Below are 916053 nucleotides of genomic sequence, written 5' to 3' on the forward strand. Positions count from 1 at the left end.
GAACCGGATGGGCTTTGATGATTTTGCCGACAGTGCCGGGCAGGCCATAGGTAAACAGCACCAGAATCTTGGAGAAAAAGCCGCCGGCCAATCCGCCAATTACGCCCACGATGGGAACCGCTATCCAGCCCCAGCCGAATTGCAGCAGATCGTGGGAGGTGCCAAAATAGGTGTAGTTGCCGAAAATAGCCATGGATGTGAGACCGGCGAGAATCACCGTGCCCAGGATCATGCCACTGGTGCGCATCTCGAAAGAGCGGCTCATTTCCTCAATGGCAAAAACGATCCCTGCCAGAGGTGTGTTGAAAGCACCAGCAATACCGGCTGCAGCACCGGCGAGGATGAGGCCGACTTGGCGTTTGGGAGCGATGCGGCCTGTCAGGAACATGACAGCTGCGCCAACCTGAACGGTGGGGCCCTCACGGCCAGTCGATGCCCCGATCATCAAACCGAGCAATGTCATGATGACCTTGCCCACGGCCGAACGGATGCCGACGAGTCGGGCACGGCTTGTCGGGCGCTTGAGGCGTCGGGCTGCGATGGCTTGCGGGATACCGGACCCTTGCGTTCCGGGGAAATACCGGTTGGTGGCCCAGACAATGGCACCAAAGCCGAGCGGTGTTACGAAAAGGCCTGCATAGGGGTAGGCTTCGATCAGTTGACGATAAAGATCCTGGCTGGAATCGGCACCCATGGCCAACACCACTGCGGCGAGGCCAACCATAATACCGCCCAGTCCGAAAATGATCCGTCTTTGCCAGATCATGCGTTGGGCTCTGACACGCTTGCCATGCGGAAGATGCAGGTGAAATCGGTTGTTCATGGTTCTAGGCTGGCTTTTTGGTTTTGCTCGTGGAAATGAGTGTTTGAAATGCGATAATCAAAGCGAATTCTCATTCCGGCTGCCTCCTTTGAAAAGAAGGAAACCGGCTTCAATGGTCCAACAATAGCAAAGGCCGCAAGCGGGTCAACAGAGAGTGACCATGTATCACGTTGGCTTTAGGCTACCATTCGAAGGATTATGAGCGCTGATCAACGCAAAAAAGACCCCGCGAAAACAATGTTTTCGCTGGTATGACAATCTCATATCATTCGTTAAATGGGGGCAGAAGAGCGGAATCGAAAGAGGAGCTATGCATGGGACGATGAGGCCAGATTTCAAGCCATGATGCGATACAATGCTGAAAAAATTTATCGCCCTTTCTCCGGTGGGCGTCTGGCTGTGCGAATTCAGGGGCTCGGTCTGGCAATTTGCGCGTGAGTGTGCGTAATTGGATCAAAAAGCTCAAAGCCAATCTATCCGGAGTGTTCTATGTCTACTGCCGTTCAGCCCCATTTCAAACATCACAAAAACGAGGAGGCCATCAATACGGTCTGTTCGAAATTGTCGGAACGGTTCGGGGACCGATTCACGATGGGCAAGGCTCTGCGCGAGCAGCATGCCCATACCACGACGGGCCTGCAGAACGAAATGCCGGACGGGGTTGTCTTCGCGCAAAGCACTGAGGAGGTCTCCGAAATTGTTGCACTGTGCAATGAACAGTGCGTGCCAGTGATCGCCTTTGGCTCGGGCTCTTCGCTTGAGGGGCAGTTGAATGCGCCCTATGGCGGCATCTCTGTTGATCTTTCGGGCATGAACGCCATTCTGGAGGTTTGTGCCGAAGATCTCAACTGTACGGTTCAGGCAGGCGTGACCCGCAAGCAGCTGAATGATTATCTGCGCGATACGGGCTTGTTCTTTCCCATAGATCCGGGGGCAGATGCTTCTCTTGGTGGTATGGCCGCTACACGGGCCTCGGGCACCAATGCGGTGCGCTATGGCACCATGAAAGACAATGTGCTTTCGCTCAAAGCCGTCATGGCTGATGGCACCATCATTGAAACGGCCAGCAAGGCCAAGAAAAGCTCGGCCGGCTATGACTTGACCCGTCTTCTGGTGGGCTCCGAAGGCACATTGGGCATTATTACAGAGGTATCCCTTAAGCTTTCCGGCATTCCGCAGGCCATTTCGGGGGGCATTTGCGGCTTTCCCGATCTGGAGAGTGCGTGCAATGCCGTGATCATGACCATCCAGTGCGGTATTCCGGTGGCGCGCATTGAACTGCTCGACAGCCTTCAGGTCAAGGCCGTCAACCTGCATTCCAAGCTGGGGTTGGAAGAACGCCCGACATTGCTGGTGGAATTCCACGGCACGGACAGTGGCGTTGCAGAGCAGGCGGAATTGTTCGCCGATATCATTGAGGAATTCGGCGGCTCCGATTTCGAGTGGGCAACCAAGCCGGAAGATCGCACCCGCCTGTGGACGGCCCGTCATGAATCCTACTGGGCCACCTTCTCTCTAAGGCCCGGCGCCAAGAGCGTATCCAGCGATGCCTGTGTTCCCATTTCCCAACTTGCCGAATGTGTGCGGGAAACCCAGAAGGATATCGAGGCGACCGGTTTTCTGGCTCCCATTGTGGGTCATGTGGGCGATGGCAACTTCCATGTCCAGCTGCTGCTCGATCCTGAAAATCCGGAAGAGCATGCCAAGGCGGATGCGTTTCTTGGGCGGCTAGCCGAGCGCGCCATTGCCATGGGCGGCACCTGCACCGGTGAACATGGTGTAGGGCAGGGCAAGATGAAATATATGACCAAGGAATTCGGCCCAGCCCTGAGCTATATGATCGCGATCAAGGAAGCGTTCGATCCAAAAAATATCATGAATCCGGGCAAGATATTGCCTGAGCATGGCTAGATCGGGCATGATGGGCACTTTGATGCTGAATTTCTTTTGTCTTATCAATGCTTGTCCATCTGGTTTGTCCTTTTCAGATGGCGGTGCAAGTGTTATTTGGGAGTAAGAAATTTTTAAGACTTACCAACGGAATGAAGGGTCGGGTCATAAAATCGGCGGGGCGGTATGCATCCATGCTCTTGAGTTTGGCGTTTCCGGTCTGATCGGTTGGTTCTTGTGTGAGTGAACGGTTTTATTGCAAGCAAGTTTTGTGATTTTCAAAAGTTGAAACTGGCTTTGAAGGGCATTCACTTCTGAGGGATTTCTTGATCTGATCTTTGTCCGTTTGTTTTCCAGGGGGGCAGGGTCCTGAATAGTCTCTATTTTACGATTGGTGGGTCCATTTTGCTGGCGCTCGTCATAGCGCTGGTTGGACCGCTATTTGTTGATTGGACATCCTATCGTGCCGCTTTCGAGCGCGAGGCCACGATAGCGCTGGGGCAGCCTGTGCATGTCTTGGGCGCTGCCGACATGCAAATCCTGCCCATGCCCCGGCTGCATTTTGAAAGCGTGCATGTGGGGCCTGATGAGCAGAACCCCATTCTGACCGTTGATGCATTCGATATTGGCATTGAGCTGTTTCCCCTTGTTCAAGGCAAGATCGAAGTCGTTGACATGACTTTGAAAAGCCCGTCTCTCAAGCTTGAGGTGGACGAGCAGGGCCGGTTCGACTGGCGTCAGGATGGCGGTAAGCTCTGGGATCTGGATATGGAAAAGATCCGCCTCAATGATGTGCGGATCGACAATGGACAGATTGACTTTCTCGACAGAAGCTCCGGCCGCAGCAAGCGCCTGACGGGGCTCAATGGGGGGCTGGAAGCGCGCACGCTGGTCGGCCCTTACAAGATCGAAGCCGCCTTCCGGATGGATGGAAATCCTTATTCTCTGATGCTTTCAACCGGCACCGCAAGTGCCGAGGGCATGCGGGTCAAGAGCCTTTTGACGCCCGCCAATTTTGCTGTGTCCCTTGCCATGGATGGCAACATTCAGGAAGGGGCAGACGAGCGGCTCCATTATGTCGGCACCACGCGCATCACCAATGCCATTGAGGGGCTGGAAGGCTCGGTCACACCATGGACCTTGAGCGGGGATAGTGATCTTACGGCCTCATCGCTGGTCATGCCGCAATTCGAGTTTTCCCATGGTCCGGTGGATCAGGCCTATCGGCTGAATGGCGCAGGCACCATCGATTTTGGCGCGAAACCGCGATTTGACGTGGTGGTTTCTTCGCGTCAATTGGATTTCGACCGTGCTCTGGGCAATGGACCCAATGCGCCGATCAATTTGCAGGACGGTATCGAGACGTTGGCCAATTCTCTGGCCGAGATGCCTCTGCCCGGCATTCCAGGACATATCGGATTTGATGTCCCCGGTGTCATTCTCGGAGGCGGTGTGATCCGGAATTTGCAGTTGGACGCGGATCTGGTTGGCACGGCATGGAAGATTGATCAACTGACTGCAGACCTGCCGGGACAGACGATTGTTTCTCTTTCGGGACTGTTTTCCCGTCAGATGGACGACAATGGCAAACGCAACGGGTTCGAAGGGCAAGCGCGCATCCGATCGGATCAGCCGTTGGCCTTTTCCAAATGGTGGCTTGATGATGCGCCGACCAGTGGCCAATTGACGCCCTTTGACCTTAGCGGGCAAGTGCTGGTCAAATCGGACCATATTCAGGTGTCTGATCTGGATCTGTCCATGGAGGGCGATCGCGCCACGGGCTATATCGACTGGTATGCCGGCACTCAGGGGGACGAGAGCAAAGGCGATGCCCTGTCCATCAATCTGGACGCGGAGCGGATCGATCTGGATGCGGTGATGGGGGTTGGCTCCCTTTTGCTGAGCAATTCCTCCGGTTCAAGAGCGCCTTTGCAGGATATCGCGCTTGATATTGAAACCAATCGACTGGTGTCGGGCAGCTTTGAAGGCAATAGCCTGAGCGCCAAATTGCGGCTGGCCAAGGGCAGCATTGAGATCGACCAGTTGAGTGTCGACGATTTTGCGGGTGCCACGATCTCGGCACGAGGCCTGTTGCAGGATGTTTCGGGCACGCCCCATGGCCGAATCGAGGGCAAGATCAGCGCGGATGATCTGGAAGGGTTTTCTGCGCTTATTGAAAGGCTGGTTCCCGATCAGCCTGCTGCTGGCTGGTTTGCACGCAATCAGAGGGCCATGTCGCCTGCGGATCTTTCCTTCTCCCTTTCGGGGGGCAATGCCGAGCGTGGTTTAAGCGCCAAGCTGGACGGCACGCTTGGTGGCGGCAATGCCTCCCTTAAAGGCACTCTGGATGGTGCGCTGGCAGACTGGGCCAATGGCGATCTGGATCTTGCGGTCGACATGGATAATCCCGATGGGCGCAAGTTGCTATCTCTGATGGGGTTGGGCGACGGGCTCATCGACTTGCCTCGACTGTCCGCGTCTGCCTCTCTCAAAGGCGCACTGGCGGATGGCGCTGCCTTTACGGGCTCGCTCAAGGCTGATGACGGTGCATTGACCTATGATGGCGATGTGCAGTTTACCCCCGATGGCCGGGATGCTCTGAAAAGCGAGGGGCAGGTTACCTTCGAGACCTCTGATCTGGCGCCTTATTTGATGGCGGCTGGCGTATCTCTGACCAATCCGGGGGAAAGCCTACCGGTTTCATTGAAGGCCGGGCTGACCCTTGATGACAAGGCACTGGCTGTTGATGCGCTGGAAGGGCAGTGGAACGATCAGCCTGTGTCGGGCGCACTGAACCTGACGCATCGGGTTAACAATCGCCTGCTCAAGGGTGCTGTCGAGCTTGGGGATATGGATGGCATCTGGCTTGGTGAAACGGTGCTTGGCGCCGGGCGGCTGACAGCGATTGATCGCAATTGGCCTGATCTTGCCTTCATTGCGCCTGTGACCACAGGGGAGGATCTGCCCATCAAGGTGGATGTGTCGGTTAAGGCGCGCAGCCTTGAGCTTGCTGCGCCCTATATTTTCCAGCAACCATCTTTCTCTCTTGTCTGGCAGGATAGTGGCCTGTCTGTGCGCGACTTCAAGGCCTTGTTGCAGGGCGGAGAGGTGAGCGGCGGTCTGGATCTGGACAATGTGGAAGGGGAAGCCCTTCTTAAATCCCATATTCGGGTTAAAAATGCCGCTTTGGCGCCGCTCGTCTGGCAGCGTGACGGACGCTCTGTTGCCCGCGGGCAGCTTGATGTCAATCTCGATGTCGAAAGTCAGGGACGGTCCATGGCGGGGCTGGTGTCCGGCCTCTCCGGCACGGGGACCTTTACGCTTAAGGATGCAACGCTCAACTATCTCAATCCGTCGGCTTTTGCGCAGGTTATTCGCGCAGTCGATGCCGGTATGGAATTGAATGACGAAGATATCAGGAACACCTTTGTCTCCCATATGGATGCTGGTTCCACCGAGGTTTCCAGCGTTGAGGGCACCTTTGTCATCGCTGGCGGGGCCTTGCGCGCCAACAATATCGAAGCCGATGCGGACATCCTCCAATCGCGAGGCAATCTGGTGGTCGATTTGTCCAACCAGACACTTGATGGCGATTGGTCGATCAAGGTCGAGCCGGATGAGGAAGACGCTGTGACCGGCGCCCAGCCCGAGGTGGGGCTTGCTTTTTCCGGTCCGATGGAAGCGCCCGAGCGCGTGGTTGATGTTGCGCCCTTTACCGGCTATCTGACCATTCGCGCGTTCGAGCGGGAAGTGGACCGCGTTGAACGTTTGCAGGCCGATATTCTGGAGAAAGACCGCATGCGTCGATTACTGCGTCTTTATCGCGAGCGGGCCAAGCATCGCGAAGAGGAGCAGATAGCCAAGGAGAAGGAGGCGATGGCAGCCGAGCAGGCTGCTGCTGAGGCGGAGGCCAAAAAGGTGGACGAAGCACAAGCCGAGGCTGCAAGGCAGGAAGCACAACGCAAGGCTGAGCTAGAGGCAAAACGGAAAGCGGCAGACGCTGCTAAACGGGCAGAACAAAAAGCCCGGGAAGATGCCGCTGCTCAACAGCGCGCTCGAGCAGAAGCGGAACGCAAGGCTGTGGCAGAGCGGGAAGCTGCAAGAAGAACAGAAGAATCCCAAAGAGCCAAGGCTGAGGCGGATCTGCTTGAATCCCTGCGCCAGAAGGACCCTGTGCCAGCGCCTCAATCGGAGAAAACACCAGCTACGCCATCCTTTGACATCAATGCGGGAGACATCATTATGCGCCCGTTGGATGAACTGACGACGCAATCGGTTCCGTCCGGTACCCCACAGGGGCAGCCAGAGGAAGCGCTGCCGCCAGCGAACTACATTGATCTGCCCCAGCGGCTCAACACCTTGCCAAAGGATCGGGTCGTACCTTCTCTTGGGCGGGGGCTTTCATTCTCATTTTCAGATGATGATATGGCGTCGGACTATATAATCCAGAATTATTGATGCCCGCTATCGGGGATGGCATCGTCAAACTGCGCAGGGATGCGGGATTTGTAATAGTCCAGAACCGAGATGCGGATGGCTGAGGAGAGATTGTTTCTGCCGCGGTCCTTGTCGATCTGGCGGATGATGTCCGCCAGAGACTTGTTGCGGCTATCGGCCAAAGCCTTCAGGCCTTGCCAAAATTCATCTTCCAGAGAAATGGACGTGCGATGGCCAGCAATGGTAACGGAGTGCTTTTTCATCGCCTTGCCACTTATTCGCCCTTGTCGTCCATTTGAGACGCGTCGCCCAATGCCTCACGCTTGTGGCCATCAAGATGGCGTTCCAGCTTGTCCGTTTCAAAGCGCTGTTTGGTCTTCTGCGCTTTGGTCTGGCCAAAGCGGGCGCGGTTGGCTTCGGCCTTCTTCTCTTTCTCGGTGCGCGCCTTTGCTTTGCGCGCCTGTCTGAGATTTATGACGTTGCCCATAGCAACCTCACCCCGATTTGATGCTGGAAGGAATGGTGCGCGTTATTTCTTGCGGAAGGCATCCAGAGAGACGACTTCTGCGCCTTCTTTTTCCCTGTCTGCCTTGTCGGCTTCTTCGGTGCTGTCCTCGTCATCGGAGGCGCTTTCCTTTTCACCGTCCGAAGCAGCAGGTTCCGCTGGCATTGAGAATTCTTCGTCGTTGGGAGCCAGCACCGTCAAGATATCGTCATCACCGCCTTCACCCTGTTCATCGGCATTCTCGATTTCTTCTTCCATCTCGATTTCGAACTGGAGAGAGAAATGGACGCTAGGGTCAATGAAAGTGATGATCGCCGTATAGGGAATATAGAGCTTTTCGGGAATGCCATCAAAGGACAGTCCAATCTCAATGGCCTGATCGTTGGCCTGCAGATCCCAGAACTGGTGCTGCAAGACAATGGTCATGTCATCGGGATATTTTTCCAGGAGCCTTGGCGAAATGCGTACGCCGGGCGCTTGGGTGTTAAAGGTGATGTAGAAATGATGCTCGCCGGGCAGGCCTGTGCGTGCAACCTCTGTCAGGACCGTTTTAACCACGCCGCGCAACGCATCCTGTGCAAGGATGTCATACCGGATCAGGTCTTCGCTCATGAGGCCTCCAAAAATTGGACATAAATTTGCCGCCACAATGTCTGAGGCGCATCAAGAAAGTCAAGCAAACGACTGGGAAAACTCAGTTCGGATGGTCAGATATCAACCGTTGCTGTTGCCTTTCAGTCTTATACCCGAGGTCCTTAGTGAGGGCTTCTGTTGCCAGGTGCCCCCGAACCCCGCCTAGCCGAGCATACCGACTAGGGCTTTAGTGGCTAGTCGCACTGCTTAAGCAGCAGCGAGACGAGAGCCTGCATAGTTGTCATTTGCAACTACTCAATTAGCCCGATAACGGTGGTACAATGCCGGGCAAAAGCACGATCTTTACACCCTCGTCGATCCTAGTTCGCCCCCAGCAAAAACACCGTGTTTTGCAAAATGGTCAAAAGCGGTGCTTTTGGTGGAGGCGCCGGGTACCGCCCCCGGGTCCGATAGGCTTATTACAAAGGCCATTTATTGCCATAGTCACCTGCGTGACAACGCGAATATAGGGTGGCTTCCTGTAAATTTAAAGTGGGAAATCAGAACTATGCGCATATTGTGCAGTTCTGGTTGATGCAACGGGGCCTCTGCCTTCCTGCTTGGCCATATTCCGCGCGCCGAGAATCGTGTAACACCGTGGAAAAGAAAATTGGCTGAAAGGATCAAAATGCAGACCTATCTCGATTTGCTGGCCCATATTCTGGACAATGGTGCCGATAAGGGGGATCGCACCGGCACCGGTACGCGCTCTGTGTTTGGCTATCAGATGCGATTCGATCTGGCGAAGGGCTTCCCGCTCTTGACCACGAAGAAGTTGCATCTGCGCTCGATCATTCATGAGCTGTTGTGGTTCTTGGCCGGAGATACCAATATTGGCTATCTTAAGGAAAACAAGGTGCGCATCTGGGATGAATGGGCCGACGAGAATGGCGATCTGGGGCCTGTCTATGGTCACCAGTGGCGCTCTTGGCCTGCGCGCGATGGCGGCACGATAGATCAGATCAGCCAGCTCATCGAACAGATCAAGACCAATCCGGATAGTCGCCGCCTGATCGTTACGGCCTGGAACCCGGCGGACGTGGATCGCATGGCGCTGCCACCCTGTCATTGTCTGTTCCAGTTCTATGTCGCCAACGGGCGCCTTTCCTGCCAGCTGTATCAACGGTCTGCGGATGTTTTCCTAGGTGTGCCGTTCAATATTGCCTCCTATGCGCTGCTCACGATGATGGTGGCGCAGGTGTGCGATCTGGAGCCGGGGGATTTCGTGCACAGCCTTGGGGATGCGCACCTCTATTCCAACCATTTTGAACAGGCGCGCCTGCAGTTGACCCGCGAGCCGATGTCTCTGCCGATCATGACGATCAACCCGGACAAGCGCGATATCTTTGGTTTTGTCTTCGAGGATTTCGAACTGAGTGCCTATGATCCGCACCCGCATATCGCTGCGGCTGTTGCCGTTTAAGGGGAGGGGAGCATGGGCGGACGCACCGAACCGAGGATCGTTTTTCATTATGCGGTTGCCGACAACGGCGTGATTGGCAAGGATAATGCCATGCCCTGGCATGTGTCTTCCGATCTCAAGCGCTTCAAGGCGATGACCATGGGCAGACCGCTCATCATGGGCCGGCGAACCTTCCAGTCAATCGGCAGACCCTTGCCCGGTCGTACGAACATTGTCGTTTCACGTGATCCCGACTTCTACGCCGATGGCATCGAAATCGTGGCGTCTATTGACGCTGCTTTGGATCGTGCCAAAGCCATTATACTGGAAGATGGTGGTGACGAGATTGCGGTGATCGGTGGGGGCTCTATTTATAATGCCCTCTGGGATCGGGTGGATCGGCTCTATGTGACCCATGTTCATGCCGAGCCGGAAGGGGATACCTTTCTGCCTGCAATCGATGCGGATAGATGGTCTGAAGTCTCGCGTGAGCCGACTGTGCAGAATGAGAATGACAGCGCGGCGATGACCTTTGCCATATATGAAAAGGCCACCTCATAAAGTCGGCTTTCACGCTCTTTTGAGGGGATAAGCATGCTTCTCTTCCGTTTTGCCATGGAAATCGCACCGCCAAACAGGGGACTTGCATCCAAAAGTCCAGTTTGGTCTTGATTTTGTGTCTCGGGGTAACCACCTTGTCTCCAAAGTCGCGTTTGCACCCTGAATGTGGTGTCCTTTATAAGAGAGACGGGTGAGGAGCTGCTTTCCGGGTTGCCAACTGGCACGGATTGGCTCGCAGTATCTCAGCATCTATGTGGAAATGCGCTAAGACTTTAAAAACGGTCAACTTTTCTGTCTTAGGCTGCGCTCTGCCCGACAGAGGGCTGGTCGCAAGATAGATAACGGGTTCCTAACGTAAGGATTGATTATGCCTTGGAACAATCAGAATGGTGGTAACGGAGGCCCTTGGGGGGGCGGCGGCGGTGGCCGCAATGGTGGTCCTTGGGGGCAAGGTCCTCAGAATCAGGGTCCAAATCCGCCAGATCTAGAGGAAATGATCCGCAAAGGGCAGGAGCGCCTTAAGCAGGTATTCCCTGGTGGTGGTGGCGGTTCGGGCGGTGGATCGCTCGGCCTCAAGGGCATTGGCCTGTTGGCTCTGGGTGCTGTCGCAATCTGGATGGCGACCGGCTTCTATACCGTCAAGGAAGGGGAGCTGGGCGTTGAATTGCTGCTCGGTGAACCGATTGCCGTTTCGACCTCTGGTCTGAACTATAACTTGCCTTATCCGATCGGTCGCGCCGAGACGGTCAACGTTGACCAGATCCGTGATGTGACCATTGGTTCTCGCGAGTTTTCCAATCAGCGCGGTTCCGTCAGCAAGCGTGACGTGCCCGAAGAAAGCCTGATGCTGACCGGTGACGAAAACATCATCGATGTGGACTTCAAGGTTCAGTGGAACATCAAGGATCCCGAAGCCTATCTGTTCAATGTTGATAGCCCGGATATCGCGGTCAAGCAGGTTGTGGAATCTGCCATGCGCGAGATCGTTGGCCGCAACACCATGGACGAAGTACAGACCGGGGACCGTGTTGCCATTCAGGTGGCAGCTCGTGAACTGACCCAGAAAATGCTCGATAAATATGATGCGGGCGTCAACATCATTCAGGTTCAGTTGCAGGGCGTTGAGCCACCAGAACAGGTGATTGATGCGTTCCGAGATGTGCAAACGGCCAAAGCCGACAAAGTGCGCATGCAGAACGAAGCTCAGGCCTATGCCAACAAGGTTGTTCCGGAAGCAGAAGGTCAGGCAGCCAAGATTCTTGAAGCCGCCAACGCCTATCGCGAGCAGACCGTTGCGGACGCTCGTGGTCAGGCCCAGCGCTTTACCGAAATTCTTGGTGAATATGAAAAAGCACCAGCGATTACACGCAAGCGTCTCTATCTGGAGACCATGGAGCAAGTTTTGGGTAGTTCCGAAAAGATCATCCTTGATAGCAAGTCTGAAGGCGGTTCTGGCGTGGTTCCGTATTTGCCGCTCAATGAACTGACCAAGAAAGCGGGGAACTGATCATGTCTGTAAAATCTGTCTTTGCTCTGGTTATTGCCGCTGTCATCGCCGTTTTGTTGTATGGATCGGTGTTCCTGATCTATCCGCATGAACAGGCTGTTGTGACCCAGTTTGGCCGCATCGAGCGGGCTGTGCGTGAGCCGGGTCTGTATTTCAAGACGCCGTTCATTCAGAGCGTGGAATATCTGGACAAGCGTGCGCGCTATCTGGAACAGTCCGAGCGTGAGGTTATCGCCTCTGGTAAAAAGCGTCTTCTGGTAGACTCTTTCGCTCGTTATGAGATTTCCGATCCCATCGTGTTCAAGCGTCAGGCCAAGTTTCTGTCCAACTTCGAAAGTCAGTTGAACGGCTTTATGGAAGCATCGCTGCGTGACGTTGTTGCCGAATATACCTTCAAGGATATCGTGCGCGACAAACGTGACGAACTGGTCGAACTGATCCGCAAGAGCGTGGATGAGAAGACCCAGCGTCTTGGGGTGTCTTTGGTTGACTATCGCATTCGTCGAGCTGACCTGCCTCAGGAAAACTCCGAGGCTGTCTATCGTCAGATGCAGACTGAACGTCAGCAGGAAGCCAATGGTATTCGCGCCGATGGTGAAAAGCTCTCCCAGCAGATCCGCTCTGTGGCAGATCGTAATGCAACGGTTATTATCGCCAATGCAAAACGGGATGCAGAAATCCAGCGTGGTGTTGGTGATGCGCTTCGAAACAACATCTTCGCAGCTGCTTATGGCAAGAATGCGGACTTCTTCGAGTTCTACCGCACCATGAAGGCTTATGAAAACAGCCTGTCCAATGGGGATACGCGTCTGGTTCTGTCGCCGGATGGTGAGTTCTTCAGCTACTTCAATAATGCTGGTGACTCTCCTGCCGCGATTGAGCCGGCTGCTGACGCTTCTTCTGATGCAGCAGAGCCGGTAACTCCGGCCAGCAATGATGCCGCTGCCAATCCGGCTGTTGTAGAAGATCCTGCGGTCTCGACCAACTGAGACCTTCATTAGATATTGGCTTGCGCGGAACAGCTTAGGCGTGCCGCGCAACCCTTGCCACAGTCAGGCACCAAGAGGGCAATATGTCGGATTTTCTAGCTGCTATCGGTCTGGTCTTCGTGATTGAGGGCTTTTTATGGGCCGCTATGCCGCGCAGCATGAAGCGCATGATGCTCGAAGTCGCGACAATCCCCGGCGGCAATCTCAGAATCGGTGGGCTTGTTGCCATGGTGTTCGGGGTTCTGCTTGTCTGGATGATCCGCGGCTGAATGGTCTGCTCTTTACAATGCACCGAAACATCTGCTCGGTTGCCGCTAATTCCCACCCTCTTTCTCTTCTTTCTTGCGCCCTTGCCTGTCTTCTTTTAAGGCTTAAAGCCACCGGGTTTTTCGCTGGGAGGGGGCTTTGCCCACCAGTGCGCAAGGAAGAGAATCATGATCCGTTTTTTCATCGCCGCTTCGCTGTTTCTCGCCGGACCAGCTTTCGCAGAAACATGTGAGAATGGGGCCATTTTCGAGGCTCAGGACAATGACGGCAACCAGCATGTGCTAAAGACCAATGGTCTTGTCGATCCGTTCATTTTCGAAATGCATACCGCGGGCCATCTTGTCTGGACACTGGAAGCCGAACAGGGCTGCTCCAATGGTATATCCGTGTGCTGGATGAGCGTTCAGACCACCGAGGAAGAACCGATCGATATTCCTGTCGAGACTGTTCAGGAAGGGGATAGCATCAAATACTATGTATTCGCGCATTTGCGCCAGACATTGGCCAGTTTGAAAATGGATGATGAGCAGTTTGACACCATGGCGCAATGGAATATCGAGCGACCAGACGACTTGTTCGAGAGCTTGGCCATGCCTGTCAATGTGTATGCATTCAAGGGCTGCAGATAAGTCATGGTGCGAATCTCCGGGGTGAGATTGGGTGACCGGTAAGCCTCTTGCTTTGCTGGTGACTTGCTTGGCCGTTCAATGAGGCTTAATTTTTTCCTGATACTGTATGATGTCCTTCAAGGGATCTGGATTTGCAGGAGGCGGGGCTGATTTGCCTTGCATGGGAAGAAAAGGTCATGACTCTTTTGCACGTTGCTTCGAAGCTGCAGCATAAAGGCTGCGGAGGGTGGAGCTTGGCTTGCCTTTTGGCGTTTCTTTTGTCTTTGTTCCTTGCTGCTTCTGCTTCCGCCCAGCAAGCGACGCAGAGTGCATCCCATGAAACCCGGCGCGGACCAAGGAGTGTGGCTGATCTGGCGGAGCGCCTGACACCTGCCGTCGTCAATATTTCTACCATTTCGCTGGTCGCTGCCGAAGGGGCAGTGCCTATGCCCAAGGTGCCGGATGGGTCGCCCTTCAAGAAATTCTTCGATGACTATTTTGATGAAGACTCCCCCGAGCTGGACAGCAAGCGGAGCATGCAGTCTTTGGGGTCCGGCTTTGTGGTCGGTGCTGAAGGGTTGATCGTGACCAACTATCACGTCATCTCGGAAGCAGACCGGATCAATGTCAAATTTCACAATGGGGCAAATTATCGCGCCGAGCTGGTCGGGTATGACAGCAAGACGGATCTTGCTCTGCTCAAGGTCGATGCTGACAAACCGCTGCCGACCGTCTCTTTCGGTGGCGCGAAAGATTTGCGCGTTGGCGATTGGGTCATGGCGATCGGCAACCCCTTCGGGCTTGGCGGCTCGGTTTCCATCGGCATTGTTTCGGCGCGCAACCGGATCATCAATAACGGACCTTATGACGACTTCATCCAGACGGATGCGGCGATCAACCGTGGCAATTCGGGCGGGCCGCTGTTTGACATGTATGGCAATGTCGTCGGGGTGAATACGGCGATCATCTCGCCCACTGGCTCTTCCATTGGATTGGGCTTTGCCATTCCTTCCGATATCGCACAGAGGGTGGTGCAGCAGCTTCTTGATTATGGCGAGGCCCGGCGTGGCTGGCTTGGGGTTCGCATTCAGGAACTGTCTGTGGATCTGGCAGAGGGGCTGGGCGTCAGTGAAGTGCGCGGGGCGCTCATTACATGGGTAGACAAGGACGGCCCGGCTTTTGAAGCGGGGCTTAAATCCGGCGATGTCATTTTGGACTATGATGGCACTCGGATCGAGCGGGTGCGCGACTTGACGCGTCTGGTTGCCGATACGCCAGCTGGCAAGGAAGTGGATGTCGAGTTCGCCCGCAAAGGGCAAATTCTGAGCCGCAGGGTGATCGTTGCCCAACAATCGGAAAAAGAGCGCAAGACGGCGCAACAGCCTCATATGGCCCCCAATGGGGCAACGCTCTTTGGTATGTCTCTTTCACGGCTCAGCGCACATGTGCGGCGGCTGCATCATCTTGATGATGATGTGGAGGGCGTTGTGGTGTCCGATGTCGGGGCAGGGAGCCTCGCCGAGCGCAAGGGGATCGAGGCTGGAATGGTCATCGTCGAGATCAATCAGGAAATCGTCTCTTCGCCCGGCAACCTGATTGAGCGCCTTGATCGTCTGAAGGCCGAGGGCAAGAAGACGCTGCTGTTTCTCGTGGCCAAGCCTGATGGTGGAGAGCTGGAATTCGTCTCCATCAAGCTTGAGGATGTTGAAGGCGAAGGCCAGCTGCACTGAGAGGCGTGTTTTCCGCAAGCCGAGCGGTCAAGGGTGACAGAAATGAATAAGGGGCCGAATGGCCCCTTCATGCTGTTCGTGATTGTGTCATGCTCACTTTATGCTCATGCAAGCACAAAGTCTTCGGCCTTGTAGCCTTGCAGGAACAGAAGCCCGGTCAGGTCGCCATGGTTGATGACGAACTCGGCCTGCGCGGCCACTTTGGGCTTGGCATGAAGCGCAACGCCAGCACCCGCACTCATGATCATCGGCAGATCGTTGGCGCCGTCACCCACCGCCATGGTTTCTGAAGGGGCGAGCTTGTGTTCTTTGATGAGGGCGTTGAGGCGGGCTAGCTTGGCATCCTTGCCCAGAATGGGCATGCCGACTTCGCCTGTTAGCAGACCCTCTTTTTCAATCAGCAGATTGGCTCGATCTTCATCAAACCCGAGGATTTCGCGCACGCGCGACGTGAAATGGGTGAAACCACCCGAGACCAGCGCGCAATAGGCCCCGTTGGCCTTCATGGTGTGCACCAGCGCCTTGCCTCCGGGCGTGAAGGTAATGCGCTCGGCAAACAGCTTGTCCACGATATCAAGGCTGAGGCCCTTGAGCAGGCCAACGCGTTCCTTGAGTGCGGGTTCGAATTCGATCTCTCCGCGCATGGCGCGTGCGGTGATGTCGGAAACTTTTTCCTTCAGGCCTACTTCATCCGCCAGCTCGTCGATGCATTCCTGCTGGATCATGGTGGAATCCATATCGGCCAGCAGCAGCTTTTTCTTGCGGCCTTTGCTGGGCTGGAAGATTACATCGACAGGAGCCCCGCCGAGGGCGGCGAACAGCTCGGCGCGCAAATTCGCATAATCGGGGTGATGCGGGATAACAAAATCACAGGCGACCCCTTCCATCAGCCAGGTAAAATCTGTATCGACATGAATGATAGATTGAACTTCAGCCACAAGATCGGCGCTGACGGCTGGGTCAGCTGGCGCGCTAATGAGGGTCAGGGTGAAGGACATGACAGCTCCAAAAATGGGAACCTCTTATCGAGAGGCTACAGAACTCGCGTGATTGATAGCGGAACACAGATTGCAACGGCTCCGTCAGCGGTGTTGATAGCTGGGCCAACGGCCAGCGGCAAGTCTTCTCTTGCACTAAGGCTTGCACAAATCGTTGATGGCGTGATTATCAACGCCGATTCAATGCAGATTTATGACCAATTGTCCATTCTGTCAGCCCGTCCTACCGCCGAAGAGATGGGAGACGTGGAGCATCGGCTCTATGGCTATGTAGACCCGGCTGAACGATACTCCGTGGGCCGTTGGCTTGATGACGCAGTTGCGGCTATCACAGATGTCAGGGCAGGGGGGCAATGTCCTATTCTGGTTGGCGGGACCGGACTCTATTTCAAAGCCCTGCTTGAGGGGCTTAATGTGGTGCCTGATGTGCCCGAACCCATTAGGGCCCACTGGGAGAGCGAGCTTGACCGATTGCAGAGCCCTGAAGCGCTGTATGCAATCCTTGCCGAACGTGACCCGGACATGGCAGCCACCCTCAAACCCGCAGACGGGCAGCGCATCCTGCGGGCGCTGGAAATTCTCGATGCGACAGGCAAGTCCCTGCTGGAATGGCAAAGGAATCCTGTGCTGCGCCACGATCCGGCGATTGCGCAAGGGGCCATGAAGTTGGCGCTCTGTCCGCCGCGCGATCTGGTTTACAAGAAAATCGAGGCGCGTTTTGATCAGATGGTGGAGTTGGGCGGCATCCGGGAGGCGGTTCATATGGCCAGCCTCGGGCTTGATCCGGACCTTCCTGCCATGAAGGCGATCGGCGTTTCCTATCTGGCGGACTGTGACGCGGGGCATCTTGACTATGAAGAGGCCATCCGCCTGTGCAAACGGGATACACGTCGCTATGCAAAAAGACAGATGACCTGGATCCGCAATCAGATGTCAGATTGGCCCCTTTTTGACACCGCAGAGGATGCGATTGCCCATTTATTGATAGAAATGAAAAAATAGGGGGTGGGAAACTGGTCTAATATTGCGAGCATTCCCAAAAATTGTGGCAAAACGGGTTGACCTTGCCGGATTGAGAGACTAACGTGCCTCGCGAAACGAACGGAAAGCTTGTAGCGATTATGCGAAATATTCTTGTGATTCTAGTGGGTAGGCGCGCTGCTGTGATGATTGGGTAATCATTGCAAATGGTGGTGCGCGTCCAGGGCCTTTGAGGGGCCCTTTTTTATTGCCTGATTGGAAATGACATAGCGTGTTTCTTGGTGGATACAAGGTTTGCGGGCGGAAGGGCCAAGGCTGTCGGGAGGAGTGATCAGGCGTTCTGATCGATTTCTGACAGATGACTGATAAAATGGAGCCTCGTGCTGTGCGAAGGCTCGGGTTTAAGGAATGGATGAATGACACGGCAGATGACGGGTGCTGAGATGGTTATTCGTGCTCTGAAAGATCAGGGTGTGGACCATATTTTTGGCTATCCTGGGGGCGCAGTTCTCCCGATCTATGATGAAATCTTTCAGCAGGAAGATATTCGTCACATTCTCGTGCGCCACGAACAGGGCGCTGGCCATGCAGCAGAGGGCTATGCCCGTTCAACCGGCAAAGTTGGCGTGCTGCTCGTGACCTCTGGTCCGGGCGCCACCAATGCCGTGACCCCGCTGGCCGATGCGCTGATGGATTCCATTCCTCTGGTTTGCATTACCGGGCAGGTTCCAACCTCCCTGATCGGATCTGATGCCTTTCAGGAGTGCGATACCTCCGGCATCACGCGCCCTTGTACCAAGCATAACTATCTGGTTCGCTCCATTGAGGATCTGCCGCGCATTCTGCATGAGGCCTTCTATGTTGCACGTTCCGGTCGACCAGGGCCGGTTGTTGTTGATATTCCAAAGGATGTCCAGTTCGCGAGCGGCATGTATCATGGACCGAGCAATGTCAGCCACAAGACCTACCATCCGCAGATCAAGGGTGATCTGGATGCGGTTCGCAAAGCGGTTGAAATGCTGGTTTCTGCCAAGAAGCCGATGCTTTATACCGGCGGCGGCGTCATCAATTCAGGCGCAGAAGCCTGTCAGATGCTGCGCGAGCTGGTGAGCCTTACCGGTTTCCCTATCACGTCCACGCTGATGGGACTGGGTGCCTATCCGGCATCGGGCAAGGAATGGCTCGGAATGTTGGGCATGCACGGCACCTATGAAGCCAACATGGCCATGCATGAATGCGATGTGATGCTGTGCGTCGGGGCGCGGTTTGATGACCGCATCACCGGGCGGCTTGATGCCTTCTCGCCCAACTCCAAGAAGATCCACATCGATATCGATGCGTCCTCGATCAACAAGATTGTTCGGGTGGATTTGCCGATTGTTGGTGATGTCGGCCATGTTCTGGAAGATATGGTGCGTATCTGGCGGGCTAGCAGCAAGAAAACCGACAAGGAAGCCTTGGCGACCTGGTGGGAACAGATCAAGATCTGGCGCAAGCGCGACTGTCTGGCCTACCGGCCCAATGACGATGTCATCATGCCGCAATATGCCTTGCAGCGCTTGAATGAAAAGCTGAAGGGCAAGGACTATTATGTCACCACCGAGGTGGGGCAGCATCAGATGTGGGCCGCCCAGTTTCTGGGCTTTGAAGAGCCCCATCGCTGGATGACATCCGGTGGACTGGGCACCATGGGCTATGGCTTCCCGGCTGCTTTGGGTGTGCAGACTGCTCATCCGGAAAGTCTGGTTATCGACATTGCCGGTGATGGCTCCGTTCAGATGAATATTCAGGAGCTTTCGACCGCTATCCAGCATAACCTGCCGGTTAAGATCATGATCCTGAATAACGAGCATCTGGGCATGGTGCGCCAGTGGCAGCAGCTGTTGCATGGCAACCGGCTTTCGAACTCTTATGTCGAGGCTATGCCGGACTTTGTGAAGCTGGCCGAGGCCTATGGCGCCAAGGGCATTGTTTGCGACAAGCCGGATCAGCTGGATGCCGCGATTGATGAAATGATTGCCTATGACGGCCCTGTTATTTTCGATTGTCGTGTTGCCAAACTGGCAAACTGTTTCCCGATGATCCCATCGGGGCGAGCACACAACGATATGCTCTTCTCTGATGAAGCAGAGGACGCGAGCAAGATCGCAACGGCCATTGGGGACGCGGGCAAAAAGCTCGTCTGACCGGTAACGCAACACGCATTTCAAAAGAAGGAACGGCAAGATGCAGCAAGGATCTGCCTATTTCATTGAAGAAGTATCGACCGTTGAAGAAACGCACACGCTCTCTGTTCTGGTGGACAACGAACCGGGTGTGCTGGCGCGCGTAATCGGCCTTTTCTCCGGTCGGGGATACAATATTGACTCTCTCACGGTGTCGGAAACCTCTCATGAGGACCATATTTCGCGCATCACCATCGTAACGACTGCAACGCCACCTGTGCTGCAACAGATCCGCTCGCAGTTGGGCCGTCTGGTGCCTGTGCATGAAGTCGCTGATCTGTCGACATTCGAAGTGGCTCCGCTCGAAAGGGAGCTGGCCTTGATCAAAGTCGCGGGAACTGGTGATAAAAGAGTGGAAGCCCTCAGATTGGCTGATGCATTTCGTGCTACGGTGATTGATGCTACGGCCGAACATTTTGTTTTTGAGATGACTGGTCGGAAAAACAAGATCGAGCAGTTTATCACTATTATGCAGCCGCTTGGGCTGGTTGAGGTGTGCCGTACCGGTGTGGTGGCCCTGCGGCGCGGACAAGATAAAACCTGAGGATCCCCCTCCGGGTAGCGATTGGGAACCGATTGATCGGGCCTTCTGAAAAAAGCAGATGGCTCGATCAATCCTTCTTCTGCCAGGGTGGCTTTCGTTGGGTTACCGTTGGAAGGACTGAATTTCTATGAAAACACGATTGAGCGTGAATGTGAATGCAGTGGCCGTGTTGCGCAACAGGCGCGACCTGCCATGGCCCAGTGTCACGGGACTGGCCCGGATTGCTCTGGAAACCGGAGCAAAGGGCATCACGGTCCACCCACGCCCCGATGAGCGCCACATCCGCGGACAGGATGTGCGGGATCTGGCGGATTTGATCCGCTCTGATTTTACCGGCAAGGAACTCTGCCTTGAAGGCTATCCAGACAATCGCTTTTTGGCTCTATGCGAGGAAGCGCGGCCGGATCAGGTTCTTTTTGTGCCCGACGATCCCTCTCAGCAGACCTCTGACCATGGCTGGGATTTCGAGGCGAATGACGGTTTGCTGCGCCGCTCTGTCGACGTCATCAAAAACTCGGGTATGAAGGTGTCTCTGTTTGTGAACCCGGAACCGGATCAGCCAGCCAAGGCTGCTGCTGTCGGGGCTGACCGTATCGAAGTCTATACCGGCCCTTACGGGGCTTGCTATGCAGATGACGCCCTGGCTGTAACCCGACTTGCCGAAGTGGCTGCCACAGCAAATGCGGCGAAGGAAGCGGGCCTTGGTGTGAATGCTGGCCACGACCTGACACCGGAGAATCTCCCCGCTCTCATGAAGGAAGTGCCCTTCATTAGGGAAGTGTCCATCGGTCATGGCTTTATTGCAGAAGCTCTGATTTACGGATTTGAAGAGACAGTTCGCCGTTTTCAGCGGGCGATGGGCGAATTGTAAGCGGACAATAGCAATCCAGCTCCAATAAGGAGCAACCAGTTCATATTTGGGCTTGACCTTGATCGCGACATCTTTTAGGCCGAGTTCAAATCTTTCGGTTTCGACCAAATATCAGGCTGTTCGGGTAATTTTGTGATCCCACAGCGAGAAAAAAGGAAGAAATAATGCGCGTATATTATGATCGCGATGCAGATATCAATCTGATCAAGGGCAAGAATGTTGCCATTATCGGTTATGGCTCTCAGGGCCATGCTCATGCACTGAACCTGCGCGACTCTGGCGTGGCCAACCTTGCCATCGGTCTGCGCGAAGGCTCTTCTTCCGCGAAAAAAGCCGAAGGTCAGGGCCTGAAGGTTATGACCGTTGCTGACGCTTGCAAATGGGCTGACGTGGTCATGATGCTGACCCCTGATGAGCTGCAGGCTGACATCTACTATGGCAGCATGCATGAAAATCTCAAAGAAAACGCCATGCTGTTGTTTGCTCACGGTCTGAATGTTCACTTCAACCTGATCGAGCCACGCGCTGACCTTGATGTTGCCATGGTTGCTCCGAAGGGCCCGGGCCACACGGTTCGTGGTGAATATGTTCGCGGCGCTGGCGTGCCTACTTTGATCGCGATCGCTCAGGATGCGACCGGCAATGCCCATGATCTGGCTCTGTCTTATGCCTCTGCCAATGGTGGTGGCCGTGCGGGTGTCATCGAAACCACCTTCAAGGAAGAATGTGAAACCGACCTGTTCGGCGAGCAGGCTGTTCTTTGCGGCGGTGTTGTCGAGCTGATGCGTGCTGGCTTCGAAACCCTCGTGGAAGGCGGCTATGCCCCTGAAATGGCGTATTTCGAATGCGTTCATGAAATGAAGCTGATCGTGGATCTGATCTATGAAGGCGGCATCGCCAACATGAACTACTCCATTTCCAACACGGCTGAATATGGCGAATATGCTACCGGCCCTCGCCTGATCACACCTGAAACCAAGGCGGAAATGAAAAATGTTCTGACCGATATCCAGGACGGCACCTTCGTTCGCAACTGGATGCTGGAAAACAAGGTCAACCAGACCTCGTTCAAGGCGATCCGTGCGCGCAACGATGCGCACCAGGTCGAAGAAGTTGGCGCCAAACTGCGTGCTATGATGCCTTGGATCAAGGAAAAAGCCATGGTCGACAAAGAAAAGAACTAAGCGTTTTTTCTTCTGTAAATTCTACAAAAATCCCGGTCCTCGTGATCGGGATTTTTCTTTATTCTTTATTTAGGTTTACCGCGCTTTGATGTTGGTCCACCCAACGGGTTAAGCCTATACTGTCAAGCCCTGCGTCCTTTTGTCATCAAATTCGGAACGAGACCACATGTCCAATGCTGAGCATCGCTATTTCACTCTTGATGTGTTCACCAAAGATCTGTTTGCGGGCAATCCGCTGGCAGTGGTGCTCGATAGTGATGATTTGTCCGATGAACAGATGCAGAAGATCGCCAGAGAGTTCAATTTTTCCGAAACTGTGTTTGTCTGCAAACCCGAGAACAAGGCACATAGTGCCTTTTTGCGCATTTTTACACCGACCTTCGAGATGCCTTTTGCCGGTCACCCCACTGTGGGGGCGGCGGTGTTGCTTGGCTTCTTGCGTTTTCCCGATCTGGAGAGCGAGCAGAATTGCGTAATGCTGCTGGAAGAGAAGGTGGGGCGCATTCGTGCCAAGGTCAAACTGGCGTCAGACGGGATGGGCAAGGCCGTGTTCGAGGTGCCGCAACTGTCCAAGCCCATGGCATCGGTGCAGTTGGGCTCAAAAGACGAGATTGCCGCTGCGCTGGGATTGCACATCAAGGATATCGGCTTTGAGAATCACGTGCCGACGGCTTATTCGGCCGGCGTGCCTTTTGCGATGGTGCCCATTCGCAATCTGGAGGCCATGAAACGGGCGCGACCGGTGATGCCGAGCTGGAGTTCGGCCTTTGGTGCGCATGAGCATAACGATGCCTATCTTTATACGCGCGAAACCACCTGTCATGATTCCGGCTTTCACACGCGCATGTTTGCTCCGGGAACGGGTACTGTGGAAGATCCTGCAACAGGATCTGCTGCTGCAGCCTTTGCCGGCGTGATTTGCCAGTTCGACAAGCCCGGACAGGGAAGCCATAAATATCGCATCGAGCAGGGGTTTGAAATGGAGCGCCCGTCCATTATCGAACTGGGAATGGAAGTCGCCGAGGGACGGCTGACAAGTGAGACAATCGGAGGACGTGTCGTCCTTGTTTCTGAAGGAAAATTGTATATTTAACACTGGCGTTGGGTGAAATTTGGTCTTATTGTGCCACCAACAGGCCATCCGCTGACCTATTTGTTTCATTCAAGATTGTTCCAGGCGACCCTAATGTCTTTTTCTTTCCTACACAGCATCGAGAGTAACATTGCGCTTTTTTCCGAAGCGCTAGAAGGCACAAATCTGGTGCCTGAGCAGCATTTCGTGCGGAATGATTTGCTGCAGAAGGTGACCGAACTTGGATATATCGATGCGGACATCGGAGCGGAAATCGAGCGCGCCATTCTGGAATGCGCCCGCGGGGTCGATTTGTTGCTCGTCACCTGCTCGACGCTCAGCCCGATTGCGGATCGTCTGATGGTTGAAGGGGCGCCGGTTCTGAGGACCGACCGTCTGTTGGCCGATGATGTGTTCAAAAAGGCCATGTCCAATCCGGGACGTAGCGATATCGCCATTCTCGTTACCGCGCCTTCTACCATGGAAGCGACCGGCGGGCTGTTCAAGACCTGCCGCGATGTGCTTGGTGCTGAGTCGATTGGTGTCGAAACCATTCTGCTGCCCGAAGTGTGGGACATCTTCCTTGCCGGAGATCTGGAAGGCTATAAAAAGGCCTGCGTGACCGCGCTTGATACTTTCCTTGAGAATGATGACAAATACACCCATGTGGGTGTTGGCCAGGTATCGATTGCACCGTCGCTGGCCTATTGCAAATCACCGCGCGCTCAGAAGGTGATGTCCGCTTTGAGTGCAACGCGCGCCTACCTGCTCTCTCATTATCGCTAAGAGAGGAAAGGGCTGCGCCAGCGCGCAAGGCCAACTTCGTCAGAATAAAAAAAGCCACGGTGTCGGGTCTTCCGCACCGTGGCTTTTTTGTCTTTCTTGCTGCAAGGCATAGCGGCAAGGTCTGGAGAATGGGCTCCAGACCTTCTTCGTTTGCGTCAGGCTGCCTGAATATCCTTGAGGAAGCTCTCGATGCGGGAGCGCAGTTGCATCGCCTGTTCTGCGGCATTGCGTGAGGCTTCCAGTACATTCTCGGCGGATTGATGGGTATCGGCAACAGAACTGCTGACTGAAGCCATACGTTCGTTAACCTCGCTGGTACCCACGGAAGCCTGCTGAACGTTGGAGCTGATTTCCATTGTCGCAGAGCCCTGCTGTTCAACGGCGGCGGCGATGGAATTGGTATATTCATTCACCTCGGCCATGGTTTCAGAGATCTTGGAAATGGCAGATACCGCTTCCTGAGATGAGGTCTGGATGCCGGAAATCTGGTTGGAGATCTCCTCGGTGGCCTTGGACGTCTGGTTGGCCAGCTCCTTGACTTCGGCGGCCACGACGGCAAAGCCCTTGCCAGCTTCTCCGGCGCGTGCAGCCTCGATGGTGGCGTTGAGCGCCAGCAGGTTGGTCTGTTCGGCGATGGCCTGAATGAGGGTCACGACTTCGCCGATCTTCTGGGCCGCCATGTCAAGGCTCTCGACTTTCTCGTTGGTGGCAACCGACTCATCAGATGCGAGGGACACAACAGACCGTGTCTTGGTGAGCTGCTGTGAGATTTCGCCGATGGAGGCGGAGAGTTCCTCAGAGGCGGATGCAACCGTCTGGACATTGCTTGCTGCTTCGTTGGAAACAGAAGACGCGCTGTTGGACTGTTCTGCCGTGGTCTCGGCAATTTCCGTCAGGCGCTGAGCGGTGCCTTCCATGGTTCTTGAGTTGTCGGCGACTGCTTCCAGAATGGACTGAATGTCGTGATCGAACGCCGTTACGGTTTGCAGCATCTTCTGCTCGCGCAGTTCGCGTTCTTTGTCGGTTTCCGCTTTATGCTGTTCAAGCTCAAGGCGATGCACATTCTTTTCATTCAGTACGGCAACGGCCGCAGCCATATCGCCGATTTCGTCTCCGCGAGACTGGTAGGGAATTTCCGAAATCTTGTCATCGCGCGAGATCGCTGCCAACAGATTGGTCATGACGGGCAGAGGCTTCATCATGCGTTGGCTGGCAAAGAAGGCGAAGGCCACAATCAAGGCGCCAACAACCACCGCCGAGATCAACAGGCTCTGCAATACGTCACTCAGAATGGACTGGACGCGTTCTTTCTGGATGCCGACATAGAGAATGCCGTTGACTTCGTTCGAGGCAGAGAAGATCGGTTGATAGAGCGTGTAATAGGGAACGCCGAGGATCACGGCTTCACCCACGAATGCCTTGCCTTGCGTGACGACAGGATAAACAGCGCCATTTTGGCCCAAGGGGGTGCCGATGGCTCGTTTGCCGTCCGGCTTCTTGATGTTGGTTGTCTTGCGCCAGAAATCCCTGCTCTGGTCATCCCATGCAAACACGGTAGCGGTCTCGCCGGTAATGGAGCCAATGCGGTCAATCATGTCATGGTCGGAGAATGCGGGTATCTCTTTCATGACGAGGCGACTGATTCCACCAGATGCGTCTCTCGTGACGGTTACATCGGGAAGGCTGGCTTCAAAAACTTGCGAGGCTACGCGGATGCTGATGGACTGTTGTTGCAGCACATCGGATTTGATCTTGGTGCTGATCGTTGACCAGGTTGCCGTTGCGAGCGCGATCATACAGATCAACACCGAGCCGATGGTCAGAAATGTCACTTTCTGGGTGAGCTTCAGTTTCGAAAGCAGGTTCATATTTTTCGCCTTTCGACTGTATTTTTGTTTCCAGCAACTAATACTGGATATTTATTGGCCGACTTTTCCTTAATCTGTATATTTGAAAAAAGTTATTTAAAAAGCATTTATATATTCGCAATTTACAAATACTAAATATGATGTTCACTCAATTAATAGATAGTAATAATTCTAAACTATTGGACTGGACTTCTTTAACTAGCTTTATGCACTTTTTGGTTGTTATGAAGAGGGAAAATAATTTCTATCGTCGTTTAACTAATATCCTTGCTCGGAATGGTGCATGAAATTTCCTCTTGTTTCCGTGCGTTTAATCGGTTACAGATTTTCCTACTGAATGGCAGAGATGCAAAACAGGCTCTGCAAATGTGTGAGAGAGATTTCTATGGCCGCTCCAGAGAGCACAATTGGTCAGATCAAATTGGTTGAGCTATCCGCTCCCAACGCTCTCGCTCGCCTAAATTGCGAACTACTCCTCCTTATCTGCCCCTGAACATCGACAGGCGCTGATCTCATCGGCGGCGGATCTTCAGGGGATTACAAACTTTAAGGCAGCAGGAAATATTCCAGCCGCTTGTTGGCTTTGCATGTGAACAGACCCATGCGCCACAGTGGCAAAAAGCAGGATGAGTTCTATGAATAACGACATTGTAATTTTCGATACAACCTTGCGTGATGGTGAACAGTCTCCCGGTGCGTCCATGACGTTGGAAGAGAAGTTGCAGGTGGCGAAGGTTCTGGATGAATTGGGCGTCGACGTGATCGAGGCCGGTTTTCCCATCGCATCCAATGGCGACTTCGAGGCCGTCAGCGAGATTGCCAAGGTGGTCAAGAACGCTACCGTTTGCGGTTTGGCCCGCGCTGGCTCCAAGGATATCGACCGGGCCGGGGAAGCCATCAAACACGCTGAAAAGCGCCGTATTCATACCTTCATTTCCACCAGCCCGGTGCATATGAAATACAAGTTGCAGATGGAGCCGGACCGGGTTTATGAAAAAGTGATCGAGTCCGTTACGCGCGCCCGCAACTGGACCGATGATGTGGAATGGTCAGCCGAAGACGGCACCCGCACCGAATTCGACTTCCTGTGCAAATGCGTGGAAGCGGCCATCAATGCCGGTGCCACCACCATCAACATTCCCGATACGGTAGGCTATACCACCCCGCTCGAAATCGCCGATTTGTTCAAACGGGTCATCGAGACAGTTCCGAACTCTGACAAGGCGATTTTCTCGGCGCACTGCCACAACGATCTGGGTATGGCTGTGGCCAACTCGCTGGCCGCGGTGCGTGGCGGTGCCCGTCAGATCGAATGCACGATCAACGGTCTGGGTGAACGGGCCGGCAACGCAGCGCTGGAAGAGGTCATTATGGCCATCCGCACGCGCAATGATGTGTTTGCTTACAATACCGGCATCAATACCAAGCTGTTGACCCGTGCATCTAAGCTGGTATCCGCCGTTTCGGCTTTTCCTGTGCAGTATAACAAGGCGATTGTCGGCAAGAATGCCTTCGCGCATGAATCCGGTATCCATCAGGATGGCATGCTGAAGAATGCCGAAACTTACGAGATCATGAAGCCGGAAGATGTGGGCGTTGGTGGCACGGATCTGGTCATGGGCAAGCATTCGGGTCGTCACGCCTTCAAGCAGAAGCTGGATCAGTTGGGCTATAATCTGGGCGAGAATGCTTTTCAGGATGCCTTCAACCGCTTCAAGGATCTGGCGGACAAAAAGAAGAACATCTTTGATGAAGATATCGAAGCGCTGGTGGATGATGAAGTTGGCGCCGCTTCTGACAAGATCAAGGTAATCGCGATGACCGTGATTGCTGGCACCAGTGGCGTACAGAAAGCCATTGTAACGCTGGATATGAATGGCACGCATGTCACCAAGGAAGCCACCGGTGATGGTCCTGTCGACGCGATCTTCAACGCCATCAAGCAGATGATCCCGCACAAGGCCCGCCTGATGCTGTATCAAGTGAGCGCTGTGACCGCCGGTACGGACGCTCAGGCCGAAGTGTCCTGCCGCCTGCGCGAGGGTGATCACACGGTGACTGGCCGGTCTGCGGACACAGACACCATGGTTTCTTCCGCCAAGGCCTATGTATCTGCTCTCAACAAGCTGATCGTGCGCCGGGAGAAGGAAGTGCACAACGCGCAGACGAGTGCTGCAGAGTAATCAGACAGTCAAATCATTGACATATCAGGAGGGTAGACTTTGTCTTCCCTCCTTTTTTATGTTTGGTTATTCTTATCCCCCGTCCTCCAATCGCGAGAGAGAGGTTCTGCCTTGATTGAGAAGAATTTTGAAGGAACCGTTATCGCGGTCAGTCTTGATAAAGCACATGCATTTTCCAAGAAACAGAAATCCGCGATCCGGTTGCTTGCAGGCCTCGGCGTGGAAGGGGATGCGCATATGGGAGCGCTGGTCCAGCATCGCTCCCGCGTGCGGGCCAATCCAAACCAGCCTAATCTGCGGCAGGTTCATCTCATGCATCAGGAGCTTTTCGAAGAGGTTGCGCAAAAGGGCTTCACGGTGACTCCGGCCGATATGGGGGAGAATATCACCACAAGCGGCATTGATCTGCTCGCCCTACCAACGGGGGCTGTGCTTCATATTGGTGATGAAGCAGAAGTGGAAATCACGGGATTGCGCAATCCATGTTCCCAGATCGAGGCCTGGCAGCCGGGACTGCTCAAGGAGCTTGTCTATAAGGATGAAGCGGGCGATCTTGTGCGCAAGGCTGGCGTTATGGGTATCGTGCGCAAAGGGGGCATGGTGAAGCCTGATGACAGGATCACCGTGACATTGCCTGATGAACCTTGGCGCAAGCTGGAGCGGGTGTGAGGCGCTCGCTCTTCCTGATAGCTCTTGTTGTTGAGCTAGCCGAGTGGGCTCATAAAGAGGTGGCTCTCGCAGCTGGTGCAGTCTGAGCTGCCAAAGCCGGGCTGAGGAATTGAAAAGGCATCCTGGCTGGCAAGATGAGCCGCCAAAGCGCATTCGGAACCATCCAGCCACGCCCAGACATGCAGGGAACTGGCGCGGATCGTTAGCTGATCCACATGCCAGCGTACCGACTTCTCTTTTGCCAGATGGCGAGCAAGGCGCGCGCGCAACCCGCCGGGGCCATGGGCGCTGCCTACATAGACATAAAGACCGGGAGGCAGGATGGCTGGTGTTGGCCGCAGGATCTTCGTGCGGCGCGGCAGAATCATGGCCACAAGATAGACCCCGCCAGCATTGGGGCATTTGACGAGTGCGCGCCGGTTGCCCTTGAAAACAGGTACCGGAAGGGCTTCAAGGGCCGCAGCGAGGGGTTTGTGAGCAAGAATATGGCTTTGCGGCATCGGGCTTTAATATTTCGGTGGTTGCAGTTTGCGTTCTTTGCCCAGCTTGGCTTCGCGGCGCATGATATAGAAGGTGGACGCGAAGATGATGGCCGCGCCGATCCATGTGTAAACATCTGGCCACTCATTGAACATGTACCAGCCTAGGGCTGCCGAGAGGACAAGGCGCAGATAGTCGAAGGGCGCCAGTGCAGTTGCCTCAGCGCGCTTGAAGGAGTGAAGCATCAGCCATTGCGCGTAGCTCGCCAAAACGCCAATTAGAGCCATAAGGCCGAATTGGCCCAGGGTCATCGGCTTCCAGTTGATCCAGGCAAGGGGGACGAGCGCCAGCCCGATGATGATCGCCTGATAGGTCACAATGATGGTTGGCCGGTCATAGCGCAGATGAACCCGTACGATGGTCTGGTTGGCCGCCACAAGAGCCGCTCCTGCAAGAGCCAGAAGCAGGTTCTGGTCGATGCCACCAATGCCCGCTGCGAGTAATTCAGACGGGCGAGCGATAATCAATACGCCAATGAAGCCAACCACCAACGCTCCGATACGGCGCATGCCGACTGCTTCCTTGAGAAACAGCACAGCAAAAATGGTCAGAAAGAATGTCCGCGTGAAGCTCATCGTCGTGGCGGTTGCCAGAGGCAACTGGATGATCGCCGTGAAACCCGCCAAGATGCTCAGATAGGTGAAGAAAGCACGCCAGAGGAACAGATCCTTCCGATGGATCTTGAGGTCGCCACGGGCTGATTTAAGCATCGGGGGCAGCAGGAAGACGATCATCCAGGCTTGCCGGATGACGATGATCTGGCTGACATGCAGATCCTGCCCAAGCTCTTTTACGATGCCTGCCTGCAGCGTGAAGCCGATCATGGCGATAAACATGACCAGAACGGCTTGCAAGAAGCTCGGCATGCCGTCGAAGGCAGTCAGGGCCTTGCTAATGGTGTGCTTTACGGACGTCATTGAAGAGGAAACTCTGTCTTGGCTGTCCAGACCGGAGCGTTCTTCGCCGCCAAGGCTCAATATGCTTTCGGCTTTGTCCGGTATCGGATGGGACTTGTTGAGTAGCACAACAAATCAATGCTGTAAATCTTATAGCGTGATAGCTTCGACTATAGTGATGAATGCGCGATGGCTTCGACTTTTCCTGAGCGGCTTAGAAAAGTACGTAAGGGGGAGGCCCTTTGTTGTGGGGGGAAGCGCCAGTTTTTTCTTGATCTTTCTGGCAAAGCGTGACGAGAATGAGAGCCTCACCCTTGCGTGGTGCAGTTGCCCCTTGTCTCCTCCGTCTTCATGACCGTCAGGCAAAAGTCTTTTTGAGACTGGCCAATCCGTCATTATGCTAGCAGAACCGTCAGTCGGGAAGATCAGATATGAACGCCCTATATGGCATTGGACTCAAGATTGCTTCGACGATGTTTTTTGCGGTCATGCTTGCCATGATTAAATATACATCGACGTCCATGCCCATTGGGGAAGTCATCTTCGCGCGCTGCTTTTTCGCCTTGCCGCCGCTTTTGCTGGTAACCGCATGGCAGAGTGACTGGCGCGACTGTATCCGCACGAAGAATCCATGGGCGCATGTGAGGCGGTCTGCGGTGGGCACGACATCCATGTTTTGTTGGTTTACCTCGGTCTCGCTTTTGCCGTTGCCCGAAGCCACCGCGATTTCCTTCTTAAATCCTCTGATGATTGTGGCCATGGCGGCCCTGTTCCTCAAGGAGGTTGTCAAAGCATACCGCTGGACAGCAGTCGGTATCAGCCTTATCGGGGTGTTGATCATTTTGTCACCGCGTCTGAGTGGCTCGACGGGGGATGTCGGCCTGCTGGGCGCCATTCTCTGTCTGAGCTCAACCGTGCTCACCGGGCTAGCTGGAATCCTGATCCGACAGATGACGAAAACCGAGAATAATTCGGCGATCATCTTCTATTTCTTCGTGACGGCCTCCTGCTTCTCGCTCATCACCATTTACTGGGGCTGGGTCATTCCCGATTTGCGCACTTTCGGCTTGATGGTTCTGGCCGGGGTTTTCGGTGGCTTGGGGCAGATCCTCATGACCAAATCCTACAGCGTGGCCGAAGCGTCGCTTGTTGCTCCGTTCGACTATGTGAACGTGGTCTGGAATGTGGTGATCGGCATTGTGATTTTTGGCGAGTATCCGAGTCACGCTGTGGTCATCGGAGGGGGGATTGTCGTTCTGGCCGGCATGTTTGTTGTCTATCGCGAGCGGCAGCTGGGTGTTTCGCGCAAGGCGGAACGTCAGGCAAAGCCGCTCTGAGCGTGACTTCTCTTCTCTGAAACTCGCTTTCCTTGCTGAAATGGCCAGAAAACAGGCTCTTTGCCTCAGGATGGGGGAAAGGATCAGTCTTTTAGATGGCATTTGCCCTGACTGTCACAAAAGTGAGACAGCGCGTTCTTAAAAGTGGCCAAACACTTACGGAACGTGAATCAGAGCAGGCACATGAATCAGTCCAGCGATGAAGGGCTCTATAAACATCGGACCATGTTCATCTCCGATGTTCATTTGGGTAGCCGCGGGTGTCAGGCAGAAATGCTGCTTGATTTCCTCAAATATAACGATGCAGAGACGATTTATCTGGTCGGGGACATCGTCGATGGCTGGCGCCTGCAAGCGCGTTGGCATTGGCCGCAGTTGCATAATGATGTGGTGCAGAAGCTTCTGCGCAAGGCTCGCAAGGGGGCGCGCATCATTTATGTGCCGGGCAACCATGACGAATTTCTGCGCAGCTATTATGGTGCCCATTTCGGTGGTGTGGAGGTCAAGGAACATGACATTCACGAAACCGCAGATGGTCGCCGGTTGCTTGTGATCCATGGGGATCAGTATGACATGGTGGTGCGGCATGCCAAGTGGCTCGCCCATCTTGGCGACTGGGCCTACAGCTTTGCTCTGGGTCTGAACACCGTGCTCAACATTCTGCGCCGCAAGCTCGGCTTCAGCTATTGGTCTCTTTCGGCTTGGGCCAAGATGCGCGTAAAGAATGCGGTCAATTTCATTGGCACCTTCGAGGAAACTCTCTCGCAGGAAGCGCGCAAATTTGACGTTGATGGCGTGATTTGCGGCCATATTCATCATGCGGAAATGCATGAGAAGTTTGGTATCTCCTATTTGAATACCGGCGACTGGGTGGAAAGCTGCACCGCAATTGTCGAGCATCCGGACGGACGGTTCGAACTGATCCACTGGAGCGAAGGTGCAAAAACCGTTCCCCAACTTGAAAACCATACCCCAACCAAGGCACTTGCATGAGTGGACTCTTAATCGTAACGGATGCCTGGCATCCACAAGTCAATGGTGTTGTTCGCTCGCTCGATCGTTTGGGCCAGGAAGTCAAGAAGCAGGGAATGGAGGTGCATTATCTGACGCCTCTTGATTTCAAGACGGTTCCTTGCCCGACTTATCCGGAAATTCGCCTCTCTTTGACAATGCGGCGCGGCGTCGCCAGAAAGATCGAAGAGATCAATCCCGATTATGTGCATATTTCCACCGAGGGGCCTCTTGGTTTTTTGGCGCGGAGCTATTGCAGAAAGTCGAACAAGGCCTTCACGACTTCCTACCACACCCGCTTCCCTGAATATCTTGCCGCGCGTTTCCCCATTCCGCTGTCGCTTTCCTATGCGGCCTTGCGCTGGTTTCACAATCCGGGGCGATGCTGCATGGTGGCCACGCCAAGCCTGAAGCGCGACCTAGAGGCTCGCGGCTTTGATCAGCTTCATTATTGGGGGCGCGGTGTCGACCTTGAACAGTTCCATCCGCGCAAAGAGAAGGTGCTCGATTTTCCCGGTCCCTTGCTGCTCTATGTTGGCCGCGTTGCGGTAGAAAAGAATATCGAGGCCTTTCTTGATCTGAAGGTCGAGGGCACAAAGATCGTTGTAGGAGATGGCCCGCAAAAGGCTGCTCTGGAAGAGCGCTATCCGGATGTCAAATTTCTGGGGCTCAAGGAAGGCAAGGAGCTCGCCGATATCTACGCTTCATGCGATGTCTTCGTCTTCCCGTCCAAAACCGACACGTTCGGTATAGTGCTTCTGGAAGCTCTGGCTTCAGGATTGCCTGTGGCGGCTTATCCGGTTATGGGACCGCTGGATGTCATTGGAGACAGTGGTGTTGGGGCTTTGAAAGACGATCTGGAAGAGGCTGTGGTAGAAGCGTTGAAAATCGATCCGGAGGCTTGTCTGGCCTATGCACAGCAATATAGCTGGGAAGCGAGCGCCAACCAGTTTCTTTCCAATATTTCCAAGATTCATCCTGATTGATCCGACAAGGCTATGGGGTTCTGGAGCTTTGGGCGATCTATAACGGTATGACCACAGGCAAGGAGGACGCGTTAGGCGTCCTTATTGCGGGGGCAGGGCTCTTGCCTGCTTTGGATTAAATCGTCTTGAGGGTCCAGACGAGAATCTCGTTCAGTACGCTTTCAAGGGCGCTGTCAAGCGCAGCAACGCCCTTAGCCGGTGTCGCCGAACCGGCCGGTGCGGAGGCTTTAAACAGGCGTGAAGAGACCACGCGGCCATTGCGATCATTGATGATCTTCACCGAAAGCGCGATTTTGGCTACAGGCCGGTTCGCGTCATTCAGCTCAAAGCTACGGATGGATGTTGCGAGTTTATAGTCAACCACAACGCCATCACCCGGCTTGACCACGGAGCGCATGCGGCCGGAATTCTCGAAAGTCTGGATCAGCTTGTCCTGAAGGACATTGGGCAGGCTGTCGCTCCATTGTGCGTCACCAAAATAGGTAATTTCGGCATTATCGGGGCGCACAACGATCATCTCGCTATCAAGCGATTTGAGCGCTGTGGGGACTGAGATCAAAAGCTGCGCATTGCTGCGACCACGCAAATTGTCAAAGCTTGCTGGCGCGCTCAGGTCATAGGTCGTCAACTCTTTGCCCCCGCCTACTACAGAGCAGGAAGCAAGCCAGAGGGCGAGGCAAACAAACGAAAGGGCGCGCACAAATCGGGTCGCAGAAAACAAGGGTGTACCTCGGCAATAAACAAATATGGGCTTACCTTACCGTAGAAATAGCAACTGCCAACCGTTTTTTCCAGAACTGGACTTATTTTGGAGGAAATGCGCGCTTTTGAGCGCAGTCCATACTGTCAAAGTTTGCGGTTGGCGCCTCGTTTCCACAAGGGCCCGGTGTAACTGAGCAAGTCAATGTCATTTGGCAATCATGTTTTGTTTCAATGACATCGACTCATGATTTTGATCGGTTGGTGAGCAACCGACAATTAGTAGCGTTGGTCGAAGGTTTTCACCTTGTTGCCGCCGAATATCACGCTGGAAGGATCCTTCTCCAGTTTGTTTACAGCGCCTTCAACGCGTTTGATGGTTCGTCTTGCTTCTGAAACCATGGCTTCGACATTGCGCAGGCCACTGCCTGAGAAGCGCGCAAGGCCGTCCGAGATTTCATCTGCCCGGTTGTTGAATTTGTCTGCAACACTGCGAATGGAGCGTGCTGCGAGCGTCACTTCCTCGATCACACCCTTGCCGCCATCTTCATCGGAAAGAATACCGTCGACCTTGCCCAGAATGCCATCGATCCGTTCCGAGGCCTTGTTGAGGCGGGCAGCAAGTTGCTGTGCGTCTGTCACGATGGCGTTGAAATCATCGGTGCGGGCGGTGAGGGAGGAGGAAAAGCTGCTGATATCGCCTGAGGCCTGTTTGGCGTTGGCCAGAATGACATTGATATCGCCTGAGGACTCATCCAGCGTGGTTGCAAAATTCTGCAGGGATGCCACCGCAGAAGAAATTGCTTCCGGGTCCACACTTTCAACCAGACGGTCGACCTTGCCCAGAGACGTGTTCAGGTTGGACGAAAAATCATTGATGCCTTTGGCCGCTTCGGAGGCATCAGCGACAATTGAGTCGAAGCGGTTGGATGTGCCAACGAGATTTTCGCTGATTGTCTCGACATTGGCGATACTCGTCTTGATGCTCTCGGGGTCGACGGCAGCAAGCAGGGTGTCTGCTCTTTCGCTAAGGCCTTCCAATTTCCCCGATAGCGATGTGAGCCCCTTGGCGGCGTCAGACGCATCAGCCAGGAAGGTCTCGATATTGCCGGAATTGTTGTTGAGTGCGGTGGTGAAGCTCTCGATATTCTGAACCGTTTGGTTGATGCCGTCCTGATTGGTATCAACAACTGTCTCGATTTTTGAGAGCACCTTGTCAGCGCGGGACATGAGCTGGCGTGCGCCATTCATCAGATCTTCGAAAGACGAGCTCTGGGCGATCATTTCAGGAGTGCCAGGCTGATCAAGAAGATCGGGAAGATCTGGGCTGCCGCCCTTGATTTCGACGGTGCCTACTCCGGTCAGTCCCTGAAAAGAGAGGCTGACATCACTGTCTTCTTTGAGCGGAATGCCGGCATCAACCAGAAGATCTGCTTTGACATATTTGGGGTTGTCCGGATCATATTCGAGCTTTGCGACTTCGCCCACTTTGATGCCGTTGAACATCACTGCGCCACCGCGAATAAGGCCGGCAACAGAGCCTTCAAAGCGCACAATAACCTCTGTCGTCGGGCGGGTTTCATCATATCTGGCAATCCAGTAGATGAAGCCGAAGCCGACCGCCGTCAGAAGCAATGTGAACAGGCCTATGGCCACATAATTGGCTTTTGTTTCCATGTCTCAGTTCTTGTCCCATTGTCTGATGGCACGCTTGCCCGTGAAATAGCTTTTGATCCAGGGATGCGGGTTTTTCTGCAGATCGTTCATATTTCCTATGGCCAGAACGCGGCGCTCGGCCAGCACCGCGATGCGATCACAGGCTTGGCTGAGGCTATCCAAATCATGGGTTACCATAAAAACGGTGAGACCCAAAGTGTCTCGAAGGGTAGAAATCAAATCATCGAACTCTTCGGCGCTGATCGGATCAAGGCCGGAGGTTGGTTCGTCAAGGAACAGAAGCTGAGGGTCAAGCGCCAGCGCCCGAGCTAGTGCGGCGCGTTTGATCATGCCTCCTGAAAGTTCAGACGGGAATTTGTGGGCCGCATCCGGGGAGAGCCCCACAAGCTCAAGCTTGGAAATGGCCAGCTCGTCCATGAGGCGTTGAGGCAGCGTGTAATATTCACGCATGGGCACCTGAATATTCTGCAACACCGAAAGCGAGGAGAAGAGCGCTCCATGCTGGAAGAGAACCCCCAGTCGGCGTTCGATGGCCAGCCGCTCTTGGCGCGACAGTTTCTCGGTATTGTGTCCGAACATGATGAATTGGCCGGACTGGCGCTGTACAAGCCCCAGGACGCTGCGCAGCAACACGCTCTTGCCTGTGCCCGAAGCGCCAACGATGCCCAGAATCTCGCCGCGTTGGACATCCAGATCCAGATTTTCCAGCACAAGGCGAGAGGAAAAGCCAACCGTCAGACCTTTTACGGACAGGATGGGGCGCGCGCCGGTTTCTGAGGATGCCGTGTTTTGCGGTGTTTGAGGTGTGGCTGTCATGCTGCGCTCCCTAAAACCCGATTGCGGCGAAGAAAATGGCAAAGAGGCCATCGACCAGCACCATCAGAAAAATGGATTTCACCACAGCGGCCGTTGTTCTTCTGCCAAGGCTCTCTGCGCTGCCACCCACCTGCAGCCCTTCGCTGCATGAGATGAGCGCAATGATCAGGGCCATGAAGGGCGCTTTAATCACCCCAACGAGGAACGTGTTGATCGCCACGGCATCGCGCAACCACGTTATATAGGTGGATAGGGAAATATCCGAATAAGCCCAGAGCAGAACGCCTCCTCCGACCAGACCGGCCAGATTGGCCACAAGGCCAAGTAGGGGCAGGGCGATGATCAGCGCAATGACGCGCGGCGCGATAAGGACTTCGATGATATTGAGGCCCATGACGCGCATGGCATCGATTTCCTCGCGCATTTTCATTGAGCCGATTTCGGCAGTGAAAGCGCTGCCCGAGCGCCCGGCCACCAGAATCGCCGTTAGCAGAATGCCTACTTCACGTAAGACGAGAATGCCGACCAGATCGATGACGAAGGGCTCCGCGCCGAATTTGCGCAGCTGGAAAGCGCCTTGCTGGGCGACAATGGCGCCGACCAGAAAAGACATCATGGCAACGATCGGAACTGCCTTCAGCCCTGTATGCTCCATATGATGGACAATGGAGGTAATGCGCAGGCTGCGTGGGTGAATGAGCCCTTTGAGCAGGCAGGAGACGATTTCTCCTGCCAAATAGGCGAGAATCTTGATGTCCTTGTAGATTTCAACGACATCTTCTCCGGTTTTCTGAAACAGGGCGATAAAGAAATTCAGGTTCCTTTGGGTCGTTGGTGCGGTCAGGTTGGTCTCCGCCACCGCTTCAAACAGCGACACATGATCCGGATTGATCGGTGTTGCGCTGGAAAGCTCAAGGCCCAGTCCGCGCAGCAGGCGAATGATGACCCAAGCGCCTGAGGTGTCCAGGGAAGTCAGACCGGAAAGATCTAGCTGTTTGACGGAAGGGGTCTCTTTAAGGGTCTGATCAACCTGACTGTCGGCATCTTTCAGGGTTTCTATGGTCCAACTGCCAGAGACAAGCAGCACGCCGGACGCAGACGTGCCGTCGGCCTCCAAAACGGGGGGCTGCCCCGAGGCGGCTAAGTCTGATCCCTGTGGAGCCATATAACAGTTTGCCTTACTAGCTTTTGTGCTGCTTCAAAATCATCGACCAGCCAGACTATAGGGCTGGCCTTAAAAAGAATCGATAAAATCATACGCGATCCGGATATCGTCCTACCCGAGGCATGCCAGATTCCCTGTCTTTTATACAGGAAATTCATGCCTTTGCAGAGGGTAAATTGTGGTGTCCTCTCTGAGGGAGACTATTTGCTGGCGCCATTGACCCTTATATGAGTGAGTGGAACCCACCTGCTCAGCATCAACAGGCTCAAAGCCAGAAGGGCAATGAGGCTCATGGTCAGGAATGCGGCACCTTCAAATTCGGCATAAAGGAATCCCGAGGCGGTCGTTGCGATGGCTGATAGAAGGCCCGTGAGCATGGTATAGAGCCCCTGTGCTGTGCCTGAAAGTTCGTCGTCGACGGTTTCATTGATGAAGAACATGGCGCCCAGATGTGCACAGCCAAAGCTTCCCGCATGGAGCACCTGTAGCAGTAGATAACCGTATGTTGGCAGCTCCAGAGGGAAGGTGGCCCAGCGGACAATCGCGATCAGAGCTGCAATCTTCAACAGTGCTCGCCAGTCGAATATGGCAGATATCTTCTTGGAATAGCGAAACAGAATGATTTCGGACACGGAGGCCATGGACCACAAAAGGCCCGTCATGTTGGCCGAGACGCCGATCTTGGTCCAGTAGATCGCAGAAAAAGAATAGAGCATGCTGTGCGATGCCTGAAGGAGGGAGGCCGACACGAGGATGATCCAGAAGCAGCCTTGCCCGAATTGCTTCAATTGGGCCCAATCCAGCCGCGTGCCTTTCGCCAGCGCCTTGTTGTCGATCCGACGGGGATCTATGGGTAGGGAAACCGAGAAGATGATATGCAGCATATTGCCGATAACCAGCAACCAGATCAGCTTGTTGGCGCCAAAATGCTCCATGAAAAGGCCGCCTGCGAGATTGGCTGCCAGAAAGGCGAGGGTGCCCGAACTGCGCATGCGCCCATAATCAAGCCCGAAGCGGCGTGTACCAGCCAGCGCCAGAGAGTCTCCCACGGGGATGATGGCACTTTGGGCGATATGTGATAATGCCATAACTAACGCGATCCAGATAAGGCTGTCGTTAAGCATAATCAAGACAAAGGTCAGGCCATAAAAGCTGCAATAGATGCGCAGAGCCAGCCGCCGGTCGCCGATTTTGTCCGATATTGCCGCCATAAGGGGCGTAAAAACCACGCGTGCAATCATGGGTATGGTTAATACCAACCCGATCTCCTCTGGACTAAAGGCCAGACTCTTCAGCCAGATCCCGAAAAAGGGTACGTAAATACCAAAAGGAAAGAAAAACCCGGCATAAAAAAGCGACATGCGCAGCGCGTATTTTTGCTGAATTGGGGGGGGCATCGCGGATTTGCCTGCTGAAAAGTAAAATTGCGTTAAGACTTGGCCTGTAGCATCAGGCAGTGAGAATGCGTATACCGAGCGTGATTCGCGCCAATAATGATAGGAACTTGGTCTGAACCATGAGCAGCAAACCAATGCCACCTACACCACTGCGACAAGAGGACTATCTGGCGATCGAAGCCGCCGTGATGGAAACTGCGAGAGGTCGCTGGTTCTTGGCGGAATATGCCCGTAGAAATCGGAATGCAGATACTGATACTCTATTGACCGCGATCGATAAACTGGAAAAAACGGTCGTACGAGAAAGAGCTCCGTCCTCGCTGATGCATCAGGTTCGCATGGATCTGACGGATATGGCCAATGCCATTGAACGCACCAAAACGGAAATCGCTCAAATCAAACATGAAGACAATCAGGGTTCCGAGCGCTTCGAGCGCGCAACGGTTGAGCTTGATGCCATTGTTTCTCAAACAGAAAGTGCAACCGGAGATATTCTGGGTGCTGCTGAAAAAATTCAGGAATTCGCTTGGACGTTGCGCGAAATGGGCGCTGACAGCGACAAGTGCGACGAGCTGGATATGGAAGCAACCAACATTTATATGGCGTGCTCCTTCCAGGATCTGACCGGCCAGCGGATCAGAAAAATTGTGGATGCCATGCGCTATGTCGAAAGCCGCATCAATTCCATGATTGATATCTGGGGCTTCGAAGCCGAGGGCGTGGAAGTGGATCAGCATGATCACCGACGCCATGACAAACGTCCCGATGCCCATCTGCTCAATGGCCCCGCCCTTGAAGGCGAGGGGGTTGGACAAGACGACGTTGATGATCTGTTCAGTGCTCCGGATCTTTATGAAGAAGCCGACCAGAATGATGTTGATGCGTTGTTTGACAATAACGCACAGTCTGACCAGAGCGATGTCGACGCCCTGTTCGATACGGCAGGTTCTGATGAAGCCTCATCAAACGAAGCTATTGAGGAAGAGAGCGATCTTTCTGCCGAGATGAGCCAGGATGCAGCCGACGCGCTGTTTGCAACGGCGTCTGAAGGTGATGAGACAGATGAAGGTAGCTCAGCGGAAATGCCTTCGGACGAAATGGCCGAATGGACTGCCGATGAAGCGGCAGACGTAGTTGATGAAGTGGTTGATGTTGACACTGTTGATGCCGACGTCATGGATATGCAGGATCTTGATTGGGCGGCTGAAGCAGACGTTGATACCGATGCTGCCGATGATATGGAGGCTGTTGAGCCTGAGGCTGCTACGAGTGTTGAAGATCAGGAAGCCGATATCTTTGCTTCAACTGATGCAGAAGAGCCGTCCGTAGAGGCCTCCGCTGATACTGATGTAACCGCACAGGATGAAGCCGAAGCCATGCCCGCAGCCGAAGACGGCGAGCCGGATATTTTTGCTTCTGCTGATATCTTTGACAAGGCTTTGAATGAAGAGCTGGCTTCTTCCGAAGAGGAAGAAGAAGAACTTCTTGATCTGCGTGATCGTGTAGCTCAGTTCAGCTGACCGTTCCTGACAGCCCAGCAAGGCGTTGCCTCCGTTATATATGTCATGAAAAAGGGTGCCGTGCTGGCACCCTTTTTTTGTGTCTGAAAATCTATCTGCGGGAGGGAGAGAGGCAAGAGGATTGGTTCCTCTTGCCTGATCCTGCTATCCCAACCGGCCACTGGCATGGGCAAGCATGGTGTAGATCTTGCCGGTATCAGAGGTCAGATAGTTCATGGTCGAGCTTCCGTCTCTATCCTTTCTGGAGATGTCATCCAGAATGCGCTCGAAATCGCCGACATAGCGGTTCACCGTATTGCGGAAGTCTGTGTCACGCTGGTAGCGCATGCGCACATCTTCAAAGGTCTGCTGACCTTTCAGAGTGTAGAGCCGCCGTGTGAAGCTTCCGCCTTCGCCGCGGCGATAGCTTTCCCATGCTTCCGACTGGTTGTTGGTATCAATCCCGCGGATGATATCCTTGGAAATGGGAGCCAGTGCCTCGGCATCGCCCGGCTGAGGAATGTTGTCCTCTGGCTGGGAGGCCCGACGCAGCAGATCTGAGACCCAGCCGCCGGAGCGACCTTCGGGTTCTTCTCTAGTGCTCTGCGGCGCATAGTTGCTTGCCGTCTGCTGCGGTTGCTGCTGAGGCTGTGGCTGTGGTTCAGGCTGTCTGGCTGGCTGCTGAGCAGGTGGCAGCGGACGCTGCTGGTTGCTCGCTGCTGGTGCATTGTTGCGCTGCTGGTTGGAACGATCCGATGCGGGCACCGTATCGAACATGTTGCCATGGCGCTGTACCACGCGGGACAGTTCCTTGAGGGCGTCGATCTGCTCGGAGACCACACGACGCATGGCGCCGGTTGCCTCACGGGTTTCGGTTGGCAGTTCGCTGAGGCCCTGTTTGAGCTCGGAGCGGGTGACATCCAGGTCTCGCTTGATTTCTTGCGTGATGGTACGAATGTCCTGTGTGGCTTGCTCGAAGCGTGTGTTGGCATCGGACATGGACTGGGCCATTTCCTCGCTCATTTCACGCTGCACGGCACGAATGGATTCCGCTGCACGGCGCCCTTCGGACGCTGCATTGATACGCAGCTGTTCGAGCTGGTCCATGACCTCTTTGGAAACCCCTTCGGTGCTCTGGCTGAGCAGCATGCCCACATCCCGTGCGCGGCCTTCGGCTGTGCTCAGGGTGCTGGCAATGATCGAGGTGAAGTTGTTGAGCACATTCTCGATGGCTTCTGTCCGCTGGGAGAGGTCTTCAGTCATGCTGACAAGCATGGCGCGTCGTTCCTCGACCGAGCCTTCAAGGCGATCATTGGTGGATTCCATGATGCGGGTCGTGTTGACCAGAGCGGAGGCCTGCTCCTCGAACTTGTCGGTAAGAGAGGCCACCTGACCAAGGATGCTGTTGGAAACATCGCGAAGGTCATGCACATGGCCGGTAAGCTGATTGGTCGAGTTGCCTGCTTCGTTGACCACCGTTTCCACGACCGTGCGGAACTGGTTGGTCTGATCGGACAGGCTGGTCTCGATGGTCGACAGACTGTGACCGGCATTGAGCAGCAGCTCGGAGAGCGTGTCGTTGGCATGCTTGAGCCGCTCGACAATCTCTGTGCCATCCGCCCGCAGCAATTCGTTGGTGCTGCTCATGGACTGGCTGGCTTCGTCCGAGGCTATGCGCATTGCTTCCACCAGTCGCTTGTTGGACGTGTCGAGCTTGACAATAGCGTCGTGGCTGCTCTGGGCAATGGCCTTGACCAGATTGCTCGAAGAGGCTTCCAATGCGCTTCTTGCCTGATCGGAGCTGATGGTAAGCGCTTCCACAGTGCGCTTGGAGCTTTCGTCCATGGCAGTGAGGGTTTCATTGGATTTCTCGCCAATGGTCTCAACCGCCTGACGGGAGCTTTCAGAAAGCGCGGATACAGCGCGCCGTGAGCCTTCATCCAAGGCGGCAAGGGTGCCGTTGGAGCTTTGGCTGATGGCTTCGACTGCACGACGGGAGCCTTCTTCAAGGGCTTCCAGAGTGCCACTTGAGCTTTCCGTAATTGCGGTAACCGTGCGTCGCGAGGTGTTTTCAAAGGCCGCAAGGGTTTCGCTGGAATTCTCGGTGAGGGCCGATACAGCGCGTCTTGATGTATCCTCGAAGGCTGCAAGGGTCGTGCTTGAGCTTTCGTTGAGTGCCTTGGCTGCCATTTCCGCGCTGGCGGAAAGGGCCCTCTGCGTGCGCGATGTGCTTTCCTCGAGCGTCTGAACAGCCATCTGGGCGCTTTCGGACATGGTGTGCGCTGCGCGATCGGTGCTGTTGGTCAAAGAGCCAACGGATCGATCAGTGTTTTCGGTAATCGCCTGAACGGCACGGCTCGTGCTCTCGTTGAGCGTTTCCGTGGCGCGTGAGCTGTTGTCGTTGATGGCGCTGACCAGATGGTCGCCCGTTTCGGCGAGGGTCTGGGAGGCTCGTGCACTTTCCTGAGCAACGGCGCGTGCAATTTCGCCACCGCGGCTGGAGAGGCTGTGAATGATGCTTTCACCCGCTTTCTGGAAGGTTTCAGTGATGCTCTGGCTTCTGCTATCCAGAGCCTGAACCACGGAGTTGCCTTTTTCATCCAGAATGGAGGAAAGCTCAGCCGAACGCGACCCGAGGACAGCGTTGAAGTTCTCGGTCTTCTCGGTGATTTCGGCACTTGCCGTCGTCAGCGTGGAGGCGAGAGCGTCGCGAGCCTTGGCGCTTTCGGTTGCGAAGTTGGTGGAGATCGCATTCAGGCGATCATTGAGGATAGCCTCGATCTGTGCAGACCGGCTGTCGAGAGTTTCTGCAACCTCGAAGACCTTGCTGCCAAGGGAGACGTTGATCTCGGCAACACGATCCGACAGGGTTTCGGTAAGCTCGTGTGCCTGACGGGACAGGGTTTCGCCAACCAGAGTGAGACGCTTGTCCATGCTCTCGTTGATGTCATTCTGCCCTTGCGAGTAGGCCTGCGCGATATCGCGGGTGCGCTCAAGCAGCGTTTCGTTGATATTGCGTGCCCGGGAATCGAGGGTTTCGTCGAGCCTTGTGGTGCGCTCTTCCAGTGCGGTATTGAGCGTGTCGGCCTTGGTGGCGAAATTCATCGTCAGGCTGGAGACATTGTCTTCGAAGCCGCTCAGGCGTGTCGCAATTTCCTGCTCGAATGTTTCGGTGCGGCTGGTGAGTGCGTTGGCCACTTCTTCAGCACGCGCCGAAACGCTGACCGAGAAGCCTTCAAGGCGGTTATCCAGCATGCTTTCAATTTCACCGGCCCGTGCGAACAAGGTCTGGTCAAGCGAGTTGATGCGCTGATCCATGGACTGGCTGAGATTGTCGAGGCGATCGCCAAGATGGCTGACGAGATTGGTGCCACCGACGGTAATGACATCGTCGAACGCCTTGACGCGTTCTTCCATGGCGATGCGGATCTCTTCGCTCTGACCTTGCAGGGCGTTGGTGAGCTCGCCTCCGGCGCTTTCGAATAGGTCTTTGACCTTGTTGCCGCGCTGGGCAATGACCTTGGCGATCTCGGTGCCGACCATGGCGAGGCGTTCGGTGACTTCCATGGAGCGGGAATTGAGCGCGTCTGTTGCCTTGCCCGTGGCTTCTTCGAGATTTTCGGACATAGCCTTGGACTGGGTCTCAAGCACAATGCTCATGCTGCTTGTGCGTTCATCCAGCATGGAGCCCAGATTGGAGGCATGGGCTTCAAGCTGCTCGTTGAGCTCGCCGCCCTTGACGGTGACCGTCTGATGAATGCGCTCTGCTGTGGTGTCGAGCTTGATGGTGAACTGCTCGCCTTGCGTTGACAGGGTTTCGGAAATATGGGTTCCGGTCTGCGTCATGCGCTGGGTGAGCGTTTCGCCGGTTCTGGAAATGGTCTGGGCAATGTTGGTGCCCGTCTCGTCCAGCTTTTCGTTGATTTCCGTGCCGCGCAGCGACAGATCCACCAGGAGCGCATCGCCAGTGCCTTTGAGGGCCTGGGAAACTTCGGAGGAGCGTTCGGTGATGGCAGACACGATCTCTGTGCCCTGCGTACGGATATTTTCGGCCACTGTGGACCCTGTCTCGGACATAGAGAGGGTCATTGTGGAGCTGATTTCCGTCAGGCTGCCGGTGACAGACGTGCCGATTTCGCGCAGTTCGGACGTGATGGAACCGCCGGTGTCGGCGAGGTTCGTCGTAACTTCAGAACCGAAGCTTCTGAGATTGTCCGTCAAAGACTGGCCGGTGGTTGCGATATTCTCGGTAACCTCGGTGCCGATGGTTTTCAGCTCGCTGCTGAGAGAATTGCCGGTGTTGGCCAGATTTTCGGTGACTTCCGTACCGATGGTGCGCAGCTCGGTGCTGAGGGCGCCGCCGGTGGTGGAGAGGTTCGCGGTGACTTCCGCGCCGATGGTTCTGAACTCGCCGGTGAGGCTGTTGCCCGTGTCGGCCAGATTGGTCGTAACCTCGGTGCCGATGGATTTCAACTCGCTTGTCAGGGAACTGCCGGTGTAGGCAAGATTCTCGGTGACTTCCGAGCCAATGGACTTCAACTCGCTGGTGAGCGCGTTGCCGGTGGTTGACAGGTTGGCCGTTACGTCATTGCCGATGGACTGCAGATTGGTGTTCAGCCCCGCGCCGACTTCGGCGATATTCTGGGTTACCGTCTCGCCAGTCTGGGAGAGGGTGGAGGTCAGTTCCTGACCTGCGCCGATGAAGCGATCGGTTACTTCATGGCCGATGCTGGCGAGCTGGCTGGTCAGGTCACTACCGGTCATTTCCAGTTTCTGGGAAATGTCGGTGCCAGACATGCTGAGCTGATTGGTAATGGACTGACCGGCATCGGTCAGAGACTCGGTCACGTTGGCGCCTGTGGTGGAGAGGCGATCCACCAGATCGGAACCGCGGTTGGAAAGCACATTGACCATGGTCTCGCCAGCGTTGGCCAGCGCAATGGTGATCTGCTCGCCTTTTTCGGCCAGAGATAGGGTAACGCGAGAACCCGCATCGGAAACGCTTTTGGAGATCGACTCGCTGGTGGTGCTCAGCTCGTCGGAGAGGCTGGTATGGGCACCGGAAATGGAGGCGCGAACGCGTTCGGAGTTGGTCACGATGGCTTCGCGCTGGGTGATCAGTTCGTCAATCAGCGAGCGAATGCGCAGCTCGTTTTCAGTGTAGGCGCGTTCCAACGAAGATACTTCGTTATGCACCATCACTTCCAGCTCGGAAGCGCGGGCCAGAGCCCGTTCGATGCCGTCGCTCATGGAGGCCACTTCGCGGCGAATGGCCTGACCAACATTGACGACGGATTCCTTAGCCACATTTTCTGGCTCTACAAGACGCATAGCGACCTGCGTCATGGCGTTGGAGACCTGACGCATTTCATGCGCCCGAACAACAATGTAGGCCATCATGAAGAACAGGATCACCGGCAGGAAGATGCCGGCCATGGCAGCAAGAGCTGCAGGCGAATCCATCAGTGATGCAAAGCCGTCCTGAGCGATTTGCTCACCGCCAAAGCCCATGAAGAACAGGCCCCCGCCGATGGCAACCCAGAAGAGCGACAGGATCGAGGCAAACATGTAAGGCGCTGAGCTTGGTGGCTGCTGTAGGGAATGCAGCAGATGGCCGACCGATTGCTGATCGTCATTGGCTGGCCTTGGCTTGATCTTGTTGCCTCGCCCTTCGCCTTTGGCTGTTGCCTTATCGCCCGCGGCGTCTCTGGCCGTGTCAGCGTCGTCTTTCGGCTTGGATTCATTGGTCTCTTCGGAGACGTCGAAATCCATTTTCAAAGCATCTTCAACCGCTGACAGAGCCGCTTCTGTCGGATCCTGAATCTTTGGAGACTTCGTTACCATGTCTGCTCTAGCCTTGTTCTACTCAATACTTGCATCGGGCCTTTCACTCGTACTCCCGCCAAACCGGACGGAACTAGCCTCTTGCGAGTGACAAACCCCTAAAGGGTCAAACCTTATCGTCACTATTCCTATCCGGGGATCCTTGTATCCTGGTATCCGTGCGCACATAGCTCCCGGACGTCCGCAACCGATGCGCTGCGGGGGCAAGGTGGATAGAAAAGAGTGTCCAACATATTGGGACGCATCGTACAAGGAGAGGAAAGGCAAAGGAACTACTATTTTTCATGAGTCCTCTCAAGCTGTTAACCAAAATAGCATGATGTCGAGGGGTGTCTCAGGGAGAGGATTAGGACTCGCCTGTTAACTATATGTGTTTACTGTGTTTTTTATCTTTATGATTTTGTTTGCTCCTGTGCTGTCGAGACATGCAAAATTGCACAAAATATTTATGGCGAGTCGCTGCGAATCCGGCAAACATGGTTAACGCGTGGTAACCATTTTGGAAAATATTTTGATTCCTGTGAAGGCCACTCAAGGGGAGAGAAAAGTGGGCATGGATACACAAAATTGCGGCCTCGATCTGGATCATCTGGCCAGGCAGACCATGGGTGATGAGGAGCTGCAGAAGCAGGTTCTATCCCTTTTTGTGAGTCATATGAGCGAGACAATGCCCCGTTTGGTTTCTGCCTCTGAAGAGGCGAGCCAGATTGCCCATAGCATAAAGGGGTCGGCTCGTGGCATCGGTGCCTGGAGCGTAGCCTCTGCGGCGGAAGCTGTAGAGAAGGCATGCGGCGACCGGTCGAGTGAAATTCTGGTTCTAAAAGGAGCTGTTGACAGAACGATGCTCGAGATTGCCTCGTTACTTGAAAAAGAGTGACAGTGGATGGGCTGCGCAAAAATGCGCACATGAGTTACGCTTCGATACAATTCGCCCTCTTTGTAATCGCGGCAAAATTGTCTATATGCAGGGAACCTGACCAAAAATAGACCAGCGAGCTGAGTTCATGCCGAAGATTACTTATATTACATTTGATGAGACGCAGTATGACGTGGAGGCCAAGGAAGGCGCGACCGTGATGGAAACAGCCATCAAGAATGGCGTTCCTGGAATTGAAGCCGAGTGCGGCGGCGCCTGTTCTTGTGCGACTTGTCATGTCTATGTCGATGAGGCATGGGCCGAGAAGACTGGCGAACCGGGGGCCATGGAAGAGGACATGCTGGATTTTGCTCAGGATGCCGATGAGCGGAGCCGCCTTTCCTGTCAGATCAAGGTGACTGATGAACTGGATGGTCTCGTGGTGCGCATACCCGAGTCTCAAGCCTGACGGGTATTACTCTTAAGGGCAAAGACGTTATGACAAGCGAAGGTCTGGTGCAGGCCTTCGCTTTTTTATTGAAGCGTGCGAAGGGATCGGGCACATTGAGTTTGGTAGTTTTGTATATTCGATATTAACGAGATGGAGGCGGGGTGACAGACTGTTGCGCCAGCAAAAGCAAACGGGCGGGGTCTCTTCTGGGAGGCTTCATGTCGATTGGCGTGCATCTTGTATGCGGGTTGCCTGTGGTTACGCGTCAGCGCGCCAAGGTGGTTCCAATGGCACAAGGGGATGTGGTGGAAATCGGCTTTGGCTCCGGTTTGAACTTGCCCCACTATGACCGCAGCGCCGTGCGTAGCCTGATTGGTGTCAATCCCGATGACGGCCTGCCTCTTTTGGGTGAGAAGGCCATAGCCAAACAGGATTTGCCCGCCGAGTTGCTGGTGGAGAGCGCAGAAGCGATGTCTTTGTCGTCTGCTTCGGCGGACACTGTGGTTGTCACCTACAGTCTGTGCTCCATACCAAACGTGATGGCGGCTCTGGGTGAAGCGCATCGCATTTTACGTCCGCATGGACGTCTTCTATTCTGCGAACATGGCCGTTCACCCAAGTGGCATGTGGCGCGGCTTCAGGACCGGTTCAATGCGCCATGGCGCTGGATGGCGGCTGGCTGTCATCTCAACCGGGACACGGGTGTGCTCATTCAGCAGGCGGGCTTTGAAATGGAGCGCTACGATATCTATGACCTGGGGGTGGGCACCCGCATTCTGGGAACCCACCATGTCGGTGTGGCGCGTAAGCGCTGAGCGCTCTGACTCTGTCTTAAGCTTCTGCCTTTATTCGGCCGCTGGCTGTGGAACAGAAGGGGCCTTGCCAACCCACTCATGCCCTTCTTCCGGATGTCTTGGTACGAAGCGGGAAAGGATGAAGGAAATGATTGCCATGCAGGAGCCGAGCAGGAAAACGGCTGCTGGATTGATCAACCAGATCAGGCCGAAAGCCGCGGGAATGACGATGGCTGCGATATGGTTGATGGTAAAGGCCACTCCTGCCGTGGGGGCGATATCTGCTGGGTCAGCAATCTTCTGGAAATAGGTCTTCATCGCAATTGCCATGGCAAAGAAGGCATTGTCTGCCACATAGAGGGCGGCTGCCATCCATGGACTTGAGACGAAGGCATAAGAGGTGAAGATGATGAACAGGCCGACATACTCGATGCCCATCATGCGCCGCTCGCCAAAGCGTCCGATGAACTTGCCGATTTGTGGTGCAAAGATCATGTTGAAGAGGCAGTTGATGAAGAACAGGGCTGCAATCTCATCCACGCGATAGCCGAATTTTTCCACCATCATGAAGCCAGCGAAAACTGTAAAGATCTGACGGCGGGCGCCTCCCATGAAGGTTAGGGCATAATAGAGCCAGTAGCGCTGGCGTAGGACCAGCTTCTTGCGCTGCGGGTTCGGGGCTTCAAATTGTGGGAAGAGGAACCAGAGAACGGCAATCATGATGATCGTCATCGATCCGCCGATCAGAAAGACGGTCTCGTAAGACAGATGCATCGTTTTCCAAGTGATAAAAATCACGCCGTAGGCCACCAACTGTGCGGTCGCTGCAACTGCCAGGATGCGTCCCATCATGGCGGGAGCTTTGTCTTTGGGTAGCCACTGCAGCGAAAGGGACTGGTTCGCCGTTTCATAATAGTGGAAGCCGATGGACATGATGATGGTCGAGAAATAAAGGCCATAGATGGTCGGCAAAAAGCCTGTCATGGCCACGCCCACACCGAGAAAGGCCAGAGCCAGAAAGGCCATGGTCTGCTCGCGCATGATCAGCAACACGAAGATGGCGGTGAAGGCCAGAAAGCCCGGAATCTCACGAATGGACTGGGCTATGCCGATTTCCCGTCCGGTAAAGCCGACCTCATTGATTGCGAAATTGTTGAGCAGATTATTCCAGCTGGCAAAGCCGAGCTGGTTTGCGGCCGCCATAAGCATGAGCAAAACAAACGGGGTGCGCCAAGAACGGGCTGAAACGGCGGAAGCTTTCATGACGGAGCCTTTGAAAAAGCGAACTCGGAAGGGAACTGATATCTAGCAGGCGCTCCGCAACCCCGTCAAATCAAGAAAATTGATCGTCCTATTCGTCTGGCGCTCTTTGCGCATGGCTTGTCGCGTTTGCTCGCCTTGGTTCGGCTGGCAATAAGCCTAGCGTTTGGTGCCTTTGTTTTTGCCGCTCAGCTCCTCTTCTTCTTCCTTCTCCATCTCTTCGGATGTGGCCCTGAGGGTTTTTATGACAGCCCCCAACTGCGGCTGTGGTTCGGTGATGAAGGGCATGGGGCGACAAAGGGCGATGGTGGTCAGGCCAATGCGCGCGGTCAAGATGCCGTTGAGCAGACCCTCGCCGAGCTTGGCAGAGAGGCGGGCGGCAAGGCCATGGCCGACAATCTGCTGGAGCAGGCTTTCGCCTGCAGCCATGCCACCCGTTACTGCGAGGTGACTGGCGATGTGTCCGGTCAGGCGCAGCATGGCGACAAAGCCGGGGCGGTTGCCATAGCTCTCGGCAATGAAGCGGACCATGCGGATGGTCTCGACCAGCACCACCACGATATCGAATAGGGCGCGGGGGCTGAGGGCCGTGACCACGGCTACACGCTTGGCCGCCTGATGGACGCGATGGGTCACCAGACGGTCAATCGGAGGCATAAGAATCTGCTCTGTCTGGGCGAGAATATCTTCCCGATCGAAGAGGTGTGGCAGGTCCTGTTTGAGGGTCTGGCGGGCGCGGAATAAAGACGGCTGTTCCTTGTACAGATCGAGCAGATTGTTGGCGATCTGTTGTGCGTCCTTGCGGTCGCCTTCTTGATAAATATCTTCAACCTTGGCGCGTAGATGGTCCAGATGAGAGAGGCGACGCAGGGCCAGAAGCTCCCGAGCAACGAAGAAGAGAAGAGACAAAATCGCGATGGCAACAAGCGCCAGCCCTGCCCAGCCAAGATAATCCCAGCGGGCGAAAAGGTCGCGGATCAGGCGGTCGAGCCAAAGCCCGATGGCCAGCATCACAATGCCTGAAAAGGCACTCCAGAAGAAGGCGGAGAGAGACCATCCACGTTTGCGTACGGGCTTGTATCGGGTCTCGCTTGTCTCATTCACCTTATCGAAATAGTCCTCACTGTCTGGTGTGAAGTCCGATGTCATCGACAGGGTGGCGGCGGTGTCTGGCGAGGGGCGCGCAATGTCTTCGCCATAGGCTCCTCGGTCTAGCTTGACGGCTCGGGGTGCACGCTTGCGTGGGCTGGGTTGATCGTTTCCTGCGTTGTTGTTCTTGGTCATTTCAGAATATCTCCCAGCAAATAGTCGAGGGCCCTGTCAAGGCGAATATGGGGAAGCGAGCGAGCGACACCCTCGGCATCCTTGTCGAGCTCTGGCGGCCTGAAGCGGACAAAACAGAGCGGGTCTTCAAAATGCTCTGGCTGTTGAGAAAGTGATTCAACTTGGCCGGTTTTGTCTTCAAGTGTTGAATCCGCTTTTGGGGTGTAAGTGGGGTGAGAAACTGATTCAACTCGTTTGAAAACTGATTCAGGATCTTTGGGTAAGTCTCCGGGAAATAACGCGAATTCTGTTTCTCCATCAAATTCATTCTCACCCAGAGATTCACCTTGCATCGGAATGCCGATAAGAGAGGGCAATTCGTCTCCCTCAACGGTGAGGGTGGCTTCCCGTGTTGCCCTGACTGCCGCAATGGCCATGGTCTCATAGTCTGCACCGGAGGCTTCTACCCGCTTGGCTGCACGTTCAACAAGGCGACTGAGGATGCCTTCCAGCCGGTCATGCGAGGTGTGGTGCAAGTGGTCTGCCTTGGTTGCTGCAAAGAGGATTTTGTCGATGCGACGGGAGACGAGATTGCGCAGCCAGAAATGCGAGCCGGGACGGAAGGCACGCAGAATTTCTGTGATGGTATCTTCCAGCTCGGCCAGCGTGTCGGGGCCTTCGTTAAGGGCTGCAAGCAGGTCGATCAGAACGATCTGCCGGTCGAGGCGGGCGAAGTGATCACGATAGAAGGGCTGGACGATGGAGGTCTTGTAGGCCTCGAAGCGACGCTCCATGATCGCCCACAGGCTCTTGCGATCCTTGCTATAGAGCGCTTCGGGCAAGGGGGCGAATGTGAGGGCCGGACTATCCTGCAAATCGCCGGGCATGAGAAAGCGCCCCGGCGTGAGAAGAGCATAGGCCCCCCGCGCCTTTTTGGCTTTTAGAAGATACGCGGTAAAGTTGTTGGCTGTTTCGCGGGCGATGGTTTCCAGTACCGGTTCGTCGCCTTGTTCGTTCGCGTCAATCTTGCTCTGGATGCTGTTGGCATAGGCCATCCAAGCTTCGGAATAGGGCTTGTAGAGCGGTTGTCGAGCCTGCTGGAAGGAGCGCTTTGACCAGCTTTGGAAGCTGTGATCCATCAGGGTCAGATCGAGTAGCCACTCGCCCGGATAATCGACGATGTCAAGGGCGAGGCGATCAGATCGCAAGGTGCGTTTGAGGGTGTCGCGAGACTGGTAGCGCAGGGACAGGCGCACCTGACTGGTGCGGCTGGTGGAGGAGGGCCAGATGCGTTTGTCGGTCAAATCCGCGACATGATCTTCATAGCGAAAACGCGGAGTCAGGCTGTCTGGTTGGGGCGTGATTTCGGCGGTACCAATGCGCCCTGTGGCGTGGGCCTCGAAGCGGGGCAGGCGTCCGCGATGGATGATATTGTGCAGGCTGGAGGATATGAAGATGGTCTTGCCAGCTCGGGCGAGGCCTGTCACCCCGAGGCGAACCGATGGCTCTGTCATATCGCTCGCGAAGTCGGCCAGATTGGCCGTTGCGATGCGAAGCTCTTCAAGGATTTTCATATCTTCCGCCTCTTAAATGGATAAGGCGCGCCGGATGGGGAATGCGATTGGTGCCGGATTCCTTCTCTGAGGCTGCAGCCTGCCTGACGCTGAGCCGAAGGGGCTCATTCAGGCTTGTTTCTTTAGCATGTAGGCGAGGAGAGGGGAGATTGCAATCAATGCGGGGGATTTAGGGCAAGGCAAGGAGTGGCATTATAGGGCCTCTCCCTGCATCTAAGATGAACTGTGAGTCGCTGCTGTTTAGGTTAGGCTGCCTGTTGCTTTCCTAGCGGCGAAAGAAGGTCGGGGCAGGATTTTCGACAATCAGCTCTTCTTCGTTATGGGCGATGTCTTTTGGCTTGATGAAGTCCAGCAGATGGCCGGACTTTTGGGAAATGTCATTCCAGTCGCCGCAATTGAATTCCAGAATAGCAAGGGCGGCGGTGGGATATTTCACGCGCATCTGCATGATTAGCTCAGGATCTCCCGATCCGGCCAGCTCGACAGCAATGTCCTGAAGGCCGGTATTGTGACCCACGATCATCAGATTCTTGCTGTTTCTGGCATTCTCCTTGAGGAGGGAGAGATAATCGGGATTGTTGCCTTCGTACAGAGCATCCAGCAGCCTCAGGCTGACGTCGCCGGTGAGGCTAGGGATGATCCCTGCCATGGTTTCCTTGGTGCGCTGTGCCGAAGAGCATAGGATACGGTCCGGATTATAGTGGCGTGCTTTCATGACACGTCCGATCTTTGGGGCGTCTCTCTGGCCGCGTTTGTTCAGCGGGCGATCAAAGTCGTGCAGAGATGGGTCCGACCAGGATGATTTTGCGTGTCGCAGCAGAAAAAGCCTAAGCATCGGGTTTCTGTCTCCTGTTGTCGTTGTTTTCTGGTTCTTGCCTGACGGGGCGTGCCATTTGCCCGAAGTCGGCGCAGGCAGCTTTAAAGTCCGGGCGTTGTGGCCTTTCGCTACCGTGCTGTCAACCGTATGGCCAACTGTGCGGCCTGTGTGTCTGGTGCGTGCGGGCGAAGCCGGATGTCTTGGAGCTTTCTTGCTCAGCAAGGCTACAATTTCATGACAGGGGGGAGCTTTTGGCTTTTTATTCCGAAAATGCCGGGGAAAGGCACGCTGGCGGGCGGCATCAATCATATCCGCCAAACGCACTGCCAATCGGTGCTTAGACCGGTATTGCATGGACCGAGCGCCCATGTGGAGGTGTTTGCCTACCGTCGCAATTTTTGCCGATATGTGTCCGCTGTGGGAAAGAAATTGCCTACTTAACAAAGGGTTAAAAAAGTTAAGTGTCTGTATTTATAAAAATATTTCTATTTGTGAAAAATGGCCCGCTTTTTGCTAGCTCAATGGTAATCTGATTTGTATCTGGTCAAAGGGATGTCCCATGAGTCTTTATTCAGCGCTTACAACTTCGGTCGCCGGTTTGGCAGCGCAGTCCTCTGCTATGCAGAATATTTCTGGCAACATCGCCAACACATCGACCAATGGCTTCAAGCGCGTTGATACGGCGTTTGTCGATCTGGTTAGCGACTATAACGCAAACAGTCGCAATCAGACGTCCGGGTCAGTGCTTGCCAGCTCGCGCCAGACCAACACGGTGGCTGGTTCTGTTGATTCTTCGCAGACTGCGACGCATATGTCGATCAGTGGCGATGGCTATTTTGTTGTCTACGAGAAAATTGGCGAGACCGATGGTCAGCCCATTTTTGACGGGACGCCGCTCTATACGCGCCGCGGTGACTTTACTCAGGATGAAGACGGCTATTTTGTCAATGAAGCTGGCTATTATCTGGCTGTTATCGAGTTGGATGATGCGACTGGTAACCCGGTGAGCTCCGTGCCCCAGCCGACTACCTTTGAAGAAGGGTTTATGGCCGCAGAGGCAACAACCAAGCTGACTTATAACGGCAACCTGCCTTCCATTCCGACGACGACGGATCCGACTGGTTATCTGTTGACTGGTGGTGCCGGCTATGCGGTTGACCCGACTACTGCCGGTGCCGGCGTTGTTCAGGCTCAGGATGAGGTTCAGTTCCTTAGTCAGTCCATTTCTGGCGGCGCGATTACGGCCTATGTTGCCAATGGTGAGAATGCCAGCGTTCAGCTGCGTTGGGCCAAGATTGCAGAAGGTAACCCCTCTGCTGTTCCACCAACCGAAGATACCTGGAACCTGTTCTACAAGTCTGACTCGAGTGCAACCGGTGCCGCGACCAAATGGACAAACGTAGGGCAGGACTACACCTTTGATACCACAGGCAAGATGACGTCGCCTCTGGCCAATGTGACGGTTCCTGCTATGACCATTGATGGTGTTGCGCTTGGCAATATCATTCTTGATCACGGCGGCAATGGGGATGGTATCACCGCTTATGCAACGACCACTGGTATTGCCAACATGAATCTGTCACAGGATGGGGCAGCCGCCGGTGAACAGACCAGCATTTCCATCGATGATGCGGGCTATGTTGTGGCCAACTATTCTAACGGCAAGTCGAGCAATATGGCCTCGGTCATTCTGGCGTCCTTTGATGGCGACAACTATCTGGCGCGTGCTGGTGGCGGTGCGTTCCGGGCGACGGATGATTCCGGTTTGGCCATTCTTGGTGCAACAGGATCCATTCGCGGATCTTCTCTTGAATCATCCAACGTTGATATCGCGGATGAATTCTCCAAGATGATTATCTCGCAGCAGGCCTATTCGGCCAACACGCGTGTTTTGTCTACGGCGCGGGATATGCTGACAGAAGTCATGCAGGTCATTCGGTAGGCATTTGGTTCAGCCCCTTTGCTTCCTCGTCAATGGGTGGCGGGGAAGAGGGGCGGAGGATAGTATATGGCGTTGTCACAAGCATTATCGGTCGCATCATCCGGGTTGAAGGCTACCAGCCGAGACCTCGAGATTGTTTCGTCCAATATTACAAATGCCAACACGCCTGGTTACACCAGAAAGATTTCCAGCCGTCAGGACATGGTTCTGAACGGGCAGGTAACCAGTGTCATTCAGACTGATGCGCAGCGGACCCTTGATCTGGTGGCGCAAAGGCAGTTCTGGTCTGAAACCGGTGCGACGAGCTATTCAAAGACCATCAATGACTATCTCACGCAGGTTGATGCCATGTTTGGCCAGCCGGGGGATGGCAACTCTCTGGATTCGCTGGTCAACGCCTTTGCTACATCGCTACAGGCGTTGGAGACCAGCCCAGATGATGCAACGACCCGGCTTGAGGTGCTCAACAATGCGTCTGTGATGACGCGCGCCATGAATGATGCGTCAGAGACCTTGCAGGCTTTGCGTCAGGATGCCGAATTTGCGATTGAAACGGCGGTTCAGGATACAAACGAGATCCTGAAGCATATCGAGAAACTGGATCTGCAGATCCAGGAGCTGACCCTATCCTCGGGCGAGTCGGCTGTTGGCCTGATGGACCAGCGCGACGCCTATGTGTCGCAACTGGCCGAACTGATGCCGGTGCGCGTGACGCAGCGCGAGAATAACTCGATCCAGATTTCCACGACCAGCGGCATGACACTCTATGATGTGTCAGCATCGCAGTTCGAGTTTTCCGCTTATGGCACGGTAGGCCCTTATACCGAGTGGGATTCCGCCGCGACAGACAATCAGCTGGGCACGGTGTATCTGAAATCGAACAATAGTGATTTGCATGACGTCACCCTGTCTGGTGGATTTGGTGGCAGCAAGATCGGGGCGCTGCTGGAGCTGCGCGACGATATTCTGGTGGAAGCCCAGAACCAGCTCGATAGTCTGGCTGACGGTCTGGCCGACGCTTTCGGTAAGTTCGATGTGGAAGGTACGGCGGTTACCGCAGGCGCGCAGGCAGGCTTCGATCTTGATTTGACCGACCTGCAATCTGGCAACGAGTTCAGCTTCACCTATCAGGATGTGGGGACGGGGCAGACCAACACGGTCACTTTCGTGCGTGTCGATTCAGCGTCTTCCCTGCCTCTGGATGATGAGGTGACAGCGCGTAATGATGACACCGTGGTGGGGATCGATTTCTCTGGTGGCATGGCAAGTGTTGTCACTCAGGTGCAAACGGCGCTCGGTGGTGCCTTCAGTGTGAGCAATCCTGCGGGCAACACACTGCAGATCCTGGATGATGGTGCCGCCAACACGGTTTCCATCCAGTCGTTCGATGCCGAGGCGACGGCTACCGGCCTTCAGCAGACAGCAGGAGCCTTGCCGCTGTTCGTTGATGGAGGCGAGGGGCCGGGACTTTATACCGGCAGCGTAGACGGTATGGTGCAGCAGACCGGCTTTGCTGCGCGTATAACGGTAAACGAAGCGCTCTTCAATGATCCGACCCTGCTGGTGCAGCATAGCGCAAGTACAGGGATTGGCGATCAGACGCGTCCAGCGGCGCTTTATAACGCGCTGACAGAAAATGAACTGGCTTTCACCTATCAGCAGGGTGGGGCGCCAGTGTCCATGACGGTGGATGAATTTGCCCGCCAAGTTATCTCCTTCCAGTCCCAGCAGGCCGCTACTGCCCAAACGCGGCATGAAGGGCAGGAGATCGTCATGAACAATGTGATGTCGCGCCTTGAGCAGTCCTCCAGTGTTGATGTGGATGAAGAACTGGCGCGCCTGTTGGAGTTGCAGACAGCCTATTCGGCCAATGCGCGCGTCATGACTGCCGTTAAAGACATGATGGATGCCCTTATGCGGATTTAGCCGGCAAGTGCGGCGACTGGAAATGGAACCTGAAACATGATCGGTACTCTTAATGGATTTTCATCCTCTGTGATGATGAATGTGCTGAGAAACAATTCCAGCCTGATGCAGGATCTTACCATTCAGCTGAGCACTGGTAAGAAAGCGCAGACCTATGGCGGTTTGGGCCGTGATGCCGGCATGGCGCTAGATTACCGATCGCAGATCACCTCCGTTAAAGGCTACCAGAGCAGTATCGAGCAAGCGCAGGTGCAGATCTCGATGATGAATCTCGGGCTTGAGCGCGTTGTCGAAATAGGGGCGGAAATCAGTGGGTCAGCAACGGGCACTCAATATGATATCTCGTCCAACAATCAATCTGTTGCGCAGGTTACCGCTGCCACCCTGTCCAGGGAAATGATCGGTATTCTAAACACCGAAGTGGATGGGGACTTCGTCTTTTCGGGTACGACAACCGACGTTGAGCCTGCGATCAACTATGATCGCATCGTGTATGGCTATGGAGGCGAAGATGGCCTGCTAACGGTCACTGACGAGCGCATTCGGGCTGATGCAGGGGCTGATGGATTGGGGCGCCTCGACTTGTCCACGGTTGGTCCGACCATGACACTCAGTGAAGAGGTGACCGATTTTGGTTATAAGCTGAGTGCCGTAACGAGTACTCTTAGCAATGTGACTGTGGCCGGTCCTGCGGGGAGCCCTGCGAGCATCGATGTTACCGTGACGGGCGAGCCGGTCGCGGGGCAGGTGCTCAGCTTTACTTTTGATATGCCCGATGGGTCTTCTGAGATCATTCAGATGACCGGGCATCAGGGGGCCACGAGTCCTTCTGAGGGGAAATTCTCGGTCAGTGGTGCTCCGGGTACGATTGCTACTGCAATTCAGGACGTGCTGACCTATCAACTTGGTCAGAATGTCGCCTCCGCTGGTGAAGCAGCCTCCCGTATTCAGGGCTCGATGGATTTTTTCCTGACGTCAGGGGGGGGAGAGCCAAAGCGCGTTGTGGGGGTGCCAGAAACGGCGACAACACTGGATACGGCTACGGCGGCGGGCAAGCCGACCTTGAACTGGTATGTCGGTGATAATGATGCGCTGGTTTCTTCACGAGATACTGCCAAGGTGCAGATCGACAACAAGCTGGATGTGTCCTATGGCGCGCGAGCCAATGAAGACAGCATTGCGCGTCAGCTGGCTTATATGACCGCCTTTTCGTTGCCGACCTATGATCAGAATAGCGATGCCGATGAAGAACGTTATACCACCTTTGCCGATGCGATTTCGTCCGGTCTTTCCAGTGTCAATCAGGGAGATGTTGTCAAGACGACGCTGACGGAGATCGGCGTAGCCAGCAAGGTCATGGAGGATGCGAATCTGCGTCACCATACGAGCCTTAGTATGTTGCAGACGGCTTTGACGGACAAAGAAGGCATCAATGATGAAGAGGTGGCAGCCAAGATCATGACCATCCGCACGACGATTGAAGCGTCCTATCAGGCTGCTTCGATGATGTATAACCTGTCTCTGACCAAGTTCATCTAGGCCTTTTTGGGTCAAAGTCGGCCCTGCCTGTTAACCCTGAAACGAGAAAAGCAGCCTTTGAGGCTGCTTTTTTGCATTTTGCGATCAGGGCGTTGAAATTTTCAAAAGCCATAAAGCGAAAAAGCGTCGGACCGGAAAGGTACGACGCTTGAGCGTTTTTGGAAACCTTATGCCATAGTGCGACATCCGCTCTCGGTTCTAACCGTCAGCGCGCAGACCTTCAGCGATATTGCGGTTGATGTTGATCAGACTATCAACGGTCGCCGATTTGGGGTCCGTCATGATCCGCAGCGTATGGTTGAATGTGAAGATGCCGAGATTCACCAGATTCTGGCGCAATTCCTTAGGCATTTCATGATCTTCGCTCATGAGTTCGCCTACAAAAAGGGTCCAGATCTTGCGGTTGAATGTCAGAGCTTCATCCAGTTGCGCAGGGGTGGTGTCTGCAGATTTTGTTTTCTGCAACTTGGCAGCAGCCTTGATTAACAAAGCTGCTTCACGCTCCCTGGGGGACCCTGCATGAGAACTGGCGTCCTGATAAGCTCTAGCCGCTGAATGGTTGTACATTCCGAAGTAACTCCTCTTCGAACCTTATGAGAGCTTTTGCTTCTTTTAATGCAGGATAAAAGGAACCGGTTAATATTTTGTTATTTACGCTGTCAATTATCGTTAACGCGCTGGGGGCAGCGTGTAAAAAATCATTTACCAAAGTGAAGTACATGTCCTTATGCTCGGCTAGATCTTGCGCAAGATACATAAGTTGTATGCATAGATATATTCTTTTTGCAGGACTATTTGCCGTTTCGGACGTGAGGATGTCTTTTTCGCGTAATATTGGCGCCTGTCCATCGACAAAGAAGCGCGCACGGTGGTCACCGTTTGTAATGACACTGTTTCCGATAATAATACGCTCGCCTGGGCGCAGTTCTATTTTAAGAGACATCTTTATTCCTCTATTCACACAAGTGAATGTCTGCGTCTATTTGGTATTTTTGACAGGGTCAATAATAGCTGCGTTGTATTAATAAACCGCTCAGAGAAATTGTTTTGAGAATTCTCGAGACGTACAACCCAACCACTGGCTGCTTCTGTAATTTATTCTGATTGTCTTGCAAAGATCAAATAGAAGAAAAAGACGTTTCCCATAAAACAAAGAAAGGCGGAGTATTGCTCCGCCTTTCTTACGTGTCTTTTGAGCCGAATTAAGCTCGTAGGAAGCTGGTAACTGCCTGATCGGCCTGCGATGCCAGAGACAAAGCTGTGGTAGACAGCGTCTGACGGGTCTGCAGAGCCAACATGTTGGCGCCTTCCTCGTTCGAATCTGCCAGGACCAGGTTGTCTGCACCGGTTTGCAGGGTGTTGATCATTTCCTTGGTGTAATCCTTGCGGATCTGCACGGTGGAAAGGTTGGAACCGAAGGTTGATGCCTGTTTGCGCAGGGTAATCAAAGCGTCAGACAGGGCGTCAAGCTTGAGGTTGGACTCGTCGGTGTCCAGTGTCGTTGCATCGGTCAGAGCCAAACCGGAAGCGGTCAAGTCTGCGGACTGGATGGTCAGCTCGGACTTGGTCTCATCGCGTTTTTCGTTGAACGACACAGTAAGGTCATTGCTTGAACCGTCGATCAGGTTGATGCCGTTGTAGCTGGAGTCGCGCGCAAGCTCATCAATCTGATCCATAATGCCGTTATACTGATCAACCAGCTCGGTGTTGGAAGCATCCTGTGTACCAGCAAAGTTCTTGATGGTCAGAACGTCGTTGGTACCGGAAGCCGCGCCGGTGAAGGTTGCATCGGTACCACCGGGATCCGTTGCGGTTAAGGGACCTGCACCATCCGGGTCGATGTCGGCAAATTGGCCAAAGCCAAGGCCTGCCCAAACGGAGGTGTCCTGAGCACCAGCAGAGGCTGCTGCGCCATCATCATGGGAGATTGACAGGGTTAGTTCTGCGTTGCCGTTGGCACTGATATCCAGACGACCGTCTTCCGTGATCTTGGCAGTTGCAACACCAGAGGCGTTGATGTCATCGACCAGGTCTTTAATGGTGTAAGCCTGAGAACCCGTGGTGTCCAGATCACCATCTGTGAGGCTTTCCCCTGTATTGGAGAAATGTTCAACAAGATCGAAGGTTTTGGTTACGCCCGATTCAGACTTGGATTCAACGGTGAAGTTGGTGCCTGCGGCGAAGCCGATGTTTGCGCTGTTGAGGGCGATGCCTTCAGCACGTTCCTTGGCTGTTGATTCTGATGCGCCCGAGGTATTGATGCTTCGGTTGCCCTGAATGTTGGTGCCGGTGTTGGAATTGTTGTTTGACTGAGCCTGACGAACGGTTGCCTGTGCACTTTCCACCAGATCGGTAATCGCGGAGATACCATTGTCAGCAGCTTCGATCGTTTTGATCGAGTTTGAAATGCCGTCTAGCAGATTGCTAAGGTCGTTGGCGCGCGCGCCGAGGCTTTCAGAGGTAAAGAAGTTGGTTGGGTTATCCAACGCCGAGTTGACTTTTTTACCCGTTGCCAGGCGATTTTGCGTTGTTGACATCATGTCCGCGGTTTTTTGCAGGGACAAAAGGTTTGAACGCACGCCGGCTGAGAGAGTGATATCCGAAGACATTGGGTTACCTTTCTGGGTACTCACACACAGATATTGTTTATTCAGCCTCCTTCTGAGGCTTAAATAGATGTTCGCGCGTAAACCCTAATTTAAGGTTAACCAGACCTTTCGTATTAACCTAAACAAAGCGTTTCGTTTCCGGTTGTACAAAAAGAGTCGATTTCTGTGTCGGACCAGAAACTTGGAAATGATTGGAAATTTAATTTTGTCTAAAGGGGGGAGGGCGAAAGGTTAAAAAAACGGGGCCTTTGGGCCCCGTTTCGCGTTCGTATGGTGCTTTGAAATTAGCGCAGGAAGCTGAGAACTGCCTGGTCGGCCTGCGATGCCAGGGACAGAGCCGTGGTCGACAGAGACTGACGGGTCTGCAGTGCGAGCATGTTTGCACCTTCCTCGTTGGTGTCAGCAAGAACCAGATCATCTGCACCAGTCTGCAGGGTATTGATCATGTCCTTGGTGAATTCCTCGCGGATCGTCACCGTGTTCAACTGAGAACCAAAGCTGGAAGCCTGTGTACGCAGCGTAGAAAGAGCTTCGGACAAAGCATCGAGCTGATTGTTTGAGTCTTCGGTGTTCAACGAAGTTGCATCAGCCAAGCCGAGGCCGGAAGAGCTCAGGTCTGCGGACTCGATGGTCAGCTCGGACTTGGTCTCATCACGTTTTTCGTTGAAGGCAACCGTCAGATCGCTGCCTGTTCCGTTGATCAGGTTGATACCATTGAAGCTGGAGTCACGAGCGAGTTCATCGATCTGATCCATGATATCATTGAACTGTTCAACCAGCTCAGTATTGGAAGCATCCTGTGTACCAGCATAGTTCTTGATGGTCAGAACGTCGTCGGTACCAGAGGCGGCTCCAGTGAAGGTTGCGTCGGTGTCACCTGGATCGGTGGCGCCATCGCTACCCGGGTCGATGTCTGCGAAGGTGCCGAAGCCGAGGCCTGCCCAAACCGACGTATCCTGAGCACCAGCAGAAGCGGCGGCACCGTCATCGTGGGAGACGGTCAGGGTCAGTTCGGAGTTGCCGTTGGCGCTGATATCCAGACGACCGTCTTCCGTGATCTTGGCGGTTGCAACGCCAGAAGCGTTGATGTCGTCGACAAGATCTTTGACGGTGTAGGCTTGGGAACCAGCAGTGTCGAGGTCGCCGTCAGTAAGGCTTTCACCAGTGTTGGAGAAATGCTCAATCAGGTCGAAGGTCTTGGTTACACCAGATTCGGACTTGGATTCGACGGTAAAGTTGGTGCCTGCAGCAAAGCCGATATTTGCACTGTTGAGGGCGATGCCTTCAGCGCGTTCCTTGGCAGTTGATTCAGATGCACCAGAGGTGTTGATACCTGCTGTGCCCTGAATGTTGGTGCCAGAGTTGGAAGCATTGGCTGCAAGAGCCTGGTTCACCGTGGACTGCGCACTTTCAACCAGATCGGTAATCGCAGAGATACCGTTATCAGCAGCTTCGAGAACCTTGGTAGCGTTACCGATGGAGTCCATCAGGTTGTTCAGCTCGTTTGCACGGCTGTTCAGGTTTGCCGAAGTGAAGAAGTTGGTTGGGTTGTCAAGCGCGGAGTTGACTTTTTTACCCGTTGACAGGCGTCCCTGAGTGGTCTGCATCATGTCTGCAGTGTTCTGCAGGGAGAGCAGGTTTGCGCGTACGCCGGCGGAGAGAGTGATATCGGACATTTATCCATAACCTTTCTGGTTAGTACTCGTCAGCCCTTCGTGGGCTTCGTCCTTCGTGGACAACGACCTTTCGCGGTCATCCGAACAATGCGCGCCAAAACCAGAATCATTTGTAAAAATAGTTGGTTAACGGAAAGCAAGGTTAATAGAGAGTAAGCGTTTCTGTTCTATGGTTACTAAAATATGGATAGATAGAATTGCGGGTCGGGAAGCGCTTTGTGAACAATCAACTAGTGTTTTTCTGAATGTATCAAATTAGGAAATTTGGGAAGTCTCGTTGAAGGCCGGGTGAGGAAAACCGATGCATTTGGCACGTGAGTGTTTCAATTGCGCAGAGAAAATTTTTAAAAGTTATAATCGGCTGGTAATCTTTGGAAGAAAAGCGGCGTTGAAATGAGGGGATTTACGCGGCCCTGAGCATGATAGCCGAGGGGGAAAACGGGGTGGAAGGGCGCAAAAAACATGCCGCGTCATTCCTTCTCTTTTGAGCCTTCTTTATAAGGGCCATCGAAACTCGCTTCATATGAGGCTAGAGATTGAGAAAATTTGCTTTCCCCAGCTTGAGAATGCTTTGCAAGATTTCCTCTCTCACAACAGGTGCAGTGTCTCTCAAGGCCCGCTCGCTAGCGGCTTGAACTTTGCTCTGCCAATCCGCTTCCGTAGGAGATATGGGGGGCTCAAGCCCGAGCATTGAGCAGATGCCCTCTATTTTGGGGGTGTTTGAAGGCAGGCATACGAGCGGGGTTTGCAGGCTTGCGGCCGCAATCGTGTGGTGAAATCTCGCCGAAACCAGCAGGCTTGCGGAGCCGATCACATCTATCCACGTGTCAATGTCTTGCGCGTTCAGCAGTTCAAGCTTAGGAATCTCGCTTTTCATTTGCTCAAAATGCTTGAGGTCCTCAGGCGCAGGACTGCTCTTGGCTCCGGCCAGATAAACGGCTTTCCTATCGCCATCGACGAGAGGGTGAAGCGCTGCAGCCAATTCTCCTGCGAGCGCATTGTTAAGAGAGACACCACCGGACAATATGATCGGGCCATCTGGGCTGACGGTACGGTCATACCCATTGCGCGCGATAAAAAGGGGCAGGCAGTCAAAGCTTTGCACTGCATTGATACCCAGGCGTTTCAGGACTTGGGTGGAATGGACTTCACGGCTAGCTACCAGATCCAGATGCTTGAGGATTTCACCGTAAAACTGATCAACTTTTTCTGATGGCTCAAGGCTGCCGCTCGGATAGGCCGAATGATTGATGAGTGCGACTGTCTTGTTGGCATATTTTTTTGCGAAATACATCAGATAGAGCAGCTGCCATGGCCCCAGAGCATGCTCATGCAATGTTCCTTCGCCATTGCAGAGTACGAGATCTGCCTGTGTGATGGCCCGCACAATCGGCATATTGGCTGCGGTGAACCGTTTGGCGACCTCGCTGCTGTCAAAGTCCGGTATTTGTTGCGGCAACTCGGGAAGAGGTGTGTGTGTTTGCTCGACAGGCAGATAATTGACGTAGTAACCGCGCTCTACAAGAGTATCATAAATCTCGATTGACGTGCCAAAGCAGCCCCAGTGATATGAGTTGGCGGTGAAATTGAGTATTAAGCAGTTCTTTCGGAGCAAGATCGCCTCCGCTGTGTGTGACTATTCTAGATGCAGCCGTTTTATGCTGTTTCGAATCTTCTAACTTCCAAGCTTCTAAGCTCCAGAATCAGTTATAACCTGAATTACTATGGGATACAGCCCGCAATATCATTTCGTTGGTAGCAGAGAACGGGTTGGGAAGATCGCTCAGGCATGCCTGTGTCCGAGAGCTATTGGGGTGTTTCAAGTGGTCATTCGTGTCACTCGGCAACCGACCGCTCAGATGCTTGACAGGCGGTGCTTGTGTGCTTCATTCTTTTTTAACTTCGCAACTTTTTTGGCATTTGGACTGCGCTTTGGCTTCATGACGAAACTTTCCGTACGGCAAACCCTCTCGCGCGCGAAGTCATTTGCCCGCAAAGGTGAAATTGATAAGGCCAGAGCCTTATATCAATCTATTATTGATAGCTATCCTTCCAACATCAGTGCCAAACGTGAGCTTGAAAAGCTTTCCCAAGCGCATTCTCAAGTTAAGGGAGGCGCTACTCTTTCGAATATGCCTGCGGATCAGGTTCTTTCTCTTGAGACTGAAGCAGATGCGCGCAAGACGCGCGATTTTACCAGCGCTCTTGTCAAGAATGTTCCGACATCTTTGGTTGCCTGGAGCCTGTTGGGGGATGCAAGCCGCAAGCTCGGTTTGCTGGATGAGGCAGAAGGTGCCTATAGGATGGCGATCGAGCTCGATCCATCCAGCGCAGAGCTGCATAATAAGCTGGGAGTTGCCCTAAGAGAGCAGGGCAAGATTGAAGAGGGTGTTCATTGCTATCAAAAGGCCCTCAGCCTGGATAGTCGCAATGCCGAGGCCTATGTGAATCTGGGTGTTGTCTTCAGAAGCCTGGGGCGGCTTGAAGAAGCAGAGCTATTCTACCGTAAAGCAATCGAGTTTCAGCCCGATTTATCGAACGCTTTTAATAATCTGGGCAATGTGCTGCGCCTTCAGGGGCGAACGCAAGAGGCCGTGGTCGCGTTCGAACAAGCGCTACAGAATGATCCGCTCTCTACGCTTGCTCTGAATAATCTTGGGTCCACCTACCGCACGCAAATGATGTTCGATAAGGCAATCGAGGCTTTTGAACGGTCTTTGCAACTCAAGCCTGACCTTGCAGATACCCGAGCCGAGTTGATTTGGACTTGCGCCAATATTTGCGATTGGGATCGTTTGAAGCGATTGCTGCCGGATGTCGCCGATCTCGGTGTTGCTTCTGATCCCATTCAGCCATTCATGCTGATTTCTAACGATGGCAGTGCGGAGAACCAGTATCTGCGTGCGAAAAACTATGCGCGTAGCACCTTCAAACAGCAAACGGATCTGCGGCCACAGTGGGACGCCGGGGGCCGTATTCGGATCGGCTACTTTGGATCGGACTTTCACGATCATGCAACAATGCATCTGATGTCCGGTCTTCTGCGCTGCCATGACAGATCCCGGTTTGAGATTTTCGTTTACAGTTATGGCGTTCATTCCGGAGGTGAATGGCATGACTTTATTATCGAACATTGTGATCATTTTTTCGATATCAGCGCGCAAGCCGACCATGTCGTGCTGGAGCTGGTGCATTCCCATCAAATTGACATAGCTTTCGACCTCAAGGGATACACGAAAGATTCCAGGATCGATCTATTCCAATATGGGCTAGCGCCTATTCAGATTAGTTATCTTGGCTATCCCGGAACCGTTGCTGCTGACTTCATGGACTATGTTATTGCAGATGAGGTTGTCATTTCAGAGCGGCAAAGAGCATTCTTTAGTGAGAAGGTCATTTATTTGCCCAACTGCTATCAGCCCAACGACAATCGCCGGGTGATTGCGCCAGACACCATGTCGCGCAGCGAAGCGGGGCTGCCTGAAAGTGGATTTGTCTTTTGCTGTTTTAACAACAGCTACAAGATCTCGTCTTCCGAGTTTGATATCTGGATGCGCTTGCTTGGTGATGTCGAAGGCAGCGTTCTATGGCTGTTGAGCACGAATGACTTTGCAAAGACCAATCTCAGAGCTGAGGCGAAGAAGCGCAATATTGATCCTGAGCGTATCGTATTTGCAGATTGGGTTCCGCAAAATGAGCATCTGGCACGATTCCGGCTCGCAGACCTGTTTGTTGATACATTTATCTGCAACGCTCACACGACCGCCAGTGACGCGCTTTGGGCCGGTGTGCCTGTTGTAACCATGGTGGGAGACCAGTTCCCTGCAAGGGTTGCTGCGAGTTTGCTTCATGCGGTTGGACTAGAGGAATTGGTTACATCTTCTCAAGCTGACTATGAGCAACTGATCAAGACATTGTCTATTGAGCCCGACCGTCTGAGGGCTCTGCGAAAGCAATTGCAAGAGGATAGAATGACTTCGCCCCTGTTTGATACAGAGCGCTATACGCGCAATTTTGAAGAGGGGATTGCCCAAGCCTATGCCATCTACTCGAATGGAGAGAAAAGGCGCGATATTCGGGTGATCGAAGCAGAGCGTTGAGGTCTGCTGCTCTGTATCTCAGAAGCGTCCGCGCAGGGCGCATAGCCACGCACCCTGTCGAACAGGCGCGTATATTTGCACTTGGCGGGCAGGCGTATCTCTAGATATTTATTTCGAAATGAGGCAGGTCGTCCTCTTCGTTTTTTGGCTGAGTTTTGGCCTGATAGGCACGCACCTGCAAAAACTCTTCCGCTGACGTGTCCTCTTCCTGTTCGGTTTCCAAGGTGTTTGTCAGTTCCAGAAGGTCGTCGCCGGATAGCATCTGACGATTTTTGCGGCGCCCTTGTCTTTTGGGCTTATCCTTGGGCCGTGATTTTTCCTTGTCAGGATCAACGGCTTCATATCCGGTGTTACCGTGTTTGAAATCGATGGCCTGATCACGAGGAACATCCTCGACCGAGTCATCGCTCAAGTTATTACTGGTCTTCTTCGCCGCAGTTTTACCCAGCGTAGTGGCTGGCGGCTGCATCTTCTGAACAGAGAGATCCATTTACGTACCTCATACTCAATGCGCAGTCGTATGAAATAACTATATCTTAAAAAGCGGTCCTTGTCATTTCTTCTTCATTTTGGCAAATATTTTAATAAAAATGCTGGAAATTCATAAAGATATTGTTGGCTTTATAGGAAAGCGGTTTTGATTTTCTTCAGTTAGTCTGTCTAACGATGCTTCTATGGTCGCGATTCTGAAGCAGCCAATCAGACATGTCATCAAGATAGTCATGCACCGTTTTGCCCCACGGAATGGAACGACAAAACTGGTCTTCATACCAGGGTATGAATTGTTGCCCGAGATTCTCCGGCAGATGTACGAGATCCATCCGGTAGCTTTTTACGCCCATGGCGCCGGCCATATCTGCACTGCTGTTTGCCGGACCTGCAAACAGATCAAGGCAGGCTGTAAATGCTGCCGTGTTCAGTAGGTCGTCATTTATGTCCAAGCCGGGAATATGATAAATCGGCACATCGAACTCTTCGCGGAAGGCTTTGATTTCTTCTTCTGAGGCGGAATATTGCAAGTTGAAAAAATCGAAGCCAGGTAAGCGCAAGATCGGTAGTAAATCTTCTAGCGAGAGATAGTTTCGGTCGGTCAATTTGTTCTTCTTGATGCTAGACCATGCCAGACCGACTTTTGTATTGCCATTGTGCCGCATGAGCTCGTGCTCAAGGAAGGGCTTCATAATCTCATGCGGTAACCGAATTGCCATTGTTTTGTCGATAAATGACCGCAGATTGGGTCTGAACAAGGTATAAAGACAGGTGAGGGGGATTTGATAGTCATAGTTCCCGTCAACTTTCTCATATTTGTTCATCAGCCGCTTCTGTTGCTTGCCGGGGAAGAGGCCTATCGGTGCAGCAGCTTTGCCCGCTGCGTTGTCTCTACTGTCTTCCAGCTGAAAGGTTTCAACCTGCCTAGGCAGTTGCTGGATATTGACACCGGGCAAAATGACCCTGAGCAAGTCGAGGGTCTTCTTTCTGGACAAGAGGGTTGTTTGCACTTCTGAAGGGATTTCTTTCATCAGTTGGACATGCTTGAAAACATCTCCGATCCCCTGATCAGACCATACCAAAAGCCGTTTTCCTTCGATGGATTCTCCTTTCCAATGAGGAACATCAAGATCAAGGACCGGGTTTTGCGTCTGTATTTCGAAACGGGCATATTCGTCTTTTGCGGCCTGAGCAATGTTGCCAAGGTTTTTCTGTACGAGATTTCTCTCGTATTTCAGCCCGGCCTGCTCGGGTAACGCCCTGATGCTCTTGTTGAGATCCTCAAGGGCTTCTTCGAATTTTCCAAGAAACATGCGCGCTCTACCACGTCCTGCTCTGAGGTGAGCGTCCTCTGGGAATCTGGCTAAGGCCCTGCTTAGAAAAGTTTCCTCTCGATCAAAGAGTGCGAGATGATCAAGGCTTGCGCCTATCATTCGTCTGGCAGCAGGAATCTCCAGTGATGCATTTGCGTGCTTTTCAGAGTAGGCAACAATGTCCTCATAAGCCTGATTGCGCAGTCGGTCCTCAAGCCAGCGGATATGTGCTTCGGGGATGACCGGTGTCGCTTGCATGGCGCGCTTGAAACATAGGATTGCTGCATTTTCCAGACCTGCCGCAGAAAAAATGTCTCCAACCAGAGCACAGAGCTGCAGGTCTTCCGGAAAGGACTGAAGGGCGTTTTTTCCTAATGTTACGAGAGGGGTAAAGGCTGCCGGAGACGCATTTCCGGTTTGGCGGGATTCCTGTGCGGTCGCAGCGTACATGCAGGCGATCAAGTCCGCCCATTTTTGAGAATTGGTAGGAGCTTTGGTGACCGCATTCTGGAAAAATTCAACGGCGTCGTTGAACAGCTTGGCACGCTGAAGTGTCCGTCCGGTCTTGGACTGCAGCTCAATGTCTTCGGGATTCTTTACGGCCAGATCGACCATTGTTGCCGATGCTTCATGGGGTTTGCCGAGCGTAAAAAAGATTTCTGCCAACAATTCTCTTGCTGGCAGGAAATCCGGATAGGTTTGAATTTGGTTATGGCAGATTTCTGCTGCCTGACTATAGCTGGCAGCGTTAAAAAGCTTTTGTGCCGCTTTCAACTCTTTTTCGGCGCGCTTTTTATTCGCTCTATTCATGAACCAAAAAGACCTAGCTTATGAGCGTGTGTCGATGGAGATGCCCTGCTTCTGGCTTACTTGCACGGGGGCCTGACCTGCGTTGCCATACGTCTGGGCCTTGGCGCCCTTCTGGATCACCTCGTTGATGTCGCCTACCAGCTCGGAAGAGACTTCCTTGGCTGTCGCAATTACGGCCAGGTTGGTTTGCAGGGTGGACTGGAACATTTCATGGCGGCGTGCCAATAGTTCTGCATCCTGCGGGGCCAATTGCTTGACGAGCGAAGCGTTGGCGGCAATGGACTTCTGCAACAGCATATACTGAATGGAAAGCTGGTTCTTGGCTTCAACAAGATCCAGAGCTTCTTTGATTTCGCCGTTTCGCAGAAGAGCGGTTTCCTCAATCAAGACATTGTCGAGCGCATCCATGATCTGTTCGATGGCCCCAAGCAAGCGCTGTACGTCTTCGGGGCTGCCAATTGGGGCTTTGGCGAGCGCTGCGGCCTGGGTTACAGGATTCTGGGGGGCGTTCTGGTGCTCGGACATTTTATTGTTCCATTTCCTGCATGCTGATCAGCTCTCGCATTACGGAGTCCGCAATGCCGATGCCGCCAGCTTTTGTGATTTCATCTGCATAGGTTTCTGTCAGCAGACTGCGATAGGTGTTCTGCGCATAAGAGTCGCCGAATTCGTCTCCTCCCACGCCTCGAACATGCCCGAGAGCATTTGTGAGAGGAACACACTTTCAAATTCCTGAGCGGCCTGACGGGCCTGTTCTTCCCGGCTCAGGTTGGTTTGAAGGCCCTTGTTCTGGGCAATGGAAAAGGGGGTTGAAGTGACTGCGGTCATTACATCACCTCGATTTCTGCCTGAAGGGCGCCTGCGGCCTTGATGGCCTGAAGAATGGAAATCATGTCACGCGGGCCAACCCCCAGAGCATTGAGACCGGACACCAGATCGCGAAGGGGCACACTGCCTTGCAGCAGGGCCAGCTTTTTCTCGGTGTCCGTGTTGACGTCAACATTCGAGCGCGGAGCGGCGGCAGTCTGTCCGTTCGCAAATGCGTTGGGCTGGCTGATCTGTGGCGTTTCGCTGACGGTGACCGTCAGGTTGCCTTGAGCGATGGCGACGGTGCTGACGCGCACTTCCTGTCCCATCACGATAATGCCGGTGGTTTCATCGATAACGATCTTTGCGGGCAGATCCGGCTCCACATTCAGCTGTTCGATGTCCGTGATCAGGTCAACCATGTTGCCGTTGAAGTGTTTCGGCAGGGTAAGGCGGATGCCCGTCGGGTTCAGCGGCTCGGCAACCGGCTGGCCGATCAGGTCGTTGATTGTCTGTGCAATGCGGCGAGCGGTCGTGAGATCCGGGTTGCGCAGGGAAAGGCGCAGGGTCGTCATGCTTGCCAACTGGAAGGAAAGCTCGCGTTCAACCACGGCGCCGTTTGCGATGCGACCAGATGTCGGCACTCCTTGCGTCACGGTTGCCGCATCGCCTTCGGCGGTGAAACCGCCAATGGCAATCGGGCCTTGCGCAATTGCGTAGGTTTCACCGTCTGCACCCATCAGTGGGGTTACCATCAAGGTGCCGCCCTGCAGGCTACCTGCGTCACCAAGGGCACTGATTGTAGCGTCAATGCGCGAGCCCTGCACTGCAAAAGGAGGCAACGTTGCCGTTACGATGACGGCGGCGACATTCTTGGTGTTGAGGTTTGTGCCAGAGATGTTGACGCCCATACGTTCCAACATTGACTGCAAGCTCTGCTTGGTAAAAGGGGCGCTGTTGAGCGAGTCGCCGGTGCCATTCAGCCCCACGACAAGGCCATAGCCAATCAACTGGTTGTCTCTGATGCCTTCGAAGTCAACAATATCCTTGATCCGGGATGCGCTATGCGCCGGAAGAACGGCCATGCAGAGAAGTGCAAATACCGTCAGGATGAAAGAACGCAGTGACATTGTTGGTAAACCTTTTCAATCAGGCTGTTGGTGCTATGGGCTTTTCATTTTGCAAGAGTGTTCGCTATTCACTTTGCAAAGCATGTGCCAACAGGCGGGAGTGGCTGGTTTCTGCCAAGAAAGCGCAGAAAGGCACGCTTTTTAAAGGTATTTTAGAATGTTTCCGATAATGTTGAAATTAAGTCCACTGCAGAAATTGCCGAGTTGGTTAACGTTGCGTTAACTAATTGGGTTAATCTTTTCCTAAGGCGCCGGTTTCGGCGTCTTGCGGTTTTTTGTGCGGGATTGATTTGGTAGAGTTGGCGTGAGCCACAGATAAACGAAGGATTTGAAATGCGCGTTCAAGGTGGATCTGGAACAAAGCATATCGGAAAGACTGGCAAGGCCGGAGCGTCCAAGTCATCCTCTGGCAGTTTTTCTGTGCCTGAAGAGACGCAAAGCGCAACCCGCTCCCAGCAAACCGCCCAGAGCAGTGCTGTGCAGGACATGTCTTCGTTGCTGGCTCTGCAATCTGTCGATGATGCCCTTCAGGGTAAGCGTCGCAAGGCTGTGCGCAAGGGCAACAAGATGCTGGATTTGCTTGAGGAGCTGCGTATGGGGATTCTTTGTGGAACCCTATCGCTCGCCGTCTTGCAGCAACTGGAACGGCTGTCTAGCGATCATGAACAGACTGGAGATGAGCGAATCGATGCTCTTATTGAAGAAATAGCTTTAAGAGCTCAAGTTGAAGTCGCAAAACTTGAAGCTGTTTCCGCAAACTGAGTATCCGTTGCTAATTTAAGATCAGTTCCATGGGGTTACGCCCTAAAATTAATCTCTTTATACTTTTTTTATAATGAGTAGTTGTGCGCGAGCCTTGCTACCTCTATATAACTCTCGTCTTTTCCAGGGAACTAAGGGGTTAGCCCATGTCGATCGAGATAGATAGTGACTATCGTCCTTCGGACAGTGAGCCCTTCATGAACGAACGGCAAATTGAATATTTTCGTCTAAAACTACAACAGTGGAAAGACGATATTTTGAAAGAAAGCCGTGAGACTTTGCAGCATCTTCAGGATGAGAATTCTAATCATCCCGATCTTGTTGACAGGGCCTCTTCGGAAACTGACCGGGCGATCGAATTGCGCGCGCGCGACCGGCAGCGAAAACTCATATCCAAAATCGATGCAGCCTTGAAGCGGATTGAAGATGGATCCTACGGATATTGCGAAGATACCGGGGAGCCCATTTCTCTGAAGCGTCTGGATGCACGGCCAACGGCTACTTTGTCCATCGAGGCGCAAGAACGCCACGAGCGCAGAGAAAAAGTCTATCGGGACGATTGATCCCGATGGGTTGTCTGCTTTTTTAGTGAGCTGATACGAATTCAATAATAGAAGGCGCGGATCCTGGAGATGGATCCGCGCCTTTTATTTGTGATCAGGCCAAATTTGGGAGCATGGTTCTGATCACGGATCGGGAGGTCGGTTTGGGAGCGGACCTCGCCGGAAACCGGTCCTGGTGGTTATCAGAACCGATTGGGGAGCGTGGGAGCTGCGGGCTCAGGCCCGCAACGCGGTTAGAATGGCAGGATGACGTCCATGACCTGCTGGCCATAGCGTGGTTGCTGGACATCGGAGAGCTGGCCGCGGCCACCATAGGCAATGCGCGCTTCGGCAATTTTTTCCGATTCAATGGTGTTGTCAGACGCGATGTCTTCTGGCCGAACGATACCGGCGACGAGAATTTCACGAACCTCGAAATTGACACGGATCTCCTGACGGCCCTCGATCACGAGATTGCCGTTTGGCAAAACCTGAAGAACAACAGCCGCGACGGATGTTGTAATGGTTTCAGACCGATCAATGGCTCCCGTTCCTTCGGATGAAGAGGTGGATGACGCGTTGGCCAGATTGGTCGCGTCAATTTCATTGATGCCAGACAGGGCGCTGCCCAGAATGGAGCCGACAGAGCCTGTAAGGCCGACATTGTCGTTGCCGCTGCGGCTGCGAGAGGTCGTGTTGTCGATTTTTGCGCTGTCGGTGATACTGACCTGTACGGTGAGGATATCACCGACTTTGGCGGCACGCTGATCCTTGAAGAATTTGCGTGATCCGGTTTGCCAGAGCGAGTTCGGGCTATAGGCGGCCGGTTCTACGGTCGGCATCGGCATCTGCACAGGCTTGTAGCCTTTCTGGGTTGTCGGATTGTCGATGGCGGCCAGAGCAGGGGCCTTGCCGATATTTTTCAAACGTTCGCCAGCACCGCATGCGCTGAGCGCGGAAGCCATGAGGCAGATTGTCAAAATTTGTCTCGTTTTCATGATCAGTTGGCTCCAAGGGATGCGACGATACTGCCGGGTTGGCCGATTTCAAGCAGGCCATGTCCGATGACCTCGGCGCGGATAACGCGGCTGGTCTGGGAATTCTGTACAGGAATGACATCGCCCTTCGAGCCATCGGAGAGGGCCTTGCCCATGATGGACAGATTGAGGTTGCCTGCATTGAAGACGATGGTGACCATGTCAGACCGTTTCACCATGTCCGGCTCGGTGAAATAGGCCGCATTGGCGATGATGCCTGCGCGCAGAGACTGACGGGCAGCCTTGCCTATGACTTCGTTCAGAGTTGCCGCGCTTGCCACTTGCGCTTTCTGGCGTGGCATTGGCGTCAAGGTAACATCGGATTTCGAGATGATTTCGCCGCGTCGTATGGTGCGGCTCAGAACTGGCACCATGACGGTTTCCATCGCCTCGCCACCAAGGCGAATAACGCCAAGGTCGTCGCGCCCATAGATCTGCAGATTGGCAGAAAAGCGTCCGCTCATCCGGTCGTAGCGCAAGCTTCTGATTTCAAACGGGCTAAAGCCACCGGGGGCTGCGTGCTGGTCAGACAGGTGGTTCGTAAGCTCGATATCGAGCTTGGCTGTGTCATCGACATATCCCTTTGCCTTCAACTGGGCTTCCAGTTTGCTGAGAATGTCCATTTCGGTTACCAGCTCGGACAGGCGGGCGACGCGGACGACCGAAATATTGTTGGTCGTGATCCTGCTGAGACCTGCCTGCAGGGCGGCATCGATTACGCGGTCTGCCTGGATGGTGCCGCTTTGCCCCAGAGAAGGAGCGCGAAAAACGGCCTTGTTCGCGTAGGAACCAGCATTCTGGAACAGATCGCCAAGTGTTACCAGGCGGGTATCGACAGTGACATTCTTTTTCAGGATTGCGGTGTCGGCATTGAAAGTGGTCGCCCAAGCGCTCGGACCGGCAAGAAGAATGGCGCTGGTGGTCAGTGCGGTAAAAACGGCAGCCTTGATCCTGCGTCCCAAGTCGGCAGCCTTGCGTTCCCGATATGTGTTCAATGAAAATCTCATTTTATCTGGCCTAGCTTAGCTGTGAGGTTGCCGACAGCATGTCGTCTGCTGCCTGAATGACACGGGAGTTCATTTCATAAGCGCGCTGTGCTGCGATCAGGTCGGAGATCTCAGTAACCGAGTTGACGTTGGCACTTTCCAGATATTTTTGCAGCATGTTGCCGTAGCCATCTGCATTCGGAACCGCAACCTGAGGCGCGCCACTGGCGTTGGTTTCCAGAAAGAGGTTGTCGCCCATTGGTTCCAGACCGGCCTTGTTGATGAAGCGTGCCAGCGTCAATTGACCTAGTGTCGTGTTCTGCGTGCTGTTGCCGACGGTGACCTGGATCTCGCCATCGTTGCTGATGGTGATGTCGCGGGTGTCGTCGGGGAAGGTGATACCGGGCTGCACTTCGTAGCCATCAGCGGTCACCAGTCGACCTTCGCTATCAATCTCGAAAGACCCGTCGCGAGAATAGGCTGTTGTGCCGTCTGGCAGGGTAATCTGGAAGTAGCCTTCGCCACGAATTGCGACGTCCAGCTCCTTGCCGGTGCTTTCCAGTGATCCTTGCGACATGATGCGTGAGGTTGCGGCCAGTCTGACACCAGACCCGATCTGCACCCCGACTGGCACCTGATTGCCCTGTGCGGAGGTGTTGGAACCGGAGCGGCGCAGATCCTGGTAAAGCAGATCCTGAAACTGGGCGCGCTGCTTCTTGTAGCCAGTGGTCCGCATGTTGGCGATGTTGTTCGACGTGACCTCGACGTTGCGTTCCTGCGCCATCATGCCAGTGGATGCGATATGGAGGGCTCTCATTTTCGATCTCCTGTTCTAGTTGCGTCAGGCATTCAATCTGCCGAGTTTGTCAATTGCGTTCTCGCGTAGATCGTTGGTTGCCTTGAGCGCCTTGGCGAGAGAGCCATAGGAGCGCGAGACTTCGATCATGCGGGAAATTTCAACTACGCCATGCACGTTGGATTGTTCGACATGGCCACCCATGATGTTGGGATCTTCAACGGCAACAGCATTCTCTCCGATGAAGAGAGACTTGCCTTCCTTCTTCAGGGTTTGAAGATTGTCGAAGGTAACGACCTGCAGTTGCCCCAACTCGCCCTGATCTGATGTGATCAGGCCGTCGCGGGCAATTTCGAAGTTGGTGTCTTCGGGCGTTACCGTGATCGGGCCGTCAATGCCCTGAACCTGATAGCCTTCTGTTGTTACCAACTGGCCCTGGCCGTTGATTTCGAATTCGCCATTGCGCGTGTAGCGTTCCCCTTGCGGAGTGTTGACGACGAAGAAGGACGAGTCATCGTTGATGGCTGCGTTGGCCGGATTGCCGGTCGCGACGATCGAGCCGGGCTCGAACTGAAGCACGATGACGTCATCTTGTACATAGGACAGCTTTTTGTCCGAAGACCGAAAATCGTTCATTTCGGCCACGGGCATGACATATTCCTTGAACAGCAGGTTGTCTGATTTGTAGCCTGCCGTGTTGATGTTTGCCAAGTTGTTGGCGATTACATCCATTTTACGCCGCAGAACCATCTGCCGCGTCAGACCTATAAGTTGTAGGTTCTCCATAACCGTTAACCACTTTGCTCCCAAATGATGCGCATCTCTGCTCCCCAGCGTGATGCGTTCAATGTTTGTTAAGCATGATGCGTGCCAAATTGCGAAAGCTATATATTTCAATAGGTTGTTGATTTATAATTGGCGCTGCGGCAATGAATTCAGGGTGCAAAAATGCCCAGTGGGAAAAAGTTGCCTATTTGGCTGTGGTTAAGGTTTAGAAAGGTTTTGTTAACCTTTTCTGCGCTATTTATTAAGGGTTATTAACCATGATTGATGAATCGTTATCAGATTGGGTCCGATATGTCGGAAGAGAATGAAAATGGTGAAGAAGAGGGAGGCTCTGGCGGCGGCAAAAAGAAGCTGATTGTCATCGCAGCCCTTGCGCTCGTTCTGCTGATTGGCGGTGGCGCTGCAGCCTATTTCTTCCTGTTCTCCTCTTCTTCTTCCAACGAGTTGATAGAGCCGGAGAACGATCCGAATGCAGAGCCAGAGAGCAAGGCCTATTTCTACGATCTGCCTGAAATGACTGTGAATCTGAATTCCCAGAACCGTCGTGCGCAATATCTGCGTCTCAAGGTGTCTCTGGAGCTGATCAGTCAGGAACAGGCGCAGAAGATCGAGCCGTTCATGCCTCGGGTGCTGGATGCATTTCAGGTTTATCTGCGAGAGCTCAGAACGCGGGATCTGGAAGGATCTGCCGGTTTGTTCCGCCTCAAGAGAGAGCTGTTGAAACGGATCAATGATGCGATTTATCCGGTTAAAGTGAATGATATTCTGTTCAAGGAAATCCTGATTCAGTAGGACTTCAAATGGCTGACGATGATGACAGCGTAGACCTGATGGCCGATTGGGGCGCCGCTCTGGAAGAGCAGGGTGCCGGTAGTGCCGATGAAATGGCTGCGCAATGGGCTGCGATGATTGACGAGCCGATGGACGGGGACGAAAATTCCTCGCGCGGCGCTGATCGTGTGCTTAATCAGGAAGAAATCGACAACCTGCTTGGCTTCAGTCTGGATGATGGCTTTGCCGGCGAGCGCAGCGGTGTGCGTGCGCTGATCGACTCGGCCATCGTTTCTTACGAACGTCTTCCAATGCTGGAGATCGTGTTCGACCGCCTGGTTCGGATGACGACCACCAGCCTGCGCAATTTTACTTCGGACAACGTCGAGGTTTCTCTGGATTCCATCACGTCAATCCGGTTCGGGGATTATCTGAACTCTATTCCGCTGCCCGCCATTCTGACGGTGTTCAAGGCTGAAGAGTGGGATAACCTTGGATTGATTACGGTTGACTCAAGCCTCATCTATTCCATCATCGATGTTCTGCTTGGTGGCGGGCGGGGCACATCTGCGATCCGTGTCGAAGGGCGTCCTTATACGACGATCGAGCTGAACCTGGTGCGCCAGATGATCGACATCGTTCTTGAAGATGCCGAGGCTGCATTTGCGCCGCTGTCACCGGTCAATTTTACGCTGGAACGTCTTGAGACAAACCCGCGCTTTGCGGCGATCTCCCGCCCTGCCAATGCGGCCATTCTGGTTGAATTGCGCATCGATATGGAAGATCGCGGCGGCAAGATTGAAATGTTGCTGCCTTATGCGACCATCGAACCCATTCGTGATCTACTCTTGCAGATGTTCATGGGTGAGAAATTCGGGCGTGATCCCATTTGGGAAGGGCATCTGGCAACGGAAGTCTATCATTCGCAAATCAGCGTTGATGCGCTTCTGTTCGAGAAGAAAATGTCCCTTAATGACATCATGAAACTGGATGTCGGGCAGACCTTGATGCTGGACAGTGGCCCGGATGATCCGGTGCGTCTGAAATGCGGAAATGTCTATCTGACCAAGGGGGTCATGGGACAGCATAACGGGAATATTTCCGTTCAGGTATCCAATAAACTGGCTAAGCCGAAAATGACGCTTTCTGCGTTTGAAAAAGCCGCTCAGGGCGGATCTGGAAAGGGTGAGTAGATGTCTGCTGGAATGATGATTGAATTGCTTGTCGCCTTTTTGCTCGTTCTGACGATTGGCTATTGTATAACGCTGAACCGTCGACTGAAACGGTTACGCAATGATGAAGAAGCTTTGCGGGCGACCATCGCGGAATTGATTACGGCGACCGAAATTGCAGAGCGCGCCATTCTGGGCCTGAAGGCAACCGCAGGGGATTGCGACAAGAATTTGTCCCATCGTCTGATGGAAGCCGAGCGGTTGGCTTCTGAGCTGCAATATTACGTTTCCCAAGGGGAAGGTGTCGTTGGCCGGCTGGTCAAGATTTCCGACGCAGTGCGTGGCGGCGCTGTCGCTGCAGCCGCCGAGCCACAGAAGCTGGCCGCACACGCTGCTCTTGATCGCGATGTGGAGTATGACCGCGTCAATAGCGGGTATCGTGGTGTTTCTGCTCATGCGCATTATGAAGCCATGGAGCGCGAACAGTCTGCGCCGTTGGTGGAAGCAGTTGAAAAACCCCGTAATCTCAAGGATGTGGCTGCGGCGACGTCTGAACGTTTGATGGCCATTCGGCAAAAAAGAGGTGTTGCGGCATGACCCAAGTGCGTTTGCTTCCAACCGTTCTTATCGCGGTTGTCGGGCTATTGTTTATCAAGGTGGCTCATCTGGTGGTCTATAGTGACATGTCTGCCGTATCCACCACGCCCGCACTGGCTCAGGAAGCGCCTGCACCTGCTGCTGATGGTGGCGCTGCAGCGGGAGATACTGGCAATGCTCCAGCTCCGGCTGATATGCCCGCACCGAATATGGATGAAGAGCCACCCTCTCTGGTGGATGGCATGCGGATTGATCCGACCCAGAGTTCGCGCTCCGAGCTTGCCATTCTGGAGCGACTGGCCAATCGTCGCAAGGAACTGGACGAACGCGCCAGAAGTATCGAAATGCGTGAAGCCTTGCTGAAGGCGGCAGAGAAGCGTTTGCAACAGCGTGTGGATGAACTCAAGTCGCTTGAGCAGACCATTGCTCTGGCGACCAAGAAGCGCGACGAGGAACAGCAGGCGGACATCAATCGTCTGGTAGCCATGTATTCTTCGATGAAATCCAAGCAGGCTGCGCAAATCTTCGAAGTCATGGATCAGGACATTCTGCTTGATATTGTCAAATCCATGAAGTCACGCAAGCTGGCCGCAATCATGGGCCAGATGAAGGCGGAATCAGCCAGCTCATTGAGTGCTGCAATCGCCAATAGCAATTCGCTCGAGCAGAATGTGCAGTCGCTGGCGGCGGATGAATTGCCCCAGATCGGGAATTAGTCTGGTGATTGATGCAGACGTGTTTAACGGCTTTGGTAATTAGCCGGAAAGCATTTTCGTTTAGGTTGGTCTCCAGAGAAAAAGATGGGTGATGTTCGTATTTGCAGATCACCCGTTTTGCTTTGAGATCCGGAGAGCTTTTATGACGGAGACGGCGCGGCAGTTTGCGTTGAAATATGATCAGGTGTGCAGCCCGATCCGCTCCCTTGCGGGTGGACTGGGGCGTGGACTTGCATCTTTCATTCTGCTTTGCCTGCTGTTTGTCTCGGTCTTTGCAAGCCATAGTTTGGCGCAGCAAATTGACGGCGGCGCAGATGGCTCGCAGACCGGCGAGCTTGAGATCGTTACAACCCAGGAAGAGGGGTTCGGGCGGATCATTCTCAACTTCAAAGGGCGCAATCTGTTGCCGGGCTACTCAATCAAGCAGGAAAACAGCATTTTTGTTATCCGCTTCGATGAGTCTGTCAATTCCTCCCCGGTTATGTCTTTGCCAACAATCCTGCCGGATTATGTCACGGTTGCGCGACTGGATCCGGACGGGCAGGGCATCCGGATTGCGTTGAAGCCCAATGTGCGTATCAACACTATGGAAGCGGGCGAGCGGTTATATATCGATCTGTTGCCGACCAGTTGGACAGGCCTGCCGCCTTCCTTGCCGCCAGAAGTGGTGCGCGAGCTAGCCAAACGCGCTGAAGAAGCGTTGCGTCTTGCCAGATCTCTCGAGCAGGCCAAAAAAGGCTCGCAAGTACGCCCCAAACTCGATCTGCGGATCGGTGATCATCCGACCTTTACGCGTGCGGCTTTTATCTGGAACATTCCCTTTGACTCCACATTCGAGCGTCAGGGGCCGGAAGTCCGAGTGTTTTTCAACCACAAGGCGGATGCGGATCTATCCAAGCTGCGTGCAGAGCTGCCTCCTTTGGTGAGTGACATTCAGATGTCCCATGAAAATGGAGGCACGCTGTTCAGGATTTTTGTGGCGCCCACATCGGATGTACGTGCTTTTCGCGAAGATGATTCCTACATCGTCGACATAACTGGCGACAAGGTTCTGTTTCAGGCGCAGGGCGCTGAAGACAGTATCACACGTGCCGTCTCTAGTCCCGGCGACAGTGGAGTTCTTATCGCCAATGGGACGGGGGGGAGCGCAGATGCTGCAGCGCCTGCAGGCAACAACCGGTTAGCCGATGCCAACAATTGGCCTGCGGCAGATACGAATAATGCAGCTGACGAGGTCATTCTCGGGCCGGGGCCGAATGGTGAAAGTCAGGACAATGCGCTCTTTGCCAATTCGCAAGTGACCGAGCCAATCGCTCCGACCGTTGCTGGTGCAGCTGACCCGAATGCTCAGAATGCAGCGCTCAACGGGGCGCCCGATGAGCGCTATCTTGCCATACCACCGGCAGCTGCTGAAGCGGAGGCGGTCAATCCGCCCTCGATGTCTGGTGCGACCGCCAAGGTGGAAGCCCCTTCCGAGCTGGTGCCAGCGCCTGCGCAGGTTCCGACGCCAACTCCATCACCGGTGGTGATTGAGGAAACGACGGTACCTAATGTCGACGTTATGCCTGTCGCGCCGGAACAGCAGCAAGCTCAGATGCCAATTGCTCAGGCAGGTACGACCCAGGAGCAGGTTCTACCCGGTGAAGAGAGCATATCAGGTGCGGCCAATGCAGAACGTATGACTGGCGCTTTGCCGGATTTGACCGCGCAAATGCTGCCTGTCGAGGCCAAGGCCTTCGGGCGTTCGGTTCGCCTGTTCTTTCCATTCAAGAATCCCACTGCGTCTGCCGTTTTCAAGAAAAGTGGTGTCATCTGGGCCGTGTTCGATACGCCGCTAGGGCTTGATGTCTCTGCGGCGCGCGGGCAGCTGAATGCCATCGCGGATGATCTGGAAGTATGGCGCTCCGGTCGTATTGCCGTGTTGCGCATTCCGCTCAAAAACTCCCGTCTGGTCACATTTTCCCCTGAGGGATATGGCTGGCTTTTGACGATCGGAGATATGGTGGTCGAACCGACCAAACCGCTGCATATGGCGCGAACCAAGATCAGCGGCGGTCGCTCTGCCATGCGCGTTAAGTTCGAAGGTACAGGAAGTATCCTCAAACTGCGCGATCCGGGCACCGGCGAGAATATTCATGTGGTCACCGGGCTGGGGCCTGCGCGCGGCTTTGTCAAATCGCAGCAACTTGTTGATTTCGCCACTCTGGTTTCTGCGCACGGCATTGCGTTGACCGAAAGAGTGGATGATTTGCAGGTGGCGCGTGATGGCGGGTTCATTTATATCAGCTCGAGCAACGGCTTGACCCTGTCAAACTCGGGAGCAGCGAAGGTCGATCTGAGTGGGCTGACCTCCGGAAATGGTACTGTGAGGGAGACCTACCTTAATCTGGAGTCGCTGATTGCTCCGTCGCCGACGGTTTTTACCCGCGAAAGACAGGCGCTGGAAGCGAAGGTTTCCCAGTTTGATGACCAGATGGCCATTCAGAGCGAAATGGCACTCGCCAAGCTGCTGCTTGCCAATGGTTATGGCACGGAAGCGCTTGGCCATTTGCAGATCATTGAAGATACAGCCCCAGAATTTGCGCGCGGTCGCGGGTTTCGCACATTGTTTGCGGCTGCCGAACTGTTTTCTGGACGGCCGGATTCGGCTTTCCGTCGGCTAAACCATCCCGAATTTGACAATGACGCAGATGCTTCTGTTTGGCGTGGTCTGGCCGCTGCCCGTTCGGGGCGCTGGCGAGAAGCCGAGGACGCTCTGGATCTTGCCTCAACGGTGGCTCAGGATTACAGCATTCATGTGCGCAACATGATGTTGCTGGACGGCGTCGAAATTTCCTTGTTGGACCAGCAGTTTGGCAGCGCATCTGCTGCTTTGGCCGAAGTGAATCCTGCTTATCTGGATCAGGAAGGTGTTGCGCGCTACAATCTGCTACGGGGCAAGATTGCTGTTGCAAGAAATGAATCCGCCGAGGCGCTGGAAGCCTTCAAGACAGCGCGGGAGACCCGATATCTGCCGATTGCGACAGATGCGTGGTTGCAGGAAATCAAGCTCAAGAATCAGGAAAAGCAGCTCACCAATGACGAAGCCATTGATGAGCTTGAGGGACTGACGACCATCTGGCGCGGCGATGACGTGGAACTGAATGCTTTAAGGAGCCTTGCTCATCTTTATGTCGACAAGGGGGAATTCCGCAACGCCTTCGAAACCCTGAAGGCGGCGACCAGTTCGGACGCGGCTTCGGACGTGACACGCGTTTTGCAGGAAGAAATGAACGGCGTGTTTTCGTCGCTCTTTCTTGATGGCAAGGTGGATGAATTGTCGGCCATCAAGGCCTTGTCGCTCTATTACGACTTTCGCGAGCTGACGCCGGTTGGCCGTCGCGGCGATGAAATGGTCCGGCGCCTGGCCGACAAGCTGGTGGAAGTGGATCTGCTGGATCGTGCCGAAGAGCTGCTTAAACATCAGGTTGACAATCGCCTCAAGGGAGCCGCCCGCTCACAGATTGCTGCCGACCTGGCTGTGATCTATTTGCTCGACCGTAAACCCAACAAAGCGCTGGATGTATTGCGCAGGACGCGACAGTCGCAGTTGCCGCTTTCTCTGGAGCGTCAGCGCCGGTTGGTTGAAGCCAAGGCTCTGGCAGAGTTGAACAAGGTGGATCTGGCTCTTGATCTCATCAAACCCCTGCAAGGGGGAGATGTGGAGCAATTACGCGCCGATATTCTCTGGCGCTCCAAACGCTGGCAGGATACTGCCGAGCAAATCGAGCAGATGATGGGAGATCGATGGAGCGTGCCGGATCCGCTGGATCAGGATGAACAGACTAACATTTTGCGGGCGGGTATTGCCTACAGCCTTTCTGATGACCGGTTGGGGCTGGATCGTCTGCGCAGAAAATATGCCAAGATGATGTCGGATACGCCTGTTTCTGGCGCGTTTGATGTGGTGACGCTGCCCATTGAGCAACGCAGCGGTCAGGAGTTCCAGGCCATTGCACAGGAAATTGCGGGTATCAGTACCATGGAGCGGTTCCTCAAAGAATATCGCAGCCGCTATTTGCAGCCCAATGGCGGGGCTGGCAATGTTGCCGAGCAGGCCGTTCCAGCTGCTAATGCTGCAGGCAATGGCGAGACTGCACCGCAAGCCTGATTTCCTCCTGTTGACCATGAAGTCACGATCCCGGGCTTTGGTTGGCATGGTATCTGGGTGGCGCGAAAGGTAGATAGCAAAATAGCGGCGCACCCTGAAGGGCGCACCGCTTGGACTTCTTCTTTTATACTCGCGATAGAAAAGGGGAGGCTAGCTCCCCAGGAAACTACGCACGAGCGATCCTGTGATCAGGTTCCAGCCATCAATCAACACAAAGAAAATGAGCTTGAACGGCAGCGAGATCACGACTGGCGGCAACATCATCATGCCCATCGACATGAGAATGGAAGCGACCACCAGATCGATGATGATGAAGGGCAGATAGATCAAGAAGCCAATCTCGAAACCTCGTCTCAATTCACTGATCATGAAGGCCGGAACGAGAACGCGGAGGCTCAAATCTTCCGGTGTTTCCGGCGCTTCCTGATTGGCCATGTCGAGAAACAGAGCAAGGTCATTCTCGCGCACATGCTGTCGCATGAACAGGTGGAAGGGGCGAGATGTGAGATCAAACGCTTCGGCGGGTTCTATCGTGCCCTGCACCAGCGGTTCGATGCCGGTATTGTAGGCTTCCTCAAAGGTTGGGGCCATGATGAAGGCCGTCAGGAATAGCGCCAGTGATACCATCACCGTGTTGGGCGGCGATGTTTGCAGGCCAAGCGCCGAGCGCAGCAAAGACAGCACCACAACAATCCGGGTGAAGGATGTCACCATGATCAGGATCGATGGGGCAAGGGACAGAACCGTGATTAGGGCGACCAGTTGAACTGCCCGCTCTGTCAGGGTCAGGTCATCCCCGAAGCCAATGGAGAGCTGCTGGGCGAAGGCCGGGTTGGGATAGATCACCAAGCAGAAGGCCGCGATGGCAATGCAACTCATGACCCCTAGAAGCAGGAAACGGCCCCATGACCGGGGCCGAGTACCTTTATGCTTTTGGTCTCGTGCAGCTGACGTCTCTTTCGAGCTGAATAGGTTCATTTTTTAATTTCGCTCGAAAGCTCATTCAGGAGCCTGTTGATCTCGTCATCGTAGGAAGCAGATTTGGAGAGAGGCTCGATTTCGGGCTCTTGATCGGCCTTGTCTGACGAGGGGGCCTGCGGTTTGGGCTGTGCTTCGCCCGCAGGTGGGGTGGGCTGCGCCTGCTCATCACTGCGCTGTTCCGAAGGGGTTTGTTGCTGTTGTGGCATTGGACGGGGCCGCTGTGGCTGCGGGGTCGCCGCTGCCCGTTGATGCGCTTCAGCCTCATTGGCAGCGTCAGGATTTTGCCGAGGAGCCTGTGGCTTTCTTTCCTCTTGCGGCTCCGGGCCGCGAGATTCCGCAGCTTGTGGCCGAGGCCGCTGCGGCTGAGGACGTTGGGCCTGAGAAGGTTGAACCTGTGGAGCTGGCTTTGGATCTGCTCCCTGGTCTCCCCTTTGTGATGCCTCAACAGACGCCTGATCAGGCTGCTGAGTTGGCTGAGAGAGCGTTTCTGTTTCCTTGCCTGCAGCTTTGCTTCCCGCGTCAGCTGAGGCCGAATCCTGTGCATTGGTGGTCTGCTGTTCAGACGGCGTTCTGTTTGCTTCAGCGCGCTGCTTAGACGTCTCTGGCTCCCTCTTGGCGCTTTCAGGCTGATCAGGAGAAGACGGTTTAGGCGATTTCTGCGTTGCAGGAGCCTGCGCTTCAGAAGCGCGCGCTGCAGTGGGCAGTGCTTCGATAGGTTGGTTTTTGGAAGCGGAGGTCTCTCGTCCAGCGGGATGCGTAGGCTTGCTATCCTGCTCTTTGACAGCCTTGACATCATGTTCGCCGGACGACGGCTTTTCGCCATTATCTGGCTGTGCGATGGGCGAACGCTTTACAGGATCGACATGCTGTCCGTGATCCTGAGGAGCTGCGGGATGGATGGTACGTGGCGCTTCCGGTTTCGGTTGCGGCTGCGCGTCCTGCCTACTCTGCTCAGAGGCCGAGCCTTGATGAATGACAGGGGCTTGCTGTGGCCGTGGGTCTCTTGGTTGCAGGTTGTTCCGTTCGGCCGGATGGACCGGTGGCGCCATGCCGGGGCCACCGGTGCGGGCTGCTGGTCTTTGCAATTGGTCCTGTGGGCGCTGCATATGAGGAGCTGTCGGGGAGCCTGAAACCGGTTGGCCTGGCTGTTGTGCCGGGGCTGCCGGACGCTGAGCCTGCATGCGAGGAGCGGCCGTTGATGTTGGTTGGGATGTCTGCTGCTGGGCAGGCATCTGCTGTGCCGGGCTGGACGGTGCAGGAGCTGGCTGCGCTAATGGCGGTTGAACAACCGGTGCGGCCTGTTGTGGCTGCATCTGTGCATGTGATGGCTGCTTCTGCATTTGCTGGGCGGGGATGTGATGTTCGACCAACAGGTCGGATTCTCCGCCGATGAGCAACAGATGCTCGACATGATCGCGCTGCACCAGAAGCAGGCGACGCTTGTGATCCACCGCGATCACTTCCTTGATTGACAGCCTTGGATCTTCACCCTGTCTGGCAATGCGTGCCGATACTAGATTCAGCTTTTTCATGATCCATGTCAGTAGAAATATCAAAATCAGGATCACGCCAAAGCCGATCAGGACCTGAACAAGCACTCCGCTTTCAATGCTCAACATAGGGTTTCCAATCTTGTCTTTATTCAGTCGTTGTGAGTTCAGACTCGTGCTTTCCATTTCTGCGTACAGCGAAAAACATGCCTCGAGCGAATCTGAATCTATGATTGCATTTTAACAATCTTGAAATATTTTTGGCGGTTTTTATACGCAAAATGCAAATTTTACCCCTTGTAATTTTTTACAGAACAGTCCGGTTTCAGCCAATTTTTCTTGTGACTTCCAATTCGTTAATGACTTGTTAACCAATTGATAGGCAAAATTTGCCGCAAGAGCTGATGAAGGCATCGCCTTGCATTGCTGCGCACTCAAATTCACGAGGCAAACCTTTGGCAATTGGAGACCTGAAACTATTTTCGATGCTTCGTTCCAAGATGCATTGGCATCAAACGAGGCAACGCGTGTTGGCCGAGAATATCGCAAACGCGGATAGTCCCCAATATAACGCCAAGGATCTTGCTCCGGTCAATTTCGATAGTGTCCTGAATATCCCGCGCGAAAGCGGGCTGCAGACACGCAAGACCAACAGCCATCACTTGCAGGGAAAGGCGATCTTTCCGGATAACAAGCTGGTTGGCAAGGATGTGGACGGCTTCGAAGTGACACCCTCGGGTAATAACGTGAATCTCGAAGAGCAGATGATGAAAGTGACGGCCAACCAGATGGACTATCAGGCGGTTGCCAGCCTTTATTCCAAGGGCTTGGGGATGATCCGCACTGCTGTCAGAAAAGGTTAGAGGCTGAGCACGTGCCTTGGCGATAGTCCGGGGCCCTGGGCTCGGGATGAGGTTTGAAACGCGTACGGGATCAATGAGGGTTCGACGCCAATTGAAAGGAAGAAGACGAGATGGATTTCCTGAAATCGATCATGATTGCAGCTTCCGGCCTGCATGCGCAAAGCGGCCGCATGCGTGTGATTTCGGAAAACATTGCCAACTCTGATTCTACGGCCAGGGAGCCGGGCGGGGACCCTTATCGGCGTCAGATTCCGTCCTTCCGCTCGCGGTTTGACAAAGAGGTTGAGGCCAATCTTGTCGAATTGGGTCGTGTGTTGCCCGATCAATCGGACTTCCGCATGCAGTATGATCCGGGCAGCCCGGCAGCCAATGACGAAGGCTATGTGAAGCTTCCCAATGTCAATTCCCTGATGGAAGTGACCGACCTGCAACAGGCGCAGAGAAGCTATCAGGCCAATCTGAACGTCATTACCGCCACCCGCCAGATGGTCACCAAGACGCTTGATATTCTCAAGGCGTAATCCGTTCCTAATCGCCCCCAACCCCAATTGGCCGTGCTGGGCCTGACGAGTTAACCAATGATTAATACTTCCTTGAGTGCTGCGAACGCTTATAATCTAGCTCAACAGCTTACGAATCAGACTAACCCGGACCAGTCACTGCAGAAGGCCGCCGATACGAAACCCGATTTCGGAGCGATGGTCAAAGACGGTGTTCAGGGCGTGCTCGACAAAGGGGATGTTGCCGAGAAAACCGCAACATCCATGATTGATGGCAAGGCCGATGTTGTTGATGTCGTAACTGCGGTTGCTGAAACCGAAGTGGCGTTGGAAACGATGGTATCCATTCGGGATCGTGTGATCTCCTCCTATGAGTCGATCATGCAGATGCCAATCTAATGGAATGGGCGCGTTTTGCGCGCCTTTTCGTGCCGGATCGGTTTCTAGCCTCACCATCTGAAGGAGATTTGATATGACCGGTCCGGAAGTACTCGATATTGCGCGTGAAGGCGTATGGGTGCTAATCAAGATCGCTGCGCCGCCAATGGTTGTCGGGTTGGTGATCGGTGTGGTCATTGCTCTTTTCCAGGCGTTGACGCAGATTCAGGAAATGACCTTGGTGTTTGTGCCCAAGATCATTGCCATTTTCCTCACCATTCTCATTACAATGCCCTTTTTCGGGGCGACATTGAGCACTTATATGCGAATGTTGATGGAGCGTGCCATTTCAGGCTGACGGTTCTTACCCAGCGTCTGACGGTGCGAATGAAGCATGCTCATCGACCTCCTTCCTCAAACGGCCTACATCTTTGTTCTGATCTTTTCCCGGATCGGAACCTTGTTCATGTTGCTGCCAGCTTTTTCTGAGCAGGCGGTATCTGTGCGTTTGAGGCTGGTGATTGCCTTGATGACCTGTCTGGTGCTCTATCCCATGGTTTCGGGCAACTATGGGGCCGTGCCGGGCACCTTTACGGGTATTCTCGTTGCCATGGGGCGGGAGATGATTGTGGCCGCCTTGATCGGGCTTTCCGTAAAGCTGGTGATGGCGGCCTTGCAGATTGCCGCGACCACAATTGCTTTCCAGATGGGTTTGAGTTTTGCCATGGGGTCGGACCCGTCTTCTGGCCAGCAGACGGTGCAGATCGGCACCTTTCTGAGCATGCTGGCCGTGACGATGATCTTCATCACCAATCTGCATTACTTGATGATTGCCGCGATGTATGACAGCTATCAACTGTTTCCGGTCAATCAGCCGATTCCGATCGGAGATATTGCCCAATACGCAACGGATATTCTGGCAGAGTCTTTTGTTATCGGCATCAAACTGTCATCACCCTTTATCGTCTATGGGCTGATCTTCCAGTTTGCGTTGGGGCTGTTATCCAGACTTATGCCGCAGTTGCAGGTGTATTTTCTGGCGATGCCTGCCAACATCTTTGTTGGCCTGTTGTTGTTGATGGTGCTTCTGGTCACGATGATGACCTGGTATCTGGGGCATGTTGAAGAGGTGCTTGGCAATTTTATCGTGCGGTGACGAGCCGCGCATTAGGTGAGTGCATTTGGAAAGACAGGATGTAGGAGACTGTCATGGCCGATGAAAATGACGACTCAGAAAAGTCGGAAGAGCCCACGCAAAAGCGTCTTGATGACGCGATAAAGAAAGGCGATGTGGCCAAGAGTCAAGAAGTATCCGCCTGGTTCTCCATGATGGGGACCGGACTGGTGCTTGCTGTGCTTGGTGGCTATATTGCCAAGGGCGTTACCAACAATCTGAAGGGTTTCATCGAGCATTCCTGGGACTTGTCGATCAATGGCTCACTGCTGGCCCAGCTCTGGGCCAAAGTGAGCTATTCAATGCTCGGCATTCTTATTCTGCCCATGTTGGCGCTTGTGACAGTGGCTGTGATCGGCAATCTCATTCAACACAGATTCGTCTTTACCACCGAGCCCATTAAACCAAAGCTCTCCAAGGTCAGCCCGGCCAGTGGTTTCAAGCGCCTTTTTTCCAAAGAGAGCCTTGTTAATTTTGCCAAAGGACTGGTCAAGCTCGGTGTCGTTGGCGCCTTGTTCTGGTTTCTGCTTTATCCCGAGCGCGACAAGCTGGACGTGGTGATCGGGCTGGAGCCGCTTGCGCTGTTGCCGCTAGTGCAAAGTCTGGCGATCAAGCTTATTTTCGGGGTGATCCTCTTTATGGCGGTGGTTGCCGGTATCGACTATCTCTATCAGCGCAATCGCTGGCATGAGAAACAGAAGATGACCATGCGTGAGGTCAAAGAGGAATACAAGCAGCAGGAAGGTGACCCAATGGTCAAGGCCAAGCTGCGGCAGGTGCGCATGGAGCGCAGCCGCAAGCGCATGATGGCCGCTGTTCCCGAGGCCTCTGTGGTGCTGACCAACCCGACGCATTATTCGGTGGCGCTCAAATATGATGCCGGAGCCATGCAGGCGCCTGTCTGTATCGCCAAGGGGGTGGATGACACGGCCATGCGCATTCGCGAGATTGCTCGTGAGCATGAGATTCCGATTATCCAGAATCCTCCTTTGACCCGGGCGCTCTATGCCACCGTTGAAATCGACGATGAAGTTCCTGAAGAACACTATAAAGCTGTTGCTGAAGTGATCAGCTACATCATGAAACTGAAAAATCGGTCAAGTTGGTCTAGCCGCAACTGAAGTTTTCAGGCAACTTGAAGACCAACGATTCTAGAAGGCATAGCCGCTAAGCAAGGCAGGGACACACCAGATGGGCAAGCTGACAGGTCAGGAAAACATGGAGCCGGCCATGATCGATCACAGTGAAGGATCTGGAAGTATCAAGTGGCTGTTGTTGCTTGCTTTTCTTCTTGTTGGCGTGGCTGTTGCCCTGGTCGTTTTCAAAGGCGAGATCGGTGGCCAGATCCAACTGGTGTTTTTGAGCGTTCTGGCTGGCTTGGGGATTCTCTCCCTGCTGGGCTTCGCTGTGGGGCTGATACAGCTGGGTAATCCGGCGCCTGCACCGCATCTGACGCGACAATTTGTGGATAGTATGAATGAGGGGATCCTTGTCTGCGATGGCAAGGACAGGCTCGTTTATGCCAATACTGAATATGCCCGCTTAACGGGGGCCGAGGATGCTTCGGCCATTCGATCCATAGAGCGCAGCTTTGCTGGCGAACCCGACGCAGCTGAGGCGATCTATCGCCTGTCTGAGGCCGTGCGCTCCGGCCGTCCGGCGCTTGAGGAATTTCGCCTGTTCAAGGCACCCAGCGGTGGAGGCGATGATGAGCATGAAACGCAGGCGCGCTGGTTCCGTATCCGCGTGCGCAAAATGCAGGATATCGGGGTCAGCGGCAAGGTTGAGGATTTGTTTGTCTGGCAGGTCAGCGATATCACGCGCGACCGAGAGCGGCAGGAAAATATCTTTCAGGAACTGCAGCTTGCCATCAATTATCTCGACCATGCTCCGGCAGGCTTCTTCTCGGCTGAGCCGGATGGGCGTGTCATCTATATGAACGCAACGCTGGCGGATTGGCTGGGCTATGATCTGGCGCAGTTCGAGCCGCGGCAATTGAACCTCAATGAGTTGGTTCCCGGGGATGGAACAGCCCTTCTGGAAGCGGCCAACAGCGCGCCGGGAATGCCGAAAACCGAGATGATCGACCTGGATCTGGTCAAGAGCAACGGCCAGAGCTTGCCGGTGCGCCTGATGCATCGGGTGCCGATGGCGTCTGACGGTACGCCGGGTGCGTCTCGTACGCTGGTGCTGAACAGAAGTCCGGGCGAGGATATTTCCGAAGAGTTGCGGGTTGCCGAGGTGCGCTTTGCGCGCTTCTTCAACAACACCCCGATTGCCATTGCCGCGCTGACGGGCGACGGTCGCGTATTGCGCACCAATGCGCCTTTTGCGCGCATGTTCAAGGCTGAAGTGCCCACTGAAAAAGGGGTGCAAGAGGGAGAGAGCGAAGAAAAGACGCCGTCTATCCTCAATCTGGTCGCCGAGAAGGATCAGGAGAATCTCACCGCAGCAATTGAAATGGCTCTTCAGGGCCAGAGCAATATTCTGCCGGTGGAATGCCTGCTTGCCGAAGACAAGAACCGCACCGTGCGCTTCTTCCTCTCCGGAGTGGAAGATAGCGAAGGGGATGATGAGCAGATCATTGTCTATGCGCTTGAAACGACAGAACAGCGGGCGCTTGAGGAGCAATTTTCCCAGAGCCAGAAAATGCAGGCCGTTGGCCAGCTGGCCGGTGGTGTTGCCCATGACTTCAACAATGTGCTGACCGCGATTATCGGCTTTTCCGATCTGTTGCTGACCAGCCATCGTCCGAGTGATCCTGCCTTTCAGGATATCATGAATATCAAGCAGAATGCCAACCGCGCCGCATCGCTTGTGCGGCAGCTTCTGGCCTTCTCTCGCCGCCAGACGCTGCGCCCGCAGGTACTTGCGTTGGGGGATGTTCTGGCTGACCTCTCGATTCTGTTGGATCGTCTGCTCGGCGAAAAGGTCGATCTTGATCTGGTGCATGGACGCGATCTCTGGCCGGTCAAGGCAGACCTCAACCAGCTTGAGCAGGTGATTGTCAACCTTGCGGTGAATGCGCGCGATGCCATGCCGGATGGGGGCCATCTGACCATTCAGACGCGCAATATGGGCAAGGATGAAGCCGAGGAAATGCCCTACAAGCAGCTGGAAACGGCTGACTATGTGCTTTTGGAAGTGGTCGATAGTGGTACTGGTATTCCCGCCGATATTCGCGACAAGATTTTTGAGCCTTTCTTCTCGACCAAGGATGTGGGCAAGGGCACCGGCCTTGGCCTGTCGACCGTTTACGGCATTATCAAGCAGACGGGTGGCTTCATCTTCCTTGAGAGCGAGATGGGGCAGGGCACGACCTTCCGCATCTTCCTGCCGCGTTATGTGGAAGAGGCCAAGGCGACAACCATTGATGCGGCGGCAACAGATGATCCCGAGCAGCAGGCACTTGAAGTGGCTGCCGACGAAGCGGGCAAGGAAGTCGTCAGCGAGGCTCCTCCTGCTGTCACCGATTTGACTGGTAACGCCACGATCCTGCTGGTGGAAGACGAAGAGGCTGTGCGTGCCTTTGCCGCTCGTGCTCTGGCCTCGCGTGGCTATCAGGTTTATGAAGCTGGGTCCGGTGCCGAGGCGCTCGAATTGATCCATGAAATCGACGAGCCGATTGATCTGGTTGTATCCGATGTCGTCATGCCCGAGATGGACGGTCCGACTATGCTGGGCGAGTTGCGTAAGATCAGACCTGAGCTGAAGGTCATCTTCATGTCCGGTTACGCTGAGGAAGCCTTCCGCAAGAATTTGCCGGATAACGAAGAATTCGGTTTCCTGCCCAAGCCTTTCTCCTTGAAGCAGCTGGCTACCAAGATCAAGGAAATGCTCGACGACGCGTAAGCGTGCGCTTCGCTTCTCTAAGGGCGGGCGGAATGCTGCGCTTCGGTGATAAACGCGATAAAAGACAAAAAGAAAAACCCGCCGATCTCATGATCTGCGGGCTTTTGTTTATTGCGGTCTGATTGCGTGGCCTAGAGGGCCTTGGCAATCCGGGCTGCCAGACGAGCATTGTTCTTGACCAGAGCGATGTTGGTAACAAGGCTGTCGCCTTCGGTCAGATCCTTGATGCGCGAGAGCACGAAGGGTGTGACTTCCTTGCCTGAAACGCTGCGACGGTTTGCTTCGCTGATGGCTTCAAGGATGAAGGTTTCCATTTCGTTGCGCGGGATCTCGTCGGCTTCGGGCACAGGATTGGCAACAATCATGCCGCCTTCGAGGCCAAGGGCCTTGCGCATGGCATAGAGAGACGCGATATCCTTTGGGTCATCCAGGCGCAGCGGACAGGAAAAACCGCTTTCTCGGGACCAGAAGGCTGGAAATTCGTCAGTTCCAACGCCAACAACCGGCACCCCAAGAGTTTCAAGCACTTCAAGCGTCTTGGGAATGTCGAGAAGCGCCTTGACGCCAGCTGAGACCACCATGACAGGGGTTTTTGCCAGTTCCTGAAGGTCGGCAGAGATATCAAAGCTCTCTTCTGCGCCCCGATGGACACCGCCGATGCCGCCTGTGGCAAAGGTGGAGATGCCTGCCAACGATGCGCAGATCATGGTGGCCGCGACGGTGGTCGAGCCGCTCTTGCCTGCTACAAGGGCATAGGCGAGATCGGCGCGGGAAAGCTTCATGATGTCGTTGCGCTGTGCCAACTCTTCAACCTGTTCGGTTGTAAGACCCACATTGATCACACCATCCAGAATGGCGATGGTTGCCGGACAAGCGCCTTCTTTGCGGATGATGTCTTCCACTTCCAGTGCGGTGGACACATTCTCGGGATAGGGCATGCCATGGGTGATGATGGTTGATTCAAGGGCCACGATGGGCTTGCCTGCGGCGCGGGCAGTTGCCACTTCGTCGCTATAGATGATGGGCAAGGAGGAGGTTTCAATGCTCATGATGGTCGGCTTTCTTGTTCGCTCTTATCTAGAGGGCTTCTACCACTAGGGCAGGGAGCGCTTTAAGGCTAGCTTTGGGGGATGTCTGCAATGCAGGAATCCAGAACGGGGCGGTTTAGCATGTCCGGTACGGCTTGTTCACTCATCAGGCTGAGGCTTGCGCCTGCCATGCCATAGGTGAGTGCCTTTTCAAACGGAACCTTGAGCAACAGGGCATGCAATACGCAGGCCGTCAGGGTGTCGCCTGCTCCGTTGGAGGATTTGATCTTGACCGGAGGAGCGGGCAAGGTCCAGCTCTCGTCTCCGCGCCATGCGCTCAGCCCGGAATTGCCCTTGGTGATGATGCCGGACTTGACGCCAGCTTCCGAGAGGATCTCTGGTAATGCATCAAGCTCGGCAAATTCATCCGCCAGAATAGCTGCTTCTGCCTCGTTGCAGAAGAGCAGGTCAATATCGGGCAGAATATCCTTGGCGCGATTGGCCTTGGGACCGGACACCGCGCTTACGGCCAGTTTGTGACTGCCCTTGTTCTCGGCAAGGGCCTGAAGTACAGACGGGGAAAGATTGGTGTCGGCAACGATTTTTGAGGGCGTGGGGAAGATGTTTAGGCAGCCAATGACTTCCTCGACCGGATAGGTGTCATAGATTCCCATGTCGGCAATGGCTGCTACGAGAGCCCCATTGCTATCTTCAATCGCGGTGTAGGTCGCGCTTCTTTGCTTCACGCTGGTCAGAATGAGAGAGATGTCGATATTAGCTGCGAGCAGCTGCTGCTTGAGCAATTCGGCATCGTCATCCTGACCGGAAATGGTCGAAAGGGCGACATTCCAACTGAGCTTGGCCAGACAGCGGGCAATGTTGCCTGCCACGCCGCCGACATTTCGGGTGAGAGTGCCGGGGTTGGATTGTTCCGGCTCAAGGCGAGCGGTGGAACGGGCGATCCTGTCGATATGGGCACCGCCAATCACGAGGATATCCGGAGTGAAGGAAACAGGGGTCATGCTCTGCTCAAGCTCATTTCAAGTGGTGACAACACTATCAGACTTGTCGGGATGCGACGAGGAAAGAATGGTTTCTTTTCGCGCCTCATAGAAAAACCGCCGCTTGCAAGGGCGGCGGTCGATCTTCTGTGAGGCATATAGAGCCAATGGGGGCTGCTTGTAAAGAGCCCCATTGGTGCCTGATGTCAGTCCATGGCCTTGAAATTGAATTCGCCGCCTTCCTTGATGCCGGAAAACCAGCGGGCAGTGACTGTTTTGGTCTTGGTGTAGAAGCGGAAGGCATCGGGACCATATTGATTGAGGTCGCCGAAGGAGGATTTCTTCCAGCCGCCGAAGGTGAAATAGCTAAGGGGAACCGGGATCGGGAAGTTAATGCCAACCATGCCGACATTGACGCGGTGGGCAAAATCGCGCGCGGTGTCACCATCGGCGGTGTAGATAGCCGTGCCATTGCCATAGGCATTGTCCATGACCAGCTTCAGAGCCTCTTCATAGCTCTCTGCGCGCACCTGACAAAGAACCGGGCCGAAGATTTCCTCTTTGTAGATGGTCATGTCTGCTGTGACATTGTCAAACAGACATGGGCCAACGAAGAAACCATTCTCAAAGCCTTCAAGCGAGAAACCACGCCCATCTACGACCAGTTTGGCGCCTTGTTCTACGCCACTGTCGATGAGACCGAGAATGCGGCTCTTGGCGGCTGCGGTTATGACCGGGCCATAGTCGATATCCTCGCCCTCAGTGTAAGCGCCGACCTTGAGTTTTTCGATGCGGGCGACGAGTTTTTCTGTGAGGGTATCGGCGGTTTTCTGGCCGACTGGAACCGCCACAGATACGGCCATACAGCGTTCGCCTGCGGCGCCAAAGCCTGCGCCGATCAGGGCATCTGCTGCCTTGTCAAGATCCGCATCTGGCATGATGATCATGTGGTTCTTGGCCCCGCCGAAGCATTGGGCGCGTTTGCCATTGGAGGCCGCACGGCCATAGATATATTGTGCGATTGGGGTGGAGCCGACAAAGCCGATGGCCTGAATTGTGTCATTGTCCAGAATGGCGTCTACGGTTTCCTTGTCGCCGTTTACGACCTGTAGCACACCGTCCGGCAAACCGGCTTCCTTGAGCAGTTCGGCAAGACGGAAGGATGTGGAGGGCACTCGTTCGGATGGTTTCAGGATCATGGCGTTGCCGCAGACCAGCGCTGGTGCCATTTCCCAAAGCGGGATCATGGCAGGGAAGTTGAAGGGCGCAATGCCTGCGACCACCCCCAGAGGCTGACGCATGGAGTAAAGGTCGATGCCCGGTCCGCCATTGTCGGTAAATTCGCCCTTGAGCAGATGCGGCGCGCCCATGCAAACTTCAACCACTTCCAGACCGCGCTGCACATCACCGCGAGCATCTGGCAGGGTTTTGCCATGTTCCATACTTACCAACTCGGCCAGCTCGTCCATATGCTCATTGATCAGGGCTCCGAATTTCATCATGACGCGGGCGCGGCGCTGTGGGTTGGTCGCGGCCCATGCTGGCTGTGCCTTGGCGGCGGCATCCACAGCGGCATTCAGCTCGTCGATTGTTGCCAGTGCGACCTTGGCCTGGATTGCTCCTGTCGCAGGATTGTAAATGTCGGAAAAACGCCCCGATGTGCCGGCGACGAGAGCGCCGTTGATATAGTGGCCATATTCGCGGGTCATGTGGACCTCCCAAATGCATGTTTATTGTGGTTGGGTGCATAGTGTATCAACAAAAATCGAATAGCAACGCTCGTCAAAACTCATCCGTTGTGCAAATATTAAAGTTTGGGAAGCAGCCAGGAGAGCCGGAGAGACAGGATGAATTGGGATGATGTGCGCATTTTTCTGGCGGTGGCGCGGGCGGGGCAAATTTTGCAGGCCGCGCGGCGTCTGGGGCTTAATCATGCTACGGTTGCCCGACGTATTTCCTCGCTGGAGGAAGCTTTGCAGGCCAAATTGCTTAAACGGCATACGACGGGCTGTAGTCTGACACCTGAAGGGGAGAGCTTTCTGCTGGCCGCCGAGCGTATGGAAACGGAGATGCTCTCTGCGCGGGCCGACATCGGGGCGGCGGATACCTCCGTTTCTGGCGTTGTGCGCATCGGGGCGCCGGATGGCTTCGGGGTTGCCTTTCTGGCGCCTCGTCTTGCGCCGCTGCTTGAGCAATATCCTGATCTCACGGTCCAGTTGGTGCCGGTGCCGCGATCCTTTTCGCTGGACCGGAGGGAAGCGGATATCGTGATCACAGTCGAACGGCCGTCGCAGGGTCGATTGGTGGCGCGGAAACTGGTGGACTATAGTTTGGGATTTTACGCCTCAGAGGACTATGTGGAGCGGTTCGGCCACCCGGCGAGTCTGGACGATTTCAAGTGCCATCGTCTGATCGGGTTCGTGGAAGATCTCATCTATTCGCCCTCGCTGAATTACAAGGCCGAGATGATGCGCGGCTATCAGCCACAGTTTGAGTGCGCCAGCGCGCTGGGGCAGACAGAGGCCGTTCGGGCCGGACTGGGCATAGGCATTCTGCATGGCTTCATGGCGCGGGAAGACCCCAATTTGGTTGAGATCCTGCCCGAGCGCCGCATTCAGAGGGCTTATTGGGCGGTCTATCACGAAAGTACCCGGCAGTTGAGACGGATCAAGGCGGTTTCGGATTTTGTTTATAGGTTGGTCGAGCAAGAGCGCGCGATCTTCCGATAGACTTTTGAGCCGTATCTCCCAATCTTTCTCCATGCGGCAATTTGACTCCCCGGAAATGAGAAACACTCTTTAAAATGGTTGACAAACGAATAGTCTGGAAGACATATTTAGAATAATTCTAAATTAAGGTATCCGCCAATGGTTTTGAGTCTTTTTTCCAACAGCAAGCGCGCTTTCACGTCGCTTTCCGAAAAGGAAGTGCTTGCTTTGGCTATATCCTCAGAGGAGGATGATGCGCGCATCTACAGGGCCTATGCCGAGCATCTGCGCGCCGACTACCCGCAAACTGCGAAAATCTATGAAGATATGGCCGCTGTCGAAGATCAGCATCGCTGCAATCTGATTGAGATGTATAAAAGCCGGTTTGGCGATGTGATTCCGCTTATCCGGCGCGACCATGTTCGTGGCTTCTATGATCGCAAGCCCGATTGGTTGATGAAGACTCTGACGCTGGAGAAAATCCGCAATGAGACCATCGCCATGGAAGATCAATCTGCACGCTTCTATCGCGTTGCGATTGATCAGGTAACCGATGCCGATACGCGCAGGCTATTGGGTGATCTGGCTCTGGCTGAAGAGGGGCACGAGGATATTGCTCGCGAATTGCAAGATGAGCACACGCCCGATGCCGTCAAGGATGATGAGCAGAGCCATGAGCATAAGCAGTTTGTGCTGACATGGGTGCAACCCGGTCTGGCGGGGCTCATGGATGGGTCCGTTTCCACGCTCGCGCCGATTTTTGCCGCCGCTTTTGCAACGCAGGACACCTGGCAGACCTTCCTGATTGGTCTTTCGGCTGCGGTTGGTGCCGGTATTTCCATGGGCTTTACGGAAGCGGCCCATGATGATGGCAAAATCTCGGGGCGTGGCTCGCCCATCAAGCGCGGAATCGCCTCTGGTGTCATGACCATGGTCGGTGGCCTGGGGCATGCGCTGCCTTATCTTATCCCCTTCTTCTGGACGGCGACCGTGATTGCCGTGGTGATCGTCTTCTTTGAACTTTGGGCCATTGCCTGGATTCAGAATAAATATATGGAAACGCCATTCCTGCGGGCTGCTTTCCAGGTCGTGCTTGGCGGAGCACTGGTGCTGGCTGCCGGTATCCTGATCGGCAGTGGCTAAAGCGTCATCTCTATGTCCCGATATTAGGGCTCGCGCATGCGCTTGGGATGTGAAGCGCGGTGTGCGGGCCTTTTTCTTTGCCGGCCTCACGCGGCGTTCACTTTCAGTTGATCGACATAAAGCGAAGGGTTAATTGCCAGATTGTCGCAGCCTTTGATAGGCTACTGCAATAGAACCAAAATCCTCGCCTCGTTCTTTGCTAAAAAAGGGACGTGGGAAGGATGTTGCAGGAGAGATATTATGGCAGCCCCAAGTTCATACCAAGGCCCTCGCGCTGAACATAAAGGTCAGCAGAGCGTGTCGCAGGATGCTCATATTGCTTTCGAGAAGGCCTATTCTCAGACAACGGTAGGCGATATCCTCGAGGAAAAGGATGGTGCTTTATTTTCTGTGACTGTCAGCTCCAGTCTTGCTTCTGTAATCGCTGAACTCCACACCCACAAGATCGGTAACCTGCCGGTGATTGACCCTAATGCGGGATTGGTCGGTGTGATTTCCGAGCGCGATATCATCCGCGCAACCGGCGAATTCGGAGAAGAGGCGTTGTCTCGTCCGGTTCGCGATTTCATGACTGCCAATCCGCAAACCTGCTCTCAGGAAGACAAGGTCGGCGATGTCATGATCCGCATGACCGAAGGGCGCTTCCGGCATATGCCTGTTGTCGACAATGATGTGCTTGAAGGCGTCATCTCCATTCGTGATATCGTCATTCATCGCGTCAAGGAAGTGGAGTTCGAGACCCTGCGTCTTAAACAGCTCATGGTTGGCTGATCTATCATAACGCCAAGCATCTCTGGCGCCGATTGCGCCGGAGATGTGATCTGATCCTTGCGCCATTCCGTATCTCTGAGCAAAGGAGAATGATACGGCATGAGCAATCAGCTTGAAAACTACCAGCGGGTCTGGATCATCGGGGCTAGCTCTGGCATGGGCGCTGCTTTGGCAGAGATGCTGGCTCAGCGCGGCAAAGAGGTGATTGTCAGCGCGCGGCGCGCTGAGAAGCTCGAAGCGCTTGCCCAGCGCTCCAGCCTGATTACGCCTCTGCCTCTTGATGTGGAGGCCCCGGATGCGGTAGCTGAAGCGGTATCCAGCCTTCAGACTGCGGGCTCTCTTCCCGATCTTACCATCTATTGTGCTGCGATTTACGAGCCGGGCGGGATGGCCCAGCTTGATCCTGAAAAAGCAAGGCAGCATATTGGCGTCAATTATCTGGGCGCTGTGTCTGTTCTGTCGGCTCTTTTCCCGAAATTGAAGGAAAAAGGCTCAGGATCGATCGCCATTGTGTCGTCTCTCACCTCTTATTGTGGTTTGCCGATGGCTGCGCTTTATGGTCCGACGAAGGCGGCGCTTGCCAGCCTGTGCGAGACGATCAAGCCGGAGTTCGATCAGGCCGGACTGCAGCTTCAGCTTATCAATCCCGGCTTTGTCGATACGCCTCTTACGGAGAAAAACAGCTTTCCCATGCCGTTTATCCTCTCGCGAGAAGAGGCTGCTCAGCGTATTCTCAAGGGGCTTGAGCGCTCAGCCTTTGAAATTGCCTTTCCAACACGCATGGCGGTTGCGCTCGGTCTGTTGCGCAGGCTTCCCTATGGTTTGTATTTCCGCTTGATGAGGAGGATGCTTCGATGAGTGTTCCCACAGAACAAAGAGCAGAGGTGGCGCGCCTTTATGCGCAATATTTCGAGACCCTTAGCCCAGAATCCGCAAAGGATGCGCAGGCTCTGATCAGTGATGATGTGCATTTCATCGATCCGTTCAACGATGTCAAAGGCAGAGAGAATTTCCAGCGGGTTGTCGACAAGATGTTCGAGGATGTGAAAGATCCCTGTTTTCAGATTCTGGATCTGGCATGGTCGGATGCTGCGGATCTTTGCCTCATGCGCTGGGATTTCTCATGCACGGCGCCGGTGATCGGGTTCTGGACAGTGCGCGGAGTGAGTGAAATTCGGTTCAATGATCAAAACCAGATTTGTGCTCATTATGACTATTGGGATGCGAGCAGACACTTTTATGCGCGCTTGCCGGTGATTGGCTGGATGATCCGCAAAATCCAGAAGAAGGCCAGTATCTAGGGGGCAGGCAGGGCCGCCGCCTGATCCGATGACTGTTGCTGCATATGGAAAAAGGCATGTCCAATTGAGGGGCATGCCTTTTGTTTTTCGGGCCTTTTGTTTTCCCGTCGGTTTGCGACAGTGCAGCTTCTTCCGAAGAGGGCTTAATATTATGCGGGTCGTTCGTAGCAATAATGGCCCACATTGATGGTGTTATTGGCGAACCCTGCCTCACAATAGGCGAGATAGAACAGCCACATACGTTTGAAACGTTCGTCATAGCCGAGTTTGGAGATCTGCGGCCACTGCGCCAGAAATGCCTTGCTCCAGCGCGCCAGAGTCTTGGCATAATCCTGCGTGAATGTTTCCCTGAAGACCGGAATGAGGCCTGCCTTTTTGGCGTGGTCATCCAGATGAACTTCCGTGGGCAACATGCCCCCGGGGAAGATGAAGGTCTGGATAAAGTCTGCGCCGCTGCGATATTTTTCAAAACCATTTTCGTCGATGGTGATGGCTTGCAGCGCGGCTCTTCCGCCCGGACGCAGATTGTCGTGCAGATGCTTGAAATAGACCGGCCAGTGCTCTTCGCCGACGGCCTCGATCATTTCGATGGAGGCGATGGCGTCATATTGTCCGGTCTCGTGGCGATAGTCGCGCAAGTGGAAGCGGGCAAGGTTGTCAAAGCCTTTGGATTTGGCCCTGTTAATCGAATAGTCGAGTTGCTCGGTTGAGAGGGTCAAGCCTTCCACCTTGCAGCCGATAGTGGCTGCGCGTTCTGCAAATGCCCCCCAGCCACAGCCGATCTCGAGAATGGTGTCTCCGGGGCGAGCATTGCTCAATTGTAGCACCCGATCCAGTTTGCGCAGCTGGGCCTGTTCCAGCGCCTCATGCTCTTCGGTCTTGTAGGCAGAGGAATAGGTCATCGTGGGATCAAGCCACAATCGGTAGAAATCGTTGCCCAGATCATAGTGGAACGAGATATTCTTGCGGCTGCCCTTGATGCTGTTGGCTCGGGCCAGGTGTTTGAGATGGGCGATCCAGCGGGCGACCTTGCCATGGGAATAGAGTTTCTCATATGTGGCGCGGTTCCTCAGGCACAGATCAAACAATCTTGCCAGATTGTCGCAGCTCCAGTGAGCCGAAATGAAGCTTTCCGCGACCCCAAGCATGCCGCGAGTGACAATGCTCCAGAGCGTTCGATTGTTGTGAATCTGGACCTGTACGATTGGCTCTTTCTCATTGCCTGACCCGAATAGGAGCTTGCCGCCTGAAGGCAGGATAAACTCGACATGGCCATAGTGCAGGCCTGAAAAAATGGGACTGAGGAAGCGGTGCCAGAGGCGCCCTTGCATCGTAGGCACCACGGACCCTGCCATGGAGCCAGACCGATCAAATTCCGCATGCGTTAGATTCTTCTGCAAACTCATTGATGCAATCCTTTACCAAGTCTGGAGCGGTGAAGGCTTGAAACTTGCTCGGACGGCACGGGCGGTCGTTTGTGAAAAGGCGCGCCCTTGCGCCATAATTTCAAGGCTTCAAGATGTATGGCTGCGAGGATTTTCCATCCGCTCTGGATCAGCCTAACAAAAGTTAATGTTAGATTTCTAGTGGTGAAGGCCTTTTTTTGTGCGGTAAAGGAGGCCATCAGAGAAGAGGGTTGCTGGCCGCTCAATGTGATTTGGTAGGACAGTTTTTCGTGCGGTAAGCGAATTGAGAAATTGTACTTTCCTTCAATATCCAGAAAAGGTGATACGTAGAATATCTTTTTCCCCTCATGGCGCAGCCTTTGGCCTTGTGACAAATTGCGCTCCTCATTGGTGAGAGCATAGATATAGTGAAAGCGTTCTCCGAATGTATTGCTGACCTGATAGAGGATCGCCTTGAGGTTGTTTTCCTGATCGCAACAGAAAAAGAGTGTTAGTGGATTGAAGCTGCGTCCCAGAACTCTTGGAAAGGTCAGCGCAGTAAAGCGGGTGGGGCGGTTAGCTTCCTCTGAGAATTCGCCAGAAGCTTCCACCAGATGCTCAAGATAGTCTTGCAGACTGTCGAATCCGGGTGCGATATAGTCCGCCTCATGAAAGCTGATGAGGTTAAAGTGGTTGACGGAAAAGAGGCGCGAACGCTGGTTTATCTCGTCAAGCTTGTCGAGCGGCAGGAGCATCGAGGTCACCCTGTAGGCAAGGCGATGTTCCACTGCGCCGCTGCGCACATGGCTGACGATGCCTTCATAAAGACAGGCATCAGGGGCAAAGGTGAGGGCTTCGTTGTTCATCATTTTGCTAAAGCCAAAAGCTCTGCCTTGTCGCCTTTGCCAAGTGTCCGTGCTGTTCTTGCTTTTGGTGGAGCAACAAAGATCCGGTTTGAAGGATCTTCTAGCGTCCATGGTCGCGGTACGCCGCCGAGCTGCTCCGCAACCGCAAGGCCAGCCTGAATGCCATCCTCGTGGAAACCATAACCGAAATAGGCCCCGCAGAACCATGTCCGTCGAATGCCCTGAAGTGCCCAGAGTTTATTCTGGGCTTTAATTGCCTGCATTGAGAAGACAGGATGATGATAAAGCTGCGAACGCAGAACGGTGCCTTCTGCCGGTTGCTCAATCGGGTTGAGCGTAACAAACAGATCGTCCTTGCAGGCCAACGGCTGAAGCTTGTTCATCCAATAGGTCACACAGAGCCGCGGATCGCTTGCTTCGCCTTGCTCGCCAGCGCCGCTATCCTGAATATAGTTCCAGCTTGCCCAGGCCGCTCGGCGACGTGGCATCAAGGCTGGATCCTTGTGCAGGATCGCCAGATTTTTGTGATAGGGAATGGCCTCCAGCGTGGTGCGTTCGGCTTCATCCATATCGCCGCCACTGGCACCAAGGATCTGCAAGGCCTGATCGGCATGGCAGGCAAGCACCACATGGTCATAGCGCTTTTCAAGGCCCTGACGGGTGCGGATCGTCACGGAGCCGGGGCGTCGCTCCAGCGCGGTGATGGATTGATTGAGATGGATATCGCCTGATACAAGGCTGGCGATCTTCTCGACATAGCGTTTCGAGCCGCCGGGAATGGTGCGCCATTGCGGACGATTGCGGAATTGCACCAGCCCGTGGTTGATCGAAAAGCGCATGAAGGCTTCGAAGGGAAACTTCATCATTTCTTCTGACGGAATGCACCAGATGGCGGCGCCCATTGGCACCAGATGATCATGGATGAAGGCATCAGAGTAATTGTTGGCCTTTAGATAGTCTTCCAACGTCATGGATTGGGCCAGAGCGGTTTCGATATCACGAGGGGCCTCCATATAAAAGCGCCTGATATCTGTCAGCATTTTCAAGAAGCGCGGATTGAGAGCGTTGGAAGGTTTGGCGAAGAGGCCCTTTAAGCCCTGTCCGCTATATTCCTGATCGCTATCGCGCAAGGACGCGGAGAAGGACATGTCAGATAGCGCAGTGTCGACTTCGAGATGGTCAAACAGTCGGGTCAGGTTCGGATAGGTGCGCTCGTTATAAACGATAAAACCGGTATCCACATCAATCGGGCCAGTGGATGTTTCCACGGTCTGCGTATTGGCATGCCCACCCAGACGATCGTCTTTTTCAAAAATATCGACCCTATGATTCTTCGAGAGAAGCCAGGCTGCCGAAAGTCCTGAAATACCTGATCCGATAACTGCTATCTGCATTGTAAACTCCGCGGTTTTTCAACTTATTCGTTTCGTTCGGGGCAATGGATCACTTTCTAAAGTCAGAGTTTTTCTATCTTACAAAATTTTTTTTGCCTTCGGGCTCGCACTTTTTGTGATCCGCCTTTGTACTTACCCAGTAAAAGGTTATGAACGCATTTTGGGATGGATTTGATGATGACAATGGTGCAAGCTCTCTCGAAAAGATCGAAGGGAGGCGGGTGTATGACCGCTGGCCAACTCAGTGCCATGCTTGTTGCGTTGGGTGAACATCATGATCGCGTTGCTTTTCGGCAGCTGTTCGATCATTTTGCGCCGCGCTTGAAGAGTTTTTACCTTAAAGCGGGAACGAATCCGCAGATGGCTGAAGAGCTGGTGCAGGAGACCTTCACGCAGATCTGGCGTAAAGCGCATTTATATAGGCCTGATAAGGCCGCAGCTTCGACCTGGATCTTCACCATCGCCCGAAATCAGCGCATTGATCGCCTTCGCTCTGAAAAGAGCTTTGTTTACAAGGATGAGGATTTCTTTGCTTCCAAGCTGGTGTCTGATGAAGAGCAGACTACAGAGGTTCATCGCAATGAACTGGTGGAGCGGGTTTCCAAGGCCATGGCCCTGTTGCCCAGCAATCAGGCCGAGATTGTGAGCATGGCCTTTTATGACGAAGCGACCCATGCAGAAATTGCCCAGAAACTGTCATTGCCCTTGGGGACTGTCAAATCCCGCATGCGGCTGGCATTTGGGCGCTTGAGAAATATTTTGTCGGAGGTGGAAGCATGATTCACCATCATTTGAGCGACGAAATGATACTGGCCTATGCTGCAGGCAGCCTTTCTGCCGGGCAGGCAATGGTGGTGGCTTGTCATCTGGACATTTGCCCCGCCTGTGCTGCAAGGGTGGCAGAAGCTGAAGTGATCGGTGGCGCTCTGATCGCTGATGTCGAAGAGACCGCTGTATCTGATGACCTGTTTAACCAGATTTTGGTGGATGTGGATGAAGCTCAAAGCTTCCCTGAGCCCGAGCGCACTGGTGCTTCAACTTCAGATGATCTGTCTTCATCGTCCTATCTTGACGGGCGCTATGTGCCCCGCCTGCTGGCCAATATGATCGGTGATGACTTTGCTGCTGTGCGTTGGCGCACTGTGGGGCCGGGTATCAAACAATTCGTCTTGCCGGTGCCTTCATCGGAAGGGGAGAAGGTACGCCTTCTCAAACTCTCGCCGGGGTTTGTTACGCCCGATCACAGTCATCACGGCAGTGAATTGACCCTTGTGCTGAAGGGCTCCTTTTCTGACGATACGGGCCGGTATCGGGTTGGGGATATTCAGGATGCCGAAGAGGACATGCATCATCAGCCGATGGCCGATACTGAAGAGGACTGCATCTGTCTGGTTTGCACCGATGCGCCCTTGGAATTCAAGGGTGTGATCACGCGGCTGTTGCAGCCGATTATCGGTATCTGATGGCGGTCAACTCCGTGCCTGAGGCTCTCATGAAAGATAAGGTTGAGCGTATCGCCGTGATTGGTGCCACAGGTAGTATCGGGGCTGCTTTGTCGGATAATCTTATGGAACTTTTTCCTTCGGCGACGCTGCTTGCTGTCGGGCGCAGCGTGCCATCAAGAGAGAAGAATGCGGGCCAGAAGGCTCCGGTTTGCATCGGTGGCTTCGATCTTCTCGACGAAGAGAGCATCCATGATACCTGCTCTCTAATTGTCGCAGATGGAATGCCTGATCTTGTCTTTGTCGCAACGGGTATTCTGCATGACGGCGATGCCTTTCCCGAGCGATCGATCAAGGATCTCGATAGGCAAGCGATGGAGCATTTGCTGGCGGTCAATCTGGTCGGGCCAAGCCTCATCATGAAGCATCTTCTGCCTCATGTGCCGCGCAAGGGAGCGTTCCGCATGGGGCTTTTGAGCGCGCGGGTCGGCTCGATATCAGATAATCAGCTTGGTGGCTGGTATAGCTATCGCACGTCCAAGGCTGGCCTTAACATGATGATCAAGGGAGCGGCAATCGAGCTCAAGCGGCGCAATCGGGATGCCATTCTGGTTGGCCTGCATCCGGGCACGGTTGAGAGTGCCTTGTCCCAACCCTTTCAATGGAATGTTCCCCCACAAAAGCTTTTCACGCCAGAGCATGCGTCCCGCTGTCTGGTGAAGGTTTTGCTATCGCGAAGCCCTGATCAGTCCGGCCTGTGCTTTGACTGGGCGGGCAAGGAGATTGAACCGTGAGCGATATCGCCATTCATTGGTTCCGGCAGGATCTGCGCCTGTCGGATAATCCCGCACTTGCCAAAGCGGTTGAGAAGGGGGACCTGATCCCCGTTTATATTCTGGATGACGAGAATGCCGGAGCCGACGCCATGGGCGGGGCCAGCCGCTGGTGGCTGCATGAGGCGCTTCGGATTTTGAATGATCAGCTCGGTGGTCATTTGCGGCTCTATAAAGGTGATGCCAAGGAAATTCTTCCAAAGCTGGCTGCGCTTCACGATGCGCGCATGGTGAGTTGGACCCGCTGTTATGAGCCATGGCGGGTGACGCGCGACAAGGCCATAAAGGAAAAGCTGGATGCGCAAGGCTGCGAAACGATCCGGCTGAATGGTTCTTTGTTGTGGGAGCCCTGGGCCATCAAGAAGCAGGATGGTACGCCCTATAAGGTCTTCACTCCTTTCTTTCGCAAAGGATGCCTTCAGGCACCCCCACCCGCAGCGCCTATCGATGCACCTGAAGACATCCATTATGCCAAGCCGAAAGAGGGGGATGGTGCGGTCCGTCTCGATGGGCTTTCCCTTTTGCCAGCTATCGAATGGCACAAGCAGATGGAACCGCATTGGGAGATTGGCGAGGCCGGCGCTCAGGCGGCGCTTCGGTGCTTTCTGGATGAAGGGCTGAATGGCTACAAGTCGGGCAGGGACATCCCCTCCCAGCGGCATGTGTCGCGTCTTTCGCCCTATCTGCATTGGGGGCATATTTCACCCAACCAGATCTGGCATGCGCTGGATTGTCTGGAGGACGACGCGGTTCCTGATCGGGATGTCGATCATTTCCGCTCCGAGCTGGCGTGGCGGGAATTTTCCTACTCCTTGCTCTATTACAATCAAGAGCTCACGTCTGTGCCCTTGCAGCCCAAATTTGCCGGTTTTGAATGGCAGAATGATTCCGCTAAGCTGAGCGCTTGGCAAAAGGGTATGACGGGCATTCCCATCGTTGATGCTGGTATGCGGGAGCTGTGGCAGACCGGCTACATGCATAATCGTGTGCGGATGATCGTTGCCTCCTTCCTCATCAAGAATATGCGAACGGATTGGCGCAAGGGCGAAGCATGGTTCTGGGACACGTTGGTGGATGCTGATCTGGCCAACAATGCTGCCAGCTGGCAATGGGTGGCGGGCTGCGGCGCAGATGCGGCTCCCTATTTCCGGATTTTCAACCCCGTTTTGCAGGCCGAGAAGTTCGATGCTGATGGCGACTATATTCGCCTGTATGTCCCCGAGCTCGTAAAGCTGCCGAATAAATATCTGTTCAAGCCATGGACGACCCCCAAGGACATAATGGCTGAAGCTGGCGTTCGACTTGGGGAAACCTATCCGATGCCGGTTGTCGATCTCAAGGCAAGCCGCGAAGCTGCGCTTGATGCTTACAAGGCGCTGAGCTAGCCGCTGGCCAGCTTACCGGCTTTGGGCTATAAAAAAGGGATGTGTGTCCGCTCGATGGTTCCTCGCTATACGGGCTTTTGTCCTTTGTTTTCCCCTCGGGAGTATACCATGCCGCTATTTGATGATCGCCTCTGCACGCTTGGAGAAGGCCCCCTTTGGCATCCTCTGCGCAAACAGCTTTTCTGGTTTGATATCATGGGCAAGACCCTGTTGACCCGCACCGGGGACAGCGTGCAGTCATGGACATTTGATGAATATGTCAGCGCCGGAGGCTGGGTGGACAAGGAGCGTATTCTCATAGCGAGCTACAGCTCCCTGTTTGTCTTCAACGTGGAAACGGGCGCTCAGGAGAAGCTCTGCGATCTTGAAGCCGACAAGCCGGAAAATCGCTGCAATGATGGGCGGGCAGACCCCTATGGCGGTTTCTGGATCGGCACGATGGGGATCAAATCCGAGCCCGGGGCCGGTGCCTTTTATCGCTATTATCGCGGTGAGCTGCGCAAGCTCTACGCCAACATCACCATCACCAATGGCGCCTGTTTTTCAGCCGACCGGCAATGGGCCTGCTTTACCGATACGAAGAGTCGGCAAATGATGCGGGTTGCGCTGGATTCACAGGGCTGGCCCAAAGGGGAGCCTGAGGTGTATCTCGATTTTCGTGCAGATGATCTCAATATTGACGGAACGGTGTTTGATGTCGCTGGTAATGTCTGGATCGCTCATTGGGGAATTCATGCGGTGCGTGCCTATGGGCCAGATGGAAAGCAAGTGCATGAAGAGGTGTTTCCGGTGACGCGGGTTTCCTGTCCAGCATTCGGTGGGGATGACTTCAAGACGCTTTATGTAACCTCGGCCCGAAGTGGTGCGAAGGAAGAGGAGCTGGCGCGTGAGCCGTTGGCCGGTGCGACCTTTGCCTGTCGCCTCGCATTTGAAGGGCAAGCGGAAAACCAGATCCTGCTGGCTTGATCCGTTTTACATTATCTGGTGACATCCTCTAGAGGGCTCTCCGCAGCTTTGGCTCGTGTGCATAAGAAAGCCCGCAAGCTGCGGCTTGCGGGCTTCATGCCGATCAGGACATCCAAAGTAAGTGGGGTGGGACGCTGCCCTGATGTGTCTGCTAAGTCAACCGATCATGAGGCAATCGGGAGACGCAGTTTGGCAAGTTCAGCCGCTTCTTCTACAGAAACATTGTCGTGGATGACGGCGCGGCAGGCTTTCATCAGCGCAAGCGGATCGTCGGACTGGAAAATGGAACGGCCGAACAGAATACCGGCTGCGCCTGCATTGACGATGTCGGAGACGAGGCTCAGTGTGCCATAGTCGCTGTTGGTTTTCGGCCCGCCTGCCAGCATGATCGGAACCGGAAGCTGCGCAGTGATTTGCTTGAGGGCTTCTGCGCTGCCCGGCCAGTCGGTCTTGATGATGTCTGCCCCCATTTCGACGCCGATGCGTGCATGGAAGCCGACAAAATCTCCGTCATTGATGTCTTCAGCCAGAGCATGACGGGCGCCCATGGTTTCGATGATATGCACGATGCCGCGTTCACGGGCGGCTGTGTTGACATCGGAATTGGCGCGGAAGGCTGCCGTTTCCACATCCGGGTCGTTATGGCCAACAAACAGATAGGTGATGACGGCTTCAGCTCCCAGAGCAACCGCATCATCGACAGAAGCGATCAGGCGGGTATAGCCATCCTTATAGGCCAGCGGTGTGCCCTCGCGCCACATGGTGGTCTGGTCCAGACGCAGGATGAGGTCCGGTCCGCCATTTTCCACCAGCCGCGGGCCAAAGTGCAATGCCGACCCCAGAGGCAGAATAACGGCATCAACGCCTGCTTCTGCCATATTGTCGAGCATTTGTTCTGGTTGCTCCATACCCTTGCAGGTGCCCAGTTGCAACGAATGGTCAAAGGCGATGCAGAAGCCACGTTGCGTTTTCGGATTCAGGATGCGGGAGAGGCGCACTTTTTGGCCCAGTTTCTGAAGCATTGCTCTTGTCCTTGCTAAACGAGGTCGAAATCAATCCTCGAGTGATTAAGTCTCTGTTTCGTTGCTTCATCCAGTTGGCGATCGATAAACACCTTGTCGAATTCGGTGAGATCGGCAAATTGGGTGAGAGCGCGTGTTTTGAATTTTCGTGACGTCAATAAAAGGGCTTTTCGTTCGGAGGCCGCCATCAGCGCCCGTTTTACGCGGACAATCTCCTGATCCTGATGAAACAGGCGATTGTCGATGACCGAAGAGGCCGACATGAAGACCCAGTCCGAGCGCAATTGGCTGAGAGCCTGCTCGCAAATGAGGCCAGAGAAGCTTTTGTGCGTGTCGCTATAGTTGCCGCCGGTGACGATCAACTGGACATTGGAAGAGCCTCTGAGGCGCTCGCAGACGGCCAGAGAATTGGTGATGACCGTGATATTCTCGATCTGTTCAAGATGATCGCACATCATCAGGGTCGTGGTGCTGTCATCGAGCATGATGGCGCTGCCAGGTTCCACCAATTCAGCTGCAGCCTGGGCAAGTTCCTTCTTGATGCTCTCGTCGGTCTGGCTGCGGAAATGAAAGTTGCTTTCGAACAAAAGCGAGCTTTCTGCCGTTGCGCCGCCGCGTTCCTTGCGCAAAAGGCCTCTGCTTTCGAGCAGATCCAGATCCCGATGCACCGTCATGCGGCTAACGCCCAGTTCCTTTGCCAGATGGTCCAGTTGCACGGTCTTCTGGCTCTGCACCATCGACAGGATCTGCTGGCGCCGTTCTTCAGCCTTCATGGGCTGTTTTAAATCTGCGTCGGAATGCTCTTCTTCCAAGCTGGTTTTTGCTTTTGATTTGGCCATGGTTATTTCCCACTCATCACACGTCCGAAGAAGTTATCTTCTCCCACCTGGCCACCTTTAAGTGAAATCTCGGTCCCGTCGATAGCACTATCGACGGAATGCACACGACACAGCGGTGCGCCGGGGACAAGTGGACCCGCAACCTCGAGATTCTTGATGCCCATGGCCGAAACGGCGTGGCTGGAGCTGTCGCCGCCAGCGAGAATCGTTCGTGTCAGGCCGGTCGCCTTGATGGCGTGTTTGAGAATGCGGCCCGTGCTTGACCCCATGACAGGGGAACTGTCCGCAGCCGTGAGGCCCTTGCGCTCAAGAGCGGCGCGTGTGGCTGTAATCTGTGGGTCATTCGGGCCGCGCGCCGTATGCAGCACGATGCCCTTGTGTTCAGAACTGAGCTGAACCAGCTCTTCGGCCAGACGCTTTTCTTCTTCTTCGCCCTTTTCCACCAAAGCGACCGTATCGATGGCTTTGACGAGGAAGCCGTTGGCTTCGGCCCAAGCGATCTGTTTGTCGGTGGTGGGGGAACAGCTGCCGCAAATGGCGATGGTGCGATCGACCGCGCCGCGTGGTAGCGGGGGCTCTACCAGCGGCAGGGTGCCTTCTTTGGTCAGATAATCAGCCAATGCATATTCAACGCCCGATGAACCGACCACAAAGGTTGGCTTGATCTGGCTGCGTTCATGCAGCAACTGTCCGGTCTTGTAGGTTGTCGCATCATCGAAGGTGTCCAGAATGACAGCGTCATTCTCGTCGCACAGCTTTGCGAAGGCCTCGGAAGCATCCTCTGCTAGCATGCGCCGGAAATCGATGCCCTCGATCTTGCGGTTCGTCTGAAGGGTCAGATGGGCGCGCAAATCCGACTCGTTCATTGGGGTCGAGGGATGCTTGCTCATGGTTGGATGACGGTCGATGCGAAAGGCTTCGCTGTCTCCCGCTACGCTGGCTGCGGCAAACAGATTGGAAAAGACGACATAGCGCTTGAGGCGCGTGACGCCGACAATGACCGGCACCGTCGCGTCAAAAATATCGTGGCCAAGCTCGATAGCCTTACCGATATTGCCGATGGTTGGCGCTGAATCAAAGGTAGAGCAGGTCTTGTAGTGACAGATTGGTGCGCCAAGCACCTTCAATTTGGCAAAGCTCTCTGCAAGATGGGTTTCCATCCATGCGGGAGACTGGCTGCGGCTGGTACCGGCGACGCCAACGGCGCGGATATGCGGATAGGCTTTCAGATCGTCATGAGAAGGCGGTTCCAGAAAGAGCATGGCGGGGATGCCGGCCATGGTGACGGATTCCAGTGCATCTGTGGAACCGGTAAAGTCGTCTCCATAGAAGGAAAGAAGCAGATTTTGCTTTTTGCCTGTATCTGTCATGATCTGAATATGCCTCTTGGACTTCAATTTATCGGCGTTTTGTCGCCTTGGATAACTGATTTGTATCACAAAAATCTCGATAGACAACAGGCTTCGCGTAAAATATAACAGATATTATGTGATGTATCTCATCAAGAGGTGTGCATAAATTGGGTTTGGGCGTACCATTGGTGACTGACTGACTACTTTTTGGAGTTGAGAATATGAACAAGATTGGCCTGACTATGGGGGATCCTGCGGGGATCGGGCCCGAGGTCGTCTGCAAGGCCTTGCAGGATATGACGGCAGAGGAACGTGCCGGGGTGATTGTCATTGGTGATCGCTTGTTTATGGAACGCGCGCGCGACATGATTGGCGCGGATTTTCAGTTCGTGTCGGAAGGCGATGTGCCTGAGGGGGATGTGCCGCTGGTTCAGGTGGATGCGCCCAATGCTGAATCCATTCAGTCTGGCGAGATTCAGCCCGATGCCGGGGAGGCTGCTTGCCGCTGTGTGAAAAAGGCGGTGGATATGGCTCTGGCCGAGGAAATCGACGTGGTCTGCACCGCGTCCTTGCATAAAACGGCGTTGCGAGAAGCTGGTTATAATCTGAGCGGTCACGCTGGATTGCTTAAGCTTTTCACTGGTGTAAAGAAGAATTTCGCGGTGCTGGCCGGGCCAAAACTTTCCGTCATCCACGTCTCGACCCATGTGTCTCTGGCTGATGCTGTAACTCTGTGCACGACAGAGTCTGTGCTTGAAACCATCCGTATTGCGAATCAGCACGTGCTGACCACCGGGATTGCTGAGCCGCGGATCGGAGTGGCCGGAATCAATCCGCATTGCGGAGAAAACGGCCATTACGGCACCGAAGACGACACGCAGGTTATTCCTGCTATCAAGCTGGCAAGAGCTGAGGGGATGAATGTGTCTGATCCGATTCCGGGGGATCTGGTCTTTGAACAGGCGATTGACGGGAAGTTTGATATCGTTGTTGCCCAGTATCACGATCAGGGGCACATTCCTGCCAAGCTGATTGGTGGGCATGACTGTGTGAATATCACGGCAGGACTGCCGATTTTGCGCACTTCAGTGGATCACGGCACTGCTTTCGACATCGCCTGGAAGGGTGGCCTTGCTCGTCCGGATAATATGAAGGCCGCCATTGCCATGGCGCGCAAGATGAAGCCTGTGAAGTGATCTGTGGTCGCATGTTACGCGGCAAGTGATTTTGATATTTGTCACGCCTTATGTGTGATTTTAAGTAATTTTGACAAGGAAAAGCCCGCTCAAACGTCGTTTGAGCGGGCTTTCTTATTGCGGCTGGTGAAGGGCTTTTAGGCCCATACTATGCCGAAGTTTCAGATTGGAAAATCTTCAGGATCGGTCACCGGAAGGGTGGAAAGATCGGGGAAGGGGCGGATGGGGTCGGTTCCATCCCAATTGATGCTGGCGTCACGAATTGTCTTGAAAAGCGTGCCTTTTGGCCCGTTTACCTCTGATAATTCGATCACAGTGCCCGGATGGAATTCCGTTTCGAAGTAGCAATAGCGCCCGTCATCTCCCACGGCGCCGTTCATTCCAACAGTCAAACCTTGTGCTGTCAGGCGTGCCAGATCTTCTGTGTAGTTGCGGGTCCAATAGGCAAAATGCTGGGCGCCTGTGCGGCCAGCATTGAGAAAATCAAGATACATAGAGGGGGCATCATTCAATTGTTGCACAAGCTCCATTTGAATATACCCAGAATTTGCGAGGGCGACAGAGCGCTCGATCGGGGACAATTCTCCTTTATAGTAGAAGTCCTTATCAGCGATTTTTTCTGCGTAAAACCAAGGGCCTATGCCAAGTGTCTTGGACCAGAACTCCATTGCTTCTTCAATATTTTTGACGACATAGCCGATCTGGCGTACCTCACCGAAGAACCTACTCATTTTTTAACTCCCGAGAGAATAAAACATCTATGGACAAGGAACGTAACAGATATTATGTTACAAATCTAGAGGCGTCACGCAGTTGCGAACTGAACCCTTTTTTGATGCCTTTATTAGGGAGAAGAAATCATGGCAAACATTAGCAGACGAAATCTGTTGAAGTCCGCAGCCCTGGCCGTTCCGGCCACGTTGGCTATGCCGCACATCCGTGCAGAGGCAAAATCCAAATTCGTATATAAATATGGTAACAACCTTCCTCTGTCCCATCCGTTGAATGTGCGCGCTGCTGAAGCATCCAAGCGCATTAAAGAGGAAACCAACGGCGATCTTGATATCAAGATCTTCCCGAGTAACCAGCTCGGTGGTGACACCGACATGCTCAATCAGGTCCGCTTTGGCGCGATTGACTTTTTCACGCCGTCCGCTCTGGTGATCGCAACGCTCGTTCCTGTTGCTCCGATCAACGCTGTGGGCTTTGCCTTCCCTGACTATGATCATGTATGGGCGGCCATGGATGGCGACCTTGGTGGTTATGTCGGTGAGGAAATCGAAAAAGCCGGCCTGCATATGATGCGCACTGTCTGGGACAATGGCTTCCGCCAGTTGACCACGTCAGAAGCCGCTGTGGAATCTCCGGAAGATCTGCATGGCATCAAAATCCGTGTTCCGGTCAGTCAGCTTTCCATCAGCCTGTTTGAAGCGCTGGGGGCAGCTCCGACCAGTATGCAGTTCTCCGAGGTTTACACCTCTTTGCAGACGCACGTGATGGACGCTCAGGAAAACCCGCTGCCGATCATTCAGACCGCCAAGCTTTATGAAGTTCAGAAATATGCCATGCTGACCAACCACATCTGGGACGGCTATCTGTTCGTTGCCAGCGGTCTGACTTGGAAGCGCCTGCCGGAAGATATCCAGACTATTGCCGAAGGCATTCTGAATGATTGTGGTCTCAAGCAGCGTGATGACATTTCCAAGCTGAACGCTTCTGTTCAGGCTGATCTGGAAGCCAAGGGCATGACCATTACGCGCCCTGATCCGAAACCATTCGTTGAAGCTCTGAACAAGACTGACTTCTATTCCAAGTGGCAAGAGAAGTTTGGTGACAAGGCTTGGAGCCTTCTTGAAAAATACTCTGGCAAGCTCGGCTAAGGAATAATTATGTCGACTATCGTTGAAACGAATTCGGAAGATGGGCTGTCCTCTTTTCGTGACTTTTGCGCAAAACTTGAACAATGGATTGCGCTCGTTGTCGAAATCCCTGGAGCCATCTTTCTGGGGTTGGAGGTCGTGGTTCTATTTGCAGGCGTAGCGTTTCGCTACGCCCTGCATTCTCCACTGGTCTGGTCGGATGAATTGGCTACCATCCTGTTTTTGTGGCTGAGCATGTTCGGGGCCGTCGTGGCTCAACACAAGGGTGGCCACATGCATCTGACTGTGGTCGTCGGATTGGCGCCAAAACGCTGGCAATCCCGTATCAACACTTTGGCATCTATGTGTGTCATTCTGTTTCTCGGGTTGCTCATCCATCCTGCCCTTGAACATTCCATCGGTCAGATGATGATCACGACTCCTGCCTTGCAGTTGCCCGATACGGTGCGCTCGGGGGCCATGTTTGTCGGTCTTACGCTGATGATGATCGTAGCGGTTCTGCAGCTGATCCAGAAGGCCAAGGTGTCCGACTTCCTGTTCGGGGTTGCAGTGATCGCGGTTTGCGGAATTCTACTGAATGTCTTCCTGCCTCAGCTTGAGAATATGGAAAACTTCAACCTGATCATCTTCTTTGGTGTTGGTCTGGCAGCATTGGTCTTTGGCGGGGCACCCATAGCTGTTGCCTTTGGTCTGGCCACGGTCGTCTATCTCAAATTCATGACCTATATGCCGATGGTGATTGTGATCAGCCGCATGGACGAAGGCATGTCGGGCTTCGTATTGCTCTCCATTCCGCTGTTCGTGTTGCTTGGATTGCTCATCGAAGTGACGGGTCTGGCGGCTGCTCTGGTCAATGTGCTGGCGTCTCTGGTTGCCCACTTCAAGGGTGGACTGTCCTATGTGCTGGTTGGTGCCATGTATCTGGTTTCCGGTATTTCCGGCTCGAAGGCTGCGGATATGGCCGCTATCGCTCCGGTGTTGCTGCCTGAAATGCAGAAGCGCGGCAAGGAGCCGGGCGAGTTGATCGGTCTTTTGTCATCGTCAGCTGCCATGGGCGAAACCATTCCGCCATCCATCGTGCTGATTACCGTGGGCTCTGTGACTGGTGTTTCCATTGCGGCGCTGTTTACGGGTGGTCTCATTCCGGCAGCTCTGGGTGCTATCGGCCTGCTCATCGTTGCTTACTTCCGTTCACGCGATGAAGATGTCAGCGACGCCAAGCGGGCCAGCCGCAAGCAGATCCTGTTTGCAATTCTCAATGCTCTGCCAGCTTTCCTGCTGCTTGCTGTTATCCGTGTCGCGGTTGTGGCCGGTATTGCAACGGCAACCGAAGTGGCGACTGTTGGTATTGTCTATACTCTGCTGGTCTCGATCCTGCTTTATCGCAAGTTTCCGGTCAAACGCATGTGGAAGATGCTGTGCAATTCGCTGGCGCTTTCCGGTGCGATCATGATCATTCTGGGCACGGCAACGGCCATGGCGTGGGCTTTGACCCAGTCCGGTTTCTCCCATCAGCTGGCGGCAGCGATGGAACAGATGCCTGGTGGTGCCTTCGGCTTCATGGCTTTGTCCATCGTGGTCTTCGCGATCCTTGGCAGTGTGCTTGAAGGCATTCCGGCGGTTGTGGTGTTTGCGCCTCTGCTGTTCCCGATTGCTTTGGAGCTTGGCATTGGTGGTGTGCATTATGCCATCATGATGGTTCTGTCCATGAGCCTTGGCCTGTTCGTTCCGCCTCTCGGTATCGGCTTCTATCAGGCCTGCGCGATTGGTGGTATCGAGCCCGACAAGGCCATGAAGGCGATTTGGCCTTACATGTTCGCGATCCTCGTATCGGTGATCATCGTGGCCTGTGTGCCTTGGGTTACTGAACCTTACTTCTGATAAAGGCTTTTCTTCCAAAGCCGAATGCCCGCGCCTTTTCGATGAGGCGCGGGCATTCTTATTGGGGACTCTCCTTGACGCTACCGTTGGCATGAGCGCGTCATTATAGGCCTGCTAATGTGCAAAGTTAGCTGCACAATGTCGCCAAAAAGGCTTTATATTCGTTAGCGTGTGAGCCTTCAAAATTGTCCATGCCCGGTTTCGTTAGGGTGCCTTTGGGCTTGGTGTAGCTTTGGATAGTACGCCCGGGTTTTTCATGCCAGGTGATGTTGAAGGCGGCGAGTTTGGGAAAGAAGTAAAGATCGGTAGGGGGAAGATGGTCATGGATCCACCATGCCATGGCCTGCCAGTGGTGAGACTGCTCATAGTACCCGATGAAACTGTTTACAACGATTGTAGCCGTAGCGCCGCAGTAGCCATCAGCGTCGCGCCGATCAAATATATGTTTTGCGTAGTTTGCTTCATTGCGCGCGCATCCTAGATTATTTTCATTTCCAAACTGGTTTACCGCCGGTGCGCGATAGGCTGATCGAATGCTAATACGACCAAATTGCTTTTGCAGTGGCTCCAGCAATGTCTCGCATAGCTTTGAGGCAGCATAAATCGCCAAATCGGGATCGTCTGGAATGTTCGGAATGCCATTGAAGTTGGCGATTTCAGAATAGAGCATATCCCTCATGAAAAAGGATTTTGAAAGGCGCACGCGCCCGAGATCTTCAAGTGATTTGACAGAACCTGGCTTTTTCATACTCGTGTATCAATCCAAAAATGATGACTTTATCTAACTCCTTTATACAACCTATCGGTGCGGGTGTGTGGACATCAAGGTTGGTCATGGACTTGCGAGCGATCCTGAGTAAGCCAGATTGGGCGTCGGGGAGTGAGAGAGGCTGCGTACTTGACCGTAAATGAGTTTCTGTTCGCTGGAGATATGGGGAACGGCGCTGGATTCTGTGCAGAGGACGAATCATGCCCGGAATTCTCCACATGTTGTTTCATTGGGGAAGGTGCTGAAAAGGAAGAAGTTTTCCCTTGGGAACAAGGGTGGAACAAAAATTGAATATCTCTTTTTTCTCATAGTCTTGTCATGCTTCTTGTAAATGAGAACAAAGTGTGTACATTAATCTTGGTTGCACAAGCGTGTTCGCTATGAAGAATGGAACTCAAAATGGCACAAAATAGTCTCCGGTTGGTCGAAGGAAGCAGCATGGACAAGACAAAGGCATTGGAAGCCGCCCTATCGCAGATTGACCGCGCATTCGGCAAAGGCTCCGTGATGAAGCTGGGCCAGAGAGAAGTGGTCGAAATTGAGTCCATTCCGACTGGTTCTCTCGGGCTTGATATCGCTTTGGGTATCGGTGGTCTGCCCAAGGGGCGCATCGTCGAGGTATATGGTCCGGAATCGTCTGGTAAAACGACACTGGCACTGCATGTGGTTGCAGAATCGCAGAAGCGTGGCGGAATCTGCGCATTTGTGGATGCTGAACATGCGCTGGACCCGATTTATGCGCGCAAACTTGGCGTCGATATTGATAACCTGCTGATTTCTCAGCCTGACGCTGGTGAGCAGGCACTTGAAATTGCCGATACGTTGGTGCGTTCCGGTGCCGTGGATGTTCTGGTGGTCGACTCAGTCGCTGCCCTGACGCCGCGAGCCGAGCTGGAAGGCGAGATGGGGGATTCGCTTCCCGGTCTTCAGGCGCGTTTGATGAGTCAGGCCATGCGCAAGTTGGCAGGGTCCATCTCTCGTACTAACTGCATGGTTATCTTCATCAACCAGATCCGTATGAAGATCGGTGTGATGTTTGGTAGTCCGGAAACGACGACCGGTGGTAATGCTCTGAAATTCTACGCATCGGTCCGTTTGGATATTCGCCGGATCGGCTCCATCAAGGATCGCGACGAGGTCGTGGGCAACCAGACGCGCGTGAAAGTGGTCAAGAACAAGGTAGCGGCTCCGTTTAAGCAGGTCGAGTTCGATATCACTTACGGGGAAGGCATCTCCAAACTTGGCGAGCTTCTTGATCTTGGCGTAAAGGCCGGGATTGTCGAGAAGTCCGGGGCTTGGTTCTCCTACGATAGCCAGCGTTTGGGGCAAGGGCGCGAAAATTCGAAGAATTTCCTTAAGGAAAATCCTCAGATTGCCGATGAGATCGAAGTGGGTATTCGCCAAAGTGCAGGTCTTAATTCTGATCTGATTGATCTTGCTACCGCTGATGAAGGTGACGACGAATAACCGTGTGAGATGCCAATCGAAGGTTAGCTTTCTTCTTGATGGCTCTTTGAGATTTCATTCGTTCCGATTGTTGAGAGGGCCGCCTTGGGTGGCCCTTTTGTATTGTGGGCTGGAATAAGCAACGAAAAAGCCGGTAATTTTCGACAGAAGCTGATGATAGCTCTGGGGTTTCCGCGCAAAATGATAGACATGCGCTTTGTTGCTCGTTAAAACCGCCAAGAGACAAAGTTAGAAAATTGCCAAGAAGACAATTATCTTCCTTCAATCTTGGCATTCATCCCTGTCAGGCCTTCGAGCCCTTCTGTTATTTGAAAGAAGTTTGCTCGGCCACTTCATTTTTGAAGGTCTTGATTGCGGGCTAAGATATTGCTGCATCTGTTGATCGGATGGCAGAGTGTGAAATGAGCGAAAGGTTCTGAGCCTCATCCGGGGCAGGAGAAATTGGTGTGTCATGAGCGGTGTAAATGAAATTCGATCAACTTTCTTGAACTACTTCAACGAGCATGGTCACTCCATCGTGGATTCCGGGCCTCTGGTTCCGCGCAACGACCCGACGTTGATGTTTACCAACGCAGGCATGGTGCAGTTCAAGAATGTGTTTACGGGCCTTGAGCAGCGTGACTATAGCCGCGCGGTAACGTCGCAGAAATGCGTGCGCGCGGGCGGCAAGCATAACGATCTGGATAATGTCGGCTATACGGCGCGTCATCACACTTTCTTTGAAATGCTCGGTAACTTTTCTTTCGGTGACTATTTCAAGGAAAATGCCATCGAGCTTGCTTGGAACCTGATCACCAAGGAATTCGACCTTCCTGCGGACAAGCTGTTGGTGACCGTCTATCACGAAGATGACGAAGCTTTTGATCTCTGGAAAAAGATTGCAGGGCTTTCTGACAACAAGATCATTCGCATTCCGACCAGCGATAACTTCTGGTCTATGGGGGAAACCGGCCCGTGCGGTCCGTGCTCTGAAATTTTCTATGATCATGGTGATCACATTTGGGGTGGCCCTCCGGGTAGCCCGGAAGAAGATGGTGACCGGTTTATCGAAATCTGGAACCTCGTCTTCATGCAGTATGAGCAGCTCACCAAGGATGAGCGTGTGGACCTGCCTCGGCCTTCCATTGATACAGGCATGGGGCTTGAGCGTATTGCTGCGGTGCTGCAGGGGACCCATGACAACTATGAAACGGATTTGTTCCGCGCGCTGATCCAGAATAGTGTTGATCTGACCGGTGTTGACGAAGTTGGTGACGCCAAGGCCAGCCACCGTGTGATTGCTGACCATTTGCGCTCTACCAGCTTCCTGATTGCCGATGGCGTGCTGCCTTCTTCTGATGGCCGCGGCTATGTTCTGCGACGCATCATGCGTCGCGCCATGCGCCACGCGCGGTTGCTCGGTTCGCAGGATCCTATCATCTACAAGATGGTTCCGACGCTTGTGCGCGAAATGGGGCAGGCTTTCCCTGAGCTCGTGCGTGCAGAAGCCCTGATCACCGAAACCTTGAAGCTTGAAGAATCCCGCTTTGGCAAGACCTTGAGCCGTGGTCTGCAGTTGCTCGATGATGCAACGGACGGCATGGACAAAGGGGATAGTCTTGATGGGGAAACAGCCTTCAAGCTTTACGATACTTATGGCTTCCCGCTCGATCTGACGCAGGATGCCTTGCGCGCGCGTAGCATCGAGGTCGATGTCGACGGATTTGATACGGCCATGGCACGCCAGAAGGCTGAAGCCCGTGCCAACTGGGCCGGCTCCGGCGAAGCGGCAACCGATGCAATCTGGTTCGACGTGAGCGAGAAAGTCGGGGCAACTGACTTCCTGGGCTATGATCGTGAACGCACGGAAGGGGCTATTGTCGCTTTGGTCAAGGATGGCGCAGAAGTGGACAACCTGAAAGCCGGAGACGAAGCCAGCATCATTCTCAACCAGACACCATTCTATGGCGAATCTGGTGGTCAGATTGGTGATACGGGCGTTATGATTGCGGATGGCATTCGCTTCGAAGTGTCCGATACCGTCAAGAAGAACCACGGCATGTTTGTTCATATGGGCAAATTGATCGAAGGATCGGTGAAAATCGGCGACGCGCTGGAGCTGGTTGTGGATCACGAGCGTCGCTCTGCCATCCGGGCGAACCATTCCGCGACCCACCTTTTGCATGAAGCCCTGCGGGAAACCCTTGGCGATCATGTGGCACAGAAAGGCTCATTCGTAACGCCGGAGCGTCTGCGCTTTGACTTTTCGCACCAAAAACCGGTGACGGATGAAGAAGTGAGCCAGGTTGAAGAGATGGTCAACGAGATCGTCTTGCAGAATGGACCCGTCGAAACCCGCATTATGGCTGTTGATGATGCCATTGAAGCGGGCGCCATGGCGCTGTTTGGTGAGAAATATGGCGATGAGGTTCGCGTCGTTTCCATGGGCGAAGCCCTGCGTGGCGACAAGGCCGGCAAGACCTATTCGGTTGAGCTTTGTGGCGGTACCCATGTGAACCGCACCGGTGATGTTGGTCTGATGACCATCGTTTCCGAAAGCGCAGTCGCAGCCGGTGTGCGCCGTATTGAAGCCTTGACCGGTAAGGAAGCGCGTACCTATTTGCAGCAGCAGGATGAGCGCGTGCGCGAGGCCGCTGGCTTATTGAAAGTGGCACCAAATGATCTTGTCGAGCGTCTGGAAGCGCTGGTGGCGGATCGCCGCAAGCTCGAAAAAGAGCTTGCCGATGTACGCCGCAAGCTGGCTATGGGCGGCAGCGGTTCCGGTGGTGATGCTGTCAAAGAAGTCAATGGCGTCAAGTTCCTCGCACGTGTTGCTGAAGGCATTTCGCCCAAAGACCTTAAAGGCATGGTTGATCAGGGCAAGGAAAGCATTGGCTCTGGTGTCGTCGTGATGATTGCCGTTTCGGAAGACGGCAAGGTCGGGGTTGTTGTTGGTGTGACTGACGACCTGACAGATCGCTTCAATGCTGTGGACATGGTCAAGGTTGCCGCTGAAGCACTCGGCGGCCGCGGTGGCGGTGGACGTCCGGATATGGCTCAGGCTGGCGGCAAGGATGCTGACAAGGCCAATGACGCCATTGCTGCCATCGAAGCTCTGCTTTCCTAAATTTGCTTTTGGAGCATAGCTTCTCTACAGAAGCGCTGTTCCAACTGACAAGTTAAAATGGGATAAATGAGCAGTAATGCTTATATAGAATTGGATGCCACGGGCTTGAAAAAGCGCGTGGCATTTTTATAGCTCTTGACTTCAAATCGTGTGGTTGCTGCTTTTAGACATGTTCGTAATATGTTTATCACTTAATTTCTTGTCTATTTGTTTCTGATCGGGTTGATGCTTTTAATTCACACTTTATTTAGATATTTATTTTCTTTCAAATATTAAGTGAATAGTTCAGTAAAGGTAATCTATTGGCTATTTACCTCGGATTACTTTTTGGTTACAAATATTTTGGTCTTTCAGACCAGTGGCTACCTAATCACCCGCTTGCCCACCACCTTGATTGATTAGGTGGCCACACCTTTTCTCTCTCCTATTTTTTCTCTTGGATAATTGGTGCGCAATTTATCACTTATTCTACATGAAACATTTTCATCTGAAGCGTTTCTAATCATAGCTAATGTATTGGAGGGTAAGGAAAACGTTTTCGTCTTTCTATCTTCCAGTGTGGTTTGAGTGATGAAACAGGACGCAGGGCTTGCAATCGGCATGGCTTTGCGCCACTACTCGCCCTGTTTTCAAATGCAGAGTAGTAACGCTCGCCTGGTCAGTTAATTCCGGACAGAGTGTTTTTCGGACAATGGAAAGAAGAAGAAATGGATCCGGTCATCATTCTGGTCGAGCCACAGTTGGGAGAAAATATCGGCATGGCAGCACGTGCCATGGCCAATTTCGGTGTTACGGATTTGAGACTGGTGAGACCGCGTGATGGATGGCCCAGCGAAAAGGCGCGTAATGCAGCAAGCCGTGCGGACCATGTTATCGGCAAAACGTTGAAGTTTGAAACCGTAGAAGAGGCTGTTGCTGACCTGGACTTTGTTTACGCAACAACTGCTCGCCAGCGCGATATGCTCAAGACGGTGCGTCATCCGGTGGAAGCTGCGCAGATTTTGCGCACCACGGTGAATACTGGCGGTAAGGTAGGGATCATGTTCGGACGCGAACGTTGGGGGCTGAATAATGATGAAGTGGCCCTTGCGAACGAAATTCTGACGTTGCCCGTTGATCCTGATTTTTCCTCTCTCAACATTGCGCAGGCTGTTTTGATCATCTGCTATGAATGGCGCATGTCTGGCAGCGATCGTGAAGCGGCGTTGCCGTTTGAGACGCCGGATGTGCCACGCGCCAGCAAGGAAGACATGGTCCGGCTGTTCGATCATTTCGAGGAAGCTCTTGACGAAGCGGGTTTTTTCCGGCCGCCGGAAAAACGCCAGCATATGGTTCAGAATCTGCGCACGATCTTGCAGAAAGGCGATTGGGCTGAACAGGAAGTGCGTACCTTGCGCGGCGTTGTTGCAGCCTTGCAGCGCAGGCATGAGCGGCCCAAGCCGTAAAAACGGCTGCGGGTAAAGGTTCGTCTTTGACGAAAATGGGGCGTGAGTATGGTCAGGAAAAGAGATCCCAATATCCTTGTTTTCGATTCCGGTCTGGGTGGGCTTTCGGTTTTGTCTGCTCTTATGGCGACACTTCCCTACGCCAACTATCTGTTTCTGGCCGATGATGCGCGCTTTCCCTATGGGGATCTGAGTGATGACGCGCTTATCGATGGGCTGATCAACCTTATTGAAGACACCTGCAAGACCTATGTCCCGGATTTGTTGGTGGTCGCTTGCAATACGGCTTCCACAGTGGCTCTGGAGGCGTTGCGCGCGCGCTTTTCCTTTCCGATTGTCGGGATCGTTCCGGCTATCAAACCGGCGGCGCATGCGACCCGCTCAGGGCATTTTGCGGTGATTGCGACGCCGGGGACCATCCGACGCGCTTATACGCGTGATCTCATTCGCGATTATGCCGATGAATGCGTGGTAGACCTTATCGCCTGCAATCGGCTGGCGCGGTTGGCTGAATCCTATCTTCTGGAAGGAGAGAGGAATGAGGAGGCCGTTTATGCCGAGATACAGGGCGTCTTCGAGGGGCCTCAAAATGGCGATGTGGATGTGATTGTCCTGGGCTGTACGCACTATCCGCTTTTGCTGCCTGTGTTGGAAGCCATTGCGCCGAGCCCGGTGCTGTGGATCGATCCGGCCCATGCCGTTGCGCGCCGGGTGATGCATCTGCTTGAGCAGGAATGGCAGGACTGTATTGCTGGCAGGCAGGCTGATTTGCCCCAGCAGGAAAGGCGCATACGCTTTTCCGCAACAAGAGGCGATACGGAGAGGCTCACCGTCGCTTGGGCATCACTTGTTGAGAAAAAGGCACAAGCAGGCATGATTCTGTGAGGCAAACGCGGTTTGTAGGCAGAAACTGGCGGATTCAGTTTGACTTGCCAGGGTAAAGGCTCTAAACACCATCCAATCTCTGCGGGGCCTTTTGTTGGCCCCCTTTGATTTTAACGCACCCGCGAAGACAAAGGGGCGCATCCTTTGTGTTCTGTCGGATCTGGCTTTTGCCGATGATCCCAGGAGGGGCGCGTTTTCTTAAAAACTTGAAAGGAAACACGCGAATGTCCAAGCGCCATTCTCAGAAGTATAAAATTGACCGCCGTATGGGCGAAAATATCTGGGGTCGTCCGAAGTCCCCGGTAAACCGCCGCGAATATGCACCGGGCCAGCATGGCCAGCGTCGTAAAGGCAAACTGTCTGACTTCGGTCTGCAGCTGCGTGCAAAACAGAAGCTGAAAGGCTACTACGGCAACATCTCCGAGAAACACTTCCTGCGCATCTACAAGGAAGCAAACCGTCTGAAGGGCGATACCTCGGAACTGCTGATCGGTCTGCTGGAGTCCCGTCTGGACGCCATCGTCTACCGTGCGAAATTCGTTGCTACCGTGTTTGCTGCTCGTCAGTTCGTAAACCACGGCCACGTTAAAGTGAACGGCCAGCGCGTCAACATTCCTTCCTACCGTTGTAAGGTTGGTGATGTGATTGAAGTGCGCGATCGTTCCAAGCAGCTCGCTTTCGTTCTGGAAGCAACCCAGCTGGCTGAGCGCGATGTGCCTGATTACATCGAAGCAGACCACAACAAAATGACCGCTACCTACAAAGCTATGCCGCAGCTGGCCGACGTGCCATATCCTGTCGTCATGGAACCGAACCTCGTGGTCGAATTCTATTCCCGTTAAGGGAAATGGAATTACCGTCGAATTTGCAAAAGGCTGTCCCAAGTGGCAGCCTTTTGTCGTATTGGGCTTTGGCTCAAGAGAAATGCCAAATCATCGTTGAGCTTGCTGCTTGCTTTTGCTAATGCAGGTGCAAATGACTGACCGGGAAAGATCAATATGAGTGACTCTATGAGTGACGCTGTTTTGACTGCTGCTGAAGCGCCTGCCGTTCTGCCGGATGAGGATGACCTTTGTCACCCCATGTTTCGCAATGCGCCCAGCTCGGTGTCCTTCAAGAAGCTGCGCAAGCGGCTGCTGCGCAATGTGCGAGCGGCGATTGATGATTATAATATGCAGACCAAGGGCCGGAAATGGCTTGTGTGCCTATCTGGTGGCAAGGATTCCTATGGCCTTCTGGCACTTCTGCTCGATTTGAAATGGCGCGGTCTGCTGGATGTTGACCTTCTGGCCTGTAATCTCGATCAGGCGCAGCCGGGCTTCCCATCCGATGTGTTGCCGCGCTTCTTTGAGGAGCATGATATTCCTCACCATATCGAGCGGCAGGATACCTATTCCATCGTCAAGGAGAAGATCCCGGAGGGCAACACCTATTGTTCTTTGTGTTCGCGGCTCAGACGCGGCAATCTCTATCGCATCGCGCGTGAGCATGGCTGTGACGCTGTGCTGCTGGGGCACCACAGAGATGACATTCTGGAGACCTTCTTTCTCAATTTGCTGCATGGTGGGCGATTGGCAACCATGCCGCCCAAGCTCAAGAATGAAGAAGGCGATCTGATGCTGTTCCGGCCGCTGGCCTATTGCGAGGAAAAGGATCTGGCCAAATTTGCTGAACTGATGAAGTTCCCGATCATTCCGTGCGATCTGTGCGGGTCTCAGGATGGTTTGCAGCGGCAGGAAGTGAAGGCCATGTTGCAGGGCTTTGAAGCCCAGCATAAGGGCCGTACACAGGTAATGTTCCGGGCACTCTCAAACATCCGCCCGTCGCATATGCTGGATACCAAATTGTTTGATTTTCAGGGTCTGTCGCTGGAAGACGACCGGGCAGGGGATGACAGTGATGATGCGGAAGGCTGTGCAGCTGTTACCGCACTATCGCAGAATTTCCTTACCATGCATGACAAATAGCTGCATTGAATCGGTTTCTCAAGAATTGGAAACAAGGGATTCTGCGGCCTTGTGATTAGACAAAAAGAAAACCCGGATGCTGGCATCCGGGTTTTCTTGAATCAGATTGTGAGAAACTGCCGATAAGCGATTCTTTCGATTCACTATTCTTGAATATGTGAATGTTTTGAACACCTAGGCCCAGAAACACGTCAGGCGGTTGCCGGTTTTCCGAGCATTTCCTGCAGTTCCTGGCTCTGGAACATCTCGCGGATGATGTCACAGCCGCCAACGAATTCGCCTTTTACATAGAGCTGGGGAATCGTTGGCCAGTTGGAATAATCCTTGATGCCCTGACGCAGGTCGTCATTTTCCAGAACATTGATGCCCTTGTATGGCACATCGAGATAATCCAGAATCTGGACCACCTGACCGGAAAAGCCGCATTGCGGGAATGTGGGCGTGCCTTTCATGAAAAGCACGACTTCGTTGGATTTGACTTCGTTGTCGATCCAAGCCTGGATTTCGCTCATATGTCCGTCCTTCAAACTTTGCGGTTTACACATCCGGCAGACCAAGGATAGCCGTCAGCTGTGTGGAGGGGCCAGATGGTGGCGCTTGCTCAATCAGGCACTGAGGTTTGCAGTGCGAGAGCGTGCAATTCACCGCCCATATTGCCTTTCAGAGCTTCATATACCAGCTGATGCTGTTGTACGCGGGATTTCCCTCTGAAGCTCTCTGAGACGACTTCAGCGGCGAAATGATCGCCATCTCCAGCAAGGTCCCGGATGATCACCTTTGCATCCGGTAGTGACTGTCTGATCAGGGTTTCGATTTCGCTCGCTTCCATTGGCATGCTGGTCTCCTCGAGGGCATATTGTCAGAGAAGAAAGGAATACGCAATTGTTCGTATTCCTGCTTCGGGCAATTCTTTGGTTCATCCCGCTTTTTCAAGATCAAGGCGGGATGATACCTTCGCTTTAGCGTCCTCCGACAGACGGGGTCTGGTCAAGCTGAAAAATCGGACAATCACCAGTCTAATCTTTCAGCAAATGACCAGAGCTCAATCCTACTGAGCCATATAGGCCGGCAGCCAGTTTTCATGGGCTTCAGAGAGGCTGGAAACGGCAACAGAGCCATGTCCGGCAACGCTGAATTTATCGCCTTCGATCAAACCAATGACACCGGCTTGAACGCCAGCCTTTTCGGCCTGAGCGAGAAGCGCGTTGGCAGTATCCTTACAGCAGGTCACGACGTAGCGTGCCTGATCTTCTGCGTAGAATGCAATGTGGGGATCCTGCGCTGGCAATTCAATGGTGCAACCAAGGCCGGAACGGATGGCCATTTCGGCCACTGCGATGCCAAGCCCACCATCGGAGATGTCGTGGGCCGCGGTGATGGTTCCTGCGCGGATGGCTTCGCGCACGAAAGTGCCGTTCTTCTTTTCCAGCTCAAGGTCAACCGGAGGAGGTGCGCCCTCTTCACGACCAAACAGTTCGGCCAGATAGGTGCTCTGACCCATTTGCGTACCGTGGCCACCAATCAGGACGATGACTTCATGCTCTGCAACGAAGGCATTGCCGATGGCTACATCGACATCAGGCAGAAGGCCGACAGCACCGATGGCTGGGGTTGGCAGAATGGCTTCGCCGGAGGTTTCGTTGTAAAGGGACACGTTGCCCGAAACGATCGGCATATCGAGGGCTTCGCAGGCAGCGCCCACACCCTTGATGCAGCCAACGAACTGACCCATGATTTCCGGCTTTTCAGGGTTGCCGAAGTTGAGGTTGTCGGTGGTTGCCAGAGGTTCGGCGCCAACGGCGTTGAGGTTGCGCCAGCTTTCGGCCACAGCCTGCTTGCCGCCTTCAAACGGGTCTGCCTTGCAGTAGCGCGGAGTTACGTCAACGGTGAAGGCGAGGCCCTTCTTGGTGCCATCCACACGGATCACGCCAGCATCGCCACCCGGACGCTGCTTGGTGTTGCCCTGAATCATGGTGTCATACTGTTCCCAGACCCAGCGGCGGGAGCACAGATTCTTGGAGCCGATCAGGGCCACAAGGCTATCCATTAGATTCTTTGGCGCGTCTACCGTTGCGTTGTCCAGCTTCGGTGTCTTTGGTGTTTCGACCCATGGACGATCATATTCAGGGGCCTCGTCGCCCAGTTCCTTGATCGGCAGGTCAGCAACCATTTCGCCCTGATGGAAAATGCGGAAGCGCAGGGTGTCCGTGGTCAGGCCACATTCTGCGAAATCCAGTTCCCATTTGCGGAAGACGGCTTCTGCTGCTTCACGCTTTTCAGGATGCAGCACCATCAGCATGCGTTCTTGGGATTCAGAGAGCATCATCTCATATGGAGTCATGTTCTCTTCACGGTTTGGCACCTTGTCGAGATCAAGATCGATACCGAGGTTGCCCTTGGCGCCCATTTCAACGGCCGAACAGGTGAGGCCCGCAGCTCCCATATCCTGAATGGCGATCACGGCGCCGGTCTTCATCAGCTCGAGGGTGGCTTCCATCAGGCGTTTTTCGCTGAACGGGTCGCCAACCTGAACGGTAGGACGCTTCTCTTCGCTGTCATCGTCGAATTCGGCAGAGGCCATGGTGGCACCGCCAACACCGTCGCGGCCTGTCTTTGCGCCCAGATAGACGACCGGCATGCCGACGCCCTTGGCTTCAGAGAGGAAAATCTTGTCCGCATCGGCAAGGCCCGCCGCAAAGGCGTTCACAAGGCAGTTGCCATTGTAAGAGGCGTGGAAGCTGACTTCGCCGCCAACGGTTGGCACGCCGAAGCTGTTGCCATAGCCGCCGACACCGGCAACGACACCCGAAAGCACGTGGCGGGTGCGTTCATGGTCTGGCTCACCGAAGCGCAGGGAGTTCATGGCAGCAACGGGACGGGCACCCATGGTGAAGACGTCACGCAGAATGCCGCCAACACCGGTGGCTGCGCCCTGATAAGGCTCGATATAGGAGGGGTGGTTGTGGCTTTCCATCTTGAAGACAACCGTCTGGCCATCGTCAATATCCACCACGCCCGCATTTTCGCCTGGGCCCTGAAGCACACGCGGGCCTTTGGTCGGCAGGGTGCGGAGCCATTTCTTGGAAGATTTGTAGGAGCAATGCTCATTCCACATGGCCGAGAAAATACCAAACTCGGTGAAAGTCGGCTCGCGACCGATCAGTTCGAGAATATGGTTATATTCTTCGGGTTTCAGGCCATGAGCGGCGATCAGCTCCGGAGTGATCTGTGGTTCGTTCTTGCTCATGCTACCTTCTCCAACAGGCTTTCGAACAGGCCGCGACCGTCGAGGCCGCCATGCAGGTCTTCGATCAGGTTTTCAGGGTGTGGCATCATGCCAAGGATGGTGCCGCGCGCATTCATGATGCCCGCAATGTTGTTGCGTGAGCCATTGATGTTGGCTTCAGTGGAGGCTTCGCCTGCCGCATCGCAATAGCGGAACAGGACACGGCCTTCGTCTTCCAGCATCTTCAGGGTGTCATCATCGGCAAAGAAGTTGCCGTCATGATGAGCGACCGGGCAGCGCATGACCTGACCTTTTTTGTAGGAAGAGGTGAAGATGGTATCATCACGCTCAACGCGCAGCTTGGTTTCCTTGCAGATGAAGGTGAGGCCGGCATTGCGCATCAGGGCTCCGGGCAGAATGCCGGTTTCGGTGAGGATCTGGAAGCCATTGCAGACGCCGAGAATGCGAACGCCCTGTTTGGCCTTTTCCAAAAGATCGGCCACGATGGGTGAGCGGGCGGCGATGGCGCCGGAGCGCAAATAGTCACCATAGGAAAATCCGCCGGGCAGAATGATCAGATCGGCTTCAGGGATTTCGGTCTCGGCATGCCAGACCATCATGGGGTCTTTGCCGGAAACGGAGCGCACGGCGGCAGCCATGTCATGCTCACGGTTGGTTCCGGGGAATACGAGGATCGCAGTTTTCATATGTCCTGCTCCTTGACGAAAAAGGGATGCCTGGCGGCGTCCTGTTACAAGAGGATAAATATGGCTAGGGCTGAAGCGACGACCGGGATCAGGATGAAGACTGCTGCCTTGATGACCATGAAGCGGATGGCCTTGGCGGCTTCCTCTTTTTGGTCATAAGGTGCCCCGTCAAACTGGTCCTTGAGGGGCTGGCCTTGCGCGCCGGGAGCGGAAGGGGACATCTCAAGAGGCGATGCCTCGTCTGGTCCGTTTCTTTCACTCATGGGCGCCTGTGTCTCCCTGTGATTGTCTCTCTTCACGCCGGAGCCGTGCTACCGGTGCGAAGGATGCCCTGTTGACGCTTTCGTCAGAGAATGTCGATGTGGTAATTCTCGATGACGGTGTTTGCCAGCAGCTTTTCGCACATATCGGACAATTTTGCTTCGGCTGCGGCCTTGTCAGTTTCGCCCAGCTCGATGTCAATCACCTTGCCCTGACGAACGGAGCCGATGCCGTCAAATCCCAATGCACCAAGGGCGCCTTCAATGGCCTTGCCCTGAGGGTCCAGAACGCCGTTTTTCAGTGTGACGGTGACGCGTGCTTTCATCTTCATGCTATCCTTGTTTTCCGGTTTGCTTCTTTTGCCCACCGGGAAGAGACAATGGAAAAGGCAGGGCTCATCACCCTGCCTTGTCAATGATTATTTCACCAGAACCGGGCCGGAGCCCTTACGCTCGGGGGTGTTTTCGATCATGATGCCCAGACGCTTTGCAACATCCTGATAGGCTTCGATCAAGCCGCCCATTTCGCGGCGGAACCGGTCCTTGTCGAGCTTGTCGTTGGACTCGATGTCCCACAAGCGACAGGAATCAGGGGAAATCTCGTCGGCCAGAATGACCCGCATGGTGTCGCCTTCGAAATAGCGACCGCATTCGATCTTGAAGTCAACCAGACGAATGCCGACAGCGCGGAACATGCCTGAAAGGAAGTCGTTGATGCGAATGGCCAACGCCATGATGTCGTCGATTTCCTGCGGAGATGCCCAGCCAAATGCCGTGATATGCTCTTCGGAGACGAGCGGATCATCAAGGCTGTCATTCTTGTAGCAGAATTCGATGACAGAACGCGGCAGCTGGGTGCCTTCTTCAACACCGAGGCGCTTGGAGATTGAGCCAGCTGCGACGTTGCGCACAATGACTTCCAGAGGAATGATCTCGCATTCCTTGATCAGCTGTTCGCGCATGTTGATCCGCTTGATGAAGTGGGTCTGGATACCCAGATCGTTCAAAGCAGTGAAGATGAATTCGGAGATACGGTTGTTCAGAACGCCCTTGCCATCGATGACTTCGTGCTTCTTGTTGTTGAATGCAGTGGCATCGTCTTTGAAATGTTGGATCAAGGTTCCTGGTTCTGGACCTTCATAAAGGATTTTTGCCTTTCCTTCGTAGATCCTGCGACGACGATTCATGAGCGTATTACCATTCAGTTTTGCCCGCGAGGGGCGGTTTTAAGGGGTATAAAGCCCAACACAGAACGGTGTTCCAAATAGGGCTTTCTGAAAGTCTTCTTCCTGCGGCACGTGGTTCCCAAGGTGCAGTGCTTTCTCTGGGGAGGTGGCATCCTGCGCGATAAGAATCAGGCCCTCTGCTGGCCCACTATATCCTATTTGAAGAAGGACCGGGCCAAGCTTGGGATATTTACCGAATTTTCTAGCTGCGAAGTGTTTTCCTAAGGCTGCTGATTAGCGAATTCCTGCCGGTTACACAATCTTTGAAATGAGACTCTGGCAAGATTTTTCCCTTTCTTCGCTTATTCTTTTTGTTGTGCTGACTTCGTGGCATCAGTTGTTCTTGGGAAGAAAACCAAATGCGTCCATATGACGGCCTTGGGCTCAGAGGCTGAGTCTCGATTGTATTTTGGTCTTCTTTGTTTTGGTTCTATTTTATGGTAGAATATACCTACGAAAACGTCCTTATTTTATTGCGAGGGTCAACCGGCGGCGTCATGGCATGAATGGACCGCTCCAATTGTCAAAAAACTCATTGGTCTTAGTCAATTTTTCACGTTGGGAAGGATTAGAGGAGGGGTACCATGACCACGTTTGACAACAGAGAATTCGGCTATGAGGCAAAATTTGCTCATGACCAGGAGGTCATTTTCAGGGCGACGGCCCGCCGCAACAAGCTGATAGCGCATTGGGCTGCCGACAAGCTTGGCTTTGTCGAAGAAGAAGCCGGAAAATATGCTGATCTCATGATCCGCAACAGTTTGAAAGTTTCTGATGATGATGATGTCGTTCATCGCATTCTGGAGGATTTTCGCAACCATGGCATGCCTTGGTCCGAGCATCGCATCCGCCAGAAACTGAGCCACTTCATGTCCATTGCTCTTGGTGAGGTCACTGCAAGCGCCTGATATCGGGCGCAGATGTATGGGGCGGACATGGTGGTGTTCGTAGATACATTCGACCGATGAGTTGTCTTCGGGATAGCTGGAATAAAGGCAAACAGTCTGCATGTCTCATTGCGCTTAAGCCCGGTGTGGCGTAAGAGCAAATGATATCGAAAAGTGTTAACTGTTTGACTTATCATAATCATTCCGGAGAATTTCATGTCATCCACATTCGGCAGTCTGTCGTTGGCTCTGCAAAATGCCAAGCAGAGCGGTACTCCCGTTTATAGCGGCTGGAGCCTGTTTCCCGACCCGTTGGTGGCGAGGGCGGTTGCCTCTGGCCCCTTCGATGCACTGTTGATCGACTGCCAGCACGGTCTTATGGATTTCGCGCAATCTCAGGCTATGACCATCGCCATTGCCCAGGCTGGCAAGGCACCGCTTCTGCGCATTCCCGTCGCCGATTTTGCCTTTGTGTCGCGTGCGCTGGATTTCGGCGCGCAGGGCATTGTCGCACCCATGATCAACTCGGCAGACGAAGCCAAGGCGTTGGTTGATGCAGCGAAATACCCTCCTGTCGGACAACGGAGCTTTTCACCAGTCGGGGCCTGTGCTCTTTATGGCATGGATGCGCCGGACTATGTGAAAGAGGCCAATGAGGCGTGTGTTGTCTTTGCCATGATAGAAACCCAGCAGGCGCTGGATAATCTTGATGCAATTCTCGCAGTTGAAGGACTTGATGGGGTGTTTGTCGGTCCGGCGGATCTCTCTCTGACCCTTCTGAAGGGCGCACGGGTGGATATGGATTGCGATCTGGCGAACGCGGCCTATGAGATGGTCGCCCAGAAAGCCTTTGCAGCGGGCAAGCTTTCTGGCATCTATGCCTTCAATACTGATTATGCCAAACGCTATGCCAGATTTGGCTACAATCTTGTTGCTGTTGGCAGCGACAGCGGCTATCTCGCAGCAGGCATGCAGCAGGTGGCTGAGGCCTTGAGGGTCTAGGTTTCCTAGCCTTTGCAAACCGCACTGCAATAATGTTGGAGATCTGCAACAGGGCTGCAGATCTCTCTCTTCTACTTTAGAATCAAGCTAAATAAATACCACTTTATTGATCCAAATCATCGAATGTTTGAAGGTTTGAAATCATTCTGTCCTAAGGGTACGACCGATACAACAGCCGGAGGAGGCTGGTTTGTCGCACTTCTATTGGCCGGGGGATTTCAATGTTTAGACTTGTGGCACTCTTCTACATCATTATTGCGCCAACCCTTGCGGGGATCTTTGCGCTCGTTCCATTGACCATGTCCGGGACGCTGTCGATCAATGCAGGCTTCTTGTTGGTGTTTGTTATCGCTGGGGCGGTACTGGCTTTGCCGGTGTCGTGGTTCGTCGCCAAGCGCATTGATGCGCTGATTTCATCAAGAGGACCAGCTGCTTCTGCTTGAAGGGGGGACTTGATACCTTCTCGGAAGCTGAGTGAAATGGTTGCGAACGAAAAAGGCCTGACTGTGTCAGGCCTTTTTTATCCCATGTAACAGATAGCGGTTGGCTTGGCACGGCCAAGTCAGGCGAGTTGACTCATGAAATTGGCGAAGGTCATCAGGCCTTCGGGCCATGGGCCTTGTCCGCTATGTTCGTTGATATGGCCGGTTTCGCCAGCGTCAACGAATGTCGAGCCCCATTTGCGTCCAAAATGCTCTGCCGTTTCGAACGCGCAGTAAGGATCACTGCGTGACGCCACAAGAATGGACGGGAAGGGCAGAGGCTCTTCCGGTATAGGCGCAAAGTGGCGAATATGGCCGGGAACATGATCGTCGCTCTCGACATTGGGCATGCCGACCAGAAAGGCTCCCTTGACGATACCCGGAGCAATGGCGGCGGCGGCCTTGACGGTTGCCACGACCCCAAGTGAATGGGCCACGAGCACCGCAGGGCGCTTTGCCTGCTCCACATCGGCTATGATCCGGCTGACCCAGCTTTCCATTTGCGGGTTGGCCCAATCTTCCTGCTCAATGCGGCGGGCAGACTTGATCTTGTCTTCCCAGCGGGATTGCCAATGGTCCGGGCCGGAATTGTCCAGCCCGGGAATAATGAAAATGTCTGCTTCAGACGCCTTCATTTGATTGCCTTTCTTTCGCGCTTGCGATCGCGTCCGTCTTAACCGAAGACGCGTTTGAAGATCACATCGACATTCTTGGTGTGATATCCCAGATCGAAGCGGTTTTTGATTTCATCTTCAGAGAGATATTGGCGCACATCGGCGTCATTCAAGAGCTCAGTGAGGAAATCAACTTCGGCAGCGCCAGCATGATGGTAGCTTTCCCAGACCTTCATGGCGTTGCGCTGAACGAGACGGTAGGCGTCTTCGCGCGAAGAGCCTGCCTGCGTCAGGGCAAGCAGAATACGCTGGGAGTGAACGAGGCCACCAAGGCGATCCATGTTGCCAACCATACGCTCCGGATAGACCAGAAGCTTGTCGATGACATTGGTCAGGCGCACCAGAGCAAAGTCCAGTGTGACTGTGGCATCTGGGCCGATCATGCGTTCAACGGAGGAGTGAGAGATGTCACGCTCATGCCAGAGAGCGACATTTTCCAGTGCAGGCGTTACCGATGAGCGGACAATGCGCGCCAGACCTGTGAGGTTTTCCGTAAGGATCGGGTTGCGCTTGTGCGGCATGGCGGAAGAGCCCTTCTGGCCTTTGGAGAAGAACTCCTCGGCTTCCAGAACTTCCGTGCGCTGCAGGTGGCGGATTTCGGTTGCGACACGCTCAACGGAAGACGCGACGACGCCCAGCGTTGCAAAGAACATGGCGTGACGGTCACGCGGAATGACCTGGGTGGAAACCGGCTCGGCAGACAGGCCCATGGCTTCTGCCACATGTTCTTCCACGCTCGGGTCGATGTTGGCGAAGGTGCCCACAGCACCGGAAATGGCGCAGGTGGCGATTTCTTCACGTGCAGCGATCAGGCGCTTTTTGCAGCGATCAAACTCGGCATAGGCTTCAGCCATTTTGAGGCCAAAGGTAACCGGCTCAGCGTGGATACCATGAGACCGACCGATGCAGACGGTATCCTTGTGCTCCATTGCGCGGCGTTTGATTGCTTCGAGCAGCTTGTCGATGTCTGCCAACAGCAGATCTGAGGCGCGGGTCAGCTGTACGTTGAAGCAGGTGTCCAGCACGTCCGATGAGGTCATGCCCTGATGCACGAAACGGGAATCCGGTCCGATGAATTCTGCCAGATGCGTGAGGAATGCGATCACATCATGCTTGGTCTCGCGCTCGATCTCGTCGATACGGTCAATATCGAATTTGGCAGCGCCACCCTTTTCCCAAATGGTCTTTGCTGCGCTTTCCGGGATAACCCCCAGCTTTGCCAGCGCATCGCATGCATGAGCTTCGATTTCGAACCAGATGCGGAATTTGGTTTCCGGAGACCAGATATCGGTCATCTCGGAACGGGAATAACGTGGGATCATGTCGTTGGCCTGTTCTTGATAGGTGAAGCGCGCTTTCAGGAGCTGCGCGTGATTGAAAACTACTTCTGTGCCTTTTCCGCGGCTTCGCGAATGCGGGCGATATTCTCGCGATAGCCTTCGACGCCTTCGCCCTTGAAGACGGCAGAGCCGGCAACCAGAATGTTGGCGCCTGCCGCTGCAATGAGCGGAGCTGTTTCGGGCGTTACGCCGCCATCGATCTGAATGTCAATATCGCGATCGCCGATCAGCGCGCGGACCTTCTTGATCTTATCGATGGTGGAGGGAATGAAGGACTGGCCGCCAAAGCCCGGGTTGACGCTCATGATGAGCACCATATCCAGCTTGTCGAGAACATATTCGATGGCGCTTTCATGGGTGCCCGGATTGAGCGAGACGCCTGCCTTCTTGCCCATGGCCTTGATGGCCTGCAGCGAGCGGTCCAGATGGGGGCCTGCTTCAGCATGCACGGTTATCATGTCTGATCCTGCGTCGGCAAAATCTTGCAGATAGGGATCGGCGGGCGCGATCATCAGGTGGGTGTCAATGGTCTTGTCGGTATGAGGCCGGATGGCGCGAACGACTTGAGGGCCAAAGGTGATGTTGGGAACGAAATGGCCGTCCATGACGTCGACATGTATCCAGTCACAACCAGCTTCGTCGATTGCCCGAACCTCTTCGCCAAACCGCGCAAAATCGGAGGCGAGAATGGACGGGGCGATTTTGATTGGTCGCACCATGATGTCTGCTGTCCTTGAATAATCTGAATGATGCCCACGCGGTAGCACATTGTGCTCATATGGGCAAGCAAAGAGCCGGAGATGTTGGCTATGCCTACAAGAGATTCCCGGCATTGCGGGAAAGGAGGGGCATTCAGCAGACGCACAGTCCCAACAATGAGGAGAGTAGTCTCAAGACCGATTGTCATGTCCCGGAAGGAGGGTCGCAGGTCTTTATTCAGATAAAGGCAGAGAGGCTGTATCCTTGACGGTGGAAACGACAATGCGCGACTGCACATCGGACACCAGCTCGGAATTCAGCAGCTTGTTACGCAGGAAATTGTCGTAGGATTTGATGTCTTCGGTCACAACCTTAACCATGTAATCCACAGCGCCGGTTATGCGCTCGCAAATGACCACTTCCGGCCAGGTTTTGGTGAGACGATCGAACTCTTCCATATTTGTGCGGCTGGGCACTGTCAGCTTGACGAAAGCATAGGACACAAATCCAAGCCCGACGGCTTCCCGGTCGACGATCGCGGTAATCTGCTTGAGTACGCCGCTTTCTTTGAGTTTTTTGATCCTGCGCCAGCAGGGGGTCTGGGACATGCCTGACTGCTTCGCAATTTCCGCAATGGAAAGCGATGCGTCGTCTTGCAGAACTTTCAGAATCCGGATGTCTCCGGAATCGAGTGTCAATTTTTCCATTTTTCGCTCACTTGAGAAGAAATTCTTCCAAAAACTACCCATAAAATAAGGGTTTGTATATATCAATTTTGGTTGAACTGTCAAAAAGGGGAAAAATCTGTTTTGACAGATGTGCGTGAAGCCATGATGGAGGGTGCGCTTTGAGTGGCTTGGAAATGGTATTGAATTTCAATAAGCTAAGAGGCGCGTTCTGCTTACTTTCCGAATTTCTGTTGCCAAGTCGGAAAGATGTCATTGGCTCTGGGCTGCGCTTCATAGATGCCGCGGGCGATGGCGCGGGCCATTGTTGCGGCTGCGTAAGCACCAAGTTCTATGAATGCCCGATCATTGTCGGGCAAGTCCTTGGCTCCTGTGGACAGGGCGAAGATCAGGTCGCCATCCATCGGTGTATGTGAGGGCCAGAGCGCTCGGGCAAATCCATCATGGGCCATGATGGCGAGTCGCCTTGCCGCTGCCTTGGTGAGGCAGGCATCTGTGGCGATGATACCAATTGTTGTATTGCTGCTTTGGCCTCGCGCCTCTTGCATGGCGTCCATCTTGGTTTTAGGGAGCGCTATATCGGGTGGCATTGAGGCTGGTAGGCCCAGCCCGCCAAATTCCCTATTCTGCTCGAAGGGAGCTGCCCAGAAATTGGGGCTTTCGCCCATGGTGGCCTGTCCGAGAGCATTGACCGCAACCAATGCGCCAATGGTGATACCGGAGGCGGTGCGCATGGATGCCGAGCCTAAGCCGCCTTTAAGTCCTGCAATCAGGGCGCCAGAGCCAGCGCCATGGCTACCAAGGGCAAAGTCGCTTGCTGCCTGTTTGGCCGCTTGCCAGCCCAAATCCCAGTAGGGGCTTTTCTGTCCCCAGTTCTTGTCGCCACCATTGGCCAGATCGAACAGAATCGCCGCTGGAACGATAGGAACGCTCACAGGGCCAACGGCGAAGCCGCGTCCTTGTTCCTTCAGCCAGCCTTGCACGCCGCCGGCAGCATCCAGCCCGAAGGCTGAACCGCCAGAAAGGGTAAGCGCATCAATGCGCTCCACCGTCTGGTCGGGCGCCAACAGGTCCGTGTCGCGGGTGCCCGGTGCGCCCCCCAGAACCGCATAGGAGGCGACCATCGGCTCTGCGCAGATCAGCGTCGTTGTGCCTGATTTCAGGGTTTCATCAGTGGCGTTGCCAACCAGAATGCCGTCGATGTCTGTGATGAGGTTCTTCATGGAGCCGTCCGGGGTTTTTGTTTGGAGCGGGTAAGGGAAGGGCGTGCAAGCCACTATAGGCGCACGGACTTGAGCATGGAAAGGGCGCAAAAGGGATGCCCGGAAGAAAGGTCAGGAAAAAGATCAAAAAGAAAGCCCCTCGCTGAGGGGCTTTCTCGTGTGTCTCAAGCGTGCAAGCTCAGACTTCGCTTATGCGAAAGCCGGGCTTATTTGTAGCCATACTTGCCGTCGCTCCACTTGTACCAGACATAGCCTGGCAGGGTGACGTCGCCTTTGTCGTCGAAGGACAGGTTGCCCAGAACGGTCGGGAACTCACCAGCATTCAGTGCTTCGTTGACAGCATCATAGTCGGTGGAACCGGCAGCCTTGACAGCGTCGACATAGGCCTGGATTGCAGCATAGGTGTAGAGAACATAGCCTTCAGTGGTCAGGCCCTTTTTCTTGAATTCTTCAACAACCGGAGCAGCTTCTGGGTTGAGAGCCGGGTCCGGAGAGAAGGTCATCAGGGTGCCTTCGCCAGCATCACCGGTGATGGACCAGTATTCGTCGGTCACCAGAGCATCACCAGAGATCAGCACGGTATCCATGCCCTGGTTGCGCATCTGGCGCACGATGAGGCCAGCTTCGGTGTGGTAACCACCAACATACAGAGCGTCGATTTTCGCCTGCTTCAGCTTGGAAACCAGTGCGGTGTAGTCTTTTTCACCAGCAGTGTAGGCTTCATACATGACAACTTCACCACCAAGAGCTTCGAAAGCAGCTTTGGTCTGGTCAGCCAGGCCTTTACCATAGGCGGTCTTATCCTGAATGATGGCAACATTCTTGTCTTTGAACTCATCCCAAAGCAGTTTACCGGCTACTTCACCCTGCTGATCATCACGACCGCAAACACGATAGGTGCCGCCGTCCGGATTTGGACGCTCGTCAGTGAATTTCGGGTTGGTGGATGCCGGAGAAATCTGGACAATGCCTTCCTCAGCATAAACGGATGATGCCGGAATAGAAGAGCCTGAGCAGAAGTGGCCAGCCATGAAGGTTACGCCTTTACCGACCATCTGGTTGGCAACGGCAACAGCCTGTTTCGGGTCACATGCGTCATCGCCGATTTCAAGCTTGAGCATTTCACCATTCACGCCGCCAGCAGCGTTAATGTCTTCAACAGCCTGTTCTGCACCGATCTTCATCTGCTGACCGAAGGAAGCATACTGACCGGTCATCGGACCTGCGGTGGCGATGATGATTTCAGCGAATGCCCCACTGGTCATTGCGATGGAGCCTGCGAGTGCGACGCCTGCCAAAAGTAGTTTTTTCATTAAAACTCTCCCATTGAGATGTTTGCAGTGTTCCGCTGTGCCTTTGTTTTTTGGCGGCACAGCTATTCTGGTGCGATTTTTATTGAACCTTACGGTCATGTGAGTTTGGCTATTTCTCCTGACAATGGAATGAAATGGCCTCCCTCATTTGGCCCGACAGCAATGCAAGACAAATACCCCCACGATTTGCTGCGGTAGGACAGTGGCGCAGACCGCCACCATCAATCTTGATGAAAACTGGCTTAGCCTTTGCGCTCTTTCCATGTGAGCGGGCTGACTTTTTCATAGAGCCAATGATACTGCCTCACCATCTGGTTGGTGCGGGTGAACCGGAAGCCAAGCCAACAAATGATCAAAAGAATGATCAAGTCGACAATATAGTAGTGAAGCGAAAGCAACGTGCCTTCAAATAGGGCAAAATGCAGGAACCTGACGCCGGCGGCCAGCAGGATCATGTAGCTAATGATCTGCGAGGTTGGCTTCCAGGTGTTTGCAATGGCGCGCCCAGCCATCCATGCGGCGCCGCCGCCAAGGCAAATCGTAACCAGCAGAAGGGTTCCAAAAGAAACTTCCCAAAGCATTGAACTTTCCTCTCTTAATGCCGTCCGCCTTCAAGGTAGGCTGCCTGGACTTCTGGATTGGAGAGAAGTTCCTTGCCGCCACCCGACATGGTAATCTGGCCGTTGATCATGACATAGCCACGATGTGCAAGCCGTAGAGCGTGATAGGCGTTCTGTTCGACGAGGAAAACGGTCAAACCCTGTTTCTCGTTCAGTTCCTTGACCACCTCGAAAATCTGCTTGACCACGAGGGGCGCAAGCCCCAGAGACGGCTCATCCAGCATGAGAAGCTTCGGGCGGGCCATGAGGGCGCGACCGATTGCGAGCATCTGCTGTTCGCCACCCGAAAGGGTGCCGCCACGTTGGCTCTGGCGTTTTTCAAGGATGGGAAAGAGGTCATAGACCATGCGCAAATCTTCTTCGAAATGCGCGTAGTCGATCACAGCCGCTCCCATCTGCAGATTTTCCAGCACCGTCATGCGGCCAAAAATGCGGCGTCCTTCTGGGGACTGAGCGATGGCCTTTTTGACGATCTGGTGGGTTGGCAGAGTGGTGATATTCTCACCGTCATAGATGATCTGACCCTCGCGAGCGCGCGTAACGCCACAGATGGTCATCATTGTGGTGGATTTGCCAGCGCCGTTTGCGCCAATGACCGTTACGATTTCACCGCGGTGAACGTCCAGATCAATACCGCGCAGGGCAACAATTTTGCCATAGTAGGTTTTTACGCCCTTTAGGCTGAGGAGGATATCGCTCATGACGTGGCTCCCTCTTTCTGCCCGACTTTGGCTTCGGCTTCAGCAACTTCGACTTCATCGTCATCAACGCCCAGATAGGCGGCGATGACGCGCGGATCATTCTGGACGAAATCTGCGTCGCCGTCGGAAATCTTGACGCCATAGTCAAGAACCACGACGTGATCGGAAATTTCCATCACCATGGACATGTCATGCTCGATGAGCAGAACGGCTGTCTTGTCGATATCCCGAATGGAATGAAGCAGGCCGTTGAGTTCGCTGGTCTCTCGCGGGTTGAGGCCGGCAGCCGGTTCGTCAAGGCACAATAGCTCGGGATTGGTGCACATGGCACGGGCAATCTCGAGGCGACGCTGGTCGCCATAAGGCAGGTCAGCTGCCGGATCATCAGCACGATCAATCAGATTGATACGCTCAAGCCACTCGGTCGCTTTCTTGACCGAGGCATTCTCGGACTTGCGGAAGGACTTGATGCCGAAGATGCCGCCGATCGAAAAGACCGAGTCTTTCATCAGCTTGTTGTGCTGCGCGATCATGAGGTTTTCCAGTACGGTCATACCACCGAACAGTCGAATATTCTGGAAGGTCCGGGCAACGCGAGCGTGATGGGCGATCTCGAAATCAGGGATGCGTTCCAGCAGAAACTCCTGCCCGTTCTCCCGTTTCATCGTTATGCGCCCTTCGGTTGGCTTGTAGAAGCCGGTGACACAGTTAAAGACGGTTGTCTTGCCAGCGCCATTCGGGCCGATCAGGGCCGTGATGTCACCGCGCCCAACCTCGAAGGAGAGGTCGTCGACCGCGACCAGACCGCCAAAGCGCATGGTGAGATGCTCAACGGTCAGGATTGGATTGTCTTGCCAAGTGGTCATCCTTCACCCTCCGCAACGAGATCACCGGATACGGATTTCTTCTCCTTGAGGAACACTGAAGGTGCCCTGCTGGAGACAATGCCGCGTGGTTTCCAGATCATGATACCGACCATCAGCAGGCCGAAGACGAGCATGCGCAGATCTTCCAGATCACGGAAGACCTCGAAACCGCCAATCATGACGAGCGAGGCGATAACGACACCCAACTGGCTGCCCAGACCGCCCAGAACCACGATGGCCAAAATGATCGCCGATTCCATGAAGGTGAAACTTTCCGGAGAAATGAAGCCCTGTCTGGTAGCGAAGAAGGCTCCGGCGAAACCGCCGAACATGGCGCCCAATGCGAAGGCCGTCAGCTTGGTGTTGGTGGTGTTGATGCCCAGAGACCGGCAGGCAATCTCGTCTTCACGCAAGGCTTCCCAAGCGCGCCCGATTGGCAATTTGCGCAAACGCATGGTCACGAAGTTGGTTATCAGCGCGAGGATCAAAATGAGATAGAAGAGGAAAATGATCCGGTGCATAGAAGAATAGTCGAGCCCGAAGAAATCCGCAAAGCCGTTCTTGCGGGTAAATTCCAACCCGAAGAAGGAGGGGCGTGGAATACGGGAGATGCCATCCGGGCCGCCGGTAAATTCATACCAGTTCAGCAGGACGACACGAATGATTTCCCCGAATGCCAGGGTCACGATTGCCAGATAGTCGCCGCGCAGGCGAAGGACAGGGAAGCCAAGGATCATGCCCCAGAAGGCTGCCAGAATGCCGGCGAGCGGCAGACAGACCCAGAAGGACAGGTCGAAATACTGCGCGAAGAGGGCGTATGAATAGGCGCCCACCGCATAGAAGGCGACATATCCAAGGTCAAGCAGACCAGCCAGACCCACCACGATATTGAGACCCCAGCCGAGCATGATGTAGGTGAGCACCAGAATGCCCATGTCGATGACATAGCGGTTGCCATAAAAGGGCAGGGTGACGGCGAAGAGCAGCAACAGGGGACCGACAAGCTTGCCGATCTTGCTGACCGTATCCTGCTTGGGCAGCATGGCGTTCATGGCATTGGCAACCGGATTGTTTCCGCGCCAGATGAGCAGGCTCATGGCAAGGCGACCGACGAAAACGACGCCCACCATCCATGCGACGAGGCCCCATTGGCCCACAATGACAAGGCCGCCTTGTTCGGTCTTGGTGCGCAGGCCAACCATGATGGAGGCGAGCAGAAGGGTAATCACCGCGGCGAGGGCTGCATCTTTCAACGCAGCGCCAACGCGCGTTTGCAAGAAGTCTGACATATTATACCTTCTCCACTTCTGGCTTGCCGAGCAGGCCGGACGGCATAAAGATCAGCACAATGGCAAGGATCGAGAAGGCTGCTACGTCTTTATACTCAACGGAGAAATAGCCGGACCAGAATGTCTCGATCAAGCCGATCAGCAAGCCACCAAGCATGGCGCCTGGCAACGAGCCGATGCCTCCGAGCACCGCAGCAGTGAAGGCCTTCACCCCGGCAAGGAAGCCGATATAGAAGTCGATCACACCGTAATAGAGCAGGAACATGACGCCTGCGACAGAAGCCAGTGCCGCGCCCATGACAAAGGTCAGGGAAATGGTGCGGTCAACATTGACGCCGAGCAGGGAGGCCATCTTCTGGTCCTGTTCGCATGCGCGCTGGGCGCGCCCAAGCGAGGTCTTGTTGATCAGAAGCGTGAAGCCTGCCATCAGCAAGACGGTCGTGACGATGATCAGGATCTGCATGTATGACAGCTGAACCAGAAAGCCGTCTTTTTCCATAATGGTGATGCCACCGGTGATTTGTGGTGGAAGTGGCTTGACGCGTGCGCCCTGAACGACCTGAACGAAGTTCTGCAACACGATGGACATGCCAATCGCCGTGATCAACGGAGCGAGGCGGAAGGATCCGCGCAAAGGACGATATGCAAGGCGCTCGACGCCCCAGCCCCAAACCGATGTCATGAGCATGGAAATGATAAGGACGATCAGCAATGCTACCGGAAGAAAAGTGATCCCCATAGCAGTAACCGCCAACAGTGTAATCAATGCAATGAATGCACCAACCATGAAGATGTCACCATGGGCAAAGTTGATCATGCCAATAATGCCATATACCATGGTATAGCCGATGGCGATCAGGCCGTAAATCGACCCTAATGTGACGCCATTAATCAGCTGCTGAATAAAATATTCCATTTGACTCGCTGTTCCCAATTTCCCTGCGGCTTTGTTACCGCTTATTAGGTAGGAAGATGTTGTTGTTTGTTCTTATATGAGATTTCCTCTCATTAAATTTCTAGCAAGAACTCGGATTGGATACAATTGCCTCCTTCCAAAAATTGGTCAATATTGAGCGAAGGTCGACGAAATGATGAAATTATGATCAAAAATGCCCTTTTTGATTTAATTTTAAGCGCGAAAACTACGGTCTATGGGGTGAATGGTCGCACAATAATCGTTGGTTGTGGGATAATCTTGTCTTCTTGATTTGTTTTTGGGCAGTTTTCTGTAAAACCATAGGAGTATGTCGTGTTTTTGGTTGAAAAATGAGCATGCACTTTTTTGTTTCTCAGTATGCATTATGTAGATGTGGGGACTAGGGCTCAAATACTTGTCAGTATTGACGAGGGCGCAGAAGACGGGTCGCATGGGCCGGTCAGGAGTTGGTTATGAATATCAGTCAAGCAGCCGGAATCGCAGATCTGCCAGTCAAGACTTTGCGTTATTACGAGGATATCGGGCTGGTGGTTCCCGCGCGTCGGGAAAATGGCTATCGGGACTATGCGAATGAGGATCTTGCCCGCCTGCGCCTGATCGGGCGAGCGCGCAAATTGGGGTTCAGTATAGAGGAATGCCGAAATCTGCTCGCGCTTCAGGCTGACAAGAGCAGAGCGAGCGCTGACGTGAAGCGCATTGCTCAGGCTCACTTAAGAGAAATTGATGAAAAGATCGAGGAATTGCAGGCGCTGCGATCAGATCTTGCGCCGCTGGTTGCTGCTTGCAAGGGCGATGAGAGCGCAGAATGCGCAATCCTGAAGGATCTTGAGCAACCACATTGAGTGGTTTTTAAAGGTTCTTTGTTCCAAATGGGAAAGAGGGAAGAGTAGCGCCGCTGACTTAAATCAGTCCCAGGCCCTTGAAGCTTGTATGACCATTGCGTGCAACGATGATGTGGTCATGCAAGGTGATACTGAGACGCTCGCAGGCGTCAGAGACCTGTTGGGTCATGTCGATGTCAGCCCGCGACGGGGTCGGGTCGCCACTGGGATGGTTGTGGACCATGATGATGGCAGTGGCAGACAGCTCCAACGCCCGCTTGACGACTTCTCGCGTATAGACGGGGGTGTGATCAACGGTGCCGGTTTGCTGTACTTCATCGGTGATAAGAGCGTTCTTCTTATCCAGAAACAGAATGCGGAACTGCTCTATATCGTTGAAGGCCATCGAGGTGCGGCAATAGTCGATCACCGAGTTCCAGGATGAGAGGACCGGACGATCCTTGACGCGATCCTCTGCAAATTTGGCGGCCGCAGCATGGATGAGCTTTAACTCGGTCACGACGGCCTGCTTGACGCCGGGGAATTCCATCAAGAGATGATCTGGAGCTGCGATGACCTCGGCAAAAGAGCCAAAACGGGCAAGTAGATCCTTCGCGAGCGGCTTTGTATCCCTGCGGGGAATGGCGCGAAAGAGGATCAATTCAAGCAGCTCGTAATCATGCAGAGCATCAGGGCCGGATTCGCGGAATTTCTGCCGCAACCGTTCCCTGTGTCCCACATAATGGGGCTTGCCTGCCGTTGCTCCTTTCAGCTCACCCATTGATTGCCCCTCGTCAGGCTACGTTATAGGGGGGCTTGTCCAGCCCTTCTGGCGACAGGGTGAAAATCTCACAGCCTGTTTCCGTGATGCCAAGGGAATGTTCGAACTGGGCTGACAGGCTTTTGTCACGCGTGACCGCCGTCCAGCCATCCTTGAGCACCTTGACGTGCGGTTTGCCCAGATTGATCATCGGCTCGATGGTGAAGATCATGCCCGGCTTCAGTTCGATGCCTTCACCCCAGTTGCCATAATGAAGGATATTGGGCGCGTCATGGAAGAGGCGTCCGACCCCATGGCCACAGAAGTCGCGCACAACGCCGCAGCGTTCCCCTTCGGCATATTCCTGAATGGCAGCGCCGATGTCGCCAGTGGTCTTGCCAGGCTTGGCCTGCTCTATGCCGATCATGAGGGCATTATAGGTGACTTCGATCAGACGTTCCGGTGCGCGCTTGATCTCTCCCACCGGATACATGCGCGAGCTGTCGCCATACCAACCATCCAGAATATAGGTGACGTCGACATTGACGATGTCGCCTTCCTTGAGTGGTTTTTCATTGGGAATGCCATGGCAAACCACATGGTTGATGGATGTGCAGGTGTAGTTTCTATAGCCGCGATAATTCAGCGTGGCGGGAAGGGCGTTGTTTTCTTCCCCGAAGTCCCGGATAAAATCGTCGATCACCTTGGTTGGAACACCCGGCTTGACGAGTTTTGCGACACCATCCAGAGCCCGTGCTGCCAGTTGCCCGGCGCGACGCATACCTTCGAAATCCTCTTGGCTGTAAAGGCGGATATCTCCGGTGTTGCGCAAAGGGGCGCTATTGGCATCAATGTAATTTACCATCTCAGGTCTTTCCGAAATCAGTTGTTTCTCTATGGATATCCCCCCATGAGCAATTGTGCAAACCGGAATCAACAATTTTTGGAGGGATTGGTCACTTGTCGCGTCCTAGCGATGTGGCCAGCGCACGCTGGAGCTCTTAATTCGTTGCCTGCACCTCTTTAGCAAAGGGGATGGAGTGGGTCAGATTGATCTCTTGGTGTGAAATGTCACACTGATAGACGATGGCTTCCACGCCCGCGCCCGTTGCCTCTTGGAAGGCTTCCGCATAGGCCGGATCGATGTCGCTTGCCAGAGCGAAGCGATTAGCGTCCGTTCTCTGGACCAAATAGAGCATCACGGCGCGATGCCCCTGTTCGACCATGTCGGCCAATTCGCCCAGATGCTTGGCACCGCGCTTGGTCACCGAATCGGGAAATTCCGCCAACGCCTGTTCGCGCAACAGATGCACATTCTTGACCTCGACATAGCAATCGGGTTTGCCCTCATCCTGCAACAAAATATCGATGCGGCTGTTCTTGCCATATTTCACCTCGCGCCTCAGGGTTTCGTAGCCAGTAAGCTCTGCGACATGTCCTGCCCGAATAGCCTCTTCGACGATGCGGTTGGGATGGCTGGTATTGATGCCGATCATGGCATCATCCAATTCGCTGAGTTCCCAGCTATAGGCCAGCTTGCGCTTGGGATTGTCGGATTTTGACAGCCAGACGCGGGTGCCGGGGTCTTTGAGGCCCAGCATGGAGCCGGGGTTGGCGCAATGGGCTGTTATGATTGTTCCATCGTCCAGCTCGATATCGGCAAGAAAGCGCTTGTAGCGCTGGATGAGTCGGCCCGGAATGAGTGGCTTTTCAAATTTCATGTTATGGCTTTGCTTTTGGCTTTCGGTCACTATCAGTTCGCACTATAAGCATGCATGGCGTTTTTGCTATCTTGCTGTGTGCAGAGAGAGTGGCAAAATTGCGCCTCTTGAATGGAAAAGCTCCAAAGGGGCCTTCGGGTGGTCCATTTTCTCATTGGGAGTGGTTCGGTTTGAGATTGAACGCAATAATGAAAGAGATAGAGCAATGACTAAAGAGTTGATCACGGCAGCCGTTCTGATAATCGGTGACGAAATCCTTTCCGGCCGCACCAAGGACAAGAATATCGGATTCATTGCGGACTATCTCACCCAGTTGGGCATCGATCTCAAGGAAGTGCGTGTCGTGGCCGACGATCAGGATGCGATCGTCGAAGCGGTCAACGCCTTGCGGGCCCGCTGGACCTATGTGTTCACCAGCGGCGGCATCGGGCCGACCCATGACGATATCACCGCAGATGCCATGGCGGCGGCCTTCGGCGTGGGCATTGATCATGATCCGCGCGCCATGGCTATACTGGAAGCGCATTATGCAAAATCGCCAAATATGGAATTCAACGAAGCGCGCAAGCGGATGGCGCGCATTCCCTTTGGTGCAGATCTGATTGAAAACAGAGTTTCCAGCGCGCCGGGATTTCGGCTGGAAAATGTGCATGTCATGGCCGGGGTACCCTCTGTCATGCAAGCCATGATGGATGCAATCGCCCCAACGCTGAAGACCAATGCGCAAGTGCTGAGCGAGACCATTGATAGCGGCTTGGGAGAAGGCCTTGTTGCCGGTCCTCTGGCGGATCTGGCCAAGGATCACCCCAATGTGGTGATCGGGTCTTACCCCTATATGCGCGAAGATCTGTTCGCAACGAACATCGTTATGCGCTCTCGCTCGCGGGAAGATCTGGACAACGCGGTCAAGGCAGTGCATGACATGCTTCAAACATTAAAAGGGCAGAAACAGACGCAGGTCTAACGTTGCCCGACCTCAATGAGTTGAAACGCACTCGTAAAGGAAAGAAAAAGGAACACCACCATGTCCGAACCATCCTCCAACGCTTTCCCGGTGTATTGGGAACAATTCCATCGGGACTGCCGTGCGCTGGCTTGGCGTCTGAAAGGCGTTTCCGAATGGAAGGCGATTGTTTGCATCACACGTGGCGGTCTTGTGCCTGCGGCCATCATTGCCCGTGAGCTGGAAGTCCGGATGATCGATACCGTCTGCGTCGCTTCCTACCATGATTATGAAAATCAGGGTGAGATGCAGGTTCTCAAGCCGATTGATGCGTCTGTCATCGATGTGGAAGGGGGAGAAGGCGAGGGTGTCCTGATTATCGACGATCTGGTCGACACCGGCAAAACCGCCAAAGTGGTGCGGGCCATGCTGCCGAAGGCCCATTTCGCAACGGTCTATGCCAAGCCGAAGGGGCGTCCGCTGGTGGATACCTTTGTTACCGAGGTTTCGCAGGATACGTGGATTTATTTCCCTTGGGATATGGGCCTGCAATTCCAGGCGCCAATCGCGAAATAGGCTTTGAATGGCTTTTGCTCTGGCCTCGGTGTGGCCTGAGTGTTGTGAACTCCTATGCTTTTAAGCAGCCCCTTATAGGGCTGCTTTTTTGTTGCGGCGATGCCTGCGCTGTGGCGATGTATCTCGCCTTGGATCTATGGCTTGTGGATTGCATAAAAGCCATTGCTTGCAATTGGCGGAGATGCACATTAGCAATGAGCGGACCAACCTTCGCGGGCGTGATGGAATTGGTAGACATACAGGACTTAAAATCCTGAGGCCCTAGGCCGTGCGGGTTCGATTCCCGCCGCCCGTACCAAAATTTCCCCTAAAATATCAAATAAAACGCAATAAAATCAGCGTCTTAACTTAAGTTCTGATTTTTGTCTCTTGTCCTCTCTCGTGATTTTGTGTATCAAAATGGGTATCATTTTGGGTATCATTGGGGGAGAAGATGGAACGAGAAGACCGGTTCCTGCAGCAACGCGGGAAGCGCTGGTATTATGTCCGGCGCGTGCCTATTGATCTTGCCTCCCACTATTCAGCGAAATATATCCGAAAGCGGTTGAAAACATCCGATTTGGCCGAAGCTCGCATCCGGCGCGACGCCATGGAGCGCGCAGACGATGCCCTGTGGGCTGACATGCGCACAGATGGGCAAACAACGGATACGGCCTCACGCCGCTATGAGCAGGCGATCAATCGGGCTCTTGCGCTCAGTTACAAGTATGTTCCGGCATCAGAGTTGGCAACTGGCGGAGACATTTCGGACATTCTTCGGCGCGTTGAAGACTTGCCCGCAGGGGAGGGCTACAGCAAAGCAAATGCCGATGCACTGCTTGGCCGGATCTCAAAGCCAGATGTGAGCTTGTCTGATGCCTTCAAGGTGCTGCGCAACGAGATCCGGGCGGCTGAGCTGGCGAGAAAAGACAAGGAAGGCAAAGAGGACTGGATCAAACTCAAGCAGATGTCCATTGATCTGTTTGTGGATGTTTGCGGAGATATCCCGATCGGGGCTATCAGCAGGGAGGACGGGCGCACTTTTTTCAACTATTGGAAAGATCGCGTCCTTGGCAAAAGCGGAACCAAGATAACGGGAAAATATGCAAACAGGCATATCGGCAATCTGCGCTCTTTGCTGAAGGATTATTGGGCTCATGTGGGAGAGGACCATCAAAACCCCTTCGACGGCTTCTCATTTGGTGAGAAACAAAAGGGCAAGCGTGTTCCGCTTCGGGTGGAGCAGATTGAAACGCTGTTTTTGATGCCTGGGGCGTTCCAGAAGATGAATCGCGAAGCCCGGCTGATCACCTACATGATGATAGAAACGGGTGCCAGAATGAGCGAACTCGCCACGCTGGAAGCGGAAGACTTCAGGCTTGAGGGAGATTATCCGCATGTGATGATTTTCGAGCGAGAAGGGCGCGCAGTGAAGACGGATCATTCTAACCGCATCTTGCCGCTGGTCGGCATTTCACTGGCCGCCGCGAAGATAGCAGAGAAGGCCGGCGGGTTCCCGCATTATCGACCGAGACGTAAGGGCCTATCAACGACACTCAACAAATTCTGCAGAGAGAACCATTTCTTCGATGATGGTCAATCGATGTATAGCATCAGGCATACATTTGAGGACCGTATGAAGGAAGCTGACACGGATGTTGAAATGCGTAAATACCTGATGGGTCATGATATCGATCGGGAAGAATATGGCTCATTTGCGAGCCTGAAGAAAAAGTGGGAAGCGGTGAAAAAGATAGAGCTGCCGTTTGACCCGGCGACCATCAAAGATATTTGCTGAATGGGTCTTTGCTGATGGCTTCGTATTCTTTTTCCATGCGTGCAAGAAGGCAATAGTGTGCAGGATGCGGGTCGATCTTGTGGATCTGAGCCAGCTTCACAATGGCGGCATGTATCCGCTCTGCTGTGATGTTTTCCTGCTGTTTCATTGTCACTTCTGTTTAATGGTTACTCGGTGGCCCGAAAGGGCGATTCCTGCTTGCCAGTCTTTCACGGCATACTGTGCTCATGGTCTGCGGTGCTCGGTGGCATTGCAGTGCCACCCATTTTTGCGCGCCTACGAGACTGGCCTTTGTTCTACCGGCCCGCTGCAGGAAGGTCCGGTGAAAGGTGCGGCACCGCAAAGGGGTTATTCGACGATCATCCAGTCGTTGATAAGAATATCGGTCTGTGAAGCTAGCCAAGGAACAAATCCGCCGCCTGCGGTCTTCATGCCAATCCAAGGGAGCATTTCCACGTTCACAGGCCCGAGGGTGCGCCCACCCACATCGTATGAAGCAGAATTGACCAGAACAAGCCACATTCCCTTGCCGTTCCAGCCAGCACGGGCGACTTTCTTGCCTTCTTTGAGAGCCGCGATAGCGTGCCCGAAACTCATGCGGCCAGTCGGTTGATAGGCGTTTTCGAACTGCTCTTTAGGTGACCAGCTGATATATCCTTCATGATCTGGGTGATTTGGTTTGCCACCATCCATGTACTCAACGAGATAGCCATCGTCGCTGCCGTCCTCGTCCGCGGGCAAATCCCATCCGCGATAGATATTGTAATCGAGCCGCGTCATCGGCCTTGCTGCAATGTGCTTTGTTCCGAAAAACTGTTCCATTTCTCTCTCCAATTTAAGGGGTGCCGGTACTCTCCCGGCTGTCACGCCTGATAGGAGATGGCGTTCTCCCTGCATGGACGCCCCATGCGGCCTACTAGCATCGCTCCACGGTTGGCTTCTGTGCCTCGCGCTTCATCGCGGTGGGTTCGCTCTCGGTTGTTCTTGGTGGGGGCCTTTTTGAGCTTCCGCGCTCAGCACGCGGATCTTGCGCGTCACATCACAGTTGTAGGTGACGGCTGTCTGGGCCTCATTGAATGCCTTGATGGCCTTGTAGAGGTCTTGATAGCCGACAACATCGTCAATCGCTCCCTCATAGAGCTCTTCGCAGGCGCGCTCCAATATTTCGTCAATGCCGATATGGATGTGGCTCGTTGTTGTTGCAAAAACAAATTCTTGCGGTTCGATGCCTTCATCTTCGCAATGCTGAAGATAGGAATCGATGTCGTAAAAGTAGCCTTCGCCCATATCGCCGTCGCCACCATCAAGCCAGACAACGTCTTCGCACTCGGAATAATCCGTGAGTGTTGCATTTTCGAACATCTGCTTTTCATGACAGGCGCGGCAAATGACTTGGTATTTTTGAACCTCGGCCCCGCACTCTTTGCAGCGACAAGGTTGGCAGCAGGTTTCAGCAAGTTCCTTGGCTGCCGCGTGACAGCGCTCTGCGCTTGCTGCAAAGCCGCGAGGTGAATAGACCTGACCACATTTCCCGCAAGCGTAGAGCTGAGGGTTGCTTTCATCTTTGAAGGTTAGGATTCGAACATCAACCATCTGGTTTACTCCGAGCTAGGAGCCATGCCGAGGGCATGGAGATACAGATCGAGCAGGGCTTCCATTTCCTGCCGTTCGTTGCTGTCCTGTTTGCGCATACGGACAACCTGCCGAAGGGTTTTTACGTCATAGCCATTGCCCTTGGCTTCGGCGTAAACGTCTTTGATATCGTCGTTGAGGGCCTTTTTCTCTTCTTCCAGGCGCTCTATGCGCTCGACAAAAGCCCGCAGCTGATCAGCCGCTACACCACCTGTATTTGACATCTATTCGCTCCTATTGACTTTGTAGCGCTGGTCTTTGCGCGTCTCTGAGGGGGGGGTAGAGCACTCTTCAAAATGCCGGCAGGCCTCCAAAGAGTGCGAAATGAGGGCCTCTGCTTTATTCGGGATTGGAAAATTGCAAAGGGCTGGCTGAAGGTAGGTCACCTTGTCCGGGCTGCTTGGCTCATTCTCATCGCCGCGGTAACGGAAAGGCGCTGGCTCACCTTCTCTGTTCTTGCAATAGAAGTGCTTGCACTCTCTGCAGGTGCGGCCATACGGTCCGGTTCCAGCAAAGTGGGCTTGTCCGATCTGTGTCTTGCGAACGTGATCAAGCAAGTCTTCATGAGTGAGATGTTTTGAGAAAGCGACAGCTTCGGCCATTGGTCAAATTCTCCCAGTGAAAAGCAAAAGGGACAGGAGACAGGCGAAGGGGCCGCTCATTACAAGGATCGCTTCTGGTAAATAGCGCAGGGATGCAATTAGCTCTCTGACTTCCTTGTGTGCTGGTGTTTTTCTCGGGCAATACATTGCCTGTCTCCTGATTGGATGCCCCGGCAGGAAGTGCGCGGAATGCGCTGCAGGGCTTTGTTGATGTCTTTGGGGTTATCCCTGCCGGGGGATTGGTTAGGCCTCCTTGAGAGCGCCTATGATCTTGTTGCAAAGGGTGGTGATGCGCTCGGCTTCCGTTGAGCCGGCATAATCTGACAAGCTTCCAATGAAGCGGTCCGAAGCATGCGTTCCCATCGTTTCGAGGAAGTAGAAGAACTCTTCCTCATCGCCGAGCATGTCTCGAGCGATCTGGCCGCCAGTGACGGTTGTTTCGATGGTGATCATGATGCTTGCTCCGCGTCGAAGCGCGCCTTCATCTTCGGGTTGATGCCATTCCAGCCGCAGTTCCGGTTAGGACCAGCCGGGATATATTTGCTCTGGCGCTTCAGACGCCTTGGGCGGGATGTGCTCCGCGTGTGGTCAACTGTGCTAATCAAGTCATAGGCCTGCTTGTGCCTTGGCATGTCCGAGGAGTAGGTGCCGCCAAACAAGAATGCGATCGCTTGACTGAGGAATATGCTTTTCATGGCTTTTGGGCTTTCTGGTTTGCTTGATTGCTGCAATGGAACGGACTGTTCGGATTTCGTGGGTCAACCCTGATCAGGTTGGCAATGCGATCCCTCGTCGTGCTGAAGGCGTTATTCTTTTGCAGAATTGCAGCGCAACGGAGTGTGGAAGTGACGGGCAGACCAACGAGCGCCTCGTTAATCTCGCCTTCCAGAATGTCGAGCATGTCCTGAATGGCGCAGTATGGCGCATCCCAATCATCGGCACTCTCAACGGCGTGATAGACTGTGCATTCGCTTTCAGGATCGGCACGATCGATGCCAATAAAGACGGGTTCAGACATTGCACCGCCCTCCCTTGCTCGAACTTCTGCGCTCCACGCTGCCATCCAGCTTCTTTTTCCAGCCAGAGGCGCGAGAACCAGCAAAGGGGCGAGAGGGGATCTTCTGCTTGCGTCGTGTTTCGAGACCAACATGCTTGTTGTGCATGCGTTTGACCTTGGCGATGGTCTTTACATCGGCTCTGGTTTTGCCCTTGTGGCAATCACAGCAGAGGCACTGGCAGTTATCGAGGGAGTTATCGCCATCCAGACCACAAGGCTTGATGTGGTCATATTCAGTCGTATCCGGATGCAGCTTGGCGCCACATTTTACGCAGCAGCCACCATCGCGAAGGAAGGCTTCAGCTTTTGTCTTTCTGGAGAATTCGGACCGGTTCGTAACAAGCTTTTCAGCTGTCTGTTCGGTAGCGACTGCGGCAAGCATTTAAACCCCCATCGGTTGCGTTCGATAGGGGTAGTGTAGGTGGGGAATATTCCCCTGTCAATATAAAATGAGGAAACTTCCCCACCCTAAGAAACGTTGTCGGTTGAAAGAGTGTCCCTTCTTCTTTGCGACTCGCTGGAAAATAGAAAAGGATTGTGTAAGCTGATTTGGCAACCAGAGGGGGGGCTTGCGCCTAGCGAGCAACAAGAATGACCGATCTTGAGCAGAGCAAATTGGACGTTAAATCAGAGATGACTGATTTGGAGCTTGATGCACTGATAAGAGAACATATCGAAGAGTATGTGCTGTATGGGGTCGAACCCAAGGACAGGGAAAGCTTTCGTAGAAGCCATCATGTGCTACTTAGTGAGGATCTTATGAAAGTGGCTGGAGAATATGCGCTGTCTCATGCTTATTCGAGCGAACAATTAAAAGACTTGTTGTTCGAAGAAACTGTCAGATTTTTAGATTATTTTGCAGCTATCGTCGGTGATCCTTTCGACGATAGCTTTGAAAAACAGTTTAATTATCTTCCAGCTCTTCGACCTTCGATTGATGAGCTAAAAGCAGGTAAAGTGAGGGAAATTATGAGGAGCGATATGGAGCAATGCGCCGGTGAATATCTCGCATTTCCATTCAGGTCAGAAAGAGTGGATAGAGCCTTGGTCCGATGCCTAATAGCTTCAGAGATGTTTTCATTCTTCAAAGAAATCTATGTGTACCCAAAGCTAATGGCGACTTCACGCTTTGCTAAAATGCTAATTGGGCTGTCTCACCCTAGCACGCGCGAGCGACAATTGGCCATGTCCATGCTGGAGACCTATTACGAGCTCGATGCTCAAGGCCCAATTAGTGCTATTCGTGTTCGAGAGTTGGCTGTAAAATCCGCAAATCTAGGTGTTGCTTGGCCTCCTGCGCTATTCGCTCTGCTGGACGACATTGCCGGCAGAACTGGGCGGATGTGAAAAGCAAAAGAAAACCCCGCTCGGTGGCGGGGTGGGTTCTTTACGGAACTAAATGAGCCCCAATAACAAAGGCCATGACTTCTACTGTCTCATCTTCGCTATCGTGAAGGTCTTCAACCTTGATAGGCTCTTGCCAATTGGGGTCGTTTGAATCGGGCCAAAGCTCCCAACTTCCATTCTTGCGTAGGCGCTTTGCTGTGGTTTCAAACAGCCCGCCTTGCATGCGGGTGCGCTTGACTATGACTAGCTGACCATTTGTCAGGTCTTGCTCGCTGAGGCCGCTTTCAAACAGCGCAACACAGTGTAGAGACCCACCATCAGGCACCACACGGTTGATGCTCGTTCCACGGACACGAACAGAGAATTGCGCAGCAGCAGGATATCGCGGATCAACAGGAAAAGGCCCCAATCGTTCGCCAGGCTCATTGTGATGGTGGTTATATTCAAGCCAGACACCGGCGGCCACTTCACCAACTTCTGGCACCAACGCTTGTTCGGTGGCAAAGGGACGTGGATCGAACTCAACCGTTGAACCAATCTCACGGACCTCCTTTGGGCCTTTACCTTCCAGGAGCCATTCTGAGCTCGTTTCCAGTGCCTCCGCGATGAGCTTCAGGTTATCTGCGGTAGGGAGCCTAGCTTTGCCTGTCAGTACGCCGCGCAATAGCTCCCTAGTCTTCCCGACTCTTCGTGCGGCGGAAGTTTGGTTTAAATTCAGCTCATCCATGCGCTGTTGGATGCGTTTTGCGACAGGGTTTTCCATGCTCGCCACTTTACAGGCAAACTTCCCTTCTGAGGATGGGGATGTTTCCTCTTTTTGTGTGCTTTTCAGATTGACAAATAGAGGAAGTTTCCCCATATTTGTTTCATGATGATCTATCGTGAACACAAATTGCTCCGTCTAGCTGAGGCATTTTCAAAGCATTCCGGCAAGCCGTTGACCGCCATTTCGAGACGCTTCTTAGGTGATAGCAAATCACTACCAAGGCTCAAGTCTGGAAGCGTGATTAGTCCATCTCGGTATGAGGGAGCGATCGCGGCATTTTCAGAGCACTGGCCCTCCACTGTCGAATGGCCTTCTGATATTCCGCGCCCATCGGTGGCGATCGAGGACAAAGCCCCAGCTGCATAGTCATCACCCTAATTCAATCGCTGGGATGCATCACCCAGTGAAGCGCTGCTCATGATCTGCACTAATCATGAGCGCGACGGAGAGGCGGGGCTCCTTCTGGCATTACGCCTGCCTGCCTCTCCGACCTGAATGCGGCGGACCTTCTGTCCGCAGCGCCCGGCTGATCTGGCCCCCACACCAGCCCCCAAGGATCAGCCGGGCAATCTTTCGAGGTGAGCCGGTTCCGCGAGCCCCTCCAACTCTCAGGCCTCAAACTCACTCTTTGGGCCTGAGTTTTTTATCCCACGCCAGAGGCGGCCAGTCACCGGCATGCCAACGGCAAAAAGCAACGGTGGAAGCCATGACCGCGATAGTAAACCAGGACGGAAGCGAGCGCCTGATCTCGCAAGAAGATGTTGAAGAGATTTCCGAGCGCGTGGCGCAGCTGATGCGGCTTTGTCGCCATGGTGGACATCGGGGGCGGAAAGCTCTGGCGGCTGTAACGCGGGTGAGCGAAACCCAGATCAAGCGGTATGAGGACAAGGCCGACCCGCTAATGATCCCGCTCGACATCGTGGTTGAGATGGAAGCCATGCTTGATCATCCGTCGCTTACGATGATGTTGGCTGACATTCAAGGCTATGACCTCGTGAAACGCAACTGCGGGCGCAGTGAAAACCTCCGGACCCTCATGCGCCGCAGCGTCAAGGAAAGCGCTGAAGCACACGAAGCCATTCTAGAAGCGGAAGGCGAAGACGAAATGACACTCGATGACTGGCGGAGCATCGCAAAGGAATCGGGGGAAGCCAAGGACTCCTTTGCTGTTTTGCAAGAAGTGGCAAATCGCAACATCAAGCGGATGTTGGAGGCGAAGTAATGGCCAAGCGGCAGCAATCTATCAGAACAGTGCTCGGGCCTAGCGGCTCCACGCATGGGTGGACCAAAACCCGCGATAAGGACCGTGATGGGCGCCCGCAGATTGTCTATCAGCTTGGCAGCAATCAGGTCATCAATCGGGTGACGCTTCCTCTTGTGAGAGGGTTTTCAGAATGAGCGCCGTGGCTGAAAAGAAGGAACTGAATGCACATCTTTGGGAGCGGCATCCTGAAGACTGGTATGTAGAGCCCTATTGGTGCAACAGGCGCCTGTTTGAGGAAGAGGCATTTGAAGGCGGTATCTGGGATCCTTCCTGCGGTCTTGGACGGGTGCTCTATTCCGCCGACGCTGCTGGTTATCCTGTCACCGGTAGCGATATCGTCTGCAGATCTGGGTTTTGTGATGAATTGTTTGACTTCCGGACCTGCAAGCGCCCGAGAGCCCGCAACATCGTTTCTAATCCTCCATTTAGCTACGCAGAACTTTTCGTTCGGCATGCCCTCGGGATTGCTGATGGCAAGGTGGCGTTTTTGCTACCCCTGCAATGGCTGGCAAGCGAGACAAGGGCCAGATTTTTTCCGTCTACGCCACTACGGCGCGTCTACATCCTATCGCCCCGTCCGTCGATGCCTCCGGGGCCGGTGATTGAAGCAAATGTAAAGCCGGGCGGCGGGAAGAAGGACTTCGCCTGGTACGTCTGGGAGCAGGGCTATGAGGGCACACCGGAACTCAAATTCATGCATAGGGAGGGGTAAGGGATGGCTAAGGTTCTTGTCGCTTGCGAGTTTTCCGGGATTGTACGAAATGCCTTTCTCGATCGTGGCCATGACGCATGGTCTTGCGATTTACTACCGACGGAGAGCAGACCAAACAGGCACATTACAGGTGATGTGCGTGACGTGCTGCGCGAGGGGTGGGATTGCCTGATCGTGGCACACCCGCCTTGCACCCGGCTTTGTAACAGCGGCGTGCGCTGGCTGAGTAAGCCACCAAAGGGCAAGACACTGGATCAGATGTGGCAGGAGCTGAAGGAGGGGGCAGAGCTATTCTCAGACCTCTGGAACGCGCCAATTCCGCATATCGCGGTAGAAAACCCGGTGATGCACAAGCACGCCAAAAAGCTGATCGCGAACTATCAGGAATTCAGCCAATCAATCCAGCCTTGGCAGTTTGGTCATGGCGAGGTTAAGCGTACCTGCCTTTGGCTGCGCAACCTGCCTGATCTGGTGCCTACCGAAATTGTCGAAGGGCGCACAGCGCGGGTGCATCGCATGCCTCCAAGGCCTGACAGAGCCAAGGAGCGTTCCCGCTTCTTTACCGGTATCGCTGACGCCATGGCCGATCAATGGGGCCAATCATTGATGAAGCTGTGCGGAGATTGGTAGCATGACCATCTATCACCAACACATTGTCATTCGCGCCAATGAGATCGGACTGGTCACGAATGAGGCCTTTCTTGATGCCTGCCAAGAGCTGATGGACGCAAAGGGTAATTCGGCAGATATCGGCTCGGTTTTCACGCAGCATATCGGCGATGTTCTGAAGCTTGGAGATGATGCTTCAAAGCTGTTCCGCGGGATTCATAACTGGAAGATGGGGAAGGGCAAAGATGCGAAATGAGAGACCTTTCCGGCAGGAAGCGCGCAAGCGTGAGCTTGTCATCTGCAAAAGCGTAGCAGATGGGCTCGACCGTTGGCGCAACTGCCCTGATGCGAAGTTCAAGCGGCATGCAGGCTCAATCCTTCTATTCAGCTATGTGCAGAGCGGCCTTGGCAACAGGGAGACGATTGGCCTTGCCTTTCCTTCCGCTGGCGAATGCGGGCGCTTTATCGACACGGTGGCCATGATGGAAATCGAGGGGAGGGAATGAGGTGGACGAAACTTCGATCAAAGATTGCCCTTATTGCGGTGGGATGTGGTGGAACGAGTCGGACGAAGAGCTCGAAACGTTAGACCTGCAAACGACAAGAAAATGCGGAGAGACGGAGAAATACAATATCGTCTGCAACTGCGGGGTAGAGGGGCCGTTTGCCCCTACTCGAGATATTGCCGTCCTACGGTGGAACAACATGCCTAGGAAAGCTGCTCCTGGCAACGAAGAGCGCGATAAAGAGGGAGACACAGCGCAAGCTGTGGCTGACCGGAATAAAGCTCTGGAAGAGGCACTCAAGCGTCTTGGTTCTATGGAGCCATTCACTGTCTCGTTTTCCATTCCAAATAATGCAGTCGGGCAAGAGCTAACCAAGCGCATTTCTTTTGCCAGAGAAGCCCTGAAAGGCGGTGACTCATGATCTGGTTCATCAAAACATCTTACAGTTACGTCGCCCCCAGAGGATGCCGCGAACATGTTTCATTTTTAGCAGAACTCCCTTTTGCCTACGCCCGTTACCTCAAGACGATGAAAGGCGGTGAGTGATGGAAACGATTTTCTATCTGTTTGGCACGATTGCTTTCATCTGCTTCATTGGCTTTGTGTCTCCATCGACCAAATCTGATGACAGCAACGGCGCAAAAAAGTCAGGCATGACAGTCTACACAGACTACAAAACTGGCTGTCAGTATCTCGGTACCTGGTCAGGCGGTATTACTCCAAGACTCGATGCTGACGGGAAGCAAGTTTGCATAGAAGAGCAACGGGAGGTTCGGTGATGGGAGCTCCAGCAGCAAGAAAAGAGCTGAAGCAAGTAACCACAGAGCTATTGCGTGGAGAGTTGGGGGGAGGGGTATGAGCAACAAAAAGGATCATGCGCTATCCCTCTCGGATTGGCATATGGCGAACTTCGCCGCAGCGCTGGGCAAGATCCCACCTCCAGTCCCTTGCTTCTCCAACGGTGTTTGTTGCCCATGGTGTGGTTTTCTCCATGAGACTATCACTTTTGGGCAAAATGAATGCATGGAGTGCAGAAGACAGTTTTTGTTTGGCTTCCCTAGTGGATGGGAGACGCGCATCCCAGGCTGCCCCGAAAGTTGGGTGAACTTTCCAAGCCATGAGTTTCATATTCTCGGAGACAATGCATCGTTGATCCCTGAATTTGTACCGACTGACCGCCTCAAGGAGGTTTGGAGGCAGGTGAAAGAGATGGAAAAGACGGCAATGATCGAACACATGCCGGAAGGAGTTGTATTGCAATGAGCATTCAAGCAGTTGCGTGGGCCAAAAAGCAAAAATGCACTAGCCCCTTGGCAAAATTGTGTTTGGTTATGATCGCGGATGATGCCGGTTTTTGTGAAGATCAAGTCTCAGTTAAAGTCGATATGAACAAGTTGTCAGATGACTGCGGCGTGTCATTCCTTGAGGCTTGGACTGGCATTGCGGGGCTGATTTCTGGTGGCCAGATCGAAATTTCTCTGGAAGAACAAAATGAGGAACCAAGTCTTTTTTACGGAGAGTCAGTAAAGCTCAGACTTAACATTCGTCAAGATGAAGTGAGGAGGTCGGAATGAGTGTCAAGGTCTCCACATGGGCTTGGGAACTCCAGTGCGTGAAGGGCATGACAAAGCTTGTTCTAATGGCTCTGGCAGATAGTGCCGATGATGACGGCTTCTGCTGGCCAAAGCTTGACACCATTGCGTCAAAAGCCAGTACCTCACGTAGCACTGTAAAGAGGGCTATCAAGGAGCTCTCTGACCTCAATTTGCTTTCCGTAGAACATCGCGAGCGCGAAAACGGCGCTAGTGCGACCAATTACTACTGGGTAAATGTAGGCCATAACCCCGATTTATATGCACAAGATGTAGAGGGGGTCAAAATGAACCCCTCTAGAACATCTGGAGAACAAACAGAGGGGGGAGGGGTTCAAAATGAACCGGGGGAGGGGTTCACAGGTGAACCGGGGAGGGGTTCAATGGTGAACCCCCATAATGAACCGTCATTTAAACCGTCAAATATAACCACCCTAACCCGCCTTGCTGGCGGGGTGGACGCTGCGCTGGCTGATTTGAGTTTTAGTGAATTGATGAAACTGGATCCTCTCGATCGGGCTGAGGCGATGAAGCAGGCTGGTCTGAAGCCTGAAGATTTTGGGAAGACGCCGAGGGAAATGGGGATCAATCCCAGAGCCCTTGGGACAAACCAACGAGCTTCTGGTGACAACCCGAGAGCGGCAGGAACCAATCCAAGGTCACACCCCGCAACACTGGCAGATGGAGATTGGGAAAAGCTTTGTGAAGGCTGGTTGCTGGCTTTGGGCGATAGCTTCGAGCGAGCTAGGCGACCATGGGCACGGTTGAGCATGGCAGATCAGGGATTGGCGCTGAAGCACGCTAAGGCGTTCCAGCAAGACAAGCCCAAGGCGCATTTGACGACCTACATCCGCCAGAAGCGCTGGCAGAGCTACGAGCAAGCCGCGCTGAAAAGGCAGGCGGGGCAGTTTGTGTTTATCGAGAAGGGGTCGCCGGAATGGGTTGCATGGTGTTCTCACAAACGATCGGCGATTTTCTCAAGCTTCAACGTTGAACACAGGAAAGAAGGCTGTTTTCAGCGCTCCCGCTGGCCTCCTGGCTATGAAGCTGATACAAAACAAGCAGGCTGACGACGCAAGCACAGCGCCGCCAAGCCAATCGGGAAGAGGCAAAAGCCCGCCCGACAAGACCAACAGAACCGGCTCACCCAAGACCATCGAAGCAGAAGGCTTGGGAATAATGACAGAAGAAACAAAATTGATCAGCGTGAAGCTGGATCTCTTGAAAGAGATTGAAGGGCAAGGGCTTGTCAAGCAGTCCCGTTTGTTTCACGAGGTGAAATCGCGATATATGAGCAAGATTGGAGAGTTTGCCACGCATGATGAAACTCTGGTCTGGTTCGTTGGCCGCTGTGATGCAGACAAAACGCTTGAAGGTCAGGTCTTTTTGCACGAACGCGGGTTTCCGACATATGTCCCACTGGAAGTGAAGCGCAAGGATGTGAACGGCTTCAGGCGCAAGCAGAGGGCTGGAAAAAAGCATATGACCAGGCTGGCAACCCCATTCATGCCAGGAACGGTTCTTTTTGCCATGCCGAGGGAGAAGCCGCGCTGGCAGGATCTCTATTCTGCCCCTCGGACGATTTGGGATGTGTATGGCTTTGCCGGTATCCCTTGTTTTATTTCGGCGGCAAGAATGAGAAAATTCATTGACGATAACAACTCCACCTTCAAACCGATCAAGATCTCAGATCTGCAGAAATTTGCAGTAGGAGATAGGGCTCAGATCGTTGATGGCGTTTATGATGGCTTTGTCGTTGATATCACCAAGCTTGATAAGAAGCATGCATGGGTTGATTTCGAGATCTTTGGACGCAGCGTTGAGGCTCGTGTTGATATTGACAAGATCGAGAGAGTGAGTTAGCTATTTTATTAAATGCGGCTTTCCTCAATACTTCTTGGGGATTTATTGGAACCGTCAGGAGGCTGCCCTCAGCAAGGCAGACCGGCAGACGCAAAGCTGCAGCCAGCTCTGGACCTCAGAGAGTGGTGAAAAACCTTGGTGTTCGCCGGGGAGTGCGCAGCATGCAAAATTTAAAATTGGGAATTAAGGTCCGTATTCGCGATTTGGAAGACAAAAGCAAATTCCTTGATGGAGTGGGCACTGTCGTCGAGGTGCAAGAATCTGGCCTTGGCACTATCTTAAAGGTAGTGGTTGGTGATGACGAAGATTGGTATCTGTCGGAGCGCTTGGAACCATTACTTCATTCCGTATAGGCTGGATGAGAATTTGTCCGGCGGTGCTGAAAGCAGAAGCACTACGTCGGTATCAGTGATCGAAACATACTCGAGCACCGTCCCGAGGCTAGAGCACGTATCAAGAGCTGTGAGTGTATGAAAACAAAATCAGCTTAATCGTGTTAAGCCCGAGCAAATATCGGGAACCACTGAAAGCCGGAGTAGCGCCTGGCCCGGACAAACATAAGTACCCCGGTTATCGGGTATTAAGACCCTGAATACAGGGCTGGCGGGGAAACCCGTCAAGGAATATAGGCTCGGTCTTCGGATCGGGCCTTTTTTGATAGGTTATCGTGTTTATCGAATGTTTCGGTTTTGTGCCAGATATGTTTGTATATTTGTACGAGTGCGTAGGTAACTTATATCAAAAACTTTGCGTTTGTTCTCTAAATGTTCTTGTTTGTTTAGGGCGATCAGTTGGAGCGGAGTCAAGAGAATGTCAGACGATAGAAAAGTGATAGCTCTGAACGGAGGGCCAGTGCCTCAGGCAGGGCAAATTCAGAAAGACGTGATTGATCGGCTCGAAGGCCTTCTCTCTTGTGCTCGCTCTGGAGATCTTCAGGGCTTTGCATGCGTTGCTTATCACGCAGAAGACAAGTGTAGCCGCTGGCGGGCAGGCTCTCAGGGCGGATATGCCATGCTTGGTGCGCTGAAAGTCCTATCTGAAGAGATGATCGAGCTGATAAGGGAAGAGTGACCTGTGGCAGCACCGAAGGGAAATAAATTCTGGCAAGCAAGGAGCCGACACGGACGAAAGCCGAAGTGGGAAGATCCGGAAGAGCTTTGGGAAGCCTGCGAAGAGTATTTCGAGTGGGTTGAAGGCAATCCGCTGCATGCGGCTGAGCTGGTCAAATACAAGGGAAAGTTCAAGACCGCTAAGATCGCCAAGATGCGGGCCATGACGATTTCAGGGCTTTGCATCTTCCTTGGGGTCGATGTGAGGACATGGCCGGCTTATCGCGAGAAGGAAGGTTTTATTCCAGTCGTTACGCGCGTGGAAGAGATTATCCGCGAACAAAAGTTCACTGGCGCCGCTGCTGGACTGCTCGAAACCAACATTATCGCCCGTGACCTTGGCTTGATCGACAAGACCGAGCAGAAGCACGGCGTGAGCGATGATCTCAAAGAGATGTTTGACAGAATAGACGGAGCATCGAAGGGGCTTGCAGGACTACGAGGCGAAACTGAAGAGCCCGAAATGGAGGCTGAACAACCTCTATTGGATCGAGGATAAGGAAGGCAATGTTGTCCTGTTCAAGATGAACAGGGCGCAAGAGCAGCTTCTCTCTGAGCTGGATTTTCTGAATATCATCTTGAAGGCGCGGCAGCTCGGTTTTTCAACCTTCATTGACATTCTGATTTTAGATCAATGCCTTTGGAACTCGAACACCAGTGCGGGGATTATTGCTGACACACTGGACAATGCCAAAGGGCTTTTATCCGCGAAGATCAAGTTCCCTTACAGCCGGTTGGATGAGGCGATCAAAGAGCGCAAGCCTCTGGTCAAGAGTAACGAGACAGAGGTTGAGTGGGAGAACGGATCAAGCGTCAAGGTGGGCGCTTCGCTTCGCTCTGGCACCTACCAGCTTCTGCATATCTCTGAATATGGAAAGATCTGCGCCAAGAGCCCGGACAAGGCCAAGGAAGTTAAGTCCGGTGCACTGAACACGCTTGCGCCGGGCTGTCTCGGGTTCATCGAGAGCACGGCAGAAGGGCAGGAGGGCGACTTCTACGAGAAGACACAGAAGGCGCGGGCCATTGTGGAGAGCGGCAGAAAGCCGAACCCGCTTGAATGGAAGTTCCACTTCTTCGCCTGGTGGATGGATGACCGGTACGAGGCAGACCCTGAAGGCGTAGTCATCACCAAGGAGATGGCAGAGTATTTTGACAAGAAGGAAAAGGAAGGCGTTCCGCCTCTCTCCGATCGCAAGAAAGCCTGGTATGTGCTGAAGGAGAAAGAGCAGGGCGAGGATATGAAGAAAGAATATCCTTCGACGCCGGATGAAGCCTTTGAGGCAGCGATCGAGGGAGCCTACTTCGCCAAGCAGCTGACGACCTTGCGCAAGCTGAAGCGCATCGGCTCTGTGCCGTTTGATCCTGCCTTGCCGGTTAATACCTTCTGGGATTTGGGCATGGATGATTCCATGACCATTTGGCTGCATCAGTTTGACGGCTCGATCCATCGCTTCATTGGCTATTACGAGAATAGCGGCGAAGGGATGAGCCATTACATCAACTGGCTTCGGGACTGGCGCGATACACGTGGCGCAGTCTGGGGCCAGCATTTCGGCCCGCATGATCTGAATGTGCGCGAGCTGATGGCAGAAGGTAAGACTAGGCAGGAAGTAGCGCAGGGCTTGGGCATCAAGTTTGAAGTGGTGCCACGGGTTGCCGACAAGCGGGACGGTATCGAGGCCAGTCGCCAGATATTGCCGCTTTGTGCATTCGATGAGGAAGAGTGTTCAACCGGCATCAAGCATCTAACCAACTATCGCAAAGATTTTGACGAAAAGAACGGGGTTTGGAAGAGCCAGCCGCGCCACGATGAGGCATCGCACGGCGCAGACGCTTTCCAGACCTTTTCGACTGGATGGGTCAAGCCTGTCACGCGCAAGAAACTGAAAGCCAGACCGATGAAGGGAATTGTCTAGATGCTGAGTGACGACAGGCTGAGGCCGATACTTGATCAGAAGATCTCGGCAGCTGAAAGCTATGACGATGAGACCCAGAGTGATGATCGCGAGAAGGCGCTTGAATATTATCGCGGAGAGATGAGCGATCTTGAGCCGGAGGAAGGGCGCTCTGCTGCCAAGTCTCTTGACGTGGCTGATGCTGTTGAATGGATCATGCCGGACATGATGCAAATCTTCTGCGGATCGGGGCAGCCCATGAAGGCGCTTCCGACCGGCACCGAAGATGAAGAGCTGGCAAAGCAGCAGACAGACGGCACGAACTGGTTCTTTATGAACGAATGCAGCGGCTATTGGGTCATTCACGACCTATGCCATGATGCACTTTTGCAGCGCAACTCGGTTGGCAAGGTATGGCGCGATCAGACGCCGGTCATCAAGGTCGAAGAATATGAGGATCTCGACTCGACGCGCTGGGCTGAGCTGGTCAACTTGCCGAATGTGGAAGTGTTGGAAGACACTGAGAAGGAAGGCGGCATCCACGATCTTAAGATCAAGGTCATCAAGAGCAAGGGGCGGCAACGGGTGGAAGTTTTGCCGCGTGAGAACTTCCTGATATCGGCAGAGGCCACCAGCATTGAGGACACGAACTTTGCTGGTGACAAGAGCGTAGTTACCCGCTCGGATCTCAATGAACGCTTTGCAAATGATTCAGAAGCACTGCGCAAGATAAGCCAGCTGAATAGCAGCGGCAGCTTTGATGAAGACGACGCGGATTCGAGTCGGGAGAAAGATTACTCTTGGGGTGAGGATTCAGCAGATCGGTCGATGGATGAGATCGACGTCTATGAATGCTACATCAAGCTCGATGCTAATGAGGACGGAATAGCCGAATGGTGGCAAGTGGTGGTAACGGGTGGGGCTGGTGCTCGTACGATCCTTTCCATCGAGGAATGGGACGATGATCTTCCTTATTTCGATGTGTCGCCTCTGCGCGTGCCACATCGCTTTGCCGGGCGGTCTCTGGCCGATTCCACGATACCGATACAGGGGATCAAGACGGCTTTGCTGCGCGGGGCTCTCGATAACATCTATTGGCAGAACAACCCGGAACGGGAAGCCGATGTCAGCAAGATGGATGATGATGCGATCGATCTGCTCAACAATCGCCAGTTTGGCAACACGATCCCTGTAAAAGAGCCAGGTTCGATCAACTATCTGACGCTACCCTATTTTGCGAACCAGACCTTTGAGGCAATGGAGCAGATGGACCGGATCGCAGCCAACAGAACGGGGGTGAGCGCAGCTTCCAAGGGACTGGATGCGGAAGTGCTGCAGAACCAGTCCGCGACGGCAAACAACAACATGATGTCGGCAGCGCGAAGCAAGGCAGTCTTCTTTGCACGGAACATGGCAGAGGGCGGTCTCAAGCGTATGTTCAAGATCTTGATGCGCCTGATTGCCAAATATGAGGATCAGAGGCTCATTCGCCTGAAAGGAAATTGGCAGCCCATTGATCCGCGTGTCTGGAATATGGACATGGATGTAAACGTGGAAGTCGGGCTAGGTTCCGGCACCCGCGAGCGAGACATGGCGATCCTGCAGATGATCCTTGCTCGACAAGAACAGGTCGTGCGGGAATATGGTCCGGACAATCCGATTGTTCCATTCGACAAAATGCTTGAGACCTTTTCAAAGCTGATCGAGGCGGGCGGTCTGCGCAATCCGGAGCAGTATTTCAATGATGTTGAACCTCCAAAGCTTCAAGCCTGGTTCGCTCAATTCAAACAGAGCCAGCAGCCGCAGGCCGATCCGGCGAAGATGGCAGAGATCCAACTCAAGCAAGCGCAACAGCAGGCCGATATTCAGTTGAAGCGCGAACAGATGCAGATGGAGATCCAACTCAAACGCGAGCAAATGCAGCTTGAAATACAGCTTAAGCGCGAACAGGCAATGATGGGTATGCCATCTTCCGGCTTTTCAACCAATGTCAGCGTGGGCGGGCAGCCAGGATGACGGATGAAGACGCGAAGATTAGGAGAGCGGCTGAAGCCAACGCTCTGTTGGCAAACCAGCTATTGCAAGACACGCTCGATGAAGTCGAAAAGACGGCGATCGACGCAGTTTTGAGCGCCAAAGACGACGACACACGGCGCGATGCGGCAGCAACTGCCCGCGCCACAAGAGATTTCCGCAGCAAGCTGCAAGCCATCATACGAACTGGCAAGCAGGCCGCGGAACGCACCGCCCGAAAGGGCTAACCCAACCTAAAAACTGGAACCACCCTGATGGATATTGAAGACAACAACCCGGCTGATACCGGGACTGTCAACGATGAAGCTTTGACACTTGACGACGCAACCAACGCTTTTGATGGACTTGACGACGACCCCGAAGAGGACACCGCCGATCAAACAACCGACCAGGGCGAAGACGATGAGCAAGAGCAAGCGGACCAAGAAGCCGACACCGAGGAAGACTTGGAAGGCGATGGCGGTGAAGAGATCGAGGAAGACGATCAAGCAGAAGATACAACCGAAGGCTCCTACGCTGGCGATGACATGCAAGTCAAATTGCCCGACGGCACAGTCGCCACAGTGGAGGAGCTGAAAAACGGACATCTGATGCAATCGGACTATACCCGGAAAGTTCAGGCTCTGGCGCAAGATCGGCAGGCCACCCAGAATGCCCGCACTGAGGCAACCCAGTGGGGCGGTTATTTCCAGCAGCAGGCTACTCGGCTTGAACAGGCGCTTGACAATGTCAAGGCACTCATTCCGGACCCTTCGCTGCAGTCGCAAGACCCGCTTGCCTACATGCAAGGCATGCAGCGCTTTACCGAACAGCTTCAAGAGACGCTCGGCAAGTCTCGGAATATTCGGCAACGTTCGCAGCAGCACCAAGCCCAACAGATGCAGACACAGCGTCAGGAAGCCTTCGGGCGTGAGCTGGAAGCACTCACGACGCAGAACTCGACGCTATTGGATCGGGAAAAACAGAAAGCCTACATCGACGAGGTGGAAGGTTTTCTGAAATCCGAGGGCTACGGCAACGAAGAAATTCTGGGCTTTATCGATCATCGTGCATGGCAGATTGTTCACGATGCCATGCAGTATCGGGCCGACAAGGAAAAGCAGTCTCAGGCCAAACGCAAGGTCAAGGATGTTCCGAAAGTCGGATCGAACAAGCGCGCCAAAACGTCCGGTGAACGTAGACGTGGCCGCAATGCTCAAGCAAAAAGTCGCCTGAAATCTTCAGGCAATGTGCGTGATGCAGCTGCGGTCTTCATGGACATTGAAGACGAGGAGTAAACCATGGCTCAGGAAGCCAACACCTATGATACTCAGGACGCCAACGGTCTGCGTGAAGGGCTGACCGACACGATCCTGAATATCGCACCCACCGAAACCCCTTTCTGCTCGCGCATTGCGGGCAAGGGGCCAAAACCCAAAGCCACCAAGCATGAATGGCAGACGGATGATCTGGCTGCAGCTGACGGCGAAAATGCGGTCGAAGAAGGCGATGAATACAGCTTCGAAGACCCGGACCCGACTGTACGCGTGGCCAACCATACCCAGATCATTCGCAAGGGTATTGTGATCTCCGAGACTTTGGAAGCGGTTGAGAAAGCCGGACGTAAGTCGGAAATGGCCTATCAGACCGCCAAGAAGTCGAAAGAACTCAAGCGCGACCTTGAAAAGATCGCACTCTCTAATCAGGCGTCGTCCATTGTCGGCAAAAAGCGCAAAATGGCTGGTCTCGCAGCCTGGCTGGAAACGAACTCCGATCGTGGAACCGGCGGGGCTGATGGTGGCTATAGCGAGGGAACCGGCTTTGTAGCAGCAGCAACTGACGGTACGCAGCGAGCCTTTGCTCGTAGCCAGCTTGATGGCGTTATCGAGAGTTGCTTTGCCAACGGCGCTGATCCTACCGTCCTGCTGGTCGGGCCGAAAAACAAGCGTGCCTTCTCTGGTTTCGCAGGGATTTCGGAACTGCGCTCGAATGTGGCGGGTGACCAGAAGGCCAAGAAGCAGGCAACCATTGTGGCGGCAGCTGATTTCTACATTTCCGATTTTGGTACTTTGGCGGTGGTCCCTGATCGCTTCCAGCGTGAGCGGGATGCCTTTGTTCTCGATCCGGAATATGTGGACCTTTGCTGGCTTCGCCAGATCAAGCGCAAGAAGCCTGCCAAGACTTCTGACGCAGAGAAGCGCGTCTTGATCGGAGAAGTGACACTGCAGGTGGGTAACGAAGCCGCTCACGGCGTGGTCGCGGATCTGCTCGACAGCTAAGAGCACAAGACAAACTGATTAACTCGCAAAGAGGCTGCTAGATGGCGGCCTTTTTGCTTTTTGGAGCATTGACATGACAGCGAAAAAGCAAGAAGCGCCCGAAGGCGAAATGATGGATGCAGCAGCAGCCAAGGAAGCAGCAGCCAAGGAAGCAGCAGCCAAGGAAGCAGCAGCCAAGGAGCCGACTGTGGTGGTCACCATGCTGCGCGGCTATTTCCCGACGCCAGAAGAGCGCGGAGATGACGAGCGGCGCAAATGGCCCAAGGGTGAAGAAATCACCCTGGCAAAGAGCGTGGCAAACAGCCTGAAGGAACGGTATCTGGCCGAGATCACGAGGGTCTGATGGGCTCTATCCCGAAAATCTATGACGGGCAATGGCGGTTGCTGGATTTTGATCCGGTAACCCGCATTGCGCAGTGGTTCTGGTACGACGAAGACAAGGACCAATTCACCATTCGCACGGTGCAAGAAGTAGAAGACATTCTTGCAGCCAACAAGCAGCTTGAAGCGGAAAGCAATGGCGTTCGCTTTGGCGATGGCAAAAAGATTGCCTCAATTCCCTTGTGTGAGCTGGATCGGATCATGCCAGCGGTCGTGAATAAGGATGAGGATTACATCAAGAAGTTTCTCAATGATCCGGACAATCGCAAATTCCGAACATTCAGAGGTAGAATCTGATGGCTTATGCCAATCTGGCAGACTTGCGCGACAAGGTGGCTGATTATCTGGAGCGGACAGGAGACGCAGAGTTCCTTTCGCTGTTCCCGATTTTTGTGCTGTCCGTTGAGGATCAGATCAACAAGGCCCTGTTCACACTGTCTGAAGATGGTGTGACTCCAACAGACCGCATTCCGGCTCTTAGCGATGATGCAGACAGCAACTGGATACTGACCGGAATTGGCAGCATCTATTTCTTTGGCGTTGTGATGGAGGCGGCGATCGCGGATCTGGCCAGCGAAGCACAAGGGCAGCTGGCAGGAACCAAGTTTTCGGACCATCTCAATGACCTCTCCGGCAAGCGCAAGGCAGTGAGATTGACGGCTGCCAAGCCGGGAGGCCAGACACCATGATCCCGTTTGGTGAATATAGCCCGGACAGCTCGGACTTTAACGGCAAGGCACTGCCCTATATGCGCAATGCACAGCCTGTGGCGGACGGGTGGGCACCTTTCCCATCATTCGTGCCCTATACTGACCCATTGCCAGAAAAGCCCTGTGGGGCCTTCTTGGCTCGTCGGGATGACGGGGCCTATGTGGTCTACGCTGGCGGTCCAACTCGTCTTTTTCGGCTAGATCCGGCAACCAACGAATGGGTAACGGTCGGGTCAGGCTATACGCTCGCTGAAGGCGTGACATGGGCTTTTGCTCAATGGGGGCAAACGGTTGTTGCCACCAACCAGAACACCAATATTCAGCAGATTGATCTGGCGAGCTACAGCCCTGCTACAGAACTTGTTGCGATCAAAGCTCGGTCATTGTTTGTTATAGGAGCCAACCTGTTCGCAGGCGGACTGCTTGACCTGCCAGACGGTGTGCAATGGAGCGCGGATGAAAATATCGCGTCTTGGCCGATTGCAGAGAATGGCGGTGATCGGCAGGCCTTTCCTGACGGCGGGTGGGTTCTGCAGGGATTTTCTGGCCAGCAAGGGGCATATATCCTTCAGAAGGACGCAATCAGAACAGTCAACTGGAACCCCGGCGGGACATACAACTTCACATTCAGCAAGGTAGCCGAAATAGGGATTGTGGGGCCGAATGCCGGAGTGACCGTCAATCAGGCGACCTATTTTCTTGCTCAGGATGGTTTTTACGGCGTCAGCTACACCACAGAGAAGGGACTTTTGACACCTCCCATCGGCGGTGAGAAGGTGAATCGCGCCTTCATGGCAGAGGTCGATCTGGACGCTTTGGAAGATGTGCAGGCGGTTTCCGATCCACTCAACAAGGTGGTTTATTGGGCTTATCGCTCAACTGGCTATACCGGAGCGCGCTTTAACGTCATTCTTGGCTATGATTGGCAGCTTGGCCGTTGGTTCCGGATTGAAAGGGAACTCGTCTGGCTCGCAAACCTAGCCACGCCTGGCAATACTCTTGAAAGTCTGGATGAGATCTCATCATCCCTTGATGACTTGGCTATTTCGCTCGACAGCCCGGCTTGGTCAGGCGGCAAGCCGGTTCTGGCCGCGTTTGATACCGACTATCGGATGTGTTTTGCGCAAGGCTCGAATATGGACGCCTTGTTCCGGACCGCAAAGCTCCAACTGAATAAAGCGGGCCGCTCGCTGGTGACCTCGGTTGCACCCATGACGGATGCCGAAGACGCATCTATGCGCATTGGGGTGTCTGGCAACAGTTATGATCCATTGGTCTGGAAGGGGCCATACACCAGACAGCCAAGCGGCAGGATACCGACGCGGGCCAATGGCAAAATCCACCAGTTTGAAACGACGCTCAAGGGTGATTGGACCATCGTTACCGGGCTTGATGACATTCAGGCCAAGGCAGCGGGGAGGCGCTGATGCATCCTTATCGCGTACCGCTTCGCCTCATCGATGCGTATCGACCCAAGATGGAGCCATATCTTGACCTCTATTGTTCAAAACCCTTCTGCGGCGGTTGGACGGCAGGGAAGATCATCAAGGATGCCAAGCGCAATCAGATCTTGCTTTGGATGGTGTTTGACTATGACGCAAATGTTCTCGGCGTTGCGGCAACTCAGGTCCGGTTAGAAGACACCCCGCCTCAAATACAGATCAAAATGCTTGCTGGCACAAACTGGCAGGCATGGCGCCATTTGCTTGATGATGTGATTCATCATGGCCAGGCGCGGGGCTGCAAGAAACTCACATTCGAAGGCCGAAAGGGCTGGAAGCGCAGACTTCCCGAATTTTCTGTTGTCGGATCGACGGACAACGACCAGCTGATTTATGAAAAGGTGATCTTATGAGCGGCGGCGGGAAAGAAACAACAACGGTTCAGAACAATGAGCCTTCTGTGTTGTATAAGGGCAATATCACGAAGGCACAGGATATGGCAGCCGGTGTGGCGGATGATCCGTCTGTTTGGGAGGCCTATTCCGGTGATCGCTATGTTGGCCCGAGCGCGAACAGCCAGACCGCAATGGATGGAATGGCCAATACTGCACAGTCCGGCGTGCCGGGGCTCAACAATGCTTTCAATCAGGCTAAGGGCGTCATCAACTCGAATGGCCTCAGCAACAGCCAGAACAACGCCTATAATAACCTACGGCAGAGAACCGGGAATACGGCAAATCGGCAGGCTGGGCAGTATGGTGATATTGCCAATAATGTTGCCTCAACCATGAATGGCCAGACCGGCGCTTATAATGCCATGAAGGGGCAGGCGACCAACGCAGCCAATCAGGCCCAGAGCGCCTATGGGGACTTATTCAATCAGGTTGGCCAGACTTCGGGCCAGCAGGCGGGTGCTTATGGCGATCTGATGGGGGAAGCGAACACAGCCTTCGGCAATCAGTATGATGCCTATAACGGGCTTGGTTCGGACATGATGAATTCCATGGCTCAGGGCGGGCAGATCGGGGCAAACAACGCCAATCTTATGAAAGCGCTTGAGGGTGGCGCGGATCAGATTGCGACGAAGGTCAACCAGATTGCCTCGGCCTCGGGCCGGTATGGATCGGGCACCAATCAGGATGTCATGGCCAAGAATATTGGCGACTATTACAGCAATGCGCTGACTGGCCAGTATAACCAAGACGTCAACAATATGATGGGGGCTTCTAGCCAGCGCACAAACCAGCTCAATGCGCAAAGTGGCGTACTTGCCAACGGGCTCAACACGCGAGCCAATCTGCTCAACAGTCAGACCAGCACGGCGTTGAATGGCATCAACACGCAGGCAGGCCTTGCCGGTAATAGCTATAACGCAGCTATGGGCGGGCTATCCGGTGAACAGAGCGTTCTCGGCAACCAGACCAATTCCTATCTTTCAGGGATTGGCGCACAGCAGGGCGCAACAGACGCACAGACCAACACCATGTTCAATGGCCTTGCCAATCAGGGCAATCTGCTTAATTCGCAGACTGGAGCACAGCAAAGCGGTAACTCACTTGCCTTGCAGGCAGGGCAGGGGCTCTCATCGCTCTTCGATGCATCCATGTCGCCCTATGACTATCTGTCACAGGCTGGCCAGATGCAGGAGGGCTACGACCAAGCAGCAATGCAAGCTGAAATGGATCAGTTTGCAGAAAATCAGGCGGCACAGAAAGCACCAAGCGAATGGCTCAACGCCATGTCGTCTGGCGCTGGCCAGCTTGGGACTTCAACTTCAACAGCATATCAGCGCGGCGGCGGAATGGATCAGGCGCTTGGTTGGGCTTCTGTCCTTGGCTCGTTCATGTAAGGGGTAGAATATGGGACTTTTTGACCTTCTCTCTGGCAAGCAGCAGGTGGGTGGCTCTGGTGGCTCACTTTGGAATAGCCTCTCGTCCGGGATTGATAATAACCGCCAGATGATGCGCATGGGTGGGCTCGCAGCTGCTCTTGGCGCCGATCCCAATCAAGTGCTTCAATCGGCAATGCTTGGCAACGGCATGGATGACAAGCGCCGCGTGCGGACGCAGGAAGAGGCAAAGCGGAATCAATCCGTTGATTATCTGGTGCAACAGGGCATGCCGCAGACAGAAGCTGAGCTGGTTGTCCGCAATGGTGGCTTTGGAGAAGCGCTCAAAGGCATTCGATCGAAGGCCCTGACCAGTCAGACAAACAACAAGACAGTGAACTGGCTGATGCGAAACAAAGGGCTAAGTCAGCAAAACGCAGATGCCATCGTGTCTTCTGGGCAGGCAGCAGCATATATGACGCCGCAGAAAGCGCCTTCCCTGACAAATGATCAAAAGAACTTCAACTTTGCTCAACAAAACCCCGAGTTTGCTGAATATCAGTTGAAAAACAAGCGCGCTGGGGCGACTCAGGTGAACTTTAACAACGAACAAGCCAATGCTGCTGGATTTGCAGACCGGATGGCGAACTCTGAACAGATCCTGCGGCAGCATGAAACGGCAGGTCTAAATGTTGGCGATCGTGCGGCCGCTGCCATTCCTGGTATAGGCAATTATGTGACCAGTGAAGACTATAAGCTATTCGATCAGGCTAAGCGCGATTTTATCAATGCGGCCTTACGCCGTGAGTCAGGGGCTGTAATCTCACAGGAAGAATTTGCCAACGCAGAGCAGCAGTATTTTCCTCAGCCAGGAGACACACCTGCGGTAATCGCTCAGAAGCGTAAAAACCGTGAAGCGGTCATTTACGGAACGCAGAGGGCTGCGGGGCCGAGCTATCAGCCACGGCAGCGCAACTCTCAAACACCGCAAAGCCAAGGCGTTGTCGATTACTCAGAATACTTCAAATAGGTGATGTATGCCGATTGTGAAAATGCCTGATGGTGCACAAGTTCAATTTCCTGACGACATGCCCAAAGAGCAGATCAAAACCATGATTGCTTCTAAGTTTCCTGAGGTGGCAGCGAAGCAAAGTCAGGGCCGCTACGATATGGGCGCGGTCTCTGCTGGTGCAGATGGGATCTATAGCGGACTCATGTCTGGGTATGATGACGAAATTGGCGCTGGCATGGTCGCACCCTTCAAGGCTGCGGCAGATTATTTAAGAGGCGACGGGTTTGACATCGGGCGGGCGTACAACAACCTTCAGCAGCGCTTTGACGCTGGAAAGGCCGCACGCAGAGAAGCTCATCCTGTATCTTCTGTAGCAGGTGAACTGGCTGGCTCGATGGCGTTGGCTGGCGGAGCCGGTAAGGCTGGTCTAACGACTGCTGGTCGCGTTGGAAAGGGGCTAGTTGGACGAATGGCCGGTGGCGCGGCAGAAGGCGCGGCCTATGGCGCACTGGCTGGAGCCGGTGAGGCTAAACCCGGATCACGCGGACAGGGCGCCGCCGTTGGAGGCATCTTGGGTGCAGGTATCGGTGGTGCAGCTCCTGCGGTCGGATCTGCAATATCAGGGGTAAGGAACATCTCTCAGGTTGGCAAGAATTCGGCAGCAAAGTTGGCGCGCAAGGTTTTGGCATCTGATGAGATGACTGCCCAAGAGGCGCTTAACAGATTGGCCAAAGAAAACCCAGACACAATGTTGGCAGATATCGGGCCAAACGCCCGCATTTGGGCTGGGGGTATTGAAAATAGACCGGGGCCAGCGAAAACGACGATCAACAAGGCTCTAACTGATCGATCAAGTAATGCATCTCAGAGAGTGAATACTCTTGCCGATGACTTGCTCGGGAAGACGGAAGACACCCTTTCTCTACCGGGATATATCAGAGAGCGGCAATTGGAACAGTCGAGACCGTTTTATGAGGGGTTAGCTAATGTTGATGTCCCAAATGACAACATCATCATAAATGATTTGCTTAACAGGCCAGCAGGACAGGAAGCCCTTGAATATGGTAAGAAGATCGCCGCAAACATGGGGCATCCTGTGTCAGAGAATGGCTACACAGTTCGGGATCTGGACTATGCCAAGCAATGGCTTGACGGTCGCATTTCTCGCCTGAATGAACAAGGTCAAACAAGCCTGGCATATTCGTATCAGAATGTGCGTGACGGATTAATTGAAGAGCTTGATAAGCTGACGACAATGTATCCTCATGCACGGGACGTTTATAGTGGACACGCTGCTATTCTTGACGCACACAAGTCAGGAGAACGGATTTTTCACGCAAATCAGATGCCTCATGATGTGCGTGCCAATCTTGAGAAAATGCCAATCTCCGAAAAGAATGCCTACAAGGCCGGGGCCCGAAGAGCTCTGGCTCAAAAGATGGGCACAGCCCGAAATGACGTGAACCAAGCTCGGTCTGAATTCCAAAAGGACTTCAATAAGGAAAAGATGGCGGCTGCCTTCGGGGATGACGCCGCAAACCGCCTCACATCCGCCTTGGAAGACGAAACACGCTTCATGCACACCAAGAATGATGTTCTCAATAATTCGAAGACCGCGGAAAGAGCTGCAGTCCAGCGGCAAATCGATGGCATGGAATTGGAGATGCCTGAAGGTTGGAAAACTGTAATGGCACGAAAAGCACTTGGTACAATTCAATCTCGCTTCCCTGGCTTCAAGCCAAAAGAAGGAGATCTACAAGCCCTTGCTGAAATCCTCGTAGAGACCGGGTCTGAACGGCCAAAGCTTCAGGCAATGGCCAAACAGATTTCCCAGATGGAAGCGAATGGTCAGCCGGTCAACCAATCGATCAAGCGCATGTTGCAGATGCTAGCTCTCACTGCGAGTTCAACAATTGGGCGGGGCCTAGCAGATAAACAATAGGCCCGGTTTCCACACTCAGTGGTTATATGGCCGGACAATGGGCCAATGAATAAAAAGGGAGAATAACGATGAAAATAGCAATTCTACACTATGTCGCAAAGTTTCTCGGGGTTTTGATCCGAATTGACGGATTGCCCTATGGTTCCGACTGTGGCGCTAAATGCTCCAGTTGTCGCGCACGAAAGAACTAACTTCGTCGCTTAGATTATTCCAAGCTGCGACGTTGTTTTTTGCGTCAACAACATAGATCGAGTCGTTGCTATCTAAGTGCTTTTGCAGTGCATCGCAGACTTCTCTGGGCGATTTGGAGCAATTCACAAACCAGAAAGACTCATTGATGTGAGCCCAAGCTCCAAGAGATTTGATTGCATCGATCAGTCCACTGTAGTTTTGTCCTGGTTTGCTAAGATCATAAGAAATGTGTAAATTTCTAGCCATTACCCCCTCCATTTTTCAATGAAGGGATGCAATCACGATTCTCAACCATGAGTCGAGTCATTCCTCTGGATCAATGGATTGCAATATGGAAGGATGCTTCCCATCTCTATGGAGAGGAGGAGTGCGCTATGGAGCATCAAATTCCGGAAGAATATTTTGCCTGGCTGAAAGAGAAGCCTTTTACCGACTGGTCTGCTGAAGACAAGGCAAAGGCGCTGTCTGCTTTTGAGAGCATCGTAACAATGTCAGACATCGAAAAAGCAAAACTCTTTGTTGGAGAGATAGGGTATTTGTTGACTTACGGAGATCAATCATGATCCGCATTATTGTTGTTGCCCTGCTATAGGCCCTACGGGGCCTTTTCTATTTGGAAGGGCACTTGATGTAGGCAGGCCCATCGGTTGGGCCGTTTTCGTCATACTCGTTGTTGCAATAACCGCGCTTCTGCAAAATGTCGGAATAGAGTTCGCGAAGAGCGCAATTCTTATACATGTCAAGAGTGTCTGGAAGCCCGCCACGACAATATGTGTTTGACATTTCGTAGAGTGAAATCAGTTGAGAGTCTGTCTCATAGAACTTCTGAACCTGCTCTTTGTTGGGCAAGTAATCAAGCTCAGCCATCACCGGTGTCGACAACAAAGCAGCTAACAGAAAAACGAACCTAAACATCGAAATACCCCCGTACTCAAGATATAGGCTCCATTTGGGGCCTTTTTTAGTAGGACCATAGACTATGGCGTCAAAAAACACAGACCTGACTGCAGAACGACTAATGACGAACCTGCAAAAGGATCTTGGATTGACCAAGGAGCAGGCTGCCGGTTTGGTTGGTAATCTTGCCCATGAGAGTGCTGGCTTCAAGACCTTGCAGGAAATAAGCCCGACTGTTCGCGGGTCAAGGGGAGGGTATGGTTATGCTCAGTGGACTGGTCCGAGGCGCCGGCAGTTTGAGGCTTGGACGAAAGAAAAAGGCCTTGACCCAACTTCTTATGAAGCCAATTACGGGTTTCTGAAGCATGAGTTGCAAACCAATTACAATGGCGTTTTGCGCGATCTGAAAGTAGACGATACGCTAAAGGAAGCCACACGAACCATACTGCACGATTATGAAAGTCCCGCACCTGAAAACCAGATGGAAGGATCTCGTTCCGTTAGAGAGCGCGACCGCTACGCCAACCAGTTCTATGACACGATCACGCCAACGGAGTATCTCGGCGATCTGGAACAACTGGATATTCTCTCGCCCTTTGACACATCTTATCTCGATGCAGAGCAACAGTCTGCCTATCCTGAAACGATCACCAACGACATTGCGGATATCTTGGCTCTTGATGACGGCTTGCAGTATTTCGACAGCATGCCCCGCTCCAAGCCTCTAACGCAGGAAGACTATTCTGTCATGGGGGCGTTGGACCAGATAGACGGCTTCGATACCCTTCAGGATATGCCTGTTTATAGTCCAGCTCAGGAACCCGCGCAGGGACTTGCTGCGATTGATGATCTGTTTTCCATGGAAGGTGCGAATTCACTTCCTGCCGCTCCCTTGGGGCGGGTTGATGCTTTTGCGCTTGATGATCTGCCCTCTATGAGCGGCGGGGTTGATTATGGTGTGAGTGATACGCCAATGGGGCAGGGCTCCGGCTCTCTTCCGAATTTATCTCTTGATGATTTTGGCGGTCCGGTTGCTCCTGATATCTCCATTCGCGGGAATAATGATTTCTGGGCGGCTGAAGACAGGGATCAGGAAGTGGATATGCTCGATCGTGAGCGCAACGACACGCTTTCGAGTTCTCTGGCGTCTCTGGAGCGCGCGGGCTTGCTGGATCAGCTGGACAGCATCAACGCGCCGCCCGATATCTCGGCCACTGGAAATATTGATTTTGGTTCTGGTCCCTCTGCCTCTGGCTCTGGGGCCTTTTCTTTGCGCGATCCCGTTGATCGGATCGACGATGCATTCGCCTCAGTGCCAGCAGAGACATGGCGAGAAACCACTCTCAGACAGGACGCAACACCGCAGATGTATAGCCGATTGGCGGATGAGCGCGTGGGCAATGCCTTTGACGTGGCGGACGCAGCTGCGGTTCCAGGCGATTATTCCAGCTCTGTATCCACTCATCAGCTGCCAGATATGCTTGACACTCTGCCCCAGAGCAAGCCTGTGGCGCCTATTGACCTGGTTGGCGATGTGCAGCCGCTCTATGATGATTATCAGCCTGTTGAGCCGGTTTCACAGCCTGTGGCCGATTACACGCTTCCGGAAACGCTGGACACCCTGCCTCAATCTAAGCCCCAGCCTTCCACGTTGGCTGCACAGAAGGCCGCGAAGAAAATGACGGGCCTTGTTACCACAACACTTGGCGGGGCTGTGGCGGGGCCTCTGGGCGCTCTGGGCGGCTATGCGTTGGGCAAGGCGATTGATGGGCCTGTTTCCAACCGGGTCGGTGATTTCGTCTCTGGCGGCTATGTCGGGCCAAGCGGTATGACCTATGCGACAGATACCGGCATTTCTCGCGGCTTGTCCAAAGTGGGCCAAAGCGGCAACTGGGGCGATTTCTGGGACAGCAATAGCCAGACCGACCAGACCGCGCAGATGGCATGGGACAGAGAGAAGGCGGCAAGCGAAGGGCGCGAACTCAAAAGCCTGCTTGATGCTTTCACTGATGATCTCAGTGATGCTTTCTCGGGCAAAGGAAAGACGGTCACAGGCAGGCAGCAAACCACGGCCAAAGACACGACCCGTCGCGGCGGTTCAGCTGATAGCGGCAATTCCAATTCTTCGGGAAGATCTTCTGGAGGTGGTGGGTTCTTCTCTGGCCTCTTTGGCGGGGATGATGAGGACGACGATAGCAGCAGCAGCAGCAGCGGCGGCACCATCATTTGCTCGGAACTCTACCGGCAAGGCTATATGTCAAAGGCGCTCTGGGAAGCGGACGAGAAATGGGGCCGGATGACCGCCCGAAAAGATACGGACATCATTCGGGGCTATCGCGCTTGGGCCGCGCCTGTTGTGCGCCTCATGAAGCGCTCACCAAAGGCAACGCGGATCATCGCAAAACTGACCGCTCCTTGGGCGCGGCAGATGGCCTATGAGGCCGGTTATCTGCCAAAGGGCAATTTCCTTGGCTGGCTCACCAATCTGGTTGGCATTCCCTTCTCCAAACTTGTTGGGAAGGGCCTCAAACTTCATAAGAAATGGAGACGCAAATGGGCGTAGACAATTGGTCAACAGAAGCTGCTGGCAACGCTATTCAGGGCAACTCTGACTGGTCCGAAGGGATGAGCCCGGCAGATGTCAACGATTCTGCTCGGGATATGATGGCGCAGATTGCCAGGATGTATCTGGATTTGTCTGGCGATTTGTTGTCGTCTGGGTCAGGCGGAGTGCACGCGCTTGCTACCAACACGGGGTTCACGCAACTTAAAAAAGGGCTGCGCGTTACGTTTAAGGCTAACGTGGATTTTAACGCCAAATCCACACTTAACGTTGATGGCCTCGGGGCCAAGCGCGTGTCAATTATAGACGAAAACGGCGAACGGGCTCTAGTGGCTGGGGACATCAACGTTGGTGGGTTTTATGACGTGGTGTACAACCCCAATGCTAATGGTGGAGCCGGGGCTTGGGTTGTTGTTACCAGTGCGTTTAACCTAGAAATCGCAGATATTGCCGGATTGACCACTGCCTTGGCAACCAAAGTGACGATCGGCGACTATGGAATTGGCCAGACTGACGTTGGCTTTAGTCCGAATATTGCTGACGTGAATGCAACTGATACTCCCGCCGGTAGTTATAATTTCACCCCAACAACAACAAACGTCACTTCTCTGCCGTTTGGCTCAACGTATGGGAAAATTCTCATCCGACAGTTTGGTAACCACAATCTTGAACAACTGGTGTGGCGTAACGGTAGTAATATAAAATACTATAGGCTGTGTTTGTCAGGCGTGTGGGGTAGTTGGTCTGTTATGTTCGGCTCCACTAACGTAGTAGCGGGTGACGGTGTCGCCATTACCGAGGACGATGGCACTATAACCATTGTTGCTGACAATGTGTCAAATGCGACTAACGCAGCCAAACTCGGAGGGAGTTTTCCAGCTTTCTATCGCAACGCGAGCAACTTGAATGCGGGCACGGTTCCAGAGGCCAGATTGCCGAGTTCGGTTGTTTTAGCCAGCGCCAACACCTTTAATGCACTCCAAAATAAAGATGCTGGTACCGGCGAATACTCTACCAGTGGAAACCTTGTTTCAGGGCGTGGGTCTGGCGGCGTTGCCTTAACTGTCAATGACGGGCAGGGCAACGCCAACATTACTTTCAACCATAAAGCCGGTATACCTGAACAGGATGGCAACTCGGCACGTATTGTCCATAACTCGGACGCAACGACAGGCTCAAAACTCACTGTTGAGCTTGCATCCGGCGTAACAGGCGGGGAATCTGTCAATACAACGGAAGTTGCCGAGTTCTCTGAAGGTGGCATGAAAGTGCTCGGAAGCGATGTCGTGACCAAGGCAGATTACGGCGCTGGTAAAGGCGTGAATGCCGATTTGCTAGATGGTCAGCATGGCAACTATTACGCCAAAGCATCTGACCTAGAGGCTTTGGTTATACCTGGCGGAGCTGACTATGTCTCAGATGTCCGTCTCGGGGCGATAGCACAATACAGCCAAGACCCAGCAAACTATATTTCAGGTCTTAACCTCGCCAGTGGATTTGTCATGACCAATATAAAAGGCTCCACCTCTGTGCAAGCAAGGCCTGTGCAGAAGCGCGTCAACGGAACTTGGTACACGGTTAGTGAGGTATCTGTATGAAAAATCTAGGAACGTTTCAGATATATCAGCCCTCTGAAGTTAGTGAATCTTTAAAAAAGATCGGGGCGGTTTTCTATCAGAATGAGCATGAGGAAGACTGGTATTCCCTCCAGAATTTGACGGGAATTTTTGTGGCGGTGGATGACACTGGACGCGTCTGCTCAGTGGCAGGAGATATCACCGCATTATCACCGGCTGGCCTAACCGTCATCCAGCTAGAAGATGGCGACACTACGCCAGAAATTGGCGACTATTGGGACGGGACTGTATTTGGTCAGGTACCTTTGACACAGGCAGACTACACCAACGCCATTCAGGCCATGCTCGATGATGCCGCCAAGGTTCGCTTGTATGACAGCGCGGCAACCATGAGCACATATGTCAGTTCGACCAATGAACAATGGGCCGCAGAGGCGGCTGCAATGGTCGCATGGCGTGATGCTGTATGGCTCTATGCCTACGCACAGCTTGATCTTGTGCAATCTGGGCAGCGGACACAGCCCACAGTCGATGAACTTTTGGCCGAGCTGCCAACGCCCACTTGGCCAGCCTAAACCAACCCCACATTTTGAAATGACCGCAGCTGCCGCAAGGCGGCTTTTTTTATGGAGAAACCCATGCAACTCGTAAATGACTGGCGGCGCGTTGTCGCTACATCACTTTCTTTCTGGATGCAGGTTATCGGCCTGCTTCTGATGATTGTCCCTGAACTCTGGTATGCGGTAACGGGGCGCGATTATGACCCTGCCGTGGCTTGGTGGCTTGGCGTGCTGTTTTTAGTTGCAGGCCTTGTCGGGCGCGTCTATCGGCAAAAGCTGTCTATGGTGCGCGAGTGGATCCGCATTGCCGGAATCGCTCTGATTGTTTTCCTGCTTGCTATCCTTTTGGCTGGTCGCGTCTTCGCTGCGCCTGTTAGCGAAAAGGACACGCTGGCGGTGGCCGTGCCATTCATCGCCCAGGAGGAAGGAGAGCGGCTCGTTGCCTACAAGGATATTGTTGGTGTTTGGACGATCTGCAGCGGATCCACGCGGGGTGTTTATCCTGGTATGCGTAAGACGGTGGCAGAGTGTCGGGATCTGCTACGGGCAGAAGTGGCGGAATACCGCTCCAAGCTTCATCGATACTTCACGGCTGCAACCAAGGAGCAACGCCTCACTGCCAAGCGCGATACGGCCTATGTGAGCCTTGCTTATAACGCCGGTGTTTATGCGATCGGGCGCAGCACTGCGACACGCCGATTGAATGTCGGCAACATCAAGGGCGGGTGTCAGGCGCTAAGCTGGTGGAACAAAGCAGGTGGCCGCGTCATTCGTGGCTTGGTCAATCGCCGCGCGCGAGAGAAAGCCCTCTGCATGGATGGTCTGTGATGAGCTTCATTCTCTCCCTCTTCTCAAACTGGCGTGTGATCCTTGCATGCGCTGGTTTCGCGGTTCTCCTTGCCTCCCATACCGTCGCTTACTGGAAAGGACATTCAAACGCCTCTCAGGCTTGCCAGACAGCGGCGCTGGAAGCGGAGAATGAAAATCTGAAGCGAACCCTTCAGATACACAAAGAGGCGCTTGAAACGGCTGTAGAGCGAGCAAATGAACGCGATGCAGAAGCAACTACTCTCGAACAGAAGGTTGAGGATTATGAAAGCCAATTGGAAGATGCTGGCAGCTGTGTTCTTTCTCCTGCCGATGCTCGGCGGCTGTCCGAAATCCGATAGCCTTGACCCATCCCTGCCGGTGTTGCCTGCTGATCTGGCCAAGCTGTGTGATGATCCAGGCGTAAGGGCAGGGCGCGACGTGCGGATCGAGCTTGCCACTCAAAGGAAGTTTCTGGCCCTCTGCCGAAGCAAGCACCGCGACACGGTGAAATTCTACAATCAAGTAAGGCAGCTCTATGCGGAGGATGGAAAGTGACTGGCGATTTGAAGGATTTGTTTTATATCGGCGGGATTGTTGTCACGGTCGCTGGCTCTCACTTTATGCTCAGAGCAAAAGTCATGGTTTTGGAAGAGCGCATCAAAGGCTATTCCGAAGCCATGAAGCGCATATTTGAAAGCCTTCGCAGAATCGAAGAAAAGCTCGATGGCAAGGCGGACAAATAAGGACAAAGCCTTAAAACGCTCCGAAATCAGGATTGTCTTTGTAGTGTTTGCTCAATCCCTCCGGGTCTTCCTGCAGGAGCTTTTTTAGATGAGCAAAGGCGTGTTGCTTGAAGCGGGCATTATTCTCTAGAGCCTGAATGCTTTTTGAAATAATCTCCCGCGATTTAATCTCCCTCTTCTCATAGTCTTCAAGAGCGGCGATTGTCATTGCAACATCCTCTTCCTTGGTCTTCGGTTCCGAGGCTAGGCTCACAGCTGCATCTTCTACCATTTGCAGGATTTCTTCTATTTCAGCCTCTTCGCCCGGGTACTCAATTGCCAAACTCCCCTCTAGGCGATGGATGATCTCGGCATTCATGGAGCGGCCATTTTGCTTGGCGGCATCCTTGATACGGTCCCTCATACCGTCTGGGAACCTAACGATGTATTGTTCCAGCTTCCTACTGGGACTGTCTTGTACCATGGTTTTCCTCCGATTTAAACTTAATATCGCATTAGGATATAAAATGTATTGACGCAATACTATCCTAAGGATATATGTAGACTTATCGCATTAGGCGATATTTAGAAAGGAGCAAAACATGCACAATCAAGGAAGAGCGGCAGACCAGTATATGGTCCGGTTCCCGGATGGTATGCGAAAAGAACTGAAAATTGAGGCTGCGATAAATGAGCGCTCATTAAATTCGGAAATCATCTACAGGCTCAAGAAGAGCTTGGAACAGGCTGTGTCATGATCCCCAAAACGAAGAAAGCCCCAGTGATGGCACACCGAGGCTTTCAGAAACTTAAACACCCTAGAGCAATAAGGATTTAAGATGCAAACGAGCATAGCTGAAGACCGTGCCAAGATCAAGGCACGGCAGTATATCCATGCCTGTGACAGGCTTGGTTTTCATTATTTCCTAACAAGAGACAACATTCCAGCCTTCCGCGAACGTGACGGACAGGACCTCAACGCTCTTGCCGAACTCAAAAGGACAAGCCACCCGGGCCCTGAGCTGATGGTGGTAGCCTTAAAATCCCTCAAGCGCACTGATCATCAAGTTTCCCGCGGGAAACATGCCTCAAGACTGACTCTTTCCAGCTTTCTCAACTTTGGCTCATTTGTAACAGGAGCAGCAGCATGAACAACCTGACAAATATTTCACCTGAAATGACCATGACAACGGTTGAAATCGCCGAGCTTTGCAACAAGCGCCACGACAACGTGATGATTGTCGCCAGAAGATTGAAGGACAAGGGTATTATTTTGGCTCCTGAAATTGAGGAGCCATACACAAGCGGTAAGGGGAGGGTGGACACCCGCAAGATTTTCCGGCTTAATAAAACCGAAAGCCTAAATCTCGTCGCCAATCTGTCACCCGAGTTCACTGCCCGGATCATCGATCGGTGGCAAGAACTTGAAGCAAAGCAGAGCGACCCAGTGAAAGCCCTTCAGGATCCGGCACAGCTTCGGTCGCTGCTTCTGGACAATGTAGAGAAGGTGATTCGTCTGGAAGCTGAAAACGGAGAGCTCAAGCCGCTAGCTGCCTCCTACGAGCATCTGACAAAGGCCGATGGAACTTTTTGCATTACCGATGCAGCCAAGGCGCTTGGCATACGGCCAAAAGATCTGTTCTCGGACTTGCGGGAAATGAAGTGGATTTATCGTCGCGTCGGTGGCGCCCACTGGATCGGTTACTCAGACAAAGTGCAACAGGGGTTGCTTGAACATAAGGTGACGGAGGTCACTACATCTGACGGTCGATCAAAAATCACCGAGCAAGTCAGGATAACGGCAAAGGGTATGGCGAAGCTGGCAGAGAAATACTCCAGTTTGTTCGCAGCAGAGTAGGAAACAGGGTCGCCTCGGGCGGCCTTTCTTTTATTCGGAAAATGGTGTAATTTTCTGTTAAATTATTTCCCGCACCATCTGTGTATCAAAGTGGGTATCAAAATGGGTATCAATTGGAAAAATGAAATTGTTTAAATTCAATGAAATCAGATATTTATACTTTAGTTCGATTCCCGCCGCCCGTACCAAAATTTCCATTTCCTTCATGCGATGTATGTGTTTTCCTGACGATCGAAAAGGAAGCCATGCCATATTCTGGGTGTATAGAAAGAGGTGGGGCTTTCAAGCTGACTAGAAAGAGAGCTGGTCTTTTGGTGTTGAAGCTTCTTGTTGGCAACGAGAGTTGGATTCGGTCATGGTTTTAAAGTCATATATTTCATCATTTATTGTTTCCTGTCTTTTCTTGATGCTATCAAACACAGGATTTGCAGCGTCTCCCGGTAGCTGCTCTGTTGGCCCCCAAGTCATGCGGGATGGCGAAAGCGCGATTTTCTTCAAGGTGCCTAGCGTGCATGAAGGTGGTTCATGCTCTCAATATGCGTTGGAACGCACATGCCGAAATGGGCGTATGTCTCCGGGGCGAGAATATCGCTATGGAAGCTGTACTGTTCTTGAGCATTTCACTGGTGTCAATCTCAATGAATTTCCCAGACAAATGGAAAATCGTGCCACGAAGCGATTTGATGCCCCTCTCTTCCGTCGCGCTGGGGTGGAAACCTATCGAGGGACGATGGAGGTGCTTAGATATCGTAAGCTCTTTCTTTCAGGCGAGATGAAGCCGAGGCAGAGGATAGAGAATAAGTGGGCATCCTTTATTGCGGCATCCAGAGAACATGGGAAAAGAGCCATTCTGAGCCTTGAGTGGAGTTTTAAGCACGCCGATATGGCTCCTCCTTTGCCCGGATCTCAAGAAGAAAGGGATCTGTTTGCGTTTCTTGATACCCATGTTCTTGATATTCTTGCTCCATCAGCGAGCATTATTACAAGTGGCAATGAACCTTTTGTCGATACCAAAAAAGAAGACTGGCGGTTTAATCCACGCTATGGCGGGATACCCATGGTCGAGTTTTACAAAAGGGTCACCCAACATGTTCACGCCTATCTGGTTCGCAAAGGATTGCGAGATCAGGTGGCGCTGTATATGGGATCATTTACGCAGCTTTATTCTCGTAAAATGCAGGATCAGTCTGCCACGCGTGCTTTGTTCGCTTATGCCGATGCCGCCCCTTTTGTGGATGGGGTGGACTTGCATACGCATGTAACGCGGCTTGAGCAAATTGAAAGTGCTTTGGCATATGCGCGCTACCAAACGGCAAAACCCATTATCGTGACCGAATATACCTATGTTTGGAAAAAGAGACGGGCGATTGAAAGCGATGATCGACTGGGTGCGGCTTTTGCTGGGCGTTGGGGCTATGATCCATTTTTGCCGATCCACGACTATCTGGTCTGCTATGTATTTCAGCGCGGGAATGGCTGCCAGTTTGACACCAAGATTTCCAAAGCAGAATGGGATGATTTCTTGGCATCACGCCCCTGGTTCATTGACCATTTCTTGCTTAAGGCTGACGATATTTTCCGAAAGTATGACGTACATGGAGCGACTTATGGTTTTATGCAGAGGCGGCCTAGAACACGTCAATTACAGAGAAATAAAGCTCCCTGGTATCTCGGTTTCCTCTTTTCACCAGCTTCTCTGGGATATGAACGTGATGGTTTTCCGCTACCGAACTATCAGGTGCTGGATGATTTTATAAGTTTGCAGCGTTGACCATAGTTTGGGCACAAATTGGCTTTTACAACTCGTTTGCATGCGTCGGTTGCATTTGTCTTCAAGAAAATGGCGGATCAATCGGTTTTGCAGCTTCAACGATGTACTAATCAAAAACACGGTGATCCAAAGCTTGCATTTCGGGACTAAAATTTGTAGCAGTTTGCGCAATGGTTTTTGATAATTTTGATAAATTTTTTTGAAAGGTAGTTTGGATGGGATCTGACCTTAGAATTTGCATTGTCGGGGCCGGCTTTTCCGGAGCTGTGATTGCGCGCGAGCTGGCAGATAAAGGCTATCGCACCCTTGTGATTGATGAACGCAGCCATTCGGCAGGCAATTGCCATACTGAACGTGATGCAGAAACAGGTGTGATGGTTCATAAATATGGCCCGCATATCTTCCATACTGCAGATGAAAAAGTCTGGGCCTATATCAATCGTTTCGGCGAAATGATGCCATATGTCAATCGGGTGAAGGCCACCGTGAAGGGCAAGGTTTATTCGCTGCCAATCAACCTGCACACCATCAACCAGTTTTTCGGCAAGGCTATGTCGCCGGATGAGGCCAAGGCCTTTATCGTTAGTCAGGCCCGATCAGACATTGAAGAGCCGCAAAGCTTTGAAGAGCAGGGTATGAAATTTGTCGGAGAGGACCTCTATAAGGCCTTTTTCGATGGCTATACCCGCAAACAGTGGGGTGTAGAGCCAAGCACCTTGCCTGCATCGATCCTCAAACGCTTGCCCCTGCGCTTCAACTATGATGACAACTATTTTAACCACCCCTATCAGGGTATGCCCAAGGATGGTTACAGCAAAATCGTAGACGGTATTCTGGCGCATGACAATATCGAGGTTCGGCTTGATTGTTCCTACGAGAGCCTTGAAGAAGACTTTGATCACGTCTTCTATACCGGCCCTCTCGACCGCTATTTCGGCTATGATATCGGACGCCTGAGCTATCGGACTCTGGACTTTGAGCCGATCCACGCAGAAGGCGATTTTCAAGGCACAGCCGTGATGAACTATCCCGATCCGGAAGTGCCTTTCACGCGTATTTCCGAGCACAAGCATTTTGCGCCATGGGAAGCGGAGACGTTTGAAAAGACGATTGCGTTCAAGGAATTCAGCCGTAGTTGTGGTGAAAATGATATCCCATATTATCCAATTCGTCGGCTTGATGACAAACAATTGCTCGAAGCTTACGAGGAACGCGCAGCGAATGAAGACGGTGTGACATTTGTTGGGCGCCTGGGCACCTATCAGTATCTCGATATGGATGTCACAATCGGCCGGGCATTGACTGTTGCCGAGGAATTCCTGGCTTCCCGGAAGGCCTAAAGCTGTTTGTCCAGCTATCGCCTAAATAATATATTATATGTCGGTCATGACAAGGAGCATGCCGTCATTTCAGAGGTGAATTAAATAAATGAGTGAATCTATTTGCAGTTCTACAGCTTTGGACAATTTGGCAGCGGGACCAACAGAATTTGTTGCACAAAAGCTCTTAGCGCCGGATCCTTCAGTAAACTCTGAGGTGGATCTGTTTTACCATTGTGAAGGACAAGCCGGCTATGACACCAATTTGGGCACTTACTATTGTTTTAAAGAGAGCTCGTTGATATTTGATGGGTATTATAACGTATTCCCTTTACACTGCTACGATGTAAGTTCTGATCACAAACTGAAGATCAGGATCAAGATCAAGGGTGAAGGCATCCTGCGCATGTATATGGCCAAGAAAGAAGCCAGCTGGGAACAATTGATCCATACCCTCTTTGACTATGATGAGCTCGAAACAGTTGAGTTTGATCTTCCCCTTCTGGATGGCATAGGCCTCCTGTTCATGCAGGTTTATGCCAAAACGGAAGTCACGGTTGTTTCCGCAGACTATATCATCGAAGGGCCTGTGCTGAATGACGCGACAATTACGGGTGTCATCACCACTTTCAAACGCGACGATGCCGTTCAGAGCACATCGGACAGGCTTGATGCCTATTTTCAGGAAAATGAAGATATCGCTGACCTGTTCCAGCTGTTGGTGATTGATAACGGCGGTGATACGGACGAAATCAGCTTCTCCCGCGGCCGGGTCATCAAGAACAAGAATTATGGTGGTGCAGGTGGCTTTTCTCGTGGGCTCCTCGAAGCGATGGAAGGAAATCTATCGAGCCATGTCCTGTTCATGGATGATGATGCCACCATTTTCCCTGAAAGCTTGAGGCGGACCTTGGCTGCTTTGCGCTATAGCAATGACCCGAAGCGAGCCATCAGTGGCGCCATGATCGCGGAGACCCACAAATGGATGATGTGGGAGAACTCCGCTCTGTTTAACAAGCGCTGTATTCCTTTGCATAATAGGGTTGACTTGCGCTTGTTCTCAAATGTTATCAAATGTGCTTTTGAAAATCAGCAAACACACAAAAATCGATACGGTGGGTGGTGGTATTTTTGCTTCCCCATTTCCGAAGTAACAAATTGGACCTTCCCGTTCTTTGTGCGTGGAGACGATATTTATTTTTCGTTGGCTAATGATTTCAATATCATCACTATGCCGGGTGTGGTGTCTATTCAGGAAGATTTTGAGGTCAAGCAGACCCCTCTTATTAACTACCTTGATGCCAGGTATCATCTCATTCAGCATTTGACATTCCCAATGCTGCGTCATTCATTTTGGAGCGATTTCATGATGATTTGGCGATATTTTGATCGCTATAACTCTTCATATCACTATGAGTCCGCTGAAGCGATCAATATTGCTATCGAAGATGTTCTGAAAGGGCCTGAGTTCTGGACCGATGATATGGATATGTCGGACAAGCGAAGCCAGATTAAGGAACTCACAAAGAATGAGGCCATTACGCCAAATATTGATATTGGCCATATCCAGTTAATCAATCCAGGTATAGGTCGGTTCCGTAAAGCCTATATCTTAAGAAAACTGACTTTGTGTGGTCATATTCTTCCACCCTTCTTCTTCTTTGCAAGAGGACGTCGGATGCCTTTGAGTGCGAGGGCTGCTCCATGGGAAACCTTTCTGCGCCCAGTGGTTGCTACAATGGATCGCTCTGATAAAAACGGCTATGTATGCAAGATTGATCGACCACGTTATTTCAAAAACCTTTGGCGTTTCTTCAAAAATATGCGCGCTTTCACCAAAGCTCGTAATGGCTTAATTGCGGACTATGAACGCATGAAAGATAAAGAACTGCATAAGAGTTTCTGGAAAAAAGTACTTTTGGAAGACTGACTACGCGCAAGATCCTTTCTTACATGACGTTGTTTTTTAACGCATAGACTAGTTCGGTTCTCTGTCGCTTGGTTGTCGTTTTGGAGTTAGTTGCTAACTTTTGTTGTGGGTGACGTATAATGAATAAAAAAATAGTTGTTCATATCGGTACATACAAAACCGGTACTTCGAGCATTCAATATGCAATGGCGCAAAGCCGAGACAAGCTCAAGCAGCAGAAAATTCATTATTTGGAAACTGGTTTACACCCGACATTAGACAAGCATCTTGGATTCTATAATTTAGGTTATTTGTCTCAGGACGGTAAAAATAGGGGGGCAATGTGGCAAGGGGTCGACATAGAAGGCCTCGCCCGACAAGAAATCGCAGAGTCAAAGTGTTCTACTTTTATAATATCTGAAGAAGAGCTCAGTGTTCCTGATCCGATCATTCCGCAAAAGCTTTCTTTTCTAAAAGAGTTGGGGCAGGTTCAGGTCGTTTTATGTGTTCGTAGGCAGGATAAATTTCTGGAATCTCTATATTTGCAATTTATGAAAGAGCCAGGTCGGCGATTGAGAAAAACGTTCGGAGATTTTCTGAACGATCCTGAAATTGTGAAGCGTGCCGAGTTTGATAGAATTGCCGATCTATGGTCTGACATCTATGGTCGTGATAATATCACAGTCCTTGATTTTGAAGTTGTGAAAGCAGAAAACAAACTGGTGAAGAATTTTTCACAGTTGTTTGGAGTTAATGCAACATTTGAGTTCCCTGATGTGAGGCGAAACACAACTATTTCTCATGAAATGGCGGAGATTATTCGACGCTTTTCGATTGTTTATCCAAAGATGCGGCGAGCGAATTTAACGCGAGCATTGAATCAATTGGATATCGCTCCTGCTAAAGAAAAATATGTACCCGAGCCGATGGCTGGCATCTTGCCTCGCTACCAAAACTCCAATGCTCGTTTGAAAGAACGGTATGGTGTTGATCTGTTGAAGTATTCTTCTGCTGTCGAGACTATTCCTCATGCGGAAAGGCTTGCACGTAACTATCGTTTTGAGAAGCGCATGAATCGTATTTTCATGCAGATGGTAAAAAAGGCCCATAAAGAACAGAGTTGGGACTTCATCGAATAAAGCAATCTGAGAGAAACTTTTCTTCAAAAGAAAATCTTAAGTCTTTTCCTAGTGCAGAGCCTTAAGTAATTGACCCTTATGATTTGTGCCCTTGTTGTGCATATAGCTGATTATGAGGCTCAGATCTGGAATAGCGACTGAATGATGAACCATTAAACTAGTTCAGTAAGAGAATACAATGGCAGGACGTAAGCTATATCTCCATATCGGTTCACACAAGACCGGAACCACATCTATCCAATTTGCCTTGATGCACAATGCAGAAGCATTGGTAGCCAATGGGCTTCAGTTTTTTTATGAAAAACAGAATGGATCATGGGATGGATTCCCGGATCTGCACGATTGGATTGAATATGTTGAGGCAGATCGTGTGGTTCCAAAAGGCGCGAGGCTGTCCAATCTGGCAGGGCTGGTTTCAAGACTCTCTCAATATGAACAGGACATCGTTGCTTCTTCGGAGAATTTCTCTTTTTTCTTTGAAAAGAAACATATTGAGGAACTGCATAAGGCATTGTCGAAGATTTTTGATGAAATCGAAGTGATCTGCTATTTGCGACGACAGGACCAACATATCATTTCTCATGCCCAGGAAGGGTCTAAAACATCACGACACGCGGAATATGACCTGTGGGGTAACGACATAGCTTCGTTGCCTGCCTATGACAAGCGGTTTGATTATTATCTTGATTATAATAAGCGCATTGGCATGTGGATGGATGTTATGGGTGATGATGCGGTCACTGTACGCTGTTTTGATCAATCCCGCCTTTTGAAAGGTGACACAATTGCGGACTTCTTTGCGCTTTTAGGGATTGAAAACTACCAACCCGGGGCATGGCGCAATGTGGGCAAGACCAGCACTCAAGCCAAGCTAGGCCATCTTCTCATTGGATCTGGCGCAGATAACCAGGCCAAACTATTTTCTTTGATAGATTCTCTTGAGTTGCCGAAGCGCAAAATGGAACCGAGCAGAGCAGAGGCTGAAGATTTCTACAATCACTATAGAGAAGGCAATGCCGCTCTAGCCACTCGTCTAAAAGAATGCGAATTCCCTGAGTTCTTTTCGTCTGACTTTTCCGAGTATCCAGAACAGTCGACAGATGTCTGGAATAAAGACGAAATCGGCGAAATTTTCGCGGCCGTTTTCAGAGTGTTAGGAAGCAATTTTTTCGACTTCACTCCTAGGGATCTATTGCAAGCAGCCGCGCATAGTCAAAGAAAAGGCGATATAGATGCTGGTATCCGTTTTCTGAAGATGGCTCAAATAATCAGACCTGATGGTCCACATATTGCTAAGCGGCTTAAGGAGCTTAGAGATTTGAAGCAGCCTGATTGAGCTATGAGGATGCTTAAATCTACTTCTTCCGTCTGATTTTTTCGCCGAGGGTAAAGGCTAAATGGGCGGTGAGCATCATTGCGGCGACTGTGCAGACGACGATGATCACATACTGACTGACCGGGATCTGCGAAAGCAGCTTGTTGTTCATGAAGATCATGGCAGCCGAAGCGATCAGGGCTGCGGCCGTTGCGTGAAGACGTTTTTTCAGCAATGTTGAAATAACGAAGTTCGCAATTCCCGGCGGGCTGAACATTGCTGTGATAAAAATTCGAAAGATCGTGTCAATGTCCATGGTCGGTCCGTTTTTCTCAGATGGCTATCAATGCTCACGCATGCAGTTTTTGCCTTTTGATGTCGTGGAAGCAAAGCTGCAAGGATATTGGCAATTGTATAAAGCGCAGGCGCCTAAATTGAAAGACAGACCTTTATTCAATCTGTCTCAATTGTCCAGATTTGCTGATTTGTGTGGTGGATTTCGGCTGTGTAGATGAAAAGAGGCCAGAAACCAAAAAGCCCTCATGCCAGAACATGAGGGCCTTATGGAGTCAGCAAGGTGCGTTATCTGCAGAACCGTTTATAGCCGCTATAGGTCGTGTAGTAGCCTGTTCTTGAATCAAAAGAGCGATATTTGGAATGGCAATAGGCATACCAAGCGCTCGTCCAAGGGGCCGGACGGCCATAATATCGCGGCGGTGGCGGCGGACGATAATAGCGTCGCGGTGCCGGACGATAGTAACGGGGTGGCGCAGGCCGATAATAGCGTGGCGGTGGCGGGCCTGGGCGATAATAGCGGCGTGGCGGAGCATTTCTGCTGCTGGATACAATTGCAGCCCCTCCGATAGCGCCGACAGCAAGGCCCGCAGCGAACGCACCGTTACGACCGTCTTTGGCGTGAGCTTTGGGGATGGATAATGTCATTGCCAATGCAGGCATGATCGCCGCAACCAGCAGGTAGATATAGATTTTCCTTTTAATCATCGAATGCTCCTAAAAGGGGTCGATTTCGACCAAGTTTCCACTCATTAGTATGCAGCCAATAATGGCAGAATTATTGTTGCTCTATGACTACTTTTTGAAACAAAAGGTCATTTAGAGTGACTACAGTGTAACAAGAGTTCAATATTGATGCCATACAAGGCTGCGTGATTGAGAGCGTGAAGGTGAAATGCTCTTGTTACGAGAAAAAGGTCGCCGTGGGCGACCTTTGTTTTTCAGCAATGGTTTTGCTTAGCGGCAGAAGCGATGGCGGCCCGAATAGGTGACATAGTAGCCGGTGTGCGGATCAAACGAGCGATAGCGAGCGCCACAATATCTGTACCATGCGCGTGTCCATGGAGCCGGGCGGCCATAATGGCGATGTGCTGAACGGCTTGGCGCATAGTGGCGTCCATGATGCGCACTTGCAGCGATGGCGCCAAAGGTCAGGCCAGTGATAGCGCCAACCGCAAAGGCTGCATTTCTGCCACCGGCAGCTTCTGCCTGATTGGCTGGTAGGGCAAGGGTGGTAGCTGCGGCGATGCTGGCGATCATTGCGAAAGTTGCGATGGATTTCTTGAACATGGTCTCTCTCCGTATATGTGTTGCTGACTTGAGTCTTGCTTCTTATGTGTGTACTGGGGGCGACTGTTTTTGCCGCCTATACATGTCTGTCGCAACGGGGAGAGAGTTGGTTCAAAAATAATTGGATTTTTTGCCGAATTTATTTCGTCGAGAGAAAGTCTTCGTCTTTTCAGATGTTTGTGTCTGGAAATAAGAAAAAGGACCGCCCGTGGCGATCCTTTGTGATTTCATATGGGCCATGAAGGCTCATACGAGAGAAGACGCAATTTTCCCCTGCCAACCAGGGAGGAAGGGCGGCAGGGGGAATGGCTATCTTGAATTGTCTGAAAACTTATGAGTTTTCGTTGCCGAGCACGTAATCAACAATGTTGGTGCTTTCGTCATCGCTGGCTACGCCCAGATTCTTGACAACAGCTTTCTCGGTGGAAACTGGCTGGTTTTTGCCGGCTTTCTGAGAAGCGAGCACGTAGTCAACAATGTTGGTGCTTTCGTCATCGCTGGCTACGCCAAGGTTTTTGACAACAGCTTTCTCGGTGGAAACCGGAGCGTTTTTGCCGTCTTTCTGGGAGGCCAGAACATAGTCAACGATGTAGATGCTGTCGTCAGCCTGACGAACGATCTGGTCGGCTGCGGACTGGTTTGCCTGAGCTGCCAGAGGGGCTGCGAGGGAAACACCAGCTACGAGGGCTGCGAATACTGCTGATTTTGCATATGCGTTTTTCATTTTTCTTGTCCTTAGTTTTGTTCTGCTCTCGTCTGTTTTTAAGAGAGCATTTTTATAGTTGGCTTCTTCTGTTTTGTTCCGTCGTCGTTGCGACTACCCTGATTTGGGGATGGGGTTATTTGTTTTCAAGCTTATTAAACATTTGTAATTCGATCACTTTTTGGTTTTTCTGCCTTGAAAACTATTGTCCAAATAATTATCGCCCTACCTAATTGACCTAGGGAAATTCGGTAGAAATTGCGAATAAAATCTCCTTTAAGTTGTGATTGGGTCGACCTAAGTTATTGATAATATTGACGATGAAACAGGTTTTGTAAGGCTGTCAAATCTGCTTAAACTGGCGTTCCGGCAAAAGTCAGAAATTTTTCAAAACCGAGTTGGAGGCGCCAAACTTTTTTTTAAAAAAAATTTTTCGGGCCGCTTGTTTGGGGCTTTTTTCTCTCCAATCGCTCTTTTTGGCGCCTCTGATAGGCTCTTTTGGTGCTGAAAAAGAGCCGCCGAGAGAGTGGCATTGGCGTGGAATGGAAGCTGTGTCAGAATGTGTCTGCGCTTTTGCAGTTCTTTTATTCTCTTTTTTGAACCCGAATGCGTTCTGAAGCGACAAAGGAATGACAGTAAGATTGAGGATTGCATGTCAGGAGCAGAGGAAACACGTGATCTTGCCCTTCTTGAGCTGATTGCGCGAAATGATCGCAAGGCCATTGCTCTGCTTTATCAGCGGCATCATCTTCGGCTTTACCGTTTTCTGCTGCGCTTTGTTAAGAATGAGGCGCAGGCAGAGGAGCTTGTAAACGAGACCTTCATTGATGTGTGGCGTGGTGCCGGAAAATTCGAAGGTCGCTCTCAGGTTTCTTCCTGGATTCTATCGATCGGGCGCAACAAGGCTCTTTCCCTGCTGCGCAAACGATCTGACGCCGAGCTGGATGATGAATATGCATCGGGTCTGGAAGATGAGAGCGACACGCCAGAAGTGATGACCCTTAAACAGGATAAGGCGGCTGCGATGCGGCTTTGTATCAATCGGCTCAGCGATGAGCATAGGGAAGTCATCGATCTCGTTTATTATCAGGAGAAGGCGATCAAGGAGATTGCTGTTATTCTGTCGGTTCCGGAAAACACGGTAAAAACGCGGGTGTTTCATGCACGCAAAAAACTGTCTGATCTTTTGGCGAAATCCGGCATTGATCGTGGATGGCCGTAAGGGAAATGAACAGCAGCGTCGAGGACTATGAAATGACCTATGATCCGGAAATTGAAAAACTCCTGCCCTGGTATGCAAAGGGGCTGCTGGAAGCCAAAGACCAGCAAAGCGTGGAATCTTATCTGGCAAACCATCCGGATATGCGTATGCAGCTAGGCCTGATTGAAGAGGAGGCTTTGGCGGTTGAGCAACAGCACGCAGCGCTTGGCGCCCCGGCGCCGGGTGGGCTGGATCGGCTGCTGGCTGATATCGATGGTTTGCAAGCGCAAGAAGAGGGGGCCCGTGGGAACACAATAGGGTTTCTTGAAAGCTTCCGAGAGGGCATCAAGCGTTTTCTGGGCAATTTCTCAAGCCCGGCCATGCAACTGACTGGTGCGGCAGCTGCGGTGGTGATTGTCGCGCAAGCGGTCATCATTGGTGGTCTGATGGATCGCGGAACTGAAAAAGAGGCCGCGCAAGTGTCCGCCTTTACCACGGCCGCCGGTCCGGAAGGCGCTGCCCCCAATGCTCTGGCGGCGCAAGATGTCGCTATCTTTCTTGTGGCATTCAATAAGGATGCGCGCATGGAAGAGATCAACGCGCTACTGAAATCGCTTTCAGCCATTATCGTTGCTGGTCCCAAGGCGGGTGGTTTTTACCAGATACAAATCAAAAAAGACCTTTTGCCGGAGGGTGGGGACGTCGCCGTTCAGGAAAGGCTGAAGGCCAATACGGATCTGGTTCAGTTCGTTTCCATAAGTCAATAACATTGGGCCGCTCATAGGGAGAGAGCATGATGAAACATGTAATCAGACAAAAAACGGGTGTTGCATTGATCTTTGGCGCTCTCATGGCCCTGCCGGTGGCGTTCGCTCCGACCTTTTCTGTTGCTCAGACCTATGATCGGTACGAACAAAAGCCTCCCTATATAAGAAAGCCGACGAGGGACCGGAGACCACAGCGCCCTTCACGCTCCAGAGACAACGCGACTGGGGCAGCCATCGGGTTCGGTATTGGCTTGGGTCTCTCTATTATAGATGGGGCACGCCGGCAGAATGAGATGCAGCAACCGCCCGCAAACTATCGCCCGCCAGCGGCTCCCCCTCCCAGACAGGGCTATCGACCGGCACCTCGTAAACCGCAACAAGGGGCTCGCCAGCCAAGGCCACCGAGAGTGACAAGCCGTATTCAACTGCCCGAAACCTTGCGCGTGGCGCGGGCAAAACCTCGTATCTATTCTATTGGAGACAAGCCATGGGCGAGTGATACCGAGTTTGTGGTTGCGCTCTATCCGGGGCTGCCAGACAGCGCCATTGATGCTTTTATCGCTGATTATGGTCTCGATCTGATCGAGCGTACAAGAATAAAGCTGCTCGATCAGGTGGTGCTCAAGCTGCGCTATCCTGAAGACATGTCGCCGCGGGATGTGCTGGATATGGCGACGGACATACGGGTGTTCCGTGCACAGCCAGACTATTTCTATTATCCATCCAGCGGTGAACAAAGTCGGGCGTCCGTTCCCTATGCTGGCTTGCAATATGCCTTTGACCGTTTGGGGCTAGAACAAAGCGGGGCTCAGGCGAATAGGCTGGAGGCCAGCGGGGAAGGGGTTCGGCTTGCCGTGATTGATAGCGGCATCCGGTCCGATCACCCCGCTTTGACGGGCGCTGTCTCCTCGCGCTTTACGGCCTTTGAGCCGACTGGGGAAGCGCAATTGGTGCCTGAGCATGGCACGGCTGTCGCGTCCATCATTGCAGCCCAGTCTGGAATGCGAGGCATGGCCCGGAATGTCTCTTTATTGTCGGCGCAGGTGTTTCAGGCCAATGCGCAGGGCAATATGGTTGCCGATAGTTTTGATATCGTGAGGGGGATCGACTGGGCCGTTCAGCAAGGCGCGGACATCCTCAACCTTTCCTTTGCCGGTGGGCGTGACGATCTCTTGGAAATGGCGTTACTCAAGGCCAGTGAGAAGGGGGTCGTTTTGGTTGCTGCTGCTGGCAATGAAGGAGCAGACGCGCCCGTTGCATTCCCCGCCGCTTATGCGCCTGTGATTGCGGTTACCGCCACGGATGAAGAGGATGCACTATATGTCTTTGCCAATCAGGGCGACGATGTGGAGCTGGCCGCTCCGGGCGTTGATATTCTGGTGGCAGTCGGAACGAACGGTTTTGCCTTGCAATCGGGCACGTCGATGGCGACGGCCTATATTTCGGGAGCTGTGGCTCTGCTGTTGCAAAAGGAGCCAGAGCTATCTGTTGAAGAAATCAAACAGCGGCTGTCCGGTTCCGCTCTGGATCTGGGGCCGCAGGGCAAAGACCCACTGTTTGGCTATGGCAGGCTTGATGTATCCAGAGCGCTTGCCGGTGGTGAACCGGACTAGGTGGACCAGATGATATGGAGTGTAAAGTGTCGCGGCGATTGAAGCTGTAGTGGCGCTTTCCTGAGTAAGAGAGCGCCGCATCGGGCTGTCCCCATAAAGCGCTATCAGAATGAAGGCTATCAGAGCGTGAAGGACACCTGCTCGGGGTTCCAGCCATAGATCCAGTCAAATTGTTTGACGAGCTGATTGGCTGGCATCATTTGCATGGTCAGGTTGCGCGCCATGGCCAGAGGGCCTCTCATGTGATAGATCCGTCCGTTTTGACGGGCACGGCCGACAACGCGGACAACCCGTTTCTTGCGTGCTTTCTCATAGGCTTTCAGGCGCGTTTCCATTGGGCCTTCCACCTCATCGATAGCACGGGCGAGAACCGCTGCATCTTCAATGGACATGACCGCCCCTTGCGCCATGAATGGCAACATGGCATGGGCTGAATCTCCCAACAGGGCGACTTTGCCTTTTACCCATGGCTGGTTCGGGTCTTGTGCGCACAGCGCCCATTTGAGCCAGTCTTCCCGTTCTGCCAAAAGATCCCGGATCTCGCGTGGCCAGCGGGAGAAGCGTTTGTTGAGCCATGCTGCATCGCCTACGCTGTTCCAGCCTTCTTCCGACCAGTCCTCATCAACGATCGCAACGATATTCATCATGTGTCCGGAAACAATCGGGTAGTGCACGAGATGGGCCTTGGGGGAAAGCCAGAGGCCGACATTTTCGCTGTCGATGCTGGGGGGCACCATCTGAATGGGCAAGGTCGCGCGCCAGGCTGTCTTGCCGCTATATGCCGCCGGACTGTTGCCGAAATAGTCCGTCCGGATTCGTGACCAGACGCCGTCGGCTGCAATCAGCGCTGCGCCGCGATAAAAGGCATGCTCTCCATTGGCCATCTTGCAGCGCAGTTCAACGCCGTCATCCGTTTCGGTGACTTCGCGCACCTCTCGCTCATCCAACATCTCGATGAGGTCGGATTGGCTGGCGCGGTGATAGAGCGCCTGCTGTAAGTCTGCGCGGTGGATGACCATATAGGGGGAGCCGAACCGCTCGGAAATGTCGCTGGTCGATATTTCGGAGAGGCGAGCACCCGTGACGCCGGAATTGATGCAGATCCTGTCCGGTGTTACCGCGAGCTTGGAAATATAGGGCCACACGCCCCATTGCTTGAGGCTGCTTGTCGCATTGGGGGAAATCTGAATGCCTGCGCCGACTTCTGTGGGGATCGTGTTTCGTTCCAGCAACAAAACAGGAAACCCTTTACAGGCAATCGCCAGGGCTGCGGACAATCCGCCCGGGCCAGCCCCTGCTACAATGATCGGCAATCGTTCGGTCATGACAGGATCTTTCGAACTGGTCGTGTCTTTCCAAATTGCGCTAGGCAATTCAGGGGCTTCTTATGAGGACCGCATGGCAACGATGGATAAGCCCAATCTAGCGGATCGTAAAGTCGATTCTGAGAAAAAAACTCAAGACACATTAGTCGCGCCCAGACTGAACGAAATTGATTAAAAGCAAAAGAGCCTTCTACACATGAATGTCATATTTGTTCGTCCCCAGTTCTCGGCCCCTTCCGCAAAACGGGAAACAGACTGAAATAAACGACGTGCGGTATCAATCTTCGTAGAAGCAGCCTGTGGGACGGGTGGTCTGGGGGCCGAGGTCTTCATCAAACTTGTAAAGAGTGGAACAATAAGGGCAGAGGATTTCGTTTTCTTCGCCCATGTCGAGATAGATATGGGGGTGATCCTGCGGCGGGTTTGCCCCTATGCATTGGAATTCCTTTGCGCCGATGTGGATCACCGGGACGCCCTGATCATTCTTGAAATGCGGAATCTTGGAGCCGGCCATTGTAAATTGCCTTCTTTTCAATGAATTTCGTGCGTAAGACACCATAGCGATTTGTTGGTGAGCTGCCTACTATTCGTCTGTTTATACCTTGCCCCTATCCAAAGATCTACGTATATTCCATGCGGTTTTTGCAAAGACAGCTGTGTCCGGCTTCTCTTGCGGTTTGCGCTTTTCGGGCAAACTGATATGAATGCCTGCAGATACGCGTTGCGTCTTGTTCCCCTTTTCAAAGTGAATTCAAAGTCGATATGCCTTATTTCAAATCTGATGATTATACGATCTCCTATCTCGATGAAGGAGAAGGAGAGCCGGTTCTGCTTATTCACGGTTTTGCCTCCAACAAAATGGTCAACTGGGTCAATCCCGGATGGGTGCAGACCCTGACGAAAGCTGGCTATCGCGTGATCGCAGTGGACAATCGCGGCCATGGGGAAAGCGAGAAGCTTTATGATTCCGCGCTCTATTCTTCGCCTATCATGGCTGAAGATGCCCGTGCGCTGCTTGACCATCTCGGGCTCCAGAAAGCCTTCGTGATGGGCTATTCGATGGGCGCGCGCATTTCTGCCTTTCTGGCGCTCAAATATCCAGAGCGGGTCAAGAAGGTTGTTTTCGGTGGCCTGGGTGGCGGCATGATCAATGGCACCGGCGATCCGCAGCCCATTATTGATGCGCTGAAGGCGGACGACGGAGCAAAATCCACCAGCGCCGTGGGGCGGGCCTTTCGCCAATTTGCCGATCAGACCAAAAGCGATCGTCTGGCGCTGGCTGCCTGCATGGGCTCGTCGCGACAGAAAATTTCAGTTGAGGAATTGTCCAAGCTGAGCGTGCCTGCGCTTGTTGCTGTTGGCACACGGGACACCATCGCCGGTACGGCGCAAGAACTGGCCGATGTGCTGCCTGATGCGCAGGTGTGCGACATTCCGGGGCGGGATCATATGGTCGCGGTCGGGGATAAGGTTTTCAAAAAGGCTGTGCTGGAATTCTTCGCAGACGCCTGATTTTTCAAGAATGAGAGAATGAATGAGGGCCACATTCTGTGTGGCCCTTTTTGCGTTCTTTGCTATCTGCCGACAAAGTCCGGCTTTCGCTTTTCGCTGAAAGCCCTGCGGCCCTCTTTGTAATCCTCGCTGTCCAGGCAATCACAGGCCATGCTTTTCAGGTGGTCAAAGGGCAGGCTGTCGCCCTGGCCAATGGCGCTGTTGATGGCGGCTTTGTGATATTTGTGGCTCAAGGGGGCCAGCGTTGCGACAGACTGGCAATAGGCCTCGGCTTCCACGTCAAAGGTCTCGTCGCTGTATATGGCGTGAAGAAAGCCTAGTTTCTGGGCCTCATCCGCTCCATAGACCTTGGCAGTGAGATAGATTTCTCTGGCATTGGCCGAGCCCACGATATTGACGATGTCAGCAATCGCGTCGGTCGGGTAGCTGATGCCCAGCTTCGCTGCGGGAATGCCAAATTTGCCGCTCTGGTTCGAGAGCCTCAAATCGCAGGCCGCAGCAAGACCAAAGCCACCCCCCATGCAAAAGCCCTTGATGAGGGCAATGGTCGGCTTTTTTGCGTTGCGGACGGCGCGATAACAGTCTGCATTGATGTCGTCATAGTGAGAAGCGGAAGCGGTGTCCTTGCGCACCCCGTCAAATTCGCTGATGTCTGCTCCCGAAACGAAGGCCTTGTTGCCTGCACCGACTATGGCAATGACGTGGATATCGAAATCAGCTTCGAGAGCTGCGATGGCATCGGGAATGGCGCGCCACATTGCCAGCGTCATGGCGTTGCGCTTGGCTTCGTTGTTGATGATGATGCGGCCGATCGGGCCGTCTCGTTCGATGAGAATTGTGTCTTGCAAGGTGGTGTCCGGGTTTTGGGTATCAGTCATTTATGTGCTAACTTTGTAGGATAATTTTTGCCTTGGATGAAAAAGATTGGGTTTTTGTTCTTGCAGCGTAGGGATTGGCAGCCTATTTGTATCGAGATTGTATGCCAGACAAAAGGCATGCGAAGGAACTAGACGGGTCGACAACTTGGCATTCGCTCAAGGCCACGTCGGCGTCAAAGCCTGTTGCGAATAAAATAGCCCAGTTAGTCGTCTCGCGTTTTCGCGGGAGTAGGAGAAAAAATGGTAGAGGCAAGCCTTAGCCGCAGCGTATACGATCAGCCGAATGTGATCGATCCTGTTTGGGAGCGCGTAAGGGCCGAAGCAGAAAGCATCGTGCGGGCAGAGCCTGCATTGAGCAGCTTCATCTATGCGACCATTCTAAGCCACAAGCGGCTGGAAAATGCTGTCATCCATCGTATTGTGGATCGTCTGCACAATCCGGCAATGGATTCTGAGGCCATTCGTCAGGCCTATAGGGATGCTTGTGCGTCAGACCCCTACATTCCGGAGGCCATGCGGGCCGATATCAGGGCTGTGGCTGATCGGGATCCGGCATGCGAGCGCTTTGTCGATCCTATCCTCTATTTCAAGGGATTTCATGCCATCCAGACCCATCGTCTGGCCAACTGGCTATGGAAAAACGGGCGCAAGGATTTTGCGCTTTATCTGCAAAGCGTTAGCTCGCAGGTCTATCAGGTGGATATTCATCCTCGTGTATCCTTCGGCAAGGGCATCTTCTTTGACCATGCGACGGGAATCGTTGTTGGTGAAACAGCTATGCTCGAAGATGATGTATCCATTCTGCAGGGCGTCACGCTAGGCGGCACCGGCAAGGAGGAAGGCGATCGCCATCCCAAGATACGCCATGGGGTACTGATCGGAGCCGGCGCCAAAGTGCTCGGCAATATTGAAATCGGCAATTGCTCGCGCGTTGCTTCCGGATCGGTGGTGCTAAAGGATGTGCCTTGCAAAACCACAGTTGCTGGCGTTCCGGCCAAGGTTGTCGGGCAGGCCGGATGTGCGGAACCTGCTATCAGCATGGATCAGATTCTGAGGGATGCCAATTAGACGGCAATGGCTGTCCTGTGGCTATTTGTCCGTATATCGCTGCAGAAAAACTTGAAATCATGTGGAAAGCGGCTTTACTCTTCATGTGCGCTATGCCACTCAGCCGGTCATACATTCGGGCAGGGTGATGACATCACCCGTCTCGAAAATTGAATAAATCAATTGTGATCAGCAAAACCTGCAGGAGGCAATTTTGGACAAGACCGAACTGGCAAAACTTCAATCATTCATGCGGAAGACACTTCAGTCGCCCAATCTCGAGGTGCGCGCACGTCCGCGCAAGGATGATTCCGCAGAAGTCTATGTTGGAGATGAGTTTGTCGGCGTGCTATTCCGCGATGATGAAGATGAAGATCTGTCCTACAATTTCTCCATGGCAATTCTCGATTATGATCTGGAAGAAGAATAAGCTGGCGTTCGCGCTCTTCTCTTTTTCCTGATGGAATGACCCTATGGCCATTCTCTTATCAAAGGCTGCTGCCCTTCATGGGCGGTAGCCTTTTTACGTGGCAAGGCGCTTGGCCGAGCATGTGGACGGCGGGCCCTATCAGGGCAGGAGAAATCCGCCCAGCCTCTCAAGGATGCGATTATCCAACTGCTGCCACTGTGCGAGCAGGTGGGGACGAAAGCGGTAGGTGATCTGAATGGACGCGCCCAAGCCGATTTCGCGCATGCAAAAGGGAGGCTCCTTGTTTTCCGGAGTGATGCAGCGGGCGACAAAGGGCTCGGTGGATTCGGGCTTGAAATAGACGGTTTCGCCGCCAAAGCCCGAGCTATCATCCATCGCAAAGCCGATGAGGCTGGCAGGGCCGCGCACCGGATCGCCGGAAAAGAACTGGCTGTAGACGCTATACAGCCGCTCCGAGCTGAGCAAAACCCTGTCTGGCCTGCTGATGGAGACGAAGATCAGGTTCGACTTCCTGCTCGCATCACTGAAGGCAACCTGCTGCTCCCGACTGTATCCAACCATGCTTGGCCAGAGAAAGATAAGATCAAGTTGGGTGACTGAAGTAGCGTCTCTTTGCTCCTGGTGCCGGATTGTGTTTGGAGGCACCATGAAATCCATGTCTCCAACCAGAATATGCTTGGGGCTTGTCTCGGCGCTGTAGGGATTGTGGAGCAGTGAAGGGCCGGAATACTCAAAGATCCGGCTGATCAGAAACAAAAAGGTAATCGCTATGAGACCGGCGATGAGAAGGAAAAAGATCCATCTCTGGGTCGACCCTTGTTCTTCCGGTGTCTGATGCTTCATGTCTGTGTTTGTCCTTCAGGGCGCGGCAGCTGGCCGTGACTCGTGGCGATGTTAGGAAATCCCTGCGGGTGCTTCAATCACTCAAATAGCCTTCTCACACTCATCCCTTGGTGGCAGCTTGGCTATGGCGGCACAATGCTTGCAAGATTCTTAACAGGCATGTTTGTTCTGTTTCATTTTGAGACGGAAAGCTCAGTGGATTTGTCGCTTAGCGCAGGAATGACCCTTTTTCGAACAGGGTCGAGCCAAAGCGACATGTGTGGCCGGTGATCCATCCGGTTTCGGCTACAGGAAAGGAAGCGTTGTGGGTCCTGAATTGATTGCTCTTTTTTACGTCACAGCTGTCGGCTTCGTCTGTGCTGGTATTTTGGCCAGCCTCTATCAGGTCATGGCGCGAAAACCGGCCGGGTTTCGTGTGTCGATCAACAGTTGGCCGGGGATTTTTGCATCGATTTTTATTTGCACCTTTGCTGGTCCCTTCATCATCATGCGCAATGCGGTGAGGGGGCGCCGCATTGAGCATCGGCCGATTGGTTGGTTGTTTGGCTCTTCGGCCATAGCCAGCGTCTGGAGCGCCTGCTCGGGGGTTTTTTTGCTGAACGTCTTTTCCGTTGCAGCCAATGCCATGAGCTGATGCCTGTTTCTGACTGGGGCCGGGTCAGCCTTGTTACTAACTGGAACTGGAGCGCAAAATTCGCGATATATAGGCTTTCATTCCGTCCTCTGGCTTCATTGCCTTGGAGGCGGCAGGAAGGTTTTGTCAGAAAGGGATATGCGTGACTCTATATCAATTGGGAGATTTCAAACCCACTGTTCCCGAAGAGGGGGGCTATTGGGTGGCTCCGAATGCAAGTCTTATCGGCAAGGTGATTCTGGGGCAGGATGCGAGCGTCTGGTTTGGGGCTGTTCTGCGTGGAGACAATGAGCCTTTGACGATTGGTGAGCGCAGCAATATTCAGGAAGGCAGCACCCTGCACACGGATATGGGCGCGCCGCTGACCATCGGGGCGGATTGTACCATCGGACACAATGTGATTCTGCATGGTTGCACGATCGGCGAAAACTCCCTGATCGGAATGGGCGCTGTGGTGCTCAACCATGCCAAAATCGGGCGGAACTGCCTGATTGGCGCCAAGGCCCTGATCCCGGAAGGGAAAGTCATTCCGGACAATTCACTTGTGATGGGCATGCCGGGCAAGGTGGTTCGAGAACTGGACGAGGAAGCGATCAACAAACTGCGTCGTTCTGCTGCTAATTATGTTGCAAACTGGAAGCGATTTGCTTCCGAATTAAAGGCCCTCTAGGCCTCTTTTGCTTGCGTGGGTTTTTCTTTCGCAATGGACGGGAAAGAAAAAGGGCCAGCCGTGGGGACGACTGGCCCGTCCTGATCGCAATGGACGGGATGTGGGGACGCGATCAGGGCTTGCAAAGCAAAGTTTGGAGCAAGAAAGAACCTTCGAGAGCTCTTTCTCGTTAGCGAGTGTCAGCAATGGCAGTCCATTGTGATGGATGAAGCGCAGCCTGACGCTTGATATAGTGATAAGGGGTCTTGTCCCAAGGCAGGATTCGCGGATCCTGATTATCGAGAATGAGATCACCCCTATCCGTACGTACGGTCAGAACAGCATGGCCATTGCCGTTCCTTTCCTTCACGACCGTAATCAGAAGTGCCGTAGCTGGCCAACCTTCATTGATCAGCATGCGCCTTTTCAAGAGCGCGAAATCTTCGCAGTCTCCGGCTGATCTTGGATATGTCCATAGCTCTTCGGTGCGATACAGTTCTTCGTCGCTCACCGGCTTGATGGACTGGTTGACATAGCCGTTTACGCTGATGAGCTTTTTCCAGCTTTCTTCAGAGAGTTTCACGGCTTGATCGGAGTTGAATGTAATATTGCACTCCGATGGGTTCTGTCGGCAAAAATTAACATGACCAATCGGAGCAGAGGTTGTCCCCTGAACGGTCATGAATGGTGAGTATCTGGCAGCCGCTGCCTCAAATGGTACTGCAAGGCAAGCAAGGCTGAAAAAAGCAAATCCCCAAATGCGTTTCTTCATTTTTATCTCCCGTCGTTATAGGGAGATTATTAGAAGTGTTCATTTGATATTTTTCGAATATTTGCTGGGAAATTTAAGTAAAAAATCCCATAAAATCGATTTTACTTTGTTTTATATTTGAATGTATTTTGATTTTAATTTCGATTAAATCAGTATAAATTTTAAATTGAATTGAAATCGAGTTTGAAACGAATGTGAATCAATTTTCAATAAAATTATAATTGATTGAAAGCCCAATTATTTCAATGTTTTGCCGTGGGGCTCTGGCGTTTTGTTTGGCGCTGCAGCGTATGGTCTTGGTGAAAGTAAAAGAGGGAAACACTAAGCTGGAATGACTGGACGCTGCGCGAGGGTGCGTGAAGGGCTTGCCATTGACCTCATTAAGAGCCCGTTTTAGAGTCCAAAAAAGCAGGAAAAAAATCTTATTTTTATTGTTTGTAATTGCTGACTTGCTTCATCGCAGGGGGTGGTAGAGGCGATGTCTTGTAAAAAATCTGGCACAATGAGCCGTTTGCGGCGAGCAGGAGGCGCAGCTGTGCCGTACTGTGGTTAGCAGAACAGGTGAGGAATTTAACGCAGGTTTTTGTCGATTTCGGTGCTATCTTGTACAGCGGAGAATTCAACAGCCAGCCCGTCTTCGAGATGACGAACGATGCGGGCGCGGATCTTGCCGATGCTGACTTCCTTGCCGACTGCCGGGCGGGCACTGGTTTTGAGCGCAGCGCCTGAAAGAGAAAGGTCGAGTACGCGGCAGATATGTTCGGTGCCGTCTGGCAGGATCAGTTTGGTGATTGGCTGCTTTGGTTGCCGACGCTCATGGCGCCGATCTTCAGGCAAGTCGAGCAAATGCCGGTTTGCCACCCATGTCAGCTGTGAGGCGAGTTTATCGCGTTTGCGCTCGGTGGCATCGACCGTTATGGCAAAACCGCCTTCAATCTTTCTGACAATTCTACCCTCGATCCGTCCAATATGATCAATATAGGCGATGACGCGTTCACCTATTTCGCCGCGTATTGGCGTGATCATGGCCATTCCGCCTGGTGACATATTGATCACCTGACACGGATACTCCGTCTTGTTCTCAAGCATAAAGCGACCAAGAAGGTTCACTTTCACGCGTTGATGACGACGGCGCTCGGTAATGCGCGGTAGCTCAGATTTTTTAGCGACTGCCGACATAGAGAATGGCTTTCCTCGCCATGACTGGACAGGATGAACGAATACATCGCCATCCTATTCCCTCTATAGTTAACAAAGCCTTTTGCCAGTTGGCTTCTTGCAGTGCTATGGAAAATATTCTGATACCAAGCGTTGTGCCTCTTTCGTGTGACGCGTTTTAGTCGCGTCTCCCCCCTTCAATGACAGTCAAATGACCGATGCGGCGCTCGGCCGCGATGTGATTTTGTCCGATGGCGGGAGGCAAAATCGTCGTTGTCGGAGTGAGGCCGAATTTATGCTGCTGCGTGGGAGCTTGCTCCTGATTGCGCATGAAGGCGGGGCGCTCATCAGGCCAGATCAGGCGCATGGAACTGATAGACAGTTCCTGAATTGGCCAGATGCCGATCCAATATGGCATATCAGCCGGGCTTGCTGCGCCGAGAAGGCGGCTTTTGGGCTGTCCATAGTGTCTGAGGGGCAGCAGAATCGACTCAAATTCCAGTTCCTGGTTCCGTTCCGTCTTACCCTTGAAGCCAATAACGGCAGCGGCTTCGTCTTCCACCACAGCAGTCAGCAGCAGTTTCATGCTGGAGAGGTCGTCGGAGTCCCAAAGGTCAAAGAAATTGCGCCCCTTCAACTCGCGGCAGAAGGAGCCACAAAGGCGCGTGCCTGCCAACCGGAAGGTCAGACTGGATTCACTGTCATATTCAAGGATGAAAGTGTCTCCGAGAATTTGATGGATTTCTGCCGGGTCGATGTCACTGCGCTCTGGGGCTGTCCGTCCGCCTCTCAGGCCATCCCAATAAGTAAACAGTTCGCGCGTCACCTGGTGTTTCATTTTGCGTCTCTATCTGGGGCAGTTCCGCTTCCAATGTGTTTCAACTTGAAGCAGAACGGGATCTCTTTTTGTTTTGTACTCATAGTAAAGCAGGGGACATGCCAGTCGCAGGGGTAACGCTTCTTTAATCAAACTTTCACCACGGTTCGCTTCTGTTAAGGTTAACAATAGGTTTTCGTTGAGCTCTGAGAGGGAAAATGTAAAGATGATGTTAACAGATCCACCGCATCAGACCGGACTCCTATAGTCTGGTGCCTCGGCTCTTTGATGACTTCCCGAATCTTCGGGAACCCCGGCCATCCTCGTGATCGCAAGATCGGCGGATGGCTTTTTTTTGTCCAAATGATTGCCACCTTGCGCAGCTATTAAGATTCTTTGGCTAAAAAGGTGGATGCAGATCACTTCCCAAGCGCCCATGCCTTGATGGGGCGTCTATCTGCCTTATTTTTATGGGAACAGTTTTGGAAAGAGAAAAGGAACCCCTATGGCCCTGCAACCGCGCGGCTCATGGCAAATGCCTCCAGGTATGACGCCCCCAAAAGAGCCCATGTTCAATTTGCCCACATCCGTCATGGTGCTGGCCGGTATCATGCTTGCCATTCAGGCGGCGCAGTCCTTCTTTCTTTCTTTTGATCAAAGAGAGTGGCTGATTCTGAGCTTTTCCTTTTTGCCGGTCCGTTATGGTGATGCGGCTCAGGTCTTTTCTTTTCCCGGCGGGGTTTTGGGGGATATATGGACCTTTGTCACCTACGCCTTCCTGCATGGTGGCTGGATGCATGTCATCCTCAATGTCGTCTGGATGATGATCTTTGCGACGGTAATTGTTCGGCGCATCGGCAATTTTAATTTCGCCATCTTCTTTGTAATCACTGCGGCGGCGGGTGCCCTTGTCCATTTGGTCATTCATTTTGGCAGCCAAGCGCCATTGGTCGGGGTTTCAGCCGTCTTGTCGGGTGCCATGGCTGCTTCAGCGCGCTTTGCGTTTAATGGCGGCATGGGGGGATTTTCCGGTTTGCAAGGCGTCAACCGCTATCCATGCCTGAGCCTTAAGGGGCTGCGGCGTAACCCACAGGCTATGGGGTTTCTTGGCATCTGGCTGGTGCTCAATCTGGTGTTCGGGATGTTTTCGATTCTGGGCGGTGGGGCGACTATCGCGTGGGAAGCGCATCTGGGGGGATTTATCGCCGGGCTGCTGATATTCCCCTATCTCGATCCCTATTCGCGGCCTCCGCGCAAGCCAAAACCGCCGAAAAAGGATCCGCCAAAGAAGCGACCCGATCACCTTAAAGTGATCAAGTGACGCTTTGTGAAAAGGGTAGCATTGAACAAAAGGGCAGGATTCTTCGCAGAATTCTGCCCTTGTTCTCATTAATCGGGTGGTCTGCGCTGCTTGCACCGCCATACCGGGAAGAGTTCGTTATGCTTAAGTCTGGGGGCTTGTGATCTTGCCATGAACGACAACATAACGGAGAATTTAGGGTCCAGAGACATGAACATGCTTGTGGTTTGCATGAAACATCACGGGCAAGTCATGCAATTGAGCAACCTTTTAGAGAAGGGAGACCCGATTTATGACGATTGCCACGATTCTCAACCAAAAGGGACGTGCTGTATTCAAGGCCGAACCGGATACCACTTTGATGAACGCGGTCAAGTTACTGCGCGACAATGGCGTGGGGGCAATCCTGATTGCCAAGGAAGACACGCTGTGCGGCATCCTATCTGAGCGCGATATTGTGCGGGCTCTGAGCCATCATGGCGGATCCGCCCTGTTGCGGCCTGCCAGCGAATTCATGACTTCAGATGTGATAAGTTGTTCGGAAGAGGAAACCATTGCCTCTGTCATGTCGCGCATGACGACTGGACGGTTCCGTCATATGCCGGTTTTGAATGGCGACAAGATTGCCGGACTGGTGTCCATTGGTGACGTGGTCAAATTCCGCATCGAAGAAACCGAACGCGAAGCGGAAGACATGCGCGCCTATATTGCTGCCGGCTAGGGAACAATGGGGATAGGCCGAAGTGTCGGCCTGTCCGGAATGGGCGGTTTCTTGTGCATTATCAATCGGGAAACTGACGTCAAGTGCTGCCCTATTACTTATAGACGTCCTTTGGATCGAAGAGGGGCTTGTCTTCTTTGAAGGTCAGATGTGGAGCGCCATTTTTTAGCTCTGCTGAACGATAGAAGCAGGATTTGTAGCCCTGATGGCAATTAGCCGTTGCTCCGCGCGTACGTACCATGATCCAGATCGCATCCTGATCACAATCTGTTCTCAATTCGATAACGTCCTGAACGTTGCCGCTGGTGGCTCCCTTGTGCCAGAGTTCCTGACGCGACCGGCTCCAGTAATGCGCTTCCTTCGTTTCCAGCGTCAGCTGCAAACTCTCCGCATTCATATAGGCAAACATCACCACGTCACCGCTATCACTATCGGTTACGATGCAGGCGATCAGGCCTTTCTCGTCGAATTTGGGAGCAAAGTCGGTTCCAAGCTCGATCTCGTCGTTGCTTTTTCCCGTGCGCGTGGCAAAAGGAGACGTCATGGTACACCTCTATTCATATCAAATGCGGCAGGGCCTTGCGCTAAATGAAGCGAAAGCCCGAATGAATCAAAAGAATAACTTAAAAGAAAAGGGGCTGAGATGGCCCCTTTCTTGCGAACTGTCTGCATACTGGCTCTTGTTCATTCCCTCCCGTTCAGGAGGTACTACAAGGCTTTAGCCCCGGCATTCTCCGGTAAGGCTCATGAAGCGGTTCTGTTTGTCAACATCTTCAGCGAACACGCCGGTGAAGCGGGTTGTCACGGTGGAAGCGCCCCGTTTGCGTACGCCGCGCATGGTCATGCACATATGTTCTGCTTCGATGAGCAGGGCGATGCCGCGCGGTGCCAGCGTCGTTTCTATGGTTTCGATGATCTGCTCGGTCAGGCTTTCCTGTGTCTGCAAGCGACGTGCGAAAGCGTCGATGAGGCGGGCAAGTTTGGAAAGACCAACAACCCCTTTTGAGGGATAATAGGCGATATGGGCCTTGCCGACGAAGGGCACCATGTGATGCTCACAGGCCGAGAAGAATTCCACATCGCGCAAGAGAACCATGTCTTCGTAGCCGTTCACTTCTTCGAAGGTGCGACCGAGAGGTTCTGCAGGGTCTTCCCTGTAACCACGGTAAAGCTCTTCATAGGCCTTGACGACTCGCTTTGGCGTATCGATCAGGCCTTCGCGTTCGGGGTCGTCTCCGATCCATTTGATCAGGGTGCGCACGGCCTCTTCGGCTTCCTGGCGGGAGGGACGTTCTGTCAATGCCCAGTCGTCCGCTTTTTCTTCCAGGGTGGCCAGTGCTTGTAGCTGTTTTTGCTTGTTGTTTTTCAAGGCGTTATCTTGCCCCTCTTCAGCCTTATCGCCAGCGGGGTTGCTGGTGTCGACAATCATATCCATCACAGATGTGTCCGCCTTTTCTCAATGGAGCACAATCGCCCGCGAACCTATCTCCCGGTTGCGCCATCATGCACTTTTTTTCCAATTTGTCAGTAGGAAATCCTATTCTGGTGGGAATGTTATATTATAACCTAAACTTTCACCAATTCCTACATCTTTCACCAATTCCGATTTGGGGGTCTGCTTTTCTTGTTTTCATACCTATATAGGCGTTATAGGGAGGAATGCGAGTTTTGGATCGCTATTCAGCAGCAGAAGAGAGAATTCCTATGCTTGACGATGTCTATAATCACAAAATTCTCGAATTTGCAGGGAATATTCCTCAGCTTGAGCGACTGCCGTCTCCGATGGCATCCTCCAAGGCGCATAGCAAATTGTGCGGCTCCACGATTGAGGTTGATCTGGTGGTTGAAGACGGCAAAGTGGCTGCATTCGGACAGGCGGTCAATGCATGCGCGTTGGGGCAGGCGGCAGCCTCCGTGGTTGGTCGGCATATTCTTGGCTCTGATTTGGAAGAGTTGCGCCAGTTGCGCGCGCAAATGCAGTCCATGTTGCGGGAGGCTGGTGATCCGCCAGCCGGCAAATGGGATGATCTGAAGTTTCTTCAGCCCGTGCGTGACTATCCGGCGCGGCATGCCTCCACACTTCTTGTCTTTGATGCGGTGGTGGATGCCTTCGAGCAAATTGAAGGCCGCTCATGAAATATCTCGCCATCGGGCTCATCAAGCTTTACCAGATTTTCCTCTCTCCCTTTGTGGGGCGGGCCTGCCGCTACCAACCAACCTGTTCGCGCTACACTGAAGAGGCAATCGGGCGGTTCGGCTTTTGGGCTGGTGGTTGGATGGGGTTGGCGCGCATCATGCGATGCCATCCATTGGGGCATAGCGGCTTTGATCCTGTGCCGGAAAGGTTGCCTCAAGGTTCGGTGTGGTATAAACCATGGACATATGGCCTTTGGGGTGGCGATCACATCGATCCGGCGACCAAGTTGGGTCCCCGACGGTGAGATGCGCAACTCCGCTTGAACTGGCCTTTTGATAAATCGCTTATATGAAACATCCGGGTTCTTAAACCCGACAGCTTACCTGCGTTGTAGGCAGGAGTTGAGCAGGAGACGATTATGGTCAATCTGACTTTCCCCGACGGATCTGTTCGTGAATATGACGATGGCGTAAGTGGCGTCGACGTCGCACAGGGCATTTCCAAATCCTTGGCAAAAAAAGCCGTCGCCATGAAGCTGAATGGCGAATTGGCTGATCTGGCCGATCCGATTGCAGCCGATGCAAAAATCGAGATCGTGACGCGCACCGATGATGATGCGCTTGAACTGATCCGCCATGATGCGGCCCATGTGATGGCTGAAGCTGTTCAGGAATTGTTCCCTGGCACGCAGGTCACCATCGGCCCGGTCATCACCGATGGCTTCTACTATGACTTTGCCCGCGACGAGCCTTTCACCACGGAAGAACTCGAGCTGATCGAAAAGAAAATGGCAGAGATCATCGATCGCAACGCTCCCTTCACCAAGGAAGTCTGGAGCCGCGATGTTGCCAAGAAGTATTTCTCTGACAAGGGGGAGAGCTACAAGGTCGAACTGGTTGACGCCATTCCTGAAGGGGAAGACCTCAAGATCTACCGTCAGGGCGACTGGCTCGATTTGTGCCGTGGACCGCACATGGTTTCCACCGGTCACATTGGCAAGGCCTTCAAACTGATGAAGGTGGCCGGTGCCTATTGGCGTGGCGATTCCAACAATGCCATGTTGAGCCGCATTTACGGGACGGCATGGGCAAGCGAGAAAGATCTCAAGGCCCATCTGACCCGTCTGGAAGAAGCGGAAAAACGCGATCACCGCAAGCTTGGCCGTGAAATGGATCTGTTCCATTTTCAGGAAGAAGCGCCGGGCTCCGTTTTCTGGCATGACAAGGGCTGGACCCTGTTCCAGAGCTTGATCACCTATATGCGTCGCCGTCAGAAGAGCTGGGACTATCATGAAGTCAACAGCCCGGACATGATGGAACGTACGCTTTGGGAACAGTCTGGACACTGGGAAAAATTCGGTGAAAACATGTTCACCACCCAGACCCCTGACGAGCGCATCTTCTGCTGCAAACCGATGAACTGTCCGGGCCATGTGCAGATCTTCAAGAATGGTCTCAAATCCTATCGTGACCTGCCATTGAAAATCGCCGAGTTCGGCAAGGTGCATCGCTATGAACCATCGGGTGCCCTGCATGGCATGATGCGCGTGCGTCACTTCACGCAGGATGATGCCCATGTCTTCTGTGCTGAAGATCAGATCACTCAGGTCTGTGTGGATCTGCATGAGCAGATCATGTCGATCTATCACGACTTCGGCTTTACCGACATTCGGGTGAAATTCTCCGACCGTCCTGAAAAGCGCGTCGGCTCCGATGCTGTTTGGGATGCTGCCGAGAATGCTCTGAAAACGGCAATTGATGCCGCCGGTCAGGAATGGACCCTGAACCCGGGTGAGGGTGCCTTCTATGGGCCAAAGCTGGAATATGTTCTGCGTGATGCTATCGGTCGTGACTGGCAGTGCGGCACGGTTCAGGTTGACCTCAACCTGCCGGGTCGTCTTGGTGCCTTCTATATCGATACCGATGGCAACAAGGTTCATCCTGTGATGATCCATCGCGCCCTGTTTGGGTCGCTGGAGCGCTTCACCGGGATTCTGATCGAGCATTATGCCGGGCACTTCCCGCTCTGGCTGGCTCCGCTTCAGGTGGTGGTGGCAACCATCACCTCCGAAGCCGATGACTATGCCCGTGACGTGGCTAGGAAGCTTACCGCAGCTGGCCTAAACGTAGAAACCGATCTGCGCAACGAGAAGATCAACTACAAGGTTCGTGAGCATTCACTGGCCAAGGTTCCTGCGCTTCTCGTTTGTGGCAAAAAGGAAGCCGACGAGCGGAGTGTATCGATCCGTCGTCTCGGTTCCAAGCATCAGACTTCCATGTCTCTGGATGATGCCATTGCGTCGCTCGTTGATGAAGCTATTGCTCCTGATCTGCGTCGTGCCATGGAAGCAGCAAAAGCGGAAGCGGCTGAATAGTCTGCTTCCTCATACTGACAAACAAATAGGGGCGGTGCCGGTTTGGCGCCGCCTTTTTCTTTGTTCTGTTGAGATGGTGATTCAAGAAATGCCCGACTTTAACTGTGGTCTTTTATCGAGTCTCCTCAGGTTGTTGGTGCTGTTCGCTAAAGACCTGCTTCAGTTTGGCTGCTCGGTTGGGTAGGGAGTACAGGGAGTGCAGGCATGTATGGGGGTGCCTTCCTCTAAGGAAATCTCGACACAATCTCTCACTTTTGAAAGCCATTTCGCACGCGGGTTGAGCCCTGCGAGGGGCAATGCGATGCGTTGCGTTCTGGCGTTCAAGGCAAGATGGGCCAAGGCGTAGCGCAGGCTATAGGCGCGCGTTTCAAAGGCGTAGAGATGGTACCCTTCTTTGGTGTCAATCAGGATGTCGAGGCAGCAAGCAGGATCGAAATGGTAGGAGATGTGGCAGGTTACCGTGAGGCCATCAAACTCTGCATCAAAGGCGAGGTTGGTGGTAAAGGTTGGTTCGCCCCATGCATCCCCACGGATCGGGCCGGGAGGGGTGTGCGGGTTGAAGCGCAGCCACGGGCAGGCGATCTGTGTCAGGCGATGCCAGAGGTTCTCCTTCTCCGGTAGCGCCACAATCCTTGGTCTCGTGCTCAGAGTGCTGGTTGGGCTTTCTAGCGGGCGGTCAGTCAAATGTGCGATGGCTGAAGCGTCCTTCTGTTAAGTCCCTACTGTGCGGTGGACAGAACCTCGATGTCACGATTAAGGCCAGAGGTGACAGAGAAATCGCGGTTATAGACTTCGTTGCCCTGCTTGGCGATGGCGGTATAGTCACCTGCCGCAAGAGCTAGAGTAGGGAAGGCGCCTATAGCCCGTTTGACCACGTCACCGCCGGGTGTGAAGACCGTCCAGATGGTGTTGGCCAATGCTTCGCCGCCGGGCTCTGAAACAAGCCTCAGGGTAACCTTTGCCGCATTGTGGATCATGGTCACGTTGATCAGCTTGCCTTCGGTGATTTCGACGTCGCCGCGCACCTTGGCGTTGGCTGTGCCATAGTTGGATACGACGTGATAAATACCCTGGCTGAGCTTGACGACATGGTTTGGCTTTACATTCTTGACCAGCAGTGTGTGCGAGTTCGTATCTGAATCTTCGCTGGTATAGATGTCGAATTTCAAAATGGCGTTGTCGAGTGTGATGTCGCCTGCTGCCACAGCATTGAGCCGCATGGCACCGGCATGCAGGTTGAAACTCTCGTTATAGTCGCCAGCCTTGGGCAGGATGACCCGTTTGGTGAGATTGGCATAGCCGTATCCTGCATAGACAATGTAGCTACCCGGCTCCAGATCCACATCTAGCGGGCCACCATCTACATTGTGCAGCATCGGCAGTTGGCCTTCTTCGTCTTTTTCTGCGCCGAAAACACGCCAGTTGACGCCTCTTTGTAGCACTTGCCCGTCATCGGAAAGGAGGGCGGTCAGTTGAAGACGTGCGATGCCGCCCGGCTCGATCTCGGGCGTGTCATCTGCTTCCGGCAGGGCTTCGGCTATTGATGCTGGTGCTGTCTCGGAGCTCTGGGGTGCGTCTGTTGGCGTGGTGCCGTCTTGTGTTTCTGCTGCTCCTGCGCCGGCCTGATTGCCAGTCTGATCATCGAGTTGATCCGCTGCTGTCTCTTGCTGGTCGGCTGCCTCCGGTATGGCGTCCTGATTGCCATTCTTGCGTGGATTAGCAGCTGGAATAGGGACAGTCTCAGGGAGCTTGAGATAGACAGGAGCCTGTCTGGGGGTGCCCTTCTGAATGACGGTTCCCAGATCGAGTGGGGCCTGTGCGGTTTGGGCGTGGGCCTCAAAGGAGGGGAGGGCAATGGTCGCAATGAAGAGCGCTGCGCAAAGGCTCAAAAATAAACTGAGAAGCCGTTGTCCGGTTGCTTTTGTGCTTATCACTGATTTTTCCTTGCTTTGCTCTTAATCGGAATCGCCCTGACGGGTGAGTCTCAAGCTCCGTTCATGCCGATATTTAGCATTTGCCTGCGGCTTAGGAAATCCAAAACCGTGGTAATTTGAGGGCGGGGCTGGATAAAGTATCAGCTTGCGGCGACCATCGCTATGATGGTTTGGTGCTTTTGAGCTGGAAGGTGGTCTCGCATTTTGCAATGGATCTGTGGTTTGTGACCTATGGGTGGCTTTGATGTCTGTTGTTGAAGGCTGACGCTGATGTGGGCGTGTTTTTGCTTTCCGACACCTGTCTGTTTGATGAAATGGGTGCTTGAGACTTTGATTCATCTTGTTGGCAGATTGATTCAACGTCTTGCCAAAATGATTCAGGGAATTGTGTTAAGTGTCTGAAATAAAATGATGAAAGGAAGATTTTAAAGCTGTGTTCATGTGCGAACCAGAGGGGCTAAATCTGAAGGTGGTCGAACGTGGTAGCCTTTGTTATCAAAAGCTCCTTCTAATGCTTGCGGCTTGATTGCTCCATTTCCCAGTGCTTACATTTGCGTCTCGATTTATAAATTAAGCTTCTGTTAACCATTTGGTAAAAGAATGGTTAATCAGGACTAACAAGTCCGAATCTATCTCGGGTTTCGAGTGAGCACTGACTGGGGTGCGGATTGTCGCAGACCCTTTTGAGTTCATCGCTTTGGAGAGCGCTTTGGCCAATTCTGTTTCGTTCAACAATTCGATCAGATTTCAGGCCGCCTTTGAAGAGGCGAGCCGGACCACTGGCACGGACTTTGAATTCCTGCTGAACACGGCGAAGCGTGAAAGCAATTTCAATGCATCCGCCAAAGCGCCAACGTCCTCTGCGTCTGGGCTTTTCCAGTTTGTCGAACAGACATGGTTGGAGACGATGAAGGAAGCCGGGCCCCAGCTTGGCTTTAGCAAGGTGGCGTCTCAGATCTCTCAAGTCGGTGACAAATATTATGTTCGTGATCCAGAGGTGCGGCAGCAAATTCTGAATATGCGGAATGATCCGCAAGTGTCGGCGATGATGGCTGGCGCCTACGCCCAGAGCAATCGCGAACAACTGGCCGAGCAACTGAACAGAACGCCTTCGCAGGGTGAGTTGTATGCTGCGCATTTCCTCGGGGCTCAGGGAAGCAGCAAGCTGATCACCATGGCTGAGGAAACGCCGAACAAACCGGCGGCTGCTTATTTTCCTGCGCAGGCGGAAGCCAACAAGAACATCTTCTTTGATCGACAGGGCAACGCTAAAAGCGTGTCTGAGGTTTATAGTGATCTGGTCTCGACAGCATCTGGCGAGCCCGCTTCTGCTCCCAAGGAGAAGAAGGGCCTGTTGGATATGCTGGGTCTTGGCAATCTGTTTACGGCCAAAGAATCCACCAAGCAGGCACAATTGACACGCAGCCCCGAAACGCCTGCCATTCAAACACAGCATGTGGTGGATCTGCAGCAGGCCAGCAATGACCGCTCGATCGTCAGTGATAGCCGGGATTCGCTAGAGGCCTTTTTCTCGCAGCCTTTGCAGCGCGCGTTGCCGTCTCGCTATGGCCTTAGCTATTTGCCTGACAACTCGGTGTCTTCGCAGGTGCGGGCTTCCCGCTTTGTTGCCGGAGATGATGGCCAGCAAGCGGTTGAGGCTGCTTCTGCCAGCAATGGTGTGATTGCCAGTCGTATCTATGCGCAGGCTTCGGAGCCTGTTGCTGCACCTGCAGCCAGTGAGACTGAGGGCATGGCTTTGCCCAAGCGCAAACCTGCGGCGGCCGAAGTTACAGCTGATGTTTATGTGGATAGCTTAGCTGGCGCTTTGCCAAGGGCAAAACCTCAGTCAATGCCGATGACTGCGTCGGTCTCAACATCTTCCGCGCCTTCTTCGTCTAACGTTTCTGCTGTTCAGTCTTCTGTCGTTCATAGCGCTCCGTTGGATCTTACACGACAGGAAGTCCGCCCAGCTCGCGAGCAGGCGCGGCTCGGTGCCCTTGATTTGAGTGCTTTCCTACGCGGGGATGTTTTTTCCTCTAGCGATAAAGGCTGAGTGCGAGGTTTCTAGGCGCATTGGCCTTTCCACTTTTCCATTTATGGTGAACTGATCGTTAAGAGTTACTGGTTCAGAATGACTGCGAACATAGGGGCGTTTGTCCCATTGGTGTAAGTAGCGTTTGGGCTCTGAAATGACTGCTCTTTTGGGAGTGGTCTTAAGGGCAGGGACTAGTAATCAGAATGATTGTTGAGAAGTTTCTCTCATGGATAGAGACCGCGCCTGTTGACCGTCGTGCAGAAGCGACGAGTGCCTTGGCACGGGCCTACCTCTATTCGCCGCTCGATGAAGCAGAAAAAACAGCGGCCGAGACAGCTCTGACCATTCTTCTGGATGATCCCGCCCCTATTGTGCGTGAAGCTCTGGCACAGGCGCTCAAGCAATCCCCTTATGCGCCGCGTCCTGTCATTCTGTCTTTGGCGCAGGATATCGATGCTGTGGCGGTACCTGTCATTGTCAGCTCTCCTGTTTTGCTGGATTCGGAGCTGGTGGATATGGTGGCAGACAGAGGCTTGCTTATTCAGTGCGCGGTGGCGTCCCGCCCGTCTGTCAGTCCTGCGCTTTGCGCGGCCATGGCGGAGGTTGCTGATTCTCAAGCTTGCTGCATCATGCTGGAAAATCCGGGCGCGCAGATTGCTGTTTTCAGTCTGCGTCGCTTGGCAGAGCGGTTCGGGCAGATGCCGTCTGTGCGCAATATGCTCTTGTCACTGGACGGTCTGCCGATTGATATCCGGCAGATGTTGATCGTCCAGCTTGGTGATGCGTTACAGCAACTCTCGCTCGTCCAGTCTTTCGTGAGTTCGGAGCGGCGTACGTCTCTGGTCAAGGATGCTTGTGACAAGGCAACCGTTGATCTGGCTTCCTGTTGTGCTCATGGCGACGAACTGGAGGCTCTGGTTGAGCATCTGCGATTGTCGGGCCAACTGACGGCAGACCTTCTTATTCGAAGCCTGTGCATGGGGAATGTCTCGATGTTCGTCAAGGCGCTGGTAAGCCTGACGGATCTTAGCGAGAAACGAGTGCAGGCTTGTGTGGCTGATCCTTCCGAGGCGCTCGTGCAGACCCTGTGCAAGAAGGCTGGAATCTCAGAGCGTGTGGCTCCTGTCATCCTCTCGGCGCTGGTGGTTTATCGGGAGCTGGTCAGCACGATTGAAGGGGATATGCCGCGCTCGCGTTTCGGGCGTATGATGGTTGAGCGTATCTTGAGTGACTATAATGATTTTGCTGAAGATGAGCTGGATGATCTGCTGGCCCTCTTGCGCCGATTCGCAACCCAGATTGCACGTGACGATGCGCGTTCGCTCAGCATGCGGATGAAGCAGGTCACTGCGGCCTGAGCCGCTTGTTCTGATCAGGCTGCGCATGGGGGGTGGAGCGGAAAGCGACCCGTTAATACTTAGCTTTCGTTTTCCGATGGATCTGCTGGCGCGTGTTTCTCGATATAGTCTTCGGTAATGGTGCTCAGCTGTTCGGCGAGTTGTTTGCCGACGACATTGTCTTCTTCGCGCGCATTCTCATTGACCACCGCAGCGATCGCCTGAACATGTTTTCTCAACAGGCTTTCGGGTAATTTCTCGGGATCCGGAATCCTTTCGATCAGCTCGCACATGGAGCCGGCTATCAGGCCTGCAAGCGGAAATCCCATGGTGTGGGCTTGTCCCTTGATATCGTGGCAGGAGCGGAAAAGCTTGTCGACACTCTCCTCGGTCAGGCCGGTCTTTTCCGCCTTCTCCCAGGAAATCTGCAACTTCATGACTTCGTCGCGCATCCAGTTGCCGAAATTCAAAGACAGGCGTTCCATGGCTTCTTCAGCCTTGGCTACCGGATCAAATCCACTGCTATTGGGCAGTATCTTGATCTTTTTTCTCAAGTCGACTTTGGGCTTGATGATCTCATAGTCGGCCATTGGAACTGTCCTCTAAGGGTTCGTGTCTCTGCGATTTGCCATACGCATCAGTAAATATCATCAACTAGCCTTTTTTTGGGCAGGCTCTGCATCGTTTGCGCGGCGTTCAGACCCTTTGTAAAGGGGATTGGCGAAGCGGCGTCGATCCGGCCCATAAAAACCGTTGGCCTTGATGAAGTTGCGAGGATTGATAACGCAATTTGCAACACGGGCATATAAGGCATTTGCCGAAATCGGCTTGCAAAGAAATTCTGTCACGCCAACATCTCTGGCTTCCATGACTTTCCGTTTTTCCGAGTGTCCTGTCAACATGATGATCGGCACGGTCGGATTGGCAGAAGACTCCGGCTGCCGCATCATGCGCGTCAACTCGATTCCGCCGAATATGGGCATATACCAATCGGTAATTACGATATCGGGCGAAGTTGTCTGGAAAAGCTCCAAGCCCGCTGCGCCATCCTCCGCTTCGGTAACTTCGCGCGCTCCGAAACTGTGAATGAGCGTACGTATCACACGGCGCATATGGGCGTTGTCTTCCACAACCAGAAACCGCAATTGTGAGAGGTCAACCTTGATCATACCTTCTTGCCCCTGTTCGGTTTTTTCTGCTATCCGCTTTGTTTCTAAAACAGGAAAATCGGATTAACTATATCCAGAGACCGTTAAGGAAGCATTTCTTTGAACTATTCTTGTTTCAAAGGTGCTGGCTCGGTTTTGCGCAAGACACCGGGTATAGGTATATTACCGCTCTTCTTTGAAGGGCTTGATCAGTAACGGAACTGTTCACTCAATATACGCTCTGCCCATCCGTGCTCTGGGTCAAACATGATCTTGCAGGATTTTTCGCAGCTCTCTGAAATCTCGACTTCAAGCACAGAGCGGATTTCCGCATGGTCAGCGACGGCGCTCAAGGGTCGCTTTCTGGGCTCTTTGACGATGAGCTTGACGTGCGCGCTATTGGGCAGCAGTGCGCCGCGCCAATGGCGTGGGCGAAAAGGGCTGATAGGGGTCAAAGCGAGCAGGGGCGAATCGATGGGCAAAATGGGGCCATGCACCGACAGATTATAGGCTGTACTGCCCACGGGGGTTGCGACCAGAGCACCATCACAGATCAGCTCTTCCATACGGACCTTGCCGTCAATGCGGATTTCCATCTTTGCGGCCTGAGCTGTTTGCCTGAAGACAGAGATTTCATTGATTGCCGTGGCCTCGTGCAGCGTGCCGTCCGTGGTGAGAGCACGCATCTCGAGAGGGCGGATTTCAGAGATTTCAGCATTCTCCAAACGATCCATCAGGCTGTCTTCGGAATATTCATTCATAAGAAAACCTATCGAGCCGCAATTCATGCCGTAGATCGGAATTTCGCTGTTCATGTTGCTGTGCAGGGTTTGCAGCATCAGGCCATCGCCACCCAGGGCAACGATGACATCGGCTCCGGCTGGATCGGCTGACCCATAAAGATGCGTCAGCCTCTCTTTTGCCTCCAGCGACTCTTCGGTTCCACTGGAAATGAAGGCGATTTTCTGAAAAGGCCGTGACATCTGCTCTGTCCGTCTTGTTGTCCGAAAGCTCGGATTCCCGCAAACCGGGATGGAATTGCTTCCCTGTTTCCTTGAATTCTTTGGACAAACCAAAGAAACAGATGTGTTGATTGCTATGGTTTTACGTCCACTTATCGTGGTATTGGCTGCACTATGCTTTAGTGGAGTAGCATGGATATCAATGATTTCCAATGAGGAGAAGGGGATGTCAAACGCAAAAAGCGATGAGGTGTTGCTGTTGTACGGCACCTGTCCCGATGTCGAGACTGCCCGCATGATTGCCCGGGCAATGCTCCAAGAGGCCTCGGTTGCTTGCGTCAATATTCTATCCGGTATGGTTTCACTCTACCAATGGCGAGGGCAAATGGAGGAGGCAAACGAAGTGGCTTTCATCGCGAAAAGTACACGAAGCGCATGGGAAAATGCGGCGAGGATCTTCCAGTCCCTGCACCCTTATGAGGAGCCTGCGCTTGTGGCCTTGCCCGTGAGTGAAGGGTTGCCGGGCTTTATGGATTGGGTGCGGAGCGAAACCATTTCCAGACCTTGAAACGCGCATCTTCTGGGGCATTCCATGGCCTTGTATTTTATCAATCGCTATTAAAACGGAGATCTATTATGTCCGATAGGCACAAATTGTTGTCGCGCGAAACGCTTTGCATCCTCGATAAGGGGACGATTGATCTCACCACGGTGCAGACCGTTCATGATGACGGGCGCGAGCATGTGATTTCCGAACCCATCTGGGCGGATCGGGATTCCATTGCGGTGTTGCCTTATGATGCTGAAAAGAAAACCGTTCTCCTTGTGCGGCAGATGCGGACCGCCGTGTATTTGAGGGATCAGGCGCTGATCCTGGAAGCCTGCGCCGGAGGTATCGAGGCGACTGATGCATCTGTGGAGGAAGCGTGTAGAAGAGAGGCTGAGGAAGAGCTTGGCGTCTCTCTCGATGCATTGGAAAAGGTGGGGCAGGTTTTTATCAATCCGGCCCGCATGGTTGAAAAAGCCAATCTGTTTCTTGCTCCCTACCAGTCTGGCCAGCAGCATCCCGAAGACCGCCATCAGGATGAAGATGAAGATATTGAAGTGGTTGAAGTCTCAACAAAAACGATCAAGAAATGGCTTGATGAAGGAAATATTCGTTGTCCGCGTCTGCTTATTCTCGCTCAGGCTTTGATGTCCAGACATGCAAATGTGTTTTGAGATCGGTACCAATGTTTGAGCTCTTGTTAAAAGTAACAAGAAGCATCGATTGTTTTTACAAGTCTGCTATATAGAAGCGGTTTGGTAGAAAATTAATTTCTGTAATTTTGATGAATTTGACTATTTTGTTCTAAATAAAGTGAATAATCCTCAATAAGAGATTGCTTTTCTGTTCAGATTGTATTCGACTTTTTCCGTGCTGTTTGAGGCAACCGCAAGGGGGTCCTGGCTGGTTGGTCAAACTTAGGCTTGTTGAGATGTGTCCGTCATCTGACGAGACGCATTGCTGTTTGCCTGCATATCTAAACGATAAAATTTTGAGAGGGATTCAAACAATGAAGCTGCTTACTAAAGCTTTGGCTGCTACCGCTCTGGCTGCCGTCCTGTCGACGACTGCTCAGGCGAAGACATTGGTATATTGCTCCGAGGGTAGCCCAGAGGGTTTCACTCCGGCTCTTTATACTGCTGGCACGACCTTCGATGCGTCTTCGCATACCATCTACAACAAGCTCGTCGAGTTTGAACGTGGTAGCACCAATGTTGTCCCTGGACTGGCTGAAAGCTGGGATGTTTCCGAAGATGGCCTGGAATATACTTTCCATCTGCGCAAGGGTGTGAAATTCCACACCACCAAAGACTTTACCCCTAGCCGCGATTTCAATGCGGATGATGTGATCTTCTCCTTCATGCGTCAGAAAGATCCGAACCATCCGTACAATAAGGTTTCCGGTGGCACCTACGAATATTTCGGCGGCATGTCCATGGATTCCCTGATCAAGGACATCGTCAAGGTTGACGATAATACCGTGAAGTTCGTGCTGAACCAGGTTGAAGCGCCTTTCATCGCCAACATGGCCATGGATTTTGCTTCCATCGCATCGGCTGAATATGCAGCCCAGATCGAGAAAACTGGTAACCTGGATATGTTCGATCAAAATCCGGTCGGCACAGGTCCTTTCCAGTTGGTCGCCTATCAGAAAGACGCCGTCATCCGTTATAAGGCGTTTGCTGACTACTGGGGTGGCAAGGCTGCTATTGATGATCTGATCTTCGCGATCACGCCTGATGCTTCTGTACGTTATCAGAAGATGAAAGCTGGCGAATGCGATGTGATGCCTTATCCGAATCCGGCTGACATCAAGGCCATGGATGAAGATCCAAACATCAACCTGATGCAGCAGGAAGGCCTGAACGTTGGCTATCTGGCTTACAACAACCAGAAAGACAAGTTCAAGGATGTTCGTGTCCGCAAGGCGCTGAACATGGCCATCAACAAGCAGGCTATTCTGGACGCTGTGTTCCAGGGTGCTGGTAAAGCTGCTAAAAACCCGATCCCGCCAACCATGTGGTCTTACAACGACAAGGTTCAGGACGATCCGTATGATCCGGAAGCTGCCAAGAAGCTTCTCGAGGAAGCCGGTGTCTCTGACATGAAGACCAACATCTGGGCTATGCCTGTTCAGCGTCCGTACAACCCGAATGCCCGTCGTATGGCTGAGTTGATCCAGGCTGACTGGAAAGCAATCGGTGTTGACGCTGAAATCGTTTCCTACGAATGGGGCGAATATCTGAAGCGGTCTTCCGCTGGTGAACATGACACCGTTCTGCTCGGTTGGACCGGTGATAACGGCGACCCTGACAACTTCATGTATGTTCTGCTTGGTTGCGATGCTGTTGAGTCCGGTGCAAACCGCGCGAAATGGTGCAACGAAGAGTTCAACGATCTGCTGGTCAAAGCAAAACAGACCACAGACATCGCAGAACGCACGAAACTCTATGAAGAAGCACAGGTTGTCTTCAAACGTGAAGCTCCTTGGGCAACCATTGCTCACTCTGTTGTCTTCATGCCGGTAAGCACCAAAGTGAAGAACTACAAGATTGATCCGTTTGGCGGTCACATCTTCTATGGTGTGGATATCGACAAATAAGTCGGAATTTGGTGGAGGCGGGATTTCCTGCCTCCACCCTTTTTGTATCAAGTCTATGGAAACTTCCGATATGTTCCGCTAGAAGACGACTTGAAAAACTTGCCTCTCGATAGAAAATGCCTCGGTTATTCCGGGCGAATACAGAATAAGAGATGTGCAAGAGGGCTGCTACACTAACAGGGAAGGACGCTAGACCTTCTCTCAACCGGGCTGGCAATATCAATGTTTGGTTTTATCCTACGCCGGGTTGGAATGCTTATTCCAACCTTTATCGGCGTGACGCTTGTTGCGTTTTTCTTCATCCGGCTATTGCCGGGTGATCCCATCTTGCTGCTTGCGGGCGAGCGCGGCATTTCTGCCGAGCGCTATGCCGAGCTACAGCATGCTTTCGGTTTCGATCAACCGGTACTCATCCAGTATTTCCATTATCTGACAGGCCTGTTTCATGGCGATTTTGGAATGTCCATGGTGACGCGCCGTCCGGTTTGGGATGAGTTTTTCGCGCTGTTTCCGGCGACTCTCGAGTTGTCTTTCGTGGCGATTGTCATCGCGGTTGTCATTGGCATTCCCGCTGGCGTGATTGCTGCGGTCAAGCGCGGCTCTATCTTTGACTATTCGGTCATGACGAGTGCGCTGGTCGGTTATTCCATGCCGATTTTCTGGTGGGCCCTGCTGGCTATCATCGTGTTTTCCGGCTGGCTGGAATGGACCCCTGTCTCTGGCCGTATTTCCGTTATGTATTTCTTCGAGCCTGTTACCGGCTTCATGCTGATCGACTCGCTGTTGTCCGATCAGGCGGGGGCCTTTGAATCGGCCTTTTCTCACCTTGTACTGCCTTCTATCGTTCTTGCGACCATTCCAATGGCCGTGATCGCGCGTCAGACGCGCTCGGCGATGCTTGAGGTTCTGGGCGAAGATTATGTGCGCACGGCGCGTGCAAAGGGCTTGAGACGCGTTCGGGTAGTTGGCATGCATGCTCTGCGCAACGCTTTGATTCCAGTGGTTACGACCATCGGTCTACAGGTCGGTGTGTTGATGGCAGGTGCGATCTTGACCGAGACGATTTTCTCCTGGCCCGGCATCGGCAAGTGGATGGTCGACAGTATCTCCCGGCGCGACTATCAGGTGGTCCAGGGCGGCCTTCTGATGATTGCGATGATGGTCATGCTGGTCAATCTCGTTGTTGATCTGCTCTACGGCCTTATCAACCCACGCATTCGGCACCGCTAGGAGAGAAGCCATGTCTGATACTACTCAACTTATTGAGAATGTCTCTCGCCAGTCTACCAAAGCTGTGCTTAAGGAATTCTGGTTCTATTTCAGCGAAAACCGTGGTGCGGTGCTTGGATTGTTCGTCTTTCTGACGCTGGTGCTGCTGGCTTTGTTCGCTCCCTACATCACACCGCATGATGCAACAATGCAGTATCGCGATGCTTTGCTGGTGCCGCCAGCCTGGGCCGAAGGGGGCAACAGCTCCTATTTGCTGGGTACGGATGCTGTCGGTCGCGATATTCTGTCCCGCCTCGTTATCGGATCGCGTTTCTCGCTGTTTGTCGGCATTGTTGTTGTTGTCATCGCGCTGGTAGGCGGGATCATTCTTGGTCTGGTTGCCGGCTATTATGGTGGCACTGTGGATACAATCGTGATGCGCATCATGGACATCATTCTGGCCTTCCCGAGCTTGCTGCTGGCGTTGGTGATGGTGGCCCTGCTTGGACCGGGATTGCTCAACGCGATGATCGCGATTGCGATTGTCTATCAACCCCATTTCGTACGCCTGACGCGTGCGGCGGTGATGGCCGAGCGAGATCGGGAATATGTCGTGGCGGCGCGTGTGTCCGGTGCCAGTTCGTTGCGCCTGATGTTCCTGACCATTCTGCCAAACTGTACTGCGCCGCTCATCGTTCAGGCGACGCTTTCTTTCTCCAGCGCCATCCTTGATATCGCGGCTCTTGGCTTCCTTGGCATGGGGGCTCAGCCACCAACCCCTGAATGGGGCACCATGCTGGCGGAGGCTCGCGAATTCATTCTGCGTGCCTGGTGGGTCGTGACCTTCCCGGGTGTCTCCATTCTGGTCACCGTGCTTGCAATCAACCTGATTGGCGACGGACTGCGCGATGCGCTCGATCCGAAATTGAAACGGTCATAGGGAGATTGACACTATGAGTTTGTTGGAAATCAGAAATCTGACCGTTGAATTTGACACTGCCATGGGCCCGTTTCGTGCGCTCAAGGGGGTGGATTATACGGTCGACAAGGGCGAAGTGCTGGCCATTGTCGGGGAGTCCGGTTCGGGCAAATCCGTGGCCATGCTGGCAACGATGGGCTTGCTGCCTGATAGTGCAACGGTAAAGGCCGACGTCATGTCGTTTGATGGTCGTGACCTCAAGACTGTCAGCCCCAAGGAACGGCGCTCCATCATCGGCAAAGATATTTCGATGATCTTTCAGGAGCCTATCGCCAGCCTCAACCCGTGCTTTACGGTTGGCTTCCAGATCGGGGAGGTTCTGAAAACCCATCTCGATCTACGCGGCAAGGCCATTCGCTCCCGCACGATCGAATTGCTCGAAGCTGTGGGCATTCCCACGCCAGAAAAACGCCTGTCGAGTTTTCCGCACCAGATGTCTGGGGGGCAGTGCCAGCGTGTCATGATTGCCATGGCGATTGCCTGTCAGCCCAAGTTACTCATCGCGGATGAGCCGACGACAGCGCTGGATGTGACCATTCAGAAGCAGATTCTTGATCTGCTGATGCGCATTCAGGCCGAGCGCCATATGGGCCTCATAATGATCACCCATGACATGGGCGTGGTGGCCGAAACGGCGGATCGGGTTGTGGTTCAGTATAACGGTGAGCAGATGGAAGAATCCGGTGTGCTGGAGCTTTTCGAAGCCCCCAAGCATCCCTACACCAAGGCTCTGCTTTCTGCCCTGCCTGAACGGGCAGAAGGGGATCGCTTGCCTACGGTCAGCGATTTTGCAGCATCCTACAGCAAAGAGGATAGTCCAGCGGTATGAGTGACAATCAGGAAATAATTCTCAGCGCCCGCGGGATTACACGGGACTATGTGTCTGCTGGTGGTCTCTTTGGCAAAACTGAAACCGTGCATGCGCTCAAGGGCATCGACTTCGATCTCTATCGTGGGGAAACGCTGGCTCTGGTTGGTGAATCCGGCTGTGGTAAATCCACTCTGGCCCGCATTCTGACCCTTATTGATGCACAGACCGATGGGGAATTGCTCATCAGGGGCAATCCGGTGAACATCGCCAAGAAGAAGGTGTCGGCTGAGATGCGCCGCCGGATTCAGATCGTGTTTCAGAACCCCTATGGGTCTCTAAATCCACGCCAGAAGGTCGGAGCCGTGCTTGAAGAGCCGCTCAAGATCAACAATCCCGAGATGCCTGCCGAAGAACGGCGCCAGAAGGCGATGGATATGTTGCTCAAGGTGGGCCTACAAAAAGAGCATTTCGGGCGTTATCCTCATATGTTCTCTGGTGGTCAGCGTCAGCGCATCGCTATCGGGCGGGCCTTGATGCTTAATCCGCGCATGCTGGTTCTGGATGAGCCGGTATCGGCGCTTGACCTATCCATTCAGGCGCAGATTCTCAACCTTCTCAAAGATTTGCAGGAAGAGTTCAATCTCTCCTACCTGTTTATCTCTCATGACCTCAGTGTGGTGAAATATTTCGCTGACCGTGTGATGGTGATGTATTTTGGCGAGATCGTTGAGAGCGCCACGCGAGACGAGATCTTTGCCAATCCGCAGCATGACTATACCAAGACACTGCTGGCCGCGACGCCAAAGACGAGCATCGAATCCATTCGTGCGCGTGTGAATGCGCATAAAGAAACTGCCTGATCGTTCCTGTGCGATTTTTGATGTTTGGCCCGTCGGGAGATTTTCCGGCGGGCTTTTTCTTGTCCTGAGGGCTTTCACGCGGGCCTTAAATGGGGCCTAGATGAACGCAGTTTAACTTGCCGCTGGCTCTCTCTGTCCATATGGTTTTCTTCGTATAAATTAGAACGAGGAGAGGCAATATGTATCTGGTGATGAACCGGTTTCGGGTGAAAGTCGGCTTTGAAGAGGCTTTTGAAGAGGTTTGGCGGTCGCGCGAGAGCAAGTTGCTGGAGCGTGAGGGTTTTGTGCGCTTTGATTTGCTCAAGGGCGAGGAAAGCGATGGCTATGTGCTGTTTGCTTCCCACGCGCTGTGGCAGGACAAGGAGGCCTTCATCGGCTGGACGAAATCGGCTCAGTTCCGCTCTTCCCACGGCAAACCGAAAAATGAAAACCCGGTTGAATATGCCGGTCCGCCGGTGCTGGAATGCTTCGAAGTGCTCGATGACCTGACGATCGTGGCGGCAGTCTAGTCCGTCATTGTGTCGCCCAGGCTCTTGCTTGGGGCTTAGCCCTGCGGATTGTCTCGTTGATCAGCCCATATAGGCCTTGAGGGCCTCTGTTGGGTTTGCAAAAAAAGTTTCGCTCGGGCCAACCTGAGCGATGGCGCCATCCTGAACCAGCGCTGTCTGGTCTGCAGCGAGACGAGCGTCTTCGGGGTGGTGGGTCACCATGATGATGGTCTGTCCGTTCTTTTCGGCCAATGTGCTGACCAGCTTGAGCATATCCTTGCGCAAGGCCGGACCAAGGGCAGCGAAGGGTTCATCCAATAGCAGGACGGGGCGTTCTCTGAGAATGGCCCGAGCAAGGCTGGCGCGTTGACGCTGACCACCCGAAAGCGCTCGGGGCAGGCGCTCTGCCATTCCGCTGAGCTCCACCTGATCCAATGCGTCATGGACCTTTTGCCATTGCTGTTTATTCAGCTTGAGTGTCGGGTTGATACCAAGCGCGACATTCTGGGCGACCGTCATGTGGTTAAACAGATTATGGTCCTGAAACAGCATCGAAACGGGCCTGTCTGCCGGTGCGAGAGGGGCCATGTCCTGCCCATCGATGAAGATTTGGCCTGACCCATGCGGCAGAAAGCCGGCAATGGCGTTAAGGATGGTGCTCTTGCCCGCACCGGATGGTCCGATGAGTGCGCAGAAATTGCCGGCCTTGACCGTGAGGCTCACGGTCATTTGCCAATCATCAAGAGCGATGAAGAGGTGATCAATTCTTATCACGGCCAGCCAGTCCTTTGTCGAAAATCAAGAAAAATGCAAAGGCTACCAATGTCAGGATGAGGCCGGAGCCATAGGCCTGATCCATGTGGTATGCGCCCATTTGCTGATAAAGATAGAGCGGCAATGTTGGCGCGGTTGGCGAGCCGAACAGGGCAATGACTCCGAGGTCTCCGATGGAGAGCGCAGCTGTAATGCCGAGGCTGAGGCCGATGGGCTTGCGCATCAATGGCCAATGGACAAGGCGGATTGCCGTTTTGCTGTTCATGCCCAATTGCTGAATCTGCTTGCCATAGTCGCGCTTGATTTGCCCCATTGCGGGGGTGAGCAGTATGAGCGCAAAGGGTACAGCCTGAAGCCCGTTGAGCAGGGACGTGAGCGGCAGGGCCAGTCGGTCAATCGGGATATGTTGATGCAGCAGAATGAACAATCCCGCCCCCAGCGCGATGGGCGGGGCGACCATGATGGCAAAGCCGGGCAGTTCCACCAGGCGTCTGGTTTTGCCCTTGAGATGAATGGATAGCTGGGCCAATGGCAGACTGATGAGCCCCATGACGAGGCACGCCCCCATGGCCACCGCGATTGACCGCAAGGCCGCAGGTAAGAGGGCCGCCGCATCAAACGGGTTCATGATCAATCCATTTACCCCTCTCAGGAACGCGGCCACCAAGGGCATGGCAAGGAATGCAAGAGCTAGAATAATGACGCTCCAATCCACCCAGCGGGACGCTCTTGATGTGCGGTCACTGCGATGGATCGCGCCTCCAAGGCTTTCGCCGGTATCATGGTCTTGCGTGATGAGGCGGGAGATGACGGCGAGACCTGCACACAGGATGATCTGGAGACAGGCCAGCAGGGCGGCGCGCTCAAGGTCAAAGTCGTAGCGAATGGCCTGATAGATGGCGAGCTCAATGGTGGTTGCTTTTGGGCCTCCACCCAGAGCGAGAACCACGGTAAAGCTGGTTGCGCAGAGCAAAAAGATAATGGCGAGCACGCCGGGCAGACGCTCCTTGAGCATCGGCCATTCGATATGGCGGGCAATGGCTTTAGAACTCATGCCAAGCTGAGCGGCGAGGCGCCATTGCTCAGCGGGGATCGCCAGCCAACCCTGCAGCAGAATACGCGTTGCAAGGGGCAGATTGAAAAAGACATGGGCCAGCAGAATGCCGGGCAGGCCATAGATGGAAAAACCGGAGATGCCGATGCCTGTGGCGAGGGTATGCATGGGACCATTCTTGCCCCAGATGGCGAGCAGGCCGAGAATGGCAACGATGACCGGCAGGATGAAGGGCGCGCCAAACAGCGACAAGATGGTCGCCTTGCCGGGGAAGCTGCGCGTTGCCAGCGCTCTGGCCAGAGGAATGGCCAGCAACGCGGACAGGATGGCAGAGAGCGCTGCCTGCATAAGGGTAAAGCGAACAGCGCGCATGACATAGACGTCAGAAAACAGGCTGCTCAAGGCGCTGCCAACCGAGCTGGTCTCGCCTAGCGTGGGGGCCGCCATGGACCAAAGAGCACCGATGCTGGCGACAACGAGGGTAAGCGGTGCCAAAAAGGCGAAAAGTGCCGGAATGCCATTGGCAAAGGCTTTATGATTTGCCTGTCTGATCACGCATTATCCCTCGTTTTCACATGTTGGGCTGCTTATTGACTAAGAGCGCCGAGCCACTCGTCCAGAGCTTTCTTGCGGATGGCGGGCACCTCTTCTGTGTCAAACAGCAGGGCCTTGTCTGGCTTTGCCAGATCCTTGAAGGAGGCTGGCCATTCACCCTCCGGCATGGCAACAGGATACATCCAGTTGGTTGTCGGAATGACGGTCTGCGCTTCCGGCCCGATGAGGTAGCTCAGGAAGGCGTTGGCCAGATCTTTGTTCTGGCTGGATTTGGTGACGGCAGCCAGCTCGACTTGCATATAGTGGCCATCCTTGAAGGCTGCGGCCTTGTAGTTGGTCTTGTTCTCGGCTGCGATATGATAGGCTGGCGACGTGGTGTAGCTCAGCACCATATCGGCCTGTCCTTCCAGAAACATGCCATAGGCCTCGGACCAGCCTTTCGTGACCGTGAGGATATGGGGGCTCAGTTGCTTCCACGCATCGGCGGCCTTTTCGCCATAGACATCCTTGACCCAGAGCAGAAGGCCCAGCCCGGGCGTGGAAGACCGCGGATCTTCGATAACGATCTTTAGATCGTCAGGCGCATTGATCAGTTCTTCAAAGCTGGAGGGGACGGAGGAGAGTTTGTCGCTATCATAGACAAAGGCGAAATAGCCCCAGTCGAAGGGAACGAATGTGCTGGCATCCCACTCAATGGGCAAATGCAAGCCTTCAACTGCGACGCTGTTAGGCTCGAACAGGCCGCTTTTCTGCGCATCCGCTACAAGGTTTGAATCAAGGCCGACGAGCACATCCGCTTTTGACGAACCGCCTTCAAGGCGCAAGCGGTTGAAGGTTTCTGTCGCGTCGCCCGGAGAGACATATTCAACCGTGCAGCCGCAGGTTTTCTCAAAACCTTCCTTGATTGCTGGCCCGGGGCCCCATTCGGTATTGAAAGAATCGTAGGTATAGACGGTAAGGGTTGGTTTGTCGGCTGCATTGGCCGACGGGACTGCAACCAGAGACGTTGTCAGGCCGAGACTGGCTGTGAGAAGAGAAAGGGTCAAAGCTTTCATATCATTCCTCAAAAAAGAGGCCACGCAGAGGCTCAGGCCGCGCGTGACGCTGGTATGTCGTGTGCATCTTGCTGCGGGGGAAGTCCTCTCGCATCAGATGCTCTAGCTATTGACCGGATTGGGTAGAGTGGAAGAAGGTTGGGTTTGTTCCAAGCTTCGTCTCTTCCTCCGCCGGTGTGATCCGGATCAGGTTCGACGGGTTCGCACTTTGTGCATCTCAGCCTGGTTACAGGCACCCCGGGACGGTCGACATACTAGAGATATTGTTTCTGGAATTCAATCGGCTTGCGGCTTTATACGGAGAACAAATCAATCACGATTGGCTGGCGTATCAACGCTATATCGGCAACCCAGCCATCGGGTCGTCCATCAGATCCTGTTCGCTTTCCGAGGAAGGGGCTGATGAGGCTTCCGATGGACGGTCTGGATCGGCGATATAAGTGATTTCGTCTTCTGTTAGCCACGCCGGATCCGTTTGTGGCAATCGTGCCTGTCGTTTGCTGTCCACTTCCTGAAGAAAAGCATCGATCCTGTCATTGATGGAATCAACGAAAAGCAGGGGAGCATGGCCATGTCCCTTGGCTTCAAACAGTTGGCAGTCGGGGTGGCGGCTTACCATCTCCTTGGCCGTGGTGGCTGCTAGGATGTCGGATGTTTCCCCGCGTAGAACCAATGTTGGGCAGTGGGAAAGCGCCATGAATTGCGGCCAGAGATCGATTTTGGTTTCGCTGAGATCAATACTTTCAAGTGCCTTGGCGATATAGGGGTCGAAATCACTTTTCGGAACGCCCCCTTCATCGCGGAAGGTCATGCGGGCCATGCGCTCCCAGTCTTCTGCCGCAAGCCCGAAGAAATGCTTGTGGTTGGCTGTTTTGACATAGGCGACGGCGTCTTCCCATGTCTTGACCGGTTCGGAGCGCGTCAGGTAGGTCTTGATGCGCGCAATGCCGGTTGCATCCAATATGGGGCCGATGTCATTGAAGATGGCGCCGGCGATCAGATTGGGCTGAATGGCCGCGATGGCCAACATCAGCAAGCCGCCGCGCGAGGTGCCCAGAATGATAACCTCATGCAGACCAGCAGCCGTGATGGCGTCAATGGCGTCTCTTGCTTCGGTGATGACATTGTAGTTCTCGGGATTTTTGTCATAGTCCGATGAGCCACGGCCGCGGCTGTTGAGAGTCAGGACGAAGCGTGGATGGTCCGGATCGGTGGCGAGGCGCTCGGCCAGCGGATGAAAATCGCGGCTGGTTCGGGTAAGACCCGGCAGGCAGAGCAGGGGTGTCGCCTTGTTAGCACTGTCACCAAAGGCTTCTCCGCGCAGCACCAGACCATCTCTTGCTGTGATTTCAAAATGTTTGACAGTCGGCTGCATGGTGGCCACTCCGGAGCAAGGCGCTTGAATAGCAGGTGTCACTTCAAGACGAGTGGCACCCTGATATTCATTGCAGGATATTTTGTGCTGCGCAAGATGGCGCGGTGGGCGCGGCCTAAGGGTGGCCGCGCTTGAGATCCTTGCTGATGTCCAGCGTTTCATTGTGAATGCGGGCTTCATAAACCTGCAAATTCTCGATCAGCTTCATGACATAGTTACGCGTTTCCGAGAAGGGAATGCGCTCAATCCAGTCAATCGCGCTTACCTCGTTGGTGCGTGGGTCGCCGAAGCGCTCGATCCATTCCGGCGGGCGTCCGGGGCCGGCATTATAGGCGGCAAAGGTCAGGATATAGGAACCGCCAAAGCGCTCCAGATTCTCCTTCAGAAAGGCACTGCCCAGAAGCACAGCATAATTGGGGTCACTCGTGATCCGGGACAGGGAATAGGAGACGCCGAGTTTGCGGGCTGTTCTCTTGGCCGTTGCCGGAAGCATTTGCATCAGACCGCGTGCATTGGCGTGACTGCGGGCCTTCAGGTCGAACACACTCTCCTGCTTGGTCAGGGCATAGACCAGAGCAATGTCAACACCATTGGTTTTGACGCCCATCGGCAGAGCATGAAGCGGGAAGGCCAGCTTGTCGACCGGCATGTCTCGGTTGAGCGCCAACTGTCCAATCTGGACCGCGTTCTGGTGTAGGCCATAGCTTTGGGCGAGCTTATGGGCCAGTTCGATTTCAGATGGATCAGCCAGCGTGCGCGCCAGATGGCGGAAGAGCGGACCGGCGCGGTCTTCTTGCCCAACGGCTTTGAGACGCTTGATGGCTCGCACCAGATCGCGACGCTCAAAGCGTGCTTTTTGCGTGGCATTGGCCGGGGGAGGGGTTCTCAGGTTGAGATGCTTCGTGCCCAGTTCTTCCAGAGACAACTGACCGTAATAGTTGGTGGCATTGGCGGCTGCCTGATAGAATTTGACAGCAACGGCTCTGTCGCCTGCCGCTTCCCACGCACGCCCCTGCCAATAGAGGCCGCGGGATTTGTCTTGGGTGCGGGTGGCTTTTTTCCAGCTATTTTCGAAATGCACAGCGGCGGTCTTTTCGTCATGCAGATAGCGCAGGGCGAAGAAACCTGCATGGAACTCCGCTTCCGAGAAGTCCTTACCGGATTCTGCTGAATGTCTTGCCGCAATCTTGTAGGCGCGGCGGGCATCCCCCTTGTTCATCATCATGCGGGCCAGCAGGCGACGCTCATCCCACCATGCATCATGGTTGATCAGGTGATCCTCATCCAGAGGGGCCTTGAGAATGAGATCCGCCGCCTCAGTTTCCTTGCCCTGTCGGCGCGTATACTGAATCTCGGAGAAGATGTAGCCGGGATCCTTTCGCAAGGAACTGGGAACGCTTCGGAGCAGAGACCCGGCATTGCGAGCACGACGGATGACTGCCACACGCGCATTGACCAGTTTCATTTGCGCATCGGTCAGATAGCGCTTGAGGCGCAAGGCCCCGTTGGCTCGATCCCGATAGAGCAAATAGCTGGCGCGGTGGAAATGATCCTCATTGGTCAACACCGAGCGCATATTTGAAAGAATACGGCTTTCGGTTTTGGAATCCAGAGCACTTTCGCGCCAGATCGGGCGGATGATCTTGGCCGCTTGTGCCTTGTTGCCGACTTTGGCCTGGGAGATGGCGAGTTCAATGGCCGCCGTGGTGGACTCGGGAATGGCGTTGCCAAAGGCGCGAACCATCTCGGCTCCGGTCTCTGTTTCGCGCGCCACGGCCTCTTCTATGCGGCGCTGGGTGAGGCTGCGGCTGGGCCATTGCGGATTGTGATCATAGAAAGCCTTGATCTCGCTGGCCGGAAAATTGTGATAGCCACCAATGATGAGGATATAGGTGAGCAATGTCCGGTCCAAAGAGGGTTTCATGCCTTTCTGGATGGCGAGCGCTTTCTTCTGATCGTTCTTTTCAAGGGCGCTGAGAGCATCCTTAAGGGTGCCGCGTTCAGCTGAAATGCCATTGTCATGCTTGCGTACGGTTGGCAGTGAAGCCTCCGGCTGAGCCGCCAGCTGTGCTGCGACTGGGAGTTGAAGCGCCGCGCCGCTGCCCACCGTTGGAGCCGGCTGTGCCGGTGACACTGTCGGGTCGGTACGGTTTTTGGGCAAAATGACAAGATTGGCGGGCAGGTCGGCCGTGCTTTGCGGAGCGGATGGTGCTGTTTGCTCAAGGCCGGGGGCAGGTTCGGGCGTTGCCTCTGGAAGTGCCATGGGCGCTGTGAGTGCAATAGCCGGGCGGGATCTGGGCACTGGCACGCTTTCAGGCAGTGTTAGCGCACTGGCAATGGGCGTTATGGCTACAAGGCAAAAGCCTGTGGTCGCTGCTTTGATGATGGATCTAATCATATCGTCTGAAAATGTGCGTAACTACGGGCTTTTTGAGAACAAGACATTATTGTTGCAAAATTATGGTGAAGAAATTCCTTAGACCCGGATAGATTTTTAATTTTTCGGATGTCTCACAGCAATGTGATGGGGAGGCTTTTCTTTCCATGCCTGCTTACGGACATCTGGAAGGAGACAGGTCGATGGGGATGAAATGACTGAAATATTGCATCTTGTAGCGAAACATGGTGTTATGGGTCTCAACTTCCGGCAAAATGCTGGAAAAATTATAAAAACCGTCAAAATGACGGGTTTTTATTTAAAAATAACGGAAATTCCATGCGTGGAGCGTGGCTAAGACGAGGAAACGAACATGTTCAAAGGATCTTGCACAGCACTCATCACTCCTTTCAAAGAGGGTGGCGTGGATTATAAGGCCTTTGAGTCTTTTGTAGACTGGCAGATTACCGAAGGCACCCACGGGCTTGTGCCGGTTGGAACGACTGGAGAGTCTCCAACCCTGAGCCATGATGAACACAAGAAAGTGGTAGAAGCCTGCGTCAAGGTTGCTGACAAACGTGTTCCTGTTCTGGCTGGTGCCGGGTCCAATTCGACATTGGAAGCCATCGATCTGGCCCAGTTTGCCGAAGGCGCTGGCGCGGATGGCGTGTTGGTTGTTACGCCATATTATAACAAGCCTTGTCAGGCTGGGCTATATGAGCATTTCAAGGCTGTTGCGTCTGCGGTGTCTATTCCGATTGTCATCTACAATATTCCGCCAAGATCCGTCATTGATATGAGCGTGGAAACCATGGCGCGCCTTTATGAAGACTGCCCCAACATTGTTGGCGTCAAGGATGCGACCGGAGATCTGGTGCGTGTGACCCGTCAGCGTCTGGCAATGGGCAAGGATTTCATCCAGCTTTCTGGCGAAGATGCAACCGCACTCGGCTTCAATGCACAAGGGGGCCATGGTTGTATTTCCGTTACCGCCAACGTCGCGCCAAAGCTGTGCAGCCAGTTCCAGACCGCTTGCTTGAACGGGGAGTGGGACAAGGCGCTGGAACTGCATGATCTGCTGTCCCCGCTGCACCGCGCCATGTTCTTGCAGCCCAATCCGGCTGGTGCCAAATATGGCCTGTCGGTGCTCGGCAGGATCGAGAACGATGTCCGCTTGCCCCTGATGGCTGCAACAGATGCTGTAAAAGCCGAGATTGATGCTGCAATGAAGGTTGCAGGTCTGATCTAAAGGGCTTATCTGTGTTGCATGGCTCAGAAGAAGAAAAAGAAAAGCGATCCGAATAACCGCGTTGTGGCGGAGAATCGGAAGGCGCGACATGATTACGAATTTGGTGAAGTGACCGAAGCTGGCTTGCAGCTCACTGGTACGGAGGTTAAGTCTCTTCGTACCGGCAAGGCCAATATCGCCGAATCCTATGCGTCTTATGAGAATGGCGAGATTGTTCTGATCAATGCTCATATTCCCGAGTATGATCAGGGCAACCGGTTCAATCATGAGCCGCGCCGACCGCGCAAATTGCTTCTCCATAAGCGCGAGATCGCCAAAATGTCTCAAGCCGTGCAGCGCGATGGCATGACCATTGTGCCCCTCAAGCTCTATTTCAACGACAAGGGAATCGCCAAACTGGCGGTTGCAGTTGCGCGTGGTAAGAAAAATTACGACAAGCGGCAGGATGCTAAAAAGCGTGATTGGCAGCGCGACAAGGCTCGTTTGATGCGTGACAGAGGATAGATTGCTTTTGTGGGGCGCCTGATTGTCCCGAGCCATTCCATCTGGCTCCGGATTTTTTATTATCACAAGAGCGGGGCTTTTTTGATAAATCGCCATAAGAAAGCGCAGACTTCTGTGCTTTCGTCAAAAAACGGGGACGAAATTTTCCAACCTTTTTAGGCCTCATGCAAGCGTTTCTGGTCGGTTCACTTTTTAAAAGAGGGGAAAACCCGAATTTGGGGTTTAAAAATCTGGCAAGGCTTCTATAAAGATGACACTTCAATGACGCGGGGTGGAGCAGCCCGGTAGCTCGTCAGGCTCATAACCTGAAGGTCGTAGGTTCAAATCCTACCCCCGCAACCAATCTTAATCTTGTTTCAAGTTCAATGTCTTGGAATGTTCTCGTAAGAGACCATATAGATTAACGTTGCTTGCATTGAAGCAAAGTTGACGCGGGGTGGAGCAGCCCGGTAGCTCGTCAGGCTCATAACCTGAAGGTCGTAGGTTCAAATCCTACCCCCGCAACCAACGCTCCCCAACATTCTTTGGAATGGAGGGTTGAGTTTCCAAGTAGTGCAGGCAGCAATCCATTATCTTCAATCTTCACCCGCTGCCTCTTTCCCGTTGGTATGATGACCACCATCTCTATTAGGTTTCTTATCTTGCTGAAGATGTGATCATGAGATTGGCCTTCCGGCACATCATTGATGTGTTGTGATTTGCGCCCCAATACTCCTCCAGAATTTGGTAGAGCCCGTCCCACTTTGCTGTGAGCCCCAAGTTCGGACCGCCGGGAATTAGAATTTTCTGGCTTTCATCACAGTGACGGGCTGGTTACGCCACCGGGATTATGCAGAGCAATCGGAACGTTCTATCCGATTGCCGAATGAGGGCGACCCGGTTACGCCAAACTCCAACCTTGGTACATACAGCAACTTCGTCAATCTGTTGGACATGTGCGGACTGGCAGTGCCAATCTCCGCGCGGTCGGATGGGCGCCCCGCTAGCATCACCCTGTTGGCCAGCTCTGGCAAGGACGCCCTGTTCGCTTCGCTGTCAGCCTGTCTGAAAGCTGCCGGCGAGCGGACGCTTGGAGCAATCTCATGGCAGCTTCCTCAAAGAAAGCCCGTCACCGACCTTCTTGATGGATATGCCAAACTCGCGGTCTGTGGAGCTCACCTCAAGGGCTTGCCTCTCAACTGGCAACTGACTGACAGGAGAGCTTATCTGATAGAGGCGACGATGTCGGCGCCTTACTATCGCTTCTATGCGATGGCCGGGGAAGGCGTCAAACGCCCGGGAATGATCCGGACAACGGAAAAGCAGGAAAACGGTATCGCTGTCGAGGTCTGGGGCATGCCGTTAGCCGAGCTGGGGTCCTTTCTCGCGGGTATTCCGGCGCCATTGAGCCTCGGCAAGGTGGAACTGGAAAGCGGGGAGGAGGTTTGTGGCTTCATCTGCGAGGCTACTGGCGCGGAGGATGCTGAAAATATAACTTCAATTGGCAGTTGGCGCAGCTTCCTAAAGGAGTGATTAGCCGGTATTTCCGTGTTTAAAAATGAAAATTAAGAATATATTGGCGCGCCCAAAAGGGCCCGCCACTCATGACTCTCGCGATTTTCTGTATCGGAGGCTCGTTGCATTATTCCAATTCGCGTGCGACCTGACCGTAGGCCAGCAGGGCAAACAATCCGGTACCTCCGGCGATGTTACCCAAAAGCGTGCATACCAGAAGGGCTGCTGCTTGCGAGAGGCCGACTTCGCCGCGCATCGCCAAAAGGAAAAGCTCGGTGGAGCCTGCAATAACGTGCGTGAAATTGCCGATTGCAATGAGATAGGTGAACATGATGATCACCAGAAATGCGGCTCCGCGTGCGGAAGGGATCATCCATACAATTGCCGCGACAAGAAAGCCCGACGTGATGCCCAGGGAAAAGGCTTGTGATAATTCCAGATTGGCATAATGGTGCGAGACAGCGGCCATTCCATCCACGTATTCAGGTGGAATGGTTCCGACGAAATGCCCCAATGACGCAGCAAGGAAAGTCCCGCACAGGTTAGCGATAAATACGATTGCCCAAATGCGCAAAGTGCTCCAGAGCATATTGAGGGATCTGTGCGTAAGAAGAGGCAAAATTGCCGTGATGGTGTTTTCAGTAAATAGCTGCAACCGTCCGAGAATGACCAGCACAAACCCGACCGTATAGCCAAGATTTTCTATAGCAAATTGATGGGGTGAGCCTTCGAACAGTTTGTGCAGTATCCCTTCAGCCATGACTGACGTTGAGATGCCTATGCCTGCGGCAACGCCTGACCACCACAAAGATGTTGCTGGCCGGTTGAGCTCTTCCGTGCCTTCACGATGGACCACAGCATAAACAGAGACCGAACTCAGGCTGTGATGATCGCGCACATCTTTTCTTTCCTGTGCGGTTAACGGGGAATTGTTGCCTGATTTGTCTCTTTTTTCTCTCGGTGCCGACATGAATATACCTTTGATCTTGGGAGGTAAGTAGATGCATTATCTGGTCGTTTACCGGGAGAGAAACAACCCTCTCAGGATGTTTTCGCTCATGTTTTCTTCGCGATACGGCGCGGGTGTGAAGGTGCGGGGGCAATATGGGGATTGCTGCATGGGTGGAGGGGCTCAGGGAGGGGGCGCCTAGAAGAGCCGTTCGACATCTTTCTGTTTGAGGGAAGCCAGCTCGCCCAGAGTGATCGGTTTGAGTGGCGACCTGATGGTGAAATAGTCGATTTCCTGCATCGACTTGCCGGTTTGCTCGGCAAAGAGCGTTGAGATGGTCAGTCCACATCCTCGTCCCTGACAAGGGCCCATACCAGCTCGCAAAAAGGCCTTGAGCTGATTGGGGCCCTGACAGCCAAGGGCAATTGTTTTGCGGATCTCCCCTGCGGTAACCTCCTCACAACGGCAGACGATTGTCTTGTCCAGTGGCGATTGTGCGTCTTTAAAGGGTGGATAGGCGCGGTCAAGGAAGGGGCGAGCGGCATTCTCTTTCAAAAGAGCGCTCTTGAGGGGGGCAGCCCTTTGCTGGAGGTTCTCTTCGTCCAGTTTTCCCAACTCGGAGGCCAACTTGAGCGCGGCAATCCGGCCGCAAAGGTCGGCTGCCTTGGCTCCACCTATGCCAGCTCCGTCGCCCGCGATAAAGATGGTTGCTTCAGAGCTTTTGCCCCATTCATCCAGAGAAGGGCTGAAGCAGGCTTGTTGTGCATCCCAATGATGGTCCAGCTGCAGGGCGCGGCTAATCTGGACATTCGGTACAACGCCGTGATGCAGCAGGGCCGTGTCGCAAGGGATCGTATGGGAGCGGGCACCACACTGGAAGCTGACGCTTGCAACCGCCCCTTCGCCTTCCAGACGAATGTTGCTGGCACCGGTGTAGCGCTTAACGCCGCCCATTTTGAGAGCGGACAGCAGCTTCGTGCCCTTGAGGAGATAGCGCCAGCCACGCAAAGCGCCGCCGATATGCTTCATGGCCTTTGTCAAATCGCCCATGGTCTGGGTTTCGATGATGGCTAGCGGTGGCGTTTTGGCCTTGAGCATCTGGCTTGCCAGAACATAGAGCAAGGGGCCGGAGCCGATAAGGACAGCCTTGTTGGGAATAAGGCCGGATTGTTTGAGCAGTATCTGGCCTGCGCCCACGGTCATCACGCCGGGCATGGTCCAGCCCGGCAACGGCATGGGACGTTCAATTGCGCCGGTTGCTATGAGGATACGCTGCGCCTTGATCTGGCGAGCTTGATCTTTGACGGAGCAGGTGATCGTTCCATCCTTTTCGACCTGCCAGACGACGGCGCCCGCTAGATGGGTGATAAGGGGATCATGGGTTCCCTCGGCCAGCGGCAGGCCATCGAGAAAGTCTTGCCCAAGCATTTCGCCACGCAGAGGGGCGACGCGCTCGACATCACGATAGATCTGCCCGCCAACGCTTTGCTGCTCGTCAATGAGCACGGAAGCAATGCCGCAATTGGCCGCCTCGATGGCTGCTGCCATGCCGGCAGGGCCGGCGCCGATAATGGCAAGCTCGGTCTCAAGCATGGTCATCTTCCGTATTCAGATCGGCCGGCGTTGCCGGTTTGCAGACATTCATGTTGGCCTCAACACTGGTCTGGCAGGCTTGCTGTGTCATGCCATCTATATTGACAAGGCAGTCATAGCAGACGCCCATCATGCAAAAAGGGCCGCGCGGCGCGCCCGTAGCTGGCGTGTTGCGAAAGACAGAGACCCCGGCAGCCAAAAGGCTGGCGGCAAGATTGGCCCCTTCGGGCAGCATATAGTCCTGACCATCAAAGCGGACGGGCACAAGGGATTGGCTGGCCCCGGAAGCATCCTCAAGGGAGTTAAAGCCTGAAGCGGTCTTCACTGAATTTCTCCAAATTTGGCGCGTCATTTTTCTGGTCGAACCAGCTCGGCAGCAGCTTTCCATGAACGGCGGCAAGCGTTATGCCGCTATGGCAGGTCACTAGATAGGCTCCGGGCATGCTCGGGCTTTGCTGGTAAATGGGTAGGCCATCTTTCGACATCACCCGAAGAGCCCCCCAGCTTCTGACCAGTTTGGTCTTTGCGAGGAAAGGGTGGGTTTTTATGGCTTCTGCGGCAAGAAAGGCGACGCCGTCTGCCGTGGTGCCATCATCATAGCCGACCCGCTCGTTTGTTGCGCCGATCTGTATGCCGCCTTCATCCACCTGACGTGCAGTAACGGATGGTCGATGGATCATGCGGGGGAGCTTTTCGGTGATGAGCACCTGACCTCTTTCCGGCTCCAAGGGTGCAACAAAGCCCATCTTGGGGCCAAGATCCCTTGAGCCAAGCCCCGCAGCGAGGATGACCCGCTCCGAGTGGAAGCTTTCTCCATCGGCACATGTCAGGGTGAAGTGATCGGTCTTGGAGACATCCACGACAGTCCGGTCGGGCCAGTAGTAGCCCCCCATTTGTTGAACATCTTTGTGCAGGGCGCGCAGCAGTTTGAGCGGGTTTAAATGGCCATCGTCATGGTGCAGGATTCCGGCCACAACATCCGGGCCGAGTGTTGGCTCTTCTTTGCGTAAATCTTCGCCGCACAAAATCTCGAAAGGGTAGTCGCCGTCAAATTCCTGTTTCAGCCTTTCATAGGACTGCACGGTCTTTTGCAGGCTTTCTTCGCTGAAATGGTAATCAAAACCGCCATTCTGCTCAAGGCCAAGAGGAATGCCCGTGGCTTCTGTCAGTTCCTCGGCAAAGTCGGCATAAAGGGAAGCGGACAGCCTGGACCATTTGGCATAATGGGGGGCCTTGGCGCCCTTGCCTTGAATCCATATCAGCCCAAAATTGCCCCGGCTTGCCCGGAAGGAGCCATCACTCCCATCGAGTATGGCAACCGTGTGGCCATGTTTAAGCAGCCCCCAGGCGAGCGACATGCCAACCACGCCGCCACCGATGATCGTGAAATTTGTGTCCATTGCAATTCGGTTCTAAAGAAAAAACAGGAGAGGTGGGCTTTTAAAGGGCAAGCTTAGCGCACCTTTAAGGGGATGGGTAGCGGTATCTTATACTTTCATCTTACTCCGTTTTCTCGGCCTGTATGCGTCATCTCAATTTTGTTTCAGTTCACTCCACTCCACTGGCCTGATCAATATGGGCTCGAATAATCGCCTTGAGACGATCAGCATCTTTTTCCGCCAGAGCATCGACCATAGCGAAATGCTCCTTGCCCGATTGTTCTATGCGGGCATAGCTGGACCATTGCGAAGCCGGAGCAGGGGGAATGCGCAAGCGCAAGTCGGAGACCAGTTCCATGAGGCTGGCATTCCCACAGGTGGCCAGCAATGCAGTATGAAAGGCAATGTTGGTTTCGTAGATTTCCGTGATCTTGTGTTCGCGAATCTGATCCATGAAGCGCTGGGCCAACTGGTACAAGTCTTCGATCTGCTCATCGGTAACCTGCTTTACCATGAATTCTGCAGCCGATGTTTCGAGCATAATACGGATGTCCCGCACCTCATCCGTCGAGACATCATCGGCATGATGCACATAGTAGCCCCGGTTTGGCTCATAACGAACGATGCGCTTATTGCAGAGCGTCTCCAGCGCCTTTCTTGTTTCCGAGCGACTGGCTTCATAGCGACGCTGAAGATCAATCTGCTTCAACCAGCTGCCCGGCGAGAACACACCCGCGCTAATATCTGCGGTCAGAAGGTCTATCAGGTCTTTGCTGGACTTCTTCTTTCTCAAATCTATCCACCACTCTTCTGGTCATAAATGATTAAATTCGCATCAGAATCCCGTTTGCCTCATTTTTCACCATGCACAGAGATTGCGCAACCCTAAAAATTGTGTTCAATATTGGTGCCAATTTCGCAATAATGTTTAATCTCATGGGTTTATTAGATTTGGTTTTGCGAATTTATAAGAATGCGTTTTTTAAGTAAGGTTCGAAGGAAGTATCCCCAATGCAGAATAGCGACGAAATCTGGTCTTGTGTCGACGAGTTGTCCGAAGACTTTTGCGGCTTGTCGGATCGGGTGTGGGAGACGCCCGAGCTTTGTTTCAAAGAGGACAGATCCGCTGCCGAGCATATGGCTATGCTGGAAAAGCATGGGTTCAAGGCTGAGGCTGGCGTTGCGGGAATGCCAACAGCCATCATGGCTGAAGCTGGCAGCGAGGGGCCGGTGATCGCCATTTTGGGCGAATATGATGCGCTGCCTGGCCTTAGCCAGGAACATGGCGTTGCAGAACGCCGAGAAATCGAAGAAGGCGGAAATGGTCATGGGTGCGGGCACAATCTGCTCGGCGCAGGCTCCATGTTGGCTGCGGCGGCTGTCAAGGATTGGCTGAAGAAAAAGGGCATCAAGGGGCGTGTGCGCTATTATGGCTGTCCGGCAGAAGAGGGCGGCTCGGCCAAGGGCTTCATGGTGCGTGAAGGGCTGTTTGAGGATGTTGATGTCGCCATCTGCTGGCATCCGGCCCCCTTTGCTGGCGTCAACAAACCTATCTCGCTGGCTTGTAATGAACTGATCTTCACTTTCACAGGGCGCGCCTCTCATGCTGCGGCTTCTCCCGAGCTCGGACGCAGCGCGCTTGACTCCGTCGAACTCATGAGTGTTGGTGTGAACTATATGCGTGAACATATGGCCTCTACTGCCCGCATTCATTATGCGGTGATCGATAGTGGCGGTGTTGCGCCAAACGTCGTGCAGCCACGCGCCGTCGTGCGCTATCTGGTGCGCGATCGTGAATTGCCGGACATGCAGGCCTTGGTCGAACGCGTCAAAAAGGTCGCCGATGGGGCAGCGTTGATGACGGAAACCTCTGTGGAAAGCGTGATCGTTTCCGGTGATGGCAACCTGATTGGCAATGATCCGCTTGAAGAGCTGATGCACCAGATGCTGGAACGCCTTGGTCCTCCGCAATATTCCGAAGAAGACAAGGACTTTGCCCGCGAAATTCAGGCAACCCTGTCAAAGGAAGATATCGAAGCTGCATATAAACGCTTTGGGCTCAAACCACGATTTGATGAACCTCTGTGCGAGAGCATTACGCCGCTCAACTCCGGCGACGGACGTCATGTCGGCTCGACTGATGTGGGCACCGTAAGCTGGGTGGTTCCGACCGTTCAGATGCGCGGGGCAACTTATGCCGTGGGCACTCCGGGCCATTCCTGGCAGTTGGTGGCACAGGGCAAGACGCCCGCCGCACACAAGGGCATGGAGCATACGGCCAAGATCATGGCTGCAACGGCCTGTGAGCTGTTCCTTGACCCAGCCAAGATCGAGGCTGCCAAGGCAGATTTTGCTGACAAACTCAATGGCCGCCCCTTTATCAACCCGATCCCGGATGATTGCGATCCGGAGCTGCCTGAAACCAAGGAATAGGCAGGTCACTGTCTCAATCCTTTTTTCCCGATCCCGTTGTCAATCTGCGACGGGGTCCCGACAAGGAGACTAAAACCAGTGAGCTTTTTTCAACTGATGGGCTTTGGTGAAGGCGGTTGGGGTGCCTTCATGCTCATGGGGGCGCTGGTCACCATGGCACTGGCGCTTTGTGGCTTTTCCATTGGCGCCTGCTTTGGCGCCTTTGCCGCATGGGCCAAGATATCGGGCAACCGGTTTACGCGTACCATTGCAGATATTTACACCACCGTGTTGCGTGGTATCCCCGATCTGCTGGTCATCTATCTGTTCTATTTCGGTGGCAGCGCCTTTCTCACATGGTTGGGCCGCCTGTTTGGTTCGGACGGCTTTATCGGGCTGCCAGGCTTTCTGGCTGGCGCGATGGCCATCGGCATTACATCAGGCGCACAGCATACGGAAGTGTTCCGCGGGGCCTATCGCGCTGTTGCGAAAGGCGAGATTGAAGCCGCCGTCGCTTGTGGCATGCCGCGCGCCATGCGCTTTCGCCGTATTGTCGCTCCGTTGGTTTTGCGTCATGCGTTGCCCGGTCTTGGCAATGTGTGGCAGATCGTGCTGAAAGAATCCGCGCTGGTCTCAGTTACCGGCGTTGTGGAGCTATTGCGCCAAAGTCAGGTGGGGGCAGGCTCGACGCGGCAACCGTTCGATTTCTATTTTGCAGCGGCCATTCTCTATCTCTGCATCACGACCATCTCGAGCATCAGCTTTCACACTGCCGAGAAACGGTTCAATAAAGGGGTGAGAAGAAGCTGATGGATATGCAATTTTTCTGGGAGTCGCTGGTCACCCTGATCCCCGGCATTCCGCTTACTCTGCAATTGGCGTTTCTTTCCACCTTCCTTGGGGCTTTTATCGCTCTAGGGCTGGCGATGATGCGGCTCTCGGGTATTCGCCCTCTGGACTGGTTTGCTCGGGGCTATCTGTTCGTATTCCGAGGCTCGCCGCTGCTGGTGCAGCTGTTCCTCATCTATTACGGGCTCAGCCAGTTCCCCGCCGTACGCCATTCCTTTGCCTGGACTTTCCTGCGTGATCCCTATTGGTGCGCCATCATCGCGTTGACGCTCAACACGGCAGCCTATGCCAGTGAGGTCATTCGGGGCGGGCTTTTGTCTGTTCCTCATGGTCAGGTGGAAGCGGCGCGCGCTTGTGGCATGTCGGGCTTCAAGCTGTTCCGCCGCATTGTCTTGCCGCTGGCCATCCGTCAGGCTCTGCCAGCCTATGGCACCGAGCTGATCCTGATGGTCAAGGCGACCTCGCTGGCGTCCATTATCACCATCATGGAAATCACAGGTCTTGCCGCCAAGCTGGTTTCCGAGACCTATCGGGTGATTGAGGTCTTTGTGGTCGCCGGTGCTATCTATCTGGCAATCAACTTTATCCTCACCCGCATCATCATGGCATTTGAATATAAGCTGACGCCGCATTTGCGCGAGCCTCGCATTACCAAAGTGCTTGCCCTTGAAAATGAATCTGCTGGAGAAATCTCGTGACCAGTTCTGCCTCTCAAAACAGCCCTGTGGCTGTCAGCCTGACCGATCTGCACAAGTATTTCGGTGATCTCGAAGTGCTCAAGGGCGTTACCATGAAGGCCCACGAGGGCGAGGTCGTGTCTATTCTCGGCTCGTCCGGTTCGGGCAAATCCACCATGTTGCGCTGTATCAACATGCTTGAAACCCCGACTTCAGGCACCGTGACTGTTGGCGAGGAAACCATCAAGCTGGTGACCGACCGCAAGGGCGTGGTTAAACCGGCTGATCGCAAGCAGGTGGACCGGTTGCGGACCCGTGTTGGTATGGTGTTCCAATCCTTCAATCTTTGGTCCCACAAGACCATTCTGGAGAATGTGATCGAAGCGCCGATCCATGTGCAGGGACGCGACAGAAAAGACTGCATCGAGGAAGCTCAGGATATTCTCGCCAAGGTCGGTATCGCCGACAAACGGGATTTCTACCCCTCCCATCTTTCCGGTGGGCAGCAGCAACGTGCAGCCATTGCGCGTGCTTTGGCCCAGCATCCAGATGTGTTGCTGTTTGATGAACCGACCTCGGCGCTTGATCCCGAGTTGGTCGGTGAGGTGCTGCGCGTGATGAGGGGGCTAGCTGAAGAGGGCCGTACCATGCTGGTCGTGACCCATGAAATGAGCTTTGCCCGGGATGTGTCGAACCGCGTCGTCTTCCTGCATCAGGGGCAGATCGATGCCGAGGGGAGCCCTGATGCTCTCTTTAACGATATGAGCAATGAGCGTTTTCAGAAATTTATTGCCGGCTAACGGCGGCAGTCAAAAGCTCCGACTCTCCGCTAGAGATGGTCGGGTATCACAACAGAAGGGAAACTGAAATGAAAGTCTGGACTCGACTTCTCGGGGTGGCTATGACCGCAGCAATGCTGGTGGCTGGCCCTGCGATGGCAAAAGAATGGAAAACTGTCAAATTGGGCACCGAAGGCGCCTTTCCTCCGTGGAACTCCACCAAGGCTGACGGCACGCTGGAAGGCTTTGAAATTGATCTGGCCAACATTCTGTGCGAGCGCATGGACGTGAAATGTGAATGGGTTGTCCAGTCCTGGAAGGGCATTATCCCTGCGCTGAATGCTGGCAAGTTCGACGTTATCATGTCCGGTATGTCTGCAACGGCTAAGCGCGCTGAAGTGATCGATTTCTCGATTCCTTACGGTTCTACCGGTCAGACCTTCGGCGTTCTGTCAGATTCCGAGCTTGTGGATCTGCCGCTCAAAGGCACTGTCTTCCCGCTCGCTTCCAAACCGGAAGAAGCCAAAAAAGCCATCGAAGAAATCAAGCCGATGTTCGAAGGCAAAATCATTGGCGTTCAGTCTTCCGCTATCGCAGAGCGCTTTTTGCAGGAAAATCTGGCTGACGTGGCTGAAATCCGCGAATATGGCAAAACGCAGGAACATGATCTCGATCTGATGTCCGGCCGTGTTGATGCCATCATGGCGTCTACTGCCTATATCTCCACGGCGATGAAAGACCCGGCTAACGAAGGCATGGTTCTGGCTGGCCCACGTTTCCAGGGTGGTATTCTGGGCAAAGGCAGCTCCATCGGTATGCGCAAGGGTTCCGACGACCTCAAGGCCATGTTCGACAAGGCCATTGCTTCTGCTCGCGATGACGGCACCATCAAGGATCTGTCCATCAAATGGTTCGGCTTTGACGTAACCGTCTACTAAGACAGAACCAGCCTTGCCGCGCTTGTGGCAGGGTTGCTATTTGAAAAATGATCGCCCCTTTGTGTTTCTGGCAAAGGGGCGTTTTCTGTTTCTACCGGGATTGGATATCCGTCGGCGCGTCCAGGTTTTTTCGCTTGTTGAGCCGCTCTACGTCTCTTAGCTCCTGCATTGTAAAACCGAGAAAATTCACCAGCGGTTCGCAGATATCGTCGTGATCTTCATATTGAAATTTGTGGACTTTTCCCAAATCCTGCCAAAAATTCAAAATGCTTTCGGTGTCATAATACCAGTCAGCGTTGATACGCTCCTCTTCTGGAAAGCTGTTTAACAGAGGGGCAACTTTGGGATCTTTCTGCAACTGGTTCTCCCAGCTTTGCTGCCAGCTGGTCAAATCTCGCAAAACAAGCAGAAACTCGACTTTTCTGTCCAACTTGGCAAAGAAGGCTGCCAGTTTTTCTTTTTCCGTTTTCTCTCGCATAAAGCAAAAGACTTCTGCCGAAGCAATGAGGGTATCTTCCGGATGGGTATTCACGGCCTTTGCGAAGTTATCTTCAAAGGCGGCTTTCTCGTGCTCTTGTAATTCTGAAATCTGGCCCCTAAGACGCGCGCCTGTTTTGAGGGGCGCGCGTAAATGAAGATGGGAGAGATCAAACAGGTTGAAGCGGCGAGCCCTATTGCGGTCCAGTTCGAAGATCGGTCGGACATTGTTTTCTATCATATGCTTCTGGTTTGCCCGCAGCAGACGCTGAAAGGAGGTCGTCCCGGTCTTGTGAACACCGATATGTATGATTAGCTTCTTCAAGATGTCTTCTTTCGCTTCAAGTTTCAGGCCTTTTGTATGCGGGACGTCTTGGATATCTCACGACAAGGTTAAGGGGCAAATCTCAACACTCAATAGCCAAAATGCTCATAATCCTGCTTGTAGATTTGGCTGCAAAGATCGCGGGCTTCCGGGCTGTCATAGAGTGCAAAAAGGTCGGCTTTTTGGGCTTGCGTTGTCTGGGCGTTTTTCTGTTTCGGGCTCAATGGGCTTGGAAAACCGATTTTTTCAGACGCCTCTGCATAGAAGCGATCCATATCTTCCATCCGGCCGATGATCGTTGGCTCAAAGAGATCTGGCTTGATGAATGTATATTGCGGTTGCCAATGACCATTCACGGCGTCGGCACCTTCAAGCTCGATTTGCCACTGGATGTAATTGAGAAAAAGCAGAAAACCCTTGGGCGTATCCATGTCTTTTTCCCAATCGAAGCGGAAGAAGGCGTTGAGCTTGAAGCGATCCGGCGCAAACCAGCGGCTCTCTAGCTTCTGCGATTTGCACAGATAGCGAAAGGCCGATATCGCGCGCTCAAAGGGATCGCGCACGACGCACAGGCGCTCCATGGATCGCTCGGGCGCTTTGAAATGCTCCATATTGTAACCCTGCAACAGAGCGCGCGAGAATATGCCATAGATTGGCAGGGTGTGGATTTCCGAGGCCGGATTGATGTCTATGGGATGCTCTGCCTTGACCGTGAGCGGCACTCCGAATTCCTGTTCGAATAGCCAGTTCAGAACCGAGGTTGAGGCATTCTTGCCAGTCGAAATAAAAGCCCAGCGCATGGAGGGCGGAAAAATGATCTGAAGAAAGAAATCCCGTGCCGCTTCCTTGTTGGGGAAGTGGTCGGGATGGGTTGCGATCGCCTCTTGAAGGAATTTTGCATTTTGGTTCGGCGTCAGTTTGTCAGGAAAGGGCTTGTGGGGGCTATGGTCCATGATGATCAATGCTACTTGGAAAAAGAGTATGAAGATTTGCTATTGCGCCTGAGTATAGGGCGCTGAACGCTCTTATAAGATCTGGCTTATAGGCAAATCAACCAGAGTGCAGGCGCTCATGCATAATTGTAGGCAGATCGGGGACGTGATGACAATTGTCATCTGGAGCTTTTATCATCAAACCGATGACTACGGCGATGCCAGATGATTTTTGTCCTCTTGGAGGCAACGCAGAAAGAGAAGGCACGTCCGCACAGCCTTCCATCCAGATCATCCTTTCTGGATGGAATGAGACATGCTCGTTCTAGTTCACCGATGGTTGATGTAAGACACTTGGCAGGTTGCGGCTAGACATATTCTTTGAACAGCTCTTCGGCTGCGTTGGAAATGACCACATGATTGACAAGGATGCCGGCATCCTTGATTTCTTCTATGCCTGCTGCAACGGCGGCTTTGACGGCGCCAACATCGCCGCAGAGCTGGAGGAAGCCTTTGCCGCCGACTGCCATGGCAATATGAACTCTGAGAAGCGTGACATTGGCTGCTTTGGCCGCAGCGTCGGCTGCCCATACAATGCTTGACGAGGAAAAGGTCTCGATGACGCCGAGGGCTTTGCCTTTGGTTTGCGGCAGTTCGACTGATCCAGTCAGGGACGGGAACAGTTGCGGATCGACGTTGGGCAGGAATATCTTGTCCACCTGAAAGCCTGCAGCAAGGCGTTCGCCCGTATCGAGCGCGGTCTGGACTGCAGAGACATTGCCTCCAACCACGATCATATATTTGCCCGGGCAGATGGTGCGGGCGACCAGCAGTTTCACATCCGCTGCCTTGAGCATGCCGTCCTGTACCAGATATCCGGCTGCAATGCTGGAGAGTTCCAAAATTCCGATGGCGAGTGGCATGAAGGCATTCCTTGTTTTCTGCTGTTCTGTTTGTTGTTTCCTGCAACCGAGCGATCAGGGATCAGGCAAAGGGGGCTATAACAATTTCCCTATCGTTGACCGCAGTTATCTGTCCATCAACGGGGGAGTGGATTTCAGCACCCAGCTTGTCTCCGACCGAGGCAATCTTCTGGTATCGAGTAACCTTGTCGCCAGTTGTCACCATGGGGGTAGCCGGGGCGCCGATATGCTGACTGGTGCGGATGGTCAATTGTTTGGGATGAAGGGCGAAGGCTGATAGGGCGCCTTTGTTCTGGAAGCGGTCGAGCGCCAGCCGGGTCATGATTTTCTTCACCGGCGTGCGGCGATAGTCGATAAGCGGATGGGCGTTGTCCTCGTTGGCCGCGTCAAGAGTGGCCTTGGCGGCCATGGCCTGTTTCTTGCTCGCAATGGTGACCTGTGCCGGATAAAGCCCTTCAGGGCAGGAGACGAGGGTGCAGAGGTTGCATTCTGCGCAGGCCAGCGTGTGCGGCAGAATGGCAAGCGTCTGATCTATCCCCTCGGCGAAGGATGAAAACATCAAGTTGCGCATGGCCTTGTGGGGCTCGACCGGATGACCCAGCAAATGACGCGGACAGAGCTCGCTGCAGATGGAGCATTGATCACAGGCGGATTTTCCGATCCGTTTGACCCGCTTTTCCTGTGCTGCCGTTTCGAAGCGCTGGATGAGAGGATGGTCTTTGGCAAAAACCAACAAGCCGCCAGTGGTCTTGGTAACCGGCTCATCAAGGCTGGTCGCCAGTTTGCCCATCATGGGGCCTCCAACGATAACGGCGAAGTCCTCTTCCATATGGGCGAGATCTGCGCCTTTCAGATTGGGGTGGGCCAGAGCAATCACTTCGCGGAAGGGCATGCCGATGGGTACTTCCACCGAGACGGGCTGTTGAACATCGCCGCCAACGGTGATGAATTTGGTCACCAGAGGCGTGCCAAGACCGATATTGTAGATTGTCTCCACATTGTTGACGATAACCCCCTGACTGCTTGGAAGGGCTCTGGGGGCAACGACGCGACCGGTTGTTTCATAAATGAGGGTGATTTCATCTCCTACGGGATAGAAGTCACGCAGGCCCATGATCTCGATGCGGTCGGGTGCTGGATTGGTTTCTTTCAGATGGGTAATCAGGTCGGTATATTTCGCCTTGACCCCGATGATGCACCGCTGGGCGGCGGTCAGATCCAGACAGGTTACAAGCCCCTTGTAGAAAATTTCGCTCTTGAGACGCAGCAGCTCTTTGTCCTTGTGCAACAGCGGTTCACATTCGGCTGCATTGACTATGAATATTTCCGTTTCGCTGCCCAGTTTCACATAAGTGGGAAAACCTGCTCCGCCAGCCCCAACGATGCCAAACTCCTTGATCTGTTCTGTTGTTGCCATGGGGCCCTCATTTCATTTTCCATTATCGACGAAGCTGACAGGAAACAGCCTCCCAACAAGAAAGAAGGCCTGCAGCCTGACGGTCATGCGCGGCGAATGCGGGTCTTTCTGATTTGGTTATCTCTTTGGTGCCACCAATTTGTGTTCCAAGTCACAGGCAATGAAATCGAACTTGGTTTTGCGCTCTAGCATTCTCACGCAAGAGGGCCGTTTCCGATTCTACGCAGCCTTGGCTAAGAGGAGCTTGTGGCTCGACTCTTCAGTGGCCTCTATTGGATAACCTAGGTCTGATGAATGACCCTGATTAAGTATAACTTATTGATTTAACGCACAATGTGTCAACGAGACTCATTTGCTATTCGAGGGTAAAAAATTGCTGTTGGCGTATCAGAGACATCGTGCGCGGCTGGGGTGTTTTGTTTTAAAATAAGGTTTTCAGCAGATTGACGTGCTCTGTTCGTTTTCTCGATTCTGCATTTCGTGCCGGTTCTGAGAGGAAGGGTGTTTGGACCTACCTCGATATGTTTTATGAAAGTAGTTATTGCATCATTACTTCAAAACAATAAGCGAGACTGCTCGTCTGGAATTTAGTCCCTTCCTGTTGTTTTTGTGCGTGTTTTTTCTGTCTATGATTGAGTAAAAACTCTTCCTAATCTGTTTAGACTCTTCTTATTTTGTGATTAATAAGAATATATGATCAATTCGATGTATAAGCTTTAGTTTATTTGTTGAATGGATTGGGTTAAATGACTGATTTGTTTCTGATAATGAGATATATATACTGTTAAGTCATTTGGCTGATGAACAAAAGTACTATGGTGTATCTAATCAAACTCTCAGTACGTTTACTTAGTCTAAGTTAGACGCCGTAGCCGCTTTGAGGAGAGTGGGTTACGGGACGGCCGCTTTGAGGAGAGTTGGCCACTTATTTTTCTTTGGGAGGAATTTATGACCAAACTTACGATTTCACGTCGTGGTTTGATCAAGACCGGTGCATTCGTCGGTGCCGGCTTGGCCATGCCAACCATTTTTACGAGCAGAGCAAACGCGTTTACCAATGCGCCGATGGGCTCCACCGTGACACTTGGTTTTAACGTACCGCAAACCGGACCTTATGCCGATGAAGGCGCCGATGAGCTTCTGGCACAAAAGCTGGCCGTGGAGCATCTCAATGGTGAAGGCGACGGCGGCTGCCTCAATACCTTCACCTCCAAGGCATTGAAGGGCAATGGCATCCTGGGCAAGAAGGTTGAATTCGTCACCGGTGACACGCAGACCAAATCAGATGCGGCCCGCGCTTCTGCCCGTTCCATGATCGAAAAAGATGGTGCGATCATGATCAACGGCGGATCGTCTTCGGGCGTGGCTGTTGCTGTTCAGGGCCTTTGTCAGGAAGCTGGGGTCATCTTCATGGCAGGCTTGACCCACTCCAACGACACCACCGGCAAAGACCGCAAAGCCAACGGCTTCCGCCACTTCTTCAACGCCTATATGTCAGCTGCTGCACTGGCCCCGATTCTGGCCAAGGAGCTTGGCACGGATCGCAATGCCTATCATCTGACTGCTGATTATACCTGGGGCTGGACCCAGCAGGAATCCATGCAGGCTGCCACCGAGGCCATGGGCTGGAAAACCGTCAATAACGTGTTGACGCCGCTGGCCACGACAGATTTCTCGTCCTACATCGCTCCGGTGATTAATGCGGGCGCAGATGTTCTGGTTCTCAACCACTATGGCGGCAACATGGTCAACTCTCTGACCAATGCGGTGCAGTTCGGCCTGCTCGACAAGATGGTCAATGGCAAGGACTTCAAGATCATCGTTCCGCTCTATTCTGAATTGATGGCCGCAGGTGCTGGAGACAACATCAAGGGCGTGCTTGGCTCGATGAACTATAACTGGCAGCTGCAGAATGAAGGCTCCAAGGCCTTTGTGAAATCCTTCGGCGAGAAATATGGCCGTCCGCCGTCCAACTCCGCTCAGACCTGCTACGCACAGGTTCTGCTTTATGCAGATGCTTGCGAACGTGCCGGTACCTTTAATCCGTGCGGTGTTGCTGAAGCGCTGGAAGGCTTCGAGTTTGACGGGCTGGGCAACGGCAAGACCATGTATCGCAAGGAAGACCACCAGTGCTTCAAGGATGTGCTGGTCGTGCGTGGGGCGCAGAACCCGACAACCGCTTATGACACGCTGGAAATTGTTGAAGTCACTCCGGTTGATCATGTCACATATCCGCCGAACCATCCGATGTTCGGGGGCGATGACGCATCGCTTGGCACCTGCAACGCCGGCGCATAATCAGAACGACCATTCTGGCCGTGCCACAAAATCGTGGTGCGGCCATCTTTTTGATTTGGACAGAACCGACGCAATTCATCCGCACGGTTTATCGATGCAGGCTTCTCAATGGACGCAATTATTCTTCAGATTCTCAACGGTTTGGATAAAGGCAGTGCCTATGCTCTGATCGCTCTGGGACTGACACTCATCTTCGGCACGCTGGGCGTGGTTAACTTCGCTCATGGTGCCCTGTTTATGCTCGGCTCCTTTTGCGCCGTTACGCTGCAAAGACTGTTGTCGCTGTCTTTCACGGTCGTGGATCCGACAAAAAAAGACTTTCTGGGCAATCCGCTGAAGGTCGATACGCCTTATGTGGTTGACTGGTTTGGCGATGCGGCGGGCAATGCCATTATCAACTGGTCGGTGCCGCTGGCGATCCTGTTTGCGATACCCGTGATGCTATTTATCGGCTATGCGATGGAGCGCGGGCTGATCAAACATTTCTACAAGCGCCCTCACGCTGACCAGATTCTGGTCACCTTTGGCCTCGCCATCGTCATTCAGGAAATCGTCAAATATTTCTACGGGGCCAACCCGATTCCAACTCCCGCGCCGGAAGTGTTCAAGGGCTCGCTCGATTTCGGCGTCATGATCGGCTTTGCCGAGAATACGATTATCTATCCCTACTGGCGTCTGATCTACTTTGTGTTTTCCGCCGTGATCGTTAGCGCCGTGTTTGCCTTCTTGCGCTTTACGACATTCGGCATGGTTGTCCGTGCAGGTATGGCCGATCGCGAGACCGTTGGTCTGCTTGGCATCAATATCGACAAGCGCTTTACCATCATGTTTGGCATGGCGGCGGCTGTTGCCGGTCTTGCCGGTGTCATGTATGCGCCGATCAACTCGCCCAACTATCATATGGGCATGGACTTCCTGGTGTTGTCCTTCGTCGTGGTCGTTGTCGGCGGCATGGGCTCGCTGCCCGGTGCGGTGCTGGCAGGCTTCCTGCTCGGCATTCTGGAGAGCTTCGCTTCCATGAACGAAGTCAAGTCGCTGATACCCGGGATCGACCAGATCATCATTTATCTAGTTGCAATTATCATCCTGTTGACCCGCCCGCGCGGTCTTATGGGACGAAAAGGCGTGATGGAGGAATAAGCCATGCTGGGTTTGAGCAAGAAAGACACAACCTTTCTCCTCATCGTCATGTTTCTGACTTTGGCGACACCGATATTGCTGCAGCCATTTCCCGAAGGCTCGGGGCTGGCGCAGTTCAATGCCGGATATCCTGATCTTATGCAGAGATTTGCCATCTACGGCATCTTTGCAATCGGGTTCAATATTCTCTTTGGCCTGACGGGTTATCTGTCCTTCGGTCATGCGGCCTTTCTTGGTGTCGGATCTTATTCCGTCGTCTGGATGTATAAGCTTTTGAGCTACAATGTGCTGCCGGGACTGATCCTTGCGGTGATCATGTCAGCGCTGTTTGCCTTGTTGATCGGATATGTTTCCCTGCGCAGGTCGGGCATCTATTTCTCGATCCTGACATTGGCCATGGCTCAGATGTCTTTCAATCTGGCCTATTCGGTTCTTACGCCGCTCACCAACGGGGAAACCGGTCTTCAGGTCTATGGTGATGATCCGCAAGTCTTGATGGGGGAAGGTGGCCCGACGTCGCCGCACTTCTTTGGTATCGTCATGAACGAAGCCACAAAAGTGGACTTTGCTGGGTGGCAGTTTACCTTCAGCAATGGCTACTATTTCTGCGCCATCATTGCGATCATCGTCTTCTATATTTCCCTCAGAATCTTTCGGTCGCCCTTTGGTCTGATGCTGCGGGCGATCAAGACCAATCAGACGCGTATGAGCTATACCGGCCTTAATACGCGGCCCTATACGCTTGCTGCCTTCGTCATATCGGGCATGTATGCCGGTCTGGCCGGTGGTTTGCTGGCGGCGATGGATCCTCTGGCTGGTGCCGAGCGCATGCAATGGACCGCGTCTGGGGAAGTAGTGCTGATGACCATTCTGGGAGGGGCTGGAACCCTGATGGGACCAGTCCTTGGCGCGGGCTTCATCAAATATTTCGAGAATATTTTCTCAAAGATCAACGACAACGTTCTGCATGGCTGGTTCGCGGTTCTTCCTGATGGCCTTGAAGACACCATTGTCTTTTTGATGCACCCCTTCATCGGCAAGGGCTGGCATCTGACATTGGGCTTGTTGTTCATGCTGGTGGTTATTTTCCTTCCCGGTGGATTGATCGAAGGTGGGCAGAGACTGCGCAACTGGATCAAGCGCGATAAGGAGCCGAAAGGTCCGTCCAAAGACACCGAGCATCACCCCAAACCGAAGCCTCACGTGGCCTGATGGAGACAACAAACATGGGCATTCTTGAAGTCAAAGATGTCAATAAACGCTTTGGTGGCCTACAGGCGCTTGGCAATGTCAACCTGTCGGTGGAAGAAAACTCGGTTCACGCGATTATCGGTCCAAACGGAGCAGGCAAATCGACCTTGCTCAACTGTCTGATCGGTAAGTTGGAGCCGGACACTGGGTCTGTCACCTTTCAGGGGCAGTCTGTGCTCGGGCGGACGCCGTATGAAATCAACCAGATGGGCATCAGTCGCGTTTTTCAGACACCGGAGATCTTTACCGATTTGACGGTGATGGAAAATATGCTGATACCCTGCTTTGCCAAGCGGGACGGCGCATTTCGCATGCATGCCTTCGAGACTATTTCAAACGAGAAAGAGGTCATTGAGCGAGCTGAGCATATGCTGGAAGAAGTCAATATGACGGAGAAACTGCATATGGTTGCCGGGTCTATGTCGCGTGGTGACAAACGCAGGCTGGAAATGGCCATGTGTCTGGTGCAGGCTCCCAAGCTTCTTCTGCTGGATGAACCGACCGCAGGCATGGCGCGAGCTGACACCAACAACACCATCGATCTGCTCAAGGAAATCCACGAAAAGCACGACATCACCATTGCGATCATCGAGCATGACATGCATGTGGTCTTTTCTCTTGCCGAGCGCATCACTGTGTTGGCTCAGGGCACGCCTCTGGTTGAAGACACACCGGAAAATATCAAGGGCCATCCGAAGGTGAAAGAAGCCTATCTTGGAGAAGCAGCATGAGCGATCTCGCTATTGAAGCAACCAAACGCCCCGCAGAAGACCGACCAGATTTCAGTAAACATGCCAATGTGGCCGCCACAGCTCCGGCCTTTTTGTCGGTGCATGATATTCACGCCTACTACGGTGAAAGCTATATCGTGCAGGGGGTCTCCTTCAATGTGCATGAAGGGGAAATTCTGGCGCTGTTGGGCCGGAACGGGGCGGGTAAGACATCGACCCTGCGCACCATCGCGCGACTCGATAATCCATCTCTCACCTATGGGGAAATCTGGCTGGATCATCAGCATTTGCACACCATGGCGAGCCATGAGGCAGCGAGGGCGGGCATGGTGCTGGTGCCGGAAGATCGGCGCATCATTCCCGGTCTGACGGTCGAGGAGAATATCCAGCTGGCACAGATCGTCGAGCCGGTCGGCTGGAGCATTGATCGTCTTTATGATCTGTTCCCGAGGCTTGGGGAGCGGCGCAATCAGGAAGGGGTGACGCTCTCGGGCGGTGAGCAGCAGATGCTGGCGATTGCCCGAGCCTTGGCACGGGACATCAAGGTGTTGCTGCTTGATGAACCCTATGAGGGGCTGGCACCTGTTATCGTGGACGAAATCGAGAAGACCCTCGAAATCATCAAGATGCAGGGCATTACCACGATTCTGGTGGAACAGAATGCGATTCGGGCACTGGAGCTGGCTGACCGGTCTGTCATTCTTGATACCGGGAGTGTCGTATTTGATGGCACTGCCAAGGAAGTGCTTGATAATAAAGAACTACGCGAGAATTATCTCGCTATCTGATGGCTGCACTCAGTGGTTTTATGCTGCCGCTTTTATGCTCCCGGATATGCTTCAGGAGCAAAGCGGCAGCTGAAGACCTGTATCGGGCTGCCCTTTCTCTCCCAGTCACTTCCCACAGGCGAATATCTTTTTTGCAAGCATTCCATACGGCCCAATAGGCGCACATTACGTTCTTTAGCGCAGGAATGCAGGCGGGTCTCAAGCATGCTATTTGCGGTAAAAAGGGCGCGAAAGCGCCTTTTTCTGCAGCACAGGCTTGTGCTCCCAGATCAGATTTGATAGGCACCTCATCGAAACATGACTGGGTGCGTTTCTGGCGTTCCTCGGGCTTATTTTCCTTGAAAAATGTAGTAGGTCGGTTCTCGCGTGCAAAGGTCGCAGCCTTGTCTTGCGGTCATCCTCATCGGGATGCCATGATGTGACCTCTTTTCGGATGTCTGGTCCCCTTTTTCTTCTCGAATCTGTTCAATAGTAGTCCCATGATGAATTCGCAATCCAAGTCCGTGATCTGTCGCACAGAGTTGCCGACATCCCTGTCTGTGCTGGTTGAGCGCTTCAAGCAGGCGCCCTACAAGGGGGCGGCGATTGACATCTGGGTTTTCGACGGTCCTGAGCGGCGCAAGGCTGCCGAACGCGAGATTGCGCGGAGCGGGGCGGATGTGCATATCTATTCTGCCTTCAAACCGTTGCTCCATGCGCTGTTGGAAGAGATCAATCTGACCCATGTCGAGGATATGGTGATCCATTATCCGGTTATTGAAGGCGTATCTGATATCCGCTTTATGCTTGAGGCTTATCCGGTGCTGGATCTGTTTGATGACGGACAATGCCGCTTCGAGCCCATGCCGCAGCAGGATGAGAAACCCTATTACCAGCTTGATATGACCATGTCTTCGAGCCGCAAGGACAGTGTGCGCCTTTTCGCGCCAAACCGGAGCCGGACGGATCATGCTGGCATGGAGATTCTGGCCAATTGCGGCTGGGTACGGGTCGTTGGAGCTGAAGACGAAGGGCTTGATTGTGACTCACCGTTCGAAACAGATCTGGAACAGGCCTTTGAATGGGTGCTCAATAGCCTCAAGGCGCAAGAGTGGGGCAACAATAGTCCCTTGTTCGATCGGCTGGAAATGCGTCTGGAAGCGCCATTCTACGAGACCGAATTACCGCACTCCAAAGAGGTAATCAGTTCGGCAGAGCTGATGCATGAAGAACTCTATTTTGCAGCCCTTGAGACCCTCAAGGTGCAAAATGGGTACAAGGAAGACGACCGCACCTTCGCGCCGGGTCAGTTGGTCCCTTATCTGGTGCCGCGTGCCGACGAGACTGTTCTGGTTGAACTGGCGCTTGCGTCAGATCCCTATCTGGCGATTGATTGCGCTAGCGAAACCATGCCGATCCTTCACAGCCGCGTTGAAGGCTGGCGTGTACCAAAAGACGAAGATCCGCTTAAGAGTCTTGAGCATGTAGACCACTGGCTTTCGCCCGATACGGTCCGCGCCGGTCTTGAGGCTCTGGGCGGGGAGAAGCTGATCTCCTGCTCCCGTCGAGGCCGACCTGTATGGGGACGCTATCTGAAGGGAGAAGGACCAGGTCTGGTGATCAGTTCCGGGCAACATGCCAATGAGACGAGTGGACCAGTCGGCGCCTTGCGTGCGGCTGCGCGCTTGCGCGATGATGCCCATAACAATTTCGCCATTGCGCCTCTGATCAATCCGGACGGCTTTGCCCTCATGCGGGAATTCTGCAAGGATTTTCCCAATCATATGAATCATGCGGCGCGTTTTACTGCTGGCGGGAATGATCTTGAATATGTCGAGCGTGGCTATGAGAATGATATTCTGCACGAAGTCAAAGCGTTGACGGATGCCAAGCTGCATTTGAATTTGCATGGCTATCCTTCACACGAATTCGCGCGGCCTCTTTCTGGCTATGTGCCACGTGGGCAGGAAATCTGGACATTGCCCAAGGGCTTTATGCTGATCTTGCGCTATTTGCCCGGCTGGCAGGGGATTGGGGAAGCCATCTTGCAGACCATGATCAGTGTTTTGCAAGAATATGAGCCGATCATCGCCCTCAATCGCGCTCATCTCGCGCGGTTCAGCCAATATAGTTCTGATGATATGGGCTTTAGCATCACCAAGGATATCGCGCATTTTACGCAGGAATTTCCCGGTTCCCTGTTTCCGGTGACCATCATCACCGAAGCGCCGGATGAGACCGTCTATGGCGAGGATTTCCATATATTGCATGAAGCACAAATGCGCTGTGTCATTGCGGGGGCGCGTGTCTTGCGGGATCTGATCCGTTAGTGTGCCCGGTCCGGCATAAAAATTACAAAATGGCTGAATAATCTATCCCCTCTTGCGAGCACGCTAGCCGTGTCGCAAGGGAACGGGCTGTGCATCCCTGGAGACGCTCATTGCCGTGGGGCGTCTATGTCTTATCCCACAGCCTTTAAAAGCAAAATCGATCTTGAAGTGAAAAATAATTTCTAAAATTACAAATTTAAGAAATAAATATAAAATCTGAAACGTTTCACTTCCAACTTTCTATCTCATGTGTTAGGCAATGGCCAACCGGAGGTTAGGAGCCTTCTGTCTCTTTTGCGGCTTGAAATGCATGGTTGGCGGATACGCGGCTCTTTGTCCCTTACTGACATTTGATAGGTGCTCACTATGAAATATGGATATTTTGACGATCAGGCGCGTGAATATGTGATTACACGTCCTGATACGCCTGCGCCCTGGATCAACTATATTGGCTGTCAGAGCTATTTCGGTATTCTCTCCGCCACCGCTGGAGGCTATTCCTATTATCGCGATGCTCGTTTGCGCCGCCTGACGCGTGGGCGCTACAACAATGTGCCGACTGATTTCGGTGGCCGATATGTCTATGTACGCGACAACGAAACCGGCGACTGCTGGACGCCTTCCTGGATGCCGATGCAAACGGAGCTGGAGGACTATTCCTGCCGTCATGGCATGGGCTATTCTGTTATCTCTTCCAAAAAGGATGGCATTCGCACCGCAACCCGCTATTTCGTGCCGTTGGATGAAACGCTGGAAATCTGGCAAGTGACGGTCAGCAACGAGCGCCTTGTGCCTGCGGATGTCTCGCTCTTTTCCTCGGTGGAATTCTGTCTCTGGGATGCACTGGATGATCAGAGCAATTTCCAGCGCAACCTCTCCACCGGTCAGGTGGAAGTGGAAGAGGGGGTGATCTATCACAAGACGGAATATCGCGAGCGCCGCAACCATTTCGCCTTCTTTGCTTGCTCTGAGGAGATTGCCGGTTTCGATACCCAGCGCGAAGACTTTCTTGGTCCATGGCGCGGCTGGGACAAGCCGGTTGCCGTGATGGAAGGCAAATCACGGGATTCCATTGCCCATGGCTGGTCCCCGATGGGATCGCATCACGTGAAGCTGCGCCTTGAGCCAGGTGAGACCCGTCAGGTCGTGTTTGTGCTCGGCTATCATGAGAATGACAAGGATGACAAGTTCGATCCACCAAGCTCGCAGATCCTGAACAAGAAAACGGTGAAACCGATCATCGACAAATATTGCGATCTTGAGACCGTGGATGCGGCTTTTGATGCGCTGACGAAGCATTGGGATGCACTGTTGGGCGTCTATCAGGTGTCTTCGCCTGATCAGCACACCAACCGTATGGTCAATATCTGGAACGCCTATCAATGTATGGCGACCTTCAACATGTCTCGCTCGGCTTCCTCGTTTGAGTCTGGCATCGGGCGCGGGCTTGGCTTCCGCGATTCCAATCAGGACTTGCTGGGCTTCGTACATATGGTGCCATCGCGAGCCCGGGAACGGATACTGGATATTGCTGCAACGCAGCTTTCCTCGGGCGGAGCCTATCACCAATATCAGCCGCTGACGAAGAAGGGCAACAATGATATCGGGGGCGACTTCAATGACGATCCGCATTGGCTGATCATCGGGGTGGCGGCCTATCTCAAGGAAACCGGCGACTTTTCCATTCTGGATGAACCGGTGATGTTTGATTGCCAGCCGGGCACGGAAGAGCCGCTCTATGAGCATCTCAAACGCTCGATCCAATATGCCGAGGATCGGATGGGCCCGCATGGCTTGCCTCTGATCGGGCGCGCCGACTGGAACGATTGCCTCAATCTCAACTGTTTCTCTGATACGCCGGGAGAAAGCTTCCAGACCACGACCAGCAAGGAAGGCACGGTGGCTGAATCCGTGTTTATCGCCGGATTGATGGTGCTGTCTGCCAAGGAACTGTCCGATATCGCCAAGGTCATCGGCAAGGATGGAGACGCGGCCTATTATGCTCGGATTTCTGCGGATATGGGCGCTACGATCAGCGAACATGGCTGGGATGGCGAATGGTTCCTCAGGGCCTATGATGATTTCGGCAACAAGCTGGGCACGCATGAACAGGCCGAAGGTAAGATCTTCATCGAGCCGCAGGGCTTCTGTGTTCTGGCTGGTGTCGGTGTGGAAGATGGCAAGGCTCGGCAGGCGTTGGATTCGGTTGCGAAACATCTGGCAACCCCGCATGGCGTCGTGCTGCAGCAGCCTGCCTATTCGCGCTACTATATCGAATATGGTGAAATCTCCACCTATCCGCCGGGCTACAAGGAAAATGCCGGCATCTTCTGCCACAACAACCCGTGGGTGGCCATTGCCGAAGCTGTGCTGGGCAATGGGGATGCGGCCTTTGACTATTATAGCCGGATCAGTCCATCTGTGCGGGAAGGTATTTCCGATGTGCATCGGTTGGAGCCCTACGTCTATGCGCAGATGATCGCTGGTCGTGATGCGCCGAGCCACGGGGAGGCCAAGAACTCTTGGCTGACTGGTACTGCGGCCTGGAACTATTACACCATTACGCAATGGATTTTGGGTATCCGTCCCGATTATGACGGCCTCAAGATCGCTCCGGTCATCCCCGAGCGCTGGGATGATTTCCGCGTGCAGCGCATGTTCCGTGGTGTCTCCTATGATATTTCCGTGGTGCGCAAAGGGTCGGGCAACGTTGTCTCTCTGAGCGTGGACGGTAAGCCGATTGCCGGTGATATCGTGCCCCCACCAGCAGATGGTGTGGCCAAAGTGACCGTTGAGGCGATCATCGGATAAAAGGTCTTTCTCGGGAACTGTTTTGCTCCGGTGCTAAAGAGAAAAAGCGCAGTCTGTTGTTGCAGGCTGCGCTTTCTTTTTATGCTTTGGGACTGATGGTCCGCGGTGTCTGATAAAGCTCTGGCGGGCTTAGAAGTCGTGGCAGAGTGAAGCTCGATCGCGTGGAATTGGGTGTCTTTTCATTCCGGGCGGCTTTTGATGAGAGAGTTTCCTGTTCCGGCTTCCGTTTGAATGATCAAGAATTTCAATCTGTTATCAGGCGTATAGACCAATGTTGTGTGGCCAATTTGGCTGTCTCATCCCAATGGCTGGTACAAAGCTGTTGCACTCTGGAGTATCTTCGTAATAATGTGAACGAACGGTCGGTTAATTAATGAAGGCCGGTAAGTAGTCTCATTGGGGGGAGTTTTGAATGTCGGAGGCATTCGTTTGCGATGCTGTGCGCACGCCTATCGGGCGCTATGGGGGCGCCTTGTCTTCCGTGCGGGCCGATGATCTGGCCGCCGTGCCGCTTCGGGCACTGCTGGAACGCAATCCGCAACTTGATTGGGAGCAGGTGGATGACGTGATCCTTGGCTGTGCCAATCAGGCTGGCGAGGATAATCGCAATGTTGCCCGCATGGCGGTTTTATTATCCGGACTGCCGGTTGGAGTGCCGGGAACAACGGTCAATCGGCTCTGTGGGTCGGGTATGGATGCCATCGGGCTGGCTGCTCGCACCATACGCGCCGGAGATGGCGACATGTTGGTTGCTGGCGGCGTGGAAAGCATGAGCCGGGCGCCTTTTGTGGTGGCCAAGGCTGGCAATGCCTTTTCTCGCAATGCTGAAATGTATGACACGACGATTGGCTGGCGTTTCAAGAATGCAGCGCTTGATAAGGTGCACGGCACGCACAGCATGCCGGAAACGGCCGATAATGTGGCCGAGGACTATGATATTACGCGCGAAGATCAGGACCGCTTTGCCGCTGAAAGTCAGCGTCGCTGGGAAGAAGCCCAGAAGGCGGGGCGCTTTGCCGAGGAAATTGTTCCCGTCACCATTCCCCAACGCAAGGGAGACCCGCTTGTCGTTGATATTGATGAGCATCCGCGTCCGGGAACAAGCGTTGAAACGCTTGCCAAGCTGCGTGGGGTGAATGGACCTGATCTGACGGTGACGGCGGGCAACGCCTCGGGGGTCAATGATGGCGCTGCAGGGCTGATTGTTGCCTCTGAAGCTGCTGCCAAGACCAATGGCTTGACTCCGAAGGCTCGCATCGTAGCCATGGCAGCTGCCGGAGTGCCACCGCGTGTGATGGGCATCGGACCAGTTCCGGCAACCCGTCGGGTGCTGGAGAGGGCCGGTCTGACATTGGGCCAGATGGATGTTATCGAGCTCAATGAAGCCTTTGCAGCGCAGTCGCTTGCCGTTCTGCGAGACCTCGGGCTACCCGAGGATGCCTCATATATCAACGCCAATGGCGGCGCGATCGCCATGGGCCATCCGCTGGGGATGTCCGGGGCGCGGCTTGTGCTGCACGCCACCTACCAGCTTCAACGCACCGGTGGGCGCTATGCGCTCTGCACCATGTGCGTCGGGGTCGGGCAGGGCATCGCTCTCATTCTGGAACGCGTCTGAAGAGGAGGTCGGACATGTATGCACAGATGGTGAAGTCGGAAGGAATGAAGTCTCGGGACGAAATGACGCCTGAAGAACAGGCGTTTCAGGATCGGGTCGATCGGGGGGAAAAGATCGAGCCTAAGGAATGGATGCCCGAAGGGTATCGCAAAACACTGATCCGGCAGATCGGACAGCATGCCCATTCGGAGATTGTCGGACAGTTGCCCGAAGGCAACTGGATTACACGAGCGCCAACTCTTGAGCGTAAGGCTATTTTGTTGGCCAAGGTGCAGGATGAAGCCGGACACGGGCTGTATCTTTATTCAGCAGCGGAAACGCTGGGGGTCAGCCGCGATGAGCTTACAGAGAAGCTCCACTCTGGCGCCATGAAATATAGCTCGATTTTCAATTACCCCACCCTGACATGGGCGGATATGGGAGCTGTGGGCTGGCTGGTAGATGGCGCTGCCATCATGAATCAGGTGCCTCTGCAGCGCACATCCTATGGCCCTTACAGCCGGGCGATGATCCGGATCTGCAAGGAGGAGAGTTTCCACCAGCGACAAGGCTACGCCATCATGATGAAGATGGCAGAAGGCACTCCGGCGCAGAAGGAAATGGCGCAGGATGCGCTCAATCGCTTCTGGTATCCGTCGTTGATGATGTTTGGTCCGTCCGATGCCGAGTCGGTTCATTCTGCCCAGTCCATTGCCTGGAAAATCAAGATCAATACTAACGACGAGCTGCGCCAGAAATTTGTCGATCAGACGGTGCCTCAGGCTGAATATCTGGGCCTTTCCATTCCCGATGACAATCTCAGATGGAACGAGGAGAAGGGCGGCTACGACTTCAGCGAGCCGAACTGGTCTGAGTTTTTCGAGGTCATCAAGGGCAACGGGCCGTGCAATCGCGAGAGGATGAATGCGCGGGTCAAGGCCTGGGATGATGGCGCATGGTTCCGCGAAGGACTGTACGCCCATGCAGAAAAGGCCGCGCATCGTCGGGCTGCGGCAACCACTGCCGCTGAGTGATAGCGGAAATTTTTGGGGGAGGAATTATAATGTCTAGAAAAGAATGGCCGCTTTGGGAAGTGTTTATCAGAGGGCAGCACGGGCTCAACCATCGCCATGTCGGCAGCCTGCACGCATCTGACGCCGAGATGGCAATCCATCATGCGCGTGATGTTTATACGCGCCGCAAGGAGGGCGTATCGATCTGGGTGGTGAAATCCAATGACATCACCGCATCTAGCCCGTCGGAGAAAGGGCCGCTGTTCGATCCGGCCGAGAGCAAGGCTTATCGCCATCCGACCTTCTTTGATATCCCTGATGAAGTGGGGCATATGTGATGAGTGTGGGAGCTATGGAAAAGGCTGCGACCGGGGCTATACTGAACCCGGTCGAGGACCGGTTTGTCAGCGATGATGCTCTGGCACCCGCCTTCTTTGAGTGGCTGTGTCGCATGGGGGATAGCGCTCTAGTGCTGGGGCACAGGGTGTCTGAATGGTGCGGGCATGCCCCCGCACTTGAAGAAGACATCGCTATGGCCAATACGGCGCTGGACCTGATTGGCCACACCCAGATGTGGCTGGGGCTTGCCGGCGAGGTTGAAGACAAGGGACGGGACGCGGATGCGCTGGCCTATCTGCGCGATGCGCTGCAATTCCGCAATCTATTGCTCTGTGAGCTGCCCAATGGCGACATGGGCGTGACGATCATGCGCCAGTTCCTGTTTGATGCTCGCCACTATGCCCTGTTGATGCGCCTTACCGGTTCGGTCAGTCCACGGGTTGCCGAGATTGCAGCCAAGGCTGTCAAGGAAGCCAGTTATCATCTGGAGCGCTCCTCGGATCTGGTTGTCCGGCTGGGGGATGGCACGGATGAGAGCCAACGCCGTATGCAGGCTGCCGTTGGTCAGCTCTGGCCTTATGTGGACGAGATGTTCGTTGCCGATGCGGTGGACGAAGCCGTGGCCAAGGCGGGCATAGCCCCAGACCCTTCGGATTTGAAAGCCGAATGGGAGGAAACTGTGCGCTCGGTGTTGGCTGAGGCCATGCTCGATATGCCGGGGCCAGCAGGCTTTGCCCAAACCGGTGGCGTCATTGGGCGTCATACGGAGCATCTGGGCTATATTCTGGCTGAAATGCAGTTTTTGCAGCGGGCCTATCCGGGCGCACGTTGGTAGAACCATGGTCACTCAGCAGAACCTATCCGCTTCCATAGTGCAGCCTTCTGTCGATATCGTCTGGGGCTGGCTGGCTGATGTGCCAGATCCGGAAATTCCGGTCGTTTCAGTCATCGAGTTAGGGATTGTGCGAGAGGTCCGCTATGAGGGCGAAACGCTTGTTGTTGCCGTCACACCGACCTATTCGGGCTGTCCGGCAACGGCTGTGATAGATCTCGCCATCGAAGAAAAGCTGCGTGAAAAGGGCATTGATCAACTGCGTCTTGAACGGCGTCTGTCACCCCCATGGACCAGCGACTGGATTGCTCGGGATGCGCGCGAGAAGCTGCGCGCCTTCGGGATTGCGCCGCCGATTGATGGCACTGCAGCCAGTGGTGTCATGGCCGCACGGGCGCGCCGCATGAGCGGCAAGAGCAATCTGGTGGTGGAATGCCCGCGGTGTGCTTCGACCAACACGGAACGTGTCAGCCAGTTCGGCTCCACCCCTTGCAAAGCCTCGTGGCGCTGTAAGGACTGTCTGGAACCCTTTGACTATTTCAAATGCATCTAAGCCTTGGAGGAGAGGCTTGCCATGTCACGATTTTCATCACTTGAAGTGATCGATGTGCGTCGCGAAACCCGCGATGCCGTGGTCCTGACGTTAAAACCCGACCCTGCAGATGCGGAGGCTTTCGCCTTTACGCAAGGGCAATATCTCACCTTTCGCCGGATGTTTGATCAGGAAGAGCTGAGGCGTTCCTATTCCATCTGCGCGGGCCTTGACGAGGGGTGCCTGAAGGTCGGGATCAAACGCGTTGAGGGGGGAGCCTTTTCCACCTGGGCCAATGAAGAGCTGAAGGTGGGCGACCATATAGACGCCATGCCACCGGCGGGTCGCTTCTTCACGCAGATTGATCCGGCAGCTGAGAAAACTTATCTCGCCTTTGCTGGAGGGTCGGGTATTACACCGGTGCTCTCGATCATCAAGACGGTCCTGGCTCGCGAACCGAAATCCAACGTCACGCTGGTGTATGCCAATCGGCAGATGAGTTCGATCATGTTCCGCGAGGAACTGGAAGACCTCAAGAATATGTATCTGGGCCGGTTGTCCGTGATCCATATTCTCAAGAGTGAGGGGCAGGAAATCGATCTCTTCACCGGCCGCATTGATGACGAGAAACTGGACGCCCTGTTCAATCTCTGGATTGAGGCCGACAGTGTTGATACCGCCTTCATCTGCGGACCAGAGCCCATGATGCTGACCATTGCGGACAATCTGCGCAAGCATGGTATTTCTGATGAGCAGATCAAGTTCGAGCTTTTTGCCACGTCTCAGCCGGGCCGGGCTCGCAAGCAGGTCGTTTCCAAAGAAGCGTCGGTCACGCGCAACAGCTGCGCGGTCTCGGTGACCCTGGATGGCGCAACGCGCAGCTTCACGATGCCCAAGGATGGCAATTCGATTCTCGAAGCAGCGATTGCCAATAACATGGATGCTCCGTTTTCCTGCAAGGCCGGGGTTTGCTCCACCTGTCGGGCCCGTGTGCTGGAGGGCGAGGTCGAGATGGCTGTGAATCATGCTCTTGAGGACTATGAGGTGAAGGCTGGCTATGTGCTGTCGTGCCAATGTGCGCCGGTCTCGGACAAGGTGGTGTTGAGCTATGACGAGTGATACAGGACTGATGCCGATTGATGAGTATCTCGCGCAAGGGGGAAAGCTCACCTCGCCGGAGAATGTATCCCCACGCTATCGTGCCGAGCTTTTGAAGCTGATGTCGTCCTTTGTTGACAGCGAATTGGCTGGCTCTGCCGGTTTTGCCAATGCCATCAATTGGGCTCCGGGTATCGCGCAGCGGATTGCGGCCTGCCGGATCACTCTTGAGAAGGCGGCCAGCGCGGAAAAGGTGCTCGATCTCATGGAAGATTTCGGCACTGACAAGGCTCTCTACAATCGGGCCCATGATTGGGCGGCTCGCATGCCGCGTGACGCTGCCATTGACCCTTGCCGCCAAGGGGGCGACATGCGCCTTTCGGTTTTTCATGCGCCGCTTGTCAGTTGGACGGATGCCTGCGTCATGAACCTGCTGATGGGGCTGGCAACGGGCATCCAGCTTGGAGAGCTGGCTCAGGTTTCCTATAGCCCGCTCGCTGAAGCGATCCGGGAGATTGCCCCTGTTGAAGCGCGCCACAAGGAGATGGGGCGAGTCGCGCTGGAGGATATCTGCTCCAGGGCCGAAGGGCGGCCTGAAGCCGCAGCCTCAATTGATTATTGGTATCCACGCGTGGCGGCGACCTTCGGTGTGATTGGCTCGGAACGGTTCGAGCGGTTGCATCGGAAAGGGCTGCGACACAGCACTAACGAGGTGCTTCTCGACGCATGGCAGAAAGCTTCCAGGGGCGAGATTGCAGCGCTCGGGCTGAGCTAGGCTAATCCAAGTAGAAAGGAACAATCATGAAGGACGAGACCCTGTCTCCGCGCCGTCTGGAAAGTTATGTTGTCGGCGCCTGGCGCACGGGTGAAGGCGAGGGCGCGCCTGTTGCCAATGCTGCCACAGGCGTGGTGCATGCCTTGATAGGAACCAAGGGGCTTGATTTTCGTGCAGCTCTTGAATGGGGGCGTGCGGTGGGCGGGCCCGCTTTGCGGGCCATGACGATCCATCAACGCGCCCTGATGCTCAAGGCACTTGGCCTGAAGCTGATGGAGCTGAAGGAAGACTTCTATCAGGAGAGCTTTGCCACTGGGGCCACGCGCAGCGATGCCTGGCCCGATATCGAGGGCGGCATTGGAACCATGCTGACCTTTGCATCCAAGGCGCGGCGGGAATTTCCCAATGCACGGGTGCTGACGGAAGGGCCTGTCGAGACTTTAGCGCGGGATACCTCCTTCATGGGGCAACATATTCTGACGCCGATGGAAGGTGTGGCCATTCACATCAACGCCTACAATTTTCCGGTTTGGGGCATGTTGGAGAAAATCGCTCCTTCGCTGATTGCGGGCATGCCTTGCCTCGTCAAACCAGCTAGCCAGACCGCCTATCTTACAGAATTGGTGGTGCGGCGCATGCTGGAAACCGGTCTGCTGCCCGACGGTGCCTTGCAGATTGTAACCGGTGATCCGGGTGATCTGCTGGATCATGTGACCGAGCAGGATGTGGTGACCTTCACCGGTTCGGCCACAACTGGTCAGATGCTTAGGAGCAAACCGGCCATCATTGCCAATTCCGTTCGTTTCACGATGGAGGCCGATAGTCTGAATGCATCTGTGCTTGGTGCGGATGCGGGCCCCGGGACGCCGGAATTTGATCTGTTCGTGCGTGAGGTGGCGCGTGAGATGACCGCCAAGGCGGGGCAGAAATGTACCGCCATTCGCCGCATCATGGTGCCTCGATCCCATGAAACCGCCTTCGTGGAGGCGCTCACGGCCAGGCTTGAGCAGGTGCCGATCGGGCTGCCGACAGACGCTTCCGTGCGTATGGGCGCGCTCGTTTCCCTCAAGGATCGAGAAAAAGTTCGTGCGCGCACTTCCGAATTGATGACCGAAGCAGAGCTCGTGGTTGGTGATCCTGAAAGCTGCCTTTTGGTCTCGGGCGATGGGGAAAAAGGCGCCTTCATGGCTCCGGTGCTGTTGCGCTCTGCCAATCCGCAGGAAGGGGAGGCGGTGCATGGCATCGAGGCCTTTGGGCCTGTGGCAACGCTGATGCCTTATGATGATCCGGAAGAGGCCATTGCTCTTTGTCGTAAGGGGCGAGGGTCGCTTGTCTCCTCTGTCTTCACGGATGATGGAGCACTGGCTGCCAAAATGGTGGCGGGGCTTGCGTCATTCCATGGGCGCGTGATGATCGGCAATCGGGCTTCGGCCAAAAGCTCGACGGGCCATGGCTCTCCGCTTGCACCCTTGGTGCATGGTGGACCGGGCCGTGCCGGTGGCGGCGAGGAAATGGGGGGGATGCGTGGTGTGAAGCATTTCATGCAGCGCACCGCCATTCAGGGCGCTCCAGCGATGCTATCGGCCGTCACGGGACAGTGGGTTGATGGCGCACCGGTGCAACATGATGTGCATCCGTTTCGCAAGTCCCTTGCCGACCTTGAGATCGGGGATCAAATCGTCACGGACGCCCGCCCGGTTACGCAGGCTGATGTGGAGCATTTCGCCGAATTTACCGGTGACACCTTTTATGCGCACATGGATAGCGCTGCGGCCAAGGCAAATCCGTTCTTTGAGGATCGCGTCGCCCATGGATATCTCATCGCCTCTTTTGCGGCAGGTCTGTTCGTTGATCCCGAACCGGGGCCGGTGCTGGCCAACTATGGTGTCGATGCTATGCGCTTCATGATGCCGGTCTATTTTGGCGATAGCTTGCGGGTGCGCCTTACCTGCAAGGAGATCAATCCTCGCGAAAATGCCGAGCATGGTGAGGTGCGTTGGGACTGTCAGGTGGTCAATCAGAAGGGCGAGATCGTGGCGCACTATGACGTGTTGACCATGGTGGCCAAAAGCTGGCCCCTGTCCTTGTCTGATGCTGCGGAATAGTTGGCGGAAAGGGGCCTGAACCGGCATCGATGCCGGTTCAGGCCCCTAGATTGGCTTTTGCTGTTTTGAGCGCATTGAGGGGCTGAGCAACATCCAGTCTGCTTGCTGACGCTCTGGGCCGACTCTCGGGGCTATCTCTGGCTATATCAATGCTGTCTTGGGGAAGGCGGCGCCTAGCGGACGGCTTTCACCCCTTCCAGAATGAGCACAGTTGCCAAACGGGCATAGTCCTCGCGGGAAATGGGGCCATCTTCCTTGAACCACATATAGACCCAATTCATCATGCCGAACAAAGACATGGTGACTGGCATCAGCAGTGGGCGGTCGGGATCATCCAGAATCGGGTGGATCTCGCGTAGCGTGCTGGAGAAGCGTTTGACGACGCGGCGCTCCACCTTGACGATTTCGGCGCGCTGCTCGGCTGAGAGCGCCTGACTGGCGTTGAGCTGCACTTTGTGTTGATCGTCTGCGCCGCGATAGGCCTCTATGACCGTCCGGACCAGCTTTTCTAGTCGTTCTTCTGCAGGCAGGGATGGATCATCCGCGTCCGTCAGAGCTTGATCCAGCTCTTCGAGATGAGAATGCACGATCTCGAAAATCAGCGCATCCTTGGATGGATAATAGTGATAGAGCAGGGACTTGGACACGCCGGCGGCGGATGCGATCTGCGACATGGAGGCTTTTTCCATGCCTTGCGTTGCGAAGACTCGTGCCGCATCCAGCAGCAAACTATGTTGTTTTTCTTCGAAATCGTTTGCGCGTGTTCTGGCCATGGACAGAGTTCTCCAAAATGCTGAAGACGAAAGTAGGGGGCTATTATGCCCCCTATACACCAAATTTGCTATAGTTGACCATACGGTCGGTTAAATTTTTGGCCGATTGTCGACAACGCGCTTGGCCTTGCCTTCGGATCTGGCCAGTTCTTGTGGATCGCGTACATCGATCCTGACTGTTACACCAACTACGGATTTGATGTGGTGGGAAAGCTCCACTGCGGAGGCCTTGCGGGCGTCTTCGGAGACATGATCGGTAGAGGCTTCCACGTGAACAACCATGGTGTCCTTGTGATCCTTGCGCGACAATTCGATTTGGAAGTGCGGTGTGAGGCCATCGCATTTGAGGATCTGCTCTTCGATCTGGGTTGGAAACACATTGACCCCGCGCAGGATGATCATGTCATCAGAGCGACCGGTGATTTTTTCAATCCGGCGCATGGATCGTGCCGTTCCGGGCAACAGGCGGGTGAGGTCTCTGGTGCGATAGCGTACCATCGGCAATCCCTCTTTGGTCAGAGTGGTAAAGACCAACTCGCCCATTTCCCCGTCTGGCAGTACTTCACCGGTGGCTGGATCAATGATCTCGGGATAGAAGTGGTCTTCCCAGATATGCAAGCCGTCTTTCGTCTCCACGCATTCATTGGCAACACCGGGCCCCATCACTTCGGAGAGACCATAGATATCGACGGCATGCATGTTGAAGGCCTGTTCGATCTCTTCGCGCATGCTGTTGGTCCATGGCTCGGCACCAAAAATGCCGACCTTGAGCGAACTTTCTCGCGGGTCCAGTCCCTGACGGCGGAACTCATCGAGAATCGAGAGCATGTAGGATGGCGTGACCATGATGATTGATGGTTTGAAATCCTGAATGAGTGTCACTTGCCGCTCAGTCATGCCGCCGGAGATTGGCACAACGGTGCAGCCCAGTCGCTCTGCGCCATAGTGGGCGCCCAGACCGCCGGTAAAGAGTCCATAGCCATAGGCCACATGTACGATATCGCCGGGGCGCCCGCCGGAGGCGCGAATCGAACGGGCGACCAGATCGGCCCAAACGTCGATATCCTTGCGTGTATAGCCGACGACTGTGGGTTTGCCCGTGGTGCCGGATGAGCCATGAATTCGCACCAGCTTTTCGCGCGGAACAGCAAACATACCGAAGGGATAGGTGTCTCTTAGGTCCGTCTTCTGAGTGAACGGGAACTTGGACAGGTCCGCAAGGGTTTTGAGGTCAGAAGGATGAACCCCATGCTCATCAAAACGTTTGCGATAGAAGGGGGAATTCTCATAAGCGTGGGCCAGAGACCGACGCATACGGTGATATTGAAGAGCCGAAATCTCGTCGCGCGAGGCGACTTCGATCGGATCAAGAAGGTTTTTGGTTGGTGTCAGATCGTTCATTGTTTCCTCCCCAGGATCAGACGTCATCGCTCTTGGCGACGGTTTGGGACGACAGCAGTGTCCCTTTTACGGTGCGGGCATGGCCGCGAAATTCAGCAATGATGGTTCCGTCTTCACGCACCACCTGCACGTCATAAAGACCGGAACGGCCCGAGCGGGACCGCTCGCGGGCGGAGGCCGTCAGGCGGTCGCCACGGGTGCCCGGTGCAAGAAAAGTGATAGCGCAATTCTGCGCGACGGTGATTTGGTTGTATGTGTTGCAGGCAAAGGCAAAGGCGCTGTCTGCCAGGGTAAAGAGATAGCCGCCGTGCGCATTGCCGTGACCATTGGTCATGGCTTCGGTGAGCATCATAGACAGAACGGCCTCACCGGGCGCTACATGCTCCAGTTTCATGCCGAGCTTTTGGGAGGTGGAATCCCCGTCCCACATAGCCTGAGCGCAGGCTTCGGCCAGCTCTTGCGGGGGCATGGTTGTCATCTGGTCCATATCAGCACCCCCTGAAGTTGGCTGGGCGTTTTTCCAGAAAGGCTGCGACACCTTCAGAATAGTCGTCGGTCTGACCAGCAGTGCGCTGGCAGTCACGTTCCATATCTAGATGCGTGTCCAAGGGCTGATCGGAAGCGGCCTGGATGAGGCGTTTGCTCAGTCCCAGACCAACGGTAGGGCCAGCGGCAAGCTGCTCGGCCATGGCACTTGCTTCTTCCATCAGCGCTTCATCATCCACAGCCTTCCAGATCAGGCCCCAGTCGGCGGCTTGTTCCGCAGGAAGAGGAGTTGCCAGCATCGCCAGCGCCTTGGCTCTCGGTTCGCCCAGAATGCGGGTGAGAGACCAGCTTCCTCCGGCATCGGGAATAAGGCCAATCTTGGAAAAGGCCTGAATGAATTTTGCCGATTTCGCAGCCAGAACGATGTCACAGGCCAGAGCGATATTGGCTCCTGCACCTGCGGCAACGCCATTGACTGCGCAGAGCACGGGCTTTTCCAGCAAGCGGATCAGGCGCAGCGTTGGATTGTAAAATGTTTCAAGCGTTTGTCCGAGATCCGGTTTGGCTCCTCCCTTGCGAGGATCGCGGTCTCCCAGATCCTGCCCGGCGCAAAAGCCGCGTCCTGCTCCTGTTAGCAGAACGGCGCGGATATCCGCATCCGCAAGAGCGCGTTCCATTTGTGCCCGCAAGGCAAGATGCATCTCATCGTTGAATGAGTTCAGTTTGTCCGGTCTGTTGAGCGTGAGCCTGAGCACGCCATTCTTCAGATCCGACAGCACGGTCTCGGATATGTTCATTTGTTCTCCCCCAAGGTCCACTTTTGTAGAGCCAACGAAAGACTTGTTGCATAAACCGTCCGGACGGTCAATTATACGCTTGAATAAATCGTCCGGACGGTCAATTATATGCCGGATACTGAATGTGGGGGACCAATGACTAATTTTTATATTCGCCATCATGCGCTGCTGACTGATGCTGTCTCTGCGCTGAAATCGCGGGAATTCTGGACGCCGTTTCCGGAAATCCCCAGCGGCCGTTTCTATGGCGAGAGCGCTCGCGAAGATGGTCAGGCGGCCTTTGATAGACTAATTGGTCATCGGTTTGCGCTACCCGATCATCCGGAAACCGACAGGGTGGGCATGGAAGAATCTCCTTGGGGGCTGCCGCTCAAGATTAATTATCCCACAGCTGATGCATCGCAGCTGATTGAAGCTTCTGAGGCCGTTGCTGGTGAATGGGCCGAAGCCAGCCCGGAGGTGCGCGTCGGGGTTCTGCTAGAGGCTCTGGTGCGGCTTAATGCCATGAGTTTCCTGATGGGGCACGCGGTGATGCATACCACCGGGCAGGCATTTCCCATGGCCTTTCAGGCTGGTGGGCCGCATTCGCAGGATCGTGGACTGGAGGCGGTTGCCGCTGCGTGGGTTGAGATGAACGCGACCGTGCGCGAGGCGACATGGGAGAAGCCGCAAGGCAAGCTGGCCTCCATCATTCTGGAAAAACGCTGGAAACTGGTGCCGCGCGGACTGGCGTTAGCCATTGGCTGCAACACCTTCCCCACCTGGAATGGCTATCCGGGGATTTTTGCCAGTCTGGCTACGGGTAATACGGTCATTGTCAAGCCACATCCGGCGGCCATTCTGCCCCTTGCCCTTACCGTCAGAGTTTTACGCGAAGTGCTGGTGGAAGCCGAGCTACCGGCCGATGTGGTTCTGCTTGCTGCCGATGAGCCTGGACAGGAGATGACGCAAGAGCTCGTGGATAGCGGCGCCTTTTCCCTGATCGATTATACTGGTTCTTCGGTTTTTGGCGCTTGGCTACGCAAGCATGCAGGCAAGGCACAGGTCTATACCGAAGAGACCGGCGTTAACTCCATTACGATAACCGGATGCCGAGATTTCAAGGGCATGTGCAACAATATTGCCTTTTCGCTGTCGCTCTATTCGGGGCAGATGTGCACTTCGCCGCAGAATATCTATATCCCGTCCACTGGCATAGACAGTGATGAGGGGCCCAAGAGCTTTGATGACGTGGCCAAGGGTATCGCCTTCTCTGTCGACAAATTGCTGTCTGATGGGGAACGAGCTTCCGGGATATGCGGCACCATTGCCAACCCGGCGACCCTTGCGCGGGTGGCCGTGTCGCGTGGTATCGGACGTATTGTCCGCGATAGCGGCGAGACGGGGATTGGCCGCAGTGCAACGCCGCTGTTGTTGGCGCTTGACGGGGAAGAAGAGGGGGCGGAGCAGGAGGAGTGCTTCGGGCCGGTGTCATTCTTCATTCCATGTGAAAGCGCATCCGATGCTATCGCGCGTGCATCAAGCATTGCCCGACAGAAAGGGGCGATTACCGCTGCTCTGTATGCCACGGATCAGGATCTGATCACGGAGGCCGAGGATGCCTTCGCGCATGCTGGAGTCAATCTGTCGGTCAATCTGACGGGCAATATTTTTGTCAATCAATCGGCGGCTTTTTCCGACTTTCACGTTACTGGCGCCAATCCTTCGGGCAATGCCTGCCTGACGGATACTGCCTTTGTCGCGTCGCGTTTCCGGCGCGTCATGATCCGTTGGCCCAAGGTCGCTTAAGCGGCATTGAGCCAATTTCATCAACTGGATATCTAGGGAGGACTATCCATGAAACCTGTAATTACTACTGCCATGACTACACTTGTTGCGCTTGGCGTTATCAGCCTTGCCGCTCCGGCTTCTGCTGAAATTCGTCTGGGGGCGAGTGTCTCTGCAACGGGGCCTGCGGCCTTTTTGGGGGACCCGGAGGCCAAAACCATCGAAATGCTCGTGGAGCAGGTCAATGAGGCCGGTGGCATCAATGGTGAAAAGATCGAGCTATTCCTTTATGACGATGGTGGCGACCCCAACAAGGCTCGCACCTTTGCTACTCGTCTGGTGGAAGATGACGAAGTGGTTGCCATCATTGGTGGCTCAACGACGGGGACCACCATGTCGATTATTTCGGTGGCGGAAGACGAGGAAATTCCGTTCATCTCGTTGGCTGGTGCCATCCAGATCATTGATCCGGTGCGCGACTATGTGTTCAAAACGCCGCATACGGACAGAATGGCATGCGCCAAGATCTTTACGGATATGGCGGCGCGTGAGCTCACCAAAATCGGCATGATTTCCGGTACGGACGGGTTTGGCGCATCGATGCAGGCGCAGTGCCATGATATCGCTGCGGAGCACGGTATAGAGGTGATCGCGGATGAGACTTATGGGCCGCAGGATGCGGACATGACACCGCAGCTCACCAAGATTTCCAAGACCGAAGGCGTGCAGGCGATCCTCAACCCCGGCTTTGGTCAGGGGCCGGCGATCGTGACGCGCAACAAGGCGCAGCTTGGCATCAACTTGCCGCTTTATCAAAGCCATGGTGTGGCCTCTGACGGCTTTATCAAGCTGGCCGGTGCCGAGGCATCCGAGGGCGTCAGACTGCCGGGAACGGCCCTGTTGATCGCAGATATTCTGCCCGATGGAGACCCACAGAAGGATGTTGTTACGTCTTACAAGTCCGCTTTCGAGGGCAAGTATGAGCAGAAGGTGTCCACCTTTGGCGGCTACGCCAATGATGCCTTTTTGCTGATGACAAGTGCCATGGCCAAAGCAGGCTCTGATGCTGAAGCAATCCGCAATGCGCTTGAGGACACATCCGGTCTGGTGGGGACAACCGGCACCTACAGCTTCTCTGCCAATGACCATCTCGGTCTGGATCTCAGCGCCTTTCGCATGCTCGAAATCCGCGATGGTGGCTGGGCTCTTGCAGAATAAATGCGCATCGGGCGGGGCTGTTGCCCCGCCTCAATCGACTCGATCTTAAAGGGAGAGCCGCTCATGGATGCCTTGATGCAGTTTCTTTTGTCTGGAATGACCGTCGGCGCAGTTTATGCGCTCGTTGCTCTGGGCTTTACAATTATCTATAACGCTTCCGATGTGGTGAATTTCGCACAGGGCGAATTCGTCATGCTGGGCGGTATGACAACCGTTTTTGCCCATGCCGCAGGGTTGCCTCTGCCTCTGGCTGCGGTCATTGCCATTGCGCTCACCGCCCTTGTTGGCGTGGCGCTCAACAAGCTGGCGATTGAACCGGCCCGTGGTGCGCCGGTGGTCTCATTGATCATTATCACCATCGGGGCGTCGATTTTCATCCGGGGTGCCGCGCAGCTGGTTTTTGACAAACAGTTGCACCGCTTTCCCTCTTTCTCGGGCGATGAACCTATACGTTTGCTCGGGGCTGCGATTCTTCCGCAGAGCCTGTGGGTTGTCGGTGGGGCCTTTGCCGTCTTTTTCGGCCTCTGGGCCTTCTTTACCAAAACCCTGACAGGCAAGGCCGTGTTGGCAACAGCCAATAATAGACTGGCCGCACAGCTGGTCGGCATCAATACCGGTTGGGTGATGACGCTTTCCTTCTCTCTGTCCGCAGCCATTGGGGCGCTCGCTGGCGTTCTGGTCACTCCTATCACGCTGGTTGCCTATGACGTTGGGGTCGGGTTGGCGCTCAAGGGTTTTGCGGCTGCCATGCTGGGCGGCATGGGCAACCCGAAAGGGGCGCTTGTTGGCGGCATCCTTCTTGGTCTTCTGGAAGCGATGACAGCTGGCTATCTCAGTTCACAATATAAGGATGCGGTAGCCTTCATCGTCATTCTGGCTGTGTTGTTTGCCATGCCGCAGGGTTTGTTCGGCGCCAAGCACACCGAGAGGGTCTGATCCATGAAATCAAATCTGAAATGGATACAACTGGCGATCGTGTTTGTGCTGATCATCGCGTTGCCGGCATTTTTTCCCTCTGGATACTATTATCGGGTCGGAGCGCTGATCTTTGTCAACGCCCTCAGCGTCGTCGGTCTGGTGATCCTGATCGGTTATGCGGGCCAGATCAGCCTTGGCCATGCCGGATTTGCTGGCATAGGGGCCTATGCCTGCGCTCTGGGACCTGATTATGTCGGGTTACATCCAGCTTTCTCAGTCATTCTGGGTGCTGTTGTTTCTGCTGGTATGGCAGCGCTTATCGGCAAGCCGATCTTGCGTCTCAAAGGGTATTATCTCGCGGTTGCCACTTTGGGGTTCGGCATTCTGGTCTCCATGGTTTTGACCAATGAGCGCGCACTGACAGGCGGTCCGGATGGAACGGCTGTGGCGAAACTGGGGTTGAGAAGCTGGCTCAAGGATGCCGGTGTCAAGCTTTCCAGCGGAGAATTCTGGTATCTGGTCTGTGGGGCCGTCTTGCTGATTGGGGTCTGGATTGCGCTCAATCTGTTCCATAGCGCGACCGGACGGGCCATGCGGGCGCTGCACGGCTCGGAAGTCGCCGCGCGTACTGTCGGTATCGATGTTGCGCAGGTAAAGCTGCAAGCCTTCGTGATTTCTGCTGTCTATGCGTCGGTGGCCGGGTCTCTTCTGGCCTTACAGAATAAGTTCATCACACCTGATGTTGCCGGCTTCATGCATTCCATCGAAATGGTGACCATGGCTGTTCTGGGAGGCGTCAACTCTGTTCTGGGGGCCACATTAGGGGCGGCGATACTTACATTGCTGCCACAGGTTCTCACGATATTCGCCGAATATGAGCAGTTGGTCATGGGGCTTGTGATGATCCTAGTGATGATCTTTCTGCCCAAAGGGCTGTTGCCTTCCATCGCTGCCCGGTTGAGAGGGAGGGGAGAATGACGCTTTTACAAATTGAAGGACTGGGGATCAGCTTCGGTGGCCTAAGGGCGGTCAATGATGTGGGCTTTTCTGCCAAGCCGGGCGAAGTTGTCTCGGTTATCGGGCCAAATGGCGCAGGCAAGACGACCCTCTTCAACATGATTTCCGGCGTCTATCTGCCCAACACGGGGCGGGTACTGCTCGATGGGCAGGATGTCACACGGTTTGAATCACACCGTCTGGCGCGCAAGGGACTGACGCGCACATTCCAGAATCTGCAGATTTTTCAGGATATGACTGTGCTCGAAAATGTCATTGTCGGCTTTCATCTGGCCGAGCGAGGTCATTTGTTGGCCGACATTCTCTCTTTGCCGAGCACAAAACGACGGGCACGGGAGGTGCGGACGAAAGCCATGGATCTGCTGAAGCGGGTACGTTTGGACAAGGCCGCCGACCAAGTGGCGGGCAATCTGTCCTACGGATCGCTCAAGCGGCTGGAAATCGTGCGCGCACTGGCTATGGAGCCACGGGTTTTGCTGCTTGATGAACCGGCGGCTGGCTGCAATGCGGTCGAGACCGAAGAGATCGATTCATTTATCGCGGAGCTTGCTGCCTCTGGCATCGCTATTCTGCTGGTCGAGCATGACATGAAGATGGTGATGCGGATTTCCAATCATATTGTCGTTCTGGATCACGGTGAGAAAATCGCCGAAGGCAGCCCGGAAGAGGTTTCGAAAAATCCCGAGGTGATTTCGGCCTATCTGGGCGCGGAGGCGGGGCAGGATACCCCGAGCGTGGAAAGGGAGGTTGCCAATGCTGACGGTTGAGAAACTGCATTCGGCCTATGGGCGCATCGAGGTGCTGCACGGGATCGATCTGCAGGTCAAGTCAGGTGAGATTGTGACCGTGGTGGGGGCCAATGGGGCAGGCAAGACAACGCTCCTCAAGTGCCTTTCCGGTACGCAACCTGTCACTTCGGGGCAGATCGATTTTCGTGGTGAGGTGATCACAGCAGTGCCTGCCTTCAAGCGACTGGAACGTGGACTAGCGCAGTCGCCGGAGGGGCGGCAAATATTCACCAATCTGTCGGTGGAGGAAAATCTGCGCCTTGGTGCCTTTCTTTTCAGCGATGATCGGGTGGATGCGGATATGCAGGATGCTTTCACCATGTTTCCGATCCTCAAGGAAAAGCGCAACCTGATGGCGGGCGGGCTTTCTGGAGGGCAGCAGCAGATGCTGGCCATTGCGCGGGCCCTGATGGGGCGTCCGCATTGCCTTTTGCTGGATGAACCGTCGATGGGGCTGGCGCCTTTGCTGGTCGCGCAAATATTTGAGGTGGTTGAAAGCCTGAAGGCGCGCGATGTGACGGTTTTGCTGGTGGAACAGAATGCCTTCGGAGCGCTCAAGATCGCCGATCGCGGCTATGTGATGGAAACGGGGCAGGTGACGATGAGCGGTCCTGCATCGGAGTTGATTGCAGATCCGCGCATTCGTGAAGCCTATTTGGGGATTTGATATGGACGCGAAAAATTCATCTGTTGTTCGCCTGCGCCGTGCGGGTGATATTGCCATCGTCACGGTTGACAATCCGCCGGTCAATGCGCTCTCGGTGGCTCTCCGCCAAGGATTGCTGGATGCTGTTGAGGATTGCGAGGCTGATGAGGCTGTGCGGGCGGTGGTGCTGCAGTGTGCGGGGCGAACCTTTATTGCCGGTGCAGATGTCCGTGAGTTCGGCAAGCCCCCTCAACCGCCCCACTTGCCTGATGTGGTTGCACGTATCGAAGGGGCTCGAAAGCCCTGGATTGCTGCGATCCACGGGACCGCTCTGGGGGGCGGGTTCGAGGTGGCCATGGGATGCCGCTTTCGTGTTGCTGCACCAGACGCCAAGGTCGGGCTGCCTGAGGTGACGTTGGGCATCGTGCCGGGGGCCTCTGGCACTGTGCGCACCGCGCGTCTTGCCGGGGTAGCCTCTGCGGTGGAACTTGTCACCAGCGGACGGCCATGGAAGGCAGACAAGGCACTGTCTGCAGGCCTTTTGGACAGCGTCGTCGCAGGGAATTTGGAAGACGAGGCGATAGCCTTTGCGCGAGCCGCCTTGGACCGCCCCTTGCCTGAAGTGGCTTCAGAGCGCCCTGTGGAGCCGATGCCAGAAGCTTTTTGGCAAGAGGCAAAGAAGGCCGTGGCCAAAGCTGGACATCAGGCCCCTGTGAAGGCGTTGGAATTGATCCGTCAGGGATCCGAGCTTCCCTTCTCGGATGCGATGGCGAAGGAGCGCGAAGCGTTTCTTACGTTGCGCCAGTCAGACGAGGCAGCAGCCTTGCGTCATGTGTTTTTTGCAGAAAGGGCAGCCGGTCGACCTGATGCCCTGCGCTTCGTTACGCCACGACAAGTGCATACTGTCGGGGTGATTGGGGGGGGGACCATGGGCGCGGGCATTGCGGCTGCCCTGAGACAGGCAGGCCTGCCCGTTGTGCTGATTGAGCGGGATCAAGCCGCTTTGGATCGCGGGATGGATACCCTGTCCACCTTGTTCGATGGAGCTGTTAAACGCGGCAAGCTGGATGCCAAAGGCAAAGCCGAGTGCATGGACGGCGTTACTGGCAGCGTGGACTATAGCGCTTTGGTGCCGTGCGATCTTGTCATTGAGGCTGTTTTTGAGGAAATCGGGGTGAAGCGCTCTGTCTTTGCGGAGCTTGTGCTTCACTGTCGGCCTGATGCCATTCTTGCGACCAATACCTCCTATCTCGATCCGCGCGCAATTGCTGAGGGCCTTCCCAATCCGGAGCGGTTCATCGGGCTGCATTTCTTCAGTCCGGCCCACATCATGAAGTTGCTGGAGATTGTGCCGGTGACTGAAACGGCTGAGGAGGTGCTGGCATCAGCCTTTGCGCTTGCGCGGCAGTTGGGCAAGATGCCGGTCAAGGCCGGTATTTGCGAAGGTTTCATCGGTAATCGCATTCTCAAGCGCTATCGGAGCGAAGCAGAGACGCTTCTGCTTGATGGTGTAGCCATTGCTGATATCGATCAAGCGATGCGGGCTTTCGGTTTCCGGATGGGGCCGTTCGAAGCGCAGGATCTGGGAGGGCTTGATATCGCCTTTCTACAGCGAGAAGGTGCGCGTGCCGCAGGAAAAGACGTGCCCGAAACGCTGGGAGACATTCTGGTCAAAGCGGGGCGCAAGGGGCAGAAGACCGGCGGCGGCTGGTATGACTACAACAAAGGAGACCGCACCCCGCGCCCTTCGGACGCAGTTGCCCAGTTGCTCAAGGGGAGAATGAAGGCTCAAAAGCCAATGCCTCTGGATGCAATCTCAAGCCATTTGATCACTGCGATGGCGAGAGAAGGGCAGGCTCTTCTGGAAGAAGGGATCGCCGGGCAACCATCGGACATCGATCTGGTCGAAATCCATGGATATGGGTTCCCGCGCTGGAAAGGGGGGCCGATGTTCTGGGCCGAACGGATGGGCCTAACAAATCTCGCAGGATAAGAAACAAGACAAAAGCGCAGCCTGATTGATGCAGGTTGCGCTTTCTTTTTTGGTCACGAATTTGGTCCTTGAGCAGATGGTCCGTCTGCTCTTATTCTGCGATGGCAGGTGCCGGTGCTCGTTTCATTTGATAGAGCTTGAGAAGTGGCTGACCCAAGGCGGCAATCAGAATGAGGCTGCCGCCTATGAAGGTTGCCTCACTAGGAACTTCTCCGAACAGAGCCCAGATGATCACCGGTGCGATGACAATCTTGATCTGCGCGATGAGGCTGACTTCCGGAGCGGAGATAAGGCGGGTGGCCATGGCATTCAGCATGCGGCCGACGGGGGCGGTAAACAGGCCCATGATCATCATGATCAGCACGCCATACATATCAAAGTCGCCCACCTCGATGAACGGTACGGCAAACAGGCCAATGAACAGGCCACCAGCGCCGACCACCAGAGAGCGGTTGAGCTGGCTGAATTTGCGCCAGACGACGAAATTCAATGATACGGCCAGCGATGCGGTGAGCGCGATCAGGTCGCCAGCAATACCGCCCGATGCCAGAGAGCCTCGGACGATGATATACATGCCGGCCATGGAGAGGAGGATGGCAAAGAATGTTTGCTTCTGCAGGCGCTCCTTGAGGAAAATCCAGCTGAAGATGGCCGAGAGAATGGGCGTTACGCTCATGATGAGCAGCACATTGGCGACGGTCGTTTTTTGCACAGCAAGGGTAAAGGCTGTTCCGCTGACGCCCATGATGGCGCCAGAGACAAGCAGCATGAAGCCACCGGCCTTTATGACAGGAAGCAGATGGCCTTCCCGAATGCGGGTCAGCAGAGTCATCGAGATCAGCGAGAAGACGCCGAACAGGAAAGACGGCGCAAAGCCATGCAGGCCTGACAGGCGGATGAAGACCGCATCCAGACTCATGAGAGCGGCGGCGACCAGAAGATAGGTAAGACCTTTTTCGTGATGTGTCATTGATGATTAATCCTGACTTGTATTTTCAAGAATTTGAACATAATACTGGTGAGTATGATTTGCAAGCACTGTTGGTGTTCTTATGAAAGCTGCCGAAAAAATCCGTTTGAAACAGAAAACCATCGTGGAGGCTGCCGAACGGCTGTTTCTGGCCAATGGCTATAGTGGTACCACCATGGATGCCGTGGCGTTGGAGGCGGGGGTCACCAAGCAGACGGTTTATCGCTACTTTCCCTCCAAAGTTTCGCTGTTTACTGCGCTTCTTGGTCGTTTCGATGAAGATGAAACAGAATTTTTCTTTGCTGAAGGGGGGACGCTGAGTCAAGAGTTGCAGCGCTATGGTGTGGCCTTTCTGTCTCGTCACATGCAGCCGCGCCATATGGCTTTGTTTCGCTTGATGCTATCGGAAAGCAGGGACAGCAGCGAGCTAGGCGATTTGTTTCGCTCTCATGCGCAGCCCTATTGGCTGGGCAAGCTGACGCTTTTTCTAAGTCAGTATCTGCCAGAACAAGACGCAAAGGCCTATGCGCATATGTATAACGCCATGCTGCTTTCCGAGCGGACGCCGTTGCTGATGCGTAGGGAGGAGGGGATGTCAGCTGAACAGATTCGCAGTCATGTGGATTTTAGTCTCCTGCTTTTTCTTCATGGCCTGCCGCTTGAATGATGACCATTCGCGATGGGGACGCTGCCTATGAGAGGGCAAGAGAGAGGTCGGGGGCCTTTTTCTTCCTGCCTCATGCATATTATCTGTGACTTTCTTCCCGATTGGCGTGAAGGCCTGTGTGCGTCACAATAAAAGCACATAAACTCTACAACCTGTTTGTTGGTATTGGAGCGAAAATCGTCCTGAGGAGATGCAGTTGGCTCGCACTCGCTCGGTCTTTGCTCGCATTGCGGGGCTGGTTGTCTGTTTGATGCCTATTTCGCTCGTGTTTTCAATGAAGTGTCTATTTTAATCCAAGGAGCGCTTGATTATGTCCACACTCTCACTTTCCCGTCGTCGCTTTCTGGCTGGTGCTGCTGGTGCAGGTGCGCTGATTGCTTTGCATCCTTTTTCCGCCTTTGCAAAGGCGGGGCAGGCTCATTTGCGTCTGATGGAAACAACCGACATTCACGTCGCGATTTTTCCTTATGATTATTACGGTGACAAGCCAACGGATTCAGCCGGTCTTGCGCGCACGGCCGCGCTGATCAATGACATCCGCGCCGAAGCGTCCAATTCCATGTTGCTGGATAACGGGGATCTTATTCAGGGCAATCCGATGGGGGATTATGTTGCCTATGAACGCGGGTTTGAAGGGGATCAGCTGCATCCAATGATGGCGGCCATGAATACCCTTGGTTATGACATGGCTACCCTTGGCAACCATGAATTCAACTATGGCCTCGATTTCCTCAAGAAGGCACTCGCGGGCGCAAACTTCCCCTTCGTTTGCGCCAATATCGCCATGGGTGTTACTCCCGGAGCTGACCCCACCAAGGACAAAACCCTGATCAAGCCTTATGAAATTCTTGAAAAGACGATCAAGGATGGTGACGGCAACGAGCATGCCATCAAGCTTGGCTTCATCGGCTTTGTGCCGCCACAGATTATGACATGGGATATGGCCAATCTGGAAGGCAAGGTCATGACGCGCGATATCGTCAAGACAGCCGAAGCCTATGTGCCGCAAATGAAGGAAGAGGGCGCCGAACTGATTATCGCTCTATGCCATTCGGGCATTGCCGGTGGTGGTTATTCCGAAGGTATGGAAAACGCCTCTCTCTATCTGGCCGGTGTGAAGGATGTCGACGTTGTCTTTACCGGCCATCATCACCGTGTCTTTCCTGGCAACTATGCCGACATCAAGGGTGTCGACAACGAGAAAGGTACCCTGATGGGCAAACCGGCGGTTATGGCCGGCTTCTGGGGCTCGCATCTGGGGCTGATCGATCTGCTGCTTGAGAAGAATGAAGATGGCAAATGGGCCATTGCTTCGCATGTGTCCGAGGCCCGTCCGATCTACAAGCGCGAAAAACGGAAATATATTCCTCTGGTGGAAAGCGTGGCGTCGGTTCTGGCTCCTGTCCAGAAAACCCATGAGGAAACCCTTGATTATATCCGCCGTCCGGTGGGGGAAGCTGCTTCGGCGCTTTATTCCTATTTCGCGCTGGTGGCTGATGATCCATCCGTGCAGATCGTCTCCAATGCGCAGCTCTGGTACACCGCGCAGATGCTGAAGGGCTCCGAGTTTGAAGGGTTGCCGCTGCTTTCTGCTGCTGCTCCGTTCAAATGCGGCGGTCGTGGTGGGCCAGATTATTATACTGATGTGCCTGCCGGTCCGGTCGCCATCAAGAATGTGGCAGACCTCTATCTCTATCCCAACACGGCACGGGCGGTGAAAGTCACCGGTCAGCAAGTCAAGGATTGGCTTGAGCGTTCCGCCGGGATCTTCAATCAGGTGGAAGCCGGTGGCAAAGATCAGACTTTGCTCAATCCAGACTTCCCATCCTACAATTTTGATGTGATCGACGGAGTAACCTACAAGATCGATATTTCCCAGCCGTCAAAATATTCTTCTGATGGAAAGGAAGAAATCAATCCCGACGCCAACCGCATTGTCGATCTGATGTATGACGGCAAACCGGTTGACCCTGAAGCCGAATTCATTGTGGCAACCAACAACTATCGCGCTGGCGGAGGCGGCTACTTCCCGGGCTGTGATGGTTCCACCATCATTCTGACCGCGCCGGATACCAACCGCGATGTGATTGTGCGCTACATTGTCGAGAAGGGGACCGTAAATCCGACCGCAGATTCTAACTGGTCGCTGGCTCCTCTGGCTGACACGACGGTTCTGTTTGAAACAGGGCCGAAAGCGGCTGCTTTCGTCGAGGATGTAGAAGCGGTTTCCATCGAGGCAACCGGCGAGACCAGCGAAGCCGGCTTCGGGGTTTATCGAATCTCGCTATAAATCGGCTTACTCCATTGGAAATGAAAACACCCGCAAGTCTCTCAGCTTGCGGGTGTTTTTGTATCTGGCTTTTTAAGAATACTAGCTCAGGAATGTATCATAGTCGGAGACGAGCAGATGGCGTGGTGCTTCGTCTTCTTCGATGGAGGAGAAGCGACCGATATCCATTTCGAACCAGTTGTCGGTCTTGTCGTCATTGACGGTAGACACTTCGCCGATCAGCACATCGTCGCCTTCACCCCAGAAGGAATGCCAGACGCCCGGCATCAGCGTGATGCTTTCACCCGGATCCAGCTTAAGGTGGCTGCCTGCCTTGAGGGTCTTCATACGGCCGTCAATGGGAACCACGACATCCTTTTCGCGATCGATTGTCCCTTCTTCATTCGGCGCCCAGAGTTCGAGCACCAGCTTGCCGCCGCCGCGGTTGATGATGTCTTCGGCCTTCAGATAATGGCGATGCATTGGGGAAAGCTGGTCTTTGCGGCTGATCATGATCTTCTCCGCATAGAGCATGCCTTTGCCGCGTTTGAGGTCGTCTGCAATGCCGTTGCGCACGGTGAACAGAAACAGGCCAAGCTCATCAAATTTCCCAAGTCCGTAATCGGTGATGTCCCACCCCATGGCGCGTTCGACATAGAGGCTATGGTCGGTGGCCTTCATCTCTTCGGGAGAGAGATAGGCAAAGGGTGGCAAAATGTAGCCGAAGGATCGAATGAAGCTGTCTGCCTCTTTCAGGATTTCATTGACATGGGAACGTTTCATCAAAGCTGCTCTCTGAATTCGCTGTTAGAAAATTGACTGCAACGCTGCAATTGAAGGTAGTATAGGACAAATCGAGAGAACTTTATATCGTTACAATAGCTAGGTTGGATAAATCTCTAACTGTTTGTAATTGGGAAAAAAATGGCATAGTCTTCATTCCTGATCAAAAAAGTTACGTATTAAATTTTGCCGTTCTGGCTAAATAGTGCGCGCCATTGAAGGGAATTCATGCAGCAAGGGTCTACCAAGCCGACGCAAAAGACGATTGCGCAAATCATGGGGTTGGCGGTTACCACCGTTTCTCGTGCCCTGAAGGGGGATCCCAAGATCGCCGAGGCGACGCGACAGCAGGTGGCCAAGGTTGCCGAGGAAATCGGCTATGTGCCAGACCGTGCGGCTCAGCGACTCAGAACCGGAAAGACGCGCGTCATCGGCCTGATGTTGAGCCCCCATGACGAGATTTTCGGGTTTGGCAACAGCATGATCGAGGGGTTGACCCGCTCTCTGGAGGGATCTGGCTATCATTTGATCATAACGCCTACATTTTCTGGTGGAGATGATATCGCTCCAATCAAATATGTGGTGCGGAACGGTTTGGCGGATGGGCTGGTGCTGACGCGGACGCGCAATTTCGATGAGCGTATCCGCTATTTGCTTGAGAAGAAGTTCCCTTTTGTTTCGCATGGGCGCACGGATTTCTCGCAAAAGCATAGTTTCATTGACTTCAACAATGAGGATTTTGCCTTTCAGGCTGCCAACAGATTGGCCGATCTTGGCTGTAACCGTCTTTCCATGATCCTGCCGCAGGAGGGCTTCACCTTCCACCAACATCTGCGCTACGGTTTCATGCGGGCCGTGCGGCAGGCAGGTCTGGACTATGTCATTCCGGACACGGTCACGCTGGATTCCAATCTTGAAGCCATCCGCTCATGGGCGGTGGAGCTGTTGTCTGATCGCAAGGAAGGCGATGTCTTCGGCTTCATTTGCCCCGGCGAGACAAGCTATCTGGCGCTGAATGCAGGGTTGCGCAATATCGGCCTCAAACGTGGCGTCGACTATCAGGCGGTGGTGAAAACAAACAGTCCCATTCTGGAGCAGATCTCGCCGACGCTCGATCGGGTGTATGAGGATATAGAGAATGCGGGCGTGCTGATGGGCAAAACGCTGCTATCCATATTGGACGGGAGCAGTGAGGGCGTTTCACAAATTGTACAGGAACCGATCTTCAGTTTTCAGAATGTCTGAGCGAAGCAAGAGGCTGGGCTGAACCGGTTTATCAGGGAGGATTTAAACAGTGACCAACGGGCCGAGAATCATATGCTGCGGAGAAGCGTTGATTGACATGATACCCACCAAGAGTATGGAGGGAACGCTGACCTATGAGCCCTGCTCGGGAGGGGCTGTTTTCAACACTGCGATCGCCTTGGGGCGCTTGGGGGTGCCAGCTGAATTCCTGACTGGTCTATCGTCTGATCTGTTCGGAGAGCAAATCCGGGATTCTCTGGAGCAGAGCGGTGTCGGGGCAAGCCTGAGTGAGGTGAGTAAGCGGCCGACGACCTTGGCTTTTGTCAAGCTGGTTGATGGACACGCGACCTATCATTTCTACGACGAGAATTCCGCCGGCCGTATGCTGTCGATCGAGAATGTGGGGGCTGTGCCCGCATCCATCGACGCCCTGTTTTTTGGCGGTATCAGCCTCGCGGTCGAGCCTTGCGCGCGCACTTATCAGGCAATCGCTCTTAGGGAAGCGGAAGACCATGTCATCATGATGGACCCGAATGTGAGGCCGGGCTTCATCGAGGATGCCGATGTCTATCGTACGCGCATCTGCTCCATGATGGCGCATAGTGACATCGTGAAGCTTTCGGATGAAGACATTGCCTGGTTCTTCCCAGATCTTCACACGCTGGATGAGCAGGTAGCCGAAGTCAAGAAGCTGGGGCCGACGATCATTCTGATCACCAAAGGCGCGGAGGGTGCAACTGCCTATCTTGCTGATGGGCGAACGATCTCTGCGCTATCCGAGCGGGTCAGTGTGGTTGATACTGTAGGGGCCGGTGACACCTTCAATGCCGGTATTCTGGCCAAACTGGATGAAATGGGCCTGTTGAGCAAAGAGGCTCTCAAGGGCGTTTCCGATGATCAGATCGGTGAGGCTATGGCTTTTGCTGCGCGGGTGGCGGCGGTTACCGTTTCCCGCAAAGGCGCCAATCCGCCTTGGGCGAAAGAAATCTAGGCAGCCTTCATGCGGCATTTTGGCCGCGGAAAGATCGTTAATCCTCATTCATAAGCATGCGGACCAATCTGCATGCTTTTCTTTTTTCAAGCGGCTTTTTTACAAATGCAGGTTGGTTTGCCAATTGACAATAATCGTAAAAGTGCCAAATCGTATGATGTTTTTGTCAAAATTATCATACTTGAAACATAAAGTACGGTGCTGTATCTAAAAGGCGGGTGTTCGGTTCAGCAGGAAGCGTTGCTGTTTCTATTAAGGTGGAGGGGCATTTGACTGAGAAGAAAAAAAGGCGTCGAGGGGAAGCCCTCGAGCGAGCAATTCTGGATGCTGCATGGGAAGAAGTGCTGGTCTATGGATTTCAGCAATATACCGTGGAAGGTGTCGTGAAGCGCGCCAAGACAAGTCGGTCGGTTGTCTATCGTCGATGGTCCAACAAGGTGGAGCTGTTTGAAGCGGCTCTTTTGCACTATTTCCAGCAGAACAAACCCACTGTGCCCGACAGAGGGTCTCTACGCGATGATCTGATTGCGCTGTTGAACCAGGTTTGCGAAATGCGGGGCCATTTGATGATGGTTCTTACCTCTCAGCTGATGGAATATTACAGAGAGACATCTGTTAAGCCCATGGAACTGAGAGAGAAGATTGTTATTGCCAGCAATTCGGTTCTCGATGCGGTTCTGCTGAATGCCATTCAGCGTGGCGAAATCAGCGTGTTGCCGATTCCAGATCGCATCAAGCATTTGCCTTTTGATCTGATGCGCAGTGAGTTTTTCATGACCCTGCAACAGCCCAATCTCAATAGCATTATTGAGATTGTTGATTTGATCGTGTTGCCTGCGATCCATTTTCATCAGAAGCAATATGCTCATGTCAGCGGACAAGGGGCTGCCGCACAATAAGGGGGCGGGTCAAGCAGAAGGGTGCTCGATTCAGGGCATCCTCCTATTTCCTTCTGCAATCAACCCAGATCGGGCTCGTGTCGTTACGTGCTTGTCTAACTGACTGTGTTTTGGGCATGAATTTCATTTTGTTGGATAAAGTCCAATAATTAGTCAAAATATCATTGTTAAATGTACTAGTTCTGTTGACCTTTTTTCTGTAATCTCCCTTTCTATAATTGTTGTTAAAAGACTTGCCGACCTTCCATATGGTGCTAAGGCGTTATGGGACGGGTATTGTTTTTCCTATGTCTTTCAATGCGTCTTTGATCCAAAAAGCGTCTAGCGTTCTGGTGACGGCAAGGTTTGTTGGGCTTTTGCTGATCTGATTTTGAGTTCCCGTGGGGGGGACTGGAGATGGGGTGTTTCTCTTTTGCTTTGGCATTTTGTTCAAAGCATGGGGCGCACCCCATCGAGTTTGTGCCGACAGGCGCCTTAGGTCTTGATAAAAATACTATGCTTTAGCTGACTATCCGGTGTTATACCGGCAATTTTTCTTTGTTGCACAGATGGTTAACACCTTGTCAAAGAATTCGGTAGCAAACTTCGGCCCATGAATTTCTAGATAGCAGGGTCTTGGGAGGCTTTCGATGTTCGGGCTACGTAAAGAAAAGGCAGCTGAAGGGTCTTCGTTGAATGATCTCGTCGCCGCAGCAATGGACGGATCTCCGTCTGGTGTATTTATCAACTGTCTGGCGCCGGGACGCGAAGGCATCGTCTATGTCAACAAGGCTTTTCTGAAGGCGTCGGGATACCCATCCCTGCAATCGGTGCAAAGCCGCCCGGTCGCTGAGCTTCTGGCCAAGGAGCAGTATGGCGGTGTTCGCGTGGATGACTATGTCAAAAATGTTGAAGACACCATCCAGAAGTCCGGCAACTGGTCGGGCAAGATTATCTATAACAAATATGATGGTGGCAGTTTTGGCTCGCTGGTGGATATATCGGTTGCCGTGATCGATGACGTGCCATATGCCTGTGCAGTCTTGCAGGATGCGGTGAATAGCGAAGCAGCTTTTGCCAGAAACCGCAGCTTCCAAACGCTATCCAGCAGCTTTCAGGATAGTGTTGGCAGTGTTGCCCAGACCATTCAGGATGCCGCAGGTGACTTGCAGGCAACTGCACAGCAGATGATTGGCGGGGCGCAGCGCACCAGCAGTGAAACCTCGGCTTTGTTTGGCCTTACAAACCAGACGGTTGACAATATGCGCTCTGTGCAGGCTGCAACTGAAGAACTGTCCGCCTCGATTGAGGAAATTGGTCGGCAAGTGACAACCTCGACCGAAGTGGTGCATGAAGCATCCGGTCAGGCCGAGGCCACCACCAATGTTGTCAGCGAGCTGGCCACATCGGCGAGCCGCATTGGTGATGTCATCCGGCTTATTCAGGAAATCGCCGAGCAGACCAACCTGCTTGCTCTTAACGCCACGATTGAAGCTGCGCGTGCGGGCGAAGCCGGGCGCGGCTTTGCTGTTGTTGCTGCTGAAGTGAAGGATTTGGCCAACCAGACTGCCAAGGCAACTGAGGAAATTTCAGGACAGGTTTCCGGTATTCAAACCTCCACGAGCGAGACCGTTGCTGCGATTGAAAAAATCGCGGGCACGATTTCACATATCAACGAGATTTCCTCTTCTATCGCAACGGCTGTTGAGCAGCAGGCGTCGGCTGCCAAGGAGATTGCTGATAACGTGACACAGGCCTCTGGCGGTGCGGAGCAGATCAATGCTGCTCTGGGCAGCGTGGAAGAGGCTGCCAAGGAAACTGAAGTTGCGGCCAAGAGCGTCGCCGAACGGTCAGAGCATTTGTCCGGTCAGTCGAAAGAGTTGAGCGACCATGCCAGCACGTTTCTCGGGGCGCTGGATGAGACCTATCAGGCTCTCTAGTCAGTCTGGCTTTGGCTCAGATCAGTTCCAATGAAATAGAAAAGGGGCCGCGTTGGCCCCTTTGTTTTGTTTGATGAAATCGGCCTAAATGCCCGCGCCGGATTGGTTGTAACCGCCGGCGCCTTCGAGGAATTCTGCCACGAATGGCGAGGATGGCTTTTTGATCAGATTAGCCGGTGTATCGAACTGCTCGATCTTGCCGTCTGCCATGACGGCAATGCGGTCCGCCAGCTCAAACGCTTCTTCCTGATCGTGGGTAACCAGAATGGCACCGACGCCGACTTTCTGTTGCAGGCTGCGCAGGGAAGAACGCAGATCCTTGCGCACCCGCGTATCCAGTGCGCTGAAGGGTTCATCCAGGAGCAACAGCCTTGGCTCGATGGCGAGCGCCCGCGTGAGGGCCACCCGCTGACGCTGACCACCGGAAAGCTGGCTTGGGAAACGCTCTGCCAAATGGCCGATCTGGGCCATGTCGAGCAGTTCAACGACACGGCGGCTGATGTCCTTTGCCGAAGGGCGAGCGCTACGCTCGCGCATTTTGAGACCAAAGGCCACATTCTGGGCAACGCTCATATGTTCGAACAGGGCGTAGTTCTGAAACACCATGCCGAAGCGCCGCTCGCGAGCATCGAGGCCGGTAATGTCCTCTCCGTCAAAGGACAGTGTGCCCCCTTCGGCAAATTGTAGACCGGCAATGGTGCGCAGCAACGTGGTTTTGCCAGAGCCGGACGGCCCCAGAAGGGCGATGAACTCCCCCGGCTCAATATCAAGGCTAACCGCGTCAAGCACCAGATTAGCGCCGTAATATTTGCTGATATTCTGAATCTGTAGCGACATGATTGCTTTCCTAGGCATGCTCGTGCGGATGGCGCGCTTCGATGGTTGAGCGCAGTACAAGGGTGATGACGGCGATCACCGTCAGGACTGTTGCGGCAGCAAAAGCGCCAGTGGCGTTATAGTCGTTGTAAAGCAGCTGCACCTGTAGTGGCAGGGTCATGGTTTCACCCCGGATATTGCCGGACACCACGCTCACTGCGCCGAACTCTCCAATCACCCGGGCGTTGGCCAGAATGGCACCATAGAGGAGGGCCCATTTGATTTTTGGTAGCGTGACATGGCGGAAGGTCTGCCAACCGGTGGCCCCAAGCGTCAAGGCGGCTTCTTCCTGATCCTGCCCGGAGATTTCCATCAGCGGGATCAGCTCGCGCGCCACGAAGGGGCAGGTGACGAACAGGGAGACAAGCACGATGCCGAAGAGGTTGAACATCAACTGGATATCCCAGCCATCCAGCCAACTGCCTACAACGCCGGTGGCGCCATAGATCAGCAGGTAGCAGAGTCCGGCAACGATGGGCGAAATGGAGAAAGGCAGTTCGATGATAATCTGTAGTGCGCGTCTGCCGGGGAAGCGATAATGCACAATGGCCCAAGAAACCGCGATGCCGTAGATGAGGTTGATCGGCAGCACGATGAGCGCCGTGAGCACCGTCAGCCAAATGGCGTGCAGGGTGTCCGGTGTTGTGATATTGGCGCTATAGACCTCAAACCCTTCCTGAAAGGCGCGGGCGAAGATTGCAATGACCGGTAGCGCCATGACGAGGGCGGCAAACAGGATCGCCACGACGATCAGTACTGCCCGTTTGCGCGCCTTCTGACGCAGCAAAGCCAGCACCTGAGGGTTGGTGATGGGCGGTGTGGATGATGGAGCCGACATGATCAGGAACTCCCTTTATGCAAATGCCGAGTGGCGCGGGATTGAGCGATATTAGCAGCCACCAGAACGAAGAGGGCAATCAATAGGATGGTTCCGGCAATGGCACTGGCTGCCGGGTAGTCATATTCTTCAAGTCGGATCATGATCAGAAGCGATGCGATCTCGGTCTTGAAGGGCATGTTGCCAGCGATGAAAATCACCGCGCCGAACTCGCCGAGCGAGCGGGCAAAGGCCAGTGATGCACCGGTGATGAAGCTGGGCCAGACCTGCGGAAATACCACATGGCGGAACACTTGCCAGTCGCGCGCACCAAGAGTCCGGGCCGCTTCTTCTGCGTCCGGTTTGAGGCTTTCGAGTACGGGTTGGACCGTGCGAACGCCAAAGGGCACTGAGGTGAACATCATGGCCAGCACAATGCCCCACCATGTGTAGGCCACCTTAAGACCGACCGCAGAAAGCAGAGTACCCATCCAGCCATTCTTGTCATAAAGGGCGACCAGCGCGATGCCTGCAACAGCCGTTGGCAAGGCAAAGGGCAGATCCACCAGCGCGTCGAGCAGACGTTTGCCGGGGAACTTGTAGCGCACCAGCACATAGGCGAGCAGCAAGCCAAAGACTGCGTTAAAGAGCGTCGCGAAAGCTGCTGCGCTGATCGTTACGCGGAAAGAGGCCAAGGTGCGTTCGGAGGAGATGATACGCCAATAGTCCGCAAGGCCCAACTGGCTCATTTGCCAGAAGAGACCACTGAGCGGCAGCAGGATGATCAGGCAAACAAACAGCAGACTTGTGCCCAGCGTCAGTGAGAAGCCGGGCATGACATGACGTTTGAGCCGAAAAGGACTGAGAAAGGTGCGGGGAGGCGCTGCATCTAGGTGTGTCATCTCACTGGCCTGTCTTGAGGGGAAGCAACAACAGCGGCCCGAAGCGTGGGGTGCCTCGAGCCGCGTTTGTCATTCTTTGGGCGGGATCAATTACCGGTGAAGACCTGATCAAGCACACCGCCTTCGGCGAAGTGGGTCTTGTTGGCCTTGTCCCAGCTGCCGAACACGTCTTCTACGCGGATCAGACGGACCTCGGGGAAGTTCTCGGCGTATTTCGCCTTGACGGTTTCGTTGTGAACGCGGTTGTTGAAGGAGGCAATGATGTCCTGCGCTTCTTCGCTGTAGAGGTAGTCCAGATAGGCTTTGGAGACGTCAACGCTGCCACGCTTTTCGGCTACCTTCTTTACGAGCGCCACAGGGAATTCGGCCAGAAGCGAGATGGACGGCACAACGCGCTGATATTCATCTTCGCCATATTTGGCGCGGATATTTTCCACTTCGGCTTCGAAGGTGATCAGCACATCGCCGATTTCTCGTTCAACGAAGCTGGTGGTAGCGCCACGACCGCCGGTATCAAATACGGCAACATTGCTGAGCAGCTTGCCGACAAATTCGCGAGCCTTGGCATCATCGCCACCATTCTGCTCAAGAGCATAGGCATAGGCTGCCAGATAGGTGTAACGGGCGTTGCCGGATGTCTTTGGGTTCGGGAAGACCAGCTTTACGTCATCGCGCACCAGATCGCTCCAGTCTTTGATACCCTTCGGGTTGCCTTCACGCACAAGGAAGGCGGGGAGGGAAAAGTAGGGGCTGGCGTTGTTTGGCAGATCTTGCTGCCAGCTTTTGGAAACAAACCCGCCACGGTCTGCCAAAACCTGCACATCGAGCACCTGGTTGAAGGTCACGATATCGGCCTTGAGACCCTGCATGATGGCGCGGGCCTGTTTGGAGGAGCCAGCGTGGGACTGTTTGATATCGATGTCCTGACCTGTTTTGTCTTTCCAATAGGCCTGGAACTTGGGGTTGATCGCAGCATAGAGCTCACGCGCAATGTCGTAGGAGACGTTGAGGATCTCTTTGGGAGCGTTGTCGCTTGCGGACGCGGGGGCCGTAAAGAGGAAAGCGGCGCCAACAGCGGCTAGGAGTGTTTTTCTCATGAGGTCTTGTGCCCTTCAAATTGTGGTGTTCGTTGGTAGCCAAAATAGGGTGAAGAGCGCTTTTCTCTCAAGATATCGTTGTCTGTTGTTGGTCTCGGAATTAAAAAATTTTACGCACTATGGCGCTAAATGCGCAAAGTCTTTGTTTTCCTATTTTCATTGCAGTCCAATATGGGGAATTATTTTCGTCTGTGTGGGTATGCGGTCTCTCTGCGCGCGCCATCTTGGGTCGTGTTCTTGTCACTCGTTTCGCGCGCTGGCCTGATCAATGTGCGAAATTTCATGGGCAAAGGCATGCGCTGCTGTGATAGACAGGAAAGCGAATGCTGCTTCTTTCTTTCCTTCTATGGTTTGCCGGGTGAAATCATGACCGATCCGCGATCTCTTTCTGACTCAGACCTGATGTCCCAAGCCGGTAGTGGTGCGAGGGGAATCGCTGTTGGTGATCTCAAACGACAGTTTGCAAGCGGTGAATGCGACTATTATTCCCATCGGGATCTGGAAACAGCGGTGGTTCCAAAAGAGAAAGCCTATATCTCCATCGCTACGCCAGTAGGCAAGCTCATGCTTCAAAGAGACGCGCGGGGGACGGCAGCCATGTCCCGCATGGGGGCGAAGTGGGCCCCTTTTGGTGAGCCCTATCCGCATCATTTTGGGGCGCTGAGTGACAATCGGCATGATGATACGCGCGCGCTCAATGCCTGGCTTATCTATCTTAGACAGAATGAACTGATGGGGCGTTTGCCTGCGGGCAATTACCGCACCACAGACACGCTTGATCTGTCTGGTGGCGCCTTGCAGACGCGCTGGGGCTTTGCTGGGGATGGCAAGCGGGTGACACGCATCCGGCCCGATTTTTCCGATGCATCCAGAAGCGTTATGGCCTTGCTGCAGAATAAGGCCAGTGTGCAATTTTCCGGCTTTTCCATTCAGCCGCATGATAATCAGCCTGATGATGCAATTAGTCCGGTGGGCATGCATTTTGGCCGATTGGGAAACAGCTTCTTGACCTATGTTGGCTTTTACCGGCTCAACAACAGCATTTTGCGCACAGCGCGTCTGGCCAATGTGCGTGTGCAGGATCTGGAAAGCTGGAGTTGTGGGGTCGATTTCAAATTCAAGGATACGTCTGGCATCCTCTTCACCCTGTCGGGAACCACGCTCACCGCAGATGCCGACATATTTGCCCCTGAAGATGTCGGAAAGCACTTTGTTCTAAATAGCGCAGGCTATTTGGGGCGTCGTGGTGTTTTTAAAGCGCAACGACGGCAGCGGGTTTTGGCAAAATATGCAATCGCAGAATTTGTCGATGCGCGGCGCGTGCGTGTTTCTGCCGACTTTTTGCAGGATGCAAAGGATGTCTCAGGCTACTTCGCCGCGCCACGGATTGCATCTGGACGGGGTAAGACGCTTGTTGCCGATCGGGCCTGCTTTTCTCCCTCCCATGTAGGACTGCGCATCTGGGTGGCCAATCCTGCGGCTGCGGACAAAGTGGATATCGTTACGATCAGATTCGTGCGCGATCCATACAGGATCGAAATTGATCGCGCCATTGCGGGGGAGATTGTTGATCAGGAATTCGCGGTCTGTGTTGTCGATATCAGTGATCCGGACATGCGGGTAGGGGGGAACGACTATCTGTTCCGCAATGCGCATATCGAGCATTATGCGGGTGTTGCTGTCGGGGTGCATCGGCACACGCTCGGGCGCTTTTCCGAATGCAAGTTGCATGGCGAAGTTTATAGCAACGAAGGCGTCAGCATCGCCCATATGTGGCACTCGGTTTCTGGCGGCCAGTGGGAGAGCTCCGGCTTTTTGGACCGCTCCCCGGTGGGGGAGGCGCAACTGCGTTTCTTTGATCAAAGAGGGCAGGACTGGTATTTTGACCGGCTGATCTCGACCTATATTCTCAACCAGACTGTTTTCAAATTGGGGACGTTTACAACGGCCGGAGGCTTGCTGGGGCATGTAACCGCCGGGTCGGCCTATTTCCGATCCAACTATAAAAAGGCAAATCTGCTTGCTGATCTGGTGCAGGATGCCAATGATCCGTCACGTCTGGATTTTATGGGGACGATTACGACACAGCAAGGGGAAGAAGACCCTGCAGCAACACTGCCCGATAAGGTTCAATTCGGCCTTGGTGGGGAGCTGTTCAGCTACCAGGAAGGGGCTTTTATTCCGTCCTTCTCCGATGAAAGCGGCCATACGGTTGCAATTTCTGATAAGGAGATCCATTGGCGCAAGGTGGGTGATCAGGTGACGGTGTATTTCAATTTCACCAACGATATCAATCTGTCCAGTCTGGAGGCCGCAGACACCTTGCGGATCAATTTGCCCTTTCCCGTTGCCGTGCACGCCTTTGCGCAAGCTCTTTTCACGGATGGTCCTGTGGGAGCCTTCATCATGTGGGCGTGGATGGGGAAGAATTATGCAGTCTTCAAAGACCCGTCTGACGCCAGCACCATGTCCGTTTCCGACTTCTCGTCCGGTACAGTTGATCTGGTTGGTTGCACCTTGACTTACACCACCAACAATTAGTGTTATTGGTATAGCGCGCGGCTGTCGCTGGCTTTGAAATCCAAGTGGCGGTAGAATTGGGATAATGCCCCTGCTTTTTGCGAAACCAGCCAGACGCAGATCTCTGGCGATTTTCCAGCACAATCCCTGACACACATCCTCAGAAACGGCTGCGATTGCTATCGACTTTCCTGTGTCTAGTACGTAGGTTATTGTCTCTATAGCGGCCTTTCTTGACCATTCTTCATTCCACAGAGGGTGTCTATAGGCCTTGATGAGAACTAGAGCTGCGCCTTCAAGTTGTTCGGAACCAAGGCGAATAAATCGAACTGCCTTATGGTGTCTCTATAGGGTGGATCAGAATCTGCAAGGGTGCGCGAAATCCCAGACGTGTTTCCCGGGCATGCCGAAGCATCTATGCGTTATCGTTCGATTATTTTGTATAAGGCTTTCAACTGAGCCCAACTGGAGAAGAACCATGTCTCAACCAACCACTCTTGGTATCGATCACTTGGGTCTGAGTGTAAAGGATCTTGATGCCAGCAAGGCTTTTTTTGAAAAGGCGCTAGGATGGACCCAGTTTGGCGGCAGTCCGGATTATCCGTCTGTTTATATGACCGACGGCTCCTCTAAAATTACGCTATGGCAGTGCAAAAGCGATGTGCTCAACGAATTTGACCGGCACAAGAATGTTGGTCTTCACCATCTTGCTTTGAAGGTTCCAACGGCTGACGCATTGCGCGCCGTTTTTGAAACTGTACGCTCTTGGCCAGGCGTAAAAATCGAATTTGCTCCGGAGTTTTCCGGAAACGGGCCAAAGGAACATTTCATGATTTATGAGCCCGGCGGAACGCGGCTTGAAGTGAGCTTTGACCCACGCTGATTGTTCAAAGACCATTGGCGCATTTTGTAGACGCAGTGATGCTTTTTGCCGAACAGGGGCACATTTGCATGATACGCGGTCATATCTATTCCGCTTTCATATGCTTCGTAAATGCATCACTATCGAGCACAAACAAACTAGATTCGGAAGATGATTTTGATCGAAGAAATGTCCATTCCCTCTCTGATATCCAGCGAGATCGGCTGTCAGGTAAAACAGGTCATCGCGGCAGTCGAACTCATAGACAATGGCGACACCATTCCATTCATAGCCCGCTACCGCAAGGAAGTGACTGGCGGACTGGACGACATCCAGCTGCGCAAACTCGATGAGCGGCTCATTTACCTTCGCGATTTCTCCAAACGGCGCGAAGCGGTCAAAAAAGCGATCGAGGCTCAAGGCAAGCTCACCGATGACATTCTGGACCGTCTCGGCAAGGCGACGACAAAGGCCGAGCTTGAAGACATTCATGCGCCCTTCCGCGTCAAGACGAAGACCCGAGCACAAAAAGCGATTGATAAGGGCCTGCTGCCGCTCGCGGACGCTATTCTGGCTGAGCCTCAGCGGGCGGTGGAAGAGTTGGCAGAGCCGTTTGTTGGCGAGGAAGTCGCCGACGTCAAAGTCGCTCTGGATGGTGTACGGGACATCCTGTCGGAAAGATTCTCCCTTCATCCTGATACGGCTGCAAAAATCCGCCCTGTTGTGAAGCGATCCGCCCGGCTAAAGGCCCGTGTCGTTTCCGGTAAGGAAGAGGAAGGGCGCAAATTCGCGGACTATTTCGATCATACGGAAAGCTGGGCGAAGGCTCCCGGCCACAGGGTTCTGGCCATGTTGCGCGGTCAGGACGCAGAGGTGCTGTCCATTGATATCGAATGCGATGACGAGGCGGTTGCCTTTTCCAAGTCGGCCATAGCCAACGATAATGACGTGCCACAGGGCAACGCCTTCCTCGACAAGGTCATCGACTGGACATGGAAGGTCAAGTTTACGACGCGCCTTACTCTGGAAATGACGTCCGAGATGCGCGAGCGGGCCGAGAAAGAGGCCATCGACGTCTTTGTTACCAATCTGAAGGCTCTTTTGATGGCGGCCCCTGCGGGCATGAAGACCACAATGGGGCTGGACCCCGGCATCCGCACCGGCGTGAAGGTGGCAGTTGTGGATGCTACGGGCAAGCTTCTGGCGACGAGCACTGTCTATCCTTATGCGCCACGCAATGACAAGCGCGGCACATTGGCCGAGCTTGGTGCGCTCATCAAGAGATTTGGCGTGGAGCTGATCGCTATCGGCAATGGCACGGCCTCTCGTGAGACCGACGCGCTGGTGGCAGAGTTATTATCTGACATGGATGGCAAGAAGCCGACGAAGGTCGTTGTCAGCGAGGCTGGAGCATCGGTCTATTCTGCTTCTGAATTTGCTTCTCGCGAGTTTCCCGAGCTGGATGTATCGTTGCGTGGAGCCGTGTCCATTGCACGCCGTTTGCAGGATCCGCTTGCCGAATTGGTGAAGATCGATCCCAAGGCCATCGGTGTTGGGCAATATCAGCATGATGTTGACCAAACGCGGCTGGCAAGGGCGCTGGCTGCTGCCGTAGAAGATGTGGTGAATGCGGTCGGTGTTGACGTCAACACCGCGTCGCCAGCGCTATTGTCTTATGTCGCAGGCGTGGGGCCATCTCTTGCCGAAGCCATTGTCAGCCATCGCGACAATAACGGCATCTTCACAAAACGGGCCGAATTGAAATCGGTGCCGCGGCTTGGCGCTCGCACCTTCTCCCAATGCGCCGGTTTTCTGCGCGTGAATGGAGGATCCGAGCCGCTTGATGCATCAGCCGTCCACCCGGAAGCCTACAAGGTCGCAAAGCGCATTGTCGCGGACTGCGGTCGGGATCTCAGGGACATCATGGGCGATGCCAATAGCCTTCAAAATGTCGATCCAGGCAAATTTGTAACCGGAGACTTCGGGCTTCCTACCATTCGGGATATCATCGATGAGCTCAAGAAGCCCGGCCGCGACCCACGCCCGCAGTTCAAGACAGCCACCTTCAAGGAAGGGATCAACGAGATTTCCGACCTACTTCCCGGCATGCGGCTGGAAGGCACGGTGACGAATGTTGCAGCCTTTGGTGCCTTCGTTGATATAGGCGTTCATCAGGATGGGTTGGTCCATATTTCTCAGCTATCGGACAGCTTTGTCACCGACCCTTCGAAAGTCGTCAAGGCGGGGCAAGTCGTCAAAGTGGTGGTTACCTCCGTTGACGAGAAGGCCAAGCGCATTGGCCTGTCCATGAAGTCGGCACCCGACATCGGCGAACCGGTGCGGGGAAGAAAGCCTGCGCCCAAGTCTCGCGATAAAAAGCCAGACAACAGGCGGAACAAAGCCGAGAGCATGGGGCAATTGGGAGAGGCTCTCTCAAAGGCTTTTCGTAAATAGAGATGGGTCAGTTTTCTGATGGCGTCTCGCCCAGATAAAGCCAGATAAGGGGATGGGCTCTAAAAGCCCCTCCTGCCTGTTCTTTCTATATGCGCTGTTGGCACATCGGTTTGATGTTGCCCATCAATTCAGGCTATGCGTTATGAGGCCTATCGGGACAAGTTGGAGGACTTATCCATTTATCTCTCTGTATTATGCAATTTTGGGAGCAAGGATATGTGGCACTCCGAGGAGGAGTGATGGTGCCGGCAGCAGGATTTGAACCCGCGACCCCCTGATTACAAATCAGGTGCTCTACCAACTGAGCTATACCGGCATCTCGATTGAAAAAGCTTTTATCATCAAGCTATTGGCTAGACTATCAATCATCAGAATTTTTTGACTTTTTCCACCGGTTTACAGCCGGTTTACAGTTTTTGTTCTGAAGACGTTCTTTTTCAACTTTACGGATGATGGCTGCTAACACAGCTTCCTTATTGATGTAAAGCTTAATTATCTTTTCCACATCGGCTTTTTTCCATCCAACGATGTCGGCGATCTCAATGTCATCGAGCCCGGCCATTTTGTAGTGCGTGACAGCGGTGCCGCGCAAATCGTGCATCGTTTTCTCGATGCCATGCTTGGCTGCGTGTTTTCTAAAGCTGGCTGAGAGGCCCATACCAGTCCAAGGCTTACCACGCGAGTTGCAAAGCAAGGTGGTGCTATGGATTCCATTTTCAGATTTGTGTGCTTTTATAGCATCAATCGCTGCACGCAATTCTCCAACGATCGGCACAAGGATAGTAGTTCGGCGTCCGCTCTTGCTGGTGCGCCATTCAAGGTGGCTGCTCTTGTCGGCATTGGCTGGAATGGTAACGAGATCCTCGCGGCGCAGGCCTGTCATGGTGGCGATATCGATCACCCATTTAAGGTGCTCTGGCGCGTCGGATTTAAACGCCTCGATATCTTCTTTCTCCCAGATGATATAAGACCGATCGAACTTGTGCAGGCGTTTGATTTTATGAAGGACGTGCCCGGTTATCTCGCCCTCATCAACGGCAAAATTGAGCAGGTAAACAAGTGTGCCGAGCATCTTGTCGGCTTGGCGTGGAGTCTCGCGCCACTGGTTGCGCCATGTTTTCACATCCTTGCGCATTGAACGATCTTCAAAGGCAGCGATGTCATCCTCGCCAAATTCTTCAAAAATGGCGGGGAAGGCTTCCTGATAATAGGCTTTTGTTGCTTTGGCTAGTTTCTTGAAATCCGGAGTTTGCTGTAGGCGCAGAATGAGATGGGCAATGGTGTCCTTCTCGGCGATGGGGGCTTTAAACCATGCGGCACGTGCTTCCATATAGGCGCCAACAAAGGCCGTGCACAGCGGCTCTCGTTCTGGCAAATGATCCTTGGTCCAAAAAACGGGCGCGCCCTTTTCGCGAGAAACTTTGTAGTAATAGCGCATAGTGCCATCGGATAGCTTTTTCTGATAGCGATGGATGCCTTTAATATCACCGTTGACCATTGGCCCGCGCCTGTTTTCTTGCCTGCCGTTTCTCATATGCTGTCGAGGATTGGCTTTCACTAGATGGCAGTTTGCTGAGATTGTCCAGTGCCAAATCAATGGCTTTGCGGTCATAGCGACGCGTATTGGCAACTGGGCCGGGCACTAGTCCCTGTCGAACGTAGCTGTCCAGAGTGGCGACACAGACGCCACAATAGGCAGCTGCGTCCTGTTTTGATAGGAGGCGTGGGGTCATGGTGAAGTCCTCCTCAAAAGGCCGCGACAAGCGCTTGGCTGGCAAAATAGAGGCCAAGGACGATGGTGCCGAGTGCCAAAAAGATTGCTGGGATAAGACGTTCCATTTTGCTCTCCTCAATATCCGGCATATTGGGTTTCGTCTGGGCCCGGCGGCATGTCGCCATAGGCTCCGGGGTCGGCGGGTGGAGGGCCTCCTGCTCCCTTGCTATCAAGCATGGTGAGGCTGGCGTTAAAGCCCTGCAGAACGATCTCGGTCGTGTAGTGATCTATGCCGCTATTGTCGGTCCATTTGCGAGTTGCCAGCTCGCCCTCCAGATAGGCCTTGGATCCTTTCTTTAGATATTGCTGGGCAAGTTTTGCGAGATTCTCGTTGAAGATCACCACGCGGTGCCATTCGGTGCGCTCGCGGCGTTCGCCGGTCCCTTGGTCCTTCCAGCTTTTGGACGTGGCTAGAGAAAAGCTGGCGATGGTGCGGCCTCGATCGGTGGTCCGGATATCTGGGGCCGCGCCCAGATGGCCGATGAGAATGACTTTGTTGATTGAGCCTGCCATTGTTCCCTCCTATCCTGCTTTTGCTGCCGGGTGGGTCAGCTGCGCTTCCATGGCTTCGGCCCATTGCCATGCTGCGTCCTCAGCTGGTAGGGGCTTTACCTTGCGCTTGATTGGTAGCTGCGGGGCGTGAGGGTTTCCGAACTGGCTGAGATGCTGGGCCAGTGTGTTGGTTGTTGCGTCCACCAACTCGCCGATCTCGGCCATCATCTCGGCGTAATAGCCGGGCAGGAGATAGACGAAATCAGGAAAGGAGTTTTGCGCACCGACTGTGCTGGTCGCTCTGTTCTCATGCACAATGGCCAGCAGCGGGTCGCAAACGGCCTCGGCTGCCTTATGCATCAGGCAGATCTGTTTGAGCCTCTGGGGCGCATGCTCTGCCATCAGGCAGTTGAACTGCGCCAAGCTGACTGGCTGGTCTGTGAGGTTGGCCAGCATCATGCGGCGAGCCATCAGGTGCGCCAATGCGCGCACCGGCAGCTTTGGCCTTGCTGTGGCTGTGCAGGCGAGCGCGGGCGCGCCTGGCATGGGGAATTGCTTTGTCATGATGCCTGCTCCTCGCTTGGCGCCATGCCGAGCGTATGGAGATAGAGATCAAGCAGGGTGTCTATCTCCTGTCGTTCGTTGCTATCCTGCTTGCGCATACGCACGACCAGCTTCATCACCTTGATGTTATAGCCATTGCCTTTGGCTTCGGCATAGACGTCCTTGATGTCGTCTGAGATGGCCTTCTTTTCCTCTTCGAGACGCTCGATGCGTTCGATAAAGGCTCGCAATTGTTCAGCTGCCACGCCGCCTGAGTTGGTCATGACGTCGCTCCGAAAAATGCAATCGTGATGAGGACAATGCTTGCTGTGCCAATGAGGGTGCCTACAGCGCGAAAGGCTTGTTCGACGAGATAGGGCAGCGTCTGGGCCAAGGTCTGAGACGGCGTTCGCGTTTGGATGGATGGCGGGAGATAGAGGGCGGTCATGAATGGTGCTCCTGCAAGTACAAGTATTAAAATTTTGCTTGGTATTTTTAAAAACAGCAAAATTGCAGTTATTAAAGCTGCAAATTGGCCGTTAAGTCAACTGCCAATTTGCATCTTTTGATAAGTGGTTATTCTGGCGCGCCTTATTTGACTTGAAGGGTTGTGGGGGGCGATACTCTCGATAAAGGTGTGGCGTTTCGAACGGGAGGGGAACGTCATGGAGTTTAGGCTGCAGACTCAATCAAATCCAGAATGCAATGAGGGTTGCCAAAGCGACTGCGGATAGGAAGTTTCTGGCGAGTTTGTCATAACGGGTTGCTACGCGTCGGAAGTCTTTGAGGCGACAGGTGGCATTTTCGATAAGGTGGCGATCCCTGTAACGCCGCTCATCATATTGGATTGAACGCTTGCGATTTGAGCAGCCAGGAATGACCGGGACGATGGCCGACTGACGCAAGTACTTTCGCAGACTGTTTGCGTCATAACCTTTGTTTGCGAGCAAGTATCTCGCACCTTTCAAACTGTTCAGCAATACAGGCGCAATTAGACTATCAGCAGCGTTGCCATTAGCCAACTTGAATGCAAAAGAGCGTCCAATGACATCGGTCAGAACGTGGATTTTGGTGGTTTGGACACCCCGCGACGGCCCGACCACCTGATTTTTCGCCCCTCTTTACCGCCATGGGCAGAACGGTTAGCCTTGACATAGGTGCTATCGATAGCGGTGCTTTTGGTCACGGCCCCTGAAGTTGCCAGAGCCTCAACGAGATCAACCTAGAACGGTTTGTGCAACCACCTGTTGAACCGGTTATAGATCGTTGTTGAGAGGCCATAGTCTGCAGGGCAGTTACACCAGCGGAAGCCAATTTTCAAAATATGGATGATGCCAGAGATGACCCGGCGATCATCGGCACGGTGGGCTCCTCCCTTGTTCTTCAGCAAAAGAGGCTTGATAGGAGACAACCGAAAGGTTTATAGCTTAATTCTGGATGCAACGTTTGTGTATTGGAATTAAAAATTGTTTAATGCAGAATTGATTGAGAAGGTTAGGTCTTTCCCGCAAGTCCACTCTGTTAGACCAGATTTTTTGTCTTTGTATATGACGCAGGATGTTGTTGATTTATTCAAATCTATGAATATTTATTTTGGTCGTAAAGACAACAGATTTAGACCAAACCAGCGCGTTCATTTTAAAGATTTTCTTAAAGTTGAACCTTACGCGTGCTTTCCTCAAGCAACTTGGCTTCATGATATGGGGTCTTTTTCCTACTCGGAAACGAATTTGCCCAATATAGCAAATATTGGGAGATATTGCTCCATTGCGATCGGGCTCAGCTTTTTCGGTGTACGTCACCCAATGGAATGGGTAACGACTTCATCTATTCTATATGATGTAAAAGAAGCCGATGGCTATCGATCTTTCCTAGAATCACGCCGCAGATTTGCATGTGATGATTTGGAGGTGGTTTGGCCTGATGACTTAGATCCGCCAGCACCAGTTATTGAACATGATGTATGGATTGGAAAAGATGCAACATTAGCTCGCAATATTACAATAGGCACAGGATCCATCGTCGGAGCAAACGCAGTAGTTACAAAAGACGTTCCTCCATACGCAATCGTCGCGGGAAACCCGGCAAAAATTCTACGCTATCGTTTTAGTGAAGATGTAATTGAACGCTTACTCAAGTCTCAATGGTGGCGCTATTCACCTGAAATATTCAAACTTGGTGACTTCAGGTGCCCTGAAGAGTTTCTTGATGCTTTTGAGAGCCAAGAAAGGCCAGAGGTATATAGCCCTGAGCTAATCACCGGGGATGACTTATTTAATGCAGTATATAACAGGTTTTGTTGATACTTTTACTGACAAAGCTTAAAAACCTCGCTACATTTTCCTCAATCAATAGTTGTGCATCTCTATATTCCCGGAAGGGCCAAAGTCCGATGCATTGCATCCAAAAGGAAAGTGAAAGGGCCACGACACGCCGCCAACCGTTAACGAGTTTCATTCCCAGAGCTCCTTGTAAATTCCAATCAACATGCTGGAATTCTAATGTATTGACCCATTGAAACTCTGCTCATGCTATAGATAAGGAAAATAGCGATGAGTACGACCATGGACGACAAGATCAAACGCTGGACCGAGAAGCGGAAATCCGCATTAGGCTGCAGACTCAATCAAATCCAGAATGCAATGAGGGTTGCCAAAGCGACTGCGGATAGGAAGTTTCTGGCGAGTTTGTCATAACGAGTTGCTACGCGTCGGAAGTCTTTGAGGCGACAGGTGGCATTTTCGATAAGGCGGCGATCCCTGTAACGCCGCTCATCATAGAAGACTGAACGCTCGCGATTTGAGCGACCAGGAATGACCGGGATGATGGCCGAATGACGCAAATGCTTTCGCAGACTGTTTGCGTTATAACCTTTGTCTGCGAGCAAGTATCTCGCACCTTTCATACTGTTCAGCAATACAGGCGCAATTGGACTGTCTGCAGCGTTGCCACCAGCCAACTTGAATGCAAAAGGGCGTCCAATGACATCGGTCAGAACGTAGTTTTTGGTGGTTTGGCCACGCCGCGACGGCCCGATCGCCTGATTTTTCGCCCCTCTTTACCGCCATGGGTAGAACGGTGAGCCTTGACATAGGTGCTATCGATAGCAGTGCTTTTGGTCACGGCCCCTGAAGTTGCCTGAGCCTCAACGAGATCAACCCAGAACGGTTTGTGCAACCACCTGTTGAACCGGTTATAGATCGTTGTTGAGAGGCCATAGTCTGCAGGGCACTTACACCAGCGGAAGCCCACTTTCAAAATATGGATGATGCCAGAGATGACCCGGCAATCATCGGCACGGCGGGCTCCTCACTTGTTATTCGGCAAAAGAGGCTCAATTACAGCCCATTGCGCATCCGACAACCAAAAAAGATATCCCATTAAACTCTGTAATCCTTCATTGGCTCTTAAAAACCGTGTAGCTCATTAACGGTTAGAACCTTGTGGACCTGGGTTGCATAAGTTTCTGTGCTGTCGTTGCTATACGGGTCGCCGTTTGGGCGTGTGTAGGAAATTTCCAAATGCGGATTGTGTTGATAGCAAACGACTTGGTGGCTGTTCATTGAAATGAGCCGTTTAATAAATGCTTCCCGAGTGTCTGTTGCAGCATTGTATGTTTGGATTATTACGCTATCACCAGGTCTCGCTGGGCGATGTGGATGAATAATCCTAAGGTCGCCTGGGTTGTGTTCAGGGACCATGCTATCGCCTACAACATATATGCCGTAGATATCCTTAATACCGGCAAGCGCAGGAGGTCTGCGCACGTGGTCTATTACTTCGGAGCCGATTTCAAATGCGCCAAGGGCAGAGCCAGCTGCGGTACCCAATACGGGTATGGTGCGTGGGTCTGAGAAATAGTCTGAAAAGAATGAGCGCTCAATGGCTGTTGTTTCAATTTCGCTCAGATCCGGTTGCTGACTATCGCTAAGCGTAACTCTCGCGCCTTTTATGTACTCTTTTTCATACAATGCAATTTGTTCGGGCGTTGCTTGATTGCTTTTAACGTGCTGTGCGACAGCTTCGTCCAGTTTCATCATGGATCTTGTTGAGGGGACAGATGTTGCCTTCCCGCTGAGCAGTCGCGAAAGTGTCGTTCCTGCCATTCCTGCAGAGCGAGCAAGAGGGGTCGCGTCTAGTCCTGTAATTCTCATCGCGAGTTTAATGCGCGCAATGGCGATTTCTTCTGGTTTTGTCATGATGTCTGGCTCCTGTCTGCAATTATGCAGTAAATTAAGTGTAAAATCTTGCTGCAATATTGCTTGACAAACTGCAAAATAGCTGTTTTTCTGTGCTGCAAATTAGCAGTTAAGGAGAGGCCATATGCATCCTGCAACGAAACACCCTTTGGCATCATATATTGATAGACAGGCGATTAGCTCCAAAGAAGCGGGGCGGCGGTTTGGCTGCGCTGACACGACTATACTGCGAATAATCAATCAGGCCCGCCCACCTAGCCCCAAAGTCATGCAGCGCATGATTGATGTCAGTAAGGGTGAGCTTTTGCCGAACGATTTTTACAGGCTTCCCAAAATTTCCAATCCCACCGCTGCTTGAGGTTCCCATGCATACGCCTGTCCTCTCATTGCATTCTTCTGCTAGATGCGGTGCGGTCCTTCTTCGTTCCCACAAACGCGTCTGGCCTAGTGTCGGGCCTGCCGTTGCCTCCCTTGGCCGTGCCCGACCTTTTTATCCGTCGAAGAAGTGGTCCGGAAAAATGATGTTCATGTTGTCATCAAACCAGCCCAGCTTTTTGCCTGCGTGGGAAATATTGAGCAGCAAGGCGCGCGCGACAACCGGATTCATGATCACGTCCAGCGTTTGCTGGTCTCGGGTTGCCAGACGAAGAGCAAAGACAGCACCGCCCGCAGCGACATCCAGACTTTCTGCTTCCGGGCAGGCCCGAATGTCTTCAACCTCGATTTGCGGCGGCTTTTTGTCTCTTAGCGCTCTTTCCCACGCGGCCACATGGGTTTTGTCGAAGTGCCTTGTTGTCATGCTCAGTCTCCGCGATTTGATTTTCAAGCCTCTTGTAGCTTGCGATCGTGAGGCCAGCAAGGCGCTTGCCTGTTCGATAGGCGCGCTCAATCAACCACAGCTGCTCTTCGGTTTTTCTGTTCATGGTGCTGTCCTTCCTGCTGCGACCAGTCTGCAAGACTGGTCGGCTGTTGTCAGCGAGAAAGGGGAGGGAAATTTCTCATGACCTGTGCTCGCCAATATAGCGCTGAATTTTACCTGCGCATTCGCGGTCGCTGTCGTGAGGCGACAAAAAAGGCCGGCGGAGTGGAATGTGCTGCTGGGGTTACCCGTGTCAGCACGGCACAAATGGCCCGCTATGGCCAGCCGCAGGGCGTCGACTGGATGCCGGTGGATGTGGTGGCCGATGTTGAAAAGGATATCGGCGAGCCGGTCGTTAGCCGCGCATTGGCGCAGGCGCTGGGCTATGAGCTGGTGAAACTGCCCGAGGGGCATTGGGAAGGCGACATCAATCAGCAGCTCGCCGCGATGCTCAAGGAAGTGGGCGATGTCGTCCAGAAGATGGGGCAGGCGCTGGCCGATGACGGCTGCATTTCCAAGGATGAAGCGCGGCGACTGTGCCTGCGTAAAGAGGTGGCTGATCTGTTGCAGGTTGGCGTCGGCATGGACATGGCAATCAGGCAAATCGAGGAGGGCGAGTAGATGCTTTTGAGTAAAAAGGAACGGGCAAATATTCGCCACAGGCTGCGGATCGGCAACAGCGTCAAAGTCATTGCGCTTAACTATACCGGTCTCAAGGGCATTCGCGAAGAAATCGAGGATATTCAAGCTGAGATGAAGCGTGAAAAGCTGGAGGCCGGTCGGTCTGTCATGCGGGTGCCGGATGTTTCACAATTGCCGAAGCTGGCCAGTCAGCGTGTCGTCTTCGAGGAAGGCAGAGAGGGCTGGTTCAGGAGCCTGGATACGTCTCTGCAGCGGCTGGTGCGCGAAGCTTGCGATTATCATGATATTGCACTCAGCCAGTTCATGCGGGCCAAGAATGGCCGCCAAGCGCGCAAGATGGTGGCTCACGCCATGCGCTTCCGTTGGGCCATGACATACGAACAAATCGCCGAGCAGCTCTGCTGTTCTTATTTCACGGCTCAGAGCTTGTGTCGTGAATGGAAAGGCAAATCTGCGGTGTCCACACCGGACATGCCAGAAATGCCACGGCAGATTGCGGCCATGGTGCGCGCTGCTGCCGGAGAATATAGCACGACGGAATGGGCCATCATGAAAGGCATTGGCTTGCACAATGTCGGTGATCAGGCGCGCAAATCCATCGCTTTCAAGCTCTATTGCTCAAAGGGCTGCCTGAAAGCCCAGATCAAGGATTGGCTCGCGTGCGATAAAGCGACCGTGACCTCGATGATTAAGGCACATGCCACAGCTAAGGGCGTCTCTCTGACCGAGGTTGAGAATATGCACGCTGAAGCTCTTGAAAAGCGGCGCCCATCGCGCTGCCAGATTGCGGCGGAGTAACCCTCATGAAAACGCGACCATCAGGGGCGGGCTCGTTCCGCCCGCCAATCGAAGTGCGCCCATGGGCAGACCCTGTCAGCGGCAATCGGCTGTTTATCGTCAATGGGCCAATGCAGGTGGCCAATCCCGGCACGCGAATGCTGTCTCTTGGTGAGATGCAAGATCTGCGCGACAAGGTTGATGCGGTTTTGGCAAAGGAGGCAGGGCAATGATTACACGCCGCCAATGTCTCGCCAATGATTTGCAGATCGCTTTTACAATCCTGTTTTGCCTTGTGCTTGTCGTCCTCCTTTTCACCAGCGCTGCCTGCTGGGCTGTGTGGATCTGGGAGGCGCTGTGATGCTTGATCTGTTCCCTGAGAGCATCGCGCCGGACCTTGCTCCAATATTCATAGATAGCTTTGCCGGAGGTGGCGGGGCGTCTACTGGCATCGAAATGGCCATCGGGCGCTCGCCTGATTTTGCCATCAATCACGATGCTGCTGCTTTGGCCATGCATGCAGTCAACCATCCGACAACGCGGCATTTGCTTTCTGATGTCTTCGCGTTGGATATCCGCTCCTACACTCTGGGCCGTGAGGTCTGGGGGCTGTGGGCGTCTCCTGATTGCACGCATTTTAGCAGGGCTCGAGGCGGCAAGCCAACCAGCAAGCGGGTGCGTGGCCTGGCATGGGTGATTGTTGAATTTGCGCAAAAGCTTGGGCCAAATCGGCCAAGTGTCATCTGGATGGAGAATGTCGAAGAGTTTCTCACGTGGGAAGACTTTGAAAGTTGGAAGACTGCCCTTGAGACGCTCGGCTATCGTTTGGAATGGAAAGCCCTGCGTGCCTGTGACTATGGCGCGCCGACCATTCGTAAGCGGCTGTTTATCATCATGCGGCGCGATGGGCGCAAAATCCGCTGGCCAGAGCCGACCCATGGTGCGCCTGATAGTGATGGTGTTCTCTCTGGCAAGCTAAAACCATGGCGCACAGCGGCGGACATTATCGACTGGTCGCAGCCTTGTCATTCCATCTTTCTGAGCAAGGAAGAGGGACGGGCCGTTGGTGTCAAGCGTCCGTTGGCAGAAAACACGCTCAAGCGCATTGCCGCTGGAATCAAGCGTTTCGTGATCGATGCCAAGCGGCCTTTCATCCTCAATATGAGCCACGGCGGGCGGCTGGAACCGCTCGACGAACCTGCCAGAACGATCATGACCGAGAAGGGCGGCTCAAGAGTTCTTGTCGTGCCTTCGCTTGTGCAGTCTGGTTATGGAGAAAGAGCTGGGCAAAAGCCCCGTTCTCTGGATATTCAAGCCCCCTTGGGAACGATTGTTGCGGGTGGTGGGAAGCATGCTCTTGTTGCTGCTTTTCTTGCCCAACACAATAATGATTCCAGACGAATTGGTGGCGTTAATCCGGGCCGGTCGGCGCATGATCCTGTATCGACGATCACGACGCGAGGAACACAAACGCAGCTTGTCTGCTCCTCCATGGTCAGCATGCGCGGCACAGCTGATAGCCAGATCGACAAAACGGCCATGGATGTGCGGGGGCCGGTGCCGACCATTTCTGCAGGCGGAAATCATGCCGCCGAGGTTCGAGCGTTCCTGATCAAATATTATGGGGCCGGTGTTGGCCAAAGCGCAAATGAGCCGCTTCACACGATCACGACGAATGACCGCTTCGGGCTAACTCAGGCTGTAACGCTCTCCGCTCTCACAGAAGAGGATCGCTATAATGCATGGTGGGTTGCTCGGTGGTACGAGCAGTTTGAGCCAGACGCGGGCTGCAGCAACCTGTGGGGACTGATGCGACCCGCTGCCTTGATCGTTGGAGATCATTGCATTGTCGATGTCGGCATGCGGATGCTCACCCCGCGTGAGCTGTTTCGCGCGCAAGGCTTCCCTGATGATTACAAAATCGATGTTGACCACAACGGGCGCAAGCTGAGCAAGACAGAGCAAATCGCCAAGTGTGGCAATAGTGTCTGCCCTCCAGTCGCTGAGGCTATCGTGCGCGCTAATATGCGGGGTGTGGCATGACCCTCCACCTCGCCGATGCCCGAAATGTGACTGTGCGCGATGCTGCTTTGGTGGCGACTGACCCGCCTTATAAGCTGACGGGTGGTGGCCGGTCGCCGAATCCGAAAGCCATGCGAGGCGGCTGGCTGAAGGATTATGACAACAAAGGCCAGCCCGTTACCTGCAATATCGATTGGCCGGAGATCATGGATATCTGCTACCAGTCGCTTGCGGCGCAATCGCATGCTTATGTCTTTGTGAATGACAAGAATATGCACCCGGCGCTGACTGCAGCCCTCGCGGCAGGGTTCCGCCTTCACAATATCCTGACCTGGTACAAGCGCACGGCCACAGCCAATCGCTGGTACATGAAGAACGCCGAGTTCATCCTGTTTCTCGGCAAGGGACCGGCCTTCAAAATCAACAATTGCAGCTCCATGGCCTGCCTCGAGATGTATTGGCCCGATGAGACCAATCACCCGACCGAGAAGCCTTGGCCGCTCATCGAGCGCTACATCCGCAACAGCTCCGAGGCTGGCGCGCTGGTGTTTGACCCGTTCGCGGGCTCCGGCTCGACTGGCGTGGCCGCCGCGAAAAACGGGCGCGACTTTATCGGCGTTGAAATCGAACAACAATGGTTCGATGTCGCCTCGGCGCGCATCGCCAAGGCCGAACGTGAATTTTCAATTTTTGGTAGGGGGGGGCAGGCAAGGCGATCTGCTCTCTGCCCAGTTGACCAAACAGCTTGAGTTTTAGGAGGGGATGTAAATGACCGATATCGATAAGGCTCTGGCCTATGTGCGCGAAATGATTGAGTGCTCTGACGATCTGGACGGGCATGAGGACCGCGAGGACCTTCGCCGCGTCGAAACGCTGCTCATGAAGCTGGAAAGGCTGGAACGGGAGGCTTTGAGCTTTCAAGGATATCTTGATACCGCAAGGGAGGTGACCAACGGTCTTTTGGCTCAGAATAGCCTGATGCGCGACAACTGGCCGAGCGGGTTCGATTTGCCGCCTGACGTTGTTCGAAGCGTTACGTTTCAGACGCCTGCAGGTTCTTTGGCGATTGTTTCTGAGCGGCTCCGGCAGATTGAAGCAGAAGGCTGGACGGCTGCGCATGACGATGAATACGACAATTTTGAGTTGGTTTGGGCGGGCATCACTTACGCCCATCACGCCTCAATCCGCAATGACAGGGAGCGCGACAGAACGAGGCCTTCTGGTTGGCCATGGGCCGATTCTTGGTGGAAGCCCGAAGACCGGCGGCGCGACCTTGTAAAGGCCGGGGCCTTGATCGCAGCAGAAATCGACCGGCTCGATCGCGCAGCCAAGAAAGGGACGCTATCGGAGGGCAAAAGTGAAGCGGCTACCTTCCAGTTGCCTCCTGATGCCAAAGTGACTCTATCCTTGGGCGAATTGCCCTCGATCGCGCGTGAGCCTGGGGCGCGGCGTCTGCCCGTTCTCAAGGACGTCCCTGAGGTTGAATGGTCCGAGCCGGAGAATCTCGAGCTTGTACTCGATGAGGATGGCGTCAAACGCTGGATGCTTTCAACCCGCGACGGCCAAGTGCGGGTGGGGCACGATGGGCTCGTTTTGGAAATGCGCGCTGAACATTATAAGGCTGGCACGAAGCTTTGCCTTGAAGAGCCGCTGGAAGACCTTTGGAATGATCAGGAAGGCGGTGCGTCATGACCAACGATCTTCTCAGGGCAAAGCAGCAATTGGAGCGGCATGTTCTGCGGCTTCTCGCCGATGCGTATGAATCCAATCAAGACTTTTGCTATTGCACGCTCAAGACGCTGGTGACGACTGAGATCAACCGCGAGATTATCCGCGCCATTCTTATTGACCTGCGCAAGGATGATTTGGCCACCTACGCCAAAGGCCTTTGGACAGACGATGGCGAATTGGCGGGCTCTGGCTATGCCATCACGCCAGAGGGGCGCGATTATCTCCGCGCGCTGGAATTGGAGGCAGCGCAATGACCGATATGGTCTCTCGCGCAACCAATGATAAGGGAGAATTGGTTGAGTTGGTTCGTTACCCGACCGGAAATTACCGGCTATTCATAGAGGGTAAGCCGAAGGGCTTAGAAGTGGGCCGTAGGTCTGGATTCGCAGACTTAGCCTACGCCTGCCGTCCTTTGCCTGCTTCAGAGCGCCCCGCTGTTGGCCCAGAGCTTTGCTGGATAGGTGAGGGGCGTCGCTACCGTGCAGAAACCAGCTTCGGACCATACGTGCTCGAATATGAAGAAGCCTTTGGTCATGCGATGGGGCAATGGAGGCTCACCGGACCAGACGGCTGGATCTATGACGGGTTTGCAGAGCTGGAAGAGGCTAAGCAGAAGGCTTTGGATGAGTTTGCAATTCTGCTGGGTGTTGCTCCTGTCCCTGATGAGTTGCTTGCTCTGGCCAAAGACGCTTGGGCCATGGCGCAGAAGGCAAAGCGCAAATTTCCTCAGAAAGAAGGCAACACGCCGCCTCATGACAAGATCGCCGAAGAGAGCGGCGAACTGTTCAAGGCCATCATTCACTGTGCCGAGGGGCGCGATAGCCTCCAGCATGTGCGTGATGAAATGGTCGACACCATAGCCATGATTTTTCGTGTCCATCAGGAAGGCGTCAAGGCCAACGGCCTGCCGCCCGTCAAAGAGGCAGGAGAAAAGGATGCCTAAATCGCGTCGAAACAGGAATCGCACGGCTGCTCGCAAGAAAGGCCAACTGGCCGTGAGGCGTAAGGTCACCCTGCGCGCGACCAGAAAGGCGCGCAAGGGAGGTGTTTTGCTTGGGCCCGCAATAGCTCCGGCTCTTGCCTTGGCCCTGATGGGGGTAGGCGATGAGTGATCAAAAGCAAAAGCTAAAAATCGACTACAGCAAAGCACCCAAGACGCCTGAAGCAAAAGCCCATTTCGAACATTGGTGCATGGCTGAGGGGTGCCACTGTTGGGGTGACTTCGGGCTGGCAGGTCCCCAAGGCAAGGGCCAGATCTGGCTCTGTGCTGCGCACCGCGCGCAATACCTCAATGAGCTTGAAGAGAAAAAACAAAAAGAGCAGGCCAAGTGCCTGCCGCTGCCGGTCAAAGATGATCCGGATCAGGGAGGGCTGTTTTGAACATCCAACGCAAAACCATGCTTGATTATGCTCTGGCCTATGCACGGCGGGGCTATGCTGTTTTCCCTTGTCATCCCGGCCTGCCGGACGAGGACGCATTGCCGAAGAGTAAGCGCAAGGCAAAACGCCCCCTCAACACCTCGGACGTAAGAGGCCAAGGCGGATTCCATGAAGCCACGACCGATGAAGCGCAGATCCGCGCCTGGTGGGAAAAATGGCCAGATGCACTGATCGGCTGTCCGCCAGCCTCCAAAGGAATGCTGGTCGTTGATGTAGACCCTGCAGAAGGAGAAGCTTGCGAGTGGGTTGTCGGTGAGCTGGAAAAGGATCTCGGCGAGCCTCTGCCCGATGCGCCTATCGTCATCACTCAGAGCGGTGGCTGGCATATCTGGTTGAGGCGCGCGGAAGGTGTCGAGCTGGGCAACCGCAAACTTTGCAAGCGCGATCTGGTCGATGAGCATGGTGAAGTCAAAAAGGTCGGGCGGGTCGATGCGCGCTGCGACAATGGCTATGTCATCCTGCCGCCTTCGAGGCTGACCAACGGTAACACCTACACATGGCGCGATGGGGCGGACTTTGAGCCGCCTGTGATGCCGCAAAGTCTGGTGGACGCTATTGCCAAGAAAGAGGCTGTGAAGCCTGTCATGCCTGCGCCAAGCCATAATCTGGCATGGTCGGAAGATGCGGGCGACAAGGCGATTCGGCGCTATGCCAGAGGGGCACTTGATAATGCTTGTGCCGAAATGGCGCGGACAGGAACGGGCGGGCGCGGATCTGCGCTCAATGCCCACGCCTACAGCCTCGGCAAGCTGGTCGGTGCCGGTGCGCTCGATGAGGGTGAGGTGCGGCATGGGCTTGAAATGGCGTCCGACGCCTGCGGCCTAACTGGAACGGATGGCGCGCGAGAACGCGATGCCAAAATTACGCGCGGGCTGGAAGCTGGTAAGGGTGCCTGTGGTGATGTTCAATTGCGCCTTAAGGAAATCGCAGAAGAGGCAAGGCAAAAGGCTGCACGCTATCAGGGCCACACGCGCAGGGATAGCCCGTCGCCGCATGGCGGGCCAGACGCGCCCCCACCGGCCAACCCTGATGATTATGAGGGTGGTTTCGATGATGGCTCTCGGTCACCGCGAAGCGATGACCTGGCGCAGGCTGACGGCGTCGGCAACGATGCTGCCTCGCCTGAAGGGAAACACCATTCTAACGGCGATCAAGAAAAGGCAGATCCGGAAGTCGTGTCACGCTGTGCTGCTTTTGACTTGAACGATACCGGCAACGCGCAGCGGCTGTTAGCCCATTTTGGTCTCGATATCATGTCTGTGCGTGAACATGGATTTTTTCAGTGGTCCGGCACCCATTGGGAGCTGACGGGTGGCGAGGAACGTGTGGCGATCTTCGCGCAGAAGACGGCCAAGCGCATAGAGCTTGAAATCGGCCATATCCAGATGACCCCAAGGGAGCGGGAATTGATCGAGGCCGCAGTGGGGCTCGAAAAGACCGACGACATGGAGAAGGATGAAAAGGCGCGCATAGATGGTTTGCGGGCTGATGCGGCCACGGCGAAAAAGGCTTTTGAAAGCCGGAAGAACAATCGCCGCCGATTTGCGCTGTCGTCGGGCAACAACAATAAGCTGGTCGGCATGATCAAGCAGGCCGCACCCCACATCACAGTCGGGACAGAGGCGCTGGACGCGGATCACATGGCGTTCAATGTCGAGAATGGCACGTTGATTTTCCGTATTGTCGATGATCCGGATGACCCAAGCGACAGTGGGCCGCCGCGTAAAAAGCTCGATGTGGATCTGGTGCCCCATGATCGCTCGATGCTCATCAGCAAATGCGCACCGGTTGTCTATGACCCAGAGGCCAAATGCCCCAAATGGGAGGTCTTTTTCGATCATTTCCAAACCGTCGATCGGGCGCGTTTCTTGCAGGCCTATTTCGGCTATAGCCTCACAGGCCTGACCGGCGAGCAAAAACTCATCTACATGTATGGGGCAGGGGCTAACGGTAAGTCGACCGCTGTAGAGGCTCTGTGCCGCCTGCTTGGCGCTTACGCCGGTCAGCTCAACCCGGAATCTGTTTCCGGTAACGGTCAGCGGCGCGGCGATCAGGCTACGCCCGATCTCGCCCCTCTGGTTGGCAAGCGTATGGTGCGTGTCTCAGAGCTGGCCAAGGGGCAAGCGGTCAAAGAAGACCTCATCAAGGGGCTGACGGGCGGAGAACCGATACAGGCGCGCCGGTTGCATCAGGGTTTCTTTGACCTTGTTCCCATCTTCAAGGCGGTGATGAGTGGCAACGACATGCCCTACATCACCGGCACGGACTGGGGCATCTGGCGGCGGTTGCTGATTGTGCCTTGGGAAGTGACCATCACCGACGAAGAGCGCAGGCCCATGGACAAGGTGCTGGCAGAGTTCGACGCCGAGCGCTCCGGCATCCTCAACTGGTTGATCAAGGGGCTGGCCATCTATGCAGCAGAGGGCCTGAAGGTGCCGGAATCAGTCACCAGCTTGACCAACAGCTACAAGTCCGAGATGGACCCGATCCAGAATTTTATTAACGCCTGTGTCGAGCATGTGCCGCCGCCTGAGAAGGAAGGTGACCCTGTCGCCGAGGTGACAGGTGCGGCCATGTACAAGGCCTATGAGACATGGTGTCGGGCCTCTGGTGTGAAGATATTTTCGGCCACGCTGTTTGGACGCGAGTTGCCAAAGAAGGGGATAGAGAAGGTCAATGGACGCATTCGCAAATACATCAATGTGCGGGTCAAGCTGCCCGATGAGATCGCTTATGAAGACGAATTCCCGACAGGGCAAAACTCCTCCCGCACCCACCACGATTGATGGGCTGCACGCCAAATGTGAACGCTCGCGGGCCGATTTGTGCGCAATGGTGCGAGGGTTTGGCGAGGGTAGCGCGAGGGTTTGGCGCAAACTATCGCAAGAATTATGCGCGTTTTTTCAGCGGCTTATCGACTGTGTGCGAGGGTTGCGAGGGTTTCGCGCGCGTATGTGTGTATGAGGGGTGAAAGGGGTATCCCGATTAGTGAAGGCTTTTCACACGGTAAGTTGTCTCAAACTATCGCAACCCTCGAAAGAGGGTCTTTAACACACTGAAATCTAATCGAAAAATTGCCGCGAGGGTTTTAATTTTAACTATCGCGCTACCCTCGCAACCCTCGCAAAGGGGCCAAGAGGGCAAATCAACCGCAGAAAGGGCAAGAGCATGGCAATCGGATTGGCGCAGAGCAGGACTTACAATCTTTCCATCAAGTTTGACCGCGACGAAAAGGACGTGGCGAAAGTGGGCTCGCTGTTCGACCTGCTCGAATGGACCTACCGCATCCAGCGCGTCTATCAGGATGGCGACACCATTGACGACCGACGCTATCTGGTCGGCGGCAACCCGCTGGCCTCGCTTGAGCGCCTGCATCTGCTAGGCTGTCAGGTGGATGGCGGCGGTCATTCCATCAGCGACCCGCACCCGGACGCGCTTGCCGTGCATGATCTGGTCTGTGATCTGGCTTCCCTCAGTCTTGACGGGCAAGTGGCCGCTGGCCTCATCGTTGAACATGCCCGCAATGGCCGTGTGCCAGAGCGGCCAGAGCTTGAGGGCGGATCGGTCACGCCGGTCTATGGTCGCGGCGGCGCGGTGCGGATGGTTTATCACGATTGGCAGACCGGCGAACGGCTGGCCAAACGGTCGGGCCGGAAGGTGCGCGGTGCTGACGGGCGGCTTTGTCGTGTGGGGCAAGCGTGCGAGCTGACTTACAGCCAGGCATGCGAGTTGAACCTCTATCTAATGGAGCATTTTGACCTCTGGGCCGTGGGCCTCAGCTACATCGCAGGCAATCTCCACAGGGTGAAGGGCTGGAAAGTGCAATCCTATCAATGTCCTGCCGAGGCAAGCCACACCAAACCCGCCGCCAGATTGAAAAAGCGTATTGACTTGGACCTCGCTATTTGACAAGCTGACAGCGAACAAAAAACCGCCCCGATGGATAACCCCGTCGAGGGCGGTTTTCTTTTGGCTGCCTTTTAGGTGAGTGTGATGCTTGAACAAAGATGGTCTGACCCGTCGGCGATCCGAAAGTTTGATGGGATCGTCAAATCTCTCTCCGATGATCAGGCCAAACTCGTCGGCGTTCGTGCGGTAAACCATGCAGGCGCTAAGACGAAAACCCAAGTGATCCGTACACTGACGAAGCAGACTGGTTTGAAGCGAAAGGACATCGTACCGGCTGTCAAACCGCAAAAGGCTAACTTTTCTCAACTGGCTTATGTCATGAAGAGCATAGGCGGTGATGTTTCCCTGAAGAAATTTGATCCCAAAGAGACCGGGGAAGGGGTTGTCGCCAAGCCGTTTGGAAAGAGAACGCTTTACCCCGGCGCGTTTATGAAGTCAGGCGCACCATGGGAGGGGCGTGCAATGTCGCCGAAACTGCACGGCAGCGTGTTCCATCCAGTCTGCAACGGAGGGTGGGGGCAGAAGATCGAGAAGTCCAAGTCCGGTGTTGTGATCCCTGCCGAGATGATCAAGGGAGCTACCGCCGATACCTTCAATCGGACGTCTGGTCCCGCGCTTCAGGCCCGCCTCGAGCATGAGCTCAAGCGCCTCCTGCTGTGAAACGCTCCCGTGAAACAGTAGGGACCGTATAACGACCCCAGCCCCAGACGGGGCGGGAACCGCCCGAGATTTCAGTAGTAGGCTGGTTTTCAAGCGATACACGCTTTGCACAAATGCACATGTTTCGGGTGCACGCTTGCACATGTTTTTGATTTGGCAGATGAGGCGGATGGAATGGATGAGGACTGGATCTCCATAACGGATGCCGCCAAGCGGTTGACCAAGGCGGGGGATGCCGTCACCCGTTCGACCCTGTCGCGCTATTTGGACAAGCATTCCGATGCGCTCCCGACCAAGAAGGATGGCCGCAGCAATCTGGTTGATTATGTGGTTTTGCGTCAGCACCGAAAAGAGAATATCCGGATTGATGTTGCGTCGGCTTCGCAGGCTATGCCGCAGGGTGAGGGTGTTCCTGACGCGGCCGCAGGGGCGCCGCCGTCCGGAAAGTCGTCTTCCAATTTTCAAGGCTCTCGGGTTGATGGGGCCTCTCGCAAGGCGCAGGCCGAAGCCGAACTCAAGGAAATGGATCTGGCCGAGCGCCGCGCACAGCTAACACCGACAGGTGAAGTCGATCGGGCTGGGCGTGATGCAGTCGCTTTGATGCGCAGCGCCTTCGAGCGGTCTGTTGAGGGTGAAGCGGCCATGCTGTCGGTCAAATATGGCTGGGATGAACGGACTGTGCGGCTGGCGCTCAAGGGGTTCGCCCGCGTCGGACTTGATGCTTTTCACCGGGTATTACTCAAACGAGTGGATCAACTATCCCGCAAGCCGCTGGATGGCGACACCGAACAAGAGGCTGAGATTGAAGCTGAAACGAAGGGAGGCTCAATCGAAGATGTTGAGCCATGAGCTATCATGACACGCGAGACCTGTTTCCGGAGCTTCCGCTTGGGGAGATGGTTCTTTTTTCCGGTTTGGTTGAGGCAACAAGGCCGGTTGAAGATCTGACGATCAGTGAATGGGCCGATCGATACAGGATTGTTTCTTCGGAATCCGGCTCTCCATGGCCGGGCCAATTCAAAACCGATCGTGTTCCCTATCTACGCGAACCTCAGGATTGCTTGCACCCGGATCATCCTGCTCGCCGCGTTGCTGCCAGATGGGCGGCGCAGTTAGGTAAGTCTACCGCGATTGAAAACTGGTTCTGCTTTATCGTTGACCAGGCGCCGGGCTCGATGATGATCACTCTGCCGACTTTGGAAGAGGCAACCAAATTCAACCGGATCAAACTGCAGCCGACGATTGATGCAACACCTCGGGTGGCTCATAAGGTCGTGCCGGTCAATAGCCGAGACGAACAGTCTTCGACCACCTTCTACAAGCGATTTGCAGGCGGGTTTGCCCAGATCGTCAATGCCGGATCATCCAAGGGCCTGCAGATGGTTTCCATCAAGTATCTGGCCATGGATGAGGTGACCGGATATCCGAAGGATGTGGACGGACGCGGATCGCCAAGGGATCAGGCGCGTGCGCGACAGAAAATGTTTGGTGACCTTGCCAAGGAATGGCAGGGCTCGACTCCGGGTGTTGTCGGGGAATGCTCGATTACTGCTGATTTCGAAGCTGGTGATCAGCGTTACCTCTATGTTCCCTGTCCTCATTGTGGTTGCTATCACGCTCTGGAATTCGAGCAATTCCGGCCCGCCGATCATGAGCAGAATTTGCCGGTTCACTTTCGCTGTCCGTCTTGTGACGGGGTGATTGTTGACGGGCATAAAACAGGACTGTTGGCGGAATCCCATTGGATTGCACGGCGCGTTCGTGATGGAGAGGCGAAGGTGCCGACCGTCATCGAACCGGAAGACCTGATGAAGTGGAAGTGCCCACCTTGTGAAGGTCGGTGTCGTGATTGGCAGCCAAGCTATCATTTATGGGCAGCTTACGCCCCGAAAGAAAAGTTCGCTGAAATCTGGCGTCGATGGGAAGAGGCCCAAGGCGACACGACCAAGATGCGTGTGTTTTCGCAGCAGGATCTGGCGGAACCTTATGAACCGGGCTCGACCGAGCTTGATCATGAAAAGATTGTTGAGGCAGCGCGGCTCGATGCGTTCCCGTCTCTCGTCATTCCGCGTGAGGCGGCCTTGTTGGTGTCCGCTGCCGATATCCAGACTTATGGTATCAAGTGGGCCTGTCTGGCGATCGGGCCAAACAATCAGCGATGGGTCATTGACAGAGAGGTCTTTGAAGGGCCTCCGGACAAGGTGGATGACCCATGGATTGCTTTGTCCGATGCTTTGGGGCGGCGCTACTCTGGTGCGGGCGGTTTGGAAAGACCTATTGATCTTTCCGGCGTTGATTCCGGCTATTCCACACAAAGGGTTTATCGCTTTTGTGCTGGGCGCCCGAATGTTTATGCCTTGGATGGGCGGCAGAAACAGGCGGTTGCCTGGTTAGGCACCCCAACCAATCAGGCCATTCTTGACGAGTATAAGCGCAAGCTTGCCAGCGTTCAGCTGTATCCGGTCAACGAATATGACATCAAGACCGAGGTCATGGCTGGCCTCGCCAATCTGATTGATGGCAAGGATGCCGGTGGGCGTTGGCCCCGCAATGTCCTGCATCTTTGTCCTGAAATTTGCGATGAGCGTTTTGTTCAGGAACTGACCGCCGAGAGATTGGTGGATCCGGAAGAGGAACTGCGCAATGCGGTCAATCGGCGTGCCCGGAACCTGATCAGCCCGAAAGCCAAACGTGAATGGAAAAAGATTGGCGGTCGCAAGAATGACTGGTTTGACGTGATTGTCTATTCGCTTGCCCTCGGTTGGTATCTGGAGACAAAGCGTAGGCTCAATAATGACCGTTGGGCGGAGCTGCTTCTGGATGTTCATGGGCAACCGGCACCAGATGATCTGTTTTCGGTTGCTGAGAATGATCCGTTTTTCAAGAAGTCACAAGGCACGGTCTCGCTGGCCGAGCTTTCCAAAAAATTGAATGGCTGACCCATGACCCGAACTGTACCGGATTTTCCGCGCCAGAGCGCTTTTCCCGTTGGCGGCACAAGCCCTCAGGCGGGATACTTGCGTGATACCGGAACGGGGCCAGCCTTTTTCATGGGTGGTCCTCCGATCCGGGATATCTCGGAAGACGTTCGGCAGGCGTGGACACCGGCAGCAGCCCGGACCATTGAAGCCTTGCAGAATAATGGTTGGATTGCCGGTGGTGTCGAGGCCGCCATTTCAACAATTATTGGAACCGGCCTCAAGCTGAATGCAAAGCCGGACGCCGAACTGCTTGGCATGACCGCCAGCGAGGCGTCAGCTTGGGCGCGCCGTGTTGAACAACGCTATGAGGCTCGTTGCCGGAACAAGTTTGAATGCGATGCCGGAGGGCGATACAGCTCGGGACAGATGGAGGCGGCGCATCTTCGGCAGTATTTTGCGACCGGTGAAGGGATCTCGCAATATTTGATGATTCCCCGCGCCGGTATTGAAAGCCGCACGCGGGTTCGCCTTTTGCCTTCCCATTGGCTCAGTCGGGACAGTTCCCTTTGGGAGCGTCTGCATCAGGGTGTCCGGCTGGACAACCATGGCGCGCCCGTTTCCTACAAATTCAGGATCAAGGATGAGCGCGGCACAGAGAAAGATGTCGAATATCGGGCTCGCGACCGGTTTGGCCGTCCTATCATCAATCACATCATGGACGGGCTACCCGGTCAGGTGCGTGGCATCACGGTTTTCGCTCCGGTTTTGAAAACAATCCGCGATTTTGACCGTTTGACCGGTTCTACGCTGGCAGCGAGTTTCCTGCATGCGATGTTTGCCGCAACGATCGAGAGCGATTATCCAACAGAGGATGTGCTCAATGCGATTGGTGGTGAGGTTCCTTTTGGCGGATTTCTCTCTCAGCTTGGCGAGTATCACAAGAATGTCGATATCAAGCTTGGCGATTATGGTCGCATTCCTCATTTGTTTTCTGGTGAGCGGCTCAATCTGCAAGGTTCGAAATATCCCAATGCCAATTATGAGGCGTTAGCGAATTTCCTGCTGCGCGAGATCGCCCGCTGTCTCGGGTGCCTGTTTGAGGATTTGACCGGTGACTATCGCGGGGCGAGCTATTCATCAATCCAGAATGGCATTGCGAAGATGTGGCCCATCACGCTTTACCGGCGTCAGCATATCGCGATGCCTTTCAAGCAGGCCGATTATGAGGCTTGGCTTGAAGAGGATATCGATGCTGGTAGGACGCCGTTTCCCGGAGGGCTTCGCGGATTTCTGGCAAACAAAGCTGCGGCTTGCAAAGCTGACTGGCGCGGGCCACCCAAACCGGTTGCCGATGAGCTCAAGGCCGCGCGTGCAGATGAAATCTATTACAATCTCGGGGTCAAAACCCAAGGGCGCATTGCTGCGGATCGAGGGGATGATATCGAGGATGTGCATGAAGATTTGGAACGCGAACAGCAGAGTCGTGAGCGACATCATTTGCCGCATCCGGGCGAACGTTCCGAAGAAACCCAGACCACGACCGACAAGGCGATTGATGGAGAAAGGGATGAGCCATGAGTTCCATCTTTGACGGCATCGACATGAGTGATCCTTGCGCTGTCTGGCCAAAGCTGCAGCAGGTATGTGATCGCCTGCTGGCCGGTGAAATGGTCGTCAAGGCGCGGTTTGGCGATGACGAACGGGAATGGCAGCGCGGCAATCTGTCGGAGTTGCGCAAGCGGATCATCGAACTGAAAGCGGAATGTGCACGCAAGAATGGGGCACCTCCCGTTCGACGCGCCTTCCGGTATGGGTGACGATATGTCAATTCTGAAGCCGAAGCTTTTCGGTGAAATCTTCGATACTCCTCTGATGATCCATCCGGGCAAGGCCAAGTCGGCAATGGTCGGCCTTGGCGGCAGGATTGTTGATGGTGGTGTCGTCTTTTCTGCTGATGGCATTGATGCTGTCGATCACTGGGTCGATCCGCAAGCCGGATTGCTGGTTGATCGACAGGGCCATCGGATGGAGCGGGACGGGCGCTTGCCATTTGATATGGTGAACGGGGTTGCTGTCATTCCGATCGAGGGAACTCTGGTCCACAAAGGAGCCTTTATCGGGCAGAGCTCCGGCGAGACCTCTTATCAGGGGATCCAGACCCAGATTAATCTGGCCGCCAAAAGCCGTGAGGTGAAAGCTGTCGTTTTCGAGATGGATAGTTATGGCGGGCAAGTGGCTGGCGCTTTCCAGACAGCTGAAATGATCCGTCGTTTGTCCGCGATGAAGCCGACTATGGCCATCCTCACAGATTTTGCCTATTCGGCAGGGTATCTGCTCGGTTCGCAGGCCCGCAAAATGGTTATGCCGCAACATGGTGGGGCGGGTTCCATTGGCGTGATCACCATGCATGCCGACTTCTCCCGACAAATTGAGGAAATGGGCGTTTCAGTAACCATTCTTGCTGCGGGAGAGCAGAAGGCGAAAGGCAATCCCTACGAACCGCTCGATGATGCGTATGTCGCTGCCACTCGCCAAGAGTTGGAAGGCATGCGGCAAAGCTTTGCCGAGGCGGTTTCCCTAGGTCGCCAAGGCCGGATCAGCAAGGCTGACGCCTTGAAAACAGAAGCAGGTTGTTTTGACGGCAAAGAGGCCAAAAGACTTGGCCTTGTTGATGCTGTTGGCAATCCAATTGACGCATTTGCCGAGTTCGTCGCGGCAGTCAACCGGGCGCGATAGCCCATCAATCAGGAGCACAAGATGACAAATTCTAGTCTGGCTGCTGTAGCGGGGGCTGCAGCGGCACAAATGGGTGTGTCTGAATCAACGCCAACCCCGCCAACCGGTCAGCCTGAAGCGGCTACGGCTGCAGAGATTTCTGCAGCTGAAGACCGTGGCTGGAAAATGGGCGCCGAGGCAGAGCGTGAGCGTTTCATGACGATTTTTACCTCTGACAAGATCAGCGGCAACTCGGCACGCATGAGCCATGCCATGGATCTGGCCACCAGTTCTCCGGACATGTCGGCAGACAAGATTGTCGAGATGACAACCAAACATGTTGCCGTGGATGGTTCCAGCAATGCCGGACTGTCTCTTGATGATCGGGCTTCTGACGCAGATCCCCTCGGGGCGGCTGAGGGCCAGCCTGGTGGCGAGGTCAAAGGTGGCATCGATACGGCAGCCATCTATGCCAAGCATAACGGCAGTCACTGACCGGTCGGTCTTTTCTCAATCACATCTGGTTTTGCACTGACACATTGCGCATAGGCAGTGAGTCGGTGCGGCTTCTGGCGTCGGCATCAGGCGCCTTGCCCGAAAGGTAAGTTGAAATGACAGTTTTTACAGAGCCGGTCCATGCCGGTGAACATCTGGTGAGTGAAGCCAATGGCAATCGCTCCCGCTCAGTCAAGACCATCACCGGTGGCGATTTCACTGCTGCGACTGTTTTGGGGGAAAGCAAATTCTCTTCTGCAACGGCCACTGCCAATGATGGCAATACCGGCGATGGCACAGTTTCGGCTGTTACCCTTGGCTCTGATGCCAAGGTTGGCAGCTATCTGGTGAATTTCACAGCTGCAACCGAATTCAATGTGGTTGATCCCGATGGCTTTCAGTTGACCAAGGGAACGGTCGGAGAAGCCTACAGTGACGATCTTGAATTCACGATCACTGCAGGTGCCACGGCCTTTGTTGCCGGAGACGGCTTTGCAATCGAGGTTGCCGAAGGGACGGGAAAATGCACTCAGCTTGCCCTTGCTGCCAGCGATGGCACTCAGGTGGCTAGTGCTGTGCTGTTCGCTGGTGCCCTGGCCGATGCTGCTGACGTGGAAGCCACGGTGCATGATCGCGATTGCGAGGTGAATGCGCATGTTCTGGTCTGGCCGGATGGCATCACTGATGAACAGAAAGCGACGGCGATTGATCAATTGGCCGATAGCGGCGTGATCGTTCGCGAATAGTCAGCCTCACAGGAAACAGCAATTCGGGGATCTACCCGATCATGAAAGGAGGGCGAGATGCCCGAACTTATGCTTGATATCTTCAATGGCGATGCTTTTGGCGCAGCCACAATGACTTCCTACGTCAACATGAATGTGCCCTTCGTGCCTGGTTTCCTTGGCAGTTTAGGGCTCTTCTCTGCTGAAGGTGTTTACACGACCACTGTTGCCTTTGATGATGAGAATGGCAATCTGAGCCTCATCCCTACCAGTCCGCGCGGCTCTGCTCCGGGCCAAGCGTCTAAGACCAAGGGCAAAACCAGACATATCGATACTGTTCGTCTGGCGCGTGAGGCGCAGATTACCGCTGACGAGATTGCCGGAGTTCGCGTCCTTGGTACCGGGAATCAGCTGCAGACAGCTGAGCGTCTGGTCTGGAAGCGCATCGAGGGGCCGGTCGGACTTAAGGCTGAACTCAGTTTCACCCGTGAGCATATGTATCTGGGTGCGATTGATGGTCTTGTCTATGATGCAGATGGGACGACCGAACTGTGGAACTACTTCTCTCTCTATGGGGCAAACCGGCCTGCAGCAGTCAATTATGAACTGTCGACGGCAACGTCCGAGACCTCGATCATCACAGACACCTGCATGAAGAAGCGCAGATTGATGGTAAAGGCCCTCAACGGTTTCAATCTGTCTGGAGCGGTGACCGTCAATCTCTGTGGCGATAACTTCTTTGACGCCATCTACAACAACAAGGAAGTTGTTGAAGCGCGCAAACTTGCGGCGACGGGTAACATGGATGCGCCGGAGATTATTTCCGCGAATAAAGCTTATTCCAGTTTCCGTTATGCCAACGAGATCTGGGTGAACTATCGCGGCGATGATGGTGGCAAGGTTTCGGTGCCGACCAATGAAGGCCGCTCGTTTGTGATGGGCGTACCGGGGCTGTTTATGGAGTATTTCGCTCCGGCAGATACTTTCGAATTCGTCAACACGGAAGGCCTTCCTTCCTACGTGTTCCAGCGTAAAGAACGTCAGACCGATTCAATGCGTGTCTTTGAAATTCAGTCGAACCCTCTGACAATGTGTCTGCGTCCATTGCACATGCGTAGGCTAACAAAGTCATAAGGTTGGTTTCTGCCTGCTACTGAGGAGGCCTCAATGCCCGTCATTCTCTCTGCAAGTGATATCCGCAGCCAAATGGCTGCTGAGAATGACGGGGATCTGGCTGAACCTATCCGCCTGTTACCGCAGACGGGTGGCGCTTCTGATGCCACGCGGGGTGTTTTTGAGTTTTATGGTCTTTTGCGTGTCGGGCAGGTGGGGCCGGAGCGCATCGGCGAAAGCTACAAGTGGGAAAGCTGGATTGAGGCTGGAAAAGCCCGATTAGCCGTTGCGCGCGATGGCTATCAAGGACCGGAATTGAGACAGGGTGATTTGATCGTGGCGCTTGCTCGCTCCGGTGAGCCGGTCTGGCGTATCGAGACCCTGAATGATCGGCACTATTCCCGCATTATTTGTGAATTATCGGAGGCGTCATGAGTCTGGTTATGCTTGCTATCAGTACTTGTCTCGCCAAAGCGTTGACTGACAAGACCCTTGCAGGATCACGCATTCTGGAAAGTGATCCTACAGCATTGCGCACCAATCCTGATGGCACGGTGGCGACAGAGGCTGGTGGCCCTTTTATCTCTCTCTTTGTTCATGCAGGGAAGGGGCAGTCCAGGGCGGGTTTTTACGCCAACGGTAAAGTGGATATCATTATCGAAAGTGGTGTTACGCTTGCCATGTGGCATACGGACAAAGAAACAGGCGCTCGTACATGCGAGGGTGTCGGTTTTCTGCCGACTTCGGCCAGCATGGAGCGAATGCTTGATCTGATGCATCGCCAAATTGTCGATGCCATGTCATCGCAAAGCGTCTGGGCCGTCTTGCTGCGGGCATTTTTCACATCTGCTCCGGACTTTGAGCGGGCAGGAATCGCCAGCGCAGAAAATGGACAACGACTTGCCGCCCGGCAAGTCAAATTCAGTCTCGATGTTGTTGACGATCCGGAGTTGCAAGATCTGGATGAATTCTATGAGGCTAGAGATAGTGAAGAGGAAAGTGTTCCGGAGCCGGTAGCTCCCTTTTCCCGCTTCTTGTTGCTGCTTCATTCGAGTGAGGATGGGCAAGATCAGGCACTTGTAACCGAAATTCTGGAAGTGCTGGAAGGCGGTACGCTTGATTGGGCCACTATGGCCGAGCAGATGGGCTTCTCATACACGGATATGGCTGCCCTCGGTGCCGGTCCTTTGGATTGGAGTAATTCCGACCAATTGGCCGAGCAGGGATTGCTCAACGGGACGTCTGTTACGCAGGAAGAGTGACTGGCATGGATAGCCTCGTCGGAATGAAAATCGATATAGAGATGCTCAAGAGCGTATTGGGGCAATCTCTTAAAGTGGGTACGGTCGCCAAACTCGATGCCGACAAGGGGTATCGGATCGCTCTTGGTGAGGATGACGATGGGGATGAATTTCTCTCTCCATGGATGCCTCATCCGGAAACATCGAAAAGTTCGGTTCCGCTGGAGGAAGGGCAGACCGTCGGCATTATCGCCCCGAGTGGAGACTTGAGCCAAGGCGTTTTGATAAGGGGCGGCTACAGCAAGGGCAAAGAAAGTCCAAATAGTGATCTGGCCGCAAATGTCTTCAAGGATGCTGGCGTTACTGTAACCGTTAAATCTGGTGCACTAAGAATTGAGACCAACGGTGTGACCGTTGTGATCTCTGGCAGCGGTTTTGCGGTTGAAGGCGGTGGAGTGACCCATAACGGGGTCAATATTGGTGACGACCACAAGCACACGGATGTCGTTGCTGGCCCGGATTTGACTGGTCCGCCGCAAGGGTAGTTTTTCTCTCTATCAAATTGGAATTTGTTATGGCGCTTCAGAGATACAAGGCAGCCAAAGGCCTTTCTGTGGTTGGTGGTGAGAAGGTTGTGCGCGGCTATGTCAAGATGAGTGAAGAGCGTGCGCGCTATCATATCGCGCTCGGGCGGCTGGGTTTGCCCAAGGGCAGCAAGAAAAAGGTCGTTGAATTGACGGAGAACTCAACTGCGGAAGCCCCCTCGGAGGAAAGCTGACGATGGTAGGGATTTGCAAGGAAACCGGCGCGGTGCTCGATGGGCTGCAGTCTTCATTGCAAGGCGTTGTCGACATTCTCAACACGCGTTTGCGGTCGGTTCTGATGTTGCGTGAATATGGCGCGGGTGGTCCTGAACTGCTTGGCCGGAACCTGACGGTGTCGCTGCTGGCCATGTATCGCCAATTGGTCTGTGTTTCCATTGATCTATGGGAGCCGCGTCTAAAGGTTCGAACCATCAGCTTTTCAGGCACTGCGGCAGAATTCAAGAACGGGATTGTCGGTATTTTGATTGAAGCGGATTACCGACCAGGCGCATTGCAGGACCCTCCCGACTATACGGTGGATCAGACCGTTTCATTTTCTTTGCTCAATAGCGATGGCAGCCTCGTCGTCTCTTCCTGACGGCCAATTTAAAGTGAGATATCCAGATGTCGAAATTTGTGTCACCAGACCTCTCGGCTCTGGGCGAGCTTCCTTTGGACGATGTTGATTTTGAGAGTGAGCGTGCGCGTCGCCTCGACTTGATGGTTGAGGCCTTTGCCGCTTTCGATCTTGAGTATGACGAGACTGACATCGAGCATAATCCGGTCAATAGAGCGATTGTGCGGGCTGGGGCCTATAATGATGTGCATGAGTTGCAGCAGATCAATGAGGCCATACAAAAGCTCTCGATCACGTCCAGCAACGAAGATGCACTCGAACATATCGCAGCGACATATTATGGCATTTCTCGGCTGGTCTCGACGGATGAGGATGGAAACGAAGTCAAGGAAGACATCGAAGACTTCCGTGATCGTATTCTCTTGGCGCCGGAGGCATTTTCAACGGCAGGCCCTGAAGGCGCTTATGCCTTTCATGCGTTGGAACTCGACGGTGTTGCAGATCTGTCTGACGTGGCTGTCTACAGCGCAGAGGACGGGGCGACCTACTCGGCGGATGTGCTTTTTGCTGATGCCTATTCAGCGGGGGATAGGGCGACCGAATTTGCGGATCGCGATACTGGCGATCCGGTGAAACCAGCCGAGGTGCTGATTGTTCCCCTGCCAACGATTGATTATGGAGATTGTGACCAGTCGCTGCTTGATCGCGTCTATGCGGCTGTGACGGCCAAAGATGTGAGGCCGATTGGCGATTGCGTGCGTATCGAGGCTCCTGAAATTGTTCCCTATCAGGTGGAAATGGTGATCCATTGTGCGCCGGGGGCGGATGCAGAACTACTGGTCTCTGAAGCCGAGACGGCCTTGACGACCTATACGACCAAACGGCGCAAGGTCGGAGTCGTTGCTGAACTCTTGGGCATCGGTGGGTGCGGCTATGTGACCGGCGTTGAATCGGTCACTATGACCAGTCCGACAACTGATGTTGGAGGCGGGCGTAAGCAGGCACCTTATTGCACATCGATCACTGTGACTGCCGAGCAGACTGCGGGGCGTTGGGATGACTGATTTCTCTAACGCAGAGCTCGTTGCTGTTGCCAAGCCAATAGCAGAATCTTTGCTTCCTTCGGAGACATCAACAGATCTGATGTATGCCTGGCTGACGATTGAGCTGGCGGCTCTGTTGCGTCATGAGCCTGAAGTGATAGCGACAATTTGGGATCCGGACGCTTGCCCGGCATCCCTGTTGCCTTGGCTTGCTTATGCGCTCAGCGTTGATGTCTGGGACAGCTCATGGTCTGAGGCGCGCAAGAGGGCGGTGATTGCAGCCAGCCCGATGGTGCATCGGCTTAAGGGCACCTTGGCCTCCGTCGAAAATGCCCTCACGGCGATGGGGCTCAGTGCCACGCTCACTGAGTGGTGGGAAACAGATCCGATCGGGCAGCGCGGCACCTTCGATATCACGATCCACTATCCCGAGGAAGCTGCCGAAGATGAGGTGCTGATCAGCGAAAAGCAGGTCACGCAATCCTTGCAGTCGGTGCGCGCTACCAAGCCGAAAAGCCGGACCTTTGACTATCGGGTCTTGCTGCCCTTTGAGCAGGAGTTTGGCCTTGCAGGTGTGACTTCTGTTGCGGTGCCTCTTGTGATCAATGGGCTGCGCGATAAGACGATCACGCTTGATTGCCCATTTGGCTTGCCCGGCTCAACGATGGTTGCCGGTTTGCTGGCGATCGAGGGCGAGCAGGATCTCACCATTGTTGCAAAGGCCGATCTGGCGACCGCTGGCGCTGTTTCCGTTTCCGGTGTTTTGACGATTGAGGGAATTCCTTTGGGCTTTACTTCCAATTTGCTTGGCGAAGATGGCGCACCGCTCTTGGGTAGCGATGGCGCGCAACTCTATGGGTATAACTGATGACCATCACATCCATGACGATGATTATTACCGAAGCCGGACGGGCCGCTGCCGTGAATGCAGCCGATGCAGGCTTATCGATCAAGCTCACAAAGATGGCGGCTGGTTCCGGAGCGGTAGAGCCAACAGAGGCTAGCACTGCGCTCACTACGGAAGTGGAGAGGGTCGAAATCACATCTGCCGTGCAGATTGATCCGGCCACCCTGCAGCTTGGAGCATTGCTGCAATCGAACCTTGTTTATCGTATTCGCGAGATCGGCTGGTTTACCGAGGATGGCACGCTGTTTGCGATTGCCTACCGCTCAAGCGGCATTGTCGAAAAGGCCGCTGATATTCCTTACCCGGTTCAGTTCAATCTCGATCTGACCGGGCTTCCGGAAGAGAGCGTGACGGTTGATGTCACGCTGAATCTTGACCTTGCCTTTCTCGGACCACTCGCCGCCCAGGCCACCAATCTGGCGGGGCTCACCATGCGTCAAATCGATCAGGAAATCAGGGTGCGCCAACTTGAAGGCAAGCCCACAGCAGGAATGGAGACTGTTATCTAATGGCTACAGTAACGGAACGGCTTGAAGCTGCTGCTGCGGCGCATGAAGCCGCAGCGACACAGTTGTCAGCTTTGCTTGGCGCGCTGGAAACAGCAAAGATCGTGCATCGCGTCTATACAACATCGGCAACATGGCAAAAACCGGCTGGTTTGCGCTTTCTGAAAGTGACGGTGACCGGTGGCGGCGGTGGAGGCGGCGGCTCGGGCGATGCCTTGCGTGAAGCCGGAAACGGTGGAGGCTCCGGCGCGACTGCAATCAAATTCTATGATGAAGCCGCTGTTGCCGCTCTGGCCGATAATGTGGCCATTACCATCGGGGCAGGAGGCGCTGGCGGCACAGGTGGCGATTTCGAAGTGGATGGCACACCGGGCGATCAGGGCGGAGCCAGTTCGTTTGCGACTTTATCCGCAGGCGGTGGCAATGGTGGTGGATGTGGCCGACCTGCGCTTTTACGCGGCCAGATCGGCGGCTCTGCCACTGGTGGGGATCTTAATCTCAGCGGCGGTTGCGGTGGCTCCATGACTCTTGGTGATGACCTGGTAAACGAATCCGATGTGTTGGCCGGTAACGGTGCCAGCTCCTATTGGGGTGGCGGCGGACGCGGCGGCGCGGAAGGTAGTCTGGGCAGCGATGGCGGCCCCGGACGGTCCTACGGCGCTGGCGGCGGCGGTGCTGCCTATGGCAGCGCGGCGAGCACCATTCCCGGTCTGAATGATGGCGGGGATGGCTCTGATGGTGTGGTTGTTATCGAGGAGATTTACTGATGCGGGTGCTTGTATCGGATGGGCTGACCATCACAAATATCGTTGTCCTGGAAGACGGGGCGGCTTTGCCTGCCGGGCAGTTCGCTGCCGATGATTATGCTGGTGCGGCCATCGGCACGCCGATCATTGGCGGTGTGCCGGTTCCCAAGCCGGGGGCTGACTATGAGCTGGTTGATGGCGCATGGCTGCAGGTGGAAGACTTTGCCGCGACCATGCTGGCCGCTGCGAAAGAAGAAGCTGATGCCTCGATGCTTTCTGCTTTGCGGCGCATGTCTACCGATCTCAGTCTGGAGCTGCTGATGGATAGCGATTTGCAGACAGCGACCGCGACGGCCACGGCAGCCATCAAGGCAGACTGTGTTGCTGCCGTGGAGGCGGCAACAACCCGTGCAGAGGTTACTGCTGCACTGTCGGCTCTTTATGCCTCGATTGCGGAGATCAAGTCCGCTGTTGCTGCGGCAGACACTGACGCGCTGGCGGCGCTTGCTGCCTGATAGAAATTTGTAGGGTGGTGATATGACAGATCCTCGATTGATTTCTGCTTCTGATCTTGTCACCCAGATTAACAATAGTCTGGGTGGCGTGGCCACAATCGATCAGGTCGGCCTTGCGGCTGTTCTGGAACGTTTGTTTGTCAGCGGCGAGTGTGACTATGCTTCGCATAGCGATCTGCAAGCATCGGAGGTTCCTGCTGATCGGAGCTATGTTTCTATCGCGACCCCGATTGGCAAACTTGTGTTGCAACGTGATGTTACTGGCGAGGCAGCAACTTCGGCGGATGGCGTTAAATGGGCTCCGTTCGGTGAGCCCTATCCGCATCATTTTGGTGCGTTGGGAAACAATGTGAATGACGACACCGCTGCGCTCAATGCCTGGATGGTTCATCTCAGACAGAATGAACTGATGGGGCGCTTGCCTGCGGCAAACTACCGGACGACAGACGCGCTGGTGGCAACCGGTGGAAGTCTGCAAACGCGCTGGGGTATCCTTGGTGATGGCAAGCGGGTAACGCGTATCCGGCCTGACTTTTCCGGCGCTTCCAAAAATGTCATAGAGCTGCTGCAGGAAAAATCCAATGTGCAGTTTTCCGGCTTTTCCATCCAGCCCCATGACAATCAGCCTGATGATGCGATCAGCCCTGTCGGGTTGCATTTTGGTCGACTGGGCAACAGTTGGCTGACCGATATCGGCTTTTATCAGCTCAATAACAGCTTTTTGCGCACGGCACGCCTTGCCAATCTTAGGGGGCAGGATATTGAGAGTTGGAGCTGCGGGGTTGATTTTTCCTTCAAGGATACAACGGGCATCCTCTTCACTTTGTCCGGGGCGACCTTAACGGCAGACGCGGATATTTTCGACGCGGAAGATGTCGGTAAAACCTTCATTCTCAACAGCGCGGGCTATTATGAGGATGGTGTGGTGTCTGGGGCGGCGGGTGGTATTCCTGTTCTGGCCAAATACCAGATCACCGCTTTGTCGGGCGCGCGTTCTGTCACGGTGAACGGGGCCTATCTTCAGGATGCGGCGAATGTGTCTGGCTACTTCGGGCCTCCTCGCATCGCTTCAGGAAGTGGGACGACGCTGATCGCAGACCGCTCCTGTTTTTCCGATGCGCATATTGGCTTGCAGATCTGGGTCGCCAACCCGCTTGCTGCAGACAGGGTGGAAATCGTAACCATTGAGGAGGTGACAGACGGCTACACGATTGAAGTGGATAGCGCGGTCAGCGGTCTTATCGTAGATCAGGAGTTTGCCGTCTGTGTTGTCGATATCAGTGACCCGGATATGAGCGTCGGCGGGAATGACTATCTGTTCCGCAACATGCATATCGAGCATTATTCCGGTGTTGCGCTGGGCGTTCATCGTCATACGCTGGGGCGCTTCTCGGAGTGCAAGTTACATGGTGAGGTCTATAGCAATGAAGGGGCCAGTGTCGCGCACATGTGGCATTCAATCTCTGGCGCCGATTGGGAGGGGTCCTGTTTTCTGGATCGCTCGCCTGTTGGCGATGCGCAAGTGCGCTTCTTTGATCAGAAAGGGCAGGATTGGCATTTTGACCGGCTGATCTCGACCTATATTCTCAATCAGACAGTGTTCAAGCTGGGCGCATTTGAAACGGTGAGTGGTTTGCTCGGCCATGTCTCGGTCGGGTCGGCCTATTTCCGGTCTAACTATGAAAAGGCAAAGATGCTGACGCATCTGGTCGAGGATGCCAATGATCCGTCACGGCTGGATTTTATGGGCGCAATCACCACCCAGATTGGCGAGGAAAATCCGGTGGCAACATTGCCCGAGCGTGTGCAGTTCGGGCGGGATGGCGTTGCCTTCTCATATGAGGAAGGAGAATACACTCCGTCTTTCTCAGATGACAGCGATAACACCGTGACCATCGAAGAGAAGACCATCTACTGGCGCAAGGTCGGCAATCAGGTGACGGTCTATTTTAACTTCACTAACAACATCGATTTGTCTGCTTTGGTCCAGACTGACGAACTGCGGATCAATCTGCCCTTTCCGGTAGATATGCACGCATTCGCTCCGGTTCTGATGACCGGAGGCCCAATCGGAAACTATATCTTATGGGCTCGACCCAGCTACAGCCACGCAAAGTTCAAAGACCCGGCTGACGGCCTCAATATGGCGGTGTCGGAGTTTACTTCCGGCGCAACTGATCTGATTGGTTGCACGCTCACCTACGCGACCACTAGCTAATCGCCAGACACTCTGGCCCTCACCCTCAAACCACCCGCTGCGGCTTGCCGTATGCGGGATTTTTTATGTCCAACCATAAGGAGCAGATGCAATGTCGGCGCCAACTTTTGGGATGCAATTTGAGCGTTCTACCGACGGCACCACCACTGTTTTGGATCCTGACTTTTCCAAAATTCTGGTGATCGAAACCTCAGAAGACGCGTCGGCGTCTGAATTTCCTCTTGATACGCCTGTCGCCATTGATAGCGGCGACAGTGCTGCGCTGGAGGCATTGGGAACGGGGCTGCTATATGATGCGATCACCGGCATCAATGACCAGCTGACAAGCCTTAATTCCAGCGCTGATGTGACTGTCGTGCGCGTTGCCGAAGGGGCAGACACGCTGGAAACATGCTCCAATATCGTCAATATCACCGACGCGCTTGACGAGATCCCTCCTGCGGTCAATCGCACGCCAAGGATTGTTCTTGCCGGGCGTACAGCATGGCGGGCCGATGAGGATACGGCAAACCCGGTGATCACCTCGCTGGAAAGCAATCTGGGCAACATTCTGGCGATTGCGCCGGTCGATGTGGATGACACCACGGCAGCTTTGGCGATCGATGCGCGGGAAGAAATGTCATCCGAGCGTGTCATGCCGATCGGCATCGCGGGCAAAATCTACAAAGGCACCGAGCTGGTTGAGCGTCCGCTTTCTCCGATGGTGGCGGGTTTGTTTGCACGCGTTGATAACGAAAATAGCGGTAAGCCATTCAACCCGATTGCCAACCGGTTCCTTTATGGGCTTTCCGGTCTGTCGCGGAATGTCAAATTCAGTCTGCTGAATGGGGCAACCGAAGGGCAGCAGATGCTGGCGAGCAATATTTCCATTGCGGTCAAGGGCGAGACTGGCGTGGACGGATCTGTCAGTGATGGCGGGTATGTCTTTATCGGCACGGATAATGCCCAGACCAGTGGCCTGTTCGAGCAGATCCATCAGGTGCGCGGCATGGATTTTCTGACCGTCAAGATGATGCAGATCACCCAGCAGTATCTTGGCAAGGCCATCACCAAATCGATGATCGAAGCATGGATCAAATCGATCGCTTTCATGCTGCGCGACCACAAGGCCGCTGAGGATATCATCGGTTACACCAAGATGAGCGACATGTTCAAGGCGGCTGAGAATAGCGCAGAGCAGATCAGTCTTGGCACTCTGAAGCTGGATATCGGCATCGAACCTTGCCCGGTCTTCAAGCGGGCTGATCATGAGATCCGCCGCTACTCATCTGCGCTTGACGGTCTCGTCGAAGACGTCATCGCTTCACTCTCTACCAGCTCGTAAGGAATTTGGGTCATGGCACAGCAAGAACTCTATGCTTTTCAGGCGAGTGACGTGCGCAACACGGCTGACCCTGATGTCAGCCGGGCAAACATTATCAGCACGGTCGCAATCCCTGCGCTCAAGCGCAAGACGGTTTCGGTTTCGTCTGGCGGCGCGGCGGGGGATGTCAATTTCGCGATGCCGCAAATTGAAGCGCCAGAGCCGAAATTCGGGACGAATGGCCCCGATCCTGCAATTTTCGCCGGCATGGCGAGCGCTGATCAGTGGACCTTTGCGGGGGCCTTCAAAAAGAAGAATGGCGTCATGGTTCCGGCCAAGGCGATCATTGAGGGCGTCATTACTGAATGGGAGCCTGATGAGCAGACCCCCGGCGAACTCATGAAATGCAGCCATGTATTCCAGGAGGTGACACACTATGAGTTTCTGCTGGAAGGGGATGAGCTGTTTTACTTCGACTGGTATGAGCGCGAGATCCGCATCGCCGGTGTTTCCCTGATGGGTGACATCAACTCGGCGCTCGGGATCTAGGCTCCGCACAACCCTATCGGAAAGGCCCTGCCGCAGTGATGTCTGCGTGCAGGGTTTTGCTTTGATACATGAAAGAGAAATGTGAGATGGCAGAGAAACAGGGTGTTACGATCGATCTTGTTTATCCGGTGACCGTAGGCGGGCGCACAATCAGTCAGTTGAATTTCCGGCGCATGAAAGTTGGCGACACGCTTGTTGCTGAAGATGAGACGGATGAGCAAAAGGCGGGCATTGCCCTTTTTGCAAGGTTGGCTGGAGTAGACCCGGTCGTGATTGAAGAGCTGGATCTCGATGACTTCGAGCAAATCACCAAGGCGGCTCCGAAGATCATGGGAAAGTCTGCAGCGGCAGCGATGGATCAGCAGATGAAGGCATCGAGCCAATCAGCTGGCGAGACCTGATCATTTCTGTCGGGCGACATACACACACGCCGCTCGATGCCGTGAAAGATATGGATGTTGAGGAATTCATCCTCGATTCCCGCGCACTGGCGCGTGTGGTTGCGGCAGAGACCAAACAAAAATAGCTCCTGAAAGTGAGGCGCCCCATGGGTGTATTAACGTCCAAACTGATCCTCAGTCTGGTTGATCGGGTCTCTGCGCCTGCGCGCGCGGTCAAGCAGACCATGGACAGCCTGAAGCTGGCGCAAGCGGCCAATAATCGCAAGATGGCAGAGATGCGTGGGCGGATGGTTGATGCAGCTGCTATGGGCTATGTGATGAGCCGCGCGCTGGCCGCGCCGGTTAAATCCGCGATGGCTTTTGAATCTGCCATGGCGGATGTCAACAAGGTGGTTGATTTTTCAGCCCCTGACGGGCTCAAGCAGATGTCGGCTGATATCCTTGCTATGTCCAAACGCATTCCCATGGCAGCAACTGGCATTGCCAATATTGTTGCAGCTGCCGGACAGGCAGGAATGCAGGGCGGTGAGCTTTTGCAGTTCGCCGAGATGGCGGCAAAAGTGGGCGTGGCCTTTGACATCAGCGCCGATCAGGCTGGTGAAAGTCTGGCAAAGATCAAGACGGCGCTGGGGTTGAGTGTATCAGAGACGCGCGCGCTGGCTGATGCCATGAACTATCTGTCCAATACGTCTGCCTCTTCTGCGCCGGATCTATTGGATTTCATGAGCAGGGTTGGTGCGATCGGTCAGCAATATGGTTTCACCGAACAGCAGACTGTCGCGTTGGGCTCAGCAATGATCGCAGCGGGTGCGCAGTCGGAAGTCGCTGCGACCAGCTTCCGCAATGTCGGCAAAGCGCTCGTGCGTGGTGAGAATGCCACGAAGGGGCAAAGAGCTGCCTTTGCCAAGTTGGGGCTTGATGCAACAGACGTGGCCAAGCGAATGCAGAAAGATGCAGTCGGGACTTTGCGTGATGTCATCTCGCGCATCCGTAAACTGCCAAAGGAACTGCAGGCGGCCAATATTTCTGCTTTGTTTGGTGATGAGGCCCGCGCCATTGCGCCTCTGATTTCCAACGCCAAGTTGCTTGATCAGGCTCTGGCGTCGGTCTCTGACGAGACGAAATATCTCGGGTCGGCTCAGGCTGAATATGAGGTGAGGGCGAAAACAACAGAGAACGCTTTGCAGCTTTTCAAAAACCAGATGGAAGGTCTGTCGATTGCCATCGGTTCTGCACTATTGCCTGCCTTGACAAAAATTGTTGAACTGGTTGGGCCGATCATTGGAGCGTTGGCTGATTGGGCTGCCGCTCATCCGCAAGTAACGACTGCCGTGGTCGGGCTGGTTACCGCTCTGGTCGCTGCCCGCGTTGCGGCAACAGCTATGCGATTTGCCTTCCTGTTTGGAAAGGGCGGGTTGTTGTCCTTGGCCATGGTGGTGCCAAGGCTGGCGTCGGCATTTCTGACACTAATCAACCCGATGGCGTTGGTCCGCGGGGCTATGATGGCGTTGCGTGTTGCGCTGGCCTCAACCGGTATCGGCCTTGTTGTTGCTGGCGTGGCGATGGCCGGAGCCTGGATCTATAACAACTGGTCCAATCTGTCGGCCATGTTTACAGCCTTCGGGGCAGCCTTCATGCGGGCGATCAAGCCCATGATGCCTGTAATTGAACCGGTCTTGAGCGGTATTCAATGGCTTTGGGATAGCATCACCGGCCTTGTTGATACGGTCGGCGGCGGCACTGGCCAGTGGCAACAGTGGGGAGCGGCGGCTGGCCGTGCGGTTGGCGATATCCTCGTGGCCTTCACTGCCTTGCCCGGCAAAATTTATGCCTTTGCAGCTGATGCAGCCAGCCGCTTGTGGGATGGCCTGAAATCCAATGCGCCTGCTGTGGCTGATCTGGTTGGGCCAATTCTCAACCACTATCTCACGCTTGGAAGAGATCTGTTTGAAGCGGGCCGGGCCGCTATTGCCAAACTCTTCGAGGGACTGCGGACCGCGCAGAGTGCAGGCGATGTGGTGCAAGCCATCATTGATGCGTTTCTTTCCCTGGGTGAGGGGCTTTACAAGGCTGGTCGGGCTGCCATGCAGCGCTTGTGGGATGGGCTCAAGGAGATGGCACAGCAGGTGATCGATTGGGCAACAGGCATTGCCGACAAAATTGCAGCCCCATTTCGGGCAATTGGTAATGTGATCGGTCGGATTACCGGTTCCGTGAAAGCCCCCGGAGTAAATGGCGGGCATAAAAGCCGCGCGAAGACACCCGCAATTGCCGGGGCGAAGGCTGCTGGTGGTGCTGTCGCGGGTGGTAAAACCTATCTGGTTGGCGAGTTGGGGGCGGAATTGGTGACACCAAGCCGCTCTGGCTATGTCCATACGGCGGATGCCACGCAAAAGATGTTGGGTGGTCAAGGAGCTGCGCCGCAGGGCGGTTTCGGCGATTTGAATGTGAGTTTTGGCAACTTGATTCTACCGGGCGTTTCCAATGCCGATGAGCTGATTGATGAGCTGGAATCGCGCATCAGAGAAAGCTTTGCGGGATTGCAGGCCGATCTGACCATGGCGGAGGCATAGATGCTCTACATCATTGGTGCTGTGACCGTTGACACCTTCCCGTTTTCTGCCGAGCAGGTGGAGCGCAGCTATTCGGCCACATGGGCGGAAAAGGCTGTTATGGGGCGGATGCCGCCAAGTGAATTCATGGGAGAGGGGCCGGAAAGCCTCTCTCTTAGCGGAAAACTGTTGCCGTTCAAGCTGGGCGGTATGACACAGCTTGAGGCTTTGAAAAGCTACATGTCTGCGGGAACGGTCGTGCCTGTCATGCGTGGCGACGGGGCACGGCTGGGCAACTTCGCGGTGACGGCGATCAGCGAAAGTCATGATCATTTGCAAAAGAATGGTGTCGGTTTTGTCGTTAGCTATCGGCTATCGCTCAAGAAGATGGCGGGGTCTGGCGTCGGATCGCTTCTGACTGTCGAGGGACTGCTTTCCCTCTTCTCCTCTTTATAGATGTGAGGCATCCATGGCCAATTCATTCACTGTTATGGGCGACAACCTGACGCTCGATCTGGTGCTTTGTCGGGTTTATAGCGTTTCCGCACAAAGCCTTGTTGAGGATACGTTGGCACTCAATCCCGGCCTTGCAGCTCTGGGCCTAGTGCTGCCGTTTGGCACTGAAATTATTCTTCCGGATCGGCCGAGCGCAACAGCGACAGAAACGGTCTCTGTCGTTTCACTCTTCGGGGATACCTAAAATGGCATGGTCTGTTTCCTGGTCCGTATCCATCAATGGAACCGATCGCACCGGTTCTATGTCGTCTTATCTCACCGATATTTCGGTGACCGATAAGGCGGGTGCGACATCGGATAGCTGCTCACTGACGTTCGATGATACCGAAGGCCAGCTTTTGTTGCCGAAAAATGACGAGGACATTCTGGTGCGCCTCAACGGGGTGCAGGTTTTCTCCGGCATTATCAGCTCGGTTCGCTCGAAAGGGAGCCGCTCGGGCGGCAGGCTGCTGATGGTGCAGGGAAAGGGCGTGGATACGCGTGGCAAGGCCAAGCAGGCGCAATGCTTCCATATGGATGATTGCTCGCTTGATGACTTTATGCAGAAGGCTGCGAGCAAGGCTGGCTTTTCCATCGAGGTTAAAGGGGATCTTGCCAGCATCCAGCGCGGCTATTGGGCCAATGACCGCCAGAGCTTCTTGCATCTGGGTGAGCGTTTGGCGCGTGAGCTGGGCGCGACTTTTAAGGTGCGCGGCAAAAAGGCTGTGCTGGCCCCGCGCGGTGATGATATGGGCCTGCCTGCCATTGCGGGTGTTGTAGGCTTGAATTTGATCAGCTGGGACATTGAGCCCGATTTGGGGCGTTCGCGCTTTTCGGCAGGGTCCATGCAGTATTATGATCGCTCAACGGGCAAAATCGAAACCGAGGAAGCCAGCTATCAATCCGGATCAAGCTCGACTGAGGCCAAGGATGTGGGGCGGGTTCTGGCCTCCAGCAAGGATGAGGCCAAGCAGAAGCTGGAAGGGCGTAAACAGGAAGCCAGCCGCAAAGGCGGCAAGGGCAGCGCGGTGATCAATATCGCCCCCAGCGCGCAAGCTGAGGGGCTGTTTACGCTCAGCGGCGCCCGAAGCGGGGTGGATGGCTCTTACAAAATGACATCTGTGACGCACAAGGCCAGCCGCTCTGGCGGCGCGACGACCAGCCTGCAGCTTGAGCAGCCGGAATAGGACTTTGCAACAGACGGTGGATGAATATTACGATTAGTGCAGTTTCGGAGAGATTGGCTCCATTTTGATTTGGCCAGATAGATTTTGGGCTTCTGATCTCGCGTTCTCCAGAAGGTATCGGAGAACTGCTGTATCTTCTTTTTCATCACAAATGAGCAACGCGCGATTGATCAATGTGGTGATTTTCCGATAGTCGGTTTTAGCCGTCATTGGCGCCTCCCTCAAAAGTTGCATCAGTTTTAGCCCTTTATAATTAGAACCGCAAGTTTAGAGAGGTAATCATGCACGAATTGGAATTTGAAAGTTTTTTCAAGAGCCATGAATTTGCTCATTTTACAGCAAAAGAATTGTTGTATAAGGGTGCGGATCACTCGGATCTGGACAAAGATGGCTATGGGCTCAACACTGACCCGCCGCCAGAACTTTGGAGTTTCATTATACCGACCGTAATGGTTCTTGAATGGCTTCGCCGCGACATCGGCGAGGCCATTTTTATTACCAGCGCCTACCGAGCGCCGGAATATAACAAGGTTGTCGGTGGTTCGACTGACAGTCAGCATATGCGCTTTTGTGCGTGTGATATTCATGCTGCCAGCAAGCCGCATGACATTCTCTATCAGCGGCTCAAATGGGCGCGAGCTGATGGCGTTTTCAAGGGAGGCCTCGGGCTATATAGCTGGGGAGTACATGTCGATACGCGCGGCATCAATAAGGACTGGTAGTAATCTTTCAGAAAGCGAGTGAATACCTTACCATCGTCTTTTCCTTGCTTTAAGCCTTGTTTCCAGTTCTTCTTCTCCCAGAATGAGTCTCGCAGTTTTTCTCGCAATCTGATCCGTAATAAAATCGGGTGAGATTGATGCGGTGATTACTGTTTTGCAGTGGGGACAGCATCCAAGGATCGTTGGGTATTTTGGTCCTGAAACAGATTCTCCCCAATGAGTATCCTTGAGTTCCAAATGCGTGACGTCTTTCCCGCATTTTGGGCATTTCCCATCTCCATAAAGCATTTGTCTCTCCTTTAAGGCGCCTGCCGCAAATCTAAGGAAGAATATTCTCGAATGCAATCAACTACTTTTTTTCCTAACAATCGGAGATTATCCAATGCGAAAATCGCTTTTCGTAATGGTGGGGCTTCGCGTGAGCGCGGTTGCCTGCCTGTTTCTTATGGGATGGGCCGTGGTGCTTGCTCCCTCTCTCGCTCTGGCTGCTGATGGGCAGACATACGCGATCGACACGGGGCCGCTGATCTCGGCGGCGATGCCATTTCTTGAGGCGGCTCTAATGGCGGTTGTGACCGCTGCGACGGCTTGGCTCTCGCGCAAGGCGCATCAGTATTTCGGGGTGCAGATCGAGGCCAAGCACCGCGCTGCGCTGAATGAGGTGATTTGGTCGCGGTTCAATCAGCTGTCGGTTGTTGCGTCTGCTCGATCTCCGACCCTCTACACGCGCCAAGCGGCGCTCGCTGCTATTGCCAATTATGTGATCGAGAAGGTGCCGGACGCTATCAAGTATTTCGGGCTCGATGAAGAGGGCGTCCGGGCGATGGTGCTGGGGCGGCTCACAGACCAGATCGATAAACTGACGGGTGATGACAATGGCGACCTTGCAAGCGCTTCTGCTTCAGTTCCTTCGGGCTATCCTTCCGCTCCTGTTGACCTTTCTCAAGCAGTGGCTGGAAGTGCGACAGCTCCGCAAGCGGGCGGCTGAGGCAGACAGGGTAAAGACTGAGCGCGGGCTGGAAGAGCGGGCGCGAGACGCGGAGGGCAGGGCCAATGAAATCGGCACTAATGATGGCGGTGCTGATGGCCTGCTTGAGCGGCTGCGCAACGAGGGGCTCTAGCCTCTCTGCCTCTTCTGATGCATCTGGCACCGACTGGGCCAACTGGCCGGTGCCGATCCTCAAAACCTATGACAAGCGGTTTGTCGGTCGTCTGATCGGCGAGCTGCAGGCCACATCGCCGGACAGCGCGCTGCGCGTTTGTGTGGCGGATTTGAAACTCTTGCGGCAACAGATCTGTGCTATCAATGACGGACAGACGGCTTGCCAACTGATGAGGCAGGAAAAATGATGCGTAAACTCATACTGGCGTGCTTGGGCGTTGCTTTGGCGGCGCTGTGTTTTCAGGGCTATGTGAATGCGGCCACACAGGCGGATCGTGAGCGATTGCTCAAGGCTAAGTGGCAGGTGCCAGCCGAGGTGGTGCGGGTGATCGATGCCGACACAGTCGTGGTCAATGCCGAGCCATGGCCGGATGTGATCATCAGCAATATTTCGGTGCGGATCAGCGGGGTGGATACGCCGGAAAAAAGCGGCTCCGGCTGCACAATGCACTACAAGGCTCTGGGGCAGGAGGTGCCCGAGGCGATCAAGTTGCAGGAAAACCGACTTGGTTGTGCGGCCACGGCCTTTGTGTCCGGAACCGACAAGCTCAAGCGCTCCAAATGCAAGGTGCTGCGTGACAGTGGCGAGATCAGCAAGCAGCGCGGTTTGTTGCATGCTGGCGATTGGGTTGTGTTGCGCGGGCTGAAGGCAGGCAAATATGCTCAACGGGTGGTGGCTACGCTTTCCTATCCGGTGGTTGGCGATGGTGGCACCATCGAGATGGAATCACTCGGTGACCGGCTGATCAGGGAAAATCTCGCGGTGCCCTATGAGGGGGGCACAAAGGACGCCTGGTGGTGCGCTCCGATTGAGGGAGGCAAGCGTGCAGGAATTTCTCGATAGCCTTTCAAGCAAATATTTGGCTATGGCTGCGGGCGCTTTGATGAGCGCCCTTTTTTCGTCCGACCTCTCCAAGCTGCAGCGCCTGCTTGCCTTCGGCTCTGGCCTGTTTGTGGCGGCTGTCTGCACGGATCCGCTGCTCGCCTATCTTGAGCTTGGGGCAGGGTGGGTGAATGTGGTAGCCGGTGGGTTGGCGCTCTCTGGTAACAATCTGGTCAAATGGGTATTGCGCATCAGCAAAGATCCCGGCCAGATACTCACGCGCTTCAAGGGTGCAGGGAAATAGAATGGGTGCCCGCTGGAGAAATCTGGCGGGCTTTTTTTGTAAATTGTCAGATCGCAGTAATGGCTGCTCTACATAGTCGTTTGTTACTTTCCCCCCATGTTTTCTAGTGGAAAATCTTCTCCTATCTGCCGAATAAAGCAGGAACTTTTAAATTGAAGCTTTTTACTTTGTTTTTAAGCTTTAAAGCGGACTAATTTCTGGATCGTCCTTGATTTATGTCGGATAAGGCTTCAAAATCTCGGTTCGATGAAAAGGTTGCGTAGGGCTTCGCCTTAAGGGAAGTATGAATTGCCTAACTGGCTCTATTTAAAACACCTCTTAGAAACATTTTCTAGGCAACCCATCGAAACTGTATCTTATGGAAATCAATCAGAACTCTTTGCTGGCTGGCAAGGCTTGCACAAAAAATGAGAAAAAAATTACGATGATCGAAGAATGCCTGCAGCGTTTGCACGACTTTAGTCTAGGCTCACCAAATGCTAATTCATTTTATAGAATAGTACATATTCATATACCTAAGACGGCGGGTATATCGTTTCAAAACGTTTTTAAATCGCAAATCAAAGACCATCTTCATCTGCCTTGGGATGCAGGAAGCAAAACTTGGCATGAAGCACGAGAAAAAAATGAGCGGATAAGAAGATTTACTACTGGTCATATTAAGTACGAAGAAGTTTTCTTTAATACTGAAGTGTATAATTTTCCTCTTCTGCTGATAACCATTATCCGTGAGCCGATGGATCGCCTTATTTCAGCCTATAATTATCACCGGAGTGATCATCACCCAAATGCAGAAGAATTTTATAAGCAATTTCCATCAGTTGAAATTTATCTGGAAAGTCAAATAAATAATCCAAATATTCAATCTGAGTGGATTTGTGGTAAGAACAATGACCTTAGGCGGTTAAGAACGGTTCTTAATCGGTATTATTGTGGTATAGGGACGCTTGAATATATCGACCTTTATTCTCGATTATTACAACGAGGCTTTGTCGACGGACCTTATAAACCAATGGTTCGTGAGAATGCGCTGTCTGGAAATATGTTGGGCGAGAAAGTGACCATTAAGGATATCGCACCAGATCGCATAAAAGCATTTTACGAAGCAAATGAAATCGATGTCCGTCTTTATGAAGCTGCAAACCGTCATTACAAGCTGTTAAGCTCATCATTCGTTGATTGAGTGAATGCAATAGTTCGTTGTAGCAATTGCTGATCTAGGCTAGGGAAGTGCTTAGTTGATATCGAGGTGATTTAGTTTATGCCTAATCCGTCCCGACTGGTAATTAGTTGATTTGGGTGTAATCTCAGAATACTCGCTGCATGATTGGTTTTGAATGAAAAATTTTTTGTTTTTTTTTTGAGTACAAAATGAGCTAAGAGAGTAAGTTAATAAGCGAATCCTCGTAGTAGCCATTGAGAAAAGTCATGAATGCATGGTATTTTACATTTGAGTACCCGCCAGAGTTTGGTGGGGGATTAAGCACATATATGAGGATTATCACGGAAGGCTATGCAGATCGTCCGAATGACGACCTAATTGTCTTTTGTTTGTCGACATCACAGTCAGGTCTTATGACACGTCGATATCTTTATAAAAATGTGCAGCTTATCACTCTCAACCCCCTTCGCTTTGCGGAAACCAAAGATATCGGTTACTGGGTCGGTGTATCCAGAATGTTTGAGAGATTCGCTGACCTGATTATGATGCAAATCAATACTGGTGCTATTGATGCTCAAAAACCTGATTATGTTGAATTTTGTGATGGCTTTGGTATTGGGGCTTTAACGATTCAACAAAAGCTAGCATTGAACTCTTCTTTGGCAGACGTGCCCATTCTTGTCACTGCACATACTCCTACGCATTTGATCGATATGTGGAACTTGATGCCAAACTTCATTTTGCCAAACTATTGGAGTGGGCAAATGGAGTTTCAGGCTCTTGCTGGTGCGGACATCGTTATAGGTTGTTCGCAAGCTATCTTAGAAGTTATTCAACGCGAACTTGCAGTAACCGGAGCACAACTCGCTCCACACCATGTGGTGCATAATCCTTATCCTATATCTAACATACCGATGCCAGATGCGGATGTGACGCGTGACCATTTTTACATGGCGTCACGTCTTACGCATTGGAAGGGTGCGGAAAATGCGATTAAGGCGTTTAAGGTTCTTTGGGATAGCGGTTGTGATGTGCCCTTCCATATTTTCGGAGATGACACCATTCATGGAGCAACAGGGGATGATTACTCCAAATACCTAAAAAAACGCTACGCAAAATACTTTGATCTTGGTTTGATTAAACTTATGGGAAAGCAACCGCGTGAAGTTATCGCGGAGAGCGCTCGGACAGCATATGCACAAGTCCATCCATCTGTATTTGATAACTTTCCCTACAGCTTGCTGGAAGCCATGAGTGATGGAATTGTTTGTGTCGCCGGGCAGAATGGGGGGATCAAAGAGATTGCCGAGCATGGACGGGAAATCTTCCTGACTGATGTGCAAAATCCGAACGAATTTGCAGAAGTGCTTAAGCAAGCTATGGAACTCTCTGCAGAAGAGCGTGCAGATATGTCCGGTAATGCCCGTGCTAAAATCGCCGAGGCTTGTGACGTTGGCGAGTTTTTTGCGAAGAAAGAGCAAATTGTTCGAGAGTGGAAATCTCGAGATGAGACAGAAGCACGCTCCTACCCATTTCTTTCTCCTCCTGAAACGGATTGTGTCTTTAAGGCGGAAGCCCGAGAACATGGCCAGCCAGAGCTTTCTGTCGTAATCCCATATTTTAATATGGGGGCATTCATAGATGAAACTCTGGACAGTGTTAAGAATTCGACTTTAAAAGATATCGAGATCGTTTTAGTCAATGATGGTTCAACGGATCCTTTCTCCGTCTCTAAGCTTAAAACGCTAAATCAAGATCATGGTTTAGATGAAAGCCAACTGCGCATTGTTACCATTCCTAATGGGGGAGTGGCAAACGCTCGTAATACAGGTGTCAGGGAATCAAAAGGTCGTTACGTTTCTTTGTTGGATGCTGATGATCTCATCCGTTCTTGTTATTATGAAAAAGCAATTCGGGTTCTTGAAACATACGACAACGTTTCCTTCTGCGGAGCTTGGATTGAAGACTACAATACACATGGTCGTATCCGGCACTGGGCAACTTGGAATGCGGAACCTCCCATTCAATTGATTATGAATCAGACCAATTGCCAGTCTCTCGTTTATAAACGCGCTGCGTTTGAACGTGATGGTTGGCACGATCCCGATCTGCGTATGTTTTTGGACGACTGGGCCGGTGTTATATCACTTCTGGCCGGAGGACATCGTGGCATTATGATACCAGAACCATTGTTTCAATATCGAATCCGACCGAATTCCATTTTTAGATCAACCGGAGGGATTTGGGATATCAATTATGAAATGATTACGAGAAAGCATCGCGAGCTTTACGGTCGTTGGGGAGCTGAGATTGCTGCTTTCCTTAACGTAAATGGTCCCAATAATTTTTACCATGTAGCAGGCAAAGAGAGCGCCTTCCGAAAATAGTAATTAGGTTCTGTTTTCCATCCGCAACCAGACAAAAAAGATTGAGCCAATGTTGAGATCTATAGGAAGCTTTCAAATCGACCCTAAAGCTCCGGAGTTTTCCGATATCTGCAGAACTCCTAGAAAATATGATCGTTCGTTTAGGATTGATAACAATCTTCTTATCAATTTCGATTCATCGAGTGGTGGCGGCGTCGAACTTAGCGCGGTGAACCCTATTGTAGGGTCTCCTCATTATGTTCTGAAGCCTTTTTCTTTAGGTGGTGCGAGGTGGTATTCGATAGAATGCCCAATTAATTGCGCCGATATTGAAAAACTTGGCCAAGTGGTGCCTTATCTTGACATTGCAAGTCCACAATCAGTGAGCTGTCATGCAAATTTGCGGCTATTCTATCTGGATGGGAGAAGCGAAGATGTTAGTTCGCTTCAAATTGAAATCAAACGCAACCGTGTGTGGCAGACTTTTCCAATTTCGTTAGCAGATATCCGCTCTAGTGGCCTAGAAACCATCGATCGGGCTGTGGTTATCTTTTTTGTTGAGGCCCGGGATGTTGAACTCGAATTATACGGCTATAGCATTTCAGGGCTCGATAGGCAGGAAGTCATCTACAACGCTGTAGATTTAATGACATTGCGAGAAGCAGCCCAGAAAGAAGGCAGTCTTGTAAAACACAACTATGCAATTCTTTCTGGTGAAACTGATGTTGTGGAGAAGCGAATTATTCATCATGAGATGATTTCTGAAGGGGTTTTTGTTGATTTTGAAACGGCCAGTGATCGTTCTGTCAACGTACGCAGAACCGCGTCAGAGCTCGAATTTACTTTTGAAAGTATGCAAGAAGCTGAATGGCGAAACTTCGAGTTTAGATTTGGGGATGTCACAAATACCGGCAGTATATTGGCAATAGTTAGGGTGGTAGGGAGTACGCTTTTCTCCAAAAATCTTAAAGATGCAAATGCGTTGTTGGTTTTACGTGAATATGATGAGAAATTTGAATGGAAAGATACCATCTTACACGAGCCTCTAAATTTGCAAACGAACCCCGAAGAACAAATAGTAATGCTCGATCTTTCTCCAATTCTTGCCGATGACAGGGTAAGCCACACATTCGGATTGTTGTTGTTCCTGCCCGATGATGTAATTAGCATGAACGTTTCTGAGATGGAGGCTTTTGTCTTTGATAGAAGGGCTTAAAGGGATTTAGTCATGGATACTTTCTCTCTTCATTCGGATAGTCAGTCATCAATTACAGTTTTTTTTGCTAACGATAATTGTAGATCAAAAACTTGTTTTGTAATTTTCTCGTCCTGGGCCGGGAGGTCTTTGAATACTAAAATTGGTGGAACGGATCCTTTGTTACGGGAGGGATTTGATGTAGTTTGTGTTCAATCTAACTGTGATGATTGGCACCAAAATATTTTTCCTTTTGGGATCGAAATACTAAAAAAATATTTGGATGAAAACTACTCCGATATAAGAGGCTACGGTTCTTCTATGGGGGCGTTTGGAGCTATTCTTTATGCTGATTTATTGAATTTCAATTCAGTGCTTGCACTAAGTCCGCAATATACTATAAGCGCGCCATTCGATAAGAGATGGAGCTTGTTTGATAAAAGAATTAAGTGGAAGTATAAGATCGAGCAATCTATTAAATATAGTGGAGAGATACATGTTTTTTACGACCCTCTTGATATCGATGCTAAGCACTTTGAATTAATTTCAAGAAATTTCAATAAAGCTAAGGTCTATGGCTACAGTATTAAATTTGGTTCTCATCCGACCACATATTATTTCAATGATGGAGGCAAACTGAAAGAACTACTTTTGTCATTTGCAAAAGGGAAGTGTTCAGTTCCTAGTGTTGATAAAAGTGTCAATAAAACTTATCTCAAATCATTGTCTTTCGAGGCTTTGAAGCGAAATAAACCAAGACTTGCCAAGAATTTAATTCTGAAGGCAATTAGTCTTGGCGATGAACGTCATTCTACGTATCGCCACGCTAGTAATGTTTGCCATCGCTTGAACGAATTAGAGACTGCTGTTGCCTTCGCTGAAAAAGCTGTTGGGGCAAAAGACAACATCGACATTAGCCATATTAGCCATTCAGAACATCTAGCAAATATGTTGAGGTTAGCAGGCGATCGACATGCTGCTATTTCTATAATAGACGTCGTTTTGTCTCGTAACCCAGAGAGGTTTACTGCTCTCACGATAAAGGCCAATATCCTATTTGCGAGTAAAGAAGTGGAAGCAGCGAAAGGTTTATTTTTGCGAGCTATTGAACTCGGTGATGAGCGTCATTCAACATACCGGCAAGCGAGTAATATATGCAATCGCTTGAAGGAATTTGAAATAGCTGTTCTCTACGCGAGGAAAGCTGTTGTAGCAAAGGATAATACCGTCAAAAGTCGCATCAATCACTCAGAGCATTTGGCGGATATGTTGAGGATGATAGGTGATTTTGGGGGGGCTCTTGAGAAGATTGATGGTGTTTTGTCTCAGGATTCTGGTCGGTTTACAGCCTACACCACAAAAGCCAGGATCTTATTGGCCAATCTGGAATTTGGAGAAGCCAAGGTTTCGGTGTTGAAAGCTATTGAACTTGGTGATGAGCGTCATTCAACTTATCGTCTCGTTAGCAATATATGCAATCGCTTAGGCGATTTTGAGCATGCTGTCGAGTATGCGCAGAAGGCAACTGAGGCTAAAGACAATAACGCCACAAGCCGTCTCAATCATTTAGAGCATCTTGCAATCTTATTAAAGGGGAGCGGCGAGTTGGAGGCTGCTCTTAGGGTTATTGATGAAGTGTTATTCCAAGATGAAAATCGGCCTAGTGCTTACCTAACTAAGGCTAATATCTTGTTAGAAATGGGAGCCTTGGAGGAGAATGCGTTATGGCTAGTTGAAAAAGCTATTTTCATTGGTGACCGGCGACCTTCGACCTATCACAAAGCAAGTGAGTTGTGTCGTAGAATAGACGACGACGAATGTGCTGAGATGTATGCTAAGAAAGCCATTGAAGCACATGATAACAATGGTGATAGTCGAATAAAGCACTTAGTGCATCTCGCAACATTATTGAAAGAGAGCGGAGATCTTGAGGCTGCACTCACGACTATAGATGAAGTGTTATTCCAAGATGAAAATCGGTCTAGTGCTCGATTGACGAAGGCGAACATCTTGTTAGAAATGGGCGAACTTGAAAAAGCTAAGTTGCAAATTGTTAAGGCTATTGCTCTAGGTGATCACCGGAATTCAACGTATCGGCAAGCAAGTGAAGTGGCCTATAGCTTGCGCGATTTCGAAGATGCGGTTACCTATGCAAAGAAAGCTTTTGATGCGAAGGATAACAATTCTGAGAGTCGTAACAATCACTCGGAGCATTTGGCAAATATGATGACAGCGATTTGGGATAGCCACCGGATTGTGCAAGATTAAATTGGTTGGATAATTAACTTGTATTGAGTTAATTTTCAGATTCTCCGGCAGAATCAAGAGCTAGAAAAGCGGCTATCATATAAGACTGTAAGTATTTGAAATGACTGGCGTGAGTTTGGTGTCGGTTGGCAGTTAACTGTTTGAATTTAAATCGATTCTATGTGATTACAAATCAGGTGCTCTACCAACTGAGCTATACCGGCGCTGTGTTGAAAGAGATAAGATATTCAATGCGTTATTGCAAATCTTATTTGTCGGTTTTCACAGTGAGAAATGACTGGTTTCTAGTCTTTTGTCATCCACTGTTCCGCTGACATTCCTTTTCAACTTACTGGATGATGGCTGCTACCACGACTTCCTTGTTCATGTAAAGCGTAATCAGCTTTTCCACATCGGCTTTTGTTGGCCAATCAGTGCGTGGAAGAGTTAAGATTGGGGGAAGGACAGATCACTCTGGAAGCAGGTTCTATCTGGTTGTGTTGGGGCGTGGGCGCTGTTCTTTCATTAGTGTATCGATACGATATCCTTCATGAGGGTAGTGTTCGGTAAGTCGTTCCGGGCGCCTTGGAAGCATTCCTTCGATATTTTTGATGGCATCCCAAACTATGTCCTGAGTAGCAATATAGTCGGGGTGGTTTTCTACGTTTTCTCTTGAAAATTTAGGATGTAGTGCCGGTAATTCGTCATTGAGTTTTAGTTGGTCAAGAGTACTGATGACTGGCATTTTACAACCGAGTTTTTCTGCAAGATCGAGCATCATCTGAGCTCGTACTCTTACCGGTAATGGGTAGATATTAAAACGTGGGTAAAAGAAGCTATCTCCCATCAATGTTGGCGGAAATAGCACCGATGCGAACACGTTTGAAAAGCCAAAATCCTTTAGGAATTTGTATAAACAATAGATTCCTGCGTCCGCTTCATCGAGAAAGCTGCGGAAGTCGTAAAAGCCTGCTTTGCTTGCTTTGAAACCAGTCGAGATATCAATGTCTGATACACCGTAGTTAAGAATTATGTTGCTACTCAAAGGGAGCTTTGAGACGAGAGGAAGTATATATTCAAATGTTCTTGCTCTCGAAAGCCCTCTGGCAGTCCATCCAGAAGCCCAATATGGAAAATATTTGTCATTTTTTCCGAATATATAATCGTATATTTCAGAATTTGAGGATCCTAAAATGATAAGGTCTTTCATTTTATTTCTTCTTTAAAATATGGCATACGTATGTTTCGGTGAAAAAACCAGCATAAAAAATTTTTTCATTTATTGAAATTTTTTCTTGGTATATGCTTGATGTTGAATTATTTTCATTTAAGAAAAACAGCATTCCGTCTTTGTATGCCCAGTTATTCTCGTTATTGCTGTGAATATTGATTATTGTATTATTTTCTTTCAAGAATCCACTTCCGATCCTGTCGCCAAAAACCTTCAGATAATCGAATGACAGGTCTATAACTTCATCAGCCGGGATTTCATTCAACTCGATGCTGTTATCTATGATTCCATCTATAATTTCAGACGAATGATATTGTGCTATCATTTCCGTGCTTTTTTTTAAGTAACTACTTATTTCTCCTTTCCCAAAAATGCTTGCACAAAATGCGTAGTTAAATAGCTCGCGACGAAGTTGGGGGTGTGCCATATTTCCTAGGAGCGCGTAGTAGCAGATCTCTTCGACATCATCATATTGCTTCTCTTTTAAAAAATACTTGGCAATTTCAGTGGGGTAGAGAATCTGGCAATTGAACCTTTCGGGAAAAAGATTCCCGTTGAACGTGACTTGCATTTGCTTTCATGCGCCTCGAGATATCAGTCGATTATTGTTTATGGGCTAGTGAGCGGGGCCGAGGGAGGATCCTACGCCGTCGATGGTATGTTGGATGGTGACATATTGGCTGGCGATGTTTTCGGCGTTGAACTTGTTTAGCTGTATGCCTGCTCCGGACACGTCCATTGTCAGCCATCCACCCAGCTTGCTGCGCAGAAGATAGCCGCTGCTTTCTTCGTCATAATAGATGAACCAACTGGTATCCTTGGTTGACCAGTTGCTGAAGATTCTGCCTAAAGCGATATCTGGTGCGCGATTGGTCAGCGCGGCGTTCTCCAGCCCCTGATTGAGTAAGGCCCAGGTTCCGTCTCCCAACCAGCGCAGTCTCCAGATCAGCCCTGTCATGTAGGGGGCGATATTCTCTTTTTGAACGATGGTGAGAGACTGCTCTGCTACCACGCCATCAATGTAATTATCTGGATTTTTGCAGCCCAGTCCGATGGAAATGAATGCATCATGTTCAATGACATGCGGCTGCATTCCGGGGAGGATGAGCTTGACATTGGGAGTGGTGTCTCTTTTGAAGATTTTCTTGACGCCAATATTGAGCATTGCAGTCTATCTCCTCAATTGTTGTGGGCGAGCGTGGCAGTGGTGTCATGCATCGACAGTTCCTTGTCCCAGAATTCAGCGGTGCTGGATCGATTGACGCGGCTGATATAGTGAAGGCGCAGCTCTTCATAGTGATTGGAGAATTCATTGATCAGCGCATAGAGCTCAGACAGAATCTGCGATACTTCCTTTGTTCGCTCGATGTCATCAAACGTGTAGATGAAGTAACTTTTGCTGTGTGGGTTATGCAGAATTACCGTCCGGATATTGGTCCTGTTCTCAATGTTGGGATAGAGAAATGGATGCTCGGCGAGAACGCCCATCTGGTCACTGTGAGAAGCGCGCAAATCATTGATGATTTCATGGGTGAGCTGGCGAAAGCCGGTATCAAACTTCTTGAAGAATTTGAGTTTTGCGATGTAGTGCGTGGCAAAGCCGTTTTCCAGAAAGACGGTTTTTGACATCAGGTCACGCAGAATTTCTACATAGAGCTTGAGGGCGTTGATATCCCTTATGGAGGCGTGGCGCAGTGCCTGATTGAGGAAGAACTCGACCAGTGCGTTCGGCTTTTCCTGCTCGTAACACATATTGATGATGACGCCATGGCAGATGGACATATATTCCTGCGCATATGAATGGGCCGGTTCATGCCAGGCTAGGAGATTGGGGTTCGACATGATTTTCGAACCGGTCATCGCATAGCTGCGCAAGCTATACTCAATATCGTCGCCCCGCAGGAAGATGGCCAGCGGGTAGCCTATGCTTTGAAAGAGCTTCCAGGGCAAGCTGAAGAAGATGAAGGTGCAATATTCGGGATAGTTGGGTTCGGCCAGAGAATCCAGATTGTCGAACATATTGAAAACCAGCCCGTGGCGCAGAAGGCGCGGGGCAACATGGGTGCGATCCGAACCGTGCTTGCTATCAATGAAGCGCCCCCAGAAGGCCCCATCTTCCCACATCCTGCGCGGTTCTGTTTTCATGAAAACCGGCAAGGTGAAGATTGTCGTATCTGTACGGAACAATGTAGCGGCCCAATGGCGATACAAGGCTTCGAGAGAAATGCTCAAGTCGTCATCGAGCAGGAGGAATTCCTGAGGCTCGACGCTACTGTCTACGCTCGCTTCATTGACCAGTCTCATGAGCTGACTCATGTTACCGCCACCGCCCAGATTGGCGCCTCTTACAACTTGATAGTTGAGATTGGCATATTGCGAGAGCTGCTCGTAAGAGGTTTCATCGACCCCGTTGGTTGTATCAAGAACGAAGAAGAATGTGTTTTTGAGCATCTGGTCATAATGCTCATTCGTCTCGGCATGTGTGGCAAAGCTTTCCAGCAGATTGATGATGTCTGCTGTGCGACCGAATGTGCGCATTGCAACAAGCATTTTTCCTTCGACGGTTTTGGGGGCCGTTGCGCACCAAGACACCTCGTGAATTTGAACGCCGTCTTCAAGAGCGCGGAGGCGCCAGAATAGTCGTGCGCTGCGCGCGACTTCCTTGCCGAGAACAAAGGGGACTTCGGCGATATAGGGGGTGTTTTCGTCATGGTTTTTGGGAGGCGACAGTTGCTTTTCGCAAATTACGCCCACCTTTTCACCCACTCTGGATTTACTAAGCTGCACGACGCAGCGCCCAGTGACCTTGATCCGCAAAAAGCAGCGCTGAATATCGGTATGGGACAGGAAAGGAGCGATGTAAAAGGAGTTACGCAATGTCCCGGAATCCACCACCTCATAGGCCTGCAGTTCGTTCGATGCCTTCTCCGATAGCGACACATGCCCTGGCAGATTTGCAAAGAACAGATCGTCAATCGTTTTATCGGTGTTGCTGTGGTCTAATCCCGACAAGGTTATTTTTGACTTCTTAGAGATGGCAGAGCATCCATGGCTCCACGATGTCAGTGCAATTGATAAATCTTTGACGGTTGAATTTTCGGTGCTCAGCATTTCAGTCTCTAGCTTTGTAAAAGGACATCATGGGCGGGGTGTATTAGGTTGTATTTTTGAGAAAATAATCCTTAGGTTGTGTTTTTTGTATATCTACGCGCAATGGTGGATGCAATGTGCTGTCGCCACTTTTGAACAAATTTGAGTAATAGAAATTCCAATCCACCTCCTTTTTCGAGGGAGCGGATGTGGTTTATTGTAATAATTGACTACGAATTTATTCGTATTGATGTCTTGGCCAAGCGAACAGGCGATGTTGTTCCAACTTAAACTGCAGAGAGGGCCTTGTGGTCTTGATGAGGTTGTGAGTCGCACCGTTTAGAATGCGAAACCGGCTGACTTCTCCGTTGCGGCAGCCTAGATGTTGCAACAAAGAATAATGTTGGGGTGTGTGGCCAGATGATGGAGCTTCTATAAGAGGCTTGATTTGGGGCGGCTGATAGTGGTTCGTTACAAACGAGACCAGATCTGGCTTTCGCATAGAAGACCGCCGACGAGGCAGCCACTGACCTTGAGCTTGTCGCCCTGCAGTTTCATCTTGGAGGCATAGGTGCCGCCACGATCAGGTGGCCAGATTTTGCCGCCGGTATAGGTGCCATCTTCTAACGCATTCATGTCCCATATGATGGCTTTGCCAATGATATCCGCCTCTATCCCGACTACTTTGGTGATTTTGCCGCAAATCTTGCTGCCACAGGGCTCAAACCGCACATGCAGATAATGGCCAGCATATTTCTCCATGGCGCTGCTCTGGGTTTTCCATTCGCCGAAAACCGGATCGGCCAGGGCTGGAGCCGACACAAACAGGGCAAGTATGGTCGCGATCAATCTCATTTTGGCAGCTCTCTCATTGATGGGCTGGATGATTTGAGAATACCACAAAAATATCGCTTTAAAATCATGTGCGCGCCAAAGCAGGCAGCGGCCGTGAGAGAAAAACCCATAGCGCCATTCTGATGTGCCTATTCGTGAGAGCGGTTGTCCGGTGCGGTCGATGTGTAAAGAGCGCTCTTTTGTTTTTTCTCAGCTTCCTGCATGACAAAGGCGATAACTGCCGCGACGGCTGCGTAGAGTTTTTCGGGAATGACCTCGTTCAGCTCCACATTTGCAAGCGCCTGGGTGAGGGCCGGATTTCCTTCAACAACCACGCCATGTTCTTTGGCGAGTTCAATAATGCGCTCAGCAGTTTTTCCCCGGCCTTTGGCCGTTACGCGCGGTGCTTCATCTGCACCCTCTTCATAATGCAGGGCCACGGCGAGTTTGGATGATGTGTCTTCCAGCTCTGTTTCCGGTAAGCTGTCGTCGGGCGTGCTTGGCCGTTTGTTCATAGCTTTCTATCCAGGCGCTGGAGATGTGTGCCAATGCCACTGTCTGTAAGCTCCGTGTCTGTCTTCTTTTTTCTGACAAATGAGAGTCCCTCAAGTAGCAGTCCTTCTTGCTCCAGCATGGTTTGGAGCATTGGGGCTGCTTCTTGGAAGAGCGCCTCGGTTTGTTCCCGCTCTGCGGCGAGAGTAACGATAAGGCTTTGTTGATGCAGCTTGAGCGATATATCAACCGGCCCGATTGTATTGGTATCAATGGCAAACCGGACAGTCCATCCGCCTCTCTGCCTTCTTGCTTCGTCGCTGTTCTCTTGTTCCCTTTCGTCTTCTTCTGGCATGTCGGGGTCATGTTCCACGATCATTTGAACAATCGCCGTGCCGTTGGCCAGCATGACGGGGATTTCTGTATGGAGCGCCTGCATGGGGTGGGGGGCTGCTGAAGAGCTGGAAAAGGTCGAACGCGCTGATGCGATCTGGCTCAATGTCACACGCGCCAAGGCAGCTTCAACATCCCCTTTGATGCGGGCAAGGGCTAGGCTGTTTGAATCAGTTGGAGAGATACTGGAAGGTCTCGGGCTTTGTCCGTGCAAGGGTGTGTTTGGCAAAGGAGGATGGTCGCGCTGTGTTCCCATCGTTGGAAGGCGCGCCGGAGCGGTTTCTTTGGGCAAAAGAGCTTGCAGCAAGGTAAGAGAGGCTTTGAGATTGGTGCTGAAGTTCTCGGCGCCCTGTCCCGTTGTTAGCTGCCCCAGAGTGCCAAGCGACGTCATGATGTTTCTGAGTGCTGTCTTGGCGCTTGCTGTTCCGGATTGCTGTTTTGGTGAAAGCTGGAAGCCGAGCAACCAGCGCATTGCGGTCTCTATGTCTTTGGAGGTAGTGGGGCGCTGGCCTGTCTCGACCTGTTGAATGAAGGCTGTCAGATTGGCAAACAGGTCTGTCAGAGACCGTTGTTGGCTGAGGGCCTGCCGCTGCAAGGCAATGAGCGCCTCTTGTGGCGGAGCATTGCCAGAAGCTGATAGCGCTGAGGCGACAGATTGCGCGGCAACCTGCGTTGCGCTGTAGGGACCTCGTTGTGTGTTCGGGGCAGAGCTTTGCGAGGTGATTGCTGCTGGGCGCATTGATACGGCAGGCTCTGCGCCTGATTTGGCTACTGGTTGCTGTGCGGGCTGCGTATTGGAGGGGGGCGGCGTTTGGTTGGCTAGGCTTCCTTTTTCAGGAGCTGCCGGTTGATTTTGCGTTGACGCTTCGGGGGAAGGGGGACTGATCGCCAAACGAGGGCCATCCGGGGTTTGGATTGCTTGCAACAGGACTGTGGTGCCGGGTTTCACCTGCGTTGCGGCTTGAGAATCAATCTTGAGATCAAGTGTTTGACCGCTTGCGCTGAGTTTGATTTGTGTTTCCCCGGAAGTCAGTTTTGAGACTGATTGAATACGGGCTTGTTGCGGCTGGGTATTGCTCAGAATTTTGAGCAGGGATTGTTCGGCACTTTTTTGCGCAAGGAAAGCCGTGGGAACAATTTCCATAGCCATGAAACAATGCCTCTTGGGATGAACAACACTTTCTATAAAGGTAGCAGATCCAGACCAGAGCGCAAATGCTTGGAAGGTCAGAAGCTCGCTTCTGACCAATGCCTTTGGGAGCCCGGACTTGAGTGATCCAAGTCCGGACAGGTTTGTCTGTCGTGCCTACAGCACGAAATCACCTTCTACCAGCGTGGAGGTATTGACCATCTGGATTTCGAAATCAGCCACGGCATCGCCATTCACATCGGCAAAGACCAGCAGATCCGATCCGTCATTTTCCAGCCAAATCGAATGAGCCGCAGCGGTCGTGCCGGAAAAGGCGAAGGCCTGATCACCAGTGGCAGCGCTGTTGGCGTCAATTCCGGAGAGATCAAGCACATCTTCGCCGCTATCAAACTGGGCAATCTTGTCATGAGCCGCGCCAACCTTACTGTCGTTGACTGTGTTGAAAAGGAAGCGATCAACGGCATTGTCAATGCCTGCAAACATGGTGTCGGCTCCGAGACCTCCCGTGAAGCTGTCCGCTCCAGCGCCACCAAAAAGCTTGTCCCAGCCGAGGGCGCCAATGAGAATGTCGTTACCGCCATGACCATTGAGGATATCGTTGCCACCCCCGCCATTCAGCGTATCGTTGCCATTGGACGCATAGAGCTTATCATTTCCCTTGCCACCGTTAAGGACATCGTCTCCGAACCCGCCGTTGAGAATGTCATTACCGAAGCCGCCATTCAGCGTGTCGTTGCCGCCGCGTCCTGTCAGGGTATCGTTGCCGAACAGGCCGCTCAGCACATTGTCTTTCATGTTGCCGGTGATGGCATTGCCCAAGCCGTTGCCCGTGCCGTCAATAGCCTGATTGCCCAAAAGCGTCAGGGCTTCGATATTCTGGCTGTGGGCTTTCAAGGAAAAGCTGACCGAACTTTTGACCAAATCAACGCCCTGGCCTGCCGCCTCACTGACCTTGTCTCCCACATTGTCAACGATATAGGTGTCGTTGCCCCGGTTGCCCGCCATGGTATCGGCACCAATGCCGCCATTGAGCAGGTCATTGCCAAGACCTCCGATCAGTGTGTCACCATGTTGGTTGCCGAACAGACGATCATTGCCAGCACCGCCATTCAACACATCCGCGCCAAGGCCGCCGAAGAGTTTGTCGGCGTCCGCCTGTCCGAAGAGTTTGTCAGATCCTGCGCCTCCATACAGTGTATCGTTACCAGCCTTTCCAAACAGCGTATCATTGCCCTTATCGCCATATATGATGTTCGCCGTTTCGGTGCCGTTTACCGTATCGTTCCCTGCTAGTGCGTGCCATGTCATATTGGCATTGATCACCGTTACAAGGTCATCGACATATGAAAAACGAGGTTGAGCGACGTCCGTAACTGTTGCGTCGTCAAGGACGGAAAGATACTGGTTTGAGTTGCTCAGCAGGGATACCCAATCCGGCTCCAAGGCCGCTATATCTGTCACATTGAACTGGTAGGTGATGTTGGGCTGGACTGAGCCGATATACATAATTTCAATGCTGGTATTTGCGTCGATCAATATCGTTGTCTTGTAATAGCCCCAGCCAGCGACGACTTGTATCCGTCCTTCGAGGTCACTTGCCGAGTTGATATCGGAAACACCGTTGAACTCGATGATATCTCCGGACGGGTCAATGCCATCAATTGTAATGTCTCCTTTGAAATTTCCGTTGATTATGAAACGATCTGTTTCACCATCTTCCCAGGCTCCCGTAGCCCCTGACGCTCTGGCCGAGCCGTTGAAAATGATTGTATCGCTGCCAGACCCGGCATCGGTATCATAACCGTCGGAGAATTCGTATACGAATATAATATCGTCACCTTCGCCGGCATCGACCGAACCATAGGAATAGATTATGTCGTCCCCAGCACCGGCATCTACATCGGTATATTCATTCAACGAAGAAACAATAATGTCGTTTCCATCTCCGCCGTCGATCTTGTCTGAGCTCTCCTCGAGAGAGTAGCTATAATTGTTTTGCCGAAAGTTAGCGATGATGCTATCGCTGTGTACATGGTTGTCACCCAGTATGATGTCGTTTCCCGTGCCGCCGATGATTTCATCGTTACCGGCTCCTCCGATCAGCAAATCATTGCCACTACTGCCGGTCAGGGTATCGTCACCATCCAATCCATACAGGGCATCGTTACCCGATGTTCCAATCAATAAATCATCAAAATCTGTGCCTATTTTCTTCATATCAATTCTGCTCTCAGGTAGAAGTAAATCTGTTGTCAGCGCCATGCTTTCCTGAGGAAATATCTCAGTGAATCATGCTATGGGCGAGTAGCAATACTCAATAATATGTCTGTAGATTTCGATCTAGAAATGTTTTAGGTGCGTGACAAGATGTCACTCTTTGGTTGTGAGATAGGATTATTTGCAATCCAATATTCCTGTGCCGCTAATACGCGTTGGCATTTCGCGAAGCAAATGCGTTCAAAATAAGTAAATTCACTTATTGTAAATTGGCTAAATGTTAACGAAGTGCTAAAGTGGACCGTTAAAGAAGCTCGATATTTCGGGCACTATAGCAATCAGGTATTTTTCAATCAGGGGAGTTCAATATGAAAGCATCTGTAAGATTGTTGACGACACATGTGGCAGCGGCTGTGGCGCTGTTGATGGTGGCTCCTCTGGCGGAGGCTAATTCCGGCTATGGTGGTTCCTATCCGCCGCCGAGTTATAGCAGCGGGCTCCCGGTGATGTCTGTGGTGCCAGATGCCAATGGCAAGGTCTATCTCGAAGCGACTTATGATCCTGCGATTGGTGCCTATGTTTATCCGGAACGGATTGAAGTGCAGGGCAGCGCCTATAGGCCCCCTATGATTTATCGTGCCAAGCGCATTTATTATGAAGGCTACACGCCCGTGGTTCCAACACGATAAGTGCAGCTGTGCTGCTGGTGCTGCATTTACCTATATAAATGAAAAAAGAGCCCTAAATGGGGCTCTTTTTGTTTGTTGTCTGAATAGTTGGAATGGCTTCCTCCTATTTCAGTAAACCCTGCCGCACGAGCTTGATCGCGTAAAGGGTCATTGCCACTGCGTTGGACACGTTCAGGCTCTTGATCGGGCCGGGCATGTCGAGGCGGGCGAGGGACGTGCATTTCTCGCGCGTCAACCGACGCAAGCCTTTGCCTTCAGAGCCGAACACGAGAGCCAGAGAGCGGCTGGAGTCCTGTTCTGCGATGATGGTCTCGAACGGTTCGCTTTCCTCGGAATCAAATCCCACCACGTCAAAGCCGTTATCTGCCAGATCATCCAACGCCCGGGCCAGATTGGGGACGGAGACCATGGAGATAAGGTCGAGGCCACCGGAGGCCGTCTTTGCCAGAATGCCGCTCTCTTCAGGGCTGTGCCGTCCTGTCATGACCAGAGCTTCGGCGCCCAAAGCGACCGATGAACGAATGATGGCGCCGACATTGTGCGGATCGGTGACCTGATCGAGAATCACGACCAGTTTGCACTCATATATGTCGGAGATGTCGAGGGCCGGCAGGTTACGCGTGACTAGAAGAGCCCCCTGATGCACAGCGTCGCGCGCCAGAGCGTCGATATCCTTGGGGGAAGATGTTTCCACCAACCCGTCCAGTCGAGACGGGTCGCCGCCAATCTTGCGAATCTCGTCAACCAGACGGCTCTGGGCATTTTGAGTCGCATAAAGGCGCGTCAATTCGCGGCGCGGATTGGCTACAGCGCTGGCAACAGCGTGTATGCCAAAGATACGCACGGTGTCGTCCTGAGCCCTGCGGCTACGGGAGCCCTGATCACTCGCGGCGATCTGACGGGCTTTTTTCTGTTTTTGTGATCTGTTTTTTGCCATGGGCCGATTTAGATGCAAAGCCGGGGGGAGGGCAAGCATTATCCTTCAGCTTTAGACCATTTCGTATGGCTTATGCGCCGGAAATGCATTTGGCCGCCGCAACAGAGAGCCAATAGGGCTCCGTGCGCTTTCTTAATTGGTGGGGGAGAACGAAAAAAGTTTTGTCAAAAGGGGCGATTCTTGTTTCTCTCAAAACTTCTCCACCGCCTTCGTGGCGCAAAAGCTGCGAATATCCCCAGACTGTTACCGGATTTTCGCGATACCCACAAAAATGATAAAAACCGTGTTGACTTCGGCCACGCGGTTTTGCATAAAGCCGCTCACGAACTGACCGCGACTTGGCGGGCAATTCGAGACCATCCTGTTCGCAGGGACAGGAAGGCGAAGCTTGGAGGAGTGTCCGAGTGGTTAAAGGAGACGGACTGTAAATCCGTTCGCTTAGCGTACGCTGGTTCGAATCCAGCCTCCTCCACCATCTTCGCTTTGATGTCTCGCGCGGGTGTAGCTCAATGGTAGAGCAACAGCCTTCCAAGCTGATGACGAGGGTTCGATTCCCTTCACCCGCTCCATCATTGAAATTCCTACATCTTAGAACATTGTATGGTCCGAGGCTCAAGGGGAGCACGGTCTTTTTGTATTAACCGGGTTTGCGGCTTCTTGGATAAAGAGTTGCGGCCTTTTTGCGCTGGAGTGAGCCAACCACGTTGGCCCAACGATGACGAGAGCTGTTTCCATGGCTAAGGAAAAGTTTGAACGTAATAAGCCGCATTGTAACATCGGCACGATTGGTCACGTTGACCATGGTAAAACCACGCTTACCGCTGCAATCACCATGACCCTTGCGGAAACTGGTGGGGCAACTGCGAAAGCGTATGACGAGATTGACGGTGCACCTGAAGAAAAAGCACGTGGCATCACGATTTCTACCGCTCACGTTGAGTATGAAACCGAGAACCGTCACTATGCGCACGTTGACTGCCCAGGTCACGCTGACTATGTGAAAAACATGATCACCGGTGCGGCTCAGATGGACGGCGCAATTCTGGTTTGCTCTGCAGCAGACGGCCCGATGCCACAGACCCGTGAGCACATTCTGCTTGCTCGTCAGGTTGGTGTTCCTGCTCTTGTTGTTTACCTCAACAAAGTTGACCAGGTAGACGACGAAGAGCTTCTCGAGCTGGTTGAAATGGAAGTTCGTGAACTTCTGGACAGCTATGAGTTCCCAGGCGATGAAATCCCCATCGTTAAAGGCTCTGCTCTTGCTGCTGTTGAAAACCGTGATCCTGAAATCGGCCGTGATTCCATCAAAGCTCTGATGGCTGCTGTTGATGATTACATTCCGACTCCAGAGCGCCCGGTTGACCTTCCGTTCCTGCTGCCGATCGAAGACGTGTTCTCGATCTCTGGTCGTGGTACGGTTGTTACCGGTCGTGTTGAGCGTGGCATCATCAAGGTTGGTGAAGAAATCGAAATCGTCGGTATCAAACCAACTCAGAAAACCACCTGCACCGGTGTTGAAATGTTCCGCAAGCTGCTTGATAGCGGTGAAGCAGGCGACAACGTTGGTGTTCTTCTGCGTGGTACCAAGCGTGAAGACGTTGAGCGTGGTCAGGTTCTCTGCAAGCCAGGTTCCGTTACCCCGCACACGAAATTCAAGGCAGAAGCCTACATTCTGACGAAAGAAGAAGGTGGGCGTCATACCCCGTTCTTCACCAACTATCGTCCACAGTTCTATTTCCGCACGACCGACGTTACGGGTGTTGTTACCCTTGACGAAGGTGTGGAAATGGTGATGCCAGGCGATAACGTCAACATGAATGTTGAACTGATTGTGCCAATCGCCATGGAAGAAAAACTGCGCTTCGCTATCCGCGAAGGTGGTCGTACCGTCGGCGCTGGTATCGTCGGCGCAATCGTCGAATAATCTTCTCGCGCGATTTTCAAAAGTTTTGCGAAGCCCCGGTCATTGATTTGGCTGGGGCTTTTTGTGTGGTTGCTGTGAGTTGGGGGAGGGCTGCGCTTTAAAGTTGGCGATTATACAAATTTTTTCTTTAGCTTCTTATCGATCTGAAAATGCATTTTTCTGAAGCTTGAGAGATATCTGTCATATCTGGATATTGCATGCGTGCGTTCTAGCGCCGAGAACCAGGCTTTCAACCATGCTCGTCTTTGGCTGGCCGAAACATCTTCGCGAATAGGTGCGATGTCAAAGGAAACTATTTCTTCGGATAGTTCGGGGAGCCGCTGTAAGCTCTCGTAACGGGTTGCTGTCCCGATGGTCTCGGCGGGTAAGGCGAGCAGGCAGACCAGCTTAAATGGTTTGTCTGGATATTTTTGCTGTATGACGTTTATGAAAGAGGTGGCTTCGTCTCTGAGGCCTTGAATGACATTCGCGAGTGCTTGATCAGATGGCTCTCGCTCAGGGGTGTAGGGCTGGTAAAAAACAAATGTCGTTTGGGTGTCGCTGCACTTTAAAAGGCTTCTGAATCTTTCAATTCTGCGGTTGAAATCTGTTAGGTCGGCTGGGCTTTCATATGGGTTGGAATGGATGTGGGCGATACCTGGATATGCTTTGTAAACGAGGGTCTGCTTGTCTGGCCAAGTGTGGTGAGAGGTGTAAATATAGCTGTCTCGTGATTGGATTAAGCGAAAATCACTCTCGATGATGGAAGTTACTGCCTTTAATCCCTCGTCAAAATTCCAGATCCAGTCGAATGGATACTTGTCTTTTCTGATGCCCAGATTCTTTAAAACGGTAGCTACATCGCAGCCGCTTCCCAGTGATATGATTGATTTGCTCAACGGTACGAACTTTCCCCCTGCTGACCACGGCTGTAACGCGATCCTATGTCTGGATGGAAATATTCTTTGCATCCAGACATGAATAAGTGCAAGGGGGATTCGTATTCATATGGTTTTAGGTTGTGATTTGATCGTGGCAATGTAACTGAGTTGAGGTTTTGGTGATGTTGATAAATCTTTGTTCCTGAGGGTGAAATGCTCCAGCTGTTGATTTGTCACAAATATTTTAACTTCCCTCTTGCGCTGGGGGGCGAAAGTCAATAGGTAGACACCAACTTGGTTTTCACTAGGTACCACGGATTTAGGGGTGTAGCTCAGCTGGTAGAGCATCGGTCTCCAAAACCGAGGGTCGGGGGTTCGAGTCCCTCCGCCCCTGCCAATTCGTGCTTGATCTTTGTGCAGAAGATAATATATATGGTGAGAATCTCAGAACGCGCGGAACCTGTTTCGCGCGTTATTATATGTGAGCGGATTGATGGCCAAGACAAACCCTTTTACCTTTTTGCAGCAAGTCCGATCCGAGGCAGCCAAGATTACCTGGCCGACTCGTAAGGAAACAGCAATTACGACGCTAATGGTGTTTGTGATGGTGGTGCTGGCTTCGACTTTCTTCCTGCTCGCCGACCAGATCATGAGTCTTGGTGTGAGCTATATCATCAACCTTGGAGGATAGGGCACAATGACGACGAAGCCAAAACGCTGGTACATCGTGCACGCCTACTCGAATTTCGAAAAGAAGGTTGCTGAGGATATTCGCCAGAAAGCTGATCAAACCGGTCTGGGCGATCTGTTTGATGATATTCTGGTGCCGACCGAGAAATTTGTTGAAGTGCGGCGTGGTCGTAAGATCGAATCGGAACGCAAGTTTTTCCCGGGCTATGTTCTGGTGAAAATGGCGATGACCGACGATGCTTATCACCTGATCAAGAATACGCCTAAAGTTACTGGCTTTCTGGGTGCAGATAACAAACCTATGCCGATTTCGAACGCTGAAGCTGAGCGTTTGATGTCGCAGGTTGAGGAAGGTGTCCAGAAGCCGATGCCGACCGTCAGTTACGAAGTGGGCGAGCAGGTTCGGGTTTCCGATGGGCCGTTTGCTTCCTTCAACGGGCTTGTTGAAGAGGTGGACGAAGAGCGTGCACGTCTCAAGGTTACGGTGTCCATTTTTGGACGCGCGACCCCTGTCGAGCTCGAATATAATCAGGTTGAAAAACTCTGATTTCCCAAGGTGCTTTTGATTGCGGGCCTGATGGTTTGCGAATGGTGAGGCGCCTTTTTCAGTTTGGCATTTCATGGAATTTTGTGAAATGTCTTCATTCGTGCGGGAGATTGGTTCGCTTGCCAGACGGACGGAAGATCTGACCGCGCGACTTTCGTGTGTCTAACAGTGCTCTTTTGAGCGTTAGGGAAAGAAAATGGCAAAGAAAATTCAAGGCTACCTGAAGCTTCAGGTGCCGGCAGGGGCCGCTAACCCGTCTCCTCCAATTGGTCCCGCTCTTGGTCAGCGCGGCCTCAACATCATGGAATTCTGTAAGGCGTTCAACGCCAAGACGCAGGAAATGGAAAAGAACTCACCGATTCCGGTGATCATTACCATTTACCAGGACAAGTCTTTCACTTTCGAAATGAAGACTCCTCCTGCATCTTACCTGCTGAAGAAAGCTGCGAACGTGCAGAAGGGTTCTTCTGCTCCGGGTCGTGATGTTGGTGGCAAGGTTACCAAGGATCAGGTCAAGGAAATTGCGGAAGCAAAAATGAAAGACCTGAACGCCAACGACATCGAAGCAGCGATGCTTCAGATTGAGGGTACCGCCCGTGCAATGGGCTTTGAGGTAGTGGGGTAACGACACATGGCTAAAGTCGGAAAACGTATTCGCGCCGCGCGTGAAAAAGTTGATGCCACTGCAACCTACTCTCTCGAGGAAGCAGTTAAGCTGATCAAGGAAGCCTCCAAGACCAAATTCGACGAAACCGTTGAAATTGCTCTGAACCTGGGTGTTGATCCTCGCCATGCCGACCAGATGGTACGCGGCGTTTGCCAGCTGCCAGCAGGTACGGGTAAATCCGTTCGTGTTGCTGTGTTCGCTCGTGGCGACAAGGCTGAAGAAGCCAAGGCTGCCGGCGCTGACATCGTTGGTGCTGAAGATCTGGTAGAGATCGTTCAGGGTGGCAAGATTGACTTTGATCGCTGCATTGCGTCTCCGGACATGATGCCTCTGGTTGGTCGTCTTGGTAAGGTTCTCGGCCCTCGCGGCATGATGCCAAACCCGAAAGTGGGTACCGTAACACCTGACGTTGCTCAGGCCGTTAAGGACTCCAAGGGTGGTTCGGTTGAATTTCGTGTTGAAAAAGCCGGTATCGTTCATGCAGGCGTTGGCAAGGTAAGCTTTGAAGAAGCTGCCCTTGTGGAAAACGTAAAAGCCTTTGTTTCTGCCGTTTCCAAAGCGAAACCGGCTGGTGCTAAAGGTGCCTACATGGAGAAACTGTCCCTTTCGTCCACGATGGGCCCGGGACTGACTGTAGATCTTGCTTCTGTCGAATAAACCGATTAGAAGTCAAAAGTGATTCCTCCCGATTCTTGTCGGGGGGATGTCTGACTGTGGTCAGACACCTGTCCAAGACTGCAGGGGTTTGGTGTTTTGATATGCTGAACTTAATTTCCTGCACAGATGGGGTGGGCTAATTTGACATATAAAAGATGTCAGTTTGGTTCGAACCTATGCTTGCCAGTTCTTTGCTTTGCAGGGGTGGCAAGGAGGACAGGTCCCTTCGCGCCAGGACTCCTTGCTCACTAAAGGTAAGAAGATCTGGTCAAGTGTAACCTCCGGTTTCTTCCCTCAAGGATGGAGCCGGTAACTGGAGAGAAGGCATTGGATAGAGCGGAAAAGCAAGAGCTTGTATCGTCCCTTCACGAAACGCTGAATAGCGCGGAAGTCGTGGTCGTTGCTCACTATGCTGGCCTCACTGTTGCTGAAATGACCGAACTTCGTAGCCAAATGCGCGAAGCCGGAGCATCGGTGCAGGTTGCCAAGAACCGTCTTGTCAAGCTCGCTCTTCAAGGCACGGACGCTGAACCGATTTCTGATCTTTTCAAAGGTCAGACCGTCATTGCTACTTCCAATGACCCGGTTGCAGCACCGAAGGTGGCCTCTGAATTCGCCAAGAAAAACGACAAGCTCGTCATTCTTGGCGGTGTCATGGGCACCACTGTACTCGATACCGCGGGCGTGAATGCACTAGCAACCATGCCGTCGCTTGATGAACTGCGCGGCAAGATTGTCGGTGTCCTTCAGGCACCAGCAACCAAAATTGCACAGGTTCTGCAGGCACCGGGCGGACAGCTCGCACGGGTATTCGGCGCATATGCCAAGAAGGACGAAGCGGCGTAAGGCCGTTCTCACAAAATTAGAATTTTAGGTTCGTACCAACAGGAAACAATACGATGGCTGATCTTGAAAAGCTCGTAGAAGAACTTTCTACCCTGACCGTTATGGAAGCTGCTGAGCTTTCCACCATGCTTGAAGACAAATGGGGCGTTTCTGCTGCTGCTCCTGTCGCAGTTGCTGCTGTAGCTGGCGGCGCTGCTGCTGAAGCTGCTGAAGAAAAAACTGAATTTGATGTTGTTCTGACCGCTGCTGGCGACAAGAAAATCAACGTCATCAAAGAAGTTCGCGGCATCACCGGTCTTGGCCTGAAAGAAGCTAAAGAGCTCGTAGAAGGTGCTCCGAAGCCGGTCAAAGAAGGTGTTGACAAAGCAGAAGCAGAAGAGCTGAAAGCTAAGCTTGAAGCTGCTGGCGCTTCTGTAGAATTGAAATAAGGTTTGATCCTTGTGTAGAATTTCGGGGGAGCGATTCCCCGAAATTCGCTTAAAAACCAGGTGCCCTTTAATTAGGGCGTTTTTCTCAAGAGCCTGCACAATCCTGTGACGGGCTTTTTGGTCAACCGCCCATGAGCGAGACGAGGAGCGACGATGGCTCAGACGTTTTCCGGTCGCAAACGTTTAAGAAAATACTTCGGTCACATTAAAGAAGTGGCAGAAATGCCAAACCTCATTGAGGTTCAGAAGGCTTCTTATGACCAATTCCTGCAAGTGGAAGAACCCGCCTCTGGACGCTTTGATGAAGGCCTCCAAGCGGTATTTTCTTCTGTATTCCCGATTACGGATTTTTCCGGCACTTCGCAGCTGGAGTTCGTGCGGTATGAATTTGAGGCTCCGAAATATGACACTGAAGAGTGTCGTATGCGGGGCATGACCTATTCTGCTCCGCTCAAACTGACCCTGCGTCTGATTGTGTTCGAGGTGGACGAAGATACTGGCGCCAAGTCAGTCAAGGACATCAAGGAACAGGATGTCTACATGGGCGACATGCCGCTCATGACAGATAAAGGTACCTTCATCGTCAACGGTACCGAGCGTGTCATCGTATCTCAGATGCACCGCTCTCCTGGTGTGTTCTTCGACCATGATAAAGGCAAGAGCCATTCTTCGGGCAAACTGCTGTTTGCTGCCCGCATCATTCCTTATCGCGGCTCCTGGCTCGATATCGAATTCGATGCCAAGGATGTTGTCTATGCCCGTATTGACCGTCGCCGCAAGATACCGGTTTCCAGTCTGTTGCTTGCATTGGGTCTGGATACGGAAGAGATTCTCGATACCTATTACAACAAGGTTGAGTATTCTCGCGTAGGCGACGCATGGCAGGTTGCGTTTGATGGTGAGGCCCTCAAGGGCACCAAGCCTGATATGGATCTGATTGATGCGCAGACCGGCGAAGTCGTCTTTGATTCGAGCAAAAAGCTGACAGCTCGTCAGATCAAGAAGCTTGTCGAAGGCGGTCTGAAGTTCCTTAAGGTTTCTGACGAAGATCTGTACGGTAAATATCTTGCCGAAGACGCTGTCAGCTACACTACGGGTGAGATTTTTGCTGAAGCCGGTGAAGAGCTTGACGAAAAGGTACTTACCCTTCTGAAAGACAATGGCTTTGAAGAGATTTCTGTTCTCAACATCGACCACGTGACTGTCGGACCATATATCCGCAACACATTGGCCGTTGACAAGAACTCTGATCGTGAAGCAGCTCTGTTCGATATCTACCGCGTGATGCGTCCAGGCGAGCCGCCGACCGTCGAAACGGCAGAAGCAATGCTGCAGTCTTTGTTCTTTGATCCTGAGCGCTATGATCTTTCCGCAGTTGGCCGCGTGAAGATGAATATGCGCATGGATCTGGACGTTGCCGACACGGTTCGCATTCTGCGTAAGGAAGACATCGTTGAAGTGATCCGTACTTTGCTTGATTTGCGTGATGGCAAAGGCGAGATTGACGACATCGATAACCTTGGTAACCGTCGTGTGCGCTCTGTCGGCGAATTGATGGAAAACCAGTATCGCATTGGTCTTCTGCGCATGGAACGTGCAATCAAGGAACGTATGTCCTCGATTGAAATCGACACGGTGATGCCGCAGGATCTGATCAACGCGAAGCCGGCAGCAGCTGCTGTGCGTGAGTTCTTCGGTTCTTCTCAGCTTTCGCAGTTCATGGACCAGAACAACCCGCTGTCCGAGATTACGCATAAGCGTCGTCTTTCGGCGTTGGGCCCAGGTGGTCTGACCCGCGAACGCGCTGGCTTTGAAGTGCGAGACGTGCATCCGACCCACTATGGTCGTATCTGCCCGATTGAAACGCCTGAAGGTCCGAACATTGGTCTGATCAACTCTCTGGCAACCTTTGCCCGTGTCAACAAATATGGTTTCATCGAAGCGCCTTATCGCAAGGTGTTTGATGGCAAGGTAACCAACGAAGTTGTTTATCTTTCAGCAATGGAAGAAGCCAAGCACTATGTGGCGCAGGCAAACGTTGAGCTGACCAATGATGGCGCCTTCGTAGAAGACTCCGTTATTTGTCGTCACGCTGGTGAAGTGATGATCACGCCTATCGAGCGTGTTGACTTCATGGACGTGTCGCCGAAACAGCTCGTGTCTGTTGCCGCAGCGCTTATTCCATTCTTGGAAAACGATGACGCCAACCGCGCACTGATGGGCTCGAACATGCAGCGTCAGGCTGTGCCTCTGGTTCGTGCTGAAGCACCATTTGTTGGTACGGGTATGGAGCCTATTGTGGCTCGTGATTCCGGCGCCGCTATTGCTGCGTCCCGTACGGGTATCGTCGATCAGGTTGACTCCACGCGTATCGTTATTCGGGCAACCGAAGATATCGATCCGCGCCGGTCCGGTGTTGACATCTACCGCCTGAGCAAGTTCCAGCGTTCGAACCAGTCGACCTGTATCAACCAGCGTCCGCTTGTTTCTGTTGGTGACTTCGTTCAGAAAGGCGAGATCATTGCCGACGGTCCGTCGACTGATCTGGGCGATTTGGCTCTTGGTCGTAACGTGCTCGTCGCCTTTATGCCTTGGAACGGTTACAACTTCGAAGACTCCATTCTGCTTTCCGAGCGGATTGTGAAAGAAGATATCTTCACCTCGATTCACCTCGAGGAATTCGAAGTGATGGCCCGCGATACCAAGCTTGGCCCTGAAGAGATTACACGCGATATTCCGAACGTGTCGGAAGAATCGCTCAAGAATCTCGACGAGGCTGGCATCACCTATATCGGTGCTGAAGTGAAGCCTGGCGATATTCTCGTCGGCAAGATCACGCCGAAGGGCGAAAGCCCGATGACACCGGAAGAAAAGCTTCTGCGTGCCATCTTCGGTGAAAAGGCTTCTGACGTGCGCGACACCTCGCTCCGCATGCCTCCGGGAACTTTCGGCACCGTCGTTGAAGTGCGTGTCTTCAACCGTCACGGCATCGAAAAAGACGAACGCGCGATGTCAATCGAGCGAGAAGAAATCGAGCGTCTGGCGAAAGACCGTGATGACGAGCAGGCCATTTTGGACCGCAACGTCTATGGTCGCCTCGCAGACATGCTCAACGGCCATGTCGGCACCGCAGGCCCTAAAGGCTTCAGGAAAGACAGCGAGATCTCACATGCTGAGATCTCAGAGTTTCCTCGTAGCCAGTGGTGGTTGTTCGCGGTTGACGACGAAAAACTGATGGGCGAAATCGAAGCGCTTCGCAATCAGTATGACGAAAGCCGCAAGCGTCTTGAGCAGAGGTTCATCGACAAGGTCGAGAAACTGCAGCGCGGTGACGAATTGCCACCAGGGGTCATGAAAATGGCCAAGGTCTTCATCGCTATCAAGCGTAAGATCCAGCCGGGTGACAAAATGGCTGGCCGTCACGGTAACAAGGGTGTGGTATCCAAGATCAACCCGATCGAAGATATGCCATATCTGGAAGACGGTACCCATGTGGACATCGTTCTGAACCCGCTGGGCGTGCCTTCGCGTATGAATATCGGGCAGATCCTCGAGACGCACCTTGGTTGGGCCTGTGCTGGCATGGGCCACAAGATCGGCAAGATGTATGATGAATACAGACGGTCGGGCAATCTTGAGCCTCTGCGGCTGGAGCTGAAGGACGTCTATCACGATAACGGCAAAAATCTTGACGTTACCGAGTATGATGACGAGAGCGTCGTCAAGATGGCCGAACAGCTGCGCAAGGGTGTTTCCATTGCGACTCCGGTCTTCGATGGTGCGCGTGAGCCAGACGTGAACGATATGCTGGTACAGGCTGGTCTTGACCGGTCCGGTCAGTCCCGTTTGTTCGATGGCCGTACAGGTGAGATGTTCGATCGCCAGGTAACTGTTGGGTATATTTACATGCTCAAACTGCACCATCTGGTCGACGAAAAGATCCACGGTCGTTCGATTGGGCCATACTCGCTCGTTACCCAGCAGCCGCTGGGTGGTAAGGCGCAGTTTGGTGGTCAGCGCTTCGGTGAGATGGAGGTCTGGGCTCTGGAAGCTTATGGCGCAGCCTACACCTTGCAGGAAATGCTCACCGTCAAGTCGGATGACGTTGCCGGACGTACCAAGGTCTATGAAGCGATTGTTCGTGGGGATGATACCTTCGAAGCGGGCATTCCGGAAAGCTTCAACGTCCTTGTGAAGGAAATTCGGTCCCTGGGTCTGAACATGGAGCTGGAAGACAGTCAGCGCCTGATCGACTTGGAGCCCAACGATACGCCGCCTGCGGACGCTGCTGAATAAACAGCGCCCGAGTTAAACGAAACTAGGCATTTTTTCGGAACGGGTCGCGGGGTAAAGCCTTGCGATCCGTCAAACCGTAAGAGGAGACACCATGAACCAAGAGGTCATGAATCTTTTCAGTCCGCAGGCTCAGGCCCAGACTTTTGACCAGATCCGCGTTTCTATCGCGAGCCCGGAAAAAATTCTTTCCTGGTCCTTTGGTGAGATCAAAAAGCCTGAAACGATCAACTATCGTACGTTCAAGCCTGAGCGTGATGGTCTTTTCTGTGCGCGTATTTTTGGTCCGATCAAGGACTATGAGTGCTTGTGCGGCAAGTACAAGCGCATGAAATACAAAGGCATCATTTGTGAAAAATGTGGTGTGGAAGTTACGCTTTCCCGCGTTCGTCGTGAACGCATGGGGCATATCGAACTTGCTGCTCCGGTTGCTCACATCTGGTTCCTGAAATCCCTTCCAAGCCGCATTGGTCAGCTGCTTGACATGACGCTCAAGGATCTTGAGCGCGTTCTCTACTTCGAGAACTATATTGTCGTTGAGCCGGGCCTGACGCCGCTTAAGGAATATCAGCTCCTCAGTGAAGAGGAGTATATGATTGCACAAGACGAGTATGGCGAGGATACTTTCACCGCCATGATCGGCGCTGAGGCGATCCGCGAAATTCTTGCTTCTCTTGATTTGGAACAGATCTCCGAGAAGCTGCGCAAGGAAATCGCAGAAAGCACGTCTTCCCTGAAGCCGATCAAGCTTGCCAAGCGTCTGAAGATCGTTGAAGCCTTCATCGAATCCGGCAACCGTCCAGAATGGATGATCATGACGGTCGTTCCTGTGATCCCACCGGATCTGCGCCCTCTGGTGCCGCTTGATGGTGGCCGTTTTGCGACGTCCGACCTCAATGATCTCTATCGTCGTGTGATCAACCGTAACAACCGTCTGAAGCGTCTGATGGAGCTGCGTGCACCGGATATCATCATCCGGAACGAAAAACGCATGCTGCAGGAGTCTGTTGATGCCCTGTTCGATAACGGCCGTCGTGGTCGTGTCATCACTGGTGCCAACAAGCGTCCGCTGAAATCTCTGTCCGATATGCTAAAGGGCAAGCACGGTCGTTTCCGTCAGAACCTGCTGGGTAAACGCGTCGACTATTCTGGTCGTTCCGTTATTACCGTGGGTCCTGAGCTGAAACTGCATCAGTGTGGTCTACCGAAGAAAATGGCGCTTGAGCTGTTCAAGCCGTTCATCTATTCGCGTCTCGATGCCAAGGGCTATTCGACGACTGTTAAGCAGGCCAAGAAGTTGGTTGAAAAGGGCAAGCCTGAAGTTTGGGATATCCTTGAAGAGGTTATTCGCGAGCATCCGGTCATGCTCAACCGTGCGCCTACGCTTCACCGTCTTGGCATTCAGGCCTTTGAGCCGCATCTGGTTGAAGGTAAAGCAATTCAGCTGCATCCGCTCGTCTGCTCGGCCTTCAACGCCGACTTTGACGGTGACCAGATGGCTGTTCACGTTCCGCTTTCTCTGGAAGCGCAGCTTGAAGCCCGCGTGTTGATGATGTCCACGAACAACATTCTGCATCCGGCCAACGGTGAACCAATCATCGTGCCGTCACAGGATATCGTTCTGGGTCTTTACTATCTCTCTATCATGAATGAAAACGAGCCGGGTGAGGGGATGCTCTTCTCTGATATCGGCGAGTTGCATCATGCTCTGGAAACGAAGGCCGTTACTCTGCATGCAAAGGTCAAAGGTCGCTTTAAGACCATTGACGAAGAAGGCAATCAGGTTTCTGAAATCTATGAAACCACGCCGGGCCGCATGTTGATTGGTGAGCTTCTGCCGCGTCATCCGCAGGTGTCTTATGATGCTTGTAACAAGCTGATGACCAAGAAAGAAATTTCCAAGATGATCCACTTTGTCTATCGGGCATGTGGTCAGAAGGAAACGGTCATCTTCTGCGACAAGATCATGGGGCTTGGCTTTAACCGTGCGTTCCGTGCCGGTATTTCGTTCGGTAAGGATGACATGGTTATTCCTGACACCAAGGCGGGTCTCATCGAAGAGACCAGCACGATGGCGATGGAATTTGAAAGCCAGTATAACGATGGTCTCATCACCCAAGGCGAGAAATACAACAAGGTTGTTGACGCCTGGGCGAAATGTACCGACCGCGTTGCTGACGAGATGATGAAGCGCATTCAGGCTGTCGAGTTTGACGAGGAAACCAAACGCCAGAAACCGATGAACTCGGTTTACATGATGGCGCACTCTGGTGCTCGTGGTTCACCGGCTCAGATGAAACAGCTGGCTGGTATGCGTGGTCTTATGGCCAAGCCTTCGGGCGAGATTATCGAAACGCCGATTATCTCGAACTTTAAAGAAGGCCTCACCGTGATGGAATACTTCAACTCCACACATGGTGCGCGTAAAGGTCTGGCTGATACGGCTCTGAAAACGGCCAACTCGGGTTACTTGACCCGTCGTCTGGTGGACGTTGCTCAGGACTGCATTATCACCGAAGTCGATTGTGGGTCTGAAGAAGGTCTGGAAGTTCGTGCGATTGTTGACTCCGGTCAGGTCGTTGCGACGCTTGGTACCCGTACCAAGGGGCGTACCGCAGCTCAGGATGTTATCAATCCGAAGACCGGCGACGTGATCGTTCCAAAAGGGCAGGTCATCTCGGAAGAGCATCTCGAGGAAATCGAAACCTGCGGTTTGCAATCGATTATCGTTCGCTCGGTACTCACCTGTAATTCCCGCAATGGTGTTTGTGCCGCTTGTTACGGTCGTGACCTTGCTCGTGGCACCGAAGTGAATATTGGTGAAGCTGTTGGTGTTATCGCCGCTCAGTCGATTGGTGAACCCGGCACGCAGTTGACCATGCGTACGTTCCATATTGGTGGTACGGCACAGGTGGTTGACAGTTCCTTCATCGAGTCCAACTTCGAGGGCACGATCGAGATCCGCAACCGTAACGTTGCGCGCAACTCCGAAGGCAAGCTGATCACTCTTGGCCGGAACGTTTCCATTGCCATCATTGATGATGAAGGCAACGAGCGCTCCACCAACAAAGTGACCTACGGTACGATCCTGCATGTTGATGAGGGCGATCGGGTGAAGCTTGGTCAGCGTTTGGCTGAGTGGGATCCGTATACCCGTCCTATTCTTGCAGAATCTGACGGTGTCATCGACTTTGAAGATGTGGCTGAAGGTCTTTCGGTTAGCGAAGCGACGGACGAGTCAACCGGTATCACCAAGCGTGTCGTTATCGATTGGCGCGGCAACCCTCGTTCTGCAGACATGAAACCTGCGATCACCATCAAAGATGCAAGTGGAGCAATAAAGACGCTTCCGCGCGGTGGCGATGCTCGGTATCTGCTTCAGGTTGAAGCCATTCTGTCGGTTCAGCCGGGTACCAAGGTCTCTGCTGGTGACGTTCTTGCGCGTAACCCGATGGAAAGCGCTAAGACCAAAGACATTACCGGTGGTCTTCCTCGTGTGGCCGAGTTGTTCGAGGCACGTCGTCCAAAGGATCATGCTGTTATCGCAGATGTTGATGGCACCATCCGCTTTGGTCGCGACTACAAGAACAAACGCCGCATCGTTCTCGAACCTGCTGACGAAACGATGGAGCCAATTGAATATCTCATCCCGAAAGGACGTCCTTTCCATCTTCAGGAAGGCGACTTCATTGAAAAGGGTGAGTATATTCTGGACGGCAATCCAGCGCCTCATGACATTCTGGCCGTTAAGGGCGTTGCTGCTCTGGCAGATTATCTCGTCAACGAGATTCAAGATGTTTATCGTCTTCAGGGTGTGGGCATCAACGACAAGCATATCGAAGTGATTGTTCGTCAGATGCTGCAGAAGATCGAGATCGAAGATCAGGGCGAGAGCTACTTCCTGCATGGTGAACATATCGACCGTCTGGAATTCGCAGAAGAGAATGAACGCCTTGTGGCTGAGGGCAAGAAGCCTGCAAAAGGCAAGCCGGTTCTGCTTGGTATTACCAAAGCTAGCTTGCAGACGCGCTCCTTCATCTCTGCCGCATCGTTCCAGGAAACCACGCGCGTGCTTACCGAGGCATCTGTACAGGGCAAGATCGATACCCTGGAAGGTCTCAAAGAGAACGTTATCGTTGGTCGCCTGATCCCGGCCGGTACCGGTCGTGTGATGTCTGGTCTGCGTCGTGTGGCTACCCATCGCGATGATCTGATCCTGGAAGAAAAGCAGCGGACACAGTCCCTGACTTCTACCCCGCAGATCCGCGATATGTCTGGCCAGCCTCCGGTGGAGCCAGCCGAGTAAGCGAGAGCTTCGTTTAGTGACATTGTTAAGGCCGTCTTGTTTCAGCAAGGCGGCCTTTTCTTTTCTGTGTCGATCCTTTCAAAGCCCCACTTTCAACATATTCAGTCAGATACATGTTCTCGAGTAGGGGAGCGATATTATGATTGAATCTGAAACTCTATTAAGGGTTGGTCGCTTGAGCCCTTTTGCTTTGGTGCTAGTTGCGGGTGTTGTCATGTCACCGGATGCTCTTGCCGAGTGTCGGGAACCGTCCGGGCACGGCTTTAGACTGAGGGGGGATGTTGCCTTCCAAATAGACAAGGGGTTGGAGTGGAAACGGTGCGCTCTTGGTATGGCGTGGGACGAGGAGCGGGGGACTTGCTCTGGTGATCCGATGGGGCTTGGATTGGAGGAGGCAAAAGGGGAAGCCCAAACGCTCGGCAATGGGTGGCGGCTTCCCACGGCAGAAGAGTTTGACTCAATCTATTTGGAGAGCTGTTCGGGTCTGAAGATCGATACGATCGTCTTTCCTGCGATCGCTGCCTCTGACTTTGGCGATGGTGCAGAGTTCTGGACAGATACTCCAATTTCCCTTCCTGGTATGTATTATTATTTCAATGTTACTCATGGTTATGTCGATGCGCATAGTGCCGGCTTTTCCCTTTCCGGGCTGCTTGTCCGGAATCATGAGTAGTGTGGTTAAAGATTATCAAAGAATCTATTGCAACTACGGGCATTTGAACGCGCTCAGATTGGGCGCGAATCCTGAGCGAAATTGGGGAAGAATCGGCTGATTTCCAACGACTTGACGTAGGTGTATCAAAATGTTGCGGATTTAGTCGAAATTGGGTAATAAAAATACACTCAAATGGCGCAAATGCAGGGCTTCTGGGAATCTTCACCAAGGGGGTTGACGGAATGCAATCTACAGAGTAGTTTCGCGCCACTTCTCGGACATGCCGTAAGTGCTCAATGATCGAAAGCGCCACGCTTTCGACGCAAGACCATTTAAACGATGTTCGTCTTAATGAAGCTGAGATTGACTGGCTCATGATTGCGGTTCGCCGTAATCCTCTGGTTTTCACAGCGCCGTTCGCGGCAAAGGTCGCGCGATGGTGCGCTTTTGCGCGTGCGGACGGTGCAATATGTAATTATTCAGAGAGATCTGAAAGGCACACGTTAATGCCAACCATTAACCAGCTTATTCGTAAACCGCGCAAAGCGCCGGTGAAGCGAAACAAAGTTCCGGCCATGGAGGCCTGCCCTCAGAAGCGGGGCGTTTGTACGCGCGTCTACACCACTACGCCTAAGAAGCCTAACTCGGCTCTGCGTAAGGTTGCTAAGGTTCGCTTGACCAACGGTTTTGAAGTAATTGGCTACATCCCTGGTGAGGGCCATAACCTTCAGGAACACTCCGTTGTCATGATCCGCGGCGGTCGCGTGAAAGACTTGCCTGGTGTTCGTTATCACATCCTTCGTGGTGTTCTCGATACACAAGGTGTTAAAGACCGTAAACAGCGCCGTTCTAAATATGGTGCGAAGCGGCCGAAATAAGCCGCTATTGGAGTTCTGGTCACATGTCACGTCGCCATAGTGCAGAAAAACGCGTTATCAACCCGGATCCTAAATTCGGTGATATCGTTATTTCAAAATTCATGAACAGCATCATGCTGGACGGCAAAAAGTCCGTTTCAGAAAGCATCGTTTACGGTGCGCTTGATTCTGTTGAAGGAAAATTGAAGCAGGACCCAGTTGAAGTGTTTCACACTGCTCTGGAAAATGTCATGCCTCAAGTGGAAGTTCGCTCCCGCCGTGTTGGTGGTGCGACTTACCAGGTTCCTGTTGATGTTCGTGCAGAACGTAAGCAGGCCCTGGCTATCCGTTGGATCATTGCAGCAGCCCGCAATCGCAACGAGCGCACCATGATCGATCGCCTTTCCGGCGAGCTTCTGGATGCGTTTAACAACCGCGGTTCTGCAGTCAAAAAACGCGAGGACACGCACCGTATGGCGGAAGCCAACCGTGCCTTCTCGCATTATCGCTGGTAAACCATTAGGGGCGAAGTCATGGCACGCAGCCACAAGATTGAGGATTATCGTAACTTCGGCATCATGGCCCACATTGATGCTGGTAAGACGACCACTACTGAGCGGATCCTCTATTACACAGGTAAAAGCCATAAGATTGGCGAAGTTCATGATGGTGCTGCCACCATGGACTGGATGGAACAAGAGCAGGAACGTGGTATTACCATTACGTCCGCTGCAACCACTTGTTTTTGGCGTGAAAAGCGTCTGAACATCATCGACACCCCAGGCCACGTTGACTTCACCATTGAAGTTGAACGTTCTCTGCGTGTGCTTGACGGCGCTGTGTGCTGCCTGGATGCGAACGCTGGTGTTGAGCCTCAGACTGAAACCGTTTGGCGTCAGGCTGACAAATACGCCGTTCCTCGGATGATCTTCGTCAACAAGATGGACAAACTCGGTGCTGATTTCTACCGCTGTGTAGAAATGATCGAGAGCCGCCTTGGTGCCAACCCGCTTTGCCTTCAGTTGCCTGTTGGTGCTGAAAGCGAATTTAAGGGTGTGATCGATCTGATAAACATGAAACAGATCATCTGGCACGAAGAGCACCTCGGTGCCGAGTTCGAAACCAACGACATTCCAGAAGCTGACCTTGCTCAGGCCGAGGAATATCGTGAGAAGCTCATTGAAGCTGTCGTCGAAATCGACGAAGAAGCAATGGAAGCTTATCTGGAAGGTGAAGAGCCAAGCAACGAAAAGATCATGGAACTGATCCGTAAAGGCACCATTGCCAACGAATTCGTTCCGATCCTTTGTGGTACTGCCTTCAAGAACAAAGGTGTTCAGCCTCTGCTTGATGCTGTTGTCGACTATCTGCCAAGCCCGGTTGATATCGAATCCATCAGAGGTATCGATGCCAAGACGGAAGAGCCGATCGAACGTCATGCAGACGATGAAGAGCCATTTTCCATGCTGGCGTTCAAGATTGCGAACGACCCGTTTGTTGGTTCTCTGACTTTCTGTCGCATTTATTCCGGCAAGTTGATTGCGGGTTCTTCCGTACTCAACACTGTTAAGGAAAAACGCGAACGTGTAGGTCGTATGCTTCAGATGCACTCCAACTCTCGTGAGGACATCAAGGAAGCATATGCAGGCGACATCGTTGCTATCGCAGGTCTGAAAGATACCACCACTGGTGATACCCTTTGTGATCCGCTGAAGCCGGTTATTCTTGAACGTATGGAATTCCCGGATCCTGTGATCGAGATCGCTGTTGAGCCGAAGACCAAAGCTGACCAGGAAAAGATGGGCCTTGCGCTCAACCGTCTGGCTGCTGAGGATCCTTCTTTCCGCGTTAAAACGGATGAAGAATCCGGTCAGACCATCATGGCTGGCATGGGTGAACTTCACCTCGACATTCTCGTTGATCGTATGAAGCGTGAATTCAAGGTTGAAGCTCAGATCGGCGCGCCTCAGGTTGCTTATCGTGAGACCATCACGAAAGAAGAAACCGTCGATTACACCCACAAGAAACAGTCGGGTGGCACCGGTCAGTTCGGTCGCGTCAAAATGATTATTGGCCCGAATGAGCCTGGTGCTGGTTTCGAGTTCAAATCTTCCATCGTTGGTGGTGCTATTCCGAAAGAATACATCCCTGGCGTTGAAAAAGGTGTCCAGTCTGTCATGACCGCAGGTCCTCTGGCTGGCTTCCCAATGGTAGACATCAAAGTCGAGTTGATCGACGGTGCCTTCCATGATGTTGACTCTTCCGTTCTTGCCTTTGAGATCGCATCTCGTGCGGGCTTCCGTGAAGGTTGTCAAAAAGCTGGTCCGAAACTGCTCGAACCAATGATGAAAGTCGAAGTTGTGACCCCTGAAGAATATATGGGTGACATCATCGGCGACATTAACTCCCGTCGCGGTCAGATCTCCGGAACTGAAGCCCGCGGTGTTGTAACTGTCATTAGCTCCATGGTGCCTTTGGCGAACATGTTTGGCTATGTGAACACTCTTCGTTCCATGTCACAGGGTCGCGCACAGTTTTCCATGGTGTTTGATCACTACGCACAGGTGCCACAGGCAGTCGCAGATGAGGTTCAGGCCAAATACGCCTAAATCAAATCGATTGGTCGATTGGCTCATTGTTTCCGCAGTGAGCTGATCTAGCCGCCGCACTTAATGTAATTTTGAGAATGGAGACTTTCCTATGGCTAAGGAAAAGTTTGAACGTAATAAGCCGCATTGTAACATCGGCACGATTGGTCACGTTGACCATGGTAAAACCACGCTTACCGCTGCAATCACCATGACCCTTGCGGAAACTGGTGGGGCAACTGCGAAAGCGTATGACGAGATTGACGGTGCACCTGAAGAAAAAGCACGTGGCATCACGATTTCTACCGCTCACGTTGAGTATGAAACCGAGAACCGTCACTATGCGCACGTTGACTGCCCAGGTCACGCTGACTATGTGAAAAACATGATCACCGGTGCGGCTCAGATGGACGGCGCAATTCTGGTTTGCTCTGCAGCAGACGGCCCGATGCCACAGACCCGTGAGCACATTCTGCTTGCTCGTCAGGTTGGTGTTCCTGCTCTTGTTGTTTACCTCAACAAAGTTGACCAGGTAGACGACGAAGAGCTTCTCGAGCTGGTTGAAATGGAAGTTCGTGAACTTCTGGACAGCTATGAGTTCCCAGGCGATGAAATCCCCATCGTTAAAGGCTCTGCTCTTGCTGCTGTTGAAAACCGTGATCCTGAAATCGGCCGTGATTCCATCAAAGCTCTGATGGCTGCTGTTGATGATTACATTCCGACTCCAGAGCGCCCGGTTGACCTTCCGTTCCTGCTGCCGATCGAAGACGTGTTCTCGATCTCTGGTCGTGGTACGGTTGTTACCGGTCGTGTTGAGCGTGGCATCATCAAGGTTGGTGAAGAAATCGAAATCGTCGGTATCAAACCAACTCAGAAAACCACCTGCACCGGTGTTGAAATGTTCCGCAAGCTGCTTGATAGCGGTGAAGCAGGCGACAACGTTGGTGTTCTTCTGCGTGGTACCAAGCGTGAAGACGTTGAGCGTGGTCAGGTTCTCTGCAAGCCAGGTTCCGTTACCCCGCACACGAAATTCAAGGCAGAAGCCTACATTCTGACGAAAGAAGAAGGTGGGCGTCATACCCCGTTCTTCACCAACTATCGTCCACAGTTCTATTTCCGCACGACCGACGTTACGGGTGTTGTTACCCTTGACGAAGGTGTGGAAATGGTGATGCCAGGCGATAACGTCAACATGAATGTTGAACTGATTGTGCCAATCGCCATGGAAGAAAAACTGCGCTTCGCTATCCGCGAAGGTGGTCGTACCGTCGGCGCTGGTATCGTCGGCGCAATCGTCGAATAGTCACTAGGGCAGGGGTGTTGTGGGTGCTCCCAAAGCACCCCAGTCTTTTGAGGTTGAAAATATGAACGGTCAGAATATTCGAATTCGCCTTAAGGCATTCGACCATCGCATTCTCGATACGTCAGCAAAGGAAATCGTGTCCACAGCTAAGCGCACAGGCGCAAACGTTCGTGGTCCAGTTCCTCTTCCGACCCATATCGAGAAGTTCACTGTCAACCGTTCGCCGCATGTTAACAAGAAAAGCCGTGAGCAGTTCGAGATCCGTACGCACAAGCGTCTCCTCGACATCATCGACCCGACCCCTCAGACGGTTGATGCCCTCATGAAGCTAGATCTTGCGGCCGGTGTGGACGTTGAAATTAAGCTCTAACGTGAGCGAGAGGCAAGAGTAGCCATGCGTTCTGGTGTGATCGCACAGAAGTTGGGAATGACCCGCATTTATACCGAAGCCGGAGAACATGTTCCGGTTACGGTTCTCAAAGTTGAGAATTGCCAGGTTGTTGCTCAGCGTACTGTAGAGAAAAACGGCTATACCGCACTTCAGTTGGGTGTAGGCAAAGCCAAAGTAAAAAATGTTTCGAAGCCAATGCGCGGCCACTTTGCCGTAGCAAAGGTAGAACCGAAGCGTAAACTTGCTGAATTCCGCGTAAGCGAAGAAAACCTCATCGAGGTTGGTTCTGAGTTGACTGCGGATCACTATATTGCTGGTCAGCATGTGGATGTTGTTGGTACGTCAATTGGTAAAGGCTTCGCCGGCTCCATGAAACGTCACAATTTCGGTGGTGGACGTGCAACGCACGGTAACTCCATTTCCCACCGTGCCCACGGCTCTACCGGTCAGTGTCAGGATCCAGGCAAGGTCTTTAAAGGCAAAAAGATGGCTGGTCACATGGGCTCGACCCGCGTGACGACCCAGAATCTGAAGGTTGTTAAAACCGATGCCGACCGTGGTCTGGTTCTGGTTCAGGGTGCTGTTCCTGGTTCCAAGGGCGGTTGGATTCTCATCAAGGATGCTGTCAAGAAGGCTCGTCCTGAAGGGGTTCCGCTTCCTGGTGCTATCCGTAGCGCAGACGCTCCAGCAGTTGAAGCGCCAGCAGCGGAGGGTGAAGAATAATGGAACTTAAAGTTAAAACCCTTGACGGCGGTGATGCAGGTTCCGTAGCTGTTTCCGACACTGTATTTGGTCTCGAACCACGCGCGGACATCATTGCCCGCATGGTTCGCTTCCAGCAGATGAAGAAAATGGCTGGTACGCACAAAACCAAGACCCGTGCTGAAGTGATCGGCACTACCAAGAAATACCTTCGTCAGAAGGGTTCTGGTGGCGCTCGTCACGGCAACAAGAAGGTTCCACAGTTCCGTGGTGGTGGTCGTGCGTTTGGTCCGGTCGTTCGTGACCATGCAATCGAGCTGCCTAAAAAGGTTCGTGCGCTTGCGCTCAAACATGCCCTGTCTACCAAAGTGAAGAATGAAAATCTGATCATTCTTGACGATGCGAAGGCAGAAGCACCAAAGACCGCAGCCGTAAAGAAACAGATTTCCGGTCTGGGCATCGAAAGCGCTCTGATCATTTCCGGTAAGGAAGTGGACGAGAACTTCGCAAAAGCTGCCCGCAATATCGTCGGTATCGATGTGTTACCGGTTCAGGGCATCAACGTTCTTGATGTTCTGCGTCGCGACACTCTGGTTCTGACCAAGGCCGCAGTCGATGCTCTGGAGGAACGGTTCAAATGACCACCCTTCGTCATTACGATATCATCCGCAGCCCGGTGATCACCGAGAAGGCAACCATTCATTCCGAACAGGACAAGGTTGTTTTCAACGTATCCAAGGATGCGACTAAAACTGAAATCAAGGCCGCCGTAGAGGCACTGTTTTCCGTCAAGGTCAAAAGCGTCAACACTCTGGTCCGCAAGGGCAAGGTTAAACGCTTCAAAGGCATTATCGGCAAGCAGGTCGACGTGAAAAAAGCGATTGTTACCCTCGAAGAGGGCCAATCGATTGACGTCACGACTGGTCTTTAAGCAACGCGGGGATAGGCTTTAAGTCATGGCACTCAAGACCTTTAAACCGACAAGCCCAGGCACGCGTCAGCTGGTGATCGTAGACCGCTCCGATCTTTGGAAGGGGAAACCGGTCAAAACGCTCACCGAAGGCTTGACCAAGTCTGGCGGTCGTAACAACCATGGTCGCGTGACATCACGTCGTCGTGGTGGCGGTCATAAGCGTACCTATCGCATCATCGACTTCAAACGTCGTAAGTTTGACGTTGTTGGTACGGTAGAGCGTCTGGAATATGATCCAAACCGTACGGCATATATTGCTCTGGTTAATTATGAAGACGGCGAACAGGCATACATCCTGGCTCCTCAGCGCCTTAAAGCTGGTGACAAGGTTGTAGCTGCTAGTAAAGCTGCCGACATCAAACCGGGCAACGCAATGCCTCTGGCCAACATGCCAGTTGGCACGATCATCTACAACGTAGAGATCAAGCCAGGCAAAGGCGGTCAGATTGCTCGCTCTGCCGGTGCTTACGCTCAGCTTGTTGGTCGTGATAGCGGTTATGCAATCATTCGTTTGAATTCGGGTGAAACCCGTCTGGTGCTTGGTTCTTGCATGGCAAGCGTCGGTGCAGTTTCCAACCCGGAACATTCAAACATCAATCATGGTAAAGCTGGTCGTAGCCGTTGGCTCGGTAAACGTCCAGAAGTGCGCGGTGTCGTTATGAACCCGGTTGATCACCCACATGGTGGTGGTGAAGGCCGGACCTCTGGTGGTCGTCACCCTGTGTCTCCATGGGGCAAGCCTACTAAAGGCAAGCGTACTCGCTCTAACAAGTCGACCGACAAGTTTATTGTTCGTAGTCGTCATCAGCGCAAGAAATAAGGGTTAACCGATGGCACGTTCTGTTTGGAAAGGTCCGTTTGTAGACGGATACCTTCTGAAGAAGGCAGACAAGGTTCGCTCTTCTGGTCGTCACGAAGTGATCAAGACCTGGAGCCGTCGCTCCACGATCTTGCCTCACTTCGTCGGGCTCACCTTTGGTGTGTACAATGGTCAGAAGCATGTACCGGTTCTCGTCTCTGAGGAGATGGTCGGTCACAAGTTGGGCGAATTTTCTCCGACCCGTAACTATTACGGTCACGGGGCCGACAAGAAGGCTAGGAGGAAATAATGGGTAAGGCAAAACGCGCACGCGTCTTGAAAGACAACGAAGCTAAAGCGGTAACCCGCATGCTTCGCACGTCTCCGCAGAAGCTGAACCTTGTCGCAACGATGATTCGGGGGAAAAAGGTTGATACGGCTTTGGCTGACCTGACCTTCTCCTCCAAACGCATCGCGAAAGATGTAAAGAAGTGTTTGGAATCTGCGATCGCAAACGCTGAAAACAACCATGAACTGGATGTTGACAGCCTGATCGTTGCAGAAGCTTATGTTGGTAAGGCACTTGTGATGAAACGCTGGCAGCCACGTGCTCGTGGTCGTGTCGGCAAGATCCTCAAGCCTTTCTCCAACCTGACGATTGTTGTTCGTGAAGTTGAGGAGACAGCCTGATGGGTCACAAGGTTAATCCAATTGGTCTTCGTCTTGGGATCAACCGCACATGGGATTCTCGCTGGTATGCTGACAAAGGCGAATATGGCAATCTTCTTCATGAAGATTTTGCAATTCGCAGCATGCTGGAAAAAGAACTCAAGCAGGCAGCCGTATCCAAGATCGTTATCGAGCGTCCGCACAAAAAGTGCCGTGTGACCATTCACTCTGCACGTCCGGGCATCGTAATCGGCAAAAAAGGCGCCGATATCGAAAAACTTCGTGCGAAAGTTGGCAAGCTGACAACTTCCGATGTACATATCAACATTGTTGAGGTACGTAAGCCGGAAACAGATGCCAACCTCGTTGCTCAGTCCATCGCTCAGCAGCTGGAACGCCGTGTGGCTTTCCGTCGCGCGATGAAACGGGCCGTTCAGTCTGCTATGCGGATGGGCGCCGAAGGCATTCGTATCAACTGTGCAGGCCGTCTGGGTGGAGCCGAGATCGCACGTACCGAATGGTATCGTGAAGGTCGCGTTCCGCTTCATACTCTGCGCGCTGACATTGACTATGGTACTGCTGAAGCACTGACTGCTTATGGCATCTCTGGTATCAAGGTGTGGATCTACAAAGGCGAGATCATGGAACATGATCCAATGGCCTCTGAACGTCGCGCTTCTGAAAACCAGGATCAGGGCAATAACAGCAACCAGCGCCGTCGTAGCAATAAACCTGCTGCTTAATGTCGGTTACAAACTGAGTTAAGAGAGAAACACAATGCTGCAACCAAAGCGCACAAAATATCGCAAGCAGCACAAGGGCCGCATTCACGGCAACGCCAAAGGGGGCTATGAGCTCAACTTTGGTGCCTACGGCCTGAAGGCTCAGGAGCCTGCGCGTATCACCGCTCGTCAGATCGAGGCTGCGCGTCGTGCTATGACCCGTCACATGAAGCGTGCCGGTCGTGTGTGGATCCGTGTGTTCCCGGACCTGCCAGTATCCAAGAAACCTACCGAAGTCCGCATGGGTAAAGGTAAAGGTTCTCCTGAATATTGGGCAGCTCGCGTAGCACCGGGCCGTATTATGTTTGAAATCGATGGTGTACCTGAGGACATTGCTCGGGAAGCCATGCGGCTTGCCGCTGCGAAGTTGCCTATCAAGACACGCTTCGTACAGCGCATCGCCGACTAACGGTGTGAAGGGATAACCCGATGAAAGCATCAGATGTCCGCGCGATGACAGCGGATCAAATTGCTGATGAGTTGGAAAAGCTGAAGAAAGAGCAGTTCAATCTGCGCTTTCAGAAGGCAACTGGTCAGTTGGAAAATACCGTGCGTGTTCGCGAAGTTCGTCGTGATATTGCACGCCTGATGACCGTCGCGCAGCAAAAGCGCGTCGAGTCAGCAGAATAGGAGAGACGGGATGCCAAAGAGAATTTTGCAAGGCCTCGTCGTCAGCGACAAGCAGGACAAGACTGTCGTTGTGAAGGTTGAACGCCGTTTCACGCACCCGCTTCTCAAGAAGACTGTGCGTCGTTCCAAGCGTTATCAAGCTCATGACGAGGGGAATTCCTTCAAAGTAGGTGATCAGATCTTCATTCAGGAGTCCGCACCTATTTCTAAATCGAAACGTTGGGTTGTAGTAGGTACGGAACTTCCTACCTCTTAATCCGGCTTGGCAATTGGACGTAAACCCTGCGCAGTGATGCGTTAGGGGAGAATAAAAAAGGCGGCCAGTCATGATTCAGATGCAAACAAACCTTGACGTCGCGGATAACTCCGGCGCACGTCGTGTCATGTGCATCAAAGTGCTCGGCGGCTCCAAACGGAAATACGCAGGGATCGGCGATATCATCGTCGTATCTGTCAAGGAAGCGATTCCGCGTGGGCGTGTTAAGAAGGGCGATGTGATGAAGGCAGTTGTGGTTCGTACCGCAAAAGCTATTCGTCGTCCGGACGGCAGCGTCATCCGTTTTGACCGCAGTGCAGCTGTTCTGGTGAACAACAACAAGGAACCAATCGGTACCCGTATCTTCGGCCCGGTTCCTCGTGAGCTGCGTGCTCATAACCATATGAAAATCATTTCCCTTGCTCCGGAGGTGCTGTAATGGCTGCGAAACTCAAAAAGGGTGATCGCGTCATTGTTCTTGCCGGGAAAGACAAGGGCAAGAGCGGTGAAATTGTGCAAGTGATGCCTGCTGAAGAGCGGGCTATCGTGCGCGGTATCAACATGGTCAAACGCCATCAGCGTCAGAACCAGATGCAGGAAGCGGGTATAGTCAATAAAGAAGCCCCGATTCATCTGTCCAACCTGGCCCTGGCTGATCCTAAAGACAATAAACCGACCCGCGTTGGTTTCACTGTCAAGGACGGTAACAAAGTGCGTGTAGCCAAGCGTTCGGGAGATGTGATCGATGGCTGAGGCTGCTTACACCCCGCGTCTCAAGACGCTGTATGAAGATGTCATCCGCGCCAAAATGCAGGAACAGTTCAACTTCTCCAATCCACATCGGATGCCGAAGCTTGAAAAAGTTGTCCTGAACATGGGCGTTGGTGAAGCGGTTAACGATTCCAAGAAAGTTAAGGCTGCCTTGGAAGATCTGCAGGCAATTGCCGGTCAACAGCCGGTAGTGACCAAAGCGCGCAAGTCCATTGCGACCTTCAAGGTTCGTGAAGGCATGCCGATTGGTGTAAAAGTTACTCTGCGCGGCGACCGTATGTATGAATTTCTCGATCGTCTGATCACGATTGCGCTGCCTCGCGTACGCGACTTCCGTGGTCTTAACGGGAAGAGCTTTGACGGCAACGGCAACTATGCCATGGGCCTGAAAGAGCATATCGTCTTTCCAGAGATCGAATATGACAAAGTTGACCAGATCTGGGGCATGGACATCATCGTCTGCACAAGCACGAGCAGTGATGATGAAGCACGCGCCCTTCTGACAGAATTCAACTTCCCGTTCAACCGTTAAGGTCCCGCGGAAAGTACGAGGAATATGTAATGGCTAAAAAGAGCGCTGTCGAAAAGAACAAAGCTCGCGCACGGCTGGCAGACAAGTATTCTGCTAAGCGTGCAAAGCTGAAAGCCCTGGCAAAGGATGAGTCCCTGTCGCTTGAAGAGCGCTTCAAGGCTCGTTTGAAACTTGCTGAGCTTCCACGCAACTCCGCATCCATCCGCATCCGCAATCGTTGCGAAGTGACTGGCCGTCCACGCGGCTACTATCGCAAATTGAAGATGTCCCGTATTTCACTTCGCGAACTGGGCAACGAGGGTCAAATCCCTGGCCTGGTGAAGTCGAGCTGGTAAGGAGCGCGGTCCCATGGCAATGACTGATCCCCTTGGGGATATGTTGACCCGCATCCGCAATGCGCAGATGCGTAAAAAAACAAAGGTTTCCACTCCTGCATCCAAATTGCGTCAGCGCGTGCTTGACGTTTTGGCTTCAGAAGGGTACATCCGCGGCTACACCACCGTCGAATTCGAAGGCGGCAAGTCCGAACTCGAGGTCGAGCTGAAATACTTCGATGGAGAGCCGGTGATCCGTGAAATCCAACGCGTGTCCAAGCCTGGTCGTCGCGTGTATGCATCGGTTAAGAATATTCCGATCATCCACAACGGTCTGGGCGTGTCGATCGTCTCCACTCCGAAAGGGGTTATGGCCGATCATGACGCTCGCGAGAACAACGTGGGTGGTGAGGTTCTCTGCCGCGTCTTCTGATGCGGTTTGAACCTTGTTATCTCAGATCTAATTTCGGTCATAAAGGTCGAAATTAGATCAACGGTTTTAAAGCGATCAGCTTAAGTGCCTTTAAGGTCGGTAACCTTGGGCAGGCTGATCTCAGATCCGGACAGGTTAGTCTTATGTCACGTATTGGCAAAAAGCCTGTTGCAGTCCCTAGCGGTGTTACTGCGACAATTGATGGCAAGACCGTCAAAGCGAAGGGTCCGAAGGGTGAACTCTCTTTCGTACTCAACGAAGACGTCGATGCCAAAATGACGGATGATGGTATTCTGGTAGAGCCACGCAACAAGTCCAAGACTGCGCGGTCTCTTTGGGGCATGTCCCGCACCCAGATTCTCAACATCCTGAATGGTGTTTCTGCAGGTTTCGAAAAGAAACTTGATATCAACGGTGTGGGTTACCGCGCGCAGATGAAGGGCAAAGACCTTCAGCTCGCACTTGGTTTCTCTCATGATGTTGTCTATGAAGTTCCCGAAGGGATCACGGTTGCTTGTCCTAAGCCAACCGAGATCGTCGTGACCGGCATCGACAAACAGGCCGTTGGTCAGGTTGCTGCAGAGATCCGTAAATATCGTAGTCCTGAGCCTTACAAAGGCAAAGGCGTGAAATATAGTGATGAATTTATCTTCCGCAAGGAAGGTAAGAAGAAGTAACGGAAACTTATTATGGCGAAGGCACTATCTCAGTTTGAGCGTCGTCGTGCACGTGTACGTCGCGCCCTGAAAAAGACTGCCAACGGCCGTCCGCGTTTAAGTGTTAACCGGTCTTCCAAGCATATTTACGCTCAGATCATTGACGATGAACAAGGTGTTACACTCGTAGCAGCTTCTTCTATCGAAAAAGATCTTCGTGAAAAGCTGAAAACCGGCGCGGACACAGCCGCCGCTTCTGAAGTTGGCAAACTGATCGCTGAGCGAGCAGTTGCAGCCGGCCTGAAGGACGTGGTCTTTGATCGTGGTGGTTATATCTATCACGGACGTATCAAATCGCTCGCAGACGCTGCGCGCGAAGGCGGATTGAATTTCTAACGCGTCGGGCTACCGATTGCTCAGACGAGAGAAGAAAGCTCATGAACAAGAAACCTGATCGTAACGATCGTGAAGAGCGCGAAAGCGAATTCGTCGACCGCCTCGTCCACATCAACCGCGTTGCTAAAGTGGTTAAGGGTGGCCGCCGGTTCGGTTTCGCTGCGCTAGTCGTTATTGGTGACCAGAAGGGCCGTGTTGGCTTTGGTCACGGCAAGGCACGCGAAGTGCCAGAGGCCATTCGCAAGGCATCTGACGCAGCCAAACGGAATATGATCCGTGTACCACTCCGCGAGGGTCGCACCCTGCATCATGACGTTTATGGTCGCCACGGCGCCGGTAAAGTCACGCTGCGTGCTGCTCCTGCTGGTACTGGTATCATCGCGGGTGGTCCGATGCGTGCTGTGTTTGAAACACTGGGCGTGCAGGATGTGGTTGCCAAGTCTGTTGGTACTTCCAACCCGTACAACATGGTTCGTGCAACCTTTGACGCACTGAAAGCAGAAGACAGCCCTCGTGGCGTTGCTGCTCGCCGCGGTCTGAAGGTTTCCACGCTCCAGGCTCGTCGTCGTGTCTCTGATGGGGGGCGCTCTGACAGCTAAGCTGGATGAGTGAACCTTTCATCTCTAGATAAAAGAGGAGCCGGACATGGCAACTAAGGAACAGGGCACCGTTACTGTAGAACAGATCGGCAGTCCTCTGCGTCGGCCAAAAGATCAGCGCGCTACGCTGATCGGTCTTGGTCTTAACAAATTGCATCGTCGTCGTACTCTTCAGGACTCGCCTGAAGTTCGCGGCATGATCGCTAAAGTCTCTCACCTTGTCCGCGTAGTGGACCAGGACTAAGAGGCGGGAGAGTATTATGAAGCTCAACGAAATTCGCGATAACGACGGCGCTACGCATTCCCGCAAGCGCGTTGGTCGCGGCATCGGGTCCGGTCTGGGTAAAACCGGCGGACGTGGTGTCAAAGGTCAGAAGTCTCGCTCGGGTGTTGCTATCAAGGGCTTTGAAGGTGGTCAGATGCCATTGCATCGTCGTCTTCCAAAGCGCGGCTTTAACAACATCTTTGCAAAAGACTTCAATACCGTTTCCGTTAGACGTATTCAGCAGGCAATTGATGCTGGCAAACTGGACGCTTCGGCTCCGGTTACTGTAGCCACCCTCAAGGAAGCTGGTGTTGTGCGTCGTGTTCGTGACGGTGTTCGCTTGCTTAGTGATGGTGAACTGACTGCGAAAGTTTCCTTCGAAATCGAAGGCGCTTCCAAAGCAGCCATTGCAGCAGTGGAAAAAGCCGGTGGGTCTGTAAAGATCATCGGTGCAGAAGAATAAGAAGGGGGCTCATTTGAGCCTTCTTTTGCTTTAAGGGTAGTGATGGGAAGTGATTCCCGTCACACCCTATACATTTGTTTTGGCGCCCTTATATTTGATCTGACAATTTTGAGTTTAAGAGAGCGCTTCAAGCGGAGTAGAGAATGGCTTCGGCAGCAGAACAACTCGCCGCCAATATTAATTTTGGCGCCTTTGCAAAGGCAGACGAACTGAAAAAACGCATCTGGTTTACGCTGGGTGCTTTGTTGGTTTATCGCCTTGGTACTTATATTCCGCTTCCAGGGATCAACCCTGAAGCCCTGGCTAATGCCTTCAATAGTCATCAGAACGGCATTCTTGGCCTGTTCAACATGTTCTCAGGTGGCGCTGTTGGTCGTATGGCCATCTTTGCGCTCGGGATCATGCCTTACATTTCCGCCTCCATTATCATTCAGTTGATGACCACGGTGTCTCCGACTCTGGAACAGCTGAAAAAGGATGGGGCACGCGGTCAAAAGACCATCAACCAATATACCCGCTACGGTACCGTCATTCTTGCCACGCTGCAGGCATACGGCATCTCGGTCGGGCTTGAAGGGTCCAGTAGTATCGTATTGGATCCGGGACTGTTCTTCCGCTTCTCCACTGTGCTGACGCTTGTCGGCGGCACAATGTTCATGATGTGGCTGGGCGAACAGATCACGGCACGCGGTATCGGCAACGGTATCTCCCTGATCATCTTCTCGGGTATTGTGGCCAACCTGCCTACGGCTGTCGCACATACCCTTGAGCTGGGTCGTCAGGGCACGCTCTCCACCGCAGTTATTCTGGGTGTTGTTGTTGTTGCTGCTCTCGTTATTGCTTTCATCGTCTTCATGGAACGTGCTCAGCGTCGTCTGATCATTCAGTATCCGAAGCGCCAGGTCGGCAACAAAATGTTCCAGGGCGATAGCTCGCATCTGCCACTGAAGCTGAACACGTCCGGCGTTATTCCGCCGATCTTTGCCTCTTCTCTGCTGCTGTTGCCAACCACCGTGGTGAACTTCATTTCCCGCGACGGTTCCGGGCCTGACTGGCTCAACACGGTGACTGCGCTGCTGGGGCATGGTCAACCTCTGTATATGCTGCTTTATGCTGCCTTGATTGTATTCTTCGTTTTCTTCTACACAGCGATTGTGTTCAATCCGCAAGACACTGCGGATAATCTGAAGAAGCATGGCGGCTTTATTCCGGGTATTCGTCCCGGGCAGCGGACGGCAGAGTATATTGACAAGATCCTGACCCGAATTTCTGTGATCGGTGCGATCTATCTGGTTCTCGTTTGTCTATTGCCCGAGTTTCTTATCTCCGCAACTGGCGTTCCATTCTACTTCGGGGGCACGTCCCTGTTGATTGTGGTCAGCGTAACCATGGATACGGTTTCTCAGATCCAGGGACATTTGCTGGCCCAACAATATGAAGGGCTGGTCAAGAAATCGAAGCTAAGAGGAAAACGTCGATGAGATTGATTCTGCTGGGACCACCGGGTGCGGGTAAGGGTACGCAGGCTGAACGACTGGTGAATGACTTTAGTATTTGCCAGCTATCTACCGGTGAAATGTTGCGCGCAGCTGTTGCTGCCAAGACGCCAGTAGGCCTGCAAGTGGAACAGATCTTGGAACGTGGCGAACTGGTTTCAGATGAAGTGGTCTGCGCGATCATTTCCGACCGTATCGACGAAGCAGATTGTGCCAATGGGTTCATTCTCGATGGCTTCCCGCGTACGATTGCTCAGGCTGAAGCTCTGGACAAGTTGCTTGAAGAAAAAGATCTCAAGCTGGATGCTGTCGTAGAAATCAGCGTTGACGAAGGTATCCTTCTATCTCGTATCGAAAAGCGTGCGTCCGAGACCGTGGGCGGTGCCCGTGCTGATGACAATGCTGAATCGCTGAAAAAGCGGTTGGCTGTCTATCGTGAGCAGACAGCTCCCCTGATCGACTATTATGCCAAGACAGGTCTTCTGAAGACTGTTGATGGCATGCAGGACATCGAAGCCGTTGCGGCTTCCATCAAGAACGCCCTGTCATAATAATTTCTGAAGATCCGGCAATCCTATGGTCGTCGGGTCTTTTTCTTTGGTCGCGCGGGTAGGGTGGTGTTTTTGCCGTTTGCTTGTGCGCAAAGATGATAAATTTGAAAAAGTCAACTATTTTGTCGCATTTGCGGGTTTTGAGGTTGACTTACTTCAAGTGAATCCGGTACTAACCGGCGCTAATCACGTTTTGTTACGTGGCAGTGTTCGGAGGCCCAAAGCTTTCGAGCACATTTTTGCGTTCTGTTCTCAGGCGCATAGTTTGTTCTCCGGTCTTGTGACCAAATGGAGGTCAAACCAAAAATGAAGAAAACTGTCTCCTACCATTAAGCCCTCAGGCTAAGGATGGGGAGGGGATGTCCAACAGTCTGCAGCTAGATAGGTAACTGTCCGCTGTAACGAGGAGATTAGACGTGGCCCGTATTGCTGGCGTCAATATACCGACGAACAAGCGCGTCATCATCGCGCTTCAATATATCCATGGCATTGGCCCGAAGTTCGCCAAGGAAATTGTTGAACAAGTCAACATTGCTCCTGAGCGTCGTGTCAACGAACTGTCTGATGCTGAAGTTTTGAAAATCCGCGAAGTGATCGATGCCGGTTACACTGTGGAAGGTGATCTGCGTCGTCAGACATCGATGAACATCAAGCGCCTCATGGATCTGGCTTGCTACCGTGGCCTGCGCCACCGTCGTGGCCTGCCTGTTCGCGGTCAGCGCACACACACCAACGCTCGTACCCGCAAGGGTCCTGCAAAAGCGATCGCTGGTAAAAAGAAATAATCCACGTCCGGTGGAGCCGCTGGTATCACGGCGGTGTAGAGATCGAGGTAAAATATGGCTAAAGATGCCTCGCGCGTTAAGCGTCGCGAACGTAAAAATATTACGTCTGGCGTAGCGCATGTGAATTCAACCTTCAACAACACCATGATCACCATCTCTGACGCTCAGGGGAATACCATCTCCTGGTCTTCAGCTGGTGCTATGGGGTTCAAGGGCTCTCGTAAGTCCACCCCGTTTGCCGCTCAGATGGCTGGTGAAGATGCAGGTAAAAAAGCTGCCGAACATGGCATGAAAACTCTCGAAGTTGAAGTTCGCGGTCCTGGTTCAGGGCGTGAATCTGCACTTCGTGCTTTGCAGGCAGCGGGCTTTACTATTACGTCCATCCGTGACGTGTCCCCAATCCCGCACAATGGTTGTCGTCCGCGCAAGCGTCGTCGCGTCTAATTGTAATTCAGGTTCCCTGCAAGTCCAATGCAGGATTTTGCGGGGTGTCGCCCCGAAACAAGAAAGGGTTGAGACGTGATTCAGAAAAACTGGCAGGAACTCATCAAGCCAACCAAACTCGAAATCACCCCTGGTGACGACGAATTGCGTGTCGCCAAAGTGGTTGCCGAGCCTCTGGAACGTGGCTTTGGCATGACTTTGGGCAATGCCCTGCGTCGTGTTCTGCTTTCATCCTTGCAGGGTGCAGCGGTAACCTCCATCCAGATTGATGGTGTGTTGCATGAATTCTCTTCTATTGCAGGTGTTCGCGAAGACGTAACGGATCTGATCCTGAACGTTAAAGAGATCTCTCTGCGCATGGAAGGGGAAGGTCCGAAACGCATGGTGCTTCGTAAAGAAGGACCGGGTGTTGTTCGGGCTGGCGACATTCAGGTTGTCGGGGACGTCGAAATTCTGAACCCTGAGCTGCCACTTTGCACGCTTGACGTGGGTGCAGAATTGCGCATGGAATTTACCGTTGATAGCGGTAAGGGCTATGTGACTGCGACTCAGAACCGCCCAGATGATGCTCCTATCGGTCTTATTCCGGTGGACAGCCTCTATTCTCCGGTCAAACGCGTTGCTTACAATGTCGAGAATACCCGTCAGGGTCAGGACCTCGACTTTGACAAGTTGACGATGACGATCGAAACCGATGGCTCGGTCAAACCTGAAGATGCTGTGGCTTATGCTGCACGCATTCTGCAGGACCAGCTGTCTATCTTCGTCAATTTCGAAGAGCCAGAGAAGGAAGTTGTTCAGGAACAGACTCAGGAGTTGGCTTTCAACCCGGCACTTCTCAAGAAAGTGGACGAGTTGGAACTGTCTGTCCGTTCTGCAAACTGCCTGAAAAACGACAACATTGTTTACATCGGCGATCTTATCCAGAAGACGGAAGCGGAAATGCTTCGCACTCCGAACTTTGGGCGCAAGTCGCTTAACGAGATCAAGGAAGTCCTTGCTCAGATGGGTCTGCATCTTGGCATGGAAGTTCAGGCTTGGCCGCCTGAAAATATCGACGATCTCGCAAAGCGCTACGAAGATCAGTATTAATCACCAGCGGTTTGTAACCGTCGGATAGAGTAAAGGAGAGGGCAATGCGCCACGGCAAATCAGGTCGCAAGCTCAATCGCACCGCTTCTCATCGCAAAGCAATGTTCGCCAACATGGCAGCAGCTTTGATCAAACATGAGCAAATTGTTACCACTCTGCCTAAGGCTAAAGAACTGAAGCCGATTGCAGACAAACTCATCACTCTGGCTAAACGTGGCGATCTTCATGCCCGTCGTCAGGCTATCTCTCAGATTCGCGACAAAGATATGGTTGCAAAGCTGTTTGAAACGCTTGGCCCACGCTACGAAGAACGCAAAGGTGGTTACACCCGCGTACTCAAAGCCGGTTTCCGTTATGGCGACAACGCTCCGATGGCTGTCATCGAGCTGGTTGACCGTGATCCGGAAGCACGCGGCACGGACTCTGGTCCTACCGCTGAGGTCGATGTGGAAGACGCAGCGTAAGTCTTGCGTTGAACAATGACATTAAAAAGGGGTAGTCTCAAGGCTACCCCTTTTTTTGTTTGGTAGATTAGATGTCCTATTTACAACTTTCAGCTTTTATTATTAGACTCTCTGGTATTTCATTTCTTGTTTTCTTCTATCTAGAGCATGGTTCGTTTTTTTTGCTTCTGGTTCGCACTAGCTTAAATGATTTTGCTAGCTTGCCGACATTGGGCCTTGCTTTTGTTCTATCTGGTCTTAGCTTGATCATTGGAATTATTTTTGTAATTTTTCCTTGTAAATGCGCAAAGCTGCTCATTCCGGGCAAGATGTTAGTCGAAAAGGAAAGTCCATCGATTGCTTTAAGGAAGTTGTTTGTTATTGCCCTTTTGATGACCGGCATTAGCTTCGCTGCCATCGGTCTGTTGGACTTAATCAGCTCTATTGTTGCGTTGAGTTTGCGTGGTGTGCCTTACTTGTGGCGCGATGCAAATATGGCTTTGGCGAGCAGTTTGTTCATCTGCCTTTTAAAAATCGGGTTTGGCTTATATCTGATCGGCGGGAAGAAACAAATACTGCGTTTCAGATGGTGAGGGCTGGTCTCTGTTCAGATGTTTCAGACGTCGTGAAAGCCTGTCGCAGTCTCTTGATTTTTGAAAGGGTAGCTTCGTGCCGCCCTTTTTGTAGCCGTGCCGAACAGGGCTATGTCTCTCGTCCACAGCTGAGGCCGTCTACAGCGCTTGAGATGTTCCTTTCTGAGGGCATTTGATTAAATCTTGGCAATGGTTGAAAATGGGCGCAATCAGATCTTAATTCTGCCTGCTCATATTCCTATCTTTTCGGGGAGAGATTTTTCCTTCGGTGCTCTGAAGGACCTTTTCCTTATAAAAAAACGAGGTTTTATGATGATTTCGCGAAAAGGGATGGCAACAGTCGCCGTTTTGCTCATCGTGGCAGGTGGGGGATATCTGGCGCGTGATTTCGTGCCGTCGTCCAACGCAGCTAACAAAGTCGAGCCGCCCAAAGTTACGCAAGTGGTTGAGCGCGTGCCCGCCAGCAAGGCGGAGATGCAACTTAGCTTTTCGCCTCTGGTCAAAGAGGCTGCGCCAGCTGTGGTCAACGTTTATGCTACGCGCAAGGTGGTGACCCGAAGCCGTTCGCCCTTCTTCAACGATCCATTCTTTGAACGATTTTTCGGGCAGGGCGGTTTCGGCGCACCACGCGAGCGGGTTGAGCGGTCGCTTGGCTCTGGTGTGATTGTGGATCATACGGGTGTCATTGTCACCAACCACCATGTCATTGATGGGGCAACCGAGGTGAAGGTGGCGCTCGCCGACCGCACCGAGTTTGAAGCCGATGTGGTGCTGGATGACGAGAAGACAGATCTGGCCATTCTGAAAGTCCGCGACCTGAAAGGCGATCTGCCGCATTTGGAATTTGCCGATTCGGATGATACCCAAGTTGGCGATCTGGTCTTGGCAATCGGTAACCCCTTTGGCGTGGGGCAAACTGTGACGAGCGGCATTGTCTCTGCGGTTGCGCGGACGCAGGTTGGTGCTTCTGACTATAGCTATTTTGTGCAGACTGATGCTGCCATCAACCCGGGCAACTCCGGCGGGGCTCTGGTCAACATGCAGGGGCAGTTGGTAGGCATCAACAGCTCAATCTATACCCGCTCGGGTGGGTCCAATGGGATCGGTTTCGCCATCCCGGCCAATATGGTCAAATTGGTGGCCGATGCGGCTATTTCAGGCAAGGCAGTTCAGCGAGCCTGGTTCGGCGGTAGCTTGCAGCTGGTTAGCTCCGATATTGCGTCCGGTCTGGGCCTTGATCGCCCGCAAGGGGTATTGGTTACCGAGGTTTATCAGGATAGTCCGGCTGAAGCTGCCGGTCTGGAAGTCGGTGATTTGATTCTCAAGGTCAACGGCAAGGATGTCGATAGTCCGGATGCCTTTGGCTATCGATTTGCCACTGTGCCGCTTGGGGCTGATGTGTCGCTGGATGTTGTCCGGCAGGGGGGCGCCCGCACCATCGTGATGAAGGCAGCGGCTGCACCAGAGAAGCCGCCTAGAGACGAGCGCTATATTGAGGGCTATTCTCCCTTTGATGGCGCCACGGTACTTAACCTTTCGCCCCTGGTTGCTCAGGAATTGGGAGTTGACAGCGGCCTTAAAGGTGTAGTCATTTCCGGTGTAAGAAATGGCACGACATCAGAGCGTCTTGGCCTTAAGATCGGGGACGTTATTCGTAAGGTCAACGGGCAGGTCGTCCGCAACACCAAGGATCTGGAAACGCTTTCCAATCAGGAATTCCGCCTCTGGCGGCTTGAGATCCAACGTGACGGCAAGCTCATCAAGACGACAATCAGTTGAGATTGAAGTGAGCAATTTGTTTGAAAATGCAGGGCTGGAGGTTTCCAGCTCTGCCGGAAAAGGTGATGAGACCGGGGAGGGAGCTTCCCGGCCTCTTGCTGATTTGCTGCGACCGAGGCAGCTGAAAGATGTTGTTGGACAACAGCATCTGGTGGGCCCGGATGGCACCTTGACGCGCATGCTGAAAAGCGGATCGCTTGGGTGTCTCATCCTGTGGGGACCGCCGGGCACGGGCAAAACGACGGTTGCGCGGCTTCTGGCGGATGGAACGGATCTTCATTTCGAACAGATCTCAGCTATTTTCTCTGGTGTTTCCGACCTCAAGAAAGTGTTTGAAGCGGCCCGTGACAGGCGCCGGATGGGCAAGACGACGCTGTTGTTTGTTGACGAGATCCATCGCTTCAACAAGGCGCAGCAGGATAGCTTTCTGCCCGTTATGGAAGACGGTACGGTGGTGCTGGTTGGTGCCACAACGGAAAATCCCTCCTTTGAACTCAATGCTGCGCTTTTGTCGCGCTCTCAGGTTCTGACCTTCCAAAGCCTCGATGATGATGCCATCGGGCAGTTGCTGTCACGCGCCGAAGAGGCGTTGGGGCAGCGTTTGCCGCTTGATGATGACGCCCGAACGGCCCTTATCCGCATGGCTGATGGCGATGGTCGCTCGTCGCTGACGTTGGCGCAGGAGGTTTGGCGGGCTGCTCAGGAAGATGAGATTTTCACGCCTGAGCAATTGGGGCGTATCCTGCAACGCCGCGCGCCGGTGTATGACAAATCGGCAGAAGGCCATTACAATCTGATTTCCGCCTTTCACAAGTCTATCCGTGGCTCAGACCCGGATGCGGCGCTCTACTATATGTGCCGGATGCTTGATGCGGGGGAAGATCCGTTATATATCCTGAGGCGCATGACCGTCATGGCATCCGAAGACATCGGACTGGCTGACCCGAATGCGCTCGTGCAAGCACAGGCAGCCCGCGAGGCATTCCAGCTGGTCGGAGCGCCCGAAGGCTATTACGCGCTCTCGCAACTGGCGATCTATCTCGCTACGGCACCAAAATCAAACAAGGGCTACATGGCCTTTGCGGCTGCGATGGATGCGGCCAAACGCGGAGGCTCCCTGCCTCCACCGAAGCATATTCTCAATGCCCCGACCAAGTTTATGGCAGAACAGGGCTATGGCGATGGCTATCGCTACGACCATGATGAACCGGATGCCTTTTCCGGACAGGACTATTTTCCTGAAGCGATGGGGCGGAAAGTCTTTTATGAGCCGGTTGAACGTGGTTTTGAGCGGGAATTGCGCAAACGTCTGGACTATTGGTCCAGATTGAGAATGGAAAGAAACAAATGAATCAATTTATTTTTGTGGCTATCGGCGGCGCTTGCGGGGCAAGTTTGCGGCATCTGGTCGGTTTGGCTGCGTTGCGCTCTTTTGGCAGCGGGCTGCCCTATGGCACGATGATTTGTAATATCGTCGGCTCCTTTTTCATGGGGCTGCTTATTCATTTTCTCGCGGTCCGGTTCAGTGCCAGTACGGAAATTCGCCTGCTGCTGACGACGGGTTTATTGGGCGGTTTTACGACCTTTTCCACCTTCTCACTCGACATTGTGACAATGACCGAGCGGGGGCAGTCGGGTTTGGCACTGTTTTATATTGCAATCTCGCTGGCGGGCGGTATTGTGGCGCTCTTTGTGGGGCTTTCGGCAGCCCGCGCGCTGGTGTGAACGAAGAAAGTTTGATCGAATGGCAACCATTCAGTTTCGTGAAGTGACAGGGGATGAAGACGGGCTGCGCCTGGACCGCTGGTTCAAGGAGCATTATCCGGGTCTTTCCTTTGGCCAATTGCAGAAGTTGCTGCGCACGGGACAGGTGCGTGTCGATGGAAAGCGGGTGAAAACCAACGCGCGGCTGATGAAGGGGCAGGAAGTGCGCATTCCGCCTCTAGCAACCGATGAGAAATCCCAGAATGCTGCTCCCAAACGCGCCATGCCACGCGCATCGGATGATGATGGGGAATTTCTCAAGTCGATCATGCTTTACGAAGACAAGGATCTGTTTGTCATTAACAAGCCGGCAGGCTTGGCGGTGCAGGGTGGCTCGGGCATGAGCCGCCATGTGGATGGCATGCTGGAAGCCTTGCGTGATCGCAACGGGCAGAAGCCACGCCTTGTGCATCGGCTCGACCGGGACACGTCGGGCGTGCTGGTTCTGGCGCGCAAGCGTTCCATCGCCATGGAACTGACCAAGGCTTTCCGCGAACGCTCCACCCAGAAAACCTATTGGGCGCTGGTGCGTGGTGTGCCAAAGCCGCATCAAGCTCGCATCTCCACCTATCTGGCCAAATATCAGGCCGAAGATGGCGACCGCATGCGCATTGCGCGGCATGGAGATCAGGGGGCGCAGCATGCTGTTACCCATTATTCCGTCGTTGAAACATCCGGACAGAAGATGTCCTGGCTGGTGCTCAAGCCGGTGACCGGTCGGACCCATCAGTTGCGTGTGCACACGGCCTATATGGAATGTCCTATCGTCGGAGACCCCAAATATTTCAACGTCGAGAATTGGGAATTTCCGGGCGGTATCCAGAAAAAGCTTCATCTGCATGCACGCCGCATCCGCATTCCGCACCCGAAGGGCGGCATGCTGGATGTCAGTGCGCCGCTTCCTCCCCATATGCAACAGAGCTGGAACCTTCTGGGCTTTGACGAGTCTGCCTATGATCCCGAGATCGAGGATGAACTCGGCTCCGAAGACTGATTGCACTGCCAAGATTCGTTCCGACATGTGTTTCCATTCAGCGTGAGGGCCCCTCTCATGAGCCTCAAACTCTTTATCTTTGATTGCGACGGTACTCTGGTGGATAGCCAGCACACGATTGTAGAGGGCATGGAACATGCGTTCGGGGTGCATAGCCTTGAGCCGCCCACGGCTGACGCCACGCGTTCCATTATCGGATTGTCGCTGCCAGAAGCGATTGTCAAACTTGCGCCGGACTTGAGTCTAGCTGCCAATGCGGCGATTGTTCAAAGCTACAAGGACTATGTCATCGCCAAGCGGGCCAGTGGAGACGCCATTGAGCTGCTCTATGATGGCGCCAAGGAAGCCATTGAGGCGATCGCCAAGGACGCCAATGTGTTGCTCGGCATTGCGACCGGCAAAGCCTATCGCGGCGTTCTTCATCTGTTTAATTGCTATGACTGGCATGATCTGTTTGTGACGGTGCAAACAGCCGACCGAGCGCCTTCCAAACCGCATCCGGGCATGATTTTGCAAGCGATGGAACAGACAGGTGCGCGTCCGGAAGACACCTATATGATCGGCGATACCAGCTACGATATGGAAATGGCCATCAATGCCAAGGTAACCCCCATCGGCGTAAGCTGGGGCTATCATACTTCTGACGTGTTGAGAGACGCTGGGGCCGAGCATATTGTCGATGATTATCCGGCGCTGCATGCCTTGCTGGGGCGTCTTTGAAACTCCGAACCTGACGGGACAGTCTGATGGCAGAACAGGATAAGGATTCGCGCGAAACGTTCGGCGTGCTGTTTGGTGATTTTGCGCCGGGACAAAAGGACAGCACCGAAAACCCCATGATGCGCTCGAAAGAAGCGGCGAAGGCGGCTTTGCCCAAGCGATTCTATAAGGATGTTTCCGTTGGCACAGAAGAGGGCAATGGTGAGGCCCTTGGAGGCGAAACGCTCTATTGCGTTTTGCTGGATGGTCGCAAGGTAAAAAGCCCGGCTAAGAAGACCGTGTGCGTGCCAACCCGTCAGCTCGCCGAAGCCCTTGTTGCCGAATGGGACGCGCAGGAGAAGGAAATCAATCCGGCCTTGATGCCGTTGACCCGTCTTCTCAATTCCACGGTAGATGGCGTTGAAGAGGCGCGCGAGGCGATCATCGAAGAAATCATCGCCTATCTCAATAATGACTTCATTTGCTATCCGGCGAGCCACCCGGAACGGTTGGTGCAGCGACAGAAGGACCATTGGCATCCTGTGCTGGATAGGGCCGAGGAAGCCCTTGGGGGCCGATTCGTGCAGGCCAGTGGCATTCTTGCTATCGGGCAGTCTCCGGTGATGGGAGAGCGTCTGAGGGCGCTCTGGGCCGATCTGGATGTCTATCAGCTTGGTGCGTTGCACAGCATGATGACATTGACCGGTTCGGCGCTGTTGCCTTTTGCCCTGTGGGATGGGTTTCTAGAGCCTGAGGCTGTGTGGAATGCGGCCATGGTGGATGAAGACTGGAATATCGAGCTTTGGGGCGAGGATGAAGAAGCCACCAAACGCCGTGTTTTCCGCCGGGCGGAGTTTGAAGCCGCCGTTCAGGTCATTACAGCCCTGCGTCCCTGATTTTCTGGTGCTCTCGTGCTTATAGCCTAAGACTATTCTCTCAGGCTTTCATCCGATCTGCCAGCTATTTGCTCCAAAATATATGTGTTAGCCCTTATACAGGCAAAGGTCTGCGTGCTCGGGCCTTTGCCATATTGATCGATATCTGCTTGCGCAGTGGTCGGTGATGCGACCTTGTGGGAAGAGCGTAAGCGGTGCGTAAACACTGTTGGTCTGGGGGCTCCTTATCATGAAAAATGTAATTGCTGAGCTGGAAAAGCGCCGTGAGCAGGCCCGGTTGGGGGGCGGCCAGAATCGCGTGGACGCGCAACACGAACGAGGCAAGCTAACAGCCCGCGAGCGGATAGAAGCCTTTCTGGATGAAGGCTCGTTTGAAGAATTCGACATGTATGTGCAGCATAAATGCACGGATTTCGGCATGGAAAAGGTCAAGATGCCGGGCGATGGTGTTGTGACCGGGTGGGGCACCGTCAATGGACGGATCGTCTATATTTTTGCCAAGGATTTCACGGTGCTCGGAGGCTCTCTCTCCTGGACCCATGCCCAGAAGATCATCAAGATCCAGGATATGGCCCTGAAAAGCCGCGCGCCGATTATCGGCCTGTTCGATGCTGGTGGGGCGCGCATTCAGGAAGGGGTCGATGCTCTGGGCGGCTATGGCGAGGTGTTCCAGCGCAATGTGATGTCTTCAGGTGTCATTCCGCAGATTTCCCTCATCATGGGGCCATGCGCGGGGGGCGATGTCTACTCGCCGGCAATGACCGACTTCATCTTCATGGTGCGGGATCGCTCCTACATGTTCGTGACGGGGCCGGAAGTGGTCAAGACGGTGACCAACGAGGAAGTTACCTCCGAACAGCTTGGCGGTGCGTCCGTGCATACGACCAAGTCATCCATCGCGGACGGGGCTTATGATGACGATATTGAGGCCTTGTCGCAGATGCGGCGTCTGATTGACTTCCTGCCTGCCAATAACTTTTCCGATCCTCCCTTGCTCGACAATTTCGACCCATGGGACCGCGAAGAGCCTTCGCTGGATACACTGGTGCCGAATAATCCGAACAAGCCGTATGACATGAAGGAACTGATCCTCAAACTGGTTGATGAGGGAGATTTCTTTGAAATTCAGGAAAGCTTTGCTCGCAACATCATCACCGGTTTTGGTCGCATGGAAGGGCGCACCATCGGCATCGTGGCCAACCAACCGATGGTTCTGGCCGGTGTGCTGGATAGCGACTGTTCGCGCAAGGCTGCGCGTTTCGTGCGCTTTTGTGATGCCTTCGAGATTCCGGTGGTCACACTGGTGGATGTGCCCGGGTTCCTGCCCGGCACCGATCAGGAATATGGCGGGTTGATCAAGCATGGCGCCAAGCTGCTGTTTGCCTATGCCGAGGCGACTGTGCCCAAAGTGACCGTGATCACGCGCAAGGCCTATGGTGGAGCCTATGATGTGATGGGTTCCAAGCATTTGCGTGGTGACGTCAACTATGCATGGCCGAGCGCCCAGATTGCCGTGATGGGGGCGAAAGGAGCGGTAGAAATCATCTTCCGCAAGGATCTTGATGATCCTGACAAGATCGCCGCTCATACCAAGGATTATGAAGACCGTTTCCTGTCGCCGTTTGTCGCGGCCGAAAGGGGCTTTATTGATGAGGTCATCATGCCATTCCGCACGCGTTTGCGTGTGTCACGCGCCTTGCGTATGCTGCGCAACAAACGGTTGGAGAATCCGTGGAAGAAGCATGACAATATTCCGCTTTAACGCGTTATTTTGTCTGTTGAAATCCTGACGTAGCTTTATCCGGTCGCGCTTCATTTACTGATGCGCGACTTTTTCTTGTTACGCTACCTCAAAGAGCAAGATCCAGTTTGAGGGGACAAGGCTATGCTGATCAGCCTTTTTGTGGGATGTCTGGTGATCACGATCTGCGTTTTTGTGCAGATGTTGGGACTTATTGAAGTCTTCAACCGTGTGCGTGTTCTGGCGCTTATCTGGTCTAATATCGCCATTCATTATCGCAAGATGTGGCTGATGGTTGTCACCGTGCTGGGTGTTTTTGTCATCCACGCGTTGCAGATATGGGTGTGGGCCGTAACTTACTGGATGGTGGGGGCGTTGCCGGATTTTGATGAGTCGCTCTATTTCTCCACCGTGACCTTCTCCACGCTGGGCTATGGCGATATCATTCTGTCAGAGCATTGGCGCATTCTGGGGGCGCTGGAGGGGATTGCCGGCTTCATCTATATCGGATGGTCCACGGCTTACCTTATCGGGGCAAGCAAACGGTATGGACCGTTTGCTGCCAAACATCATTTCTAACAAGCTTATTTTCTATCTGCGCTTAACGCAGGTCTGCCTGATCGAGGAATGAGCCGACCACGGTTTGCAGATGCTTCGTGGTGGCTTCATCTTCGAGTTTGCCGTTGGGGAATTTCTGACCAGCGAAGGTGACCGCGATTTCCGGCAGGGGGAGCATCTTGCAAAGCATACAGGAGAGGGTCTCGCGCATCTGTGCTTGCGCCCGCACGCCACCAAGAGGCCCCGGAGCAATAGTGGCAAACAGTACCGGCTTGTTGGTGAAGCAGCTGGTAAAGGCCGGGCGGGACAGCCAGTCGAGCGCGTTTTTGAGAACACCGGGAATGCCGTGGTTAAATTCTGGCAAGGTGATCAGGACCGCATCGCTTTCGGCAATCAGTTTGCGGCTGGCGAAAACGGCCTCGGGGCCGTTCGCCGTGTCCATATCCTGATTATAGAGGGGGATCGATGCGATATCCACGCTATTGAATTCAGTGCCCTCAGGCAGCAAATCTGCCATGGCCGCCATCAGCGAACGGGAATAGGCCCCTTCGCGCAAGCTGCCGCAAATACCGGCAATTTTCAAAGCTTTTGTCATAGTCAAAATCCTTTGGAGCAAATGGATGAGGAGGCCAGAGGTCTTGCGGCGCAAGGCTTCTGGCGAAGTCGTCGAGGTGAAAATAGTCCTCTGGAAGAAAGGGAGGTTGCGAACAGGTGTCCGCTTGGTGATTTCACTTATGTTTATCAAGCAGGCTGATGCCTGTCACGTCCAGATTTTCCAGCATGGAATCAATCGATTGGCCATTCAGGGAGAAGTCTGGCGCGAGATCGCGCAAGGGCACCAGCACAAAGGCGCGTTCGTTGATAAAGGGGTGAGGGATTTTCAGATTATCCTCATCTATCACCTGATCCCCATAAGTCAGCAAATCAATGTCGATGATGCGCGGACCCCAATGCTCACCCCTGATGCGCCCCATGCTCTTTTCAACGGCAAGACAGACCGCGAGCAATTCGCTTGCGGGCAGTGTCGTCTTGATGAGGGCGCAGGCATTGATGAATTCGGCTTGATCGGTTTTGCCCCATGGCGGAGTAATGTAATAAGGCGAGCGGGACATAACCCGCACGCCTTTCTGGGAGGAAAGGGTCGAAAGGGCGTCTTCAATGGTGATCGCCGGATCCCCAATATTGCCGCCCAGCGAGATATACACCTCAGTTTCCGGTGACGTGCCGTTCATCATGCATAATCCTTGCGGTCTCTGGTAATTTCCACTGCTATGTCTTTGATGATCGCGGGGATGGGGGCTTCCGGTTTACGAACCTTGATCCTGACCTGTTGCAATTGCGGAAACTGGGTCAACAGATCCTTGGCTACCGCTTCGGCCAGAGCTTCAATCAACTTGAAACGCTGGTTCTGGACGATATCTGCCAGGCGCTTGACGATAAAATCGTAGCGCACGGTCTTTGTTTCATCGTCGCTCTGGCCGGCCGGGCGCATGTCCAGATAACAATCCAGATCGAAATAGAAACGCTGCCCGAGGGTGGCTTCTTCTTCAAAAACACCGTGATAGGCAAAGAATGCGAGGTCTCGGAGGATGATGCGATCCATCGGGTCAGGTCCGTTGTTGGTCGTAAACGGCGTGTGCAACGGCGAGCGCATCTTTGTGTGCTGCGACGTCATGCACGCGGAAAATGGCGGCCCCCTTCATCAGGGCAATCACATTTGAGGCGACGGTGCCGAAGACCCGATCCCGTGGTTCCTCCCGACCGGTCAAGCTGCCGATAAATCTCTTTCGTGACGTGCCAATCAATATTGGATACTCCCAATCGCACAATTGTTCAAGTCGAGCCAAAATTTCGATATTTTCTGCCGCATCTTTGGCAAAGCCAAAACCGGGGTCGAGAATGATTTCTCTTGGCTTGACCCCGGCCTTGAGGGCGATCTCGATGGAGCGGTCAAAGAATCGCTTCATCTGCTCCATGATGTCGATATCGCTCTGGCGCTCTTTCTCCCAGTGATTGATGATGACCGGTGCGTGATGGTCGGCTGCGGCTTTGGCGATGTCCGGCTCGCGCTGTAGGCCCCACACATCATTGACGATATGGGCTCCGGCCGCCAGCGCCTTGTCGGCGACGCGGGCTTTGTAGGTATCAATGGAGATGGCCCGACCAAGATCGGCTGCAGCGATGCTCCTGATAGCCGGAATGACGCGGTCCAGCTCTTCTTGTTCGACTACCAGATCTGCGCCGGGGCGCGTTGATTCCCCTCCGATATCGAGTATCTGCGCGCCTTCACTAGCCAACTGTCTGGCATGCTCTAGGGCATTTTGCTCGCCCAGAAAGCGTCCGCCATCGGAAAAACTATCCGGAGTCACATTGATAATGCCCATGATGAGCGGCGGTTGGGCCGGTGTCCAATGGATCGGGCCCAGTGTGAGTGGAGAAAGAGGGAGCGGAGAAGAAGTCTGTTTCATTGCCTTGGCGCCTTCGGTGTCACGCATTGTGATTTTATGCCATGCATAACAATATTCATGTTGTGAGGCAAAGCCCTGCGAGTGGCTTCTGTTTATTCCATTTTTGCGCGTTTGTGCAATTAAGAATCTCATCAAATAGTCTCATGAAACTTGGGTAACTATCAGAAATATAATCCATTTTTTGCCATCCCTTCGATGGTCCGAATTGTCACTGCCATCACCGCGATTTACAAAGTTCTACGTAGATGCATTCCGCCGGGTCGAGACCGACAAAAGAGCTGTTAGGGAGTGATCCAATCCGAGTGGTCCGAAGTGCCCGATTTGAGGGCGCGCGGGGGGAAGAGGACAAAAGCAGGATTGTCATGTTTGAAAAAATTCTGATTGCAAACCGCGGTGAAATTGCATGCCGTGTCATCAAGTCAGCTAAGAAAATGGGAATCAAGACTGTCGCCATCTATTCAGATGCGGACGAGGATGCCATGCATGTGCAAATGGCAGATGAGGCCGTGCATATAGGGCCTCCGCCAGCGACCCAATCCTATCTGCAGGGCGACAGGATCATTGAGATCTGCAAGGAGACTGGCGCCGAAGCTGTGCATCCCGGATATGGCTTTCTGTCGGAAAATGCCGCATTCTGTAAAGCGCTGGAACAGGCAGGCATCGTGTTTATCGGACCTCCTCCAGGAGCCATCGAGGCCATGGGGGACAAGATCGAATCCAAGAAATTCGCGTTGGAGGCCAAGGTGTCCACGGTGCCTGGTCATATGGGCGTCATCGAAGATGCCAATGAGGCGGTGGAAGTCGCCCGTGAAATCGGGTTTCCTGTGATGATCAAGGCCTCAGCGGGCGGTGGCGGCAAGGGGATGCGCATCGCATGGGATGAAGCGGAAGCCGCAGAAGGCTTCGAGCGGGCGAAATCCGAGGCGAAGTCTTCCTTTGGCGATGATCGTTGTTTTATTGAAAAATTCGTGGTCGGTCCGCGCCATATCGAGATTCAGGTGCTCGCAGACAAACATGGCAATGCCATATATCTCAACGAACGTGAATGCTCGATCCAGCGTCGAAACCAGAAGGTCATCGAAGAGGCGCCGTCGGCCTTCCTTGATCCGGCGACCCGTAAGGCCATGGGCGAGCAGGCGGTGGCCTTGGCCAAGGCTGTTGGCTATCACTCTGCCGGAACGGTGGAATTCATCGTCGACAAGGACAAGAATTTCTATTTTCTTGAAATGAATACGCGCCTGCAGGTGGAGCATCCGGTAACCGAACTGATCACCGGCGTGGATCTCGTCGAGCAGATGATACACATCGCTTACGGCGAGCCACTGGCTATGGCGCAGGAGGATGTGAAAATCAATGGCTGGGCAGTGGAAGCCCGCATTTATGCCGAAGATCCGCTCCGCAATTTCCTGCCCTCCATCGGACGTCTTGTGGACTATCGTCCGCCGCTGGAAGGCACGGCAGATGGCTTGACCGTACGCAATGACACGGGCGTGGAAGCGGGCTCGGAAATCACCATGTTCTATGATCCGATGATTGCCAAGCTCTGCACCCATGGGCCGGATCGAATATCCGCGATTGATCATATGTCACGGGCGCTGGACGCCTTTATTATTGATGGTATCGAGCATAATATTCCGTTCCTTACCGCTCTGATGGAACATCCCAAATGGCGTTCGGGCGACATCACGACCGGATTTATTGCCGAAGAATATCCCGATGGATTTGAAGGGGGGCAATGGGACGCCGAAACAGAATTGGCCCTTGCCTGTGTCGCAGCCTCCATGGAGCTTGTGATGCATGATCGTCTGCATCGGTTCAAGGACAAGCGCAAACTGGATTCCATGCAGATGCATGAACACTGGATTGCCGTATTTGACAAGCACAAGCGGATTCCCATTCGCTATCGTGGCGGCAACCCGACCACCCCGATTGATATGGATCTTGCCTTGCCGGATGGTCATGTCACCTCAGTGCTCTCCGATTGGGCTCCGGGCTGGAAGCTCTGGTGCGGGGTCGTCGGTGGCAAAGAGTTGATTGTTCAGGTGCGCAGAGGGCTGAATTCCTACATTCTGACCCACAAGGGAGTGCAACAGGAAGTGAAGGTCATGCGGCCGCATGTGGCCGAGCTGGAGGCGATTTTGCCCAAGCGTGTTGCGCCCGATACCTCTCACTTGCTTCTTTGCCCTATGCCCGGGCTGGTGGTTTCAATCGCTGTAAAGGAGGGGCAGAAGGTACAGGCTGGCGAAGCCCTCGCCACAGTGGAAGCCATGAAAATGGAGAATGTGTTGCGTGCCGAGCGGGATCTCGTCGTTTCCGAGATACTGGTTTCCGCAGGAGACAGCCTGGCAGTGGATACCGTTATGATGGAATTTGCATCAACCAACAGCGATGCAGCCTGACTGGTCAAGATAAACAAGGTGCTGGTTTGAACTGGCCATGAAAAACCCGGCTTTGAGCCGGGTTTCTCTTTTTGCGATTGCTGCTGTGAAGGGAGTTCTCGGGCTAGCGCACCGTTGGGCCGAAAAGCTGCTCAAATTCCTCTCTCAGCGTCATGTCGACATCAGACATGGCAACCGGATAACCCAGATCAACAAAGCTTGTGACGCCATGCTTGGCGATGCCACAGGGGACGATGCCACTATAGTGATCCAGATCCGGCTCGATATTGAGACTGATGCCGTGGAAGGTGACCCACTTGCGCACGCGAATACCGATGGCTGCGATCTTGTCCTCAACGTCGGCGCCTTTTTCCGGGCGTGCAACCCATACCCCGACGCGGTCCTTGCGGCGTTCGCCCTTGATATTATGCTCTGCCAGTGTGTTGATGATCCAGGCCTCAAGGCTTTCGACAAACAAGCGGATGTCCTGACGGCGGCGTTTCAAATCCAGCATGACATAGGCGATGCGCTGACCCGGACCATGGTAGGTATATTGTCCGCCGCGCCCCGTGGTGAAAACGTCAAAGCGATCCGGAGCAACCAGATCTGCCGGATTGGCGCTGGTCCCAGCGGTATAAAGAGGAGGGTGCTCCAAAAGCCAGACACATTCGTTTGCCTCTCCCTTGGCAATCGCGGCAATCCTGTTTTCCATGAAGACCATTGCATCGGGATAGGGAATCAGTCGATCTGAAATAATCCAATCGACAGGTTCGCCTGTGCTTGTCATCATTGGAGTTGAAGGACTGTTGGTCGGATCAATAGAATTGTTATCGTCGTTATTGCTTGTCATGGTCGTTTGATCTGTGGTCCGGTTTGGTCGGCTCTTGATTTGCGCTTCTTTGTTAATATTTCATTTACCAAAAAAGGTAACACTCTGTTAATGTCTTACATAGTCGGTCCGTGGGTAGCACGGAAGGGTATATCGTGGCCAATCTAGATTCCATATCGATTAATATATCTGTTGTGCTCGGCACAACAGAAATCCCGATTCATCAGCTTCTGCGCATGGGGCGCGGTGCCGTCATCGAACTTGACGCACATGAAGAGGATGATTGCCTGATTTTGGCCAATGATATCCCGGTGGCTCATGGACAGGTGATTCTGCGCGGTGAAAAGGTAGGGATTTCGATTACGCGGGTTCTGATGCGTAGCCCTGACTGGCGTCCACTTCGTGGCATCCATCGCGTGAACGGGTAGTTTTTCATCCTTTTTATGCGCTTGATTATGCGTAAAATTTCGCTGTCCAGCAAAATCTCCGCACTTTGTCATCAACTTTCCACATTTGTTGTTGATCTCCATCTTAAACGCTTGTGCGGGCAAATCTTATTTGATAGTTACACGCCACCAACAAGGAAATATCCTTGATCAAAACACGGTTTGCGGCCGTGGCGGAATTGGTAGACGCGCAGCGTTGAGGTCGCTGTGGGGTAACTCCCGTGGAAGTTCGAGTCTTCTCGGCCGCACCAAGTTTTCTCTTGGAAAACAGAATTTCCTCTTTGGAAACAAAAGGTTGCTTCGGCAGCCTTTTTTGTTGTTGGCCTGCCTTTCCGTTTGCGCTTCTTTGCGTGCCCGATTGTGTGCGTACCTCACTGCGTCTTTTCGATAACCCGCCTCGAATAGAGATCATGACCAATATTCTTAGCATCACCCTGCCAATCTTCCTCCTTATTGGTGTGGGGTATCTGGCTGCCTATTTCAGGCTTGTCAGCCCGACCGATATAGCGAGTATTGGGCGTTTTGTTCTCTATTTTCCCATGCCTGCCCTCATCATTGTGGCCTTTCAGAGCCATCCCATCGGACAAATTCTCAATTGGAGCTATCTGATCGCCTATGGCGGTGGGTCGATTGCCTCCTTCTGGCTGACCACACTTTGCGGGCGCTATGTGCTGAAGAAGGATTTTTCGACAAGCGCCATCTACGGCATGGGGACGAGCGTCTCCAACAGCGCCTATATCGGGTATCCTGTGGTGTCTGCCATCATCGGTCCGCTTGGTGCGATCTGTATGGCGCTGAATTTTCTGGTTGAAAATATCATCATCATTCCGATGTCTCTTATGTTGGCGGATGCCGGAAGTGAAAAAAGCGCACGCCTGTCTGGTATCATCCGGCAGATTCTTTCCCGGCTGATTCAGAACCCGATCATCATCGGCATCGTGCTGGGGCTGGCTATTTCCCTTTCCGGTGTGGTTTTGCCTGGACCAGTCGAAAAGGCCCTGACGCTCCTTTCGGCCGTTGCAAGCCCAACTGCTCTTTTCGTGATTGGCGGATCACTGGTTGGGCTTCGCCTCAAAGGCATGCGGGGCGATATCTCGCTCGTCTTTATTTTCAAGCTCGTTGTGCATCCCCTAATGGCTTTCGTATCGATTATGGTGTTTGTTCCGACAATTGAACCGGAATTTGCCATAGGGGCCATTCTGTTTGCCAGTGTGCCGATGATGAGTATATATCCGATTTTTGCTGAGGCCTATCAACTGGGGCAGCGGGCAGCTGCTGCGGTTTTCGTCGCAACAATGCTCTCCTTCTTCACTATTCCTGTTGCTGTTACAATGGTTCACGCGCTTTTTCCTCTGGGCTGAGTGGGCGTGACTCTGTGTCTTGGTGGGCCGAAGGGCTTTGGCTTTGACCGTGGTGCGAGGGAGAAATGCAATAGAAAATGCCCGACTCAGAATGTGAGACGGGCATTTGTTGTTGGGGCCTTTAAATGGAGCAGAGGCCTTTAGAGCTGGGCAACCTTGAAACTGTTTGACGGGGTTTCAAACTGCTTCTGTCCAGCAATGAGCTGAAGCTCCCATTGGTTGGATGCTGCGGTTTCTTCCAAAATGCCAAATACCGCATTGTTGCAATGTTCCAGCGCTTGCTGCGCTTCAAGGCCATTGATCAATCCGGCAAGGAATGTTGCCGAGATCATGTCGCCGACGCCCACTGGCTCCCTTGGGAAGGTCAGGTGAGGGCGCTGGGCCAGATAGTTGCCTTGGTTCGATGCCATCAGCATGGAGAACTGATCGCCCTTCACACCGTGTAGATGCTTGGCAAGCACGAGATTCGGCCCCAGAGCCAGCGCCTTTTCACAGGCAACTACCGCGTCTTCCATACTGTGAATGTCCTGACCGGTAAAACGTGTCAGTTCGAACTGGTTTGGCACCAGAATGTCGGCCATGGGCATAAGGGTGCCGACAAGGCTTTCCGCGACACCATCACTAACGATGCAGCCTTTTTCCGGGTCGCCCATCACCGGATCACACAGATAAAGACAATCGGGATTGGCGGCCTTGGCCTTCTTGACAATGTTGGCGATTACATCGCAATGGGATGCATCGCCCAGATAGCCGGTGACGATTGCCCGGATATTCTCGAGGACGCCAATCTTTTCCAGCCCGTCGAATATCTCGGCAATGGCCTCTCCAGCGACTGCCTTGCCGGTCCAGCCCTGATTATACTGGGTATGGTTGGAAAAATGGACCGTGTGGATCGGCCAAACCTCCAGACCCATGCGCTGCATCGGAAAAACTGCGGCGCTATTGCCAGCATGGCCATAGGTCACATGGGACTGAATGGAAAGAACACCTTTCATGACTGATCTTCCTTTCTTGGAAAGAGGCAAGATTGGGTGAGCCTCCTTGCGGGCAGGTATCTTGCTTGGGGAAGGGGAGAGCTGGGAATGTCCGCTTATGTTTTGTTTCAAACCCGGCTTAGGAAATAAAAAATGAGGGTACCCCTCATCTCATCACTTGGGATGAAGGGTACTCTCTTTCAGGGAGGATTCCAAAGTTACAATTGTGTAAGTAACGAGCGCGGCAGGCGGGGGAGAGATCGAGATCGTGCCATTTGATGTCCGCGCTCGCCTTGTGTATTTCAGATGGACGCAAATACGGACGGGTCGTCACCCGGTTCCCATTCTATCGGGGTGCCGTCGGTGGGATTGTATGGGGCCTTGATAAAGACCGCTTTCCAAGGCGTTTCTCCCTTGTTGATCACATAATGCGCTTCGCCCGGATCGCAGCGGAGGAAATCCCCGACACCGAGTTTGTGCAATTCGCCGTTCACATACATATGCACTTCGCCCTCGATCGTGAGGAAATTCTCCTCGATCACGCTATGCTTGTGAGTCGCGAAATGCTGGCCGGGCTGCAAGGTGACAACGCCGATGTCGGATCTTGGGCCGCGCTGAAGATATTTAGGCCCGTGGTCTTCGAAACGGTATGAGTGATCGCCTTCTTTTGTTTTGAACATGGTTCCGCCTACGCCTATTTCAAATAGAAAACGTAGCCTCTTTCTTTGGCATCCATCCTGACCCACCAGATGGTCTCTCGTCAGGGAATGCTTTCGTGTTTTTATTTGGCCACGTATTCTGGGCCGACTGAATGGGCATGACGGAGAAATCGGCTGCCGCCATGCCTTTTTTGTATGGTCAGGTCAACAGCCCTTGAGAGCTGAGGATCCTTGAGTTCGTGGTTAAAGCCCCGGAGCTTTCCACATGGATTGCGTCACTTTGTTCTGGACCAGTGCGCGCTGAGGGGCGTAAGCCTGACGCCAGCGGTCTGCCAACTCCGTATAGAGGGAGTGCTTCTCGGTATCCGGTTCAATGCGACGGGCCCAGCGTACGGTGGCATCTGCCGCTTCGGGCAGCGAACTGTAGACACCAAGGCCGACCCATGCGGCCAGTCCGCCTGCGAAGGCTGTCGCTTCGGTGACTTCCGGCACCTTGACCGGGAGCCCAACCGCATCAGCGAGGATCTGGCCCCAAAGCTTGCCTTTCGAGGCGCCGCCTGCGAAAACAAGTTCATCAAGCTGAACCCCTGCCAGATTGGCTGCGAGATTGAGATTCTCGGAGGCAACAATGGCCGCGTTTTCCTGAATGGCCCGGAAAATTTCCGGCTTGCCGCATTTGCTGGCATCGAGAGACAGGTTGAGCAGGGAAGGCGCGGCATGATACCAGGCACCCAAATTCATCACGTCGCTGAAAATGGGGATGATGCCATTGGCACCAACCGGCACTTTGGCCGAGGCTTCTTCCAGAAGTACATAGGCATCGGTGCCCCGTTCCTTTGCGATGCGCATTTCTTCCTGACAGAAGGCGTCGCGGAACCAGCGTGTGGTCATGCCCACCATGAAGGCAATGCCTTCGGCCTGGCTGACGCCCGGCACCACATGAGGGTTGATGCGAATGCGCATGTCCGGATCGGCAATCGGTTCGGGGATATTGACAACTTCCTGCCAGAAGGTGCCGCCCAAGACTGCTGCATGTCCGGGGCGGGAAACCCCAAGCCCCAAGGCCCCCATCTGTACGTCGCCGCCGCCCATGACAACAATCGTGCCTTCTGCAAGGCCGGTTTCTTCGGCTGCATCAGCTGTTACCTTGCCAATGGGGGTACCTGTTTCAACAACAGGAGGGAAGATATCATCCCGGATACCGGCACGGCGGGCAATTTCCAGATCCCATGTGCGGGTTTCCAGTGAGAATATGCCTGTTGTGCCTGCATTGGACGGATCGGAGGAGATGACGCCGGACAGGCGCGCCAGAATCCAGTCTGACAACATCGACATGGTTGCCATATTGGCATAGACGTCTGGCAGATGCTTTTCGAGCCATTTCAGGCGCGGAATGGCTCCCAATGCGAAGCTCTGTCCGCTAATGGAATAGGCATAGCGCTCAAGCTCCGGGCTTTTGGCCTGCAACTCGTGCACTTCAGCCGAAGCGCGGGAATCCACGTTGGCGCAGGCCCAGAGCTCGCCGCCATCCTTGTCATAGGTGACGATGGCTTCACGCATGCTGGTGGCACTCACGGCGCGGATGTCTGGCCCTTTCAGGCCGGCATTGGTCAGTGCTTCACGGACGCATTTGCTCAACAGTTTCCAGTTGGCTTTGCAGTCGAACTCCATGGAGCCGGGATATTTCGGATCGCTAAGATGGGTCCATTCCTCCTGACCCACTGCGATCTGATGGCCTGCGCTGTCAAAAATGACCGCTCGGCCGCTACCAGTTCCGGCATCAATCGCCAGAACGTATCCCTCTTTCTGTGTCATGACTCTCTCCCTCAATTATGGCGAGAGCTGTCGGCTCATCGGTAATGAGCACATTAAAGTGCTTACCGCGGGCAGCAGCTCTAATGGCCTCGACCTTTGTTTGCCCGCAGGCTGCCGCGACAACATTGGGAATTTCCCGCAAGGCCTGGAGATCCAGACCGATAAGGTTGTCGTGAAAAGGCAAATCGAGAACATTGCCATCTTTGTCATAGAAAATTGCAATGAGGTCTCCCACAGCGCCCTGGCGCCGGAAGGCCTCAAACTGAGATCCGGTTGCATAACCGGAGGTGATCAAGGTGGCCTGATTGGCGACGGAGCCGACACCAACAAGCGCATAATTGGCTGTTCTGGCCATGTCCATCACATCGACAACATGGCGCTCGCTCCTCAGGCTTTCGGCCAGTTCCTGACTGGAAACCATCAAGGGGGCGGGAATCAGATGGACATTCTGGGCCGTGCGGCCTGTCGCGACACCTTCTATATAGGCGGCGACACCACCGGTGAGGCTGACCAGCGAGATATCTCTGTGAGACAGGGTTTGTGCCAGCCTTTGCAGGGCACCCATCACTGTCGCGCCCCAGCCCACTGCGAGGAGGTCGGCATTGTTCAGTTTGCCCATCAGATATTGACTGGCGGCTTCTGCTATGCGTTCGGTTGAATGCTCACCGTCGTCTGCAGGAATGACTCGGGCTTCTTGTAAGCCGAATAGTTGCTGCAAACGACCTTCTAGTTCGAAGCATCCGCCATAGCTGGAATTGATATGAATATGAATCAATCCCATCTTGCGACCCTTTTCCAGCATTCTGGAAATCTTGATGCGAGACAGATTAAGGATGTTCCCGATCTCACTCTGGGTCATTCCGTCATGATAATAATACCATGCCACGCGGCTCAGTAGTTCGGCATCATGATGTTCAAATTTGCTGTCGTCGCTCATTGTGATCACATGTCTGATGGTTCGATGAAGTATGCGTTCATATGATCACATAACTGCATTGTGATCAACCCTTTCTTCGCGCATAAAAATTTTCTTTTATTTAGAATTGAACTAGAATTCTAAAAATATATATATAATTCAGTATTGTAACTAAAGTTGTACGCAAAAGGTGGTATTGAAATGATTGATCATATGTCCACCGAAGAAACAAATGACGCCGAATTTGGGTTGACAGAACATAGCTGCTGCGCTTAGCTTTTATGAGAATTTGATGGTGTTCTGTTCATGTGAACGCCTTGGGACACATTGAGATGGTGCCACCTAGCATCACCATGTCGACTTTAACACGGAGGAAATTCATGGCTGATATCGATGACATTAAAGAAGGCAAGGACTTCGGCGTTGATGTTCCAGTAGAAACCAAGCCATTCCCAGTAAGAGGGTCCAATGCACTTGATTGGGGTATGCAGGACCGTTTGGCTCGCATTTTCCAGAAAAAGAGCAATAATACGGTCATGTTGGCTTTTGACCATGGCTATTTTCAGGGGCCAGCTACCGGTCTGGAACGTCTTGATCTGACGATCCGTCCGCTTGCTGAATATACAGACGTGCTAATGTGCACCCGTGGTGGCCTGCGTGCGACCATGCCGGCAGACATCCGCAAACCTGTTGTGCTGCGCTGCTCGGGTGGTATGAGCGTTTTGACGGAACTGTCCAACGAATTGGTTGCAGTTGATATTGAAGACGCTATCCGCCTCAATGCATCTGCTATCACCACCAACGTTTATGTCGGTGCTGAATATGAGCATCAGTCTCTGGCCAACCTGGTCAAACTGATCGATACCGGCAACCGCTACGGCATTCCGACAATGGCTGTTACCGGCGTCGGTAAAGATATGGCACGTGATCAGCGTTACTTCTCCCTTGCAACACGTATCTGTGCCGAGCTCGGCGCCCATATCGTCAAATCCTACTTCATCGAAGAAGGTTTTGAAAAAGTCGTTGCCGGTTGCCCGGTTCCGATCGTGATTGCTGGTGGCAAGAAACTGCCTGAAATGGACGCGCTGACCATGGCTTACAAGGCTATCGACCAGGGCGCACATGGTGTGGACATGGGACGAAATATCTTCCAGTCCGATAGTCCTGTCGGCATGATCAAGGCAATTCGTGCCATCGTTCACGATGGTGAAAAGCCAGAAAAGGCCTTCGAACTCTATGAGGCAGAAAAGGCTTCCGCCTGATCTGCATGCGTAAAACGCACTTGACTCTGCGACCTCCGGGACGAGGCCGCAGAGGGAGGAAGCGGCATGAAGCCGCATACAATAGAGTGATTGAGGAGCGCTTCAGTTATGACGGATCCGAAGCCGTCTGGCCAACGCAAACAGCTCATTAAAGCAGATAGCATCTGGAAGTTTTTTGGGAATGTAACGGTTCTTAAAGGTGTTGATCTCGTTCTTGAGTCCGGCCAAATTCACGCCCTTCTGGGAGGCAATGGGGCGGGCAAATCCACGCTTATGCGCATCATTGCCGGTCTGCATGGCGTTGACCAGGGTGATCTTTACATCAATGGTGAGCATGCCAACAAACTGACCCCGGTTTTGGCGCGCCAAATGGGCATCCATATGGTTCCCCAGGAGCCATTGCTTTTTCCCAATCTCAGCATCGAAGAAAATGTTCTCATGAACATGAAAGGCAATCGTATCGCTATGCACACGCGCCTTGTGGAGCTGGCCAAAGAGATTGGCACCAATATGGATCTGCAAGCCCCCGCAGGTCAGTTGGAAGTTGCCGACCAGCAAATGGTCGAAATTCTGCGCGGTCTGATCCGCGATGCACAAATTCTCATTCTTGACGAACCGACATCGGCACTGACCCCCCGTGAAGTGAAGCTGCTGTTTGACCGCATGCGCGCTCTTGCCGCGCAAGGAGTGGGGATCTTCTTTATTAGTCACAAGCTGAATGAAATTCGCGAAATTGCGGATGTCGTCAGTATCTTGCGTGACGGCCGTGTTGTCATGGCCGGGCCGCCGAAGTCCTATACCGATGCTGAAATCGTGCGGGCCATGACAAAAGTCGAGGGCGGCAGTGAGAATGTTCTGGGTGAGCGTCATCAGCAAACCCATCATGGCAAGGTTGTCCTCGAAGTTGACAATCTGTGCGGTGAAGGTTTTGCCAATCTGAGCTTTACGCTGCATGAAGGAGAAATTCTTGGTCTGGCTGGTGTTGTTGGCTCTGGACGGACCGAGATGGCAGAAACCATCTATGGTATCCGCAAGGCTGCGCGCGGCAAGGTTTTGATCGGAGGGCAGGATGCAACGCATACCGATCCTCAGGCCAGCCTTGATCTTGGGCTTGTCTATCTGCCTGAAGATCGCCAGACCAGCGGTCTGTTTGTTGATGCGCCCTTGAGCTGGAATGCTTCTTCGCTTGTGTTGCACCGCGAGCCTTCCTGGCTGCAGCTAAAACAGGAAGAAGAGCGTTTTCAGAAATATGTGAAAGAACTCGGCATTGTCTGCGCGACGTCGTCACAAGCGGTTCGCACGCTTTCTGGTGGCAACCAACAGAAAATCCTGCTGGCAAAATGCCTCGCCGCCAAGCCGCGCGTTCTTATTCTTGATGAACCGACCCGCGGCGTAGATGTGGCAGTTCGTGCCGATATTTACAGCATCATTGACGATCTGGCCAATAGTGGCGTCGCCATTCTGATGATTTCTTCCGACCATGATGAAATCCAGCGTTTGAGCCATCGTGTACTGACCATGGCTCATGGATACCCAACGGGTGAACTCGAAGGGGATGAGATTACGGTCGACGCCATCGCGCAGATGTCCTTTGGCGTTAGTGCAGAGGAGGCGAAAGCATCCTGATGATACGTTTTCTGCAAAATAACCGCGAGGCTTCGGTTGCCATCATTATTGTGATGCTGCTGGCTATTCTCGCCATTTCCGATCCTTCCTATTTCAGGGTCGAAACGCTTCTGTCGATCTACAGCAACTCGCTTACCTTGTTCGTGTTGGCAATCGGCGCGACCATGGTGATGGCCACTAGAGGGCTTGATGTTTCGGTCGGATCTATCATGGGTTTGTCTGCGGCTATCGCTGGCGTCTGCATGAATGATGGCCTCGGTATCGTTCCTGCCATAGGCATTGCCCTGTTTGTCGGACTGCTTTGCGGTCTGTTCAACGGCTTCATGGTGGCCATTCTTCGGGTGCCTGCCATTGTGGCAACGCTGGGTACACTGGGATTCTTCCGTGGCTGTGTCCATTTGACTACGGGCGGCAGCTGGATCGAAGGTCTGCCAGAAGCCTTCAAGGGATTGTCTCATGCTTGGTTTCTTGGCCTGTCTCCGTTCGCTTGGCTGGTGTTGTTTCTGCTGGCCGCGGCGCATATTTTCCTGCGCTACACCGCTTTCGGTCATGCAATCTTCGCTGTTGGTGACAACAGGGAAGGGGCCCGTCTACTTGGCATCCGCGTCAACACCGTGCAGCTAACCGCTTATGCGATTAACGGCATCCTGTCCGCATTGGCCGGCATCATCTTTGCCGCTCAGATCGGATTTATCCCGAACACTGCTGGTAACGGCATGGAAATGCGCGCCATTGCGTCAGGTGTTCTGGGTGGTGTGAGCCTGCTGGGCGGAACCGGCACCGTGATCGGCGCTGCACTTGGTGCCTTCTTCATGACGGCGATCGACTCGGTTCTGGTCATGCTGCGCTTTGATGCCTACTGGAACGACATGATTGCCGGCGCAATCCTTCTGATCGTGCTCATCGGCGATGGACGCATCCGCGAAGCCATGGCGCAGTCTCTGCGCTACCAGAAATATCGCAAGTTTCTTGAGCCGGACGAGGCGTCCACTAACGCTTCTACTGCTCATGCGGTCAAAGATGCACCTGTTTCAGGCGCTCGGGTCACGGGCACTGACGAAACGGCGGTTGCAGCCCATTCCAAGGAGTCAAGAGCATGAAATCCTTAGGCTTGTTCAAACGTTGGGAAGCTGTTTTGGCACTGATCCTGGTCGTGGAGATCCTGTTCTTTGGTGCAATCAACCCTGCTTTCCTCAATGTCAGTACGCTGCTTTATTCAACCAGTGACTTCATTCATGTGGGGATCGTGGCTCTTGCTCTGACCCTGGTCATCATCACCGGTGGTATCGATCTTTCCATCGGTGCTGTGATGGGCCTTTCGGCCATTACGCTCGGTCTGCTTTGGGTTGCTGGCGTGAATATCTGGGTTGCCTGCTTCTGTGCGCTGGGCGCAGGTGCCATCACCGGCATCATCAACTCTGTGGCCATCCAGATTGCACAGGTCAACCCACTGGTTATCACACTGGGGTCGAGCTTCCTGTTCTCCGGGGCGTCGCTGGTTCTTTCCGGCCTTGGTGGAGCATCCGGCTATGAAGGCATCTCCGGGTTTGACGACAGCTTCGTCGAGCTTGCCAACCTCGAAGTCATGGGTATGCCGTTCCCGCTGGTGATTTTCATCATTGCAACGGTTGTCTTCATGGTGTTGCTGCATCGGACCCGCTTTGGTCGCTACATCTATCTGATTGGTCAGAACCCACGTGCAACGCGCTATGCCGGTATTCCTCAATTCCGCACGCTGACCATCGCCTATGCCCTGACCGGGATCATGGCAGCGCTTTCCGGTCTGGTTCTGGCATCCTATTTCGGCTCGGCCCGTTCGGACTTTGGTTCGGATGCTCTGATGCCGGCCATCACCGCCGTCGTTCTGGGAGGAACGAGTATCTATGGCGGTTCTGGCACCATCTTGGGTACGGCACTGGCTGTGCTTGTAGTCGGGTATTTTCAAACAGGCCTGCAAATCATCGGGGTTTCCAGCCATATCGCAAGCGCTCTTTCCGGGGCTCTGCTGGTGGTGGTTGTCGCGATGCGCAGCCTGAGCGAAATCGGACGCGCCTATTTCCAACTGTGGCGTGTTCTCAACAGCACTGGCAAGCAAAAAGCCTGATCCAGTGCATTTCTAGGGAGGTTGTCGGCGGAGGTCTCTCATATCTCCGCTGGCGTAACGAGGATTAACTTGGGAGTAGAAATATGAAACATCTTGGAAAAATTTCCGCAGCATTGGCTTTCGGCGTTGCCGCAACCTGCATGATGACCCCATCAATGGCTGCTGATGCCAAAATCGCCTTCATTCCGAAAATGGTTGGCGTTGGCTTCTTCAACTCTGGTGGTCAGGGCGCTGTTGCTGCTGGTAAGGATCTGGGGATTACCGTTACTTACGACGGTCCGACCGAACCATCCGTTTCCGGTCAGGTTCAGTATATCAATACCTTCGTAAACCAGGGTTATGACGCCATCGCTATTGGTGCAACGTCTCCCGACGGCCTTTGCCCGGCTCTGAAACGCGCCATGAAACGCGGCGTGAAAGTATTGACCTGGGATTCTGATACAAACCCGGAATGCCGCAGCATCTACATCAACCAGGGCACGCCTAATCAGCTGGGCGAAATGCTCGTTAAAATGGCTACCGATCAGGTCGCCAAAGAAAAAGCCAAAGTTGCTTTCTTCTATTCCAGCCCGACCGTTACCGACCAGAATGCCTGGGTGAAACGCGCCAAGGAAGTGCTCGCCGAGAAATATCCTGGCTGGGAAATCGTAACCACCCAGTATGGTTATAACGACGCTCAGAAATCCCTGCAGACCGCAGAAGGCATCCTTCAGGCTTATCCTGATCTGGACGTTATGCTCTGCCCAGATGCAAACGCACTGCCTGCAGCAGCTCAGGCTGCTGAAAACCTGAAACGTGCTGGTGATGTTACCATCGTTGGTTTCTCCACTCCGAACGTAATGCGTCCATATGTCAAACGCGACACTGTTAAACAGTTCGGCCTTTGGGACGTAACGAAACAGGGTGCCCTGACCATCTATGCAGCTAACAAACTGGTTCAGGATGGCCCGATGAATGTCGGCGATAAACTCGACGTTCCTGGCATGGGCACTGTTGAAGTGAGCCCGAACAGCGTTCAGGGTTACGACTATGAAGCAGACGGCAACGGCATCATGATCCTGCCAGAACGTCAGGTCTTCACCAAAGACAATATCGACGACTTCGACTTCTAATCGTTCTGATAAATATTGTAAGTTATGAGCCAAAGGGGTACGCCCCTTTGGTTTCCCTTTGCCCTCTTTCTTCCCATCTTTACCCTGTGAGGACAGATCCATGCACGTAACGCTCGTAGAAATTCAGGTTAAACCCGATCGCGTTGATGACTTTTTGCGCGTCTTCCATCCCAATCATCTGGGCTCGATCAAGGAGCCGGGATGCATTCGCTTCGATGTGCTGCGCGATCCTGAAGATGAGACCAAATTTACCATCTATGAAGCCTATGAAGATGAAGAGGCGGTCAAGGCTCACAAGCAGACCCCGCATTATCTCAAAGTGAAAGCCGAGCTGGAAGACATTATGACCGGCCCGCGCACTCACAAGGTTTTGACCGGCGTTTGGCTGCCTCGCTAGCGCCGTTTGGTCCCCGTTCCATTCCGATTCAAGAGACTATTCAGGAGAGAGAGATGCCAGATCTTTCACAACAGGATCTCGCTTCCCGCGAAACCCTCGTCCAGTGGCTGCGCACGGATGGCCCACATATCAGTGTGGGCCTTATGGCCGCCAACCCCATGGCCTATGGCGCCGCAATTTCAGAACTGGAAGAAGCTGGCGTTCCACTCCTGCATTTTGACATCATGGATGGCGTCTTCTGCCCGCAAATGACATCAGGCCCGGGGCTGGTCAAGGCCAGCAAGACCAAGATGCTCAAGGATGTGCATTTGATGGTGGCTGATCCTCTGGCCCAAATTCCTGCGCATCTGGCTGCCGGGGCTGACATCGTTCATGTGCATGCGGAGGGGATGACCCATTTGCATCGCGCACTTGTCGCTCTTGATGGTCCGGTTGCTGGCTGTGAAAGTGGCCGCAAGGTTGTGCGGTCCGTCGCGCTTAATCCGGGCACGCCTGTTGCCATCCTCAAGCCTGTGCTGAGGTTGCTGGAAATGGTGACGCTCATCGCAGTTGATCCGGGCTGGCCGGGTGGTGCTCCTGATCAGGTGATCGCCGACAAAATTGCCGAATTGAAGGCTATGGCTAAGGAGCAGGGCGTCGATCCGCTTATTGCCATTGACGGTGGCATCAATGCTTCAACCTTCTCGATCGCGCGTGATATGGGTGCCGACATCATTGTGTCAGGCAGTGCGACCTTCAAGGCTGGTGCGACGTTGAAACAGAATCTGGATGCGATGACGAAAGGCTGATCGGCGTAGGCGCTGGCTGCTGATGCCTATGTCGTTGCCACCAGTCGATGTGACGCAAGATGCTTGTTTCAAGTGGCGTTGAAGCTTGCCATTGTAACAGGTCTTTTGCCAGAGATGCATCTGCATAGCTTCCCGCGACGTCACCGGGGCGTCGCGGGGCTTTTTTTGTCCTGATTTTCCTGCCCAGTGCCTTTTCTGCGGCGGCAATCAACTCCTTGACTGTTACTCCATCTCCAGATCCCAGATTAATGGCGCGTGTGCGATGTGGTCCATCCAGAGCGGCTCTTTCATCGATCAGCGTATCAAAGAGGCTGCAGGCCTTTGCATGAGCCATGGCGAGGTCGGTTACGTCCACATAGTCCCTGATTCCAGAGCCGTCGCGCGTGTCATAATCCGTGCCAGTTATTTGGAAAGGGGTGTGGGATAGAATCGCTTTGGTCAACTCGTTGAGCAAGGAGCCGCTATTCAAATCTCCAGGGCCACAATAGCCATCCGGGTGGGTCCCAATCGGATTGAAATAGCGCAGATTGATGATGCGTAGCGGCCCCTGTTCTGCGGCCAAGCCGCCAATCTGTTCGCATAGCCATTTGGTTTCTGCGTAGGTTGATTGCGGCCCTATGGCGCTTGTTTCCTTGAGGGCACCCTGTTTGTTGCCATATATGGACGCGCTAGAGCTGAAAATCAGGCGCTTGCAGTCGATGATGGGAAGATTTTCCAACAGCTCGACAAATTCCGAGACATTGTTGGTTATGTATTTAACGGGATCGACTTCGGACTCGGGAACTGAAATGTAAGATGCACAATGAATTGTGACGTCTATTTTTCCTAATTCGCATCTTATGCACTCGTATAATGCTTTTTCGGAAATTCGTCCGTTATAAAAGCAGGCGCTTTCGGGAGAATTTAGAATGTATCCATTGTCGAGACTATCGATTATTACGACTTTAAAGCCGGACGTGACCAAAATATGAGCGATTGTACTTCCGATATATCCGGCTCCACCAGTAATCAATACTGTTTTGGTCATAGTAGAACTCTATTCTTTAAAAGAACGAAATTATATCTACTATGGTTGTTTATAATTGTTAAAATTTAGTGATGAATATTTTTGTTTTTCTCTCTCTGATGCGTAGGTTTATTGTAACTTTGAGAGAAGGCGGGGCATAACCCTTGGCTCGATATGATCATGCAAGCAAGTCGGCAGAGCAACCTGGTGCCTGGTTGACACGGTGCTGCGATGCAGGATAGGCGATGCTGCGAAGGAGGGGAGGAAGACAGAGCGGCCGTAGACTGAGCTGCTGTTGAGAAAGTGAGAGCGTTTAAACATGCTTATGCCTTGCGATGCTCCTCTCGAAACAATCGCCAAGGCAACTTTATAAGCCTGACCGCATCGAATGCTGGTCATATGGAGATTAAATGAAGCTTGGTTACTGCTTTTTGTCAGTTTGCGCCATACGGAGCGCTTTGAGGCGGGCGTTTTTCTCTCTGACCTTTTTGGTCTTTAATTCATAGTCGCTCAGTTCACTATCTTGCGACTTATCACCCATGGAAAATAGCTTTTCGGCAGCGAGCCGGTCTTTTCTGTTCACGGTTTACCCCCGCTAAAAAGTTAAGGCCAGCATCAAATAATGCTGGCCTTAACTCTGAATTAGTCAACCAACTGCAGATTTACAGCTGATTCTTTGCCGTTACGACCGGTTTCCAGTTCGAAAGAAACTTTCTGGCCTTCAGACAGGGTAGAGAGACCGGATCTTTCAACAGCAGAGATATGAACGAAAGCGTCTTTGCCGCCTTCTTCTGGCTCGATGAAGCCGTAACCTTTGGTGGTGTTGAAAAATTTAACGGTACCAGTAGACATGGAATTCTGTTCCTTGAAGTAGTATCATCGCCCGCGACATGCGGCGACACGGCAGTATCAACATCGAATGCTGGCCGGGTAGGAACAGTATTACGAAATCAATTAGCTACCCTCTTATAAAGCTGAATGAGTCAAAAATCTAGTCTATTTTTTAAAAAGCCAAGATGCAAACCCCTGTTATATAGATTTTTTTTATTTTTTCCTCAAGAAAATTTGTTGTGGCAAGCTTTGGGTAAAAAAATAGCAGCCCTAAGCTGCTATTTTCTTGATTTATATTGTTGCTATTCGTGTCAGGCGAAAGCGGCTGGTCTGGGGGCTGAATTTTTGCCTTGGCCGTTGCCTTTGCGCCGATTGGAGGCGCCGCCCCGATTCCGACTCATATAGCCGTCAGGTTTGGCGCTGCCACGTGGCTTTTTCTTGCCAAATGTCGGTTTGCCTTCTTTGGCCGCTCCATCCAGTGGAGACCAGGATTCGTTGGCTTTAAGATCAGCAGGCTTACTTTTGCGTGCATTGCGGCGGGGTTTAGCCTTCTGGCCCTGCTCGGCTGATTGATTCCGATTGCCATTGCGGTTTCTGTTTGCGCTTTTGGGAGGCGTATCCGGAACCTGCGCATCCAGTGGCGAATAGCTGTCGCTTTTCTCTGCATGCAATTTGGAGCCGATCAGCTTTTCGATTTCTCTTAGAAGCTTGGCTTCTGACGGATCGCAGAGAGAAATAGCAGTGCCGGTGCGCCCGGCGCGAGCCGTGCGTCCGATTCTGTGAACATAGGCTTCCGGTACTTCAGGCAGCTCGAAGTTGAAGACGTGGGACACATCATCAATGTCGATACCGCGCGCAGCAATGTCCGTTGCAACCATGATGGTTATTTCGCCCGACTTAAAGCTTGCCAACGCCCGGACCCTCTGTCCCTGGCTTTTGTTGCCATGGATTGCGGTCGCCGAAAGACCTGCTTTTTGCAGATGCTGGCTAACCCTGTCTGCACCGCGTTTTGTGCGGGTGAAGACGATGGCGCGTTCGACATCTTTTTCGGAGAGCATCTTTGTCAGGGCTTGACGTTTGGATGCGTGATCAAGCAGGTGGACGCTCTGGGTGATGCGTTCGATCGGACGGGAAACGGTGGCTACAGCCACTTCCGTCGGTTTGTTCTGGAAGTCCCGCCCCAGTGCCTTGATCTGGGTCGGCATCGTGGCTGAGAAGAGGGACGTCTGGCGCTTCTTGGGCAACTGCTTCATGATTCGACGAATGTCGGGGATGAAGCCCAGATCGAGCATATGGTCTGCTTCGTCCAGCACGACATAACTGGTCTGGCTGAGGGAAACATAGCCATTGTTCATGTGATCAAGCAGGCGGCCTGGGGTGGCAACGATGATATGGCTGCCGCTGGCCAGCTTGCGGATCTGAGGCCCTGGTTTGACGCCACCAACCACAATCGTGACCGATACGCGCATATGCTTGCTGTAAGCGCGGATATTTTCTGCAATCTGGGCAACCAGTTCGCGGGTCGGAGCTAGAATGAGGGCTTCGGTCGATTTCGGGGTCGGGCGTTTGTCGTTGCGAGCCAGACGGTCGAGGATAGGCAGCACGAAGGATGCGGTTTTGCCTGTACCTGTCTGGGCAATGCCCAGAATGTCCTTGCCGGACATGGCCACGGGAATGCCCTGAGCCTGAATGGGAGTAGGGGTGGTGTAACCTTCGGCTTCAAGGGCACGAAGAAGAGGCTCGGCGAGGCCGAGGTCATTGAAATTTGTCAAAAAGATCTGTCCATATGCCATTGCTTGGTCGCGCATGAATGCAGCGAGCAATGACGTTCGTCTTGTCAAAAGGGGGAAGCTTGCGCAGAAAAGCTGCCTATGGGGTCTGAACTTCAAAGAGTTCGTCCCGGCAACAATCATCACGATTGTTAGCAAGAAATCTTGCTCCGCTGATATTGCGACTATCGTCCACGCTCGGGCAAGAAATGGCTATGTACAGCAAAAAAAGCAAAGGTTCAAGTGATTTCGTATCGCTAGCATTTTTCGTTGCGGGCCGGTTTCTCAGAAATGGTGCCTGAGGGCTTCCACCACAACTCGGAATGCGGCGGTCTGTTGGCGGCGGCTGGGATAGTAGAGATGATAGCCTGCAAAGGGTTCCGACCAATCCTGCAGTACTTCTACGAGCGTGCCGTTCTGCAGGTGGGGCTCAACCTGGCAAAGTGGCATTTGTGCCAGTCCGTAGCCATCAAGGGTGGCTTGCAGAATCTGCCCCACGCTGTTGAAGACCAATTGCCCCTCCACTCGAATGCGAAATTCCTGACCATTTTCGCTGAATTCCCAGGCGAAAAGGCCGCCGTGTGTCGGTAGGCGCAGGTTGATGCATATATGTCTGGTGAGATCGTGAGGACGAGTGGGCTTTTGATGGGTGTCCAGATAGCGCGGCGCGGCAACAACGGTCATGCGCATTTCCGGTGCTATGGGAACGGCAATCATGTCCGAGGCGATGAGCTCGCCCAGTCGCACGCCAGCATCAAACCGTTCGGCCACAATGTCTGTCAGGCCATAGTCGGTCATCAGTTCAACGGTGATTTCGGGATAGTCGTCGAGCACCTTTTTCAGCTTGGGCCAGAGTACCTGCTCGATGGCAATTTCATCGGCCGTGATGCGAACGGTGCCTGCCGGCTTCTCGCGCAGAGAGCTCACTTCTGCAAGCAGCATATCCATTTCGTCATACATGGGGGCGAGACGCGCCAGAAGCTTGTCGCCAGCCTCGGTGCGGGTGACGCTGCGGGTGGAGCGTGTCAGAAGGCGCACGCCGAGCTGTTCCTCCAGCCCTCGGATCGTCTGGCTGACAGCAGAAGGTGATACGCCGAGTTTGGCTGCCGCGCGGGTGAAGTTTCCCTCCCGATCAACTGCGAGAAAAACCGACAGATCGTCATAGCTTGGCTTGGCCATTGATTAGCTCCACTTAATACTGAATTTCGTTTTTAACAGCTACAGCGAAAAATCACCATCCTCTATATTGGCGGCAAGATTGGAAAGGCCGGTCGATGACGCACCTGTTCACGCGGTATCGATTGGCTCGTTTCACTGATGTGACTTTGAGATCCTGAAGGGAAAAAACTATGGCAAAAGAAGAAGAAGAGCTTTCTCCGGCCCGCAAGGCATTTGGCGATATTGCTCCTGCACTGGCCGGATATTCTGATGATGTGCTGTTTGGTGATGTCTGGGAGCGGCCCGGTCTTTCACCGCGAGATCGCAGCCTGATTACAATTGCGAGCCTTATTTCCCTTTATCGCGTCAATGAGCTGCCATTTCATCTCAACAAGGCAATGGAAAACGGCATCAGCAAAGAGGAAATCGTCGAGGTGATTACGCATCTGGCCTTCTATTCGGGCTGGCCAACTGCGAACACGGCCCTGCCGATAGCACGTGAAGTCTTTGCAAACGCTGATAGCAAATAGCCGATGATTGCGGCCCTGATACATGGCACTTGGGCCGGTTCTGAACAAATTCAATAATGACAAGGAAAGACCAATGAAAATCTTTCGCGATGGTATCGATACCTTCAAAGGGCCCGCCGAGTGGTTCACTGGTGATGTATATGTTGACTTCATGGGGGCTCCGGATGGCACGCGTGTGAATGCCGCGAATGTGCATTTCACACCGGGCGCGCGCACTCACTGGCATAGCCACAATCTCGGCCAGCTTATCTATGTGACTGAAGGGGAAGGCCGCTGCCAGAAAGAAGGTGGACCGGTTGAAGTTCTGCTGCCGGGGACTGCTGTTTTCTTTGAACCCCATGAGTTGCATTGGCATGGGGCTGCGCCTAACCGCTTCATGGTTCATGTGGCCATGCAGGCTCCCGATGAGTCGGCTGATGCCAATGTCTGGGGCGATCCCGTTACAGATGAGCAATATGAGGGCTGAGCCCGTTTGATATCGGGGCAAGCATATCAAACAGTGGCTGAAAGCCGGGAGCGTTGATCGCTTCCGGCTTTTTACGTATGTGACTGATTTGTTATAAATGCATGGGAAGTTAGTGGTAATTTCTGCACCAGTTATGCACCGAGAAATGGCTCTCACAAGACGGTATGTATTCTGATATCTATAGATAATTCAATGTTTTATCTATGGAAAGTGATTGCTGTCTTCCTTTTGCGGTCTGCTTGCGTTGACGCAGCAATACTTTTTTTACATATTACGCCCCGAGACGAAGGTTCCGACGATCCATTCGGATGAAAAGGGAACACGGTGAGACGATTTCGTCGAGACCGTGGCTGCCCCCGCAACTGTGAGCGGTAAGCTGATATTTGAAGATCCACTGACTGGCCTTAGCCGTTGGGAAGGGGAATATTCAGCGAAGACCCGCGTAGCCAGGAGACCTGCCCTTGTCTGTCACCCGACCTTTGATACGGGGTGTGTCAGGGTGCGGCCTTTCCGTTGAGGTGACATCACAAAAACCAGATCTGTTTGCCTGCTCTTTCAGAGGCTGCTTGTGCGCATGCTGAAATGAAGGGCTGGTTGGCAGAATAAATATGGATGCTCCGAGCGCGAAATTTTGCGTTGGGGTGTTGTTGGGAGTTTATCAATGTCAGGAAAAGCGGGTGTCACCAGCCTGATTGCCCTGGGTTTGCTTGCAAGCACAAGCGCCTATGCGGAAGAGTTCAACCTTGATGAAGTTGTGGTTAGTGCAGGGCTGATCCCGGTTGACGAAGAAAAGGTAGGCCGGGCTTACACCGTCGTTACCAGTGAGCAGCTTGAACGGAACCAGACAAAATATGTTGCCGATGCTTTGAGAAGCGTTCCGGGTGTGATTGTCAATCGGACCGGTTCCTATGGCGGTTTGACAAATATCCGTATCCGTGGATCGCAGACCAACCATGTGCTTGTTCTGATCGACGACATCGAAGCTACCGAGAATGCCAACGGGTCTTTTGACTTTGGTGGGCTTCAGGTTTCTGATATCGAGCGCATTGAAGTCTTGCGCGGACCGCAGAGCGCGCTTTATGGCTCCGATGCGATTGCCGGTGTGGTTCATATCATCACCAAGTCCGGCAAACGGGACGGCAACCATGCCTCTATCAAAACCGAAACCGGCACTGATGGCACGGCCCTCGTCGATCTGGGGCTCTCTGGAGGTCAGGAGCGCTTCGATTATGCCTTTTCCGGCGCCTTCAGAAGAACGGACGGGTTCAACGTTTCCGATGATGGCTCCGAAGATGATGGGGATCGCAACCTCACACTCAATGGACGCTTGAATGTCGATTTGACCGATGATCTGAGCTTCAATGGGTCCATGCGCTACACGGATCGCAACTCGGACGTGGACAATACAAGCTATACCACAGGTAAAGCGACTGATGCTGCGGGCCTTTACAGCAAGACGCGTGAATTCTACACCGGTGGTGGTCTGACCCTGTCATCAATGGACGGCCAGTTGGTGCAGAAGGTCAAGGCCGAATATACCAACGTGGAAAGCAAGCAGAATTCCGGCGGCCTGTATCTGGCAAAAACTGAACGGACCCATCTTGGTTATCAGGGTACCTACTTCTTCGATACGCCTAGCTTTGCCGCTGCCAAACACAGTGTTACGGGCGCTTCCGAATGGGAGTATGAAAGCTTTGAAGATGGCTATCTGAATAACGGTACGCAGGAGCGTAATCTTTATGGCTTCGTTGGTGAATATCAGGGCCAATATTGGGACAAACTGTTCCTGAACGGGTCTGTCCGATATGATGTCAATGATGATTTCGAAGACGCTGTTACCTACAGCGCTAGCGCTGCCTATCAGATCGATCAGACCAATACACGCTTGCATGCGTCATTTGGCAAAGGTGTCAAGAACCCGAGCTTCTATGACCAGTTCGGTAGCTACACCACCTTTATCGGTAACCCCAATCTGAAGCCCGAGAGCAGCATCGGCTGGGACTTCGGCATCAAGCAATCAATGTTTGATGATCGCTTTGCTGTTGACGTGACCTATTTCAGCCAGACCTTGACGGATGCGATCATCAGCTGTGGCGCAGGGGCTGTAACGAGCCTGTGCAACTCGAGCGATGAAACCGAAAAGCAGGGTATCGAAGTGGCCGCAGATCTTGCCGTGACGGATACCTTGCATGTGAAGGCCTCCTACACCTATCTTGATGTGGAATCGGGCGCAACGATCATTCGTGCTCCTGAGCATCAGGGATCGGTTCAGATCACCAAATCCTTCCTTGATGGCAAGGCGCATATCTTTGCTGATGCGATCTTCAACGGCGATATGACGGATAATGTGTGGACGATCAATCCATCAGGTTGGTACGTTTCCTCGCCGGTAACCCTTGCCGACTATGCTGTGGTCAATGTCGGGGCGGATTACCAGATCAACGATCATGCACAGATCTATGGACGCGTTGAGAACCTGTTCGATGCGGACTATGAAGAAGTCTATGGCTATAACACGGCCGGTATCACCGGTTATGTTGGTCTGAAGGCCGATTTCTGATCCTGCTTTAACGCAAAAAGGGGCACACTAACGGGTGTGGCCCTTTTCCCATTTGAGGGATAAAGACTATATGGTTCGGACGCTGCTCGTTTCTGTGCTGCTTTTATTGGGCGGGTTGGCGCCCGAGCCTGGATTTGCCCATCCTCATTTTCAGCCCCAGCGGGTGGTCTCGATTAATCTTTGTACTGACCAACTCGCCATGATGGTCGCGGGGCCGGACCAATTGATCTCTGTATCAAAACTGGCTTTTGATCCGAATACATCCGTGATGGTTGATCGAGCGAAGCGATACCGCATGAATCATGCCCGCGCCGAGGAAATTATCCGGATGAAGCCGGATCTCGTTTTGGCTGGCATCTATACATCCAAAAATACAATCAATCTGCTGCAGCGCTTCGGTGTGCGTGTCGAGCAATTCTCACCCGACAGCGGCTTTGATGCTATCCGCAAGAATATCCTGCGGATTGGAAATTTGTTGGGCCAACATGAGCGGGCCAGCCGATTGCTCAGGGATTTCGACAACAAGCTTGCCGCCCTCAAGAAAAGCGCTCCCAAAGAACAAAAGGTTCTGGCTTCCTATGAGCCCAGCAGCTACACCGGCGGCGCTGGCACTCTTGCCAATGAAATGATTAAGGCTGCGGGCCTGCGTCATATGGGGGAGGACCTTGGGTTTCATGGGAGTTCGGTAAAATTGTCGCTTGAGGCGCTCATTCGCGAAAACCCGGATTTTGTCATGTCTTGGTCCCAATGGACCGGTGGCCCTGCACGCGCAACCCAGATTCTGCGCCATCCTGCGCTTGATGAATGGTTCGGTCCAGAGCGACGTGTCACCGTTGATACGCGCTACTGGATCTGTGGCGGGCCATTTACGGTGGATGCCATCGCGGACTTGCAAAAAAAGATACTGCAACGAGAACGAGGAAACTAATTGATGGGGCGTCCTTCATTTCCAATTCTGACGATGACGCTATTGGGGCTCGTTGTGGTTCTATTCCTGCTCTCGCTGGCTGTCGGGCAAGTGTGGATCAATCCTTTGAATGGTCTCTTCGGCGCAAGTGATAATGTGACACGGGTGGATCAGATCATTCTGCTCCAGATTCGTTTGCCGCGCGCTATTCTCGGGCTGGCCATCGGTGGCATTCTAGGGCTATCGGGCGCCGTTTTGCAGGGGCTTTTGCGCAATCCGCTGGCTGAGCCGGGTGTCATGGGCATGTCTGCTTCCGCTTCGCTCGGGGCAGTCATCGCGATCTATACGGGGCTGACAACAGCCTTCGCCTATGCCCTGCCTATTGCGGCGCTGTTCGGTGCCTTGTTCGGGGTGCTGCTGCTTCTGCTTTTGGCTGGCAGAAGCGCGGATGTGCTCACGCTCATTCTGTCGGGCGTAGCCATTACGTCACTGGCAAGTGCCCTTACATCGCTGGCTCTGAACCTGTCGTCCAATCCATTTGCTTCGCTGGAAATTGTCTTCTGGATGCTGGGGTCGCTGACGGACCGCAGTATGGTGCATGTGTGGTTGTCTGTTCCGTTGATTCTTGTGGGGAGCGTAATGCTGTTCTCAACGGCCCGTGCGCTGGATGCCCTGAGCCTCGGGCCAGATGTGGCGCGCTCTTTGGGGGTCGATATGCGCCGCACTCGCAGCATGGCCATCGTGGGGACGGCTGTCGGGGTTGGGGCGGCCACTGCCGTGAGCGGCACCATCGGCTTTGTTGGTCTCATCGTGCCGCATCTTTTGCGCCCTCTTGTCGGCTCGCGGCCGAGCCGGTTGTTGCCCGTGAGCGCCCTTGGTGGGGCTGCTTTCCTGTTGGCTGCGGATTTGTTCATTCGTCTGGTGATGCCTGACAAGGATCTCAAGCTCGGTGTGGTCACCGCCATTATCGGTGCGCCATTCTTCCTGTGGCTCTTGCGCAAGATCAGAAGGAGGGTCGTGTAATGTCCATCGAATGTTCCGGCGTTGGCATAAAGCTTGGCAAATGCCAGGCGGTCAAACATGTGACCTTTGCTTCCGGCAAGCCCGAGCTTATCGGCCTGATCGGCCCCAACGGGGCGGGCAAGTCGTCTCTGATGCGGGCTTTGGTAGGGCTGATCAATTTCTCGGGGCAAATTCTCATAGATGAGGTGCCCAGCTTTGAATTGAGTGCGATGGAGCTGGCGCGGCGGGTTGCCTTTCTGCCTCAGGAGCGGGTCGTGCACTGGTCTTTGGCGGTGCGGGATGTTGTGATGCTGGGGCGCATGCCCCATCAGACCGGTTTGGGGCGCCCCTCACAAGCTGATGAAGAGGCCGTGGATCGGGCTCTTGATCTGATGAGCCTTACAGACCTGCAAATGCGCACATTTGATGAATTGTCCGGTGGCGAACAGGCGCGCGTGCTGATTGCGCGGTTGGTGGCGCAAGAGGCCAATACAATCATTGCCGATGAGCCGGTGAATGGTTTGGATCCTGCCCATCAGATCGGTCTGATGCGCCTGCTTAAGCAATTGGTCGCGCAGGGCAAGACGGTGCTGGTATCATTGCATGATCTTTCGCTGGCCAGCCAATGGTGTGACCGGATCCTTATTCTGAACAATGGTGTGCTGCTTGATGATGGCACCCCCAAGGCTGTCATGACAGAGCGGCGTATGCGAGAAGTTTACGGGGTCCGCATTCAAAATGTGGAAGTTGGCAAACAGTCTTTCATTATTCCGACCGAATTGGTAGGACACGCCAAGCCCATGAGCGGGGCTTCCGAAGGAGAAGAAGCCAATGGCCTTTAAGCAACATTTGTTTGAGCTTTGGTCCCTGTTGATCGATATGGGGGGATGGACGCTCGTCGCACTGGCTGCCCTTTCGATTTTGACGGTTGCGACTGCGCTGGTTTCCGTGGTGCAAATTGCTATGTTGCAGCCGCATTTCTATCGCTGTGGTGCAGCGCAAGATTTGCGCTATCATATTGAAAAGAGAAAGAAAGCGGGCGCAACACGAGAACAGATCGAGGAAAGCGCGACCATTGTTGTGCGCGGTTTTTTGAGACAGGCGCGCACGGGCTTTCGATTGCTTGAGCTGATTGTGACGGCTGCTCCGTTGTTGGGGCTTCTGGGTACGGTGCTTGGCATGATTGATGCGTTTCAGGCCATGCAGGCCGCTGGCGATGCAGTGAATCCTTCCGATCTGGCTGGTGGTATCTGGGTAGCCCTTATCACCACAGCTGCGGGCATGGTGATCGCCCTCACAGCCATGATCATTCATGCTTTGCTTGATAGTCTGGTCGAGAGCCTGCGTTATCGCCTTGAGTGTGTTGCGACCGATGCACTGTTTGGTAACGGGGCAGAGCGCTCCGACTATCGTTCCGAGACTTCTGCGCAGAATGATGTCCTGAAGGCTGGAGCCGAGTAATGGCGTTTGATTTTTCAGAAGAAAGAAGGCGCAGACCTCGGGTCAGCCTCACATCGTTGATCGATGTGATCTTTATTCTGATTGTCTTTTTCATGCTTGTTTCCTCCTTTAGCCAGTATCGCGTGATTGATCTGGTCAAGGGGCAAAGCGGCCGCGGCGGGCAGTCCACCGCGTTGCGTCTGGTTTTGCAGGCCGATGGGGACCTTTTGACCAGCGCAGGGGAACCTGTGGATCAGGCCTTGGCGGATGCTGTCACCAACCGTCAGCCGGTGAGCATCTTTTTGGAGGCGTCAGTGCCGATCCAGCATGGCGTTGATGCTCTTGATCGGCTGAAGGCGCTGGGCATATCTGCGGTTTCTCTGGTTCCGGAGGCGAGCAATGCAGTTCAATGAACCAGAACGGCCAGCCTTTGGCGAAACCATTCTACCGATGATCAACGTCGTGTTTCTGTTGCTCATCTTCCTGATGCTGATGGGGCATATTTCTCAGCGGCCCGCGCTGGATATCGATCCGGCAGAGAGCGCTTTGAGCGAGAAAAAAGGCGCATCCCTGATGCTTTTTGTTGATGCGCAAGGGGCGGTTCAGTTCCAGTCACATATGCAAAGGGATGAGGCGTTTGCGGCGCTGAAAGCGGCGCTTCAGGAAGACTCCGAGGCGCGAGATCTGGTGATCCGCGCGGATGCGGGAGCCGATTTTGCCAAAGTGCTCGAGCTGGCGCAAATGTTCCAGCCCTATAGCAAGGGTGAGGTCAAGCTGGAGGTGCGGCAACGGTGAAGCGATTGGCTTTATGGATTGTCTGCATTTGTGCTGGTGTTCTGGTACACCTTGCGCTGGCGTTCGCCTATTGGGCGGAGCTTGATGGGGAATCCCGCTATGACATGGGCGGGGCCTTCATGGGCAATATGCAGGTGAGCATCATGCCAGATATGGGGCAGGGGACCGCCGGTGGCAATCAGGATGTCATGGCGAATGGCGATGGCGAAGAGGTCGACAGCGAGCCCATGTCGGCTCAGGTGCCTGCACAGGAGCCCGCCCAGATGCCTGCTCTGGAGCCTTCTGAGACCGTAGCCGATGCTATGGCCGATCCGGCGTCTACTCAAACGCAAGCGAACGAGACCGAACTGAAAGAGCCATCTGAACCAGAAGTGGTCGCTTCAGACGCAACAGAGCCAGAGCCGTCTGTTGAGCCCAATATTCCTGAAACAATCGATGCGGCAGAAACGGCCACACCCGATGATGAGCCTGTCTTCGCTGACAAGTCCGAGGTAGACGCTAGTCCTGCTACTGAGCCAGTAGCAGAGCCGCAAACAGGACCGGTTGTTGCAACCAAAGAGCCAGAGCCACAATCGCCCGAGCCGGTCGTGCCATCAATCACAGGGTCTGAAACAAAGCTACAAGCAGAGACTGAGCCTGAACCTGATGAGCCTGAAGAGCCGCAGCCCGAAGAGGGCGCAGTTCTTCGAACTCCCGTCTCCAAGCCTGCACCTGAGCCTCTCCTTGCTTCGAAGCCTGCGATTAAGCCGGAAATGGAAGCTGCACCAGCGCCTCAGCCTGAGGTCGAGATGGCGGTAGAAGACGAGAGGGTTGATCCCGTCCAGCCTATGATGCTGCCGAAGTTTGCGCCTGTTGCCGAGACAAAGCCAGAAGAGGATCCCTCAGAGGAAGAGGCCGAACCGGCTCAGCAGGTTTCGCTCATGCAGGGCGGTGCGCTGACGGCCTTGCCCGCATCTGCGCCAAGACCCAAGATCAAACCGGCTCCCGCACCAAAAGGCTTGCGAGTAACGAAAGCCGAGGGACTTAAAGACGGTGGCAGCAGCCAAACGGCTCGCTCCTCTTCAAGTCGCAAGGCGGCCGGGGCAGCCCGGAATTCCGGACATTCGCCCAAGGCATCTGTGAGAGGTGATGGCGGGACTTCCAACAAGGCCGGCGGAGCTGGTTCCCGTGGTGTCCGTGCCAGTTATGCGACCCAGTTACGCCGCTGGATTGAGCGGCACAAGCGATATCCTCGTTCGGCCAAAATGCGTGGCGTTCAGGGGCAGGGCGTGGTACGCATTGTGATCAATCAGTCTGGTCGTGTTCTCAAGTCCACGCTCGTCAAGAGTGCGGGGGATCGCTATCTGGATGATGAAATTCGTTCGCTTCCCATGCGAGCTTCTCCGGCGCCGAAACCGCCAAAGGAGTTTTCCGGGGCTCGACACACTTTGACCCTGCCTGTGAGATTCTCAAGATAGATGCCTTTTCCATGTTTGATCGTTCATGAAGCGCCTTGGCTTTGTGTTTCTTTTTCTCATCCGGCGCGTGTTGCCAGTTGGGCGGTGAACCGCCCCGGCCTTGTCACTGCGCAGCAGTTGCTCTGGCGGGAAGTCAAGAACAAGGATCTGCCGATTGACGTTGACCCAGTTGCATGGCTGGAAAAGGAGCTTGAAGCGCGGGACGGACTGGATGCCGTAACGATGCTGACTTCATGTGATATCGGCAACTATTGCGTTGCTGATGCAGAGGTTGAGACTGTCCGCGTCAAGGCGATTGTGACAGTGGGGCTTTCCAATGCCGAGCGGATCGGTAGGCGCCTTGACTGGAGCAAAGAGGGATGGGGCACTATCAATCTTGCCGTCATCATTGATCAGGGGCTTGAGGACTGGGCTCTTCTGGAAGCGATGTCCATCGCCACGGAGGCCCGCACTGCGGCTGTGTGTGATGCAGATATCCAGATCGCCACGGGCCGGGCGACCGGAACGGGCACGGATTGTGTCGCCGTTGTCGCGCCTGAAGGCGAGGGCGCTTATGCGGGGCTGCATACGGCCTTGGGAGAGGCAATTGGTCATTCAGTCTATGCCTCGGTTTCTGAAGCTATTGGCAAATGGCGAAAAACCAGGCCCGGCATAGCTTTCCCCGGTTGAATTAGCCGCCAATATTTTCGCATAGATGACAAGCGTTCCGATACTTTTCATGCCTGTCCAAAGTCTATGACCGGGAAACCGGCGGAGGATCCCGATGGGCGTCTAGTAGGAAAGTATAATCGCCTTTCTTTGAACTTTTCGGGCGTTAAAGCATTAACGCTATATATATAATTTGTTTATCAGGAAATCCGTGTTTGAAAAGAAACAAGGCTTGAAGTCTGATGGCGCTTTGCGGCAGAACAGGGTAGGTTCGTGTCGTATCGGGATGTGGTTCGCAATAAAGAGGTAGTCAGTGCAATTCGAAGAGATCAATCAGGATGGCGCCTCTGTATTGCAGCAGGTGCGCGATGAGAATGGGATGATTTCCCAAGAGCTTTTCCAGCTCATCGACGATGCCATCGAAGCGCGCAATTCCGATCTTCTCGTCAGTCTGACGCAGGATCTGCATGAGGCGGATCTGGGCGATATCATTGAAGCCCTCAGTCCGAAAGACCGCTCCGATTTCATCGAGTTGCTGGGCGATTCCTTCGACTATACCGCGCTTGTCGAGCTGGATGATTCCCTGCGTTCCAAGATTGTTGAATCCCTGCCGAATGAGCTGGTTGCCGAGGGCATCAGCGAGTTGGATTCGGATGATGCCATCGTCATTCTGGAAGATCTGGAAGAAGAGGATCAGGCCGAGATTCTGGCGGCTCTGCCAGCCATAGATAGGCTTCAACTCAAGCGTTCGTTGGATTATCCCGAAGATTCCGCCGGGCGTTTGATGCAGACGGATTTCATCGCGGTGGCACCCTTCTGGACCGTTGGTCAGACAATTGACTATCTGCGGGAAACCACTGATCTTCCTGATGATTTCTACCAGATTTTTGTAATTGATCCCGGCCATCGGTTGCTGGGAACCATATCTTTGGATACCTTGCTGCGCTCACGCAGGCCAACACGCATCTCCGAAATTCAGAATGAAGAACGCCATTTTGTTATGGTGGATCAGGATCAGGAAGAGGTGTCCCGCCTGTTCGAACGCTATGACCTTTTGTCGACCGCTGTGCTCGATGAGGGAGAGCGACTGGTTGGTGTGATCACGATTGATGACGTCGTCGACGTGATCCATGAAGAGGCTGCTGAAGACATTAAGCGTCTGGGTGGTGTTGGTGACGAAGAAATTACCGATACGGTTGTTGCGACTGTTATGTCCCGTATGCCTTGGCTCATTGTCAATCTGGCAACGGCCGTTATTGCCTCGCAAGTGATTGCCTTCTTCGATGGAACCATTGCGCAAATGGTAGCTTTGGCCGTGCTCATGCCGATTGTTGCGTCTATGGGGGGTAATGCTGCCACGCAGACAATGACCGTTGCCGTTCGAGCGCTTGCCACGCAGGATCTCGACAAATTCAATATGCTGCGCGTTGTGTCTCGTGAGATTCTGGTCTCGATTTTCAATGGCATTGCATTTGCTATTATCCTTGGGATCATAGCGGCAGTCTGGTTTTCCAATATCCAGCTTGGCTATGTCATGGGGGCGGCGTTGGTCGTCAATCTGTTTTTTGCCGGGCTCTCGGGCATCCTCATTCCCGTTGGTTTGCAAAAGGCCGGGGTTGATCCTGCAATTGCCTCTTCCGTTTTCATTACGACAGTGACTGATGTTGTCGGCTTCTTTTCATTTCTTGGCCTTGCCGGCTGGTGGTTCGGCCTGATGTAAATCAGAAGGCGCAGACAGAAAAAGCGCAGGCAGTAAAACAGGGGGAAGAGGATGGCAACCAGAATTACAGGTATTCTGGAAACTCCGGTCTATGTGGATGATCTGGCGAAGGCCTATGATTTCTATCATGGCTTTCTGGGGCTTGAGCGCATGATCGAGGGGGATCGCATCCATGCTTATGACGTGGCTGCCGGACAAGTTTTGATTGTCTGTTTGCGCGGGGCGAGTGATGAAGATGCGCTGATCAACGGTCAAAAGGTGCCCGGGCACAGCTCCTATGGACCATCGCATTTTGCTTTTAAAATCGAACAGGATACGCTCTCGGACTGGTCCGCAAAGGTGCAGGATGCAGAAGTGGACATCGAAAGCCGGGTGACGTGGCCTCTTGGTGGCCAAAGCATCTATTTTCGCGATCCTTTCAACAATGTTGTCGAGTTGGCGACGGCGGGCGTTTGGCCCAATGATCCGATAAATAAGTGATTTCTTTTAGCTTGAGGGCCAAACGGTCTGGCCAGATTGGTCTTTCCTTCGCTACAGTCAGGGTATCGCAAGGAACCGTGTCGCGATCAGAAAAGACGGAGAAAGCCATCATGAAACGTTCGATCAGACTTCTTTCCTGCGCGTTGCTCCTTTGTGCTGGCGTCGCCGGAGCGCCATCATCCTCCATGGCAAATAAAGGCGCGCAGAGCCCGTATGACACGATTTATGTCGTGCTCAAGGATACCTATTTGCGAGCCGGACCAGAGATCAATTCAGCGAAAAAATACCCGCTTGCCAAAGGCACTGAAGGGGTTGTGATGCGCTGGTGTCGCAATGAATTCAGCTTTCGCGATTGGGCCTATGGTTCGCTTTCCCAGCGGCGCAAGATGCTTCAAAGCCGGGTTTGTGAAGTTCAGATCAATGGCAAGATCGGCTTTGTTGATGCCAAATATCTCGATCTGATGTGACGGAGTGAAGCGCCGACTATCTCAGTCAGGTTTTGTCTTGTCTTTAGGGGCTGTGCGAGCCACCATCAGGCCAGAGAGAATGAGCACCAAGGCGATCCATGTGGTCAGGGCCACCTGTTCAGACAGCAACAGGGCGCCCAGAATAACGCCGAAGACAGGAATGAGATTCATACCCAGTGAGAAGAAGCTGGCGCCGATGGCCCAGATGAGGCGATAACGCAGTATGGTTGCCAAACCGGTTGGCAACAGGCCGAGAAACAAAAGGCTCAACCATGCTTCGCCGGATATACTGGCCAGTTCCGGCACACCCTCCAGTAAGCCAAGTCCGATCAGTTCGATCGTCGCAAATCCGAGGATAAGGGTTGCCAGACGTGTCGGGGGGATATCCTTCACCTGTCGGATCATGGCTCCGGAAATCGCGTAGCACAGCGACGCGCCCAGCACGGCGACCATGGAAAGGATCGCTCCGGTGCCAACGGACTGCAGGGCCTCGTGTCCAACCACCAGCGCAATACCACTAAAGCCCAGAATAATGCCTATGACCTTGAAAGTGTTGAACTTGTCATCATGAGTGGTCAGATGGCTGAAGATAAGGGAAAGAAGAGGCCCGGTGCCAAGCAGCAGCGAGGCGATGCCCGCTGAAATGGTCAGTTCCGCCCATGAGATCAGCATGAAGGGGATGGAGACATTCAGCAGGGATATGATCAGCAGGTTGGCAAGGCTCTTGGCTGATGTGGGCAGGATGATGCCTCGATAGAGTGTCCAGGGCAGCAAAACCAGAAAGCCTATGGCAACGCGCATGGCGGCCAGCCAAACCGGGCCGGTCTCTAGCACTGCAACCTTGATGGCGATAAAGGATGAAGCCCAGATCAGCGTCAGAAACAGCATCAGGGACAGGTCAAGCGGTGTCGGTTTGCGGATCGAGTGAGGCGCCATCGGCAGTAAGCTCTGGAATGTTTGGATCGATTATGAGGCGGGATCATACCCGTTTGACCCAAATAATTGCAATATGCAACTTTTTAGGGCGCTTATCCCGGGCCTTTTGTCTACAAACGGAAGGAGTGGGCTGACTGCGCGGTGGACCACGCCGCACCGGTCTTCTAGCCTGTCTGATTTCTTCTAGATGATGTTTTTGGCAATTACCTGCGAGCGGGAGAAAAACTGGCGTCGGGTGAGAACCAGAGCAACAAGTGTTGTACCTGCAATCATCAGCCATGGATGGATAAACCAGCCGAACACCGGTGCGGAAAAGAAAAAGCCACGCAGCCCGAGGGTGAAGTGATGACCCGCAAGGGTGTTCATTTCTGCGGCTTGTTCAATGGCCTGTTCGATTTCCTCTTCCGATGCATCTCCGGCATATGGGAAGGCGCCAATCAGAATGGAGGTGTAGTTAAACAGGCGATAAGCCCAGCCGAACTTGAAAAAGGCGTAAACATAGATGGCCGTGAGGCACAGGGCTTTGATCTCCCAAAGCTCGGGAGAGGTCTCGACGGGCAGGGACAGATCATTTGTGACTTTCATTGCGACATCGGTGGCATTCAACATGGCAAAGCCAGCGCCAATGGCCAGGAGGGACGTGGAGGCAAAGAAAGCGGTTCCGTTTTGTAATCCATTCAGGATGCCGGTATCGATCATGCGAAATTCACGCTTTGAAAGCGAGCGCATCCAGCGGCGTCTATGCGCTGCCATTGATACGGATATATTGTGTTTCTTCAGCGGCGAATAATCGACGAGATAGGTAAAGCCGATCCAGATCACGAGATACCAAACGAGGGCGACGATATCCAAAGTGGAGAATGGAATCATGGATGAGATCCTGTCATACTTGCAAAGCCTATGGGTTGCCGGGATAATCGGCTAAACTGCGCCAGATTGAAACACGGATTTGCCATATTACGCACAAATTTATTAAACACTAGATGATTGTTTTTCTTAGAAATTTCTCCACCGATTGCTGACTTGCAGCAAATGCATGCCTAAATGGTTGCGAATTTATTGCCGAGACGTTAACAAGGGGGCCTCCGCGCTCACAGCGTGAGTTGTGCGGTATCATATAGTCAAGTGACAGCTGAGGTTACATGGACAACGAAGTCAACGTTTCTTGTTGGGGCGTCACAATGAAAGCGGTTTTGGCCCTCGGTGCCATTCTTGCCATTGTGTATTTCTTCGGAGCATTTGATACGGTAGCGATTGCTGCTGGTTAAGCGCACACTTAAGAGATGTGCGGAGAATGCGAAAAAAAGCGTGGGTCGAGCCCACGCTTTTTTCATTTTCAGGGTCTGCTTTTAAGCAAACTGCGGGTTTAGCGCCCGAATAGTTTTGATAGGCCGCTCTTGGTCTGAACACCCATGCGGGAGAGGGCATAGACACCGCCCGTTAACATGTAAGCGTCACAATCGACGCAATCGGCCAGTTGGCGTGCATAGCCGTTGGTGCGGGCGCCTGAGGCACAAAAGAAAATAGCTGCCGGAGCACCATTGGTATCGATCGGGCCTTTCAGGGAAGAAAGGGGATGATGCAGGGCGGACGGAACCTCTTTCATCATCAGTTCCATTTTCTCGCGGACATCGATCAGTATTGCGCCCTTGTCCAACAGGGTTTTGGCTTCGTCATGGTTGATCTGCTTGACGATCTGCTTTTTTGCCATTTGGCTTTCCTTTGAACTCACTCTGCTTTCGCCTGAGCCTCATCTGTGCTGTCATTGGAACAATAGAGGTCTTTCAGAACGCTGAGCAGTAACTCTGCATTTCCATCTGAAATAGAGTAGTAAATGGTCTGGGCGTCGCGACGGCCGGCAATAAGGCCATCTTCGCGCATTTTTGCAAGATGTTGGGAGAGGGCGCTCTGACTGATATGGAGGCGATCAGCAAGGCAATTTACCGACTTGTCTGCGCCATCTGTGAGTTGACAAAGGATCCGCAAGCGATTGCCATTGCCGAGCAGTTTGAGAAGTCTTGCAACTTCATCTGCCTGATCCGCCAAAGCCTCGATTGAAGAATCCTCTGCCATTCCCGGTCCTGCTTTGATCCTGATCGGGGCAAGCAAGCTTTGGATTTGGGGGACCCTTGGTCAGCTCGCTCACTCTGATCAGCAGTATCATTAGATTTTGCTAATTTAGTATATTCGAATATTAAGTCAAGCGAAAATTCGGAATAAGCGATATATAAATAGGTGGTATCGGCAGGGCAGCGTTAGGCGCGCCAAGGCCCCCCCGGGGTTGGTGGGGATGCAAACCGAAGGATGCCAATGGCTTCCTTCGGTTGTTTGACTGGTGAGTATGCGGCTGGGAAAGCGCACCAACTAGCTGTCTGACTTGACGCTGTCTTCGACCATGGCTTCTATGGTGTCAAAGCGCGGGGACCAGCCGAGCTGATTATGCGCCCGGTCCGATGACATGCGTTGGGATCGCGCATAGGCTGAGGCCCAGTTGCCATGCTTGACTTGTGCTTCTTCAATGGAAATGACACGCGCCTGATAGGGCAGGCCGCAGGCTTGGGCGACCAGCTTGCCAACCTCTTCTGCGGTGGCGCTTTTTATGGCGCTGGCATTGAGCAGCAGGCCATCGCCGCGGTTGTCCACGGCGCTGACATAGAGTTGGGCTAGATCATCGGCATGAACGAAGGGGAAATGGGTGTCCGTGGCGCCCACAATGGTGATTTCGCCATCCTCCTTGAGGCCGCGCGCATAGTCGGCGATGAACCCGCGCCCCTTGTCTATGACCAGACCGGGATGGATAACCGTGAGGAGAAAGTTCGGGCATGTGCTGAGTTGTTCGATGCTGTCGAGCATCCATTCGAATTCTGGCACCGGGTCCAGCATGTGCCGCTCGGAAATCGGGATGACTGGTTCTTCGGGATAGAGCCAGCAGCCACCGGTATAAAGGAACGGAATTTGACGCTCTTCGGGCAGGCTTTTGGCAATCTCCAGAAGAGCGCGCACCAGATTGTGGTCGACGCTGCCCATGTCATTGTCAAAGGTTGCCGCAGCATGGATGAAGGCATCATGCTCCAGCGCCAGCGAAACCCAGTCGCCCGGATCGGTCAGGCTGCCCCGTACTGGTGTTGCGCCGAGACCTTTTTGAATATCCGCACTTCTGTCAGAGCGGGCGAGGGTGGTGACCTCATCTCCGCGCTTCAAGAAAGCTTTGACAATGGCGCTCCCCACCAGACCGGTGCCGCCTGTAACAAATATTCGCATCGAGTCTTTTCCTGTCTTTAGGTGCAAATTGCAAAAATTCGCGTTTTTATAACTTATAGCAAAATGTGCATAAATCCATGGCCAAGTTTTGGCGATCCGTTCTTAACTTTATAGCGTATGAACAGCGTGATAAGGAACCGGCATGACAGTTCATATTGTAAAATTGTGCGTTGGCGTCGACAGTGTCGATGATCTGGAACGGTGGATCGAACACAGGCGGCATTTGCAATCGCTTGCGGGCGAACCGGAAGAGCATATTCATACCACGCGCATGTCTCCCAAGCGGCGGGATGAAATTCTGGATGGAGGATCGCTCTACTGGGTGATCAAAGGCATGATTCTCGCCCGGCAGCCGATTATTGATCTCAGGCAGATCGTTGGGGATGACGGCATATCGCGCTGTCAGATCGTGATGGATCCGACATTGATCCGCACCGAGTCCCAGCCCAAGCGCGCCTTTCAGGGGTGGCGTTATCTCAAGGATACCGAGGCCCCCAGAGACCTTGATCCTTTACGCGAAGATGATGATCTACCGGCTGATTTTCGGCGAGAATTGGCGGATCTGGGGCTTCTCTAGGCTGCTTTGACAGTCCAAAGGTGCTCCGGAACCATTTGATTGGTTGGCTTTTTTCAATGCATGCCTAAATATTGGGGATGAATGGTCCTTAACGGACCACATCACACAATGCTCGGGAGGCCCAGATCGTCATGGTCAAGAAGCAAGATCAGCTGGTTGAAAAAACGACTCAGACCACGCCGGAAGTCCGCTCTGACAAAGGCGAGGTGGCGGCGTTTCTCTCCAAGGCGAAAATGGTGCGCAAAGCGCAAGAAGCCAAGGGGCTGAAACCTGCCAGCGGGAATCTTCTGTTTGCTCTTGATGCCACCATGTCACGTCAGCCGACATGGGATGTTGCCTGTTCCCTTCAAAAGGAAATGTTCGAGGTTGCGGAAACCCATGGCGGCCTTGCCACCCAGCTTGTCTATTTTCGTGGCACGAGCGAATGCCGTGCCAGCCGCTGGACACGATCGGCGGCAGACATGACCGGCTGGATGGAGCGGTTTGATTGCCGCGCGGGGCGCACGCAAATCGGGCGCATTTTACAGCATGTGAAAAATGAAGTTCTGGAAACCAAGATCGACGCCGTTGTCTATGTCGGTGATTGTCTGGAAGAAGACCCTGATGTGATCGTCGGTCTGGCGGGTGATATTACGCTCAAGGGCGTGCCGGTGTTCGTCTTTCAGGAAGGCAATGATGCGATGGCAGCTCATGTCTTCAAGGCAATTGCGCGATTGACCGGCGGCGCTTATGGTCAGTTCGATTCAGGAGCCAAACTTAAGTTGGCCGACTATTTGAAGGGCATTGCAGCCTATGCTGCGTCTGGCAGGGATGTAACCCGTTTGCCGCGCGATTTGCAGAAGCAGCTGCCCGGACCGACTTCCTCGCGATAAGGGATGAGCAAAACAAGATGATTTATCTACTGGCCGGATTTTTGTTTTTCGTCGGCATTGTTCTGTTGGTGCGCTGGGCTGCCTATGCGCCTGCTGGTGACGTGTTGTCGCTGGTCTACAAGCTGGGGGGCGTGTTCTTCCTGATCCTGGCTGCCTTCTTCCTGTTTCGCAGGCAGTGGGTGGTGGCTATGCCGCTGGCACTGTTTGCCTGGTCGCTGTTGAGGAAGAAATCTTATCTTGCCGGAGCCGACAAGGAGAGCGGCAGAGGGTCGACTGTGCGGACGGCTGCGTTGGAAATGACGCTGGATCACGATACCGGCATCATCATCGGGCAGGTATTGGCCGGTTCGTTCGAAGGGCGGGAGCTGGATAGCTTGACAGAGGCTGAATTGAACAGCCTCTGGCAAGAAGTTGGTGGCGACAAGGAAAGTCGCGATCTACTTGAAGCGTATCTTGACGGCCGGCATCCCGACTGGCGAGAACGCTTCAATATTGACCCTACAGCGAGGGAAGGAAGCACGACGGACTCTGGCCCCATGACCAAGGAGGAAGCCTATCAGGTGCTTGGGCTTGCGGCGGGTGCCAGCGATGTGGAAGTTGTTGAGGCGCACCGGCGCCTCATGAAGCGGCTCCACCCGGACCACGGGGGCTCCACCTTTCTTGCTTCCAAGATCAACGCTGCCAAGTCCGTTCTGCTCGGAAAACATGACTGATCTCCTACTACTCAATTACTCTTAAGGATTCAGTGCCAGACAGGCAAACTCTTGTTTCTTCAGGGTTTTACAGGCATCTCGTGCAGAAGACTTGCTCGGGAATCCAGCAAAACGTGCTCGATAAAGGGTGGTATTTCCTTTTTGAACTGTTTCCGTGTGGTTGACGCGGCCGTTCAGCATGCGTCCATTGCTTGCTCTGGCCTTGTCTAGAATCTCGTTGGCTGCTTCAAGCGAAGGTGTTGCACTGAGCTGGATCTGCCAGCCGGTCGGAACGCTGCTCCTTGGAGCTGCCTCTGGAAGCGGGGCTTCATGCGTAGACAGATCGCCGATTGGGTCGTTGGCCGGACGCGGCAGGGGCGGAATGGCCAAGGCAGCAGTTGTCAGGCGAGGACGCGGTTTCGGCATGGATTGCGCTGTATCGGCGATAGCGCGACGCAGCGTAGATCCGGTCACCGCACTTGCCTGTGGCAGAGTGGAGACCTGAGCCGTATCAGCCATTACCAAATTCACAGGCGCCGGTTGAGGCGCAGCAGATGCAACGAGCATGGGCTGGGCTGGCGACAGGGTTTTGGCTTTTGGCAAACGAATGCTTTCGGCCAATTCAATATAGCGACGTGTGGCAGGAACGCCGACCATTGCTGTCATACGGCGGCCGGTTTTGGCTTTTGGTAGATATTGCTTGATCAGCTTGCGCATCAGTGCGTCACGGCTTGCGCCTGTCCGCCCGCCCATGACCACGGCCACGATGTGGCGGTCACCGGTTTTGACGTTTGTAACAAGGTTGAAGCCGGAGGCACGGGTATAGCCGGTTTTGATGCCGTCAACGCCCTTGACGCGGCCCAACAGCTTGTTGTGGTTGCCGTAGCGGGCTTTGCCATATTGGAACACGCGCGTGTTGAAATATTTGTAATAGGTCGGGAACCGATCCTGAAGGGCACGTCCGAGCAGGGCCATATCAGCTGCAGTGGTCTTCTGATATTTGTTGGGTAGACCCGATGCGTTTTTGAAGGTCGTGTTCTTCATGCCAATGGAATGGGCCTTGTCTGTCATCATGCGCGCAAATTTGGATTCCGTTCCGCCGATATTCTCGGCAATCACGGCAGCCACGTCGTTGGCTGATTTGGTAACGAGCGCGAGGATGGCATCCTTCATCTTGATGGTGCTGCCGGGTTTGAGGTTCAGCTTGGAAGGGGCCTGACCGGCGGCATGTCTGGAAACCTTGAGGCGGCTGTTGAGCGACATCTTTCCTTTTTCAAGCTGCTCAAACGCCATATACAGCGTCATCATCTTCGTAAGCGAAGCTGGATAACGCGGGGAGTTTGCATGGTTTGAATAGAGAACCTTGCCGCTTTTCACATCGATGACGTAGCCGGCATATTTGCTGTTGGCCGCCTGGGCGGAATGGGGGGAAGCCAGCGCGGCGATCGCCATGACCATGGCTGCGGCGATCATAATGGCTGGGCGCACAGGATTTGCACGCCATGTGGCTCTGAACGCTACTCTAAACACTTGACGTCCTTTGAATGTTTGTCATGACTGACGGATTTTTCCGCTTTGAGGTTTTGTTTCGAGTGCGACGCTTCGAAGGCGAGTATAGCCTGTCGCATCCTTTTTAAAAAGGGTATGGAAACTCGGTTAGGAAAAGGTAAAAAATGCGCAACAAGAAGCAATTTGCGAAAAATTTTAATTTTGTATTAGCATGTTAAGAATGTTCAACTAATTGAAATATATAACGGAAATTAATTTTTAGCCGCCGTTTGGCTATGAAAGCATATACCCTTACAATGAGAGGACAGCATGCTTACATTATTTTGTGGCATCTGGGGTTTTTTGTATGTCAAACTCATACCTGTAGTGTCTCGATTCAAAATGCCTCATCCAAGCCCTGTGATTTGGGCTGGGGAAAAGCCTGAGATGCTCAAGAAGACCAACCCGGCATCCGGTCGGGAGAATTTGTGGAGACAATTCAAGCAATGAGTAAGGATATTCGTCGCCTGGATGAAGATGAAGACCTTGGGGTGACAACAAAGTCAAAACCCAAGACCAAGCGTCCTAATATGTATCGGGTCCTTCTGTTGAATGATGACTTCACGCCGATGGAGTTTGTTGTTCACGTTTTAGAAGCGTTTTTCAACAAGGGCCGAGAAGATGCGACCCGTATTATGCTGCATGTACACCACCACGGGGTGGGTGAGTGTGGCGTCTTTACCTATGAAGTGGCGGAAACCAAGGTGAGCCAAGTGATGGACTTTGCCCATCAGCACCAACATCCGCTGCAATGCATCATGGAAAAAAAGTGAGGATACCAAGTGCCATCATTTTCTAACAGTCTGGAAGCTGCCCTGCACAAAGCTCTGATGACCGCGAATGAGCGGTTTCAGGAGTTCGCTACACTTGAACATCTGCTGTTCGCGTTGATTGAAGATAGTGACGCGGCGGCGGTGATGCGTGCCTGTGGGGTGGATTTGGACCTGTTGGAAAAGAATTTGCTCGATTATATCGACAATGAGCTTTCCAATCTTGTGGTGGACAAGGGGCAGGATTCCAAGCCAACGGCAGGATTCCAGCGCGTTATTCAGCGGGCTGTCATTCATGTGCAGTCCTCGGGCCGCGAAGAAGTGACCGGAGCGAATGTTCTGGTTGCCATCTTTGCGGAACGGGAAAGCCATGCAGCCTACTTCCTGCATGATCAGGACATGACCCGCTATGACGCGGTCAATTATATTTCTCATGGCATCGCAAAGGCGCCGGGGATATCGGATGGTGTGCCGCCAACCGGTGCCGACGATGACATGGATGATGATTTCGATTTCGAGGAAGACGAGGAAGAGGGCGGTAACAAGGCCGAAGCACTCAAGGCCTATGCTGTCAATCTGAACGAAAAGGCGCGCGACGGGAAAATCGATATTCTCATAGGGCGTGATGCCGAGATCCATCGGACCATTCAGGTGCTCTGCCGTCGTTCCAAGAACAACCCGCTTTTTGTCGGTGACCCCGGAGTGGGCAAAACCGCGATTGCGGAAGGGCTTGCCAAGCGCATTGTTGACGACAAGGTGCCTGACGTTCTCAAAGGGGCGACCATCTTCTCGCTTGATATGGGCACTCTGCTGGCAGGGACCCGCTATCGGGGCGATTTTGAAGAGCGTCTCAAACGCGTCATTAAGGAGATCGAGGAATATGAAGGGGCGATCCTCTTCATTGACGAAATCCATACGGTGATCGGTGCTGGCGCGACCTCTGGTGGGGCCATGGATGCGTCCAACCTGCTCAAGCCATCGCTGGCTGCGGGCAATTTGCGCTGCATGGGCTCGACCACCTATAAGGAATATCGCCAGTTCTTCGAGAAGGATCGTGCTCTGGTGCGTCGGTTCCAGAAAATCGATGTCAATGAACCATCCCTGCCGGATGCTATTGATATTCTGAAAGGGCTGAAGCCTTATTTCGAGGATTATCACAGCGTGAAATTCACCAATGACGCCATCAAGTCTGCGGTGGAGCTTTCTGCCCGCTATATCCATGACAGGAAACTGCCGGATAAGGCGATTGATGTGATCGATGAAACGGGTGCTGCGCAGCAGTTGTTGCCGGTTTCACGTCGCCGCAAGAGCATTTCGGCCAAGGAAGTGGAAGCCACCGTTGCCACGATGGCACGCATTCCGCCGAAAACCGTTTCCAAGGATGACAGGGAAGTCCTGTCCAATCTTGAGGTTAACCTCAAGCGGATGGTGTATGGACAGGATCAGGCCATTGATGCCCTGACAAGCCAGATCAAGCTGGCTCGTGCCGGATTGCGCGAGCCAGAAAAGCCGATTGGTAGCTATCTCTTCTCTGGCCCGACAGGGGTTGGTAAAACCGAGGTGACGCGTCAGCTGGCTGATCTGATGGGTGTGGAACTGCTGCGCTTCGACATGTCGGAATATATGGAGAAGCACACCATTTCGCGTCTGATCGGTGCGCCTCCGGGCTATGTCGGCTTTGATCAGGGCGGTCTTCTGACCGATGGCGTTGATCAGCATCCGCATTGTGTGCTGCTGCTCGACGAGATCGAGAAGGCCCATCCGGATCTTTACAACATTCTGCTGCAGGTGATGGATCACGGTAAGCTGACCGACCATAACGGCAAGCAGGTGGACTTCCGCAACGTCATTCTGGTCATGACGACCAACGCCGGAGCGGCGGAAATGGACAAGCCGGCTATCGGTTTCACCCAGTCCGAGCGTTCCGGGGATGACGAGGAAGCAATCAACAAATTGTTCACGCCGGAATTCCGCAACCGTCTGGATGCTGTCATTCCGTTTGCGGCTCTGCCGACGGAAGTCATCCATCAGGTCGTGCGCAAGTTCGTCATGCAGCTGGAAGCCCAGTTGGCAGATCGCGGTGTAACCTTCGAGCTGACCGATGCGGCCACCGCATGGCTTGCCAAGAAGGGCTATGATCCGAAAATGGGCGCGCGTCCGCTGGGCCGTGTCATTCAGGAACATATCAAGCGGCCACTGGCTGAAGAGATCCTGTTTGGCAAATTGACCAAAGGCGGCACGGTACGGGTTGATATCGATTTGGACAATATGGAGAAGCTGTTCCTGTCCGTGATCGAAGAGGATGAGCCCAAGGCTGACAGCACAAAGAGCAAGAAGGCCGATGGCAAGGGCGAAGCCAAGGCTGCTGCCAGCACCGATGAGACGAAGGAGGGCTCGCGCCGGACTTCGTCAAAGAAAAAGGCTTCGGTGCCCAGCGTAGCCAAGGTCGACAAGAAATAGTAAAGAGGAGCGCCAGCGGTAACGTTGGCGCTTTTTCATTATGTTTCCTCACATGCCCGGTTGGCTCAGGAGTTTGCTGCTATTCTTTGCCTTCGCGCTCGTCTCCCTGATGAGCGCCAGTGCAATCATGCGGGCGGCATTTCCCAACGGCATCTTCGGTAGCCTGATCGATCCGGCCACGGGGCGGGCTGATGGCGTTGAGTTGCTCAAGAATATCCTGACGCTCGCGGCGGGCTTTCTGCTGGCGCTTTCCTTGCTCTATCAGCATTTCTTTGGTGGCGAATGATGTGCCAAACATCGCATCTTTCTCGATAGGTGCTTGCATTGCGCATGATTTGGCGATAAATGCTTGGATATGAAACAGATGTGCCACCAGTATCAGTCGATTATTCTCACCATTCTTTGAATGGTGGGCTTTCGTACGTGCATATCACTTACCGGAACCCGCCTGAGGCGGGTTTTTTTGTGCCGTCTCGTGGGTATTTTTCAAGGAGACGGACATGACTTCCCAAGCATTACACTCTGTGATCGAGGCTGCCGATAAAGCGATCTCGGCTGAGGATTTCGACAGCCTGATGGATTTCTATGCCGAGGATGCGACGCTGGTCGTCAAACCCGGTCTGGCTGTTACAGGCAAGGACGCGATCAGAAAAGCCTTTGTCGCCATTGCCGAACATTTCAAGCACAAGCTCACCGTAAGGCAAGGCCCTATGGAAGTGTTTGAAGGGGGCGACACGGCGCTGGTCGTGATGAAGACCTTTCTGGATACGGTTGATTCTGATGGCTGGGATCTGACGCTTGTGCGTCGGGCAAGCTATGTTTTCAAACGGTCGTCAGAAGGCCAATGGCTCTGCACGGTTGATAATTCCTATGGTACGGATCTGCTCGAGGCATAAGCTCGGGCAGATGCACCTCTATGGAATGAGGCCGGGAAGAGTGAAGTCTATCAAACACTTTGCAAGAGAGCCGATGCGGAGTAAGCTCTGCTTCATTATGCCCGCAAGCTGTATAGTCTTGATCGGCAATCACGATGCTTATGCTTGACCCGGAGTTCGTTTGGTGGATAAACAGTCCAGATGAGTCCGCAATAAAGAGGTGACCCCGTGCTTTCAGCACTCGGGATATTGATTGCCGCATTGGGCGGGATGATGTTTTTTCCCGCGCTTATCGATCTGGCATACCAAAGCACAGACTGGCACGCCTTTCTTGGCGGAGGCTCCATATCCATCGGATTTGGCGTAGCGCTCTTTCTGGCCATGCGTGGGCAGGAGGGGGAGTGGTCCATTCGCAGCTCGATTCTGTTTGTGAATGGCAGCTGGTTCGTGCTCAGTGCGTTTGCGGCGTTACCGCTCTATTTCTCCTCGCTTGGCATCAGCTATGCCGATGCCTATTTCGAATCCGCTTCCGGCTTTACCACGACGGGCTCCACCGTGCTCAGCGGCCTTGATACCATGGCGCCGGGGCTGCTCTTCTGGCGATCCCTGATGCAGTGGCTCGGTGGCTTGGGCATCGTCGCTATCGGCATCACCATTCTGCCCATGCTCGGCTCAGGTGGGCAAAAACTGTTTTTCCTGGAATCCTCCGAGCAGAGCGACAATCCCTATCCGCGCATCCGCGAGTTCGCGGTGAAGATTGCCTTTGTCTACATGTTCCTGACGGCTTCATGCGCCTTTGCCTATTTTGCTCTGGGCATGACTTTCTTTGAGGCGGTCAACCACGCCATGACGACGCTTTCAACGGGTGGATATTCCACCTCGGATGGCTCCATGGCGCATTTTGATAGCGTCGGGATCTATTTTGCCGGATCGCTGTTCATGTTTTTTGGCGGCTTGCCCTTTCTCTATATGATCCGTTTCTTCTCGGCGGACAGGGGGCGGGATCCGCAGATCGGGTTTTATCTCAAGGGTGTTCTGATTGCGGCGATCGGCATTTTCTTTGCCAAGCAATGGCTCTCTCCAGGCCCCGTTATCGAGGATTTCGCCATCTCGCTGTTTGATGTCATCTCCATTGTGACAACCACGGGCTATGGCGCGGGTGACTATCAGGAGTGGGGCGCGCTGTTTGTTGTCATCTTCCTCATTCTCACCTTCTTTGGCGCCTGCTCGGGCTCGACGGCGGGCGGCATCAAGCAGTTCCGTTTCGTCATTGCCTGGCTCATCATCAAGAATGCCGTGGCCAAGCTGATCCACCCCAACCGGATTGTGCCCATGCGCTATGGAACAAGGGTGGTGGACGATGAAATGGCTGCATCCACGCTGAGCTTCATATTCCTGTTCTTCGTCACCTTCATGGTGTTTGCCATCGTGCTGCAATTGTGTGGCCTTGATTTCGTGACAGCGATGAGTGCGTCAGCCACGGCACTGGCCAATGTTGGCCCCGGACTGGGTGAGATTATCGGGCCTGCAGGCAATTTCAGCAGCCTGCCGGATATTGCCAAATGGCTGTTGAGCATCGAGATGATTCTGGGGCGTCTGGAAATCCTGTCTGCGCTCACCATCCTGATGCCTGCTTTCTGGCGTTGGTAGGGAAGCCGATTGCCGCTTTCTCCTGCAATTCAATATGCGTGCCTTGCATGGCGGGTTGAATGGTTTGGGCGTCTATGCCAGACTCAATTCTCTTCCTGTCTCCTTCCTCCAAGGTCCGAATGATTTCAAACAATATGACTGATGCGCCGTCTGCAGCTGCAGACGAAGAAGGCCGATCCGGTTGGTACTGGTATCGGCGCGGTATGCGCAATCTGCTTTCCACGCCCGCGATCGTGCTCTATTTTTCCTATCTGGGCTTTGGCAGCTTCACCTATGAAAGCGGCGTGGATGTCTATCTGTCCATGTTCATGACCATCGTCACATGGGCCATTCCCAGCAATGTTATCCTGATCGGAGGCATCCTGTCGGGATCAAGCCTGCTGGCCATCTTTGTGGCTGTCGCACTTGCATCTGTGCGCATGATGCCGATGGTGGTTTCCATCGTGCCTGAGCTAAGAGGTGAGGGCATTGCGACTTGGAAGCTGATTGTGTTGGCCCATTTCACGGCGATCACCTCTTGGGTTTTTGGCATGAAAGAGTTGCCTGTGCTGCCGCCTCATGGGCGGGCGCCCTTCTTTGGCGGCTTCGCGGTGTCTCTTGCCGTGCTCAGCGTTGGTATCGTTGCGCTTGGGCATGGGGTTGCAGGGGCTGTGCCGCCAGAAATTGCTGCGGCTCTGTTTTTGATGACGCCACTTTACTTCATTCTAACCTTGCCAAGTGCTGCTCGGCTTTTGTCGGACAAGCTGGCACTGGTCTTCGGCTTCATCCTTGGGCCTCTATTCGCTTTGGTGGTGCCTGAAATGGGGCTCGTGCTGACGGGGCTCGTCGGTGGCCTTGGCGCCTATGGCATTGGTTACTACTGGAGAAAGCACGCATGACGATCCTGTTTGACAGCTTTGATGCGTCCTGGTGGCCTTATCTGTTTGTCTTGCTCGGGGCTTCGTTGCCCACGAATATGTGGCGATGGCTGGGAGTGGGCTTTGCCGGGCGATTGAGAGACGACAGCGAATGGATCTTGCTGGCCCGCGCGATCGCCAATGCTCTGGTGGCCGGGGTCATCACGCGACTTATTCTGTTCCCGACCGGTGCCTTGACCTTTATTCCCGTCTGGATGCGGCTTGTTGCGGTGGCGGTTGCCGTGGTCTTCTATTTCGGATTGATGCGCAATCTGTTTATCGGGGTGCTTCTGGGCTCGTTGACGCTGGTTGGTCTGACGTTTCTGTTCGGTGTTCCCATGACGTAAAAGGGGCGCTGGTGCGCCCCTATAAAATCTTCTGAAATCGTCTGGTGTCTATCAGAGGCTTTCCAGTGCCTTGCGGTATTTGTCTGCATGGCCTGCGAGGATGTCGTTGTCTGCCATCTCACCGGTCTGCGGGCGCAATTCAACGCCTTCATAGCGTGGGACCACATGGAAATGCAGATGAAACACCAGCTGCCCACCAGCGCCTTCGTTATTCTGCTGCACGGTAACACCATCGGCACCAAAAGCGGCCATCGCTGCATTGGCGATTTTCTGCGTGGTGGCAATCACGGCATTGAGGTCGCTTTCTGCGGTGTCGAAAATATTGCGTGACGGATTTTTCGGAAGCACCAGCGCGTGACCGTCAGACTTGGGCATGACATCGAGAAACGCGATGGTTAGCTCGTCTTCGTAGATTTTGTGGCTTGGAATTTCGCCACGCAGGATTTTCGCAAAAATATTGTCATTGTCATAGGCTGGCGTGCTCATGAGTCGAATCCATTGATTGGTTAAAAGTGTTGGTGGAGACTAACAGCGCTGACGCGCGAAAGCTATCCGTCCCCTTTCTTGAAAGGGGTCAGTGTTGTTAGGAACTCCTGCTCGGCCTCGGCCGCGCGGCGCTCCCTGTTCAAATAGTCTTCGATGGCTTCCCGGAAGGCGGGATGGTCTATCCAGTGGGCCGACCATGTGGTCTGGGGGACATAGCCTCGGGCGATCTTGTGTTCGCCCTGAGCGCCCGCTTCCACGCACATGAGATTATGTGCGATGGCCCATTCAATAGCTTGATGATAGCAAAGCTCGAAGTGCAGGCAGGGATAGTCGCCTATGGTGCCCCAATAGCGGCCATAAAGCGTATCGCCGCCAATGAAGTTGAGCGCTCCCGCCACAGCCACATCGCCGTCATAAGCCAGAACCAGCAGGATCTTGTCGGCCATGGTCTCAGCGATCATGGAGAAGAATTCCCGGTTGAGATAGGGGCGGCCCCATTTACGCGAACCGGTGTCCATGTAAAAGTCGAAAAAGGCGTCCCAGTCTTCTTCGCTTATGGCGTCGCCGTGCTTTGGGCTAATGGTGAGGCCGTGGCTATGGGCGGTCTTGCGTTCCTTGCGAATATTTTTGCGTTTGCGCGATGAGAGTTGGGCGAGGAAATCGTCAAAGCTCTCGTAATCTTCATTGATCCAATGAAACTGTTGGTCACGTCGGACGAGAAAACCTTGTGCCTCGAATTCATCTTTCTGCGCTTCTGGCAGAAAGGTTAGATGAGCTGAGGAAATGGGATAGCGCTCGCAGAGCTGCTTCATGCCGCTGGCCATGGCTGCGGCGGCCACTGCCTCGTTGACGCCCTTGCGGGTCAGCATCTTGGGCGCGTTGACAGGCGTAAAGGGAATGGCGCTTTGCAGCTTGGGATAATATTGCCCGCCTGCGCGCTCCAGTGCATCAGCCCAGCCATGGTCGAAAACATATTCGCCTTGGCTATGGGATTTGAGATAGAGGGGCAGGGCGGCCAGCACAGAGCCTTCTCCATCCCTGAGGACCAGATGATGCGGCATCCAGCCGGTTTCCTCACAGGCGCAACCTGAGCGCTCCAGTGCATCCAGAAAGGCGAAGGAAAGAAAGGGGTTTAATTTTCTGGGACTGAGTGTGTCCTCAAGACAGGCTGTCCACGCCGCCTCTCCGATTTCTCGCATGGAATGAACAACATGGAGCTGGTAATCGGATGTGTCAGACATAGTCTCAGCCATGGGCCTCTCTCAAAATAATCAAACTATCACTTAGATTTAAGAGACTATACCGAGATTGTAACCCTCAAAAGGCGAGGGGCTAAAAAATATTTATAGAATAAATGGCGTCTGATGTGGGCTTAAATAAGCGATGACAGACTTATCCGTCATCGCTGAGGCATGCGCCCGAAAAATTAGTCTTCCAGCTCGACAATGGCTTCCACTTCAACGGCAACACCGAACGGAAGGGAGGCTGCGGAAACGGCTGAACGGGCATGGCGGCCCTTGTCGCCAAAGACATCAACCATGAAGTTGGATGCTCCGTTGATGACGGCTGGCTGATCGCCGAATTCGAGGGTGGAGTTGACAAAGCCAACAAGCTTGACCACGCGGGCCACCTTGTCCAGATCGCCGGTTGCGGCTTTCATCTGGGCAATCAGGCTGATGGCGCAAAGCTTGGCAGCTTCCTGGCCGGCTTCGGTTTCCATGGTGTCACCCAGCTTGCCGATGACTTTTTCGCCAGCAGCGGTCTGCGGGATCTGACCGGAAATGAAAAGCTGGTTGCCGCTTTTAACATAAGGAACATAGTTTGCTGCAGGGGCCGCTGCTTCCGGAAGGGTGATTCCGAGTTCTGCAAGTTTGGCTTCGATTGCACCTGACATTATAAACTCCGTAGAAAGGTCTGTTTTGTTCTGGTCTCGGCGCTGATGGCAGTCTGGCTGCCTTTGGCCGAGAGGGTGTTCAACATTTAGGGGAGGCAAGCCTGCAATGGAAGCAAAAGCTTGTCTGGCACACGCATTTTCACGCATTCTCCAGACTATTTTTTAAACCGTTCTCTTATGGTGATGAGGGGAACCCAAGCGGAAATTGCGCGCTTCTAGTCCAGGCCACTGTCTTTATCGGGCTTCTGGGCCGAATGGATGTCGCTCTTGCGGGCTCCGCCGCTCTTCTCTTCCGTGAGTTTTCCCTTCAGCGTCAGGCCCAGTTCCACCATCTTGCCTCCGAATTTGGTGCTGAGCAGATCCATGGCTTTCTCGGCGCTGGCGCGTTTGCTGGCTTGTGTATCGACCAGATCGGGCGGATCTGCAAATTCGCTTGAGTGCAGCTCGCTGATGCCGATTCCCAGAAGGCGATAAGCGCTTTTGCGGCTGGCAAGCTCCTTGAGCAACAAGTCTTTTCCGATACTGAAAATCTTGTCGGTCAGCTGGGTTGGGTCAGAAAGGGAGCGGCTGCGGGTGATGCTTTTGAAATGATTGTCCTTGAGCTTCAGGGTAACGGTGCGGCCAGCTAGATCTGCTTTCTTGGCGCGGGTGGAGGTGTCTTCACTCAGGCGCCTCAAGATGGGCAGAAGATCGTCTGCGCTCGCAAGGTCTTTGCTGAAGGTCGTTTCGGCGCTGATGCTCTTGGTTTCAGACTCGGGATTGACCGTGCGGGTGTCTTCGCCTTGGGAAAGCTTGGCAAGGCGCAAGCCGAGCGCGCCATAGCGCTTTGCCAATTTGCTGGCATCTGCTGTCTGCAACTGGCCGATGGTGTGGTAGCCATCCTGAGCGAGATTGCGTTGGGAAACCTTACCGACGCCCCAGATCATGGAGACCGGCTTATCCTTGAGGAACTCTTTTGTTTCCGCTTTGCCAATGATGGAAAAGCCGCGTGGCTTCTCCAGATCAGATGCGATCTTGGCAAGGAATTTGTTGTGGCTGAGACCAACGGACACCGTTATGCCTATGCCGGTTTCAATCTCCTTGGCAAAGCGGGCCAACGTCATGGCCGGATAGGCATGATGCAATCGGTCTGTGCCTGAGAGATCCAGAAAGGCTTCGTCGATGGACAAAGGCTCAACAAGAGGGGTGAGCGCCTGCATCGCTGCGCGAACTTCTTTGCCTACAGCGCTGTATTTCTTCATGTTTGGCCGAATGATGACCGCCTCAGGACAAAGTTTTCTGGCCTTGAACATCGGCATGGCGGATTTGACGCCACGGATGCGCGCGATATAGCAAGCCGTGGCGACAACACCCCGTTCGCCGCCGCCGATGATGACCGGTTTGTCCCTGATCTCCGGATTGTCTCTCTTCTCCACGGATGCATAGAAGGAATCGCAATCGATATGCGCCATAGACAGCTGACGCAGCTCTGAATGACGCACGAGCCGAGGCGAGCCGCAACGAGGGCATCGGCGCGGGGTTCCTTCGCCTTCTTCAAGGCAATCTCGACAAAGGAAATGTGCGGTCTGTGTCATGTGAGCCAACAAGATTAAGTGGATAGGGGCTAGAGGGCGCCTGTGTTTGCCATGCTCATCGGATCAAGGCGCATCTTGGCGGAGACCACGTCTTCCGGCGCGATGGCGCTGTTGCTGGCGAAGGCCAATATGAGCGAATCGTCACAGAGCAGAAAGTCGAGTACTGCGGCCAGGAATGAAGGTTCCGAAGCGACGTCCCGTATGCCATTTGCATCGAGCCCGGACAAGGCCAAAAAGCGCCCTAACAGCTCTGAATCGCTCGACAAAAATCCCAGCGCCTGAATGCCCACGGTCTCCGCTGCCTCGAGGCTGAGGCCAGATTGTTTTTTCTGCATGATATGGTGTTTGCCCTTTTGAAAGGTTTATTCTGTATATACGATAACCGAAATAATAACGCATCTGATACGGAAACCCAGATCTGATTGATCGGGGTGTCAGGTCTGTGCATCACATGCGAGCTGCGGACGAATTATGGCCAAAAAGATTCTCATCGTCGAAGACAATGAACTCAACATGAAATTGTTTCTCGACCTGCTGGAAGCCTATGGGTATGAGACGGTAGGCACCCGCAATGGGCTTGATGCCCTTAAGCTCGCCAGAGAGCATATGCCGGATCTGATCCTGATGGATATCCAGTTGCCCGAAGTTTCTGGTCTGGAAGTCACCAAGTGGCTCAAGGAAGACGATGATTTGCGGCCCATTCCCGTGGTGGCCGTCACCGCATTTGCGATGAAGGGAGATGAGGAGCGGATTCGTCAAGGCGGATGCGAGGCTTATCTTTCCAAACCTATTTCCGTGGCAAAATTTATTGAGACCGTGCGCACCTACGCTGGTGATGCTTAGACCGGAGTTGTAAGCAAATGTCTGCCCGCGTTCTAGTCGTTGATGATAATCCCGCCAACGTCAAGCTGCTTGATGCACGCCTTTCAAAGGAATATTTCGATGTTCTTTGCGCCTATAGTGGCGCCGAGGCATTGGAAATTCTGTCCGGCAATACGGTCGATATCGTTCTGCTGGATGTGATGATGCCGGCCATGGACGGGTTCGAGGTTTGCCGCAGGATCAAAGCCAATCCCCAGACCGTGCATATTCCTGTGATCATGGTGACGGCGCTAGATCAGGCGAGCGACCGCGTGGCTGGATTGAGCGTGGGAGCGGATGATTTCCTCACCAAGCCGGTCAACGAGGTGGCTCTCATTGCCCGGGTCAAGAATCTGGTGCGCGTCAAAACGATGACGGACGAGCTGCGCTCGCGTGCCAATACCACCGAACAGATGGGCTTTGACAGCAGCGATATCATGAAGCGTTTGATGCATCATGAGGGAGGTCAGATCCTTCTTGTCGATGATTCCCGGGCCAGTTCGGAACGTATTCGCAAGCAGGTGCTGGGGCAGTTCGATCTGTTTCTGGAGAATGACTATACTTCCGCTCTGAAGCGCTGTACGGATCAGGAATTCGACTGTGTGATGATCAATCTGGATATGCACACATTCGATCCTCTGCGCCTGTGTGCGCAATTGCGTTCTGTTGAGGCCTGTCGGCTGACGCCAATATTGCTGTTGGCTCAAGAGGGCGATGAGGCGCGGATCATGCGCGCCTTTGAACTTGGCGTGAACGACTATATTTGTCATCCCGTTGAGCGGAACGAGCTTTTGGCTCGTCTCCGTACGCAAGTGTTACGCAAGCGCTATACCGATGCGCTTCAGGATACCATCCAGCATACGATGGAAATGGCCATTATGGATGGTCTGACCAAACTCTATAATCGCCGCTACATGACAAGTCATATGAAATCTCTCCTCGTTTCTGCACGCGAGAAGGAGCGGCCCTTGTCTGTTCTGCTGATGGATATTGACTTCTTCAAATCGGTAAATGATACCCATGGGCATGATGCTGGCGATGAAGTGCTGGAGGAATTCTCCCGCCGTATGCGCAAAAATACCCGTGGTATCGATTTGGTCTGCCGCTATGGAGGCGAAGAGTTTGTCGTGATCATGCCGGACACCGATCATTCTCTGGCCATGGTGGTTGCCGAACGCATTCGCAAGAAAGTGTCGGAGAAGCCCTTTATCATTCATAAGGGGCGGCAGATGATTGATGTGACTGTGTCCATCGGTCTTGCTTCGAGCTGCCGTGGTGAAGACGCTCAGGATGATCTGATGAAGAGGGCCGACGAAGCGCTTTATCAGGCCAAGCACGAAGGGCGCAATCGTGTCGTTGTCGCTCAAGTCAAAGAAGTTTCGTAAATATACTTATTATAATTGGCTTTTTGATTATTACTCTATTGCTTCTTTGGGGCGGGGCTAGAAACGCCAAGAAGCCATCCGTTTTTGATAGGGATACGCTGGAAGCTATACGCAATAATTGTGCGTCCTCTCCCCTCTAGCTTATTGGTATTGCTTAGGTATCTCCCACAAGTGTTTTTCCTTGCGGAGTTTCCACCATTGACAAGAGACTGCAAAGGGATGGCGCATTTTTGAGGTGCGAATCTGTTGCAAGTGGTTCGATCAAGGAGCCAAGAAACAAAGATCGAAGCCTTTGAGATGGTGTTAAAGAGCAATCTGACAGGAAATTGAGCCAAGAGTCCTTGGGGATTTACCTTAATTCTTTATCAAACAACAGGATTTTATCGAATTTGGTAAACAATTCGTTGAAATTGTCACTTTTTTTGTTAGGCTTGGATCAGATGTAAAACGGAGTGGGGGACGCCGTTTGTTAGCTTGGCAGTTTGACTGCAGGCTGTGCTATGTCCACACATTTCCGTTTTATACGTATTTTCCCCTACGGACATCCAGGTCCGCCGCATCTCCTGGGACCGTGGGGCTTTGGTCGGTTCAGTAGCAGCAAGAGTGGCCTCCTCAAGTGGTCTGCAACTGGACCGGCCATCCTTTATTCTCCCTTTATTCTCAACATTTGCCCCTGATTCAGGATTGGGCGCACGTATTTTTGCGGTGCCACTTTCATGCATCGGCACTGTTTTACTTATTATGTGCAGCGGATGAGCGTGCAGAAATAAATTGAGGGATGTTGAACGCCCCAACCTTGCCAGGTAAGCAACAAAAAACCCGCATGCCAGAGGCAAGCGGGTTTTTTAAACTGTCACCAGTAGAAAGATGCCTTACTTGATTTTGGCTTCTTTAAACTCGACATGTTTCTTAGCCACCGGATCGTATTTCCGCTTGACCATTTTTTCGGTCATGGTGCGGGAATTTTTCTTGGTGACGTAAAAGTAACCCGTGTCAGCGGTGCTGACCAGACGGATTTTAATTGTTGTTGCCTTAGCCATAAGTCTTTTCCGTCATTTGGGCCCGCGACAAACTGCCATTCAAACCGTATGCCACCGGGGCATTCTGTTCTCTTGGCTGCCGGGCCGAAGATGCGCTGAGCGGAAAAGAGACCGTCTCAGCAAAAACCTGTTTCGAAGCGCCAAACTACGCAAAGTTGGCTTATTGTCAAGAGCGCGTATCGAATTATCGACGCCAAACTACCGAAATCCGGCTCACTTGTCGACAGGAAAGAGAGGGAAATGGCAGTAATCTGCGATTTCTCGGGTTTGGGCTGTGGTTCAAATTTCTGCGCGGAACATGGATTTTCCCCGCATGAAAAAGAAGGGCGTAGGGCTCTGTGGCGCCAACTCCGGATCGGTCTTTAGCCTTTCTTCCAGCTCATGGAGAATCTCTTTGGTGATGCGTGGCAAATCCAGATCGTGAGCATCGGCAATGGTAAGCCAGTGCAGGTCTTCCAGCTCACCCGAAGGGCCGGTACCTCCGTTGAGGCGATCAGCTATGTGACGGGCATCTATGGCGAAGAAACGCGTATCGAACCGGCGGCTTCTACCCGGTGGCGTTATAGCCCGGCCAATGAAACGCAAGGGAGAGAGCGTGGGCAGTAGCGAGCGATCTTTGAAAGCACTCCAGTCTTCTCCCTTCAGCCCTGATGGATCTGCTTGCGCTGCGATGAACAGTCCCGCTTCTTCATAGGTTTCTCGAATGGCGCAGATCGCCAGTCCTCGCATCCGCCTGTCGCTGGAGCCGTTTCTGGCCCCACAGCGCAGCTTCTCCATCACGCCTGTAGGAAGATCGTCGGCACAGGGTACATACCGGTCTGTGGCATCGAGACGGCCGCCGGGAAAGACGAACTTGCCGGGCATGAAGCGATGACGCATGTGGCGGCGCCCCATCAGGATTTTCGGGGTGCCGTGGTCATGATCGAGAATGATGAGGGTGGCTGCATCCTTGGGGCGCACTTTGGGCAAGGAGCCATCATAGAGCCGTTGCGCATTGGCGGTGAGGTCCGGGTGGACTTCGATATTGTTGATATGTCTCATCATGATCTCACCGTGTACTCTGGCTTTTTGGCTCTTCTTAGCGTTTGCGTCCCTTCTTGACCCTCGGCTTGACGGTTCTTGGGCGGGTGGTGCCCGGCTTCTTGCGTCCTTTCGAGCCGAAGGAGCCTTTGCCACGCCCTTTGTTTCGGGTCAAATGGCCCGGAGCCTTGCCCTTGGGATGTCTGCGGCCTTCAGTGAGCATTTCAAAGCGCAGAGCGCCTGCCAGTGGGGCCGCTTCGACGAGCTTTACATCGACAATATCGCCAAGGCGGAAAGTTTCTCCCGTTGCCTCACCGATGAGCTGATGATTGGGCTCATCATAATGATAATAATCATAGCCCAAGGTGGAGGCCGGAATAAAGCCATCGGCGCCGGTATCGGAGAGCTGAACAAATAGGCCAACACGGGTGACGCCGGAAATCTTGCCAGTAAAGCGCGCACCGACCTTGTCGGACAGGAATGCGGCAATCAGCCGATCCTTTGTGTCTCGCTCAGCTGCCATGGCGCGGCGTTCGGTGGTTGAAATATGCCCCGCGATATCGGCGAGCTTGCCGTCAAAGCCTGCGGGCAGGCCGTCGTCGCCTAGTTTCAAGGCGGCGATCAGGGCGCGATGCACAACAAGGTCGGCATAGCGACGGATCGGTGAGGTGAAATGGGCGTATTTCAGGAGATTGAGCCCGAAATGGCCGATATTCTCCGGATTATATTCTGCTTGCGCCTGCGAGCGCAGAACGACCTGGCTGACCAGAGGGGCTTGCTCGGTTTCCGCTGTGCGTCTGAGGATCGCGTTGAACATGGAAGGGCGCAGATTGCCGCCCTTGGGGAAGTTGAGATCCATCGATTGGAGGAATTCTCTCAGGCCTTCCAGCTTTTCCGGTGAAGGATTGTCATGGATACGGTAGATCAGACCCTGCTTGTGCTTCTCCAGCGTTTCCGCTGCAGCCACGTTGGCCTGAATCATGAATTCTTCCACCAGCTTGTGCGCATCCAGACGGGGCGGAATGACAACCCGGTCAATTGTGCCGTCAGGCTTGAGCATCAATTTACGCTCGGGAATATCCAGTTCCAGTGGCTCTCGGGCGTCGCGGCCCGTTTTCAATACCTCATATCCGGCCCAGAGGGGCTTCAGGATCGATTCAAGGATCGGACCCGTCACTTCATCCGTAGTGCCATCAATCGCGCTCTGTGCCTGATTGTAGGAGATGCCTGCGGCGACACGGATCATGACGCGGTGGAAGCTGTGGCGCTTTTTCTTGCCTGTTTTGTCAAACACCATGCGCACGGCCATAGAGGGGCGGTCTTCGCCTTCTCTCAGCGAACACAGGTCGTTTGATATCCGCTCGGGCAGCATGGGCACGACACGATCCGGGAAATAAACTGAGTTGCCGCGTTTGATGGCCTCGCGATCAATATTGCCCCCCATGCGCACATGATAGGCAACATCCGCGATGGCCACATAGGCGATCACGCCGCCTTCGTTGGCCGGATCGTCGTCAGGTTCGGCATAGATGGCGTCGTCATGGTCCTTGGCGTCTGCCGGGTCGATGGTGATGAGCGGCACGTCGCGCCAGTCTTCCCGCCCCTTGAGGTCAGGTTGGGTGGCGCGTTCGGCTTCTGTCAGCACAGCATCGGGGAAGATATAGGGAATGCCCAAGGCGTGGATGGCGATCATGCTGACGGCCTGCTCGGAGGCCATGGGGCCGATCACTTCGCGCACATGGGCGCGCGGCGTCTTGGAACGGCCGGAGCGGGTGATGGACACAGCCACCAGATCGCCTTCAGAAGCGTCGCCCTTGGAGGCATCATCGATGGAGAGTTCTTGCGTTTTCTTGTCGATGGGCACAAGTCGCCCGCCACCGTTGATCGGGTCGCGACGGTAGATGCCGAGGATGGAATCCTCGCGTTTGGGCAAAATCTTGATAACGCGTACAGCCTGACGGATGCCGGGGAGCTCGAATTGTTCGAGGTCTCTCTCGATCAGCTTGGCCAAAACACGATCGCCGATGCCGGGCACGGCCTTGGACTTCTTGTCCGGTTCGATCAAGAGGCGAGGTGGGGTCGCGTTTTCGTCGCTGCCTTCCCATTTGACGGGAACACCGATCAGGTCGCCCTGAGGGTCACGCTCGCTGACACGATAGACGCCAACCGCCGGCAACTCTCCGGATTTGACAAGGCGCTTGCGGCTCTTCTCGATATGACCGTCTTCGGTCAATTCCTTCAGGATGCGTTTGAGCCCGATGCGGGCACCGCCGGATATGCCGAAGGCGCGCGCGATTTCGCGCTTGCCTGCTTTTCCGGGATTTTCAGCGATGAAGGCGAGGATTTCGTCTTTCGAGGGAAGGCCGTCCTCCATTGTGGGTCTGCGTTTGCGTATCACTTAGGCGGTCCTTCTCATCATGGGCGATATGGTCGTGCGTTCGCGATGCGCGATGGAACGTGCATGCGAATGTCTACGAGCAGTATAGGCACGGTTTGGCCGAATGGTCAGCTGTCCTTATTCTTCATCGACAGCTTCTGCCTTGTCTTCGGCTTCTGTTTTCTTTTTCGCGGTCGACTTTTTGGCTGTCGTCTTTTTGGTAGCAGCCTTTTTCGTCGTTGTTTTCTTGGCCGTCGTTTTCTTGGCGGTGGTCTTTTTCGCTGCCGTTTTCTTGGCAGGGCTCTTTCCTGCCTTGGCGGCAATCAGCTCGAGCGCCTGCTCAAGGGTCACATCTTCCGGCTTCATGTCTTTTGGCAGGGTCGCATTGATCTTGCCATGGTTGACATAGGGGCCGTAGCGACCGGATTTTACGGTGATGGCGCCACCTGCATCTGGATGTTCGCCCAGTTCCTTGAGCGACTGCGCAGTGCGGCGACGGCCGCCATTGGCGCGCTTCTCAGCCAGCAGGCTTACCGCATGGTTGAGGCCGACAGAGAAGATGTCTTCCACGCTTGGCAGGTTGGCGTAGGTGCCATCATGCAGCACGAACGGACCATAACGGCCAAGGCCCGCGGTGATCATCTTGCCATCTTCAGGATGCTCGCCCACCTCACGTGGCAGAGAGAGAAGTTTGAGGGCCTTTTCCAGATCGATTGTCTCGATATCCCAGCCCTTCGGAATGGAAGAGCGCGGCGGCTTTTTCTCTTCGCCTAACTGGACATAGGGGCCAAAGCGGCCGGAGCGCAGGGTTACATCCTGTCCCGTTTCCGGGTCGGAGCCGAGCATCTTGGTGCCATTTTCGCCCACTTGCTGGGCGTCGCCATCTCCATCGGCTGACAGCTGGCGGGTATAGCCACATTCAGGATAGTTGGAACAGCCGACAAAAGCGCCATAGCGACTTGTTTTCAGGCTGAGGCGGCCATCGTCGCAGGATGGGCAGGCGCGAGGGTCCTTGCCATCTTCGCGCGGCGGGAAGGCATAGGAGGCCAGCACTTCGTTGAGTGTATCCAGAACCTGACTGACGCGCAGCTCCTTGGTGCCATCGACATGGGAGGAGAATTCCTTCCAGAAGTCGCGCAGTACATCCTTCCATTCCAACTCGCCAGCGGAGATACGGTCGAGCTTTTCTTCCAGATCGGCCGTGAAGTCATACTGCACGTAGCGTTCGAAGAAGTTTGAAAGGAAGCCGGTGACCAGACGACCTTTGGATTCGGGGATCAGGCGCTTCTTGTCGAGCACCACATAGCCACGATCGCGCAGAACGGAAAGGGTCGCAGTGTAGGTGGACGGGCGACCGATGCCCAATTCTTCCATGCGCTTGATGAGGGTGGCCTCGGTGTAGCGCGGGGGAGGTTCGGTGTGGTGCTGGCTGGCGGTCACCGCTTTTTGCTTGACGGCTTCGCCTTCGTTCATCGGTGGCAGACGGTTGCCGTCATCATCATCGTCGTCATCTTTGGATTCGGTATAGAGGGTCAGGAAGCCATCGAAGCGAACCACCTGACCGGTGGCGCGCAGCTCGGCGTTGCGAGAGCCGTTGATTGCGGTGATGTCGACCGTGGTACGCTCAAGACGGGCCGACTCCATCTGGCTGGCCAGTGTGCGGCGCCAGATCAGCGTGTATAGCTTGAGCTGTTCTTCATCGAGATACGGCGCCATTTCTTTTGGATGGCGGGTGATGTCGGTCGGGCGGATGGCCTCGTGGGCCTCCTGCGCGTTCTTGGCCTTCACCGTATAGTGGCGCGGCTTGTCCGGCAGATAGCTCTTGCCATATTCCCGCTCGATCATGCCACGGATTGGCGTGATTGCTTCTGGAGCGATTTCGACGCCGTCAGTACGCATATAGGTAATGAGGCCGGTCGTTTCTCCGCCTAGAGAGACGCCTTCATAGAGCCGTTGGGCAATCTGCATGGTGCGGGCTGCGGCAAATCCGAGTTTGCGCGAGGCTTCCTGCTGAAGGGTCGATGTCGTGAAAGGCGCGAACGGATTGCGGCGCACAGGTTTGGCCTCAACCGAGCGAACCTTGAGGCTGGCCTGCTCGACCAACTGCTTGATATCAGCGGCTTCAGCTTCGGTCTTGATATCGAGGCGGGTTTTCTTCTCGCCATCAACTGCCGTGATGCGCGCCTGGAAATCGGCACCGGCACCGGTTTGCAGATCAGCCAGGATCGACCAGTATTCCTGCGGGATGAAGGCTTCGATTTCTTCTTCGCGCTGGCAGACAAGGCGCAGGGCAACGGATTGTACGCGGCCCGCAGAACGGGCACCAGGCAATTTGCGCCAAAGCACCGGAGACAGGGTGAAGCCTACCAGATAGTCAAGCGCCCGGCGCGCCAGATAGGCGTCAACCAGAGGCGTATCGATATCACGCGGATGATCCATGGCATAGAGAATGGATTCTTTTGTAATGGCGTTAAAAACAACACGCTGGACCGGCTGATCCTTCAACACGCCGCGACGCTTTTTCAACACCTCCAACACATGCCACGAGATCGCTTCGCCCTCTCTATCAGGGTCAGTTGCGAGAATGAGACGGTCGGAATTCTTCACTGCTTCGGCGATTTCGGAGAGGCGTTTCTTCGATTTCGCATCCGCTTCCCACGTCATGGAAAAATCGTCGTCCGGCAGCACGGAGCCGTCTTTGGAGGGGAGGTCGCGAACATGCCCGTAAGAAGCCAAGACCTTGTAGTTCTTGCCTAAATACTTATTGATCGTTTTGGCTTTGGCTGGCGATTCTACGATTACGACGTCCATTTGAAATCCGTACTGTCCATTAGCGTTTTGGTCCATCAAGCGACTGGCAAGATGGAGCCGGTAGCTAGCATTTGGTTCTGATTCTTCTATTGTCAATGCTAGTCACATGACTGCTTCGACCTTTCCCGTCAAGTGCGGCGGCTGTCTAAAGCGGATATAATTTCTCTTGCTCACATGCAAGCATATTGTGAAAATACAACCATTGGTATATGGTGCGGTTGTATACAATCAAATATGTTGGTTGTATGATCGGCAAAACGAGTAATCTTTTTGCCGCAATATAATTGCAAATAACCAATGTGGAGAGCCAAGTGAGAGAAGACGCTCAATTGCTGGAAAGTGGATCGCCTGTCAAGACAGCTGACTATATATATGCGCATCTGCAAGACCTGACCCGGCTCGCCCGGCGTGACGAGTTGGCGATGCTGGTCTATCTGCTTGAGATGGCACAGATAGAAGCCATGGAAGTATCCAAACAGATCCGGCCCGCCAAGTCACTTTGATGTTATCCCGCTTCCTTTTCCCAAAAATGCGCTTCAACGGTTCCATCCTGACGACTGCGCATCAGGCCTTTATCGAGACTGTCTGGTTGCCGTGGCGCTCAAGCCGCCCTGCGAGATCCAGCTCCAGCAACAATAATTGAACCTGACCCAGCGTCAGGTCGGATTGGCGGATCAGATCATCAATAGCTATCGGCGCGAGACTCAAGCTGCGGATGAACCGGATCTTGTCGGATTCATCAGGCTCTGCGTTCCTTCCTTCCGGGGCTCCTTCACTCTCCTTTTCCATCAATGGCAGGCTTTGCTGTGCGGGCGTGTAATTTTGCTGCGTTGCGAGGGCGTCCAGAATGTCCTGCGCTTCGCAAACCAGCGTCGCCCCCTGTTGGATCAGGTGGTTGGTGCCGCTGGCGCGTGGGTCTAGCGGAGAGCCAGGAATGGCGAAAACTTCGCGGCCCTGTTCCAGTGCGTAGCGGGCGGTGATGAGTGAACCGGATCGTTTGGCTGCTTCCACCACCAGTGTCCCCATGGCGATGCCCGAGATGATGCGATTTCGGCGCGGGAAATCCTGAGATCGGGCCGGTGCATTCCAAGGCGTTTCCGAGATCAACATGCCCTGTTGCGCAATGCTTTTGGCCAGGTCGACATTCTGTCTCGGATAAAGCTGATTGAGCCCTCCGGCGACGACGGCAATGGTGCCAAGCGCCAGAGAGGCTTTATGAGCGTGTGTATCAACGCCACGCGCCAACCCGGAAACGACCACGACGCCTTTCTGGCCCAAGTCGCGGGCGATCATTTCTGTAAGCTTTGCCCCGCTGGCCGAACAATTGCGCGAGCCGACGATCGCGACTGCCGTTTTGCTCGCCAGCTCTGGTCCGCCTATGACTGTCAGCAAAGGGGGAGGCGCAGGAATATGGTTGAGGGCTTGCGGATAATCCGGCTCTCCGGTTGCCACAAGGCGGGCACCTGCGCGATGAAGGGCCGTCCATTCAGCCTCTACCTCAGCTTCGGATGCCATGTGAAAGGCGCGTCGGGCTCCGCCCTTGCGAGAGAGAGCAGGCAGTGCATCGAGGGCTTTCTCGGCGCTGCCGAAATGATTGATCAGATCGCGGAATGTTGCCGGGCCAACATTTTCGCAGCGAATGAGACGCAACCAGTGGAACCGCTGCCTCTCTGTAAGGCGAAAAGGATGATGGCTGATATAGCCGTCGCTGCCGGGTTCTGAGAGAGCCATTTCATTTGTGTGTGCCATCACCGGGGTATCTTCTATATTTGGGGATGGCACATCACTTGTCATTTGTCTGAACCTTCTGATGAGGCTTCATCGCTGGTGCTTTCTGAGGGCACTTCCTTTTTGCCGCCGATCTTGCCTTCTGTGCCATCCAGCAGGCGCTTGATATTCTCTTTGTGCTTGATCCAGAGCACGACCGTGAGAATGGCGAACAGTTCAGCCAAACCAATCCGTCCGAAGCCGAAAAGCACAAAGGGCATCAAAGCACTGGCAATGAGTGCGGACAGAGAGGAATAACGGCTGAAATAGGCAGACGATAGCCAGATGAATCCAAATGTTAGGAAAGCCGGAGGCGAAAGAGCCAAAAGCACGCCCAGATAGGTGGCAACGCCCTTGCCGCCACGAAATTTGAGCCAGAAAGGAAAGATATGGCCCAGAAAAGCTCCGGCACCTGCCAGACAGGAAATCAGGAGTACATGGTCCGGCGAAAAGACAATGGCGCATTCCCGCGCAATGATAACGGATAGAGTGCCCTTGAGCAGATCACCAAGCAGGGTCAGGGCTGCCAGCTTCTTGTTGCCGGTGCGTAAGACATTGGTTGCGCCAATATTGCCCGAGCCGATTTTGCGTACGTCTCCCATGCCGGCCATCTTGGTGAGCAATAGGCCGAAGGGGGTCGAACCAAGGATATAGCCGAAGAGAACGGCGATAATGAGTTGGGGCAGGGTGTGGCTCCAGCTGATAGGGTCGATCATGGGCTGTGATCCCTTGTCTTCATGCAGGGGCCATCAAGGGCAGGCGCCTGACTATGGGGGCGGGTAGCCAGACATGTTGCCTGACCACCCGACCGATTCTCTTGCGAGACTGTTCAGCTAGGATCGTAATGGTGAACCAGCTGTCCTTCAACGTAAGTTTGCAGAACTTTGCCCGAAAGCTGCGCCTTGTGGAAGGCGGTGTTCTTGGAACGCGACTGCAACATGTCCCGATGCATGACCCATGGTTGCTCGGGATCGAAGATGATGATGTCTGCCGGAGACCCCGGTTTCAGGCTGCCAGCGGAAAGGCCGAGCAGTTTTGCCGGTGTCGTGGAAAGGGCCTTGAAGGCCTGCATCATGGAGAGCTGGCCGCTATGGACCATGCGCATGGCGGCTGGCAACATGGTTTCCAGTCCGACAGCTCCATCCGCACATTCGGCAAATGGATGGCGTTTGGTGTCCACGTCCTGCGGATCATGGGCAGAGACGATGACATCGATGGTGCCATCGGCAACCCCCTCAATCATGGCGAGGCGTTCTTCTTCGCTTCTGAGCGGTGGCGACATCTTGTAGAAGGTGCGGTACAGGCCGATGTCATTCTCATTCAGCGTGAGATGGTTGATCGAGACACCGCAGGTGACATCATAGCCCTTGTCTTTGGCCCGACGGATGATGTCGAGGCTTTCAGCGCAGGAAATCTGGCTGGCGTGGTAACGGCAGCCCGTGAGCTGGGCTAGGCGCACGTCGCGGGCGACCATGATGGTTTCCGCTTCTGCCGGAATGCCAGCAAGACCAAGACGGGTTGATGTTTCGCCAAGATTCATGACGCCATTTCCGACCAGATCCGGATCTTCGGGATGATGCACGATGAGGGCATCGAAGTCGCGTGCATAGGTCATCACGCGGCGCATGATCTGGGCGTTGGTGACGGCCTTGCGGCCATTGGAAAGAGCCACGGCGCCAGCTTCGAGCATAAGGCCGATTTCGGTCATTTCCTTGCCGCCCAGACCGCGCGTCATGGCAGCATAGGGGTGGACATGAACCTTGGCTGTGTCGCGCGCGCGCCGCTTGATGAAATCGACAAGGGCGATGTCATCGATCACAGGGTCCGTGTCCGGCATGCAGGCGATGGAGGTGACCCCACCAGCGGCTGCGGCACGGCTGGCGCTCTTGAGGGTTTCGCGATGTTCTGCGCCCGGTTCCCCTGTGGTGACATGCATGTCCACGAGGCCGGGGGCTGCAATCTTGCCTGCGCCATCTACACGCAGAATGTCGGATGGCAGCTGGCTGGCGACATTGGCGCCGATGGCCTTAACTTTACCATCCTCGATCAGGATTGCGCCCGACTCATCGAGCCCCGTTGAAGGGTCGAGCAATTTAACATTGGTGAGGGCGAAGGCTGCTTGTTGTCTTTCTGGCATGATCATCTCCCTCTTAGTCCAATTCCGCAGGCTGAATGTCGAGACTGTTCTTGGCCAGCAATTCAATGATCGCCATGCGCACAGCCACGCCCATTTCCACCTGCTCGTGAATGACCGAGCGACCGGAATCGGCAACCGAGCTGTCGATCTCGATGCCCCGGTTCATTGGCCCCGGATGCATGACAATGGCATCTTCGCGGGCATAGCCGAGTTTTTCTTCATCAAGGCCGTAGAAGTGGAAATATTCGCGTATGGACGGAACGAAGGCCCCGTTCATGCGCTCAAGCTGCAGCCGCAGCATCATGACCACATCGGCGCCATCAAGCCCTTTGCGCATGTCGCGGAAGCATTTGACGCCCATTGCTTCTACGCTATCAGGCAGTAGCGTGGAGGGCGCCACGAGGCGCACTTCGGCGCCCATGGCCGTCAGCAACAGGATGTTGGAGCGAGCGACACGGGAATGCATGATATCGCCGCAAATGGCAACAACCAGTCCTTCCAGCGTGCCCTTGTGCCGCCGGATGGTCAGAGCATCAAGCAGGGCCTGCGTGGGGTGTTCATGCGCGCCATCGCCTGCGTTGATCACCGAACAGCCAACCTTGCGGGCGAGCAGCTGCGGCGCTCCAGCGGCATTGTGGCGAACAACCAGAATATCCGGATGCATGGCGTTGAGGGTGGTGGCCGTGTCAAGCAGGGTTTCACCTTTCGACACGGATGAGTTCTTCACGGACATATTCATCACGTCCGCGCCAAGGCGCTTGCCTGCAAGCTCGAAGGAGCTTTGCGTGCGGGTGGAGGCCTCGAAAAACAGGTTGATCTGGGTTCGACCCTTAAGGGCTACCTTTTTCTTTTCAACCTGACGGGAAACATCTACGGCTTCTTCTGCAAGGTCGAGAAGAGCTGTGATTTCTGGGGGGGTCAGCCCGGCAATGCCGAGCAGATGGTGGTGCGCAAATGCCACGATCATTATCCTAGCGTTTTTGGGTTTTCGCTAGAAGTAAAGCTATAGGTGGAAAAGAGAGTCTCCGCAAGTGGGTGTTCGCACTCTGTATATATCTTGATGACTTTTCAGTCATCTTTTCCAATGCTGCCTTAGCTGAGGTTCAATGAACGCACCAGAGCCAGCCAAAGGGGAATGGCCAGCGCAGACAGGGGTGTTTGCCAGGTTACAATGGCAGCGATGAGGGGCGCATTGCCGCCCATCTTCTTGGCGAGCACATAACTGTTCATGGCGGTGGGAACGGCTGTGCTGATGATGACGACTTCCAACGGCTGGCCCGTAAGGCCAAACAGCATGGCAAAGCCAATGGCCATGGCAGGCATGCCGACAAGGCGCAAGATGCAGGCGAACCAGACATCCCGTACGGGCGGTAACGCATGTTTGAGCTTGATGCCCGCCCCAACCATCAGCAGCGCGCAGGCGAGACCAGCACGTCCGGTGATCTCGACGGTCGAGGCAATCGGATCCCAGATTGGAATGCCGGAAAGATTGATTGCGAGGCCTAACAAAGATGCGATAATGAAGGGATTCTTGATGATATTGAGCAGGACATTGCCAAAGCTGGGGCGCCCGTTCGCGCCGAATACAGCCATGATGCCGACAATAATGATATTGATGACGGGAATCATCGAGGCCATGGAAACCGCCACCAGCGCCATAGCATCATTGCCAAAGGCTTTTTGCACGATTGCCAATGCCATGAAACCATTCCAGCGCAATACCCCTTGATAGACCGAGGTATAGGAGGGATTGTCGATGGAAAAGAGCGAGCGGAAAACCGGGTAGAGGGCCAGCATTACCGCTGCCATGAGTATAATGGCCGAGACCAGCACAAAGGTCATGTCGCCCAGCGGCACATTCTGCAAATCTGCGTTGAAAAGCGAATTGAAGATGAGGGCCGGGAAGAAAAGCCAATAGGCGATCGTCTCCAGACCACCCCATTGATCTTCGGGCACAAGGCCGCTTCGGCGAATATAGAGCCCGAGGCCAACAAGAAAAAATGTTGGAATGATGGCTTCGACGATCACATACATTGGGGCAGCTTTCCGGCGGGGCTTTTGCTTGCTTTCTGGGAGATTTCAGAAAGGCGGTCTTAAATGCGAGACCTAATTAGTGACCGAAAGCGGAGCCAAGGTAAAGAGAGAGGCAGAGCATTCGGCCTGAATTAGACGGAATTCTCCTCATTTTGACCTCTGTTTATCCGCTTTGCTGTGCGTTGTCGTCTTGAGCTGTGCAAGGGCCCCTCAACTGCAGGGCTAGAGCTTGAGCCGTTCCATCGGTGGCAGGCTTTCCTCTTTCTTTTTCAGCCTCTCCTCGGTTTTGACCATATAGTCGCGTTTGCTTGGCTTTGCGGCCTGCTTTTTGGCCAACTGGATCTGGAAAATGAACATGTTGTCCCATTCAAAGGCCATTTCAGAGCCTGCAAGATAAAAATCCCACATGCGGTAGAATGTCTCGTCATACAGGGCAATGGCTTCCTGTTTGCGGGCATTGAACCGCTTGCGCCATTCCCGGCAGGTATAGGCATAATGCATGTTGAGAATTTCTATGTCCCGTACGAGCAATCCGGCCTTTTCAATTGCTGGCAATACCTCAGACAGGGAGGGGATATAGCCGCCGGGGAAAATATATTTTGCAATGAAGGGATTGGTCACATTGTGGCCAGCCTGGGGGCGGCCGATGGAATGGAGCAGCATGACGCCGTCGTCATCAAGCAACTGGGCGCATTTGCGAAAGAAATTGTCATAGCGGCCTGTGCCCACATGCTCGAACATGCCGACCGATATGATGCGGTCAAACGGTTTTGTCTTCAGGTGGCGATAGTCCTTGAGCTCGAAGCGTACGCGATCTGCCAGATTGCGTTCCTCGGCGCGTCGGTTGGAAACAGCCAGTTGCTCGTGCGATAGCGTGATGCCGGTCATGTCGACGTCACTGGTTTCGGCCAGATAGAGCGCAAGACCGCCCCAACCTGAACCGATCTCAAGAACGCGATGATCCTTTTCCAGCTGCATTTTTGCCGCCAGATGCCGTTTCTTGGCCAGTTGGGCCTCATCCAGAGTGCTCTCTTCGCTTTCGAAATAGCCGCAGGAATATTGCCAGTCGTCATCGAGAAACAGATCAAACAGGGCTGGCGTCAAATCGTAATGGTGCGAGACATTCTTACGGTTCAGGTTGATCGGCAGGCGGGTTGCTGCCTGCGCCTTCAAAAGACGCCACAGGTGACGTGCGCGCATCAGGGGTGAAAAAGTGCTGTCAGGGGTGTTTTTCCTCACTAAAGAGAGAAAGTCATATATCTCTCCCTCTTCAACGACAAAGCGCCCTTGCATATACATCTCTCCCAGAGTGAGGGCAGGATCTTTTGCCAGCAGCTTTTCAGCCTCGGTGTCATTGACACGCACCCGCACAGAAGGCGCATCCTTCTGGCCATAGGATATGGTTTGACCCGTTGCCCATGTGACAGATAGCTGTCCTGTTTTGAAAATGCCGGTAAGGAGCGTATGAAGCGGTTTGTTCATGAGGTCTCTCTGTTGCGTTGATAGGAACAACAGAGGCCGCGCGTTCTGGATTGCTGGTTGCTGTCACGCCGGGCGGCAAGAAAGGGGTCTGGTAAGGTCAGGTCGATGCGGGACGGGCATATCCTGAGTGTTTCTCTTGCGTGACAAGAAAAACCAAATGACGAAGAACGCAGCTTGGTCTCTGAGATATGGTCAAAAGAATTGGCGCGACGCCTGAGATGGGCGCACGCCTTGCTGTTATTATGATACTTTTGCCGCGACTTGTGAAGCGAACCGCATGTTCACAGATTCATTGAAATCATGTCACATCTTCATAGCTGAATTTATTGGTTTGTGTCACCGCATGTTTCGGGCACGGTCAAGGGCGCCTTGCAGGATGAAAGAGGCTGCCATTTTGTCAACTACCTCGCCACGTCTGGCGCGAGAGGTGTCTGCATCGAGCAAGGTTCTGGTGACCGCGACAGTGGAAAGACGTTCGTCCCAGAAGGTGACGGGAATAACGGGAAGCTCCCGTTCGCGCCAAAATTCGCGCATAGAGAGATAGAAATCTCGTGTCGCCTGTGCCCGTGGGCCTTCGGAGCCATCCATATTGAGGGGCAGGCCCAGAACGAAGCCGCCAATTTCCTGTTCGGCGCAGACAGCAATCAGGCGCTCTGCATCCTTGCCAAATTTGGTGCGCTGGATGGTTTCCAGTGGCGAGGCAATGGCTTTGCCGGTGTCAGAAATGGCCAGACCGATGGTCTTGGTGCCCAGATCCAACCCCAACAGCCTTTGGTTTGGCATCACTAAAGCAAGCAGCTCGGCAAGGGGGATGTCGATGGGCAGTTTCTTTTTCTTTTTGCGAACCATTTATCGGCCTTATATGTGAGCTGGCTATATTGCAGGATCTTTGTTTTCATTTGATCAGCAAAGTTTACATATCACGCATTCCCGCCGATACCAATGCTCCCTGCCACAAGGCTTGTATTTAACAGGTATATATGGACCGTCGAGCGCGCAAAGCGGTAGAACTCTACTCTTGTCTGTTTCTTTCTGGTTGTATCATCTGTTTTAATATCAGGTGCAACCGGAAGTCGTCGGAAACGACATTATTCCAAAAAAAATACATACGGGAAAATAATACATTTTTACATAGCTTGTTATTTGAATGTTATTAGGAAAAATTGGGAAAATGAAAGAGTTTGTTTCTCATCTTCTTTAAATCGGTAAGGTATTTTTTACAACTGCCGCGCTAATTTCGCCTCGGGGACAGAGTGGGAGTTCTAAATGAGACGGTTGGAAATTGGTGCTGACGAGGCGGTGGCGATTGCTTTAAGCATTGCTGAAGCCTCAAGCGAGCACGAGTTGTTCGTCTCCATGCTAAAAGCGGTTGAAGCCTTCCGGGGGGAAACACGCTTTTGCGCCTATGTTGTCAAACATCAAAAAGCCGGTGTCCGGATTTCTGCCGATTTTGGATTTCCACACCATGATTTGCCCTGCGAGCAGGTTGAAGACTGGTTGCTGCGCGATGGTCCGAAGCCGGGTATTTGCCATGGTTTAGCTGAGGGATGCCGCTCAGCTGGCGCCAAGCTCATGGCGGGCGATGAGGTGCTCGGTGCTATCTTTATGGTTTTTCCGGACAAGAAGGATGGTGGCCAGGCTGACGAGGTGAATCAGAATCTCGTCGAAGATTTTGCCCGTCTGGGCGCATCCTCTCTGGTTGCCTTGAGAAAACGTCGCCTTTCGACGATGGTTCTCGAAGCGCTTGAGCAGAGTGAAGAGGCCATTGTCTTTTACGGGGAAGACGATGAAGGCGTTATCTTCAGCAACGATGCCTATCATAGAGTTTTTCCACACTATCCAAGCCGGCGAGAGTTGCTGGGCAAGAAGCATATCGACCTTTACAAAATGGATCTGGAAGCGGGCGTGATTAATGATCCGCTGGCCCTGTCCGAACCTGATTGCTATTTGAAAGAGCGCCAGGCGCTCGCCGAAAGGCTGGTTGATACCCAGAGAGAAATCCAGAAGCTCGGCAAGAAGACCTATATTTATACCCGCACCCGGTCGCAGGCCGGTGCCATCATGTCCCGGCGTATAGATATCACTGAACAGGCCGTCGCAGAGGCGCGTTTGCGGCAGAGGGAAAAGCAACTTCAGTCGCTAGTCTATACAGATTCCCTCACGGGGCTTCATAACCGACCCTATTTTCTTGAATATATGGAAGATCTGGCAATCCGGATGAAGGATGGTGATCTGGAGGCCGTTTCTGTCTTCTGGATTGATTTGAACGGCTTCAAGATTGTCAACGACACCTATGGTCACATCTATGGTGACAGCATTCTGCGCAAGATTGGCCGTCGTCTGCAAATGGGGGTGACCGAGGCGTCCGAAATGGTGCGTTATGGCGGTGATGAATTCGTCATGGTGTTTGAGAAAGCCGTTGTGGGGGAACAGCTGGAAGTTCTGGCGAACCGGATCCTGACCATCATAAGTGCTCCGATCAATCACGAAGCAACGTCTATTCAGATTGGGGCCAGTGTGGGGATCGCGCGGACCTCTGGTCAGGATGCGGATCTGGCAGAGCTTCTGGGCAATGCTGATCTGGCGATGTATGAAGCCAAGAAGCAGTCTCTTTGCGCCTATCGGATTTTCGATCCCCAGATGCGCTCAAGCATGATTGAACGCAATGCGTTGATTGATGATATTCGTGAAGCCTTCGACAAGGAACAGTTCGAGCTTTATTTCCAGCCTCAGTTCAACACACAAAAGGGATCGCTGGTAGGCTTTGAGGCGCTCGTGCGTTGGCAGCATCCTGTCAGGGGCAGCGTTCCACCTGACGTGTTCATTCCCATCATGGAAGAGAACAAGATGATCGAGGAGCTGGGGCGTTGGGTTCTCATGGGAGCCTGTAAAGAGGCCAAACACTGGCCAGGAGACCTCTTCGTCGCGGTCAATGTGTCTCCGCTCCAATTGCGGAACCCGCATTTTGCGCTCACGATCGGGCGAGCCTTAGCGCAATCGGCACTGAAGCCTGAACAGCTTGAGCTCGAAATCACCGAATCCGTTCTGCTGGACGAGAATGATGGTGAGCGCTCCCAGATCGAGACATGGAAAAAACTCGGGGTTCAGGTCGCGCTGGATGATGTGGGCAAGGGCTATTCCAGCCTGAGCTATTTGAGCCAGTTTCCGTTTGACAAGATCAAGATTGATCGCAGTTTCCTCAAGGCTTTCGAAGCAGGAAAACCCAAGGACGCCTCAGCGGTCATTCTTCATGCCATTGTTGAACTGGGCAAGACTCTCGGCAAGACCGTGATTGCTGAAGGTGTGGAGACGGCTGACCAGTTGGAATATCTACGCTCTGTTGACTGCGATCAGGCGCAGGGCTTCTATTTGGGGCGGCCGATGCCAGCTAAAGAGGCGCGCAAATTTATTCGCAAGTCGCGGTCGCTTTTGTGGCGACGGGCCAACATGTCATTGGGGTCCTGAGCCTTCCAAACGATGCGTTCTGGTCTGGATAGGTGTAGCATTTTGTTCTTGCCTCCTGTGTGAACTATGCCTTGCAGGGGCATTCGGTATTAAAGAGGGCAGGCGAAAAGGCTTACAACAGGGGCTGATGTGGGAAAAATGCCCGGCTGAGGCTGTTCCTGCTGTCCTTGCAGTTGCGCGTAAAAGTCCTGAGATGCTATAGCCGACTATGAGTAGGATAAGACTCGTAGGTGGTCCGGTATCGTGCGCTATCGTCAAGCGCTGTCCGGACCTTTATTTGGAAGGCTTGCATTCATGTCAATTGACAAGGATACGGTCAAGCGCGTGGCGCGTCTCGCCCGCCTGTCCGTTACAGAAGAAGAGGCGGAAAGCCTTAAGGGTGAATTGAACTCCATCCTGAACTGGGTTGAATTGCTCAACGAGGTGGATGTCGACGGCGTCAACCCGATGACTTCTGTCGTTACCCAGAAAATGAAGAAGCGGGATGATGTTGTCACGGACGGCAATTATGCTGATCGGGTTGTCAGCAATGCGCCTGCTTCTGAAGACAATTATTTCATGGTTCCAAAGGTCATCGAATAGACCCTTTTTGCTGGCGTCGACCTGCTGTCGAGCCGCATCAGAACCCTTTTCTCAAGACCATCGGGATAAGGGGATTTGTTCGCAAGTCCCAATCCTGCAAAATGTGAGGATAGCCACGTGACAGATCTCACGTCTCTGACTATTGCAGAGGCCCGCGAAGGGCTGGCAAAGAAAGAATTTACCGCGACCGAGCTGACGACCAGCTACATCACCGCGATTGATGGCGCCAATGAGCTCAACGCCTATGTGACCAAGACACCAGAAAAGGCTCTTGAAATGGCCAAGGCGTCTGACGAGCGGATTTCCAAGGGCGAAGCCCGTCCGTTGGAAGGCATTCCGCTGGGCATCAAGGATCTTTATTGCACCAAGGGCGTCGGCGCCTATGCCTGCTCTCATATTCTGGATGGCTTTACACCCGAATATGAAAGCACGGTAACGCAGAATCTCTGGGATGATGGGGCGGTTATGCTTGGCAAGCTGGCCATGGATGAGTTCGCAATGGGCTCGACCACCGAAACCAGCTATTTCGGTCCGGTCAAAAACCCGTGGCGCGCTGAAGGCGAAAGCATCGATCGTGTGCCCGGCGGGTCTTCAGGCGGCTCTGCTGCTGCGGTTGCTGCGCGCATTTGTGCTGGTGCAACGGCATCGGATACCGGTGGGTCCATTCGTCAGCCAGCAGCCTTTACCGGCACCGTTGGCATCAAGCCAACCTATGGCCGCTGTTCACGTTGGGGCATGATTGCCTTTGCTTCTTCGCTCGATCAGGCTGGCCCGATTGCCCGCACGGTGCGCGATGCTGCCATCATGATGAAATCCATGGCCTCCGTTGACGCCAAGGATACAACCAGCGTTGATCTGCCTGTGCCCGATTATGAAGCGGCACTGACGGGCGACATCAAAGGCATGAAGGTCGGTATCCCTAAGGAATATCGCGTCGATGGCATGCCAGAGGAAGTGGAAGCAAACTGGCAGCAGGGCATTGACTGGCTGAAAGCTGCTGGTGCCGAGATCGTCGACATCTCCCTGCCGATGACCAAATATGCTTTGCCTGCCTATTATATCGTGGCTCCGGCTGAGGCCTCTTCCAACCTTGCCCGTTATGACGGCGTGAAATATGGCTTGCGTGTCAATGGCAACGATATCATCGACATGTATGAAAAGACCCGTGCGGCCGGTTTTGGCTCCGAGGTCAAGCGCCGTATTCTCATCGGTACCTATGTGCTCAGCGCTGGTTATTATGACGCCTACTATCTGCGCGCCCAGAAGATCCGTTCGCTGATCAAGCAGGATTTCGAAAAGGCGTTCCAGTCCGTTGATACCATTCTCACTCCGGCTACCCCTTCGGCCGCTTTCGAGCTGAACAAGGAAATCACCGATCCGGTCGAGATGTATCTCAATGATATTTTCACTGTCACCGTGAACATGGCCGGTTTGCCGGGCATTTCGGTTCCTTCGGGCAAGAATGGTCAGGGCCTGCCAATGGGCTTGCAGCTGATCGGCAAGGCCTTTGATGAAGAAACCCTGTTCCGCACCGCCGGTGTGTTGGAAGATGCTGCTGGCATCCTCGAAGCACCGACCAAATGGTGGTAATCAGACAGAGAAACGACAAGGTCAACACCAATGCGTAAACCTGAGGAATGCACAGAAAAGGCCCATATCCGCGAGGAAATAGACCGTATTGACCGTGCTTTGATCGCGCTGTTTCGCGATCGCGATTCCTATGTGCGGCGCATGGCCGAGCTGAAAACGGACCCGTCTGAGGCGCGTGACGATGATCGCGTCAAGGCGGTTCTGGACAAGGTTCTGGCCGAGCTGGAAGACAAGGAGCTTGCTCCGGATCTTTACATGCAGTTCTGGGAAGACCTGATCGAGGTCAATATTGCTTATGAGGAGACGGCGATTGCCGCCCATCAGAGCGAAAAGAATGATGCATCTGGCGCGTGAGCTCACGCGCCGTCATTGTAATCAGGAGCTGCTGCATGCGCTCCGATATTGAAAGCTGAGGACGAGAATATGGCTGAAGCGTCCAGCAAATTGATCAAGGGGGCTACCGGCGACTGGGAAGTGGTCGTTGGCATGGAAATCCATGCTCAGGTCGCCTCTGAAGCAAAACTTTTCTCCGGCTCTTCCACCAAGTTCGGTGGCGAGGCCAACGACCATGTGAGCTTCGTTGATGCGGCCATGCCCGGCATGCTGCCCGTGATCAACGAGGAATGCGTGCGTCAGGCGATCCGTACCGGTCTTGGCCTGAAAGCCAAGATCAACAACCGCTCGCTGTTTGACCGCAAAAACTATTTCTATCCCGATCTGCCGCAGGGCTATCAGATTTCCCAGTATAAGGACCCGATCGTCGGAGAAGGGGAAGTTGTCCTGCATATGCTGGACGGCGAGGAAGTGCGCATCGGCGTTGAACGCTTGCATCTGGAACAGGATGCGGGCAAGTCGATGCATGACCAGCATCCGACCATGTCCTTTGTGGATCTGAACCGGTCTGGCGTGGCGCTGATGGAAATCGTCTCCAAACCGGATATCCGCTCTTCGGAAGAAGCCAAGGCTTACATGACCAAGATGCGCACCATTGTGCGCTATCTGGGCACGTCTGACGGCAACATGGAAGAAGGCTCCATGCGTGCTGACGTGAACGTTTCTGTTCGCCGTCCGGGCGACGAGTTGGGAACGCGTTGCGAGCTGAAAAACATGAACTCGATCCGCTTCATCGGGCAGGCCATTGAATATGAGGCCCGTCGTCAGATTGGTATTCTGGAAGATGGTGGGTCCATCGATCAGGAAACCCGCCTGTATGATGTCAAAAAAGGCGAGACCCGTTCCATGCGCTCCAAGGAAGAAGCGCATGACTATCGTTATTTTCCGGATCCTGATCTGCTGCCGCTCGAATTCGACGATGCCTATGTCGAGGCTCTGCGTGAGCATTTGCCGGAACTGCCAGATGACAAGCGTGATCGCTTCATCTCCGATCTGGGTTTGAAGCCTTATGATGCTTCCGTTCTGGTGGCGTCCAAGCGCCTTGCCGCCTTCTTCGAGCAGGTCTGCGAAGGGCGTGATGCACAGCTGTCTGCAAACTGGGTGATCAACGAATGGCTTGGTCGCATCAACAAGGAACAGCTGGATATCGATGACAGCCCGATCTCTGCTGACCAGCTCGGCAAGATCGTGGATCTGATCAAGGCCGGTGACATCTCTGGCAAGATCGCCAAGGATCTGTTCGAGATCATCTGGACCGAAGGTGGTGACCCGGCCGAAGTCGTGGAAGCCAAGGGTATGAAGCAAGTCACGGATACGGGGGCTATTGAAGCCATCGTGGACGAGATCATTGCCAACAACCCCGGTCAGGTCGAGAAGGTTAAGGACAAGCCGGGGCTTATCGGTTGGTTCGTCGGGCAGGTGATGAAAGCCAGCCAGGGCAAGGCCAACCCACAGGCGGTCAACCAGATCCTCAAGGACAAGCTGGGGCTGTAAGGCTCTCTGGCCCTTGGGGCCATCAAATGAATGTCATGAAAAGGTGCGAAGGATGTCTTTCGCACCTTTTTTATTGCAGCTACGATAACTATTGCATCTTGCTGCTTTTCACATACGTGCTTTTCGGGGCTTGGCAACCATCGGTGTGGTGCATATAGTTATTGCAATAACTAAATAGGGGCGTGTGCAAAGCGATGCTCCTATCTGTTCAAAGGACCTGACAATGACCATGTTGATTTTTGGTGTTCTGCTGTGGGCGGTGGTGCATCTCTTTCCGATTTTTCTTCCAACTGCCCGCGCAGGACTTCTAGGCCGTATGGGCGAAGGGCCTTACAAGGGGCTGTTTGCCCTTCTGATTATCCTGTCGCTGGTTTTGATCGTTTTCGGTTGGCGCGTTGCTGGTGAGGCTGGTTATATCGGCGATGTCTATGATGAGGACTGGACGCGCCATCTGACCCATCTGCTCATGCTCTTTTCAATCATCCTGTTTGGTGTCGCCAAGGCTCCGACGCGCATTCGACGGTTTATCCGGAACCCGATGTTGACGGGTATGGCGCTATGGGCCATTGCGCACTTGCTCGGGAATAATGACCAGCGGTCTTTGGTGCTGTTTGGCGGCATGTTGCTTTGGTCTGTTGTTTCCATTATCGGCACCAACCGGCGTGACGGAGCTTATGTGCCGCCTGAGGTTGGTTCATGGGGAAGGGAGATCCGGATCATTCTGATTTCCGTGGTTGTTTATGCTGTTCTCATTGTCGCACATCCCTATTTTACGGGCATGGAAGCGATGGACTTGAGCTTCTTGTGGTAAGAGCCAAGAGGCCGACACAGCGGCGCATTCACATGCAGGCGCCACCAAAGGCGGCTTGAGCGCACAGGCGATCAAGCCCTCATCACGATTGTATGAGGCTGATTGCACCCGTGGGGCCTGTTTCCTACATTGGGTGCAACAGCCTTTCTGCATGAGCAAGGCTCACTTCTTTACTTGACCAGGATGATTTGCATGACCGAACAGACAAAACCGATTGACCTTTATTACTGGCCGACACCCAATGGTTGGAAAATCACCATCATGCTCGAAGAGCTGGGGGTGCCCTATACCATCCATAATATCAATATTGGTACTGGCGATCAGTTCGAACCGGACTTTCTGGCGATCTCACCCAATAACAAGATGCCTGCCATTGTCGACCCTGAAGGGCCGGGTGGGGAGCCGATCTCAGTGTTTGAATCCGGTGCCATTCTGCTTTATCTGGCGCGCAAGTTCGGGCGCTTTCTGCCCGATGACGAGCGCGGGCGAGTGGAAGTAGAGCAATGGCTCATGTGGCAGATGGGCGGCTTTGGCCCGATGCTGGGTCAGAACCACCATTTTGGCACATATGCGCCAGAGAAAATCGAGTATGCGATCAACCGGTATCGAAATGAGACCCACCGACTTTATGGCGTGCTGAACAAGGCGCTGGAAGGACGGGACTTTGTGGCCGGAGATTATTCCATTGCTGACATGGCGATTGTCGGCTGGGTCGTTCCGCATGAGCGGCAGGGAATTGATCTTGAGGAATTCCCCAATATCAAACGGTGGTTCGCTGCGCTGAATGCGCGTGCGACCGTGAAAACCGGTCTTGCCATCGGCAAGGAAGACAGAGCCAAGTTTGACCTATCAAAGGACAAGGACGCGCAATCGGTACTGTTCAACCAGCGCGCCCGATAAAGAAGGAACAGATGCACTTGAAGGCACCCTTCGGGGTGCCTTTTTTGTATTGCCGTGTTCAAATTTACGCGGGGGATTTTCAACGGCTTGGGAGCGAATATCCTTAGGAAGGGCTTGTTGAAAAAGAATTCTATGGTTTCCAAAGCGTTATGGTCCTTATTCAGATTTTCTCTGAATTTTATCGGCCGTTGGCAGAAAAGCGCCAAAGCCAAGGTTGATCAAATGTAAACTTTACGCTCGTGTAACCTTTTGTTTTTATTGCGGTAACCAATTCCATTTACGTCGAATTGAGAGATTTCCACCACCATTGATCTCATCAAAACGGGCAAAATGCCTCATTCACAAAGGCCTTGATAAAGGGTCGGGACGCGTAAAACGGGGAATTGAAAATGGCACGGATGGAATTTAATGCAAGCGAGCTGCATGGCTCTGGCAAGGAAGCAACTGGCGAGGTTTTCTTTCAGTTGGGCCTGTCCCACTCGATCGGCGACAATGGTGAGCCGGATCTGATTGCTGCACACAAATGGTTCAACCTGGCTGCAATGAAGGGTGTCGTTGAAGCGGCAATTCGTCGTCAGGAACTGGCTGAGGAAATGTCATCTCTGGACGTTGCCAGAGCACAGCGCGAAGCGCGGGAGTGGATCCGTCTGCACTAGGATTTTTGTTTGGCCCGACAAGGACAATGCGACCGGGTTCTTGGCAAAGGGTGACATTCGAAAGATCGCGTGCAAACGGACAATCAAATGAATATTTCTATTTAGCGGGCCCCAGCATGCTGGAGCCCGTTTTTATTTGTCTGCTTTTAGTCGCCATAAGGCCAAAAGCTAGAGCCCAGTGGAAGAGCGCTAGAGCGCCAGAGCGTCTTCGATTTGCGCCATGCCCGGGGCGCCGTGGCTGTAGCCATTGATGAAATGATGGGACGGCATCAGTTCGCCGATTTTTGCGCGCGCTTCTGCTGCGTCCATCTCGTCCTTCATTACAGAGCGGAAAATGCGCGCAACGCCAAGCATATCGCCTGTGTGGGGCGAAAGACGGAAGGCGTTGACACCTGCCGCAGCCAGAGCCGGAAGCTCTTCCAGCAGCAGTTGTGAGCCATAGGACATGGTTTGGATGCCATTGACTGCAAGGAAGGGCTGCCCCGTGAGACTCTTGACTTCCCGACCATCGGGATCCTGATCACAAACGAAGCGACAGCTGTCCTTGTGTAGATTGTGCAGGCGGGCATGATAGCAACGGGCTGAAAGGGCCAAAGGAAGCCGGCCAAAGACCTGCATTTCATATTTGGGTTCGGGGGCGGCCTTGATCAACTGGGCGATCGTTTCGGCAGGCACCTCGGGTGGCATGACGAAGCGTTCGGCTCCGCGTTTTGCGAGCGAGGTTATCGTTGCTTCATTATAGATGTTGATATAGGGGCCGATGACGAATTTCCGGTCTTTGAGAAAGGCCATGGCTGTCAGGTCGTTGGCCTCAACGGCCCACATATCTTGTTCGCATTGTTCGCGCAGCACCTTGCGTTCAGGCTTGGTTGTGACAAGGGCCAGCGTCGATATGATGACTTTCTTGCCCGCCGCTTCCATACGTTCGAGAATATCTGGCAGCACATTGTTGCGGAAGGGCAAGCGCTTGGAGCAGACGGCTTCGCCGATATAGATCAGATCGAAATCGGATTCATCTGCCATTTTGAAATAGAAATCGCGCCAGTCGGCCTCGGACCAGTTGAAGAGGCAGGGGCCAAGGGTGAGTTCAGTGTTTTTCATTGCTTTTCTCCCTTGAGCGTTAGCGCCATGTCTTCTGGTATGAGCCTTTGGTGCTCTTCTGGCCTTCGGTCATCGGAGCCAGCAGGGCATCAAGATCAATGCTCCGGCCTGCCGCCACCGCATCCACTGCCTGACGGAAGCTCTTGACCACTTGCGCCATATAGGCCTTGCCACGCTGGCGTCCTTCGATCTTGAGGGCCGTCACGCCGGCTTCCTGCAATTGCGGCAGGATCTGGGCTGCGTTGAGGCTGACAGGATCTTCAAACACATAGCCGGTCTCGCCCAGAGACTCGAAACGCCCTTTGCACAGGGTCGGATAGGCAGCCGCTTCTCCCTTGGGATACTGGTTGATGGTAATGCCTTCCAGCGTGCTTTCCAGATGGGTGCCATGGTCTTCATATTTCACCGAGCCCGGAGGCGAGCAGACGCCGTTGATGTTGGGCGATTTTCCGGTGCAATAGGAGGAGAGGGAGCAGCGCCCTTCGGCCATGACGCAAAGGCCACCAAAGATGAAGACTTCCGTTTCGCAGGAGATCTCCTTGTTGATGGCTGCGATTTCCTGAACCGTCAGGACGCGCGGCAGAACCACACGCTTGGCGCCGAATTCTCTGGCATAATAATTGATCATGTCAGCATTGGCAGCGGCAGCCTGCACCGAAAGATGGACGCGCAAATCCGGATGCTTGCTGGCGGCATAATCGAGCAGGCCGATGTCGGCCAGAATGATCGCATGGGCATCTGATGCAGCCACATCATCGATGGCCTTGTACCACAGATCCATGTTGCCAGCTTGGGCGAAGGTATTGACGGCAACCAGCACTTTCGATCCATTTTTCCCGGCATATTCAATGCCTTGCTGCATTTCTTTGCGAGAAAAGTTGAGGCCGGGGAAGTTGCGGGCGTTGGTTTGGTCGCGAAAACCGCAGTAAATGGTATCCGCACCCGCATCCACTGCCGTACGCAGCGCCGCAGGGGTTCCCGCTGGGCAGACCAGCTCCATGGCTTTTTGTGACATAGGTTTCTATTCCAAAGCTTGCTGGGTGGTTCGATCAGGTCGGATATGGGCCCGGCATGCCATCCATTGTGGGGTGGCTTGGGGTTTCCTCTTGGGCGCCGCGCATGAAGGCGCTCTTCTTGAGAGCTTCGATAAAGCGTTTGCCGCCGGATTCAAGCGGGCGGCTCAATGGCCCGGCGATGGTGGAGCACTCATGCACGAAGTCGATTTCTGCATCGTCAAGCGCATTGCGCAAGGCGAGCACGGCTTCGGTATCCCCTTCAATGGTCAGATCGCGCGAAAAGAAGAGGGCGTCGCCATCTTCTTCGCCGTCAAGCAGGCTGACAAGCGACAGAAAGGGAGCAGTGACCGTAACATCCCGGTTGGGAAAGCTTTCCAAGGATCGGGAGAGGCGCAGCTGTACCTTTTCGTTATGAAAGGTCATGCAGGCGACCCAGTCGAGATCGGTGGGCACGATTACAAAGGACTTTTTCGCATAGTCATCGAGCCGGTCGAAGAATTCAGGATGCTGACCGGCGACTCGGTTTGCGACCTCGGCTATGAGCCGTTCCAGAGGCAGAAGAGGAAGATAGCGCGTGAAGCGTGCGACGATTGGCGGAAAACTGCGCACCGTTCCGTTTGACATTGGGTGTCTCCTCTGGGTGATTGTACTGGCTTGCAAATGAATGGGCAAACTATGGCGCCTCATGTGCCATGCGTGATCATTCTCTCGATCTATATGTTTCTTTTACTTGATAAAAATCATTTGGGCCTGTGCTAAAATGCCTCACGTATTTTCCCTTATTTCAATCTCTTGTTGCATCGGGGAATTTGTCTTCGAGTCTGGCAAGCGGCAGAATAAAAATTGACAATTCTGGGTGGTGGGTGTGTTTTTTTAGGCAAAAATAGGGGGCGTAATCATTGTAATTATTGCGCAATTGCTTTGGGACCTGCAAAAAGCTGCTGAGGGACAATTTTTCTTCTATGCAAGTCCCTTCAACCATGGTAGTGACCAGCGTCAACTTCTATCCTTTTGTTTCTGTCTGAAGTGTTCAGGCTCGTGGCTTTTTTGCGGGCAAGGCAGAGGCGTTTATCCTTTTGGCACCGCGTTCACGCTTCCATGAAGTGGCGTGGACCAAACTCAGAGGAGAGTTGGCATGGCCACCATCATTCATCCTTCCACCGGACAAGAGGCTTTGACCTTTGACGATGTTCTGCTTCAGCCAGATCATTCGGTCGTCATGCCCGGTCAGGTTACCATCACCACCAATCTGACCAAAGAAATCGAGCTTAATCTGCCGTTGCTTTCTTCGGCCATGGACACCGTGACAGAAGCAAAAATGGCAATCGCCATGGCGCAGGCTGGCGGCATGGGTGTTATCCATAAGAACTTCACCAACGAAGAGCAGGCCGAGCAGGTCCGCCAGGTGAAGAAATTCGAAAGCGGCATGGTCGTCAACCCGTTGACCATCACGCCAGACTATACCGTGGCTGAAGCCAAGGCCCTGACCAAGAAATATGGTTTCTCCGGTGTGCCTGTTGTTGAAGGCAGCAAGGAAAGCGGCTCAAAGGGCGGGCGTCTCGTCGGCATTCTGACCCACCGCGATTTGCGTTTCGCCTCTGATCCGGATCAGCGCGTTTACGAACTCATGACCCGCGATAATCTGGTAACCGTGACTGAACAGGTCAACCAGGAAGAAGCCAAGCGCCTGCTGCATCAGCACCGCATTGAGAAGCTGCTTGTTGTCGATGACAAATTCCATTGCGTTGGTCTGATCACCGTGAAGGATATCGAGAAGTCCCGACTCAACCCCAACGCCTGTAAAGATGCGCAGGGCCGTCTTCGCGCTGCTGCTGCCTGTTCTGTTGGTGATGACGGCTTCGAACGCGCCATGGCGCTGATCGATGCTGAAGTGGATGCATTGGTCATCGATACCGCGCATGGGCATAGTCAGGGCGTGCTTGATGCTGTGACCCGCATCAAGAAAGAGACCAACAATGTGCAGCTGATCGCAGGCAACGTGGCCACTGCTGATGCAACCAAGGCATTGATTGATGCCGGTGCGGATGCAGTCAAGGTTGGTATCGGGCCGGGCTCGATCTGTACGACCCGTATTGTTGCCGGTGTTGGCGTGCCTCAGTTGACTGCTGTCATGGACTGTTCAACGGCAGCGGCCGAGCAGGGCATTCCAACCATCGCTGATGGTGGTATCAAATTCTCCGGTGACTTTGCCAAGGCTCTGGCCGGTGGAGCTCAGGTGGCTATGGCCGGTTCGCTTCTGGCTGGTACGGACGAAAGCCCCGGAGAAGTTTATCTCTATCAGGGTCGTTCCTTCAAATCCTACCGCGGTATGGGCTCTGTCGGGGCCATGGCACGCGGCTCGGCTGACCGTTACTTCCAGGCGGAAGTGCGTGATACCCTGAAGCTGGTTCCTGAAGGGGTTGAAGGTCAGGTGCCTTACAAGGGCTCTGCTTCGGCTGTGTTGCATCAGCTCGCCGGTGGCCTGAAGGCTGCCATGGGCTATACGGGCTCTGCTAATCTGGAAGAATTCCGCAACCGCGCGAAATTCGTCCGCATCTCTTCTGCCTCCTTGCGCGAAAGTCACGCGCATGATGTGACGATCACAAGAGAAAGCCCGAATTACGGCACGACGGTGTAACCGTTCGCTTTTGCCTGATGGCACATGATTATTTGATGCGGGATTTGCTGGACCTTTTGGTTTTTTGCAAATCCCGCATTTTTGTTTGTTGGGGGGACTTGCTCAGGAGGAGGGCACAAGATGGGGGACAGTGCTGCCCTCTGACTGTTGGTCTTTCCCCGCAGTGTCCTCTTGAGGCAACTCCTTTGGTTTGACCAATGTCCATTTTTCCACCAGCGCGTCATGCAGATCCACGATTGGCGGATTGTTCCTGTCGGCAGGAACGGTGAAGCATGTGTTTGTGCCAACGCGGGAACTCCACCACAGGATGACCGGCGCAAATGCAATGGGCAGGGCAACCGGCAGGAGCCAGTATAGAATGCTTGGTGTCAGTTGATAGGCAACGAGCAGTCCGCATAGCCCAACCAGAGAAATCCAGCTTGATGCGAAAAAGCTCTCGCGCCAGCTCAATTGACCATCCCCCCGATTGTTGGTGGGCCAGCCACCGTCCTTGCCCATCAAGACCTGATAGACAGAGCGGGTCGTAAAGAGCATGACGATCGGGGCGATGAGGGAAGAGAGTAGCACTTCAAACAGAGTTGAGACGAAGACCTTGCCAATGCCGCCAAATGAGGATGCCTGTCCCGTCAACGAGGCTTTTACAGCCACCAAGAGCTTGGGCAAGAGCAGCAGGCCAAAGATTCCGACCAGCAAGCTGAGAGCTTCGAATGTCATTGACGGTGGGATATAGGGGATTGGCCAGTTGGCTTCGGGGAAATAGTCGGGCTGAACGTCAAAATAGGGGGCAAGAATGGAAACCAGCAAAAAGACCAGCCAGAACAGAGGCGCGATATAGGCCATAATGCCTTGCGCGAAAACAAAACGTGACCATGCCTTGAGGCCCGGCGCTGTTATGATGCGCGCATGCTGCAGGTTGCCCTGACACCAGCGACGATCGCGTTTTGCATGGTCTATCACATTCTCGGGACCTTCCTCGAATGAGCCTTCCAGATCATCATCAACTCTCACAATCCAGCCTGCCCGAGCCAGAAGAGCGGCTTCTACATAATCGTGGCTCATGATATGACCGCCAAAAGGGGGCATGCCCTGCAAGACCGGTAAGCCGCAGGACTGGACGAAGGCTTGCACGCGCACAATGGCGTTATGCCCCCAGAATGGGCCGGTTTTGCCTTGCAGCATGGCTAAGCCGCGGCAAAAGACGGGGGAATAGAAAGAGGCGGCGAATTGCATCGCCCGCCCGAATCGAGTTTCAGCCCGAATAATCTTGGGCAGGGTTTGCAGAAGTCCCAAACGCGGCTCCGCTTCCATGCGCCGGATCATTTCCAGAATGGTCTGCCCTTCCATCAGGCTGTCGGCATCCAGAATGACAGCATAGTCATAGGCGCCACCGGATTGCTCGAAGAATTCCTCTACATTGCCCGCCTTCTTGCCGACATTCCGGGCTCTGCGGCGATAGAAGAAGCGCCCCCGGCCGTTGCATTCCTCGACAAGCCGCACAAACAGGTCTTCCTCTTGTTGTGCAATGGCATTGTCACGCGTATCCGAGAGGATCGCAAAGTGGATATTGGCTTCAGCGTCGGCTTGTTTGATGGACTTGTCCATTGCGGCAAGGCGGGTGAAGGACATGAGCGGGTCTTCGTTATAGACCGGCATCAGGACGACCGTCCTGCCGCTGATCCATCCGGCTCCATGCTTCAAGGGGCGCTTTGCAGAGGATGTCAGGCCGATAATGCCCTGCATCCCGCCCCAGGCCAACCAGATGGTGGAGACCAGAATGAGGAGGGAGAGAGCAATGTCGATCAAATTGATGCCGTTAACGGCAACCACCTGCAAAAAGGTGAAGAAAGCGATCACTCCCACAGCGAGACTTGCGGCAATGGTGCCGCCCCGCAACAGATAGAGCCCCAGTTTTTTCATCTTTCTAGTCTCACACACCGGACAGCTTTACGGTGGTCCGAAGCAAGTGCCGGATGTTGACCATCAGCCTGTAGCGGTTCCGCTTGGGGCGTTCCAGAGTCTGAGTTGGCATGATCATAGGCGCGCGCGGCAAAGCGCAGGGGCCAGATGTTAATTCATCAAATGTCATTGTCGTCACCTTGATTTACGATTGCAAAAGTTGGTTCTTCCAGAGACTTATTGATTGATCCATTGATACGCCCATGTCTCGGTCAGTCGTCGATCGAAACCGGACAGATGTGTCGTCATTTCCACGATGTTTCCTTCTGGAGCGGAGACATCCATGACGAGGCGCCAAACCCTTTCTTCTGGGATCGGGGTGAGAGCCTGAGTCTTGATTTCACCATGCATGATGTTGCTGTTGATCTTGACTTTATCCACTTCACTGGCTGGCAGATCTGCCAAAAGCCCATCCTTGAAGTCGATGACAAATTTGCGGGTGCCATCTTTATTCTCGACACCTGACACCCCGCCAGCACCCGAACGGGTTTCAAGCACATATGCGAGGCCTTCTGCTGCACTGGCGGGCAGATCACCCCAATGCATCCGATAGGCATATTCATAGCGTTGGCCTGCTTTGCCACCCTTTTCCGGCACCCAGAAAGCGACGATATTGTCGTTCACCTCCAGTTCGGACGGTATCTCGACCAGTCGTACCGAGCCTTTGCCCCAATCCCCCTTTGGTTCGATGCGCAGCGATGGACGGCGCTCATAAAGGGCAGAGACATCCTGAAAATGATCGAAATTCCGATCACGCTGCAACAAGGCAAAGCTCTTGGGGGACTGTTCTGCAAAGTAACTTGAGGCCAGCATTGGCGGGTTGGATAGCGGACGCCAGACACGCTCGCCATTCTGCTTGATGATCTCAAGGCCATCGCTGTCATGCACATTGGGGCGATAGTCATCAAACGCATCGCGATTGCGCTCTGCAAACAGGAACATGGACGTCAGTGGCGCCAGGCCGAGCTGAGGAATGTCTTCTCGCAGATAGAGGCGGGCGGTCGTATCAATGACCGTATTGTCCCCCGGAGCGATTTCAAAGCGAAAGGCTCCTGTGACAGATGGGCTCTCCAGTGCTGCATAGATCGTGATGCTCTGTTCTGCCGATTTGGGGCGCTCTACATAAAAGCGGGTGAAGACCGGAAATTCTTCCGGCTCAGAGCCTCCGGTATTGATGGCGAGACCGCGTGCAGACAGGCCATAAACCGAGCCTTTGCCCAGTGCCCGAAAATAGGAGGCGCCCTGAAAGGCGATCAGTTCGTCAAACACATCGGGTCGGTTCAGAGGATGATGCAGGCGAAAACCGGCAATGCCTGGCAGGGTCACATGCTCGGGCACCATGTCCCTGACCTGACGTTCATAGATGAAGTCGTCGGTGCTGAAGCTGACCGGTGTTGCCTTGCCATCAGAGACCTCGTAAAGGGCAACCGGCGTTTTGAACAGCCACCCCATATGGAAGGCATGCAGACGAAAAGCCGATTTGTCGATATCTGCCAGTTTGGCCTTCTCCGGGTTGTAGCGGATCAGGCGATAGGCATCATAGGTCAGATCGTTGAGATAGGCCTTGTCAGACGCCTGTGGAGCAACATAGTCCTTTGATGCCAGTATCTCCATTTCGGCCGACAGGCTGTCAAAGCTGAAATCCGCAGCAGGCGTTGCTGGCTGCGCAGCTTCTTCATTGGTGCCTGCGGCTTGTGCGATTTGGCTTAACGATACCAGAGTGGTTGCCGCAGTAGCAGCCAGAAATGAACGGCGAGATAGAGACATCGGGATACGCATCCATGTAGATTAGGTTAGTCGAAAAACACAACGTTCTTAAGTTCGAAAAAGTTCCCGGTCGGTTCAACCAAACCTTGCTTTTGTGCAACCGGAGTAATTCGAGCAAAGGATTATGTCTCTATCAGGCACAATTATGGCGGAACTTTTGATTGTCCTCTCTGTTGGTGTGTTTTGGTTTTAACTATTTGTTTTGTTTAAATTATTCTATCTGTTGTAAGTTTGGGGTTTGGTCGAATAGAGCTTTGCGCTTCGCGAAAAATCTTTCAACCAGAAATGAAACAAACGCTGCTGAATGAGAGGGAAGTAGCCGGTTTTGTGCCTTCAGGTGGGCTGTTTTGATAAAGTGTTTGTGATCTCGGCTTTACCGCGAATCGAAAACCAACCGTTTCTTGCCACCGTATCTCCCCTTATCCGCAATGCAGCGGACAACAAACCAATGGGAGAGACAACATGACCTTTTCACGCACAATGACTCTTGCTGCCGCAACCGCAATGGCTGTGGCTTTCGGAAGTGGCGCAGCCTTTGCTGATGATCATGCCAAGATGGTTGGCGGAGCAGCCATGTATGAAAACAAGACGATTGTTGAAAATGCCGTGAATTCTCAAGACCATGAAACACTCGTTGCCGCAGTGAAAGCTGCCGGGCTTGTTGAAACCTTGCAAGGGGATGGCCCTTTCACAGTGTTCGCTCCAACCGATGATGCGTTCGACGCATTGCCAGAAGGAACCGTTGCGAGTTTGCTGAAACCGGAAAACAAAGCTCAACTGACCAAGATCCTCACATGCCATGTTGTGGCCGCTGACGCCATGTCTGACGCAATTATGAAGATGGTTGATGACGACAAAGGCGCTCATCCTGTTAAAACTGTAGGGGGCTGCACTTTTACCGCCATGTATGATGACGGCACGGTGATGCTCAAAGATGGTCAGGGCAATGTGGCCAACGTTACCATTGCTGACGTCAAGCAATCCAATGGTGTGATCCATGTGATCGACACCGTTCTGTTGCCTGCGTCGTAAGGGCTCGAACCCTGCTGGCCGGAGCGCTTTTGCGCTCCTGGCTGGTTTTGCGCTCCTAGCTGGTTTTGCTCTGGCGCCCTGGATTGATTTAATGAAGAGAGGCTTATTCGCTATGGAAAGACGTCGATTTCTACTCTCTGGTGCTGCGGCACTCGTTGGGGCTGTGGCTGCCGGTACGTTCTTTGAAAGACGCTCGCACGCGACCGAGGCGGAGTCATTTCCCTTGCAGTTGAGCGAAGCGGAATGGCGCGAAAAACTGACCAAAGAGCAGTTTGAGGTGCTTCGCAAGGAAGGAACAGAACGGGCTTTTACCAGTCCGCTAAATGATGAAAAGCGCGCCGGTATCTTTCACTGTGCCGGATGTGATCAGGCGCTCTATTCCTCAGAAGCCAAATATGACAGTGGAACCGGCTGGCCCAGCTTTTATGAAGCGTTGCCGGAGGCTGTCGGTACGAAAGAGGACCGAAGCTTTTTCATGACCCGGACAGAGGTGCATTGCAGCAATTGTGGTGGGCATCAGGGGCATATTTTTGATGATGGCCCTCAACCAACCGGAAAGCGCCATTGCATCAACGGTGTCGCCATGACATTCAAGCCCGCCTGAGGAGGCGGCCAATAAATGCGATTTCCTCAGCCATCCCCGGCTCTTGATGAAAATGTAAGACACAAGAGCTAAGGTGGCAGCATGTTGAATTGGTTTGAGGAAAGACTGCATGTCAGATCACGTTTTGCGGGCTTATCTGCTGGATGGGCAAGGGGGCGCCTCCGCCTTGCCATCAGATCACATCTCCAAGGCAGACAGGGTTGACGGGCTTGTCTGGATTCATCTTGATGGAAATGATCCGGCCGCAACGCGTTGTCTTGAAGATGAAATCTCATCTCTTGATCCATTTATTATAGGCGCTCTTCTGGATGAGGAAAGCCGTCCGCGCATGACGCAAATAGGTCACGGAGCCTTGCTGGTGTTGCGCGGCGTCAATCTCAATGAGAATGAAGACCCCGAAGATATGGTGTCTATTTGTCTTTGGGTGGAAGAGACGCGGATCGTGATGGTCAGCCGTACGCGGATTCGGGCGGCCGGTGATATTGAAGCGCGGCTTTTGGCCGGTGGCGGGCCGCGCGATACAGGCCATTTTCTATCCATGCTTTGCGAGCGGCTTTTTGCGCGCATGGAACCTATCCTGACGGCTCTTGACGATAGGGCCGATGATATTGAGGAGCAGGTGCTTGAGCAGAGCAATCCTGACCTGAGAGGTGCGATCACCGATGTGCGCATTCAGGCGATCATGTTCCGGCGTTATATGGCGCCTCAGCGGGAAGCCATTGATCATCTGCGCATGGCGGACTTCGAGTGGCTGAACAATACCCATCGACGCCATTTGCAGGAGGTTTATAACCACTTGACACGCTATGTTGAAGATCTGGATGCCATTCGCGAGCGCGCGCAGATCGTCAAAGACGAGATTGCTCATGTGCAGGCCGACAGGCTCAACAAGCATATGTATATTCTATCGATGATCGCCGCGATCTTCATGCCCTTGGGGTTTTTGACGGGGCTTTTGGGGATCAATGTGGCTGGCATCCCTGGTGCTGAGTTTGGCTATGCCTTCTGGATTTTTGTCGGCATGCTTTCCTTGATTGTTGCGCTTCAGCTGCTCCTCTTCAAATGGCTCAAATGGTTCTGAGGGCGTGGCAACGCTTCTATCCGTCCGATCGCAGTTTCCTGCCCAGAAGAGAATAGTCTTTCAGGCTGAACGGCTTGCCATTGAAGGCAAGGCTCAGCAGCTTGCTCTGCTTGATCGCAAAGATATGGATCGCATAGCAAAGCGCGTAGGTGATCACGATTAAAAGGGCATATTCAGGCAGAGCGCCCAGATGTGTGTGCTGGAATATGGTCTTGTAAAGCAACACAAATATCGGCAGGTGAAACAGATAGATCGTGTAGCTGGAATCGGAAAAGCTTCTCACGATTTTGCTTTCCCTGTTTCCCATAACAATCAAGAAGGACAGCGTGAGAAGGATCATTGGACCACGCAAAAGGGCGTAAATGACCTTTGAGATAAATGTCAGTCCGTAGATAGACAGTACTTCTCTGGTGGCAATCATGGCAGCTGCTATGACCAGCGCGATCGCAAAACTCTGCATGCTGAGAAGCTTCGTGAACTCGGCTCTGTTGTAAAAACAGATCATACCGAGACAGTAATAGGGCAGGTAGTCAAATATCGATTCAGGTGCAATGAAAAGAAATTTTTCCGGAAAAATCCGGTTGGCAATAAAGTTCAAGCCGGCTGCAACAAACGGTGTGATAAAGGTTACCGTGACGAATAGCTGGGTTCTGGTCATGCGGACATTTTTGCGGATGTGTCTGCAAATGGGAATGGAAATGAGGATGTAGATAATCAGATTTCCAAGAAACCATAAATGGGACAGCCACTCGCCTTTTATAAAGTAGTCTTTAGCAATGATATAATCATAACCATAGACAGAATAATGCATAACTGGATTAATGAGTGCTCCGCAAACGAACAGAGGTACGGCGATGCGTACCAGGCGATCTCTTAGAAAGTTCGGGCGTTGCTTCTCCATCACCAGCGCAAAGAAAAAGCCCGCAATCAAGTAGAATGCTTCCATGCGAAAGCTATGGATGAGGAAGTTGAAACCGTTGACGATGGGTGTTGTTTCATCAGAAATGATGAGCCAGTCGTTTCCTGTTCCATAGAAGCTGCCGGCATGGAAAAACAGCCCGAGGATCATCAACACTGCGCGCGCAAAATCCATCCCGTTCCACCGGGCGGCCTGGGCAGAAGATTTCATCTGATTTATGCTTTCAAATAAGACTATTACCAGAAAATTGGTTCGGCTATTTCGCCGTCGAGTTGGTGTATGCTTGTTTAAAGCAATTCTCAATTCTTGCGCTTATGCACATTTATTTGTTCTTTGAGTTGTGTTGGGTTGTTTTGATGCTTGAGTCTTGGGTGTGGTTTGAGCGGCTGATTATGGGGTGTGGAGAAAGGGCTGGTAGAATGCCGTGCTGTGTGTCTAGAGAAAAGCGAGCAACCATTTCAATTGAAATATTCCTGATTATAACTGCCTGTGCAGGCCAAAAACTGGCAAAAGCAGGCTTGGACTCTGGCGCTTGATCGTTTACACCCAATTCTCCAAAGGCGGGGCATTCCGCCGATAGTCTGATTTAGGATGGTGTGACATGAAACTGGGTGGTCGTCTGCAAGCCGCAATTGAGGTGCTCGAAGAAGTGGAGGGCCGCAAGCGCCCCGTCGCTGAGGCGCTCAAGGATTGGGGGCGGACGCATCGGTTTGCCGGATCGGGTGATCGATCCGCGATTGGCAATATCGTCTATGATGCTCTTCGAAAAAGGGCGTCTCATGCATGGCGCATGGGGGAGGATACGCCACGCGCGCTGGGGCTTGCTGCGCTGGCGTTTGATTGGAACCATACCGCCGATCAATTGGCGGGTTTGATTGCCGAAGACAGCCATGCACCCGAAGCTTTGACACAAAGCGAAGTGGCAGCCATTGAAGCCAAGTCGCTCAAGGATGCGCCCTTCTGGGTGAAGGGAGATATCCCTGAATGGCTTGAAGGTACCTTTATGGAGACCTTCGAGGATGAAGCGTTGCTGGAGGCCAAGGCTTTCGCGCGCCGCCCACCGGTAGATATTCGCGTCAATCGTCTCAAGGCCGATATTGGCAAGGTGGAGAAGGAGCTTTCGCGCTTCAACCCCAAACGCACCAAGTTGAGCGCCGATTGCCTTCGTTTTGCGCCCAAGGGTGGGGACTATCGCCAGCCGAATATTCAGGGCGATCCGGCCTTTCGCAAGGGCTTTTATGAAATTCAGGATGAGGGCAGCCAGATTGTCTCCAGTCTGATCTTTCCCAAGAAATCCGATCAGGTGTTGGACTATTGCGCTGGCGGCGGTGGTAAGACCCTCTCCATGGCCGCGCAGATGGAGAATAAGGGGCAGATCTATGCCTTTGATATCGATGCCTCCCGTCTGGCCCCGATTGTTGATCGGCTGACCCGTGCTGGTGTGCGCAATGTTCAAACCCGTACCCCCAACGAGGGAGCGCTTGATGATCTTATCGGACGTATGGACCGGGTTGTCGTGGATGCGCCGTGTACGGGGACCGGCACCTGGCGTCGCAGGCCGGAAACCAAATGGAAACTGACAGAAGAGCAACTGGATAAGCGTGTCGAGGAGCAACAGATTGCTCTGGCGCAGGCGCGCCAGTTCGTGCGTCCGGGTGGCTTTCTGGTTTACATCACCTGCTCGGTTCTGGCGGCAGAAAATGAGGAGCAGATCTATCACTTCATTGCCAACAATCCAGACTTCGAGCTGGTCTCGGCCGGTGAGGTCTGGCAGGACATGTTTGGCTTTGATGCGCCCAAGCCATGGTCCTCGGATATGATGAGCGTAACCTTGACGCCGCAATCGACCGAGACAGATGGCTTCTTCTTCTCAGTGATGGAATATCGTCCCGACTGATTCTATTCGTTCGGCGAATTCAGATACTTGTTGGAATTTCATATCCAGTGAATTGAAGCTTGGCGAGGGCTGGTGTATGAGAATATGGTATGTTCAAGAATCATAACGAGTGAAATGAAGTATGTCCAAATCTGGTGATGCCATTCAGGTTTCCATGTTCGACAGCTTGCCGGATCTGGCCCCTCAGAAAACCCAGCTCAAGCCGGGAGAGGATGAGGCCAGCGCCAAGCCTGCCAAATCGAAAAAGAAGGTGTCGCCTGCCACGGCGCTTGCCAACGAAGAGGCATTCACACTCGAGAATTTTCTCCCCTATCGCATTCTTGAAGTGGCTCAGGGCATTTCGCGCCGCATTAGCCGCGTGCTGCATGATGAGTGGGATATGAGCATAGCCGAATGGCAGGTGCTTGCCAGTCTGGCGCGGGATGGCGCTGTTTCCGTGCGCGAGATCGAGCCGCGCACCTTGCTCGATACCGTCGCCGTTTCCCGTGCGGCCAAGCGGTTGACGGATCGCAAATTCATCAAGCGCGACGTGAACAAGCAGGACAAGCGGCTTGTGGTGCTCAAGACCACGAAGAAGGGCCGCGATATTGCGTCTGAAATTGGTCACTATGTGATGGACATGGAGATCGAGTTTCTGAAAGGCATGAATGTGCAGGACCGCATTCGTCTTTCCCAGCTGCTGAAATCCTTGCGCTAAGGTGTCTCCCTTCTTTGGCCTTTTTTGCGTTGTTTCTTCTGAGCTGATGGTGGTTTGAGGTTCGGCTGGAGTTCCTGCGCGTGTTGATGCTGTTTTCCCTATTGCTCCTCTTTTTGCGCTTGAGTTTGTGGCTCCTGATCCTTGGTGCAAATATTCTGATCCTGATGGTCTTTTTGTCGATTGCGATGGGTGGCTGATGGGCGAACGATCGGTTTGGGGCGGATTTGCATGCTCTTTGGCTAAGTGAGACGCTTCTGCTCTTGGAAAAATCGGCATTTTTGGCCGCGCACCCCTGCAAAAAGCCGTATGAGAGATTGCCTTTGGCATGGCTTCAGCATAAGAGGGGGGAATAATTTTACTAAGGCTGTTTTGGCCAGCTTTTAGGCTTTAGGGAAAGGGACGCATGACGGACAAGATTCTCATTATCGACTTTGGATCTCAGGTCACTCAGCTTATTGCCCGACGGGTACGCGAAGCAGGGGTCTATTCCGAGATTGTGCCATTTCAGAGCGCGGAACAGGCTTTCAACGAGATCAAGCCGGACGGTATCATTCTCTCGGGTGGGCCAGCATCAACCGTTGACATCGGGTCTCCTCGAGCACCTCAGGTTATCTTCAGCGCAGGCATTCCCATTCTGGGCATTTGCTATGGCGAGCAGGCGATGTGTCTGCAGCTTGGCGGCACGGTTGAAAGCCCTGATCACCGCGAGTATGGGCGCGCCTTTGTTACCGTGAAGGAAAAGAGTCCGCTGTTTGATGGTGTTTGGGATCTTGGCACCAGCCATCAGGTCTGGATGAGCCACGGTGACCGGGTTGACGGTCTGCCCGCCGGCTTTGAGGTCGTTGCAACATCTGAAGGGGCTCCATTTGCAGCGATTGCTGACGAAGAGCGCCGTTTCTATGGTGTACAGTTCCACCCTGAAGTGGTGCATACACCAGATGGCGCGCAGCTGCTCTCCAACTTCGTGCATAAGATCTGTGGCTGTGAAGCGGACTGGTCCATGGCGCAGTTCCGTGCTGCTGCTATCAAGCGCATTCAGGATCAGGTTGGTGACAAGAAAGTCATCTGCGGCCTCTCTGGTGGCGTCGACTCATCTGTCACGGCTGTGTTGATCCATGAAGCAATCGGCGATCAGCTGACTTGTATCTATGTGGACTCAGGCCTGATGCGCCAGAATGAGAGCGAGCAGGTGGTCGGTCTCTTCCGTGAGCATTACAATATTCCATTGGTGCATGTGGATGCCTCCGAGATCTTCATTTCCGCTCTTGAAGGGCAGACAGACCCCGAGCGCAAACGCAAGATTATCGGCGGCCTGTTCATCGATGTGTTTGAAGATGAAGCCAATCGCATCGGCGGGGCGGATTTTCTGGCTCAGGGCACGCTTTATCCGGATGTGATTGAATCCGTGTCCTTTACCGGCGGACCTTCGGTGACCATCAAGTCGCACCATAATGTGGGCGGTTTGCCAGAACGCATGAATATGGAATTGGTCGAGCCTCTACGTGAGTTGTTCAAGGACGAGGTTCGTGCTCTTGGGAAAGAACTCGGGTTGCCTGCAAGTTTTGTCGGGCGTCATCCGTTCCCGGGGCCGGGGCTTGCCATTCGCTGCCCGGGCGGTATCTCACGCGAGAAGCTGGAGATCCTGCGTCAGGCCGATGCGATCTATCTCGATGAGATCCGCAAGGCTGGTCTCTATGATGCCATCTGGCAGGCCTTTGCGGTTCTGCTTCCGGTTCAGACCGTGGGTGTCATGGGCGATGGTCGCACCTACGAATTCGTATGCGCCTTGCGCGCGGTCACTTCGGTTGATGGCATGACCGCTGATTTCTACCATTTCGATATGGATTTCCTTTCCAAGGCAGCAACCCGCATCATCAACGAGGTGAAGGGCATCAACCGCGTGGTCTATGATGTGACCTCCAAGCCTCCCGGAACGATTGAGTGGGAATAAGACCGAGAGTGGCAAGGTATCGCATGGAGGATGCGACAATGTCTTGCCTATCTTTGGAACTATAGGTGATGTATAGGGCTATCCAGTTTCGTCTATTGCACGACTCTGGATGGCCCTTTTTTGGAGGGGCGGCGCTTATGGCCTGCCGAAGCCGGGATAAAGTGCCGTTTTGCTTATTCAGCTGGACTGTTTAATCTCGATATTCTAGCTGTATATGCTTACTATTGGTCTTGGGGGGGGAATGGTGTCGCAAAACTCAATATGGTTCAGGCTCAAAAGAAGGGCCAAGAAGCTGCTGGCAAAACCGGGCAAGCTTTATCGTCGTCATATTCGCAAAGATGCATTCACCCGTGAAGTAGACCGTTGGTTTGCCGATCATGGGGATGAGACCCTCAGGTTGGATTATCCCGACCTCACTAGGGATTCGATTGTGTTTGACTTGGGCGGTTATGTTGGAGACTTTGCTGACGCCATCAATGATAAATATGGCTGCAAGGTTTATCTCTTCGAACCTCATCCGGACTTCTACAACAAGTGTGTAGAGCGCTTCAAAGATAACAATCAGATCGTTCCTCTGAATTATGGCGTGGCTGATGTCGATGGCAGTTTTGAGCTTTCCGATAGTGTTGATGGGTCTTCTTTCCTCAACTGCGAACATGAAGGCAAGCAGACCGTTCGCTGCGAAGTGCGCGCGTTTGACCGTGTCATTCAGGATCTTGGAGTGGATGAGATCGATCTCATGAAGATCAACATTGAAGGAGGGGAATTTCCTCTGCTCGAATATCTGGCACATCATGAGATGCTTTCGATTGCCAAGGATTATCAAATCCAGTTTCACACCTTTATCAAGGGGGCCAAAAGCAAGCGGGACGGCATCGTTGATGCTTTGTCAAAGACCCATGAAAGAAGCTGGTGCTACACGTTCGTTTGGGAAAATTGGCATAGAAAATAGGTCTGGCTAGCAGAGTATGGGAAAGGGCGGTTTGTAGCCCTTTTCACCTCCTTTCTCCCTTTTTAACTCGTGGCGGATGACTTGTTTCACTGCCCCAGCGGATAGCCATCAAAGGGCTTGATTTCTCGCAGTACCATGGATGACTGCATTTCCTTGATGCGGGGCAGTCGGCGGATTTCGTCCATGGCGAAATCTGCGTAATGATCAAGATCCTTGGCGACCACCTGCAAGAGAAAGTCGGCATCTCCTGCAAGGCTATAGCAGGCCACCACGCTCTCAAGAGTTTGCACCTGACGGGCGAATAGCTCGGATTCTTCCTCACTGTGGCTGTCGATTTTTACGCGGATGAAAGCCAGTACGCCCAAGCCAATGGCGCGTCGGTTGATGCGGGCTGAATAGCCCTCAATGACGCCGCTGTCTTCCAACTGCCGAACCTTGCGCCAGCAGGGGGATGTGGAGAGGCCAACCTCTTCGGCGAGGGCCTGATTGGTCAGCCTGCCATCTTCTTGCAAGGCTTTGAGGATGCGTGTGTCGGCAGGAGAATGGCTCACGGTAGGTTCTCTCTATATTGGTTGAGTGTTGGGTAGGTTCTACCGTATATTGGCACAAAATTGCAATTAAAGGCAGGAAATTTCTGGGTTGCACGGGTAGACTTGGCCAAAAGTCAAAGGAGGCTTATTGACCATGAAGAGTGATTTACGTGTTGCCATCATCATCAATCCAGACATGCCTGTCGGTCTGATTGCCAATACCGCCAGTGCCATTGCAATCGGGCTGGGGGGCAATCAGCCAATTCTGGCCACGCGCAGTCTTACCGATAATGTTGGGCGGACGATCGATGTCAGTTCACGTTTGCCTGTCCCCATTTTGCAGGCTTCGCAAGAGACTATCGGAGATTTGTTGCTGAAGGCTCTTGAGAAAAAGCATGAGGATGCGCATGTCGTTCCTTTCCCGGCCTTTGCCCGGTCGCTGCACGCCTATGCCGACTATGAGGCTTCATTTCCGGATCGGAATCTGGCTGAAGAGGAGATTGACGGGCTCGGGCTGGTCGGGCCATCAAAATGGATAAGATCTCTGACCGGTTCGCTCAAACTGTTGCGCTAGGAAGAGCTGACTAAGGACGATTGGGTAAAAAGAAAGCGCGGCCTTTGGGAGGAATCGCAGGTCGCGCTTCTTAATGTCTCCTTGAGGAGGAGGCCCCGGGAGGAGGTGGGGCAGGAGACATGTCTAGTTGGAAATGACCACCTTGGCTGATTTCATGCCGCCAGCTGATTTGATTAGTTTAAAGAGGATCTTCGCATTGTCAGGGTGCAGACGGACACAGCCGTGAGAGGCCGGGCGGCCGAGGCGCTTAATGGATGTCGTGCCGTGAATGGCCCAGCCCTTGTGAAAGAAAACCGCGTAAGGCATTGGCGCATTGTTGTATTTTCTTGAGCGCCACATGGTATGCATACGGTAGGGGGCATATTCGCCCCTCGGGGTGTAGTAGCCTTGGCGTGCCGTGGAGACCTTCCAGCTGTGCGTGATTAGTCCGTTGACATAGACATTCATGCGCTGTTCGGAAATGTCGATTTTTGCGATGATGGGCTTTTCTGGCGGGGTCTTTTTCTCGGAGGCGGTTTCTCCAAGCAAGCGTAACTCGCCGGTGATCGGCTGGCTCTTTGGTGCTGCGATGATGGTTGCTTCTTGGGGCGTAGCAGACGATGTGGTTGCCAGAGCCTGACAGCTTAATAGCGTCAAACAAGCCAGACTTATCATTACTCGTTGCAGCATCATGATCTCAATCCCGTCATGAGAAGTATCTCGCGTTACTTCCAGTTTTGGTGCCAGATCTTAAAATTCTTCTAGCTGACGGGTTGGGAGACCGGATTTGAATTAAATTTTAGATATTAAGGTAAAGGATTGGTTTCGGTGCTTGCTCCGCCGCTTTGCTGAAGTGCTCGTCATGCGGCAGGAGCTCTCGGACCTATTCTATTTAGTGAATAAATACACGCGTATTATTCTTGCCGTTCACGTCTACCAGTTCATAAAGCTGTTTGGCATTGTCCGGATCCAGACGAATGCAGCCGTGAGAGGCTGGTGTGCCCAGAGATTTCACTGCCGAAGTTCCATGAATGGCATAGCCGCGGTAGAAGAAGATGGAGTAAGGCATTGGCGCATTATTATATTCTTTTGACCGGTAGGTTTCATACATACGGGTCGGACGATAGAGCCCTTCAGGGGTATCAAAGCCCTCGCGTGCAGAAGAAATGGGCCAAGTGTATTTTTTCCAGCCATTGATTGAGACGAACATTTTCTGCTTGGCAAGATCAACACGTATCTGGATCTCGTCATTGACCGTCGCGAAGCTGGGAGTTGCTCCCAAAAGAGCGGTCAGCATCAGCCCCAAGGCAGCAGTCTTGCTCAGTGGAGTGAATATTTTGGTCTTGAGGTAAGAAATCAACGAATGGCCCCGCGCCAGCATGATGATGCCCCTTTTAGGAAAACTGAAATCTTCAATGAAACCTGTGTTTGCGCCAGAAAAGGGAATCAATTGAAAGATTCGAGGCGGCAAACCCGATAAATTTAAGCGAGGATTACTCATTTCCTTCGGAATAAGAAGATCTCTTGAAGCGGTATAAGGGTTTTACCCAAGAAAAAAATGGAAAGTGTATCTTTTGCGTCTCACTGGATGCGCTTGTGGTTGGCGCTTTTGTGCGAGACTTGCGCCTTTGCCTATTTTTTTGCCTTTTCTTTCTTGGCAGCGCATTCGACGCAAAGGGTCGCGGTCGGGTCTATTTCCAGACGCTTGAGGGGTATCTCGGCATCGCACTCAATGCAATAACCAAAGTCGCCGCTTTCAAGACGTTCAAAGGCCTTTTCAATTTTCTGAAGCGCCAGCGCGCGACGGCGCTCTGTTTCTTTGGCCATGGCCTGACTTTGCAGGGCATCCATGCGCGAAAGGCGACCAACGCTTTGTTGGTCGAGGGCCACCACATCTCTGGACTCTTTCGACAAGTCGCTCAATGCTGCGATTTCGATGCGCTTTCCTTCCAATAGCTCCATTGCTGTCTTGGGAGAAATAGGCATAGGTCGCTCCTTTTGTTGCGGCACCGCATACCGATGCCGTCGGTAACAAAATTTTCCTTAGAAAGCTGGCTTGATGAAATCCTGCGCAAAGAAGAGCCTCACAAGCGCAAAAATTTCACAACGAGAGCGTGCGGCAGTTATCTGCCAAGGTCAATGCTTTTATTGTAGCCTCTATTCTATAGAATGACTGTACAACCTGCATGAAGGACACAAGGTCGCAGCTGGCGCTTGTTATTCCTTATTTTGTTCTGCCTTGGCATGAATTCTCTTCCGTGTTTGACTTTTATTATGGGGCACGCTACCGCTGATCTGATTTAGGTGGTTTCCCGTAAGTAGGGTGCCGATTTTTATTGTGTCGCGCATTTTTCAGGAGTTGAGTGGACGTATGGTTTTATTGCTGGTGGGGATTGCCCTTTTTCTTGTCATCCATTTGGTGCCTCAGAAAGCCGAACTGAAAGATGGTTTGACCCTTCGCTTTGGTGTGATGGGATATCGCATGTTTCACGGCGTGGTTGCGCTTGTTGCTGTCGGGCTGATCTATGTCGGATATTTTGCGGCCAAAGGAACCTTTATTCTCTGGTATCCGCCGATCTGGACAAAGCACCTTGCTGCGACGCTGATGTTGATCGCTTCCATTCTGGCTTTCTCGGGGGCTTTTTCGGGCAAGATAAAGCAGAAGCTTACGTCTCCCTTCTCGATTGCCATCAAAACATGGGCTTTTGCCCACTTGCTGGCGAATGGTTCTCTTTCTGATCTGATTCTGTTTGGATTCTTTCTCTTCTTTGGCGTGAGCTATCGCATTTCCCTCAAGCGCCGCATCGCGGCCGGGCGTGTTACCATTCCGGAAGGCCGAGTGAGTCAGGATATTTGGGCCATTTTGCTCGGGCTTGCCTTCTATGCCGCCATGATTTTCGGTGTACATGAATGGCTCTTTGGCGTCAGTCCGCTGTTTTGATGCGGATAGATCGGTTTTCTTTGACCAAAAGATCGCTCTGATCCAAATGCAGCCATGATTGATGGGCAAAGAAAGAATCCTGTCAGCTTTGAAGCACTTTTGTCGGGAAAATCGGGGTAATATCAGGTTATTTGCCCTAACTCTGGGGGTTTTTCCGGTTTTTCCCGCTTGCGAGTGGGCTTGCGCCGCATTGCATGATTGCGTCATGTGTTGGGACCGGCTAATGTCCCGCAACAGAAACGGAATATTGGTCTGCCTTTCGGGCAGTCGAAGAGAAAGTCTGCCGGCCCGATTGTCCGGCGCAAGCGAGGAATGATGTCTGAGTCCGATTTTATCCGTGAAGTCGATGAAGAGCTGCGCCATGAGCAGATCAAGAGCATGTGGGACAAGTTCGGCCCCTATGTGATCGGCTTTGCTCTTCTGATCGTTTTGGGAACTGCAGCGGACAAGGGCTATGAATATTGGCGCCAGACACAGGCTGCCAAGGCAGGGGATGCCTTCATTCATGCGCTCAGCCTTTCTGAAGACGGCAAAAAAGATGAGGCGCTCGCTGCGCTTGAACAAATCAAGGCTGAAGGGACGGGTGGATATCCGCTGCTCGCCGAGATGCGTATCGCTTCTGAAAAGGCTGCCAGTGGCGATGTCGACGAAGCGATTGCTCTTTTCAAGGATGCGGCCAACAATCCTGATGTTCAGCCAGTTATCCAGAGCCTTGCGCGCATCCGCGCCAATGTTCTGATGCTCAATCAGGGCAAGGCCGATGAAGTGATCAACGAGCTGACCGGCTTGATGGATAACAATGGTTTCCGTCATTCAGCCAGAGAGCTGGTGATGCTGGCCTATCTGGAAAAGCAGGATTACGCTCAGGCCATGCCGATCGCAGAGCGGATTTCGCAGGATGCGGAAACCCCGCCTGAAATGCGTCAGCGCGCTGAAGTTTATGTAAATTATATCCGCTCTCAATTTGAAGAAGGCGGAGAAAGCACTGCCAAGGAGGCTGCTGAATGAGACCTGCATCAGGTGTGAAAACCGAAACGCGTTCTCTGGCATATGCCGGCAAGGCCGCAATGGTGGCTCTTGTGCTCGGTTTGGCAGGCTGTTCCAGCGTGACTGATTTTGCAAGCGACGTGAATCCATTCAAGACACCGGAAGAAGTCTTGCCGGGCGAGCGGCAGTCGCTGTTTGACACCGCTGCTGTTGCCAAGGTGGAAGATACTTCGCCGGTATCCATTCCGGGGGCTGTCGATTTCTCTTCCTGGTCTCAGGCCGGTGGTCCGACGACCAACAATCCACCGAACGTCTCCTTTAGCGGGCAGGGTGCTCGCGTATGGAGCGCCAATGCCGCCATTCGCGGTGGTGACTCTGACGAGCGCGCCGCGGCGCGCCCTGTGTCTGTTGGTGGACGGGTTGCTGTTTATAGCCCTGACGGGGCAGTCTCCCTTTATAATGCCTCCAATGGTGGCCGCATCTGGAATGTCTCTGTAAGGCCCCAGAATGAAAAAGGCGTGTCCATTGGTGGTGCGGTGACCATGGATAGCGCGCGCGTTTTTGCCGCGACCGGCTTTAGCGAGCTTGTTGCGTTGGATGCTGGCAGCGGTCGCCGTCTCTGGACATTCCAGCTTGATGCGCCCGCGCGAGGGGCTCCGGTTGTTGTCGGCAATACGGTCCTTGCCGTTTCGGCTACAAACTCCCTGTTTGCTGTCAATGTTTCTGATGGCGGTGAGCTCTGGACGTTTGAGGGTATTCCTCAGGGAACCGGTCTGATGGGATCTGGCGCGCCTGCTATTAGTGGCAACACGGTTCTGTTTTCCGGCACCTCTGGCGAGCTTGTGGCGCTGGATATCAAGTCGGGTGAAATGCGTTGGTCTGACACCATCGTTCAGGGTACCCGTCGTTACGCGATCTCTGGTATCTCGGCGATCGCCGGTGGTCCGGTCGTCTCTGACGGTATTGTCTATGCGTCGAGCGTAAGCGGCAACACGATTGCCCTGCGGGTGCGCGACGGCGAGCGGATCTGGGACAGGTCTTTGGGCTCGGTGCATGCTCCTGTCGTTGCAGGCAACAGCATATTCGTTGTCGATCTGGATGACCGGATTGTCGCTCTTAACAAGAAAACCGGTAAAATTCGCTGGTCAAGCCAGCTGCCTTCGGTTAGAAGCAAGAAGAAAAGTACGAGTTGGGCCGGTCCGGTGTTGGCTGGCAGTCGCCTTTGGGTGACATCCAACGACGGAAAACTGGCCGCTGTGGACCCGAAAAACGGGAGCATAGTGCTCACCAGAGACATCAAGGATCCCGTCTTTATCGCCCCAATTGCCGTGAGTGGTCGTTTGATCATGCTGAGCGGATCGGGTCGTCTGTCCGCTTATAACTAGAGGCTCCCTCTTTTTTAGCGGTTGGGAAACCTTAGGAATTCATTGGTAACCCCGGAGTTGCTTTGCGGCTCCGGGGTGCCGTGCTATTTAGAGGATAGGGCTTCGCAGCATCTTTTGCGGGGCCAACCTCATTCGATCTGTTTGGACGAAGTGAAATGAAACTGAATGTAGCCATTGTGGGTCGCCCCAATGTTGGCAAATCCACGCTGTTCAACCGCTTGGTTGGCAAGAAGCTGGCGCTCGTTGATGACCGTCCGGGGGTTACCCGTGATCGGCGCGAGAGCGAGGTGCAGCTGGGCGATCTGCATATCAACATCATCGATACTGCCGGTTTGGAAGTGGCCGAAGAGGATGCGCTGGAAACACGCATGCGCCTGCAGACTGAAGAAGCCATCGGTATGGCCGATGTGGTTCTTTTCATGATGGATGCGCGCGCCGGCACAACTCCGATGGACGAGCATTTTGCCGCCATGGTGCGCAAGGCAGGCAAACCGACCATATTGCTGGCCAACAAGTCCGAAGGCAAAGCCTCTGACGCCGGATATTATGAAGCCTTTTCGCTTGGTCTGGGTGAGCCTATGCCGCTCTCTGCCGAGCATGGCATCGGCATGGCGGATCTTTATGAAGAACTCGTCAAGTATGATGAGGAAAAGAGAGCCAAACTCGGCAGTGATGAAGCCGATGCCATTGAGGCAGCTCTTGCTGAGGACGATGGCCCACTGGTGGATGTCGACATCGAGGATGACGAGTCCGAGGCTCCGCTCTATGATCCGACGAAGCCCTTGCGGGTAGCTATTGTCGGGCGTCCGAATGCGGGCAAGTCGACGCTCATCAACAATCTCATCGGCGAAGATCGCCTGTTGACCGGACCGGAAGCGGGCATTACGCGCGACTCCATCTCGGTGAACTGGGAGTTCCGAGATCGCAAGTTCAAGCTGTTTGATACTGCTGGCATGCGGCGCAAGGCGCGTGTGCAGGAGAAACTTGAGAAGCTTTCCGTCTCTGATGCGCTGCGCTCGATCCAGTTTGCCGAAGTGGTGATTGTGACGCTGGACGTGACCAAGCCGTTTGAGAAACAGGATCTGCAGATTGCCGATCTTGTCGGTCGGGAAGGGCGCGCAATTGTTATTGCTCTTAACAAGTGGGATCTTGTCGAGAAACCGCAAGAGATGATGGCCGAGCTGCGCGAGAAGGCAACGCGCCTTCTGCCGCAGATGCGCGATGTGCCGCTTGTTCCGGTTTCCGGTCTGACGGGCAAGAATCTGGATCGGCTGATGAAGTCGGTGCTTGATATTTATGAAGTTTGGAACCGCCGTGTTTCCACTTCCCGTCTCAACCGCTGGCTCAATGGTGCAACGCAAGGCCATCCGCCTCCAGCCGTTGGTGGTCGTCGTATCAAGGTGCGCTATGTCACCCAGATCAAGACGCGCCCGCCGACCTTTGTGGTCATGTGTTCCCGTCCGGACGACCTGCCAGATAGCTATCAGCGCTATTTGCTCAATGATTTGCGCGATACGTTTGATATTCCTGCCGTACCGGTGCGTATGTTGATGCGTAAGGGGGATAACCCCTATGCAGCAAAAGCAGCCAAACGGAAGATTTACTAGCAGCTCTTTCGAGTTTTTGTCCGAAATGATCCTGCTTTTGTAATATCTATGAATTTCGCTCTATTAGTTTGTCATTTTGTGACCAATTGATGACGCATTTTTTCATAGATTTGCGCAAACTTCTGTGGCATCGCTCTGCCTTGATGTGTATAACATCTTCGCCGACCCCTTTGTTTACGATCCTCTCGTGAGATCAGTGGGGTCGGTTTATTTTACAGACCTGTATTTACAGGCGTTCAGCAGAGTGAAAAGAGGACAAAATGAGCAAGACCTGGACACCGGACAGCTGGAGATCAATGCCGATCCAGCAGGTGCCGGATTATCCCGATGCCGAAGCAGTAGCCGCTGTCGAAAGCACGCTTGCCACTTATCCGCCTTTGGTCTTTGCTGGCGAGGCGCGCAAATTGCGTAAGCAGTTGGCGCGAGTTGCTGAAGGTGAAGGGTTCCTGCTTCAGGGCGGCGATTGCGCTGAAGCATTCGTGGAACATCATCCTGACAATATTCGCGATTTCTTCCGTGTGTTCCTGCAAATGGCAGCCGTTCTGACTTTTGCCGCCGCTTCTCCGGTGGTCAAGGTTGGCCGTATTGCTGGTCAGTTCGCCAAGCCGCGTTCCTCGCCGACAGAGACTGTTGACGGTGTGGAACTGCCAAGCTATCGAGGCGATATCATCAACGAGACCGGATTTAGTAGCGATGCACGCGTACCAGATCCGCAGCGCATGATCATGGCCTATCGCCAGTCAGCGGCAACGCTGAATCTGCTGCGTGCCTTTGCTCAGGGTGGGTATGCCAATCTGGACCATGTGCATCAGTGGACGATGGATTTCCTCAAGGATAGTCCGCAAGGCCCGCGTTATCGTGAGTTGGCCGACCGCATCACCGAGGCCATGGATTTCATGCGTGCCTGCGGTGTTGAGCCTTCCAAGACAGAAAGCCTGCGCTCCACGGACTTCTTCACCAGCCATGAAGCCTTGTTGCTCGGTTATGAGCAGGCCTTCACGCGCGTCGATTCGACCACCGGTCTGCATTATGCCACCTCTGGCCATATGCTCTGGATTGGTGACCGCACGCGCCAGATCGATCATGCGCATGTTGAATTCTTCCGCGGTATTGAAAATCCGATCGGTTTGAAATGCGGCCCGAGCATGACGCCTGACGAGCTGCTTCGCCTCATCGACGTACTCAATCCGGACAATGAAGCCGGTCGGCTGACGCTGATTACGCGTTTTGGGGCTGACAAGGTCTTTGACCATCTGCCAAATCTTGTCAAAGCGGTTAAACGTGAAGGGCACAAGGTGCTGTGGTCCTGCGATCCGATGCATGGCAACGTTGTCAAGGCAGCTAATGGCTACAAGACCCGCCCGTTCGAGCGCATTCTGAAAGAGGTTGAGAGCTTCTTTGCGGTGCATCGGTCAGAGGGGACTTACCCTGGCGGTGTGCATGTTGAGATGACGGGCAAGAATGTCACGGAATGCACCGGTGGTGCCCATGCCATTTCAGAGGATGACTTGTCAGATCGCTACCATACGGTTTGCGATCCGCGTCTCAATGCGGATCAGTCTCTTGAACTGGCTTTCCTGATTGCCGACAATATCAAGAAGCACCGTGCCAGCCTCGATGCGAGCGAAATTGCGCCTTACTAAAGGCGCTTCCTGATTCCATTCATGAAAGCCCGGCACTCTGTCGGGCTTTTCTTTTGCCGGAATTGTTTGTGAGTGGCCTTGAAAACTGGAATGCGTCAAATAGGATAGCTGCTCTGGTCACTTTACATTGGATTATCGCATTCTCTGGCTTTATATCTTTAGTCGAGAGTTTGTAAGCTCCTCGCTTCAATAACACTATTGCAATACAGGATCGCGCCGTGACCGAAAGACTTGTCTTCAGCCTTGCTCAACTCAATCCCCATCTGGGGGATATTGCGGGTAACGCCGAAATGGCCCGCGCTGCTCACAAGGTCGCTGCCGAACAAGGCGCGGATTGTCTGGTGCTCAGTGAGCTGTTCATCTCAGGCTATCCGCCTGAAGATCTCGTTCTGAAGCCAGCCTTTCAGGATGCCTGTCGTGAGCAGGTGGAAAAGCTTGCCGAATTGACTGAAGGCGACGCTCCGGCCATCCTGATTGGCTCGCCATGGGTGGACGGAGAGCGGCTTTATAACGCTGTTTGTCTTCTGGACAATGGCGAAGTGCAGGCGGTGCGCTACAAGGCCGATCTGCCGAACTATGGTGTGTTTGACGAAAAGCGCGTGTTCGCCGCAGGCCCGATGCCGGGACCGATCAACTTGCGCGGCGTGGCTGTTGGTGTGCCCATCTGTGAGGATATCTGGGATATCGAGGTTTGCGAATGTCTCGCCGAGACGGGCGCTGAGCTTCTGGTGGTACCCAATGGGTCGCCCTTCAATCTGGATAAATGGGAAGTGCGTCAACAGGTTGCCATCCAGCGCGTGATCGAAACGGAGCTGCCGCTGGTTTATCTCAATCAGGTTGGCGGGCAGGATGAACTGGTGTTTGACGGTGCTTCCTTTGCGTTGAATGGCGACCGTTCGCTGGCCATGCAGATGGTTGGTTTTGCCGAGGATCAACAGGTTCTCGTTGCCGAGCGCATCGATGGCAAATGGATGCTTTCCGGCCCGATCGAGCCGGTGATGGACCGCGATGCAAGCGCTTGGTCTGCCTGCATGCTGGGGCTGCGTGATTATGTCAACAAGAACCGTTTCCCCGGCGTTGTGCTTGGTCTCTCCGGCGGTATCGACTCGGCAATCTGCGCAGCGCTGGCTGTGGATGCTCTTGGTGCGGATCGTGTGCATTGTGTGATGCTGCCATATCGCTACACATCCGGTGAGAGCCTCAAAGATGCTGCTGATTGCGCCAAGGCGCTTGGCGTGCGCTATGATGTCGTTGATATCGTCAAGCCGGTGGAAGGCTTCTCGGAAGCTCTGTCTGGCCTTTTTGAGGGCACAGACGAGGGCGTGACGGAAGAAAACCTTCAGTCCCGTGCGCGTGGCACTATTCTGATGGCCGTATCGAACAAATTCGGCAATATGGTCGTAACCACGGGCAACAAGTCTGAAATGTCCGTTGGTTATGCCACGCTTTATGGCGACATGAATGGCGGCTTCAATCCGATCAAGGATCTCTACAAGATGGCGGTTTACCATCTTTCTGCATGGCGTAACCAGCACAAGCCCGACGGGGCTTTGGGGCCTGCAGGGGAGGTCATTCCGGCCAATATCATTTCCAAGGCACCTACGGCGGAATTGCGTGAGAACCAGACCGATCAGGACAGTTTGCCTGAATATCCGGTTCTGGACGACATTCTGGAATGCCTCGTCGAGAAGGAAATGGGCATCGAGGAAATCGTCGAGCGAGGCCATGCTCCAGATCTGGTGCGCCGCATCGAACATCTGCTTTATATCGCCGAATATAAGCGCCGCCAGTCTGCGCCGGGCGTCAAGCTCAGCGAGAAGAATTTCGGTCGCGACCGGCGCTATCCAATCACCAACGGGTTCCGTGACAGAGGCTGATAGCGCCCGTCAAACCCGCAATATCAATTTAAGGAAGTCTGCCTGATGGCTGAAATCGTTCGTTTCGCTCCGTCTCCGACGGGAAATATTCATATCGGCAATGCGCGTCCGGCGCTGATCAACTGGCTGGTAGCGATGAAGACCGGCGGTCAATTCATCTTGCGCTATGATGACACCGATCAGGAACGGTCTCGAAAGGAATATGCAGACAATATCGCCGAGGATCTGGCTTGGCTTGGCGTGAAGCCCGATCGGGTCGAACGTCAATCCGAACGCATGGGCGTTTACGACACGGTTGCCAAGAAGCTCAGGGATCTGGGCCGGCTTTATGCTTGTTATGAAACGCCTGACGAGCTGGACCGGAAACGCAAGCGCCAGCGTGCACGTGGTCTGCCGCCGGTTTATGATCGCTCGGCCCTAAAGCTGACTGAAGAGCAGATTGCCGCTTATGAGGCCGAGGGCCGCAAGCCCCATTGGCGCTTTTTGCTCGATCAGAAAACCATCAGCTGGGAAGATGGCATTCGCGGTTCTCAGAGCATCGAGTGCGATAGTGTGTCTGACCCGGTTCTGATCCGCGCCGATGGCACCTATCTTTACACGCTGCCCTCGGTGATTGACGACATCGACATGGGGGTTTCCATGATCATTCGCGGAGATGACCATGTGACCAACACGGCGGTTCAGATCCAGCTGTTTGAAATCTTGTCTGGCAAGAGCCCGAAATTTGCCCATCACAATCTGATTATCAATGCCAGCGGTGAGGGGCTGTCAAAGCGGCTTGGGTCGCTCTCTATCCGGCAGATGCGGGAAGAAGGCTATGAGCCACTGTCCGTTGCGATTTTTGCTGTTCTGAATGGGACTTCTGAGTCTGTTCAGCCGCTGGCGGATATGGAAGCTCTGGCTGACTTGTTTGCACTCGACAAGGTATCGCGCTCTTCATCCAAGTTCGATATGGCCGATCTCAATCATCTCAATGCGCGCATTCTGCATGAGACGGATTATTCAGTCGTGTCTGATCGTTTGTCTGCCCTTGGTGTCGAGGGAGGCGAAGCCTTTTGGCAGGCTGTGCGCGGTAATATCGAGCGGTTGCCTGATGTCAAAGACTGGTGGTCCATCGCCCATGACGGTTTGCCAGATGATGCTGTCGAGAAATCGGATGAAGACGCCGAATTCTATGCCAAGGCGCTTGAGCTGCTGCCGTCTGAGCCTTGGGATGCAACCACCTGGAAAAGCTGGACATCTGCTCTCAAGGCTGAAACCGGCAGAAAAGGGAAGTCCCTCTTCATGCCGTTGCGCGTGGCTTTGACCGGTCGCTCGCATGGGCCGGAGCTGGCGTCATTCCTGCCGATTATTGGTTACCAAAGAAGCGTGGACCGACTATCCTGATCGAACGCCCATCAGCAGTGCGGACCGAATTGGCGTCCGCACTGACTTCAGGCGGCTGATAGGGTTCGAACTTCATGCCATAGCGCGCCAGTGCCTGAGTATCGGGATCAACCATTGCGGTCTGCTTGGGCGAAGGGAATGGCACAAGTGGAGTGGCCGGTGTACTCTGGCGCGGCGGCGCCGGTGTGAACTGTGGCGTCATGGCCTGCGCGCGTGGGCGGTCGCTGTTGGAGATGGAGGCCATCTGGCTTGCCGGAGCCTGACAGGAGCAACCCGGCACATATTCCTGCTTGTAAAGATAGGCTGTTTCCAGCGCCTGATAAGGCTGGCCAGAGAGGGACACCATGTCGTCAGGGCTCTCGCCGGGATTGTGATAGACAAACAATTCCGCATCCGTGCCCGGGCAGCTGGATTGGCACATCTGGGCATCCCGCTGGAAGCCATTCTGGGTGGTGGAGAAGCTGATGGGGAAGAAGAAACCATCACAGGCTCGCACACATACCGTGCGGAAGGTGCCAACCTGCGGAATATCATAGTCCCTTAGATTATATTCACGCACGGAGCCGCCGCCATTGCCAAACAGGGATCCGAACAGGCCGCGCCGTTGTTGGCGTACTGGCTGCGCAAATTGCTGATATTGTTCGCCGCAACCGGCGCGGGCCAGCTGGGTGAGAATTTGCGCTTTCCTCTGTCCTGTATTGTCGGGCGGAGGGGCATAGCGGTTGCGTTTTTGTTCCAGAGCGGCCAGATTGCGTTTCATCTTGTCGATGCGTTTGACCAGCGCCGGACAGGAGGCCTTGGGCGTTCTGCGGAACAGGAAGATGTTGCCACCAAAGCAGGCATCGCGCTTGGCGCGCGCCTGGGCATTGTCCAGTTCTGCCTGCTGCTTGTGAACCGCAGCATCGAGCTTTTGATAGTTTCTCGATGAGGTCAAGCCGCCCCCGCGCTGGAGTCGTGCGAGGTCGCCCTCCAGCTGCGCACAAATCTGATCGTTTGACGACCAGGAGGTTTGGGCCTCTACGGGGAGCGTTGCCCAGATTGTAGCAACAAACAGTCCGGCTAAACTCACGCGCCTTTTCATCTTTGGTCCCAAATTCATGGCCTCTGACAGATCGATTAAATGGGGCCGCCTTACCAAACGCATCATGTGTAGGCGGATTGTTCGAGGGAAGAAAATTTCAGCTTTTCTGCTCCAGAATCACCTCCGATTGAGGCGAAATTATAGTCATTTTTTCGTGCATGTCCTTTGCCAACCAAGGAATTCTCGCAAAATTTGCAATTGATTATGACTCTCACGACAAAATGCAAAGTGGTTTCACCGTCCAGGCCCAAGAAATTCGCGGTTTTCCCTTGTCCTGATATGGAAAACTACGGTAAGAGACCGGTGGAAATCGAAGGGCTCTGAGCAGGCAGAGGGCCGTTCCGTCTTTTATGGTTTTGTTTGGATAGGTTCATGATTGAAGCAACAGAGTTTCGTAATGCCCTCGGACGCTTTGCGACCGGTATAGCCATCGTTACGACTATGGATGACAGGGACGCGCCCATGGGGCTAACCGTCAACAGCTTCAATTCCGTTTCGCTGGATCCGCCTCTGGTGCTTTGGTCGCTGGACAAGAGCTCCAACCAGATGGATGCCTTCTGCAATAGCGGCTTTTATGGTGTGAGCATTCTGGCGCACGATCAGCAAATGGCTTCCAATCTTTTTGCGGCCATGGCCGAGGATCGTTTCGAGAAGGTTCAATGGAGCGCAGGGCAAACCGGCGCGCCTCTGATTGACGGGGCTCTGGCACGGATCGACTGTAAGACGGAGCAAATCATTGAAGGGGGCGATCACGTCATTCTGCTTGGTCGGGTGGTCGATATTGCCGTGTCCGATGGCGATCCGCTTGTTTATTACGGCGGCGGCTATCGCGCGCTTGCCTAACCTCTTGATGAGGCTTGGTAGGAATCAAAACCTCCCGGAAAGCTGAGCTTTCCGGGAGGTTTCTTTTGGTTTGAAACTGGCGGTGAAGCCTAGCTTTGCGGCTGCGGCACCGGCTTCTTGCCGAACATTTCTGCGTAATCCACGGCAACCTCATAATGAGGGTCTTCGATAACGGAGACTTCTACGAACTTGTCTGCTTTTTGCAGCAGATTTTTGCAGTCCGTCGAGAGATGACGCAGGTGCAGCTTCTTGCCCTGTTCTTCATATTTGGTGGCCAGTGAATCAATGGCCTGAAGGGCCGAATGGTCCCAAACGCGGGCGCCCATGAATTCGATTACCACATCTTCGGGATCGGATTTCGGGTCGAATTGTTCGTTGAAGCTGGCGATCGAGCCAAAGAAGAGCGGGCCGCGCAACTCATAGACCTTCCAGCCATGCTCTTCGGTGCTGACGCTCACATCTATGCGTTTGGCCGCCTGCCAGGCAAAGACGAGCGCCGAGACGATGACACCAACGATCACGGCAACGGCAAGGTCGGAATAGACCGTAACGGCGGTGACCAGCAGAATGACAAAGGCATCATGACGCGGGATCTTGGTCATGATCTGCAGGCTGCGCCAGGCGAAGGTGCCGATGACAACCATGAACATGACGCCAACCAATGCTGCCAGAGGGATCTGCTCGATGAGGCCTGAGGCAAACAGGATGAAGGCCAGCAGGAACAGCGCCGCCGAGATGCCAGACCAGCGCGTGCGCCCGCCGGACTTTACGTTGATCATGGACTGGCCGATCATGGCGCAGCCGCCCATGCCGCCGAAGAAACCTGTGACAATGTTGGCTGTGCCCTGAGCGACGCATTCCTTGGAAGCACCGCCGTGGGAATCGGTCATTTCGGAGACGAGATTGAGCGTCAGTAGGCTTTCAATGAGGCCGACAGCTGCCAGAATAGCCGCATAGGGGACGATGATCTGCAGGGTTTCCAGATTGATCGGGACCATCGGAATATGGAATTCCGGCAGGCCGCCAGCAATCTGGGCCATGTCACCCACACGGGGGATATCGAGATTAAGGCCGATAACGATCAGTGAAACCGCGACAATAGCCAACAGAGGGGCCGGGATTGCCTTGGTGACTTTGGGGGCCAGCCAAATGATAGCCATGGTAACGACAACAAGGCCGAGCATCGTGTAAAGCGGTGTGCCGGACATCCAGACGAGGGCGCCAGAGGCATCCTTGACCTTGAACTGGCTGAGCTGGGCAAGGCCGATGACAATGGCAAGGCCGTTCACGAAGCCGAGCATCACCGGATGGGGCACCATGCGAATGAATTTGCCCCAGCGCAACACGCCGGCAAGGATTTGGAAGATGCCCATCAGGATGACTGTGGCAAAGAGATATTCAACACCGTGGGTGACAACCAGAGAGATCATGACAACGGCAAGGGCACCTGTTGCACCGGAGATCATGCCCGGGCGGCCGCCGAGAACGGCAGTGATGAGGCCAACGATAAAGGCAGCATAAAGTCCGACGAGTGGATGAACTTGCGCCACGAAGGCAAAGGCAACGGCTTCTGGCACGAGCGCCAGGGCGACGGTCAGGCCGGAGAGAGTGTCTGTTTTGAGCTGCTCGGGAGACAAATCAAAACGGAAACGTTCGCGCAGGCCATCCGCAGAGGAGGTCTGTGGGTTCATGGTTCTTTCCTAGCGGGGATAGGGGAGAAGGACCTAAAAGGTGCTTCAAAAATACGTGTTATTTCTAATAATTCGAGCGTTTTTAACGTATACGTCCGGAAATGGCAAGCGATAGTGCCTCATTTTCGCCTGCATAGCTGTTTCGCGCCTCGATTTTTCCAAGATGTCTCCCTATATCTGCTTCAGTGTCTCGTAGAGGTAGCGATGCGCATTGGCATCTACTGAACGGGCTGGCCACAATGGCCGCAAACTGATTCTAAAACAGGATTTTATTATGCTTCGCATATTGATGGGTGTCGGTCTAGCTGTTGTCATGAGCGTTTCGGCTGTGTCCGCAGCTGATGGTCCGGAACTGATTTTCAAGAAGTCCACGGTCTGGAAGCTTCTCACGCCTGACCACAAACTGGCGACCTACGCGATTGATGATCCGCTGGTGGAGGGGGTGGCCTGCCACTATACTGTTCCTGAAAAGGGCGGCGTGTCTGGCATGCTCGGTGTTGCCGAAGAGGTCTCTGATATCTCGCTGGCCTGTCGTCAGGTGGGGCCGATTTCCTTCAAGAAGAAATTCGAGCAGGGCGAGGAAATGTTCGAACAGCGCCGGTCGCTTTTTTTCAAGAAGATGCGTATCGTGCGTGGCTGTGACAAGACCCGTAATGTGCTGGTTTATCTGAGCTATTCAGACAAGCTGATTGAGGGCAGCCCGAAAAACTCAACCTCCACGGTGCCTATCATGCCATGGGGAGATCATGAAGCCCCGCGCTGTGAAGACTGGCTGGATGATTGATCTGTCTTGGGTTTTATAAATGCCCTATGGTAACGCCGGTGAGCTTGGCGACATGGTCTCTCATATGCGTTTGCAGTTGTGAGATGGGATCATCAGGCGCAGCAGTATAAGCGTGATCATCCCATGCGGTGACCCGACGAATGAAGCGAAGGCTGTTGGTCATGAAGAGGCCATCAGCCTTTTTTACATCCTCAGAAGAGAGAGAGGCTTCCGTTGCCTCAAAGCCCCATTGCGGCGCCAGTGTCAGCAGCTGCTGGCGCACAATGCCGGGTAGGACACCGTCGGAGACGGGCGGTGTCGTCAGGCAGCTGCCATGAAGGGAGAAGAGGTTGCCGATGGTGGTGCAGGCAATCTTGCCCTCTGTGTTGAGCAACAGCGCATCGCTGGCCCCAGCCTGTTCGGCCTGTTGAGCGGCGGCGATATTATCGAGATAATTGTTGCTCTTGATGCTGGCGGTGAGGGACTGTGCGTTGCGTCGGATGGTGCTGGTGGCAAGGCTCATGTCTTGAAAGGCAAGACCATCGGGCAAGGACGCCAGCGTTGCCAATAGGGTTGGGCGAGCCTCCACCGGGGGCAGGAGCCCACGTCCGCCACTGCCACGGGAGACGGCAATCCGCAAAATGGTGTTGGTCTCTTTGGACAAGGCTGCAAGCTGGCTTACTGTGTGTTCCAGCATGATAGGGTCCAGGGACATCCCCAGACGGTTGGCGCTTTGGGTAAGGCGCGCACTGTGCTCTTGCCACCAAAGCGGCGCCCCATGCAAGACAGGCAAGGTTTCAAACAGGCCATCACCAAGCAGAAAACCGCGATCTGATGCAGAAAGCGAGACGTCGTCGCATTCCTCTCCAACAAAGAGGGTGCCGTTCAGTATTGTCGCTTTCATGATGGAATGCCTTTCCTTTGGTTGCCGTATCTGCATTCAAGCATGAGCATCGTCCAGAAAATTCTTGAGCAGGGTGTGCCCATAGTCGGTCAGGATCGACTCGGGATGAAACTGCAATCCAATTGTCGGGTGGGTTGCGTGTTTAAGGGCCATGATTTCGCCCTCCTCAGACCATGCCGTCACGACAAGATCGGAGGGGACAGCCTGCGGCGAGACGACCAGTGAATGGTAGCGGGCAACCTTGAGCGGAGACGATATGGTGCGGAATATGCCGGTCTCTTCGTGGCTGATCTGGCTTGCGCGCCCATGCATGGGCTGTTTGGCCCGTATGACTTCTGCACCAAAGGCATGACCGATGGCCTGATGGCCAAGGCAGATGCCAAGGATTGGAATGCGGCCGGAAAAATGGCGTATCAGATCGATCATGATACCGGCATCTTCTGGCCGTCCGGGGCCGGGAGAGAGCAAAATGGCATCCGGATCGAGGCGGGCAATGTCTGCGATGTCCAGCGCGTCATTGCGGTAGACGGTGACGGCTTCTCCCAATTCCTCGCAATAGCGGGCAAGATTGAAGACAAAGGAATCGTAATTGTCGAGAATGAGGATCACGGCTGCTTCCCGCCTTTTGTTGCGGGAGAATGCTCCAGTGTTGCGCGCTCGTCTTCAATGGACGTGCCGAAAGCCTTAAATAGTGCTGAGGCCTTGTGCAGGCATTCTTCATATTCCTCAGCCGGATCGGACAGAATGGTTATGCCGCCGCCGACATTGAAATGCGCCATGCCATCTTTGAATGTAACGGTGCGAATGGCGATATTGGTGTCCATGGTGCCATTGAAGCCGATATATCCGATACAGCCACAATAGGCGCCGCGGGGTAGGTCTTCCAGCTCGGTGATAATTTCCATGGCGCGGATTTTTGGGGCTCCGGTGATGGACCCGCCCGGGAAAGACGCGGCGAGCAAGGCGACTGCGCCATTGGGGGCTTTCAGTTTGCCTTGCACTGTGGATACCAGATGATGCACGCGGGCGTAGCTTTCAAGCGCACAGAGATCGGGCACCTTGATGCTGCCCGGCTCACAGACGCGGGAGAGATCGTTGCGCATCAGATCGGTGATCATGATATTCTCGGCGCGATCCTTCTCGCTGTTGAGCAAGATTTCCGCATTGGTCTTGTCTCGCTCCGGGTTGGCAAGATCACGCGGCGCAGTGCCCTTGATCGGGCGGGTCTCCACATTGCCCGATGCATCTAGCGTGATGAAGCGCTCGGGCGAGCTGGAGGCAATCACATGGTCGGGATAGGCCAGGTAGGCTGCAAAGGGGGCCGCATTGTGCGCACGCATTGCGCCGTAATAGGCCAGCGGTGTCGCGTTGGTAGCCTTTGGCATGGGTGCAGAAAACCGCTGGGTGATGTTGGCCTGAAAGATGTCGCCCTGCCGGATATAGTGGCGCGTCTTGGTGATGGAATTCTCAAAGTCGGAGCGGGAAACATCAGATCTCCAGCCGCAAATGGAGGGCGGCGAGGTCTGGCTTGCCTGCAGGGCAGGCTTTGCCTTGCTTGCTTTATTCAATTGATCGCAAAACCAGTCGAGACGCTCTGCTGCATGGTGTTCGCACTCATCCCCTTTAAAGGGCCTGCCGGAAGAGAAGACATAGGCGCGTTCTGTGGTGCTTTCGGTCAGGGCTTTGTCTTGCCCTTCCTCAGGGGCAAAATGGTCAATTGCTAGTACAAGATCATAAAAGGGCAGGAGAATTGCGTCGAGCGCTTCGTCTTCTCGCGATGTGCGCGGCAAGACTTCCAGCAGTCTGCCTGCTTCATAGGAGAGATAACCCAATGCTCCGCCCTGAAAAGGAGGCAAGCCATCTCCTACGGGCTGCAGGGCAAATTCCTGCAGCTTGTTGTTCAGCGCGATAAGCGGAGGGTCGGCAAGCGGGCTGTCATTCCAATAGGCTGTGCCCTCGGACACCCTGAAAATGGCAAAAGGCGAGAAACAGAGAAAGGAATAGCGGCCAAGGGCGGGGGACCGGGCCGCACTATCCAGATATGCCAGATAGGGCTGGCTGCTTAATGCGGGGAGCAAGCTGGCCGGATCGGTAAAGGGGACCTCCCGAACGCGCGGAACCGGGGGCTTCTCATCGAAAGTGCCGACCATGTCTATTCTCGGGATCCTCTTGAGAGGGAGCCGCTAGAAGTCAGGCTCCGCAGAAATTCTTGTGCAAGACAGCGAGCACTTCTTCCACGATCGGGCTGGCGAGCGAATAATAGATCGTCGTACCGTCGCGGCGGGTGGAGACGATATTCTGCGCGCGCATCAACGCCATATGCTGGGAAACAGTCGTCATGCGCAGACCCGTTTTCTCAGCCAGCGTTCCGACATTCTGCTCACCGTCGATCAATTGACAAAGAATGAGCAGGCGCGGCCCTGATGCCAGAAGTTTCAGGAAGCTCGCTGCTTCTTCAGAATTTTGTTCTAGTTCTTGTATTTTCATTGTCTGTAGCCAGTTGATTTTTTGTCCGAAGCTTTCATCAAGCCGGGCCCTTGTCTTCGAGGGGCTATAGCATATCGGACGCCGTCTTGTGAAATCCGATCAGGAAAGCATTTGTTCAGCACGCGGAGTGTTTGGAAAGGCACTATAGCGATTGTTGAACGAGAGTGAAGCATTTTCGCGTTTTATAAAAGTGCTTTCAGATAGAATTTGCAATTCGTTGGCATTCTTGAAGAGGCTTTCTGCTGAGCAGGGGGTAAAATTTGTCTGATGCGATAGTCAGTGCAGAGAGACGCGGAAATGAAAGATCCTACCTGCGAGATTGCCACAGGGGTGCGTTCCTCGTTGTTTGCGTCGGAAAGTCGCTTATAAAACCACATAAATTGATAAAAAGAGCGGTTGACGTGGCAGGGCAATTTGGCCATTGTGGCCGCATGAAAACGGACCGTCTGACCAACTGCTGCATTATTGGTTTGATTATTATCCACTAGCACCTTTGCTGGCTGGAGCCGTTTCGCTCATCCCTTGAAAATATGAAACGATTTCCGGCCAACGACGAATGTGCGGTTGCGCGACGGTTTGGGCCCTTTCTGTGGAATGGTTGTCCTTGCGTTTTGTGTTTTGATTGGCTGCCGGAGGCGGCAATAAAATTGGGAATGGGTCAATGACCGAACATGCTGAACAAACTCAGTTGATGCTTTACAACACGCTCACCAAGCAGAAAGAGGCGTTCTCGCCACTCGACCCTGACAATGTTCGCATGTATGTCTGCGGGCCGACCGTTTATGACACGGCGCATATCGGCAACGCGCGTCCGGTTGTGGTGTTTGACATGCTGTTTAGGTTGCTGCGCCATGTCTATGGGCCCGAGCATGTGACCTATGTGCGCAACATCACCGATGTGGATGACAAGATCAACGCGCGTGCAGCCGATAGAGGCATCTCCATTCGTGAGCTGACCGATGAGACAACCGCGCTTTATCACGCCGATATGGATGCTCTTGGTGCCATGCGCCCGACCATCGAGCCACGGGCGACTGAGCATATTGAAGATATGCTGCGCATGATTGGCACTCTGATTGAAAAGGGGCATGCTTATGCTGCGGAAGGGCATGTTCTCTTCGCGGTGGACAGCATGGAAGACTATGGAAAGCTATCCGGTCGCTCGGTGGACGACATGATCGCCGGGGCGCGCGTCGAGGTGGCTCCCTATAAACGCAATCCGATGGATTTTGTGCTCTGGAAGCCTTCCAAGGAAGGGGAACCACGCTGGCCGAGCCCATGGGGCGAGGGGCGTCCGGGCTGGCATATCGAATGCTCGGCGATGAGCGAGAAGCATCTGGGCGAAGTGTTTGACATTCATGGTGGTGGGATCGACCTCACCTTCCCACATCATGAAAACGAGATTGCCCAATCGCGCTGTGCCCATGGCAATGAGGCGATGGCAAAGGTCTGGATGCATAACGGGTTTGTGCAGGTCGAGGGCGAGAAGATGTCCAAATCCCTGGGCAACTTCACCACGGTGCATGACCTGATCGACAAATATCCCGGTGAGGCGATTCGTCTTGCGCTTTTGACGACCCATTACACCAAACCGTTCAACTGGACCGCCGATGGCGTGAAGGAAGCCAAGCGGATGCTGGACCAATGGTATGCCCTGACGGCTGACGTTGAGGCTAGTGAACCTGATGCGGCCGTTGTGGCAGCTCTTGCCGATGACCTCAATACGCCAAAGGCCATTGCCGAGTTGCATGGCTTGCGCTCCAAGGCAGCGCAGGGCGACAAGGCCGCGGCTGCATCGTTGAAGGCAACGTTGCAGCAGTTGATCGGTGTGCTGGGGCAGGATCCGAAAGCATGGGCGGACTGGCGTCCGGCAGCAGCCGGTGACGTTGACGAAGCGGCCATTCAGGCAATCGTTGATGAACGCCTTGAAGCGCGTAACAGCAAGGACTTTGCGAAGTCCGACGAATTGCGTGACAAGCTGGCTGCCATGGGCGTCGTACTCAAGGATAGCAAGAACAAGGAAACGGGTGCATTCGAGACCACCTGGAGCCTTGAAGGCTAAATGAAACATGGCGGGGCTCCATCAGCCCCGCTTTTTTAGACCGGGCAAGCAAGCGCCCAAATTCATTCTCTTCATTCAGGACCAGACACATGACCAAAGATCGTCTTTATCTGTTCGATACCACCTTGCGCGACGGTGCGCAGACCAACGGCCTCGATTTCAGCGTAGAAGACAAAATTCTCATTGCTGGCATTCTGGATGATCTGGGCATCGACTATGTCGAGGGAGGCTATCCCGGGGCCAACCCGACCGATGATGCCTTCTTCAAGGAAAAACGCACCAAGAAGGCCACATTCACTGCATTCGGGATGACAAAACGGGCAGGGCGCTCGGTGGAGAATGACCCTGGCGTTCAGGCTTTGATCAACGCCGCTTCGGACGCAATCTGTTTTGTTGCCAAATCATGGGATTACCATGTGGATGTGGCGCTTGGCTGCACCAATGAAGAAAATCTTGAAGGGATCGCGGAGTCTGTAAAGGCAACCAATGCGGCTGGCAAGGTCGCTATGGTCGATTGCGAGCATTTCTTCGATGGTTACAAGGCCAATCGGGCCTATGCGCTGGATTGTGTCAAGACCGCCTATGAAGCCGGTGCGCGCTGGGTGGTTCTGTGTGACACAAACGGTGGCACGCTTCCCCATGAAATCACCCAGATCGTCGAGGATGTGCTGACATTGGTGCCCGGTACTCATATCGGTATCCATGCGCATAATGACACCGAACAGGCTGTCGCCAATTCGCTGGCGGCGGTGCGGGCTGGGGTCCGGCAAATTCAGGGCACGCTCAATGGCATTGGTGAACGGTGCGGCAACGCCAACCTGATCACGCTGATCCCGACGCTGAAGCTGAAAGAGGAGTTCGCCGATCAATTCGAGATCGGTGTGCCCGATGAGAAACTTGTCGAACTGACGAGCATTTCGCGTGGTTTCGACGAATTGCTGAACAAGGCTCCGGATCGCCATAGTCCCTATGTCGGGGCCAGTGCCTTTGCGACCAAGGCGGGCATTCATGCCTCGGCCATTTTGAAAGATCCACAGACCTATGAGCATGTGGATCCGGCGCTGGTGGGCAACCATCGCAAGGTGCTGGTTTCCAATCAGGCCGGCATGTCCAATCTGATCGACGAACTCAAACGCATGGGTATCGTGGTTGAGAAGTCCGACCCACGCCTTGTGGATCTGCTCTCCATCGTCAAGGAACGCGAAGCCCATGGCTATGCTTATGAAGGCGCGAGTGCGTCGCTTGAGTTGTTGGCGCGGCGCCATCTGGGCTCGGTGCCTGAATATTTCAAGATCGAGAGTTTCCGTGTCATGGTGGAGCGGCGGCATAATGCCAACGGCGATCTGGTGACGCTCTCCGAAGCGGTGGTAAAGATCTGGCTGGATGGTGAAAAGCTGATGTCGGTGGCTGAGGCAACCGGTCCGGTCAACGCGCTTGACCTTGCCTTACGCAAGGATCTGGGACGCTTGCAGGGCAAGATCGACGATCTAGAACTGGTGGACTATAAGGTGCGTATCCTCAATGGTGGCACCGACGCCATAACCCGCGTTCTGATCGAAAGCCGTGATGGAGCCGGCCACAGGTGGTTTACAGTTGGCGTCTCCGAGAATATTGTAGACGCTTCCTTCCAGGCCTTGTTGGATTCTATTACCTTCAAGCTTCTCAAATATTCCTGATAATGCGCCCCGGCAGCAGATGGTTGCTCTTTGGGCACGGAAACTGAGGCCCTATGAGCCAGATGCGCGATAAAGCCGGGGGCATTGCGCCCGCTTCCGATGGGACATTGTCCTCTGAGACAGCCAGCAAAGACACCCAGATCGGGCTTCTGATGGCCCTGGGGGCCTACGGCTCGTGGGGTATTTTCCCGCTCTATTTCTCGATGCTGGCTCATGTGCCGGCCATTGAGGTGGTGGCGCATCGCATCTCCTGGTCGCTGGTTCTGATGGCTGTGTGGTTTCTCTTGCGCAGACGTTGGGGGGAAGTCTGGCCGGTGTTGAGGCAACCGCGTGTTTTCGGTTTGCTCATTGCGACCGGGCTGCTCGTCAGTAGCAACTGGCTCACCTATGTCTGGGCTGTGGGCCACGGGCAGGCGACAGAGGCCAGCCTTGGCTATTTCATTGTGCCCATGGTCAATGTGGCAACCGGGTATCTGCTATTGTCTGAGCGTCTTTCCCGCTTACAGATTGTCGCGATATGCCTTGCCATATTGTCCATTTTGCTGCAGATGCTGCTCTTGGGCACAGTGCCGATTGTTTCGCTCTTGTTGGCGCTGACATTTGGTGCCTATGGCTATTTGCGCAAAATCTTGCCTGTTGGTGCCAATCTTGGCTTGCTGGTGGAGCTGATCGCGATCACACCCATCGCATTTGGCTATATTCTGTATCTGCAAACCAGCGGGGCGGGGCATTTTGTGTTGTCTGATAAGCCGACAATGCTGCTGCTTATCTTCACCGGGCTGATTACATCCATGCCTCTGATCTGGTTCTCTGGTGCGGCCAAGCGTCTTAATATGATAACCATCGGTATCATGCAGTATCTCAACCCATCCATCCAGTTCATGATCGCCATTTTCGTGCTCAAGGAAAGCATCTCCATGAGCAAGCTGGCAACATTTATGCTGATCTGGCTATCGGTTGCTGTCTATTCCTATGACGCGCTTTCCAAAAGGCGGCATAATCGCGCAAAGTCAAAGGCGGTCTGAGCCTGCGGCCTAGTCTTTACCGGGGGTGATAAGCAGCCAGATCGCTGCTGCAAAAAGCGTTAGACCCGCAATCTTGCGCCAATCAATCGGCGTCGACGATTGTCCGGTGACGCCCAGATAGTCGGCGAGCAGGGCCACGCCCATTTGTCCAAAGACAATAAGCGCTACGGCGGCTGCCGGGTTGACCTTGGCAAAGGCAAAGGCCGAGCCGGTGACGATGATGACGCCGGCAAGGCCGCCAAGCAGCATTTGCAAGATGCGTTGCCAGCCCAGAGGGGCGAGCGTCAATTGGCCGTTATAGGTGAAAAGCGCCAACAGGGAAATGGCGATCAGGCCACCTGCGACATACATGACCAGCCCGGTGCTGGCTGCGTTGTCTGCCAGACTGATGCGGGCTGCCAGAATGGCCTGAAAGGAAATGACAGCGCCGACGATCAGTGCCGCCAGAGCCCCCAGGGTTGCAGGTTGATTCATGAAGCCATCCGGGCAGACTGGACTGCCAATATTTGTTGAAGCCGAGTTTTGCGCGCGGATCCTATGGTATCGGTGCTGATATGGCAACGCGAAGTGTGGATAGAATACGCCCTATCGCGCGCTGCTAAAGAGCGTCGAGACTGCTGTTTCGGTGTGATCCGTCCATCTCTTCTTCGGGGATTTTGGCCACTGCTTCGCGTAGCAAGGGGACGATCTGATCGGTGGATCGGGCGGTCAAAAAGGAAATGCCCATTCCCTGACGAAAGAAGGCCTCTTCTTCCATATGATCGAACAATCGAGCCAGAGGATCCCAGAAGCCATTAATATTGGCCAATAAAATCGGCTTCTTATGTTGCCCCAATTGTGCCCAGGTGAGCATTTCGACCACTTCTTCCAAGGTTCCGATGCCGCCGGGAAGCGCTACAAAGGCTTGCGCTGCATCGAACATCTTGCGTTTTCTTTCATGCATGTCCTTGGTGACGATCAAGTCTTGGACTGTATCGAGCATGACTTCGCGTTCCTGAAGAAACTCTGGAATGATTCCGGTGACATTGCCCCCGTTGTCGAGTACACTCTTGGCAAGAATGCCCATGAGGCCAACTGCTCCGCCACCATAGACAAGCCTGATATCCGCTTTGGCCAATTGTTCGCCAAGCGAGCGCGCAGCATCTGCATAGATAGGTGATTTACCGCTTCCGGATCCGCAGTAGACGCAAATATTTTTTAATTTAGACATGGATGTTGTGTTGCATTGATGTCCGGTCCGGTCAAGCCGGTTGTTGCAAATAGTGCGCTAGTCTTGTCCGGGTGTTAAAAAAAGGTTAGGAATTGGCTTGAAGGTTCAAGACTCTATCATTTTCGGGTGACTCGTTGAACATTCGGGTGCTTTATGCCTTTTCTGCCCTTGTAGGGAAGGCGCTGGACGGCGTGGGAATTGTCGAGCCGATGTCCGTTCTGGTGTTAATTGTGGCATTGCCGCTGATCGGCACAACTGAAGTGTGATTGTAGGATGAAATCTGCTGCTCCTTTTGTCGCAATAGTTTGCGGTGTTTTTGTTGCTCTCGTTGTTGGCATCGCCGCTTTCGGAGACCGAATTGGTCTGGGGAATCTGGCGGATGGTATCAATGACAGCCTGTCGTCTGTTACCTCGCTGGTGTTGCCTGAGAAAGAGCAGACCCAGCCGCCAGTTGAAGCGGCCAAGGAAGAGACTGCTTCCAAGCCGGATAGCGCGCTTGACACCAAAGAGCCCCAACAAACCGCGCAAGCGGAACAAACAGGATCAGATGCGGAGTCCGCAGGGTCTGATCTGGCGCCGACCTTTGATATTGTGCGTGTCGAGCCTGATGGCAATACGCTTGTTGCGGGCAGGGCACAGCCAGGCTGGACCGTGGAATTGAAAAACGGATCGGCCATTCTGTCCAAAGCCGTCGCCAATACCGATGGTGAGTGGGTTATGATCTTGAATGATCCGCTCGGGGAAGGCGTGTCTGATCTTTCCCTTTCGGCCCAGTCAGAAGATGGCGGCGAGGCGATTGCGTCCCAAAGCTCGGTGACGGTTGCCCGTTCTGCGGAAAAGGATGGGGAATTGCTGGTCGTTGAGACCGAGCCGGGCAAGGCCTCCAAGATTTTGGCCAGCATCGCCAAGCCAAAGGCAGCTGAAGCGTCTACTGAGGCGGCAGAACCTGCAGAATCTTCAGGGGAGACAGAGACTGCGTCTGCCGAGACTGCCGGTGATGCTTCTGCCCAAGTGGTCAGCCTTGACAATGCTTCTGTTGGGACGCCAGTTGCAGAGCCTTCTGCTAATGCGGCACCGATGCAAGAAGGAACGAACACCAAAGCGGGCGGCTCCGAGCCAATGGCCGTTGCCAGTAAGGATACGGGCACGGATGCGTTGGTTGATGCCACTCAAGATACAAGCCCTGCGCAGACTGCCGTTGCGCAGGAAAGTGCTTCCGAGCAGGTTGTTCCGGCTCAGGCAGCGCTTGAAAAGCCTGCCGATGATGCTACTGCACAGTCCATCTCGATTGAGGCTGTAGAGATTGAAGGCGATATGCTTTTCGTCGCGGGTGCTGCGGAGCCATCGGGTTCGATGTTGAGGCTCTATATCGATAATGGCGAGGTCGCAAGCGCGCGTAGCGGTGAAAGGGGCCGCTTCCTGTTCGACAATAATGTTTCTCTTGATGCCGGGTCTCATGTTGCCCGTGTGGATCTGCTCGACGGTAGCAATGGTGACGTGTTGACACGCGCCGAGGTGACCTTCTCCAAACAGGCTGGCGGGCTTCAGATCGTCAGCGCGGAAGGCACCCTGGGCGACAAGGTTCAACGCGGTGTGAGCGCGTCGGCAGAATCCGGCGCTGTTGAAACCAAGAAGGTGATCATCCGCCGTGGTGATAATCTCTGGACGATTGCACGCCGTGTCTATGGCGCTGGCATTCGTTATTCCACCATTTACGACACCAACAACGACCAGATTCGCGATCCGCACTGGATCTATCCCGGTCAGGTGTTCGAGTTGCCCAAGGGGCAGGATGGTTGGGATAACAACTTCGATGCGGTTGAGACGCCCGATCTGGGGCAGAATGTTGCGCCTTCGGCTGATGCTGTTGCGGGCTGACACCGCTTTATTTGATTTTGTAAAATGGCCAGAAGCTCGCGCTTCGGGCCATTTTGCGTTTTGATTGCCGATCATGGGCAGGGCCTGGTTGCGTGATCTGAAACACATTTCTTATCGTAAATATGCGATGAAGCCTTGTTTTTGTCTGCGGGTTTCTCTATTAATCGCAATTATGCGATGAATGTGTTGGCCATTTCTGATGGCTCCAAGCGTGACATGGATAAGGATATGGCCGAAATGCAAGAGAATGCAGAGCGAGGGCTTTGCGGGGATGCAAAGACCGACGATTGCTGCTGCGAAGTTGATCTGGAGCTTGCCCGCGCTTTCAAGGCGCTTGGCCATCCGGCCCGTCTTATGATCCTTTCCAAGCTTGGCTCTCATCAGCATTGTTGCGGGGATATCTGCTCTTCCTTGCCGCTGGCCCAGTCCACTGTGTCGCAGCATCTCAAGGTGCTCAGGGAATGTGGCTTTATCGAATGGCAAACGGCGGGCCCGCAATCGCACTACCGAGTGAATTCGGAAAAGGTTTCCTGGTTTCTTGCTCGTAGCGAAGCATTTTTCGCTGGGGTGACAAACTCGCTATCCAATATTGACTAAAGCGCAGAGAACAATGCGCTTTGCCTCCTCTCGGCGCAAGCCGACAATTGCAGGACCAAATTCTTATGACCAAACCACCTTCCATCTCCAAACCGGAGAGTGAAAGTGCTCAGGATATCGATGCAGAAGCGTCTGCATTTTCGACCTTACGCAAATTGTGGCCTTATATCTGGCCCGCAGATAGAAGCGATCTGAAAAAACGCGTTGCCTTGGCTGTTGTCGCCTTGGCATTGGGCAAGATTGTCAATGTGCTCACGCCCTATTTCTTCAAGTGGGCGACCGATGCCCTGACAGATAGCAGTGCACCGGATGGCGTGGGCGCTGTCGGATGGCTCAGCATTCCGGTGATGCTGGTTGCCTCCTATGGTCTGGCGCGCATAACCAATGTTGCTTTTGATCAGATGCGTGATGCATTGTTTGCCCGCGTTGGCCAGCATGCAGTGCGGAATCTGTCTTTCAAGACCTTCGAGCATATGCACAAGCTGTCTTTGCGCTATCATTTGCAACGGCATACCGGTGGCCTCTCGCGCATTATAGAACGCGGTACGCACGCCATTGAAGGAGTGGTGCGCCATACCATTCTGCATGCTGTGCCCACATTCTTGCAGTTTATCTTCATGGCTGCGGTGATCGCCTATCAGTTCGATATCATTTATGTTCTGGTCGTTGTCGGGATGATCGCGCTCTATGTCGCCTTCACCATTCGGGTGACGGCATGGCGCATCGATATCCGGCGCCGGATGAACGAATCCGACAATGAGGCCAACTCCAAGGCCGTCGACAGCCTGCTCAACTATGAAACGGTCAAATATTTCGGCAACGAGGAGATGGAGAGCACGCGCTATGATAGCTCGCTTGGGGTCTACCAGAAAGCCGCTATCAGCACATGGGTGTCACTTGCTTGGCTCAACTTTGGCCAGACCGTGATCTTTTCCATCGGCATGGCGACCTGCATGGGCCTGTCTGCCTATGGGGTTATGCAGGGCACCCAGAGCGTTGGTGACTTCGTGCTGATCAACGCGCTGTTGATGCAGCTGTCCATTCCACTCAACTTCTTTGGCTCCATGCATCGGGAGATCAAGCAGGGGCTGGTGGATTTGGAAGCCATGTTCAGCCTGATGCGCGAGGCGCCGGAGGTTACGGACAAACCTACTGCCGCAAAGCTCGCCGTCGATGGCGGTTCTGTTCGGTTCGACAATGTGCTGTTTCACTATGATGAAGAGCGCCCCATCCTCAAAGGTGTGAGCTTTGAAGTGCCAGCGGGCAAGACCGTGGCCATCGTCGGGCCGTCGGGGGCAGGCAAGTCGACCATCTCGCGCCTGCTGTTCCGATTTTATGATGTCAGCGGCGGCGCGATCACCGTTGACGGGCAGGATATTCGCGATGTGCAGCAGCTGAGCCTGCGGCAGAATATCGGCATGGTGCCGCAGGATACGGTGCTGTTCAACGATACGCTGCTTTACAATATCGGCTATGGCCGTCCGTCCGCGAGCCGGGAAGAGATCGAAGATGCAGCTCGTATGGCCCAGATTTCCGAATTCGTTAAGAGCCTGCCCAATGGCTTTGACACGGAAGTGGGTGAGCGAGGGCTAAAGCTCTCCGGCGGTGAGAAGCAGCGTGTGGCCATTGCCCGTACCATCCTCAAGGCTCCTCCGATTCTGGTGCTCGATGAGGCCACCTCAGCGCTGGATAGCCACACTGAGCAGGAAATTCAGACCGCTCTGGATCAGGTCTCGCAGAACCGGACCACACTGGTCATTGCGCACCGCCTGTCCACGGTGATCGGGGCAGACGAGATCATCGTGCTCGAAGCTGGCAAGATCAAGGAACGCGGCCGCCATGCGGACCTTCTGGCTCAGGGTGGGCTCTATGCCTCCATGTGGGATCGTCAACGCGAGGCAAGCGAAGCAGAAGAGCGTTTGCGTAAGGCGGTTGAAGGGGACAATCAGGGCTATCTGCCAAGCCATGAGCTGCAGCCAGCGGAATGATATGATTCCCGATTATGGAACTAAAAACAAAAATCCCCGGCAACTCAACTGGTTGTCGGGGATTTCTTTGAAATCGATTCGGGTTCGATCCGATTGAGACTTTGATTCAGCTTTTGGCGCTAACGCCTTGAATTTGGATTCAAATTCAAGGCTGGGAATCAGTCGTCGTAAACCGGTGAGCCATATATCTTCCAGCTTGCGGAGCGGAAATCATACATGCGGCCCTGTTCCATGCAATCCGGTACGAGACAGTTCACGATGTGAGGAACCAGCTCGGTTGGATGTGGCAATGTCATCGGGTCTTCCCCGGGAACAGCCTTGGCGCGCATGCCTGTGCGGGTGGGGCCGGGGTTGAAGCAATTGGCCTTCACATTGGTTTGCTGGATCTCGCCAGCATAGGTGCGGACCATGGCTTCCAAGCCTGCCTTTGAGATTGAATAGATGCCCCAATAGGGATTGCATTTATGGGGTGATCCGGACGTCACAAAGAGAGCGCGGCCCGCATCAGATTGGCGTAGCAGCGGATCGAGGGAGCGGATCAGACGCCAGTTGGCGGTCAGGTTTACGCCCATGACCTTTTCCCAATCCTTGACCGGGTCCAGATGAGTGATGGGCGTCACTGCTCCCAGCAAGCCGGCATTGCCAAACAGGATGTCGAGCTTGCCCCAACGTTCATAGATCGCACCGCCGAGGCGGTCGATGGCGTCATAATCCATCAGGTCGAGCGGCACCAGCGTTGTCGAGCCGCCAAGGGCCTGAATTTCATCGTCCAGTTCTTCCAGAGCGCCGACCGTTTTGGCAACCGCGATGATGTGGGCCCCTTCCTTGGCGAGCGCCAGGGATGTGTGCCAGCCGATGCCACGAGACGCGCCTGTAACGACGGCTATGCGATCTTTGAGACGTTGTTCAGTCATCGCTCAAATCCTCTTCTAGTCGACCAGCAGGCCAAGGGCTCTGTGATTTTCCGATGCTTCAAGATCTTTCAGGCGTGTCGGATAGTCGCCAGTGAAGCAGTGATCGGTGAATTGCGGGTTTTTGTTGTCCCGACCTTCATAGCCACAGGCACGGTAGATTCCGTCAATGGAGATGAAGCCAAGGGAATCGGCGCCAATATATTTGCGCATGCCTTCCAGATCATATTGGGCGGCAAGCAGCTTTTCGCGGTCTGGCGTGTCGATGCCGTAATAATCGGAGTGAGTGATTGGCGGGCTGGCGAGCAGCATATGCACTTCGGTTGCGCCTGCATCACGCATCATCTGCACGATCTTGGATGAGGTGGTGCCGCGCACAAGGCTGTCATCCACCAGAACGATGCGTTTGCCCTGAACCTGAGATCGGTTGGCCGAATGCTTGAGCCGCACACCAAGCGCGCGAATCTGCTGGGTTGGCTCAATGAAGGTCCGGCCCACATAGTGGTTTCGCACAATCCCAAGTTCGAACGGAATGTCCGCTTCCTGCGCATAGCCCAGAGCGGCCGGAACGCCGGAATCGGGAACCGGTACCACAACATCTACGTCCAGAGGATGTTCCTTGGCCAGTTCGCGGCCCATCAGCTTGCGCACTTCATAAACAGATCGGCCTGCGATAAAGGAATCCGGACGGGAGAAGTAGATATATTCGAAAATATCGAGGCGGGCAGGCTGTTCGGGGAAGGGATGATAGCTCTCGATGCCATCATCAGTGCAGACCACCACTTCGCCATTCTTGATTTCGCGAACGAAATTGGCGCCGATCATGTCGAGAGCGCAGGTTTCCGAGGCGAGAACCGGAGAGCCATTCAGGTCACCCAGAACCAGCGGGCGAATGCCGAGCGGGTCGCGCGCGCCGATGAGTTTCTTGCGGGTGAGGGCGACCAGAGCGTAACCGCCTTCCATCTGGCGAATGCCATCGATGAAGCGGTCGATGATGTTGGATTCACGGCTCTTGGCGATCAGCTGCAGCACAACTTCGGAATCCGAGGTGGACTGGAAAATAGCGCCACGCTGGATGAGCGAGCGACGCAGGGACATGGCGTTGGTGAACTGGCCATTGTGAGCGACTGCGATGCCGCCGCCTTCCAGCTCGGCAAATAGTGGCTGGACGTTGCGCAGCGCAGCGCCGCCTGCGGTGGAATAGCGGTTGTGGCCAATGGCATTGTTGCCGGGTAGCTTGGCCATTGTCGCTGCGTCGGAATAGTTATCTCCGACCAGTCCGAAGCGGCGCTCCAGATGGAAATGTTTGCCGTCATAGGTGGCTATGCCAGCTGCTTCCTGCCCGCGATGCTGCAGGGCATGCAGGCCAAGGGCTGTAAGCGCTGATGCGTCTTCAAAATTATGGATGCCGAACACGCCGCATTCTTCATGCAGGGTATCGCCTTCGCAGGACCAGTCATCTTGAGCTGCATCCAGGCAGCCTTCTGGAAGGCTGGATGATGGCTCGCTCGAAGCCGGAGTGTTCCGGTTATTAGAGGAGAGGGAGAGAGACGCAGGAGAAAATCCCTTTACCGACATGATCGTGAGATCCTTTCAAGTGAAACGCAAATGGTTTCAAGTCTTTGTTTGAAAGCAAATCGCTTTTGGCACATGCGCTGCCGAGAGGTGCGAAATGCGAGCAGGCCCCCACAAGAGGAAGGCCCGGAGAAACTGTTGTTCTGATGTCTAGAGCAATATGCACCTGAGTGACCTCAAAAGGGATGCAGTGGCTCCAGAATGCAGAATGGCGGGATGTTCCCGCCAATCATGTTGCTGCCATGTCTATCACAGCGCACTCATTTCGTCATCTATGCTTTGGTCATTCCGTGGCCTTTTACCAATTCGAAAATGGAATGACTGCATGTTTATTGGTCCTGCGCCTGCGCTTCCTGATTGAGCTGCAAGGTTTCCTTGATCCGGACTTCAGGATCATCTGGCAGAAGATTGATCAAGCGATCACCAACCGTGTTGAGCAATGGTTTGGCCTTGGCCTGTGCGATCCAGTCGGGCTGTTTGTCGCTGGGAACGAACCAGTTGAAGAACACCATCGCAACGGCCATCAGAACTGCGCCACGAACAGCGCCGAAAACGAAGCCGAGGGTTCTATCCAACGCACCAATGGAGCTGTCGAGCACGAAATCGGAAATCTTGATGGTGATGAAGGACACCACAATCAACGTGACGAGAAAGATGCCAAGTGCCGTGGCCGCTTGCGCCAGAATGGGTTCAGGCAAATAGTTCTTCACATAGGGCAACAGATCCCCGGTGAATTTAAGCGTCGTAAAAGCGGCTGCCAGCCAAGCGGCAATCGAAAGGACTTCACGCACGAAGCCACGGATCATGGCCAAAAAAGCTGAGATCAGCAAGACGATAATAAAAATCCCGTCAAGGAGTGTGATGGGCATTGTTAAGTCATCCTGTGTTTGGCCGAGCACGGGCTGGATGGTGATCAGGCATCGGCGAAATTGCGTTCGTGCCCTTCTATAGGGCTAAGAAAGGGGCAAGAGCAAGGCTTTTCGGGTAACTTCTTATGGCTCTTGTGTGTCCTGTGTCAGGATTTCGGTTCCCGAAGCAATGCGAGCCACCAGATCCGTCAGGGTTGAGAGGTTTGAAAGCTCCAGTTCCGCCGATTTGATCGATTTCTGCGAGGCTTCCGGAACCACGGCTTTGGCAAAGCCCAGTTTGGCCGATTCCTTGATTCGCGATGCTGTGTGCGACACCGGACGCACGGCACCGGACAGACTGACCTCGCCGAAATAGACGCAATCGGACGGAAGGGCGATGCCTGCCAGCGAGGAGACCAGCGCGGCTGCCACCGCAAGATCGGCTGCCGGTTCACTGATTTTCATGCCGCCTGCGACATTGAGATAAACATCGTGGCTGGAAAGACGCACGCCGCAATGGGCATCCAGAACCGCAAGGATCATGGACAGGCGGCTTGAATCCCAGCCGACAACGGCGCGGCGCGGGGTGCCGAGCGGAGACTGGGCCACTAGAGCCTGAATTTCCACGAGCAAGGGGCGGGAGCCTTCCATGCCAGCCAGAACGGCAGCGCCGGGCGTTGAGGTGTTGCGTTCGCCAAGGAACATGGCCGAAGGGTTGGCCACTTGTGTGAGGCCACCTCCGGTCATTTCAAACACGCCGATCTCGTCGGTTGGGCCGAAACGGTTCTTGATGGCGCGCAGAATGCGGAACTGGTGGCCGGAATCCCCTTCAAAATGCAGAACGCCGTCTACCATATGTTCTACAACGCGGGGGCCGGCAATCTGGCCATCCTTGGTGACGTGACCAACGAGGATGACGGCTGCTCCGGTCTGTTTGGCATAGCGGATCATAGCCTGTGCAGACGCGCGCACCTGCGTCACAGTGCCCGGGGCGCTGTCAGCGGCTTCTGTCCAGAGGGTCTGGATCGAATCGATCACGACCATTTGGGGCGGAGGGCCAGAGGTGAGGGTGGCCAGAATGTCTTCCACGCTGGTTTCAGCAGCCAGCTGCACGGTTGCCTCGGCAAGGCCGAGACGGGCCGCCCGCATGCGGACCTGATCAATGGCCTCCTCACCGGAAATATAGACCACGCTGTGTCCATGGTGGGTGAGGGCGGCGGAGGCCTGAATGAGCAGGGTGGATTTTCCGATGCCCGGATCGCCACCAAGCAACAGCACCGAGCCTTTGACGAAGCCGCCGCCAGTGACGCGATCCAGCTCGCCAACACCCGTTTCGATGCGTGGAGCGGGCTTGTCTTCACCTGAAAGCGGCACCAGCTCCACAACCCTGCCGGATTTACCCCTGATGGTTTTGGGAGAGCTGCCGATGCCTGCAGTTTCGACCTCTTCGATGATGGAGTTCCATTCACCGCAGGATTCGCAGCGTCCCGCCCAGCGGTTTGTTACCGCGCCGCATGACTGGCAGACAAATGTCGATTTCTTGCGTGCCATGGTGTGTTCTTTCTCCGAATCCCTGTCGCTTTTCTTTCGAGCGCTTATAAATAGCTGCGAAGGGCGCGCAAGCCAAGGCTTGTCAGAAGTTCATAACTGATGGTGCCTGCCGCCTCGGCCACATCGTCGACAGGGATTTGGCTGCCGAAAAATTCAGCCCAGTCGCCGCGCTTGACCTGCTCCTGAGGAATGCCCGTCACATCAACGATAATCAGATCCATCGTAACCCGGCCAATGATGGGCGCCTGATGACCATTGATGGCGACCTTTGCGCCTTTTTTGAGGTCGCTGCTGCTGGCTGTGCGTAGATACCCATCAGCGTAGCCAAGGCAGAGTATGGCAAGCCGGCTGTTGCGTTTGGTGGTCTCTGTCGCGCCATAACTGACGGATTGTCCCTCGGGCACGTCACGCATGGAAAGCACGCGGCTTTTGAGCGTTGCGACGACCTTCATCGGGCTTTTTTCGCCCTCACAAACCGCTCCGCCATAAAGCGCAATGCCCGGACGGCAGAGATCGAAATGATAGTCTGGCCCCAGGAACACGCCACCAGAATTGGCCAGAGAGGCCTTCACATCCGGGAACAGGGCGCGCACGGCGCGGAATTTTTCCAGCTGGTCCAGATTTTTCGGGTGTTTGGGTTCGTCGGCGCACACCAGATGACTGATAATCAGCTCCAGCGCAAAGGCCGGTTTGGCTGTCTTCCATTGCGTTGAGAGGGCTTCGGCGTCTGCAAAGCTCAAGCCAAGGCGGTTCATTCCGGTGTCGAAATGAATGGCGCAAGGAAGGGCCTCTTCTCTGTTGGCGCAATAATCCTGCCAGAGGGAAACTTCCTCTCGACAGCCCAGCACAGGGCGCAGCTGATGGGCGCGATAATAGTCAAAGCCGTCTTTGCTGTCGTCTCCCACCAGGCCATTAAGCACATAAATGACAGCATCTGGCAGGAGTGTTCGTGCCTTGGCGCCTTCCTGCGGATGAGCCACGAAGAATGTGCGCGCACCAGCCTGCCACAGGGTCTCTGCGGCGGGTTCAAGGCCTGTTCCATAAGCATCAGCCTTGATGACGGCGGCGCATTCTGCGGAGCCTGTTTTCTGCGCCAACATTCGGTAATTGTCGGCAAGGGCCTTGAGATCGATGGTCAGGTGACTGCCGGCAAGGCTCGGGTCTGGTGCGGTGAGATGGGAAATATGGGGGAGAGAAATATCGGGCATGATGCACCTTTTCTGCGCCTTTAGCAGAGGCGGTCGGTTTTCAAAGGGGGAGGGAAAACCGTTTTTCTTGTTTTTGGTAGGGTGGAGCGTCGGGCTCCATGAGTTGGGCGCAGTTTAGTCTGCGCTCCTGAGTAGGTGCAAGCCCAAAAGTCAGTTGGGGGCGCGCTCGGCGAGATGCTTCTTGCGACCAATGGCCAGATAATGAAATTCTCTAACCACGCGCAATGTCGGTTTGACACCAAAGAAAATGGAGCCGATCAGAAAGCACCATGTGCCGGGGATCTGCCAGCTATCATAAAAGAACATAACCGAGCCGACGACGAACAGAAGAGCCGCGGAAAAGTCGACCAGCGTATAGGCGAGCTCATAAGCGGCATAAATATCTTTGTGAGCCTGCGACTGTCGGCTGTTATGCTCTTGAAACATCTTCATCTGGAATGCGAGCCCCTTTTCCTTGGTTGCTTTTGGTCTTTGCATCAGAGCAAACGTGCGACAGGTTTGTCCAGTCTTGCCTTGGTTTCTCTAAGATGGAGTGAGGGTGGCGAGGCCGTAAATCCATTAAGGCGAATGACCAAAGATGAGCCCTAAAGCAAGAAAACGCCCGAAGGCGCTTTCCTGATCTCTGGTCCGTACTCTTATTCGTAAGCCTCGGGGATATATTCGTCGCGCGCCAAATCGGAGAAGCGCGTGAATTCGCCCTGGAAGGCGAGAGGCACGATGCCGGTCGGGCCGTGACGCTGCTTGGCGATGATGACTTCCGCCTTGCCCATGCACCGCTCCATTTCGGACTGCCAGGTGAAATGCTCTTCCGTGCCGGGCTTGGGCTCTTCGCGCATCTTGTAATATTCTTCGCGATAGATGAAGAGCACGACGTCGGCGTCCTGCTCGATGGAGCCGGATTCACGAAGGTCGGCGAGCTGCGGACGCTTATCGTCTCGGGCTTCCACCTGACGAGAAAGCTGGGAGAGGGCGATCACCGGAACGCTCAACTCCTTGGCGAGAGCCTTGAGGTTGGTCGTGATTTCGGTGATTTCCTGCACACGACCCTGAGAGGCCTTGGAAGCGGAACCGGAGAGCAGCTGCAGATAGTCGACGATCAGCAGATCAAGGCCCTTCTGGCGCTTGAGGCGGCGGGCACGCGCGGCGAGCTGGGCGATGGAAATACCACCGGTCGGGTCGATATGCAGCGGCGTGATCTGCATTTCCTGCGCTTTTTGCGCAATGCGGGCAAATTCGTCCTGATCGACCTTGCCTCGGCGGATCTTTTCCGAAGAGACCATTGCCTGCTCGGCGATAACACGGGTGGCCAGCTGTTCAGCGCTCATTTCGAGCGAGAAGAAGCCAACTACGCCTCCGTTGATGGTCTTTAGCGAGCCATCGGGTTGTTCTTCAGAGCGATAAGCGCTTGCGATGTTGTAGGCGATGTTGGTCACCAGCGAGGTTTTACCCATCGCGGGACGAGCAGCAAGAATGATCAAGTCCGAATGCTGCAGGCCACCCATTTTCTGATCGAGGTCGGTAAGCCCCGTGGAGATGCCCGATAGCTGTCCATCACGCTTATAGGCTGCTTCGGCCATCTCGATGGCTTCCGTTGCAGCTGTAGCAAAGGACTGGAAACCGCCCTTTTCGCCGCCGGTTTCAGCCAATTCAAACAGGCGCTTTTCTGCATCCTCGATCTGGATGCGCGGTGGCGTATCGATGGGGGCATCATAGGCAACATTGACCACATCGGTGCCGATCTCGATGAGATTGCGCCGGGTGGCAAGGTCCATGATCAAGAGGCCGTAATCTTCGGCGTTGATAATGGAGGTGGCTTGAGACGCTAAGCGTAGCAAATAGACATCGATCGGCATGTCGGCGATGACATAGTCTGCCGGGAAAAAGGTTTTCAAGGTAACCGGTGAAGCGATCTTGCCGGACCGGATCAGCTTGGACATCTTTTCAAAGATGTCTTGCAGATTCGGATCGAAGAAATGATGTGGCTTCAGAAAAGCCTCTACGCGGTCATAAGTCTGGTTGTTGACCAGAATTGCACCTAGTAGCTGCTGCTCGGCTTCCAGATTGTGGGGCGCCTGACGTGATGTGATATCATCGGCTTTTTCGAGCTTTGCAGCGGTTTCCATGGTCTTACCTCATCCTTGCTGTGAGATGATCTAAATAGCCACAGAGGGCATGCAATTTGAAGCGCTCTGTTTGCTATTCACGGCAATCAACAGCGGAAAAATTTTCCTTCGAATTTCGCTGGACTCTGATGGGCTTTCGAGTCCGTTCGAGAATCGACTCAGAAGGTCTTTTCTGATCCAAGTTGTACCTCGAAACCTATCCAATTGGTTTAGATTTTAAGCAATTCAGCAGTGTGGCAGGCGAATTGTCACAATCGATCTTGTGATTGCCTTCTTTGCCTATTATTCTTTTGATCAAGGCTTTTCGATTGCAAGGACCCTGTCGCTAAAGCCGCTCTCAATGTTCGCTGTGCTGATCAACCAAGATCGAGAGATGCCAGGTTCGACATCTTTGATGCAGCATTCCAGATACTTGACCTTTTCGGGGCAAGTGCTTGCTAGGTAAGTACTTTATGGCACAGGAAGCTCAAACAGTCTCATTATCAGGTGACGTTTTTTCCGCTGTTCGCGAGATGGCGATAGAGTTTCGCTTCATGCCTGGGGCCAAGATCAATGAGACCGATCTGGCTCATGAACTCGGGGTCAGCCGGACTCCGGTTCGCGAAGCCCTCAATCGGCTGGTAACTGAAGACCTGATCGATTTCAGGAAGAATTATGGTTTCTTCTGCCGCACGCTTGATTTGCAGGATGTGCTGCATCTGGCTGAAGCCTACAAGACCTTTCATCTCTCCATCTTGCCGCATGTGTTTGAACGTGCCGAGAAATCCGAGGTGGAAGTATTGCTCGCATCCTGTCAGCAGATGGCAGAACATGGCAATGAGATGCCGCCTTGTGAAATGGCGCGGGCGGATCAGGCTTTTCTTCACGATGTCACCATGCTGACCAAGAATCCGGTGATGGCGCAGATTAACAATAATATTTCTGCTCGAATCCGCTTTCTGCGTAAGGTGATGCTGGAGGGCTACGTTTGCAAACGGGCCTATTTCAGCAAACAGCAGTCCATTCTGGAGCATATTCTGGAGGGACGGGAAGCTGAGGCCAAAGACGTCTTCGATGATTATCTGACGATTGACCCTTCAGAGGCGGAAAAGGCGCTGACACGCGGGCTGGGTCGGATCTATCTCCAAGGAGCGCACTGACCCTCGACTTGGGGTCGCGGTTCTTCCTCTGAAATTGCCACACTTAAAGCAAAAAAAAGCGGGCCCGAAGCCCGCTTTTTGCGTTTTTAGTGCTCTTGATGCGCTGTCGCTCTTACTTGGCTTTTGTTGGCCACAGGAAGAAGTTGCGACCATACTCGGCGCGCTCCTGACGCCATGCTTCCCAGGCGACAATGAAGGACACAAAGCCAAGAAGGAAGATATATTCGACGCCCCCCTTGTTCCAGGTCCACACAAACTCTCCTTTGGTGAAGAGCGTGGTATAGGCGGCAATCGCCATGGTGCCAGTTGACGCCAGACCAAGCCATTTAGTCAGAATGTTGAAGGTCAGGCCGATGACAACAGCGGTTTCGGTCACAATTGCCAAAAGTACAAAGAAGATGGCGGGCTGAAGGCCGACTTTGGCAAAATAGCCAAGCAACATATCAAACGCCTGAAACTTGAACAGAACGTGAGGGATGTAGATGAGGCCGGTGACGATGCGCAGCAATGCGAATGGGGTCAGAGTGAATGCTGGTTTCATTTCGATATCCATCAAGCTGGTTGCTTTTGATTTTGATGTCTGGATGAATGATCACTAGGATTATTCAGATTAGTATGCCGTATATTATACAATAGAATATTCTATTTGATTTGTATCATCCACCAGCGCTATTCCCCAGTCAGATATAAAAAAACCCGGCACAGAGGCCGGGTTTTCAAAAGACATTTCTGCATAAGCAGACGCTGTCGATGAGAATAAGAGGGTCTTATTCTTCTTCTTCAGCAGATTCTTCGGCGACTTCTTCAGAAGCTTCAGCTTCTTCTTCGCCTTCGATTTCTTCCAGCAGCTCTTCGTCGAGTTCCAGATCTTCTTCAAACTCGAATGCTTCGTCGCGTTCGGTCAGGGACAGGTCTTCGCCAGCAGCCTGACGGTCAGCTTCGTCCTGAGAACGGGCAACGTTGGCGGTGACAACCAGTTCGACTTCCGGATGCAGGATCACGGTAACGGAGTGCATGCCGATGGTCTTGATCGGACGGTCCAGAGAAACCTGGTTGCGCGTCAGGGATACACCGCCATCAGACAGAGCGTCGGCAAGGTCGCGGGTGGAAACAGAGCCGTAGAGCTGGCCGGTTTCGGAAGCGGCACGGATAACGATAACCGTTTTGGCGCCGATGCGTTCTTTAAGAGCTTCTGCTTCGCTCTTGGCTTCCAGGTTGCGAGCTTCGAGCTGTGCGCGTTCAGATTCGAAGCGTTTCTTGTTGGCTTCGGAAGCGCGGATGGCTTTGCCCTGAGGCAGAAGGAAGTTACGTGCATAGCCGGTACGTACAGTGACGATGTCGCCCATCTGGCCGAGTTTTGCGACGCGTTCAAGCAGGATCAGTTCCATTTTAGTCTCCATTTTATCATCCCTTAAGGATGACTGTTCTTTGTGTTTTTCTTTATTGGTTCAATTGGGCCGGTAAGGCCCGGATCAGCTTTGCCCGTTTCCCTCATCTTTGTCTTGGTCGGTTGGTCTGAGGGGACCGCGCGGCATTCGGGAGCGGACATTAAAGAAGATTTCTGCGCCACCCAAAAAAATCAGCACGATGCCGATCCATTGGAAAATGGCGAGGAGAAAATAGGTCGTCCATAGAATGACCAGCCGCGCCGGAGATTGGCGGGTCAGGTAATGCAGGACAGAAAGGCCAACCAGAAGCACGGCCGTGCCAAAGGCAGTGGCTACGATTTGCGCCAGAATCTGGGGCAGGCCACTCAGGATGAACATGAGGGCGAGACCAACCAAAAAGATGAATACGGCGACGGGCGACAAGGTCAGCTGGTGAAGATTTGGCCAGGGACGTTGCAGCTTTCCCGATTTCTGAACCACCTTGCCTGCCAGATAGAGATTGACCACCGAACTGAAGGTCACCATCAGAACAGAGGCCATGGGCGCCATCCAGGTGATCATCGAGACGATGTCGTCAATGGTCAGGGCGGTTCCCTCAGGCAGCGACAGTTGCTGGGCCTCGTAGACCTGGTTCATCATGACCGAGATTGTGTCGCGATATTGATCGAGACTGAAACCAAACGGGATGAACATGGCGACGCTGGTGATGCAGGCGATGGACGCGATCCACATCAGCAGGCGGTCCATCGGATACCAGATGGTTTCGCCGGTTTCGGTGTTTGTCTGGCTAAGGGTTGCCAGTCGCGCCAACCACCAAGGGGGAACACTGTTCACCACCATGAAAAGAAGGCCTGCGAGTGGGCTGATCAGAAGCGAAAGAGCCACACCAGAGCTGACGACGGCGATGAGCCCGGTAAAGGAGCCCCAGCCGAGGGATGCAATCATCAGGGGAAGAGGGGAGAGAATAATGAGAATGATGCCAAGGCCGAACATCCCGCCGACATAGCCGGAGAGGTTCAGAAGCGCGGTACAAAGACCAGCAATAATGCCTATGATCAGATAGTTGCTCATTCTCTTGGCTGTCCCGCTTGCCCTGAGGTGGGCGTTTGCTGGCGGTTAGAGGCAGGTCACATTCGCCTGTCCCAACGGTCGATAGTGGATTTCCCGAAAGTTTGGGAAGGGAAAAGGGCGCTTGATCGCCCTTTTCCAAATCTTGATGCCACTCAGCGCTTAGCTGATGACGTATGGCAGAAGGCCCAGGAAGCGAGCGCGTTTGATGGCACGAGCCAGTTCGCGCTGTTTCTTGGCAGAAACTGCCGTGATACGGGATGGAACGATCTTGCCGCGTTCGGAAACGTAACGCTGCAGAAGGCGAACATCCTTGTAATCAATCTTCGGTGCATTATCGCCGGAGAAAGGGCAAGTTTTGCGACGACGGAAAAATGGACGACGTGCTCCAGACATGATTCTTGCTCCTCTTACTCAGCTGCTTTGTCAGAATTGTTGTCACGATCTTCGCGACGTGGACGGCGGTCACCACGGTCACCGCGCGGGCCACGATCGTTGCGATCGCCACGGCCACCACGACGGTCGTCGCGGTCGCGCTTCTGCATCATTGCAGACTGCTCTTCTTCGTGCTCTTCAACGCGGATGGTCATGAAGCGCATGACATCTTCGTTGATGCGCATCTGACGTTCCATTTCAACAATCGCATCGGAAGGAGCATCGATGTTCATCAGAACATAATGGGCCTTGCGGTTCTTGTTGATGCGGTATGCGATGGTTTTCAGACCCCAGAATTCGACTTTGCCGACGGAGCCTTCATATTCACCGATAAGGGTTTTGTATTGCTCAACCAGAGCCTCAACCTGCTGCTGAGAGATATCCTGGCGAGCAAGGAAAACGTGCTCGTAAAGCGCCATTGTTCCTGCCTTGTCTCTTGAGTTTCAACATATCAGCTCGACCGGCGCTAAGCCTCCAAAAAGCCTTAGATGACAAGGCTCTTTTGAGAATTTATTGCTTTAAAGAGCGAGGACACAGGAAGGCGGAAATCTCTCTTTCCTACCGTTGCCCTGATCGTGCTGATGCGCAAAATCCAGACAATAGTCTTCCGTTCAGCCCTCGGCCTCGCCTAGCTGATCCGCGCTTTATAGCCGAATTTTCCTAATGTGCAAGGCCAAATTCAGGAGAAATGCCTAAAAATCGCTTCTTTGTCCTGTTTGAATGCTTTCACCCTGTGATTGCCGCTTTTGACGGATTTGGCCATTTGGAGGGCTTTCAAAGTGAATAAGCGTAGGCTGAACGCGCGTTTTCTCGAAAAATGCGCACCTTTTCGCTCTGTTTTACCCCGTAAGTCTTGACTCTGGGAGGCAATAAATACAATAGCGAACGATGAACTTCATAAAGCTGTCAAAAATGGCCCGATTGAGCGTTTTGCCCGGTCCTCAGGCGGCTTGTCGTTAGACCGCGCAGTTTGCGCAAGGAACAAGAGACGCATGCGAGAAGTTGCGTCCGATTAAATCAAATAAGGTTGAAACGTCATGAGTGTTGCTTTTACTTTTCCCGGACAAGGCAGTCAGGCAGTTGGAATGGGCAAGGCGCTGGCCGACGAATTTTCCGTTGCGCGCGCTGTCTATGAAGAAGTGAATGATGCGCTGGGTGAAAAGCTCTCCGATATCATGTGGAACGGTCCGGCTGATGTGCTGACCCTTACGCGCAATGCCCAGCCTGCTCTTATGGCTGCGTCCATTGCGGCTTTGCGCGTGATGAAGGAAAAGGGGCTCGATCTGGCAGACAAGGTTTCCTATGTCGCAGGTCACTCACTGGGTGAATATTCCGCACTGGCGGCTTCCGGGGCGCTGAGCCTTGGTGATACGGCCCGTCTTCTGCGCATTCGTGGCGATGCCATGCAGAAGGCTGTTCCTGTGGGTGAGGGCGCCATGGCGGCCATCCTCGGGCTTTCCATGGATGATGTGAAAGCGGTAACCAAAGATGCAGCCGAAGGCGAAGTCTGTCAGGTGGCCAACGACAATGCGACCGGTCAGGTCGTTATTTCCGGTGCTAAAAGTGCCATTGAGCGGGCTGCTGCTCTGGCTAAAGAGAAAGGCGCAAAGCGCGCGCTACTGCTGCCGGTGAGCGCACCTTTCCATTGCGCTCTGATGGCGCCTGCCGCCGATGCCATGGCTGATGCCCTTTCCAAGGTCACCATTCACAAGCCAGCCGTTCCGCTCGTTGCCAACGTTCTGGCCAATGCGATTGATGATCCGGAAGCCATCCGCAAGCATCTTGTCGAGCAGGTGACCGGAATGGTGCGTTGGTCCGAATCCGTTTCCTGGCTTTCCCACAATGGTGTTGATTGCCTCTATGAAATCGGTACGGGCAAGGTCTTGTCTGGTCTGGCCAAGCGTATTGTCAAGGGAATCAGCACGGTAAATGTTGGTGAACCGGGCGATATTGACCCTGCCATGGCAAAATTGGCCTGATAAGCATTTGCAAAGACGCCACCGGTTCGTATATCCAAGTCTTGACAATGGCTCAGGCGAAGAGGGCGACCGTTGCTTTCAATGGCGTCTTTGGCTTGCGTTGACTGAAACAATAAGCTGATCGCTTTCTAATTGGAAAGTGATTGGCTGTTGGAGGTAGATGATATGTTTGATTTGAGCGGAAAGTGCGCTCTGGTAACCGGCGCAAGCGGCGGTATCGGCGAATCCATCGCGATGGCGTTGCATGCACAGGGTGCCAAGGTCACCATTTCTGGCACGCGAGTCGAAGCGCTCGAGGCCCTTGCAGAAAAACTCGGTGGTGACCGTGTATTTGTAACGCCTGCAAACCTGTCGGAGGCCGAATCCATTGCGTCCCTGGCTGGCGATGCGGAAACCGCTATGGGGCAGCTCGATATTCTGGTGAACAACGCTGGCATCACGCGCGATGGTCTTTTCATGCGCATGAAGGATGAAGACTGGGAGCAGGTGCTGACGGTCAATCTGACTTCGGCGATGCGCCTTTCCCGTGCTGTCCTGCGCGGCATGATGAAGCGGCGTCATGGTCGCATTATTTCCATCAGCTCCGTGGTCGGTGTCACCGGTAACCCGGGACAGGGTAATTATGCCGCAGCCAAGGCTGGCATGATCGGCATGACCAAGTCTCTGGCACAGGAAGTGGCCAACCGCGGTATCACCGCAAACTGCATCGCGCCGGGCTTTATCAAGACGGCGATGACGGACAAGCTGAACGAAAAACAGCAGGAAGCCATCAATTCCGCGATTCCTGCAGCGCGCATGGGGTTGCCCGAAGAGGTGGCCAGTGCTGCGGTTTATCTGGCAAGCGACGAAGCTGCCTATGTCACCGGACAGACTCTGCATGTCAACGGTGGCATGGCGATGATCTAACAAGATCAAATTTGCATTTGAGGGTTGAAAATCTTCAAATGCACCTTTAATTGCTTGGATAAGAGCGGGAAGAAGGAAACATTTGCTTTTCTGGCTCATTCCTGATCTTCTCAAGCGCAAGAAAGTGTGTTACGAACCGCGCGAATTCCGGTGAAAGCCATCTGAGATTGGCTGATTTGGAAGCGGTTTAACAGCCAGGTTCACTTTACAGGATTCCTTGGAGTCTGGTGGGCCAATTGGCAGTGTGCAAAATCGGGAAAGAGATTTGTTCGGCAATTGGCCAAAACAAGCTGTTTTTCCAAACTTGATCGAACGCTAATTTTGAGGAAAGAAAATGAGCGATATCGCTGAACGCGTAAAAAAAATCGTGATCGAACATCTCGGCGTTGACGCTGAAAAAGTAACCGAATCTGCAAGCTTCATCGATGATCTGGGCGCAGACAGCCTTGACACCGTTGAGCTGGTTATGGCTTTCGAGGAAGAATTCGGCACCGAGATCCCTGATGACGCTGCTGAAACCATTCAGACGGTCGGCGACGCTGTCTCCTTCCTGACCAAAGCTGCCAACTAATCTGTTAGCGGCGGACCTCAGCAATGCGGTCTAAATGGTGAAAACAAAACCGGAAGGGGCTCAGCTCCTTCCGGTTTTTTTGTTTCAGCCGCTTAGTGCTTGTTCTTGCTTGAACTGGCGTCATAAGTCTGAAATGAATAACTCCTGAAAAAAGCTTACGTGAAACAGCTTTTACGGGTAATAAATATGAAGACGCACTTGCCCCCGGGTAAGACCGGTAGAGGCGAGGTTACAAACAAGACTATTTGGAGACTGAGGATGAGACGAGTTGTCGTAACCGGTATGGGTATGGTCAGCCCGCTTGGCAATGGAGTTGAGACGACCTGGTCGAATATTCTGGCTGGCAAGAGTGGAGCCAAGACCCCGACCGGGTTCGAAACGGAAGATCTGGCCTGTCGCGTTGCTTGTCAGTTGCCGTTTGGTGATGGCACAAATGGCACCTTTAATCCCGATGATGTGCTGCCGGTCAAAGAGCAGCGCAAGGTTGATCCCTTTATCGTTTATGCAGTTGCGGCCGCTGATGAAGCGCTGGCAGATGCAAACTGGAAACCGGAAAGCTATGAAGACCAGATCTCCAGCGGTGTGATGATCGGGTCTGGCATTGGTGGCCTTCTGGGTATCGAGAAAGCGGCTTATGATTTGCAGGCGAAAGGGCCTCGTCGTATCAGCCCGTTCTTTATCCCCGGCCGTCTTATCAATCTGGCTTCCGGCTATGTTTCCATTCGTCACGGCCTCAAGGGCCCCAATCACGCTGTTGTTACGGCCTGCTCTACAGGCGCACACGCGATTGGCGATGCAGCCCGTCTGGTTGCTCTGGGGGATGCTGACGTGATGGTTGCCGGTGGTACCGAATCTCCGATTGGGCGCCTGGCCCTTGCCGGTTTTGCTGCCTGTCGCGCGCTCTCAACCAGCTTCAATGATGAGCCCGAAAAGGCGTCTCGTCCTTATGACAAGGATCGTGACGGCTTTGTCATGGGGGAAGGTGCTGGCGTTGTCGTGCTGGAAGAATATGAGCATGCCAAGGCACGTGGCGCAAAGATTTACGCCGAAGTCATTGGCTATGGCATGTCTGGCGACGCCTATCACATTACGGCGCCATCTGAAGACGGCGACGGGGCATTCCGTTGCATGTCCGCTGCGATGAAGCGCGCAGACATCACGCCTGCCGATATCGATTATGTCAACGCGCATGGCACCTCGACGCCGCTGGGTGACGAAATTGAGCTCAGAGCCATTGAGCGTCTGGTTGGTGATGCCGCTGAAGGGTTGACCATGTCTTCCACGAAATCGGCTGTAGGGCATCTGCTGGGCGCCGCTGGCGCTGTTGAAGCGATCTTCTCGACGCTGGCCATTCGCGATCAGGTGGCGCCTCCGACATTGAACCTTGAGAATCCATCCGTCGATACCAAGATTGATCTGGTTCCCAAAACACCGAAGAAAATGGATATCAAGGTTGCTTTGTCCAACTCCTTCGGCTTTGGCGGTACCAACGCCTCCCTGATCTTGCGCGCGGTCGACTGATTGGTTCCAACGCCAAAGATTGCGGCGCGGCCAGTCTTGTTCAGACAGGCGGATCGTGCGGCGGATCAAATAGATATAAGAGAATGAGGCGGCTCCGGAGCCGTCTCTTTTTCGCCATGAAGACTACGTAAAGCGTCGGATCGATTGATTTGTCTTTGGATGAATCCCCGGGCGTTGAAATGCGTAAGATGTTTATTCCGGGGTTTTTCGGAAAATTGAAATGTTGAAGAGGCTTTGAGCCACGAAATGCAACGGCCCAGATGCCGGGCTTTCGCAATTGATGACCCATCTTGACTTGAGGCGGACATGGTAGACGGTAAAGACGACAAGGACAAACTGCAGGAAGAGCAGAAGAGCGAGTCTGAGGTGACACAGGACACTGAAAAGACAGCTGAAAAGTCCTCCGAAACTAAGCCTTCAGATAAGACGGATAAAGACAGCCCGGCGTCATCAGACGATGACGCATCCAAGAAGGACGATTCGGACAAGGAAGCCGCGACGGCTTCTAAAGATGAGGCGTCTTCTGCCAAGTCTGCCAAAGAGGAAGAGACGGTTACCTCTACAGGAGATACGTCTTCCAATGACAAGGCTGAGGAGTCCGAGGCTCCGGATGTTGGGCCGACCTCAGCTATGGTGTCCGACACCGGCGAAGTCAAAACCCCTAAGAGTGCCCGTCAGGCTATAGAGCCAGAAACGCCACCGCCGCCGCCAACGCGGTCAGAAGCGGTGCGCCATCCGATTGTTGTTTTCATGAATTTTGTGATCACGGTCGTGCTTCTGGCGGTGATCGGGATAGGCGGTGTCCTTTATTACGGCAAGCAGACTTTCATCGAAGAGGGCCCACTCAAGCAGGAAAAGACCATTCTTGTGAGTGGCGGCACTGGCCTTGGCACAATCGCAGAAATTCTGGAACGCCAGAATGTGATCAGCGACCAGACGATCTTCAACTACGGCGTCCAGATCTATCGTCAGGATACCAAGCTGAAAGCTGGTGAATATCTGTTCAGTCCGGGTGTTTCGATGATGCAGGTGATGCAGATTCTGACCTCCGGCAAATCCATTCTGCATTCGGTTACGGTGCCAGAGGGGTATACCTCCTATCAGATCCATCAGGTTCTGATGGACAATGATATTCTGATGGGACCGCTGGATGAGATTCCTGCGGAAGGGACGCTGCTGCCAGAGACCTATAAATTCGCGCGTGGCACGACTCGCAAGGAAATGGTCAAGCGTATGGCCGATGCCCATGATCGCGCTGTAGCGGAAATCTGGGATCGTCGGGCGGCAGATTTGCCTTTGAAAACCCCCGAAGAGCTGGTGACACTGGCGTCCATCGTGGAAAAGGAAACCGGAAAGGCCTCCGAGCGCACCCGCGTTGCCGGTGTCTTCATCAACCGGCTCAATCAGGGCATCAGGCTGCAGTCTGACCCGACCGTCATTTACGGCATCTTTGGCGGCAAGGGAAAACCGAAAGATCGCCCGATCTTCCGCTCTGATCTGGACAAGAAGACTGATTACAATACCTATCAGATCCCGGGGTTGACGCCGGGGCCGATAGCCAATCCGGGGCGAGCGTCTCTGGAGGCGGTTGCCAATCCGAGCCGCACCAAAGAGCTGTTCTTTGTGGCTGATGGGACCGGTGGTCATGTCTTCTCGGAAACGCTCAAGCAGCATAACGATAATGTTCGGCGCTGGCGTGAGATCGAAAAACAGCGGATCGAAGCGGCCAAGCAGAAGGAAACAGAGTCCAGCGAGGGCGGCGACCAGGAGCAGTCTGCCGAATAGGACTTCCTTTCTGAGGAAAAGATTGATGGCGGTCGAGAGTTAGGCTCTTGGCCGCCATTTTGATTCTGGGCGTAGGATGCCGGGGATCTTATTCTAGTGAAGCTCGCTGCAGTCTTTGCTGAATTCTCTTTCAGCCAGTGCTATGGCTGCTGAAATATGTTCGGGCTTGTCTATGGATAGGGGGATGGACGCAATCAGATGCGGGGGCTCGCCGGGGAGCGGTGCTGTTTCTTCGATGTCAATCCTGTAGCGGATGGCGATCATGTCTGCGTGGGAGCTGCGCAGCGCAACTCTGGTGCTCCCCTTGGTGTGTGACAGGATATAGGCGGTTTCGAAATCCCACCCCAAATCAATGTCTTGCTGCGTGCGAGAGACAACGCCAGCCATCGATTCGGAAAGCACAGGCTCAGCGGTTATCTGCAAGCGAGCCTTGTCGATATAGATGAGAGCGAAGACTGCCGACAGGCACGCCTTTGTCGCACCGGAGCGGGTTGCATCCAGTAGCGTGGCAATGGCGTCTTCATGCGGCTTGGGGCTGGTCAGGCGTTCGCTTTTTGATTGTACGGCTTTGTTGCTTCTATCAGACATTGATTTTTGCTTGGTAAAGTGAGCTTGTCGGTCATTGTCGCCTTTTAAATTGTGTCAGGCAAGATGCTAGACTTGACAGGTCGCCAGCTGTTTCTGATTGTATGCGCGCAGGACAGGATGGCATGCATCACTGCTTGCTCAGGAATTTAGGGACACAGGATCATGACGCTTGTTAGCATGACAGGTTTCACCCGCTTGGGTGGAAGCTTCGGGAGATATAACTGGACTTGGGAGATCAAGACCGTCAATGGCAAGGGGCTGGATTTGCGCCTGCGCTTGCCGCCAGGGTTTGACGAGCTGGATCGCCCCGTTCGCGCCATCATGAGTGAGCGGCTTGCGCGAGGGTCCTGTTATGTGTCCCTGACGGTTCAGCATGAAGCCCCAAGCCAGTCGCTTCAGGTCAATCAGCAGGTTCTAGACTCTGTGCTGGACGCTCTTGCCTTGATCAAGGATCGTGTTGATGCCAAGAAGCCCAGTCTGGATGGGATCCTGTCTATCAAGGGTGTGATGGAGCAGGTCGAGGAAAGCGAAAGCGAAGAGGTGCAGGCCCTGTTGATCGAGGCGATGCTGGCCAACTTCAAAGATGCGATGACCGATCTGCAAAGCATGCGCAAGAGCGAGGGCGACGCGCTTGAGAAAGTCGTCATGCAGCGCGTCGAAGAGCTCGAAGCGCTGACAAAACAGGCGGAAGAGTGCCCGGCGCGTGGTGCTGATGCTATTCGGGCCAAGCTGCGTCAGCAAATAGAGCGCATTCTTGAGGCCGAATCCTCTCTTGATGAGGACCGGCTCTATCAGGAGGCCGTTCTTCTGGCGGGCAAGGCGGATGTGCGCGAGGAATTAGACCGGCTTTATGCACATTGTGCTGCGGTGCGGGCATTGGTCGCAGAAGACCGCCCCGTTGGCCGCAAGCTGGATTTTCTGGCTCAGGAATTCAACCGCGAAGCCAATACCCTCTGTTCCAAATCCAATGACACCAGCCTGACCGCGATCGGCCTTGACCTCAAGGCGACGATTGAGCAGCTGCGTGAACAAATTCAGAATGTCGAGTAAAAATATGACGGAAAATTCCATGATCAGACGCGGTTTGATGCTTGTACTCTCGTCTCCATCAGGCGCGGGCAAATCAACCATCAGCCGCCATTTGCTGGATAGTGATCGCAATCTGCAACTTTCTGTTTCGGCGACGACACGGGCTAAGCGCGGCAGCGAAATTGACGGCGTGCATTATCATTTCGTGCCAGAGCGCCAGTTCCATGCCATGCGCGAACGCGGGGATCTTCTGGAATGGGCCGAGGTGCATTCCAATTTCTACGGCACGCCGCGCGATCCGGTGGAAGAAGCGCTCTCCAAGGGCCGTGATGTTCTGTTCGATATCGACTGGCAGGGCACGCTGCAGCTGAAAAAAGCTGCTCGCAAGGATGTCGTCTCGGTCTTCATTCTGCCGCCATCCATGGAGGAGTTGAAGCAACGCCTCGTGCGCCGTGCTGAAGACAAACAGGATGTCATCGAGGCTCGGTTGCAAAATGCCCGTGTAGAGATCGGCCATTGGGACGAATATGACTATGTTATCGTCAATGATGATCTGGAAAAGGCTTTCGCGGCCGTCCGCTCGATCGTTGAAGCGGAACGCCACAAGCGCGAGCGGGTGATCGGTGCGCGCGGCTTTGTCGAAGGCATGCTCAACAGCTAAGCGCTCACGAAGTTTGAGTAGAGATAAGAGCAGAAAGGCCTGACACCGTGTGTGGTGCAGGCCTTTTTATTTTCATCTGTTTTGCGAGCCTGTGAGACTTAGATTCCCCGCATCGCGTCTAGGCCGTTGGCCATGGCTACAAAGCCTTCCACGGAAACTGTTTCTGCGCGTTGGGTCGGTTCAAGACCGGCTTCTTCGATCAGGCGAAGATGATCGACACAAAGGCTCTTGAGGCTCTGGCGCAGCATCTTGCGACGTTGCCCGAAGGCGGCGGCGGTGACTTGTTCCAATGTGCGCAATCTGCAGGGCAGGGGATCGGCTTTGGGAACGAGATGCACAATGGAGGACGTGACTTTCGGCTGCGGGCTGAAGCATTCCTTGGCCACATCAAAAAGCTTGTCGGCATGTGTACGCCAACCGGCAATGACGCCGAGGCGCCCGTAGGCCTTGTCTTCTTCCGTGGCGATGATGCGTTCGGCCACTTCTTTCTGGAACATCAGAGTGAGCGACTCGTAAAATGGTGGCCACGGGTCGGCTTCCAGCCAATTGAGCAGCAGCTGGGTGCCTACATTGTAAGGCAGATTGGCAACGATGCGTGCCGGGCCTTCGGGGACAAGGCTGGCCATGTCAACCTTGAGCGCGTCTCCCTCGATGATCTCCAATCGGCCGGGATAATGCGCTCCTATCTCTTCAAGCGCGCCCAGGGCACGGGGGTCCATTTCGATGGCGATAACCCGTTTTGCACCTTCATGCAGCAAGGCGCGTGTCAGGCCTCCGGGGCCGGGGCCAACCTCGATGATCGTGTGGTTGGACAGATCGCCTGCCGATCGTGCAATGCGGCAGGTGAGGTTGAGATCAAGCAGGAAATTCTGGCCCAGACTTTTCTTGGCGCGTAAGTCATGCCGTTCGATTACGTCTCTGAGGGGCGGCAAGTCATCTATCTGGGCCATTGGATCTTTCTTTCAAGCGTGCCGAAGCAATGAGATTTGCACTCAGTATCAAATCTTTACTTCGTTGGCCAGCTTGAGAGCCGCCAAGAGGCTTGATGGATTGGCGATGCCTTTGGTCGCGATATCCAGCGCGGTGCCATGATCAGGGGATGTGCGCATGAATGGCAACCCAAGGGTGACGTTGACCGTTTCGTCAAAGGCGATGGTCTTGACCGGAATGAGAGCCTGATCATGATACATGGCTAGCGCCACATCATATTTCTCGCGCGCATTCTTGTTGAACATCGTATCTGCCGGGTGAGGGCCGGTCACGGCAAAGCCTTCATCCTGAAGCTTTTTGACGACTGGAGCGATGATGGCTGCATCTTCCTTGCCCATGGCGCCATTCTCGCCGGCATGGGGGTTAAGGCCCGCAATGGCGATTTTCGGCTTTTCGATGCCGAAACGGGTCTGCAGATCATGAATCGTGATGCGAGCAATGTTTTCGACCAATTCCGGCGTGATGGACGGAGCCACCTTGTTGATTGCGATATGGCCGGTAACTGGGATGGTGCGCAGCTCTGGTCCTGCAAGCATCATGACCGGCTGGATCTTATCTCCCGTGTGCTTTTCAGCCAATGCGCCGAGGAATTCAGTATGGCCAGGATGTTTGAACCCATATTCATACAGATTGTGCTTTTGAATCGGGAGCGTAATGAGCGCTTTGGCCTGTCCGGTAAGAACAGCCTCTGTTGCTTTTTCGATTGACTCGATGACGCCTGGTGCGTTGCAGACTTCCAACTCGCCGGGATTGTCGCTGAGTTTATTTTCTATGGGAATAACGGGCAGCGTCATGGGAAAGGCGTCGAAGACGTCTTCCGGCTTGCAAGTCCGGATAGGAACGGTCAAGCCGAACAGGCGCGCGCGGCGCTCCAGTAGAGCGGGATCGCCGAAAACGACAAAGGGGTTGATCCCTTCCTTTTCGCTGCTCAGCCAAGCCTTGAGGATGATTTCAGGGCCGATCCCTGCGGGTTCGCCGATGGAAACGGCTAGAATATCGCGTTTGGAAGCCATTGTTTTTTCCGGATATCAATGTTTTTAAACGAATTAGTCCCTGCCACTTTGGGTGACAGAGACATATTTATAGGCACATCTATGAGTATTATACCATACAACAGCAGTTGGATAGGGAAGAGGTCTAGCGCTTGTCGATAACGGCGTTAGAGCGCAGCTCCGAAAGGTAGCGCCGTTCGAGCATCTGGCTCTGCTCGTTGCGCAGCTTGGACTGGATCTCCGTGCGCAGAGTTTCCTGCTTGCCAAGATCTTTCTTGTCGCAAACGGCAACCATCTCGTAGCCTTCGCTGACCTTGATAGGAGCGGTGAGCTTGTTAACCGGCGTATCTCTGAGGCGCTCTTCCAATGGACCGGGCAGTTCCGTGGTGGATTTGCGGCCAACACGTTCAACGGCAACATCGGTGAGGGTACGCGCTGTCTCCAGATCCTTGCTGCAGGAAGAGAAGCGTGCACGAAAGCGCTTGGCTTCTTTAAGGCGCTGGTTTCTCTCACCATTGGATGCCTTCGAGCGAACGACAAAAACGACGCGCGTCAGGTCAAATCGGATTGCTTCCTTGACCTTGTCGTCCTTCTTGGTCTGATCACTCAGCAGCTGGTAGATTTCCGCTTCATCAACATGGACCTGAGAGTTGGAGCGGGCTGCGACAAGATCGCGCCAGGAGAGCTGGACTTTGAGCCAGTCCTTCAAGGTTTCAGGGTTGATGCCAGACTGCTTGATGATGGAGAGTAGGCGTTTCTTGCTCAGCTTTGCGTTGGCAGCCATGTTCGATACGGCGCCATCAATTTCACGATCAGAAGCTGTCATGTTGCGACTGCGCGCTTCAAAGAGCTTGAGCTTGTCGTCAATCAGTTCGTTGAGAGCTGCTGTCCTGCTCAGATTCTTCCGATTGCCCGAAAGGAGCTTTTCCAGACGCTGACGTTGCGCAACATCAAAATCGGTAATCACAGCACCGTTGACGACTGCTTTGATCGTGCTGGCCAAAGCCTGCTTTGTTTGCGCGCTTGAAAGCAGCACAAACATGGCCAGAGCGAGAATAGACAAGGTCTTGTTCAGTTGATCGTGCTTCATGAAACGGGCTCGTCATCGTGCTTGTAAAAATAGGACCGGAAGAAAAGAAAACCGATCAATCAGGGTTGTCCTTTTCTATCCAGTTTTTCTGAGTCAAACGCAAGTATGCAGTCAAATACGGCTAACTGAAGACGTTTTCCGTGTTTTCCTAATCAGATTCTTCAGAATAACTAAGCTGTCCATCTGCCAGTGATTTGAAATCGAACTGAAGCATGACTGTTTTGTCACTTGTCGTGTCTGAATAGGATTCGCGTGTTTGCGAATATTGCAGGCTTACAGCAAAGCACTCATCTTCATATTTGAGTTTCAACGCACCACTTACGAGACCGCCTCTGGCGATGTCATACTGGCTGCTGCCGCCGACCGACCAGAAGTCTGCAAACTTGATGGACGCTGCGGTGGTGATTTCCTGCCGAACCTGATTGATGCCTGCAGACGGGCGCTTGTCGGTATAGGCATAGCCTAAGGAGCCCGTATAGCGATCATAGCTGCCAGAGGCAGAGACGGAAGCATATTTCAGGTCCGCTGTATCGGAATCAAACCGCCCGCGCGCAATCGCCGCGATGCCTTTGTTGCTGTTGACGCCCACGCGCGCGACATAGTCAGAGCGTGTCTTGTCCAGCCCGCTGTCCAGACCGGTGCTTGTCAAATCATTCTTGGCGAAGGAGTTGCGTCCGGCAAGCTGGAACGAGCGGCCAGCCAGCGCGTTGACAGACCAGCCACTGGCCATTTGTGCGCGATACTGGAAGCCGATATTGGCGCGCGTGCCGCCCTCAACGCGGTCATACCCTGAAAATTTGTTCGGGTCGAAGAGAATGGTGTCGTCAAAGATCAGGCTCTGCGAGTCATCATTGGGCAATTCGCCGATCTGCGCCTCGTTTGGACGCGCAATCACCTGAGCGATCGGTTCAATGATGTGGGACGTGCTGCCTGTGGTCACCAGAACCGGCAGTCGATAATCGACACCGACAGTTGGCATGCCGCGCAAGGCCAGATTTTCGTCGACCAGAGCAGCAGGAGCACCCGACTTGCTCGGCATCCAGTAAAGATCACCGCGCAGGGATGTGAACGGGGTAATGACCTGACCACCGGGAGCGACGAACTTGCGTTTCCAGCTCGCGTCCACGCTGGTTCGGTTATAGGTTCCGCTGACGCCATCGGTGCGGGTTACGCCGCCAATGGTTGTCTGGCGTTCATCATCGCGCGTGATGGAGGTCGAGTTGACCTGCAGCCGTCCTTCGCCGCCAAACAGAGGCGTCTTGGAATAGGCGCTATAATCAATAGACGGATGCACAACGGCCTGTTCGGACTGGTTCAGGCTGTCGGTCATGATGTTATAGTAGTTGGCGCGGGCGTCGAAATAGTTCCGCTCGCCCTGACCGACCAAGTAGATGGAGGAACGTTTGCTCTCATCCTCGTTCGTCAGGTCATAGTCGCGCAGAAAGAGCTTGTCCGAAAGCAGGGACACGTCCCAGCCGAATTTCCATTTGCTGGAAAGGTTTAACTGGCCGGAACTCTCAATTGCGCCACGGAAGGTTTTATCACCGCTGGTGCCAGCAAAAGCGTCTTTATCCTGCTGCGAAATGCCCGCCACCCGCACATTGTATGTGCCAATGCCGACATGCTGGCGCCAAGTGGCGTTGCCCAGCAAGCCTTGTTTGGAATAATAAGTCGGCGAGAAGGTGACGTCATAGCTTTCCGATGGCGCCCAATAGTAACGCGGGGTTACATAGGTGCCCAGCTCGCTGTTGTAGCCACCGCGCGGAGCGAGCAGACCGGAGCTGCGCTTGCGTGAAGGGTCCGGATGAGCCAGATAGGGCGTGTAAAGCAGGGGAACGCCCATGAATTCGAACTTGGCAGCCTTGTAATAGACCATCTTGTCTTTGGAATTATAGATGATCCTTGAGGCCTTGATCTGCCAGAGAGGGGATTTCTTCGGATTTTCGCGGCACGGTTCGCAGGTGGTATAAACCCCCTTGTCGAACACTGTGATGTCGTCGTCGCGCCGTTCAGCCTTGTCTGCTGCAAAGCGCGCCTTCTCAGGCGTTTGTACCCGCAAGGAACGGACAAAGCCGGAGCGGAAATCTTCCGTGATATCGATATAGTTGGCGGTCATCACATTGCCGCCAGGCTCGGTGATACGCACACTGCCGTCTGCAATCAGGCGAGCAGACTTCTGATCATAGGTAACCTTGTCAGCCTGAAGCGTGTAGTCGCCATAATAGATTTCTACATGGCCAACTGCCGACACGCGTTCATTGTCATAGTCGTAGACCATTTGGTCAGCTTCGACCAACATTCGTGCGTTATCATCGGGGCGCTGAAGCTTGACGTTGGAAACGATATCCTGCGCTGCCGCGGAGTTCATTGAAGAAGGGACAAACACAAGCACAGATGCAAGCAAAGCCGCGCGCAGACCGGTGGTTACGGTCGCGTGTGAAACAGTGTCATTCCAATATGCGGACTGGACGGTACGACGCATACTTATCCGTCCTCCTGATACAACAAAATAGAAAACCCCATCAAGGAAGCCACAATCGCTGGAAGCCAAGCTGACAGAATTGGGTTAACCAACCCTGTATTTCCTAAATCTTTAGCTAATTCTGTGACTACATAAAGCACGAAGCCAGCAATAACGCCACCCAGAATCATCTTTCCCACATTGCCGAACCGAAAAATTTTTAGTGATACGGTTGCCGCGATCAGCACCATTGCCGCCAAAAGTAGGGGTTTGGCCAAAAGAGTTTGAAATCGCAAACGATATTTATATGCAGGAAGACCCGCTCGACTGGCCTGCTCGATAACGTCTGGCAGGTCCCAGAAGGGTACAGAATCAGGATTGGCTATGGTCTCTGATGCCTCCTGCGGCGTTAGGTGGGTGCTGACCAGATAGGTCTGATAGTGGCGCGGAGCTGCGGATGCGGAACTGACCAGCACATCGCTCAAATGCCAATAGCCATTTTCCAATATGCCTGATTTCGCATCGACCCGTTCGACGAACCTTCCTTCGGAATCGTAGGAAAATACCGTCACGCCTCCCAATTGACGGCCGTTATCAAAGGTGGTTCTCGCCTTGAGGATGGAATCGCCATCTTCACCCTTTTGCTGCACCCAGCCCTGACTGGCTGGCTGGCCGCTGGTGGTAAAGCTGGCGCCAAAAATTCGGGCGTCGATTTCCAGTGACTTTTCCTTGAGATAGGCGACACCGGGATTATAGACGGTGGTCGCGAAAACACCCAGAGCAACGGCTACGAAAAGGGCCGGGGCGACGAACTGCCAGGCGGACATGCCTGACGCGCGTACGATGACCAGTTCGAGGCGGCGGGACAGGTTGAGAAAGGCCGCGATGGCCCCGAACAGGGTTGCAAAGGGCAGAATGCGTTCTGCGAGTTCAGGGACACGATAAAGCGACATCAGGAAAAGGCTGAGTGCGTCGGCATTCTCCTTGTTGCTGCCACGCCGGATCAGCTCGACATAGTCGACCAGAAGGATGAGCAGAAAGCAGCCAAGGAAAATCGTCAATATTGACCAGAGAAACCGTGTGGCAAAATAGCGGAAAATGATATTTGGCGGCATGCTACGACTCTAAAAATCGCTTTTCTGGTTTTGGTTTCCTGAATAATCCTTTGACCTTATGCAATATGCTGTCGTTAAACAACTCCATTATGCGGATCAGATTGTCCATAGCCGTCAAGCGGCGGCCGCTGAGCACCATCCAGAGCCCCAGTATGATGGAAATAATCGGCAGGGCATACATAAAGGGAACCGCGAGGGGGGATCGAATCGCCAGACTGGTAATTCCGAAGCCAGCCAACCGGATGGCAGCCACAAGAATGACAGCCACAAAAATCGCGCTGCCTCGTCGCTCTCTGGTGGTGCGCACCTGCGCAAGGAAGGCGGCGACGATTGTGGCGAACACCAGATTGTAGAGCGGGTTGGTAAAACGGTCATGCAACTCCGAACGGGCAACTCCGGGCTCGCGCTTGATGGTCGGGTCGTCCTTGGGCGGATTGAGCAGGGTTGTCGTGGTCAGTTCGCGTGGCTTGTAATATTGGACGCCGCCCTCACTGACCCCCGTGAATTTGGATAGATCAATGGCATAAGAATCAAAATTGATAATATTCACCGTCGTGAAATCCGGATTGGTTTCATCCAGCTCGCCATCGTCAGCGGCTTTGATCTGCTGCTGCTGGATCGTGCCTTGCTCCATGCGCAGGAAGGTCGCTTGCGGCGTTTCGACGATTTGGGCGAATTCCGACGAGTAGACAATATGCTTCTTGGGATCGCGCTCATCAGAGAGGAACAATCCGCGCATGATGCCGTTTGGTTCCCGCTTCTGGATGTGGAAGGTCATGCCATCTTCAATCTCGGAGAAAATGCCTTCCTTGACGATGTTGGCAACCAGATCAGCACGCACCTGCGTAATGAAGCCACGCAGGGATGTGAGAGCCTGCGGTGCGGCATAAAGACTGAGAAATCCGCCGGTAAGCGTGGCCACTAGCCCCAGAATAATGATGGGCTTGACCACCACCCAAGGCGGCGCACTCGTCGCATTGATCACGACCAGTTCGCTGTCTGCATTGAGGTTGTTAAGGGTAACGGCGACAGCGATCAGCACTGCAAAGGGGGCGATAACCATGACCAGTGTCGGCAAGACCAGAGAGGTCATGGAGATAAAGATCAGAATTGTCTGCCCTTTGGCCGTTACCAGATCCATATCGCGCAGAGCCTGCGTCAACCAGACGATGGCAGTCAGTATGGTGACTGTCATGAGAAAGGCGGTCGCGGCGCGCATGAATATGTATCGCTCGATCAGCTTCATGATCTCTTCGTCGTGATCCTATGTTCGGTTTTTTGTATGCAAGGATTATGGTTGGTTTATGGCTGTCTCCCCTTCGGCTGGCAAGCATTTTAGTTGGGAAGTTCGGTGCTCTGGAAAAAATATCCCGCGAAAATGACCTATTTTGAAAGCGGATGATGCAATTTAGCCAACAAATGATGGCGGGGTGTTCCTTCCGCACAGTTTTCTTCAAAGGCTTTTGCATGGGCCGTTTTGAGAGCGGTCTTGAACTCGAGCGCCAAAGCACCCACAATAGTGTGAACTAGATATATTCCATTTTCCACTCCTATCTGGCCCATTGGGGGCGACCTCGGAGCGGACCTCCTGAAAAAGACATCCTAACAAAAAGAAAGACATCGTCCTTTATGGCTACTCTCCCTTTTATTCAGTTTGAAGCTTTGGGCACACCGGAAACCGGTGCTGCCGTGTTGTTTGTTGACAAGTCCCTCGCCTTGAGTGCAACGGGGAAGGCGCTTGATGAAAAGAGTGATGGGGCAATCGGGCGAGCGATCAAGGCAGCCGATTTCAAAGGCGGTTTTTGCAAAAGCGTACAGATTCTGGCCCCTGCCGGTGTGGCGCTGGACCGCATTATTCTCATTGGCCTTGGTGAAGAAACTTTATCTGAACGCGATTTTGCGGATCTGGGTGGAGCGGCCATTGGAGCTGCCAACGGCTCAAAAGTCATCCATGTCGTCGCCGAGGCTGATGACAAGGAGATGGACGCTGCCAAAGTTTCCCTGATTGCCATGGGCATGAAGCTTAGGGCCTATGATTTCGATCTTTACAAGACCGAGAAAGGCAAGCCCAAGAAAGCAAAAGAAGCAGCAAAGGTTTCCATTCTGTGCGCGGATGCCAAAGGAGCGGCCAAGGTTTGGGAAAGTGATGAGGTGATCTCGGATGGAACCCTGCTAGCGCGTGATCTGGTCAACGAACCGGCCAATGTGCTTGGACCGGAGGAATTTGCAGCCAAGGCCAAGGCGCTGGAAGCGCTGGGGGCAGAGGTGGAAATTCTCGAACAAGCAGATCTTGAAAAACTGGGCATGAATGCTTTGCTTGGTGTGGCGCAGGGATCGGTGCGCGAGCCTCGCGTGGCCATCATGAAATGGATGGGCGGCAAAAAGGATGAAGCGCCCGTTGTCTTCGTGGGCAAGGGCGTCGTGTTTGATACCGGCGGTATTTCCATTAAGCCAGCTGGCGGCATGGAAGACATGAAGGGCGATATGGGCGGGGCCGCTGCAGTCACCGGCCTTATGCATGCGCTCTCGGGCCGCAAGGCCAAGGTGAATGCCATCGGCATCATCGGTCTTGTTGAAAATATGCCCGATGGCAACGCCCAGCGCCCGGGGGATATCGTTACCTCCATGTCTGGCCAGACCATCGAAGTCATCAATACGGATGCGGAAGGCCGTCTGGTGCTGGCTGATCTGCTGCATTACTCCAAGGAGACCTTTGCGCCACGCTTCATGATTGATCTGGCGACCTTGACTGGTGCTGTCATTGTGGCCCTTGGGGCTCACAATGCGGGCATCTTCTCCAATTCGGACGATCTCTGTGCGCAGCTGTCAAAATCCGGAGCAACGACGGGTGAAACCGTCTGGCGTCTGCCTTTGGCCAAGGAATATGACAAGATGATCGACAGCAAGTTCGCCGACATGAAGAATACCGGTGGCCGCTGGGCTGGTTCCATTACGGCGGCGCAGTTCCTCAAGCGCTTTGTGGGCGACGTGGATTGGGTGCATATCGATGTCGCAGGCACTGCGATGGATGCACCGAAAAACGAGATCAGTCAGGGGTGGGCATCCGGCTTTGGGGTCCGTTTGCTTGATCGCCTCGTGAAAGACAATTACGAAGGCTGATGGCTTAGGACAAGGTGCCGATCTTTGGCGCTTTTCAAATGAATGCAGAGGGTCTGGCCATGTCAGGCCCTTTTTCGTGGTTGCCTTTTCGTTATCTGGCTGTTGCTTGATGGGGTGTCCATGCTAGACAGGAAACAACGCTCCTGTTTGGAAATGAATGATGCCGGCCGAGATTTTCTTCTATCATCTACAAATGCAGCCTCTTGAGGCGACGTTGCCCGTGTTGCTTGAGAAGTGTCTCGAGAAGGGCTGGCGCGCATTCGTTCAGACAGGCAGTGAAGAAAGAGCCCATGTGCTCGACACGCACCTGTGGAGCTGGCGAGAAGACAGTTTTCTCGCCCATGGCTTGCATGGTTCGGCGCATGCGGAGCATCAGCCGATTCTCATCGCACCGCAGGGTGTGCCTGCGGCTAACGAGGCGAACGTGCGCTTTTTTGTCGATGGGGCAAGGCCGGAAGAAAAGCTCACCCTTCTGGAAGGGTTGGAGCGGGCGATTCTGATGTTTGACGGCTCCAGCAATGAAGCCTTGCAGGCTGCCCGTATCAGCTGGAAAGCCCTTAAGGAAGCGGGATATCCCGTCACCTACTGGCAACAGACACCAAGAGGCGGCTGGGAAAAGAAAGCCTGATATTCCAGTAAGAAAGCGGAATTTTTGCCACAATTGCGCCGTTGACTATTTGTTGCTTCTTGATGGAGCGCGCTCTGCGTGCAGAGCTGGGCGAATGGTCTAACGCATAAGTGACCTGATCCCTTTGGCAGAGTGGCAGAATGTACGTTAGTATCATGGTGGACGAACCCTTTTTCAGGAGGCATGCATGAAGGTTGGAATTGTTGGTGCAGGTATGGTTGGCTCGGCAGCGGGCTATGCAATAGCCTTGCGGGGCACGGCCAGTCAGGTGGTTTTTGTCGATTACAAACCCGAATTTGCCATAGCGCAGGCGCAAGATATTGCGCATGCGACGCCTTTTGTCTCTTCAACGGTGGTTACGGCTGGCGATTATGATGCTCTTGAAGGGGCTGACATCGTGATCCTGTCTGCTGGCGTCGGTCAGAAACCCGGAGAAAGCCGCATTGATCTTTTGGCGCGCAATGCCGAGGTGTTCAAACAGATCATTGGCAAGGTGCTGGCTGTGGCGCCAGATGCCATTCTGCTGGTTGCCTCAAACCCGGTTGACATCATGACCCAGATCGCAACGCGGCTGTCCGGCCTTCCTCCGCATCGTGTGATCGGTTCGGGCACCATGCTGGATACGGCGCGCTTCCGCCATCTGATCGGGCATCATCTGGGCATTTCGCCTCAGTCTGTTCATGCCTATGTGCTGGGTGAACATGGGGATAGTGAGATACTTGCCTGGTCGTCTGCGCGGGCAGGGGCTTTGTCCGTCGAGGAGTTCGCAGCCAATATCAAGTTTCCGCTTACCGCCTCCGTCAAGGACAGGATCGATGATGGTGTGCGCAATGCTGCCTACACGATTATCAACGGCAAGGGGGCGACGTGGTATGGCATCGGTGCCGGGCTTGAACGCATTGTGAGGGCGATTGCCAAGGATGAGAAAGCGGTGCTTTCGCTTTCGATCGTGACGCCGAATGTGGAAGGGGTGCGCCATGTTGCGCTCTCTGTCCCCCGTGTTATCGGACGCAACGGCATTGAGCTGGATCTTTTGCCCGAGCTTGATGAAGCCGAACATGAAGCCTTGCGCAAGTCGGCCAGCATGCTCAAGGAAACTGTCGACGCCGTCAAATTCCACAGCTGAGGTAAAATCAGATACCAGAGCAGACAAGAGGGGCGTTGAGCCCCTTTTTCATCGTTTGCACTATTCAGCCTATACCAGTCTATGCAGCTTACAATATCGCCAGCGAGGTTGCTCTGGTTGGCGGTGGGAAGAGCCGATCCAGCTCGTAAAGCGTCTCATCATTAAGGTCGATTTCGAGCGTGCGGGCGTTTTCTTCCACATGCGCCACTGTTCCTGCCTTGGGAATGGCTACAATCCCGGATTCGCGAATAACCCAAGCCAGAGCCAGTTGAGCCGGTGTGAGATCCAGATCCGAGGCGAGTGATTTAAGCTCCGGCTTTGATAACAGCCGGGCCTGCTCAATGGGCGAATAGGCCATGATGGGCAGGCCATCTTCTTGTGATTGGGGGAGCAGATCCCATTCGATACCGCGGCGGGTGAGATTATAGAGCACCTGATTGGTCGCTACCTGTTCGCCGCCTTGCGTACTCATCAGTTCGGTCATGTCATTGGGATCGAAGTTGGAAACGCCCCAATGACGGATCTTGCCTGCCTGCTGGAGCTCTTCGAAGGCCGCGATGGTTTCTTCCAAGGGGTGAGGGCCGGGCCAATGGAGCAAATAAAGATCCAGCCGGTCTGTACCCAGACGGGAGAGGGAAGCTTCGCATGCTTCGAGTGTGCCTTCGTGGCTGGCATTGAAGGGCAAAACCTTGGAGACGAGAAACACATCATCGCGAATGGGGGCTATGGCTTCGCCAACCACACTTTCCGACTTGCCAGATCCATACATTTCCGCTGTATCGATGAGCGTCATGCCCAACTCGACCCCGCGGCGCAAGGAGGCGACTTCGTCGGCTTTGCGGGATGGATCGTCGCCCATATACCAAGTGCCTTGCCCCAATGCGGGCACGACGTCCTGATGTGCGAATGTGATTGTTTTCATGGTGGTTCTCTCCCTCAGGCGCTTATGGGATGCGATCAGATCGTTGGGAGAATGTCACCACAAGTCTGCGATTATTGCAAATGGTGGTTTAGTGAGGCGTGGAATATTCAACCAGATCCCAGAGGTTGCCATAAAGGTCTTCAAAGACCGCAACAGTGCCATAGTCTGCTTCCAGAGGTGGTCTTATGAAGGAGATGCCCCGCTCCTGATAAAGAGCATAGTCACGCCAGAAATCGTCTGTTTCAAGGAAGAGGAACACACGGCCTCCTGCCTGATCTCCGATATAGCCTGCTTCGTGCTCATTTTTGGCGCGGGCCAGCAACAGAGAGGTTTTCCCCTCTCCCTTGGGGCGCACCACGACCCAGCGTTTGTCCTGCGCGGGCTGATAGGTGTCGTCAATCAGCTCAAAGCCTAGCTTTTCGGTATAAAAGGCAATCGCCTCGTCATAGTCACGCACGACAATGGCAATAAGGGACATGGATTGAGACATCGCATTCGCCTTTCTGGGATCACTCCTCGATCTCTTCGGACATTTCGAGCCATTTTTCTTCCAACTTGTCCAGCAGGGTGGCGAGGTCGGAGCGGTCCTTGGAGAGTTTGGCGCCTTTTTCTGGGAATTTGGCGAAAAGATCCGGATCGGCGAGCATATCATCGATCTTGCTCATGCGGTCGCGGATCTTGTCCATGTCGCGCTCTGCGGCTTGAATCTTGCGGCGCAAGGGGGCCTGTTCCTTGCGCTTTTCAGCGGCGGAGCGGCGTTTTTCCTGTGCCTGATTGGCCTCATTGGCCGCCGCCTTTTCCTTTTGCGTGCTGTCGGGGCTGTTGCGAGAGCTGAGCAACAGGCGGCGGTAGTCTTCCAGATCGCCATCATAGGGCTTGCAGGTGCCATCATGCACCAGCCACAGGCGATCCACGCAGGCTTCCAGCAAGTGTCGGTCATGGGAGATCAGTAGCACAGCGCCTTCATAGTCGTTGATGGCATGGACCAGCGCTTCGCGGCTGTCGATATCAAGATGGTTGGTCGGTTCGTCAAGGATGAGCAGATGCGGACCATCGAAGGTGGCCAGCCCCAGCAAAAGGCGCGCCTTTTCGCCACCGGAGAGGCTTTTGGCCGGGATGTCCATCTTCTCGGTGCCGAGGCCCATTTGGGCGACGCGTGCCCGCACCTTGGGTTCGGTGGCATCCGGCATCAGGGTGCGCACATGGTCATAGGCGCTGTCATTGGGGCGCAATTCATCCAGCTGGTGCTGGGCGAAAAAGGCGATCTTGAGCTTGCCTGCGCGGAAAATGGTGCCGTCCTGAACGTCCAACCGGTCGGAAATCAACTTGGCAAAGGTGGATTTGCCGTTGCCGTTGGCCCCCAGAAGCGCCAGACGATCATCTGGGTCAATGCGCAAGCTCATATTCCTGAGGATCGGTTTGCTGTCTTCATAGCCGACAGACGCCTTCTCCAACCGAATGATCGGTGGGGCAAGGCCTTTTTCCGGATTGGGAAAATGGATCGGCTTGACGTGATCTTCCATCACCGCTGCGATGGGAGACATTTTCTCCAGCGCTTTCAGGCGGCTCTGCGCTTGCTTGGCCTTTGAGGCTTTGTAGCGGAAGCGTTCTACGAAAGCTTCCATATGTTTGCGCTGCTCTATCTGCTTGGTGCGCATCTTCTGCTGCAACTCAAGCTGCTCACGACGGGTGCGCTCAAAATTGTCATAGCCGCCGCGATAGGCAGTCAGTTTCAATTGATCGAGATGGGCGATATGGTCCACGGCTTTGTTGAGCAGGTCGCGGTCATGGCTGATGATCATCACCGTGTAGGGATAACGGGAGATGTAATTTTCCAGCCACAGGGTGCCCTCAAGGTCGAGATAGTTGGTCGGCTCGTCGAGCAACAACAAATCCGGTTCGGAAAAGAGAATGGCAGCGAGCGCGACACGCATGCGCCAGCCGCCGGAAAAATCGGCTGTGGGGCGGGCCTGCGCCTCAGCATCAAACCCCAGCCCATGCAGGATGGTTGCGGCGCGTGCTTCGGCGGAATGGGCGCCGATATCGGCAAGGCGCAGCTGGATTTCCGCAATCCGTTCCGGATCGGTTGCCGTTTCGGATTCGGCGAGCAGACGGGCGCGCTCCAGATCAGCCTTCAGGACGAATTCAAGCAGGCTTTCTTCAGACGCGGGCGCTTCCTGCGCAACCTGACCGACGCGCGCGCCTCTGCGAATCGTGGCCGTGCCGCTTTCGGGCGCGATGTCTCCGACCAGTAGCTTGAACAGGGTGGATTTGCCCGTGCCATTGCGCCCGACGAGGCCCATTTTACAGCCTTCGGGAACAACGAGCGTGGCATCTTCCAGCAGTGTCCGGCCAGCGATGCGATAGGTGAGGTTATTGATATGCAGCATAATGGGTGCCTTTTGCCTTATTTCATCGTCGATGGCAATCGCTGCCGATGCAATCTCTTGGCTTGATCCTTTTTTGCAACAGTGAATACAACTGTTTCGCGTGCCTTGAGGACAAAGAGCAAGTGTTTTGCAACTTGTGCTGGCCAATCTGGCTCGCTCCCTGCATTATGCGCAGCCCCGAAACCCTTTGAGGAATGTATGATGACGATCAAGCTATATGATTTGTGTACCGCAGACAGGGCCCTCCGCTTTTCTCCAGCCTGTTGGCGCACCCGCATGGCTCTGGCTCACAAGGGACTTGAGGTGGAAACGGTTGCGACGCTGTTTACCGAGATCAAGTCCATTGAGGGAGGTGGGCAGACCACTGTTCCTGTGATAGCTGATGGTGACACTGTCGTTCGGGATTCTTTTGCCATCGCTTTATATCTGGAAGATACATACCCGGATCTGCCCTCGCTGTTTGGCGGAGAAGGCGGGCAGAAGATGGCGCACTTCATTGATCGCTGGGCCAATGCCGTTGTCGACAAGCAACTGGTTCGCTTTTGTCTGCTGGATATTTACAATCGGTTGGATGAGAAGGACCAACCCTATTTCCGCACCACCCGTGAGAAACGCTTCGGCTGTGCGCTCGAAGAGGTGCCGGATCGTTCTCCAGACCGCCTTGATGCTTTCCGAGAAAGTCTTCTGCCCATGCGCCTTGCATTGCGCGATCAGGCATTTCTCGGCGGCGAGGCTCCTCTCTATGCGGACTATAGTATTTTCGGTTCATTCCAATGGGCGCGTATGGTCTCTGATTTTGTTCTGTTAGAAGAAGATGATCCGGTTGCACAGTGGTTTGATCGTTGTTTGGATCTGTATGATGGCTTGGGGTGTAGTCCTAAAGTATAATTCACTTGTGTAGTTCTGATCTTCTTTGTGTCCAAATGAATATAAATTCGCGTCTATTTGGTTTCGTTGGCATTTCGGCGGGTTTTTTCTTGCGGGTGCTTTGGGGGCAGGCTATACAGCGGCGCAATGCAACCTGCTGACGCAGGGAAGAGGTGCGTCGGCTATGGTGAAGCAAAGTCAAGAGGGGAGATGCCATGGCTATCGAACGCACTTTTTCCATTATCAAACCAGATGCAACAAAGCGCAATCTTACCGGCAAGATCACAGCCAAGCTGGAAGAGGCTGGATTGCGCGTCGTTGCCTCCAAGCGCATCCGTATGAGCAAAGAGCAGGCCGAAGGCTTTTATGCCGAGCATCAGGGCAAGACATTCTTTGCGGGGCTCGTTGATTTCATGATTTCCGAGCCGGTCATCGTTCAGGTTCTAGAAGGTGAGAATGCCATTCTTCTTAACCGGGAAGTGATGGGCAAGACGAATCCTGAAGAGGCCGATGAGGGGACCATCCGCAAGGAATTCGCCCTTTCCATGAGCGAGAACTCGGTTCACGGATCTGATTCACCGGAAAGCGCTGCGCGGGAAATTCAGTTTTTCTTTTCCGATGATGAGATTGTCGGATAAGCCAGACCATCTGGTTCGCTGATTTAAGCCTCCGAGCCTTGAGTGTCGGGGGCTTTTCTATATTCAGATCTGCCATTTGATGACAATTGTTTGATTTGGGCCGTAAAATTGGCCTGCCGGATTGCTCTCATCAATGGAATCAGTAAATTGGCGACATCGGTTTTACTTTTTGAGGGAATATTCATGTTCAGATTTGGAAGCGGTTACTCTGTTTTGGCTGCGGCTGCGATCTCCTTGACGATGCTTGGCGCTCCGGCCAATGCGGATGGGTTGACGAAAGATCTTTATCGCGCGCGCATTGTGGATTTCTGCCTGTATGATCGTTGGCCCAAGGCCAAGGATGACGAGACGGATGGCATTCTCTCTGCTTGCAAATGTGCAGCCAAAGAGTTCGTGGATAGTCTTGAGGGCAAGGATCTTGAACGCGCTCTTAAGAGCGGCAAGCCGGGCTGGGGGCAGAAACGCACGATCTTGAGTAACTATGCGTCTTGTAACAAATAGTTCCAAGTTGCCGATTTGAGAAATGAAAGAGCCGATGAATGGATATCGCATTCATCGGCTTTTCTTTGTCTATGATAGAGGTTGGTTCGACGCTCTAGTGGAACAGAAAGCGGTCTGAGGGCTGCTTGTCGTCTTCGTCTTCTTTTATGATCACGCGCATGCCATCAACGCTTGTCCGGTCGGCTGCGACCAGTGCCAGCGCGCGTGGATAGACCTTGTGCTCCATGACGAGGATGCGTGCGGCCAGGCTGTCTTCGTCGTCATCATCCAGAACAGGTACGGCGGCTTGGGTGATGATGGGGCCGGAATCCATATCGGCGCGGACGAAATGCACGGTGCAACCGGCAAGGCGGCAGCCTGTGTCGATGGCGCGCTGATGGGTATGCAGACCCTTGAAGGATGGAAGCAGCGAGGGGTGGATGTTGAGCATGCGATCATGCCACTTTTCCACGAAGCCCGGCGTCAGAATACGCATGAAACCGGCGAGCACCACCAGTTCGATGTCATTGGCTTCCAGCACGGACTGGATTTCCGCATCAAACGCCTCGCGGTCGCCCTTGAAGGGGCGATGATCGACAACGGCCGTGGCGATGCCTTCACGCGCGGCGGTTTCAAGGCCCTTGGCGTCGGCATTGTTGGCCAGCACGAGGGCGATGTCGGCGGGATAGTCTTCTGCTCTTGCGGCTTCGAGAATCGCGGTCATGTTGCTACCGCGCCCTGAAATCAGGATCGCGGTGCGCTTTTTTGCCTTGGACATGACGGCTTAGCTCCCGAAATTGATCATGCTGTCATAGACGACCGCATCGTCTTCGCGGTCTGCCAGCGTGCCCAGCTTGAAGGGGGCTTCGCCTGCTTCGCCAAGAGTGGCGATCACGGCATCTGCTTTTTCTGGCTCGGCGACGATGATCATGCCGACACCGCAGTTAAAGGTGCGCAGCATTTCCTTGTCGGCAACACCTCCCAGTTTCTGCAACCAGCCAAAGACTGGCGGAGGCGTAACTGCGGCGAGATCAAGATGGGCAGCTAGACCGTCAGGCAGGACGCGCGGGATATTTTCAGGGAAGCCGCCACCGGTGATGTGAGCCAGTGCCTTGACGCCGCCTGTTTCGCGAATGGCCTTGAGGGTGGAGCGCACATAAATGCGGGTCGGCTCCAGCAGGGCTTCGCCAATGGACTTGCCATCAGCAAAGGAAGCCGGGCTGTCAAAAGTCAGCTTGTTTGCTTCCAGAATGCGGCGCACCAGCGAGAAGCCATTGGAATGAACGCCCGATGAGGCCAGCCCGATGAGGACATCGCCTGCTTTGACATCCTTGGGCAACAGCGTGCCGCGTTCGGCAGCCCCTACGGCAAAGCCTGCCAGATCATAATCGTCCTTGGCATACATGCCGGGCATTTCGGCGGTTTCACCACCGATCAAAGCACAGTTGGCTTGCTTGCAGCCCTCGGCAATGCCTGCGATCACATCGGTCGCCGCTTCGACATCAAGTTTGCCAGTGGCAAAATAGTCAAGGAAGAACAGAGGCTCGGCGCCCTGAACAACAAGATCGTTGACGCACATGGCAACCAGATCGATGCCGACGGTGTCATGCTTGCCGGTTTCGATTGCGACTTTCAGCTTTGTGCCTACACCATCGTTGGCCGCCACCAGCACCGGGTCGGTGAAGCCTGCCGCCTTCAGGTCGAACAAGCCACCGAAGCCGCCAATTTCGGTGTCCGATCCTGACCGAGCCGTGGCCTTGACGATGGGTTTGATGGCCTTGACCAGGGCGTTGCCCGCATCAATATCCACGCCGGCATCTGCGTAGGTTAGGTTGTTTGGGGCGGAGGATTTAGTTTCTTGGGTCTGATCGGACATAGTGGATCCCTGACACAAATTACGACGCGTTTTCTTTGCCCCTGAGACACACGAATTTCGCTGCAATTGCAAGCCCTCTTGCGGCTTTATGAGCGCAAAAAGCGCGGTTTTGCGATTCTGTAGCGTCATTTAGGCACGTGGATGCGTGCCAGTTGCAGGCCAAAGGGGAGAAGTTGATTGCCTGCACCTGAATGAACAGGCATGCTGAAAGCCTGTGGCTGAGCATTGGATAGGCTGTTCAATTTGTTTTTGTCATCAAAGGAACATATCCATATGCCCTTGGGTTTTGATATAAGGAGCCCGACCTCTTAAATGATTTGAGCGGACGTTGAGGGCTACATGGTCAATCGGCTTGAGGTCAAACGGCTTGGGGAATGAATATGACGTTGCAAAAACAGTTTATCGTCTGGATGTGTGCTTTTGCCGCCTTCGTGCTGTGCATTTACGTGTTCAGTGGGATCTTGCTGCCCTTTGTTGCCGGAATGGCGCTTGCCTATCTCCTCGACCCTGTAGCCGATGCTTTTGAGCGCCTTGGCATGAACCGGCTGTGGGCGACCATTTCGGTGCTGATGATTTTCGTGCTGATCTTCATTCTGCTGCTGGTGCTGATTGTGCCGGCTCTGGCGCATCAGATGGCGGGTTTTAGCCAGAAAATGCCTGAATATGTTGCCTCCCTGCAGTCCATGATCAGCAACAGCACATCGGACTATATGCCCAAATTCCTCTCTAACTTTGATGCGGAGAGTCTGCAGAATAATATCAAGGATATTGTCGCGCAGGGGGCCTCATGGGCCGGTCAGTTGCTCAAGTCGGTATGGAATGGCGGGCAGGCCGTTTTGAACATGTTGGCACTGCTGGTCATTACGCCGGTGGTTGCGTTTTATCTGCTGCATGACTGGGACCGCATGGTGAATACCATCGACGGCTTCCTGCCGCGCGATCATAGAGAAACGATTCGGGATCTGTTCGATCAGATTGATGAGAGCGTTTCCGGCTTTGTGCGCGGGCAGATCTTGGTGGGGCTCATTCTGGGGACATTCTATGCCATCTGCCTGTCGCTGGTGGGCCTTAACTTCGGCCTGTTGATTGGGTTGATTGCCGGTATCATCAGTTTTGTGCCTTATGCGGGGGCAACCATCGGGCTGATTCTGTCGGGTGGTGTTGCCATTGTGCAATTCTGGCCGGATCCGATTCCCATCGGGTTGACCATTGGTGTGTTTGCTGTCGGGCAGTTTCTTGAAGGCAACATCTTGCAGCCGCGGCTTGTAGGCGAGCGGGTGGGGCTGCATCCGGTGTGGCTGATGTTTGCATTGCTGGCGTTTGGATCCCTGTTCGGGTTTGTGGGCATGTTAATCGCTGTGCCGGCAGCGGCCGCGATTGGCGTTGTCGTGCGGTATATTCTTGACCAGTATGTGCATTCTCCGCTCTATCGTGGCTATCATCAGGTCCCTGCTGATGGCAATGGGGCTGGCGATGAAGCCAAACCGGAATAACAATAACAACAAGACGGGCTCCGTATCTGCGACAAGAACGGATGTCTGAAATGAAGGCTGGCGTGAGGAAATTCGATGGGTTCAGCAAAAATAAGTGATCAGATGCCCTTACAGCTCCCTCATGAAGCGGCGATGGGACGGGAAGATTTTCTGCGAGGTCCATCTAACAGGGCCGCGTTTGACATGATTGATCTGTGGCCGAACTGGCCCGCGAGTTGGTTGTTGCTGGCAGGGCCGGTTGGGGCGGGCAAGTCGCATCTTGCCAATATCTGGCAAGAGCGCAGCAACGCAATGATCGTGAATGTCGCGGATCTGAATGATGCGGACCCCACCGAGCTGGTGCAAAGCGGGGCCATCGTGGTTGAGGACGCGGACAGCCCTGAACGGGACGATACCGCCCTGTTCCATTTGCTCAATGCTGCGCGTGAAGCACGGGCTTATGTGCTGATTACCGCCCGAAACTGGCCTGAAAGCTGGGGGGTCGGTTTGCCCGATCTCATGTCCCGGTTGCGCCTGACGACACCGGTCGAGATTTACGAGCCCGATGACGAGCTGTTACGCAGCGTGCTTGTCAAACTGTTCGCGGATCGTCAGCTCTCTCCAGACCCGAGTGTGATTGAATATATTCTCATGCGCATGGAACGTTCTATTGGCGCGGCACTGGTGATTGTGGAGGCTATTGACCAGCAGGCTTTGGCGCAGCATCGCACCATAACGCGGCCGTTCGTGTCTTTGATTCTCAAGGAACTCTCAGACAAGGCTGACGGGCTCGTGCCCTAAATGGTCGGTGGCTCAAGGTCGGGTGCTTGAAGAGGATTGCTTCTCGCAGGCCTCAAACCCTCAAGCTTCCATGTTGATATCTGATCGGGCACAATATCCGCATTGTGACAAGCGTCACATAACTGCTAAGGTGTTTCTATATTCGCTGGTTCAGTGCGCCCTGAATGTCGATGCCTGATTGTTTCAGCTGTTTGAGAATGGGCGCGGAGTGTTTTCGTTTTCTCCTTGATTCCATGGCCTTGCATGAAGAAGGGGGAGACGGTAACGGCAGAACAGAAGCCGCACCCCTTGACGATGGGGCGATGCAGCTTCCTCATTCAAGAGTGACGGACGGACCTCTATGTCTGATATCAATGAAACGCATCCATATTCATCACCAGAACCTGTTGGCGCTTCTGACGCCGGTGTGCCTGTTGTTTCCGACGAACCGAGCGTGGAAATGCGTCCCAGCCAGGAAGAAATCGAAGCTTTGATGGCCAGTCCGGGGCGGTTCGTGAACCGGGAGCTTTCATGGCTCGGCTTCAACAGTCGCGTGCTGGAAGAAACCGAGAATGCGAACCATCCTTTGCTGGAGCGCCTGCGCTTTCTTTCCATTTCCGCCAGCAACCTTGATGAATTTTTCATGGTGCGTGTAGCTGGTCTGAAAGGCCAGAAGCGGGCAGGTATTACATCGATCAGTGCAGACGGTCTTGATGCCGGGCAGCAACTGGTCAAGATCAACGCAGCAGTGAATGAGCTGGTGGATCGTCAGCAAGCTTGCTTCAAGGATTTACGCCTGTTGCTTGAAGAGGAAAAGATCCTTCTGATTGAGCCGAAGGATCTGACCGATCAGGATATGCAGGTTCTGGAAAAGGCATTTCTTGAAGATATCTTCCCGGTGCTGACCCCGCTTGCGGTCGATCCGGCCCATCCGTTCCCCTTCATTCCCAATCTGGGCTTCTCGCTGGCTCTCAATCTCAAGGGCGGGCATGGCCATGGTGATCTGACGGCCATTGTCCGCATGCCCAATGCCTTGAAACGCTTTGTGACACTGCCAAGTGTTGCTGAAGCTGAAGATAGCCACCGCTGCATTCTGCTCGAGCAGGTCGTCTCGCTGTTTATCGATCGCATTTTTCCCGGCTATGAAGTGATCAATATCGGCTCTTTCCGGGTTATTCGCGACTCGGATCTGGAAATCGAGGAAGAGGCCGAAGATCTGGTACGGCATTTTGAAAGCGCGCTGAAGCGTCGTCGCAGAGGGTCGATCATTCGTCTGGAGTTGGAAACCTCGACAGATGAAGACCTGCGTAATTTCGTTGCGCATGCTGTTGATGTGGATGATGATGAGGTCGTTGATATCGATGGGCCGCTGGGCCTGAGTGATCTGTCCGAACTGGTCAAGCTGGATCGTCCAGAGCTCAAGTTCAAGAGCTACAATGCACGCTTCCCTGAGCGGATTCGCGAGCATAACGGCGATTGCTTCGCCGCCATCAAGGAAAAGGACATTGTTGTCCATCATCCTTATGAGAGCTTTGATGTCGTGGCGCAGTATTTGCTGCAGGCAGCTTTGGACCCTGACGTTGTTGCTATCAAGCAGACACTTTATCGGACATCCAAGAATTCTCCCATCATTCGTGCCCTGATCGAGGCGGCGGAAGCGGGCAAGTCCGTGACGGCGCTAGTCGAGTTGAAGGCGCGTTTTGATGAAGAGGCCAATATCGGTTGGGCGCGTGATTTGGAGCGCGCTGGTGTGCAAGTGGTATTTGGCTTTATCGAGCTGAAAACCCACGCCAAATTGTCGATGGTGGTGCGTCGCGAAGAGGGCAAGCTGGTCACCTATTGTCATATTGGCACGGGCAACTATCACCCGATCACGGCCAAGATCTACACGGATCTCAGCTTCTTCACCGCCGATGAAGAAATCGCGATGGATGTGGCCCGTGTGTTCAACTTCATCACCGGATATGCCGAACCGGACCATCTCAGGAAGTTGCTCGTTTCTCCTTACACCATGCGCAAGTCCTTGCTTGAGCATATCGAGAATGAAATCGAGCATGTGCGGGCCGGGCGTCCGGGGCGCATTTGGGCTAAGGCTAATTCGCTTGTTGATCCCACCCTGATCGATGCGCTCTATCGCGCCAGTCAGGAAGGCGTGAAGATCGATCTTGTGATCCGCGGGATCTGTTGTCTCAGGCCGCAATTCCCGGGTCTGTCCGATAATATCCGGGTCAAATCGATCGTTGGACGGTTCCTTGAACATTCGCGTATCATTTGTTTCGGCAACGGTGAGGAATTGCCAAACAAGGAAGCCATCATCTATTTCGGGTCTGCCGACCTGATGCCGCGTAATCTGGACCGCCGGTGTGAAACCTATGTTCCGGTTACCAACCCTACGATCCATGCTCAGGTTCTTGATCAGATCATGGTCGCCAATATAATGGACAATCAGCAAAGCTGGGAAATTCTGCCCGATGGCTCATCGCGCCGAATTCAAGCTGCGGAGGGCGAACAGCCTTTCAATGCGCATAGCTTCTTCATGACCAACCCAAGTCTTTCAGGGCGAGGTGACTCACTAGAAAATGACTCTCCAAGGGCATTCACAGATCGAATCCAGCGATAAGAATCTGGACAAACTCACCATGCAGGGGCGGATCAGTGGATCTGTTCCTGTTGCTGTGGTTGACATCGGTTCAAACTCGGTGCGCCTCGTCATGTATGAGCGCGAGGCACGTGCGCCGGTGCCGATGTATAATGAAAAGCATCTGTGCGGTTTGGGGCGCGGCGTCGGCGTAACCGGCAAGCTTGAGGAAAAGGCCGTGGATGCCGCTTTGGCGGCTTTGCGCCGGTTTCGTTTCCTCATGGATACTGCGGGCGTGAAGAATAAATATGTTCTGGCCACGGCCGCTGCCAGAGACGCCAGCAACGGACCGGATTTTCTGCGACAGGTGGAAGAGATTTGCGGCATTGAGGCTCTGGTGCTTTCCGGAGAGGATGAGGCGCGCAAATCGGCTCTTGGTGTTGTTTCAGCAATGCTGGACCCTTGTGGCGTGGTTGGGGATCTGGGGGGCGGAAGCCTTGAACTTGTGTCTGTTGATGGCCAGACACTGGGTGTCGGTGCCACTCATCCGCTGGGTGGTCTGCGTTTGCAGGACATGTCTGAAGGCTCTGTGAAGCAGGCCCAGAAAATAGCCAAGAATGAGCTGGTCCAATCAGAACAGCTGAAGGAACTTGAGGGCAAGACCTTTTATGCCATCGGTGGCACCTGGCGTGCCTTGGGCAAGCTGCATATGGCCTCGGTGGGCTATCCCCTGCATGTGATGCATCATTATGAAATAGATGGCGAAGAGGCTTTGGAATTCTGCCATCAATGCATTCGGGATGACATTGAAGATTTCTCCGGCATCAGTGCTGTTTCCAAATCACGACGCAGCCTGCTTCCCTATGGCGCGGCGGTGCTTCATGAAGTGATCAGGAAGGGGAAGCCCAAGCGGATCGTTTTCTCCTCTTTGGGGGTGCGTGAGGGGCATTTGTATGAGCTGCTGCCAGCAGAGATCCAGCAAGAAGATCCGTTGCTTTCTGCCTGCGAGGACCTTTGTGTGTTGCGCTCCCGCTCGCCACAATATGCCCATGAGCTGGCCGATTGGCTCGACAAGGTCTATGAGGCGCTCGAAGTTGCGGAAACCGATTATGAAAAACGTTTGCGGCGGGCTGCCTGTCTGTTGACGGATATGGGCTGGCGGGCGCATCCGGATTATCGGGGCACTCAAAGCCTTAATGTCATCGCCCATAGCACCTTCATTGGCATCGACCATCCCGGTCGGGCCTATCTGGCGATGTCGAACTATTTCCGCCATGAAGGCTTGTCCGGGGCCAAACTTTCCGGGCGCATGCGGGAGATGAGCAATCTGCATCTGCGCACCATGGCGCAGATCACTGGGGCTGCCCAGCGGCTCGCGCATGCTGCCGTTGGCGATTTGCCGGGCGTGCTTGACCGTCTGGATATTCGTTTAGCGGATGACACGGCGGTGTTGACGCTGCCTGACGACCTCAAGATGCTGCGCCATAGCAAGCTGGAACGGCGCTTTACCAGCTTCGTTAGATTGCTGGGTTATGACGCGCAAATTGTTTGAACTCGGAGCTGATCGGGGAATGGAGTCTGTCGCTCAATGAAGGAACAAATGGATCAAGATGCTCACTGGATTGTCGTTCATGGCGTATTGGGAGAAGGAGGCACTATGCAGCCGGTCTCCGTGGAGGCCTGTTATCGTGACAGAGCTCCTTATGGTGAGTATGTGCTGTTTGCCGCCAGTGACCCGGAAGCTATCGAAGAGGGCAAGATCTCGATCGTCGATTATGCCTATCTGGCTGAGGTCCGCGTTACTTTCGAGGAAGACTTGGTTGGTGAGGGGGCAAACAATATCGACTGGTGCTTTGATGATTTCGCCGAGCAGGGAGACCGCTTTGCAAAGGAAGTCTGGCCCAGTTGGCAGGATGTACGGCTGATCGACATCTCCGATAGCATTTTCCCGCCCGGCGCGGATTTCGTCATGGCGAAGAGCGTTCTGTCCGTTGAGGAGAATTCCGCGACATGGGTGGAAGTGACCCGCATCGAGGCTGAACAGCCTGCCGAGTTGGCTCTGACCTTCTCAAAGGTCGAGCGCAACCGGTTGCTGGAAGTCAAGGCCGTTTTGAAAGAGGATCAGTTGCCGGTGGCTCTTGTCTCCGCGCTCTGGGAACAACTGGTCGCGCGCTTCCGTGATTTGCCCTATATGCAACTGGTTGGCGCGGAGCGCATCGAGCCGGAGGATGAGGATGAAGATTTCGTCATCGATTCCATCGGAGAGGTTGCCGGCGAGGCTTGAACAAAGCTGGATAAGCTTGATAAAGACTTGCTAAGCTCGATATAGATCGGCGAAGCGCTTATTAGTTGCCTCAGAGCTGGTCATCGGGCGTGAACATGACCGGCTGATTGCGCAGCTTGCTTTGCGAGAAATGATAAAGCGCAACCATGGCCGCCGCAAAGCCTGCAAAGGCACCAACCCCAAGTGCCCATCTAGGCCCCAGGTTATCCGCAACCCATCCCACAATGGGAGCGCCAATCGGGGTGCCTCCCATGGTGATGGCAAAGCGCAGGGCCATCACGCGTCCTCGCATTTCCGGATCAGTAGAAAGCAGCATCAGCGCGTTTGATGTGTTCAGGAAGGTCATGGCCGACAGGCCGACCAGAATAAGCGTTATGGCAAACCACCAGTAACCCGGGGTCATGGCTGCAATCAGGCAGCCAAAGCCGAACATAGCTGTGCCGATGAACAGGGTCTCAAAACGCGGGCTTTCTCGCCCTGCGGCCATCAGGGCCCCCATCAGCGTACCGATAGCGGAAAAGGTCGTCAGCAGACCGTAGCCTTGCGCATCGGCATGAAACAGTTTCACGCCCATGGTGGAAATGTAGATCGGGAAATTCATGCCGAAAGTGCCTATGAGAAACAGCATGATCAGCATGACGCTCAAGTCTCTGCGCCCGAAGGCATAGCGGAAACCGTCCATGATGCCCTTGGTTGACCGGCGGGCATATACGCTCGGCTGCAGCTCGGATTTGCGTAGCAGCAGGAGCGAAAGAAGTACAGCGCCGAAAGACAAACCATTGATGATAAAGGCAGGGCCCGTATCAAAGGCGGCAATCAAAAGCCCCGCAACGGCAGGGCCGATCATGCGGGCACTGTTGAAGGAGGTCGAATTGAGGGCGACAGCGTTGGAGATATCTTTCTTGGCGACGAGTTCGCTGACGAAGGTCTGTCGGGTGGGAGCATCAAAGGCAGCAGCGCATCCGAACAGGAATGCCAGCAGATAGACATGCCACAGCTCGGCAAGCCCTGTGATGACAAGGGCGCCAAGGATCAGGGACAATGTGCCCATGATGGTCTGGGTTGCGATCATCAGTTTGCGCCGATCAAACATATCGGCCACCAGGCCGGTGATCGGGAATAGCAGTAGCTGGGGACCAAACTGGAAGGCCATGGTCATGCCCACGGCCGAGGCGCTATGGTCGGTCAATTCGGTCAGGACTAGCCAGTCCTGCGCGGTGCGTTGCATCCATGTGCCGATGTTGGAAATCAGGGCACCCGCGAACCAGAGGCGGTAGTTGTAAGTACTCAAAGAGCGGAAAACCGCTCGGAAATTCAAAGTCATCCAATAATTCCAGCAACGCTTGGCGCAGTTGACCAAGACTCGCAACAATGAGGTATTTCCCAGACTTCGAGACGATTGAGAGCCCTCGGAAGGGCGGCATTTGACGCCGCATCAAGGGCAGAATGAGGCTTGTATGATGGGACGCAAAAGCTGCATCTCGAAAGAATCCTGGACAAAATGGAAAACTTGCCCTGGATCCTGACCCGTCTTGGTACAAGTGGGACTTATTAAGAGCTCTGTCTTAAAAGGATTGTCGGGCTTTGTCCAGCATGCGGGAGCCAGTGAGCGCAGATATGCGCTCACATTATGATGATGTCTCTGGCTGCTTTGCCTTGCGGCTCTTGCCGGAGCGCTTGCCATTTTTGTTCTGGGCTGGCAATTCGGGTGGGTCGCATTCAATCGTACCAACACGCTTGCCTTCAAGGCGTAGAGCCATTTCGCCGCGTTTGATACGCAGTGCATATTGCCCGAACAGTTCCTTGCGCCAGCCTTTGAGCGCAGCAACATCGGCATCGTCATCACAGGCGATCTTTTCAAGATCATCGACAGTGGCAATGACCTTGGCAGCCACACCATGACGCTCGGACACCAGCTTGAGCAACACCTTCATCAGGTCAACGGCGGCCCCTGAGCCTTCCGGCTGGTTCTTGCCTTTGGGCACATCTGGCAATTCGGTTGCCGGAATGTCAGCCACTTCATGCATCAGTTGCAAGAGGTCCTGACCGGCCTTTGAACGCTCATAGCCCTTGGAGATGGAGCGCAGCGCGGTGAGAGCTTCCGGTGTCTTTGGCTGATGGATGGCCAATTCGAAAATGGCTTCATCCTTCAGGATGCGGTTGCGGGGCACATCGCGCGATTGCGCTTCGGATTCCCGCCATGCGGCCAGCATTTTAAGGGCAGCAAACTCGCGCGGCTTGCGGATGCGCAACTTCATGCGCTTCCAGGCGTTGACAGGCGCGGTGTAATAGGTGTCCGGAGAGGTGAGAATCTTCATCTCTTCCTGAACCCATTCGCTGCGGTTCTGTTCATCCAGATTGGCATGAAGGGCGTGATAGACGTCGCGCAGATGCGTTACGTCTGCCAGAGCATATGTAAGTTGCTTTTCAGTGAGCGGACGGCGGGACCAATCGGTATAACGATGGGATTTATCAAGACGCGTGCCGGTGAGGCGCTGAACGAGCTGGTCGTAGGATATGGAATCACCAAAGCCGCACACCATGGCAGCGACCTGACTGTCAAACATGGGCGAAGGAATGAGATTACCCATATGATAGATGATTTCTATGTCCTGTCGGCCTGCATGGAAAACTTTCGTCACGTTTTCATCAGCCATCAATTCAAAGAATGGCGCAAGATCAAGCCCTTCTGCGAGCGGATCTATAAGAAACGCATCGTCAGGGGAGGCCATCTGGATGAGGCAAAGTTTCGGCCAATAGGTCGTTTCACGCAGAAATTCCGTATCTACGGTTACGTAGGGGTGCTCTGCGCATTTTTTGCAAGCGTCTGCCAGCTCGGCAGTAGTCGTGATCGTCTTCATTGGGCTCGCTTATATCGAACATTTCGTCTTTTGTCGCCAATTCTTTGCAAGGACTCGGCTGGCAATGGGGATTATTGCAGTGTGTTGCTGCAAAAAGCCACCGCTATTGGGAAAAATTGCCAATTTTCTTAACGGCGTAGACCGTCACTCTTTTGTTGCATAGCTATTGGGAGAACTTTTGTTTGGAACTTTTCCATGATTTAATTTTTGGGGACGATTGGTCATCGTCTTTTTCCGAAACAGCCTCTTTGTCGGATTGCATCATGGAAATAAGAAAAGAAACGGCCGCGGATTTCGACGCGATCATGAATGTAACACTGGCCGCAGCCAGACAGCATCAGCTTGGAAAGCAGAATGGCTATTTCACGTTGAATGAATTGCGCAAGTCTGGTCTCGTAACCCTGTCGCTCGTTGCCGAGGTTGATGGGACTATCGTTGGTCATGTCGCTTTTTGTCCGGTGCGTGTGTCCGGGGGCGATAAAGGTTGGTATGCGCTGGGGCCGGTTTCGGTTCTGCCTGAGTGCCTCAGCCAGGGGATCCGCAAGGCTTTGATTGCGGAAGGACTGGAGATGCTCCGGCAGATGCATGGCAAGGGCGTCGCACTTGTCGGGGATCCCGACTATTTCAAACCGCTCGGCTTTATGAATGCGCCTGAGATGGCCAGCGTGAAGGATATGGCTGACGAGTTCCTGATCATGTCTTTCGATAACCGGATGCCCTATGGGCGGATGGAGTTTCCTGAAGGTTTTTTTGCCGCTCGATAGGAGGCTTTTGGCCAGACTTTGGCCAGACTGGAGCAAACCCCCAAGCTTTTTTCGAAAAAGCCATCGGTTTTGGGCTGTTTGGCTTGACACCTTGCGCGCAGAGATGCAGGGTCCGGCCAGATTTTTAACATAGGGCGTAGGTTCTGCGCCCTTTTTGCGTTGAAACCGAGAGAATTGCGCTTTATGAAAGGCGGGACGATTTATCGGTTGAAGTTTCAATTCGAGATGTGAGCTTTGCCATTTGATGCAAATCGCAGGCGCCATCTCAAGCATCAGGGTTTATTCATGCATCCTTATCGCAGCCATACCTGTGGCGATCTCAGAGAGAGCCATGTGGGCGAAACCGTTCGCTTGTCCGGTTGGGTACACCGTGTCCGTGACCATGGCGGTCTTCTTTTCATCGATTTGCGCGACCAGTATGGTCTGACCCAGGTCGTGGCCGATCCGGATTCCCCAGCCTTCACCGACGCTGAAAAAGTGCGCGGTGAATGGTGTATTCGTATCGAAGGCGAGGTCAAAGCCCGCTCTGAAGACACGATCAATGACCAGCTGCCGACCGGCCAGATTGAGATTTTTATCTCCAAGCTGGATGTTCTTGGTGCTTCCAAAGAGCTGCCGATGCCGGTCTTTGGTGAGCCGGATTATCCCGAAGATACACGTCTCAAATTCCGCTTCCTGGATTTGCGCCGTGAAACCTTGCACGCGAACATCCTGAAGCGCTCTGCCATCATCGCTTCTGCGCGTCGTCGCATGAACGAAATCGGATTCAACGAATTCCAGACCCCGATCCTGACGGCTTCTTCGCCGGAAGGCGCGCGTGACTTCCTTGTTCCTTCGCGCATCCATCCGGGCAAATTCTACGCATTGCCGCAGGCTCCGCAGCAGTTCAAACAGCTTCTGATGATGTCCGGTTTCGACAAATATTTCCAGATCGCTCCTTGCTTCCGCGATGAAGATCCGCGTGCAGACCGTCTGCCGGGTGAATTCTATCAGCTCGATATGGAAATGAGCTTTGTTGAACAGGAAGACGTGATCACCACGATGGAACCGGTCATTCGCGGCCTGTTCGAAGAATTCGCCGAGGGCAAGCCTGTTACGCAGGACTTCCCACGCATTCCTTACAAGGAAGCGCTGCGCAAATATGGCTCTGATAAGCCTGACCTGCGTATTCCGATCGTTATGGAAGAGGTTTCCGACCACTTCCGCGGCTCCGGCTTCAAGATCTTTGCGCGCATGCTCGAAGACAGCACCAACGAAGTTTGGGGCATTCCGGCCAAAACCGGTGGTGCTCGGACCTTCTGTGACCGCATGAACAGCTGGGCGCAGGGCGAAGGCCAGGCTGGCCTTGGTTATATCTTCTGGCGCAAGGGCGAAGACGGATCTCTGGAAGGGGCAGGGCCTCTTGCCAAGAATATCGGTCCGGAACGCACTGAAGCCATCCGCACCCAGCTTGGTCTGGATGCCGGGGATGCCTGCTTCTTTGTTGCCGGTGATCCGAAGAAATTCTACGACTTTGCCGGCCGCGCCCGTAACCGTGTGGGCGAAGAACTGGATCTCATTGATCGCGACCGCTACGATCTGTGCTGGATCGTTGACTTCCCGATGTATGAGTGGAACGAAGACGAAGAGAAAGTGGACTTCTGCCACAACCCGTTCTCCATGCCGAAAGGTGCGTTGGAAGGGCTGGAAAACACGGATCCGCTCGAACTGGACGCTTATCAGTATGACATCGTCTGCAACGGCTATGAAATCGGCTCTGGTGCCATTCGTAACCACCAGACCGAAGTCATGAAGAAGGCTTTCGAGATTGCCGGTTACAGCGAAGAAGTTCTGCAGGAACGCTTCGGCGGCATGTATCGTGCCTTCCAGTATGGCGCTCCTCCGCATGGTGGAATGGCTGCCGGTATGGACCGCATCATCATGCTGCTCTGTGGTACGCCGAACCTGCGTGAGATCTCCCTGTTCCCTATGAACCAGCAGGCTGAAGATCTTATGATGGGCGCTCCAAGCGACCCGACCAATCAGCAGCTTCGTGAGTTGCACCTGCGACTTAATCTTCCAGAATAAGAAATCTCTGGAATCTTCTGATTTACAAAGAAAAGGCGGCTTTTAAAGCCGCCTTTTCTATTTCTGTATTCTGCACTGATGAACGAAGATGCCGTTAATTGTCGTTGGCGATCACGCCAATGGCCAGCAGATATGGAATCTGCTGCGGTGCGGTGGCCGCGACACCCAAAAGCTGAGCAACTGGCACTGGATTGGATGGGTTGAGGCTTACCATCAGGCTTTGCGGATCTTTCAGGAACATGTCGACTTCTTTCACTACGGAGTCGTAAAAAGCCGCCTCCGTGAAGCCGCTCAACACAGCACGAAGCTGCATCGATGCCATTTCGCGTGTCTGGTCCGGTCCCATGCCCATGGTAACGCCTACCAATTTGATCAAATCATCCAGTCCGCCCAGATCCTTGAGCGTCAGGGATGCAGGAAGCACTGAGGCGGTTGCCATGGCTGCTTGCGCCGTTTCCGGGTTCTCGAGATAATCACGCATGATGCCGCCTGCGCCAAGAGAGCCGGAAAGGGAGACGATATTCGGCAATTCCAACATGATCGGGCTGATTTGGAAGGTCTGGCTTTCATCGTCCCACGTCATGGCCAGCTCTTCATTGATCGTCACGCTATCAAGTCCGAGCTGATCAAGAAGGACTCCGGCAAGGGGATGCTGCAGCATGGACTTGGCAATCGTGAGATTGTCGATCTTTGTGGTGACTTCTGCCGGAATAGCCAATCCTATCCGGTCATAATGCAGATTTACCTCATTGGCCGAGAGCGCGTTACCCTTGCTGTCTTCATAGGCGAGGTCTTTAAGGGCAAGGGTGAGTGCATTCGGGCCAAGCTTGACAGCTTCGCTACCCTGCGGTGGGTTGCCCTTCATGGAATTGAATATTGCCTGCTTGATCAGTTGGTAGTCGGCAAATTCAAGATCCTCAATGGCGAGACGGCCAAGTTTGAAGCTCATTGCGGGTGGTCCGGCATAGGTCATTCCGGAAATGGACGATTCCTCAATGCCATAGCTGCTGAAACCTGCCTGCCGGATCGAGTCGAAGCCAAGCGTGGCTTTCTGGCCAAGGTAAGGGCCACTGGGAAGCGTGATGCTTGCCTCAGTCTTGCCAATTTCCGTAAGGCCCATGGCGAAGCTTCTGGCCAGGTCAAAACCGGATTCAATTAATGCCTGCTGGTCCTCTTCGGACAAGTCATCCGGATTGAGATCTTCGGCAATCATTTTGTCGAGGAGTGGCACCAGATAGGTAGCCGGCTGTTTGACTGTGATGTCCGACTGGCTGGCCGGGCCGATCTTTATTTCAGCGAGATTCGGGACAGATACGTTGATACCCGCCATTTCGCTCTTTTCCAGAACGGACTTGGTACCTTCGATAGGGGCCGCGTTGGGGTCGATGACGCTCAACAGAGCGCCTATGTCATAGCCTTCGTAACGGGTCTTGTTGATGGTGTAGGTGACTTGGGCTGGGTTGCCCTGAGCCAGATCTGATTCTGGGGGGAAACTGTTCTTGCCATCGAAGACCATGTCAGTTTTCTGATAGGCAACTTCATAGCTGCCGATCCTGCCATTTTTGACATCCGATACCTGCATTGGCCCCGTTTCTGTGGTCTGCACAGCGTCCTGATAGGCATCCACATATTGCTTGGCGATCATCCCTTCGACGGAAGTGTTTTCATATCGCGTCTGCATGAGTAGCGGGCGGATATAGTCCATCACGCTGCCGATCGGCCGCGATGGAGCAAGCTTGAACTCGCCAAGGAAGGGGGAATAGGCCGCTGTTATGGTGCTTTTGCCCGTGGTTTCCAGCTTCAGGTGAGTGTCGTCAGCTGTTCCCGGAGCATCAATATCGAATGAGCCAGTCATTGTATCAATGGTCATGCTGTCATAGGCATAACCGGCCTCTTCAAGACGAAGTCCGGTGTAGACAGCGGTCGGCAAAGCAATCTTGAGGGCGATTTTCAGCTCGCTTTTGCTCTTGCCCTCTTTTGATATGCCATCAGCCGCCGTGTCGTCGCTTTCCTCGCTGAAGGTGCGCTTTGTAGGAACTGGCAGGGAAAAGTCGGTCTTGAAGACAAGATTTTGAACGGTCAGGCTATCCGTTGCCTCGTTATAATGAACGGAACCGTTTGTTGCTGTCAGCAATCCGGACTGATTCATGTCTTTGAAAATCGCGTCCCAAGCTGTTTCCGCATCGCTTTGGGCATGCACCAGAGCGGTGGAGACAAGAAGGAAGCCGAGGGTAAGACTTGTACGTTTCATAGAAAGTGAGCCTCATTTACAAGAAGAAGATCTGCGAAAATGATTGATAACAAATGCTCGGAAACAAATGTTTGTGCAGGTTTTTTACGGTCTTGGCATGGTTTGACGCATGCCGCATTGCTCCTGTCGATGGATAAGGGAGTCGGTTACGAAATGTCTAGGATCGATTCTAGCATCCCTTGAGTTTCAACGCTTCTATTTTGAGAATGTGTTGGACTAATGTCGCCCAGATTTCATAACGGCAATTTACGCAACACTATCGCGCTTTGATTATGGTTAATCCTCTGTTAGCCGCAGCGGATTATTCTCTTGCCAGAGAAGGGAAGTGCGCCTTGAAGAATCGGTTTCGGTCCATAATTTTGCTATTTCTTGGCGTGGTCCTGGGAATTTTCCCGGTGTTTGCCGCCCATATAGCCATGCGCGACTATCTGATGGGCCGGGGGGAGCGTTTCCTGGATCAGACAGCGCAGCGTACGCTGGTGCGGGCCGAGACCTTTGTTCAAGAAGCCATCGATGTTTTCTCTGCTTTGCCTCATTTCCGCGTTCCCGTTTGCGACAATGCGCTTCAGGAGCGTTTCCGCGGAATGATGCTGCGTCACTCGGTGCTGCATGATGTCGGGCTTATTTATAATGGTGAGTATATGTACTGCTCTTCTATCAAGGAGAGCACCAGCTTCCAGCCTACGTCATCGCAGGTGATCGGCGCAGTTGATCATTTGAGCTACCGGGCGGTGCGCGATAGTTTGACAGGCAAGGAAGGTTTGCTTGTTCAATGGCATATCACTGAGTTTGTTTCGATTGGCGGGTTCATTCTTGTGGAGAATTTCGTTCCGCAGGGCATGCAGACGGATTATGTCGATTTCTACCGCATTTCGATGAAGCTGAAAAATAACGAGACTATCACCGAAAGCACGCCGGTTAGTCGACTGCGCCAAAGGGCGCCCTTCTATTCGTTCGAGCCTGATCCGAATTGGGTCAAAGATCTGATCACCCACGAGGTCAATTCTTCGCGCTATCCGCTAACGGTCTCTGTTGCTCTGCCTTTTTCGGCGGTGTGGGATTCCTTTGGCGGCGTGATGCGGGTCGTTGATGGTCTTGGTATTCTGACCGGTGCGTTGATCATGTTCTTCTTTGTCCGGATGGGGCTGCGCAAGCCGGATCCGTATGTCAGTCTGGAGCAGGCGATCAAGCGTAAGGAATTTGTGCCCTACTATCAGCCCATTCTTGATATCCAGAGCGGCAGGCTGGCTGGCTGTGAGGTTCTTGTCAGATGGCGCAAGCCGGATGGGACGATCCTTTCTCCCGGCCATTTTATCGATGTGGCTGAAGCCTCGGGCCTGGCCCTGCCGATGACCGCGCTGCTGATGGAGCAGGTGGCTGAAGATCTCTCCGAGAGCTACGCCAAGCATCCGAACCTGAAGGTTGCGATCAATCTGTTCAATAAGCATTTTGAGGATCTGGCCATCGTGCGCGAAGTAGAGCAGGTCTTTGGCAATTCTGGCGTGCGGTTTGAACAGCTCGTTCTGGAAGTGACCGAGCGGTTGCCGTTGGAAAATCTGGACCGGGCGCGGGCCATCATTGCAAGGTTGCAGGAACTTGGCATTCGGGTGGCGCTTGATGATGCCGGTACAGGCCATGGTGGTTTCGCCTATCTGCAAAAGCTGGGCATGGATATCATCAAGATCGACAAACTGTTTGTGGACACCATCACGGCAGAGACTGAAACCGTCCCGATCATCGATTCTCTCAGTCAGATGGCCAAGGGCATGGATATGGTCGTCGTTGCTGAAGGCGTAGAGACCGATGAGCAGCTTGACTATCTGCGGCGCTCGGGGATCGACGAAGCACAAGGTTTTCTCTTCTCTCCGGCTCTGCCGGCTTCTGCCTATCTTCAGTTGGTCGGTGCGTTGGGTGGAAAAAACCAGAAGAAGAAACAAATTCCAGCTGCCAACAAGGACAATGTGAAAACCGTCTCCTGATGTGCTGAGCCGGATCGAGGTGTGTATTTGTGCTCGGATATCTCCTAGGTAATAGATACTGCAGCAGCTGCTCGGAAGGCGCGAAATCGGCGTTTCCGCTGCGTGTCGATGTTTCTTGGTATGTTTCCAAAAATCAACTGAATTTTCACTGATTTATGCTCAAATTAGCGCAATTGTTTGAGCGAGGCTCTATGATCAGAAATGCCAAGAAAATTGCGGGATACTCGTTACTGGCGACGGTAAGCGCAGGCTTGCTGACCATCGGCATGCAATTTGCCATGCGTTGGCAGGTTGAAAAAGAGATCAAGGAAGACCTGCAAATCTCGGCAGATGTCATGCTGGAACGGGCGAGCGATGCCGCTCAAACTGCAATCAATGTCCTGAATAATCTGGCGCAATCTCCAGGCCTGTCCTGCACGACGGACCATCGTTATCGCTATAGTGACGCGGCTCGCTCTACTGCCTGGATCGATACCATTGGTCTGGTGGATCGCAATGGCAATCTGGTCTGCACAGATCTGGGCCAGTCGGCCCGCCAAACCGGTTTGTTGCCTGCCTATCAGGTCGGAGACAAGGCTGTTACCTTGTCTCTATCGGCCGGTGCCGGGCAATTTGATATGCCATCCTTGCTGGTTGTGCGCCATGTTGCCAATGGTCGCCGTCTGGTGGCGCGTGTTCCGGGTGAACTGGTCCGCATCGACCCGGTACGCAATGATTTGCGGCGGTTCCGTTATGCTATGCTCTCCATGGGAAGCGGTACACATTGGTTCATTCTCGAACCGGAAACAGCTGGCGGCGAGATCATTGATCGGGTGTCTGTGCATTCCGATGTGTTGCCCTTTGAAGTGCAGATGTCTATTACCGAGGCCGCGATTGATGTTGTGACGGCTGATGAGCGAGAGTTCATCAATCTACTGGGCCTTTTTTTCGGCCTGATCATGGTTGGTATCGGATGGTATTTTGGCCGCTATAGGCCCTCCGATGGAGACATCATTCTAGATGCGCTCGATAATGGCGAAATCGTGCCCTATATGCAGCCGATTATTGATCTTGATAGCGGCGCTATCACCGGATGCGAAGTGCTTGCCCGTTGGCTCAAGCCTGACGGAAGCGTTGTGCCGCCCCATGAATTCATTCCGTTGGCCCAGAATTACCGGCTCACGCGCGAGGTAACTTGCCGGATCATGCAGGATAGTTGTCGGCTACTGGATCCGGTCGTGCGTGAGGGGCAGGTCTTCAAGGTTGCGCTCAACTTGTTTTCCCATCAGATGATCGACGATTCCATCGTAGCCGATATTGAAGATGTGTTTAAGGATAGCAAGCTGGGCTTTAAGAATCTGATTTTCGAGATTTCTGATCGGGTGCCGATCCAGGAAATGGATCTGGCCAAAGATGTCATCAGTCAGATTCGGGCCCTGGGCGCTGAAATTGCACTGGATGATGTGGGGTCAGGCCATAGCGGGCTTTATAACCTGTCTTCTATCAGCGTGGATATTCTGAAGCTGGACAAGCTGCTGGTTGATGCGTTGGATGGGGGCTTTGCTGGTCCCGAATTGGTTCAGGGGCTGATTTCGTTGGCTGAGAATCTGAATATTGGCGTCATCGCTGAAGGGGTGGAGACCGAACAGCAGGTTATCCAGTTGCGTAAAATGGGCGTCTCGGCTGCGCAGGGATATCTCTTTGCACCGCCTTTGCCAGCAGCTTCCTTCTGTGAGTTGATGAAGGTTGCGCGCAAGCGCCAGACCGCCAGCGAAGTGATCCCCGATATGGAAGAAGCAACGGAAACCGGGGCAGAAGAGGCCGCATAATGCGGCGCCTCTTCTTGTGCTCTTTCTAACCTGTATTCTGTCTTACTTGCGGCCTATTGGAAGGCCGTCTCGGCAAAGCTGCGCAGCTTACGAGAATGAAGCCGCTCGATTGGCATGCCTCTTAACGTTTCCATCGCCTTGATACCGATCTTGAGATGTTGGCGCACCTGCTGGGTGTAGAAGTCGCTGGCCATGCCGGGCAGTTTCAATTCCCCATGCAAGGGCTTGTCTGACACACAGAGCAAAGTGCCGTAGGGCACACGGAAGCGGAAACCGTTCGCTGCGATGGCCGCTGATTCCATATCAAGGCCAATGGCGCGGGATTGAGACAGGCGCTCCACCGGTTCCTTATGGTCGCGCAATTCCCAGTTCCGGTTGTCTATGGAGGCGACGGTGCCTGTTCGCATGATGCGCTTGAGCTCGTAATTCTTGAGACCCGTAATGTCTGCGACCGCATCTTCCAATGCTACCTGAATTTCCGCGAGTGCCGGAATGGGAACCCAAGTGGGCAAGTCGGCATCCAGAACGTGATCTTCTCGGACATATCCGTGAGCGAGAACATAGTCACCCAGACGCTGTGTGTTGCGCAGGCCGGCGCAGTGGCCCAGCATGAGCCATGCGTGGGGGCGCAGGACGGCGATGTGGTCCGTAATGGTTTTCGCATTGGACGGGCCGACGCCGATATTGACCAGCGTAATGCCGTTCTGATCTTTGCGCTTGAGGTGATAAGCAGGCATTTGTGGTAGGCGTGGCGGTGCTTCGCCCTCAACAGGTTCGGTTGCACCCGAAGGGGTAACCTGATTGCCGACTTCGACAAATTCCACATAGTCCTCGGAGCCATTTGCCATCTGTTCTCTGGCCCAGTTCACAAACTCGTCGATATAGAACTGGTAGTTGGTGAACAGGATGAAGTTCTGGAAATGCTCCGGTTTCGTGGCGGTGTAATGGGCCAGTCGATGCAGAGAATAGTCGATGCGCGGGCCGGTGAAGGGCGCCAGCGGGACGACTTCATCGGGGCCATAATGCTGCGTTCCGTTGACGATTGCATCATCGGTGATGGCCAGATCAGGCACATCGAAGACGTCGCGCAAGGGGCGAGACCATGTTTCGGGCAGGGCGCCTTCCACATTCATGCCATTTGGCCAGGCAAAGTGAATGGGGATCGGGGTCATGGAAGGCCCCACTTCAATGGCGACGTTATGATTGGACAAAAGCAGTTCAATCTGCTGCTTGAGATAGTGGCTGAACAGATCCGGACGGGAGATGGTGGTGGAATAAGTGCCCGGACCAGGGACATGGCCAAATGACAGGCGGGAGTCAATCTGGGCATGGGTATCTGTCGTCATGCGGATTTCAGGATAGGTCGCACGATACCGCCCGGTCGAAGGCACATCATTTTGTGCGACGCGGGTGAAGGCATCTCTGAGGAATTCAGTATGAACTTGATAAATATCCAGTAGTCGCTGAATGGCGGCTTCTGCATCACGAAATGTTTCATGGCTGAAGCGATCCGGAGCGATCGTGGAAAAGGCTGTCTTCATTTATTCATTCTCCTTTTCCTCTGGCCTTTTCAGGTGTTTTGACAAAAAGGTCAAGCGGAAATGTTTTATCGGCAACAATGTCGGCTTTGGTGTTGCAATTATGTGTGCACCCTTGCGCATTCAAGAGCGACTAAAGATTGTGCTGATCTTTTAACTTCTTTGAGTGTAGTATTAATATTTTAAATGATGGTCTTTTTCGAAATTTTTACAAAAGTGGTTTATATTATTTTTGGAGAAAGATGTATTAAATCAGAATTCTGCATCATTTCAAATAAAATTGCCGTGCCGAAAGGGATGTTCTTATGAGAAGAAACTTTTTGTTCGCCGGTATCAGGGCTATTTTTGCTTATACCGTTTTGGTGTTTCCTTTGAGCGTGCCTGTATGGGCTGCTTGTCTAGAAAATGGAGCCGATCAAACACTCTATATACTTTTGAAGAGCAAGAGTGGGCAGATTGAGCGCAATCTGCCGGTTGGTGATGTGATCTGTCTGAATGTCAGCGAGAATACCGAGGTGAATGCCAACATCCAGCCTTTTGGCGGGGCGCGCTTTGGCTGCCGGTTTGAGTTTTATGGCAAGGGCAGCTATCTCATCACGCATTTTCAGACGATCGATAATTGCCAATTCAAGGATATCGGCAAATGATACGCTTTTAAAACTGCGTAATCTATAGGATTGGCAAAACACATTTAGGTGGTATGCTACCGGCCAGCTTCATCAAACAGATTGCCGAGTGCCATGACTATTGAATTTCTTCTCACTTCGCTTTTCATCGTGATCACGCCTGGGACGGGCATGATCTTTACGCTCGTTGTGACCTTGCGTAGAGGCCTGCGTATGGGTTTGATGGCGGCGTTGGGTGGTACGCTCTCGATTATCTCTCATATCACCGCAGCGGTGCTCGGGCTTGCCGCCCTGTTGCATGCCAGTGCGATGGCGTTTCAAATGGTCAAATTTGCCGGTGTCGCCTATCTTCTGTTCATGGCCTACAAGATGTTGAAGGATAAGGAACAGTTTGATGCGGATCATCTCGATGATGCGTCCGTGCAGGGACCGTCAGCCTTGGGTATTGTGCGGGACGGGATTCTGCTCAATCTGCTCAACCCGAAACTGTCGATCTTCTTTCTCGCGTTCTTGCCGCAGTTCATCGATGTGAACACGGCCAGTCCGATGCTTGATATGGTGGAATTGGGGAGCATCTTTATGGTGATGACGCTTCTTGTTTTCGCCCTCGTTGGTGTTGCGGCTGCGTCTGTGCGGGACAAGCTTCTGTCTCGTCCGGCTGTTATGGCGTGGTTGAAGCGTGGCTTTGCCGCGACCTTTGTGGCGCTTGGTGCGAAGCTTGCTCTTACCCAACGCTGATAAGGCTTTGCTCCCTTTCGCATGAATTGAAAAAGCCCCGCTCGATGTGAGCGGGGCTTTTTTTGTTCCTATGTTGGGTGCTTTGCACCCAATGGCTGACTGTGATCAGGAGCAGCCGCTCGTTGCACCACATGTGTCGCATTTCAGGCAGGTGCCGTTACGCACCATGGTGAAATTGCCACATTCAGAGCAGTTTTCACCTTCGTAGCCTTTCATGCGCGCCAAAGCGATCTGGTCGGCCTTGCTTTCGGTTTTGCCAACAGCCGGTGTTGCAGAAGGTTGAACCTGACTTTCCGACTTCAGCATGGTTGCCGTGTTAGATGGCATCGCTGTTTTGGTTGCCGGGGTTGCTGCATGACTGTGATCATGATCGTGATCATGGTCATGACTGTGGTGATGGGCGTGCTCTTCCTGCAGACGTGCATATTCTTTGCCATCCACGAGTTTGAAGCGCTCGGCTTTACCACGCAGCAGACCTTTTGAAATTGGCACCGGAACCTTGCCTTCAGCGCTGCCTTTGCCTGTCGAGGTCGTGGCGATGTCATCCGGATTGACGTGAGCCAGATCGTGGCGATCCAGATAGGACACGGCCAACTCGCGGAAGACATAGTCAAGAATGGACGTGGCGTTCTTGATGGCTTCGTTGCCCTGCACCATGCCAGCCGGTTCAAACCGGGTGAAGGTGAAGGCGTCGACATATTCATCAAGCGGCACACCATATTGCAGGCCGAGAGAAATGGCGATTGCAAAGTTGTTCATCAAGCTGCGGAAAGCGGCGCCTTCCTTGTGCATATCGATGAAGATTTCGCCGATCTGACCATCGTCATATTCGCCTGTCCGCAGGTAGACCTTATGGCCACCAACAGTTGCCTTCTGGGTGTAGCCCTTACGGCGATCTGGCAGTTTGAGACGTTCGCGCACGCGGTGCTCGACAACCCGTTCAACCACACGTTCGACAACCTTCTCGGACACCAGAGCCGCTCGTTCCGGCATTGGTGCAGCAGCAATTGCTTCGACAGCATCTTCTGCCTCGTCTTCATCGTCGTCCAACAGCTGGCTGTTGAGCGGCTGGGACAGTTTGGAACCATCGCGATACAGGGCGTTGGCTTTCAGCGCCAGCTGCCAGGACATCATGTAGGCGTTCTTGCAATCCTCGACCGATGCATCATTGGGCATGTTGATCGTCTTGGAGATCGCGCCGGTGATGAAGGGCTGGGACGCAGCCATCATTTTGATGTGGCTTTCCACCGAGAGATAACGCTTGCCGATGCGGCCGCATGGGTTGGCGCAATCAAAGACCGGAAGATGCTCGTCCTTCAGGTGCGGAGCGCCTTCAAGGGTCATGGCACCACAGACATGAATGTTGGCAACGTCGATTTCTTCCTTGCTGAAGCCCATGTGGGCCAGCAGATCGAAATGCGGATCTTCAAGCTGTTCGTCACTCGCGCCAAGCACTTCCTTGCAGAAGTCTTCGCCAAGGGTCCACTTGTTGAAGGCAAACTTGATGTCGAATGCGCTGGCAAGACCACCTTCGATGGTTTCCAGCTTCTCGTCTGTAAGGCCTTTGTCCTTCAGAGCATTGTGGCTGATGGCGTTGCAGCTTTTCAGCGTTCCATGACCAACCGCATAGGTTTCGATATCCTTGATCTGCTGGTCGTTATAGCCAAGCTTTTTCAGGGCATTAGGAACGGTACGGTTGATGATCTTGAAATAGCCGCCACCAGCGAGTTTCTTGAATTTAACCAGAGCGAAGTCTGGCTCGATGCCGGTGGTGTCGCAGTCCATGACAAGGCCGATGGTGCCGGTTGGGGCAACCACGGTGGTCTGTGCGTTGCGATAGCCATATTGCTGGCCGAGTTCGAGGGCCTTGTCCCATGCTTCGACAGCATGATTGATCAGGGTCTTGTCCTTGCAGCTTTCATGGTCAAGCGGCACCGGATTGATGTCGAGATCCTCATAGCCATCGGTGTGGCCATAGGCGGCACGGCGATGGTTGCGGATGACACGCAACATGTGGGACGCGTTGGCTTCATAGCGCTCGAAAGCACCCAGTTCCTTGGCCATTTCTGCCGAGGTTGCGTAAGACGTACCGGTCATGAGAGCGGAGATGGCGGCACAGATGGCGCGGCCTTCGTCGCTGTCATAAGGGATGCCGGAGGTCATCAGCAGGCCGCCGATGTTGGCATAGCCCAGACCAAGGGTACGATAGAGATAAGACCGCTCTGCGATTTCCGGAGACGGGAACTGAGCCATCAGAACCGAGATTTCCAGAACCATGGTCCACAGACGTACCGTATGCTCGAACTCCTCGACAGCGAAGTTGCCATCCTGCTGCTGGAACTGCAGAAGGTTGATGGAAGCCAGGTTACATGCCGTATTGTCAAGGAACATATATTCCGAGCAGGGGTTGGAGGCGATGATTTCGCCATCAGCTAGGCATGTGTGCCAGTCGTTGATCGTGGTGTGGAACTGCAGGCCCGGATCGGCAGAAGCCCATGCGGCATAACCGATCTGTTCCCAAAGCTCTTTTGCTTTAACGGTTTTGCGGACGTCGCCCTTGATGCGGCCGATAAGGTTCCAGTCGCGGTCTTCCTTCACTGCGTTGAGGAAATCGTCGGTGATACGAACGGAGTTGTTCGAGTTCTGGCCAGCCACCGTCAGATACGCTGCGCTATCCCAATCGGTGTTGTAGGTATCAAACTCGATATCCTTGTAGCCCTGTTTGGCAAACTGGATAACGCGACGGATATAGTTTTCCGGCACCTGCATCTTCTTGGCAGCGCGGATTTCGCGCTTGAGGGCAGGGTTCTTTGCCGGGTCAAAGCATTCATCGTTGGAGCCCTGGCAATTGACGCAGGCCTTCATGATGGCTTTGAGATGCTTGGAAACGATCTTGGAGCCGGTAACGATCGCGGCGACCTTTTCCTCTTCCTTGACCTTCCAGTTGATGTAGGCCTCGATATCCGGATGGTCGATGTCGACCACAACCATCTTGGCCGCACGGCGCGTGGTGCCGCCTGACTTGATGGCGCCAGCGGCGCGGTCGCCGATTTTCAGGAAGGACATCAGGCCAGAGCTTTTGCCGCCACCGGAAAGGGGTTCCCCTTCGGAGCGCAAAGAGGAGAAGTTGGTGCCGGTACCGGAGCCATATTTGAACAGGCGTGCTTCACGCACCCACAGATCCATGATGCCGCCTTCGTTGACCAGATCATCAGAGATGGACTGGATGAAGCAGGCGTGTGGCTGCGGATGTTCATAGGCGGTTGCGGAGCGGGTCAGGCGGCCGGTTTCAAAGTCGACATAATGGTGTCCCTGGCTCGGGCCATCGATACCATAGGCCCAATGCAGACCGGTGTTGAACCATTGCGGAGAGTTCGGTGCGACGCGCTGGGTGCAGAGCATGTAGCGCAGTTCGTCGTAAAAGGCGCGGGCGTCGGCGTCGGTGTCAAAATAGCCACCTTTCCAGCCCCAATAGGTCCATGTGCCAGCGAGACGGTCAAAAACCTGCTGGGAGGACATTTCCGGGCCGAAGCGTTCGTCTTCAGGCAGCTGGCTCAGCGCTTCTTCGTCCGGGACGGAGCGCCACAGCCAGGAGGGAACGGAATTTTCTTCAATGCGTTTCAGCGCAGCTGGTATGCCTGCCTTGCGGAAATATTTCTGAGCAAGAATATCTGCGGCCACCTGAGACCAGCTTGTTGGTACATCGATATTCTCGAGACGAAATACGATTGACCCGTCCGGGTTGCGGATTTCACTCGTAGCCTTACGAAACTCGATGGAATCGTATGCTGATTTTCCTTCAGTGGTATAGCGCCGCTCTACACGCATTATAAATCCCCTTGGCAAAGGTATTGCTGACTTTCAATTGGCGTCAGCAGGCTGAATGGGTCAGTCAATCGGGTTTCCTGGCCTCGGAAAGAGCCGATCTTCTGTGAAATTCTGAATCTGTGTCACAAGCGAATCGTGGCACAATGGCTTCGTTTTGATGACACCAGTAGATTCTCATAAGGTTAACAAAATCTATATATGGTGTCTATGTTATGTTGGCGAGCCTATATCTTGTGCTTCTTGCTTTTTTCCCCCTGTTTTAAGCGCATAAAAATCCCCAACCCGAACCTTTCAACAAACACAGAGTTACCCACTGGCCGTTTCGATTTCGAGCTTGGTTATTTTCAATGATGCTGGAACAGGAAGTCTGGAGCACAAGTCCAGAGACGCCGCTGTCTTGACGGTTCGGATTATGGATTCTTGCGATGATGAACGCAAGAAGGACTATTCCTTGTGGGTCGTGTTTTTCTGTCAATCTATATGTAGTGTTTTTTGTGGTCCGATCAGGAATGGGAAAAATCTGCGCCTTGGATGGTGGAGCAGTGGGGAAATTAACTTTCTTAGGCGCTGAAACAAATCTGTTAAAATTGAAATCAAATTCACCGCCGCTTTTTGAACGTGAATTAATCGCTCTGTGGCATCCTGTCCTTCAACCTCAGGAAAAGGTGCGAGAAAACAGAATGTTGGATGGATTTCTGGAACATCATGCGGCTTACGGGCTTAGTATCGAATCGCTCGATATTGTTATTGTCGACGACTCCAAGTCTGTGCTGACAATGATTCGATCAATGATTTCTTCGATGAAGGTCGCTCGGGTCCGCACCTATGATCGGGCCGATGTTGCACTGCATGCCATCATGCATGAACCGCCCAATGTCATTGTCACCGACCTCAACATGGCCCCCATGTCTGGTATGCAGTTGCTCAGCCTTATCCGCAACGCAACGATGAAGCCACTATGCTACATTCCGGTGATCGTGGTGACGGCCCATGCGACAGAGCAGCGTGTGGCCAAACTGTTTGAAACCGGGGCGCATCATGTTCTGGCCAAGCCCATGTCGTCTGCTGCGATTCAGCACAGGATCGCGTCCCTATGTAGCGACAAACGACTGATGCTCCTTGATGGGGATCGCTATGTGATCGATGGCATGGAAGAGGTGCTTGAGGAAAAGCGCAACAGATTGCGCTCTCTTGCCAAGGCGCGCCAGTTCCATGAACAGACCTTGCCGCAGGCCAGACGGAGCCAGCGCGATGTTGACCGCATTCTGCATAAAGCCGACGAAGAGGAAGAATTTATTGATGCACAGGCCAAACCGTCTCTCTGGAGCGGTCGTGGCTCTGGTCGGTCCCACAAAGAAGGTGATGCTGCATCTACCTCGTCGCGACCATCGAGATCTCCACGCTTTGCCAGCGTTGGCGGCCGACGGCGGTAGGCGGCGGGCAGGGCAATCCATTCGTCGGATTTTTCCTTGCCGTCTCTGGACATCCGCGAAAATATGTAGTCATAGTGTCCCTGTTCGAACTGCATAAATAACGGGTCGTCATGAAAAACTTTCTGCTTCTTCTGTTCACATGGTGGGGTAAAACGACGTTCGGAACCTGGTTGCACACCAAAAGGTTCGGAGTTTTCGTTGGCCAGGACACTTTCGGCAACAAATATTACAAGCAGAATGTCTCCAAAAACAAAAGCTATACGGGCAATCGCAAGGGTGAACGCCGCTGGGTGGTTTATGCCAATCCTGCGGAGGCGAGTGCTATTCCGGCTGGTTGGCATGGCTGGATGCATTACCGTACCGATGTGCCACCCAGCGAGCAGGCTATTCAGCACTGGTCTTGGGAGCGTGCGCATCAGCCTAACATGACCGGCACCGGGAAGGCCTATCGGCCGAAGGGATCTCTTCTGGCAGCCAAAACTGAGAAATCCGATAGCGCGCCGGACTATGAAGCATGGGCGCCCTAAGCCGGCCCAGCCCATTCCTCAATGCTGTCTGAATAGGGCGAGACATAAAGAATCGCCTTTTCTGTCCAAAAGCATGCCTTCCAGTCACAATCCTGCCTCGTATCTCCGCCACAAGGGTGTATGGCGGTTCAATGGACTTCTGCCGCCAAGCCGGGGGTATCGGCAAATCAGCCTTGCCTTTTGCCCTAAAAGAGGGCTAGGAACGGGGTGGTCTTGGCGCTTCGTTTGGCTAAGCTGATACAGGGCCGCCGATTGTCGGAGTTTTGAATGAATATTATGCAGGGCCGCAAAGGGGGCTGGATCATGAGAAGAATGGTGATTGCTTCTCTGTTCTTATTGGGTTGCTTGATGAGCTTGCAGGTCAAGGCAGAAGAGGTTTCCAATCCGGTTGCCACTTTCGCTGGTCTGGACAAGATCACCGCCCGGATGATCCAGTTTGATGTCTATATCAATGAGACAGTGCAGTTCGGTTCCCTGCAGGTAACCCCACGGGTTTGCAATACGCGTCCGGAAACGGAGCGGCAGGAGGAAACCGCATTTGTCGAGGTGGACGAGATTACGCTTGAGCGCAAAGTGCGGCGGATCTTCACCGGCTGGATGTTTGCCTCCAGTCCCGGCATGAATGCTGTCGAGCATCCGGTTTATGATGTCTGGCTGGTTGGTTGTAAGCAGTCCACAGAAGTGCCTTCACCCAATTGATATGGCAACCATCCATTGATCCGGTGGGTGTAAACAGTCTTCTTTTCAAGTCAGTGCGTTATGCTTCGTCTTCGGTCTTCTTGTCGAGGGCATAGAAGTCGGCGCGGGTATGCATGGCATGGTCCAGCAGTGCGTGATATTCTTCCTTGGGTATCTCGATGGTGCCGAACTGCTTAAGATGGTCGGTGATGAACTGCGTATCCAACAGCGTGAAGCCCCCTGCGTTGAGCCGTTCAACCAGATGGATCAGCGCCATCTTGGATGTATCCCGCTCGCGTGAGAACATGCTCTCGCCAAAAAATGCCCGCCCCAAGCTGACGCCATAAAGGCCACCTACGAGCCGCTCTCCATCCCACACTTCCACCGAGTGGCAGTGCCCCATGTCAAACAGCTCCCTATAGAGCATATGGATTTGCGGATTGATCCAGGTTGTGGGGCGATCCGGTGCAGCTTCTGCACAAGCATCCATAACACCACCAAAGTCCGTGTCGACGCGAATCTGAAAGGGGGTCGTGCGCATGGTACGGCGCATTCTTTTGGGGATGTGAAAGGCATCCAGTGGGATGATGCCGCGCAGTTCCGGTTCGATCCAGAACATGGAAGGGTCATCGGCGCTTTCCGCCATGGGGAAAATGCCGCAGGCATAGGCCCTGAGAAGAATCTGGGGGGTGATTTCCATGAAGGATGAGTCGTCAGTCATGCTCGGGACTTTACCACAGCTCTCTTTACAGTTTGTGCAATTGTCACCTTTGGAACGCAAAAGACCGCGCCCAATGTGCGCGGTCTTCATAATATTGTGCTGAATGGAAATTCAAGGCAATGCTTTACTTGGAAGCAAGATATTTTTCCAGCCAGTGAATATCATAAGCACCGTTGGCGATGTCGGCATTGTCAACCAGATCGCGGAACAGAGGCAGCGTGGTCTGGATGCCGTCAACGACGAATTCATCCAGAGCGCGCCGCAGGCGCATCATGCATTCCACCCGGTTGCGACCGGTTACGATCAGTTTGCCGATCAGGCTGTCATAGTAGGGCGGAATGGAATAGCCCTGATAGACGCCGGAATCAACGCGCACGCCGAGGCCTCCTGGTGGATGATAATAGGTGATCTTGCCCGGTGAAGGCACGAAGGTCTCCGGGTTCTCGGCATTGATACGGCATTCGATGGCATGGCCCTGGAACTTGATGTCTTCCTGACGGATATCAAGACCGGCACCGCAGGCCACCTTGAGCTGCTCGTTGACAAGGTCAATGCGCGTAATGGATTCGGTGACCGGATGCTCTACCTGCAGGCGGGTGTTCATTTCGATGAAATAGAACTCACCATTCTCATAAAGAAACTCGATCGTACCGGCTCCGGAATAGCCAAGACCCTGCATGGCTTTGGCACAGATATCGCCAATCCGGTTCTGCTGCTCCGAATTCAGAGCAGGGGATTGGGCTTCTTCCCAGACCTTCTGGTGACGGCGCTGCAAAGAGCAATCGCGCTCGCCCAAATGGATGGCGTGGCCCTTGCCATCACCCATGACCTGCACTTCGATGTGGCGCGGCTTTTCGAGATATTTCTCGACATAGACCGTGGAGTCGCCGAAGTTGGCTGCTGCTTCAGAGCGGGCTGTGGTGAAGGCAAGTTCCATCTTGTCTTCGGAGTGCACAACCTGCATGCCCTTGCCACCACCGCCTGATGCGGCCTTGATCAGCACCGGATAGCCCATTTCTGCGGCAACGCGCTTGGCGTCTTCAGCGCTGTCGACCCCGCCTTCAGAGCCGGGAACCACCGGAATGCCGAGGCGTTTTGCGGTTTGCTTGGCTGCGATCTTGTCGCCCATGATGCGGATATGTTCCGCGCTCGGGCCGATAAAGCTGATCTTGTGCTCTTCGAGAATTTGCGCAAAGCGGGCATTCTCGGACAGAAAGCCGTAACCGGGGTGGACCGCGTCGGCGCCGGTGATTTCACAGGCAGCCAGAATTTGCGGGATATTGAGATAGCTGTCACGGGCAGACGGCGGGCCGATGCACACGCTTTCATCTGCCAGTTTGACATGCATTGCTTCGGCATCAGCGGTGGAATGGATGGCCACCGTCTGAATGCCTAGTTCTTTACAGGCTCGCAAGACGCGAAGGGCGATTTCACCCCGGTTTGCGATGAGAACCTTTGAAAACATGGATTTCCCCTACATTCCTGACTATTCAATGATGACCAGCGGCTCGTCGAATTCGACGGGCTGGGCGTCTTCCACCAGAATAGCCGTGATTTTGCCGGCTTTGGTGGCAGGAATCTGGTTCATGGTTTTCATGGCTTCAACGATCATGAGGGTATCGCCCAGGCTGACCTGATCGCCTACGGAGACAAATGGAGCAGAGCCCGGTTCCGGAGAGAGATAGGCAGTACCGACCATCGGTGAACGGACCGCGTTGGCAAGATTGGCGTCAGCTTCAGCACCAGCGGCTGGGGCAGGCGCCAAGGCTCCGGCGGCGGCAGGCGCAGCCAATGGAGCAGCAGCCTGAGGCGCTGCAACGGCCTGCTGCACGACGATCTCACGGGCAACACGAATACGCAAGTCTTCCTGCTCGATCTCAATTTCAGTCAGGTCCTGAGACTTAACCAGCTCCGCCAGTTGACGGATGAAATCAGGATCAAGTTTGCTTTTTTCTTTGGTCATATGTTCGCATTCCGTTGGTTGATTACCAGGCAAGCAACAAGGTTTGGCCTGGAGCACATGGCAGGTTTCCCTTATGCGCTTTCTAGATGATCCACGAGCGCTTCGATCGCCAATACATATCCTTTTGCGTTGAGCCCGCATATGACGCCAAGCGCTGCGGGAGACACATAGGAATGATGACGGAAGGATTCGCGTGCGTGAATGTTGGAGAGATGAACTTCGATAACTGGAAGGCTGACCGCCCGGATCGCATCCTGAAAAGCGACGGATGTATGGGTATAGGCTGCCGGATTGAAAATGATGCCGCGTGCATATTCACGGGCCTCTTGAATCCAGTCAATCAGTTCACCTTCATGATTGCTCTGCCGAAAGACGATCGACCACCCCATGGCAGCAGCCTTTTCCTTGCACATCTCCTCGATGTCTTTCAAGGTGGTGGCGCCGTAGATGCCGGGTTCTCTCAGACCAAGCAAGTTCAAATTGGGGCCGTTGAGAACATAAAGCGTGTTTGTCATTTCGCATTCCGCGCTAGAGACTAGTAATTCGTAACGTTTGCCCTTACCAAATGAAGCCTTTGGATCTGGGCAAGAGGTGGCTCGATGAGGCGGGCGACCTCTAGTGGTTCCTTATAGGCGGTCCCTAGCTCAGTGAAAAGATATGAAAAGGGCGGTAATGCTTTTCATTCCTAGTTATCGTCATGATTTTTGGCAAAAAAGACTATTCTAAGGCAGATTTGCACCTTGGCGGGAAACTGCTGGGGAAATAGGGAAAGGCGCGTATAAGGACGCCTCTCCAAGTCTTTTCTACCCAGCGTGGTTTCGCTTTATCAGCAACTGGTCGAGCCGCAGCTGCGCAAGTTGGCAATTTTGCTTTCAAAGGCTTCCAAAGCAATATAACCCGGGATGACTTCGTCTCCCAAAACATAACCCGGAGTACCATTCAGGTTAAGCGCATCAGCCAGTCTATAAGCATCCATGATCGGCTTGCGGGTGTCTGTGTCTTCATAGAGCTTTTCCAGCTCTTCTCGTGGGATGTCGAGCTTTTCAGCAACGCGCAGTGCGGATTCCTTGTTGGCCGTGCCGCGCATGGTCATCATGGCCTTGTGAAAGTCCCAGTATTTCTCCGGCGCAACTTTGGTAACACCAACGGCGACCAAAGCGGCTTCCTGCGACTGAGGGCCAAGGATTGGCCATTCCTTCAGAACGACGCGAAGGTTTTTGTCAGAATCCATTAGCTCCAACATGCTACCGAAGGCCTGTTTGCAATAGCCGCAGTTGTAATCAAGAAATTCGACAAGGGTCACATCACCCTTGGGGTTGCCCAACACGATCTGATCCTTGGCGTTGAACAGTTCTTCCTGATTTTCCACCAGTGCCTGTTGGGCCAATTTGGCGCGTTCAAGCTCCGCCTGCTTCTGCTTCTCTGCTTCCTGTTGGCTGAGGATGGTGAAGACCTGACGGATGAGGTCAGGGTTTTCGAGAAGATAGTCAGAAATGATGGACTCAATTTCCTGCTTCTGCTCAGTGTTGAATTCAGCTGCGCTGGCCGGCATGGATGCAACTCCCATGAAGGTTATGGCAGCGAACAGAGAGGAAATCTTTGAAAAACTGTGGCGCATGATTAGGCGTCCTTGTGCGTTTCTGTCTTGGTAAGCAAGCATTTTGGTCTGTTAGAATGGCTCTGAGAATAGGGCAGTTTGATGAGGATGGGAGACAATTCTCAAATTGTTCACTTGATTGTGACCATACGCCACGCCCTTTCGGGGCGCGGTGCTTTGTCGAGCAAGGCTCTGCATCCCTTGCCTCAAGCCGCTAGAGTTTGGGCTGCTTGTACGACATGATGTCATCAGCCTGAAGCCATTCTGGAGAGCCGCGTTTGAGCTTTTTCTTGGCCCGGGCAGCCATGGCTTTTGCTCCCGAAATGTCACCAGAGGCGAAATAGCCGTTGGCGGTTGCGATTTCGGCCTTGGCGCGGTTGCCCAGATTTTCATAGGCCTGTGCCAGAAAACGATAGCCAACCGCAAGATCCGGATCATTCTGCAAGCCGCGCTGAAGATGGCTGACAGCTGCGCTATAGTTTCTGTTATTCTTTGACGAGAGAATGGCCTGCCCAAGCATGACGCGGAGTATGCCGACATCGGGGCGCAGGGAAACCGCTTTGTTCAAGGGGGCGATGGCGTTGTCTGCCATGCCCGTTTCCAGATAGATCTGACCTTTCAGCTCCCAGAAATAGGGATTGTTCGGTTGGGCCTTGATGAGCTGGTCTACTTGACGGATGGCTTTGTTGCGATTGCCCAGACGATAGGTGACGACGGCTTGCGCATAGAGGCTCGGCAGGTCTCTGCCCTTGAAACTGCGCATGACGCGTTTTGGGTCTTGTGTGAATGCGGCGAGCTTGGCGCGTACAAGATCATGGCGCAGCTGCAACGAAGCGCTGTCTTTCCGGCTGTAGTATTTGCTCTTTTTGGCCAATCGCTCAATCTGTGCAATGCGCTGACGGGGCAGGGGATGCGACTGGATATAGGGGTCAACATACTGGCTGGAGAAAAGAGACTGATCAGCAAAGCGGCGGAAGGTTTCCAACATGCCACGCGCTGACTGACCGGTTTTGGCCAGGTAGCGAATTGCGGCGCGGTCCGCTGCGGTCTCTTCTGTGCGGGCATAGCTCAGGAAAGTACGCTGTGCAATGCCGGGCGAGCTGCTGGCGATGGCGGTGCCCACTCGTGCAGCATCGCCCGAACCGGCGGCAGCTCCTGCTGCCATGGCTCCTGCTCCTGCCAACATACCGATTGCCGCGATCGTTTGAGCGCGTTTCATGGCCTGACGCAACCGGATGAGATGACCTCCGGCAATATGGCCCGTTTCATGGGCCAGAACCCCGATGATTTCATTGGGTGTTTTGGCCTGAATAATGGTGCCGGTATTGATGAACATGCGCTTGCTATCGACAACAAAGGCGTTGAAGCTATTATCCTTGACCAGATGGATGCGGATATTGCTAGGCTTGAGGCCTGCCGCCTTGAAAATCGGGCGGGCATAGTCCTTGATCAGTTCCTCGGTTTCTGCATCGCGGATCAACTGGACGCGGCGGCCCTGCGCGTCGGCGCTGGACGTGGCCAGTAGCAATGGCTGCAGGCTGATCAGCAGCGTCATCAGTGCACAAGCCAGCCGATGGCCGACGCTCGCTAGGGAACGGTGTGCTTTCCGTTCGGCAATGGGTGGAACTTTTCGCAAAGACTTGGTACCTAAGTCTTTAAACATGATCACAACCTTCTTTGATTTTCTAAATCCCCAAAAAGAGATCTACCGGAGATCAAAGCCACTGTCTGTCTGGCGGCATGGATTCGACTTGTTGAGCTTAATCCTTGCCCGTGGCCATGGTCAAAATGTGGCATAGAAATATTTGGCGGCCATACAGACACATAGTAGAGCCAAAAGGAAATAACAAATGCGCAGCATTTCCAAGCGCGGCACGATTGAGCCGTTTTTTGCGATGGACATTATGGCAAAGGCCAACGCTCTTGCCGCCCAAGGAAAAGATATCGTCCATATGGAAATCGGGCAACCCGGAGCGCCTGCGCCCAAGCTGGTAAGGGAAGCGGCAGAGAAGGCGCTGGTTGATGGGCGTATTGGCTACACCGATGCTTTGGGGATCCGGGCTTTGCGTGAGCGTATTGCGCAGCATTACGATGACCACTATGGCGTGACTGTATCACCTGATGCTGTGGCTGTAACAACCGGTTCCAGCGCAGGCTTTAATCTGGCCTTTCTGTCGCTGCTTGAAGTGGGCGACCGGGTCATTCTGCCAAGCCCGGGCTATCCTGCCTATCGTAATATTCTTTTCTCGCTCGGTCTGGAAGTTGTCGAGGTGGAAACGCGGGCCGAGGATCGCTGGAGCCTGACGGCCGAGGATATCCGGCGGGTGCATGCGGAAAAACCGGTGAAGGGCGTGTTGATTGCGAGCCCGGCCAATCCGTCCGGCACGATTATGGATGGCGAGGCGCTCAAGTCGGTTGTCGATGTATGCGACGAGCTTGGGATCTGGTTCATTTCCGATGAGATCTATCACAGCCTCGAATTTGGCATGAAGGCCGAGACGGCGCTTCGCTATTCTCCCAACGTGGTGATCATCAACTCCTTTTCCAAATATTACTGCATGACAGGATGGCGCATTGGCTGGATGGTGTTGCCTGAGATGGCTCAGCGCTCTGTAGAGTGCCTCAGTCAGTCGCTCTATCTCTGCCCGCCCATGCTCTCGCAGGTGGCTGCGGCCGCTGCTTTCGATGCTCATGAGGAACTGGATCTGGTCAAGGCTGGATATGGGCGCAATCGTGCCTATTTGATGGAGGCGCTGTCCAAGATCGGGCTGGGAGACTTCATGCCGGTGGATGGTGCCTTCTATGTTTACAGTGATGTGAGCAAGCTGACCAATGACTCAATGGATTTTGCCCTGCGTTCTCTGTCTGAGGCAGGGGTTGCTATCACGCCAGGAGCGGATTTTGATCGTGAACGCGGCCACCGCTATGTGCGGCTTTCCTTTGCCGGTACCGAAGAGGCAATGCATGAAGGAATCCGGCGGCTGGGAGACTGGCTCGTCTGATCGTGGCGCGGGGCGCGCTCGATGTGCGTCTGTTTTTGAGGTTTTATATCGGAAATGAACAAAGAAAAAGCCGCATCCCTATGAAGGGATGCGGCTTTTTAATATTGGGCGTCAAAAGAAACGCTTAAAGAAATCCAGAGCGGTTCCACCAACCGGTCCGCTTGGGACGATCGTCGTCTTCTTCCTTGGTCTCTTCCGGCTCGTTCTTGGCGATCACAGTCTCTTCAGAGGCCGCCGCTATCGGCTGGACGGAGGTGTCTTCCGATGGCTGATCGGCGTTTGCATCAGCATCATCTTCAGGCTTTTCTTCGCTTGCAGCATCGGTGACGATCACTTCAGCAGGGGCTGCATTTGATGCAGGTGCCTGGCTCATGTCTTCACCATTTGCCGTTTCCTCAGATGTATTTTCCTCTGACCCAGCATCAACTGGCGTAGCATCAACGGGTGCGGCTTCGGTCGGAGCGACGAAAACCGGTGCCGGTTCTGCTTCACTGGTCGCGTCACCATTCGCAGTGGCGTCTCCGGCTTCTTCCTGTTGCGCCCGTAGCTCTGCGTCAGAAGAGGCTTCCTGCGGAGCTGCCGGTTCTACCTGAGCTGTATCATCGTCAGACTGCTCTGGCGATACGGCAGCTACATCAGCGGCTTCCGGTGCGTCTGCGGCTGGTGCTGGAGCATCGGCTGAGGGCAGCTCAGAGGAGGCCTGTTGCGAGGCGTCTTCGCTGGATGGAGCCGAGACATTCTCGGTGCTGTCATCACCCGAAAGATTGTAGACTGCAGGGCTTTCGCCGACCACTTCCATGGCCTCTGCCGTCATTTCTTGTGCTTCAGCATCGCTGTTGCGGTTGCGACGATTGCGGCGGCCACCGCGGCGGCCCCGGCGGCGACTTTTCTTAGGCTTCTCTTCGCCATTGTTGTCACCATCGCGCGCTTCTGCGGATTGCTCGGAGTCGCCATTGGACTCGTCGCCATTTTCTTCGTCTGACTGCTCATTGTCGTCGCTGGAAAATCTGGCCTCCGATTGGGCCTTCTTACGACGGCGACGACGGCGACGTTTTTTGGAGCTGCTTTCTTCTTCGCGCTCCTTCTCCTCTTCAGCCTGCTCATAGGCTTCGAAGGCTTCGTCTTCTTCGTCGACAACAACTTCCATGGCTTGCATGGAGATGGTTGGCGTTGGCGCTACCGGCTGCTCAAGCGGTTCGCCGCGATCAATCTCGAGATGCTTGCCTTCCATGTGATCGTCTACTTCCACATGGATGTTAACGCCAAAGCGGTTTTCAAGCTCAAACAGATTTGCGCGCTTCTCGTTGAGGATATAGAGCGCGACGTTGCTACGGGTGCGGACCACGACATGGTGGTTGACGCCCTTAAGCAGGTGATCTTCGATGCTGCGCAGAACCAGCAGTGCAACAGAGGCTGCAGCACGCACATAACCGGTGCCCTGACAATGCGGGCAGGGGTCCATGGTGCTTTCAAGCACGCCGGTGCGGATACGCTGACGGGACATTTCCATCAGTCCGAAATGCGAGATGCGGCCAACCTGAATGCGGGCCCGATCTGATTTCAGGCAATCCTTTAGGCGTTTTTCAACTGCACGGTTGTTGCGCTTTTCTTCCATGTCGATGAAGTCGATTACGACAAGACCGGCAAGGTCGCGCAGGCGTAGCTGGCGTGAAATTTCTTCAGACGCTTCAAGGTTGGTAGAAAGCGCAGTGTCTTCAATATTGTGTTCGCGGGTCGAACGGCCGGAGTTCACATCGATGGAGACGAGGGCTTCGGTCTGGTCAATCACGATATAGCCGCCAGACTTCAGGGTCACTTGCGGGCTGAACATTGCGTCCAACTGGCTTTCGATGCCGAGGCGCGTGAAGATCGGCTGCGGCTCGCGGTATGGCTGAACATTGCGCGCGTGACTTGGCATCAGCATGCGCATGAAGCTTTTCGCTTCCTTGTAGCCCTCTTCGCCTGCGACAAGAACCTGATCGATGTCCTTGTTATAGAGATCGCGTATCGATCGCTTGATCAGCGAGCCCTCTTCATAGACGAGCATCGGAGCTGCGGACTTGAGTGTCAAATCTCGCACATTCTCCCACAGACGCAGAAGATATTCGAAGTCGCGCTTGATTTCGGTTTTGGTGCGTGACGCACCGGCCGTGCGCAGGATAACGCCCATGCCATCAGCCACTTCCAGTTCGGAAGCGATCTGCTTGAGGCGTTTGCGGTCGGATACATTGGTGATCTTGCGGGAGATGCCTCCACCGCGTGCCGTGTTAGGCATCAGAACGGAGTAGCGACCGGCCAGAGACAGATAGGTGGTCAGGGCTGCGCCCTTGTTGCCACGTTCTTCCTTAACGACCTGAACAAGCAGGATCTGGCGGCGCTTGATGACTTCCTGAATCTTATATTGCTTGACGCGACGACGGCTGCGACGTTCTGGCACTTCTTCCAGAGCATCTTCTGCGCCGACATGTTCTACATCAGCATCTTCTTCTTCATCGTCGTCATCTTCTTCTTCATCATCATCATCAGAAGCGGAGAGAGTGTCGTCCTCATCGTCTTCGTCATCCAGATCTTCCGGATCAACGCTGACAGTTTCATCTTCTGCTACGGCATGTGCCTGAGCAGAAGGGGTCGTGGTGTCATCAGACTCGTCTTGAGAGCTTGGCTCAGATGCGGCTTCTTCCTGAGTTTCGGAAGCGGTTTGCTCTGCTTCCGGTGCCTGTGCAGATGCGTCGTTTGTCTCGCTGGCAGGTGCTGCGTCCGCAGTGCTTTCAGTGTCTTCTGCGCTTTGAGCTGTCTCAGCGGTAGACACAGCAGCGCTTTCACCCGATGCCTGTTCCTCGGAAGAGGTGGCCGGAGCGTCTGCGTGCACTTCATTGTCTTCCTGTTCGGAAGTGTCGGGCTTGTTGGCTTTTGCAGACTGCTTGTCTGATTTGCGCGAAGAGCGGCGGCGTCTGGATTTTTTTGCCGGCTTTTCTTCTTCTTGAACCTCGTCTTCTTCGTGGCCCTTTTCTTCTTCAAGAAGAGCCTGACGGTCTGCCATCGGGATTTGATAATAGTCCGGATGAATCTCGCTGAATGCAAGGAAGCCGTGGCGATTTCCGCCATAATCTACAAAGGCCGCCTGCAGGGACGGTTCGACCCTGGTAACCTTTGCTAGATAGATATTGCCGCGCAATTGCTTGCGATTGGCGGACTCGAAGTCGAATTCCTCAACCCGATTGCCGCGTACGACGACAACCCGGGTTTCCTCCGGATGCGTCGCATCAACGAGCATTTGATTTGCCATAAAGTGTTTTCTCCACGGAAAGGCGCGCCGACAACCGTTCTGGCCGACTGAGCCGACGCTCGGCAGGTTCGCGCTTCTCCGCTTTTGTCTGATGACGACCCGACCACTATCGGTTCTCGGCTGTGCAAATGGCTGAGCGCCAGGGCATGCAGTTTTTCTGCAAAGCTATCGCCGGCTTTATAACTCATCTGTTGGCACATCCCTTGGCGGGTCCTCTTGTTGATACTCGATGCCCGAGGACGCTTTTCATCCTCGGCAGGGGTTCTTGGCAAGCAATCGGGACTTTAAGTACGCGCTCCAGATTGCTGCGAATTTGTTATGGTCTTCGGGGCCGATCCCGAATTTCCGGGCCATTTGCCAGAGCTTGGCATGTCCGTTTCGCCGGCGCGAAACACCGGATGACGCCAGTCTTTGAGGGGCGTCGGGTCTTTTCGCCAGTCACGCATTCTTGACGCTTCTGTCTTTTGTCAGAAATGCGGATTCTCGAATCGGATCATTGCTTGGCAATAATAGCTTAAAGGTCTTTGTAGGGTTCCTTACACAAATATGCAAGTGCAAGGCGGTTGAACAAGTGAGTTGATACGCTGTTTTTGCTTGTTATCTATACTTAAATATACAGATATTCCATGCAGACATGTGTATAGCAGCTGTCTGTCAAGATGTGGTTAACCCTGAGGCGCCACTCTGCGATTTGGCCGAGGACGGTGAAAATGCTTGTTTTGCTGTCTTGTTGCCACATTTCTTTTTTCATTACGCTCAAGATGAGACCCTTTGCAACGGAAAGAGGCAAATGACTTCAGCTATGAGATTGGTCGGACGGTTTCTGATGCTTGTAGGGCTTTTGCTCTGCAGTCCGCTTGCTGCGCAGGAACAGGCCGGATCCATGGTGTCTATCCAGGGGGCGCTTACTGACGGCAATGCTGAGAAGGCGCAGTTCATTCTCGATGTTTCCGAACCCGTCGGCTTTAGCGTCTTTGCTCTTCAAGACCCTTACCGTCTGGTGATTGATCTGCCTGACATGGATTTTGAAATGGAGCAGGGAATGGGGCTTGTCGAGCGGGCGATGGTGCAGAATTTCCGCTTTGGTCGCTTCGGGCATGCCGGCTCACGTGTTGTGCTGGATCTTGCCGGTCCAACCAAAGTGGAGCGCGCTTACATCCTTCCTGCGGTGGACGGTAATCCAGTCCGTCTGGTGTTCAATCTCGAGGCCGTTAGCGATCGCGAGTTTGCAGAGCAGTCTCTGCGGGATGTGATCCGTATTGGCGCGGATGGTAAACCCCAGACGGGTCCGTTAGTAAAGGCTCCTGCCGCACCTGTTGCCGAGAAAGAGGAGGGGGATACACGTCCACTTATCGTGCTGGACCCGGGTCATGGTGGTATTGATACAGGCGCTGTTTCCAATAAGGTGCAAGAGAGTAAGGTTGTGCTCTCCTTTGCCAAATCGCTCAAGAAGGCGCTCGAAGCCGAGGGACAGTTTCGCATCTTGCTGACACGGGATACGGATCGGTTCATTTCTCTTTCCAAACGGGTTGCCTTTGCCCAAGAACACAAGGCAAATCTGTTTTTGTCGATCCATGCGGATATCGTGCGTGAGCATTATGTTCGCGGTGCGACGGTCTATACGCTGTCAGAACGCGCCTCGGATGCGGTTGCGCACAAGCTGGCGCAACAGGAAAACCGTTCTGATCTAATTGCCGGGCTGGAAATCGACCAGTCTGATGACGTTGTTGCCGATATCTTGATTGATCTCACTAGGCGGGAAACGGCCAACCATTCGGCGCTTTATTCCCGTACGCTCGTGGGCGCGCTCAAGGCATCCATCCGGCTGTCGAAAACGCCCGAGCGATCCGCCGGTTTCCGCGTGCTCAAGGCACCGGATATTCCGAGCGTTCTGCTGGAGTTGGGCTATCTGTCCAACAAGGAGGACAGGGCGGATCTCCTCTCGAAGGAATGGCGGGAAAAGGCGATCAAGTCCATCGTCAAATCCATCAATGGATTCTTTGCCCGGCGGTCTGTTCAATCCAGCGCCCTGTTTGTGCCATCCAAGGGGTAAAACCCGAGAATCAGCGGCGGTTTACGCCAGGGCTGATCAGGCTGAAGAGGGCGCAGACGCTCTTTATGTCCATTTTCTGCCCTTCTTGCTGGATATCAACCAAAAATTGGGCCGATTAGGTGCGGATAAAATTCTTAACAAAGCCCTTTTGCTGCCCCAATGTCATGTGATGGTTGCAAAATGATTGGCGGCAGAATAAGTCTGTGCGTGATTGAGACTGGGTTGGCCTTATGTCGGCCTGTGTCGGAAGGTGCTGCCGTTGGGATGTCGATGCATCGTGAACCGACGATTTGCTGAGCATGCGGGATGACGCCGCGCACTGCTTTACGCTCTCTTTTAATACGGGATAAATAGGAACAGATATGATAATTTGGCGCTTCTTCGGCTTTCTCTTTGCCGCAGGTTCGGTTCTGTTCATTGTGATCGCCACCGCTGTATATATCTTCCTGAATTCCATGATGGCCGGATTGCCGGACTTCACAGCCTTGCGGAATTATGAGCCTCCAGTGACCACGCGCATTCATGCCACTGATGGTCAATTGATGGCTGAATATGCGCGTGAACGACGCTTGTTCCTGCCAATTCAGGCTATTCCGGATCGCGTGAAAGAGGCCTTTATCTCAGCCGAGGACAAGAACTTCTACACCCATGCGGGGCTGGACTTCACCGGCATCGCACGCGCTGTGGTCACCAACCTCAAGAATATGGGGCAGAATCGTCGCCTCGTTGGCGCGTCGACCATCACGCAGCAGGTGGCCAAGAACTTCCTTTTGACCTCGGAGCAATCCTACGAGCGCAAGATCAAGGAAGCTCTGCTTTCCATGCGTATCGAACAGACTTTTACCAAGCCCGAGATTCTGGAGCTTTATCTCAACGAGATGTATTTCGGTATCGGGGTCTATGGTATCGGCTCTGCCTCGCTCAACTATTTTGACAAGTCCGTGCATGAACTGACCCTCTCGGAGGCCGCCTATCTGGCAGCCTTGATGAAGGCACCAAACAACTATCATCCGATCCGGCACAAGGATAAGGCTATCGAGCGCCGCGACTGGGTTATCGACCAGATGGTCAGCAATGGCTATGTAACGGTTGAGGAAGCCAACAAGGCCAAGGCAACGGACTTGCAGGTGACCTTCCGTCCAAGAGGCGCGCATATCTTTGCGGCTGACTATTTTGCCGAGGAAGTGCGTCGCTGGATCGACAAGACATTTGGCGAAGAGAAGCTCTATAACGGTGGCCTTTCTGTTCGGACCTCTCTTGATGTGAAGCTTCAGGAAGAAGCGCGCGTTGCGTTGAACCATGGTCTTGTCAAGTTCGACAAGGGCAAGGGCTGGCGCGGGCCGATCACCAACATCGATATTGCTGGAGACTGGGGCAAGGCCTTGCTGGACCAGAAGCCGCTGTCGGATGTTCCTGAATGGAAGCTGGCTGTTGTGCTCTCTACAGAAGGCAAAGAAGCAACCATTGGCTTGCGGCCTGATGAGGAAGGCGAGAATGCATCTGCCAACGAGCGCCAGATCGCGACCCTTCCGTTTGATGGCTTTAAATGGGCCAAATGGTCCAAGGGAGATCGTAAGGGCAAGGCGGTTCGCAACGCATCTGACGTATTGGCGCCGGGAGATGTTGTCTATGTCTCTACCAATGACGATGGCAGCTTCGAGCTTGAGCAGGTGCCCGAGGTTTCCGGTGCGCTGATTGCCATGGACCCGATGACGGGGCGTATTCTGGCAATTGCGGGCGGCTTCTCCTTCGATCAGAGCCAGTTTGACCGCGCCACGCAGGCCTATCGTCAGCCGGGCTCTTCTTTCAAGCCTTTTGTTTATGCGACTGCCCTTGATAATGGCTATACGCCTTCCAGCGTTGTTATGGATGCACCGATCGAGATCGATCAGGGGGGCGGACAGGGCATCTGGCGTCCACAGAACTATGGCGGCAAATTCTATGGTCCATCGACCCTGCGTTTGGGGATCGAGCTTTCCCGTAACGTCATGACTGTGCGCCTTGCCAAGGATATGGGCATGCCGCTGGTTGCTGAATATGCCAAACGCTTCGGCATCTATGACAATTTGATGCCTGTGCTGTCCATGGCGCTGGGGGCTGGGGAAACAACTGTTCTGCGCATGGTGACGGCTTATTCGATGCTGGCCAATGGTGGGCGGCGGATTACGCCGACCTTTGTTGACCGGGTGCAAGACCGCTATGGTAAAACCATCTACAAGCATGACCAGCGCATTTGTGAGAATTGCAATGTTCAGCGTTGGGAACATCAGGGCGAGCCGACCGTGATCGATAACCGTGAACAGGTGCTTGATCCGATGACCGCCTATCAGATCACTTCCATGATGGAAGGGGTTGTTCAGCGCGGCACCGGTACGATTGTTCGCAAGGTGGTTGGCAAGCCGATCGCGGGTAAAACCGGCACCACCAACGACGAGCGCGATGCCTGGTTTGTTGGCTTCTCGCCGGATCTGGTGGTTGGGGTCTATGTGGGCTATGACCGGCCGCGTCCAATGGGGCGTGGCGCTACGGGTGGCCATCTGGCAGCTCCGATCTTTGCCGAGTTCATGAAGGTGGCTTTGAAAGACAAGCCAAAGAAACCATTCAAGGTGCCTGAAGGCATTGAGCTAATTCCGATTGACCGGCGTACGGGCCTTAGGGCTTCGGCCCAGAGTGACGGCGTCATTCTGGAAGCCTTCAAGCCGGGCACGCTGCCGCCAGACAGCTATTCCGTTATCGGCTTTACCGATGATATGGGACGGCCAGTGACGGCGGAAGAAGCCGAACAGGCCTTGACGCAAGGCACTGGTGGTCTGTATTAAAACCAAAATCTTATCGTGTTGAGAGGCGGATGCGGCGAAGGTTGCATCCGCCTTCTCGTCACCTGAAAGATTGATCGTTTGAATGTGAGGGCAGCGGGTCTGTCTTCTCTATGATGAATGAAGAGAAAAGTATGCGCGCAGAAATCCAGAATGTAGTCGACGAAATCAAGCAGGGTCTTGCTCTGCTGAGGAGGCATCTTTGACTGGGATGTCGCCCAGAAACGCCTGCTCGAACTGAATAACTTGGCGGAAGATCCGAACCTTTGGAACGATCCGCAGAATGCCCAGAAGCTGATGCAGGAGCGTCAGAAGCTGGAATCGGCGATCAACGGCTATCTCAAGGCTAAGCAGGATCTTGAAGATTCCATTGAGCTCATAGAATTGGGTGAAATGGAAGATGATGCCGACGTGATCAAGGATGCGGAAGACACGCTTCATGCGCTCTTGAAAACAATTTCCCGCCAGCAGATCGAGACCATGCTCTCGGGTGAAGCGGACGGGATGGACTGCTATATCGAAGTGCATTCCGGTGCAGGTGGAACCGAAAGCCAGGACTGGGCGTCGATGATGCTCAGGATGTATACCCGCTGGGCCGAGAAGGCCGGTTTCAAGGTCGATGTTCTTGAGGTGACCGCAGGGGAAGAAGCTGGCATCAAGGCTGCTACCATCATGGTCAAGGGCGAGAATGCTTATGGTTGGGCGAAGACTGAGTCAGGCGTGCACCGTCTGGTGCGTATTTCGCCGTTTGACAGTCAGGCGCGCCGTCATACGTCTTTCTCATCCGTCTGGGTCTATCCGGTTATTGACGATACCATCGATATCGAGATCAACGAGAGTGATTGCCGCATCGATACTTATCGTGCCTCGGGTGCTGGTGGTCAGCACGTCAATACGACTGACTCTGCTGTTCGTATCACGCACCATCCAACGGGGATCGTGGTGCAGTGTCAGAATGAACGCTCGCAGCACAAGAACCGCGCTCAGGCATGGGACATGTTGCGCGCGCGCCTGTATGAGCGCGAGCTGCAGATTCGTGAAGACAAGGCCAGCGCCGAAGCTGCTTCCAAAACCGACATTGGCTGGGGCCATCAGATCCGCTCTTATGTTCTGCAGCCTTACCAGTTGGTCAAGGATTTGCGCACCGGCGTTGAGAGCACCAGTCCGCAAGATGTACTCGATGGTGCTTTGACACCTTATATGGAAGCTGCGCTCGCCCAACGTGCCTATGGTACGGAAGGGGAGGATCAGGTCGAGGATCTGGTTTAAAGCCTGCTTATTTTGCTTTGTGAAAGCAGTGTGCTGAGGATGCTCTGATACAGCCTCCGCCTTTTCGCAAAGAAGCTTCCGCAAAATGATTGAAAGCCCGGTTCTTATTCAAGGACCGGGCTTTTTCTATGGCGGACTGTTTGTAGATTTATGTGGCCCAAGGGGGGCGGCGAAGAGGTTGGGCAGGCAAGAGGTCTGTCTTAGTGTGCCACTGTCCATCCCTTGTGGCATGACTCATGCGAAAGACGAAACGCGAGTAATAAGGGCTGGGCGCGATACCGCATGGGCAGTTCTGACGACTGATTATTTTCGGTGGGTGCCCAGTTGAGTCTATAGGATAAGAAAATCTACGCCTAAATCAACTTATGCAATTCTTTTCCTGCGATAAGGAAAGAGTAGGGGTTTACTGCTTTGCCTCTTACGCGGGTTTCGAAATGCAGGTGAGGGCCGGTTGAGCGCCCGGTTGAGCCAACCTTGCCAATGATGGTGCCTGTGTTGACATGTTCGCCCTTTTTGGCTAGCGCCTTGCTCATATGAGCATATCGGCTGACGACGCCATTGCCGTGATCTACTTCGACCATGATGCCGTAACCGGAGCGTGGGCCAGCATAGGTGACGGTGCCGATGCCTGCCGCCCGAATTGAATTGCCGTACCGATCCGCGACGTCGATGCCTGAATGCATGGACATGCGGTTGAGAAACGGATCCTTGCGAATTCCGAATTTGCTTGAGAGACGTCCGGAGGGCAGGGGGTGACTGATGGGCAGTTTCTTGACCTGATTCTTGAGCTGAACAAAACGGTCCAGAGCAATCTCGACCTTCTCGGCATCTTCAGCGAGCTGATCGTGGTTGTATTCATCTGAGATGGGGATGTAAGGACCACCAACGGCAGCATTTTCTGCAGGCACGTCAACTCTGATACCAAGGGATGCGATGCGCTTTTCCACGCGGTCTGATTTGTAACGCAGGTCATTGAGCAGATTGTGCAAGATGACCTTGCTATCGATCATCTCCTGCTCAAGACGATCAGTTGCATCAGCCAGTTTGAGAATGGTCTTGTCATCCTCTGAAGAGACTTCGGTTGCATCGAAAATCGAAGGAGTTTCTTCTTCATTATAGGCAAGGGCTGTTGTCTCATCCGTTTGAAGAAGGGGCGCACTGTCTTGCGGCGTCTGAGTGGAAGCCGCTGCGCTATCTGTGAAAGATTTGCTGCTTCTGAACCCTAGGCGCGTAAGCTCCTCAAAGCGGCTGGAAATTGCTTCAGCTGATACGGGAGCGTGCGCCACAGCAGTTCCTGCATAAGCGAGCGCAAGATTCGGTGAAGCTTCCGGCTTTGCCATGGGCGCAGCAGCCTGCTTTTCTTTGGTGCGCCACGGAGCTGTTTTGGGTAGCGGGACTTTCAATTCCGAACGGATGGGAAGGCCTGCTTCACGGGCTTTGTTGATGATCGGATCCAACACAGAGGAATAGGCTTCAAAATCAGCCTGTTTCTGCATCAACTTCTGGACATGGCTCTCAAGGGCTTGCTGGTCCAGCATCTGGCGGCTGGCGATGCGGTCTATCTGGCTACGTAGCTGGGCAATGCGGTCTTCATATTTGCTCTGCATCTGGGCCTGTTCGGCTCGCGAGTAGGATAGAATATCATCGCGAAAAACAAGATAAGCCGTTGCAGACAGATACATGATGCTGAAGAGAATGCCGAAAAATGCCAGGCCAGAGACGACCCAAGGGCGCACGATAAAATCCTGAACCGTATCGCCATGCGTGATGATGATACGATGCGGTTCCCTCCGGCGACCAAACTCTCTACTTCTTCCTTCAGAAAGCATTTAACACCCAGCCATAAGACACACTGATTAAACCAATCTATTAGGCTGCGAATATGGTTAATATTTCGTTTATAAAACAATGGTGTCGTGGCTAGATAAAGGGAGGAAGTGGCTGAAAATAGCCGTTTTTATGAGATGAAACTTGGTTAATCAGCGCAGCCAGAGCGCGTGTTTCACGCTCTGGCCGATGGGTTGATAATAGGGATTCGCAGAAGTCTTACAGGGCTTGGGCCGCATCAAGCACCTCGGAAGCGTGATTCTTGACTTTCACCTTGCTCCAGATTCGGGCGATCTTGCCTTCGCTATCGATGAGATAGGTGCTGCGCTCTACGCCCATATAGGTTTTGCCGTACATCTTCTTTTCAACCCATACGCCATAGGCATTGCATATTTCCTGATCCGGATCGGAAGCGAGACAAATGGTAAGATTATGTTTTTCGACGAAATTGTCATGCTTGCGCACGCTATCGGGAGAGATGCCGATAACCTGTATGCCGAGGGCGGCGAAATCATCAGAAAGACTGCTGAAGTCCACCGCTTCTATTGTACAGCCGGGTGTGTTGTCCTTGGGGTAAAAATAGACAATAACGGGTTTGCCCAGACATGCGCTAAGCGTGATCTCTCCGCCACCGTTTGTCTTCAGAGTAAAATCTGGCGCTTGTGCACCAACTTCGAGTTTTTGGCTATCATCAGGCATGGGTCATCCTTTTGTCTCTTTTTCCGCTATTGTTACTCTAACGCGAGTCGATCTGGAAATTCATATGTCTTACGCATTTTGATCCGGTGTGGATCAGGGATTTGATATTCCTTCCGGTCGAGGGGACTTTATTCCTATATTTGCGCGCAGGCTTATAGAAAGACCTTGTGAGCGGTACGAATCTAGCCTAACAGAGCATAAAGCGATCTGGGGTGGTAGGGCGCTTCGAAAGAGAAGTGAAGCGAATATGGAGGCATATCATTTTGGCTAATCGCTCAGAGACGCCACCGGATCCGGAACTTTCGCCAGAGCAGCAGCCCGCTGACCATAGCAACGCATCCGCACCCGCCTCACGTTCCAGAATGAAACGGCGGATCGCGGTTTTCTGCGGTGCATTCGTTCTGCTTTTGCTTGTGCTTCTGGGCGGCGCAGTGCTTCGACTGTCTTATGCTCCTGTTTCCATCAGTAGTTTCCGCGAGGAAATTGAAGACCTTGTTGCCAGGAGACTACCTCCCGGTCAGAATCTAGAGGTGAAAGACGTACTCATCGGGCTTTCCGATCGCTGGCGCCTTTCCCTGCAACTAACAGATGTTCAGCTCCGTGATGAAGCCGACGTTCTTCTTGCTGCGCCCAAGATTGATTTGGAAGTGGGGCTTCTTGCTTTGATGCATCGCGAAATTCGCGCGCGGAATGTCAATATTCTGAGCATGAAGGTCAAGGTCCGCCGAGACACCAAGGGACGTCTGCTTATTGCGGGGCAGGACCCTAGCCGGTTGAGTGATGGAGCTGCCCCGGCGGATAGCCTTTATGATCCGGTCGATCCGCAATTTGTTTCTGTGCTTAATTCCGTGCGCCGCGCCATAAAGCCACTGGCCGATGACGATCTTAATAATCGGCCACCACAGATTCTCATTCGTAACACCGAAATATCGTTTCGCGATGAGCTGGTCGACAAGGAAAAGACCTACGAAAATGTTGCCTTTGCCTACAATCCGCAAGGGGAGGATGACAATCTCTGGCGCATCGATTTTGCCTATGACGGACAGCATGGCCGCATTCATTCGGCCATGGCCGAGGTGCCGATCGCCACATCAGATGATCCTGATGCGGGACGGTCCATCCAGCTGGTGTTTGAAAATATCTCCTTGACGGATATCTTGCCGCGCTTCTCTGGCGAGAACAAGAATTTCAGCTTCAGTTCGGCATTTGCTGGCAGGGCGCAGTTGAATTTTGACGAGGATGATAGTCTTTCGGGCATGCGGGTGTTGCTCGATGTCGGCGAAGGCCTGATGGAGTTTGGCGAAAAGGACGATGCCTATCTCGACAGTGCCTCTTTCCGCTTGGACTGGGTGCCCGAAGAACGTGAACTCCGGCTGATTAACAGTCATGTGCTCTTTGGAGAGACCGGAGGGAACTTCCTTGGCCGTGCCGTTTGGCCGGATACCGAGGATGGAGCCATCTTGGTGCAGTTGCAGGGCAATGATCTGAAGCTGGCTGCTCGGGATAATCCATATCCCAGCCGTATGCTTCAAACTTTTTCCCTTCAGACCCGCATAGATCGTCAGACCGGTGTAGCAACTGTCGACGATATTCGTATGGTAGCTGACGAGGGTAGTGTTACGGGATCTGGCACCATTTCACCGGTTGATGGTGAGTTGGCGCTCAATATGGGCTTTGATATCTCTGAAATGCCCTATGATTTGCTGTTGCATATGTGGCCGGTCAATATAGCAAACGGTGCGCGCAAATGGCTGCTGAAAAATCTTGAGGGCGGCACTGCCACCGGTGGCCATTTCGATCTTGCGCTGACAGAGAGCATGCTCAAGCGCAATGAAGAAGGTCGGCTCATTCTGCCTGATGATGCGGTGCATGGCACATTCGGTTTCAAGAACGCCCGATTGGCTCCCTTTGGCGAGCTGCCACCTGGAGAGGACCTCTCGGGTGAGGGAATCGTCACAGGGCGCACATTCCAGACGTCCATAGATACCGGGCGGTTTGTCACCAAAACGGGACGGCAGTTTCCGGTGGGCAAAGGCCGGTTCGAGATACCCGATCATTCTCAAAAGCCTGCTACTGGTGTGTTGGTTCTGGAAGGCGAAGGGGATGCCGTAGCCTTTGGCGAGATCATTGATAGTGATCCGATCAACAGTTTGAAGAATGAAGGGCAGAAGGCATCTGATTTGAGCGGTTCCGCAAGCGCAAAGGTGCGCCTGAGCTTCCCGTTCATCAAACCCCTGAAGCTGGAAGATGTCAATTATGATGCGCAGATAACCCTGAAAGGGGCGGCCAGCACCAAGCCTTTGCGGGGGCATTTGGTTTCTGATGCAGATGTGGAGATCAATACTGACGGCAAACGCATGGATATCAAAGGGCTTGCCGTGATTGATGGCATTAAGGCAGCCCTTGATTTGACCTCTTCATCCGATGGATCTGTTGTTTCTTCTTCCAGCTTTGATCTTGCGCTGACTGATGCAGACCGCAGCAAGTTTGGTCTTGGACTCGAAGACTGGTTGCGTGGTCCGGTCTCTGTGCGGGCCACCCAGAATGGAGATCGACCCAAGCTGACCAAGGTGACTGCTGATCTTACCAGGTCTGAACTGGATTTGACTGTTCTGGGCTGGAGCAAGAAGCCCAATGTTCGCGGCAGTGCTGCGTTTGACCTGATTGATAAAGGCGACCATTTCGCCGTTGAGAATCTTGTCATTTCTGGTGATGGTTTCGATGCTGATGGCTCGTTGGTGATCGACAAGGATGACGGTTTGCAATCTCTCAAGATAGACAATCTGGCGCTTAGTCGGGGGGATCGGTTGAGCATCGATGTGGTGAGGAACGGCAAGGGGCCTTATCGTGTCGATGTGAATGGAGATGTACTGGATCTGCGCGGAAAGCTAATGAAAAGCCCCTTCGTCGGCAAATCAATCGATGGCGAGACCAGCCCAGTGGATGTTGTGCTGAATGCCAAGATCAAGCGCGTGATCGGATTGTCGGGCCACGCCATATCCGGGCTGACAGCATCCGCTGAGCTCGAAAACGGACTGGTTACAAAGATTAACGTTCGCGGGGTTCTGGATGGTACTAGCACGATTGAGGCAATCACCAAACAGGAAGAGTTTCCGACGGTTCATCTCGATGCACGGGATGCTGGCGATTTCTTGCGCTTTTTGGGGGCTATTGATCGCGTGGTGGGAGGGCGACTGGCACTGTCGGTTGCCTTGAGGAAGGGGCTGGACACCATATCCGGGTCTATCCTTCTAAAGGATTTCAAGATGAGTGGCGAGGTTGAAAGGCGCCAGTCATCGCGCTCTACAACCCAGAGCGTTGATAGTCGGTTTGATTCTTTTTCGGTGCAGTTTTCCGGTGAAAATGGTGTCTTTGGCATCGGGCGAGGCATGCTCAAGGGGCCTGTGTTGGGGGCGACGGTCGATGGTTCCATCGACATGAAAACCCGTAGTTTGAATCTTTCAGGCACCTATATTCCCGCCTACAAGGTCAACAACATTTTCAGTCGCCTGCCTATTATTGGCAGAGCGCTTGGTAACCGGAAAAATGAAGGTTTGCTGGGGATCACATATGTTGTCAAAGGCGACATGGCGAACCCGACATTGATCGTCAATCCGGCTTCGCTGTTGGCGCCGGGGGCGTTGCGCAAGATGTTCGAGTTCTGACGTTTTTTGTGAAGTTTGCTGCGCAAGTAGATTGGTATTTGTCCATTCCGCTGCATTTGTTCCTGATATGGAAAAGGCTCCTTTAAAGGAGCCTTTTTGCTGTTTCTTTGCTTTAGCCCCTCTTTAGAGGGCTTTGCCAGATGAAGACCTCATGAGAGCTTCAAGAGCACATGCTTTTTCTTGCCCATGGAAAGCTTGATGACACCGTCTTCATTGAGGTTGGCCTTGGTCAATGCCAGGCTGTCATCCGTGACGGTTTCGTCATTGAGCTTCAAGGCACCGCCCTTGATGGAGCGACGGGCGTCGCCGTTGGATTTGGCAAGGCCTGCAGTAACAAATGCGCTAAGGATGCCGATGCCGGCGTCCAGATCTCTTTCAGGTACCTCGATCGTTGGCAGGTTGGCCGCAGCTGCCTGACCGGCCTCAAATGTCTTGAAGGCGGTTTCGGCGGCATTGTCCGCGTCGACGCGGCTATGAATGAGCGCGGTTGCTTCTGTTGCCAGAATCTTTTTGGCTTCGTTTAGCTCGTTGCCTTCCAACACTTCCAGACGCTTGATTTCGTCAATCGGCAGCGTGGTGTAGAGGCGCAGGAAACGCCCGACGTCTGCGTCAGACACATTGCGCCAGAACTGCCAGTAGTCATACGGGCTGTACATGTCGCCACGCAGCCAGATGGCACCAGAGACGGATTTGCCCATTTTTGAGCCGTCGGATTTGGTGATCAGCGGCACGGTGAGTGCGTAGCATTCTGCATTGTTGAGGCGGCGGCAAAGATCGATACCGGAGACAATGTTGCCCCACTGGTCTGAGCCGCCCATCTGCAAGCGGCAGCCATAGCGCTTGTTGAGCTGGGTGTAGTCGTATGCCTGCAGAAGCATGTAGTTGAATTCAAGGAAGCTGAGGGCCTGCTCGCGCTCAAGGCGCAGACGCACAGAGTCGCGGGCCAACATCTGGTTGACCGATACACGGGAGCCAATGTCGCGCAGGAATTCAACATAATTGAGATCAAGCAGCCAGTTGGCATTGTCTTCCTGTACGGCGTCGGTTGGGCCATCGCCAAAGTCGAGCAACTTGGAGAAAACTTCGCGGATGCTTTCCTTGTTGGACTGAATCTTTTCCGGGGTCAGCAACTGGCGGGTCTCGTCGCGACCGGACGGGTCACCAACCATGGTGGTGCCGCCGCCCATGAGGGCGATGGGACGATGGCCGGTTTTCTGCATCCAGTGCAGGATCATCATGGAAACGAGGTTGCCCACATGAACAGAGGGAGCCGTGCAGTCATAGCCCACATAAGCAGTAACCGTCTCCGTGCTAAAGAGTTTGTCTAACCCTTCCGGGTCTGAACACTGGTGAATGAAGCCACGCTCACTCAAAGTGTGAAGAAATTCGGATTTGAAGGCGGTCATGCCGCTTTTCTCCTTAAAGATACGGTTGTTACTGCTAGTCTGGCCTGATGTCTATGATGCTGGGCACACCGGACAGGATGGCCTTTCGGGGAGATGGTCTAGCAAAGATCATGGAAAAGATCACTATCAAGATTGGGAAGACGGGGACAAAAATGGCAAAAAATGAGGAAAAACTGTCGCTTGCGGTGGGGTTGATGAGCGGAACGTCCTGTGATGGCGTTGATGCTGCGCTTATTGAGACCGACGGAGAGGGGCAGGTGCGTTCCATCGCCTCGGCTTTTCGCCCCTATGAAGCGCATGAGCAAGCCTTGCTGCGTCGGGCGCTTGACGATGCGCATGGCATGAAAGACAGGACGGCACGTCCCGGCTGTCTGGTGGAGGCCGAAGCTCTGGTTACCAAGGCGCATGGTGAGGCTGTGGCCCAGCTTCTGTCGCACGATGCCGCCAAGGGGATCAAGCCTGACGTGATCGGCTTTCACGGGCAAACCGTCTGGCACGATCCGTCCGCTGGCGTAACGGTTCAGATTGGCAATGGGCAGGCGCTGGCGAACGCAACAAAGATTCCCGTCGTGCATGACTTGCGTGCTGCCGACGTTGCTGCCGGGGGGCAGGGGGCTCCGCTTGTGCCGATCTATCACAAGGCGCTTAAGGCTTGCAGTGTCATCCCATTGCAACAGCCCTTGGCGATAGTCAATATCGGCGGGGTGGCAAATATCACCTGGATTAGTAAGGACGGCTCCCTTATTGCCTTTGATAGCGGGCCTGGCAACGCGCTCATTAATGACTGGGTGTTCAGCAAGGATGGGCTGCCTATGGATGAGAATGGTGCCATTGCTGCGGCTGGTTCTGTTGACTTTCTCGGATTGATCGGCCTGATGGGCAACCCTTATTTCAGGAAACCGGCGCCGAAATCGCTGGATCGCAATGCCTTTGATATTTCGCCCATTCAAGCGATGTCTCTGGAAGACGGGGCGGCCACGCTGACTGCCTTTACCGTCGAAACGCTCTGTCTTGGACTAGAGCATATGGAGATCCAGGAAGGGGAACCGGCTAAGATGGTTGTTGTTTGCGGTGGCGGACAGCATAATGGTTATATGATGGATCAGTTGGGCGAGGCGCTGGATAGCCCCGTTATGCTCGCTGGTGATCTTGGCTGGAATGGCGATGGACTGGAGGCGGAAGCCTTTGGATATCTCGCGGTTCGGTCGTTGCGGCAGCTGCCACTTACATTCCCCGGAACCACTGGGGTCAAGCAGCCGCAGACCGGTGGCGTGCTGTCACCACCGGTTTGAATGCTCAGGGTGAGCTATTAACACGACAAGAAACAGGGGGACTTTCATGGTCAGTGTTCCAAGCAATAGAGGGTATGAAATAACGGCGGCAAGTCTCGCCAAGCGTTATGATGGGTATGAGATTGAAGATTCGCACGGCTGGTTTCTGAACATGTTGCCTCCGGCACCGTTGACTGTGCTGGATATCGGTGCAGGCTCGGGACGTGACGGGCTTCACTATGCCGAGAAGGGATATCAGGTTACAGCGATTGAGCCGACAGATGCGTTCAGGAAGATTGCTCAGGCCAAGGAAGGGGCTGAAGCCATCGAATGGCTGGAAGACACCTTGCCGGAACTGGAAGTCTTGGGGCAGCGTAGATTTGACATCATCACTCTCATTGCGGTCTGGATGCATCTTGACGTGGAAGAGCGTGAGAGGGGCATGGTGCGCCTTAACGATCTTTTGGAGCCGGGAGGTTTTCTGGCCATGACTGTGCGTCATGGGGAGCCGCCGGAAGGGCGGTTGATGTTTGAGGTTTCCGATGAAGAGGTGATTGAAGCCGCCCGAGGGCTTGGGCTGTCGCTCGTCAGTCACGCCAATGTTGAGTCTTCCCAGCCGCTCAACAAGGCCAAAGGCATCACCTGGAGCCGCTTTGCTTTCAGAAAAGGCTGATATGTTGACATGACGGGATGATAAAAATCCCTGAAGATACAAAAAAGGCCGCTTTCAAAGCGGCCTTTTGAATATCTGGTTGCTCCGTTAGAGCTGGATTGCCGAATCCGACGAGTCGTCGTTTTCCGTGATCTCTTCCAGTTGGGAAGGATCAAAGCCGATCCGCTTGTCCAGATAGTTGGCGCAAACATTGATCAACTGATCGGTCTCTTCCTTGAAGAAGTGGTTGGCGCCCGGAATGATTTCCTGATCGATGACAATGCCCTTCTGGGTTTTGAGCTTGTCGACGAGGGCCTGAACATCCTTGTGAGGCACCACCTTGTCCATGCCGCCATGGGTGATGAGACCGGAAGACGGGCAGGGGGCGAGGAATGAGAAATCATACAGGTTGGCTGGAGGCGCAATAGAGATGAAGCCTTCCACCTCAGGGCGCCGCATCAGCAACTGCATGCCGATCCATGCGCCGAAGGAAAAGCCTGCGATCCAGACGCCGGGGGCTTCTGAATGGAATGTCTGGACCCAGTCCAGAGCGGCTGCCGCATCCGATAATTCGCCCACGCCGTGGTCAAATGTGCCTTGCGATCTGCCGACTCCGCGGAAATTGAAACGAAGAACGGTGAAGCCACGACGCGCAAACATGTAATAGAGATGATAGATAATCTCGTTGTTCATGGTGCCGCCGAAGCGGGGATGCGGATGAAGAATCAGTGCGATGGGGGCCTTGCGGTTTTTGGAAGGATGCAGCCGTCCTTCCAAGCGTCCGGCAGGGCCATTAAAGATCACCTCTGGCATAGGGTGCCCGGTCCTCTTTTAAATTGGTTCATTATGGGGATCCCACAGCTTCAGCCTGAGCCTGTTTCACTTACATGTGTACATTCAGACATTCAGCGGTCATCCATGGAAAAGGATGGGGCTATAAAACTTGACTAATTGGCGCAAGTTTTATAAAGCTGTTTTAGAATGGTTCAAAACTAGAGACAGGGCTAAAGTTGGTGCGATCCATTTGATTGTCCTTCTTAACACAAATGGATGGTTGAATTTCAAGTCTTTTCGCAGCGGGTAGACGAATTATCTTAGCGGACTGTCTCAAAATTTGCCTCGGGCCATGGTAAATGCTCAAGAGAAGCCTCGGGACGGTTCCGAGGGGCAAGTTACAGGAAAGAAAAATGCAGCGCGCCTATCTTGATCATAATGCGACCTCGCCTTTGCGCCCTGATGTGAAAGCGGCCATCATTGAAGCGTGGGAGGTGGCTGGCAACGCGTCTTCGGTCCACAAAGAGGGGCGGGAGGCGCGCGCGTTGGTGGAGAAGGCCCGACAGCAGGTGGCCGATCTGGTCGGGGGTGGTGCCCGTCAGGTTATTTTCACATCCGGAGCCAGCGAAGCGAATATGCTCGCGCTGACGCCGCATATGAAAGTCGAATATCAGCCTGATCCGGCTTCTGCTCTGTTCGTCAGCGCCATTGAGCATCCGTCGGTTTTGTCCGGTGGGCGTTTTGGTGCCCAAGCGCGGCGCGAAATTCCGGTTTTGCCGAACGGGATGGTGGATGTGTCCGCCCTGCGTCTGCTGCTCGAAGCGCATGACCCGCAAACAGGCCGTCCCATGATTGCAGTCATGGCGGTGAATAGCGAGACGGGCGTCATTCAGCCGATCGCCGAGATCGCGGCTCTGGCGGAAGAATTCAACGCCTATTTCCATCTTGATGCCGTGCAGGCAGCAGGTCGTATTCCATTGGATATGACCGAGCTTGGCTGCAGTAGTCTTTCGCTCTCTGCGCACAAGCTCGGTGGCCCAAAAGGGGTTGGTGCCTTGATCATGGCGCATGAAGGAACCGAGCCTGAGCCCCTGATTACGGGTGGTCCGCAAGAGAATCGCCTAAGGGCCGGGACAGAGAATGTGGCTGGTATCGTCGGATTTGGCGTTGCCTGTCAGGCTGCGGGTGAAGACTTGCACAAGTCCGATGGATTCGGAAGGTTGGCGGCCCTTCGTGATCGCTTCGAAGATCAACTGCGGGCGTTGGATCCTGATGTCGTGATTTTTGGCGCCGATGCTGAAAGGGTCGGGAACACAAGCCAGTTCGCCATTCCGGGTACAAAAGGCGAAATGGCGCTGATCCGTCTTGACCTTGCAGGTGTTGCCGTGAGTTCCGGATCAGCCTGCTCTTCAGGCAAGGTCTCGGCCTCACATGTGCTATTGGCGATGGGGTATGGGACTAAAGTTGCAGGTTCTGCGATCCGGATGAGCCTTGGCTGGAACAGCAAAGAGCCTGAAATCGATGCACTTATTGAGGCTCTTGGGCAAATATGCGTCAAAAACTCAAAAAATAGTTTAAGAGGCATTGAGAAGGCGCTGTGAGCGCGCTTATATAGAGATCATGGAATTGATCTTCTTGCGTGATAGAGACGCGCATGGATATCAAAACGGGTGTGCTGCTGGTCCGGGGCTGGCGGCATCAGGGCAAAAAAGAGATGAGTTAAAAACTGCGATCGGGCATCTCTGGACATTTTTGCTTTGCCAACAGACCAGTGTTGGATCCACGATAGTGCAGGAAACTGGGCGAGCAGCCCTATGACCGGCGGTCTTTGAAACCGCTCAGGAATGGAGTAGCAAATGGCTGCTGTTAAGGAGACGGTCGATCAAGTCAAGCAGATCGACGTTGACCAGTATAAATATGGCTTTGTGACGGAGATCGAATCCGACAAGGCCCCAATCGGACTGAATGAGGACGTAATCCGCTTCATTTCCGCCAAGAAGGCAGAACCTGAATGGATGCTGGAATGGCGCTTGGATGCCTACCGGCGTTGGCTGACCATGGAAGAGCCGACATGGGCCAAGCTGGATTATCCCAAACCCAAATTCAACGATATCTATTATTATTCCGCACCGAAGGTTGCCGAAGGCCCCAAAAGCCTTGATGAGGTGGATCCTGAACTTCTTAGAACCTATGAGAAGCTGGGTATTCCTCTGCAAGAGCAGGAGATTCTGGCTGGTGTAACCGAAGAGAACCGCCAATATTCCAAGGTTGCTGTCGATGCCGTGTTTGACTCGGTGTCTGTGGCTACGACCTTCAAGGAAGAGCTCAAGAAGGCTGGCGTGATCTTCTGTTCCATTTCGGAAGCCATCCGCGAGCATCCCGAACTGGTCAAGAAGTATCTTGCTTCTGTGGTGCCGGTTTCGGACAACTTCTATGCAACTCTGAACAGCGCGGTCTTTACCGACGGGTCGTTCGTGTATGTGCCCGAAGGGGTGCGCTGCCCGATGGAGCTGTCTACCTATTTCCGTATCAATGAGCAGAATACGGGCCAGTTCGAGCGTACGCTAATCATCGCAGACAAGGGCTCCTATGTGTCCTATCTGGAAGGATGCACGGCCCCTCAGCGTGATGAAAACCAGCTTCATGCTGCTGTGGTAGAGCTGATTGCTCTGGAAGATGCCGAGATCAAATATTCGACGGTCCAGAACTGGTATCCGGGCGATAGCGAAGGCAAGGGCGGCATCTATAACTTCGTGACGAAGCGCGGTGATTGCCGTGAGAAAAACTCCAAGATTTCCTGGACCCAGGTCGAGACCGGTTCCGCCATCACATGGAAATATCCTAGCTGCATTCTGCGTGGCGAAAATTCCACTGGCGAATTCTACTCGATTGCCATTTCCAACGGTTATCAGCAGATCGACAGTGGCACCAAGATGACGCATCTGGGTAAGAATACCTCTTCCCGCATCATCTCCAAGGGCATTTCCGCCGGGCGGTCCAACAACACCTACCGTGGTTTGGTGTCCGCGCACAAGAAAGCCTCTGGCGCACGTAACTTCACCCAGTGTGACAGCTTGCTGATCGGTGATCAGTGTGGTGCGCATACGGTGCCTTATGTGGAGAGCAAGAACGCATCTGCCATCTTTGAGCACGAGGCGACAACCTCGAAAATCTCCGATGACCAGATGTTCTATTGTCAGGCACGTGGCATTGGCGAAGAAGAGGCTGTGGCGCTCATTGTCAACGGTTTCGTGAAGGATGTGATCCAGCAGCTGCCGATGGAATTTGCCGTCGAAGCGCAGAAGTTGATCAATATTTCTCTCGAAGGATCAGTTGGCTAAGCGCGTTTCATCTTTCATGAAACGATGAGCTCTGGCCGTATCTGGCCCCGTAGCGCGGGCTTGGGACACTTATGATTACTGGGATGGCGAAGCCTGAGAGGCGACGCCCCAAAGGAAACAAAACGATGTTGGAAATCAAAAATCTTCATGCCGAAGTGGAAGGCAACAAAATCCTCCGCGGTATCGACCTTACCATCAATGCAGGCGAAATCCATGCCATCATGGGCCCGAACGGCTCTGGTAAGTCCACGCTCTCCTATGTGCTGGCGGGCAAGGATGACTACGAAATTACCGAAGGGGAAATCCTCTTCAACGGCGAGAATGTGCTGGAAATGGAACCCCATGAACGTGCCGCTGTGGGCCTGTTCCTTGCCATGCAATATCCGATTGAAATTCCCGGTGTTGCCAACATGACTTTCCTCAAGACCGCTCTGAACGCCCAGCGCGTGGCTCGCGGTGAGGGGGAATTGAAAACCCCGGATTTCATGAAGAAGGTCAAGGAGCTTTCCGCAAAGCTCAATGTGACGCAGGAAATGCTGCGCCGTCCGCTCAATGTGGGCTTTTCGGGTGGCGAGAAGAAACGTAACGAGATTTTGCAGATGGCCCTGCTTGAGCCAAAGCTCTGTATCCTCGATGAGACCGACTCCGGCCTTGATATCGATGCGCTACGGATCGTCTCTGATGGTGTGAATGCCTTGAAATCGCCTGAGCGTTCCATGCTGGTCATTACCCACTATCAGCGTTTGCTCAACTATATTGTTCCTGACGTTGTGCATGTGATGTATCAGGGCAAAATCGTCAAATCCGGCGATAAGGATCTTGCTCTGCAGCTGGAAGAAAAAGGCTATGCAGAGTTCACCGGCGAAGCTGCGGCTTGATTGGGAGGAGACTTATGACGAAACCTACAATCAAAACGGCTGCTGATGAAGCGCTGGAAGGCCTGTTGAAAGCAGCGCAGGAAAATCTGCCTGGTAATTCGGACTTTTCGTCCCTGCGTTCGGCTGCTGTTTCTGCTTTCGAGCAGAATGGTTTGCCGACCCGTCGCGTTGAGGACTGGAAATATTCCGACCTCAAGCGGGTGATGCCGTCTGATCTGGCTCTTGCCGAACCGGTCGATGCGGCCACAGCAAGGGAAAATCTGTCTGGGTCGGGCATTCTTAAGTCTGTCGACAAGATCCAGCTCGTGCTGGTCAATGGCTGCTTCAGTGCAGAACTGTCAGACCTGTCCGAGCTTGAGGATTCCGTTACTGTGCGATCCGTTTCGGATGCGTTGCAGGCTGGCGACTTTGTGCTGGATGACCCGGAAATTGCCAAAGGCGATATCGCGCTGTCTCTCAACACTGCCCTGTTGCAGGATGGGGTGATCGTGGAAATCGCTGAAGGGGCAGACCTGGCTAAGCCACTGGAAATTCGTCATGTGATGCTGGGCGGTGGTCTTGCCACCTTGCGTAACCGCGTCGTTATCGGCAAGGGCGCCAAGGTTGGTATCATCGAAACCTTTGTTGGCGATGCGGCAGCCTATCAGCTCAACAGTGCCATTGACTATCGCATCGCGGATGACGTCAAGCTGAATGTTATGCGCATCATCAACGAGGGGGATCAGGCGATCCATCTGGGGTCTACCACGGCGACAGTCGGGGGTAATGTGCATTTTGAACATTTCACCCTGTCTGCCAGTGGGCAGTTCGTGCGTAGCCAGTCTTTCGTTGCGATGCTCGGAGAATATAGCGATGCCGATCTGTTTGGTGCTTCGCTGGTCAACGGCAAGCGGCATAGCGATATTACGCTTAAGATGGATCATGCGGTACCAAACTGCAATTCCAAGGAACAATATCGTACGGTTCTTGATGACAAAGCTGAAGGTGTGTTCCAGGGGCAGATCATCGTGCGCCAGTATGCGCAGAAGACCGACGCTAAGATGATGAGCCAAGCCTTGTTGCTGTCTGAGGATGCGTCCTTCAACAACAAGCCAGAGTTGGAAATCTATGCTGACGACGTTGTCTGTGGGCATGGGGCAACCTGTGGTGACCTGGATGAAGACCTTCTGTTCTATCTGGGATCACGCGGTATTCCCAAGGATTTGGCCAAGAAAATGTTGGTCATGGCTTTCCTCGCGGAAGCGATCGAAAATGTTTCCAACGATCAATTCGTAGAAGCTCTGGAAGGCTATATTCTGGACCGTCTTGGTCTTTCCGAGTGACGCATAGTTAATATAAGAAGGGCACTCTTTTATGAGTGCCCAGAATTGGAAATAGGACCATGATGCATTCCCCTCAGGTGGCCGCAAGCGAAGGCTATGACGTTGAGGCTATTCGCGTAGATTTCCCTATTCTTTCGCGGGAAGTTTACGGCAAGCCATTGGTTTATTTCGATAACGGCGCATCGGCGCAGAAGCCGAAGGTCGTAATCGATGCCATCGCCGAGGCTTATTCGAACGAATATGCCAACGTGCACAGGGGGCTGCATTTCCTCTCCAATCTTGCGACGGATAAATTTGAAGCTGCGCGCGAAACCGTGCGCCGCTTTCTCAATGCTCCTTCGGTAGACAATGTCATATTCACCCGCTCTTCAACCGAAGCCATCAATCTTGTGGCCCATTCCTATGGCGGCATGGTTCTGGAAGAAGGCGATGAGGTGATCATTTCCATCCTTGAGCATCATTCCAACATCGTGCCCTGGCACTTCCTGCGCGAACAGCGTGGTGTTGTGATCAAATGGGCGCCGGTGGATGAGGATGGCAACTTCCTGATGGAAGAGTTTGAAAAGCTCCTGACGGACAAGACCAAGATCGTTGCCATTACGCAGATGTCCAATGCTATCGGCACGATTGTGCCGGTTAAGGACGTGATCAAGAAGGCTCATGCGGCAGGCGCCAAGGTGTTGGTGGATGCCAGCCAGAGCGCGGTGCATATGCCGATTGATGTGCAGGATCTCGACGTGGATTTCCTCGCCATCACGGGGCACAAGCTCTATGGACCTTCAGGTATTGGCGCGCTTTACGGCAAGGCGGAATTGCTTGATGCTATGCCTCCCTTCATGGGCGGCGGCGAGATGATCAAGGATGTCACGCTGGACGGCGTAAGCTATGGTGAGGCGCCGCACAAATTTGAAGCCGGCACCCCGCCGATTGTTCAGGCTATTGGATTGGGCGTCGCGCTTGACTATATGGATAGTATAGGGCGCGATAAAATCGCAGCGCATGAAGAGACATTGCGGGCCTATGCTCATGAAAAGTTGGGTGCTATCAACGCGCTGCGCATTTTCGGAACTGCCAGAGACAAGGGGGCAATCATCTCCTTTGAGCTGGAAGGCATTCACGCGCATGATGTTTCGATGGTCATTGACCGGGCAGGTGTTGCCGTGCGTGCGGGCACTCATTGTGCCCAACCACTGATGAGCCGGTATGGGGTGACGTCTACGTGTCGCGCTTCGTTCGGACTTTATAACACCAAAGCTGAGATCGACATTCTCGCACAGGCACTGGACAAGGCGCGGGATTTCTTCTCGTAAGCGCGCCTCGAGGTTTGATTTTCTTTGGCGCGGCCAAGGGTAGAAATAGAGAAATGGGTTCATAATGATGAGTGAGACAGTGAGCAATAGTGAGGCAGAAGAGCCAAATGCCCCGAGTATGGCTCCCGCTTCGGGCATTCCGATCGATGAACTAGAGCGACTGAGTGCGGACATCGTCGAGGCGCTTAAAACTGTTTATGATCCGGAAATTCCGGCTGACATCTATGAAATCGGTCTGATCTATCGGGTGGATATCGATGATGACCGGAATGTAGAGATTGATATGACGCTGACTGCGCCGGGCTGTCCGGTTGCCGGTGAGATGCCGTCCTGGGTTGAAAATGCCGTCAGTTCGGTCGCCGGAGTGGGGATCGTCAAGGTCAATATGGTGTTTGATCCCCCCTGGACGCCGGATCGCATGAGCGAAGAAGCCAAGATTGCGATAAACTGGTACTGATCGACTGGCGGTTGGCGTCAGATGATCGTTCAGGTCCGGTGTCGCCAGAGGGTGCAATCGTCATCTTCCCGGATGGGGAGATGTCGCTTGTGGCCTGCGATAGACCTGTCCACGAGATGAATGTCGTTGAGCTTTTGATGCCAACGCAATGATGCGACAGATATATGAAAGAAGGTGCCGCCATGGCTGGCAAATTTCAGGTTCTGACCATTTCCGACGAAGCGGCCGATTTTATCCGCTCTGTTGTCAATGCATCTGATGAACCGGTGAAGGGCATCCGCATCGGTGTGAAGAATGGTGGCTGTGCCGGTATGGAATATGTTCTGGACAAGGTGACCGACGTGAATCCAGCTGACGATCTTGTCGAAGACAAGGGTGTCTCAGTGTTTGTTGACCCTAAGGCCGTTTTGTTTTTATTGGGCACAGAGCTGGGCTATGAGCAGACCAAGTTCCGCTCGGGGCTCACATTTAATAACCCTAACCAGACTTCGGCTTGCGGCTGCGGTGAATCGGTGGAACTGACCCCTGTGGATCCGTCTGCTCTGGAAGCGATGAAGAGCCACGCTTAATCCAGAGCGTGCGCTATTGGATCGCTGGAGTGCCTTAGAGCCATGAAAAAAGCGGCCAATGGCCGCTTTTTGCTTATTCCGTGTATGTGCGGGTTCAGGCAACGCCGGTTTCATCCAGTAGCAGATTGACATCCGGATCGGTTTCGCATTTGACAAGATTGCGTCCGCCGCGTTTTGCCGTATAGAGAGATTGGTCTGCCCGTTCGATCAAATCTTGCATCGTGTCACCCTTGGAGAGAGTGGAACAGCCGATGGAAATCGTAATGCGTCCCAGATTCTCGCCAGTGGAGCGCTTGATGAGTTCTTTCGCCATGACCGCTTTGCGGATGCTTTCAGCTACAGCCACTGCCTGTCTCAAATTGGTGTTTGGCAGCACAACTGCAAATTCTTCTCCGCCATAACGGCAGGGAACATCACGGCCTTTGACATTCTGTTTCACGGCCACGGCAACCAGACGAAGCACCTGATCGCCGGTTTGGTGACCATAGGTGTCGTTGAATTTTTTGAAATGATCGATGTCGGTCATGAGCAGTGAGAGGGGTTCATCATTCTCAACAGCTTCTTCCATGGCCTGCTCGAGCGAACGGTCGAAATGCTTGCGATTGGCCAGAGTCGTCAGATCATCGGTCAGGGATTCATATCGGATAGTATCCAGAGATTCTCTAAGCTGTTGAACCTGAGCCTGAGATGCAGCGAGTTGCTCACTCAATGTCCGGTTCTGTTCTTCTGCTTCTTTCGTTGAATTAATCAACTGAGATACGATTTCGCGGATGACATTCCGGTCTTCTGTCTTGGAAAGATTGTGTGACGCGCCCATGAGGGCATCGCCATACTGGCTGGTGGCTGAAATATAGCCTTCGACTTCACGTACAATGGACCGGATCTCGCTCGAAATTTTCCCACCAACTTCGTCAACGCGATCGCCCAAACGGCTCGGAGCCAAATGTTCATTATAGATCGTATCAAGCTGCGAGAGCGTAATGGACCCATTTGTTCTTAGAATGTCGTTGATTGCTTTGTTCAATCCACGATTAAAACCGGCAGCATAGGTGTACCAGATTTCATAATTGCGAGGGTAAGCCGGCATCTGATTTTTTTTCAGATTTCCCAGCGCAGACTCACCATAAATATATGTGCGTTTGAAATCGCTATTGTCCATTGCGTTTGCTGCGTGACTGGTCACGCAATCCCCTCGGTTCGCCCCAAAATTTTGCCCAATAGTAGTCGGGCAAGGCTTAAAACGACGTTAAATATGGTGGCCTTTCGCTTCACATAAGCCTAAAAATGCATCTTTGACTATGCTTGAACACTTGGCTAATACAGCTTAAGAGGGAAAATGGGATCTGTTTTTTCTTACATAGAATAAATAAAAACCCCGGAAGACCGGGGTTTTTGTTAGTTATAGTTAACTCATCTGCAACGGGCAGGTGGTTTGCTTGCCAAGACAGCAACCTTTAATGCTATCATCGCGAGCAAAGCTTCAATCCGTTGTGCCGTTCTTTTGCGCTTTGCTCTTGGGTGGGCGGATGGGCTGAAGCAGGAATGCGGGAACATGATCACCCATTCCGATCACTTGCCTGTCGCCACGATCCTTGGATCGGCCCCTGTTGTTGCGCGCATTGTTGTCAGAGCGATCTGTACGGTCAGAGCGTGTGTTGCTGGTTCTTCGTCCGCTGCTCTGTTGAGCCGGCGCTTCATCCTTGTTGGCTGAAACTTCCTCTTTTTGCTGCGGCTTTTCTGCCTTCTCTTTAGGCTGCTCGTCTTGTTTGGCTGAGTCTGCCTTGGCCTTGCCACGGCTGCGGCGTGGTTTGCGAGACTTGCCCTGATCCTGTTCGTCATCCTCGGAAGAGTGAGAGGAGTAGTCGATGTCTCCTATCCATTCCACCTCATCTCCGGTCAGGGATTTGATGGCATCGAGATATTTTTTGTCGGCCTTTGTCGCGATTGAGATCGCAACGCCCTCGCGCCCCGCGCGACCGGTGCGGCCGATGCGATGGACATAATCTTCCGCGTGGGTTGGCAGATCGAAGTTGAAGACATGGCTGACGCTTGGGATGTCCAATCCGCGAGCGGCCACGTCGCTAGCAACCAGAAGGGTGATTTCATTATTCTTGAAACCATCCAATGTCGTCATGCGTGAGGTCTGATCCATATCGCCATGAAGCGCACCGGCATTAAAGCCATGTTTGTTGAGCGAACGACACACAGTTGCAACATCGCGCTTGCGGTTGCAGAAGATAATCGCGTTGGTCAGATCTTTGGCGTCATTGATGAGAGACCGAAGAACGGCGCGTTTGTCCCACGGTTTGGAACCGGAGGAGATGAGGCGCTGGGTGATCGTTTTTGCGGTTGAGGCCGCCGGAGCGACTTCCACTTTTACTGGATTATGCAGGAATTGATCAGCCAAGCGCTGAATTTCCTTTGGCATGGTCGCAGAGAAGAAAACGGTCTGACGGGTGAAAGGCAGAAGTTTACAAATCCGCTCAATATCGGGAATGAAACCCATATCCAGCATGCGGTCAGCTTCGTCGACAACAAAGGTGTCAACGCCGGTCAACAGCAATTTGCCCCGTTCGAAATGGTCCAGAAGGCGGCCCGGGGTCGCGATCAGTACGTCTGCGCCACGATCCAGCTTTTTGAGCTGCTCGGCGAAGGATACACCACCAATCAGAAGGGCTACCGTCAGTTTATGGTTCTGACCGTAAGAGGAAAAGCTCTGCTCGACCTGAGCGGCCAATTCTCTGGTTGGTTCCAAAATGAGAGTGCGTGGCATGCGCGCTCTTGCGCGGCCGCTCTCCAGCAATGAGAGCATTGGAAGCGTGAAAGAGGCTGTCTTGCCCGTACCGGTTTGAGCCACCCCTAGAACATCCTTGCGGGCAAGGACATGAGGAATTGCCTGTTCTTGAATTGGGGTTGGCTTTTCATACCCAGCAGATTTTACTGCTGCGAGCACTTTTTCACTCAGACCTAGATCCGAAAAATTCATCAGATGATGGAACCAATTGTTGCGCTGCGTTTTCGGTAATTCTCATAATTAAGTAAAACTGAAAACGTGCATAGGTTTTAGAAGTTGGCGGAACCATACGATTTTGAGCGAATTTGTCAATGCAATGCGGCAAATACGGTTTATTTGAGATGCTAAAACTGGAAATTGGACAATTTTCCCCAAATTTCAATTGGGCACAGTAAAACCTGCTGTTGTAAAAAGTGACTATATCATTTGCGCGATGGTTGCGAAGCTTGAAAAGCCTCAAAGCAACTGGCCCAAGAAGACTCTTCTGCCGGGGTTTCCGGATCAAGTTTCGTCTTGATTTTGTTTTCGACATTATCAAGCAGATCGTCAAGGGTTTGGCCGGAGTGGTCGGGCGCATCCTTGTCTACTTCTTCAAACAGATTGATCCAGCGATCCGTTGCGCGACCGAAAAGCATCAGGCGATCCAGCGCCCAGGAGGGATCGCTTGGGCGAAGCAGTCCAAGCAAGGCCGCCACGATAGCGATCGGGCTTAGCATCAAATCACGCAGGTTGTCTGCAGCTAGTCTGAGCTGAAAGAAGAATGTACGCCGTACAACGTCGCCGTAACTCTGGGATTGATGGGGCTTTAGGCTGTGCTTCTTGCGCTTATATTGTTCATGGCGATCGGCATGAAGGGGCGCTAAGAGTCGCTTGTTCCTTGGATCCTTTGACCGTCTCATGCCGTGTTCCCGTGCCTATCAAGAAATGCGTTCGATAAAAAATAAATGCTATTGGCAGGTGCAATTTCTGATATGGCAAGATTAGCGGCTATTTCAAGAGCTGAAAAGTCAAAATTTGTCGCTAGACTAGCTGATTATTGCTCTTTGACGAAATATTGCCAGACGCCATCAGGGCTAATGCCAAGTATATAATAGGCATATTGCCCAGATTGGATGGTTTGCTCGTAGGCATCTTGCGGCAAGAGCTGGCGTAATTCTTCTCTTTGTGCTGTGTCGAGGGAGGATATTGGGTAGTGCGCAAAGTAGGGCCAGACATAGGCCTCATAGGGCGTGTTCTGGCCTACATGTACAAAGCCACTGTTGAGTGTGTCGAAGAGCGCATTGAGAATTTCCTCATCCTCTCCACTTTGGGAAAGGCTGCGCAATTGTGCTACGGGATCGTTGTTGTCGGCGGCCACGGCTCCGAAGCTGGGGGGCATTTCATTCATTTCGATAGCCATGCGCATGGCATCAAGACTGTCTTCTTGGCTGGCCTCGAAAATGGCTTTTGCCATGCGCCAGACTGGCAGGGGCAGGGCGCCAAGGTCTCGTAAAATGACCGGACCTTGCGCAGGGGTGCTGGAGTAGGTCTTGCCACCCATTTCCTTGATAGAGCGACCATTCACGGTCGCTCGAGACCCTACGGGACCACTCGAATAAGGATATCCCTGACTGGAGGATGAATAGTCTGGCTGGGGAACCACGCCATTGATGGTCACGCCGCTTGCTGCAATGGCCGAGTGTTGCGACAACATGATTAGGGCCGTGCCCAGCACGATCCCCTGTGCCAAGGGCAAAAGCACCAGACTGAAGGGCCGTTTGTTGAATAGCTGAAGCGTCATGACAGACCTTGTCGTTTCTTCCGCGTTCCTTTTCAAGAAAGGCTCGGGAACCTTGCTGCAGGCATTTCGGCCTGCATATGGTCTGATAATTGTTAGCGTGCCTTGGGGGCTTTGCAAGCACAAACTCTTTGCGCGAAGCGCAAGAAGAGGAGCCGGTCGGGCTTGCTGCGATTTTTACTGAATGCGCCGATCTAGTGTGTAGTCGCCGCAAAGAATACGGTCTGGCAAATCCGAACAGAATTCAGCAACGGTTTCTTCGCCATATGCCAGAACGAGGCTGCTGAGTGCCTGAAACAGGGCTGCGTGCGCCAGACAATCGATATTCATGCCGTCATCAGACGCCTGATCCCATAAATCGCCAAGAATACACAGCGCTTGCTGCTTCTGCTTGTCGATTTCGCGCATGTCTTTTTCCGGGGCAGAGCCTTGATTCACGATTGTTTGGTCGGCCATAGATGCGCGTCTCCTCGGAACGAGTGTTTGTCTTTATCCGGGGATTTTATCGCAAGACGCGGGCCATTTTTATCGAGGCTTACGCGCGGTGTCGCGGGTGGAATCCCAAGATGTTGATTCTGTTATCAATATCCAAGGGATAGCAGATTCTGCGGATCTGCGGGCAATTCCTTGCCGAAAGGTTAAGGTTTTCCTGAGGATTTAACCTATATGGTTAACGCGCGTGTTTCAGCTTCAGCGTTGCGAGCAGGGATTGGCCTTCGGTGTGATAAAGGCGGGTTGCCTTGCGGGCCTGATCATTGCAACTTCTATAAGTCTTTGAGTAGGCGAGGTAACTCTTGTTGAAGTGATCTTTAAGTTGCCGCGCTCGGGCGTCGTCGGCATTTTCGGCTTCCAGCAAGGCTGCCATTTGAAAATACCAGTCTTTGGGATCGCTGCCGTTGCATAAAGGATCAAGATACATGAGAGCGCCAACGATTGAGCTCAAACGTCTGAGATTCTGCTCATAAGGGGGCAGATTGTTGTCGGCAGCTCTCCCCGGCAAGGGCGAAAGGCAAAATGCGGCTGTCATGATAAGCAGAAAGGCCGAAGCCTTTGCGTTAAATGTCAAGATCGGTCGCAAATTCGGCATTTTCCTGAATGAATTCAAAGCGGGCTTCTGGTTTGTTCCCCATCAGCCGGGTTACGACTTCCTTCGTTTGTCCCGGAATCATATCAACGATCTGAACTTTCAGCAATGTCCGGTTCTTGGGATCCATGGTCGTGTCCTTGAGCTGGTCAGACCGCATTTCACCCAGACCTTTAAAGCGCCCGATCTCGATTTTTCCCTTGCCCTTGAATTCCTTGTCAAGCAGCTCATCCTTGTGCATATCGTCTCTGGCATAAAGCGTCTTGCCGCCCTGACTGATGCGATATAGCGGCGGAATGGCCAAAAACAGATGTCCGTTATGGATCAGTTGCGGCATCTCCCGCTGGAAATAGGTGAGCAATAGAGACGCAATATGGGCCCCGTCGACGTCAGCATCCGTCATGATGATGACGCGATCATAGCGCAGATCGTCATCATTGTAGTTTTTGCGGGTGCCACAGCCCAGCGCCTGAACCAGATCAGCCAGCAGTTGGTTGGCGTGGAGCTTGTCGCTGGAGGCACTGGCGACATTCAAGATCTTGCCGCGCAATGGCAGAACGGCCTGCGTGGTGCGGTTACGGGCCTGTTTGGCAGAGCCACCAGCTGAATCGCCCTCCACGATGAAGAGTTCGGTGTCGCCCTTGGCATTTTGCGAACAGTCGGCCAGCTTGCCCGGCAGACGCAGTTTGCGCACGGCCGATTTGCGGCTGACATCCTTTTCCTTGCGACGACGCAGACGTTCCTCCGCGCGGTCAATGACCCAGTCAAGAAGGCGGTTGGCCTGCTGGGGGGCATTGGTCAGCCAGTGGTCGAACTGGTCTCGAACGGCTTGCTCGACAATGCGCGTAGCGGCAGTGGTTGCGAGACGATCCTTGGTCTGACCAACAAATTCGGGCTCGCGAATGAAGACCGAGAGCAGGGCGCCAGCGCTGGTCATCACATCGTCTGCGGTGATCAGGGTGCCCTTCTTGTTGCTGGTCAGTTCGGCATAGTTTTTAAGGCCGCGCAACAAGGCTGTGCGCAGGCCGCTTTCATGGGTGCCGCCTTCGGGAGTTGGCACGGTGTTACAATAGGAATTGAAAAAGCCATCGCCACCAAACCAGCAAACAGCCCATTCCACGGCGCCGTGACCGGCTGACTTTTCGGTGCGGCCGGCGAAGATTTCCTGAGTAACAAGATTGGTCTTGCCAAGGGTGGCCGCCAGATAGTCCTTCAGCCCTTCGGGGAAATGGAAGGTTGCCTTTGGTGGAACCTCTGGGCTGTGCTCCAGCAATTCCGGTGCACAGGACCAGCGGATTTCAACGCCGCCGAAAAGGTAGGCCTTGGAGCGCGCCATATTGAGCAACTGCTCTGGCTTGAAGCGGAGTTTCTTGCCGAAGATCTCATGGTCCGGCTTGAAGGTGACCTTGGTGCCGCGCCTGTTATGCACGTCGCCGAGCAGCTCCAATGCGCCGGTAGGAATGCCGCGGGAGAAGCTCTGGCGATAGAGCTTCTTGTTGGAGGCAACTTCCACCACCATGCTCTCTGAAAGCGCATTGACGACGGATGCGCCCACGCCATGCAGACCACCAGATGTCTCATATACGGCAGAATCGAATTTGCCGCCCGCATGCAGAGTTGTCAGGATGACTTCCAGCGCCGACTTGTTGGGAAATTTCGGATGCGGATCGACCGGAATGCCGCGTCCGTTATCTGTGACGGTGATCACGTTGTCCGGCAAAAGCTCAACTTCAATCCATGAGGCATAGCCTGCGACGGCTTCGTCCATGGAGTTGTCGATGATCTCGGCAAACAGGTGATGCAACGCTTTTTCGTCGGTACCACCGATATACATGCCGGGTCTACGGCGTACGGGCTCCAGCCCTTCGAGAACTTCAATGTCTGCTGCTGTATAGTCGGCCTTTACCCCAGGAACCGACGCCGGGCTATTGTTCCCGGATTTTGGTTTCGGGGTGGCCGGAGCCGCAGGGGCGGCTTTGGGGGCGGGAGTGCCGCCCTTGGGTGTTGGCACAGAGGCAAAAAGATCGTCAGACGCAGACATAGACTACTCTTCGTTTCCGACAGGACAGGTATGGGCTCGGTAACGGAACAAATGAACGCTACCGATCCTTTTCGTTCGGTCTTAACAGTTTTCGGGCTGTTCGCAAGTGCGAATGATGCGCAATAAACGGCGCGAATCAGGCTCTTAATCGTTTCCACAATGTCTTTGGCTAAGGGGCACTGGTCAAGTGTTCGCTGCAAGGAAATGTGAATCCTCGCAGAAATCAGGCCTTTTACGAGCAGAAAGGGGGCCATGAGCCCCTCTGTTTGGCGTGCTTTGAGCATGCAGGGCTCTTTTGTGGCTGGTGAGCGAGACCTGATCGGGACAGGTGTGAAAAGTTTCAAATCATGGTTAATCTTTGTTAACTATTTGCCCCTTAAGTTTGGAACGTATGGGGACAAAACAAACGGATATTTCATGGAACAGGTTGAGGCTGAAATTGACAATCTGCGAACGTCGGTATTTGAGTTGAAATCAAGCCTCTACAGGGCCGACAGAGCGCGGATGCAATATCAGGATGTCTCAGGTATGTCCCCATGGCTTAATGCTACGGCGACATGTTTTCTTGCCTTGTTCTTCCTTTTGATCTAGGGCCGTGCTGTTTTGCCGATCTGGTGCGCAGCCCCGACCGGTTGAGCATTCTTCATGTTGGTTCGATACCTTATCCACCCACAAAGTCTGGACAATTTGTCTCTTTCTCAGAGCGCCTGTGCGCTTGATGACGATGCGCGTGCGCGTGCCGAGGCTCTTGCAAATAGCGGCCTGCTGGATGGCACGTCCTATATTTTCTCCAGTTCTCACGCCATGACTCGCCAGACAGCATCCATTATAGGGGATCGCTTGTCTATTCTTCCCAGTATTGATGCGGACATGGATGAAAGCGATAATCTGGTGACGGGCGCATTACCTCAGTTTGGTTTGGTGGGGCGATTGAAACGGCTTTTTTCGGCACATGAGGATCAGGGGGAGGTACCGGGCGAGGATGCTATGGATGCGCAGGACCGTATCGCAGCTGCCTATCTTTCTGCAATGGAACGGGTGCTGACCAGTGGCATGCGCGGAGATGTACTGATGGTTGGTCATGGGCGCGTTGGTGCGCTGCTCTTCTGCTATCTGGCCGGGCAGGGCATCGGGGCTGAATTTACTCCGCCACCGGCGGGATATTATTTCACCTATGACTGGGGCGCACGCAAAATGCTCCATGGCTGGCAGGCAATGGAAGAGGCTTGAGGCTCTATGGCTAATAATCTCTCAGGTTTAGTTGCCACCTAGCAATCTGCGTAGGTAAGTACGGAGGCTCGTTCCTTGACGGGAGCCTTTGAATTTTCTGAAGGCCTGGACTATTTTTTGACCCTCGCGTTTCATTCGCTTTGGATCGTCAAGATGGATCTTCAATTTGAGATGTTGGCAGGACACAGTGCGTGTGGTCGGATCAATTGTTTCTAACAACAGATAGTTCCACTCAGTCTCGACTATGAATGATAATCTGGACAAGCCTTTAGTATGCTGGAGGTCAAATGCGCAGATGGCACCAAGAGAATCCTTTGATTTTTTCTGGAGACCTTGTAGCGATTGGGTGAGCATCGGTAAGGCCGTAAGGTTTATGCCCGCTTCTTGAATGAACAATTCGGCGATGCCAGCCAAACTATCCACCGGTGGGATGTTGACATCTTTGTATTCCTTGAGTTTTTCCAGTGCTTCGCTGTGACTGGCATTTTGCAGGCTTCGCTTTTGGTGGCGCATCTTGGATTGTCAATAACGTGAGAGAATATGAGGATTCTGATTGTTGCAGTCTTGGCTTAACTCTGAGTAAAAGGGACTGAGTGAGGCGGCGATAATAAAAAGGGCCGGTAAAAACCGGCCCTTCTTAATTTTGCTTCCAGTGTGCTTGGCGGCGCCAGGCACTGGGAATTAGCAGCTGTAGTACATTGCGAATTCAACCGGATGCGGGGTGTGTTCGAACAGCTGAATTTCTTCTTCCTTGAGTTCGATGTAACCGTCGATCTGGTCTTTGGTGAATACGTCGCCAGCCAGCAGGAAGTCATGGTCAGCCTTGAGGCATTCGATGGCTTCACGCAGGGAACCACAAACGGTTGGGATCCCTTCGAGTTCTTCAGCAGGCAGATCGTACAGGTTTTTGTCCATTGCATCGCCCGGATGGATCTTGTTCTTGATGCCGTCAAGGCCGGCCATCAGAAGAGCGGAGAAGCAGAGGTACGGGTTAGCGGACGGATCCGGGAAGCGAGCTTCAACGCGTTTTGCCTTTGGAGATTCGGTCCAAGGAATACGGATGCAGCCAGAACGGTTACGTGCAGAATAGGCACGAAGAACCGGAGCTTCAAAGCCCGGGATCAGGCGCTTGTAGGAGTTGGTCGATGGGTTGGTGAAAGCATTCAAGGTTTTTGCATGCTTCAGGATACCACCGATGAAGTACAGGGCTTCGTCGGACAGATCAGCATATTTGTCGCCAGCGAAGAGCGGTTTGCCGTCTTTCCAGATGGACATGTTGCAGTGCATGCCGGTGCCGTTATCACCATAGATTGGCTTAGGCATGAAGGTGGCGGATTTGCCATATGCCTGAGCAACGTTATGGATGACATATTTGTATTTCTGCAGCTCGTCACCCTGTTTGGTGAGGCTATCGAAAATCAGGCCCAGTTCGTGCTGGCAAGAAGCCACTTCGTGGTGATGCTTGTCAACTTTCATGCCGAGAGATTTCATGGTGGAAAGCATCTCGGAACGAATGTCCTGAGCATAGTCGGTTGGGTTCACAGGGAAGTAACCGCCTTTGATGCCCGGACGATGACCGGTGTTGCCGGTTTCGTATTCGGAATCGGTGTTCCAGGAAGCGTCGATTGCGTCAACTTCGTAGGAAACCTTGTTCATGGTGTTGGCATAACGAACGTCGTCGAAGATGAAGAATTCAGCTTCTGGGCCGAAGTAGGCAACGTCACCAATGCCGGAAGCCTTGAGGTATGCTTCAGCTTTTTCCGCGGTGCCACGTGGGTCGCGTTCGTAAGGAGCGCCCGTATCAGGCTCAACAACAGAACAGTGAATGCAGAGCGTTTTTTCTGCATAGAACGGATCGATGTAAGCGCTTGCGCAGTCTGGCATCAGCTTCATGTCAGAAGCTTCAATGGATTTCCAGCCGGCGATAGAGGAACCGTCAAACATGAAGCCTTCTTCGAGGAAGTCTTCATCGACCTGGTCTTCAATAACGGTTACGTGCTGCAATTTACCGCGAGGGTCGGTAAAACGGATGTCAACATACTTGACGTCCTGATCTGAGATCAACTTGACGATTTCAGCTGGTGTGCTCATTCCAGTATCCTTTACTGTCTGTAAATTAGGAAAAGGCCAACGTCTTGCACTCCGTTGTTCCGTATTCCCACTTGAGTCTGAACTGTTCCCTTAGAAGGTGTTTTATTGTCCCTTGGAAGGTGTTTTTGTAAGTCTCTGGCCGGGAGAGCCAGAGGCTTTGTATTCTTGTCTTAGATGGCGTCGTTGCCGGTTTCACCGGTACGAATGCGAATGGCCTGCTCAACAGTGGAGATGAAAATCTTACCGTCGCCGATACGACCTGTCTGCGCTGCCTTCTGGATGGCTTCCACGGCATCGTCGACCTGATCTTCGGCGAGGATGACCTCGACCTTCACTTTGGGAAGAAAATCGACGACATATTCAGCGCCGCGATACAGTTCGGTGTGACCTTTCTGCCGGCCAAACCCTTTTGCTTCGATCACTGTGATACCCTGCAAACCAACTTCCTGCAGAGCTTCTTTGACTTCATCGAGTTTGAAAGGTTTGATAATTGCCTCGATCTTTTTCATGGCTGTTCGCTTTCCCAAACTATTTGTGCTTTGGAGCCTCTATCAACCAGAGATCGATCTGCAAACGCCCAATCACACCCTGGTTAACTTTTGAGCCGGATTGCCTCAGTCATCCGAAGCCCCAAGGGACATCTTCAGCCGCTTTCCGGTTTGTGAAAATTTATGCATTCTACGTGCCAATTGTGTTGTTCGGAATAAAAGCAGGAAATCCCGTCCTTCACCAGTACCCAAGGGTCGAATTTTAAGGCATTTTGGGGAAATGAAATGATGTAAAAATAGGCAATTGATGCAATTTTGATCATTAGATCTTTCGGCTAGGGGGCGAATTCGGTGACTTTAATGGTCACTTTTAGGTCACTTTTTTCCGAAAAACCCTTCTTTTGCATAATATCAAGGCACTGATTGCTCTCTTAAATGTCGCGCTTTGTGGGGCTGTTTGACGCAGCGTTGCAGCCTCTTTTGTTGTGGCAATTTGTTAACGGGGAGCCGGTGATGGACTGGAGGTGCTGTTTGCGCCGGGGAGTGATCTGTAGAAAGCGATAAATACGGGCAATTGTGGAATGCGTGATTGTTGTTTCGCAATTCTGGCTATAGATTCCCAAAGAGAGTCAAGTGCTTCGCAGTGCGTGTTGCCGCGGCCTGTCACCAGATGTCTGGAGGGTCGTCTTATTGAGGAATGTCTGGGATGTCTGAGCTGAGTGAAACCGCAATTGAAATTCTAACGCCAAAGCAAATGGGGGAGGCGGATCGTCTTACCATTGAAGGGGGCGTGGACGGCTACCAGTTGATGGAAAGCGCAGGGCAAGCGGTAGCCACTGCTGCGATTGACCTTCTGGAGCGGAAAACCGGTTCGGGGGCGTCGGGCATGGTCTGCATTCTGTGTGGGCCGGGAAACAATGGTGGTGACGGCTTTGTTGCCGCGCAGCTTCTGGAAGAAGAAGGCTGGAGCGTCATTATCGGTTGTTCTGTGGAAGTGGATGACCTTAAGGGGGATGCACGTCAGGCTGCGGAAGAATGGGGCGATGAGGTTTATGCGCTTTCTGCCAGCCTGTGGGATGATTCTGACATCGTCATTGATGCCCTGTTCGGGGCTGGTCTGGATCGGCCAGTGACTGGCGAGATTGCTGAGTTGATCGATGCGCTCAATATGAGTGGCTTGCCGGTTCTGTCTGTGGATTTGCCCAGTGGCGTCGAAGGGGCCAGCGGGCAGATCGGTGGAGCGGCGGTGCGGGCCGACCAAACCGTTACCTTCTTTCGAAAGAAGCCGGGCCATCTGCTTTATCCGGGTAAAGCCTCCTGCGGGCGGATTCTTGTTGTCGATATTGGTATCGATGCGGATGTACTTGAAGAGACGGGCTGTTGCGCCTTTGAAAATGGGCCGGCTCTGTGGTTGGGAAACTGGCCAGAGGCGCTCAAGCCGCTGGAAGTCATTCAGGCCGAGCGGTTGGCAGATCACAAATTTCACCGGGGTCACTGTCTCGTGCTGAGTGGAGATGCCTTGCATAGCGGCGCGGCGCGACTGGCAGCCCGCGCAGCGCTGAGGGCCGGAGCCGGTCTTGTAACTCTGGCCCCGCCGGAAGAGGCTGCTCAGTCTGTCGCGCAACACGTGACCTCCATCATGATCGAGCCAATGAAAATTGCCGGTTCTCTGGATGGACTCTTTGACAAGCGGGATTGTGATATTTTGGTGGCCGGACCGGCGCTCGGGACGGGGGGCGATCAGCAGCGCTTGATTGAGCAGGCGTTGGAACTCGATATGGGGCTGCTTTTCGATGCCGACGGAATAACCTGTTTTGCGGAAGGGGTAGCGGCTGGCTCCATGAGTATGGCCATGATGCGTGATTCTCCAGCGGCGCAGTCGGGACGGCTGGTTCTAACCCCGCATGAGGGGGAATTCGCACGCTTATTCCCGGATCTTTCCTATCGGATGAGGGAGGAGAAGCAGCTTTCCAAACTTGATTGTGCGGTCGCGGCGTCTCAGCGTTCCGGAGCGGTTATCATTCTCAAGGGCGCTGACACTGTGGTTGCGAGCCCGGATGGTTATGCCGTTATTCACTCGCAAGGCATTCCGTATCTGGCGACAGCGGGGAGCGGTGATGTTTTGGCTGGTATCGTTGGTGGTTTGATGGCGCAGGGCATGCCGGCATTTGATGCTGCTTCAGCTGCCGTATGGTTGCATAGTCAGGCCGGGGCCACGCTCGGTCCTGGTCTTATCTCTGAGGACCTCATCGAGATATTGCCAAAAGTCTATGAAGCCCTGTTTGAGGATTATGATCCAGATGAGAATGGTCCGGATCTGGAGAGCTACGGCGACGATGACTGACGCTTTAGTGCGAGAGGAAGGGCTTCCTCCCTTCCTTAGACACATGTCTGTTGCTCTAGATGATCTTGGATGTCTCTGATAGTTTGATGGTGGACAGAATCTGTTTGGTCGCGTCTTCTGGGATGGTCGTGTTGGACACGATGTGGTCCGGAGAATCACTGAATGCGGGTAGGGCTTTTCTTATGGCCTCGTAGGTGGTTTGAACTTGAGGACCCAGCCGCTCGCGATTTTGCCTTGTGGCTTCTCGTTGTTCGACAGTGGCGAGCGGCGCCCACAGGGTGAAAATATGGAATGTGCAGCTTTCATCGGGTGGCAACAAGTGCCGGAAGTCTTGTAGTTGTGCGTATGTGGTGAAGATGTAGTCGAACAGTACTATTTCTGCGCCCATTGTCAGATAGCTGTTGATCAGAGCGGCTGCCGCTCGATAGGTCGATCCTGCGCCCAGAAGGGCGCGCGCATGGGCGGGAGCAAAGGAGCGCAAGCAATCCCCTGATATAGAGATCATATTGGGAAGCGCGCCGACCAGTTGCGCACTAATTGTGCTTTTTCCAACGCCGGCAGGTCCATTGATGACAATGATTGTAGGCATGGCCTCATTCCGTTTGTCTATTAGAGATCCAAGATGCACATCGGGGAGCCTTGGACATATCTTGGTTTACGCCGCTATCATTAGACAATCCCTTTTGCTTTGCTGGGTGAATGGTTGAGGTGGATAATATGGAGCAGGGGGCCTGTTACGCTGTGGATCATCTGCCGGCAGAGATCATTTCTGTCGAAATCTCACCGAATACCCCCAACGCCGTGGGGAATTTTGCACTTTTTGTGAATTTCCCTTTGCGCTTTCCATATCGGGTGTTATAGAGGCTCCGCTCGATTTGCTGGCGCAACAGGCGCAGCGCTGTGCGGGTGTGGTGGAATTGGTAGACACGCCAGATTTAGGTTCTGGTGGCGAGAGCCGTGGGGGTTCAAGTCCCTCCACCCGTACCATAGCTTCTCTTTTTCAGGTCAAATTGGAAAAGAGGAGGAGACAGGTGTAGGCCGTACGATGGAAGGCTTTTCCCCGTCGCGGCCTGTCTTTGTTGTTAGTGATAGGCGTGAGGCTGTTTGACGACAGCAAATTGATACGAAATTGGACGCACCGAACCTGTTGGAATGTTCGACCTGTTTGGCGCGCCTCGAACCAAACTGAATTTGACAAAGAACGAAAGCAGATTGATATGCAGGTCACTGAAACCCTGTCCGAAGGTCTGAAACGCGAACTGAACGTCGTGGTTCCTGCTTCTGATCTCGAAGCCAAGCTGGTCGCCAAAATTGATGAAATCAAGGGTCAGATCCGAATTAACGGCTTCCGCCCAGGCAAGGTGCCGGCATCTCATGTCCGTAAACTGCATGGTAAAGCCCTGATGGGTGAAATCATCCAGGAGCTGATCAACGAGACCACTCGGACCACTCTGGAAGAGCGTAACGAAAAATCGGCCATGCAGCCGCAGTATAAACTGACCGAAGATGAAGCCGAAGCTGCTAAAATCATGGATGGTCAGGCTGATCTGGACTTCACCATCATTTATGAAGTGCTGCCAACCATCGAAGTGGCTGACGTTTCTGGCGTTGAAGTCGAGCGTCCGGTTGTGGATGTTGAAGATAGCGAAGTTGAGGAACGCCTCGGCCAGATCGCTGAAAGCTCCCGTCCTTTCGAAACCAAAGAAGGCAAAGCTGAAAATGGCGATCGCGTTGTCATGTCCTATCTGGGCAAGATTGACGGCGAAGCCTTTGAAGGTGGTGCTGATGAAAATGGTCAGCTGGTTCTCGGTTCCGGTCAGTTTATTCCGGGCTTTGAAGAACAGCTCGTCGGCCTTGCTGCTGGCGACGAAACCGTTGTCAAAGTGAAATTCCCTGAAGAATATGGCGCTGAGCATCTTGCTGGCAAAGACGCCGAATTCGAAGTGACCGTCAAAGAAGTTCAGGCTCCGGGCGAGCTGGAACTGGATGATGAATTCGCTACCAAGCTTGGCATCGAATCTCTTGATAAACTCAAAGAGCTGATCAAGGACCAGATCGTTTCCCAGTATGGCCAGATGACCCGTCAGCGCGTCAAACGTCAGCTGCTCGACAAAATGGACGAGCTGCATCAGTTTGAAGTGCCACCAACCCTTCTGGAACAGGAATTCGAGAATATCTGGCGTCAGGTTACAGCTGAAATGAATGAAGCTGGTAAAACCTTCGAAGACGAAGATACGACCGAAGACAAAGCTAAGGAAGAATACAAAACCATCGCAGAGCGTCGTGTTCGCCTTGGTCTGGTTCTTTCCGAAATCGGCGAGAAAAACGAAATCACCGTTTCCGACGAAGAAGTGCAGCGCGGCATCATGCAGCGTGCTCAGCAGTTCCCGGGTCAGGAACGTCAGGTATTCGAATATTACACGAAGACTCCTGAAGCGCTGGCTTCCATTCGTGCGCCGATCTTCGAAGAAAAAGTTGTCGACTATCTGCTCGAGTTGGTGAAGGTTGAAGACAAGACCGTAACCAAGGAAGAGCTGGAGAAAATGGTCACCGAAGACGAAGAATAAGGTCTGACCACTCCTTCGACAGAAGATCGAGACGCCTGCCGTTTTTAGACGGTGGGCGTCTTTGTTGTTTACAACATGTTGAATTTATCCCGCTTAACCATATCTATTCATTTTAGAAAGTGAATAGACTGGTCAGGCCCCGCTTTTTCCAGATAGGATTTTGGAGCGGCATAAAGATCGGCTGATTCCCCACTCTTTGAGTATTTGTCAGTAAAATATTCATTGTCGCAGTGCTAATGGAATGAAAAAGATCCGTTCTCGTGATTCTCGATTGTTCCAGACTGCGCGTTTCATAAGGGTGGGATAGAAGTCACGGCATGGATGCGCTATGCCTGACATTGCCTTTGCGAAAGAATCGTTTTTTGCTGGGCGTGATCGAAAATTGGTGGCTCTTGTCACCAGATGGCCTTATTCAGCGTTAGTGTTTAAGGTTTGGCGTGCGGTGCAGAGGGTAGAAGACGCCTGCGCCCAATTGGTGTTGATAAGGAAAGACGAATGAAGGATCCTCTCGATCTCACTATGAATCTGGTTCCAATGGTAGTGGAGCAGTCAAACCGCGGTGAACGCGCCTATGACATCTATTCACGCCTCCTGAAGGAACGCATCATCTTTATCACGGGCCCGATTGAAGATCATATGGCCGCGCTTGTTTGCGCCCAGTTGCTTTTTCTGGAAGCGGATAACCCCAAGAAAGAGATTTCGCTTTACATCAACTCGCCAGGTGGCGTGGTTACTGCAGGCATGTCGATCTATGACACCATGCAGTTCATCAAGCCTCCGGTCGCAACACTTTGTCTGGGGCAGGCTGCCTCGATGGGCTCGCTGCTGCTGTGCGCTGGCGAGAAGGATATGCGCTTTGCGCTTCCGAACGCGCGCATCATGGTGCATCAGCCATCCGGTGGTTTTCAGGGGCAGGCGTCTGACATCCAGCGCCATGCAGAAGACATTCTGAAAATGAAGCGTCGCCTGAATGAAGTCTATGTAAAGCATTGCGGACAGGATTATGAAACCGTCGACAAGACACTTGATCGCGACCATTTCATGACCGCAACCGAGGCCAAGGACTGGGGGCTTGTCGACAAGGTTGTCGAGAACCGCAATTCGCTTGCGCCGGAAGAATCAAAAGAAAAAGACAAGGATTAAGATCCTTGTTGATCCAGCCAATGTATTTGAACGTATTCAAACTGGCTGGTTTCAGGCATTCCGAAAAGATCCTGTTAAACCTATATTGATCTTTTCGGGTACATGCTTTCATAAATCTGGCGGCATATAGCTGAATTTGGCTAATTTATGCTTCTGACGTCAGGGAGTTTGGGTTTATTTTGCTTGCAGACATTGCTGAGCAATTTAAACTAGAAGGCCGGTAATCTATGAGAGACTGCCGACTGCAACGAAAAAAGAGGCACATACATGAGCAAGGCTGGTGGTGGTGATAGCAAAAATACGCTCTACTGCTCCTTCTGTGGCAAAAGCCAGCATGAAGTGCGCAAGCTGATTGCGGGTCCAACGGTTTTCATCTGCGATGAATGCGTTGAACTGTGCATGGATATCATCCGCGAAGAAAACAAGTCTTCGATGGTGAAGTCCAAGGACGGTATTCCGACACCGCAGGAAATTTGCGATGTGCTTGACGATTATGTAATTGGGCAGGGCCGTGCGAAGAAGGTTCTTTCTGTCGCCGTTCATAACCATTACAAGCGTCTTGCTCACGGCAAGAAAACAACTGATCTCGAACTTGCCAAGTCCAACATCATGCTGATCGGCCCGACCGGTTGCGGCAAGACCTTCCTTGCCCAGACCATGGCGCGCATTCTGGATGTGCCTTTCACGATGGCTGATGCAACAACCCTGACCGAAGCCGGGTATGTTGGTGAAGATGTCGAGAATATCATTCTTAAGCTGCTTCAGGCCGCCGACTATAATGTCGAACAGGCCCAGCGCGGCATTGTCTATATCGATGAGATCGACAAGATCTCGCGCAAGTCCGATAACCCATCCATCACGCGCGATGTGTCGGGTGAGGGCGTGCAGCAGGCCTTGTTGAAGATCATGGAAGGCACCGTGGCGTCTGTTCCGCCTCAGGGTGGGCGTAAGCATCCGCAGCAGGAATTCCTGCAGGTGGACACGTCCAACATCCTGTTTATCTGTGGTGGCGCCTTTGCAGGTCTGGACAAGATCATTTCGGCCCGCGGCGTCGAGAGCTCCATTGGCTTTGCGGCCAAAGTGGAAGATCCTGATGAACGCGGCACAGGTGAGCTGTTCAAGGAGCTTGAACCAGAAGATCTGCTCAAATTCGGTCTGATACCGGAATTTGTCGGTCGTTTGCCGGTTCTGGCAACCCTTGAGGATCTGGATGAAGACGCTCTTGTCTCCATTTTGACCCAGCCAAAGAATGCGATTGTGAAGCAGTATCAGGCTTTGTTTGAAATGGAAGGTATTCGCCTGACATTCCATGATGAAGCTCTGCGTGGGGTTTCCCGCAAGGCAATCGAGAGAAAAACTGGTGCACGTGGTCTGCGCTCCATTCTGGAAGCCATCCTGCTTGACACAATGTATGAGCTCCCTGGGCTCGAAGGTGTTGAAGAAGTGGTCATTTCCGGCGATGTGGTCAAAGGCGAGGCACGTCCGCTTTATATCTATGGAGATATGAAGAGCGAAGCTGAGCCGACATCCGCCTGATTGGTCGGTCTTTTTCTCAAAGAAATCAAAGGGCGGCCTTGGGTCGCCTTTTTTGTCGGTATGAAAATGCGTGTTTGGCGCTTTTCTTGCACGGGAAAACCGACACTTCGCCTGCTGGACAAACCGCTTTGTCGCAAGCCTTTTTTCACAAAGTTGGGAAGGGTTTGTGGAGTGGCTTGAAAAGCGTGTCGCGAAGCCCCAACTAAATGGTACCGTGAGACGGTTTTGTTTTTGTGTGAGTCTCACCCTGTTCATCTGCCGATGACGTTTCTGGTCCAACGGCTTGTTTTGAGCGTAGGACTATGTATCGGCTTTATTGCGGGCCAAGGGCCGCAGATGTACCCTGTCTCTGACGGGAAGGGTCAATGATCCAAGAAAGGTAGGAAAGCATGACCGAAGGACCTGCGATTGGCGCAGCCAACCCAATGGCTTCGGATACTTATCCGGTCTTGCCACTGAGAGACATCGTTGTCTTTCCACATATGATTGTTCCGCTTTTTGTGGGCCGCGAAAAATCCATTCGCGCTCTGGAAGAGGTGATGCAGTCTGACAAGATGATTCTGCTGGCTACGCAAATGAATGCCGGCGACGATGATCCTGCCCCAGAGGACATCTTTAAAATCGGTACGCTCGCAACCGTGTTGCAGCTGCTCAAGCTGCCTGACGGCACCGTGAAGGTGCTCGTTGAAGGCGTGAACCGCGCTAAGCTTGGCGACTTTACCAAACGTGATGATCTTTATGAAGCAACGGCAACGGTGCTGCATGATGAGGATGGCGAACGGGTTGAGGTCGAAGCGCTGGCACGTTCTGTTGCGACCGAATTTGAGAATTATGTGAAACTTAACAAGAAGGTTTCACCTGAAGTGATCGGGGCTGTGTCCCAGATCGATGACTATTCCAAACTGGCTGATACCGTAGCGTCCCATCTTGCTATCAAGATTCAGGAGAAGCAGGAAATCCTGGGTATCGTCAGCGTGATTGAACGCCTCGAGCAGGTGCTTGGCCTGATGGAGAGTGAAATCTCCGTTCTACAGGTTGAAAAGCGAATTCGCAGCCGCGTCAAGCGCCAGATGGAGAAAACCCAGCGCGAATATTATCTGAATGAGCAGATGAAGGCCATTCAGAAGGAGCTGGGTGATTCCGAAGAAGGTGCGGACGAGATTCGTGAGCTGGAACAGGCAATCGAGAAAACCAAGCTTTCCAAGGAAGCGAAGGAAAAGGCCGAGGCCGAGCTCAAGAAGCTCAAGCAGATGAGCCCGATGTCCGCTGAAGCGACCGTCGTGCGCAACTATCTCGACTGGCTGCTGGGTATTCCATGGAGCAAGAAATCCCGCGTCAAAGTTGACCTTGAAAAGGCCGAAGAGGTCTTGGATATCGATCACTATGGCCTTGAGAAGGTCAAAGAGCGGATTATCGAGTATCTTGCAGTACAGACGCGTACGAACAAGCTGAAAGGTCCGATCCTATGTCTGGTTGGCCCTCCGGGTGTTGGTAAAACCTCGCTTGGCAAGTCCATCGCACGTGCTACCGGGCGTGAGTTTGTCCGCATGGCGCTTGGTGGCGTTCGTGACGAAGCCGAGATTCGCGGCCATCGCCGCACCTATATCGGCTCCATGCCGGGCAAGGTGATCCAGTCTATGAAGAAGGCCAAGAAGGCCAACCCACTGTTCCTTCTCGATGAGATCGACAAGATGGGTATGGACTTCCGTGGTGATCCGTCTTCGGCTCTGCTTGAAGTGCTCGATCCGGAACAGAACAGCACCTTCGTGGACCATTATCTTGAAGTGGAATATGACCTCTCCAACGTGATGTTCATCACTACGGCGAACACGCTCAATATTCCAGCTCCGTTGATGGACCGTATGGAAGTCATTCGTATCGCCGGTTACACCGAAGATGAAAAGGTTGAGATTGCACGGCGTCACCTACTGCCGAAAGCCATGTCTGATCATGGTCTCAAGGAGGGTGAGTTCAGCCTTGATGATGAGGCTTTGCGCCTGATCGTTCAGCGCTACACCCGTGAAGCCGGTGTGCGTAACCTTGAGCGTGAGCTGATGAAGCTTGGGCGTAAGGTGACCAAGGATCTGATTATGAAGAAACTCGACAAGATCGACGTCACTGTCGAGAATATCGAGGATTACCTCGGGGTTCCTCGGTTCCGCTTCGGCGAAATCGATGCCGAGGATCAGGTCGGAGTTGTCACCGGGCTTGCCTGGACGGAAGTGGGCGGCGAGTTGCTGACCATCGAAGGGGTCATGATGCCGGGTAAGGGCAAGATGACCGTAACGGGTAACTTGCGCGATGTGATGAAGGAATCAATTCAGGCTGCAGCCTCCTACGTGCGCTCGCGTGCGGTGGACTTTGGTGTCGAACCTCCGTTGTTCGACAAGAAGGACATCCACGTTCACGTTCCCGAAGGGGCAACGCCGAAGGACGGACCTTCTGCAGGTATCGCCATGGCTACGGCCATCGTTTCCCTGATGACCGGTATTCCGGTGCGCAAGGATATTGCGATGACGGGCGAGATCACCCTGCGTGGTCGTGTTCTGCCGATTGGTGGTTTGAAAGAGAAACTGCTCGCAGCTCTGCGCGGTGGCATCAAGACGGTGCTCATCCCTGAGGAAAATGCTAAAGACCTTGTCGATATTCCGGACAATGTTAAAAACGGCATGGAGATCATTCCGGTCAATAATGTTGGCCAGGTACTCGAAAAAGCACTGGTTGAAAAACTGGAGCCGATTGAGTGGGACGAAAGCCAGATGCCTGACCCGAGCGTTAAGTCCGAAAATGAGGAAAACGCTTCGGTTGCGCACTAAAAACCGCAGAATCGGTCGGGTTTTTTCGATCGATTTGGTTCATGGTCTTTGTGTCATGGATGAAAAATTGAGGCCCTTCCTGTGTAGGAAGGGCCTTTTTTCGTTTTGTATCTGTTAATTCCTGTTTAAACCCACAGAAATGGCTGATTTCTGCGAAATTCCCTCTTGATTTCTGACCCAATTCACCAGATTGTCGCATTCCGCGTCTGGTATTTCCCAAGGTGTGTTGATTCTTAGTGGTGAAGCATTGCGAAGGACCATGAGCTTTTGCGATTGAACCGAAAAGGAAGATAATATGAACAAGAACGAACTGATCTCTGCTGTGGCGGAAAAAGCAGATCTCACCAAAGCACAGGCTGGCGAAGCGGTTGATGCGCTGTTTGACATCGTTTCTGATACCCTGAAAAGCGGCGACGAAGTCCGTATCATCGGCTTCGGCAACTTTTCTGTAACCGAACGTGCTGCGACTGAAGGTCGTAACCCCCGCACCGGTGACACCATTCAGATTCCTGCTTCCAAAACGCCTAAATTCAAGGCTGGTAAAGGTCTGAAGGACGCTGTTAACAGCAAATAAGAGCGGTATATTTCACGTCGCTGCAAGAATTTGACCCCCGGTCTCATATGGATCGGGGGTTTTTACGTTGAAGGATTGCCTGTATAAGCGTCACCTGAACCATAGGCGGCGCTCTTCGTGACCGAAACGCTCCGCACCAGACCAAGACAATCCTGTCGCTTCCCTGCTAATCCGATGCGCTCCTCCTTGAAGGGAGCCCGGGAAGAAACCGAAAGGTGGACCATGACCGAAATTTTGCTGACGCCCGACTGCGAGAAATGCGCTGCGCTCTGTTGCGTCTGTCTGGCTTTTGACAAATCGGAAGACTTTCCGATCGACAAGCCAAACGGTGAGCCTTGCCCGCAATTGTCTGACTGTCAAACCTGCAAGATTTATGAAGAGCGCGAACAGCAGGGCTATCGGGGCTGTATGCATTTTGATTGTCTGGGGGCAGGGCAGCGGGTGACGCAAGAGGTGTTTGGCGGCCGCAATTGGCGCGATGATCCCAAGTTGCTCGATCCAATGACGCGGGCGTTCGTGATCATGCTGAAGGTGCATGAATTGTTGGGGCTGCTTGATGCTGCCTCACGGTTGCCGCTCACCTATGAGGAAATGGATCGCTACGACGTGCTCATGAGCGAGTTGGCGCCCACTGAGGGCTGGACTGAGGAGCTTTTGGAGGGCTTTGAGGGGCGTGGCACGGAAAAAGACGTTCATGCCTTCCTGAAGTCCCTGCGCCATCATGTGGCATGATGAAAATGGACTAAGGGGTAAGGTTGGTATGCGGTTCTCGCTCATTGCATGCCAGTTGTTGATGCCCTAGATGCCAGAAAAGCCGCCTATGGAGAGAGAAAGCGTGGAGGGACTGTCGAATCTCTCTTCGGCTCCTCTGGAGGTTCTGGGGCTCATAAAGCTCTAGGGCAATTTCTGCGCAAACACAGATGCACGGACAGATCAAATTGATTGGATAAGGACCAACGCTGCCAATTTGAGGAAAGAAGAAATGGTGGGTGATGAGAGATTCGAACTCCCGACCCTCTCGGTGTAAACGAGATGCTCTAACCAGCTGAGCTAATCACCCACTTTGTTTCACTACGATCAGATATCAGTAGTGAAGAGCGTTTCATTTGAAGCGCTGCTCGCTCATCGTTCCCGTATTTGCTGATGTCAAACCATCTGGATGACATCGTATGCTGCCAGTATCTGGAAGCTTGGGGAATGGTGGGTGATGAGAGATTCGAACTCCCGACCCTCTCGGTGTAAACGAGATGCTCTAACCAGCTGAGCTAATCACCCGTACCCAATGTGCGTGAGCTGCTTTTAGAGGCTGAGTGCCAAGCATGCAACAAAAAAATGACAGTTGAATTCTTTCTCTGGGGAAATCGAGGTGTGTGGTCGAGGCGGTGAAAAATTTAGTGTGGGAATCTTATCCATCACGGGGCCAAAAAGAGGGTTGTTTCTGATCTTGCAGGATAATTTTGAGGTGGATGCGCACTTTTCTTGAGCGGCCACCAGATCGTGCCTTTGGATAAAATCAGGTTTCCAACAGGGGAATCCGCAGGAATAGGCCGGTTCTGCAAAAGGACTGTGAAATTTTCACAAAAAGAATTTCTAATGCGCTTGACTTAGCGTCGTCCGCGTCGTATTTCAGCGCCACTCCACACGGAACAGTCGCTTCGGCGGCGCCCAAGTGTGGTTCGGGTAAATGGGGATGTAGCTCAGTTGGTTAGAGCGCCGGCCTGTCACGCCGGAGGTCGCGGGTTCGAGTCCCGTCATTCTCGCCATCCCGAAACCGCGCTGGCAATCAGTTTCGATTGTTGGCATGAAATGCGGGGATGTAGCTCAGTTGGTTAGAGCGCCGGCCTGTCACGCCGGAGGTCGCGGGTTCGAGTCCCGTCATTCTCGCCATTTTCTCATGACAGTCTGATTTGACATTGTTGTGACTTGGTGGCCGCGAAAGCGGCTTTTTTTGTATGTCCCTTCCTGATTTTTTCTGTTCTGCGTTTGGCGCCTCTATTCTGGCGGCGTGTCTCTTTGCGCATTGGCTGATTGAGGTACGAAGCGCGCTCGATGGGCGCTCTCTGTAGATTTGATTCCGGTTTGTGCGTCACAGGCGTCGCGCTGTGCCTGAGAGCGTTTTTAAGGGGTGTTCTTACGTTTTGGGTGTCTCTGGCAGTCAGGTGCAAAAAAAGGCCACAGCGAGCTGCTGCGGCCTTTTCTGAAGGATCTTGTTTGGAGGACTTAGTCCTGCCAGGCCCAGAAGGAAACGGGCAAATCTTTCTTGTCAGCTTCCCAGCGCTTTTCTGCTTCTTCGATAGTCAGCAGTCCGCTCTGGGTATCAACATATTCACAAACCGAGGAAGAGTTGATAGTTGCGATCTGCAGCGCTTTCTCCGGCGTGGCGCCAGCGCCAAGGATGGCGCCGAATGTGGAGGTGAATGCATCACCCGCACCGGCTGTGCCGCGCACATTGGTTTTCTTGATCGGGCAATGATAGATGCCTTCTTCGCTGCCCAGATAAGCGCCGCCAGTGCCATCGGTGATGAGAATGTATTTCGGACCGATGGACATCAGCAGAGACATGAAGCCGGACAGGGAGCAGTGGACATGGTCCATGATCAGGCCGCGGGTCATGAGGCTCTTGCTGGCGCTCTGGTCCATTTTGACGGTGCGCATGTTGGAATGCTTGGAATAGTCAAGCAGGGCAGGCATCATCAACTCGGCTTCAGCGCGGTTGATGTTGATCAGATCGATATTCTTCGCCGTGTCGAGGAATTCCTTGCCACGACGATTGATCTGGCGTTCGCCCGGGTTGGCAACGACGAAGGCGCCGGCTTCCTTGCCGCGCTGGCAGATCATCGGGAAGGCTTCGGCCGACTCGTTGGACATCGGAGCGATATGCAAAAGTTCAGCGCCATCGAAGATGCCTTCGTGGATGTCTTCGTCAGTCACCCGGCAGTTTGCGCCACGAGCAGTAAAGATCGATGCGTTGCGGTCGTGGGACGCGATCATCACGGAACAACCGGTGATGGCCTTGTCTGTTGTCATGAGCCCCGTGTCGGAAAGACCTTCGCGTTCCAGAAGCTGACGAACCATCTCAGCTTCAATGTCTTCGCCGATTTTGACGTTCGGTGTCACTTCATTGCCAAGGCGCGACAAGGAAACCGCAGCATTAATGGCACCACCGCCGACATGGGTGGAGATGTTCAGCGCATCAATTTTGCGACCTTGCTCGAGCATCAAAAATGAATTGTGCGCATTTGTCATGGAAATGCGCTCAATGTCATTGTCGGCAACAATGGTAATGATATCGATCATTGCGGAGCCGATTGTTGCTGTTTTCATCAGACTTGCCTCATTTTTGGTTGATCGTCGTGAAAGACTGTGAGCGAGCGTCCCGTCGCTCTATGAAAATTTCGTGCTGCGACTCTTAAATAGTTTTTTTCTTCTCGCCCCGAAAAAAATCAAACTTGCTGTCCGACTTACAATAGAATCCGTGAATTTCACAGACTTATTTTGAAGAAACTGCTACTATAGTATAAAAATTGGGCAATCGGTCGACCTGGTGAATGTGGGGCAGGGCCTCATATTCGTGTCATATTCGTGCAGTCAGGAATTGTGAATATGTCGGTGACACTTTATCTTGAGCTGTGTTTAGGAAGTGGTTTGACCTTCGTTGTACGTATTGTTTCTGTGGGTGCGATTCGACCTGTGCATCAGTTTTGCGGTGATCTTCGCTGTTAGTAGCTATCTGCGACAAAATTGGTCAATGACCCTTGCTTAAGTGTTTCTGCTGAGGTAAGCGTGCAAAGGTCGAGGTTGTACGAGGACCACAACCTTAATCCTGTCTCAGTTTTCGCTTGACATATTGCCGCTCCTAGATCGACACCTATTGGCTATGTCAAGTGAAGGACCCTATTCGAGAGGACCGACTATCATGGAAGAGCTGCTCTTAGATTATCTTCCCATTATCATATTTATCGGCATCTCTCTGATTATCGGTCTTGCCCTGCTTGTCTCTCCCTTTATCGTGGCGTTCAAAAACCCCGATCCGGAAAAACTCTCTGCTTATGAGTGTGGCTTCAATGCCTTTGACGATGCGCGTATGCCGTTTGATGTGCGCTTCTATCTGGTGGCGATTCTCTTTATTATATTTGATCTGGAAGTGGCGTTTCTCTTTCCGTGGGCGGTGGCATTCGGCGATCTGGGGCTATTCGGTTTCGTATCTATGATGATTTTTCTGGCAATTCTGACTATCGGATTCGTTTATGAATGGAAGAAGGGGGCGCTGGAATGGGACTAAGCGAACAAAATCAGGCACTGGTCGCCCAGCAGCCCAAGGGCATTCTTGACCCAAAGACAGGCAAGCCTATTGGCCATGACGATCCGTTTGTATCTCAAATGCGTGCGGATCTCTCCGACAAGGGGTTTCTGGTTACCGCAGCCGATGATCTGATCACCTGGGCGCGTACCGGTTCTCTCATGTGGATGACCTTCGGACTGGCCTGCTGTGCAGTCGAGATGATGCAAATGTCCATGCCGCGCTATGACTGCGAGCGCTTCGGCTTTGCGCCGCGCGGCTCGCCCCGTCAGTCTGACGTGATGATTGTTGCGGGCACTTTGACCAACAAAATGGCTCCGGCCTTGCGCAAGGTCTATGACCAGATGCCCGAGCCTCGCTATGTCATTTCCATGGGATCCTGCGCCAATGGCGGGGGCTATTATCACTATTCCTATAGTGTTGTAAGGGGCTGCGACCGGGTTGTTCCGGTCGACATTTATGTGCCCGGTTGCCCGCCAACGGCGGAAGCGCTGCTCTATGGGGTGCTGTTATTGCAGAAGAAGATCAGGCGCACGGGATCGATCGAGCGCTGATGCTTGTATGAAAGAATTGCTGATCGGCGGGGACCGCAATGTCGCCGATTATAGGAAAAGGGCCGTTTTGGCTTTTATGAGGACGATCGTATGGACGAGACACTAAGAGATCTCGGTGACTATATCGAATTGGTATTGGATGGCAAAATCATCGATTGGCAGATTGCCTTTGGCGAGCTGACCGTCAATGCCAAGCGTGATGATATCGTCGAGATCACACGGATTTTGCGCGATGATCCCCGTCTCAAATTCGTCTCCTTCATAGACCTTACCGCCGTTGATTATCCCGCACGTCCAGAGCGTTTTGATGTGGTCTATCACTTGCTGAGCCCGAAGCAGAATGCGCGGGTCCGCATCAAGATCAAAACGGATGAAGTTAGTTATGTTGATTCCATCTGTGGTGTCTTTCCCGGCGCCAACTGGTTCGAGCGCGAAGCCTATGACATGTATGGCATCCTGTTTGCCGGACACCCTGATTTGCGCCGCCTGCTGACAGACTATGGGTTTGACGGCCACCCGCTGCGTAAGGATTTTCCGCTGACCGGATATTATGAAGTGCATTATGACGACGAGAAAAAGCGCGTCGTCTATGAGCCGGTGAAACTCGCACAGGAGTTTCGCAATTTTGATTTTCTCAGTCCCTGGGAGGGCGTTGATTATGTTCTTCCCGGAGACGAAAAGGCCGAAGGCTGATTAGGGACTGAGAGGGGATTGACGCGCTATGGCTGAAAAGCAGGTAAGAAATTTCAATATCAACTTCGGGCCCCAGCATCCCGCTGCGCATGGTGTGTTGCGTATGGTTCTGGAGTTGAATGGCGAGATTGTCGAGCGGGTGGACCCGCATGTGGGGCTACTGCATCGCGGCACCGAAAAGCTGATCGAGCATAAGATCTACTCACAGGCGACACCTTATTTCGACCGGCTTGACTATGTGGCGCCGATGAATCAGGAGCACGCATTCTGTCTGGCGGTCGAGCGTCTTCTGGGGCTGGAGGTTCCGCGCCGGGCGCAGCTGATCCGTGTTCTTTATTGCGAGATTGGGCGCATTCTCAATCATATCCTCAATATCACAACGCAGGCGATGGATGTTGGGGCGCTGACCCCGATTTTGTGGGGCTTTGAAGAGCGCGAAAAGCTGATGGTCTTTTATGAACGGGCCAGCGGCTCGCGCATGCATGCCAACTATTTTCGCGTCGGCGGCGTTCGCCAAGATCTGCCCGAAGACCTGATCGATGATATCGAGGCTTTCTGTGATCCTTTCCTGAAGGTCGTTGGTGATATCGATACGATGCTCACCGATAACCGCATTTTCAAACAGCGCAATGCCGACATCGGCGTAGTGGCGCTGGATGATGCATGGGCATGGGGCTTTTCCGGCACCATGGTGCGCTCTTGCGGTGTGCCGTGGGATTTGCGCCGGAGCCAGCCTTACGAATGCTATAGCGAAATGGAATTCGATATTCCGGTCGGCAAGCACGGGGACAATTATGACCGCTATCTGATGCGCATGGAAGAAATGCGCCAGTCAGTGCGGATCATGCGTCAATGCATCACCAAACTGCGCGAGCCTGAGGGGCAGGGGCCGGTTTGCACCGAGGATGACAAGATCGTGCCGCCAAGGCGCGATGAAATGAAGCGCTCGATGGAAGCGTTGATCAATCATTTCAAGCTGCATACGGAAGGCTTCCATGTGCCTGCCGGTGAGGTTTATGCCGCTGTGGAAGCACCAAAAGGCGAGTTTGGTGTCTATCTCGTCTCAGATGGCACGAACAAGCCGTATAAATGCAAGATTCGCGCGCCGGGCTTTGCGCATCTCTCCGCGATGGACTTTCTGTCTCGCGGGTATCAGCTGGCCGACGTGTCCGCCATTCTCGGATCGCTTGATCTGGTGTTTGGTGAGGTAGACCGCTAGGTCACTGCAATTCGGGCCTTGGTTAGGCCCCTGATTTTAACTTTGGCTTTGTCTCCCTTTGTGAGGCGGCCGAACCAGAAACGAGGAACGGCAGACATGAGTGTCCGTCGCCTGCATAGCGAACAGCCGGAGAGCTTCGAATTCTCAGCGGAGAATCTCGAATGGGCCCGGAATGTGATTGGTCGATATCCTGAAGGGCGGCAAGCGTCGGCGGTGATACCGCTTTTGACGCGGGCGCAGGAGCAGGAAGGCTGGGTGACCCAGCCTGCGATCGAATATGTGGCCGATATGCTGTCTATGCCCTATATTCGCGTTTTGGAAGTGGCGACCTTCTATACCCAGTTCCTGCTGCAGCCGGTGGGCAAGAAGGCCCATATTCAGGTGTGCGGCACCACGCCGTGCCGTTTGCGCGGCGCGGGGGATCTGATCCGGGTTTGCAAAAACAAGATTGCCGACAAGCAGTTTGCACTTTCCGAGGATGGTGATTTCTCCTGGGAAGAAGTGGAATGTGCAGGTGCGTGCGTCAATGCGCCGATGATCCAGATCTCAAAGGATACCTATGAGGATCTGACGCCTGAAATCTTTGAAGAGCTGATCGACAAGATTGCGGCTGGCAAGGCTGTCGAGCCGGGAAGCCAGACAGGCCGACAGGGCTCTGCTCCGGCAACCGGTCCGGTTACGCTGACCGATCCTTCGCTTTATGATGGTTCTCGGGTCAAGTGGGGTCTTGGCGCCGAAATGGATGAGCCGGAAGACGAAGCCGAAACGGTAGAGGACGCTCAAAAAGACGCCCAATCAGATACAACAGAGGGGGCTTCGCAGCCTGACAGCAGCGCGGAAAGCGGTATGCCGGTTCTTCTGCGCGAGCCTTTGGATGGCAAGGCGGACAATCTGAAGGAAATCAGCGGTATAGGTCCCAAGATTGAGCAGAAGCTCAACGGGGTTGGGGTGTTCCACTTTGCCCAGATTGCCCAATGGACCGACGAGAATATAGCCTTCATCGACAGCCAGCTCGCCTTCAGGGGCCGGATTGCCCGCGAGAACTGGATTGAGCAGGCCAAAGTGCTGGCCTCTGGTGCCGAGACAGACTTTTCCAAGCGGGTGCAGGCCGGTGCGGTTTCATCCAGCAAGAGCGGAGGGGATGCATAATGGCCGTAATGCTCGAGGATAAGGACCGGATTTTCACCAATATCTACGGCATCCATGATTGGGGGCTGGAAGGTGCCTTGAAGCGCGGCTCATGGGACGGCACCAAGGGGCTGCTGCAAAAGGGGCGCGAGTGGATCATCAACGAGATGAAAGCGTCCGGCCTGCGCGGTCGTGGTGGGGCTGGGTTCCCGACTGGGCTTAAATGGTCTTTCATGCCGCCAAAGCAGGAAGGGCGCCCGCATTATCTGGTTGTCAATGCCGATGAATCCGAGCCGGGCACCTGCAAGGACCGCGAAATCCTGCGCAATGATCCTCACCATCTGGTGGAAGGCTGCCTGATAGCTGGCTTTGCCATGAATGCGGACGCGGCTTTCATCTATGTGCGTGGTGAGTTCATTCGTGAGCGCGAGCGGCTACAGGCTGCCGTTGATGAGGCCTATGAGAAGAAGCTCATCGGCAAGAACAATATCCATGGCTATGATTTCGATATCATCGTGCACCATGGTGCTGGCGCTTATATCTGCGGTGAGGAAACCGCCCTTCTGGAATCGCTGGAAGGCAAGAAGGGGCAACCGCGTCTGAAGCCGCCATTCCCGGCCAATGTGGGCCTTTATGGCTGCCCGACGACGGTCAACAACGTGGAATCCATCGCCGTTGCCCCAACGATCCTGCGGCGCGGGGCCAACTGGTTCAAGGGCTTCGGTGCGGAGAATAACCACGGCACCAAGCTGTTCTGCGTCTCCGGCCATGTCAATCAGCCTGCAACCTTCGAGGAAGCCATGTCGATCCCATTCAAGGAGCTGATCGACAAGCATTGTGGTGGCATTCGCGGCGGCTGGGACAATCTGTTGGCCGTCATTCCGGGTGGCTCTTCGGTCCCTTGCGTTCCGGCAGACCAGATCATGGATTGCCCGATGGATTTCGACAGCCTCAAGGAGCTAGGCTCCGGTTTGGGCACGGCTGCGGTCATCGTGATGGACAAATCGACCGACATCGTCGCTGCAATTGCCCGGATTTCCTATTTCTATAAGCATGAAAGCTGTGGCCAGTGCACACCGTGCCGTGAAGGAACCGGTTGGATGTGGCGCGTGATGGAACGCATGGCGCGCGGAGAGGCGCAGAAGAAAGAAATCGACATGCTGTTCGAGGTTTCCAAGCAGGTAGAAGGTCATACGATCTGCGCCCTTGGCGATGCCGCAGCATGGCCGGTGCAGGGGCTTATTCGCCATTTCCGGCCGGAAATCGAAAAGAGAATTGATCAGTATACGGCCAATCCGAACGCGGATGCGGCCCCACTGGAAGCGGCCGAATAGGCCGATAGAGTTTAACGCAACGGAGACACGTTCGATGGCAAAGCTGGTCGTTGACGGAATTGAGATAGACGTCCCGAAAGAATATAGCCTGCTGCAAGCTGCAGAGGAGGCCGGGGCCGAGATTCCGCGTTTTTGCTATCACGAGCGTCTGTCGATTGCGGGCAACTGCCGCATGTGTCTTGTCGAAGTGAAGGGCGGGCCGCCCAAGCCGACGGCTTCCTGCGCGATGCGCGTGGGCGATCTGCGCCCCGGGCGTGATGGCGAGCCGCCGGAGATTTTCACCAAGTCTCCCATGGTCAAGAAGGCACGCGAAGGGGTGATGGAGTTTTTGCTCATCAACCATCCGCTTGATTGTCCGATTTGCGATCAGGGCGGGGAATGCGATCTGCAGGATCAAGCCATGGCCTTTGGCAAGGGTGGTTCACGGTTCGACGAGAACAAGCGTGCGGTCGAGAATAAATATATCGGTCCACTGGTGAAAACCACCATGACCCGCTGCATTCATTGCACCCGCTGTGTGCGTTTCACCACAGAGGTGTGTGGCATTCACGAACTGGGACTGGTCGGTCGCGGGGAAGATGCCGAGATCACCACCTATCTGGAAGCGGCGCTCACATCGGAGTTGCAGGGCAACGTGATTGATCTCTGCCCCGTTGGCGCTCTGACATCCAGGCCTTATGCCTTCACGGCGCGTCCGTGGGAATTGACCAAGACCGAGACCATCGATGTGATGGACGCGGTGGGCAGCAATATTCGCGTTGATACCCGTGGTCGGGAAGTGATGCGCATCCAGCCGCGTGTCAATGACGCAATCAACGAGGAATGGATTTCCGACAAGACCCGCTTCATTTGGGATGGGCTCAAATCACAACGACTCGACAAGCCTTATGTGCGCAAGGATGGCAAGCTGACCCCGGCAAGCTGGGATGATGCCTTCCGTGCCATTGCTGCCAAGCTGAATGGCTTGGCCGGTGACAGGATCGGCGCAATTGCGGGCGCGATGGCAAGCGTGGAAGAAATGTATGCGCTCAAGGCTCTGATGACATTACTCGGCTCGGGCAATATGGATGCGCGGCAGGATGGCTCTGTTCTGACCTCGGCCATGGGGCGGGCTGCCTATCTGTTCAATGCCACCATAGAAGGCATTGAAGAGGCGGACGCTATTCTGATCATCGGCTCGAATCCGCGCATGGAAGCGGCGGTGCTCAATGCCCGTATCCGCAAGACATGGCTGGCGGGGAACACGAAAATCGCCGTTATTGGCGAACAGGCCGACCTCAAATATGGCTATGATTATCTGGGTGCTGGTGCCGACAGTCTGGCCGATCTCGCCGCTGGCAAGGGAGCGTTCTTTGATGTGCTCAAGGGTGCGCAGAAGCCGCTGATCCTCATCGGGCAGGGCGCGATCAATCATGACGATGGCGAAGCTGTTCTGGCGCAAGCTGCCAAGCTGGCCGAGGCTTGCGGCGCGCTCTCTGACGAATGGAACGGCTTCTCGGTGCTGCATACCGATGCAAGCGCTGTCGGAGCCTTGGAAGTGGGCTTTGAGCCGCAGGCAGGGGGCAAGGATATCGCCGCGATGCAGGCCGGTGGCGTGGATGCTCTGTTCCTGCTCGGGGCCGATGAGCTGGCTTTTGATGCCTTTGGTGATGCATTCAAGATTTATATCGGGAGCCACGGCGATGCCGGTGCCCATGCGGCAGACGTCATCTTGCCTGCTGGGACCTATACCGAGAAGTCGGGGCTATATGTGAATACTGAAGGGCGGGTGCAACTGGCATTACGCGCAAACTTTCCTCCCGGAGATGCCAAGGAAGACTGGGCCATTCTGCGGGCGCTCTCTGCTGTTTTGGGCAAGGCTTTGCCGTTTGACAGCCTTGATCAGCTGCGCGCGCAGTTGCTTGATGCCTATCCTCAGTTCGAGGTGACGGACGAATGCCTTGTGGGCGATCCTTCTGATATCAGGGCGTTGGCGCAAAAGGCAAAACCGGTCAAAGGGCAGGCATTGATTTGTCCGGTTTCGGACTATTACCTGACCAACCCAATCGCGCGCGCCTCGGCTGTCATGGCCGAATGCAGCGCACTGGCCAAGAGCAACAAAGCGGAAGCTGCGGAATGAGAGGACTGCTAGATGAATGATTTTGTCGCAAACTGGCTGATCCCTGGCGCCATCATGGTGGGGCAATCCCTTCTGCTGTTGGTCGTTCTGTTGGTTGTGATTGCCTATGTCCTGCTTGCCGATCGCAAGATCTGGGCTGCCGTGCAGATGCGGCGCGGGCCAAATGTGGTCGGGCCTTTCGGCCTGTTGCAGTCATTTGCAGACCTTTTGAAGTTTGTTTTCAAGGAACCGATTATTCCGTCCGGCTCCAACAAGGTGATCTTCCTGCTCGGCCCACTTGTTACCGTGACCGTGGCGTTGGCTGCGTGGGCTGTGGTGCCGGTGGCGGATGGCTGGGTGATCTCGGACATCAATGTGGGCATTCTCTATTTGCTGGCTGTCTCCTCTCTCGGTGTTTACGGCATCATCATGGGGGGCTGGGCGTCCAACTCGAAATACCCGTTTCTTTCTGCCTTGCGGTCTGCCGCGCAGATGGTTTCCTATGAGGTGTCTATCGGCTTTGTCATTGTGACGGTGCTGCTGTGCGTCGGGTCGCTTAACCTGACCGATATCGTCATGGCGCAGCAGAGTGGCCTTGCGACCAAGCTGGGAATGCCGTCAATCAGTTTTCTGAATTGGTACTGGTTGCCGCTCTTCCCGATGTTCGTCGTGTTTTTCATTTCAGCACTGGCCGAGACCAATCGCCCGCCGTTTGATCTGGCAGAGGCGGAGTCCGAGCTGGTGGCCGGTTTCATGGTCGAATATGGCTCGACCCCTTACATGATGTATATGCTGGGTGAATATGTCTCGATTGCGCTGATGTGTTCGATGACGACGATCCTGTTCATGGGGGGCTGGTTGCCGCCGCTTGATATCGCTCCCTTTACATGGGTGCCCGGCGTTGTCTGGTTCATTCTGAAGTCCAGTCTGGTCTTTTTCATGTTTGCCATGGTGAAGGCTTTTGTTCCCCGTTACCGCTATGACCAGTTGATGCGTCTTGGCTGGAAGGTGTTCCTGCCGATGTCGCTATTCTATGTGGTGCTGGTGGCTGGCGTTCTGCAATTTGCCGGTTGGGCACCTTAAGAGCCTGAAGGGCAAGAGGGGGCAGGAATGTTTGATTTGTCGTTGCCCGGAATGGTCGGGGCCCTGATTGGCGGGGTGATCGGCTGGGCCGACTTCAAGATGATTGGTGGCCTTGTTGGCGCTAAATGGATGAAATCCCGTTCGGAAAGGGGCCTTGGCAACCATCCGAACACAAAGAGAGTTGGCGACTGGATTCAGTTTGGAATCTGGTGTGGTACACAGCTTCTGTTTCCGGTGATCGGCTATTGGGCCGGTGCGTCGCTGGCAGGCTAAGGGTGGTTGAAGAGAGATGGATCAGGCAGCGTTGATTGCTGGTAGTCTTGGGGCCTTTGTCGGATTGGCGATTGCTCTGGTGGCAAACCTTGTCGTTTTGCCTGCTGTCCTCAAGGCACAGGAAGACGGGTTCATTATGGGGCGCAAGACGGTCTTGAGTTCCATGACCCCGGACACGGTGGCCCGGATTACGCGTTTCATGTATCGGGTTCCTATGCCGCTGTTGTTTGCATTTGTTGGCTTTCTGGCCGGTTTGAAGGCGTATGGAGGGTATTGATGGCACTAGAACAAGCTGCTAAATCGCTGATGCTGAAGGAGTTTGTTTCGGCCTTCTTCCTGTCGATGCGCTATTTCTTCGCGCCCAAATCGACAGTGAACTATCCGTTCGAGAAAGGGTCGGTGTCTCCGCGCTTTCGTGGGGAACATGCCCTCAGACGCTATCCAAACGGGGAAGAGCGCTGCATTGCCTGCAAATTGTGTGAAGCCATCTGTCCGGCGCAGGCGATTACCATCGAGGCGGGGCCGCGCGGCAATGACGGAACGCGCCGGACGACCCGCTATGACATCGATATGACCAAATGCATCTATTGCGGCTATTGCCAGGAGGCGTGCCCGGTGGAAGCGATTGTCGAGGGACCGAATTTCGAATTCGCCGCTGAAACGCGTGAGGAGCTTTTCTACAACAAGGAGAAGCTGCTCGAGAATGGCGAGCGCTGGGAGCAGGAACTGGCTCGCAATATCGCATTGGATGCGCCTTACCGCTAAGGCGGTATGCACTGGATTTCAAGGAGAGATGCCTCCCGCAAGGGACGCAGGAAAGCAAAAGACATGATTCTTCAGAGCGTCTTCTTTTATCTGTTTTCAGCGGTGCTGCTGGTTTCGGCGCTGATGGTGATCGGTGCGCGCAATCCGGTGCATTCGGTGCTGTTTTTGATCCTTGCCTTTTTTAATGCTGCGGCACTGTTCGTGCTGCTGGGGGCCGAGTTTCTGGCGATGCTGCTGGTGGTGGTCTATGTGGGCGCGGTTGCGGTGTTGTTCCTGTTTATCGTGATGATGCTGGATGTCGATTTCGTTGAGCTGCGGGCCGGCTTTCTGACCTATATGCCGGTCGGTCTTGTCGTGGGTGTCGTGTTGTTGGCCGAGCTGTTGATCGCGCTGGGCGGTTGGGCTCTGAGCCCCGATCTGGCGGCGAATCTGGGGGAACCGATGCCAACGCTGGCTGAAGCTTCCAACATCGAGGCCATCGGGGCGCTGCTCTATACCAAATATGTTTTCTATTTCCAGACTGCGGCGTTGATCCTGTTTGTTGCGATGATCGGGGCGATTGTCTTGACGCTTCATCACCGTAGGGATGTGCAGCGCCAGAATATCGAGCGGCAGGTTGCGCGCAACGCCGAGAATTCAATTGAAATTATAAATGTGGAACCGGGTAACGGCATCTAACCGGACCGACACCGCTTGTAAGAAGTGCCCGCTGCTCAATGCGGGCGGGACCAAGAAGGGACAGACAGAGAGATGGAAATCGGGCTTAGCCATTATCTGACCGTTGCAGCGATCCTGTTCGTGATCGGGATGTTCGGCATTTTCATCAACCGGAAGAATGTCATCGTCATTCTTATGTCGATCGAGCTGATCCTCTTGGCGGTCAATATCAACTTCGTTGCCTTTTCCTCCTATCTGGGTGATCTGGCTGGGCAGATTTTCGGTTTGCTCATTCTTACTGTTGCCGCCGCCGAGGCGGCAATCGGGCTGGCCATTCTGGTCGTGTTTTATCGCAATCGCGGCTCTATCGCGGTTGAAGACATCAATATGATGAAAGGCTGAGAGAGATCATGTATTCGGCCATTGTCTTCCTGCCGCTGATTGGCTTTTTGATTGCGGGCCTGTTCGGGCGCACACTCGGGCACAAGGCGTCGGAAATCATAACCAGCACCCTGCTGGTGATTGCGGCATTCTTGTCATGGGTTGCCTTTCTTTCTGTTGGGATCGGCCATGGAGAAAGCCAGACGGTCAACATTCTGACCTGGCTCAGCTCCGGTGATCTGGAAATTAACTGGTCCATTCGCGTCGATACCCTGACCGTTGTGATGCTGGTGGTGGTCAATACGATTTCTGCGCTCGTGCATATCTATTCCATCGGCTATATGCATGCCGATCCGCATCGGGCGCGTTTCTTTGCTTATCTGTCGCTCTTCACCTTCGCGATGCTGTCGCTGGTGACCGCCGATAACCTGTTACAGATGTTCTTTGGCTGGGAAGGCGTGGGGCTGGCCTCCTATCTGTTGATTGGCTTCTGGTATCAGAAGCCCTCTGCCAATGCTGCTGCGATGAAGGCGTTCATCGTCAACCGCGTGGGGGATTTCGGCTTCCTGCTGGGGCTATGCGGTATCTATGTGCTGTTTGGCAGTATCAGCTTTGACACGATCTTCGCCAATGCTTCGGCCATGCAAGAGCAAACCATTCATTTCCTCGGGCAGGATTTCAACGCGCTGACGACAATCTGCCTGCTGCTCTTCGTGGGGGCCATGGGCAAGTCGGCCCAGTTCCTTCTGCACACATGGTTGCCTGATGCCATGGAAGGGCCAACGCCTGTTTCCGCGCTTATCCATGCTGCCACCATGGTGACGGCGGGCGTGTTCATGGTGGCGCGTCTGTCGCCGTTGTTCGAGCTTTCGCCCTCGGCGCTGGAAGTGGTGACCTTCATTGGTGCCACAACGGCCTTCTTCGCCGCCACTGTTGGCCTCGTGCAGAATGACATCAAGCGGGTGATTGCCTATTCGACATGTTCGCAGCTTGGCTACATGTTTGTTGCGCTGGGGATCGGCGCCTATGGCGCTGCAGTGTTCCATCTCTTCACGCACGCTTTCTTCAAGGCCCTGCTGTTCCTGGGGGCGGGCTCTGTGATCCATGCGGTTTCCGATGAGCAGGACATGCGGCGCATGGGCGGTTTGCGCAAGCATATCAAACTGACCTATCTGATGATGCTGGTCGGCACCTTTGCGCTGACGGGCGTGGGCATTCCGGGCACCATTCTCGGGTTCGCCGGTTTCAATTCCAAGGACGCCATTATCGAATCCGCCTTTGCTGCGCAAAATGGCATGGCCAATTATGCCTTTGCGATGACGGTGATTGCGGCGCTCTTTACCAGCTTCTATAGCTGGCGGCTTATCTTCCTGACCTTCCATGGCCGAGAGCGCATGAGCGCCGATGTGAAGGCGCACATTCATGAAAGCCCAGCCGTGATGACCGTGCCGCTTATGGCGCTGGCGCTTGGGGCGGTTCTGGCCGGTATGGTCTTTGCCGGATATTTCTATGGCCATCATTATGAGGAATTCTGGAAGGGGGCTCTGTTCACGGGGCCGGAAAACCATGTCATGCATGATTCCCACGACGTGCCGATGATGGTCAAGCTTGCCCCGTTCGTCATGATGGCGGTCGGCTTTCTGGTTGCCTTTGGTTTCTACATCCTCTCGCCGAGCACACCCAAAAAGCTCGCCGAGCGGCATAACTGGCTCTACAAGTTCCTGCTCAACAAATGGTATTTCGACGAGCTTTATAACTTCCTCTTCATTCGTGGCGCCAAGGGGCTTGGTTCGCTGCTCTGGAAGGGGGGAGATGAAGGCGTGATTGATCGCTTCGGGCCAAACGGGATTGCTGCGCGCGTTGTTGCACTGACCAGTCGGATCAATCGGCTACAAACCGGATATGTCTATCACTATGCCTTTGCCATGATGATTGGTGTGGCGATCCTGATTACCTATTCCATGCTAAGCGGGGGAGCACACCAATGAGCGACTGGCCACTTCTTTCTACGGTCGTTTTCCTGCCATTGGTCGGGGCGATGATGATCCTGCTGGTCAAGGGCGATACGGCTATAGCCCGACGCAACATCACCAATGTTGCGCTCTGGACCACGGTGGTGACATTTCTTATTTCGCTGCTGATTTTGAGCCAGTTTGATTCATCCAATGCCGGCTTCCAGATGCAGGAAACCGCCGACTGGCTCGGTGGCTCCATTGCTTATCGCATGGGAGTTGATGGCATCTCGATCCTGTTCGTCATTCTGACAACGGCGCTGATGCCCGCTGCCATTTATGCCAGCCGCAATTCCATCCAGAAGCGGGTGAAGGAATATATGATTGCCTTCCTCGTTCTGGAAACCATGATGATCGGCGTCTTTTGTGCGCTGGATCTGGTGCTGTTCTATCTGTTCTTTGAGGCGGGCCTCATTCCGATGTTCCTCATCATCGGCATCTGGGGTGGACAAAACAGGGTGTATGCCAGCTTCAAATTCTTCCTCTACACGCTGGCGGGATCGGTGTTGATGCTGCTGGCCGTGATGGCGATGTATTGGGACGCTGGCACGACCGATATCGTGACGCTGCTGGCCCATCCTTTCTCGCCGCAGATGCAAACGTGGCTGTGGCTGGCTTTCTTCGCTTCATTCGCTGTCAAAATGCCCATGTGGCCGGTGCACACCTGGTTGCCGGATGCCCATGTGCAGGCACCGACGGCAGGGTCGGTCATTCTGGCGGGGGTATTGTTGAAGATGGGGGGCTATGGCTTCCTGCGCTTCTCGCTGCCCATGTTCCCGATTGCGTCGGATATGTTCGCGCCGCTGGTCTATACGCTATCGGTGATTGCCATCATCTATACCTCACTGGTGGCACTGGCCCAGCAGGATATCAAGAAACTGATCGCCTATTCGTCGGTGGCGCATATGGGTTATGTCACCATGGGGGTTTTCTCCATGACCGAGCAGGGCGTGCAGGGCGGTATTTTCCAGATGATCTCCCACGGCATTGTTTCAGGCGCCTTGTTCCTGTGCGTTGGCGTTGTCTATGACCGGATGCATACGCGTGAAATCTCGGCCTATGGTGGCCTCGTCAACCGCATGCCGGTGTTTGCCACGCTGTTCATGATCTTTACCATGGCCAATGTCGGCTTGCCCGGAACGTCTGGTTTTATTGGTGAGTTCCTGACCATCATTGGCGTGTTTCAGGTCAATACGTGGGTTGCGCTGTTTGCTGCAACAGGGGTTATCCTGTCGGCGTCCTATGCCTTGTGGCTTTATCGCCGGATCATTTTCGGCAAGCTGGAGAAGGAGAGCCTCAAGGGTATCCTTGATATGGATATCCGCGAGAAAACCATTCTAGTGCCGCTTGCTGTTTTGACAATCCTGTTCGGTTTCTACCCTGCGCCCATTCAGAATGTGACGGCTGTGGCTGTCGAAAATCTGATCAACAATTATCAGGCAGCCCTCAGCGCTGCGGACAAGCTGGCACTGCTTGCTCAATAGAGCGCGGTGTAAGCGAAACATGAAGTGAGTGAAAGATGACCACTGAGTTGGCTACGCTTCCCAATCTGATGCCCGCTTTGCCGGAAATCCTGCTGGCTGTCGGTGCCATGGTGTTGTTGATGCTGGGTGCATTTGGCGGTTCGAAGACCTCTCAGGTGGTTAACGGCCTCGCGGTTGCCGTGCTGATCATTGCCGGTGCGATCCTTTTGTTGTCGTCTGGCGGAACTGTGACCACTTTCAATGACGCCTTCATTCAGGATCCCTTTGCCCGCCTGATGAAAGTGCTGGTGTTGATCGGGTCGGGTTTCTCATTGGCGATGTCTGTTGGTTATACGCAGGAAGAGAAGTTTGACCGGTTCGAATATCCGGTGCTGGTGCTGTTGGCAACGGTGGGCATGATGTTGATGCTCTCGGCCAATGACATGATTGCCGTCTATCTCGGCCTGGAGCTGCAGTCGCTTACTCTTTATGTGCTGTCTTCTTTCAAGCGCGACAGCGCCAAGGCAACAGAAGCGGGTCTTAAATATTTCGTGCTGGGGGCGTTGTCATCGGGCATGCTGCTCTATGGTATGAGCCTTGTTTATGGCTTTACCGGTCAAACCTCTTTTGTGGGCATTGCCGAGGCGGTGCATGTAGAAGGGGCAGGTATTGGCGTCATCTTCGGCCTTGTCTTCATTCTGGCTGGCTTGACCTTCAAGATTTCCGCCGTGCCATTCCATATGTGGACCCCCGATGTCTATGAGGGAGCGCCAACGCCTGTGACCGCCTTTTTGGCAGCGGCGCCGAAGGTCGCGGCGATGGGGCTTATCGTGCGTGTTGTCATGACGGCCTTTGACCCGATGGATCTGCAATGGCAGCAGGTGATCACCTTTGTTTCCATTCTGTCCATGGTGCTCGGGGCTTTTGCTGCCATTGGCCAACGTAACATCAAGCGGCTGATGGCCTATTCTTCGATCAGTCATATGGGCTATGCCTTGGTGGGTCTTGCCGCGGGCAGTTCGGCCGGTGTCGTGGGCGTTATTGTCTATCTGATCACTTATCTAGCCATGACACTGGGCACCTTTGCCGCCATCATGTCCATGCGTCGTCGCGATGGGATGGTAGAACGCATTGATGATTTGGCTGGCCTTTCGCGCAATGATCTACCCATGGCGGTGTTGCTCGGGGTCTTGATGTTCTCGCTGGCTGGCATTCCCTGGATGGGGGGCTTTATCGGCAAGTGGTTTGTCTTTTCTGCCGCAATCGAGGCCGGGCTCTATCCGCTCGCTATCATTGGCGTGTTGGCGTCGGTTGTGGGGGCTTTCTATTATTTGCGCATCGTCAAGATCATGTTCTTTGATGATCCGGCACCGGTGTTCGAGCGCCCAGCCAACGAGTTGCGGCTGGTTCTTGTGATCAGCGGATTGTTTATGGCGTCGATGGTTTTCTATGTCAGCCCGATCCGTACCATTGCTGAACTGGCCGCAAACAGCTTTTTCTGATTGGGGCTTTGCACCTGCTTAAACATTTGTTCGTCTTTTGCGAGACAGTGACTGGCGGTTATGATATGAAGACACTGCCCGAAGGCTCTTCGGGCAGTTTTTTGTAGGGCCTTATCCGTCTGGCAGATGGATCTCACCCACGCCCTTCGGTTTTGCAGATTGAGCAATCGCATTGAATAAGCTACCCGAACCATATCGCCTGATTTCTTTTGACACGATCGATTCCACCAATAAATACGCCCTTGATGCTGCCAAGCAAGGCGAAGAGGGGGGATTGTGGATCTGGGCCGGTGAACAAACCGCCGGACGCGGTCGACGCGGGCGTCAATGGAGTTCCGAGAAGGGAAATCTGGCCGCCACGCTGTTGTTGCTTAGTCCGGCGCCTGCCAATCTGGTCGGGCAATTGCCACTGCTGACAGCCACGGCCGTTCATCGAGCAATTTGCGATCTTATTCCGCCGCATATGCAGGCGGCTTTGCGGATCAAATGGCCCAATGATCTGCTTTGGGGGGACCAGAAGATTTGCGGTATCCTTCTTGAGAGCACATTTCTGGTTGATGGTCGTCAGGCGGTTGCCGTCGGCATTGGCGTTAATTGTCGCACACATCCAGACAAAACCGATGGTCTCAAAGCCGCAGATATTGCGCAGACAGGCTATGATGTTTCTCCCGAGCAACTGCTCGAGCGATTGATCTGGCAGATGGCGGATCGGCTGTCTGTCTGGCAACAAGGCTCCAATTTTGCCGCCATCCGCGATGATTGGCTTTCTTGCGCGCGCGGGCTGGGGCAGCATGTGGTGGCTCGCTTGCCCAATGAAACCGTCGAGGGCACCTTTGAGATGCTCGATGAAGATGGGGCTTTGATCATGCGGCTGGCAGACGGTCAGACGCGAACGATTTATGCGGGCGATGTCTTTTTGCCCGGAATGCATTCAGAAATGCAAAAATGATGGCGCAGCAAAGCGCCACGATGAGAGAGAATATGACGTCTTCTGAACTGGTCTTTATGCCGCTTGGCGGCGTGGGCGAAATTGGCATGAACATGGCCCTTTATGGCATCGGCCCGGAGGGAGACAAGCGCTGGCTGATCGTTGACTTCGGCGTGGCCTTTGCCAATGAGGCGCATCCCGGTGCTGACCTGATTTTCGCCGACATCCGTTTTCTAGAGCAGGAACGGGATCGTATCGACGGTATCGTTATCACCCATGGGCATGAAGATCATTTTGGCGCGCTGTTTGCGCTTTGGCCTCGCCTGGAGATCCCGATCTATACAAGCGGCTTTCTGGCTGACCTGATCGAAGCCAAGGCCGAAGCCGAACCGGGCTCGCTCGAAATTCCGGTCAATCAGGTGGAGCAGGGCTCTCGCGTGCAGCTTGGCCCGTTCAACGTTGAATTCGTCCCCGTTTCCCATTCCATCCCCGAGGCCAATGCATTGGCGATTCGCACCGTGCATGGGCTCGTGTTGCATACCGGAGACTGGAAACTGGACGCCACGCCCGGCGTGGGCAAGGGCACCGACATCGCTCGTATGAACGAGCTGGGCGAGGAGGGCGTGCTCGCCCTTGTTTGCGATTCGACCAATGCCTTGTCGGAAGGCTCTTCCATTTCAGAGAAAGAGGTAGAAGAAGAACTCACAAAGCTGATCGCCAAAGCGCCCCATCGGGTGGCCGTTTCTACCTTTGCGTCCAACGTGTCTCGCGTGCAGGCGATTGCCAGGGCGGCGAGAGCCAATGATCGGCAATGTGTCGTTGTTGGCAGGGCCTTGTGGCGCTTTATCGAGGTGGCTCAGGAGCAGGGTTATCTGAATGATGTTCCCGAATTCATCTCTGACGATGATTATGGCTATTTGCCCCGTGACAAGGTAGTGGCCATTTTGACGGGCTCACAGGGGGAAAAGCGCGCAGCACTGGCGCGGGTTGCGGCCAAAGAGCATCCAACGGTGCAGCTTTCCAAGGGCGATCAGGTGATCTTTTCGTCAAAAGCCATTCCGGGCAACGAACGCGCGATCAACGAGGTGATCAACAATCTGGCGGCTCAGGATGTTGAGATTATCACCGAAAAAGATGCGCCGATCCATGTCTCAGGCCACCCGAAACGGGGCGATTTGCGCAAGCTTTACGAATGGATCCAGCCAAAAATCGCAGTGCCGGTGCATGGCGAAGAAATGCACCTTCGGGCTCATGCCAAGCTGGCGCGTGAAATGGGGGTGCGAGAGGTTCTGCATGTCCGTAATGGCTGGATGGCCCGGCTGGCTGGTGGCACGGTCAAGAGTTGGGACGAGTATTTTGGTGGCCGTCTGTACAAGGACGGTTCGCTTGTTGGCACTTTCGAAGAAATGGGGATACAGGAGCGGCGCAAGCTCTCCTATGTGGGGCATATTTCTGTGGCGATTACAGTCAGCCGCAAGGGGGAAATTCTGGGTCATCCACAAATGGCCCTTGCCGGTATTCCAGAGAGGGATGCAAATGATCAGTTGTTTGTTGAAATCGTGGAAGCCGGGATTTTTGGCGCCCTGAAGGGGATGCCAGCCAAGAAACGCAAGGATGTGGAAGTGCTGCGCGAGGCTGTCCGGCGCTCTGTTCGCTCTGAGGTGAACCAAAAGTGGGCCAAAAAGCCAGTTGTCGCAGTGATGATCAACCTTGTATGACAATGAGGAATGCGTTTCCGGTAAGACTAAAGGCGTGTCGCGTTGGCAGGCCATGACCGGTAAACACCATAGTGAAAAAAGGATGCATGGAAATGATTGGTCGTTTGAACCATGTGGCGATTGCCGTACCAAGTCTCGAAAGCGGTGTAGCTACCTACGGCGGCACTCTGGGTGCCAAATGCTCTGAACCACAGGAAGTCACCGAACATGGCGTGAAAGTGGTTTTTGTTGAACTGCCGAACACGAAAATCGAACTGCTTGAGCCAATTGGCGAAAACAGCCCGATCGCCAAGTTCCTTGAAAAGAACCCTGTTGGCGGTATTCACCATGTTTGCTACGAAGTTGACGATATCATCGCAGCTCGTGACAAATTGAAAGCTGAAGGCGCGCGCGTTCTTGGCGACGGCGAGCCAAAAATCGGCGCCCATGGCAAACCTGTTATCTTCCTGCACCCGAAAGATTTCTGCGGAACTCTCACCGAGCTGGAACAGGTATAAGCCTTTCCTTTTAAAGGAAGACTTTTATGAGTTTAGTCAGCGGCCTTGCTGTTTATTTCATTATCTGGTGGCTTTCCCTCTTTATCGTGCTTCCCTTCGGCGTGCGAACGCAGGCAGAAGAGCAAGATCAACGATTGGGTACCACAGCCAGCGCTCCGGCGAAGGCGATGATGATCCGCAAGGCCGTTGCCACCACTATTCTGGCCTCGGTCTTGTTTGCCGTGTTTTATTGGGCTGTTGTAGTCAAGGGATATGGCTTTGACTTGCTGTCCTTCCTGCCCATGCCGGATAGTTTGAAATAGCTTCTTGGTGGGGTTCAGCTCCACTACCCCCACGCTTCTTCCATTAATTTGATTGTTTGAGATATCTGCGCGGTACCTTGCGTAGCCGTAGCGCGAATCTGTGCGTGCGGCTGGCTGTGGCTGCCGGTTTGTCTGGCGGTCGGAATAATGCGCGATTTTCTTAAGGAAAGTGAGAAAGTGATGCAAATTTAAGCAGTGATGAAAAATGTCACATGCCTGTCACTTGTAATCGATATCCATCGACACAATATGTACCTCGGCACATTGGAAAATGGACAAAAAAAAACAAGGCCGCAAAGCCTTGCTTTTTTAGTGATCGCGACGTGATCTCATTGCTCAGTGTGCATTTGTGGTTTTGCTAATACTGAGCGGCAGCAGCTAAAAGCGCGCCAGAGATATGTATCCTCCCAAGACATTACTGCGCGAAGTGAGATAACGGTGGTGAGCGTATCTCTTATCGTTATGCAGGGACATTAATCCCAATCGCCCAATTTGTCATCAATATTTTTATGCAATTGCGTATTTTTTCGCTTTTTTTTGAGAGTGAAAATCAACTGCAGGGTGAAAGACAGAATGTTATTCGTCTTTCGAATAAGGTAAAGGTAAATATTACCTATGGTGGCGGACGGTGCCTGTGTAAAAAGTCGATCTGCAGGCTTCATCTTCATTAATTGCTGTCTCAGAATCGATCTCGGTCTATAAAGGCCTGAAGTGATATGCGGTCAATTTTTCGGGCTTTGTATGGGCCTGTGACGCGCGTGCGTATTCCGTTTTGAATTCTATTAGAAAGAGCCAGATCCATGCGTCTTTCCCGTTATTTTCTGCCAATCCTGAAGGAAACCCCCAAAGAGGCGGAAATTGTCTCCCATCGCTATATGCTTCGCGCTGGCATGATCCGGCAGCAGCAGGCCGGTATCTATAGCTGGCTGCCGCTCGGGCTGAAGGTGCTGCGCAAGGTTGAGCAGATCGTGCGGGAAGAGCAGGATCGCTCCGGCGCCATCGAGCTTCTGATGCCAACCATGCAGCCCGCAGAACTCTGGAAAGAGAGCGGACGCTATGATGATTATGGCAAGGAAATGCTGCGAATCGTCGACCGTCACGAGCGCGACATGCTGTTTGGCCCGACCAACGAAGAGATGATCACGGATATCTTCCGCACTTTCGTCAAATCTTATAAGGATCTGCCGCTCAATCTGTATCATATCCAATGGAAGTTTCGTGACGAGATCCGCCCTCGCTTTGGTGTCATGCGTGGACGTGAATTCCTCATGAAAGACGCCTACAGCTTCGATATGGACGAGGCACGGGCGCGCGAAGCCTATTATCGCATGTTTGTCGCCTATCTGCGCACCTTCAAACGCCTTGGCATGACGGCTATTCCTATGAAGGCCGACACGGGCCCAATCGGTGGGGATCTCAGCCACGAATTCATCATTCTGGCTGACACGGGTGAGAGTGAGGTCTTCTGCCACAAGAATTACCTGTCCAAGGAAGTGCCCGGCGATGATGTTGACTTCTCGGGCGACCTTTCCGGCGTTGTGGCTGACTGGACCAACGAATATGCGGCAACGGACGAAATGCATGATGAAGCTGCATTCAATGCCATTCCGGAAGCGGATAGGATCGCGGCCCGCGGCATCGAAGTTGGCCACATCTTCTATTTCGGCACCAAATATTCCGACAAGATGGGCGCCAGCGTTATGGCTGCCGATGGCAAGGACTATCCGGTGCATATGGGCTCCTACGGCGTTGGCGTTTCTCGTCTGCTTGGCGGTATCATTGAAGCCAGCCACGATGAAAACGGCATTATCTGGCCAAAGGCCGTGGCTCCGTTTGACATCGGCCTGATCAATATGAAGGCTGAGAATGAAGAAACGTCTGCGGTCAGCGAACAGCTCTACGAGCGCCTTGGAAATGCCGGATTCGACGTTCTGTATGATGACCGCGCCGGACAGGCTGGCGCCAAATTTGCCACGATGGATCTCATCGGTCTGCCTACCCAGATCATTGTCGGACCGCGCGGCCTGAAGTCGAATGAAGTGGAAATCAAGGATCGTGCCACAGGCGCACGCGAAATGGTTTCCCTCGACGGGGTTGTAGATCGTATTATCGCCGGTAAATGATTCGATAAAACAAGAATATGTCGCCTGCATCGGCTTGGCCGGGCGGGCGGCGGTTCTGTCTGGAGAATTGTATGTCCGCGCCAAAGATCAAATCACCATTCGCCATGTTCGAATGGATGATGGCGTTCCGTTATTTGCGTTCTCGTCGGCGGGATGCTTTCGTGTCCGTAATTTCCTGGCTTTCCTTTTTCGGCATCATGCTGGGCGTGGCCACGCTCATCATCGTGATGGCCGTGATGAATGGTTTCCGTTCGGAACTGCTCGACAAGATTCTCGGTATTAACGGCCACTTGGTTATCCAGCCGATGGATACCGAGTTGACGGATTACAATGACATCGTCAAACGCATTGACGGTGTGGATGGTGTCAGCTTTGCTGTACCCTTTGTCGAGGGGCAGATTTTGGCCTCTGCGTCCGGTGGTTCTGCCGGTGCGCTTGTGCGGGGCATGAATAAGGACAGCATCGACAAGCTTCAGCTGGTCTCAAAAAATGTCCTTCAGGGCAGCTTTGATGACTTCGACAGCTCCGATGGCGTGGCGCTTGGATCGCGCTTGGCCCGCTCTCTGGGGGTCATTGCCGGGGATCGCGTGACGCTCATATCGCCCAAAGGTGCCGTGACGCCGATGGGGGTTGCGCCGCGTATCAAATCCTATCCGGTCAAAGCCATTTTCGAGATTGGCATGAGTGAATATGATAGCACTTTCATATTCATGCCGCTGGAAGCGGCGCAGGCCTATTTCAATCAGGATGGCAAAGTCTCGGCCATTGAGGTTTATCTGGATGATCCTGACCGGGTGGGTGAATTGCGCCCTGCGGTGGAAGATGCCGTAAATCGGCAGATCTTCATGACCGACTGGCGCTATCGCAATGTCACCTTCTTTTCGGCGCTGGAAGTTGAGCGCAATCTGATGTTTATCATTCTGACGCTGATCATTCTGGTGGCGGCGCTCAATATCATTTCCGGTCTGATCATGCTGGTGAAGGACAAGGGTAGCGACATCGCGATTCTCAGAACCATGGGGGCGACGCGCTCCTCTATCATGCGGATCTTCATGATCACGGGGGCGGCGATTGGCGTGGTGGGAACGTTTGCTGGCTTCATACTCGGCCTGATCGTGTGCCTCAACATCGAATCCATCCGGCAGTTTGTTTCCTGGGTGACGCGCACGGAGCTGTTTTCGCCAGAGCTTTATTTCCTCTCGAAACTGCCTGCTGACATGAACCCATCCGAGACGATTTCCGTTCTTTTGATTGCTCTGGTTCTCTCTTTCCTTGCCACGCTCTATCCTGCGTGGCGTGCGGCTCGGCTCGATCCGGTGGAGGCTCTTCGTTATGAGTAAGAAAAGCTTTTTCTGGCCGATCTTGAGCGACGAAGAACGTGCTAAGGCGGCCAAGCCAAAGGGACAGAGGCATGAGGCAAATGTTTCGATCGCTCCTGAAACATCGCAACAGACTGTTGAGCCTGCTGCCGGGTTTGTTGAATTGACGGGTGGCATTCCGGCCATGCCGACATCAACTGCGCCGGATGAGGCTTCTCTGGGCTCTCAGGATGCAGGGGCTGTGCCCGGAGCGGATCAGTATACTGCTTTTGATCAGGGATCTGGGCAGGATTACGATGCGCGCGATGCTTCATCTGACGAGAATCTTCTGGTGTTGGATAATATCCAGCAGGCCTATGAGCAAGCCGAGGACGATCTGGTCGTGCTGAATGGCGCGCATCTTACGGTTCGGGCTGGTGAAATGGTGGCGCTTGTGGCGCCTTCCGGAGCGGGCAAGTCCACATTGTTGCACATTGCCGGATTGTTGGAGCGCCCTACAGCGGGCGAGGTGTATATCGCCAATGTGGCACAAAGTCAGGCGGCGGATAGGACACGCACTTTGGTGCGCCGCAATGAAATCGGCTTTGTCTATCAGTTCCATCATCTGCTTGCAGAATTCTCCGCTCTTGAGAATGTCATGCTGCCACAGCTCATCCGTGGTGAGCTGCGTAAAGAAGCCGAGACGCGCGCCAAGGAATTGCTGGCCTATATGAAGATTGATCACCGTTCTGATCATCGGCCCAGTGAGCTTTCCGGTGGTGAAAAGCAGCGGGTGGCTATTGCCCGCGCCATGGCCAATGCTCCGCGTGTGTTGCTGGCTGATGAGCCGACGGGGAACCTTGATCCCAATACCTCCGAATATGTTTTCAAGGCGCTCAATGCCTTGGTGAAGCAATCAGGCATTGCTGCGCTGGTCGCTACCCACAACCTGTTTTTGGCCGAACGCATGGATCGGCAGATTACGTTGGTTGATGGCAAGATTGTAGACCTCTGAGTCATTCCTCTCTTTAATAGATATTGATCCGCCCGCCCTCTCATGTCGAGAGGTGCGGGCGCATTTCGTTATGCAGGTCTGCATACGGTTTCCACTGGTGCCTGTGAATGGACACTGGATTGGTGGGGATATCTATGCGCACATTTGTACTGAGGTGGAACAATGTGTGGAAAGGCTGTTCGTAAGTGGAGGATAAAGCCTGTCGGGCCCGGTTGAGGCTTTGTTGGACGGTCTGCTTGTGGATGTTTTGGGAGTAGGGCGGGGACAGAATGAAGCTGTGTGAATAATTTGAGAACAGTTCCTTCTAACTATCTAAAAAATTGTAATAAAATTGAAATTTGGCGATTAAGAGAATTTGCTTGCAATGAGAACAAAACATATACATAATAAGGATATAACGCGAACAGTTTTGAGGTCTGGTAATGATTATTCGTGATGTTCTTGCGCTCGGTTCCCTTATCACCTTCATGTCCATGATTGGCGTGTGGATGCAGGTTTTGGTGTAACTTTCTTATCTGGATAGTGGGGATAAGAGAGGATAATTGCGGGGATGATCTGCCTTGGGGTTGGCTGGATGTCTAAGGCTTCTCCAGCGTGCTGTGGAGAGCTTCTCATCCGTGTTTTGCTGTCACCATCAGGCTTTGCCATGCCCGCCTTGATTTTCTATTCTTGTGGTCTTGCGCGATCTGATTCTAGCTGCCCGTGTCGGGTGCTGTCGTGCTGATACGGGAAGGCTTCGCTTCGATGACAGATCTGTCGGACGATCTTAAATTTATCCATTTGCATGTGCATTCGGCCTATTCTCTTCTTGAAGGGGCCTTGCCCGTCGCCAAGGTGATCAAGAAGACCAAGGCCATGAATATGCCCGCAGTATCCATTACGGATACGCGCAACATGTTTGGTGGACTTGAATTTTCCGAAAAGTCTGTCGGCGAAGGCCTGCAACCGATCATGGGTTGTCAGGTCGAGATCTATTTCAACGATGGGGATTATCAGGGCAGTGGGCATACGGAATTGCCCTCCATCGTTCTGCTTGCTGCCACGGATCAGGGTTGGGCCAATCTTATGCTCCTTGTTTCCCGGTCCTATCTCTCGCCCGAGGATGATCAGGAGCCGCATGTTACGGTCGGTGATCTGGAAGAACTGGGGGAAGGCATCATCTGCCTGACCGGTGGCGGCAATGGCCCCGTGGACCGGATGCTGGCAAGCAATCATGTGGCCAAGGGGCGCGAGCGTCTTGAAATATTGAAGCGCGTTTTCGGTGACCGGGTCTATGTCGAAATCATGCGGCATGGGATGCCGCATGAGGCTATTGTCGAGCCGCAGATTATCGATCTTGCCTACGAATTTGAAATGCCGTTGGTGGCAACCAACGATGTCTATTTTGGCGAGCGCGAGGACTTTGAAGCCCATGATGCGCTGCTTGCCATTGCGGAGAGCAAGGTCCTCATCCAGAGTGACCGTCGGCAGCTGACTCGGGAGCATTATTTCAAAAGTCAGGATGAAATGGCCGAGCTGTTTGCCGATCTGCCTGAAGCTCTTGAAAATACCATTGAAATTGCGCAGCGCTGTTCGACACGCGTGCGTACGGTCAAACCGCTGTTGCCACGATTTGCGGGTGCGGACGCCGATCCGGAAGAAGCCGAGCAGCATGAGGCTGCCGAGCTACGCAAGCAGGCTGAAGAGGGGCTGCGCCGCCGCCTTGATATTCACGGTCTTGCACCGGGGTTGACAGAGGAATCCTATTGGGAGCGATTGGAGTTCGAGCTGGGCATTATCGTGTCAATGAAATTCCCCGGCTACTTCCTGATTGTTGCTGACTTCATCAAATGGGCCAAGGAACATGGAATCCCGGTGGGGCCGGGGCGTGGTTCCGGTGCTGGCTCGCTTGTGGCCTGGTCCTTGACGATCACCGACCTTGATCCTTTGCGCTTTGCTCTTCTGTTCGAACGATTCCTGAACCCGGAACGTGTGTCGATGCCCGACTTCGATATCGACTTCTGTCAGGACCGACGCGAAGAAGTGGTGCATTATGTACAGCGCAAATATGGCTGGAGCAACGTAGGGCAGATTATCACCTACGGTACGCTGCAGGCCCGCATGGTGCTGCGCGACGTGGGGCGCGTGTTGCAGATGCCCTTCGGTCAGGTGGACAAGCTCTGCAAGCTGGTGCCCATGAAGGGGGCGGTGTCTGTGTCTCTGCCAGAAGCTCTGGAGCAGGAGCCGCGTCTGGTTGACGCCCGCAAGGAAGAGGAGATTGTGGATCGCCTCATTTCCATCTCGCTCAAACTGGAAGGGCTTTATCGGCATACGTCAACCCACGCCGCTGGCGTTGTGATCGGGGACCGGTCGCTGGATAAGCTCGTCCCCATGTATCGCGACCCGCGCTCGGATATGCCGGTTACCCAGTTCAACATGAAGTTTGTTGAGAAGACCGGCCTCGTCAAGTTTGACTTTCTTGGTCTGAAAACACTGACGGTTCTGCAAACGGCTGTGCGCTTTGTGGAACAGCGCGGCATCAAGATCAACTTGTCGGAAATTCCGATCGACGACCCGAAATCCTACGAGATTCTCTGCCGTGGTGAGACGGTTGGTGTGTTCCAGCTTGAAAGTATGGGCATGCGCAAGGCCCTGCTTGATATGAAGCCCGACCAGTTTGAGGATATCATCGCTATCGTAGCGCTCTATCGACCCGGGCCAATGGCCAACATTCCGGTTTATTGTGCGCGTAAACGTGGTGAGGAAAAACCGGACTATATGCACGAGTTGCTCGAACCGGTGCTGAAAGAGACCTACGGCATCATCATTTATCAGGAACAGGTGATGCAGATCGCGCAGATCCTTTCCGGTTATACCCTCGGCCAAGCTGATATGCTGCGTCGAGCGATGGGTAAGAAGATCCGTGAGGAGATGGAAAAGCAGCGTGTCTTCTTCTGTGATGGTGCCGAAGAACGCGGGGTGCCGCGCGAGCAAGCGTCCGAGATTTATGACCTCGTGGCCAAGTTTGCCGACTATGGCTTCAACAAGTCGCACGCTGCTGCCTATGCTCTGGTGGCCTATCAGACCGCCTATATGAAGGCGAACTATCCAGCTGAGTTCCTCGCGGCAATCATGACGCTGGATATGAACAACACTGATAAGCTGTCGGAATTCCGCCGTGATGCGATCCGGCTCGGCATTGATGTGCAGCCACCATCCATCAATGAATCCGGCGTCGAGTTTCTCGTCAAGGATGGGGCCATTATCTATTCCATGGCGGCAATCAAGGGGGTGGGGCAGCCCGCCGCCGAGCATATCATGGAAGTGAGGGGAGATAAGCCGTTCAAGGATCTGGCTGATTTCGCCAAGCGCATCAGTCCGCGAGTGATCAACAAGCGCACGATTGAAAATCTGGCAGCTGCAGGCACCTTCGATGTGCTCAATCCCAACCGGGCGCAGGTTGTTGGCTCCATTGACATCATCATGGGTGAGGCAACAAGCCATTCGCGCGATGCATCATCGGGGCAGGGTGGCCTGTTCGGCGAGGAAGAGGCTGCGCCATTGCCTTTGCCGGATGTGCGCCCATGGACAAGTCAGGAGAAACTGCAGCGTGAATATAGTGCGATCGGTTTCTATCTGTCGGCCCATCCGCTGGATGAATATATTCCGCAGCTCGAAAAGATGCGTATCCAGCTCTGGCAGCAATTCGAGATTGCCGTCAAGCAGGGTGCCAGTGCGGGGCGTTTGGCCGGTACGATCACCGGGAAGCAGGAACGCAAGACCAAGACGGGTAACCGCATGGGTATCATCACCATTTCCGATCCGACCGGACAATATGAAGCGGTGCTCTTTTCCGAGGCGCTGGCGCGCTTTCGTGATGATCTGGAGCCGGGCAATACGGTTATTCTAGAGGTGGGGGCCGACGAACGGCCTGAAGGGGTCTCTGTGCGCATCAACAATGTGCGACCGCTTGTCAGTGATGGCATGCGGCAGGCCATGCGCGTGTTCGTGAATGACCCCAAGCCACTGACATCCCTGCAAAAGCAGCTCGATGACAGAGGTGATGGCGAGGTTTCCGTGATCGTGATGCTGGATGAGGGCGAATGCGAAGTCGAGATGCGGCTGAAGGGCAAATATTATGTTTCGCCTGAGGTTGGCAGGGCCTTGAAGGCCATTCCGGGGATCGTCGATGTGGAAGTCGGCGTCGCTTAAAGTGGCCTTTTGGGAGGCGAAGCAATGAAGTGGTTTCGTCTCTGGTCTGGAGAGCGTGGCTTTGATGATTGCCCGGGCCGCAAGCGCCTAACGATAATGGGTGAAACCTTCCACCAGACAATCGAACACCGCTCTGATGCGTGGCACGGCGCGCAGATTTTCGTGCGTTACGACCCATGTGTCGAGCGCGTAGACGCTTTGATCCTTTAGGATATGCACCAGATCTGAATGGCGGCTCCCGAAAGGAACCTGAATGACGGCGATGCCAAGGCCAGCCCGTGCTGCGGCCAATTGCGCCGGATGGCTGTCGGTTGCCAGAGCAATGTTTGCCGTTGTTTTGCTTAGGCCCAGCTTTTGCGCAAGCGCTAGGTCGCTCAAACTGCGATCCGGGCCAACGAAGTGGTGCCTTGACAGATCTTCCATGGATAGAGGCGTGCCATGCTTGGCAAGGTAGGCGGGGCTTGCGAAAAAGCCCAAGGGTATTGATGCCACCTTGCGGACAACGAGCGCTTCCTGTTTCGGTTGCACTGTACGAACCGCAAGGTCAACTTCCTGCTGAAGAATGTCGGCGGGCTTGTTGCTTAGTTCCAATTCGATATGAATGGCAGGATATCGGTCTTGCAGTGTGGCAAGCATTGTTGGAATGACCTCTGTGCCCATGACCTCGGGAACCGATAGGCGGACGGTGCCCGCAATGGCGTCGGGTGGGGCCGATGCTTTGCGGATGAAGTCAGCTGACGCCATTGCCATCGCCTTGGCGCTTTTGTGTAGCTCTCTTGCGGTTTCCGTTGGGGCGAGACCGTTGACCGAACGGGTGAAAAGCGGTGTGCCCAAACTCTCTTCAAGAGATGAAATCCGGGCTCTGACAGTTGGTTGTGAAACGCCAAGCCTGCGGGCTGCCGCCGAGAGGCTGCCTTCTTCGAGGACTGCAAGAAAGCAGCGTTGATCATCCCATGAAATATCCTTGCTCATAAAAATCATACTAGCACCTGAAAGATAATTGGCAATTTCTTTTCTATCAAAAGGGCGTCAGTTTTTGGCGGTAGAGAGCGGCTGCGATTCAGACGCTCATTTGAGACCAATGCGGAGATGACGGATGGATACAGAAATGAACGGCGAGCCCAAGGTCCGGGTTGCGCTGGTTCTTGGCGCTACCGGTGGGATTGGTGGGGCGATTGCCCGTGCGTTGGTCGCGCATGGCTGGTTGGTGCGAGGAATGGCGCGGGACCTTGAGGCGGCAAAGAGAAGCGGTATTGACGGCTTAGAGTGGTGCAAGGGCGATGCCATGAGCGCTTCGGATGTGCTTGCCGCAGCGCACGGGGCCGATGTGATTGTGCATGCTGTCAATCCATCCGGTTATCGCAAATGGGAAGAGCTTGTGTTGCCGATGATCGATAACACTATTGCGGCCGCACAGGCCAATGGGGCGCGGATTGTGTTGCCCGGAACGGTTTATAATTTCGACCCTGAATTGACGCCGGTGGTGCGTAGCGGCAGCCCTCAAACCGGGCGGTCTCGCAAGGGGCAGGTTCGCATCGCACTTGAGAAGCGATTAATGGATGCCGCGCCTCAGGTGTCCAGCCTCATTGTGCGGGCTGGCGACTATTTTGGTCCTGGTGCGCGATCAAGCTGGTTCACTCAAGCGATGATAAAGCCGGGGCGTCCTTTGAAGGCGGTAACAAATATCGCGCGGGGAGCCGGCCATAGCTGGTCTTATCTGCCTGACGTTGCGGAAGCGGTTGCTCTATTGCTCGAAAAGCAAAGTGGTCTGGCCCCATTTGAAGACATTCCCTTTGAAGGCTATTGGGATCGTTCAGGACGCGGTTTGATTGATGGGCTCGAGGCTGTGTTGGGGCGTTGGCTTGCAGTGCGGGCCTTTCCCTGGTGGCTGATGCGTCTGGCGAGCCCGCTCGTTCCCTTCGCTCGTGAGGCTTCGGAAATCGAACCCTTGTGGCGCCATTCCATGCGACTTGACAATGAACGCCTTGTCAGCCTGCTGGGGAAGGAGCCGCGCACGGACCTTATTGAGGCCTTGCGCGCGACTCTGGGCTCCGTTGGCTGCTTGCCGGAGCGGAAAGGATAGCTATTTGGGGTTAGCTTGCCGCGGAGGCCGTGTCGCCAAGCTCTACTTTCGCAAGGCTTGGGGACGAGGCATCCGGTTTGGTCTTCTTAGGTGCGAACATGATGATGTTGCCGGTCAGCGCCAGTATGAGCCCAAGAACCGATGTCCAATGCCAGATATACCCTTCGAACAGGGTGGATATGGCGAGCGCGATGATCGGAAAGAGTACCGTCATGTAAGCCGCCTTGGCCGAGCCTATGCGCGCTACCAGAATGAGGTAGGTGGTGAAGGCAACGATGGAGCCGAATATGGCAAGATAGAGCAGGGCACCAAGATAGGTCACGTCTGCCGGGGCGACAATCGGGGTGCCTGTCAATGTGATCAGAGCCAGCAGGATGAGGGCGCCGTAGCACATTCCCCAGGCATTTGCCGTGATGGGAGAGATGCCCATCTGGCTGTTGCGGCGAGAAACCATGTTGCCGAAAGAAAAAAACAGCGTTCCGAGCATGGCAAGGCCTGCGCCGGTGAGGGCTTCAGTGCCGCTACTTGAAAAGACATCGCGGCCGAATAGCAAAACAAGACCACAGATGCCCAGAATGCTGGCAAGAACCACCTGTTTGGTGATTTTGTCTTTGTAGAAAATGCGGGCATTGATGGCGTTGAAGATGGTCGCCATCGAAAAGATAACGGATTCCAGACCCGACGGGATATATCGGACGGCATAGTAGAAGCAGATGAAATTCAGGCTGAACAAGCAGAGGGCCTGAGCAACCAGCCAGATTTGATGATCCTTGCGTGGCAGGCGAAGACGGCCAGACAGGGCAAGACCTGCCACAAACAGCACGCCAGCGACGCCGAAGCGATAGAAAATGGAAACCAGAGCCGGAACCGGACCGGCTTGCAAGGCGATGGCGAACCAGGTGGTTCCCCAGATCAAAACTGTTGTTACGAAAAGAAACGGGATCATGACTGAAACCTTTATTGTTGAACTTTCGGTCTAACTGTTTCGTTGGTTCCGCTTTTGCATAATCTTGCGGTGAAGTGAATCTGCGCTGCCACATGACGATTGTTGGTGGCGTGAGCTGGTGTTATAAGTCGGTTTAACAGCTCGGCGTTATCTCGTATCTTTTTGGTTTTCATTCCATGCGCTCTAAGGATCATTCCGTTTTCGGATTTCTGCAAGACAGTTCAACTGCGATCAGGCACGGCAGCCTTGATCTCGGTTTTGGGCGCTCTTGTGCGATCTGGAGCAACCGGGAAGACCATGTGAACTATGATGAGCTGCAAGGGCATGCCTTCAGCATGTATGTGCGAAACGGACAGGATGTCTGGCGCGTCGATCAGAAGCCGGTGCGCGGCTGGCCGGGGGCTGTTTGCATTTTCCCGCAGGGGCAGAGCTCGGAATGGGAAGTCAATGGCCCGTTGACCATGATGCATCTCTATCTGCCTGATCAAGAATTGCGGCGTTGCTATAGCGAGATGATGGATCGGGACGGACGACAGATCGAACTGGCTGATGTTACCTATGCCAAGCCGGAGGGGCTCATTGTTCCCTTCTCACGTCTGTTTGGCGAAACTTGCGCAGGCAATGCGATGGGCGCTGAAGAGGCGATGGTCGAGTTGATCGCAGAGGTTCTTTTGCAGAAGCGGTTTCATGGCGAGCAAGTCAAGCCGATCCGGGGTGGCCTTTCCATGCCCGTAAAACGCAAATTGACGGATTTCATCGAAGACCACCTTGATAAGACGATCCGCCTGCGCGATCTGGCGGTCATGGTGGAGCTGAGTGAGTTTCATCTGCAAAGAAGTTTCAAACAAACTTGTGGGGTCTCGCCTAGCCTGTTCGTTGCCCATCGGCGTGTAGAGCGGGCCAAGAGTCTGATGCGTGTCGGAGAACCTCTGGCGCAAGTTGCCGATGCCTGCGGTTTTTCCAGTCAGAGCCATTTTACCCGCAGCTTCAAGGCCGGAACGGGGGTAACACCCGCCAGCTTTAGAAAGGCTGTCGCTTAAGCGCTCTCTATTGCGCCGGTTGAGATGGTGCGCGTCTTGTGCAGACGCTTGTGCCTGACGTGCAAGTGAAGCCAATGGGGGTGCAAGAAAGGGTGCCGTCATCAAGACGGGTGCAGCGCTCGCAATCATTGCTGGCTTCAAGGCAGTTGCTGTCTCGCTTCAGAATTGCCGATACCGCATCGGAGGCCTTGTCCAGATTGGACAGATAGGCCTCATATTTCTGGCGACAGGGAGCCGGATCGGCTGTTGCAGCCCTTGGGGCTAACAGGGCGATCATGATAAGGCTGAGTGCAAGGATGAGCCTGCTATGCATCGCGATTCTGTTCCGGAGACTTGAGCTGGTTGAGGGATTGATGTGCAAATCATTCCAGTATCGCACAAGCTTATTGCGAAGAAATGCATATATCAAGGGTGACCTGTTCTGCTTTGATGGTGCCCGATAAGCGGCCATTCCCCAGAAAAGGCGGCCTTGCGGCTTGCATTCCTGAAAGTTAGCGCCTATAAGCACCCTCGAATCCACATGCGGGAGCAGGGTGGCAGCATGGAGAAATGTGCTGACATCCATCCGGTGCCCATTTTGGCCACATCCCGCAGAGGTTAAACCGGTAAAGGAAATTTTACATGGCACTTCCTGAAGTATCCATGCGCTCGCTGCTTGAAGCAGGTGTGCATTTTGGTCACCAGACCCACCGCTGGAACCCGAAAATGGGCAAATACATTTTCGGCGCTCGCAACAACATCCATATCATTGACCTGTCCCAGACCGTTCCTCTGATGAACGAAGCTCTGAAAGCTGTGTCTGATACCGTTGCTCGTGGCGGTCGCGTTCTGATCGTTGGCACCAAGCGTCAGGCTTCTGGTCCTGTTGCTGAAGCTGCTAAAGCTGCTGCCCAGTATTATGTGAACTCCCGTTGGCTCGGCGGCATGCTGACCAACTGGAAAACCATCACCCAGTCCATCCAGCGCCTGCGCAAGCTCGACGAGCTGCTTGAAGGCGAAGGCAAAGGCTTCACCAAGAAAGAACGCCTGACCCTGACCCGCGAACGCGATAAACTGGAACGCGCTCTTGGTGGTATCAAGGACATGGGCGGTGTGCCTGACCTGATCTTCGTGATCGATACCAACAAGGAAGACATTGCAATTCACGAAGCCCGCCGTCTGGGCATTCCTGTTGCCGCTGTTGTTGATACCAACTGCGATCCTGATGGCATCGACTTCCCGGTTCCGGGTAACGATGACGCTTCCCGCGCAATCTCTCTTTACTGCGACATGATCGTTGCTGCTGCCATTGACGGTATCTCCCGTTCTGCTGGCGATGTTGGCATTGATCTTGGCGAATCCGAAGATGGCCTGCTTGAAGCCGCTCTGGATGACGAAGATGGTGAAGAAGCTGCTGCTCCTGAAGCCGCTGCTGAAGAAAAAGCCTAATAAGCATCTGCTTAAAGGCGAGGGCGCTTACATATTCCTGTCTTGAAAGCCTGTCAGCTTTCTGGGAAGTCGAGTGCTTCAGAAATGAGATTTGAGGGCTGTGCCCTGATTTGATTGAAATGGCCGCCCGGGATCGTTCGGGCGGCTTCTGGCTTGTTTGATAAAGGACGTGAGGCTGCAATGGCGATTACAGCATCAATGGTTAAAGAGCTCCGCGAAGTTTCCGGCGCGGGCATGATGGACTGCAAAAAGGCCCTGGGTGAAACCGACGGTGATATGGAAGCCGCAATCGATTGGTTGCGCACCAAGGGCTTGGCGAAAGCTGCAAAGAAATCCGGTCGTGTTGCCGCTGAAGGGCTGATTGCTATTGCTGGAGAAGGCAATAAGGCTGCTCTTGCAGAGGTTAATGCCGAAACCGACTTCGTTTCCCGTAACGAACAGTTCCAGGAACTGGCTCGCAACATCGCGTCTGTCGTTGTTGAAGCTGGCGATAAACTGGAAGATATTCTGGCTGCACAATATCCTGGCGGTGGCACGGTTGAAGAAACCATCACCAACGCTGTTGCAACCATCGGCGAAAACATGAACCTGCGTCGTGGCAAGGTTCTTAGCGTAGACAAGGGCGTCGTTGCTTCCTACATGCACTCCGCTACGGCTCCTGGCCTTGGACGTCTTGGCGTTCTGGTTGCTCTGGAATCTGAAGGCGATGCAGAGAAGCTCGAAGCGCTTGGCAAGCAGGTTGCCATGCACATCGCAGCAACCAACCCGCTGGCTGCAACCACCGAAGAAGTTGATCCTTCTGCTATCGAACGCGAAAAAGCTGTGTTCTCCGAACAGGCTAAAGCGTCTGGCAAACCGGACAACATCATCGAAAAGATGGTTGAAGGTCGTATGCGCAAATTCTTCGAAGAAGTTGTTCTGCTCAAGCAGACCTTTGTTATCGATGGCGAAAATACTGTTGAACAGGCTATCAAAAACGCTGAAAAAGAAGTCGGTGCGCCTATCAAACTGGTTTCCTTCGCTCGCTTCGCTCTTGGCGAAGGCATCGAGAAGAAAGAAGAAGACTTCGCAGCTGAAGTTGCCGCTGCTGCTGGTAACTAACTCGCGCGAAGCCCTTTTTGCTTTGCAACAGGGTTGAAAAATCGAAATTCGAAGGGCGCTGGGGATGACGAACCAGCGCCCTTCGTGTATGCAAAGACAGCTTTTCTTCCGGCCTGTAGATCCTGCTTGCCGGGTGCTCCCTTTTAAGTGGCGCAGTCATTGGCCTTTATCCTGTCTGCTGCCGGAGGAGCTTACTACGCGAGGTGTCTGACAGAATGGGTAATTTGAAATATAAGCGCGTCTTGCTGAAGGTTTCGGGCGAAGCGCTGATGGGTGAGCAGTCTTTCGGGATTGATCAGGCAATGGTGGCTCGCGTCGCTCGTGAAATCGCGGATGTGCGAGCGCTCGGTGCTGAGGTTGGTGTCGTTATTGGCGGCGGCAACATCTTTAGGGGTGTTTCTGTGGCGGCCAAGGGTGGAGACCGGGTTCGTGGCGACCATATGGGTATGCTGGCAACGGTGATGAATGTGCTGGCAATGGCCAACGCGCTTGAGAGCATCGATGTTCCTGTGGTTGCCATGTCGGCAATTGCCATGGATGAGATTTGTGAGCAGTTTACCCAGCGTGCCGCCAAGGCCTATCTGGCTGAAGGCAAAATCGTGCTTTTTGCGGCTGGTACTGGCAATCCGTTCGTTACGACAGATTCGGGCGCAGCCCTGCGTGCGGCTGAAATGCAGTGTGATGCCGTCTTCAAAGGCACTCAGGTGGACGGCGTTTACTCCGCCGATCCGTTGAAAAACCCAGATGCTATCCGTTATGATGAGATCAGTTATACAGAAGTCCTCAAACAAGGGCTGAAGGTTATGGATGCAGCTGCGATTGCGCTTGCTCAAGAAGCAAATATCCCGATAATTGTTTATTCATTGCACGAACCGAACGGAATTGTTGAAATTTTGCAGGGGCGTGGGCGCGCGACAATCGTTTCCGGCCAATAGGCTCGGGGGCGATAGTGTCATGCTGCGCCTGAGGAAAGAAAGTCGATCTGCGGGCTGGATGGATGAAAGGCCGCAGATCATGCAAGGGGGAAACGGCTCAGGGGAGCCTCATTGAGGGGCGTGAGCTAAGAATAGACCCGGAATGATAACCGAACTAGAAAACAAGAGGCTTTACCATGTCTGCCGAAGAACTGGATCTTGATGACCTTGAACGCCGCATGAAGGGGGCAGTATCTGTTCTGAAAACAGAATTGTCCGGGCTGAGAACCGGACGCGCATCGATGGCTCTTCTGGACCCTATTACGGTGGAAGCTTATGGCCAGACCATGCCGATCAATCAGGTCGGTACGGTTTCCGTGCCAGAGCCGCGCATGCTGTCGATCCAGGTTTGGGATAAGGGCATGGTTGGCGCTGTTGAAAAGGCGATTCGTGAATCCAACATCGGCATCAATCCAGTCACAGATGGCCAGTTGCTTCGGCTTCCCATTCCTGAACTCAATCAGGAACGTCGTCAGGAAATGGTCAAAATTGCCCATTCTTATGCTGAGAATGCGAAAGTATCTGTGCGCCATGTGCGTCGTGATGGCATGGATATGTGCAAGAAGGCCGAAAAAGACGGTATGAGTGAGGATGATGTCCGTCTTTACAATGACGAGATTCAGGAACTGACCAATAAATATGTTGCCGAAATCGACACGATGGCTTCCAGCAAGGAAGCAGAAATCATGCAGGTTTAGGTCTTTCAACCAGGCATTGATGCCGGGTATCTCAGGTGAAATACCCTTGGTTGTTGATGTGGGCTAAAGGTTGATAAGGCGCCTTTGGTGGGCCGATAGGGCCTTGGCGCCATATGTTACGGTCAAGAAACGGCCCGGCGATGCGCTCATAGTTTATGGGGGCATGTCGGGCTGTTGTGGAACCAAGGGGACGGGAATTTTATGGTTGGCCAAATGCGTTATGCGGACACTTCTGTTGCAGGAAATATGGCCATACCTCGCCATTTGGCAGTCATTATGGACGGCAATGGGCGGTGGGCGCAGGAGCGCAAGCTGTCCCGAACACAAGGCCATCGACAGGGCGTTGTTGCCGTTCGGGAAATCGTCTCCAATGCCATTGAGTTCAAGATTGAATATTTGACGCTCTTTGCTTTCAGTTCAGAGAATTGGTCGCGCCCTCAATCTGAAGTTCGTGATTTGTTGGGGCTACTCAAGCTCTTCATCAACAAGGATCTAGCCACCTTGCACAAGCAGAATGTGCGGGTGTTGGTGATTGGCAGTCGCGTCGGTCTGGAAAGTGATATTGCTGCGTTGCTTGATAAAGCCGAGCGGCGCACGCAGAACAATACCGGTCTGACTTTGCAAATCGCGTTCAACTATGGTGCCCGGCATGAAATTGTCGATATGGTGAAATCTTTGGCCCGTGAGGTTGAAGAGGGACGGCTGACTGCCTCTGCTATCGATGAAGCGCTTGTCTCTCAATCTCTTTACACTGGCTCTGTGCCCGATCCCGATGTGATTTTGCGCACCAGCGGCGAGCAGCGGTTGAGTAACTTTCTTCTCTGGCAGGCCGCCTATTCGGAATTTATTTTCGTCGATTGCTATTGGCCTGATTTTGATCGGCAGCAGTTGGAATTGGCGCTGGTGGAATATGGTCGGCGCAATCGCCGCTTTGGTCGCGTGACCGTCGACGATATTGAGCTCAATCAGGCTGCACTGGTTTCAGGCAGGTAAAATGCCGGTGTGTCGAACCGGTTTGTGAACTTTACGGGAGAAGCTGTTCTGGACTCTTTAAAGAAACCCGCAGGGGAGGCTGAAGACAAGACGCAAAAGAAAAGCCTCTGGTCTGATCTGATGGTCAGATTTGCGTCGGGTATTGTTCTGGCTGCTGCTGCCTTTGCTGTTACATGGTGGGGCGGCGTTGCATTCGCCCTGTTCTTTGGTGCTGTCACCATGCTGATTTATCGCGAATGGTTGAGCATGGTGGGCGAAGCGCCTGCGCAGACGCCCGCTCTGACAGGCTATATCGTCATCATAGGCTCGCTATTCTGCTTCTATTTCACAGACTGGCAAGCCGGGCTTGCGATCCCCGCATTTGGTGCGGGATACCTGTTTTTTGCGCGCTGTTCTTATCGGACCGCGCGCTGGTGCGGCCTTGGTATTCTTTATGCCGCTGCTTTTGGTGGCGCCATCTTTCTGCTTAGACAAGATCCGGACTATGGTTTGCAAGCCATCTTGGTGTTGTTTGCGCTGGTTTGGGGCACGGACGTATCGGCCTATTTTGTTGGGAAATATGTCGGCGGACCAAAGCTTTGGCGCCGTGTTTCTCCCAAAAAGACTTGGTCGGGGTCCATTGGTGGTCTCGTTTTAGGGACTGGATTTTCTGCATTCGTGGCTGTGCTTTTGGGCATTGTGCCTGATATGAGGCTGATAGCATTGCTCGGTGGACTTTCTGTGCTCTCGCAGGTGGGGGATCTTGCAGAGTCACAAATGAAGCGTATGTTTGACGTCAAGGATTCCGGCACTCTCATTCCCGGCCATGGCGGCGTCATGGACCGCGTCGATGGGTTGCTTTTTGCGGTCGTTGCTGCGGCCCTGATCGGGGTTGCCCTTGGCGATGTTCATTCTGTGGCAACCGGTTTTCTGATTCAGTAGGGCCTTGGGTTTCTTTCGGGCCTAATCTTTGTTTTGTTCTAAATATGAGTGGGTTATGTCCAAGACTTCATCCGTTGATTCCTCCGCGCTTGGCAGCGAAGGCACGCCGAAAATCATTTCAGTGCTGGGGGCAAGCGGATCGGTTGGGGATTCTGCGCTCGACATCATTGCCGGTTCACCTGATCGCTATCGGGTCAATGCGCTGACTGCCAATCGCAATGTCGGTAAACTGGCGCGAGCCGCTGTCAAATCTGGGGCGCGGTTTGCAGTCGTTGCGGATGAAGGCTTTTACGCCGATCTCAAGGATGCCTTGTCCGGCCATGACATTGAAGTCGGGGCTGGGCAGAGCGCTGTTGAAGAGGCGGCAGGGCGTTCTGCTGATATCGTGATCGGTGCGATCGTGGGCGCTGCGGGCATTTGTCCAACGCTGGCAGCTCTCAAGGCAGGCAATCAGGTGGCACTTGCCAACAAGGAAGCGCTGGTGTGTGCGGGTGATCTGGTGATGGCCGAAACACAGCGGCTCGGTAAGCCGATCCTGCCGGTGGATTCTGAGCATAGCGCCGTGTTTCAGGTTTATGAGCGTGAAAACCGAGCAGAAATTTCCAAGATTGTGTTGACCGCGTCTGGCGGCCCTTTTCGAACATGGGACAGGGATGCCATAGCCAAGGCATCGATTGAGCAGGCCTTGGCGCATCCCAATTTTTCCATGGGCAACAAGATCACTATCGACAGTGCATCGATGATGAACAAGGGACTGGAGCTGATCGAGGCGCATCATCTTTATGGGGTCTCTGCGGATAAGCTGAAGGTCGTTGTTCATCCCCAGCAGATCATTCATGGCATGGTGGCCTATAGTGACGGTTCTTTGCTTGCGCAGCTTGGTGCGCCGGACATGCGCATTCCTGTTGCTCATTGCCTTGCATGGCCAGAGCGGGCGCCTGCCAATACAGATCGTATTTCTCTTGTCGAAATTGGGCAATTCACCTTCGAAGCGCCGGATTATGAGCGGTTCCCCTGTTTGCGCCTTGCCAAAGAGGCGCTTGAGGCTGGAGGCAGCCTGCCCAACATCATGAATGCTGCCAACGAGATTGCTGTTGCGGCCTTTCTTGCCGGTGATATTGCGTTTGGCGGTATTGCGGAGCTAGTCGAAAAGGTCATGGCGGAGTTTGTGCGTCGGGATGAAGTCGGAGCCGCAAGTGATGTCGGCGATGTTCTGGCTCTCGATCAGGCTGCACGAAATGTGGCGCGACAGATATTGAGCTGATTTATGGGCTTTGCGTGCTGGCCATGGGCGAGCGCAGGTTTTAACCTCAGGGCAAAGCTAATTTGAAACGGATTATTGCGTGTCTTCCTTAAGGGGAGATGCGAGAGACGGAGTCATTGTGATGGTTGGTAAACCCGATAAAGCCTTGCTGGATTATGTTGCGCGCTTTTCCTATTACCCTGATCCGGACGCCAATGAGCCTCTGGATGTGTCGCGCGAGAAATATACCGATGCGCGTCGATCGCTCGTCGGGCGTCATGATGATAAAATCACGATTGTTGATATGGATTTCGGCAGACGATTCACTCCCGAAATAATCAAGGCCGGGCCGCGCAAACTGATCCTTTATATTCATGGTGGCGGGTGGCGCAATTGCAATGTCATTACCCATGCAAGCGCCATGGCTGATCTTGCCGTTCTGTCTGAGCGTGAGGTGTTTGGTCTCAGCTATCCTTTGGCACCAGAGCATACCCATCCCGCTGCAATTGATGCGGTATGCGCAAAGATCGAAAAAATTGCCGCTGAGGAGAATTGTGAGATTGCATTGGCCGGGGATAGTGCCGGGGCCAATCTGGCGCTCGCTGCTGCGCTGCGCTTGCGCGATGCAAAGAAGCCCGTGCGTATTTTCGCGTTGCTTCTTTATTATGGCTGCTATCGCCGCCTGTATGATACGCGGTCGCACAAAGCCTATGGGGATGGAAGCAACGGGCTTGCCACTGCATGGATGAGGGCCTTGTGGAACTTCTATCTGCCCAACGATGCCGACCCTACCTATGCGGACCTGACGGATGCTGAAATGCATGATTTGCCACCGGTCTATTTGTGCGAGGCGGAATGCGATTGTCTGGCGGACGACAGCCGTTGGCTGGCGGGCAAGTTGATGGAAGCGGGCGTGAAGCACTATTATGATGTCTATAAAAGCGTCGTGCACGGTTTCATTCACTACAGCAAATATTATGACCCCAGTTATAAGGCGCTGAAGTCAGCCGGGCGTTTTCTTGCAATGTTGGATGACCAAGCGTAGCTGCTTTCTGTCTTAATGTTGAGAGGCAGGTCCAGCAGGGCCTGTTGATCTCTCCATATTTTCACCCTATTTAAGCCTTCTTTAGAGGATCACCGCTACGCTAGCGCCCAGGAAATGTGGAGACTTTAATGGAAATCCTTCAGAGCATCTTTTCAGCCGGTACAGGCCTGCTCGGTTATGTCATTCCTGCGCTTTTTGTGCTCATGATTGTCGTGTTCTTTCATGAGCTTGGCCATTTTATGGTAGCTCGCTGGTGTGGCGTAACCATTAGCGAATTCTCCATTGGCTTCGGCAAAGAGCTGTTTGGGTTCTATGACAAGCATGGTACCCGCTGGAAGATTTCGGCGATTCCCTTAGGGGGATTCGTTAAGTTTCTTGGCGACGAAAATGCGGCAAGCGTGCCGGATCAAGAGGCCATGGAAAGCCAAGGCGAGGATGACAGGGAAGGGTCTCTGCATTCGAAATCTCTTTGGGCACGGGCAGCCATCGTGGCGGCTGGACCTTTTGCCAACTTCCTGCTCTCTATCGTCATCTTTGGTATGCTGCTGTTTTTCTATGGCAAGGCGATTACGCCGGCGCGGGTCGATTCCGTCGTGCCTCAAAGTGCTGCCGCAGAAGCCGGGTTCGAAGTCGGTGACATTATGCTGTCTATCGACGGGCATGAAATCAAGTCATTCTCAGATGTTCAGGGCATCGTAGCTCTCAGCTCTGGTGATGCTCTCAATATCCTGGTGGACCGTAACGGCGAGGAAATCTCGTTGATGACGACCCCTCGCCGTACCGAAATTACTGATCAGTTTGGTAACAAGCAGAAAATCGGCGTTCTGGGCATTCGACACGAAGCGCGTCCTGAGGATGTTATCCGCAAAAGCTATGGTCCGCTGCAAGCTGCCTGGGGCGGTGTAACTGAAACCTATTCAATCATTGATCGTACGCTTGGCTATGTCGGGCGAATCTTTGTGGGCAAGGAGGATGCTGACCAGTTGGGTGGTCCGATCCGCGTTGCTCAAGTTTCCGGACAGGTGGCGACCTTGGGAATCGTTGCTCTGTTCAATCTCGCTGCGATCCTTTCGGTCAGTATCGGATTACTCAATTTGTTCCCTATCCCAATGCTGGACGGGGGGCATCTTGTGTTCTATGCGCTGGAAGGCATTCGGGGCAAACCATTGTCGCCAAAAAGTCAGGAACTGGGGTTCCGGATCGGCTTGGCGTTGGTCTTCTCATTGATGATATTTGCCACCTTTAACGATATCACACATATTTTCCTGTCAAATTAGGGATGTAGATAAATTTCCTCGGGGAAAATAATTATAGTGATTTTCGCAGAAATTTGTGGCTTATGGGCAACTGAATGTTATCTTTGTTGAAGTTAGATGTGTTCGGGGGTTGATCCTTATGCGATTCAAGGTAAAACCTTCTTAGGCATAAAGATTCCATTTCAAGGGCAGTTTGTGCCCAAATCGAATTTGATGATTTAGAAAAGAGTGTTGGGGCTGATGAAGAAAATTAAGACCATCGCATGGAAAGCGGCACTAGCAACCGTTATGTGTGCGGGAGCGCAGCTCGGTCCTGTAGATATTTTTGCAATCAGTCCGGCCTTTGCACAAACGGTCAGTCAAGTCGTTGTAAGAGGCAATGCGCGCGTATCGGATGATACCATCCGGTCTTACGTTGTGCTAAAGCCGGGGCAACGATCCAGCGCCTATGATATCGATGAGTCTCTCAAAGCTCTCTATCAGACGGGGCTCTTCAAGGATGTCGATATCCGCATGAGTGGTTCTTCACTCATTGTCGACGTTCAGGAAAACGCGGTGATCAACCGCATTTCCTTTGAGGGCAACAAGCGCGTCAAGGACAATCAGCTTGAAACCGTCGTGACCTCAAAGAGCCGCGGCATTCTTAGCGAAAACCGTATCCAGACAGACGTTCAGCGTATTCTGGAAGCCTATCGTCGTGCAGGCCGCTTCGGCGCTCGTGTTGAGCCAAAGGTTATCGACTTGGGCCGTAATCGCGCAGACCTCGTTTTTGAGATTACGGAAGGCGCTAAAACCTCTGTTGCCAAGGTTTCCATTCTTGGCAACAAGGCGTTCGGCGATTCCCGTCTTCAGAACGTTCTGACGACAAAAGAATCTGGCTGGCTCAGCTGGTTGCTTACGGATGATGTTTATGATGCTGACCGTTTGGCTGCTGATGAAGAGCGCCTGCGTCAGTTCTACCTCAACCATGGATATGCTGACTTCCGCGTTGTTTCCTCGGTTGCCGATCTGGACCGTGAACGGAACAAGTTCTTTGTGACCATCACCGTCGACGAAGGCGAACAGTATCGCATTGGTGACGTTGAAGTGGATAGCGCTGTTCCTGAAGTGGATGGTGAAGCGCTGCGCAGTCAGGTGCACACTGGTTCTGGCGATGTTTACAGTGTAGACGCTGTCTCCAAGTCTCTTGAAGACATGACCATTGAGATTTCCAAGTCCGGTTATGCGTTCGCTCGCGTGACACCGCGCGCTGACCGTGACTATGAGAACAAGGTCATCAATCTTGTTTATCAGGTGGATGAGGGTAACCGTGCCTATGTGGAACGGATCAATATCCGCGGTAACACCCGTACGCGCGATTATGTCATTCGTCGTGAATTCGATATGGCTGAAGGCGATGCCTTCAACCGCGTGCTGCTTGACCGTGCGAAGCGTCGTCTTGATGCGCTTGGCTTCTTCGAAAAAGTTGCTGTTACCACAGCGCCGGGTACATCCGCTGACCGTGTGGTTCTGAATGTTGATGTGGTCGAAAAGGGCACGGGCGCAGTTACCTTGGGTGGCGGCTATTCCACCAGCGATGGTTTTATTGCTGACGTTTCGGTTTCTGAAAAGAACTTCATGGGCCGTGGACAGTATCTGAAAGTGTCTGCTTCTGGCGGTGCCTCCAAGCAGTCCTACACCTTGTCCTTCACCGAGCCATATTTCTTGGGTCGTCGGTTGGCTGCAGGCTTTGACCTGTTCCATTCAACCTATGAAGACAATGACTATCGCGATTATGACTATAAGCGCGACGGTGGGACCATCCGGTTTGGCTTGCCGATCACGGAAGAGATCTCCTTCAATCCGTACTATACGTTGGAGCAGAAGGAAATTTCGAACTACGATTCCTATAACCTGCCAACAGCTTCTCCGGGTATCAAACAGGCTCAGGATGAAGGCGCGACCATCAAGTCTGCTCTTGGTTATAGCTTGGTCTACAATTCGCTCGACAGCATGACTGCTCCTACTAGCGGTATTTATGGTAAGTTCAGTCAGGAATTTGCTGGTGTTGGCGGTGATGTTCGCTTCATCAAGTCGACCGTTGATGCGCGTTACTATCATGAGCTGTATCCTGCATGGAGCCTTGTTGGCATGTTGCGCGTTGGCGCAGGTCACATTCAGGGCTTCGGTGGCGACGATGTTCGTCTGCTTGATGCCTTTAGTCAGGGTGGCGACACGATCCGTGGCTTTGCTTCCTACGGCTTTGGTCCTCGTGATGTGAACTCTGGTGAAGGCTTGGGTGGTAAGACCTACTTCAACGCAACTGCTGAAATGCAGTTCCCGCTGCCTTACTTGGATAGCGTTGGGCTGAGTGGTGCGGTCTTTGCTGATGCTGGTACGCTGTTTGGTTCAGATGCTGCTGGTGCCATCTATGATGAGCGCAGCATCCGGTCTTCCGTCGGCGCTGGTGTTATTTGGGCGAGCCCGTTCGGCAGACTGCGTCTTGACTATGGCTACGCTCTGACCAAAGAAGATTATGATGAAACGCAGGTTATTCGCTTCGGCGCTGCGTCTTCCTTCTAAGACTGACTAGAAACACAGTACAAAGCCGCTGCTCTTATGGGCGGCGGCTTTTTTTTGAAAGCTATCATGACCGACGCTGCTTTTTTTTCTAAAATTGAAACCCTTTCCCTTAAAGCAATCGCTGAGCTGATTGGGGCTGAATTGCCTGATGACGCAGATGGCGCTATGCAAATCAGCGATGTTGCTCCGATTGACACCGCAGCAAAGGGGCACGTTACCTTTCTTGACAATCCCAAATATGTTGGGCAGTTGGAAAAGACGACGGCAAGTGCTGTGATTTGCGCCAAGCGTTATCACGAGCGAGTGCCTGACGGGGTTGTTGTGCTGGAATCGAAAAACCCATACAGGGCCTTCTCGGAAGTCTCAGCCGCTTTCTATCCGGAAGCCGCAGTGCCTATGGCTTATTTCGAGACCGATGGGGGTATTTCCCAAGCAGCCTATATTCACCCTTCCGCGAAGGTTGAGCCGGGCGTTTGTATCGAGCCGGGTGTCAGTGTTGGTGCCAATGCCGAAATCGGGGCGGGTACCACAATCGGAGCCGGGGCTGTTGTTGGGCAGGGCGTGCGTGTTGGCCGCAACTGTCATATTGGCGCGAATTGTGTTCTGCAACATACACTTATCGGCGACAGTGTGATCCTTCATCCCGGTGTTTGCAGTGGTCAGGATGGCTTTGGTTTTTCCATGAGTGCAACCGGCCATCAAAAGGTCCCTCAGATCGGGCGTGTCATCATTCAGGATCGCGTCGAGATTGGTGCCAATAGCACCATCGATCGGGGCGCAAACCGCGACACCATTATCGGCGAAGGCACAAAGATCGACAATCAAGTCCAGATTGGGCACAATGTTGAAGTTGGTCGCCATTGTGTGCTTGTTTCCCAGGTTGGGCTGTCTGGGTCTTCCAAGCTTGAAGATTTCGTTGCCATTGGTGGACAAACCGGTGTTGCTGGCCATATTACCATTGGTATGGGCGCGCAAATTGCCGCTGTCAGTGTGGTCAAGGATGACGTGCCAGCTGGTGGTCGCTATGGTGGCGTACCAGCAAAACCAGTAAAACAATGGTTCCGCGAGATGACAGCGCTGAGCCGCCTAGCTGAGAAAAACAAATAGCCATACGGTTACAAAGCGGGCCGATCCTTTTCCTTGTTGGGTAAAACAGAGGGATCAGAGCTCATGCCGAGGTCTTTCATCTTGGGCAGAAGGTCTCGCAAGGTGTTGAAGGGAAATGAACTATGAGTGAAAAACAGACCCTTGATAGTGCAGATATCATGCGTGTTCTGGAGCTGCTGCCGCATCGCTATCCATTCTTGATGATTGATCGCATCATCGACATGGATGGGGACGACAGCTGCGTTGGCGTGAAGAATGTTACCATCAACGAGCCGCATTTTCAGGGACATTTTCCTGTTCAGCCGGTTATGCCGGGCGTTTTGATTATCGAAGCGATGGCCCAGACGGCCGGTGCGCTTTGTGTCAATAGTCGCAAGGATCTGGGGTCTCCGAGCCTCGTTTATTTCATGACCATTGAAAAGGCCAAGTTCCGCAAGCCGGTTGTGCCCGGAGACGTCCTGCATATTCACGTCCAAAAGGTCAAGAACCGCGCCAACATCTGGAAATTTGCTTGTATTGCCAAGGTAGATGACGCAAAAGTCGCCGAAGCTGAAGTGAGTGCGATGTTGATCGGAGAAGAACAGAAATAATGGCGAATATTCATCCAACCGCAATTGTTGCCGATGGTGCGCAACTCGCCGATGATATCGAAATCGGCCCCTATAGCGTTATCGGTGCAAATGTTGTCATTGGTGAAGGTGGCAAGGTGCATTCTCACGTAGTGGTCGAGGGAAATACAAAAATCGGCAAAAATGTCGAGATTTTCCCCTTTGCTTCGGTTGGTACCATTCCTCAGGATTTGAAGTTCGAAGGTGAGAATGTTGGCTGTGAGATTGGCGATAATGTCAATATTCGTGAATATGTCACCATCAATCCGGGCACGCAGGGTGGCGGTGGTCTGACCAGGGTTGGCAATAATTGTCACCTAATGGTTGGCGCACATGTCGCTCATGACTGCATGATCGGCAATGATGTTATTTTGGTGAATCACGCGACCATCGCCGGTCACTGTGAGATTGGTGATCATGCGATTGTTGCCGGGCTTTCGGCGGTGATCCAGTTTGCCCGCGTTGGCGAGCACGCCTTTGTGGGCGGCATGTCTGGTGTCGAGAATGATGTCATTCCGTTTGGCTCCGTTATTGGCAACCGCGCCCATTTGGGAGGCTTGAATATCGTTGGCCTGAAGCGTCGTGGTTTCTCTCGTGAGACCATTCATAATCTGCGTCATGCCTATCAGATGCTGTTCGATGCAGAAGGCACGCTGAGCGAGCGCGTTGACAAGGTAGCGGCTGCCTTTGCTGACGATGAAAATGTCATGAAGATCGTCGACTTCATTCGCAAGGGGACCAAGAAGTCTCTTTGCACGCCGCGCAGCAACAAGGATTGATCGATGGTGTCTTGCGGTGATGGGCCGGTGGGCATCATCGCCGGCGGACAGGATCTTCCTTTTGAAGTCATCAATGCGCTACAGGCTTCCGGACGTCCCTATTTCATATTCGGTATCGTCGGCGAAGCCGATGCGCGCATTGAGAGCCACCCCCACCACTGGATCAAGTGGGGCGAGATCGGCTTGCTTTTCAAGCTAATAGAACAGAATGCCCTATCGGAGCTGCTGTGCATCGGGTCTATCCGGTCACGTCCGGATTTCAGCAATATCCGGCTCGATTTGGGAGCGATGAAAGCTCTACCTGCGATTTTGCGTATCATGGCTGCTGGGGGCGACGAAGGCGTTTTGCAAGGGGTCGCCGGCTTCTTCGAAAAGCGTGGAGTGCGGCTGGTATCTGTGCCTGAGGTGGCGCCCGGGCTTGTTGTCGGGCCGGATCTCAGCGTCGGAAATAAGGCAGCCGAGGCCAATGAGAGCGACATAGCCCTTGCTGCGCGGGCTGCGGGCCTCATCGGCGCTCTGGATGCCGGGCAGGGGGTTGTCGTTGCCGCCGGGCGCATTCTGGCGATGGAAGGACCGGAAGGCACCGACCAGATGCTTGCTCGCGTCTTGCAGATCCGGCAAGAAAAACGCGCGCGCTGGAATGAGGGCAAGCAAGGGGTGTTGCTCAAGCGGGCTCGGCCAGGGCAGGACCTGCGTTTTGACATGCCCACAGTAGGCCCACGAACCATAGAGAATGCCCACAAGGCAGGATTGGCCGGTATCGTCTGTGCTGAAGGGGAAGTGCTTTGTGCCAATCGGGCTCAGAGTCTTGAAATGGCGCGCGCTGCAGGGCTCTTTCTCGTATCTCGCAAGCTTGAAGATTTTTCTCTTTGATCATTTGATTGTCGGCATCAAACGGCTCCCGGGGAGTGCGCCATGAGTAAAGAAGTTCCTCTGATCTATATCGTGATTGGCGAAGAATCTGGTGACCAGCTCGGGGCGCGAGCCATGAGAGCGATCAAACAGGCTTGTGGCGGCCATGTGCGCTTTGCTGGGCTGGCGGGGGGGCGGATGCAGGCCGAAGGGCTTTCGTCTCTCTTTCCCCTCTCAGAGATCGCTGTAATGGGGATTATTAACATCATCAGGCAATATCCGTCTCTTTATCGCAGAGGGATGGAAGTGGTCGAGGATGTGCTCGCCAAAGATCCGGATCTGCTGCTCATCATCGATAGTCCTGAATTCACGCATGCGGTGGCCAAACGGGTGCGCAAGCGGAAGCCTGAGCTGCCCATTATCGATTATGTGTCGCCCAGCGTGTGGGCCTGGCGTCCGGGTCGGGCGCGTAAAATGGCACGCTATGTGGATCATGTGCTGGCGCTGCTGCCGTTCGAGGTAGAGGCGCATAAGCGCCTGCAGGGGCCGCCTTGCACCTATGTGGGCCATCCTCTTATCGAGCGTCTTGATGTTCTGCGCCCAGCTGCGGGTGAGCGCGGAGGGCTTGGTGCTCCGGTGCTTCTCGTTCTTCCGGGCTCACGGCGTAGCGAAGTTTCCCGCTTGCTCGTCGAACTTGGCGGTGTTGTCAAACTGGCCAAGGAGCGTCACCCGAATTTGCGTGTCATTCTGCCTGCCGTTGCCCATCTCAAAGAGCTGATCGATGAAGGACTGAAGGATTGGCCGGTCAAGCCAGAGGTCGTGTTGGGAGAAGAAGCCAAATTTGCAGCTTTCCGGCAGGCCCATGCAGCGCTGGCTGCTTCGGGTACGGTGACGCTGGAGCTAGGCCTTTCGGGCATTCCGATGATTGTTGCTTACAAGGTGGATTGGATTGTGCGGCAGTTCAAATGGCTGCTGACGGCCCACTCCATCGTTCTGACCAATCTGGTGCTCGGGCACAATGCCATTCCGGAATTTCTCGATGATGAGGCGAATGCGCAAAATTTGGCTCATCATTTGCTGCCCTTGCTTGAGGCCAGTCCGGAGCGGGCAGCGCAAGAAGCGGCCTTGAGCGAATTGGATGAAAACATGACGCTGCCTGATGAAACCCCGAGCGAGCGTGTGGCGCGCATTGTGCTTGGGGCCTTGCCGAAATGACAGTGTGTTTTCCAAAGCTGCGCCAGAACAAAGTGATATGAAAAAGGCTCCCATGCGGGAGCCTTTCTTGTAAGCGAGCCAAGTATCAGGCGCGATCTTAGCGATCTTCCATTTCAACATAATCGCGCATAGGGGCGCCGTTGAACAGCTGACGTGGGCGACCGATACGCTGGGACGGATCTTCCACCATCTCTTTCCACTGAGCAATCCAGCCAACGCTACGAGCCAGCGCGAAGAGCACAGTGAACATTTCGGCCGGGAAGCCGAGTGCACGCAGGGTGATGCCAGAATAGAAGTCGATGTTTGGATAGAGCTTCTTCTCGATGAAATACTCATCGTTCAGAGCAATCTTTTCCAGCTCCATTGCGACCTGAAGGGTTGGATCGTCGCCATGGCCGAGCTCGTTGAGCACCTCATGACAGGTCTGCTGCATGATGCGCGCACGCGGGTCATAGTTTTTGTAGACGCGGTGGCCGAAGCCCATCAGGCGGAACGGATCATCCTTGTCTTTTGCTCTGGCGACATATTCAGCCACACGATCGACGGTGCCGATTTCATGCAACATGTTGAGAGCCGCTTCGTTGGCGCCACCATGAGCAGGACCCCAGAGGCAAGCGATGCCGGCAGCAATACAGCCGAACGGGTTTGCCCCAGAAGAACCGGCAAGACGCACGGTGGAGGTCGATGCGTTCTGTTCATGGTCCGCATGCAGGATGAAGATGCGATCCATGGCACGTGCCAGGACTGGGTTCACTTCATATGGCTCGGCAGGAACCGAGAAGCACATATGCAGAAAGTTCGCCGCATAGTCGAGGTCGTTGCGTGGATACACAAATGGCTGACCGATGGAATATTTGTAAGCCATAGCAGCCATCGTCGGCATCTTCGCGATCATGCGCAGAGACGCAACCATGCGCTGATGTGGATCGGCGATGTCGGTAGAGTCATGATAGAAGGCAGACAGACCACCAACGATACCCACCATGACAGCCATTGGATGGGAGTCGCGGCGATAGCCGGTGTAGAATTTGCTCATCTGCTCGTGAACCATCGTGTGGCGGGTCACGCGCGTGTCAAAATCCTGTTTTTCTTCAGGAGTAGGCAGGTGTCCATAAAGCAGCAGATAGCATGTTTCCAGAAAGTCTCCATGCTCAGCCAACTGTTCGATCGGGTAGCCACGATACAGCAGCACACCTTTTTCGCCGTCGATATAAGTGATTTCTGACTCACAAGATGCAGTGGAGGTGAAGCCAGGGTCGTAGGTGAACATTCCGGTTTCTTTATAGAGGGACCCGATGTCGATGACGTCAGGCCCGATAGACCCGCTACGCACGGGAAACTCCCAGGTCTGGTCGCCGACAGTCAAAGTTGCTTTTTTATCACTCATTCGGATACTCCCAAATTTTGAAAACGATTTGCTGTTGTTCACGGAGCTTGAGCTTTATGCGTGGGCGCACAAAACCTTCCCTGACAACATAGGAATTGCGCTTTCGGTATCTGATTTTTTGCATTGTCGCAAGCAGTCTTAGGACTGAATATAGGGGCGCGATGGTAAAATATATAGGATTTTCAGTGCCTTATCCTACAAAAGTATGAGCGCTTCAGTCTAAAAACATTCATATTGCGCGAAACAATTATCGCGATAAGACTATGCTTATTCTACCGGAGCTTGGCAAGGGTAGAATCATGTTTATGTTTGTTGCGCAATCGCGCGAAAATCTTGTCAATTATATTCAAGATACGTAAAAAGCCGGTCGTAAGACCGGCTTTCTCATTATTTTCCCCAGAGCCTGTGTAAAAACCCTATTGGGTCTGATCCTTAAGGCGGGCGATTGATTCATCTTTGCCCAAAATGATCAAAACGTCGAAAATACCCGGCGATGTGGCGCGGCCTGTCATGGCAGCCCGAAGGGGTTGCGCAACTTTGCCAAGCTTGAGGTCTTTCTCTTCAGCAAAGGCCCTGATGAGTGCGTCTGTGCTTTCCAGGGTCCATTCTTCCAGCCCTTCAAGGCGTGGGAGCAGCTCGGACAGCATGGCGCGGGTTTCATCGGTCAGATGCTTGGCTGCCTTGTCTTCCATCGCCAGCGGGCGTGTATCAAACAGGAAGGCCAAGCCAGCCTTTAGGTCGAGCAAGGTTTTGGCGCGTTCCTTCACGCTTGGCATTGCTAGCATGATCTGTGCCTTCTTGGGCTCGTCGATCAGATCCAACATGGACTGGCCATCTTCAAGATGTGGAAGCAGCGTAACAAGCTGGCTATACAGGTCATCGTCATCGGCATGACGCATGTGCACGCCGTTGAGATTTTCCAGCTTCTTGAAGTCGAAGCGGGCGGCTGCCTTGTTCATGCCGTCAAAGCCGAACCATTCGATCATCTGATCGGTGGTCATAACTTCGTCGTCGCCATGGGCCCAGCCGAGGCGAACGAGATAGTTGCGCATGGCGACCGGCAGATAGCCCATATCGCGATAGGCCTCTACGCCGAGGGCGCCGTGGCGTTTGGAAAGCTTGGCGCCATCCGGACCATGGATCAGAGGAATATGCGCCATGGTTGGAACATCCCAGCCCATGGCCTGATAGACGAGTGTCTGGCGGGCAGCGTTGGTCAGATGGTCATCGCCGCGCATGATGTGCGTTACGCCCATGTCATGGTCGTCTACGACCACAGCAAGGTTGTAGGTCGGGTTGCCATCAGAACGCATGATGATCATGTCATCCAGATCTTTGTTGGGGAATGTGACCGTGCCCTGAACCTGATCTTCAATAACGGTGGAGCCTTCCTGCGGGGCTTTCAGGCGAATGGCAGGTTTGACGCCTTCCGGGGCTTCGGACGGATCACGATCACGCCAGGTGCCATCATAGCGTGGTGGGCGCTTTTCCGCGCGGGCCTTTTCGCGCATCTCCGTCAACTCTTCCGGCGAACAATAGCAACGATAGGCTTGGCCAGCTGCCAGAAGCTGCTCGACCACTTCACGGTGACGTTCAACGCGCGAATATTGCGAGATCGGGTCGCCATCATAAGACAGCCCCATCCACTCCATTCCGGCGATAATGGCATCGATGGCAGCGTCGGTGGAACGCTCGCGGTCCGTATCTTCGATGCGGAGCAGCATTTTGCCGCCATTGGCTTTGGCATAGAGCCAGTTGAAGAGAGCGGTGCGCGCCCCGCCGATATGGAGAAAACCTGTCGGGGAGGGGGCAAAGCGCGTTACAACCTGTGAACACATAATGCTATCAGTAACCTGTTATTCGGGATATAGTGCACCGGAAGTTGAGGCGGGTTGTGCCTACGGATCCCATTCTGGGGTCCGCAACGCGCTCCGCTTCAGGAACCGGCGATTGAAGTTGTCAAGGATCTAACACAGCTTGCGCCCAAGGCGAAAGACCTCATGACCGTCTGACGGTCGAAAAAGAGGTGCATAAGGACCAAATGTGATGGAAAGGGCGTCCCATCCTGCTGATAGCACAGACCGGAGCAACGCTCCGGCCATGCCAGAGGTCCATTCCGACGTCTATGACTGGCAGGGACTCGCCAACAATCCGGGCCTTGGCAAGCGCTTCAAATTCTGGCTGGAAGCCCTTTGGCAGGGGATTGAGCGGAACTGGCAGGAGGATTGCTCAGACCAGAATGCCCGGTTCCTCTGGGTCGCCGTCTTCATGGGGTTTGGTGCCGCCCTCTATTATGTTCTGCCTGATGAACCCAGTTTCTGGGGGCTGCTAGCGGCGTCTCTGGCGCTGTGTGGTTGGGTTTATCATCGCGCGGCCAAAGGACGGGTGGTTTTTCCGCTCTTGTTGGTGACGGCAATTGTGGTTGGTGTGTGCGCCGCCAGTGAACATGGGCATTTTTCAACGAGCCCCGTGTTGGCTCATAACTTTTCCAGTCCGGTTGTCGGTCGCCTTGTCCGCGTTGAGCAGAGGGGAACAGCCAAAAGGCCGCAGGAGCGCTGGACCATCGCTGTTGAAACCATAGAGAAACTCAGACCTGAGCGCACCCCGAAAAGGCTTTTTCTCATTCGGCGCGGGGCGAGGAGCAATTTCGCGTTGGGACAAGGCTCAGAATGTGGGCTCACCTGACACCCTTGCTGCAGCCCGTTTATCCGGGGAGCTTCGATTATGGACGTTATCTCTGGTCGCGATCTATCGGTGGTCAGGGCTATTTGAGCAATAGTATTGAGCGTCTGCCGGAAAAGACGAAGTCGGGCTGGCAAGGGCTGGTGCATGATGTGCGCGACAGTATCGAACGGACCAGACAGGCTGTGGCTCGTTATATTCTGCATCGGGTGGATGGAGAGGCTGGGGGACTTGCCGTTGCATTGGCCGTCGGGAAACGCGACTTTCTGTCTGACAATGTGGAGACTGCGCTAAGGCGTAGCGGGTTGGCACATATTCTTGCGATTTCCGGATTGCATATGGCTCTGGTGGCGATGTCCGTCTTCTGGGGTGTGCGCGGGATTCTGGCCTTGTTACCGCAATTGTCCTTGCATTATCCCATCAAGCAATGGGCGGCTGGGATGGCTTTGTTTTGCGCGGCGGCCTATCTGGTTTTCTCCGGCGCATCGGTTGCCACCATCCGCGCCTTCTGCATGACGGCCATTTTTCTGATAGCGATTCTGGCGGGGCGTCCCGCTGTGACCATGCATAACCTAGGGCTCGTTATGGTGCTGCTCATTCTCGTGCAGCCCTATGGCGTTGTTGAAGCCGGTATGCAGATGTCTTTTGCTGCAACGGCGGCCCTTATCGCTTCCTATGACCGCTTGACCCGTCTCCGCTTGCGTAAGAATGGTGCGCTAGCGCCTTCAGAGCATGGGCTTGTCTTTGGCTCGGCTCTTCATGCAGGGCGATGGATCATCGGGATCGGGCTGACATCTTTGATTGCGAGTCTCGCCGTGCTGCCCTTGTCCGTTGCGCATTTCCAGCAGATGGCGCCCTTCGGGCTTGTTACCAACCTTCTTGCGATGCCAGTCATCAGCCTGATCGTGATGCCGATGGGGTTGGTCGCAGTGTTCATGACGCCCTTCGGCTTGCAATCCTGGCCGCTGCAACTGGTCGAGTGGGGCCTTGATTGGGTTATCTCCATGGCGACAATGGTGTCACAGTGGGGGGACGCAGACTATCTTGTTGTCAAAGCCGGAGGGGACTTCCTTCCTTTTGCCCTAGCAGCACTTGCCGTCTATACCATTCATCGCAAATGGCTTTCGTGGCTGGCTATTGTCCCGCTTACTGTTGCTGCCGCTCTGTGGTGGTTTGCGCCGCAGCCTGACATCTGGATAGCGCAGACGGGTACCCGAGTCGCCAGTCGCGATATCGAGGGGCATTGGCAAAGGACTGGGGGGCGCGGGATGACGCTCGACTATCGGTCTGTTCTAAGGGCTGATGGGGATGCGCGTGCTCTGGGGGATGGTGATAGTCAAGACCGAGAGCCGAAAAAAAATCTGCTCTTATCGCAAACAAGCGCATGTGATAGGCAGGCCTGTTTTGTGACGTCTCTGAATACATCCGCGGCAGGGAGGAGCGATTTGTCTCTGGCTATCGTCAACAAAGCGTCGGCTTTTTCTGAGGAATGCGCGCTTAGAGACATCATTGTGTCGCGTTTGCCGGTGCCCCAAAGCTGCAAGGGGCCAACGCTCGTGATCGGAGCCGACAGGTTGTCACAATCCGGTGCGCAGTTTCTGTATCTTCATAAACAGGATGAACAAGGTCTGTTTGCGCGGTTGGCTGAGGACTATTTTGACATTGATGGGTCCGCTGGGGAAGAAAAGACATCAGAGCCGGAGAAAAATCCACACTGGCAGATCGAGGCGATTGCCGCTCTGCCCGTTGGCAAACGCCCATGGATGCCGGAGAGACGCTAAAAGTCGCTTGATGTCCAAGAGAGAATAGATATGAAAAATGCGCCCTTGGGCGCATTAGATGAATTCTCGATGTGTCTGGAAGATCTTGCGTCAATATTGGCGCATCAGTCCGACCAGCTTGCCCTGCACCCGAACCCGATCTGGGCCGAAGATACGTGTTTCATAAGCCGGGTTGGCAGCTTCCAGCGCGATGGAAGCCCCTTTCTTGCGAATGCGTTTCAACGTTGCTTCTTCATCGTCGACCAGTGCGACAACAATATCACCTGAAACAGCGTCATCTGATTTTTTGATGACCACTGTGTCGCCATCCAGAATGCCCGCTTCAATCATCGAGTCGCCACGAACCTCAAGGGCAAAATGCTCGCCACCGCGCAGCATCTCTACCGGCACAGACACGCTGTGGGATTGGTGCTGAATGGCAGAAATGGGAACCCCCGCCGCGATGCGGCCCATGACCGGCACCGACACACCGGAGACTTCTTCTGTCTTTTCCGGCTCGACCGGCTCACTCGGGCGCGATTTGCCAAGACCACCTTCCACCACACTGGGCGAAAAGCCGCGGCTTGGCGTGCTGAGCGTTGGTTTGTGCGCTTCTGGTAGCTTGAGAACTTCCAACGCTCTGGCGCGGTTTGGAAGGCGCCGAATGAAGCCGCGTTCCTCAAGCGCCGTGATCAAGCGGTGAATGCCTGACTTGGAGCGCAAATCCAGAGCGTCTTTCATTTCGTCAAAGGAGGGGGGAACGCCTGATTCCTTGATGCGTTCATGGATGAACATTAGCAGCTCATGCTGTTTGCGTGTTAGCATTTCCCTCTCCAAATTCCGCGATCGCTTTGTTCTCATAAGCGAAACAACAGTGGCACAAATCACGAACAAACTATACATGTTCTTGCTGTGTTCTGCAAGCGTGAAAAAGACCTGATTTGTCAATAGGAAGAGGGAATTGTGCGGTTGCCCGGTCTTTCGGGGAGCACATTTTGGCTTTTGATTGGGGTGGGTTAGGCCATGATTCTCACGGGGCAGTCAAACATGGTGGCAAACAAAAGGCGTGGGGAATAAAGTCTCCACGCCGAAATCAGCAGATTGTGCTTCAGTCATCCATGATCAAAGTGGCAGAGGGATTGCTGCCCAGAAGCCAAGGGCGGTCAGTCCGTTCAGGACAAAGGTCATGATTGCAATGGCTGTAGCCGGAGGATCGATATGTGTGTCGCCATGAACCAGGAACAGGCGGGCGCACAATTCACCCAGAAAGGCACAAATGATGCCTACGATCAAAGCCCAGAGCATGCTGCCAGATGCAACGCCCGCAATGGCTGCAGGAAGCGCAATGTGGTGGGTTACAGGCACAGCAAGGCCGAGCGAAAGCAGGATCAGGCTGGCTGCTGCAAAGCCGAAAGCCAACAGGGCGCCGGTGCCGCCATAAGTGATGCCGAGCCAACCACCCAGAAGACCAACGCCTGCGCCGATAAGGGCAATTTGCCCCTTGGTGCTCTGGAAGGGCAACCATTTGATGGCATCGCTTGGATCGAAGAAAGAACGTCCTTCTTCAGCTTTGCCAAACAGGCCGGCTTTGCCCCAGATGAGGCGCGCAACGACAGCTGAAACAAACACACATATGCCCGGATAGTCCGTCCAGGCAAGCCCCGGGCCGAAGTTTGGAATAAGCTGTACAAGGCAGCAAAGTGCATAGCCAAAGACGCCGAAGATACCGCCAACAAGTAGGACGTCTGGTTTGTTCAGCCCCATGCCCGCGGTAATGATGTCACGTCCGTTGTCGATGTATCCTTTGTTGGCAGCATAGGCTGCGGCTGCAACACCAGAGGCAAAGCCGCCCACATGCGGGCCGAAAGCCCCAAATGGCAAGCCGCCGAAATAACCGGCAGCGCCCTGAGCTACGCTGGTTGCGTCAGGGGCAATGCCCAATGTCAGGGCAACCCCGATCAAAGTTAGAAAACCGACAAATGCAAAGGCTGAAAGCGCACCTAATGCTGCGCCAAAGATCCCACCGCCAAACGCGACAAGAAGACTGATTATTGTAGCCGTCATATTTTACTCCCTAAAGCTTCCCGTAGTTGATGCCGACCAAGGGTCATCATCGAGCCGCGTATGTCCGCTTTCACCTCCTCGTTGAAAGAAGAAGGCCTCTCGACCTCCGTAATCTTGCGAATACTCAAAAGATCGAACACGCACTGGCATATTTAACTATTGAGATGAATTTCATTAATGACAATTGAATTCATCTTTAAATACTTGGGATTTGCTATCTGTAATTTGCAAATACTTTTAAATGCATATTTATAATGATAGGATTTGGTCAATTCGATTATTTTTACAAAAGTAGGGAATTTTTTGTCTTTGCTTTTTGAAGGCGCATAGGGCTGTGCTACAGCATTTGTTGTTTTTAATTGTTATAGTTATATGTATGTTTAATATAACATATATTTCAGTATCTTAATTGGAATTTTTCTGAGTTTCTCGGTATGGAGCCGCTTGCTCTTGCGCTATGCAGTTTGGGTCAAAATTTTTGCTAATTGTTCCATTTGATGGTCGTTCTTGAGCGATTTCGGGTTAAAAATTTACCTTTGTCTTTTCCTTATCTCTTTGGCTTTTGTCTTACGTCATTTCCTAAATAACTGAATTAACTGTGATAATTTGGTGTGTCAAAAGCCTGTCACACAATGTCAATTCTTTACCCCTCAATGACAAGCCTCTCCATTGATAGAAGTTTGGGCACAGGACTAATGTTTCGGCACAAGCCGGTCGTGGATCGGTGGGAGGCATTGGTTTTGTTTGGAGGGGCGGCCTGTAATGACAAGTATACTCATTATAGCTGGTGACTATTCGGAAGATTATGAAGTCATGGTTCCCTACCAGGCGTTGTTAATGCTTGGTTTTACGGTCGATGTCGTCTGCCCGAACAAGCGCAAGGGTGACTTCATTCGTACTGCAATTCATGATTTTGAGGGCGATCAGACCTACTCGGAGAAGCCGGGACATCTGTTTTGCCTTACCGCTTCTTTCTCGGCGATTGAGCCAGATTGCTACGACGGGCTTTATCTGGCCGGGGGAAGGGCGTGCGAATATCTGCGATTGGATGACGATGTCCTTTCCATTTGTCGCGGTTTCATGGAGCGCAATGCGCCGCTGGCCGCGATTTGCCACGGCATTCAGATTTTAACCGCAGCCAATGTTGTTCGCGGGCGCAAGCTGACGGCCTATCCGGCGGTTGCGCCGGAAGTCGTCATGGCGGGCGGAGAATTTATCAAAGTTGAACCGGATGAATCCGTAGTGGACGGAAATCTCGTGACCTCGCCAGCCTGGCCCGGCCACCCCGCCTTGCTGCGCAACTTTGTCAGTTTAATCGGTTCTCAAACATAGCACTAAGGAAAAGGCGATGGCGTTTGCGACAGAGAGTGCAAGCGAGGTCGTATCCTGCAGCCTGGAGGAAGTAATGATAGAGAAGGGCTTTTCTCAACCAACCGAACGTATTGTGCGGTTGAAAAACCAGATTCTGAACGCGACGCCTTTTGTGGAGTCCGAGCGTGCAGTTCTGGCTACCGAGGCCTACAAGGAAAGTGAACATCTTTCCCCGATCATGCGCCGCGCAAAAGTGGCCGAAAAGATTTTCAATAATCTGCCGGTTACCATTCGCGACGACGAACTGATCGTTGGTGCCATCACCAAAAATCCGCGTTCTACGGAAATCTGCCCGGAATTCTCCTATGATTGGGTAGAAGCCGAGTTCGAAACCATGGCAACCCGCATGGCTGACCCTTTCGAAATTCCGAAAGAAACAGCTGCCGAGTTGCATGAAGCCTTCAAATACTGGCCGAACAAGACCACCAGTTCCTATGCTGATTCCCTGATGTCTTCGGAGACCAAGGACTGCATCGCCAATGGCGTCTTCACCGTTGGCAACTATTTCTATGGTGGTGTCGGTCACGTTTGTGTTGACTATGGCAAGATCATGAAAATCGGCTTCCGCGGCATCATCGAAGAAGCCGTCAAAGCCATGGATGCGATGGACAAGAATGATCCATCCTACATCAAGAAACGCCAGTTCTACGAAGCCATCATCATCACCTACAATGCAGCGATCAATTTCGCTCATCGGTATGCTGACAAGGCTCTGGAACTCTCAAGGGCAGAAAGCAACCCGACCCGCAAGGCCGAGCTGGAACAGATTGCCAAGAACTGCGCACGCGTTCCTGAATATCCTGCTTCCAACTTCTGGGAAGCTTGTCAGACCTTCTGGTTCATCCAGTCTCTGATGCAAATCGAATCCTCGGGGCATTCCATTTCTCCGGGCCGCTTCGACCAGTATATGAACGACTATCTGCAGGCTGATGCATCCATCGACCGTGCTTTCGCTCAGGAACTGATCGATTGCATCTGGATCAAGCTCAACGACGTCAACAAAACCCGTGACGAAGTGTCAGCTCAGGCCTTTGCCGGTTACGCCGTGTTCCAGAATCTGTGCGTTGGTGGTCAGACATCTGACGGGCTGGATGCTACAAACGATGTTTCCTACATGTGCATGGAAGCTGTTTCTCACGTTCGTTTGCCAGCTCCTTCCTTCTCCATTCGCGTTTGGCAGGGCACGCCTGATGAATTCCTCTTCCGCGCGACGGAAGTTGTTCGTCTGGGTCTTGGTGTTCCGGCCATGTATAACGACGAAGTGATCATTCCGGCTCTTCAGAACCGTGGTGTTTCTCTCGCTGATGCCCGCGATTACGGCATTGTCGGTTGTGTTGAACCGCAGCCAATCCATAAGGCAGAAGGCTGGCACGACGCTGCGTTCTTCAACGTTGCCAAGATCCTCGAAATCACCCTGCACGGCGGTAAAGTTGGCGAAACGCCAGGCACCATCGGCAACAAGCAGCTTGGCCCGGTTACGCCGGACGTATCGCAGTGGAAGTGCCTTGATGACTTCTACGATGCTTTTGAAAAACAGATGGCCTACTTCGTCTACCATCTGGTTGAAGCTGACAACTGCGTTGACATTGCGCACGCCGAAATGGCTCCGCTGCCGTTCCAGTCTGCAATGGTTGATGATTGCCTTGGTCGCGGCATGTCCGTGCAGGAAGGCGGCGCCTTGTACAACTTCACCGGCCCGCAGGCCTTTGGTGTTGCTGACACCGGTGACTCTGTCTACGCAATGAAGAAATTCGTCTTTGACGAAAAGAAAATCAGCCCGGCAGAACTCAAGGAAGCTCTGGTCAATAACTTCGGTCAGCCGGTTGGCGGTGCTGCTCCTGCAGCTGCTGAACTGTCTGAAGATCAGGTCTATGCCGCTGTTCGCAAGGTTCTTGCCAACAACAACTCCATGGATGTCTCCGCTCTGAAAGATCAGGTCTATCAGACCCTTGGTTCTTCCAGCGCTGCGCCTAACGGCAAATATGCCGACATTCATCGTATGCTCGATAGCGCTGAATGCTTCGGTAACGACATCGATGAAGTCGATCTGATCGCCCGCAAGTGCGCTGAGATCTACTGTAAAGAAGTCGAAAAATACACCAACCCGCGCGGCGGTCAGTTCCAGGCTGGTATCTATCCTGTGTCTGCCAACGTGCTGTTCGGTAAAGATGTTGCTGCATTGCCTGACGGACGTCTGGCCAAGGCACCTCTTGCTGACGGTGTATCACCTCGTCAGGGTAAGGACACCAACGGTCCGACCGCAGCGGCAAACTCGGTTGCCAAGCTCAACCACTTCATTGCCTCCAACGGTACCCTCTATAACCAGAAGTTCCTGCCATCCGCCCTTGCTGGCGACAATGGCATCCTGAACTTCACATCGGTTGTGCGCTCCTACTTCGATCACAAGGGCATGCATGTCCAGTTCAACGTGGTGGACAGAAACGTCTTGCTCGAAGCTCAGCGTGAACCTGAAAAGCACAGAGACCTTGTGGTCCGCGTGGCTGGTTATAGCGCTCAGTGGGTCGTGCTCGCCAAGGAAGTGCAGGACGACATCATCAGCCGTACAGAGCAGAATCTCTAAGAGATTGGCAGACCTGCCAAGGCCTTTGGCTTTGGCAGGTCAGTATGGCGCGACAGGCTGTCGGGGTCTTTTGAGATTTCTCTCTCCGGCAGCTCACAATTGCTCTAAGTGTCAAGGATTTCTGTTTTATGTCTCGTTATCAGAGCTTCTTTTCAAAAACTGAAGTTGTTTTTGGAGCCGGGATGCTGGATCGGCTGAACGTTTATAGCGGTCAGAAGGTTGCGATCGTCACCGATGCCTTCATGGCAAAATCCGGTGCTCTGGACAGAGTGCGGGCGCATCTCACTGGATCAGAGTGTTTCGTCTATGATGAAGCGATCCCAGAGCCGCCTATTGAAACAGTGTCCAAGGGAGCTGGCCTTCTTGCCGACTTCGAGCCGGATGCGATCGTTGCTCTGGGTGGCGGTTCTGCCATTGATGCTGCGAAAGCCATTCTGGCTGTCGTTCGAGAAGTCAAACCCCAACTCACTATCCAATTTGTAGCCATTCCCACCACATCGGGAACCGGATCAGAGGTAACGTCGTACGCCGTGATTTCCGATCCGGCCAACAATCGTAAATTTCCATTGGTATCCAACTCACTGATACCGGATGTTGCGATCCTTGATCCCGAATTTGTCCGCACGGCTCCTGCCAATGTAACCGCGGACACCGGAATGGACGTCATAACCCATGCCATCGAGGCTCTTGCATCTTCCCGCTCTTCCTATTGCTCCGACGCACTGGCTGCCAAGGCCTTGTCGTTGGCATTTGAAAGTCTGCCGGCTGCATTCAAGAATGGTGATGATCTGGAAGCCCGCGCAGAGATGCATCAGGCTTCCTGCATGGCGGGCATGGCGTTCAATTCGGCAGGCCTCGGCCTGAACCACGGACTGGCTCATGCCATCGGCGGACAGTTTCATGTCGCCCACGGTCGTCTCAATGCCATGCTTCTGCCTCTGGTCATTGAATATAACGCTGGCCTTAGCGAAGGCGCTGCCTTCTGCGAAAAGACGGCGGACGTCTATGCCAGAGCTGCGACCAGCCTGGGCCTGCGTTTCCCAAGCATTAAGATGGGTGTCTGGGCTCTCATTCACGCGATTGAACGCCTGAATGCTCAGTTCAATATTCCCGCAACGCTTCGGGGGCAGGGGATCGACATGAACGCATATGCCCACAGCGAACAAACCCTTGTGAAAGCGACTTTCGCGGATGCCTGCACGGCTACCAATCCCAGAAAGCCGGTTGCTCAGGATCTGGTGCGGTTGCTGCGGCGCCTTGGTGGATAGGAGATGAGGGAGGACACCGATCAAACTACTTAAAAACTTGACGCCTCTAAAGGGCACATTCTGAACATCAAGAAAACTGGAGAGAAAAATGCAACAAGAAGCATTGGGTATGGTTGAAACCAAAGGCCTCGTAGGCGCAATCGAAGCCGCTGATGCGATGGTCAAATCCGCAAATGTTGGCCTGATCGGCTATGAAAAAATCGGTTCCGGTTTCGTGACCGTTATGGTTCGTGGTGATGTTGGCGCAGTTAAAGCTGCTACCGACGCAGGCGCAGTGGCTGCCGAGAAAGTTGGCACCGTGGTTTCCGTCCATGTCATCCCACGCCCACATACCGAAGTTGAAAAAATCCTGCCGAAAAGCGCGGAATAACCCCTGATCAGAAGGAGTATCGACAATGAATAACGATCTTGTCGAACAGATCATGGGCGAGGTTATGCGCAAAATGGGCTCGGAAGCTGCTTCCGCTCCCGCACAACCTGCAGCCCCTGAAGCGAAAAGCTGCGCAGCCAAGCTGCCGGCAGCTTGCGGTCTGACCGAATTTGTCGGAACCGCAATTGGCCACACCATTGGTCTTGTTATCGCCAATGTTGACTCTTCCCTGCATGAGCAGATGAAGATCGACAAGAAATACCGCTCAATCGGTATTCTTGGTGCCCGTACCGGTGCTGGCCCGCACATCTTTGCCGCTGACGAAGCCGTCAAGGCAACCAACAGTGAAATCATCTTGATCGAGCTGCCTCGCGATACTGAAGGCGGAGCTGGTCATGGTTCTTTGATCCTGTTTGGTGCTGAGGATGTTTCCGATGCCCGTCGTGCCGTTGAAGTGGCTCTGAGTGAAGTAGAACGCACCTTTGGTGATGTTTATGGCAACTCTGCCGGTCATCTGGAATTCCAGTATACCGCACGTGCAAGCACAGCCCTGAACAAAGCTTTTGGTGCACCGCTTGGCCAGTCCTTCGGTATCACCGTCGGTGGCCCGGCTGCCATTGGTGTTCTGCTGGCTGATACGGCTGCCAAAGCAGCAACTGTGGATGCGGTTGGCTATTCTTCACCAGGCAATGGTGGAACCAGCTTCTCGAACGAAGTCATCTTCACCTTCAGCGGTGACTCTGGCGCTGTGCGTCAGGCTATCGTTGCGGCTCGTGAAGTGGGCAAGCAGGTTCTCAAAGCCATGGAACCTGATGAGGATCTTCCTTCCAGCACAACCCCTTACATTTGATCGTAGGAAAGGAGGATCGTCATGTCGCAGAAAAGCCTCGGTTTGATTGAAACGACGGGCCTGACTGCTGCCATTGAAGCGGCAGACGCTGCCGTGAAATCTGCAAATGTCGAGCTTGTCGGCTACGAATTGGCCAAGGGAGGTGGCATGACGGTTGTCAAGCTCTATGGCGAAGTCGGTGCAGTCAATGCTGCCGTAGCAGCGGCAACCGCCGCTGCTGCCAAAATCAACACGGTCGTGTCCACGAAAGTGATTGCAAGACCTGCTGATGGCATGGAGTGCATGGTCATCTCCGAAGAAACGGTTGGTGCTGACCTCCCAAAGCCACCTGAGCCTCCTGAACCGACTCCGCCGACAGGTGGGGGGGAAGGGCCGAAATCCGGTCCTGACGATTCCGGTGAAGGCGGCTCGGACAAGGGCACTGAAGCCACTGGCGAGGACGCTGGAGCGGATGCTCCGGCCCCTGAGCAGACCGAAGGCAAGGCCGAGGCTGCTGAAAGCGCAAGTGCTAAGAGCAAGGTAGAGGCGGAGAAAGCGGAACAAGCAGTTCCGCAAGAGGCAAAAACGGAAGAGCTGGATCTTAAGCCGGTTGCTGACGTCAAGCCAATCGAGGCTGCAAAGCCCGCATCATCTACCGCCAAACCGGCTACGACACGCAAGACAGGCCGTGGCAGACGCAGACGCGCCTGAGTGGTTTGTCTTCCGACCATGAAAGATTTTCATCCCGCGGTTCTCTTGAGCTGCGGGATGACAAAGAAAGAGCAAAGAAAGAGCCATGCAACTGACTGAGCAAATGATCGATAAGGTTGTCGCCGATATTCTGGCAAAGGCAACAAGCAGCGCGGCGTCAAAGAGCGATCCTGCCTTGGTACCGGTTGGCGTGTCGAACCGCCATATTCACCTGTCCAGAGAAGACATGGAAATGCTGTTTGGTCCGGGGCAAAATCTAACCCGCATGAAGGCCATGAAACAGCCTGGACAATATGCGGCCGAAGAAACAGTTACTCTGAAAGGCCCCAAAGGCGAGCTGCGGCGCGTTCGGGTTCTCGGGCCATTTCGCAAGGAAACACAGATCGAGATTTCCGTATCAGACGGCTTTGCGCTGGGCATCAAGGCCCCGATGCGCATGTCAGGTGATCTGGATGAGAGCGCCGGCTTGGAAATTGTTGGCCCGCTCGGAACGGTCAAGCTGGAGCAGGGCGTCATTGTGGCGCAACGCCATATCCATATGCATCCCGACGACGCAAAAAAGGCCGGTGTCTGCAATGGCGAGATTGTTAGCGTGGAAGCACAGGGGCCGCGTGGGGGCATTCTCAAGAATGTTGCCGTGCGCGTATCCGAAGCCTCCGCTCTGGAAATTCATATCGATGTTGAAGAAGCCAACGCGCTTGGTCTCAAAAACAACGATCAGGTGCGAATTTGCAAATCCTGATTTTGCAAATTCCTATCGAACCCAAAAGTCAAAAGCCAACTGAAGAAAAGTCACCATGCGCAGTTCCGATGATATCTTGCACGACTTTGCAGACCTGATCAGAGAGGAGGCAATCTTGCCGAAATCTGAGTGGGCTGAAGGCCCGTTGAAGGTCGGCGTCGACCTTGGAACGGCCAATATCGTGCTGTCGGTGGTTGATGCGCAAAACCGGCCTGTTACCGGAGCAAGCTATCGTTCGACGGTCGTGCGTGATGGTATTGTGGTTGATTATGTGGGGGCTGTTCAGGCTGTTCGGTCTCTCAAGGCGATCATCGAGGATCGCCTGGGCCAACAGCTTGTTCGGGCTGCAACGGCCATTCCTCCCGGTATTCATGCCGGCAATGCCAAGGCCATTGGCAATGTGGTGGAAGCGGCCGATATGGAACTTGTTGAGATTGTCGATGAACCGACAGCTGCATCGCGCGTATTGATGGTGAGCGATGGTGCCGTCGTTGACGTGGGCGGCGGCACCACAGGCATCAGCATTCTGAAAAATGGCAGGGTGCTGGGCTCCTTCGATGAAGCAACCGGCGGAACGCACATGACCCTTGTGCTTGCTGGTGCCTATGGCATGAGCTTTGATGAGGCCGAGGAACACAAGCTTGATGTTGCGAACGATCGGGACGTGTTTCCTGTCGTGCGACCTGTGGTCGACAAGATGGCCAGCATCGTTTCCAGATTTCTGGATGGCAAAGATGTTGACGACATCTATGTGGTCGGCGGTGCCTGTACCTTTTCCGGCTTTGAAAAAGCCTTCGCGCAACAGACTGGTAAAACGGTGATCAAACCGGCAGAGCCACTTCTGGTCACACCTTTGGGTATTGCAATGTATGAGCAGAATGCCAGCCAGACCGGGCCGGCGGGGGGAGTGCAATAATGCCAGACCTCTCTCGTATCATTCAAACGGTTCTCGTAGAAATCATTTCAGAGAAGATCATCGAACGACTTTCAGTGATGAAGCGCAAGGCGCTGGTTTTACTGGATATGTCGGATGCCGGAATTGGAGATGCCGTTCAGGAACTGAACAAGCTGTATCGCGACAGTTGGTCACTTGATGTCGCTGCCACGCGCGAAGTGTTTGAAGCCATACCCTCCACCTTCCCTGGTCAAACACTTGCGATACCCAGAACAGCATGGACCGTACTTGATGCGGCATCTCCAATGACCGGCATGTCTTCACTACTGGACGATAAAACCATGCTCATCGTTCCCAACATGAGCATGGCACTGGCCGCCAAGGTAGCTCATGGCATCGGTGATGATGCGCCTTCAAGGCTGATGTCAACGGCACTGGAGATCGGCAAAGTGGTTGTGGCGGCAAAAGACGCCTGTTGTCCGGCCTGTCGTGATCGTGATGATCGGCCGTTTGTCGCCAATGATGCCTATCGGTCCATGATGATCGCCAATCTGGAAGCTTTGGATCACTATGGGGTCCGGCTTTGCCGCGCACCCCAGCTTTCGAAGGTTGTTGCGGGTGCCGTGACACCGTTCGCTTCGGGGCCTCGCGCTTTCATACCAGAACAAAAAGCCGAGCTCGTAACGCCTCCTGCTCCGGCACTCATCACCGCCGATAGCAAACGCGTGTTCGGATGGCGTGACGCCAAGCTTGCGAGCGGCTCAACAGTTAACATCGCTGAGGGGGTAGTGGTCACGCCACTCGCTCTTGAGGAACTGAGGGCGCGCAACATTTGCGTCGTCAGGCATTGAAAGGTCAGGACCATGTATTTGGCTAAAGTCATCGGAACTGTTGTTTCCACCAGCAAGGATATGTCCCTGTCCGGATCCAAGCTGCTGATTGTGGCAAAGCTCAACGAAAAGCAGGAGCCGACTGGAGAGACGGAAATCGCCGTCGATACGGTTGGGGCTGGTAACGATGAGATTGTGATCGTTACCCAGAACAGCTCGGCGCGCAAAGCCGCAACGCTGGAGAATTCAGTTACCGATGCTGCGATTGTTGGCATCGTGGATACCGTTGAAACCAAGCATAACTGGTAAGGACATGGTCGATGCTGACAGCAGAAAACAGGGAGCAGATTTCGGAACTGATCAATCGCGAGATCTCGCGCTTGAACCCTGGTCTCCTGAGCCAGACCCTGACCTTGAAGGAAGCCAAGACGCTGGCGGACCTTGCGCAGAAGAAGGCTTTGGAGATTGGTGTGCCAATTGCTGTTTCGATTGCCGATCCACATGGACAGCAGATCCTGTTTCACCGGATGGAGAACACGCTGCCGGTGAGCGCCCAACTGGCGACAGACAAGGCGCACACAGCAGCGACCTTTCGCATGACGACTGAGGAATTGGGCAAGCTGGCCCAGCCCGGTGAAATGCTTTTTGGCGTGCAGGCCAATATTGGCGGGCGCGTCGTGATTTTCGGCGGCGGCATTCCATGCTGTCGCGATGGCGCGGTTATCGGCGCCATTGGAGTGAGTGGAGGCACTGCCTATCAGGATGTACAGATTGCCGAACGCGCTCTAGACCTTTTTTCGAATAAACCAGAGCCTGTCTCTGAGGAAGGATGAAACCGTGAACGATCAACAGATCTCCGAAGCTGTGACGAGAGTCCTCAGCAGCTTTGGCGGAGCTAGCGCCGCACCAGTGGTTCCCGCTCCGGTCAATAATAAAACGGTGGCAAAAAGCACCCCTGCCGAGGATCAAGTGGCCAGTCTCGTGTCCCAAATCCTTGGTGAAAGCAAATCCGGTGGCGCCAAGGCAAAGCCGGACTATGTTCCAAGCCCGACCAAATGTGGCTGGGAACGTGCGGACAAGGGCTCTGCATCTGATGATGCCATGGTCTCGGGCGTGATTGCCAAGGTGCTCTCGGAATCGATGGGTAAAGCCCCGGCATCAACTGCAAAGGCTGCCGCTTCGTGTGTATCGATTGCTGTTTCCGATGCGGAAGCAACCGAATTGGGTGATGGTGTCTTTGCTACCATGGACGAAGCGGTCGAAGCTGCCGCGCTTGCCCAGAAGCAATATCTCTTTTGCTCCATGGAAGAGCGTCAGTCTTTCATCGATGGCATTCGCGATGTGATCCTGGAGCCTGAAACTCTGGACCGGATTTCCCATATGGGTGCCGAGCAGACGGGTATGGGCAAATATGAACACAAGATCATCAAGAACCGACTGGCCGCTGAAAAGACTCCGGGTACCGAAGACCTGACGACGGAAGCATGCAGTGGCGATGGCGGTTTGACGCTGGTGGAATATTCCGCCTATGGCGTTATTGGGTCCATCACACCGACGACCAACCCGACAGAGACCATCATCTGCAATTCCATCGGCATGCTGGCTGCAGGCAACTCGGTGGTCTATAGCCCGCATCCGCGTGCGCGGGTTGTTTCCCTTTTGACCATCAAGCTGATCAACCGCAAGCTGGCAACGCTTGGCGCTCCAGCCAACCTGATCACGACGGTACAAGAGCCTTCCATCGACAACACCAATGCCATGATGCAGCATCCCAAAATCCGCATGCTGGTCGCTACCGGTGGACCGGGTATAGTGAAAACGGTCATGTCCACTGGCAAAAAAGCCATCGGGGCAGGGGCAGGCAATCCGCCGGTTGTCGTCGATGAAACCGCAGACATCGAAAAGGCTGCCGTTGATATCGTCAATGGCTGCAGCTTCGATAACAATCTGCCATGCATCGCCGAGAAGGAAATCGTCGCAGTCAACCAGATTGCGGACTATCTCATCTCTTGCATGACCAAATGTGGCGCCTATCTGGTGGAAGATCCGGCTGTGGTCAAGAAGCTCGAAGCGCTGGTGATCAACGAAAAGGGTGGGCCGCAGACCTCATGTGTTGGCAAGAGCGCTGTCTATCTGCTCGACAAGGTCGGAATCAAGGTTGGCGATGACATCAAGGTCATTCTGATTGATCTGCCCAAGGAGCATGTCTTCGTTCAGGAAGAGCTGATGATGCCGATCCTGCCCTTGGTGCGCGTGCCAGATGTTGATGAAGCCATCGATTTCGCCGTTGAAGTCGAACATGGCAACCGTCACACGGCGATGATGCATTCGACCAATGTTCGCAAACTGACCAAGATGGCCAAGCTCATCCAGACGACCATTTTTGTCAAGAATGGCCCATCCTATGCAGGCATCGGCGTTGGCGGAGAAGGCTATACCACCTTCACGATTGCCGGACCGACCGGTGAAGGGCTGACCGGCCCGAAAGCCTTTGCCCGTAAACGCAGATGCGTGATGGTTGAATCGCTGAATGTGAGATAGAGCGGCATCCCCTTTGCTGCTCTCCAAGGGTCAGGCGCTCGCGCCTGGCCACCCCAAACAAATCTCTGTTGCTCCCAACAACAGGGCGAAAATCAGAATGAAATCTGAGGGAGGGACCGCGTAATGAATGCAAGGATCATCAATGCTCCGCAACCGGACGTGCTGCTGATGCTCCAACGACGCATGCCTCCGCATGGCCGCACATGGGTCAAGGAACACAGTGTCGGGTCCATCGGTCTTATTCAGGCAAGTGTGACGGATCTGTTTTTCTTCTCCGATCTTGCCTTGAAGGCTGCCGACGTATTCACCGTCGAGATCTATGGCACATGCCCTCAGCATGTAACGACACTGGCAATTCTGGGCGAAACCTCCGCAGTGAAGGCGGCGATGGAGTCAATCGAGATTGCAGGACAAACCAGCTTCTGACCGGGATCGAGGCATAAAAGGACTAGGCGGGAAAGAAAAATGGCCCCAATTAACTACGATCAGGAAGGTGTCGTCTTCGACATCCAGCGCTACTCAATTCATGATGGTCCCGGCGTACGGACAATTGTCTTTCTCAAGGGATGTCCGTTGCGGTGTCGTTGGTGCAGCAACCCTGAATCCCAGGATCCGAAGCCGGAGCTCTTTTACAAGGATTCAAGCTGCATTCATTGTGGCAAATGCCTTCCGGTCTGTCCGGTCGCGGCATTGTCTCGGGACAATCCGGGCTTTGTTGATCGCGACAAATGCATTCGTTGCGGCGCCTGTGCCGAGGCGTGCCCAACCGATGCCCTGACACGTTCGGGCAAAGTGATGACCGTCAATCAGGTTTTGCAGGAAGTGCGCAAGGATGCGACCCATTATCGCCGATCTGGTGGCGGGATCACGCTTTCCGGCGGCGAACCGCTGATGCAGAGTGATTTTGCCCGTGAACTGCTTAAAGCTTGCCATGAGCAGGGCTGGAATACGGCAATGGAAACCACCGGCTTCACAACGCCCGAGATCATTGCTGACGTCATGCCTCATGTTGATCATGCGCTGCTTGATATCAAGGCTATTGATCCGGCTGTTCACATGGCCAACACCGGCGTTGACAATCGCATCATCCTTGAAAACGCCATCCGGACTGCCATGACCAGCAAGTCGGTTGTCGTTCGTGTTCCAGTGGTGCCCGGCGTCAATGACACCGAACAGGCAATTTCGGATATCGGTAACTTCGCCAAGATGTTGCCCGGTGTGGAGACAGTCCATTTGTTGGGCTATCACTCCTATGGGGAAAATAAGTATGGTTTGCTTAACAGGGCCTACCCAATGGGCGATACCCCCGATCTTCCCAAGGATGCCTTGCCTCCGCTCAAAAAGGTCATCGAGTCTCTTGGATTGAATTGCATGATCGGTGGTTGAGCCAGGACTAGCGGGAAGAAGAAGGGCAGGAGAAACCCATGCGTACAAGCCTCGTCAGCGCGGAATCGGTAACCGAAGGGCATCCGGACAAAGTATGTGACCAGATTTCGGATGCCATTTTGGATGCCTATCTGACGGTCGACAGAGAAGCCCGTGTTGCTGCCGAGACCGTTGCCGCCGGAGACACTGTGTTTCTGGCTGGCGAGATCACTTCACGACAGCGCGTGAATGTCGAACCCGTCGTGCGCGAAACCATTCGCCAGATCGGCTATACCGATCCGGCTCTTGGTTTTGATGCGGATCATTGCTTTCTGATTACCGATCTCCGTGAGCAGTCGCCCGATATCGCGCAAGGGGTTTCTCGCGCCGGTGAATTGGGGGCGGGGGATCAGGGCGTTTTCTACGGCTTTGCCACAGATGAAACGCCTAGTTACATGCCTGCGCCCATCCATTTTGCCCATAAGCTCACCAAGGCTTTGGCCGATGCGCGCCACAATGGTGTGCTGGATTGGCTGCGGCCGGATGGCAAAGCGCAAGTGACCTTCGTTTATGACGAAAAGGGTTTGCCAACACATGTCAGAAGCATTGTCGTATCGACTCAGCACGCCCCTGAAGTGGATCAGAAAATGTTGGTTCGGGGGGTGTTGGAGCAAGTGATTTGTCCATATTTGCAGCAGTGGATCCAATCAGATACACGCGTGCACATAAATCCCACTGGACGGTTTGTGGAAGGCGGTCCAAAAGCGGATACAGGGTTGACCGGACGCAAGCTGATGGTTGATACTTACGGCGGAATTGCCAGGCACGGAGGCGGTGCATTCTCTGGCAAAGATCCGACGAAAGTTGATAGGTCAGCTGCCTATTATGCCCGTTATATCGCGAAGAATATCGTGGCTGCTGGCCTAGCAAAGAAATGCGAAGTTTCTCTAGCTTTTGCTATTGGGCAGACAGAGCCTGAGATGGTTGATGTGAATGCATTCGGCACATCAGTCGTCGATCCGGACAAATTGGTCTATGCCGTGAAGGAACTCTTCCCACTGACGGTTTCTGGGATGATCGAAACGCTTAATTTGCGTCGACCAATTTACAAGCAAACTGCTGCCTATGGCCATTTTGGCAGGGAAACAGGTGTGTTTCCATGGGAGGGAATGGAACGTGCAGCAATCTTACGAAGGTTCTGCCAATGAGGAGATAATCGGCTGGGGAGGAAGACAGGAAAACCCTGCAGGGAAGAATGGTAAAGGCGCGCATATAGCTCGCAAGAAATTGTCTGATCTGATCAGTGTGGAGGTACTGCAGAAGGTTCAGGACGATTTTAGCGCAGCTGTTGGTGTTGCAATTGTTATTGTCGATCCTGACGGGGTTCCCGTTACTCAGCCAAGTGGTTTTACTCCTTTTTGCAATACAGTTCGCAAAATGGACAAATTGCGCGAACGGTGTTTTCACTGTGATGCCGTCGGGGGGCGTATTGCGCTTTCAACCGGCGAGCCATCTATCTATAAATGTCATTGTGGGCTGGTGGATTTTGCCGCGCCTATCATCATGAAAGATCAGTATCTTGGTGCCGTTGTCGGTGGGCAGGTACACCTGACGGATCTGCACGAAGGAGCGGATCTGGAAGACATGTCCAATCTGTTCGCATCCGGGGATTCCTGGGACGTGGACAAGCAATTGGTCGAGCTGCATGAAGGCGCTTGGCAGTTGCCCTATGACCGGCTGAAGAGTGCGGCCTATTCGTTGCTCAACATCGCGTCGCATCTGGCAGAAGAAAGCTACTCCAATACGGTTTCTCAGGAGCTTTATGTCAAGAATATGCGGTTGATGGAGGAATCCAAGAAGCGGGCCGAGCTGGAGCGTTCATTGCGCGAGGCGGAGCTGCAGGCCTTGTCCTATCAGGTCAATCCGCATTTCCTGTTCAATGTCCTCAATACGATTTCACGATTGGCACTCATTGAAGATGCGGGCGAGACGGAAAAGACCGTTCACGCCTTTGCTGACATGATGCGTTATATCCTGAAGAAGAGCGGGAACCAGTTTGCACCTTTGGGGACTGAAGTGGAGCATGTGAAGAACTATCTCTATCTTCAAAAGCTGCGGTTGGGTGACCGGTTTGACGTGTCTCTTGACGTGCCCGAGGAATTCAATGAAGTGCTGTGCCCCTTCATGATCCTGCAGCCCATCGTCGAGAACTGCATCAACTATGCAGTCGAGCCGCGTGAGAGTGGCGGCTTCATCAAGATCAACGCCTATTCGGATGCGCAGGATCTGATTGTCGATGTCGAGGATAATGGGGAAGGTATCTCTCAGAAGCGCAAGCAATCGGTGCTCAAAGGGGAATCCGAACACGGAAACCGCAAGAGCATTGGTATTTTCAATGTCGGCAGTCGCTTGCAGCATTTCTTCGGTGAAGAATATGCTCTTGAGATTGTTAGCCCCTATCGGCAGGGAAAAGGAACGCTTGTGCGCATCAGGCTACCGCTTGAGTTCGACCCGTGTGCGTTCCAGATGAAATAGGCTCGCGGTTTTCCGAGGGGCGGTTGAGGAGAATGAAACATGTATGATGTTGCTATCGTGGAAGATGAGGAATTGGAGCGGCGTGCGCTGCGTACAATTCTGAGCAACAAGATTGACGGCATCAATATTGTTGGTGAGGCACGCAATGGTGTTGAGGCCATGGACCTCATCAACAATAACGCGATTGACCTCATCCTTGTCGACATCAACATCCCCAAGCCCAACGGACTGGAAATCATCCAGTCGCTGCGGCAGAAGAATATGAAGACCAAGGTCGTTATTCTCACTGCCTATGACTATTTCGAAATCATGCAGAAAGCGATCCATCTCAAGGCGGATAGCTTTCTGCTAAAGCCAGTAAAAACAGATGAGTTGCTCGGCGTTGTTAATGCGTGTCTGGGAGATTTGGGAGCAAGTCGCACGCACAACGAGATTGCCGATCAGATCTGGACACTGCTGGAACAGCGCGCCTATAGGGATTGTCTCTCACTGGTACGCAAGCATCTTGAAGCTATTTATGCGCGCAAGGGCGAAGCCCCGCGCCAGGCTATTCTGGACTTTTCCGATGAACTTCTGGCCCTTTCCGAAAAGCGCAAGGTCGAGATGCCAGACGATCTTCTGGAGCAAATTGCCAATTTGCGAAAGGAACGGTTGGACGCGCGCAGTCGAAACCGAATACATGGACTATTCTGCCAGATAGTCGATGCCCTGTTCCAGATGACAGAAGAACATTTCGGCCGGTCACCGGAGCGCATGCAGAATGTGTTGAATTATATCGAGCGCAATCTGAATAAGGAGATTACGCTGGAAGATGCCGCCAACTGCGCCAGCGTCAGTCCGTGCTATTTCTCGCGCCTGTTCAAGAAGTCGATGGGAGACACCTTCGTTGCCTATGTCAAGCAACGGCGCATTCATCACGCGAAAGAGATGCTTGAGGGTAGCGATTTGCCGATCATGAATATCGCGCTGGACTTGTCCTTCAACGATATCAATTATTTTGCCAAGGTGTTCAAGAAGGAAGTGGGCGTGACGCCGAGTGAATATAGGCGTCGATGCCGCGCTTGACAGGAAGCACAAGTCGGCCAAAGCCCTCTGCGCTCCTGATCTTTGCGATCTAACAACCGCCTATCCAATGCATTTGGTGGGCCATAAGGCGTCGTTGTACTCTGGACGGATAGTCCGAGATGATGGCGTCAACGCCCAGATCGATCATCCTGTCGATGTCTTCTGTCTCATTGACCGTCCAGACATAAAGGCCGATGCCGAGGGCTCTGGCTTCGGACACGGCTTGCTCGTCGAGATCCTTATATAGGCTCGACCAATTGTTGCCGCCTGCTTTCTTGATGAGCGCAGGGATCGTTTCATCATCTGAAAGGCATTGGGTTTTACCAAGCCATGGGGAGCCCTTGTAGATGGTGGCATGCTCTCCATTGTGGGCGGCTATGGTCAGATAAGAGCGCTTTAAGTGGGGTGCCTTGTCTCGTACGAAATCAAGAATGGCCCAATCAAAGGACTGGATGATCACCTTGTCGGCGTAGGCGTGCTTCTTGATGAGGGCCAGAAGGATATCGACGGTCTTTTCCGCTCTGTCCGTGTGGCCCGGACGGGTCGGGTCTGATTTGACCTCGATGTTGAGCGTGATGCTGCCTGTGCCCGAGCTGGTTTCATAATCGCTGCAAAAGACCATTATCTCTTTAAGAGTCGGGATTGTTACCCCGTCAAGGAAAGCCTGATCGGGGAATTTTGCGCCATAGGGGCTGCCTGCCTTCAAGCCGCCGATGTCATAGCTTTTCAGCTCTGCCGCCGTCAGCGTAATGGATTCCGGTCCGGTGCCGGTTAGCCATTGGCCCTCGCTGTTTCTGGTCTGCGCGGTCGAAAGCGTGAAGTCATGGGTTGCCACCAGAATGTCGTCGGCAGTCAGTTGTATATCCAGCTCCAGCGTCCGGATGCCCGTGGAAAGGGCGTAGGCATAGCCTTCAAGCGTATTTTCGGGGAAAAGCCCCCTTGCTCCGCGATGACCATGAATGTCGATCACGCGGACTTGCAAGCGCGATTGTGTATTTGGCATTGAATTCCTCTTGATCTAGTTGATGCGCTTTCCGCTTTCCGGATCGAATACATGCAGGTTTTCCGGGTCGATTGCAAAGCTGAATTTTGTTCCGCTGCTCACGCGGTGGATGCCATCCAGCCGAACGGCCATACTGTTGGTGGCTTTGCCAAAGTCGGCATGAATGATCGTGTCGGCTCCCAGCTCCTCGATGACATCGGATTTAAGAGAGAATAGGGCGTTGCCGTTGGTGGCAAGACGAATATGCTCCGGCCGCATACCGAGCTTGACCGATGCTCCTGCCTGCGCGTTGAGGCGTATGCCCAGCGGAATGATTTCCCCCTCAGGCAGTGTGATAGAGGAGGCGTCCTCGCTAACTGTGCCATTGAGAATATTCATAGCCGGTGAGCCGATGAAGGTGGCCACAAACAGGGTTGCCGGTTTGTCATAAAGATCGATCGGTGTGCCGAACTGTTCAACAGACCCTGCATTGAGCACCATCAGCCGATGGCCCAGCGTCATGGCTTCCACCTGATCATGGGTGACATAGACCGATGTTATGCCGAGCCGCTCTTGCAGTTTCTTGATCTCCAGCCGCATTTGGACACGCAATTTGGCATCGAGGTTGGAAAGCGGTTCGTCAAACAGGAAGACATCCGGCTCGCGCACGATGGCGCGTCCCATGGCAACGCGCTGGCGCTGACCGCCGGAAAGCTGGCGGGGGGAGCGCTTGAGATATGGCGTTAACTCAAGAATTTCGGCTGTCTCTTCCACGCGACGGCGAATTTCCTCTTTTGGCACTTTTCTGATCTTCAGCCCGTAGGACATGTTGTCGAACACGCTCATATGGGGATAGAGCGCATAATTCTGAAAAACCATGGCGATATTGCGTTGTGCCGGTTCGAGCTTGTTGACGACGCGTTTGCCAATCTGGATCTCGCCGCCGGTAATGCTCTCCAGCCCCGCAATCATGCGCAGCAGGGTGGATTTGCCACAGCCAGAAGGGCCAACGATGACGACGAATTCACCCTGTTGGATGGAGCCGCTGATCCCGTGAATGACTTCGCTGGGACCGTAGGATTTGCGTACATAATCAAGAGAAATATTGGACATGATTTAACCTGTAGATCCCGTTATTTATCCGTTTCCGTCAAGCCTTTGACGAAGAGCTTCTGCATGCTGACGATCACCAGAATGGGGGGCAGCATGGCCAGCAGTGCTGTCATCATGATGGTGTTCCATTCCGGCGTGCGCTCGGCGGAGTCGAGCATTTCCTTGATGCTGACAACGACCGTTGAGAGCGAGGAATCCGTTGTGATCAGAAGCGGCCACATATATTGGTTCCAGCCATAGATGAAGAGAATGACGAACAGGGCTGCAATGTTGGTGCGCGAGAGCGGCAACAGCATGTCAAAGAAGAAGCGCACAGGGCCTGCCCCATCTATGCGGGCGCTCTCTAGCATTTCGTCAGGAATGGTCAGAAATACCTGCCTGAACATGAAGGTCGCAGTTGCCGAGGCGATGAGAGGCACGGTGAGGCCCAGATAGCTGTTGAGCATGCCCAGAGAGGCAACCACCTCGAAAGTTGGTAAGATACGCACCTCGACGGGGAGCATCAGCGTGATGAAAATCATCCAGAAGAAGCCCATGCGGAATGGAAAGTCGAAATAGACGATGGCGTAGGCCGAAAGGATGGAAATGATGATTTTGCCGATAGCGATCATCAGGGCCATGATGAGCGAGTTGAACATCATTTTCCAGACGGGGAGCATGTCGACACCAGAGACGACCTTGCCTTCAAGGGCCAGCTTGAGATTATCGAAAAAGTGCGAGCCCGGCCAAATAGGGATAGGCGCCTGCGACATGCGGGCCAGATCGTGTGTCGCGGCAACGAAGGTTATCCAGATCGGGAAAGCGATAAGGATAACGCCCAGGATCAGAATGATATGCGTGAGCGTATCGAAAAAGGGACGGTTCTCAACCATTAGTAATCAACCCTTCTCTCGACATAACGGAACTGGATGACCGTGAGGCCGATAACCATGGCCATCAGGATCACGGACTGCGCTGCCGAGCCGCCCAGATCAAGTCCGATAAAGCCATCGCTATAGACCTTGTAGACGAGCGTTACGGTGGAGCCTGCCGGGCCGCCTTCGGTTACGGCGTGAATGATGCCGAATGTGTCAAAGAAGGCATAGACGATGTTGATGACGAGCAGGAAAAATGTGGTCGGGGAGACCAGCGGAAAAATGATAGTCCAAAAGCGCTTGGCCGGGCCTGCGCCATCAATGGCTGCGGCCTCGATCATGGATTTCGGAATGGCTTGCATCGCTGCCAGATAGAACAGGAAGTTATAGGCAATCTGCTTCCAGCTGGCTGCAAAGACAATCAGAGCCATGGCCTGGCCGCCATTGAGAAAATGGTTCCAGTCGACCCCGATCAGATCCAGCCAATAGGCGATGATGCCGACGGACGGGTTGAACATGAAAACCCAAAGAGCACCGGCCAAAACGGGAGCAACGGCATAAGGCCAGATCAGCAGTGTTCTGTAGATTGTGGCGCCTTTGACCACCCGATCTGCAAAGCCGGCAAGAATCAGGGAGAGGAACATGGAAAGCGCGGCAACCATGACCGAGAAGAAGATGGTACGGATGAAGACATCAGCATAGATCGGATCTTCAAATAGGATTTCAAAATTCTCGAACCAGACAAATTCACGGCCAAAGCCAAAGGCGTCTTCAATCAGGAATGACTGATACATCGCCTGTCCGGCAGGCCAGATGAAAAAGACGATCGTAATGGCAATCTGGGGCGCTACCAGAAGGTATGGCAGGGGGGAAGAAGGAAAATGAACACGCTTGATCATGTCATCGGGGTCCTTGGGGGCTTGCCGTAAAACCATGCCGCCCGGTGGGCGGCATGGAAATTGTTCGCTTTAAGCCAATGAATTATTTGGCGCTGCGTTCGAACTTGCGCAGAAGAGCGTTGCCGCGTTTTACAGCGTCGTCCATAGCGGTCTTGGCGTCTTTTTTGCCAGCCCACAGAGCTTCCATCTCTTCGTTGACTACGTCACGAACCTGAACCATGTTGCCGTAGCGAATGCCGCGGGAGTTCGGAGTCGGGGTATTTAGGCTGAGCTGTTTGATGGCCGTGTCGGTGCCCGGGTTTTCCTTGTAGTAACCCTGCTCCTTGGAAAGTTCGTAAGCGGCCGTGGTGATTGGCACATAGCCGGTGGTCTGATGCCATTTGGCCTGAATTTCCGGAGTGGAGATGAATTTCAGGAATTTGGCAACGCCTTTATATTCTTCACTCTCATGGCCCTGCAGCACCCAAAGGGTTGCACCACCGATGATGGAGTTCTGAGGCTTGTCAGCAACGTCGGTGTCCAGTGGCAACATGGTTTGGCCGAAGTTGAATTTGATGTCCTTTACAAAGCCGCCATAGTAAGCGGAGGAGTTCATCCAGAGGCCACATTCGCCATTGACGAAGAGCGGACGGGATTCACCGGTGCGGCCGCCATATTTGAACAGGCCTTTTTTGCCATCGTCAGCGATCTTCTGCAGACGGTTGATGACAGCGTCATTGTTGAAGGTGAATTCGGTGTCGAAACCGGCAAAGCCGTTTTCCTTGGTGCCTGATGGCATGTTGTGCCATGCGGAGTAGTTCTCCATCATGACCCAGGATTGCCAACCGAAGGAATAGCCGCAGTCCATGCCGCTATCGACCAGCTTCTGGGCTGCTTCTTCCACTTCATCCCAGGTGGTTGGCACTTTGGCGCCTGCTTTGTCCAGCGCGTCTTTGTTGTACCACATGACAGGGGTGGAGCTGTTGAATGGCATGGAAAGCAGATCGCCTTCCGGGCTCTGATAGTAGGAAACAACAGCTGGCAGGTATGCTGACTGGTCGAATTCCTCGCCAGTGTCTTTCATCAGCTGGCTGATCGGATAGATAGCGCCTTTGGCTGCCATCATGGTGGCGGTACCAACTTCAAAAACCTGAACGATGGCTGGCTGCTCTTTCGCGCGGAATGCTGCGATAGCGGCCGTCATGGTGTCTGCATAACCGCCCTTGTAGACAGGAACGACTTTATAATCGGACTGAGAAGCGTTGAATTTCTCGGCCATTTCGTTGACGAGTTCACCGTTGACACCACCCATGGCGTGCCACCACTGAATTTCCGTTGCAGCCATTGCCGGTGCAGTCAGGCCAGCAATGATCGTTGCAGCCAAAAGGGCTTTGCGTGACAGTTTCATTTGAGTTTCCCTTGCTCAAAACAGAGACAATATGAATTCGTTCCTCCAAGTCCTCAGCTTCCTCTGCAAGGAAGTGGCTTCTTCTTCTCTTATGGAGGAGGGAAGCCGCCCGGCCGTTTAAAGGCGCTCCTAACATCATTGTGTTGAGCGAGATGACCGGCCCGTTTGGACAAGGGCAAAATGAGGCGAGCGGTTGAATAATTCAAATGAAGTTTTTTCTTAAATGTCATAACATCATGTTATGAAATTTGGTATTTGGTAAAGCGTGGCAGGTTGAAGGCGCGGAAAAGAACGAGACGCATATGATACAGTTGAGACAGTTGGAAGCCTTTCGAGCGGTGGCGACCACGGGGAATGTGACGTCGGCGGCCAAGCTGTTGGATATTTCGCAGCCAGCGGTTTCGCGCCTGATATCGAGCCTCACCCAGCGGGTGGGCTTTGAGGTTTTTATGCGTGATGGCGGGCGGCTCGTTCCAACGCAGGAAGCGCGGTTTCTATTGGGCGAAGTAGACAGGGTGCTGGCCGGGCTTGGCAATATCGAGAAGCTGGTTGAAGAAATTCATGATTTGCAAGTCGGGCATTTGCGCATCACGTGTCTGCCGGGCTTTGCGACCACCCATTTGCCGCGGGTTGTTGCCGATTTCATGAAGGAACGCCCGGGCGTGACTATGGCCATTGAGCCGGATAGGCCGGAGCGCATTCTGGATTGGATTATCTCGCACCAGTATGATGTGGGTATCTCTTCCCATCATGAACCGCACCCTGCGCTGGAGATCATCCCAATCATGATGCGCAGTGTATGCGTTTTGCCGCAGGGGCATCGCCTCAAGGACAAGGAGCATATTACGCCGCAGGATCTGGACAATGAGCCCTTTATTCATGCCAGACGCGGCAGTGATTATTTCAATTTGGTGAATGCGGCCTTCGAGGCGAGTGGAGCGCGGCTTAATCCGATCATAGAATCGCGCCAGTTCGGCCTTGCTTGTCGCATTGTGGCCGGCGGAGTTGGCGTCAGCGTGGTTAGCATCATCGATGCATTAGAATATGAAAAAGACGGATTGATCATCAAGCCGTTCAAGCCTGTGGTGCCTCACAGGCTCAGCATTCTCTTTCCAACTCACACGCCCAGATCTGTCATCACGATGGAATTCATCGATCGGTTCATCAAGAGTCTGGAACCATACCAGATCAAAAGCCGAACGCAGGCCTACTAGTCGGGAAGGTGCCCGGCGCATGTTTAAGACATCCCGCCACGCACAACGAAACGTTGGTGGCGGGATCTGATCTGCGAGCTGATATCATCCAACTGGGTGGATGGGGGCAGAGGTCGCTTACGAGCAGCCATTTTTGAAGGTGATAACCGGCCAGCGCTGCTGGCGAACGGTCTGCTTTTTGATCCATGCATCGCCATTCTCGATTTTGACTTTGCACCACAGGCCATCGGACGCCACGGTGCAAACTTCAGCGCTGATACAGGCGTTGGGCTTCAAGACGGTCTTTATCGTTGCGTTGTTGCGCGGTTCAATTCTTGCGTTGAGATTAACCAGAATCTGCACCGGTGAAGGCGACCCGATGCTGGCTGCCGGCGGCGCGAAATCTCGTGGAGAGGCGCATGTCTGGCTGTAACCGATGTAAGAACACTGGATCGATTTACGGGCTTTCTCGATCTTCAGGGCGACTTCCAACCTCTCGATGATGATTGGCAGATTGTTCTGCAAGATTGTTCCGCTCAACCGTTCCTGATTGCCTCCAACCAATGCGATCGCCGTATTGGCGCTGGACATGAACACCAGCTGGTTATTCTGTATCCGCCAGCCAGCGATATCCGCCAGATCGCCGCTACAACCCTTTTTCGTTATGGGATAAAGATCGCCGGATTTTTGTGCAGAGAAGGCCAGCTCGCAGCTTTTCTGCTCTGCGAAATGCCTGTCATAGGTAATCCAATTGCCAGCGAAGGCTTTGGCCACCGCTTCAGCGGACTGGGCATGGGCGGTTTCTGGGGCAAGAAAGCCCAGACAAAAGAGACCTGATAAAAATGCAGAAAATAACCTGATCATTGAAGTCACCGGTATAAGATATTGATCATAATTGTTTATTCATATCCGGCGCAGGAGCGCCGAAGGTGTAGCTACGGGTTTTTGTCACCAACAAAGTATCTTCGGAAAAGAGACTGAGCTTGGCCTCGATGTGATCCTTGGCGCCCAGAACAAAATGCAATTGGCTGGTTTGATATACGCGATCTGCCTCGGCCTTGATGCGGTTTCCTTGCCGGGTTGTGGCGGTGCCGCTTTTGCCCGTTTTGCGCACTTCAAGCTGGACCTTGTATTCTCCAGCCTCAGTCACGCGAATTGCGTCTTCAATCGAGAGCTGGTTGCCCGTTAGATGCATGATTATGTCTGCCTTCGGTGGCTGAGCGTGGGCCATGGAGGGGGCTCCCATCAAGAGAGGCAGACCAAATGCCGCCAGATGTTTTATTGAGGCAATCAGGTGCGGCATAGGCCGTCTCCGAGGCAGTCGCTTCGCCAGTAAGCCACCAAAGGCTCGTGAATTAGAATTGGGTTTGTGTGATGCTTACTGAAGCGCCATTGGTCGTCACCGTGACAGGCTGTGTCGTGGTTACTCCATTGGCATAGAGCGTATAGCTCACATTGGCGCCATCAACACCGGTGGCTGACGTCGATGCGCCTTGCGCGACCAACTGGCTGTCATTGTCCGAGCCGACCTGCGTCAGGGATGCTGTGACATTGTTGCCATCGACGTCGATAGATCCCTGATTGTTAGACCCGTTCTGTAAGATTGTGCCATTGGAAAGGCTGCCATTGATGCTGACGGACGCATTGTTGCCCGCGCCGTTTTGAACGACGGCCGCAAAGGATGGATCAGCAGTGCCCGAATTGACATAAATGTCGGCGTTGTTGCCTGTTGGCTGTCCCTGACTATTCTGGTTTAGATAGACGACATCCTCGTCGCCCTCAACGGTGATGGTGGCGCTGTTGCCATCTCCCTGTTGCACAATCGGGTTTTGAAGCCCTTCGGTGATTTGCAAGGGGTTGGACATGTCCATCACTTCGAATTCGGAAGACTCAAGTGGCGTAGCCTCGATGAAGTTGACGCCACCGACCTGACTGCCCGTTGCCTTTTGCTGGTCGATTGAAATCGTATTTGCCGCACCGTCCTGCTGCAACACCAGTATATTCTGATCTCCCGCCAGTGCTGGTGAGAGAGAAAATCCCGCCAATGCCGTAGCGAGAAGTCCCAAGGTTAGAGCTTTGTTCATGTGCCAGTTTCCTCATTCATTGGCACAGAATAATCCTAGAAAGATCTTTGCGAGATGCTGATGCTGTTGTTGCTTCCCATCTGGCTGAAGCTGACGTGATTATTCTGTCCATATTGCTGCACAGCGGCCTGATTACCTGTGCCCTCAATTGAGGCTTGGAGCGTGTTTTGGCTCCCGTTTTGCAGGAAGGAGAATAGATTGCTTGTGCCGCTAACATCGACAATCATACTGTTATTGAACCCTTCCTGTACCAAATTTCCCGGTCGCAGACCGCTCGCAAGAGCTACGCCTGTAAAGTTTGCCCCTGCGGGTCCACCATTGTTGTTGCCATCGATTGTGATATCCATCAGGTTCTGGCCATAGCCTCCAAAGGCGAAGCTTTGGGATAGGTTCAGACTGTTGCCATTGCCCGTAATGTTCAGCTCGATAACATTCCCTTCTGTATTCGCGTCATCCAGTAATTCGATGACGTTGGTATCTGCTTTTGCCTGCGATGCTGCGCTCAGCAAAAGGATCGCAGCGATAGCTGTAAGTTGTTTTTGCATGTCCCTGTTCCTTTGCTTTCGTTTGAAGCGATTAGAACAGGTATTTCTTTAATCAGATTTTATGGCGCCCTATCGAATGACTGATCGGAGCCTTTTCTTGAAATTGAAGTGAATCTTGCGTTAAATCCTGTGGTAGAGTGATTGAAAAACACTACTCGCTTCTACTGCAGGATGATAAGTTGGTTGTAATTGCCCGTTTGGCGGTAATAGGCATAGTTATCGTTGTTAGATTGTATCACCGCAGATTGGTTCGATAAACCGGTTATAGCGCCATCAATCACGTTTTGATCACCAGTCTGCGAAAAAGCGAATTTGTTAAAGCTGCCGCCATTGACTTGGATAGATGCAACGTTGAGATCGCCGGTTTGCATCGCTTGCCCGGGCGTAAGCGTGCCGGATGAAGCGAGCACAAGATCTGTGAATCCACCGAGGGCTGCATCGTTGGTTTGGTCGCTGCGGGAGAGGGGGGTGACCGCGCCATCAAACGAAACGGTCATGCTATTTTCATCCCCGGTCTGTTTTGCATCCAGCTCGTTGTCCTTGCCTTTATAAGTAACAGCCATGCTGTTTTTGTCACCCGTCTGCATGAAGTTGAGCCGGTTGCCATCCCCGATTTGGGAGGAGGCCACCTCGTTTTCGATCCCGTCTACGGTGCCGCTCAGCCAGTTGCCGTCGCCATCTTGCACAAAGCCATAGGCTGTCATGGTTGAGGCATCTGTGGTTACCATGTTGAGCGTATTATGATCACCCAGCTGTTTGACTTCACCTTGAGACACCTGCAGCTGTTTGGTATTCTCCTTGGTGAACTGTCCCAAACCGCCAAACCCGTCACCGCCATTGTCATCGCCTTCAAGTGTGATGGTGGTCAGGTTGCCAGTGACGCTGACAAGGTCGTTATTCTGGATCAGAGACCAAAGCATGTTGCGCGAGCCAATCATGGCAACGGAAGCCCTGTTGAAGCTGCCGACCTGATCATACTGGGCTATGCGGTTTTCTGTTCCCGAATGTTGGAAGATGGTGGCTTCGTTTGATTGGCCATATTGGCGGAAGGTATTGAGGATGTTGCCGCGATATTGTTGCGTCACATTGGCAATGTTGCCGCTGCCATTCTGGATGAACCATCCAATCCGGTTGCCATCATAGGAGTCTTCTGCGCCATCAAACTGTCTTATCACAGCGGTGTTGCTGGCTCCGTTTGTGCTCGTCTGGATTTGCTGGATTTCTCCGATGCTGTGATTGCCTTGCCCATCTCCTGATCCAGCTGTTCCATCGATAGCATTGTGAGACTGGATGATCGTAAGGCTGTTGCTCACACTGGAGGCATAGGTGGGGGAAGCGTCCTGCGAGATCGCACCGATGCGGTTCATGCCAAGGGCATTATTATTTTCCTGCGTGATATCAAGCGTGTTTTGGCTACCCGTCTGGTAAAGACCCTGCAGGCCCAAACGGCCTGTTGGGGCGCTGGCGCCCGCTTCGTTGGCATATCCTGATTGTGATATGGTTATGCCATTGCTGGTGCCTTGCTGCGAGATGAATATTGCAGTCTCGTTCGCGCCCACCTTGTTCGAATTACCAACCTGATCGATATCGATGACGTTGGTTACACCGGTCTGCCCGAGATAGACCTCATTTTCATCAGCCAGCGTCGACGGTCCATAAGCAACCATAATCAGTGTCAGAACTGGCGCTAACGAATAAGAACTGAATTGTTTCATAAGACTGCCTTTGTGGCTTTCACTTTACTTTAGAACCGATGACGAATGGGCGAGGGGTCGCCCATTCTATATGCTTGCTTTGCATGCAACTTCTCTCAGGACGTTTACTGGCTGATGCCAACGATGTTGGAAGAGCCCACCTGATTGACAACGGAGATGTTGCCGTTGCCTTGCTGGCTGATGGCCACTTCGTTGAAGCTGCCGTCAGAAATGCTAACGTCGATGGAGTTGCTGTCCCCATTCTGCTGGGCTGCAACAAGGTTATTGGAGCTGCCGAGCAATGATGAGCCGATAGCGATGTCCATCACGTTGTTGGAGCCGGACTGGCTCAGCTCACCACTTATCAGGTTGACTGCCTCGGCGGCACCGTTAAGGGTCCAGGTGCCCTTGCCGTTGTTGTCGCCATAAATCGTTACCGACATGGCGTCGCCCGTGCTGAGACTTTGTGTGGCGTCGAAGTTGTTGCTATTGCCAGTGATGTCGAAGGACACAGAGCTTAGTGAAGCTGTCTGCTGAGTAGACAGGATTGCGTTGTCAGATCCAGTGATGTCGACATCCAGATCAGCTTTTGTGCTGGCCAACTGGTGGTCTTCTACCGAGTTGTTGTTACCAGTTATGTCGATGGCGACATTATTGTCAGACCCGTAATCCTTCTGATAGGTTCTTGCTTCGTTGCTGTCCCCATCGATCGTTATGGTGGCAGTGTTGTCCGTGCTATAGTCGTTCTGATAGGTGAAGTTCTTGTTGCTGTCGCCTGTGATGGTTACCGTAGCATCATTGTCACTTGCCGTTTGCTTAATACTCGAATAGTTGTAGTCACCAATCACCGAGGTTTTGGCAACTTCCGCATTGCCCCACTGGTTTATGTAGAGATAGTTGTTGCCCCGTGTCTTGTTGGTAGACGTGACCTCGATTTCTGCGTCATTGTCACTCGTGGCGGCGGCATGCTGCTCGATGGAAGCTCGGTTGAAATCCCCAGCATGCACGGTGATTGTTCCTTTTGCACCGTTGCTTTGGATTAGCTTGGCCCAGTTGTTGTTGCTGTTGGCTCCGAGGGTAATCGTACCGGTATTCGAACCGTAACCCTGTTGGTTGGCCCCAACATTGTTGTTGTTTCCGATAATCTTGTTGATGGTCAAGCTGTTGGTGTCGGTGGCAGAATGAGCCGTTTGGGAAACGCCGATTTCGTTCTGGTCTCCAACCACGTCCAACGTTTGCAGGATATTGGTCCCGCCGGCATCGTTTGTCTGGGCTGCTCCGAACTGGTTGCTGTTGCCAGAGATGATCAGTTCAATGCTGTTGTCTGTGCCGGATTGGGTGATTTCACTGCCATTGACATTTGCCAATGAGGCATAGTTGGTAAGACTATCGACGGTGCCATTATCGTCGCCGGTGATCGAAACGGTGAAAGAGTTGGTGCCGTCGCCATTATTGAACTGGCTTAGCGTTTTCAGCCGGTTGCCCGCGCCATTTTGCGTGACTTCGGCGGAGTTGGTGCCATTGGCCGTGGTTTCCTGAGACACGGCGGTCACGAGATTCGAGGCTCCACCCTTTTGGGTGATTGTCAGTTCGTTTGTTCCCGTTGCTCCGGTTGCGGTGCTTTCTACTTGCTGCACGGAGCCGATGACGTTGCTGTTCGAGGATTGCAGGGCGTCGAAATTGTTGCCATCGCCCAGCTGATCCACGCCGCTGCCCAGAAGACCGATCTGGTTGCTGTCCCCACTCTGGATGATATCCAGTGTGTTCTGGTCTCCATCCTGAAGGACGACATTGGTGCTGTTGCCCACCTTGTTGCCCTGCGTTTCCGCTCCGGCGTTGGTCTGGTTGATGGACGCGGTGTTGCTGCTGCCATTTTGCTCTACGAATGCGTCATTATTTGCTGCGAAAGCCAGACCTGCGGCGGAAATAACACCTGTTGCAGCGGTTGCCAGCAAAGCCAAACGAACCTTGTTCATTTATTCTCTCCAAAAAATTACTTCTTAAAAATTGAGCCACCGGAAAGCCTGAGTTGGCCCTCACGATGAACTTAAAAATGATTTCGCGGCTCTTGCCACATGTGGCCGGAGGGGCGGGAGTGCGTCCCTCCAGTCTTTATCCATTTCGAATGGCTCTTACTGAGCGATGCCAACCACGTTGGAAGACCCTGTCTGGGTTACGACCGAGTTGTTGGAATTACCACTCTGCAGTACGGCGACCTGATTGTCGTTGCCGCCTGAAACAGAGATGGTAGCTTCGTTGCTATTGCCCATCTGGCTCAGAGCGAAAGAGTTGTTGTTGCTGTCAGAAGAAGAGAGACCAACATTAACGGTTGCTTCGTTGCCATAACCGGTCTGGATGAGTTCGCCTACTGTCAGGCCAATAGCATCGGCTGCGTTCGCCGTGGTGAAGTCAGTCGTGTTGTTGCTTGAGCCAAAGATATCGACGGTCAACTGGTTGTCGGTACCTGAAACTGATGCGGTCTGCATGGTTTTCAGGATGTTGGAGCTACCGTTTGCTGTGATGGTCAGCTGGTTGTAGTCTTCCTGCAGAGCGTCAAAGTCGTTACTGTCACCTGATGTGATGGTAATGGTCGCGCTGTTGGTACCGGTCTGGGAAAGACCGATCAGGTTGCTGTTGCTGGCCGACTGCAGATCAATGAGGCCATAGTTGTCGCCAATCTGCTTCACGCCGATATTGTTGTCGTTGCCATGAATTGCGCTGATGGTCAGATCATTGTGGTTGCTAGAGACTTTATTTGCGTCCTGCAAGACACCCAACTGGTTTCCGTTGCCGGTGATGTTGAGATCGGAAAGGGTGTTGCGTCCACCGCCATAGTTGTTCTGGGTTACACCGAAGGCGTTTGAGTCGCCGTCGATATTCAGGGTGATGCTGTTGTCTTCACCCATCTGGTTCAATTCGCTGGTTGCAGCGCCAGAGACCCCAGCTTTGCGCGCAAGTGCGGCAGTGCCGTTGCTGTTGCCTAAGATGGTGGCCGTAATGCTATTCACTTTGGAATTGGCACCGTTGACATTAAGGCCAATTTGGTTGACAGCATTGATCACGTTGCCTGAGCCATTCTGCGTGATGGTTGCTGTGTTTTGAGACCCCTGAGCCACAGCCTGCAATACCTGCTTGATTTGGTTGCCGGTCCCACCAAGCTGATCGATTTCGAGTTCGTTTTTCTGGCCTGCGGCACTCCTGGTCGAAGAGCTGAACTGAACCACGCCGCCAACGATGTTGCCATCGCTTTCCTGAGTTACGTCTAGGCTGTTATCGTCACCGATCTGCGCGACACCGTCGGTCGCCGTTCCTGAGGAAACAACACCCCAAGAGGTGCGATCAACACCGGTATGTCCGATTTTGAAGGTAACATCCCCAATTTTATCGAACTGGTTGACGCTTAGGCCGACTGTGTTTGATGAGCCGCTCTGCACTGCGGTGATGGAGTTGTTGTTACCATCCTGAAATGCTGCGCTTGTGTCGCTAGGGCCGGTGTTGTTGAACTGGTTGTCGGTGCCTGCACTCTGGTCGATCGAGGCCACGTTGCCGTCACCATTCTGGCGGATAGCGGCGTCGTTGCCGCCAGCAGCGAATGCGTATCCTCCTCCGATAACTCCCGATGCTACTGCGGCTAGAAGTGCCAAACGAATTTTGGTCATTTGATGTCTCCAATATGAATCACGTTTCTCAAACTTGCCACCCACCTGAGCAGCTGATGCTCGCCTTCAGGTATGGTCAAAATGCAACCATCGAAAATATATTGGCGGCAGTACAATCATTTACCTCTTCTTAACTTTATAAGTCAATATGTAATAATAAATTTAATTAAAATTGTAATGGGTTTGTATTTTTAAGTTTAATTCAGATAGTTAACTGATGAATGTAAATAAAAATAGGGCTGGAAACTATGATAGTCTCCGCCCTATACAACTTAATACAACTGTTGTCGGATATTTTGTGTATTTTTAACCTAAAGGATCTTCACTGCTTGAGTATGGCGGAGGCAATCTTCTTGTTGTTTGCCTCACCTCCGGCTGGGGGCGCACAGCCCTGCTTACAACCAGTTTGGGCACCGTGGCTGAAATTGTGGTTGCGTTTTTTGTTTCCGGTTCCGCCATGGGCACGGGCTCTGCGCTATCGGTCTCTTTATATTGTTCCGATTGCAGGGTCTGCACATAGGAGGAGCCATATTGCGGATCCTTGAATTGCCAGATATCCAACTCGACCCCTTCGACAATCAACGCTTCCACCGCTTTTTCAACTGCTGATTCCAGAGCAATCTGGCTAGGCTCGTTATTGGTGAAGCCGCCTTCGGCCTGCAGCAACTCATCCAGTTTCACGTAGCGGAAGACCGAAGCCTGAAGGCCGACCGATACCACCGTTTTTCTGGCAGTGACCGTGGTAAGCACTTCACCTGTCTTGGTCGAGATTGCCCGCAAGGAAACCGTGATCTCGTCCTTGGAATAATCGCTGTCGCCCGTGATGCCCAGATAGGAAGCGCCTATGCCGCCGGTCTGTACATTGTGGTTGTAGCCGATGATGCCGCCTTCGATGATGATGGCGGCATGTTTAAGTGGGGGCAGGGCCTTGGCGTTGATTTTCTCTTCGCCACGATAAAGCCGGCGCATTTCCGTAATGATCTGGCGCTCCTTGAGCAGGTTTGCCAGCTTGTTGCGTTCCATAACGGTAAACCAGCGCCGATTGCCGGCATCCTGCAACGCCTTGATGAGGATCGATACACCGCCTTGGGTGACCGCACGAGACAATTGCTGATAATTCTGGGCTTCGCGATATTGTCCGGTTTCATCCCGGAAGTCATAGACCGCGACCGGAATGCGATGTTTCGGTGCCGGGATGTTTCTGAGGCGCAAATTGACTTCACTGACTTCGGCAACACGTGGAGCTTCTGTCATCAAAGTCTTGTTGGTGGCGCATCCTGTGAGCGCGACCAGCGAGATCAACAGAGGGGCAGCCAGCGCGCGCCGGGAGGCCATTTTTGATTTGGAACGAAGTTGGATAAAAATATTCATTATGATCGCCGGAAATCAGTCGGTTACTAATTGAGGAACTTCAATATTCGTGACGGTTCCGTCGGTGAAATCTGTGATAGTCAGCGCAATAGATCCGCCGGTCTGATCAAACGTGATTTCGGTATCACCAAAAGTGATGGTGCCGCTGTCTTGCGGATCGTCCCCGAAGATCGCTTCAGTAACCTGACTTGCCAGAGCCGAGAGCAATCGGCTTTGCAACTGGCTTACAAATAGATCAGCCGTTGTGTTGTCATTTGTTGTGCCGCTGCCGCCCCCTGATGCGCTGCTGACATTGGCGTCAGAAGCGGTGGCAGATCTCTGCGCGCTCGCAATGGACAAAAGGTGAGATGAATTATACGGGCTACCACCAAACGTGGGGTTTACCGGCGTGTAGACGAGTTCTGATGCGTGGGCAGCACTTGCAACGAGCATCAGGCTGGCCAATGTAATCGCTATTCTCAATTCAATGTCTCCTGAGCCAAGGCCTGGCTTCCCAATCGTCGTGACCTTCCAAACAGCAGTTCGCTATCAAATAGTCAAAATTGATTGCGTGAATATTTAATGCAACTCAGTGTTTAGTAGTCAATATGGTTGCGTTAGTCAATGCAATAACCACAGGTTGTATATAAATTGTGTTATTGCCAGCGCCTTAGATCGAACAAGGTTCTATCACGGGTTGTAGTAATACAGGCCTGAAATATCATACTTTTCCGGAACGGCGCTATCTGGATGACTACAGATATAGTGGTTCTAAGTTACATGCTTGCCGCTAAAGGCTATGTCTGTTTTAGCCATATATGCACGTGACGAAGGGGCTTTTTAGAACAAACGAACTCGGTTTGCGGGCTCTTTTGGGTTGTATATTTAGATATGTTATTCGGAAATATTTTTATAAAATATTGAAATATAATGGGAATATGAAATGGCCATTTTGGTTTGGCCTATCTCGCGGCAATCATTAATGAATTTTTGCTTGAGGTAGTGTGTCTATTTTGCAACAAGATTCAATTGTGTTCAAAATGTGATAAAAATCGGTGGATATCATCACTGTTAAAACTACTTATAGTTAATATTCGGTCTTTAAGAGGCGGATGGTGTTGTCAGTGGTGAGAGTTGCTACAAAATATCGGGTTTTTGCTCTTGCTCAGAGCGAAACGTGAAAAATAGGTAATGTTATAGCATTTTCGCAATTGGCTTAGTGACGTGGCGGGCGAATAGTCGTTAGAATGGCCCTAATTGCAATAGATGGCCCCTGAATAGTCTTTTGTTTTCAGATCGACATGATATAACGGCCTGATTTCGTCTCGAACCGGCTTTCGAAGAGACTGGTTCGCGCGGGTGATTGCTAGGGCAAGGCGCGTCCTGACACGTGTGCGGATGTGGCCTGAATAACTTGAAGGAGTAAGCAATGACGCAGCCAAATGAGGCTTCTCAAGCTAGCGCCAGTGCCGCCAGTAAATCGGCCTTTCCGATTCCGGCAAATGTGTTTGCAGAAACCGTAACAGAAGTGAAGCATTATACGGATCGGCTGTTCAAGTTCAGAATTACGCGCCCGGCAAGTTTCCGTTTTCGTTCTGGTGAATTTGTGATGATCGGCCTGCCAAATGCAGAGCGACCGGTCTTTCGCGCCTATTCGGTTGCCAGCCCTTCATGGGATGAAGAGGTCGAGTTTTATTCGATCAAGGTGCCAGATGGTCCGCTTACCGAGCATCTGCAGAAGATCAAGGTGGGTGATACCATCCTGATGCGCAAAAAGCCGACCGGTACACTGGTCAATGATGCTCTCATTCCAGGCAAGCGCGTCTATATGTTCTCCACCGGCACCGGAATAGCTCCCTTTGCATCGCTTATTCGTGACCCTGAAACTTATGAAAAGTTTGATCAGGTGATCCTGACACATACCTGCCGTGAGATTGATGAGCTGAAATATGGCGAGGAACTCGTCGAGATCTGCAACAATGATCCGCTCGTGGGTGAATTCGCCAAGGGGCGGCTCATTCATTATACCTCAGTGACACGCGAAGACTTTCCGCGCATGGGGCGGATTACCGATCTCATGGAATCGGGCAAGCTGTTTGAGGATCTCGGTGTACCGCCGATCAATCCTGACGTAGACCGGGCGATGATTTGCGGATCCATGGCGATGCTCAATGACACCAAGGATATGCTGGAAAAATTCAATTTGGTTGAAGGGTCCAATGCACGTCCTGCAAGCTTCGTCGTCGAACGGGCCTTTGTGGACTGATTGATTGTGCGATCAAGTGTAAGATCACTGACAGGCAGATTTAAAAAGCCGGTTTCCTAATGGGAACCGGCTTTTGTTTTTATAGCGTGATGATTTGGCAGGGGGTTCCGACCTTGCTGGCGGGGGAGTTCGGAGGACGAATGATCACGCAATCGGCTTCTGCAAAGCTGGATAGCTTGGAGCTGTCTTGATCGGAGAAGATCGAAGCGACGGTGCGGCCGTCTTTATCTATATGCGTGCGAGCCCGCATGTAGCTTTGGCGATAGTCATTTTCGGGCAAGGCACTGCCCAGCACGGCATCTGTGATTTTATAGGGGCCCTTTTTGCCGAGCATCTTGCGGATGATGGGCTGTAGGAAGAGCAGAGCGCATGTCATGGATGAAACCGGATTGCCCGGCAGGCCCAGTACCTGTGTCTTGCCTAGTTTGCCAGCCAGCAGGGGCTTGCCAGGCCGCATCGCAATGCGCCAGAATTTGAGATCCATGCCAGCGCGCTTCAGCGCCTCCTGCACCAGATCGTGATCTCCGACTGACACACCGCCAATGGTGATGAGGCAGTCGACTTCGGCGGCAACGGCCTTTTCAATGGTGGTCGAAATTTCTGTCATGTCGTCGCGAGCAATGCCCAGATCCATGATGTCAGCACCGATAGTTTGGGCAAAGGAAGCAATGGCGAAATTGTTGGCGGCGATGATCTGGCTTTCTGTCGGCGTTTCCCCTGGAAGAACCAGTTCGTCACCTGTCGCCAAAATGGCAATAACGGGACGCTTGTAGACAGGAAGCACGGCATGGTTCATGGCTGCGGCAAGGGCCAGATGGCGATAGGTGAGTTCGGTGCCCTTCTTGAGTAATGTCTCGCCCGTGGCGAAATCCTGCCCTGCCTCACGAATGTTGGAGCCCTTTGTTATCTCCTGCTGGATTGTCACAAAAGCCCCGTCGCGCTCAGTTTTTTCCTGCATAACGACGGTGTCTGCTCCCTCGGGAACAGGGGCGCCTGTAAAGATGCGTACCGCTTCCCAATTGTGAACGGCATCAGGGAAATGGTAGCCGGCAGGCACTTCGCCGATGATTTGCAGCTTGGTGGGGAGCTCTTTTACATTGTCGGCCCTGATGGCATAGCCATCCATCGCAGACGCCCTGAAGGGTGGCTGATCGCGGTTTGCAACCAGATCTGCTGCCAGAACGCGTGCGGTCGCGTTGTGGAGGGAGATATTCTCGACTTCCGAAACGGAAATATCGGAAAGCAGCTGCTCCAATGCGTCATCCACATTCAAAAGGGCCATTCCAGTCGCTCCTATTTGTTGTTGCTATCGGCTTGCCAATGGCCGGATTTACCACCCTGTTTTTCCAAGAGGCGGACATCGGAAATGACCATGCCTTTGTCGACAGCCTTGGCCATATCGTAGATCGTAAGGCTGGCAATGGAGGCTGCCGTCAGGGCTTCCATTTCAACACCGGTTTGACCGGTCAGCTTGGCCGTTACGGTTATCACAAGCCCGGGCAGGGTTTCGTCTGCCTCTATGTCTACGGCGACCTTGGAGAGGGCCAGCGGATGGCACAGCGGTATCAGCTCATGGGTGCGCTTTGCAGCCATGATGCCAGCGATGCGGGCCGTTGCCAGAACGTCGCCTTTCTTGGTATTGCCTGAAAGGATCAGGTCGAGCGTTTCACGGTTCATGCGCACATGGGCGGATGCTACGGCGATGCGCACGGTTGGCGCCTTGGCTGAGACATCGACCATATTCGCGGCGCCGGTGTCATCAAGATGGGTCAGTCTCGCGTCACTCATGTGAATTTCCCTCCCAAGAAGCGCCAAGATCCGTTGAGGCGTTCAACCGGCCGCAGTTAGCGTGCCAGAAAATCCCGCGTTGCAGCGGCAACATCATCCTGACGCATCAGGCTCTCGCCTATCAGGAATGTATGAATGTTTGCTTTGGTTGCAAGAAGAGCCAGGTCCTGTGGTGTGAACAATCCACTTTCGCCGACCAGCAATTTTTCATCCGGCACCATGGGAGCCAGATCAATGGAGGTTTGCAACGTGGTTTCGAAGGTTTTGAGATTGCGGTTGTTGATACCCAGTAGCGGGGAAGTGAGGTGGGTGAGGGCGCGTTCTAGCTCTTCTTTGTTATGCACTTCGACGAGCACATCAAGGCCCAACGCAAGAGCCGTTTCCTCAAGCGTCTTGGCTTCGTCGTTAGAGACCGCCGCCATGATGATCAGGATGCAGTCGGCCCCCCATGCGCGGGCTTCGTAAACCTGATAGGGTTCAAACAGAAAATCCTTGCGCAGAACAGGCAGGGAAACCGCGTCGCGCGCAGCGATCAGGAATTCCGGATGTCCCTGAAAAGATGGGCTATCGGTAAGCACGGATAGACAGGCTGCCCCGCCCTCTTCATAGGCCTTGGCAAGTTTGGGGGGATCGAAATCCTCCCGGATAAGGCCCTTCGAGGGGCTGGCTTTCTTTACTTCAGCAATAAGGCCATAGTGGCCGTGATCAACCTTGGCCTTGAGGGCATTGTAAAAGCCGCGCACGGGGGCCTGCTCGCCAATACGGGCTTCCAGATCGGCAACCGTGGTGTGAAGCTTGGCCGCTGCGATTTCCTCGCGCTTGTATGCTTCGATCTTTTTGAGAATGTCTGCCATTGTCCTGTCGGAGCCTTACTCTGCGGTTTGATTGGAAACGTCTATTAGTTTCTTGAGGGTAGCCAGTGCCTTGCCGCTATCGATCAACTCGGCAGCCAGCTCGATGCCTTCCTTATAGTTGGCAACCTTGCCACCCAGCAGCAGGCCTGCGGCAGCATTCATCAGAACGATGTCGCGGTAAGGGCCTTTTTCGCCTTCCAGAAGCGCAGTAAGGGCTTGAGCATTTTCTTCGCCGGTGCCGCCACGCACGTCCTCAATGGTTACCCGCTTGATGCCATAGGCTTCAGGAACAAGCGTGAATTCGGTAATGGCGCCGTCTTTCAGTTCGACGACCTGCGTTTCGCCAAGCGTCGAGATTTCGTCGAGGCCGCCTGCACCATAAACAACCCAGATATGCTCGGCGCCAAGATTTCTGAGCACTTCAGCAAAGGGGCGCAGCCATTCGGGGGCAAATACACCGATGAGCTGACGTTTGGCGCCAGCCGGGTTGGTGAGGGGGCCAAGCATGTTGAACATGGTGCGCGTGCCCATCTCCACCCGAGATGGACCGACAAAGCGCATGGATGAATGATGATTGGGCGCAAACATGAAGCCGATCCCGGCTTCCCTGATGCAACGAGCCACACCTTCTGGATCTTGCGCCAGATTGACCCCGAGGCTGGTGAGCACATCGCCTGAACCGGACTGGGAGGTCAGCGCCTTGTTGCCATGTTTGGCTACGGGCACGCCAGCTGCAGCCACGATCATGGCCGCGCAGGTGGAGATGTTGTATTTCTTGGTACCAGTGCCGCCTGTGCCCACGATATCGACGGCGTCAGCTGGTGCTACGACCGGAGTCATCTTGTCTCGCATCTGGGAAACCGCGCCAGTAATTTCGTCGACGGTTTCGCCGCGCATGCGCAAGGCCATGAGGAAGGCGCCAATCTGGGTTGGCGTGGCACGACCGCTCATGAGCAGGTCAAACGCTTCTACAGCTTCCGCTTGGCTGAGGGTTTTGCCCTCGGCGACCTTTGCGAGAAAAGGTTTCATCTCTTCCATTCTATTGCTCCCGACTGTCTACTTCGGCCCGGTCGGAGAACGGCTGGGTCGATGGTATGTGATTATGAAACCGGGGCGCCGCGTCGAGCAGTTTGCCTGCTTCTTTGCGAAAACGCCCCGGATAAGGTCTTCAATTGTTACTAGCGCGTGCCGCTGACGACCTGGTTCATCATGGCTTCATTTACGGTGTAGCCAAGATTGCCCAGAATAGTTGCGCTCAACTGCGACAGCAGGTCTGTGCTCGCATTCTGGTTAAGGCGTGCCTTGATGGAATCAAGCTGCAGGGCATCCGGATCGAATTCAGGGTCTGTTACCTTGGCAACTTCCAGCACATATTGTGTTTCACCATCTACGGCCGTTGCTTTGTGGTGAAGCGGGCCTCCGAAGGCCTGCTCAACAGCTGAGGCTGGCAGATCGCCATGAACCTGACGGGTGATGTCGGTTGCGGTTGCAACATTCAGGCCCCGTTCTTCGGCCACGGCTGCAAGGCTCTTGCCGCCTTCAATTTCCTTGAGGATCTCTCCGGCCAGTTCCGCATTGCGGCTCTTGCGTTCGTCTTCCTTCCAGGCGGCGACAACATCATCATGCACTTCATCCAGAGCCCGATCACGGGCTTCTTCGATGTCAGTGACACGGAACCATGCAAAACCTGTATTTCCGATGTCGATCGGATCGGCCTCATAGTCGATGTCCGTATCAAACACCGAGGTCAGCAGGGTTTCCTGTTCTGGCAGGTCCGTTACCTCGCCACCTTGTTCCAGTTTGCCTGCCTTGGAAATTGTGGTGACGGTGCGTAATGGCAGATTGAGCTTTTGGGACACTTCCTCAAGCGTGGAGCCGCCCGCGCGCATATCCTCGACATTGTCGAACATGTCGAGCACTTCTCCATTGGCCCGATCTGCTGCAACTTCCGCCTTCATCTGATCCTTGACGTCTTCAAACGGCGTCGCATGCGCAGGGTCGGTCTTGGCGTTGCGCAGAAGCAGGAAGCCGAACTGGCCTTCAACCACATCCGATACAGCGCCTTCATCAAGCGAATAGATGGCCTCTGCAGCCGCCGGATCGGTGATTTCACTCTTGGCAAGCAGTCCGAAGTCAACGTCGGATTCGGTCAGATTGCGTTCTGCCATGATGTCTTCGAAGGTTGCGCCACCTTTGATCTTTTCAAGGGCTGCTTCTGCATCTTCTTTGGAGCCGAAGAGAATCTGCTGCATCTGGCGCTTTTCGGGCAGCTGAAAGCGATTGGAGACGCTTTCATAATAGGTCTGGGCATCTTCATCAGAAACCGCAGAAGGATCCATGATGTCTCCCGGTTCCAGCTTCAGCACCACGAAGGAGCGATATTCCGGAGCACGAAAGGCAATCTTGTTTTGCTCATAATAGCTGTTGAGCACGTCTTCGCTTGGCTCTTCAATCGCGTCCAGATCGGCTTCCTTGAGTGCTATGTAATCCACGTCGCGTTTTTCAAAGCTGAAATCGTTGAAGACCTTCAGGGTTGCTTCGGGCAGGGTGGAATTGCCGGTGAGGCCCTGTGCCAGCTGGCGGCGGACTTCCAGTTTTTCGCGGTTGGTCACATACCGGTCTTCCGTGGTGCCAGCATTGCGCAACACCAGAGCCATCTGATTGCGGTTGAACTTGCCGGCGGTCTGGAACGCTGGTTCCTCGGCGATGCCCTTTGCCAGCTCTTCAGAGGAAAGCCCCATATTGAAGTTGCTGGCCAGATCATTCAGGGTTGCTTCATTGATCATGCGTCCGAGAACCTGGTTAGGCAGCCCGAATGCTTGCGTCTGGGCTGCTGTCAGGCGCTGTCCGAGGCGACTCGACAGGCTGTTGACCTCGAGCAGCAATTCGCTCTGATAGTCGCGGGCGTCAATCTCGGTATCGCCGACCGTGGCAACGGTGCTTTGTCCGAAGCGGCCGAACACATCGGCGATGCCCCAGACTGCAAAACTCAAAACCAAAAGAAGCATCAGGAGCTTCGCGACAATTCCTGAAGCCATCGAACGCATAAATTCCATCATGGGATGGTGTGTCCTTCTTTCATACAGAACGAATGTTCGGGGTGCGCCGTTACAACGCCGTCTGCATTCTGTTCTGCCTTTTCAAAATGTTTGCCGGATCATAGAAAGCTCGATCCATCGCCGCAACCCAATCAGTCTAGAAAAGGAGGCAGAAATGGGGATGGGAGGGTATTTGTTCGCAAAAAGATTGCCTTCAGGCGCCATTGGCTTTTCAATTGGCTGGAAAATAGGGGGTAACTGATCAACTCTTGGCTTGTGTACCGTGCATTTTGTCTCCGGGCGGGGTAGAACCTGTAGTGCTAAAGTTGAATGCATGGTGGGGCGATGATGTCGTCTAACATTGACTTATTCAACGGAACCCATTCTATTGCCGATATCTGAAATATTGGAAGGAGCAGATTAATGAGCATCAAACCTCTTGTAGCCGGTAACTGGAAGATGAACGGGCTGAAAGCCTCCGCTGCGGAACTGGACGCGCTGATTGAAGGCTATGATGCCGATCTGGCTGCAAAGGCAGATACGATGATCTGTCCTCCATTCACGCTTGTTGCTTCTTTTGCCGAAAAAGCTGCTGACAGCGCTGTAGCCATCGGGGCACAGGATTGCCATTTCAACGTATCTGGCGCTCACACCGGTGATACCTCTGCCGAAATGCTCAAGGATGCCGGTGCTTCTGCCGTTATCGTTGGCCATTCCGAACGTCGCGCCGATCATGCTGAATCCAACGAAATCGTCAATGCCAAGGCTAAAGCAGCCTGGGATCAGGGGCTGGTTGCCATCATTTGCGTTGGTGAAACCGAAGCCGAGCGCAAATCCGGCGAAACCCTCAATGTTGTCGGGTTCCAGCTGGAAGGCTCTATTCCTCAAGGCGCAACGGCTGCCAATACCGTTATCGCTTACGAACCTGTATGGGCAATCGGTACCGGCCTGACGCCAACCGCAGAAGATGTTGCCGAAGTGCACAAGTTCATGCGTGACGAACTGGTCAAAGCCTTCGGTGCCGAAGGTGCCAACATGCGTCTGCTTTATGGTGGGTCTGTCAAGGCTGCCAATGCCGACGAGTTGATGGCGGTGGCCAATGTTGACGGTGCTCTGGTTGGTGGTGCCAGCCTGAAAGCTGCTGACTTCCTGGGCATTCTGGCAGCCTACAAATAAGCTTTGCAGCCTCGTGCTTGCGCTTTAATAAGCCTCGATGTGATCATTGCATGGCAACTCGGGGCTTGTTTCTTGCGCCTCTTGTGCCCAAATGAAGGCAAGAGCCAAGGAAAAAATGTCGTTGGCACTGGAATTGCGGCAAGTCTTGTTGTAGAAGACCACCCAGATTATGTGAACCTTATGCGTCGGGCCGCACTTGCTGCTGGCCCGATTGACTGTTTTAGAGACGGCCCAGACGATGGAATCAGTATTAATTGTCATTCACCTGCTGCTAGTTGGCGCGCTTGTTGTTGTAGTGCTGTTGCAGCGCTCTGAGGGTGGCGCACTCGGAATTGGCGGCGGTGGCGGCGGCGGTTTTATGTCCGGTCGCAGCGCAGCGAACCTTCTGACCCGAACCACAGCGATTCTGGCAACCGGGTTCTTCCTGACTTCTTTGGGGCTCACCATTCTGGCGGGGATGAAAAGCAAGCCATCTGACGTTCTTGATCAGGTGCCTGTCGTCGAGCAGAATCAGGCTGACCCTGCTTCCAATGCTGATGGCGCACCACAGGGCGGTGTCCTTGGTGAACTGAACAAGATTCAGGAAAGCACCACGGGCAATCAGCCTAGTGGACCTCAGGTGCCGACCTCGCAATAGGTGCGAAACGGGATTGTCGATGTGTCGACACGAGAGATCAATTCCAACCGGCCCTTGCCGATTATGCGAGGGCCGGTTTCTTTTATGTGTGGCGTCTATGCGCCAATCATGAAATATTAGGGGCGGAACCTAAACCAAAAGAATGGCACAAGAAAAAGTTCAACTTAATGGACAGGGCTGTTCTGAAAAATGGATGAGCGATGCTCACCTTTGCTTAACGGTGAGCGGCGCTTTAGTTGTTGGAACCGAGACGATTTGCTTGGCGAATCGGTACAAAGGGAAGTAACTTAAAGTTCCATGGCGCGATATATTTTCATAACTGGCGGTGTGGTGTCCTCGCTCGGCAAAGGGCTTGCGTCTGCGGCTCTTGGGGCGGCTCTACAAGCGCGTGGCTATTCAGTTAGACTACGCAAACTCGATCCTTATCTCAATGTCGATCCCGGCACGATGTCTCCCTATCAGCATGGGGAATGCTTCGTTACCGATGATGGTGCGGAAACGGACCTGGATCTGGGGCATTATGAACGGTTTACCGGCCGTCCTTCCAACAAGAAGGACAACATTACGACCGGTCAGATCTATCAGAATATCATCACAAAGGAACGCCGCGGCGATTACCTTGGCGGGACCGTGCAGGTCATTCCGCATGTGACTGATGAGATCAAGGCATTTATTCTAGATGGTAACGAAGACTATGATTTCGTGTTGTGCGAAATCGGCGGCACGGTGGGTGACATCGAAGCAACGCCTTTCTTCGAGGGTATTCGCCAGTTGGGCAACGAATTGCCTCGCGGGCAGGCTATTTATATCCATCTGACCCTTCTTCCCTATATTCCTAGCGCTGGTGAGCTCAAAACCAAGCCAACCCAGCATTCGGTCAAGGAACTGCGGTCTATCGGTATTCAGCCCAACATCCTGATGGTGCGCTGTGACCGTCCGGTTCCAGAATCAGAGCGCCGCAAGCTGTCGCTCTTCTGTAACGTGCGGCCTGAGGCTGTTATTCAGGCCCTTGACGTCAAGAATATCTATGAAGTGCCACTGTCTTACCATGAACAGGGACTGGATCGCGAAGTTCTGGCAGCCTTCGGCATCGATGGTGCCCCAAAACCGAATTTCGAAGTCTGGAAGAATATTCTTGATCGGGTTCACAACCCCGAAGGCGAAGTCACGATTGCGGTCGTGGGCAAATATACCTCACTTCTGGATGCCTATAAGTCCCTGATGGAAGCTCTGACCCATGGTGGCATTGCCAACAAGGTCAAGGTGAAAATCGACTGGATCGAATCCGATATCTTCGAAGAAGGCAGCGACCCAACCTCGCGGCTGGAGGGCGTGCATGGCATTCTGGTGCCCGGCGGCTTTGGCGAACGTGGGTCCGAGGGCAAAATTGCAGCGGCCAAATATGCACGCGAAAACAAGATCCCGTATTTCGGTATTTGTTTTGGCATGCAGATGGCTGTTATCGAAGCAGCACGCAATCTGGCGGGCATCGAGGATGCCACCTCTTCGGAGTTCACGCCGGAAGGCCATCATGTCGTTGGTCTGATGACCGAATGGAGCAAGGGCAACGCCAAGGAAGTCCGTGCACATGACGGTGATCTGGGTGGTACCATGCGTCTTGGCTCCTATGAAGCCCATCTGGCAGAAGGCTCCAAGATTGCAGAGATCTATGGCGACCGGATCATCCACGAACGGCATCGCCATCGCTATGAGGTCAACATCGACTATAAAGAGAAGCTGGAAGCCTGCGGGCTCAATTTTGCCGGCCTTTCTCCTGATGGGGTGTTGCCTGAAACGGTGGAGATCGCAGATCATCCATGGTTCATCGCGGTTCAGTATCATCCTGAGCTGAAATCCCGTCCGTTTGCTCCGCACCCGCTGTTCAAGTCCTTTATTGAAGCGGCCGTTGAGCAAAGCCGACTGGTATAATCAGAATTGCGAGGCGTGATCGAAGTCGGTTGCGCCTCGTTCCTGTTGAAGCAGACATAGACGACGTTTCCGGGAGGACTGGCCATGCTACGCGGCGTGGATCATATCGTAGTGGCGGTCAAGGATCTTGAAGCAGCACGCGCGCTCTATACCGCGCTTGGCTTTACGGTTACCCCGACCTTTCATCATCCCTTCGGAACCATGAGTGCTCATGTTCAACTGGACAGAAGCTTTCTGGAGCTGTTGGCTATTGAAGATGAGAGCCTTATGCCACCGCAAACGGAGGGAGACTTTTCCTTTGCGCGTTTCAATCTTGCCTTTCTGGAAAAGCGGCAGGGGGCTTCCATGCTCGTTTTGCGCTCTCTTGACAGGACTGCGGATCTGGACGCTTTCAAGGCGCTAGGGCTGCGCACCTTTCCTCCGTTTGACTTTGGCCGCAAGGCTGCATTGCCCGATGGTAGTGCGGCTGAGGTTGGTTTTGCTCTTGGGTTCGTCGAGAACCCGCATATGAAGGAAACCGGCTTTTTCGTCTGTCAGCATAAGCATCCGCCCGAGCTATTCTGGAAAGAAGAATTCCAGACCCATCGCAATGGTGCTACCTCCTTTGCCTCCGTTCTGTTTGTCGCACATAATCCGTCCGATCATCATGAATTTCTGGGAGGGTTTACCGGTCAGCGTGTCATGCGCTCGTCCAGTGCCGGAGTCGTGATGGACATGGATGGCAGCGACTTGCAGGTTCTGACGCCGTCGGCCTGCAAGGCCTTTTATGATCTTGACGTGCCGCACAATTTGCCTGAAGAAGGCGGCGTTCTGGGCGTGCGCATCAGAGTTGATATGGCGCGCGCCAAGGCTGTGCTTGATGAGGCTCATATTCCCTATTCTATCCATAATGGTCTGTATATTCTGCAAGCAGAAGCAACCGGTGGCGTTGGACTTGTGCTATGCGAAGCGTCTGACTGATCGCCCTTAATGAGAGTGAGATAAATCGATGACTGTACCCAATCCTGTTGTGTCTGCTGGTGCTGTGCAATTTGGCAACAATCTGCCACTGGCTGTGATGGCGGGGCCTTGCCAGATGGAAAGCCGCGATCACGCGCTGGAAATGGCCGCTGCACTGAAGGAGATTTCAGACAATCTCAATATCGGCATTGTCTACAAGTCGTCTTTCGACAAGGCCAACCGCACAAGCCTCAAGTCTCAACGCGGGATTGGGCTCGATAAGGCATTGCCAATCTTCGCCGAGATCAAGGAAACTTATGGCCTGCCAATCGTGACGGATATTCACGAGACGGAGCAATGTGCTAAAGTTGCCGAAGTCGCCGATATTTTGCAAATTCCAGCTTTTCTCTGCCGTCAGACGGATCTTCTGGTCGCTGCTGCGAAAACCGGAGCTGTGATCAACGTTAAGAAGGGGCAGTTTCTTGCGCCTTGGGACATGCGCAATGTAGCAGCCAAGATCGTCGATAGCGGCAATGCCAATGTCATGCTGACTGATCGTGGAACATCCTTTGGCTACAACACTCTGGTTACAGACATGCGTGGTCTGCCTATCATGGCGCAGACCGGCGCGCCGGTGATCTTCGATGCGACCCATTCTGTGCAGCAGCCAGGCGGGCAGGGGGAAACGTCGGGCGGCCAGCGTGAGTTCGTGCCGGTTCTTGCCAGGGCCGCCGTTGCTGTCGGTGTTGCAGGACTGTTTATCGAAACCCATGAAGATCCTGACCGAGCGCCAAGCGATGGCCCGAACATGGTTCCGATCAAGGAACTGGAGAAGCTGTTGGCGCAGCTGCAGAAATTTGACGCGATCGCGAAGGGCTGACCGCCTTATCATTTCTTGCGGCATGGTCATCAGAATTTGCAAGGCCGGAGCATGTGCTCCGGCCTTTTGCGTTTTATGGGGGCTTTGAAGGCAACGTGAAAAGGGCGGTTTGGCGGCGGCTGTGATGTTTTGCGGTTTGATCTGCGTCAAATTGCCTCATGTCTTTTACAGATCTGGACGACTACGTATTAATTCATATATACGCACTGAAAGAGACAAACAGTGAGTTAGAAAGAGCGTGGCGAACGCGTCTTGGCAATGTTTTGGAGGCGATTTATGAGCGAAGTAAAAATGTCAGATACCAAGCTGAGCACGATCCTGCTTTTGGGCCTTATTCTGCTGCTTGTTGCCTGGGGCTTTGCGATCGCTTCATGGGGATATGCCGCGATTATTATGCCTGCGCTTTTCCTGACCTTTGCATCCCTTGTCGCCCTGGTCTTCGTGACCAGAGGCTGACTTTTAGAATAAACGGTGGTGAGAAAAGGTGTCGGGATCAAGTCCTGGCACCTTTTTTCTTTTCTTTCACCTGCAGTTGCAGAGCCATCAAGCGGCGCGGTGATGCCTAAGGACTTCTCCTTCATCCTGCCAGCGCCAATGGTCGGTGGTTGTGAGTTCCGTGCCACCCCACCAGCGATGCAGTGCATTTTCAGAAATGAAGTCGGCCTTGCCATCAAGCAGGCTTTTGCCAAATTCTGTAATGTGAAGCTGAGCGGTGATGAATTCCTTGCGCTGGGCGCCATCTTCGAAAATGCGCGGCTGGAACTCCTGCGGCAGGCCGGTCAGGGTCGGGCGTGCGCAGAATTGCAAGGCCGAGAGAATCCGGAAAAAACTCCAGTCTCCCAGAAAGGCCGCTTCTTCCATATTGAGCACTTGCGCAAACAACATGCCGGGTCGATTGACGCCGCGATTGAGGCGATAAAGGATCTGCCGCTCGGTACGCGAGAGGCCATCCGGTCCGGGCAATTCCTGTAAAAGGCGCAGCAAGGCCTGCCCCATGAAAGGAAAACCGGGAATCGCATCCCGCCTGATTTCATCTATGGCTTCCGGTCCTCCGGATACATAGGCTTTCCAGGTGCGCGAGGCGAAGGCAAACATGCGATCAAGGACCGGCAGAGACAACTCTTGCAGCCTGCCGATCCTGTCGGCGGATTGCATGCCCAGATAAGCGGGTGACTGGACGATTGTGACATTGTTTATGCGGCCAAACCGGCTCAACATGTCGAGGATCTGCAAGATCTGAAGCTGGTCATAGAGGTCATGCTCGAACCAGAGTTCGATCTTCTCAAACTTCTGATGATTGCGCAGCAGCTCGAGCCGCGCCTTGAAATCTTCCTGAACCTTTTCCCGGGTTACGACATGGCCGTCTGCAAGTGTCTGCGCTCGCAGGGTTGCAAAGATCGTGTCATCTGCATCCGGCACAGGGCCTTCATGCAAAACATCCCGCCATGGCAATACAGTATCGCCAATGCCCGCCTGTGTGAGAAGATCTGCGGCCTGATCGCCGTTGGTGATAATCAGTTCAGTCACTTGAGGGCCTCGTTTGTTGGCTGGTTGAGGATTCTTCTGTCCGTATGTCTCGCGTGCTTGACCATTCTTTTCATTATGGTCGCCCATGGGAAGGGACTTACAGGAATTGTCCATAAAAAACGCACAATCGGGGATTAGCAATCATAAGCGCATAAATGATGCCGGAGGAATTTTCTGATTGCATTTGAGGCATTTGGAGCGTTGCTATCCTTACGCAAGTCCTAAAATGCACAAGTACGATTCGTGGATGCGAGAATTTGCGCAATTTCGCTTAATACTAAAGCCTAATTTTACACAGATCAAAGCGCCGGATCGCAAATGGCTGTAATCGGACTGACAAAATGCTCCCCTAGGGTTCATTTGTGCATAAAAACTGTTTCTTGCTCTATGATTCTCTCGCAAATTTCGATAGATAATCGAGCATCTGACTTTAACCAAATCATGCAAATTGAGGTACGATCATGACCGCAATTATTGACATCGTGGGTCGCGAGATCCTTGACAGCCGCGGTAACCCTACCGTTGAAGTTGACGTTGTTCTCGAAGATGGCTCCATGGGCCGCGCTGCCGTTCCATCAGGCGCGTCTACCGGCGTTCACGAAGCGCACGAGCTGCGCGATGGCGAAGAACGTTACGGCGGCAAAGGTGTCACCAAAGCTGTCGAAGCCGTCAATGACGAAATCTTTGATGCTCTGGTAGGTCTGGACGCTGAAAACCAGATCCAGCTTGACAAGGTCATGATTGAGCTTGACGGCACCGAAAACAAAGGCCGCATTGGCGCAAACGCCATTCTCGGCACCTCTATGGCTGTTGCCAAGGCTGCTGCTGCTGCTGCCGGTCTGCCGCTCTACCGCTATGTTGGCGGCATGAACGCTTGCACCCTGCCAGTTCCGATGATGAACATCATCAACGGCGGTGAGCATGCTGACAACCCAATCGATGTTCAGGAATTCATGATCATGCCGGTTGGCGCTGACAGCATCAAAGAAGCTGTTCGCATGGGCGCAGAAGTTTTCCACGCTCTGAAAAAGAACCTATCCAAAGCTGGTCACAACACCGCTGTTGGTGACGAAGGCGGTTTCGCACCGAACCTTGAATCCACCAAAGCTGCTCTGGACTTCATCATGCAGTCCATCAAGGACGCTGGCTTCAAACCGGGCGAAGACGTTTACCTCGCTCTGGACTGCGCTTCTTCCGAATTCTACGAAGATGGCAAATACAACCTCAAAGGCGAAGGCAAGGTTCTCGATTCTGCCGGCATGGCTGATTACCTCGCTGACCTGGTTGCTTCCTATCCGATCATCTCCATCGAAGACGGCATGGACGAAGACGATTGGGAAGGCTGGAAACTGCTGACCGCCAAAATCGGCGACAAATGCCAGCTGGTTGGCGACGATCTGTTCGTAACCAACACCGCCCGCCTCAAAGACGGCATCAAAATGGGCGTTGGCAACTCCATCCTCGTTAAAGTGAACCAGATTGGTTCCCTGACCGAGACCATGGAAGCTGTTGAAATGGCACATAAAGCATCCTACACCGCTGTTATGTCCCACCGTTCTGGTGAAACCGAAGATGCAACCATTGCTGACCTTGCTGTTGCTACCAACTGCGGTCAGATCAAAACCGGTTCTCTTTCCCGTTCGGACCGTTTGGCAAAATACAACCAGCTGATCCGTATCGAAGAAGAGCTTGGCCCAATGGCTAAGTTTGCTGGCCGTTCCATTCTGAAGGGCTAATATCAGGTTGTAGGACCATTCGGTTCGAGCTTGAAACTTGAATTTTTGACCGGCGCGTCCATTGGGCGCGCCGGTTTTTGTTTGTAATAGCAGAGACTTGATTGAGTAAAACTGGTCTTTACTATAAGTTGTGCAATTGTCGGTATGTGTGATTAATTATATGAAATTCCCGTTGTGGGACAGCATTCTTTAGGGGCTGACAGACCCTTGGCGATGCTTGAATATCAAGATAAGGACTTTGATAAATGAGTGGTTTCAAATGTGAGTTTCAATTGCTGGAAGCTCTGGGACTGATTATTCTCTGGTTTTTTCTCAGCTTAATTACTTTTGGGTTTGGTGCGGTGATCGCACCTTATTATCTGGCAAAAGCGCCGCTGAACCAGACATTTCTCGTTGACCAGCATGGCGGCAAACTGGCGCGCCTGCATGTCGACTTTAATCTGGGGCAGATTATTGGCCATGCGGTCATCTGGTTCATTCTGAGCATTTTTACCTGCGGCATTGCCTATATCTTCTATTGGTTCGCAGTGGTCCGTAAGTTGATCAATTCTTCGGTCTTCCTGCCAGTTAACACGAGTTCTGTACCGGCGGAATAACGGGCAGGATTGAAATGGGCAACCGGCCCGCCTTGTTTGCGCCGAAAGCTTCTACGTCTTTGTTGTATCTGCTTGCTGCGCTTCAAGAAAAGAGCTGACCAAGCTGCGTATCTCTTCGAGATGCGTAAACAATGCAACATGCTCTGCGTTCTTAACGGGGTGAAGCTCGGCAGTCTTGATCGTCTGTTGTGCGATCAAGGCGTGGTCGAATGGCACGACGGGATCTCTCTCTCCGTGAATGATCAGGGTTGGGCACTGGATGCAAGCAAAGGGAATATCTCTTTCTTTGCTAAACTGCTGAGTGTCATTGATGGTGCCAGGGAGCCGTTGCGGCATCCTGTCAAAGAGACTGTCTTGTAGGGCTTGCATTAGGGGCCATGCCTCCGTGTCGGCTTTTACCTGCTTTAGCAATGCCGGATCTGAGATGGATCGGCTTGCCGTTTTGGCCGGATCCTGTCTGGCGCGCTTTTGTAACCATGCGATCGCGCTCTCGGACTTCGATAGCAAACTCATCAGGCCAAGCCTCATACGAATAGCTCGTTTGACTGGTAAAAGCGTGGTGCAGCATGAAACAAGTATGAGTGCGGCGCATCTGTCTTGATATCGCGCCGCAAACTCGATCGCTGATGGGCCTCCTGCTGATATGGCCATGATCGCCGCACGGTCTATCTGCAATTCATCCAGCAGGCCGGCAAAGAGGTCGGCCTGTTCTTTTGGAGATTTCCGGCCAGAGAGGGGTGAGCCAAGATAGCCCGGTCGGGATAGGGGGATTGTTCTGATTGCGGGGCACGAACCAAGTGTGGCGATGCCAAGTAAGGCGCTTTGGTCGATGCCGCCCATGCCTCCGTGAATGAGAAGGCAGGCTGGAGCTTGGCTGTTTCCATTGCATGCATATTCGATGGGGCCTTTGCTGGTATGAATGGTCTGGCTCCTGGCCATGATTTTGTGCAGTGAAGCGGGCATACTATCTCGCTTTCCCGTGGGGCAGTTTTGCCAAGCTTTTTCAAGTCAGGGCATTTCTCTGCATGTGCCACGATGGATTTCAAAGGGAATTCGAACGGTCGTTCAGACTGGCGGCGGGCAATCAGGTTCTGGATGGTGTGCCTGTCTGTTCCTTGCGGGCCTTCATCAGCTGTATGAAGGTGCGGGCCGTTGCTGGCGGCGGCATTTCCTTGCGTCGATACTCGGCGCCGTTTGCTGTGCGTGTGAGATATTGTAGGTCCACCAAAGCACGGCGCAGGATCGCGTGATCCTCAAAGCCATTCTTGCTCTTCAACAAGGTGTTGACCTCACCTTCTGTGAGAGAGGCATGAGCGGGGAACAGAGACCAGAGCCACCAGAGGCACAAGTCTTTTTGCGCCTTCCTGCTTGGCCAACGGAGTAAGATTGCTTCCGAGCTTATATGGCGCAAGGTTTGTTCGATGAGATGATGATCAATTGCCTCAATCGGTCCAGAGGGCTTTGCTAGCCGTTGCTCTGCTGCGTGATTGGCTCTGAAATGTTGGAAATTCTTATAACCGGCCGCCCGCGCCAAAACATTGAGCCATTCAACATGACTGGGTGCAATGTTGGCTTGTCCGGCTGCCATTTTAAGGGATTTGGCAAGCGCAGAAATATCGTCGACCTGAAAGGGAATCGTTTGTTTAGACATGACTTATCCTCGACTTGTGCCGATCATTGTCAGTCGTGGTCACTCTTGCGACGCGGCACGGGGATAAGTGTCGGGTCATTATGGTGGCAGGTTTAGCTCTTCAAAGAAGCAGTGACGCCTTGGTGAACTGCCGACCGTGGGTGTATTTATCTCAAAAGCGTGATTATTTCAAGAGCAATCTCACGTTGTTTCTTGAAATATATTGCATTGGAAATGAAATAATATAATTTCATTGGGTATGAAATATAATTTAAAGAAAGTACTGTTTTAAAGAGGATAATGGCTCGTGGCTATCACGAGCCTCTATTTGTGTTAGTCCTTGGCGAGAGACAATGAAAGCGCCCGACGGTGTGTTCGAGAACGAGATCGACGGCTCAAGGGCGGCAGGTTTCGCCGATAGGTGATGTTTTGGGGTTATCGCGTGCTGTTGCGAAGGAGGAAATGCCAGCTGCTTTCAATAAGCATCCAGGCGAGGCGTCCGAATAGCACATAGAGCGCAAAGGCGAGCTTGTCGTCTATTTTGAGAAGCTCAAACCATTTGGCATAGGTGAGGATATAGGGTTGGTGGTCGATCCAATCGATAACAATGCGAGATGCGGTATGCACGCTCGTATAGATCTGCTCCTGATAAAGAAAGCAGTAGATATAGAGGATCGTACCAAGAATGATGCCGATGATAAGTCGCCAGAAGCCGACCAGTGTGACCCCGAATAAACGCAAAAGCAGCATTTTGTCCCCCTGTGATTGCGTTTGCCTCAAGGGACTTTAGCTAATGGGGTGTCGTCTGTCAGGTCTCTTGCCGTTTTTGTTCAGCTTTTATCCTGAAGAGGCAATCGGGTTGCCGGTTGCGATTTGTTTCTCTAGCTCCAACGCTGCAAAACGGAAGAAGCATCGATATCAAGCTGGGAGAGCAGGCGCGCGGCGCTTTGCTCCAGCATGGCGTCAATGCTTTCTGGTTTGAGATAGAAGGCAGGAACCGGCGGGGCGACGATCCCGCCCATGCGGGTCACTTGTTCCATGGCCTGAATGTGTCCCAGATGCAGTGGGGTTTCCCGAACGGCCAGCACAAGTTTGCGGCGTTCCTTCAGCATCACGTCTGCCGCTCGTATCGATAGCCTGTCTGTCTGGCAATAGGCAATGGCAGCAAGGCTGCGAATGGAGCAGGGCGCAAAAAGCAGGCCATCGAGGGGATTGGAGCCAGAAGCGATGGACGCGGCCAGATTGTGATCATCATGGCAATGATCGGCGCATTCCTTGAGCTCTTCGATTTTCCCTTCTGTCAGTTCGAGCTTCGCTGTTGTCTCTCCGCCAGACGTTATGAGCAGATGAAGCTCTAGTGGCTGGCCGCTTTCTTTCAGTGCTTTCATCAGTTTCATGGCGTGAAAGCCCAGAAGCGAGCCGGATGCGCCGGTGACAACAAGGCCGATCTTTTTTCTGTCCTGCATGGTGAAGCGTGTCCTGCCCTCTGGTTTTAGAGTTTGAGCTTGGCGACCAGATCGTCGACCTCGTGAATGGTTTTCGGGTCCATTTTCAATTCGCGGCCCCATTCGCGGCTTGTTTCCGACCCGATCTTGTCGGTTGCGTCAATCCCCAGCTTGCCTCCGAGTCCCTCAAGAGGGGAGGCAAAGTCGAGATAGTCGATGGGTGTGTTGTCCACCCGCAAGAGATCGCGCGCAGGGTCTGCCTTGGTGGCAACGGCCCACATGACGTCTTCCCAGCTGCGGGCGTTGATGTGAGAATCAACGATGATGATCAGCTTGGTCATGTTGAATTGCGGCAGCATCGACCACATGCCCATCATGACACGGCGGGCCTGTCCGGCGTAGCGTTTGTCAATGGATATGACGGCGACACGATAGGACGCCGTTTCTGGTGGCAGCCAGCAATCTACGACTTCAGGGAAGGCCTGTCGCACCAGCGGCATGAAGACATCGTTGAGGGCTTCGGAAATAACCGAGGGTTCATCGGGTGCGCGGCCTGTATAGGTGGACAGGTAGATCGGGTCTTTGCGATGGGTGATGCCGGTGACGGTCACCTTGGGGAACTGCTCCACGGCATTATAGTAGCCGGTGTGGTCGCCGTATGGGCCTTCGGGTAGAGTTTCTGTGGCGGATACCGTGCCCTCAATGACGATTTCGGCATTGGCTGGCACGAGCAGCGGCTGGGTCTTGGCTTTGACCAGCTGAGTCGGTTTGCCTCGGAACAGGCCTGAGAATTGTGCTTCGCTCAAGGTTTCCGGAATAGGGGTGACTGCCCCCATGATCGTTGCCGGGTCGCTGCCAATCGCAATGGCGATGGGCATGTCTTGCCCTTGCGCTTTCCATTGCCGGAAGTGTGCCGCTCCGCCGCGATTTTCCAGCCAGCGCATGATAAGCGTGTTTTTGCTGGCCTGCTGGATGCGATAGACGCCCCAGTTATAGCTCTTGATTTCGTCACTTGCGGCAGGCTTTGTGATGACAATGGGCCATGTAATAAGCGGCGCTGGCTCTTCAGGCCAGCAGGTCTGGATGGGGAGGGTGTCCAGATCGATATCCTCACCGGTATGGATCACTTGCTGACATTGCGCCCGGCTTTGTACTTTGCCTCTCAGGCTGGTGGCTGCCTTCAGTAGTGGGCCAATGGCAGGAAGAATCTCTGAGCGTTCGGGCGGTTGAGGTTGGCGCAAATAGGCCAGGAATTCACCAAAGGCGATGAGTTCCTCTTCGTTGCAGCCGAGCGACCAGGCGACTCGCTTGACCGTGCCAAACAGATTGATCAATGCAGGCATGGCGCTGAGTGTACCATCGGATTTGATCGGGTTTTCTATCAGCAGGGCAGGGCCGCTCTTTGTCATGACGCGGCGCTGCAATTCCGTTGCCTGAAGCTTCATGCTGACCGGCTCTGAAATACGGATCAGCTCACCCTGCTCCTCGCAGAATTTAATGAAATCGCGCAGGTCCGTAAAAACAGGAAGGCGTCTGCTATGGATATGCATGTGTTGGCCCCGATCGTTGGCTTGGCTGTCAGCAAGTTTGAAAGCACATGAGACAATAAGGTCTCAGTCATTCTTCTTGTGGCATAGGCTGTTGTTACTTGTGGGCTGATCCTCTCCCATGATCAAGATCAAATGCTTGTTATTCCTGTCCTAAAAAGGCGTGTGGCTTCATTTTGACACACTTGAAGAATCGAAAGGGATGGCTCGAGCGTCTTTGTAAGTAATTTATTAACTCATTGAATTAATTAACTTTTTATATACCAAAAAAATATGCAAATTTCCTGTCTGATGTGTTTTTGGAAAGCGTTTGTTAACGCTAAGGGGGCTAAATAGAAACCGTGTCAGGCAGAAAAGGTTTTGCGTACTGCCTGATAACCGAGTTGTGTAGGGTGTACGGTATGGCAACACGCCAACGAAAAAATTCTGTATTGCGCCAGTTGGCGCTTCCCTTCTTTTTCCTGTTCGTTATCGCTTATTTCGTGTATCATACGCTGCATGGCGGCTATGGCGTGTATGCTCTTGCAGGTATGAAGGTGCAGGCTGACGCTTTGGAGGCTGATTTGCTCTCCTTGCGGTATCAGCGTGAAGCCGCCGAACATCGTATCGCCCTGTTCCGTAAGGATACTCTTGATCCTGACATGATGGATGAACGGGCTCGCGCCTATCTTGATCTCGCTGATCCGAATGAGATCGTTATTTTCAATAATTAACCGAAATTTGGGTGACAGATTTTTTTTAACTAGAATCTAGTTAAATGTGTTTTATTATTAAATATCAGTAAGTTAACAATTATTTTTCGGTGGATTACTCGTGCGATCTTCAATTGCAGATTAGAACTCCCTAAATTATCTTACATGCATGGAAACGCTTTAGGGAGCAGCAACATGGCAGCATCCGCGTCTAGCGCCGCCAAGAAGGCGGCGAAGGGGGCATCCCGCACCCCGGTTAATCGCACAATTGTAGAATTTGATAAGGATCAGGAACTTCACGCATATCGTGAAATGCTTTTGATCCGCCGTTTCGAAGAGAAAGCCGGCCAGCTTTATGGCATGGGCATGATCGGCGGCTTCTGTCACCTTTATATTGGACAGGAAGCAGTGGTCGTTGGCATGCAGATGGCATCCAAGGACGGCGATCAGGTGGTAACCTCTTATCGTGACCACGGGCATATGTTGGCCTGTGATATGGACCCCAAAGGGGTGATGGCTGAATTGACCGGCCGCAAAGACGGTTACTCCAAGGGTAAAGGCGGCTCGATGCATATGTTCAGCCGCGAGAAGAATTTCTTCGGCGGTCACGGCATCGTAGGGGCTCAGGTCTCCATCGGCACCGGCCTTGCTTTTGCCAACCAGTATCGTGGCAATGACAATGTCTCCTTTATTTACATGGGCGACGGCGCATCCAACCAGGGTCAGGTTTATGAAAGCTTCAACATGGCGAAGCTGTGGAACCTGCCTGCGATCTACGTGATCGAAAACAACAAATATGGCATGGGAACCTCAGTTGAGCGTTCTTCATCCAACACAGATCTTTCCCAGCGCGGTATTTCATTCGGCATCCCTGGTGAGCAGGTTGATGGCATGGACGTGCGCGCTGTTATGGCTGCTGCTGAACGCGCCATTGAATGGGCACGCGAGGGCAAGGGGCCTTATATCCTCGAAATGATCACCTACCGCTACCGCGGACACTCCATGTCCGACCCGGCGAAATATCGTTCCAAGGAAGAAGTGCAGAAAATGCGTAATGAGCATGATCCGATCGAGCAGGTGCGTCAGCGTCTGATTGATGGTGGTTTTGCTTCCGAAGACGAGCTGAAGTCCATCGATAAGGATATTCGCGCCGTCGTCTCCAACGCTGCCGACTTTGCACAGTCCAATCCTGAGCCGGATGAATCCGAACTCTGGACCGATATTTATATGCCTCTGTAAGGTGAAGGGATTGAATTATGCCAATTAAAGTACTTATGCCGGCCCTCTCCCCAACCATGGAAGAAGGCAATCTGGCCAAGTGGGTCAAGCAAGAAGGTGACAAGGTCGAAATCGGCGACGTGATCGCGGAAATCGAAACCGACAAAGCCACCATGGAAGTTGAGTCTGTCGAAGAGGGCACTCTTGGCAAAATCGTCGTTGCTGAAGGCGCCCAAGGTGTCAAAGTCAATGAACTGATCGCCCTGATCCTCGAAGAAGGCGAAGATGCTTCCGCTCTGGACAATGTCTCCACCGATGCTGCACCTGCTGCTGAAGAAGCGCCAGCGGCTCCTGCTTCGGTTCCTGCCGAGCCAAAATCCGAAGCACCGGTAACGTTGCCCGATGTTGAAGACGAGCCGGAAGTGCCGGAAGGCACACCGATGAAGACCCAAACCGTTCGTGAAGCTTTGCGTGACGGCATGGTCGAGGAAATGCGCCGCGATGACGACGTCTTCCTGATGGGTGAAGAAGTGGCTCAATATCAGGGTGCCTACAAGATTTCTCAGGGCATGCTGGACGAGTTCGGTGAGCGCCGCGTGATCGATACGCCAATCACCGAGCATGGCTTTACCGGTCTTGCTGCCGGTGCTGCTATGGCTGGTCTGCGTCCGATCGTCGAGTTTATGACCTTCAACTTCGCCATGCAGGCGATTGACCACATCATCAACTCGTCCGCCAAGACTCTTTATATGTCTGGTGGCCAGATCCATAACCCGATCGTGTTCCGTGGTCCGAACGGCGCTGCTGCCCGCGTGGCTGCCCAGCACTCTCAGGATTACACCGCATGGTACAGCCAGGTTCCTGGCCTTGTTGTTGTGCATCCTTACAGCGCTGCTGACTATAAGGGCCTCATCAAGTCTGCGATCCGGTCTGACAACCCTGTTGTCTTCCTTGAGAACGAAATCCTCTATGGTCACAGCTTCGATGTGCCTGATGTTGATGATTTTATTGTTCCTCTCGGCAAGGCCAAGATTGCTCGTAAGGGTAAGGATGTGACCATCGTTTCCTTTGGCATGGGCATGCAGTATTCTCTCAATGCAGCTGAAGAGCTGGCCAAGGAAGGCATCGAAGCCGAGGTCATCGACCTGCGTACGATCCGTCCTCTGGACACTGAAACAATCATCCGCTCGGTTATCAAGACCGGCCGCTGTGTTGTTGTTGAAGAAGGCTGGCCACAGGCTTCCACCTCTTCGGAAGTTGCTTTCCGCGTCATGGATCAGGCGTTCGATTATCTGGACGCACCGGTTGCTCGCGTTTGCGGCAAGGATGTTCCGATGCCTTACGCGTCAAACCTCGAAAAGCTGGCTCTGCCAACCGTTGCCGAGGTGATTGGTGCTGTTAAAGCTGTCACCTACACCGCTTAAAGGAGAGAGATTATGCCTGTAACAATTACGATGCCGGCCCTTTCTCCAACCATGGAGAGCGGTACGCTTGCCAAATGGCTGGTGAAAGAAGGCGACGAGATCACTTCCGGTGATGTCATTGCTGAAATCGAAACCGACAAGGCAACCATGGAAGTGGAAGCTGTTGACGAAGGCACCATCGGCAAGATTCTTGTCGAGTCTGGTACCGCTGACGTTGCTGTGAATGCTCCGATTGCCCTGCTTCTGGAAGAAGGTGAAGACGCCTCTGCACTGGACGGCTTTGACGCTGGTGCTCCGGCTGCTGCACCTGCTGCTGATGCGGCTCCGGCCAAGGAAGAGGCTGCTCCTGCAGCTGCTGCTCCCGAAGCCAATGTGGCTGCTGGCCCTGCGCCAACGGCTGCTGATGGCAACCGCATCTTCTCTTCTCCGCTTGCTCGCCGTCTGGCCAAACTCAATGATCTGGATCTGGCCAAGATCTCCGGCACCGGCCCGCGTGGCCGTATCGTCAAGCGCGATGTGGATGCTGCGATTGAAGCGGGCACTGCCAAAGCCGGTGCTCCGGCTGCTGCAGACGCACCAAAAGCAGCTGCCGCTCCGGCGCCTGCCGCTGCTGCTCCTGCCGGTCCGTCCGACGAACAGGTTCTCAAGAACTTCGCTGAAGGCTCTTACGAATTGGTTCCGCACGATGGCATGCGCAAGACCATTGCAAAACGCCTGACCGAAGCCAAGCAGACCATTCCGCACTTCTATGTGTCGGTTGACTGCCAACTGGACGACCTGCTCGCTCTGCGTAGCCAGCTGAACAATTCGGCTCCGCGCAAAGACGACAAGCCGACCTACAAGCTGTCTGTCAACGACATGGTGATCAAGGCTCTGGCTCTTGCTCTGCGTGATGTGCCTGATGCCAACGTCTCCTGGACGTCTGACAACATGGTCAAGCATAAGCATGTTGACGTGGGTGTTGCTGTTTCCATCGAAGGTGGTCTTATCACTCCGATCATCCGTAAGGCTGAGGAAAAAGCCCTGTCCACCATCTCCAACGAGATGAAAGACATGGGCAAGCGCGCTAAGGAACGCAAGCTTAAACCTGAAGAATATCAGGGTGGAACGACCGCTGTGTCCAACATGGGCATGATGGGCGTCAAGAGCTTCTCTGCTGTGGTGAACCCGCCGCATTCGACCATTCTGGCCGTGGGTGCTGGTGAGAAACGTCCGGTGATTGAAGGTGACGAAATCAAGGTTGCGACCGTGATGACCGTTACCCTCTCTACCGACCACCGCACCGTGGATGGTGCTCTGGGCGCTGAGCTGCTCAAGGCATTCAAGGGTTATATCGAAAACCCGATGAGCATGTTGGTCTAATCCCGACGGCCTCCTGACTTTTCCGATCGCGCCGATGGCGCGATCGGCTCCCGGACAATCGGTTTTTCCAGCTTTTCTTTTTTCAGGGAAGAGAGGGATACCTAGCAAGTCCGGTGAGGGGTCTGAGGTGATTTAGAGGAATTTTCAAAATGGCACAGACTGAATTTGACGTAATTATAGTCGGTTCTGGACCCGGTGGTTATGTGACTGCCATTCGCTCGGCGCAGCTTGGTCTCAAAACGGCAATCGTTGAAAAGAACGAACTGGGCGGCATCTGCCTTAACTGGGGCTGCATCCCGACCAAGGCTCTGCTTCGTTCCGCAGAAATCTATCACTTCATGCAGAATGCCAAGGATTATGGCCTTTCTGCTGAAGGCGTAAGCTTTGACCTGCAGAAGGTTGTCGAACGCTCCCGTGGCGTTTCCAAGCAGCTGAACACAGGCGTTGGCTTCCTGATGAAGAAGAACAAGGTCACCGTGATCAAGGGTGAAGCTGTTCTTGAAGGGAAAGGCTCGATCACTGTTTCCGGTGACGATGCTGGTACCTACAAGGCCAAGCATATCATTCTGGCGACCGGTGCTCGTCCGCGCGTTCTGCCGGGTCTTGAGCCGGACCAGAAACTGATCTGGACCTATTTCAACGCTCTCAAGCCGGACATCATGCCGAAAAGCCTGCTGGTTGTCGGTTCCGGCGCGATCGGTATCGAATTTGCCAGCTTCTTCAACACCATGGGTGCTGATGTAACGGTCGTGGAAATGATGCCGAAGATCCTGCCGGTCGAAGATGATGAAATCTCCGGTATGGCGCGCAAGTCCCTTGAAAAGCAGGGTATCAAGATCCTGACCGAAGCCAAGGTGACGGGCGTCAAGAAGGGCGGCAACAATGTCGAGGCTACCATCGAAAAGAAAGGTGGCAAGACCGAAGTCATCAAGGCTGACCGTATCATTTCCGCTGTCGGTGTTCAGGGCAATATCGAGAATCTCGGCCTTGAAAAGCTCGGCATCAAAACCGATCGTGGCTGCATCGTGATTGACGAATATGGCCGCACCAATGTTGAAGGTGTCTATGCGATTGGCGACGTTGCTGGTCCTCCGATGCTGGCCCATAAAGCCGAGCATGAAGGCACCATTTGCGTTGAGAAAATCGCAGGCCTCAAACCTCATCCAATGAACAAGAGCACGATCCCGGGTTGCACCTATTGCCATCCTCAGGTTTCCTCAGTTGGCCTCACCGAACAGGCCTGCAAGGAAAAAGGGCTCGACGTTCGCGTTGGTCGCTTCCCGTTCATCGCCAACGGCAAGGCCATTGCGCTTGGTGAACCGGAAGGCATGATCAAGACCATCTTTGACAAGAAGACCGGCCAGTTGCTCGGCGCCCACATGATTGGTGCTGAAGTGACCGAGCTTATTCAGGGCTTCTGTGTTGCGATGGGTCTGGAGACAACCGAAGAAGAACTGATGGAAACCATCTTCCCGCATCCGACCCTTTCGGAAATGATGCCGGAATCGGTTCGCGACGCTTATGGTCGTGTGATCCAGACGTAATCATGGGCCGTATAGGCCAATGATCCTCCAATTTAAAGCTACGTGGTGAGCGTTGCGGGGCTGGCGTATCATCGTCTGCCCCGCGTAGGAAACTTGATTGCCCTCTCACAGATGCTATGTATGTAAGAGGACGGATATGGGGTCCGCTTGCATATTTTAAATTAGAGGTAGAAGCATGAATTTGATATTTTGGATTGTGGTGGGCATTGTTGCAGGTTACATCGCTGAGAAAGTTACTGACTCTGATCATGGTTTGCTGACCAATCTGATTGTTGGTCTTATTGGATCATTTGTTGGTGGATTCATTGCTCAGAGATTTTTGCCAGGCTTGATGTCGTTAACTGGTTCTGTGTGGATAGACACCATTATCATTGCGACACTCGGCGCAATTTTGGTGCTGTTTGTCTATCAGAAAGTTCGATCCTGATCGGCTTGACCGCCTGCTAAAGGTTGGATATTGCTGATCAACCAGACTTTATAGGGATGACGAGGAACCTGAATGGTTACGATCATTGATACCGTTTCAAACAAGGCAGACACTGTGAGCAAGGTGGTTGCCAAACCCCGCCATCCCGAAAAGGCCCATCGGCCTGATAATCCGATCCAGAGAAAGCCGGACTGGATCCGCGTCAAGGCTCCTGGCTCCAAGGCCTACAAGGAAACCCTCGACATCGTTCGCGGCAACAAGCTTGTAACAGTCTGCGAAGAAGCCGGTTGCCCCAATATGGGTGAATGCTGGTCGCACAAGCATGCCAGCTTCATGATCATGGGCGAGATCTGCACCCGTGCCTGCGCGTTCTGCAATGTTTCTACCGGCATGCCCAATGCTCTTGATCCCAATGAGCCGGAAAATACCGGTCGTGCAGTGGCTCAGATGGGCCTCAAGCATGTGGTGATCACCTCCGTTGATCGTGACGATCTGGAAGATGGGGGCGCACAGCATTTTGCTGACGTGATCCTTGCTATCCGCGATGCGTCACCTGAAACGACCATCGAGGTTCTGACACCGGATTTCCTGCGCAAGGAAGGCGCGCTGGAAACCGTTGTGGCGGCGAAGCCTGATGTGTTCAACCACAATCTGGAAACGGTTCCATCCAATTATCTCAAGGTGCGTCCGGGCGCACGCTACTTCCATTCCATTCGCCTGCTTCAGCGCGTTAAGGAACTGGACCCGACTATGTTCACCAAATCGGGCATTATGGTTGGCCTTGGCGAAGAGCGTAACGAAGTGCTCCAGTTGATGGATGACCTGCGCGTTGCCGATGTGGACTTCCTGACCATCGGGCAGTATCTGCAGCCGAGCAAGAAGCATCATCCGGTGATCAAATTCGTGACGCCGCAGGAATTCAAAGGCTATGAGACGATTGCCTACACTAAAGGTTTCCTGATGGTTTCGGCCAATCCACTCACGCGGTCTTCCCATCATGCAGGGGAAGATTTCGAAAAGCTGAAGGCTGCTCGTCGCGCCAAGCTTGGTCAGTGATTGGAGAGCCTTGCCCATATGCCAAAATTCCAGACCCGTCATAAAGTGAAGCATTCCGCCGAAGCGATGTTCAAGCTGGTCGCCGATGTCGAGCGTTATCCCGAGTTTGTGCCGCTTTGCAAATCGCTCCATATTCGGGGGCGCAAGGAAACGCCTCAAGGAGCGATCCTTGTCGCGGACATGGTTGTGGCCTACAAGATGATCAGCGAGAGCTTTACCTCCAAGGTGACACTTCTGCCGGATCAGAACCAGATTGTTGCCGAATATCTGGACGGGCCTTTCAAGCATATGGAAAACCGTTGGACCTTCGAGCCCATCGAGGGAGAGCCCGGGGCCTGTCATGTGGTTTTTTACATCGATTATGAATTCCGCAGCCGGATGCTCTCTGGTTTGATGGGAACGATGTTTGACAAGGCTTTCAAAAAGTTTTCGTCTGCCTTTGAGCAGCGCGCCGATCTAATCTACGGAACAGCTGCCTAGAGGAACCGGGTGGGTATGAAAAAGGCCGCATGATGCGGCCTTTTGTGTGTTCGGTGTCAGCCATCAGCTTGGCATGTGAGTGCCTGCAGAACTCAGTCTGTGGGGCTGAGGCTCTTGCCCAGAATATGTTCGTCATTGCCGATCACTTGCCCCGAGCTTCCAACAATCAGCGGATCAGGGCCGTGGACGATGTGACGATCCTTGTTGGGGTAGGGCAGGGACGCCAGAAAATGCTGCATACAGTTGAGACGCGCGCGCTTCTTGTCATTGGACTTGATGATCGTCCAGGGAGCGTCTGCCGTATCGGTGTAGAAAAACATGGCTTCCTTGGCTTCAGTATACTGATCCCATTTGTCCAGAGACGCCTTGTCGACCGGGGAGAGCTTCCACTGTTTGAGCGGGTCGGTCTCCCTTGATGCAAATCTGCGGCGCTGTTCTTCCTGCGTTACCGAGAACCAGTATTTGAACAAACGGATACCCGAGCGGCGGATCATGCGTTCGAATTCCGGCGTCTGGCGCATGAATTCGAGATATTCGCTCGGTGAGCAGAACCCCATGACACGCTCAACGCCTGCGCGGTTATACCAAGAGCGGTCAAACAGCACCATTTCGCCAGCAGCGGGCAGATGCTCCACATAGCGCTGATAGTACCATTGGGTCCGTTCTCTATCTGTTGGTTTGTTCAGCGCCACAACGCTTACTGTGCGTGGATTGAGATGTTCCATAAACCGCTTAATGGTGCCGCCCTTGCCTGCGGCATCTCGTCCTTCAAAAAGAAGAACAATTTTTTCGCCGGATTCTTCGACCCATTTTTGTGCCTTGAGGAGCTCTACCTGCAAGAGGCTCTTCTGTTTTTCGTAGGTCTGGCGTTTCATCTTCGTCTTGTAGGGATAGACCCCATGCTCGAAGACACGGCGAATTTCACTTGGATCGTGGCGCATTTCATAAAGGGAAGGGCGCGGCTTTTGTTCTTCTTGCGGGGTGTCAGGGGATGATGGCGCTATTGATGCTGCTGTGGCTAAGCGTTCGTCCGGCTGGCTTTGTACCAGCACCTCTTCCAGTTTTGCCAGATCTTCAGTTTTGCCGTCTGTCTCGTCGAGAGAGGCATCCTTGGCTTTTATGGCTGGTTTAGGCATTTTTTCCTCCCCTGGTTGGCTTTATTTCAAACTATGCCAATTAGATTAACCTCAAATGAGCCCCCGTTACAGAAAATTGGAATATGGTTAAAATTACTAATGCTACTGGATTGCGCAGGAATCGGGGGCCAAGGGCGTTGCAGAAAAGACACGCCAGAATGAAAAAGGTTTCGTTAACCATAACGCTTAACGCCTTATGCCCGTGTTCAGCCACATTATGGAGTCAGCTTCGAGACAGTTGAACGGGGCAGAGATAAAAGTTAATGAAAACCCGTCACAGAAGTGACATTTTTGAGGTCTTGATAGGTTTCAAGAAATCTCATTAAAACAAGTCACTCGGGGAAGAGCGATATTCAAACGGCGCCCGGCGATTGGGAGCGATGCTGCCGGGTAAACAGGAGACTGGGGCTGTGAGGCGTTGAGACGTAAGGGTCTTTGTGCTGAGCAGACAAGTGGTATGTCATGAAGCGTCAAACAAGTTTTGCGGTAAATCTATTGCAGACTTTGACCCTGATCGGCTTATTTGGAGCCGTGGGGAGTTTGCCTGCCCATGCCTTCGATCCTCGCACGATCGAAGAAGGGCAAGCCAGCCCCGATGAAGCGTTTCGCTTCGGCGCGCAAGCCTACAAATTTGGCAACAAGTCCACCGCTGTGCAGGCTTTGACCTATGCTGCGCACAATGGGCATATGGCGTCTCAGTGGAAGCTGGGGCGGATGTATGAAGAAGGGGACGGGGTCGTCAAGGATCCCAGCCAAGCCTTCGATCTGTTCAATGGTATTGTGCGACGCTATGGGGATGCGCAGCCGGGGTCTGTTGAAGCGCGCTATGTCTCAAACGCCATTGTGAAGCTGAGTGCATTCGTGCGCTCAGGAATCAAGGGTAAACTGGATCCCAATCCAGGAAAAGCGCGTGATTTTCTGCAATATGCTGCGTCTTATTTCCGCGATCCGGATGCACAATATCATCTGGCAATGTCTTATCTGGACAAATCCGATGGCAAGATAGAGCCCAAAATGGCTGCACGCTGGCTGAGCAAGGCCGCCCGCAAGGGGCATATTGGTGCCCAGCTGGAATTGGGTGAGTTGCTTCTTGAAGGCAGCATTCTGCCGCAGCAACCGGTCAACGGGCTCAAGTGGCTGACAATTGCTCGGATGCTGGATGCAACCAATCCCGAAGTGCTGGACCGTCAGGAAGCCGCTTTTGCTTTGGCCGATGATTCCACGCGCAAAAAGGCCGTATCTCTTGCCAATGAATGGTTGGATAACGAATGAATGGTTGGATAGCGGCGGCAAACTGATTGTCCGCCGCTTTGGCTTTCATCTCTGTTTTAGGCAACGCCTATGACTGTGAACAGCTGAGCGTCATCATGACCGGCACATGGTCAGACGGTTTTTCCCAATCACGGGTGTCTTTCTGGATTTCGCACGCCTTCAGCATGTCTGCCGCCTCTGGCGAGAGCAGATGATGGTCGATGCGAATGCCGTGATTGCGCGGCCAGGCGCCGGCTTGATAATCCCAGAAGGAATATTGGTGTGGCGTGCCATTACAGGCGCGGAAGGCTTCGGTAAGGCCGAGGGCCTTTAACTCCCTGAACAGTTCAAGCGTCTCTGTGCGATATAGGGCATCGCCCCACCAGGCATCATGATCATGCACATCATCTGCCGTCGGGATGACATTATAGTCGCCGGAAAGAACAAAGGCTTCCTCAAGTGTGAGACGGTCTTTTGACCAAGCGATGAGCCTGCGCATCCAGTTCAGCTTGTAGGGATATTTTTCTGTCTCCACCGGATTACCGTTCGGCAGATAGAGGCTCACGACGCGCAGTGGCCCCTTGTCGGTTGAGAAGATACCCTCGATAAAACGGGCCTGCTCGTCTTCATCGTCGCCGGGCAGGCCGCGATTGACCTCTTCAAAGGGCAGACGGGATAGAAGGGCCACACCATTAAAGCTCTTCTGGCCGTGGGTTTCCACGTTATAGCCCAGTGCTTCAATGTCCGCGCGCGGAAAGGCTTCATCGACGGACTTGATTTCCTGCAGGCAGGCAATGTCCGGCTTTTCTTCTTCCAGCCACCTTAGCAGGTTGGGATGACGAGCCTTGATGCCGTTGATGTTCCAAGTGGCGATGCGCATGGGTGGCCTCTTTGCTGATGGGCATTTATGGTCAAGTGTGAGTTGTCATGCCCGCGGCGTGTGGGCAGCCGGTCAGATCGAGAAGCTCGTACCGCAGCCGCAAGATGCGCTGGCGATCGGGTTGTGGATCTGGAAGGACTGGCCCATCAGGTCGCTGACGAAATCAACTTCAGCCCCTTCCATATATTGCAAAGAGAGCGGATCGAAAAGGATCGTTGCGCCATCCTTGTTGATGACCAGATCATCGTCCTCGCTGCTCGTCACAATGTCATAATTATACTGGAAACCGGAGCAGCCACCACCACTCACGGAGATGCGCAGCATGGAACCATCCTTTTCCTTGGAAAGGATGGTGGCGATTCGTTTGATGGCACTATCTGTCACTGTGATCGGGTTTGACATTTGGATATTCCTGTCTCATTTCCCATCCGCGCTTCTACTAAGGCCCCTATTTTGGCCAGAAGTGCTTGATACAGGCCGGTTTTGCCTGAAAAATGGAGAATTACACCTATAAATGGGGCTTCACAAAGCCTACTCTTTCTCATGATAGTTAAGATCGAAAGAGCGCAAGTCAACCATTTTGGCGGTGCGTGTTAAAATTCTTGAACTTGGAATGGAAGAATAATGGTGTCAGCGATCGGATTTGGTGCGCAGCCGCGCGCCCGCTATGCTGTTTTGCCTCATGAAAGCAAGGGGCGTTTGTTTGAAGAAGCTGCCAGTCCCACGCGCACCCCCTTCCAGCGAGATAGGGATCGTATCATTCATTCCTCGGCCTTCCGGCGCTTGCAGGCAAAGACGCAGGTCTTTCTCTATCACGAAGGGGACATGTTCCGAACGCGCCTGACCCACACGCTGGAGGTTTCACAAATCGCCCGTTCCATTGCGCGGGCTTTGTCTGTTGATGAAGATCTGGCTGAAGCGCTGGCACTTTCGCATGATCTGGGACACACGCCGTTTGGCCATGCGGGGGAGCGGGCGCTCAACAAGGTGATGCAGCCTTATGGCGGGTTTGATCACAATGCCCAGTCCTTGCGGGCCGTGACTGCGCTAGAGCAATGCTATGCAGAACATGATGGCCTCAATCTGAGCTGGGAAACCCTCGAGGGGCTCGTCAAGCATAATGGACCGCTGACCGACCGGGACGGGAAGGGGATCGGGCATTATGAAGGCGGACTTCCCTATGCCATTCGCGTTTATGCCGAGCAACAGGACCTGATGCTCTGGTCCTATGCCAGCATCGAAGCGCAGGCGGCTGCCATTGCGGACGATATCGCCTATAATTCCCATGATATTGACGATGGCTTGCGTGCGATGCTGATCTCTCTGGATCAATTGCGGGATGTGCCTCTGGTCTGCGACTTGCTCAAAGAGGTGGAGGCAACCTATCCGGGGCTGTCTGAAGAACGCACGGCCCATGAAATTGTTCGCAGGCTGATCACGCGGATGGTTGAGGATGTCATCAATACGTCGATGGACAATCTCAAGAGGCTGGCTCCGCAATCGGTTGAGGATGTGCGCAATGCGTCGGAGACGATTGTTCACTTTTCCAGCGAAATGACCGCTGCCGTGACGGGAATCAGACAGTTTCTTTTTCATAATGTTTATCGGGAAGACCATGTCATGCGCATCATGCGTGGTGCGGAGAAGGTGCTTGAAGATCTCTTTGTCTATCACTTTAATGCACCTGATATGATGCCGCTAAACTGGCAGTTTGACCTTGATGGAGCGCCACGGAAACTCGTTGCTCGTCGCGTTGCTGACTATGTGGCTGGTATGACAGACCGTTTTGCCATTCAGGAACATCAACGTCTGTTTGACGTCACCCCGGATTTGGGTTAGATCCTATCCCCGAACATATGGATTTTTGCGGGTTGGGGCTCCATGTGATGCTTTGTCGCTTGAGAATAGACGAAAGCGATGGCGTCCGGGTGTCCTGACCCTCTACACTGCTAGCAATCAGTGCCAGATGCGCGCTACTTGAGGCGAGTTTCAACAAGAACCGCCCCGCCACTGGCCGACGATCATACAGGATTGAAGATGAACGTCTTTACTATTTTTACCGACCGGGTCAAGGCTGCAATCAGCGAGATCGGATTGACGGCACGCGATGGCTCAGAGCTTGACCTGTCCCGTGTGATTGTCGAGCCTCCACGCGATGCGGCCCATGGTGATCTGGCCACCAATGCTGCGATGGTCCTGTCCAAACAGGTTGGCATGAAGCCGCGCGATGTTGCCGATAAAATCGTTGAAGCGCTCGCTGAGGACAGGGATGTGGCCAAGGTGGATGTCGCCGGTCCGGGCTTTATCAATATGGCGCTGTCCGATGATTTCTGGCGGGGTCTGGTGAAGACGATCGTCAAGGCCGGTGAGGCGTTCGGTCGTTGCGATCTCGGGGCTGGCTCGAAGATCAATGTCGAATATGTGTCCGCCAACCCGACCGGCCCCATGCATGTGGGCCACACGCGTGGCGCCGTGCTGGGGGATTGCATTGCCAATCTGTTGGATTTTGCAGGCTATGACGTTTGCCGCGAATATTACATCAACGATGCGGGGGCGCAGGTGGATGTTTTGGCACGGTCTGCCTTCCTTCGGTATTGCGAGGCGCTGGGCGATGATATCGGCACCATTCCAGATGGTCTTTATCCGGGCGATTATCTCGTGCCTGTTGGCGAGGCGCTGGCCAAGGAACATGGCGACAAGCTGAAAAAGGCAAGCGAAGAGGAATGGTTGCCTCTGGTGCGGGCCTATGCTGTTGATGCGATGATGGAGATGATCCGGGGTGACCTTGCCGCCCTCAATGTCAATCATGATGTCTTCTTCTCCGAACGCAGCCTTATCTATGGCGAGAAGGATCGGGTAAAGGAAGCCATCGAATGGCTGTCTGACAAGGGACATGTCTATGTGGGCACTTTGCCACCACCCAAGGGGCAGCTTCCCGATGATTGGGAAGATCGCGAACAGACCCTGTTCCGGTCAACTGAGTTTGGCGACGATATTGACCGTCCTTTGAAGAAGTCTGACGGTAGCAACACATATTTCGCCAATGACATTGCCTATCACTTTGACAAGTTCAAACGGGGCTATTCCAAGCAGGTCGATATTCTCGGTGCTGACCATGGTGGCTATGTCAAACGGCTGAAATCTGCTGTTGCAGCCATCACACAGGGTGAGGGTGGTCTGGAAGTCAAGATTTGTCAGCTGGTCAATCTGATGCGCAATGGCGAACAGCTCAAGATGTCCAAGCGCGCAGGTAACTTCATCACGCTGCGTGATGTGGTGGAAGAAGTGGGCGTTGATGCCGTACGCTTCATGATGATGTATCGCAAGTCCGAGGTCACGATTGACTTCGATTTTGCAAAGGTCACCGAACAGAGCAAAGATAATCCGGTCTTCTATGTGCAATATGCGCATGCCCGGACCGCTTCCATTTTCCGCCAGGCTGCAAATGAAGTGCCGCATCTGTCTGTCGGGCTCGAAGATCTAGCAAATGCCGATCTGAGTGCTATAAATGATGAACTGGAACTGGCGTTAATCAGAAAGCTGTCAGAATATCCGCGAATAGTAGAGGGTGCGGCCGAAACACAAGAGCCCCACAGGGTTGCGTTTTACCTTTATGATCTTGCTGGATATTTCCACGCTGTGTGGAACAAAGGCAAGGAAATGCCGCAATTACGCTTTATTAACGTTAAAGATGAGAAAATGACTCTAGCGCGCTTGGCTCTTGTTCAGGCAGTGGCCACGGTAATCAGTTCTGGCCTCGGTCTGCTTGGTGTAAATGCACCTGAAGAAATGCGATAGTTGGTTACCAGTCATTTCTCAAGACAAAGCTTTGCCAGGCAGTACGAGTTAAGTGTATGAATGAAAAGGCAAATCGCCATGTCTGATCCCAATGACAAGAAGCCGCAATCACCCGCATCCAACTGGTCCGATTTTGAACGTCAGGCTCGTGAAAACAAAGATGCGGCTCCGGTTATGGAAGATCCATTGGCCGAATTGGACCGAATCGTCTCAAGTGGCGACTTTGGTTCAGGTTCCGGCCAACGTGGTGGTTCTACTGTTTCTGAAGATGATTTGCGGATTCTGGAACAAGAATTAATAAAAGAGTTGCGCGGACAACATGATGAAGCTGGCTATGTGCCGCTGGCTCCAGGTGGTCAGCCAGCTGCGCCTCAAGGCGAGGTAACACGTGCGGACATGCGAGAGCATGATCCGGTGCCACAGGCTCGTCCAATGTCGCAAGGCAGGCCTCAGCAGTCGGCGCAGAATAATCCTGCGCCTGATTTGCGGGACGCCATAGATCCCAGATTTGATCCCAGATATGCAGCGCCGGAAACTCCGATTTCGCAGGATCCTGGAGCGTATGCTCAGGAACCAGAAGTTTCTCAGGCTCCGCTGCCCTCTGCTGATCGCCCAGCAGAAGGCGGACCCGGGCTGGATGACTGGAGCTCGCTTTTTGATGACATCGCGCCATCTTCTTCGGCGCCATCTTCTCCAGCTCCCACTGCTCCTGCAGTCGAGTCGGAGCACACGCGTCAGCCTGCCGAGACTGCCGATGATGAGCCGCCGGTGGCTACCAGTGGAAGCTATGGTCAATTGAGCCGCCGTTCTGCCGCAGAGAAGGAAGATTCCTTCTTCACCGGTTTGCGGGCTACGCGCGAACAGGACGATTTCCGCTCTCAGCCAGAGCAACCTGAGGTAAGCCCTCATGCGCCGGAAGTGTCTCTTGGAGAGCAACGAGGTCCGTCCCTTCGAGGTGGCCGGTCCTATGATGAAGGTGCAGCCGGTCCTCAATATGGTCGCCAAGCTGAGCCAACCGCTCCGCGTGCGCCTCGGGTCGATCCGCTTGGCGGGTATCAGTCTGAAGCGGCAGACGCGCCAGTGGAACCTGCTCCCGAACCCGTCATGCCATCCAGTTGGAGAGACCGTCGGCAGGCTGAGCCTGTTGCCGATCCTATGCAGGACTACCGTCCGAATGATCCAGGTGCCGGGGCATCTGATGTTCCTTATGGCGGAGGTCAATCCCCGCGGTATGCGCCGGATCCTACGCCAGCGCCAGCATCCGAGCCTGAGCCATATGGCACCTATTCGCGATCTCAACAGAGCCCGTCCGATAGCTACGGACAGCGGCGGCCTGTTGAAGAACCGATGGCACCAGCTCAGTCGCGTGGTCTGCGTCAAGACCCGTTTGCGGTCTTCAATGATCCGTCTGCGCAGCAGGCAAGCGAACCCTATATGCCGTATAGGGCACCTGAACCAAATCCAACGCCAGCTCCTGACGTAAATGTTGCCGGGCAGCATGATGATTATGCCAACTATGGCACAGACCCATCTTACCGTGATCCGGGCACCCAATCCTATGATCAGGGATATGCGCCGGGGCAGGGTGGCTATCAGGATCCTGTCGGGGATGACTTTTCTGCTGCGGATGCGCCTGTATATGGGTCATATGCTGATCCGACGATTGCTCAGGCAGCCGCAGAGAGTGCGCCCAATTATCAGGATGAAGACTACACCACTCTTGAAACGGCCGCAGCCATGGCCGCTCCTCAGCCAAAACGCAGGTCCCGCAAGGGGCTCTACATGGCCGCTGCTGCGGCTGGTGTTGTGGTTGTTGGCGGCCTGCTGGCTTGGGGTTTCGGGCAGAGCGGCGGTGGCAGCACCGAAACACCGGTCATTGAGGCCAATACTGATCCGGTGAAAGAAACGCCTGAAGATCCGGGTGGCAAGGTTGTTCCGCATCAGGACCAGACGGTTTATGACCGTATTGATGGCACCGAAAGCGATGAAGGGCCGTCCAACATGATGCCGGCAACCGAGACACCGATGGATATCACAGCCAACGGACAGTCGCCGCGGGTCATTCCATTGTCTGGTGGCGAATCTTCCGTGTCCCAGTCTACGGGTGATGGCGATTCCGTCAGCGGTGCAGTGGCTCCGAAAAAGGTTCGTACCGTGGTTGTGCGGCCTGATGGCACATTTGTGACCTCTGAAGAACCTGCAGATTCTGGCGCCAATCAGAACCAGAATACGCAGCTCTCCAGTGTCGATCAGCAATTGTTGAATGCGACGCCTTCCGAACAGGCCATTTCGCAAACCAACAATACGGATATCAATGGCAATCAGCTCAATGGAGGCGGGGCGAATGCCGTGCAGCCAGTTGTTGATGAAGAAGATATGCCGTTGCCGAAGTCCAAGCCTGCCGAGTTGGCGGCGCTTCAGGCGGCTAACCAGAGCAGTGCACCTCAGCTTGCACCAGCTGCACCGCAGCCGAGCAGCCAGGCTCCGTTGGTTCTGACGCCAACCGCCCCGGCGGCGGCTCCTGCGCCCAATCCTGTTCCGCCACAGTCCATTGCCGCTCCGAGCGGGAATGGTGGCTACACTGTACAGGTGACGTCTCAGCGCACACCTGAGCAGGCACGGGCCAGCTATGCCAACATTCAGGCCCAGTTGAGCAGCGTGCTTGCCGGGTATCAGCCGGATATCAAGCAAGCCGACCTTGGCGCACGGGGCATCTATTACCGTGTCCGCGTTGGCTCCTTTGCTGATCAGGGTGGCGCGATCAACTTCTGTAACCGGATCAAGGCTGCCGGTGGTGACTGTCTGGTTGCACGTCAGTAAGCTCAATACTCATATATGAATGCGAAAATCCGGCTTAGTGGCCGGATTTTCTTTTTGTGCGCTTGGTTTGGCTCAGAAAGAACGATAGTCTTTCCTTATAAGGGTAACCGATAGCGGGTCTGGGGCGAGACCTTTCTGTATAGTGAGATCTGGCGGAGCATGGCATCTAGCGAAGAACGTAAGGGGCGCGGGCAAGGCAAGGCGGTTGTTGGCGAGACCTCCGATGTGGATCAATTGTCCACTGCTGCCGAGGATGCCACTTTGCCCTTTGCATTGACGAGCGAAAGCGATGTGTCCGGGGGGCAAGGCGATAGCGCCAAAGCTGACGAAAATGCCTCATCTTCAGAGGCAAGTGCGGATTGGGGTGAATTTTCTGATCTCAATCTGGTGCCCAAGGCAGGCGTTGGCGAGCCATCGCTGATTGTTGATGTCGATGGCTTTGAAGGGCCTCTGGATTTCCTTTTGGCGCTGGCCAGAAAGCAAAAGCTCGATCTGACCAAGATCTCAATTCTGGCGCTGGCCGAGCAGTATTTGCAATTCATTGAGCGCGCCCGCAAGCTGAGGCTGGAACTGGCAGCGGACTATCTGGTCATGGCGGCCTGGCTGGCTTATCTCAAGTCCAGATTGCTCATCCCCGAGATGCCTGATGAAGATGAGCCGAGCGGTGAGGAACTCGCAGCCATGCTGGCCTTTCGTCTGCGCAAGCTTGAAGCCATGCGCGAGGCTGCGGGCAAGCTTATGGATCGCCCCTGCCTTGGACGGGATTTTTTCATCAGAGGGCAGCCTGAAGATATGTCCCTTATCCGCAAGCCCCAATTTTCCGCCTCGCTCTATGATCTGCTGACCGGCTATGCCTCTTTGCGGCAGAGACAATCTGTGTCGCTGGTGCATGTGCGCAAGCGCGAGGTCTGGTCTCTACCCGAGGCCCGGGATGTTTTGATGCGGCTGATCGGCGGCGTTCATGACTGGACGCCCGTTGAAACGATTTTGCAGACCTATCTCAAGCTCTCGGATATTCGTACAACGGCTTTGGCCAGCTCTTTTGCCGCTTCGTTGGAGCTGGTGCGGGAAGGGCATCTGGAAATCCGGCAGACCGATGCATTCGGGACAATCTATGTGCGCGGCAAACAAGGGAAGGGCCAATGATGGAAGAAATTAAACAGCCCTTGGGGGGCGAGTATGAGGCGTTGGCCAAGGAAGCGCGGTTGCAGCTCAAGCGGATGGTGGAGGCCCTGCTCTTTGCCAGTTCGGAGCCGCTGAGCACTGCCGATATCGCTGTCCGTTTGCCGGATTCAGTCGATGTGCAGGCCATTCTTGCTCAACTGAAAGAGGATTATAAAAATCGCGGCGTCAATCTGATTGTGGTGAATGACAAATGGCTGTTTCGCACGGCCAAGGATCTTTCTTTCATGATGCAGGCCGAGGCGATTGAGCCGCGAAAACTCTCGCGTGCGGCTTTGGAAACACTGGCCATCATTGCCTATCATCAGCCCGTCACGCGCGCCGATATCGAGCAGATCCGCGGCGTTTCCGTTGCGCGCGGCACTTTGGATGTACTGCTGCAGACCGAATGGGTGCGGGTAAGGGGGCGCCGGCGCGTTCCCGGGCGTCCGGTTACCTATGGCACCAGCGAGAAATTTCTTATGCATTTCGATCTGGCATCCATTCAGGATCTGCCGGGGTTGGAAGAGCTCAAGGGGACTGGCATGCTGGATTCTGCCTTGCCGCCGGCTTTCTCCATGCCGTCACCTGATGACACCGAAGATTTGGCCGATGACGAGGAGCCGCTTGAAGATAATTACGAGCTCGCGCTTGAAGCGATGGAAGAAGACGACAAGCAAGATACCGATGAGTCCTGATTGGCCTTCCTTGAGAGACCAAAGTTTGCCTGTCTTGATGTCTATATTATGAGTATAAAAGTTGTGTTTTGGAATTGGCCAATGCATAAGACGTCTGAGACTGGATATAGTCAGCCCATTTAACGGAGAGTATCATTGAATATGCATGAGGGCCGCAATCGTTGGGGAAGTCGAGGCACGGCGCGGGCAGCCATCGCTGCCGGACTTGATTTTGAGGCGATTGAGTGCTCGTTCGATGGGCATGAAGTACTGCGTGATATCTCTTTTTCCATTGAGCCGGGGGAGATCGTGTCCCTGCTTGGTGCATCGGGTGCTGGCAAGACTACGCTATTGCGGATCGCGGCCGGTATCGAAAGCCCGACTTCCGGAAAACTGCGGCTTAATGGCAAGGTCGTTGCTGGCGAGGGGGTATTCGTGCCACCCGAGGCGCGTAATGTCGGGTTGATGTTTCAGGATTATGCCCTGTTTCCGCATCTCTCGATCCTCAAGAACGTGATGTTCGGGCTCAAGGATTTGCCGCTAAAATCTGCCGATATAGAAGCGCGGGCAGCGCTCAAGCGTGTCGGTCTTGAAGAGTATGCGGATCATTTCCCGCATATGCTTTCTGGTGGGCAGCAGCAGCGTGTGGCGCTGGCGCGTGCCATTGCGCCTCGGCCCAGTGTTCTGCTCATGGATGAGCCTTTTTCCGGTCTTGATAATCGCCTTCGGGATCGGGTGCGCGATGAAACCATTGCGGTGTTGCGTGAAATGGGGGCAACGTGCGTCATCGTCACTCATGATCCGGAGGAAGCTCTGCGGGTGAGTGATCGCATCTTGCTTTTGAAGAATGGGCATATTGTGCAATATGCGAAACCGGAAGACTTGTATTTTAATCCAGTTGATTATTGGGCGGCACGGTTTTTCTCCGACCTTAACGAGGTGGAGGGCGTCGTCAAGGCGGGCGCCGTGCATACGCCAATCGGTGTTTTTGCAGCTGACGGCTTTGAAGACGGGCAAGACGCGCTGGTCTGTATCCGCCAGCAGGGCGTTAAGCTGCATAAGGCGATCAATGAGGAATATGTGTCCGCTCTGCCTGCACGCGTGAAGAGACGTATGTTTCTTGGAGAGATTGATTTATATGAAGTAACAATCAAGGATTGCGACAATCCTTTCTTTGTCCGATCTGGTTCTGGACATATTTTTGTGCCAGGAGAGAATATCGGTGTATCGTTTCGTAAAAAGGATGTACTGATATTTGCCAAATCGTCCTAGATTGCTTATTTCTTTGACAAAGTAAGCTCAAAGCTGGCAAAAGGCTCTCGTGTGTTCGAGCGTGCGCGGAGAGGCTCTTTGCGACGCGAAGCAGAAAATAAAGGGATTTCAGTATGCAGATTGGTATCTGGCAGGTCGCAATTATTGCTGTCGTTGTTGTTCTTCTTTTTGGTCGTGGCAAGATTTCCGACCTGATGGGTGATGTCGCAAAGGGCATCAACAGCTTCAAGAAGGGCCTCAAGGAAGAGGACAAGGAAGAAAACGACCAACAGGCTCTGGAAAGCAAGCAGTCTGAACAGGTTTCTGCAAGTAGCGAAGAGAAAGACAAAGTGAACTAAGCTGTTAGCGCACTTTTGTTATCTATTTGTTTTTCCTGTATTCTAGCGTGTCCGGTGCATTTCGATGTTTGATATCGGTTGGAGCGAAATCATCGTGGTGGTTATCATCACGATTCTGGTGGTAGGGCCCAAGGAACTGCCCGGATTGCTCAGAACTGTTGGCAAAACCGTTGGCAATGTTCGACGTATGGCCGGCGATTTCCAAAATCAGTTCAACCAAGCCCTGCGGGAAGCGGAGCTTGATGGTGTTGCTGATACCTTGAATGATGTCCGCAATCTCAATCCGCGCAATGCGGTCAAGAATGCTGTCACCAAGCAGTTGGGTGACATCAGCGATGTGACGGATGATGTCTCCAAGAGCATGAAGGAAAGCACCGACGAGATCAATTCGTCGCTGAATGACAAGCCCGCCGAAATCTCTTCCAAAACGGCGGATGAGCCTTCTCAAGCGGTTGAAGTAGAAGAGGCTTTTGCCGAAGAAAATCAGGATACCGAAATTCTGGATGGTGATGCAGCCAAGGATAGCGCAGAACCGGAAGACGGTGTGACCAAGAAGGCTGACTGATGAGTGACAATGAAAAAGACGAGATTGAAGAGAGCAAGGCTCCTTTGATCGAGCATTTGGTGGAGCTTCGCAGTCGCCTGCTCAAGACGGTGATCGCGATTGCGATTGCCTTTTTATTCTGCTTCTATTTTGCCAGCGATATTTTCAATATTCTTGTCATCCCTTATGAACGTGCCGTTGGCGGAACGCATCAGGTGGAGATGATTTTCACCGCGCCGCAGGAATATTTCTTCACCCAGCTTAAGATCGCGCTTTTCGGCGCGCTGTTCATTGCCTTTCCGGTGATCGCCAGTCAGATCTACATGTTCATGGCGCCGGGGCTCTACAAACATGAGCGAGAGGCCTTCCGGCCTTTTCTGATTGCGACGCCAATCTTGTTTCTGCTTGGCGCCTGCCTTGTCTTTTTCGTCGTCATGCCTCTGGCGATGCAATTCTTCCTTTCCATGGAGCAGGTGGGCGAGGGACCGGTTGAAATTCGCCATCTGCCCAAGGTGAGTGAGTATCTCGGTCTGATCATGACCCTGATTTTCGCCTTCGGCCTTGTGTTCCAGCTGCCGGTGGTTCTGACGCTGTTGGCGCGTGCCGGTATCGTGGATTCTGCTTTTCTCAAGTCAAAGCGCAAATATGCTGTTGTGGTTGCCTTTATCATGGCTGCTATTTTGACGCCGCCAGACCCGATCAGCCAGATGGGGTTGGCGCTGCCAACGCTGCTGCTTTATGAATTGTCCATTCTCTCGGTCAAATCCGTGGAGAAAAAGCGGGCAGAACGAGACGCCGAAGAAGAGGCGTCCTAGAGATTTTCGCAAACTTGCACCATGGCCTGAAGGAAATTGTTTGTCTTTCGGGCCATTGTTTGTGGGTTTTCTGCATTCTTTGCGGTGACTAAGTGGCATTATGCTTGCTTCATGCTTGGGGCTTGCCTATTTTTCGCCCGTCTTAATTTTTCAACCCTCCCACCAAAGCTAGATTCGGGATTACTGACATGTTCGATATCAAATGGATTCGCGAGAATGCCGAGGCATTCGACAAGGCTCAAATTGCACGCGGAGCTGAAGCATCGTCATCCCGGCTGATCGCGCTGGATGAGGAGCGGGTCGTTGAAGTGCAGAAATTGCAGGAAGCTCAGCAGCGCCGCAATGCTGCCTCCAAGGAAATTGGCAAGGCCAAAGGGTCGGGCGATGAAGAAAAAGCTCAGGCCCTGATGGCCGAAGTGGGGCAGCTCAAAAGCGCCATTCAGAATGGCGAAGCCAAAACTCGTGAGTTGCAAGATGCGCTCAACGCGGCTCTGTCGAGCCTGCCGAACATTCCGCTGGATGATGTGCCTGCTGGCAAGGATGAGAATGACAATGTTCTGCATCATTCCTGGGGTGACAAGCCGGAGCTCAGCTTCGAGCCAAAAGAGCATTTTGAGCTGGGTGAAGCGCTTGGTCAGATGGACTTTGAAAGCGCAGCAAAACTGTCCGGTTCGCGTTTTGTTGTGCTGAAAGGTCAGTTGGCGCGTCTTGAACGGGCCATTGGCCAGTTCATGATTGATACGCACATCAACGAGCATGGCTATGATGAAGTGTCCGTGCCGACATTGGTGCGTTCTGAAGTGATGTTTGGTACCGGCCAGTTGCCGAAATTTGCCGAAGATGCCTTTCATACCGACGATGATCGCTGGCTGATTCCAACTTCTGAAGTGCCGCTGACTAACCTGGTGCGTGAAAGCATTGTGGATGGTGAAAAGCTGCCGATGCGCGTAACGGCGCTGTCTCATTGCTATCGCTCTGAGGCCGGATCGGCTGGGCGTGATACGCGTGGTATGCTGCGCCAGCACCAGTTTACCAAGGTTGAAATGGTTTCTGTAACGGATGAGGACAGCTCCGTTGCCGAACAGGAGCGTATGCTTGGCTGTGCGGAAGCCATTTTGCAGAAACTTGGCATTCCTTACCGTGTTGTTACGCTATGTATCGGTGATATGGGCTTTTCTGCGCGGCGCACGTTTGACATCGAAGCCTGGCTGCCGGGCCAGAAGACCTATCGCGAAATTTCCTCTGTTTCCACCTGTGGTGATTTTCAGGCGCGCCGCATGAATGCGCGCTATCGTGATGCCTCTGACAAGAGTGTCAAATATGTGCACACGCTCAATGGTTCCGGCGTCGCCGTTGGCCGTTGTCTGATTGCTGTCATGGAAAATTATCAGACTGAAGATGGCTCCATCGTGATTCCGGAAGTTCTGCGTCCTTATATGGGCGGATTGGAAAAGATTTCCGCCTGAAGCATCAGATGCTTCAGTTCATGACTTTTGGCTTGTGGGTGCGCGTTCTGATCGCCCGCAGGCGGTATTCCTGTTTTCCAAACGCGGATCGCTGCGCTTGGCTTTTTGAAACTTTGACTGATGAGGCAATGCAATGCGAATTCTTCTGACCAATGACGATGGTATTAACGCACCCGGTCTTGTGGTGCTAGAGAAGATTGCGCGTGCGCTCTCTGACGATGTCTGGATTGTTGCGCCGGAAACCGAACAATCCGGCATGGCGCATTCCCTTACGCTGCATGATCCGCTCCGGATGCGGAAACTGGGTGACAAAAAATTTGCCGTACACGGCACCCCAACAGACTGTGTCATCATGGGGGTTGATCATATTCTGGACGGGCGTCCGGATCTTGTTTTGTCAGGTGTCAACCGCGGTCAGAATATGGCTGAAGACGTGACCTATTCGGGCACTGTAGCCGGTGCAATGGAAGGCGTTGTACTCGGTATTCGATCCATTGCTCTTAGCCAGTCCTATAGCTGGGAGAGCTGCGAGCCATTTGACTGGAGTGCTGCCGAAGAGCATGGCGCTCGAGTTGTCAAGGATCTGCTCGATCATGAATTGCCAAGACAGACCTTGCTCAACGTGAACTTCCCGGCATGTCCGGCAAGTGAAGTGGAAGAGGTTGTCTATACCCGTCAAGGCAAGCGCGATCAGGCGCATTTGAGCGTGGTTCCGCGCGTTGATACGCGTGGGCTTTCCTATTTCTGGCTTGGTTTTGAAGATCGCAAGTCCGACCCGGCCGAAGGAACTGACCTGCACGCTGTGATGCATAAGAAAATCTCGGTTACGCCGCTGCATCTGGACATGACAGACAATTGCACACTCGATAAAATGATGAAGGCATAGGGGGAATTACCCTATTAATACCAGCCTCTTAATGTCAGAGAGGGGTTGGATTTTTCTCATCAGAAGGCCGTAACGCGAGCGCGTTGCGGCCTTTTTTGTATTCATTTGCTCAAATGGGAAAGTAAACACAGGGTAGTGGTTTCGATGCCCATTTTAATGCCTGTTTTAAAGGTTTGGAAAGGATACTTGGATTAAATTGGTATCAACTTGTAGGGTGTTGTGCGTAGAACCGGTGTTGGTATGGACTATTTAGTATTGCGTAAGCTTCTGTCAACGACCTCATTGCTGGCGATGGCTGCCACCCTTGCAGCCTGCAGCGGTGAAGTTGAACGTTTTGGAACTCCTGGCTCAGGATATACTTCCAATCAGAATGAGATTTTTACCAGCTCGGTTCGTTCTCAACCCAGTGTGGCGCCGGTGAATCAGCCTATGCCAGCTGTCGTGCCTGTGGGGAGCAGTAGCGCGCAGCCTATTTATCGTGATCCTGCCTATCAGGCAAATGCCACCAAGCAACCTTCTTATAATGCTCCCGTTTATTCGGCTCCTGCGTCTCCTGCACCCGTTGCACAGGCTTCTTCTGTCAGTCAGTCTGTTCCAGTGTCTCAACAGGCAGCTCCTGTCGCTTTGACAACCGGGTCTATTAATCGCTCAGCATCAAATACCTATCAGTCATATCCGTCGCAGCCCATGCCGCCGATGCCTTCGGGGAATCGTCAAGCGTCTGCCGGTCCTGTCTATGTTGATGTGGCCAGTGCTTCCAATTCTAGTGGGTATCCTTCTAGGGCGCCTTCCTCCAATGCTGCTGTTCTGAATGGGCCGCCGGTTGTTGTGTCGCGCTTCGATAGCCTGCCGCACGCTGCACCGCGCCAGAAATCCCAGGTCGCTTCCTATAATCCTGCGCCTAACAATCAGTATCAGCGCGTACCTGTTTCTATGCCAGCGGCTTCTTCAGCGACGGCTCCGCAGCAGGAAACGCAGCAATCTCGTTTCAGTCTGGCTAGGATATTCTCACTGCCAAAGAACGCGCCTAAGTCCAAAGGGATAGATTATACTTCAACGGCTTCGATCGCTCCGCCGAACCCTATTCCGACGGGCGGACAAGTTGGTAATAGCTATTCAGATCAAGTGCGTGCCATGTCTGCGCCTTCTGCATCGGCACAGAATCACGCCCGAACGAGTGGTCAGTGGACCAGTGTCGGCGGCACTATGGTGACGGTCGATCAGGGTGAAGATATTCAGTCTCTTTCGCGCCGCTACGGTGTGCCGGAAAAAGCCATTGCTGATATCAACGGACGGAATTATGTGGTGCCGGGTCAGCAGGTTTTGATTCCTGTGTTCCAACAGCAAGGCTATAGAAGCTATGCAGCCCAGACACAGCGACCTGTTCAGCAAAACCGGAATGCCCAATCGTCGCAGCCCATGCAGCTGGCGTCCATCAGTTCCAGCTCGGTGCAGTTGCCTTATGTGATGCGTGTGCCAAAGGGTAACCCTCTGCGTTTGCGCGGTCAGTCCGCTTATGGGCGCGAAGTTGTGCAACTTCAGCAGAATGCAAATGCCCAAAACCGTCATATGGTCAATCCCGGTGAGACACTGAGTGGCATAGCGAGCCGTTATGGCGTGTCAACGCGTGAGCTTGCTCAGGCCAACAATATGTCGGTCAGTGCACCTCTGAGAATGGGGCAGCGCTTGCATATTCCGCAGAGAAATCAGCAGCCTGCGATCGATTATACGACAACGGCATCGATCAATCGCAATGCCGGTGGCGTATCGACGACGCAACAGGACAGCCGTCAAGTATCTGCGCCAGTGATTGCAGCGGTTCCGAAGGCAAAGCCACGTTGGGTGCGTGAAATGGCGTCAAGCGCCCATTCATCACCTTCAAGCCAGCCGAAGAAGCAGCGCGTTGCGTCTCTGAAAAATGCTGTTGGGTTGCCAGATGAGGCTTCCAGTTCTGCGCCTTCCCAAGTAAACGCAGCACCGGTAACACCTGTGTCCAATCAGTCAAACGACACCGCTTCTGCTGCAAAATTCCGTTGGCCTGTTCGTGGGCGCATCATTTCCGGATTTGGTGGCGAGAATGCTGGAGTTCGTAATGAGGGGATTAACCTCTCTGTGCCGGAAGGGACGTCCATCCGTGCGGCAGATAATGGGACCGTCATCTATGCGGGCGATGACCTGAAGATGTATGGCAACTTTATTCTTGTTCGCCATACCAATGGTTGGGTTACGGCCTATGCTCATAACAACAAGCTGCTTGTCACCAAGGGTCAGATAGTACGGCGTGGGCAGATTATTGCTGAGGCTGGGATGTCTGGCAACGTGAGAGCTCCTCAGTTGCACTTCGAACTGCGAATTAAGGGAGATCCGGTCGATCCGGTTCCATATCTGAGCTAGATATCTCGCTCAATCATGGAGCGAGAATGTGTTTATTTATAAAAAGCCACTATCAAAAGATGGTGGCTTTTTGTTTTATTGCTGATGAAATGAATTCTATTCAGTTGAAATGAAATGTTTTTGCGTCATCGCTTCGATGAGCATGATCATGGCGTGTTCGACCGTTGCTGCGCGTACATTCTCGCGATCCATTGCGGCAAAGATCTTTTTGTTGTGGCTTTGGGTGTACTGTTTTGACGATACGGCAAAATGAACCAAACCTACGGGCTTTTCCTGCGTGCCGCCGCCGGGGCCGGCAATGCCGGTGACGGATACGGCGAAGTCGGCGTTGGAGTGCGCAAGGGCGCCGTCAGCCATGGCGCGAGCAACCTCTTCGCTGACAGCGCCAAATTCTTTGATCATTTCAGCAGGAACGCCAAGGACTTCTGATTTTGCTTCATTGGAATAGGTGGCAAAGCCGCGGTCAAAGGAAACTGACGCGCCGGGAATTTCAGTCAGGGTGGCGCTTATCATGCCGGATGTACAGGATTCTGCCGTGGCCAGCTTGTAGTCATGCTCTCTGGCGATTTCTAAAACCTGATTGGCCAGTTCAATCGTGTCCATGGTCACATACATGTTTGATCCTTTCCTGAAGAAGGGCATTCAGGGGCTGTCGCCTAGGCGTGCTCTTGCCCGGATCTTCAATTGTGCCAGTTTGATGGGCTTTTCGTTAGTGTGACAATCAGTCTTCTTGTTCAGGCAAGCGTACTGTGGCTGTAGCAAGTGCTGCAACGCCTTCTTTGCGACCCGTAAAGCCCAGGCGCTCGGATGTGGTTGCCTTGACGCTGACACGATCAATTGAAATCTGGCAGATCTGGGCAATTGCTTCGCGTATGTCTGGCCGGTGTGGGCTGATTTTGGGCGCTTCGCAGATGATGGTCATGTCGATGTTGGAGAGCTTGCCGCCGCGCTCTTTTACGCGCCTCACGGCGTCTTTTAAGAACAAATCCGAGGCGGCGCCTTTCCATTGCGGGTCGGAGGGCGGGAAATGTGTGCCAATGTCGCCGTCGGCAATGGCGCCAAGGATTGCATCTGTAATGGCATGCAGGCCGACGTCGGCGTCGGAATGTCCCTTGAGCTTGTGCGTGTGGGGAATGGAGACGCCACCGATGATGACTGCATCTCCTTCATCAAAGGCATGAACATCATAGCCAGTGCCTACTCTGATGTCTGTCAGTGGGCGCGAGGCGGTTGGGGTGATCATGGTTTCAGCCATGGTGAGATCTTCCTGACTGGTAAGCTTGCGATTGGAGGGGCTGCCCTCGACGATATGCACCGGCTCGCCAACCCATTCAGCCACTGAGGCGTCGTCGGTGAACGCGTGGAGTGTTTGGTTAAAAGCTTTTTCATGTGCGTTCAGGATAAAGGCATAATCAAAGGCTTGTGGCGTCTGCGCAGACCAGAGTGTCGTGCGGTCAATGGTTTCCAGAATCGCGCCTTTGGCATCGACTTTCTTGATGGTGTCCGTAACGGGAGTGGCAACGAGGCAGGCCTTGTGTTCTTTGAGGCTTTCAAAACAGCGCGCCAGAATGGCGTCGGTGATGAAGGGGCGGGCGGCGTCGTGGATCAGCACATGCTTTGGATTTTCCGTCTTGATTGCCTTGAGGCCATTGAGGACGGAAATTTGACGCGTGTCGCCGCCGTGAACAGGAGGAAGCAGTTTTGTTTTGGCTTGTTCGGCTAACTGGCCCGCCAAGGTTGGTGCGATCGCTTCATTGTAAAGATCGTTGTCTTGCGGGCCGATGACGACCTGTATTCGATCAATCTTTTCGTTGGCGAGAAACTGTTCCAGTGTTCTGAGCAGGACCGCTTTGCCGCCTATCTCGAGATATTGCTTGGCAACGGTGTCGGATGCGCGTCTGGCGCGACTGCCTGATCCTGCGGCAACGATTATGGCGGCGCATGTCATTTTGTTTTGGTTTCCTGATCGGTCACGTGCGTGCGGTGCTTTGATTCGCCAAAAGCGAGAAAACTCGGGTGATATCGGGCGCACGCGCTTGTTTCTTTTTGCAATGCCCGGTGGATTGTTGCAATAATGGATTTGTGCCCGTTTGCAGTAAGGCTTTTCATGAAAAAGAAGCTGCGGTCAAGTGATCTTTGGGTTGCTTGTTCACTTAGGGTGTTAATGATCAAAAATTGATCAGCGAATTTGCTTGCACATTTATTAGGCACAGATATACTGTCTAGTGTTGTGAGTTTTGAAAGCTGATCTCTTTATGCCATCGCTTCCATTCCATAAGGCTGGAAACAGCTTGACTGTAGGGTCCGTTTCGTTGCCGAACGGCGTGTTTCTTGCGCCAATGTCGGGGATAACGGATTTGCCTTTCCGCATGCTCGCCAAACGGTTCGGGGCAGGGCTCGTTATTTCCGAGATGGTGGCCAGCAAGGCCTTTGCTGTAGGGAAGGAAGAAATGCGCCTGAGGGCCGAAGGGCAGGGCGTGGATGTGCATGCCGTGCAACTTGCTGGCAATCAGGCCGAATGGATGGCCGAAGCTGCGCGCCTGTCTGAAGGGGCTGGGGCGGCGCTTGTCGATATTAATATGGGCTGTCCAGCCAAGAAAGTTATTTCCGGTTATTCCGGCTCTGCGTTGATGCGTGATCTTGATCAGGCCCTGCGTTTGATTGACGCGGTGGTTGGTGCCGTCTCTGTGCCGGTTACCGTCAAGATGCGGTTGGGCTGGGATGATGACAGTCACAATGCGGCTGAATTGGCCAGGCGGGCCGAGGAAAGCGGCGTTTCCATGGTGACGGTGCATGGACGCACGCGCAATCAGTTTTACAAAGGCAATGCCGATTGGCGCGCTATTCGGGTGGTTTCTGATGCCGTGTCCGTGCCTCTGATTGCCAATGGTGATGTGCTGAGTGAAGACGATGCGATCACCTGCCTTGAACAATCGGGTGCGGATGGGGTGATGATCGGGCGCGGCGCTTATGGTCGCCCATGGTTGCCAGGTTTCATTGCGCATTACTTTGCAACGGGTGCGTATCTGGACGAGCCCGCTGGCGCGGATTTGCTGACACTCGTGCTGGAGCACTATGACGCCATGATCGACTATTATCCCGATATTGTCGGGGTGCGATGCGCTCGCAAGCATCTTGGTTGGTATATGGATGGGGTTTTGCAGACATCCGTTTCCAATTCCTCCGAACTATCAAATCTTAGAAAAGTAATTTTAACCGCAGAAGAGCCTGAGACTGTGCGCATTGCGCTGCGCGAGTTTTTCAGCGTTGCTGCGGAGAGGCACGTAGCATGATTGAAAGCAAAAAAGGCGGCAGCTTGGCGAGCAACCCCTATCAGGCAATGATGAGTTCCTTGCCGCATCCGGTCGTGATGGTTGATGAGGAGGGGTTCGTTGCTGCAGCAAATGATATGGCGCAGTTCTTCTTCCAGTCCAGCGCGTCTCATTTGCGCAAACAGAAGCTTGCCGAATTGTTGCCCTTTGGCAGTCCGGTTCTGGCCCTTGTCGATCAGGCTAGAGATCGGCTTGCGCCGGTGAATGAATATCGTATCGATATTTCCAACCCGCGCATTGGGGTCGAAAAGGTCGTGGATGTTTATGCTGCGCCCGTACCCGACATGACCGGGTTTGTGACCGTGATGCTGCAAGAGCGTTCCATCGCGGACAAGATGGATCGCCAGTTGACCCATCGCGACGCAGCGCGTTCGGTGACGGGGCTTGCTTCCATGCTTGGGCATGAAGTGAAAAATCCTCTCTCTGGCATCCGGGGCGCAGCACAGCTGTTGGAAAGCTCCGTCTCGGATGAAGATCGCGCCCTTACGCAGTTGATCACGCAGGAAACTGACCGGATCGTCCGATTGATTGACCGGATGGAAGTCTTCTCTGATCAGCGGCCGGTAGAGCGTGAGGCCGTCAATATCCATGTGGTGCTTGATCGGGTCAAACAGTTGGCACAGGCCGAGTTTGGTGACCGGATTCGCATCATTGAAGAGTATGATCCTTCCTTGCCGCATGTTTTCGCCAATCAAGACCAATTGGTTCAGGTGTTCCTGAACTTGGTCAAGAACGCGTCTGAGGCTGTTATTGAGGTGCCCGATCCCGAGATCGTTTTGACGACAGCGTTCCGTCCCGGCATCCGTATTCAGGTGGCCGGTTCGAGCGAGAAAACCTCACTGCCACTGGAAATTTGCGTAAAAGACAACGGACCGGGCATTCCCAAGGAACTTGAGGACTGCCTGTTTGATCCGTTCGTGACGTCCAAAACCAACGGGTCCGGTCTCGGGCTCGCACTGGTTGCCAAAATTATCGGGGATCATGGCGGCGTCATTGAGTTTGACGGGTCTGGTCGCCAGACCATTTTCCGGGTGATGCTGCCCACCAGTACCTCGGATCAGATATAGGAGTTCGGACCACTATGCCAAAAGGGACAATCCTGCTTGCAGATGATGATACCGCCATTCGTACGGTGCTGAATCAGGCGCTGTCTCGTGCCGGATACACCGTGCGTCTGACTTCGAACGCCACTACCTTGTGGAGTTGGATTTCGCAAGGTGAGGGCGATCTGGTTATTACGGACGTCGTGATGCCGGACGAGAATATTTTTGATGTTCTACCGCGTATCAAGAAGGCCCGGCCTCATTTGCCGGTCATTGTCATGAGTGCGCAGAACACTTTCATGACGGCGATCAAGGCATCAGAACGGGGCGCTTATGAATATCTGCCCAAGCCTTTTGACCTTAAGGAGCTGATCAATATTGCTGGTCGTGCTCTTTCAGAGCCAAGACCGAGTCTTCAGCCTGCGGATGACGATGGAACGGATATTCCGCTTATTGGCCGCTCTGCTGCCATGCAGGATATCTATCGCATGCTGGCGCGCCTGATGCAGAATGACCTTACGGTCATGATCACGGGCGAGAGCGGCACCGGCAAGGAACTTGTCGCGCGGGCTCTGCATGATTATGGCAAGCGCCGCAAAGGCCCGTTTGTCGCCATCAACATGGCGGCCATTCCGAAAGATCTGATTGAATCCGAACTGTTCGGCCATGAAAAGGGCTCTTTCACCGGTGCGCATGGGCGCTCGGCAGGCAAATTTGAAATGGCCGAAGGGGGCACGCTGTTTCTTGATGAAATCGGTGATATGCCTATGGAAGCGCAGACGCGTTTGCTGCGTGTTTTGCAGCAGGGGGAATATACCACCGTTGGCGGGCGCACGCCGATAAAGACGAATGTGCGCATCGTGGCTGCGACCAACAAGGATTTGCAGTCACTCATTCATCAGGGGCTTTTCCGTGAGGATTTGTTCTTCCGGCTCAATGTCGTGCCGATGCGTCTTCCTCCTCTGCGGGAACGTGCCGAAGATATCAAGGATCTGGTGCGTCACTTCTTTGCTCTTGGTGAGCGTGAAGGCTTGCCGGTCAAGCAGATCCAGCCAGATGCTCTGGATGTGATGTTGCGTTATCGCTGGCCGGGCAACGTCCGCGAGTTGGAAAACCTCGTGCGGCGTCTCGCAGCTCTCTATCCGCAGGACACGATTACGGCCAACCAGATTGAAAATGAACTCAATCAGATCAGTCTGACGACGGATGTGCAGCCTGAGCAGAAAGTCCAGAATCTGGCCGGGGCTATGGAGTCTTATCTTGAACAGCTGTTCAAGGAATTTGGCGACAGCCTGCCACCTCCGGGGCTTTATCACCGCCTACTCAGAGAAATCGAGTATCCGTTGATTTGTGCCTCTCTTGCTGCCACCAAGGGCAACCAGATCAAGACCGCCGAATTGCTCGGGCTCAATCGGAACACTCTGCGCAAGAAAATCAAGGATCTTGATATTCAGGTGGTCAGGGGCGCCTGATCGCCAAGAATCCGCCATTTACAATAGCTCTGTGGCTTTTTTGACACAGAGGTGCCGTTTGGCATGGACAGTTTCTGAAAGACCTGTCACATTTAGGCAACAATTTCATTGAATAGAAGGGGCGATTCCCTCTATTGGGATAGCCCTTTTTGCTAGGATTTGTTGCGCGTGTCATATCTTTCGGAGTCTGAAGCGTCCGCCAAACGGCCGGCTGGCCTTGACCAACTCGGGGGCAAGGAAGCTGCTGCCAAATATGGCCCTGAGAAACCAGAAAAAAGAAGCCGATTGCGTTATATCGGCCTGATTAGCGTTGTGCTTTCGGTTGTTTCAGGCGTGACGTCCTTTGTCATCCTGTTGGGATTGACATCAATCGAGCCGACTGATGATGTCATCAGAATAGCGATGATCGTGAATGGCGTGCTGCTGTTTATGCTGGCGCTGATCATTTTTCTGGAAGCCTGTGCCGTATTGCGGGCTCGCAAAAAGGGGCGGGCTGGCGCGCGGTTGCATATTCGCGTCATGGGGCTGTTCGCTCTGGTGGCAACGGTGCCAACGATCCTTGTGGCGATCTTTGCAAGCATTACGTTGGACCGTGGTTTGGATCGCTGGTTTTCCTCGCGTACGCAGGCGATTATCAATAGCTCGCAAACGGTTGCCTCGGCCTATACCAAGGAGCATGCCCGCGTATTGCGCAATGAATTGCTGGGCATTTCGCAGGCACTGAATGAGGCCGAACCCTATTTTCTGCTTGATTCTGATCGCTTTCGTGCCATCTTCTCGCGACAGACCCGCATTCGCGGCATTCCTGCGGCCTTTGTGGTCAACGGGGCCGGTGAGCAGTTGATGGCGTCGCCAAGCCGGCTTGATCAGCCTGCGCCCAAGATGCCCGGGCCGGAATTGTTGGAACAGGCCCACAGTCAGCCTGTCTTCATTGCTCTCGGCGACTCTAACCTTGTTGCCGGTATTTCTCGGCTTGAGGAATTCAACGACGCCTATCTGTTTGTCTTGCGGGTAATCGACCCTGTTGTATCAAATTTTCTGCGGATGACGTCGGAGAATGCGCAGGAATATCGAGCCTTCTTTGATAGCCGATCCAATATTCAGGCTGCATTTGCCATGCTTTATACAGGGGCAGGGTTGATCGTTCTGCTCTCGACGACTTGGTTTGCTATCGGTTTTTCCAATCGGCTGGTCGCGCCCATCCGGCGGTTGATCGGAGCGGCCGAGCGCGTGCGACATGGGGATCTCTATGTGCGTCTGCCGGTAGACAAGGGCTCGTCTGATTTTGGAAATCTGAATGAGACCTTCAACACCATGACAACAGAGTTGCGGTCCCAGCGGGACGAACTCATTCTGGCGCGCGATGCCATTGATGCCAGACGGCGCTTTACCGAAGCGATGTTACAGGGTGTCAGCGCCGGGGTGATCGGTGTTGATGAGACCGGAGAGATCACGCTGGCCAACCCGTCTGTGTTGAAGATCCTCGGTCTCAAAGAGCGGGATTTGCTAGGCGAAGATCTCGACAATGTGCTGCCCGAGATTGCGTCGCTGGTGGACGAAGCAGATCATCTGACCGAGGCACACAAGGAAGGCCAGATTACGCTGGTGCGGAATGGTATCGAATATGCCTTGCGTGTGCGCGTAACCCTCGAGCGTAGCAATGAGGACGAAAGCCACTCATATGTTGTCACCCTGGATGATATTACCGAACTGGTCAGCGCGCAGCGCTCTGCCGCATGGGCTGATGTAGCACGCCGCATTGCGCATGAAATCAAGAACCCGCTGACACCGATCCAGCTTTCCGCGGAACGCCTGCGTCGGCGCTATGGCAAGAAAATCGCCGAAGATGATCAGAAGGTCTTTGAGCAATGCGTCAATACCATCGTCAGGCAGGTGGGGGATATCGGTCGCATGGTCGATGAATTCTCCTCCTTTGCCCGTATGCCCAAACCGGTGTTCGAGCATGGGGATCTGTCGGAGATCATCAAGGAATCGGTCTTCTTGATTGAGGTGGCCAACCATGACATCAAGTTTGATACCGATATTCCGGAAAAGATGCCGGTTTCCTTTGATCATCGGCTCATTTCCCAGGCTATGGCCAACATCATCAAGAATGCCACCGAGGCGATTGCCGGACGAGAAGATCGGCAGGATATTGATGGTCAGGTGATCGTGAAGGCGGAAGAAGAAGGCGTGAATTATTGCGTCCGTATCATAGATAATGGCATTGGCTTTCCCGCCAATAACCGGCAGCGCCTGCTTGAGCCCTATATGACGACCCGAGAAAAAGGCAGCGGTCTGGGGCTTGCTATCGTTCGCAAGATCTTGCGCGAGCATGGTGGCGGCATTCAACTGAGAGATGCCAGCGAAGTGACTGAATTCGAGCAGGGTGCATGCATCGAAATCCGCCTGCCCAAAGAGGGAGTGGAGCAGGATACGTCCGGTGAATCTGATGAGAGGGCTGAACAGAATCACAATTCCGGTTTGGCTCTTTCCGATCAATCAAATAGTGAAACGGAGGTCTGAAGATGGCGGCTGATATTCTCGTAGTCGACGACGAGGTCGATATTCGTGAGCTTGTTGCAGGGCTTCTGGAAGATGAAGGCTATGACACACGCATGGCGTCACACAGCGATGAGGCGTTGGAGCTGATCGAGCAGCGGCGACCATCCCTGATCTTTCTTGATATCTGGCTGCAGGGCTCTCGCCTTGATGGGCTTGCCTTGTTGGCGGTCATCAAACAAAAGCATCCCGAACTGCCGGTTGTCATGATTTCCGGTCATGGTGGTGTCGAAACGGCGGTGGCTGCCATCAAGCGTGGTGCTTATGACTTTATCGAAAAGCCCTTCAAGGCTGATCGTCTCATTCTGGTCGCCGAGCGGGCGCTGGAAGCCTCAAGCCTGAAGCGCAAGGTGAAAGATCTGCAGTCGCGCAGCGGCGGGGAGACCAAGCTAGTCGGCTCGTCAAGCCCGATGAACAATCTGCGTCAGATGATTCAGCGCGTTGGCCCGACCAACAGCCGCGTATTGATCTCTGGTCAGTCCGGTTCGGGCAAGGAACTGGTCGCACGTTGCATTCACCAGCAATCGCCGCGCTCCGAAGCGCCTTTCGTGATTTTTTCCTCCATTCAGTTTGCTATGGATGATCTGGAGTTTCAGCTTTTCGGTACAGAGGCCGATGGGACAACCCAGCGCAAGGTGGGGGCTCTGGAAGAGGCTCACGGCGGCACTCTTTATCTGGAGGAGATTTCCGATCTGCCCCATGAAATGCAAAGCAAACTGACTCGGGTATTGACCACCGGCAAGTTCATTCGTGTTGGCGGCAGCAAAGCTGTTCAGGTTGATGTGCGAGTGATTTCTTCCACGTCGCGTAACATGGAGGGGCTTATTTCAGAAGGCGTGTTCCGTGAAGATTTATTCCATCGTCTGAGTGTGGTGCCGCTTGCCGTGCCGCCTCTGGCTGAGCGACGCGAAGATATCCCTGAACTCGTTTTGCATTTTATGGAGCAGCTTTCCTCGACCTCTGGCCTGCCTGCGCGCAAGATTGGCGAAGATGCCATGGCCATTTTGCAGGCGCATAACTGGCCGGGCAATATTCGCCAGTTGCGCAATAATATCGAACGGTTGCTGATTCTGACCAAAGGGGATGAGAATGCGGTGATCACCGCTGATCTGCTGCCTAATGAGGTGGGGGAAACTGTTCCGAGCATTCCTGGAGGTGGAGAAGCTGGAGAGCAGATTATGTCTCTACCGCTCAAAAAGGCGCGTGAGGTGTTCGAGCGTGAATATCTCAAGGCGCAGATCGCTCGATTTGGCGGAAATGTCTCGCGTACAGCTGAGTTTGTCGGCATGGAACGCTCGGCGCTGCATCGTAAACTCAAGAGCCTCGGTGTGGTCTAGAAGTGGCCAACCAGCGCTCGATTTGGCTCTGTTTGCGCCTATTGCCTTCTTATATGAAGAGAGCTATGCGTTTCTTTCATTGGGCTTGGTGTGAAAATATGCAATAAAGCCCGGATGACATTTCTCATGGAAGCTGACCTTTGGGGCCGGCGCCTTGGGGCATCGAGTTCAATTCGCCTTTGCCTGCCGCGCGCGGTGGTCTGGCGATAAATGAAAGCGGTCAGTTATGAAAGTGGTGATTTGCGGCGCAGGACAGGTCGGTTACGGCATTGCCAAGCATCTGTCATCGGAGCAGAATGACGTTACGGTGATTGATAGTTCTCCGCGGCTGGTTGCGGCCATTCGGGACACGCTGGATGTGCGTGGCTATGTGGGCCATGGGGCTCATCCCGATATCCTGGCGCGAGCCGGCGCTAAAGAAGCTGACATGATCATTGCTGTCACGCTTTATGATGAAGTCAATATGGTCGCCTGTCAGGTGGCGCACTCCATTTTCAATGTGCCAACCAAAGTGGCGCGTGTGCGTGCGCAATCCTATCTTGAAAAGCATTATGCGGATCTGTTCTCTCGCGAGCATCTGCCGATTGACGTGATCATTTCGCCAGAAGTGGAAGTGGGGGAAATGGTGCTGTCGCGCATGGCGATGCCAGGAGCGGAAGATACCGTGCGGTTTGCCGATGGTGAAGTGCTGATGATCGCGATTGATTGCGAGGAAGAATGCCCTGTTGTCGATACGCCATTGCGTCAGCTGACCGAGCTTTTCCCTGACCTTAAAGCGGTCGTCGTTGGCATCCGGCGGGACGGGCAGCTTTATGTGCCTCATGCCGAGGATCATCTGCAAGCTGGCGATCTGGCTTATGTGGTTGTGGCGCGTGAGCAGGTCTGGCGTACTCTGAGCATCTTTGGTCATGATGAGGATCAGGCAAACAAGGTTGTTATCGCTGGTGGTGGCAATATCGGACGCTATGTGGCGCTGGCCATTGAAGAGCGCAGAAAGCGCACCCGCGCCAAGGTCATCGAATTTGATCGGGATCGCGCGATCAAGATTGCCAACGATTTCGAAGACACAATCGTGTTGCAGGGCAGCGCGCTTGATCAGGACATCCTGAAAGAAGCCGACATTCGCGAAACCGATACGATGATTGCGCTGACGAACAATGATCAGGTCAATATTCTTAGCTGCGCTATGGCCAAACGACTGGGCTGCGCCCGTACCATGGCCCTGCTCAACGATTCCCACTATTCCGATTTGGTGCATGATCTGGGCATCGATTCAAACGTTAATCCGCGCTCGGTGACCATTTCAAAGATCCTGCAGCATGTGCGCCGCGGGCGTATTCGCGGGGTTCATGCGGTTGAAGACGGGGCGGCCGAGGGCATTGAGGCTGAAGCGCTGGAAACATCACCACTGGTTGGGCGCCCATTGCGAAGCGTCGAGTTTCCGGATGGCGTGCGCGTGGGGGCCATTTTCCGGCGCAATGCGGTTTTGATGCCGGATGGTGACACCACCATTCAGGCTGGTGACAGGGTAATCCTCTTTGCGCTGGCCGACCGTGTGAAACAAGTGGAACTGCTGTTCCGCGTCAGCTTTGAATTTTTCTGAGTTCTGATTGAGGCTGTGCGCGGATGACCGCTATTCTCTATTACCTCTCCATTTTGCTTGGTGCGCTCGGTGGGCTAATGCTGCCCACTGCGCTCGTCGCACTGAGTGCTGGTGATACTGAACTTGCGGAAGGCTTTTTGCTCACATCCGGCCTGACGGGCTTTCTCTCGGGCGGGGTCTATTTTGCCTTGCGCGGGCAGGAAAGGGAGATGCTCAATCAGCAGACCTTTCTTCTCTGCGTTCTGGCCTGGTTGGGGCTGCCTGTTGCTGGCGCCTTTCCTTTCGTTCTGACCGGACAAATGGAATGGGTCGATGCCTTCTTCGAGGCGGCATCGGGCATCAGTACGACGGGTGCGACCATATTGCAAACGCTGGAGAGCGTGCCAAAGGCGATTATCTTCTGGCGGGCCATTCTGCAATGGTTTGGTGGATTTCTCACGCTGTTGAGCTTTCTTCTGATTTTGGCCCCTAGTGGCGTGGGCGTGATCCGAGACACCTACAGCAAGTTTATGGAGCAGAGCCTTGGCGATGAAATTGGTTGGACATTCAACGTTTTAAGGCAGGTTGGTAGTGCGTATGGTCTGGTAACACTTACGCTTGTGGTTCTGTTGGTCGTTGCGGGGATACCGCCTTTTGATTCCACCTGCATTGCCTTTTCGACTATTTCAACGGGAGGCTTTTTGCCCGTGGATGGGGCTATCGGTGAGCATTATAACAACCGAATGGCCGAGTTCATCATCGCAATGGGGATGATCGCCGGTGCGTCGAGCATTGTGTGGCATCGCATGGCTGTGCGGAATAAGCTGCGTTTTCTGGTTGAACATAGAGAAAGCTATATTCTTTTCATTCTGATGTTTGGCGCCGGGCTTGTCTACTCCATCACCTTGTTCCAACTGGCCGGTGGCGCTAGCGTTCTGGCTCCGGGGGCGGCCTTGCGGCAGGGCTTCTTTGCCGCCATTTCGTTGATATCAACGACAGGGTTCGAGTTGCGCCATGCGGACGTCACAGTCTTCCCAGGCCTTTTGGTCATCAGTCTTGCCATGATGGGCGCGACTTCTTTTTCCACGGCAGGGGGGCTGAAAATCTACCGTATGTTTGCGCTCTTCATGCAACTCGTCAGCGAAGTGAGCCGGCTTTTCCATCCCAACAAAATCCGCAAGGGCTGGATCGGTCATGCCAAACCAACAATCCAATTCATGAATGGCGTTTGGACATCGCTTCTGCTCTCTATCATTCTGATTGCCATCGTCTCTGGTGTCGTTACGACCAGCACAGGCTATCTTGAAGGTGGCCTCATCGCCACGATTTCGAGCTTTGCCAATATCGGGCCGCTCTACAGCACGAGCTGGGCGCAGACGGCTGATTGGCCGCGCTATTATGAAATGACGCCGCTTGTCAAATATGTTCTGGCAGGGACGATGCTTATCGGGCGGATGGAAATTGTTGTCCTGCTGGGGGCGTTAAATTTCAAATTCTGGTACAGATAGTGCTTTATAACGCAACACAATGGTTGGTTTTTGGTAGGAATGCATGAATTGGTTGCGATTGCGACTTGGCAAGCAGGTGGTTTTGTTTAAACTGAGGGCTTGAGAATCGTTATCGTTTGATACTCTCGAGTTTGAATGGCGCGGTTGTTAAGACGGTTTGTGGGGGACAGTCTAGCAATCATTCATCATTTTCCCCCAAGATGTGTGGACAATCCAGACTTTGCGGCATTGCTTAAATAAAAGAGTTATGCTCAGACTGGTTTAATCTTACGGACTACGTCATAGTGATGGTTCAAACTAGGTTGGAATAAGACCGAGTGTTGAATTAAAAGAAAATAAGGCAGGACACATGGCAGAACGAGCCCAGAACCTCCAAGATACCTTTCTCAATCATGTCAGAAAAACAAAGACACCTTTGACTATTTTTCTGGTCAACGGGGTCAAGCTGCAAGGCGTTGTAACCTGGTTTGATAATTTCTGCGTACTTCTGCGCCGTGATGGTCATTCTCAGCTGGTTTACAAGCATGCCATCTCGACGATTATGCCGAATGGGCCGCTGAGTCTGTTTGAAGGCGGTGAGACTGGCGAAAAGGCTGAAGGCTGATTGTCAGATTCAGGTGAATTCGAAGGGCAGGACGAGCGTAAAGGTCCGCGCAAGATGATCGAGCGTGGTGCCGTGGCAACGCGTACTCTCGTTCTGGTTCCCATTCTATCGCAACATTTGCAGAATAAGGCTGCTTCCGAAGGGCGTATTATCCGCCGGACGGATGAGTCACGTCTGGAAGAGGCGGCAGGACTTGCTGCTGCCATCGAGCTGGATGTTGTCGATGTTTTGCGCGTACCGCTCAATGCCATTCGCCCCTCGACCCTGATCGGGAAGGGGAAGCTGGAAGATATCTGGGATATTATTGATAGGGAGAAGGTTGATCTGATTATTATCGATCATCCACTATCACCTATTCAGCAGCGCAACCTTGAAAAGGAATGGGATACCAAGGTTCTGGATAGAACCGGGCTCATTCTCGAAATTTTCGGACGTCGCGCCCAGACCAAAGAAGGTCGGCTGCAGGTCGAACTTGCGCATCTCAATTATCAAAAAGGCCGGCTGGTTCGTAGCTGGACCCACCTTGAAAGACAGCGCGGCGGTATCGGTTTCATGGGCGGTCCCGGTGAAACGCAGATTGAGGCTGACCGAAGAGCCCTGCAAGAAAAAATCAATCGTCTGGAGAAGGATCTCGAGCAAGTGCGCCGGACGCGCGGGCTGCATCGATCCAATCGCCAGAAAGTTCCGCATCCGATCGTTGCGCTTGTCGGCTATACGAACGCGGGCAAATCGACATTGTTCAATCTGTTGACCGGGTCAGGCATCTTTGCCAAGGATCTGTTGTTTGCAACGCTCGACCCGACCTTGCGCACGATGGTTCTGCCTCACGGGCGTCCGGTTATCCTGTCAGATACGGTCGGGTTTATTTCCGATCTTCCAACACATCTGATTGCCGCCTTCCGTGCGACGCTGGAAGAAGTGCTCGAAGCGGACGTGATATTGCATGTGCGCGATATCGTGCATGAAGACACCAATGCGCAAGCCGAAGATGTAGCCAACGTATTGCACGATCTTGGTATCGAGATCGACGAAGATCCACGCGTGATTGAAGTCTGGAATAAGATTGATCTGTTGCCCGAGGAAGAACGGCAAACTGTCATGGAGCGCGCAGCCTCTCAGCAGCCATCGCGTGCAACGGGGCAATTGCAGCCTGTGGCCGTTTCAGCTGTTTCCGGGCAGGGGACAGATGTTCTGTTAGCCGAGATTGAAGACAAGCTCGGCGAGGATGACAATATTCTCACGCTGCATCTGGGCTTTGAAGATGGGGAGGGGCTTGCGTGGCTCTATCGCCATTGCGACGTTCTGGACCGCACCGATGGTGAAGAGGGCATTGATTTGCATGTGCGGGCGCAAGACAAGGTGGAAGCCGAACTGCGCAACCGGTTTGACGTCGATTGATTACCGGCAAGGATGCTGTTTAGATACCGCATCGTCACGAAATTCAAAAGGCCTCGTCCATTTTGGGCGGGGCCTTTTTGTTGGGCTCAATCGCGTTCTTTTTTGGCTTCCTGCCAGAGATCTTCCATTTCGTCCAGGCTGGCATTTTCCAGACTGCCTCCGCGCTCGGAAAGTTCGTTTTCGATATGGCCGAAGCGATCGCGGAATTTCTGGTTCGTATAAGCCAGCGCTTCATCCGGGTCTACATCGAGATGGCGGGCGAGGTTGGCAACGGCGAAAAGCAGGTCGCCGATCTCGTTGCGTACAGCCTTTTCATCCATTTCATGAAGGATGAGCTCGTTGCGCACTTCTTCCACTTCTTCGGCAATCTTGTCCAGAACAAGCAGCGGATCGTTCCAATCGAAGCCAACCTTGCTGGCTTGCTTTTGTAGTTTGACGGCCGCCTTCATGGTTGGCATGCCGCGCGGTACAGCAGAAAGAAAGGTTTTGTCCTCGTCAGTCAAACCCAGCGCCTGGCGTTCACTTGCGCGCTCGGCTTTTTCCTCGGCCTTGATGGCTTCCCATGCCTTGCGGACCATGCCTTTGTCACGGGCGTCTGTGTCGCCAAATACGTGCGGGTGGCGCCGGATCATTTTCTTGGTGCTGGCTAAAACGACGTCGCCAAAATCGAAGCTGGCCGGGTGGTCTTCCATTTCCTTGGCCATCTGCGCGTGGAAAACAACCTGCAACAAAAGATCCCCCAACTCATCACGCATGTCATAGAGGTCGTTCCGCTCGATGGCGTCCTGCACTTCATACGCTTCTTCGATGGTGTAAGGGATGATGGAGGCGAAATCCTGTTCGATGTCCCAGGGGCAACCAGTCTCCTTGTCACGAAGGCGGGCCATGATTTCGACAAGCGTTGCTATGTCGCGTGAGGGTTGAATTGTCATTTTTGAACTCAAGACTTATTTGAGGTGGGGCGCCTTTTGTGGCGTATGGAATGACTCACCTTGAGCCGGTGATCATGTCCCGTTTATGCCCAAAGCCTTTGCGCTTTGCAATGGAGAAACCTGCTGATTGCAGGTTGCGCCTTACCCAGCCTGCAGCCGTGTAGCTGGCGAGAGTGGCTTCAGGGTTGGACGCATCATAGACCGATTGCATCAGGGTTTCGGACCAAAGTTCGGGATTGGTCTTGGGGTTGAATCCATCGAGAAACCACGCATCGATGGAAGAGGGGATCGTCTTGATCCCATCGGCGGCATCTCCGATATAGAGATGAAGCGCGACAGAGTTAAAGTCGAATTTTAGCCAGCCCTCCCTATTTGGCTTCCATTCTTCAACCAGTTTGTTAGAAAGCTCTGCTAGGTCGGGCCAGGGCGAAAGCGCTTTGGCAAGGCTCTCTTGGTCGAGCGGATATTTCTCAAAGGAGATGTAGGTGAATGAGGGCGTATCGCATTGCTGCGATGGGGTGCTCAAGGTATCGCGCCATGCCTGCCAGGTGGCGAGAAAATTGAGACCCGTTCCAAAGCCGAGCTCGCCGATGGTGACGGATTGTCCCTTGAGCCAGCGCTCCGGCAGCCTGTTGCCATCTATGAAGACATAGCGCGTTTCATCAAGGCCGTTTTCCCGCGAGTAATAGGTGTCGTCAAAGCGTGTGGATTTAGGGGTCAAATTGCCCAGCCAGACGAGTTCAGGAGGCTTCGCCATATCAATTTTCCGTTCGATCGATTAGGGTACGGCAACCTTAACAGTGGAAGCCTAGAGCGTGGTGTCCGGCATCATGCCGCTTCCTTTCATAAGAAGAAATATGAGCTATGCCAAGTCCTCTCAATTCCTCATCATCCACTCATTTTGATTGCCTCGTTGTTGGCGGTGGCGTGTTTGGTCTTTCCATTGCCAGAGCCTGTTTGGGCGAAGGCATGAGCGTTGCACTGGTCGATAAACAAGAGATCGGGCAGGGTGCAAGCTATGGTCTTCTGGGAGCACTCTTGCCCCATATGTCGGAAAGATGGAATGAGAAAAAAGAGTTTCAATTCAATGCTTTGAAAAATCTTTCTGAAGTTAAAGTGTTACTTGAAGAAGAGACTGGTCTTTCCATCGGTTATGATCGCTGCGGACGGGTCGTGCCGCTCGGTACCGAGGCACTGAGAGAACGCCATGAGGTGCGATCCAAAGAAGCAGAAGTGCTCTGGCATGGAGCCGAGACCGGCTATTATCACAAGGTTTTCCCGCAGGATGATCTGGGGGGCTGGCTTAATGCTGAGCTGTGCCCGGAAGGATATGCGTTTGACAACTTTTCTGCGCGTGCCAACCCGCGAGCTTATTGTGAGGCTGCTCGGGCTTCTGTCATCAAGCGCGGTGGCGTCGTTATGGAGAATGCTGAAGTGGTCGACGTCAAAGATTTGGGTGAAGGCGCTCAGGTGACGCTCGCCAGCGGAGAAACGCTCTCGGCTGGTCTTGTGGTGCTGTCTGCGGGCTATAAGAGTTTCCCGATGATCGAGGCACTGACAGGCATAGAGGATCTTGGTATCGGCGTTAAGGGGCAGGCGCTGATTGCCAAGGTAGGACAAAAACCCGGTCTGCCGGTTTTGTATGACCGTACTGTCTATGTGGTTCCGCATGATGATGGCGTCTGTGCCATTGGCAGCACCACAGAGGAAGAATGGGACGATGAACACAGCACAGATGATCGCTGCGATGAAATCTGGGCCAAGGCGCTCAATCTGTGTCCGATGTTGGAAGGGGCCGAAATCATGCAGCGCTGGGCCGGAATTCGTCCCAAGGCCACAAAGCGCGATCCAATGGTTGGCTTCTTGCCGGGCTCGAAAAGCATCTTTGCTGCGACAGGTGGTTTCAAGATTGGCTTTGGCTTGGCCCATGCCATCGCTCAGGTGTCTGTCGAGCGCCTTGCCAAGCTGGAGCCTACATTGAAGCTACCAGACTCCTTTGAGGCATCAAGCCATCTCAATGGCAAAGCCTGGGGCCAGAAGTAAGCACCGGCAACCAGGGCTACAGTTCAAGGCAATCATACAGGCCGCCAGCGTTTGAGCTCTGGCGGCTTTTTTATATCATGTCGAGGGAGGGGCCATAGCCAATGCCGTTCGAGCGAAGATGCGTGGCGGGCATCCATGACACCGCCGTTTGTTTATATCAATAATTCGCATAATCTATATTATGGAACTAAAATTATTGAGGTGGCGATTGGGCGGGTGTACTCATGTTTGGCGTCATGGTCTAAAGAGTCTTTAGAGTCAGGATGATATCCATAAAAATTGAAGCAATCAATCCTTTGCTTTCATCCCTTTAAGTGACAGATGCCACAATGGCTTCTGTGCGTTCTATTGCTCCTGAGGTGAAAGTTATACGGACAAAATCGATCTCTATTTCTTTGCAGAAGCTTAGAGATTGTCCGGTCATATGCGTGTTCCTGTGTGAAAGGCGCTCGCCAATGACGGCGGCGGCGTCTCTCTGTCAGGAGCAATCGCTGGGAGCGATAGAGATGTGTGCGGCTATGGATGAAAGAGAGTTTTGAAGCGCCTGCTTCTCAACGCATGACCATGGTTTGTCTGTACCACTTCATATGCCCCACTGTGTAATATGGACACAGAGGACTATGAGTGAGCGCCTAGTTCGTTTATTGGCAAGCGTTTATGCGATACCTGCTTCAAGGAAGCTGACTGAGGATCTTTAGAAGGAAATGGTCAGGCCGTCATAGGCTGGAATGACATTGTCTGGCAGCGTGCGGCGCAGCGTTTCATAATCCATATCGATATGCATATGGGTTAGAATGGTCTTCTTGGGCTTGAGACGCTCAGACCATGCCAAAACCTCATCCAGTGAGAAATGACTTGGATGTGGTGCATAGCGCAAGGCGTCGACGATCCAGACGTCCAGATCCTGCATCATGGCTATGGTGTCCGGTTCCAGATCACTGACGTCAGATGAGTAAGCCAGATTGCCGATGCGAAAGCCGAGCGAATGGATATCGCCATGCACCTGATTATACGGATGGGCCTCAATCGTGCCTGCCGGTCCATCGACACAGACCCTATCGCCATGGGTGATCAAGGCTGGATCAAGGATCGGAGGATATTTGCTTCCCTCTGGCGTCTTAAAGCAATAGCCAAAGCCCTCTTGCAGACGCTTGAGTGTCATCTCGTTGGCGTAGATCTTGACCCGTTCGCGCCGATTGAAAACAAAGGCGCGCAGGTCGTCGATGCCGTGGGTATGGTCTGCATGGGGATGGGTATAAAGAACACCGTCGACCCAATCGATATGTTCACGCAGCATCTGCTCGCGAAAATCCGGGCCGGAATCAATCAGCGCACGGGTGACCTGCCCGTCTTGCCATTTTTCAATGAGCGCTGAACAACGGGTCCGCCGGTTCTTCGGGTTGTTCGGATCGCATTTGCCCCAGTCGTTGCCCACACGGGGCACGCCGGGCGATGATCCGCAGCCCAGAATACGCAGCTTAAATCCGTTGTCCTTTGTCATTGTTCATTGGTTCCTGCTACCTGTTGCCTTATCGCGTTGCTTTGCTGAACAGGCGGAAGAAATTGTCCGTCGTGATCTTCGTGATATCTTCCAGAGACACGCCCTTTACGTCAGCCAAGACCTGAGCAGTATTGACCACATAGGAAGGCTCATTGCGTTTGCCGCGATATGGCATTGGCGCAAGATATGGCGCATCGGTTTCCACCAGCAATCGATCCAGAGGTACGTCTTTGATGGTATCGCGGATTTCCTGACTGCGCTTGAAAGTCAGAATGCCGGAGAGGGAGATATACAGCCCCATTTCCAGCGATCGCATGGCCAACTCGCGATTGGAGGAATAGCAATGCAAAAGGGCCGGGAAGGCCCCCTCCTCCATGCCTTCCTTCAGGATGGCGATGGTATCGTCTTCGGCGTCTCGGGTGTGAATGGACAAAGGCAGCCCAGTCATCCGCGCTGCCTTGATATGACGGCGAAAACCTTCGGCCTGCGCTTCACGCGGGGCATTGTCATAGAAATAGTCAAGACCGACTTCGCCGATGGCCACGCATTTGGGATGCTCGGCCAGTTTGGCGATGTCTTCGGCACTATAGTCCAGCTCTTCATCCGCATTATGCGGATGGGAGCCTACGGAACAGAAGACATTGTCATAGCGCTCGGCGATGGCCTTGATTTCATCGAATTTCTTGATGCGTGTGCATATGGTGACCATATGCCCGACGCCAGCCAATTCGGCGCGGCGTACGACATCGTCCAGTTCTTCCTTGAAATCAGGAAAATCCAGATGACAATGGCTATCAACCAGCATGATTTAGTCTATGCCTCGTTTTCTTCGGTTTTTTCGACATAGCGCGGGAATACAGGGCTTGGCTTGTCAATCGGTGTGCCTGCTGCCAGGCGGCCGACCGGACCAAGAGACGCGAAATCGCGCTTGTCAGATGGAAGAGCAAAGAGATCGAGCAGCTTTTCTGCCGATTCCGGAATATAAGGCTGAGCAAGAATGCCGACCTGACGAATGATCTCGGCCGTAACGTAAAGCACGGTGTTCATCCGGGCTGGATCGGTCTTGCGCAGTGCCCAAGGTTCTTGGCTTGCGAAATAGCGGTTCGCTTCGCCCACTACATCCCATATGGTTTCAAGCGCCTTGTGAATCAACTGCTTGTCCATGAATTCACGACATTTTTCGAGCATGGCGTCAGCCTGATCGAGCATTGCCTGATCTTCAGCGCTGAATGCGCCCGGCTCCGGCAGAGCCTTGTCGCAGTTCTTTGCGATCATGGAAAGTGAGCGGCTGGCAAGGTTGCCAAGATCGTTGGCAAGGTCCGCGTTGGTGCGGTTGACGATCGCTTCGTGGCTGTAGTTGCCATCCTGACCGAATGGCACTTCACGCAGGAAGAAGAAGCGAGTCTGGTCCAGACCATATTCCTCGATGAGGCCAAACGGATCGATCACGTTGCCGACGGATTTGGACATCTTTTCGCCGCGGTTGAACAGGAAGCCGTGGGCAAAGACGCGTCCGGGGATATCAAGGCCCGCAGACATCAGGAATGCTGGCCAGTAAACCGTGTGAAAGCGGATGATATCCTTACCGATGATGTGGGTCGCGTTGCCCCAGAAGGTCTTGAACTTGTCTGCATCGATATTGGGATAGCCCAGCGCGGTGATATAGTTGGTCAACGCATCGACCCACACATACATGACATGTTTGTCATTACCCGGAACCGGAATGCCCCAATCGAAGGTCGTGCGGGAAATGGACAGATCGCGCAAGCCGCCTTTCACAAAGCTGATGACTTCGTTGCGGCGCTCGGATGGCCCCATGAAATCGGGCTGAGCCTCATAAAGGGCGAGTAGCTTGTCTTCATAAGCAGACAGGCGGAAGAAGTAGCTCTCCTCTTCAGTCCATTCAACCGGAGAGCCTTGCGGGCCATAACGCACGCCATCTTCGCGAAATTCTGTTTCGCTTTCAGCATAGTAAGCTTCATCGCGCACCGAATACCAGCCAGCATAGCTATCCAGATAGATATCACCATTGGCTTCCATGGCCTTCCAGATGGCCTTGGACGCTTCATAATGGCGCGGCTGCGTGGTGCGGATGAAATCATCATTGGACAGATTGAGCGCCTTGGCCATTTTTTCGAAGACCGGCGCATTCTGGTCAGCCAGCTGAGCTGCCGTCATGCCGAATTTCTCGGCCGTCTGCTGCATTTTCTGGCCATGCTCATCGGTGCCTGTGATGAAAAAGACCTGATGTCCATCAAGGCGTTTGAAGCGTGCCATCGAGTCCGTTGCCATCATTTCATAGGCGTGCCCGATATGTGGTGCGCCATTGGGATAAGAGATAGCTGTGGAGATGAAAAACGGAGATTTGTCAGTCATGCCGATGGTTGTCTTCTATCGTTGAGTGGATTTTCGCCCATAATGCGACGGTTCAGTTGTTTTTGCCAACGATGGCCGCAATCAGAGCATGGAATTCTTTCAAAAGGTTTGTGGGCGAAGGGGCGCGTATCGTCAAGGATTTTTGTGCAAATGATGGTGGACAGAGCCCAAACTTGTGCGAATTAGCGCTCACCGCGCGATGCTTTGGCCAACATGCGCATGACTTCTATGACGGTTTGCTTCTTGTCCAGATTAAATATACGGGTCTGCTGGATCTGCTCTCGTGCTTCATCCCAGACGCGTGCAAGCGGATAGAGATCGGCGCCTCTCGTGCCGTCCACGCCGCTTTTTTCATGCAATTGACGGCTGAGATAGCGGTGCACTAAATCGGAAAAGCCGTCGAAGCGTTCGTCCTTGCCACGTTGGGCTACGGTTTCAGCGAAAGCATTGAGCGTTTCATAATCGGGATTATAAGGGGGCGCCAGCATGCGCTCGAAGGCGTGAATGAGCACCAGCCCTTCATCCGATTGCAGCTCTGCGGCCTTGCGAATGGACCCATCGCAGCTCTGGCTGAGCTGTTCTATCGTGTCGGCTCCTTCCGCAATGCCTAGCCCCGCTATTGCGTCACTGAGAGCCGGATTTTCCAGCGGCGAAAAGCCAAGGCGTCGACAGCGCGAGCGGATGGTTGGCAGCAAACGGCCGGGAGCATGGGAGATCAGAAAGAAGAGCGTGCGGACGGGCGGTTCTTCAAGGATTTTCAAGAGCGCATTGGCGGCATTGTTGTTGAGGTCATCCGCCGGATCGACGATACAGACACGCCAGGTTTTCTCGCCGGCTGTGGAGCCGAAAAAGCGCACGGTCCTTCTTACTTCATCGACGGTGATTTCCGTTTTAAACCGCTTTGACTTCTGGTCGTAGGGCCTGTCGATCACCAGAAGGTTCGGGTGGGCCAGATTGGTAACAAGATGCACGGCCTGACAGTCATCCGGACTGTCCAGACGCGTTGGGGCAGCCATGTCGCCCAAGAGCCCGCCACCTTGAGGTGCCATCCCCTCATTGAAAATGAAACGGGCTGCGCGGAATGCAAATGTTGCTTTGCCAATGCCCTTGGGCCCAGTCAGAAGCCACGCATGATGCATCTTGCCTGATTGCCAGGAGGACAGGAATTTTTGTTCTTCTTCCGTATGGCCAAAGAAGAGCCGCTGCCGATGCGGAGGCTCCAGATCGGGCAAGATATCATAAATCGGAAAATCCAGATCTGCTTCCGCCATTTAACTCTCTTCTGAAGTATCAGCCGTCTGATCAGATGAAGAAGTTTGAGAGCCCGTCGCGGCCCCCTGCTCTTTTGACAGCAATTCATGGTCAACAACCTGCCAGATATCCTGTGCGATTTCATCGATTGACTGGGAGGCATCAATCACCTTACATCGCTTCGGATCCTTATAGGCAAGGGACAGGAATGCATTGCGTCGGTTCTCATGTACAGCCAAGGCTTCGCGCTCGAACCGGTCAGCGGCTTCGCCTTCTGACCTGCGGCTATTGGCGCGCGCCATGCCGATTTCCGCCCGGAGATCAAGGATAAAGGTGATGTCTGGCTTTGCGCCATCAATGGCGAGGCGCTCGAGCATATTTACCAGCTCTTCGGAGACCTCTTTGTTTTCACCCTGATAGATGCGGGTGGAATCCATGAAGCGGTCGCACAGAACCCATTGGCCCTCTTCCAGTGCTGGTTTTATTTTGGTGTCGACATGGTCGGCGCGGGCTGCGGCAAAAAGAACAGCTTCGCCGCTTGGCGGAATGCCCATGTCTGCAATTGTGCCAGAGAGAAGCAATTCCCGCATGGCTTCGGCCTTGCTTGAGCCGCCGGGCTCGCGGGTCTGAATGCAATCAATGCCGTTTTGAGCAAGCCGTTCGGCAAGAAGGCGGATTTGCGTTGACTTGCCAACGCCCTCGCCGCCCTCAAAGGTGATAAATTTTCCAAGCGCCATTGCTGAGCTCGCTCCCGATCGGCAAACACCGTGCCATTCTATCTGGCATGGTCGAGTGAGGGAATCGCTTCCCTCATGCTGGTTTCGAGCTTAGCTTGTAGCAGGAAGTCGGCTCAGAACCAACCAAGCACAAGTTCTTTCAACGCTCCGATTGCACGTTGGGTCGTTGTTCCGCGTCCAACGCTCTCTCCTGTGATCAAGGGAGCCTCATAGATCAGCTTGTCATCGTTCCAGACCTTGAGTGTTGCGACCTCGACGCCCTCTTCAATCGGAGCCTTGATCGGGCCATCATAATAGACACGAGCCTTGAGGCGGCCTTGCTGTGCCCGTGGCATAAAGAGGCTGACGGGACGTTCGCTGACCAAGAGGACTTCGGACTTGTCTCCGCCAAAGACGCTTGCATAGGCGACTTCTTCATCCGGATCGAAAATGCGTTGAGAGGTGAAGGCCCTGAAGCCCCAATTCATGATCTTGCGCGCTTCTTCGCGGCGCTCTTTTTTGGATTTCATGCCGGTCAATACGGCAATCAGGCGTTCGTCACCGCGTTTGGCCGAAGCGACAAGGCCGTAGCCAGCCGCTTCTGTGTGGCCGGTTTTGAGCCCATCGGCCCCTTCGGTGAAGCCGAGGATCGGGTTGCGGTTATGTTGTGTGATGCCGTTCCAGGTAAATTCTGGAATGGCGAAATAGTGGTAATATTCAGGATAGTCATCGATAAGGTGGCGGGCGAGTTTGGCCAGATCCTTTGCGGTCACCATCTGCCCCTCTGCAGGCAGACCCGTGGAGTTCATGAAATGAGAATGCGTAAGGCCGATGTCCTCGGCACGCTTGTTCATCAACTGCGCAAAGGTTTCTTCGTTTCCGGCCATGCCCTCGGCAACCGCGATGCATGCGTCATTGCCGGACTGCACGATGATGCCGTGGAGCAGCGCATCAAGCGGCACCATGGAGCCCAGCTTTGCGAACATGGTCGAGCCGCCGGAATTGGCTCCACCATCGCGCCAGGCATGCTCGGAAATGTAGAATTCTGACTCAAGGGTCAGCTCGCCGGTTTTCAAAGCATGGAACACCACCTCAAGCGTCATCAATTTGGCCAGAGATGCGGGGGGAACCTGTTCATCCTCGTCCTTGGAAAAGAGTACCGAGCCGGAATTCCAGTCTATCAGATAGGCGTGCTTTGCCGCTGTCTGATAGACCTGTGCCTGCACAGCGGTTTGAACCGAAAAAGTGGCCGCTATGAGCAGAAGCATAAGACGGGAAAATCTTTTAAACATTTCGTTGAGCATCCTTCCCCCCTCAACGTTAGGTATGAAGCCAGCGCGGTATAGGCGCTGACAGGCATGCTTGAACAATACGTCGAGGCTGACAAGTCACCTTTGCGTGTACCATCCAGTTGGCGCGATAGTAGCTTAAGTGGGCGCAAAGAAAAAGGAGAGCATCGCTACTCTCCTTGAAAAATCTCGATATTTTTGCGAAACGCAACGCTTGGCTGTCAGCTGAGCCCTAATCGATGTCTCAAAGCGGCAATGTCATTCCATTTTACACCGGGCTTGAGTTTGCTGATCTCAAGAGAGACGGAACCATCGGGCTGATCACTGATATCAACGGCGGCAAGCAGGGCAAATTCCTCGGCGAGTCGCATGCCATAGGATTGCGTGAAGGTGCCAAGATGCTTCATTGATTTCTGAGAGGCGATATCAGGTGTCTGCGCGATGGCTTGCGCTTTTCTCTTTAATGCCGCGCTCAGGTTGGACTGTTTGTCGCCCGTCATGAGACTGTCGATGGCCTGATACCCTGCTTCAACACGCCGGGAGGTGTCTGGCGCATAGTTCAGCTGCACCGGAGCCATGCTCGCCAGTTCCAGAGGCGCGGCAACATTGCCCATGCCTTCGGGCGGGAAATAGCCATCTCCTACGAGATCCACCGGAGCCCAGCCAGACGTTGGTGCCTGGGCAAGATCAACCGGGCTTGGGCTCGGCGCAAAGGCTGTTGCGTCCGGCGCCCCCAATTGTGGCAGGTGAGCCAACAGGAAGTTGGAAGACTGCCTTTGCGGCTTCGATTTGGGAACAGACGCAGACGCCATCATTACAGGTGCCTCAGAGCCAGTAGTGCCACCACCGGTTGGCAGGTTTTTGCGGTCGTTGCCGATTGGTTGGCCCTTGTCCCTGAAGGAATCCTCCAAGAATGCTGTGTCGTGACCATCCATGCGCGCCCTGCCCACATATTGAACGCGAACATTGGTGATGCCATCATTGATGAAATCAAGCTTCTGAGCCACGCGTTTGGACAAATCGATGATGCGGTTATGCGCATAAGGGCCGCGATCGTTGACGCGGACCAGAGTCGACTTGCCATTTTTGAGGTTGGTGACCCGCACATAAGAAGGAAGCGGTAACGTCGGATGTGCCCCTGTCAGCGAGTTCATATCAAAAATTTCGCCATTGGCCGTCAACCGGCCATGGAAATCGTCACCATACCAAGAGGCCTTCCCTGTCTTGTTATAAGACGGTTGATGCTTGGGCACATAGGTTCTGCCGGCTACCTTGTAAGGTTTGCCGATTTTGTAAGAGCCACCACCCTTGCGGAAATCGCCCTTCTTCGTCGCGACGCGCGCACTGGCAGAAACGCCGTATTTGGGATCAACTTTGCTTTTACTCGATCCTGAGCAGCCCGAGAGCGCGATGCCTGCTACGCCAAGAAGCGTCAGAACCATGCCCGTGCGGCAATTTTTTCGATTTGAAAACAGCACTTCAAACCCCATTGATGGCTTTTTAAAAAGCGGGATCCGCTTGTTTTTATGGAATGTCGACTTCATTTTGGCATGTCGACAAAACTCATCATGTTGACGCCGGCTTTCACTCGAAGTTGTTTTACCCCTAATCATCAAGGTTAACAACACAAGCTGTGCCTATTTCTACGACGATAGCTCGCAAAAGTTCAATATTTCCGAAAATGGCTGATATTGCCAGAGAAAATAGACTATTCCGTCTATCGTGGTAAAGGGAGTGTAAAGCGATGGTGGCAAAAATGTGGTCGCGATTAAGATAATGCACTTAACTCGTGCATTTTGCTTCCCGATCAGGTGTTGTACCCAGATAGATATACGCAATGACGGGGCTTGATCGTCTATTTTTCAACAGCATGGCACGAACAATTGCAAGAAGGCTTGCAATTGTTTGAAAATAGCGGCAAAAGGGCTCCCAACCACATGACGCCGGAGGGGTGGCAGAGTGGTCGATTGCGGCGGTCTTGAAAACCGTTGGGCTTCACGGTCCCGGGGGTTCGAATCCCTCCCCCTCCGCCATTTTTTCTTTTAAGTAATTGAAATATTATTCTTTCTAGAAGATTTGGCCTTTTATTCACCTATATTGCATTTTTTAATAATTCTGTTTAAGTAATTGACTGTTTCTATTTTTTGTTTATTGTTAATATTTTTTAGCGCAATAAAGTTATACGATTGATAGTATTCATTTTCATTTGAGCAGTATACTATTTCGCTTATACTTGTTTTTTTGTTTGCATTTAGTGAATTTATATCCTTTATATCGAATTTCGTATTATTTATGTTGTAGTTATGTATTGTATTTTTTCTTTTTATTTTGTAATCTTTTACTGTTTTTGAAATAGTTTTGTTGTATTCTTTGCTGAATTTGATAAAAATAGTGTCTTTAAGTAAATTTAATGATTCTATATCTTTAAAATAGAAGGTTTCATTAATTTCTTTTTTCTCTCCGTTGAAATTACAATTTATTTTTCTTGATCTTGTTATTCTGAGGGTGCATTTGTTTATTTCTAATTCGCATATATAGTTTTTTGGGCATCTTAGCGAATTTTGAATTTCAAATATTGTACTATTATTTATATATTCTTGAGAAAATGAATTGCTCGAGAATATAATTTTCGAGATTAAAGAGAAAATAAATAAAATATATTTGGTGCACAATTTACTTTGCATAGTTTCCTCCGAGCGTTCTAAATCCCATTTTGCGCATAAAGCGGTCGCTTTGGGCTGGGCGGATATCTGAAGTTATATGGAATTGCAGATGTTTGGCGCCGATTTGATCTGACTATTGCTTAATCCCCCTCACTAAACGAATGGCTACTTTCCCGCCGAGAAGGCTACGTCTGATGGATTGGGTGACATGGATGACGTGGACTGTGGTGAGTAAGGTTTCTGTACCGACATAATACTCGCCTGCCGCTAATCGCAACGTTGGTTGCAATCGATGCCGCAAAGGGTATGCCAATATTACTATCAGAGCTCGGTTTATTCAGATTTGAATTGGTTTTGTCATTCATAATGACCTCTTCGCAAGAAAACGAGTTTTAGGATTACGACTAAAAATAAGCTTATGTTTGCATTTATGAAGAGAGCGGCGCCTCCTCCAACTAGAGGATACAATGGCCAGAAGAACCATCTCGTATTTCCTGGCCAGCGGGGATCAAAATTTTGTGGTACTTCTAGAAATGCAATCTCAGCAACCCAAAGAATCAAAGTCGTAAAGCACAACAGAAAAAAAGGGGTTTTGCTGTTCAAGCCTTTGCAGCGTCGCTTTGCTACGACTGTTTTCCAAAAACCGACGACGCGTATGGTAAGCATTATCGGCATAAATAACAGGCTGGTTAAAATGGTGGCTGAATATGAGTTGGCGGAGTAGTTATCATAAGTTTTCAAGAATTCAACTCTATCTTGAAACAATGAAAAGTTGTCTCGGATATAGCTTGTTACTTGCTCAATGTTTTCTCCATATATCAATAGCAAAATATATGGAGAAAATATCATTATTGATACATCAATCCATAACTGAGTACTGATTCTTCTGGATTCATTTCCATATTTCCATTATTATTAATTTGTTAATTTAATACTATCTTTAACATTAGAAGTTTATGGATTTTAGCTTTCTCTTTATGCAGCTGTGATGATCATTTTCTTTTTGGCACAAACCAAAAGCTTCAGATACTGCTCTTGGATAAATTTTTTCTAGAAAATCGTCTGATTTTGCTTTTTCGTTGGTTTCTATTCCAAGGCTTTCATACGAGAATATTTCCACACATTCTTTTTTGATTTTGTAAGATTTTTTTTCTGGTATAAATAGAAAACTGTAATTTATCGTATTTGAAGTGATGGCTTGAACAAACGTACATTCATTTTTCTCGTTTTCCTCTATTCTGTCATATTTAAATGTGTATCCAGATTTTTTCATTCTAGAAAAGAAAATATTTATATCAAGTTTTTCTTTAATAAAATAGTCTCTTGATATGATTATAAATATTTCAGAATTATTAAACCTATTTATTACTTCTTTTTTGTTGTTTTTTAATTTGTAAGGTGCATAAGTTTCTACTTTTATATTCATACTGTTTGCGTATGATTTTACTAAGGAGTCGAAAATTAAATATAAATCTCTATTTTCAATTGATTTTTTGTTTGATATTATTGAATATATTATTTCTTTTTTTATATTTTTAATAAGTTTTTCTTCTGAGTTTTGGTAAAAAAAACTATCTTCTTTATTTGAATCGTCGCAAAGGGCCGAGTTGTTAAAAAATAGGCTTCCAAGAATAAGAAGGCAAATAAACACATTAGTGCGCAGCATAGTTTCCTCCTAGTGTTCTAAACCCCATTTTGCGCATAAAGCGGTCGCTTTGGGCTGGGCGGATATCTGAAGTTATATGGAATAGCAGATGTTCGGCGCCGATTTGATCTGACCATTGCTTAATCCCCCTCACTAAACGAATGGCTACTTTCCCGCCGAGAAGGCTACGTCTGATGGATTGGGTGACATGGATGACGTGGACTGTGGTGAGTAAGGTTTCTGTACCGACATAATACTCCCCTGCCGCTAATCGCAACGTTGGTTGCAATTGATGCCGCAAAAGGCATGCCAATATTATTAGAGTTCGGGTTGTTCTGATTTGAATTGGTTTTGTCATTCATAATGACCTCTTCGCAAGAAAACGAGTTTTAGGATTACGACTAAAAATGAGCTTATGTTTGCATTTATGAAGAGAGCGGCGCCCCCTCCAACTAGAGGATACAATGGCCAGAAGAACCATCTCGTATTTCCTGGCCAGCGGGGATCAAAATTTTGTGGTACTTCTAGAAATGCAATCTCAGCAACCCAAAGCATCAAAGTCGTAAAGCACAACAGGAAAAAAGGGGTTTTGCTGTTCAAACCTTTGCAGCGTCGCTTTGCTACGACTGTTTTCCAATAACCGACGACGCGTATGGTAAGCATTATCGGCATAAATAACAGGCTGGTTAAAATGGTGGCTGAATATGAGTTGGCGGAGTAGTTATCATAAGTTTTCAAGAATTCAACTCTATCTTGAAACAATGAAAAGTTGTCTCGGATATAGCTTGTTACTTGCTCAATGTTTTCTCCATATATCAATAGCAAAATATATGGAGAAAATATCATTATTGATACATCAATCCATCCAAACACGTCATTGAATCTTTTATATTCTTCGGTTTCATCATAAGGAATAGGGTTAGCTTCTTTGAGCCATTCCTTCATGGACATTCGTGCGCTCCGTTTAGAGATATTAAAAACAAGCTACCACGCATAGTTTCCTCCGAGCGTTCTAAATCCCATTTTGCGCATAAAGCGGTCGTTTTGGGCTGGGCGGATATCTGAAGTTATATGGAATAGCAGATGTTTGGCGCCGATTTGATCTGACTATTGCTTAATCCCCCTCACTAAACGAATGGCTACTTTCCCGCCGAGAAGGCTACGTCTGATGGATTGGGTGACATGGATGACGTGGACTGTGGTGAGTAAGATTTCTGTACCGACATAATACTCCCCTGCCGCAGCGTAGAGATATCCAACGGGTTTTTCATTTGCTTCTGCCAAAATCGAAATAAGATTGGGATGCTCTTCGTTTACGCCAAGTCTCTGAGCTGCTTGTCGAACGCTTAGGCAGATGCGTCCGTTGAGATTGTTGTTCGGTCCGTGCCATTCGAGCTTCAGCCAAGCATGTGCTATGTTGATGAAACCTATATCAAGGTGTGCGGGTTCTGGAAATATCTATATCGGGCCATGGACAATTACAGGAACCCGGTTGATTTTTCTGCCTAGAGCCAAGAGAGATCTTGGTGCGTATTCAGCACGACGTTCAAGGGCGAACCGCTTCTGTCTACGGGCACATTGGTACAGACGGTGCCAACTCCTCTTCGGACTTCAAAAACTAACGCAGCATCAAAATGAAGCAGATCTCAGGACAAATAGGACCTGCTAAAAACTCTGCGACGGGCTCCTTCATCCTCTCATCATGCTGAAATGTCCAACGACAGGCTTTCGCGCAGCATGTTGCGATAGCGCGACAGAGCCCCTTCGAGATGCGTCTTCATGGCACTTTCTGCGGCTTCCGCGTCGCCGTCGACGATAGCCTGCAAAATAATGGCATGTTCGCGATGAAGATGCGGATTCGGATGGATCTTGCGTCGATCAAGCGCGCCGGTCAGATCTTTTCGCGGAATGATACCGGGGCGTATCATGGCCAAAAATTGCGGGAAACGTTTGTTCTGCGTTGCGACCGCGATCTCATAATGAAACTGGAAGTCCGCTTCATAAGGCCATTCATCAGCAGCCATCGCCTCGCCGACAACGGCGTGAGCTTTCAGAATATTCTCCAATTGAGCAGAAGACCGACGAGCAGCTGCAAGTCCTGCGGAACGAATTTCAAAAGCGGAGCGCATTTCCAACAGCTCGATCACTTCAGATATTCTATCCGGGGAAAGATCGGAGAATGGATGATTCTGACGCGCATTGCGAGGGTCGAGAACGAACACCCCTGCCCCTTTGCGTGCCTCCACCAGACCATCAGAACGCAAAATGGCAATAGCCTCTCTAACGACGGTTCTGCTTACCTCAAACCGTTTCCCCAGATCTGCTTCGCTCGGCAAGCGATCGCCAGGAACAAATTTTGTCGAAGCAATTTCTTGTCGGAGAAGCTCGCTGATCCGGCTGACCAAAGTCTGTGATTTGCCACTTTTTTGCTTTTTGCCGTCTTGCTCCGCTTCCATCTTTCACCTTTCACAAAACCAAAGCTGTATGCCTGATTTTCAATCAATATGACTATTTATCATATTTTTCAGCACATTCAATTTCTCTTCTGGTGAAGTGTCTCTGAAATTTTTAGATTCCTGTCATTTTTCGTGTCAAAAGCGACAGAAGCCCATCAGGCAGGCCTGAAAATCTGCTGTTTGAACAGCTTAATGCGAAATCTATCGAAAATCTATATGAAAGATATTAATAATCTGTATGACAAATATTGACGTGCTTTGAAAATTCCCTTAACAATGAAAAATACAGAATGATAGCCACCAGAAGGCTACGGGAAGGTCTTGCTCATGATTATTACTGATGTCTCAGTCTCGGTCTTTTCAACCACCACACGCCGCCATTCGGACAGCGCAGGTCATGGGCACCCCGGACCGGCTCACAAAGTGCAGCAAGCGATGTTGACGATCAACACGGAAGATGGTCATCAGGGTTACTCTTTCTGCCCTCCAGAAATCGTGCGGCCCCATATTCTCGAGAAATTTGTCAAGAAGGTGCTGATAGGCCAGGACTACCGGGATCGCGAGCGTCTGTGGCAGGACTTGGCCCACTGGCAACGCGGCTCTGCTGCACAGCTTACTGACAGAACGCTGGCTGTGGTTGATTGCGCGCTCTGGGACTTGGCTGGCCGCACACTCAATCAGCCGGTTTACAAACTCCTCGGCGGCTATCGCGACAAGATGCCTGCTTATGGGTCGATTATGTGTGGTGATGAGCTGGAAGGCGGACTGGCGACGCCGGAAGATTATGCCCGATTTGCTGAGAAACTCGTGAAGCGCGGCTACAAGGGCATCAAGCTTCACACCTGGATGCCACCAGTTAGCTGGGCTCCAAACGTCAAGATGGATCTCAAAGCCTGCGCAGCGGTTCGTGAAGCCGTAGGCCCTGATTTCAGCTTGATGATTGACGCGTTTCATTGGTATTCGCGCACGGATGCATTGGCGTTGGGGCGTGGCCTCGAGCAACTTGGCTTTGACTGGATAGAAGAGCCACTCGACGAGCAATCTCTCTCTTCCTATAAATGGCTGGCAGACAACCTCGAGATTCCCGTTCTGGGGCCTGAAAGTGCGGCTGGCAAGCACTGGCACCGAGCGGAATGGGTGCGCTTCGGCGCATGTGATATTCTGCGCACTGGCGTTAATGATGTTGGCGGCATAACACCAGCCATCAAAACGATGCGCATGGCCGAGTGTTTCGGCATGAATTGCGAAGTGCATGGCAATACGGCGATGAACCTGCATGTCGTAGCAGCTTCAAAAAACTGTCGTTGGTATGAACGTGGCCTATTGCATCCATTCCTCGAATATGACGACGGGTTTGACTATCTGAAATCCCTGTCCGATCCAATGGATGAGGATGGATTTGTGCATGTACCAGACCGTCCTGGTTTGGGCGAAGACATCGACTTCGACTTTATCGAAAACAATCGCGTTCAATGAGCTTTGAGAGGACGCTCACTTACTCCCCTCTCTGTTTGTGCAAGTTGAAGTTTAAGAAGAGGCAGAAGCTTGGAGAGAAATCTCTCTCAATGAGGAGTATCGAGTTTCTGTCCAAATCCAGGGTGCGACGCTATGAGTGTTGACTAAATTGTCAGACATATTTTTAATCCGTCGTACATAGCAAGAGTATTCATGGTTACTATTGGGAGGAAACATGAAAAAACTACTCGCTACTGTTGCTTTCAGTGCCGTTCTGTTGGCTGGCACTGCAAGCTTCAACTCTGCCGCAATGGCAGAAACACCGAAGGATCAACTCATCGTTGCGTTCAACATGAACAACGTGTTGACGATGGACCCTGCCGCCATTACAGGCGGCGAAGCGGTTCAGATTTTGAACAACGTCTATGACGCCCTTGCTCAGCTTGATCCTGAAACGCGGCAGCTCCAACCACGCATTGCGGAAAGTTGGGATATCGCTCCTGACAATATGTCTGTGACGTTCCACCTGCGCAAGGATGCCAAATTTGCATCAGGCAATCCGGTAACGGCAGACGATGTTGCTTTTAGCTTTAAGCGCTTGCTTACACTCAATCTGGCTCAGGCATCTTATCTCAAATCCCGAGGCTTCAAATCTGAAGATGTTGACAAGTATTTCGTTGCCAAAGATGAGCATACTTTTGTCCTGAACCTGCCTAAGCTGGACGACCCGAAGCTCATCATCATGATATTGACGCAGGCTGGTCCTGGCTCCATTCTTGATTCCGAGCTCGTCAAAAGCCATGAGAAAAACGGCGACATGGGCAAAGAATGGCTAGCGAACAATTCCGCTGGCTCAGGCGCGTTTTCGCTGACCAAATGGCGCGCAAACGAGTATGTCATTCTCGGCCGGAACGATGATTTTTGGGGTGGCGCTCCGGAAATGAAACGCGTGCTCATGCGCCATCTGCCTGAGTCTCAAACTCAGCGGCTAGGCCTTGAACAGGGCGATCTTGATATCGGCTTCTCGCTTGCCGCAGCAGACCTTAAGGCGCTCAAGGAAAAATCAGCTCTGACCATCAACTCAGTACCCAGCGTGGGGTTCTACTATCTCGCCGTGTCCATGAAGGATGAACGGTTTGCCAAACCGAAAGTTCGAGAAGCCCTGCGTTATCTGATTGACTACAAAGGCATCAACGAGACGATCATGTCATTCTTCGGTGTTCAGCGTCAGCGCCCGATCAACTCCGGTGCTTTCTCGGCGATGGAGGACCCGGGGTATACATTGGATGTCGCAAAGGCCAAGAGCTTGCTTGCTGACGCTGGTTATCCGGACGGATTTGATACTACCATTCGTGTAATCTCAACCCAGCAGTTCCTCGATTCAGCGACAGCCATTCAGTCCACGTTGGCACAGGCTGGTATCAATGCTGAAATCATTACTGGCGGTGGCAGCCAGATCTATGGTGCCATGCGCAACCGTGATTTTGAATTGCTCGTTGGGCGCGGCGGCGGTGGCCAGTTCCCGCATCCAGATAGCAACCTCCGCGCATTGGTCTACAATCCGAATAATGCTGACGAGGCTAAGCTGACCAATTATCAGGGCTGGCGTACCAGCTTCTTCAGTGAAGAACTCAACAGCATAATTGAGAAAGCTTTGGTTGAACCCGATCAGGCCAAACAGACCGAGCTATACAAGGACGTTCAGATTAAAATGGACAAGGAAATCATTCCGTCTATCCAACCATTCTCGGAACGCGTCGTGACCGCAGCATATCAGGCCAATGTCAAGAATGTGATAGTTGACCCATGGGTTTGCCGCTTTGAAAACGTCACGAAGACTCAATAAACCTCCAAGACGTACAAAATAGCAACCACACTGAAAGAGCGTATCTTACGGTACGCTCTTTTTTTGTCTCGCTTGAGGATTTCCAGCCGGTTGCTGAATGGTCGGCGCCCAACACCTCCTGATGACGACGGAGCCATCGAAAAAGAAGCAACGGGTGTGTGTCTCTTAGTGGCTGGCGAGGATGTGGGGTGCTAGAAAGTGGGGAGCTGGCCATCGCTTCGTTCGTGCGGATGCAATTATTGTCCAGAAGGTGATGCCGGAGAGGACGCTACTGCACTGATGACTATGGATGATTTTGAAAAGAAATGGTGCAAGTGTCATTGATCATTTCCGAGACATTTTCGATAGGGCAAGTGCAGCGCCCTTGCCCTATCTTTGATCCTTATCCTTATCGAAGAAGCCGCCGGTGGCCATGAACCGGGATTGCGTTGTTTATTCTACAGTACGCTCATATTTGAGGCTTGCAGCAATCAACTCCTTGGCATAGGGCATCGCCGCTTGATTGTCCGGGATAGCTTCTCGCGGCAGAATCTCGACGATTTTTCCGCCCTGCATGACCGCGAAGCGATCACACATATGATCGACCACAGCCAGGTCATGACTGACGATCAGATAGGTGAAGCCTTTTTCTTCCCTGAGCCGCACAAGCAAATTCAGGATTTCAGCCTGAACAGAAACATCTAGAGCGGAGGTCGGTTCATCCAACAGCAGAATATCCGGCTCAAGAATAAGGGCTCTCGCAATAGCGACACGTTGTCTTTGACCCCCTGAGAGCTGGTGAGGATAGCGATCCAGAAAATCAACGGGTAACCCAACATCGGTCAAAGCAGATTCCATGCGCTGCTGGTGATTGTCCAGCTTGTGGATTTTGAGAGGCTCAGACAGCGTCGTTCGCACAGAATGGCGCGGATGAAGCGACCCGTAAGGATCCTGAAACACCATCTGGAACGTACGGCACCGTTCAAAAGCACTCATCTCTCGTACAGATGTTCCATCAATTCGGATGTCTCCGCTCCAGGAGTTGAAGAGCAACGACATGCAACGCAGTACGGTCGATTTGCCAGATCCACTTTCGCCAATCAAGCCAAAGCACTCACCCCCATTCACTTCGAAGCTTACGTCAGGCAGAATGACCGCGGAACCGAGCTGTATCCTAAGTTTATCTATTGAAACAGGTTTCATCACACCACCTTCACATCTTCAAGCCATTCAGGACGACGCTCCAGCACAGGCAAAGGCGCTCGCGGCCCGCCAATATGCGGTTGAGCAGCAAGAAGCCCTTTCGTGTAAGGATGCCGGGCATTATGCATTTCAGATGCATTGAGGGCCTCAACTACCTGCCCCGCATACATGATGAGCACTCGATCACAGAAATTGCGCACCAGATTGAGGTCGTGCGAAATCATGATAAGGCCGATACCCTTATCGCGAACCAACGCATCCAGAATATCAAGCACCTGAAGCCGCACGGTCACATCAAGTGCCGAGGTTGGTTCATCCGCGATAACGACATCGGGGTCGGTGAGCAGCATCATGGCGATCATAATGCGCTGCCCCATACCGCCGGAAACTTCGTGCGGATAAAGGCCGTAAACGCGCTCTGGATCTCGAATCTGCACCGATTCAAGCATCGCGAGTGTTCGCTGCCTGGCTTCCTTTTTGCTGCACCGGATGTGATTACGATACGCTTCGTCCACTTGTGGGCCGCATTTCTGTATCGGGTTGAGCGAGAATTTAGGATCTTGCAAAATCATGGAGATGCGCTGGCCACGGACCTTTAGCATTTGCTTTTCGGGCGTATTCAGAAGGTCGATATCACGGAATTGCATGCAATCCGCCTTGATCTCCGCTGTCGGGAGCAGTTTCAGCAGTGCGCGTCCTACCGTTGATTTGCCAGATCCGCTTTCGCCGACAATGCCGAGGCGCTCTTTGCCCAAATTGAAGGACACATTCCGAACCGCGTCCGTTGGGGTGCCTCGGTAGCGGATAGAAAGATTCTCGACCGAGAGAATGGTATCAGAGTTCAGCTCTTTCATCCTGTTATCTCCGGTTCAGCTGTTTGGGATCTAGCGCATCTCGCAAGCCATCACCCAAGAGGTTGAAGCCAAGTGAGACGCAGAAAATTGCAATGCCAGGGAAGGTAACCACCCACCAGCTATCGATCATGTAACGACGACCCGTTGCGATCATCGCACCCCATTCAGGCAAAGGCGGTTGAGCTCCGAGACCCAAAAAGCCGAGCCCTGCTGCAGTGAGGATCACGACTGCCATATTGAGAGTGAGGCGAATGATCACCGATGGCAGACACATCGGAACAATCGAGCGCCAGATGATACGGAAACTTGATGCCCCCTGAAGGCGCGCCGCGGCAATGTAATCGGTTTGCCGAAAAGTCAGGGTTTCCGCTCGTGCCAAGCGCGCAATTGGTGGCCACGCAGTCAAGGAAATGGCAATGATCGCATTGTAAAGGCTCGGGCCCAAGGCTGCCACGAATGCCAGCGATAGGATGAGGGAGGGAAACGACAGGAAGATATCGGTGATCCGCATCAATACTGTATCTACCTTGCCTCCAAGATAGCCTGCGACTGTCCCGATCGTCAGGCCAATCGGACCAACGACGACGGAGACAATTCCGATGATTGTTAGAGAAATGCGCGTTCCGTAAAGAAGACGGCTATATATATCGCGCCCCAATTCGTCTGTGCCAAAATAGTGCTCCGCGCTTGGAGCCTGTAAAGCATTGCGTAAATCCTGAATATAGGGATCGTGTGTTGCAAGCAACGGCCCGATAATTGCCAGTATAATCAACAGTGCCAGCACAAACAGACCGTAGGCTGACGTGGGATTTTTCAAGAGGAACAGAACAAGGTTCTGAGTGGAAACAAGCCATTGAGGCTTGCTTGCTTTTTGTGTGACGTTCGGTGTCAGGTTGAGATCTGTCATGATTAGCGAGTCCTCGGGTCGAACACACGGTAAAGAATGTCGGAAATCAGGTTGAGCGCTGTGAATATAAGGCCGACGATCAATACGCAGGTCATAAGAGAATTCATGTCGCCAATCATCAAGTTGCCGACCAGATAGGACCCAAAGCCGGGCCAGGCAAAAACGGTCTCGATCAGGATTGACCCCTCAAGCAAGGTACCGAAAGCCAAGGCGACAATCGTAATCAACTGCACCCGGATATTGATGAAGGCATGAAACCAGATGGTCTTGCACTGACTGAGCCCTTTCACGCGGGCTGTTGTGATATATTCCTGGTTGATCTGGTCGAGCATGAAGCTGCGCGTCATACGCGTGATGAAGGCTGCCGAAGAATAGCCCAACAAGGACGCAGGCAAAATGATGTGTTGCAGAGCACTCTTGAAGACATCCCATTCACCCGCCATGGCGCTGTCGAGCAAGAGAAAGCCAGTCGTGTTCGGCTCTAGTCCGATGTAAAACTGGCTCATGCGACCAGATCCTCCTACCCAGCCGAGTTTGGCGTAAAATATGATCAGAGCTATCATTCCGGTCCAAAAGATTGGCATGGAATGGCCCATCAGGCTGAATACACGAATAAGATGATCGGGCCAGCGATCTTTGTTTACCGCGGCCACCATACCCAAGGTCACTCCCAGCGTTGCGCTGATGATGATTGCGAAAAGTGCCAGTTCGATGGTTGCTGGCATAACGTGGAGAATATCTTCCAGCACGGGCATGCCAGTTCTTACTGATTTACCCAGATCTAATGTGACCACGTCATGCAAATACATGTAGAATTGCTCCCACATGGGGCGATCTAGCCCGAGTTGCCGATACACATTTTCATAGACTTCTCGTGTGGCCTCCTCTCCCACGATTGCTCGTACGGGATCGTTGGGCATGACCCTGCCGATTATGAAAGTGAGAGTAAGTAGACCCAATAAGGTAACAGCGATCGTGCCCACTTTGGACAAAATGGCTTGTACCTGGCTCCTGTACGCAATCATGTGGCTCCTCCTCCCATGATGCAAACCGCCGAGCGTTAGGCGCAGGCTTGCTTTCTGTCATATTAATTTAATTTCTGTCATACAGATAATTGATTGTCAAGATGGAAGGCTGACATCTGGCGTCTATCAAAGCTCCCGCTCAACGAGATCCCTGTCCACCTTTCCCGAGGACAAAACTTATGGTCTCTATGGCTGGGAGTGTGGAGGAATAACCTGTGCTACAATCTTGCCAGCTGCCCTGATCGAAAGGCAGAAGCTCACAAATTGACAAAATAAGGATATTTTTACAGACCCTTAGTGGAAGTTCATACTCCTCATTGTGCGCTTTATCTCGCACGTATGAAGCTATTCGGCTATAGGCCATCCGGCCGCTTCTGCAGTTCACAGTAAAGCCTCGAACAAGTCTTCAACAGCCCTATCACCCACGACACGATAACCTGTCCGATAGATGCGATCGCCCTAAACATACCTCAGGTCCTTCAATTACCCTCGTTGGTGGGAGAAGGTTTATTACTCAGGGCCCAGTTCGGGCTCAGGTAGTGTCTTTGAACGCAGAGTTCCAAAAGAGGATGATCCGGACAATATGACTTGGCCAACTGATCACAACCCATATATCAATTATTGGAGATATTCTGCATCCGCCCCAATTCGGGCATTTGTTGTCGGGTATATGTCGCAAAGCAGGTTCGTTATTCGGGCCATTCAAATGAAGCAGCAACCAAACAGAGGGTGCTCCCCTGCATATCCCTTCAGCTTTTAGCGCTGCTATTCGACATCTTTGGATCGATTGGCTTCGTCAATAGGCCTCATTTAACGATTGACGCTATGCGCCCCGCAACAATGCTTGTACTTTCTTCCGCTACCACAAGGGCACGGAGCATTGCGGCCAATGGACTGTGCTTGCAAGCCGGAATGTGACCGGTTTTCCGCTTGGCCTTGCCGGATTATTTTCATGATATCGGTGGCGGGGCGTCCTGCACGAATAAGATTGGCCATCACTTGCAAAGTCGGCCCGGCATGTTTGACAAAATGCGTGGTGGAGCGGCAGAAATAATTATGTCCCGGTTCTCCATCCTTGCTCTTGAGAAAACGATGCTTGGGGCATCCGCCATTGCAGGCAAAGCGAATATCACAGCCGAGGCACTGTTGAGTAAGAGTGTCTCTCTTGGCATTGCCAAACTCTTTCTGCTCAGGCGAGTTTGCCAATATATCAATCGGTTTTTGCGTGATATTGCCAAGCTTGAATTGCGGATAGACATAGTGATCACAAGCATAAAGATCGCCGTTATGCTCCAAAGCGAGCCCCTGCCCGCACGTTTCGGCAAAGACACACAGAGATGCAGGTTGCCCCATAAAAAGGCCCAGTTGCATGTCAAAGAACTGAACAAAAACCTGACCAACATCCCGCTGAACCCACTCATCGAAGATCGTGGTTAGAAAACGGCCATAGGTGCGCGGCAAGACACTCCATGGAGTTACTTTATATTCAACGCGATCCTCATCAATCTGTGGTGCTGGTGCGAGCTTTTGCGCGCCGGATGAGCGTTCCACTATCGGTATAAACTGGATAAATTGCGCTCCAATCTCTCTCAAGAAACGATAGACTTCAAGCGGGCGTGTCGCACTGTCGCGATGAACAACCGTCAGAATATTATGCTCGACCCCATATTTGTTCAGAAGCTCATAGCCGGCCATGACCTTGGCAAAACTGGCGCGCCCTGCCCGGTCATAGCGATAGAGATCATGGATCTCTTCCGGGCCATCAATACTGATACCGACTAGAAAATTGTTCTCTTTTAAGAAACGAGCCCAGCGATTATCAATTAATGTGCCGTTGGTCTGCAAGGCGTTGCGGATTTTCTTTCCCTTGGGAGCATAGTGTGCCTGCAAGTCGACAATTTTTTGAAAGTAGTCAACGCCCAATATGGTCGGCTCGCCTCCTTGCCAATTGAACCAGATATCCGTTCCTTTGAGGTTTGCTTGAGAGGTGATAAAGTCGCGGATATATGTTTCGAGAATCTCTGCAGGCATTTCGAACCGCTTGGTCTGCGAATAGAGGTCCTCTTTCTCCAGATAATAACAATATTTGCAATCAAGGTTACATCTTGGACCAATCGGTTTGGCCATGACCTGAAAGGGACTTTCAGTATGTATTGTCATAAAATCAAATCCTTTTCAGATTGAAACTTGAACGCAAAGAGAGCGGAGATCTCTTCGCAAGCTCTTAATCAGATCTGGGGCCTTTGGTAGACTTACACGCTGGGCCGGGACCTCGCATATAATGCTTCTCTGGTTGATAGTGCTTTTTATAAAGGGCAATCAAGTGCCGGATAAAGGAACCCAAACGCATGGGATTGATTCCTTGCTTGCTATGTTTGGTATCGGGCGTCGTCCCTTTGCCAGACTTGACTGAGCCAAGACCAGCAAAGGAATGCACCAGGGGGACAACAATCGGTCTCTTCTCAAAGAGAGGACAAGTCAGCGCGAACCTCCTCGCTGCAATGCTCGGGAACATCGCCGATATCGGCCATCTTGTGATCCAGCTTCGATAGCATCGTGCTGAATATTTCTGCATAGGCAGGGTCATCGGCAAGATTGGTGAGCTCGAACGGGTCTTTTTCGCAATCAAACAGCTCCCATTCAGGTGGCGCATCATTTGGGCGTGCCCCAATCTGTCCAAGATCCTTGTTGTACCAATAAATCAGCTTGTAGCGGGGATCACGGATACCATAATGGGCGTAGGCATGATGGATCTCGTCATTGTGCATCCAATAGCGATGATAGGCTAACTGATCCCAGTTATCCGGCGTTTTGCCTTCCAAAACAGGGCGCATCGAGGTCCCTTGCATATAGCTGGGCACCGGAAGGCCCGCAAAATCAAGGAAGGTTGGAGCAAAATCTACATTGCTGGCAATATCAGAACTGACGCTGCCCGGTTTGATGGCTGCCGGATAGCGAACAAGGAACGGCATCTGGAGAGATTCTTCATACATGAAGCGTTTGTCGAACCAGCCGTGCTCGCCAAGAAAGAAGCCCTGATCGGACGTGTAGATCACGATCGTGTTTTCTGCCTTGCCGGTCTTGTCGAGATAGTCAAGCAATCGCCCGACATTGTCATCAATGGCCTGGATCGTGCGCAAGTATCGTTTCATATAGCGCTGATATCTGAATTCAGCGAAAGCCTGCGGATCATCGAAGGTGATATTCTCACCCGTTTTCTGGTCAATGACAGTAATTGTTTCTCCAGGAGCCAATTCAGGGATTTTTCGCTGTGGCCAATAGTCCGTTACCAACTCCCCAACCTGCTCTGCCGGTCCCTCAGGCTGAACAAGCCCGAGATCTTCGTAGGTCATGTCTGATTTAATGCGCATTTGGGCCGCTTCTGCAGCTGCAGCCCGATTGGCATAGTCATCATTGAATGTTTCCGGCAGCGGCAGGTCTTCGTTCGCCCAAAGATGATCATAGCGCGGATGAGGCTGGAAGTTCCGATGTGGCGCCTTGTTGTGACACATCAGGAAAAATGGCTCATCACCGCAACGTTTAATGAAGTCGAGTGACATGTCCATGATAAGATCTGTTGCATAGCCCGGATGGCGCCGCTCCCCTTCGGGATGGATGAACATCGGGTCCCAATAGTCCCCTTGGCCTGGTACAACTGCCCACTCGTCAAACCCCGTTGGCTCATGTTCTTTGCCTTCGCCCAAATGCCATTTGCCAAACATGCCTGTGCGATAGCCGCTGCTACGCAGATGCTTGGCCACATTGGGGAGGCGATTGTCGATATGCGTATCCAGCGTTGTAACGCAATTGACGTGATTATAGGTGCCCGTCAATATGGCTGCGCGACTAGGGGTGCAAATGGAATTCGTGACATACACTGCATCGTGGCGCATACCCTCATTGGCCAACCGGTCAAGATGTGGCGTATGGTTCAGCCCACCGCCATAGGCCGAGATGGCTCGACTGGCATGGTCGTCGGACATGACGAATATGATGTTGGGACGCATTGTTTTGTTCCTTTTTCTTTCAACGGGGAGAGCAGAGGGCAGCCTGCCCCGATGGTGCAACAGATTCACCAGAGGCCGCACCGGCAAAAGCCGGTGCAACCGGTCATGAAAGATTATTCAGCGTAAAGATCCGACAGATAGAAATCCTTTGCTGGCAAAGGATCCTTGATCTTGCCGAAGTCGGCATATAGCCGAGCCAGCGTATCGAACCAGGCATCCACCTTGCCGTCTCTGGTCAGGTCTTCCAGTTCCTTGCTGCTTGGTAGCTTGGCTAGCTTGGCTTCCTTGGCAAGCGGACCTTCGGGCACATTCAGGAACTTGGCTGTAATCGCCACAGCTTCATTCATATTGTCGCGACGGAAATCCAATGCCTCTTTGATAACCGCATTGACCTTCTTGACCACAGCGGCATTGCCGCTCATGGCGTCGCTGACGATAAAGCTGGACGGGAATGCCACATCAGGGAAAAAGTCTTCGTTGGAGGTGAGTTCATTCATGTCTGGAATACGGTTCCGAATGACCTCTACAAAGGGATACCAGATACCGGCTGCATCTACCTGACCGGAGCCAAAGGCGGTTACTATGGTGCTGGGATCCATTCTGACTACTTCGATGTCGTCAAGCGTCAGGCCCGCCCGCTCAAGCGCGAGACGCAGCAGCATGTCGCCAGATGTGCCTTCTGGCACGCCTACTTTCTTACCCTTTAGGTCGGCAATCGTTTCAATTCCCGGCTGGGCAATTACACGGTCTGTGTAGCCGAGCGCATTGACTGCGATGATTTTGGCTTTGCCTGAAGCGGGAAGCCAAAGCGCTCCTGGTCCGATATAGGCAAAATCCAGTGATCCGGCTCCAAGAGCCTGAACCTGTATCGGTCCGTTGGTGAAGACTTTCAAGTCTGCCTTGAGACCATGCTTCTCCCAGAGGCCCTTTTCGGTTGCTATTGCAGCCATGCTGGTTCCGAAATAGTCTGCAATATAGCCCATGCGAATATTGTCGGCATCGGCGCTGGACGCAGCGCCGGTCATGATCCCCAGCGAGACCCCGAATATTCCTGTTCCCAAAGCTTTGACCAGTGTCCGTTTGGTAATAGCCATCTGTTTTCTCCTCCTTGGTTAAGCTGCATCTGCCCCGCGGCTATAGACACCTCGCCAGACTTCGTTCCGGATTCTTATAAACTCCTCCGAAAGCCGGATTTCATCTGTGCGGGGATAGGGCAGATTCACTTTAATTATCTTGCTCAGCCGTCCGGGCCGGGCGGCCATGACAATGACGCGATTGGCCAAATAGACCGCTTCATCCACATCGTGGGTGATGAACATGATTGTGCGTTTGTCCTGGGACCAGGTTTCAAGCAATTGTTCTTGAAGGCGCACTCTCGTCAGAGCATCCAGTGCGCCAAATGGTTCGTCCATTAGCAAGACTTCAGGATCAACAGCGTAAGCGCGAGCAATTGCACAGCGCTGCTTCATGCCGCCCGAGAGCATTTTGGGCAGAGAGTCCGCGAAGTCGGACAGGCCAACCATCTCGATATAATGTTCGGCCAACGTCCGCCTTTCTTCCGGCTTGATGCCTTTCAGCTTCAAGCCGAACTCCACATTCTTGCGCACAGTCAACCACGGGAAGAGAGCATATTGCTGGAAGATAACACCTCGATCAGGTCCCGGTCCTTTCACTTCACGCCCATGCACAAGGCATTCACCATCGGTGAGCGGAATAAGCCCTGCGGCGATATTCATCACTGTCGACTTGCCGCACCCGGAGGGGCCTACTACGGTCACGATTTCGCCTTCGGCAATGTCCAGACTGAAGTCTTTCACTGCCTGAAAAGCTCCCGGCCCTTCTCCAAAGATCTTGTTGACATGCCTGAATATAATCTTGGGTTCTGGCTGGGCCATCATGCGGTCCCCTTTTCTTGCCACCGGGTTAGATATTCATCGGCTCGCCCAACCAGACGATCCATGATGAGGCCCAATATGCCAATGGCAACAAGGCTGACAAAAATGGTGGGAAGGTCGTAGTAGAGCTGCGCCTGCTGCATCCGGAACCCCAGCCCTGATTGTGCGGCGATCAATTCGGCTGCCACAACGGTAGCCCATGCAGAACCAAGCCCGATTCTAAATCCTACGAGAATGAACGGCGTTGAGGCAGGAACGACAACAGAGCGGAAGATTACCCAGTCGGACGCTCCCAACACGCGGGCCGCATTTATATAGGTCCGGTCAACGTTGACGACACCCTGAAAGGTAGCCACAACTGAGGAAAGAAAAGCCGCCAGAAAGATAACGAAGATTTTCGGAGTTTCATCGATCCCCATCGTTACGATTGCCAGAGGAATGATCGCAAGCGGCGGAATCACTCGAAAAAACTGGATCCAGGGTTCTATGAGTCCCCTTGCCAATCGATACCACCCCATCAAAAAGCCGATGGGAACCGCAATCGAAACCCCTAGCAAGAAGCCAATGAGCACGCGGCGCATCGAGGCAAAAATGTCAACGAACAACTGGCCATTTCCCGCCAGCTCAAAGCAACGGATGACAACATCGATAGGACTGGGAAGGTTGGTTGACCCGACATATGTGGCAAACCACCACAAGCCAATGCCGAGAATGAATGAGATAATACCAAGGCCGATTGTTGCGAGTTTGTCCATCCTCACAAAGATTGACCTCTTGTTCTTGTCCGTTTTCGTCACCTGTTCCTCCCTATGTGACTAATTACAGTGCGCCGCGCTCCTACCCCCCGCGGCTCTCTCGGCCCTGCCGTGATCGGCCATGTGCCAAAAGCGGATCCCCATAGATAAATTGCTCCAGTCCGGCACAAGCCGCCCCCACGGCTCCTGCTTCGTCCAGGTAAGACGTGCGCACGACACTTAATTGGGCACGATGTTGGGGTACGGTCACACGCGGTGTAAGATCCCGTTCCAACTTTTTGAAAAACGCGTCCGGAGCCGTGCCAAAATGCCCTCCAAGAACGATCATGTCTGGAAGCAGAAGAATGCTTGATGTTGCCAGAATTTGAAGAAAGTGCTCATACCGCGCCAACCAGATGTCCGTTTGCATCAAAGCTTTGATCAAGCCTTCTTCTGGAACCGACGGGCACCCTAGTGACTTCAGCAATGGCCCTTCAGAAAACAGGGTTTCAAGGCATCCGTCTTTACCACAACGGCAGTGAGCCCCGTGTGGGTTTACAACGATATGTCCAAGTTCAACTTGGCGACAGCGCCTCAAGCTATTGCTTCTTTCTCGGGAATAGGTGATCCCCGCACCGATGCCACCACCCATATAGACATACAGTACGCGCTCTTTGTCCCGTCCCGCTCCAAAGCGGGACTCTGCAAGCGCAATGGCTGCGGCATTATGCTCCAATGTCACAGGTAAGTTCAGTTGTTCTTCAAGAAGATCGGCAAAGGCGATGTTGCTCCATTGAGAAAAGACGGAAAATAGATTGACGCGGCCATCGTCATCAACGGCGCCGGGGACTGTAAGCCCTACCCCCCGAAAGCGGCTCCGCTGAAACCCGCTTTTCGCGATCAATGCATCAATCTTTCCAGCCAGGTTCGCGATGAGATCATCGACTTTGATTTCCAGATCAAATTCGAAATGGTCGCTCTCAAATATTGTCATCAAGCTGTCGGTCAAAACGATTTCGACACGGCCGATGGTAATATGAGCGCCGATCATCAAAAAGGTTCCCGGGTTTAGCGCCAGATCGATGGAAGGGCGCCCTACGGCTTGCCTGCCCGTCGCATCGATCTCGCGCACGATATCTGCATTCAGCAATTCTGCTGCAAATTTCGACATCGCTGCCGTTGATAAACCGATCGTTCGAGCCAAATCAGCCCTTGAACAAGGCCCCTGGTCACGCAAAACAGTAAGAATTTTTCCGGCTGTTGTTTGCAAGATAGTCCCACTCTCTAATTAGTTTACTAAGTTAGTTAACTAATTAAGTTGAGATTGTCAAGGTGTTCAACCAGTACATGCTCTGATAACAGCGAATAACTGCCTGACAAAAGCAAAGTGGATTGTCCTTGGAATTGAAGACACCATGTATCCAGAAAATGAGGCAAGGAGTCTACGACGCCTAGTTTCCATTTCTCAAAAGAATTCAAGATTGAAGCTGTCAAGTCCATCACTCAACGCGGCTATTGTGCTGCCGTGGTGTCTGAGCACCTCGATGATGCAGGCGTTGCCTGTCGGTCAAATCTTCCAACGTGAAGGAAGAAGCCGTGCCGGATTTGTCGTCGCATTTTCCGGATATGTCGATATTGCGGAATAAAATCGCAGAAACGTTTGAATGAAGACTGGTTTGCTTCAGGTTCATCGATCAGATTTGCGATGTCTGAATTCTCGTTCTGACATTTTGCCTTGGGCTACTACGACGGTTCTGTCTATACGTGCCCTAAATTCATTTCCTGATTTTTGATTTCCGCATTGAGATGCTGAATAAGCTAGTCTCTTGATAAAATTACCAATTTCGCCTGACCGTGCTTGCACAAAATTAGATTTGAAAAATAACGTATCTATGGCGTGTGCAGTTTGCTCTAGTTCGAAGATTAACCAGTACATCATATTTGTTTACAATATATTTAAGATTTTAAACAATTTGTTGACGTTGCGAGTTAATGAAAGGTAAATACTGCAACGGGGCCGTGTATTTTTTAGGTGTTTATACCTAAGCGGTGTGTTGTGCTGCCTGGATGTAATGACTGGTGGCAATTTTTGAGTATTCTATTTGGAGAATTAAAATGAACAAAATTCGTTTTGGTCTTCTAGCTGCGACTGCCATGGGACTGCTGTCAGTTGGTTATGCTTATGCTGCGGGTGGAAATGAGGCTTTTGTTGAACAAACAGGCGATGCAAACAGCGTTTCACTCGATCAATCGAGTGGAGAAAACAATACGCTTGGCAGTTCTGCCGATGCAGCTTCGCAAGTTGGAAACAAAAATACTTTAACAGTTACGCAAAGCGGCGATAGCAACGAAATCGGGCTTGTCGGTAGCGGCTTTGATCAGGTTGGTAGCAATAACACCGCGCAGATTGAGCAAACCTCCAATGGCAACAGTGTTGGTTCTATTCTGCAGGATGAAAACACAGCGTCAGGCGCGTATGGCAAGAACTTTCTGAAAATCGAGCAAGGCGTCGGTGATGGAAACAAAGTGAACACTGTTGCTCAGACGACGACCGTTAGCGGCAAAAATGTTGCCAAGCTGGTTATGAAAGGTGCTGGTAACACGATTGACACTGTTAGCCAGACCAATGACGCGAATGTGCAGACCGATGTAAATACTGTCAATGTATATATTGATGGCAACAGCAACGGCACTGCTGGCAGTCTGAGCGGCTATGCTCTGGGGGCCGGTGCGATCTCGAGCGAAATTTCCCAGTCAGGTAGCAACAATGAAGCAAAGCTGACCATCAACGGGAATGACAACCAGTTTGGTGTCACTCAGGAAAATGTAAATGGTGGCTCTAACTCGCTGCAAACCTTACAGCTTCAGGGCAATCGCAACGAGCTTGGTGTTGTGCAGACCACTGGGGATCCGAACGACGCCAACAGCCTGACTATCAATAAGATCAAAGGCGACGACAACAATGTGGGCGTCAGCCAGACCGGCTGGGGCAACAATGTCGGTACCATCTCATTGGGTGAGACATCTAACAGCAGCAATGGCAACCTGATCTCTCTTAGCCAGAAGGACGGAGCGGACGCGGACATCGTGGTTTATACCGGTGACTATAACGATGTCTATGTTTCTCAGAGTGGTGCATCCACCATTCGGCACAATGCAAAAGTGAGCATTACATCCAGTGCGATCGGCGCCGGGCCGAACAACGAAGTCATTGTTTTACAAGGTGGCAATGGTCTGGAAGCGGAAACAACGATATTGGGCGATCTCAACTACAGTCGCACCTATCAGGCATCTGTTGCGAACACCGCTTCGACCTATATTGATGGTGATGCCAACTATGTGAACACTGTGCAGAAAAACAGTGCGCAGCATAACAATCTGGTGGTGGATGTTGACGGCGGAAGAAATACGGTCAACGCTTCTCAGGCAAACGGCCACACCAGATACAGCGATACCAAAATATCCATTGAGGGTGATAGCAACGAGATAGTGTCTCTTCAGAGCAACAGCTCGTACAGCACAGCAACAGTCAATGTGACTGGTAGCTTTAACGATTTCGATGTTAAGCAAATCGGGAATAGTGCTTTCAGCTTTCCGGACAATAACTCCCTCACCTTGACCGTCACAGGCGATAGCAACGGAGACACCGGGATCTTCTCGGGTGTTGCTAGCTCGGTAGCAGGGTCTGCCTCTTTGTCCTCCGGTCAGCTTACGCAGCATGGTATAAACAACGTTGCCAGCTTTACTATCGATAGCAACAACAGTCTGGTTGCTATGCTCCAAGAGGGTGATGACAACAACTCGACGGTTGATATCTCCGGTGGGGATTATAACGAAGTCGCCATCTACCAAAATGGCGCTGGCAATACATCTATTGTCACCCAGAGCGGGTCGAACAACAATGTTGGCATTTCTCAGTAATTTCTACTGAGCGCTTATCAGAAAACAGAATTGAGCTGGGTCAATTGGCCCAGCTCTTTTTGTGTCTGTATGCTTGATTGTTGCCTTTAGGTGCCTTTGTGCAAGACCTCTTGGCCAAACGAAAAAGAGGCGCGCAATGAGCGCACCTCCCCTCTTTACTGTTTGCTTGTATGCTGGGAGCGACTTGCAGCCGCTCAGATATCGCCGCAATGGCAGACTTTGATGCCAAGGTCATGGGCAAGAGCCGAGCGCAGTGCGATGACGCGGCGTGCTGCATCTTCGTCATCGACATAGGCTACCTGAATATGGTTGGCCTTGTGCCGTCCCATCATCAGATCGCGATCAATGCCGCTAAGGGTCGCATTCATGATCGGCCATGGATAGTCGGTTGCCTTGCTGCGCCGTTCGCATTCGCTTTCGGGCAATTCATGCGCCGTGCCACGTCCGATATCCATATGCAGGGCACCCCCTTCAACGAATACGCGGCTCCAGACAATGTCGCCCGGTTTGGCGTAGCCTTTGAGCGTTCCGCCCCCAGCCGGGAAGAACATGGCTGGCTGGCGATAGCTCTCTGATCCGGCCCATCCGCCAGGATGATGCGCAGCTGGAGCTGCTCCGGAAATCTCGAAGACCCAGACGAAATCATTGACGGTGCCGGATTCATCAACGTCACCCCAGCGAATATCGTGCAAGGTGGTCTCGACCGGTTGGTTCAGCTCTGCGTGCGCCCGGTTGATCATCAGTGCGTCGAGCGCGGCACATTCGTCCACTTCGTTGAAATGTACGATTGGCTGTCCGTCACGGATGATGCTGCCGTCTGCGCGCGCGACGGGCGGACGTTCGGAGTTGTTGAGCATGCCTTCAACAAGATCGGAAGCCGGCCAGAGATCCTTGAGGCCCTGCTGATATTGAATGCCAATGGCCGAGCAGCCGAACTGGTCGGCAAGGCGGACTGCTGCGATATACATCCGGCACTGGTCAATCACCTGCCCTTCAGTTAACTCGGTTTTGGGATCTGAGCCGAAATGGAAGGTCATGCCTTTCTCGACCATCCATTGGTAGGCCGCACGGCCTTCTTCCAGAGGAACCTGAGTTGCAGCATAATAGAGCGCGGATTGCGATAGGCGCTCTTTGAAAATGCCCATGGGCATCAGCAGTTCATCAGGGATGATCGCATTATACATGCCCATGCATCCCTCATCGAACACACCCATGATCAGTTTCTTCTGGCGCCATTCATTGGCGATCTGCTGGGCGAGACTGGAAGTCTTGGCATCGATTGCTGCCGGATCAAAATCCTTCACATGAGATTGGTCATGGTCGATCTTGCCAGTATCCAACCAGCTCTTGAGGCCTTCAAGGAAGAAGCTATCGTTAAAATCACGGCTCCAGAGCGTGGAATAGGCAACGCCGGCCTTTGTGAGCGATCCATTGAGATTCAGCAAGCCGACAAGGCCCGGATATTGCCCTGACCAGTTGGCAAGGGTGAGGATCGGCCCGCGATGGGACAGCAAACCGGGCAGCACATGATGACTATATTGCCAAACGGATTCTGCAACGATCAAAGGCATGTCGGGGTCGATCCCGGCAAAGACATCCATGCCCTCGCGCTGGGATGAAATGAAGCCGTGCCCTTCGGGTTTTATCGGGTGGGCGCGCCAGACTTCATGGCCCATCTTGGCCAGAACTGCGGTCAGCGTCTCCTCCATTGCTTTCTGGGCAGGCCAGCAGGTGGTATTCGCGCTTTCGCGCAGATCACCGCTTACAACCAGTGCAATACGCGTCATGTTTCAATTCTCCTCTCAAAAAAACTCGGGCTACCGGCGAGATGATCCCGTCGATAGCCTGTTTCACAGATCCAAGTTTAATAGATCAGGGAAGATCTCTTGGTCTCGACTGGGTCGAGAAATTACCAACTGGTGAAACCGCCATCCAGAACGAGGTTAGCGCCAGTCATATAGGACGAAGCCTCCGAGCCAAGGAAATGGATGATCGGGCTGAATTCGCCGATATCGGCCTGACGGCCCATCGGAACGCGTTCGAGGAAGGCATCGATGAATTCCTTGTCGAAGGAACCGGTCTTTACGCCGCCATAAGTGACCAGATTGACGCGCACGCCTTTCTTAGCCCAGTAGGTGGCAAGATAGCGTGTCATGTTGATGAGGCCCGACTTGGAAGCAGCATAGGAGATGGCCTTGATGAAAGGTTTGCCATCGCGTTCTTCACGATAGGCATAGAGTGCCTGATTGGGAGACACCATGCCATACATCGAACCGATGTTGATGATGGACCCCTTCCCTGCTTCGGCCATCTTGGAGCCGACGACCTGTGAGGTCAGCATGACGCCGGTCAGGTTGGTCTCGATGATGTCGTCCCAGTATTTCTTTGGATAGACTTCAAATGGCGCGTTCTGGTCTGCATCGCCATCTGGTTTGGAATCGATGCCAGCATTGTTGACGAGGATATCAGGGACACCCCAATCCTTGATCAATTGGTCGGTGGCAGCTTCCAGAGCATCCTTGTCGGTGACGCTGGCTTCATAGACCTTGATGTTGTCTTCAAGGCCGGGGAATTTTTCGGCGATCTGCTCAGCGGAGAAAGGACGACGGGAATAGATCGCCACTTTTGCCCCAGCCTGTGCGAGCGTGGTTGAAATCTGGGTGCCAATCTGGCCCAGACCACCTGTGACGATTGCGATGCGTCCTTCAACGGAAAACGGATTATACATAGTGTGTTCCTTTCATATTCTGTGTCCGAACAGCCGCCTGTTGAGGCGTTGTTCGATGTGTCTGGTCTGATCAGTGATCGCCGCTGCGGCTCTTGGCCACATTTTCGGCATTTGTCAGAAGATCCTCTCGTCTGCGGGCTGACGCTCCGGTCAACCAACTGCGGATCGATTTGAGCAAGACGAAAATAAAGATGGTGCAGATAACGACCCCGAGCCCGCAGGCAATGGGGCGTTGGAAAAAGCCGAGCAGGTTGCCACCTGAAATCTGCATTGACATGATGAAATTGCGTTCCAGCACAGGGCCCAGCACGAGGCCCAGAATGACCGGAGCAATTGGAAAGCCGTTGCGCTCCATCAGATAGCCCACGATCCCCGCAATGAGCATGATCCAGACCCCGAACAGGGTGTTGTTAACGGCATAAGAGCCAAGGAAACAACAGATCAGGATGATTGGCACGATGACCGAGCGAGGGATGGAAAGCACGTGACGCGCTACCTTGATTGCAATGAAACCGAGCGGGAAAAGCAGCAGGTTCGAAGCAAAGAAGGTCATGATGATGGCCGTTGGCATGGTCGGGTTTTCAACGAACAAGCGGGGACCGGGAGCAACCCCCTTCATGAACAGCACGCCCACAGCAATGGCTGTCACCGCGTCTCCGGGAATGCCGAACACGAGGGCCGGAATCCAGGCGCTTGAAAGGCCTGCATTGTTGGATGAGGTCGCCTCGATCAGACCTTCGGGATGACCGGTGCCATATTTCTCCGGTGTGCGGGAGAAGCGACGGCTCATGCCATAGGCAATCCAGGCCGCCAGATCACCACCAACGCCGGGTAGAGCCCCGACCGTGGTACCAAGCGTGGCACCGCGAATGGCTGAGAAAGGATATCTGCGCAGCAACCCGCCAATGCCCTTAAACGGCACAATGCGGCCAAGCTGAGGCATCTTGCCCTCGCCTATCTTGTTGGTGGTGAATCCGCGGAGGATTTCGGAGAAGGCGAACATGCCGATCATCACGGGAATGAAAGAGACGCCGCCCATCAGTTCGATCTGGCCAAAGGTAAAGCGCGGGGCCCCTGTCGTCACATCAAGGCCGACAGTGGCAATGAGCAGGCCGAGCATCAGGGATACAAAGCCGCGTGCGACATTACTGCCGCTCACAAGAGCGCATGTGAGAAGGCCAAGAACTGCAAGCCAGAAAAACTCGAAGCTTGAGAAATTGAGGGAGATTCGCGCCAACAGCGGGCCGGTCAACAGCAGAACGGTCGCACCGAACAAACCGCCAATTGCAGAAAAGAAGAAGCCCAGCGACAGAGCCTGACTGGCCTTGCCTTTCACGGTCATCTGGTAGGATTCATCGGTGTAGGCTGCTGAGGCCGGCGTGCCGGGAATGCGTAACAAGGTGCCGGGAATGTCGCCCGCAGAAATAGCCATCGCTGTGCTTGCCACGATCAAGGCAATGGCTGGCAACGGATCCATGTAGAAGGTGATCGGCACCAGAAGCGCAGTCGACATAGTGGCTGTCAGTCCCGGCAGTGCGCCGATGAACAAGCCATATACAGCCCCCAGAAGAATGGACAAGAGCACGACAGGGTCGAGGATCATGCCAAGAGAGTGATAGAGGATGTCTGCTGTCATGGAAGAAGCCCTCCCAAAAGGCCGATCGGCAAGGGAACAAGAAGCCCCTTGGAGAAACCGATATATAGAGCGCCGACCACGAGGATCGAAACAAGCGCCGTTACCTTTGGCTTTGTTCCCATTAGCGTCATGAGCACCGCCATATAGATGATCCCCATGAGCGGAAAGCCGACTTGCTCGAAAAGCAAACCGCCAATCACAAGGCCAGCGAGACTCCAGATGGCTGCCAACTTGTTGCGCAAGGGAACGTCCCATTCGGACAGATCAAGGATCCGGACAGGCACCTTGACGGAGAGACTGCCGATGAAAATCGACAGCCCCAGGCAGATGAGGCCGACCCCGATCAGGGTCGGCATGAGATCGGCACCAAACCTTACGCCGGGAACAGAGGGGAGCTTGGTAGCCCCCCAAATTACCGCCGCTCCGAAGAGCAGGATCGCAGGGCCGGATACCCGGTCAGAAATTCGCATGAGTATCTCTCCGCCGCAGCTTTATTTGGCGAGGCCGACAGCTTTCATGGTTTCGGCAAGGCCGGTACGGGCAGCCATAACGGTGTCTTTGAAGGTTGCAGCATCCTGATAGGCCACAGAGAAACCACGAGACTTCATGAAGTCCCTGAATTCCTTGTCTTCAGTGATGTCCTTCAGAGCAGCAGAAAGCTGTTCAACCACTTCCTTGGGCATGCCGTCAGGTCCGGCAAGGCCGCGGAAAGGCATTGGAGACCATTTGATGCCAAAAGCTTCGTCAGTGGTTGGCAGGTCAGGGAAAAGCTCGCTCTTCTCGCCCGAAATCAGGGCAAGGGTTTTCACTTCGCCAGCTTCAACCAGAGAACGGGCTTCGGCCGGAGATGTGGAAACGACATCAATGGCACCGGCTGCAAGCTGCTGCATGGCTGGTGCGGAGCCTGCGGATGCGACCCAGTTGCTGGCCTCTGGGCTGATGTCAAGCGTGTTGAGCAAACCTGCCCAGGCTAGGTGAGACAGACCACCACGGTTGGCACCCGAAGCAGTAATCTTGCCCGGATTTGCCTTGACCGCTTCGATCAGATCCTGAACGGACCCATAATCGGCTTTGGTAGAGACGTTGATGCCAATGGCATCAGCATTGTAGCGACCGATATAGTCGAAATCATCAGGTGTGACGCCCGGCAGACCCTGGCTTTCATACATGGTGCTCTCAATGGTGATAACGCCCAGCGTATAGCCATCAGCCTTTGCATTGCCAATAGCTGCATGCCCGACAAGACCACCACCACCGGTGCGGTTTACCACGTTGAACGGCTGTCCGAAATGCTCCTGCAGGTCAGCGGCAACCATGCGTGCCGTTGCGTCGGTGCCACCACCGGCGGACCAGGGAACGATGATTGTAACAGCGCGTTCCGGCCAAGCTGCCTGGGCTCCTCCCACGGCAGCAAAAACTGCCAGTGTGGCAACAGAGGCACGGAAAATCTGTTTGATTGAATGTTTCATGATCTTTCCTCCCTTAGATCTAATGCTATGTCCGTATTTTCCCTATAGATAGGGGAAACGGGTAGTGCAGATAACACTTGACTTATGACTCATGACATAAGTATTGTCAATATACCATAGACAGGATGGTGGTGAATAAATGGTTATGGAACCAGCAACAGACGAAGACCTTCGAATGCCCCTGCGCAGGCGTGGACGGCTGCATTCTGCGGTTTCCTCGGTGATCGAGAGCCGCATTCTGAATGGCGAACTCAAGGTGGGAGACCGACTGGAGTCGGAAAGCGCCATTGCGCGTGAATTCGGCGTCTCTACCCGTGCGGTGCGCGAAGCCATACAGGAATTAGAAGTAAAGGGGTTGGTTCAACGCCGCCATGGCGAACGAACCGAGGTGGTACGCGACGATGTGAACAATTATCTGGACGCGCTCGCGGTGACTGTCAGACAGCAGTTCTATTCCGATCCCGACTATCTGCTTCAGTTGATGAGTGTGCGTCGCATGATCGAGTCGGAGGTGTTGGAAATCCTCACCGACGGTGAATTGCCCAAGATGCCCAAGGTCGAAGCGGCGCTCGAGGCCATGCGCAAGGCCGTCAAGCAGAAGGACTTCAACGGGTTTGTTGATGCCGATGCGTCTTTTCACCTTGAACTGGTGCATGCCACCGGCAACCAGATCCTGATGCATATCTATGACAATTTTTCTGGCCTGATCAATGACGTGATCCACGTGACCAGCCGTGTTCCCATCAAGTCTCTCAGCGAAGCCTATAAGGAACATGCAGAGATTTATGATCAGATCTATCGGCGGGACAAGGCTGGTGCCAAGGAGCGCATTCGTGCGCAAATTGACACGAGTGCGGATTATCTGCGTCAGGCCATAGAGCAATCGAACTTGAAACAATCCAAGAATGAGGATGAAAATGGATAAATTCGATTATTCGGACACCGATTGGGAGGCTATCGAGCGTCTGAAAAAATGGTACTCAGGCGATATCCATGACAGCATGGAAGCACTGGGGCTTTGGGGATGTCTGGAAGGGATCTCCCTGCTCGGCGCTCTGGAGGCTGGTGATGTGGTTTGCGGCCCCGCCGTAACGGTGCTGTTTGCTCCTTCTGATCGCAAGGGTGAGCCACAGGATGTCTACCATAATGCCATTGATAATGCGCCCAAAGGGGCTGTGATGGTGTGTGATGCCTCCTGTGCTCCGGGCTCCTGCTCGGGTGAGCTGATGAGCACAGGCGCGAAAACCTCCGGTGCGGTTGCGACTGTCGTCAACGGTACCGTGCGCGATCTTGCGCAGGTCCGCACGCTTGGCTATCCGCTTTTTGGCACAGCACCAAGCCCGATTGGTGTGACAGGCAAGAAAGAGCCGGTAGAAAGTCAGGTTGCCCTGCAGATCGGCAAGGCTACCGTGAAACCCGGAGATATCATCTTTGGTGATATCGATGGTCTGGTGGTTATTCCCAAGGAACATGTCAAGGCTGTTGCCGATCAGGCTGATGCTTTGGGTGAGCAGGAAGCCAAGGCTCGCGATCGTATTCTTGCTGGAGAAAAGCTTCAGCAGATCTGGCCCGTTTAAGGCTAACCTCCCTAAAAATCTAGAAAATGTCCCCGCAAACAAACTGCAGGATCTTCATGCCGGACCATAACAGGCCCGGCTTTTTTGTTTCCCCTTTCGGTTTTACGCTGTTGGACATCTAGGATTTAAACGAGCGTTGCATGCTTTTTGTGACTGGCTCGAACACCATCTGGAAGAATGTGCGGGTGCCTGTTTCCAGAAAAGCTTCCACCGGCATGCCAGGAACAAGATCGGGCAGCTCCGTGTCCTGTTCGGGCAAAAGCTCCAGACGCACGACAAAATAGGGCCGTTGGGTCCTCTGGTTTATGCGTCTGTCCGGTGAAATGAAAACCACCCGTCCGTTAGCTGCTGGAAATTCGGTTGGATCAAAAGCGCTGAGGGACAATCTGGCATTCTGCCCTACCCTGACCTGATCAATATCCGCCGGACGTACTTCAACTTCGATTTGCAGGCGCTTCTGATCCGGCACAATCTCCACCAACGGCTGATAGGCTGCGATGGCGCTGCCAATGGTGTTGACATGCAATTTGTCTATGGTCCCGCTTGCGGGGGATTGCAGAGCGACCCGATCGACCGCCTTGCGCGCGGCTTGCAGTTCGTTGGCCAGTGCCAGCTTTTCAGAGCGCAGCTCTGCCAATTCACGCGAGACTGCTTCATTGAACTGGTCGACGAGCTGCTTGAGCCGCTGGTCGATTTCGGACATCTGGATGGGCAAGGATTCCGTTTGTGTTTTCAGCTTCTGATAGTCGGTTTCGACTTCGGCGAATTCCTTCAAGGTGTTCTGGTAGGCTACTTTACTGACGACGCCCTTTTTCATCAGGGTTTCGCGCATTTCCACCTGCTCTTGCAGAATTTTGCGCCAGTCGTCCAATGCCTTGAGTTCGGCCTGAGAGCCCGTCAGCTGTTGTTCAAGAATTGCCTTTTGTTCCTGTAGTACGGATCGTTCTCGATTTTTCAGGCGCTGCCGTGTGGTGAACTGCTTTTCCTGATCTTGCACCAAACGATCGAACGCCGCCAGATTCGCATATTGCTCCAGCTTTGCCGGAAGGGTATCTGTGTCGAATGTGCCTCGCTGCTCTTCTGCTTCAAGCCGCAGTTCCTTGATGGCGCTATAGGCCATGCGTGTTTCCAGCTTTGCCAACTCGGCCTTTTTCTCGCTGTCTTCGATGGACAGCAGCAACTGCCCCTCTTCCACATGCTGGCCTTCGTCAACAGCAATGCTCTGCACCACGCCGCCGCGTTCATGGGCCACCACCTGCGTGCGCCCTTCTTTGGTTATGGTGCCACGGGCGATAATTGCTCCTTCAAGGGGGGCATATCCGGCCCAGACGCAGAATACGCCGAAGAAGAGAAAAATGACCACGCCGCCAAACACCTTTAGAGCCCTGAAGGTGCTTAGGGATTGGATCTCTTTCTCATAGTCGATCATATTCATGCTTCAGCCCTGTTCCTTTTCAAAGCGGGTAACCCTTTCTAGTGGTCCGTGTTTTCGAGCGTTTTCTGGCTGGATTTGTCCTCTATGGCTTCCGTTTTCCTGTTTGTATCGCGCGGTGCCATCAAGGCTTCTCGCGGACCGAATTTAACGACCATGCCATTATCAACAATCAGCACCTTGTTGGCTGAGTTGACCAGATGCATGCGTTGGGTCACGAACAAAACTGTTTTGCCACGGGCGCGGGCATTTGCGATGGCGGCGACCAACGCCCGTTCGCCTTCCTTGTCCAGGTGCGCATCGGGTTCATCGAGTAGAAGAATTTGCGGATCGCCAAAAAAGGCGCGAGCCAAATTGATGCGCTGTTTTTGTCCGCCCGACAGGTTGAAGGATACGGTATCGAGATTGGTGTTGTAGCCCTGCGGCAAACTGCCGATAAATTCGTGCGCACCGGCATTCAGAGCGGCGTTGACGATAGCCTCATCGCTGGCATCGGGATTGAAGCGAGCGATATTCTCGGCCACTGTGCCGTGGAAAAAGTCGCTTTCCTGTCCGGCATAGCCGATCTCAGCACCCAATTGTTCGGGATCCCATTGCTCCAGTTCGAAGCCATCAATGGAGACTTTTCCCATGCTGGGGCGGATAATCGAGGCCAGAACGCGCATCAAGGTGCTTTTGCCTGCCCCGCTGGAGCCGACAATGGCGATGACCTCGCCCGGCTCCACTTCAAAGGAAATACCTCTCAGCAGTGCCTTGTCTGATGTCGCACCGGGCGGCACGAGGCTGACATTGTCACTGCGAAGATAGCCCTTGATCTCTGGCAGGGTCAGCGGTGCGGGCATGTTGCTTGCATCTTGTGTGCCGTTAAACCAGTGTTTGAGGCGATTGTTAGCCACGCTCGCGGCGGTCAATTGTTTGTAGCTGCCGACAAATTGTTCGATCGGCATCAGCGCGCGGCCCGAGATGATGCTGGACGCAAAGATCAGGCCCGCCGAGAGATGCTCGGACATGACCAGATAGGCCGAACATCCCAGAATCATGATCTGAATGGCCTGTCTGGCAAAGCGGACAAGACCGAAAAAGATGCCGTTGACCGCCGAAAGCTCATTGGAGGAATAGACCGCATCGACAATGGTGCGCTGCCATCTATTCAGTTGGGCCTTGCCCATGCCCATGGCGCAAACATCATCCAGATGCCGCAGAATTTCCGAGCTTTTCGCTGTGGATTGCTGGTATAGGCGGGATGTGTTGTGTTGATGCCGCGAGGCCATCAATTCGTTGCCAAGCGCCAAAAAGAGCAGAATTAAGGCGCCCAGGCTTGCGACGGCTCCGATCCAAGGATGGACAAAAAAGAGAATGGCGAGAAAAATCGGGACAAAGGGCAAGTCGAAGATGCTGAAGAGGCCGCGCCCCGAAAGGAACTGACGCACCGTGGTGACGTCATTGAGCAGGGAAGCAAGGCGCGTGCGATCTATCTCCCGATTCTTCACTCCATGCTCAAGTAGCGCCGATTTGGTGCGCAATTCATAATGGACGCTGAGCTTCTGGGCCACCGTGCGGCGCAGAATTTCGAAAATGCTGAAAAGCCCGATACAAAACAGGATCAACAGGGTGAGATAGAGCAGTGTATCCAGCCCGTCACTTGGCAAAACCCGATCATAGATCTGGGAAAGATAGATAGGCATGGCCAGCAAGAGAAGATTGGCTGAGATCGAGAAGACCAACAGCCAAACTCCGAAGCGAAGGACAATACCAACCCCGACCGGATTGTTTTGTGAAGCTGATATCGTCACATTCACCTGCTTTTTCGTGTTGGTTGTTCTGCCCTAAAGGCTGAAATCCCCAGACAACAAATGGTCTGATGTTCTGATGTCGACAGCAAAGTCTGCGTCTCCATCGCCATCAACGTCTCCCAGAATGGTCTGGATGCTGCCATCAACTTCGGTGCGTAATTCACCAGCTACGCCGGAAAATGCGTTTTCACCGATAAAGGAGAAGGCCTGATCACCCGAAACCGTGCTGTTGGCATCAATCGTGCTGAGATCAATGATATCGCCTTCGGTGAGGTCAAAATCCTTGAACAGGTCGCGACCACCCACATCAACCGTGCTGTCGTCAATGGATTCCAGCACGAATTTGTCAGCGCCAGACGAGCCTATGAGCGTGTCAGCACCTTCTCTGCCGACCAGGACATCATCGCCACTATGGCCGAAGAGCTTGTCATCGCCATCGCCACCATAGAGAGTGTCGTCGCCCTGCCCGCCTCTCAGGTCATCTTTGCCAGCACCACCGTAAAGGGTATCGTCACCCTCACCGGCATTGATCCGGTCATTGCCGGAGCCGCCATGCAGGATGTCATCACCATCCTCGCCATAGAGCTTGTCATTGCCACCGTCACCGTAGATCGTGTCGTTGCCGTCTTCGCCAAGCAAGCGGTCTTTGTCAGCCCCGCCATAAATGGTGTCGGCACCGTCACCGCCAAAGATCTTGTCTTTGCCATCGCCACCAGAGAGCGTGTCATCTCCATCACCGCCCAGAATGCGATCTCGTCCTTCTAGGCCGGTGATCATGTCATCATCGCCGGTGCCATAGAGGCGATCATTGGAGTCGTCACCGGTGATTTCGTTCATGTCATCATGGTTTCCACCGTTTCCGGTTTCTCCGCCGTCAGTGCCTCCGGTCCCGCCGCTGCCGGTTTCTCCGCCGTCAGTGCCTCCGGTCTCGCCGCTGCCAGTTTCTCCGCCGTCAGTGCCGCCGGTCTCGCCACTTCCGGTTTCTCCACCGTCAGTGCCGCCAGGTTCGCCTTCTCCGGTATTTCCATTATCGACGGGTTGTTCTACATCAACCAGCCCGCCATATCCCTCACCTTCCGTGTGGGAATAGTCCAAACCGTAAAAGGAAACCTGCCCTGTGCCGGTTCCCATGGATTCGTTAAGCTGGAGATAGCAGCCAGCCTTGAAGTTGAGAGGTTCGTTTGTCCAGTGGTCTGTGATGGAGGTTTCGGAGGTATAAACCTCTCCATCAGCATAGATCACCACTTTTATTTCATCCCCTCGCACTTCCATCTGATAGGAGAAATTGTCGCCTATACTGATAGAAGGTTCATCTCCGTCTTCATTCGTGAAGCGGAATTTGAGGGTCTTGTCGTCGGGTCCGCTATGCTCGCTGTAATAGTAGACAGAGCCATTGTCCCAATAGAGACGAACAAGCTCGTCTACCTTGCCGCGCACCTGACCAATAACGATCTTGCCGTCTTGGCCATTGTCCCAGGTCGGGGCTTCATCGATGCGCAAGGTCGCGGTCATTGTGCCGCCCTCGCTTAGATACCAGGCGGCACTCTCGTCGCCGTCTTTCTCTCTTAGCTCTGTGCGAGCATAGCGAGCATTGCCGGTTGTTGCGCCGTCAACGCTGGCCGTCATTACCATGGCGCCATCTGCTGCGTCATAGAAGAACTCGCTTTCATACCCATCCAGCTTGCTTATGGTTCGGGCGCGACCATCGGTTCCACCATCGAAATCAATAGGTAAGTTGAGTTTCCAGGCGGATAAGTCAAAATTGTCGGAATTCGTTGTCATCGTTTTTCCTCAGCTCTTTCGCCTTTGACAGGCTCACTACATGTCAAAGACCCAAGTTTTGGTCTGAAAAGCGATCTGGAATTCTTGGTATTCCCTTGGGAGATTTAGACTGTCTTGTATAAAAACAGGATAGTCTAAAGAGACTCGCAATTCACTCACCAACTTGGACGAAAGTATCGAAAGAATATGGTTAAAAAATTGTTAACCATGAATATTGATCCATTTAATCCCCATGATTTAAATCAATAAATACATGACTAAAAATTAGTCAGTATGTTTATTATTTGTTTTGTTTAATTTTTACTCATTGAATACTTATTGATCATTCTCTCCGAAATCTTGCTTGTCATTTTTGCTATCATGAAATCTAAAGGTCATGTTGCCCCCCAATTTGGAATTTCGAAGTGGCCGCAAATCGTTGATTGTGGCATCCAGTTGAGGGTTTTCTTCAAGTGCCAGCAAAGGTTCAAGCCAGGCAATCTGGTATTTCTTCTGTTCCAGAAGGCCAGATTTGACGGTTTGTGGCTTATCTGTCTTTTCTTCGACAAGTTCGGGCTTTTCGATTGCCCGTAAGGAGAATTTTGCCGCCATCATCAGGCGATCCATATAAATCTGCGAGTTGCGTTTGTCTGCTTCTTGCAACATGGCTGTTGCCGTGACCATCGGGGCGACAGCATGCAACTGGTAATGCAGGGCATATCTGCCGCGTCTCATTTCCATGGGGAGACTGCCGTCGGGTTCTATGGTATCCAGAATCACCCGGTGGCTCTCCAGGCCCCATTCGATGAAATCCTCATTTTCAACGGTCAGACCGATCTGGATGATAGCCAGCGCGGCCCATGCCCTGAGATTGTTCTTGCTGGCCATCGGTGGCCCGTCTGTTTCCCAGAAATGGATGATAGAGTCACCCAAACCAGCCAACCAATGCTCGATGGTCTTTGTGTCTTCGCGATACTCTTCCGGTAGCTGGACCGTGTTCTTTTTTGCCTGGCTTTCAGACTCATTGAGATCGCCAGAAGCCTCCGCGCTGGCTTTCTTTGTTTCCTCTTCGGCGTCCTGCGGGTCGGTTTCTTCAAGCAGCTGTAATTGGCCAACCGATGTCACCTCATCTGTTGGCTCCTCTTGTTCTTGCGGGATGAGCGCTTTGAATTGCGCATAGGCAATGGCGATGCCGCCAACACGTGATGCATAGGAAAGATTGGCTGTCAGACTATCGATTTCGCTGAAGGAATCCGCTTCCGCCCAGTGATGGATCGCGCCGATGGCGCAGCGGACGATATCCTCTCTTTGCGATGTCTTCTTTTGTGCCTTGTCGGCCAGTCTTGCCAGAATCTGGATGAATTTGTCCGATGGGCCAAGCGCCTTGTTAACCGCCGCATTGGCTTCTTTATCAAGCTCCGAGCGCGACTTGCTATCGTCTTTGTAGCGACTGCCATAGCTTAGGGAAATGGTAGCTTCGGGAAAGTCTGGGCATTGGAAGCCCTCCGCCTCATTGTTAGAAGAGGTCGTTGCAGCCTGAGAAACAAGGCTTGCAAACAGAAGCGGAGTGGCGAGCAAAGTTGCTCGTCCTCCTTTTCTGATCCATTCTTCGATTTTATAAATCATGCCGGGTTCACTGTGCCTCAGTTTGATTTTCAGAAAGTGCCAGCAAAGTTGCCGACGTCTTGTCTCCGGCTTCCGCTGCCGCACGGAGCCATTTTTGTGCGAGCTCTGCGGACGGGTTCACCCCAATGCCGAAGGCGTAGTTCTGAGCCAGAATTGCCATGGCTTCCACATCATCCTTTTCAGCTGCCAACTGCAACCAGCTGCTGGCTTCCTTCAGGCGACTGTCATTGGGTTCGCCGCTTCTGAGGATTTTCGCCAGTTCGCGCATGGCGACCGGATTTCTTGCCTCAGCTGAAGAGCGATAAAGATTCTCCAGACTGTTATTCTCCAGAACAGCAACCCTGATGGGTTCAGGTGCCCGCTTTACGCGGTTCGCTATGCCAAAGGACAAGCTTGGTCTTGCGGTTTCGATGGCCTGATTGAAGAGATCGACGGCCAGTGCGGTATCGTAAAACTCGCTTTTCGGGTCTGCGACCCAATCGAGCAGACGAATGGCTGCGACGTTGTTCTTTGCTCTGGCTGCTTCCATGTAAAGATTGAAAGCTTTGGCGCGCGCTTCCTGCGTTTCCTGCTCGGCATAGATATCGCCCAGTTTTACGCTTTGCCAGTCTTGCGTATGCAGGCGGTCAGCGACATTTAGCCAGTGATTGAATATGTCTGTATGGCCGTATGTCTTGCGTAAGAACTCGACCATCTTGAACGACGTGTCGAAATCGCAGCCCATCTGGACGACGGATTTGTTGAACAGATCGCGTTGGCGCTCTTCATCAGACTGTATAGACGCCAATATCAACAGAGACTGCGCACTGGCGCGTTTTGTCAGATTGTCGAGATGTTTGTTGGTAAAGGCAACCGTTTCCATGCCATGAGCCATGCGAGCATTGAGCAGCGCCTGCAATAGATCTTCGGAGATTTTGCCTTCGCTCTTCAGGATCAGATCTTCGGCCGCTTTCACCTTGTCCACACTGCCAGCCTCATCTGCAAGATAGATGTTGGCAACGCGCAACATGGCGTTATCGTCTTTTTGATCTGCAAGGGCTTGCAATTCTTCAAGGTAACGAGCCTTGCCTTCTGGCGTTCTTGCGGCGTTATAGAGGCCGGTAACGAAAGAGGCTTCTCCGCCATCATATTGCTTGGAGAAATCTTGCCAGAAGCTGATTTGCTGCAGCAATTCTTGCCGTTTTGTTTCATCCTCGGCTATGGCGAGTTTGTCTAACATCAGAGTGGCAAAATTCTGCAGGGCCTTGGTGCGGCCAAACAGAGCCGTATTCTGGGTGCGGCTCTGGATTTCCCAGTTTCTGTTGCTCTCACCGACTGACGCAAGGCGTAGGCTCTCAGGTGTGACCCTCAAACTGCTGTTGCCAGCGCCGCGTTCGGCACGTTGCCAGAATCGAGCAATTTTGGCGTCATTCTGACGACGCGAGAAGCAGCTGTGGGCGCGTGAAAGGGCGGACAGAGATGCCACCTTGCCATCTGCTGAAATGGTTTCATTGAAGAGGTCTATGGCCTTTTCATAGTTGGACGGATCATCATTGTCATGCATCAGCAATTTACCAAGCTGATACTGCGATTCCGCGTCCCCCTTGCTCGCCCCTTTTTCAAAATAGGTCTTGGCCATGGGGGTGCCGAGCCACTTGCCCTTTTCTTCCAGTTCAACCTGCCCCAGTTTGGCAAAAACCCAGCCGGGTGCTTCATCCTGCTCGGATAGGTTCACGAGAGCCTGTTTGAACGCTTTGGCCGCCTTGGGGCTTGTCTTGCGGTCGGCATCAAGCAATTGCACGATGCGTAAATAGCCCAGACGCGGGTTTTTCTTGACGATCTTGCGATAGATCGCCAGAGCTTCTTGCCTGTTTTCATCAACCAGCGCGCCGATTTCCAGCGCTCGGGCATATTCAAGCTGAGCTGAAAGGATGTCACCGTCAGAAGCCTGCTTGAGATATTTCACCAGATAGTCGTTATTCTTGGTCAAATACTCGCTAGTGAGATGATATTCGGCCGACTTCCATGCGGAAAAGTCGTCGCCCAGATCTGCTCCAAATCGATACCATGCATCGCTCAATTCGTGATCCTGCTGAACCACATCGCCATTGGCATATTCACGAGCGAGCCGAACTGTTCGCTCGCATATGGACGAATTGAGCTTGCCCAGAATGGCGCCAAAAGCCAGCGTAACCGCGATATCAGGCGCGACATCCCACCCTGCAATCTCTTCGCCGCCAGCTGTGCGCTGGGCAAGATAGAGCATGGCGTTGGGCTCGCCGTCATAGGCCGCCTGAATTTTCAGCTCGATTGCTTTTTGCGGATCGCTATCGGGATGGAAGCCTTGCAGATGCAGGTCTGCCAGATAGTTCTGGGCCTTGGGTGAGGTTCCACTCACCTTTTCCAGCTGTTCAACCAGTTGCTTGTCGCGGATCTCCTGAAATTTGCCCGCGCGCATATGGAGCTGGATGAGGTCTACCAGATAACGTGCATCGTCGTAATAGGGATCTGCAGCCTTTTGCAGCTTTAAGCCAGCGAGGATCTTGTCGTAGAAGCTGCTCGCATCAATATATTGCAGGCGCACCAACTCACGGAAGGATTCTTCGGTCGAGCGGCCCTTGGGAAGCACCTTGCCATCCCAGTCCTGCCAACTGGCAATGATCTGGGCGTCCGGGCGCCGTGCTTCGCAAATTTTGCCAAGTTCGATCTTCGGAGGGGCGAATTTCACCGCAACAGGCGCTGCCTGAATGTTGGTGCTGGTCAGCAGTCCCACCGCGATCCCGATAATGCTTCCGGGCAGCAGTCTGCCCAAACCATATCTGGAGTTTCTCATAGTGATGTTTCTCCTCATTCTGGTTAGTGGGCTATTTCGTTGCGAACCGAGCGCAGATGGAAGGTGCCATCCCGGTTTTCCGCAATAATGGATGTTCCGCTGCCGCGTTCCAGAAGCACCTCGTGTACAGTCGCTTGCGATGCTCCATCTGCCATGGCGGAAAAATCAAGCGTCAGAGGGGCCTTCAACTGCACGGTTTTGGCTTGGCCGGCAGCAAGAGCGGACACGGCGTTGGCCTTTGCCTGTGGTACATAGAAATCCAATGCAGATATATCCGTCAGATTGTAAAAGCTGAGGCTCGCTTTGGCCGGGTTGACGGCGATCTGATCGTCGATCACCTTCAGTTCGCCGGACTTGTTCTGAACAATGGTATAGAATTTTCCAGGTTTTGCCTGCACGGTTCCGGATTGGTCTCCAATGACGACTTCAACGCTGCTGGGAGAGACAACGACATATGGCGAAATGCCTGTTTCCAGTTGCGGATAGATCTTGCTGTCAATTCTCACAGCTGTCTTGCCGCTCACCAGAACCCGCACAAAGGAAGAATTCGGATCGAGGGCCTTTGCGTAAAGGCCGGAGTCATTTGCACTGGCTGCTACCGCAGAAAGCAGAACAGAAGCAATGAGGAAGAATGCGAAATGAAATGTCTTAAACATGGTCGTCGTCCGTTATCAGTATGAACAAAGTTGGAGTTCGCTCCCACCTTCGGGAGGCCGGTTGAAAGTCAACTTCAAGCTCTTGATTGGAGCCTGCTCAAGCGGCAGCAAGGGGAAATAAAATCGGCCTGTGGCGCGTAGGCGGTCGCCCCGATGCATGGCAATGCTGCGTTGCTGTCCATTGGCCAACGCAGCTTCAACTGTGAGATTGCGAATGGTCTGGTCCTGGGTTTCCACCATCACAGCCTGATTGGAGGCGACTTTCACAGAGGCAAGATCAACGAAAAATTCATCTTGCTGCTCGCCGATATTCTGCACCTCAAGCGCGGGCTGGCAGGTCTGCGATGCCGCGGCCAGCAATTCCACCCATGGGGCGGGCCCATATTGTCCCAGATTGTTGTAGATCGGGTTTTCCCATATGAGAAAGCGTGGGCGGTTTTCCTGAAATTCGCGTGAGGTCATGTAAGAGAGGATCGAGCCAAACTGGTTGCCGCCGGATATGGCATAGTTGGTCAGCGTCAGGGAGCTGTATTGGCTGATAAAGCCGCCAAAATTGCCAGCCTCAGCGTTTGACATACTGGTGCCGACCAATGCAATCGGGTCTGCGGCCTCGGCACCGAAAAGGTCAACCGTGCCCGAGGATTGATCAACCTTGGTGGTCTCGTAGGCCATGCTTTCGACCACAGGAAGGGCATCCTTGCAGAAGCGCTGTAGATTGTTGCGCAATGTCGAGAAGGACACCATACGGTCGAGTTCGCGGGTCTTGAATTTGGTTTTCTTTATAGAGGCATATCCCGGCTGCGCCTTGATGACATCGGCGATGGCCTTGGCCGCAAGGCGTGACCCCTGAGCTGTCCAGTGGAAATCGGAGCGAAAGAACAGTCCGTCTTCGGATTTTGCCGCCAGCATGGGGCTTTGAAGATCGACAGCCAGAATATTGGCTGCTTTCAGACGATCAATAACGGTCTGATAGCTTTGCTCCGCGAGCTTACGATCATAGCCATAGAGCTTGGCTCTTTCGGGCAAGAAATCCGGCATGGCCTGACTTTTGGTCGGTACGGGCGCATAGATCAGCGTTGTGCCCTTTTCCTTCAGGACTTCAGACAGTTTTGCAAGATTCTGGATCGATTCATCGGAGAAGCTGAAATGCAGTCTCATATCCGTGAAGATCCGGTAGAAATATCCGGATTTTCCTTCCAGTGAACGCGGGTCGGCCACATCTTCAAGATGCTTGCAGCCAAAGGCCGAAGATGAAAGATCGCCTTTCGCTTCGGCGTCCCCCGAGAATATGGTGGCGCATAATAGAGCGGCAAATAGAGGTTTCAAATCGGTCATGACAAATACTCGTTTTTAGGTTTCCTCGCCCACAGGCTGAGGCAAATTAATAAGTTTTCTCAAATTCTTCGCGGCTGCCCGAATGCCAAAATCATCGCTGCGATCCGCAACATCCAGATAGCGCTTCACTTCCTCTTTTTCCTTGGGCATCAAAGGCTGGTGAGAGGCTATGGAGGCCGCCAGACGCAGGGCAATCTTGTCGTCATAGGCTGACGTATCCACCCGTTTCATCAGCTCCATGGCCAGATCCGGTTTGGCTCCGAATGGCGAGCCCTGTTCATAAAATTGAGCGAGGGCCAACAGCGCCTTCTGATCGCCACTTCTGGCCTGCCGCAGAAGTGCCTGTTCCAGATGTTCCAATCTGCTGTCGGTGAATTCGACATTCTGGTTTTTCAGGATCTTGACCAGTGGCCGGACGGCATAACTGCGCCCGTCATAAGCTGCGATGGACAGATAATGCGCGACATCGGAGAGAATATCGTTGCGGCCCATTCCCATAAGGCGCTTGGCGAAGCGATAGGCGGCCAGACCATCGCCCGTATCGGCAAGCTCACGCAGATCCTTGTAGGAAACATGCTGCTTTCTGACCAAACGTTTGCGGATTTGCTTCAAGCGATAGGTATCGAGATTGAAGGCCGAAGACACCTTGACGACAGGGCGCTGTGGCTGCCCATTATTGGCAGACTGGATCTGTGGCAGGTTTAGCGGACTGTTGACCTCAACACCGATGACATGCTGGCGCTGGCTATTGGCTGCAGCATTGACGTTGCCAGTTGCAAGAGCAAGGCAGGATGCAAGCATCAGGGATTTGATGTTACGAATGCTCATCACTCTGCTCCTTCGACAAGAGGTTCAAATCGACGGTTTCAGCGCCGGCCGATGTGTCGTCCTTTGGCTGTGGTTTCTCATCCCAGATGCCCTTCTGCGCCAGATAGCGCGTCGGGAATTCCCAGATGACGACCCGAGGGGGCGTGTCTTTGAGGATGTCGCCATGAAGAAAGGCATACATCGGCGCGCCCGGGCCCTTGGCCTTTTCGGCCAGGTTCAGGACATCGGCTTTCAAATCTTTCTTGAGAAATTCAGCGAAGGACCAACGCGTATCTGCACTGTAACTGGTACCAACCAGTACGACCGGGAAGCTGTCTTCGGAGCCGAACAGATCCAGCGTAGCATTGTCCGATACCTCTTCTTCTGCGCGCCAGATATTGGTGTGCTCCTGATCAATGCCCGCCAGTTTGCCGTAATCCTGTCCAGTCACGAAATTGACCAGATCGCCCCAGAAGGTCTCCTCTTCAGCGCTGAAGAGCTTGAAGGATTTGCTGTCGAGATCATCGGGCAACGACATGTCCTGCTCGATTGCTGCCGCGACTTTCTGCGCACCCAGAGGCGTCCAGTGCGTATCGGTTTTGAAAAAGACATTCCCTTCCGATTTGGCAGACATCATGGTGTCGCGCGTGTCGACTACCTCGATACCCTGGGATTGCAGACGTGAAACGAACTGGTGATATTGGCTAATCGCATTGGAGGTGTCTGAAACAGTTTCCAGATGCTCCGAATAGATGTCGGATTTTTGCGGCAGAGGCACCAGCACTAGTTTGATGTTGCGGCTGCCAAGTTCGTTTTTGACAGCGGCAATCTCTGCGACGGATCGCTCGATCAGTGGTTCGGAATTGATGTCTGGACCGAATTCCTCTTCGGTGAAGAACCATTCGTCATCCCCCACGACGACGCCCTTTTTACCAACACCGAGCGTGAGGTAACGAGCCGCGCCCAACAGGCCCACAGCCGGTTCGCGGTGCGGCAGGCTGGTCTTGTAGATCTCTTCGAATTCACGGGTCAGCCCACCTTCCAGAAGGCTCCGTTCACTGGTGCTCTGAAGCTTGGTTTCATCGCTCAGAAACAGGCTTGCATTGGCATAAACGGCATAGCCGATAAAGAGAGCCGGAGTCAGAAGACGAAAAGCATTTGCGATCTTAACAATCATATCTTTCTCCTAGAACTGGAAGTAGAGGAAGGGTGAAAAGCTTTGTTCAGCCAGCTTGGCAACGGCCAACACCAGAAGTGCGCTTGTGGCCAGTGTCAGCGACATAGAGCGTACAGCCGGGAGCATGGCGGCGGCCGATAAGCCCTGTTGGCCATTCTTGACCAGCAATCCGCTGTCTTCTTGCTCTGTTTTGGAAGAGCCGAACCATGTTTGCAATTTGCCTTCAAGAGCGGCGATCAGGGCGCTGATGCAAAGGAAGACGAACGCATCCTGCGGCAGGCCAATGAGGAAATCCGGGCGGATTACAACGCCGTTGGCGCCAACAAGTCCGGCATACATATCCATCGCCACACCGACATTTTCTGCACGGAAGACAACCCAACCGATCATGACGATGACAAATGTGATTGGCAGCGAGAACCAGACGCTGTCTGCCCGCTTGACCCAGCCCGTCATGCGCTCAAGGGCAAGCCATCCGCCATGCCAGGCACCCCAGATGACGAAGGTCCAGCTGGCTCCGTGCCACAAGCCGCCCAGCACCATGACCGTGCAGAGATTGAGGTAGGTTCTGTAAACGGAGCCACGGTTCCCCCCGAGCGGAATATATAGATAATCGCGTAGCCAGACAGACAGGGAAATATGCCAGCGTCTCCAGAACTCGGTAATGGAGCGAGAGATATAGGGACGGTTGAAATTCTCGATGAAGCGGAAGCCGATCATCATGCCAAGGCCGATGGCCATATCGGAATAGCCGGAGAAGTCGAAATAGAGCTGAAGCGTATAGGCAACCGTGCCCAGCAGCGCCTCGCCGAATGTCGGATCGCTAGAGGCAAAAGCCGCATCGGCAATGGGCGCGATGCTGTCAGCAAGAAGGATTTTCTTGGCCAGACCAATGGTGAACCGTGTCATGCCGTCTGTGAAGAGCTTGACGCTATGCTCGCGGTGATCGATCTGGTCTGCAAGATCCTTGAAGCGCAGGATGGGACCGGCGATCAATTGCGGGAACAGGGCAATAAAGGCTGCGAAATCGATAAAGCTTTTCGTTGCAGGTGCATCGCCGCGGCGGATGTCGATCAGATAGCTGATCGACTGGAAAATATAGAAGGAAATGCCGATCGGCAGGATGAGGCGCCAATGCACGCCCATCTCCTGTGCCGTCATGCCAGCAAGAGCGGCAAAGCTGTCGACAAAGAAATTGAGATATTTGAAGACGCCCAGCACCAACAGGCAACCGATCACGCCGATCGCGCAGAAAAGTTGCTTTCTGGCTTCGCTGGTCGCAAGCTGGATCTTCAGGCCCAGGCCGTAGGTCCACAGCGTAACCAGAAAGAGCAACATGAGAAAATCAACGCGCCACCAAGCGTAAAAGATATAGGACCCCAGAACGAGCGTCCATGAGCGGAGTCTGACTGGCGTGAGGTAATAGAAAGCCAGAAACAGCGGCAAATATAAAAATAGGAATTGTTCTGATGAAAATACCATTTTGACACCTAGAGCTTACAGCTTTCCAGATTGAGAAGAACAAATTGACGAGCGCCACCATTGCCAACCGCGGCTGCTGTTGAGTTGGTGGTCGTAAAGATGCCGGAAACCCCGTTGTCGAGCTTTCCTGCACGGGCTAAATATTGAGGTAAATTGCGTTTCAGCTCGCCGGAGAAAAGAACCGGCAGCTGTCTGGAAAAATCATTGCCAGTCAGTTCCAACTTGGGAGAGTGACGGGCCAGAACACCAATTTCATTGTCAATAAAACGGTTGTGATTCAGTTGATGGCGGTCTTCGGTGGCGATGCCGCCGATGATGGCAATGGCAGCGCCGCTATTGCCCGCGATAATATTCTTCTGAAAATGCATGGCTAGGCTGTTGGTTGTTGCAATGCCGCCTTTGCCATTCTGATAGATCGAATTGCCGGAGATCTCGGAACAGGCTGCCCCTTCCAGAGCAATGCCGTCCTGTGCGTTGTCCAGAAGAAGATTGTTCAGAATATGCGCTTTGGAAACGCCGCCGGAAGCATAGATTCCAGCCCCCTGCCCGCTGGAAATGACATTACCACTGATCATTAGGTTTTTCGGATTCTGGGTCAGATGGATGCCGTGATGTTGGCTGCCGACAATGATATTGTTCTGAACCTGACCGTTTTCGACATTTCTGATGCGAAGCGCGGAATCTTTGCTGTTTAAGATCAGATTGTTTCGAATATCAATCTGCTTCATGCCGATCATCTCAATGGATCCAACATCGACAATGCGGTTGGATAGCAGACGCATTTGGGTCTGGATCGGAAAGAGCAGATTGGAGACAACATCGATGCCTCGCATATAGGTACGGTCGCCAAAACCCAGATTGGAAAGCTTGCTGCCAACGATATCCGCTCCGCCACCAAGAGCTGTCAGGATAAAGGGGTTGAAATCCTTGACCTTATTGCGCTGTTCGCTGCCCTTAAGCTCTGCCTTGTGCATGGTGAAATTGCCGATATTGACGACAAATACGCCTTCAGCTGTCGAAAGGGTCAGGGTTTCTCCAGCTTCAATTTTCAATTTGGCCGCCGACATGATGAACAGCGGATAATGCAAATTGTAGCTGCTGTCACTTTTCGTCAAAGCTTCGCTATTGCCCGCCTTTTCAAGGGCTGCATGGATATCAGCCAGTGTGAAGGCACCGCTCTGCAGGGTCAGTACAGATTGATCCGCTCTCGGATTTACCTGTCGCAAATCGGCATGATGCTTGCTGCCCATCTGCTTTCTGACCTGCCCGAGCACCAAATCCAGCGGTAGGAAATCAAGCCGTTGTTTCCGAGCGGTTTTCTTTACGCCTTCAAGGGGAGAGGCTGTCACATCATCCCCGTTCTGCTCCCAGACTTCTGGGGTCAGACTCGGCATAATTTGCGATACAGAGTCTGACAACGCATAGATATCCAGATCCGGTGCCAGAGCCAATTGCTGCTTGAGCTCTGTAACATCGCCCAAAGGGTCGGGCAGTGCGCGCAAGAGCCCCTGTTCTGCACGCGCACTGATCCCTTCCCCGGGCAACAGAGCAGGAGCCATCGCAGTCAATATGAATGCTGTTGTCCGGATCAGGCCAATCATCACGCCACCTCTTCAGCGCGGACTTCGACACCAAGTACGGCGGACTTCTGGTAATCGAGAACCTCTTCGCCTTCGACCTTATATTGGATCTCGACGATGACTGCGGTTTCGTTGCCGGTATTGCGGAAGGTTGCGGCTTCCCCTTCCTTCACTTCAACCACATCGCCGGGCGTGAACTGGCTGATGCCTGCCTTGTTGGTAAAGACGCCCTGCCCTTCGGAGAAAGTGAGAAGGCGATGATAGTGCGCCATTTCATCAAACAGCAGCGTGCGGCCCGGTTCGATGCGAAGCATGGTCAGGTTGAAGCTCTTGCCAGACTGCATCTTGATTGCCTGTCCCCAAGGCAGGGTTTTTGATGCGTGGGCGACCACTTCATTGCGGCCATCTTCCTCCAGAGTGGAAATGATGGATTTCACCTTCTGGCTATGGTCATGAGTGGTCACCAGCAAGGCGTCGTCGGTGTCCACGATCACGAGATCTTCAATGCCCAATACGGCGATCAGGCGGTTCTGTGAGCCACGGATGTAAGAATCCTTGGAGTCGATGCAGACCACGTCACCTGAGACATAGTTGCCCTGATCATCCTTTTCACTCACCGCATGGAATGCCTTCCAGGCGCCGACATCATTCCAGTCGATATCGGTTGGAGCGAGAATGGTGCGGTCGGTTTTCTCAAATACGATGGCTTCGGTCGGGCCACTCACGGCGCGGGCGAAATCTTCGCCAGCCAGCTCTAGACGATCCGGGAAATATTCTGCATTGGAATAGGCTGCCATGACCTGTTCAAAGGAATCCGGATCCAGCCTGCGGTATTCCTCCATGATCACGTCTGCGCGGAACATGCTGATGCCGGATGCCCAGAAGGCATTGCGGTCGATCATCATTTGTTCAGCGATTTCAAACGGTGGTTTCTCGACAAAGCGCGAGACCTTTTGTGCAAAGGCCACTTCGTCATGTGGGCCACCATCGACAATGTAACCATACCCGGTTTCCGGATAGCGTGGCTCAATGCCAAACAGGGCAATCTTGCCTGCGTGGGCAGCGGGGACCATGCGTTTGAGCGCCTTGTTGAGGTCGCCCTTGATGATATGGTCGGAGGGCAGAACCGCCATGACCGCATCGGGATCCCGAAGGGAAAGGTGGATAGCGGCGGCCAATACGGCCGGCCCTGTGTTTCTGCCAAGCGGCTCTGCGATAATCGTCGCATTGGTGTCGATATCATTGAGCTGCTGTTTGACGACCCCCAGATGTGACCTGTTCACACTGATGATGGGTTCTTCGAAGCCGTCTGCAACATGTCTGGAGACGGTCGCCTGGAAGAATGTCGTGTCCTCAGACCCGTTGATGGCCTGAAACTGTTTGGGGTTATTCGAGCGCGAAAGAGGCCAAAGGCGTGTCCCCACCCCTCCACACAATACCAATGGATAGATGCCAACCATTTTTCTCATCCTTGTCATTTTAATGCACAATGTTCGGTCTTTTGCCCCGGCTTGCGACTGATGGGGCATTCCTTCACACAGGATCAGAGAACCTGTTGTTTGTACTCATTAAATAAACTCATAAAAGAGACGTATCTGCCGTCCTTGATACGAAGTTTGGCAGGGCTTCCCGTATCAGCCAGCGTCAATAATCCTTCCGGCGCGGTGAAAGTGACGCGCGTCACTGACTGGCCGGAAACGGGAGGCTTGATGTCTTTGGTTTGCAGATTAACTGTTCTGCCGTCAGCCAGCGTTGCTTCTGCAACACCGCCAAAGACGAGCATTTCGGCTTCCTTGTCTGGCAAAATGGCCGAAACCAAAATGCCGCTGTCATTGCCCGGAATGAAGGCAAGATTATCGTCTGTCGCCACCACGTTGCCCACCACGCTTGACTTGGCGATGGTCAGCGTGCAGTCGCAGGGGTTAACGACGGTCAGTTGACGACCATCGGCCCCCTGAATTGCGACGAGCGGTTCTTCCAGTCCTGCTTGCGGATTGACATAGACGATTTGTCCATCAACGCCGGACTTGATAACGGCACCGCTTGGCATGACGGTTGCCAGTTTTGGCACATCTCTGATGAGCAGTCGGTTCTGGATCAGGGAACCGGCCAGCACGACGAGGCCAAGTGTGGCCGCGCCGACAAAGGCGGTCCCCACCATCGACTTGAAGCGCTGGACGAAAGAGCGTTCGCTATCAGCAGCTCCGGCAGGTGTTTTCTTGGCCTTGTCTGCGGTGACGCTCAGCAGGTCGTTGATATCGACGACCTCGCCTGCGATATAGGCATTGAGAATGTAGCGCAAACGCGGCAGGTGTGGCCCGGTCGGGTTGAGGAAATCAAGCCGGTAGAGCCCGGTCACCTCGTCCACACAGACCATTACGACCTCAATGGCCATGGTCACCTGAAAGCCTTCAAAAGGTACCCGGAACGTAGCTGGCTTGATGACCTGCCCATAGTCGCGCGAGGCGAGCCCTTTTACATAGGCGTTGACCAGCGAAATCCCATCGCCCTCATATTGCCGTCCTTCAATGACGACCGAGAAAGGCATCTGCAGCATGGCCTGCTCGCTTGTATGATCATCAGAGAGCGAAACGGCATCCAGAGTTTCATAAGGCTCATGGTCAGGTAGTTTGTTGTGATCGTCGATATGCATGGCAATTAATTCCCAATTCAAACAAGTCCGGTGATCCAGGAAACGCCCAGTGCCAACCAACAGAAGGTCAGCCCCTGGAGAAACCAGGAAAATGAGTTTGATTTCATAAAATGAGTGCGAACGGCTTTTGCCTTGTTGGTGGTGTTCTGGCGCGTCCATTTCTGCTTATCGAGCCGAAACAGGATGTAGCTTTTGACCAACGCACCAAAGGTCTGGCTAAAATAGAGAAGGAAGGGATAGGTAATCGGGAAACGCCCTTCCCGGAACGAAGAAATAAGCAGGCAAAACAGGTATCTGGTCAGCATCACCCATGCGAGGTAAAGCAGCAGGACAAGTGGATCGACCAGAATGGCGGCCAATAGCAAGCCGATGGGGCCTGCAAGGGTCGTCCACATTGACAGGCGCTGGTCAAGAATGGACCACCAGGTAAAGAACCCGATGCGTCCCGGACCGAGCGATAGGGCTCGTCCGTTGGTTCTGAGCATGTTGCCGAACCAGCGCGTCATCAGGGTAATGGCGGAGTCAAAGAAGCCTGCGCGTGGTTGGGTTTCAATGGAAAGCGTTTTGACATCGGGCAAATAGCCCATCTTGTAGCCATTGCGCAGCAACCAGTACCAGGTCGATTTGTCGTCTCCGGTGAGGAAGTTCACCCGACCCAGCCGCCAGTGATCGATATGGTCACTCTGTACCGCCTCGATAAACTCGGCGTTGGTGGCAAGGTCAGCCCGGAAGACTGACATCCGGCCAGTCAGCGTCAGGACACGCTCACTGATGCCCATGGAACACATCATCATCTGACGCTGGGCAAAGCGAAGGTTGAACCAGTCACGGAACAGGCGCCCGCCCGTTGATTCAGAGGTTTCGTCCGTCGTCATGGCGCCGTAGCTTGGGTCAAGGAAATATGGGGCCGAGCGATCAACCACATCCTTGGGGACGCAGCTGTCCCCATCCACGAAGATGACGATGTCATTGCGTGAAGGATAATGCTTGGCGATGGTCCTCAATGAGGTTGCCAGCGCATCACGTTTGCCTGTGCCTTCGATCCGGTCAAAGACCAGCTGCACGCGGCTCATATCCATAGGCATGGAAGCAAACGCGCTTTTGATGAGGCGCACATCGGAGGCATCAACCACGGAGGCCACGATCGTTGCGCCACCTTTTGAATTGGCCGCCGCCTCGAAGATCGAGCGATAGACGCGGGCTGAAATTTCTGGCGCAATCTTGAAAGTTGTCGTCAGAAAGAAGGCATGCGCCCGGGTTGGCTTTGCGAAATAGCGTTCCTCGGCAGCATTACGCCGCCGGGGAAACACAACCCGCTTGTACCAGAAGGCACGAAGGAAGTTCGTCGCGGCCCAACTGTACCGCCATGCTCCGACAATGCCCAGAACAACGATCGCACCGGAAGCATTGGTGCTGACCTCGACCGGCACGGACAAAGCAAGGATCAGCATCACCATTATATATGCAATGTGAGCCACCATCGTCCCGTCCTCACCAACAGATGCCTTCGTAATTGCCGTTGGACGTCACCTTGTTATTGAGGCGAGCCAGATCGACCATCGGCAATGTTGAAGCGGCCTTGGAGAGAGGTTCGACAACTTCGGAATATTTGTTTCCGACGAGCAGGATGTCGGACTGCTCGATCAGTGCATCGATAGAGCTGACAAGGCGTTGTTCCAGATTTTCGACATAGTCGTTGCCACGACCTGCGCCACTCATTGCTTCGTCATAGGCTTCCTGCACGAAGGGATCATAGATCTTGAGATCGTAACCCTTCTTGATCAAGCGGTCTGCCAGCGCAGCCAAGGGGCTTTCGCGCAGGTCATCGGTACCAGCCTTGAAGCTGATGCCCACCATGCCAATCGAACGGCCCACCAGATTGTCGACGAGATGTTCTGCGCGGCGGATTTGCGCCTCGTTCGCAGAAAGAGCCACGTCCAGCATCGGAGATGGGACATTGTTGGACCTTGCCAGGAAGCGCAAAGCGCGCAGATCTTTCGGCAGACACGAGCCGCCAAAGGCGAAGCCAGGGCGCATGAAGTAAGGCGACATGTTGACCTTCATGTCTGAACAGAGGACGCGCATCACCTCTTGTCCATCAAGGCCGACGGCCTTGGCGATGTTGCCGATTTCATTGGCGAAGGTGATCTTGACGGCACGCCAGCAGTTGCTGGTGTATTTGATCATTTCCGCGGTGCGCAGATTGACCGAGCTGATTTCGCAATTTAGCTGGCCATTGATCTCGGTCAGAATATCGTCAGTCTTTTGATCAAGAGCGCCAAAGACGATAAGACCCGGATCATAATAATCTTCAATGGCGGTGCTCTCGCGCAGGAATTCAGGGAAATATCCTACCCCAAATTCTTCGCCCGCTGTCATGCCGGAGGATGCTTCCAGAGCCGGGATGCAGGACTTTTCCATGGAGCCTGGTACAATCGTCGAGCGGACGATGACGGAATGGAACGTGTCCTTGAGGGAAAGCGCACTGCCGATGGCGGTACAAACGCTCAACACATAGTCCAGACCGACAGATCCGTCTGGAGCACTGGGGGTGCCAACACATACGAATGACGCGTCTGTTTCCAACACCGCTTTACGGGCATCTGTCGTGGCGGTCAATCGACCACTTGCGACGCCGGTTTCAATAAGCTCTTCCAGCCCATTCTCTACAATGGGGGTTTTCCCGGCGTTGATCGAATCGACTTTGCTCTGATCAACATCCGCAGCAATGACAGTATGGCCGTCTCTTGCAAGACAAGCTGCGGCTACCGTTCCAACATATCCAATACCAAAAATGCTAATTCTGGCCACGACAAACCTCATGTTCTCATAGTATTAATTTTTGTTCGATGAATTCGATGCACCCCCGGAAAGTCTTATTCATTTCCCGAGGGGCTGAGCTTCGGCCCGTAAATGGGCAAATTTTATGCAAATATTAATCTTGTCTTAACGATTAGCGTGGCTACCAAAAAATACCTAGTCAGAATAAATGGAACCCTTGTAAGGAAAATCCTTTCTCATGATTTTTCAATTAGTTAATGGTTTTGGTTTACATGCGTGTAGTTAAGGTTGCGCGCAACCGACAGCTCGAGGAACTGTGTGCGCCTAATTTTTGAGCAACTATTTTGAGGGAATTTGTATGCCAAACAATGAGAGTGGAACTAAGCCGCATAATTCAGTGACTTAGAATGATTTTTCATGAATCAAAGTATTTCACATGCCGTTTTTGATTTGCATCACAATTGCTGATAATAAAGTCTTGACAGTCCAATATTTAGATCTTGAATTCGCCAAATTTATCTCTTATTTTCCGTTTCAATCTTCGGGAAACCGATATCGAGCCTTAAACAGAAGAAATAAAATTTATCCCGCTTTCGTCTTTTCCGGACGTGCTTTTCAATCCTATTGCTTGCTAGACCTTATTTTCGTCGGTCTTCTTATTTATTTTTCTTAAATGTTATTTCTGTACAAGGGTGCTGAGTAGCAACACGAGAGGAATCTGGCCATGGATTCGATAGCTTTGGTGGAAAGACTGGCTAATACGCTGAGTGACCTTGATGGGAAGTCCATCAATCCTGATACTCTGAAGGAGTTGGTCAAGCAGGATGCGCAAGAGACGCTGTTTGAGGATCGCCCTTCCAACGTGATCTCTCTGTCCGATATTCGCGGCAAGCTTCAGAGCGCCTGATATGCGCTCGCTTTAAACTCGCCGGGAATCTATCGTATAGGAGCCATTGGGCGCGGTGGCTCCAGCCACAATTTTGGTGCTTCTTTAAAGGTCTTTTTGCCTCGCATGGGCTCGCGTCGAGCTCAATCTCTGGTGTATTTCGGCAATTCCTGCCCTCAAATCTCATTCCCAGCGTATTTTCGGAAGTTGGTCATCTCCGCTTGGAGAGCATGCTCGCGCATTTGGTGACCATGCCAAGGCTCATGGAGCGCCTTTAAAGAAATGGCTCTTTAATCAGGTATCAAACCAGCCGTTTGTCACGGCATATCGCACGATCGATGCCCGGTCGGCGAGCTGCAATTTGTTCATCGCGCGGTTCTTGTAGGTTTCGATGGTCTTGATACTCAGATTGAGATTGGCGGCGATTTCTTTTGAGTAATGCCCCAGTGCGACTTGATGCAAGACTGTCTTTTCTCTTTCGCTCAGAATGCTGATTTCAATCTGGTCGTCTTGCGCGTTGTCTGTTTCACTGTTTATGGAGCGGTGCCCGTTGTGCTTGTTGAGTGAAATGTTTGGGTCGATATAGTTTCCGCCATTGGCTACGATGGATACAGCATTCATGAAATTTTGCGAGGTCACCGTCCTGCTTAAAAATGCATAATTGGAGCCGCGTTCCTTGAACAGCTCGGACAGCTTTTCATCGGCATCCAAAAAGACGAAGGGCACATTAATGCCACGGCTGCCCAATTGATCGATGAGCACTTCCCCTTCTTCTATATTCTGAACGCGTATCATGACAATATCTGGATGTAGGCTCAGGGCTTGTTCGACCGACGTCTGCTCGAAGTCATCCATGGCTCTAACCACGACAAAGTCAGAGCCATTCAGAAGAGCCTTGGCACCCTCAAATATCAGCGGTTCGGCATCAATATAGGCCAAACGCTTTTTCCGATTTGCAATAGTATTTGAATTCTCAATCATAACCGCAGCTCTACTTATGGCACAATTCTAGAGATCATCTTCACAACACTCGTTGAGAAAACGTCATCTCAGAAATACAGTCCTGATTTTCAAGAGTCCGAATCTTCTAGCAAAACCTTTGTCCCCCGACAAAAAATCATCACAAAATAATATAACCCGGGAGGCATTGTAGTATTATTATTTCTGTTTGTATAGACGTGGATACAATTGCACTAGACAATATTAGGCGCTTTAAATTCCTGTTTGAATAGTCGCTTTTTACCTGCGGGTTTTTACGAATAAAACTATGGCGCTGTTTGCCCTTCGTCTTTTAGCTCTTGACCAAAGCGGAATGGCGCGGCGAAAAACTGTTGCTGATGGGTTCGGATGCTGCCCCTATTGCGACAGCCCATTGATCTGCGGTTCCTGCCATCATGAATGGCGCGCCGGACGGATTGATCATTTTGCGCATGTCTTCGTTGATCATGCATACTAGGCGATCAATCAATGGCTTTGGGGCTGTGGCACACAGAATGGTCGCTTCCGGAGCAAACATCAGATTCATGCCTTGCGCTGCCCATCTGAGATAGGAGGCTGCCTGCTCAAGCCAGCGCTCCATAACAAAGTTGTTCTCTTCCAGCGCCGTTGTTATGTGCGCAAACAAATTGTCATCTGAGGGGTTCCAGCCCATGGCGTGGCACAAGGAGGCTAACGAGGCCATATGCTCAAGGCTTTCGGTTTCCGCGCTACTGATGACTGGCTTGAGAAGCCCGATCTCGCCCGCGTTGCCATCTACACCTGTATAGAGCTCGCCATTGATGATCAAACCAGCGCCGAGGCCGAAGCCGAAATAGAAGCAAACGACGTTGCGGAAGCTGTCGGCGTTGCCCATAAGCTTTTCAGCAATGGTCGCCGCTGCGGCGTCATTTTGCAGGCTCACGTCCAGACCGGTTCTTTCCTTGAGGCGTTCGACAAGGGGGAACCTTTGCCAGACTGCCATGGAATAGGCATCGTCGTTGGCCCCATTGGCTTCATTGGCCATTGCTGCCAGCTTGCCAAACGGACCCGGCATGGCGACGCCAAGGCCGGCCGTGCGTCCCGAAGCACCACAGCACATCTGCTCAAGCTCTGCTCTGGCCGCGTTGATCAGATCGACAAGGGTTTCGAACCCCTCCTCCGGATTAACGGAATCAAGTTTCACAGAGTGCCGTATCATGATGTCTCCGGTGAGATTCACCACAATCAGGCGCGCAACATCGCGGTCGATTTGCAGGCCTATGGCGAAGGCACCATTGGATGCCAGTGTATAAGGCTTAGCCGGTTTGCCGCGGCCTTCGCGGATCGTCTTCAAAGGCATGACCAGCCCGTCCTGCTCCAATTCATCAATGATATTGGAGACGGTCTGCTTGGTCAGCTTTGTGGCGCGCGCAAGCTCTGCCCGGGACAGAGCCTTGTTTACGCGGATCGCATCTATGATCACGCGACGGTTATGGGCTCCGGCGCTTCCGGCATTGCTTCCAAACACTGCGCGAATGGTCGCTTTTCTGTTTTTCATAAAAAGACATTGACATGCTTGCGAAAGTTACGCAATCATTAAGTCCAATTACTTGACTAAATAGCCAACCAAGAGCTATCGGCCATTTCCCAAGACGGCCTAATCACCCCCTACGTGACGCTACTCAAGCTTTTTCATGGCGTTATCAGAACCCTCGGCACAGATGTGTCGAGTTTCATTTGAGGAGAACATTTATGCGTTCGAAGATTACAGCAGTCTCTTTGGCAGCCACCGCCCTGACCTTCATGGTTTCCGGTGCCGCGCTTGCCGAAACCCAGCTCAATGCCCTGTTCATGGCGCAGGCCGCCTATAGCGAAGATGATATTCGCGCCATGACGACCGAATTTGAAAAAGCCAATCCCGACGTAAAGATCAATCTTGAATTCGTGCCTTATGAAGGTCTGCATGACAAGACCGTGCTCTCTCAGGGGGCCGGCGGTGGCTATGATGTGGTTCTGTATGATGTGATCTGGCCTGCCGAATATGCCCAGAATAGTGTTCTGGTTGATGTCTCTGACAAGATCACTGACGAAATGAAATCCGGCATTCTTCCCGGCGCATGGACGACGGTCAGCTATGATGGCAAATATTATGGTATGCCCTGGATTCTTGATACCAAGTATTTGTTCTACAACAAGGAAATGTTGAAGAAAGCAGGTATCGAGAAAGCGCCTACCACTTGGGCCGAATTGAAGGCCGATGCGCAGAAGATCAAGGATGCCGGGATCGTTGAATATCCCATCGCATGGAGCTGGGCACAGGCCGAAGCGGCAATCTGCGATTACACCACGCTTGTCAGTGCCTATGGGGGCGATTTCATCAAAGATGGCAAACCAGCCTTTGCTGAAGGTGGTGCACTGGATGCCCTCGACTATATGGTGGATAGCTACAAGTCCGGCCTGACGAACCCGAACTCCAAGGAATTTCTTGAAGAAGACGTCCGCAATGTCTTCCAGAATGGGGATGCGGCTTTCGCGCTCAACTGGACCTACATGTATAACCTTGCCAACGATCCCAAAGAGAGCAAGGTCGGCGGTAATGTTGGCGTCGTTGCTGCTCCGGGCGTTGAAGGTATCAGCGAAGAATCCGCCGTCAACGGTTCCATGGGCCTTGGCATCACCTCCACGTCCGAACATCCTGACGAAGCATGGGACTATATCGTCTACATGACCTCCCAGAAGGTTCAGAACGATTATGCTCGCCTCAGCTTGCCAATCTGGGCCAGCTCCTACACAGACCCCGCAGTGACCGAAGGTCAGGAAGAACTGATTGCAGCCGCCGAGAAAGGCCTTGCAGCCATGTATCCCCGTCCTTTGACGCCGCACTATCAGGAAATGTCCCTTGCGCTTCAGCAGGGCATTCAGGAAGCCCTGTTGGACATGTCTTCTCCGAAGGATGCGCTTGAGGCTGCTGCTGAGAATAGCGGACTTGAATAAATAGATTGCGAGCCGGGATCCTTGGTCCCGGCTCCGTCCGGTTTGCTGCTGTAAGGTGTGACTTTTATATTATCGTGCTGCATCCTTCAGCCTAATTGGGCTTTGGTTTTGCGTATGTCACTGCGCTCAACGCCGCCGTCTCGCCCTCCGGACGTCCGCTCCAGTCAATCCAAATTGAATGAAGGTCCAATTTCATGTTGTCTGACCGCAAGACTCTTCATGTCTGGTTGTTGATGCTTCCGCTTCTGTGCGTCATGATCGCTGTGATCGGGTGGCCGTTGATCGACACGATCCGTCTTTCCTTTACCAACACCCGTCTTGTCGGGTCTGAGGGCGAATTCGTTGGTCTACACAATTTCACCAAGATGCTATCAAGTCGGAATTTTCAGCGTGCATTCTCCACGACCATGCAGTTTACGCTGATCTCGGTGACCCTTGAAATTGTGATTGGTGTGCTGGTGGGGATGCTACTCAATCAGAAATTCTACGGCCGCACCATATTGCGCGGCATGCTGATTTTGCCCTGGGCCTTGCCGACCGTTGTCAATGCCACCCTGTGGCGCTTGATCTATAATCCTGAATATGGCGCCTTCAATGCTGCCCTGCTCAAGCTTGGCATAATCGATCAATATCAGTCGTGGCTGGGGCAGCCGCAAACGGCGATGATGGCGCTCATTCTGGCGGACCTCTGGAAGAATTTTCCGCTGGTGGCCCTGATCGCGCTGGCCGCCTTGCAATCAGTGCCCAATGACATAAGGGCCGCCGCCATATCGGACGGTGCCAATGCGTTCCGCCGCTTCCGCTATGTTATCTTGCCTTATCTAGTTGGGCCCCTGATGGTGGCGGTCGTGTTGCGCACGATCGAGGCCTTCAAGGTGTTCGATATTATCTGGATCATGACCCGTGGCGGACCGGCGAACTCGACGCGCACCTTGTCGATCCTTGTCTATCAGGAAGCCTTTGCTTTCCAGCGCGCCGGATCCGGCGCGTCGCTCGCGCTGATCATCACGCTCGCCATTACCGTTCTCGCCGTCATTTACATTCGCATCATGCGCAGCTGGGCAGGAGGAACCAACTGATGGAGCATCAATCGCGTGTTTTCTCCATATTTGTCCATGCCATGGCGCTTCTGGTGGCGCTGGTGATTTTGGCGCCGCTGTTGTGGCTGTTTATCATGAGCGTGTCTTCCAATGCGGACCTTTCTGCCAAACCGCTGCATTTCTGGCCGGAGGTGTTTGATTTTTCCCGCTATGGGCAATTGCTCTCGCGTAGCAATAATTCCATGGGAGAGGCTTTCGTCGCCTCGCTATTCAACAGCATCAAGGTGGCCAGTATGGCAACGTTGATCGCGTTGGCCATCGGCATTCCCGCGGGTTGGGCCGCATCGCGCAATCCCCGCGTCGGGTGGTCTCTGGGCGCTGTGGTTGCTACCTATATGTTGCCGCCGGTGGCGCTGTCCGTACCGCTTTACATGATCCTTGCCAAGGCGGGCCTATTGAACACCACGTGGGGACTTGCACTGGTCTATCTCAGTATTCTGGCGCCCTTTTCCACCTGGCTGCTCAAGGCTGGTTTTGATCCCATCCCGCGGGATCTGGAAATGGCCGCCGCCATAGACGGGGCGCGTCTGGATCAGACCTTGCGCATTGTCATTCTGCCGCTTGCCATGCCGGTGATTGCGACCTCGCTGATCTTTGCTTTTCTCCTGGCGTGGGATGAATTTTTCTATGCGCTTCTCTTTACCTCAAACCAGCAGGCCAAGACCCTGACCGTTGCCATTGCCGATCTGGCTGGTGGGCGCGTGTCTGATTATGGCCTCATCGCAACGGCTGGCGTGTTGGCCGCGTTGCCTCCCGTTTTTGTCGGTGTCCTCATGCAAAGAGCCCTAATTTCCGGCCTCACCAATGGAGGCGTGAAAGGTTGAAAATGAACAAGAAACCAGAAACCGAGGCACAATTGGCCATTTATAACGAAATGGCTAGACAGTTCAAAGACAGCAAGGCATCGATCGATGGTGCGAAAGAGCCTGCTGAAAAGATTGCTGCGTCCTTGCGCCAGACCGGCCGGTTGCTGCTGCTGGGCATGGGGGGATCCCATGCCGTTGGGCGCGCGCTGGAGCCGCTATACCGGGCTAGTGGCATCGACGCCATCGCCGTTCCCCTGTCTGAACAGCTTGGCCAGCCGCTGCCGGTTGATGGGCGGACGATTATTGTTACCTCGCAATCGGGAGAAAGTGCAGAGGTTTTGCGCTGGTTCCGTGACTGTGCGCCCAAGGATCATGTCTTCGGCCTGACGATGGAGCCCAATTCCAGTTTGGCAGGGCTTGCGCCTTGTCTCGTGGGGGCTGGCGGATCGGAGATCCCCTTTGCTGCGACAAGGAGCCTTACGGTCTCTGCGGCGCTCCATGCCGCGGTTCTTGGCGCCTTGGGGCAGGATCTTGATGATCTGTTTGCCATCCTTCAGGGCGAGCCCTCTATTGCGATTGATGAAGCGGTCAAGGCGCTTGGTGATGTGAATACGGTTGTCACCTCCTCGCGTCAGCTGCAGGGGGTGGCGGAAGCTATTGCGCTTGGGCTGACCGAGCTTTCGCGTTTGCCATGCTTCAGTCTGGAAGGGGGGCAGTTCCGCCATGGGCCGGTGGAAATGCTTGGTGAGAGCGTCGGTGTTGTTCTGTTTCGGGCTAGAGATGAAACCTGCGATCTGGTGACCGGTTTTGCCGAATTTGTAGCGGAAACGAGTTCGCCTCTGGTGGTGTTTGACGCATCGGGCAAAGAGTCGATCAAGGGAGCGATTACGGTTTCTTGTCCGTCAGCACAGGGTCTTGCTGCCATCTTCTCGGTTTTGCCTGCTGCGCAGCGCTTCATGGTCGATTTTGCAGCTTCGCGCGTCGAGAATGTCGGCACGCCATTGCGATGCACCAAAGTTACCAGAGTGGAATAACAAGGGTTCAGTTGAGAATGAAGAAGAAAAGCTTAGCTCTGGCAACGGTTGGCAATGTGAATGTCGACCTGATCATGGGGCCGGTGTCGCCGAACCTTCCAAGTGGGACGGAACTGATTGTCGAACATGATGAGTTACGTGTTGGCGGCGCTGCTGGCAACGTAGCTCTTGCATGGCAAGCCTTGGGGTGTCCCTATCAGATTGCGGCCAATATCGGGTCTGACCATTTTGGCGACTGGCTGAAAGCCGAGTTCGGAGCGCCTGCTGCAGGCTGGCCTGCCGCCTCTGGAAATACGACTGTGTCGGTTGGCGTAACGCATCCGGATGGGGAACGCACCTTTCTGACGACCAAGGGGCATTTGCTCGCTCTCTCTTGGCCTCAGGTGAAGCAGATGATTGATTGGCAGGCGCTTTCAGGCGGCGTTCTTCTGGTGTGCGGCTCTTTCCTGACCGACAGCCTGACCAAAGATTATCCGCAAATGTTCGCGCATGCCCGGCAGCATGACGTTGCGATTGCCCTTGATACAGGTTGGCCGCTTGAGGATTGGACTGATGCGATCAGAGCCGAGACTCTGAAGTGGCTCGCCAATTGTCAGTATATTCTGTTCAACGAAATCGAGGCTACCTCTCTTTCCGGTCAAGCCGATCCTGAAGCCGCTGGTAAGTGGCTGCTGGGCCATATGCCTGATGAGGGCACTGTGATCATCAAGCGTGGCGGCAATGGGGCCATGCTTGTGCGCGCGGATGGCATTCTGTCATGCCCTGCCCCCAAAGTGGCGCTCGTGGATACTATCGGCGCAGGTGATGTGTTCAATGCCGCCTTCTTTGCAGCGCGTGCGCAAGGCAAAGACTGGCCAGAGGCGGTGCAAGCTGCCATCGGGACCGCGTCGCTCGCCATTTCCACCCATCCAAGATGTTATCTTCCCAAAACAAAGCCGGAGACGATTCATGAGTTCGCTTGACCTTCGTGATGTTACCAAAAAATTCGGTTCGCAAGAAACGCTTAAGGGCATCGACTTAACGTTGGAGAGCGGCGAATTCCTCGTGCTGTTGGGAGCTTCTGGCTGTGGCAAGTCAACCTTGCTAAACCTGATCTCGGGTTTGCTTGACCCAAGCTCTGGCACCATTACGCTGGATGGTCGCACCCTAAACGGGGTTCATCCCAAAGATCGCGATATTGCCATGGTGTTCCAGTCCTATGCGCTCTATCCGAATTTGTCGGTTGCGCGTAACATCGGCTTCGGGCTGGAAATGCGAAATGTGCCGAAAGCCGAGCGCGAGAGCGCGGTATTGGAAGCCGCCAAGGTATTGCAGATTGATCATCTGCTCGAGCGCAAACCATCAGATCTTTCTGGCGGACAGCGCCAGCGTGTTGCGATCGGTCGCGCTCTGGTGCGCAAGCCGAAACTGTTTCTGTTCGACGAGCCCCTATCCAACCTCGACGCCAAATTGCGCATGGAGATGCGCGGGGAATTGAAACGGCTGCACCAGATGTTGGGGGTTACGATTGTCTATGTGACCCATGACCAGATCGAAGCTATGACGCTGGCAACGCGCGTTGCCGTCATGCGCGATGGCCATATCGAGCAGTTAGGCACGCCGGAGGAAATCTATAATCGGCCTGCGACAACCTTTGTTGCCGATTTCATGGGATCACCTCCGATCAACATGTTCAAGGGGCAGCCGCTTGCGGGCACCAATCTTATCGAACTGGACGCTGCTGATCAGCCATTTGTTCTTGATCGCGAACAGCGCTCCTCGGCTGCAACAGATGTGCCTCAAAAGCTGCTGGTTGGCATTCGGCCCGAGGCTTTCAGGCTGGAGCCTATTGAAGGCGGTATTCCGTTTGATTGCGTGGTTGAAATTGTGGAATTGACCGGTCCGGAGAAAATCGTTTCCTTTGACGTGAAAGGTCAAAGGCTGATTGCCACCTTCAAGCCCGAACATGAGTTTCGAGCTAGCGAAAAGATCCGGCTTTATGCGTCAATGGACAAGCTTTCCATTTTTGACGCCGAAAGCGGGAAAAGCTGGCTTTAGGGCAAGCATAGACGTGTAAGAAGCTAAGCTAAGCTAAGCACCAGATTTGCGCGGCTCGGCCTTTCTCCGCCAGTTTTTGGGTGTTGATCCATAAGTCTGCTTGAAGGCGTTGGTGAAGCTTGACTGGTTGTTATACCCTGCCAGAAAAGCGGCCTGACCGATTGGCATGCCCTGATTTTCGATGGCCTGCCGGGCTTTCTCAAGACGTTGTTTGCGAATGAAGTCAGATACTGTCAGGCCGAATTGATGCTTGAAATTGCGCTGGATAGAGCGTTTGCTCGTGCCGGTTTCCCGTGAGAGGGTCTCGATGGTCAGGTCTGCGTGCAGATTCTCGACAACATAGCTGCGCACGCGCTCTGCCTGATTGTAGATATGGACCTTTTCAAGGGGCCGCGTTTGGTGTTGCCTGTTGGTTAAATCCATACAGGCAAGTGATAGCAGTTCCATGGCCTTGGCCAGCCGATAGAGCCTGAGACTTTCGGGGGCATTGGATTCCTGAAATTGGGGGGGCGGATTGATGATCAGTTCGCCCAATTGCACCATGTCGCAGTTGGCCTGCCATAAATAGCTGGTGATCTGCCCATTCTGGAACTGCTTCAGAATTCCTCCGTCTTGTGCATCTGTGACGGTCTGGAGCCAATCAACTGGTAGTGAAAGCTTGATCTTGCGCAGGATGCTGTCGCCATGGTTTGGCAGGCTGCGCAGGGTGCAGGACTTATTGCGCTGGATGATTGCGATTTGCGGCTGACTGCGACAGCCCCTGCCCGCATCGATATCGAACAACATGTCATCAAGATAGAATTTCTGTCCGCCTTCCAGAAACAGCAAAAGCTGGAAACAGGGAGACAGCTCTTGGGCTACAATGCCGGTATGATGTTTTGGTTTCCCATCAAGGAAAGCGACATTTGCAAAGGTTGGTGACATTTGGAAACCAGCCATTTCTTTCTCCAGTCGGGATACTCTACTTAGATTTCGTGGGTGCGTCGCCGCATGCGGGCAAGTCATGAGCGCTGCTGACTTGACGCTTTTGCGCAAAAGAATGGCGCGTCGGCGAAAGTCTTCGAAATTTACATCAAACGCCAACTTCCATTAACTTGACTATTAAAGTCAAGATATATTTCGGGCGCGAATGTGGCCCGAATATCTGGCTCGATCCCTTTCCAAACAAAAAGGTTCGTTGTTTTCCAATGACTTCTTATGCGTTCAATAGAATAACCAACAACAAGGACCAAAAGACCCGTCACACTGTTTTGGGCCTGACCAGCCCGACCCTCGTGCTGGCATCGCTTCTGACCACCACAGCTCTAGCCCAAGCTCAGGAGATAACCGAAGAAGACATGCTCAACGCCATTGTCGTGACTGCGGCAGGGTCCGAGACGGATGTTACCAATGCACCGGCCAGCGTTAGTGTTGTCACTTCTGAAGACATTGAAAAACTGCCCGCTCAGGATGCCCGTGCGCTTCTTGGCGATGTGCCCGGTATTACCTTCAACTATTCGGGCAACCAGAAGAAGGTTCAGATTCGCGGCCTCAGCGAGCGCTACACCCTGTTTCTGATTGATGGCAAGCGAGTCAATTCTGCGCCCAACGTGTTCCGCGGCAATGATTATGATTCCGGCTGGGTGCCCGTTGAGGCGATCGAACGGATTGAGGTCGTTCGCGGCGCCATGTCCTCACTCTACGGGTCGGATGCCATTGGCGGTGTTGTCAATATCATCACCAAGAGAGCGCAGAATGAATGGCATGGCTCTCTAACCACAGAAGTGACCGTGCAGGAAAACCGCAAGTCGGGTGACTATGGGCGCGGGTCCTTCTCCCTGTCCGGGCCGCTTGTCAAAGACAAGCTGTTCTTGAAAACCTTCGGTAGCTATGATGTGCGCGTGGCTGATGATGATGATCTGAACCCCGGCCTCCAGCGTGATGGTACGCCTCTTCCTGGATTTTCCGAAAGCGACGACAAATTCATTGATGGCACAGCAACCTGGTTGATCAATGACAGTCATGAAATGGACTTCAATCTGGGCTTCTCCAGCCGCAAGCAGGATGAAACCACGCTGGAGCGCAAATCGGTAGGCGTTACCCATCGCGGTGAATATGATTTCGGCTCGTCGGAAGTGAAGGTATATGGAGACCAGATCCACAATGATTATGGGCATGGCAACCGCACGGGAGAAATGCAGCCCAACACCGCCTATAACTTCAATGCCGACGGCAAGGTCAACACCGAGGTTGATCTGATCGTTCCGCATAAGCTGACCGTTGGTGCTTCCTACAAATATCAGGAGATCAATGATGACTATGTCCTGATGGGGGCCGGTGGAACGGAGTCTTCGGTTTGGCAAGGTGCGCTGTTCCTTGAAGATCAGGCCATGATCACCGACCGGTTCGAAATGACGTTCGGCACACGCTTTGACAATCATGAGAAATTCGGCTGGAATGTCAGTCCTCGTCTTTATGGCGTTTTCAACCTGACGGATGAGCTGACCCTCAAAGGCGGTTGGTCTTCGTCCTTTAAGGCGCCAACGCTGCTGGAAAACAGCCCCAACTGGTATCAGGTTTCCTGTGGTGGCGGATGTTATATGATCGGTAGTGAAGATCTTGATCCGGAGATCGGTTCCAGCTTCGAAGCCGGAGTGTCCTATGATCGCGATCTCTTCTCGGTAGGGCTGACAGCCTTTCATAACGAGATCAAAGACATGATCCCCTTCCCGCCTGCGCGGACATCTGACACGGTGGCCGCTCTGGGGTATGCCAACTATGTCGGCCTTGCGGCTGATGGCAGCCCGATGTTTACCTATGAGAATATCGATGAAGCCCGCACCATGGGGGTAGAGGCGAGTTTCTCACTGCGTCCGCGTGATGATGTGACAATCACCGCCAACTATACCTATCTGGATGCCAAGGCTATTAGCGGAGTGAAGCGCCCTCTTGCCTATCAGCCAGAGCATACGGTGAATGTAGGCGTGGATTGGCTGGCGACGGATCAATTAACGCTGAGCGCCAAGGCGAACTATACCGGAGAGCAATATACCTATGTGCCTAGCGATGGGGACATGAGCGGGGCTTCCAAGGTGGATGGATATTTCACCGCAGATCTGACGGGAGCCTATGAGGTGAATGATAATTTCACCTTGAAAGCCGGTGTTCTCAATGTTGCTGACAAGCAGGTCTATCGGGATGTCTCGGATGATTTCAACGTGGATGGGCGCAGATACTATTTCTCCGCCAATCTTAAATTCTGATCCTTACCAGAAATGAATTCTGACCCGCCTCTCGCCCGTTTTCGGGCGGGAGGTTTTGGTGCGTTTATCAGCGTTTTCCTGATCTTCTGATGTCCCTACTGGAAAGTTTGCCCAAATGTTCATCCAGTCCCGTTTTATCGCTCAAGCCGTGCGGGCGTTGCTCGTTGTCGGCGTGGGTGTTTTTTCCCAGAGTGTCCATGCCATGTCTCCCGAGGTGATTGAACAAATAGATGCCATCCACGACCCCATTCGTGTTGAGGTGGTCGCCAATAAGCCTGTCGCTATCCATTTGCTTGTTGATTCCGGAGCGTTGGTTGGTGTGTCATTTGAAACGTCTGGCTTGCCATTTGATATCGCTCTTGCGGGGAAAGACGGGACGCATTACCGGCAGTTTCTGGCTCAAGGCGAAGGACGCAAGCATGTGGTGTTCATGATGCCTGACAAGCCTTCCTATCTGGCAGTCTCCAGCTCTGAGGCGGGCTCTCTTGCCATAACGCAGACAAGCATGGTCGCTGAAAAGGACCTGCATGCTCCAAAGCGCAGCTATCAAAGCCCTCGCCTTCGTGTTTTGGCCGAGAAGCTGGAACAGGAGGGGAACACTGATGCCTTTTGGCAGGACATCACCAAAGAAGGCACGCCTATGGTGGAACCGGGCAACAAGGGCGAAACACTGTTGACCTTTCTTGCAAGAGGGGCTGAACGAAATGTCAAAATGCTAGGTGGCCCTGCCAATGATATCTATGCGCTGGAAAGGCTTGGCAACAGCGATGTCTGGTTCCGGACGGTGTCTGTGCCTGCAGGAACTTTGTTCTCCTATCAGTTGGCGAAGGATGTGCCTGATTTTGATGGCTCTAAACGCGCACGCCGTGTGGCGATTCTGGCAAAGGCCAAGGCAGACCCGCTCAATCGCTATCCATGGCCGACTAAGGCACCGGATGCCTACAATCAGTCTTCGACCTTCCGAGCCGGTGGCGGTGCGTTGGAACCATGGTTTGAGGTCGTGTCTGAAGCACAGGGAGCGCTTAGCCATCACCGAATTGCAAGTGTCGAACTGGAGAATGAAAGAGATATCTGGATCTATCGCAGTGCCGGCTTTGATTCATCCGATCCCGATACGCCTTTGCTTTTTGTTTTTGATGGCGAACAGTTTTTGCGCAAAGGGCATCTGGATCGCAGCATTGATGCGCTGGTTGCCGCAGGCAAAATTCCGCCTCTGGCCGCTGTATTCGTTTCTTCTATCGACAATGTGGTGCGCGCGAAAGAACTGCCGGATAATGACGCCTTTGCTGCCTTTATGGCCAAGGATGTCCTTTCCCTGGTGCGTGAAGAGTTAGGCTTTTCTCCGCGGGCCGAGAGAACAATTCTCAGCGGGTCAAGCTTCGGTGGCCTTGGCTCGACAACCATCGCGCTCAAGCATCCTGAAGCCTTTGGCGCGGTGTTGTCGCTTTCGGGGTCCTATTGGTGGTCGGACAAGGGAGCATATTCTGGCGCCAATATGATTGCCCGGCGCGTGGCGACCCATGATCGTGCGCCGGTTCGCTTCTATCTTGCAGCAGGCCTGTTCGAGACCAGCCGTGGCGATGGCTTTGCGAGCATTTTGGAGCCAAACAGGCATCTGCATGATGTGCTCCTTGCTAAAGGCTATAGCGTGGTCCATCAGGAGTTCCCAACGGCGCACGACATGTTTGCCTGGAGAGAGCAGTTGCCTCAAGGGCTGATTGCATTGCTGGGAAGCGTGGATGCCAATGCGCGAGTGGTTGGCAAATAGGCTGTTGATATCTTGAATTTGATATTCAAATTTAAGTCATGAGCCTGTTTTGGTGCTTTTCATTGCCACATCTTGGCCTATGTTGCAAGTGACACTCATGTTTAAGAGGCAATTCTGCCTCTCCCGCCTCCTCTTTTTTTGAAGTGCTTACAAGGGATTGATAGATGACTTCACGACCGTTTCGCCTTGCTTTGGCTTTTTCTGGCCTGCTTGCATTTGTTGCTCCGCAAGCTCTGGCTGAAGACTTGGAAATACCAACGGCACGGGATGCCGTGCACTTTTCCAGCCATCCGAGCTCTGTGGTTGTGATGGATGTTGCCGCTCTGGATACGATTGATGCCTTGGGGGTTGAGCCGGTCGGTGTGCCCGACAAGCTCTATGTTTCCTATCTGGATCATCTGTCGCAATCGGCGGAAGGCGTTGGAAGTCTGTTTGAGCCAAACTACGAGGCCATCAATGCGCTGCAGCCGGATCTGGTTGTCGTTGGTGGTCGCTCCGCCAAGCAGTATGACCAGATGTCGAAAATGGTGCCAACCATCGATATGACGATCTGGGGGACCGACATGGTTGGTCAGGCCAAGGCCCGTCTGGAAGCCTATGGAGCACTGTTTGACAAGGAGCAAAAAGCCAAGGAGCTGGAAGCGGCATTCGATGCCAAGGTTGCCGAGGCGCAAGCCGCTGTTGAGGGCAAAGGCAACGGGCTGATCATTCTGGCCAACGGGCCGAAAATTTCGGCCTATGGTGCAACGGGCCGGTTCGGTTGGTTGCATGATGCGGTTGGCTTGCCTGAAGCCATTGAAAGTGTGGAAGATGCCACTCATGGCGAGGCGGTTTCCTTCGAGTTTATCCGCGACGTCAATCCCGATTGGTTGCTGGTAATTGACCGTTCTGCTGCGATCGGAGCCAGTGGCGCCTCGGCAGATACCACTCTGGACAATGCTCTCGTGCATGAAACCAAGGCATGGAAAGAAGGCCATATTGTCTATCTCGATGCGGCTAATATCTATATCGCCAGCGGCGGCATACAGTCCATGACCCACACGCTTGACGAGGTTATCAAGGCATTTGGCAAGGCTGATTGATCGTGATGACAACAAGGCAGCCTGCATTGCTATGTGTGTTGGCTGCCTTGTTTATCATTGTCATTCAAAGGTGATGAAACATGATCAAGGGTTGGATATTCGCGCTTGCCATTTTGGGGCTCGGAATCGTTTCGAGCCTTTTTGTTGGTGCGATTGATCTGGATGCCGGTCGCTTTTTGCAAACCGGAGAAGGTCTGAATCTGCTTCTGGTCAGTCGTATTCCGCGTACGCTGGCCGTTTTGCTGACCGGTGCGTCGTTGGCTGTTGCCGGTATTATTATGCAGATGATTGTTTCCAACCGATTTGTTGAGCCGATGACGGCGGGCTCCGGCTCGACTGCGGCGCTTGGGCTGTTGCTCATCACCTTTTTGATGCCTCAGGCATCGATATTTCTCAAGATGATTGCTGCCTGCGTTTTTTCGCTTCTGGGTACGATGGTGTTTCTGGCGATGGTGCGCCGCTTGCCTGCGCATCAGCCATTGCTGGTGCCGTTGGTGGGGATAGCCTATGGCGGGGTTGTAAGCGCGCTCGTGACGTTCATCGCCTTCCAGACGGATCTGCTGCAATATCTCCAAACATGGTTCAATGGCGAATTTTCGGGCATCCTTCAGGGGCGCTACGAGCTTTTGTGGTTGACCGGAATATTGATGATTGTGGCCTATCTTGTGGCTGACCAGTTCGCCATTCTCGGACTTGGCCGCAATGTCAGCATCAATCTGGGGCTCAATTACCACCAGATCGTGCGGCTGGGGTTGGTGATTGTATCACTGATTTCAGCGGTGACGGTGGTCACTGTCGGGGTCATTCCGTTTGTCGGGCTGGTCGTGCCCAACATCGTCAGCCGGTGGCTGGGTGATAATTTGCGTAAGACGCTTCCCGTTACAGCCATGATGGGCGCGGGGCTGGTTCTGCTCTCTGATCTCATTGGGCGGATCGTGCGCCATCCCTTCGAAATTCCGGCAGCAACCATTTTTGGATTTGTCGGTGCTGCGCTGTTTTTGTGGCTGCTCTATTTTCCGCCGCGCCGTCCTTCGACAGCTGAAAGCCAGCAGGAGAAAAGCGCCTGATGGTTGAAAGACGCCTGATATATGCGTTTCTGCTGTTTGTGGTCTGCGCCGTTGCCTTTTTGACGATCAACGCTCGGGGTAACTGGGAGTTCGTATTGTGGTTTCGCGGGACCAAGCTTTTGGGTATCTCTCTGGTGGCGATTGCCATTGCGGTCTCTACGGTTTTGTTCCAAACGCTGACGAAGAACCGCATTCTGACGCCCTCCCTTATGGGGTTCGATGCCCTTTATGCACTGCTACAAACCGCGCTGGTCTTCTTTCTAGGCGGCCTCGGCTTTGCGCAATTGGCGCCTCAGGTTTCCTTCTTTACGTCTTTCTTCTTCATGATGCTTGCCTCACTGGCTCTGTTCGGCACTCTGCTCGGGCAATCGCAGCAAGCGCGCGGGGAAGATATGCATCGTCTGTTGTTGACGGGCATTATCTTCGGAGTTCTGTTTCGCTCGGTTACCTCCTTTTTTCAGCGCCTGATTGACCCCAATGATTTCGTGGTTGCTGCCACCTCTTCCATGGCCAGCTTCAACTCCATCAACGGCGATCTGCTTCTGGTAAGCAGTGTGATCATGGCGTTGGGGCTGATTGCTGCCTGGTATTTTCGATTTGATCTGGATGTGTTGGCGCTGGGGCGCGATGCGGCGATCAATCTTGGCATCAATTACAAGCAGCGGGTTTATGTAACGCTTGTTATCATCGCCAGTCTGGTGTCTGTCTCAACCGCACTGGTCGGGCCGGTTGCTTTTTTCGGCCTTCTGGTCAGCAACCTCACCTATCATCTGTTTCCCACCCATAGACATGCCATTATGCTGCCTGCGGCCTCGCTCCTGTCGGCTTGCGTGCTCATCGGGGGGCAAACCATCCTTGAGCAACTTCTCAACTTCTCTACGCCTCTCAGCGTGATTGTCGAGTTTCTGGGAGGTGTGACCTTCCTTCTCCTGATTTTGAAAGGAAGGAGCCGATGATTGACATCCGCTCTATCAGCCATGCTTTGCATGGGCAGACAATTCTCAGTGATATTTCGGTCCAGTTGCCAAAGGGCAAGGTCACAGCGCTGGTTGGCCCCAATGGGGCTGGTAAGTCCACCCTGCTCTCCCTCATCGCTCGCCTGCAGCCCTTGCAAAAAGGCACCATTGAGGTCGACGGGCTGGATGTAACCCAGACACCGAGCAAGCAGCTGGCCAAGACACTCGCTATCCTTACCCAATCCAACCAGTTGGCCTCGCGGTTGACCGTTGCAGATCTCGTTGCCTTTGGCCGCTTCCCGCATCATCAGGGTCGGCCAACGGTTGAGGATAATAAGCTTGTTGATGAAGCCATCGAAAGCCTTGAGCTTGCTTCCATCCGGCATCGCTTCATTGATGAAATATCGGGGGGGCAGCGGCAGAAGGCTTTTGTGGCCATGGCCTATGCGCAGGATACCGATTATTTGCTGCTTGATGAGCCCTTGAACAATCTGGATATGAAAAGCGCCCGCACGCTTATGCAGCGCCTTGGTTCCCTTTCAGCCCAGTCGGGCAAGACCATTGTTGTTGTTCTTCACGAGATCAACTATGCGGCGCTTTATGCAGACTGGATTGTTGGCCTGAAAGACGGGCGCCTGGTGGCCAACGGTGAGACAAAATATTTCCTGACCAACGAAACGATTGAGCAAGTCTTCGACATGCAGGCCGATATTCACGACGTCGGTGAGCATCGCTTTGTCATGCATTATCGCTAAAGCCGGCTTTGATCGCGTGGCGTCTGAGCGATAGAAAATGTCACTTTAGCGCAAGTCTGTTAACTTGAATATTTTACTCATAAATAGATATTCTGACTATTCACGCACATCTCTGCCTGAATCGGTCGAAGGGGTGCGTTTCTTCTTGTCCTGACGCTGTGATGGCTAGGGTTGACCTTCATGCTCGTTTTGAAGAGATCACCAGCTCTGCTGCATTGATGGATGGATGGTTTCTTAAATTTGGGAGCGTATAGAATGCCAATTCGTAAGTCCTTTCTGATTGGATTTTCTTGCCTTTTTCCTCTGCTGCACGCTTCTGCACAGGCAACAGAAGCTGCACCGAATAGCGATAGGGTGATTTCTGTTGAGCTTAACAATGCTCAAGCGCTTGAAGGTGCCTGCCGACTGTCCTTCCTCATCCGCAATGACCTTGGTATGCCCTTGCAGACGATGGGAATAGAGATTGTCATGCTGGATAAAAAGGGATTGGCGCAGGATCTGATGGTTCTGAGTACGGGCGCCTTGAGCGAAGGCAAACGTCGGCTGCGTCAATTTGATTTGCCCGATGTGGACTGCGACGCGCTGAGCGAAATTCTGATCAATGACGTTTCGGACTGTCAGGCAGAGGGCATGACGGCCAGCAGCTGTCTTGCTGCGCTACGCCCCTCTTCCCGCACCAATATCAAGCTGGGGCTGTAGGTCCTTTGGACCCTCAGTCCTTGTTTTTCTAACCTTATATTCTGTTAATCGGAAGTTTCATCATGACTGAAAGTGCAACAGGGTCAGCTTCGGATCTTGCCACGACAATTGCTCAAACCACTCAAACTATGGGGCAATCTTCTGGAGCTAGGCCCGCTATGGATGTGGTTGGTGATGCCGTTGGAAATGCGCCTGCCGACACCTCGAGCAGTTTTGATCTGAATGCCCTATGGGGGCAAATCCACTCCATGATCGACATGGGTGGTCCGGTGGTCATGCTGCTTGCTGTCTTGTCGGTTCTTTCCTTGTCTGTCATTCTCTATAAGCTATGGCAGTTTTCCTTTATCGGTATCGGTCGACACAGCCGGGCACGCAAGGCCATTGGACTTTGGCGTGCTGGGCAACGGGAAGATGCGCTTGCCTTGCTGGATAAAGGCAAGTCCCCTGTCACAATCGTTGTCGCGCACGCCATGCGGGGGCAAGTGAACCATCCGGATAAACAGGCCCTGATACGCGAAGATATCGAACGGGTTGCTTTGCAGTCTCTCTCGCAAACGCGGGTCATGTTGCGGTTTCTTGAAACCGTTGGTCAGATTTCACCCCTTCTGGGTTTGTTCGGCACTGTGATCGGCATGATTGAGGCTTTTCAGCGGCTTCAGGAAGGCGGGGCGACTGTTGATCCGTCGGTGCTGGCGGGTGGCATTTGGGTGGCTCTGCTGACGACTGCAGTGGGTTTGGCTGTGGCCATTCCTGCGAGCTTATTCGCAGACTGGTTCGCTAGCAGGGTTGAGCGCGAACAGAGCGTGATGGAAGAATTGGTAACGGCGGTGCTGACTGGCCAACTGACGGACAAAGCGTCGGCCTATTCTGCAGAGGCGACATCCGGTCAAGGGGGGCTTGGCTATGCGACTTAGTGCGCCACGCAAAAGGCGCTCAATTGTCGGCCTGACGTCTCTTATCGACGTCATTTTTCTGCTGTTGCTGTTCTTCATGCTGTCCTCCACCTTCTCACGTTATAGTCAGCTGGATCTGGGCGTCGCGGGTGTTGGGTCTGGTTCAGGCGGGGAACGGCCCAAGCTGATCATGTCTCTTTCTGATGATAGCGTGCTGCGGCTCAATGGCCGTGTAACGGAGCTTGGCGGTTTGGATGCGGCATTGGAGCCGTTTCTTGCAGAAGGTGTTGAGCGGGCTGTGATTGTGCCAAGGGGCGATGTCACCCTGCAGGAGTTGGTTGCGCTTCTTGAGACCGTCAAGTCGAGCAAACTCAAATCCGTATCTCTGGCGAATTGATTGAAGGAGATCCAGCCTTTGAAGCTGGTTGATCACCATGCGTATGCATAAGGCGAAAGCCCATAAGAAAGTCCTGCCGGACAATACCATACCGCTCATCAACATCGTGTTTCTGATGCTGATCTTCTTTCTTATTGCCGGTACGGTTGCGCCTCCGGTTTCCTCTGAGTTGACGCCACCCAATGCCAGCAAGCTTGAGCAAATGCCCCCTGCTGGCAATGCGGTAGAAATATTGGCTGATGGCACGCTCATTCATCACGGACGCGAGCTGAGCCTTAAAGAGATGTTAGCGCTGTTCCCTGCTGCCGATGCACTGCAACCAGCCAAGGCCAGCAGCGCGAGTGGTGTCGCTCCTACTTCGCCCCAGAGCAATGAAATCCTTCATATACTGGCTGATAAGGCGCTCCCCGCCAAAAAACTGATGACCGTATTGCAGGCCTTTCGTGCTGCGGGGCATCGCAAAATCCGTTTGGTTACCTTGCGTGAGGGAGACTGATGCGCCTATCCGGTTTGTCCCTATTTATCCTGTTATCCCTACTCGTGCATGGTCTCGGTGCATGGCTGTTGCTTGATGCTCCGCAAGAGTTCCGCGAGGAACGGGGCGCTGGCGCGACGGCGCTCGAAGTGGGTAGCCTGTTTAACTCCGTGGCGCAGGATGCTGTGGAGCCGACGCGCGTCGAGGAGGTGTCCGAGAGCCAGAGACCCGTTGATCCTGTCGAGCCTGTTGAACCAAGAGAGGTGGTCACTGAACAAACTCGCCCGGCCGTTGAGCAAATCAGTGCACAAGAGATGGCTGCGGTTACGCCGGACGCTGTTTTGGATAGCCAGCTACAAGATCTGACCGCAAATGATGCGTTGGACAGCCCTGATATCGTCAAGCCCGAGGCGATCGAGCCCGTCGATACGGATGAAGCTGAAGTATTGAAAGACGCATCAGTGGTGGCTCCGCGTCAGATAGTTGAAGAAAGCAAGATTGAGCCAGATCCTGTCAAGACAGTGGAAGCGCGGCCCGTTCAAGCCACAGCCCAGGTTATCGAGCGTTTGCCGCAGCCTAAAGCGCGCCCACCTGCGCCCAAACGGGTAGCCGCCAAGCCCGCTGAAAAGCAACAGAAAGCCCGCAAAGCAACTGTAGCATCTCGCAAGGGTGGTTCTGTTGCCAACAGCAAGGGGCGTGCTGGCGCTACAGGTGGCAACGGGGGCCGAAGCACCACTTCCAACGGCGATGCTCTGACGTCGAACTATAAGGGCAAGGTGCGTTCTGAAGTGGCACGCAAGAAACGCTACCCCAATGCGGCGCGGCGCAGAGGGGAGACCGGAACGGCGGTCATTCGCTTTGTCGTTGCGCGCAACGGGGCCATGTCCGGTTTGCAGTTGGTGCGCTCATCCGGGAGCGACACCCTCGATAAGGCGGCCTTGAAGATGGCGCAAAGAGCCGCCCCCTTCCCCGACATTCCGGCTGGAACGGGAAAAAGTCAGATCAGATTCACGTTGCCCGTGAGTTTCTCCAGATAATAAAATGGGCGACGTCAAAGGGTCTGCGTCGCCCGGAATACTCTATTTCCCTTGATGCTTAGTCAGCGCCCACGCGCGCGACCATTGGCACATAATTTTCCAGCTCCTCTGCCGGGAAGGTGACCGTCCTGCCCTCTTCCGCCGAATAATAAAGTCCCATGAGCATTTGCACCACGGCAACTCCATCTACGAATGTCTCGCTTGGAGTTTCTCCCTTGCGGAAGCATTCTACCATGTGCCGGTTTTCATCGGTGTAGCCATAGATGCCTGCTTCATCTTCCAGCACGGGCATGAGCCCCTGCTCGGCATTTTGCTTTTCGACCAGATCTTCGCCTTCGGCACCCGAGATTTCGCGGGACATGAAGATCTTGAGGCCGGTGGCCAGAGAATTGAATTCCATGGAATATTCCGGTCCAAGCAGTTCCAACTGGATGCGCAGACCTGCGCCCACATAGGCCCATGACGTCGTCGCCTCGATCATCAGGTCGTGGCCCTCTTCATCTTCCAGCGTGATGGTGGCGCGGGCAAAATCTTCCGATGGTCTGTTGCGGTAGTCAACGTCTGGTCCATAGCGCTCGCTCAGCTGCTGGGCATATTGGGGTTGTGTCCATTTTAGGTTGGCCACGGTGCCATTGACCGCCTTGATCTTGAGCGAGCTGCGCGGTTTTGCCGGATCGGTCAGAAGATGGCGCGCAACCTCGACACTGTGGCACATCATGTCATTGAGCACGCCGCCGCCCTGTTTGTCGCCTTGCCAGAACCAGGCTGCGTGGGGGCCGGAATGTTCCTCGGCTGCGCGCGCGAGATAAGGTCGCCCGGCATTGGCCGCTGCGCGCCGCCAGATGATCTCCTTACCGCGCAAGACTGGCGTACAGAAGACCTGATTTTCCAGATAGCCATGATTGAGTTTGGCGTCTTCCGCCAGCCGGAGCATTTCATTTGCCTCACCGATGGTGCGCGCGAGCGGTTTCTCGCAGGCAACGGCAACAATCTTGCTGCGCTTCTCGGTCACGGCTGCATGGATCTGGCGCATGATATCAAGGCGCGTGTGATTAGGCGACAGAATCCAGATGGCGTCGATGCCCTCATCTTCAAGCATGCCGTCCAGCGAAGAAAAGGAGGTGCATGGACCAAGCCCAAGCTCCGCGGCCAGATCGACGATGCGCTGGCGGTTTTCTTCGCTACGGCTATAAACCCCACCTACTTTGACATTACGTACACCGAGCATCGATTTGAGATGAAACTCAGTGATGAAACCACTTCCCACGAGGCCTATCGTCAGAGTGTCTTTGGGTGTCATTGTCATGCGTGTCTTCCCCCTAATTCATATTCAGATACTGGTTCTAATTGGTTTTTGTGTTGATACAGGGACCGAGGCCTGTGTCTCCCTGA

General features: G+C 53.4%; 852 protein-coding genes, 14 tRNA genes, 1 other RNA gene, 3 pseudogenes and 2 riboswitches (1 of these 872 running past the window's edge). Of the genes and pseudogenes, 534 read left to right on the forward strand and 336 right to left on the reverse strand.

Annotated features, from left to right (window positions below; genetic code table 11):
• Window positions 1-766 carry the 5' portion of a chloride channel protein gene (locus tag ACKPCT_RS01520; protein WP_244544740.1) on the reverse strand. The gene continues 515 nt to the left of window position 1, outside the view, so the window shows 766 of its 1281 coding nt (coding positions 1-766); its start codon is at window positions 764-766; its stop codon lies beyond the left edge, outside the window.
• Window positions 767-1312: 546 nt separating this feature from the next.
• Here ACKPCT_RS01520 and ACKPCT_RS01525 point away from each other — a divergent pair.
• Together ACKPCT_RS01525 and ACKPCT_RS01530 are read left to right on the forward strand one after the other, a co-directional pair.
• Entirely contained in the window at window positions 1313-2734 is a 1422-nt protein-coding gene (locus ACKPCT_RS01525; RefSeq protein ID WP_090074247.1) for an FAD-binding oxidoreductase, read from the forward strand.
• 384 nt (window positions 2735-3118) lie between these two features.
• On the forward strand, window positions 3119-7171 hold the full coding sequence (locus ACKPCT_RS01530; protein ID WP_319568179.1) for an AsmA family protein: 4053 nt from the start codon (window positions 3119-3121) through the stop codon (window positions 7169-7171).
• On the opposite strand, the gene ACKPCT_RS01535 is transcribed toward ACKPCT_RS01530, so the two are convergent.
• From ACKPCT_RS01535 to ssrA, 4 genes are all read right to left on the reverse strand, one after another.
• Window positions 7165-7413: a ribbon-helix-helix domain-containing protein gene (locus tag ACKPCT_RS01535; protein WP_319568180.1), complete on the reverse strand. Its 249-nt coding sequence runs from the start codon at window positions 7411-7413 to the stop codon at window positions 7165-7167. The two genes, ACKPCT_RS01530 and ACKPCT_RS01535, sit on opposite strands and share 7 nt — an antisense overlap.
• Window positions 7414-7424: 11 nt before the next feature.
• Window positions 7425-7637: a DUF4169 family protein gene (locus ACKPCT_RS01540; protein ID WP_319513524.1), complete on the reverse strand. Its 213-nt coding sequence runs from the start codon at window positions 7635-7637 to the stop codon at window positions 7425-7427.
• 42 nt (window positions 7638-7679) lie between these two features.
• Window positions 7680-8267, reverse strand: coding sequence for an SspB family protein (locus ACKPCT_RS01545; RefSeq protein ID WP_319568181.1), 588 nt, complete (start codon window positions 8265-8267; stop codon window positions 7680-7682).
• Between the two features lie 145 nt (window positions 8268-8412).
• Window positions 8413-8784: a transfer-messenger RNA gene (ssrA, locus tag ACKPCT_RS01550) on the reverse strand.
• Window positions 8785-8916: 132 nt separating this feature from the next.
• Between ssrA and ACKPCT_RS01555 the strand changes: the two genes are divergently transcribed.
• From ACKPCT_RS01555 to ACKPCT_RS01585, 7 genes are all read left to right on the forward strand, one after another.
• Window positions 8917-9711: a thymidylate synthase gene (locus ACKPCT_RS01555; protein ID WP_090074255.1), complete on the forward strand. Its 795-nt coding sequence runs from the start codon at window positions 8917-8919 to the stop codon at window positions 9709-9711.
• Between the two features lie 12 nt (window positions 9712-9723).
• On the forward strand, window positions 9724-10251 hold the full coding sequence (locus ACKPCT_RS01560; RefSeq protein WP_319568182.1) for a dihydrofolate reductase: 528 nt from the start codon (window positions 9724-9726) through the stop codon (window positions 10249-10251).
• 367 nt (window positions 10252-10618) lie between these two features.
• Window positions 10619-11758 carry an FtsH protease activity modulator HflK gene (hflK, locus tag ACKPCT_RS01565; RefSeq protein WP_090074258.1) on the forward strand — a complete coding sequence of 380 codons (1140 nt, stop codon included), beginning with the start codon at window positions 10619-10621 and terminating at the stop codon, window positions 11756-11758.
• A 2-nt stretch (window positions 11759-11760) separates the two neighbouring features.
• The gene (gene hflC, locus ACKPCT_RS01570; protein WP_319568183.1) at window positions 11761-12747 is read left to right on the forward strand and encodes a protease modulator HflC; all 987 of its coding nucleotides are present in this window, start codon (window positions 11761-11763) and stop codon (window positions 12745-12747) included.
• Window positions 12748-12830: 83 nt separating this feature from the next.
• Window positions 12831-13016 (forward strand): DUF2065 domain-containing protein, encoded by a 186-nt coding sequence (locus tag ACKPCT_RS01575; protein ID WP_090074261.1) that lies wholly within the window; start codon window positions 12831-12833, stop codon window positions 13014-13016.
• 165 nt (window positions 13017-13181) lie between these two features.
• Window positions 13182-13643, forward strand: a complete 462-nt coding sequence (locus tag ACKPCT_RS01580; RefSeq protein WP_090074263.1) for a hypothetical protein — start codon at window positions 13182-13184, stop codon at window positions 13641-13643.
• A gap of 341 nt (window positions 13644-13984) precedes the next feature.
• Window positions 13985-15352, forward strand: coding sequence for a Do family serine endopeptidase (locus ACKPCT_RS01585; protein WP_324292355.1), 1368 nt, complete (start codon window positions 13985-13987; stop codon window positions 15350-15352).
• A 104-nt stretch (window positions 15353-15456) separates the two neighbouring features.
• On the opposite strand, the gene serB is transcribed toward ACKPCT_RS01585, so the two are convergent.
• Entirely contained in the window at window positions 15457-16350 is an 894-nt protein-coding gene (serB, locus tag ACKPCT_RS01590) for a phosphoserine phosphatase SerB (RefSeq protein ID WP_319568185.1), read from the reverse strand.
• A 48-nt stretch (window positions 16351-16398) separates the two neighbouring features.
• Between serB and miaA the strand changes: the two genes are divergently transcribed.
• The 7 genes from miaA to ACKPCT_RS01625 all read left to right on the forward strand — a co-directional run bounded on the left by miaA (window position 16399) and on the right by ACKPCT_RS01625 (window position 24013).
• Window positions 16399-17352: a tRNA (adenosine(37)-N6)-dimethylallyltransferase MiaA gene (miaA, locus tag ACKPCT_RS01595; protein ID WP_319568186.1), complete on the forward strand. Its 954-nt coding sequence runs from the start codon at window positions 16399-16401 to the stop codon at window positions 17350-17352.
• A 395-nt stretch (window positions 17353-17747) separates the two neighbouring features.
• Window positions 17748-19517: an acetolactate synthase 3 large subunit gene (locus ACKPCT_RS01600; RefSeq protein WP_244544743.1), complete on the forward strand. Its 1770-nt coding sequence runs from the start codon at window positions 17748-17750 to the stop codon at window positions 19515-19517.
• Window positions 19518-19557: 40 nt separating this feature from the next.
• Window positions 19558-20100 (forward strand): acetolactate synthase small subunit, encoded by a 543-nt coding sequence (gene ilvN / locus ACKPCT_RS01605; RefSeq protein ID WP_090074267.1) that lies wholly within the window; start codon window positions 19558-19560, stop codon window positions 20098-20100.
• Between the two features lie 127 nt (window positions 20101-20227).
• Complete coding sequence (locus ACKPCT_RS01610) at window positions 20228-20971, forward strand: pyridoxine 5'-phosphate synthase (protein ID WP_319568187.1); 744 nt, start codon at window positions 20228-20230, stop codon at window positions 20969-20971.
• A 164-nt stretch (window positions 20972-21135) separates the two neighbouring features.
• A complete protein-coding gene (gene ilvC / locus ACKPCT_RS01615; protein WP_090074271.1) occupies window positions 21136-22155 on the forward strand; it encodes a ketol-acid reductoisomerase in 1020 nt (339 codons plus the stop codon).
• A 166-nt stretch (window positions 22156-22321) separates the two neighbouring features.
• Window positions 22322-23248, forward strand: coding sequence for a PhzF family phenazine biosynthesis protein (locus ACKPCT_RS01620; RefSeq protein ID WP_090074273.1), 927 nt, complete (start codon window positions 22322-22324; stop codon window positions 23246-23248).
• 93 nt (window positions 23249-23341) lie between these two features.
• Window positions 23342-24013: a hypothetical protein gene (locus tag ACKPCT_RS01625; RefSeq protein ID WP_090074274.1), complete on the forward strand. Its 672-nt coding sequence runs from the start codon at window positions 23342-23344 to the stop codon at window positions 24011-24013.
• Between the two features lie 155 nt (window positions 24014-24168).
• On the opposite strand, the gene ACKPCT_RS01630 is transcribed toward ACKPCT_RS01625, so the two are convergent.
• Entirely contained in the window at window positions 24169-25881 is a 1713-nt protein-coding gene (locus ACKPCT_RS01630) for a methyl-accepting chemotaxis protein (protein ID WP_319568188.1), read from the reverse strand.
• Window positions 25882-26507: 626 nt separating this feature from the next.
• Between ACKPCT_RS01630 and ACKPCT_RS01635 the strand changes: the two genes are divergently transcribed.
• Both ACKPCT_RS01635 and ACKPCT_RS01640 read left to right on the forward strand, forming a co-directional pair.
• Window positions 26508-28064: a 2-isopropylmalate synthase gene (locus ACKPCT_RS01635; RefSeq protein ID WP_090074277.1), complete on the forward strand. Its 1557-nt coding sequence runs from the start codon at window positions 26508-26510 to the stop codon at window positions 28062-28064.
• 111 nt (window positions 28065-28175) lie between these two features.
• Window positions 28176-28733: an MOSC domain-containing protein gene (locus ACKPCT_RS01640; protein ID WP_319568189.1), complete on the forward strand. Its 558-nt coding sequence runs from the start codon at window positions 28176-28178 to the stop codon at window positions 28731-28733.
• Between the two features lie 35 nt (window positions 28734-28768).
• Here ACKPCT_RS01640 and ACKPCT_RS01645 read toward each other — a convergent pair whose 3' ends face one another.
• Together ACKPCT_RS01645 and ACKPCT_RS01650 are read right to left on the reverse strand one after the other, a co-directional pair.
• On the reverse strand, window positions 28769-29233 hold the full coding sequence (locus ACKPCT_RS01645) for a GIY-YIG nuclease family protein (RefSeq protein ID WP_090074279.1): 465 nt from the start codon (window positions 29231-29233) through the stop codon (window positions 28769-28771).
• A gap of 6 nt (window positions 29234-29239) precedes the next feature.
• Entirely contained in the window at window positions 29240-30190 is a 951-nt protein-coding gene (locus ACKPCT_RS01650; protein ID WP_319568190.1) for a DMT family transporter, read from the reverse strand.
• A gap of 410 nt (window positions 30191-30600) precedes the next feature.
• On the opposite strand from ACKPCT_RS01650, the gene ACKPCT_RS01655 reads away from it, so the two are divergent.
• From ACKPCT_RS01655 to ACKPCT_RS01665, 3 genes are all read left to right on the forward strand, one after another.
• Window positions 30601-31506, forward strand: coding sequence for a DMT family transporter (locus tag ACKPCT_RS01655; RefSeq protein ID WP_090074283.1), 906 nt, complete (start codon window positions 30601-30603; stop codon window positions 31504-31506).
• A gap of 183 nt (window positions 31507-31689) precedes the next feature.
• Complete coding sequence (locus tag ACKPCT_RS01660; RefSeq protein WP_244544746.1) at window positions 31690-32499, forward strand: UDP-2,3-diacylglucosamine diphosphatase; 810 nt, start codon at window positions 31690-31692, stop codon at window positions 32497-32499.
• The gene (locus ACKPCT_RS01665; RefSeq protein ID WP_319568191.1) at window positions 32496-33503 is read left to right on the forward strand and encodes a glycosyltransferase family 4 protein; all 1008 of its coding nucleotides are present in this window, start codon (window positions 32496-32498) and stop codon (window positions 33501-33503) included. Before ACKPCT_RS01660 ends, ACKPCT_RS01665 begins: the two co-directional genes overlap by 4 nt.
• Before the next feature lie 115 nt (window positions 33504-33618).
• Here the strand turns inward: ACKPCT_RS01665 and ACKPCT_RS01670 are convergent, their stop codons facing one another.
• From ACKPCT_RS01670 to ACKPCT_RS01690, 5 genes are all read right to left on the reverse strand, one after another.
• Complete coding sequence (locus ACKPCT_RS01670; RefSeq protein WP_175528128.1) at window positions 33619-34131, reverse strand: ABC-type transport auxiliary lipoprotein family protein; 513 nt, start codon at window positions 34129-34131, stop codon at window positions 33619-33621.
• A 350-nt stretch (window positions 34132-34481) separates the two neighbouring features.
• Entirely contained in the window at window positions 34482-35879 is a 1398-nt protein-coding gene (locus ACKPCT_RS01675) for an MlaD family protein (protein WP_319568192.1), read from the reverse strand.
• 3 nt (window positions 35880-35882) lie between these two features.
• Window positions 35883-36695 (reverse strand): ABC transporter ATP-binding protein, encoded by an 813-nt coding sequence (locus ACKPCT_RS01680; protein WP_319568193.1) that lies wholly within the window; start codon window positions 36693-36695, stop codon window positions 35883-35885.
• A 10-nt stretch (window positions 36696-36705) separates the two neighbouring features.
• Window positions 36706-37860 carry an MlaE family ABC transporter permease gene (locus tag ACKPCT_RS01685; RefSeq protein WP_319568194.1) on the reverse strand — a complete coding sequence of 385 codons (1155 nt, stop codon included), beginning with the start codon at window positions 37858-37860 and terminating at the stop codon, window positions 36706-36708.
• A 200-nt stretch (window positions 37861-38060) separates the two neighbouring features.
• Window positions 38061-39257, reverse strand: a complete 1197-nt coding sequence (locus ACKPCT_RS01690) for an MFS transporter (protein ID WP_319568195.1) — start codon at window positions 39255-39257, stop codon at window positions 38061-38063.
• A gap of 134 nt (window positions 39258-39391) precedes the next feature.
• On the opposite strand from ACKPCT_RS01690, the gene ACKPCT_RS01695 reads away from it, so the two are divergent.
• The gene (locus tag ACKPCT_RS01695; protein WP_319568196.1) at window positions 39392-40777 is read left to right on the forward strand and encodes a protein phosphatase CheZ; all 1386 of its coding nucleotides are present in this window, start codon (window positions 39392-39394) and stop codon (window positions 40775-40777) included.
• Between the two features lie 144 nt (window positions 40778-40921).
• On the opposite strand, the gene ACKPCT_RS01700 is transcribed toward ACKPCT_RS01695, so the two are convergent.
• Window positions 40922-46600, reverse strand: coding sequence for an apolipoprotein A-IV repeat region-like domain-containing protein (locus ACKPCT_RS01700; RefSeq protein ID WP_319568197.1), 5679 nt, complete (start codon window positions 46598-46600; stop codon window positions 40922-40924).
• 553 nt (window positions 46601-47153) lie between these two features.
• Between ACKPCT_RS01700 and ACKPCT_RS01705 the strand changes: the two genes are divergently transcribed.
• The 3 genes from ACKPCT_RS01705 to ACKPCT_RS01715 all read left to right on the forward strand — a co-directional run bounded on the left by ACKPCT_RS01705 (window position 47154) and on the right by ACKPCT_RS01715 (window position 48722).
• The gene (locus tag ACKPCT_RS01705; RefSeq protein WP_090074298.1) at window positions 47154-47477 is read left to right on the forward strand and encodes an Hpt domain-containing protein; all 324 of its coding nucleotides are present in this window, start codon (window positions 47154-47156) and stop codon (window positions 47475-47477) included.
• A 127-nt stretch (window positions 47478-47604) separates the two neighbouring features.
• Window positions 47605-47925, forward strand: a complete 321-nt coding sequence (locus ACKPCT_RS01710; RefSeq protein WP_090074300.1) for a 2Fe-2S iron-sulfur cluster-binding protein — start codon at window positions 47605-47607, stop codon at window positions 47923-47925.
• 143 nt (window positions 47926-48068) lie between these two features.
• Window positions 48069-48722, forward strand: coding sequence for a class I SAM-dependent methyltransferase (locus ACKPCT_RS01715; protein WP_319568198.1), 654 nt, complete (start codon window positions 48069-48071; stop codon window positions 48720-48722).
• A gap of 30 nt (window positions 48723-48752) precedes the next feature.
• Here ACKPCT_RS01715 and ACKPCT_RS01720 read toward each other — a convergent pair whose 3' ends face one another.
• The 4 genes from ACKPCT_RS01720 to ACKPCT_RS01735 all read right to left on the reverse strand — a co-directional run bounded on the left by ACKPCT_RS01720 (window position 48753) and on the right by ACKPCT_RS01735 (window position 53633).
• Window positions 48753-49964, reverse strand: a complete 1212-nt coding sequence (locus ACKPCT_RS01720) for an MFS transporter (RefSeq protein ID WP_210186787.1) — start codon at window positions 49962-49964, stop codon at window positions 48753-48755.
• 156 nt (window positions 49965-50120) lie between these two features.
• Window positions 50121-51245, reverse strand: coding sequence for a YcjF family protein (locus ACKPCT_RS01725; protein ID WP_090074303.1), 1125 nt, complete (start codon window positions 51243-51245; stop codon window positions 50121-50123).
• The gene (locus tag ACKPCT_RS01730; RefSeq protein ID WP_319568199.1) at window positions 51242-52798 is read right to left on the reverse strand and encodes a YcjX family GTP-binding protein; all 1557 of its coding nucleotides are present in this window, start codon (window positions 52796-52798) and stop codon (window positions 51242-51244) included. The genes ACKPCT_RS01725 and ACKPCT_RS01730 overlap by 4 nt, the downstream gene beginning before the upstream one ends.
• 265 nt (window positions 52799-53063) lie before the next feature.
• Window positions 53064-53633, reverse strand: coding sequence for a SixA phosphatase family protein (locus ACKPCT_RS01735; protein ID WP_175528131.1), 570 nt, complete (start codon window positions 53631-53633; stop codon window positions 53064-53066).
• Between the two features lie 541 nt (window positions 53634-54174).
• Between ACKPCT_RS01735 and ACKPCT_RS01740 the strand changes: the two genes are divergently transcribed.
• From ACKPCT_RS01740 to ACKPCT_RS01750, 3 genes are all read left to right on the forward strand, one after another.
• Window positions 54175-55557 carry a flagellar hook protein FlgE gene (locus ACKPCT_RS01740; protein WP_090074307.1) on the forward strand — a complete coding sequence of 461 codons (1383 nt, stop codon included), beginning with the start codon at window positions 54175-54177 and terminating at the stop codon, window positions 55555-55557.
• Window positions 55558-55623: 66 nt separating this feature from the next.
• Entirely contained in the window at window positions 55624-57483 is a 1860-nt protein-coding gene (gene flgK / locus ACKPCT_RS01745; protein WP_319568200.1) for a flagellar hook-associated protein FlgK, read from the forward strand.
• Between the two features lie 36 nt (window positions 57484-57519).
• Entirely contained in the window at window positions 57520-59022 is a 1503-nt protein-coding gene (locus ACKPCT_RS01750; RefSeq protein ID WP_090074310.1) for a hypothetical protein, read from the forward strand.
• 198 nt (window positions 59023-59220) lie between these two features.
• Here ACKPCT_RS01750 and flaF read toward each other — a convergent pair whose 3' ends face one another.
• The 5 genes from flaF to ACKPCT_RS01775 all read right to left on the reverse strand — a co-directional run bounded on the left by flaF (window position 59221) and on the right by ACKPCT_RS01775 (window position 64922).
• On the reverse strand, window positions 59221-59589 hold the full coding sequence (flaF, locus tag ACKPCT_RS01755) for a flagellar biosynthesis regulator FlaF (RefSeq protein ID WP_090074312.1): 369 nt from the start codon (window positions 59587-59589) through the stop codon (window positions 59221-59223).
• A complete protein-coding gene (gene flbT, locus ACKPCT_RS01760) occupies window positions 59567-59965 on the reverse strand; it encodes a flagellar biosynthesis repressor FlbT (protein WP_090074314.1) in 399 nt (132 codons plus the stop codon). Before flbT ends, flaF begins: the two co-directional genes overlap by 23 nt.
• Before the next feature lie 259 nt (window positions 59966-60224).
• Window positions 60225-61562, reverse strand: a complete 1338-nt coding sequence (locus ACKPCT_RS01765) for a flagellin N-terminal helical domain-containing protein (RefSeq protein WP_175528132.1) — start codon at window positions 61560-61562, stop codon at window positions 60225-60227.
• 353 nt (window positions 61563-61915) lie between these two features.
• The gene (locus ACKPCT_RS01770) at window positions 61916-63307 is read right to left on the reverse strand and encodes a flagellin N-terminal helical domain-containing protein (RefSeq protein WP_090074317.1); all 1392 of its coding nucleotides are present in this window, start codon (window positions 63305-63307) and stop codon (window positions 61916-61918) included.
• A 529-nt stretch (window positions 63308-63836) separates the two neighbouring features.
• Window positions 63837-64922, reverse strand: coding sequence for a polysaccharide pyruvyl transferase family protein (locus ACKPCT_RS01775; protein ID WP_139229303.1), 1086 nt, complete (start codon window positions 64920-64922; stop codon window positions 63837-63839).
• Between the two features lie 325 nt (window positions 64923-65247).
• On the opposite strand from ACKPCT_RS01775, the gene ACKPCT_RS01780 reads away from it, so the two are divergent.
• On the forward strand, window positions 65248-67407 hold the full coding sequence (locus tag ACKPCT_RS01780; protein ID WP_319568201.1) for a tetratricopeptide repeat protein: 2160 nt from the start codon (window positions 65248-65250) through the stop codon (window positions 67405-67407).
• A 100-nt stretch (window positions 67408-67507) separates the two neighbouring features.
• On the opposite strand, the gene ACKPCT_RS01785 is transcribed toward ACKPCT_RS01780, so the two are convergent.
• The 6 genes from ACKPCT_RS01785 to ACKPCT_RS01810 form a co-directional block, all read right to left on the reverse strand.
• Window positions 67508-67897: a hypothetical protein gene (locus tag ACKPCT_RS01785; RefSeq protein ID WP_090074322.1), complete on the reverse strand. Its 390-nt coding sequence runs from the start codon at window positions 67895-67897 to the stop codon at window positions 67508-67510.
• Between the two features lie 157 nt (window positions 67898-68054).
• Entirely contained in the window at window positions 68055-70019 is a 1965-nt protein-coding gene (locus ACKPCT_RS01790) for a tetratricopeptide repeat protein (RefSeq protein WP_319568202.1), read from the reverse strand.
• An 18-nt stretch (window positions 70020-70037) separates the two neighbouring features.
• Complete coding sequence (locus ACKPCT_RS01795; RefSeq protein WP_090074326.1) at window positions 70038-70544, reverse strand: hypothetical protein; 507 nt, start codon at window positions 70542-70544, stop codon at window positions 70038-70040.
• Between the two features lies 1 nt (window position 70545).
• Entirely contained in the window at window positions 70546-70701 is a 156-nt protein-coding gene (locus ACKPCT_RS01800) for a rod-binding protein (RefSeq protein WP_319568203.1), read from the reverse strand.
• Window positions 70644-70847 (reverse strand): hypothetical protein, encoded by a 204-nt coding sequence (locus tag ACKPCT_RS01805; protein ID WP_319569459.1) that lies wholly within the window; start codon window positions 70845-70847, stop codon window positions 70644-70646. The genes ACKPCT_RS01800 and ACKPCT_RS01805 overlap by 58 nt, the downstream gene beginning before the upstream one ends.
• Window positions 70847-71956 (reverse strand): flagellar basal body P-ring protein FlgI, encoded by a 1110-nt coding sequence (locus tag ACKPCT_RS01810; RefSeq protein WP_090074329.1) that lies wholly within the window; start codon window positions 71954-71956, stop codon window positions 70847-70849. The genes ACKPCT_RS01805 and ACKPCT_RS01810 overlap by 1 nt, the downstream gene beginning before the upstream one ends.
• A gap of 333 nt (window positions 71957-72289) precedes the next feature.
• Between ACKPCT_RS01810 and ACKPCT_RS01815 the strand changes: the two genes are divergently transcribed.
• Window positions 72290-72718 (forward strand): flagellar assembly protein FliX, encoded by a 429-nt coding sequence (locus ACKPCT_RS01815; protein WP_090074331.1) that lies wholly within the window; start codon window positions 72290-72292, stop codon window positions 72716-72718.
• Window positions 72719-72864: 146 nt separating this feature from the next.
• Window positions 72865-73281, forward strand: a complete 417-nt coding sequence (gene dksA / locus ACKPCT_RS01820; protein ID WP_090074332.1) for an RNA polymerase-binding protein DksA — start codon at window positions 72865-72867, stop codon at window positions 73279-73281.
• A 233-nt stretch (window positions 73282-73514) separates the two neighbouring features.
• On the opposite strand, the gene flgH is transcribed toward dksA, so the two are convergent.
• From flgH to flgF, 4 genes are read right to left on the reverse strand one after another with little or no spacing between them, the layout of a single operon-like run.
• Entirely contained in the window at window positions 73515-74258 is a 744-nt protein-coding gene (gene flgH / locus ACKPCT_RS01825) for a flagellar basal body L-ring protein FlgH (protein ID WP_090074334.1), read from the reverse strand.
• Between the two features lie 2 nt (window positions 74259-74260).
• Entirely contained in the window at window positions 74261-75292 is a 1032-nt protein-coding gene (gene flgA, locus ACKPCT_RS01830; protein WP_175528133.1) for a flagellar basal body P-ring formation chaperone FlgA, read from the reverse strand.
• 22 nt (window positions 75293-75314) lie between these two features.
• Window positions 75315-76100 (reverse strand): flagellar basal-body rod protein FlgG, encoded by a 786-nt coding sequence (gene flgG, locus ACKPCT_RS01835; protein WP_090074337.1) that lies wholly within the window; start codon window positions 76098-76100, stop codon window positions 75315-75317.
• A 24-nt stretch (window positions 76101-76124) separates the two neighbouring features.
• Window positions 76125-76865, reverse strand: a complete 741-nt coding sequence (gene flgF, locus ACKPCT_RS01840) for a flagellar basal-body rod protein FlgF (protein ID WP_090074339.1) — start codon at window positions 76863-76865, stop codon at window positions 76125-76127.
• A gap of 291 nt (window positions 76866-77156) precedes the next feature.
• Here flgF and ACKPCT_RS01845 point away from each other — a divergent pair, with 291 nt between their 5' ends.
• From ACKPCT_RS01845 to ACKPCT_RS01865, 5 genes are all read left to right on the forward strand, one after another.
• On the forward strand, window positions 77157-77657 hold the full coding sequence (locus tag ACKPCT_RS01845; protein ID WP_090074441.1) for a flagellar basal body-associated FliL family protein: 501 nt from the start codon (window positions 77157-77159) through the stop codon (window positions 77655-77657).
• An 8-nt stretch (window positions 77658-77665) separates the two neighbouring features.
• Window positions 77666-78829 carry a flagellar motor switch protein FliM gene (gene fliM / locus ACKPCT_RS01850; RefSeq protein WP_090074340.1) on the forward strand — a complete coding sequence of 388 codons (1164 nt, stop codon included), beginning with the start codon at window positions 77666-77668 and terminating at the stop codon, window positions 78827-78829.
• Complete coding sequence (locus ACKPCT_RS01855; RefSeq protein WP_090074341.1) at window positions 78830-79405, forward strand: DUF6468 domain-containing protein; 576 nt, start codon at window positions 78830-78832, stop codon at window positions 79403-79405.
• Window positions 79402-80121: a MotE family protein gene (locus ACKPCT_RS01860; protein ID WP_090074343.1), complete on the forward strand. Its 720-nt coding sequence runs from the start codon at window positions 79402-79404 to the stop codon at window positions 80119-80121. The genes ACKPCT_RS01855 and ACKPCT_RS01860 overlap by 4 nt, the downstream gene beginning before the upstream one ends.
• A gap of 142 nt (window positions 80122-80263) precedes the next feature.
• Window positions 80264-84271: a hypothetical protein gene (locus ACKPCT_RS01865; RefSeq protein WP_319568204.1), complete on the forward strand. Its 4008-nt coding sequence runs from the start codon at window positions 80264-80266 to the stop codon at window positions 84269-84271.
• A 150-nt stretch (window positions 84272-84421) separates the two neighbouring features.
• Here the strand turns inward: ACKPCT_RS01865 and fliP are convergent, their stop codons facing one another.
• The gene (fliP, locus tag ACKPCT_RS01870; protein WP_319568205.1) at window positions 84422-85150 is read right to left on the reverse strand and encodes a flagellar type III secretion system pore protein FliP; all 729 of its coding nucleotides are present in this window, start codon (window positions 85148-85150) and stop codon (window positions 84422-84424) included.
• Between the two features lie 95 nt (window positions 85151-85245).
• Complete coding sequence (locus tag ACKPCT_RS01875; RefSeq protein ID WP_319568206.1) at window positions 85246-86871, reverse strand: flagellar biosynthetic protein FliO; 1626 nt, start codon at window positions 86869-86871, stop codon at window positions 85246-85248.
• 356 nt (window positions 86872-87227) lie between these two features.
• On the opposite strand from ACKPCT_RS01875, the gene flgB reads away from it, so the two are divergent.
• The 7 genes from flgB to cckA all read left to right on the forward strand — a co-directional run bounded on the left by flgB (window position 87228) and on the right by cckA (window position 93509).
• Entirely contained in the window at window positions 87228-87605 is a 378-nt protein-coding gene (flgB, locus tag ACKPCT_RS01880) for a flagellar basal body rod protein FlgB (protein WP_210186789.1), read from the forward strand.
• Window positions 87606-87715: 110 nt separating this feature from the next.
• Window positions 87716-88126 carry a flagellar basal body rod protein FlgC gene (gene flgC, locus ACKPCT_RS01885; RefSeq protein ID WP_090074352.1) on the forward strand — a complete coding sequence of 137 codons (411 nt, stop codon included), beginning with the start codon at window positions 87716-87718 and terminating at the stop codon, window positions 88124-88126.
• Window positions 88127-88183: 57 nt separating this feature from the next.
• A complete protein-coding gene (locus tag ACKPCT_RS01890; RefSeq protein WP_090074354.1) occupies window positions 88184-88504 on the forward strand; it encodes a flagellar hook-basal body complex protein FliE in 321 nt (106 codons plus the stop codon).
• A 73-nt stretch (window positions 88505-88577) separates the two neighbouring features.
• Window positions 88578-88841 (forward strand): flagellar biosynthesis protein FliQ, encoded by a 264-nt coding sequence (gene fliQ, locus ACKPCT_RS01895; protein WP_090074356.1) that lies wholly within the window; start codon window positions 88578-88580, stop codon window positions 88839-88841.
• Window positions 88842-88877: 36 nt separating this feature from the next.
• Window positions 88878-89639, forward strand: coding sequence for a flagellar biosynthetic protein FliR (gene fliR / locus ACKPCT_RS01900; protein ID WP_090074358.1), 762 nt, complete (start codon window positions 88878-88880; stop codon window positions 89637-89639).
• A 53-nt stretch (window positions 89640-89692) separates the two neighbouring features.
• Entirely contained in the window at window positions 89693-90778 is a 1086-nt protein-coding gene (flhB, locus tag ACKPCT_RS01905) for a flagellar biosynthesis protein FlhB (RefSeq protein WP_090074360.1), read from the forward strand.
• Window positions 90779-90848: 70 nt separating this feature from the next.
• Window positions 90849-93509 carry a cell cycle histidine kinase CckA gene (gene cckA / locus ACKPCT_RS01910; protein ID WP_319568207.1) on the forward strand — a complete coding sequence of 887 codons (2661 nt, stop codon included), beginning with the start codon at window positions 90849-90851 and terminating at the stop codon, window positions 93507-93509.
• Window positions 93510-93640: 131 nt separating this feature from the next.
• Here cckA and ACKPCT_RS01915 read toward each other — a convergent pair whose 3' ends face one another.
• The 3 genes from ACKPCT_RS01915 to ACKPCT_RS01925 form a co-directional block, all read right to left on the reverse strand.
• Window positions 93641-94558 carry a pseudouridine-5'-phosphate glycosidase gene (locus ACKPCT_RS01915; protein WP_090074361.1) on the reverse strand — a complete coding sequence of 306 codons (918 nt, stop codon included), beginning with the start codon at window positions 94556-94558 and terminating at the stop codon, window positions 93641-93643.
• A gap of 68 nt (window positions 94559-94626) precedes the next feature.
• Window positions 94627-95559 (reverse strand): carbohydrate kinase family protein, encoded by a 933-nt coding sequence (locus tag ACKPCT_RS01920; protein WP_319568208.1) that lies wholly within the window; start codon window positions 95557-95559, stop codon window positions 94627-94629.
• Between the two features lie 185 nt (window positions 95560-95744).
• Entirely contained in the window at window positions 95745-97247 is a 1503-nt protein-coding gene (locus tag ACKPCT_RS01925) for a CoA-acylating methylmalonate-semialdehyde dehydrogenase (protein ID WP_090074364.1), read from the reverse strand.
• Between the two features lie 138 nt (window positions 97248-97385).
• On the opposite strand from ACKPCT_RS01925, the gene ACKPCT_RS01930 reads away from it, so the two are divergent.
• From ACKPCT_RS01930 to ACKPCT_RS01950, 5 genes are all read left to right on the forward strand, one after another.
• The gene (locus tag ACKPCT_RS01930) at window positions 97386-98267 is read left to right on the forward strand and encodes a LysR family transcriptional regulator (RefSeq protein WP_319568209.1); all 882 of its coding nucleotides are present in this window, start codon (window positions 97386-97388) and stop codon (window positions 98265-98267) included.
• A 138-nt stretch (window positions 98268-98405) separates the two neighbouring features.
• A complete protein-coding gene (mbfA, locus tag ACKPCT_RS01935) occupies window positions 98406-99389 on the forward strand; it encodes an iron exporter MbfA (protein WP_090074367.1) in 984 nt (327 codons plus the stop codon).
• Window positions 99390-99629: 240 nt separating this feature from the next.
• Window positions 99630-100160: a CBS domain-containing protein gene (locus tag ACKPCT_RS01940; RefSeq protein WP_090074369.1), complete on the forward strand. Its 531-nt coding sequence runs from the start codon at window positions 99630-99632 to the stop codon at window positions 100158-100160.
• 99 nt (window positions 100161-100259) lie between these two features.
• Window positions 100260-101018 (forward strand): SDR family NAD(P)-dependent oxidoreductase, encoded by a 759-nt coding sequence (locus ACKPCT_RS01945; protein ID WP_090074371.1) that lies wholly within the window; start codon window positions 100260-100262, stop codon window positions 101016-101018.
• Window positions 101015-101461 carry a nuclear transport factor 2 family protein gene (locus tag ACKPCT_RS01950; RefSeq protein WP_090074372.1) on the forward strand — a complete coding sequence of 149 codons (447 nt, stop codon included), beginning with the start codon at window positions 101015-101017 and terminating at the stop codon, window positions 101459-101461. The genes ACKPCT_RS01945 and ACKPCT_RS01950 overlap by 4 nt, the downstream gene beginning before the upstream one ends.
• 149 nt (window positions 101462-101610) lie before the next feature.
• Here the strand turns inward: ACKPCT_RS01950 and ACKPCT_RS01955 are convergent, their stop codons facing one another.
• The 3 genes from ACKPCT_RS01955 to ACKPCT_RS01965 are packed head-to-tail and all read right to left on the reverse strand — an operon-like array spanning window position 101611 to window position 105106.
• Window positions 101611-102867 carry an SAM-dependent methyltransferase gene (locus tag ACKPCT_RS01955; protein ID WP_090074374.1) on the reverse strand — a complete coding sequence of 419 codons (1257 nt, stop codon included), beginning with the start codon at window positions 102865-102867 and terminating at the stop codon, window positions 101611-101613.
• Entirely contained in the window at window positions 102864-103715 is an 852-nt protein-coding gene (locus ACKPCT_RS01960) for a DUF1365 domain-containing protein (RefSeq protein WP_319568210.1), read from the reverse strand. Before ACKPCT_RS01960 ends, ACKPCT_RS01955 begins: the two co-directional genes overlap by 4 nt.
• The gene (locus ACKPCT_RS01965; protein ID WP_090074377.1) at window positions 103712-105106 is read right to left on the reverse strand and encodes an NAD(P)/FAD-dependent oxidoreductase; all 1395 of its coding nucleotides are present in this window, start codon (window positions 105104-105106) and stop codon (window positions 103712-103714) included. The genes ACKPCT_RS01960 and ACKPCT_RS01965 overlap by 4 nt, the downstream gene beginning before the upstream one ends.
• 225 nt (window positions 105107-105331) lie before the next feature.
• Here ACKPCT_RS01965 and ACKPCT_RS01970 point away from each other — a divergent pair, with 225 nt between their 5' ends.
• The 5 genes from ACKPCT_RS01970 to ACKPCT_RS01990 all read left to right on the forward strand — a co-directional run bounded on the left by ACKPCT_RS01970 (window position 105332) and on the right by ACKPCT_RS01990 (window position 109732).
• A complete protein-coding gene (locus ACKPCT_RS01970) occupies window positions 105332-105886 on the forward strand; it encodes a sigma-70 family RNA polymerase sigma factor (RefSeq protein WP_319568211.1) in 555 nt (184 codons plus the stop codon).
• Window positions 105883-106569, forward strand: a complete 687-nt coding sequence (locus tag ACKPCT_RS01975) for a ChrR family anti-sigma-E factor (RefSeq protein ID WP_319568212.1) — start codon at window positions 105883-105885, stop codon at window positions 106567-106569. Before ACKPCT_RS01970 ends, ACKPCT_RS01975 begins: the two co-directional genes overlap by 4 nt.
• A gap of 29 nt (window positions 106570-106598) precedes the next feature.
• Window positions 106599-107342, forward strand: coding sequence for an SDR family NAD(P)-dependent oxidoreductase (locus ACKPCT_RS01980; RefSeq protein ID WP_319568213.1), 744 nt, complete (start codon window positions 106599-106601; stop codon window positions 107340-107342).
• On the forward strand, window positions 107339-108766 hold the full coding sequence (locus ACKPCT_RS01985; RefSeq protein WP_319568214.1) for a cryptochrome/photolyase family protein: 1428 nt from the start codon (window positions 107339-107341) through the stop codon (window positions 108764-108766). Before ACKPCT_RS01980 ends, ACKPCT_RS01985 begins: the two co-directional genes overlap by 4 nt.
• Before the next feature lie 108 nt (window positions 108767-108874).
• Complete coding sequence (locus tag ACKPCT_RS01990) at window positions 108875-109732, forward strand: SMP-30/gluconolactonase/LRE family protein (RefSeq protein ID WP_090074385.1); 858 nt, start codon at window positions 108875-108877, stop codon at window positions 109730-109732.
• A 164-nt stretch (window positions 109733-109896) separates the two neighbouring features.
• Here the strand turns inward: ACKPCT_RS01990 and ACKPCT_RS01995 are convergent, their stop codons facing one another.
• From ACKPCT_RS01995 to ACKPCT_RS02005, 3 genes are read right to left on the reverse strand one after another with little or no spacing between them, the layout of a single operon-like run.
• Window positions 109897-110754: a class I fructose-bisphosphate aldolase gene (locus ACKPCT_RS01995; protein WP_090074387.1), complete on the reverse strand. Its 858-nt coding sequence runs from the start codon at window positions 110752-110754 to the stop codon at window positions 109897-109899.
• Between the two features lie 14 nt (window positions 110755-110768).
• Complete coding sequence (locus tag ACKPCT_RS02000; protein ID WP_319568215.1) at window positions 110769-111593, reverse strand: DeoR/GlpR family DNA-binding transcription regulator; 825 nt, start codon at window positions 111591-111593, stop codon at window positions 110769-110771.
• A gap of 2 nt (window positions 111594-111595) precedes the next feature.
• The gene (locus tag ACKPCT_RS02005; protein WP_319568216.1) at window positions 111596-112963 is read right to left on the reverse strand and encodes a four-carbon acid sugar kinase family protein; all 1368 of its coding nucleotides are present in this window, start codon (window positions 112961-112963) and stop codon (window positions 111596-111598) included.
• A 203-nt stretch (window positions 112964-113166) separates the two neighbouring features.
• On the opposite strand from ACKPCT_RS02005, the gene pdxA (ACKPCT_RS02010) reads away from it, so the two are divergent.
• A complete protein-coding gene (gene pdxA, locus ACKPCT_RS02010) occupies window positions 113167-114141 on the forward strand; it encodes a 4-hydroxythreonine-4-phosphate dehydrogenase PdxA (RefSeq protein WP_319568217.1) in 975 nt (324 codons plus the stop codon).
• 161 nt (window positions 114142-114302) lie between these two features.
• Here pdxA (ACKPCT_RS02010) and ACKPCT_RS02015 read toward each other — a convergent pair whose 3' ends face one another.
• Window positions 114303-114872, reverse strand: a complete 570-nt coding sequence (locus tag ACKPCT_RS02015) for a VOC family protein (protein WP_090074391.1) — start codon at window positions 114870-114872, stop codon at window positions 114303-114305.
• 129 nt (window positions 114873-115001) lie between these two features.
• Between ACKPCT_RS02015 and ACKPCT_RS02020 the strand changes: the two genes are divergently transcribed.
• A complete protein-coding gene (locus tag ACKPCT_RS02020) occupies window positions 115002-116021 on the forward strand; it encodes a TRAP transporter substrate-binding protein (protein ID WP_090074393.1) in 1020 nt (339 codons plus the stop codon).
• A gap of 9 nt (window positions 116022-116030) precedes the next feature.
• On the forward strand, window positions 116031-117902 hold the full coding sequence (locus ACKPCT_RS02025) for a TRAP transporter large permease (protein ID WP_090074395.1): 1872 nt from the start codon (window positions 116031-116033) through the stop codon (window positions 117900-117902).
• Between the two features lie 127 nt (window positions 117903-118029).
• Here ACKPCT_RS02025 and ACKPCT_RS02030 read toward each other — a convergent pair whose 3' ends face one another.
• The gene (locus tag ACKPCT_RS02030) at window positions 118030-118650 is read right to left on the reverse strand and encodes a peptidase M15 (RefSeq protein WP_090074396.1); all 621 of its coding nucleotides are present in this window, start codon (window positions 118648-118650) and stop codon (window positions 118030-118032) included.
• A gap of 420 nt (window positions 118651-119070) precedes the next feature.
• Here ACKPCT_RS02030 and recA point away from each other — a divergent pair, with 420 nt between their 5' ends.
• The 6 genes from recA (at window position 119071) to ttcA (ending at window position 127541) form a co-directional block, all read left to right on the forward strand.
• Complete coding sequence (recA, locus tag ACKPCT_RS02035) at window positions 119071-120138, forward strand: recombinase RecA (RefSeq protein ID WP_090074448.1); 1068 nt, start codon at window positions 119071-119073, stop codon at window positions 120136-120138.
• A gap of 451 nt (window positions 120139-120589) precedes the next feature.
• Window positions 120590-123244: an alanine--tRNA ligase gene (gene alaS / locus ACKPCT_RS02040; RefSeq protein ID WP_090074398.1), complete on the forward strand. Its 2655-nt coding sequence runs from the start codon at window positions 120590-120592 to the stop codon at window positions 123242-123244.
• Window positions 123245-123951: 707 nt separating this feature from the next.
• Window positions 123952-124689 (forward strand): RNA methyltransferase, encoded by a 738-nt coding sequence (locus ACKPCT_RS02045; RefSeq protein ID WP_319568218.1) that lies wholly within the window; start codon window positions 123952-123954, stop codon window positions 124687-124689.
• A 48-nt stretch (window positions 124690-124737) separates the two neighbouring features.
• Complete coding sequence (murI, locus tag ACKPCT_RS02050) at window positions 124738-125574, forward strand: glutamate racemase (RefSeq protein ID WP_319568219.1); 837 nt, start codon at window positions 124738-124740, stop codon at window positions 125572-125574.
• Window positions 125575-125798: 224 nt separating this feature from the next.
• Complete coding sequence (rpsD, locus tag ACKPCT_RS02055; RefSeq protein WP_090074403.1) at window positions 125799-126416, forward strand: 30S ribosomal protein S4; 618 nt, start codon at window positions 125799-125801, stop codon at window positions 126414-126416.
• Between the two features lie 183 nt (window positions 126417-126599).
• Window positions 126600-127541: a tRNA 2-thiocytidine(32) synthetase TtcA gene (gene ttcA, locus ACKPCT_RS02060; RefSeq protein WP_407652472.1), complete on the forward strand. Its 942-nt coding sequence runs from the start codon at window positions 126600-126602 to the stop codon at window positions 127539-127541.
• Window positions 127542-127732: 191 nt separating this feature from the next.
• On the opposite strand, the gene grxD is transcribed toward ttcA, so the two are convergent.
• The 7 genes from grxD to purC all read right to left on the reverse strand — a co-directional run bounded on the left by grxD (window position 127733) and on the right by purC (window position 132921).
• Window positions 127733-128053: a Grx4 family monothiol glutaredoxin gene (grxD, locus tag ACKPCT_RS02065; protein WP_319513426.1), complete on the reverse strand. Its 321-nt coding sequence runs from the start codon at window positions 128051-128053 to the stop codon at window positions 127733-127735.
• An 89-nt stretch (window positions 128054-128142) separates the two neighbouring features.
• The gene (locus ACKPCT_RS02070) at window positions 128143-128376 is read right to left on the reverse strand and encodes a BolA family protein (protein ID WP_090074408.1); all 234 of its coding nucleotides are present in this window, start codon (window positions 128374-128376) and stop codon (window positions 128143-128145) included.
• A 213-nt stretch (window positions 128377-128589) separates the two neighbouring features.
• On the reverse strand, window positions 128590-130788 hold the full coding sequence (gene purL, locus ACKPCT_RS02075) for a phosphoribosylformylglycinamidine synthase subunit PurL (RefSeq protein WP_319568220.1): 2199 nt from the start codon (window positions 130786-130788) through the stop codon (window positions 128590-128592).
• Window positions 130785-131474, reverse strand: a complete 690-nt coding sequence (purQ, locus tag ACKPCT_RS02080; RefSeq protein WP_319568221.1) for a phosphoribosylformylglycinamidine synthase subunit PurQ — start codon at window positions 131472-131474, stop codon at window positions 130785-130787. The genes purL and purQ overlap by 4 nt, the downstream gene beginning before the upstream one ends.
• Window positions 131475-131518: 44 nt before the next feature.
• Window positions 131519-131737: a phosphoribosylformylglycinamidine synthase-associated small membrane protein gene (locus tag ACKPCT_RS02085; protein ID WP_090074413.1), complete on the reverse strand. Its 219-nt coding sequence runs from the start codon at window positions 131735-131737 to the stop codon at window positions 131519-131521.
• Window positions 131738-131820: 83 nt separating this feature from the next.
• Window positions 131821-132060: a phosphoribosylformylglycinamidine synthase subunit PurS gene (gene purS / locus ACKPCT_RS02090; RefSeq protein WP_090074451.1), complete on the reverse strand. Its 240-nt coding sequence runs from the start codon at window positions 132058-132060 to the stop codon at window positions 131821-131823.
• A 93-nt stretch (window positions 132061-132153) separates the two neighbouring features.
• Complete coding sequence (gene purC, locus ACKPCT_RS02095) at window positions 132154-132921, reverse strand: phosphoribosylaminoimidazolesuccinocarboxamide synthase (RefSeq protein ID WP_090074414.1); 768 nt, start codon at window positions 132919-132921, stop codon at window positions 132154-132156.
• A 623-nt stretch (window positions 132922-133544) separates the two neighbouring features.
• Between purC and ACKPCT_RS02100 the strand changes: the two genes are divergently transcribed.
• The 3 genes from ACKPCT_RS02100 to ACKPCT_RS02110 all read left to right on the forward strand — a co-directional run bounded on the left by ACKPCT_RS02100 (window position 133545) and on the right by ACKPCT_RS02110 (window position 135292).
• Window positions 133545-133868, forward strand: coding sequence for a DUF1476 domain-containing protein (locus ACKPCT_RS02100; protein WP_319568222.1), 324 nt, complete (start codon window positions 133545-133547; stop codon window positions 133866-133868).
• A 195-nt stretch (window positions 133869-134063) separates the two neighbouring features.
• The gene (locus ACKPCT_RS02105; RefSeq protein WP_319568223.1) at window positions 134064-134849 is read left to right on the forward strand and encodes an HpcH/HpaI aldolase family protein; all 786 of its coding nucleotides are present in this window, start codon (window positions 134064-134066) and stop codon (window positions 134847-134849) included.
• Between the two features lie 221 nt (window positions 134850-135070).
• Complete coding sequence (locus ACKPCT_RS02110) at window positions 135071-135292, forward strand: hypothetical protein (RefSeq protein WP_090074419.1); 222 nt, start codon at window positions 135071-135073, stop codon at window positions 135290-135292.
• A 119-nt stretch (window positions 135293-135411) separates the two neighbouring features.
• On the opposite strand, the gene ACKPCT_RS02115 is transcribed toward ACKPCT_RS02110, so the two are convergent.
• The 11 genes from ACKPCT_RS02115 to ACKPCT_RS02165 form a co-directional block, all read right to left on the reverse strand.
• Window positions 135412-135966, reverse strand: a complete 555-nt coding sequence (locus ACKPCT_RS02115) for an RBBP9/YdeN family alpha/beta hydrolase (protein ID WP_090074866.1) — start codon at window positions 135964-135966, stop codon at window positions 135412-135414.
• 38 nt (window positions 135967-136004) lie between these two features.
• Entirely contained in the window at window positions 136005-137327 is a 1323-nt protein-coding gene (purB, locus tag ACKPCT_RS02120; RefSeq protein WP_090074867.1) for an adenylosuccinate lyase, read from the reverse strand.
• 59 nt (window positions 137328-137386) lie between these two features.
• Window positions 137387-138064: a ribulose-phosphate 3-epimerase gene (gene rpe / locus ACKPCT_RS02125; RefSeq protein WP_319568224.1), complete on the reverse strand. Its 678-nt coding sequence runs from the start codon at window positions 138062-138064 to the stop codon at window positions 137387-137389.
• Window positions 138065-138277: 213 nt separating this feature from the next.
• Window positions 138278-138751 carry an Lrp/AsnC family transcriptional regulator gene (locus ACKPCT_RS02130; protein WP_090074869.1) on the reverse strand — a complete coding sequence of 158 codons (474 nt, stop codon included), beginning with the start codon at window positions 138749-138751 and terminating at the stop codon, window positions 138278-138280.
• A 194-nt stretch (window positions 138752-138945) separates the two neighbouring features.
• Entirely contained in the window at window positions 138946-139953 is a 1008-nt protein-coding gene (locus ACKPCT_RS02135; protein WP_090074870.1) for a P1 family peptidase, read from the reverse strand.
• 206 nt (window positions 139954-140159) lie between these two features.
• Window positions 140160-141266, reverse strand: a complete 1107-nt coding sequence (locus ACKPCT_RS02140) for a branched-chain amino acid ABC transporter substrate-binding protein (RefSeq protein WP_319568225.1) — start codon at window positions 141264-141266, stop codon at window positions 140160-140162.
• A gap of 242 nt (window positions 141267-141508) precedes the next feature.
• A complete protein-coding gene (locus ACKPCT_RS02145) occupies window positions 141509-141847 on the reverse strand; it encodes a DUF6867 family protein (protein ID WP_090074872.1) in 339 nt (112 codons plus the stop codon).
• A gap of 14 nt (window positions 141848-141861) precedes the next feature.
• On the reverse strand, window positions 141862-142587 hold the full coding sequence (locus tag ACKPCT_RS02150) for an ABC transporter ATP-binding protein (RefSeq protein WP_090074873.1): 726 nt from the start codon (window positions 142585-142587) through the stop codon (window positions 141862-141864).
• Window positions 142584-143453 carry an ABC transporter ATP-binding protein gene (locus ACKPCT_RS02155; protein ID WP_090074874.1) on the reverse strand — a complete coding sequence of 290 codons (870 nt, stop codon included), beginning with the start codon at window positions 143451-143453 and terminating at the stop codon, window positions 142584-142586. Before ACKPCT_RS02155 ends, ACKPCT_RS02150 begins: the two co-directional genes overlap by 4 nt.
• Window positions 143450-144742, reverse strand: a complete 1293-nt coding sequence (gene livM, locus ACKPCT_RS02160; protein WP_090074875.1) for a high-affinity branched-chain amino acid ABC transporter permease LivM — start codon at window positions 144740-144742, stop codon at window positions 143450-143452. Before livM ends, ACKPCT_RS02155 begins: the two co-directional genes overlap by 4 nt.
• 1 nt (window position 144743) lies before the next feature.
• A complete protein-coding gene (locus ACKPCT_RS02165; RefSeq protein ID WP_090074876.1) occupies window positions 144744-145658 on the reverse strand; it encodes an ABC transporter permease subunit in 915 nt (304 codons plus the stop codon).
• Between the two features lie 473 nt (window positions 145659-146131).
• Between ACKPCT_RS02165 and cueR the strand changes: the two genes are divergently transcribed.
• A complete protein-coding gene (gene cueR, locus ACKPCT_RS02170; RefSeq protein WP_319568226.1) occupies window positions 146132-146521 on the forward strand; it encodes a Cu(I)-responsive transcriptional regulator in 390 nt (129 codons plus the stop codon).
• A gap of 58 nt (window positions 146522-146579) precedes the next feature.
• On the opposite strand, the gene radC is transcribed toward cueR, so the two are convergent.
• The 3 genes from radC to sfsA form a co-directional block, all read right to left on the reverse strand.
• Window positions 146580-147281, reverse strand: coding sequence for a RadC family protein (radC, locus tag ACKPCT_RS02175; protein ID WP_319568227.1), 702 nt, complete (start codon window positions 147279-147281; stop codon window positions 146580-146582).
• Between the two features lie 13 nt (window positions 147282-147294).
• Window positions 147295-148125 (reverse strand): type I methionyl aminopeptidase, encoded by an 831-nt coding sequence (gene map, locus ACKPCT_RS02180; protein WP_090074879.1) that lies wholly within the window; start codon window positions 148123-148125, stop codon window positions 147295-147297.
• 136 nt (window positions 148126-148261) lie between these two features.
• The gene (gene sfsA, locus ACKPCT_RS02185; protein ID WP_319568228.1) at window positions 148262-148981 is read right to left on the reverse strand and encodes a DNA/RNA nuclease SfsA; all 720 of its coding nucleotides are present in this window, start codon (window positions 148979-148981) and stop codon (window positions 148262-148264) included.
• 205 nt (window positions 148982-149186) lie between these two features.
• Between sfsA and ACKPCT_RS02190 the strand changes: the two genes are divergently transcribed.
• The 4 genes from ACKPCT_RS02190 to ACKPCT_RS02205 all read left to right on the forward strand — a co-directional run bounded on the left by ACKPCT_RS02190 (window position 149187) and on the right by ACKPCT_RS02205 (window position 152277).
• Window positions 149187-149945, forward strand: a complete 759-nt coding sequence (locus ACKPCT_RS02190; RefSeq protein ID WP_090074996.1) for a competence/damage-inducible protein A — start codon at window positions 149187-149189, stop codon at window positions 149943-149945.
• A 60-nt stretch (window positions 149946-150005) separates the two neighbouring features.
• Window positions 150006-150500, forward strand: a complete 495-nt coding sequence (gene gpt, locus ACKPCT_RS02195; protein WP_090074881.1) for a xanthine phosphoribosyltransferase — start codon at window positions 150006-150008, stop codon at window positions 150498-150500.
• Window positions 150501-150712: 212 nt separating this feature from the next.
• Window positions 150713-150798: transfer RNA gene (locus tag ACKPCT_RS02200), tRNA-Leu, on the forward strand.
• A gap of 135 nt (window positions 150799-150933) precedes the next feature.
• A complete protein-coding gene (locus ACKPCT_RS02205; protein WP_319568229.1) occupies window positions 150934-152277 on the forward strand; it encodes a DUF6538 domain-containing protein in 1344 nt (447 codons plus the stop codon).
• Here ACKPCT_RS02205 and ACKPCT_RS02210 read toward each other — a convergent pair.
• The 8 genes from ACKPCT_RS02210 to ACKPCT_RS02245 form a co-directional block, all read right to left on the reverse strand.
• Window positions 152261-152425, reverse strand: a complete 165-nt coding sequence (locus tag ACKPCT_RS02210; RefSeq protein WP_319568230.1) for a hypothetical protein — start codon at window positions 152423-152425, stop codon at window positions 152261-152263. The two genes, ACKPCT_RS02205 and ACKPCT_RS02210, sit on opposite strands and share 17 nt — an antisense overlap.
• 200 nt (window positions 152426-152625) lie before the next feature.
• Window positions 152626-153099, reverse strand: a complete 474-nt coding sequence (locus ACKPCT_RS02215; RefSeq protein WP_319568231.1) for a DUF2829 domain-containing protein — start codon at window positions 153097-153099, stop codon at window positions 152626-152628.
• 132 nt (window positions 153100-153231) lie between these two features.
• Window positions 153232-153639: a hypothetical protein gene (locus ACKPCT_RS02220; protein WP_319568232.1), complete on the reverse strand. Its 408-nt coding sequence runs from the start codon at window positions 153637-153639 to the stop codon at window positions 153232-153234.
• Between the two features lie 236 nt (window positions 153640-153875).
• Window positions 153876-154133 carry a DUF2312 domain-containing protein gene (locus ACKPCT_RS02225; protein ID WP_319568233.1) on the reverse strand — a complete coding sequence of 86 codons (258 nt, stop codon included), beginning with the start codon at window positions 154131-154133 and terminating at the stop codon, window positions 153876-153878.
• A gap of 621 nt (window positions 154134-154754) precedes the next feature.
• Complete coding sequence (locus tag ACKPCT_RS02230; protein WP_319568234.1) at window positions 154755-154964, reverse strand: hypothetical protein; 210 nt, start codon at window positions 154962-154964, stop codon at window positions 154755-154757.
• On the reverse strand, window positions 154961-155206 hold the full coding sequence (locus ACKPCT_RS02235) for a hypothetical protein (protein WP_319568235.1): 246 nt from the start codon (window positions 155204-155206) through the stop codon (window positions 154961-154963). Before ACKPCT_RS02235 ends, ACKPCT_RS02230 begins: the two co-directional genes overlap by 4 nt.
• Window positions 155203-155529, reverse strand: a complete 327-nt coding sequence (locus tag ACKPCT_RS02240) for a hypothetical protein (protein WP_319568236.1) — start codon at window positions 155527-155529, stop codon at window positions 155203-155205. Before ACKPCT_RS02240 ends, ACKPCT_RS02235 begins: the two co-directional genes overlap by 4 nt.
• A complete protein-coding gene (locus tag ACKPCT_RS02245) occupies window positions 155522-155950 on the reverse strand; it encodes an HNH endonuclease (RefSeq protein WP_319568237.1) in 429 nt (142 codons plus the stop codon). Before ACKPCT_RS02245 ends, ACKPCT_RS02240 begins: the two co-directional genes overlap by 8 nt.
• Window positions 155951-156159: 209 nt before the next feature.
• Here ACKPCT_RS02245 and ACKPCT_RS02250 point away from each other — a divergent pair, with 209 nt between their 5' ends.
• Entirely contained in the window at window positions 156160-156915 is a 756-nt protein-coding gene (locus ACKPCT_RS02250) for a hypothetical protein (protein WP_319568238.1), read from the forward strand.
• A 40-nt stretch (window positions 156916-156955) separates the two neighbouring features.
• Here ACKPCT_RS02250 and ACKPCT_RS02255 read toward each other — a convergent pair whose 3' ends face one another.
• Window positions 156956-157804 (reverse strand): helix-turn-helix domain-containing protein, encoded by an 849-nt coding sequence (locus ACKPCT_RS02255; RefSeq protein ID WP_319568239.1) that lies wholly within the window; start codon window positions 157802-157804, stop codon window positions 156956-156958.
• A gap of 583 nt (window positions 157805-158387) precedes the next feature.
• Between ACKPCT_RS02255 and ACKPCT_RS02260 the strand changes: the two genes are divergently transcribed.
• The 28 genes from ACKPCT_RS02260 to ACKPCT_RS02395 all read left to right on the forward strand — a co-directional run bounded on the left by ACKPCT_RS02260 (window position 158388) and on the right by ACKPCT_RS02395 (window position 178838).
• Entirely contained in the window at window positions 158388-158903 is a 516-nt protein-coding gene (locus tag ACKPCT_RS02260; RefSeq protein ID WP_319568240.1) for a hypothetical protein, read from the forward strand.
• Complete coding sequence (locus ACKPCT_RS02265) at window positions 158903-159079, forward strand: hypothetical protein (protein ID WP_319568241.1); 177 nt, start codon at window positions 158903-158905, stop codon at window positions 159077-159079. The genes ACKPCT_RS02260 and ACKPCT_RS02265 overlap by 1 nt, the downstream gene beginning before the upstream one ends.
• Window positions 159076-159657, forward strand: a complete 582-nt coding sequence (locus ACKPCT_RS02270; protein ID WP_319568242.1) for a hypothetical protein — start codon at window positions 159076-159078, stop codon at window positions 159655-159657. Before ACKPCT_RS02265 ends, ACKPCT_RS02270 begins: the two co-directional genes overlap by 4 nt.
• Window positions 159658-159660: 3 nt before the next feature.
• Complete coding sequence (locus ACKPCT_RS02275; RefSeq protein WP_319568243.1) at window positions 159661-160287, forward strand: hypothetical protein; 627 nt, start codon at window positions 159661-159663, stop codon at window positions 160285-160287.
• A gap of 1 nt (window position 160288) precedes the next feature.
• Window positions 160289-160522 carry a hypothetical protein gene (locus ACKPCT_RS02280; protein ID WP_319568244.1) on the forward strand — a complete coding sequence of 78 codons (234 nt, stop codon included), beginning with the start codon at window positions 160289-160291 and terminating at the stop codon, window positions 160520-160522.
• Complete coding sequence (locus ACKPCT_RS02285) at window positions 160512-160772, forward strand: hypothetical protein (RefSeq protein WP_319568245.1); 261 nt, start codon at window positions 160512-160514, stop codon at window positions 160770-160772. Before ACKPCT_RS02280 ends, ACKPCT_RS02285 begins: the two co-directional genes overlap by 11 nt.
• A gap of 1 nt (window position 160773) precedes the next feature.
• Window positions 160774-161193 carry a hypothetical protein gene (locus tag ACKPCT_RS02290; protein WP_319568246.1) on the forward strand — a complete coding sequence of 140 codons (420 nt, stop codon included), beginning with the start codon at window positions 160774-160776 and terminating at the stop codon, window positions 161191-161193.
• 124 nt (window positions 161194-161317) lie between these two features.
• Entirely contained in the window at window positions 161318-161551 is a 234-nt protein-coding gene (locus tag ACKPCT_RS02295) for a DUF6440 family protein (protein ID WP_319568247.1), read from the forward strand.
• A 76-nt stretch (window positions 161552-161627) separates the two neighbouring features.
• Complete coding sequence (locus tag ACKPCT_RS02300; RefSeq protein WP_319568248.1) at window positions 161628-162035, forward strand: hypothetical protein; 408 nt, start codon at window positions 161628-161630, stop codon at window positions 162033-162035.
• A complete protein-coding gene (locus ACKPCT_RS02305) occupies window positions 162032-162346 on the forward strand; it encodes a hypothetical protein (protein WP_319568249.1) in 315 nt (104 codons plus the stop codon). The genes ACKPCT_RS02300 and ACKPCT_RS02305 overlap by 4 nt, the downstream gene beginning before the upstream one ends.
• Complete coding sequence (locus ACKPCT_RS02310) at window positions 162343-163434, forward strand: helix-turn-helix domain-containing protein (RefSeq protein ID WP_319568250.1); 1092 nt, start codon at window positions 162343-162345, stop codon at window positions 163432-163434. Before ACKPCT_RS02305 ends, ACKPCT_RS02310 begins: the two co-directional genes overlap by 4 nt.
• Window positions 163406-164227: a transcription termination/antitermination protein NusG gene (gene nusG, locus ACKPCT_RS02315; RefSeq protein ID WP_319568251.1), complete on the forward strand. Its 822-nt coding sequence runs from the start codon at window positions 163406-163408 to the stop codon at window positions 164225-164227. Before ACKPCT_RS02310 ends, nusG (ACKPCT_RS02315) begins: the two co-directional genes overlap by 29 nt.
• A gap of 161 nt (window positions 164228-164388) precedes the next feature.
• Entirely contained in the window at window positions 164389-164580 is a 192-nt protein-coding gene (locus ACKPCT_RS02320) for a hypothetical protein (RefSeq protein WP_319568252.1), read from the forward strand.
• A gap of 457 nt (window positions 164581-165037) precedes the next feature.
• Window positions 165038-165298, forward strand: a complete 261-nt coding sequence (locus tag ACKPCT_RS02325) for a hypothetical protein (RefSeq protein WP_319568253.1) — start codon at window positions 165038-165040, stop codon at window positions 165296-165298.
• A gap of 3 nt (window positions 165299-165301) precedes the next feature.
• Complete coding sequence (locus tag ACKPCT_RS02330) at window positions 165302-165835, forward strand: terminase small subunit (protein ID WP_319568254.1); 534 nt, start codon at window positions 165302-165304, stop codon at window positions 165833-165835.
• On the forward strand, window positions 165765-167252 hold the full coding sequence (locus tag ACKPCT_RS02335) for a terminase (RefSeq protein WP_319568255.1): 1488 nt from the start codon (window positions 165765-165767) through the stop codon (window positions 167250-167252). The genes ACKPCT_RS02330 and ACKPCT_RS02335 overlap by 71 nt, the downstream gene beginning before the upstream one ends.
• A complete protein-coding gene (locus ACKPCT_RS02340) occupies window positions 167253-169247 on the forward strand; it encodes a portal protein (RefSeq protein ID WP_319568256.1) in 1995 nt (664 codons plus the stop codon).
• The gene (locus ACKPCT_RS02345; RefSeq protein ID WP_319568257.1) at window positions 169244-169492 is read left to right on the forward strand and encodes a hypothetical protein; all 249 of its coding nucleotides are present in this window, start codon (window positions 169244-169246) and stop codon (window positions 169490-169492) included. The genes ACKPCT_RS02340 and ACKPCT_RS02345 overlap by 4 nt, the downstream gene beginning before the upstream one ends.
• 27 nt (window positions 169493-169519) lie before the next feature.
• Window positions 169520-170542, forward strand: a complete 1023-nt coding sequence (locus ACKPCT_RS02350) for a hypothetical protein (RefSeq protein ID WP_319568258.1) — start codon at window positions 169520-169522, stop codon at window positions 170540-170542.
• Window positions 170543-170545: 3 nt separating this feature from the next.
• The gene (locus ACKPCT_RS02355; RefSeq protein WP_319568259.1) at window positions 170546-171523 is read left to right on the forward strand and encodes a DUF5309 domain-containing protein; all 978 of its coding nucleotides are present in this window, start codon (window positions 170546-170548) and stop codon (window positions 171521-171523) included.
• Window positions 171524-171596: 73 nt separating this feature from the next.
• Window positions 171597-171866 (forward strand): hypothetical protein, encoded by a 270-nt coding sequence (locus ACKPCT_RS02360; protein ID WP_319568260.1) that lies wholly within the window; start codon window positions 171597-171599, stop codon window positions 171864-171866.
• Window positions 171866-172201, forward strand: coding sequence for a hypothetical protein (locus ACKPCT_RS02365; protein WP_319568261.1), 336 nt, complete (start codon window positions 171866-171868; stop codon window positions 172199-172201). Before ACKPCT_RS02360 ends, ACKPCT_RS02365 begins: the two co-directional genes overlap by 1 nt.
• Window positions 172201-172593, forward strand: coding sequence for a hypothetical protein (locus tag ACKPCT_RS02370; RefSeq protein WP_319568262.1), 393 nt, complete (start codon window positions 172201-172203; stop codon window positions 172591-172593). Before ACKPCT_RS02365 ends, ACKPCT_RS02370 begins: the two co-directional genes overlap by 1 nt.
• On the forward strand, window positions 172590-174041 hold the full coding sequence (locus ACKPCT_RS02375) for a hypothetical protein (RefSeq protein ID WP_319568263.1): 1452 nt from the start codon (window positions 172590-172592) through the stop codon (window positions 174039-174041). Before ACKPCT_RS02370 ends, ACKPCT_RS02375 begins: the two co-directional genes overlap by 4 nt.
• Window positions 174041-174469 carry a hypothetical protein gene (locus ACKPCT_RS02380; protein WP_319568264.1) on the forward strand — a complete coding sequence of 143 codons (429 nt, stop codon included), beginning with the start codon at window positions 174041-174043 and terminating at the stop codon, window positions 174467-174469. Before ACKPCT_RS02375 ends, ACKPCT_RS02380 begins: the two co-directional genes overlap by 1 nt.
• Window positions 174466-175905, forward strand: coding sequence for a hypothetical protein (locus tag ACKPCT_RS02385; RefSeq protein WP_319568265.1), 1440 nt, complete (start codon window positions 174466-174468; stop codon window positions 175903-175905). The genes ACKPCT_RS02380 and ACKPCT_RS02385 overlap by 4 nt, the downstream gene beginning before the upstream one ends.
• A gap of 118 nt (window positions 175906-176023) precedes the next feature.
• Window positions 176024-176914, forward strand: a complete 891-nt coding sequence (locus tag ACKPCT_RS02390; protein ID WP_319568266.1) for a hypothetical protein — start codon at window positions 176024-176026, stop codon at window positions 176912-176914.
• A gap of 7 nt (window positions 176915-176921) precedes the next feature.
• Window positions 176922-178838, forward strand: coding sequence for a hypothetical protein (locus tag ACKPCT_RS02395; RefSeq protein WP_319568267.1), 1917 nt, complete (start codon window positions 176922-176924; stop codon window positions 178836-178838).
• 156 nt (window positions 178839-178994) lie between these two features.
• Here ACKPCT_RS02395 and ACKPCT_RS02400 read toward each other — a convergent pair whose 3' ends face one another.
• Window positions 178995-179276, reverse strand: coding sequence for a CRISPR-associated protein Cas2 (locus tag ACKPCT_RS02400; RefSeq protein ID WP_319568268.1), 282 nt, complete (start codon window positions 179274-179276; stop codon window positions 178995-178997).
• 128 nt (window positions 179277-179404) lie between these two features.
• Between ACKPCT_RS02400 and ACKPCT_RS02405 the strand changes: the two genes are divergently transcribed.
• A complete protein-coding gene (locus ACKPCT_RS02405) occupies window positions 179405-179593 on the forward strand; it encodes a hypothetical protein (RefSeq protein WP_319568269.1) in 189 nt (62 codons plus the stop codon).
• 46 nt (window positions 179594-179639) lie between these two features.
• Here the strand turns inward: ACKPCT_RS02405 and ACKPCT_RS02410 are convergent, their stop codons facing one another.
• Entirely contained in the window at window positions 179640-179945 is a 306-nt protein-coding gene (locus tag ACKPCT_RS02410) for a hypothetical protein (protein ID WP_319568270.1), read from the reverse strand.
• Window positions 179946-180009: 64 nt separating this feature from the next.
• Between ACKPCT_RS02410 and ACKPCT_RS02415 the strand changes: the two genes are divergently transcribed.
• The 6 genes from ACKPCT_RS02415 (at window position 180010) to ACKPCT_RS02440 (ending at window position 186180) form a co-directional block, all read left to right on the forward strand.
• Entirely contained in the window at window positions 180010-182490 is a 2481-nt protein-coding gene (locus ACKPCT_RS02415) for a phage tail tip lysozyme (RefSeq protein WP_319568271.1), read from the forward strand.
• The gene (locus ACKPCT_RS02420; RefSeq protein WP_319568272.1) at window positions 182481-184088 is read left to right on the forward strand and encodes a hypothetical protein; all 1608 of its coding nucleotides are present in this window, start codon (window positions 182481-182483) and stop codon (window positions 184086-184088) included. Before ACKPCT_RS02415 ends, ACKPCT_RS02420 begins: the two co-directional genes overlap by 10 nt.
• Complete coding sequence (locus ACKPCT_RS02425) at window positions 184085-184642, forward strand: hypothetical protein (protein ID WP_319568273.1); 558 nt, start codon at window positions 184085-184087, stop codon at window positions 184640-184642. Before ACKPCT_RS02420 ends, ACKPCT_RS02425 begins: the two co-directional genes overlap by 4 nt.
• A gap of 63 nt (window positions 184643-184705) precedes the next feature.
• On the forward strand, window positions 184706-185455 hold the full coding sequence (locus tag ACKPCT_RS02430) for a lysozyme (protein ID WP_319568274.1): 750 nt from the start codon (window positions 184706-184708) through the stop codon (window positions 185453-185455).
• Window positions 185456-185719: 264 nt separating this feature from the next.
• Window positions 185720-185992 carry a hypothetical protein gene (locus ACKPCT_RS02435; protein ID WP_319568275.1) on the forward strand — a complete coding sequence of 91 codons (273 nt, stop codon included), beginning with the start codon at window positions 185720-185722 and terminating at the stop codon, window positions 185990-185992.
• Window positions 185989-186180, forward strand: coding sequence for a hypothetical protein (locus ACKPCT_RS02440; protein WP_319568276.1), 192 nt, complete (start codon window positions 185989-185991; stop codon window positions 186178-186180). Before ACKPCT_RS02435 ends, ACKPCT_RS02440 begins: the two co-directional genes overlap by 4 nt.
• Before the next feature lie 10 nt (window positions 186181-186190).
• Here ACKPCT_RS02440 and ACKPCT_RS02445 read toward each other — a convergent pair whose 3' ends face one another.
• The gene (locus ACKPCT_RS02445; RefSeq protein ID WP_319568277.1) at window positions 186191-186643 is read right to left on the reverse strand and encodes an Arc family DNA-binding protein; all 453 of its coding nucleotides are present in this window, start codon (window positions 186641-186643) and stop codon (window positions 186191-186193) included.
• A gap of 172 nt (window positions 186644-186815) precedes the next feature.
• On the opposite strand from ACKPCT_RS02445, the gene ACKPCT_RS02450 reads away from it, so the two are divergent.
• The 7 genes from ACKPCT_RS02450 to ACKPCT_RS02480 all read left to right on the forward strand — a co-directional run bounded on the left by ACKPCT_RS02450 (window position 186816) and on the right by ACKPCT_RS02480 (window position 195491).
• Window positions 186816-186917 carry an Arc family DNA-binding protein gene (locus ACKPCT_RS02450; RefSeq protein ID WP_407652473.1) on the forward strand — a complete coding sequence of 34 codons (102 nt, stop codon included), beginning with the start codon at window positions 186816-186818 and terminating at the stop codon, window positions 186915-186917.
• 389 nt (window positions 186918-187306) lie between these two features.
• Complete coding sequence (locus tag ACKPCT_RS02455; RefSeq protein ID WP_319568278.1) at window positions 187307-188017, forward strand: phage regulatory protein/antirepressor Ant; 711 nt, start codon at window positions 187307-187309, stop codon at window positions 188015-188017.
• 355 nt (window positions 188018-188372) lie between these two features.
• Window positions 188373-189788, forward strand: coding sequence for a hypothetical protein (locus tag ACKPCT_RS02460; RefSeq protein ID WP_319568279.1), 1416 nt, complete (start codon window positions 188373-188375; stop codon window positions 189786-189788).
• Between the two features lie 215 nt (window positions 189789-190003).
• Window positions 190004-191128: a UDP-galactopyranose mutase gene (gene glf, locus ACKPCT_RS02465; RefSeq protein WP_319568280.1), complete on the forward strand. Its 1125-nt coding sequence runs from the start codon at window positions 190004-190006 to the stop codon at window positions 191126-191128.
• Window positions 191129-191216: 88 nt separating this feature from the next.
• Window positions 191217-193037 carry a glycosyltransferase family 2 protein gene (locus ACKPCT_RS02470; protein ID WP_319568281.1) on the forward strand — a complete coding sequence of 607 codons (1821 nt, stop codon included), beginning with the start codon at window positions 191217-191219 and terminating at the stop codon, window positions 193035-193037.
• Between the two features lie 119 nt (window positions 193038-193156).
• Window positions 193157-194155: a hypothetical protein gene (locus ACKPCT_RS02475; protein ID WP_319568282.1), complete on the forward strand. Its 999-nt coding sequence runs from the start codon at window positions 193157-193159 to the stop codon at window positions 194153-194155.
• A gap of 178 nt (window positions 194156-194333) precedes the next feature.
• Window positions 194334-195491: a hypothetical protein gene (locus ACKPCT_RS02480; protein WP_319568283.1), complete on the forward strand. Its 1158-nt coding sequence runs from the start codon at window positions 194334-194336 to the stop codon at window positions 195489-195491.
• Window positions 195492-195510: 19 nt separating this feature from the next.
• Here the strand turns inward: ACKPCT_RS02480 and ACKPCT_RS02485 are convergent, their stop codons facing one another.
• The 4 genes from ACKPCT_RS02485 to ACKPCT_RS02500 all read right to left on the reverse strand — a co-directional run bounded on the left by ACKPCT_RS02485 (window position 195511) and on the right by ACKPCT_RS02500 (window position 197778).
• Window positions 195511-195786: a hypothetical protein gene (locus tag ACKPCT_RS02485; protein WP_319568284.1), complete on the reverse strand. Its 276-nt coding sequence runs from the start codon at window positions 195784-195786 to the stop codon at window positions 195511-195513.
• 266 nt (window positions 195787-196052) lie between these two features.
• Window positions 196053-196472, reverse strand: coding sequence for a BA14K family protein (locus ACKPCT_RS02490; protein ID WP_244544776.1), 420 nt, complete (start codon window positions 196470-196472; stop codon window positions 196053-196055).
• Window positions 196473-196721: 249 nt separating this feature from the next.
• Window positions 196722-197054 (reverse strand): BA14K family protein, encoded by a 333-nt coding sequence (locus ACKPCT_RS02495; RefSeq protein WP_319568285.1) that lies wholly within the window; start codon window positions 197052-197054, stop codon window positions 196722-196724.
• A gap of 331 nt (window positions 197055-197385) precedes the next feature.
• Window positions 197386-197778, reverse strand: a complete 393-nt coding sequence (locus ACKPCT_RS02500) for a hypothetical protein (protein WP_319568286.1) — start codon at window positions 197776-197778, stop codon at window positions 197386-197388.
• A 631-nt stretch (window positions 197779-198409) separates the two neighbouring features.
• Here ACKPCT_RS02500 and ACKPCT_RS02505 point away from each other — a divergent pair.
• The 3 genes from ACKPCT_RS02505 to ACKPCT_RS02515 are packed head-to-tail and all read left to right on the forward strand — an operon-like array spanning window position 198410 to window position 201338.
• Window positions 198410-198979, forward strand: coding sequence for a sigma-70 family RNA polymerase sigma factor (locus ACKPCT_RS02505; RefSeq protein ID WP_319568287.1), 570 nt, complete (start codon window positions 198410-198412; stop codon window positions 198977-198979).
• Window positions 198980-198984: 5 nt separating this feature from the next.
• Window positions 198985-199725, forward strand: a complete 741-nt coding sequence (locus ACKPCT_RS02510; protein ID WP_319568288.1) for a hypothetical protein — start codon at window positions 198985-198987, stop codon at window positions 199723-199725.
• A 26-nt stretch (window positions 199726-199751) separates the two neighbouring features.
• Window positions 199752-201338: a S8 family peptidase gene (locus ACKPCT_RS02515; RefSeq protein ID WP_319568289.1), complete on the forward strand. Its 1587-nt coding sequence runs from the start codon at window positions 199752-199754 to the stop codon at window positions 201336-201338.
• Window positions 201339-201457: 119 nt separating this feature from the next.
• On the opposite strand, the gene ACKPCT_RS02520 is transcribed toward ACKPCT_RS02515, so the two are convergent.
• Window positions 201458-202663: an FAD-dependent monooxygenase gene (locus tag ACKPCT_RS02520; RefSeq protein WP_319568290.1), complete on the reverse strand. Its 1206-nt coding sequence runs from the start codon at window positions 202661-202663 to the stop codon at window positions 201458-201460.
• 277 nt (window positions 202664-202940) lie between these two features.
• A complete protein-coding gene (locus tag ACKPCT_RS02525) occupies window positions 202941-203177 on the reverse strand; it encodes a zinc-finger domain-containing protein (protein ID WP_090074894.1) in 237 nt (78 codons plus the stop codon).
• Window positions 203178-203425: 248 nt separating this feature from the next.
• Between ACKPCT_RS02525 and ACKPCT_RS02530 the strand changes: the two genes are divergently transcribed.
• Window positions 203426-204175, forward strand: coding sequence for an alpha/beta fold hydrolase (locus tag ACKPCT_RS02530; RefSeq protein ID WP_319568291.1), 750 nt, complete (start codon window positions 203426-203428; stop codon window positions 204173-204175).
• 62 nt (window positions 204176-204237) lie between these two features.
• Here ACKPCT_RS02530 and ACKPCT_RS02535 read toward each other — a convergent pair whose 3' ends face one another.
• Window positions 204238-205053 (reverse strand): enoyl-CoA hydratase, encoded by an 816-nt coding sequence (locus ACKPCT_RS02535; RefSeq protein WP_319568292.1) that lies wholly within the window; start codon window positions 205051-205053, stop codon window positions 204238-204240.
• Between the two features lie 240 nt (window positions 205054-205293).
• Between ACKPCT_RS02535 and cysE the strand changes: the two genes are divergently transcribed.
• Window positions 205294-206121, forward strand: a complete 828-nt coding sequence (gene cysE / locus ACKPCT_RS02540) for a serine O-acetyltransferase (protein WP_090074897.1) — start codon at window positions 205294-205296, stop codon at window positions 206119-206121.
• Window positions 206122-206350: 229 nt separating this feature from the next.
• Entirely contained in the window at window positions 206351-206530 is a 180-nt protein-coding gene (locus ACKPCT_RS02545; RefSeq protein ID WP_407652474.1) for a DUF3126 family protein, read from the forward strand.
• Between the two features lie 138 nt (window positions 206531-206668).
• On the opposite strand, the gene ACKPCT_RS02550 is transcribed toward ACKPCT_RS02545, so the two are convergent.
• On the reverse strand, window positions 206669-207373 hold the full coding sequence (locus tag ACKPCT_RS02550) for a hypothetical protein (protein ID WP_319568293.1): 705 nt from the start codon (window positions 207371-207373) through the stop codon (window positions 206669-206671).
• Window positions 207374-207677: 304 nt separating this feature from the next.
• Here ACKPCT_RS02550 and ACKPCT_RS02555 point away from each other — a divergent pair, with 304 nt between their 5' ends.
• Window positions 207678-208007, forward strand: coding sequence for a DUF6949 family protein (locus ACKPCT_RS02555; protein ID WP_090074900.1), 330 nt, complete (start codon window positions 207678-207680; stop codon window positions 208005-208007).
• Between the two features lie 142 nt (window positions 208008-208149).
• Window positions 208150-208677 carry a gamma carbonic anhydrase family protein gene (locus ACKPCT_RS02560; RefSeq protein ID WP_319568294.1) on the forward strand — a complete coding sequence of 176 codons (528 nt, stop codon included), beginning with the start codon at window positions 208150-208152 and terminating at the stop codon, window positions 208675-208677.
• A 169-nt stretch (window positions 208678-208846) separates the two neighbouring features.
• Here ACKPCT_RS02560 and ACKPCT_RS02565 read toward each other — a convergent pair whose 3' ends face one another.
• From ACKPCT_RS02565 to ACKPCT_RS02575, 3 genes are all read right to left on the reverse strand, one after another.
• Window positions 208847-209428: a transglutaminase-like cysteine peptidase gene (locus tag ACKPCT_RS02565; protein ID WP_244544777.1), complete on the reverse strand. Its 582-nt coding sequence runs from the start codon at window positions 209426-209428 to the stop codon at window positions 208847-208849.
• Window positions 209429-209998: 570 nt separating this feature from the next.
• Window positions 209999-210607, reverse strand: coding sequence for a PilZ domain-containing protein (locus tag ACKPCT_RS02570; protein WP_090074902.1), 609 nt, complete (start codon window positions 210605-210607; stop codon window positions 209999-210001).
• 157 nt (window positions 210608-210764) lie between these two features.
• Window positions 210765-211424 (reverse strand): PAS domain-containing protein, encoded by a 660-nt coding sequence (locus ACKPCT_RS02575; protein WP_090074903.1) that lies wholly within the window; start codon window positions 211422-211424, stop codon window positions 210765-210767.
• Window positions 211425-211971: 547 nt separating this feature from the next.
• On the opposite strand from ACKPCT_RS02575, the gene ACKPCT_RS02580 reads away from it, so the two are divergent.
• Window positions 211972-212724, forward strand: a complete 753-nt coding sequence (locus ACKPCT_RS02580; RefSeq protein WP_319568295.1) for a rhomboid family intramembrane serine protease — start codon at window positions 211972-211974, stop codon at window positions 212722-212724.
• Window positions 212725-212995: 271 nt separating this feature from the next.
• Complete coding sequence (locus ACKPCT_RS02585) at window positions 212996-213424, forward strand: CBS domain-containing protein (RefSeq protein WP_090074906.1); 429 nt, start codon at window positions 212996-212998, stop codon at window positions 213422-213424.
• A gap of 94 nt (window positions 213425-213518) precedes the next feature.
• Here ACKPCT_RS02585 and hisI read toward each other — a convergent pair whose 3' ends face one another.
• Together hisI and folE are read right to left on the reverse strand one after the other, a co-directional pair.
• Window positions 213519-213968, reverse strand: a complete 450-nt coding sequence (gene hisI, locus ACKPCT_RS02590) for a phosphoribosyl-AMP cyclohydrolase (protein WP_090074907.1) — start codon at window positions 213966-213968, stop codon at window positions 213519-213521.
• A 174-nt stretch (window positions 213969-214142) separates the two neighbouring features.
• Complete coding sequence (gene folE, locus ACKPCT_RS02595) at window positions 214143-214859, reverse strand: GTP cyclohydrolase I FolE (RefSeq protein WP_407062737.1); 717 nt, start codon at window positions 214857-214859, stop codon at window positions 214143-214145.
• 269 nt (window positions 214860-215128) lie between these two features.
• Between folE and ACKPCT_RS02600 the strand changes: the two genes are divergently transcribed.
• The 3 genes from ACKPCT_RS02600 to thrS all read left to right on the forward strand — a co-directional run bounded on the left by ACKPCT_RS02600 (window position 215129) and on the right by thrS (window position 217935).
• Window positions 215129-215560, forward strand: coding sequence for an iron-sulfur cluster assembly scaffold protein (locus ACKPCT_RS02600; protein ID WP_090074909.1), 432 nt, complete (start codon window positions 215129-215131; stop codon window positions 215558-215560).
• On the forward strand, window positions 215557-215865 hold the full coding sequence (gene yidD, locus ACKPCT_RS02605; protein ID WP_090074910.1) for a membrane protein insertion efficiency factor YidD: 309 nt from the start codon (window positions 215557-215559) through the stop codon (window positions 215863-215865). The genes ACKPCT_RS02600 and yidD overlap by 4 nt, the downstream gene beginning before the upstream one ends.
• Window positions 215866-215979: 114 nt before the next feature.
• Window positions 215980-217935, forward strand: coding sequence for a threonine--tRNA ligase (gene thrS / locus ACKPCT_RS02610; RefSeq protein WP_319568296.1), 1956 nt, complete (start codon window positions 215980-215982; stop codon window positions 217933-217935).
• 159 nt (window positions 217936-218094) lie between these two features.
• Here thrS and ACKPCT_RS02615 read toward each other — a convergent pair whose 3' ends face one another.
• Window positions 218095-218562 (reverse strand): hypothetical protein, encoded by a 468-nt coding sequence (locus tag ACKPCT_RS02615; protein ID WP_319568297.1) that lies wholly within the window; start codon window positions 218560-218562, stop codon window positions 218095-218097.
• A gap of 92 nt (window positions 218563-218654) precedes the next feature.
• Window positions 218655-219869, reverse strand: a complete 1215-nt coding sequence (locus ACKPCT_RS02620) for a hypothetical protein (RefSeq protein WP_319568298.1) — start codon at window positions 219867-219869, stop codon at window positions 218655-218657.
• Between the two features lie 709 nt (window positions 219870-220578).
• On the opposite strand from ACKPCT_RS02620, the gene ACKPCT_RS02625 reads away from it, so the two are divergent.
• Together ACKPCT_RS02625 and ACKPCT_RS02630 are read left to right on the forward strand one after the other, a co-directional pair.
• Entirely contained in the window at window positions 220579-221922 is a 1344-nt protein-coding gene (locus ACKPCT_RS02625) for a hypothetical protein (protein ID WP_319568299.1), read from the forward strand.
• A 185-nt stretch (window positions 221923-222107) separates the two neighbouring features.
• Window positions 222108-223262: a DUF2336 domain-containing protein gene (locus ACKPCT_RS02630; protein ID WP_319568300.1), complete on the forward strand. Its 1155-nt coding sequence runs from the start codon at window positions 222108-222110 to the stop codon at window positions 223260-223262.
• Between the two features lie 59 nt (window positions 223263-223321).
• Here the strand turns inward: ACKPCT_RS02630 and ACKPCT_RS02635 are convergent, their stop codons facing one another.
• From ACKPCT_RS02635 to ACKPCT_RS02645, 3 genes are all read right to left on the reverse strand, one after another.
• Window positions 223322-223831 carry an Hpt domain-containing protein gene (locus ACKPCT_RS02635; RefSeq protein ID WP_090074916.1) on the reverse strand — a complete coding sequence of 170 codons (510 nt, stop codon included), beginning with the start codon at window positions 223829-223831 and terminating at the stop codon, window positions 223322-223324.
• Window positions 223832-223891: 60 nt separating this feature from the next.
• Window positions 223892-224410, reverse strand: a complete 519-nt coding sequence (locus ACKPCT_RS02640) for a response regulator (RefSeq protein ID WP_319568301.1) — start codon at window positions 224408-224410, stop codon at window positions 223892-223894.
• A 188-nt stretch (window positions 224411-224598) separates the two neighbouring features.
• Window positions 224599-225372: an NAD kinase gene (locus ACKPCT_RS02645; RefSeq protein ID WP_090074918.1), complete on the reverse strand. Its 774-nt coding sequence runs from the start codon at window positions 225370-225372 to the stop codon at window positions 224599-224601.
• A 205-nt stretch (window positions 225373-225577) separates the two neighbouring features.
• Between ACKPCT_RS02645 and cutA the strand changes: the two genes are divergently transcribed.
• The 8 genes from cutA (at window position 225578) to ACKPCT_RS02685 (ending at window position 232868) form a co-directional block, all read left to right on the forward strand.
• Entirely contained in the window at window positions 225578-225919 is a 342-nt protein-coding gene (gene cutA / locus ACKPCT_RS02650) for a divalent-cation tolerance protein CutA (protein WP_319568302.1), read from the forward strand.
• 68 nt (window positions 225920-225987) lie between these two features.
• Complete coding sequence (locus tag ACKPCT_RS02655) at window positions 225988-226572, forward strand: NUDIX domain-containing protein (RefSeq protein ID WP_090074920.1); 585 nt, start codon at window positions 225988-225990, stop codon at window positions 226570-226572.
• A gap of 335 nt (window positions 226573-226907) precedes the next feature.
• Window positions 226908-228500 (forward strand): ABC transporter substrate-binding protein, encoded by a 1593-nt coding sequence (locus ACKPCT_RS02660; RefSeq protein ID WP_090074921.1) that lies wholly within the window; start codon window positions 226908-226910, stop codon window positions 228498-228500.
• 222 nt (window positions 228501-228722) lie between these two features.
• Window positions 228723-229730: an ABC transporter permease subunit gene (locus ACKPCT_RS02665; RefSeq protein WP_090074922.1), complete on the forward strand. Its 1008-nt coding sequence runs from the start codon at window positions 228723-228725 to the stop codon at window positions 229728-229730.
• Window positions 229731-229740: 10 nt separating this feature from the next.
• Window positions 229741-230649, forward strand: coding sequence for an ABC transporter permease subunit (locus tag ACKPCT_RS02670; protein WP_090074923.1), 909 nt, complete (start codon window positions 229741-229743; stop codon window positions 230647-230649).
• Window positions 230650-230662: 13 nt separating this feature from the next.
• Window positions 230663-231517, forward strand: coding sequence for an ABC transporter ATP-binding protein (locus tag ACKPCT_RS02675; protein WP_090074924.1), 855 nt, complete (start codon window positions 230663-230665; stop codon window positions 231515-231517).
• Window positions 231514-232359 carry an ABC transporter ATP-binding protein gene (locus ACKPCT_RS02680; RefSeq protein WP_090074925.1) on the forward strand — a complete coding sequence of 282 codons (846 nt, stop codon included), beginning with the start codon at window positions 231514-231516 and terminating at the stop codon, window positions 232357-232359. Before ACKPCT_RS02675 ends, ACKPCT_RS02680 begins: the two co-directional genes overlap by 4 nt.
• A gap of 179 nt (window positions 232360-232538) precedes the next feature.
• Window positions 232539-232868 (forward strand): antibiotic biosynthesis monooxygenase family protein, encoded by a 330-nt coding sequence (locus ACKPCT_RS02685; protein WP_319568303.1) that lies wholly within the window; start codon window positions 232539-232541, stop codon window positions 232866-232868.
• A gap of 60 nt (window positions 232869-232928) precedes the next feature.
• Here ACKPCT_RS02685 and thiQ read toward each other — a convergent pair whose 3' ends face one another.
• The 5 genes from thiQ to ACKPCT_RS02710 all read right to left on the reverse strand — a co-directional run bounded on the left by thiQ (window position 232929) and on the right by ACKPCT_RS02710 (window position 239923).
• The gene (gene thiQ / locus ACKPCT_RS02690; RefSeq protein WP_319568304.1) at window positions 232929-233621 is read right to left on the reverse strand and encodes a thiamine ABC transporter ATP-binding protein; all 693 of its coding nucleotides are present in this window, start codon (window positions 233619-233621) and stop codon (window positions 232929-232931) included.
• Window positions 233608-235230 (reverse strand): thiamine/thiamine pyrophosphate ABC transporter permease ThiP, encoded by a 1623-nt coding sequence (locus tag ACKPCT_RS02695; RefSeq protein ID WP_319568305.1) that lies wholly within the window; start codon window positions 235228-235230, stop codon window positions 233608-233610. The genes thiQ and ACKPCT_RS02695 overlap by 14 nt, the downstream gene beginning before the upstream one ends.
• Before the next feature lie 32 nt (window positions 235231-235262).
• Entirely contained in the window at window positions 235263-236285 is a 1023-nt protein-coding gene (gene thiB / locus ACKPCT_RS02700) for a thiamine ABC transporter substrate binding subunit (RefSeq protein ID WP_319568306.1), read from the reverse strand.
• Between the two features lie 145 nt (window positions 236286-236430).
• Window positions 236431-236535, reverse strand: a riboswitch (TPP riboswitch).
• An 87-nt stretch (window positions 236536-236622) separates the two neighbouring features.
• Window positions 236623-237660 (reverse strand): alpha/beta fold hydrolase, encoded by a 1038-nt coding sequence (locus ACKPCT_RS02705; RefSeq protein WP_319568307.1) that lies wholly within the window; start codon window positions 237658-237660, stop codon window positions 236623-236625.
• 115 nt (window positions 237661-237775) lie between these two features.
• Window positions 237776-239923: a lytic transglycosylase domain-containing protein gene (locus ACKPCT_RS02710; protein WP_319568308.1), complete on the reverse strand. Its 2148-nt coding sequence runs from the start codon at window positions 239921-239923 to the stop codon at window positions 237776-237778.
• Here ACKPCT_RS02710 and ACKPCT_RS02715 point away from each other — a divergent pair.
• The 6 genes from ACKPCT_RS02715 (at window position 239922) to ACKPCT_RS02740 (ending at window position 243302) form a co-directional block, all read left to right on the forward strand.
• Window positions 239922-240140 (forward strand): hypothetical protein, encoded by a 219-nt coding sequence (locus ACKPCT_RS02715; protein WP_175528176.1) that lies wholly within the window; start codon window positions 239922-239924, stop codon window positions 240138-240140. The two genes, ACKPCT_RS02710 and ACKPCT_RS02715, sit on opposite strands and share 2 nt — an antisense overlap.
• A gap of 270 nt (window positions 240141-240410) precedes the next feature.
• Window positions 240411-241286: a 4-hydroxy-tetrahydrodipicolinate synthase gene (dapA, locus tag ACKPCT_RS02720; protein WP_090074931.1), complete on the forward strand. Its 876-nt coding sequence runs from the start codon at window positions 240411-240413 to the stop codon at window positions 241284-241286.
• A gap of 18 nt (window positions 241287-241304) precedes the next feature.
• The gene (gene smpB / locus ACKPCT_RS02725) at window positions 241305-241790 is read left to right on the forward strand and encodes an SsrA-binding protein SmpB (protein ID WP_090074932.1); all 486 of its coding nucleotides are present in this window, start codon (window positions 241305-241307) and stop codon (window positions 241788-241790) included.
• 265 nt (window positions 241791-242055) lie between these two features.
• Window positions 242056-242132 (forward strand) — tRNA-Met (locus ACKPCT_RS02730).
• A gap of 88 nt (window positions 242133-242220) precedes the next feature.
• A tRNA-Met gene (locus tag ACKPCT_RS02735) sits at window positions 242221-242297 on the forward strand.
• A 294-nt stretch (window positions 242298-242591) separates the two neighbouring features.
• Window positions 242592-243302 (forward strand): allophanate hydrolase-related protein, encoded by a 711-nt coding sequence (locus ACKPCT_RS02740; protein WP_319568309.1) that lies wholly within the window; start codon window positions 242592-242594, stop codon window positions 243300-243302.
• Between the two features lie 109 nt (window positions 243303-243411).
• Here ACKPCT_RS02740 and ACKPCT_RS02745 read toward each other — a convergent pair whose 3' ends face one another.
• The 5 genes from ACKPCT_RS02745 to ACKPCT_RS02765 form a co-directional block, all read right to left on the reverse strand.
• A complete protein-coding gene (locus tag ACKPCT_RS02745) occupies window positions 243412-244182 on the reverse strand; it encodes a formate/nitrite transporter family protein (RefSeq protein ID WP_210186818.1) in 771 nt (256 codons plus the stop codon).
• A 249-nt stretch (window positions 244183-244431) separates the two neighbouring features.
• Window positions 244432-245826, reverse strand: coding sequence for an FAD/NAD(P)-dependent oxidoreductase (locus tag ACKPCT_RS02750; RefSeq protein ID WP_319568310.1), 1395 nt, complete (start codon window positions 245824-245826; stop codon window positions 244432-244434).
• Window positions 245819-246151 (reverse strand): (2Fe-2S)-binding protein, encoded by a 333-nt coding sequence (locus tag ACKPCT_RS02755; protein ID WP_319568311.1) that lies wholly within the window; start codon window positions 246149-246151, stop codon window positions 245819-245821. The genes ACKPCT_RS02750 and ACKPCT_RS02755 overlap by 8 nt, the downstream gene beginning before the upstream one ends.
• Window positions 246129-247226, reverse strand: coding sequence for an NAD(P)/FAD-dependent oxidoreductase (locus tag ACKPCT_RS02760; RefSeq protein ID WP_319568312.1), 1098 nt, complete (start codon window positions 247224-247226; stop codon window positions 246129-246131). Before ACKPCT_RS02760 ends, ACKPCT_RS02755 begins: the two co-directional genes overlap by 23 nt.
• Window positions 247227-247374: 148 nt before the next feature.
• Complete coding sequence (locus ACKPCT_RS02765; protein ID WP_319568313.1) at window positions 247375-247998, reverse strand: GntR family transcriptional regulator; 624 nt, start codon at window positions 247996-247998, stop codon at window positions 247375-247377.
• A 218-nt stretch (window positions 247999-248216) separates the two neighbouring features.
• Between ACKPCT_RS02765 and ACKPCT_RS02770 the strand changes: the two genes are divergently transcribed.
• The 5 genes from ACKPCT_RS02770 (at window position 248217) to ACKPCT_RS02790 (ending at window position 252860) form a co-directional block, all read left to right on the forward strand.
• Window positions 248217-249638, forward strand: a complete 1422-nt coding sequence (locus tag ACKPCT_RS02770) for a M20 family metallopeptidase (protein WP_319568314.1) — start codon at window positions 248217-248219, stop codon at window positions 249636-249638.
• A gap of 96 nt (window positions 249639-249734) precedes the next feature.
• Entirely contained in the window at window positions 249735-250427 is a 693-nt protein-coding gene (locus tag ACKPCT_RS02775; protein WP_090074940.1) for an ABC transporter permease, read from the forward strand.
• Entirely contained in the window at window positions 250427-251164 is a 738-nt protein-coding gene (locus ACKPCT_RS02780) for an ABC transporter permease (protein ID WP_090074941.1), read from the forward strand. Before ACKPCT_RS02775 ends, ACKPCT_RS02780 begins: the two co-directional genes overlap by 1 nt.
• Entirely contained in the window at window positions 251161-251943 is a 783-nt protein-coding gene (locus ACKPCT_RS02785; RefSeq protein ID WP_090074942.1) for an ABC transporter ATP-binding protein, read from the forward strand. The genes ACKPCT_RS02780 and ACKPCT_RS02785 overlap by 4 nt, the downstream gene beginning before the upstream one ends.
• Before the next feature lie 68 nt (window positions 251944-252011).
• Window positions 252012-252860 carry a transporter substrate-binding domain-containing protein gene (locus ACKPCT_RS02790; protein ID WP_090074943.1) on the forward strand — a complete coding sequence of 283 codons (849 nt, stop codon included), beginning with the start codon at window positions 252012-252014 and terminating at the stop codon, window positions 252858-252860.
• A 91-nt stretch (window positions 252861-252951) separates the two neighbouring features.
• Here ACKPCT_RS02790 and ACKPCT_RS02795 read toward each other — a convergent pair whose 3' ends face one another.
• The 4 genes from ACKPCT_RS02795 to ACKPCT_RS02810 all read right to left on the reverse strand — a co-directional run bounded on the left by ACKPCT_RS02795 (window position 252952) and on the right by ACKPCT_RS02810 (window position 256934).
• Window positions 252952-253662 carry a hypothetical protein gene (locus ACKPCT_RS02795; protein WP_319568315.1) on the reverse strand — a complete coding sequence of 237 codons (711 nt, stop codon included), beginning with the start codon at window positions 253660-253662 and terminating at the stop codon, window positions 252952-252954.
• 89 nt (window positions 253663-253751) lie between these two features.
• On the reverse strand, window positions 253752-254615 hold the full coding sequence (locus ACKPCT_RS02800; protein WP_319568316.1) for a sulfotransferase family 2 domain-containing protein: 864 nt from the start codon (window positions 254613-254615) through the stop codon (window positions 253752-253754).
• A gap of 347 nt (window positions 254616-254962) precedes the next feature.
• A complete protein-coding gene (locus ACKPCT_RS02805; RefSeq protein WP_319568317.1) occupies window positions 254963-255517 on the reverse strand; it encodes a BMC domain-containing protein in 555 nt (184 codons plus the stop codon).
• Between the two features lie 61 nt (window positions 255518-255578).
• Window positions 255579-256934, reverse strand: coding sequence for a 4Fe-4S dicluster domain-containing protein (locus ACKPCT_RS02810; protein WP_319568318.1), 1356 nt, complete (start codon window positions 256932-256934; stop codon window positions 255579-255581).
• A 948-nt stretch (window positions 256935-257882) separates the two neighbouring features.
• Here ACKPCT_RS02810 and ACKPCT_RS02815 point away from each other — a divergent pair.
• From ACKPCT_RS02815 to paaZ, 15 genes and pseudogenes are all read left to right on the forward strand, one after another.
• Window positions 257883-259232 carry a substrate-binding protein gene (locus ACKPCT_RS02815; protein WP_090074948.1) on the forward strand — a complete coding sequence of 450 codons (1350 nt, stop codon included), beginning with the start codon at window positions 257883-257885 and terminating at the stop codon, window positions 259230-259232.
• Window positions 259233-259340: 108 nt separating this feature from the next.
• Window positions 259341-260372, forward strand: a complete 1032-nt coding sequence (locus ACKPCT_RS02820; protein WP_319568319.1) for a branched-chain amino acid ABC transporter permease — start codon at window positions 259341-259343, stop codon at window positions 260370-260372.
• Window positions 260373-260375: 3 nt separating this feature from the next.
• Window positions 260376-261584: a branched-chain amino acid ABC transporter permease gene (locus tag ACKPCT_RS02825; RefSeq protein WP_090074950.1), complete on the forward strand. Its 1209-nt coding sequence runs from the start codon at window positions 260376-260378 to the stop codon at window positions 261582-261584.
• Between the two features lie 116 nt (window positions 261585-261700).
• Window positions 261701-262354 (forward strand): annotated as a pseudogene (locus ACKPCT_RS02830) (ABC transporter ATP-binding protein); the annotation flags it as partial.
• Complete coding sequence (locus tag ACKPCT_RS02835) at window positions 262351-263142, forward strand: ABC transporter ATP-binding protein (RefSeq protein WP_090074952.1); 792 nt, start codon at window positions 262351-262353, stop codon at window positions 263140-263142. The pseudogene ACKPCT_RS02830 and the gene ACKPCT_RS02835, both read left to right, overlap by 4 nt.
• A gap of 479 nt (window positions 263143-263621) precedes the next feature.
• A complete protein-coding gene (locus ACKPCT_RS02840; RefSeq protein ID WP_319568321.1) occupies window positions 263622-265451 on the forward strand; it encodes a hypothetical protein in 1830 nt (609 codons plus the stop codon).
• 366 nt (window positions 265452-265817) lie between these two features.
• The gene (locus ACKPCT_RS02845) at window positions 265818-268262 is read left to right on the forward strand and encodes a GH36-type glycosyl hydrolase domain-containing protein (protein WP_319568322.1); all 2445 of its coding nucleotides are present in this window, start codon (window positions 265818-265820) and stop codon (window positions 268260-268262) included.
• A gap of 412 nt (window positions 268263-268674) precedes the next feature.
• On the forward strand, window positions 268675-269880 hold the full coding sequence (gene pcaF / locus ACKPCT_RS02850; protein WP_319568323.1) for a 3-oxoadipyl-CoA thiolase: 1206 nt from the start codon (window positions 268675-268677) through the stop codon (window positions 269878-269880).
• Window positions 269881-269894: 14 nt separating this feature from the next.
• A complete protein-coding gene (paaA, locus tag ACKPCT_RS02855; RefSeq protein WP_090074956.1) occupies window positions 269895-270893 on the forward strand; it encodes a 1,2-phenylacetyl-CoA epoxidase subunit PaaA in 999 nt (332 codons plus the stop codon).
• Window positions 270894-270922: 29 nt separating this feature from the next.
• On the forward strand, window positions 270923-271210 hold the full coding sequence (paaB, locus tag ACKPCT_RS02860) for a 1,2-phenylacetyl-CoA epoxidase subunit PaaB (RefSeq protein ID WP_090074957.1): 288 nt from the start codon (window positions 270923-270925) through the stop codon (window positions 271208-271210).
• Between the two features lie 113 nt (window positions 271211-271323).
• Window positions 271324-272046: a 1,2-phenylacetyl-CoA epoxidase subunit PaaC gene (gene paaC / locus ACKPCT_RS02865; protein WP_407652475.1), complete on the forward strand. Its 723-nt coding sequence runs from the start codon at window positions 271324-271326 to the stop codon at window positions 272044-272046.
• Between the two features lie 4 nt (window positions 272047-272050).
• Entirely contained in the window at window positions 272051-272596 is a 546-nt protein-coding gene (gene paaD, locus ACKPCT_RS02870) for a 1,2-phenylacetyl-CoA epoxidase subunit PaaD (RefSeq protein WP_090074959.1), read from the forward strand.
• A 21-nt stretch (window positions 272597-272617) separates the two neighbouring features.
• Window positions 272618-273694 carry a 1,2-phenylacetyl-CoA epoxidase subunit PaaE gene (paaE, locus tag ACKPCT_RS02875; protein WP_319568325.1) on the forward strand — a complete coding sequence of 359 codons (1077 nt, stop codon included), beginning with the start codon at window positions 272618-272620 and terminating at the stop codon, window positions 273692-273694.
• Window positions 273684-274448, forward strand: a complete 765-nt coding sequence (locus ACKPCT_RS02880) for a Phenylacetic acid catabolic protein (protein WP_319568326.1) — start codon at window positions 273684-273686, stop codon at window positions 274446-274448. Before paaE ends, ACKPCT_RS02880 begins: the two co-directional genes overlap by 11 nt.
• A gap of 26 nt (window positions 274449-274474) precedes the next feature.
• Window positions 274475-276553 carry a phenylacetic acid degradation bifunctional protein PaaZ gene (gene paaZ, locus ACKPCT_RS02885; protein ID WP_319568327.1) on the forward strand — a complete coding sequence of 693 codons (2079 nt, stop codon included), beginning with the start codon at window positions 274475-274477 and terminating at the stop codon, window positions 276551-276553.
• Window positions 276554-276726: 173 nt separating this feature from the next.
• On the opposite strand, the gene ACKPCT_RS02890 is transcribed toward paaZ, so the two are convergent.
• From ACKPCT_RS02890 to paaG, 4 genes are all read right to left on the reverse strand, one after another.
• Window positions 276727-277326: a TetR/AcrR family transcriptional regulator gene (locus ACKPCT_RS02890; protein ID WP_090074963.1), complete on the reverse strand. Its 600-nt coding sequence runs from the start codon at window positions 277324-277326 to the stop codon at window positions 276727-276729.
• Window positions 277327-277416: 90 nt separating this feature from the next.
• The gene (gene paaK / locus ACKPCT_RS02895; protein ID WP_090074964.1) at window positions 277417-278727 is read right to left on the reverse strand and encodes a phenylacetate--CoA ligase PaaK; all 1311 of its coding nucleotides are present in this window, start codon (window positions 278725-278727) and stop codon (window positions 277417-277419) included.
• Window positions 278728-278743: 16 nt separating this feature from the next.
• Window positions 278744-279214 carry a hydroxyphenylacetyl-CoA thioesterase PaaI gene (gene paaI / locus ACKPCT_RS02900; protein WP_210186819.1) on the reverse strand — a complete coding sequence of 157 codons (471 nt, stop codon included), beginning with the start codon at window positions 279212-279214 and terminating at the stop codon, window positions 278744-278746.
• Between the two features lies 1 nt (window position 279215).
• Entirely contained in the window at window positions 279216-280010 is a 795-nt protein-coding gene (gene paaG, locus ACKPCT_RS02905) for a 2-(1,2-epoxy-1,2-dihydrophenyl)acetyl-CoA isomerase PaaG (RefSeq protein ID WP_175528178.1), read from the reverse strand.
• A 135-nt stretch (window positions 280011-280145) separates the two neighbouring features.
• Between paaG and paaN the strand changes: the two genes are divergently transcribed.
• The 7 genes from paaN to ACKPCT_RS02940 all read left to right on the forward strand — a co-directional run bounded on the left by paaN (window position 280146) and on the right by ACKPCT_RS02940 (window position 288357).
• A complete protein-coding gene (gene paaN / locus ACKPCT_RS02910; protein WP_319568328.1) occupies window positions 280146-281798 on the forward strand; it encodes a phenylacetic acid degradation protein PaaN in 1653 nt (550 codons plus the stop codon).
• A gap of 48 nt (window positions 281799-281846) precedes the next feature.
• Window positions 281847-282995 (forward strand): ABC transporter substrate-binding protein, encoded by a 1149-nt coding sequence (locus ACKPCT_RS02915; protein ID WP_090074966.1) that lies wholly within the window; start codon window positions 281847-281849, stop codon window positions 282993-282995.
• Between the two features lie 63 nt (window positions 282996-283058).
• Window positions 283059-283931, forward strand: coding sequence for a branched-chain amino acid ABC transporter permease (locus tag ACKPCT_RS02920; protein ID WP_090074967.1), 873 nt, complete (start codon window positions 283059-283061; stop codon window positions 283929-283931).
• 3 nt (window positions 283932-283934) lie between these two features.
• The gene (locus ACKPCT_RS02925) at window positions 283935-284891 is read left to right on the forward strand and encodes a branched-chain amino acid ABC transporter permease (protein WP_319568329.1); all 957 of its coding nucleotides are present in this window, start codon (window positions 283935-283937) and stop codon (window positions 284889-284891) included.
• The gene (locus ACKPCT_RS02930; protein WP_090074969.1) at window positions 284888-285697 is read left to right on the forward strand and encodes an ABC transporter ATP-binding protein; all 810 of its coding nucleotides are present in this window, start codon (window positions 284888-284890) and stop codon (window positions 285695-285697) included. The genes ACKPCT_RS02925 and ACKPCT_RS02930 overlap by 4 nt, the downstream gene beginning before the upstream one ends.
• Window positions 285684-286385: an ABC transporter ATP-binding protein gene (locus ACKPCT_RS02935; RefSeq protein ID WP_090074970.1), complete on the forward strand. Its 702-nt coding sequence runs from the start codon at window positions 285684-285686 to the stop codon at window positions 286383-286385. The genes ACKPCT_RS02930 and ACKPCT_RS02935 overlap by 14 nt, the downstream gene beginning before the upstream one ends.
• Before the next feature lies 1 nt (window position 286386).
• On the forward strand, window positions 286387-288357 hold the full coding sequence (locus ACKPCT_RS02940) for a 3-hydroxyacyl-CoA dehydrogenase NAD-binding domain-containing protein (protein WP_319568330.1): 1971 nt from the start codon (window positions 286387-286389) through the stop codon (window positions 288355-288357).
• 91 nt (window positions 288358-288448) lie between these two features.
• Here ACKPCT_RS02940 and ACKPCT_RS02945 read toward each other — a convergent pair whose 3' ends face one another.
• On the reverse strand, window positions 288449-289327 hold the full coding sequence (locus ACKPCT_RS02945; RefSeq protein WP_319568331.1) for a DMT family transporter: 879 nt from the start codon (window positions 289325-289327) through the stop codon (window positions 288449-288451).
• Window positions 289328-289409: 82 nt separating this feature from the next.
• Here ACKPCT_RS02945 and ACKPCT_RS02950 point away from each other — a divergent pair, with 82 nt between their 5' ends.
• A complete protein-coding gene (locus ACKPCT_RS02950) occupies window positions 289410-289994 on the forward strand; it encodes a TetR/AcrR family transcriptional regulator (protein ID WP_319568332.1) in 585 nt (194 codons plus the stop codon).
• 310 nt (window positions 289995-290304) lie between these two features.
• A complete protein-coding gene (locus ACKPCT_RS02955) occupies window positions 290305-292284 on the forward strand; it encodes a bifunctional 2',3'-cyclic-nucleotide 2'-phosphodiesterase/3'-nucleotidase (RefSeq protein WP_319568333.1) in 1980 nt (659 codons plus the stop codon).
• Between the two features lie 81 nt (window positions 292285-292365).
• Here ACKPCT_RS02955 and ACKPCT_RS02960 read toward each other — a convergent pair whose 3' ends face one another.
• Window positions 292366-293046 carry a D-lyxose/D-mannose family sugar isomerase gene (locus tag ACKPCT_RS02960; RefSeq protein ID WP_319568334.1) on the reverse strand — a complete coding sequence of 227 codons (681 nt, stop codon included), beginning with the start codon at window positions 293044-293046 and terminating at the stop codon, window positions 292366-292368.
• Window positions 293047-293274: 228 nt separating this feature from the next.
• Here ACKPCT_RS02960 and ACKPCT_RS02965 point away from each other — a divergent pair, with 228 nt between their 5' ends.
• The 4 genes from ACKPCT_RS02965 (at window position 293275) to ACKPCT_RS02980 (ending at window position 298100) form a co-directional block, all read left to right on the forward strand.
• Window positions 293275-294291 (forward strand): LacI family transcriptional regulator, encoded by a 1017-nt coding sequence (locus tag ACKPCT_RS02965; RefSeq protein ID WP_319568335.1) that lies wholly within the window; start codon window positions 293275-293277, stop codon window positions 294289-294291.
• A gap of 97 nt (window positions 294292-294388) precedes the next feature.
• Window positions 294389-295282 carry a carbohydrate kinase family protein gene (locus ACKPCT_RS02970; RefSeq protein ID WP_407652452.1) on the forward strand — a complete coding sequence of 298 codons (894 nt, stop codon included), beginning with the start codon at window positions 294389-294391 and terminating at the stop codon, window positions 295280-295282.
• Between the two features lie 269 nt (window positions 295283-295551).
• Entirely contained in the window at window positions 295552-296181 is a 630-nt protein-coding gene (locus ACKPCT_RS02975) for a TetR/AcrR family transcriptional regulator (protein WP_139229334.1), read from the forward strand.
• Between the two features lie 629 nt (window positions 296182-296810).
• Window positions 296811-298100: a methyl-accepting chemotaxis protein gene (locus ACKPCT_RS02980; protein ID WP_090074979.1), complete on the forward strand. Its 1290-nt coding sequence runs from the start codon at window positions 296811-296813 to the stop codon at window positions 298098-298100.
• 84 nt (window positions 298101-298184) lie between these two features.
• Here ACKPCT_RS02980 and ACKPCT_RS02985 read toward each other — a convergent pair whose 3' ends face one another.
• The 4 genes from ACKPCT_RS02985 to cysP form a co-directional block, all read right to left on the reverse strand.
• Window positions 298185-298937, reverse strand: a complete 753-nt coding sequence (locus ACKPCT_RS02985; protein ID WP_319568336.1) for an ABC transporter ATP-binding protein — start codon at window positions 298935-298937, stop codon at window positions 298185-298187.
• Between the two features lie 10 nt (window positions 298938-298947).
• On the reverse strand, window positions 298948-299787 hold the full coding sequence (cysW, locus tag ACKPCT_RS02990; protein ID WP_407652476.1) for a sulfate ABC transporter permease subunit CysW: 840 nt from the start codon (window positions 299785-299787) through the stop codon (window positions 298948-298950).
• A 29-nt stretch (window positions 299788-299816) separates the two neighbouring features.
• Window positions 299817-300695, reverse strand: a complete 879-nt coding sequence (cysT, locus tag ACKPCT_RS02995; RefSeq protein WP_319568338.1) for a sulfate ABC transporter permease subunit CysT — start codon at window positions 300693-300695, stop codon at window positions 299817-299819.
• Window positions 300696-300781: 86 nt separating this feature from the next.
• On the reverse strand, window positions 300782-301792 hold the full coding sequence (gene cysP, locus ACKPCT_RS03000; RefSeq protein WP_319568339.1) for a thiosulfate ABC transporter substrate-binding protein CysP: 1011 nt from the start codon (window positions 301790-301792) through the stop codon (window positions 300782-300784).
• 237 nt (window positions 301793-302029) lie between these two features.
• Between cysP and ACKPCT_RS03005 the strand changes: the two genes are divergently transcribed.
• The 3 genes from ACKPCT_RS03005 to ACKPCT_RS03015 all read left to right on the forward strand — a co-directional run bounded on the left by ACKPCT_RS03005 (window position 302030) and on the right by ACKPCT_RS03015 (window position 307628).
• On the forward strand, window positions 302030-304333 hold the full coding sequence (locus ACKPCT_RS03005; protein WP_319568340.1) for a hypothetical protein: 2304 nt from the start codon (window positions 302030-302032) through the stop codon (window positions 304331-304333).
• 457 nt (window positions 304334-304790) lie between these two features.
• Window positions 304791-305195, forward strand: coding sequence for a VOC family protein (locus tag ACKPCT_RS03010; protein WP_090074985.1), 405 nt, complete (start codon window positions 304791-304793; stop codon window positions 305193-305195).
• Window positions 305196-305345: 150 nt separating this feature from the next.
• A complete protein-coding gene (locus tag ACKPCT_RS03015) occupies window positions 305346-307628 on the forward strand; it encodes a Tex family protein (protein ID WP_319568341.1) in 2283 nt (760 codons plus the stop codon).
• Between the two features lie 240 nt (window positions 307629-307868).
• On the opposite strand, the gene ACKPCT_RS03020 is transcribed toward ACKPCT_RS03015, so the two are convergent.
• From ACKPCT_RS03020 to ACKPCT_RS03055, 8 genes and pseudogenes are all read right to left on the reverse strand, one after another.
• Window positions 307869-307944, reverse strand: a tRNA-Thr gene (locus tag ACKPCT_RS03020).
• Between the two features lie 45 nt (window positions 307945-307989).
• Entirely contained in the window at window positions 307990-309126 is a 1137-nt protein-coding gene (locus ACKPCT_RS03025) for a tyrosine-type recombinase/integrase (RefSeq protein ID WP_319568342.1), read from the reverse strand.
• Window positions 309113-309361 carry a hypothetical protein gene (locus ACKPCT_RS03030; RefSeq protein ID WP_319568343.1) on the reverse strand — a complete coding sequence of 83 codons (249 nt, stop codon included), beginning with the start codon at window positions 309359-309361 and terminating at the stop codon, window positions 309113-309115. Before ACKPCT_RS03030 ends, ACKPCT_RS03025 begins: the two co-directional genes overlap by 14 nt.
• 116 nt (window positions 309362-309477) lie before the next feature.
• Window positions 309478-309915, reverse strand: a complete 438-nt coding sequence (ssb, locus tag ACKPCT_RS03035) for a single-stranded DNA-binding protein (RefSeq protein WP_319568344.1) — start codon at window positions 309913-309915, stop codon at window positions 309478-309480.
• A 9-nt stretch (window positions 309916-309924) separates the two neighbouring features.
• A complete protein-coding gene (locus tag ACKPCT_RS03040; RefSeq protein ID WP_319568345.1) occupies window positions 309925-310458 on the reverse strand; it encodes a hypothetical protein in 534 nt (177 codons plus the stop codon).
• Window positions 310455-310721, reverse strand: a complete 267-nt coding sequence (locus tag ACKPCT_RS03045) for a DUF2312 domain-containing protein (RefSeq protein WP_319568346.1) — start codon at window positions 310719-310721, stop codon at window positions 310455-310457. The genes ACKPCT_RS03040 and ACKPCT_RS03045 overlap by 4 nt, the downstream gene beginning before the upstream one ends.
• The gene (locus ACKPCT_RS03050) at window positions 310718-310885 is read right to left on the reverse strand and encodes a hypothetical protein (protein WP_319568347.1); all 168 of its coding nucleotides are present in this window, start codon (window positions 310883-310885) and stop codon (window positions 310718-310720) included. Before ACKPCT_RS03050 ends, ACKPCT_RS03045 begins: the two co-directional genes overlap by 4 nt.
• A 241-nt stretch (window positions 310886-311126) precedes the next feature.
• Window positions 311127-311848, reverse strand: a pseudogene (locus ACKPCT_RS03055) (IS5 family transposase).
• A 55-nt stretch (window positions 311849-311903) separates the two neighbouring features.
• Here ACKPCT_RS03055 and ACKPCT_RS03060 point away from each other — a divergent pair.
• On the forward strand, window positions 311904-312740 hold the full coding sequence (locus ACKPCT_RS03060) for a CatB-related O-acetyltransferase (protein WP_319568348.1): 837 nt from the start codon (window positions 311904-311906) through the stop codon (window positions 312738-312740).
• A gap of 323 nt (window positions 312741-313063) precedes the next feature.
• Here the strand turns inward: ACKPCT_RS03060 and ACKPCT_RS03065 are convergent.
• The 3 genes and pseudogenes from ACKPCT_RS03065 to ACKPCT_RS03075 form a co-directional block, all read right to left on the reverse strand.
• A pseudogene (locus ACKPCT_RS03065) lies at window positions 313064-313818 on the reverse strand (IS5 family transposase).
• 26 nt (window positions 313819-313844) lie between these two features.
• A complete protein-coding gene (locus ACKPCT_RS03070; protein ID WP_319568349.1) occupies window positions 313845-314636 on the reverse strand; it encodes a S24 family peptidase in 792 nt (263 codons plus the stop codon).
• 490 nt (window positions 314637-315126) lie between these two features.
• Complete coding sequence (locus tag ACKPCT_RS03075) at window positions 315127-315435, reverse strand: hypothetical protein (protein WP_319568350.1); 309 nt, start codon at window positions 315433-315435, stop codon at window positions 315127-315129.
• Between the two features lie 201 nt (window positions 315436-315636).
• Here ACKPCT_RS03075 and ACKPCT_RS03080 point away from each other — a divergent pair, with 201 nt between their 5' ends.
• From ACKPCT_RS03080 to ACKPCT_RS03275, 40 genes are all read left to right on the forward strand, one after another.
• Window positions 315637-316116: a phage regulatory CII family protein gene (locus ACKPCT_RS03080; protein WP_319568351.1), complete on the forward strand. Its 480-nt coding sequence runs from the start codon at window positions 315637-315639 to the stop codon at window positions 316114-316116.
• Entirely contained in the window at window positions 316117-316935 is an 819-nt protein-coding gene (locus ACKPCT_RS03085) for a hypothetical protein (RefSeq protein ID WP_319568352.1), read from the forward strand.
• A gap of 5 nt (window positions 316936-316940) precedes the next feature.
• Window positions 316941-317147 carry a hypothetical protein gene (locus ACKPCT_RS03090; protein WP_319568353.1) on the forward strand — a complete coding sequence of 69 codons (207 nt, stop codon included), beginning with the start codon at window positions 316941-316943 and terminating at the stop codon, window positions 317145-317147.
• Window positions 317144-317275: a hypothetical protein gene (locus tag ACKPCT_RS03095; protein WP_319568354.1), complete on the forward strand. Its 132-nt coding sequence runs from the start codon at window positions 317144-317146 to the stop codon at window positions 317273-317275. The genes ACKPCT_RS03090 and ACKPCT_RS03095 overlap by 4 nt, the downstream gene beginning before the upstream one ends.
• Complete coding sequence (locus ACKPCT_RS03100; protein ID WP_319568355.1) at window positions 317275-318957, forward strand: DNA cytosine methyltransferase; 1683 nt, start codon at window positions 317275-317277, stop codon at window positions 318955-318957. The genes ACKPCT_RS03095 and ACKPCT_RS03100 overlap by 1 nt, the downstream gene beginning before the upstream one ends.
• Window positions 318954-319685 carry a DNA-methyltransferase gene (locus tag ACKPCT_RS03105; protein WP_319568356.1) on the forward strand — a complete coding sequence of 244 codons (732 nt, stop codon included), beginning with the start codon at window positions 318954-318956 and terminating at the stop codon, window positions 319683-319685. The genes ACKPCT_RS03100 and ACKPCT_RS03105 overlap by 4 nt, the downstream gene beginning before the upstream one ends.
• A gap of 19 nt (window positions 319686-319704) precedes the next feature.
• Entirely contained in the window at window positions 319705-320628 is a 924-nt protein-coding gene (locus ACKPCT_RS03110; protein ID WP_319568357.1) for a hypothetical protein, read from the forward strand.
• Window positions 320625-320921 carry a hypothetical protein gene (locus ACKPCT_RS03115; RefSeq protein WP_319568358.1) on the forward strand — a complete coding sequence of 99 codons (297 nt, stop codon included), beginning with the start codon at window positions 320625-320627 and terminating at the stop codon, window positions 320919-320921. Before ACKPCT_RS03110 ends, ACKPCT_RS03115 begins: the two co-directional genes overlap by 4 nt.
• Entirely contained in the window at window positions 320918-321610 is a 693-nt protein-coding gene (locus ACKPCT_RS03120) for a hypothetical protein (RefSeq protein ID WP_319568359.1), read from the forward strand. The genes ACKPCT_RS03115 and ACKPCT_RS03120 overlap by 4 nt, the downstream gene beginning before the upstream one ends.
• Entirely contained in the window at window positions 321603-321779 is a 177-nt protein-coding gene (locus ACKPCT_RS03125; protein ID WP_319568360.1) for a hypothetical protein, read from the forward strand. Before ACKPCT_RS03120 ends, ACKPCT_RS03125 begins: the two co-directional genes overlap by 8 nt.
• Window positions 321772-322047 (forward strand): hypothetical protein, encoded by a 276-nt coding sequence (locus ACKPCT_RS03130; RefSeq protein WP_319568361.1) that lies wholly within the window; start codon window positions 321772-321774, stop codon window positions 322045-322047. Before ACKPCT_RS03125 ends, ACKPCT_RS03130 begins: the two co-directional genes overlap by 8 nt.
• Entirely contained in the window at window positions 322044-324893 is a 2850-nt protein-coding gene (locus tag ACKPCT_RS03135; RefSeq protein WP_319568362.1) for a phage/plasmid primase, P4 family, read from the forward strand. The genes ACKPCT_RS03130 and ACKPCT_RS03135 overlap by 4 nt, the downstream gene beginning before the upstream one ends.
• Before the next feature lie 382 nt (window positions 324894-325275).
• Window positions 325276-326016 (forward strand): hypothetical protein, encoded by a 741-nt coding sequence (locus ACKPCT_RS03140; RefSeq protein WP_319568363.1) that lies wholly within the window; start codon window positions 325276-325278, stop codon window positions 326014-326016.
• Window positions 326017-326100: 84 nt separating this feature from the next.
• Window positions 326101-326676, forward strand: coding sequence for a hypothetical protein (locus ACKPCT_RS03145; protein WP_319568364.1), 576 nt, complete (start codon window positions 326101-326103; stop codon window positions 326674-326676).
• A gap of 174 nt (window positions 326677-326850) precedes the next feature.
• Window positions 326851-327525 (forward strand): hypothetical protein, encoded by a 675-nt coding sequence (locus ACKPCT_RS03150; protein WP_319568365.1) that lies wholly within the window; start codon window positions 326851-326853, stop codon window positions 327523-327525.
• On the forward strand, window positions 327522-329615 hold the full coding sequence (locus ACKPCT_RS03155) for a terminase gpA endonuclease subunit (RefSeq protein WP_319568366.1): 2094 nt from the start codon (window positions 327522-327524) through the stop codon (window positions 329613-329615). The genes ACKPCT_RS03150 and ACKPCT_RS03155 overlap by 4 nt, the downstream gene beginning before the upstream one ends.
• A gap of 3 nt (window positions 329616-329618) precedes the next feature.
• Window positions 329619-331175, forward strand: a complete 1557-nt coding sequence (locus ACKPCT_RS03160; RefSeq protein ID WP_319568367.1) for a phage portal protein — start codon at window positions 329619-329621, stop codon at window positions 331173-331175.
• On the forward strand, window positions 331172-331414 hold the full coding sequence (locus ACKPCT_RS03165; protein ID WP_319568368.1) for a hypothetical protein: 243 nt from the start codon (window positions 331172-331174) through the stop codon (window positions 331412-331414). The genes ACKPCT_RS03160 and ACKPCT_RS03165 overlap by 4 nt, the downstream gene beginning before the upstream one ends.
• Window positions 331415-331418: 4 nt before the next feature.
• On the forward strand, window positions 331419-332333 hold the full coding sequence (locus ACKPCT_RS03170) for a S49 family peptidase (protein WP_319568369.1): 915 nt from the start codon (window positions 331419-331421) through the stop codon (window positions 332331-332333).
• Window positions 332334-332354: 21 nt separating this feature from the next.
• Window positions 332355-332807, forward strand: a complete 453-nt coding sequence (locus ACKPCT_RS03175) for a hypothetical protein (protein ID WP_319568370.1) — start codon at window positions 332355-332357, stop codon at window positions 332805-332807.
• Window positions 332808-332923: 116 nt separating this feature from the next.
• Entirely contained in the window at window positions 332924-333553 is a 630-nt protein-coding gene (locus ACKPCT_RS03180) for a head decoration protein (protein ID WP_319568371.1), read from the forward strand.
• A 57-nt stretch (window positions 333554-333610) separates the two neighbouring features.
• Window positions 333611-334666, forward strand: coding sequence for a major capsid protein (locus tag ACKPCT_RS03185; protein ID WP_319568372.1), 1056 nt, complete (start codon window positions 333611-333613; stop codon window positions 334664-334666).
• 33 nt (window positions 334667-334699) lie between these two features.
• The gene (locus ACKPCT_RS03190) at window positions 334700-335080 is read left to right on the forward strand and encodes a hypothetical protein (RefSeq protein ID WP_319568373.1); all 381 of its coding nucleotides are present in this window, start codon (window positions 334700-334702) and stop codon (window positions 335078-335080) included.
• A complete protein-coding gene (locus ACKPCT_RS03195; protein WP_319568374.1) occupies window positions 335077-335907 on the forward strand; it encodes a hypothetical protein in 831 nt (276 codons plus the stop codon). The genes ACKPCT_RS03190 and ACKPCT_RS03195 overlap by 4 nt, the downstream gene beginning before the upstream one ends.
• A 5-nt stretch (window positions 335908-335912) precedes the next feature.
• Window positions 335913-336431: a baseplate assembly protein gene (locus tag ACKPCT_RS03200; RefSeq protein ID WP_319568375.1), complete on the forward strand. Its 519-nt coding sequence runs from the start codon at window positions 335913-335915 to the stop codon at window positions 336429-336431.
• A 29-nt stretch (window positions 336432-336460) separates the two neighbouring features.
• On the forward strand, window positions 336461-336664 hold the full coding sequence (locus ACKPCT_RS03205; RefSeq protein ID WP_319568376.1) for a hypothetical protein: 204 nt from the start codon (window positions 336461-336463) through the stop codon (window positions 336662-336664).
• A gap of 2 nt (window positions 336665-336666) precedes the next feature.
• Window positions 336667-337068, forward strand: coding sequence for a GPW/gp25 family protein (locus ACKPCT_RS03210; protein ID WP_319568377.1), 402 nt, complete (start codon window positions 336667-336669; stop codon window positions 337066-337068).
• Window positions 337069-337094: 26 nt separating this feature from the next.
• A complete protein-coding gene (locus ACKPCT_RS03215; protein ID WP_319568378.1) occupies window positions 337095-338111 on the forward strand; it encodes a baseplate assembly protein in 1017 nt (338 codons plus the stop codon).
• Complete coding sequence (locus ACKPCT_RS03220; RefSeq protein WP_319568379.1) at window positions 338104-338958, forward strand: phage tail protein I; 855 nt, start codon at window positions 338104-338106, stop codon at window positions 338956-338958. Before ACKPCT_RS03215 ends, ACKPCT_RS03220 begins: the two co-directional genes overlap by 8 nt.
• Window positions 338958-339506, forward strand: a complete 549-nt coding sequence (locus ACKPCT_RS03225; protein ID WP_319568380.1) for a phage tail-collar fiber domain-containing protein — start codon at window positions 338958-338960, stop codon at window positions 339504-339506. Before ACKPCT_RS03220 ends, ACKPCT_RS03225 begins: the two co-directional genes overlap by 1 nt.
• Window positions 339506-340270, forward strand: a complete 765-nt coding sequence (locus tag ACKPCT_RS03230) for a glycine-rich domain-containing protein (RefSeq protein ID WP_319568381.1) — start codon at window positions 339506-339508, stop codon at window positions 340268-340270. The genes ACKPCT_RS03225 and ACKPCT_RS03230 overlap by 1 nt, the downstream gene beginning before the upstream one ends.
• Window positions 340270-340764: a hypothetical protein gene (locus ACKPCT_RS03235; RefSeq protein WP_319568382.1), complete on the forward strand. Its 495-nt coding sequence runs from the start codon at window positions 340270-340272 to the stop codon at window positions 340762-340764. Before ACKPCT_RS03230 ends, ACKPCT_RS03235 begins: the two co-directional genes overlap by 1 nt.
• 22 nt (window positions 340765-340786) lie before the next feature.
• On the forward strand, window positions 340787-342982 hold the full coding sequence (locus ACKPCT_RS03240) for a hypothetical protein (RefSeq protein ID WP_319568383.1): 2196 nt from the start codon (window positions 340787-340789) through the stop codon (window positions 342980-342982).
• A gap of 91 nt (window positions 342983-343073) precedes the next feature.
• A complete protein-coding gene (locus ACKPCT_RS03245; protein ID WP_319568384.1) occupies window positions 343074-344306 on the forward strand; it encodes a phage tail protein in 1233 nt (410 codons plus the stop codon).
• 12 nt (window positions 344307-344318) lie between these two features.
• Window positions 344319-344834: a phage major tail tube protein gene (locus tag ACKPCT_RS03250; protein ID WP_319568385.1), complete on the forward strand. Its 516-nt coding sequence runs from the start codon at window positions 344319-344321 to the stop codon at window positions 344832-344834.
• An 86-nt stretch (window positions 344835-344920) separates the two neighbouring features.
• Entirely contained in the window at window positions 344921-345235 is a 315-nt protein-coding gene (locus tag ACKPCT_RS03255) for a phage tail assembly protein (RefSeq protein WP_319568386.1), read from the forward strand.
• 146 nt (window positions 345236-345381) lie between these two features.
• Window positions 345382-347808 carry a phage tail tape measure protein gene (locus ACKPCT_RS03260; RefSeq protein WP_319568387.1) on the forward strand — a complete coding sequence of 809 codons (2427 nt, stop codon included), beginning with the start codon at window positions 345382-345384 and terminating at the stop codon, window positions 347806-347808.
• Window positions 347809-348243: a phage tail protein gene (locus tag ACKPCT_RS03265; RefSeq protein ID WP_319568388.1), complete on the forward strand. Its 435-nt coding sequence runs from the start codon at window positions 347809-347811 to the stop codon at window positions 348241-348243.
• Window positions 348244-348256: 13 nt separating this feature from the next.
• The gene (locus ACKPCT_RS03270) at window positions 348257-348487 is read left to right on the forward strand and encodes a tail protein X (RefSeq protein ID WP_319568389.1); all 231 of its coding nucleotides are present in this window, start codon (window positions 348257-348259) and stop codon (window positions 348485-348487) included.
• A 1-nt stretch (window position 348488) separates the two neighbouring features.
• A complete protein-coding gene (locus ACKPCT_RS03275) occupies window positions 348489-349469 on the forward strand; it encodes a phage late control D family protein (RefSeq protein ID WP_319568390.1) in 981 nt (326 codons plus the stop codon).
• Window positions 349470-349502: 33 nt separating this feature from the next.
• Here the strand turns inward: ACKPCT_RS03275 and ACKPCT_RS03280 are convergent, their stop codons facing one another.
• Window positions 349503-349679: a hypothetical protein gene (locus ACKPCT_RS03280; RefSeq protein ID WP_319568391.1), complete on the reverse strand. Its 177-nt coding sequence runs from the start codon at window positions 349677-349679 to the stop codon at window positions 349503-349505.
• A 71-nt stretch (window positions 349680-349750) separates the two neighbouring features.
• Between ACKPCT_RS03280 and ACKPCT_RS03285 the strand changes: the two genes are divergently transcribed.
• The 9 genes from ACKPCT_RS03285 (at window position 349751) to ACKPCT_RS03325 (ending at window position 359471) form a co-directional block, all read left to right on the forward strand.
• Window positions 349751-350191: a D-Ala-D-Ala carboxypeptidase family metallohydrolase gene (locus ACKPCT_RS03285; protein ID WP_319568392.1), complete on the forward strand. Its 441-nt coding sequence runs from the start codon at window positions 349751-349753 to the stop codon at window positions 350189-350191.
• A gap of 382 nt (window positions 350192-350573) precedes the next feature.
• Window positions 350574-351179 carry a hypothetical protein gene (locus tag ACKPCT_RS03290; RefSeq protein WP_319568393.1) on the forward strand — a complete coding sequence of 202 codons (606 nt, stop codon included), beginning with the start codon at window positions 350574-350576 and terminating at the stop codon, window positions 351177-351179.
• 65 nt (window positions 351180-351244) lie between these two features.
• On the forward strand, window positions 351245-351541 hold the full coding sequence (locus tag ACKPCT_RS03295) for a hypothetical protein (RefSeq protein WP_319568394.1): 297 nt from the start codon (window positions 351245-351247) through the stop codon (window positions 351539-351541).
• Complete coding sequence (locus tag ACKPCT_RS03300; protein WP_319568395.1) at window positions 351538-352197, forward strand: hypothetical protein; 660 nt, start codon at window positions 351538-351540, stop codon at window positions 352195-352197. The genes ACKPCT_RS03295 and ACKPCT_RS03300 overlap by 4 nt, the downstream gene beginning before the upstream one ends.
• Complete coding sequence (locus ACKPCT_RS03305; RefSeq protein ID WP_319568396.1) at window positions 352178-352480, forward strand: hypothetical protein; 303 nt, start codon at window positions 352178-352180, stop codon at window positions 352478-352480. Before ACKPCT_RS03300 ends, ACKPCT_RS03305 begins: the two co-directional genes overlap by 20 nt.
• 358 nt (window positions 352481-352838) lie before the next feature.
• On the forward strand, window positions 352839-353663 hold the full coding sequence (locus ACKPCT_RS03310; RefSeq protein WP_319568397.1) for a sulfotransferase family 2 domain-containing protein: 825 nt from the start codon (window positions 352839-352841) through the stop codon (window positions 353661-353663).
• 245 nt (window positions 353664-353908) lie between these two features.
• On the forward strand, window positions 353909-356029 hold the full coding sequence (locus ACKPCT_RS03315; protein ID WP_319568398.1) for a glycosyltransferase: 2121 nt from the start codon (window positions 353909-353911) through the stop codon (window positions 356027-356029).
• Window positions 356030-356078: 49 nt separating this feature from the next.
• Window positions 356079-357224, forward strand: coding sequence for a hypothetical protein (locus ACKPCT_RS03320; protein ID WP_319568399.1), 1146 nt, complete (start codon window positions 356079-356081; stop codon window positions 357222-357224).
• Between the two features lie 12 nt (window positions 357225-357236).
• A complete protein-coding gene (locus ACKPCT_RS03325; protein ID WP_319568400.1) occupies window positions 357237-359471 on the forward strand; it encodes a tetratricopeptide repeat protein in 2235 nt (744 codons plus the stop codon).
• Between the two features lie 466 nt (window positions 359472-359937).
• On the opposite strand, the gene ACKPCT_RS03330 is transcribed toward ACKPCT_RS03325, so the two are convergent.
• The 8 genes from ACKPCT_RS03330 to ACKPCT_RS03365 all read right to left on the reverse strand — a co-directional run bounded on the left by ACKPCT_RS03330 (window position 359938) and on the right by ACKPCT_RS03365 (window position 368857).
• The gene (locus ACKPCT_RS03330; protein ID WP_319568401.1) at window positions 359938-360660 is read right to left on the reverse strand and encodes a hypothetical protein; all 723 of its coding nucleotides are present in this window, start codon (window positions 360658-360660) and stop codon (window positions 359938-359940) included.
• Window position 360661: 1 nt separating this feature from the next.
• Complete coding sequence (locus ACKPCT_RS03335; RefSeq protein WP_319568402.1) at window positions 360662-361252, reverse strand: hypothetical protein; 591 nt, start codon at window positions 361250-361252, stop codon at window positions 360662-360664.
• A gap of 45 nt (window positions 361253-361297) precedes the next feature.
• Window positions 361298-361846 carry a hypothetical protein gene (locus ACKPCT_RS03340; RefSeq protein WP_319568403.1) on the reverse strand — a complete coding sequence of 183 codons (549 nt, stop codon included), beginning with the start codon at window positions 361844-361846 and terminating at the stop codon, window positions 361298-361300.
• Window positions 361847-361860: 14 nt separating this feature from the next.
• Window positions 361861-363693 carry a glycosyltransferase family 2 protein gene (locus tag ACKPCT_RS03345; protein ID WP_319568404.1) on the reverse strand — a complete coding sequence of 611 codons (1833 nt, stop codon included), beginning with the start codon at window positions 363691-363693 and terminating at the stop codon, window positions 361861-361863.
• Between the two features lie 549 nt (window positions 363694-364242).
• Window positions 364243-364626 (reverse strand): DUF2147 domain-containing protein, encoded by a 384-nt coding sequence (locus ACKPCT_RS03350; protein ID WP_090074990.1) that lies wholly within the window; start codon window positions 364624-364626, stop codon window positions 364243-364245.
• Window positions 364627-364754: 128 nt separating this feature from the next.
• Window positions 364755-365120, reverse strand: coding sequence for an EscU/YscU/HrcU family type III secretion system export apparatus switch protein (locus ACKPCT_RS03355; RefSeq protein ID WP_090074991.1), 366 nt, complete (start codon window positions 365118-365120; stop codon window positions 364755-364757).
• On the reverse strand, window positions 365117-366640 hold the full coding sequence (locus ACKPCT_RS03360) for a flagellar hook-length control protein FliK (RefSeq protein WP_319568405.1): 1524 nt from the start codon (window positions 366638-366640) through the stop codon (window positions 365117-365119). The genes ACKPCT_RS03355 and ACKPCT_RS03360 overlap by 4 nt, the downstream gene beginning before the upstream one ends.
• Window positions 366641-366796: 156 nt before the next feature.
• Window positions 366797-368857 carry a calcium-binding protein gene (locus ACKPCT_RS03365; protein WP_319568406.1) on the reverse strand — a complete coding sequence of 687 codons (2061 nt, stop codon included), beginning with the start codon at window positions 368855-368857 and terminating at the stop codon, window positions 366797-366799.
• Between the two features lie 368 nt (window positions 368858-369225).
• Between ACKPCT_RS03365 and ACKPCT_RS03370 the strand changes: the two genes are divergently transcribed.
• Complete coding sequence (locus ACKPCT_RS03370; protein WP_090074994.1) at window positions 369226-369546, forward strand: hypothetical protein; 321 nt, start codon at window positions 369226-369228, stop codon at window positions 369544-369546.
• 103 nt (window positions 369547-369649) lie between these two features.
• Here ACKPCT_RS03370 and ACKPCT_RS03375 read toward each other — a convergent pair whose 3' ends face one another.
• Window positions 369650-370483 carry a TrmH family RNA methyltransferase gene (locus ACKPCT_RS03375; RefSeq protein WP_244544784.1) on the reverse strand — a complete coding sequence of 278 codons (834 nt, stop codon included), beginning with the start codon at window positions 370481-370483 and terminating at the stop codon, window positions 369650-369652.
• Between the two features lie 390 nt (window positions 370484-370873).
• Between ACKPCT_RS03375 and ACKPCT_RS03380 the strand changes: the two genes are divergently transcribed.
• From ACKPCT_RS03380 to tuf (ACKPCT_RS03390), 3 genes are all read left to right on the forward strand, one after another.
• Window positions 370874-370958, forward strand: a tRNA-Tyr gene (locus ACKPCT_RS03380).
• A gap of 20 nt (window positions 370959-370978) precedes the next feature.
• A tRNA-Gly gene (locus ACKPCT_RS03385) sits at window positions 370979-371052 on the forward strand.
• A gap of 164 nt (window positions 371053-371216) precedes the next feature.
• Window positions 371217-372407 (forward strand): elongation factor Tu, encoded by a 1191-nt coding sequence (gene tuf / locus ACKPCT_RS03390; RefSeq protein ID WP_319568407.1) that lies wholly within the window; start codon window positions 371217-371219, stop codon window positions 372405-372407.
• Window positions 372408-372517: 110 nt separating this feature from the next.
• On the opposite strand, the gene ACKPCT_RS03395 is transcribed toward tuf (ACKPCT_RS03390), so the two are convergent.
• Window positions 372518-373285, reverse strand: coding sequence for a DUF1796 family putative cysteine peptidase (locus ACKPCT_RS03395; protein WP_319568408.1), 768 nt, complete (start codon window positions 373283-373285; stop codon window positions 372518-372520).
• A 303-nt stretch (window positions 373286-373588) separates the two neighbouring features.
• Between ACKPCT_RS03395 and ACKPCT_RS03400 the strand changes: the two genes are divergently transcribed.
• From ACKPCT_RS03400 to ACKPCT_RS03645, 50 genes are all read left to right on the forward strand, one after another.
• Window positions 373589-373664 (forward strand) — tRNA-Trp (locus ACKPCT_RS03400).
• A gap of 96 nt (window positions 373665-373760) precedes the next feature.
• Window positions 373761-373958 (forward strand): preprotein translocase subunit SecE, encoded by a 198-nt coding sequence (gene secE, locus ACKPCT_RS03405; protein ID WP_090075712.1) that lies wholly within the window; start codon window positions 373761-373763, stop codon window positions 373956-373958.
• Between the two features lie 6 nt (window positions 373959-373964).
• On the forward strand, window positions 373965-374504 hold the full coding sequence (gene nusG, locus ACKPCT_RS03410) for a transcription termination/antitermination protein NusG (protein WP_090075711.1): 540 nt from the start codon (window positions 373965-373967) through the stop codon (window positions 374502-374504).
• A 196-nt stretch (window positions 374505-374700) separates the two neighbouring features.
• Complete coding sequence (rplK, locus tag ACKPCT_RS03415; RefSeq protein ID WP_090075710.1) at window positions 374701-375129, forward strand: 50S ribosomal protein L11; 429 nt, start codon at window positions 374701-374703, stop codon at window positions 375127-375129.
• Window positions 375130-375135: 6 nt separating this feature from the next.
• Window positions 375136-375828: a 50S ribosomal protein L1 gene (rplA, locus tag ACKPCT_RS03420; RefSeq protein WP_090075709.1), complete on the forward strand. Its 693-nt coding sequence runs from the start codon at window positions 375136-375138 to the stop codon at window positions 375826-375828.
• A 327-nt stretch (window positions 375829-376155) separates the two neighbouring features.
• Window positions 376156-376674, forward strand: coding sequence for a 50S ribosomal protein L10 (gene rplJ, locus ACKPCT_RS03425; protein ID WP_090075716.1), 519 nt, complete (start codon window positions 376156-376158; stop codon window positions 376672-376674).
• A gap of 53 nt (window positions 376675-376727) precedes the next feature.
• On the forward strand, window positions 376728-377102 hold the full coding sequence (gene rplL, locus ACKPCT_RS03430; RefSeq protein WP_090075708.1) for a 50S ribosomal protein L7/L12: 375 nt from the start codon (window positions 376728-376730) through the stop codon (window positions 377100-377102).
• 153 nt (window positions 377103-377255) lie between these two features.
• Window positions 377256-381398: a DNA-directed RNA polymerase subunit beta gene (gene rpoB, locus ACKPCT_RS03435; RefSeq protein ID WP_319568409.1), complete on the forward strand. Its 4143-nt coding sequence runs from the start codon at window positions 377256-377258 to the stop codon at window positions 381396-381398.
• 91 nt (window positions 381399-381489) lie between these two features.
• The gene (gene rpoC / locus ACKPCT_RS03440) at window positions 381490-385701 is read left to right on the forward strand and encodes a DNA-directed RNA polymerase subunit beta' (protein ID WP_090075706.1); all 4212 of its coding nucleotides are present in this window, start codon (window positions 381490-381492) and stop codon (window positions 385699-385701) included.
• A gap of 139 nt (window positions 385702-385840) precedes the next feature.
• Window positions 385841-386374: an Lcl C-terminal domain-containing protein gene (locus tag ACKPCT_RS03445; RefSeq protein WP_319568410.1), complete on the forward strand. Its 534-nt coding sequence runs from the start codon at window positions 385841-385843 to the stop codon at window positions 386372-386374.
• 488 nt (window positions 386375-386862) lie between these two features.
• Window positions 386863-387234: a 30S ribosomal protein S12 gene (gene rpsL, locus ACKPCT_RS03450; RefSeq protein WP_090075714.1), complete on the forward strand. Its 372-nt coding sequence runs from the start codon at window positions 386863-386865 to the stop codon at window positions 387232-387234.
• 23 nt (window positions 387235-387257) lie between these two features.
• Window positions 387258-387728, forward strand: a complete 471-nt coding sequence (rpsG, locus tag ACKPCT_RS03455; RefSeq protein ID WP_090075705.1) for a 30S ribosomal protein S7 — start codon at window positions 387258-387260, stop codon at window positions 387726-387728.
• An 18-nt stretch (window positions 387729-387746) separates the two neighbouring features.
• Complete coding sequence (gene fusA / locus ACKPCT_RS03460; protein WP_090075704.1) at window positions 387747-389822, forward strand: elongation factor G; 2076 nt, start codon at window positions 387747-387749, stop codon at window positions 389820-389822.
• A gap of 91 nt (window positions 389823-389913) precedes the next feature.
• On the forward strand, window positions 389914-391104 hold the full coding sequence (tuf, locus tag ACKPCT_RS03465) for an elongation factor Tu (RefSeq protein WP_319568407.1): 1191 nt from the start codon (window positions 389914-389916) through the stop codon (window positions 391102-391104).
• A gap of 61 nt (window positions 391105-391165) precedes the next feature.
• The gene (rpsJ, locus tag ACKPCT_RS03470; RefSeq protein ID WP_090072145.1) at window positions 391166-391474 is read left to right on the forward strand and encodes a 30S ribosomal protein S10; all 309 of its coding nucleotides are present in this window, start codon (window positions 391166-391168) and stop codon (window positions 391472-391474) included.
• A 24-nt stretch (window positions 391475-391498) separates the two neighbouring features.
• Complete coding sequence (rplC, locus tag ACKPCT_RS03475; RefSeq protein ID WP_319568411.1) at window positions 391499-392218, forward strand: 50S ribosomal protein L3; 720 nt, start codon at window positions 391499-391501, stop codon at window positions 392216-392218.
• On the forward strand, window positions 392218-392838 hold the full coding sequence (rplD, locus tag ACKPCT_RS03480; protein WP_090072141.1) for a 50S ribosomal protein L4: 621 nt from the start codon (window positions 392218-392220) through the stop codon (window positions 392836-392838). Before rplC ends, rplD begins: the two co-directional genes overlap by 1 nt.
• Window positions 392835-393128, forward strand: coding sequence for a 50S ribosomal protein L23 (locus ACKPCT_RS03485; protein WP_319513218.1), 294 nt, complete (start codon window positions 392835-392837; stop codon window positions 393126-393128). Before rplD ends, ACKPCT_RS03485 begins: the two co-directional genes overlap by 4 nt.
• A 25-nt stretch (window positions 393129-393153) precedes the next feature.
• A complete protein-coding gene (rplB, locus tag ACKPCT_RS03490) occupies window positions 393154-393990 on the forward strand; it encodes a 50S ribosomal protein L2 (protein WP_090072137.1) in 837 nt (278 codons plus the stop codon).
• Between the two features lie 10 nt (window positions 393991-394000).
• Window positions 394001-394279, forward strand: coding sequence for a 30S ribosomal protein S19 (gene rpsS / locus ACKPCT_RS03495; protein WP_090072135.1), 279 nt, complete (start codon window positions 394001-394003; stop codon window positions 394277-394279).
• Window positions 394279-394659 carry a 50S ribosomal protein L22 gene (gene rplV / locus ACKPCT_RS03500; RefSeq protein WP_090072133.1) on the forward strand — a complete coding sequence of 127 codons (381 nt, stop codon included), beginning with the start codon at window positions 394279-394281 and terminating at the stop codon, window positions 394657-394659. Before rpsS ends, rplV begins: the two co-directional genes overlap by 1 nt.
• Window positions 394659-395381 carry a 30S ribosomal protein S3 gene (rpsC, locus tag ACKPCT_RS03505; protein ID WP_090072131.1) on the forward strand — a complete coding sequence of 241 codons (723 nt, stop codon included), beginning with the start codon at window positions 394659-394661 and terminating at the stop codon, window positions 395379-395381. The genes rplV and rpsC overlap by 1 nt, the downstream gene beginning before the upstream one ends.
• 34 nt (window positions 395382-395415) lie before the next feature.
• Window positions 395416-395829, forward strand: a complete 414-nt coding sequence (rplP, locus tag ACKPCT_RS03510) for a 50S ribosomal protein L16 (protein ID WP_090072130.1) — start codon at window positions 395416-395418, stop codon at window positions 395827-395829.
• 20 nt (window positions 395830-395849) lie between these two features.
• Window positions 395850-396050 carry a 50S ribosomal protein L29 gene (rpmC, locus tag ACKPCT_RS03515; RefSeq protein ID WP_090072128.1) on the forward strand — a complete coding sequence of 67 codons (201 nt, stop codon included), beginning with the start codon at window positions 395850-395852 and terminating at the stop codon, window positions 396048-396050.
• A gap of 10 nt (window positions 396051-396060) precedes the next feature.
• Window positions 396061-396306 carry a 30S ribosomal protein S17 gene (gene rpsQ, locus ACKPCT_RS03520; protein WP_090072126.1) on the forward strand — a complete coding sequence of 82 codons (246 nt, stop codon included), beginning with the start codon at window positions 396061-396063 and terminating at the stop codon, window positions 396304-396306.
• A gap of 70 nt (window positions 396307-396376) precedes the next feature.
• Window positions 396377-396745, forward strand: coding sequence for a 50S ribosomal protein L14 (rplN, locus tag ACKPCT_RS03525; RefSeq protein ID WP_090072124.1), 369 nt, complete (start codon window positions 396377-396379; stop codon window positions 396743-396745).
• On the forward strand, window positions 396745-397059 hold the full coding sequence (gene rplX / locus ACKPCT_RS03530) for a 50S ribosomal protein L24 (protein ID WP_090072122.1): 315 nt from the start codon (window positions 396745-396747) through the stop codon (window positions 397057-397059). The genes rplN and rplX overlap by 1 nt, the downstream gene beginning before the upstream one ends.
• On the forward strand, window positions 397052-397609 hold the full coding sequence (gene rplE / locus ACKPCT_RS03535) for a 50S ribosomal protein L5 (RefSeq protein WP_090072120.1): 558 nt from the start codon (window positions 397052-397054) through the stop codon (window positions 397607-397609). The genes rplX and rplE overlap by 8 nt, the downstream gene beginning before the upstream one ends.
• A 29-nt stretch (window positions 397610-397638) precedes the next feature.
• On the forward strand, window positions 397639-397944 hold the full coding sequence (rpsN, locus tag ACKPCT_RS03540; protein ID WP_090072119.1) for a 30S ribosomal protein S14: 306 nt from the start codon (window positions 397639-397641) through the stop codon (window positions 397942-397944).
• Window positions 397945-397957: 13 nt separating this feature from the next.
• The gene (gene rpsH, locus ACKPCT_RS03545; protein ID WP_090072117.1) at window positions 397958-398356 is read left to right on the forward strand and encodes a 30S ribosomal protein S8; all 399 of its coding nucleotides are present in this window, start codon (window positions 397958-397960) and stop codon (window positions 398354-398356) included.
• Window positions 398357-398499: 143 nt separating this feature from the next.
• The gene (gene rplF, locus ACKPCT_RS03550) at window positions 398500-399033 is read left to right on the forward strand and encodes a 50S ribosomal protein L6 (protein WP_090072115.1); all 534 of its coding nucleotides are present in this window, start codon (window positions 398500-398502) and stop codon (window positions 399031-399033) included.
• A 12-nt stretch (window positions 399034-399045) separates the two neighbouring features.
• On the forward strand, window positions 399046-399408 hold the full coding sequence (gene rplR / locus ACKPCT_RS03555; protein ID WP_090072109.1) for a 50S ribosomal protein L18: 363 nt from the start codon (window positions 399046-399048) through the stop codon (window positions 399406-399408).
• Window positions 399409-399449: 41 nt separating this feature from the next.
• Complete coding sequence (gene rpsE, locus ACKPCT_RS03560; protein WP_090072103.1) at window positions 399450-400007, forward strand: 30S ribosomal protein S5; 558 nt, start codon at window positions 399450-399452, stop codon at window positions 400005-400007.
• Window positions 400008-400053: 46 nt separating this feature from the next.
• A complete protein-coding gene (gene rpmD, locus ACKPCT_RS03565; protein ID WP_090072096.1) occupies window positions 400054-400251 on the forward strand; it encodes a 50S ribosomal protein L30 in 198 nt (65 codons plus the stop codon).
• Between the two features lie 16 nt (window positions 400252-400267).
• Window positions 400268-400735, forward strand: a complete 468-nt coding sequence (gene rplO / locus ACKPCT_RS03570) for a 50S ribosomal protein L15 (protein ID WP_319568412.1) — start codon at window positions 400268-400270, stop codon at window positions 400733-400735.
• Window positions 400736-400878: 143 nt separating this feature from the next.
• A complete protein-coding gene (gene secY, locus ACKPCT_RS03575; RefSeq protein ID WP_090072086.1) occupies window positions 400879-402216 on the forward strand; it encodes a preprotein translocase subunit SecY in 1338 nt (445 codons plus the stop codon).
• The gene (locus ACKPCT_RS03580; RefSeq protein ID WP_319568413.1) at window positions 402213-402782 is read left to right on the forward strand and encodes an adenylate kinase; all 570 of its coding nucleotides are present in this window, start codon (window positions 402213-402215) and stop codon (window positions 402780-402782) included. The genes secY and ACKPCT_RS03580 overlap by 4 nt, the downstream gene beginning before the upstream one ends.
• A 416-nt stretch (window positions 402783-403198) precedes the next feature.
• On the forward strand, window positions 403199-403567 hold the full coding sequence (gene rpsM, locus ACKPCT_RS03585; RefSeq protein ID WP_090072080.1) for a 30S ribosomal protein S13: 369 nt from the start codon (window positions 403199-403201) through the stop codon (window positions 403565-403567).
• A gap of 54 nt (window positions 403568-403621) precedes the next feature.
• Complete coding sequence (rpsK, locus tag ACKPCT_RS03590) at window positions 403622-404011, forward strand: 30S ribosomal protein S11 (protein WP_090072079.1); 390 nt, start codon at window positions 403622-403624, stop codon at window positions 404009-404011.
• 75 nt (window positions 404012-404086) lie between these two features.
• Window positions 404087-405103 carry a DNA-directed RNA polymerase subunit alpha gene (locus tag ACKPCT_RS03595; RefSeq protein WP_090072078.1) on the forward strand — a complete coding sequence of 339 codons (1017 nt, stop codon included), beginning with the start codon at window positions 404087-404089 and terminating at the stop codon, window positions 405101-405103.
• 44 nt (window positions 405104-405147) lie between these two features.
• A complete protein-coding gene (gene rplQ, locus ACKPCT_RS03600; protein WP_319568414.1) occupies window positions 405148-405567 on the forward strand; it encodes a 50S ribosomal protein L17 in 420 nt (139 codons plus the stop codon).
• Between the two features lie 71 nt (window positions 405568-405638).
• A complete protein-coding gene (locus ACKPCT_RS03605; protein WP_319568415.1) occupies window positions 405639-406139 on the forward strand; it encodes a hypothetical protein in 501 nt (166 codons plus the stop codon).
• 309 nt (window positions 406140-406448) lie between these two features.
• Window positions 406449-407918, forward strand: coding sequence for a DegQ family serine endoprotease (locus ACKPCT_RS03610; RefSeq protein ID WP_319568416.1), 1470 nt, complete (start codon window positions 406449-406451; stop codon window positions 407916-407918).
• Window positions 407919-407925: 7 nt separating this feature from the next.
• Window positions 407926-409269: a replication-associated recombination protein A gene (locus ACKPCT_RS03615; protein ID WP_407062713.1), complete on the forward strand. Its 1344-nt coding sequence runs from the start codon at window positions 407926-407928 to the stop codon at window positions 409267-409269.
• Entirely contained in the window at window positions 409266-409643 is a 378-nt protein-coding gene (crcB, locus tag ACKPCT_RS03620) for a fluoride efflux transporter CrcB (RefSeq protein WP_090072063.1), read from the forward strand. Before ACKPCT_RS03615 ends, crcB begins: the two co-directional genes overlap by 4 nt.
• A 19-nt stretch (window positions 409644-409662) precedes the next feature.
• Complete coding sequence (locus ACKPCT_RS03625; RefSeq protein WP_090072061.1) at window positions 409663-410676, forward strand: RluA family pseudouridine synthase; 1014 nt, start codon at window positions 409663-409665, stop codon at window positions 410674-410676.
• A gap of 57 nt (window positions 410677-410733) precedes the next feature.
• Window positions 410734-411396 (forward strand): HAD-IA family hydrolase, encoded by a 663-nt coding sequence (locus ACKPCT_RS03630; RefSeq protein ID WP_319568417.1) that lies wholly within the window; start codon window positions 410734-410736, stop codon window positions 411394-411396.
• Window positions 411397-411422: 26 nt separating this feature from the next.
• Window positions 411423-412271, forward strand: coding sequence for an ATP12 family chaperone protein (locus tag ACKPCT_RS03635; protein ID WP_319568418.1), 849 nt, complete (start codon window positions 411423-411425; stop codon window positions 412269-412271).
• 229 nt (window positions 412272-412500) lie between these two features.
• Window positions 412501-414033, forward strand: coding sequence for an acyl-CoA carboxylase subunit beta (locus ACKPCT_RS03640; protein ID WP_090072055.1), 1533 nt, complete (start codon window positions 412501-412503; stop codon window positions 414031-414033).
• Window positions 414034-414156: 123 nt separating this feature from the next.
• Entirely contained in the window at window positions 414157-414591 is a 435-nt protein-coding gene (locus ACKPCT_RS03645; protein ID WP_090072041.1) for an ion channel, read from the forward strand.
• Window positions 414592-414613: 22 nt separating this feature from the next.
• Here ACKPCT_RS03645 and ACKPCT_RS03650 read toward each other — a convergent pair whose 3' ends face one another.
• The 4 genes from ACKPCT_RS03650 to folP form a co-directional block, all read right to left on the reverse strand.
• Window positions 414614-415165: an NADPH-dependent FMN reductase gene (locus ACKPCT_RS03650; RefSeq protein WP_090072031.1), complete on the reverse strand. Its 552-nt coding sequence runs from the start codon at window positions 415163-415165 to the stop codon at window positions 414614-414616.
• 133 nt (window positions 415166-415298) lie between these two features.
• On the reverse strand, window positions 415299-415805 hold the full coding sequence (folK, locus tag ACKPCT_RS03655; protein ID WP_319568419.1) for a 2-amino-4-hydroxy-6-hydroxymethyldihydropteridine diphosphokinase: 507 nt from the start codon (window positions 415803-415805) through the stop codon (window positions 415299-415301).
• On the reverse strand, window positions 415802-416173 hold the full coding sequence (gene folB, locus ACKPCT_RS03660; RefSeq protein ID WP_090072029.1) for a dihydroneopterin aldolase: 372 nt from the start codon (window positions 416171-416173) through the stop codon (window positions 415802-415804). The genes folK and folB overlap by 4 nt, the downstream gene beginning before the upstream one ends.
• 4 nt (window positions 416174-416177) lie before the next feature.
• Entirely contained in the window at window positions 416178-417038 is an 861-nt protein-coding gene (gene folP / locus ACKPCT_RS03665) for a dihydropteroate synthase (RefSeq protein ID WP_319568420.1), read from the reverse strand.
• Window positions 417039-417400: 362 nt separating this feature from the next.
• Between folP and ACKPCT_RS03670 the strand changes: the two genes are divergently transcribed.
• Window positions 417401-419437, forward strand: coding sequence for an acetyl/propionyl/methylcrotonyl-CoA carboxylase subunit alpha (locus tag ACKPCT_RS03670; protein ID WP_319568421.1), 2037 nt, complete (start codon window positions 417401-417403; stop codon window positions 419435-419437).
• A 103-nt stretch (window positions 419438-419540) separates the two neighbouring features.
• On the opposite strand, the gene lipB is transcribed toward ACKPCT_RS03670, so the two are convergent.
• Window positions 419541-420206, reverse strand: a complete 666-nt coding sequence (gene lipB / locus ACKPCT_RS03675) for a lipoyl(octanoyl) transferase LipB (RefSeq protein WP_319569377.1) — start codon at window positions 420204-420206, stop codon at window positions 419541-419543.
• Window positions 420207-420400: 194 nt separating this feature from the next.
• On the opposite strand from lipB, the gene ACKPCT_RS03680 reads away from it, so the two are divergent.
• From ACKPCT_RS03680 to ACKPCT_RS03690, 3 genes are all read left to right on the forward strand, one after another.
• Window positions 420401-420673: a FliM/FliN family flagellar motor switch protein gene (locus ACKPCT_RS03680; protein ID WP_090072024.1), complete on the forward strand. Its 273-nt coding sequence runs from the start codon at window positions 420401-420403 to the stop codon at window positions 420671-420673.
• A 182-nt stretch (window positions 420674-420855) separates the two neighbouring features.
• Window positions 420856-420942, forward strand: a tRNA-Leu gene (locus ACKPCT_RS03685).
• Between the two features lie 159 nt (window positions 420943-421101).
• Window positions 421102-422052, forward strand: coding sequence for an AEC family transporter (locus ACKPCT_RS03690; protein WP_090072023.1), 951 nt, complete (start codon window positions 421102-421104; stop codon window positions 422050-422052).
• A 140-nt stretch (window positions 422053-422192) separates the two neighbouring features.
• Here ACKPCT_RS03690 and pdxY read toward each other — a convergent pair whose 3' ends face one another.
• The 4 genes from pdxY to ACKPCT_RS03710 form a co-directional block, all read right to left on the reverse strand.
• Window positions 422193-423047, reverse strand: a complete 855-nt coding sequence (gene pdxY / locus ACKPCT_RS03695) for a pyridoxal kinase PdxY (protein WP_319568422.1) — start codon at window positions 423045-423047, stop codon at window positions 422193-422195.
• Window positions 423048-423328: 281 nt separating this feature from the next.
• Window positions 423329-423706, reverse strand: coding sequence for a cupin domain-containing protein (locus ACKPCT_RS03700; RefSeq protein ID WP_090072020.1), 378 nt, complete (start codon window positions 423704-423706; stop codon window positions 423329-423331).
• 222 nt (window positions 423707-423928) lie between these two features.
• Window positions 423929-425500 carry an autoinducer-2 kinase gene (gene lsrK, locus ACKPCT_RS03705; RefSeq protein ID WP_090072019.1) on the reverse strand — a complete coding sequence of 524 codons (1572 nt, stop codon included), beginning with the start codon at window positions 425498-425500 and terminating at the stop codon, window positions 423929-423931.
• A complete protein-coding gene (locus ACKPCT_RS03710) occupies window positions 425466-426437 on the reverse strand; it encodes a sugar-binding domain-containing protein (protein ID WP_090072018.1) in 972 nt (323 codons plus the stop codon). The genes lsrK and ACKPCT_RS03710 overlap by 35 nt, the downstream gene beginning before the upstream one ends.
• A 359-nt stretch (window positions 426438-426796) precedes the next feature.
• Between ACKPCT_RS03710 and lsrF the strand changes: the two genes are divergently transcribed.
• From lsrF to ACKPCT_RS03745, 7 genes are all read left to right on the forward strand, one after another.
• A complete protein-coding gene (gene lsrF, locus ACKPCT_RS03715; protein ID WP_090072006.1) occupies window positions 426797-427678 on the forward strand; it encodes a 3-hydroxy-5-phosphonooxypentane-2,4-dione thiolase in 882 nt (293 codons plus the stop codon).
• A 108-nt stretch (window positions 427679-427786) separates the two neighbouring features.
• Window positions 427787-429304 carry an autoinducer 2 ABC transporter ATP-binding protein LsrA gene (lsrA, locus tag ACKPCT_RS03720; protein ID WP_319568423.1) on the forward strand — a complete coding sequence of 506 codons (1518 nt, stop codon included), beginning with the start codon at window positions 427787-427789 and terminating at the stop codon, window positions 429302-429304.
• The gene (lsrC, locus tag ACKPCT_RS03725) at window positions 429304-430404 is read left to right on the forward strand and encodes an autoinducer 2 ABC transporter permease LsrC (protein WP_319568424.1); all 1101 of its coding nucleotides are present in this window, start codon (window positions 429304-429306) and stop codon (window positions 430402-430404) included. Before lsrA ends, lsrC begins: the two co-directional genes overlap by 1 nt.
• The gene (locus ACKPCT_RS03730) at window positions 430401-431408 is read left to right on the forward strand and encodes an ABC transporter permease subunit (protein WP_319568425.1); all 1008 of its coding nucleotides are present in this window, start codon (window positions 430401-430403) and stop codon (window positions 431406-431408) included. The genes lsrC and ACKPCT_RS03730 overlap by 4 nt, the downstream gene beginning before the upstream one ends.
• Before the next feature lie 83 nt (window positions 431409-431491).
• Window positions 431492-432520, forward strand: a complete 1029-nt coding sequence (gene lsrB, locus ACKPCT_RS03735; RefSeq protein WP_319568426.1) for an autoinducer 2 ABC transporter substrate-binding protein LsrB — start codon at window positions 431492-431494, stop codon at window positions 432518-432520.
• A 100-nt stretch (window positions 432521-432620) separates the two neighbouring features.
• Complete coding sequence (gene lsrG / locus ACKPCT_RS03740; RefSeq protein WP_319568427.1) at window positions 432621-432917, forward strand: (4S)-4-hydroxy-5-phosphonooxypentane-2,3-dione isomerase; 297 nt, start codon at window positions 432621-432623, stop codon at window positions 432915-432917.
• Window positions 432918-432970: 53 nt separating this feature from the next.
• Window positions 432971-433705 (forward strand): ribulose-phosphate 3-epimerase, encoded by a 735-nt coding sequence (locus tag ACKPCT_RS03745; protein WP_319568428.1) that lies wholly within the window; start codon window positions 432971-432973, stop codon window positions 433703-433705.
• Here the strand turns inward: ACKPCT_RS03745 and ACKPCT_RS03750 are convergent.
• The 5 genes from ACKPCT_RS03750 to ACKPCT_RS03770 all read right to left on the reverse strand — a co-directional run bounded on the left by ACKPCT_RS03750 (window position 433653) and on the right by ACKPCT_RS03770 (window position 438490).
• The gene (locus ACKPCT_RS03750) at window positions 433653-434732 is read right to left on the reverse strand and encodes an NAD-dependent epimerase/dehydratase family protein (RefSeq protein WP_319568429.1); all 1080 of its coding nucleotides are present in this window, start codon (window positions 434730-434732) and stop codon (window positions 433653-433655) included. The two genes, ACKPCT_RS03745 and ACKPCT_RS03750, sit on opposite strands and share 53 nt — an antisense overlap.
• Window positions 434733-435132: 400 nt before the next feature.
• Window positions 435133-435294 (reverse strand): hypothetical protein, encoded by a 162-nt coding sequence (locus ACKPCT_RS03755; RefSeq protein WP_319568430.1) that lies wholly within the window; start codon window positions 435292-435294, stop codon window positions 435133-435135.
• Between the two features lie 59 nt (window positions 435295-435353).
• Complete coding sequence (locus ACKPCT_RS03760) at window positions 435354-435563, reverse strand: cold-shock protein (RefSeq protein WP_090071988.1); 210 nt, start codon at window positions 435561-435563, stop codon at window positions 435354-435356.
• Window positions 435564-435853: 290 nt separating this feature from the next.
• Window positions 435854-437314, reverse strand: coding sequence for a DEAD/DEAH box helicase (locus ACKPCT_RS03765; RefSeq protein ID WP_319568431.1), 1461 nt, complete (start codon window positions 437312-437314; stop codon window positions 435854-435856).
• Between the two features lie 282 nt (window positions 437315-437596).
• On the reverse strand, window positions 437597-438490 hold the full coding sequence (locus ACKPCT_RS03770) for a LysR family transcriptional regulator (protein ID WP_319568432.1): 894 nt from the start codon (window positions 438488-438490) through the stop codon (window positions 437597-437599).
• Window positions 438491-438660: 170 nt separating this feature from the next.
• Here ACKPCT_RS03770 and ACKPCT_RS03775 point away from each other — a divergent pair, with 170 nt between their 5' ends.
• From ACKPCT_RS03775 to ACKPCT_RS03840, 14 genes are all read left to right on the forward strand, one after another.
• Window positions 438661-438999, forward strand: a complete 339-nt coding sequence (locus ACKPCT_RS03775) for a carboxymuconolactone decarboxylase family protein (RefSeq protein WP_090071984.1) — start codon at window positions 438661-438663, stop codon at window positions 438997-438999.
• Window positions 439000-439072: 73 nt separating this feature from the next.
• Entirely contained in the window at window positions 439073-439465 is a 393-nt protein-coding gene (locus ACKPCT_RS03780) for a (R)-mandelonitrile lyase (RefSeq protein WP_319568433.1), read from the forward strand.
• Window positions 439466-439735: 270 nt separating this feature from the next.
• A riboswitch (cobalamin riboswitch) is annotated at window positions 439736-439942 on the forward strand.
• 184 nt (window positions 439943-440126) lie between these two features.
• A complete protein-coding gene (locus ACKPCT_RS03785) occupies window positions 440127-442025 on the forward strand; it encodes a TonB-dependent receptor plug domain-containing protein (protein WP_090071974.1) in 1899 nt (632 codons plus the stop codon).
• Between the two features lie 70 nt (window positions 442026-442095).
• Window positions 442096-442953 carry an ABC transporter substrate-binding protein gene (locus tag ACKPCT_RS03790; RefSeq protein ID WP_319568434.1) on the forward strand — a complete coding sequence of 286 codons (858 nt, stop codon included), beginning with the start codon at window positions 442096-442098 and terminating at the stop codon, window positions 442951-442953.
• Window positions 442954-443955 (forward strand): FecCD family ABC transporter permease, encoded by a 1002-nt coding sequence (locus tag ACKPCT_RS03795; protein ID WP_407652453.1) that lies wholly within the window; start codon window positions 442954-442956, stop codon window positions 443953-443955.
• Window positions 443955-444776: an ABC transporter ATP-binding protein gene (locus tag ACKPCT_RS03800; protein ID WP_090071960.1), complete on the forward strand. Its 822-nt coding sequence runs from the start codon at window positions 443955-443957 to the stop codon at window positions 444774-444776. Before ACKPCT_RS03795 ends, ACKPCT_RS03800 begins: the two co-directional genes overlap by 1 nt.
• Window positions 444766-445395: a MotA/TolQ/ExbB proton channel family protein gene (locus tag ACKPCT_RS03805; RefSeq protein ID WP_319568436.1), complete on the forward strand. Its 630-nt coding sequence runs from the start codon at window positions 444766-444768 to the stop codon at window positions 445393-445395. The genes ACKPCT_RS03800 and ACKPCT_RS03805 overlap by 11 nt, the downstream gene beginning before the upstream one ends.
• Complete coding sequence (locus ACKPCT_RS03810) at window positions 445395-445787, forward strand: ExbD/TolR family protein (protein WP_319568437.1); 393 nt, start codon at window positions 445395-445397, stop codon at window positions 445785-445787. Before ACKPCT_RS03805 ends, ACKPCT_RS03810 begins: the two co-directional genes overlap by 1 nt.
• Window positions 445774-446169, forward strand: coding sequence for a biopolymer transporter ExbD (locus tag ACKPCT_RS03815; protein WP_319568438.1), 396 nt, complete (start codon window positions 445774-445776; stop codon window positions 446167-446169). Before ACKPCT_RS03810 ends, ACKPCT_RS03815 begins: the two co-directional genes overlap by 14 nt.
• Window positions 446166-447626, forward strand: a complete 1461-nt coding sequence (locus tag ACKPCT_RS03820; RefSeq protein ID WP_319568439.1) for a TonB family protein — start codon at window positions 446166-446168, stop codon at window positions 447624-447626. The genes ACKPCT_RS03815 and ACKPCT_RS03820 overlap by 4 nt, the downstream gene beginning before the upstream one ends.
• Complete coding sequence (locus ACKPCT_RS03825; protein ID WP_319568440.1) at window positions 447627-448295, forward strand: adenosylcobinamide amidohydrolase; 669 nt, start codon at window positions 447627-447629, stop codon at window positions 448293-448295. It begins immediately after the preceding gene.
• A 292-nt stretch (window positions 448296-448587) separates the two neighbouring features.
• On the forward strand, window positions 448588-449994 hold the full coding sequence (gene mgtE / locus ACKPCT_RS03830; protein ID WP_319568441.1) for a magnesium transporter: 1407 nt from the start codon (window positions 448588-448590) through the stop codon (window positions 449992-449994).
• Window positions 449995-450045: 51 nt separating this feature from the next.
• Entirely contained in the window at window positions 450046-450474 is a 429-nt protein-coding gene (locus tag ACKPCT_RS03835; RefSeq protein ID WP_319568442.1) for a VOC family protein, read from the forward strand.
• A 110-nt stretch (window positions 450475-450584) separates the two neighbouring features.
• A complete protein-coding gene (locus ACKPCT_RS03840; RefSeq protein ID WP_090071946.1) occupies window positions 450585-450941 on the forward strand; it encodes a hypothetical protein in 357 nt (118 codons plus the stop codon).
• A 21-nt stretch (window positions 450942-450962) separates the two neighbouring features.
• Here the strand turns inward: ACKPCT_RS03840 and ACKPCT_RS03845 are convergent, their stop codons facing one another.
• Together ACKPCT_RS03845 and ACKPCT_RS03850 are read right to left on the reverse strand one after the other, a co-directional pair.
• Entirely contained in the window at window positions 450963-451877 is a 915-nt protein-coding gene (locus tag ACKPCT_RS03845; protein WP_319568443.1) for a DMT family transporter, read from the reverse strand.
• Window positions 451878-452060: 183 nt separating this feature from the next.
• Complete coding sequence (locus ACKPCT_RS03850; RefSeq protein ID WP_090071942.1) at window positions 452061-452747, reverse strand: DUF599 domain-containing protein; 687 nt, start codon at window positions 452745-452747, stop codon at window positions 452061-452063.
• A 272-nt stretch (window positions 452748-453019) separates the two neighbouring features.
• Between ACKPCT_RS03850 and ACKPCT_RS03855 the strand changes: the two genes are divergently transcribed.
• A complete protein-coding gene (locus ACKPCT_RS03855) occupies window positions 453020-453145 on the forward strand; it encodes a hypothetical protein (protein WP_280141761.1) in 126 nt (41 codons plus the stop codon).
• A 98-nt stretch (window positions 453146-453243) separates the two neighbouring features.
• On the opposite strand, the gene ACKPCT_RS03860 is transcribed toward ACKPCT_RS03855, so the two are convergent.
• The 3 genes from ACKPCT_RS03860 to ACKPCT_RS03870 all read right to left on the reverse strand — a co-directional run bounded on the left by ACKPCT_RS03860 (window position 453244) and on the right by ACKPCT_RS03870 (window position 455138).
• Window positions 453244-453588 carry a rhodanese-like domain-containing protein gene (locus tag ACKPCT_RS03860; protein ID WP_090071941.1) on the reverse strand — a complete coding sequence of 115 codons (345 nt, stop codon included), beginning with the start codon at window positions 453586-453588 and terminating at the stop codon, window positions 453244-453246.
• Between the two features lie 17 nt (window positions 453589-453605).
• Window positions 453606-453950 carry an ArsR/SmtB family transcription factor gene (locus ACKPCT_RS03865; protein WP_319568444.1) on the reverse strand — a complete coding sequence of 115 codons (345 nt, stop codon included), beginning with the start codon at window positions 453948-453950 and terminating at the stop codon, window positions 453606-453608.
• 291 nt (window positions 453951-454241) lie between these two features.
• Window positions 454242-455138: an NAD-dependent epimerase/dehydratase family protein gene (locus ACKPCT_RS03870; protein WP_319568445.1), complete on the reverse strand. Its 897-nt coding sequence runs from the start codon at window positions 455136-455138 to the stop codon at window positions 454242-454244.
• Window positions 455139-455280: 142 nt separating this feature from the next.
• Between ACKPCT_RS03870 and ACKPCT_RS03875 the strand changes: the two genes are divergently transcribed.
• The 3 genes from ACKPCT_RS03875 to ACKPCT_RS03885 all read left to right on the forward strand — a co-directional run bounded on the left by ACKPCT_RS03875 (window position 455281) and on the right by ACKPCT_RS03885 (window position 457300).
• Entirely contained in the window at window positions 455281-455715 is a 435-nt protein-coding gene (locus tag ACKPCT_RS03875) for a DUF1489 family protein (protein ID WP_090071935.1), read from the forward strand.
• 131 nt (window positions 455716-455846) lie between these two features.
• The gene (locus tag ACKPCT_RS03880) at window positions 455847-456587 is read left to right on the forward strand and encodes a VWA domain-containing protein (protein WP_319568446.1); all 741 of its coding nucleotides are present in this window, start codon (window positions 455847-455849) and stop codon (window positions 456585-456587) included.
• A gap of 17 nt (window positions 456588-456604) precedes the next feature.
• Window positions 456605-457300, forward strand: coding sequence for a molecular chaperone DnaJ (locus ACKPCT_RS03885; RefSeq protein WP_319568447.1), 696 nt, complete (start codon window positions 456605-456607; stop codon window positions 457298-457300).
• Between the two features lie 21 nt (window positions 457301-457321).
• On the opposite strand, the gene ACKPCT_RS03890 is transcribed toward ACKPCT_RS03885, so the two are convergent.
• Window positions 457322-458809 carry a serine hydrolase gene (locus ACKPCT_RS03890; protein ID WP_319568448.1) on the reverse strand — a complete coding sequence of 496 codons (1488 nt, stop codon included), beginning with the start codon at window positions 458807-458809 and terminating at the stop codon, window positions 457322-457324.
• Between the two features lie 464 nt (window positions 458810-459273).
• Between ACKPCT_RS03890 and clpS the strand changes: the two genes are divergently transcribed.
• The 7 genes from clpS (at window position 459274) to ACKPCT_RS03925 (ending at window position 465825) form a co-directional block, all read left to right on the forward strand.
• The gene (clpS, locus tag ACKPCT_RS03895) at window positions 459274-459600 is read left to right on the forward strand and encodes an ATP-dependent Clp protease adapter ClpS (protein ID WP_090071924.1); all 327 of its coding nucleotides are present in this window, start codon (window positions 459274-459276) and stop codon (window positions 459598-459600) included.
• Between the two features lie 9 nt (window positions 459601-459609).
• On the forward strand, window positions 459610-462057 hold the full coding sequence (gene clpA, locus ACKPCT_RS03900) for an ATP-dependent Clp protease ATP-binding subunit ClpA (protein WP_319568449.1): 2448 nt from the start codon (window positions 459610-459612) through the stop codon (window positions 462055-462057).
• Between the two features lie 40 nt (window positions 462058-462097).
• Entirely contained in the window at window positions 462098-462343 is a 246-nt protein-coding gene (locus ACKPCT_RS03905; RefSeq protein WP_319513164.1) for a hypothetical protein, read from the forward strand.
• A 214-nt stretch (window positions 462344-462557) separates the two neighbouring features.
• The gene (locus ACKPCT_RS03910) at window positions 462558-462953 is read left to right on the forward strand and encodes a YybH family protein (protein ID WP_319568450.1); all 396 of its coding nucleotides are present in this window, start codon (window positions 462558-462560) and stop codon (window positions 462951-462953) included.
• A 207-nt stretch (window positions 462954-463160) separates the two neighbouring features.
• Window positions 463161-464582, forward strand: coding sequence for a TrkH family potassium uptake protein (locus ACKPCT_RS03915; RefSeq protein WP_319568451.1), 1422 nt, complete (start codon window positions 463161-463163; stop codon window positions 464580-464582).
• A 59-nt stretch (window positions 464583-464641) separates the two neighbouring features.
• On the forward strand, window positions 464642-465460 hold the full coding sequence (locus ACKPCT_RS03920) for an AzlC family ABC transporter permease (protein ID WP_090071915.1): 819 nt from the start codon (window positions 464642-464644) through the stop codon (window positions 465458-465460).
• The gene (locus tag ACKPCT_RS03925; RefSeq protein ID WP_319568452.1) at window positions 465457-465825 is read left to right on the forward strand and encodes an AzlD domain-containing protein; all 369 of its coding nucleotides are present in this window, start codon (window positions 465457-465459) and stop codon (window positions 465823-465825) included. Before ACKPCT_RS03920 ends, ACKPCT_RS03925 begins: the two co-directional genes overlap by 4 nt.
• 51 nt (window positions 465826-465876) lie before the next feature.
• Here the strand turns inward: ACKPCT_RS03925 and ACKPCT_RS03930 are convergent, their stop codons facing one another.
• The 5 genes from ACKPCT_RS03930 to ACKPCT_RS03950 form a co-directional block, all read right to left on the reverse strand.
• Window positions 465877-466311, reverse strand: a complete 435-nt coding sequence (locus tag ACKPCT_RS03930; RefSeq protein ID WP_319513159.1) for an HIT family protein — start codon at window positions 466309-466311, stop codon at window positions 465877-465879.
• Window positions 466312-466373: 62 nt separating this feature from the next.
• Window positions 466374-467564 carry a GNAT family N-acetyltransferase gene (locus tag ACKPCT_RS03935; protein ID WP_319568453.1) on the reverse strand — a complete coding sequence of 397 codons (1191 nt, stop codon included), beginning with the start codon at window positions 467562-467564 and terminating at the stop codon, window positions 466374-466376.
• Between the two features lie 173 nt (window positions 467565-467737).
• A complete protein-coding gene (locus ACKPCT_RS03940) occupies window positions 467738-468205 on the reverse strand; it encodes a RidA family protein (RefSeq protein WP_090071907.1) in 468 nt (155 codons plus the stop codon).
• Window positions 468206-468420: 215 nt separating this feature from the next.
• Complete coding sequence (locus tag ACKPCT_RS03945; protein WP_319568454.1) at window positions 468421-469779, reverse strand: DNA polymerase IV; 1359 nt, start codon at window positions 469777-469779, stop codon at window positions 468421-468423.
• A gap of 29 nt (window positions 469780-469808) precedes the next feature.
• Entirely contained in the window at window positions 469809-470114 is a 306-nt protein-coding gene (locus tag ACKPCT_RS03950; RefSeq protein ID WP_090071905.1) for a DUF3572 domain-containing protein, read from the reverse strand.
• A 136-nt stretch (window positions 470115-470250) separates the two neighbouring features.
• Between ACKPCT_RS03950 and ACKPCT_RS03955 the strand changes: the two genes are divergently transcribed.
• Together ACKPCT_RS03955 and ACKPCT_RS03960 are read left to right on the forward strand one after the other, a co-directional pair.
• On the forward strand, window positions 470251-470622 hold the full coding sequence (locus ACKPCT_RS03955; protein WP_090071903.1) for a response regulator: 372 nt from the start codon (window positions 470251-470253) through the stop codon (window positions 470620-470622).
• A 17-nt stretch (window positions 470623-470639) separates the two neighbouring features.
• Window positions 470640-472025: a PleD family two-component system response regulator gene (locus ACKPCT_RS03960; protein ID WP_319568455.1), complete on the forward strand. Its 1386-nt coding sequence runs from the start codon at window positions 470640-470642 to the stop codon at window positions 472023-472025.
• 872 nt (window positions 472026-472897) lie between these two features.
• On the opposite strand, the gene rpmG is transcribed toward ACKPCT_RS03960, so the two are convergent.
• From rpmG to topA, 4 genes are all read right to left on the reverse strand, one after another.
• On the reverse strand, window positions 472898-473065 hold the full coding sequence (rpmG, locus tag ACKPCT_RS03965) for a 50S ribosomal protein L33 (RefSeq protein WP_090071899.1): 168 nt from the start codon (window positions 473063-473065) through the stop codon (window positions 472898-472900).
• A gap of 279 nt (window positions 473066-473344) precedes the next feature.
• Window positions 473345-474109 carry an NUDIX hydrolase gene (locus tag ACKPCT_RS03970; RefSeq protein WP_319568456.1) on the reverse strand — a complete coding sequence of 255 codons (765 nt, stop codon included), beginning with the start codon at window positions 474107-474109 and terminating at the stop codon, window positions 473345-473347.
• A 34-nt stretch (window positions 474110-474143) separates the two neighbouring features.
• Window positions 474144-476459: a ribonuclease R gene (gene rnr / locus ACKPCT_RS03975; protein ID WP_319569378.1), complete on the reverse strand. Its 2316-nt coding sequence runs from the start codon at window positions 476457-476459 to the stop codon at window positions 474144-474146.
• A 141-nt stretch (window positions 476460-476600) separates the two neighbouring features.
• A complete protein-coding gene (gene topA, locus ACKPCT_RS03980) occupies window positions 476601-479273 on the reverse strand; it encodes a type I DNA topoisomerase (protein WP_319568457.1) in 2673 nt (890 codons plus the stop codon).
• Window positions 479274-479584: 311 nt separating this feature from the next.
• Here topA and ACKPCT_RS03985 point away from each other — a divergent pair, with 311 nt between their 5' ends.
• On the forward strand, window positions 479585-479776 hold the full coding sequence (locus ACKPCT_RS03985) for a hypothetical protein (RefSeq protein ID WP_139229255.1): 192 nt from the start codon (window positions 479585-479587) through the stop codon (window positions 479774-479776).
• 61 nt (window positions 479777-479837) lie between these two features.
• Here the strand turns inward: ACKPCT_RS03985 and dprA are convergent, their stop codons facing one another.
• The 7 genes from dprA to ruvX form a co-directional block, all read right to left on the reverse strand.
• A complete protein-coding gene (gene dprA / locus ACKPCT_RS03990) occupies window positions 479838-481004 on the reverse strand; it encodes a DNA-processing protein DprA (RefSeq protein WP_319569379.1) in 1167 nt (388 codons plus the stop codon).
• 59 nt (window positions 481005-481063) lie between these two features.
• A complete protein-coding gene (gene plsY / locus ACKPCT_RS03995) occupies window positions 481064-481753 on the reverse strand; it encodes a glycerol-3-phosphate 1-O-acyltransferase PlsY (RefSeq protein WP_407062716.1) in 690 nt (229 codons plus the stop codon).
• Between the two features lie 116 nt (window positions 481754-481869).
• Complete coding sequence (locus ACKPCT_RS04000) at window positions 481870-483183, reverse strand: dihydroorotase (protein WP_407062711.1); 1314 nt, start codon at window positions 483181-483183, stop codon at window positions 481870-481872.
• A gap of 7 nt (window positions 483184-483190) precedes the next feature.
• Window positions 483191-484138, reverse strand: coding sequence for an aspartate carbamoyltransferase catalytic subunit (locus ACKPCT_RS04005; RefSeq protein WP_244544667.1), 948 nt, complete (start codon window positions 484136-484138; stop codon window positions 483191-483193).
• Between the two features lie 131 nt (window positions 484139-484269).
• Window positions 484270-485211 (reverse strand): AEC family transporter, encoded by a 942-nt coding sequence (locus tag ACKPCT_RS04010; RefSeq protein ID WP_319568458.1) that lies wholly within the window; start codon window positions 485209-485211, stop codon window positions 484270-484272.
• Window positions 485212-485433: 222 nt separating this feature from the next.
• The gene (locus ACKPCT_RS04015) at window positions 485434-486693 is read right to left on the reverse strand and encodes a cyclopropane-fatty-acyl-phospholipid synthase family protein (RefSeq protein WP_319568459.1); all 1260 of its coding nucleotides are present in this window, start codon (window positions 486691-486693) and stop codon (window positions 485434-485436) included.
• 336 nt (window positions 486694-487029) lie between these two features.
• A complete protein-coding gene (ruvX, locus tag ACKPCT_RS04020; RefSeq protein WP_319568460.1) occupies window positions 487030-487542 on the reverse strand; it encodes a Holliday junction resolvase RuvX in 513 nt (170 codons plus the stop codon).
• A gap of 417 nt (window positions 487543-487959) precedes the next feature.
• On the opposite strand from ruvX, the gene ACKPCT_RS04025 reads away from it, so the two are divergent.
• From ACKPCT_RS04025 to ACKPCT_RS04060, 8 genes are all read left to right on the forward strand, one after another.
• Window positions 487960-490158 (forward strand): putative bifunctional diguanylate cyclase/phosphodiesterase, encoded by a 2199-nt coding sequence (locus ACKPCT_RS04025; RefSeq protein WP_319568461.1) that lies wholly within the window; start codon window positions 487960-487962, stop codon window positions 490156-490158.
• A 294-nt stretch (window positions 490159-490452) separates the two neighbouring features.
• Window positions 490453-490740: an Asp-tRNA(Asn)/Glu-tRNA(Gln) amidotransferase subunit GatC gene (gene gatC, locus ACKPCT_RS04030; RefSeq protein WP_090071882.1), complete on the forward strand. Its 288-nt coding sequence runs from the start codon at window positions 490453-490455 to the stop codon at window positions 490738-490740.
• Window positions 490741-490857: 117 nt separating this feature from the next.
• Window positions 490858-492330, forward strand: a complete 1473-nt coding sequence (gene gatA, locus ACKPCT_RS04035; protein ID WP_319568462.1) for an Asp-tRNA(Asn)/Glu-tRNA(Gln) amidotransferase subunit GatA — start codon at window positions 490858-490860, stop codon at window positions 492328-492330.
• A gap of 30 nt (window positions 492331-492360) precedes the next feature.
• Window positions 492361-492684: a chorismate mutase gene (locus ACKPCT_RS04040; protein WP_090071878.1), complete on the forward strand. Its 324-nt coding sequence runs from the start codon at window positions 492361-492363 to the stop codon at window positions 492682-492684.
• A 69-nt stretch (window positions 492685-492753) separates the two neighbouring features.
• Window positions 492754-494217 (forward strand): Asp-tRNA(Asn)/Glu-tRNA(Gln) amidotransferase subunit GatB, encoded by a 1464-nt coding sequence (gatB, locus tag ACKPCT_RS04045; protein WP_090071876.1) that lies wholly within the window; start codon window positions 492754-492756, stop codon window positions 494215-494217.
• Between the two features lie 223 nt (window positions 494218-494440).
• Window positions 494441-495028 carry an NnrU family protein gene (locus tag ACKPCT_RS04050; protein WP_319568463.1) on the forward strand — a complete coding sequence of 196 codons (588 nt, stop codon included), beginning with the start codon at window positions 494441-494443 and terminating at the stop codon, window positions 495026-495028.
• Window positions 495029-495220: 192 nt separating this feature from the next.
• On the forward strand, window positions 495221-495928 hold the full coding sequence (locus ACKPCT_RS04055; RefSeq protein WP_319568464.1) for a glutathione S-transferase family protein: 708 nt from the start codon (window positions 495221-495223) through the stop codon (window positions 495926-495928).
• Window positions 495929-496317: 389 nt separating this feature from the next.
• Window positions 496318-496584: a hypothetical protein gene (locus ACKPCT_RS04060; protein WP_090071872.1), complete on the forward strand. Its 267-nt coding sequence runs from the start codon at window positions 496318-496320 to the stop codon at window positions 496582-496584.
• A 189-nt stretch (window positions 496585-496773) separates the two neighbouring features.
• Here ACKPCT_RS04060 and ubiV read toward each other — a convergent pair whose 3' ends face one another.
• From ubiV to ubiT, 3 genes are read right to left on the reverse strand one after another with little or no spacing between them, the layout of a single operon-like run.
• Window positions 496774-497685 carry a ubiquinone anaerobic biosynthesis protein UbiV gene (ubiV, locus tag ACKPCT_RS04065; protein ID WP_319568465.1) on the reverse strand — a complete coding sequence of 304 codons (912 nt, stop codon included), beginning with the start codon at window positions 497683-497685 and terminating at the stop codon, window positions 496774-496776.
• A gap of 19 nt (window positions 497686-497704) precedes the next feature.
• Entirely contained in the window at window positions 497705-498685 is a 981-nt protein-coding gene (ubiU, locus tag ACKPCT_RS04070) for a ubiquinone anaerobic biosynthesis protein UbiU (RefSeq protein WP_090071868.1), read from the reverse strand.
• A gap of 49 nt (window positions 498686-498734) precedes the next feature.
• On the reverse strand, window positions 498735-499325 hold the full coding sequence (ubiT, locus tag ACKPCT_RS04075) for a ubiquinone anaerobic biosynthesis accessory factor UbiT (RefSeq protein WP_319568466.1): 591 nt from the start codon (window positions 499323-499325) through the stop codon (window positions 498735-498737).
• A gap of 511 nt (window positions 499326-499836) precedes the next feature.
• Here ubiT and guaB point away from each other — a divergent pair.
• Window positions 499837-501339 carry an IMP dehydrogenase gene (guaB, locus tag ACKPCT_RS04080; RefSeq protein ID WP_090071863.1) on the forward strand — a complete coding sequence of 501 codons (1503 nt, stop codon included), beginning with the start codon at window positions 499837-499839 and terminating at the stop codon, window positions 501337-501339.
• Window positions 501340-501441: 102 nt separating this feature from the next.
• Here guaB and mdoH read toward each other — a convergent pair whose 3' ends face one another.
• Both mdoH and ACKPCT_RS04090 read right to left on the reverse strand, forming a co-directional pair.
• Window positions 501442-503256, reverse strand: coding sequence for a glucans biosynthesis glucosyltransferase MdoH (gene mdoH, locus ACKPCT_RS04085; protein WP_319568467.1), 1815 nt, complete (start codon window positions 503254-503256; stop codon window positions 501442-501444).
• 216 nt (window positions 503257-503472) lie between these two features.
• Window positions 503473-505062 (reverse strand): glucan biosynthesis protein, encoded by a 1590-nt coding sequence (locus ACKPCT_RS04090; RefSeq protein WP_319568468.1) that lies wholly within the window; start codon window positions 505060-505062, stop codon window positions 503473-503475.
• A gap of 462 nt (window positions 505063-505524) precedes the next feature.
• Here ACKPCT_RS04090 and ACKPCT_RS04095 point away from each other — a divergent pair, with 462 nt between their 5' ends.
• The 3 genes from ACKPCT_RS04095 (at window position 505525) to ACKPCT_RS04105 (ending at window position 507779) form a co-directional block, all read left to right on the forward strand.
• Window positions 505525-506094 carry a fasciclin domain-containing protein gene (locus ACKPCT_RS04095; RefSeq protein WP_319568469.1) on the forward strand — a complete coding sequence of 190 codons (570 nt, stop codon included), beginning with the start codon at window positions 505525-505527 and terminating at the stop codon, window positions 506092-506094.
• Between the two features lie 112 nt (window positions 506095-506206).
• The gene (gene msrB / locus ACKPCT_RS04100) at window positions 506207-506698 is read left to right on the forward strand and encodes a peptide-methionine (R)-S-oxide reductase MsrB (RefSeq protein ID WP_319568470.1); all 492 of its coding nucleotides are present in this window, start codon (window positions 506207-506209) and stop codon (window positions 506696-506698) included.
• A 109-nt stretch (window positions 506699-506807) separates the two neighbouring features.
• Window positions 506808-507779 carry a zinc transporter ZntB gene (locus tag ACKPCT_RS04105; RefSeq protein WP_319568471.1) on the forward strand — a complete coding sequence of 324 codons (972 nt, stop codon included), beginning with the start codon at window positions 506808-506810 and terminating at the stop codon, window positions 507777-507779.
• A 16-nt stretch (window positions 507780-507795) separates the two neighbouring features.
• On the opposite strand, the gene ACKPCT_RS04110 is transcribed toward ACKPCT_RS04105, so the two are convergent.
• Window positions 507796-509001, reverse strand: coding sequence for an acyltransferase family protein (locus ACKPCT_RS04110; RefSeq protein WP_319568472.1), 1206 nt, complete (start codon window positions 508999-509001; stop codon window positions 507796-507798).
• A 298-nt stretch (window positions 509002-509299) separates the two neighbouring features.
• On the opposite strand from ACKPCT_RS04110, the gene ACKPCT_RS04115 reads away from it, so the two are divergent.
• The 4 genes from ACKPCT_RS04115 (at window position 509300) to ACKPCT_RS04130 (ending at window position 514195) form a co-directional block, all read left to right on the forward strand.
• Window positions 509300-510595 (forward strand): RsmB/NOP family class I SAM-dependent RNA methyltransferase, encoded by a 1296-nt coding sequence (locus tag ACKPCT_RS04115; RefSeq protein WP_319568473.1) that lies wholly within the window; start codon window positions 509300-509302, stop codon window positions 510593-510595.
• A 121-nt stretch (window positions 510596-510716) separates the two neighbouring features.
• Window positions 510717-511292 (forward strand): MarR family winged helix-turn-helix transcriptional regulator, encoded by a 576-nt coding sequence (locus tag ACKPCT_RS04120; protein ID WP_090071847.1) that lies wholly within the window; start codon window positions 510717-510719, stop codon window positions 511290-511292.
• Window positions 511293-511695: 403 nt separating this feature from the next.
• A complete protein-coding gene (gene guaA, locus ACKPCT_RS04125) occupies window positions 511696-513243 on the forward strand; it encodes a glutamine-hydrolyzing GMP synthase (RefSeq protein ID WP_319568474.1) in 1548 nt (515 codons plus the stop codon).
• A gap of 241 nt (window positions 513244-513484) precedes the next feature.
• Complete coding sequence (locus tag ACKPCT_RS04130; RefSeq protein ID WP_090071844.1) at window positions 513485-514195, forward strand: FkbM family methyltransferase; 711 nt, start codon at window positions 513485-513487, stop codon at window positions 514193-514195.
• Between the two features lie 86 nt (window positions 514196-514281).
• Here ACKPCT_RS04130 and ACKPCT_RS04135 read toward each other — a convergent pair whose 3' ends face one another.
• Window positions 514282-514746, reverse strand: a complete 465-nt coding sequence (locus ACKPCT_RS04135) for an Lrp/AsnC family transcriptional regulator (RefSeq protein ID WP_090071842.1) — start codon at window positions 514744-514746, stop codon at window positions 514282-514284.
• Between the two features lie 133 nt (window positions 514747-514879).
• On the opposite strand from ACKPCT_RS04135, the gene ACKPCT_RS04140 reads away from it, so the two are divergent.
• Window positions 514880-515299 carry a DUF2000 domain-containing protein gene (locus tag ACKPCT_RS04140; protein ID WP_319568475.1) on the forward strand — a complete coding sequence of 140 codons (420 nt, stop codon included), beginning with the start codon at window positions 514880-514882 and terminating at the stop codon, window positions 515297-515299.
• Window positions 515300-515422: 123 nt separating this feature from the next.
• Here ACKPCT_RS04140 and ACKPCT_RS04145 read toward each other — a convergent pair whose 3' ends face one another.
• The 3 genes from ACKPCT_RS04145 to ACKPCT_RS04155 all read right to left on the reverse strand — a co-directional run bounded on the left by ACKPCT_RS04145 (window position 515423) and on the right by ACKPCT_RS04155 (window position 517264).
• Window positions 515423-515971, reverse strand: a complete 549-nt coding sequence (locus ACKPCT_RS04145) for a L,D-transpeptidase (RefSeq protein WP_090071838.1) — start codon at window positions 515969-515971, stop codon at window positions 515423-515425.
• Between the two features lie 199 nt (window positions 515972-516170).
• Window positions 516171-516659, reverse strand: a complete 489-nt coding sequence (locus ACKPCT_RS04150) for a L,D-transpeptidase (protein ID WP_319568476.1) — start codon at window positions 516657-516659, stop codon at window positions 516171-516173.
• Between the two features lie 251 nt (window positions 516660-516910).
• Entirely contained in the window at window positions 516911-517264 is a 354-nt protein-coding gene (locus ACKPCT_RS04155) for a TraR/DksA family transcriptional regulator (protein WP_090071834.1), read from the reverse strand.
• Between the two features lie 385 nt (window positions 517265-517649).
• On the opposite strand from ACKPCT_RS04155, the gene ACKPCT_RS04160 reads away from it, so the two are divergent.
• From ACKPCT_RS04160 to gltX (ACKPCT_RS04190), 7 genes are all read left to right on the forward strand, one after another.
• The gene (locus ACKPCT_RS04160) at window positions 517650-518219 is read left to right on the forward strand and encodes an NnrU family protein (RefSeq protein ID WP_090071832.1); all 570 of its coding nucleotides are present in this window, start codon (window positions 517650-517652) and stop codon (window positions 518217-518219) included.
• A 312-nt stretch (window positions 518220-518531) separates the two neighbouring features.
• Window positions 518532-519227 carry a tetratricopeptide repeat protein gene (locus tag ACKPCT_RS04165; RefSeq protein WP_319568477.1) on the forward strand — a complete coding sequence of 232 codons (696 nt, stop codon included), beginning with the start codon at window positions 518532-518534 and terminating at the stop codon, window positions 519225-519227.
• Complete coding sequence (locus tag ACKPCT_RS04170; RefSeq protein WP_319568478.1) at window positions 519224-520591, forward strand: outer membrane protein assembly factor BamB family protein; 1368 nt, start codon at window positions 519224-519226, stop codon at window positions 520589-520591. Before ACKPCT_RS04165 ends, ACKPCT_RS04170 begins: the two co-directional genes overlap by 4 nt.
• Before the next feature lie 155 nt (window positions 520592-520746).
• Window positions 520747-522198: a ribosome biogenesis GTPase Der gene (gene der / locus ACKPCT_RS04175; RefSeq protein ID WP_090071825.1), complete on the forward strand. Its 1452-nt coding sequence runs from the start codon at window positions 520747-520749 to the stop codon at window positions 522196-522198.
• A 260-nt stretch (window positions 522199-522458) separates the two neighbouring features.
• On the forward strand, window positions 522459-523841 hold the full coding sequence (locus ACKPCT_RS04180) for a class II 3-deoxy-7-phosphoheptulonate synthase (protein WP_319568479.1): 1383 nt from the start codon (window positions 522459-522461) through the stop codon (window positions 523839-523841).
• A gap of 218 nt (window positions 523842-524059) precedes the next feature.
• Window positions 524060-525718 (forward strand): NAD+ synthase, encoded by a 1659-nt coding sequence (locus ACKPCT_RS04185; RefSeq protein WP_319568480.1) that lies wholly within the window; start codon window positions 524060-524062, stop codon window positions 525716-525718.
• Between the two features lie 45 nt (window positions 525719-525763).
• On the forward strand, window positions 525764-527104 hold the full coding sequence (gltX, locus tag ACKPCT_RS04190; protein WP_090071819.1) for a glutamate--tRNA ligase: 1341 nt from the start codon (window positions 525764-525766) through the stop codon (window positions 527102-527104).
• Here gltX (ACKPCT_RS04190) and ACKPCT_RS04195 read toward each other — a convergent pair.
• Window positions 527067-528173 (reverse strand): DUF2865 domain-containing protein, encoded by a 1107-nt coding sequence (locus ACKPCT_RS04195; protein WP_319568481.1) that lies wholly within the window; start codon window positions 528171-528173, stop codon window positions 527067-527069. The two genes, gltX (ACKPCT_RS04190) and ACKPCT_RS04195, sit on opposite strands and share 38 nt — an antisense overlap.
• Window positions 528174-528557: 384 nt before the next feature.
• Here ACKPCT_RS04195 and ACKPCT_RS04200 point away from each other — a divergent pair, with 384 nt between their 5' ends.
• Entirely contained in the window at window positions 528558-529028 is a 471-nt protein-coding gene (locus ACKPCT_RS04200; protein ID WP_319568482.1) for a flavin reductase family protein, read from the forward strand.
• 89 nt (window positions 529029-529117) lie between these two features.
• Here the strand turns inward: ACKPCT_RS04200 and ACKPCT_RS04205 are convergent, their stop codons facing one another.
• Window positions 529118-530719, reverse strand: coding sequence for a SulP family inorganic anion transporter (locus ACKPCT_RS04205; protein ID WP_319568483.1), 1602 nt, complete (start codon window positions 530717-530719; stop codon window positions 529118-529120).
• A gap of 289 nt (window positions 530720-531008) precedes the next feature.
• On the opposite strand from ACKPCT_RS04205, the gene ACKPCT_RS04210 reads away from it, so the two are divergent.
• A complete protein-coding gene (locus tag ACKPCT_RS04210) occupies window positions 531009-531503 on the forward strand; it encodes a CreA family protein (RefSeq protein WP_319569380.1) in 495 nt (164 codons plus the stop codon).
• A gap of 13 nt (window positions 531504-531516) precedes the next feature.
• On the opposite strand, the gene ACKPCT_RS04215 is transcribed toward ACKPCT_RS04210, so the two are convergent.
• Genes ACKPCT_RS04215 through ACKPCT_RS04230 form a run of 4 tightly spaced genes read right to left on the reverse strand, consistent with a single transcriptional unit; the run spans window position 531517 to window position 534873 of the window.
• Window positions 531517-532386 carry an aminotransferase class IV gene (locus ACKPCT_RS04215; RefSeq protein WP_319568484.1) on the reverse strand — a complete coding sequence of 290 codons (870 nt, stop codon included), beginning with the start codon at window positions 532384-532386 and terminating at the stop codon, window positions 531517-531519.
• Window positions 532387-532422: 36 nt separating this feature from the next.
• Window positions 532423-532995 carry an anthranilate synthase component II gene (locus ACKPCT_RS04220; protein WP_319568485.1) on the reverse strand — a complete coding sequence of 191 codons (573 nt, stop codon included), beginning with the start codon at window positions 532993-532995 and terminating at the stop codon, window positions 532423-532425.
• Window positions 532992-534536 carry an aminodeoxychorismate synthase component I gene (pabB, locus tag ACKPCT_RS04225; RefSeq protein WP_319568486.1) on the reverse strand — a complete coding sequence of 515 codons (1545 nt, stop codon included), beginning with the start codon at window positions 534534-534536 and terminating at the stop codon, window positions 532992-532994. The genes ACKPCT_RS04220 and pabB overlap by 4 nt, the downstream gene beginning before the upstream one ends.
• Window positions 534537-534576: 40 nt before the next feature.
• Window positions 534577-534873, reverse strand: a complete 297-nt coding sequence (locus ACKPCT_RS04230) for an ArsR/SmtB family transcription factor (protein WP_090071804.1) — start codon at window positions 534871-534873, stop codon at window positions 534577-534579.
• 661 nt (window positions 534874-535534) lie between these two features.
• Between ACKPCT_RS04230 and cysS the strand changes: the two genes are divergently transcribed.
• From cysS to rarD, 3 genes are all read left to right on the forward strand, one after another.
• Complete coding sequence (gene cysS, locus ACKPCT_RS04235; RefSeq protein ID WP_319568487.1) at window positions 535535-536935, forward strand: cysteine--tRNA ligase; 1401 nt, start codon at window positions 535535-535537, stop codon at window positions 536933-536935.
• 89 nt (window positions 536936-537024) lie between these two features.
• The gene (cimA, locus tag ACKPCT_RS04240; protein WP_319568488.1) at window positions 537025-538611 is read left to right on the forward strand and encodes a citramalate synthase; all 1587 of its coding nucleotides are present in this window, start codon (window positions 537025-537027) and stop codon (window positions 538609-538611) included.
• Window positions 538612-538664: 53 nt separating this feature from the next.
• On the forward strand, window positions 538665-539636 hold the full coding sequence (gene rarD / locus ACKPCT_RS04245; RefSeq protein ID WP_090071797.1) for an EamA family transporter RarD: 972 nt from the start codon (window positions 538665-538667) through the stop codon (window positions 539634-539636).
• 9 nt (window positions 539637-539645) lie between these two features.
• Here the strand turns inward: rarD and ACKPCT_RS04250 are convergent, their stop codons facing one another.
• Window positions 539646-540110, reverse strand: coding sequence for a DMT family transporter (locus ACKPCT_RS04250; RefSeq protein ID WP_319568489.1), 465 nt, complete (start codon window positions 540108-540110; stop codon window positions 539646-539648).
• Window positions 540111-540234: 124 nt separating this feature from the next.
• Complete coding sequence (locus tag ACKPCT_RS04255; protein WP_319568490.1) at window positions 540235-540846, reverse strand: LOG family protein; 612 nt, start codon at window positions 540844-540846, stop codon at window positions 540235-540237.
• Window positions 540847-540980: 134 nt separating this feature from the next.
• On the opposite strand from ACKPCT_RS04255, the gene ACKPCT_RS04260 reads away from it, so the two are divergent.
• From ACKPCT_RS04260 to ACKPCT_RS04275, 4 genes are all read left to right on the forward strand, one after another.
• Window positions 540981-541112 carry a hypothetical protein gene (locus tag ACKPCT_RS04260; protein WP_280141760.1) on the forward strand — a complete coding sequence of 44 codons (132 nt, stop codon included), beginning with the start codon at window positions 540981-540983 and terminating at the stop codon, window positions 541110-541112.
• 7 nt (window positions 541113-541119) lie between these two features.
• On the forward strand, window positions 541120-542724 hold the full coding sequence (locus ACKPCT_RS04265; RefSeq protein ID WP_319568491.1) for a LysM peptidoglycan-binding domain-containing protein: 1605 nt from the start codon (window positions 541120-541122) through the stop codon (window positions 542722-542724).
• Window positions 542725-542859: 135 nt separating this feature from the next.
• Window positions 542860-543321 (forward strand): ArsR/SmtB family transcription factor, encoded by a 462-nt coding sequence (locus ACKPCT_RS04270; protein WP_319568492.1) that lies wholly within the window; start codon window positions 542860-542862, stop codon window positions 543319-543321.
• Window positions 543322-543386: 65 nt separating this feature from the next.
• Window positions 543387-545309 (forward strand): ABCB family ABC transporter ATP-binding protein/permease, encoded by a 1923-nt coding sequence (locus ACKPCT_RS04275; protein WP_090071789.1) that lies wholly within the window; start codon window positions 543387-543389, stop codon window positions 545307-545309.
• A gap of 158 nt (window positions 545310-545467) precedes the next feature.
• Here ACKPCT_RS04275 and ACKPCT_RS04280 read toward each other — a convergent pair whose 3' ends face one another.
• The 7 genes from ACKPCT_RS04280 to ACKPCT_RS04310 all read right to left on the reverse strand — a co-directional run bounded on the left by ACKPCT_RS04280 (window position 545468) and on the right by ACKPCT_RS04310 (window position 553525).
• Window positions 545468-546223, reverse strand: coding sequence for an SDR family NAD(P)-dependent oxidoreductase (locus ACKPCT_RS04280; protein WP_090071788.1), 756 nt, complete (start codon window positions 546221-546223; stop codon window positions 545468-545470).
• A gap of 15 nt (window positions 546224-546238) precedes the next feature.
• Window positions 546239-547798, reverse strand: a complete 1560-nt coding sequence (purF, locus tag ACKPCT_RS04285) for an amidophosphoribosyltransferase (protein ID WP_319568493.1) — start codon at window positions 547796-547798, stop codon at window positions 546239-546241.
• A gap of 326 nt (window positions 547799-548124) precedes the next feature.
• Window positions 548125-548664 carry a CvpA family protein gene (locus tag ACKPCT_RS04290; protein WP_090071784.1) on the reverse strand — a complete coding sequence of 180 codons (540 nt, stop codon included), beginning with the start codon at window positions 548662-548664 and terminating at the stop codon, window positions 548125-548127.
• Window positions 548665-548787: 123 nt separating this feature from the next.
• Window positions 548788-550194 (reverse strand): DNA repair protein RadA, encoded by a 1407-nt coding sequence (gene radA / locus ACKPCT_RS04295; RefSeq protein ID WP_319568494.1) that lies wholly within the window; start codon window positions 550192-550194, stop codon window positions 548788-548790.
• Between the two features lie 44 nt (window positions 550195-550238).
• Window positions 550239-551402: an alanine racemase gene (alr, locus tag ACKPCT_RS04300; protein WP_319568495.1), complete on the reverse strand. Its 1164-nt coding sequence runs from the start codon at window positions 551400-551402 to the stop codon at window positions 550239-550241.
• A 150-nt stretch (window positions 551403-551552) separates the two neighbouring features.
• The gene (locus ACKPCT_RS04305; RefSeq protein WP_319568496.1) at window positions 551553-551879 is read right to left on the reverse strand and encodes a YrhK family protein; all 327 of its coding nucleotides are present in this window, start codon (window positions 551877-551879) and stop codon (window positions 551553-551555) included.
• A gap of 158 nt (window positions 551880-552037) precedes the next feature.
• Entirely contained in the window at window positions 552038-553525 is a 1488-nt protein-coding gene (locus ACKPCT_RS04310) for a replicative DNA helicase (protein WP_090071778.1), read from the reverse strand.
• A gap of 452 nt (window positions 553526-553977) precedes the next feature.
• On the opposite strand from ACKPCT_RS04310, the gene ACKPCT_RS04315 reads away from it, so the two are divergent.
• Window positions 553978-554664, forward strand: a complete 687-nt coding sequence (locus ACKPCT_RS04315; RefSeq protein ID WP_090071776.1) for a GntR family transcriptional regulator — start codon at window positions 553978-553980, stop codon at window positions 554662-554664.
• Window positions 554665-554776: 112 nt separating this feature from the next.
• On the opposite strand, the gene ACKPCT_RS04320 is transcribed toward ACKPCT_RS04315, so the two are convergent.
• From ACKPCT_RS04320 to rpsF, 5 genes are all read right to left on the reverse strand, one after another.
• Window positions 554777-555205, reverse strand: a complete 429-nt coding sequence (locus ACKPCT_RS04320) for a DoxX family protein (protein WP_175528026.1) — start codon at window positions 555203-555205, stop codon at window positions 554777-554779.
• A 226-nt stretch (window positions 555206-555431) separates the two neighbouring features.
• On the reverse strand, window positions 555432-556052 hold the full coding sequence (gene rplI, locus ACKPCT_RS04325) for a 50S ribosomal protein L9 (protein ID WP_090071772.1): 621 nt from the start codon (window positions 556050-556052) through the stop codon (window positions 555432-555434).
• A gap of 84 nt (window positions 556053-556136) precedes the next feature.
• Entirely contained in the window at window positions 556137-557123 is a 987-nt protein-coding gene (locus ACKPCT_RS04330) for a DUF2232 domain-containing protein (protein ID WP_090071771.1), read from the reverse strand.
• 159 nt (window positions 557124-557282) lie between these two features.
• A complete protein-coding gene (gene rpsR, locus ACKPCT_RS04335; RefSeq protein WP_090071769.1) occupies window positions 557283-557516 on the reverse strand; it encodes a 30S ribosomal protein S18 in 234 nt (77 codons plus the stop codon).
• Window positions 557517-557530: 14 nt separating this feature from the next.
• Window positions 557531-557974, reverse strand: coding sequence for a 30S ribosomal protein S6 (gene rpsF, locus ACKPCT_RS04340; protein WP_090071767.1), 444 nt, complete (start codon window positions 557972-557974; stop codon window positions 557531-557533).
• A gap of 618 nt (window positions 557975-558592) precedes the next feature.
• Here rpsF and fabD point away from each other — a divergent pair.
• The 5 genes from fabD to mltG all read left to right on the forward strand — a co-directional run bounded on the left by fabD (window position 558593) and on the right by mltG (window position 564317).
• Window positions 558593-559534 (forward strand): ACP S-malonyltransferase, encoded by a 942-nt coding sequence (gene fabD, locus ACKPCT_RS04345; protein ID WP_319513094.1) that lies wholly within the window; start codon window positions 558593-558595, stop codon window positions 559532-559534.
• A 165-nt stretch (window positions 559535-559699) separates the two neighbouring features.
• The gene (gene fabG / locus ACKPCT_RS04350) at window positions 559700-560440 is read left to right on the forward strand and encodes a 3-oxoacyl-[acyl-carrier-protein] reductase (RefSeq protein WP_319568497.1); all 741 of its coding nucleotides are present in this window, start codon (window positions 559700-559702) and stop codon (window positions 560438-560440) included.
• A gap of 334 nt (window positions 560441-560774) precedes the next feature.
• Window positions 560775-561011 carry an acyl carrier protein gene (locus ACKPCT_RS04355; RefSeq protein WP_090071763.1) on the forward strand — a complete coding sequence of 79 codons (237 nt, stop codon included), beginning with the start codon at window positions 560775-560777 and terminating at the stop codon, window positions 561009-561011.
• A gap of 258 nt (window positions 561012-561269) precedes the next feature.
• A complete protein-coding gene (gene fabF, locus ACKPCT_RS04360) occupies window positions 561270-562532 on the forward strand; it encodes a beta-ketoacyl-ACP synthase II (protein ID WP_319568498.1) in 1263 nt (420 codons plus the stop codon).
• A gap of 306 nt (window positions 562533-562838) precedes the next feature.
• A complete protein-coding gene (mltG, locus tag ACKPCT_RS04365; protein ID WP_319568499.1) occupies window positions 562839-564317 on the forward strand; it encodes an endolytic transglycosylase MltG in 1479 nt (492 codons plus the stop codon).
• Window positions 564318-564410: 93 nt separating this feature from the next.
• On the opposite strand, the gene ACKPCT_RS04370 is transcribed toward mltG, so the two are convergent.
• Window positions 564411-564905, reverse strand: coding sequence for a hypothetical protein (locus ACKPCT_RS04370; protein WP_319568500.1), 495 nt, complete (start codon window positions 564903-564905; stop codon window positions 564411-564413).
• A 162-nt stretch (window positions 564906-565067) separates the two neighbouring features.
• Here ACKPCT_RS04370 and ACKPCT_RS04375 point away from each other — a divergent pair, with 162 nt between their 5' ends.
• Both ACKPCT_RS04375 and gmk read left to right on the forward strand, forming a co-directional pair.
• Window positions 565068-565955 (forward strand): YicC/YloC family endoribonuclease, encoded by an 888-nt coding sequence (locus ACKPCT_RS04375; protein ID WP_319568501.1) that lies wholly within the window; start codon window positions 565068-565070, stop codon window positions 565953-565955.
• A gap of 19 nt (window positions 565956-565974) precedes the next feature.
• A complete protein-coding gene (gmk, locus tag ACKPCT_RS04380; RefSeq protein WP_407062710.1) occupies window positions 565975-566595 on the forward strand; it encodes a guanylate kinase in 621 nt (206 codons plus the stop codon).
• A gap of 98 nt (window positions 566596-566693) precedes the next feature.
• Here the strand turns inward: gmk and rsmA are convergent, their stop codons facing one another.
• From rsmA to ACKPCT_RS04410, 6 genes are all read right to left on the reverse strand, one after another.
• A complete protein-coding gene (gene rsmA / locus ACKPCT_RS04385; RefSeq protein ID WP_319568502.1) occupies window positions 566694-567545 on the reverse strand; it encodes a 16S rRNA (adenine(1518)-N(6)/adenine(1519)-N(6))-dimethyltransferase RsmA in 852 nt (283 codons plus the stop codon).
• 48 nt (window positions 567546-567593) lie between these two features.
• Window positions 567594-568598, reverse strand: coding sequence for a 4-hydroxythreonine-4-phosphate dehydrogenase PdxA (pdxA, locus tag ACKPCT_RS04390; RefSeq protein ID WP_319568503.1), 1005 nt, complete (start codon window positions 568596-568598; stop codon window positions 567594-567596).
• A 124-nt stretch (window positions 568599-568722) separates the two neighbouring features.
• Complete coding sequence (locus ACKPCT_RS04395; RefSeq protein ID WP_090071750.1) at window positions 568723-569667, reverse strand: peptidylprolyl isomerase; 945 nt, start codon at window positions 569665-569667, stop codon at window positions 568723-568725.
• A gap of 148 nt (window positions 569668-569815) precedes the next feature.
• On the reverse strand, window positions 569816-572149 hold the full coding sequence (locus ACKPCT_RS04400; protein WP_090071748.1) for an LPS-assembly protein LptD: 2334 nt from the start codon (window positions 572147-572149) through the stop codon (window positions 569816-569818).
• A 2-nt stretch (window positions 572150-572151) separates the two neighbouring features.
• Complete coding sequence (gene lptG / locus ACKPCT_RS04405; RefSeq protein WP_090071746.1) at window positions 572152-573243, reverse strand: LPS export ABC transporter permease LptG; 1092 nt, start codon at window positions 573241-573243, stop codon at window positions 572152-572154.
• A gap of 1 nt (window position 573244) precedes the next feature.
• Complete coding sequence (locus ACKPCT_RS04410; RefSeq protein WP_319568504.1) at window positions 573245-574489, reverse strand: LPS export ABC transporter permease LptF; 1245 nt, start codon at window positions 574487-574489, stop codon at window positions 573245-573247.
• 383 nt (window positions 574490-574872) lie between these two features.
• Between ACKPCT_RS04410 and ACKPCT_RS04415 the strand changes: the two genes are divergently transcribed.
• From ACKPCT_RS04415 to ACKPCT_RS04425, 3 genes are all read left to right on the forward strand, one after another.
• Complete coding sequence (locus tag ACKPCT_RS04415; RefSeq protein ID WP_090071740.1) at window positions 574873-576363, forward strand: leucyl aminopeptidase; 1491 nt, start codon at window positions 574873-574875, stop codon at window positions 576361-576363.
• Window positions 576364-576523: 160 nt separating this feature from the next.
• On the forward strand, window positions 576524-576991 hold the full coding sequence (locus tag ACKPCT_RS04420; protein WP_319569381.1) for a DNA polymerase III subunit chi: 468 nt from the start codon (window positions 576524-576526) through the stop codon (window positions 576989-576991).
• Window positions 576992-577178: 187 nt separating this feature from the next.
• Window positions 577179-578117, forward strand: a complete 939-nt coding sequence (locus ACKPCT_RS04425; RefSeq protein WP_319568505.1) for an L-lactate dehydrogenase — start codon at window positions 577179-577181, stop codon at window positions 578115-578117.
• An 88-nt stretch (window positions 578118-578205) separates the two neighbouring features.
• Here the strand turns inward: ACKPCT_RS04425 and ACKPCT_RS04430 are convergent, their stop codons facing one another.
• The 3 genes from ACKPCT_RS04430 to ACKPCT_RS04440 all read right to left on the reverse strand — a co-directional run bounded on the left by ACKPCT_RS04430 (window position 578206) and on the right by ACKPCT_RS04440 (window position 581429).
• On the reverse strand, window positions 578206-579039 hold the full coding sequence (locus tag ACKPCT_RS04430) for an aldo/keto reductase (RefSeq protein WP_319568506.1): 834 nt from the start codon (window positions 579037-579039) through the stop codon (window positions 578206-578208).
• 88 nt (window positions 579040-579127) lie between these two features.
• Entirely contained in the window at window positions 579128-579529 is a 402-nt protein-coding gene (locus ACKPCT_RS04435) for a VOC family protein (RefSeq protein ID WP_319568507.1), read from the reverse strand.
• A 19-nt stretch (window positions 579530-579548) separates the two neighbouring features.
• A complete protein-coding gene (locus ACKPCT_RS04440; protein ID WP_319568508.1) occupies window positions 579549-581429 on the reverse strand; it encodes an ABC-F family ATP-binding cassette domain-containing protein in 1881 nt (626 codons plus the stop codon).
• A 198-nt stretch (window positions 581430-581627) separates the two neighbouring features.
• On the opposite strand from ACKPCT_RS04440, the gene ACKPCT_RS04445 reads away from it, so the two are divergent.
• From ACKPCT_RS04445 to ACKPCT_RS04455, 3 genes are all read left to right on the forward strand, one after another.
• On the forward strand, window positions 581628-582317 hold the full coding sequence (locus ACKPCT_RS04445) for a glutathione S-transferase family protein (protein WP_319568509.1): 690 nt from the start codon (window positions 581628-581630) through the stop codon (window positions 582315-582317).
• A 194-nt stretch (window positions 582318-582511) separates the two neighbouring features.
• Entirely contained in the window at window positions 582512-582934 is a 423-nt protein-coding gene (gene ndk / locus ACKPCT_RS04450) for a nucleoside-diphosphate kinase (RefSeq protein ID WP_319568510.1), read from the forward strand.
• A 183-nt stretch (window positions 582935-583117) separates the two neighbouring features.
• A complete protein-coding gene (locus tag ACKPCT_RS04455; RefSeq protein WP_319568511.1) occupies window positions 583118-583435 on the forward strand; it encodes a hypothetical protein in 318 nt (105 codons plus the stop codon).
• A gap of 94 nt (window positions 583436-583529) precedes the next feature.
• On the opposite strand, the gene purN is transcribed toward ACKPCT_RS04455, so the two are convergent.
• Both purN and purM read right to left on the reverse strand, forming a co-directional pair.
• Window positions 583530-584192 carry a phosphoribosylglycinamide formyltransferase gene (purN, locus tag ACKPCT_RS04460; protein WP_319568512.1) on the reverse strand — a complete coding sequence of 221 codons (663 nt, stop codon included), beginning with the start codon at window positions 584190-584192 and terminating at the stop codon, window positions 583530-583532.
• 6 nt (window positions 584193-584198) lie between these two features.
• Window positions 584199-585290, reverse strand: coding sequence for a phosphoribosylformylglycinamidine cyclo-ligase (purM, locus tag ACKPCT_RS04465; protein ID WP_319568513.1), 1092 nt, complete (start codon window positions 585288-585290; stop codon window positions 584199-584201).
• A gap of 380 nt (window positions 585291-585670) precedes the next feature.
• Here purM and ACKPCT_RS04470 point away from each other — a divergent pair, with 380 nt between their 5' ends.
• From ACKPCT_RS04470 to ACKPCT_RS04490, 5 genes are all read left to right on the forward strand, one after another.
• On the forward strand, window positions 585671-586783 hold the full coding sequence (locus ACKPCT_RS04470; protein ID WP_319568514.1) for an AI-2E family transporter: 1113 nt from the start codon (window positions 585671-585673) through the stop codon (window positions 586781-586783).
• A gap of 75 nt (window positions 586784-586858) precedes the next feature.
• Window positions 586859-587563, forward strand: coding sequence for an HdaA/DnaA family protein (locus ACKPCT_RS04475; protein WP_090071723.1), 705 nt, complete (start codon window positions 586859-586861; stop codon window positions 587561-587563).
• A gap of 340 nt (window positions 587564-587903) precedes the next feature.
• Entirely contained in the window at window positions 587904-590162 is a 2259-nt protein-coding gene (locus tag ACKPCT_RS04480; RefSeq protein WP_407652454.1) for an RNA degradosome polyphosphate kinase, read from the forward strand.
• Between the two features lie 19 nt (window positions 590163-590181).
• On the forward strand, window positions 590182-591672 hold the full coding sequence (locus tag ACKPCT_RS04485) for a Ppx/GppA family phosphatase (RefSeq protein WP_407062715.1): 1491 nt from the start codon (window positions 590182-590184) through the stop codon (window positions 591670-591672).
• Between the two features lie 48 nt (window positions 591673-591720).
• Window positions 591721-592404, forward strand: coding sequence for a hypothetical protein (locus ACKPCT_RS04490; protein ID WP_319568515.1), 684 nt, complete (start codon window positions 591721-591723; stop codon window positions 592402-592404).
• Between the two features lie 70 nt (window positions 592405-592474).
• Here ACKPCT_RS04490 and ACKPCT_RS04495 read toward each other — a convergent pair whose 3' ends face one another.
• Both ACKPCT_RS04495 and rnd read right to left on the reverse strand, forming a co-directional pair.
• The gene (locus ACKPCT_RS04495) at window positions 592475-593728 is read right to left on the reverse strand and encodes an MFS transporter (RefSeq protein WP_090071714.1); all 1254 of its coding nucleotides are present in this window, start codon (window positions 593726-593728) and stop codon (window positions 592475-592477) included.
• 304 nt (window positions 593729-594032) lie between these two features.
• Window positions 594033-595265 (reverse strand): ribonuclease D, encoded by a 1233-nt coding sequence (rnd, locus tag ACKPCT_RS04500; protein ID WP_319568516.1) that lies wholly within the window; start codon window positions 595263-595265, stop codon window positions 594033-594035.
• A 263-nt stretch (window positions 595266-595528) separates the two neighbouring features.
• Here rnd and ACKPCT_RS04505 point away from each other — a divergent pair, with 263 nt between their 5' ends.
• Both ACKPCT_RS04505 and aspS read left to right on the forward strand, forming a co-directional pair.
• On the forward strand, window positions 595529-596029 hold the full coding sequence (locus ACKPCT_RS04505; protein WP_319568517.1) for a GNAT family N-acetyltransferase: 501 nt from the start codon (window positions 595529-595531) through the stop codon (window positions 596027-596029).
• A 285-nt stretch (window positions 596030-596314) separates the two neighbouring features.
• On the forward strand, window positions 596315-598096 hold the full coding sequence (aspS, locus tag ACKPCT_RS04510) for an aspartate--tRNA ligase (RefSeq protein ID WP_319568518.1): 1782 nt from the start codon (window positions 596315-596317) through the stop codon (window positions 598094-598096).
• Window positions 598097-598190: 94 nt separating this feature from the next.
• Here aspS and ACKPCT_RS04515 read toward each other — a convergent pair whose 3' ends face one another.
• Entirely contained in the window at window positions 598191-600347 is a 2157-nt protein-coding gene (locus ACKPCT_RS04515; protein ID WP_319568519.1) for a hypothetical protein, read from the reverse strand.
• A gap of 395 nt (window positions 600348-600742) precedes the next feature.
• Here ACKPCT_RS04515 and ACKPCT_RS04520 point away from each other — a divergent pair, with 395 nt between their 5' ends.
• Complete coding sequence (locus ACKPCT_RS04520) at window positions 600743-602326, forward strand: EAL domain-containing protein (protein WP_175528025.1); 1584 nt, start codon at window positions 600743-600745, stop codon at window positions 602324-602326.
• A gap of 191 nt (window positions 602327-602517) precedes the next feature.
• Window positions 602518-604134: an EAL domain-containing protein gene (locus tag ACKPCT_RS04525; protein WP_319568520.1), complete on the forward strand. Its 1617-nt coding sequence runs from the start codon at window positions 602518-602520 to the stop codon at window positions 604132-604134.
• Window positions 604135-604187: 53 nt separating this feature from the next.
• Here the strand turns inward: ACKPCT_RS04525 and ACKPCT_RS04530 are convergent, their stop codons facing one another.
• Complete coding sequence (locus ACKPCT_RS04530) at window positions 604188-605675, reverse strand: AMP nucleosidase (protein WP_090071700.1); 1488 nt, start codon at window positions 605673-605675, stop codon at window positions 604188-604190.
• Window positions 605676-605977: 302 nt separating this feature from the next.
• Between ACKPCT_RS04530 and ACKPCT_RS04535 the strand changes: the two genes are divergently transcribed.
• Together ACKPCT_RS04535 and ACKPCT_RS04540 are read left to right on the forward strand one after the other, a co-directional pair.
• Window positions 605978-606319, forward strand: coding sequence for a hypothetical protein (locus ACKPCT_RS04535; RefSeq protein ID WP_139229251.1), 342 nt, complete (start codon window positions 605978-605980; stop codon window positions 606317-606319).
• 93 nt (window positions 606320-606412) lie between these two features.
• Window positions 606413-607036 carry a LysE family translocator gene (locus ACKPCT_RS04540; protein WP_090071696.1) on the forward strand — a complete coding sequence of 208 codons (624 nt, stop codon included), beginning with the start codon at window positions 606413-606415 and terminating at the stop codon, window positions 607034-607036.
• 105 nt (window positions 607037-607141) lie between these two features.
• On the opposite strand, the gene ACKPCT_RS04545 is transcribed toward ACKPCT_RS04540, so the two are convergent.
• A complete protein-coding gene (locus ACKPCT_RS04545) occupies window positions 607142-610864 on the reverse strand; it encodes a vitamin B12-dependent ribonucleotide reductase (RefSeq protein WP_319568521.1) in 3723 nt (1240 codons plus the stop codon).
• 680 nt (window positions 610865-611544) lie between these two features.
• On the opposite strand from ACKPCT_RS04545, the gene ACKPCT_RS04550 reads away from it, so the two are divergent.
• From ACKPCT_RS04550 to ACKPCT_RS04560, 3 genes are all read left to right on the forward strand, one after another.
• The gene (locus ACKPCT_RS04550; protein ID WP_319568522.1) at window positions 611545-612297 is read left to right on the forward strand and encodes a response regulator; all 753 of its coding nucleotides are present in this window, start codon (window positions 611545-611547) and stop codon (window positions 612295-612297) included.
• 110 nt (window positions 612298-612407) lie between these two features.
• The gene (locus tag ACKPCT_RS04555) at window positions 612408-612824 is read left to right on the forward strand and encodes an NADH:ubiquinone oxidoreductase subunit NDUFA12 (RefSeq protein WP_319568523.1); all 417 of its coding nucleotides are present in this window, start codon (window positions 612408-612410) and stop codon (window positions 612822-612824) included.
• Window positions 612825-613136: 312 nt separating this feature from the next.
• Entirely contained in the window at window positions 613137-613523 is a 387-nt protein-coding gene (locus tag ACKPCT_RS04560; protein ID WP_319569383.1) for a DUF2155 domain-containing protein, read from the forward strand.
• Between the two features lie 58 nt (window positions 613524-613581).
• Here ACKPCT_RS04560 and aat read toward each other — a convergent pair whose 3' ends face one another.
• The 6 genes from aat to ACKPCT_RS04590 all read right to left on the reverse strand — a co-directional run bounded on the left by aat (window position 613582) and on the right by ACKPCT_RS04590 (window position 619446).
• Window positions 613582-614223, reverse strand: coding sequence for a leucyl/phenylalanyl-tRNA--protein transferase (aat, locus tag ACKPCT_RS04565; protein ID WP_319568524.1), 642 nt, complete (start codon window positions 614221-614223; stop codon window positions 613582-613584).
• Window positions 614224-614347: 124 nt separating this feature from the next.
• Entirely contained in the window at window positions 614348-615688 is a 1341-nt protein-coding gene (gene accC / locus ACKPCT_RS04570) for an acetyl-CoA carboxylase biotin carboxylase subunit (RefSeq protein ID WP_090071686.1), read from the reverse strand.
• Between the two features lie 21 nt (window positions 615689-615709).
• Window positions 615710-616186, reverse strand: a complete 477-nt coding sequence (gene accB / locus ACKPCT_RS04575; protein ID WP_090071684.1) for an acetyl-CoA carboxylase biotin carboxyl carrier protein — start codon at window positions 616184-616186, stop codon at window positions 615710-615712.
• Between the two features lie 71 nt (window positions 616187-616257).
• A complete protein-coding gene (gene aroQ, locus ACKPCT_RS04580; RefSeq protein WP_090071682.1) occupies window positions 616258-616701 on the reverse strand; it encodes a type II 3-dehydroquinate dehydratase in 444 nt (147 codons plus the stop codon).
• Window positions 616702-617012: 311 nt separating this feature from the next.
• Window positions 617013-617804, reverse strand: coding sequence for a DsbA family protein (locus ACKPCT_RS04585; RefSeq protein ID WP_319568525.1), 792 nt, complete (start codon window positions 617802-617804; stop codon window positions 617013-617015).
• Between the two features lie 193 nt (window positions 617805-617997).
• Window positions 617998-619446 (reverse strand): M48 family metalloprotease, encoded by a 1449-nt coding sequence (locus ACKPCT_RS04590; protein ID WP_244544665.1) that lies wholly within the window; start codon window positions 619444-619446, stop codon window positions 617998-618000.
• Window positions 619447-619633: 187 nt separating this feature from the next.
• Here ACKPCT_RS04590 and ACKPCT_RS04595 point away from each other — a divergent pair, with 187 nt between their 5' ends.
• Window positions 619634-620785: a pyridoxal phosphate-dependent aminotransferase gene (locus ACKPCT_RS04595; RefSeq protein ID WP_319568526.1), complete on the forward strand. Its 1152-nt coding sequence runs from the start codon at window positions 619634-619636 to the stop codon at window positions 620783-620785.
• A 124-nt stretch (window positions 620786-620909) separates the two neighbouring features.
• On the opposite strand, the gene ACKPCT_RS04600 is transcribed toward ACKPCT_RS04595, so the two are convergent.
• A complete protein-coding gene (locus ACKPCT_RS04600) occupies window positions 620910-624071 on the reverse strand; it encodes an Rne/Rng family ribonuclease (RefSeq protein ID WP_319568527.1) in 3162 nt (1053 codons plus the stop codon).
• 790 nt (window positions 624072-624861) lie between these two features.
• On the opposite strand from ACKPCT_RS04600, the gene ACKPCT_RS04605 reads away from it, so the two are divergent.
• From ACKPCT_RS04605 to prfB, 3 genes are all read left to right on the forward strand, one after another.
• On the forward strand, window positions 624862-626124 hold the full coding sequence (locus tag ACKPCT_RS04605) for an N-acetylmuramoyl-L-alanine amidase (RefSeq protein WP_319568528.1): 1263 nt from the start codon (window positions 624862-624864) through the stop codon (window positions 626122-626124).
• Between the two features lie 362 nt (window positions 626125-626486).
• Window positions 626487-628943: a penicillin-binding protein 1A gene (locus ACKPCT_RS04610; protein WP_319568529.1), complete on the forward strand. Its 2457-nt coding sequence runs from the start codon at window positions 626487-626489 to the stop codon at window positions 628941-628943.
• Window positions 628944-629074: 131 nt separating this feature from the next.
• Window positions 629075-630209 (forward strand): peptide chain release factor 2 gene (gene prfB, locus ACKPCT_RS04615; protein ID WP_139229250.1). Its coding sequence is split into 2 segments (ribosomal slippage): window positions 629075-629143 and window positions 629145-630209, totalling 1134 coding nucleotides; the frame shifts between segments, so codons are not numbered across the junction.
• 353 nt (window positions 630210-630562) lie between these two features.
• Here prfB and ACKPCT_RS04620 read toward each other — a convergent pair.
• Window positions 630563-632038 carry a M23 family metallopeptidase gene (locus ACKPCT_RS04620; protein WP_090071667.1) on the reverse strand — a complete coding sequence of 492 codons (1476 nt, stop codon included), beginning with the start codon at window positions 632036-632038 and terminating at the stop codon, window positions 630563-630565.
• Between the two features lie 217 nt (window positions 632039-632255).
• A complete protein-coding gene (bcp, locus tag ACKPCT_RS04625; protein WP_319568530.1) occupies window positions 632256-632735 on the reverse strand; it encodes a thioredoxin-dependent thiol peroxidase in 480 nt (159 codons plus the stop codon).
• Window positions 632736-632998: 263 nt separating this feature from the next.
• Between bcp and ACKPCT_RS04630 the strand changes: the two genes are divergently transcribed.
• On the forward strand, window positions 632999-636400 hold the full coding sequence (locus tag ACKPCT_RS04630) for an AsmA-like C-terminal region-containing protein (protein WP_319568531.1): 3402 nt from the start codon (window positions 632999-633001) through the stop codon (window positions 636398-636400).
• Between the two features lie 149 nt (window positions 636401-636549).
• Here the strand turns inward: ACKPCT_RS04630 and tyrS are convergent, their stop codons facing one another.
• Window positions 636550-637806: a tyrosine--tRNA ligase gene (tyrS, locus tag ACKPCT_RS04635; protein WP_090071661.1), complete on the reverse strand. Its 1257-nt coding sequence runs from the start codon at window positions 637804-637806 to the stop codon at window positions 636550-636552.
• A gap of 152 nt (window positions 637807-637958) precedes the next feature.
• Here tyrS and ACKPCT_RS04640 point away from each other — a divergent pair, with 152 nt between their 5' ends.
• Both ACKPCT_RS04640 and ACKPCT_RS04645 read left to right on the forward strand, forming a co-directional pair.
• On the forward strand, window positions 637959-639098 hold the full coding sequence (locus ACKPCT_RS04640; RefSeq protein WP_244544664.1) for an anhydro-N-acetylmuramic acid kinase: 1140 nt from the start codon (window positions 637959-637961) through the stop codon (window positions 639096-639098).
• Window positions 639099-639144: 46 nt separating this feature from the next.
• The gene (locus ACKPCT_RS04645) at window positions 639145-639750 is read left to right on the forward strand and encodes a class I SAM-dependent methyltransferase (RefSeq protein ID WP_319568532.1); all 606 of its coding nucleotides are present in this window, start codon (window positions 639145-639147) and stop codon (window positions 639748-639750) included.
• 87 nt (window positions 639751-639837) lie between these two features.
• Here the strand turns inward: ACKPCT_RS04645 and ACKPCT_RS04650 are convergent, their stop codons facing one another.
• Complete coding sequence (locus tag ACKPCT_RS04650) at window positions 639838-640542, reverse strand: alpha/beta hydrolase (RefSeq protein ID WP_090071658.1); 705 nt, start codon at window positions 640540-640542, stop codon at window positions 639838-639840.
• A 374-nt stretch (window positions 640543-640916) separates the two neighbouring features.
• On the opposite strand from ACKPCT_RS04650, the gene ACKPCT_RS04655 reads away from it, so the two are divergent.
• The 7 genes from ACKPCT_RS04655 to ACKPCT_RS04685 all read left to right on the forward strand — a co-directional run bounded on the left by ACKPCT_RS04655 (window position 640917) and on the right by ACKPCT_RS04685 (window position 648380).
• Window positions 640917-642104, forward strand: a complete 1188-nt coding sequence (locus tag ACKPCT_RS04655) for a cysteine desulfurase family protein (protein ID WP_319568533.1) — start codon at window positions 640917-640919, stop codon at window positions 642102-642104.
• A 255-nt stretch (window positions 642105-642359) separates the two neighbouring features.
• On the forward strand, window positions 642360-643844 hold the full coding sequence (sufB, locus tag ACKPCT_RS04660; protein ID WP_090071655.1) for a Fe-S cluster assembly protein SufB: 1485 nt from the start codon (window positions 642360-642362) through the stop codon (window positions 643842-643844).
• Between the two features lie 125 nt (window positions 643845-643969).
• Window positions 643970-644722 (forward strand): Fe-S cluster assembly ATPase SufC, encoded by a 753-nt coding sequence (gene sufC, locus ACKPCT_RS04665; protein ID WP_090071653.1) that lies wholly within the window; start codon window positions 643970-643972, stop codon window positions 644720-644722.
• 14 nt (window positions 644723-644736) lie between these two features.
• The gene (gene sufD, locus ACKPCT_RS04670; protein ID WP_090071651.1) at window positions 644737-646044 is read left to right on the forward strand and encodes a Fe-S cluster assembly protein SufD; all 1308 of its coding nucleotides are present in this window, start codon (window positions 644737-644739) and stop codon (window positions 646042-646044) included.
• 59 nt (window positions 646045-646103) lie between these two features.
• Window positions 646104-647354, forward strand: coding sequence for a cysteine desulfurase (locus ACKPCT_RS04675; protein WP_090071649.1), 1251 nt, complete (start codon window positions 646104-646106; stop codon window positions 647352-647354).
• 67 nt (window positions 647355-647421) lie between these two features.
• Window positions 647422-647811 (forward strand): SUF system Fe-S cluster assembly protein, encoded by a 390-nt coding sequence (locus ACKPCT_RS04680; RefSeq protein ID WP_244544678.1) that lies wholly within the window; start codon window positions 647422-647424, stop codon window positions 647809-647811.
• Between the two features lie 182 nt (window positions 647812-647993).
• The gene (locus ACKPCT_RS04685; protein ID WP_090072190.1) at window positions 647994-648380 is read left to right on the forward strand and encodes a HesB/IscA family protein; all 387 of its coding nucleotides are present in this window, start codon (window positions 647994-647996) and stop codon (window positions 648378-648380) included.
• 94 nt (window positions 648381-648474) lie between these two features.
• On the opposite strand, the gene ACKPCT_RS04690 is transcribed toward ACKPCT_RS04685, so the two are convergent.
• The 7 genes from ACKPCT_RS04690 to parE form a co-directional block, all read right to left on the reverse strand.
• Window positions 648475-649467, reverse strand: coding sequence for a GGDEF domain-containing protein (locus tag ACKPCT_RS04690; RefSeq protein WP_244544663.1), 993 nt, complete (start codon window positions 649465-649467; stop codon window positions 648475-648477).
• A gap of 393 nt (window positions 649468-649860) precedes the next feature.
• Window positions 649861-651369, reverse strand: a complete 1509-nt coding sequence (locus tag ACKPCT_RS04695; protein WP_319569384.1) for a DEAD/DEAH box helicase — start codon at window positions 651367-651369, stop codon at window positions 649861-649863.
• 227 nt (window positions 651370-651596) lie between these two features.
• A complete protein-coding gene (locus ACKPCT_RS04700; RefSeq protein WP_319568534.1) occupies window positions 651597-652073 on the reverse strand; it encodes a hypothetical protein in 477 nt (158 codons plus the stop codon).
• A gap of 134 nt (window positions 652074-652207) precedes the next feature.
• Complete coding sequence (locus tag ACKPCT_RS04705; RefSeq protein WP_319568535.1) at window positions 652208-652954, reverse strand: hypothetical protein; 747 nt, start codon at window positions 652952-652954, stop codon at window positions 652208-652210.
• 174 nt (window positions 652955-653128) lie between these two features.
• Window positions 653129-653407: a hypothetical protein gene (locus tag ACKPCT_RS04710; protein WP_244544662.1), complete on the reverse strand. Its 279-nt coding sequence runs from the start codon at window positions 653405-653407 to the stop codon at window positions 653129-653131.
• 214 nt (window positions 653408-653621) lie between these two features.
• A complete protein-coding gene (locus ACKPCT_RS04715) occupies window positions 653622-654017 on the reverse strand; it encodes a TIGR02301 family protein (RefSeq protein WP_175528020.1) in 396 nt (131 codons plus the stop codon).
• A complete protein-coding gene (gene parE, locus ACKPCT_RS04720) occupies window positions 654007-656076 on the reverse strand; it encodes a DNA topoisomerase IV subunit B (RefSeq protein WP_090071635.1) in 2070 nt (689 codons plus the stop codon). The genes ACKPCT_RS04715 and parE overlap by 11 nt, the downstream gene beginning before the upstream one ends.
• 252 nt (window positions 656077-656328) lie before the next feature.
• Between parE and ACKPCT_RS04725 the strand changes: the two genes are divergently transcribed.
• Both ACKPCT_RS04725 and ACKPCT_RS04730 read left to right on the forward strand, forming a co-directional pair.
• Window positions 656329-656667 (forward strand): hypothetical protein, encoded by a 339-nt coding sequence (locus ACKPCT_RS04725; protein WP_090071634.1) that lies wholly within the window; start codon window positions 656329-656331, stop codon window positions 656665-656667.
• Between the two features lie 54 nt (window positions 656668-656721).
• Window positions 656722-657306: a histidine phosphatase family protein gene (locus ACKPCT_RS04730; RefSeq protein ID WP_319568536.1), complete on the forward strand. Its 585-nt coding sequence runs from the start codon at window positions 656722-656724 to the stop codon at window positions 657304-657306.
• Between the two features lie 27 nt (window positions 657307-657333).
• Here ACKPCT_RS04730 and ACKPCT_RS04735 read toward each other — a convergent pair whose 3' ends face one another.
• The 3 genes from ACKPCT_RS04735 to ACKPCT_RS04745 form a co-directional block, all read right to left on the reverse strand.
• Window positions 657334-657819, reverse strand: coding sequence for a hypothetical protein (locus ACKPCT_RS04735; protein ID WP_090071629.1), 486 nt, complete (start codon window positions 657817-657819; stop codon window positions 657334-657336).
• A 168-nt stretch (window positions 657820-657987) separates the two neighbouring features.
• Window positions 657988-659397 carry a type I glutamate--ammonia ligase gene (gene glnA / locus ACKPCT_RS04740; protein WP_090071627.1) on the reverse strand — a complete coding sequence of 470 codons (1410 nt, stop codon included), beginning with the start codon at window positions 659395-659397 and terminating at the stop codon, window positions 657988-657990.
• Between the two features lie 170 nt (window positions 659398-659567).
• The gene (locus tag ACKPCT_RS04745) at window positions 659568-659906 is read right to left on the reverse strand and encodes a P-II family nitrogen regulator (RefSeq protein ID WP_090071626.1); all 339 of its coding nucleotides are present in this window, start codon (window positions 659904-659906) and stop codon (window positions 659568-659570) included.
• A 685-nt stretch (window positions 659907-660591) separates the two neighbouring features.
• Here ACKPCT_RS04745 and ACKPCT_RS04750 point away from each other — a divergent pair.
• Window positions 660592-662229 (forward strand): NAD(P)H-hydrate dehydratase, encoded by a 1638-nt coding sequence (locus tag ACKPCT_RS04750; protein ID WP_244544661.1) that lies wholly within the window; start codon window positions 660592-660594, stop codon window positions 662227-662229.
• Window positions 662230-662284: 55 nt separating this feature from the next.
• Here ACKPCT_RS04750 and ACKPCT_RS04755 read toward each other — a convergent pair whose 3' ends face one another.
• Complete coding sequence (locus ACKPCT_RS04755) at window positions 662285-662818, reverse strand: AAA family ATPase (protein WP_319568537.1); 534 nt, start codon at window positions 662816-662818, stop codon at window positions 662285-662287.
• A 313-nt stretch (window positions 662819-663131) separates the two neighbouring features.
• On the opposite strand from ACKPCT_RS04755, the gene ACKPCT_RS04760 reads away from it, so the two are divergent.
• From ACKPCT_RS04760 to ACKPCT_RS04790, 7 genes are all read left to right on the forward strand, one after another.
• Window positions 663132-663216: transfer RNA gene (locus ACKPCT_RS04760), tRNA-Leu, on the forward strand.
• A gap of 230 nt (window positions 663217-663446) precedes the next feature.
• Window positions 663447-664796: a trigger factor gene (tig, locus tag ACKPCT_RS04765; RefSeq protein ID WP_090071621.1), complete on the forward strand. Its 1350-nt coding sequence runs from the start codon at window positions 663447-663449 to the stop codon at window positions 664794-664796.
• A gap of 495 nt (window positions 664797-665291) precedes the next feature.
• Entirely contained in the window at window positions 665292-665939 is a 648-nt protein-coding gene (locus ACKPCT_RS04770) for an ATP-dependent Clp protease proteolytic subunit (protein ID WP_090071619.1), read from the forward strand.
• Between the two features lie 267 nt (window positions 665940-666206).
• Complete coding sequence (clpX, locus tag ACKPCT_RS04775) at window positions 666207-667475, forward strand: ATP-dependent Clp protease ATP-binding subunit ClpX (protein ID WP_090071617.1); 1269 nt, start codon at window positions 666207-666209, stop codon at window positions 667473-667475.
• 389 nt (window positions 667476-667864) lie between these two features.
• Window positions 667865-670291 carry an endopeptidase La gene (gene lon, locus ACKPCT_RS04780; RefSeq protein ID WP_244544660.1) on the forward strand — a complete coding sequence of 809 codons (2427 nt, stop codon included), beginning with the start codon at window positions 667865-667867 and terminating at the stop codon, window positions 670289-670291.
• 295 nt (window positions 670292-670586) lie between these two features.
• The gene (locus ACKPCT_RS04785) at window positions 670587-670865 is read left to right on the forward strand and encodes an HU family DNA-binding protein (protein ID WP_090071613.1); all 279 of its coding nucleotides are present in this window, start codon (window positions 670587-670589) and stop codon (window positions 670863-670865) included.
• Between the two features lie 222 nt (window positions 670866-671087).
• The gene (locus ACKPCT_RS04790) at window positions 671088-671597 is read left to right on the forward strand and encodes a hypothetical protein (protein ID WP_319568538.1); all 510 of its coding nucleotides are present in this window, start codon (window positions 671088-671090) and stop codon (window positions 671595-671597) included.
• Window positions 671598-671848: 251 nt separating this feature from the next.
• Here ACKPCT_RS04790 and ACKPCT_RS04795 read toward each other — a convergent pair.
• A tRNA-Val gene (locus ACKPCT_RS04795) sits at window positions 671849-671925 on the reverse strand.
• Between the two features lie 138 nt (window positions 671926-672063).
• Window positions 672064-672140 (reverse strand) — tRNA-Val (locus ACKPCT_RS04800).
• A 411-nt stretch (window positions 672141-672551) separates the two neighbouring features.
• Between ACKPCT_RS04800 and ACKPCT_RS04805 the strand changes: the two genes are divergently transcribed.
• Together ACKPCT_RS04805 and ACKPCT_RS04810 are read left to right on the forward strand one after the other, a co-directional pair.
• A tRNA-Asp gene (locus ACKPCT_RS04805) sits at window positions 672552-672628 on the forward strand.
• A gap of 47 nt (window positions 672629-672675) precedes the next feature.
• Window positions 672676-672752, forward strand: a tRNA-Asp gene (locus tag ACKPCT_RS04810).
• A 333-nt stretch (window positions 672753-673085) separates the two neighbouring features.
• On the opposite strand, the gene ACKPCT_RS04815 is transcribed toward ACKPCT_RS04810, so the two are convergent.
• The gene (locus ACKPCT_RS04815) at window positions 673086-674189 is read right to left on the reverse strand and encodes a carbohydrate kinase family protein (protein WP_090071609.1); all 1104 of its coding nucleotides are present in this window, start codon (window positions 674187-674189) and stop codon (window positions 673086-673088) included.
• A 592-nt stretch (window positions 674190-674781) separates the two neighbouring features.
• On the opposite strand from ACKPCT_RS04815, the gene ACKPCT_RS04820 reads away from it, so the two are divergent.
• The 24 genes from ACKPCT_RS04820 (at window position 674782) to dnaE (ending at window position 702399) form a co-directional block, all read left to right on the forward strand.
• On the forward strand, window positions 674782-675147 hold the full coding sequence (locus ACKPCT_RS04820) for an NADH-quinone oxidoreductase subunit A (protein WP_090071607.1): 366 nt from the start codon (window positions 674782-674784) through the stop codon (window positions 675145-675147).
• The gene (locus ACKPCT_RS04825) at window positions 675138-675719 is read left to right on the forward strand and encodes a NuoB/complex I 20 kDa subunit family protein (RefSeq protein WP_090071605.1); all 582 of its coding nucleotides are present in this window, start codon (window positions 675138-675140) and stop codon (window positions 675717-675719) included. The genes ACKPCT_RS04820 and ACKPCT_RS04825 overlap by 10 nt, the downstream gene beginning before the upstream one ends.
• 90 nt (window positions 675720-675809) lie before the next feature.
• On the forward strand, window positions 675810-676412 hold the full coding sequence (locus ACKPCT_RS04830; protein ID WP_090071603.1) for an NADH-quinone oxidoreductase subunit C: 603 nt from the start codon (window positions 675810-675812) through the stop codon (window positions 676410-676412).
• Window positions 676413-676440: 28 nt separating this feature from the next.
• Window positions 676441-677631: an NADH-quinone oxidoreductase subunit D gene (locus ACKPCT_RS04835; RefSeq protein WP_319568539.1), complete on the forward strand. Its 1191-nt coding sequence runs from the start codon at window positions 676441-676443 to the stop codon at window positions 677629-677631.
• 96 nt (window positions 677632-677727) lie between these two features.
• Window positions 677728-678780, forward strand: coding sequence for an NADH-quinone oxidoreductase subunit NuoE (gene nuoE, locus ACKPCT_RS04840; RefSeq protein ID WP_319568540.1), 1053 nt, complete (start codon window positions 677728-677730; stop codon window positions 678778-678780).
• Between the two features lie 8 nt (window positions 678781-678788).
• The gene (nuoF, locus tag ACKPCT_RS04845; protein ID WP_319569385.1) at window positions 678789-680093 is read left to right on the forward strand and encodes an NADH-quinone oxidoreductase subunit NuoF; all 1305 of its coding nucleotides are present in this window, start codon (window positions 678789-678791) and stop codon (window positions 680091-680093) included.
• A gap of 34 nt (window positions 680094-680127) precedes the next feature.
• Window positions 680128-682212: an NADH-quinone oxidoreductase subunit NuoG gene (nuoG, locus tag ACKPCT_RS04850; RefSeq protein WP_319568541.1), complete on the forward strand. Its 2085-nt coding sequence runs from the start codon at window positions 680128-680130 to the stop codon at window positions 682210-682212.
• 12 nt (window positions 682213-682224) lie between these two features.
• The gene (gene nuoH, locus ACKPCT_RS04855; RefSeq protein ID WP_090071596.1) at window positions 682225-683274 is read left to right on the forward strand and encodes an NADH-quinone oxidoreductase subunit NuoH; all 1050 of its coding nucleotides are present in this window, start codon (window positions 682225-682227) and stop codon (window positions 683272-683274) included.
• 27 nt (window positions 683275-683301) lie between these two features.
• Window positions 683302-683547, forward strand: coding sequence for a hypothetical protein (locus tag ACKPCT_RS04860; RefSeq protein ID WP_319568542.1), 246 nt, complete (start codon window positions 683302-683304; stop codon window positions 683545-683547).
• 16 nt (window positions 683548-683563) lie between these two features.
• A complete protein-coding gene (locus ACKPCT_RS04865) occupies window positions 683564-683824 on the forward strand; it encodes a hypothetical protein (RefSeq protein ID WP_090071592.1) in 261 nt (86 codons plus the stop codon).
• Window positions 683824-684312 (forward strand): NADH-quinone oxidoreductase subunit NuoI, encoded by a 489-nt coding sequence (gene nuoI, locus ACKPCT_RS04870; protein ID WP_319568543.1) that lies wholly within the window; start codon window positions 683824-683826, stop codon window positions 684310-684312. The genes ACKPCT_RS04865 and nuoI overlap by 1 nt, the downstream gene beginning before the upstream one ends.
• A gap of 63 nt (window positions 684313-684375) precedes the next feature.
• A complete protein-coding gene (locus ACKPCT_RS04875) occupies window positions 684376-684990 on the forward strand; it encodes an NADH-quinone oxidoreductase subunit J (protein ID WP_319568544.1) in 615 nt (204 codons plus the stop codon).
• Window positions 684991-685062: 72 nt separating this feature from the next.
• Window positions 685063-685371, forward strand: coding sequence for an NADH-quinone oxidoreductase subunit NuoK (gene nuoK / locus ACKPCT_RS04880; RefSeq protein WP_090071585.1), 309 nt, complete (start codon window positions 685063-685065; stop codon window positions 685369-685371).
• An 8-nt stretch (window positions 685372-685379) separates the two neighbouring features.
• Window positions 685380-687338 carry an NADH-quinone oxidoreductase subunit L gene (nuoL, locus tag ACKPCT_RS04885; protein ID WP_319568545.1) on the forward strand — a complete coding sequence of 653 codons (1959 nt, stop codon included), beginning with the start codon at window positions 685380-685382 and terminating at the stop codon, window positions 687336-687338.
• Complete coding sequence (locus ACKPCT_RS04890; protein ID WP_319568546.1) at window positions 687335-688846, forward strand: NADH-quinone oxidoreductase subunit M; 1512 nt, start codon at window positions 687335-687337, stop codon at window positions 688844-688846. The genes nuoL and ACKPCT_RS04890 overlap by 4 nt, the downstream gene beginning before the upstream one ends.
• A 35-nt stretch (window positions 688847-688881) precedes the next feature.
• Window positions 688882-690327, forward strand: a complete 1446-nt coding sequence (gene nuoN, locus ACKPCT_RS04895; RefSeq protein WP_319568547.1) for an NADH-quinone oxidoreductase subunit NuoN — start codon at window positions 688882-688884, stop codon at window positions 690325-690327.
• A gap of 172 nt (window positions 690328-690499) precedes the next feature.
• Window positions 690500-691276 (forward strand): biotin--[acetyl-CoA-carboxylase] ligase, encoded by a 777-nt coding sequence (locus ACKPCT_RS04900; protein ID WP_319568548.1) that lies wholly within the window; start codon window positions 690500-690502, stop codon window positions 691274-691276.
• Between the two features lie 32 nt (window positions 691277-691308).
• Window positions 691309-692973, forward strand: a complete 1665-nt coding sequence (locus tag ACKPCT_RS04905; RefSeq protein ID WP_319568549.1) for a ribonuclease J — start codon at window positions 691309-691311, stop codon at window positions 692971-692973.
• Between the two features lie 92 nt (window positions 692974-693065).
• Window positions 693066-693470: a methylmalonyl-CoA epimerase gene (gene mce / locus ACKPCT_RS04910; protein ID WP_090072179.1), complete on the forward strand. Its 405-nt coding sequence runs from the start codon at window positions 693066-693068 to the stop codon at window positions 693468-693470.
• A 26-nt stretch (window positions 693471-693496) separates the two neighbouring features.
• The gene (locus tag ACKPCT_RS04915; RefSeq protein ID WP_319568550.1) at window positions 693497-693772 is read left to right on the forward strand and encodes a DUF1467 family protein; all 276 of its coding nucleotides are present in this window, start codon (window positions 693497-693499) and stop codon (window positions 693770-693772) included.
• 800 nt (window positions 693773-694572) lie between these two features.
• Entirely contained in the window at window positions 694573-695895 is a 1323-nt protein-coding gene (proS, locus tag ACKPCT_RS04920; protein WP_090071571.1) for a proline--tRNA ligase, read from the forward strand.
• A gap of 17 nt (window positions 695896-695912) precedes the next feature.
• Window positions 695913-697235, forward strand: a complete 1323-nt coding sequence (locus ACKPCT_RS04925; protein WP_175528019.1) for a lipoprotein-releasing ABC transporter permease subunit — start codon at window positions 695913-695915, stop codon at window positions 697233-697235.
• Between the two features lie 307 nt (window positions 697236-697542).
• Window positions 697543-698208, forward strand: coding sequence for an ABC transporter ATP-binding protein (locus ACKPCT_RS04930; protein WP_244544677.1), 666 nt, complete (start codon window positions 697543-697545; stop codon window positions 698206-698208).
• Window positions 698209-698952: 744 nt separating this feature from the next.
• A complete protein-coding gene (gene dnaE, locus ACKPCT_RS04935) occupies window positions 698953-702399 on the forward strand; it encodes a DNA polymerase III subunit alpha (protein ID WP_319568551.1) in 3447 nt (1148 codons plus the stop codon).
• 87 nt (window positions 702400-702486) lie between these two features.
• On the opposite strand, the gene ACKPCT_RS04940 is transcribed toward dnaE, so the two are convergent.
• Entirely contained in the window at window positions 702487-703380 is an 894-nt protein-coding gene (locus ACKPCT_RS04940) for a LysR family transcriptional regulator (protein ID WP_319568552.1), read from the reverse strand.
• 115 nt (window positions 703381-703495) lie between these two features.
• Between ACKPCT_RS04940 and ACKPCT_RS04945 the strand changes: the two genes are divergently transcribed.
• Complete coding sequence (locus ACKPCT_RS04945) at window positions 703496-704482, forward strand: NAD(P)H-binding protein (RefSeq protein WP_319568553.1); 987 nt, start codon at window positions 703496-703498, stop codon at window positions 704480-704482.
• 10 nt (window positions 704483-704492) lie between these two features.
• Here the strand turns inward: ACKPCT_RS04945 and ACKPCT_RS04950 are convergent, their stop codons facing one another.
• Window positions 704493-705428 carry a DMT family transporter gene (locus ACKPCT_RS04950; protein WP_319568554.1) on the reverse strand — a complete coding sequence of 312 codons (936 nt, stop codon included), beginning with the start codon at window positions 705426-705428 and terminating at the stop codon, window positions 704493-704495.
• A 176-nt stretch (window positions 705429-705604) separates the two neighbouring features.
• Here ACKPCT_RS04950 and ACKPCT_RS04955 point away from each other — a divergent pair, with 176 nt between their 5' ends.
• Entirely contained in the window at window positions 705605-706468 is an 864-nt protein-coding gene (locus ACKPCT_RS04955; protein ID WP_319568555.1) for a helix-turn-helix domain-containing protein, read from the forward strand.
• Window positions 706469-706475: 7 nt separating this feature from the next.
• Here ACKPCT_RS04955 and ACKPCT_RS04960 read toward each other — a convergent pair whose 3' ends face one another.
• Complete coding sequence (locus ACKPCT_RS04960; protein ID WP_319568556.1) at window positions 706476-706781, reverse strand: hypothetical protein; 306 nt, start codon at window positions 706779-706781, stop codon at window positions 706476-706478.
• A 308-nt stretch (window positions 706782-707089) separates the two neighbouring features.
• Here ACKPCT_RS04960 and rpsB point away from each other — a divergent pair, with 308 nt between their 5' ends.
• From rpsB to lpxB, 15 genes are all read left to right on the forward strand, one after another.
• On the forward strand, window positions 707090-707896 hold the full coding sequence (rpsB, locus tag ACKPCT_RS04965) for a 30S ribosomal protein S2 (RefSeq protein WP_090071561.1): 807 nt from the start codon (window positions 707090-707092) through the stop codon (window positions 707894-707896).
• A 180-nt stretch (window positions 707897-708076) separates the two neighbouring features.
• Window positions 708077-708997: a translation elongation factor Ts gene (tsf, locus tag ACKPCT_RS04970; RefSeq protein ID WP_090072169.1), complete on the forward strand. Its 921-nt coding sequence runs from the start codon at window positions 708077-708079 to the stop codon at window positions 708995-708997.
• 215 nt (window positions 708998-709212) lie between these two features.
• Window positions 709213-709932: a UMP kinase gene (gene pyrH, locus ACKPCT_RS04975; protein WP_090071559.1), complete on the forward strand. Its 720-nt coding sequence runs from the start codon at window positions 709213-709215 to the stop codon at window positions 709930-709932.
• A gap of 176 nt (window positions 709933-710108) precedes the next feature.
• On the forward strand, window positions 710109-710669 hold the full coding sequence (gene frr, locus ACKPCT_RS04980) for a ribosome recycling factor (RefSeq protein WP_090071557.1): 561 nt from the start codon (window positions 710109-710111) through the stop codon (window positions 710667-710669).
• Window positions 710670-710915: 246 nt separating this feature from the next.
• Window positions 710916-711662, forward strand: coding sequence for an isoprenyl transferase (locus ACKPCT_RS04985; protein ID WP_090072167.1), 747 nt, complete (start codon window positions 710916-710918; stop codon window positions 711660-711662).
• A gap of 9 nt (window positions 711663-711671) precedes the next feature.
• Entirely contained in the window at window positions 711672-712583 is a 912-nt protein-coding gene (locus ACKPCT_RS04990; RefSeq protein ID WP_319568557.1) for a phosphatidate cytidylyltransferase, read from the forward strand.
• A 55-nt stretch (window positions 712584-712638) separates the two neighbouring features.
• A complete protein-coding gene (dxr, locus tag ACKPCT_RS04995; RefSeq protein WP_319568558.1) occupies window positions 712639-713847 on the forward strand; it encodes a 1-deoxy-D-xylulose-5-phosphate reductoisomerase in 1209 nt (402 codons plus the stop codon).
• 121 nt (window positions 713848-713968) lie between these two features.
• Window positions 713969-714871, forward strand: coding sequence for an alpha/beta hydrolase fold domain-containing protein (locus ACKPCT_RS05000; protein ID WP_319568559.1), 903 nt, complete (start codon window positions 713969-713971; stop codon window positions 714869-714871).
• A 128-nt stretch (window positions 714872-714999) separates the two neighbouring features.
• Complete coding sequence (gene rseP, locus ACKPCT_RS05005) at window positions 715000-716148, forward strand: RIP metalloprotease RseP (RefSeq protein ID WP_090071551.1); 1149 nt, start codon at window positions 715000-715002, stop codon at window positions 716146-716148.
• A 219-nt stretch (window positions 716149-716367) separates the two neighbouring features.
• The gene (bamA, locus tag ACKPCT_RS05010; protein ID WP_319568560.1) at window positions 716368-718689 is read left to right on the forward strand and encodes an outer membrane protein assembly factor BamA; all 2322 of its coding nucleotides are present in this window, start codon (window positions 716368-716370) and stop codon (window positions 718687-718689) included.
• A 66-nt stretch (window positions 718690-718755) separates the two neighbouring features.
• Window positions 718756-719796, forward strand: coding sequence for a UDP-3-O-(3-hydroxymyristoyl)glucosamine N-acyltransferase (gene lpxD / locus ACKPCT_RS05015; protein WP_090072161.1), 1041 nt, complete (start codon window positions 718756-718758; stop codon window positions 719794-719796).
• Between the two features lie 122 nt (window positions 719797-719918).
• A complete protein-coding gene (gene fabZ, locus ACKPCT_RS05020; RefSeq protein WP_090071549.1) occupies window positions 719919-720386 on the forward strand; it encodes a 3-hydroxyacyl-ACP dehydratase FabZ in 468 nt (155 codons plus the stop codon).
• Window positions 720386-721183 carry an acyl-ACP--UDP-N-acetylglucosamine O-acyltransferase gene (gene lpxA / locus ACKPCT_RS05025; protein ID WP_319568561.1) on the forward strand — a complete coding sequence of 266 codons (798 nt, stop codon included), beginning with the start codon at window positions 720386-720388 and terminating at the stop codon, window positions 721181-721183. Before fabZ ends, lpxA begins: the two co-directional genes overlap by 1 nt.
• A gap of 3 nt (window positions 721184-721186) precedes the next feature.
• On the forward strand, window positions 721187-722056 hold the full coding sequence (locus tag ACKPCT_RS05030; RefSeq protein WP_319568562.1) for an LpxI family protein: 870 nt from the start codon (window positions 721187-721189) through the stop codon (window positions 722054-722056).
• Between the two features lie 42 nt (window positions 722057-722098).
• On the forward strand, window positions 722099-723250 hold the full coding sequence (lpxB, locus tag ACKPCT_RS05035) for a lipid-A-disaccharide synthase (protein ID WP_319568563.1): 1152 nt from the start codon (window positions 722099-722101) through the stop codon (window positions 723248-723250).
• A gap of 97 nt (window positions 723251-723347) precedes the next feature.
• Here lpxB and gltA read toward each other — a convergent pair whose 3' ends face one another.
• Both gltA and gltX (ACKPCT_RS05045) read right to left on the reverse strand, forming a co-directional pair.
• A complete protein-coding gene (gltA, locus tag ACKPCT_RS05040; protein WP_090071541.1) occupies window positions 723348-724637 on the reverse strand; it encodes a citrate synthase in 1290 nt (429 codons plus the stop codon).
• Window positions 724638-725053: 416 nt separating this feature from the next.
• On the reverse strand, window positions 725054-726475 hold the full coding sequence (gene gltX, locus ACKPCT_RS05045; RefSeq protein WP_090071539.1) for a glutamate--tRNA ligase: 1422 nt from the start codon (window positions 726473-726475) through the stop codon (window positions 725054-725056).
• A gap of 208 nt (window positions 726476-726683) precedes the next feature.
• On the opposite strand from gltX (ACKPCT_RS05045), the gene ACKPCT_RS05050 reads away from it, so the two are divergent.
• Complete coding sequence (locus ACKPCT_RS05050) at window positions 726684-727322, forward strand: hypothetical protein (protein WP_319568564.1); 639 nt, start codon at window positions 726684-726686, stop codon at window positions 727320-727322.
• Window positions 727307-729100, forward strand: coding sequence for a ComEC/Rec2 family competence protein (locus ACKPCT_RS05055; RefSeq protein WP_319568565.1), 1794 nt, complete (start codon window positions 727307-727309; stop codon window positions 729098-729100). Before ACKPCT_RS05050 ends, ACKPCT_RS05055 begins: the two co-directional genes overlap by 16 nt.
• A 90-nt stretch (window positions 729101-729190) precedes the next feature.
• Here ACKPCT_RS05055 and lexA read toward each other — a convergent pair whose 3' ends face one another.
• Both lexA and ACKPCT_RS05065 read right to left on the reverse strand, forming a co-directional pair.
• Window positions 729191-729904, reverse strand: a complete 714-nt coding sequence (lexA, locus tag ACKPCT_RS05060) for a transcriptional repressor LexA (protein ID WP_319568566.1) — start codon at window positions 729902-729904, stop codon at window positions 729191-729193.
• Between the two features lie 297 nt (window positions 729905-730201).
• Window positions 730202-731143, reverse strand: coding sequence for a permease (locus tag ACKPCT_RS05065; protein ID WP_319568567.1), 942 nt, complete (start codon window positions 731141-731143; stop codon window positions 730202-730204).
• A 762-nt stretch (window positions 731144-731905) separates the two neighbouring features.
• On the opposite strand from ACKPCT_RS05065, the gene ACKPCT_RS05070 reads away from it, so the two are divergent.
• The 17 genes from ACKPCT_RS05070 (at window position 731906) to ACKPCT_RS05150 (ending at window position 748246) form a co-directional block, all read left to right on the forward strand.
• Window positions 731906-732475 (forward strand): DJ-1/PfpI family protein, encoded by a 570-nt coding sequence (locus ACKPCT_RS05070; RefSeq protein ID WP_090071531.1) that lies wholly within the window; start codon window positions 731906-731908, stop codon window positions 732473-732475.
• Between the two features lie 16 nt (window positions 732476-732491).
• Window positions 732492-735095 (forward strand): glycyl radical protein, encoded by a 2604-nt coding sequence (locus ACKPCT_RS05075; RefSeq protein ID WP_319568568.1) that lies wholly within the window; start codon window positions 732492-732494, stop codon window positions 735093-735095.
• 182 nt (window positions 735096-735277) lie between these two features.
• Window positions 735278-736363 (forward strand): 1-propanol dehydrogenase PduQ, encoded by a 1086-nt coding sequence (locus ACKPCT_RS05080; protein WP_407652455.1) that lies wholly within the window; start codon window positions 735278-735280, stop codon window positions 736361-736363.
• 88 nt (window positions 736364-736451) lie between these two features.
• Window positions 736452-736733, forward strand: a complete 282-nt coding sequence (pduA, locus tag ACKPCT_RS05085) for a propanediol utilization microcompartment protein PduA (RefSeq protein ID WP_090071527.1) — start codon at window positions 736452-736454, stop codon at window positions 736731-736733.
• Between the two features lie 25 nt (window positions 736734-736758).
• A complete protein-coding gene (gene pduB / locus ACKPCT_RS05090) occupies window positions 736759-737583 on the forward strand; it encodes a propanediol utilization microcompartment protein PduB (protein ID WP_319512973.1) in 825 nt (274 codons plus the stop codon).
• A 21-nt stretch (window positions 737584-737604) separates the two neighbouring features.
• Entirely contained in the window at window positions 737605-738273 is a 669-nt protein-coding gene (locus tag ACKPCT_RS05095) for a BMC domain-containing protein (protein ID WP_319568570.1), read from the forward strand.
• Window positions 738274-738358: 85 nt separating this feature from the next.
• On the forward strand, window positions 738359-739015 hold the full coding sequence (pduL, locus tag ACKPCT_RS05100) for a phosphate propanoyltransferase (protein ID WP_090071522.1): 657 nt from the start codon (window positions 738359-738361) through the stop codon (window positions 739013-739015).
• 55 nt (window positions 739016-739070) lie between these two features.
• Window positions 739071-739931 (forward strand): ethanolamine utilization protein EutJ, encoded by an 861-nt coding sequence (eutJ, locus tag ACKPCT_RS05105; RefSeq protein WP_319568571.1) that lies wholly within the window; start codon window positions 739071-739073, stop codon window positions 739929-739931.
• Complete coding sequence (locus ACKPCT_RS05110; RefSeq protein WP_319568572.1) at window positions 739931-740761, forward strand: hypothetical protein; 831 nt, start codon at window positions 739931-739933, stop codon at window positions 740759-740761. The genes eutJ and ACKPCT_RS05110 overlap by 1 nt, the downstream gene beginning before the upstream one ends.
• A 12-nt stretch (window positions 740762-740773) precedes the next feature.
• The gene (locus tag ACKPCT_RS05115) at window positions 740774-741049 is read left to right on the forward strand and encodes a EutN/CcmL family microcompartment protein (RefSeq protein ID WP_090071516.1); all 276 of its coding nucleotides are present in this window, start codon (window positions 740774-740776) and stop codon (window positions 741047-741049) included.
• An 11-nt stretch (window positions 741050-741060) separates the two neighbouring features.
• On the forward strand, window positions 741061-741573 hold the full coding sequence (locus tag ACKPCT_RS05120; protein WP_090071514.1) for a GlcG/HbpS family heme-binding protein: 513 nt from the start codon (window positions 741061-741063) through the stop codon (window positions 741571-741573).
• 4 nt (window positions 741574-741577) lie between these two features.
• Complete coding sequence (locus ACKPCT_RS05125; RefSeq protein ID WP_319568573.1) at window positions 741578-743281, forward strand: aldehyde dehydrogenase family protein; 1704 nt, start codon at window positions 741578-741580, stop codon at window positions 743279-743281.
• A 123-nt stretch (window positions 743282-743404) separates the two neighbouring features.
• Complete coding sequence (locus ACKPCT_RS05130; protein WP_090071512.1) at window positions 743405-743707, forward strand: BMC domain-containing protein; 303 nt, start codon at window positions 743405-743407, stop codon at window positions 743705-743707.
• 39 nt (window positions 743708-743746) lie between these two features.
• Window positions 743747-744667 (forward strand): glycyl-radical enzyme activating protein, encoded by a 921-nt coding sequence (locus ACKPCT_RS05135; RefSeq protein ID WP_319568574.1) that lies wholly within the window; start codon window positions 743747-743749, stop codon window positions 744665-744667.
• 38 nt (window positions 744668-744705) lie between these two features.
• Window positions 744706-745854, forward strand: coding sequence for a methionine adenosyltransferase (gene metK / locus ACKPCT_RS05140; protein ID WP_319568575.1), 1149 nt, complete (start codon window positions 744706-744708; stop codon window positions 745852-745854).
• Window positions 745823-747181 carry a sensor histidine kinase gene (locus tag ACKPCT_RS05145; RefSeq protein WP_319568576.1) on the forward strand — a complete coding sequence of 453 codons (1359 nt, stop codon included), beginning with the start codon at window positions 745823-745825 and terminating at the stop codon, window positions 747179-747181. The genes metK and ACKPCT_RS05145 overlap by 32 nt, the downstream gene beginning before the upstream one ends.
• A gap of 39 nt (window positions 747182-747220) precedes the next feature.
• A complete protein-coding gene (locus ACKPCT_RS05150; RefSeq protein WP_319568577.1) occupies window positions 747221-748246 on the forward strand; it encodes a response regulator transcription factor in 1026 nt (341 codons plus the stop codon).
• 49 nt (window positions 748247-748295) lie between these two features.
• On the opposite strand, the gene ACKPCT_RS05155 is transcribed toward ACKPCT_RS05150, so the two are convergent.
• From ACKPCT_RS05155 to ugpB, 5 genes are all read right to left on the reverse strand, one after another.
• On the reverse strand, window positions 748296-749249 hold the full coding sequence (locus tag ACKPCT_RS05155; RefSeq protein ID WP_319568578.1) for a glycerophosphodiester phosphodiesterase family protein: 954 nt from the start codon (window positions 749247-749249) through the stop codon (window positions 748296-748298).
• A gap of 15 nt (window positions 749250-749264) precedes the next feature.
• Window positions 749265-750341: a sn-glycerol-3-phosphate import ATP-binding protein UgpC gene (locus tag ACKPCT_RS05160; RefSeq protein WP_319568579.1), complete on the reverse strand. Its 1077-nt coding sequence runs from the start codon at window positions 750339-750341 to the stop codon at window positions 749265-749267.
• Between the two features lie 20 nt (window positions 750342-750361).
• Entirely contained in the window at window positions 750362-751213 is an 852-nt protein-coding gene (gene ugpE, locus ACKPCT_RS05165) for a sn-glycerol-3-phosphate ABC transporter permease UgpE (protein WP_090071496.1), read from the reverse strand.
• Entirely contained in the window at window positions 751213-752094 is an 882-nt protein-coding gene (gene ugpA / locus ACKPCT_RS05170; protein ID WP_319568580.1) for a sn-glycerol-3-phosphate ABC transporter permease UgpA, read from the reverse strand. Before ugpA ends, ugpE begins: the two co-directional genes overlap by 1 nt.
• 82 nt (window positions 752095-752176) lie before the next feature.
• Entirely contained in the window at window positions 752177-753481 is a 1305-nt protein-coding gene (gene ugpB / locus ACKPCT_RS05175; RefSeq protein ID WP_319568581.1) for a sn-glycerol-3-phosphate ABC transporter substrate-binding protein UgpB, read from the reverse strand.
• A gap of 302 nt (window positions 753482-753783) precedes the next feature.
• Here ugpB and ACKPCT_RS05180 point away from each other — a divergent pair, with 302 nt between their 5' ends.
• Window positions 753784-754695: a LysR substrate-binding domain-containing protein gene (locus tag ACKPCT_RS05180; RefSeq protein ID WP_090071492.1), complete on the forward strand. Its 912-nt coding sequence runs from the start codon at window positions 753784-753786 to the stop codon at window positions 754693-754695.
• 117 nt (window positions 754696-754812) lie between these two features.
• On the opposite strand, the gene ACKPCT_RS05185 is transcribed toward ACKPCT_RS05180, so the two are convergent.
• The 9 genes from ACKPCT_RS05185 to ACKPCT_RS05225 all read right to left on the reverse strand — a co-directional run bounded on the left by ACKPCT_RS05185 (window position 754813) and on the right by ACKPCT_RS05225 (window position 764489).
• Window positions 754813-755538, reverse strand: a complete 726-nt coding sequence (locus ACKPCT_RS05185; RefSeq protein WP_319568582.1) for an AprI/Inh family metalloprotease inhibitor — start codon at window positions 755536-755538, stop codon at window positions 754813-754815.
• 25 nt (window positions 755539-755563) lie between these two features.
• Window positions 755564-755905 carry a curli-like amyloid fiber formation chaperone CsgH gene (gene csgH, locus ACKPCT_RS05190; protein ID WP_319568583.1) on the reverse strand — a complete coding sequence of 114 codons (342 nt, stop codon included), beginning with the start codon at window positions 755903-755905 and terminating at the stop codon, window positions 755564-755566.
• A gap of 124 nt (window positions 755906-756029) precedes the next feature.
• Window positions 756030-756758 (reverse strand): hypothetical protein, encoded by a 729-nt coding sequence (locus ACKPCT_RS05195; protein ID WP_090071485.1) that lies wholly within the window; start codon window positions 756756-756758, stop codon window positions 756030-756032.
• A 35-nt stretch (window positions 756759-756793) separates the two neighbouring features.
• Complete coding sequence (locus tag ACKPCT_RS05200) at window positions 756794-757303, reverse strand: hypothetical protein (RefSeq protein ID WP_090071484.1); 510 nt, start codon at window positions 757301-757303, stop codon at window positions 756794-756796.
• A 161-nt stretch (window positions 757304-757464) separates the two neighbouring features.
• Window positions 757465-759018: a hypothetical protein gene (locus ACKPCT_RS05205; protein WP_319568584.1), complete on the reverse strand. Its 1554-nt coding sequence runs from the start codon at window positions 759016-759018 to the stop codon at window positions 757465-757467.
• Window positions 759019-759122: 104 nt separating this feature from the next.
• Window positions 759123-760973, reverse strand: a complete 1851-nt coding sequence (locus ACKPCT_RS05210; protein WP_319568585.1) for a beta strand repeat-containing protein — start codon at window positions 760971-760973, stop codon at window positions 759123-759125.
• 156 nt (window positions 760974-761129) lie between these two features.
• The gene (locus tag ACKPCT_RS05215) at window positions 761130-762656 is read right to left on the reverse strand and encodes a beta strand repeat-containing protein (RefSeq protein ID WP_319568586.1); all 1527 of its coding nucleotides are present in this window, start codon (window positions 762654-762656) and stop codon (window positions 761130-761132) included.
• Window positions 762657-762962: 306 nt separating this feature from the next.
• Window positions 762963-764027, reverse strand: coding sequence for a CsgG/HfaB family protein (locus tag ACKPCT_RS05220; protein WP_319568587.1), 1065 nt, complete (start codon window positions 764025-764027; stop codon window positions 762963-762965).
• 15 nt (window positions 764028-764042) lie between these two features.
• The gene (locus ACKPCT_RS05225; RefSeq protein ID WP_244544655.1) at window positions 764043-764489 is read right to left on the reverse strand and encodes a curli assembly protein CsgF; all 447 of its coding nucleotides are present in this window, start codon (window positions 764487-764489) and stop codon (window positions 764043-764045) included.
• Window positions 764490-765435: 946 nt separating this feature from the next.
• Between ACKPCT_RS05225 and ACKPCT_RS05230 the strand changes: the two genes are divergently transcribed.
• Entirely contained in the window at window positions 765436-766272 is an 837-nt protein-coding gene (locus tag ACKPCT_RS05230; RefSeq protein WP_090071473.1) for a ferredoxin--NADP reductase, read from the forward strand.
• Window positions 766273-766351: 79 nt separating this feature from the next.
• Here ACKPCT_RS05230 and ACKPCT_RS05235 read toward each other — a convergent pair whose 3' ends face one another.
• The 5 genes from ACKPCT_RS05235 to ACKPCT_RS05255 form a co-directional block, all read right to left on the reverse strand.
• Window positions 766352-767554 (reverse strand): molybdopterin molybdotransferase MoeA, encoded by a 1203-nt coding sequence (locus tag ACKPCT_RS05235; protein WP_319568588.1) that lies wholly within the window; start codon window positions 767552-767554, stop codon window positions 766352-766354.
• An 11-nt stretch (window positions 767555-767565) separates the two neighbouring features.
• On the reverse strand, window positions 767566-768060 hold the full coding sequence (gene moaC, locus ACKPCT_RS05240) for a cyclic pyranopterin monophosphate synthase MoaC (protein ID WP_319568589.1): 495 nt from the start codon (window positions 768058-768060) through the stop codon (window positions 767566-767568).
• A 56-nt stretch (window positions 768061-768116) separates the two neighbouring features.
• Window positions 768117-768914 carry an indole-3-glycerol phosphate synthase TrpC gene (trpC, locus tag ACKPCT_RS05245; protein WP_319568590.1) on the reverse strand — a complete coding sequence of 266 codons (798 nt, stop codon included), beginning with the start codon at window positions 768912-768914 and terminating at the stop codon, window positions 768117-768119.
• 15 nt (window positions 768915-768929) lie between these two features.
• Window positions 768930-769952: an anthranilate phosphoribosyltransferase gene (trpD, locus tag ACKPCT_RS05250; RefSeq protein ID WP_319568591.1), complete on the reverse strand. Its 1023-nt coding sequence runs from the start codon at window positions 769950-769952 to the stop codon at window positions 768930-768932.
• A 140-nt stretch (window positions 769953-770092) separates the two neighbouring features.
• Window positions 770093-771973, reverse strand: coding sequence for a SurA N-terminal domain-containing protein (locus ACKPCT_RS05255; RefSeq protein ID WP_319568592.1), 1881 nt, complete (start codon window positions 771971-771973; stop codon window positions 770093-770095).
• A gap of 402 nt (window positions 771974-772375) precedes the next feature.
• Here ACKPCT_RS05255 and tpiA point away from each other — a divergent pair, with 402 nt between their 5' ends.
• The 6 genes from tpiA (at window position 772376) to ACKPCT_RS05285 (ending at window position 777969) form a co-directional block, all read left to right on the forward strand.
• Window positions 772376-773128 carry a triose-phosphate isomerase gene (tpiA, locus tag ACKPCT_RS05260; RefSeq protein ID WP_090071460.1) on the forward strand — a complete coding sequence of 251 codons (753 nt, stop codon included), beginning with the start codon at window positions 772376-772378 and terminating at the stop codon, window positions 773126-773128.
• A 238-nt stretch (window positions 773129-773366) separates the two neighbouring features.
• Window positions 773367-773765, forward strand: a complete 399-nt coding sequence (gene secG, locus ACKPCT_RS05265; RefSeq protein WP_319568593.1) for a preprotein translocase subunit SecG — start codon at window positions 773367-773369, stop codon at window positions 773763-773765.
• A gap of 297 nt (window positions 773766-774062) precedes the next feature.
• Window positions 774063-775694, forward strand: coding sequence for a CTP synthase (locus tag ACKPCT_RS05270; RefSeq protein ID WP_319568594.1), 1632 nt, complete (start codon window positions 774063-774065; stop codon window positions 775692-775694).
• Between the two features lie 84 nt (window positions 775695-775778).
• Window positions 775779-776654 carry a VOC family protein gene (locus ACKPCT_RS05275; protein WP_319568595.1) on the forward strand — a complete coding sequence of 292 codons (876 nt, stop codon included), beginning with the start codon at window positions 775779-775781 and terminating at the stop codon, window positions 776652-776654.
• Window positions 776655-776682: 28 nt separating this feature from the next.
• Window positions 776683-777513, forward strand: a complete 831-nt coding sequence (kdsA, locus tag ACKPCT_RS05280; protein WP_319568596.1) for a 3-deoxy-8-phosphooctulonate synthase — start codon at window positions 776683-776685, stop codon at window positions 777511-777513.
• 276 nt (window positions 777514-777789) lie between these two features.
• Complete coding sequence (locus tag ACKPCT_RS05285; protein WP_090071448.1) at window positions 777790-777969, forward strand: hypothetical protein; 180 nt, start codon at window positions 777790-777792, stop codon at window positions 777967-777969.
• 87 nt (window positions 777970-778056) lie between these two features.
• Here ACKPCT_RS05285 and ACKPCT_RS05290 read toward each other — a convergent pair whose 3' ends face one another.
• The gene (locus tag ACKPCT_RS05290; protein ID WP_319568597.1) at window positions 778057-779040 is read right to left on the reverse strand and encodes a DUF1835 domain-containing protein; all 984 of its coding nucleotides are present in this window, start codon (window positions 779038-779040) and stop codon (window positions 778057-778059) included.
• Window positions 779041-779501: 461 nt separating this feature from the next.
• Here ACKPCT_RS05290 and eno point away from each other — a divergent pair, with 461 nt between their 5' ends.
• Window positions 779502-780776, forward strand: a complete 1275-nt coding sequence (eno, locus tag ACKPCT_RS05295; RefSeq protein ID WP_090071444.1) for a phosphopyruvate hydratase — start codon at window positions 779502-779504, stop codon at window positions 780774-780776.
• A gap of 245 nt (window positions 780777-781021) precedes the next feature.
• Complete coding sequence (locus ACKPCT_RS05300) at window positions 781022-781372, forward strand: DUF6693 family protein (RefSeq protein ID WP_319568598.1); 351 nt, start codon at window positions 781022-781024, stop codon at window positions 781370-781372.
• Between the two features lie 51 nt (window positions 781373-781423).
• Here ACKPCT_RS05300 and ACKPCT_RS05305 read toward each other — a convergent pair whose 3' ends face one another.
• The 5 genes from ACKPCT_RS05305 to ACKPCT_RS05325 all read right to left on the reverse strand — a co-directional run bounded on the left by ACKPCT_RS05305 (window position 781424) and on the right by ACKPCT_RS05325 (window position 785997).
• Window positions 781424-782335, reverse strand: coding sequence for an alpha/beta fold hydrolase (locus ACKPCT_RS05305; protein ID WP_319568599.1), 912 nt, complete (start codon window positions 782333-782335; stop codon window positions 781424-781426).
• A 121-nt stretch (window positions 782336-782456) separates the two neighbouring features.
• On the reverse strand, window positions 782457-783023 hold the full coding sequence (locus tag ACKPCT_RS05310; RefSeq protein ID WP_319568600.1) for a DUF2087 domain-containing protein: 567 nt from the start codon (window positions 783021-783023) through the stop codon (window positions 782457-782459).
• A gap of 414 nt (window positions 783024-783437) precedes the next feature.
• Window positions 783438-783752: a hypothetical protein gene (locus ACKPCT_RS05315; RefSeq protein ID WP_319568601.1), complete on the reverse strand. Its 315-nt coding sequence runs from the start codon at window positions 783750-783752 to the stop codon at window positions 783438-783440.
• Between the two features lie 131 nt (window positions 783753-783883).
• On the reverse strand, window positions 783884-784468 hold the full coding sequence (locus ACKPCT_RS05320; protein ID WP_319568602.1) for a UbiX family flavin prenyltransferase: 585 nt from the start codon (window positions 784466-784468) through the stop codon (window positions 783884-783886).
• Between the two features lie 26 nt (window positions 784469-784494).
• The gene (locus tag ACKPCT_RS05325; protein WP_319568603.1) at window positions 784495-785997 is read right to left on the reverse strand and encodes a UbiD family decarboxylase; all 1503 of its coding nucleotides are present in this window, start codon (window positions 785995-785997) and stop codon (window positions 784495-784497) included.
• A 398-nt stretch (window positions 785998-786395) separates the two neighbouring features.
• Between ACKPCT_RS05325 and ACKPCT_RS05330 the strand changes: the two genes are divergently transcribed.
• From ACKPCT_RS05330 to ACKPCT_RS05365, 8 genes are all read left to right on the forward strand, one after another.
• Window positions 786396-786707, forward strand: a complete 312-nt coding sequence (locus tag ACKPCT_RS05330; RefSeq protein ID WP_319512928.1) for an FtsB family cell division protein — start codon at window positions 786396-786398, stop codon at window positions 786705-786707.
• Between the two features lie 174 nt (window positions 786708-786881).
• Entirely contained in the window at window positions 786882-787925 is a 1044-nt protein-coding gene (gene pdhA, locus ACKPCT_RS05335; protein WP_090071429.1) for a pyruvate dehydrogenase (acetyl-transferring) E1 component subunit alpha, read from the forward strand.
• A gap of 17 nt (window positions 787926-787942) precedes the next feature.
• Window positions 787943-789328, forward strand: a complete 1386-nt coding sequence (locus ACKPCT_RS05340; protein ID WP_319568604.1) for a pyruvate dehydrogenase complex E1 component subunit beta — start codon at window positions 787943-787945, stop codon at window positions 789326-789328.
• Between the two features lie 12 nt (window positions 789329-789340).
• Window positions 789341-790690: a pyruvate dehydrogenase complex dihydrolipoamide acetyltransferase gene (locus tag ACKPCT_RS05345; protein ID WP_319568605.1), complete on the forward strand. Its 1350-nt coding sequence runs from the start codon at window positions 789341-789343 to the stop codon at window positions 790688-790690.
• 149 nt (window positions 790691-790839) lie between these two features.
• Complete coding sequence (gene lpdA / locus ACKPCT_RS05350) at window positions 790840-792234, forward strand: dihydrolipoyl dehydrogenase (protein ID WP_319568606.1); 1395 nt, start codon at window positions 790840-790842, stop codon at window positions 792232-792234.
• Between the two features lie 175 nt (window positions 792235-792409).
• Window positions 792410-792661, forward strand: a complete 252-nt coding sequence (locus ACKPCT_RS05355; RefSeq protein WP_319568607.1) for a GlsB/YeaQ/YmgE family stress response membrane protein — start codon at window positions 792410-792412, stop codon at window positions 792659-792661.
• A 72-nt stretch (window positions 792662-792733) separates the two neighbouring features.
• Window positions 792734-793717 carry a lipoyl synthase gene (lipA, locus tag ACKPCT_RS05360; RefSeq protein WP_090071419.1) on the forward strand — a complete coding sequence of 328 codons (984 nt, stop codon included), beginning with the start codon at window positions 792734-792736 and terminating at the stop codon, window positions 793715-793717.
• Window positions 793718-793735: 18 nt separating this feature from the next.
• Window positions 793736-794197 (forward strand): type II toxin-antitoxin system RatA family toxin, encoded by a 462-nt coding sequence (locus ACKPCT_RS05365; protein WP_090072151.1) that lies wholly within the window; start codon window positions 793736-793738, stop codon window positions 794195-794197.
• Between the two features lie 92 nt (window positions 794198-794289).
• Here ACKPCT_RS05365 and ppk2 read toward each other — a convergent pair whose 3' ends face one another.
• A complete protein-coding gene (ppk2, locus tag ACKPCT_RS05370; RefSeq protein ID WP_090071417.1) occupies window positions 794290-795333 on the reverse strand; it encodes a polyphosphate kinase 2 in 1044 nt (347 codons plus the stop codon).
• A gap of 462 nt (window positions 795334-795795) precedes the next feature.
• Here ppk2 and ACKPCT_RS05375 point away from each other — a divergent pair, with 462 nt between their 5' ends.
• Window positions 795796-796605 carry a tetratricopeptide repeat protein gene (locus tag ACKPCT_RS05375; RefSeq protein ID WP_090071415.1) on the forward strand — a complete coding sequence of 270 codons (810 nt, stop codon included), beginning with the start codon at window positions 795796-795798 and terminating at the stop codon, window positions 796603-796605.
• Window positions 796606-796672: 67 nt separating this feature from the next.
• On the opposite strand, the gene xth is transcribed toward ACKPCT_RS05375, so the two are convergent.
• Both xth and erpA read right to left on the reverse strand, forming a co-directional pair.
• Entirely contained in the window at window positions 796673-797464 is a 792-nt protein-coding gene (xth, locus tag ACKPCT_RS05380; RefSeq protein ID WP_090071411.1) for an exodeoxyribonuclease III, read from the reverse strand.
• 72 nt (window positions 797465-797536) lie between these two features.
• Window positions 797537-797866, reverse strand: a complete 330-nt coding sequence (gene erpA, locus ACKPCT_RS05385; RefSeq protein ID WP_090071410.1) for an iron-sulfur cluster insertion protein ErpA — start codon at window positions 797864-797866, stop codon at window positions 797537-797539.
• A 222-nt stretch (window positions 797867-798088) separates the two neighbouring features.
• On the opposite strand from erpA, the gene ACKPCT_RS05390 reads away from it, so the two are divergent.
• From ACKPCT_RS05390 to ACKPCT_RS05445, 12 genes are all read left to right on the forward strand, one after another.
• Entirely contained in the window at window positions 798089-799303 is a 1215-nt protein-coding gene (locus tag ACKPCT_RS05390; protein WP_090071408.1) for a deoxyguanosinetriphosphate triphosphohydrolase, read from the forward strand.
• A 198-nt stretch (window positions 799304-799501) separates the two neighbouring features.
• Complete coding sequence (gene argS, locus ACKPCT_RS05395) at window positions 799502-801262, forward strand: arginine--tRNA ligase (protein WP_319568608.1); 1761 nt, start codon at window positions 799502-799504, stop codon at window positions 801260-801262.
• A gap of 78 nt (window positions 801263-801340) precedes the next feature.
• On the forward strand, window positions 801341-804082 hold the full coding sequence (locus ACKPCT_RS05400) for an SPOR domain-containing protein (protein ID WP_319568609.1): 2742 nt from the start codon (window positions 801341-801343) through the stop codon (window positions 804080-804082).
• A 159-nt stretch (window positions 804083-804241) separates the two neighbouring features.
• Window positions 804242-805228, forward strand: coding sequence for a segregation and condensation protein A (locus ACKPCT_RS05405; protein ID WP_319568610.1), 987 nt, complete (start codon window positions 804242-804244; stop codon window positions 805226-805228).
• Entirely contained in the window at window positions 805228-805941 is a 714-nt protein-coding gene (gene scpB, locus ACKPCT_RS05410) for an SMC-Scp complex subunit ScpB (protein ID WP_407652477.1), read from the forward strand. The genes ACKPCT_RS05405 and scpB overlap by 1 nt, the downstream gene beginning before the upstream one ends.
• Before the next feature lie 141 nt (window positions 805942-806082).
• Window positions 806083-807192 carry an ABC transporter ATP-binding protein gene (locus ACKPCT_RS05415; RefSeq protein ID WP_319569387.1) on the forward strand — a complete coding sequence of 370 codons (1110 nt, stop codon included), beginning with the start codon at window positions 806083-806085 and terminating at the stop codon, window positions 807190-807192.
• A gap of 113 nt (window positions 807193-807305) precedes the next feature.
• Window positions 807306-807530, forward strand: coding sequence for a twin-arginine translocase TatA/TatE family subunit (locus tag ACKPCT_RS05420; protein WP_090071396.1), 225 nt, complete (start codon window positions 807306-807308; stop codon window positions 807528-807530).
• A 64-nt stretch (window positions 807531-807594) separates the two neighbouring features.
• Window positions 807595-808095, forward strand: a complete 501-nt coding sequence (tatB, locus tag ACKPCT_RS05425) for a Sec-independent protein translocase protein TatB (RefSeq protein WP_319568611.1) — start codon at window positions 807595-807597, stop codon at window positions 808093-808095.
• Window positions 808095-808889: a twin-arginine translocase subunit TatC gene (gene tatC / locus ACKPCT_RS05430; RefSeq protein WP_090071392.1), complete on the forward strand. Its 795-nt coding sequence runs from the start codon at window positions 808095-808097 to the stop codon at window positions 808887-808889. Before tatB ends, tatC begins: the two co-directional genes overlap by 1 nt.
• Before the next feature lie 188 nt (window positions 808890-809077).
• Complete coding sequence (serS, locus tag ACKPCT_RS05435; protein ID WP_319568612.1) at window positions 809078-810355, forward strand: serine--tRNA ligase; 1278 nt, start codon at window positions 809078-809080, stop codon at window positions 810353-810355.
• 133 nt (window positions 810356-810488) lie between these two features.
• Complete coding sequence (gene surE, locus ACKPCT_RS05440; protein ID WP_319568613.1) at window positions 810489-811241, forward strand: 5'/3'-nucleotidase SurE; 753 nt, start codon at window positions 810489-810491, stop codon at window positions 811239-811241.
• A 1134-nt stretch (window positions 811242-812375) separates the two neighbouring features.
• The gene (locus ACKPCT_RS05445) at window positions 812376-813635 is read left to right on the forward strand and encodes a peptidoglycan DD-metalloendopeptidase family protein (protein ID WP_319568614.1); all 1260 of its coding nucleotides are present in this window, start codon (window positions 812376-812378) and stop codon (window positions 813633-813635) included.
• 96 nt (window positions 813636-813731) lie between these two features.
• Here the strand turns inward: ACKPCT_RS05445 and ACKPCT_RS05450 are convergent, their stop codons facing one another.
• A complete protein-coding gene (locus tag ACKPCT_RS05450) occupies window positions 813732-814250 on the reverse strand; it encodes a CinA family protein (protein WP_319568615.1) in 519 nt (172 codons plus the stop codon).
• A gap of 106 nt (window positions 814251-814356) precedes the next feature.
• Complete coding sequence (locus ACKPCT_RS05455; RefSeq protein WP_319568616.1) at window positions 814357-815583, reverse strand: bifunctional 2-C-methyl-D-erythritol 4-phosphate cytidylyltransferase/2-C-methyl-D-erythritol 2,4-cyclodiphosphate synthase; 1227 nt, start codon at window positions 815581-815583, stop codon at window positions 814357-814359.
• Window positions 815584-815926: 343 nt separating this feature from the next.
• Between ACKPCT_RS05455 and dusB the strand changes: the two genes are divergently transcribed.
• From dusB to hflX, 9 genes are all read left to right on the forward strand, one after another.
• Window positions 815927-816928 (forward strand): tRNA dihydrouridine synthase DusB, encoded by a 1002-nt coding sequence (gene dusB, locus ACKPCT_RS05460; protein ID WP_319568617.1) that lies wholly within the window; start codon window positions 815927-815929, stop codon window positions 816926-816928.
• Window positions 816925-818034, forward strand: a complete 1110-nt coding sequence (locus tag ACKPCT_RS05465; protein ID WP_090071378.1) for a two-component system sensor histidine kinase NtrB — start codon at window positions 816925-816927, stop codon at window positions 818032-818034. The genes dusB and ACKPCT_RS05465 overlap by 4 nt, the downstream gene beginning before the upstream one ends.
• 14 nt (window positions 818035-818048) lie before the next feature.
• Window positions 818049-819482, forward strand: a complete 1434-nt coding sequence (gene ntrC / locus ACKPCT_RS05470) for a nitrogen regulation protein NR(I) (protein WP_090071376.1) — start codon at window positions 818049-818051, stop codon at window positions 819480-819482.
• A gap of 168 nt (window positions 819483-819650) precedes the next feature.
• On the forward strand, window positions 819651-822008 hold the full coding sequence (locus ACKPCT_RS05475; protein ID WP_139229245.1) for a sensor histidine kinase NtrY-like: 2358 nt from the start codon (window positions 819651-819653) through the stop codon (window positions 822006-822008).
• 2 nt (window positions 822009-822010) lie between these two features.
• Window positions 822011-823381: a nitrogen assimilation response regulator NtrX gene (ntrX, locus tag ACKPCT_RS05480; protein WP_319568618.1), complete on the forward strand. Its 1371-nt coding sequence runs from the start codon at window positions 822011-822013 to the stop codon at window positions 823379-823381.
• Between the two features lie 226 nt (window positions 823382-823607).
• Entirely contained in the window at window positions 823608-824984 is a 1377-nt protein-coding gene (gene trkA / locus ACKPCT_RS05485; protein ID WP_090071369.1) for a Trk system potassium transporter TrkA, read from the forward strand.
• A 23-nt stretch (window positions 824985-825007) separates the two neighbouring features.
• A complete protein-coding gene (locus tag ACKPCT_RS05490; protein WP_319568619.1) occupies window positions 825008-826471 on the forward strand; it encodes a TrkH family potassium uptake protein in 1464 nt (487 codons plus the stop codon).
• Window positions 826472-826820: 349 nt separating this feature from the next.
• Window positions 826821-827075 carry an RNA chaperone Hfq gene (hfq, locus tag ACKPCT_RS05495; protein WP_090071364.1) on the forward strand — a complete coding sequence of 85 codons (255 nt, stop codon included), beginning with the start codon at window positions 826821-826823 and terminating at the stop codon, window positions 827073-827075.
• Window positions 827076-827129: 54 nt separating this feature from the next.
• The gene (gene hflX, locus ACKPCT_RS05500; protein WP_319569388.1) at window positions 827130-828473 is read left to right on the forward strand and encodes a GTPase HflX; all 1344 of its coding nucleotides are present in this window, start codon (window positions 827130-827132) and stop codon (window positions 828471-828473) included.
• 86 nt (window positions 828474-828559) lie between these two features.
• On the opposite strand, the gene mazG is transcribed toward hflX, so the two are convergent.
• Window positions 828560-829399 (reverse strand): nucleoside triphosphate pyrophosphohydrolase, encoded by an 840-nt coding sequence (mazG, locus tag ACKPCT_RS05505; protein WP_090072147.1) that lies wholly within the window; start codon window positions 829397-829399, stop codon window positions 828560-828562.
• Window positions 829400-829460: 61 nt separating this feature from the next.
• Window positions 829461-830162 carry a tRNA (5-methylaminomethyl-2-thiouridine)(34)-methyltransferase MnmD gene (gene mnmD / locus ACKPCT_RS05510; protein WP_319568620.1) on the reverse strand — a complete coding sequence of 234 codons (702 nt, stop codon included), beginning with the start codon at window positions 830160-830162 and terminating at the stop codon, window positions 829461-829463.
• A gap of 107 nt (window positions 830163-830269) precedes the next feature.
• Here mnmD and ACKPCT_RS05515 point away from each other — a divergent pair, with 107 nt between their 5' ends.
• Entirely contained in the window at window positions 830270-831448 is a 1179-nt protein-coding gene (locus tag ACKPCT_RS05515; protein ID WP_319568621.1) for an NAD(P)/FAD-dependent oxidoreductase, read from the forward strand.
• A 694-nt stretch (window positions 831449-832142) separates the two neighbouring features.
• Here ACKPCT_RS05515 and ACKPCT_RS05520 read toward each other — a convergent pair.
• From ACKPCT_RS05520 to ACKPCT_RS05550, 7 genes are all read right to left on the reverse strand, one after another.
• Window positions 832143-832949 (reverse strand): MBL fold metallo-hydrolase, encoded by an 807-nt coding sequence (locus ACKPCT_RS05520; protein WP_319568622.1) that lies wholly within the window; start codon window positions 832947-832949, stop codon window positions 832143-832145.
• 28 nt (window positions 832950-832977) lie between these two features.
• Window positions 832978-833754, reverse strand: a complete 777-nt coding sequence (locus ACKPCT_RS05525; RefSeq protein WP_319568623.1) for a TatD family hydrolase — start codon at window positions 833752-833754, stop codon at window positions 832978-832980.
• 8 nt (window positions 833755-833762) lie between these two features.
• Entirely contained in the window at window positions 833763-835325 is a 1563-nt protein-coding gene (metG, locus tag ACKPCT_RS05530; RefSeq protein ID WP_319568624.1) for a methionine--tRNA ligase, read from the reverse strand.
• A 182-nt stretch (window positions 835326-835507) separates the two neighbouring features.
• Window positions 835508-836596: a DNA polymerase III subunit delta' gene (locus ACKPCT_RS05535; protein WP_319568625.1), complete on the reverse strand. Its 1089-nt coding sequence runs from the start codon at window positions 836594-836596 to the stop codon at window positions 835508-835510.
• Window positions 836597-837313: a dTMP kinase gene (gene tmk / locus ACKPCT_RS05540; protein ID WP_090073536.1), complete on the reverse strand. Its 717-nt coding sequence runs from the start codon at window positions 837311-837313 to the stop codon at window positions 836597-836599.
• A 113-nt stretch (window positions 837314-837426) separates the two neighbouring features.
• Window positions 837427-838584: a D-alanyl-D-alanine carboxypeptidase family protein gene (locus ACKPCT_RS05545; RefSeq protein WP_319568626.1), complete on the reverse strand. Its 1158-nt coding sequence runs from the start codon at window positions 838582-838584 to the stop codon at window positions 837427-837429.
• 218 nt (window positions 838585-838802) lie between these two features.
• A complete protein-coding gene (locus tag ACKPCT_RS05550) occupies window positions 838803-840023 on the reverse strand; it encodes a septal ring lytic transglycosylase RlpA family protein (RefSeq protein WP_175528095.1) in 1221 nt (406 codons plus the stop codon).
• Window positions 840024-840526: 503 nt separating this feature from the next.
• On the opposite strand from ACKPCT_RS05550, the gene ACKPCT_RS05555 reads away from it, so the two are divergent.
• A tRNA-Ser gene (locus ACKPCT_RS05555) sits at window positions 840527-840614 on the forward strand.
• A 51-nt stretch (window positions 840615-840665) separates the two neighbouring features.
• Here the strand turns inward: ACKPCT_RS05555 and ACKPCT_RS05560 are convergent.
• The 3 genes from ACKPCT_RS05560 to ACKPCT_RS05570 all read right to left on the reverse strand — a co-directional run bounded on the left by ACKPCT_RS05560 (window position 840666) and on the right by ACKPCT_RS05570 (window position 843840).
• Window positions 840666-841265: a hypothetical protein gene (locus ACKPCT_RS05560; protein ID WP_319568627.1), complete on the reverse strand. Its 600-nt coding sequence runs from the start codon at window positions 841263-841265 to the stop codon at window positions 840666-840668.
• A 925-nt stretch (window positions 841266-842190) separates the two neighbouring features.
• On the reverse strand, window positions 842191-842910 hold the full coding sequence (locus ACKPCT_RS05565; RefSeq protein ID WP_319568628.1) for a hypothetical protein: 720 nt from the start codon (window positions 842908-842910) through the stop codon (window positions 842191-842193).
• Between the two features lie 333 nt (window positions 842911-843243).
• Window positions 843244-843840, reverse strand: coding sequence for a hypothetical protein (locus ACKPCT_RS05570; protein WP_319568629.1), 597 nt, complete (start codon window positions 843838-843840; stop codon window positions 843244-843246).
• Window positions 843841-844296: 456 nt separating this feature from the next.
• Here ACKPCT_RS05570 and ACKPCT_RS05575 point away from each other — a divergent pair, with 456 nt between their 5' ends.
• Complete coding sequence (locus ACKPCT_RS05575) at window positions 844297-844398, forward strand: DDE-type integrase/transposase/recombinase (protein ID WP_090073542.1); 102 nt, start codon at window positions 844297-844299, stop codon at window positions 844396-844398.
• 191 nt (window positions 844399-844589) lie between these two features.
• On the opposite strand, the gene ACKPCT_RS05580 is transcribed toward ACKPCT_RS05575, so the two are convergent.
• Window positions 844590-845345 carry a FadR/GntR family transcriptional regulator gene (locus ACKPCT_RS05580; protein ID WP_090073543.1) on the reverse strand — a complete coding sequence of 252 codons (756 nt, stop codon included), beginning with the start codon at window positions 845343-845345 and terminating at the stop codon, window positions 844590-844592.
• A 327-nt stretch (window positions 845346-845672) separates the two neighbouring features.
• Here ACKPCT_RS05580 and ACKPCT_RS05585 point away from each other — a divergent pair, with 327 nt between their 5' ends.
• Together ACKPCT_RS05585 and ACKPCT_RS05590 are read left to right on the forward strand one after the other, a co-directional pair.
• A complete protein-coding gene (locus ACKPCT_RS05585) occupies window positions 845673-846821 on the forward strand; it encodes a mandelate racemase family protein (RefSeq protein ID WP_319568630.1) in 1149 nt (382 codons plus the stop codon).
• A gap of 214 nt (window positions 846822-847035) precedes the next feature.
• Window positions 847036-848646 carry an ABC transporter substrate-binding protein gene (locus ACKPCT_RS05590; RefSeq protein ID WP_090073546.1) on the forward strand — a complete coding sequence of 537 codons (1611 nt, stop codon included), beginning with the start codon at window positions 847036-847038 and terminating at the stop codon, window positions 848644-848646.
• 432 nt (window positions 848647-849078) lie between these two features.
• Here ACKPCT_RS05590 and ACKPCT_RS05595 read toward each other — a convergent pair whose 3' ends face one another.
• The 10 genes from ACKPCT_RS05595 to ACKPCT_RS05640 form a co-directional block, all read right to left on the reverse strand.
• The gene (locus ACKPCT_RS05595) at window positions 849079-849828 is read right to left on the reverse strand and encodes an ABC transporter ATP-binding protein (protein WP_090073548.1); all 750 of its coding nucleotides are present in this window, start codon (window positions 849826-849828) and stop codon (window positions 849079-849081) included.
• Window positions 849828-850682: an ABC transporter ATP-binding protein gene (locus tag ACKPCT_RS05600; protein WP_090073550.1), complete on the reverse strand. Its 855-nt coding sequence runs from the start codon at window positions 850680-850682 to the stop codon at window positions 849828-849830. Before ACKPCT_RS05600 ends, ACKPCT_RS05595 begins: the two co-directional genes overlap by 1 nt.
• Before the next feature lie 4 nt (window positions 850683-850686).
• Complete coding sequence (locus ACKPCT_RS05605) at window positions 850687-851589, reverse strand: ABC transporter permease (protein WP_090073551.1); 903 nt, start codon at window positions 851587-851589, stop codon at window positions 850687-850689.
• 2 nt (window positions 851590-851591) lie between these two features.
• Complete coding sequence (locus ACKPCT_RS05610; protein WP_210186762.1) at window positions 851592-852614, reverse strand: ABC transporter permease; 1023 nt, start codon at window positions 852612-852614, stop codon at window positions 851592-851594.
• A gap of 810 nt (window positions 852615-853424) precedes the next feature.
• Window positions 853425-854774 (reverse strand): anaerobic sulfatase maturase, encoded by a 1350-nt coding sequence (locus ACKPCT_RS05615; protein WP_090073555.1) that lies wholly within the window; start codon window positions 854772-854774, stop codon window positions 853425-853427.
• 302 nt (window positions 854775-855076) lie between these two features.
• Window positions 855077-856621, reverse strand: coding sequence for a sulfatase family protein (locus ACKPCT_RS05620; protein ID WP_319568631.1), 1545 nt, complete (start codon window positions 856619-856621; stop codon window positions 855077-855079).
• 113 nt (window positions 856622-856734) lie between these two features.
• The gene (locus ACKPCT_RS05625) at window positions 856735-857646 is read right to left on the reverse strand and encodes an aliphatic sulfonate ABC transporter substrate-binding protein (protein ID WP_090073795.1); all 912 of its coding nucleotides are present in this window, start codon (window positions 857644-857646) and stop codon (window positions 856735-856737) included.
• Between the two features lie 87 nt (window positions 857647-857733).
• Window positions 857734-858516, reverse strand: coding sequence for an ABC transporter ATP-binding protein (locus tag ACKPCT_RS05630; RefSeq protein WP_175528096.1), 783 nt, complete (start codon window positions 858514-858516; stop codon window positions 857734-857736).
• Complete coding sequence (locus tag ACKPCT_RS05635; protein ID WP_090073560.1) at window positions 858516-859271, reverse strand: ABC transporter permease; 756 nt, start codon at window positions 859269-859271, stop codon at window positions 858516-858518. The genes ACKPCT_RS05630 and ACKPCT_RS05635 overlap by 1 nt, the downstream gene beginning before the upstream one ends.
• A gap of 82 nt (window positions 859272-859353) precedes the next feature.
• On the reverse strand, window positions 859354-860421 hold the full coding sequence (locus tag ACKPCT_RS05640) for an ROK family protein (protein WP_090073562.1): 1068 nt from the start codon (window positions 860419-860421) through the stop codon (window positions 859354-859356).
• Window positions 860422-861329: 908 nt separating this feature from the next.
• Between ACKPCT_RS05640 and ACKPCT_RS05645 the strand changes: the two genes are divergently transcribed.
• A complete protein-coding gene (locus tag ACKPCT_RS05645) occupies window positions 861330-863171 on the forward strand; it encodes a beta strand repeat-containing protein (protein ID WP_319568632.1) in 1842 nt (613 codons plus the stop codon).
• A 194-nt stretch (window positions 863172-863365) separates the two neighbouring features.
• Here ACKPCT_RS05645 and ACKPCT_RS05650 read toward each other — a convergent pair whose 3' ends face one another.
• The 5 genes from ACKPCT_RS05650 to ACKPCT_RS05670 all read right to left on the reverse strand — a co-directional run bounded on the left by ACKPCT_RS05650 (window position 863366) and on the right by ACKPCT_RS05670 (window position 869004).
• A complete protein-coding gene (locus ACKPCT_RS05650) occupies window positions 863366-864958 on the reverse strand; it encodes a fucose isomerase (protein WP_319568633.1) in 1593 nt (530 codons plus the stop codon).
• Window positions 864959-865080: 122 nt separating this feature from the next.
• A complete protein-coding gene (locus ACKPCT_RS05655) occupies window positions 865081-865899 on the reverse strand; it encodes an SDR family oxidoreductase (RefSeq protein WP_090073569.1) in 819 nt (272 codons plus the stop codon).
• A 70-nt stretch (window positions 865900-865969) separates the two neighbouring features.
• Window positions 865970-867535 carry a tripartite tricarboxylate transporter permease gene (locus ACKPCT_RS05660; RefSeq protein WP_319568634.1) on the reverse strand — a complete coding sequence of 522 codons (1566 nt, stop codon included), beginning with the start codon at window positions 867533-867535 and terminating at the stop codon, window positions 865970-865972.
• On the reverse strand, window positions 867532-868005 hold the full coding sequence (locus tag ACKPCT_RS05665; protein ID WP_090073572.1) for a tripartite tricarboxylate transporter TctB family protein: 474 nt from the start codon (window positions 868003-868005) through the stop codon (window positions 867532-867534). The genes ACKPCT_RS05660 and ACKPCT_RS05665 overlap by 4 nt, the downstream gene beginning before the upstream one ends.
• Before the next feature lie 21 nt (window positions 868006-868026).
• Complete coding sequence (locus ACKPCT_RS05670) at window positions 868027-869004, reverse strand: Bug family tripartite tricarboxylate transporter substrate binding protein (protein ID WP_090073574.1); 978 nt, start codon at window positions 869002-869004, stop codon at window positions 868027-868029.
• A 139-nt stretch (window positions 869005-869143) separates the two neighbouring features.
• Here ACKPCT_RS05670 and ACKPCT_RS05675 point away from each other — a divergent pair, with 139 nt between their 5' ends.
• Both ACKPCT_RS05675 and ACKPCT_RS05680 read left to right on the forward strand, forming a co-directional pair.
• A complete protein-coding gene (locus ACKPCT_RS05675) occupies window positions 869144-869929 on the forward strand; it encodes a FadR/GntR family transcriptional regulator (RefSeq protein WP_090073575.1) in 786 nt (261 codons plus the stop codon).
• Window positions 869922-870581 carry an RraA family protein gene (locus ACKPCT_RS05680; protein ID WP_175528082.1) on the forward strand — a complete coding sequence of 220 codons (660 nt, stop codon included), beginning with the start codon at window positions 869922-869924 and terminating at the stop codon, window positions 870579-870581. Before ACKPCT_RS05675 ends, ACKPCT_RS05680 begins: the two co-directional genes overlap by 8 nt.
• A 118-nt stretch (window positions 870582-870699) precedes the next feature.
• Here the strand turns inward: ACKPCT_RS05680 and ACKPCT_RS05685 are convergent, their stop codons facing one another.
• From ACKPCT_RS05685 to ACKPCT_RS05755, 15 genes are all read right to left on the reverse strand, one after another.
• A complete protein-coding gene (locus tag ACKPCT_RS05685) occupies window positions 870700-872016 on the reverse strand; it encodes an HlyD family type I secretion periplasmic adaptor subunit (protein WP_319568635.1) in 1317 nt (438 codons plus the stop codon).
• A gap of 38 nt (window positions 872017-872054) precedes the next feature.
• Entirely contained in the window at window positions 872055-873806 is a 1752-nt protein-coding gene (locus ACKPCT_RS05690; RefSeq protein ID WP_319568636.1) for a type I secretion system permease/ATPase, read from the reverse strand.
• Window positions 873807-873839: 33 nt separating this feature from the next.
• Entirely contained in the window at window positions 873840-875588 is a 1749-nt protein-coding gene (locus ACKPCT_RS05695; RefSeq protein ID WP_319568637.1) for a polysaccharide lyase family 7 protein, read from the reverse strand.
• Between the two features lie 315 nt (window positions 875589-875903).
• A complete protein-coding gene (locus tag ACKPCT_RS05700) occupies window positions 875904-877193 on the reverse strand; it encodes an alginate lyase family protein (RefSeq protein WP_319568638.1) in 1290 nt (429 codons plus the stop codon).
• A 7-nt stretch (window positions 877194-877200) separates the two neighbouring features.
• On the reverse strand, window positions 877201-880005 hold the full coding sequence (locus ACKPCT_RS05705) for a tetratricopeptide repeat protein (RefSeq protein WP_319568639.1): 2805 nt from the start codon (window positions 880003-880005) through the stop codon (window positions 877201-877203).
• A 23-nt stretch (window positions 880006-880028) separates the two neighbouring features.
• Window positions 880029-880661 (reverse strand): alginate O-acetyltransferase AlgF, encoded by a 633-nt coding sequence (locus ACKPCT_RS05710; RefSeq protein WP_090073590.1) that lies wholly within the window; start codon window positions 880659-880661, stop codon window positions 880029-880031.
• Between the two features lie 15 nt (window positions 880662-880676).
• Window positions 880677-881996: an alginate O-acetyltransferase AlgX-related protein gene (locus ACKPCT_RS05715; RefSeq protein WP_319568640.1), complete on the reverse strand. Its 1320-nt coding sequence runs from the start codon at window positions 881994-881996 to the stop codon at window positions 880677-880679.
• Window positions 881997-882011: 15 nt separating this feature from the next.
• Window positions 882012-882824 carry a hypothetical protein gene (locus tag ACKPCT_RS05720; RefSeq protein ID WP_090073593.1) on the reverse strand — a complete coding sequence of 271 codons (813 nt, stop codon included), beginning with the start codon at window positions 882822-882824 and terminating at the stop codon, window positions 882012-882014.
• The gene (locus tag ACKPCT_RS05725) at window positions 882811-883980 is read right to left on the reverse strand and encodes an alginate O-acetyltransferase AlgX-related protein (RefSeq protein ID WP_319568641.1); all 1170 of its coding nucleotides are present in this window, start codon (window positions 883978-883980) and stop codon (window positions 882811-882813) included. Before ACKPCT_RS05725 ends, ACKPCT_RS05720 begins: the two co-directional genes overlap by 14 nt.
• 9 nt (window positions 883981-883989) lie before the next feature.
• Window positions 883990-885462 (reverse strand): MBOAT family O-acyltransferase, encoded by a 1473-nt coding sequence (locus tag ACKPCT_RS05730; RefSeq protein WP_319568642.1) that lies wholly within the window; start codon window positions 885460-885462, stop codon window positions 883990-883992.
• 8 nt (window positions 885463-885470) lie between these two features.
• Window positions 885471-887063: a right-handed parallel beta-helix repeat-containing protein gene (locus ACKPCT_RS05735; protein WP_319568643.1), complete on the reverse strand. Its 1593-nt coding sequence runs from the start codon at window positions 887061-887063 to the stop codon at window positions 885471-885473.
• Window positions 887063-888502 carry a mannose-1-phosphate guanylyltransferase gene (locus tag ACKPCT_RS05740; protein ID WP_175528084.1) on the reverse strand — a complete coding sequence of 480 codons (1440 nt, stop codon included), beginning with the start codon at window positions 888500-888502 and terminating at the stop codon, window positions 887063-887065. Before ACKPCT_RS05740 ends, ACKPCT_RS05735 begins: the two co-directional genes overlap by 1 nt.
• Before the next feature lie 83 nt (window positions 888503-888585).
• The gene (locus ACKPCT_RS05745) at window positions 888586-889695 is read right to left on the reverse strand and encodes a hypothetical protein (protein ID WP_090073602.1); all 1110 of its coding nucleotides are present in this window, start codon (window positions 889693-889695) and stop codon (window positions 888586-888588) included.
• 17 nt (window positions 889696-889712) lie between these two features.
• Window positions 889713-891176, reverse strand: coding sequence for a glycosyltransferase (locus ACKPCT_RS05750; protein WP_319568644.1), 1464 nt, complete (start codon window positions 891174-891176; stop codon window positions 889713-889715).
• A gap of 10 nt (window positions 891177-891186) precedes the next feature.
• Window positions 891187-892506: a nucleotide sugar dehydrogenase gene (locus ACKPCT_RS05755; protein WP_090073797.1), complete on the reverse strand. Its 1320-nt coding sequence runs from the start codon at window positions 892504-892506 to the stop codon at window positions 891187-891189.
• 694 nt (window positions 892507-893200) lie between these two features.
• On the opposite strand from ACKPCT_RS05755, the gene ACKPCT_RS05760 reads away from it, so the two are divergent.
• The gene (locus ACKPCT_RS05760; RefSeq protein WP_090073605.1) at window positions 893201-893383 is read left to right on the forward strand and encodes a hypothetical protein; all 183 of its coding nucleotides are present in this window, start codon (window positions 893201-893203) and stop codon (window positions 893381-893383) included.
• 273 nt (window positions 893384-893656) lie between these two features.
• On the opposite strand, the gene ACKPCT_RS05765 is transcribed toward ACKPCT_RS05760, so the two are convergent.
• Both ACKPCT_RS05765 and ACKPCT_RS05770 read right to left on the reverse strand, forming a co-directional pair.
• The gene (locus ACKPCT_RS05765; protein WP_319568645.1) at window positions 893657-894301 is read right to left on the reverse strand and encodes a response regulator transcription factor; all 645 of its coding nucleotides are present in this window, start codon (window positions 894299-894301) and stop codon (window positions 893657-893659) included.
• A gap of 352 nt (window positions 894302-894653) precedes the next feature.
• Window positions 894654-895877, reverse strand: a complete 1224-nt coding sequence (locus ACKPCT_RS05770; protein ID WP_090073607.1) for an ROK family transcriptional regulator — start codon at window positions 895875-895877, stop codon at window positions 894654-894656.
• 245 nt (window positions 895878-896122) lie between these two features.
• On the opposite strand from ACKPCT_RS05770, the gene ACKPCT_RS05775 reads away from it, so the two are divergent.
• From ACKPCT_RS05775 to ACKPCT_RS05800, 6 genes are all read left to right on the forward strand, one after another.
• On the forward strand, window positions 896123-897313 hold the full coding sequence (locus tag ACKPCT_RS05775; protein ID WP_244544722.1) for an extracellular solute-binding protein: 1191 nt from the start codon (window positions 896123-896125) through the stop codon (window positions 897311-897313).
• Window positions 897314-897507: 194 nt separating this feature from the next.
• Window positions 897508-898392 (forward strand): carbohydrate ABC transporter permease, encoded by an 885-nt coding sequence (locus ACKPCT_RS05780; RefSeq protein WP_090073611.1) that lies wholly within the window; start codon window positions 897508-897510, stop codon window positions 898390-898392.
• Window positions 898392-899237, forward strand: coding sequence for a carbohydrate ABC transporter permease (locus ACKPCT_RS05785; RefSeq protein WP_319568646.1), 846 nt, complete (start codon window positions 898392-898394; stop codon window positions 899235-899237). The genes ACKPCT_RS05780 and ACKPCT_RS05785 overlap by 1 nt, the downstream gene beginning before the upstream one ends.
• A gap of 2 nt (window positions 899238-899239) precedes the next feature.
• On the forward strand, window positions 899240-900253 hold the full coding sequence (locus tag ACKPCT_RS05790) for an SIS domain-containing protein (RefSeq protein WP_319568647.1): 1014 nt from the start codon (window positions 899240-899242) through the stop codon (window positions 900251-900253).
• 17 nt (window positions 900254-900270) lie between these two features.
• Window positions 900271-901215 (forward strand): carbohydrate kinase family protein, encoded by a 945-nt coding sequence (locus ACKPCT_RS05795; protein ID WP_319568648.1) that lies wholly within the window; start codon window positions 900271-900273, stop codon window positions 901213-901215.
• Entirely contained in the window at window positions 901202-902290 is a 1089-nt protein-coding gene (locus ACKPCT_RS05800) for an ABC transporter ATP-binding protein (RefSeq protein ID WP_319568649.1), read from the forward strand. Before ACKPCT_RS05795 ends, ACKPCT_RS05800 begins: the two co-directional genes overlap by 14 nt.
• A 33-nt stretch (window positions 902291-902323) precedes the next feature.
• Here the strand turns inward: ACKPCT_RS05800 and ACKPCT_RS05805 are convergent, their stop codons facing one another.
• Window positions 902324-903229, reverse strand: a complete 906-nt coding sequence (locus ACKPCT_RS05805; RefSeq protein WP_175528086.1) for an AraC family transcriptional regulator — start codon at window positions 903227-903229, stop codon at window positions 902324-902326.
• 248 nt (window positions 903230-903477) lie between these two features.
• On the opposite strand from ACKPCT_RS05805, the gene ACKPCT_RS05810 reads away from it, so the two are divergent.
• From ACKPCT_RS05810 to ACKPCT_RS05860, 11 genes are all read left to right on the forward strand, one after another.
• Complete coding sequence (locus ACKPCT_RS05810) at window positions 903478-905532, forward strand: TonB-dependent receptor domain-containing protein (protein WP_319568650.1); 2055 nt, start codon at window positions 903478-903480, stop codon at window positions 905530-905532.
• Window positions 905533-905647: 115 nt separating this feature from the next.
• Window positions 905648-907300 (forward strand): alpha/beta hydrolase-fold protein, encoded by a 1653-nt coding sequence (locus ACKPCT_RS05815; protein ID WP_319568651.1) that lies wholly within the window; start codon window positions 905648-905650, stop codon window positions 907298-907300.
• A gap of 164 nt (window positions 907301-907464) precedes the next feature.
• Window positions 907465-908382: a siderophore ABC transporter substrate-binding protein gene (locus ACKPCT_RS05820; protein ID WP_090073625.1), complete on the forward strand. Its 918-nt coding sequence runs from the start codon at window positions 907465-907467 to the stop codon at window positions 908380-908382.
• A gap of 83 nt (window positions 908383-908465) precedes the next feature.
• Window positions 908466-909449: an ABC transporter permease gene (locus ACKPCT_RS05825; RefSeq protein ID WP_210186771.1), complete on the forward strand. Its 984-nt coding sequence runs from the start codon at window positions 908466-908468 to the stop codon at window positions 909447-909449.
• Window positions 909449-910405: an iron chelate uptake ABC transporter family permease subunit gene (locus tag ACKPCT_RS05830; protein ID WP_319568652.1), complete on the forward strand. Its 957-nt coding sequence runs from the start codon at window positions 909449-909451 to the stop codon at window positions 910403-910405. The genes ACKPCT_RS05825 and ACKPCT_RS05830 overlap by 1 nt, the downstream gene beginning before the upstream one ends.
• Window positions 910402-911160: an iron ABC transporter ATP-binding protein gene (locus ACKPCT_RS05835; protein WP_319568653.1), complete on the forward strand. Its 759-nt coding sequence runs from the start codon at window positions 910402-910404 to the stop codon at window positions 911158-911160. Before ACKPCT_RS05830 ends, ACKPCT_RS05835 begins: the two co-directional genes overlap by 4 nt.
• Before the next feature lie 255 nt (window positions 911161-911415).
• The gene (locus tag ACKPCT_RS05840; protein WP_319568654.1) at window positions 911416-911859 is read left to right on the forward strand and encodes a hypothetical protein; all 444 of its coding nucleotides are present in this window, start codon (window positions 911416-911418) and stop codon (window positions 911857-911859) included.
• 62 nt (window positions 911860-911921) lie between these two features.
• Window positions 911922-912773, forward strand: coding sequence for a MotA/TolQ/ExbB proton channel family protein (locus tag ACKPCT_RS05845; RefSeq protein WP_319568655.1), 852 nt, complete (start codon window positions 911922-911924; stop codon window positions 912771-912773).
• Window positions 912763-913149: an ExbD/TolR family protein gene (locus ACKPCT_RS05850; protein ID WP_319568656.1), complete on the forward strand. Its 387-nt coding sequence runs from the start codon at window positions 912763-912765 to the stop codon at window positions 913147-913149. The genes ACKPCT_RS05845 and ACKPCT_RS05850 overlap by 11 nt, the downstream gene beginning before the upstream one ends.
• Window positions 913150-913186: 37 nt before the next feature.
• A complete protein-coding gene (locus ACKPCT_RS05855; protein ID WP_319568657.1) occupies window positions 913187-913645 on the forward strand; it encodes an ExbD/TolR family protein in 459 nt (152 codons plus the stop codon).
• Window positions 913645-914661, forward strand: coding sequence for an energy transducer TonB (locus tag ACKPCT_RS05860; RefSeq protein WP_319568658.1), 1017 nt, complete (start codon window positions 913645-913647; stop codon window positions 914659-914661). The genes ACKPCT_RS05855 and ACKPCT_RS05860 overlap by 1 nt, the downstream gene beginning before the upstream one ends.
• A gap of 58 nt (window positions 914662-914719) precedes the next feature.
• Here the strand turns inward: ACKPCT_RS05860 and ACKPCT_RS05865 are convergent, their stop codons facing one another.
• A complete protein-coding gene (locus ACKPCT_RS05865) occupies window positions 914720-915967 on the reverse strand; it encodes a Gfo/Idh/MocA family protein (protein ID WP_319568659.1) in 1248 nt (415 codons plus the stop codon).
• Window positions 915968-916053 lie beyond the last annotated feature (86 nt).

It is taken from the genome of Cohaesibacter marisflavi (assembly GCF_963665895.2).
GTDB classification, from domain to species: Bacteria; Pseudomonadota; Alphaproteobacteria; order Rhizobiales; family Cohaesibacteraceae; genus Cohaesibacter; species Cohaesibacter marisflavi.

Excerpts from the sequence above, each read along its gene's own strand:
- ACKPCT_RS02890 (WP_090074963.1), bottom strand. The coding sequence starts at position 277,326 with ATGGCCAGAACACGCGCAAACGATTTCGAAGAAAAACAACATAGTTTG.
- ACKPCT_RS01925 (WP_090074364.1), bottom strand. The coding sequence starts at position 97,247 with ATGACCCGCGAATATGGCCACTATATCAACGGCGCTCTCGTCGCCGGC.
- ACKPCT_RS02630 (WP_319568300.1), top strand. The coding sequence starts at position 222,108 with ATGATTGTTGAGAAGTTTCTCTCATGGATAGAGACCGCGCCTGTTGAC.
- ACKPCT_RS04535 (WP_139229251.1), top strand. The coding sequence starts at position 605,978 with ATGAGAAGAAACTTTTTGTTCGCCGGTATCAGGGCTATTTTTGCTTAT.
- rsmA (WP_319568502.1), bottom strand. The coding sequence starts at position 567,545 with ATGGCCCAGATAGATGACTTGCCGCCCCTCAGAGACGTAATCGAACGG.
- ACKPCT_RS02580 (WP_319568295.1), top strand. The coding sequence starts at position 211,972 with ATGTTCAATTTGCCCACATCCGTCATGGTGCTGGCCGGTATCATGCTT.
- ACKPCT_RS04620 (WP_090071667.1), bottom strand. The coding sequence starts at position 632,038 with ATGCTTTCTGAAGGAAGAAGTAGAGAGTTTGGTCGCCGGAGGGAACCG.
- ruvX (WP_319568460.1), bottom strand. The coding sequence starts at position 487,542 with ATGGTTCGCAAAAAGAAAAAGAAACTGCCCATCGACATCCCCCTTGCC.
- ACKPCT_RS03180 (WP_319568371.1), top strand. The coding sequence starts at position 332,924 with ATGACAGTTTTTACAGAGCCGGTCCATGCCGGTGAACATCTGGTGAGT.
- mltG (WP_319568499.1), top strand. The coding sequence starts at position 562,839 with ATGGTAGACGGTAAAGACGACAAGGACAAACTGCAGGAAGAGCAGAAG.
- glf (WP_319568280.1), top strand. The coding sequence starts at position 190,004 with ATGGGATCTGACCTTAGAATTTGCATTGTCGGGGCCGGCTTTTCCGGA.
- ACKPCT_RS05575 (WP_090073542.1), top strand. The coding sequence starts at position 844,297 with ATGTGCTATGTTGATGAAACCTATATCAAGGTGTGCGGGTTCTGGAAA.
- ACKPCT_RS03700 (WP_090072020.1), bottom strand. The coding sequence starts at position 423,706 with ATGTTCAAAACAAAAGAAGGCGATCACTCATACCGTTTCGAAGACCAC.
- ACKPCT_RS02915 (WP_090074966.1), top strand. The coding sequence starts at position 281,847 with ATGAAACCTGTAATTACTACTGCCATGACTACACTTGTTGCGCTTGGC.
- ACKPCT_RS01685 (WP_319568194.1), bottom strand. The coding sequence starts at position 37,860 with ATGGCTCCACAGGGATCAGACTTAGCCGCCTCGGGGCAGCCCCCCGTT.
- ACKPCT_RS05605 (WP_090073551.1), bottom strand. The coding sequence starts at position 851,589 with ATGACAGATCTCAACCTGACACCGAACGTCACACAAAAAGCAAGCAAG.
- ACKPCT_RS02360 (WP_319568260.1), top strand. The coding sequence starts at position 171,597 with ATGACAGCGAAAAAGCAAGAAGCGCCCGAAGGCGAAATGATGGATGCA.
- alr (WP_319568495.1), bottom strand. The coding sequence starts at position 551,402 with ATGCCCGATATTTCTCTCCCCCATATTTCCCATCTCACCGCACCAGAC.
- ACKPCT_RS05680 (WP_175528082.1), top strand. The coding sequence starts at position 869,922 with ATGGATAAATTCGATTATTCGGACACCGATTGGGAGGCTATCGAGCGT.
- ACKPCT_RS02780 (WP_090074941.1), top strand. The coding sequence starts at position 250,427 with ATGGATATGCAATTTTTCTGGGAGTCGCTGGTCACCCTGATCCCCGGC.
- ACKPCT_RS01780 (WP_319568201.1), top strand. The coding sequence starts at position 65,248 with ATGACGAAACTTTCCGTACGGCAAACCCTCTCGCGCGCGAAGTCATTT.
- ACKPCT_RS05160 (WP_319568579.1), bottom strand. The coding sequence starts at position 750,341 with ATGTCCAATATTTCTCTTGATTATGTACGCAAATCCTACGGTCCCAGC.
- tyrS (WP_090071661.1), bottom strand. The coding sequence starts at position 637,806 with ATGACCGCCTTCAAATCCGAATTTCTTCACACTTTGAGTGAGCGTGGC.
- rpsQ (WP_090072126.1), top strand. The coding sequence starts at position 396,061 with ATGCCAAAGAGAATTTTGCAAGGCCTCGTCGTCAGCGACAAGCAGGAC.
- ACKPCT_RS04525 (WP_319568520.1), top strand. The coding sequence starts at position 602,518 with ATGATCAGAAATGCCAAGAAAATTGCGGGATACTCGTTACTGGCGACG.
- ACKPCT_RS01525 (WP_090074247.1), top strand. The coding sequence starts at position 1,313 with ATGTCTACTGCCGTTCAGCCCCATTTCAAACATCACAAAAACGAGGAG.
- ACKPCT_RS05820 (WP_090073625.1), top strand. The coding sequence starts at position 907,465 with ATGACTTCACGACCGTTTCGCCTTGCTTTGGCTTTTTCTGGCCTGCTT.
- lon (WP_244544660.1), top strand. The coding sequence starts at position 667,865 with ATGACCGAAGGACCTGCGATTGGCGCAGCCAACCCAATGGCTTCGGAT.
- ACKPCT_RS04090 (WP_319568468.1), bottom strand. The coding sequence starts at position 505,062 with ATGTCTCTATCTCGCCGTTCATTTCTGGCTGCTACTGCGGCAACCACT.
- ACKPCT_RS02355 (WP_319568259.1), top strand. The coding sequence starts at position 170,546 with ATGGCTCAGGAAGCCAACACCTATGATACTCAGGACGCCAACGGTCTG.
- rpoC (WP_090075706.1), top strand. The coding sequence starts at position 381,490 with ATGAACCAAGAGGTCATGAATCTTTTCAGTCCGCAGGCTCAGGCCCAG.
- ACKPCT_RS02835 (WP_090074952.1), top strand. The coding sequence starts at position 262,351 with ATGAGCGATCTCGCTATTGAAGCAACCAAACGCCCCGCAGAAGACCGA.
- ACKPCT_RS02920 (WP_090074967.1), top strand. The coding sequence starts at position 283,059 with ATGGATGCCTTGATGCAGTTTCTTTTGTCTGGAATGACCGTCGGCGCA.
- ACKPCT_RS02470 (WP_319568281.1), top strand. The coding sequence starts at position 191,217 with ATGAGTGAATCTATTTGCAGTTCTACAGCTTTGGACAATTTGGCAGCG.
- sfsA (WP_319568228.1), bottom strand. The coding sequence starts at position 148,981 with ATGAAATTTGAAAAGCCACTCATTCCGGGCCGACTCATCCAGCGCTAC.
- rplQ (WP_319568414.1), top strand. The coding sequence starts at position 405,148 with ATGCGCCACGGCAAATCAGGTCGCAAGCTCAATCGCACCGCTTCTCAT.
- ACKPCT_RS02390 (WP_319568266.1), top strand. The coding sequence starts at position 176,024 with ATGGGTGGGCTCGCAGCTGCTCTTGGCGCCGATCCCAATCAAGTGCTT.
- ACKPCT_RS02280 (WP_319568244.1), top strand. The coding sequence starts at position 160,289 with ATGACCATCTATCACCAACACATTGTCATTCGCGCCAATGAGATCGGA.
- ACKPCT_RS05415 (WP_319569387.1), top strand. The coding sequence starts at position 806,083 with ATGCATGAGGGCCGCAATCGTTGGGGAAGTCGAGGCACGGCGCGGGCA.
- purN (WP_319568512.1), bottom strand. The coding sequence starts at position 584,192 with ATGTCCAAGGCAAAAAAGCGCACCGCGATCCTGATTTCAGGGCGCGGT.
- ACKPCT_RS03750 (WP_319568429.1), bottom strand. The coding sequence starts at position 434,732 with ATGACCAAAACAGTATTGATTACTGGTGGAGCCGGATATATCGGAAGT.
- ACKPCT_RS03330 (WP_319568401.1), bottom strand. The coding sequence starts at position 360,660 with ATGAAAGACCTTATCATTTTAGGATCCTCAAATTCTGAAATATACGAT.
- nusG (WP_319568251.1), top strand. The coding sequence starts at position 163,406 with ATGAAGCTGATACAAAACAAGCAGGCTGACGACGCAAGCACAGCGCCG.
- ACKPCT_RS05365 (WP_090072151.1), top strand. The coding sequence starts at position 793,736 with ATGCCAAAATTCCAGACCCGTCATAAAGTGAAGCATTCCGCCGAAGCG.
- ACKPCT_RS05725 (WP_319568641.1), bottom strand. The coding sequence starts at position 883,980 with ATGATTGTTAAGATCGCAAATGCTTTTCGTCTTCTGACTCCGGCTCTC.
- pyrH (WP_090071559.1), top strand. The coding sequence starts at position 709,213 with ATGGGTAATTTGAAATATAAGCGCGTCTTGCTGAAGGTTTCGGGCGAA.
- ACKPCT_RS01690 (WP_319568195.1), bottom strand. The coding sequence starts at position 39,257 with ATGCCCCCCCCAATTCAGCAAAAATACGCGCTGCGCATGTCGCTTTTT.
- ACKPCT_RS03730 (WP_319568425.1), top strand. The coding sequence starts at position 430,401 with ATGAAATCCTTAGGCTTGTTCAAACGTTGGGAAGCTGTTTTGGCACTG.
- ACKPCT_RS05120 (WP_090071514.1), top strand. The coding sequence starts at position 741,061 with ATGCTGACAGCAGAAAACAGGGAGCAGATTTCGGAACTGATCAATCGC.
- ACKPCT_RS04950 (WP_319568554.1), bottom strand. The coding sequence starts at position 705,428 with ATGATCCCGTTTCTTTTCGTAACAACAGTTTTGATCTGGGGAACCACC.
- topA (WP_319568457.1), bottom strand. The coding sequence starts at position 479,273 with ATGGACGTCGTAATCGTAGAATCGCCAGCCAAAGCCAAAACGATCAAT.
- rplC (WP_319568411.1), top strand. The coding sequence starts at position 391,499 with ATGCGTTCTGGTGTGATCGCACAGAAGTTGGGAATGACCCGCATTTAT.
- rpsK (WP_090072079.1), top strand. The coding sequence starts at position 403,622 with ATGGCTAAAGATGCCTCGCGCGTTAAGCGTCGCGAACGTAAAAATATT.
- ACKPCT_RS04310 (WP_090071778.1), bottom strand. The coding sequence starts at position 553,525 with ATGGAAACCGCTGCAAAGCTCGAAAAAGCCGATGATATCACATCACGT.
- rnd (WP_319568516.1), bottom strand. The coding sequence starts at position 595,265 with ATGAAGACGATCACGACTACTGCCGAGCTGGCAGACGCTTGCAAAAAA.
- tpiA (WP_090071460.1), top strand. The coding sequence starts at position 772,376 with ATGAGCATCAAACCTCTTGTAGCCGGTAACTGGAAGATGAACGGGCTG.
- ACKPCT_RS04140 (WP_319568475.1), top strand. The coding sequence starts at position 514,880 with ATGAAGAGTGATTTACGTGTTGCCATCATCATCAATCCAGACATGCCT.
- hfq (WP_090071364.1), top strand. The coding sequence starts at position 826,821 with ATGGCAGAACGAGCCCAGAACCTCCAAGATACCTTTCTCAATCATGTC.
- mbfA (WP_090074367.1), top strand. The coding sequence starts at position 98,406 with ATGGTTTTGAGTCTTTTTTCCAACAGCAAGCGCGCTTTCACGTCGCTT.
- secG (WP_319568593.1), top strand. The coding sequence starts at position 773,367 with ATGGAATCAGTATTAATTGTCATTCACCTGCTGCTAGTTGGCGCGCTT.
- pduL (WP_090071522.1), top strand. The coding sequence starts at position 738,359 with ATGCAACTGACTGAGCAAATGATCGATAAGGTTGTCGCCGATATTCTG.
- ACKPCT_RS02190 (WP_090074996.1), top strand. The coding sequence starts at position 149,187 with ATGACTAAAGAGTTGATCACGGCAGCCGTTCTGATAATCGGTGACGAA.
- rpsJ (WP_090072145.1), top strand. The coding sequence starts at position 391,166 with ATGAACGGTCAGAATATTCGAATTCGCCTTAAGGCATTCGACCATCGC.
- lipA (WP_090071419.1), top strand. The coding sequence starts at position 792,734 with ATGGTTACGATCATTGATACCGTTTCAAACAAGGCAGACACTGTGAGC.
- rplD (WP_090072141.1), top strand. The coding sequence starts at position 392,218 with ATGGAACTTAAAGTTAAAACCCTTGACGGCGGTGATGCAGGTTCCGTA.
- ACKPCT_RS04925 (WP_175528019.1), top strand. The coding sequence starts at position 695,913 with ATGTCGCCTGCATCGGCTTGGCCGGGCGGGCGGCGGTTCTGTCTGGAG.
- rarD (WP_090071797.1), top strand. The coding sequence starts at position 538,665 with ATGAGCCAGATGCGCGATAAAGCCGGGGGCATTGCGCCCGCTTCCGAT.
- yidD (WP_090074910.1), top strand. The coding sequence starts at position 215,557 with ATGAAATATCTCGCCATCGGGCTCATCAAGCTTTACCAGATTTTCCTC.
- ACKPCT_RS01725 (WP_090074303.1), bottom strand. The coding sequence starts at position 51,245 with ATGACCAAGAACAACAACGCAGGAAACGATCAACCCAGCCCACGCAAG.
- ACKPCT_RS05620 (WP_319568631.1), bottom strand. The coding sequence starts at position 856,621 with ATGCGTCCCAACATCATATTCGTCATGTCCGACGACCATGCCAGTCGA.
- ACKPCT_RS04750 (WP_244544661.1), top strand. The coding sequence starts at position 660,592 with ATGTCTGAGCTGAGTGAAACCGCAATTGAAATTCTAACGCCAAAGCAA.
- ACKPCT_RS04210 (WP_319569380.1), top strand. The coding sequence starts at position 531,009 with ATGGGTGTCGGTCTAGCTGTTGTCATGAGCGTTTCGGCTGTGTCCGCA.
- ACKPCT_RS04685 (WP_090072190.1), top strand. The coding sequence starts at position 647,994 with ATGGCTGGCAAATTTCAGGTTCTGACCATTTCCGACGAAGCGGCCGAT.
- rplP (WP_090072130.1), top strand. The coding sequence starts at position 395,416 with ATGCTGCAACCAAAGCGCACAAAATATCGCAAGCAGCACAAGGGCCGC.
- nuoI (WP_319568543.1), top strand. The coding sequence starts at position 683,824 with ATGGCACTAGAACAAGCTGCTAAATCGCTGATGCTGAAGGAGTTTGTT.
- flgG (WP_090074337.1), bottom strand. The coding sequence starts at position 76,100 with ATGAGAGCCCTCCATATCGCATCCACTGGCATGATGGCGCAGGAACGC.
- ACKPCT_RS05515 (WP_319568621.1), top strand. The coding sequence starts at position 830,270 with ATGCCAAGTCCTCTCAATTCCTCATCATCCACTCATTTTGATTGCCTC.
- clpS (WP_090071924.1), top strand. The coding sequence starts at position 459,274 with ATGAGTAAGGATATTCGTCGCCTGGATGAAGATGAAGACCTTGGGGTG.
- ACKPCT_RS02025 (WP_090074395.1), top strand. The coding sequence starts at position 116,031 with ATGTCGACTATCGTTGAAACGAATTCGGAAGATGGGCTGTCCTCTTTT.
- ACKPCT_RS03865 (WP_319568444.1), bottom strand. The coding sequence starts at position 453,950 with ATGGCAGAGGATTCTTCAATCGAGGCTTTGGCGGATCAGGCAGATGAA.
- ACKPCT_RS02940 (WP_319568330.1), top strand. The coding sequence starts at position 286,387 with ATGGACGCGAAAAATTCATCTGTTGTTCGCCTGCGCCGTGCGGGTGAT.
- ACKPCT_RS05595 (WP_090073548.1), bottom strand. The coding sequence starts at position 849,828 with ATGAAACCTGTTTCAATAGATAAACTTAGGATACAGCTCGGTTCCGCG.
- flaF (WP_090074312.1), bottom strand. The coding sequence starts at position 59,589 with ATGTACAACCATTCAGCGGCTAGAGCTTATCAGGACGCCAGTTCTCAT.
- ACKPCT_RS02340 (WP_319568256.1), top strand. The coding sequence starts at position 167,253 with ATGCTGAGTGACGACAGGCTGAGGCCGATACTTGATCAGAAGATCTCG.
- ACKPCT_RS02930 (WP_090074969.1), top strand. The coding sequence starts at position 284,888 with ATGACGCTTTTACAAATTGAAGGACTGGGGATCAGCTTCGGTGGCCTA.
- ACKPCT_RS05115 (WP_090071516.1), top strand. The coding sequence starts at position 740,774 with ATGTATTTGGCTAAAGTCATCGGAACTGTTGTTTCCACCAGCAAGGAT.
- ACKPCT_RS02365 (WP_319568261.1), top strand. The coding sequence starts at position 171,866 with ATGGGCTCTATCCCGAAAATCTATGACGGGCAATGGCGGTTGCTGGAT.
- ACKPCT_RS05635 (WP_090073560.1), bottom strand. The coding sequence starts at position 859,271 with ATGGACAAACTCGCAACAATCGGCCTTGGTATTATCTCATTCATTCTC.
- pdxA (WP_319568217.1), top strand. The coding sequence starts at position 113,167 with ATGAACAAGATTGGCCTGACTATGGGGGATCCTGCGGGGATCGGGCCC.
- ACKPCT_RS05180 (WP_090071492.1), top strand. The coding sequence starts at position 753,784 with ATGATACAGTTGAGACAGTTGGAAGCCTTTCGAGCGGTGGCGACCACG.
- mce (WP_090072179.1), top strand. The coding sequence starts at position 693,066 with ATGATTGGTCGTTTGAACCATGTGGCGATTGCCGTACCAAGTCTCGAA.
- ACKPCT_RS03095 (WP_319568354.1), top strand. The coding sequence starts at position 317,144 with ATGATTACACGCCGCCAATGTCTCGCCAATGATTTGCAGATCGCTTTT.
- ACKPCT_RS05860 (WP_319568658.1), top strand. The coding sequence starts at position 913,645 with ATGCGCCTATCCGGTTTGTCCCTATTTATCCTGTTATCCCTACTCGTG.
- ACKPCT_RS05230 (WP_090071473.1), top strand. The coding sequence starts at position 765,436 with ATGACGCAGCCAAATGAGGCTTCTCAAGCTAGCGCCAGTGCCGCCAGT.
- ACKPCT_RS03905 (WP_319513164.1), top strand. The coding sequence starts at position 462,098 with ATGTTTCCTCACATGCCCGGTTGGCTCAGGAGTTTGCTGCTATTCTTT.
- ACKPCT_RS02505 (WP_319568287.1), top strand. The coding sequence starts at position 198,410 with ATGTCAGGAGCAGAGGAAACACGTGATCTTGCCCTTCTTGAGCTGATT.
- rpsE (WP_090072103.1), top strand. The coding sequence starts at position 399,450 with ATGAACAAGAAACCTGATCGTAACGATCGTGAAGAGCGCGAAAGCGAA.
- ACKPCT_RS01920 (WP_319568208.1), bottom strand. The coding sequence starts at position 95,559 with ATGACCCCTGTTTCCTTCACTCCGGATATCCTCGTGATTGGCGGTGCC.
- mnmD (WP_319568620.1), bottom strand. The coding sequence starts at position 830,162 with ATGGCGAAGCCTCCTGAACTCGTCTGGCTGGGCAATTTGACCCCTAAA.
- rpsG (WP_090075705.1), top strand. The coding sequence starts at position 387,258 with ATGTCACGTCGCCATAGTGCAGAAAAACGCGTTATCAACCCGGATCCT.
- ACKPCT_RS05685 (WP_319568635.1), bottom strand. The coding sequence starts at position 872,016 with ATGAATATGATCGACTATGAGAAAGAGATCCAATCCCTAAGCACCTTC.
- ACKPCT_RS05390 (WP_090071408.1), top strand. The coding sequence starts at position 798,089 with ATGGTGTCAGCGATCGGATTTGGTGCGCAGCCGCGCGCCCGCTATGCT.
- trpC (WP_319568590.1), bottom strand. The coding sequence starts at position 768,914 with ATGGCAGACATTCTCAAAAAGATCGAAGCATACAAGCGCGAGGAAATC.
- ACKPCT_RS01645 (WP_090074279.1), bottom strand. The coding sequence starts at position 29,233 with ATGCCGCAAAGCCATATTCTTGCTCACAAACCCCTCGCTGCGGCCCTT.
- ACKPCT_RS02260 (WP_319568240.1), top strand. The coding sequence starts at position 158,388 with ATGACCGCGATAGTAAACCAGGACGGAAGCGAGCGCCTGATCTCGCAA.
- ACKPCT_RS03860 (WP_090071941.1), bottom strand. The coding sequence starts at position 453,588 with ATGGCAAAAAAGCAGATCGTCAAGCAGATCAACCATGACGAAGCCAAA.
- mdoH (WP_319568467.1), bottom strand. The coding sequence starts at position 503,256 with ATGAAAAAACTGGGGCTCTATCTGTTGCGGGGCGGCACCATTGCCGCA.
- ACKPCT_RS05185 (WP_319568582.1), bottom strand. The coding sequence starts at position 755,538 with ATGATCAGGTTATTTTCTGCATTTTTATCAGGTCTCTTTTGTCTGGGC.
- lsrG (WP_319568427.1), top strand. The coding sequence starts at position 432,621 with ATGCACGTAACGCTCGTAGAAATTCAGGTTAAACCCGATCGCGTTGAT.
- ACKPCT_RS02165 (WP_090074876.1), bottom strand. The coding sequence starts at position 145,658 with ATGGAATATTTTATTCAGCAGCTGATTAATGGCGTCACATTAGGGTCG.
- ACKPCT_RS04985 (WP_090072167.1), top strand. The coding sequence starts at position 710,916 with ATGGCCATACCTCGCCATTTGGCAGTCATTATGGACGGCAATGGGCGG.
- ACKPCT_RS02805 (WP_319568317.1), bottom strand. The coding sequence starts at position 255,517 with ATGCCACTCGCCATCGGAATTTTGGAACTCTCCAGCATTGCAGCCGGA.
- ACKPCT_RS03805 (WP_319568436.1), top strand. The coding sequence starts at position 444,766 with ATGGCCTTTAAGCAACATTTGTTTGAGCTTTGGTCCCTGTTGATCGAT.
- metK (WP_319568575.1), top strand. The coding sequence starts at position 744,706 with ATGCGTACAAGCCTCGTCAGCGCGGAATCGGTAACCGAAGGGCATCCG.
- fliM (WP_090074340.1), top strand. The coding sequence starts at position 77,666 with ATGGCTGACGATGATGACAGCGTAGACCTGATGGCCGATTGGGGCGCC.
- ACKPCT_RS05455 (WP_319568616.1), bottom strand. The coding sequence starts at position 815,583 with ATGACATGCGCCGCCATAATCGTTGCCGCAGGATCAGGCAGTCGCGCC.
- rpsR (WP_090071769.1), bottom strand. The coding sequence starts at position 557,516 with ATGTCTGGAGCACGTCGTCCATTTTTCCGTCGTCGCAAAACTTGCCCT.
- flbT (WP_090074314.1), bottom strand. The coding sequence starts at position 59,965 with ATGTCTCTTAAAATAGAACTGCGCCCAGGCGAGCGTATTATTATCGGA.
- cysT (WP_319568338.1), bottom strand. The coding sequence starts at position 300,695 with ATGACACACCTAGATGCAGCGCCTCCCCGCACCTTTCTCAGTCCTTTT.
- ACKPCT_RS05450 (WP_319568615.1), bottom strand. The coding sequence starts at position 814,250 with ATGTATGTGACCATGGACACGATTGAACTGGCCAATCAGGTTTTAGAA.
- hflX (WP_319569388.1), top strand. The coding sequence starts at position 827,130 with ATGATCGAGCGTGGTGCCGTGGCAACGCGTACTCTCGTTCTGGTTCCC.
- ACKPCT_RS03080 (WP_319568351.1), top strand. The coding sequence starts at position 315,637 with ATGACCTGTGCTCGCCAATATAGCGCTGAATTTTACCTGCGCATTCGC.
- ACKPCT_RS04830 (WP_090071603.1), top strand. The coding sequence starts at position 675,810 with ATGGACGAGACACTAAGAGATCTCGGTGACTATATCGAATTGGTATTG.
- trkA (WP_090071369.1), top strand. The coding sequence starts at position 823,608 with ATGAAAGTGGTGATTTGCGGCGCAGGACAGGTCGGTTACGGCATTGCC.
- ACKPCT_RS04700 (WP_319568534.1), bottom strand. The coding sequence starts at position 652,073 with ATGAGACGGTCAAAGGATCCAAGGAACAAGCGACTCTTAGCGCCCCTT.
- ACKPCT_RS04590 (WP_244544665.1), bottom strand. The coding sequence starts at position 619,446 with ATGTTTAAAGACTTAGGTACCAAGTCTTTGCGAAAAGTTCCACCCATT.
- ACKPCT_RS03800 (WP_090071960.1), top strand. The coding sequence starts at position 443,955 with ATGTCCATCGAATGTTCCGGCGTTGGCATAAAGCTTGGCAAATGCCAG.
- ACKPCT_RS01740 (WP_090074307.1), top strand. The coding sequence starts at position 54,175 with ATGAGTCTTTATTCAGCGCTTACAACTTCGGTCGCCGGTTTGGCAGCG.
- ACKPCT_RS01815 (WP_090074331.1), top strand. The coding sequence starts at position 72,290 with ATGCGCGTTCAAGGTGGATCTGGAACAAAGCATATCGGAAAGACTGGC.
- ugpA (WP_319568580.1), bottom strand. The coding sequence starts at position 752,094 with ATGATCAAGCGTGTTCATTTTCCTTCTTCCCCCCTGCCATACCTTCTG.
- ACKPCT_RS05670 (WP_090073574.1), bottom strand. The coding sequence starts at position 869,004 with ATGAAACATTCAATCAAACAGATTTTCCGTGCCTCTGTTGCCACACTG.
- frr (WP_090071557.1), top strand. The coding sequence starts at position 710,109 with ATGTCTGCCGAAGAACTGGATCTTGATGACCTTGAACGCCGCATGAAG.
- ACKPCT_RS04540 (WP_090071696.1), top strand. The coding sequence starts at position 606,413 with ATGACTATTGAATTTCTTCTCACTTCGCTTTTCATCGTGATCACGCCT.
- ACKPCT_RS03645 (WP_090072041.1), top strand. The coding sequence starts at position 414,157 with ATGCTGATCAGCCTTTTTGTGGGATGTCTGGTGATCACGATCTGCGTT.
- ACKPCT_RS02395 (WP_319568267.1), top strand. The coding sequence starts at position 176,922 with ATGCCGATTGTGAAAATGCCTGATGGTGCACAAGTTCAATTTCCTGAC.
- ACKPCT_RS02715 (WP_175528176.1), top strand. The coding sequence starts at position 239,922 with ATGGGCGCTGTGAGTGCAATAGCCGGGCGGGATCTGGGCACTGGCACG.
- ACKPCT_RS03970 (WP_319568456.1), bottom strand. The coding sequence starts at position 474,109 with ATGATGAGACATATCAACAATATCGAAGTCCACCCGGACCTCACCGCC.
- ACKPCT_RS03745 (WP_319568428.1), top strand. The coding sequence starts at position 432,971 with ATGCCAGATCTTTCACAACAGGATCTCGCTTCCCGCGAAACCCTCGTC.
- ACKPCT_RS01770 (WP_090074317.1), bottom strand. The coding sequence starts at position 63,307 with ATGTCCGATATCACTCTCTCCGCCGGCGTACGCGCAAACCTGCTCTCC.
- purQ (WP_319568221.1), bottom strand. The coding sequence starts at position 131,474 with ATGAAAACTGCGATCCTCGTATTCCCCGGAACCAACCGTGAGCATGAC.
- ACKPCT_RS02515 (WP_319568289.1), top strand. The coding sequence starts at position 199,752 with ATGATGAAACATGTAATCAGACAAAAAACGGGTGTTGCATTGATCTTT.
- ACKPCT_RS03145 (WP_319568364.1), top strand. The coding sequence starts at position 326,101 with ATGCTTGAACAAAGATGGTCTGACCCGTCGGCGATCCGAAAGTTTGAT.
- ACKPCT_RS05305 (WP_319568599.1), bottom strand. The coding sequence starts at position 782,335 with ATGCCCGCTTCACTGCACAAAATCATGGCCAGGAGCCAGACCATTCAT.
- ACKPCT_RS05640 (WP_090073562.1), bottom strand. The coding sequence starts at position 860,421 with ATGTCGAAATTTGCAGCAGAATTGCTGAATGCAGATATCGTGCGCGAG.
- surE (WP_319568613.1), top strand. The coding sequence starts at position 810,489 with ATGCGAATTCTTCTGACCAATGACGATGGTATTAACGCACCCGGTCTT.
- ACKPCT_RS05800 (WP_319568649.1), top strand. The coding sequence starts at position 901,202 with ATGAGTTCGCTTGACCTTCGTGATGTTACCAAAAAATTCGGTTCGCAA.
- ACKPCT_RS04200 (WP_319568482.1), top strand. The coding sequence starts at position 528,558 with ATGATTGAAGCAACAGAGTTTCGTAATGCCCTCGGACGCTTTGCGACC.
- ACKPCT_RS03670 (WP_319568421.1), top strand. The coding sequence starts at position 417,401 with ATGTTTGAAAAAATTCTGATTGCAAACCGCGGTGAAATTGCATGCCGT.
- ACKPCT_RS05675 (WP_090073575.1), top strand. The coding sequence starts at position 869,144 with ATGGTTATGGAACCAGCAACAGACGAAGACCTTCGAATGCCCCTGCGC.
- flgH (WP_090074334.1), bottom strand. The coding sequence starts at position 74,258 with ATGAAAACGAGACAAATTTTGACAATCTGCCTCATGGCTTCCGCGCTC.
- lsrB (WP_319568426.1), top strand. The coding sequence starts at position 431,492 with ATGAAACATCTTGGAAAAATTTCCGCAGCATTGGCTTTCGGCGTTGCC.
- ACKPCT_RS05545 (WP_319568626.1), bottom strand. The coding sequence starts at position 838,584 with ATGTTTAAAAGATTTTCCCGTCTTATGCTTCTGCTCATAGCGGCCACT.
- ACKPCT_RS05745 (WP_090073602.1), bottom strand. The coding sequence starts at position 889,695 with ATGCATATCGACGATCACAACAAACTACCTGACCATGAGCCTTATGAA.
- ACKPCT_RS01795 (WP_090074326.1), bottom strand. The coding sequence starts at position 70,544 with ATGTCCGAGCACCAGAACGCCCCCCAGAATCCTGTAACCCAGGCCGCA.
- ACKPCT_RS03200 (WP_319568375.1), top strand. The coding sequence starts at position 335,913 with ATGGATAGCCTCGTCGGAATGAAAATCGATATAGAGATGCTCAAGAGC.
- ACKPCT_RS05630 (WP_175528096.1), bottom strand. The coding sequence starts at position 858,516 with ATGGCCCAGCCAGAACCCAAGATTATATTCAGGCATGTCAACAAGATC.
- fliQ (WP_090074356.1), top strand. The coding sequence starts at position 88,578 with ATGACCGGTCCGGAAGTACTCGATATTGCGCGTGAAGGCGTATGGGTG.
- ACKPCT_RS02750 (WP_319568310.1), bottom strand. The coding sequence starts at position 245,826 with ATGCTTGAGACCGAGCTTGCCATTATCGGCGCCGGCCCTGCCGGCATG.
- paaA (WP_090074956.1), top strand. The coding sequence starts at position 269,895 with ATGTATGCACAGATGGTGAAGTCGGAAGGAATGAAGTCTCGGGACGAA.
- cysE (WP_090074897.1), top strand. The coding sequence starts at position 205,294 with ATGGTAGAGGCAAGCCTTAGCCGCAGCGTATACGATCAGCCGAATGTG.
- pduA (WP_090071527.1), top strand. The coding sequence starts at position 736,452 with ATGCAACAAGAAGCATTGGGTATGGTTGAAACCAAAGGCCTCGTAGGC.
- folK (WP_319568419.1), bottom strand. The coding sequence starts at position 415,805 with ATGATGAACGGCACGTCACCGGAAACTGAGGTGTATATCTCGCTGGGC.
- gatC (WP_090071882.1), top strand. The coding sequence starts at position 490,453 with ATGTCAATTGACAAGGATACGGTCAAGCGCGTGGCGCGTCTCGCCCGC.
- ACKPCT_RS02480 (WP_319568283.1), top strand. The coding sequence starts at position 194,334 with ATGGCAGGACGTAAGCTATATCTCCATATCGGTTCACACAAGACCGGA.
- ACKPCT_RS02640 (WP_319568301.1), bottom strand. The coding sequence starts at position 224,410 with ATGATCAAGGTTGACCTCTCACAATTGCGGTTTCTGGTTGTGGAAGAC.
- lsrF (WP_090072006.1), top strand. The coding sequence starts at position 426,797 with ATGGCTGATATCGATGACATTAAAGAAGGCAAGGACTTCGGCGTTGAT.
- rplA (WP_090075709.1), top strand. The coding sequence starts at position 375,136 with ATGGCTAAAGTCGGAAAACGTATTCGCGCCGCGCGTGAAAAAGTTGAT.
- ACKPCT_RS04050 (WP_319568463.1), top strand. The coding sequence starts at position 494,441 with ATGACCATGTTGATTTTTGGTGTTCTGCTGTGGGCGGTGGTGCATCTC.
- ACKPCT_RS04640 (WP_244544664.1), top strand. The coding sequence starts at position 637,959 with ATGGCAAAAAATGAGGAAAAACTGTCGCTTGCGGTGGGGTTGATGAGC.
- ACKPCT_RS03485 (WP_319513218.1), top strand. The coding sequence starts at position 392,835 with ATGACCACCCTTCGTCATTACGATATCATCCGCAGCCCGGTGATCACC.
- ilvC (WP_090074271.1), top strand. The coding sequence starts at position 21,136 with ATGCGCGTATATTATGATCGCGATGCAGATATCAATCTGATCAAGGGC.
- ACKPCT_RS03930 (WP_319513159.1), bottom strand. The coding sequence starts at position 466,311 with ATGAGCACGCCAGCCTATGACAATGACAATATTTTTGCGAAAATCCTG.
- ACKPCT_RS04315 (WP_090071776.1), top strand. The coding sequence starts at position 553,978 with ATGGCACAGGAAGCTCAAACAGTCTCATTATCAGGTGACGTTTTTTCC.
- rpsH (WP_090072117.1), top strand. The coding sequence starts at position 397,958 with ATGGCAATGACTGATCCCCTTGGGGATATGTTGACCCGCATCCGCAAT.
- ACKPCT_RS01890 (WP_090074354.1), top strand. The coding sequence starts at position 88,184 with ATGATTAATACTTCCTTGAGTGCTGCGAACGCTTATAATCTAGCTCAA.
- gltA (WP_090071541.1), bottom strand. The coding sequence starts at position 724,637 with ATGAGTGATAAAAAAGCAACTTTGACTGTCGGCGACCAGACCTGGGAG.
- ACKPCT_RS02535 (WP_319568292.1), bottom strand. The coding sequence starts at position 205,053 with ATGACTGATACCCAAAACCCGGACACCACCTTGCAAGACACAATTCTC.
- ACKPCT_RS03210 (WP_319568377.1), top strand. The coding sequence starts at position 336,667 with ATGGTAGGGATTTGCAAGGAAACCGGCGCGGTGCTCGATGGGCTGCAG.
- ACKPCT_RS01735 (WP_175528131.1), bottom strand. The coding sequence starts at position 53,633 with ATGCTTAGGCTTTTTCTGCTGCGACACGCAAAATCATCCTGGTCGGAC.
- ACKPCT_RS01635 (WP_090074277.1), top strand. The coding sequence starts at position 26,508 with ATGAGTTCTATGAATAACGACATTGTAATTTTCGATACAACCTTGCGT.
- ACKPCT_RS02945 (WP_319568331.1), bottom strand. The coding sequence starts at position 289,327 with ATGACACATCACGAAAAAGGTCTTACCTATCTTCTGGTCGCCGCCGCT.
- ACKPCT_RS01995 (WP_090074387.1), bottom strand. The coding sequence starts at position 110,754 with ATGCTTCAGAAACTGGGCCAAAAAGTGCGCCTCTCCCGCATCCTGAAT.
- ACKPCT_RS02370 (WP_319568262.1), top strand. The coding sequence starts at position 172,201 with ATGGCTTATGCCAATCTGGCAGACTTGCGCGACAAGGTGGCTGATTAT.
- purF (WP_319568493.1), bottom strand. The coding sequence starts at position 547,798 with ATGTCGGTAAAGGGATTTTCTCCTGCGTCTCTCTCCCTCTCCTCTAAT.
- fabG (WP_319568497.1), top strand. The coding sequence starts at position 559,700 with ATGTTTGATTTGAGCGGAAAGTGCGCTCTGGTAACCGGCGCAAGCGGC.
- accC (WP_090071686.1), bottom strand. The coding sequence starts at position 615,688 with ATGTTTTCAAAGGTTCTCATCGCAAACCGGGGTGAAATCGCCCTTCGC.
- ACKPCT_RS03815 (WP_319568438.1), top strand. The coding sequence starts at position 445,774 with ATGCAGTTCAATGAACCAGAACGGCCAGCCTTTGGCGAAACCATTCTA.
- ACKPCT_RS05200 (WP_090071484.1), bottom strand. The coding sequence starts at position 757,303 with ATGCAAAAACAACTTACAGCTATCGCTGCGATCCTTTTGCTGAGCGCA.
- ACKPCT_RS03290 (WP_319568393.1), top strand. The coding sequence starts at position 350,574 with ATGCGAAAATCGCTTTTCGTAATGGTGGGGCTTCGCGTGAGCGCGGTT.
- ACKPCT_RS02565 (WP_244544777.1), bottom strand. The coding sequence starts at position 209,428 with ATGAAGAAACGCATTTGGGGATTTGCTTTTTTCAGCCTTGCTTGCCTT.
- ACKPCT_RS01765 (WP_175528132.1), bottom strand. The coding sequence starts at position 61,562 with ATGATGTCAACAACGCAAAATCGCCTGGCAACGGGTAAAAAAGTCAAC.
- ACKPCT_RS04055 (WP_319568464.1), top strand. The coding sequence starts at position 495,221 with ATGACCGAACAGACAAAACCGATTGACCTTTATTACTGGCCGACACCC.
- ACKPCT_RS03910 (WP_319568450.1), top strand. The coding sequence starts at position 462,558 with ATGACTTCCCAAGCATTACACTCTGTGATCGAGGCTGCCGATAAAGCG.
- ACKPCT_RS04820 (WP_090071607.1), top strand. The coding sequence starts at position 674,782 with ATGGAAGAGCTGCTCTTAGATTATCTTCCCATTATCATATTTATCGGC.
- ACKPCT_RS03880 (WP_319568446.1), top strand. The coding sequence starts at position 455,847 with ATGGTCAAGAAGCAAGATCAGCTGGTTGAAAAAACGACTCAGACCACG.
- ACKPCT_RS03885 (WP_319568447.1), top strand. The coding sequence starts at position 456,605 with ATGATTTATCTACTGGCCGGATTTTTGTTTTTCGTCGGCATTGTTCTG.
- folB (WP_090072029.1), bottom strand. The coding sequence starts at position 416,173 with ATGGATCGCATCATCCTCCGAGACCTCGCATTCTTTGCCTATCACGGT.
- ACKPCT_RS04645 (WP_319568532.1), top strand. The coding sequence starts at position 639,145 with ATGGTCAGTGTTCCAAGCAATAGAGGGTATGAAATAACGGCGGCAAGT.
- ACKPCT_RS02140 (WP_319568225.1), bottom strand. The coding sequence starts at position 141,266 with ATGAAAAAACTACTTTTGGCAGGCGTCGCACTCGCAGGCTCCATCGCA.
- ACKPCT_RS02710 (WP_319568308.1), bottom strand. The coding sequence starts at position 239,923 with ATGGCACTTCCAGAGGCAACGCCCGAACCTGCCCCCGGCCTTGAGCAA.
- ACKPCT_RS04655 (WP_319568533.1), top strand. The coding sequence starts at position 640,917 with ATGCAGCGCGCCTATCTTGATCATAATGCGACCTCGCCTTTGCGCCCT.
- ACKPCT_RS04355 (WP_090071763.1), top strand. The coding sequence starts at position 560,775 with ATGAGCGATATCGCTGAACGCGTAAAAAAAATCGTGATCGAACATCTC.
- fabD (WP_319513094.1), top strand. The coding sequence starts at position 558,593 with ATGAGTGTTGCTTTTACTTTTCCCGGACAAGGCAGTCAGGCAGTTGGA.
- ACKPCT_RS02380 (WP_319568264.1), top strand. The coding sequence starts at position 174,041 with ATGCATCCTTATCGCGTACCGCTTCGCCTCATCGATGCGTATCGACCC.
- tuf (WP_319568407.1), top strand. The coding sequence starts at position 389,914 with ATGGCTAAGGAAAAGTTTGAACGTAATAAGCCGCATTGTAACATCGGC.
- aat (WP_319568524.1), bottom strand. The coding sequence starts at position 614,223 with ATGACTGACGACTCATCCTTCATGGAAATCACCCCCCAGATTCTTCTC.
- ACKPCT_RS01930 (WP_319568209.1), top strand. The coding sequence starts at position 97,386 with ATGAATTGGGATGATGTGCGCATTTTTCTGGCGGTGGCGCGGGCGGGG.
- ACKPCT_RS03260 (WP_319568387.1), top strand. The coding sequence starts at position 345,382 with ATGGGTGTATTAACGTCCAAACTGATCCTCAGTCTGGTTGATCGGGTC.
- ACKPCT_RS03770 (WP_319568432.1), bottom strand. The coding sequence starts at position 438,490 with ATGGCCAAGCCAAGCTATGACGATCTGTCGGTTTTTCTCGCAGTTGAT.
- dapA (WP_090074931.1), top strand. The coding sequence starts at position 240,411 with ATGTTCAAAGGATCTTGCACAGCACTCATCACTCCTTTCAAAGAGGGT.
- aroQ (WP_090071682.1), bottom strand. The coding sequence starts at position 616,701 with ATGACAAACACGCTTTATGTTCTCAACGGCCCCAATTTGAACTTGCTT.
- radA (WP_319568494.1), bottom strand. The coding sequence starts at position 550,194 with ATGGCACGCAAGAAATCGACATTTGTCTGCCAGTCATGCGGCGCGGTA.
- paaC (WP_407652475.1), top strand. The coding sequence starts at position 271,324 with ATGGGGGATAGCGCTCTAGTGCTGGGGCACAGGGTGTCTGAATGGTGC.
- ppk2 (WP_090071417.1), bottom strand. The coding sequence starts at position 795,333 with ATGCCTAAACCAGCCATAAAAGCCAAGGATGCCTCTCTCGACGAGACA.
- pdxA (WP_319568503.1), bottom strand. The coding sequence starts at position 568,598 with ATGGCTTCCAAACGCGATATTCTAGCCGTTTCCATCGGCGAACCCGCA.
- ACKPCT_RS04915 (WP_319568550.1), top strand. The coding sequence starts at position 693,497 with ATGAGTTTAGTCAGCGGCCTTGCTGTTTATTTCATTATCTGGTGGCTT.
- ACKPCT_RS05325 (WP_319568603.1), bottom strand. The coding sequence starts at position 785,997 with ATGCATATCCATAGCAGACGCCTTCCTGTTTTTACGGACCTGCGCGAT.
- ACKPCT_RS02600 (WP_090074909.1), top strand. The coding sequence starts at position 215,129 with ATGCTTGACGATGTCTATAATCACAAAATTCTCGAATTTGCAGGGAAT.
- ACKPCT_RS04015 (WP_319568459.1), bottom strand. The coding sequence starts at position 486,693 with ATGAACAAACCGCTTCATACGCTCCTTACCGGCATTTTCAAAACAGGA.
- cysP (WP_319568339.1), bottom strand. The coding sequence starts at position 301,792 with ATGAGAAAAACACTCCTAGCCGCTGTTGGCGCCGCTTTCCTCTTTACG.
- lipB (WP_319569377.1), bottom strand. The coding sequence starts at position 420,206 with ATGATGACAAGCACAGGCGAACCTGTCGATTGGATTATTTCAGATCGA.
- tatB (WP_319568611.1), top strand. The coding sequence starts at position 807,595 with ATGTTTGATATCGGTTGGAGCGAAATCATCGTGGTGGTTATCATCACG.
- ACKPCT_RS04710 (WP_244544662.1), bottom strand. The coding sequence starts at position 653,407 with ATGGCCGACCAAACAATCGTGAATCAAGGCTCTGCCCCGGAAAAAGAC.
- ndk (WP_319568510.1), top strand. The coding sequence starts at position 582,512 with ATGGCTATCGAACGCACTTTTTCCATTATCAAACCAGATGCAACAAAG.
- ACKPCT_RS04155 (WP_090071834.1), bottom strand. The coding sequence starts at position 517,264 with ATGCCTATTTCTCCCAAGACAGCAATGGAGCTATTGGAAGGAAAGCGC.
- thrS (WP_319568296.1), top strand. The coding sequence starts at position 215,980 with ATGGTCAATCTGACTTTCCCCGACGGATCTGTTCGTGAATATGACGAT.
- ACKPCT_RS03245 (WP_319568384.1), top strand. The coding sequence starts at position 343,074 with ATGTCGGCGCCAACTTTTGGGATGCAATTTGAGCGTTCTACCGACGGC.
- ACKPCT_RS05720 (WP_090073593.1), bottom strand. The coding sequence starts at position 882,824 with ATGAGCATTCGTAACATCAAATCCCTGATGCTTGCATCCTGCCTTGCT.
- ACKPCT_RS05235 (WP_319568588.1), bottom strand. The coding sequence starts at position 767,554 with ATGGCCCTTTTGAATGTGGATGACGCATTGGAGCAGCTGCTTTCCGAT.
- tatC (WP_090071392.1), top strand. The coding sequence starts at position 808,095 with ATGAGTGACAATGAAAAAGACGAGATTGAAGAGAGCAAGGCTCCTTTG.
- proS (WP_090071571.1), top strand. The coding sequence starts at position 694,573 with ATGCGTCTTTCCCGTTATTTTCTGCCAATCCTGAAGGAAACCCCCAAA.
- ACKPCT_RS03075 (WP_319568350.1), bottom strand. The coding sequence starts at position 315,435 with ATGACAACAAGGCACTTCGACAAAACCCATGTGGCCGCGTGGGAAAGA.
- ACKPCT_RS04040 (WP_090071878.1), top strand. The coding sequence starts at position 492,361 with ATGCGTAAACCTGAGGAATGCACAGAAAAGGCCCATATCCGCGAGGAA.
- ACKPCT_RS05865 (WP_319568659.1), bottom strand. The coding sequence starts at position 915,967 with ATGACAATGACACCCAAAGACACTCTGACGATAGGCCTCGTGGGAAGT.
- ACKPCT_RS04475 (WP_090071723.1), top strand. The coding sequence starts at position 586,859 with ATGGGTTCAGCAAAAATAAGTGATCAGATGCCCTTACAGCTCCCTCAT.
- ACKPCT_RS02085 (WP_090074413.1), bottom strand. The coding sequence starts at position 131,737 with ATGAGTGAAAGAAACGGACCAGACGAGGCATCGCCTCTTGAGATGTCC.
- ACKPCT_RS05130 (WP_090071512.1), top strand. The coding sequence starts at position 743,405 with ATGAATGCAAGGATCATCAATGCTCCGCAACCGGACGTGCTGCTGATG.
- ACKPCT_RS04705 (WP_319568535.1), bottom strand. The coding sequence starts at position 652,954 with ATGACGCTTCAGCTATTCAACAAACGGCCCTTCAGTCTGGTGCTTTTG.
- paaB (WP_090074957.1), top strand. The coding sequence starts at position 270,923 with ATGTCTAGAAAAGAATGGCCGCTTTGGGAAGTGTTTATCAGAGGGCAG.
- ACKPCT_RS03320 (WP_319568399.1), top strand. The coding sequence starts at position 356,079 with ATGTTGAGATCTATAGGAAGCTTTCAAATCGACCCTAAAGCTCCGGAG.
- ACKPCT_RS03190 (WP_319568373.1), top strand. The coding sequence starts at position 334,700 with ATGCCCGTCATTCTCTCTGCAAGTGATATCCGCAGCCAAATGGCTGCT.
- ACKPCT_RS03240 (WP_319568383.1), top strand. The coding sequence starts at position 340,787 with ATGACAGATCCTCGATTGATTTCTGCTTCTGATCTTGTCACCCAGATT.
- dprA (WP_319569379.1), bottom strand. The coding sequence starts at position 481,004 with ATGGCTCTCTCAGAACCCGGCAGCGACGGCTATATCAGCCATCATCCT.
- ACKPCT_RS05795 (WP_319568648.1), top strand. The coding sequence starts at position 900,271 with ATGAAGAAGAAAAGCTTAGCTCTGGCAACGGTTGGCAATGTGAATGTC.
- ACKPCT_RS04960 (WP_319568556.1), bottom strand. The coding sequence starts at position 706,781 with ATGCATAGCAGGCTCATCCTTGCACTCAGCCTTATCATGATCGCCCTG.
- ilvN (WP_090074267.1), top strand. The coding sequence starts at position 19,558 with ATGCAGCAAGGATCTGCCTATTTCATTGAAGAAGTATCGACCGTTGAA.
- gltX (WP_090071819.1), top strand. The coding sequence starts at position 525,764 with ATGGCTGAAATCGTTCGTTTCGCTCCGTCTCCGACGGGAAATATTCAT.
- ACKPCT_RS01555 (WP_090074255.1), top strand. The coding sequence starts at position 8,917 with ATGCAGACCTATCTCGATTTGCTGGCCCATATTCTGGACAATGGTGCC.
- ACKPCT_RS04115 (WP_319568473.1), top strand. The coding sequence starts at position 509,300 with ATGAAACTGGGTGGTCGTCTGCAAGCCGCAATTGAGGTGCTCGAAGAA.
- ACKPCT_RS04160 (WP_090071832.1), top strand. The coding sequence starts at position 517,650 with ATGGTTTTATTGCTGGTGGGGATTGCCCTTTTTCTTGTCATCCATTTG.
- ACKPCT_RS03255 (WP_319568386.1), top strand. The coding sequence starts at position 344,921 with ATGGCAGAGAAACAGGGTGTTACGATCGATCTTGTTTATCCGGTGACC.
- ACKPCT_RS04785 (WP_090071613.1), top strand. The coding sequence starts at position 670,587 with ATGAACAAGAACGAACTGATCTCTGCTGTGGCGGAAAAAGCAGATCTC.
- ACKPCT_RS03015 (WP_319568341.1), top strand. The coding sequence starts at position 305,346 with ATGATTTTGATCGAAGAAATGTCCATTCCCTCTCTGATATCCAGCGAG.
- ACKPCT_RS02545 (WP_407652474.1), top strand. The coding sequence starts at position 206,351 with ATGCGGAAGACACTTCAGTCGCCCAATCTCGAGGTGCGCGCACGTCCG.
- ACKPCT_RS04165 (WP_319568477.1), top strand. The coding sequence starts at position 518,532 with ATGATGTCTGAGTCCGATTTTATCCGTGAAGTCGATGAAGAGCTGCGC.
- ACKPCT_RS03030 (WP_319568343.1), bottom strand. The coding sequence starts at position 309,361 with ATGACCCCACGCCTCCTATCAAAACAGGACGCAGCTGCCTATTGTGGC.
- ACKPCT_RS01865 (WP_319568204.1), top strand. The coding sequence starts at position 80,264 with ATGACGGAGACGGCGCGGCAGTTTGCGTTGAAATATGATCAGGTGTGC.
- ACKPCT_RS04835 (WP_319568539.1), top strand. The coding sequence starts at position 676,441 with ATGGCTGAAAAGCAGGTAAGAAATTTCAATATCAACTTCGGGCCCCAG.
- ACKPCT_RS05590 (WP_090073546.1), top strand. The coding sequence starts at position 847,036 with ATGAAAAAACTACTCGCTACTGTTGCTTTCAGTGCCGTTCTGTTGGCT.
- gltX (WP_090071539.1), bottom strand. The coding sequence starts at position 726,475 with ATGTGTTCACAGGTTGTAACGCGCTTTGCCCCCTCCCCGACAGGTTTT.
- ACKPCT_RS02500 (WP_319568286.1), bottom strand. The coding sequence starts at position 197,778 with ATGAAAAACGCATATGCAAAATCAGCAGTATTCGCAGCCCTCGTAGCT.
- secY (WP_090072086.1), top strand. The coding sequence starts at position 400,879 with ATGGCTTCGGCAGCAGAACAACTCGCCGCCAATATTAATTTTGGCGCC.
- ACKPCT_RS03205 (WP_319568376.1), top strand. The coding sequence starts at position 336,461 with ATGGCGCTTCAGAGATACAAGGCAGCCAAAGGCCTTTCTGTGGTTGGT.
- ACKPCT_RS02510 (WP_319568288.1), top strand. The coding sequence starts at position 198,985 with ATGAACAGCAGCGTCGAGGACTATGAAATGACCTATGATCCGGAAATT.
- ACKPCT_RS04555 (WP_319568523.1), top strand. The coding sequence starts at position 612,408 with ATGAAAAACTTTCTGCTTCTTCTGTTCACATGGTGGGGTAAAACGACG.
- ACKPCT_RS04410 (WP_319568504.1), bottom strand. The coding sequence starts at position 574,489 with ATGAAGCTGATCGAGCGATACATATTCATGCGCGCCGCGACCGCCTTT.
- ACKPCT_RS05075 (WP_319568568.1), top strand. The coding sequence starts at position 732,492 with ATGGCGTTTGCGACAGAGAGTGCAAGCGAGGTCGTATCCTGCAGCCTG.
- ACKPCT_RS05830 (WP_319568652.1), top strand. The coding sequence starts at position 909,449 with ATGGTTGAAAGACGCCTGATATATGCGTTTCTGCTGTTTGTGGTCTGC.
- ACKPCT_RS05665 (WP_090073572.1), bottom strand. The coding sequence starts at position 868,005 with ATGCGAATTTCTGACCGGGTATCCGGCCCTGCGATCCTGCTCTTCGGA.
- ACKPCT_RS04790 (WP_319568538.1), top strand. The coding sequence starts at position 671,088 with ATGACCGAAATTTTGCTGACGCCCGACTGCGAGAAATGCGCTGCGCTC.
- ACKPCT_RS02405 (WP_319568269.1), top strand. The coding sequence starts at position 179,405 with ATGGAGCATCAAATTCCGGAAGAATATTTTGCCTGGCTGAAAGAGAAG.
- tig (WP_090071621.1), top strand. The coding sequence starts at position 663,447 with ATGCAGGTCACTGAAACCCTGTCCGAAGGTCTGAAACGCGAACTGAAC.
- ACKPCT_RS03165 (WP_319568368.1), top strand. The coding sequence starts at position 331,172 with ATGAGTTCCATCTTTGACGGCATCGACATGAGTGATCCTTGCGCTGTC.
- ACKPCT_RS02300 (WP_319568248.1), top strand. The coding sequence starts at position 161,628 with ATGAGCAACAAAAAGGATCATGCGCTATCCCTCTCGGATTGGCATATG.
- ACKPCT_RS02145 (WP_090074872.1), bottom strand. The coding sequence starts at position 141,847 with ATGCTTTGGGAAGTTTCTTTTGGAACCCTTCTGCTGGTTACGATTTGC.
- ACKPCT_RS01560 (WP_319568182.1), top strand. The coding sequence starts at position 9,724 with ATGGGCGGACGCACCGAACCGAGGATCGTTTTTCATTATGCGGTTGCC.
- ACKPCT_RS02520 (WP_319568290.1), bottom strand. The coding sequence starts at position 202,663 with ATGACCGAACGATTGCCGATCATTGTAGCAGGGGCTGGCCCGGGCGGA.
- ACKPCT_RS04330 (WP_090071771.1), bottom strand. The coding sequence starts at position 557,123 with ATGAGCAACTATCTGATCATAGGCATTATTGCTGGTCTTTGTACCGCG.
- ACKPCT_RS01700 (WP_319568197.1), bottom strand. The coding sequence starts at position 46,600 with ATGGTAACGAAGTCTCCAAAGATTCAGGATCCGACAGAAGCGGCTCTG.
- ACKPCT_RS05815 (WP_319568651.1), top strand. The coding sequence starts at position 905,648 with ATGTTCATCCAGTCCCGTTTTATCGCTCAAGCCGTGCGGGCGTTGCTC.
- fabF (WP_319568498.1), top strand. The coding sequence starts at position 561,270 with ATGAGACGAGTTGTCGTAACCGGTATGGGTATGGTCAGCCCGCTTGGC.
- thiB (WP_319568306.1), bottom strand. The coding sequence starts at position 236,285 with ATGAAAGCTTTGACCCTTTCTCTTCTCACAGCCAGTCTCGGCCTGACA.
- ACKPCT_RS05315 (WP_319568601.1), bottom strand. The coding sequence starts at position 783,752 with ATGCTGCTTTTGCGTTTATTCGGGGTCACACTGGTCGGCTTCTGGCGA.
- ACKPCT_RS05790 (WP_319568647.1), top strand. The coding sequence starts at position 899,240 with ATGAACAAGAAACCAGAAACCGAGGCACAATTGGCCATTTATAACGAA.
- ACKPCT_RS02130 (WP_090074869.1), bottom strand. The coding sequence starts at position 138,751 with ATGGAAAAATTGACACTCGATTCCGGAGACATCCGGATTCTGAAAGTT.
- ACKPCT_RS05320 (WP_319568602.1), bottom strand. The coding sequence starts at position 784,468 with ATGCAGGACAGAAAAAAGATCGGCCTTGTTGTCACCGGCGCATCCGGC.
- ACKPCT_RS01750 (WP_090074310.1), top strand. The coding sequence starts at position 57,520 with ATGATCGGTACTCTTAATGGATTTTCATCCTCTGTGATGATGAATGTG.
- ACKPCT_RS04025 (WP_319568461.1), top strand. The coding sequence starts at position 487,960 with ATGAGACGGTTGGAAATTGGTGCTGACGAGGCGGTGGCGATTGCTTTA.
- ACKPCT_RS03125 (WP_319568360.1), top strand. The coding sequence starts at position 321,603 with ATGCCTAAATCGCGTCGAAACAGGAATCGCACGGCTGCTCGCAAGAAA.
- ACKPCT_RS01695 (WP_319568196.1), top strand. The coding sequence starts at position 39,392 with ATGCCACCTACACCACTGCGACAAGAGGACTATCTGGCGATCGAAGCC.
- ACKPCT_RS04010 (WP_319568458.1), bottom strand. The coding sequence starts at position 485,211 with ATGTATGTGATCGTCGAAGCCATCATTCCAACATTTTTTCTTGTTGGC.
- ACKPCT_RS03090 (WP_319568353.1), top strand. The coding sequence starts at position 316,941 with ATGAAAACGCGACCATCAGGGGCGGGCTCGTTCCGCCCGCCAATCGAA.
- ACKPCT_RS02530 (WP_319568291.1), top strand. The coding sequence starts at position 203,426 with ATGCCTTATTTCAAATCTGATGATTATACGATCTCCTATCTCGATGAA.
- ACKPCT_RS05780 (WP_090073611.1), top strand. The coding sequence starts at position 897,508 with ATGTTGTCTGACCGCAAGACTCTTCATGTCTGGTTGTTGATGCTTCCG.
- ACKPCT_RS02350 (WP_319568258.1), top strand. The coding sequence starts at position 169,520 with ATGGATATTGAAGACAACAACCCGGCTGATACCGGGACTGTCAACGAT.
- ACKPCT_RS05525 (WP_319568623.1), bottom strand. The coding sequence starts at position 833,754 with ATGCTGGTTGATAGCCATTGTCATCTGGATTTTCCTGATTTCAAGGAA.
- ACKPCT_RS02240 (WP_319568236.1), bottom strand. The coding sequence starts at position 155,529 with ATGTCTGAACCCGTCTTTATTGGCATCGATCGTGCCGATCCTGAAAGC.
- purM (WP_319568513.1), bottom strand. The coding sequence starts at position 585,290 with ATGTCCGATCAGACCCAAGAAACTAAATCCTCCGCCCCAAACAACCTA.
- ACKPCT_RS03265 (WP_319568388.1), top strand. The coding sequence starts at position 347,809 with ATGCTCTACATCATTGGTGCTGTGACCGTTGACACCTTCCCGTTTTCT.
- ACKPCT_RS02325 (WP_319568253.1), top strand. The coding sequence starts at position 165,038 with ATGTCAGACGATAGAAAAGTGATAGCTCTGAACGGAGGGCCAGTGCCT.
- ACKPCT_RS03810 (WP_319568437.1), top strand. The coding sequence starts at position 445,395 with ATGGCGTTTGATTTTTCAGAAGAAAGAAGGCGCAGACCTCGGGTCAGC.
- ACKPCT_RS02570 (WP_090074902.1), bottom strand. The coding sequence starts at position 210,607 with ATGTCGGCAGTCGCTAAAAAATCTGAGCTACCGCGCATTACCGAGCGC.
- ACKPCT_RS04550 (WP_319568522.1), top strand. The coding sequence starts at position 611,545 with ATGTTGGATGGATTTCTGGAACATCATGCGGCTTACGGGCTTAGTATC.
- ACKPCT_RS04865 (WP_090071592.1), top strand. The coding sequence starts at position 683,564 with ATGGATCAGGCAGCGTTGATTGCTGGTAGTCTTGGGGCCTTTGTCGGA.
- bamA (WP_319568560.1), top strand. The coding sequence starts at position 716,368 with ATGAAGAAAATTAAGACCATCGCATGGAAAGCGGCACTAGCAACCGTT.
- ACKPCT_RS05700 (WP_319568638.1), bottom strand. The coding sequence starts at position 877,193 with ATGATTTATAAAATCGAAGAATGGATCAGAAAAGGAGGACGAGCAACT.
- ACKPCT_RS03120 (WP_319568359.1), top strand. The coding sequence starts at position 320,918 with ATGACCGATATGGTCTCTCGCGCAACCAATGATAAGGGAGAATTGGTT.
- nuoE (WP_319568540.1), top strand. The coding sequence starts at position 677,728 with ATGAGTGTCCGTCGCCTGCATAGCGAACAGCCGGAGAGCTTCGAATTC.
- ACKPCT_RS04205 (WP_319568483.1), bottom strand. The coding sequence starts at position 530,719 with ATGAACCCACAGACCTCCTCTGCGGATGGCCTGCGCGAACGTTTCCGT.
- ACKPCT_RS04320 (WP_175528026.1), bottom strand. The coding sequence starts at position 555,205 with ATGAAACCAGCATTCACTCTGACCCCATTCGCATTGCTGCGCATCGTC.
- cutA (WP_319568302.1), top strand. The coding sequence starts at position 225,578 with ATGTCAAACGCAAAAAGCGATGAGGTGTTGCTGTTGTACGGCACCTGT.
- ACKPCT_RS05095 (WP_319568570.1), top strand. The coding sequence starts at position 737,605 with ATGTCGCAGAAAAGCCTCGGTTTGATTGAAACGACGGGCCTGACTGCT.
- ACKPCT_RS05520 (WP_319568622.1), bottom strand. The coding sequence starts at position 832,949 with ATGACAAAGGACAACGGATTTAAGCTGCGTATTCTGGGCTGCGGATCA.
- ACKPCT_RS03045 (WP_319568346.1), bottom strand. The coding sequence starts at position 310,721 with ATGACCAACTCAGGCGGCGTGGCAGCTGAACAATTGCGAGCCTTTATC.
- ACKPCT_RS05655 (WP_090073569.1), bottom strand. The coding sequence starts at position 865,899 with ATGTATAATCCGTTTTCCGTTGAAGGACGCATCGCAATCGTCACAGGT.
- rplX (WP_090072122.1), top strand. The coding sequence starts at position 396,745 with ATGGCTGCGAAACTCAAAAAGGGTGATCGCGTCATTGTTCTTGCCGGG.
- gpt (WP_090074881.1), top strand. The coding sequence starts at position 150,006 with ATGTCCGAACCATCCTCCAACGCTTTCCCGGTGTATTGGGAACAATTC.
- ACKPCT_RS02665 (WP_090074922.1), top strand. The coding sequence starts at position 228,723 with ATGTTTGGTTTTATCCTACGCCGGGTTGGAATGCTTATTCCAACCTTT.
- ACKPCT_RS03375 (WP_244544784.1), bottom strand. The coding sequence starts at position 370,483 with ATGGCAAAAAACAGATCACAAAAACAGAAAAAAGCCCGTCAGATCGCC.
- ACKPCT_RS04480 (WP_407652454.1), top strand. The coding sequence starts at position 587,904 with ATGTCTGATATCAATGAAACGCATCCATATTCATCACCAGAACCTGTT.
- ACKPCT_RS04435 (WP_319568507.1), bottom strand. The coding sequence starts at position 579,529 with ATGTCTCAATCCATGTCCCTTATTGCCATTGTCGTGCGTGACTATGAC.
- ACKPCT_RS02460 (WP_319568279.1), top strand. The coding sequence starts at position 188,373 with ATGGTTTTAAAGTCATATATTTCATCATTTATTGTTTCCTGTCTTTTC.
- lpxD (WP_090072161.1), top strand. The coding sequence starts at position 718,756 with ATGACCGACGCTGCTTTTTTTTCTAAAATTGAAACCCTTTCCCTTAAA.
- rplB (WP_090072137.1), top strand. The coding sequence starts at position 393,154 with ATGGCACTCAAGACCTTTAAACCGACAAGCCCAGGCACGCGTCAGCTG.
- ACKPCT_RS02015 (WP_090074391.1), bottom strand. The coding sequence starts at position 114,872 with ATGAGTAGGTTCTTCGGTGAGGTACGCCAGATCGGCTATGTCGTCAAA.
- tsf (WP_090072169.1), top strand. The coding sequence starts at position 708,077 with ATGGCGATTACAGCATCAATGGTTAAAGAGCTCCGCGAAGTTTCCGGC.
- ACKPCT_RS05855 (WP_319568657.1), top strand. The coding sequence starts at position 913,187 with ATGCGTATGCATAAGGCGAAAGCCCATAAGAAAGTCCTGCCGGACAAT.
- ACKPCT_RS03845 (WP_319568443.1), bottom strand. The coding sequence starts at position 451,877 with ATGGCGCCTCACTCGATCCGCAAACCGACACCGCTTGACCTGTCCCTG.
- ACKPCT_RS05735 (WP_319568643.1), bottom strand. The coding sequence starts at position 887,063 with ATGATTGGCCTGATCCGGACAACAGCATTCATATTGACTGCGATGGCT.
- ACKPCT_RS02420 (WP_319568272.1), top strand. The coding sequence starts at position 182,481 with ATGGGCGTAGACAATTGGTCAACAGAAGCTGCTGGCAACGCTATTCAG.
- ACKPCT_RS05785 (WP_319568646.1), top strand. The coding sequence starts at position 898,392 with ATGGAGCATCAATCGCGTGTTTTCTCCATATTTGTCCATGCCATGGCG.
- ACKPCT_RS03710 (WP_090072018.1), bottom strand. The coding sequence starts at position 426,437 with ATGAGCGACGACAGCAAATTTGAACATCATGATGCCGAACTACTGAGC.
- rnr (WP_319569378.1), bottom strand. The coding sequence starts at position 476,459 with ATGGAGGACGGCCTTCCCTCGAAAGACGAAATCCTCGCCTTCATCGCT.
- ACKPCT_RS04605 (WP_319568528.1), top strand. The coding sequence starts at position 624,862 with ATGACTTCAGCTATGAGATTGGTCGGACGGTTTCTGATGCTTGTAGGG.
- ACKPCT_RS01630 (WP_319568188.1), bottom strand. The coding sequence starts at position 25,881 with ATGAACCTGCTTTCGAAACTGAAGCTCACCCAGAAAGTGACATTTCTG.
- ACKPCT_RS02825 (WP_090074950.1), top strand. The coding sequence starts at position 260,376 with ATGCTGGGTTTGAGCAAGAAAGACACAACCTTTCTCCTCATCGTCATG.
- ACKPCT_RS03230 (WP_319568381.1), top strand. The coding sequence starts at position 339,506 with ATGGCTACAGTAACGGAACGGCTTGAAGCTGCTGCTGCGGCGCATGAA.
- ACKPCT_RS02385 (WP_319568265.1), top strand. The coding sequence starts at position 174,466 with ATGAGCGGCGGCGGGAAAGAAACAACAACGGTTCAGAACAATGAGCCT.
- ACKPCT_RS01940 (WP_090074369.1), top strand. The coding sequence starts at position 99,630 with ATGGCAGCCCCAAGTTCATACCAAGGCCCTCGCGCTGAACATAAAGGT.
- ACKPCT_RS02675 (WP_090074924.1), top strand. The coding sequence starts at position 230,663 with ATGAGTTTGTTGGAAATCAGAAATCTGACCGTTGAATTTGACACTGCC.
- grxD (WP_319513426.1), bottom strand. The coding sequence starts at position 128,053 with ATGAGCGAAATCCAGGCTTGGATCGACAACGAAGTCAAATCCAACGAA.
- clpX (WP_090071617.1), top strand. The coding sequence starts at position 666,207 with ATGAGCAAGGCTGGTGGTGGTGATAGCAAAAATACGCTCTACTGCTCC.
- ACKPCT_RS01990 (WP_090074385.1), top strand. The coding sequence starts at position 108,875 with ATGCCGCTATTTGATGATCGCCTCTGCACGCTTGGAGAAGGCCCCCTT.
- rpmC (WP_090072128.1), top strand. The coding sequence starts at position 395,850 with ATGAAAGCATCAGATGTCCGCGCGATGACAGCGGATCAAATTGCTGAT.
- livM (WP_090074875.1), bottom strand. The coding sequence starts at position 144,742 with ATGTCAGACTTCTTGCAAACGCGCGTTGGCGCTGCGTTGAAAGATGCA.
- ACKPCT_RS04275 (WP_090071789.1), top strand. The coding sequence starts at position 543,387 with ATGACCAAACCACCTTCCATCTCCAAACCGGAGAGTGAAAGTGCTCAG.
- ACKPCT_RS02655 (WP_090074920.1), top strand. The coding sequence starts at position 225,988 with ATGTCCGATAGGCACAAATTGTTGTCGCGCGAAACGCTTTGCATCCTC.
- ACKPCT_RS02490 (WP_244544776.1), bottom strand. The coding sequence starts at position 196,472 with ATGATTAAAAGGAAAATCTATATCTACCTGCTGGTTGCGGCGATCATG.
- ACKPCT_RS03215 (WP_319568378.1), top strand. The coding sequence starts at position 337,095 with ATGTCGAAATTTGTGTCACCAGACCTCTCGGCTCTGGGCGAGCTTCCT.
- ACKPCT_RS02215 (WP_319568231.1), bottom strand. The coding sequence starts at position 153,099 with ATGGAACAGTTTTTCGGAACAAAGCACATTGCAGCAAGGCCGATGACG.
- ACKPCT_RS02375 (WP_319568263.1), top strand. The coding sequence starts at position 172,590 with ATGATCCCGTTTGGTGAATATAGCCCGGACAGCTCGGACTTTAACGGC.
- fliR (WP_090074358.1), top strand. The coding sequence starts at position 88,878 with ATGCTCATCGACCTCCTTCCTCAAACGGCCTACATCTTTGTTCTGATC.
- ACKPCT_RS05570 (WP_319568629.1), bottom strand. The coding sequence starts at position 843,840 with ATGTCCATGAAGGAATGGCTCAAAGAAGCTAACCCTATTCCTTATGAT.
- ACKPCT_RS05615 (WP_090073555.1), bottom strand. The coding sequence starts at position 854,774 with ATGACAATACATACTGAAAGTCCCTTTCAGGTCATGGCCAAACCGATT.
- lpxB (WP_319568563.1), top strand. The coding sequence starts at position 722,099 with ATGAGTAAAGAAGTTCCTCTGATCTATATCGTGATTGGCGAAGAATCT.
- ACKPCT_RS01950 (WP_090074372.1), top strand. The coding sequence starts at position 101,015 with ATGAGTGTTCCCACAGAACAAAGAGCAGAGGTGGCGCGCCTTTATGCG.
- rpoB (WP_319568409.1), top strand. The coding sequence starts at position 377,256 with ATGGCTCAGACGTTTTCCGGTCGCAAACGTTTAAGAAAATACTTCGGT.
- ACKPCT_RS03940 (WP_090071907.1), bottom strand. The coding sequence starts at position 468,205 with ATGTCAGGTGCAATCGAAGCCAAACTTGCAGAACTCGGAATCACCCTT.
- guaB (WP_090071863.1), top strand. The coding sequence starts at position 499,837 with ATGGCCACCATCATTCATCCTTCCACCGGACAAGAGGCTTTGACCTTT.
- rpsL (WP_090075714.1), top strand. The coding sequence starts at position 386,863 with ATGCCAACCATTAACCAGCTTATTCGTAAACCGCGCAAAGCGCCGGTG.
- bcp (WP_319568530.1), bottom strand. The coding sequence starts at position 632,735 with ATGCCTGATGATAGCCAAAAACTCGAAGTTGGTGCACAAGCGCCAGAT.
- ACKPCT_RS02205 (WP_319568229.1), top strand. The coding sequence starts at position 150,934 with ATGGAACGAGAAGACCGGTTCCTGCAGCAACGCGGGAAGCGCTGGTAT.
- smpB (WP_090074932.1), top strand. The coding sequence starts at position 241,305 with ATGGCTCAGAAGAAGAAAAAGAAAAGCGATCCGAATAACCGCGTTGTG.
- ACKPCT_RS04890 (WP_319568546.1), top strand. The coding sequence starts at position 687,335 with ATGAGCGACTGGCCACTTCTTTCTACGGTCGTTTTCCTGCCATTGGTC.
- ACKPCT_RS02000 (WP_319568215.1), bottom strand. The coding sequence starts at position 111,593 with ATGGCCAAATCAAAAGCAAAAACCAGCTTGGAAGAAGAGCATTCCGAC.
- ACKPCT_RS01625 (WP_090074274.1), top strand. The coding sequence starts at position 23,342 with ATGTCTTTTTCTTTCCTACACAGCATCGAGAGTAACATTGCGCTTTTT.
- ACKPCT_RS04170 (WP_319568478.1), top strand. The coding sequence starts at position 519,224 with ATGAGACCTGCATCAGGTGTGAAAACCGAAACGCGTTCTCTGGCATAT.
- ACKPCT_RS04105 (WP_319568471.1), top strand. The coding sequence starts at position 506,808 with ATGTCAGATCACGTTTTGCGGGCTTATCTGCTGGATGGGCAAGGGGGC.
- ACKPCT_RS01960 (WP_319568210.1), bottom strand. The coding sequence starts at position 103,715 with ATGATGAACAACGAAGCCCTCACCTTTGCCCCTGATGCCTGTCTTTAT.
- ACKPCT_RS05420 (WP_090071396.1), top strand. The coding sequence starts at position 807,306 with ATGCAGATTGGTATCTGGCAGGTCGCAATTATTGCTGTCGTTGTTGTT.
- purL (WP_319568220.1), bottom strand. The coding sequence starts at position 130,788 with ATGAGCAAGAACGAACCACAGATCACTCCGGAGCTGATCGCCGCTCAT.
- aspS (WP_319568518.1), top strand. The coding sequence starts at position 596,315 with ATGCATCCTTATCGCAGCCATACCTGTGGCGATCTCAGAGAGAGCCAT.
- map (WP_090074879.1), bottom strand. The coding sequence starts at position 148,125 with ATGGTAAATTACATTGATGCCAATAGCGCCCCTTTGCGCAACACCGGA.
- ACKPCT_RS03185 (WP_319568372.1), top strand. The coding sequence starts at position 333,611 with ATGCCCGAACTTATGCTTGATATCTTCAATGGCGATGCTTTTGGCGCA.
- ACKPCT_RS04375 (WP_319568501.1), top strand. The coding sequence starts at position 565,068 with ATGACGCTTGTTAGCATGACAGGTTTCACCCGCTTGGGTGGAAGCTTC.
- lsrK (WP_090072019.1), bottom strand. The coding sequence starts at position 425,500 with ATGACACAGAAAGAGGGATACGTTCTGGCGATTGATGCCGGAACTGGT.
- eno (WP_090071444.1), top strand. The coding sequence starts at position 779,502 with ATGACCGCAATTATTGACATCGTGGGTCGCGAGATCCTTGACAGCCGC.
- ACKPCT_RS03610 (WP_319568416.1), top strand. The coding sequence starts at position 406,449 with ATGATGATTTCGCGAAAAGGGATGGCAACAGTCGCCGTTTTGCTCATC.
- ACKPCT_RS02475 (WP_319568282.1), top strand. The coding sequence starts at position 193,157 with ATGAATAAAAAAATAGTTGTTCATATCGGTACATACAAAACCGGTACT.
- dksA (WP_090074332.1), top strand. The coding sequence starts at position 72,865 with ATGTCGATCGAGATAGATAGTGACTATCGTCCTTCGGACAGTGAGCCC.
- ACKPCT_RS02815 (WP_090074948.1), top strand. The coding sequence starts at position 257,883 with ATGACCAAACTTACGATTTCACGTCGTGGTTTGATCAAGACCGGTGCA.
- ACKPCT_RS05695 (WP_319568637.1), bottom strand. The coding sequence starts at position 875,588 with ATGACAACGAATTCCGACAATTTTGACTTATCCGCCTGGAAACTCAAC.
- ACKPCT_RS04255 (WP_319568490.1), bottom strand. The coding sequence starts at position 540,846 with ATGTCTAAATTAAAAAATATTTGCGTCTACTGCGGATCCGGAAGCGGT.
- ACKPCT_RS04730 (WP_319568536.1), top strand. The coding sequence starts at position 656,722 with ATGTTGGTTCGATACCTTATCCACCCACAAAGTCTGGACAATTTGTCT.
- ACKPCT_RS04680 (WP_244544678.1), top strand. The coding sequence starts at position 647,422 with ATGAGTGAGACAGTGAGCAATAGTGAGGCAGAAGAGCCAAATGCCCCG.
- ACKPCT_RS03285 (WP_319568392.1), top strand. The coding sequence starts at position 349,751 with ATGCACGAATTGGAATTTGAAAGTTTTTTCAAGAGCCATGAATTTGCT.
- ACKPCT_RS03040 (WP_319568345.1), bottom strand. The coding sequence starts at position 310,458 with ATGACAAAGCAATTCCCCATGCCAGGCGCGCCCGCGCTCGCCTGCACA.
- ACKPCT_RS05135 (WP_319568574.1), top strand. The coding sequence starts at position 743,747 with ATGGCCCCAATTAACTACGATCAGGAAGGTGTCGTCTTCGACATCCAG.
- ACKPCT_RS03250 (WP_319568385.1), top strand. The coding sequence starts at position 344,319 with ATGGCACAGCAAGAACTCTATGCTTTTCAGGCGAGTGACGTGCGCAAC.
- ACKPCT_RS05730 (WP_319568642.1), bottom strand. The coding sequence starts at position 885,462 with ATGGTATTTTCATCAGAACAATTCCTATTTTTATATTTGCCGCTGTTT.
- ACKPCT_RS03840 (WP_090071946.1), top strand. The coding sequence starts at position 450,585 with ATGAAACGTTCGATCAGACTTCTTTCCTGCGCGTTGCTCCTTTGTGCT.
- ACKPCT_RS02110 (WP_090074419.1), top strand. The coding sequence starts at position 135,071 with ATGTTTAGACTTGTGGCACTCTTCTACATCATTATTGCGCCAACCCTT.
- ACKPCT_RS04095 (WP_319568469.1), top strand. The coding sequence starts at position 505,525 with ATGACCTTTTCACGCACAATGACTCTTGCTGCCGCAACCGCAATGGCT.
- ACKPCT_RS03850 (WP_090071942.1), bottom strand. The coding sequence starts at position 452,747 with ATGATTCCATTCTCCACTTTGGATATCGTCGCCCTCGTTTGGTATCTC.
- cysS (WP_319568487.1), top strand. The coding sequence starts at position 535,535 with ATGACCGAACATGCTGAACAAACTCAGTTGATGCTTTACAACACGCTC.
- ACKPCT_RS04610 (WP_319568529.1), top strand. The coding sequence starts at position 626,487 with ATGATAATTTGGCGCTTCTTCGGCTTTCTCTTTGCCGCAGGTTCGGTT.
- ACKPCT_RS02225 (WP_319568233.1), bottom strand. The coding sequence starts at position 154,133 with ATGTCAAATACAGGTGGTGTAGCGGCTGATCAGCTGCGGGCTTTTGTC.
- ACKPCT_RS04945 (WP_319568553.1), top strand. The coding sequence starts at position 703,496 with ATGGATACAGAAATGAACGGCGAGCCCAAGGTCCGGGTTGCGCTGGTT.
- ssb (WP_319568344.1), bottom strand. The coding sequence starts at position 309,915 with ATGGCAGGCTCAATCAACAAAGTCATTCTCATCGGCCATCTGGGCGCG.
- ACKPCT_RS05465 (WP_090071378.1), top strand. The coding sequence starts at position 816,925 with ATGATTGAAAGCAAAAAAGGCGGCAGCTTGGCGAGCAACCCCTATCAG.
- paaN (WP_319568328.1), top strand. The coding sequence starts at position 280,146 with ATGACTAATTTTTATATTCGCCATCATGCGCTGCTGACTGATGCTGTC.
- accB (WP_090071684.1), bottom strand. The coding sequence starts at position 616,186 with ATGACCAAAGAAAAAAGCAAACTTGATCCTGATTTCATCCGTCAACTG.
- ACKPCT_RS04425 (WP_319568505.1), top strand. The coding sequence starts at position 577,179 with ATGAAGGTTGGAATTGTTGGTGCAGGTATGGTTGGCTCGGCAGCGGGC.
- recA (WP_090074448.1), top strand. The coding sequence starts at position 119,071 with ATGGCACAAAATAGTCTCCGGTTGGTCGAAGGAAGCAGCATGGACAAG.
- ACKPCT_RS05300 (WP_319568598.1), top strand. The coding sequence starts at position 781,022 with ATGAGTGGTTTCAAATGTGAGTTTCAATTGCTGGAAGCTCTGGGACTG.
- ACKPCT_RS02455 (WP_319568278.1), top strand. The coding sequence starts at position 187,307 with ATGAACAACCTGACAAATATTTCACCTGAAATGACCATGACAACGGTT.
- ACKPCT_RS02950 (WP_319568332.1), top strand. The coding sequence starts at position 289,410 with ATGAAAGCTGCCGAAAAAATCCGTTTGAAACAGAAAACCATCGTGGAG.
- ACKPCT_RS02575 (WP_090074903.1), bottom strand. The coding sequence starts at position 211,424 with ATGAAACACCAGGTGACGCGCGAACTGTTTACTTATTGGGATGGCCTG.
- ACKPCT_RS02985 (WP_319568336.1), bottom strand. The coding sequence starts at position 298,937 with ATGTCGCTACAGATTCAGAATATCAGCAAATATTACGGCGCTAATCTG.
- ACKPCT_RS04955 (WP_319568555.1), top strand. The coding sequence starts at position 705,605 with ATGCGCTCTAAGGATCATTCCGTTTTCGGATTTCTGCAAGACAGTTCA.
- ACKPCT_RS04230 (WP_090071804.1), bottom strand. The coding sequence starts at position 534,873 with ATGAAAATACAAGAACTAGAACAAAATTCTGAAGAAGCAGCGAGCTTC.
- folE (WP_407062737.1), bottom strand. The coding sequence starts at position 214,859 with ATGGATATGATTGTCGACACCAGCAACCCCGCTGGCGATAAGGCTGAA.
- ACKPCT_RS03235 (WP_319568382.1), top strand. The coding sequence starts at position 340,270 with ATGCGGGTGCTTGTATCGGATGGGCTGACCATCACAAATATCGTTGTC.
- ACKPCT_RS02150 (WP_090074873.1), bottom strand. The coding sequence starts at position 142,587 with ATGAGCGATATCCTCCTCAGCCTAAAGGGCGTAAAAACCTACTATGGC.
- ACKPCT_RS02345 (WP_319568257.1), top strand. The coding sequence starts at position 169,244 with ATGACGGATGAAGACGCGAAGATTAGGAGAGCGGCTGAAGCCAACGCT.
- rplL (WP_090075708.1), top strand. The coding sequence starts at position 376,728 with ATGGCTGATCTTGAAAAGCTCGTAGAAGAACTTTCTACCCTGACCGTT.
- ACKPCT_RS05285 (WP_090071448.1), top strand. The coding sequence starts at position 777,790 with ATGAGCGAAGTAAAAATGTCAGATACCAAGCTGAGCACGATCCTGCTT.
- ACKPCT_RS01790 (WP_319568202.1), bottom strand. The coding sequence starts at position 70,019 with ATGAATAGAGCGAATAAAAAGCGCGCCGAAAAAGAGTTGAAAGCGGCA.
- dnaE (WP_319568551.1), top strand. The coding sequence starts at position 698,953 with ATGACAGATCTGTCGGACGATCTTAAATTTATCCATTTGCATGTGCAT.
- ACKPCT_RS04265 (WP_319568491.1), top strand. The coding sequence starts at position 541,120 with ATGAAATCTGCTGCTCCTTTTGTCGCAATAGTTTGCGGTGTTTTTGTT.
- flhB (WP_090074360.1), top strand. The coding sequence starts at position 89,693 with ATGGCCGATGAAAATGACGACTCAGAAAAGTCGGAAGAGCCCACGCAA.
- ACKPCT_RS02800 (WP_319568316.1), bottom strand. The coding sequence starts at position 254,615 with ATGGACCATAGCCCCCACAAGCCCTTTCCTGACAAACTGACGCCGAAC.
- ACKPCT_RS04455 (WP_319568511.1), top strand. The coding sequence starts at position 583,118 with ATGTTCAGATTTGGAAGCGGTTACTCTGTTTTGGCTGCGGCTGCGATC.
- serS (WP_319568612.1), top strand. The coding sequence starts at position 809,078 with ATGTTCGATATCAAATGGATTCGCGAGAATGCCGAGGCATTCGACAAG.
- ACKPCT_RS05585 (WP_319568630.1), top strand. The coding sequence starts at position 845,673 with ATGATTATTACTGATGTCTCAGTCTCGGTCTTTTCAACCACCACACGC.
- ACKPCT_RS03625 (WP_090072061.1), top strand. The coding sequence starts at position 409,663 with ATGGCAACCATTCAGTTTCGTGAAGTGACAGGGGATGAAGACGGGCTG.
- ACKPCT_RS04370 (WP_319568500.1), bottom strand. The coding sequence starts at position 564,905 with ATGTCTGATAGAAGCAACAAAGCCGTACAATCAAAAAGCGAACGCCTG.
- ACKPCT_RS03130 (WP_319568361.1), top strand. The coding sequence starts at position 321,772 with ATGAGTGATCAAAAGCAAAAGCTAAAAATCGACTACAGCAAAGCACCC.
- ubiU (WP_090071868.1), bottom strand. The coding sequence starts at position 498,685 with ATGGAGCTGGTCTGCCCAGCGGGAACCCCTGCGGCGCTGCGTACGGCA.
- nuoG (WP_319568541.1), top strand. The coding sequence starts at position 680,128 with ATGGCAAAGCTGGTCGTTGACGGAATTGAGATAGACGTCCCGAAAGAA.
- ACKPCT_RS05205 (WP_319568584.1), bottom strand. The coding sequence starts at position 759,018 with ATGAAACAATTCAGTTCTTATTCGTTAGCGCCAGTTCTGACACTGATT.
- ACKPCT_RS01805 (WP_319569459.1), bottom strand. The coding sequence starts at position 70,847 with ATGACCGCAGTCACTTCAACCCCCTTTTCCATTGCCCAGAACAAGGGC.
- tmk (WP_090073536.1), bottom strand. The coding sequence starts at position 837,313 with ATGGCGCTTGGAAAATTTATCACCTTTGAGGGCGGCGAGGGCGTTGGC.
- ACKPCT_RS03640 (WP_090072055.1), top strand. The coding sequence starts at position 412,501 with ATGAAAAATGTAATTGCTGAGCTGGAAAAGCGCCGTGAGCAGGCCCGG.
- ACKPCT_RS04440 (WP_319568508.1), bottom strand. The coding sequence starts at position 581,429 with ATGCTGCATATCAATAACCTCACCTATCGCATCGCTGGCCGGACACTG.
- ACKPCT_RS01810 (WP_090074329.1), bottom strand. The coding sequence starts at position 71,956 with ATGTCACTGCGTTCTTTCATCCTGACGGTATTTGCACTTCTCTGCATG.
- ACKPCT_RS02105 (WP_319568223.1), top strand. The coding sequence starts at position 134,064 with ATGTCATCCACATTCGGCAGTCTGTCGTTGGCTCTGCAAAATGCCAAG.
- ACKPCT_RS02450 (WP_407652473.1), top strand. The coding sequence starts at position 186,816 with ATGCGAAAAGAACTGAAAATTGAGGCTGCGATAAATGAGCGCTCATTA.
- ACKPCT_RS03140 (WP_319568363.1), top strand. The coding sequence starts at position 325,276 with ATGGCAATCGGATTGGCGCAGAGCAGGACTTACAATCTTTCCATCAAG.
- ACKPCT_RS02435 (WP_319568275.1), top strand. The coding sequence starts at position 185,720 with ATGAAAGCCAATTGGAAGATGCTGGCAGCTGTGTTCTTTCTCCTGCCG.
- ACKPCT_RS04470 (WP_319568514.1), top strand. The coding sequence starts at position 585,671 with ATGACGTTGCAAAAACAGTTTATCGTCTGGATGTGTGCTTTTGCCGCC.
- flgC (WP_090074352.1), top strand. The coding sequence starts at position 87,716 with ATGGATTTCCTGAAATCGATCATGATTGCAGCTTCCGGCCTGCATGCG.
- ACKPCT_RS05705 (WP_319568639.1), bottom strand. The coding sequence starts at position 880,005 with ATGAGAAACTCCAGATATGGTTTGGGCAGACTGCTGCCCGGAAGCATT.
- ACKPCT_RS01620 (WP_090074273.1), top strand. The coding sequence starts at position 22,322 with ATGTCCAATGCTGAGCATCGCTATTTCACTCTTGATGTGTTCACCAAA.
- ugpB (WP_319568581.1), bottom strand. The coding sequence starts at position 753,481 with ATGAAACTGTCACGCAAAGCCCTTTTGGCTGCAACGATCATTGCTGGC.
- ACKPCT_RS03340 (WP_319568403.1), bottom strand. The coding sequence starts at position 361,846 with ATGCTCAATATTGGCGTCAAGAAAATCTTCAAAAGAGACACCACTCCC.
- ACKPCT_RS05805 (WP_175528086.1), bottom strand. The coding sequence starts at position 903,229 with ATGGCTGGTTTCCAAATGTCACCAACCTTTGCAAATGTCGCTTTCCTT.
- ACKPCT_RS05750 (WP_319568644.1), bottom strand. The coding sequence starts at position 891,176 with ATGGTGGCTCACATTGCATATATAATGGTGATGCTGATCCTTGCTTTG.
- ACKPCT_RS02960 (WP_319568334.1), bottom strand. The coding sequence starts at position 293,046 with ATGAAACGTTCCCATGTCAATGAAATCCTGAAAGAGGCAGACAGCTTC.
- ACKPCT_RS04495 (WP_090071714.1), bottom strand. The coding sequence starts at position 593,728 with ATGACTTTGAATTTCCGAGCGGTTTTCCGCTCTTTGAGTACTTACAAC.
- metG (WP_319568624.1), bottom strand. The coding sequence starts at position 835,325 with ATGACTGACAAATCTCCGTTTTTCATCTCCACAGCTATCTCTTATCCC.
- ACKPCT_RS05150 (WP_319568577.1), top strand. The coding sequence starts at position 747,221 with ATGTATGATGTTGCTATCGTGGAAGATGAGGAATTGGAGCGGCGTGCG.
- ACKPCT_RS05000 (WP_319568559.1), top strand. The coding sequence starts at position 713,969 with ATGGTTGGTAAACCCGATAAAGCCTTGCTGGATTATGTTGCGCGCTTT.
- ACKPCT_RS01535 (WP_319568180.1), bottom strand. The coding sequence starts at position 7,413 with ATGAAAAAGCACTCCGTTACCATTGCTGGCCATCGCACGTCCATTTCT.
- ACKPCT_RS04415 (WP_090071740.1), top strand. The coding sequence starts at position 574,873 with ATGGCTACTCTCCCTTTTATTCAGTTTGAAGCTTTGGGCACACCGGAA.
- ACKPCT_RS01610 (WP_319568187.1), top strand. The coding sequence starts at position 20,228 with ATGAAAACACGATTGAGCGTGAATGTGAATGCAGTGGCCGTGTTGCGC.
- ACKPCT_RS03945 (WP_319568454.1), bottom strand. The coding sequence starts at position 469,779 with ATGACACAGACCGCACATTTCCTTTGTCGAGATTGCCTTGAAGAAGGC.
- der (WP_090071825.1), top strand. The coding sequence starts at position 520,747 with ATGAAACTGAATGTAGCCATTGTGGGTCGCCCCAATGTTGGCAAATCC.
- ACKPCT_RS02305 (WP_319568249.1), top strand. The coding sequence starts at position 162,032 with ATGAGCATTCAAGCAGTTGCGTGGGCCAAAAAGCAAAAATGCACTAGC.
- ACKPCT_RS02775 (WP_090074940.1), top strand. The coding sequence starts at position 249,735 with ATGGGCTTTGGTGAAGGCGGTTGGGGTGCCTTCATGCTCATGGGGGCG.
- ACKPCT_RS03690 (WP_090072023.1), top strand. The coding sequence starts at position 421,102 with ATGACCAATATTCTTAGCATCACCCTGCCAATCTTCCTCCTTATTGGT.
- secE (WP_090075712.1), top strand. The coding sequence starts at position 373,761 with ATGGCCAAGACAAACCCTTTTACCTTTTTGCAGCAAGTCCGATCCGAG.
- rpmG (WP_090071899.1), bottom strand. The coding sequence starts at position 473,065 with ATGGCTAAGGCAACAACAATTAAAATCCGTCTGGTCAGCACCGCTGAC.
- scpB (WP_407652477.1), top strand. The coding sequence starts at position 805,228 with ATGGAAGAAATTAAACAGCCCTTGGGGGGCGAGTATGAGGCGTTGGCC.
- ACKPCT_RS01545 (WP_319568181.1), bottom strand. The coding sequence starts at position 8,267 with ATGAGCGAAGACCTGATCCGGTATGACATCCTTGCACAGGATGCGTTG.
- rplR (WP_090072109.1), top strand. The coding sequence starts at position 399,046 with ATGGCGAAGGCACTATCTCAGTTTGAGCGTCGTCGTGCACGTGTACGT.
- ACKPCT_RS05030 (WP_319568562.1), top strand. The coding sequence starts at position 721,187 with ATGGTGTCTTGCGGTGATGGGCCGGTGGGCATCATCGCCGGCGGACAG.
- ACKPCT_RS02525 (WP_090074894.1), bottom strand. The coding sequence starts at position 203,177 with ATGGCCGGCTCCAAGATTCCGCATTTCAAGAATGATCAGGGCGTCCCG.
- ACKPCT_RS02790 (WP_090074943.1), top strand. The coding sequence starts at position 252,012 with ATGAAAGTCTGGACTCGACTTCTCGGGGTGGCTATGACCGCAGCAATG.
- fliP (WP_319568205.1), bottom strand. The coding sequence starts at position 85,150 with ATGAGTTGCATTGCCATCGCGGCCTTCTGCTTGGTGATCTATCCCAAC.
- ACKPCT_RS02670 (WP_090074923.1), top strand. The coding sequence starts at position 229,741 with ATGTCTGATACTACTCAACTTATTGAGAATGTCTCTCGCCAGTCTACC.
- ACKPCT_RS05445 (WP_319568614.1), top strand. The coding sequence starts at position 812,376 with ATGTCTGCGCCTTCTGCATCGGCACAGAATCACGCCCGAACGAGTGGT.
- ACKPCT_RS01600 (WP_244544743.1), top strand. The coding sequence starts at position 17,748 with ATGACACGGCAGATGACGGGTGCTGAGATGGTTATTCGTGCTCTGAAA.
- ACKPCT_RS04650 (WP_090071658.1), bottom strand. The coding sequence starts at position 640,542 with ATGCCAGAGGTGATCTTTAATGGCCCTGCCGGACGCTTGGAAGGACGG.
- ACKPCT_RS03160 (WP_319568367.1), top strand. The coding sequence starts at position 329,619 with ATGACCCGAACTGTACCGGATTTTCCGCGCCAGAGCGCTTTTCCCGTT.
- ACKPCT_RS04755 (WP_319568537.1), bottom strand. The coding sequence starts at position 662,818 with ATGCCTACAATCATTGTCATCAATGGACCTGCCGGCGTTGGAAAAAGC.
- ACKPCT_RS03950 (WP_090071905.1), bottom strand. The coding sequence starts at position 470,114 with ATGCAGAAAAAACAATCTGGCCTCAGCCTCGAGGCAGCGGAGACCGTG.
- rpsS (WP_090072135.1), top strand. The coding sequence starts at position 394,001 with ATGGCACGTTCTGTTTGGAAAGGTCCGTTTGTAGACGGATACCTTCTG.
- ACKPCT_RS05065 (WP_319568567.1), bottom strand. The coding sequence starts at position 731,143 with ATGACGGCTACAATAATCAGTCTTCTTGTCGCGTTTGGCGGTGGGATC.
- ACKPCT_RS02760 (WP_319568312.1), bottom strand. The coding sequence starts at position 247,226 with ATGGACACAAATTTCACGATCATCGGTGGCGGCGTGGTTGGCATGTCG.
- ACKPCT_RS04770 (WP_090071619.1), top strand. The coding sequence starts at position 665,292 with ATGAAGGATCCTCTCGATCTCACTATGAATCTGGTTCCAATGGTAGTG.
- ntrC (WP_090071376.1), top strand. The coding sequence starts at position 818,049 with ATGCCAAAAGGGACAATCCTGCTTGCAGATGATGATACCGCCATTCGT.
- ACKPCT_RS04725 (WP_090071634.1), top strand. The coding sequence starts at position 656,329 with ATGAGCCCCTCTGTTTGGCGTGCTTTGAGCATGCAGGGCTCTTTTGTG.
- ACKPCT_RS02485 (WP_319568284.1), bottom strand. The coding sequence starts at position 195,786 with ATGGACATTGACACGATCTTTCGAATTTTTATCACAGCAATGTTCAGC.
- ACKPCT_RS05055 (WP_319568565.1), top strand. The coding sequence starts at position 727,307 with ATGTGGGCTCACCTGACACCCTTGCTGCAGCCCGTTTATCCGGGGAGC.
- ACKPCT_RS03605 (WP_319568415.1), top strand. The coding sequence starts at position 405,639 with ATGTCCTATTTACAACTTTCAGCTTTTATTATTAGACTCTCTGGTATT.
- ACKPCT_RS02845 (WP_319568322.1), top strand. The coding sequence starts at position 265,818 with ATGAAATATGGATATTTTGACGATCAGGCGCGTGAATATGTGATTACA.
- murI (WP_319568219.1), top strand. The coding sequence starts at position 124,738 with ATGGTCAGGAAAAGAGATCCCAATATCCTTGTTTTCGATTCCGGTCTG.
- ACKPCT_RS04860 (WP_319568542.1), top strand. The coding sequence starts at position 683,302 with ATGTTTGATTTGTCGTTGCCCGGAATGGTCGGGGCCCTGATTGGCGGG.
- rplE (WP_090072120.1), top strand. The coding sequence starts at position 397,052 with ATGGCTGAGGCTGCTTACACCCCGCGTCTCAAGACGCTGTATGAAGAT.
- ACKPCT_RS01710 (WP_090074300.1), top strand. The coding sequence starts at position 47,605 with ATGCCGAAGATTACTTATATTACATTTGATGAGACGCAGTATGACGTG.
- ACKPCT_RS02005 (WP_319568216.1), bottom strand. The coding sequence starts at position 112,963 with ATGACAGATACAGGCAAAAAGCAAAATCTGCTTCTTTCCTTCTATGGA.
- ACKPCT_RS03825 (WP_319568440.1), top strand. The coding sequence starts at position 447,627 with ATGCCTTTTCCATGTTTGATCGTTCATGAAGCGCCTTGGCTTTGTGTT.
- ACKPCT_RS05810 (WP_319568650.1), top strand. The coding sequence starts at position 903,478 with ATGACTTCTTATGCGTTCAATAGAATAACCAACAACAAGGACCAAAAG.
- ACKPCT_RS03050 (WP_319568347.1), bottom strand. The coding sequence starts at position 310,885 with ATGACCGCCCTCTATCTCCCGCCATCCATCCAAACGCGAACGCCGTCT.
- ACKPCT_RS04395 (WP_090071750.1), bottom strand. The coding sequence starts at position 569,667 with ATGAAGCACGATCAACTGAACAAGACCTTGTCTATTCTCGCTCTGGCC.
- lsrA (WP_319568423.1), top strand. The coding sequence starts at position 427,787 with ATGACGGATCCGAAGCCGTCTGGCCAACGCAAACAGCTCATTAAAGCA.
- pabB (WP_319568486.1), bottom strand. The coding sequence starts at position 534,536 with ATGGTCGGCACTTTCGATGAGAAGCCCCCGGTTCCGCGCGTTCGGGAG.
- ACKPCT_RS05580 (WP_090073543.1), bottom strand. The coding sequence starts at position 845,345 with ATGGAAGCGGAGCAAGACGGCAAAAAGCAAAAAAGTGGCAAATCACAG.
- ACKPCT_RS02840 (WP_319568321.1), top strand. The coding sequence starts at position 263,622 with ATGATGAATTCGCAATCCAAGTCCGTGATCTGTCGCACAGAGTTGCCG.
- alaS (WP_090074398.1), top strand. The coding sequence starts at position 120,590 with ATGAGCGGTGTAAATGAAATTCGATCAACTTTCTTGAACTACTTCAAC.
- ACKPCT_RS02210 (WP_319568230.1), bottom strand. The coding sequence starts at position 152,425 with ATGAAACAGCAGGAAAACATCACAGCAGAGCGGATACATGCCGCCATT.
- ACKPCT_RS03935 (WP_319568453.1), bottom strand. The coding sequence starts at position 467,564 with ATGGCTGAGACTATGTCTGACACATCCGATTACCAGCTCCATGTTGTT.
- ACKPCT_RS04305 (WP_319568496.1), bottom strand. The coding sequence starts at position 551,879 with ATGCAAAGACCAAAAGCAACCAAGGAAAAGGGGCTCGCATTCCAGATG.
- ACKPCT_RS02115 (WP_090074866.1), bottom strand. The coding sequence starts at position 135,966 with ATGAAGGCGTCTGAAGCAGACATTTTCATTATTCCCGGGCTGGACAAT.
- ACKPCT_RS02245 (WP_319568237.1), bottom strand. The coding sequence starts at position 155,950 with ATGCTTGCCGCAGTCGCTACCGAACAGACAGCTGAAAAGCTTGTTACG.
- ACKPCT_RS05270 (WP_319568594.1), top strand. The coding sequence starts at position 774,063 with ATGGCGCGATATATTTTCATAACTGGCGGTGTGGTGTCCTCGCTCGGC.
- ACKPCT_RS04215 (WP_319568484.1), bottom strand. The coding sequence starts at position 532,386 with ATGAAAGCGACAATACTGAACGGCACCCTCTTTGTTGGAGAGGAATGC.
- ACKPCT_RS05625 (WP_090073795.1), bottom strand. The coding sequence starts at position 857,646 with ATGACCGGCGCTGCGTCCAGCGCCGATGCCGACAATATTCGCATGGGC.
- ACKPCT_RS05610 (WP_210186762.1), bottom strand. The coding sequence starts at position 852,614 with ATGATTGCGTACAGGAGCCAGGTACAAGCCATTTTGTCCAAAGTGGGC.
- ACKPCT_RS02955 (WP_319568333.1), top strand. The coding sequence starts at position 290,305 with ATGTCCACACTCTCACTTTCCCGTCGTCGCTTTCTGGCTGGTGCTGCT.
- lpxA (WP_319568561.1), top strand. The coding sequence starts at position 720,386 with ATGGCGAATATTCATCCAACCGCAATTGTTGCCGATGGTGCGCAACTC.
- ACKPCT_RS04745 (WP_090071626.1), bottom strand. The coding sequence starts at position 659,906 with ATGAAAAAGATCGAGGCAATTATCAAACCTTTCAAACTCGATGAAGTC.
- ACKPCT_RS02495 (WP_319568285.1), bottom strand. The coding sequence starts at position 197,054 with ATGTTCAAGAAATCCATCGCAACTTTCGCAATGATCGCCAGCATCGCC.
- purS (WP_090074451.1), bottom strand. The coding sequence starts at position 132,060 with ATGAAAGCACGCGTCACCGTCACACTGAAAAACGGCGTTCTGGACCCT.
- ACKPCT_RS03775 (WP_090071984.1), top strand. The coding sequence starts at position 438,661 with ATGGCAAAAGAAGAAGAAGAGCTTTCTCCGGCCCGCAAGGCATTTGGC.
- ACKPCT_RS02250 (WP_319568238.1), top strand. The coding sequence starts at position 156,160 with ATGACCGATCTTGAGCAGAGCAAATTGGACGTTAAATCAGAGATGACT.
- ACKPCT_RS03150 (WP_319568365.1), top strand. The coding sequence starts at position 326,851 with ATGGATGAGGACTGGATCTCCATAACGGATGCCGCCAAGCGGTTGACC.
- ACKPCT_RS05845 (WP_319568655.1), top strand. The coding sequence starts at position 911,922 with ATGACTGAAAGTGCAACAGGGTCAGCTTCGGATCTTGCCACGACAATT.
- ACKPCT_RS01875 (WP_319568206.1), bottom strand. The coding sequence starts at position 86,871 with ATGTTGAGCATTGAAAGCGGAGTGCTTGTTCAGGTCCTGATCGGCTTT.
- nuoH (WP_090071596.1), top strand. The coding sequence starts at position 682,225 with ATGAATGATTTTGTCGCAAACTGGCTGATCCCTGGCGCCATCATGGTG.
- ACKPCT_RS05215 (WP_319568586.1), bottom strand. The coding sequence starts at position 762,656 with ATGACCAAAATTCGTTTGGCACTTCTAGCCGCAGTAGCATCGGGAGTT.
- ACKPCT_RS04825 (WP_090071605.1), top strand. The coding sequence starts at position 675,138 with ATGGGACTAAGCGAACAAAATCAGGCACTGGTCGCCCAGCAGCCCAAG.
- paaK (WP_090074964.1), bottom strand. The coding sequence starts at position 278,727 with ATGAACGATCTGACACCAACCAAAAACCTTCTTGATCCGATCGAAGTC.
- purB (WP_090074867.1), bottom strand. The coding sequence starts at position 137,327 with ATGATCCCACGTTATTCCCGTTCCGAGATGACCGATATCTGGTCTCCG.
- nusG (WP_090075711.1), top strand. The coding sequence starts at position 373,965 with ATGACGACGAAGCCAAAACGCTGGTACATCGTGCACGCCTACTCGAAT.
- ugpE (WP_090071496.1), bottom strand. The coding sequence starts at position 751,213 with ATGGTTGAGAACCGTCCCTTTTTCGATACGCTCACGCATATCATTCTG.
- ACKPCT_RS05840 (WP_319568654.1), top strand. The coding sequence starts at position 911,416 with ATGCCAATTCGTAAGTCCTTTCTGATTGGATTTTCTTGCCTTTTTCCT.
- rpmD (WP_090072096.1), top strand. The coding sequence starts at position 400,054 with ATGGCAACTAAGGAACAGGGCACCGTTACTGTAGAACAGATCGGCAGT.
- ACKPCT_RS04690 (WP_244544663.1), bottom strand. The coding sequence starts at position 649,467 with ATGCCGGCTTACCCTCGCAATTATGAAATCTGGTACACCTATGCTGCC.
- ACKPCT_RS02585 (WP_090074906.1), top strand. The coding sequence starts at position 212,996 with ATGACGATTGCCACGATTCTCAACCAAAAGGGACGTGCTGTATTCAAG.
- ACKPCT_RS03785 (WP_090071974.1), top strand. The coding sequence starts at position 440,127 with ATGTCAGGAAAAGCGGGTGTCACCAGCCTGATTGCCCTGGGTTTGCTT.
- ACKPCT_RS04515 (WP_319568519.1), bottom strand. The coding sequence starts at position 600,347 with ATGAAACGTACAAGTCTTACCCTCGGCTTCCTTCTTGTCTCCACCGCT.
- radC (WP_319568227.1), bottom strand. The coding sequence starts at position 147,281 with ATGGGTGAGCTGAAAGGAGCAACGGCAGGCAAGCCCCATTATGTGGGA.
- msrB (WP_319568470.1), top strand. The coding sequence starts at position 506,207 with ATGGAAAGACGTCGATTTCTACTCTCTGGTGCTGCGGCACTCGTTGGG.
- nuoK (WP_090071585.1), top strand. The coding sequence starts at position 685,063 with ATGGAAATCGGGCTTAGCCATTATCTGACCGTTGCAGCGATCCTGTTC.
- ACKPCT_RS03835 (WP_319568442.1), top strand. The coding sequence starts at position 450,046 with ATGGCAACCAGAATTACAGGTATTCTGGAAACTCCGGTCTATGTGGAT.
- ACKPCT_RS05340 (WP_319568604.1), top strand. The coding sequence starts at position 787,943 with ATGCCAATTAAAGTACTTATGCCGGCCCTCTCCCCAACCATGGAAGAA.
- ACKPCT_RS05660 (WP_319568634.1), bottom strand. The coding sequence starts at position 867,535 with ATGACAGCAGACATCCTCTATCACTCTCTTGGCATGATCCTCGACCCT.
- ACKPCT_RS01675 (WP_319568192.1), bottom strand. The coding sequence starts at position 35,879 with ATGGAAACAAAAGCCAATTATGTGGCCATAGGCCTGTTCACATTGCTT.
- flgF (WP_090074339.1), bottom strand. The coding sequence starts at position 76,865 with ATGGAGAACCTACAACTTATAGGTCTGACGCGGCAGATGGTTCTGCGG.
- ACKPCT_RS01665 (WP_319568191.1), top strand. The coding sequence starts at position 32,496 with ATGAGTGGACTCTTAATCGTAACGGATGCCTGGCATCCACAAGTCAAT.
- ACKPCT_RS05210 (WP_319568585.1), bottom strand. The coding sequence starts at position 760,973 with ATGAACAAGGTTCGTTTGGCTTTGCTGGCAACCGCTGCAACAGGTGTT.
- ACKPCT_RS01650 (WP_319568190.1), bottom strand. The coding sequence starts at position 30,190 with ATGACGTCCGTAAAGCACACCATTAGCAAGGCCCTGACTGCCTTCGAC.
- ACKPCT_RS02415 (WP_319568271.1), top strand. The coding sequence starts at position 180,010 with ATGGCGTCAAAAAACACAGACCTGACTGCAGAACGACTAATGACGAAC.
- ACKPCT_RS01945 (WP_090074371.1), top strand. The coding sequence starts at position 100,260 with ATGAGCAATCAGCTTGAAAACTACCAGCGGGTCTGGATCATCGGGGCT.
- rplK (WP_090075710.1), top strand. The coding sequence starts at position 374,701 with ATGGCAAAGAAAATTCAAGGCTACCTGAAGCTTCAGGTGCCGGCAGGG.
- ACKPCT_RS02020 (WP_090074393.1), top strand. The coding sequence starts at position 115,002 with ATGGCAAACATTAGCAGACGAAATCTGTTGAAGTCCGCAGCCCTGGCC.
- ACKPCT_RS03225 (WP_319568380.1), top strand. The coding sequence starts at position 338,958 with ATGACCATCACATCCATGACGATGATTATTACCGAAGCCGGACGGGCC.
- ACKPCT_RS04675 (WP_090071649.1), top strand. The coding sequence starts at position 646,104 with ATGATGCATTCCCCTCAGGTGGCCGCAAGCGAAGGCTATGACGTTGAG.
- ACKPCT_RS03270 (WP_319568389.1), top strand. The coding sequence starts at position 348,257 with ATGGCCAATTCATTCACTGTTATGGGCGACAACCTGACGCTCGATCTG.
- ACKPCT_RS04875 (WP_319568544.1), top strand. The coding sequence starts at position 684,376 with ATGATTCTTCAGAGCGTCTTCTTTTATCTGTTTTCAGCGGTGCTGCTG.
- ACKPCT_RS02030 (WP_090074396.1), bottom strand. The coding sequence starts at position 118,650 with ATGAAAAAGCCAGGTTCTGTCAAATCACTTGAAGATCTCGGGCGCGTG.
- ACKPCT_RS03365 (WP_319568406.1), bottom strand. The coding sequence starts at position 368,857 with ATGAAGAAAATAGGCACAGATTTTGATGATTTATTGATTGGAACATCG.
- rpsC (WP_090072131.1), top strand. The coding sequence starts at position 394,659 with ATGGGTCACAAGGTTAATCCAATTGGTCTTCGTCTTGGGATCAACCGC.
- sufC (WP_090071653.1), top strand. The coding sequence starts at position 643,970 with ATGTTGGAAATCAAAAATCTTCATGCCGAAGTGGAAGGCAACAAAATC.
- ACKPCT_RS02445 (WP_319568277.1), bottom strand. The coding sequence starts at position 186,643 with ATGGTACAAGACAGTCCCAGTAGGAAGCTGGAACAATACATCGTTAGG.
- ACKPCT_RS02820 (WP_319568319.1), top strand. The coding sequence starts at position 259,341 with ATGGACGCAATTATTCTTCAGATTCTCAACGGTTTGGATAAAGGCAGT.
- lpdA (WP_319568606.1), top strand. The coding sequence starts at position 790,840 with ATGGCACAGACTGAATTTGACGTAATTATAGTCGGTTCTGGACCCGGT.
- ACKPCT_RS05560 (WP_319568627.1), bottom strand. The coding sequence starts at position 841,265 with ATGCAAAGTAAATTGTGCACCAAATATATTTTATTTATTTTCTCTTTA.
- parE (WP_090071635.1), bottom strand. The coding sequence starts at position 656,076 with ATGTCTGCGTCTGACGATCTTTTTGCCTCTGTGCCAACACCCAAGGGC.
- paaZ (WP_319568327.1), top strand. The coding sequence starts at position 274,475 with ATGAAGGACGAGACCCTGTCTCCGCGCCGTCTGGAAAGTTATGTTGTC.
- rseP (WP_090071551.1), top strand. The coding sequence starts at position 715,000 with ATGGAAATCCTTCAGAGCATCTTTTCAGCCGGTACAGGCCTGCTCGGT.
- ACKPCT_RS01965 (WP_090074377.1), bottom strand. The coding sequence starts at position 105,106 with ATGCAGATAGCAGTTATCGGATCAGGTATTTCAGGACTTTCGGCAGCC.
- ACKPCT_RS01540 (WP_319513524.1), bottom strand. The coding sequence starts at position 7,637 with ATGGGCAACGTCATAAATCTCAGACAGGCGCGCAAAGCAAAGGCGCGC.
- ACKPCT_RS05650 (WP_319568633.1), bottom strand. The coding sequence starts at position 864,958 with ATGACGCGTATTGCACTGGTTGTAAGCGGTGATCTGCGCGAAAGCGCG.
- hisI (WP_090074907.1), bottom strand. The coding sequence starts at position 213,968 with ATGACGTCTCCTTTTGCCACGCGCACGGGAAAAAGCAACGACGAGATC.
- ACKPCT_RS03350 (WP_090074990.1), bottom strand. The coding sequence starts at position 364,626 with ATGAGATTGATCGCGACCATACTTGCCCTGTTTGTGTCGGCTCCAGCC.
- ACKPCT_RS02770 (WP_319568314.1), top strand. The coding sequence starts at position 248,217 with ATGCAGAATAGCGACGAAATCTGGTCTTGTGTCGACGAGTTGTCCGAA.
- rplV (WP_090072133.1), top strand. The coding sequence starts at position 394,279 with ATGGGTAAGGCAAAACGCGCACGCGTCTTGAAAGACAACGAAGCTAAA.
- ACKPCT_RS01980 (WP_319568213.1), top strand. The coding sequence starts at position 106,599 with ATGAAAGATAAGGTTGAGCGTATCGCCGTGATTGGTGCCACAGGTAGT.
- ACKPCT_RS04120 (WP_090071847.1), top strand. The coding sequence starts at position 510,717 with ATGTCCAAATCTGGTGATGCCATTCAGGTTTCCATGTTCGACAGCTTG.
- ACKPCT_RS01720 (WP_210186787.1), bottom strand. The coding sequence starts at position 49,964 with ATGAAAGCTTCCGCCGTTTCAGCCCGTTCTTGGCGCACCCCGTTTGTT.
- ACKPCT_RS02880 (WP_319568326.1), top strand. The coding sequence starts at position 273,684 with ATGACGAGTGATACAGGACTGATGCCGATTGATGAGTATCTCGCGCAA.
- fusA (WP_090075704.1), top strand. The coding sequence starts at position 387,747 with ATGGCACGCAGCCACAAGATTGAGGATTATCGTAACTTCGGCATCATG.
- ACKPCT_RS04735 (WP_090071629.1), bottom strand. The coding sequence starts at position 657,819 with ATGCGCCACCAAAAGCGAAGCCTGCAAAATGCCAGTCACAGCGAAGCA.
- ACKPCT_RS05080 (WP_407652455.1), top strand. The coding sequence starts at position 735,278 with ATGCTGGATCGGCTGAACGTTTATAGCGGTCAGAAGGTTGCGATCGTC.
- ACKPCT_RS04180 (WP_319568479.1), top strand. The coding sequence starts at position 522,459 with ATGAGCAAGACCTGGACACCGGACAGCTGGAGATCAATGCCGATCCAG.
- ACKPCT_RS03925 (WP_319568452.1), top strand. The coding sequence starts at position 465,457 with ATGACGATCCTGTTTGACAGCTTTGATGCGTCCTGGTGGCCTTATCTG.
- ACKPCT_RS02295 (WP_319568247.1), top strand. The coding sequence starts at position 161,318 with ATGGAAACGATTTTCTATCTGTTTGGCACGATTGCTTTCATCTGCTTC.
- ACKPCT_RS05775 (WP_244544722.1), top strand. The coding sequence starts at position 896,123 with ATGGTTTCCGGTGCCGCGCTTGCCGAAACCCAGCTCAATGCCCTGTTC.
- ACKPCT_RS05565 (WP_319568628.1), bottom strand. The coding sequence starts at position 842,910 with ATGCTGCGCACTAATGTGTTTATTTGCCTTCTTATTCTTGGAAGCCTA.
- serB (WP_319568185.1), bottom strand. The coding sequence starts at position 16,350 with ATGTCCTTCACCCTGACCCTCATTAGCGCGCCAGCTGACCCAGCCGTC.
- gatB (WP_090071876.1), top strand. The coding sequence starts at position 492,754 with ATGGCTGAAGCGTCCAGCAAATTGATCAAGGGGGCTACCGGCGACTGG.
- ACKPCT_RS02635 (WP_090074916.1), bottom strand. The coding sequence starts at position 223,831 with ATGGCCGACTATGAGATCATCAAGCCCAAAGTCGACTTGAGAAAAAAG.
- sufB (WP_090071655.1), top strand. The coding sequence starts at position 642,360 with ATGGCTGCTGTTAAGGAGACGGTCGATCAAGTCAAGCAGATCGACGTT.
- ACKPCT_RS01915 (WP_090074361.1), bottom strand. The coding sequence starts at position 94,558 with ATGAGCATTGAAACCTCCTCCTTGCCCATCATCTATAGCGACGAAGTG.
- ACKPCT_RS03025 (WP_319568342.1), bottom strand. The coding sequence starts at position 309,126 with ATGGTCAACGGTGATATTAAAGGCATCCATCGCTATCAGAAAAAGCTA.
- ACKPCT_RS02680 (WP_090074925.1), top strand. The coding sequence starts at position 231,514 with ATGAGTGACAATCAGGAAATAATTCTCAGCGCCCGCGGGATTACACGG.
- moaC (WP_319568589.1), bottom strand. The coding sequence starts at position 768,060 with ATGAGTGACGCGAGACTGACCCATCTTGATGACACCGGCGCCGCGAAT.
- ACKPCT_RS03960 (WP_319568455.1), top strand. The coding sequence starts at position 470,640 with ATGTCTGCCCGCGTTCTAGTCGTTGATGATAATCCCGCCAACGTCAAG.
- ACKPCT_RS02220 (WP_319568232.1), bottom strand. The coding sequence starts at position 153,639 with ATGTTCGAAAATGCAACACTCACGGATTATTCCGAGTGCGAAGACGTT.
- ACKPCT_RS05550 (WP_175528095.1), bottom strand. The coding sequence starts at position 840,023 with ATGGTTCTGACGCTTCTTGGCGTAGCAGGCATCGCGCTCTCGGGCTGC.
- pcaF (WP_319568323.1), top strand. The coding sequence starts at position 268,675 with ATGTCGGAGGCATTCGTTTGCGATGCTGTGCGCACGCCTATCGGGCGC.
- ACKPCT_RS03295 (WP_319568394.1), top strand. The coding sequence starts at position 351,245 with ATGAAATCGGCACTAATGATGGCGGTGCTGATGGCCTGCTTGAGCGGC.
- ACKPCT_RS01855 (WP_090074341.1), top strand. The coding sequence starts at position 78,830 with ATGTCTGCTGGAATGATGATTGAATTGCTTGTCGCCTTTTTGCTCGTT.
- ACKPCT_RS04815 (WP_090071609.1), bottom strand. The coding sequence starts at position 674,189 with ATGAAAACAGCAACAATCGGCTCCGCAATGATCGATATCATTACCATT.
- ACKPCT_RS03070 (WP_319568349.1), bottom strand. The coding sequence starts at position 314,636 with ATGACAAAACCAGAAGAAATCGCCATTGCGCGCATTAAACTCGCGATG.
- ACKPCT_RS03010 (WP_090074985.1), top strand. The coding sequence starts at position 304,791 with ATGTCTCAACCAACCACTCTTGGTATCGATCACTTGGGTCTGAGTGTA.
- ACKPCT_RS02320 (WP_319568252.1), top strand. The coding sequence starts at position 164,389 with ATGCAAAATTTAAAATTGGGAATTAAGGTCCGTATTCGCGATTTGGAA.
- argS (WP_319568608.1), top strand. The coding sequence starts at position 799,502 with ATGAACGTCTTTACTATTTTTACCGACCGGGTCAAGGCTGCAATCAGC.
- ACKPCT_RS02430 (WP_319568274.1), top strand. The coding sequence starts at position 184,706 with ATGCAACTCGTAAATGACTGGCGGCGCGTTGTCGCTACATCACTTTCT.
- ACKPCT_RS01730 (WP_319568199.1), bottom strand. The coding sequence starts at position 52,798 with ATGAAAATCCTTGAAGAGCTTCGCATCGCAACGGCCAATCTGGCCGAC.
- rpsN (WP_090072119.1), top strand. The coding sequence starts at position 397,639 with ATGGCTAAAAAGAGCGCTGTCGAAAAGAACAAAGCTCGCGCACGGCTG.
- ACKPCT_RS03110 (WP_319568357.1), top strand. The coding sequence starts at position 319,705 with ATGACCGATATCGATAAGGCTCTGGCCTATGTGCGCGAAATGATTGAG.
- ACKPCT_RS03650 (WP_090072031.1), bottom strand. The coding sequence starts at position 415,165 with ATGACAAAAGCTTTGAAAATTGCCGGTATTTGCGGCAGCTTGCGCGAA.
- lptG (WP_090071746.1), bottom strand. The coding sequence starts at position 573,243 with ATGCCGCCAAATATCATTTTCCGCTATTTTGCCACACGGTTTCTCTGG.
- ACKPCT_RS02810 (WP_319568318.1), bottom strand. The coding sequence starts at position 256,934 with ATGGCAACAACAGAACAGATCAAGGAGTTTGGCATCGTTGGGGCTGGC.
- ACKPCT_RS01845 (WP_090074441.1), top strand. The coding sequence starts at position 77,157 with ATGTCGGAAGAGAATGAAAATGGTGAAGAAGAGGGAGGCTCTGGCGGC.
- ACKPCT_RS02965 (WP_319568335.1), top strand. The coding sequence starts at position 293,275 with ATGCAGCAAGGGTCTACCAAGCCGACGCAAAAGACGATTGCGCAAATC.
- ACKPCT_RS01680 (WP_319568193.1), bottom strand. The coding sequence starts at position 36,695 with ATGACAGCCACACCTCAAACACCGCAAAACACGGCATCCTCAGAAACC.
- ACKPCT_RS04150 (WP_319568476.1), bottom strand. The coding sequence starts at position 516,659 with ATGCTGGCGCGGGGCCATTCGTTGATTTCTTACCTCAAGACCAAAATA.
- ACKPCT_RS03875 (WP_090071935.1), top strand. The coding sequence starts at position 455,281 with ATGACAGTTCATATTGTAAAATTGTGCGTTGGCGTCGACAGTGTCGAT.
- ACKPCT_RS02550 (WP_319568293.1), bottom strand. The coding sequence starts at position 207,373 with ATGAAGCATCAGACACCGGAAGAACAAGGGTCGACCCAGAGATGGATC.
- ACKPCT_RS02705 (WP_319568307.1), bottom strand. The coding sequence starts at position 237,660 with ATGCAGCCGACTGTCAAACATTTTGAAATCACAGCAAGAGATGGTCTG.
- ACKPCT_RS04585 (WP_319568525.1), bottom strand. The coding sequence starts at position 617,804 with ATGCGCCACAGTTTTTCAAAGATTTCCTCTCTGTTCGCTGCCATAACC.
- purC (WP_090074414.1), bottom strand. The coding sequence starts at position 132,921 with ATGAATCGTCGTCGCAGGATCTACGAAGGAAAGGCAAAAATCCTTTAT.
- paaD (WP_090074959.1), top strand. The coding sequence starts at position 272,051 with ATGGTCACTCAGCAGAACCTATCCGCTTCCATAGTGCAGCCTTCTGTC.
- dxr (WP_319568558.1), top strand. The coding sequence starts at position 712,639 with ATGTCCAAGACTTCATCCGTTGATTCCTCCGCGCTTGGCAGCGAAGGC.
- ACKPCT_RS03370 (WP_090074994.1), top strand. The coding sequence starts at position 369,226 with ATGAAAGCATCTGTAAGATTGTTGACGACACATGTGGCAGCGGCTGTG.
- ACKPCT_RS03635 (WP_319568418.1), top strand. The coding sequence starts at position 411,423 with ATGGCAGAACAGGATAAGGATTCGCGCGAAACGTTCGGCGTGCTGTTT.
- rplI (WP_090071772.1), bottom strand. The coding sequence starts at position 556,052 with ATGGAACTGATCCTGCTTGAACGCGTCGCAAAACTCGGCCAGATGGGC.
- ACKPCT_RS05375 (WP_090071415.1), top strand. The coding sequence starts at position 795,796 with ATGAAGCGTCAAACAAGTTTTGCGGTAAATCTATTGCAGACTTTGACC.
- ACKPCT_RS05310 (WP_319568600.1), bottom strand. The coding sequence starts at position 783,023 with ATGTCTAAACAAACGATTCCCTTTCAGGTCGACGATATTTCTGCGCTT.
- hflC (WP_319568183.1), top strand. The coding sequence starts at position 11,761 with ATGTCTGTAAAATCTGTCTTTGCTCTGGTTATTGCCGCTGTCATCGCC.
- flgB (WP_210186789.1), top strand. The coding sequence starts at position 87,228 with ATGCTTCGTTCCAAGATGCATTGGCATCAAACGAGGCAACGCGTGTTG.
- ACKPCT_RS01785 (WP_090074322.1), bottom strand. The coding sequence starts at position 67,897 with ATGGATCTCTCTGTTCAGAAGATGCAGCCGCCAGCCACTACGCTGGGT.
- cckA (WP_319568207.1), top strand. The coding sequence starts at position 90,849 with ATGGGCAAGCTGACAGGTCAGGAAAACATGGAGCCGGCCATGATCGAT.
- ACKPCT_RS04600 (WP_319568527.1), bottom strand. The coding sequence starts at position 624,071 with ATGGCAAATCAAATGCTCGTTGATGCGACGCATCCGGAGGAAACCCGG.
- fabZ (WP_090071549.1), top strand. The coding sequence starts at position 719,919 with ATGAGTGAAAAACAGACCCTTGATAGTGCAGATATCATGCGTGTTCTG.
- ACKPCT_RS01575 (WP_090074261.1), top strand. The coding sequence starts at position 12,831 with ATGTCGGATTTTCTAGCTGCTATCGGTCTGGTCTTCGTGATTGAGGGC.
- rpsB (WP_090071561.1), top strand. The coding sequence starts at position 707,090 with ATGGCACTTCCTGAAGTATCCATGCGCTCGCTGCTTGAAGCAGGTGTG.
- ACKPCT_RS05070 (WP_090071531.1), top strand. The coding sequence starts at position 731,906 with ATGACAAGTATACTCATTATAGCTGGTGACTATTCGGAAGATTATGAA.
- ACKPCT_RS05760 (WP_090073605.1), top strand. The coding sequence starts at position 893,201 with ATGGATTCGATAGCTTTGGTGGAAAGACTGGCTAATACGCTGAGTGAC.
- ACKPCT_RS03920 (WP_090071915.1), top strand. The coding sequence starts at position 464,642 with ATGGTTTGGGCGTCTATGCCAGACTCAATTCTCTTCCTGTCTCCTTCC.
- ACKPCT_RS05770 (WP_090073607.1), bottom strand. The coding sequence starts at position 895,877 with ATGAAAAACAGAAAAGCGACCATTCGCGCAGTGTTTGGAAGCAATGCC.
- ACKPCT_RS04290 (WP_090071784.1), bottom strand. The coding sequence starts at position 548,664 with ATGCCCATCACACTCCTTGACGGGATTTTTATTATCGTCTTGCTGATC.
- ACKPCT_RS02410 (WP_319568270.1), bottom strand. The coding sequence starts at position 179,945 with ATGTTTAGGTTCGTTTTTCTGTTAGCTGCTTTGTTGTCGACACCGGTG.
- ACKPCT_RS04130 (WP_090071844.1), top strand. The coding sequence starts at position 513,485 with ATGGTGTCGCAAAACTCAATATGGTTCAGGCTCAAAAGAAGGGCCAAG.
- ubiV (WP_319568465.1), bottom strand. The coding sequence starts at position 497,685 with ATGAAAAACACTGAACTCACCCTTGGCCCCTGCCTCTTCAACTGGTCC.
- ACKPCT_RS05275 (WP_319568595.1), top strand. The coding sequence starts at position 775,779 with ATGCTACGCGGCGTGGATCATATCGTAGTGGCGGTCAAGGATCTTGAA.
- ACKPCT_RS05400 (WP_319568609.1), top strand. The coding sequence starts at position 801,341 with ATGTCTGATCCCAATGACAAGAAGCCGCAATCACCCGCATCCAACTGG.
- ACKPCT_RS02970 (WP_407652452.1), top strand. The coding sequence starts at position 294,389 with ATGATACCCACCAAGAGTATGGAGGGAACGCTGACCTATGAGCCCTGC.
- ACKPCT_RS02235 (WP_319568235.1), bottom strand. The coding sequence starts at position 155,206 with ATGAAAAGCATATTCCTCAGTCAAGCGATCGCATTCTTGTTTGGCGGC.
- paaE (WP_319568325.1), top strand. The coding sequence starts at position 272,618 with ATGTCACGATTTTCATCACTTGAAGTGATCGATGTGCGTCGCGAAACC.
- ACKPCT_RS03780 (WP_319568433.1), top strand. The coding sequence starts at position 439,073 with ATGAAAATCTTTCGCGATGGTATCGATACCTTCAAAGGGCCCGCCGAG.
- ACKPCT_RS02155 (WP_090074874.1), bottom strand. The coding sequence starts at position 143,453 with ATGACCACTTGGCAAGACAATCCAATCCTGACCGTTGAGCATCTCACC.
- eutJ (WP_319568571.1), top strand. The coding sequence starts at position 739,071 with ATGCGCAGTTCCGATGATATCTTGCACGACTTTGCAGACCTGATCAGA.
- ACKPCT_RS02980 (WP_090074979.1), top strand. The coding sequence starts at position 296,811 with ATGTTCGGGCTACGTAAAGAAAAGGCAGCTGAAGGGTCTTCGTTGAAT.
- ACKPCT_RS02045 (WP_319568218.1), top strand. The coding sequence starts at position 123,952 with ATGGATCCGGTCATCATTCTGGTCGAGCCACAGTTGGGAGAAAATATC.
- ntrX (WP_319568618.1), top strand. The coding sequence starts at position 822,011 with ATGGCGGCTGATATTCTCGTAGTCGACGACGAGGTCGATATTCGTGAG.
- ACKPCT_RS05490 (WP_319568619.1), top strand. The coding sequence starts at position 825,008 with ATGACCGCTATTCTCTATTACCTCTCCATTTTGCTTGGTGCGCTCGGT.
- folP (WP_319568420.1), bottom strand. The coding sequence starts at position 417,038 with ATGAAACAGACTTCTTCTCCGCTCCCTCTTTCTCCACTCACACTGGGC.
- ACKPCT_RS03170 (WP_319568369.1), top strand. The coding sequence starts at position 331,419 with ATGTCAATTCTGAAGCCGAAGCTTTTCGGTGAAATCTTCGATACTCCT.
- ACKPCT_RS01975 (WP_319568212.1), top strand. The coding sequence starts at position 105,883 with ATGATTCACCATCATTTGAGCGACGAAATGATACTGGCCTATGCTGCA.
- ACKPCT_RS02100 (WP_319568222.1), top strand. The coding sequence starts at position 133,545 with ATGACCACGTTTGACAACAGAGAATTCGGCTATGAGGCAAAATTTGCT.
- ACKPCT_RS02070 (WP_090074408.1), bottom strand. The coding sequence starts at position 128,376 with ATGCCAATGGAAGCGAGCGAAATCGAAACCCTGATCAGACAGTCACTA.
- ACKPCT_RS01860 (WP_090074343.1), top strand. The coding sequence starts at position 79,402 with ATGACCCAAGTGCGTTTGCTTCCAACCGTTCTTATCGCGGTTGTCGGG.
- gmk (WP_407062710.1), top strand. The coding sequence starts at position 565,975 with ATGATCAGACGCGGTTTGATGCTTGTACTCTCGTCTCCATCAGGCGCG.
- ACKPCT_RS03855 (WP_280141761.1), top strand. The coding sequence starts at position 453,020 with ATGGACAACGAAGTCAACGTTTCTTGTTGGGGCGTCACAATGAAAGCG.
- ubiT (WP_319568466.1), bottom strand. The coding sequence starts at position 499,325 with ATGTCAAACGGAACGGTGCGCAGTTTTCCGCCAATCGTCGCACGCTTC.
- pdxY (WP_319568422.1), bottom strand. The coding sequence starts at position 423,047 with ATGAAAGGTGTTCTTTCCATTCAGTCCCATGTGACCTATGGCCATGCT.
- rpsD (WP_090074403.1), top strand. The coding sequence starts at position 125,799 with ATGTCCAAGCGCCATTCTCAGAAGTATAAAATTGACCGCCGTATGGGC.
- ACKPCT_RS05330 (WP_319512928.1), top strand. The coding sequence starts at position 786,396 with ATGGCAACACGCCAACGAAAAAATTCTGTATTGCGCCAGTTGGCGCTT.
- ACKPCT_RS02275 (WP_319568243.1), top strand. The coding sequence starts at position 159,661 with ATGGCTAAGGTTCTTGTCGCTTGCGAGTTTTCCGGGATTGTACGAAAT.
- glnA (WP_090071627.1), bottom strand. The coding sequence starts at position 659,397 with ATGAGCACACCAGCTGAAATCGTCAAGTTGATCTCAGATCAGGACGTC.
- ACKPCT_RS03220 (WP_319568379.1), top strand. The coding sequence starts at position 338,104 with ATGACTGATTTCTCTAACGCAGAGCTCGTTGCTGTTGCCAAGCCAATA.
- ACKPCT_RS01580 (WP_090074263.1), top strand. The coding sequence starts at position 13,182 with ATGATCCGTTTTTTCATCGCCGCTTCGCTGTTTCTCGCCGGACCAGCT.
- ACKPCT_RS05345 (WP_319568605.1), top strand. The coding sequence starts at position 789,341 with ATGCCTGTAACAATTACGATGCCGGCCCTTTCTCCAACCATGGAGAGC.
- ACKPCT_RS04485 (WP_407062715.1), top strand. The coding sequence starts at position 590,182 with ATGCAGGGGCGGATCAGTGGATCTGTTCCTGTTGCTGTGGTTGACATC.
- crcB (WP_090072063.1), top strand. The coding sequence starts at position 409,266 with ATGAATCAATTTATTTTTGTGGCTATCGGCGGCGCTTGCGGGGCAAGT.
- ACKPCT_RS01955 (WP_090074374.1), bottom strand. The coding sequence starts at position 102,867 with ATGAGTTTGCAGAAGAATCTAACGCATGCGGAATTTGATCGGTCTGGC.
- ACKPCT_RS05110 (WP_319568572.1), top strand. The coding sequence starts at position 739,931 with ATGCCAGACCTCTCTCGTATCATTCAAACGGTTCTCGTAGAAATCATT.
- ACKPCT_RS03760 (WP_090071988.1), bottom strand. The coding sequence starts at position 435,563 with ATGTCTACTGGTACCGTTAAATTTTTCAACACCACCAAAGGTTACGGC.
- ACKPCT_RS05255 (WP_319568592.1), bottom strand. The coding sequence starts at position 771,973 with ATGATGGAATTTATGCGTTCGATGGCTTCAGGAATTGTCGCGAAGCTC.
- tuf (WP_319568407.1), top strand. The coding sequence starts at position 371,217 with ATGGCTAAGGAAAAGTTTGAACGTAATAAGCCGCATTGTAACATCGGC.
- ACKPCT_RS01705 (WP_090074298.1), top strand. The coding sequence starts at position 47,154 with ATGGATACACAAAATTGCGGCCTCGATCTGGATCATCTGGCCAGGCAG.
- ACKPCT_RS02935 (WP_090074970.1), top strand. The coding sequence starts at position 285,684 with ATGCTGACGGTTGAGAAACTGCATTCGGCCTATGGGCGCATCGAGGTG.
- ACKPCT_RS03790 (WP_319568434.1), top strand. The coding sequence starts at position 442,096 with ATGGTTCGGACGCTGCTCGTTTCTGTGCTGCTTTTATTGGGCGGGTTG.
- paaI (WP_210186819.1), bottom strand. The coding sequence starts at position 279,214 with ATGGACCAGATGACAACCATGCCCCCGCAAGAGCTGGCCGAAGCCTGC.
- rplO (WP_319568412.1), top strand. The coding sequence starts at position 400,268 with ATGAAGCTCAACGAAATTCGCGATAACGACGGCGCTACGCATTCCCGC.
- ACKPCT_RS03115 (WP_319568358.1), top strand. The coding sequence starts at position 320,625 with ATGACCAACGATCTTCTCAGGGCAAAGCAGCAATTGGAGCGGCATGTT.
- ACKPCT_RS03085 (WP_319568352.1), top strand. The coding sequence starts at position 316,117 with ATGCTTTTGAGTAAAAAGGAACGGGCAAATATTCGCCACAGGCTGCGG.
- nuoF (WP_319569385.1), top strand. The coding sequence starts at position 678,789 with ATGCTCGAGGATAAGGACCGGATTTTCACCAATATCTACGGCATCCAT.
- ACKPCT_RS01970 (WP_319568211.1), top strand. The coding sequence starts at position 105,332 with ATGACCGCTGGCCAACTCAGTGCCATGCTTGTTGCGTTGGGTGAACAT.
- ACKPCT_RS05155 (WP_319568578.1), bottom strand. The coding sequence starts at position 749,249 with ATGCCAAATACACAATCGCGCTTGCAAGTCCGCGTGATCGACATTCAT.
- lsrC (WP_319568424.1), top strand. The coding sequence starts at position 429,304 with ATGATACGTTTTCTGCAAAATAACCGCGAGGCTTCGGTTGCCATCATT.
- ACKPCT_RS03300 (WP_319568395.1), top strand. The coding sequence starts at position 351,538 with ATGATGCGTAAACTCATACTGGCGTGCTTGGGCGTTGCTTTGGCGGCG.
- pduB (WP_319512973.1), top strand. The coding sequence starts at position 736,759 with ATGAATAACGATCTTGTCGAACAGATCATGGGCGAGGTTATGCGCAAA.
- ACKPCT_RS03175 (WP_319568370.1), top strand. The coding sequence starts at position 332,355 with ATGACAAATTCTAGTCTGGCTGCTGTAGCGGGGGCTGCAGCGGCACAA.
- ACKPCT_RS02270 (WP_319568242.1), top strand. The coding sequence starts at position 159,076 with ATGAGCGCCGTGGCTGAAAAGAAGGAACTGAATGCACATCTTTGGGAG.
- ACKPCT_RS03155 (WP_319568366.1), top strand. The coding sequence starts at position 327,522 with ATGAGCTATCATGACACGCGAGACCTGTTTCCGGAGCTTCCGCTTGGG.
- ACKPCT_RS03955 (WP_090071903.1), top strand. The coding sequence starts at position 470,251 with ATGGCCAAAAAGATTCTCATCGTCGAAGACAATGAACTCAACATGAAA.
- ACKPCT_RS04420 (WP_319569381.1), top strand. The coding sequence starts at position 576,524 with ATGCCGGCCGAGATTTTCTTCTATCATCTACAAATGCAGCCTCTTGAG.
- ACKPCT_RS04060 (WP_090071872.1), top strand. The coding sequence starts at position 496,318 with ATGGCACGGATGGAATTTAATGCAAGCGAGCTGCATGGCTCTGGCAAG.
- ACKPCT_RS04940 (WP_319568552.1), bottom strand. The coding sequence starts at position 703,380 with ATGATTTTTATGAGCAAGGATATTTCATGGGATGATCAACGCTGCTTT.
- ACKPCT_RS04505 (WP_319568517.1), top strand. The coding sequence starts at position 595,529 with ATGGAAATAAGAAAAGAAACGGCCGCGGATTTCGACGCGATCATGAAT.
- ACKPCT_RS01660 (WP_244544746.1), top strand. The coding sequence starts at position 31,690 with ATGAATCAGTCCAGCGATGAAGGGCTCTATAAACATCGGACCATGTTC.
- flgK (WP_319568200.1), top strand. The coding sequence starts at position 55,624 with ATGGCGTTGTCACAAGCATTATCGGTCGCATCATCCGGGTTGAAGGCT.
- ACKPCT_RS03100 (WP_319568355.1), top strand. The coding sequence starts at position 317,275 with ATGCTTGATCTGTTCCCTGAGAGCATCGCGCCGGACCTTGCTCCAATA.
- ACKPCT_RS03195 (WP_319568374.1), top strand. The coding sequence starts at position 335,077 with ATGAGTCTGGTTATGCTTGCTATCAGTACTTGTCTCGCCAAAGCGTTG.
- kdsA (WP_319568596.1), top strand. The coding sequence starts at position 776,683 with ATGACTGTACCCAATCCTGTTGTGTCTGCTGGTGCTGTGCAATTTGGC.
- ACKPCT_RS02265 (WP_319568241.1), top strand. The coding sequence starts at position 158,903 with ATGGCCAAGCGGCAGCAATCTATCAGAACAGTGCTCGGGCCTAGCGGC.
- ACKPCT_RS05715 (WP_319568640.1), bottom strand. The coding sequence starts at position 881,996 with ATGACCGATTTGAAACCTCTATTTGCCGCTCTATTATGCGCCACCATA.
- guaA (WP_319568474.1), top strand. The coding sequence starts at position 511,696 with ATGACGGACAAGATTCTCATTATCGACTTTGGATCTCAGGTCACTCAG.
- ACKPCT_RS01655 (WP_090074283.1), top strand. The coding sequence starts at position 30,601 with ATGAACGCCCTATATGGCATTGGACTCAAGATTGCTTCGACGATGTTT.
- nuoL (WP_319568545.1), top strand. The coding sequence starts at position 685,380 with ATGTATTCGGCCATTGTCTTCCTGCCGCTGATTGGCTTTTTGATTGCG.
- xth (WP_090071411.1), bottom strand. The coding sequence starts at position 797,464 with ATGCGCATCGCCACTTGGAACATCAACGGCATCAAGGCTCGTCATCCC.
- ACKPCT_RS05220 (WP_319568587.1), bottom strand. The coding sequence starts at position 764,027 with ATGAATATTTTTATCCAACTTCGTTCCAAATCAAAAATGGCCTCCCGG.
- ACKPCT_RS05835 (WP_319568653.1), top strand. The coding sequence starts at position 910,402 with ATGATTGACATCCGCTCTATCAGCCATGCTTTGCATGGGCAGACAATT.
- ACKPCT_RS04250 (WP_319568489.1), bottom strand. The coding sequence starts at position 540,110 with ATGAATCAACCTGCAACCCTGGGGGCTCTGGCGGCACTGATCGTCGGC.
- rpsF (WP_090071767.1), bottom strand. The coding sequence starts at position 557,974 with ATGGCGCTTTACGAGCACGTTTTCCTTGCTCGCCAGGATATCTCTCAG.
- ACKPCT_RS04530 (WP_090071700.1), bottom strand. The coding sequence starts at position 605,675 with ATGAAGACAGCCTTTTCCACGATCGCTCCGGATCGCTTCAGCCATGAA.
- ACKPCT_RS04545 (WP_319568521.1), bottom strand. The coding sequence starts at position 610,864 with ATGCGTGTAGAGCGGCGCTATACCACTGAAGGAAAATCAGCATACGAT.
- ACKPCT_RS02660 (WP_090074921.1), top strand. The coding sequence starts at position 226,908 with ATGAAGCTGCTTACTAAAGCTTTGGCTGCTACCGCTCTGGCTGCCGTC.
- ACKPCT_RS02925 (WP_319568329.1), top strand. The coding sequence starts at position 283,935 with ATGAAATCAAATCTGAAATGGATACAACTGGCGATCGTGTTTGTGCTG.
- ACKPCT_RS05195 (WP_090071485.1), bottom strand. The coding sequence starts at position 756,758 with ATGAACAAAGCTCTAACCTTGGGACTTCTCGCTACGGCATTGGCGGGA.
- ACKPCT_RS03630 (WP_319568417.1), top strand. The coding sequence starts at position 410,734 with ATGAGCCTCAAACTCTTTATCTTTGATTGCGACGGTACTCTGGTGGAT.
- cimA (WP_319568488.1), top strand. The coding sequence starts at position 537,025 with ATGACCAAAGATCGTCTTTATCTGTTCGATACCACCTTGCGCGACGGT.
- ACKPCT_RS03445 (WP_319568410.1), top strand. The coding sequence starts at position 385,841 with ATGATTGAATCTGAAACTCTATTAAGGGTTGGTCGCTTGAGCCCTTTT.
- ACKPCT_RS02685 (WP_319568303.1), top strand. The coding sequence starts at position 232,539 with ATGTATCTGGTGATGAACCGGTTTCGGGTGAAAGTCGGCTTTGAAGAG.
- ACKPCT_RS04490 (WP_319568515.1), top strand. The coding sequence starts at position 591,721 with ATGGATCAAGATGCTCACTGGATTGTCGTTCATGGCGTATTGGGAGAA.
- ACKPCT_RS04445 (WP_319568509.1), top strand. The coding sequence starts at position 581,628 with ATGATGACGATCAAGCTATATGATTTGTGTACCGCAGACAGGGCCCTC.
- ACKPCT_RS04145 (WP_090071838.1), bottom strand. The coding sequence starts at position 515,971 with ATGATGCTGCAACGAGTAATGATAAGTCTGGCTTGTTTGACGCTATTA.
- ACKPCT_RS04595 (WP_319568526.1), top strand. The coding sequence starts at position 619,634 with ATGCGCAGCATTTCCAAGCGCGGCACGATTGAGCCGTTTTTTGCGATG.
- rplF (WP_090072115.1), top strand. The coding sequence starts at position 398,500 with ATGTCACGTATTGGCAAAAAGCCTGTTGCAGTCCCTAGCGGTGTTACT.
- ACKPCT_RS05355 (WP_319568607.1), top strand. The coding sequence starts at position 792,410 with ATGAATTTGATATTTTGGATTGTGGTGGGCATTGTTGCAGGTTACATC.
- rpe (WP_319568224.1), bottom strand. The coding sequence starts at position 138,064 with ATGGTGCGACCAATCAAAATCGCCCCGTCCATTCTCGCCTCCGATTTT.
- ACKPCT_RS03580 (WP_319568413.1), top strand. The coding sequence starts at position 402,213 with ATGAGATTGATTCTGCTGGGACCACCGGGTGCGGGTAAGGGTACGCAG.
- ACKPCT_RS03280 (WP_319568391.1), bottom strand. The coding sequence starts at position 349,679 with ATGACGGCTAAAACCGACTATCGGAAAATCACCACATTGATCAATCGC.
- ACKPCT_RS02285 (WP_319568245.1), top strand. The coding sequence starts at position 160,512 with ATGCGAAATGAGAGACCTTTCCGGCAGGAAGCGCGCAAGCGTGAGCTT.
- ACKPCT_RS05710 (WP_090073590.1), bottom strand. The coding sequence starts at position 880,661 with ATGTTTAAGACATTTCATTTCGCATTCTTCCTCATTGCTTCTGTTCTG.
- ACKPCT_RS04905 (WP_319568549.1), top strand. The coding sequence starts at position 691,309 with ATGACGTCTTCTGAACTGGTCTTTATGCCGCTTGGCGGCGTGGGCGAA.
- ACKPCT_RS02400 (WP_319568268.1), bottom strand. The coding sequence starts at position 179,276 with ATGGCTAGAAATTTACACATTTCTTATGATCTTAGCAAACCAGGACAA.
- paaG (WP_175528178.1), bottom strand. The coding sequence starts at position 280,010 with ATGAACATATCCGAGACCGTGCTGTCGGATCTGAAGAATGGCGTGCTC.
- ACKPCT_RS04000 (WP_407062711.1), bottom strand. The coding sequence starts at position 483,183 with ATGATCATGCCAGAAAGACAACAAGCAGCCTTCGCCCTCACCAATGTT.
- pdhA (WP_090071429.1), top strand. The coding sequence starts at position 786,882 with ATGGCAGCATCCGCGTCTAGCGCCGCCAAGAAGGCGGCGAAGGGGGCA.
- ACKPCT_RS03355 (WP_090074991.1), bottom strand. The coding sequence starts at position 365,120 with ATGAACAAACGGCCAAGCACGCCCGACGACAGCTTACCGGAAACAGAG.
- rplN (WP_090072124.1), top strand. The coding sequence starts at position 396,377 with ATGATTCAGATGCAAACAAACCTTGACGTCGCGGATAACTCCGGCGCA.
- ACKPCT_RS02425 (WP_319568273.1), top strand. The coding sequence starts at position 184,085 with ATGAAAAATCTAGGAACGTTTCAGATATATCAGCCCTCTGAAGTTAGT.
- ACKPCT_RS04400 (WP_090071748.1), bottom strand. The coding sequence starts at position 572,149 with ATGCGTCGTACCGTCCAGTCCGCATATTGGAATGACACTGTTTCACAC.
- ACKPCT_RS02135 (WP_090074870.1), bottom strand. The coding sequence starts at position 139,953 with ATGAAGAACCTCATCACAGACATCGACGGCATTCTGGTTGGCAACGCC.
- trpD (WP_319568591.1), bottom strand. The coding sequence starts at position 769,952 with ATGGAAGAGATGAAACCTTTTCTCGCAAAGGTCGCCGAGGGCAAAACC.
- ACKPCT_RS05850 (WP_319568656.1), top strand. The coding sequence starts at position 912,763 with ATGCGACTTAGTGCGCCACGCAAAAGGCGCTCAATTGTCGGCCTGACG.
- ACKPCT_RS03275 (WP_319568390.1), top strand. The coding sequence starts at position 348,489 with ATGGCATGGTCTGTTTCCTGGTCCGTATCCATCAATGGAACCGATCGC.
- ACKPCT_RS03310 (WP_319568397.1), top strand. The coding sequence starts at position 352,839 with ATGGAAATCAATCAGAACTCTTTGCTGGCTGGCAAGGCTTGCACAAAA.
- nuoN (WP_319568547.1), top strand. The coding sequence starts at position 688,882 with ATGACCACTGAGTTGGCTACGCTTCCCAATCTGATGCCCGCTTTGCCG.
- lexA (WP_319568566.1), bottom strand. The coding sequence starts at position 729,904 with ATGCTAACACGCAAACAGCATGAGCTGCTAATGTTCATCCATGAACGC.
- erpA (WP_090071410.1), bottom strand. The coding sequence starts at position 797,866 with ATGTCAAACCCGATCACAGTGACAGATAGTGCCATCAAACGAATCGCC.
- ACKPCT_RS03870 (WP_319568445.1), bottom strand. The coding sequence starts at position 455,138 with ATGCGAATATTTGTTACAGGCGGCACCGGTCTGGTGGGGAGCGCCATT.
- ACKPCT_RS02310 (WP_319568250.1), top strand. The coding sequence starts at position 162,343 with ATGAGTGTCAAGGTCTCCACATGGGCTTGGGAACTCCAGTGCGTGAAG.
- ACKPCT_RS04430 (WP_319568506.1), bottom strand. The coding sequence starts at position 579,039 with ATGAAAACAATCACATTCGCACATCAGGACGTCGTGCCCGCATTGGGG.
- ACKPCT_RS03325 (WP_319568400.1), top strand. The coding sequence starts at position 357,237 with ATGGATACTTTCTCTCTTCATTCGGATAGTCAGTCATCAATTACAGTT.
- ACKPCT_RS05050 (WP_319568564.1), top strand. The coding sequence starts at position 726,684 with ATGGAAAGGGCGTCCCATCCTGCTGATAGCACAGACCGGAGCAACGCT.
- ACKPCT_RS03335 (WP_319568402.1), bottom strand. The coding sequence starts at position 361,252 with ATGCAAGTCACGTTCAACGGGAATCTTTTTCCCGAAAGGTTCAATTGC.
- ACKPCT_RS03360 (WP_319568405.1), bottom strand. The coding sequence starts at position 366,640 with ATGGCTATGGAAATTGTTCCCACGGCTTTCCTTGCGCAAAAAAGTGCC.
- ACKPCT_RS05405 (WP_319568610.1), top strand. The coding sequence starts at position 804,242 with ATGGCATCTAGCGAAGAACGTAAGGGGCGCGGGCAAGGCAAGGCGGTT.
- csgH (WP_319568583.1), bottom strand. The coding sequence starts at position 755,905 with ATGGCCCACGCTCAGCCACCGAAGGCAGACATAATCATGCATCTAACG.
- cueR (WP_319568226.1), top strand. The coding sequence starts at position 146,132 with ATGAATATCAGTCAAGCAGCCGGAATCGCAGATCTGCCAGTCAAGACT.
- ACKPCT_RS05535 (WP_319568625.1), bottom strand. The coding sequence starts at position 836,596 with ATGGCGGAAGCAGATCTGGATTTTCCGATTTATGATATCTTGCCCGAT.
- ACKPCT_RS03315 (WP_319568398.1), top strand. The coding sequence starts at position 353,909 with ATGAATGCATGGTATTTTACATTTGAGTACCCGCCAGAGTTTGGTGGG.
- hflK (WP_090074258.1), top strand. The coding sequence starts at position 10,619 with ATGCCTTGGAACAATCAGAATGGTGGTAACGGAGGCCCTTGGGGGGGC.
- ACKPCT_RS02645 (WP_090074918.1), bottom strand. The coding sequence starts at position 225,372 with ATGTCACGGCCTTTTCAGAAAATCGCCTTCATTTCCAGTGGAACCGAA.
- sufD (WP_090071651.1), top strand. The coding sequence starts at position 644,737 with ATGACGAAACCTACAATCAAAACGGCTGCTGATGAAGCGCTGGAAGGC.
- ACKPCT_RS02230 (WP_319568234.1), bottom strand. The coding sequence starts at position 154,964 with ATGATCACCATCGAAACAACCGTCACTGGCGGCCAGATCGCTCGAGAC.
- ACKPCT_RS04280 (WP_090071788.1), bottom strand. The coding sequence starts at position 546,223 with ATGACTGAACAACGTCTCAAAGATCGCATAGCCGTCGTTACAGGCGCG.
- ACKPCT_RS05600 (WP_090073550.1), bottom strand. The coding sequence starts at position 850,682 with ATGAAAGAGCTGAACTCTGATACCATTCTCTCGGTCGAGAATCTTTCT.
- ACKPCT_RS04560 (WP_319569383.1), top strand. The coding sequence starts at position 613,137 with ATGGTGATTGCTTCTCTGTTCTTATTGGGTTGCTTGATGAGCTTGCAG.
- ACKPCT_RS03105 (WP_319568356.1), top strand. The coding sequence starts at position 318,954 with ATGACCCTCCACCTCGCCGATGCCCGAAATGTGACTGTGCGCGATGCT.
- ACKPCT_RS05740 (WP_175528084.1), bottom strand. The coding sequence starts at position 888,502 with ATGGTTGGCATCTATCCATTGGTATTGTGTGGAGGGGTGGGGACACGC.